Below are 922746 nucleotides of genomic sequence, written 5' to 3' on the forward strand. Positions count from 1 at the left end.
AGCAGGGAGAGCGCCAGCGGCTTTTTACGACCAATGCGGTCGCTCAGCGGGCCGAAAAACAGCTGCCCAAGGCCGAGGCCGATCAGCGCCGCGGTCAGCGAGAGCTGGGTCTGCGTGCCGGTAGCGCTAAGCTGCTGGGTAATTTCCGGCAGCGCGGGCAGATAGAAGTCGGTACACAGCGGCCCAATGGCGCTGAGCAAACCGAGAACCACAACCCAGGAAAGGGAGATTCGGGGCATACAAGCGGGCTCCTTGTCATCAAACCGGGCGCTGTCGCCCGGTAAAGGTGTTAGCTGGCGCCGCCTCCCAGCGACTGCCAGAGGGTGATGCGGTTTTCCAGGTCCGTTTGCTGGAGGGAGATCAGCGTGGCCTGCGCCGACCACAGCGTTCGCTGGGCGGTCAGCACCGACAGATAATCTCCGACCCCGGCCTGATAGCTCTTCAGCGCGATATTCAGCGATTTCTGCTCCGCCGCGACGTATTTATTCTGCGCGTCCAGCTGTTCGCTGAGCGTTTCCCGCCGCGCCAGCGCGTCGGCGACATCTTTGAAAGCGCTCTGAATCGTCTTCTCATAGGTGGCGATCAGCCCCTTTTTCTCCGCTTCAGCGTAGCGCAGCTGCGCCAGGTTGCTGCCGCCGGTAAACAGCGGCAGGCTGATGGACGGCGCGAATGACCATACCTGCATGCCGTGGCTGAACAGCGACGAGAGCGAGTCGCTGCCGACCCCGGCGCTGGCGGTCAGCGAGATGGACGGGAAGAAGTTGGCCCGCGCCGCGCCGATATCGGCGTTAGCGCTCTTCAGGTTATGCTCCGCTTCCTGGATATCCGGGCGGCGCAGCAGTACCGATGAAGAGACGCCCGCCGGCACCAGGGTGATACTGCGATCGCCAAGGCTTTCCAGCGTGCCGGGCAGCAGGCTATCTGGCACGGTTTCCCCGGCCAGCAGGTTGAGCGCGTTTTTATCCTGCGCCACCAGCGTGCGGTAGCTGGCGACGCTGGCGCGCGCCTGCTGGTACACGCTTTCGGCATCGCTCAGGTCGCCAGCCGAGGCGGTGCCGACTTCCATCTGGCGGGTGACGATGCGGCGCGAGTTCTCGGCGCTGGCCATGGTTTCCTGCGCCAGCGCCAGATTGCTGTTATCCGCGGCGAGGGTTATCCACGCGGTGGTCAGATCGGCGATCATCGTCAGACGCGTATTCTGGGCGGTGAATTCGCTGGCAAGCCAGGTTTCCCGCGCGGCGCGCGTCAGGCTTTGGTTCTTGCCAAACAGATCCAGTTCGAAGCTGGAGACCGCGCCGTCGGCTTCCGCTGACGACGACAGGCCGCTGGCCACCGTTTTACTGCGGGTATGGCTCAGCTCGGCGTCGAGGGTCGGAAACAGCGACGCGCGGGTTTCACCAAACTGGGCGCGCGCGGCTTCGATATCGGCCAGCGCTTTCTGCACGTCGCGGTTGCTGGTCAACGCGATACTCACCACTTTTTTGAGGCGGGCGTCATTCACCACCTGCTGCCAGTCGCTGACCACCGCGGTTGCCTCGCCGTGGCTGCCCGGCAGGGTCGCCGGGACCGGCGCGGCCGGACGCTCATAGTTCGGGTCGAGAGAGACGCAGCCCGCCGTCAGGAGCGCAACAAAAACTAAGGTAAAACGAAACATAACTTACTCCTGAGAAGAACGATGGCGGGTGAAGAAGCGTTTCACCAGCACAAAGAACAGCGGCACGAAGAACACCGCCAGCAGCGTCGCGGTCAGGGTTCCGCCGATAATCCCGGTACCGATCGCCACGCGGCTGTTGGCCCCGGCTCCGGTGGCGATCGCCAGCGGCAGCACCCCGGCAATAAACGCCAGCGAGGTCATCACAATAGGGCGTAGGCGGGTCTGCGCAGCGCGCATGGCGGCACGCGACAGGGAATAGCCCTCTTCCACCGCCGATTCGGCGAATTCGACGATCAGGATGGCGTTCTTCGACGACAGGCCGATGGTGGTTAATAGCGCTACCTGGAAGTAAACGTCATTGCTCAGACCGCGCATCCAGGCCGCCAGCGCCGCGCCGAGCAGCCCAAGCGGGATCACCATGATCACCGAGAACGGCACCGACCAGCTCTCATACAGCGCCGCGAGGCACAGGAAGACCACCAGAATCGAGATGGCGTAGAGGCTCATCGCCTGGCCGCTGGCGAGTTTTTCCTGCAGCGACATGCCGCTCCACGCCCAGGTGGTGCCGGCCGGCAGGTCATTGGCCAGGGCTTCCATCTTGTCCATTGCCGCGCCGGAGCTGAAGCCGCTGGCGTTTTCGCCCTGGATTTCAAAGGCGGCGGAGCCGTTGTAGCGCACCAGGCTTTCCGGGCCGTATTGCCAGCGGGTGGTAGCGAAGGCGGAGAACGGCGTCATGCTGTCGTCGCTGCCGCGCACGAACCATTTACCGAGGTCGGACGGCACGGCGCGGGCGTCGCTTTCGCCCTGGATATAGACCTTCTTCACGCGACCGCGATCGATAAAGTCGTTAACGTAGGTACCGCCCCAGGCGCTGGAGAGGGTATCGGTGACATCGCTTAACGACAGCCCGAGCGACACGGCTTTGTTGTTATCAATATCCACCTGCAGCTGCGGCATTTGCGGCAGATCGTTGGCGCGTACGGACTGCAGCTCGGTACTTTGATTCGCCGCCGCCAGCAGCTGGCTGCGCATTTTCATCAGGCTATCGCGATCGGTGCCGCCGCTGGCCATCAGTTCGAAGGTGAAGCCATTGCTCTGCCCCAGGCCATCAACCGACGGCGGGGTCATGGCGAACAGGGTGGCGTCGCGAATGCTGCCGAGCTCTTTGGTGGCGCGCAGGGCGATGGCCTGAGCGGTATTTTCTTCGCCTTTACGTTCGGACCAGTTTTTCAGCGACACGAAGGCCATCCCGGCGTTTTGTCCGCTGCCGCTAAAGCTAAAGCCGTCGACGGTAAAGATCACGTCGGTATTGGCTTTCTCTTTCGTCAGGAACCAGTCGGTAACCTGGCGGCGAACCTCGGCGGTACGTACCGCCGTCGCCCCGGCGGGCAGCGTATACTGGACCATGATTTCGCCCTGATCCTCCGTCGGCAGGAAGCTGCCCGGCAGTTTCCACATCGCCAGCGCCATGCCGCCGCAAATCAGGACAAAAGCGCCCATCATCATCGCCGAGCGGCGCAGGCCGCCGACCACACGATGCTGATAGCCCTGCTCGGTGCGTCCCCACAGGCGGTTAAAGGCGCCGAAGAAGCCTTTGGTATGCGGTTTCGAATGGCTTAGCAGCGCGCCGCACAGCGCCGGGGTTAAGGTTAAGGCGACCACTACGGAGAGCATCATCGCCGAGATAATGGTCACCGAGAACTGGCGATAAATCACTCCGGTTGAGCCGCCGAAGAAAGCCATCGGCAGGAACACCGCCGAGAGCACCAGGGCAATGGCGATCAGCGCGCCGGAGATTTCGCCCATCGATTTTTCGGTGGCTTCGCGGGCGGGCAGCCCCTCGTCGCGCATGATACGCTCGACGTTTTCCACTACCACGATGGCGTCATCCACCAGCAAGCCTATCGCCAGCACCATCGCAAACAGCGTCAGGGTGTTGATGGAGTAGCCAAACAGCGCCAGCACGCCGAAGGTGCCCAGCAGCACGACCGGAACCGCCACCGCCGGGATCAGCGTGGCGCGGAAGTTTTGCAGGAACAGATACATCACGCAGACCACGAGGATAATCGCCTCGAATAGCGTCTGAATCACATCCTCCACCGAGATTTTGATGAACTCGGTGCTGTCTTTCGGGTAGGCGATATCGTAGCCCTGCGGCATCTGGCGCTGGAACTCGGCAATCTTGTTTTTCACCAGCGTCGCGGTATTCAGGGCGTTAGCGCCCGGCGCCATCATCACCGCGATCCCCGCAGCCGGGTGGCCGTTGAGATTGGCGGAGGCGGTGTAATCTTCGCTGCCCATCTCCACGCGGGCGACGTCGCTCAGGCGCACCACCGACCCGTCGCTCTTGCTCTTGACGATAATCTCTTTGAACTGGGCGACGGTTTGCAGCCGCGACTGGGCACGGACGGTGGCGGTCAGCTGCTGCGCGTTGGTGGCGGGCAGGGCGCCGATTTTACCGGCGGACACCTGCACGTTCTGCGCTTCAATCGCCGATTGTACATCGGATGGCATCAGCGAATAGGAGGCCAGTTTGGTCGGGTCCATCCAGATGCGCATGGCGTACTCCGCGCCGAACACCTGCAGGCTGCCGACGCCCTCAATACGCGCCATTGGGTCCTGCATATTGCTGACCAGCCAGTCGGAGATATCGGAGCTGGTGGCTTTGTTGTTTTTGTCATACACCGCGAGGATCAGCAGGAAGCTGCTCTGCGATTTCTCCACCGTCACGCCGGACTGCTGAACTTCGCTCGGCAGGCGCGACTCCGCCTGCTGCACTTTGTTCTGCACCTGAACCTGGGCGGTATCCGGGTCGGTACCCTGCTCAAAGGTGACGGTAATGCTGACCGAGCCGTCGGAGCTGCTGGTGGACGTAAAGTAGAGCAGGTTGTCCAGTCCGGTGAGCTGCTGCTCGATAACCTGGGTCACGCTGTTTTCCAGGGTTTCCGCAGAAGCCCCAGTGTAGGTGGCGGAGATTTTTATCGCCGGCGGCGCGACGTCAGGGTACTGGGCGACCGGCAGAGTGCGGATAGCCAGAATCCCGGCGAGCATAATCAGAATGGCGATAACCCAGGCGAAGACCGGGCGTCGCACAAAGAAGCGGGAAAACATCAGGCGTTGCCTCCGTCATTTTTGACTTCGGCGGCTTTGACCTGCTGTCCCGGCGCCACTTTGCCGGTTCCTTCAACAATCAACCTGTCGCCGCTCTTCAGGCCGTTGACGATCAGCCATTTGTCGCCGTAGGTTTCGCCAGTTTCCACGCTGCGCTGTTCAACCTTGTTATTAGCGTCAACCACCAGCGCGGTGGCATCGCCTTTGGCATCGCGAGTGATGCCCTGCTGCGGGGCGAGGATCGCATCGTTCATGATGCCTTCGTCTATGCGGGCGCGAACGAACATACCGGGCAGCAGCACGTGCTGCGGATTGGGAAAGACCGCGCGCAGCGTGACCGAACCGGTCGATTCATCTACCGCCACTTCGGTCAGCGCCAGGCGACCTTTTTCGCTGTAGGTGCTGCCATCTTCAAGAGTCAGGGTGACGTTAAGGGTATCGCTGTTGCTCGCCAGGCTTTGCTTACGCAGGCGCAGCAGATCGACGCTGGATCGGGTGAGATCGACGTACATTGTATCCAGGCCGCGGATCGTCGCCAGCGCGGTATCCTGATCGGCGGACACCAGCGCGCCCGGCGTGACGGAAGAGATCCCGATGCGCCCGGCAATCGGTGCGGTCACGGTGGTCCAGTTCAGGTTGATGCGCGCGCTTTCCAGCGCCGCTTTTTTCGACTCGACGCTGGCCTTATCCTGGTTACAGGTCGCTATCGCGTCATCGGCGTCCTGACGGGAGACGCCGTTATCTTTGACCAGCACCGCGTAGCGCTGGGCTTTTTGGCAATCGGCGATGACCAGCGCCTGGGCCTGTTTCAGCGATGCGGCGGCTTCGTTAAACGTCGCGCGATAGCTTGACGGGTCGATTTGGTACAGCGCCTGTCCGGCTTTGACCATATCGCCCTCGGTAAACAGGCGTTTTTGCACGATCCCGCCAACCTGCGGGCGCACTTCTGCGCTAAGCGAGGCGGTGGTGCGTCCGGTCAGGCTGCTCACCACCGGGACAGGCTGGCCTTGCAGGGTCACGACGCCGACTTCCTGCGTCATCTGCTGCGGGGAAGCGTTTTGCGCATTATCGCACCCGCTAAGGAGAAATAATGCTGCTGCGATGGGGGCTAAAGTATATTTCATTATATTTTCTCAGGATGAACGACGTCCGCCCCGCAAATTCACTGGCGGGGTGATAGGCCGGGCGATGATGCATCTCCGGGCAAGCACAAATAACCAAAGGGGAAATAAATATTCCTGTTTGCAGTAAATGACTCTGCGAATACCGCTATTAATTAAGCGGTTTTTCCGACATTTCCCCGTGCGGCGAATACGGTATCAGACGGCGGTTACAGGCGCTGAACCGAGGGATGACGCCTGCTACAGGGCATTTTTCATGGGGTTCTCCATGGTTTGTGTTTTTGAGAATGATCGTTCTCATTTTTTCCCATTATACGTCTGAACCGAATGATGGGAAGATTTTTTACACAAAATTTAGTGCAGGGAATTTAGTCAGGAAATAATGGAGAAAAAAAGGATATTTTGTGAAAGTAGGATGGTGAATGGTCTATGAAAAATAAAAGATGGAGATAATCAATGACATTAATAATAACAGAGAACATTAATCCCGCCGATCAAGAAGAGCTGCTGACGGGGCTGCGGGAATTCAATCTGCGCTTTCTTGACCCAGCCCAGTTCGGCGAGCTGGGCGTTTATTCACGCGATGCTGCTGGCGAGATGCGCGGGGGATTGATTGCCAAACGCAAGGGCAGCTGGCTGTGCATTGAGTATTTGTGGGTCAGCGAAGCTTCGCGCGGCAGCGGCCTGGGCAGCGAGCTGATGTATGAAGCGGAATCTCAGGCGCGGTCGCGTGGCTGCAGCCATATGCTGGTGGATACGTTCAGCTTTCAGGCGCTGCCGTTTTATCAGAAGCTGGGCTATCAGCTGCAGATGTCGCTGCCGGACTTCCCGCACGTGGGTATGCAGCGCCATTATTTGTCGAAAGTATTGTAAAGCAGCCCCCAGGAGACCTCCCGGAGGCGGCGCTGTGCGCCTGTCCGGGCTACCCGAACGCAGACGGCTGTAAACCTGTAGCCCGGCTAAGCGCAGCGCGAGCCGGGGAGAATTAGCCGCCGATCCCGCTGCCTATCAGCGCCAGGGCATGGCTGACAATCATCTGCTTGTCCACCGATTGCAGCCGCGGATCGGTGTGGGTGCGGGAAAAAGGTACCAGCACCAGGCTTATCAGCGTGGTAAACAGCAGCTCTGGGGAGAGCGCCGGATTAAGCTTGCCCTGCTGCTGCCAGCGGCGCACCGTCTCCAGCGTCTTGTGGTACTTCTCATCGCCAAAACGCGCGTGCATCTGCTGGCGCAGCACCGGCATCTCGCCGATGATCTCCTGCATCCACAGCGGCGCGAACCACGCGTTTTTCTCCGCCATGGCCGCCAGGGTTTCAATCAGCAGCGTAAAAGCGGTGACCGGATCGTCGCCATGCGCGACAAAAATCTGCCCGATTTCGCTGCGCAGCGGCATAAAGCGCTCCTCGATCAGCTTTTCCACCAGCGCTTCGCGCGAGCTGAAGTAGTAGTGCAGCATCGCGGGCGTTACCCCCGCCTCTTTGGCGATGGCGTTCAGCGAAATGCGGGCGATCCCGTGGCGGGCAAACAGCGCCAGGGCAATATCCATCAGCTGTTCGCGGTTGGCGGGGCCGGATTTCTGCCCGCGCGGGCGACCGGGCCGACGCGGGGCTTCATTGTCTTTTTGTGCTGACATCCTGTGGCGATCCCTTGACCAGATTCATCATTTCCCTAAATATTAATTATGCATTTAATTAATTTCAAGCGAGTCATGCTATGACATCTGAAATCGCCAGCCAACCGGCGGTGCCCTCGATCCGCCTGCTCTTCAGCGCCCTGCTGCTGGTGATGCTGCTCTCGGCGCTGGATCAGACCATCGTCTCCACCGCGCTGCCGACCATTGTCGGCGAACTTGGCGGTCTGGATAAACTCTCGTGGGTGGTCACCGCCTATATCCTGAGTTCGACCATCGCGGTACCGCTGTACGGCAAATTCGGCGATCTCTTCGGGCGAAAAGTCGTTCTGCAGGTGGCGATTGTGCTGTTTCTTGCCGGTTCCGTTCTTTGCGGGCTGGCGCAAAATATGACCCAACTGGTGCTGATGCGCGGCCTGCAGGGGCTGGGCGGCGGCGGCCTGATGGTGATCAGCATGGCGGCGGTGGCTGACGTCATCCCGCCCGCGAATCGCGGCCGCTATCAGGGGTTATTCGGCGGCGTCTTTGGTCTGGCGACGGTGATCGGACCGTTAATCGGCGGTTTCCTGGTACAGCACGCCTCCTGGCGCTGGATTTTTTATATCAACCTGCCGCTGGGGCTGTTTGCGCTGCTGGTGATCGGCGCGGTCTTTCACAGCAGCAACAAGCGTAGCCAGCACCAGATCGACTGGCTGGGAGCGATCTACCTCAGCATGGCGCTGCTGTGCATCATCCTTTTTACCTCCGAGGGCGGCAGCGTCCGCGCGTGGAGCGACCCGCAGCTGTGGTGCATTCTGGCTTTTGGCCTGGTCGGGATTATCGGCTTTATTCATGAAGAGCGGCTGGCCAGCGAGCCGATTATTCCGCTCTCCTTGTTCCGCAACCGCAGCTTTTTGCTGTGCAGCCTGATTGGCTTTGTTATCGGCATGGCGCTGTTCGGCTCGGTGACCTTCCTGCCGCTCTATTTACAGGTGGTCAAAGAGGCGACGCCGACCGAGGCGGGCCTGCAGCTGATCCCGCTGATGGGCGGCCTGCTGCTGACGTCAATCATCAGCGGGCGCATTATCAGCCGTACCGGTAAGTATCGGGTGTTTCCGATTATCGGCACCCTGCTGGGGGTCGTCGGCATGGTGCTGCTGACGCGCATCACCATCCACTCCGCGATGTGGCAGCTGTACCTGTTTACCGGGGTGCTGGGAGCAGGCCTGGGGCTGGTGATGCAGGTGCTGGTGCTGGCGGTACAGAACGCGATGCCCGCGCAGATGTACGGCGTGGCGACCTCCGGGGTCACGCTGTTTCGATCGATTGGCGGTTCTATCGGCGTGGCGCTGTTCGGGGCGGTATTTACCCACGTGCTGCAAAGCAACCTGCTGCGCCTGCTACCGGAAGGGGCACAGCTGCCGAGGGCGCTGAACCCGGCGGCGGTACAGAATCTCCCGGCGGAGATCCGCCTCGATTATCTGGACGCCTTCGGGTCCGCTATCCATGCGGCGTTTCTGATGGCAGCCTGCATTATGGCGGTGGCGTTTGCGCTCTCCTGGCTACTGAAAGAAGCGCCGCTGAAAACCGGCGCACGCTAGACGGCGGCGGCGATACGCAACAGCGCCTGGCGCAGAGCCGGCGCGGCGAAATCGATGAATTTACGCAGCTTAAGCGGAGCCAGATCCCGGGAGGTGTACAGCAGGTGCACCGGCGCAGGCTCTGGTTCCATCGCCTGCAGGAAAAGCGTCAACTCGCCGCAGGCCAGACCGTCAATCGCCTGGTAGTGCAGCAGGCGCACCACGCCTGCCCCCAGACGGGCGGCGTCGGCGGCGCTTTCGGGTGTAGTCAGCGACAGCACCGGCTGCAGCGCCACCAGCCGGTCCTCCGCCTCTTCGGCGTTAAAGCGCCAGCCGCGATAAGGCATCGGCGATTCAATACGAACGATCGGTAGCGCGGCCAGCTCGCGCGGGCGTTGCGGCATGCCGTGCTTTTCCAGCAGGGCCGGGTGCGCGCAGGTGACGATGCGCATTTCGCCCAGCCGGGTGGCCACCATCCCGCTGTCCGGTAGCGCGCCGATCCGTACCGCTAAATCAATATGATCGCCCACCAGATCGGCGTTGCGGTCGCTAAGCAGTAAACGGACGCGAATCTGCGGGTAGCGGGCGAGAAAATCCGTCACCACCGGTAAAACATGCTGACGGCCAAACATGGTCGGCGCCGAGAGAACCAGCTCGCCTTTTGGCTCCTGATATTCGCCCGCCGCCTGGCGCTCGGCGTTCTCCACCTCTTCGAGAATGCGCCGCGCGGCGGCGACATAATCGACGCCGGTATCGGTCAGCGTCAGCTTGCGGGTGGTGCGGATCATCAGGCGCACGCCGAGGGTATTTTCCAGTTCGCCAACCTGGCGGCTAACGGTGGTCAGGGGCATATTTAACGCCCGCGCCGCCGCCGACATGCTGCCGAGTTCGGCCACTTTCACCAGCAACGCCATCGCGCTGAGTCGGTCCATAATTATCCCGTTTTTCGGAAAGATGATTGTCATATTGCCACTATTATCTTTTCTGCCTGCACAGTCCATGATGAGTTACGCCGCAACGCATCGGGAGGACCTATGCCAGCAGAATTTCTTGATATCGCCATGACGCCGGACGTGATGGCTGTCCAGCATGAAATGGGCAGCGATGAGCTGTGGCAGTCGCCGCATCGCCAGCGCCGGGGTGAGCGCTTCGGCGCCAGCGAGGAGGCGATGATTGCCACCCGCGACAGCTTCTATCTGGCCACCCTTTCGCAAACCGGCTGGCCCTATATTCAGCATCGCGGCGGCCCGGCGGGCTTTCTGCATCTGCTGGATGACACCACCCTGGCGATGGCGGATTTTTCCGGTAATCGACAGTACATCACCACCGGCAACCTGCGCGGCAGCGATCGGGCCTGTCTGTTTTTGATGGATTACCCGCGCCGTGCCAGGCTGAAAATCTACGCCACCGTAGAGGTGGTGGCGGCGGATGCCGACCCGCAGCTGCTGGCGCGGGTCGCGCCGGCGAACTATCGGGCCCGGATTGAGCGTATTTACCGTTTTCATTTGCAGGCTTTTGACTGGAACTGCCCCCAGCATATTACTCCCCGCTACACCGCTCAGCAGGTGGCGGAGTATAGCCAGACGCTGCAACAGCGTATTGACGAACTGGAGCGGGAAAACCAGCGCCTGCAGCAGCGTATTCAAACAGGAGATTCATGATGACCGAACAACGTCCGCCTCTGCCGCCGTTCACCCGCGAGAGCGCCGCGCAAAAAGTCCGTGCCGCAGAAGATGGCTGGAACAGCCGCGATGCCGCTAAGGTCGCGCTGGCCTATACCGTCGATAGCGAATGGCGCAACCGCAGCGAATTTGTTCACGGCAGAACGCAGATTATCGACTTCCTGCAGCGCAAATGGCGTAGAGAGCAGGAGTACCGGCTGATTAAGGAGCTGTGGGCGTGGAGCGATAACCGTATTGCGGTACGCTTTGCCTATGAGTGGCACGACGACAGCGGCAACTGGTTTCGCTCCTACGGCAACGAGAACTGGGAATTCGACGAGCACGGACTGATGCAGACGCGCTACGCCTGCATCAACGATCTGCCCATCACCGAGAGCGAGCGTCTGTTTCACTGGCCCCAGGGCCGTCGCCCGGACGATCACCCGGGGCTGAGCGAGCTGGGGCTGTAAGGCGCGTCCCCGTTCTGCGAAATGAACCTCACCGTTGAAGAGATCCCCGGAGACGGCGCTGCGCACCTGTCCGGGCTACGCGATCGCAGCCGACGGTGAACCCGTAGCCCGGGCAGGCGCATTGCGCCGCCCCCGGGAGAAAGGCGGAAGATGATTTTATTTCCGGTTGCGGTTTTTGCGTTTAAAACCTCGCCCTAAAGTCGTTATAGTTTCAGACGAAAAATAATAACGATTTTCTATGGACTGACGGGGTTATAACAATGAAATTGCGTTTACGGACAGCCGCCGCCGTGGTGCTGGCGAGCCTGCTGCTGGCGGGCTGCGACCAGAAGGGCAGCGATGCGAAGCACATTAAAGTCGGCGTCATTAACGGCGCGGAACAGGATGTGGCGGAAGTGGCGAAGAAAGTGGCCAAAGAGAAATATGGCCTCGACGTCGAGCTGGTGGGCTTTAGCGGCTCGCTGCTGCCGAATGAGTCCACTAACGCTGGCGATCTGGACGCCAACGTCTTTCAGCATCGCCCGTTCCTCGAACAGGATAATAAAGCCCACAACTATCGTCTGGTGGCGGTGGGCAACACCTTCGTCTTCCCGATGGCGGGCTACTCGCGCAAAATAAAATCCGTCGCCGATCTGAAAGACGGCGCGACCATCGCCATTCCGAACGACCCGACCAATCTGGGCCGCGCGCTGCTTCTGCTGCAGCAGGAGAAGCTGATTACCCTTAAAGCGGGCACCGGCCTGCTGCCGACGGCGGTCGATATCACCGACAACCCGCATCACCTGAAAATTATGGAGCTGGAAGGAGCGCAGCTGCCGCGCGTCATCGACGACCCGAAGGTCGACGTGGCGATCATCAGCACCACCTACCTGCAGCAAACGGGCCTTTCCCCGGTGCGCGACGGTATCTTTATTGAAGATAAAAACTCGCCCTATGTGAATATCATCGTGACCCGCGAAGACAACAAAGACGCGGAAAACGTGAAAGCGTTTATCCACTCCTACCAGTCGCCGGAAGTGGCGAAGGCGGCGGAGACGATCTTCAACGGCGGCGCGGTGCCCGGCTGGTAATTTTTCACACAAGGAGACGTGGCGATGACCCGGCAACGCCAGGCTGATTTGCTGCTCATAGCCGCGACGGTTATCGCCGCCTGCGGATGGATTTTTTCCCGTGAAGCGATTGCTGGCATGCCGGTTTTCGCTTTCCTCGGCCTGCGCTTTTTCTTCGCCGCGCTGCTGCTGCTGCCTTTCTGTCGCGGCCTGCGCGTCGAGAGGCAGCACTGGCCGCGCATGATTATCAGCGGCCTGTGGTTTGCGCTCAACCTGTGCCTGTGGATCTACTCGGTATCGACGACCCCGTCGCTGGGCGAAGGGGCGTTCATTATGAGCCTGTCGATGCTGTTCGTGCCGCTTACCGCCTGGGTGATGATGAAGGCGCGGCCGGCGCGGGCCTACTGGGAGTGCCTGCCGATTGCGGTTGTCGGTCTCGGCTTACTCAGCCTGCATATGCCGATTGCGTTTCACCCCAGCCAGGGCTGGTTTCTGCTGACCGCGCTGGTGCAGTCGATCTGGTTTTGCTACACCAGCAAAAGCGCCCGCGAGGTGCCGCTGATCCCGCTGACCACCGTACAGCTTGGCATCACCGGGCTCGTCGGGCTTGGGATCTCCGCCGTCGTTGAAAGCTGGAGCCAGCCGTTTACCCTGCCGACTTTCGGCTGGCTGCTCGCCAGCATCGTTATCGCCACCAGCCTGCGCTTCGGCCTGCAAATGAAGGGGCAGAAGTACGCGGCGGTCGCCAGCGCGGCGATTATCATGGTGCTGGAACCGCTGCTGACGGTGATTGCCGCCGCGCTGTGGTACGGCGAACAGCTACCGCTGCAGAAAATTATCGGCGGCCTGCTGATCCTCGTCGCTCAGCTGTGGTTCCGCTGGCGGATGCTGAAGCCGCTACGCTAAACCGATGCGCCGCTGCGCCATCAGATGCAGCAGCGGCACCAGCGATAGCCCGTCCGGCATCTCGCCGCGGGCGATTAGCTGGCCTATCTCTTCGAGGGTAAACCAGCCCGTTTCCATCACTTCGTCCTGATCTTCATCCATTCCCACCCAGGTCAAATCGTGGGCCAGCCAGGTAATAAACAGCTGGTCGCTGCTGCCGTAGGAGGGGTTATAGCGGATAATTTCGTCGGCGCGCTGCGCCTGCCAGCCGGTCTCTTCCCGCAGCTCGCGCAGGGCCGCCTCGCGCGGGTCTTCGCCTTCGTCGACGCCGCCGGAAGGAATCGCCCACACCACCCGATCGATCAGGTAACGGTAGTGGCGAATCAGCAGCACTTTGTCATCCTGCATCGCCACAATCCCTACAGCCGGGCGAGGATAGTGAATGGAGTAAAAATCCTGCCGATCGCCGGGCGCCATATCAATCCCGACCTTGCGCATGCTGAACCAAGGGGTGTCTGCCAGAACCTCGACATCGTGCATATCGGCGGAGGTGAGTTTCTTTTTCATCGTAGCCACTGTTCCTCAAAGTTGAGCGTTCAGCACACCATAGCCGGGAGCCAATGGCAACCGTCGCAGATTGGCCCGATTTCATCGATCATTGCCCAAACGCCCATATTGCGCCAGGCTTGTGGGACGTACGATGTTCGCCAGATAACCGCGAAGAGGAATGAACATCATGAAAATCACCCATGTGCGTAATGCTACCCAGCTTATTGAATATGCGGGTAAAAAATTTTTGATTGACCCGATGCTTTCAGCCAAGGGCGCCTGGGCGGGCTTCGCCGGTACCGCGCGCAGCGAGTTGCGTAACCCACTGGTGGAATTACCTTTTTCCATTGAAGCGATCGTTGACGTGGATGCCGTTATCGTCACCCACACCCATGATGATCACTGGGACGAGGCGGCGATCGCCGCGATCCCCAAAACCCTGCCTGTTTACGTCCAGCATGACGCCGACGCTCAGCTGCTGCGCGGCCAGGGCTTTCGCGATATTCGTCTGCTCTCTGAGGACAGCGCGTTTGCAGACGTTTCGCTGGTGAAAACCACCTCGGGCCAGCACGGCAGCGACCGCACCTATGCGGTGCCGGCAATGGCCGAGCGCCTGGGCGAAGCCTGCGGCGTGGTGCTGCGCCATCCGCAGGAGAAAACTCTGTGGCTGGTAGGGGATACTATCTGGCGCGATGAGGTGGAAGCCGACATGCTCAGGCTGCGCCCTGACGTGGTGGTGCTGAATGCCGGGTATGCGCACGTCATCGGTTTTGGGCCGATCATCATGGGCAAAGAGGATGTGCTGAAGGCGCACTTCACCCTGCCGGAGGCCAAAATCGTCGCCAGCCATCTGGAAGCGGTGAACCACTGTCTGCTCAGCCGCGATGAGCTGCGCCAGTACGTGGCTGACAATCAGATTGCCGAGGCGGTCAGTATCCCTCAGGATGGGGAAAGTATGGTCTTTTAAAAGCGGAGCGGGCGATGAAACTCACGGAAGTGGCGATTGTGGCGGTGGACGGGTTTAGCCCGTTCCACTACTCGGTGCCCTGTATGCTATTTGGCGATACGGTCTCGGAAACCAAACGCTTTAACCTGCATATTTGCGCCGAACGGCCCGGGCTGCTGAGCGCCCGCGATGGATTCGCGCTGAACGCCAGCGGCGATTTTTCCCTCCTGGAGCAGGCGGATATCGTGGTGGTGCCCTACTGGGGGGCGGTAAATCAGCGCCCTCCGCAGTCGCTGCTGGACGGCCTGGTTCGCGCGCGCAATAACGGCGCGCAGATCGTCGGCCTGTGCCTCGGGGCGTTTGTACTCGGCTACGCCGGGCTGCTGGACGACAGGCGCGCGGCGACCCACTGGGAGTTTGAGCAGGATTTTCAGCGCCTGTTTCCGCAGGTGCGGCTGGATATCAACGCGCTGTACGTTGACGATGAGGGGATTATCACCTCGGCGGGTACCGCGGCGGCGCTCGACTGTTGCCTGTATCTCATTCGTCAGCGCTTTGGCAGCCTTGTCGCCAATCAGATCGCCCGGCGGATGATCGTCCCACCGCACCGTGAGGGCGGCCAGGCGCAGTTTATCGCCCAGCCGGTACCGAAAAACACCCGCGACGCGCGGATAAACGGCCTGCTTGAGTATCTTCAGCAGCACATTCGCGAACCGCATAATCTCGACTCGCTGGCGCAGGTGGCGGCGATGAGCCGCCGGACCCTGACCCGCCATTTCGCCAAAGCGACCGGGATGGGCATCGCCGACTGGCTGGCCGCCGAGCGCCTGCGGCGCAGCCAGCACCTGCTGGAGGCGGGGGATTTACCGGTCGGGCAGGTGGCGGAGGAGGTGGGCTATCGCTCCGCCGTGACCTGGCGCCAGCAGTTTAAAGCGCGCTTTGGCGTCAGCCCGGCGGAGTGGCGGCGCACCTTTCGCCGCGGAGCTTAGCCGCCGCGAATCAGCTCAATATCGGCGACGGTGCCGTGCTCGACGGGCGTCAGGTAATCCAGCCGCAGCGGTTCGGCAAGCAGGTTATTCATCTGCGCGATAAAATTCTGGAAGTGCGGCAGGGCGACATGCGCGTCCAGCGCTTCCTGATTGCGCCAGGATTCGCGCATATAGAACGTATCCGGCGCGTCGCGCAGCTGAAACAGGGCGTAATCGAGGTTGCCCGGCTCCTGACGCGTCGGCAGCAGGAGCGCCTGCAGGGCTTGCCGCAGCGCATCTTGCTGGCCCGGCTTTGCCTTCAGCACTGCGATAATCGAGATCGCTTCGTTGCTCATCTTAAAAGCCCTCCAGCACGATTTTGCCCACCGAACGCCCGGTTTCCAGCTGTGCGTGCGCTTTTTGCAGGTTGGCGGCAGTGATGGCGCCGTAGTGCTCGCCGAGGGTGGTCTTAATGGTGTTGTCGTCAATCAGCGCCGCCACGCGGGTCAGCAGCTGATGCTGGGCGATCATATCCGGCGTTGCGAACATCGAGCGGGTAAACATAAATTCCCAGTGCAGGGAGATGCTTTTTGCCTTCAGCGGCACGACGTCGAGGGTTTCCGGGTCGTCAATAAGCGCCAGCTTGCCCTGCGGTGCGAGAGCGGCGATCAGCTGCGGATAGTGCTGGTCGGTATTGGTCAGGCTGGCGACATGGGTCACCGTTTTAACACCAATCCGCGCCAGCTCGTCGGCGAGCGGTTTGCTGTGATCGATAACATGATACGCCCCCGCTTCCCGTACCCATTTCTGGCTTTCCGCACGCGAGGCGGTGCCAATGACCGTCATGCCGGTCAGCTTGCTGGCGAGCTGGGTCAGTATCGAACCGACGCCGCCCGCCGCGCCGACGATCAGCAGCGTGTCGCCCGCGTTGCCGCCTTCCTCTACGCCAAGGCGGTGGAACAGCAGCTCCCAGGCGGTGATGGCGGTGAGCGGTAGCGCGGCGGCGGAGGCGTTATCCAGCGAACGCGGTTTGCGGGCGACGATGCGTTCGTCCACTAACTGAAACTCGCTGTTGCTGCCCGGGCGGCCCAGCGCGCCGGCGTACCACACTTCATCTCCCGCGGCGAACAGCGTCACCGCGCTGCCGACGGCTTTCACCACGCCGACCGCGTCCCAGCCCAGCACGCGTGGGGTATCGGCGTTAAACCCGGCGCGGACTTTGGTATCCACCGGGTTGACGGAAATGGCCTTCACTTCAACCAGCAGGTCATGCCCCTCGGCAACCGGCTGCGGCAGCTCGATGTCGGTTAAAAAAGGAATATTGCTGCCTTCGGTCGCTGCGCGAGTAATGGCGATCGCTTTCATACACTCTCCGGTTTTGAATGAAGTTCATCGTTTGAATGTATTGAGGATAGACCGCGGCAGGCGGGGGAAAAATGGCCCGACGGCGATAACAGTTATATTGAAAAAGTGAAAATCAGCGGACGCGATAAAAATCGAGCATCACGCCGTCCTGCGTGCGGCCGCCGGAACAGATAAACAGCGAGGTGGTGAGCCAGCGCAGCGCCGGCGTATCCACTTCAAAAGCCGGTACGGTGCGAAAATAGATAGATTCCGGCGGAATATCGCTAAAAAAGCGCATATCATCGCCGAAAAGACGTTCTTTGTACTCTTCGGGTAGGCGGCGAATGCCGTTGTTTTCGATGTATACCGTGCCTTCTTCCACGTGTAATGCATAGCGCGCGGAGAGGCGGCAGGTGCCGTCAGGCTCGACGATCTGGCTGTCGACGCCGCCGGGTAAGACGTGGCCGTTGAGCTCACCGCGTACGATTCCGCTGAGGATAGGGATCAGCTGACGTTTCCCGCTCTGCGGGCTGCGGGAGACGATGACCGGTTTGTCGACCTCAATGGTGATAGAGAAGCTGTGTTTGAGTTCGGGTGTCATCATTGGTCTCCTTTTAAGCCACGTTATCCCGTTAGTGTAAGGATTTAAAGGTGAAGGGAATAACGCAAACATTGGATGGAAATGATTGGCTGGGGAGATGGGAGTGAACAAAAACGGCCGCGATCGCGGCATTATTTGGCGTATTCTGCTGACATAATGCTTTCACACGGACGCGAGGAGTAAAGATGAATACGCTATTTCTGATTGGCCCCGGCGGGGTGGGAAAAAGCACGGTTGGAGCGCTGCTGGCGCAGGCGATGAACTACCGGTTTATCGATCTCGATAGCGAATTTTGCGAGCAGCTTTTAAATATTCGCCAATATATTCAGCGCAATGGATACGAGCGCTATGTGCGTGATAACGCCGCGCTATGCTCTCGCCTGCTGGCGGAGAATCCGCATAAAAAACGAGTGGTGGTGCTCTCCTCGGGATTTCTTGCCACCGATGTCTGCCCGGAGATTGTCGCGGGGAATCGGCAGCTTGTGCGGCAGTCCGGGTATTCCATCCTGCTATTGCCTTCAGAGGATATCGATATCGCTACGCGCATCGTGGTCGCGCGCCAGCTGATGCGCGGCTTTGGTCTGGTCAGAGAAAAAGAAGAGATGAAGTTCCGCCAGCGCTTTAGGGAATATTGTGCATTAGACGATTGCCGGGTAGTTTCGTCTGAGGAGCCGGAGAGGGTGGCGGAGCTGGTGCGGGAGAAGGTGGCTGCGGAACAGCGGAAACAAAAAAGCCTGGAGGCGATGCGTGAGCTGAGTGAACTATCACAGAAGCTGGGATTGTATAACTAAGCATCCTGCAACACAGCCCTGTGGGAATTGCACAGGCCTAAAGATAATCCCGGATCGCGTAGGCCGGGCAAGGCGCCGGTCGGCAGAAAGGCAAGCACAGCAGGTAAATACCTCTCGTACGCGCAAATAAACACGGCGTTCGCTGGCGCGAATATCGCGGATGCGCTCCAGCATCTCATAGAAATAATCGGGTACAGCCGATGTACCAACAGGCGGATTTTTTAACCGCTCATCGTCCATCACAAAACCTTTGATCAGGTATTCCTGGAGCGTCTGGGTCGCCCACTGGCGGAACTGAGTGCCGCGAGGGGAGCGAACGCGATAGCCAACGGCAAGTATCAGAGGCAAACTAAAGAGTTGAACCTGATAATTTTTTCCATCACTGGCAGTTGTTCGGTAAAACCGAACAACTGAATTTTCCTCAAGTTCGCCTTCTTCAAATATATGCTTTATATGCTCGCTGATGGTGGCTTTCGCTTTACCATAGAGTTCGCAGATCATTGCCTGCGAGAGCCAAAGTGTATCGCTTTCAAAGCGGCATTCAACACGTACTTTCCCATCACCGCTGGCAAACATAACGAACTCGCCTATGGGGGACGACGTTAAGTGTTCATTTGCCATATAGCCTCCGGGTTAACCTGCTTTGGTTCGCATAGTATGTCAGAAGAGCATAAATTTCATTAGACGGACGATTAACCCGGCGTCATTTGGGAGCGGCTATCCTGAAGGCGAACATGTCCGGGCGTCAGACGAGATGAAGCGTGTTGTTGATGCTCTATTCCGGAAACGGCAAAGCCTGGGGTAGAATGCAAATCAGCTATAATCAACTCCTTGATAGTTGGTGTGGTTAGACGCTCCGGCTGGGTTCCCGCACATCGGAGCGTTGTCTGTACAAGAGGCTTTTAGGTGGCCTCCTATAAGTTAAGATTAGTTGGATAGGTGGCCTCATGTCAATCATAGCGCGCGAAAAAAAACCAAAGGGCGGCGGTCAGTCTCCGCAGTTTAAAATGCGCATTGATCCGGCATTAAAGGAACAGCTGGATGCTGTGGCAGCGGAAGAGGGAGTGAGTCTCGCGAGCTGGTTTAAAGAACTGGCGAGAAGCGCGCTAAAAGCGAAAGGCATTGAACCGAAAGGCTGATTTTCTGGATAAGTTCATATGGATAAAGATGATTGAACTGGCGGAAGATCACAGGAGTTGAACCTGCCCGGGACCGCTGGCGGCCCCAACTGGATTTGAAGTCCAGCCACCTCACCGGAGATGACGATCTTCCGCGCCTCGATTGCTACATGGAGGCGGGGCGCATTATAGCTACTTTCCTGCATTAACCACATACCCAAACGCACTTTTTTACTGTTAAAACTGGACTTTACAGAACCTTCTTAAACAATTCCTTGCAAAATCCGTGGCTTACACTTTTAAACACTCTTTCAGGCTACCGGGATCACATAAAACAAGAAACGTAATTTGATTATGAGATATCGCAATTCATCTTACTGCGCGGATGGTTTACAAAGCATGTAACCGGTACCAACCCGCGGTAGCGCTGAGAGAAGAGTGTGCGATGAAAGATCATATATTGTCCGTCAAAGAGAAGATTGGCTACGGCATGGGCGATGCCGCGAGCCACATCATTTTTGATAACGTCATGTTGTATATGATGTTTTTCTATACCGATATCTTTGGTATTCCTGCCGGCTATGTCGGCACCATGTTCCTGCTGGCCCGCGCGCTGGATGCGATATCCGACCCCTGCATGGGGCTGCTGGCCGACCGTACCCGCAGCCGCTGGGGGAAATTCCGCCCGTGGATCCTGTTCGGCGCGATTCCGTTCGGCCTCGTCTGCGTACTGGCCTACAGTTCGCCGGACCTGAGCCATAACGGCAAGCTGATTTACGCCGCGGTCACCTACACGCTGCTGACCCTGCTCTACACCGTCGTTAACATTCCGTACTGCGCGCTGGGCGGGGTTATCACCGACAACCCAACGCAGCGCATCTCCCTGCAGTCCTGGCGCTTTGTGCTGGCGACGGCGGGCGGCATGCTCTCCACCGTGCTGATGATGCCGCTGGTGAACTTTATCGGCGGCGAAGACAAAGCCTTTGGCTTTCAGGGCGGCATCGCGGTGCTCTCGGTGATCGCTTTCCTGATGCTGGCGTTTTGCTTCTTCACCACCAAAGAGCGCGTCGAAGCGCCGCCGAGCTCTACCTCGATGCGGGAAGACCTGCGCGATATCTGGCGCAACGATCAGTGGCGTGTCGTTGGTCTGCTGACCATCCTCAACATCCTCGCGGTCTGTGTTCGCGGCGGCGCGATGATGTATTACACCACCTGGATCATGGGATCCGCTGGCCTGTTCACCGCCTTTCTCACCACCTACTGCGTCGGCAACCTGATTGGCTCGGCGCTGGCGAAGCCGCTCACCGACTGGAAATGCAAAGTTAGCGTCTTCTGGTGGACCAACGCCCTGCTGGCGGCGTTGAGCGTGGCGATGTTCTTCGTGCCGATGGACGCCGAAATCACCATGTTCGCCTTTATCTTCGTGATTGGCGTGCTGCACCAGCTGGTGACGCCGATTCAGTGGGTGATGATGTCCGACACCGTCGACTACGGCGAATGGTGCAACGGTAAACGCCTGACCGGCATCAGCTTTGCGGGCACCCTGTTTGTGCTCAAGCTGGGCCTTGCGCTGGGCGGCGCGCTGATTGGCTGGATGCTGGCGGGCGGCGGTTACGATGCCGCGGCCAAAACCCAGAACAGCGCCACTATCACCATCATCATCTCATTGTTCACCCTCGCTCCGGCGGTCTGCTATCTGCTGAGCGCGGTTATCGCTAAACGCTACTACACCCTGAAAACCCCGTTCCTGAAAAAAATGATGGCGGAGCTGGCTCAGGGGGCGCGTCGCAACGAGCAGGAATTCATTGCAGCGCCGAACGGCAAAGAATTGCAAAACTAAGAGGAAGCTATTCATGAAAATCAGTGATGGAAACTGGCTTATTCAACCAGGGCTCAATCTGATCCAGCCCGTGCAGGTCTATGAGGTTGAGCAGCAAGGTAACGAGATGGTCGTCTATGTGGCGTCGCGCGAAGTTCGCGAACGCGCCGCCCAACTGGACGTTCCGCTATTTACCGTGCGCTTCTTCTCACCGCAGGAAGGGGTGATCGGCGTACGCATGGAGCACTTCCAGGGCGCGCTGAACAACGGCCCGCATTACCCACTGAACGTTGTAAAAGATGTGAAGGTGGAAATTCACAACGGCGCTGAATTTGCCGAGCTGAAGAGCGGCAATTTGACCGCACGCGTCACGAAAGGCGACTTCTGGTCGCTGGATTTCCTGCGCGACGGCGTGCGGATTACCGGTAGCCAGCTGAAAAACGACGGCTACGTGCAGGATACGAAAACCAACCGCAACTATATGTTCGAGCGCCTGGATCTCGGTGTCGGCGACACCGTTTACGGCCTCGGCGAGCGCTTTACCGCGCTGGTGCGCAACGGTCAGACGGTCGACACCTGGAACGAAGATGGCGGCACCAGCACCGAACAGTCATACAAAAATATCCCGTTCTATCTGACTAACCGCGGCTACGGCGTGCTGGTTAACCATCCTGAGCGCGTTTCTTTCGAAATCGGCTCCGAGAAAGTCTCTAAGGTGCAGTTCAGCGTCGAAGGCGAGCACCTGGAGTACTTCGTGATCGACGGCCCGACCCCGAAAGAGGTGCTGAACCGCTATACCCGATTTACCGGGCGTCCGGCGCTGCCGCCAGCCTGGTCTTTCGGCCTGTGGCTGACCACTTCGTTTACCACCAACTACGACGAAGCGACGGTTAACTGCTTTATCGACGGTATGGCGGAGCGTAATCTGCCGCTGCACGTGTTCCACTTCGATTGCTTCTGGATGAAAGCCTTCCAGTGGTGCGATTTCGAGTGGGATCCGCTGACCTTCCCGGACCCGGAAGGCATGATTAAACGGCTGAAAGAGAAAGGGCTGAAGGTCTGCGTGTGGATCAACCCGTATATTGGCCAGCGCTCGCCGGTGTTTAAAGAGCTGCAGGAGAAAGGCTATCTGCTGAAACGTCCGGACGGTTCGCTGTGGCAGTGGGATAAATGGCAGCCGGGCCTGGCGATTTATGACTTCACTAATCCGCAAGCCTGCCAGTGGTATGCCGACAAGCTGAAAGGCCTGGTGGCGATGGGCGTTGACTGCTTCAAGACCGACTTCGGCGAGCGTATCCCGACCGATGTGCAGTGGTTTGATGGTTCCGATCCGCAAAAAATGCACAACCACTACGCCTTCATCTATAACGAGCTGGTGTGGAACGTGCTGAAAGAGACCGTCGGCGAGAAAGAAGCGGTGCTGTTCGCCCGCTCCGCCTCGGTGGGCGCGCAGCAGTTCCCGGTACACTGGGGCGGCGACTGCTACGCCAACTATGAATCAATGGCGGAAAGCCTGCGCGGCGGCCTGTCGATCGGCATGTCCGGCTTTGGGTTCTGGAGCCACGATATCGGCGGCTTCGAAAACACCGCGCCCGCCCACGTCTACAAGCGCTGGTGCGCCTTCGGCCTGCTGTCGAGCCACAGCCGTCTGCACGGCAGCAAATCCTATCGCGTGCCGTGGGCTTACGATGACGAGTCCTGCGACGTGGTGCGTCACTTCACGCAGCTGAAATGCCGCATGATGCCTTATCTCTACCGTCAGGCGGCGCTGGCCAATGAGTTCGGTACGCCGATGCTGCGTTCGATGATGCTGGAGTTCCCGCACGACCCGGCCTGCGACTATCTGGATCGGCAGTACATGCTGGGGGATTCAGTGCTGGTGGCGCCGGTGTTTAGCGAAGCGGGCGATGTGCAGTTCTGGCTGCCGGAAGGCCGCTGGACCCATCTGTGGCGCAACGACGAAGCCCAGGGCAGCCGCTGGCATAAGCAGAATCACGACGTGCTGAGCCTGCCGGTGTACGTGCGCGATAACACTCTGCTGGCGCTGGGCAACAACGACCAGAAGCCGGACTACGCGTGGAACGAAGGTACCGCCTTCCAGTTGTTCAACCTCGACGATGGTCGCGAAGCCGTCTGCCAGGTGCCGGCCGCGGACGGGTCGGTGGTCTTTACGCTGAAGGCGAAACGCCAGGGCAACGCCATCACCGTCAGCGGCGAAGGCAAGGCCAGCGGCTGGACGCTATGCCTGCGCAATATCCAGCAGGTAGCGGGCGTGCAGGGCGGCGCTCAGGCTGGCAGTGAGCTGGGCGTGGTGGTGACCGCGCAGGGCAATGCGTTGACCATCACGCTGTAAGTTTTTGCTTCCTGAAGCACGGGTTCACAGCCATCTGCGGACCCGTAGCCCGGACAAGGCGCGTCAAGCGCCGCCTCCGGGAATGCTATCCGGCTAAAGGCGGTTTACCATTCCCAGGTATATTCTTATGGTGAATTGAGATCGCTATCACGTATATTTCTTCCTGAAATGTGATCTGAATTATAATTATTCCTTAATCCCTCTCTTCGTTTTATTTCTGTCCGGATGTCTGGACAAAATTTAGTATTGTTGTTTACGCCTCAGCTACTTATATTTATCCTCAATGATTTATGTAGCGCTCGCGTGGTATCGCGATGTCTCCAGCCATTAATCTGGTATGCAAAAAGGGTAAATAATGCAAATGATTACCTCACGACAGAACAGATTATTGAAATTTCTCCTGCCCCGCAGAGAATACGTTACGCTGATGAAAATTGCCGAATATTTAAATGTGTCAGAAAAAACGGTTCAGCGTGATTTACGCTTTTTAGAACAGTGGTTATCTGAGTGGAAAATGACGATCGACAAACGCTCAGGCGCCGGCGTGATGCTGATCGCTGATAATGTCACCGACCTGCTGCAATTAGACCAATTACTCGGTAACGAGGGGGAGGACAGCAATGTCATGATGAATAACTCCCGGCGTGTGAAAATTGCTTCGCAGCTGTTAAGTGAGACGCCGCGGGAGACATCAATTAATAAGCTCTCTGAGCGTTATTTTATCAGTAGCGCTTCTATCGTTAATGACCTGAAAATTATTGAATCCTGGATTACGCCGCTCGGCTTAACGCTGATCCGCAGCCAGAGCGGGACGCATATCGAAGGCAGTGAAAACAGCGTCCGCCAGGCGATGGCGTCGTTAATTAATGGGGTAATTAATCATAATGAGCCCGGCTGTATTATTCATTCCCGGCTGGACTCAGGAAGCTATAAAGCGCTGGTGCATTATTTTGGTGAAGATGACGTTATATTTGTACAGTCATTATTACAGGAAATGGAGCGTAAGCTGTGCTGGTCATTAGGCGAACCGTATTATGTGAATATCTTCACCCATATCCTGATTATGATGTATCGCATTACCCGTGGAAACGCCTTACCGCGGCGTGAACAGGGGCAGCAGATTTTTGATGAGACGATATTTAGTGTTGCCCAGAATATGCTGCGTAAAATTGAACTGCGGATTGACCATTCGCTGCCGGAAGATGAAGTCTGGTTTATTTATCAGTACATCATCTCATCCGGCGTTATGGTGGAAGAGCGTGATGACGTCAGCATGGCGCGCTATATGCACTCAAGCGATGAGGCCAGACAAATCACGGGTCGCCTGATTAGCGCCTTTTCTACCATGATTGATATCGATTTAACCGCCGATCGCGCGTTATACGATGGTCTGCTCATTCATATAAAGCCGCTCATTAACCGCCTTAATTTTCGGATTTATATTCGTAACCCTCTGCTTGAGGATATCAAGGGTGAGCTGACGGACGTATGGCCGCTCACCCAGCGGGCCGTCAATCAGGTTTTCAGCGGCTGGGGCGAGTGCGCGGTTTCCGACGACGAGGTTGGCTATCTCACCGTTCATTTCCAGGCGGCGATGGAAAGGCAGGTCGCCAGCAAGCGCGTTCTGCTGGTTTGTTCTACGGGAATCGGCACATCTCATCTGTTGAAAAGTAGAGTGTTGAGAGCGTTTCCTGACTGGACCATCGTCGGCGTAGTTTCGGCAAGCAGCCTGCATACCCTTCAACCGCAGGACAAGATTGAACTGGTTATTTCGACGATTAATCTGCAGGAAATAGCTTTGCCGGTAGTCTATGTTAGCGCATTTTTTAATGATGCCGATATCCGACGGGTTACGGAGAAAATCATTACCGACAAATTACATCGCGCGGCAATATCTGCTGTAGATAATGAAGTTTTATATCCATGAGGTAAAGAATATGGACATAACCAGGATTTTAAACACCAAACGCGTTTTGTTAGATATGCACGCTACGAATAAAGCGGAAGCCATCGAGGAGTTAACCGACTTATTACAAAAAGACGGGGCGATAAGCTGTCGCGAAACCTTTATTCAGGATGTCTGGCAGCGTGAGTCGGAAGGCTCAACGGGGTTTGAAAATCATATTGCGATCCCGCATGGAAAGTCGTCCGCCGTTGTTAATACCACCCTTGCCATTGGCCGCACCCGGCAGGATATCGCTTGGGAAACGCTGGACGGCAGCCAGGTACGCTGCATTATTTTATTTGCCGTTCGTCTGGAAGATCAAAATACCACCCATATTCGCTTATTGTCTCAGGTCGCTGGCGCGCTGGCGGATGATGACATTATTGAACAACTGCTCAAAGAAACCAGTCCGCAGAGGATTATTGATCTGTTTAACCAATATGCCGAGTCGGATATTTACTAACAATAACTAGCGGAGTCCGAGATGAATATTGTCTGTGTTGCTGCCTGTACCGCAGGTATTGCTCATACTTATATTGCACGTGAGAAACTGATTAAAGGCGCGAAAGCGCTGGGCCACAATGTCAAAGTCGAAACCCAGGGAACCATTGGTACTGAAAATGAACTGGCGGCGGAAGATATTGACGCTGCGGATGTCGTTATTCTTGCCATTGATGTGAAAATCAAAGGCGAAGAGCGTTTTAAAAATAAACGGATTGTCAGAGTAAAAACGGAAGTCGTGATTAAGTCGCCGATTCAGTTTATCGAAAAGGTCGAAAAATCCTTAGCGAATGCCTGATCCTTAATCTGGAGGGATCTACCATGAGTGAGAATAAAACTCCCGTCTCACAGGAAATTAAGAAGCATTTATTAACCGGTATTTCATGGATGATACCGCTGATCGTCGCCGCCGGGATCTGTATCGCGCTGGGACAAGTCCTTGGCGGGACGAACGTCGGCGAGAAAACCGGCACCATTCCGTGGATGTTAAACCAAATCGGCGGCTGGGGAATGGGGCTGATTGTACCCTTGATCTGCGCCGCTATCGCTTACTCCATTGCCGATCGTCCTGGATTTGCTCCGGGTTTGATCGTGGGTTTTGTCTGCGGGCAAATTCATACCGGTTTTATTGGCGGCATGCTGGGCGGCTTCCTCGTGGGCTACACGGTACTGGCGCTGAAGCACTATATTCGGCTGCCGAAGTCGATGCAGGGGCTGATGCCGATTATGGTGCTGCCGGTATTAAGCACCATTATTAGCGGTTTGCTGATGATGACTCTGATCGGCAAGCCCATTGCCTGGCTGCAGGACGCGCTGATCCACCTGCTGGAGTCGATGCAGGGCGGCTCGCGTTTCCTGCTGGGCGCCATCCTTGGCGCCATGGCGACCTTCGACTTCGGCGGTCCGGTGAATAAAACCATGTCGCTGTTTGCCGATGGTCTGCTGGTCAGCGGCGTTTACGGCCCGGAAGCGGTGAAGTTTGTGGGTTCGATAATCCCGCCGTTCGGTATCACCCTCTCGTTCCTGCTGACCCGCCATAAATATACCCGTGCCGAACGCGAAGCCCTGAAGGCCGCGTTCCCGATGGGGATCTGCATGATCACCGAAGGGGTGATCCCCATCGCCGCCCGCGATCTGCTGCGCGTCGTGGGATCCTGCGTGGTGGCGTCAGCGGTGGCCGGTGGCCTGATCATGACCTGGGGCGTCGAGAGTCCGGTGCCGCACGGTGGGATGTTCGTGGTGCCGCTCTTTACGCATCCCCTGCTGTTCTGCCTCTCTCTGGCGATTGGCACCGTGATTTGCGGCGTGATGCTCTCGCTGTGGAAAAAGCCGGTAACCGAGCGCGATGAAGAGTTTGATGAGCTGAACGACCAAAAGGTCAAAGACGACGAAATCACCTTTACCCTCGAATAAACGGAGGCCCTATGTTTGCCGATATGAAAAGTATGGTGATCAAAGCCTGGCGTGAACGGTATGCCCTGCTGGCGATTAACTGCATGAACCTGGAAAGCGCACGCGCGGCGGTGCGCGTGGCGGAAAAACATCGCGCGCCGATTATTCTCAACCTGTATCAGGGTCACCTGTCGCACTTTCCGGCGACGACGGCGGCGGCGGTAGTCAGGGTACTGGCGGAAGAAGCGAGCGTACCCGTGACGTTAAGTCTCGATCACGGCAAAGACCCGATAAAAATACGTCAGGCTTTCCGCGCCGGATTTAGTGGATTAATGATCGATGCTTCGGCGTTCGCGCTGGCGGAGAACATCCGCCAGACCCGAGCGGTCGCTGAACTGGCCGCCAGCGTTGGGCTGTGCGTGGAGGGCGAACTGGGGCACCTGGCGGATGCGCCGCGCTACGACCAGGCCAGCAATGCCGATTTAATGACCCAGCCGCAGGACGTCTCTCCCTTTATCGAACAGACCGGGATTGACCTGCTGGCGGTCTCCGTGGGAACCGCCCACGGTATGTACGCCCCCGGCGTAACACCGATGCTCGATTTCGACCGCCTGGCACAGATACAGCGCGCGTCATCCGTGCCGCTGGCGCTGCACGGCGGGAGCGGTACGCCGTTCGAGCAGCTGCAACGTTGCCCGGAATTCGGGGTCGCAAAAATCAACGTTGGGGCGGCGGTATTTGAAGCGGGGAAAGCGGCGCTGCTGCACACCCTGTGCCACGACAGCACCATTGAGCTGGCCGATGCGCTATCGGTGATGGAGCAGGCCAGCGCTGACGCCATCGTCCCCTATTTACGCGCATCCGGCTCTATCAACAAAGCCTGATTAACTTTCAGTAACGCCTTCCATGCTGGCGCCCGTATGCCCTGGCAAGGCTTACTACACCCTGAAACTGGAGAATAACGATGTTAGTTTCAATGCAAGAATTACTTAAACCCACCCGTGAACACGGTTTTGCTATCGGCGCATTTAACGTGGCGGATAGCTGTTTTATTCGCGCCGTGGTGGAAGAGGCGGAAGCGACAAATACGCCGGCGATTATTTCCATTCACCCCAGCGAGCACGATTTTGTTGGCGACGCGTTTTTTAGCTACGTGCGGGATATCACCCAGCGCAGCCGCGTGCCTTTCACCCTGCATCTGGATCATGGCGCATCGGTGGAACATGTTTTACGTGCTATCCAGTGCGGCTTCACCTCGGTGATGATCGATGGCTCGTTGCTGCCCTATGAAGAAAACGTGGCCCTGACCCGCGAGGTGGTGCGGCTGGCGCACGCGGTAGGCGTGTCGGTGGAAGGTGAACTGGGGACCATCGGCCAGACCGGGACTTCCGTGGAAGGCGGCGTGTCAGAAGTGACCTATACCGACCCGGCGCAGGCGGAAGATTTCGTCGCCCGCACCGGCGTGGATACGCTGGCGGTGGCGATTGGCACCGCGCACGGTATCTATCCGAAGGGAATGCAGCCGAAGCTGCAGATGCACATTCTGCGCGATATCGCCGGACGTCTGTCGATTCCGCTGGTGCTGCACGGCGGCTCGGCTAATCCGGATACGGAAATTGCGGAATCCGTTACGCTTGGCGTCGGCAAAATCAATATTTCCAGCGATATGAAGTATGCCTATTTCCAGAAAGCGCGCGAAATTCTGGCAAAAGAGACCTGGTGGGATCCGAATGTGATTTACCCGGAGCCGATTAACGCCGCGCGCGAGGTGATTCGCCACAAAATGAAGCTGTTTGGCTCAACCGGCAAGGCCAGCCTGTACTGATCCCCCGGCGGGGCGGGGAAACCTGCCTCGCTATGAATAAGGAGGCCGGTATGAAGTATTTGGGGCTGGATATCGGCGGGAGCAAAATCGCTGCCGTAGTGATGGATGAACAGGGCCATGAATGGAGGCGTTTTCGCGTTGAAACGCGAAAACAGACCCGGCAGCAGTTTATTGCAACGCTGGTGGAGTTAATCACCGCGATTGGTGATGAGCTGGCTCAGCCTTTGGCTATCGGTATCGCCCTGCCGGGGAGTATCTCCCCGCAGAGCGGCAAGATCCGCAATGCCAATATTCAGGTCATCAACGGCTGCCGCTTACAGGATGAGCTTGAGCAGCGCCTGGGCCAGCCGGTTGTGCTGGCGAACGATGGCAACTGTTTCGCTTTATCAGAGGCCTGCGATGGCGCAGGCGCCGATTATTCACTGGTATTTGGCATGACGCTGGGGACCGGATGCGGGGGCGGTATTGCGCTTAATCGCCAGATTTTCCCCGGCGCGTCAGGGATTGCGGCGGAGTGTGGGCATATCACGCTGCCGGGATATCAGGAGGTCAACGATGGGCCGCCCGCGCGCTGCTATTGCGGAAAATATAACTGCGTCGAGTCCTTTATTTCCGGCACCGGGCTGAGCGCGCGCTATCGTTTGCTGACCCAAGAGGCGCTCAGCAGTCAGGCTATTATCGCCCGGGCGCTGGAGGGCGAGCATGCCGCCTGCGAGCAGGTGCTGCGCTTTCGCCAGCAGCTGGCGCGGACGCTGGCGACGGTGGTGAATCTTATCGATCCCGGCGTGATTGTTCTCGGCGGCGGTCTGTCTAACGTGGCGCTGCTGGTGAACGACCTGGAGGCGGATGTCGCCCCGCTGGTGTTTACCGACCATTTCATTACCCCCATCGTGCCTGCCCGACATGGCGACAGTAGCGGCATGCGCGGCGCAGCCTGGCTAGCCGTCCGAAGCGGAGTCGAAAATGAAACGTTCACAGATTAACTACGCGATTGATAAAGCGCACGCTATCGCCGAGTCCTTTCGCATTTGCTTACCCGAGTTTGCCAGCTTTACCGCCGATATCTGGGCGAAAAAGCGGACTGAAGAGTGGCGAGAAGTTCGGGATCTACAGCTTGGCTGGGATATTACCGATTTTGGCAGCGGCCGTTTTCAGGAAACCGGACTGACGCTGTTGACCCTGCGCAATGGCGCGCCGGGCGATTCGCGCTATCCCAAACCCTACGCCGAGAAGATGTTGCAGATTCAGCAGGATCAGCAAACCCCCTGGCATTTTCATTATCACAAAATGGAAGACATTCTGAACCGCGGCGGTGGCCGGCTCTGTCTGCAGCTGGCATGGGCAACAGAAGATGAACGGCTGGATATGCAGCGCAGCGTGAGCGTCGCGGTTGATGGCCGCCAGCGCACGCTGAAACCGGCAGAAACCCTGGTTCTTAACCCCGGACAGGGTGTTTGCTTGCCGCCCACGCTGTACCACCGTTTTTGGGCTGAAAACGCGCTGGTGATGGGCTGGGAAATTTCGATGGTGAACGATGATAAGCGCGATAACCGTTTTCTGGAAGAGAGCGGCCGCTTCCCGATGATTCAGGAAGATGAACCAAAAAAATGGTTATTGTGCAGTGAGTATGGGTGCTGAAAAAAGATAGACATTGCCGAATCCACCACCCTCTTTAGCGGAGGGTTTTTTTATTCCATTTTGTCTAAAAAAGTAACGTTCATTTCATTCTGGTGATTGATGACACAGACGCCAGCGCCGCCGGGTGATAGCGTAGTTTAGCGCTGAGAGGAGCCCGGTATGGATTTAGAAAACATCTTTCGTGACGTGAAGCTAAGCAAAACGGAAATGACCGTGCTGCGTTTTATTCAGAACGATCCTGAGCAATGCGTTCGCGAGGGGATCCGCGCCGTGGCGGAGCACTGTTATAGCAATCCCTCTTCGCTGGTGCGCCTGGCGAAGAAGCTGAAATTCAGCGGCTGGCTGGAGCTGGTCTATTTTATTAAATTCAATATCACCATGCCCAAACTCGATGTGACCAACGACATCGATTATATGAGCATTCAGCCGGCGGAGCGGATAGCTCCGCTGCTGGAAAGCCTGCAACATCACCGCATTTTGATTCACGGCAGCGGCTTTTCGCAGCTGATCGCCCAGTATATCTACAATAAATTTTTGGTGACCGGGGTGAATGCCAGCCTGGCGCTGTGGCCGGATTACGAAATTCTCGAGCAGAAGAACGCCGCCAAATTTGATTCGATCTGGATTATTTCCAAATCCGGACGCAGCAGTTCGGCGCTGAACTGGGTGAAAGCGCTGGAAGGCAAGGAGATTAACCTGGTCTGCTTTACCGGCGATTATCAAAGCCCGCTGGCGCAGGCGGCGGATACGGCGTTTATCATTCATGACCCGCAAAAGTTTGATGACGATATTTACTGGAGCAATCCGTTTTTCGGCTACTGCATACTCGGCTTTGAGCGGCTGCTGAAGATGTGGTTTATGCAGGCGGGCCTTCCCGGAGGCGGCGCCTGACGCGCCTGTCCGGGCTACCCGGCCCGCAGTCGGCGGCGAACCCGTAGATACTGTGAACGCCTGCAACTCTTTTCACCACTGTCATCTTCTCCGGCTCCCGGATGACAGGCACAACAACGACAGCGACATCCCGCGCTGTCGTTTCATCCGGCACGCTTTCTTACGCTATCAACAGCTCATGCTGTGACGCATCGAACGCCTTTCCTGACTTCAGTACACCGTACGCCACCTGCGCCAGCTTTCGCATCATCGCCCCTATGATGACTTTCGCACGCTTTCCATTCCCTTCCAGCCTTTTCCTGAACGCTTTTCCCCACGCCGTATGGTACAGCGCCGATAACGCTGGCATGTATAGCGCTTTGCGCAGATGAACCGGTCCCGCCTTGCTCATCCGGCTCGCCCGCATCACGCTGCTGCCTGACTCATGCTGCACCGGCGTCAGTCCTGCATACGCCGCGAACTGCCGCCCTGTACCGAACTTCAGCTTCAGGCCCGTATACGCCAGCAGAACCGCCGCCGTTTTCTCTCCGATGCCCGGGATACTGTTCAGCAGCTTCCGCCGTTGTTTCATATCCGGGTCATTATCCGTCAGGTCTTTTATCTGTTTTTCGATACGCGCCAGCTCCGCGCTCAGACACCCCAGCAGGATATCAATGCTGGTCAGCTGAACTTCCGGCGCGGTTTCCCGCCGGTTTTTCTCCTGTGTCTGCATCTCTGTCAGCGCCTGATGGCGTAACACCGGGCTTTCAGTGCCCGCTCTGTCGGATGGGGGCCTCCCAGGCTGGCGGGCGTTTTTCCCGGCAGAAGTGAGCCAGCATACGGGCGTCCACTTTGTCGGTTTTACTGCGCAACCCCTCACTCTGTGCGAAAGCTTTACTGAGGGCGGGGTTGATGACGGACACGGTATACCCGGCATCACTCAGATGCGCGGCCGCGTCTTCCATGTAGGTGCTGGTGGATTCCATGCAGACATGGGCACGGTTCACATCATGGCCGCGAAGCCAGCGGACCAGCGCTTCGTGCCCGGAGAGGGTATTGTCAAATTTTTTACAACGATGCCGGCCATCAGGGCGAAGAATATCGACATCCAGTTTAGCTTTGGCGACATCAATACCGATGAAGTGGAGTTCATTTTCCATAGTGAAACCAACCTTGCGAATACGGGTTACCGGTGAAAGCCGGTCCATGATACTGTCCGGTTTATCACATGAGAAAGAACGGCGGTCCGGTGCAAAGGATCTACGGAACAGGCGCGAAAGCCTAAGCCCGGACACGGCATCCGGACCGCCATCAGAGAGAACTGGCCGGTTCTTTCTGACGGGTTAATCATACAAGCCCGGATAAGGCGTTAGCCGCCATCCGGGGGATTTTACCGGACGTTTATTGCCAGTCGGCGAACTGCTTATCGTCGAGATAGGCTTCAACCAACGTTTTCGCCAGCGAATACGAGCCGACCAGCGGATGCGCCATTAGCGCCCGTACCGCCAGCGATTTATCGCGCTGCAGAATCGCCGCCACCGCCAGCCGCTCATACTCTTTCACGCTGGCGATCATATTTTTCTGCGCCGTCGGCACATGCTTCGGTGTCACTGGCTTCAGGCCGTCTTTACTCAGGTCGCAGCTGATCTCAATCACATCATCCGGGCGCAGGAAGTCCAGCGTGCCGTTGTTCGACATCGACACCACGATACGCTTGGTGGCGGTGCTGTTGACCGCCTCCAGAATATCCAGCGCCACGCCCGCGTAGCCGCCGGTATCCGGCTCCTCGATAAACTGCTTTAAGGTCAACGGCTCGCGGGTATGGAATTTTTCCTGCTGCGACTCGTTCTGCATATAGCTATTTTCCCGGCGCAGATAGTGCTTCATCCAGAGGGTAAACGCCGCTTCCGGGTTGGCTTTCACATCCACGGTCCGCAGCTCTTCGCGCATATCGTGATTGATGAGGGCAATCTGCTCGCCGCGGGTTTCCGGCGCGTTCTGAATCGCTTTTAAAGCCACTTCGCGATAGTAGTAGTAATAAAGATATTCATTCAGCAGCTGCTTATCGCACAGCTGAACCAGCTCCGGTGAAAAGTACTGCATTGCCGTCTTGCGATACAGGTCCGGGCTGGCGATCAGGCGCTCGGTGACATCCTCGCCGCGCACGGTGAAGTGGGTAAACCAGGAGAAGTGGTTCAGCCCGTAGCACTCGACGCCGAGATCGCGCTCGTCGCAGCCGAGGATTGCCGGCAGCTCGCGAATCAGCTCCGACGGCGCGTCGCAGATGCCGTACACCCGACGCTTAAAGCCGGATTTGATAATCGCCTCGGTGACCAGGCCCGACGGGTTGGTGAAGTTAAACAGAATGGCGTCTTCGGCGGCATGTTCTTCAATCAGGCGGCAGTAGTTGAGAATCGCCGGAATGGAGCGCATCGCCATGGCGAATCCGCCCGCCCCGGTGGTCTCCTGACCCAGCGTATTGTGCTCCAGGGCGATACGCTCGTCGCGGATCCGGCTCTCATCGCCGCCGACCCGCAGGGTGGTGATCACATAGTGGCTATTTTTCAGCGCCGGCACCGGGTCGCTGGTCACGCTGAAGTGAATATCCGGGCGAATAGCATTAAACACATAGCGGGCAATCTCGCCGAATATCGCCAGGTTCTCCGCGGAGCTGTCGAGAAATACCACTTCCGTTAACCCAATGCGGTGCGCATTATATGCCAGAGATTTTGCCAGAAACGCAGAGCGAACGCCGCCCCCGCCTAATACGGTTAATTTCATAAATCACTCCCAATTAATTTTCTGCTAGCCAGCTATCAACCCGGGAACGAACCTGTCCCACTTTGACGCCGTAAATAACCTGAACTTCATTTCGATTTCGTACTACGCCATTTGCGCCGGTGCTTTTTAATATCGTATCGTCAACCAGATCCATATTATGAATAGCGACGCGCAGGCGGGTGAAACAGTTGTCGACGGAAATAATGTTCTCTTTACCACCCAAGCCATTGATAATTTCGTTAGTCACCGACTGCGGTTCGCCCATTTTTTTACGATAATCCGCCTTGCTATATAACTTCACGTTTTCATCGTCTTCACGACCCGGCGTTTTGAGATTCAACTTAACGACCAGGGTGCGGAAGATAACGTAGTAGACGGCGAACTGACCGATCCCGATAAGCACGTAGCCGGGCCAGCGCGTCAGGGATACCGGCAGCGGCAGGTTGTAAATCAGGAACTCAATCAGCCCGGAAGCGCCCCAGGGACGCACGGTAAAGATGTCGCAAATCGCCTGCGAGGCCGCGGTTAAGGTGGCGTGGATCACCCACAGCAGCGGCGAAACGAACAGGAAGGTAAACTCAATCGGCTCGGTGATGCCGGTGAGCATGGAGGTGATAATGGCCGGTAGCAGAATCGCTTTGGCCATCATTTTTTTCTCCGGTTTCGCCGTGTGGTAAAACGCCAACGAGGCGCCGGCCAGGCCGAAGATGGTGGTCATCCCCTGCTGCGAGAAACGCAGCGCCTCGTTCATCACCGGGGTTAAATCCGGGTGGCGCATATAGGCGAGGAAAATCGCCTGGGTACCGGAGACGACCTGGCCGTCGACGCTCAGCGTGCCGCCGATTTGCGTGAGCTGGAACGGCGACCAGACGAAGTGGTGCAGGCCGGTGGGGATGAGGAATTTTTCAAAGAAGCCGTAAACGAAGACTCCCGCTACGCCGGCGTTTTTCATAAAACCGGTCAGCGCCGCGATGCCGTGGGTCATAAACGGCCAGAACCAGGTAAAGGCGATGGCGTAGAAAATGACGACCGGCGTCATCGCCACCAGCGTCAGCTTGGCTCCGCCGTACATGGAGAGCGCGCCGGGTAGTTCAATCGTCGAGACTTTGTTATGCACCCAGGCGATGGTGCAGCCGAGAATAATCCCGAGGAAAACCCCCATATCGACCACCACAAAGCCCAGCAGCTGAGTCTGCCCGGTACCGTAATATTCGCCGTTAATTTTTTCCGCAAGGCCGTGGGTATGCTCCAGCCACGAGTGGTTAGCGCCAAGAAACATGATAAAACACATTACCGAAACCAGCGCGACTTCGGTTTTTTTATCTTTTGCCAGACCATAGCTAATGCCGACGCAAAAGAGTAATCCCAGATTGCCGAATAAAGGCCAGAAGGTATCGCCGAGGAGCTGTCCGAGCTGGTGTAAAAAACTGGTCTCCGAAATTAATGTTGGGTTAGTTAAGACTGAACTGAGTGCCAAAATTAAGCCAATGACCGGCAAGAACAATACTGCGCCGATCATTGCTCTGGAGAATTTTTGCATATTCTCCAGAATACGCTGACGTATTACGGACATGGTTGTTCCTTTATTTTTGTAGGTTCAGGGACTTTAATTATTTTTTTAACTTCCAGTATTTTTGTTATAGCAAGTCCGTTATTTGAAAGGAACAGGTTGCGGGAAATAGGTACAAACAGCCGCTTAATGGCAACAGGTTTCGCGAACGGAACAGGCCCTCTCCCGTGGGGAGAGGGGGAGGGAGAGGGAAAGTCAGGGAGTCGTTGTCGCCGGTGCTGAAGGGGGCTGGGGGCTGGAGACCTCCCGTTGCGCATCACCTGCGCCACCTGCTGTTTCTCCATATTTATCGCGCTAAGCTGCCCGTTGACGGTCGGCTTCAGCGGCGCATCCGCCTGCACGCTGCCGGTCGCCGTCAGCTGAAGGTTCCCGTCGCCGGAAACCGGCAGCGCGGGCCAGCCCCACGCCTGCAAAATATTCAGCGGCACGCCGCGACCGTTGAGGCTCAGGTTGACCTGGCGCTGCGGGAGCTGCGACACCGCCGCGGTGGCTTGCAGGATCCCACGCTCGGTAAAGGCGCTGAGCTCGTTAACGTTCACCGTTGAGGCGTTGGCGCTCAGCTTCAGCGACGGGCGGCGGACGTCAATCCGGTTAAACGTCGCGGCGGCGGCGTTCAGCGTCGCGCTACCGCTCCACACGCCCCAGCTGCGGTTTTTCACAAGCTGCAGCTCGCCGCCGTAGCCGTCAAGCGCGGTGATTTGCCACGGGAACGCCGGTTCAATATCGATAATCAGGTTGCGGCTGGCGCTGAACTTTCTCAGCGTCAGGCTTTGCAGCCAGTCGGGCAGCGGCGCCATCCACAGCTGCTTCCAGTTGTCCGGCAGGGTGTATTCCAGCCCGGCGAACGCCGCGTCATCCAGCACCAGGGCGCGGCCGGCGCGCAGCCAGTTGCCGGATGTGCGTACCATGCCGCCCTCCCAGCGTGAGGTGAACTGGCGCAGCGCGATGCCCTGCGGTGAGAACCCGGCGTTAAGGATCGGGTCGAGGAAGTGCAACGAGCCGTAAATAAACTCGTTGGCGTTCATCGACAGCGTACCCTCCTGGCTTTGCCAGTCGCCGCGGCTCAGGGTGAGGTTGCGCAGATTAAGGTCGAGACCGGCGATCGCCCAGTCAGGCCCCTGCAGGCTAGCGTCGGTGACATCAAGGCGGCCAATCTGTAGCGAGGGCAGGGTAGTCAGCGGCGCGAAAAAGTCGGCGAGGGATTTATCGCTTTGCAGGCGGATTTCGCTGAGGCGCAAATTATCGACCTGCCAGCCGCCGTCGGCGCTGCGTTTCGCCGTGCCGGTGAGCGTACCGCGGGCGACGTCCGCTCCAATGGTCGAGAGGGACACTTCGCCGTTATCAATATTCCCCTGAATCAGCACGTTGCTGGCTTCAATACCGTTGAGCGTCATCGAACCGGCGCTGATCTGAATCTGCGTTTTCTTGCCGAGCACGTTGCCCGCTTCCGGCGCCCACGGGCTGACGCCGCCGGTGACGCGCTGCGCGCTCAGATCCCAGTCGCTCTCCGGGCTGTTGAACGCCATATTGCGCAGCTGCAGACGGTCGGCGGCGAACGGCAGCGCCGCAGAGGAAGGGGAAAAGTTTAGCGTGCCGTCGCTGAGGACGATTTCGTCGGCATGCAGCGGGTCGCTAAACTGGCGGCTGCTAAAACCAATATCCACCGTTTGCGCCACCAGCGTGGCGGGTTTGCCGTCGCGGCCGAGGGTGACGTTTTGCAGCTGCAGGTGCATCGGCGAGGAGAAATTATGGTTCATCTTGTTGAAAGAAACCTTCCAGCCGGTGCCGTCGCTTAGCCAGGCGCTGGCCTGGCGCCCACCCCACTGGGTTTGCAGCAGGAAGTAAGCGGCAATAATCACCACCAGCAGGGCAATCAGCAGCCAGAGAATCAGCTTTCTGAGAAATTTCATGATCTTCGATCCTGAGCGAGGCACATAAGGCTGTTATGCCCGAATTATGCGCAATCCTCAAGACAGGAATTGTGTAATGAGATGATGTGAGATTGATGATGCAGACGCCCCGGCCAGCATCGCGCGGCCGGAGCGTCAGAGAGGATCAGTTTTTCTCTGGCGGGAAAATCAGATTCAGCACAATCGCCGTGATACCGCCAGCAGCGATACCCGAGGAGAGCAGGTTCTTCAGCCAGTCAGGGGCGAACTGCAGGATCAGCGGCTGCTGGGAGACGCCAAGGCCGACGGCCAGCGACAGGGCGATAATCAGGATCGCCCGGCGGTTCAGCGGCTCGCGGGAGACGATACGCACGCCGGAGGCGGCAATGGTGCCGAACATGACCAGCGTCGCGCCGCCGAGCACCGGCTCAGGAATATGCTGTACAAAACCGCTCACCGCCGGGAACAGCCCGAGCACGATCAGCATCAGCGCGACCACGAAACCGACATAGCGGCTGGCGACGCCGGTCAGCTGTATCACGCCGTTGTTCTGGCCAAAGCAGGAGTTCGGGAAGGTATTGAATACCGCCGAGACGAAGGAGTTCAGGCCGTTAGCCAGCACGCCGCCCTTCAGACGCTTCATATAGAGCGGGCCGGAAACCGGCTGCTCGGAGACGTCAGAGGTGGCGGTAATATCGCCGATGGTTTCCAGCGAGGTAATCATAAACACCAGCATCAGCGGCAGCAGCAGGTTCCAGTCGATGCCCAGCCCGTAGTACAGCGGCGTAGGCACCATAATCAGGCTGCTTTCCGTCGGCGCGGTATTGGCCGGCAGCATATCGAGCAACCATGCCGCCAGGTAGCCGGCCGCCATCGCGATAACCAGCGAAGCGATGCGCAGATATGGGTTGCGCTGGCGGTTAAGGATAATGATCAGCGCTAGCACGATGCCCGCCAGCAGCAGATTTTTCGGCGCGCCGAAGGTGTGATCGGCCATAGCCGCGTAGCCGCCGCCGATGGAGGTCAGGCCAACCTGAATCAGCGACAGGCCGATAATCATCACCACCACGCCGGAGACCAGCGGGGTAATAATGCGGCGGGCGAGATGCAGGACGCGGGAGAGAACCATCTCCGTACAGCTGGCCAGCATCAGGGTGCCGAACAGCGCGGCCATCATGGTCGGAACATCGGCGCCGCCGGTTTTCAGCGCGGTGCCGCCCATGATCAGCGGCGCGACGAAGTTAAAGCTGGTGCCCTGAATTGAGAGCAGACCGGAGCCGACCGGGCCCCAGGCTTTGATTTGAATGATGGATGCCACGCCGGAGGCGAAAAGGGACATGCTGATGATGTGTTGCGTATCCTGAGCCGGAAGGCCCAGGGCCTGGCAAATTAACAGCGCCGGAGTGATGACCGCGACAAACATCGCCAGCAGGTGCTGGAACGCGGCGAACAGGGTTTGCGGTAGCGGCGGGCGGTCTTCGAGGCGGTAGATTAATTCGCTGGTTTGCTTGTGCGCAACCGGTTGCGCATTTTCTGACTCTGCGGTGTTAACGGACATCACAACAATCCCAAAGGTGGCAAAGCGGGGATTTTATCGGACTGTAGACCAAAAGCAAACGTTTGCCACTCGTTAGCGATAAATATTTATACAAGGAATAGGCAACAAACATTTATTAACATTTTGTATGCTTGAACGCATCAATATCCCTACAAAATATCTTTTCCTGTCCTTTTTTCCACACTTCTGCTTAAAATCCCTTCCCGATTACTCATGATGAGAAGCAATCGACACCGGGAATATCGTCGCGTGTGAATGGATCATGCGCCTATAAGGAGCTCTTTTTTATGTTTCATCTCGATACCTTATCGACGCTCGTTGCCGCAACTTTAGTGTTGCTACTGGGTAGAAAACTCGTTCAAACCGTTCCTTTCCTCAAGAAATACACCATTCCTGAGCCCGTCGCGGGCGGCCTGCTGGTCGCGCTGGCGCTGCTGGTATTAAAGAAAAGCATGGATATCGAAATTGATTTCGATATGAGCCTGAAAGATCCGCTAATGCTGGCGTTCTTCGCCACTATCGGCCTCAACGCCAACCTCGCCAGCCTGCGGGCTGGCGGTAAAGTCGTGGGGACGTTCCTGATTGTGGTGGTGGGGCTGCTGCTGCTGCAAAACGCCCTCGGTATCGGCATGGCGAAGCTGCTGGGCCTCGACCCGTTGATGGGGCTGCTGGCCGGTTCGATTACCCTTTCCGGCGGCCACGGCACTGGCGCGGCGTGGAGTAAGTTGTTTGTTGAGCGCTATGGTTTCGCCAACGCCACCGAAGTGGCGATGGCTTGCGCAACCTTCGGCCTCGTCCTTGGCGGCCTGATCGGCGGGCCGGTGGCGCGCTATCTGGTTAAGCACTCTTCTTCCCCTGACGGCACACCGGACGATCAGCTCGCGCCGACCGCGTTTGAAAAGCCGGATATGGGGCGCATGATCACCTCGCTGGTGCTGATTGAGAGCATTGCGCTGATCGCCATCTGCTTAACGGTAGGGAAGATCGTTGCGCAACTGCTGGCGGGAACCGTATTTGAACTGCCCACTTTCGTTTGCGTATTGTTTATCGGCGTGATCCTGAGCAACAGCCTGTCGGCGCTGGGGCTGTATCGCGTGTTCGATCGCGCGGTGTCGGTGCTGGGTAACGTCAGTCTGTCGCTGTTCCTGGCGATGGCGCTGATGAGCCTGAAGCTGTGGGAGCTGGCGTCGTTGGCGCTGCCGATGATTGCCATTCTGGCGGTGCAGACGGTAGCGATGGCGCTGTATGCGGTGTTTGTGACCTACCGGATGATGGGTAAAAACTACGATGCCGCGGTGCTGGCCGCCGGCCACTGTGGTTTCGGCCTCGGCGCGACGCCGACGGCGATTGCCAACATGCAGGCGATAACCGACCGTTTCGGTCCGTCGCACATGGCGTTTCTGGTGGTGCCGATGGTGGGCGCGTTCTTTATCGATATCGTTAACGCGCTGGTGATTAAGCTCTATCTGCTGCTGCCGGTATTCGGCTGATAAAAACCCGGAGACGCTGCGCTACAGGCCAGCGCGGTTTTTGGTTTTGGTAGCCCGGCTAAGGCGTTTACGCCGCAAGCCGGGAATACCTCAACAAACTTACGCTTCGTCGTGCTCTTCCCACGCCAGCGCGCGTTTTACCGCTTTCTTCCAGCCGCTGTAGCGATAGTTACGCTCGGTGGTTTCAATTCCCGGACGGAACTCGCGCTCGATAACGGCTTTCTCCTGCAGTTCATCCAGATTCTGCCAGAAACCGACCGCCAGACCGGCCAGATAGGCTGCGCCCAGCGCGGTGACTTCACGGACTTCCGGGCGCTCCACGCGGGTGCCGAGAATATCGGACTGGAACTGCATCAGGAAGTTGTTGGCGACCGCTCCGCCATCAACGCGCAAGGCGTGCAGTCGGATCCCCGAGTCAGCCTGCATCGCTTCCAGCACGTCGCGGGTCTGATAGGCAATCGACTCCAGCGTGGCGCGAATAATGTGGTTGGAGTTTACGCCGCGGGTCAGGCCGAAGATCGCGCCGCGGGCGTACGGATCCCAGTACGGCGCGCCGAGGCCGGTAAAGGCCGGAACGACGTACACGCCGTTGGTATCCTTCACTTTGGTGGCGAAATATTCGGAATCGAACGCGTCGCTAATCAGCTTCATCTCATCGCGCAGCCACTGAATGGAGGCGCCCGCCATAAACACCGCGCCTTCCAGCGCATAGTTCACCTCACCGCGCGGACCGCAGGCGATGGTGGTCAGCAGGCCGTGCGTTGACGTCACCGCTTTCTCGCCGGTATTCATCAGCATAAAGCAGCCGGTACCGTAGGTGTTTTTCGCCATTCCTTCTTTAACGCACAGCTGGCCGAACAGCGCAGCCTGCTGGTCGCCGGCGATACCGGCGATCGGAATACGCGTCCCGCCCTTACCGCCGATGTTGGTCTGGCCGTACACTTCGGAAGATTTGCGCACTTCCGGCAGCATGGCGCGCGGGATATCCAGCGCGTCGAGCATTTTGTCGTCCCAGTCCAGCTCGTGGATATTGAACAGCATGGTACGCGAGGCGTTGGTGTAGTCGGTCACGTGAACGCGTCCCTGGGTCATTTTCCAGATAAGCCAGGTATCTACGGTGCCGAACAGCAGCTCGCCGCGTTTAGCGCGCTCGCGCGCGCCTTCGACGTGGTCAAGGATCCACTTCACTTTGGTGCCGGAGAAGTAGGGGTCAACCACCAGGCCGGTGGCCTTGCGGATGTACTCTTCCATGCCGTCGCGCTTGAGCTGCTCGCAGATTTCGGCGGTACGGCGGCACTGCCAGACGATAGCGTTATAAATCGGCTTGCCGGTTTCACGCTCCCACACGATGGCTGTTTCACGCTGGTTGGTGATACCGATCGCCGCGATTTCATCGGAGCTAATATCGGCTTTTGCCAGCACTTCGACCAGCGTAGAGCTTTGCGATGCCCAGATCTCCATCGGGTCGTGTTCAACCCAGCCTGGGCGCGGATAAATTTGTTCGAATTCTCGCTGAGAGACGCTGACGATATTGGCATCGTGATCCATTACCACGGCGCGGGAGCTGGTGGTGCCCTGGTCGAGCGCTACGATATATTTTTTGTCGGTCATAGTATGAGTCCCGTAGTCAGATTACAGCGAAGCTTTGTGTTGCGTCGTAGAGGGGGATGCGGCTTCTTTCTCTTCGACGACGCAGGTGTCGCAAGGCAGGTGGCGGCCAATCAGCTTGCGGTAGCAAAATGCGCCCAGCGCAGCACCGACGATTGGCGCGCACAGCGGCACCAGGAAATAAGGAATATCTTTGCCGCCGGTGAAAGCGACATTGCCCCAGCCTGCCAGCCAGGCGAAGGCTTTCGGTCCGATATCACGCGCCGGGTTCATGGCGAAGCCGGTCAGCGGGCCCATGGATGCGCCGATAACGGCGATCAGCAGACCAATCAGCAGCGGCGCCAGCGGGCCACGCGGCACGCCGTTGCCATCGTCGGTCAGCGCCAGAATGACGCCCATCAGGATAGCGGTAATCACCATTTCTACCGCGAAGGCCTGCACAAAATTGATATGCGGGTTCGGGTAAGTAGAAAAAATGCCTGCCAGCTCGAGACTTTCGACGCTACCGCGCACCATATTGTGGGTATGTTCGAAATCGAAGAAAAGATTGTAATAAAGCCCGTAAACTAAAGCCGCAGCGCAAAAGGCGCCAGCGAATTGCGCAATGATAAAAGGAACAACTTTACGACCGTCAAAACAGGCGAACAGCCACAGCGCGATGGTGACCGCCGGGTTAAGGTGCGCACCGGAAACCCCTGCGGTCAGGTAAATCGCCATGGCGACGCCCAGACCCCAGATGATGCTGATTTCCCATTGACCGAAGCTGGCTCCCGCGACCTTAAGCGCAGCGACGCACCCAACGCCGAAAAAGATCAACAACCCGGTACCGAGGAACTCTGCGATGCACTGGCCTTTTAGTGTTGATGTTTGGCTCATAATCGAATCCTGAAGCGTAGTGATGATTATTGTATGTGTGAAGGTCGCAGGCGACCACGCTGCCATGTAGGCATAGTGTTAATTTATCGTTAACGAACAAAAACGAGAAATATCGAAATTCAAATGTGTGTACCACGTCAAGAAAATGAGCGTTTTCGCGCCATAAACGCGTGTTCGGTCGTTTGCGGGAGCGTTTCACCGCGCATTTTTTTACGCCTTGATTAACAATTACGAAAAACTGCCGGGTAAAAGCGGCGAACGGACCAGGTAAAGGCTGAAAAGTGTCGCAAACCGCAATCTACGCGGGTTGTCGCTGGACAGGGGCGACGGGGCTTCATACAATCGACTACATCACCACTGTAGTGCGCTAATTTTCGTTAAGGCGTCAACGCGTATACGAAACGGACGGTTTCTATCAACGCCTTGCAAGTTCAGGAGAGGTATGACGATGTCATTAGAAGTGTTTGAGAAATTAGAATCTAAAGTTCAGCAGGCGATTGATACCATCACTCTGTTACAGATGGAAATCGAAGAGCTGAAAGAGAAGAACAACACGCTGGCGCAGGAAGTACAGAGCGCACAGCACAGCCGTGAAGAGCTTGAGCGTGAAAACGGTCAGCTGAAAGAACAGCAGCAGGGCTGGCAGGATCGTCTGCAGGCGCTGCTGGGCCGTATGGAAGAAGTCTAACGCTTCCCGCCCTCTCCCGTTCGGGAGGGGGCAACACTTCCCCGTTCTATATACTCGCAAGTTATAGCCAATCTTTTTTTATTCTTTAATCATCAGTCCGCTTTCTGGCACGCTTAATCCATCACAACACTACATAAAGAGAGCGGTGCGATGAATAAGTGGGGCGTGGGGTTAACTCTGTTGCTGGCATCCGCCAGCGTTCTGGCAAAAGACATTCAACTATTAAACGTTTCTTACGATCCGACGCGCGAGCTGTACGAACAGTACAACAAAGCTTTTAGCGCCCACTGGAAGCAAGAAACCGGCGACAACGTGGTGATTCGTCAATCCCACGGCGGCTCCGGCAAACAGGCGACCTCGGTGATCAACGGTATTGAAGCCGACGTGGTGACCCTTGCGCTGGCCTATGACGTCGATGCAATTGCCGAACGCGGCCGAATCGACAAAAACTGGCTGAAACGTCTGCCGGATAACTCCGCGCCGTATACCTCCACCATCGTGTTCCTCGTACGTAAAGGCAACCCGAAGCAGATTCACGACTGGAACGACCTGATTAAACCAGGCGTGTCGGTGATTACCCCGAACCCGAAAAGCTCCGGCGGCGCGCGCTGGAACTATCTGGCGGCCTGGGGCTACGCCCTGCACCAGAACAATGGCGACCAGGCGAAGGCGCAGGAGTTCGTAAAAGCGCTGTTTAAGAACGTCGAAGTGCTGGATTCCGGCGCCCGGGGCGCGACGAACACCTTCGTAGAGCGCGGGATAGGCGATGTGCTGATCGCCTGGGAAAACGAAGCCCTGCTGGCGACCAATGAGCTGGGTAAAGATAAATTTGAGATCGTGACGCCGAGCGAATCGATTCTCGCCGAGCCGACGGTTTCCGTGGTGGATAAAGTAGTCGACAAGAAGGGCACTCGCCAGGTGGCGGAAGCGTATCTGAAGTACCTCTATTCGCCGGAAGGCCAGGAGATTGCGGCGAAGAACTTCTATCGCCCGCGTGACCCTGAAATAGCGAAAAAATACGCCGATGAGTTCCCGAAACTGAAGCTGTTCACCATTGATGACGTGTTTGGCGGCTGGACGAAAGCGCAGAAAGAGCACTTCTCCAACGGCGGCACCTTCGACCAGATCAATCAGCGTTAAATAGCCTCTTCTTATTCCCGGCAGCGGTGAGTTTGTCGGGAATAGGGGGTAGCCCGGACAGGCGCATAGCGCCGCCTCCGGGAAAACACACCGAACCTCTTCCTGTTTTCATTTAGTCATCAAACTGCGTTACTCTTCCGTTTCTGGCTGAGACAGGAAAATAGAATGCGAAGAGTACGATACCTTTTATTAGCGCTGCTGGTGGCGGTTGTGGCGGCGATAGCCGGCGGCTACTACTGGCTCCATTCCGGCAACCCTGATGCGTTGCGCAAAATTGTTCTGCAACAGTGCGTCCCCAATCAACAGCAGCGCCAGGATCCCGCGCCCTGCGTGGAAGTGAACCTGAAGGGCGGCTATGTCCTGTTTAAAGACCGCAATGGCCCGCTGCAGTATCTGCTGATGCCCACTTACCGCATTAACGGCACCGAAAGCCCGCTGCTGCTCAATCCCCTGACGCCGAACTTCTTCTGGCAGGCCTGGCAGGGGCGTGAAATCATGAGCCAGCATCGTGGTTCCGCCGTATCGGATGACGCGGTCTCGTTGACGATCAACTCGCGCAGCGGACGCACGCAAAATCATTTCCATATCCATATCTCCTGCCTGCGTCCCGATGTCCGTACTCAGCTGGACAAGGAAGCGCCCGCTATCAGCAGTCGCTGGTTGCCGCTGCCCGGTGGACTACTGGGCCACGAATATCTGGCGCGCCGGGTCACCGAAACGGAGCTGGCGCAGCGCAGCCCGTTCCTGATGCTGGCTGAAGAGGTGCCGGAAGCGCGCGAACATATGGGGCGTTTCGCGCTGGCGATGGCGAAGCAGAGCGACGGCTCGCTGGTGCTGCTGGCGACCGAGCGTAACCTGCTGACGCTGAATCGCGCATCGGCGGAAGAGATTCAGGACCATAGCTGCGCCATTCTGGCATCCCGTTAATTTCCTTTACGTTCCCGCCATTCATTATCTCCTTGATTCCTATCCCGGTTTAACGTCGGGGTAGGATCGGGTGTATAAAAATATGTGAAACCGATCAAAAGATATAAAGGTATACCTTTATATCTTTTTGAGGATCGTTACACTCTCTTCATAGCCTCCATTGCGTGTCTGACTGGTGGCTTATTTATAAAAACGTTTTTATTTCATGTAGTGACATCATTAATTGTTCCCTCTATTTGCGCGGCTAAGCGTAAAGGAATATCAACATGAAACTTTCTATCGTGGAAAAAATCGGCTTCGGCGCAGGAGATATGGCGATAAACGTTGTGATCATCGCCATGCAGCTGCTTCTCGCCTATTTTTATACCGATATCTACGGCCTGAGCGCCGCTGATGTCGGCGTACTTTTCGTGGTTGTGCGGATGATCGATGCCATTATCGATCCGGCCATGGGCGTCCTTACCGATAAGCTGAATACGCGCTGGGGACGCTATCGCCCGTGGCTGCTGTGGTTTGCCATCCCTTTTGGCTTCGCCGTTTATTTAATGTTTATCACGCCTGATATGGTTTATATGGCCAAGCTGGCGTGGGCCTATGGCACCTATATTCTGATGACCCTGGTCTATACCGCTATCACTATTCCCTATATCTCGATGATTGGCGTGATTACCAGCGATCCCGTGGAACGGCTAAGCGCAAACGGCTATCGCTTTGTGATGACCAAAATTGCCGCTTTCCTGGTCACTATTGTCGTCCCGATGCTTGCCGTCTGGCTGGGGCAGGGCAACAAGGCGCTGGGTTACCAGTTTTCTATGGGGCTAATGGGCGCGATGGGGGCCCTGCTGTTTATCTTCTGTTTTCTCACCACCCGTGAACGTAGCGAGCCGGAAATTACTTCGCTATCGGTAGGGAAGCAGTTTAAGTATCTGTTACGTAACGATCAGTGGATTATTCTTGGGGTTGTTATTTTATTGCTGATGTGCGGTTACGTTATTCGCGGTTCCGTCGCGGCCTATTATGCCAAGTATTATCTTAATGGCGGCGATAGCCTGATTTCACCTTTTCTGACTACCGGCGTTGTCGCCTCTATTCTGGCGATGATCGCCACCACCTGGATAACCAAGTTCTGGGATAAAATTAAGATGTTCCGCTACACCCAGATTATTACCTTTGTACTAAGCGCGATGATGTATTTCTTCGTCGGGCGTGAAAATCTTATCCTGGCATTTACGTTCTATTTTCTTATTAATTTCTTCTGCGATATGCAAATGCCGGTGTTCTGGTCCTCTATCGCCGAAGCGGTGGATTATGGCGAAAAGAAAACCGGGCTGCGGGTATCCGGCCTCGCGTTTGGCGGCATTCTCTTCTTCCAGAAGTTTGGTATGGGGATCGCGGGGGGCGTACTGGGATTTCTGCTGAGCCACTTTGGCTATCAGGCCGACGTTGAACAGAGCGCGCGTTCGCTCACCGGTATTGCGCTGATGATGACGCTCATTCCGGCACTGTTCCATCTTGCGGTTGGGCTGATTATGAAAAAGTATCTGATTAATAACGAATATTATCGTGATATTCAGCTCGCCCTTGCGCAAAAACAGGCATAAGGAGGCGTAAATGAATGCCATGAATAAGGTTTGGGCGATCGGAGACGCCTCCGTAGACCTGGTACCGGAAAAACAGAACAGCTACCTGAAATGTCCCGGAGGCGCTTCGGCGAACGTGGGGGTCTGCGTTGCCAGGCTGGGCGGAACGTGCGGTTTTATCGGCTGCCTTGGCGACGATGACGCCGGGCGTTTCCTGCGCCAGGTTTTTCAGGATAACGGCGTCGATGTCTCTTCGCTGCGGCTGGATGCGAGCCTGACCAGTGCGGTACTGATCGTCAATCTGACGGCTGACGGCGAGCGCAGCTTTACCTATCTGGTGCATCCGGGGGCTGATACCTACGTTTCACCTCAGGATCTGCCGACGTTCAGAAAATACGAATGGTTTTACTTTAGCTCCATTGGTCTCACCGACAGTCCCGCTCGCGAGGCATGTCTTGAGGGCGCGCGAAGAATGCGGGAGGCCGGCGGCTACGTTCTGTTTGATGTCAACTTGCGCAGCAAGATGTGGCGCAATACCGCTGAGATCCCTGACCTGATCGCCCGCTCCGCTGCGCTGGCGTCTATCTGCAAAGTCTCGGCCGATGAGCTGTGTCAGCTGAGCGGCGCCAGCCACTGGCTGGATGCGCGGTATTACATGCGCGATCTGGGCTGTGATACCACCATCATTTCGTTGGGGGCCGAAGGGGCGTTGCTCATCACCGCCGAGGGAGAGTTCCTTTTTCCCGCCCCGCGCGTGGAGGTCGTCGATACCACCGGAGCTGGCGATGCCTTTGTCGGCGGCCTGCTGTTCACGCTTTCCCGCGAAAACTACTGGAATCATGCCTTGCTGGCGGAGGCCATCAGCAATGCCAACGCCTGCGGCGCAATGGCGGTGACGGCAAAAGGGGCAATGACCGCTCTGCCGTATCCCGACCAGCTCAATACTTTTCTGTCCAGCCGTTCGCTGGCACAAGCCATGACCGTGAAATAAGGAGTCATCATGCACGTTGATCAAAACAAAATACTGGGATGCCTGGTAGGCGCCGCTGCAGCGGACGCGATGGGCGCGGCGACGGAAGTACGGACCCAGCAGCAAATTAAGGACTATTTCGGCGGCTGGGTAACGACCTTTCAAAAACCGCCAGCGGATACGTTTGGCCGCTGCAACGAAGCGGGTATGTGCACGGATGATTTTATTCAGGCGAAATACATTATGGACGCGCTGCTGCGTCATCAGCGCCAGGTCAGCGATGAGGCGATGCGCGAGGCCTTCCAGCAGTGGCTGGATTACCCTTACTACGCCAACTTTACCGGCCCGACGACGCGTGCGGCAATGAAAGCGATATTCAATGACAATCGTGCCTCCTTGCAGGGCGATCTTGAAGGCGAAAAGCAGTCGGTACAGATTATTAATAAGGGAAACGCGGAAGCCACCAACGGCGCCGCCATGAAGATTTGGCCGGCGGCGGTGCTGCATCCGGGGGATATTGACGCGGCGATTCACTGCGCGCTGCAGATTTGCCGCTTTACGCATAATAACGTGCTGGCGATGTCCGGCGCAGCGGCGATGGCGGCGGCAACCAGTGAAGCATTAAGATCGCAGACCAATGCGGACACCATTATTGCCGCCGGTATTTATGGCGCGCAAAGAGGCTATCTGCTGGCGCAGGAGCAAGGAGCGATGATGGTGGCAGGCCCATCCGTTGCCCGACGCATCGAGCTGGCCGTGGCTATCGGTCAACGCCATCGTCATTGGGAAACGGCGGTGGTGGAACTTGCCGATATTATTGGTTCCGGGCTGCACGTCAGTGAAGCCGTACCGGCGGCCTTTGGCCTGTTCGCGTGTTGTCCGAATTCTGCCGTAGATGCTATTATCTCCGGCGTTAATATCGGCAATGATACTGATACTGTCGCTACCATGGTTGGAGCGATTTCCGGCGCATTCCATGGCGTGGAGGCTTTTCCCGCCGATTATTTAACGACCGTGGATCGTATGAATCATTTCGATTTGGCACAACTGGCCAGGCAAATCGCAGGGTAGCGAATTCACCCTGCCGGGGACGGTAAAACGTCCCCTGCTGGCGAAGACGTGAGGTGCGCAGTTTGCAGGTTGATAAAACGAGCTTTACTCCGCTTTATAAGCAACTATTTTTTATCATCTGTCAGCAGATTCAGAATGGGTCCTTGCCGTTAGGCAGCCAGTTGCCGACGCAAAAAGAGGTTGCCAGAGCCTATAACGTCTCGCTCATCGTGGTTAAACAGGCCTGGAGCGAATTAATCAATGCGGGCATTATTTCGTCCCAGCGCGGAAGCGGATCGGTAGTGTGCTCAGTGCCGGAGGGAGTGAGCTACGGCCACACGTTTCGCGGCATTACCAGCGATCTTCAGGATGCCAGCGTCGAGATAGAGAACCGTATTCTTGAGATTGCGCCGCGTCGCGCGCGTGACGCTCAGGCAGATGGTTTGAGCCTGCCCGCCCATCATCATTATCTCTATATCTCGCGTATTCGTTGCCTGAATAATCGTCCGTTTAACCATGAAAAGATCTATCTCGATCTTAGCTTCTTTCCCGATCTGCAGCTCACGCCAGAGGCGCTGGAACATACGTCGCTTTATTCGCTATTAAACGTCACCAGTGACTCGGCGATTGAAAAGGTTGAGGCGATCTTACCTTCCCCCGACCTGTGCGAAAAACTGCAGATCGCGGCGAATAAACCACTATTATCCGTCGCCAGACAGACGTTTCAGGCCGGGCATAACAGCCCTTTTGAATATTGCCGTTATTACGTGCTGTCGGAATACTTTGGCGAAATTCATTATCACTAATCTGCCCGCACCGGTGTTGTCATAACCCCACTATATCTGGCGTTTACCTGTCCTGTTGTCCGTCGTATTCTTGCTGAAAAAAACGACAGGAGACAGGTATGTCGCTCTGGTTTTCCCACCCTCTGTTCCTTCCCTCTATCATCGTCGGCATCACTATTCTCCTCTGGGCGACCTCTTTACTACCGGAGTTTATGACCGCGCTGCTGTTTTTTGCCGCGGCGATGATCGCCAAAATCGCGCCGCCGGAGGTGATTTTCGGCGGCTTTGCCTCATCGGCGTTCTGGCTGGTGTTCAGCGGCTTTGTGCTGGGGATCGCTATCCGCAAAACCGGACTTGCGGACAGGGCGGCGCGGTCGCTTTCGTCGCGGCTGACCGACTCCTGGCCGCTGATGGTCGCCAGCGTGGTGCTGCTCAGCTATGCCTTGGCGTTTGTGATGCCGTCCAATATGGGACGTATCGCGCTGCTGATGCCGATTGTGGCGGCAATGGCCAGGCGTGCCGGTATTGAAGAGGGGACGCGCCCGTGGTTTGGCCTGGCGCTGGCGGTGGGGTTCGGTACCTTCCAGCTGTCTGCCACCATCCTACCCGCCAACGTCCCGAATCTGGTGATGAGCGGCGCGGCGGAGGGATCATATGGTATTCACCTGAATTACCTGCCCTATTTACTGCTGCATACGCCGGTGCTCGGCTGGCTCAAAGGCGCTGTGCTGATTGCATTAATATGCTGGCTGTTTCCCGGAAAACCGCACCCGCCGCGCGACATGACGCCGCTGCCGCCGATGAGCCGCGATGAGAAGCGCCTGGCGTGGCTGCTGGCGGTGGTGCTGACGCTCTGGGTGACCGAAAGCTGGCACGGCGTGGGGCCGGCCTGGACGGGGCTGGCGGCGGCGGTGGTAACGCTGCTGCCGCGGGTCGGCTTTATCAGCGGCGAGGAGGTTTCCAGCGGCGTGAATATCCGCACCTGTATTTACGTTGCCGGCATTCTCGGGCTGGCTATCACCGTGACCCAAACTGGTATCGGCGGCGTGGTGGGCAATGCGCTGCTGCAGATTATGCCGCTGGATAAAGAGAGTCCGTTTACCAGCTTTCTCGCGTTGACCGGCATTACCAGCGCGCTGAACTTTATCATGACCGCCAACGGCGTACCGGCGCTGTATACCACCTTCGCGCAGAGCTTCTCCGATGCGACCGGCTTCCCGCTGCTGAGCGTGATTATGATTCAGGTGCTGGGGTACTCCACGCCGCTGCTGCCGTATCAAGCGTCACCGATTGTGGTGGCGATGGGGCTGGGGAAAGTGCCTGCAAGGGCGGGAATGCTGCTGTGTGTCGCGCTGGCGGCGGTGAGCTATTTGATTCTGCTGCCGCTGGACTATCTGTGGTATCAGGCGTTGGGGAAACTATAGCGGGGTAAAAAACCCGGCTTGCGCTGTGCTGAGCCGGGCTACAAATATTGCAGATTTCTGGTCAGTAGCCCGGTTGCGAAGCGCGACCGGGGGTAGCCTTTAAAGCGAATTACGCTTTTTTCGCGGCTTCTGCTGCTTTAACGATCACCGCGAAAGCGTCAGCTTTCAGGGATGCGCCGCCAACCAGCGCGCCGTCGATGTCCGGCTGGGTGAACAGCTCCGCTGCGTTGCCCGCGTTAACGGAACCGCCGTACTGGATGATCACTTGTTCAGCCACTTTCGCATCGGCTTTCGCGATGTGATCGCGAATGAATTTGTGCACCGCCTGGGCCTGAGCCGGGGTAGCGGATTTGCCGGTACCGATCGCCCATACGGGTTCGTAAGCGATAACCACGCCTTCGAAGGCCGCCGCGCCCTGAGTTTTCAGAACGGCGTCGATTTGACGGGCGCACACTTCTTCGGTTTTGCCCGCTTCGTTTTCCGCTTCGGTTTCACCGATGCACAGTACCGGGATCAGACCCTGCTCTTTCAGTACCGCGAATTTTTTAGCGATCAGCTCGTCGGACTCTTTGTGGTAGGTACGACGCTCGGAGTGGCCGATGATGATGTACTGAGCGCCGATGTCTTTCAGCATTTCAGCGCTTGTTTCGCCGGTGAATGCGCCGGACAGGTTCAGGTCAACGTTCTGCGCGCCCAGGTGAATGTGGCTGCCGGCAGCGGCTTGTTTCGCCAGGTCGATGTACATTTCAGGCGGAGCAATTGCAACTGCACAGCCGGTCACGCCAGCCAGTTCGGTACGCAGGTTCGCGACCAGTTCGTTTACCATGTGGCGGCTGCCGTTCAGTTTCCAGTTACCCATCACTAAAGGATGTCGCATTTTTATTCTCCACGCTTCAAAGCGAATTAAGGAATATAGCCGCCCCCGAGGGCAGCATGGTCTGTGAAACAGTATAGAGATTCATCACTGGAAAGGCTTTGCTTTTTGTCATTTATTGTTGTTTTCCAGCGTTTCAGATAGCGCCAGCTTAATCGGTTCAACAGCGAAGGTCAGCCCCTTTTCGCCGTTGTCCGCCACCACATAGCGCACCGCGCCTTCGGTTTCGCTGAAGTAACGTTTGCCTTTTCCGGCGGTCAGCAGTTTTTGCAATTTTTGCTGGCTTTGCGTCTGACTTAGCGTGGGCACAAAAGCGCGCATCACGGCGCTCATATACTCCAGGGCCCTGGCTTTCGCCGCTTTCTGCTGCGGCCCCTGAATCGGTAGCCAGGTTATTTGCATCGATTTAATTTTGAGGGTTCCACGTTCAAGCGCGGTCGACGCGTAGAGGTTCTCATTGATCTTGGTGGCGGCGCGGGTCAGGTTCGCCTGGTCTTTGCTGGCGGCGACGGCGCGAAATTCATTGAGCGTTAGCTTCGGGTTATCGCGATTGAATTTTTCCCGAAACTCGCTGATGGAAATATCAAAGACCGGCGCGCCGGAGAGAAGATAGGGTGCCGTAGCGCTGGCGTCTGACTCGGCGGACAACGCCTTTTGGCCAACGGATAACGCCGCCAGCCCAATCAAACATAAGGTTGCCCACTTCTTCATGCCCATCTTCCCTTTTTTTATCTGCTGACGATTAAAACGAGAACCGTCACGCTTGTCAAAAAGTCACGCCTTCAGGGTAAACTACGTCGGTGATGATGATAAGGAATAAAACATGACCCTACAGCAGTGGCTATTCTCAATTAAAGGGCGGATTGGACGTCGCGACTTCTGGATCTGGATCGCTATCTGGATAGTGACCATGAGCGCGTTGTTCACGCTGGCCGGCAGTAATCTTCTTAATCTACAGACGGCGGCTTTTATTCTGGTGTGCCTGCTGTGGCCGACGGCGGCGGTGACTATTAAACGCCTGCACGATCGGGGTAAATCCGGGCTTTGGGCGCTGCTGATGATTCTGGCGTGGATGCTGCTGGCGGGCAACTGGTCAATGCTGCCTGGGGTCTGGCAGTGGGGCGTCGGGCGGTTTATACCGACGCTGATTATCGTCATGATGCTGATCGACCTGGGCGCGTTTGTCGGCACCCAGGGCGCGAATAAGTTTGGTAAAGAGACGCTGGACGTGCGCTGGAAAGCGGAATCCTGATTACCAGTAGTGTTCGGCGGTCATATGACCCGGTCGGCGACGCAGGTGCTTGCTCATCTGCCGGGTCTCTTTCAGCAACTGCTGAGTGTCGCGCACCATCTGCGGGTTACCGCACAGCATAACGTGGCTGCTCTCGGCGTTCATCGGCAGGCCGACGGCCTCTTCCAGCGCGCCGGTTTCAATCAGGAACGGGATGCGCCCCGTGAGCATGCCCGGCGCGGTTTCCCGGCTCACGACCGACTGGATGCGCAGCTTGCCCGCATAGCGCGCTTCCAGCGCCTGCATCTGCGGCAGATAGCTGAGATCGGCGGCATATCGCGCGGCGTGCACCAGTACCAGGTTTTCAAAACGATCCAGGTCTTTCCCTTCTTCGAGAATCGACAGGTACGGGCCAATCGCCGTGCCGGTAGCGAGCATCCATAGCGTGTCGCAATCCGGTACCTCTTCCAGGACGAAGAAACCGGCGGCTTCGCTGACAATCTGCACTTCGTCGCCCGGCTTCAGTGCCGCCAGCCGTGGGCTGAGCTTGCCCTCCGGAACCGTCACCAGGTAGAACTCAAGATCGGGATTGCCGGGGGCGTTGACGTAGGAATACGCGCGCTGCACGCGTTCACCGTCAATGTCCAGGCCCAGCTTGGCAAACTGACCTGCGGTAAACGGCGCAACCGGTGCGTGAACGGTGAGGCTAAACAGCGCATCCGTCCAGTTTTGAACTTTTACGACTTTGCCTGTAACCCAGTTTGCCATAGCGTCTCTCCTCTCAATCCTGTTAGCGTATCTTCACCGCGACGAGAGCAGATTTCCAGCCCGAAAAGGCTGGAAAGCTCTATTGATCAAATGTTTTACAGGATGTGCAGCTGGATATCCGGATCTTTGCGATCGAGATAATGAATCGACTGAATACGGCGAATTGTGCGGGATTTGCCGCGGATCAGCAGGGTTTCGGTGGTGGCCATATTGCCTTTACGGGTGATACCGTCCAGCAGATCGCCTTTGGTGATGCCGGTCGCCGAGAAAACGACGTTGTCGCTGCGCGCCATATCGTCCAGGCGCAGCACTTTGCCGGCTTCAATGCCCATTGCTTTGCAGCGTTCCAGCTCGTTTTCGCCGATGCGGCGGTTCTCTTCGCTGTCGCCCTTCACGTGGTGACGCGCCAGCAGACGGCCGTTCATATCGCCGTCCAGCGCGCGGATCACCGCTGCGGAAACGACGCCTTCCGGCGCGCCGCCGATACCGTACATAACGTCAACTTCGCTGTCCGGCATGCAGGTCAGAATAGAGGCGGCAACGTCGCCGTCGGGGATGGCGAACACGCGCACGCCCAGCTTTTGCAGCTCAACAATGACGTCGTCATGGCGCGGCTTGGCTAAGATGGTGACCGTTAATTCGCTCAGCGGCTTATTCAGCGCGCGGGCGATGTTATGCAGGTTCTCCGCCAGCGGCAGGTTCATATCGATGGTACCTTTCGCCCCCGGGCCGACAATCAGCTTTTCCATGTACATATCCGGCGCGTTCAGGAAGCAGCCCTTATCGCCTACCGCCATGACCGCCAGCGCGTTGGCCTGGCCCATCGCCGTCATGCGGGTGCCTTCGATGGGATCGACGGCGATATCTACCGCATCGCCGTGGCCGGTACCGACGCGCTCGCCGATGTACAGCATCGGCGCTTCGTCGATTTCGCCTTCGCCAATCACAATGGTGCCGTCGATGTTGATCAGGTTGAGCATAATGCGCATGGCGTTGACGGCGGCGCCGTCGGCGGTGTTTTTATCACCACGGCCTAACCACTTGTAGCCTGCCAGCGCGGCGGCTTCGGTGACGCGCGAAAATTCGATGGCCAGTTCTCGTTTCATAATCCACTCATCTGAATAAAAATTATGCGCAGCGTGGCGAGATGACGTTCGCGCTACGCGTTGGAATAGCGTTCGGTTTCCGGCATCCAGCGCTCAATCAGCGCCTGGGCCTGCTGGGGATAGCGTTCGTGAATATGGCGGGCGATGCGCTGAACTTCCGGGATCATGGCCTGATCGCGCAGTAAGTCCGCGACTTTAAATTCAGCGTTGCCGGTCTGGCGGGTGCCGAGCAGCTCGCCGGGACCGCGAATTTCCAGGTCTTTCTGAGCGATGACGAAACCGTCGTTGCTGTCGCGCAGAACCTGCAGGCGCTTCTGGGCGGTTTTTGACAGCGGCGATTTATAGAGCAGCACGCAGTGGGAGGCTACCGCGCCGCGCCCGACGCGGCCTCTGAGCTGGTGCAGCTGCGCCAGGCCCAGACGCTCCGGGTTTTCGATGATCATCAGACTGGAGTTGGGCACATCCACGCCGACTTCAATCACCGTGGTGGCGACCAGTAGATGCAGCTCGCCCTGCTTGAACGCGCTCATCACCGCCTGCTTCTCGGCGGACTTCATGCGCCCGTGCACCAGGCCGATATTCAGCTCCGGCAGCGCGAGCTTCAGCTCTTCCCAGGTGGCTTCCGCCGCCTGGGCTTCCAGCAGATCCGACTCTTCAATCAGCGTACAGACCCAGTAGGCCTGACGACCTTCGTGGGTGCAGGCGTTACGCACGCGGTCGATAATATCGCTGCGTCGGGTATCCGGAATGGCCACCGTGGTGACCGGCGTACGGCCCGGCGGCAGTTCATCGATGACCGAGGTGTCGAGGTCGGCATAAGCGGTCATCGCCAGGGTACGCGGAATCGGTGTGGCGGTCATAATCAGCTGGTGCGGATGAAAACCCTGCTGTTGGCCTTTTTCCCACAGCGCCAGCCGTTGATGGACGCCAAAACGGTGCTGTTCATCGATAATTACCAACGCGAGGCCGTTAAACTGGACCTGCTCCTGAAAGATGGCGTGGGTCCCGACAATCATCTGCACCTGTCCGCTGGCGATAGCCTGCTGCTGCGCCAGGCGCGCTTTGCCTTTTTGTTTGCCCGCCAGCCAGCCCACCTCAACACCCAGCGGTTCGAACCAGCTGCGGAAGTTATTGGCGTGCTGTTCAGCCAGCAGCTCGGTCGGTGCCATCAGCGCCACCTGTTTGCCGTGGGCGATGGCGCGCAGGGCGGCCAGCGCGGCAACCAGGGTTTTACCGGAGCCCACGTCCCCCTGCACCAGACGCATCATCGGCACGTCCAGCGCCATATCGCGCTCGATTTCAGCCGTGACGCGCGCCTGCGCGCCGGTCGGCGTAAAGGGGAGGGAGGCCAGCAGCTTGTCTTTTAACGTGTCGTTAGCGCTAAGCGCGAGGGCGTGATAGCGCTGGGCGCCTGCCCGCAGCGCCAGCATGCTGAGGTTATGCGCCAGCAGCTCTTCCAGAATTAAGCGCCGCTGGGCCGGATGTTTACCGCTTTCCAGCTCGCTAAGCTGTAGCGTGGGCGGCGGGCGATGCAGGGTGCGTAAGGCGTCCGGCAGGCTCATCATCCCCTGGGCCAGCTCCGGCGGCAGCAGCTCGGCGATCGCGCAGGTTTCAAGCAGCTCCAGCGCCTGGTCGGTGAGCTTGCGCAGCGTAGCCTGCTTGATGCCTTCGGTGGTGGGATAAACCGGGGTCAGCGTTTCCTGTAAATCAGGCGTACTCATATCGCCCTGAACCCGATATTCCGGGTGGATCATCTCCGCTCCGTGCTTACCGCGCTTCGCTTCGCCGTAGGCCAGCACGCGGCGCCCGGTTGCCAGACTGTTTTTCATCGCCGCGCTGAAGTTAAAAAAGCGCATGGTGAGGATGCCGGAGCCGTCGCTTATCTGGCAGGTCATCATCCGGCGGCCGCCGAAAGTGATATTGCAGTTGAGAACTTCGCCTTCAACGGTGGCGTAAACGCCGGGCAGCAGTTCGCCGATTTGATACAGATGGGTGCGGTCTTCGTAGCGTAGCGGCAGGTGCAGAAGCAGATCCTGCACTGTGTGCAGGCCGATTTTCGCCAGTTTACTGCTCTGGGCCGCGCCAACGCCCGTCAGGGTGTTGAGCGGCACCGCATCCAGCAGACGGCCCTGCATGATTACTTCGCCGCCTGCATGGTGGCCCACCACGCGGCATCGGCTTCGACTTCGCCCTGCTCGTTGACGTGGGGGTAGGGAAGACCTTTGCGTTTTGCGACCCTCGCCAGCACCGGATAGCCGCCTTCAAACAGCAGACGCTGTTGGTCTTCTTCCGGCAGCATGCTGTTTTCGCGCTGGTACATGCCGGCGTTCTGCCGCTGGCGCTGGGCTTCGTAGAGGATAAGCGCCGAGGCGACGGAAACGTTCAGCGACTGCACCATGCCAGTCATCGGAATGATGATGTCCTGGTCCGCCAGGTCTAACGCTTCCTGCGTAATGCCGGTTTTCTCCTGCCCCATCAGGATACAGGTAGGGCGGGTATAGTCGATTTCACGGAAATCAACGGCTTTATCAGAGAGGTGGGTCGCCAGGATCTGCATGCCCTGGCCTTTTAAATGCGTGACGGCCTCGCCAATAGTACGGTGGGTTTTAACCTGCACCCAGCTATTGCTGCCGGCCGCCGCAGAGGCCATGGTACGCATACGGCTACCCGGCCAGATAGCGTGCACTTCATGCACGCCAACGGCGTCGGCCGTACGAATGACCGCAGAGACGTTATGAGGTTTGTGGACCTGCTCCATGCAGACCGTCAGGTCAGGCTGACGCCTGGCGAGCATCTCGCAGATACGCGCATAACGCTGTGAATTCATAATACTAGTTTCGGTTACGGGTGACTTTTATCACATCCGGCATGACGCGAATTTTGCGCATAATATTCGCCAGATGTACGCGATCGCGCGCGGTGAGGCGAATAAAGGCGCTATAAACGCGGCCATCTTTCTCTTCCGTATTCAGGCTTTGGATATTGGAAGAGGCGGTGTTGATCGCGGCGGTAAGATTCGCCAGGGCACCCTGATGGTTGAACATGTCCACCTTGATTTCGGTGATAAATTCCTGCGCCGTCTCTTTGTCCCACTCGACCGCCATAAATTTCTCCGGCTCTTTCTGATAGCCGCGAATGTTACGACAGGACTCATGGTGGATAACCAGGCCTTTGCCAGGACTGACGTGCGCAATAATCGGGTCGCCGGGGATCGGACGGCAGCATTTGGCAAAGGTGATCAGCACGCCATCTGCGCCTTTAATCGGCAGATGGTTATGGCCGATAGGCGCCGGCTGTACAGGCACGGCGGTAGTTTCACCCTGCTGCAGGTTTTTTGCCACCACGACGCTCATGGCGTTGCCGAGGCCGATTTCGGCCAGCAGATCGTCAAGGGTTGTCAGCTTCATGCGCTCAAGTTCACGCTGAATATTCTCTGGCGGAATCTCCGCCAGCTTACGGCTACCGCCGAGGGCGTGGTTGAGCAGGCGGCGTCCGAGGCTAACGGAATCGTCGCGCTTGAGGTTTTTCAGCAGCTGGCGAATTTTGGCGCGCGCTTTCGAGCTGACGACAAAGTTCAGCCACGCGGCGTTCGGGCGTGCGCCCGGCGCGGTGATGATTTCCACCGTCTGGCCGCTGGAGAGCGACTGCGACAGCGGATACGGCTGGCGGTCGACGCGCGCGCCGACGCAGGCATGGCCGATATCGGTATGCACCGCGTAGGCGAAATCCACCGGCGTCGCGCCAGCGGGCAGTTCGACAATGCGCCCTTCCGGGGTGAAAACGTAAATCTCATCCGGGAACAGATCGGATTTCACGCTCTCAATAAATTCAAATGAACTACCGGCGCTCTGCTGAAGCTCCAGCAGGCTCTGCATCCAGCGCTGGGCGCGGATTTGCGCGGTGGTGCTGCTCTCGCCGCCGTGCTCTTTATAAGCCCAGTGCGCCGCCACCCCCATTTCCGCCATCTGGTCCATGTCTTCGGTACGAATTTGTACCTCAACCGGGACGCCGTGCGGGCCGATCATCGAGGTGTGCAAAGATTGATAGCCGTTCGCCTTTGGAATGGCAATGTAGTCTTTGACGCGACCCGGACGCGGCTTGTAAAGGCTATGCATCTGGCCAAGCACGCGGTAGCAGGTGTCGGAATCATGGACGATGACGCGGAAAGCGTAGATATCCATAATCGAGTGAAAGCGCTGCTCTTTGAGCACCATCTTGCAGTAGATGGAGTACAAATGCTTTTCGCGACCGCTTACGCGACAGGGAATTCCCGCTTCCTGCAGGCGCCCTTCGATTTCGGAGAGGATTTTTTGAATCATCTCTTTACGGTTGCCGCGCGCCGCTTTGACCACCTCTTTAATAACGCGGTAGCGGTTAGGATACAGCGCCTCAAAGCCCAGCTCTTCGAGCTCGGTTTTGATGTGATGAATACCTAAACGGTGCGCCAGAGGGCTGTAGATTTCCAGCGTTTCGCGGGCAATGCGGCGGCGCTTATCCGGGCGCAATGAGCCCAGCGTGCGCATGTTGTGGGTGCGGTCAGCAAGCTTGATAAGGATGACGCGGATATCCTGCACCATCGCCATAATCATTTTGCGAAAGTTTTCGGCCTGGGCCTCTTTCTTGTCGCGAAACTTAAGCTTATCAAGTTTTGACACCCCCTCTACCAGTTCAGCAACGCTTTTACCAAAAAGCTGCTCCATGTCCTGGTAGGTGGCGGGGGTATCTTCTATCACGTCGTGCAGCAGAGCGGCCATCAGCGTTTCGTGGTCGAGTTTCATCTCGGCCAGGATACAGGCTACCGCTACCGGGTGCGTGATATAGGGTTCACCGCTTGAACGTGTCTGGCCCTCGTGAGCGTCACGTGCAACGAGATAAGCCTGCCGAAGACGTTTAATTTGCTCTTCGGGCAGGTAGTTTTGAATCAGCTGATTCAGGCTTTCAAACAGATACAAGGGCGACCCGCAGTGTGATTAACGACGACCTTCAGCAATAGCGGTAACGGCTTGTAATTCAGCGGCTTCCTGCTCTTGCTGTTCCTGGCGCTCACGAACGTCGAGGATCTTGTTGTTGATCAGACCTTCTTCGATTTCGCGCAGTGCGATAACGGTAGTTTTATCGTTTTCTTCCGGTACCAGCGGATCCTTTCCGCCTACCTGCATCTGACGAGCGCGACGCGCGGCGACCAGTACCAGGTCAAAACGGTTACCAATTTTCTCTACAGCGTCCTGAACAGTTACGCGTGCCATACTTAAAATGCTCCACAGGTGAAGAAATGACTGGGCATAATACTGAATGTGGGTTCAGTCTGCCAACAGTTTGGTGATTAAAGCGCCATGTCGCTGCTTTTGGCGGCTCATGCGCAGACGTTCGGCGCGAATAATAATTTTCAGATCGCTCAGCGCGGTATCAAAATCATCATTCACAATCAGGTAATCATATTCCGCGTAATGGCTCATTTCTGCAACTGCCTGCGCCATACGTTTCGCGATAACCTCTTCGCTGTCCTGACCGCGGCCGCGCAGGCGACGATCAAGCTCATCTTTTGACGGCGGCAGAATAAAAATGCTGCGCGCGCCGGGCATTCTGTTGCGGATTTGCTGCGCGCCCTGCCAGTCAATATCGAGGAAGACATCGACGCCGGTCGCCAGTACCTGCTCGATAGTTTCGCGCGAGGTGCCGTAATAGTTGCCAAAGACTTCTGCATGTTCAAGAAAAGCGTCTCTGCCAATCATCGTCCTGAATTCGTCGTGATTCACAAAGAAATAGTGTTCACCGTGCACTTCACCCGGGCGCGGAGCGCGTGTGGTATGCGAAACAGAAACCTGAGAGTCGTACAACGGTTGGGTTTTTAATAAAGCCTGAATCAGGCTGGATTTACCCGCGCCGCTAGGGGCGGAAACAATATAAAGCGTGCCTTGAGCCATGAGTGTCTTTTGTATGTGGTGGTCGAAATAGAGCTTACATACGAGCCTATTATACACGGCGGCGCAGCGTGACGCAGTCCCTGTCACACTTTTTGCGTTCTTTCTTTCATTTTGCTTGCCGTTTCCCTGATTTCTCCGGGCGTTGCAGAAACAACACAGAAAAGCCGGAAGCCTGCTCGCAGCGTTAAAAATCCCCTCTCGCCGATGAAAATAAGCCTGCGGCACAATCCCCGGTGAGAAAACAGGAGGGCATCGCGATGCAAAAAGGAGTCTGGGCGCTGGTGCTGTGGATGCTGGTGGGATACGGGCAGGCAGCCTGCCCCGCGTGGCCGCAGGCCAAGGCTGAACAGGAAATGGAACGTCTCGGTCAGCGGATAACGGAATGGAATAACGCTTACTGGCAGCAGGGGAGCAGTACGGTAAGCGATGAAGTCTATGACCAGCTTGCGGCGCGGCTGGCATACTGGCAGCGCTGCTTCACCGGCGAGACTCCCGCTCACTCTGCGCTTCCGCCGCTAAGGGGGGATACCAGACATCCGGTGGCGCACACCGGCGTGCGTAAACTGGCGAATCAAGCCGACGTGGCGCGCTGGATGCGTGGCCAGTCCGGCCTGTGGGTACAGCCGAAAGTCGATGGCGTCGCGATCACGCTGGTGTATCGGCAGGGGCGTTTGACGCAGGCGATAAGCCGGGGTAACGGCCTGACCGGGGAAGACTGGACGGCCAGGGTCTTGCAGATCCCCTCAATTCCTAAAACCTCTGACGGCGTACTGGCGAATAGCGTGCTGCAGGGTGAGCTGTTCCTGCTCCGCGAGGGGCATGTACAAAAGCGAATGGGCGGCATGAACGCGCGGGCAAAAGTAGCCGGCATGATGATGCGCCAGGAGGCGCAAGCGGAGCTTGATAGGCTGGGCATCTTTATCTGGGCGTGGCCCGATGGTCCAGAGGATATGGAACAGCGGCTGGCGCTGCTGCGGCAGGGCGGCTTTCTTTACAGCACGCTTTTTTCGCATCCTGTCGCGGATGCGCAGCAGGTTGAACGGTGGCGCCAGCGTTGGTTGACTTCACCGCTGCCTTTTGCCACCGATGGCGTTGTGGTGCGGCGGGCAAAAGAGTCCGCCGGGCGTTACTGGGCGCCGGGTCAGGGCGATTGGGTTATCGCCTGGAAATATCCGCCTGCCTCGCGGGTTATGGAGGTTCGCGGTATCAGCTTTAGCGTCGGGCGCAGCGGTAAAATAGCCGTGGTGGCGCTCCTGGAGCCGCAGCTGCTGGACGATAAGCGCGTGCAGCGGGTGAACGTCGGCTCGGTATCCCGCTGGTACAATCTGGACATCGGTGTTGGCGATCAGCTGCAAATCAGCCTTGCCGGGCAGGGGATACCGCGCATCGATTCGGTCGTCTGGCGCACGGCTCAGCGTAATAAACCCCGGCCACCGGCGGCGCGTTTCAATGCCTTAACCTGCTATTTCGCCACCCCCGAGTGCGCGGAGCAGTTTCTCTCGCGGCTGGTCTGGCTCTCATCCCGATCGGTTCTCGATATTGACGGCGCGGGGGAAGCGCTGTGGCGAACTCTGCACGATGCCCGCAGCATGGAGCATCTCTTTTCATGGCTGGCGTTTACGCCGGAGCGGCTGCAATCCATCCCGGGCATCTCTGCGCAGCGCGGGCAGCGGCTGTGGCATCAGTTTAACCTTGCGCGCGAATCGCCTTTCCTGCGCTGGATACAGGCAATCGGCGTGCCCATACCAAAGACGGCATTTGCCGGGCTGAAGGAGGATGACTGGCGACGGATGCAGGATCGCAACGAAGAGCAGTGGCGACGCCTGCCGGGTATCGGAGCAGAACGAGCGCGGCAGCTGGTAAGGTTCTTACATCATCCGGATGTTGCCGCGCTAGCGAAGTGGCTGAGCGGGCAACGCGTTCCGGGATTCTGAAAGCACTAATGTGCGCTATGGTTGTAATTAAATACCGGCAGGCCCAGCTTCCAGCGCAGCGCCAGCATGCGGGCGGTAAAGCCGAACAGCAGGGTGGAGATAACCACCACATCGTGATTGCTGACGTAATGCTGGAGCGCGATATAAAGCACCGCGGCGGCGAATGATACCCCGGCGTACAGCTCTTTCTGGAACACCAGCGGGATGCGCTTGCAGAACATATCGCGCAGCACGCCGCCAAAAACGCCGGTGATCACGGCGGCAATGGAGGCGATGACCGGGCCCTGGCCCATATCCAGCGCGATCTGGGCGCCAATGATAGAGAACACGATCAGGCCGAGCGCATCAAGCACCAGGAACAAGCGTCGCAGATGCGGCATCACCGGGGCGGCAATCGTGGTCAGGACCGCGGCCACGGCAACAATAATGACGTACTCGGGGTGTTGTACCCAGCCAAGCGGATAGTGGCCAAGCAGAATATCGCGCACCGAACCGCCTCCGAGGGCCGTCGCGGTAGCGATGATAATGACGCCAAACGTATCCATACGGCGGCGCCCGGCAGCCAGCGCGCCGGTCATGGCTTCCGCCGTAATCCCAATCAGATAAAGAATATGAAGCAGCATAAATCCCCCACGGTGATGGCGGAAGGTTAACGATTTGTGCTCAGGATCACGATTGAGTTTTTCTAAAGTGAATGTCTTTAACCAGATTTATGTAATGTTTGTATTGCCTATGTATCCTGTTTTTAAACGTTAATATGTCATTTTATTATTTAATATAGATTAGAAAAAATAATGATGAAGGCGCTGGCGTACATCTCTAGCGAATACGTAATGAATACCTAATGTTTAATTCCCGACCTTTATCCTTTTATTTTCCTCCTTCAGGGCCTGAGAAAATGACTGCAGCCGCTGGCAATAAAAACTCTTTCACCCGCCTGATTGCCGTTGTGCTGACGGGGATACTGGCCGGTCTGTCAGGTATGGTTCTGGCGCTGATTTTACACGCGATTCAGCACCTGGCTTTTGGCTACAGCCCTGGGCAGATCGTGAGCGCGGAGTCATTTCTACAGGGCGTCACGGATTCCTCCTGGCCTCGTCGCATCTCTGCCATTGTGGCGGGGGGAGCCATCGCCGGGTTCGGCTGGTGGCTGCTTGGACTCTATGGGCAGAAGCGGGTTTCAATTGCGGCGGCGGTGGCTAACCCTTCCGTGCCAATGCCTGCGGGTACCACAACGATTCATGCTCTGTTGCAGATCGTCACCGTGGCGCTGGGCTCTCCGCTTGGTCGCGAAGTGGCTCCCCGGGAAATGGGCGCGCTGGGGGCGGGGATGGTGGCGCGTAAGCTGGGGCTGACGGCGGATGAAACCCGAACGTTGGTTGCCTGCGGCGCCGGTGCGGGCCTGGCGGCGGTGTATAACGTCCCGCTGGCCGGTGCGTTATTCAGCCTTGAGGTCATGCTGCTGTCGTTTAGCTGGGAAAAAACGCTGGCGGCGATTATCACCTCGGCGATTGCCGCGTGGACGGCAACGCTCGGGTTAGGCGATGAATCGCAATACCATTTTGCTTCCGACATCCTGCCGCATTCATTTGTCTGGTGGGCGGTTATCACCGGCCCCATTCTTGGCGCCGGGGCCTGGCTCTTTCGCAAAGCGACCAGCACGGCGCGTTCGCACGTCCGAAGTAACTGGCAGATGCCGGTTTTCTGTCTGCTGGCGTTTTCCCTGCTCGCCGTCCTCAGCCTCTATTTCCCTGAGCTTCCGGGAAACGGTAAAGGGCCTATGCAGCTGGCTCTCAACGATGAACTGGGTTTCCCCGGGGCGGCGATGCTGCTGGCGCTAAAAATGGTGGTGATTCTGGCGGTGCTGCGCGGCGGCGCGGAAGGCGGCCTGCTGACGCCTGGGCTGGCGGTCGGCGGCATGACCAGCCTGCTGCTGTGCATGCTCTGGCAACAGCTGCTTCCCGGGGGAGATTGCGCCAGTTTTGCTCTCGTCGGCGCGGCGGCGTTCCTCGCTGCATCCATGCAAATGCCGCTAACGGCGGTGGCGCTGGTGATGGAGTTCACCCACATGGATCACAGCTATCTGGCTCCCACGCTGCTGTGCGCCGCAGGGGCGTTTTTAACCTGCCGGATACTGGATAAAAACTATTTCTTCTGAAACGCAGCGAAAATAAAAGGCCATGATTTACCATGGCCTTTTGTCCGAACGTGATGTGGCGGGCGGGAAACCGTTACTCGATGTTCTGGATCTGCTCGCGCATTTGTTCGATCAGTACTTTCAGCTCAATGGCGGAGTTCGTCACTTCAGCATTGATAGATTTAGACGCCAGGGTGTTCGACTCGCGGTTGAACTCCTGCATCATAAAGTCGAGGCGGCGACCGACCGCTTCTTTCTTCTTCAGGATATTCCACGTCTCTTTCACGTGCGCTTCCAGACGATCCAGTTCTTCGGCGACGTCTATACGCTGCGCCATCAGCACCAGCTCCTGCTCGAGGCGGTTGTTTTCCAGCTGCACTTCCGCATCTTCCAGCTTGGCAACCAGACGCTCGCGCTGCCACTGTAAAATTTCCGGCATATGGGCGCGCACTTTAGCCACTTCGGCCGTCACGCCGTCGAGACGCTGTTCGATCAGCGCTTTCAGCGCCTGGCCTTCGGTTTCGCGGGCGACGATAAAGTCATCCAGCGCGCCGTTCAACGCGCCCAGGATTTCAGCGGTAATAGCGTCCAGATCCTGCTCATGAGCCGACATTACGCCAGGCCAGCGCAGAATATCGACCGGATTGATTTCGCCTTCGTCGCTCTGCATTTTGACCCAGTTGGCGGCGTTAACCAGCTGCTTTGCCAGTTTTTCGTTGAGGATCAGCTCGCCCTGCGCGCTCGGGTCTTGCTCAAAACGCAGGGTACATTCGACTTTACCGCGGGTCAGACGGGAACGAATACGTTCACGCACCACGGGCTCCAGGCTACGGAACTGCTCCGGCAGGCGGAAGTAGGTTTCCAGATATCGTTGGTTTACCGAGCGCAGTTCCCACGCGGCGCTACCCCATTCACCCTTGATTTCACGCCGGGCGTAGGCGGTCATACTGCGGATCATAGACGTTCCTGTTTTTAAAGGAGAGTGGGGTGGATTATAGCTTTCGAGGCCTTATCAGGATAGGAATAAGCGCGCATTATCCGTATAATGCGCAGCCACATTCGTTTCAAGCCGGAGAACACCATGCGTCCAGCAGGCCGTAGCGCTAATCAAGTGCGCCCAGTAACCCTGACCCGTAACTACACAAAACACGCAGAAGGCTCCGTGCTGGTCGAATTTGGTGACACGAAAGTATTGTGCACCGCTTCTATTGATGAAGGCGTGCCGCGCTTTCTGAAAGGCCAGGGCCAGGGGTGGATCACCGCGGAATACGGCATGCTGCCGCGTTCTACCCACACTCGCAACGCGCGTGAAGCCGCAAAAGGTAAGCAGGGCGGGCGCACCATGGAAATCCAGCGCCTGATCGCGCGCGCACTGCGCGCTGCAGTTGACCTGAAAGCGCTGGGTGAATTCACTATCACGCTGGACTGCGACGTACTGCAGGCCGACGGCGGCACCCGCACCGCATCGATCACCGGAGCCTGCGTGGCGCTGGCCGATGCGCTCAATAAGCTGGTTGCGGCCGGTAAGCTGAAAACCAACCCGATGAAAGGGATGGTGGCGGCGGTCTCCGTAGGCATCGTGAATGGCGAAGCGATTTGCGATCTGGAATACGTTGAGGATTCCGCGGCGGAAACCGATATGAACGTGGTGATGACCGAAGATGGTCGCATCATCGAGGTGCAGGGAACGGCGGAAGGCGAACCGTTCACTCATGAAGAACTCCTCACCCTGCTGGCGCTGGCCCGGGGGGGTATCGAATCCATTGTCACGACGCAGAAAGCGGCGTTGCAAAACTAGTTTTTAAGGCGACTGAGAAGTCGCCTTTTTTTTGTCCGTAGAAAAGTAAGATGAGGAGCGAATCCATGAAACCGTATCAGCGCCAGTTTATTGAGTTTGCGCTTAACAAGCAGGTACTTAAGTTTGGCGAGTTTACGCTGAAATCCGGGCGCAAGAGCCCCTATTTCTTCAACGCCGGCCTGTTTAATACCGGGCGCGATCTGGCTCTGTTAGGCCGTTTTTACGCCGAAGCGCTGGTGGATTCCGGGATTGATTTTGACCTGCTGTTCGGCCCGGCCTACAAAGGTATTCCGATTGCCACGACCACGGCGGTCGCGCTGGCGGAACACCATGACCGCGATCTGCCTTACTGCTTTAACCGTAAAGAGGCGAAAACCCACGGCGAGGGCGGAAATCTGGTGGGAAGCGCTCTGCAGGGCCGCGTGATGCTGGTGGATGATGTTATCACCGCAGGCACCGCGATTCGGGAATCGATGGAAATTATCCAGGCCAACGGCGCGGAGCTGGCCGGCGTGCTGATTTCTCTTGACCGTCAGGAGCGCGGGCGCGGCGAAATCTCCGCGATTCAGGAAGTTGAGCGCGACTACGGCTGTAAAGTGATTTCCATCGTGACGCTGAAAGACCTGATTAGCTATCTGGAAGAGAAGCCGGAAATGGCTGAACACCTGGCGTCAGTTCGCGCCTATCGCGAAGCGTACGGCGTATAAACCGCAGCCCGGCAGGCGCCGGGCTGATTTAAGCCGCTACGCTAAGAGCTGCAGGATATCCACGCGGATAAAGTTCCTGTGGGAAGAGATGCAGCCTTTCTGGCTGCATAGAGACAGGCGATAATTACTTCAGCTGGGCGGCGACCAGCGGCCAGCGGGCGTCAAAATCGTCCGTCGGGCGATATTTAAACTCGCTGCGCACAAAGCGCGACAGCATCCCTTCGCAGAAGGCCAATAGCTGGCTGGCCAGCAGGGCCTCATCGACGGTAAAGCCTTCGCCTTCGCGCATTTTCTTTTCCCGCATCACCTGACGCAGCTGAACTTCAATACGCTCGAACAGCTGATTGATACGGCCCTGAAGCCGGTCCTGTTCAAACATCAGCGCATGGCCGGTGAGAATTCGTGTCAGCCCAGGATTACGCTCGCCAAACCCAAGAATCAACAGAACAATCAGCCGCAGGCGCGCTGAGGTGTCTTTTTCATCTTTTAAAATCAAATTGATGCGCGTAATCAGGCTGTCTTCAATAAATTCAATCAGGCTATCAAACATGCGGGTCTTGCTCGGGAAATGCCGATACAGAGCCGCTTCGGATACGCCAACGGACGCCGCCAGTTTCGCTGTGGTAATGCGCTGACTCCCATCGCTGGATTCAAGCATTAGCGCCAGAGATTGAAGTATTTCTTCGCGACGATTCCTTTTCGCAGTTTGTTTTTCTGCCATGTTTTAAAATACCCCTGAAAAAGCACTTGTCAGGCAGGCACCCACAAAGCGACCGCAAGCTGTGGCCTGCGGTGATGTTATTGCATTAGTGCGCTTTGCGATGCTGGTTCCACTTCATCCTTCAGGCTGCCCTTTTGTCGGCGACGCCCCGAAAGATTTTTTCTATCGCCGGGCTTATTGACGCCCTGAGTGACCGAAGCCGCCTTCGCCGCGATCGGTGGCGTCAAAATCTTCCACCAGGTTAAATTCCGCCTGCACAACAGGCACAAACACCATTTGCGCGATACGCTCGCCGGGTTCGATGATGAAGCTCTGCTGGCTGCGGTTCCAGACGGAAACCATCAACTGGCCCTGATAGTCAGAATCAATCAAACCGACCAGGTTACCCAGTACGACACCGTGCTTATGGCCCAGCCCGGAGCGCGGGAGAATGACCGCGGCCAGAGAAGGATCGGCAATATGAATCGCCAGGCCGGTCGGCACGAGAGTGGTTGCGCCGGGAGCCAGCTCTACGGCGTCATCGAGACAGGCTCGCAGGTCAAGTCCGGCGGAGCCGGAGGTGGCATAGGTCGGCAGCGGAAATTGCTGACCAACGCGCGGGTCCAGAATCTTAACGTCGATTTTTTTCATCATAACGGGTAACGATCTCGTCGAGTAATAATTGGCCCAGGAGTTCCTTGCGCTCAAGTGGTAAGCGCTTATCTCCCTCCTGCCAGAAAAGGTGTAATGCATTGCTGTCGCTGTTAAATCCTTGATTTGGCTGTGAAACATCATTGGCGCAAATCAGATCAAGATTTTTGCGGGCTCGCTTTTGCCGTGCGTATTCTTCCACATTATTTGTTTCGGCGGCAAACCCAACGACGTAAGGGCGGTTGGCCTTAAGCGCAGCGACCCCTGCGACGATATCCGGATTTTTAACCATTTTCAGGGTTAATTCATCACCTTGTTTTTTAATTTTTTCTTCGGCGATGGCGACCGCACGGTAGTCGGCGACTGCCGCACAGCCAATAAAAATCTGCTGTTGAGACGCGCTATTTTGCACCGCGGCTTCCATTTCCAGTGCTGTGGTGACATCAATTCTGTGTACAAACGGCGGCGTAGGCAGCGAAACCGGGCCGCTCACCAGCGTAACGTTCGCACCGCGACGCGCGGCGGCGGCGGCAATCGCGAAGCCCATCTTACCAGAACTGTGGTTGGTGATATAACGCACCGGATCCAGCGGCTCGCGGGTGGGGCCCGCGGTAATCATGATGTTCAGATGTTGCAAATCTTTGACAGGAGAGAAATGCTGCGCGGCCATATCCACAATGGTCAGCGGGTCGAGCATCCGCCCTGGGCCAATATCGCCGCAGGCCTGGCTGCCGCTGTCCGGGCCCCATACCAGCAGGCCGCGGGCGGCGATGACGGCAAGATTATGCTGGGTGGCGGCGGCGCGATACATCTGCTGGTTCATGGCGGGCACGACGGCGACCGGTGACGGCGTAGCGAGACAGATCGTCGAGACGAGATCGTTGGCCATGCCTGCCGCGATGCGGGCGATTAAGTCGGCGGTGGCGGGGGCAAGAATGACCAGATCAGCCCATTTCCCCAGCTCAATATGGCCCATCGCCGCTTCGGCGGCCGGGTCGAGCAGGCTGTCGGATACCGGATAACCGGACACCGCCTGTAAGCTTAACGGCGTAATGAAGGCTTTTGCGGCTTCTGTCATGGCGACGCGGACATCCGCGCCGCGGTCACGCAGGCGGCGCACCAGTTCCGGCGTTTTATAGGCGGCAATGCCGCCGCTCACGCCAAGAACGATCTTTTTACCAGCCAGACTCATCATGATTTTTTCCTGTTGCGGTACACCAGAATTCGCGCATCTTATCACAATCCTCACGGCATCGTGTGCCTGGTAGAGATTCACTTTGCGAGGCGCCACGCAGGGATAAAACTTGCGTATCGGCGGCGCAAAAAGGCTGTGCCAGGATAGCGCGGAGTAGGAAGGAGAGGCCGCGATGGAAATACAAGAATCCCTGATGCCGAGGGAAAAGATGCAGCGCTACGGTATCGAAGTTTTGTCGGATATTGAACTGTTGGCGCTATTTTTACGTACCGGTACCCGCACGCAGGATGTGATGACGTTTTCGCGCGAGTTGCTGCAGCGTTTTGGCTCGCTGTACGGCCTGTTATCGGCGGAGGAGTCGCAGTTTGCCGAGGTGGAAGGCATTGGCCTGGCGAAATATGCGCAGCTAAAAGGGATCGCTGAACTGGCGCGACGCTATTTTAGTCTGCGAATGACCGAAGAACCCTCGCTGGTTACCCCATCGATGACGCGAGAATTTCTGCAAAGCCAGCTGGCCGACGAAGAGCGCGAGATCTTCATGGTGATCTTTTTAGACAATCAGAATCGGGTATTGAAACATAGCCGACTTTTTTCTGGTACTCTTAGCCACGTTGAGGTGCATCCGCGAGAAATCGTACGCGAAGCCATCAAAGTGAACGCCGCCGCGGTGATCCTGGCACATAATCATCCATCCGGTAGTCCTGAGCCGAGCAAGGCCGACAGGCTGATTACCGAAAGAGTGATAAAATGTTGTCGATTCATGGATATACGTGTGCTGGATCACCTTGTCATTGGCCGCGGAGCGTACGTATCTTTCGCTGAACGCGGCTGGATTTAGCCCCGATCGCGCGATCCATCGGGATCTTTGTCTGTTCGGGACTTGAGCACATCGCCGAGTCAGCGTATACTACGCCACCTTTGAGAATCTCGGGTTTGGCATTTGGGCCTGGCAATCGAGAGTTCGCTTAGAACTGCGATGACCGGGCTGTAAAGCCTGACGAGGCGCCAATACCCCATACGAAGCTCGAGCTAATTTGATTTTTGGAGAATAGACATGTCCCGAGTCTGCCAAGTTACTGGCAAGCGTCCGGTGACCGGTAACAACCGTTCCCACGCACTGAACGCGACTAAACGCCGTTTCCTGCCGAACCTGCACTCTCACCGTTTCTGGGTTGAGAGCGAGAAGCGTTTTGTCACCCTGCGCGTATCTGCTAAAGGTATGCGTGTTATTGATAAGAAAGGCATCGATACAGTTCTGTCCGAACTGCGTGCCCGTGGCGAAAAGTACTAAGTACTTAGAGGAAATAAATCATGGCTAAAGGTATTCGTGAGAAAATCAAGCTGGTTTCTTCTGCTGGTACTGGTCACTTCTATACCACCACGAAGAACAAGCGTACTAAGCCGGAAAAACTGGAACTGAAAAAGTTTGATCCAGTTGTCCGTCAGCACGTTTTGTACAAAGAAGCTAAAATCAAATAATTTTAGACTCCTTGTACAGAAAAACCCCGCCCCGGCGGGGTTTTTTGTTTTTCGCTTTACACTCATCCTGCCTCCGAAATATATCCCGCTCTTCTTTTTTATTGATAATCATTAACCATATGAATGAATTGGTTTTTCTTGTCTTACCAGCATGGGGTGTTTATCCTGCCGGTACAGAAAACCACCGACAGGGATTGTTATGACGTCTTTAATTCCGGATGTTTCATTTATCGATAATAGTGAACAGCGTACGCCTTTGATTTTAGTCCTTGACTGCTCAGGCAGCATGGACGGCCAGCCAATCGCCCAGCTAAATCAGGGGCTCAAGCTACTGGAAGAAGAACTCAAGCATGATGTGATAGCTGCCAAACGCGTTCGCCTGCTGGTGATTAAATATGGCGGTTACGACGAGTGTCAGCTGTACGGCGACTGGTGCGATGCGATGGATTTCACCGCACCTGTTCTTGAAGCCAACGGCTTAACGCCTACCGGGCAGGCCGTCAGCATGGCGTTAAGTGAAATTGAAGCTGAAAAGCAGCGCCTGAAAGCAGCTGGCGTACCCTATACCCGGCCATGGCTGTTTTTGATGTCGGACGGCGCGCCAACGGATAACTGGCAGACGGCGGCCCAGGAGTGCCGCGAGGCGCAGGCGGCGAATAAGGTTGCCGTATTCCCGATAAGCGTGGGTAGCGAGGCTTCCGAATCGATGGGTCACTTCAGTCGTAGCGGTATAAACGGCGTGAAGCAGCTAAAAGGTTTGCAGTTCCGCGAGCTGTTCCTCTGGCTGAGCGCCAGCATGCAGGTAGTTTCGCAGTCTACCCCTGGCGGTAGAGCACAGCTGCCGCCGACGGATAGCTGGTCAGAAATTTCGGTCTGACGCGATGAACTGGCGCGTTTACGCTTCGTCGGTCATTGGCAGCAGCCACAGACAAAATAACCTTCCTTGTCAGGATGCCTTTTGCTACCGCAATTTGGGCGATCGTCTGGTCGCCGCCGTATGCGACGGCGCAGGCTCAGCCGCTTATAGCGAACAGGGTGCGGTTTTAGTCGCCCGAGAGCTGGCCGAACGGCTGGCGAAATTCACCGCCGCGCCTGATGAACAGCAGCTGGCGACGCTGATAGCGAGCGTGCGTGAGGTCGTTCTGCTGGCGGCGCAGGAGCGAGGGCTTTCCGCAGGCGATTTTGCCTGTACCGTTGTGGCCGCATGGCTCGGGGAAACCGCCTCAGTGGTGCTGCATATCGGTGATGGCGTCGCGGAGTTGAGCATCGACGCTGAGCAGCACTTCTCGTTACCTGAAAACGGTGAATACGCCAACCAGACCTGGTTTCTCACCAGCCACGACTGGCGCGAACATTTACGCATCCGTCAGTTTGCTGGCAGAGCCACGCAACTGGTGATGATGTCCGACGGCGTGCAGCCGTTTGCGCTAAACCGGCGCGGCGATGCGCTATTCTCCCCCTTTATGGACCCTGTTTTGCGTTATTTGCCGCAGGTCTCTGAGGTTGAAGGGAGTGAGGCGATACGCGCCACGCTTGACGACCCGCGCACCTGGGCGATAACCGGCGATGATAAGACGCTTCTGGTAGCTCTGCGTAATGAAGCATAAAAAAGCCCCTGGGTGTTATAACGAGCAACGTCGCGCGGTACGCCTGGGAAAACTGATTAAGAGCGGCGGCGCTGGCAGCGTCTATTTTCTGGCGGATGACCCTTCCCGCGTCGCGAAAATCTATCATCCCAATATCGATACCGGCTATTACCAGCGCAAGCTTAGCGCCATGCTTGCGCAGCGCCCGGAAATCCCCGCGCCTGCTGACGGTGAAGCGATCGTCCAACTGGCGTGGCCTGACTATTTGCTCTTCGACGAGCGCAAGCGGGTTTTTGGCTTTGTTATGCCGGTGCTCGATACCCGGCGCACTATTGAGCTGGAGTATATTTTGCAGTCGCGGCAGGCGAAGGCGCAGAATCTGCCGGAGGGGATTGGCGCCAAAGTGAGCCTGGCCTGCAACCTCGCCACCCTGGTCTCGGCGTTACACGCGCGCCAGCACCGGGTTATCGACATGAAGCCGGTCAACCTGCGTTTTTATCGCGACAGCCTGTACATCGCGCTGCTTGACTGCGATGGCTTTAGCATCCAGGGCGAGGGCGAGCGTTTCCCGGCCGGGCAGTTCACGCCGGATTACCTGGCGCCTGAGTTCCAGCGCATTGGCCAGGTGCCGGGCGAACAGGAAGAGGCTCAGGACCGCTTCTCGCTGGCGGTGATTATTTTCCAGTTGCTCAACCACGGCATTCATCCCTATAGCGGCCGCGCGCAGGCGGCAAAAGTGCCTGATGATTTACCCGGTCGCATCGCCGCCGGTTGCTACGCCTACGGCATCAATGCCGCAAAGAATATCTCTCCGGTACCGGCCAGTACCCATCACCTGCTGCCCGCTGGGCTACGCAAGCTATTCGATCGCGCCTTTAGCGATTCGCCTGCCCAACGTCCTTCCGCCGATGAATGGGCGAAGATCCTGCGTCCTTATGCGCTACGCAGTACGCAAAAAATTGTTCTCTGTAGTAAGAAACACCAGCATTTCGCCGGGATGCCGTGCCTGGTCTGCGCACGTGAAAAACAGGTTGTTGAGGGCGTAAAACAGGCGAAGCAGCATAAGCGGACACAAACCGTTAGTCCAAAGCCTGCGCCCGCAAAGCGGCAGCCTCGCGTGGCGCCAGCCGCTGCGGTACCTCGTCAGCCAACTGGGCCGGGGCCGTTAACGCTGCTGTGGCGCAATATGCGCAGCAAAGTTCCTGCATTTGTTTGGCATGGCGCGCTGGCTGTGATTAGCACGCTGGTGATGGCCATATTAGCGCGTAATTTTACCCAACTGAGCGGTCCCTGGCATGCCTGGTACGATAATGCGGCGTTAATCCTGATTTTTGTCTGGATAGCCGTGATGGGGCTGCTGGCGATTCTTCGGAGTAAGCCATAAATGATTACGCCGAAGTTAAAACACCTGCTGGTCATCTTGTCTTTGATTGCGCTTTTTGTCGCGCCGAATATGGTGCTCTTTCTCTGGTCTGCACCCTTTATGTTGGTGGATAAGCTTTCGCTTTTACCGGCGGCGCTGAATGCTCCCCAGCGTTTATTGCTCTACGGCCTGTGGCTAGGGGGAACTCTCTACTTTTCCGCCCTGATGTGGGTGGCGATTACCCGGCGCAATAAAGGCTATCTGATTGCTGCCGTGGCGCAGATTGTTTTTGTTATCGGTATCACCTTATTCAATGTCCCAATTGGCGAGCAAAACCAGCGGCGCTGGCAGAGTATGAATCAGCTGGCATCGCCCGCCTGGGCGGATTTTCTCTATGACCGTCATGCCCGTTTTATTCAGATAATCCTGCGTGGGGAACCGTTTAATCAGCACAAGATTGTCGAGCAATTTATCGCGCAGAAAAAGCCATTAGCGGAGCTGCCGCTTGGCTGGAGTGAAAAAGATGCCGCCGCCGCGGATGCGCTCTGGCAGCAGGCACTGGGCTATCGCGAACAAGAAGCGAAAGCATTACCCAAAATAACGGATTATCTCAGCTGGATGCCGGACCGTGGCGATCTGACGCTGGCCGCGGCTATCCTGACGCTGACAACGGATGCGGACAAATCGCGGGCGGAAAGAGCCTTTCGGCAGGCAATCGCCATTGCGCCGGAAAACTCTGACGCCTGGCTGGGTTGGGCGTTAGCGCTGATCCAGTCCCGCGATAATGAGCGGGTGCGAAATTCGCAGTTTCAGGCGCTTACGCAAAGCATTACGAGCGGATTATTGATGGCGGAGGGCCTGAAGGATAGCCCGCGCCAGCCTGCGCTACAGCAGCGGTTAGCGGCGTATATCGCGCAAATGCCGTCTGACGACCGGCAAATCCTACATATTCTGCAGGCCAGAATGCAGACGCGCTCCTGCGATTTGCCATTGGACCGGTATGCAACGGAAAAAGGCGAAGGTAGCAAGGTGCTGCCTTTATCGAAATCGATCGTGTTTAAAGAAGGCCCCGTGCGTGGCATCAGCACAGTTAACGAGCACTTTCCGGGGCACGTCAGCATTGAGCCAGAAAGATATGGGATCGGCAAAGAGACGGTGCCGCCGATGCTCTACCCGGCGATAAATAAATATATCAAGTCGGCGACGACGGTACTCTCGCTGGATACAGACGCCAGCGGCGAGCTGTTAAACGTGGTGGTTGAGTGCAGCAGCAGCGTTCCCGAGTTTGATAAAGCGGCGCTCCACTACGCGCCGCAGTGGCGTTTTCACTCTAATCGGCAGGGAAAGCGCCTGCTGATGCCGGTGACCTTTATCAGCGATCGCCTGTCTCCGAATGAACACTATCGGGAAATGGAATCACGGGCGATGCGTATCTCACGGCTGGCGGCCCGGCATAATAAACCTGGAATGGAAGCCGCCGCGCAAGAGATGGCCGCTCAATTCACCCGGATGAAAGCGCTTTTTCCGCAGAAGAAACTGAGCGCGGAAGAGGCGCGCAATTTACAGCTTATCTACTTCAAAAAACGAGAAAAAACGACCAAAGGCAGAATAGAAGGTTTTACCGAAATGACCGAGGCGATGGAAGCGCTGGTCGAAACGCATCCCTACTATGCGCCGTTATTGAAGGATTTGGCGCTGAGAAAGAGCTATGTTTCCTTTGACGAGAAACGGGCGACGTGGGCGCAACTGCTGGCGCTGGCTCCGGAGGATCCGCAGGTGTGGATGGGGTGGGGCAGCCTGTGGGCCGAGCGCGATCCTGAACTGTACATCGGCGCAATGATCTACTCCCTGTTGCTACAGCCACTCGCCGAGGATACCGAGCAGAAAATAGCGAATATCAAAACTAAGCTACTGATGCGGGTTGGCATGGGCGAGCGTAATGCGATTCTTTCGGCAAAAGTGTACGCGGATTATGCTGATATCCTCGGGGAAAGAGCGAAAGGTGAAGAGACCGCAAAAGCCGGGGAAATCTTGCCGGCGAGCAAAAAGCTGGACCGCCATGAAACGCTCGTTCCCTTTGACCCGCCGGTGAGTATGACGGTTGATATCGACAAGAATGCGGTGTTGAACGCGTCTTTCTTCGGCGTTGAGTGGAAGGCGCCGCAAATGCAGGGCGATAAACGGACTGAGCTTACCGTTGATATTGATAAAAACGGCGCGCCGACGCTGGTGCTGGTGAGCAAAAGCAGCGAAGTGGAACAGTACGATGCGCGGGCGGTCGATATGCTCTGGCGCTGGAAGTTCAAACCGCAGCCCGATGGCAGGCAGATAACCATCGGCGTGAATTTTCAGCACTAGTCGCGTCGCGGCCTCCTGAACGAGGTAAAATAGCGGCGCCTGCTGTTTTAATATGAGAAAAATATGCCTGAATTACCTGAAGTAGAAACCAGCCGCCGCGGGATTGAACCGCACCTGATTGGCGCCACCATCCTGCACGCCGTGGTGCGTAATGGACGCCTGCGCTGGCCGGTTTCCGAAGAGATCTATCGCCTGAGCGACGTTCCGGTGCTCAGCGTGCGCCGCCGTGCCAAATACCTGCTGCTGGAGCTGCCTGACGGCTGGATTATCGTCCACCTCGGCATGTCCGGCAGCCTGCGTATCCTCAGCGAAGAGCTGCCCGCAGAGAAGCACGATCATGTAGACCTGGTGATGAGTAACGGCAAGGTCCTGCGCTATACCGATCCGCGCCGCTTTGGCGCCTGGCTGTGGACCAAAGAGCTGGAGGGCCATCCGGCGCTGGCGCATCTGGGGCCGGAGCCGCTGAGCGATGAGTTCAACGCTGATTATCTCCAGCAGAAGTGCGCGAAGAAGAAAACCGCGATTAAGCCCTGGCTGATGGATAACAAGCTGGTGGTTGGGGTGGGCAATATCTACGCCAGCGAATCGCTGTTTTCGGCGGGGATCCATCCCGATCGTCTGGCGTCCTCGCTGTCGCGCGAAGAGTGCGAGCAGCTGGTGAAAGTGATTAAGCTGGTCCTGCTGCGCTCCATCGAACAGGGCGGGACGACGCTGAAGGATTTCCTGCAAAGCGACGGTAAACCGGGCTATTTCGCCCAGGAATTACAGGTTTATGGCCGCAAGGGCGAGCCGTGCCGCATTTGCGGGACGCCGGTTATCGGCAGCAAGCATGCACAGCGGGCGACGTTTTATTGCCGCCAGTGCCAGAAGTAAGGTGCGATGGTTGCGTTGATCCCGTCTCGCGCTGCGCTTGGTCCGGTAGCCCGGACAGATGCGCAGCATCGCCTCCGGGAAGAGCCCCGAAGGCGCAGGATTACAGCTTCTTCAGCAGCGCCTGGTGAACGTTAGCGGGCAGGAAGTGAGAGACGTCGCCCTGGTGGCGCGCCACTTCTTTTACTAGCGAAGAGGAGATAAACGACCACTCTTTGCACGGCATCAGAAACACGCTCTCCAGCGTCGGCATCAGATGACGGTTCATATGCGCCAGCTGCATCTCATATTCAAAATCCGCCACCGCCCGCAGGCCGCGAATCAATATATTGGCCTGCTGCGCGCGGGCGAAATTAGCCATTAAATCGCTGAAGCCGATAACCTCAACGTTAACCAGATGCGCCGTTGCCTGGGTGGCCAGCGCGATGCGCTCGTCGAGGGTGAACATCGGCTTTTTGCTCGGGCTGGCGGCGATAGCCAGCAGCACTTTATCGAACATGCTGGCCGCGCGGGTGACGATATCAATATGGCCGTTGGTGATAGGGTCGAAGGTTCCCGGATAGATCGCTTTTGTGCTCATAATGATACTTTCTCCGAGTAGCCGCGGCTCAGGGCCCACAGCTCGGTGTATTTATTAAACGTGTATTGCGCGTTGACTACCGCCAGCAGCCAACCTTGCTTTCCATCCAGCACGCCGCCGCGCAGCAGCAGCGTTTTAACAAAGGCGCCCAGCGTATGGCCGAAGATAGCGGCCAGCGAGGTCTTCTTCCCTCTTTGATGGCGCTCCTGCGCCCAGGCGGCGGCGTAAGCCAGCTGCTTTTGCTGAAAGCCGGAAAAATCGCGGCAGGTCAGATGCAGCAGATCGCCCGCGAGTTCGATAACCTGCGCGCCCTGGCCGTCGAGAGATTCGTGAACCAGATTATCGTTATAGCGGTAACGGTCGCGTTCGTACAGGCGCATCACGCGGTCGGGGTACCAGCCGCTGTGGCGCATAAAGCGGCCAAGAAAATAGTTGCGGCGGGCGATGCTGTATATCGCCCCGGCTTTCGGCGCGGCCAGCACGCTGCGGATGGACTGCGCAAGCTCCGGGGTAACGCGCTCGTCGGTATCGATCATCAGCACATAGTCGCCGGTGGCGTAGTCCTGGGCGCGCTGACGCTGAATGCCGTAGCCCTGCCAGTCGCGGTTGATATGTACCTGAACGCCCAGGCTGCGGGCGAGTTCAACGGTGTTATCGCTGCTGCCGGAATCCAGCAGTACTATCTCATCGGCCCAGCTTACCGAGGCCAGACAATCAGGCAGCAGATCCGCCGCATTTTTGGCGATCATCACGACCGAGAGGCGAGGCGACATCAGTGGCTCCGCTGCGGCAGGTAGGGTTGTAGTAACTGTAGCAGACGGGAGAGGGCGCCCTGGTTTTGGTGCAGGACTTCCACCGCGTGACGGCCGTACCACAGACGGTAATCTTCATCGGTCAGCAGGTTGGAAACCTGCGTCACCAGCGAATCGGCGTCGGTCACGGTAATCAGACCGTCGTCCTGCTGCAGCTTGGCGCAAATATCTTTGAAGTTGAAGGTGTGCGGGCCCATCAATACCGGAATCGCGTGAGCGGCGGGCTCCAGCGGGTTATGACCGCCGCGTTCCACCAGGCTGCCGCCGACAAACGCGAGGTCGGCAATACCGTACAGCAGCATCAGCTCGCCCATGGTATCGCCAATCACCACCTGGGTACTGTTCGACGGGATTTCGCCGGTGCTGCGCAGGGTGTAGCTCATTCCCGCTTTCTGCACCATCTCGCGGGCGTCGCCGAAGCGCTCCGGGTGGCGAGGGACGAGGATCAGCAGCAGGTTGGGGAAACGCTCGAGCAGCTTTTTATGCGCCTGAAGAATAATTTGTTCTTCGCCGTCGTGGGTGCTGGTGGCAATCCACACCTGGCGGTGCGGCGCCCACTGGCGGCGTAGGGTGATGGCGCGAGCCGCCAGCTCGGGGGTGACCGAAATATCAAACTTCAGGCTGCCGGTGACCGCCAGCTGATTGCGTTTCAGGCCAAGGGCGATAAAGCGGTTAGCGTCTTCTTCGTTCTGCGCGGCGATAAGCGTAATGCGGCTCAGCAGCCGACGCATAAATTTACCCAGTTTGGCATAGCCTTTCGCCGAACGTTCGGACAGACGAGCGTTAGCGATCACCAGTGGGATTTTACGCTTGTGCAGTGTGGCGACCATGTTCGGCCACAGCTCGGTTTCCATCACGATAACCAGCTTTGGCTGAACGGTATTGAAGAAGCGATTCATCGCGCCGGGCAGATCGTAAGGCAGATAGACGTGATGCACGTCTTTGCCAAAAGCGGACATGGCGCGCTCAGACCCGGTTGGCGTCATGGTGGTGACGGTGATCGGCAGATAGGGGTAACGGTGGCGTAGCGCGCGCACCAGCGGGATAGCCGCCAGGGTTTCGCCAACGGAAACGGAATGCAGCAGGATGCCACCCGGTTCTACCTTGTTCTGGCAGAAGCCATAACGTTCCTTCCAGCGTTTACGATAGGCAGGGGCCTTACGGCTGCGTAACAGCAGTCGCAGCCACACCAGCGGCTGAATGAGGTAAAGTAGGGCGGTATAAAGCAATTCCAAGCGATTTATCCGTATTTATGTTTTTGCGGGCAAATTCTAAGCATTTAACCCGCGTAAAGCTATCTCTTTGGCGGAAACTAAGGGATTCAGTATTAAGCCGCGTCGCGATAGCGCTTGATGCGCAGATAGCGGCGTCCAAGACGCCAGCGTAGACGGAACGTACGGGCGTTTTTCCAGATCAGGCGCCAGATGCCGCGGTCGAAAAACTCTTTAATGATAATATGCTTTTTTGACTCATCTTTCATGCTATCGAAGGTATGAATAATTCCCAGCCCCTCTTTGGCGATCTGCCAGCGGCAGGCGGAAATATCGCGAACCTTATCCGGGTAGCGCTGGTTGATGGCGTCCAGCATCTCCAGAATCTTCATGTAGTGGCGCGCTGAACGCATCAGCGTGTCGTCGTTGTCCGGTTTATGCGACACCGATTCCGAGTGAATATAGTAATCGTAGAACTGCTCGCTGGTGTACTGCACGCGTTCTGCCGCCAGCAGCACTTCGGTGGTCCAGGGGATATCCTGATGACGCAGGCCAGGCTCAAAATGGAAGCGGTGGCTCGCGATAAATTCCCGGCGATAGATATTCAGCCAGGTGACGTGCAGGAACTTACGAGAATCCAGCGCCTGCTTTAACCAGACGTGGCCGGGCAAAACGCCGGTCGACTGCAGCCGGTCCAGCGGGAAAATGGGATGGATATCTTTTTTCGTCTCGTAGACGTAGCGGCCGTTGCAGGTGGCGACGTCAAGATTGCCCTTTTCCGCCATTTCCAGAAGCGTACGGTACATGCCCGGGTAAAGCTTATCGTCGATATCCGGGAAGGTCAGGTACTTACCGGTCGCCGCGGCGAGGCCGGTATTGCGCGCCACCGACACGCCCTGGTTTTCCTGCTCCAGCACGATCACGTTTTGCAGGCGCTCTTTCCACTGGTCGATAACCGCAAGGCTGCCGTCCGTCGACCCGTCGTTCACCAGGATCAGTTCATAGCTTTCCAGCTGCTGTTGCTCAAGGCACTCAAAGAATTGCGCAAGGAATTTTTCGCCGTTATAGACGGCGGCTACGATGCTTAGTAAAGGCGTTTGACTCATAACTCATTGATCCTGGTTAAATAACGGCGTCAGGCGCTGCGCAGCTGACGATACTGCTGACAAATCGATGCCACGCTGAACTTCTCCAGCGCCGCTGCGTCGATGGCCGGCGGGCTATGGTAAATGCTTTGCATCGTCTGAGCCAGCGCCGGGCTGTTGAGATCCGCCAGGCCGCGCGACAGCTCGCCGGTAAGGATCTCGGTCACGCCGCCCGGGCAGCGGGTGCTGGCGACCGGCGTATCCAGCAGCAGCGCCTCCACCACCACGTTGCCAAAGCCTTCGCTATCGGAGCTCAGGACCAGCATCCGCGCGCCTTTAATCCACGGCAGCGGGTTTTTCTGGAAGCCTTTAAACAGGACGCGATCGGCAACCTGTAGCTGCTGCGCCAGCTGGCGCAGGCGCTGTTCTTGTTCCGGTTTGCCCTGCCCCAGCAGCACCAGTGGCGCGTCGATGCCGCTTTGCGCATAGGCCTCAATCAGGCGGTCGTGACGTTTGCCGGGGTGAAAGCGGCCGACGTGGATAATATAGTCGCCGTCGGGGCGCTGGCTGGGTTCTTCAGCCGCGGCGCGCAGGGCGGCGATATCAAACGGGTTATAAATCGTTTTCAGCTGGGCGGGGCGAATGGCGAACTGCTCAACCAGGTCTTGACCGACCGCATCGGAGACGGTGACGACGTTGCGTCCCTGATAAACGCGCCCGATCTTCTGCTTTTTCATCCAGCGGTCAAAACCGCTGCGGTGTCCGAGATAGGAAGTCGAGAACACGCCGTGCAGGCAGAACCAGACGTTGCGCCCGTTCAGCAGGCGGCTGCGGGAGACGATGCGGTCGGTTTTATGCAGATTCGATAGCACCAGTTCGAAACGGCCCTGCTGTTCTGCTTTCTCGATTGCCGTATCAAGCTGGCGCGCGCGCCGGGATAGCTCGGTGAGTTTGCGCCAGGGTTTGCGGCAGCGGTCGGCGATGACCTGATAATCCAGCCCCGCCGGTAGCGGATACTCGCAGACGTCGCGCAGGGAAAAAAGCGACACCTGTTCACCCTGGCTGAGAAAATGCTCCGCCAGCGTCAGCACCACTTTTTCCGCGCCGCCGCCGGGCAGGCCGTCGATAACAAACAGTATGCGCATCGTTATTTCACCAAATCTTGATAGAGGGAGAGCAGCTGCGCCGAGAGCCGTTCGCTGGTGCAGGTCATGATCCGCTCGCGGGCGCGCTGGCCTTCTGCAGAACCCAAAGCCCGAGCGGGCAGGGCGTTAACCGACTCCTGCAGGGCCGGGATATCCAGCGCATCGCAAACGTAGCCGTTGCTGCCCTGAACGATAAACTCCGCGCCGCCGCAGCCGGTAGTCGTAATCACCGGCAGGCCGCAGGCCATCGCTTCGAGAATGACGTTGGGGAACGGATCGTACAGCGTCGGCAGCAGCAGGCCATCGGCCATCTGGTAGAACGGCAGGGTTTCCGACTGCATACCGAAAAAGCGCACCCGTTCCTCGCAGTTCAGCGTTTTCGCCAGCTGCTGGTAACGACCCTGCTCTTTATCTTTACCCACCACCAGCAGGTAGCGATTGGTCGGGGCGATGGCGCGGATCGCCGCATCCAGTCCCTTGCGCTCAAAGCCGGAGCCGACGTAAATCAGGCAGGTCGCCTGGATCGGCAGATTCCATTTGGCGCGCAGCGCGACGAAGGCTTCTTCCGTCGGCGGCAAAAAACGCTGGTTATCGATGGCGTTATAGATGACGTGGATTTTTTCCGCCGGCAGGCCGAAGTCTTCAATAATCTCGCGTTTAATCATCTCCGCGTTGCAGATAACGCCGCGCAGGTGCGAGTCCTGGTACATTTCGCGCTCGGCCTGCATCACATAGCGATGGTAGCGGTCGGCAAACAGCAGGCGGCTTTTCCAGCCGGGCAAAATGCGCGAGCGCTGCTGCAGCCAGCGGCGGTGTACGCCATCTCCGGCACGGTACAGGTCGCAGCCGGGGATGCGCTCATGGCTTTGCACCAGGTCAAATGATTCGCGCTGCCAAAGCTGGCGGGCGGCGTCGGCAAACCCACGCTCGCGGCTGATCCGCCCCCACTTGCGCGGATTGCAGATGTGGATGTTCCACTCGGGCTTCACCGGCCCCTGCCACTCGCGAGTGATGACGTTCAGTTCAAGATCGCTGTCGTCGAGGGCTTCCAGCGCGCGGGAGACAAAGCGTTCCGCGCCGCCGTCCGGGCGATACTTCTGGCGTACCAGAGCCAGCCTGAATTTACTCATGCCAGTACCTTTTTCGCCGCCGCGATAACCGCGTCGGTGGGAATTAAATCGAGATAACGTTCGTCCGTGCCGGTATCGATATCATCAGGGTCGGGAATAGCGCCGAAATCGCCTGCCCAGATAACCTCGCCCTGCGCCTGCCAGGGACGCCAGAAGGTGAGCTTGGAGGGGCCGAAAAGCGCGACCAGCGGCGTACCCAGCGCGGCAGCCATGTGCATTGGCACCGAGTCGACGCCGATAAATAGACGGGCATGATCGATGACGGAGGCCAGCTGGCGCAGGGTGAGCAGCCCGGCGAGGGAGTGCAGGCGAGCATCGGGGCAGCCCGCCATAATGGTGTCGATCATCTGCTTCTCTCTGGCGTCAGGGCCGGAGGTCAGCACGACCGGGTAGCCTGCGTCAGAAAGCGCGTTAATCAGGGCGCTCATCCGCGCTTCGCGCCAGCACTTAAAGAACCAGCGGGAGGTCGGCTGAATGACGATATAGTTATCCTGAAATTCTTCCGGCAGCAGCGCGCGGCTGGCGCGCCAGTCCTGATCGCTGTAGCCCATCTTCGCCGGCGCGTCATCAATAGCCAGCCCAAGCGGCGCCAGAATCGACAGGTTCTGCTGCACGGTATGCTGCTGGTTATGCTGCTCGGTTGAGGCGAGGGCGGTATGGCAAAAACGCCAGGCCGGATGACGACGTTTCGGGAAGTCAAAACCGATGCGGGTGGCCGCGCCGGTCAGTTTGGTGATGATCGCGCTGGGCCACTGATCGGCAAGATTGAGCACCATATCGTAGCGCTGCTGGCGGAGCGTGCGAATCAGACGCCACTCCATCTTTAGCTGATGGCCGGCGCCCTGTTTTTTCCAGCGCCGGTCAATGCCGTAAATGTGGGTGATATCGGTATTCGCTGCGAGCATATCCCGGGTTTCTTCATAAAGCAGCACATCCACGCTGGCGGCGGGATATTGCTGTTTTAGCGCGTGAATAAGCGGGGTTATCAATAGCATATCGCCATGATGGCGCAGCTTGATGACCAGGATTCGCGCCGGGTTCACGCGGCCGGAAGTGCGGGTTTCAGGCGTCATTCTCTGTTCTTCATTCAGGGTCAGGGTTCCGATTCTAGGGGATCAGATAGATTGAGAGAAGCGTTGTCTTGCTCTACCATGACCCGATACGTATGGCCTGAGGACGTTTTCGTGCACAAACCCGCATTTCTCATCACGATTGACACAGAGGGCGATAACCTCTGGCAAAAACATGACAGCATCACCACCGAGAATGCGCGTTATTTACCGCGTTTTCAGCAGCTTTGCGAAAAGTACGGTTTCAAACCGGTCTGGTTGACCAACTATGAAATGGCCATCGACCCGGTTTATATCGAATTCGCCAAGGATGCGATCGCCCGGGGAACCGCGGAAATCGGCATGCATCTGCACGCCTGGAACAGCCCGCCGACCGATCCGCTCACCGATGACGACTGGCGGCATAAACCGTACTTGATTGAGTACAGCGATGCGGCGATGCGGGCGAAAGTCGACTATATGACCCGTCTGCTGGAGGAGACCTTCCAGACCAAAATGGTCAGCCATCGCGCAGGACGCTGGGCCTTTGACGAGCGCTACGCGCGTCTGCTGATGGAGTATGGCTATCTGGTGGATTGTTCGGTTACGCCGCGGGTGAACTGGAAAACGGCGAAAGGCGCGCCGCAGGGCGACGGCGGCACCGATTACCGTCATTTCCCGCAGCACGCCTATTTCCTCGACGAGAACGATATCCGCCGTGAAGGGCAATCATCGCTGCTGGAAGTGCCGATGAGCATTCAGTACAAGCATCCCGCGTGGATGAATAGCCTGAAGCAGGGTTACGATCGCCTGCGCGGTAAAGTGCGCTCGCCGTCCGTTCACTGGCTGCGTCCGATGGGCGGCAACGTCGAGACGATGAAAAAAGTGGTGGAACAAACGTTGACTCAGGGCAATGACTACGTCGAATATATGCTCCACTCTTCTGAGTACATGCCCGGCGGCAGTCCAACGTTTAAAAACGAGCAGGATATCGAGCGTTTATATGCCGATCTGGAGTCTTTTTTCAGCTGGCTGGCGCCGCAGGTGAAGGGAATGACGTTGGCGGAGTATTACCAACAGAAACGCACACAGCGATAAAAGATCACAACCAGGTACCGTATGCGTATCGTGAAGCAGTTTACGCGGAAGAAAAATGCCTTCTTCCGCGAAATTAAGTTTAATTTAATTAACTATCGTTACAGAAATAAAAGCGCGCGCCAGCCCTTTAATCCCGCGAAGATTCAGCATGTTTTATTATTGCGCCTGGATGACAAAGTTGGGGATATGGTCGTGACAACCGGCTGCGCAAAGCTTTTAGCCGACCGGGGCTATAAGGTTTCTGTGCTGACCGGGCCGGTTTGTAAGCAGATGCTTGCCGGCGCGGATTTTCTTGAGCAGGTCTATTTATATCAGCCGCGGATGCCGTTAAATGCGTTGCGCGCGGCAGGATTTGACGCGGTCGTTGATTTTGACGATGTTAAAACCTACGAGCGTTTTAAACTGCTGGCTGATTTGCAGCCCGGCTGCGTTATCGGTTTTAATAAACAAGAATATAAACTTTACGATCACTCCATCCCTTTTCTGGATAGCAGCAGCCATATTTCCGCCCGCTATAAAGCCGTCGCCAGGCTATTTGGCATAGAACACCCTCATTACCACTATCATCTGCCCGGCGATGCTTTTGAGCGGGAAAGAGTTAAAACACTGCTGGCTCAGCAACAGGGTAGCGAGCTCTGCATTGCCATCAACCCGTTTACCGCCTCAACGGATAAAGACTTTTGCCGTCATCAGGTTTCTGCCCTGATTGAGCGCTTATATACGCTCCCTTATAAAATCAGCGTCGTGATGGTCGGGCATAGCGAGAAAATTCGTCAGCTTAATCTGGAAACGGCGCTGCATCTGCCTGATAGCAATATTAATTCAGCGGTTGAGATTGTTCGCCACTGCGATCTGGTGATTACGGCGGATACCGCCATCGTGCATATTGCTCGCGCGTTCGACAAGCCCATGGTGGCGGTTTACAACAAACGTAAACTCAAAGACACCGGATTGCCGGGCTATACCATCTGGGCTCCGGGTTATGACAAGGCCAGACAAATTGTCTGCGAAGAGACTAACGTCGCCGACATGACCATTGACGCGGTCTGGCCGGTGATCAAAGCCCAGGCGGATGCCCTGATCGCCGCTCGCCAGCAGGCATAAAAAAGGGCCCGCTGCGGGCCCTTCTCCTTCTCTTAGCGTTTCGCCTTCAGGCCTCCGCTGAGCGCAATGCCCAGCGGTAGCCAAAACAGCGGCCAGCTTTCGCGAGGGTTGCTGATGATAAACATGCCCTGCGAAGCCATAAAAATCAGCGCATAGATAAAAATCGCCAGCCCGTAGCGGCCATCCTGCTGGTTACGCCATGCCTGCCATAACCCTCCGGCAATCACCGCCAGCAGCAGCGCCAGGCCGATTATGCCGCCTTTCAGCAGTGCGCCAAGATAGACGCTGTGGGTGGTGGTGATATGCTCGCCGCTGTAGTTGGTAAAGTTGAGCTCGTAGTCAAAGCCACGACCCAGCCACGGCTGGCTGGCCACTTCCTGGAGCGTATGGCGCCAGATACTGAGGCGCAAACCGCTTTGGGTGCCCAGCTCTTCAAAGCGCGCCAGCAGCAGCTCTCCCGTTGGCGTGAAGAAGAAAAGCGCGCCCAGAACCAACGCTAGCGCGGCGACAATCAGAACATTACGCCGGGTAAATACGTGCAGGTGCAGGGTGCAAACAAACGCCGCCAGCAGGGCGATAATCGGGCCGCGGCTTTGAGTCAGAAACAGCATCACCAGCATGATCGCCATCGGCACATACAGGAGATGGCTGCCTTTCTCCTTCAGCAGCATGGCGCAAATAAGGATACCGATACCGCAATAACCCGCGAGGTCGATAACGTTAGTCGGGCCGGGATTACCCGGTGATACCAGGCGCTCTTTAAGGACCAGGGTGAAATCGATCGCCATCGTCCAGATGGAGAGCACCGTGATCCCGGCAACGACGCTCAGCAGCGCCAGATGTCGGGTTCGGGGGTCGCCCAGCAGGGTAGTTAGCAGCAGGAGATAAAAAAATAAATAGGCGCCGTGCGTCAGCGGCGAGTCGATATGCTGCGGCGTCTGCCCCCAAATGTTGCTCAGGGCATAGTAAACGCAGAATACCACCAGCAGGATATAAACCAGCCACCGCTGGCGGATGCTTTCCGCTAGCGCCTGACGGTTATCGTGGTTAAGCAGTGAAAGCAAAAACAGCAAAATAGATAAATGAAGAAGGTTGTTTGTCCGGGTTGATACGCAAAAAACGGCGCTAAAAAACAGAAATAAAGTGAAGAAAACGGTGTAGCCCTGTCTGGCGTAACTACTTATTTTTAAAGTACTCATCAAAAGAAACCTTTGCGAAAATCGTTTCCGGAACCGCGCTTTCTAAAGAGAAGTTAACGACCCGAATATGGTTTTGTTGCAGCACGTTGGCAGCGTGCGAAAAGGACGGCATGACCAGGTCATCCACCTTATTTGCCAGCCAGGAGGGGAGTTTATCCTGTTCCGTTTCGTAGAAGCGCGGCTGGTTGAAATTACTCATATCCAGACCACTTATCAGAATGGTTTTAAATCCCAGCCACATCAGAATTTGCAGGGCCCAGTAGACCACGGTTCCGGCGTCGAAAATTCCCTGGCGGATATCGGTGCTAAAGCAAATATCCTGCCGCTGCGGGTGAAAGCGTAACGCCGCAACGCCTTTCCATACCTGCGGTATCGCGCTTTTGGCGACTTTGGGCTGATAAATTTTATAACAGGCGTCTTCAATTAATGCCAAACGACAGCGCAGTTCCGCGCCGTGACGGTCGAGGATTTTGGCGATACCGTGCATGGTGGTGAAGAGCACGAGATCGGGTTGGCTAATCACCGAACGAATCACGTCCGGCTTTTTATCGTAAAACTCCATATCGACAATGGTATAGAGCGAAAATTTAATTTTATCAGAGAGATGCCAGGCGCCATTCACCCCCATCACCGGAACGCTTTTCGGCAGCCGCGTAAAATCAATGCGGCGCGTCGAGGGACCGGTGGCGGTCAGCAGCACCTCGCCCTCGGCGCTATCCTTCAGTTCGCTGAGATTAACCAGCGGCACCGTTTTCCCTTTGTATTTCAGGGTGCGGATTTCACCGCTCGCCGCACGCGTGATGTGGGTAAACGGCCAGAGATTTTCGTTATGGCGAAAGGCGCGTCGATGCGTGTAGCGATAGATCTGCTTAAATAATGAACCCATTAAGCCAGTTCCTGAGATTTCAACAGTTGCAGAATCCGGGAGGCGGGAATATCCCCCGTGCTGCTGCCGCTTTCCGGGCGCACCACGTACTGATTTTTACCGTAGCCGCCAATTAGCCCCGGATCGGTCGGGCCGTACAGCGTGAAGTTCGGTTTATCGAGCGCGGCGGTGAGATGGCTCAGGCCGGTGTCGACGGAAACCACCCCGCGCGCGCCTGCCAGTACCCCAGCTACCTGCTCCAGGCTCATCCGCGGCAGGACGTCGACAAAATCGTGCCCCTCCGCCAGGCGCCTGGCCCGCGCTTCTTCATGGGGCGCGCCCCACGGCAGTTTGATGCGTACGCCGCTGTCGGCAAGCAGGGCGATAAGCGCCCGCCAGTTCTCTTCCGGCCAGTGCTTATCATCGCGCGTCGTGGCGTGGAGGAACACCAGATACGCCGCGGCGGACGCGTCATTCTGGCGCAAAAAATGACGGGCGATCGCGTAGTCGCCCTGGGTTTCCGGTTTCGCGTAGCCGAGGCTTTTCGCGAACAGTTCGCGGGTGCGCTCAACGGCGTGCTGCTGTTTAGCAATATGGTGGCGACGGTTGTAAAACAGGCTCGCCAGCGGCTCGCGGGCGGTTTGCCAGTCCATACCGTGCTTCACGCCGCGGGCCAGCCGGGTGACCAGCGCGGCGCTCTTCACCAGCCCTTGGGCATCGATGATCGCGTCGTACTTTTCCGCCCGTACGGCGTCGCGGAAAGCCTTGCGCTCGGTTTTGATCGGCGCGGAAAACCACGCCTTGCGCCAGCGGCGAATCGCCACCGGGATGACCCGGTCAACGGTCTCATGCCAGGAGGGGATCTGTGCGAAGCCTTCTTCAACTACCCAATCGAAACGAATGCCGGGAAAGGCCAGCGCGGCGTCGCTCAGCGCAGGCAGCGTGTGCAGCACGTCGCCCATGGACGAGGTTTTTACGATCAGTACCCGCATCCGCTAGTCTTCCTCTTGTTCCGTTTTTTCCAGCAACAGGTCGTTTAATTCTTCCAGTACGCGCTGCGGCGTAATGTCGATCAAACTCTGATGATAGCCTTCGGCGGCATCGCCTTTACGCACTTTGTGGTAGCCGCTGATCAGGCGGATCACGCGCGCTTTATGCGACAGCGGGGGAGTAAAGTCCGGGCTGCTGGGCCCGTAGAGCGCCACCAGCGGACGGTCCAGCGCGGCGGCGACGTGCATCAGGCCGGAATCGTTGCTGACCACCGCTTTACAGGCGGCGATCAGAATAACGGCCTGCTCAAGCTGGGTTTCCCCGGCCAGATTGCGGCACCATGCCTGCTGTTCGGTATTAAGCGCGGCGAGGATTTCATTGCCCGCTTCGTGGTCTTTCGCGGAGCCAAACAGCACGATCTGAAAGCCTTCGTCGATCAGCTGTTTCGCCAGCTCGGCGTAGTGATAGTGCGGCCAGCGTTTTGCCGGGCCGAACTCAGCGCCGGGGCAGAAGCCGATGATCGGGCGCTCGGTTGAGAGATTAAACGCGCTACAGGCCTGCGATTTTTCGCCTTCATGCACCTGCAACTGTGGCCAGAGCAGCGGCTGAGGCAGATCTTTCGCGCAGCGCATCACGCCTTTGTCGTAGGCCAGACCGACGTAGCGTTCGACCATCAGCGGCCAGGCGTCTTTATCCAGCTTGCGGGCATCGTTCAGCAGGCCGTAGCGCATCTCGCCGAGCCAGCCGGTGCGATGCGGTATTCCCGCAAAGAACGGCACGAGGGCCGATTTAAACGAGTTAGGCAGAACGTAAGCGCGGTCGTAGCGACGCTCGCGCAGGCTGTGCCCAAGCTTACGCCGTTCGCCGATTTCCAGCGCGCCGTGACCGAGCGGCATCGGGATTGCTTCGTTGACTTCCGGCATGCGCGAGAGCAGCGGACGGCACCATGCGGGCGCCATCACGTCGATGATCGCCTGGGGATAGCGCGCCCTGAGCGTACGATAAAGACTTTGCGACATCATCATGTCGCCCACCCAAGACGGGCCAATCACCAGTATTTTCATGCTTGCTTCTTACGCGTCGCGGTTCAGCCAGGCCATATATTCCGTTACGCCTTCGGCAACGGTCTTAAACGGTTTATCGTAGCCCGCTGCGCGCAGGTTTGTCAGATCCGCCTGGGTAAACGCCTGATAGCGGCCTTTCAGCTTATCCGGGAACGGAATGTACTCGATGCTGCCTTTCTTGTGGTAAGCCAGCGTTGCGTCTGCGACGGCCTGGAAAGACTCCGCGCGGCCGGTGCCGAGGTTGAAGATACCGGAAACGCCGTTTTCCCAGAACCACAGGTTCACCGCCGCGACGTCGCCGACGTAGACGAAGTCGCGCTTGAAGCCATCGCTGCCTTCAAACAATTTCGGACTTTCGCCATTATTCAGCTGAGTATTCAGATGGAAAGCGACGCTGGCCATGCTGCCTTTATGGCCTTCGCGCGGCCCGTAGACGTTGAAATAGCGGAAGCCGACGATCTGCGAGTTCGCTTCCGGCAGGATCTGACGGACGTATTCATCAAACAGAAACTTGGAGTAGCCGTAAACGTTGAGCGGCTGCTCGTATTCGCGGGATTCAATAAAGTCGCTGGTGCGGCCGCCGTAGGTCGCCGCGGAAGAGGCGTACAGGAACGGAATTTCACGCTCCAGGCAGTAGTGAAGCACCTCTTTAGAGTACTGATAGTTGTTATCCATCATGTACTTGCCGTCCCACTCCGTGGTGGAAGAGCAGGCGCCTTCATGGAAAATAGCGTCGATATCGCCGAACTCTTCGCCCGCCATAATCTGGATCAGAAAGTCTTCTTTATCCATGTAGTCGGCAATGTTCAAATCCACCAGATTGATGAATTTGGTGCCGTCTTTCAGATTATCTACGACCAGAATGTCGGTAATGCCCTGGTCATTCAGCGCTTTAACGATATTGCTGCCGATAAAGCCTGCGCCGCCGGTAACGATGATCATAACTGTAACCTTTGAAGTGGGTAGTCCAGAGACAATCCGGACATGAATACTCCTATCATATCACTACATCGAAAAGGCTTCAGCCATTCGCCGATAAGGTGGAGAGGGACTCGTGATTTATGCTGCAAATAATTCATGCAGTAATGCATCATCTCGTATCAGCGTATAGCTTTAGGTAATATGTGCCAAATTTTGCCGAATCTGGAGAGTTGCAATGCGTGGTGATTTCTACAAACAGTTAACCAATGACCTGGATACCGCGCGCGCGGAAGGGTTGTTTAAAGAAGAACGGATTATTACTTCGGCGCAGCAGGCGGATATCACCGTCGGCGGAAGCCAGGTGATTAACTTCTGCGCCAATAACTATCTCGGCCTCGCGAACCACCCGGAACTGATTGCCGCCGCGAAAAGCGGCATGGATAGCCACGGCTTCGGTATGGCCTCCGTGCGTTTTATCTGCGGGACCCAGGACAGCCATAAAGCGCTTGAGAAGAAGCTGGCCGATTTTCTCGGTATGGAAGATGCGATTCTCTACTCCTCCTGCTTTGATGCTAACGGCGGCCTGTTTGAAACCCTGCTCGGCGCGGAAGATGCGATTATCTCCGATGCCCTGAACCACGCGTCGATCATCGACGGCGTGCGCCTGTGTAAAGCGAAGCGCTTCCGCTACGCCAACAACGATATGGTGGAGCTGGAAGCCCGTCTGAAAGAGGCGCGCGACGCCGGCGCGCGTCACGTGCTGATCGCCACCGACGGCGTGTTCTCAATGGACGGGGTGATCGCCAACCTGAAGGGCGTTTGCGATCTGGCGGACAAATACGACGCGCTGGTGATGGTTGATGATTCTCACGCCGTGGGTTTTGTGGGTGAAAACGGCCGCGGTTCCCATGAGTACTGCGACGTGATGGGCCGCGTCGATATTATCACCGGTACGTTGGGTAAAGCGCTGGGCGGCGCGTCAGGCGGCTATACCGCCGCGCGTAAAGAAGTTGTCGAGTGGCTGCGCCAGCGCTCGCGTCCGTATCTGTTCTCCAACTCGCTGGCGCCGGCGATCGTCGCGGCTTCCATCAAAGTGCTGGAAATGGTGGAAGCGGGCAGCGAACTGCGCGATCGCCTGTGGTCTAACGCCCGTCTGTTCCGTGAAAAAATGACCGCGGCAGGGTTTATCCTCGCGGGCGCCGATCACGCCATTATCCCGGTGATGCTCGGTGAGGCCACCGTGGCGCAGGAATTTGCGCGCGAGCTGCAAAAAGAAGGGATTTACGTCACTGGATTCTTCTATCCGGTGGTACCAAAAGGCCAGGCGCGTATTCGTACCCAGATGTCTGCGGCGCATACCCCTGAACAAATTGAACGTGCGGTGGAAGCCTTTACCCGCATCGGTAAACAACTGGGCGTCATTGCCTGAGGGTGTGAGATGAAAGCGTTATCCAAACTGAAGGCGGAAGAAGGCATCTGGATGACCGACGTGCCGGAACCGGAAGTCGGCCATAACGATTTGCTGATTAAAATTCGCAAGACCGCGATTTGCGGTACCGACGTGCACATCTACAACTGGGATGAGTGGTCGCAAAAGACCATTCCGGTGCCGATGGTGGTGGGCCATGAATACGTCGGCGAAGTGGTGGGCATCGGTCAGGAGGTTCGCGGCTTTAAGCTTGGCGATCGCGTTTCCGGCGAAGGGCATATCACCTGCGGCCACTGCCGTAACTGTCGCGCCGGGCGTACGCACCTGTGCCGCAATACCACGGGCGTCGGCGTCAACCGTCCGGGCTGCTTTGCCGAATATCTGGTGATCCCGGCGTTTAACGCTTTTAAAATTCCGGACAATATCTCCGACGATCTGGCGTCGATTTTCGACCCGTTTGGCAACGCCGTGCATACCGCGCTTTCATTCGATCTCGTCGGCGAGGACGTGCTGGTTTCCGGCGCTGGCCCGATCGGCGTGATGGCCGCCGCGGTAGCGAAACACGTTGGTGCGCGCAACGTCGTGATTACCGACGTTAATGAATATCGTCTGGAGCTGGCGCGCAAAATGGGCGTCACCCGGGCGGTAAACGTTTCTAAAGAGAACCTTAACGATGTGATGGCCGAACTGGGCATGACCGAAGGTTTCGACGTGGGTCTGGAGATGTCCGGCGCGCCGCCGGCGTTTCGCACCATGCTCGATACCATGAACCACGGCGGGCGCATCGCCATGCTGGGGATTCCGCCGTCGGATATGTCTATCGACTGGACCAAGGTGATTTTCAAGGGGCTGTTTATCAAAGGGATTTATGGTCGCGAAATGTTCGAAACCTGGTACAAGATGGCCGCGCTCATTCAGTCCGGTCTCGATCTGTCGCCGATCATCACTCACCGCTTTGGTATCGATGATTTCCAGCAGGGCTTTGACGCGATGCGTTCCGGTCAGTCTGGCAAAGTCATTCTCAGCTGGGATTAATTCCCGCTAGTTTGCATTTTAAAAAAGCGCCTGCGGGCGCTTTTTTGAGAGTTGTCCTACATTTTTGTAATACTTAATCCACTCCGCACTTTTTCTAAATCGCTTTCTCGCCTATTCGTTTATACAGTCAGTTTAACCATGGTTTAACCCTACAAAGATTATGATTAAACTTTCTGTATGCTTATTGACCTGTAATTCATCCCGCTTATTACGGGAGGTATTACCACCTTTGCTTAAGGTGGCCGATGAATTTATCGTCATCGACTCAGGCAGCACGGACGCCACGCTGCAGATTTGCCAACAGTTCGGTCTCACCGTTCACTATCATGCTTATACCACTCACGGCACGCAGATGAACTACGCGACCTCCCTCGCCAGCCACGACTGGGTGCTGTGTATGGACAGCGATGAGATCCTTGATGACGAGGTGGCGGCGGCTATTCTGGCGCTGAAGGCGGGGGATGAGCCCGATCCAACCTGCGCATGGCGTCTGCCGCGCCACTGGTTCGTGCTGGGTGAAGAGGTGCGAACTATTTATCCGGTATCCTCGCCAGATTTCCCGGTTCGTTTGTATAACCGTTCTATCGCCCGGTTCAACGAGCGTCCGGTAGACGATCAGGTTGTCGGTTTTACGCACTCGGCCAGGCTACCGGGATTCGTGCGCCACGACACCTTCTACTCCCTGCATGAAGTGTTTAACAAGCTCAATAGCTACACCACACGGCTGGTTAAATATCAGAAGATCAGGCCGTCTCTTGCACGCGGAGCGATCAGCGCGATTGGCGCTTTCTTTAAGTGGTATCTGTTTAGCGGAGCGTGGCGAAAGGGCAAGGTCGGCGTGGTCACCGGGCTTTACGCGACCTTTTACAGCTTTCTTAAATACTTTAAAGCCTGGTATGCCCATCAGGACAAGGCGGAATCCGCGGCGGATAAGCACACGGATTCCCGGACGATTTAGTTGGTGGGCTGATCCCAGCCCTGCCACTTCAGCTGATAATACTGCAGCAGCGTACTCTGGGCGATGCTTTCGCTCAGAATGGTAAAGAAGCGGCTGGCGTTGACCGGCTCCGGCGGACGCTTAGATTTGCACTGCTTCACGCCCCGGAATGGATTGCGCGGCGGCTTAACCGGCGGCGCGGCATTCGGCGTGGAGGTATCCACCTGCGGCTCGTTGAGCAGGCTGCTCGGACGCACCAGAGTGATATCCGGCGGCAGGTTATACACCATCTGCTGCAGCACGCGCACCGTCGTCGGGTGCGGGTGGCCGATAGCAATGGCGGAACCGTTGCGCCGCGCCAAAGCGATAGCGCGGTTGAACTGATAGCGGATATCCGCTTCGTTTTGGGTATCGTCGAGGAAAACCTTACGCTTAATCACCTTCACGCCGGTGCCCTGCGCCGCGCGCATGGCCTGGGTATTGCCGATGGTGACGCTATCGAGGAAGTAGAGATTGTAGCGCTCGAGCGCCTGCATCACCTTCTGCATGCCGAAGAGGTTCGACGTCATCGCGCTGCCCATATGGTTATTCAGCCCCACGGCGTACGGAACCTTACCGTAGGCTTCGCGGATGATGCGCTCTATCTCGCTGCTGTTCATATCCGGACGGAGGGTATCTTTTTCCAGCGGCTGTTTGCTGAGCGGCGCCATCGGCAGGTGGATGAGCACCTCGTGGCCGAGATTATGCGCTTTGGTCGCCATTTCGCGGGCGTGGGGCGCATTAGGGAGTACGGCAACGGAGATCGTCGCCGGCAGCGCCAGCACCTGATTTTCCGTTTGTGGACGATAGCCAAAGTCGTCGATAACAATGGAGAGTTTGCCGGCAAATACCGGCGACACCATAACCAGCGTACCGGTTATGGCGAGTGCGATTCTGCGAAATTGAAGCAAAACTTATCTTCCCAACCACGGCTGTGGATTGACCGCCTGACCCTGGCGGCGAATTTCGAAATAGAGCGACGGACGGCCCTGACCGCCGCTGCTGCCTACGAGAGCGATCGGCTGGCCCGCCCGGACCTGAGTGCCGACGCTGACCAGCGCGCTTTGGTTATAGCCGTAAAGACTCATGTCGCCTTTGCCGTGTTCAACGACCACCACCAGGCCATAGCCCTGCAGCCAGTCGGCGAGAATAACCCGACCATCGGCAACGGCTTTGACCTCGGTGCCTTCAGACGCAGCGATAACCATCCCCTTCCAACGTAGCTCACCCTGCAGCTGTTCGCCATAACGATGGAGAATTGAGCCGCGAACCGGCCAGAATGCCTGGCCGCGCGGTGAGCCAAGCCCGCCGGTGCGGGACATCAGCGAGCGTTCGCTTTCGGTAGGTTTGTAGGTGGTGCCTTTACGCGAGGCTTCCTGCTGGCGATCGCGCACATCCTGCGCTTCGCGGGCTTCGCGATCCGCCCGCGCTTTGGCCGCCGCCGCCGCCTGGGCGATACGACCGCGCAGGCGCGATTCGTTAGCCCGCATTTCGCTGAGCTGTTGCTGACCTTGCTGAATGGAGGATTCCAGGCTGGCGAGGGTCTTTTTACGCTCGTTGCGCGCCTGCTCCAGCTTGCTCTGCTGGGCGCGCTGTTCGTAAACCAGGGTTTGCTGCTGGCTCTGTTTCTCTTCCAGCATGCTTTTTTGCACCGCTACGTCTTCGCGGGTCTTCTTAAGCTCGGCAATGGTTTCCTGGCGCGCCTGGTTCAGATAGCCGAAATAGGCCTGCATGCGCTGGTTACGCTGCCCCTCTTCGCCGCTAAGGATCATCTGGATGCCGGTATGCGGCCCCTGACGAAACGCGGCATCGAGCTGCGCGGAAAGATTACGCTCCTGCGAGGCGCGCTGACGCTCCAGCTTCGCAAGGGCGGCGTTCATTTCATCGATCTGCTTATTTAGCTGATTCAGCGTTTCCTGGGTTTCACGCAGCTTGCGCGCGGCGGCGGAGATGGCCTCCTCCTGCGCTTTAAGCTGCGCGACCAGGGAAGCGCGCTGCTGCTGCTGCTGCTTAATCGCCCTCTGTTTAGCGGCGATATCGGCCTGAATGGATTTAAGCTGGTCGCGGTCGTCGGCGTGAGCAGATGCGGCGCACAGCAATACGCCAGCGCTAAGCGCGCTGGCGTAAAGGACGGATCGAACTGCCGTTGCGATCCATGTAGTTGAATAAGTCGCCTTTCCCCTCATGGGGAAGGATTATTCCACGATGAACAGCGGCTTGCCAGTCATCTCTTGCGGGATTTCCATTCCCATCAGCGTCAGCATGGTCGGCGCGATGTCGGAAAGTTTGCCGCCGTTAACCGCTTTGACGTTTTTATCGCCAACGTAAATCAGCGGAACCGGCAGGTTGGTGTGCGCGGTGTGTGCCTGACCGGTGGCCGGGTCGCGCATCTGCTCGGCGTTGCCGTGGTCTGCGGTGATCAGCAGCTGTCCGCCAACGGATTCAACGGCTTTGCTAACCTGGTCGATGCAGTGATCCAGCGCTTCCACCGCTTTAACGGCGGCTTCCATCACCCCGGTATGACCAACCATATCGCCGTTCGGGTAGTTACAGATAATGGTGTCGAACTGACCGCCCTTGATGGCGGCAACCAGTTTTTCGGTCAGCTCGGCGGAGCTCATTTCCGGCTGCAGATCGTAGGTCGCGACCTTCGGCGAGTTGATCAGAATGCGCTCTTCGCCTTTGAACGGCTCTTCAACGCCGCCGTTGAAGAAGAAGGTGACGTGAGCGTATTTTTCGGTTTCGGAGATGCGCAGCTGGGTTTTGTCGTTCTTCGCCATCCATTCGCCGAAAGTATTGGTCAGAGACGCCGGCGGATAAGCACAGGCGACTTTAATGTCGGCGGCGTATTCGGTCAGCATGATGAAATCGAGATTCACCACTTTCTTACGGGCGAAGCCGTCGAAATCGGCGTTAACGAAGGCGCGGGTAATTTCGCGGGCGCGGTCGGCGCGGAAGTTCATGAAAATCAGCGCATGGCCGTCTTCCATCGCCGCATCGGCCTGGCCTGCGGCGCGAATAACGGTCGCTTTCACAAACTCATCGTTCTCATCGCGCGCATAAGCGGCCTGCAGGCCCGCAACGGCGGTATCGGCCTGGAACTCGCCTTTTGCCAGGGTCATCAGATCGTAAGCCTGCTCAACGCGATCCCAACGGTTGTCGCGGTCCATGGCGTAGTAGCGGCCAATGATCGAGGCGACGCGGCCTTTGCCCAGCGCGGCAAATTTGTCTTCGAATTTCGCCAGCGTTTTTTCAGCGCTGCGCGGCGGGGTATCGCGGCCGTCAAGGAAGGCGTGCAGATAAATTTTATCCGCGCCGCGCTCGGCTGCCAGTTCAACCATCGCCATGATGTGGTCTTCGTGGCTGTGGACGCCGCCCGGCGACATCAGGCCCATGATATGCACGGCTTTGCCCGCGGCGACGGCTTTATCGACCGCGCCGGTCAGTACCGGGTTGGCGAAGAAGGTGCGTTCTTTGATTTCAACGTCCAGGCGGGTCAGATCCTGGTACACGATGCGGCCCGCGCCGAGGTTGACGTGGCCCACTTCAGAGTTGCCCATTTGACGATCCGGCAGACCGACTTCCAGGCCTGAAGCATCGATCAGAGTGTGCGGACGTTTCGCCCACAGTGCGTCCATAACAGGGGTTTTGGCGCTATAAATAGCGTTATCCTGCTGGTCTTCACGGTAGCCATAGCCATCCAGAATCACCAGTACCATAGGTTTTTTAGAAACCGACATTGCGACAACCTCATGCTCAAAGACAGAAAATTTGCGTAATTTTACTACAGCTGAATCGATCAAATCACCGTAAAAGATCAAAGAAAGAGGGCGGCCAGAGCGCATCGCTGCGGCGAGAGCGGTTTTTTTTCGTGACGGGCCGCAGAAAATACATTACATCGCGCTCACTGGCTGTATTTGCCGCAATGCACAGGTATACTCCTTCCCTGGTTTTTTTATCACTTAGTCGGGAGTTGTAACCCCCCATGCAAGAAATTATGCAATTCATCAGCCGTCACCCCGTCCTGAGCATCGCGTGGGTCGCGCTGCTGGTGGCGGTGCTGTTCACCACCTTTAAAGGGCTGATGTCGAAAGTTAAAGTCATTACCCGTGGTGAAGCGACGCGCCTGATCAACAAAGAAGATGCCGTGGTTGTCGACCTGCGTCAGCGTGACGATTTCCGTAAAGGCCACATTGCGGGTTCTATTAACCTGCTGCCGAGCGATATCAAAGCAAATAACGTCGGCGAGTTGGAAAAGCACAAAGCACAACCCATTATAGTAGTAGACGGCTCAGGTATGCAGGCGCAAGAACCCGCCAGCGCGCTGAACAAAGCCGGCTTTGAAAAGGTCTTCGTACTGAAAGAGGGCATCGCTGGCTGGAGCGGCGAGAACCTTCCGCTGGTACGCGGTAAATAATTTACCCGCGTCTTTATGGCGTAGCGCGGTTTCCCCTGCGGCGGCTATTCGCCAGCGGGAAAACAGCGACTGCGGCGTGAAACTCTCGGGGGTAAAAACAGGAGTGAAGTCATGGCCAATATTGATATCTATACCAAAGCGACCTGCCCGTTCTGCGTACGTGCAAAAGCGCTGCTGAACAGCAAGGGCGTGACGTTCAACGAGTTGCCTATCGATGGCGATGCTGCGAAGCGTGAAGAGATGATTCAGCGCAGCGGTCGGACGACGGTTCCGCAGATTTTTATTGATGCGCAGCACATTGGCGGCTGTGACGACTTGTATGCGCTTGATTCACGTGGTGGACTCGATCCCCTCCTGCGCTAATTTTTGCGCTCATCCCCATTGGACGGGCGTACTTAAGGACAACACGAAAGGGTTTTACTATGTCAGAACAAAACAGCACCGAAATGACTTTCCAGATTCAGCGCATCTACACCAAAGATATCTCTTTTGAAGCGCCGAACGCGCCGCAAGTTTTCCAGAAAGATTGGCAGCCGGAAGTTAAACTTGATCTGGATACGGCTTCCAGCCAGCTGGCTGAAGGCGTGTATGAAGTGGTGCTGCGCGTAACCGTAACCGCCTCTCTGGGCGAAGAAACCGCATTCCTGTGTGAAGTACAGCAGGGCGGCATTTTCTCCATCGAAGGCATCGACGGTACCCAGATGGCGCACTGCCTCGGCGCATACTGCCCGAACATTCTGTTCCCGTACGCGCGCGAGTGCATCACCAGCCTGGTTTCTCGCGGTACCTTCCCGCAACTGAACCTTGCGCCAGTGAACTTCGATGCGCTGTTTATGAACTATCTGCAGCAGCAGGCTGGCGAAGGTGCTGAACAACATCAGGATGCCTGATGAACGCGCTTAACGCTGCAATGACTGTGATCGGTGCCGGCTCTTACGGCACCGCTCTTGCCATCACCCTGGCAAGAAATGGCCACGAGGTTGTCCTCTGGGGCCATGACCCGAAACATATCGCGACGCTGCAGAACGATCGCTGCAACGCTGCGTTCCTTCCCGATGTTCCATTCCCGGATACGCTGCACCTTGAGAGCGACCTGGCAACGGCGCTTGCCGCCAGCCGCGATATTCTCGTGGTGGTGCCCAGTCACGTCTTCGGGCAGGTTCTGCGCCAGATTAAGCCGCTGATGCGCCCCGACGCGCGTCTGGTATGGGCGACAAAAGGTCTGGAAGCCGAAACCGGACGCCTGCTGCAGGACGTGGCGCGTGAAGCGCTGGGCGAGGCTATTCCGCTGGCGGTGATTTCCGGCCCAACCTTCGCCAAAGAGCTGGCGGCAGGCCTGCCGACCGCGATCTCGCTGGCGTCTACGGACCCGCAGTTCGCTGACGATTTGCAAAGCCTGCTGCACTGCGGCAAGAGCTTCCGCGTCTATATCAACCCGGACTTTATCGGCGTGCAGCTCGGCGGCGCGGTGAAAAACGTCATCGCTATTGGCGCTGGCATGTCTGACGGCATCGGCTTTGGCGCCAACGCGCGTACCGCGCTGATTACCCGCGGGCTGGTTGAGATGTCCCGCCTCGGGGAGGCGCTGGGTGCCGATCCGGAGACCTTTATGGGGATGGCGGGCTTAGGCGATCTGGTACTGACCTGCACCGATAACCAGTCGCGTAACCGCCGCTTCGGCATGATGCTCGGTCAGGGCATGGACGTGCAAAGCGCGCAGGAGAAGATTGGCCAGGTGGTTGAAGGCTACCGCAATACCAAAGAGGTTCGCGTTCTCGCGCAGCGTTTAGGCGTCGAAATGCCAATAACCGAGGAAATTTATCAGGTATTGTATTGCGGAAAAATTGCGCGCGAGGCAGCATTGACCTTATTAGGTCGTGCACGCAAGGACGAGCGTAGCAACTAACTGCGATGGAACCTGGATCACCTGAATGACCCGGCCAGCAAAGAACTGGCCGGTCATTATTATATCGTCTGGAGTCAGCAATGCCGTGTGAAGAACTGGATATCGTCTGGAATAATATTAAAGCTGAAGCTCGGGCTTTAGCTGACTGTGAGCCAATGCTCGCCAGTTTTTACCACGCCACGCTACTCAAGCACGAAAATCTCGGCAGCGCCCTGAGCTATATGCTGGCTAACAAGCTCGCCTCTCCGATCATGCCCGCCATCGCGATTCGTGAAGTGGTGGAAGAGGCCTACGCCGCCGACCCGGAAATGATCGCCTCCGCCGCCTGCGATATTCAGGCGGTGCGTACCCGCGACCCGGCGGTGGACAAATATTCGACGCCGCTGCTCTATCTGAAAGGGTTCCACGCGCTGCAGGCCTATCGTATCGGCCACTGGCTGTGGAATCAGGGGCGTCGGGCGCTGGCAATCTTCCTGCAGAATCAAGTGTCCGTATCGTTCCAGGTGGATATCCACCCGGCGGCGAAGATTGGTCGCGGGATCATGCTGGACCACGCCACCGGCATTGTGGTCGGCGAAACGGCGGTGATTGAAGACGATGTGTCGATTCTGCAATCCGTGACCCTTGGCGGTACCGGTAAAACCAGCGGCGATCGTCATCCGAAAATTCGCGAAGGCGTGATGATTGGCGCCGGGGCGAAGATCCTCGGCAATATCGAAGTCGGACGCGGGGCTAAAATCGGCGCGGGTTCGGTGGTGCTACAGCCGGTGCCGCCGCATACCACCGCCGCAGGCGTTCCCGCCCGCATCGTGGGTAAGCCGGAGAGCGATAAGCCCGCGATGGATATGGATCAGCACTTTAACGGCATACACCATACCTTCGAGTACGGCGACGGTATCTGATTGATTTCCCGGAGGCGATGCTGCGCATCTATCCGGGCTACAAAACCGAGCGCTGTCTGGTAGCCCGGACAGGCGCTACGCGCCGCCTCCGGGAGAAAGCTAGCATTTAGCCCGGATAAGGCGCCGCGCGCCGCCATCCGGGAAGAGCGCAGGCTAGCTGCGCAGTACCGCGCCGGGATATCCCAGCTGGCGCCAGGCTTCATACACCACCACCGACACCGCGTTCGACAGGTTCATGCTGCGGCTGTCCGGCATCATTGGAATACGAATTTTTTGCTCTGGCGGCAGGGCATCGAGAATGCAGGCTGGCAGGCCGCGGGTTTCCGGGCCAAACAGCAGAAAATCGCCATCCTGATAGCTCACCGCGCTATGCGCCGGGGTACCTTTGGTGGTCAGGGCGAACAGACGCTGCGGCTTTGCGCTTTCAATAAAAGCGGCGTAATCACGATGGCGCTGGACGGCGGCGAACTCATGGTAATCCAGCCCGGCGCGGCGAAGACGCTTGTCGTCCCAGGCAAAACCCATGGGTTCGATAATATGCAGATTGAAGCCGGTGTTAGCGCACAGGCGGATGATATTCCCGGTATTTGGCGGGATTTCTGGTTCGAATAAGACGATGTTCAGCATACTGCCCCCTTAATTGCGGGGGGCAGAATAGCAGATATTTGGTCAACCCTCACCCCGCCTGCCGGACGGTTCCCTCTCCTTGGGGAAGAGGGGTCACTGCCGGGTTTCCTGCTGCGATCGTATCAAAGGTCCGTAGCGCATCGGCGTTCTGGACTAAAGATTCACGGCTGATTTCGCCGATGGTTTTCGCGCCGGTCAGCGTCATCGCCACCTTCATCTCTTTCTCGATCAGGTTCAGCAGATTGGCGACCCCCTGCTTGCCGTGGGTGGCGAGCGCATACAGATAAGCGCGGCCCAGCAGCACGCTGTCGGCGCCGAGGGCGATCATGCGTACGACATCGAGACCGTTGCGGATGCCGCTATCGGCGAGGATGGTAATGTCGCCTTTAACCGCATCGGCAATCGCGGGCAGGGCGCGGGCGGAAGAGAGCACGCCATCAAGCTGGCGGCCGCCGTGGTTGGAAACCACGATCCCGTCAGCGCCGAAGCGCACCGCGTCGCGGGCGTCTTCCGGATCGAGGATCCCCTTGATCACCATCGGGCCATCCCAGAAATCGCGGATCCACTCAAGGTCTTTCCAGGAAATCGATGGATCGAAGTTATTCGCCAGCCAGCCGATGTAATCTTCCAGGCCGGTCGGTTTGCCGAGGTAGGCGGAGATATTGCCCAAATCGTGCGGCCGACCGTTTAATCCGACGTCCCATGCCCACTGCGGATGGGTCACCGCCTGCCAGTAGCGGCGCATTGCCGCATTCGGGCCGCTCATCCCGGAGTGAGCGTCGCGATAGCGCGCGCCGGGGGTCGGCATATCGACGGTAAAGACCAGCGTTGAACAGCCCGCCGCCTTCGCCCGCTCCAGCGCATTGCGCATAAAACCGCGGTCGCGCAGGACGTACAGCTGGAACCACATCGGGCGCTTAATGGTCGGGGCGACCTCTTCAATCGGGCAGACGGAAACGGTAGAGAGGGTGAATGGAATGCCTTTCTCATCCGCCGCGCCTGCCGCCTGCACTTCACCGCGGCGCGCGTACATTCCGCACAGCCCAACCGGCGCCAGCGCCGTCGGCATCGCCAGCTTCTCGTTGAATAAGGTGGTTTCCAGGCTCAGGTCTGACATATTGCGCAGAATACGCTGGCGGAGCGCGACGTCGGAGAGGTCTTCAACGTTGCGACGCAGGGTGTGCTCGGCGTAAGCGCCGCCGTCGATATAGTGGAACAGGAACGGTGGCAGGATACGCTGTGCGGCGGCGCGGTAGTCGCTGGCGGCGGAAATAATCATCACAAGTTCTCCCTGGTATTTTCGTTATGGTCACCGGGCAGGCGGGTAATTCGCGCCTGGCGGGCCTGGTCTTCATCAAAACGTTTGATCGTGGCGTGAACGAAGGCCAAATGGGCCATCATCGCCTGTCTGGCACCTTCCGGGTCACCGGCGATAATCGCCTCCATGACCGCCTGGTGCTGTTCGGTCAGGCGAGCGAATACCGGCGGGACGAGATACATCCGCTGGCGGCTCTCCTTGACTGAGGACTGTAAGAGGTCGAAAAAACCGCGCATGGTTTGCAGCAGCACTACGTTGTGCGAGGCTTCGGCAATCGCCAGGTGGAAGCGGACGTCGGCCTGCGAAGCCAGGTCAGGGTCTTCGCTTTGAGTGGCTTCAAAGCAGAGGCGGATTTTCTCTTTTTCGGCATCGGTTGCCCGCATCGCCGCATGCCAGGCGGTACTGGCTTCAATGGCGTGACGGGCTTCAAGGATATCAAAACTGTAATCGGGGTCGTCGGAGAGCAGCGTCTTCAGCGGCTGGACGATGTTTTGCTCCGACCACGCTTCATGCTGCCAGCGCACGAAGGTGCCGCCGCCGCGACGGCTGAGCAGCACGCCTTCGTTGACTAACATCGCCAGCGCTTCGCGCAGCGAATTGCGCGATACGCCCAGCTGCGCCGCCAGCTGACGTTCGGCGGGCAATCGCATGCCCGCCTCCAGCTTTTGTTCTTCAATCAGCGCCCGCACGCGACGGGCTACATCGTCGGCAAGGCGTTTTGGCATCACTATCACGGGATCATCCAGGTTAAGACGTAGGCCTGCAGGGTAGTGATCACGCCGACCATGCAGGTGAAAATCAGACTATGTTTCACGGTAAAGCGGAACAGGTCCGACTCTTTCCCCACCAGACCGACCGCCGCACAGGCGATGGCGATAGACTGCGGGGAGATCATTTTCCCGGTCACGCCGCCGGTGGTGTTGGCGGCGACCAGCAGGATATCGGAGACGCCAATCTGCTGGGCCGCCGTCGCCTGCAGCGCGGCAAACAGCGCGTTCGACGAGGTATCCGAACCGGTCAGGAATACCCCCAGCCAGCCGAGGAACGGCGAGAAGAAGGTAAACGCGTGCCCGGTATGCGCCAGCGCAAGGGCCAGCGTTGAGGAGAGACCGGAATAGTTAGAAATAAAGGCGAACGCCAGCACCATGCCGATGGAGTAAATCGGCAGCGCCAGTTCTTTCAGCGTGCTGCCGAAGGTTGAGATCGCGTCCTTCGGCTTCATGCGCAGCCAGACGATGGAAAGCAGCGCGGCGAACAGGATGGCGGTGCCGGTGGCGGAGAGCCAGTCAAACTTATAGACCGCGGCGTAAGGCGTCGCTTCGTTGACCACCGGCGGCATGCGGGCCACCATTTTGTCGAGGAACGGCACGGAAATATTAATCACAAAATCGTACATCGCACCGCCCGGGGCGAACAGCGCTTTGAACGGCGGCACGCTCCACAGGGTCACGGTTGCGGTCAGAAACAGGAACGGCGACCAGGCGCGAATCACCTGTCCCGGCGTGTAGCGGGTGCGCGCCAGGTTCATATCGACCTGCGATGCGCCCATATCGCCGAAGCGGAAGATGCGAACCGGCTGCCAGCGTTTGAGGAACAGCGTCAGGCAGACCAGCGATACCAGTGAAGAGATAATGTCCGGCAGCTCCGGGCCGAGGAAGTTTGAGCTGAGATACTGAGCAATCGCAAAGGAGCCGCCGGCGACCATGACCGCGGGCCAGGTCTCTTTAATGCCGCGCCAGCCGTCCATAATTGCCATGATCCAGAACAGCACGATGATGGTCAGGAACGGCAGCTGGCGGCCAACCATCTGGCCGATTTCGAAGCTGTCGAGGCCCGTCACCTGTCCGGCGACCAGAATGGGAATGCCCATCGCGCCAAACGCGACCGGCGCGGTGTTGACGATCAGGCACAGACCCGCCGCATACAGCGGGTTAAAGCCGAGACCCACCAGCAGCGCCGCGGTAATGGCGACCGGCGCGCCAAAACCCGCAGCCCCTTCGAGGAACGCGCCGAAGGAGAAACCGACGATCAGCATTTGCAGACGCTGGTCCGGGGTAATCGACAAAATCGATGAGCGGATAATGTCGAACTGCCCGGTTTTCACCGAGATTTTATAGACGAAGACCGCGGCGATAATAATCCACGCGATTGGCCACAGGCCGTAGAAGAAGCCGTAGACGACGGAGGCCAGCGCGTGGTCGACCGGCATTTTGTAGAACAGCAGGGCGACGGAGAGCGCAATGACCACGGTCCAGGTCGCGGCGACGTACCCTTTCAGCTTGAGCTTAATCAGGGCAAAGAAGAAAAACAGAATCGGTAGCGATGCGATAAGACTCGATAGCCAGATATTGCCGGCCGGATCGTAATTTTGTTGCCAGAGGTTCATGCAGGTCTCCATCGGGCCGTCATGATGGCGTGCTGAGTCTTACGCTCTTAGCAGGTCACATCATTTGTAAAATTGGCCCAGCCAAATTGCGATTGTAGGATTAACGACAACGAATGGTTAATCAAATGTTATTGATGAGCAATATGTCTGTGACGAAAAATGATGGATATGTGAACCATTGGGCGATTTAAGAAATAATTGGTAGGGCCAATTAGCGGGAATATGGCGTTTGAAACAGAGCCTGTCCCGGAGGCGATGCTGGCGCATCTGTCCGGGCTACCGGCCCGCAGGCGGCGGTGAACCCGTAGCCCGGGCAAGGCGCGTCAAGCGCCGCCCCCGGGGACGACAGGATTAGAAAGCGGTTTTGGCGAAGCCGGTCATCTCTTTGAGGCCCATTTCGCGGCCCAGCGCGGTCATCGGGTGAACAACAACCAGACCGCGCACGCTTTTCTTGAGCTTGCCCATATCGGCCTGCTCTTTTTTGGTGATGGCGCGGCGATGCGGCATGTCCATCAGCTTTTGCGCTTCTTTGCTCAGCTTCTGGCCCTGAACCTCACGCAGGCGGATGATTTCTGCCTCAATGGTGGTTTTCTCTTTTTCCAGTTCGGCGTATTTTTCTGCGGCTTCAACCAGGGAGAGATCGGCCTGCTGGTGGCGGATGGCGTCAAGGCGATCGCTCAGACGTTTAATTTCGTTTTTTTCGACTTCTTTCATGATGGCTTAATCTATTAAGAAAGGGGCATTATCAGACTATAGTATGTGCTGTCGCTTGGGTTGTGGGTAGTTATTTATCAAAATGTCGCCGTTTTTTGGTCATAACAGCCGTAGCGGCATATTATAACTTGTTGAACATAAAAATCATTTTAAGCCAGAGTTGGCGAATATTCATTTCTGTGAAGCCTGTCGGTCATTAAGCACGTTTTCCTCATCTGAAACCCTATTTTTGGCTAATCCTTAATAAGATCATTCCCGAGCAGAGGAGAGCGTGATGGCGAAAATCGGCGACGGCGTACCGCGTATTATTGACAAGGCCGTAGATTTTATGGCTTCAAGTCAGGCTTTTATGGAATATCTGAAAAAATCTCCGCGTTTGCAGCATATACCGCCGGATATTCCGGCTGATAAGGAAGCGCTATTTCTGCGGCGTCTTGAGTATTATCGTCAGCTTTATCGGCCGACGTGCGACCAGCAAGAGCCAGAATCAGAGCGTTGATTTTTGAAAGGCTTTTTTTAAGCTGATTTTAGAAATCAGCTCGGTCAGAGATAGCATCATCGTTGAACGTACGACCTGCTGGTAGCGCAGCTTTTGCATTGCCAGCAGGTCCGCATCGCTCTCATCAAATAGCGGCGTTGGCGGCAGAGCGGCCACGCAGTGCAGTTCGCCAAACGGCCCAAGGATCTCATCGTCGGTAAAGCTGTACTCATTACCGTCGTGGTTCAGCTCTTCGCGCAGGGCCATCAGTAGTTCAGCGTCTTCATATTCGGCGCGGCTAATCACCCCAAGGCCGTAAATCAGCTTCAGGCGTACAGAAAGGTCGCCAAGCGGCCCGTCGCCGTCCAGCAACGGCTCCACTGCGTATTTCACCGCGTAGTCGTCTTTACGGAATACCTGAAGCACCAGAATATTGACCGCTTCCGTCAGCAGTTCAACGGTGGCGATCAGGAAGCTTCTTACGGTTTTGCCAGCATTCAGACGTTCAAGCACACGGTTTTCAAATGCCTGTGTTTCTTCCATTATTGCCTGCATATCTGACATGAGTAATGGGCGCGGTTCGGACCGCGCCAGGTCTTGCCTCATTTGGTGGCGCTGTAGTCGTTAACGGCCTCCGCCACCACTTCGCTTGCCGCGTCCAGACCCGAAATCTGCGCCAGCGCCGCCTGCGGGCCTTTCTCGGCAATCAGCGCCGCCAGTTCCTGCGCCTGCGGGTCCTCTTCGCTGCGGAAATGCATCGCCGCGGCGATCCCTTTCACCAGATTCCGGTGCGGCAGGCCATATTCCAGCGTACCGAGCAGCGGCTTAATTAAGCGATCCCCCGCGCTCAGTTTGCGCAGCGGCTGGCGGCCAACGCGCTCAACGTCATCTTTCAGATACGGGTTCTCGAAACGACCAATAATTTTCTGGATGTATGCAGCGTGCTTTTGCGCATCAAAGGCATAACGTTTGATCAGCACCGCGCCGCTCTCTTCCATCGCCCCTTTGACCACGGCGCGAATATTCTCATCAAGAATCGCGTCGCGAATCGTCTGGTGACCCGCCAGTTTTCCGAGGTAGGCGGTTATAGCATGTCCGGTGTTTAAGGTGAATAGCTTACGTTCGACAAATGCCATCAGGTTATCGGTTAATTCCATACCCGGGATGTCCGGCAGCTCGCCTTTGAACTGGGTCTTGTCGACAATCCACTCGCTGAAGGTTTCCACGGTGACTTCCAGCGGATCGTGAGTGGCGGAAGCGGACGGCGGAACGATGCGGTCAACGGCGGAATCAACGAAGCCGACGTTGGTTTCAACCCAGGCTTTATCCTCTTCGGCCAGGGCGTTAAAAACGTGGCCCTTAAGCTGGCTGGTGCCGCGAATCATATTCTCGCAGGCGATGATATTCAGCGGGGCCGTAACGCCCTGCGCCTTGCGTTTAGCCAGGCCTTTGGCAATCGCCGGGGCGATGCGCTCCAGCACGACCGGGCCGACGGCGGTGGTCACCAGATCCACGCTGGCAATCAGCTCTACAACTTCGTCGCCGATGCTGCTGACGGCGTCAACGCCGGAAACGGTATCGACCTGCTCGTTCTCGCCGACCACGTGAACCTGATAGCTATGACGGGCATTCAGGGCATCAAGCACGACCTGATTTACATCCGCAAACGTCAGCTGTATCCCCGCGTCCGCCAGCAGTTTGCCGATAAAGCCACGACCGATATTACCTGCGCCAAAATGTAATGCTTTCATAGAATTAACCTTCAATTAATGTTTTTACCTGAGAGGGCTGGGGTGAGGCTTTTCCCTCACCCAAACCCTCTCCCCATGACTCAGGAGAGAGGGGGGGGCGTTTCCCGGCGTACCGCCGGGAGACAAATTACCCTTTCAGCAGCGTCAGAACTTCATCAACGCTGGTGGTTTTCGTCAGACGCTCAATCACCGACTCATCGTCCAGCGCGTTAGTCAGGCTGGTAATGACCTGAATATGCTCGTTATTACGAGCCGCGATACCGATAACCAGGCGAGCCACCTCGTCCTCTTCTTCGCCGAAGCGCACGCCTTCCGGATACTGGCAGAAGACGATGCCGGTTTTCAGGACGCGATCTTTGGCTTCAATAGTGCCGTGCGGTACCGCGATGGACTCACCCAGATAGGTGGAGGTCAGCTTTTCACGGTCCAGCATCGCCTGGACGTATTCCGGCTCAACGTAGCCGCCTTTCACCAGCTGCTCGCCGGCAAACAGAATCGCTTCTTCTTTGGTCGCCGCTTTACGGCCGAGGAAGATGTTCTCCGCGCCGAGTTTGAACAGGTTGGTGTCAGCCGCGTCGAAGCTGTCTTTCAGGCTATCGCGGACTTTCTCTTCGTTGTCAGTATGGCGCTGCGCCGCCACCAGACGTTCGGTCAAGCTGGTGTACAGGCCGCTGTCGAGGAAGTTGGTTAGCGAAATATGCTGTGCCTGCGGCACCTGACGCATCGCGCGCTCGGTCAGATCGCGATGGGTGATGACCAGGTCCACATCCGGCGGCAGGTTGTTAATTGCACAGTTAGTCACGGAGATGTTGCTCAGCCCGGCATCCTGCACTTTTTTACGCAGCACGCCTGCGCCCATGGCGCTGGAGCCCATACCGGCGTCGCAGGCGACGATGATTTTACGCACGTGGCTCAGGTCGTTCGCGCCATCGCCAGCGGCCAGCGGAGTCGCGCCGCCTTTGGATTCGGCTTTCATATCGTGCATGCGGCGGGTCGCGGCTTCGATATCATCTTCTTCTTTCACTTTGCTGGTTTTCAGCAGAACCGCTGCGACCACGAAGGAAACGGCCATCGCGGCGACAATCGCGGCGATGTTAGCGAAGTAGGCGCCCTTCGGCGTCATTGCCAGCACGGCCAGGATGGAGCCCGGAGAAGCCGGAGAGACCAGACCACCGTTGAGGATGGTCAGCGTGAACACGCCGGTCATCCCGCCGAGGATAACGGCCAGAATCAGGCGCGGGTTCATCAGCACGTACGGGAAGTAAATCTCGTGGATACCGCCGAGGAAGTGGATGATTGCCGCACCGCCCGCGGACTGTTTGGCGCTGCCGCGGCCGAAGAACATATACGCCAGCAGGACGCCCATCCCCGGACCCGGGTTAGCTTCGATCAGGAAGAAGATGGATTTGCCCAGCTCGTGGGATTGCTGAATACCCAGCGGCGAGAAAATACCGTGGTTAATGGCGTTGTTGAGGAACAGGATTTTCGCCGGTTCAACAAAGATAGACGCCAGCGGCAGCATCTCGTGTGCCACCATGAAGTTAACGCCTGCGGCCAAAATTTTCGACAGGATTTCAACCGCCGGGCCAATGCCGAGGAACGCCAGAATGGCGAGGATCATACCGATGATGCCTGCGGAGAAGTTATTCACCAGCATCTCAAAACCGGATTTAATCTTACCGTCTACCCAGACGTCGAATTTTTTAATTGCCCAGCCGCCCAGCGGGCCGGCGATCATGGAGCCGAGGAACATCGGCATATCCGCGCCGACGATAACGCCCATGGTGGTAATCGCGCCGACTACGCCGCCGCGCTCGCCGCCAACCAGCTTACCGCCGGTATAACCGATCAGCAGCGGCAGCAGATAGGTGATCATCGGACCAACCAGCTTCGCCAGCGTTTCGTTCGGTAACCATCCTGTCGGAATGAATAGAGCGGTGATAATACCCCACGCGATAAACGCGCCGATATTTGGCATCACCATATTGCTGAGGAAACGACCAAAGCTTTGCACTTTGATCTTGATATCGGATGACATAAAACACCCCTTCTTCTGTTTTTGCTATCGGCAGGCTGAAAGCCCGAGGCTTGTTGTTAATAAGGCGGCAGAGGTAGCCGGGCCCTGAGTGATAGTGCGAAATCTGGCACTGAATCGTTAAGCTGTCCAGTCGATGGATTTTTATGTGATACAGATCACATGAATATAGGGCGATGATGGTCTTTTGTGGTGATCTTCATCACAAAATAGGTGTGTAAAAAAACAACAGACCGGGTTTTTAGGGGGTGTTATGCATTTTTATGTGATGAAAATCACAAATTTACTTTGGCATTTTGTTATTTGTTTGTGATGTATATCACAAAATATTTTCACCCGGATTTAACCTGGTGTGATCTCGCGCAGGTTATGCCGCGTTCCGCTTGCCGATGCGTCATTCAGCAACGCGATCTGCTCAAGAACATTTTAGTCGTCAATGGCGAAAATGAAACGGGTGAATTATGCTCAGTTTGTCGGCCATTTTTTTATCCGGCCCGACACACATCTTAAAAATAATTAGCGTAAATCCGAGGAAATTATGTTTCTCAATTATTTTGCGCTCGGCGTTCTGATCTTTGTATTTCTGGTGATTTTTTATGGAATCATCATTCTCCATGATATTCCTTACCTGATCGCGAAGAAACGTAATCACCCGCATGCCGATGCGATTCACGTCGCAGGCTGGGTGAGTCTTTTTACGCTGCACGTCATCTGGCCGTTTTTATGGATCTGGGCCACGCTTTATCGGCCTGAACGCGGCTGGGGCATGCAGCACGGGCGGGATGGGGCGCCGTCTGAGGCGGCGGAAGAGGAGGGCGAAATCAGCGAACTGCGCCAGCGGGTTATCGCGCTCGAGCAGCAAATAACCGGTCTTCGACTGTCAGCTCAACCTCCTTCGGTGGAGAAATAACTCATGGATCTACTGATTATTTTGACCTATGTGGCGATTGCCTGGTCGATATTTAAAATATTTAAGATCCCGGTAAATAAATGGACGGTTCCCACCGCGGCGCTGGGTGGCGTATTTATTGTTAGCGCGCTTATCTTATTAATGAACTACAACCACCCATATACCTTTACCGCGCAAAAAGCGGTTATTTCTATTCCTATTACGCCGCAGGTCACCGGGGTGGTCAGCAGCGTCACGGATAAAGCCAATCAACGGGTTAAAAAGGGAGAGGTGCTGTTTACCATCGATCCGGCGCGTTATCAGGCCCGGGTGGACAGGCTACAGGCCGACCTTGTTACCGCGCTGCACAGTATTAATACCCTTAAAGCCCAGCTTTCTGAGGCTCAGGCCAATACCACCCGCGTTTCGGCGGAGCGCGATCGCCTGTATAAGGATTATCAGCGCTACCTGAAAGGAAGCCAGGCGCGGGTCAATCCGTTTTCGGAAAGCGATATCGATAATGCCCGGCAAAATTATCTGGCCCAGGATGCGATGGTGAAAGGGTCGGTCGCGGAGCAGGCGCAGATCCAGAGCCAGCTCGATAGCATGATAAACGGTGAGCAGTCGCAGGTGGTTAGCCTGCGCGCACAGCTGGCGGAGGCGAAATATAACCTCGATCAGACGACCGTGCGCGCGCCCAGCGACGGCTATATCACCCAAGTGTTAATTCGTCCCGGAACCTATGCCGCCTCGCTGCCGCTGCGCCCGGTGATGGTCTTTATCCCCCAGCAAAAACGGCTGATTGTGGCGCAGTTCCGGCAAAATTCGCTGCTCAGGCTGGAGAAGGGCGACGATGCCGAAGCGGTGTTCAACGCGCTGCCGGGCCAGGTCTTTCGCGGCAAGCTGGTGAGCATCCTGCCCGTCGTGCCGGGGGGAACGTACCAGGCGCAGGGCACGCTGCAGGCGTTGACGGTGACGCCGGGCACCGACGGCGTGCTGGCGACCATTGAGCTGGAGCCCGACGCCGCCGTAGATGCCCTGCCTGACGGTATTTACGCCCAGGTGGCAGTCTACTCCGATCATTTCACCCATGTTTCAGTGATGCGCAAGGTGCTGCTGCGGATGACCAGCTGGATGCACTATCTCTATCTGGACCATTAGCGGGGTCGGTCTGGCATGAGGTGATTTCTCTCTCTGCTATTTGCCTGCGACTGCGCCATACTGACTACTTTGTTGGCGAAAGGAGCAGGCAATGAAACTGATCGGCAGCTACACCAGTCCCTTTGTGCGCAAAATTTCCATCATACTGCTGGAAAAAGCGATTCCCTTCGAGTTCGTCAACGAATTCCCTTACCACGAGACCAACGGCGTGGCGCAGTACAATCCGCTGGGAAAAGTACCCGCGCTGGTCACCGATGACGGTGAATGCTGGTACGACTCGCCCATTATTGCGCAATATCTGGAGCAGCTCGGCATCGCGCCGGATATGCTGCCTGCGGCGCCGAAGGCTGCGCTGAAATTGCGTCAAATTGAAGCGCTGGCTGATGGCGTGATGGAAGCTGCGCAAATGCTGGTACGGGAGAAAACGCGCCCTGCGGCCCAGCAGTCGGAAAGCGAACTGCTGCGCCAGCGTGAAAAAATCGCGCGCGGTCTTGATGCGCTGGAAGGGTATGCGAATGACGGCACGTTACGTCCTGAGGAGGTCAATCTGGCGACCATTTCGACCGCCTGCGCCATCGCTTATCTCAACTTCCGCCGCGTCGCGCCGGGCTGGTGCGCCACCCGACCGAAGCTGGTTCGGCTGGTGGATTCCCTCTTTCAGCGCGCCAGCTTTGCGCGCACCGAACCGCCGGTGAGTTGACCCAGACGGGTAACAGTTTTTGCGCGGAGGTATTACAATTGCCGCTCATTTGTTGACTCCCTCTCCCGGCGGGAGGGGGGAAAATAGGTTCATTCATGACTAGCGAAATTCGTGCGCTTTATACCCGGCTTCCGGCCATCGACCGTTTACTCCGCGACCCCGCATTTTCACCGCTGCTGATGCAATATGGTCACTCCCAGACGGTGGCGCTGCTGCGTCAGATGCTGGACGAGGCGCGGGAATATATCCGTCTGAACCAGGCGCTGCCGGGCTGGTGCGAAGCGTGGCTGATGGAGACCTCGCGTCGTTTGAGCCAAACGCAACAGAGCGCGCTGCGCCCGGTGTTCAACCTGACCGGCACCGTGCTGCACACCAATCTTGGCCGGGCGATTCAGGCGGAAGCGGCGGTGACGGCGGTTGCCCAGGCGATGCGCGCGCCGGTGACGCTGGAATACGATCTTGATGATGCCGGACGCGGCCACCGCGACCGCGCGCTGGCCGATCTGCTTTGCCGGATCACCGGCGCGGAGGATGCGTGTATCGTCAACAACAATGCTGCAGCAGTGCTGCTGATGCTGGCGGCAACCGCCAGCGGCAGCGAGGTGGTGGTGTCGCGCGGCGAGCTGGTGGAGATCGGCGGCGCGTTCCGTATTCCTGACGTGATGCGCCAGGCGGGCTGCGTCCTGCATGAAGTCGGAACCACGAACCGCACCCATGCGAAAGATTATCGTCAGGCCGTTAATGACAATACCGGCCTGCTGATGAAGGTGCACACCAGCAACTACAGCATCGAGGGCTTTACTAAAGCAGTCGATGAGGCGGCGCTGGCGGAGATTGGCCGCGAACTGAATATCCCGGTGGTCGCCGATCTTGGTAGCGGCTCGCTGGTGGATTTAAGCCAGTACGGCCTGCCGAAAGAGCCGATGCCGCAGGAGATGATTGCCGCCGGCGTCAGCCTGGTGAGCTTCTCCGGCGATAAGCTGCTGGGCGGCCCGCAGGCGGGAATTATTGTCGGAAAGAAAGCGCTGATCGCCCGTTTGCAGAGCCATCCGCTCAAGCGCGCCCTGCGGGCGGATAAAATGACCCTCGCGGCGCTGGAGGCCACGCTGCGCCTCTATCTGCACCCGGAAAAGCTGGCCGCTGAACTGCCGACCCTGCGGCTGCTGACCCGCCAGGCGGAGGCGATCCGCCAGCAGGGCGAGCGCATTCAGGCCGCGCTGGCTGCGCATTATGCTGATTTTGACCTGCAGGTTGAGCCATGTCTGTCGCAGATCGGCAGCGGTTCGCTGCCGGTAGACCGCTTGCCCAGCGCGGCGTTGACCTTTACTCCGCGCGATGGCCGCGGCAGCCGGCTGGAAGCCCTGGCGGCGCGCTGGCGTCTGTTGCCCGTGCCGGTTATTGGCAGGATCTACGATGGCCGCCTGTGGCTGGACCTGCGCTGTCTTGAGGATGAACCCCGGTTTATGGAGATGTTATTGAGATGATTATTGCCACCGCCGGACACGTTGACCACGGCAAAACCACGCTGCTACAGGCGATTACCGGCATCAACGCCGATCGCCTGCCGGAAGAGAAAGCGCGCGGGATGACTATCGACCTGGGCTACGCCTACTGGCCGCAGCCCGACGGGCGGGTGCTGGGTTTTATCGACGTCCCCGGCCACGAAAAATTTTTGTCCAATATGCTGGCCGGCGTCGGCGGTATCGATCACGCGCTGCTGGTGGTGGCCTGCGATGATGGGGTGATGGCGCAGACGCGCGAGCACCTGGCGATCCTCCAGCTCACGGGGAAGCCGACGTTAACCGTGGCGCTGACCAAAGCGGACCGCGTAGAAACGGCGCGGGTTGAGGAAGTGAAGGCGGAGGTCGAGGCGGCGCTGGCGGAGTTCGGCTTTACCGGCGCGACCCTGTTTACCGTCGCGGCGACGGAAGGCCTGGGTATCGCCGGGCTGCGCGATCATCTCCTGCAGCTTTCCGCGCGCGCTCACCCACAGCATCAGCGTTTTCGCCTGGCGATCGACCGGGCGTTTACCGTCAAAGGCGCGGGGCTGGTGGTCACCGGGACGGCGCTTTCCGGCGAAGTTAACGTTGGCGATACGCTGTGGCTGACCGGCGTCGATAAACCGATGCGCGTGCGCGGGCTGCACGCGCAGAATCAGCCGGTGGCGAAAGCGTGGGCCGGTCAGCGCATCGCGCTGAATATTGTCGGCGATGCGCAAAAGGAGGATCTTAACCGCGGCGACTGGCTGCTGGCGGTACCACCGCCGGAAGCCTCTGAACGGGTCATTGTCGAACTCCAGTGCCATACGCCGCTTAGCCAGTGGCAGCCGCTGCATATCCACCACGCCGCCAGCCATATTACCGGTCGCGTGTCGCTGCTCGAAGGCGCGCTGGCGGAGCTGGTTCTCGATACGCCGCTGCGGCTGGCGGATAACGACCGTCTGGTGCTGCGCGATATTTCCGCGCGCCTGACGCTGGCCGGCGCGCGAGTGGTGACCCTCAATCCGCCGCGCCGGGGCAAGCGTAAGCCGGAGTATCTACAGTGGCTGCGCGCGCTGGCCGCCGCGCAGGGCGATGACGTCCAGGCGCTGGATATTCATCTGCAGCGCGACGCGGTGCGCCTCGATGATTTCGCCTGGGCGCGTCAGCTCAGCGACGAGGGGCTGAAGGCGCTGATTAACCGTCCTGATTACCTGCAGGCGGGCAATAGTCTGCTGAGCGCCCCGCTTGCCGCGCGCTGGCAGCGGAAACTGCTCGACGCCCTGGCGCGTTACCACGATCAACATCGCGATGAGCCCGGGCCGGGCCGCGAGCGGCTGCGGCGTATTGCGCTGCCGATGGAAGATGAGGCGCTGGTGCTGCTGTTGATTGAGCAGATGCGCGAAAGCGGCACTGTTCACAGCCACCACGGATGGCTGCATCTGCCGGAGCATAAAGCGGGCTTTACCGACGAGCAGCAGGCCATCTGGCAGCGGGTGGTCGGGCTGTTTGCCGATGAGCCATGGTGGGTGCGCGATCTGGCGCGGGAAGCCAACGTGGAAGAGTCGTTAATGCGAGCGGTATTACGCCAGGCGGCGCAGCAGGGGATGATTACCGCGATCGTCAAAGATCGCTACTATCGCAACGATCGGATTGTGGCGTTTGCCAAAATGATCCGCGAGCTGGATCTGGAGAGGGGATCAACCTGCGCGGCGGATTTCCGCGATACGCTGAACGTCGGGCGCAAGCTGGCGATTCAGATCCTCGAGTATTTCGACCGTATCGGCTTTACCCGCCGTCGCGGTAATGACCATATCCTACGCGATAAAGCGCTGTTTCTTTAGCATAAGCAGGTTGTCCCGGGTCGCGGCGTGAACGCCTGACCCGGGCTACGATAACGCACAAACCTTGTTGTCCCGGTAAGCGCAGCGCCACCGGGGAATCCTCACACTTACGCTTCCGCTTCGTTCACCCAGATACGCATCTCGCCTTCGCCGCGGTTGGCCCAGCTAAACCACGGGATGAAGGTCAGCAGGTGCGGCTGACGGCTGGACGGCGCGCGATCGTAACGCCACAGCGCCTGCTGCTCGGCATCTTCCGCCGTTTGCTTATAGCCCGGCGCCTGGAGAAGTATCTTGCGGGCAAAAATCCCTTTGCCTTCTACAGTGCTAAATCGGGCGTCGCGCGGCAGCTGCAGGTTATGCAATTGCTCGCCGTTATCCGCCTGCTCCAGGCAGTAAACCAGCGGGCCGCGCTGGACGGCGACCTGGCCTGCCTGGTGGCGCACCAGCGGGTTACCATAAATGCGGCGCACCGGCATCGGCAGGGTTAACAGCAGCGTGTCGCCCTCCTGCCAGAGATGGCTGATGTACAGATACCCTTTGCGTACGTCCTGCGTAACCGGCGCGCCGTTGAGCGTCACCTGCGGCTTATCGCACCAGTCCGGCAGGCGCAGGGCCAGGGTATGATGCACAGGCGACGATGAATCGATGACTATCTGCACCTGTTCCTGCCACGGATAGTTGCCGCTGATGCGCAGGCGCAGCGCCTCATTGCCCACCGGGATCTCCGCGCTATTGCCGATATACAGGTTGATGTACAGGGCATCGTCGTGCGGCGTGTAGATATAGTGTCCCAGCGAGGTCAGCACGCGGGCAATATTCGGCGGGCAGCACGCGCAGCCGAACCAGCGCTGGCGGACGGGCTTAACGTGATCGTAAATATGGTTGAATTTTAAGGATTTTGGATGTACTTCCAGCGGATTGACGTAGAAGAAGTGCTTGCCGTCGAGCGCCATGCCGCCCAGCACGGTGTTATACAGCGCGCGCTCCATCACGTCGGCATATTGGCTGTCGGCTTCCATCTCCAGCATCCGGCGGGCAAACATCATCAGGCCAATGGAAGCACAGCTTTCAGCATAGACCGTGTCGTTTGGCAGGTCATAGTCGCTGCTGAAGGCCTCCCCGCTGCTCTGCGAGCCGATGCCGCCGGTGATATACAGCTGACGCTGGGCCATATTTTTCCACAGGCGCAGGCAATCCTGGCGCTTGCCCTCATCCTGACTTAAACGGGCGAGGTGGGCAACGCCGGCCATCAGATAGACGAAACGCACCGCGTGGCCGATGGCGACCGGCTGTTCGGAAATCGGCTGATGCGCCTGGCTGTAGGGCTTATCCATCACCATCCACGCCGGACCGTAGGTGTTCCAGTAAGAGGTTTTGCCGCGCTTCTCATATTCGATATCGTAAAAATGCGGCTGCGTGCCGCGCGCCTCAACGAAGTACTTCACCAGCGCGATATAGCGTGGCTCCTGAGTGACGTCGTACAGGCGCATTAACGCCAGCTCGATTTCCGGATGGCCAGGGTAGCCGTGCAGCTGGTTCTCTCCGGGGCCAAACACGCTATCGATGTGGTCAGCGAGGCGGCAGATGACTTCCAGCAGACGACGCTTGCCGGTGGCCTGGAAGAAGGCGACGCCCGCTTCAATCATGTGGCCGGCGCAGTACAGTTCGTGGCATTCGGCGAGGTTAGTCCAGCGCTCCTCGGGCGCTTTGACCGTGAAATATGTATTCAGATAGCCATCTTCACACTGGGCGGCCGCGACCAGTTCAATTACCTCGTCGGCGGTTTTTTCCTGCTCGGCGTCCGGCTTCTGACACAGCGACCAGGCCACCGCCTCCAGCCATTTCGCCACGTCGCTGTCCTGAAAGACCATGCCGTAGAATTCGCCCTCCTGTCGCCCGGCGGCGATGCGGAAGTTCTCTATCGCATGGCTAGGATCCGCCTCTTCGATGCGGTCGTTAAGCGCATCCCACTGGTAGGGGATCACCACATCGCGCACCAGCTGCTGGTACTGGCCGAGGAACGGATCGTTGATTTTCAGTTTGTGCAGATCGACTTCCATAACGGGCATGACGGACTCCTTAAGGCTGAACGTGACGCGTGCGCAGGTCGCTGGCAATGCGCGCCATCATCGGATTGTTAAGCTTGCAGGCGCGAATAGTGAAGGCCAGCAGCAGATGGAACAGGGCGGGCAGCAGGGTCTCCATTGAGGAGATGCCCGCCAGGGATGAGGCCGTTTGGTTTTCCACGCCCGGCTGGTAAGCCACGTAGATAAACACGACGCTGATAATGCCGGCGCTGGAGGCCCATGCCAGCTTGATAAAGAACAGGTTAAAGGCGAAGTTCATACCGGAAGAGCGCACCCCGGTTTTCCATTCGCCGTAGTCGTCGGAGAAGGCCATCAGCGAAAAGTGCAGCGGCAGGGTGAAGCCGAGAATAATGCCGTTGCCGAGGATGACGATCAGCCACAGGGTCTGGTATGCCGCCCCGGTTGGTAAAAACCACATCGCGACGGCCAGCGCGGCCAGCGCCAGGTTGGTGTAATAGTAGAGTTTGACGGTATCGAAGCGGCGCGACAGCAGATTGATGATCGCGGAGCCCGCAATCGAGGCGAAGGTCACCATGGTGAAGAACAGTGAGGTGTAGCCGGTGGAGCCGCCCAGCACGTAGGTGATGAAGTACATATAGCCGCCGCCGCGGATATTAAAAACGTTAATCAGCAGGAACGACATCACCAGCATCAGCAGCAGCTGGTCATTATTGCGCAGGCCGGCGATGTGCTCGCGCAGGGTAAATTTTCCCATCACATCCAGCGAGACGCGTTCGCGAACCCAGAAAAAGCAGCACAGGAACATCGCCACCGCGATGGCACAGAGTACGGCGACGCCGTACTGATAGCCCTGCGCGGTATCGCCCTTGCCGAGCGCTTTCACCAGCCACGGCAGCCCAACGGAGACTAAGAAACCCGCCACGCCGCACAGCACAAAACGCCATGCCTGACATGAGATAACCTCGGTATGGCGCGTGGTCATGGTGTTGATCAGCGCGCAGTAGGGGACGTTAATCGCGGTGTAGCTCACCGAGAGCAGCAGATAGGTGCCGAACGCCCAGGCGATTTTTACCCCCATGCTGGCATCGGGCACGGTAAACGTCAGAACGCCGATAACGCCGATCGGCACGGCAATCCACAGCTGCCAGGGACGAAAGCGCCCCCAGCGGCTTTGGGTACGGTCGGCCAGCACGCCCATGATAGGATCGGAAACGGCGTCAAAAACGCGCAGGGCCAGAAACAGGGTTCCGACCAGCGCGGGCGTCAGGCCGAAGACATCGGTATAGAAAAAAGTCAAAAAGTTCATGATCAGGCAGGTAATCACCGTCCCGCCCGCGTCGCCAAGTCCGTAGCCTATTTTTTCCCGTAGGGATAGTTTGTCGTCCTGGACGCGCCGTGCTAAATCGCTTGTAGTAATCGGAGCCGAAGTCATAAATAACTCCCGGAGATGATGTGCGGAATAATATCCCGCTGAGGCGCGGGCTTTAATTGTGTTATTTGCAAATTACGTTATTTATTCTGCACGAAATATGGGGGGCAACAAGGGAATGAAAAAGTATAAAAAGAGGACGATTCCGACCTGATGATAAAAATGTGATTTCGATCCGGCAGCACCCTATTTTATCGTGAATAATCAATGGCAATGAGAGGTTATTTATGATGAAAAAAGCGGAATGTTGAATATCTATGCTTGAATTATCCATGTCACTTCCGATTAAGGTGCAGAACGGCGGGTTGTTTATTTCCCGCGGCGTCGGCAGCCATCCGGCTCGTCAGCTTCACTCTTGGGAAATAATCTTTGTGGAAAAAGGGACATTAACGATTCGCGAAAACAACAAAGTTTTTAGCGTGAATGCCGGGGAAAGTTTGCTGCTCTGGCCGCAGCGATTACATGTGGGGATCGGACTGTTTCCGTCAGATTTAAAATTCTACTGGCTGCATTTTGAAGTGACGTCGGGTGAGGGTGATGCGCTGCTTTCTATTCCACAACATATGCGCGTTAATGACCCGCAGTATATTATTTCACTGTTCCGTCAATTCTTACGCGAGCAGGAAAATATTCATCGTAGCGTGGCGCTGGAGCTGATCCTGCTGCTGATTTTGCAGCAAATTTCGGCGGCAGCAGGCGAACAGCCCGCCGACAGTCCCGGCAACGCGCTGGCGTGGAGAGCGCAGCAAATCATTCGTACCCGGTTTCATTTGCCCCTTTCCGCATCCACGCTGGCGCAGGAGCTGCACTGCAACGCGGATTATCTGGGGCGCGTTTATCGCCATGCTTTCCGGCTGACGTTAACCGAAGCGCTGCACCGTCAGCGGGTAAGGGCGGCGGAAAAGCTGCTTATCAGCGATTCCCTGTCGCTTACCGAGGTGGCGATGAAATGCGGGTTTAACGATGTCGGCTATTTTCGCAAGATTTTCCGCAAGCACACCAGCCTGACGCCGGCGGCGTGGAAGCGTCGTTACTGCAAGGAACATATTAATTCGGCGTAGGGTTGATGGGTTTTTCCCGCCGGCGCTGTGCTGACCGGGCGATCTGACCGCAGAGCGCCGGGGACGCGTAGCCCGGACAGATGCGCAGCATCGCCTCCTGGAAAATTCAGCAACATCCTGCACGCTTCCCCCGGGGGCGGCGCAAAGCGCCTGCCCGGGCTACCGGACCGCCGGTAGCCCGGATAAGGCGTTAGCCGCAATCCGGGGAGTTCCGCGGGACTAGTTTTGCCCGTAATAGGCGTTCGCGCCGTGTTTACGCAGATAGTGTTTATCGAGCAGTTCAGACTGCATATCCGGCAGCTGTGGCGCCAGCTGGCGCGAGAAGAGGCCCATGTAGGCGCACTCCTCCAGCACCACGGCGTTATGTACGGCGTCGGCGGCGTCTTTACCCCAGGCAAAGGGGCCGTGCGAATGGACCAATACCGCCGGGATTTGCGCCGGATCCAGGCCGCGCTGTTCAAAGGTTTTAATAATCACCTCACCGGTCTGATACTCATACTCGCCGTTAATCTCCTCAACGGTCATCCGTCGGGTACAGGGGATCGCGCCATAGAAGTAGTCGGCGTGGGTGGTGCCCCAGGCGGGGAGATCGAGCCCGGCCTGCGACCAGATCGTCGCGTGGCGGGAGTGGGTATGCACGATCCCGCCGATCTGCGGATAGCGGCGATAAAGCGCCAGATGCGTTGGCGTATCTGAAGAGGGTTTTTTACCGCCTTCAACGACTTTACCGCTGGCCATCTCTACGACCACCATATCGTCGGCGGTCATCACCTCATATTCGACGCCGGAGGGCTTAATGACCATCAGCTTGCGCGTTTCATCGACCGCGCTGACGTTGCCCCAGGTAAAGGTGACCAGGCCGTGTGCGGGGAGGGCCAGGTTTGCCGCCAGTACCTCGGCTTTCAGTTGTTCTAACATGTGAATCCCCCTTCCTGCATCCGTGATTCAATCCAGCGCCGGGCCTGGATAATCTCCAGCACCGGCTCGCTGGCTTTCTCCGTCCACATCTCAATCAAAAATGAACCGCGGTAGTTCAGTTCGCGCAGCGTCTTAAAAATGCCGACAAAATCGACGCATCCTTCGCCGAACGGCACGTCGCGGAACTGGCCAGGGCTATCGTCGGTCACGGGCAGCGTATCTTTCAGGTGGATGGCGGCGATACGATCGATGCCCAGCTTCAGCTCGGCGGTGACGTCGTTTCCCCAGGCGCTGAGGTTGCCGACGTCCGGGTAGACGGTAAACCACGGTGACGAAAGCATCTCGTCCCACTTTTTCCATTTGCTGATGGAGTTCATAAAGGCGGTGTCCATGATCTCCACCGCCAGCATTACCTGCGCGGCGGCGGCCTGTTCTACCGCCCAGGCCAGCCCTTCGGCAAAACGCTGCCGGGTGCCTTCATCATGCTCTTCGTAATAGACGTCGTAACCCGCCAGCTGGATGGTGCGGATCCCCAGATCGCGCGCCAGGCGGATGGCTTTGGTCATAATCTCTCGCGCCCGATCGCGTACCGCTTCATCGCGGCTGCCAAAGGGGAAACGGCGATGGGCGGACAAGCACATCGAGGGAATGGCGACGCCGGTTTCCAGCATCGCGCTCACCAGCGATGCGCGCTGGGCCGGGGTCCACTCCAGGCGCGAAAGGCGTTCATCGGTCTCGTCCACCGACATTTCGACAAAATCAAAACCGCAGCTTTTGGCCAGTACCAGCCGCTCAGGCCAGCTGAGATCCTTCGCCAGCGCTTTTTCATAAATACCTAACGGGTGGTTACGCATGCTGTTCTCCCCAGATAGCGTCGATTTGCGCGTGGAATTCGGCGGCAACCCGCGCCGGATGGGCGGCGCCTGCCAGCGCGCGCCCGGCAATAAAGGCTTTGACGTTGATATCTTTGAACAGCGGTAGATCGGCTGGGGTAATGCCGCCGGTAATCGACAGCTCAAGGCCAATATCGGACAGCGCTTTCATGCGCGCCAGATCCGCCTCCCCCCACTGCTGCCCGCTGGCCTGGGCATCGCGTCCGCGATGGTAAATTGCCTGATGGACGCCGGTACGGTACCAGGCGCGGGCGTCATCCAGGGTCCAGTTGCCGAACAGCTCCATCTGAATTTCACCGCCGCAGGCCTGGGCCACGGCGTGGCCTTTCTCGACCGTGGCGAGCGGTGCGGCGCAGATGATGGTCATCCAGTTGGCGCCAGCGCCAAAGGCCTGCTGCGCCAGGGTTTCACCGGCGTCGGCGACTTTCCAGTCGGCGACGATGATCTTCCCCGGACACTGGGCGCGCAGGGCTTTAACCGCGCTAAGCCCTTCGGTTAAGCAGAGGATGGTTCCCGCCTCCACAATATCAACGTGATCCTGTAGCAGGGCGACATCGCGCTGCGCAGCCTGAAGGCTGGTATGGTCGAGCGCCAGCTGCAGTAATGGTCGGCTCATAATGCGTGCTCCTTAATACGGGCGTGATAGCCCTGTAGTGCTTCAATCAAATGCAGGTAGTGGCGGTATTTGCGCTGATAGCGCGCGTGGGCGGTCATATCGGGTAGCAGCGTGCGTACCGGGTGCTGCCGGGCGCGCCGGGCTTCGCTAAAGCTGCGGTATACGCCGGTGCCGACGCGAGCGGCGAGGGCCGCGCCAAAGCAGCCGGTCTCTTCCACCTGCGGGAGTTCAATGCGTAAGCCGCTGACGTCCGCCAGCATCTGCATCCAGACGTCGGAGTGCGCCGGGCCGCCGGTGACGCGCAGGGCCTGAACGTTTGTAAAGCGTTCGCGCATACGGTTGAGGTGGGTCATATGGCTAAATACCACGCCTTCATAAACCGCCTGCAGCAGGTGCGCGCGGGTATGCAGCGCCTGCATGCCGTAAAAGCCGCAGGTCATCTCCAGCCCGGCGTTGCTGCCATAGAGAAACGGCAGAAAAAACAGCTCGCTCCCGGCTTTCGGCAGGCTGGCGACGGCCTGATTGATCTCATCAAACGAGAGATCGCCCCACTGGGCGGTAAACCATTCGAGGTTGCCGGACGAGGTCGGGCTGGCTTCGTGAACGATATACTGGCCGTCATTGACGTAGCGGCCATAGACGTAAGGGTGGGCCTCATGGTCGCGCAGGCCGTGAGCGATACCGCTGGTGACGGCCCAGGTCCCCATCACCGCATTGAGGGTCGACTCATCCTCAATCCCGGCGCAAAGGGCGGTGGAGACCACGTCAAACAGGCCGCCAACGACGGGAGTACCCGCCGCCAGACCGGTTAAAGCGGCTGCCTGAGCGGTGATCTCCCCGCAAATTTCGGCTGACCCTACAACGGGGGGCAGCGCGCTATCGATTTCACCGATGCCCAGCCACTCGGTCAGGCGCGGGTCGTACTGGCCCATGGCCATGTTGTAGAGGTTGGACTCGGAGATGTTGCTCTCCTCGCAGCCCTTCGCGCCGGTTAAGCACCAGCGCAGATAGTCATGCCCCATCATCACGCAGCCAATTTGCGCGTAGCGCTGGGGTTCATTCTCTTTTACCCAGCGCAGCAAAGAAGCCGGATGTCCGGTCCATAGCGTCTGGCGGGTAACGGGATAGAGCCGTTCGGGAATACGGTCCCGCTGCCAGCGCTGAACGATTTTCAGCGCCCGACGATCGGAGGAGAGGATGGCGTTACCCAGCGGCCGATCCTGCTTATCGAGGAGAAAGAGGCCCTTACCCTGAGCGGAGATGCCCACGCCTTTAATCTGTTCGCCGGATACACCTGCCTGCTGTAATAGCCCGGCAATGGTCGCCGCGCAGTGTTGCCAGAGCTGGCGCATGTCGCGTTCGGCGTAACCCGGCAGGGGCGACATCGTCCGTAGCGCTTGCCGCACAATGCCATGTTCATGACCTTCGGCGTCATATAAACCGGCTTTCAGATAGGTGCCGCCGCAATCAATACCCAGCCAGAAGGCCTGTTTCTTGCTCATCTTTCGCATCTCATTGTTACCGGGTGAACCCGGCATATTTCGCAGGCCCGGCAGGCGCAGCGCCGCCGGGCTCGAGTTTACGCAGTGCGTTTATGTGGATTTATCGTCTTTACCGGCGCAGCACCGGCATCGCATTTCGCCGGCAGCAGCAGCGCCATCAGCGCGGCCAGCGCCAGGGAGATCGCCAGGCAATAGACGCCGGCGTCTTTGCTGTACAGCGTGATCAGCACCCCGACCGCATAAGGGCCACAAAATCCGCCGAGGTTGCCAAGCGCGTTGATAACCCCGCGCGCGCCGCCCGCCATTTCCGCGCTGAACAGACGTGCCGGGATGGTCCAGAACACGCCAGCCGCCGATTGCAGGAAGAATCCGCAGCCGACCAGCGCGGCATAGGAGAGCCAAATTTGGTTTTTCAGCGCCACCGACAGGAACATGCACAGAGCGAAGCCAATCAGCGGCAGGCAGACGAACAGCTTGCGTTTACCGGTTCGGTCTGAAAGGGAGGAAAACAGGAACATCCCGGCAATGGCGCCGACGTACGGCAGAATGGCGAGCATGCCGACCTGCCCCATGCTGCTATGGGTCAATTCTTTCAGAATGGTGGGTAGCCACAGGGTGTAGCCGTAAATGCCGGTCTGGTAGAAGAAGTTCAGGGCGATAAGCTGCCACATGGTTTTGTCGGAGAGAACGGCGCTCAGAGAGGCGTTTTTCACCTCGGTGCCGGCAATGGCTTTTTGCTCCGCGGCCAGCGTCTCGACCAGATAGCGCTTCTCTGCTTCGGAAATCCAGCGCGCTTCCTGCGGACGGTCATAGATGGTGTATGCCCACAGAACCAGAACAACCAGCGAGAGCAAACCTTCGATAATAAACAGCCAGCGCCAGTCGAGAACCGTGATAATCCAGCCTGAGAGCGGGGCGGTGATAATCCCGGCAATCGGCACAAACATAATGACAATCGCGTTGGCGCGACCGCGTTCAGCGTCGGGGAACCAGTTACTGATCATCGTGAGAACGACCGGCAGCATACCGCCTTCCGCCACGCCCAGTAAGAAGCGCAGGGCCAGCAGCTGGTACTGATTGGTAATTAACCCCGTCAGCACGGAGATGACCGCCCAGGCGACCAGCGACCAGCCGATAAATTTCTTACCGCTACCGTGAACGGCAATTTTCCCGCCGGGAACCTGTAAAAATAGATAACCGATAAAGAAAATACCGCCCGCCAGCCCCGCCATGGTGGCGGAAATACCTAAGTCGGCATCCATACCTCCGGGCATCGCAAAGGCAATATTGACCCGGTCCATATAAGAAATAATACAAGTGATCAGTATAGGCGGAATGATTCTTAACCAGCGCTGGCGCGGTATATCTTTGGTTGTAGAGTTAGAGGTTATATTCATCTTTATAGTCTCGTAATATTAAAAATATTCTGGTGATGAAGGTGATTATTATTATTGTGCTTGTTTTAGCGCGGAGATGCCGTCGCGTAATATCGCGATGCGATGATCAACGTTTGCGCTGGCATTAATTTCCAGTAATTTAATGCCTGAAAATTGCAGGGGGGCGGTTCCTGCGCAGGCAAATAATTCACGAGCGTGTTCGGTGGTCATCAGGCTCTGCGGGCAGAAAGGCGCGAACGGCGCGTGTAAATCCTGCCATTCGCCGTACTCGCCGGTTTGCGTCGTGCCAGAAAACATCAGCGCGCCGAGCTTTCCTGCCCGTTTTACCTGCTGCGTATGGGTGAGCGGTAGCACGGTATTCCGCCCTTCAATGGCCGAACGCGCCCAGTTAATACAAATGCTAACGTCATAATCGGCAATGGCTTCCAGCACGTTTTCTAACGGCAAAAATCCTTTGCGCGGCGCGCTGCCGGTCATCGCGTCGCAGTGCTCCAGCACCAGCTCGCAGGACCAGTCCCAGCGGGTAATTTCTTTTAATGAACGGGCAAAGGCGTCGGTAGCCTGAGTCACGTTGGCATTGCCCGCCAGCGGGGCGGCGTGAAGCTCAAGGGCAATGACCTTTCCGGCGGTAGTGCCATTGATTTTAGCGATCTTCTGCTGCAGGTGGCGATAGTACTCCACGCAGGCTTTGCGCTGCGTTTCGTCGCTGGACGCCAGCCCAAAGCCGCCGTTTTCACCGCGGCGGCGCATGGTTTCCATGATGGCGGTAACGACAATCTGCCAGTGTCCCGGGGTATGGCGCAATAACCACTCGTCGCCGAGCGGATGAAGATGTTCAAGGCAGGGTTGCTCCAGCCCGCGAATATCCGGGGTGTCGGAGAGCTGCCGCCAGAATTCCGTCTCTTCCTCTTCACTCTTTTGGTGAAATGAGGGTGCACAGGGGTACGCACCGATAATGTAACCGGTATTATTCGAATTCATTTTGTGCTCCTTCTTATAAAACTGAAATAGCGACCTTAACGACTATTTTGCGGATCGGCGTGGCTACAGTTTTATTACATCCAGGACGATGAACATCTTGTGGGAAAAATATCGCATAGTTGCCTGGCGTCATTTCAAAGAACGATTCATGTTCGCTGTCGTGATAGAAAATAATATCGCGCTGTTCTAACAAAGATTCGCTGATTTGATTATTGCCGGTATCAATGGCGATACCGATTTTTTCTTCGCCCGATGCCAGAAACTGGATATCCAGATAGCGACGGTGGACCTCCGGACGATTTTCAGCGGCATCGCGAGTGGTTAAGTCGATAACCTGCGCGAAGATGTTTTGGCCGTCGATTTCCACGACGCCGGGTGCCAGCGCGTGGAAATCCGTCGTGCGCAGGAACTCAAGCGCCCGCTCAATGGCCGCGGGCAGACGACACGGATTAGGTTGAGCAATATGACCAAAAATCATGGGTGAGCTCCTTACAGCGCCTGAATTTTGGCCCATACGCTGTCATCGACGGTAATGCCGTTGCGGCGGTTTTCATCCAGCAGACGGGTAAATTCATGGCCAGGAAGACGGACCGCCACATTTTCATCGGCGCGCTCGGCGGTGGTGATGAAATCCATAATCCGTTGCAGCTTGGCGTCGCGGGTTGCGCCGTCGATCAGCTTATCCACTTCAATAGCGATGAAGATCTGCGAAACGCCATATTCATCGCTGTTTTCCTGGGTCACTTCGGCAACCGACGATCCGTTGGAGAGGAGGGTGGCAATCATATCCAGCACGATCGACAGGCCGGAACCTTTCCAGTAGCCCATGGGTAATATGCGGCGATTTTTCTCGATCGTCCCCGGCTCTTTGGTCAAACGACCGTCATCGTCGAATCCGCCGTCCACGGGCAGTTCGCGGCCGGCAAGGCGGTTAACCTCCAGCATGCCGTAGGAGAACATCGACATCGACATATCCACCATGGTGATCGGCGTCGACGGAATGGCGACGATCAGCGGGTTGGTACCGATACGGCACTCTTTAGCGCCCCACGGCGGCATAACGGCGATGGAGTTGGTCCAGCAGATACCGATGTAGCCTTTTTCCGCCGCCTGCCAGCCGTAGCTGCCGCCGCGCATCCAGTGGTTAGCATTACGTAAGGCGACCAGGCCGATACCGTGATCGGAGGCCAGCTCAATGGCCCGATCCATCATCTTTTTCGCCGTCAGGTTGCCGATGGAACGCTGAGCATCCCACTGTTCGATGGCGCCGAGGCTGGTCACCCGCTGCGGTTTGGCTTCAGGAATAATGTCGCCGTTATCCAACTGCTGGATGAAGCGAGGAAAGCGGTTCACGCCGTGAGAATAGACGCCGGATTCGGTGGTGCGGGCAAACATTTCTGCGCAGGCATCGGCGGTTTCCGCGGCGACGCCACGCGCCAGCAGTACCCGATTGAATGCCTCTTTTAACTGCTCAAACGTGACTTTCATTGCTGTTTCCCTGGTCAGAGTTGATCGCTTTTTTATCTCTAAATTTCACTATGCGAAATCTGATTTCAAATATAGCGATCAATTTTTGTCAGATCAACGGGCAGCGTTATTTTTAAAAATCATAAAAATCATAAAGTTGTGTTTTTTCGGTTCAGATCGTGAACTGAAACACACTTTGCGCTACCATCTGAACGCGACAAAAATGGGAGCGGAAGCGATGGGCACAAAAGAGAGCGAGAACACGCAAGATAAAGAGAGGCCTGCCGGAAGTCAGAGCCTTTTTCGTGGGTTGATGCTAATTGAGATCCTGAGTAATTATCCAAATGGCTGTCCGCTGGCGCATCTGTCGGAACTGGCGGGACTGAACAAAAGTACCGTTCATCGCTTATTACAGGGGCTGCAGTCCTGCGGGTACGTGACGCCTGCCCCGGCGGCGGGGAGCTATCGTCTGACGACAAAATTTATCGCCGTTGGCCAAAAGGCGTTGTCGTCGCTGAATATTATCCACGTCGCGGCGCCGCATCTTGAGGCGCTTAACCTGGCCACCGGCGAGACGGTGAACTTCTCCAGCCGTGAAGATGACCACGCGATCCTGATTTATAAGCTGGAGCCGACCACCGGTATGCTGCGTACGCGCGCCTATATTGGCCAGCACATGCCGCTGTACTGCTCGGCAATGGGCAAGATTTATATGGCGTTTGGCCATCCTGACTACGTTGAGAGCTACTGGAATTCACACCAGGAGATTATTCAGCCGCTGACCCGTAATACCATTACCGGCTTGCCTGCGATGCATGATGAACTGGCGCAGATCCGCGAGCGAAATATGGCGATGGACAGGGAAGAGAACGAGCTGGGCGTGTCGTGCCTGGCTGTCCCCGTTTTTGATATCCATGGGCGCGTGCCTTATGCCATTTCTATCTCTCTATCAACATCGCGCCTCAAGCAGGTGGGAGAGAAAAATTTACTCAAGCCGCTGCGCGATACGGCAGAGGCGATTTCTCGTGAACTGGGCTTTTCCGTGCGGGAAGGTTAAAGCAAATGACCAGATAATCCCGGACATCTGAGAGAAAACGCCGCTGACTCCATTCAGGATCAAGGCGCGGAAGCGGTTTTTTCTGGCACTCTGCGTTTTTATCCCCAATGGAGCAAGGATGAACCGGTTTATTCTCGCGGATGCGGAAAAGTGCATCGGCTGCCGTACCTGTGAAGTCGCCTGCGTGGTGTCCCATCAGCAGGACCAGGACTGTTCTGGCGTCTCCGCCGCGCCCTTTGCGCCGCGGATCCGCGTGGTGAAAAATGATGAACTCTCGACGGCGACGCTGTGCCGCCAGTGCGAAGATGCGCCCTGCGCCAACGTCTGCCCCGAGGGCGCAATCCGCCGAGAAAATTCGGTCTGGCGCGTGGATCAGCGCCGCTGCATCGGATGCAAAAGCTGCATGGTAGCGTGCCCCTATGGCGCGATGACCGTGATGCGGGTGGAGGAGGGCGTACAGGCGCTGAAGTGCGATTTATGCAGCCATCGCGACGAAGGCCCGGCCTGCGTGGCGGCGTGCCCGACCCAGGCGCTGCGCTGCATGGAGCCGATGGAGCTGGAAAGAATAGCCGCTGAACGTCGCCAGCGGATGGCGCTGGCGATGTAGCCTGTTTCCCGGAGGCGGCGCTGGCGCGCGTGTTCGGGCTACGGGACGTGTAGCCCGGCTAAACGCAGTGCGAGCCGGGAATAGATCTGGCTTATTCGGGCCTATGACGGGTCCTGTTCACGCCAGGCGCGTTCAACTTCTTCGGCGAGAATCCTCACGCCCGCTTCAATTTTCTCCGGGTCCGGCACGTAGTTCATGCGCATGCATTGATGCGTGTGCGGCCATGGCTTATCCAGGCCCGGGAAGAAGTAGTCGCCCGGCACCATCAGAACGCCGCGCTTTTTCAGGCGCTGGTACAGCAGCTCGGTAGAAATCGGCAGATCCTTAAACCACAGCCAGAGGAAAATCGCCCCTTCCGGCTTATGAATCAGGCAGCGATCTTCCGGCAAATAGCGGCGAATAATGGCGATAGTCTCCTGCACGCGCTGATAATAGAACGGCTTTATCACCGTTTCTGACAGGCGCAGAAGATCGTTGCGCTTAATCATCTCGCACATCATGGCCGGCCCCATTCCACCGGGGGCGAGGCTGATAATGCCGTTCATATTGCTGATGGCGGTGATGATTTTTTCGTTAGCGATGATAATCCCGCAGCGGCTGCCCGGCAGGCCCAGCTTGGAGAGGCTCATGCACAGCACGATATTCGGATTCCACAGCGGCCTGGCGTCGCTGAAAATAATCCCCGGGAACGGAACGCCGTAGGCGTTATCAATCACCAACGGGATGCCGTGCTGGTTGGCCAGCGCATCCAGCTTGATCAGCTCATCGTCGGTGATCACGTTACCGGTTGGGTTGGTGGGGCGGGAAACGCAGATCATTCCCGTCTCGTCCGTGACCTGCAAATGTTCGAAATCCACGTGGTATTTAAACTGGCCCTCCGGCAGCAGTTCAATGTTCGGGCGAGTGGCGACAAACAGATCTTCTTCGAGGCCGGAATCGGCGTAGCCAATGTACTCAGGCGTCAACGGAAACAGCACTTTACGGGTGGTTCCATCCGCACGACGGCCTGCGAAGAGGTTAAACAAGTAGAAAAACGCGCTCTGGCTGCCATTTGTCAGTGCAATATTCTGTGGTTCGATCTCCCATCCCAGTTCGTCTCGCAGCATTTGTGCCAGCAGGGTCAGCAGCTCGCTTTTACCCTGCGGACCGTCATAATTACAAAGCGCATCAAGGGCTTTGCCGCTGTTCAGCATATCGGCCAGCAGGCTATGGAAGTAATCATTCATTTCCGGAATCTGCGCGGGATTGCCGCCGCCCAGCATGATGGCGCCCGGCGTACGCAGGCCGTCATTGAGGTCTTCCATCAAGCGGGTGATGCCCGAATGACGGGTAAATTTGTCGCCAAAAAGTGAAAATGTCATCGCGATTAGTCTGTCGGTATTCCAGGAAAGTGGGTAACCATAACGCCAGCGCAGACAGGGTGCAAATCGAGGTATCAGGAAGATATTTTGTTTTTATTCTGTGAGAGAAAACATTTTTGGATGTTTATCCTGAAAAGGCTCCCCGGACGCCAGGGGAGCCGTGGGTCAGAAAGCTACTGCTGACCTGCCCATACCACCATCACTTTGTCATCGCCGTTCTCGCGAATAAAGCCGTAGCCTTTCGCCATCGATAGCGTGGTTTGTTTACCCATACCAATCGCCGGGTGACGGGCGCGGAACTGGCCCAATTTCTCCCAGTGGGTCACGCTGCGCGCGGCTTTGCCGCTGACGTCCTGCCAGTTCATATCTGAACGCGTACCCTGAAGCGGATCGGAACCTGTCGGGCCGAACGGCCGTGAGGATTCATCGCCGTAGAAGATCTGCACTGCGCCGGGCGCGAGCAGCAGCAGTTCCGCCGCCGTGCTGCCGCCTTCGCGGAACAGGCTGGTATCATGCGAGGAGAGATAGCTTAACACGTTGAAATCCTGAAGCTTATCCGCCATATGTTGCCAGGTCAGGTCGATATTCGCCAGGCAGCTTGTCGCTTTTGCCGCCTGATCCTGATAATCAAAGTTCAGCATGGCGTCAAAGCCGTGGCGATAGTAGTCGCTCTGCATCACGCCGTGGCCCCAGGCTTCGCCGGTCATCCAGAACGGCGCGTTATCCAGCGCTTTGTCCGGGTTCGCTTTCTTCCATTCTGCTAGCGCTTCTGTGGCCTGAGTTTTTAACTGCAGCCAGGCCGCCTGCTCGACGTGCTTGGCGGTATCGACGCGGAAGCCGTCGATGCCGTAGTCGCGTACCCATTGGCTCAGCCAGTGGGTCAGATAATCGCGCGGCGTGTAGCCTGGGATCGCTTTGGCCGCGGTATCCGGCTTATGGCGATAGAAGTTCGGCAGGCCCGATGGCTCCGTGGATTCGGTTTTCAGATCCGGCAGGAAGGCCAGCGACATGGTCAGGTCGTCAAAGCCGGGGTTGTCGTAGTCGCCGATATCGGTGCGGATCCATTTTTTACCCCACCATTTCTCCCATCCGGCTTTATCGCTAAAGTTGATGTAATCGTTAAAGCTGTGCCAGCTTTGTCCCGCGCGGGGCTTCCAGTCTGTCCAGCGCTCTCCGAGGGTCTTTTTCAGTTCATCCCCCTGGATGTACAGCGAGCCAAACTGAAACTCCTGCATATCGGCCAGGGTCGCGTAGCCGGTGTGGTTCATCACCACGTCGAACAGAATGCGGATCCCACGCTTGTGGGCCTCATCGACGAGGCGGCGCAGATCGTCTTCCGTCCCCATATTGGCATCCAGCTTCGTCCAGTCCTGGATGTAATAGCCGTGATAGGCGTAATGCGGGAAATCGCCTTTCGTACCGCCGCCGACCCAGCCGTGGATTTGTTCCAGCGGCGAACTGATCCATAGCGCGTTAACGCCGAGCTGCTGGAGGTAATCCAGTTTGCTGGTCAGGCCCTGGAGATCGCCGCCGTGGAAGGTGCCAATTTCCTGCATGCCGTCTTTATGGCGACCATAGCTATTGTCGTTGGCCGGGTTGCCGTTGACAAAGCGATCGGTCAGGACGAAATAGACGGTGGCGTTATGCCAGTTGAACGGCGCGGCGGCTTCCGTATCCGCGCGTTCAAGCAGCAGCAGACCATTGCTATTAAACGCCGGCTGGAGGGTAATTTTACCGCCGCTGACGGTCGCGATATTGCCGCTGTAGAAGTCGCGAACTTGACTGCCTTCGGCAAAGGATTTGCTGACGTCAATGGTGAGCGGCTTGCCATCCCATTTCGGGCACTGCTTGATCTGCGGCGCGGCGGCGGTGGAGGTCTGTTTCTCTTCCAGAGAGACCATCAGGGTTGGCGTACCTGAACGGGTATCGACTTCCAGGGTATAGCGGCCATCGCGGAAGACGCGCCACTGCGGCGCCGGATCGCGGCAAGGCTCCATAGAGAGCATCTGGTTGAGCTTGATCGCGCCGGCAGGCTGCCAGCACTGTTGGTCAAACGTAATCCGCAGAGGGCGCGTACCCTTTGCTACCTCGTTTTGACTGATAAATCTGCCGGTGCCTTCTTCGGTAAAGGCGGGGAAATCTGCGGTAGTCCAGGCGGCGAAGGCCATCCCAGGCACCAGCAGCGACGCAAGCGCAGCGAGTTTCATTCCGGAGTCCTGTGTGCGGTTTTTTGTTCAGTTTGCGCGTCCGGTAGTCCCATGAACTCATCCCAGCGGCGCTTTTCCAGGGAGGATGGAAAAGGGTGAGTGATCGCGTTCAAAAAATGAGCAAAAAATGAGAGGGTAGTCGCATTTTTGTACTGTTGTCAGGAGGCGGAAACCGATTTCAGATGACAGCTTTTCGGAATTGGACTATTTCTGTGGGTGCGTCATCTGGGTATTTTTGATACTATTCGCGATTCAACTATCGATTTTTTGTGAAAAACAAGGCGTTGGAATGATTGCATCCGACCAGGAGACCTAATGATATCGACTCCCATTCGACGATATGGGGCCGCGATACTCATGTTACTTACCTGCATATTTTCAGGTAGTGTGCTGGCAACAACACACACAGCAACAACGAGTCATAAAGCCCCAATCGTTAAGAAGAAAAGTACCGTTAAAGTAAGCAAGGTAAGCAGTAAACAAGAGTATTCTCGCAATAGTGTAAAGAGCAGTTCACTTCCTGATTTGCGAAAATACCCTTCCGGGACACCAAGGAAAAAAGCGTTTCTCCGGACGGTAATGCCTTATATTACGAAACAGAATCAGGTGATTACCGCCGATCGTAACTGGCTTGTTTCCAAACAGTACGATGCGCGCTGGTCGCCGAGCGAGCGTACGCGGCTGAAAGAGATCGCCTCTCGCTATAAAGTGAAGTGGTCCGGCAATACTCGCCATATTCCATGGAATTCGCTGCTTGAGCGCGTCGACATTATCCCGAATAGCATGGTCGCTACCATGGCAGCGGCGGAAAGCGGCTGGGGAACGTCAAAGCTGGCGCGGGTGAACAACAATCTGTTTGGTATGAAGTGTGGCGGTGGAAACTGCCGCGGCGCGGTGAAGGGCTACTCCCAGTTTGATTCGGTGGAAGAGTCCGTTCAGGCCTATGTCAGAAATCTGAATACGCATCCGGCCTACTCGTCGTTCCGTAAATCGCGTGCGCAGCTGCGTAAAGCCGATCAGGAAGTGACCGCCAGCACGATGATTCATAAGCTGAAGGGCTATTCGACCAAAGGGTCAAGCTATAACAACTATCTCTTCGCGATGTATCAGGATAACCAGCGGTTGATAGCCGCACACATGTAATTGCTCTTGCATGTCATCATTAATGCCCGGCGCGTAAGCCCGGGCATTTTTCTTTGCGCGCTACATCATCACTTCGCTGTGCCGGTCGCGGTACTCCTTCGGCGTCACGTCGTACTCTTTCTTAAACACCGAGTAGAAATACTGCAGCGAGGGATAGCCGCACATCTGCGAGATTTCGTTAATCGAAAGGGTGGTCGATACCAGCAGGCTACGGGCTTTTTCCAGTTTTTCGCTGTGGATCACCGTATGAATGGTCTCGCCCACTTCTTCTTTGAAGCGCTTTTCCAGATTCGAGCGGGAAATGCCGACGGCGTCCAGCACCTGCTCTACCTTAATCCCTTTACAGGCGTGGTTACGAATATAGTGCATCGCCTGAATAACCGAGGGATCGGTGAGCGAGCGGTAGTCGGTGGAGCGGCGCTCAACCACGCGCATCGGCGGGATAAGCTGGCGCTGAAGCGGTAGCTCTTCATTCTCCAGCAGGCGATGCAGCAGCTTTGCCGCCTGATAGCCCATCTGGCGTGTGCCCTGCGCAACGGAAGACAGCGCCACGCGCGACAGGTAGCGAGTAAGCTCTTCGTTATCTATGCCAATAACGCACAGCTTTTCCGGTACCGGAATATGCAGGCGCTCGCAGGCCTGTAATACGTGGCGGGCGCGGGCGTCGGTAACGGCGATGATGCCGGTTTGCGGCGGCAGGGTTTGCAGCCAGTCGGCGAGGCGATTTTGCGCATGCTGCCAGTTTTCGGGCGCCGTCTCGAGACCCTGATAGACCACGCCGCGATATTTCTCTCTGGCGACCAGCTGGCAAAACGCGTGTTCGCGCTCGGCGGCCCAGCCCTTACAGCTGGAAGCGGGCAGGCCGTAAAAGGCGAAGCGGTTGATGCCTTTTTCTTTGAGGTGCAGAAAGGCGCTCTCGACCAGCGCGGCATTGTCGGTGGCGATATAGTGAACCGGCGGATAGCATTCCGGCCGGTGGAAGGAGCCGCCAACGCCGACAATCGGCACATTGACGTCGATCAGCAGATTTTCAATTTCCGGATCGTCATAATCAGCAATGACGCCGTCGCCTAACCACTCCTTAATGTTTTCAATCCGCGCCCGAAAATCTTCCTCAATGAAGATATCCCATTCCAATTGCGATGCCTGGAGATATTCGCCAACGCCCTCAACGACCTGACGGTCATAGGCCTTGTTGGCGTTGAATAACAGCGTAATACGGTGACGCTTTTCAAACATAGTGTTGTTCCTGGTCTCTCTTGCAGGCCATACAATACCGGCCAATGCCCGGATTATTTCAAGTTACTTGTGCCTAAGTTTGGCTGTAGCGCAAATAATTCGGGCATTTTTTTTCACTGTCCTCAGTTCCGACGTTTAGTGGCTGAATCCATCCACACCGCGAGCAATAAAATGACCCCTTTGACGATGTACTGCCAGAAGGTGGCGACATCCATCATGCTCATGCCGTTATCCAGCGCGGACATGATGAAAGCGCCCATGACCGCGCCCGCGACGCTGCCGATGCCGCCGGCCAGGCTGGTACCGCCGATCACGCAGGCGGCGATGGCGTCCAGTTCGGCGATGTTGCCGGCGGAAGGGGAACCGGCGCCCAGGCGCGAGCTGAGAATCAACCCGGCGATCGCCACCATCAGGCCGTTAATGGCGAACACCGCCAGCTTGGTGCGCTCCACGCTGATACCGGATAAACGCGCGGCCTCCAGATTGCCGCCGATGGCGTAGATGCGCCGCCCGAACGCGGTACGGGTGGCCATAAACATGCCCGCCAGCAGCAGCGCGGTGAGAATCAGTACCGGCGTCGGGACGCCGCGATAGTCGTTTAACAGCCAGATGGCACCCAGCACGATAACGGCGGTGATCGTCTGGCGGCCGACGGTTGAGGCGGAGGCGGGCGTGGAGAGGCCCAGAGCCTGGCGTCGCATACGGCCGCGCCACTGCCAGATAATAAACGCCGCCATACCCAGCACGCCGATGCCAAAGCCAATACCATCAGGCAGATAGCTCTGGCCGATTTGCGACATCGCCGGACTGGTGGGAGAAACGGTGGTGCCGTTGGTGATGCCTATCAGAATACCGCGAAATGCCAGCATCCCGGCGAGCGTCACGATAAACGAGGGGACCTTACGATAGGCAACCCACCAACCGTTCCAGGCCCCCAGCAGCAGACCCAGGACCAGGGTAACCACAATCGTCAGCGGTAGCGGCCAACCGAGCCAGACGTCAAAAATCGCCGCCGCGCCGCCGAGCAGGCCCATCATTGAGCCCACGGAGAGGTCGATCTCGGCGGAAATAATCACAAACACCATGCCGACCGCGAGAATGCCGGTGATAGCGGTCTGGCGCAGCAGGTTGGAGATATTACGCGCGCTCAGATAGGCGCCTTCGGTGGTCCAGGTGAAAAACAGCATAATGGCCACGATAGCGGCGATCATCACGAATACCTGGAGGTTCATCCCCTTCAGCCCTGACAGCGCGCCGGCGGCAGGCGGGGTGAGTTTCATTTCAGACGACGTGTTCTTCGACATGGCGTTCGCTCCTCAGTGCGGCTTCCATTACCTGTTCCTGGGTCAGGCCCTGGTTGATCAAATTAGCCTTCAGTTTGCCCTCATGCATCACCAACACACGGTCGCTTAGGCCAAGCACTTCGGGCAGCTCGGATGAAATAACAATGACGGCGATCCCCTGCTGCACCAGCTGATTAATCAACTTGTAGATTTCGTACTTGGCGCCGATATCGATGCCGCGAGTCGGCTCATCGAGTATCAGAATGCGCGGGTTCAGCAACAGGCAGCGGGCGAGGATCGCCTTTTGCTGATTGCCGCCGCTCAGACGACCGATCGCCAGCTCCGGCGACGAGGTTTTGATCTTCAAACGCTGGATGGATTGCTGAATACAGAGCTGCTCTCCGGCATCGTCAAGGCTGCTCAGCGGACCGGTAAACTGGTTTAACGCGGCGAGGGTGATGTTTTTACCCACCGCCATAACCGGCACGATGCCGTCTTTCTTTCTGTCTTCCGGCACCATGGCGATGCCCTGGGCGATAGCCTGCTGGCAGGTGTGAATCGTCACCGGTTGACCATCAATAAAGATTTTTCCCTGCCAGCGGCCCGGCCAGACGCCGAACAGACACTGCACCGCTTCGGTTCGGCCCGCGCCGACCAGCCCGGCAATCCCCAGAATTTCGCCGCGCCGCAGCGAGAAGGAGACGTCATTGACGCGCTTAATGTGGCGATTCACCGGATGCCAGGCCGTCAGGTTCTCCACCCGCAGGATTTCATCGCCGCAGCTGTGGGCTTCGCTCGGGTAGAGGGCGGTAAGCTCGCGGCCGACCATCATGGTGATAATGTCATCTTCGCTCATGCCGTCAGCGTTGCGGGTGCCGATATGCTGCCCATCGCGGATCACGCAGATGGTGTCGGAGATGGCTTTGACTTCATTGAGCTTGTGGGAAATGTAAATGCAGGCAATACCGTGATTTTGCAAATCGCGAATAATATTCAGCAGAATTGCCGTCTCTTGTTCCGTTAATGAGGCGGTGGGTTCGTCGAGAATTAACAACCGCACCTGCTTGTTCAGCGCTTTTGCTATTTCAACCAGCTGCTGCTGACCAAGGCCTAAATCGCCGACGCGGGTGTCGGGTGATATGGCTAAATTGACCTGGGCCAGCAGCTTCTCGCAGCGCAAAGTCATGGTTTCATAATCCAGCAGACCGTGGCGGGAGATCTCCGCGCCGAGAAAAATGTTCTCCAGCACGGTCAGATGTTTTACCAGCGCCAGCTCCTGATGAATGATGGCGATACCTTTGCGCTCGGTATCGCGAATATGGCCCGGCTGCAAAGTTTCCCCGGAAAAAATAATTTCCCCCTCATAGCTACCGTGCGGATATATTCCGCACAGCACCTTCATGAGCGTGGATTTCCCGGAGCCGTTTTCTCCGCACAGCGAGACGACTTCCCCGGCGTTAAGCCGCAGACTGACATTATCAATCGCCTTCACCGTACCGAAGGTTTTAGTTATGTTTTTCATTTCGAGTAACCAGGACATAGAGGCTCCGCATAAGCGATATCCGGCTGGATGGGGCAACGCCCCCGGAAGAGGGCGTCAGAGATTACAGCTCGCTTTTTTTGTGGAAACCGTCCTTGATCACCGTCTGGTCAATGTTGTCTTTATTGACCTCAATGGGGGTCAGCAGCCGTGACGGGACATCTTTCAGCCCGTTGTTGAGCGTGGAGTCGGCCTGCGGCTGCCTGTCGTTGCCCAGTTCGACGGCGATTTCAGCCGCGGTGGTGGCAAGGGTGGTGATAGGTTTATAGACGGTCATCGTTTGGGTGCCGGCGATAATGCGCTTCACGCCGGCGAGGTCGGCATCCTGTCCTGATATGGCGACTTTGCCTGCGAGTCCCTGGGCGCTTAATGCCTGGATGGCGCCGCCGGCGGTGGCGTCGTTGGAGGCGACGACCGCATCAATTTTGTTGTTGTTGGCGGTCAGGGCATTTTCCATAATTTTCAACGCATTTTCCGGTAACCATCCGTCGACCCATTGATCGCCGACGATTTTAATTTTCCCTTCATCAACATAAGGCTTGAGGACTTTCATTTGTCCGGCGCGGAAAAGCTTGGCGTTATTGTCTACCGGCGAGCCGCCCATCAAGAAATAGTTACCCTGAGGCACTTTATCGACCAAACTTTGCGCCTGCATTTCACCCACTTTTTCATTATTAAATGAAATATAAAAATCAATGTCGGCGTTATTGATAAGACGATCGTAGGCGAGAACTTTAATTCCCTCCTGTTTGGCCTCTTTTATGACATTGCTCAGCACCTGGCCGTTATAGGGAATAATCACCAGAACGTCGACGCCGCGGTTGATCATATTTTCGATTTGCGACATTTGCGTTTCTTCGTTGCCATTGGCTGACTGGACGAATACTTTTGCACCTAATGATTCAGCTTTGTTGACAAAAATATCGCGATCTTTTTGCCAGCGTTCCAGACGCAGGTCGTCAATCGCCATGCCAATTTTAACTTCTTTAGCAATGCCCGACAGGCTGGTGAGGAGGAGTGAAGCGCAGAGCGTTAGGCAAAGGTTCTTTATCTTCATAATAATAACACCTTTTTTGTAAAGTGCAGGATGAGACGAACGATAAAAATAAACGGCCTGATACCTGGCAGATTTTTAACGCGGAAAGGAGCGCTGGCAATTATCTATGCTTATTTTGCCGTTATGAAATTTTGTTTATTTGTTAATTTATGACCGCGATCGTACTTTAATAATAAGTTATCACCGTATTTCATTGATCTCTCGTGGCGGAAGCGGCGGAATGGGGCCGCTGACGTATTATTTTTGCGACCTGGCGCACGTTTGTGGATTCTCTCAATCACGGTGTGAAATAACGTAATTGAGGAAACTAAAAAGAGAATTCTATATTGGCTTATGACTTATTACTCGCCGCACCCCTGAATATGGAGTTCATTATGCAGACCTATTTTGATCAGCTCGATCGCGTTCGTTATGAAGGCCCGAAATCCGCTAACCCACTGGCTTTCCGTCATTACAACCCGGATGAGCTGGTGCTGGGCAAACGGATGGAAGACCATTTACGCTTTGCGGCCTGCTACTGGCACACCTTCTGCTGGAACGGTGCCGATATGTTCGGCGTGGGCTCCTTTAACCGCCCGTGGCAGCAGCCGGGTGAAGCAATGGAAATGGCGAAACGTAAAGCCGATGTCGCTTTTGAGTTTTTCCACAAACTGAACGTACCGTACTACTGCTTCCACGACGTTGACGTTTCTCCTGAAGGGGCATCGCTGAAAGAGTATGCCAATAACTTCGCGCAAATGGTTGATGTGCTGGCGGAAAAACAGCAGCAAAGCGGCGTCAAGCTGCTGTGGGGCACGGCAAATTGCTTTACGAACCCGCGTTACGGCGCCGGTGCGGCAACCAACCCGGATCCGGAAGTGTTCAGCTGGGCGGCGACCCAGGTGGTGACCGCGATGGATGCGACCCACAAACTGGGCGGTGAAAACTACGTCCTGTGGGGCGGTCGCGAAGGCTATGAAACCCTGCTGAACACCGACTTGCGTCAGGAACGCGAGCAGATTGGCCGCTTTATGCAGCTGGTCGTTGAGCATAAACATAAAATCGGCTTCCAGGGTACGCTGCTGATTGAACCGAAACCGCAGGAGCCCACCAAGCATCAGTACGATTACGACGCGTCTACCGTCTACGGCTTCCTGAAACAGTTCGGCCTGGAAAAAGAGATTAAGCTGAACATCGAAGCGAACCATGCGACGCTGGCTGGCCACACGTTCCACCACGAAATTGCTACCGCCATCGCCCTCGGCCTGTTTGGTTCCGTTGACGCTAACCGCGGCGACCCGCAGCTGGGCTGGGATACCGACCAGTTCCCGAACAGCGTTGAAGAGAACGCGCTGGTGATGTACGAAATCCTTAAAGCGGGCGGCTTCACCACCGGCGGCCTGAACTTTGATGCTAAAGTGCGTCGTCAGAGCACCGACAAATACGACCTGTTCTACGGCCACATCGGCGCGATGGACACCATGGCGCTGGCGCTGAAAGTTGCTGCCCGTATGATTGAAGGCGGCGAGCTGGATAAACGCGTTGCTAAACGCTATGCCGGCTGGAACGGCGAGCTGGGTCAGCAGATCCTTAAAGGCCAGATGAACCTGGCGGACATCGCCCAGTATGCCACTCAGCATAACCTGGCGCCTCAGCACCAGAGCGGCCATCAGGAACTGCTTGAAAACGTGGTTAACCGCTACCTCTTTGATCGCTGATGATGGCGAAAATGCCCGGCGGGTCCGGGCATGGGTTTAACCGATGCTTTATTCCCGTCAGTAAGGAGAGGCCGTATGTATATCGGGATTGATCTGGGCACCTCGGGCGTTAAGGCTATTCTGCTCAACGAGCAGGGGGAGGTCGTGGCTTCGCACACCGAAAAGCTCAACGTGTCGCGTCCGCACCCTTTATGGTCTGAACAAGATCCAGAGCACTGGTGGCTGGCGACGGACGGCGCGATGAAAGCGCTAGGGGCGCAGCACTCTTTGCGCGCGGTTAAAGCGTTAGGCATTGCGGGTCAGATGCACGGTGCGACGCTGCTCGATAAGCAACAGCGCGTCCTGCGCCCGGCGATCTTGTGGAATGATGGCCGCTGCGGCGAGGAGTGCGCGCTGCTGGAAGAGAAAGTCAGCCGTTCACGACAGATCACCGGCAATCTGATGATGCCGGGATTTACCGCGCCGAAGCTGCTGTGGGTGCAACGTCACGAGCCCGAGATTTTTAGGCAAGTCGATAAGGTTCTGCTGCCAAAAGATTATTTACGTTTGCGTATGACTGGCGAATTTGCCAGCGATATGTCCGATGCCGCCGGAACGATGTGGATGGACGTGGCGCGCCGCGACTGGAGCGATGAAATGCTCGCCGCCTGTGGGTTGAGCCGCGATAACATGCCCGCGCTTTTCGAAGGCTGCGAAGTAACGGGCTCGCTGCGCCCGGCCGTCGCGCAAGCGTGGAATATGCCGGAAGTATTGGTGGTGGCCGGCGGCGGCGACAACGCGGCGGGAGCGGTTGGCGTGGGTATGGCGGATGCGGGCCAGGCGATGCTGTCGCTGGGGACCTCAGGCGTCTACTTTGCCGTCAGCGACGGCTTTCTTAGCAAACCGGAAAGCGCCGTTCACAGCTTCTGCCACGCGTTGCCCGGGCGCTGGCATCTGATGTCGGTCATGCTGAGCGCGGCTTCCTGCCTCGATTGGGCGGCGACCTTAACCGGCCTCGGCACGGTTCCGGCGCTAATTGCGGCGGCGGAAGCGGCGAACGACGATGCCGATCCGGTCTGGTTTTTGCCTTACCTCTCGGGTGAACGCACGCCGCACAACAATCCGCAGGCGAAAGGCGTCTTTTTCGGCCTGACTCATCAACACGGTCCGGCGGAGCTGGCGCGGGCGGTGCTGGAGGGAGTCGGTTATGCCCTGGCGGACGGCATGGATGTGGTTCACGCCTGCGGCGTCAAACCGGAGAGCGTCACGCTGATTGGCGGCGGCGCGCGCAGCGCCTACTGGCGGCAAATGCTGGCGGATATTAGCGGCCAGCAGCTTGATTTCCGCACCGGCGGCGATGTCGGACCGGCGCTTGGCGCGGCGCGGCTGGCGCAGCTGGCGCTGCATCGAAATGTCGCGTTTTCCGATCTGCTCCCGCAGCTCCCGCTGGAACAGGCTCATCTTCCGGATGCCGAGCGCTTTGCGCGTTACGCCCCCCGTCGGGAAACTTTCCGCCAGATTTATCAGCAGCTTTTACCGTTGATGTCCTGAAACATTCGCCCCTGTTCATGGGGCGAATTCATCTAATGAATGTTTTTAAAAATATCTAGTTATCGAGTGTATTGATATATTCCGAATTTGTCGTTTCAGATGTGAAAAGTGCGGATAATCACGTTCTGGCAGTACACAATGGGGCCTGTCTTATGCCAGGGAGGCTTCATGAAAAATAATATTATTCCTAAGCTATTGATGTCCCTTGGGGCACTGGTTTATCTGCTGGGGATCTGGCGCACCTGTCCGTTATTTAGCGGCAAGGGCTATTTCCTCGGCGTTCTGGTGATGGGCATGTTCGCGATTTTAGCGCATCAACGCACGTTGCGGGAGAAGGCGCCAGACGATGGTTTTGCTTCGCTATGTCGCCTTGTGCTCCTGCTGTCGGTCGGTTTACTGATGGTCGGCGCCTGGTTCGTACCCGCCGGATGGGATGAGAAGATCATCTACGTGGCGGCCTGGTTTGTGTGCTTATACGGCGTTTCCGCGATGCCTCATAAAGCGCTGGCCGCACAGATGGCGCAGAAAGATTCCTCAGAACGGCCTTAACTGACAAAGCGGCGGACATCAAAGCGCTGAACCAGCATCGAGAGCAATAAACTTCCCAGCAGCGCAGCGCTGAATATCCAGACAATATCCAATAATGGCCAGCGGGACAGCGCCAGTCCGCTGGCGCGGAGCGCGTGGATAATCAGCGCATGAAAGCCGTAAATCCCTAACGAATGGCGTGCAATCAGCGCAATAAGCGGCAACTCACGCCTGGTCAGCGTATTTTTTACCAGCGTCAGAAGCGCTATCGCGCAGACAAAAACCGCGGGGCCGCAGTATAAATACCAGGTATCGCCAAAGTCGCCGCGCCAGCGCAGTTCGTGCAGCGTGCCGCGTGATATGACCCATACTCCCGCGATGAATAGGCCAGCGCAGAGCGCAGTCAGCCATTTTTTATCACTATTCATCATGCCGATTGCCCGCCCTAACACGCCGTACATCACATAGTAAAACGTATCCCCGTTGATATAGAGATTGACCGGCAGCCACTCGACTCCTCCCGCTTTCACCGTCACCATATTAGGGTTCGCCAAAAGCCCGACGATCGCCATCAGCGCTAGCAGCATCTTGCCGCTCACCGGTTTGACCTGAACCAGCGGCGAAAGCAGGTAAATGACAACGATAGCGAAGAAGAACCACAGATGATAGAACACCGGTTTTTGCAGCAAATTCTTCAGCGATAGCTCAACGTTGATGTGGGTAAACAGGGTGATATAGAGCAGCGACAGCGCGCTGTAAAAGAGGATGCACAGCGCGATGCGCAAAAAATGCCGGGGCTGAGCGCTGCGCTCGCCGAAAAACAGATAGCCTGAAATCATGAAAAACAGCGGCACGCTGACGCGAGACGCGGAGTTGAGGATATTGGCAACATCCCACGTCAGCAGGCTGATGGTGTGCGGGTGCGTGATATACCAGGCGGTGCTATGAATCATGACGACCATCAGGCAGGCAATACCGCGCAAATGGGTAATCCAGTGTATTTTTTCCTGCATCAGTACCTCTGTTTCTCCTTCTCAGACAGGGTCTGACTGCCCTTATCCGCTTGTATCGCAGTGGAATAATCCGAGTTTTTCGTCATAGACTTGTCGAGGTGTGGTCCAATTCGCACAATGAGCCGGTTATTTAACGTAACCTGCACGATAACAATTTACTAACAAGGCGGTCGAGAAAAAATGGTGATGAAATATGCGTTTTCTGGACTGCTGCTGTGCATGCTTGCGGGCTGTAGCGCACCGCCGCCTCAGCCAGCGCAGAAGGCGCAAAAAGCGCGGATAACGCCGCAGGCGACCCTCAATATGGCGCAGTTGTGCAAGGATAATGCCGCCGTACGTTACAGTACAGGCGCGCGTCAGATTGACGTCAGCCATTTCGAGCAATTCCGGGGGAGCTACGAGCTTTCGGGCAAGACTGCGCGGAATGAACGCTTTATCTGTTCTTTTGATCCGGAGGGGCAGTTTTTGCATCTTTCCATGCGCTAAATGCGCCCGCGGTGGCGCTTATTTCCGCAATTTTCCCTAAACAATCCCGTTTCATACTGTATATCTCGCAGCCAGCGGGTATACTGGCTCCTTCCTTTAAATCCACACGTATCCAGCACGAAATCATATGCAAAAGTTTGATACCAGGACCTTCCAGGGCCTGATCCTGACCTTACAGGATTACTGGGCTCGCCAGGGCTGCACCATTGTTCAACCACTGGACATGGAAGTCGGCGCAGGCACTTCTCACCCAATGACCTGCTTACGCGCATTGGGCCCAGAGCCGATGGCAACCGCCTACGTGCAGCCTTCCCGCCGTCCGACCGATGGTCGCTACGGTGAAAACCCGAACCGTTTACAGCACTACTATCAGTTCCAGGTGGTGATAAAACCCTCTCCGGATAATATCCAGGAGCTGTACCTTGGGTCTCTGAAAGAGCTGGGTATGGATCCGACCATCCACGACATTCGCTTCGTCGAAGACAACTGGGAAAACCCGACGCTGGGCGCCTGGGGTCTGGGTTGGGAAGTGTGGCTGAACGGTATGGAAGTCACGCAGTTCACCTACTTCCAGCAGGTTGGCGGCCTGGAGTGTAAGCCGGTAACCGGCGAGATCACCTACGGTCTGGAGCGCCTGGCGATGTATATCCAGGGTGTCGACAGCGTTTACGATCTGGTCTGGAGCGATGGCCCGCTGGGTAAAACTACCTACGGCGACGTGTTCCATCAGAACGAAGTGGAGCAATCCACCTACAACTTCGAATACGCCGACGTGGACTTCCTGTTCTCCTGCTTCGAGCAGTATGAGAAAGAAGCCCAGCAGCTGCTGGCGCTGGAAAACCCGCTGCCGCTGCCTGCTTACGAACGCATTCTGAAAGCCGCCCATAGCTTTAACCTGCTGGACGCGCGTAAAGCCATCTCCGTCACCGAGCGTCAGCGCTATATTCTGCGCATTCGCACCCTGACCAAAGCAGTGGCTGAAGCTTACTATGCTTCCCGTGAAGCCCTTGGCTTCCCGATGTGCAACAAGAATAAATAAGAGGCGGCCATGTCTGAGAAAACTTTCCTGGTGGAAATCGGCACTGAAGAGCTGCCACCAAAAGCCCTGCGCAGCCTGGCTGAATCCTTCGCTGCGAACGTGACCGCGGAGCTGGATAACGCCGGCCTCGCGCACGGTAAAGTTGAATGGTTCGCCGCGCCGCGCCGTCTGGCGCTGAAAGTGGCGAATCTGGCGGCTGCGCAAGCAGACCGTGAAGTCGAAAAACGCGGCCCGGCGATTGCCCAGGCGTTTGACGCCGAAGGGAAACCGAGCAAAGCGGCTGAAGGCTGGGCGCGCGGCTGCGGTATTACCGTCGATCAGGCTGAACGTCTGGCGACCGATAAAGGCGAATGGCTGCTGTATCGTGCCCACGTGAAAGGCGAGAGCACCGAAGCGCTGCTGCCGAACATGATCGCCACCTCGCTGGCGAAGCTGCCGATCCCGAAACTGATGCGCTGGGGCGCGTCTGACGTGCACTTCGTGCGCCCGGTTCACACCGTGACCCTGCTGCTGGGCGACAAAGTGATCCCGGCAACGATTCTGGGCGTACAGTCCGACCGGATTATTCGCGGTCATCGCTTTATGGGCGAAGCGGAATTCACCATCGATTCTGCCGATCAATACCCAGAAATCCTGCGTGAGCGCGGTAAAGTAATTGCGGATTACGCTGAGCGTAAAGCCAAAATCAAAGCCGATGCCGAAGAAGCGGCGCGCAAAATTGGCGGCAACGCCGATCTGAGCGAAAGCCTGCTGGAAGAAGTCACTTCCCTGGTGGAATGGCCGGTGGTGTTGACCGCGAAGTTCGAAGAGAAATTCCTTGCGGTACCTGCCGAAGCGCTGGTTTACACCATGAAGGGCGACCAGAAGTACTTCCCGGTTTACGACAACGCGGGCAAGCTGCTGCCGAACTTTATCTTCGTGGCCAACATCGAGTCGAAAGATCCGACCCAGATTATTTCCGGTAACGAGAAAGTCGTGCGTCCGCGTCTGGCGGATGCTGAGTTCTTCTTCAATACCGACCGTAAAAAACGTCTTGAAGATAATCTGCCGCGTCTGCAAACCGTGCTGTTCCAGCAGCAGCTGGGTACGCTGCGCGACAAGACCGATCGCATTCAGGCGCTGGCCGGCTGGATCGCCGGGCAGATTGGCGCAGACGTTAACCACGCAACCCGCGCGGGCCTGCTGTCCAAGTGCGATCTGATGACCAACATGGTCTTCGAATTCACCGATACTCAGGGCGTGATGGGGATGCACTACGCGCGCCATGATGGCGAAGCGGAAGATGTGGCGGTTGCCCTGAATGAGCAGTATCAGCCGCGCTTTGCCGGTGACGCCCTGCCGTCAAATCCGGTAGCCTGCGCGCTGGCGATTGCCGACAAGATGGATACTCTGGCGGGTATCTTCGGGATTGGTCAGCACCCTAAAGGCGACAAAGACCCGTTCGCGCTGCGCCGCGCCGCGCTGGGCGTGCTGCGCATCATTGTTGAGAAGAACCTCAATCTGGATCTGCAGACTCTCACCGAAGAAGCGGTGCGCCTGTACGGCGATAAGCTGACGAACGGCAACGTAGTCGATGATGTTATCGACTTCATGCTGGGACGCTTCCGCGCCTGGTATCAGGACGAAGGCTACACCGTCGATACCATTCAGGCGGTACTGGCGCGTCGTCCGACCCGTCCGGCAGACTTCGATGCGCGCATGAAGGCAGTTTCGCACTTCCGTACCCTCGAAGAGTCCTCCGCGCTGGCGGCGGCGAACAAGCGCGTTTCCAATATTCTGGCGAAATCGGACGTTACGCTGAACGATATCGTTCACGCCTCCGTATTGAAAGAAGCGGCTGAAATCAAACTGGCAGGCAATTTAGTCGTGCTGCGCGATAAGCTGCAGCCGTACTTCGCCGAAGGGCGTTACCAGGATGCGCTGATCGAGCTGGCGTCCCTGCGCGAGCCGGTTGATGAATTCTTCGAGAACGTGATGGTCAACGCCGAAGACCAGAACGTGCGCGTGAACCGTTTGACGCTATTGTCCAAATTGCGCGATCTGTTCCTGCAGGTAGCGGATATTTCCCTGTTGCAGTAAGCGTATCGCTAATAATAAAAAAAACCTGCCTCAGAGCAGGTTTTTTTATGCGTAAACTATAAATAAGCGAACCATTAATAATTCTCTAAGTAATATTTTAGATCAATATATAGCTTCAGGAAAAATATTTTAGGAATATGCCAACGTAGTCTGGTCAGATATTTACGGTAGAATGCTGGCGGGTGCTTGAGACTGTTTGTCTCAGGCGTTTAGCGGGAGACAGACAGAGAAAAGCCCCACCTGATGATAAATCAAAGTGAGGCTTCCCTATGCATGAACACCATAAGAGTAGCCTCTTACCTGTTGGAAATCAACACCGGAGGCGAGGAATGCCGCAAAAGTATCTGTTGTTTGGCTTAATGGTGATTTGCTTCACTATTTTATTATTCACCGGGATGGTTCGTGATTCACTGTGTGAATTACAGGTCAGACAGGGGAATATCGAGCTGGTGGCATTCTTAGCCTGTGAAATTAAACGGTAAGAGCATCTGGCGGGGAGCGATTCCCGCCAGACTTACGGCGTTAGGCATTTTCAATGCACCCTTTCGTTTTTCATCAAATAAATATTTTGCCTCCTGATATCAGGAGGCTTTTTTTTCGCTTTTATGGAATGTTGAAAAAACAGGCTTGAAATTTGCACCGGTGTGTGGCTATCCTATGCCCCGACGAATTCCTCGTCTTACCGGAGAGCACGCGCCAAATGAACAAACACGACTGATGAATCTCATGCCTTGCTTCGCGCTATTGGCGAGCAGGGGAAGTATTGATTTCATTCAGGAGTGCTTATGGCTCATTGTGCCCAATCCCCCTCTTTTCTTTTGCATCAGGTCACCTGTCAGTTTGCGACGGGAGATTCGCTTTTTGGTCCGCTGAATTTATCGCTGGAAGGCTCCCTCTGCGGGCTTGTCGGGCGCAATGGCGTCGGTAAAACCCGGCTGTTGCGTTTGCTGGCGGGCCTGGACTCGCCGTCGAGCGGCCATATCGAACGTATGGTTTCGGTAAGCTACGTTGCTCAGCAGCATGCTTTGACTCCTGATACGACGCTGGCGGAATGGCTAAGCTTCGAATTCGTTTTTTCTGCTCTGGCGCGTCTTGAACGAGGCGAAGGGCGAGTTGACGATCTCGAACGTCTTGATGGCCTTTGGGATCTTCCGGATCGTTTGAATGCAGGCTTCCTGGCCGCTGGCTTAGGGGAATTTTCTCCCGCACGGCCCGCCTCTTCGCTGAGCGGCGGCGAAAGAGTGAAGGCGCAGCTCTGCGCGGCATTTTTGTCCGGTGCGGATTTTCTCCTGCTTGATGAACCCACCAACCATCTCGACCGACAAGGCCGGGCGTGGTTCTATCAGCAGCTTGAGCAATGGCGCGGTGGCGCGCTGATCGCCAGCCATGACCGTGAGCTGCTGGCCCAGATGCCGCGCATCCTCGAGCTGACGCCTGCAGCTTTGCGTAGCTACGGCGGCAATTATGCGGATTATCAGCAGCAGCGTGAGCTGGAGCAGCAGGCGGCTCGCGCCGCGCTGGAGCATGCCGTCATTGAACGGCGGCGTACTCGCGCAAGGATGCACAAAGAGCACGATGCCTGTCTGCGGCGCTCCGCGCAGACGTTGCGTACTATCGACACGCTAAATATCGCTTCATTCGAGCGGGTAGCTTACAAAGGCGCGGCAAAAGAGCGCCCCGGAACCCTTAAGCGCCAGCATCGTGAACAACGTAGCGCGCTAAATGATGCGGTGGTTCAGGCGCGTGAGCGGGTAGAAGAGGACAATCCGGTGATGTTTACTCTGCCCGGTAGCCAGGTCGCTGCGGGAAAACAGGTGCTGGAGCTGGAAGCGTTGCGGCTGGCGTATGCGCCTATGGCGCCGCTGGACTGGCGCATGGATGGGCCGATGCGCGTGGCGCTACGGGGTCCCAACGGCTGCGGTAAGACGACGTTGCTTAAAACGCTGCTGGGCCTGGAGCCGCCGCTTTCAGGACGCTGCCGCTTATCGGTAAACGCGGCGTATCTGGACCAGCATCTGACCCAGCTTGATCTGTCATTATCCGCAATGGCGCACCTGAATCTCGGCGATACGCCTTTGGAAGAGGCCGTGCTGCGCAGCCAACTGGCGCAGCTACAGCTGGGGGCGGACAAAGTCCATCTGCCGCTATCGGCCCTTAGCGGAGGAGAACGCCTGAAGGCGGCGCTGGCCTGCGTGCTCTGGCGGCGGGAAGCCACGCAGCTACTGCTGCTGGATGAGCCCACCAATCATCTCGACCTGGCGTCCACGCAGGCAATTGAAACAGCGCTGGCGCAATTTCCCGGCGCGATGCTGGTGGTGTCGCATGATGACGCCTTTTTACAGGCGCTGAAGCTGACCCACTGTCTGGAATGGCGGGAAGACGGATGGCGCTTTGAGCGGCGATAAATGCAAAACCGCCATCCGTGGGATGGCGGTTTCTTGTCGCACAAATAAAAAAATCCCCGCCGTTTGGCAGGGACTTAAGAATTTTGAGCTTTTTAAGCTTACAGGCTGGTTACGTTGCCAGCTGCCGGGCCTTTAGCGCCGCTTTCGATGGTGAAGGAAACTTTCTGACCTTCGTCCAGAGATTTGTAGCCTTCGTTCTGGATAGCAGAGAAGTGTACGAACACGTCTTTAGAACCATCGTCAGGAGTGATGAAGCCGAAGCCTTTGTCAGCGTTGAACCATTTTACGATACCAGTCATTTTACCGGACATAGTGAATTACCTTTAAAAAAAATAAATGAGCCTTTCGGCGTTACGGTCTGGACTACAGATTTGAAGCGATAAAGGGAAAGTTCACTACCGGGGTATCAACGGATAACCTTTGAAGGACTGCTCTATTCGAATGCTCTGTGGTCTTTACATCAAACCTGCGAGCATTAACGCATGTTCACGTTGTGATAGCAAACTTTTTTTTTCGTTGGCATGAAAACGGTCCTTTATCAGGACCGTTAGCCGAAACCAATAAACGCTAAAATTATGAGTCGATAAGCTGTCTTGAAAGCTGCGGATTCGCCTGTATCAGGCGCATCAGCTTAAGCTCTGTGGGAGAGGGCTTCACGCGTCTCGATTCCCACTCTTGTACCATTGCTACACTGACGCCCATGGCGCTGGCAAAATCATCTATCTTCAGCCCGGTACCTTTGCGTAGCTGGTCAAATTCAATGCTTGCGGCGGGCTTACGCGTCAGCGAGGCCGCCTGGGCCTGATCTTTAAAAATAATTTGTTCAAGGTTGCTCAGCAGTTCAAATGCAGGATCTTTATATTCCATTGAGAACTCCTCTCTTTCATACGGCGGAGGGTGAATTGTGTAGAGCCTCTTAAGAATAGTCGGAAAAAAAAAGTGAGGAATGATTACCGTGGTAATTATTTATGACCTGGGGTTCTTTACGTCCGTTTCAGGCGGTATAACGTGCTGAAAAGTAATAGACAGAGCCGTTAAGCAAATTATTGTAAACAGATAAGAAGAAAAGCGGAAAAGGCCAGCGCGCGCCCGCTGGCCGGTGTATTACGCCTTTTGCAGCTTCTTCACATCGCCTTGCGAAGCCGCGGGTTGCCGCTGGCCCAGCTTATATTTGACCAGCAGCGCGATGGCCGACAGGAAGGCCGGGATAGCCAGCAAAGAGAAAATCGTTTCGAAAGAGAGCTGGGCCTGCATCAGGAATGCGCCGCTAAAGGCGCCGAGGATACCGCCAAAGCGGCCAATCCCTAACATCCAGGCCACGCCGGTCGCGCGTCCCTGGGTGGGGTAGAAACCGGCGGCCAGCGCAGGCATTGATGATTGCGCGCCGTTCATAATGCTGCCGGCGATAAAGACCATTATTCCCATCAGCAGCAGGTTATGGGTTGAGAAACCAACCAGGCAAACGAATACTCCGGTCAACAGCCAGCCCACGGCAACCACTTTGTTTGGGTTGAGCTTATCCATCAGCGCGCCGAGGATGAGCACGCCAATACCGCCGCCCAGCGGGAACAGCGCGGTGATAATGGAGGCCTGGCTCATCGTCGCGCCGGTTTCGCGTATCAGCAGCGGCAGCCAGCTGGTCAGCAAATAGAAGATCAGCAGGCCCATAAAGTAGGTCAGGCAGAGCATGACGGTGCCGACGGCGTAGCGCGGAGAGAAAATCACGCCGATGGATGATTTCTCTTGTATCTGGCCCGCTTCGCGTAGCTCAAATTCAGCCTGCTCGGGAACCGGCGCGATACGGCGCAGAATCGCGGCGATACGCTGGGCAGGCTGGCGTTTGACCACCATATAGCGCGCGGATTCCGGCAGAAGAAAGATCAGCACTACCGCCAGCAGCAGCGGCATCACGCCGCCAAGCACCAGTACGCTTTGCCAGCCGTAGTGGGGGATCATCCAGGCGGAGAGGAAGCCGCCCAGCGAGGAGCCCATCGGAAAGCCGACGAACATCAGGTTAACCATCAGCGCCCTACGCCGCTCAGGGGCATATTCGCTCATCAGCGTCGCGGCGTTCGGCATGGCGGCGCCCAGCCCAAGGCCGGTGAGAAAACGCAGCAGCGTCAGCTGGTTAAGGCTGGTAGCAAAGGCGGTCAGCAGGCTGAAGCCGCCGAAAACCACGATGGACATAATCAGAACTTTTTTCCGCCCAACGCGGTCGGCGAGCGGTCCGGCGGTCAGCGCGCCGACCGCGAGCCCGACTAAGGCGGCGCTCATCACCGGGCCTAACGCCGATTTTTCGACGCCCCATTCCTGCACCAGGTCAGAGGCGATAAAGCCGATTATCGCGGTATCGAATCCGTCCATCGCGACGGTGATAAAACATAAGGCCAGAATCATCCACTGGTATTTCGTGAAGGGATGTTCATTGATAAAAGCCTGAATATCGATGGTTGTTTTCTTCATGCGGCATTCCTGGCAGGCAGTGCGGGGGACAGAGATAGATTATTGTTATCACCCTCGCGATCGTTGATGTTGTTTGTGCGATTATCGAACAAAGAGCCGTTAATCGCTCATTTAATAAAATCATCGAACGGCGGTTCAGGCAATGTGGGGGAAAAGGGAAGCGTGCGATTATCGTCCGCTTTACGGGCAGTTCGGGAGTAAGATTAAAGTAATCGTAGTAAAATCAGCTTATTAGATAAACCCGCTGCGCGCTGAACGATGGTGGTAATTGTGATGAACTTAACAGAGGGTACCGCCGCGCGCTAAAACGTCGAAAACCCGGTTTTAAAGGCGGAAGATTATCAGGAAAAGGTATCCTGCAAGGCCGACCTGGACTATCCTTGTCAGCGTCTGACACGTGTGTGTCTGTTTGCGCTTTTTTTGGCTGAAAGGAGTAAAAAAATGGCGACAGGAAAGTCCTGCTCTCGCTGGTTTGCGGCTATTGCAGCCCTGTTAATGGTGGTTAGCCTGAGTGGGTGTTTTGATAAAGAAGGCGATCAGCGCAAAGCGTTCATCGACTTCCTGCAAAATACGGCAATGCGTAGCGGCGAACGTCTGCCGACGCTGACCGCCGATCAGAAAAAACAGTTTGGGCCTTTCGTTTCCGATTACGCGGTGATTTACGGTTATTCACAGCAGGTGAGCCAGGCGATGGATGCGGGTTTGCGTCCGGTGGTTGATAGCGTGAACGCGATTCGCGTACCGCAGGATTATGTTACCCAGCGCGAACCGCTGCGTCAGGCAAACGGCGCTTTGGGCGTACTGAGCCAGCAACTGGAGAACGCAAAAATACAGGCGGATGCCGCCCACGGCGCGCTGAAACAGGGTGACGATCTCAAGCCGGTCTTCGACCAGGTCTATAATAAAGTCGTGACGGCCCCGGCGAATGCGCTACAGCCGTTAATCCCGGCAGCGCAGGTATTTACCCAGCAGCTGGTGCAGGTGGGTGATTTTATCGCGCAGCAGGAGACTCAGGTCAGCTTCGTGGCGAACGGTATTCAGTTCCCGACTTCGCAGCAGGCCAGTCAGTATAATACGCTGATTGGGCCGCTGGCCGCTCAGCACCAGGCCTTTAATCAGGCGTGGACAGCAGCAGTTAACGCGACTCGTTAACCGTTCTGACAACCCGGGCAAGGCTTCACCTTAGCCCGGGTTTTCTTTTCTTATTTCACCTGCGGGTTCACGCAGTTCTTCTCAACGCTGCCGTTCAGGGCATCAATCAGATTATCCACCGCGCAGGCCGCCATATTGTAGCGAGTCTCATGCGTGGCCGAGCCAATATGCGGCAATGCGACGACGTTCGGCATGCTCAGCAGCGGGGAGTCTTTCGCCAGCGGCTCTTGTTCAAAAACGTCCAGCCCGGCAGCATAAATTTCACCTTCCTGCAGCGCCGCAATCAGCGCCTTCTCATCCACCACCGGGCCGCGCCCGGCGTTAATAAAGATGGCGGAGGACTTCATTTTGGCAAACTGCGCTTTGCCGAACAGGTGATGAGTCTCTTCGGTCAGCGGCAGGATCAGACAGACAAAATCTGCTTCCTGCAGCAGGGTATCGAGATCGCAGTAGCGGGCGTTAAAGCGCTCTTCCGCCTGCGGGTGCTGGCGGCGGGCGTTGTAGAGAATGGGCATGCCGAAGCCCGCGTGGGCGCGCTGGGCAAGCGCCATCCCGATACGCCCCATACCGACGATGCCGAGGGTTTTATGGTGCACATCGTTGCCAAACCAGTCCGGACCGATGCTTTTGGTCCACTCGCCGGCCTTCACGCGGTTAGCCACTTCAACCACCCGACGCGCGGTGCTCAATACCAGCGCCATAACGGTATCGGCGACGGTTTCGGTCAGTACGGTCGGGGTGTGCATCAGCAGCACTTTACGCGCATTCAGCGCATCGACGTCGAAATTATCGTAGCCGACGGAAATGGTCGAAGTTGCACGAAGCTTGGGCATTTTCTCCAGTAACGCAGTATCGACTTTTTCGCTGGAACCCAGCAGACCTACCGCCTCAGCAAACGCGGCGGCGTGCTGTGAAACGGTCTCCGGACGCAGGTTTTTCACCTGCGTGACGGTAAAGTGTTGTTCCAGACGCTGTTGCAGGTCGTCGGGAAGCGTTTTGTAGAGAATGACTGACGGCTTCATGCGGTTCTCCGTTGCGTTAATGTTTCAGGCGTGACGTGCGCCGAGCGGAAGTTTTTGATTATTAGCAGGCTTAACAATCAAAGTAAGCCATACCGAGACGAAAAGCGCCACTCCCATAAAAATGTACGAGGCTGACGGGCTGCCGGTGGTGCCGTTCAGGTAGCCGACAAACCATGAGCCAAAGAATGAACCCAGCGCGCCCATGCTGTTAATCAGCGCCATGGCGCCCCCGGCGACGTTACGCGGCAGCATCTCGGGAATGATGGCGAAGAACGGCCCGTAGGGGGCGTACATCGCCGCGCCGGCAATGACCAGCAGGGTATAAGAGACCCAGAAATGGTTAGCGCCGACGGCCCAGGAGCCAATAAACGCGAAAGCGGCAATCAGCAGCAGCGGCCAGACGAATAGCTTGCGGTTCTGCATTTTATCGGAGGCCCAGGAGACCACGATCATGGCGATGGTTGCCGCCAGGTAGGGGACGGATGAGAGCCAGCCGACCTCGACCATGCCCATATTCTCGCCGCCGCTGCGGATAATTGACGGCAGCCACAGCACGAAACCGTAAACCCCGATGCTCCAGGCGAAATACTGCATGCACAGCAGGACCACGTTACGCGAGCGGAAGGCCTCACCGTAGTTGCGCACCGGTTTGATACCCTGCTGTTCGCGCTCCAGCTGCTCCTGCAATGCGGCCTTTTCGCTTTCCGCCAGCCAGTTGACCTGAGACGGTTTATCTTTTACCAGCACCCACCAGCAGAAGGCCCAAATCACCGCCGGAACGCCTTCAATAATAAACATCTCCCGCCAGCCGAAAGCCTGAATCAGGTAGCCGGAGACCACCGACATCCACAGCACCGTCACCGGGTTGCCGAGGATCAGGAAGGTATTGGCGCGCGAGCGTTCGGATTTGGTAAACCAGTTGCTGATGTATATCAGCATCGCCGGCATGACTGCGGCCTCGACCACGCCAAGGATAAAGCGGATCGCCGCCAGCGCGGGAATATTGTGCACCATCCCGGTCAGTGAGGCGCAGGCACCCCACAGGATCAGGCAGATGAAAATGAGTTTACGTACGCTGCGGCGTTCGGCATAAATCGCGCCGGGGATCTGAAAGAAGAAGTAGCCGAGGAAGAACAGCGCCCCCAGCAGGGAGGAGATACCTTTGGTGATCCCCAGGTCTTCAGTAATTCCGGCCGCCGAAGCGAAGCTGAAGTTAGCGCGGTCGAGGTACGCCAGGCTATACGTGATAAACACGATAGGCATGATGTACCACCAGCGTTTTGTTGCATTCGTTGAACTATTCATAGGTTTGCCTCTGTGAGTGAGGTGACGCTCATCATAGAAAAGATCCGTTACGCCGCGCTGCTGGTAGGGTACAGAACGGCCTGACGTTGTGCTGAATCGACTTACTCGCCCAGCGCCTCGCGCGTGGGTAATCCTTCGCTATCGCCCTGAACCTGAATGGCCAGTGAGCCGATTTTGTTTCCGCGTTTCACCGCCTGCCGCAGCGGTTTTCCTTCCAGCAGGGCGCTAATCACGCCGACGGCGAAACCATCGCCCGCGCCGACGGTATCGACGACGTTATCCACTTTTATCGCCGCCACGGCTCCCTGTTCGCCGTCGGCGGTTTTATACCAGGCGCCGTCGGAACCGGTTTTAATGATGACCGCACGCACGCCGTGGCCGAGGTAAAAGTCGGCGATGGCTTCCGGCGTTTGTAGGCCGGTCAGAATCATGCCCTCTTTTAAACCCGGCAGAACCCAGTCGGCCTGAAACGCCAGCTGGTTAAGCTTCTCGACCATCTCGGCTTCGCTTTTCCACAGCGTGGGCCGCAGGTTGGGGTCGAACGAAATCGTTTTTCCCTGCGCTTTCATCGTGTGCGCCGCGCGCTCCAGCAGGGCGTATGAGCTTTCCGACAGCGCGGCGGCCACGCCGCTTAAGTGCAGATGCCGGGCGCCGGCGAAGTATGATTCATTAAAATCCTCCGGCGAAAGATGGCTGGCGGCGGAGCCTTTGCGGAAATACTCCACGATGGGATCGGTTCCATTTTCGACTTTAGATTTCAGCTGAAAGCCGGTAGCGTAGCGGTCATCGATGCTCACGCCGCGGGCGTCGATTCCCTCTTTCGCCAGCGCGTTGAGGACGAAGCGGCCAAAGCTGTCCTTGCCGACGCGGCTTACCCAGCCGACGCTCAGGCCGAGGCGGGCCAGTCCGGTCGCCACGTTTAGCTCCGCGCCCGCGACGCGCTTCATAAAGTGCTCTACAGCAGACAGCTCGCCGGTCTCGGTGGCGACAAACATCGCCATGGCTTCGCCTATCGTGATGACATCTAACGCTTTTTGCATAACTTAATCCTCGCGCAGCAGGTTGACGTAGCGGCGGGTCACGGCCGTCAGGTCATGGCCAGTCAGCGGAAATTCAATCCCGCGCGGGGCATCGGCGGGCAGGTTATCGAGCAGCGCCAGCCAGCGCCCGGAGGCTTCATCCGGCGGCACGGCGCGAAAGTGCGAATGGTGCGGCTCTGCCGCCTTAACATGAATATAGCTGACGGCCGGGGCCAGGTGGCGCGCGGCCTCTTCCGGCGAGTCGCCGACCCATAGCCAGTTGCCCATATCAAAGGTGAGAGTGATCGGCAGCTGGTTAACCCGGCAGGCGGCTTTGAAGCGCTGCATCGGCGCCAGCTGGCCGCAGTCGGTTTGATCGTTTTCCACCACCAGCGCCATGCCGCTCTCGCGCAAAATATCGCGCAGGGTTTCCAGGCCATGGTGGTGGGTAAAATGGCCCAGCGAGAGCTTTAGCCACAGCGCGTTAAGGGTTTGCGCTTCCTGTAAAAGATCGGAAAGATGGGGGTTAAGCGCTCCGTCTGCGGCAAACAGGGCTTCCGGCGCGGAATAGCAAACCAGCAGGCCGCGGCGCTCAATATCGGCGGCCAGCTCCGCCAGGCGGTTCAGCTCATCCGCGCTGAACAGTTCCCGGCGGATCTCTACGCCGTCGGCGCCGGAACCGGCGATAAAGGGCAGTACGGCGGACTGCCCGCCCAGCGCTTTAACATGGTCATTCCCGTACGCGGCGGTCACGACAATAATCTTTCTGGCCATTCCAATACTCCCGACGATAATCTGATGCGTTGTTTATTACGCTAGATGGTATCGGTTCCAAAGCAAAGGCCAGGATGTCTAATTTATGATCGCCATCACGAAGGATCGTTAGCGGGAGGTGGAGCCTCTGACGATCAGCTCGCCGGAAAACACCCGTTCGCGGACCGGGTCGTTGCTGCCTTCAATCCGGCGCACTACCTGTTCGACGGCGGCGAAGCCAATCTGCCAGGTCGGCTGTTTAAGGGTGGTGATCCCCACGCCCGCCAGTTCGGCCCACTCCAGCTCATCGAAGCCCAGCAGGCCGATATCGCTGCCCCAAATCAGGCCAACGCGTTTAAGCGAGCGCGCCACCTGCAGCGTCAGCGCGCCGTTGGCGGAAATCACCGCCTTGCGCATGCCGCGATGGTGGGAGTGGAAATGGCGCAGGACGTTATCGAGCATCGCGCCATCATTCAACGGTACTTCGGCGTTTTCCGCGATGATACCGCTGTGGCGCTGTAGTGTCTGGCGAAAGGCGCTCAGGCGCTCGCGGCGGGTATTGACCGAGCCGAGGGGTTCGCTGAGGAACAGCAGGGCTTCGAAACCTTTTTCCACCAGGTGTTCGGTGGCGGTAGTGGCGGCCTGAGTATTATCGAGGCCGACGACATCGCAGGCGAATTCCGGAATCTTGCGGTCGATAAGCACCATCGGCAGCGCCGACTGCTGCAGGCGGTTCAGGCCGTCCTCGCGCATCCCGACGGCGTTGACCACGATCCCTTCCACCTGGTAGCTGCGCAGCAGATCGAGGTAGTGCAGCTCCTGGTCCAGCTCGTTGTTGGTATTACATACCAGCAGGGTGAAACCCTTTTCGCGACAGGCGGCTTCAATGCCGCTGAGCACGTTGACCGAGTAGGGGTTGGTGATATCGGCGATGATCAGGCCAATCAGCCGGGTGCGGCCATGCTTCAGGCCGCGGGCCATCAGGCTGGGACGATAGTCGAGCTCGGCAATGGCTTTTTCAATCCGCCCCAACAGATCGTCGGAAAGCAGATGCTTTTCGCCGTTCAGATAGCGTGAAATGCTGGTTTTGCCGGTCTGTGCGGCTTTCGCCACATCGCTAATGGTTGCTCGCGCCGCTTTCGCCATGGTGGCTTCCTTTGCTGAAATCTGCACACACCTTAGCGCGAAAATTCGCTATATCAAGCATTTTGCCCGGCGACTCACCGGGCAAAGCGGGCATTACTGCAGCGGGCTGAGGGTAATTTCGACGCGGCGGTTCTGCGCTTTACCTTCCGCGGTGCTGTTGCTGGCGATCGGATTCGCCGGACCCATGCCGGTAGTGCGGATGCGGTTAGCCGCTACGCCCTGGGTGATAAGCGCGCTGGCGACGCTCTCCGCGCGCTGCTGAGAAAGACGCATATTCAGATCCTGGCTGCCGGTGCTGTCGGTGTAGCCAACCACGTTAACGGCGGTTTTCTCATACTCTTTTAGCACCATCGCTACCCCGGTCAGGGTATTGGCGCCCGCCGGTTTCAGGTTGGCGCTGCTGCTATCGAAGGTCACATTGTTTGGCATGTTCAGCACGATATTGTCGCCGTTTCGCGTCACGCTGACGCCGGTTCCCTGCATTTTCTCGCGCAGCTTCGCTTCCTGCACGTCCATATAGTAACCAATGCCGCCGCCCAGCGCCGCGCCGGCCGCCGCGCCGATCAGCGCGCCTTTGCCGCGGTCATGTTTGGAAGAAGAGAGCACCCCTACGCCTGCGCCGACTAACGACCCAATGCCCGCGCCGATCCCGGATTTACCCGCTTCGCGCTCCCCGGTGTAGGGGTTGGTGGTACAGCCAGAAATAGCCAGTGCGCCGCTAACGACAGCCGCAATCATGAGTACGCGTTTTTTCATCTTATTTCCTTAATCCTTTTTATTCTTTGCCACAGCGACCGTGACGGTTGATTATGACGCGCGAAACCGGAGAAAATTCCGCAGAGAGCATCTCAATTTGTAAATAACATTGAACGGCTGAATAACGTGCCGTCACCACACCTGCTATCGCTGACCAGGAGCCCGCATTGCCAACCTCATCCGCCACCAAAACTATCCTCACCGCAGCCCACTGGGGGCCCATGCTGGTCGAAACCGATGGCGAGAACGTCATCTCATCGCGGGGGGCGCTTGATACCCCTTTCGCCAACTCGCTGCAAAGCGCCGTGCGCGATCAGGTGCATAGCAAAACCCGCGTACGGTACCCGATGGTGCGTAAGGGGTTTCTCGCCTCGCCTGAAAGCCCGCAGGGCGTGCGCGGGCAGGATGAGTTTGTGCGGGTAAGCTGGGATCGGGCGCTGGATCTGATTCACGCCCAGCACCGCCGAATTCGCGAAAGCTACGGCCCGGCGTCGATTTTTGCGGGCTCCTACGGCTGGCGCTCAAACGGCGTGCTGCACAAAGCGGCGACCCTGCTCCAGCGCTATATGAGTCTGGCGGGCGGCTATACCGGACATCTGGGCGATTATTCCACCGGCGCGGCCCAGGCGATCATGCCGTACGTGGTTGGCGGTAATGAGGTTTATCAGCAGCAGACCAGCTGGCCAATGGTGTTGGAACATAGCGATGTGGTGGTGCTGTGGAGCGCTAACCCCTTAAATACGTTAAAAATCGCCTGGAACGCTTCCGACGAACAGGGTATTCCGTGGTTCGACCGTCTGCGCCAGAGCGGGAAACGGGTGATCTGCATCGATCCGATGCGATCGGAAACGGCGGAATTCTTTGGCGACGCGGCGGAGTGGATCGCCCCGCATATGGGCACTGACGTCGCCCTGATGCTCGGTATCGCCCATACGCTGGTCGAAAACGGCTGGCAGGATGGCCCATTTTTGGCCCGCTGCACCAGCGGCTATGACGTTTTCGCCCGCTATCTGACCGGCGAGAACGACGGAACGGCAAAAACGGCGGAATGGGCGGCGGCGATCTGCGGCGTCAGCGCGGATAAAATTCGCGAACTGGCAAAACTTTTCCACGAAAACACCACCATGCTGATGTCCGGCTGGGGCATGCAGCGCCAGCAGTTTGGCGAACAAAAACACTGGATGCTGGTGACCCTTGCGGCCATGCTCGGCCAGATCGGCACCGAAGGCGGGGGGTTTGGCCTTTCCTATCACTTTGCCAACGGCGGCAACCCTACGCGGCGTGCGGCGGTGCTGGGCTCAATGCAGGGTAGCGTGGCGGGCGGTACCGACGCGGTAGAGAAAATTCCGGTCGCGCGCATCGTTGAAGCGCTGGAGAACCCCGGCGCCGCTTATCAACATAACGGGATGGAGCGTAGCTTCCCGGATATTCGCTTTATCTGGTGGGCGGGCGGCGCCAACTTTACCCACCATCAGGATACCAACCGGCTGATCCGCGCCTGGCAAAAACCGGAGCTTATTGTGATTTCAGAATGCTTCTGGACCGCGGCGGCGCGCCATGCCGATATCGTCCTGCCCGCGACGACCTCGTTTGAACGCAACGATATGACCATGACCGGGGATTACAGCAACCAGCACCTGGTGCCGATGAAGCAGGTGATCGCGCCGCGCGATGAAGCGCGCGATGATTTCGCCGTTTTTGCCGACCTCAGCGAGCGCTGGGAAGCGGGCGGGCGGGAGCGCTTCACCGAGGGTAAAAACGATCTGCAGTGGCTGGAGACGTTTTACCAGATTGCCGCCCAGCGTGGGGCGCAGCAGCAGGTTACGCTGCCGCCGTTCGCCCAGTTCTGGCAGGATAATCAGCTGATAGAAATGCCGGAGGAGCCCGCAAACGCACGCTTTGCCCGCTTTGCCGCCTTCAGGGCCGATCCGCAGGCGAACCCGTTGAAAACCGCCAGCGGTAAAATTGAGATTCACTCGCCGACCATCGCCGGGTATGCCTATCCGGATTGCCCGCCGCATCCGATGTGGCTGGAGCCGGACGAGTGGCATGGCAATGCGCAGGAAGGTCAGCTTCAGGTGCTGTCAGCGCATCCGGCGCACCGCCTTCACAGCCAGCTCAACCATACGTCGCTGCGCGAGCGCTACGCGGTGGCGGGCCGTGAACCGTTAACCCTTCATCCGCGCGATGCGCAGGCGCGCAATATCGCCGATGGCGATCTGGTACGGGTATGGAATTCACGCGGTCAGGTGCTGGCTGGCGCGGTAGTGACCGACGGTATCCGCCCTGGGGTTATCTGCCTGCATGAAGGAGCATGGCCCGACCTTGACCCTCAGGCGGGGATCTGCAAAAACGGTGCGGTGAACGTGCTGACCAACGATATTCCGACATCGCGGCTGGGCAACGGCTGCGCCGGAAATACGGCGCTGGCCTGGCTGGAAAAATATACCGGTCCCGAGCTTACGCTGACGGCATTTGATCCGCCGACCAATGCATAATCCAGGTCGGATGCTGGGTTTCATCCTGCCATGCGCAGTCTTCAATGCGGAAGCCTTGCGCATGGTAGAAATTCACCGCCTGAACGTTTTTCTGGTACACCTCAAGGGTTAGCCAACCGTAGTGTTTTTTGACTTCGCCAATCAGCGCGCTGCCGATACCCTGCCTGGCGGCATCCGGCGCGACGAACAGCGCGCCGATGAAGCGAGACTCCATCACGCTGATAAAGCCCTTCAGCACGCCGTCCTGCTCCCATACCCAGGTTTGGGCGGAGGGCAGGTAAACGTCGCGCACTATCGCCAGACTGTCATGCCAGTAGCTTTCGGCGATAAACGGGTGGGCGTGGATCGTACTCTCCAGCCACAGTTCAAGCAGCGGGCCGGTTTCGTTAGCGTCCCAGTTGCGGATCATCCTGGCCTCCTGAGCGACAGAAACAGCCGGTGACGTGGTCGTTGACCAGACCGCAGGCCTGCATAAAGGAGTAGCAGATCGTTGAACCGACAAACTTAAACCCCCGTTTTTTCAGCGCTTTTGACAGCGCGTCAGAAGCCGGAGTGGTTGTCGGGATCTCCGCCAGCGCGGCGGCGGTCGTCACCTGGGGATGATTATCGACGAATGACCAGACGAAATCTGCGAAAGGCTCGCCATTTTCCTCCATCGCCAGAAAGGCCCGGGCGTTGCCGATGATGGCCTGAATTTTCCCGCGATGGCGAATAATACCGGCATCGAGAACCAGACGTTCAACATCTTCTTCGTCCATTGCCGCGACGCGAACCGGGTCAAACTGGTGAAAGGCGCTGCGGTAGTTTTCACGCTTTTTCAGTACGGTGATCCACGACAGTCCGGCCTGCTGGCCCTCAAGACAAATCATCTCAAACAGCTTGCGGGGATTCTTTTCAGCGACGCCCCACTCGTTATCGTGGTACTCAATGTATAAAGGATCCTGACTGACCCATCCGCAACGTTGCATCTGCCTCTCCCTTTTGTCATAAAAATCAGCCGGGCAACTTGACGGCTGAAAGATAAAGATAATAGTTAATACAGGGTTATTATCCCCAAAACAGGGATAGGGCACCCCATAAAAAAACACAGCAACCTTGCCGTTTCGGCTCTTTTTGGAGTCGCATTAATGATAATAAAGAAATGCAATGGCCTCCGGGTATTCCTGGTCCCGGCGTACGTATCCGTCTGGGCGTCGTGTGTTGCCGGTGCGAATGCCTGGCAACAGGAATATATCGCTATCGATACAAAAAGTAATACTGCGGAACGCTATACATGGGACAGCGATCACCAACCGCGCTATGAAGATATTCTCGCGGAGCGGATAAATGCGTCCGACGATCCTTCCGGGCTGGCGTTTAACCAGGCGGTATCGCCGCCGGACAGCGCTCGCGGCATGAGCGTGGGCTGGAATTTCTCCTTGGTCGACGGCGTGACCTCCGGCCCGGTAGCCAGTTTACATTCCGACCTGACGTCCCCCCCGTTTACCCGTAATGCGGCCGGAACCGGCTACGTGAATACGCTGGGCTGGCGGGTAGATTATCAGAAGCTATGGGGTGTACATCCGTGGGCCCAGGTGAGCTATAACCAGGGATTTACGGCTGATGCCGGCGGGCAGAATCGCGCGCAGGACGGTGCCTGGCGGGACGTGACTTTTGGCGCCGATATGTCGCTCAACTCTCATCTTGCCGCCTGGGCGGCGCTGTCGCAGGCGGACAATCTGCCCACTGGGGCAAATTATCTCTACTTAATGGGCGTGAGCGCCAATTTTTAATTTATTCGTCATGCTTCAAGCGGCAGATGCATTGGCTGCGCTTGAAGCAACTCGAATTATTTAGGCTGAATATGTAGCATATTTGATACGTTTAATTTACTTCATCATTACAGTAATGACGCATCTTCCGGCGGTAGCAGGTACTCACTTTTCAATGAATATTTAAGGCGTGAATATTTTTCACTGTCATTCATTCCGCCTTTAGTGCATTTCATTCCGCGGTGACGGCAGTTCATGCCTTTTTTCCCCAGCCTTAAAGGGGACTTCGTTATGGTGGCGGCAGTTAATTATTCAGGACAACTGCTATGAACGCTGCAAACCGTCAATACACCCGCTGGCTTACGCTGCTTGGCACTATCATTACGCAATTTGCGCTGGGATCGGTTTATACATGGAGTTTGTTCAATAGTTCGCTTTCCGCCAAGCTGGACGAACCGGTCAGCCAGGTGGCGTTCTCATTCGGCCTGTTAAGCCTCGGCCTGGCGCTCTCCTCATCCGTGGCGGGCAAATTACAGGAACGTTTCGGCGTCAAACGCGTCACCATGGCGTCCGGCGTTCTGCTGGGCCTCGGATTCTTCCTGACCGCGCATTCAAACAGCCTGATGATGCTGTGGCTGAGCGCGGGCCTTCTGGTCGGGCTGGCCGACGGCGCCGGCTATCTGCTGACGCTGTCGAACTGCGTCAAATGGTTCCCGGAACGTAAGGGGTTGATTTCTGCTTTCTCTATCGGTGCTTACGGGCTCGGCAGCCTGGGTTTCAAGTTTATTGATTCCCATCTGCTGGCGACGGTCGGTCTGGAAAAAACTTTTATTATCTGGGGCGCAATCGTGCTGGTGATGATCGTTTTTGGCGCGACGCTGATGACAGACGCGCCGAACCACACCGCCTCCGCGAACAATGGCGTGGTCGAAAACGACTTCACCCTCGCCGAATCGATGCGTAAACCTCAGTACTGGATGCTGGCGGTGATGTTCCTGACCGCCTGCATGAGCGGCCTGTACGTGATTGGCGTGGCGAAAGATATTGCCCAGGGGATGGTGCATCTCGATGTGGCGACGGCAGCCAACGCGGTGACGGTGATTTCTATCGCTAACCTGAGCGGCCGTCTGGTTCTGGGCATTCTGTCGGATAAAATGTCGCGCATCCGGGTGATTACCATCGGACAGGTCGTTTCGCTTATCGGTATGGCAGCGCTGCTGTTCGCGCCGCTGAACGCCACGACTTTCTTCGCCGCCATCGCCTGCGTGGCCTTTAACTTCGGCGGCACGATTACCGTCTTCCCATCGCTGGTCAGCGAGTTCTTTGGCCTCAATAACCTGGCGAAAAACTACGGCGTGATTTATCTCGGTTTCGGTATCGGCAGCATCTGCGGTTCGCTGATTGCTTCCCTGTTCGGCGGTTTCTACGTGACCTTCTGCGTCATCTTTGCGCTGCTGATTCTTTCCCTGGCGCTTTCGACGACGATTCGCCAGCCGAAAAGCGAAATTTACCACCAGGCTCATGCCTGAAAGCGGGCGTTATCACGGCCCCGATGATTAATTACCTAAGCTAATAGTGCCAATCCAACCAAATGTTTTGTAAATGTTTGGTTGGATCACATTCCCTCCTGATACTTTTTCCTTCCGCTGTGGTCTACTTATCGCGCTTTGTAGAGGTTTCTTATAACCAAGCTAAACGCACTTTATTAACCTGCTTACTTATATCGCTTAAGTCGGGCGGTTTTATCTCTTCGTTTTCCAGGTTTTTTGCATGAAATACATTAAAACGATGACGCAGCTGAAGCTCAGTATCTGGCTGGCGCTGTACATCGGCTGGTTTATGAACGCTGCCGTATTCTTCCGCCGCTTTGAAGGGTACGCTCAGGAGTTTACCATCTGGAAAGGACTCTCAGGTGCAGTTGAGCTGATTGGGACCTTTCTGGTCACCTTCTTTCTGCTGCGTATTTTGTCGCTGTTTGGCCGCCGGGTCTGGCGCATCCTCGCGACCATCGTCGTACTATTCTCCGCCGCCGCCAGCTATTACATGACCTTCCTGAACGTGGTGATCGGCTACGGGATTATTGCCTCGGTGATGACCACTGACATCGACTTGTCCAGAGAAGTTATCGGCTGGCACCTGATTCTCTGGCTGGTGTTGATGAGCGCGCTGCCGCTGGTGCTTATCTGGAGCAACCGCTGCCGCTTCACGCTGCTGCGTCAAATTCGTACGCCCGGCCAGCGGATGAAGAATATTACTATCGTGCTGCTGGCTGGCCTGATGGTTTGGGGGCCAATTCGTCTGCTGGAGGTTCGCCAGAAGAACTTCGAGCGCAGTTCCGAAGTCGATCTGCCAAGCTATGGCGGGGTGGTGGCTAACTCCTACCTGCCGTCTAACTGGCTCTCAGCGCTGGGGCTTTACGCGTGGGCGCAGGTGGATGAGTCTTCCGATAATAAATCCCTGATCAATCCGGCGAAAAAATTCACCTACGTTGCGCCGCAAGGCCTGGATGATACTTACGTGGTGTTTATCATCGGCGAAACCACCCGCTGGGACCATATGGGCATCCTGGGCTATAACCGCAATACCACGCCTAAGCTGGCGCAGGAGAAAAACCTGGTCGCTTTCCGCGGATACTCCTGCGATACCGCCACTAAGCTGTCGCTGCGCTGTATGTTCGTTCGTCAGGGCGGGGCGGATGATAACCCGCAGCGGACGCTGAAAGAACAGAACGTCTTTGCCGTCCTCCACCAGCTTGGCTTTAGCGGCAACCTGTACGCCATGCAGAGCGAGATGTGGTTCTACAGCAACACGATGGCGAACAACATCGCCTATCGCGAGCAGATTGGCGCTGAGCCGAGTAACCGCGGCAAGAGCGTTGACGACATGCTGCTGGTAGATGAAATGAAGCGCGGGCTGGCGAAGAATCCCAGTGGTAAGCACCTGATTATTCTGCATACCAAAGGGTCGCACTTTAACTATACCCAGCGCTATCCGCGCAGCTTTGCCCAATGGAAGCCGGAGTGCGTTGGCGTCGATAATAAATGCTCGAAGGCTGAGCTGATTAACTCGTACGATAACAGCGTGACCTACGTCGATCACTTTATCGTCAGCGTGCTGGATCAGCTGCGGGATAAGAAGGCGATTGTTTTCTATGCAGCCGACCATGGCGAGTCCATCAACGAGCGCGAACACCTGCACGGGACGCCGCGCAAGATGGCGCCGCCGGAGCAGTTTCGCGTGCCGATGCTGGTGTGGATGTCGGATAAGTATCTGGAGTCGCCTGACCACGCAGCCTCCTTTGCGCGCCTGAAACAGCAGGCGGCAATGAAGGTACCGCGTCGTCACGTCGAGCTGTATGACACCATTATGGGCTGTCTTGGCTATACCTCGCCGGACGGCGGGATTAACCAATATAACAACTGGTGCCACGTTCCTGACGCTGCGGCGAAGAAGGAGTAGCAGAGTGGCGAGTTTCTCGCCGCTTGAGCGAATTTTTCATAATAAGGCATTGACGGGTGTGTATCGCAGCAGTAAGATGCGCCCGCATTCGGTGATTGGCGCAGCCTGGTAGCGCACTTCGTTCGGGACGAAGGGGTCGGAGGTTCGAATCCTCTATCACCGACCAAATTCAAAAAGCCTGCTCAACGAGCAGGCTTTTTTGCGTCTGTCGCCGGTACAGGTGCCCAGCACCGCCTCCGGGAAAATGCGCTCTACCTAAGAGTGTCAGAAAACTCGCCCATTACCCTTTCCTGCCGCCAATTCCCTGTTTTGTGACATCTTCCATTGTATTTTTTTATATATACTCCGATCTTTTTTCGCGAAGCTTATGGATAACTTCAGCATTTTCCGCTGTGCGTTTTAACGTTCACGCTATTTATCGCTCACATATTGGTCACATCGCAAGAAATTTTTACCATTTGGCATAATTGCTTATCACTGGCTGCCGGAAAATATTAAGGCGTTTATTCTGCGTACTGGCCGCTAGCATAAATTTCTCTGCTGGAAATAGCGCTTTGCACTTTTTTTAATCTTTGCCTGCCGATTCTCACCCCGGATGTAAAACCAGGTTGGCTGTATTGACGTTTCCCCATTCTGTTGACAGATTGTAGGGCATGAGGGGCATTTCATGGAGAATCCGTACTGCAACTCAGTCGTTTTTGCGAAAGGAATCCCCATCTCTCTCAATGCCTTCGGGCACCACCGACCGGACCGGGTAAAACATAAATAAAGGTCTGGCGGATATATGCAAACAACATCACATTTGGAGCAGAATAATGAGTATTTCCTTGAAAAAATCAGGGATGCTGAAGCTTGGTCTGAGCCTGGTTGCCATGACCGTTGCAGCAAGCGTACAAGCGAAGACCCTGGTTTATTGTTCAGAAGGTTCGCCGGAAGGCTTTAACCCGCAGCTCTTCACCTCTGGTACCACCTATGACGCCAGCTCAGTGCCGATTTATAACCGCCTGGTAGAATTCAAAACCGGCACCACGGAAGTGATTCCGGGCCTGGCTGAGAAATGGGAAGTTAGCGAAGACGGGAAAACCTATACCTTCCATCTGCGTAAAGACGTGAAGTGGCAGGATAATAAAGATTTTAAACCGACTCGCACGCTGAACGCCGATGACGTTGTCTTCTCTTTCGACAGACAAAAAAATACCAACAACCCGTACCATAAAGTGTCTGGCGGCAGCTATGAATACTTTGAAGGCATGGGGTTACCTGACCTGATTAGCGAAGTGAAGAAAGTGGACGATAATACCGTCCAGTTCGTGCTGACCCGTCCGGAATCGCCGTTCCTTGCCGATCTCGCCATGGACTTCGCCTCTATTCTGTCAAAAGAGTATGCCGACAACATGCTGAAAGCCGGTACGCCGGAGAAAGTGGACCTCAACCCAATCGGTACCGGCCCGTTCCAGCTGCTGCAGTACCAGAAAGACTCCCGTATTCTCTATAAAGCCTTCCCGGGCTACTGGGGCGCCAAGCCGAAAATCGATCGCCTGGTCTTCTCCATCACCCCTGATGCTTCCGTGCGCTACGCTAAGCTGCAGAAAAACGAATGCCAGATTATGCCGTACCCGAACCCGGCAGACATCGCGCGCATGAAGCAAGACAAGAACATCACTCTGCTGGAGCAGCCGGGCCTGAACGTGGGCTACCTCTCTTTCAATACCGAGAAGAAGCCGCTGGATGATGTCAAAGTTCGCCAGGCGCTGACCTACGCGGTAAACAAAGAAGCGATTATCAAAGCCGTTTACCAGGGCGCAGGCCAGGCCGCGAAGAACCTGATCCCGCCGACCATGTGGGGGTATAACGACGACATTAAAGATTACACTTACGATCCAGAGAAAGCGAAAGCGCTGCTGAAAGAAGCCGGTCTGGAAAAAGGCTTCACCATCGACCTGTGGGCAATGCCGGTACAGCGTCCGTATAACCCGAACGCGCGCCGTATGGCTGAGATGATTCAGGCTGACTGGGCTAAAGTTGGCGTCCAGGCCAAGATCGTCACTTACGAGTGGGGTGAATACCTGAAGCGGGCGAAAGCGGGCGAACACCAGACCGTCATGATGGGCTGGACCGGCGACAATGGGGATCCGGATAACTTCTTCGCCACCCTGTTCAGCTGCGCGGCGGCAAAAGACGGTTCTAACTACTCCCGCTGGTGCTACAAGCCGTTTGAAGATCTGATTCAGCCGGCTCGCGCCACCGATGACCACAACAAACGCATTGAGCTGTACAAACAGGCTCAGGTCGTGATGCACGATCAGGCTCCGGCGCTGATTGTCGCTCACTCCACCGTCTATGAGCCGGTGCGTAAAGAGGTCAAAGGCTACGTGGTCGATCCATTAGGTAAACACCACTTCGATAACGTCTCTATCGAATAATAACAGCGTGTTTCCCCTCTCCCCGCCTTGGGGAGAGGGAATTGACATTTGTGAGCAATACAGACGTCCTGTCACCAGGCGGGCCGTCTCCAGAGAGAATCCGGGTTATGTTGCAGTTCATTCTCCGACGTTTGGGACTTGTCATCCCAACATTTATCGGTATTACCCTTCTCACTTTCGCCTTCGTTCATATGATCCCCGGCGACCCGGTGATGATTATGGCGGGCGAACGTGGTATTTCCCCTGAACGTCACGCGCAGCTGCTGGCCGAAATGGGCCTCGATAAGCCAATGTGGCAGCAGTACGTCAACTATATTTGGGGCGTGATGCACGGTGATTTGGGCATCTCGCTGAAAAGCCGTATTCCCGTCTGGGAAGAGTTCGTGCCGCGCTTTAAGGCCACCATGGAGCTGGGCGTCTGCGCGATGATTTTTGCCATCATCGTCGGGATCCCGGTGGGTGTGCTGGCGGCGGTCAAACGCGGCTCTATCTTCGACCACACCTCCGTAGGCCTCGCGCTGACCGGCTATTCCATGCCTATCTTCTGGTGGGGGATGATGCTGATCATGCTGGTGTCGGTACAGCTTAACCTGACGCCGGTTTCCGGACGTATCAGCGATACCGTCTTCCTTGACGATACCCTGCCGCTGACCGGATTTATGCTGATCGATACCGCGATTTGGGGCGAGCCGGGCGACTTTATTGATGCGGTGATGCATATGATCCTGCCCGCCGTGGTGCTGGGGACGATTCCCCTGGCGGTGATCGTGCGTATGACCCGTTCGTCGATGCTGGAAGTGCTGGGCGAGGATTATATCCGTACCGCGCGCGCGAAAGGCCTGACGCGAATGCGGGTGATCGTCGTTCATGCTTTACGCAACGCGATGCTGCCGGTGGTCACGGTTATCGGCCTGCAGGTCGGTACGCTGCTGGCGGGGGCTATCCTGACCGAAACCATCTTCTCCTGGCCGGGCCTTGGCCGCTGGCTGATTGATGCGCTGCAGCGCCGCGACTATCCGGTGGTGCAGGGCGGGGTGCTGCTGGTGGCGACGATGATTATTCTCGTCAACCTGCTGGTCGACCTGTTGTACGGCGTGGTGAACCCGCGTATCCGGCATAAGAAGTAAGGGGCCATCATGTCACAAGTTACTGAAAATAAAGTTGTCGCCGCACCGGTGCCAATGACCCCTTTGCAGGAGTTCTGGCACTATTTTAAACGCAACAAAGGCGCCGTCGTGGGGCTGGCCTACGTCGCGGTGATGATTATCATCGCCGTCTTCGCCAACTTCATCGCGCCCTATAACCCGGCGGATCAGTTCCGCGATGCGCTGCTGGCCCCGCCGTTCTGGCAGGAAGGCGGCAGCGTAACCCACCTGCTCGGCACCGATGACGTCGGTCGCGATATCCTGTCGCGCCTGATGTACGGCGCGCGCCTGTCGCTGCTGGTTGGCTGTCTGGTGGTGGTGCTGTCGCTGATCCTCGGCGTGGTGCTCGGCCTGATTGCTGGCTATTTTGGCGGCGTGGTTGACTCGGTCATTATGCGCGTTGTCGATATTATGCTGGCCCTGCCGAGCCTGCTGCTGGCGCTGGTGCTGGTGGCCATCTTCGGCCCATCCATCGTCAACGCCTCGCTGGCGCTAACCTTTGTCGCCCTGCCGCACTACGTGCGTCTGACCCGCGCCGCGGTGCTGGTGGAAGTCAACCGCGACTACGTGACCGCTTCTCGGGTGGCGGGCGCGGGGGCGATGCGTCAGATGTTCATCAACATTCTTCCCAACTGCCTTGCGCCGCTGATTGTTCAGGCGTCGCTGGGCTTCTCTAACGCCATTCTCGATATGGCCGCTCTTGGCTTCCTTGGCATGGGTGCGCAGCCGCCGACACCGGAGTGGGGCACGATGCTCTCCGACGTGTTGCAGTTCGCGCAGAGCGCCTGGTGGGTCGTCACCTTTCCGGGTGTCGCTATCCTGCTGACGGTGCTGGCATTTAACCTGATGGGTGACGGTCTGCGTGACGCGCTCGATCCCAAACTGAAGCAGTAAGAGGTTCGAGATGGCGTTATTAAATGTAGATAAACTCTCGGTGCACTTCGGCGACGAAGGGACGCCGTTCCGCGCCGTAGACCGCGTAAGCTACAGCGTAAACCAGGGCGAAGTGGTCGGTATCGTCGGCGAGTCCGGCTCGGGCAAATCGGTCAGTTCGCTGGCGATTATGGGGCTGATTGACTATCCCGGCCGGGTGATGGCGGAAAAGCTGGAGTTTAACGGTCGCGACCTGAAGCGCATTTCCGAAAAAGAGCGTCGCCAGCTGGTGGGCGCGGAAGTGGCGATGATCTTCCAGGACCCGATGACCAGTCTGAATCCGTGCTATACCGTCGGCTACCAGATTATGGAAGCCATCAAGGTCCATCAGGGCGGTAATAAGAAAACGCGTATTCAGCGGGCGATTGACCTGCTGACGCTGGTGGGGATCCCCGACCCGGCTTCACGTCTCGATGTCTATCCGCACCAGCTTTCCGGCGGCATGAGCCAGCGCGTGATGATCGCGATGGCGATTGCCTGTCGGCCAAAGCTGCTCATTGCCGATGAACCCACGACGGCGCTGGATGTCACCATTCAGGCGCAGATCATCGAGCTGCTTCTGGAGCTGCAGCAGAAAGAGAATATGGCGCTGATCCTGATTACCCACGATCTGGCGCTGGTGGCCGAAGCGGCGCACAAAATCATCGTCATGTACGCCGGCCAGGTAGTGGAAACCGGCGATGCGAAGGATATCTTCCGCGCCCCGCGCCACCCCTATACGCAGGCGCTGCTGCGCGCGCTGCCGGAGTTCGCTCAGGATAAAGCTCGCCTCGCCTCGCTGCCGGGCGTGGTGCCGGGTAAATATGACCGTCCGAGCGGCTGCCTGCTCAACCCGCGCTGCCCGTATGCAACGGACAAATGCCGCAGTGAAGAACCTGAACTGAACCTGCTTAACGGCGGTCGTCAGTCAAAATGTCATTACCCACTTGATGATGCCGGGAGGCCAGGGCTATGAGTACGCATGAGGCCACCACGCAACAGCCTCTGTTGCTGGCCACCGATCTGAAGAAATACTATCCGGTGAAGAAGGGGCTATTTGCGCCGGAACGCCTGGTCAAAGCGCTGGACGGCGTCTCGTTTACCCTTGAACGCGGTAAAACGCTGGCGGTCGTGGGGGAGTCCGGCTGCGGTAAATCGACGCTCGGCCGTCTGCTGACGATGATTGAAATTCCTACCGGCGGCGAGCTCTATTATCAGGGACAGGATCTGCTTAAGCACGATCCGCAGGCGCAGAAGCTGCGCCGGCAGAAAATCCAGATTGTGTTCCAGAACCCCTACGGTTCGCTGAACCCGCGTAAAAAGGTGGGGCAGATTCTGGAAGAGCCGCTGCAGATCAACACCAGCTTAAGTAAGGAGCAGCGCCGGGAGAAAGCGCTGGCGATGATGGCCAAAGTGGGCCTGAAAACGGAACACTACGACCGCTATCCGCATATGTTCTCCGGCGGCCAGCGTCAGCGTATCGCCATCGCCCGCGGTCTGATGCTTGACCCGGACGTGGTGATCGCCGACGAACCGGTCTCCGCGCTGGACGTTTCGGTGCGCGCGCAGGTGCTGAACCTGATGATGGATCTGCAGCAGGATCTGGGGCTTTCTTACGTCTTTATCTCCCACGATCTGTCGGTCGTGGAGCACATCGCGGATGAAGTGATGGTGATGTACTTAGGCCGCTGTGTGGAAAAAGGGTCGAAGGATCAAATCTTCAACAACCCGCAGCATCCGTACACTCAGGCGCTGCTGTCGGCTACGCCGCGCCTGAACCCGGATGACCGCCGCGAGCGCATCAAGCTGACCGGCGAACTGCCGAGCCCGCTGAATCCGCCGCCGGGCTGCGCGTTTAACGCCCGCTGTCGTCGCCGTTTTGGCCCATGCACCCAGCTTCAGCCGCAGCTGAAGGATTACGGCGGCCAGCTGGTGGCCTGTTTTGCCGTCGATGAAGATCAAAACGGCGAGAAGCCGCTGAGCTGATTGACACCGCTGATAACCAAAGCCGAAGCCTGCGCATCGGCTTTTTTTTAGCCATTATTCAGCGCCGATGGAACAATCTACAACGAACAATGACGCTGCCGTACGCCAGAGGAAATGTTATCGCTGAAAGTTAAGCTAACTCCATGAATATATTTTATTTTATCATCATTATTACTTTTCTGGTTGCGCATAAGCGGCAAGAGTGATTCACAAAACTGTTCTTTGTTGTTCGGTCAACGCTTTATATTCCTGGTTTTTAGATAACATCCTGAGCTATTTATTTTACGGCGGAACATTATTTATTATTTTAATTAAGCGCGGGGAGTGATTTCTAAACGCCTTAAAAAATATTAAAATGTATTCTCTTTAGCCGTCGGCTGGCGTGTATTACGCCGTTTTTTAAAATTAAGGCAGTATAAAAAACTACTCTCTGCGAATAGCCTGGCAGGCTGCGGGGGGAATGACGGCGTCGCCGCCCAAAAAATGGGGCTATCATTTTGAAAAAGAGCTGTTAGTGTAGCCGCACTATCCCTATGGAATTACACCAACCTGACTTATCCAAATAATCAAATCGCGACTAAAGTTAGCGTATTGTGACGGTCGTAACGCCGGGTAAATGCCCAAAAAACAACAAATTAAACTATGCTTTAGCGGCGTAGAATGACAATTAAAACAGATTAAATATGATGTATTTAAATCATGAGGTTATCTATGAACCATTATGATGATTTGCAGCGCTTCAAGGAAAAGACGCGGACACACAGTCTAAAATTCAAGGACCTCTCATCAGAAGCCGCCGCCGGTGAAAAAGGGGATTGGGTTATTCTCAATCAACTTATTCCCGCGGAGGAAGAGTCTTCTTTGGCAATGGGGGGATCGGTCTCCCTACCTGTGCCGCAGCGGGTTCCTGCCGATATGTTTCATCAGGTGGAGCGCGCTGTCGTTCAAACCGCCCCTGCGCCATCTGCGCCGGCGCCAGCGTTGAGTATCCCGCCTTCCGCGCCGCAGCCTGTTCCCGTGACGGACAGGATGGCCGTAGTGCCCGCGGCGCCGGTTTCTCCACCTGCTGCTCAGCCGATACCTGTCCCTCCGGCCAGGCCTCGTCCGGCGATAGCGCCGACGGCGGAAGGGTTTGCCCATCTCTTTGCGACAAAAACCGCAGAGCCGGTAGCAAAAGATAAAGATCAGTCACTGAAATCACTCCTGGAGAGGATCGCGACATGCCGTTGATCTGCGTGTGTTCACCGAAAGGCGGCGTAGGAAAGACGACCCTGGCGGCAAATCTGGCCTGGGCGCTGGCCCGCGCAGGCAGCAAAGTTCTGGCCCTCGATTTTGATGTGCAGAACGCCCTGCGCCTGCATTTTGGCGTCCCGCTTAGCGATGAGCGCGGCTATGTCGCGAAAGCGCTGGAGCTCCATGACTGGAGCCAGTGCGTATTAAGCGCCGGCAGCAATATTTTCGTCTTGCCCTACGGCGACGTGAGTGAAGCCCAGCGGCAGTCCTTTGATGAACGTTTGACCCACGACGAGCATTTCCTGACGCGCGGCCTGGCGGCATTACTCAACTATCCGGGGCTGATTACCATCGCCGACCTGCCGCCGGGCCCTTCGCCCGCGCTGAAGGCGCTCACTTCGCTTGCCGACCTGCATCTGGTACCGCTGCTGGCGGATACCGCTTCAATGTCCGTGCTGTCGCACGTCGACAATCAGCGGTTGACCGGGGGTGAGCTCAACCATAAACACGGACACTATTTTGTGATTAACCAGAGCGATAACCGTCGCCAGGTGAGTCGCGATGTCACGGCGTTGATGGAAGAAAAGCTGGGCGATCGTCTGCTGGGCATCATCCATCGTGATGAAAGCGTGGTGGAAGCGAATGCTTCCCAGAAGTCGATCCTTGACTTTAATTCATCCTCCGCAGCCGCCTTTGATATTGAAATTATTGCCAAAAAAATTTCTGCGCTGTTGGGTATCAATATTGGTGACGGCAAGGTGCATAGCCAGCCTCGCAGGTCAGGGCTTTAATTTAATTGCAGGGCTGCTGAATGAAAAAGACGCTTTTCTGGTTGCTGGTACTGGTGCTTTCGCCGATTGCCGTGCTGGTGGTGATCACCCCGATGGACAGCCAAAAGCAGTATATTTTTGGCCTGCTGAGCATCGGTATTCTTTTCCTGATGGGATTCAGTAAAAATCGCAGCGTTTCCGTCATCATGGTGGTGACATCGCTGCTGATGTCGACCCGTTATATGTATTTCCGTCTGACGCAGACCCTGCATTTTAACTCCACCATCGAAGCGATTCTGGGGATGGGGCTGTTTCTGGCGGAAGTCTATATCTGGGTGATGCTGCTGCTTAACTACCTGCAAACGGTCTGGCCGCTAAAGCGTGAAATCGTGCCGCTGCCGGATGATATGAGCAAGTGGCCGACGGTCGATATCTATATTCCCAGCTATAACGAACCGCTTGAAGTGGTGCGTGATACCGTGCTCGCTGCGCAATGCATTGATTACCCAAAAGATAAATTAAAAATCTATTTACTGGATGACGGGAAGCGCAATGAATTTGCGGTCTTCGCCGCCGACGTTGGGGTTGGGTATATCACCCGTAACGACAACAAACACGCCAAGGCGGGCAACCTCAACCACGCGATGACGCTGACCCACGGCGAGCTTATCTGCGTGTTTGACTGCGACCACGTGGCAACCCGCGTCTTCCTGCAGGCGACGGTGGGCGGATTCCTCAACGACCCGATGCTGGCGCTGGTGCAGACGCCGCATTATTTCTACTCGCCGGATCCCTTTGAGCGCAACCTCTCCGTTGGCCGCAATATTCCTAACGAAGGGATGCTGTTTTATGGCCCGATTCAGCAGGGGAACGACAACTGGAACGCGACCTTCTTCTGCGGCTCCTGCGCCGTCATTCGCCGCGCCGCGCTGGAGCAGATCGGCGGCTTTGCGGTTGAGACCGTGACCGAAGATGCCCATACTGCGCTGAAGTTCCAGCGTCTGGGCTGGAAGTCGGCATTCCTCGATATCCCTCTGGCGGCGGGTTTAGCTACCGAACGCCTGGTGGTGCACGTCATTCAGCGTACCCGCTGGGCGCGCGGGATGACGCAAATTTTCCGTCTGGATAACCCGCTGCTGGGCCGCGGGCTGACCTTTCAGCAGCGCCTGTGCTACCTCAGCGCCATGCTGTACTACCAGTTCGCCCTGCCGCGCGTGGTCTTTGTCACCGCGCCGCTGGCCTACCTGCTATTTAACCTCAATATTATCTACTCCTCGGCCAGCCTGATCGTCTCTTACGCGCTGCCGCATCTGTTCCTCGCGATCTATGTCGGCTCGCGCATGAACGGTCGCTATCGCTACAGCTTCTGGGGGGAAATCTACGATATCGTGCTGGCGTTCCACCTGGTGCTGCCGACGCTGGTGACGATGATTTTCCCCAAACGCGGGAAATTCAACGTGACCGATAAAGGCGGCCTGCTGGACGTGGGCTACTTCGACTTTACCGTCGTCAGGCCGCACCTGGTCGTTGCCTGTCTGCTGGGCCTGGGCGTGATATTCGGTATTGTCCGCGCCATCGGCCATGACTACTTTGGCTCAGACCCGAACGTTATCGCGCTGAACGTCGGTTGGGGGATTTATAGCCTGATCTTCCTGCTGGCCGCGATTGCGGTGGCGCGCGAAACCCGTCAGGTGCGAAAAACGATTCGTATTGACGTCGATATCCCGGTGCTTATCCACTACGCCAGCGGCATTGTCTCCCGCAGCCACACCGCGGACCTGTCAATGGGCGGCTGTCGCGTTAGCGCGCCGGATAACCGTCACCTGCAGGATGAAATTGAAGAGATTGAGCTGATCCTCCAGTCCGGGGCGATCTCGATTCCGGTACGCCAGATCACCGCCGACGAGCGCTTTATCCGCCTGCAATTTGATGAAAATATTCAGCTTTCCCGCCGCCGCGAACTGGTGCGCGTGGTGCTGGCTCGCGCCGATGCGTGGATTAACCCGCCGCGTCCGCAGGATAACCCGTTCCGCTCTTTTGCCACCATTTTGCGCTGCGTGTTTGAACTGTTCTGGCTGACGTGGAAAACGCGCCGCAGCCAGCGTCGCCAGCCGCCTGCGGCCAATCCCGCGCAGGAGGATGGTAGCTTATGAAACGCTTAACGACGCTTGCGCTGCTGGCCGGGATGCTCTCTGCGCCGACGCTGCATAGCGAGGAAACGCCCGCTGACGCATTGCCGCAGCTTAACTTTCCGCTATCCGGGGCGGAAGCCGACGGCGCATCGGCGGCCGAGGCGAATTCGCCCGCCGCAACGGAGCCCGCGCCGGCAAACGTCGATCAGCCGGCTTCGCTGCCCGCGATGCCGCCGTCGGTCGCAGCCGGCATTCCTGATACGGTACCGCTAACGCCGATTGTCGGCGGTAATCTGAACCTGACGCAGATGGGTATGCCGGACGGTATCATCCTTAGCGGCGGACAAAACCAGGGCGGCGCCAGCTTTACGCTGCCCTCCGATCAGGTGGTGACCCACGCCCAGCTGATGCTGGAGGTTAAGGTCTCGCCGGAGATGGCGGCCCGCAACGCCACGCTGCAGTTAATGCTCAACGGCCAGCCGCTCGGCACGCTGCCGCTGGGCGCGGACGGCGAGGAGATCTCGCACTATCAGCTGGATATTCCGGCGGCGCTGATGGTCTCCAGCAACAACCTGAGCTTTAAGATTAACGACGGCGATGCGATGCAGTGCCGGCTCGATATTCACGACACCTCGCGGGTGACTATTTTGCCCGCCTCGCACTTTAGCTGGGAGAGCCAGCAGCTCAATATCAGCAACGATTTAAGCCACTTCCCGCGGCCATTTTTCGACAGTATGCAGATGACGCCGGCGGATATCGCTATCGCTTATCCGGAGAAATCGACGGCGGACATCTTTAGCGCTGCGGCGCTGGTGTCGTCGTGGCTGGGTATTCAGGCCGATTATCGCGGTATCGCCTTTGACGCGCTGCGCGATCGCCTGCCCGAGAAGCACGGCATTATCATCGGCCACCCCGGCGATCGGGTGGGCGGCCTGACGCTGCCGCAAACCGACAAGCCGCTGCTGCGGATCGTTGAGAATCCCGGCAACCCGGCCTATAAGCTGCTGCTGATCGTCGGGCAGAATGACGCCGCGCTGCGGATGGCCGCCTGGCGCCTGACCCGCGGTGATTTCGCCCTGCAGACGGCCAGTATGGAGGTTGATCCGCAGGCGATTCCCGTCGGCAAGCCGTACGATGCCCCGCGCTGGATCGCCACCGATCGGCCGGTAAAAATCAGCGAGCTGATCCGCCAGGATCAAAGTATGACCGTCAGCGGCGTGTGGCATGAGCCGCTGCGCGTCGCCTTCCGCGCCGCGCCGGATCTCTATCTGTGGGATGGCGAAACCATTCCGTTGCAGATTGGCTATCGTTTCCCGTCGGAGAGCTGGATTAACGAGGACAAGTCGCTGCTGAGCGTGACGCTCAACAACACCTTCCTCAACAACCTGCCGATGAACAAACAGGGGCCGCTGGAGAAGCTCTGGCGTCACCTGGGCGGCGATGCGCGTCAGGAGCGTTTTACGATCCCGCTGGCGCCGTATCTGATTTACGGCGATAACCAGCTGTCGCTCTATTTTAATCTGGTGCCGAAGGATAGCGCTCCCTGTTCAGTGCTGCTGAACAGCACGATCAAGAGCCGCATTACCGACGACTCGTGGATCGATTTGAGCGGCACGCGGCACTTCTCGCTGTTGCCGAATCTCTCCTACTTTGTCGGCGCGTCGTTCCCGTTCTCCCGGCTAGCGGATTACTCGCAAACCACGCTGCTGCTGCCGGAGCGGCCTTCGGAAACCCAGGTCGCGATGATGCTGAATCTGGCCGCCCGCTCGGGGAACTCGACCGGCAAAGCGCTGGCCAATAACCGCGTGATGCTGGGCGTTCCTGACGACGCCGCCAATTCGCCTTTCCTGCGCGATCGCGATGTGCTGGCGGTGAGCGCGCTTGACCAAAAAGTGTTTAACCAGCGCCTGCTGGCCGACTCTCCCTATAATCCGGTCGAAAACCTGCTGAGCGTGCGTGAACCGGCGCTATGGGCGAAAATTCAGCGCCGGCTGAGCGGCGACTGGGCCTCCGACGGCGTGGATGCCGATCGCTATTTCTCCTCCAGCAGCGCCTGGCGAGGGTTTATCAGCTATCGCTCGCCGTGGAATCCGCAGCGAGTGGTGGTGGTGGCGATGGCCAGCAGCGACGATCAGCTGGCGAAACTCGAAGACGACCTTAATTCACCGCGCATCAATGCCGGTATTCGCGGCGATACGGCGGTGATTACCAGCGATAACGGCGTGCGTAGTTTCCAGGTCAGTACGCCGTTCCCCAGCGGCCAGATGCCGTGGTACATGATGGCGGTTTGGTACGCCAACCAGCACTCCGGACTGCTGGCGGTGCTGGGGTTAATCGCCACATCGATTCTGGGACTGGCGCTGACCGCCATGTTTAAACGTCATGCCCGTAAGCGCCTGGAGTCGGGAGAGAGCCAATGAAAAGAGTCAGCAGAATGAATAATAAGGCGGCCCGTCAATTTTCCACGCTGTGCCTGTCCGGCGCGCTGACGCTGGGCGCGTTTGGCGAGGCGCAGGCGGCGGGTAACGATGCGGCGCTACAGGCGCTTTTTGCCCAGGCCAACTACTGGCATGAAAAATCCCACGATGAGCTGGCGATGGAATCGCTGCAAAAAGTGTTATCGGTGGATGCCAATAACGCTCAGGCGCTGTACCTGATGGCGCTGTGGGCGCAGCAGGGGGGCAACCTGCAGGCCGCGGCCCAGTGGCGGGCGCGGCTGGAGAAAGCGGCGCCCAACAGTCCCGGCTTGCAGGATCTGGATAGCGCCAAAAAAATGGCCCAGGTCCCCCAGGGACAGCTAAACCTGGCAAGACAGCAGGCGCGCAGCGGCAACGTGCCCGCCGCGCTGGCGACCTGGCGGAGTATGTTTAACGGTAACGTTCCGCCTTCCGGTCTGGCGGCGGAATACTACATGACGATGGCCAGCGACAAGTCGCTCTATTCGCAGGCGGTGAGCGAACTGCGTCAGTATGTCGCTCAGCATCCGCAAGAGAACGGGCCGCGCGTAGCCCTGGGTAAGGCGCTGACCTGGCGCGAAGAGACCCGGCGGGAAGGGATCGCTATGCTGGAGCCGATGGCCAGCGGCAGCAAAGAGGCCGATGCCGGGCTGCGCCAGGCGCTGCTGTGGATGGGGCCGCAGCCGGGGGATGAACCGTTTTACGATACCTGGATGCAGCGCCACCCGCAGGATAGCGAAGTGCAAAACTACTTCCGTGAACGGCGCAGCGGCCAGGCGCGCGGTCAGGGCTACTCTGACCTGAACAGCGGCAATACCGCCGCGGCGAAGCAGCAGTTTGAACAGGTCCTGCAAACCAATCCGCAGGACGCTGACGCGCTTGCCGGGATGGGCTATATCGCCCAGCGCAGCGGCGATTTTCAGGCGGCCTCTCAATATTTGAGCCGGGCGGCGGATCTCGGCGGCGAGAGTTCTGAAACCCGGCGCCAGCAGGCGGCGGATGCGCTGTTTTACGGCCAGCTCGCGCAGGCGCAGCAGGCCTGGAAGCAAGGCAATATTAGCCAGGCGCTGGCGCTCTCCGCGCCGCTGGCGCAGCAGAGCGGGGCCCAGGGCTCGGCGGCGAAACTGTTCCGCGCCGACGTTCTGCGGCACAACAAAGATCTGCCCCAGGCCGAACAAACGCTGCGGGCGCTGCTTAACGACCAGCCGCAAAATGGCCCCGCCCGGGAGAATCTCTATTACGTTTTGCGTGAACAGAATAAAACCGCGGAAGCCCAGGCGATGCTGCGAACGCTGCCGGAAAGCCTGCAGCAAAAACTGCAGCCGCGCGTGGTCACCGGGACGCCCGGAGACTCGCTGCGTCGGCAGGCGCAGGAGCAGGCCAGCGGCGGAAACGTGACCGGGGCAATCGCCACGCTGCGCCAGGGCATTTCTCGTTATCCGGACGATGCGTGGATGCGCCTCGATCTGGCCCGACTGCTGCAAAAGTCCGGTAACGACGGCGAGGCGAACGCGATCATGGGCGCCGCGTATCGTCCCGGCGCCAGCAGTAACTCCTTATACGCCGCGGCCCTTTTCGCCAGCGAGAACGGCGGCTGGCAGCAGGCGCAAACGCTGCTGGCGAGAATTCCTCCCGCCAGCCAGACCAGCCAGATGCGCGATTTACATCAGCGGGTGAACTACAACCTGCAGCTGGCGACGGCGCAGGACTATCTGGCGCAGGGGAATACCGTCGCGGCTTCCAATACGCTAAGGGCGATGGCCGCGACGCCGCCAAAAGCCCCGGCGGATGTGGGTAAACTGGCGCGCCTGCTGGCCCAGAGCGGCGATGTGACCACCGCGGTATCGCTGGTGCGCAACAGTATTAACGGCGGTATCTCGGGCAATGCCGGGGATTACGCAGACCAGGTGACGGTGCTTAACCAGGCAGGCCTGACTAACGAAGCGCAGAGGCTGCTCACCAACCCGCAGCTGCAGGCGAGCAGTACGCCGACGCAGCTGGCCAGTATCCGCAACGGCTATGTGATTAACGAAGCGGACCACCTGCGCGAGCAGGGCAACTACGCGGCGGCGTATGACAAGCTGATGGGCGCGATGCAAAGCGACCCGCAAAATACCGACCTGATGTTCGCCATGGCGCGTCTCTATCAGAGCGGCAAAATGAATAAAGAGGCCGGGGTCGTCTATGACTACCTGATGACCCGCGATACGCCGACCCAGGACGCGCGCAGCGGAGCTATTGATGTCGCGCTGTCGGCGGGCGATAACGACCGGGCGGCGCAGCTGGCAGGCGGGCTGCGGCCGGATAATTCGCCGGACCGTTTGCTGCTGCTGGCGCGCGTTGCCGAATCGCAGGGGCATCATCAGCAGGCGATGACCTATCTGCGCAGCGCTCGCGGAAGGCTGCTGGGGTTACAGAGCAGCAACGGCACGCAAACGCCGACCGTGGGCGGCGTGCTGGCGGCGGATAATCCGTTTGTCGGCGTCTCGCGTACGCCGGCGGCGACGCGTACCGCTTCCACCTATGGGCAATATATGCCGTGGCAGGTTTCTCAGGTATCGACGGGCGATGGCAGCACGCTGCCGGGGATCCAGCGCACCGATCTGCCGGTCGAAACCGCGCAGACCCGAATGCTGCGCCAGGTGGACACCATGATGGAGACCTTACAGGAAAAAACCGGCACCTGGCTGCAGGGGGGCATGGAGGTTCGCGGCCGCGATGGTGAATCCGGCACCAGCAAGCTGACCGAAATTAAAACCCCCCTGACCTGGTCCTCCTCGCCGTTCGGTGATTCGCGTTTCGACTTTACCGTGACGCCAATTACGTTGAACGCAGGGACGGCAACCGGCGACGCCTGGCGGCGCTATGGCGCGAATCCGCTATCAAACGCGGTCTCCAATATGATCTCCACCGCCACCAGCGAGCAGGCGGCAATTGCGGCGATGACCCCTACCGAGCGCACGACGTACTTTGCCAACAATCCGGGGGCGGAGACATTGAGCGGTCTCGGCACGCTGAATGCTTCAAACTTTAACGCCACCACCAGCAGCGGCATGGAGAATCTGGCGAAGCTCGGCACCTATGACTCCGGGCAGGTCGCCAGCTATCTGGCTTCTTCAAATCTGAAACCTAACGTTGATCAGGCCAGCGGCTCAACCGATTCGCAGAAAGCCAACGGCGTGGAGCTGGCGCTGGCGCTGAGCGGCGACGATTATCGCGTCGATATCGGCAGCACGCCGCTGGGTCAGGATCTGAATACCGTGGTGGGCGGCGTGAAGTGGTCGCCGAAGCTGACCAACTACCTGTCGCTGATTTTTACCGGCGAGCGTCGTTCGCTGACCGATAGCCTGCTCTCCTGGGTGGGGCTGAAGGATTCCTACTCCGGCAAGACCTGGGGACAGGTGACTAAAAACGGCGGTACCCTGCAGCTAAGCTATGACGACGGCGACGCCGGTTTCTACGTCGGCGGCGGGGGCTATAGCTACCTGGGACAAAACGTCGCCAGCAACACCAGCATTAACGCCAACGCCGGGGTTTATCTGCGGCCATACCACGATGAGTATCGTCAGCTGCAGACCGGGTTGAGTATGAGCTACATGGATTACTCGAAAAACCTCAGCTACTTCACCTACGGGCAAGGGGGTTACTTCAGCCCGCAGAACTACGTTAGCGTGTCGCTGCCGGTCAGCCTGACGGAGAAATATGATAACTGGACGATGAAGCTTGGCGGTTCGGTGGGGTATCAATCGTACAGTCAGGATAAGAGCGCCTATTTCCCGACCAACGCCGAGTGGCAGCAGACGCTCGAGACCGCTGTGAGCAACGGTTTTGCCAAAGAGGCGTACTATTCAGCCACGTCGAAGAGCGGCATCGGCTATACGCTGCGCGCCGGTGCGGATTACAAAGTGAATAAACAGATGACGCTCGGCGGCCAGGTGGGCTATGACACCTTTGGCGATTATAACGAGAGCACCGCCGGCCTTTATATCCGCTACATGCTGGGAGATCGCTGATCATGACGGACAATAATAATGCGCTGGTGACGGCCTGGTTTCAGCAGCAGCAAACGCCTGCCGGGTGGTTCGATCTGCTGCTGATTATGGTTGATGGCATGGTCAACAACGCGGGCGAACTGGAGAGTCAGCCCTTTCTGCGGCAAATGGGCGAGGCGCTGGCCGATGAGCATCCGCTGCCGGAGTCGGAGACGATCGGTGAGCTGGAAGCCCATATTAATGCGCAGCTCAGCCGCTTTCAGTGGGGACTGGTGAGCGTTGAGGTGAGCGATGATGGCCTGCGGTTACGCCATCAGGCGCTGCCGGTGAGCCGCGATGAAGCGCGCCGCGTACGCTGGTGTAATGCGTTTTGTGCCATACTCGAGGGGCTTTATTCCCGCTGGCTACAGGGACAGGGCGGCGCGGCGCATGTGGTTTTACAGCGCGAGCGGCTGTTTTCGGTCTCTGACGTTCAGTTTCTTTACTTCCATCCCTGAAGGGTGAATTTATGTCCTTGCGTGCTTTAGCGACAGTCGTGGTGACGACGATGATGATGCTTCCCCACGCGTGGGCCGATACGGCGTGGGAAAGCTATAAATCGCGTTTTATGATGCCGGACGGGCGCATTATTGATACCGGCAATGGCAACGTCTCTCATACCGAAGGGCAAGGTTTTGCCATGCTATTAGCGGTGGCCAATAACGATCGCCCCGCCTTTGACAAGCTATGGCAGTGGACCGATAAAACGCTGCGTAACAAAGAAAACGGGCTATTTTACTGGCGCTATAATCCGGTGGCGCCTAATCCGGTGGCGGATAAAAACGATGCCACCGATGGCGATACCCTGATTGCCTGGGCGCTGCTGCGCGCGCAGCAGCAGTGGCATGAAAAATCCTACGGCAGCGCGTCGGATGCGATAACCGCTTCGCTACTGAAGTCCACGGTGGTCACCTTCGCCGGCCGTCAGGTCATGCTTCCGGGCGCGAAGGGATTCTATCTCAACGATCATCTGAACCTTAATCCCTCCTACTTTATCTTTCCGGCATGGCAGGCCTTCGCCGCGCGGACGCATTTAACCGCCTGGCGAAAGCTGCAAAGCGATGGTCAGGCGCTGCTGGGGAAAATGGCGTGGGGGACATCTCAGCTTCCCAGCGACTGGGTCGCCTTAAGAGCGGACGGCAGGATGGAGCCGGCAAAAGAGTGGCCGACGCGGATGAGCTTCGATGCGATCCGTATTCCGCTGTATGTTTACTGGAACGACCCGAAAAGCAGCCTGCTGACGCCATGGAAAAACTGGTTCCAGCGCTATCCGCGTCTGCAAACGCCGGCGTGGATCAACGTCAATACCGATGAAGTGGCGCCGTGGTTTATGACCGGCGGGCTACTGGCGGTACGCGATTTAACCCTTGGCGAAGCGCAGGCCGAGCCGCAGATTAGTGCCCAGGACGACTATTATTCCGCCAGCCTGAAGCTGCTGGTATGGCTGGCAAATAAAGACCAGTCGTAAACTGTGGAAGGCGCCTCGAATAACGCGCCAGGGCCGGGTGCTGAAATCGGAAGAGCGCCGTAGAATCATCGGCAAGCCGGGTTCGCCCGGTGAGGCGCAATGTTGCGGGGGCTTGAACCCCGGCGGCATAGAGAGATGGTTGCTGGAAAGAGAAAAACCCCCGCACGTTGTTCGGTATCAACCTGGCAACGTTTCGGGGGCTACTCTCGAACCTCAACAATTCGAGGATAGCCGCGAACGGTTGCCATTGCAACAAGGCGGCTGTATGACGCTCGCTCAGTTGGGCATGGTGCTGTGGGGCGATCTGGCGGCTCCGGTAATTGCCGGCATTCTTGTCAGCATGATCGTGAGCTGGATGGATAACCGCAAGTAACCGGCCGGTGGGTATCTGCCTGCCTTAGTGGCAGCATGCGCCCGAACGGGGCCGCAGGGGTAAAATCCTGCGGCCTTTTTCGTTGTATTGCTGAAACAAAAACGATCCTGGAATGCGCTTCGCACGCTGCGTAATGGGGGAGTGCGGGTACCGGGGCGGAGCAGTAGAATCATCGGCAAGCCGGGTTCGCCCGGTGAGGCGCAATGTTGCGGGGGCTTGAACCCCGGCGGCATAGAGAGATGGGTTGCTGGAAAGAGAAAACCCCCGCACGTTGTTTGGTATCAACCTGGCAACGTATCGGGGGCTAACCTCGCATCTAGACCATTCGAGGATAGCCGCGAACGGTTGCCATTGCAACAAGGCGGCTGTATGACGCTCGCTCAGTTGGGCATGGTGCTGTGGGACGATCTGGCGGCTCCGGTGATTGCTGGCATTCTGGTCAGCATGATCGTGAGCTGGATGGATAACCGCAAGTAGCCAGCCGGTGGGTATCTGCCTGCCTTAGTGGCAGCATGCGCCCGAACGGGGCCGCAGGGGTAAAATCCTGCGGCCTTTTTCGTTTACTGCGGATAAGGCACCCAGCTGCCGCCGTTCAGCTGAACATACGGTTTCCCCTGGTACTGAATGACGATGGCGTTGGAGTTTTCCGACACCGCCGCGCTCTGCGGCAGGTTGGCAATATACTGCTGCCAGTTGATGTCGTTTTCGTCAAACATCTTGCCGTCGAGGGCGCGAACCACCAGCTCCGAAATCGCCAGGTAGCTGCTTGGCTGGTTGATGATTATCGGCGCATCGGGATGTTGCGCTTTAATGCCGAAGAATTTCACCGCCGCCGGAACGTTGGTGATGGAAGGACTGGGAATATCGCGCAGGCCGGAAACCTGCATTTTGTCGCCTTTCAACGCCGCGCCGTGTTCCGGTACAACGATGACCAGCACCTTACGTCCCGATTTCTCCAGCTCGGTGAAGAAACTGTCCAGCTCATCGAAGAACTTCTGCGCACGGGCTTTATAGTCCGCGGTTTTGCTCTGGCCCGGATAGTGGTTGCCGTCATGCAGCGGCAGCGTGTTGTAGAAGGTCGCCGTACGCGGCGTATTCAGCTTATCCAGCGTCTGCAGCCAGCGGTTCAGCGTTGCCTGGTCGTCATAGACCGGGGAGCCGTCAAAGCCCTGCAGAATCACCGGCAGGCCGGATTGATCCATCAGCGGGCTCTGGATACCACCCAGCGAGCGCAGCTCTTTCAGGAAGTCGCCGAAGATACCGTTGTGACCGAGCATCAGCTGCTGGGTAAAGCCCAGCTTCGCGAGGTTTTCAAACAGATAGCATTCGCTGCCTGACGGCTGGTAGAGGTTGGCGTGCGAGAGCTGGCCGCAGCTGGCGCGCAGCAGACGCGCCGCCGCCGGGCCGCTGTAGGAGGTCGCCGAGTTAAAGTTTTTGAACAGCAGGTCGAAATGCTTCCACAGCGGATGGTCCGTCAGCCCGGCCGATTCAATATCTGACCATGAGAGCGAGCAGATATTGATAATCAGGACATCGAACGGCTGAGCATCGGCCGGAAGCGCGTCCGGGAAAGTGGTTTTACGTTTCTGCTCGGAAGCATAAAAGGCGTTCAGCCAGTTGGTCAGATTGGTTGACGTCGGCGGCTCGGTTTGCGGCGGAATATCGTTATTCGCCGGCGCGGTATTGGTCGCGATGGCCGTACCGCCGGTCGTATTCGCGGCGGTGTTCGCCGCCGCTGCCGTTGGCTGACCTGCCGGCCAAAGAGTGAAAGAGGGCAGCAGCGGGCTGACGACCAGCCAGACCATGATTGCGGAGACGAAAACCGTCACCCGCAGCCACTGGCTGATAAACAGCCATAAAACCAGCAGCACGAAGAACGCGCCGACCATATTCCAGTTAATAAAGCGGGTCACCAAATCCCAGATATAGTCGGCGCTAAAGCCGGCAATCTGCGAGCCCTGGCTGGCAATACTTTCCGGTCCGGGCAGCCAGGTGTCGTGCCAGAACAGCATAAAGCCCAGCGGGATCGCTATCCAGTGGCGGATGCGGTGCAGCTTATACTGTGGAATCGGCACCAGCAGGAAGGCCAGAAACACCAGGTTTAACATGGGATGAAAATTGAGGTATCCCGCCCATAGCAAAGCGAACTTCACCAGAAAGTAGAAGTTCCAGCCAGATAAGCCTCGCCAGTACCGCCAGAGCGGAAGCGACGCGGTGGGTGTTTTGGGTTTGGTCATTTCGTTGATTTGCCTTGCCTGGATGCCGCTTCCCGGCGCAGCACGCCAGCCGGTTTGACATAACGGGGTTTAAAGAACATCAGTCTTAAGGTGGTGCGAATACGCCGCTGGTAGTGGCGCGTCAGATATCCCAGCGGGAAGAACAGCAGGGCGCACAGGACGACCAGCTGAATAATATCGGCGATTGACATCATAAGGTTGGCTCCCCATCAATGGACAGACGGTGCGGCTCGGGATTTCGCCGCCAGCTTCGCCCGTCATGGGTCGCGTTGATGGTTTCATTTTTGCCAAGCGAGACAGGCAGCGGCGTATTCCAGTTCTCCGGCAGAATTCCGCGCATCTGCATGATTTCAGCCGTTATCTGTTTATCTTCGAACCAAATCATACGGTTAGAAAAAATATCGCCGGTTGGTAAAGGGAAAATATGGTTTAACGCGGTGTCCAGGTCGTTCACCCGGCAAAATGACAGGAACAGCACCAGGCGATTGTTACCGATGGTCATAATGTCGCCCATGCGGTTGGGCTTACACAGGGTCAGCGCCTGCTCTACGCGCAGGCCGGGCGCCGGGCGCAGGGCCACCATCACGCCTTTGCCATCGGCGGGCAGCATGGTGTTGGCCATAATATTGTGCACCGCTTCGCAGAAGGCCTCCCATTTCTGGTAGCCGCGCAGTTTTAGCGGCTGGCTCCAGGTCAGCAGAGTATTAAAATCTTCCGGGATATGGCGGGTAAATTGCTGTTTCTGAACGCTTTCTATAAGCGTAAGGCAGCGGGATAGCGGCGCGCCGCTGGGAATAACCATATTGGCGCCGCTGCTCAGCAGCAGGCGTTCATCGGTGGCGCGCAGGCTTGGCGTTTGTTCGCGGACGACAATTTTTAGCGCGCTGCCGCGCTGTCGGCGCAGGGTATGGATATAGCGTCCCAGCTGTTCAATCTGCTCATTCTGGGTAATGGAGAAGATCAGCGTTGCCGCCTGCGCCATCCTCCCGGCGTTGAAAACGGCGTCGTTGGTATCGAACAGCGTCCAGTATTCAGAAAGCGCGGGCGCCCCCTCCAGTACGCGCAGATTGCTGAGAATGACTTTCTCATCGCTGCGCGGCTGCACCACCGTTTCTTCATCCTGCGCCAGCCGCCAGCCGTTCTCATCCTGGAGAATAATGAGCTGCTGCCGGGCGCTGATGCCTTTTTCACTCCCCCACCAGGCGATATCGAACAGGTGGTTATCCCCCTGGAAACGAATACTTGCCAGGCCGGAAAGCGAGCGGTACTCGCGTAGTAAAGGGGAGAGTTGCTTATCGATATCGTGCCCGGAATTAAGTACTAATAATGAACAACGATGATAATTAGTCCAGCGATATGATTTTTCAACCCAATTGCATAGATCTTCGCTTTTTATATTCTGCCAGGCATTTTCAGCGCATAGCAGAATAAACAAATAATTGCCAGGTTCGAGGGAGCAAACTAAATCACGGTGCATTTCTGCCAGCCCCTCAAAGCGGTTCGGCATGCTAAATAATGCGATCTTTTCTGGGCCGCGATCTTTCCCAGGTGCAATGATTTTATTGGGGTTCTCGCCCATGACTATCGCTGCAACCTGGCTCTGTTTATCCTGGGCAGCCAGCGTATGGTTGAGCAGGCTTACCGCGTCGGCATGGCGGTCGACATTCAGCCACCATACTCCACCCACGGGCATATGGCATACTTCGTCCCATAATGATGAAATACCCAAAGAATATACGATATCCACGGCGTCCCTCGTGAGACTTGATTTACACTTGATTAGTTTACTAGCGAAAGCGTCAGAGTAAACCTAACATTGAAATTAAAGGACATCAGTTTTAGCATGTAAACATATTTTAAGGATGAACTTACGCCTCTCGGTTTAATTTATTGTATTTTCCAACGGACAGAGAAATGCCAGCAAAAGAGCCTGCTGTACCCACCGATGCGACTTTGGGCTACACCTTTCAAAATGATTTCCTGGCGTTAAGCCGGGCATTTTCCCTGCCTGATATTAACTACCACGATATTTCCCGACGCGAGCAGTTAACCGCGGCGCTAAAACGTTGGCCATTACTGGCTGAATTAGCAGAGAAAAAGTAAGGAAGCCATCGATGGCGATTCTGGGATTACAGGGCGTGCGCGGCGGTACTGGCACCACGTCGATTACCGCTGCGCTGGCCTGGGCGCTGCAGTTACTTGGTGAAACCGTACTGGTGGTGGACGCCAGCCCGGACAACATGCTGCGCTTCTTTTTCAACGTCGATTTCAGCCACAAAGCGGGCTGGGCGCGCGCCACGATCGACGGCACCGACTGGCGCGACGCCGGGCTGCGCTATACTTCGCATATCGATCTGTTGCCTTTTGGTCAGCTGACGCCGGGCGAGCGCGAAAATATTGAGCGGCTCCAGCCGACGCTGGCGCCGATGGCCGGGATCGTGCAGAAGCTCCACCAGCAGGGCGATCACCGCTGGCTGCTGATTGACCTGCCGGACGGTTATTCCCCGCTGACCCGCTCCTTGATCAACGTCTGCGACCGCACGCTGGTCGTGGTCCACCCGGACGGCAATAGCCATATTCGTCTCCATCAGCAGGCGCTGCCGGTCAATAGCGATATTTTGATTAACGATCTGCGCGTCGGCAGCCAGCTGCAGGAGGATTTGTATCAGCTGTGGCTGGAGAGCCAGCGGCGCATTTTGCCGGTGACTATCCATCGTGATGAGGCGATGGCGGAGTGTCTGGCGGCCAAGCAGCCCCTCGGCGAATACCGCCAGGACTCGCTGGCGGCGGAGGAGATACTGACGCTTGCCAACTGGTGTCTGCTGCACTACGCCGGGAAGGGGGCGGAATGATTCGCCTGAGCGCGCTGCTGCTGGCGCCGCCGGTCGGGAAACGGCTGAGCGAGCGCTATCTTGATTACCGCCAGCACGGCGCCTCGTGGCTGTCGGCCGCGCTGGGCTGCCTGTGGGCGTCATTGGCATGGGCGTTTATGCCGCTGGAAACGCCGCGCTGGCAGGCTATCCGCGAACGTCACGGCGAGTTTTTCCCGCATATTAATCCGCATCGGCCGCGCCCGCTGGACCCGATTCGCTACCTGCTGCAAGCCGTGTGGCTGCTGGCGACGCGGGTGCCGGAGCCGGATAAAAAGATTAACTGGCGTTCCCTGGCGGCGCTGGAAGGCGTCCAGGGGCGCTACGCCCAGTGGCTGGAAAAGCTGCCGGAAAAGGTCAACGCCCGTACCGGCCATCTGGATAAGCATAAAGAGCTGGGGCACCTGAATCCGAAGATACGGCGGCTTATTCTGGGCGCAATAACCTTTTTCTCGCTGATCCTCGCGCTGCTCTGCATTACCCAGCCGTTTAATCCGCTCTCGCAGTTTATTTTCCTGTTGCTCCTGTGGGGCGTAGCGCTGCTGGTGCGGCGCATTCCTGGGCGCTTTTCGGCCCTGATGCTGATCGTGCTGTCGCTGACCGTCTCCTGCCGCTACATCTGGTGGCGCTACACCTCGACGCTCAACTGGGATGACCCCGTGAGCCTGGTGTGCGGGATAATTCTGCTGTTTGCTGAAACCTACGCCTGGGTGGTGCTGGTGCTGGGCTATTTCCAGGTCGTGTGGCCGCTGAACCGTCAGCCGGTCCCGCTGCCGGAGGATATGGCGCAGTGGCCGACGGTCGATATTTTCGTGCCGACCTATAACGAAGACCTCAACGTGGTGAAAAACACCATTTACGCTTCGCAGGGGATCGACTGGCCGAAGGACAAGCTTAATATCTGGATCCTCGACGACGGCGGGCGCGAAGAGTTCCGCCAGTTCGCCAAAGACGTCGGGGTGCACTACATTGCGCGCACCACCCATGAGCACGCGAAAGCCGGCAATATCAACAACGCGCTGAAGTACGCCAAGGGCGAGTTCGTGTCGATTTTCGACTGCGACCACGTGCCGACCCGTTCGTTTCTGCAGATGACCATGGGCTGGTTCCTGAAAGAGAAGAAGCTGGCGATGATGCAGACGCCGCACCACTTCTTCTCCCCGGACCCGTTTGAGCGCAACCTGGGGCGATTTCGCAAAACGCCGAACGAAGGCACGCTGTTTTATGGCCTGGTGCAGGACGGGAACGACATGTGGGATGCGACCTTCTTCTGCGGCTCCTGCGCGGTGATCCGCCGCGGCCCGCTGGATGAAATCGGCGGCATTGCCGTGGAAACGGTGACGGAAGACGCCCACACTTCTCTACGCCTGCACCGCCGCGGGCACACTTCAGCCTACATGCGTATCCCGCAGGCGGCTGGTCTGGCGACGGAGAGCCTGTCGGCGCATATTGGCCAGCGCATCCGCTGGGCCCGCGGGATGGTACAAATTTTCCGCCTTGATAACCCCTTGTTTGGCAAAGGGCTGAAGCTGGCGCAGCGCGTCTGCTACGTCAACGCGATGCTGCACTTTCTATCCGGTATTCCGCGGCTGATCTTCCTGACCGCGCCGCTGGCGTTTCTGCTGCTGCACGCCTATATCATCTATGCGCCTGCCCTGATGATCGCCCTGTTCGTGCTGCCGCATATGATTCACGCCAGTCTGACCAACTCGAAGATTCAGGGCAAATACCGCCACTCTTTCTGGAGTGAAATTTATGAAACGGTGCTGGCGTGGTATATCGCGCCGCCGACCTTTGTCGCGTTGATTAACCCGCATAAGGGTAAATTCAACGTGACGGCGAAAGGCGGACTGGTGGAGGACGAGTACGTCGACTGGGTGATTTCGCGTCCCTATATCTACCTCGTGCTGCTGAACCTGGTCGGCGTCGGGGTAGGGATCTGGCGCTTTATATACGGCCCGGAAAACGAAATCCTGACCGTCTGGGTGAGCATTATCTGGGTGTTCTATAACCTGATTATCCTCGGCGGCGCGGTGGCGGTCTCGGTTGAAAGCAAGCAGGTGCGGCGATCGCACCGCGTGGAGATGTCGATGCCGGCGGCGATTGCCCGCGAAGATGGGCACCTGTTTTCCTGTACCGTCCATGATTACTCCGACGGCGGCCTCGGCGTCAAAATTCACGGCGAGGCGCAGGTGCTGGAAAGCCAGCACGTCAAGCTGCTGCTGAAGCGCGGGCAGCAGGAGTACGCCTTCCCGGTGCGGGTTGCGCGGGTCAACGGCAGCGAGGTTGGGCTACAGCTGCTGCCGTTAAGCAATCAACAACATATCGATTTTGTACAGTGTACGTTTGCCCGCGCAGATACGTGGGCGCTTTGGCAGGATAGCTTCCCGGAAGATAAGCCGATGGAAAGCCTGCTGGATATCCTGAAGCTGGGGTTCCGTGGATATCGTCACCTGGCGGAGTTCTCCCCGCCGTCGGTGAAGGGTATTTTCCGCTCGCTCACCATGCTGGTGGCCTGGTTTGTTTCGTTTATTCCGCGCCGTCCGGAACGCGCTGCGGCGACACTCTCGGCAGAACCGGCGATGGCTCAACAATGATGATAATGCGATGAACAGAAAACTCTCTTTGATTTGTGCAGTAGCGGTGGGCATTGGCGGCTGGTCCTCCTTCGCATCGTATGCGGAACCGACGGCGCAGGCCGTGCAGACGACGACGGTACCCGGTATCGCCGGTACGGTGGCGGACAGTCAGCCCACGGCGACGCTTGCCGACCCGGCGGCGCCGGTGGTGGTGCTGGATAACGCCCCGACCCGCGACGTGAAGCTGACCTTCGCTAAAATCGCCCCGCCTCCGGGCAGCATGGTGCTGCGCGGCGCGCGCCCTGAGGGTTCGGTAGAGTTCGGCATGCGCAGCGATGAAGTGGTGGCGAAAGCGCTGCTGAATCTCGACTACACGCCCTCTCCGTCGCTGCTGCCAGTGCAGTCGCAGCTGAAGGTGTATCTTAACGATGAGCTGATGGGCGTGCTGCCGGTCACCAAAGAGCAGCTGGGCAAAAAAGTCAGCGCGCAGATCCCTATCGATCCGCTCTATATCACCGACTTTAACCGCGTGCGTCTTGAGTTTGTCGGCCACTATCGCGATGTGTGTGAAAACCCGGCCAGCAGCACCTTGTGGCTGGACGTCGGTCGCGAAAGCTATCTGGATTTAACCTACCAGTCGCTGAACGTGCGCAACGATCTTTCGCATTTCCCGGTGCCGTTCTACGATTCGCGCGATAACCGCCAGCTGACGCTGCCGATGGTCTTCGCCTCCGCGCCGGATGTCCTGCAGCAGCAGGCGGCGGCCATTATCGCCTCCTGGTTCGGCAGCAAGGCGGGCTGGCGCGGCCAGCAGTTCCCGGTCCAGTTCAACCAACTGCCGGACCGTAACGCCATTGTTTTCGCGACTAACGATAAGCGCCCGGACTTCCTGCGCGAGCACCCGCCGGTTAAGGCGCCGACGATTGAAATGATCGACCACCCGGATAATCCGTACGTCAAGCTGCTGGTGGTCTTCGGGCGGGATGACAAAGACCTGCTGCAGGCGGCGAAGGGGATAGCCCAGGGCAATATTCTGTTCCGCGGCAGCAGCGTGACGGTTGACGATGTCAAACAGCTGCAGGCGCGTAAACCGTACGATGCGCCAAACTGGGTGCGTACCGATCGGGCAGTGACCTTTGCCGAGCTGAAAACCTACGAACAGCAGCTGCAATCCAGCGGCCTGGTGCCGGATTCCATCAACGTGGCGCTGAACCTGCCGCCGGACCTCTACCTGCTGCGCGCCAACGGCATCGATATGAACCTGAACTATCGCTACACCATGCCGCCAATTAAGGACAGCTCGCGCATGGATATCAGCCTTAACGATCAGTTCTTACAGTCCTTCAGCCTCAACAGCTCGCAGGATGTGAATAAGCTGATACTACGCCTGCCGGTGCTGCAGGGGCTGCTGGACGGCAAAACGGAAGTGACGATCCCGGCATTGCGCCTCGGCGCCATGAATCAGCTGCGCTTCGACTTCCAGTATATGAACCCGATGCCGGGCGGCTCCATCGATAACTGTATTACCTTCCAGCCGGTGCAGAACCACGTAGTGATTGGCGATGATTCGACCATCGACTTCTCGAAGTACTATCACTTTATGGCGATGCCGGATCTGCGCGTCTTTGCTAACGCGGGCTTCCCGTACAGCCGGATGGCCGATCTCGCCGATACCCTGGTCGTGGTGCCCAAATCGCCGACCGAGGGCCAGGTTGCCACGCTGCTGGAGACGGCCGGCGGCATTGGCGCGCAAACCGGCCTGGCGGCCATTAACCTGCGCATGACCGACGACGGCGGCCAGATTAAGGACAAAGACGCCGACCTGCTGCTGATTGGCTCCATTCCGCAGGCGCTGAAGGACGACACGAAAATCAACCTGCTGGTTGAAGCGACCAAAAGCTGGGTGAAAATGCCGATGCGCCACTACGATCTGGCCAGCATCTATCCCGATACCGAGGCCAGAACGCCGAATACCCGCACCGACGTCACGTCGACCGGGCCGATGGCGGCGATTATTGGCTTCCAGTCGCCGTACAACGATCAGCGCAGCGTCGTGGCGCTGCTGGCCGACAGCCCGCGCGGCAACGAACTGCTGACCCAGGCGCTTAACGACAGCGGTAAACGCGCGGCGATGTTTGGTTCCGTTGCGGTCATTCGTGAGTCGGGCGTTAACAGCCTGAGGGTGGGCGATATTTACTATATCGGCCACCTGCCGTGGTTCGAACGCATCTGGTTTGCACTCTCCAGCCATCCGGTGCTGCTGGCGATTCTGGCGGCGGTCAGCATCGTCCTGCTGGCATGGGTACTGTGGCGCATGCTGCGTATTATCAGCCGTCGCCGCCTCGATCTTGATGATGAGTAATTGATGATGAACGCGGTACGTAGTGTGGTGTTATCGGTATTGATGCTGGCGGCGGCGCAGGTGAGCGCCGCCTGCCAGTGGCCGGCCTGGGAGCAGTTTAAAAAAGAGTACGTCAGCGCCGAAGGTCGGGTTATCGATCCCAGCGATGCGCGAAAAATCACCACCTCGGAAGGGCAAAGCTACGGGCTGTTCTTTGCTCTGGCGGCTAACGATCGCGACGGTTTCCGCAAGCTGTTCGAGTGGACGCAAAACAACCTTGCCGAGGGCGACCTGCGCGCGCACCTGCCGGGCTGGCTGTGGGGGAAAAAGAGCGATGACCAGTGGACGGTGCTGGACAGCAACTCCGCCTCGGACTCCGACCTGTGGATAGCCTGGGCGCTGCTGGAAGCCGGACGTCTGTGGCAAACGCCTCACTATACGGAAGTCGGCAAAGCGCTGCTGGCGCGCATTGCCGCCGAAGAAGTGGCCACGGTGCCGGGGCTGGGGCCGCTGGTGCTGCCGGGAAAAGTCGGCTTTGTCGATGACGGCGGCTGGCGTTTTAATCCCAGCTACCTACCGCCGCAGCTGGCAACCTATTTTGCCGCGTTTGGCGCGCCCTGGCCGAAAATACGCGACAACAATCTGCGTCTGCTGCTGGAGACCGCGCCAAAAGGCTTCTCGCCTGACTGGGTGCGCTACCAGAAAGGGAAAGGCTGGCAGCTGAAAGCGGATAAACCGATTATCGGCAGCTATGACGCCATCCGCGTCTATCTGTGGACCGGTATGCTCGATGACGGCGATAAGCAAAAAGCCCCCCTGCTGGCGCGCTTTAAACCGATGGCGGCTCAGACGGTTTCACAGGGCGTGCCGCCGGAAAAAACCAACATCGCGACCGGTAAAACCACCGGCAATGGCCCGGTCGGCTTCTCCGCGGCGTTACTGCCGTTCTTGCAGAAGGAAGATGCCCGCGCCATACAGCGCCAGCGCGTCGCCGATGACTATCCCGGGGCGGATGCATACTACAGCGCGGTCCTGACCCTTTTCGGCCAGGGATGGGATCAACACCGTTTTCGTTTCACCGCCGGCGGTGAATTACGGCCTGACTGGAACCAGGAATGCACAAGTTCTCACTAAGCTTATTCACTCTCTCCCTGGGCGTCGCGCTGATGCCGCTGGCGCATGCCGCGACTACCCCTGTTCAGGAGCATCTACTGGAGCAGGTCCGCCTCGGCGAGGCCAGCAAACGTGAGGATTTGGTGCGCCAGTCGCTCTACCGCCTGGAATTGATCGACCCCAATAACCCGGACGTTGTCGCCGCGCGGATGCGTTATCTTCTCCGCCAGGGCGATACCGCCGGCGCGAAGCAGCAGCTGGAGCGTCTGGCGAAGCTGGCGCCGGAATCGCCTGAGCTGAAAGCCTCGCGCGACGAGATGAAAAGCAGCGCCGGCGATGGTCGCCAGGAGCTGCAGCAGGCGCGCCTGCTGGGCGTGGCCGGGAAGGTTGATGAGGCCATCGTCGCTTACGAGAAGCTGTTTAACGGCGTTCCTGATGATGATGATGCGGCGATTGAGTACTGGACGCTGGTGGCGCGGCTGCCCGCCCGTCATAACGAAGGCATCAATCAGCTGAAAAAACTTAACGCCCGCTTGCCGGGCAACGTCTCGCTGCAAACGGCGCTGGCGAAACAGATGTTTGGCGATAATAAGCCGGAAGAGGGATTTGCTTATCTGGAGCAGATGTCGCGCTCGGCGGCGGGCCGCGGTATCGCGGCGGATATCTGGTTTAACGAAGTGAAAAGCATGCCGGTCAGCCGGGCCAGCGTGCAGGCGCTGCAGCGCTTTCTCATGCAGTTTCCCACCGGTTCCACCTCGGCGAATGCCCGCGTCCTGCTCGCTCAGCAGCAGACGCAGCTAAAAGACCCGACGTTCCGCGATCGCGCGGAGGGGCTGGCGGCGGTGAAGGCCGGGAAAGGTTCGGTGGCCGTGGCCGATTTGCAGCAGGCCGTACGGGCGGATGCCAAAGACAGCGACGCGGTTGGCGCATTGGGGCAGGCGTATTCTCAGCGCGGCGATCGGGCGCGGGCGGTCGCCCAGTTGAGTAAAGCCATCAAAATGGACCCGGATAGCCCGAGCCGCGATAAGTGGGACAGCCTGCTCAAGACTAACCGCTACTGGCTGCTGATTAAGCAGGGCGATAGCGCCCTGAAAAGCGGCCAGCTGGCGCAGGCGCAAAATCATTACGCCCAGGCGCAGCGTATAGACAATACCGATAGCTATGCGGTGCTGGGGCTGGGCGACGTGGCGGCGGCGCGTAAAGAAAATGCGGCGGCGGAGCGTTACTACCAGCGCGCGCTGCGAATGGATCGCGGCAACAGCCTGGCGGTGCGCGGTCTGGCGAATCTGTATCGCGGCGAATCGCCGGAAAAAGCCAGCGCGTATATCGCCAGCCTGTCGCCGGGCCAGCGGCGCAGCATTGATGATATTGAACGCAGCCTGATCAACGATCGCCTGGAGAAACAGGCCGAAGCGCTGGAGAGCCAGGGCAACTGGGCGCAGGCGGCGGAAGTGCAGCGCAGACGGCTGGCGCTGGACCCGGATAGCGTGTGGATCGCCTACCGCCTGTCGCGGGATCTGGTCAGCGCGGGCAGCCGCAGCGAAGCCGATGCGATCATGCGCGCGATGGTCAACCGCCAGCCCGGCGATGCCGACCGGGTTTACGCCTACGGCCTCTATCTATCCGGGAATAATCAGGATGAGAGGGCGCTGGCGCAGATTAACGCCCTGCCGCGCGGGCAGTGGACGGACAATATCCGCGAGCTGGAGGCGCGCCTGCAAAGCGATAACGTGTTGCGTCAGGCAAACCAGCTGCGCGACGACGGCCAGGAAGACCGGGCCATCGCGCTGATTCAACAGCAGCCGGCGTCGGTGCGCTACGCGCTGACGCTGGCGGACTGGGCGCAGCAGCGCGGCGACAGCCAGACGGCGATTGCTCAATATCAGCGGGTGCTGGGCCAGCAGCTGGACAACGGCGATGCGCGTCTGGGCCTGGCGGAAGTGTATCTTGCCGATGGCGATAAAAACGCCGCCCGCGCCCAGGTGGCGCAGCTCAAGGGCGAAGACATCGATTCTATCAATATGCAGCGGCGTATCGCCCTGGCGCAGGCCGGGTTGGGCGATCGCGCTCAGGCGCAGCAAACCTTCGCCCGCATCGTGCCGCAGGCGAAAGCGCAGCCGCCGTCAATGGAAAGCGCGCTGGTGCTGCGCGACGCCGCGCGTTTTCAGGCGCAGAACGACGAGCCGCAGCAGGCGCTGGAAGGCTATAAAGATGCAATGGTGGCCTCCGGCGTTGCCCGCGAGCGCCCGCAGGATAACGACACCTTTACGCGGCTGACGCGTAACGATAGCAGCGATGACTGGCTGAAACGCGGGATCCGCAGCGACGCCGCCGATCTTTATCGTCAGCAGGATCTTAATGTCACCCTCGAACATGATTACTGGGGCTCCAGCGGTACCGGCGGCTATTCCGACCTGAAAGCGCATACCACCATGCTGCACGTGGACGCGCCGCTGGCCGACGGGCGCATGTTCTTCCGTACCGATCTGGTGAATATGAATGCCGGGAGCTTTTCGACGAAGAGCGACGGCAGCTATTCGCCGAGCTGGGGTACCTGCGGCGAAATCGCCTGTACCGGCGGCAGCAAACACCAGAGCGATAGCGGCGCCAGCGTCGCGGTGGGCTGGAAGAACGAGACCTGGAGCGGCGATATCGGCACTACGCCGATGGGCTTTAACGTCGTTGATGTGGTGGGCGGCCTGAGCTACAGCAGCGACGTTGGCCCGCTGGGCTACACCGTTAACCTCCACCGACGCCCCATCTCCAGCTCGCTGCTGGCCTTTGGCGGGCAGAAAGATAACCCTAACGACGGCCATACCGGCAAGAGCTGGGGCGGAGTGCGCGCCGACGGCGGCGGTGTGAGTCTGAGCTACGATAAAGGCGAAGCCAACGGCGTCTGGTCTTCGCTGGGCGTCGACCAGTTGACCGGGAAAAACGTCGCCGACAACTGGCGCGTGCGCTGGATGACCGGCTACTACTATAAAGTGGTTAATGAAGATAACCGCCGGGTCACCGTCGGCCTGAACAATATGCTCTGGCACTATGATAAAGACCTGAGCGGCTATACCCTGGGTCAGGGCGGTTACTACAGTCCGCAGGAATATGTCTCCTTCTCGGTGCCGGTCACCTGGCGTCAGCGGACGGAGAACTGGTCATGGGAGCTGGGAGGCTCGGTGTCGTGGTCCCATTCGCGCACCAAAACCGAGGCGCGCTATCCGCTGCTCAATTTGCTTCCCTCGCAGTATCGCCATGATGCCAGCCAGCTTACGGAAGAGGGCAGCAGCAGTTCCGGCGTCGGCTATACCGCGCGGGCGCTGATTGAGCGACGGGTCACCAGCAACTGGTTTGTCGGGGCGGCGGTGGATATTCAGCAGGCGAAGGATTACACCCCGAGCCACGCGCTGCTGTACGTCCGCTATTCAGCTTCCGGCTGGCAGGGCGATATGGATATGCCACCGCAGCCGTTGGTGCCTTACGCCGACTGGTAGCAGATTAGACTGAATTATGCGACAGGGCGCCACTCCACGGCGCTCTTCGCGTATACTCGTTGCCTTCGGTCAGGCACGCAGATTTCCCTTCCGGTGGCGCTGAAGCTGCACTGCGCGCTGCATCCCGGAGGCGGCGCGAGGGGCGCCTGTCCAGGCTACCGGCCCGATGGCGGTGGTGAACTTGTCGCCCGGACGGTTTTGTAGCCCGGGTAAGGCGTCAGCCGCCACCCGGGAATGCCCCCGGTTACGGGTCCGTGCGGTTTTGGGTTTTGTAGCCCGGACAGGCGCACCGCGCCGCCTCCGGGAAAACGTCCCGAAGGCATGGCTTTGCGCCCTCGGGCGCGGGCGAACAATTTGAGTATATAATCAGCCTGAAAATGACCGGCGTGGATGGATTTTCGTCGGATATACGTTCAGTTTCAGTGGAGAACCCCCGTTGCGCGTCAGCCGTTCACTTACAATTAAACAGATGGCGATGGTCGCGAGCGTGTCCATGGCGTTTGTACTGGTCTTCTGTTCTATTCTGCTGTTCCACTTCGTTCAGCAGAGTCGCTTTACCACGGCCACGCAGTTAGAAAGCATCGCGCGTTCCGTTCGCGAACCGCTGTCAGCGGCTATCCTGAAAGCCGATATCCCTGAGGCGGAAGCCATTCTGAGCCGTATTCAGCCCGCGGGCATCGTCAGCCGGGCGGATGTCGTGTTGCCCAACCAGTTCCAGGCGCTGCGGATGCGTTTTATTCCCGAACGCCCGGTGCCGGTGACGATCACCCGCATGTTCGAACTGCCGGTGCAGATTTCACTGCCAATTTACTCCCTTGAACGTCCGGCGAACCCTCAGCCGCTGGCCTATCTGGTGCTGCAGGCCGATTCCTACCGCATGTATAAATTCGTCATGAGCGCGCTGGCAACGTTAGTGACTGCTTACTTACTCTTGGTGCTGATTCTGACGGTGGCGATCACCTGGTGTATCAACCGCCTGATCGTCCGCCCGCTGCGTAAAATCGCCCGTGAGCTGAACGATGTCCCGCAGCATGAGCGTTTGGGCCATCAGCTCACGCTGCCGCGTTTACATCATGATGATGAAATCGGCATGCTGGTGCGTAGCTACAACCGCAACCAGCAGACGCTGCTGCGCATGCACGACGAGCTCTCTTTGCAGTCGACCCGTTTCCCGGTATCCGAGCTGCCGAACAAAGCCTTTCTGATGGCCATGCTGGAGCAAACCGTCGCCCGTCCGCAGCCGTCTGCACTGCTGATCGTCGCCTGCGAAACGCTGCAGGATACCGCTGGCGTACTCAAAGAGACGCAGCGCGAAATGCTACTGTTGACGCTCGTCGAAAAGCTGCGGGCGGTTATCCCGACGCAGATGGTGTTGGCCCAGGTGAGCGGCTACGATTTTGCGATTCTGGCCCACGGAATTACCGAACCCTGGCAGGCGGTGACGTTAAGTAAGCAAGTACTTACTGTCTTAAGCGAACGTTTACCGCTGCACGGCATCCAGCTGCGCCCCTGCGCCAGCGTCGGCATTGCGATGTTTCACGGTGAAATTAACGGCGAACAGCTCTATCGCCGGGCGTTTTCCGCCGCCGTCACCGCGCGGCGTAAAGGTAAAAATCAGATTGAGTTCTTCGATCCAGAACAGATGGAAAAAGCGCAGCGCCGCCTGATGGAAGAGCACGATATTTTAACGGCGCTTGATAATCAGCAGTTTGCCATCTGGCTGCAGCCGCAGATGGATACCGCCAGCGGCGAGGTCTGCGGTGCAGAGGCGCTGCTGCGTCAGCGTCAGGCTGACGGGAGCTGGTCGCTGCCGGGCGATCTGATTGAGCGTATCGAAGCCTGCGGCCTGATCGTTCCGGTCGGCTACTGGGTGATGGAAGAGGCCTGCCGACAGCTTGCCGCCTGGCAAAACCAGGGGATCATGCTGCCGTTATCGGTCAACGTGTCGCAGCTACAGCTGCTGCATCATGATCGCGGCGCGGAAATGCTGGCGCTGCTCGCGCGCTATCGTATCGCGCCAGGGACGCTGATACTCGAAGTCACCGAAAGTCGTCGAATAGACGACCCGCAGGCCATGATTTCCCTGCTGCGTCCGCTACGTGAAGCGGGCGTGCGGATCGCGTTGGATGACTTTGGTATGGGCTATGCCGGCCTGCGTCAACTGCAGCATATTAAATCGCTGCCGGTGGATATCCTGAAAATCGATAAAGTCTTTATCGATATGCTACCTGATGACATCAGCATGGTGCCCGCGATTATCCAACTGGCGCGAGGGCTGAATCTGCACATCGTCGCGGAGGGCGTCGAAACCGATGAGCAGTATCGCTGGCTGCAGGAGGCGGGCGTCGAGACGGTGCAAGGGTATCTTTTTGGCTGCGCCATGCCGCCTGAGGCTTTTATCGCTCGCTTTTTACCCGCCGCCGTAGAGGATGCAAGTTTGTAAACGTATTGTTAGCTTACGCGAGTCAGTTCAAATAAATTAACAATTACATTGCAATTTCATCACTCGTTATTTCTGAAATGTTTCATGGGTGTTATTTTTAAGCCACGGACGCAATACCCCCTCACGGTCTGTGGTTATATCCAAAGGACACCCTATGAAAATCTCTTTCTTTAAAAGCCTCTATGTCCAGGTTCTCTCGGCCATAGCGATCGGTATTCTGCTGGGCCATTTTTACCCGGAACTGGGTGCGCAGATGAAACCCCTCGGCGATGCCTTCGTTAAGCTGATTAAAATGATTATTGCCCCGGTTATCTTCTGTACTGTCGTGACGGGGATTGCCGGGATGGAGAGCATGAAGGCCGTCGGTCGCACCGGCGCGGTGGCGCTGCTCTACTTTGAAATCGTGAGTACCATTGCGCTGATCATCGGCCTGATTATCGTTAACGTGGTGCAACCCGGCGCCGGAATGAACGTTGACCCGGCGACCCTCGACGCGAAGGCCGTGGCGGTTTACGCCGAACAGGCGAAGGACCAGGGGATCGTGGCATTCTTGCTCGATATTATCCCCGGCAGCGTGATTGGCGCTTTCGCCAGCGGCAACATTCTGCAGGTGCTGATGTTTGCGGTGCTGTTTGGTTTCGCGCTGCACCGCCTCGGCAGCAAAGGCCAGCTGATTTTTAATGTTATCGAAAGCTTCTCACAGGTGATCTTCGGCATCATCAATATGATTATGCGCCTGGCGCCGATTGGCGCTTTCGGAGCCATGGCCTTTACCATCGGGAAATACGGCGTCGGTACGCTGGTGCAGCTCGGCCAGCTGATCGTCTGCTTCTACATCACCTGCATCCTGTTTGTGGTGGTGGTGCTGGGGTCAATCGCCAAAGCCACCGGCTTCAGCATCTTTAAATTTATCCGCTATATCCGCGAAGAGCTGCTGATCGTGCTGGGCACCTCTTCATCCGAGTCGGCGCTGCCGCGTATGCTCGATAAGATGGAAAAGCTGGGCTGCCGTAAGTCGGTGGTGGGGCTGGTGATCCCGACGGGGTACTCCTTTAACCTCGATGGAACCTCAATCTACCTGACGATGGCGGCGGTGTTTATCGCTCAGGCCACGAACAGCCATATGGATATTTTCCATCAAATAACCCTGCTGGTGGTGCTGTTGCTCTCCTCGAAGGGCGCGGCGGGGGTAACGGGCAGCGGCTTTATCGTCCTGGCGGCGACGATTTCCGCCGTCGGCCATTTGCCGGTCGCCGGTCTGGCGCTCATCCTCGGCATCGACCGTTTTATGTCCGAGGCGCGCGCGCTGACCAACCTGGTAGGTAACGGCGTAGCGACTATTGTGGTCGCGAAATGGGTTAAAGAGCTGGACTCACAGCAGCTCGATGATGTGCTGAATAACCGTACGCCGGTAAACAAATCGCACGAATTATCCTCATAAATCCATCTGTTAGGCCCATAGTTCCTTGCTGGACTATGGGCTCCTGCGCATAATTAGGGGTCGCTGCCGCATGCGCGGCGGTGACCCTTATGATTATTTCACGTCAACATGCGACATTTTCATCTCCGTGTGGTCTAACCGACGTACTTAACTCACCATATTTTTTCGGCGGCCCTCCCGTGGGCCGCTGTTGTAACCAGGAATGTTCATCAGGGGTTCACATGCAGGGCACAAAAATTCGACTCTTAACCGGTGGTTTGCTGATGTTGGCGACGGTCGGTTATGTGCAGGCAGAAGCGCTCCAGCCGGACCCGGCCTGGCAACAGGGGACACTGGCGAACGGGTTTCAGTGGCAGGTTCTGGCCACCCCGCAGCGTCCCAGCGATCGTATCGAAGTTCGCCTGTCCGTGAATATTGGCTCGCTGAGCGAAAGCACTCAGCAGAGCGGCTTTAGCCACTTTATCCCGCGTCTCGCGCTGACGCAAAACGGCGGCCTCCCGACCATGCAGGCCCGCTCGCTATGGCAGCAGAGTATTGACCCGAAGCGTCCTCTGCCGCCCGCCATCGTCTCTTATGACTACAGTTTGTTTAACCTGAGCCTACCGAATAACCGTAACGATCTGCTGAAAGAAGCGCTGAGCTGGCTGGCCAGCGCCAGCGGTAAAATGTCGATCACCCCGGAAGCGGTCAACCACGCGCTGCAGGGCGAAGATATGGTGGCGACCTGGCCTACGGATACCAAAGAAGGCTGGTGGCGCTATCGGCTGAAAGGGTCCACCATGCTGGGGCACGATCCGGCGGCGCCGCTGAAGCAGCCGGTGGATATTGCCCAGCTAAAAGACTATTACCACAAGTGGTACACGCCGGATGCCATGACCCTGATTGTGGTCGGCAACGTGGACAGCCGCAGCGTCGCGGAGCAAATCAACAAAACGTTCGGCGGCCTGAAGGGCAAGCGCGAAACGCCGGTGGCGGTTCCTACGCTGTCGCCGTTGCCGACGACGCCGGTCAGCATCATGACCGATGCGGTGCGCCAGGATAAGCTGTCGCTGATGTGGGATGCGCCGTGGCAGCCGATCCGCGACTCGGTAGCGCTACAGCGCTACTGGCGTGACGATCTGGCCCGGGAAGCGCTGTTCTGGCACGTACAGCAGAATCTGAGCAAAAGTAATATTAAGGATATCGGCCTGGGCTTTGACTGCCGCGTCCTCTATCAGCGCGCCCAGTGCGCGATCAATATCGAATCGCCGGGCGAGCGCCTGAACGCCAACTTAACCACCGTAGCGCGCGAGCTGGCGAAAGTACGCGATAACGGCCTGCCGCAGGAGGAGTTTGATGCCCTGATCGCGCAGAAAAACCTCGAGCTACAGAAGCTGTTCGCCACCTATGCGCGCACCGATACCTGGATCCTGATTAGCCAGCGGATGCGTTCGTTGCAAAATCAGGTGGTGGATATCGCGCCCGAGCAGTATCAGAAGCTGCGCCAGGAGTTTCTCAATTCGCTGACGGTCGACATGCTGAACCAGTATCTGCGGCAGCAGCTGTCGCAGGATATGGCGCTGGTATTGCAGCAGCCGCAGGGCGAGCCGGAATACAACATGAAGGATCTGCAGGCGACGTGGGAAAAGCTGATGGCGCCAGCGCCGGCGGCCGCAGCGGCGTCCAGCAGCACCAGTGACGTTGCGCAAGGGCGTAACGAAGCGACGGATATTCCGCCCGTACAGTAAAGCAAAACCGGATAGCGTGGCTATCCGGTGATTTAATGGCAAATCTGTTTTACGTATTGCTCGGGGTTGGCCCGGTGATTTTCCCGGCGGCGCAGGCGCGCTTTGTCCGGGTTAATGCCAGCGCCAGACAGTAGCCTGGCTAAGCGCAGCGCGAGCCGGGAAGCAGCAGCGCCGATTCTTCTGCTACCGTGACTGCGGCATCGCCTCGCGCGGGATAATCGCGCCGCGATACTGGATCACCGTGCTGGCGGTCAGATGTCCGCGTTTTGCCGCAGATTCGGCATCGCCGCCGGTCAGGCGCACGGCCAGGTAGCCAGCGCTGAAGGAATCGCCCGCCGCGGTGGTATCAACCACTTTCTCTTTCGGCAGCTTAACGGCCGGGACGTCCAGCTGCGGCTGTCCGGCAATCGCCACCAGACAGGAGTCGGCGCCGCGCTTAACCACTACTTCTTCCACGCCGGCGGCATGGGTGCGGGCAATCACTTCCGCCACCGGCTTCTCGCCCCACAGCGCGTCTTCGTCATCGAGGGTCAGGAAGGCGATATCGGTGCAGCTCAGCATCTGCTGATAAACCTGCTGCGTCTCCTCTTTGCTGCTCCACAGGCGCGGGCGATAGTTGTTATCAAAGATAACTTTGCCGCCGTTCGCCCGACACTCGCGCAGCAGGGTCAACAGCTTCTCGCGGCTGGTTGGGTTAAGGATCGCCAGGCTGATGCCGCTGAGATACAGATAATCAAAGGTCGCCAGCTCTTCACAGATGGCCGCGGACTGCTCGCTCTCCAGCCAGAACTTCGCCGCGGCTTCATTACGCCAGTAGTAAAAGGTGCGCTCGCCGGTATCGTCGGTTTCGATGTAGTAGAGGCCCGGTAGCCGGTCGGCCATGCGCTGAATCAGGTCAGTCTGGACATTCTCGCTCTGCCAGGATTCAAGCATTTGCTGGCTGAAGGTGTCCGTTCCCAGGGCGGTTACGTAGTGCACGCCCAGCGCGCTGGCGTCGGTCTGACGCGCAATGTAGACGGAAGTGTTTAAGGTATCGCCGCCAAAGCCGCGATTTACCGCCGCGCCTTTCTCTGACAGCTCAATCATGCATTCGCCGATGACGGCAATTTTCTTAGACATAGTGATGACCTGAAATTAAATCAATATTAACCCTAGTGTGCGCTGGGCCGCTTTTATGGTCAATGATATTAAAACAACGTTCCATTATTTTTTTGACCTGGCGCGGATTATGTGACGAAAACCTCATTCGGCGGAGCAACTGGCGTTTCTCAACTATATTCAGGACTGGCGATACGCAAAAGGAGTGCAGAAGGGATGAGCAGAACCCGAAAAACCGTTGCTATTATTCTTGGAACGATAGTCATACTGATCGTTTTGTTTTTTATCGTGCTGGCGACCTTTGACTGGAACCGCCTGAAGCCGACGATTAATCAGAAAGTGTCGGCCGAGCTGAACCGCCCGTTCGCGATTCGCGGCGATCTGGGCGTCGTCTGGGAACGCCAGCCCGGCGAAAGCGGCTGGCGAAGCTGGATCCCCTGGCCGCACGTTCACGCCGAAGATATCGTCCTCGGCAACCCGCCTGATATCCCACAGGTCACGATGGTGCACCTGCCGCGCGTTGAGGCGACGCTCGCCCCGCTGGCGCTGCTCAGCAAAACGGTCTACCTGCCGTGGATAAAGCTTGAACAGCCCGACGTGCGACTGATTCGACTGTCGGAGAAGACCAACAACTGGACCTTCGACCTGGCCTCGGCGGGGGCGTCTGAGAAAGATGCGCCGCCTTCCAGCTGGTCTTTCCGTCTCGACAATATTCTTTTTGACCGCGGCAAGATTGCTATCGACGACAAGGTGTCGCGCGCAGACCTGACGATTGTGGTTGACCCGCTCGGTAAGCCGCTGGCGTTTAGTGAAGTGACCGGTGAAAAGGGGAAAGGGCAGTCGCAGAAAGTGGGCGATTACGTCTTCGGCCTGCAGGCGAAAGGCAGCTACAACGGACAGCCGCTCACCGGTAACGGAAAAATCGGCGGTATGCTGGCGCTGCGCAGCGAAGGTACGCCGTTCCCGCTGCAGGGGGATTTTCGTTCCGGCACTACCCGGGTCGCTTTTATCGGCACGGTCAGCGACCCGCTTAACCTCGGCGGCGTCGATCTACGGTTGAAGTTTTCCGGCGATTCGCTGGGCGATCTCTACGACCTGACCGGCGTGCTGCTGCCGGATACGCCGGCGTTTTCGACCGACGGGCATCTACGGGCCACCTTCAAGGATAAGGCCGGTTCACGCTTCGCCTATCAGGATTTTAATGGCCGTATCGGCGAGAGCGATATCCACGGTTCGCTGACCTACACCACCGGCAAACCCCGGCCTAAGCTGGAGGGCGATCTCGAGTCCAGGCAGCTAAGGCTGGCGGATCTGGGGCCGCTAATCGGCGTCGACTCCGGCGGCAAAGGGAGCAAAACCGAACAGCGTAAAGGCGAGTCTTCTCCGCAGCCAGCCGGAAAAGTGTTGCCGTATGACCGCTTTGAAACCGACAAGTGGCAAGTGATGGATGCCGATGTGCGCTTTAAAGGGCGGCGCATTGAGCACGGCGGCACGCTGCCCATCAGCGACCTCTCCACCCACGTGATCCTCGAACGGGGCGACCTGCGCCTGCAGCCGCTGCGTCTGGGGCTGGCCAACGGCACCATTGCCGGCAGCATTCATCTGGAGGGGGATAAAAAACCGCTGCAGGGGACGGCGAACCTGCAGGCGCGCCGCATGAAACTGAAAGCGCTGATGCCAAACGTGGAGATGATGCAGAAAACCCTCGGCGAAATGAACGGCGATGTGCAGCTTCGCGGTACCGGCAACTCCGTCGCCGCGCTGCTGGGCAACAGTAACGGTAACCTGAAGCTGCTGATGAACGACGGGCTAATCAGCCGCAACCTGATGGAAATCCTCGGTCTGAACGTCGGTAACTATATCATCGGGCAGATCTTTGGCGACGATGAGGTGCGGGTAAACTGCGCGGCGGCCAATATCGACGTGGTCAACGGCGTCGCCCGGCCGCAGGTGTTCGCGTTTGATACCGAAAACGCGCTGATCAACGTCACCGGGACCGCCAGCTTTGCATCGGAGCAGCTGGACCTCACTATCGATCCGGAGAGTAAGGGCTTTCGTATTATCACCCTGCGTTCCCCGCTGTACGTTCGCGGCAGCTTTAAGTCGCCGAACGCGGGTGTGAAGGCGGGTCCGCTGATTGCGCGCGGCGCGGTAGCGGCAGCGCTGGCGACGCTGGTGACGCCAGCCGCCGCGCTGCTGGCGCTGATCTCACCCGCCGAAGGCGAGGCGAATCAGTGCCGGACCATACTGTCGCAGATGAAAAAATAGTCGGAAAGGAGACTCCCCTGGCCGGATGGTCAGGGGAGCGAGCGGAGAATTACAGCGACTGGTGGCGCGTTTCGTGGGTCAGCAGCAGCGCGATCATCGTCAGCGCCGCCATGGCGGCCAGATAGAGTCCGACCGCAGGCAGACCGTAGTTGCCCTGCAGCCAGGCGGCGATATACGGCGCCACGGACGCCCCGAGGATCGACGAGACGTTGTAGGAGAACGATGCGCCGGTATAGCGAACTTCCGTCGGGAACAGCTCCGGCAGCAGCGCGCCCATTGGGCCAAACGTCAGCCCCATCAGGCTCAGGCCAATCAGCAGGAAGGCAAAGACCAGCAGCGGGTTGCCGGAACCAAGCAGCGGTTTAAAGGCAAACAGCGCGAAGAGGATGATCAGGGTAGTGATCACCACCATGCTCTTACGACGACCAAACGCATCCGCCAGCAGGCCGGCAACCGGCACCATCACGCCAAAACCGATAACCGCCATCATCAGCATCCACAGCACTTCGTTACGCGGCAAACCGAGGCCAATCGGCGCGGCGGCGGTACTGAAGGTCATGGAGTAGACGGTCATGATGTAAAACAGCGTGTAGGTCGCCAGCATGATAAAGGTGCCGAGCACCGTCACGCGGACGTGTTTGGTCAGCAGCGTGCCCAGCGGGATTTTGACCTGTTTCTTCGCGGCGGCAACCTTAGCGAATACCGGCGATTCGTGCAGCGAAACGCGGACGTACAGGCCGATAATCACCAGCACGGCGGAGAAGATAAACGGCATACGCCAGCCCCACTCCATAAACTGCTGGTCGGTCAGCAGCCAGGAGAGCAGCAGGAAGGTGCCGTTAGCGAAGAAGAAGCCAATCGGCGCGCCCAGCTGCGGGAAAGAGCCGTACAGCGCGCGCTTGCGCGGCGGAGCGTTTTCCGTCGCCAGCAGCGCCGCGCCGCCCCATTCGCCGCCAAGGCCGAGCCCCTGGCCAAAGCGCGCCAGCGCCAGCAGCACCGGTGCCATAATGCCAATGGTTTCATAGCCGGGCAGCAGGCCGATAACCACGGTAGAGATCCCCATCGTCAGCAGCGAGGCCACCAGAGTCGTTTTACGGCCTACGCGGTCGCCGAAGTGGCCAAATACCGCGGAGCCGATAGGGCGGGCGATAAAGGCGATAGCGAAGGTGGCCAGCGATTGTAGCGTCGCGGCGGCGGGATCGCCCTGCGGGAAGAAAATATGTGGAAATACAATAACTGCCGCGGTGGCGTAGATATAGAAGTCGAAGAACTCGATGGCGGTGCCAATGAGTGAGGCGACGACGACTTTATTGCGTGAGTTAACCGGAACGGTGTCCTGCGCGTTGTCGAGTGTGGTGGCTGTGGCTTGCATAGATCTTTCTTATTTTTTGCGAACGAAAGGCCATATAGCCACAGCCTTGGGGACATTTCAATCTGTAACAAGGGGCGGGGGAGGTTAAAAAATAGGCAAAAAGTGAATAATTTCTGTGCCAGAAAAATAACTTCTATGAAATGCTTCACATAATTCAAATAATGGTCAATAAAACCAGGTTCAGGTTAAATAAAAGTTACATGTTGGATTTATATGCTGAAATGCCAGGTTGGGCTGAATTTTGCGTCTTTTATTCAGCCCAATAATGATTCAGTCGTGGGCTTTACCCGGCATCCGGCGGTCGTCTTTATATTCGGCGGTGGCAATCCATGCGGCGCAGAACAGCGTCAGGCGGGCAAAGAAATAGAAGAAGGCCATTATCCCTAACACCGAGCCGAACGCCGCCCCGGAGGGGGATTTCACCAGCGCCGGCAGCGTCCAGGTCATGATGATTTTGATTATCTCAAAGCCGACGGCCGCAATCAGAGTGCCGCGAATCAGCGCCTTGCGGCGAGGGCGGTGGCGCGGGAGCCGCCAGAAAATCCAGAAAAACAGCAGATAGTTAGCGAAGATGGAAATCGCCAGGCCAATCAGCCGCCACGCCGGTTTCAGCCACTCAATGTAATCAAGGTAAAGCGCCGAGATAATCATCTGCTGGGCCGAGCCGGCGATGGAGGTGATCGACAAGGTAATGACCAGCGCCACCAGCAGGCCGATCAGCGAGATAAAGTCGCGGAAATATTTGACCCAGATTTTCTCCTGATCCTGCGGCGTGCGCTCCCAGACGTCGCGCGACTGGGCGCGGATGGCCTCACGCAGGTTGCCCATCCAGTTAATGCCGGAGTAGAGCGCCACCAGCAGGCCGACGATACCGACGGCGGTACGCTGCTGTACGGCGGTATTGATGGTATTTTTCAGCGTTGCCGCCAGCGTCGGGTCGCTAACGTTCAGCAGGATTTTATCGAAGATGTCCTGTAGCAGCGTGGGATGCGAGGCGAGAACAAAACCGGCGGCCGCAAAAGAGACCATCAGGATCGGGATCATCGATAAAAACGAGAAGTAGGTGATTGCCGCGCCAAACTGATTACCCAGCCTGTCGTTAAAGCGCTCCGCGGCGCGGATGATATGGGCGACCATATGGTTACGCTGAACTTTTTCCGCCGTTCCGGTGACGCTTTTCAGCGCCTGGTTGGCTTTTTTCGCCACGGTAGAGTCGTTTATCGCAGCCATCGCGCTTTTGTTTTTATCCGGCTGCTGGCCCGGATCCTCGGTTGGGCGTTGAGCGTCGTTTTCCGGCGTCATAAATCATTTCTTCCTTTTTTACAGCGGTATTCATCAAAATTATATACGTAAAATCGCGGATAAGGCGTACCGGGGCCATCGGGTCTATGAATCCGAGAGCGGTTGAAGCGCGCTCTTCTGCCATTGTCCAGGCCTGCGGGAAGTTGATAATGCAATGATATAGTTGATTTTTTTATTCTTATTCAGGCCTCATCCGCCATCCGGCAGAAAATATCGGCACCCTCTCAAATACGGATTTTTCATCATGCGGACTAATCAACGTAGTTTTTCATCAGCCCGCCGAGCCACTCCATAAACAGATGTACCCGCCGCGAGAGATTACGCCGGTGCGGGTAAATGAGCGACACCGGCAGCGGTTCGGCGCGGTAGTGGGGAAGAATTTCGATCAGTTCGCCGGTGCGCAGCATTTCGCGAACGCCTATCCGTGGAACCTGAATAATCCCCAGTCCGGCCAGACACGACGCCTGATAGGTCTCGGTACTATTGACCGTAAGCACGCCGCCCGCTTTAACCCAGCGAACCGCGCCATCGCTGACCACTTCAAATCCGAGCGGACGAACGCCCAGATTGCTGGCGTAGTGGATCAGCGCATGATCCGCGAGATCGTCCAGCGACTGCGGATAGCCAAAGCGCGTCAGGTACTGCGGACTGGCGCAGTTAATTTGCGTGAGCTTGCCTAGCGGCCGCGCGATCAGCCCGGAATCTTTCAGCGTACCGACGCGCACCACGCAGTCAAAGCCCTCGCGGACCACGTCGACTAACCGATCGCTGCTGCTGAGCTCCAGTTCGATGCCCGGATACTGCTGCAAAAACGCCGGCAGCTGCGGAATGACCAGCTTTTTCGCCACTGCGACGGGCATATCAACCCGCAGACGCCCGCTGATGCTGGAGGGGTCGAGCTGAAACATACCGTCGAGCTCCTCAAGATTGCTCAGCAGGTCTCTGGCGCGTTCGTAGTAGACCATGCCGTCCTGGGTCAGCTGCACCCGGCGGGTCGTGCGGTGCAGCAGGCGAGCGCCAAGGTGGCTCTCGAGCGCCTGAATCTGGCGCGATACGCTCCCTTTCGGCAGGCCAAGGGTGTCGGCGGCGCGGGAAAAACTTTCCAGCTCCGCTACCCTAATGAACAGCTGCATTGCGTGAATTTTATCCATCCCGGCGGCCTATTGTTGTTCTTCGGGAAACAGTAAAACGTAATTTGCCATATTTATTGTTTTTATAGCAGCTAATAAGCTCTTTAACTCTGCAAATGCAACCGAGAAGGGGTTTTCTGATGACACAACGTATCGCTTTAGTCACCGGCGGCAGCCGTGGATTGGGAAAAAACGCCGCATTGAAGCTGGCTGCGAAGGGAACTGATATTATTCTGACCTGGCGCAGCAACCAGCAGGCTGCGCTGGACGTGGTGGCTGAAATTGAGCGAACGGGCGTGAAAGCCGCGGCATTACCGTTAAACGTCGGTGATGTCGGCAGTTTCGACGCTTTTGCTCAGCAGGTGGCGGAGGTGCTGCAGGAGCGCTGGAAACGGGATACCTTCGACTATTTATTGAACAATGCCGGAATCGGTCTGAATATTCCTTTTGCTGAAACCAGCGAAGCGCAGTTTGATGAATTAATGAACATCCAGTTTAAGGGGCCGTTCTTCCTCACCCAACGCCTGCTGCCGTTATTGCAGGACGGGGGACGGATCCTCAATGTTTCCAGCGGGCTGGCGCGTTTTGCTCTACCGGGCTACGCGGCCTATGCCTCAATGAAAGGGGCGATGGAGGTGCTGACGCGCTATCAGGCGAAGGAGCTGGGGGCACGCGGAATTTCGGTCAATATCATCGCGCCTGGCGCGATTGAAACCGATTTTGGCGGCGGCGTCGTAAGGGATAACGCTCAGGTGAATCAGCATATTGCCGCGCAAACGGCGCTGGGAAGAGTAGGGCTTCCGGATGATATTGGCGATGCCATCGCCGCGCTACTGAGCGATGACCTGCGCTGGATGAACGCCCAGCGCGTAGAAGTGTCAGGCGGGATGTTTTTGTGATCGAGCGCCCCGCCATCGATGATGGCGGGGCAACGCGCATTTCATGCGTTTTCTTACTCCGTAACATACATTCCTGATTTTGCCATCGCCTGCGTTTCCGGGTTCGTTTAAAATAGAAAAATTAATATTGTGTTTATTCTTTTCTTGCCCGGTAATTAAGGATTTCCTTAATTTAAGTGTAATAATTATTGTGAATGAGTAATGGTATCAACAAGGCCTGTAACTATTCATTGTTATGATATTTAGTTAATTCTCTCTATCGGTAAAATGCCCCGGGCCAAACAGCGAGCGCTTATTTTACTTGCTGATATTCCCCTCCCCCTGATTAAATCGGGCATTTCTTTGATGGAGATAAATCCATGCAGGTAATCATGTTTGACAGGCAGTCGATATTTATTCATGGCATGAAAATTGGCCTTCAGCAATACATTCCCGAAATTGATCTTTTTGGCACCTGTCAGCCTGAACAGCTCTGGCAGATGCTGACGGCGCACCCTGACGCGCTGCTCATTCTGGATGGTGATATGCACAGCGAGTTTTGTTGTTGGTTGTTGCAGGAAAAACAGCTTCGCTTCCCGCAATCTCAGGTACTGCTGACTGTTTCTGACAATAATAAGAGCTGGCTACAGCGCGCGCTGCCTTACAATGTGCGGGGCATCGTGCAACGCGAGGAAGGTTTGCAAACTTTCGCTCAGGCGATCAACAGCGTCCTGCTGGGACTGCTCCGTCTACCGGGCGATTGGCTAATGACGGCGGAAGCGCGGGATAATAAATGGGTTCATTTAAGCCAGCGCCAGCGTGAGGTTTTACAGCTGCTGGCCGCCGGTGATTCAAATAAAGAGATTAGCCGTACGTTAAATATTAGCGTCGGCACGGTAAAGGCCCATCTTGAGTCGCTCTATCGCCGGCTTAACGTGAAGAATCGTACCCAGGCGGCGATGATTTTTAATAGCATTAGCGAAACTTAATCGGTGCAGGCTTTGAATCGTGCGCACTCTTCGCGCCGCTGTTCGCGACCGCTGCGAATATTTCCCCATGCGTTCAACGCTTCAGCGAACCGCTGATGGTTAAGATGGGTCAAAACAATATTAAGCGCCGGAGACGCCGCCCCGCAGCTAAAGGCTAAAGAGACCAGCGCATCATATTGCGCTTGATTAAGCGTAACCTGCAGGCTGCGCTTAAGCTCGCGCTGGCATTGCAGTAGATCCACGGTAAGTAAGGTCTCCGCGACCTCGCGCGTGAAGTGGCTGAACGTTTCATAGTCGTTGAGAACGTGGCCGTAGCCAATCACGCGCAGGCCGCTTTCGTCCCGATAGGGGACGAGCGCTAATCCCTGGGCGCGCTTAATAAACTCAAGGCCCTGCAGGCTTAGCGGCGGTATCGTTGGGGACATTTATTGCCTTCCTCTGTTGTCGGCCTGCAGTGTAGAGGAAAAGCCCGTCGCCCCCTATTCGCCAGATGGCCCAGGCTAGTTGTAATCGCGGCGCAGCAGGCCAAAAAGCCAATCGTTGTGCCAGCGACCGTTGAGCCAGTAGCATTCGCGTAGCTCGCCTTCCTGGTGAAAACCCACCTTCTGGAGCAGATTTTTGGATGCCAGGTTGCCCGCGGTGACGGTTGCCGTAAGCCGCCGGATGCCGCCCGTGGAGAAGGCGTAATCGCATAGCGCGCGCAGAGATTCATAGCCGTAACCCTTGCCCTGTGCATGGGGAGCGAACAGAAAACCCGCTTCAGCGCTGTCGGGGGCATGGTGATGATAACCGGTGAGGCCAAGGGGGGCGTGGGTATAGCGGTCGCGTACCACCAGGCACAGCCAGTGGGTCGCCCCCGGCGACCACGCGGGAAGCCGCGAATCAAAAGCGTCGCGAATTTCCGCTACCGGGCGAGGATCCGCGACGTAGAGCATGACCTGGGGGTCTTGCTGTAGGCTGAGAAAAAAGGGCCAGTCGTCAAGCTGCAGCGGCGAGCAGCGCAGGCGTGGGGTAACCAGTTCAGGCATGGCAAGAGTTCCGGCGAAAGTCGATGCCATGAACATAGCAGGACATCGACCCCGGGAATAGCGCGCTTTTACAACGGCTCGCCGTACAGTCCGATAAGCCGGCGCACCACGCCGTTGGTCCAGCCGAAGCCGTCCTGGAGGGGATATTCACCCCCTCCGCCTTCGTGGGGCGTGGCGCTGGCGATATGGTACTTTTCAATCAGCTTGTAGTGCTGTTTATAGTAATGATTCACCGTTTGCAGCCAGCTCTGCGCTATCTCATCGCCGAGCGGATCCTGGCCGTACATTTTAAAACCCTGTACCGCCATCCACTGCAGCGGCGCCCAGCCGTTGGGTTTATCCCACTGTTCGCCGCTTTCATATTCGGTCGCCATAATACCGCCCGGAGTGAGCAGGCGGGCGCGTACCGCGTCGGCGAGCCTGTCGGCCTGTTCATGGGTCGCTAAGCCGACGTAGAGCGCGACGATGCTGGCGGCGGAAAACAGCGCCAGCTGCTCGCGGCGCCAGTCGTAATCGCGAAAACAGCCGCTCTCGTCATCCCACAGATAGCGGGTCACCGCCGCCCGGCGGTCGCTGGCCTTCTGGCGAAACGCGGCCTCTGTTTCCCGATCGCCCTTGAGGCCGGAGAGGTTGGCGATGGTGTTCTCCAGCTTGAACAGGAAGGCGTTCAAATCAATGGGGATAAACTGGGTGGTACGGATGCTCGCCAGCCGGGTGATATCGCGCAGCCAGCGGCTGGAGTAGTCCCAGCCGGATTCCGCTCCGGCGCGCAGGTCGCGATAGACCTCGTTCGGCGGGCGGCCGGAGTGTTTTGCCGTTTCGACATCTTCCCGCCATGACTCATCGCGCGGCGTATCGCGATCGTCCCAGTAGCGGTTTAGCAGCGAGCCGTCCGGCATACGCACCACGTGGCGGTAGGCCTGATTGGGGATCAGCGATTCCGCGCCGTCCATCCAGAAGCTGTACTCCATCTGCAGATGGTCAAGGTACCGTTTAGCGCCGCGGACGCCATCTTCTTCAAACAGTTCAACCATCAATGCAAAGACCGGGGGCTGCGAGCGGCTGAGATAATAAGTGCGGTTGCCGTTGGGAATATGGCCGTAGATTTCAATCATCCACGCGAAGTTGTCGGCCATGCACTTCAGCAGATCTTCGCGGCCGCTTTCCGCCAGCCCCAGCATGGTGAAGTAGGAATCCCAGTAGTAGGTTTCGCTAAAACGGCCGCCGGGAACGATATATGACTGCGGCAGCGCCAGCAGCGACGACCAGGGAATATGATCCTGCGGCTCGCGGGTCAGCACGGGCCACAGGTTATCAATATGCTCTTTTAACGATCGATTAGGATCGGAGACGTAATCCTCGGCGCGGCTATCCGGCAGCCAAAAGTGATCTTCAACGAACTGGCGGAGATCGAATCCGGGAGTGCGCCTTACGCGACGGTAGTGAATCAAAATATCCAGCGGGTCCTGCTTCGGCGCGCAGTCAGGGAAGGTTTTGCTATCGGCGAAAATGCGTGACTTCTGGACGTGAGCGAACAGTTCCAGATAGCGATCGGCAGGGGTCAGGGCATCCGAGGCGGGCAGCCCTTCAATGATCTCCGGTTCGGGTTCGGCGTCGAACATTTCATCCAGCTTTAACTCATACGGATCGGCTTCGTAGCACGGATCGTTTTCGATCCTGAGCTCATCGTCATCAACGTTGCGTAATTTCTGGCTGAACATAGTGGTACGGACCTCCGGATTGCGTCAGTAGAGGATGCCGGGCGCGCCCGACCTGTCTATTAAGCTTAGACATTCGCAGCGGGAAACGAAAAGAGAAGCGTGCGGTAGATCACGCTTTGTTCTAAGCCTTCAGCTCGAGGTTTCTGCTTTAACTATTTGACCTGGCGCATTAAAACCATTTTAACCGCTTCGTATTGCGCCAAAAAATTCGGAGATTTCGTTTTGCAACAAAATCTAAATTTCCGGGCGCTTTAGCAATAAAGCCATTACTCCCACGCGGCTTCCAGCATCTCCAGCAGCTGCTCGCTGGTCAGCATGACCGGGTTAGCCTTCATCGATGATGAACTGCTGGCGGCGAGGGCCGCGGGTTCCAGCGCTTCGCGGGGGACGCCGAGCTCGCGCAGGTTGCCCAGCCCGGCGCGCTGGCTCCACTCGCGCAGGCTCTCCCAGGCGTTGTTCGGGTCGACGTCCAGCCCCGCCGCCAGCCACTGGCGTACGTCGGCAAAGCGCTGGCGGATTTTTTCGTCGCTAACCTGGGTTTCATTGAGCGCCAGGCCGAAGGGAAGCAGGCTGCCGCAAAGCGCGCCGTGGGCGGCGTTGCTCAGACCGCCTAAGGGGCCTGCCAGACCGTGAATCACGCCGAGGCCGGCGTTGGCTAACGCCAGTCCGCCGCACAGGCTGACCCATGCCATCTCATCGCGGCTATCCGGGCACTCTTTTACCATCAGCGTTCTGAGCGCTTTGATGCCGCGCGGGATCGCCTCCCGGCAGAGCGCGTCGGTAAACGGATTGGCGCGGGCGCACAGCCACGGCTCAATCACCTGGGTGATGGCGTCAAGACCGGAGGCTAAGGTCACCGCGCGCGGCGCGTTGTCGGTGAGCGACGGGTCGATAATCGCCAGATCCGGCAGCATGCGGTCATCGCGCAGGCTGACTTTACGCTGCTGTTCAGGGACGTTGATCACCGCGTTCTTTGTGACTTCCGCCCCGGTACCGGCCGTGGTGGGAATGGCGACGAACGGCAGCGGATTGGCCTCTAACAGGCGCCCGGAGCCCACCACTTCCAGATATTCAATCGCGGGTCCCTGAGCGGGCACCAGCGCCGCAATGGCTTTGCCCGCATCAATGACCGCGCCGCCGCCGAGGCTGACCACCGCCCCGACGCCTTTTTCCCGCGCCAGACGAACGCCCCGTTCAATGTCCTGCAGGCTGGGTTCATGGGCGATAGAGAGCGTAGTGACGTGCAGCTGGCGCGCGTGGAGTTCGCTTAACAAAAACTCTGCGCGCGTCAGGCTGGCGCCGTGAACCAGCAGTATCTGTGCGCAACGTCCGGCGAGCCAGGGCGCAGCGCTACAAGCAAGGCAGCGCCCAAAGCGGATATTGCCCGGCGTTAAAACGTTAAAAGAGGTCAGCATGTCGGATAACCTGTTCTGGAGAAAAATCCTGCAATCCACTATACACATTATCCGGGTGTACATGCGTCGCCGATGCAGTATTGTGAAACAACCATCTCTTTTGATTGAGGAATTGCTGACAATGCTAAAAATACTGGGCAAACGCTCATCAATTAACGTGCGTAAAGCGCTGTGGACCTGCGAGGAAGCGGGACTTGAGTATCAGCAGGAGGATTACGGCAGCGGGTTTCAGTCCATCGAGACGCCTGAGTTTCGCGCCCTTAACCCGAACAGTCTGGTACCCGTGCTGCTGGATGACGACTTTGTGCTGTGGGAGTCGAACAGCATCTGCCGCTACCTGGCGCGCAAAGCCGGGCGGGAAGACCTGCTCCCCACGGCGCCGCGGGCTGCCGCCGAGGTTGAGCACTGGATGGACTGGCAGGCAACGGAATTTAACACGGCCTGGCGCTACGCCTTTATGGGGCTGGTGCGCAAGGACCCGCGCTTCCAGGACCCGGCGGCTATCAAAGAGAGTATCGCCGCCTGGACCCGCTGCGTGCAGATCGTCAATACGCAGCTGCAGCAAACCGGGGCATGGGTCGCCGGTAGCGAGTTTACGCTGGCGGATATTGTCCTTGGCCTGTCGGTGCATCGCTGGAAAATGACGCCGTTCGCCCATCCTGAAATGGCGGAAGTGGAGCGCTGGTATATGGCGCTGAATCAGCGGCCGGCGTTTAAGCGCCACGGCAATAATGGCGTGGCGTAGAGATAAAAAAAGAAGCTCCTGAGAGCTTCTTTTTCATGCGTGGTGCGCGTCTTAGCGCATGGTCACAAACTCTTCCGCGGCGGTTGGGTGGATAGCCACGGTATTGTCGAAGTCTTTCTTGGTTGCGCCCATTTTCAGCGCCACCGCGAAGCCCTGCAGCATCTCATCCATCCCGAAGCCGATACCGTGAATACCGACAATCTTCTCTTCCGGGCCGACGCAGACCAGCTTCATGCGGCACGGCTGGCGGTGTGAGGTCACGGCGGTATACATGGCGGTGAAAGAGGATTTATACACCTTCACCGCTTCATCGCCGTACTGCTCGCGCGCCTGCGGCTCAGTTAAGCCGACGGTGCCGATAGGCGGATGGCTGAACACCACGGTCGGGATGTTGCTGTAGTCCAGATGTTCGTCCGGCTTGTTGTTAAACAGACGCTCGGAGAGACGACGGCCTGCGGCGACGGCGACCGGGGTCAGCTCGACGGCGCCGGTATTATCGCCCACGGCGTAAATACCCGGAACGTTGGTGTTCTGGAATTTATCGACCACGATATAGCCTTTATCGTTGGTTTTTACCCCGGTAGCGGCGAGGTTGAAGTTATCAGTCGCCGGTTCGCGACCGATCGCCCAAATCAGGCAGTCCACGGTCTGGCTGCGGCCGTCTTCCAGTTCCAGGGTCAGGCTGCCGTCGGCATTTTTAACCACCGCTTGCGGAATGGCGTTGGTGTGCAACTGCGGGCCTTCGGCGTTCATCACCTCAACCAGCGTTTCCACGATCAGCGGATCGAAGCTACGCAACGGCGCGTGTTTACGCACGAACAGGTGCGTCTCCGCGCCCAGGCCGTTAATCACGCCCGCCAGCTCAACGGCGATATAGCCCGCGCCGACAACCGCAACGCGTTTCGGCAGCGCCGGCAGTTCGAAGAAACCATCGGAATCAATGCCGTATTCGACGCCGGGGATATTCGGATGGCTCGGGCGTCCGCCGGTGGCGATCAGAATATGATCGGCGGTTATCGTCTCGCCGTTCACTTCGATGGTTTTCGCATCGACAAAACGGGCGAAGCCTTTAATCACGTCGACCTTATTTTTGCCCAGCACGTTATCGTAGGAGGTGTGGATACGATCGATATAGGCGCTACGGCTGGCGACCAGTTTATCCCAGTCGAAGTGATTGATCGTGGTATCAAAACCGTAATCCGGGCCATACAGATGGATAGCTTCGCGAATCTGCGCCGCATGCCACATCACTTTCTTCGGTACGCAGCCGACGTTTACGCAGGTACCGCCCAGGTCTTTGGCTTCAATCAGAGCGCACTTCTGGCCGTGCATAGCGGCACGGTTAATGGAGGCGATACCGCCGCTGCCGCCGCCAATGGCGATATAGTCATAATGCTTGCTCATGAGTCTTATCCTTAATGTCTGATTGGCGCGATTGTATACCTGAAATCAATAGTTTCCACCGATGACTGCGATTACTCAGGCACGATCCAACTGACGGTGGCATGGCCGATACCGGTCGGCACCAGCTTTTTATGCAGCCACGGCAGAACGTTGTTCATCTGCTGCTCCAGCTTCCACGGCGGGTTGATGACGATCATCCCGGAGGCGGTCATCCCGCGCTGGTCGCTGTCCGGGCGCACCGCCAGCTCGATTTGCAGAATTTTGCGAATGCCGGTGGCCTCTAACTCTTTGATCATGCGCTTAATCTGCGCCCGCAGCACCACCGGATACCACAGCGCGTAGGTGCCGGTGGCAAAGCGTTTGTAGCCTTCATGAATACCGGTCACGACCGCCTGGTAGTCGCTTTTGATTTCGTAAGGCGGGTCGATCAGCACCAGCCCACGGCGAGAAACCGGCGGCAGCTTAGACTTCAGCTGCTGATAGCCGTCGGTTTTTTCAACCCGGGCGCGGTCGTCTTTCTGAAACTCGGCGCGCAGCAGCGGAAAATCGCTCGGGTGCAGTTCGGTCATCTGCAGGCTGTCCTGCTCGCGCAGCAGCTGGCGGGCAATCAGCGGCGAGCCGGGGTAGTAGCGCAGCTGGCCGCTACGGTTGAAGTGCTGAACGACGGAGACATACGGCTCCAGCTCGGCGGGCAGGTCATCCTGCTGCCAGATGCGGGCGATGCCTTCGAGATATTCACCGGTACGTTCGGCATGTTCGCTGCTCAGCTGATAGCGGCCAGCCCCGGCGTGGGTGTCCAGATAGAGAAACGGTTTTTCTTTCTCTTTGAGCGATTCAATGATCAGGCTCTGAACGGTGTGTTTAAGAACGTCGGCGTGGTTGCCTGCGTGAAAGCTATGACGATAACTGAGCATGGATACGGTGATTCCGGGATTTAGACAAGATTACCGATAGTTTACCGCAGATCGGCCTGGATTACCGCCGCGCTGTTTCCATTCCGCTTAAAGCGTTGCAAAACATAACCGTGTCATAAAAGCGTCAAACAGAGAGGCTAGCGTCACGTACAGGCAAGGTAATTGTTTGAATAAAAGGAAAAATAATGAAAATGCAAATCACGCTTCTCGCAACGGCGCTCGTGCTGGCGCTGCCGGTACTGGCGAAAGAGGTCCCTTTGAACCAGGCGGCAACAATGGCCAACGCCGTGACGTCAGCCGCCGCCAGCCCGGCGTTTGACGCGCTGGAGAGCCAAAGCCTGTCGCAGCTGCGCAACGCGCTGAAGGGCGATGCGGCGACCCTGACTCGCGACCAGCTTGAACACGCCAGACAGAATAAAACCCAGGCGGATACCGCGTGGCTGAAGGCCAGCGGGTACGACTTTCAGACCAAAGCCAACCAGCAGGCGGGAATCGAGCTGCTCTCGGCGTTCACTGCGCTGCCGCAGGCGGTGATTGAGCAAAATCTGGCGACGGTCACCGCCATTAACCGCGATGCCGTACAGACCTCCCGCCATCAGGCGCTGGCGGATGCCGAGGGCATCAGCTATCTCTACTTCCTCAGCGATGCGCTGGGGCCGCGCCTCGGCAAAGCGTTCCTCGCCGCCTACGACAAAGGCGAGCTCGGTAAGGCGGCGGCGCTGATCAAAGCCTCTGAAGTGAGTACCGGGGCGGCGAAAAAGCACTTTAACAACCCGCGTCCGTTCCTGATTCAGGGCAATACCATCCATCTGGTGCCGGACGATGTGGTCGTTAAGGACAATAAGCCCTATACCGCAGACGGCGGCTCGTTTCCAAGCGGGCACACCAATACAGGCTATACCGACGCTCTGCTAATGGCGGAGATGATCCCGGAGCGCTTCGATGCGCTGGTTACCCGCGGCGCTCGCTATGGCTATTCGCGCATCGTGCTGGGCGTGCACTATCCGCTGGACGTGATGGGCTCGCGGATGGTGGCGCAGCGCAACGTCGCCCACTATTTGAATGACGCGAAGTATCGCGGGCTGTTTAATGAGGCCCGCGACCAGCTGCGCGCCGCGCTGGAGAAGGAGTGCGGCACGACGCTGGCGGAATGCGCGAAGATGTCTGCGAAAGACGATCCGTATCGCGACCCGGCGATGAAGGCGTTTTATCGTTTCACCATGACCTACGATTTGCCGCAGCAGAAGGGCGAAAAACAGAGCCTGAAGGTGCCGCAAGGGGCTGAAGTGCTGCTGGAGGCTGCGCTGCCGAATCTGTCCGCCGCGCAGCGTCGGGCGCTGATGGTCAAAACGGCGCTGCCCGCAGGGTATCCGCTCTCCGGTGAGAATGACGCTCAGCAGTTCTGGCAGCGGCTGAATCTGCCGGCGGCGTATCAGATGGCGAATAAAGCGCATTAAACCTGAAGCAGTCCGGCAACGTCCCGGAGGCGGCGCTTGACGCGCCTTGTCCGGGCTACTGGTCCGCAGACGGTGGTGAGCTCGTAGTCCCGGTAAGGCGCGAGCCGCCGCCGGGCGGTTTTATGCGGGCGTACCGGATGAGGTTGGTTTAAGGCCGATCTAGCTCTCTTTGGTGGATTTTACCGCAGGCAGAGCGCGATTCATCGGCACCGGCAGCCAGGCGCGAATTAATAATCCGCCGCGTTCGCTGGAACCAAGTTCCAGCTTGCCGTTATGGTTATCGATGATGCGCTGAACGATAGCCAGGCCGAGGCCGGTTCCGCTAATCGTACGGGCGCTATCGCCGCGCACGAACGGCTGAAACAGATGCTCGCGCTGCTCTGGTTTAATCCCCGGACCGTCATCTTCCACCTGGAACCAGGCCCGGTTTCCCTCGCTGCCGCTGCTGACTTTAATCCAGCCGTTGCCGTAGCGGGCGGCGTTAACCACCATATTCGCCAGCGCGCGCTTGATGGAGAGCGGATGCACGCGCAGCGGGATCTCGCCCGGCTGCAGATCGGTGGCGATTTCTCGCTCGTAGCCGCTCTCCGCCGCAATCACTTCCCCCAGCACCGCGTTAAGGTCCGTCAGCTCCATCGGCATCTCCTGACCGGTGCGCAGGTAGTCGATAAACTGCTCAATAATGGCGTTACACTCTTCGATATCTTTATTAATCGATTCGGCGAGATAGCCGTCCTCTTCGCCCATCATCTCCGTCGCCAGACGAATACGCGTGAGAGGGGTGCGTAAATCATGGCTGACTCCGGCCATCAGCAGCGTACGGTCGTCCGCCAATTGCTTCACGCCAGCCGCCATATGGTTAAAAGCGCGGGTTACCGACCGCACTTCCGATGCGCCGTATTCGCGCAGCGGCGGGGGAATAATGCCTCGCCCGACCTGCAGCGCCGCGTGCTCCAGGTCGACCAGCGGTCGGTTCTGAATACGAATAAAGAGCCAGGCGCCGCCAATCGCCAGCAGCATGATGGCCAGGGTGTAGCGGAACAGCGGCGAGAAGTCGCCCTGGTGGATTTCGGTCAGCGGTACGCGCACCCAGATATTGGGGGAGAGCCAGGTTTTCAGCCACACCACGGGCGAGCTTTTATTCACTTCCACCCGCACTTCGGTCGGCCCGCCGAGCTGGTGCGCCATCTGCTGACTTAAGAATTCATAATGCTGCGCCCAGCGCAGGCCTGCGTCTTCCGCCGCTTCGTTGGAATAGAGCGAAATGCCCAGCTCGCGATAAATCTCGCGGCGAAACGCCGGGGGCACCACCAGTTGGGTGCCGTCTTCCAGCTGCAGTTTATCGGTCATCAGCATACGCACTTCGTAGGCCAGAACCTTATTAAACTGCTGGAGACTGGGCAGGATCGCGAAATTCAGCACCACTAAATAGGTCGTCACCAGGCTGGCGAACAGCAGGGTGACGATCAGTAACAGGGTGCGGGCAAACGAGCTTCGCGGCGAAAAGCGCACGCGTTTCATGCCTTAGAGCCGTCCGGGACGAAAACGTAGCCCAGGCCCCAAACGGTCTGGATATAGCGTGGATGCGCCGGGTCTTCTTCCACCATGCGGCGCAGACGGGAGATTTGTACGTCGATGGAACGTTCCATGGCCGAATATTCACGGCCGCGGGCGAGGTTCATCAGCTTATCGCGGGATAATGGTTCGCGCGGATGGCTCACCAGCGCTTTCAGTACCGCGAATTCACCGCTGGTCAGCGGCATGGGTTCATCTTCACGGAACATCTCGCGGGTGCCGAGGTTCAGCTTGAACTTACCAAAGGCGATCACCGCCTCTTCCTGCGAAGGCGCGCCCGGCAGTTCATTAGCCTGGCGGCGCAGCACGGCGCGGATACGGGCCAGCAGCTCGCGCGGGTTGAACGGTTTTGGGATGTAGTCGTCGGCGCCGATTTCCAGGCCCACGATACGGTCAACTTCTTCCCCTTTCGCCGTGACCATGATGATCGGCATCGGGTTGCTCTGGCTGCGCAGGCGGCGGCAAATGGACAGGCCATCTTCGCCCGGCAGCATGAGATCCAGCACCATCAGGTGGAAGGATTCACGAGTCAGCAGGCGATCCATCTGTTCAGCGTTCGCCACGCTACGAACCTGGAAGCCCTGCTCGGTCAGATAACGTTCGAGTAGCGCGCGCAGGCGCATGTCGTCATCGACAACCAGAATCTTATAATTCTCTTGCATTGTTTATACTCCCAAAGGTTCACTGCAATTGTCAGTACGTATTCTCAAAAAAGCCCGGGTCGCCCACCAGCGAAATCTGGTATATATTCCAGGCTAAATTGTTACAAAGCATATTTAACAGCAGCTTAAGTATACATTTAAGCATAAGACACATTATTTATCCTGTTGCTATGATGACGTGCGACGAATTGTGCGCAGCATTGCACAAAGATTTGTAATCAGGAGCCGGAACCTTCGATGAAAACGCCGCTGATCACCCGTGAAGGGTATGAAAAACTGAAGAAAGAGATGGACACCCTGTGGCGCGAAGAACGTCCGGAAGTTACCAAAAAAGTGACCTGGGCGGCGAGCCTTGGCGACCGCAGCGAAAACGCCGACTATCAGTACAATAAAAAGCGCCTGCGTGAAATCGACCGCCGGGTGCGCTATCTGACCAAATGCCTTGAGCAGCTGAAAATCGTCGATTATTCGCCGCAGCAGGAGGGGAAGGTTTTTTTCGGCGCGTGGGTGGAAATTGAAAACGATGCGGGCGAGACGAAGCGCTTTCGGATTGTCGGCTACGATGAAATCTTTGGCCGCAATGACTACATCTCCATTGATTCGCCAATGGCGCGCGCGCTGCTGAAAAAAGAGGTCGGCGATTTAGCTATCGTTAACACGCCCGCGGGCGAGGCGGCCTGGTATGTTAATGAAATTGAATACGTCAAATAAGCCCGGAACATTCCGAGAGGCTTGGGTCGTGGCTGGCATTTTACCGTGTCAGTCCGTATAACTATCCCCCTGATTTTTGATCCTAAAGATGAATTAAACCGATGATGAATGATTCGCTCTGCCGCATTATTGCGGGTGAACTTCAGGCCAGGGCTGAACAGGTAGAAGCTGCCGTTCGCCTGCTTGATGAAGGGAACACCGTGCCGTTTATCGCACGCTATCGTAAAGAAGTCACCGGCGGTCTGGATGACACGCAGCTGCGTAATCTGGAAACCCGCCTGGGTTATCTGCGTGAACTCGAAGATCGCCGTCAGGCAATCCTGAAGTCCATCGGTGAACAGGGCAAACTGACCGAGGCGCTGGAAAAAGCCATCAACGGGACCTTGAGTAAGACCGAGCTCGAAGACCTCTACCTGCCGTACAAACCGAAGCGCCGCACCCGCGGGCAGATCGCCATTGAGGCCGGGCTGGAGCCGCTGGCCGAGCTGCTGTGGAACGAACCGTCTCACGACCCGGAAACCGAAGCCGCCAAATATATCGACGCGGATAAAGGCGTCGCGGACAGCAAGGCCGCCCTCGACGGCGCGCGCTATATCCTGATGGAGCGCTTTGCGGAAGACGCCGCCCTGCTGGCGAAAGTGCGCGACTATCTGTGGAAAAACGCCCACCTGGTGGCGACCGTCGTCAGCGGTAAGGAAGAGGAAGGGGCGAAATTTCGCGACTACTTCGATCATCACGAACCGATCGCCACCGTGCCGTCGCACCGCGCGCTGGCGATGTTCCGCGGCCGCAATGAAGGCGTGCTGCAGCTCTCTTTAAACGCCGACCCGCAGTTCGACGAGCCGCCGAAAGAGAGTCACGGCGAGCAAATCATTATCGACCATCTCGGCCTGCGCCTGAACAACGCCCCGGCGGACAGCTGGCGTAAGGGCGTGGTGAGCTGGACGTGGCGCATCAAGGTGCTGATGCACCTCGAAACCGAACTGATGGGCACCGTACGCGAACGTGCGGAAGATGAGGCGATTAACGTCTTCGCCCGCAATCTGCACGACCTGCTGATGGCCGCTCCGGCCGGGCTGCGCGCCACCATGGGCCTCGATCCGGGTCTGCGCACCGGCGTGAAAGTCGCCGTCGTTGACGGCACCGGCAAGCTGGTGGCTACCGATACCATCTACCCGCATACCGGGCAGGCCGCTAAAGCGGCGGTGGCGGTTGCCGCGCTGTGTGAAAAGTACAACGTTGAGCTGGTGGCGATCGGCAACGGTACCGCTTCGCGTGAAACCGAGCGTTTCTTCCTCGACGTGCAGAAGCAGTTCCCGAAAGTGACCGCGCAAAAGGTTATCGTCAGCGAAGCGGGCGCGTCCGTGTATTCCGCCTCCGAACTGGCGGCGCTGGAGTTCCCGGATCTCGATGTTTCCCTGCGCGGCGCGGTCTCTATCGCCCGTCGTCTGCAGGACCCGCTGGCCGAGCTGGTGAAGATCGATCCGAAATCCATCGGCGTCGGCCAGTATCAGCACGATGTCAGCCAGACCCAGTTGGCGCGTAAGCTGGACGCGGTGGTGGAAGACTGCGTGAACGCCGTCGGCGTCGACCTGAATACCGCTTCCGTCCCGCTGCTTACCCGCGTCGCCGGTCTGACCCGCATGATGGCGCAGAATATCGTCTCCTGGCGCGATGAGAACGGTCAGTTCCAGAACCGTCAGCAGCTGCTGAAGGTGAGCCGTCTGGGGCCGAAAGCGTTTGAGCAGTGCGCGGGCTTCCTGCGCATCAACCACGGCGACAACCCGCTGGACGCCTCAACCGTGCACCCGGAAGCGTATCCGGTGGTGGAGCGCATTCTGGCGGCGACTCAGCAGGCGCTGAAAGATTTGATGGGCAACAGCAGCGAGCTGCGTAATCTGAAAGCCGTTGATTTCACTGATGATAAATTCGGCGTGCCGACGGTAACCGACATTATCAAAGAGCTGGAAAAACCGGGCCGCGACCCGCGTCCGGAGTTTAAAACCGCCCAGTTCGCCGATGGCGTAGAGACCATGAACGACCTGCTGCCGGGAATGATCCTCGAAGGCGCGGTGACCAACGTCACCAACTTCGGCGCGTTTGTCGATATCGGCGTTCACCAGGACGGCCTGGTGCATATCTCTTCCCTGTCGAATAAGTTCGTTGAAGATCCGCACACGGTGGTCAAAGCGGGCGATATCGTGAAGGTCAAAGTGATGGAAGTTGACCTGCCGAGGAAGCGTATCGCGCTGACGATGCGTCTGGACGAACAGCCTGGCGACAGCAACGCGCGCCGCGGCGGCGGAAACGATCGTCCTCAGGGCAACCGCCCGGCGGCGAAGGCCGCTAAACCTCGCGGTCGCGAGGCGCAGCCAGCGGGCAACAGCGCGATGATGGACGCGCTGGCGGCGGCAATGGGTAAAAAACGCTAATCTCTTTCCGGCCCCTTTTCTGAGGGGCCGTTTCTTCTCTGCTCTTCGCCATATTGCGCAAACAAGCATCAGTATTTTCTTATAACCTCTTAATAAGCGCGAATTACGGATAATGAGATTATTATTTTCATTTCGTTAACCAATAACACCTTTATTAAACATTCGCTAAGCAGAAATAATGATTCTCTCTACGGTCGTGACAAAATAGAGTTTGCTCAATATCAACAAATGCTCAATTTCCTGTTTAAAAAAAGAATCGAGCGCATTATATGTATTGATGATAAAAACTATTCTCATTATCATTATTTCCATTGAGTATTTTTTATTCTTCGTTGGCTATGGTCCCTGGCACCGCGTCTGCGGCGCATAGGGGAAAACTCTCTTTCGGTTGGCGATACACAAGTAGGTCCTATGCAATTCACACCTGATAGTGCGTGGAAAATCACCGGCTTCTCCCGCGATATTAGTCCGGCATATCGGCAGAAGCTGCTGTCCCTCGGGATGCTGCCGGGTTCGTCTTTTAACGTGGTTCGCGTGGCGCCGCTCGGCGACCCTATTCATATTGAAACCCGACGCGTTAGCCTGGTATTACGTAAAAAGGATCTTGCGTTAATTGAGCTGGAAGCGGTTGCACAATAATGCCTGACCGGCACTAAGAGTATGAATATGAAAAAATTAACCCTTGGTTTAATTGGTAATCCAAATTCCGGGAAAACAACGCTGTTTAACCAGCTCACCGGCGCGCGCCAGCGTGTCGGGAACTGGGCGGGGGTGACCGTTGAGCGCAAAGAGGGTGGCTTCAACACCACCGATCATCAGGTCACGCTGGTAGACCTTCCGGGCACCTATTCCCTGACCACCATCTCCTCGCAAACCTCGCTGGATGAGCAGATTGCCTGCCACTATATTCTCAGCGGCGACGCCGACATGCTGATAAACGTGGTCGATGCGTCCAATCTGGAGCGTAACCTCTATCTGACGCTGCAGCTGCTGGAGCTCGGCATCCCCTGCGTGGTCGCGCTGAATATGCTCGATATCGCGGAAAAACAGAACATCCGCATCGATGTCGACGCGCTGGCCGCCCGCCTTGGATGCCCGGTAATCCCGCTGGTTTCTACCCGCGGGCGCGGTATCGAAGCCTTGAAAATGGCTATCGACCGCCATCAGCAAAATCAGGATATTGAACTGGTGCACTATCCGCGGCCGCTGCTGCGGGAGGCGGACAAGCTGGCGGAGATGATGGCCACGGACATTCCGCCGCGCCAGCGCCGCTGGCTGGGTTTACAGATGCTTGAAGGCGATATTTACAGCCGCGCCTTCGCCGGAGACGCCGCCCACAAGCTGGACGTAGCCCTGGCGCACCTGAGCGAAGAGCTGGATGACCCGGCGCTGCACATCGCCGATGCCCGCTACCAAAGCATTGCCGCCATTTGCGATGCGGTCAGTAATACCCTCACCGCCGAACCCAGCCGCTTTACCGCGGCGATGGATAAAGTGATCCTCAACCGCTTCCTCGGCCTGCCGGTCTTCCTGTTCGTCATGTATCTGATGTTCTTACTGGCGATTAATATTGGCGGCGCGCTGCAGCCTATTTTTGATGCCGGTTCCGTGGCTATCTTTATTCACGGTATACAGTGGATTGGCTATACCCTGCATTTCCCGGACTGGCTGACGGTATTCCTCGCCCAGGGGATTGGCGGGGGGATCAATACCGTGCTGCCGCTGGTGCCGCAGATCGGCATGATGTACCTGTTCCTCTCTTTCCTTGAAGACTCTGGCTATATGGCGCGGGCGGCGTTTGTGATGGACCGCCTGATGCAGGCGCTGGGTCTGCCGGGGAAATCCTTCGTGCCGCTCATCGTAGGTTTTGGCTGTAACGTCCCGTCGGTGATGGGCGCGCGTACGCTTGATGCGCCGCGCGAGCGTCTGATGACCATTATGATGGCGCCGTTTATGTCCTGCGGCGCGCGGCTGGCGATTTTCGCCGTCTTCGCCGCCGCCTTTTTCGGCCAGAACGGCGCGCTGGCGGTCTTCTCCCTGTACGTGCTGGGGATCGTGATGGCGATTGCGACCGGACTGATGCTGAAGCATACCATTATGCGCGGCGAAGCTTCGCCGTTCGTGATGGAGCTGCCGGTGTATCACGTTCCGCACGTGAAGAGCTTGCTTATCCAGACCTGGCAGCGCCTGAAAGGCTTCGTCCTGCGGGCGGGTAAAGTGATCGTTATCGTCAGTATCTTCCTCAGCGCGCTGAACAGCTTCTCGCTGAACGGTAAGATCGTCGATAATATCAACGACTCGGCGCTGGCGTCGGTCAGCCGGGTGATTACCCCGGTGTTTAAGCCGATTGGCGTACATGAGGATAACTGGCAGGCGACCGTCGGCCTGTTTACCGGCGCGATGGCGAAAGAAGTGGTGGTGGGGACGCTGAACACCCTCTACACCGCCGAAGATATCCAGAACGAAGCGTTTAATCCGCAGGCGTTTAGCCTCGGCGATGAGCTACTGGCCGCGGTGGATGAGACCTGGCAGAGCCTGAAAGACACGTTTAGCCTGAGCGTGCTGGCGAACCCCATCGAAGCCAGCAAGGGCGACGGCGAAATGGCAACCGGCGCGATGGGCGTCATGGGCAGCAAATTCGGCAGCGCCGCCGCGGCGTACAGCTACCTGATATTCGTTCTGCTCTATATTCCCTGCATCTCGGTGATGGGGGCGATTGCCCGCGAGTCAAGCCGCGGCTGGATGATGTTCTCGGTCCTGTGGGGGCTGAATATCGCCTATTCGCTCTCTACGCTGTACTACCAGACCGTCAGCTTTAGCCAGCATCCGCGCTATAGTCTGGTGTGCATTCTGGCGGTAGTGCTGTTCAATATCGTGGTCTTTGGCCTGCTGCGCAGAGCGCGTAGCCGGGTGGACGTCTCGCTGCTGGCGACGCGCAAAACGCCGTCGTCCTGCTGCCAGAGTCCGGCTGGCGATTGTCACTAAGGAGCGATAATGGCGTCGTTAATTGATGTGCGCGATATGCTGGCCCTGCAGGGGAGGATGGACGCAAAGCAGCTCAGCGCCCGCCTGCAAGCGCCGCAGCCGTTGATCGACGCGATGCTGGGTCGTCTGGAAGCGATGGGTAAAGCGGTCAAAGTAACCGAAGATGCCGATGGCTGCCTCTCCGGCAGCTGTAAAAGCTGCCCGGAAGGCAAAGCCTGCCTGCGGGAGTGGTGGTCGCTGCGCTGATGGGTATGTAAAGGCTGGTTTCCCCGGATTGCGGCTAACGCCTTATCCGGGCTACGAGAGACAGTCTGGTAGCCCGGGTAAGGCGTTTACGCCGCGACCCCGGAGATTCGACCACAGATTGGTACGGTTTGGGGTGGGTAGCCCGGACAGGCGCAACGCGCCGCCTCCGGGAACTTGCTGCGGCATATACCGCAAGCGGGTCCCGGGACCCGCTTTCTGGCTTACTTGTAGACGTCCGCGTTAGCGTGAACCGTTTTCTCGTTCTTCTCGCCTGCAATCACCACGAAATAGGTGCCGCCCAGCTCATCCGCTTTTTTCGACAGATCGCGCTTTGCATCCATCGGAGAGGTCGTTCTTGAGGTGGTAATCGAACCGATTTTGGTCAGGTTCATCTTAGCCACTTCGTCTTTTTGAATTTCCTTGGCGGCGAACGCGCCGAAGGACAGGGAGCCAATCACCAGAGATGCAACAATTCCTGTAACAAATTTCATAGCCTCTACTCTCCATTAGGTTGTTTTTTTTAGGTCACGGGTCCGGCGTGAAATAGTCAACCCCCGCAACAACCTAAGTATTGCTGCACCCTGCGTTTTTACCACGTCCCGCTATAAAAATTTATCGAACTCACGCTTCAGCTCAATCAGAGGAGCGCAAAACGCCTGCGGATGTGAAATGAACGGCGCGTGGGCGGCCTTATCGAAAATCATCGACGTGCTTTTTGGCCACAGCGCATCGAGAATCGGGATGATTTTACGCGGCACCAGGCCATCCAGGCGACCGTACAGGCGCAAAAACGGCACGTCGAGGGTGGTCAACGCCTGACGTAAATCGGCGGTCTTAAGGATCTCCAGCCCGCCGTTTAAAACCTCCGGCGACGGCATCGGTAGCGACAGCACCGTGCTCTTCAGCGCTCTCGCGTCCTGGCGCGCGCTTTCGGTACCCATGGTTTGCAGCGCCAGAAAGCGCTCGACGGTGCGCTGAAAATCTTCGCTCAGCTGCTGTTGAAATCCGCTTAGCACCTCGGGCTTGATGCCGGGCCAGCTGTCGTGAGCGCTAAAGCAGGGGGAAGAGGCGACGGTGACCAGCGCCTGCACGCGCTCGGGATGCGTTATTGCCGCCTGGCTGGCTACCAGCCCGCCGAGGCTCCAGCCAAGCCAGATCGCGCGGTCCGGCGCTTGCTCCAGCACCCGTTGCGTCATCTCCTCCAGCGACATTGCGCCAAAGCCGCCGCTGCGGCCATAGCCCGGAAGGTCGACGAGGTGCAGCGTAAAATGCGAGGACAGCTGCGGCGTAATGCAATCCCACACCCCGGCATTCAGCCCCCATCCGTGCAGCAGCACAAGATGACAATTTCCTTCGCCCGTAGTCTGCCACGCCAACTCTTTCATCAGTTACTGTTCTCTTTCCACCACAATGAGGGGAAATATGCTAACAGCACACAGCTTATGCTGGCTATGCCAAATGCCGCTGGCCATTGCCCGCTGGGGGATCTGCTCGCGTTGCGCGTCTGCGCTGCTGGATTCTGAACCGCTTTGCCCGCAGTGCGGCCTGTCGGCTCGGTCAGACGCGCTGCCCTGCGGGCGCTGCCTGCAAAAACCGCCGCCGTGGCAGCGGCTGGTGGCGGTCAATGACTATCGTCCGCCGCTGAGCGGCCTGATTCACCAGTTGAAATTTACTCAGCGGCCCGAGCTGGCCCCGGCGCTGGCGCGTCTGCTGCTGCTGCGTATACGCCAGCGTCGGGATCTTCCCCGACCGGACCGGATCATTAGCGTACCGCTCTGGCAGCGGCGCCAGTGGAAGCGGGGGTTTAATCAGAGCGATCTGCTGTGTCGGCCGCTATCCCGCTGGCTGGGCTGCGCCTGGCGTAGCGATGCGCTGACCCGTCGGCGCCGTACCGCCACCCAGCATCAGCTCAGCGCCAGATTGCGTAAACAGAACCTGAAAAACGCCTTTCAGCTTGAATTGTCGCTACAGGGCCACCATATCGCCATTGTGGATGATGTCGTCACCACCGGAAGCACCGTCGCCGAGATATCCCGCCTGCTTTTGCGAAACGGCGCCGCGACGGTTCAGGTATGGTGTATATGCCGTACCTTGTAGACCCCTGCTGATGGGCGTATTATAACCCAGTAAAATAGTCAACTATTAGGCCAACGCTATGATCCGTATTTCCGATGCTGCACAAGCGCACTTTGCCAAACTGCTGGCAAATCAGGAAGAAGGGACACAAATTCGCGTATTTGTGATCAATCCCGGCACCCCTAACGCCGAGTGCGGCGTGTCCTACTGCCCACCGGATGCGGTGGAAGATTCCGATACTGCGCTGAAGTTTGAACAGCTCACCGCGTATGTCGATGAACTTAGCGCGCCGTATCTGGAAGACGCTGAAATCGATTTTGTTACCGACCAACTGGGCTCCCAGCTGACGCTGAAAGCGCCAAACGCCAAGATGCGCAAAGTGTCCGACGATGCCCCGCTGATGGAGCGCGTCGAGTACCTGCTGCAGTCGCAGATTAACCCGCAGCTGGCCGGGCACGGCGGGCGCGTCACGTTGATGGAAATCACCGAAGATGGCCTGGCGATCCTGCAGTTCGGCGGCGGCTGCAACGGCTGTTCGATGGTCGACGTGACGCTGAAAGAAGGGATCGAGAAGCAGATGCTGAACGAGTTCCCGGAACTGAAAGGCGTACGCGATCTGACTGAACACCAGCGCGGCGAGCACTCCTACTACTAATTATCCGCCCGGCTGCCTTTGCGCGGCCGGGCGGCTCCCCCTATGTTACCGCGCAACATTCCCCGCTAAGCGACCCGGCAAAAACCCGGGAAAGAGTATGACTTAAGTCTCATATTTGAAATTTTCACCGCCCAGGTGATTCTCAAACTTCATATGTTACCCGTATCATTCACTTCAGGCGCCACAGATAAAAAAATAGCCAGCTATCCTTTCTCTGGGTAAGGATAAAGCCAGCTTCTACGGCGTCAGACATTTTTTGTTCCGCTCGGAACGGATGAAGTCAATGTTGAAACTATGACGTTACCCATAACAAATTAAGGCCAGGTAAATCATGCCATTAGTCATCGTTGCTATCGGGGTTGCCCTGTTATTGTTGCTGATGATCCGTTTCAAGCTGAACGGGTTTATCGCTCTGGTTCTGGTGGCACTTGCCGTCGGGCTCATGCAGGGCATGCCTCTGGATAAAGTGATCGTATCCATCAAAAACGGCGTTGGGGGAACCCTCGGCAGCCTCGCGCTGATCATGGGCTTCGGCGCGATGCTCGGTAAAATGCTGGCGGACTGCGGCGGTGCGCAGCGTATCGCCACCACGCTGATTGCCAAATTTGGTAAACAACATATTCAGTGGGCGGTTGTGCTCACCGGCTTTACCGTCGGCTTCGCCCTGTTCTATGAAGTGGGCTTCGTGCTGATGCTGCCGCTGGTCTTTACCATCGCGGCATCCGCCGGTATCCCGCTGCTCTATATCGGCGTCCCGATGGCGGCCGCGCTCTCCGTGACCCACGGCTTCCTGCCTCCGCACCCGGGCCCGACGGCGATTGCCACTATTTTCCATGCCGACATGGGCAAGACCCTGCTGTTCGGTACGATTCTGGCGATCCCGACGGTTATCCTCGCGGGCCCGGTTTATGCGCGCTTCCTGAAAGGTATCGATAAGCCGATTCCGGAAGGGCTGCATAACCCGAAAACCTTCACTGAAGAAGAGATGCCGGGCTTTGGCGTCAGCGTCTGGACCTCGCTGGTCCCGGTTATCCTGATGGCGATGCGCGCCGTGGCCGAGATGGTTCTGCCGAAAGGCCATGCCTTCCTGCCGATTGCTGAATTCTTCGGCGACCCGGTGATGGCGACGCTGATCGCGGTACTGATCGCGATGTTCACCTTCGGTCTCAACCGTGGTCGTTCAATGGAGCAGATTAACGATACGCTGACCTCCTCGATTAAAATCATCGCCATGATGCTGCTGATCATCGGCGGCGGCGGCGCCTTCAAGCAGGTGCTGGTCGATAGCGGCATGGATAAATACATTGCTTCTATCATGCATGAATCCAATATGTCCCCGCTGTTTATGGCGTGGTCGATTGCCGCGGTACTGCGTATCGCCCTGGGTTCCGCCACCGTTGCGGCTATCACCGCGGGCGGTATCGCCGCGCCGCTGATCGCCACCACCGGCGTGAGCCCGGAACTGATGGTTATCGCCGTGGGCTCCGGCAGCGTTATCTTCTCCCACGTTAACGATCCGGGCTTCTGGCTGTTTAAGGAATACTTCAACCTGACCATCGGCGAGACCATTAAGTCGTGGTCGGTACTGGAAACCATTATCTCCGTGTGCGGCCTGGTAGGCTGTCTGCTACTGGGGATGGTGGTATAAGCTGCTTGTCAGCCTAAAACGGGCCGGGTCGCCGCGATGCGAACCCGGCTTTTTTATGCGCGATGGCCACCACGGCCAGACTTATCGCAGTAATACCCGCCTGCGCGCGGCGCCTGACATTGAAATTCACCCAACTATCCCCCATTCTAGATCTCATGCTACAGCGCGGGACGCGCGCTTCATTCACCCTATTCAACAGGACTGCGCATATGACCAATCCATTACTGACGCCTTTTTCATTACCGCCATTTTCTGCAATCAAACCCGAGCACGTGGTCCCCGCGGTCACTAAAGCGCTGGATGACTGCCGGGCGGCGGTAGAGCGCGCGGTGGCGCAAGGGGCGCCGTATACCTGGGAAAATCTTTGCCAGCCGCTGGCGGAAGTGGACGATGTGCTGGGGCGTCTTTTTTCTCCGGTCAGCCACCTGAACTCGGTTAAAAACAGCCCGGAGCTGCGCGAAGCCTACGAACAAACCCTGCCGCTGCTCTCCGAGTACAGCACCTGGGTTGGGCAACATGAAGGTCTGTACAAAGCGTACCGCGACCTGCGCGACGGCGATCATTACGCCACCCTGAATACCGCGCAGAAAAAAGCGGTCGATAACGCGCTGCGTGATTTTGAACTCTCCGGTATTGGCCTGGCGAAAGAGCAGCAGAAACGCTACGGCGAAATCGCCGCCCGCCTGTCCGAGCTGGGCAATCAGTACAGCAACAACGTGCTCGACGCGACCATGGGCTGGACCAAGCTGATCGCCGATGAATCCGAGCTCTCCGGGATGCCGGAAAGCGCGCTGGCCGCCGCGAAAGCCCAGGCTGAAGCTAAAGAGCTGCAGGGGTATCTGCTGACCCTCGATATTCCGAGCTATCTGCCGGTGATGACCTACTGCGACAATCAGGCGCTGCGTGAAGAGTTGTATCGCGCGTATTCCACCCGTGCCTCCGACCAGGGGCCAAACGCTGGAAAATGGGATAACGGCCCGGTGATGGCGGAAATCCTCGCCCTGCGCCACGAACTGGCGCAGCTGCTGGGCTTTGACAGCTATGCCGATAAGTCGCTGGCGACCAAAATGGCGGAAAATCCGCAGCAGGTGCTCGACTTCCTGACCGACCTGGCCAAACGCGCCCGTCCGCAGGGTGAGAAAGAGCTGGCCCAGCTGCGCGCCTTCGCCAAAGCCGAATGCGGCGTTGATGAGCTGCAGCCGTGGGATATCGCTTACTACAGCGAAAAACAGAAGCAGCATCTTTACAGCATCAGCGATGAACAGCTGCGCCCGTACTTCCCTGAAAACAAAGCCGTTAACGGCCTGTTCGAAGTGGTTAAGCGTATTTACGGCATTACCGCGAAAGAGCGTACCGATGTTGATGTCTGGCATCCGGAAGTGCGCTTCTTCGAACTTTATGATGATAAAAATGAGCTGCGCGGCAGCTTCTACCTCGACCTCTACGCCCGCGAACATAAACGCGGCGGGGCATGGATGGATGACTGCGTCGGCCAGATGCGCAAGCTTGACGGTACGCTGCAAAAGCCGGTCGCTTATCTGACCTGCAACTTTAACCGTCCCGTCAGCGGTAAGCCGGCGCTGTTCACCCACGATGAAGTGATCACCCTGTTCCACGAATTTGGCCACGGTCTGCACCATATGCTGACCCGTATCGATACCGCCGGCGTATCCGGTATCAGTGGGGTACCGTGGGATGCGGTCGAGCTGCCGAGCCAGTTTATGGAAAACTGGTGCTGGGAGCCGGAAGCGCTGGCGTTTATCTCCGGCCACTATGAAACCGGCGAGCCGCTGCCGCAGGAGCTGTTGGAGAAGATGCTGGCAGCGAAAAACTACCAGGCGGCGATGTTTATTCTGCGCCAGCTGGAGTTTGGTCTGTTCGACTTCCGCCTGCATGCGGAGTTCAGCCCGCAGCAGGGCGCGAAAATCCTCGAAACGCTGGCGGAAATTAAGCAGCAGGTCGCGTTGATTCCCGGGCCGTCGTGGGGCCGTTTCCCGCACGCCTTCAGCCATATCTTCGCCGGAGGTTATGCGGCGGGCTACTACAGCTATCTGTGGGCCGACGTGCTGGCGGCGGATGCCTTCTTACGCTTCGAAGAGGAGGGGATCTTCAATCGCGAAACCGGCCAGTCGTTCCTCGACAACATCCTTAGCCGCGGCGGGTCGGAAGAGCCAATGGTGCTGTTCAAACGCTTCCGCGGACGTGAGCCGCAGCTGGATGCGATGCTTGAGCATTACGGTATCAAGAGTTAATCCTGTTGTGAAAATTTGTTTAATTGATGAAACGGGCGCCGGAGACGGCGCCTTATCCGTTCTGGCCGCCCGCTGGGGGCTGGAGCAGGACGAAGACAACCTGATGGCGCTGGTGATGACGCCCGAGCATCTGGAGCTTCGCAAGCGCGATGAGCCGAAGCTTGGCGGCATCTTCGTCGATTTTGTCGGCGGGGCGATGGCCCACCGTCGCAGGTTCGGCGGCGGTCGCGGCGAGGCGGTGGCGAAAGCGGTGGGTATTAAAGGCGACTACCTGCCGGATGTGGTCGATGCGACCGCCGGCCTGGGAAGGGATGCCTTTGTTCTTGCTTCCGTGGGCTGTCGCGTGCGGATGCTGGAGCGTAACCCGGTGGTTGCCGCGCTGCTTGACGATGGCCTGGCGCGCGGCTACGCCGATGCGGAAATCGGCCCGTGGTTGCAGGAGCGGTTGCAGCTGATCCACGCTTCCAGCCTGACGGCGCTGACCGATATTACCCCGCGCCCGCAGGTGGTCTATCTCGACCCGATGTTTCCGCATAAGCAGAAAAGCGCGCTGGTGAAAAAAGAGATGCGGGTCTTTCAGTCGCTGGTGGGACCGGATTTAGACGCCGACGGTCTGCTGGAACCTGCGCGTCAGCTGGCAACCAAACGCGTGGTGGTCAAGCGCCCGGACTATGCGCCGCCGCTGGCGGACGTGGCGACGCCCAACGCGGTGGTGACCAAAGGCCACCGGTTTGATATCTACGCCGGAACGGTGATTGAGCCGCAATCCGGGCATGTTTCTGACTGAAATAGCGTGCGCGCTTTCCCCGGGGGCGGCGCTCGGCGCGCCTTGCCCGGGCTACGGGTTCGTGCGGTCTGGCGGTTTTGTAGCCCGGACAGGTGCGTAGCTCCGCCTCCGGGGAAGTTTTAATACACCGCCGCGGGCCGTACAGCACGTTTGCCGCACTCCAGGAATCATTCGAGCGCGTATTGCGCTAGCTCTGTCCTTCGTTAATCACCCGCACCGCCTCTGGTGCCGACAATCTGACGCGTCTGAACGGCGGCGAGCTGATGCTGATGTCCGCCTGGGAAGAGCATCTGGCCGGGCTGCAAAAAACCGGGGCCATCACCTCCCGGCTGTTCCTTAACTGGCCGATCCTCCTCGAAACGCAACAGGCGCTGAGTAAAGCCTCCGGCTCCACGCCGAGGAACAGGCAGGTCAGCCCGGACGTGAAGCGCCCCGACACCGATGTACAGTTTTACGGTAAGGTCTACAGCGCGCAGCTCAGGAAAGAGTTCGTGCGTGAAGTGATGATGCAGTGAAAAATTCCCCTGCCGTGCTGGCAGGGAATGTTTATTTATACAAACGGGGCAAGCGGGTCGGCAGTCTCGAACGCCACCGCTTTATCGGCTTGTGGCGGATAAATCAGCTCGCTGACGATCGACATCTTGAGTTTTTTCGCTTCGGCGCGCGTCAGTTTCACCTGCTGATCCCAGCCCTCGGTGTAAACCGCGCCCCATTCGCCCAGATCCAGACAGGTGACGTACATCTCCTGACGATACGGCAACGGTTCAACGTTCAGCAGGCTTGCAGCCGCGTTATTCCCGGCAAACTTGCCCAGCAGAATCGCGTGCTGGCAGGTCATTAACGCGTGATTACCCTTATCATCGGTGGCGGCATAAGCCACGTCGCCGGTGGCATAAATCTCTTCATGCTCCACAACCTGAAGATTAGCATTCACGTGCAGACGACCCTGACGGTCGCGCGGGGCGTCGATCTGTGCCGTTAAGCCGTTAGCCTGAACGCCAACGGTCCATATGACCGTCTGTGATGCAATCGTCCGACCCTCTTTCAGCGTCACACCAGAGCTATCAACGTTCTCCACTTCGGCATTGACCAGCCACTCGACGCCCAGCTCTTCTGAAGCCTGAATAATCACCTCGCGTAGCTCATCGCTGAAGCGTGAGCCTGGCTGCGGGCCTCGCTCAACTACGACAATTCTGGTCTTAGCAGCGGCGCCGAGAATTGCCCGCAGACGACCCGGTAGCTCCAGCGCCATCTCAATACCGGTGAAGCCGCCGCCGCAGACCACCACGGTATTACGTGCCGTGCTCTCTGGCTGCCGGGCCAGATCTTGCAGATGCTGCTCCAGTACGGTAGCGCTTTCCAGTTGATCGAGGTCGAATGCGTACTCTGCGGCTCCGGCGACCGTACTGCGATTGACCTGGCTGCCGCTGGCCAGCACCAGGCGGTCGTAGCGATGCTGGCGCATTTCACCGTTGGCATCTTTCCAGCTTACCTCTTTGGAGGCCGGAAGGATTTTCTCAACCGTGCCGCGCAGGAAAGTCACCCCGGTGACGTCGAACAGCGGTTGCAGTGGCGCAACCAGCGTTTGAACGGCGCTTTCATAAAAACGCGGGCGCACACGCAGTTCAGGCTGTGGCGCAATCACCGTAATATCAATGTCCTGCTGATTTTTATCCGCCAGACGTGCGGCGCTCAGCGCTGCCCACATACCGGCAAAGCCAGCGCCCACGATCAGAATTTGTTTACGCATTGGAGTTTCTCACTGGTAACGATGAAGAATTTACTCGGATTTTATTGGTCGTAGTTTAGAAATGCAATGTGATTTCAGCTGAACGGATTGCTTTGTGCGTTGTTTTATAATTATCTATTTGATATTTAATTAATTATATATCCAATAATCGTGGCTTGGCTCTGACTGTCTGGAATCTGTATTTTTAAAAAGCTACAATGAACTCAGATTAATTTTGGCTGAGATAAGAGTATGGCATTCTACAGTTCCGGGGTTGAATACGGCATCCATAGCCTGATGTGTATGGTGGACAGCAAGGGCGATGCCCGCGACATGAGCGTACGTGAGATTGCTGACTTGCAAAGTGTGCCCTACGATTACCTGGCCAAAATTTTCACCCGTCTGTCAAAGGCCGGTTTGGTACGCAGCATCGAGGGTAAGGGCGGCGGTTTTCAGCTGGCGAAAGCGGCTGAACACATTACGGTTCTCGACGTGGCGAACGCCATTGATGGTGATAAACGGATTTTTGAATGCCGTGAAATTCGCCAGCGTCTGGCGGTATTTGAGGAGCAGCCTCCGCAGTGGGCTTGTGAAGGCATTTGCGGCGTGCGCTCGGTGATGGATATGGCGCAGCAGCGGATGGAGGAGGCTTTAGGCCAGCACACCATCCTCGATCTGGCGCGTAAAATGTACCGCAAAGCGCCGGATACTTTTGTGGTTGAAGTGCAGGACTGGATTGCCGCGCGAAAAGCGTAGTCGCCGGAACCGCCCGATAGCGCAAGGCTCATCGGGCGCGCGCAAAGAAGGCCGGATAAGGCATTAGCCGCCATCCGGCAATGATAATTACTGTTTGGTATCCGGTGTATTAATCATCCGGTTTAGCCACGGCACCATGATCGCCATGACCACCGTTACGCCCAGGGTCACCAGACCGATTTTGCTGAAGACATCGGTATAAATCGGCAGCGTCTGTAGCGGGTCGGTAATAGTGTCCGGTACGGCGGTGAAGGTCGCGACGTAGCCGCCCAGCAGAAACGCGGCGGCCTGCGTCAGGAACCACATCCCAAGAATAAAGCCCATCAGATGCTGCGGTACCAGCGCGGCGACCATCGCCAGCCCCAGAGCGCTAATCAGCAGTTCCCCCAGGCTCTGGAACAGATAGACCAGCACGATAAACCACGGCGAGGTCAGCCCCTGGGCATCGGCAAACCACATTCCCGCCGCGGCGGCCGTCAAAAAACCCAGCGCGCACAGGAACATCCCGAGGGTGAACTTCATCGGCATGGTCAGATCTTTGCCCTTATTGCCCAAACGCGTATAGATAGCGGCGAGGATCGGGCTGGCCACCACCACCCAGAACGGGTTTAGCGCCTGGAAACTCACCGGATTAATCGCGAAGCCGAGAATTTCATGGTGGACGTTGTTGATCGCAAAGAAGTTGAGCGAGGTGGGCATCTGCGCGTACAGAATATAAAACAGCACCGCCTCCAGCATCAGGATAAAGGCGACGAACATTTTGTTGCGCCCGGTCTTATCAAGCTTGAAGGCCTCGCGGAAGAAGAAAATCGTCACCACCAACGAGAGGATAATCAGCACCAGGTTGGCAATTTTGACGTTATGCATCAGCCAGGCGCAGACAAAAATCATGACCACCGTTCCGGCCAGCACGTACAGCAGGTTGCGCAGGCTTAGCGGCCTGCGGTCCGGCTCAGAACCGATATCCTTCACCATCCCTCGACAGGCGAAGTAAACCAGCAGGGCGACGATCAGCCCAGCGCCGCACAGGTTGTAGGTCACCGCGTAGCCGAACTTATCGGCAATTACCGGCGCCAGCGAGAGCGCCAGCAGCGAACCGATATTGATCGACATATAAAACAGCGTGAAGGCGCCATCCAGGCGGGCATCTTTTGGCGGATAGCACTTGGAGAGCAGGCTCGCCGGGTTGGCTTTAAATAGCCCGTTTCCCACCGCAATGGTCCCCAGCGCGATGAAAATCAGATTGGGTTGGTGCAGAGACAGACCGGTCATAAAGTAGCCTGCGGCCAGCACAATCGCGCCAAGTACCAGCGTGCGTTTAGTGCCGAGCAGGTGATCGCCGACATAGCCGCCGATGGAGATAAGGCCGTAGACCAGCGCGGCAAACGCGCCAAAGGTAATAAACGCCTGCTCCTGAGAAAAGCCAAGCTGTTTAACAAAGAATACGGCCAGGATGCCCTGAACGCCGTAATAGCCAAATCGCTCCCATAGTTCCACAAAAAAGATCATGAAGAATGGGCGAGGTTGCTGCAGCAAGCCTGTCGGTGCGGTTGAATTCATCTTTCTTCGCCTTTAAGTCCTGTCCGGAAAAGTATGAACGCGTATGCCAAAACGCGCTGAAAAAGCTTTATTTTGCGTAATGATATGATGTTTATGGCTGTTAACAAATTATTATATGGGTAAATTGCCTGTGAAATGGTTGATCAGCCTGGCATTGTGGCAATTATTTGGACGTATGTGCTTTTTATGCGGCGGGTGAGGCGAGAAACAAAAACGCCCGCGTTAGCGGGCGTTGGTCATCAGCGGATTAAATAACGTCCTGTTATTCCTCTTCTTCGTCGCGCAGTGGGACAATCAGCATATCAACGTGAACGGTGTTGATAAGCTGACGCGCTGAGGACATCAGCTTGCTCCAGAAGTCCTGATGGTGACCACAAACCACCAGGTCCATATCATATTTTTTAATCGCATCAACCAGTACCTGGCCGAGATCGCCGCTGCCGCTGAGGGTTTCAGTGATCGGGTAGCCCGCGTTCGTCGACAGCTCGCTTAACGCGTGGTGAGTTTCTTCAGAGATGCGTTTCTGCATGTCGCCCAGATTGACGTCAATAAGGCCGGTGTAGAGATCGGAGTAATTCACATCCACGTGGATCAGGGAAACTTTTGCATTGTAGGGACGGGCCATAGAAACGGCTTTTTCTACCAGTACTTTGCTTTCCGGGGACAGGTCTACTGCAATAAGAATATGTTTGTAAGCCATAGTGTTACTCCTTCCATAAGTTGTCGATGACCGTTGGACCTGACAGCCAGCGCTGCCGCTTCGCCCGCGTCCTGCGTGCTACATTCGCGGGGGCTAGTCCTTAAGGACCTAATTGTAGAAGATATTTCTACCTTATAGCGCCCCTCGCGATCCGTCAATCCACCTTGTTCAGCGAATAGTTAAACAAATATATCCGACTTATGCATTGATAATGATTAACGTTGTGGTAAAAAAATTAACTGATCTCCTACACTATTTAATGAGCCGGTCGGATAAATAAACGTGATCGGAATCGCACTCTTTTACTGTACAGTCGGTTTGCTATTGGGGAGCGGTAGTCCCGGAGGGAGCCTCCGAGGACGGGTCGCCGGGGAGGAGGTATGATCAGCACTATTGCGCTGTTTTGGGCCCTGTGTATCGTATGTGTAGTGAATATGGCACGCTACTTCTCGTCGCTGCGTGCATTGCTTGTTGTGCTACGTGGTTGTGACCCTTTGCTCTATCAATATGTCGACGGCGGCGGTTTTTTTACGTCGCACGGGCAGCCCAGCAAACAGATGCGCCTGGTGTGGTATATCTACGCTCAGCGCTACCGCGATCACCATGACGATGAGTTTATCCGCCGCTGCGAGCGGGTTCGTCGGCAGTTTATCCTCACCAGCGCGCTATGCGGCCTGGTGGTGGTCAGCATGATTGCTCTGGCTATCTGGCACTAGCTTTACGGCAGGCAAAAAAACGGGCCAGTTTCCTGACCCGTTTGTCTCTCTTCTGACTGATACCCGCTTAGATAAACTGTAGCGAGAGCCAGTACAGCGCACCGGACAGCAGAATCGCTGCGGGCAGGGTGAGCACCCAGGCCATCAGGATGCTGGTGACGGTTTTCTTCTGCAGGCCGCCGCCATCAACGAGCATCGTCCCCGCTACCGAGGAGGAGAGCACGTGGGTGGTGGAAACCGGCATCCCGGTATAGCTCGCCAGACCAATCGATACGGCTGCGGTCATCTGCGCTGACATACCCTGCGCATAGGTCATCCCTTTCTTACCGATTTTCTCGCCGATAGTGGTCGCCACGCGACGCCAGCCGATCATGGTGCCGATTCCCAGCGCCAGAGCAACCGCCATAATAATCCAGATTGGCGCATACTCGATGGTGCTCAGCATATCGGTTTTCAGCTTCTTCAGTAGACGCTTATCGTCAGCATTCACTTCCGGCAGTTTAGCCACTTTATCGGTGGTGTCGGAGATGCAGAGCATAATACGGCGCAGATGGCTACGCTGCTCAACGGAGAGCGTGTCGTAGCTTTCGGTACCGGCCAGCATCGTCTTCACGCGGTCAAGCGCGTTGATGGTGTTTGCCGGGTGGCAGTGAAACTCGCCGTTAGCGGCGGCCCCTGCGTCCGGAGACGGAATGAGCTGCTCGGCGCCGGTCGCTTTCTTCAACAGCTCAGGGCGCTGCTGGAAGAAGGTTTCCACGTTGTTGACCGCATCGCGGGTACGGGTGATTTCGTAGCCGGAAGCGTTCATATTGACCACGAAGCCCGCCGGGGCAACGCCGATAAGCACCAGCATCACCAGGCCAATGCCTTTCTGGCCATCGTTCGCGCCGTGGGAGAACGCGACGCCAATGGCGGACAGAATTAGCGCAATACGCGTCCAGAACGGCGGCTTTTTCTTGCCGTCTTTCTTTTCACGCTCGGCGGGGGTCAGGTGGATACGGGCGCGTTTTTTGGTTCCGCTCCAGTAGCGACGCAGAATGAAAATCAGGCCGCCCGCCACCACCAGACCTACGATTGGCGAGATGATCAGCGAGCCAAAAATACCCATGACTTTCGGGATATTCAGCGCATCCACCACCGACGTGCCGGTCATCAATGCATTGGTTAAACCAATACCGATGATCGCGCCGATCAGGGTGTGCGAGCTGGAAGCCGGAAGGCCGAAGTACCAGGTGCCGAGGTTCCAGATGATTGCCGCCAGCAGCATGGAAAAGACCATGGCGAGGCCATGCGCTGAACCCATGTTAAGCAGCAGGTCGGTCGGCAACATATGCACGATGGCATAGGCTACGCTGAGACCGCCCAACAGAACGCCGAAGAAGTTAAAAAGAGCCGCCATCGCCACAGCAAGCTGCGACCGCATTGCGCGTGTGTAGATCACCGTTGCAACAGCGTTTGCGGTATCATGAAAACCATTGATCGCTTCGTAAAAAAGCACGAAAGCCAGAGCAAGCAATAATAATAGCCCGGTATGTAAATCCAGACCGGCAAATAAATGTAGCATAGGACGTTACGCCATTTTGAGGACATGAACGCGGCGCATTATCAGTGACTTTCGCGGCGCGGGCAAAGTGAAATATAGACTTTTTTTGATTTTCTTCCTGTTTAAGTTTTACCTTGTTGGGAGTATTCCTATATCTTTCAATGAGGTACAGAAATCTGTTTTTTTCAGGCTGGTGCGACCAGAGTGAAAAATTTACAATTCCCGACAATCGGGATATGAGGAATGTTGTGTGGAAAGGTTTGATGCCATCGTAATCGGCGCCGGAGCGGCGGGAATGTTTTGTGCGGCGCAGGCGGGGCAGGCAGGTTGCCGGGTGCTGTTACTCGATAACGGCAAAAAGCCCGGGCGTAAAATCCTGATGTCTGGCGGTGGCCGTTGCAACTTTACTAACATGTATATCGAACCCGCGGCATATCTCAGTCAAAACCCGCATTTTTGCAAATCTGCGCTGGCGCGCTACACCCAGTGGGACTTTATCGATCTGGTGGGCAAATACGGTATTGCCTGGCATGAGAAAACCCTGGGCCAGCTTTTCTGCGATGATTCCGCCGAGCAAATCGTTAACCTGCTGCTGGCCGAGTGTGAAAAAGGCGGCGTGGAAATTCGCCTGCGCAGCGAAATTATCAGCGTTGAGCGGGATGATGAGGGCTACACGCTGCAGCTTAACGGCGAGACGGTGGCGGCGAAAAAGCTGGTGGTCGCCTCCGGCGGGTTATCCATGCCCGGTCTGGGCGCTTCGCCGTTCGGCTATAAGCTTGCCGAGCAGTTTGGCCTGAAGGTGCTGCCGACCCGAGCGGGCCTGGTGCCGTTTACCTTGCATAAGCCGCTGCTTGAACAGCTGCAGGTGCTTTCCGGGGTGTCGGTACCGTCGACCATCACGGCGGAAAACGGTACCGTCTTCCGGGAAAATCTGCTCTTTACCCACCGTGGGCTGTCCGGACCGGCGGTATTGCAAATTTCCAGCTACTGGCAGCCGGGAGAATTCGTCAGCATCAATCTGCTGCCGGATTGCCATCTTGATGACTTCCTCGACGAGCAGCGCGCGGCGCATCCCAATCAAAGCCTGAAAAACACCCTCGCGATGCAGCTGCCGAAGCGGCTGGTTGAGTGCTTACAGCAGCTGGGCCAGCTTCCGGATATCACCCTGAAACAGCTTAACGTTCGTGAGCAGCAGGCGCTGGTGGAGACGTTGACCGCATGGCGCGTCCAGCCGAATGGCACCGAAGGCTATCGCACGGCGGAGGTGACCCTCGGCGGCGTCGATACGAATGAGCTCTCTTCGCGCACCATGGAAGCCCGCAGGGTGCCCGGTCTGTACTTTATCGGCGAAGTGATGGACGTTACCGGCTGGCTGGGCGGCTATAACTTCCAGTGGGCGTGGGCATCAGCCTGGGCTTGCGCGCAGGCTTTAGCGGAACAGAAATAATTCCTGCTCTGTATCAGCAGACCCGGCTCCGCCTTATCCGCTGATATTGTGCTGCTTTAATTTGCGCCATAGGGTCGTGGGGCTGATGCCGAGCATCACCGAGGCTTTGGTCCTGTCCCCGTCGGTTTTTTCTATGACATGGGTAATCAGCCGTTTCTCTTGTTTCTTTAATAAATCGGTTTCATCTGATGTCACGCCCGTGGCCGGGAGGTGAGAGCCCTCATTGTCGTCATCCGGCGATATTTGACTGACCTGCAGCAAAATCTCTTTGCTCACTCGATCAATATCCACCAGGACGATGAGTCGGTAGATCACCGCCTGGAGTTCACGAATGTTGCCAGGCCAGCGATAACCATGCAAAAAATCCACCGCATCGGGGGTAAAGGTGATTTGCTTACCCTGTTGATGAAGCAGGTGCTGAATCAACGGCATGATATCGCCCGGTCGCTGGCATAAGGCCGGTAGACTCAACTCAAGAATATTGATTCGATAGTACAGATCCTGCCTGAACTCACCGCTGGCGACGAGCGGGCGTAGATCCTTATTGCTGGCGGTGATCAGGCGAAAATCGGCGGTAATAAGCGTATCGCCGCCGAGACGAGAAAACTGCTTCTCCTGCAATACGCGCAGCAGTTTGACCTGTACCGATAGCGGCGCTTCGCTGATTTCATCGATAAACACCGTGCCGTTCATCGCCATTTCAAACACCCCCGGTTTTCCGCCCTTACGCGCGCTGGTAAATGCGCCGTCGGCATAGCCAAAGAGTTCGCTTTCCAGAATACCCTCAGGGATGGCCGCGCAGTTAATCGCGATAAAAGGGCTATGGCTTCTGGCGCTATGGTTATGAATACTCTGGGCGAAAAGCTCTTTGCCCGTGCCGGTATCGCCCAAAATATGGATGGGAAGTTCATGGCGGGCGCACAGTTTGGCTTTTTTTATGACATCGAGTATTGCTGGAGACTGACCAATAATATCATCGAAAGACCAAGTGGTGGAAAAACCGCGGAGCTTACTTTTTTTGTTGACGCTGTTTTGCCAAAGCGTACTCTCCTGGCTTAACCCCGTAATAACGGCATAAGATATTTTTCGGTTAGAAAAGTGGCGCACGGAAATATGAATCGTTACGCCGTTGATGTCTATAGCCTGCTCTTTGATGTCTAATTCATTAATAATGCTGGCGTAGATCTCTTTAAAAGCTTCTTTTTTGAATATTTTATCTCCAGCTTGACATTGGAATAATGCCACGCCGGTGGCGTTGATATTGATAATTTCACCAAGCTGATCGATGCACATAATACCTTCACGCGCCTGATTCAATGCTGAGTGGCTCATGATCAGTTTGCTGTGTTCTCGATTAATGTATTTCAATAAACTGTGAGCTTCATTGATGGCCTGCTCAATGGAAATATTATCGGTATCACCCATAATAGCATTGAGGTGATATTTTTGCGCCATTTCAGCAACGGTCAGCCCGCCGATTACGGTATGATAATTATTCTCCGAAAGATTTTTTATAACATTTTCAATATCGTGATGGTTGTAAACCTGACAAATTTTAAACTCTTCATTAGTCATGTTTTGGTAATGGCGTAAGGCGCTACAAAACTGCGGGAAACCAACGGCGGCAATTTTTTGCGATTTGCTGTTGGCTTCCTGTAAGATGCGATAAACGCCATGGAAATCATGGGCGATTTCAATGACAGGGATAGTAATGTTGCTACGCAAAAGTGCGGCGGTACCGCCCCGGCTAATAATTATCTTAGTGCCGGATTGAATCATCTCATGGGCTTTATCGAGAACATCTGAATAACGAAATTCAAACACGGGGATATCGAGTTTCCTTTCAATAAGGACATTCATAATTCGTTGGGTTATTGTCCTGGAAACTGAAAAGATAACAATTTCATTATTATTCATGCATTATTCTCGCAGACATCAGGGTAGGCAAGTCTTAGTATATGATGAGAGCGAGGAGAATCAATGAGGGAAGTCATATTATGCGTGATTCAGAATAAAAGCCTTACGCCGATGTAGGCGTAAGGCTTAATAATTAGCGACTAGAAGCGCAGGCGGCGGTAGACAATTTGACCATTACACAGGGTAGCGCAGTTATCAATGTAACGGTCGCCTTCAATTTTAACGCCCTGAGTATCTTCAAAAACAATCTTCTCTTTTTGCAGTTTAACAATCGAAACGTCAGCAAAAGCGCCGGGCGCCAGGGTACCAATTTGCCCCTGCATCTTCATCAGGCGAGCGGGCGTAGCGGTTACCGCGCGAACAACATCGAAGAAGGACATTCCCATGTTGAGATATTTCGACATGACGTGGAGTAGGCTGTAAACCTTATCCGTCCGTAAGCTATTTCGCAAAGTGAGATCGGTACTGATGATATCCGGATAAAATCCTTGCTCCATGGCGGTTCTGGCAACGTGAAAATCAAAGTGGGCCACGCCGTTTGAACAGTCAAAGATAACGCCCCGGGACTGCGCCTCTTTTATCGCCGCATAGACCTCGCCCTGTTCATTAAGAATCGAGTGGCCGGTGCCGTGGAAGCAGTGCGCATAAATATCATCGGCATTAAAATAGCGGATCAGTTCATCGGCGCAGAGAAGAGAATCCGTGACGTGAACGCAAATCGTGGTATCGAGTTTACGCGCCAGGGAGACGGTAGAGAGAAGCGGGTCGCTGGCGTACTGTTTCCCTTTGGCGATATCCTGGCTGTAGCGTAGTTTCAAGCCGAGAATATTGTCTCTGTTGCCATTCAGCGTTTGCGCTATCTTCTCCTCGTTGTAATTTGCCGGATTGGTATTTTCCAGATAACCGGTCGGGCCGCCGCCGAGGGTAGAAAGCCCAACGTTGACCACGTTCAAATAGCTTTTGATTTTCACCATGGCAGGATGAATCACGCTATTGCGAAAAAGCTGATAATTTACCCAGCCGCTGCTGCCGGCATCGACCATACTGGTGACCCCATTAGGCAAGCATACGATATCAGGGTTAACGCTGATGGCGGTTCCGCCATGAAAAACATGGCCATGGAAGTCGATTAAGCCAGGCAGCACGATACAACCCGCGGCATCAATCACCGTTTCGGCCTGCAAATCATCAACGGCATTCAAGTCAACGATACGATCGCCGATGATGCCAATATTGCGATTAATATAATCGCGGCTATCAAGATCGGCGACCAGACCATTTTTAATCAGAATATCCAGTTTCATTTTATGCTCCTGTTAAATGCCAATAAACTTCCAGTAGGGTATGCCGATCAGGAAAAAGATTAATACGTTGACCACCACCATGATGGTGCCCAGCATCCAGAACGTTTTTTGTGGGACGTAGCCGCTGGAGAACGTAAATACGCCGGCGCCATTGCCATAATGCGTAAGCAATGCGCCATAGCCTGCGGAGAAGGCCAGAGATAGCGCCACGTACATAGGATGCGCCTGAGTCGTCATTCCCAGGGTAAAAAGTACCGGGTAGAATGAGACGACGAACGCGCTATTAGAGACAAAGAAATAGCGGACGGCAAGGCTGATAAAGACCAGCACGGCAATCGCGCTGATTTCATTCAGGTGTGACAGGTCGAGATAGTTTTTGATGACGTCGACCAGGAAGACATAGAACCCGCCTTTTGATAGCGCAACCGCGCACCCATAAAACGCGCCGTACCAGACGAAGGTCTGCCAGGCCGATTTTTCGCTCACCACGTCATTCCAGCTCAGTACGCCGAAAAGCAGCAGGCAGGCGAGGAAAGCCAGGCCGACGGGAATAAAGGCGATACCGGTGATGGAACCCGTCATCCAGCCGAGTACGCCCAGAATAAAGAATACGATCAGCAGCTTCTCTTCTCGTTTTACCGGACCGAGCTCACGCAGACCCTTCTCGGCAATTTCATTGACGTTATCGATAACTTTCAGTTCTGGCGCGTAGATTTTATACAGTATCCACGGCGCGAGCAGCAGCACCAGTCCGGCTGGCACTACGGCGGCTTTAAACCAGGTCATCCATTCGAGATTCACTTTCATGATCTCGTTGGCCAGCGAGACGGTAATTGAGTTGGTCGCCATCCCCGTCAGAAACAGGCTGGAGGTTCCCATTGAGACGACGTACATCAGGATGGTCAGATAGGCGCCGATTTTCCGGCTACCGTCGTCGGGCTTCGAGCCCAGCGCTTCGGCGATATTCCTGAAGATGGGATAGGTAATGCCTCCGGAACGGGACATATTTGAACCCGTTGCCGGGGCCAGTACGGTATCCGTCACCATCATCAGATAACCCAGGGTGAGGGTATTTTTACCGTAGCGTTTTAGCAACAGATAGGCGATACGTTTACCCAGACCGGTAATGACAAACGCTTTGCAAATAATAAAGGCGCTGATGATAAACCAGACCATCGGGCTACCAAAACCCGCAAACAGAGGAGCAGGGTCGAGAACCAGAGAGGCAAACCCGAGAATAATCAGCATAATGACCGCATCGGTAAACGGACGTAAAACCAGTCCGCACAGCATCGCCAGATAGATGCCAACCATGTGCCAGGTCGGTGCGGCGACGCCTTCCGGGTGCGGTATTATCCAAAATAAAACGGGAAAAAAGATAATGGGCAAGAGTTTTAAATAAAGCATTTTTATTACCTTTGCTTTAAAGCCACGGCCCGTCAGGGCACCGCGGCCTGATATTATTTAATCAAATTAACGATACATGTCGTCGATAAACTCAACGCCTGTCTCATCCAGTGATTTTTTGACCCAAAGGCGATTCGCGGTGCCGTTTTTCGCGGCCTCTACTTTGCTGGCATCGAATTTTGCATAATCTTTGGCTTTATTTAGTACGGCTTCTGCGTCACCGAGGGGGATAACAATCACGCCATCCGCATCGCCGACGATCAGGTCGCCCGGACAAACCGCGACGCCGCCAACGGCGATCGGCGTGTTCACCTCGCCCGGACCTTGTTTAAACGGGCCTGCGGGGTTGGAGCCGGTGGCGAACAGCGGAAAATCGAGAACCGACAGCGCATCGATGTCACGGATTGGCCCGTCCAGCACGATACCGGCGACTTTCTTCATGCAGTGGGCGTAGGCCACCATGATCTCGCCCATCAGCGCTCGCGAACGGTCGCCTTCGTTGGAGACCACAATCACATCGTTCTCACCCGCCATATCCAGCGCGGCGTGCAGCATCAGGTTATCGCCCGCGCGAACTTTTACGGTGATGGCGAAGCCCGCCATAATCGGTTTTTTCGGCGAAGAAATACGTTTAATCCCGTTACCCAGTACGGCAATACGATTCATGGTGTCAGCAATATTCGCCGCCGGGAGCTGTTCAAATTCTTTAAGAAGATCGACGCTGCAGGCCGGACGTTTTAAAAAAATACGGTTACCAATAGTCATGTTTTTCTCCTTAAAAACCCGGGACCGGCCAGGACGGTTTCTTACCGGATAAGACTTCATCAATGCCAATTGCGGAATGGAGCGAGGCTCTGTCGGTCGCTTCGATAGTGGCGGCGCCAATGTGCGGGGCAATCACGATATTGCTTAGCGAGAAAATCGGATCGTTGGCATCAAACGGCTCTTTCTTTAAGACGTCCACGCCCGCTCCGGCGATAGCGTGGGTGCTCAAGGCGTGATACAGCGCTTTTTCATCAACCAGCTTTCCGCGTGCGGTATTAATGAAGTAGGCGCTGGGTTTCATCATGGAAAACTGTTTCTCACCAACAAAATCGGTGGTTTCCGCGGTCGTCGGGCAGTGCAGAGAAACGAAGTCGCTCTCTGTGAAAATACGGTCAAAATCGTCGGTAAGCTCTACGCCTTCGGGGATCTGCTGCTGGGTTTTATACGGATCGTAGGCGATAACTTTCATATTAAAGCCATGCAGCGCTTTGATTGCCACGCGTGAACCGATATTTCCCACGCCAATCAGGCCCAGCGTTTTACCATCCAGTTCCACTTTTGGCGTGCGCAATTTTGCCCAGTAATAATCTTCAAGCATCTTTTCCTGTACCAGCTTGAAATTACGCGAGCAGTGCAGCATATAAAATATGGCCAGTTCGGCAACGGACATGCTATTAGCAATTGGCGCATTTAATACGACTACGCCGTGACGTTTCGCTGACTCCAGATCGACCGTATCGTAACCGGCACCGTGTCGTGCAACGACTTTCAGCTTTTTAGCCGCCTCAAATACGCGATCGGACATTTTTGAAAGGCGTACGATAATACCGTCGCAATCTCCGATGTCGCGAATGATATCTTCTTCTTCCATCCCTGAGCCGTTAATCAGTTGATAACCTCGGCTTTCCAGATATTCTCTTCCTTCCGCCATAATTTCCTGCGGGAGTAAAATTTTGTACGTCATTTAACTATCTCCAGTGTTGATTACGTGGAGGTAATTGCATGGCGTGTGCCATAAATTAATTCAGGCGGGATGTTTTTCATAATTACTTGATAAATATGTTTATTTTGTTTTTTGCTTCGCTGGCTTTTGGTGATGTCCTTCACATCCTCGGACACCGCCTCGAGGTCGTGTATTTAATAATGAAATGGCTGAAATGCATAATTAAATGCACGATCGGTCAGCTTCACACTTTATTTTATTTGTATGGCGGAGGGATCGTTTGTACCGATTGACATTGCGTGCCGGACAACTTAAAACGTAACCAAAGGTTTGATCAGGAGGAATTTTGGCAATGAATAAATCACAGGTGGAGATATTCATGCTGATGGTTCGGGAGGGGAGTATTCATATTGCATCGCAGCGGTTGGGTATTGTGCCTTCGTTGATAACAACCAGCGTATGTGCGCTTGAAAATGAACTGGGTTTTAACCTGATTACGCGCGGCAGGAATATCAGAAAAGTTACTCTAACGGAGAAAGGGCACGCTTTTTACCGGCTTGCTCCAGAATTACTGAGATTACTCAATGCGATTGCGGATATTCGCGCGGGAATAAAACGGCCCGGCGAGTCTTCACCGCCGGGCAAAATAATCAGTTCAGCCCGAGAAAATACTGGGCGATTTTAAAATAGATAATTAATCCGGTACCGTCGATGAGGGTGGCGATAAAAGGCGCTGAGACCACCGCCGGGTCGATGCCGAGGCGCTTAAGCGTCAGGGGGATCACCGACGACACCACCGCGCTCCACAGAGTGATGCATACCAGCGTCAGGCTGACAATCAGGGTGATCTCCATGCCGATACCCATCATCCAGGCGCGAAGGCAGCCCGCCAGGCCGAGCGTAATGGCGATCAGCAGCGAGGTTGAAACTTCTTTACGGATCACGCGTCCCATATCGCGCAGCCGCACTTCCCCGAGCGCCATCGAACGCACAAGCGTAGAGGTTATCTGCGTTCCGCTGTTGCCGCCGGTACCAATCAGCAGTGGAATGAAAAAGGCCAGCGCGATAGCCGATTCCAGCGCCTCTTCAAAATGCTGTAACACGCTGCTGGTGTAGGCTTCGGCGACAAAGAGCAGCAGCAGCCATACCGAACGTTTTTTCCATAGCGCCCACGGGCTGGTTTCCAGATAGGGCTTTTCCAGCGGCAGCGTCGCCCCCTGGCGCTGAGCATCCTCGGTTACGTCATCTTCCAGCAGATGCGCAATCTCTTTTTCCATCAGGCAGCCGACCAGCTCGCCCTTTTCGACTACCGGCACCAGATCGAGCCCGCGCTCGCCGAGTTCGGCGACAACCTGCGGGCGCGGATCGTCGGGCCTGACGCGAAACAGGCAGCTATCCATTAAATAACGAATGGATTGCGCGGTATCGCTCTCCTGCAGCAGCTTTTTTATCGATAAACTGCCGCGCAGTTTTTTTCCGGCGACGACAAAAACCTGGCCGGGGATCTCATCGCTGGCCAGCTGAGAAACGAACAGCTCACGGGCTTCATGCACGCTGAGATGTTCCGGCAGGGTGATGAAATCGGTACGCATGTACTGGGCGATCGCGTCGCCGTCGAAAGCTGAGGTGGCGTGGCGTGCGGCGCACAGTTGAATGGAAGACATGGTTTAATTCCCTATAAAAAATCACTCATAGGGGCGAACAAGACAGGATGAGCACAGGCAGATCCCTACGTCCTGGTTTTAGCACTGCACAACGTATCTGTCCGGCATGAACGCCGTCAGAAGTTACCTTGGCAACACCTTGATTCGATGGAAGCCTGTATTTCCCTGAGTGGTCTCTCTCGATACCAACAGGGCGGTAACTTATGTTTATGCAGGAGCCTCGCCATAACGAGATCGTTAAATGAGGCGTGATTATTAGCGAAGAGAGATAATTCACCAAGCGTATAATTCATATGGTTTATTAATGGTTGAGAAAAACCGCTACGAGGCGCATGGGCCAACGAGCCAGCATGATCGCATTAGCCCGCTCGCGAGTTAAAAAGCCGTTTATCGCCGCGCACAGTTTATGAGTGGGGGGATTCCTTCTCCGTCGGCAGGCATTGCAAATGGCCGTGGCGCACGCCGCGCTGGGCGATAACATCATCGGCAAAATGCTGAACGTCGCCCATGTCCCCCTTCAGCACGGCAATTTCCAGACAATCGTCATGATTAATATGCACATGCAGAGTGGCGACGGAGAGATCGTGATGGTGATGCTGGGTGGAGACTAAACGGCTGGCGAGATCGCGCTTTTCATGCTCGTAAACATAGGAGAGCACTGCGAAGCCCTGGATACCGTGCTCCTGAGTGGTTTCCTGGACCAGCGCGCCGCGCAGAATATCGCGGATCGCTTCGGAACGGTTGTTGTAGCCGCGGCGCTGGCTGAGGTTATCCAGCGTGTCGAGTAAATCGTCGTCGAGAGTAATGGTAATACGTTGCATCTGGCTTAAACCTTATTTCTGCGCACGGGAAAGGCGGGAAGTACCGCATTTTGTAACACGCGACCGGCGTCAGAGGAAAAAGTTAATGCGTCGCCCACGGCCTGTGTCTCAACGATTTGCCCCTCATCCATCACCATCACCCGCTGACAAAAGCGCTCTACCAGGCGTAAATCGTGGGTGATAAACAGGCAGGCGGTGCCGAATTGTTGCTGGAGATTTTTGAGCAGACGAATAACGCCCGCCTGGATCACCAGGTCAAGGTTAGAAACCGCCTCATCAAGGATCAGTAACTTCGGTTCTACCGCCAGCGCCCGCGCCAGGCAGACGCGCTGCAGCTGTCCGCCGCTCAGCTGCGGGGGGCGCTTATCCAGCACGCTATCGTCGAGATCCACCGCCTTGAGCATTGCGCTGGCACGGGCCAGCTGCTCCGCTTTGGTCAACGACAGCAGATGACGCATAGGTTCACGCAAAATCTCGCGTACGGTTTTACGCGGATTGACCGCGCTGATGGCGTCCTGAAACACCATCTGAATATCCCGCCGGAACGCCTTTTGCTTAGCGCGATTGAGCCGGCAGAGCGGTTCTCCCCGCCAGCAGACGCTGCCCTGAGTGGGCGATTCCAGGCCAACGAGCAGGCGCGCCAGGGTGCTTTTCCCGCAGCCGCTGCGTCCCAGCAGAGCCACGGTTTCGCCGCTTTTCAGCGCCAAAGAGACCTCTTTTAGTACCTTTAAATCGGTATATTGATGGCTAATCGCGGATACGCTCAGTAATGTCATCAGGCCAGCTCCAGACCATAGAGGGCGAGATGCGCCGCCACCAGACCGCGGGTGACGCTGTGCTGCGGGGCGCGAAACAGAGAGTCAACATCGCCCTGTTCTACAATGCAGCCGTTATCCATCACCGCCACATCGTCCGCCAGCCGCGCCACGACGCCCATATCATGCGTCACCAGCAGCATCCCGGGTCCGCGGTTTTGCATAATATTTACCAGCAGATCGAGAATGCGCGCCTGGGCCACCGCGTCGAGATCGGTGGTGGGTTCGTCGGCAACGATAAACGGCGCATCGCACAGCAGCGCCATGGCAATCATCATCCGCTGCAGCATGCCGCCGCTCATCTCAAATGGGTATAACTTCAGCACGCGCGGCGCGTTCTCCAGTCCGACGGCCTCCAGCGCCGCAATAAGCGTGGCGTCGTCTGCTGCTTTACCCAATGCCCGGCAGGTTTCCCGCGCGTGATCGGCCATTGTCCGCAGCGGATTAAAAGCGCTGCGCGGGTTCTGCATAATGGTGGCGATTTTGCTGCCGCGCAGCGCGCAGGGAGAAACCGGCTTGCCGTCGGCAAGAATGGTTCCCGCTGTTTGCCGCACGCCGGGAGGCAAAATGCCCAGCGCTGCGGCACAGGTCAGCGATTTGCCACTGCCGCTGCCGCCAACCAGCGCCAGCACGCGCCCACGTTTGATCGTCAATGAAACGCCGTGCACCAGCGCACGCTCAGCCTGTAAGACGATGTTTTGCAGTTCAATGTGTTGCGGCATCAGTGGGCGTGCTCCGCGATCAGGTGGGGATCCAGGCGATCGCGCAGCGCGTCGCCCACCATGTTGAAGGCCATGACGGTGATAAACAGCGCCAGCCCCGGCCAGAACATTTGCAGCGGCTGGGTCCAGATATACTGGCGGGCGTCATTAATCATCACTCCCCATTCGGCGGTGGGCGCGGTGACGCCGAGGCCGAGAAACGACATCCCGGCGACGTGCAGCATCATATGCCCGATATCCAGGGTCGCCAGCACCAGCAGCGAGGGGAGCACCGCACCGGCAAGATGGTCGATAAATACCCGAATATGGCCCGCGCCGGAAAGCCGCGCGGCGAGCACAAACTCGCGCTGGCGCAGGGAGATCGTCAGGCTGCGCACCATCCGCGCATACCACGCCCAGTGCGACAGGGCGATGGCGATAATCACGTTGGTCAGCCCGGTTCCCAGTACCCCTACCATAAAGAAAGAGAGGATTGAGGTCGGGAAGGTCATAAACATATCCGCGACGCGCATGGTGGCCTGATCGACGCGGCCGCCGATAAGCCCGGCGCTGCCGCCGACGATGAGCCCCAGCGCCAGCACCAGCAGTAGGCAGGCCATTACCGAGCCAAGCGATACGCGGGTCGCCGCCAGCAGGCGCGAGAAGATATCGCGCCCCAGATGATCGGTGCCGAGCCAATGCTGGCCGCCGGGCGGCAGCAGGCGCGAAGGCAGATCGATGGCCTGCGGATCGTACGGCAACCACCACTGGCTGGTGAGGGCAACGATCGCCAGCAGGGCGATGATGAGCAAAGATATGCGGACTGACCCGCGTGAAGAGAAGAAAAAGTTCACGAGCGCTCTCCTTCATGGCGGCGAATGCGCGGGTCCAGCGCGGCGTTCAGTAGATCAACCATCAGGTTACAGACCACAAAAACGATCACCATCATCAGGGTAAAACACTGAATGACCGGGTAGTCGCGGTTAAAAATCGCCGAGACGGCGTAGCGGCCCACGCCGGGCCAGGCAAAGATATTCTCGATAATCATCGTGCCGCCAATCAGCTCGCCGATATGCATTCCCACGGCGGTAATCATCGGCAGCGAGGCGTTGCGCAGAATATGGCGACGCTCGGTTTGCTTAGCGTTCAGGCCGCGCAGTCTGGCCCAGGTTACGTGACGCTGCCCGGCGACTTCCAGCATGCTGGCGCGCAGCAGACGGGCGTTGATCGCCAGCGACATAAAGGCAATCGACACCGCCGGCAGAATGATGTGCCGCCAGCCGCCATAGCCCATCGCCGGTAGCCATTGCAGGTAAACCGAAAAGAACATTACCAGCAGGAAAGCCAGCCAGAAGTTGGGCATCGACACGCCGAGAAAGGCGATGATCCGCACAATAAAATCCGGCAGGCGGTCGCGGTGGCGCGCCGCCCAGATGCCGAGCGGCACGGAGGTGAGGAGGATCAGCACCAGCGCGGCACCGGCTAGCTGCAGGGTGGCGGGCAGAAAGCTCAGCATGTCATCCAGCACCGGACGCTGGGTGGCGAACGAAACGCCAAAATCCAGCTGCAGCGCCCGCCACAGCCAGCTGCCGTACTGGATGATAAGCGGTTGATCCAGCCCCAGCATCGCGCGGGTCGAGGCTACCATCTCCGGCGTCGGCGGCAGGTTCGACAGGCGCAAATAGTCGAGCGCCGGGTCGCCGGTGCCCAGGCGGAGCATCAAAAAAATAATCACCGAAGCGGCGAAGATCATCGGTATCAGCAGCGCGACCCGCCGCAGCGCGTAGCGTAACATCAGGGTTTCACCGGCTTAATCTGTTCAAACGGAATTTCAGACGCGATCGGCGCATAGGGGATCGCGCCCAGCTCCGGCCTGGCGACCACCATCATCGAGACGTAGCTGATGGGCAGGTAGACGGCATCGTTGTGCAGACGCGTCAGAATGTCGCGATACAGCGCCTGACGCTGCGTTTCATCGCGGGTTTCCAGCACCTCGCCAATCTCTTTATCAATAACCGGTTTGTCGGCTAAACCCTGCTGCGCCTGAAAATCGGCGTGCGATGGCACGCGCATTGAACTCATAAAGGCGTGCGGATCGTACGGCGCGCCCCAGGTGCGGTTGAAAATCATGCCGAAGCGACCATCGCGCTGACGGGCATAAATACTGCTTTCTTCCTCGCCGGCCAGCGCCACGTCGACGCCAACCTGGCGCATATCGGCCTGAATGATTTCGGCCATCGATTTGCTCAGCGCGTCGGTGCCGATAAACGACAGCTCAACGCGCAGCGGCTGGCCGTTTTTCTCGCGAATATCTTTCCCTGCAGGCAGTACCCAGCCCGCTTTTTCCAGCAACGTCTTCGCCTGCTGCGGATCGTAGCGACGCGGCTTCAGGCCAATATCGGCATAGGGCACGGTGGGGGCGAACAGCGTATCGGCAACCTGCTGGGTGCCGTACAGGGCGTTATCAATCAGCGATTTTTTATTCACCGCATGGTTCAGCGCTTCACGTACCGAGAGCTCGTTGGTGGGGGCTTTGGCGGAGTTCAGCGCCAGCATCACCGTTTCTATCGGCTGGGAAAGCTGGGTGCGGTAGGCCGGGTTGTGGCTGAAGCGGGCAAAGGTGTCGAGCGGCAGCAGCCCTTCGTTGCCGTAGAGCAGATCAATATCGCCGGTTTCAAACGCCACCGCGCGGGTGGTCGGGTCCGGGATCACCTTGACGGTAATCTTTTGAATGTGCGGCTTTTCACCCCAGTAGCGGTCGTTACGCACCAGCACGTCATACTGATTGAGTTTTGATTCCTTCAGTACCCACGGACCGGTGCCAATCGGCGCTTTAATGCCGCGCAGGGTCTCATTGTCTTTGAACTGCGACGGAGCGATAAAGCGGAAAGGACGCGGCAGCGACAGCTCCTGTAAGAACGGGTAATAGGCGCTTTTCAGGGTGATTTGCAGATGGCTTTTGTCGAGCGCTTTGACATCGACGATCTGATTGACCAGCTCCAGCCAGGCGTGGCGCTGGCGGTTATCGAGCACCACGCGAAAGTTCTCCGCCGCCGCAACGGCGTCAAACGCTTCGCCGTTGGAGAATGTTACGTCATCGCGCAGGGTGAAGGTCCAGACTTTGCCGTCCTCCGAGTGCCTCCAGCTTGTGGCCAGCCAGGGCTTCACCGAGCCATCCGCCTGATACTTCACCAGCGGTTCATACACCATGCTTTGGGCGTACATCTGATTGGGCGTGTAGAGGTGCGGGTTGAGCGGCCCCACGTTGACCGGCCATGCGGTGGTGATGTCATTCGGCGCGGCGCGGGCCAGCAAAGGAACGCAGGCGAGTAGCGCCAGCAGCGTGGTGCGGATAATAGACAAGGCTTTTTCTCAGCGACAGGAAAGTATGACGATTTTAATGATTCATCATACTTTCGGCGTAAGCTGGATCAATATAGCGCCTGAAAGTATAAGAAAACGATATCGCTCTTTTGGCTGTATGGGATGGCGAACCAGCCTGCAGCCCGGCTAAACGCAGCGCAAGCCGGGAAGCATCAGCTTCGGCACATTTCCCGGAGGCGATGCTGCGCATCTGTCCGGGCTACCGGCCCGCAGATGGCGGTGAACCTGTAGCCCGGGCAAGGCGCGTCAAGCGCCGCCCCCGGGAGCAGAGCGCAGAGAGGCAGAATGTCCCGCAGACGGCGGTGAACCTGTAGCCCGGGCAAGGCGCGCCAAGCGCCGCCCCGGGAGCAGAGCGCAAGAGGCCGAATGTCCCGCAGACGGCTGGGACTCTGTAGCCCGGCTAAGCGCAGCGCGAGCCGGGTAAAACAGGCCCATCAGGGCGTTCTGAACAGATCCAACAGCGTGGCGACCTGCTCATCAATAGGCGTTAAATCACGCTTCACGATCAGGTGCAGCGGCGTTGCCCGCCGCGCGCCGTGTCCCAGCGGCAGCGCTTTCAGCACCCCTTGTTGAAGCTGTGGGCGAATACGCTCTTCCGGCAGCCAGCCAAACCCAACCTGATACAGCACCGCATCGATGGCGGCATCAATAGTGGAAAACGTCCACGCGTCGCGGGCGGACTGCGGGTCGTTGCCGCGATCGGCGATGCGCACCAGCGGCCAGGGAGCCAGCGCGTTATCATCCAGCGGCCCTTCGAGGGCGGATAGCGGGTGATCGCGATGGGCGACGGCGACAAAATCAATATTCATCAGCCATTCGCCGCGGCCGGTAATATCCTGACGACGGGTCAGCACCATCACATCCGCCTCGCTGCGGGCCGGAAGCTCTTCCTCAACGTTTTCCAGCACTTCGGTCAGCCTGACCTGAGTTTGCGGGTAGCGCTGCTGAAACTGGCGCAGAATGGCGAACAGCCGTTCGCGTGGGAAAATGCTGTCGACCACCAGATCCAGCCGGGTCCGGGCGCCGTCACGCAGGGTAGCGGCATGGGTTTCGACGTAAGCGAAGGCCTGCAGCAGCGGCTTAACCTGACCGAGCAGCAGCTCGCCTGCCGGGGTCAGCACCGCGCGGCGTCCCGATGGCGTGAGCAGCGTGACGCCGAGGCGCTCCTGCAATAGGGCGAGATTATAGCTCACCGACGACTGGCTGCGGTGGGTCTCGTCCGCCGCCTTCGCGAAGCTACCCAGTTCGACCACTTTCTCCAGCAGCGCCCATTGTTCCAGCGTAGTCTTGTGCATAATCTATCTAAAAAGTGAATGAGTTTAATCCAAACATAGCGTTATTCATCCATTTTTTAAAGCAGTATGCTTGTTCTCAACAAATAGAGGAGAACAGATTATGAGCACATTCGACAAACATGACCTGAGCGGTTTTATCGGCAAACATCTGGTTTATACCTACGATAATGGCTGGAACTACGAAATTTACGTTAAAAATGGCACCACCCTGGATTATCGCATTCACAGCGGTATCGTCGCGAATCGTTGGGTGAAAGATCAGCACGCTTACATCGTTCGCGTCGGCGAAAGCATCTACAAAATTTCCTGGACCGAACCGACCGGCACCGACGTGAGCCTGATCGTTAACCTCGGCGACAAACTGTTTCACGGCACCATCTTTTTCCCGCGTTGGGTAATGAATAATCCGGAGAAAACAGTCTGCTTCCAGAACGATCATATCCCGCTGATGGTCTCTTATCGTGAAGCTGGCCCGGCGTATCCGACAGAAGTGATTGATGAGTTCGCCACCATCACTTTTGTGCGCGATTGCGGCGCGGATAACGACGAAGTGATTAATTGCCCGGCTAACGAATTACCTGACAATTTTCCTGGCAACCTGTAATCATTTTGAAATAGTTTCGTGATTCGCCTGGATTTTTTATATTCCCTGAACGATGTTTAAAGATAGATTTATTAGAATCTGGTTGAGCATCCGTTTACTTTTCGCCAATGCGTTCCCGCTATTTCTCCGTCCGGCGGGAACGCTATAGCACCTTTTTTTACGATAAATCCCACTCTATCTAAATGATTTTTAACAAAATCATTATGCATATCTAATTAATATTAATTTCTTAATATTATCCTAAGCAAAGCTGACTAAATTTAATAACATCTGAATACAAAATAATGAAATGCGCCATCGGGCTGATTTCGCGTTCATTTTCATTTTGTTTAGGTCAGCAGGTGCAGGATATTTCTTATCGACCCCGTTTTTCGGCGGGTCATTGACAGAACAGGAACATGATGAGCGATTTTTTGCCGTTTTCGCGCCCGTCGATGGGCGACGCAGAGCTGGCTGCGCTGCGTGAAGTTTTGCAATCGGGCTGGATCACTACCGGACCGAAAAATCAGGCGCTGGAAGAGGCGTTCTGCACGTTAACCGGCAACCGCCACGCCATCGCCGTCAGTTCGGCGACCGGCGGCATGCACGTTACGCTGATGGCGCTGGGTATCGGTGCGGGCGATGAAGTGATCACCCCTTCCCAGACCTGGGTCTCCACGCTGAACATGATCTGCCTGCTCGGCGCGACCCCGGTGATGATCGATGTCGATCCCGACAATCTGATGATTACCCCCGAAGCGGTTGAAGCGGCAATCACCCCGCGAACCAAAGCAATTATCCCTGTGCACTATGCGGGCGCGCCGGCGGATATCGACGCCATTCGCGCGATTGGCGAGCGTCACGCTATTCCGGTGATTGAAGATGCCGCCCACGCGGCGGGGACGTACTACAAAGGCCGCCACGTCGGCTGGCGCGGTACCGCCATTTTCTCATTCCATGCGATCAAAAATATGACCTGCGCCGAAGGCGGGCTGGTGGTGACCGACGATGACGAGCTGGCCGCGCGTATTCGCAGCCTGAAGTTCCACGGCCTCGGCGTCGATGCTTATGACCGCCAGACCCTGGGCCGCGCTCCGCAGGCGGAGGTGATTTCGCCGGGCTTTAAATACAATCTCGCGGATATCAACGCCGCGCTGGCGCTGGTGCAGCTGGACAAGCTCGCCCACGCCAATCAGCGTCGCGCCGCCATCGCGCAACGCTATCTGCGAGAGCTAGCGGATACGCCCTTCAGGCCGCTGGTGGCGCCGTCGTGGGAGCATCAGCACGCCTGGCACCTGTTTATTATCCGCGTTGACGAAGCCGCCTGCGGCATCAGCCGCGATGCCCTGATGGAAAAACTGAAGGCCATGGGCATTGGCACCGGCCTGCACTTCCGCGCGGCGCATACGCAAAAGTATTACCGCGAGCGTTTCCCTGAAGTTTCATTACCGCATACGGAATGGAACAGCGCGCGCATTTGTTCCATCCCGTTGTTCCCGGATATGACCGATGACGATGTCACTCGGGTCATTTCCGCACTGCACCAGCTGTCAGGACGTTGATATGTTTAGCTATCCTCCCGTGAAAAAGGTCTCGGTCGTCATTCCTGTCTATAACGAGCAGGAGAGCCTGCCGGAGCTTATCCGCCGTACCGATACCGCCTGCGCGACGCTCGGTCGGCAGTATGAAATTCTGCTGGTCGACGATGGCAGCAGCGATGACTCGGCGCGGATGCTCACCGAAGCCGCCGAGGCCGAAGGCAGCCACGTGGTGGCGGTACTGTTGAACCGCAACTACGGCCAGCACTCGGCGATTATGGCGGGCTTCAGCCACGTTACCGGCGACCTGATCATTACCCTTGACGCCGACCTGCAAAACCCGCCGGAAGAGATCCCGCGGCTGGTCGAGAAGGCCGACGAGGGCTACGACGTGGTCGGTACCGTGCGCCAGAACCGTCAGGACACCTTCTTCCGTAAAAGCGCCTCGAAGATGATCAACCGCCTGATCCAGCGCACCACCGGTAAAGCGATGGGCGACTATGGCTGCATGCTGCGCGCCTATCGCCGCCATATCATCGACGCGATGCTTAACTGCCATGAGCGCAGTACCTTTATCCCGATTCTGGCAAACACTTTTGCCCGCCGGGCGGTTGAGATCCCGGTGATGCACGCCGAGCGCGAATTCGGCGACTCCAAATACAGCTTTATGCGCCTGATTAACCTGATGTACGACCTGGTGACCTGCCTGACCACCACGCCGCTGCGCCTGCTGAGCCTGTTCGGCAGCGCTATCGCCCTGCTGGGCTTTGCCTTCGGCCTGATGCTGGTGGTGCTGCGTCTGGTGTTTGGTCCCCAGTGGGCGGCAGAAGGGGTGTTCATGCTGTTCGCGGTGCTGTTCATGTTTATCGGCGCCCAGTTCGTCGGGATGGGCCTGCTCGGGGAGTATATCGGCCGCATCTATAACGATGTCCGCGCCCGCCCCCGCTACTTTATTCAACGTGTTGTTCGCCAGCCGGAAACGGCATCTCAAGAGGAAGATCGTTCATGAAAGCCGTAGTCTTCGCTTATCACGATATGGGTTGTGCAGGTATTCAGTCTCTGCTGGACGCCGGTTATGACATCGCCGCTATTTTTACCCATCCGGATAACCCTGGCGAAAACCATTTCTTTGGCTCCGTGGCGCGTATCGCCGCTGAGCAAGGCATCCCGGTATGGGCGCCGGAAGATGTGAATCATCCGCTGTGGATCGAACGTATCCGCGAGATAAAACCGGACGTGCTGTTCTCGTTCTATTATCGCAACCTGCTGTGCGATGACATTTTGAATATTGCGCCGCAGGGGGCTTTTAACCTGCATGGTTCACTGCTGCCGAAATATCGCGGCCGCGCGCCGCTGAACTGGGTGCTGGTGAACGGCGAAAGCGAAACCGGCGTGACGCTGCACCGTATGGTTAACCGCGCCGATGCCGGCAATATCGTGGCGCAGAAAAGCGTAGCGATCGGCGCGGATGACGCGGCGCTGGCGCTGCACCGTAAACTCTGCGCCGCAGCGTCGGATCTGCTGGCTCAGGCGCTGCCCGCCATCCGCGACGGTAAAACCGAAGAGCGCGTCCAGGATGAAAGCCAGGCGACTTACGTCGGTCGCCGTACGCCGGAAGACGGTCGCCTCGACTGGGAACGTTCGGCCCAGACGCTGCACAACCTCGTCCGCGCGGTTTCCGATCCGTGGCCGGGCGCGTTCGGCTACGCCGGCGCAAACAAGTTTATCGTCTGGAAATCACGCGTGCGCCACGATCTGGCCGCCGCCAAAGCGGGGACGGTGCTCTCCGTTGCGCCGCTGGTCGTCGCCTGTCAGGAAGGGGCGTTAGAAATCGTTACCGGGCAGACCGAGCGCGGCGTTTATATGCAGGGTACCCAGCTGGCGCAGGCGCTGGGCCTGGTTGCCGGCGCGGTGCTGAGCAGCAAACCGGTGGTGGCGATTAAGCGCCGCACCCGCGTGCTGATCCTCGGGGTGAACGGCTTTATCGGTAACCACCTGACCGAGCGTCTGTTGCAGGACGACAACTACGAGATTTACGGCCTGGACATTGGCTCCGACGCCATCAGCCGCTTCCTCGACAACCCGCGCTTCCACTTTGTTGAAGGCGATATCAGCATCCACTCCGAGTGGATCGAGTACCACATTAAGAAGTGCGACGTGGTCCTGCCGCTGGTGGCGATTGCCACGCCAATCGAATATACCCGCAACCCGCTGCGCGTGTTTGAGCTGGATTTTGAAGAGAACCTGAAGATTATCCGCGACTGCGTGAAATACGATAAGCGCATCATCTTCCCGTCGACGTCGGAAGTGTACGGCATGTGTACCGACAACAACTTCGATGAAGACACCTCCAACCTGGTGGTCGGGCCGATTAACAAACAGCGCTGGATCTACTCGGTCTCCAAGCAGCTGCTGGACCGCGTGATCTGGGCCTACGGCGATAAGAACGGCCTGAAGTTTACCCTGTTCCGGCCGTTTAACTGGATGGGGCCGCGCCTCGATAACCTCAACGCCGCGCGCATCGGCAGCTCTCGCGCCATCACCCAGCTGATCCTCAACCTGGTCGAAGGTTCGCCGATCAAGCTGATTGAGGGCGGTAAGCAGAAGCGCTGCTTTACCGATATCAGCGACGGTATCGAAGCGCTGTTCCGCATCATTGAGAACAAGGACGGCCGCTGCGACGGGCAAATCATCAACATCGGCAACCCGGATAACGAAGCGAGTATCAAAGAGCTGGCGGAAATGCTGCTGGCCTGCTTTGAACGCCATCCGCTGCGCGACCGCTTCCCGCCTTTCGCCGGATTCCGCGAAGTGGAAAGTAGCGATTACTACGGTAAAGGCTACCAGGATGTTGAACACCGTAAGCCGAGCATTCGCAACGCGAAGCGCTGCCTGAACTGGGTGCCGACGGTGGAAATGGAAGAGACCGTGGAACATACCCTGGACTTCTTCCTGCGCACGGTTGAACTGACGGACAGCGGCAAATCATGAAACAGGTCGGCTTACGCATCGATGTCGATACCTTTCGCGGTACGCGGGACGGGGTCCCGCGACTGCTGGCTCTGCTAAGCCAGCACGGGATTCAGGCAAGCTTCTTTTTCAGCGTCGGGCCGGACAACATGGGGCGTCATATCTGGCGCCTGGTAAAGCCGAAGTTTCTGTGGAAGATGCTGCGCTCAAAGGCCGCGTCGCTGTACGGCTGGGATATCCTGCTGGCCGGCACCGCCTGGCCAGGGCGCAGGATCGGCGCGCGGAATGAAGAGGTTATCCGCGCCGCCGCGCAGGAGCATGAAGTTGGCCTGCACGCCTGGGATCACTATAGCTGGCAGGCGTGGAGCGGCGTCTGGCCGCAGGAAAGGCTGACGCTGGAGGTTGAACGCGGGCTGCTGGAGCTGGAGCGGATTATCGGTCGCCCGGTAACCTGTTCCGCCGTTGCCGGCTGGCGCGCCGATCAGCGGGTGATCAAAGCCAAAGAGGCTTTCGATTTCCTCTATAACAGCGACTGCCGGGGGACCGGGCCTTTTCTGCCGCAGCTGGGGAACGGCGCGCCGGGGACCGTGCAGATCCCGGTGACCTTACCGACCTGGGATGAAGCGGTGGGAAACGCGGTGGATATTGCAGGCTTCAACCGCTATCTGCTGGACTGCATCCACCGCGACGCGGGGACGCCGGTCTATACCATCCATGCTGAAGTGGAGGGCATCGCCTTCGCGGATCAGTTTGATGAACTGCTGACCATGGCCGCACAGGAAGAGATCCAGTTTTGCCCGCTAAGCCAGCTGCTGCCCGCCGACTTTAGCGCGCTGCCGCGAGGGAAGGTGGTTCGTGGTGAACTGGCCGGCCGGGAAGGCTGGCTTGGACGTGAACAATTACTCAATTCGGGTGTTTGATGAAAAGCATTCGCTACGGCGCCTCTCTGGTCGCCCTTTTTGTCCTCTACTATATACTGCCGCTCAACTTCCGCCTGCTCTGGCAGCCTGATGAAACCCGCTACGCGGAGATCAGCCGCGAAATGCTGGCGACCGGCGACTGGGTGGTGCCGCATTTCCTCGGGCTGCGCTACTTTGAAAAACCGATTGCCGGCTACTGGATCAACAGCATCGGCCAGTGGCTATTCGGCCACAATAATTTCGCCGTCCGTTTTGGGGTGGTATTTTCGATTACCGTTACCGCGCTGCTGGTTGCCTGGCTGGCGTGGCGTCTTTTCCGCGATAAACGCGTCGCGATTCTGTCGCCGGTTATCTTCCTGACCGCGCTGCTGGTCTACGGTATCGGCACCTACGCGGTGCTCGACCCGATGATCACCATGTGGATGGCGCTGGCGATGTGCAGCTTCTGGGGCGCGACGCAGGCCCAAAGCCACGGCGGTAAAATTTTCGGCTATGTTTTACTCGGCGTGGCCTGCGGGATGGGAGTGATGACCAAAGGCTTCCTCGCGCTGGCGGTGCCGGTGGTCGGAGTGCTGCCGTGGGTGATTGCGCGTAAGCGCTGGCGCGAAGTGCTGACTTACGGCTGGCTGGCGGTGGGCGTCTGCGCGCTGGTGGTGCTGCCGTGGGGGCTCGCCATCGCCAAACGCGAGCCGGACTTCTGGCGCTACTTCTTCTGGGTGGAGCATATCCAGCGTTTCGCGGAAAAAGATGCCCAGCATAAAGCGCCGTTCTGGTACTACATTCCGTTCCTGATTGCCGGCAGCCTGCCGTGGCTGGCGCTGCTGCCGGGGGCGCTCAAGCGCGGCTGGACCGAGCGCGATGAGGCGCGCGGTGCGCTCTATTTGCTCGGATGGGTGGCGATGCCGTTGCTGTTCTTCAGCATTGCTAAGGGTAAGCTCCCGACCTACATCCTGCCCTGTTTTGCTCCTCTGTCGATTCTGATGGCGCGCTACGCGCTGGATGCGGCGAAGGCGGGGGCGAAGGCGCTGAAAATTAACGGCGCGATCAACCTGGCCTTTGGCCTGATTGGCCTGGTCGCCGTGCTGGTGGTTTCGCCGTGGGGCTTTATGCACAAGCCGGTATGGAGCCACATTGAGCTGTATAAGTGCCTGCTGGCGGCGCTGATATTTGGCTGGTGGGCGCTGATGGGCTGGCTGGCGATGAAGGATAACGGCCGCCGCTGGACCCTCGCCGCCTGCTGCCCGCTCGGGCTGGCGCTGCTGGTGGGCTTCGCTATCCCGGATCGGGTGATCGACAGCAAGCAGCCGCAGTTTCTGGTGGATATCGTCAGCGAATCGCTGACGCCGAGCCGCTACGTGTTGACCAATAACGTCGGTATCGCCGGCGGGCTGTCGTGGGAGCTCAAGCGCAGCGATATCATTCTGTTCGACAAGCAGGGCGAGCTGAAGTACGGTCTCTCCTGGCCGGACGCGCAGCACCAGTTTGTCGATCAGGCGCATTTTGCTGACTGGCTGGCGACGCACCGCCAGCAGGGACCCGTCTCGCTGGTTCTGCTGATGGACAAAGGAGAAAGTATGGCTGATTTAGCGCTACCGAAACCGGACAGCTTCTACGAGCTGGGGCGCGTGGTGTTTATCCAGTACCTGCCGCAATGAGCGTGTGGATCTGTCTGGTTTTCGCCAGCCTGCTGAGCTGCGCCGGACAGCTGTGCCAGAAACAGGCCACCCGCCCGTCCAAATCCGGGCGGCGCGGGCGCCATATCCTCGGCTGGCTGGGTTTAGCGCTGCTCGCTCTCGGCTGCAGTATGCTGCTGTGGCTTAGCGTGCTGCAGTCAATCCCGGTCAGTATCGCCTACCCTATGCTGAGCCTGAACTTTGTCTGGGTGACGCTGGCGGCGTGGGGGATCTGGCGCGAGCCGGTCGCGCGCCGCCACTGGCTTGGCGTGGGGCTGATCGTCGTCGGGATTGTTATTCTGGGGAGCCGTATCTGATGGGCTTAATCTGGGCGTTATTCAGCGTCGGCCTGGCGAGCGGCGCGCAGCTGCTGCTGCGCAGCGCGATGGTCGAACTCCCGCCGCTGACAGAGATATTCACCTTCCTCAACCATCTGCTGCATCTGCGGGCGGGCACGTTTGGCCTGACGTTCGGGCTTATGGGTTACCTGCTATCGATGGTCTGCTGGTACTTCGCCCTGCATCAACTGCCGCTGGCGAAAGCCTACGCGCTGCTGAGCCTGAGCTATATCCTGGTCTGGGCCGCCGCCATCTGGCTCCCCGGCTGGCATGAGCCTTTCCACTGGCAATCGCTGCTGGGCGTGCTGCTGATTGTCGCCGGGGTGCTGACGATCTTCTGGCCGGTGAAGCGGCAGGGCTAGCCCGGTAGCCTGCTTTTGGGACGCCCGGGCCCGAGCAGGATGGCTAATTTACTGCCGCCCTTGGTGGTCTCCATCCATATTTTACATACGCTGGTTAACGGTACCGACAGCAGCATTCCCACCGGGCCAAGCAGCCATCCCCAGACCAGCAACGAGAGGAAAACCACCAGCGTAGACATGCCCAGCCGATGGCCCATCATGCGGGGTTCGAGAATATTGCCGATGATCATGTGCACGACTAAAAAGAGCGCGCCGACCATCAGACACTCATAATAACCGTTAAAAAGTAACGCCTGGACCATTGGCGGAACGGCGGAAATCACCGAGCCAATGTTAGGCACATAGTTCAGCAGAAAAGCCAGCACGCCCCACATCAGCGCAAACTGAACCCCCATCAGCATCAGCCCTAACCAGACAATCACCCCAGTCCACAGGCTAAGCAGCGTTTTCAGCGCCAGATAATGCGAAACGCCTTTTAAGGCCCGGTGCAGACCGGCGATGTGGATCTGCGGGTTGTTGAGGGCAAAGCGGAGTTTATAAGGCACATGACGGACTTCAAAAAGCATAAACACCACCGTCATCACCAGCAGAACGACGCTGGCCATAGCGCCAGAGAGCCCGGTCATCAGGGTGGTCGTGAACGTCATCAGCTTGTCAGAGTCTATGCGTTGCAGCATACGCTCCGGGGACATGTGAATATGCAAAAACGGCAGCGCCTCCTGCAGCCGCAGAACTTTTGCCGTCAGCTCTTTATTATATTTTGGCAGCATGGCGACAAATTCGTTAACCGATGCGGCCAGTACGCCAATTAACGCGGTGAGCACGATCAGCATCACCACCACCACGATAGTAATGGCTGCCGGGCGACGCACGCCGCGGCGAATAAACCAGGTGACCAGAGGGTTGAGGACAATGGCGAAGAACAGCGCCAGTAATAGCTGCACGATGATATCTGCCGCGGCGTGGATCCCGGCGAGGATCACCACCAGTGACGCCAGTTTAAGCAGAATATGCATACCCGTTTTATCGGGCTGAGGGGTTGTCATTCACGGTTCCTTTCTATGATTTTCATTAAGTGTAGCGGCTGGCTTGCTGCCAGGAATCCTAATCTGGCTGCTGATTTATAACGTGTGGCGTGGTAGAAATGAAACACAGTAGTAAAAATCTGGTGGAACCCGATGCCCGAAACCGTCGCCGAACCGGCGCTCAATGGATTGCACCTCAATCTGCGGATTGTCTCTGTCGTGATGTTTAACTTTGCCAGCTATCTGACCATTGGCCTGCCGCTGGCGGTGTTGCCCGGCTATGTGCATGATGTGATGGGGTTTAGCGCCTTCTGGGCCGGACTGGTGATTAGCCTCCAGTACTTCGCTACGCTGCTCAGCCGCCCGCACGCCGGGCGTTACGCCGACCTGCTGGGGCCAAAAAAGATCGTCGTTTTCGGCCTGTGCGGCTGCTTTCTGAGCGGACTCGGCTATCTGCTGGCGGCGCTCTTCGGCGACTTGCCCGCTGTGAGCCTGGCGCTGCTATGCCTTGGGCGCATAATTCTCGGCATTGGGCAGAGCTTCGCGGGAACCGGCTCCACGCTGTGGGGCGTCGGGGTAGTCGGTTCGCTGCATATCGGGCGGGTTATCTCCTGGAACGGCATTGTCACCTACGGAGCGATGGCGATGGGCGCACCGCTCGGCGTGCTCTGTTACTCGCTGATTGGCCTGCACGGGCTGGCGTTGACCATTATGGCGGTGGCGCTGGTGGCGGTATTGTGCGCGTTGCCGCGGGCGGCGGTGAAAGCGGGCAGGGGTAAAGCGATGTCGTTTCGCGCGGTGCTGGGGCGCGTCTGGCTCTACGGTATGGCGCTGGCCCTGGCTTCGGCGGGGTTTGGCGTTATCGCCACCTTTATCACCCTGTTTTATGATGCCAAAGGCTGGGACGGCGCGGCCTTCGCCCTGACGCTGTTTAGCTGCGCCTTTGTCGGCACTCGTCTGCTGTTCCCCAACGGAATTAACCGCCTTGGCGGGCTGAACGTGGCGATGCTCTGTTTTGTCGTCGAAATTATTGGGCTGCTGTTAGTGGGCCTGGCGGAGACGCCGCTGATGGCGAAAATAGGCACTTTCTTTGCCGGAGCCGGTTTTTCGCTGGTGTTCCCGGCGCTTGGGGTGGTGGCGGTGAAGGCCGTGCCGCAGCAAAATCAGGGGTCGGCGCTGGCGACCTATACGGTATTTATGGATCTCTCGCTGGGGATCACCGGTCCGCTTGCCGGGCTGCTGATGGCGTGGGCGGGCATTTCATCGATCTATCTCGCGACGGCGGGGCTGGTCGCGGTGGCGCTGCTGCTGGGATGGCGGTTAAAAAAACGGCCCCCGGTCGGTGAACCGGAGGCCGCGGCGTCAGGCCAGTAGTTACTGGATGACGAGGGTGTTGATAATGTTTTCCGCTTCGGTCTGCGCCTGCTGCTGATTATCCGCTGGCAGCGTGATCTGCAGCGTCAGCAGTTTGTCATCAACCTTACCGAGCAGGACGGAAGACCAGGCGGTCTGGCCCTTGGCGGAGATGATGCTGTCCAGCTGTTGCAGGGTGTGGCCTTTGATCTCAATGGATTTATTGCTCACGACCTGCAGCTGCGGGTCGCGGCTGCGCTGCTGCTCTTCCAGACGCTGGCTCATGACGGCCAGATCTTCATTGGTGCTGTCGCCAACAATCACGATCACCGCTTTCTGGCCGGTGGCGTCAGAATAGACGTGCATATTGTTGGCCTGGGTGCCCAGCTTGCCGCTCTGGTCGGTCATACCGGCAGGCAGGGAGAAGCTCAGTTTGCCATCCAGCAGACTAATAGGTTGCCCGCTGGCGTTGCTTTCCGCAGCCGCCCCGGCAGTCGGCGTTTTTGTATCGCTGTTATCACAGGCCGCAAGACCCACAACCAGCAGGCCAATACCGACATATTTAACCAAATTGCGCATTGACATCTTCCTTTCGATAAACGGCCATTAACGGCTCATTCGCTTATCTTATCACATCGTTTCGTGAGTACTCTTAACCTGGCTGCAATGCGGATAAATCAGATTTATCTGCCAGCTTTTTCAGCAGCATATTCAACAACATGCCGTACATCGGCAGGAAGAATACGATGCTAATCAGCACTTTGAAGCAGTAGTCGACGATGGCGATTTCACCCCAGTGCGCCGCCATAAACGGATCCGGGCTGCGCCAGAAGGCGATAAAGAAGAAGGCCAGCGTATCGCTGACGTTACCGAAAAGGGTGGATGCCGTGGGCGCCAGCCACCAGCGGCGGTTCTGACGCAGGCGGTTGAAGACGTGGACGTCGAGGATCTGCCCCAGCGCGTAGGCCATAAAGCTGGCGGCGGCGATACGGGCGACAAACAGATTAAAGCTGGTTAATGCGGCAAAGCCCTGCCACTCGCCCATATAAAACAGTGCGGAAACCCCGTAGGAGATGAGCAGCGCCGGGATCATCACCGCGAGGATAATGCGTCGCGCCAGCGGAGCGCCAAAAATCCGCACCGTCAGATCGGTGGCGAGGAAAATAAACGGAAAGCTGAACGCGCCCCAGGTGGTATGAAAACCAAAGATGGAGATCGGCAACTGTACCAGGTAGTTACTGGAAGTGATGACCAGCAGATGGAATAGCGATAGCCAGATCAGCGCTTTTTTACGCTGTACGGTAGTAAACGGACTCATATTGTGACCTTTTTAGTGGTTGGGGTGAGGGAACCCAATAAAAACGGCTGCATGATACTGCGTTGCGAGCGTATTGCAATGCTTGTTTTTCGCGCAAACGTTAACCTGGCTTGCGTACTGGCGAACTGGGGGTAAACTAGGGCCGTTTTGTTAATGTGAGATGAAAATGAGCGAACTTTTCTCCAGCCCTGACCATATGCTTGATGCGCAGGGGCTTCGTTGCCCGGAACCGGTGATGATGGTGCGCAAGACCGTGCGTACGATGCCGGTGGGCGAGACGCTGCTAATCGTGGCCGACGATCCGGCGACGACCCGCGATATTCCCGGTTTCTGCCGCTTTATGGAGCATGAGCTGCTGGCGCAGCAAACCGAGGCGCTGCCGTACCGCTACCTGATCCGTAAAAGCCACTGAGTCTGGGTACGTCTTCCCGGAGGCGGTGCTGCGCACCTGTCCGGGCTACAAAAACCAGACCGCACGAACCTGTAGCCCGGGCAAGGCGCGTCAAGCGCCGCCCCCGGGGAAAGAATGCAGCGCTCGCCGCCAGAGATATCCCGGATTGCGGCTGATGCCTTATCCGGGCGACAAAAAACCAGACGGCACGAACCTGTAGCCCGGGCAAGGCGCGTCAAGCGCCGCCCCGGGGAAAGAATGCAGCGTTCGCCGCCAGAGATATCCCGGATTGCGGCTGATGCCTTATCCGGGCGACAAAAAACCAGACCGCACGAACCTGTAGCCCGGGTAGATACTATTTCTTACGCAACAGCCGCAGCGCGTTAGCGGTGACCAGCACCGTCGCCCCGGTATCCGCCAGCACCGCCAGCCACAGGCCGGTCAGGCCAAGCAGGGTGGTGACCAGAAAAATGCCCTTCAGACCCAGCGCGATGGCGATGTTCTGCCGGATATTGGCGTGGGTGGCGCGCGCCAGCGAAATCATCTGCGCCAGCCCGGTCAGACGGTTATGGGTCAATGCCGCATCGGCGGTCTCCAGAGCGACGTCGGTGCCGCTGCCCATGGCGATGCCAATCGTCGCCGCTTTCATCGCTGGCGCGTCGTTGATTCCGTCGCCGACCATCGCCAGCGGCGACTCGGCGTTGAGCGCCATCACCGCCTGCACTTTATCCGCGGGCAGAAGCCCGGCGCGGAACGCCAGCCCCAGCTCGCTGGCGATGGCCGCCGCCGCGCGCGGATTGTCGCCGGTCAGTATCACTCCCTGAACGCCTAACTGATGGAGTTCATCCACCGCCTGGCGGGCATCGTCGCGCAGCGTATCGCGCAGCGCCAGAATCCCCAGCAGCGTCTCATCGCGCATCACCAGCACCACGGTTTGCCCGGCGCTCTCCAACTGCTGAATACGTGCATCGTTCTGCGGATCGTTATTTTTCCCGGCGGCGCAAATCAGCACCTGACGACCTTCGACCTGCGCCTCAATGCCGGAGCCAGCCAGCGCGCGCTGGCCGCTGGCCGGCGGAATCACCAGCTGACGCTGCTCCGCCTCACGTACGACGGCCTGGGCTAACGGGTGGCTGGAGCCTTGCTCTACGGCGGCTGCCAGCGCCAGCAGATCGTTTTCGCCGATGTCCGTGGTCGCCATCACCGCGGTGACGCGCGGCTGGCCGATGGTCAGGGTACCGGTTTTATCAAACGCCACCTGGCGCACGCGGCCCAGTTGCTCCAGCGCCGCGCCGCCTTTAATCAGCGCGCCGCGACGCGCCGCCACCGCCAGGCCGGAGGTAATCGCCGCCGGGGTGGAGATCACCAGCGCGCACGGACAGCCAATCAGCAGCAGCGTTAAACCTTTATAGATCCATGGCAGCCATGCGCCGGCAAACAGCAGCGGCGGAACAATGGCGACCAGCAGCGCGACGACCATAATCGCCGGGGTATAGATGCGGCTGAAGCGATCGATAAAGCGCTCAATCGGCGCGCGGCGCTCCTCCGCTTCTTCAATCAGCTTAAGAATGCGATCGATGGCGCTGTCGCCCGGTTCGGAGATCACCGTCAGCTGTACCAGACGATCGACGCTGGTGGCGCCGGCCGCCACGCGTTCCCCGGCGTTACGCTCCACCGGTACGGATTCACCGGTTAGCGCGCTCTCATCGAAGCTGGCGAAGGGCGAGAGCAGCTGGCCATCGGCGGGCAGACGGCCCCCGGCGGCCACTTCAATCACGTCGCCGGGGCGCAGGTCGCGCTGGGCTACGGTTTCGCGTACGCCGTCGCGCACGCGGATTGCGGTATCGGGTTTCAGCGCCATCAACGCGCTGACGCCTTGACGCGCGCGGCTGGCGGCCCAACCCTCAAGGCGTTCGCCGATTAAGAACAGCAGCAGCACCATCGCCGCTTCGGCGGTGGCGCCGATAAACAGCGCGCCGATGGCTGCGACGCTCATCAGAGTTTCGATGGCGAACCAGCTTCCGCTTTTGATCAGGCGTATTGCTTGCCGGGCGACCGGCCACAGGCCGACAAGGGTGGTTGTGATGAAGGCGATTTCGCCCAGAGGAGGGTTAAACTGCTCCAGCCCCCAGCTGAGCGCCATCATGGCGACGAGGGTGATGAGCGGCAGATTCTCGCGCAGCCACGAGGTGGCGTCCTCTGTCCGGGGGGCGTTTTCATCCCGCAGCTGGTAGCCCGCGGCGCGCACGGCGCTTTCGATCTGCGGACCAACGTCGCCCTCGGCGTTGACCAGCAGCTTTTCGGTGGCGAACAGCACCTGAACCTGGCTCACTCCCGGCACCTGGCGAACGGCGGTTTCGACCTTGCGGGCGCAGGCCGCGCAATCCATGCCTTCTACCAGCCAGCTAAAGCGTGCATGACTCAGCGCGTCGTTTTCAGCGGCGGTTTCGCTGCTGCAGGCGTGGTCCGCGCAGCAGCTTTCCGCAGGCTGCGCGGCAGGGGTAAATTTTAACGATGAGAAGTGTGGGACTTTTTTATCCTGCGATTCTGGAGCCGACATAGGACCCTCCGGGTAATGATAATTTTCTCATTACCCGCAGGATACACTCTGGAGTCGACTCCAGAGTCAAGCGCTTAATTACAAATAGAGCGCGCGGACGATCAGGAAGTGCCCGGCGAAGTAAAACGCCGAGGAGATCGCGTTGTCAGCGCGGAAGCGGCGGCGATAATGGCTGATGAGCCAGACCGCGTTGCCGAGCAGCAGGAACGCGGCGCCAACGAAGCCGGACAGCGCGGTGTCCGTCGGGCGAGCGAACCACAGCTCGCCGGCCAGCCAGACCATCACCAGCGTCATCGCGATAAAGGTAAACACCGGCATTCGCATCTCTTCCAGCCGCGTCCAGATGATGGCCAGCAGCAGCGCGCCGAGGATCAGCAGCACCAGCGGCAGCGGCCAGAAGAACGACAGCGTCAGCTGGCTGGCAAACCAGATGGTGTAGAGCAGGTGGGAGAGAAAGAACGCCCCCACGGCGTACATCACCCGCTGCCGGGGCAGTAGGGTCAAGGCGTCGCCGACCAGCGAGGCGCAAAGCCCGGCCAGCACCAGGTAGCTGATGGCGTTAAACATCGGCGCTTGCCAGGCCAGTAACAGAAGCAGGATCAGCGTGACGGGTTTAAACACCCAGCGACGCCAGGCAGGCCCACGATAGGACGCATCGACGTAAAGCCATGCGGAGAAACAGACAGCAATAAATGACCAAAGCATAGTAAGTCCCTGTATCTGTTATCATTAAGTAAGTGATTGTACTTACAGTACTGAATCTCAGTGTAGTGGTTTGCAGAGGAAGATGACAATGATAATCAAGCCACAGTATGCTTATTCCTGATAATTCCTGGGGGCAAGGTGAATGAGTAAAGTTCCGCTGTTTTTTATGGTTGCCGTTGCCATCATTGCGGTTGCCGCATCGTATCGTTATGCGCAGCAGCGCCGGGAAAAAATGGAGAACGACGCCGCGCCGCTGTTGCAAAAACGGGTGGTGGTGAGCAATAAGCGGGAGAAGGTGATTAACGATCGCCGTTCACGCCAGCAGACGGTGACGCCTGCCGGCAGCGAGATGCGTTACGAAGCCAGCTTCAGGCCGGTAAGCGGCGGGATGGAAATGGTTTTTCGTCTGCAGGCGCCGCAGTATCATGCGTTAAGCGTCGGCGATAAAGGCGTCCTGAGCTATAAAGGTTCGCGGTTTATGGGCTTTGCGCCAGATCCCTGAACCTTTTCCGGGCATTACTTCTTCTTCAGGGTCGCCTTGAGCTTTTTCTGCCAGGCGACCAGTTCGAACACGCCGAAGATGAAAATACGGACCTGCTCGAAGCGCCCCAGCGGCGGCATCTCTTTCGTCTGCGTCGCCTTGAGCAGCGTCAGCTGCAGGCCGTGCATCAGAATCATAAAGATTAGCGCCACGTTAACGAAGATATTCAGCGGCTTTGGGAACGGTTGAAACAGATTCAGCAATAAAAACGCCCACACGCACAGCATCAGCAAGCGGCCAAAATTAATCAGCATAGTTTTCTCCTTGGGCCTCACGTTGATAGAGACGGTAGGCGACCTGTCCGGCCACTTTTTCACGATAGACGTGCCAGTTCATCGGCACCGGCGGTAAACCGTTTTCGACTTCACTCTCGATGTAGATGAGCGCTTCATCGCTAAGCCAGCCGTTGTTTTCCAGCAGTTTCAGCGTTTCTTCAAGCAGCCCTTTACGAAACGGGGGATCGACAAACACGATATCGTGCGGCGCGCCCGCCTGAGCGAGAAACGCTAAAGTATTGGTGTTCACGACCTTAGCGTTGCTGGCTTTGAGGGTCGCCAGGTTTTTTTGCAGCTGCTGCGCGACGCCGCGTTCCATTTCCAGCAGCGTGGCGTTGGCCGCGTAGCGGGAGAGGGCTTCTAGGCCCAGCGCGCCGCTGCCGGCGAAGCAGTCGAGGCAGCTCGCGTCAACGATCGATGGCGCCAGCCAGTTAAATAGCGTTTCGCGTACCCGGTCGGTGGTCGGGCGCAGACCCGGGCTCTCCGGCACCGGTAATTTACGGCCCCGCCATTGCCCGCCGATAATACGGATCTGGCCGCTGCCTGCGTGGTTTGGTTTCTTCATCTCTTTGCTCAAGTCTCAACTTCCGGGCTGCTATTCTAACGATCGGCAGCGGTTGACGAAACCTTAATCCGGGGGCGGTGATGCGAGTTAAGTTAAGTGGTAGACTATCCGACTAATTTCATCATTTTTCAGCTTCCGCTACCAACTAGCCGAAGCTGTGCCATGAATTAACAGCGAGGGGTGTAGTCGCAAATGGCGAAAGACAAAAAACGTGGCTTCTTTTCCTGGCTGGGCTTTGGCCAAAAAGAACAGGCGCAGGAAAGCGAAACAGAACAAAAAGTAGAAGCCCAGCAAGAGGTTGCAGAACCGTCCGCGGAAAGCGAAGCGCCTGCCGCTGCGCCGCAAACGGTCGACGCGCCTGCGACGGAGAAACCGGACGCCGAAGCCTTTGCCGCCGAGGTGGTTGAGGTGACCGAGCAGGTCGTTGAGAGCGAACAACCGCAGGCGGTTGTCGAATCTCCGGTCGTTGAAGAGGTTGCGGAGCAGCCTGCGGTTGAAGAAATTGTCGCTGAGCCGCTGGTTGAAGAGGTCATTGCCGAGCCGGTCGCGGCTGAAGCCGTCGCTGAGCAGACGCCGGAAGCGGTGATTGCCGAACCGGAAGCGGTGATTGAAGAAGCCGTTGTCGAAGATGCCGAAGCAGGCGAACCGTTAGCGGATGCGCAAGCCGATATCAGCGATGAAGAGCTGGAAGCGCAGGCTCTGGCGGCAGCCGATGCGGCGGAAAACGCCGTGGAGGTGGTGCCGGACGAAACCGTCGTGACGCCGTTAGAGCAGGAAAAACCGACCAAAGAAGGTTTCTTCGCCCGCCTCAAACGCAGCCTGGTGAAAACCAAACAAAACCTCGGTTCCGGATTTATCAGTCTGTTCCGCGGTAAGAAAATCGACGATGATCTGTTTGAAGAGCTGGAAGAGCAGCTGCTGATTGCCGACGTCGGTGTGGAGACCACGCGTAAGATCATCACTAATCTGACCAACGACGCCAGCCGTAAGCAGCTGCGCGACGCCGAGGCGCTGTACGGCCTGCTGAAAGAAGAGATGGGCGATATCCTGGCGAAAGTGGATGAGCCGCTGAACGTAGAAGGCAAAACGCCGTTTGTGATTCTGATGGTCGGCGTCAACGGCGTCGGTAAAACCACCACCATCGGTAAGCTGGCGCGTCAGTTCGAGCAGCAGGGCAAGTCGGTGATGCTGGCGGCGGGCGATACCTTCCGTGCGGCGGCGGTTGAGCAGCTCCAGGTTTGGGGGCAGCGTAATAATATTCCGGTGATTGCCCAGCATACCGGCGCGGACTCGGCATCGGTCATTTTCGATGCCATCCAGGCGGCGAAGGCGCGCAATATTGACGTCCTGATTGCCGATACCGCGGGCCGTCTGCAGAATAAATCGCACCTGATGGAAGAACTGAAGAAGATTGTCCGCGTCATGAAAAAACTCGATGTCGATGCGCCGCATGAAGTTATGCTGACCATTGACGCCAGCACAGGGCAGAACGCGATTAGCCAGGCCAAACTGTTCCACGAAGCGGTTGGACTGACCGGTATCACCTTGACTAAGCTGGATGGTACCGCCAAGGGCGGGGTTATCTTCTCGGTTGCCGATCAGTTCGGTATTCCGATTCGCTACATCGGTGTTGGCGAACGTATTGAAGATCTGCGTCCGTTTAATGCGGGCGACTTTATTGAGGCACTTTTTGCCCGAGAGGATTAAAAATGATTCGCTTTGAACAAGTCAGCAAAGCCTATCTCGGTGGGAGACAAGCGCTGCAGGGGGTGACTTTCCACCTGCAGGCGGGCGAGATGGCGTTTCTGACCGGCCATTCCGGCGCGGGGAAAAGTACCCTGCTGAAGCTTATCTGCGGTATCGAACGGCCCAGCGCCGGCAAAATCCTCTTCGGCGGCCATGATATCAGCCGCCTGAAGAGCCGCGAGGTGCCGTTTTTGCGCCGTCAGATTGGCATGATTTTCCAGGACCACCATCTGCTGATGGACCGTACCGTTTACGATAATGTGGCGATCCCGCTGATTATCGCCGGCGCCAGCGGCGATGATATCCGTCGTCGCGTCTCGGCGGCGCTGGATAAAGTCGGGCTGTTGGACAAAGCGAAAAACCTGCCGATTCAGCTTTCAGGCGGTGAACAACAGCGCGTGGGCATCGCCCGCGCGGTGGTGAACAAACCCGCGGTCCTGCTGGCGGATGAACCGACCGGTAACCTCGACGAAGCGCTGTCGGAAGGGATCTTACGTCTGTTTGAAGAGTTTAACCGCGTTGGGGTGACGGTACTGATGGCGACGCATGACCTGGGGCTTATCTCCAGTCGTCCGTACCGCGTCCTGTCCCTCAGCGAGGGGCATATGCATGGAGGCCATATCGGTGAATAAGCGCGAGGCAATGAACCACATTCGCCGATTCGGCAATCGATTCGACCGTTTCCGCAATGCGGGCGGGGCGGGCGGTAGCGGCGGACGCAATGCGTCGAAACGGCCAAAAGCGGCGCCGAATCCGGCTTCCCGCAAGAGCAACGTATTCAATGAGCAGGTGCGCTACGCCTGGCACGGCGCGATACAGGATCTGAAAAGTACGCCGCTGGCGACGTTCCTGACGGTGATGGTGATCGCCATTTCGTTGACCCTGCCGAGCGTATGCTACATGGTTTACAAAAACGTCAGCACCGCGGCGTCGCAGTATTACCCTACGCCGCAAATCACCGTCTATCTGGAGAAAACGCTGGATGACGATGCCGCTGCGCGGGTAGTCGGCCAGCTGCAGGCGGAGCAGGGCGTCGAGAAGGTCAACTATCTGTCGCGTGATGAAGCCCTTGGCGAATTCCGCAACTGGTCTGGCTTTGGCGGCGCGCTGGATATGCTGGAAGAGAACCCGCTGCCGGCGGTAGCGATCGTGGTGCCTAAGATTGATTTCCAGAGCGTTGAGGCGCTGAACACGCTGCGCGACCGCGTGAGCCACGTTCAGGGCGTTGATGAAGTGCGTATGGATGACAGCTGGTTTGCGCGCCTCTCGTCGCTAACCGGGCTGGTCGGACGCGTGTCGGCGATGATCGGCGTACTGATGGTGGCGGCGGTCTTCCTGGTCATCGGCAACAGCGTGCGTCTGAGCATCTTCGCCCGTCGCGATACCATTAACGTGCAGAAACTGATTGGCGCGACGGATGGTTTTATTCTGCGTCCATTCCTTTACGGCGGGGCGCTGCTGGGGTTCTCCGGCGCGTTTCTGTCGCTGATCCTGTCGGAGATTATGGTCATGCGCCTGTCGTCGGCGGTCACCGAAGTGGCGAAAGTGTTCGGGACGCAGTTTGAACTCAGCGGCTTAGGCTTTGACGAGTGTCTCCTGATGCTGATTGTTTGCTCAATGATTGGCTGGGTCGCCGCCTGGCTGGCAACCGTTCAACATTTACGTCACTTTACTCCCGAGTAATAAAAATCTGGTATAATCTTTCCCTGCACTGAATATCTCTCTGCAGGGAAAGAGTCCCTGTTGACGCTTCCCTAAACTTCATAACCATGTCACATTTTGTGCGTAATCTATTCACATCATTGCATGGAACTTGTGGATAAAATCACTGTCTGATACTAATGTGAGTGATATTCTCGTTGCTCATCAATGCTGGCATGTTTGTTGCTCCGTTGTGAGGACAGAATGATGCCAGAAGATATCGATTGAGAGGATTTGAATGACCAAAGATATGCAAACTTTAGCCTTAGCCCCCGTTGGTAACCTGGAATCGTACATCCGGGCTGCTAACACTTGGCCGATGTTATCGGCTGATGAAGAGCGGGAGCTTGCTGAAAAGCTGCATTACCAGGGCGATCTGGAAGCAGCGAAAAAGCTGATCCTGTCTCACCTGCGCTTTGTTGTTCATATTGCTCGTAACTACTCGGGCTATGGCCTGCCGCAGGCGGATCTGATTCAGGAAGGCAACATTGGCCTGATGAAAGCCGTGCGCCGTTTTAACCCGGAAGTGGGCGTGCGTCTGGTTTCCTTCGCCGTGCACTGGATCAAAGCGGAAATTCATGAATACGTGCTGCGTAACTGGCGTATCGTGAAGGTCGCGACCACGAAAGCGCAGCGTAAGCTGTTCTTTAACCTGCGTAAAACCAAGCAGCGTCTGGGCTGGTTCAACCAGGACGAAGTCGAAATGGTCGCCCGCGAGCTGGGCGTGTCGAGCAAAGACGTGCGTGAGATGGAGTCACGTATGGCGGCGCAGGACATGACCTTCGACATGTCTTCGGATGATGAGTCCGATAGCCAGCCGATGGCGCCGGTGCTCTATCTGCAGGATAAATCGTCTAACTTTGCCGACGGCATCGAAGACGATAACTGGGAAGAGCAGGCGGCGAACAAGCTGACCGACGCGATGCAGGGTCTTGACGAACGTAGCCAGGACATCATCCGCGCCCGCTGGCTGGACGAAGACAACAAGTCCACGCTGCAGGAGCTGGCGGACCGCTACGGCGTGTCGGCTGAACGTGTACGTCAGCTTGAAAAGAACGCCATGAAAAAACTGCGCGCCGCTATCGAAGCCTAATCTGAGCGCCAGTCCCCGATAACGCCCCACATTACGTTGGGGCGTTTTGTTTTTCTGCCTCCGCCAGCGCCTGCGGGCAGTGCATTTTCAGGCACGCAAGCAGGATGTTGAACGCCGGCTCCATCTGCGTTTCCGGCTGCGAAGCAAAACCCATCAACAGCCCTTTCTTGCGTTGCGTTGTCAGGTAATAGCGCGACAGCGGACGCACTAAAATATTGCGTGCGTTGGCATCGCGGGCAATCGCCACGTCATCCGCCTCATCCGGCAAATTCAGGATCAGATGCAGTCCGGCATTATCGCTGAAGTCCGACAGCGCGTGCGGCCCGCAGTGCCGCTCAATCAGCTCGGTCAAAAAGACGCGACGGCGGCTGTAGAGCAGGCGCATGCGGCGAATATGCGCCGAGTAATGACCGGCGTTGATAAATTCCGCCAGCGCCAGCTGGATAAGCGAATGGCCACCGCGATAGAGCTCGGCATGGGCGTTTTTGAGTTCGGCCGCCAGCGGACGAGGCAGCACGACATAGCCCAGCCGCAGCCCCGGGTAGAGCGTCTTACTGAACGTCCCGACGTAGACCACCGGCGCTTCGGCGACTAAGCCCTGTAGCGCCGGGATCGGCTGGCCGGAAAAGCGAAACTCGCTGTCGTAATCATCCTCCACAATCCAGCTGCCGTGCTGATGGGCCAGCGTGAGCAGGCGCTGTCGGCGCTCAAGGCTCATTACCGCGCCGAGGGGATACTGATGGGACGGCGTCACGAAGATCAGCCGCGGCGCTTCGGCTATGCTTTCGGGCGGACACAGGCCGCTGGCATCAACCACCACGGGCTCGGCCCGCACTTCATTCATCGCCAGCACATGGCGAATGCCCCAGTAGGACGGCTCCTCCACCCAGGCGAGATCGCCGCGGTCGCACAGCATGCGGGTGATCAGGTCGATAGCCTGGTGGATCCCTTCGGTGATAAGAATTTGATCTGCCTGACACTGAACGCCGCGCGCTACTCTCAGATAGTCCACCAACGCGTGCTGTAGCTCGGCCGTTCCGCCGTTACAGCTGTAGCTGAGCTGTTCCGGTTTTGGACGGCGGCTGATACGCGCCTGGATTTTACTGAACAGCGGATGGGGAAACGCGTTGACGTCCGGTACACCGGGGATAAATGCCCCCCACTGACGCGGGCTGGCGCTGACCTGTCCCAGCAGATGCTGGCCGCGCCGGGAGATAGGCGCGCTGGTTGCCGGCGCCGGGCTGCTTTCACTGGCGCTGCTGGCGGGAAGGAACATATCGGGCAGCGTTTTCGCGACGAATGTTCCGCTGCCGCGACGGGACACGACGTACCCCTCGGCCAGTAGTTGTTCATAAACTGTTAAAATTGTGTTGCGGGACATTCTCAGCTCCCCCGCCAGATCCCGCGACGGCGGCAGGCGGCTATGGGGCGGCAGAGAACCATCCAGAATGGCGTGGCGAATCGCCTTGTAAAGGCGCTTGTGCAGGAGCGGATCGGTTTCTTTCTGCAATCTGACCAGCACCAGGTCTGCGATGAGCGAACGCAATTGGATCCCTCAGATAATCTGAATTGGTACTCGATTATAGGGCCAAATCCTGTGTAAATAAACGACATAGTTTCGGATTTGTTGCGATAACGTGACACACATGACAGGAGATTCCCGGTGAAAAGTTCAGAACTGAATCAGCGTCGCCAGCAGGCGACTCCGCGCGGCGTAGGGGTAATGTGCAGCTACTTTGTTGAGAAAGCAGAGAACGCTACGCTGTGGGATATTGAAGGGAATGAGGTGATTGATTTCGCCGCCGGCATCGCGGTGCTGAATACCGGCCATCGGCACCCTAAAATCATTGCCGCCGTTGAACAACAGCTGCAGGCCTTTACCCATACTGCTTATCAGATTGTCCCGTACGAAAGCTACGTCACGCTGGCCGAGCGGATTAACGCGCTGGCGCCGATTGACGGTCCGGCAAAAACGGCGTTCTTTACCACCGGGGCGGAAGCGGTTGAAAACGCAGTGAAAATTGCGCGCGCTTATACCGGTCGTCCGGGGTTGATTACCTTCGGCGGCGGATTCCACGGCCGCACGTTTATGACCATGGCGCTGACCGGTAAAGTGGCGCCTTATAAGATTGGTTTCGGTCCGTTCCCGGGATCGGTGTATCACGCAGTCTACCCTAATGCCGCCCATGGCATTACCACCGCTGACGCGATGAAAAGCCTGGATCGTATTTTTAAAGCCGATATCGCGGCCGACCAGGTGGCGGCGATTGTGCTGGAGCCGATTCAGGGGGAAGGCGGCTTTAACGTCGCCCCGCCTGAGTTTATGCAGGCGCTGCGCGCGCTGTGCGATACCCACGGCATTCTGCTGATTGCCGATGAAGTACAAACCGGCTTTGCGCGCACCGGCAAGCTGTTTGCGATGCAGCACTATGATGTGAAGCCTGACCTGATGACGATGGCTAAAAGCCTGGCCGGCGGTTTCCCGCTCTCCGGCGTGGTCGGTCGCGCCGAGGTGATGGATGCGCCTGCGCCGGGCGGTCTGGGCGGTACCTATGCCGGTAACCCGCTGGCGGTCGCGGCTGCGCACGCGGTGCTGGACGTGATTGAAGAAGAGCAACTGTGCCAGCGCGCTGAGCGCTTAGGCAGCCATCTGAAAGAAGTGCTGAATCAGGCGCGTCAAAGCTGCCCGGCCATTGCGGACGTACGCGGCCAGGGGTCGATGGTGGCGGTGGAGTTTAACGATCCGCAAACCGGCGAGCCGTCGGCGGAGATCACTCGTCAAATCCAGCAAAAAGCCCAGGAGAACGGTCTGCTGCTGCTGAGCTGCGGCGTCTACGGCAACGTCATTCGCTTCCTCTATCCGTTAACGATTCCAGATGCGCAGTTTACGAAGGCGCTGGATATTCTGGCCCGCGTGCTGAAGCCCTAACTTTTCGCCCGGTCAGACTGCGGCGGCAGGGAAGCCGAAGAGAAACAGGATGCCGCGTTCTGGCCAGTCATGCTCAGCGTGAGTGGTTTATCACCCTGATATCACCTTTTTTCCGGCAGCGGATGTTGCCGGAATAAAACGGAAAATATTATGTCTGACAACTCCACCTTTTCTCCGGTTCTGACGAGCCGGGAGCGTACCGCTGTACCTGCAAAATCTCTGAGTTTCATTGAAGGCGTGTCGATGATCGTCGGCACCAATATCGGCGCTGGGGTGCTATCCATCGCCTATGCCTCCAGCAAAGCGGGCTTTCTGCCGCTGCTGTTTTGGCTGATCGTTGTCGGTAGCCTGACAACCGTTACGATGCTCTACGTCGCGGAGTCGACGCTGCGCACGCGTAAGCATCTGCAGCTTAGCGGCCTGTCGCAGCGCTACGTCGGCCGCTTTGGCGCGCTGATGATGTTCCTCTCCGTTTGCGTCAACAGCGTCGGCGCGCTGACGGCTTATATGACCGGCAGCGGTAAACTCCTGCATTCGTTATTCGGCATCTCGCCGGCCCTCGGCAGCGCGCTATTTTTTATTCCCGCGGCCGGAGTGCTTTATCTTGGCCTGAAGGCGATTGGCCGGGGTGAAAAATTCATTAGTATCGGCATGGTCGTCATGATCGCCATTCTTGTCGCCGCCACGTTGCTGCAAGAGACCGCCAGCGTGGGGTATTTACTCGACGGTAACTGGCTGTATATGGTGCCAGTATTTAACGTCGTCGCCTTCTGCTTCTCCGCGCAGTATATCGTGCCGGAAATGGCGCGCGGTTTCGCTGATAAACCGGAGAAACTGCCGAAGGCCATTATGGTAGGGATGCTGTTAACCTTTTGCCTGCTGGCGCTGGTCCCGCTTTCGGTGATTGCGTTAAGCGGGTTGGATAATATTTCTGATGTGGCGACCATTTCCTGGGGCAGGGCGCTCGGCGAGTGGGCTTTCTTCTCGGCAAATCTCTTTGCGCTCTGCGCGATGCTGACTTCCTATTGGGGACTGGGCGGAAGTTTCCTGACCAATATTTTCGATCAGTTTCGCCTGGGCAACGACGAGCAGCCGTTCAAACGCTTTAAGGTGCTGCTGGTGGTCGCCGTGCCGCCATTTATTCTGGCCTACAGCGGGATGGTGTCCTTCGTGAACGCGCTCTATTTTGCCGGGGTATTTAGCGGGGTGATTTTGTCCATCATGCCGATCCTTATCCTGAAAGGTTCGCGGCGGCAGGGGGATATCACTCCCGGCTGGACCTGCCCGGCGCTGATAACGCACCCGTTCATCCAGATCTTCATCGTATTGCTCTATCTTTGCAGCGCCGTCTACGCCATCGCTTCTGCCTTTGGCTATCTGCCCGCGGGCTGGTAGTCGCGTTGCTCATGCCACCGCGTTCGGTTTATTCCGGCGCGGGTTTTTATTTGTCACTTATCTGTTACATACTCCGCAATTTTATCGTTTCCAATTCTCCTGAATGACGGTATGTTTAGCATAGTGTGCTGCAAAAGCGCAGGCAGCAGACCCTAATCTAACTATCATATGCTTTTCTTATGTGTCTAATTAGAATAATGCGCTAATAAACAACATCACAACAAATGCAAAAACCATAATAATGGGGAGCCTCAGGATGAATATGAAGGGTAAAGCGTTACTGGCAGGATGTATTGCCTTAATCATGAGCGGTACGGCAATGGCCGAAGATATCAAAGTCGCCGTCGTTGGCGCGATGTCCGGTCCGGTAGCGCAGTACGGCGACCAGGAGTTTACTGGCGCTGAGCAGGCCATTGCCGATATCAACGCCAAAGGCGGCATAAAAGGCAATAAGCTGCAGATGGTAAAATACGACGACGCCTGTGACCCGAAACAAGCGGTTGCCGTCGCTAACAAAGTGATTAACGACGGTATCAAGTACGTTATCGGCCACCTGTGCTCTTCTTCCACTCAGCCGGCGTCTGATATCTATGAAGATGAAGGCGTGCTGATGATCACCCCGGCCGCCACCGCGCCGGAGCTGACGGCCCGCGGCTATCACCTGATTCTGCGCACTACCGGTCTGGACTCCGATCAGGGGCCAACCGCTGCCAAATATATCCTGGAGAAAGTGAAGCCGCAGCGCATCGCGATTGTCCACGACAAGCAGCAGTACGGCGAGGGTCTGGCCCGCGCGGTGCAGGACAACCTGAAGAAGGGCGGCGCCAACGTGGTGTTCTTTGACGGCATCACCGCCGGTGAGAAAGACTTCTCTACCCTGGTGGCGCGTCTGAAGAAAGAGAACATCGACTTCGTCTACTACGGCGGCTACCACCCGGAGATGGGGCAGATCCTGCGTCAGTCTCGCGCCGCTGGCCTGAAAACGCAGTTTATGGGGCCGGAAGGGGTAGCGAACGTGTCCCTGTCTAATATCGCGGGCGCTTCTGCGGAAGGTATGCTGGTGACTAAGCCGAAGAACTACGACCAGGTGCCGGCGAACAAACCGATTGTGGATGCGATCAAAGCGAAGAAACAGGATCCGAGCGGCGCGTTCGTGTGGACCACCTATGCCGCGCTGCAGTCGCTGCAGGCAGGTCTGAATCAGTCAGAAGATCCGGCTGAAATCGCCAAATATCTGAAAGGGGCTACGGTCGATACCGTAATGGGGCCGCTCACCTGGAACGAGAAGGGCGACCTGAAGGGCTTCGAGTTCGGCGTGTTTACCTGGCATGCTAATGGTACGGCGACCGACGCCAAATAATTTAACCTGCGCCTTTCACGCCGCAGAGGCGTTGTCTGCGCCCCTCAACCCCGGTCACTTACTGATGTAAGCTTCCGGGGTTGAGGGGCTTGACGCCTTTCTGCATCGCGGAATGCTGGGTTAAATAGACGAACACGCCCTGCTGACGCTTAGCTGAGTGGGCTACAGATTTGCAAACATCTGCGAGTCGGTAGCCAGGATAAGGCGTTCAGCCGCAATCCGGGAATATTCGGCCTTATTTCGCCGATTTAGTGATTTTTTACCCAACCGCCGGTTTGCGCGCTAAAGCCCAGCGCCTGCATAAACGCCGCCATCACGCCGTGGTCTTCCACGCCGACATCCGCGATCCGCCAGCTGGTGATTTCTGGATTATCCTTTAGCGCTTGTTCCACTAAATATTGTCCGACGCCGCGACGGCGGGTCACTTCACGCACGCACAGCGCGCCGAGCTCGCCCTCAACGCCGTTCAGCGTTACGCGAACCGCTGCCAGCAGGCGCTCATTGAAGCGGGCGGCATAAATACGATGGCTCTCATCTAACGGCAGCGCCGCGAGATCCTGCGACGGCCAGATTTTACCTAAGTCGATGCGATCCTGATCGCTGAAGTGCTGTAAACGAATAATGGTCAGTTTCATACGCGAGGGTCCAGTCAAAACGGATGCGTTAGTGTATCCAAATTCCCCGCCGGGCGGAGCGCCCTTTTTTGCCTGTTCATCAGGGGATTCGTTTTCCTGGAAGGAGCAGGGTAGTGCAATTCATCATGGATCGAAAAATAAGCAGAATTTTAACCTGATATGTAGCGTTTTATTCCGCCTTATGTATCGTTATTTTATGCTGTTTACTGGACTTTTTTTGTTTATCTTCCAGCAAATACAGAATATTATCTTTGCTTAATCGCCTGAAAAATAGAGATTTTACTCTGGATTCAGGCAAAAAACATCGCTAAACCATTAAAGATAATGGTAAAAGTAGCGTTGTTTAATAAAAGCACAGAATGCTTTTTAACCATAAAAATACAAAATATTTACACCACATCACGAACGGGGTTCTGCAGCATGAAAAGGAACGCGAAAACGGTTATCGCGGGGTTAGTCGCACTGGCGATGTCCCAGGCGGCTTTTGCCAAAGATATTAAGGTCGCCGTTGTTGGCGCAATGTCTGGCCCGGTAGCCCAGTGGGGCGATATGGAATTCAACGGCGCGCGCCAGGCGATCAAAGATATTAACGCCCAGGGCGGCATCAAGGGCGATAAGCTGGTTGCCGTGGAGTACGATGACGCCTGCGACCCGAAACAGGCCGTTGCGGTGGCGAATAAAATCGTCAATGACGGTATTCAGTACGTTATCGGCCACCTGTGTTCTTCTTCCACTCAGCCGGCATCCGATATCTATGAAGATGAAGGCATTCTGATGATCTCCCCGGGAGCAACCAACCCGGAGCTGACCCAGCGCGGCTATCAGTACATCATGCGTACCGCCGGTCTGGACTCTTCGCAGGGGCCGACCGCCGCAAAATACATCATGGAAACCGTCAAACCGCAGCGTATTGCTATCATTCATGATAAGCAGCAGTACGGTGAAGGCCTGGCGCGTTCTGTCCAGGAGAGCCTGAAAAAAGGCGGCGCGAATATCGTCTTCTTCGACGGCATTACCGCCGGTGAAAAAGACTTCTCCGCGCTGCTGGCGCGCCTGAAAAAAGAGAATATCGACTTCGTTTACTACGGCGGTTACTACCCGGAAATGGGCCAGATGCTGCGCCAGGCGCGCTCCGTGGGCCTGAAAACCGTGTTTATGGGCCCGGAAGGCGTGGGTAACGCGTCGCTGTCCAACATCGCGGGCGATGCGGCGGAAGGGATGCTGGTCACGATGCCGAAACGCTATGACCAGGACCCGGCCAACAGCGCTATCGTTGACGCGCTCAAAGCAGAGAAGAAAGACCCGAGCGGTCCGTATGTCTGGATCACCTATGCCGCCGTGCAGTCTCTGGCGCAGGCGATGGACCGGGCCGCAAGCCAGGAGCCGCTGGATTTAATCAAAGATCTGAAAGCTCACGGCGCGAAAACCGTGATTGGGCCGCTGAATTGGGACGAAAAAGGCGATTTGAAGGGATTTGAGTTTGGTGTCTTCCAGTGGCACGCGGACGGGTCATCCACCCTCGCGAAATAAGCCATAAGACAAGTTATCCCACCGCCCGCGCAAAGCGGGCGGGTAGAAAAAGGTTACCTTATGTCCGAGCAGTTTCTCTATTTTCTGCAGCAGATGTTTAACGGCGTCACGCTGGGAAGCACCTACGCGCTGATTGCCATCGGCTATACCATGGTGTACGGCATTATCGGCATGATCAACTTCGCCCACGGCGAGGTCTATATGATTGGCAGCTACGTCTCCTTCATGATCATTGCCGCCCTGATGATGATGGGCATTGATACCAGCTGGCTGCTGGTCGCCGCCGGATTCGTCGGCGCTATCGTCATTGCCAGCGCCTACGGCTGGAGTATCGAACGCGTGGCCTACCGGCCCGTGCGCAGCTCCAAACGCCTGATTGCGCTGATCTCCGCCATCGGGATGTCCATCTTCCTGCAAAACTACGTCAGCCTGACGGAAGGTTCGCGCGATGTCGCGCTGCCAAGCCTGTTTAACGGCCAGTGGACGGTGGGCAGCAGCGACAACTTCTCCGCGACCATTACCACCATGCAGCTGGTTATCTGGGTGGTGACGTTTATCGCGATGCTGGCGCTGACGCTGTTTATCCGCTATTCCCGCATGGGGCGCGCCTGCCGCGCCTGCGCGGAAGATCTGAAAATGGCCAGCCTGCTCGGGATTAACACCGACCGCGTGATTGCGCTGACGTTTGTTATCGGCGCGGCAATGGCGGCGGTTGCCGGGGTTCTGCTCGGTCAGTTTTACGGCGTTATCAACCCGTACATCGGCTTTATGGCCGGGATGAAGGCCTTCACCGCTGCGGTTCTTGGCGGTATCGGCAGCATTCCTGGGGCGATGATCGGCGGGCTGATCCTCGGTATCGCCGAAGCGCTCTCTTCTGCCTATCTCAGCACGGAATATAAAGACGTGGTCTCCTTCGCGCTGCTGATCCTGGTTCTACTGGTGATGCCTACCGGTATCCTGGGTCGTCCGGAGGTAGAAAAAGTATGAAACCGATGCATTTTGCGATGGCACTGCTGTCCGCGGTGATGTTCTTTATTCTGGCGGGCGTCTTTATGGGCGTGCAGCTGGAGCTGGACGGCACCAAACTGGTGGTGGATACCGCCGCCGATATCCGCTGGCAGTGGATCTATATCGGTACCGCAGTGGTCTTCTTCTTCCAGCTGCTGCGTCCTGTTTTCCAGAAAACCATTAAGAACGTCTCAGGGCCGAAGTTTATTCTGCCGGCTATCGACGGTTCGACGGTAAAACAGAAGCTGTTCCTGATCGCCCTGCTGGTTATCGCCGTGGCGTGGCCGTTTATGGTGTCGCGCGGGACGGTGGATATCGCTACCCTGACGATGATCTATATCATCCTCGGCCTGGGACTTAACGTGGTGGTGGGGCTTTCCGGCCTGTTAGTGCTGGGCTACGGCGGCTTTTATGCCATCGGCGCCTATACCTTTGCGCTACTGAACCACTATTACGGCCTGGGGTTCTGGACCTGTCTGCCGCTGGCGGGGCTGGTGTCGGCGGCAGCGGGCTTCCTGCTTGGCTTCCCGGTCCTGCGTCTGCGCGGCGACTATCTGGCGATTGTCACGCTCGGCTTCGGCGAAATCGTGCGCATCCTGCTGCTTAACAACACCGAAATAACCGGCGGCCCGAACGGCATTAGCCAGATCCCAAAACCGACGCTCTTCGGCCTTGAATTTAGCCGCAGCGCCCGTGAAGGCGGCTGGGATACGTTCAGCAACTTCTTTGGCGTGAAGTACGACCCCTCCGATCGCGTCATTTTCCTCTACCTGGTCGCTCTGCTGCTGGTGGTGTTAAGCCTGTTCGTGATTAACCGCCTGCTGCGGATGCCGCTGGGCCGCGCGTGGGAAGCGCTGCGCGAAGATGAGATCGCCTGTCGCTCGCTGGGTCTCAGCCCGACGCGCATCAAGCTGACCGCCTTTACCATCAGCGCCGCGTTTGCCGGTTTTGCCGGCACCCTGTTCGCCGCCCGTCAGGGCTTCGTCAGCCCGGAATCCTTTACCTTCGCCGAGTCGGCCTTTGTGCTGGCGATTGTGGTTCTCGGCGGTATGGGTTCGCAGTTCGCGGTGATCCTGGCGGCGGTTCTGCTGGTAGTCTCGCGCGAGCTGATGCGTGATTTCAATGAATACAGCATGCTGATGCTGGGTGCGCTGATGGTACTGATGATGATCTGGCGTCCGCAGGGGCTTCTGCCGATGACCCGTCCACAGCTGAAGCTGAAAAATGGGCAGGCCAAAGAAGGAGAGCAGGCATGAGTCAGCCATTATTATCCGTAAACGGTCTGATGATGCGTTTTGGCGGCCTGCTGGCGGTCAACAACGTGTCGCTGGAGCTGCGCGAGCGGGAAATCGTTTCGCTTATCGGCCCTAACGGCGCGGGCAAAACCACCGTCTTCAACTGCCTGACCGGTTTCTATAAGCCAACCGGCGGCACCATTATGCTGCGCGACCAGCACCTGGAAGGGCTGCCGGGCCAGCAGATCGCCCGCATGGGCGTGGTGCGAACTTTCCAGCACGTGCGTCTGTTCCGCGAAATGACGGTGATTGAAAACCTGCTGGTGGCGCAGCATCAGCAGCTGAAAACCGGGGTTTTCTCCGGCCTGCTGAAGACGCCATCCTTCCGCCGCGCCCAGAGCGAGGCGCTCGATCGCGCCGCGACCTGGCTTGAGCGTATCGGCCTGCTTGAACACGCCAACCGTCAGGCCAGTAACCTGGCCTACGGCGACCAGCGTCGTCTGGAGATTGCCCGCTGTATGGTGACTCAGCCGGAAATCCTGATGCTGGATGAACCGGCGGCGGGGCTGAACCCGAAAGAGACCAAAGAGCTGGACGAACTGATCGCCGAGCTGCGCAGCCATCACAACACCACTATCCTGCTGATTGAGCACGATATGAAGCTGGTGATGGGCATTTCCGACCGTATTTACGTGGTAAACCAGGGTACGCCGCTGGCCAACGGTACGCCGGAAGAGATCCGCAACAACCCGGACGTGATCCGCGCATACCTTGGTGAGGCATAAGATGGAAAAAGTGATGTTATCTTTTGACAACGTCAGCGCGCACTACGGCAAGATCCAGGCGCTGCACAACGTCAGCCTGCATATCAATCAGGGAGAGATTGTCACCCTGATTGGCGCGAACGGCGCGGGGAAAACCACCCTGCTGGGCACCCTGTGCGGCGACCCGCGCGCCTCCAGCGGACGCGTGGTGTTCGACGGTAAAGATATTACCGACTGGCAGACGGCGAAAATCATGCGCGAAGCGGTGGCGATTGTACCGGAAGGGCGTCGCGTCTTCTCGCGGATGACGGTGGAAGAGAACCTGGCGATGGGCGGTTTCTTTGCCGACCGCGACCAGTTCCAGACCCGCATCAAGTGGGTCTATGAGCTGTTTCCGCGCCTGCATGAGCGTCGGGTTCAGCGGGCGGGCACCATGTCCGGCGGCGAGCAGCAGATGCTGGCCATCGGTCGCGCACTAATGAGCCAGCCGCGCCTGCTGCTGTTGGATGAGCCTTCGCTCGGTCTGGCGCCGATCATCATTCAACAAATCTTCGACACCATTGAACAGCTGCGCGAGCAGGGGATGACCATCTTCCTCGTCGAGCAGAACGCCAACCAGGCGCTGAAGCTGGCCGACCGCGGCTACGTGCTGGAAAACGGCCACGTGGTGCTGGAGGATACCGGCGACGCGCTGCTGGCGAATGAAGCGGTACGTAGCGCCTATCTGGGCGGCTAGTGAAGTCAAAAAGCCCGGCGTCTGCCGGGCGTTTTGCTGGATTCCTACAGCTCCAGAGAGCGCTTCCACAACATAAAATCATACTGTTCGAGCGCATCCGCTTTGGTGCGCCAGGTTCCGCTGGCGGTGGCGATGATTTTCTCAAACAGGCCGTCGGCGATGTCCGCCAGCGGCGTACCTTCGATAATCGGCCCGCAGTCATAATCGATAATGTCCGGCATCTTTTTCGCCAGCGCGGAGTTGGTTGAAACCTTAAGCACCGGCACGATAGGGTTCCCCGTCGGCGTACCTAACCCGGTTGAGAAGATCACCACGTTGCACCCCGCCGCGACCAGGCCCGTTACCGCATCCACATCGTTGCCTGGCGTACAGACCAGCGAAAGGCCGCTTTCTCCCATCGGTTCGGCATAGTCGCATACCGCGCTTACCGGCGCCCTGCCGCCTTTTTTCGCCGCGCCGGCGGATTTGATAGCGTCAGTGATCAGCCCATCGGCAATGTTTCCCGGGCTGGGATTATCGGCGATGGTGGTGCCGAAGAAGTTCGCGACATGCTCATAGTTTTTCATCAGCGACAGAAACTTCTCTTTCAGCTCGCGGGTCGTGCAGCGCTGAACGATATCCCCTTCCGCGCCGCACAGCTCGGGGAATTCCGCCAGCCCCGACGCGCCGCCGAGGGCGACAAGACGATCTGAAACCTCACCCATCGCCGGGTTTGCGCTGATCCCCGAGAAACCGTCGGAGGCGCCGCACTTCACGCCGATTTTGAGCCGGGAGAGCGGGACGTTCTGCCGCTCGGCGACGGGGGCTTCGCGGATCGCGTTATAGGTTTCGGTCAACGCATCCTGCATCATTTTTTCTTCGCTACTCCAGTCCTGCTGCCTGAAATAAATAATCGGTTTGCTGAAGTTCGGGTTGCGCTTCGCCAGCGCGGCCTTGAAATCGACAATTCGCGCTTTTTCACAGCCGAGGGCAAAGACCGTCACCCCAAGAACGTTGGGATGATCGGAATAGGCGGCCAGCACGTCGCACATGGTCATGCTGTCCGAGGTGGCGCCGCCGCAGCCGGAGTTGACGGTAATACAGCGGATACCGTCAAGATGCGGGAAGGGCAGATGCCGGGTATCGTTTAAGGCCCCCGCCGAGGTCACCTGGCGAGCAAAATTTTTCAGGCCGTTATTGGCGTAGCCGAGAGCGTCGTTTAATGCGTCGGTGACGCGCTGAACGTTGCGGTTTTCACAGAATACCAGCGGAATGACCAGCCAGTAGTTCGCGGTGGCGACCCGGCCATCTTCACGAACGATCCCCTTAAACGTCCGCTGCTGCCAGGCGGACACATCGGGCTGCTGCCAGTCATAAGGCGCGACGTCGTCAAGCGAAACCTGGGCCGCGTAGTGTTTGATATTGTCGGTAGTGATGGCTTCGCCGCGGGCAATGGGCCGCGTCGCTTTGCCGACCGGTACGCCGTACAGCGAAACGATATCGCCGGGCGCAATATCCTCGGTGGCGAATTTATGCTTGGCTTTGACATCGCTACGCAGAACGTAGGCTTCATCGTTCCAGTTTACCTGCTGCTCTTTGCGTAAGTCCTGCAGCGCAACGATCAGGTTATCGGTAGGGTCAATTTTTAAGATGGTCTGCATGTTATTTATCCTTTGTTATACGCGCGTCAGGACTTAGTGATGGGGGACCGCGACGCCGTTTGTCGCTTTTCTTCCCGCGAGGGCGGCAATCAGCAGCGCACAGCAGACGGTGATAAGCGACAAGGCGACCAGCCCCGCCGAATCGTTGCCGAAGAAGGCATCGACCTCAACGCGAATCAGCGGCGCGAGGAAGCTGCAAAATGCGCCCATGGTGGTGCAAAAGCCGATACTGGCGGCCAGCGCTGAGCCTGACACAATCTGCGCCGGGAAAGTCCAGAAGATAGGTTGCACGGAGAGGAAGCCGATGGCCGATAGCGAGAGCGCGGCAATGGCGAGTACCGGGCCGGACCAGGCGGAAACAAACAGCCCCAGCGCCGCAGCCAGCATACAGATGACCGAAATCAGTACCCGGCGGGCCGGCATTTTGTCCGCCAGACGCGGAATGTAATAGACGCCGACGGCGGAGCAGGCCCAGGGAATGGCGGCGACCAGCGACTCCTTAAAGCCGAGCGTGGAGCCCATTAGCGAGGCGACTTGCGAAGGCAGGAAGAACATCAGCCCGTAAACGCTGATCTGGATGGTGCCGTAGATCAGCGCCAGGTGCCAGACTTTCAGGCTTTTCAGCGCGGTGCCGACGCTGCTGGTTTCCGTCTGCCGCTGCTCCTGCTGAAGCTGGGCAATCAGCGCCTTTTTCTCTTCGTCGTTGAGGAAGCGCGCTTTGGCTGGCGTATCGTCAAGCCAGAACCAGGCGAAGATCCCCATGATGACCGCCGGAATGCCTTCGATAAAGAACATCCAGAACCAGCCGGGCCTGCCGAGGAAGCCGTGCATTTCCAGAAGCGCCCCGGAGATAGGCGAGCCTAAGGTTAACGCCAGCGGTACGCCGAGTACGAAAATACCGACGACGGAGGCGCGAACTTTATTGGGAAAGTAGATGGAGGCCAGCAGCAGGATACCGGGATAAAAACCGGCTTCGCCTAATCCCAGTAAAAAGCGCAGAACGATAAACTGGGTTTCCGTCTGCACCAGCCCGGTAAGGGCAGAGAGGACGCCCCACAGCACGGTGGTGATACTTAACCATTTCTGTGCACCAATTTTATTCAAAATCAGGTTGGCAGGAATGCCAAACAGCGCATAGGCGGCGAAAAAGATCCCCGCGCCGAGAGCAAAAGCGGAATTGGAGAGCCCAATATCCACCTGCATCGCCTCTTTGGCGAATCCCACGTTCACCCTGTCGATAAAGGCGATGAAGTACAAAATAAACATCAGCGGCACCAGACGCTTCCATGATTTGGTAATCGCTGAATTGAGGGCCGGATTATCGTAAGCTGTGATGGTTTTCATAATACCTCCACGTAGGGGTCAGGCATTAATTTCAATACCCGCACGGGAAAGTATCCGCTGAATACTTTCGGTCTGGCAGGTGGCGAGCGAGCTAAACGGTGGCGTGCAGCGGTCGGACTGAATAATTCCGCGCAGCTGTAATGCTTTTTTAAATGTTGGAATGAACGGATCGTTAACCGCGTAAATATCCATTAACCCATCCACTTTTTGTTGATACCGCCTAATTTGCGGTAAATCGTTATCGCTAAATGCCTGCATCCAGTCGCGGAATAGCTCAGGGCAAATATTGGATAACCCGCCGATACATCCATTGCCTCCTGACAGGACATTGTGCGCGAAGTTATTGTCATAACCGGCGTAGACTTCAAAATACGGCAGCTCAGATTTTACCTGGCGAATCACCTGCGACGTATGATTGGTGTCCGGAATAGTATCTTTAAGACCGATAATGTTTGGGAACTCTCTGGCGAGTCGTAAACAGACCTCCGGCGAGACGGAATAGCCGGTGCGCTCCGGAAAGTTATAGATGAATATTTTGGCGGCGGTGCGGCGAGCAATCTGGCTATAAAAGGTATAAATGCCTTCATCCGTCAGGCGGAAGTACCACGGGCTGATAATCATGACGCCATCCAGCCCGCACTCATCAGCGTAGTTTGCCAGCTCTACGCATTCATCGATATCCATGCGGCTGGTGCCCGCATAGGCCTTTATTCCCTGACGGGGGAATTCTGCCGCCATTTGAATTATCTGACGGGATGTTTTCATATCCAGCGAGAAAAACTCGCCGGTACTGCCCATGACGACAAATCCCGATACGCTGTTTTTAATGAAATCGTACAGGCGAAAGTTTCCGTCAGGATCCAGCCTGCCCTGCTCATCAAAAACCGTTATTGCCGGGGTGATATAACGACTTTGCATATTTAACCTCTTTGTTTGTTCGTATATACAAACTGTGTTTGTATTTGCGATTAGGCATAAGTAAACATGCCCTCGACGTGAAGTCAAATGACGCAAAAGACGTATGGATGATTGGTTAAATCAATGAATAGACGGGGAATTATGCAGAAGAATCGGGCGCCGCGGTGGATCATTAAATATCGGTATTGTGTGGGTAATCACAATTACGCTGGCGCCGTTGGCGAATAAATCAGTAATTTTTGATATCCGGCAGCTTGTTGAGCACGCTCTCAATACGACCCTTTGCCTCTTTTAACGCGCGAATGACCTGCTGCGTTTTCTCATCGCTGGCGCGGAAAGAGGGCAAGGAGACGCTGATCGCCGCCAGAATGACGCCTTTCTGCAGCAGCGGCACCGCGAAGCAAATAGTGTCATCGTTGATTTCCCGATCGTCCATGGCATAACCGCTGGCGGCGACCCGTTCCAGCTGCTGGCGAAGCTGAGCCATATTGGTCACGCTGCGGGCGGTAACGGAGGGGAAACCCTGCGGATAGAGCTCAAGAATCTCTTCGTCGCGGTGCTTATGCAGCAGCGCCTTGCCCAGCGCAGAGCAGATCGCCGGAAGGCGAGTCCCTACCTTAGAGACCAGCTGCACGGTTTGGTCGCCCTGGACTTTATCAACATAGAGCACCCAGGCGTCATCCAGAATGCCGAGCTGACAAACTTCATTGCATTCGTTGACCACCGCGTGCATTTCGCTATTGATCGTTTTCAGCCAGAACTCTTTTTCCACCGTTGAGCTGGCCAGCACCGCGCATGAGATACCCAGCGTGTAAATACCGTTGCGATCGTCGTGGCTGATATATTTCCGGTACTGCAGTGATTTGAGGATCGGGAAAATGGTTCCCTTTGAAATATCCGTCTTGAGCGATAGCTCGGAAAGCGTCATTCCGTCCGCGTTGGCTAAGGTTTCCAGAATGAGTAAAACGCGCTCGGTAGGTTTATGCAGCGTCTTCATATTTTTCCTTGTGACGGCTCGCCGGAGAGTGCTCTTTAACGAACCCTATTTAACTACAGATCCCTGATTATCTGTAGTCTGCGCGGGCGCTCTTTTTCGCTTTGCCATTTCCCTGCCACTTTTTTTTCACCGTTTCATCATGTTTTTGCCAATTTATTGTAATATTTTTGTAATGCAATAGTTATTTTTCTGTCATTCGAGCATGTCATGTTACCCCCGCGAACATAAAACGCGTGAAATCGCGCATCCGGAACAACAAGAGAGATAACCGATGATATCGTTACGACATACAGCTTTAGGACTGGCGCTCAGCCTGGCATTTGCCGGACAAGCCCTGGCGGTAACCACTATCCCGTTCTGGCATTCGATGGAAGGGGAGTTGGGGAAAGAAGTTGATTCACTGGCGCAACGTTTCAACGCAGCCAACCCGGACTACAAAATTGTTCCGGTATACAAAGGCAACTACGAACAGAGCCTGAGCGCCGGCATCGCCGCCTTCCGTACCGGCAATGCGCCGGCTATTCTGCAGGTTTATGAGGTCGGCACCGCGACGATGATGGCCTCTAAGGCGATAAAGCCGGTCTATCAGGTGTTCAGCGATGCGGGCATTCAGTTTGATGAAACGCAGTTCGTGCCTACCGTCTCCGGTTATTACACCGACTCCAAAACCGGCCATCTGCTCTCCCAGCCGTTTAACAGCTCCACGCCGGTGCTGTACTACAACAAAGACGCCTTTAAAAAAGCCGGTTTAGACCCGGAACAGCCGCCGAAAACCTGGCAGGATCTGGCGGCGTATACCGCGAAGCTGAAGGCCGCCGGGATGAAGTGCGGCTACGCCAGTGGTTGGCAGGGCTGGATCCAGATTGAAAACTTCAGCGCCTGGCACGGCCTGCCGGTCGCCACTAAAAACAACGGCTTCGACGGTACCGATGCGGTACTGGAGTTCAACAAGCCAGAGCAGGTGAAGCATATCGCCCTGCTCGCAGAGCTGAACAAGAAAGGCGACTTCAGCTACTTTGGGCGCAAAGACGAGTCAACCGAGAAGTTCTATAACGGCGACTGCGCCATCACCACCGCTTCCTCCGGCTCGCTGGCGGATATCCGTCAGTATGCGAAGTTCAACTATGGCGTAGGCATGATGCCGTACGACGCCGACGTGAAGGGTGCGCCGCAAAACGCCATTATCGGCGGGGCCAGCCTGTGGGTGATGCAGGGTAAAGACAAAGAAACCTATACCGGGGTCGCCAAATTCCTCGATTTCCTGACTAAGCCGGAAAATGCCGCCGAATGGCATCAGAAAACCGGCTATCTGCCGATTACCACCGCCGCTTACAACCTGACCCGCGAACAGGGTTTCTATGATAAGAACCCCGGCGCCGATATCGCGACGCGCCAGATGCTGAACAAGCCGCCGCTGCCGTTCACCAAAGGTCTGCGCCTGGGCAATATGCCGCAGATCCGCACCATCGTTGATGAAGAACTGGAAAGCGTATGGACCGGTAAGAAAACGCCTCAGCAGGCGCTGGACGCGGCCGTTGAGCGCGGTAATCAGCTGCTGCGCCGTTTCGAGCAGTCAACGAAGTCGTAATCTTATAGCCAGCCCCTCACCCTCTCCCCGCCGGGGAGAGGGGATCGCCCGGAGCCGTCTTTTCACCCTCATCCGTTTAGGGAGAGGGCCGGGATGAGGGGAAACCAACTCAGAGTTTAACTATGTCATCATCCCGTCCGGTGTTCCGCTCGCGTTGGCTGCCCTATCTGCTGGTCGCGCCGCAGCTGGTCATCACCGTCATCTTTTTTATCTGGCCCGCGGGCGAAGCGCTGTGGTATTCGCTGCAGAGCGTCGATCCGTTTGGGCTCTCCAGCCAGTTTGTCGGCCTGGATAACTTTTTAGCCCTCTTCCAGGACCCGTACTACCTGGACGCCTTCTGGACCACCATTAAGTTCAGCACGATGGTTACCGTCAGCGGCCTGCTGATCTCGCTATTTTTCGCCGCGCTGGTGGATTACGTGGTGCGCGGCAGCCGTTTCTATCAGACGCTGATGCTGCTGCCCTATGCCGTTGCGCCCGCGGTGGCGGCGGTGCTGTGGATCTTCTTGTTCAACCCCGGCCGCGGGCTAATTACCCATCTCCTCGGTGAGATGGGCTACGACTGGAACCACGCGCAGAACAGCGGCCAGGCGATGTTCCTCGTGGTTTTCGCCTCGGTGTGGAAGCAGATTAGTTACAACTTCCTGTTCTTCTTCGCCGCGCTGCAATCGATTCCTCGCTCGCTGGTAGAAGCCGCCGCCATTGACGGCGCCGGCCCGGTTCGCCGCTTCTTCAGGCTGGCGTTGCCGCTGATCGCCCCGGTGAGCTTTTTTCTGCTGGTGGTCAATCTGGTGTACGCCTTCTTTGATACCTTCCCGGTTATCGATGCCGCAACCGGCGGCGGGCCGGTTCAGGCGACGACGACGCTGATTTATAAGATCTATCGTGAAGGTTTTGCCGGGCTCGACCTTTCCGCTTCCGCCGCCCAGTCGGTGGTGCTGATGTTCCTCGTCATTATTCTGACGGTGGTGCAGTTCCGCTACGTTGAAAGAAAGGTGCGCTACCAATGATTGAGAACCGTCGCGGGCTGACGATTTTCAGCCACACCATGCTGATTTTAGGGATTGCGGTCATTCTGTTCCCGCTGTACGTCGCCTTTGTCGCGGCGACGCTGGACAGTAAAGCGGTCTTTGACACGCCGATGACGCTGATCCCCGGCGGGCATCTGCTCGAAAACATGAAATTTATCTGGGTGAACGGCGTAGGAGCCAACAGTGCGCCGTTCTGGCTGATGATGCTCAACAGCTTCATCATGGCCTTCGGCATTACGGTGGGTAAAATTACGGTCTCGATTCTCTCCGCTTTCGCCATCGTCTGGTTTCGTTTTCCGCTGCGCAATCTGTTCTTCTGGATGATCTTTATCACGCTGATGCTGCCGGTTGAGGTGCGTATTTTCCCGACGGTGGAAGTGATCGCCAACCTGAAAATGCTCGACAGCTATGCCGGGCTTACGTTGCCGCTGATGGCCTCGGCCACCGCGACCTTCCTGTTTCGCCAGTTCTTTATGACCCTGCCGGACGAGCTGATTGAAGCGGCGCGTATCGATGGCGCGTCGCCGATGCGCTTCTTCCGCGACATCGTGCTGCCGCTGTCGAAAACCAACCTGGCGGCGCTGTTCGTCATCACCTTTATCTACGGCTGGAACCAGTATCTGTGGCCGCTGCTGATCATTACCGACGTGAATCTCGGCACGGCGGTCGCGGGCATCAAAGGGATGATCGCCATCGGCCAGGGCACCACGCAGTGGAATCAGGTGATGGCGGCGATGCTGCTCACGCTGATTCCTCCGGTTGTCATCGTTTTAGCCATGCAGCGCGCGTTTGTGCGTGGTTTAGTGGATAGTGAGAAATAAAATGGCAGGACTTAAGCTACAGGCAGTAACCAAAAGCTGGGATGGCAAAACCCAGGTGATCCAACCGTTGACGCTGGACGTCGCGGACGGCGAATTTATTGTGATGGTGGGCCCCTCGGGCTGCGGAAAATCAACTCTGCTGCGCATGGTGGCGGGTCTGGAGCGGGTCACCAGCGGCGATATCTGGATCGACCGCAAGCGCGTCACCGAAATGGAGCCGAAAGATCGCGGCATTGCGATGGTGTTCCAGAACTACGCCCTCTATCCGCATATGAGCGTGGAAGAGAATATGGCGTGGGGCCTGAAAATTCGCGGTTTGGGTAAAGGATTAATTGCTGAGCGCGTCCAGGAGGCGGCGCGCATTCTGGAGCTGGATGGCCTGCTGAAGCGCCGTCCGCGCGAGCTTTCCGGCGGGCAGCGCCAGCGCGTGGCGATGGGGCGGGCTATCGTACGCGACCCGGCGGTATTTCTGTTTGATGAGCCGCTCTCCAACCTTGATGCGAAACTGCGCGTGCAGATGCGTCTTGAACTGCAGCACCTGCATCGTCGGCTGAAAACCACCTCGCTGTACGTGACCCACGATCAGGTGGAGGCGATGACCCTCGCGCAGCGGGTGATGGTGATGAATAAAGGCGTTGCCGAGCAGATTGGCACACCGGTTGAGGTCTACGAAAAACCGGCCAGCCGCTTTGTGGCGAGCTTTATCGGCAGCCCGGCAATGAACCTGCTGGAAGGCCGGGTCAGCGACGACGGTAGCCGCTTCGAGCTTGCAGGCGGGATGCTTTTACCGATCAACAGCGAACATCGCCGCTATGCCGGGCGTAAGATGACGCTGGGTATCCGTCCGGAACATTTTGCATTAAGCTCCCAGGCGGAAGGTGGCGTACCGCTGGTGATGGATACGCTGGAAATTTTAGGCGCCGATAACCTCGCCCACGGGCGCTGGGGTGAGCAGAAGCTGGTGGTCCGGCTGCCGCACCAGCAGCGACCGCAGGCGGGCAGTACCCTGTGGCTGCATCTGCCGCAGGAAAGTCTGCACCTTTTTGATAGTGAAACAGGACAACGCGCATGAGTCACTGGCCTTATCCCCCTATCGTCGCCCACCGCGGCGGCGGTAAACTGGCCCCGGAAAATACCCTGGCGGCTATCGATACCGGCGCTCGTTACGGCCATACGATGATTGAGTTTGATGCGAAGTTATCGAAAGACGGGCAGATTTTTTTACTGCACGACGACAATCTCGAACGCACCAGCAACGGCTGGGGCGTGGCGGGCGATCTGACGTGGAGCGATCTGCTGAAAGTGGATGCCGGCAACTGGTACAGCGGCGAGTTCAAAGGCGAGCCGCTGCCGCTGCTGAGCGAGGTCGCGGACCGCTGCCGTCTGCACGGCATGATGGCGAATATCGAAATTAAACCGACCACTGGTACCGGTCCGCTGACCGGTAAAGCGGTAGCGCTGGCGGCGCGTGAGCTCTGGCAGGGCATGACCCCGCCGCTACTCTCGTCGTTTGAAATCGATGCCCTGGAAGCCGCGCGGGAAGCCGCCCCCGAGCTGCCGCGCGGGCTGCTGCTGGATGAGTGGCGGAACGATTGGCGCGAACTGACCGCGCGCCTCGGCTGCATCTCTCTTCATCTCAACCATAAGCTGCTGGATGAAGCGCGCGTGGCGAGCCTGAAGGCCGCGGGCCTGCATATTCTGGTGTATACCGTTAACAAACCGCAGCGCGCCGCCGAGCTGCTGCGTTGGGGCGTGGACAGCATCTGCACCGATGCGATTGACGTCATCGGCCCCAACTTCCCGGCGTAATCTGCGCCTGCGTCAGGCGGCCCTTACGGGGTCGTCTGGCGCTGCAGCATCCCACCGTTGGTGTTTGGCAGAGGCTGCTGCCGGTTCAGGTTGTCATTCTGCTGTACCCGCTGCCGGTCGTTATTCAACTGCGTCTGCAGATGCTGCTGCTGCGCGCGCGACTGGTTCTGAATACTCTGTTTCAGATTGTTTTGCTGCTGCATTTGCTGGGTTTGCATCTGATTTTGCATCCGCTGCTGGCTGGGCACCACGTACCCCGGCTGATTGGGGTTATTGTCGATATTGATCGGCTGCGCCAGGACGCTCAGCGGCAGCAGCGCCGCCAGATATAACATAGCTTTCATTGTTCTCTCCTCCCTTTCATGGGATCTCTTAAGTTTACCCTCTTTCCGGCACAACAATGATTTTTTAAGACTTATCATCCAGGATTATGGGTAAATAAAAACATCATTCAGGAGTATGACAATGATAAAAACAACGTTCTGGCGTCAGGTGGTTATCGCTGCGTTGCTGGCGGGCGGCAGTTTTACCGTCGCGGCAAATCCCGCTCCTCCGCCGGTGTCTTATGGTGTAGAGGAAGATGTTTTTCATCCGGTCCGCGCTCAGCAGGGGATGGTGGCCTCGGTGGACGCGCTGGCAACGAAGGTCGGCGTGGATATTCTGCGTCAGGGCGGCAACGCGGTGGATGCCGCCGTGGCGGTGGGCTACGCGCTGGCGGTTACCCATCCGCAGGCCGGTAATATCGGCGGCGGCGGCTTTATGATGCTGCGTACCAAAGACGGTAATACCACGGCGATCGACTTCCGCGAGATGGCGCCGGAACAGGCTACCCGCGATATGTTTCTCGACGACCAGGGCAACCCGGACAGTAAGAAATCGCTGACCTCGCATCTGGCTTCCGGTACGCCGGGTACCGTGGCCGGCTTCTCCCTGGCGCTGGAGAAATACGGCACGATGCCGCTCAACAAAGTGATTCGCCCGGCGATTAAGCTGGCCGAAGAGGGCTTCACGGTCAACGATGCGCTGGCCGATGACTTGAAAACCTACGGTAGCGAAGTGATCCCCGACCATGCCAACAGCCGGGCTATCTTCTGGAAAAACGGCGAGCCGCTGAAAAAGGGCGATAAGCTGGTGCAAAAACAACTGGGGAAAAGCCTGGAACTGATTGCCGAGCTGGGACCGGACGCGTTCTATAAAGGCGTGATTGCCGACCAGATTGCCGCTGAGATGAAGAATCACGGCGGGCTTATCACCAAAGCGGACCTGGCGAATTACAAAGCGGTCGAACGTACGCCGGTGAGCGGCGAATATCGCGGCTACCAGGTGTTCTCAATGCCGCCGCCTTCATCCGGCGGCATTCATATCGTGCAGATCCTGAATATCCTGGAAAACTTCGATATGCATAAGTACGGCTTCGGCAGCGCCGATGCCATGCAGGTGATGGCGGAAGCTGAAAAACACGCCTATGCCGACCGTTCGGAATACCTTGGCGATCCGGACTTCGTCAAAGTGCCGTGGCAGGCGCTGACCAGCAAAGCGTACGCCAAATCGATTGCTGAACAGATTGATATCAATAAAGCGAAGCCGTCGAGCCAGATCCGTCCCGGCAAGCTGGCGCCGTACGAAAGCAATCAGACCACCCATTTCTCGGTGGTGGATAAAGACGGTAACGCCGTTGCGGTGACCTATACGCTGAATACGACCTTTGGCACCGGCATCGTGGCGGGGAACTCCGGCATTCTGCTGAATAATCAGATGGATGATTTCTCGGCTAAACCCGGCGTGCCGAACGTCTACGGGCTGGTGGGCGGTGACGCCAACGCCGTCGAGCCGAAAAAGCGCCCGCTGTCGTCGATGTCGCCAACGATTGTGGTGAAAGATGGCAAAACCTGGCTGGTAACCGGTAGTCCCGGAGGCAGCCGCATAATCACTACCGTACTGCAGATGGTGGTGAATACCATCGATTTTGGAATGAACGTCGCGGAAGCCACTAACGCCCCGCGCTTCCATCATCAATGGCTGCCGGATGAACTGCGGGTGGAGAAGGGATTCAGCCCGGATACGCTGAAGCTGCTGGAGAGCAAGGGGCAGAAAGTGGCGGTGAAAGAGGCGATGGGCAGCACCCAGAGTATTATGGTTGGCCCGGACGGCACGCTGTACGGCGCATCCGATCCGCGTTCCCCGGATGATTTAACGGCAGGGTATTAGGTTTACCCTCACTCCGACCCTCTCCCTGCCGGGAGAGGGTTAGTTGAGCGTCACCCCTTCAGCCGCGCCATAAAGTAGGCATCGACATATTCGCCGTTGCGCAGGGCGTATTTCTTGCCGGTCCCTTCGACAATAAAGCCAAATTTGCGGTAAAGCGCTACCGCGGAGGGATTATCCGTAAACACGGTTAACTCGATACGCTCGACGCGCAGCCAGTTATCACAGAGATTAATCATCTCGCGCATCAGCGCGCTGCCTACCCCACGACCGTGCGCCTGCGCGGCAACGCTAACGCCGAAGGTCGCGACGTGACTGCGGCGAGGATTGGGCTCCACGCTGAGCTTAAGATGGCCCACCACCTTTTCGTCGATTGTCGCGACCAGATGACGGCTACCGGGTTTCGGTTGCAGGCGTTCCTGCCACATTTCCATAGAAGGATGAGGAAGCTGTAGCGTGTCGTGATAGACCTCCGGAAGCGCAGTCATCTGGCGTAAAGGTTCCGCATCCCGTGGCTCGGCGTGGCGTATCACTATGTCGCTCATTCTTCATTTTCCTTTTTGGGTTAATCGTCCCTTTAAACATCACTGACTTTAAAAAAGGGATCAACGACTATTTTTTGCAAAAAGGAGTAGACAAGTGCGAATGAGAATGATTATTATTGCTCTGCATTCAGGGAGACCCTTGCGGAAAGCCTGAAAGCACGACATTGCTCACATTGCTTCCAGTATTACTTTAGCCAGCCGGGTGCTGGCTTTTTTTTTGCTTTTTTTCCGCCGCGCCCGGATGGCTGCTACTGCGCCTCAATCTTATCTTTAGTTTCAATAGCGGTATCCGCGATAAACCCCACGACGTTGCTCTTATCTGCCGCCGGCAGCAGTTCTGCCTGGCCGGAAAAAACACCGCCCTTTTTGATGGTCAGCGTGCGGTAGGCCAACGTGCCGGTAACGTTGCCGTTCTTATCGATTTCAATCGTCTCGCTGTGGCACTGGCCGATCACGCAGCCGTCGATAACCAGCTCGCGGCAGGTGATATTCCCCTCTACCAGACCGCCGGTCATGATCTTAATTTGACTCTCGCGCGCGTCGATATTGCCGCTTACGGTGCCGTAAATATCGACGTCTCCCTCGGCGATAATGTTTCCGTCAAAGCGGATACCGCTGGCGATAACCGTGGTGGCCGGTTTTCGGGCCACGGCGGATGGAGATTCACCGTTGAGTACCGCTGTATTCACCGCCGGTGGCGTAGCTTCAATGATTTTGTTTTTTTTAAACATATGGTTAATCCGCTGATATTGAAAATGAAAAACGAAGGAGGATAAGGAGAAAGAGCCCGATAGCCAGGCCAGATACGTGGATTCGAAGCACCAGGCCATCAGGCCAAGCAGCCAAAAGAGAAGGGCGCTATTTAAGGCGATATATTTGCTTTCCATGCGAACGAGATGGCTACTCCTTTAGTCATCGTATTTTGGGAAACGGTGGGCGCGCTGGATAAAAAACGTTCTTTTCCCGAGGGGTCCTCTTATCCAGAATTTAGCCTGCAGGGTCAATAAATTTGCGCGCTAAATTTAACATTTAAGAATTTGTCACACTCATTGAAGGGATAAGTTTGCAGCCAGCTTGCGCTATGGTTAACAGCAGAGACCTTAAATAAGGATAGCGTTATGACTTTGCACTGCGCATTTATTGGATTTGGCAAAAGCACCACCCGCTACCATCTTCCCTATGTCCTGCATCGAAAAGACCGCTGGCACGTGGCGCATATCTATCGCCGCAGCGCAAAGCCGGAAGAACAGGCACCGCAGTATTCGCACATCCACTTCACCAGCGACCTCGACGAAGTGCTTAACGACCCGCAGGTCAAACTGGTGATTGTCTGCACCCACGCGGACAGCCATTTTGCCTATGCGAAACGAGCGCTGGAGGCGGGCAAAAATGTGCTGGTTGAAAAGCCCTTTACCCCGACGCTTGAGGAGGCAAAAACGCTATTCGCCCTGGCGAAAAGCAAGGGACTGACGGTCACGCCGTACCAGAATCGTCGTTTCGACTCCTGCTTCCTGACCACTAAGAAAGTGATTGAGAGCGGAAAGCTTGGCGAGATCGTCGAGATTGAAAACCATTTCGACAACTATCGTCCGGTAGATGGAGGGAAGCCCGGGCTGCCTCAGGACGGCACGTTTTACGGCCTGGGCGTCCATACCCTGGACCAAATTATCTCCCTGTTCGGTCGCCCGCACCATGTCTCTTACGACATCCGTAGCCTGCGCAACAAAGCCAACCCGGACGATACCTTTGAGGCCCAGCTGTTCTACGGCAACCTGAAGGCGATTGTCAAAACCAGCCATCTGGTGAAGCTGCCCTACCCAAAATTCATCGTCCATGGCCATAAAGGTTCGTTTATTAAATACGGTATCGACCAGCAGGAGACCAGCCTGAAGGCCAATATTATGCCGGGCGAGCCGGGATTCGGCGCGGATGAGACGGTTGGCCTGCTGGAGTACGTCAATGAGGCGGGTGAAACCGTACGGGAAGAGATCCCGCTTGAAAGCGGCGACTATGGGCGGGTCTATGATTCGCTGTATGAAACCCTGGTTAACGGTCAGCCAAATTTCGTCAAGGAATCTGAAGTTCTCACAAACCTGGAGATCCTCGAACGCGGCTTTGAACAGCCATCACCTGCCACAATTACCCTTAGCCGATAAGCCATCATGGCTCCTCTGTACTCATTCATATTTTTTGAACAGAGGAGTCAATTTTCACCCTCTATGATCGTTTGGCGATTGGGTCCACACTGAGTCCATCGAAAACATACGGGGGTGCAACATGATCTATTTACGCAAAGCTAACGAACGCGGCCACGCTAACCACGGCTGGCTGGATTCCTGGCATACTTTCTCTTTCGCGAACTATTACGACCCTAACTTTATGGGCTTCTCGGCGCTGCGGGTAATCAATGACGACGTGATTGATGCCGGCCAGGGCTTCGGTACCCATCCGCACAAGGACATGGAAATCCTGACCTACGTGCTGGAAGGCGCCGTTGAGCACCAGGACAGCATGGGGAATAAAGAGCAGGTGCCGGCGGGCGAGTTCCAGATCATGAGCGCGGGTACCGGAGTTCGTCACTCTGAGTACAACCCAAGCGCCACGGAAAAACTGCATCTGTACCAGATCTGGATTATGCCGGAAAAAAATGGCATCACGCCGCGCTACGAACAGCGCCGCTTTGACGCCGCGCAGGGCAAACAGCTGGTACTGTCGCCGGATGCTCGTGAAGGTTCGCTGAAGGTGTACCAGGATATGGAGCTGTACCGCTGGGCGCTGCTGAAAGATGAGCAGTCGGTGCACCAGATTGCCGCTGAACGTCGGGTGTGGATCCAGGTGGTGAAAGGTGAAGTCACCATCAACGGAACGAAAGCCACCACCAGCGATGGCCTGGCAATTTGGGACGAGCAGGCGATTTCCGTACACGCCGACAGCGATAGCGAAATTCTGCTGTTCGATCTGCCGCCCGTCTGATCGTTCTCCGATCGGGTCTAAATAAATTGCGCAACCTTCCCGGATGTTAGGGAAGGTTGCGCTTTGTCCGTGATAAACTGGGAAAATGTTTCCCCGTTGATCGCAGTCAGGACGATGAAAAAGAAAAGACCCGTACTTCAGGATGTAGCCGATCTTGTCGGCGTGACCAAAATGACGGTCAGTCGCTATTTACGTAACCCGGAACAGGTTTCCGAAGCGCTGCGTGGCAAGATAGCCGTTGCTCTCGATGAACTGGGTTATATTCCTAATCGCGCCCCTGACATCCTCTCTAATGCCACCAGCCGCGCCATTGGCGTGTTGTTGCCCTCGTTAACCAACCAGGTTTTCTCAGAAGTGCTGCGCGGTATTGAAAGCGTGACTGACTCTTTCGGTTACCAGACGATGCTGGCGCACTACGGCTATAAGCCGGAAATGGAAGAAAAACGTCTGGAATCCATGCTCTCCTGGAACATTGACGGCCTGATCCTCACCGAACGAACCCACACGCCGCGCACCCTGAAGATGATCGAGGTCGCAGGGATCCCGGTCGTGGAACTGATGGACAGCCAGTCGCCGTGTCTCGATATCGCCGTCGGCTTTGATAACTTTGAAGCGGCCCGGCAGATGACCGCGGCGATTATCAATCATGGCCACCGTCACGTAGCCTATCTTGGCGCACGTCTTGATGAACGTACTATCATCAAACAGAAGGGGTACGAGCAGGCGATGCTTGATGCCGGGATGACGCCCTACAGCGTGATGGTTGAGCAGTCTTCCTCTTATTCCTCGGGGATTGAGCTGATGCGCCAGGCGCGTCGTGAATATCCGCAGCTTGACGGCATATTCTGTACCAACGATGACCTTGCGGTCGGCGCGGCGTTTGAGTGCCAGCGCCTGGGGCTGAAAATCCCTGACGATATGGCGATTGCCGGTTTCCACGGCCACGATATCGGCCAGGTGATGGAGCCGCGTCTGGCCAGCGTGCTGACGCCGCGCGAGCGGATGGGGCGGATTGGCGCAGAACGTCTGCTGGCGCGGATACGCGGTGAAGCGGTGACGCCTAAGATGTTAGATTTAGGTTTCACATTGTCACCGGGCGGATCTATTTAAACTGACAAATTTGAAGTAGATCACACATATTCACATCTGGCACGAATGGTTATTGCTTCTCCACAACTCCGGCATGACAATGTTACCGATAACAGTTACCCGTAACAATCAATCTGTACGCCAGTATTTCACGCCGTTAAACGCTGCCAGCTGCGCGTATGTGTCCAGTGGGAGGAAGCTTTGAGCACGACTAACCATGATCACCACATCTATGTCCTGATGGGCGTTTCCGGCAGCGGCAAATCCGCTGTCGCCAGCGAAGTGGCGCATCAACTGCACGCCGCGTTTCTCGACGGCGACTTTCTGCATCCGCGCAGCAACATCAACAAGATGGCTTCCGGCGAACCGTTAAATGACGATGACCGCACCCCGTGGCTGCAGGCGCTGAACGATGCCGCGTTTGCCATGCAGCGTACCAATAAAGTGTCGCTGATTGTCTGCTCCGCCCTGAAAAAGAGCTATCGCGACATCCTGCGTAAAGGCAACCCGAACCTCTCTTTTATCTACCTGAAAGGCGATTTCGAGGTTATCGAACAACGTCTGAAGGCGCGTAAAGGCCACTTCTTTAAAACCCAGATGTTGGTTACGCAGTTTGAAACGCTGCAAGAGCCGGGCACGGATGAAAACGATGTTTTAATCGTCGATATCGACCAGTCATTGGAAGGCGTGGTCGCCAGCACCATTGAGGTGATCAACAAAGGCAGTAAATAGTGAGTACATTAACGCTTGTTTTAACAGCAGTCGGCTCCGTTTTGCTGCTGCTGTTTTTAGTGATGAAGGCGCGTATGCATGCCTTCGTGGCTTTGATGGTGGTTTCTATTGGAGCAGGGCTTTTTTCCGGAATGCCGTTGGACAAGATCGCGGCGACGATGGAAAAAGGCATGGGCGGCACGCTGGGCTTTCTGGCTATCGTCGTCGCGCTAGGGGCAATGTTCGGGAAGATCCTGCATGAAACCGGCGCGGTCGACCAGATTGCCGTCAAGATGTTGAAATCTTTCGGCCATAGTCGCGCCCACTATGCAATAGGCCTGGCCGGCCTTATCTGCGCGCTGCCGTTGTTTTTCGAAGTGGCGATCGTGCTGCTGATCAGCGTGGCGTTCTCAATGGCGCGTCATACCGGTACCAACCTTGTGAAGCTGGTGATCCCGCTGTTTGCCGGGGTGGCCGCCGCGGCGGCGTTCCTGCTGCCGGGGCCTGCGCCGATGCTGCTGGCATCGCAGATGCACGCCGACTTTGGCTGGATGATCCTGATTGGCCTGTGCGCCGCGATCCCGGGGATGATTATTGCCGGGCCGCTGTGGGGTAACTTTATCAGCCGCTACGTTGAGCTGCATACGCCTGACGATATTAGCGAGCCGCACCTCGGCGAAGGCAAAATGCCGTCCTTCGGCTTCAGCCTGGCCTTAATTCTGCTCCCGCTGGTGCTGGTTGGCCTGAAAACCATCGCCGCGCGCTTTGTGCCGGAAGGCTCTACCGCCTATGAATGGTTTGAGTTTATCGGTCATCCGTTTACCGCGATTCTGGTTGCCTGCCTGGTGGCTATCTATGGCCTGGCGGTGCGTCAGGGGATGGCGAAAGACCGGGTGATGGAGATTTGCGGTCATGCGCTCCAGCCAGCGGGCATTATTCTGCTGGTGATCGGTGCGGGCGGCGTGTTCAAACAGGTGCTGGTCGACTCCGGCGTGGGGCCGGCGCTCGGCGAAGCGCTGACCGGGATGGGCCTGCCGATTGCGATCACCTGCTTCGTGCTGGCGGCGGCGGTACGTATTATTCAGGGCTCCGCGACCGTTGCCTGCCTGACGGCCGTCGGTCTGGTCATGCCGGTTATTGAACAGCTGCACTACAGCGGCGCGCAGATGGCGGCGCTCTCCATCTGCATCGCCGGCGGCTCTATCGTCGTCAGCCACGTTAACGACGCGGGCTTCTGGCTGTTCGGTAAGTTTACCGGCGCGACCGAAGCGCAAACGCTGAAGACATGGACGATGATGGAAACTATCCTCGGCACCGTCGGGGCGATAGTCGGTATGATTGCGTTTACGTTGTTGAGTTAACCCTTGCCATACATAGCGCTACGAGCACGCTCGCAGCGCTACTCTTTCCTTTCCTTTTTAGCATCATTTCTTGATTTCAGTCATCTTCGTTTCTTTTCCCTTCCCGCTAAATGCGCATAAATTCATCTGAAAAGGCGCGTGATTATGGACAAATTCGGCGCAGAGCAGCTTTTGCAACGGATGCTGGCAAATCCTGCTGCAAGCTTTCGCGAAGGGCAATGGGAAGCTATTGATACTTTAGTTAATTATGGGCGAAAGTTGCTGGTTGTGCAGCGTACTGGGTGGGGGAAAAGCGCAGTCTACTTTATTAGTACGAAGATTTTCCGCGATCGCGGTAGGGGGCCAACAATAATAGTTTCACCCCTGCTGGCTTTGATGCGAAACCAGGTGCTGGCTGCGGAACGGCTGGGCATTCGGGCTGAAACGCTGAATTCAACGAACAGGGATGAGTGGCTGCTTATCACCCGACAGCTTGTCGCCGGCGAACTCGATTGCTTATTAATTTCACCTGAGCGGCTGGCGAATCAGGATTTCATTCAATCGGTTTTAGCGCCCGTAGGGGATCGCATTTCGATGTTGGTTGTGGATGAAGCCCACTGTATTTCTGACTGGGGGCATGATTTCCGCCCTGATTATCGACGTATTCTGGATATCCTGCGTCAGCTACCCGCTAATACACCTGTTCTGGGTACCACGGCTACGGCGAATCAGCGAGTCGTGACTGATATCCAACAGCAAATTGGCGACATCGTCATTCAACGAGGAACGTTATCGCGTAAAAGCCTGGCGCTGGATGTACTGACTTTGCGCGACCAGCCTTCACGGCTGGCCTGGCTGGCGGGCACGATCCCCGAATTTCCCGGCGCTGGCATCGTTTATACCTTAACGACGCGAGATGCCGATCTGGTCGCTCGATGGCTCAGGCAAAACGCTATTAATGCTCAGGCCTACTATAGCGGCGTGGTCCATCCAGGGTTTAATGATACCAACGCGACCAGAGAATATCTGGAGAATGCGCTACAGGGTAATGAGCTTAAGGTGCTGGTGGCGACGACCGCATTGGGAATGGGTTATGACAAACCGGATTTAAGTTTTGTCATTCATTATCAGGCTCCGGGGTCGATCGTGGGTTACTACCAACAGGTAGGGCGCGCCGGGCGTGGGATAGACCATGCATCAGGGATCCTGCTGACGGGAGAAGAAGATAGCGCGATTCATGATTATTTTCGCCAGTCCGCTTTCCCAACGCAAAGTCAGATTGCTGAGGTGTTACAGGTGCTTGAAAGCAGCGATGGGCTGACGCTTCGCGATATTGAAGCGCGAACTAACCTGCGCTACGGTCAAATTGAAAAAACGATCAAATTACTGAGTGTTGAATACCCTTCTCCGGTGTTGCTGGAGAACCGGCGCTGGTATCGCACGGCTGTACCATTTGCGTTCAACCAGCAGCGTATTGATCATCTCACCCGGCAGCGGGAGACTGAATGGCAGGAAGTCAGGCAGTATATCGCTACGGATGAATGCAAAATGGCGTTTATCCAACGCGCGCTGGATGAACCAACAACAGAACGTTGCGGGCAATGTAGCTCCTGCCAAAAGCATCATCTTTTAGATTATCGTGAAGATCGTTCTTTGCTTGAGTCGGCAAATCTCTTTCTTCAGCGTGCCGATCTCCCGCTGATACTGAACAGGCAGGTTGCTGCTGGGGCTTTCAGTACCTATGGCTTTCAGGGGAATTTTCCGGATTCGCTACGCGCTGAAGAAGGGCGCGTTTTATCACGATGGGGAGATTCCGGTTGGGGAGCGGAAGTCGCGAGAGATAAACATCGTGGCTTTTTTTCCGATAGTCTGGTTGCCGGGTTGGCTGAAATGATTTCTGACCGCTGGGCACCAAATCCGCCGCCGAGTTGGGTTTGCTGTGCGCCTTCTTTACAGCACCCCGAGCTTGTTCCTGATTTTGCCCGGCGTCTGGCGCAACTTTTAGAACTTCCTTTTGTTGATGCCATTGTTAAGGTCAGGGACAATCAGCCGCAGAAATTACAGCAAAACCGCTATCATCAGTGCCAGAATCTGGATGGCGTTTTTCAGGTAAACTCAGCGCTGCCGGATGGTCCTGTTCTTTTGGTTGATGACCTCATTGACTCTGGATGGACTATGACCGTACTTGCAGCACTGCTGCGTCAGGCCGGATGCGAAAAAGTGTATCCGGTAGCCCTTGCATCAACTTCGGTGAAAAATGGATGAACCTTACCGCGATCGCGCAAGCCACGCTTTTACTCACCTGTCACTTTTCGGCAGGGCAGGCGCATGAGCACCAGCCGTTAAGCCTTGCTGAGTGGGGAAGGCTGGCGCTTTGGTTAAGGCATCAGCGCATGTCGCCAGCGGATCTATTAACGCCAGAGGTCGGTATTCGGTTAGTGGCCTGGCAGGATCCGAAAATTCCCGTTACGCGGATTATCGGACTGTTAGCACGCGGTCATAGCCTGGCGCTGGCGCTAGATAAATGGCAGCGGGCAGGGTTATGGGTGGTCACGCGCGCTGACGAGGATTATCCGTGCCGTTTAAAAGCAACGCTAAAAAATGATTCGCCGCCGGTCATTTTTGGCTGTGGTAATCGTGCATTGCTGCAAAGCGGCGGGCTGGCGGTTGTCGGTTCACGCGCGGCGCTTCCTGATGATTTGCATTTTACGCAACAGCTCGCCAGCAAAGCCGCAGCGCAAGGGGTGAATATTGTTTCCGGCGGGGCCCGCGGCATTGATGAGTGTGCCATGATCTCTGCGCTCGAAGCAGGAGGAAGCGCGACCGGCGTGCTGGCGGATAGCCTGCTGCGGGCTTCAACCTCGGCAAAGTGGCGTAAGGGGCTTATGGATGGCAGGCTGGTGCTCATCTCACCTTTTTATCCGGAGGGTGGCTTCAGCGTTGCGAATGCGATGGCGCGAAACCGATATATTTACTCCCTGGCCGAAGCCGCGCTGGTTGTCCATGCGGGTACTAAAGGTGGAACCATCACCGGTGCAAAAGAGGCGCTAAAACATCGCTGGGGAACCGTCTGGGTAAAGCCCTCGGATGATCCTGAATCATCGAATGCGCTTCTGGTTCAACTGGGAGGCGCCTGGTGTAGTGAAGATGCCCTCGATATTGAACCGCAGCAGCTTTTATTACCGCAGCCTAACCCCCCCTCAGCCCTGTTGACTCAAAGCGTCGAGCAATATTCGCTTTATGAATCGCCCGCGGGGTATCACACCTCTTCTGATCCGTTTTATCAGCTCTTTCTGGCTGAAATGCGTCGGCTGGCACAACAGCCGGTTTCTCTGCAAAAGCTGAGCGAGGAGCTGAACGTGCTCCCTTCACAGCTACGTGAGTGGCTGGTTAGAGCCGAGCAGGAGAAAGTTATTAACAAGCTAACCGATCCGCAGCGGTATCAGATAAGCTTTGCATCCCGCTAAAACCTGCGTAATAAGAGATACGACAAACGTCATACGGCTCATAAACCCTTGCCACGCCTGGGTTTGTCGGGTTTGGTCAGGAAAGGTAAAACAACCGAATTTCTGCTGAAATCCATAATCCGGATCAATAAAATAGCGGCGGAAAATATTCCCTTCACCATGTAAATTCCCTGATAATTATTCGGGTATTCCGGGGTGCCAGTGACGGCGGCCATCAGGCAAAATTAGCTGCGTTACTGATTGCCTCGCAATCATTGATTAATTTCACTTGCGACTTTAGCTGCATTTTGTAATGTGAAGGACTAACCAGTAGGAAACTGGCCTGGAACAAACAGCACACACCTCGCAGGAATACGTTATGAAAAATGTTGGTTTTATCGGCTGGCGCGGAATGGTCGGCTCTGTCCTCATGCAACGCATGGTTGAAGAGCGCGATTTTGACGCCATTCGCCCTGTTTTTTTCTCCACCTCTCAGCTGGGGCAGCCTGCTCCATCCTTTGGTGGCAGTACCGGTGGCACGCTTCAGGATGCATTTGATCTGGAAGCGCTGAAGGCGCTGGACATTATTGTCACGTGTCAGGGCGGCGATTACACCAACGATATTTATCCGAAGCTGCGTGAAAGCGGCTGGCAGGGCTACTGGATTGACGCGGCCTCTTCGCTGCGCATGAAGGACGACGCCATTATCATTCTTGACCCGGTGAACCAGGATGTCATTACCGCAGGTCTGAACAACGGCGTGAAAACCTTTGTCGGCGGCAACTGTACCGTCAGCCTGATGCTGATGTCCCTCGGCGGCCTGTTTGCGCAGGATCTGGTCGAGTGGGTGAGCGTGGCGACTTATCAGGCGGCTTCCGGCGGCGGCGCGCGTCATATGCGTGAGCTGCTGACCCAGATGGGCCAACTACACAGCCACGTTGCGGCTGAGCTGGCGGATCCGGCCTCCGCGATCCTGGAGATTGAACGCAAAGTCACCTCGTTGACCCGCAGCGGCGAACTGGCGGTGGACAACTTTGGCGTTCCTCTGGCGGGCAGCCTGATCCCATGGATCGACAAGCAGCTGGATAACGGCCAGAGCCGTGAAGAGTGGAAAGGCCAGGCGGAGACCAACAAAATTCTCGCGACCGCCTCACCGATTCCGGTAGACGGCCTGTGCGTTCGCGTTGGCGCGCTGCGCTGCCATAGCCAGGCGTTCACCATCAAGCTGAAAAAAGAGGTTTCTATTCCGACCGTTGAGGAACTGCTGGCCGCGCACAACCCGTGGGCCAAAGTGGTGCCGAACGATCGTGATATCACGATGCGTGAGCTGACCCCGGCTGCCGTCACCGGCACCCTGACTACCCCGGTGGGCCGCCTGCGTAAACTGAACATGGGGCCGGAGTATCTGTCGGCCTTCACCGTGGGCGACCAGCTGCTGTGGGGGGCCGCCGAGCCGCTCCGCCGCATGCTAAAACAGCTGGCGTAGCCGTCACAAGATGGGAAAAGGGGTGTTGAAACACCCCTTTTTTTTGCGTAATACAAGGAGTAAACGCGAATGTTAGATTTTTCCCAACGGAGGTAACTCAGCCTTGGCTATGCTTTAAGTAAGGAGTCACGCTGTCTCCTTACCTGAAGGTGGGACGGAGCAGGGGGACGCATAACGTGCTGCGCCGTTCAGGTCAAAAAAAGTCGCCGGATACAGGAAAGGGCGACACCTACAACAGGATGAAACCATGTCTAATCGTATTGATAAGGACGTGATTAATGCGCTTATCGCCGGCCATTTTGCGGATCCTTTTTCCGTGCTTGGCATGCATTACGCCGACGCCGGGCTGGAAGTTCGCGCATTATTACCCGATGCCACCGATGTGTGGGTCATTGAACCAAAAACCGGACGCAAAGTCGGCAAGCTAGAATGCCTCGACTCGCGCGGTTTCTTCTGCGGCGTTCTGCCGCGCCGCAAAAATCCTTTTCGCTATCAGCTGGCCGTCACCTGGCACGGGCAGCAGAACCTGATTGATGACCCGTATCGTTTTGGCCCGCTGTTGCAGGATCTCGATGTCTGGCTGCTGTCGGAAGGCACGCATCTGCGTCCTTATGAAACGCTGGGCGCGCATGCCGACACCATGGACGGCGTGGTCGGCACGCGCTTCTCGGTTTGGGCGCCTAACGCCCGCCGGGTGTCAGTTGTCGGCCAGTTCAACTACTGGGACGGTCGCCGTCATCCGATGCGCCTGCGCAAAGAGTCCGGCATCTGGGAGCTGTTTGTTCCCGGCGCGCTGAACGGCCAGCTGTATAAATTCGAGCTTATCGATGCTCACGGCAACCTGCGGGTGAAATCCGACCCTTACGCTTTTGAAGCGCAAATGCGTCCGGAGAGCGCCTCGCTTATCTGCGGGCTGCCGGAAAAGGTCGAGCAGCCGCCGGCGCGCAAGCAGGCGAATCAGTTTGATGCGCCGATCTCGATTTATGAAGTGCACCTCGGATCCTGGCGTCGCCACACCGATAATAACTTCTGGCTAAGCTACCGCGAGCTTGCCGACCAGCTGGTCCCGTATGCCAAATGGATGGGCTTTACCCACCTCGAACTGCTGCCGGTTAACGAGCATCCTTTTGACGGCAGTTGGGGCTATCAGCCAACCGGGCTGTACGCGCCCACCCGTCGCTTCGGCACCCGGGAGGATTTCCGCTACTTTATCAACGCCGCGCACGCCGCGGGGCTTAACGTCATTCTGGACTGGGTGCCCGGTCATTTCCCGGCGGATGATTTTGCCCTCGCCTCGTTTGACGGCACCTCGCTGTATGAACACAGCGACCCGCGCGAAGGCTATCACCAGGACTGGAATACCCTGATCTACAACTATGGCCGTCGCGAGGTCAGCAACTACCTGGTCGGCAATGCGCTGTACTGGATCGAGCGCTTTGGCATTGACGCGCTGCGGGTCGATGCGGTGGCGTCGATGATTTATCGCGACTACAGCCGCAAACAGGGCGAGTGGGTGCCGAACGAGTTCGGCGGTCGGGAAAACCTTGAAGCGATTGAGTTTCTGCGTAATACCAACCGCGTGCTGGGCGAACAGACGCCGGGCGCGGTGACGATGGCGGAAGAGTCGACCGATTTTCCCGGCGTTTCCCGTCCTTCCTCCACCGGCGGGCTGGGTTTCTGGTTCAAGTGGAACCTCGGCTGGATGCACGACACCCTCGACTACATGAAGCTGGACCCGGTGCATCGCCGACATCATCACGACAAGATGACCTTCGGTATGCTCTACAACTACACCGAAAACTTTGTCCTGCCGCTCTCGCATGATGAAGTGGTGCACGGCAAAAAATCGATACTCGACCGCATGCCGGGCGACGCCTGGCAGAAGTTCGCCAACCTGCGCGCCTACTACGGCTGGCTGTTTGCCTTCCCGGGTAAAAAGCTGCTGTTTATGGGCAATGAGTTTGCTCAGGGGCGCGAGTGGAACCACGATGCGAGCCTCGACTGGCATCTGCTGGAGGGCGGCGATAACTGGCACCACGGGGTCCAGCGGCTGGTGCGCGACCTCAACCATACCTATCGTCACCACAAAGCGCTGCATGAGCTGGATTTCGACCCTTACGGTTTCGAATGGCTGGTGGTGGACGATCACGAGCGCTCGGTGTTTATCTTTGTTCGTCGCGACAGGGCGGGCAATGAAATCATCGTCGCCAGCAACTTCACTCCGGTGCCGCGTCATGAGTACCGCTTTGGCATCAACCAGCCCGGCCGCTGGCGTGAAGAGCTGAACACCGACTCCATGCACTACCACGGCAGCAATACCGGCAACGGCGGGGTCGTTGAAAGCGAAGCGATCGCCAGCAACGGTCGTGAGCACTCCCTCTCCATTACCCTGCCGCCGCTGGCGACGGTGTGGCTGGTGCGGGAGGCGCAATGATCGTACTCACGGCAGGAAAGCCCGCGCCTTTAGGGGCCAGCTACGACGGTAAGGGCGTGAATTTCGCGCTCTTTTCCGCCCATGCGGAGCGGGTGGAACTCTGCGTGTTTGACGACCAGGGCAATGAGCGGCGCGTCGATATGCCCACGCGCAGCGGCGATATCTGGCACGGCTGGCTCGCCGATGCCGGGCCTGGCTTGCGCTACGGCTATCGCGTCCACGGGCCCTGGGACCCGGCGCAGGGACACCGCTTCAACCCGGCCAAGCTGCTGCTCGACCCCTGCTGCCATCAGGTGGCGGGCGGGCTGCCTGACGATGAGCGTCTGCACGGCGGCGACTTCGCTCCCGACAACCGCGACAGCGCGGCGATAGCGCCGAAGTCGCGGGTGATCGACCTGCATTACGACTGGCGCGGCGATAAGCCGCCGCGCACGCCGTGGGGCCAGACGGTGATTTATGAAGCCCACGTCAAGGGGCTGACGTATCTGCACCCCGATCTACCGCAGAATATCCGCGGCACCTACAAAGCGCTCGGTCACCCGGTGATGATCGATTACTTCCGCATGCTTGGCATTACTGCACTAGAGTTAATGCCGGTGGCGCAGTTCGCCAGCGAACCGCGCCTTCAGCGGATGGGGTTAAGCAACTACTGGGGCTACAACCCGCTGGCGATTTTCGCCCTCGACACTCGCTACGCCAGCGCGCCGGAACAGGCGTTAAATGAGTTTCGCGATGCGGTTAAAGCGCTGCATGCGGCGGGCATTGAAGTGATCCTTGATGTGGTGCTCAACCATAGCGCGGAGATAGACCTGGAAGGGCCGACCTTCTCCCTGCGCGGAATCGATAACCGTAGCTATTATTGGATCAGGGAAGACGGTGATTACCACAATTGGACCGGCTGCGGGAACACCATCAACCTCAGCCACCCCGGCGTGGTGGAGTATGCCCGCCAGTGCCTGCGCTTTTGGGTCGATGAGTGTCACGTCGACGGCTTTCGTTTCGACCTGGCCTCGGTGATGGGGCGGACGCCGGCGTTTCGTCAGGATGCGCCGCTGTTCGAGGCCATCCGTAACGATCCGCGCCTGGCGGAGGTGAAGCTGATCGCGGAACCCTGGGATATCGGCCCCGGCGGCTACCAGGTGGGGAATTTTCCGCCGCTGTTCGCTGAGTGGAACGACCATTTCCGCGATACCGGGCGTCGTTTTTGGCTGCAGCAGAGTGTCTCGCTGGGCGACTTCGCTCAGCGTTTTGCCGCCTCCAGCGACGTCTTTCAGCGTCACGGACGAGCACCTGCGGCGGCGGTGAATCTTATCACCGCCCATGACGGTTTTACCCTGCGCGACTGCGTTTGTTTCAATCAGAAACACAATGAGGCGAACGGGGAGGAGAATCGCGATGGGACTAACAATAACTACAGCAACAATCATGGTATAGAAGGATTAGAAGGGAGTCTTGCCGTGATTGAACGGCGTCGTGCCAGCGTTCACGCGCTCCTTGCGACGCTGCTGCTGGCGCAGGGAACGCCGATGCTGCTGGCGGGTGACGAACACGGTCACAGCCAGCATGGCAACAATAATGCTTACTGTCAGGACAATGCGTTGACCTGGCTGGACTGGAACCATACTAACCGCGGGCTGACCGCGTTCACCGCCGCGTTAATTCATCTGCGCCAGCGTATTCCGGCTTTAACCGAGAATCGCTGGTGGCAGGAGGGAGACGGCCGCGTTCGCTGGTTAAACCAACATGCGCAGCCGCTGTCCGCCGATGAATGGCAGCACGGTGCGCCGCGTATGCAGATCATATTGTCCGATCGCTGGCTGATGGCGCTCAACGCCACCGCCGAGGTGGCGGAGATGGTTTTACCTGCGGGGGAATGGCGCGCCATTCCACCTTTCGCCGGAGAGGATAATCCGGTCACTATGGCTGTCTGGCATGGGCCCGCGCACGGAGTGTGCGTATTTCAAAGGTCGTAACCTCGAGGCTTCCGGTTGGTCTCGAAGCGACGGCGCGGCGAGAAGGGCAGGCAAGCTGGGGAGTAAAAAAGGAGTTAATTATGGTTGGGGTAGAAAAGAACGATCCGTTGATGCTGGCGCGTCAGTTGCCGATCAAATCCGTTGCGCTGATCCTTGCCGGGGGACGTGGTACCCGTCTGAAGGATCTGACCAATAAACGCGCGAAACCTGCTGTCCATTTTGGCGGCAAGTTCCGCATTATCGATTTTGCGTTATCTAACTGTATTAACTCAGGCATTCGCCGTATCGGCGTCATCACCCAGTATCAATCGCATACTCTGGTGCAGCATATCCAGCGCGGCTGGTCGTTCTTCAATGAAGAGATGAACGAGTTTGTTGACCTGCTGCCCGCCCAGCAAAGGATGCAGGGCGAAAACTGGTATCGCGGCACGGCGGACGCGGTGACGCAGAACCTCGACATCATTCGTCGCTACAAGGCGGAGTACGTCGTTATCCTCGCGGGCGACCATATTTACAAACAAGACTACTCGCGGATGCTTATCGACCACGTCGAAAAAGGCGCGCGTTGCACCGTCGCCTGTATGCCGGTGCCTATTGAAGAAGCACGGGCGTTCGGGGTGATGGCGGTGGACGAGAGCGATAAGATTATCGATTTCGTCGAAAAGCCGGCTAACCCTCCGGCGATGCCGGGCGATGCCAGCAAATCGTTGGCGAGTATGGGTATCTATGTCTTTGATGCGGATTACCTTTATGAGCTGCTGGAAGACGACGATAACGACGAAAGCTCCAGCCACGATTTTGGTAAAGACATCATCCCGAAAATCACTAAAGCTGGCATGGCTTATGCACATCCTTTCCCGCTCTCCTGCGTACAGTCCGATCCGCAGTCTGAACCCTACTGGCGCGATGTTGGGACCCTGGAAGCGTACTGGAAAGCCAACCTCGATCTGGCTTCGGTGACCCCGGAGCTGGATATGTACGACCAGAACTGGCCGATTCGCACCCATATGGAGCCTTTGCCACCGGCAAAATTCGTTCAGGACCGCTCGGGTAGCCACGGGATGACCCTGAACTCGCTGGTCTCCGGGGGCTGTATTATCTCTGGTTCGGTGGTCGTGCAGTCGGTGCTGTTCCCGCGCGTGCGGGTGAATTCATTCTGTAACATTGATTCGGCAGTTTTGTTGCCAGAGGTTTGGGTTGGCCGTTCGTGCCGCCTGCGTCGCTGCATTATTGACCGCGCCTGCGTGATCCCGGAAGGTATGGTTGTTGGGGAGAACGCGGAAGAGGATGCACGCCGTTTCTACCGCTCGGAGGAAGGTATCGTGCTGGTCACCCGCGACATGCTGCGGAAATTGGGGTACCCACAGGAGCGCTAATGCAGGTATTACATGTATGTTCAGAGATGTTCCCGCTGTTAAAAACCGGTGGACTGGCGGATGTGATCGGCGCGCTGCCTGCAGCGCAAATCGCAGGGGGCGTCGACACGCGCGTGCTGCTGCCCGCGTTTCCCGATCTTCGTCGTGGCGTAACGGATGCGCAGGTGGTGACGCGCCGGGAGACCTTTGCCGGGCGCATCACTCTGCTGTTCGGGCACTTTAACGGCGTGGGCATCTATTTGATTGATGCCCCGCATCTCTACGATCGGCCAGGGAGCCCTTATCACGATACCAATCAGCACGCCTATACCGACAATGTGCTGCGCTTTGCGCTGCTGGGATGGGTAGGCAGCGAGATGGCCTGCGGCCTGGATCCTTTCTGGCGCCCTGATGTTGTTCACGCCCACGACTGGCATGCGGGCCTGACGCCGGCCTATCTGGCGGCGCGCGGCCACCCGGCTAAGTCGGTCTTTACGGTGCATAACCTGGCCTACCAGGGGATGTTCTACTCGTGGCATATGAACGACATTGAACTGCCGTGGTCGTTCTATAACGTTCATGGCCTGGAGTTTAACGGCCAAATCTCTTTTCTGAAGGCTGGTCTCTACTACGCCGATCATATTACGGCGGTCAGCCCGACCTATGCCCGTGAAATCACCGAGCCGCAGTTCGCTTATGGGATGGAAGGGCTGCTGCGTCAGCGTCAGCACGAGGGCCGCCTCTCCGGGATCCTCAACGGGGTGGATGACCATATCTGGAATCCGGAAAGCGACCTGCTGCTGGCCGCGCGCTATGACCGCGATCGGCTGGAAGAAAAAGCGGAGAATAAACGCCAGCTGCAAATCGCCATGGGGCTGAAGGTGGATGACAAAGCGCCGCTGTTTGCCGTTGTCAGCCGTCTGACCAGCCAGAAAGGGCTGGATCTGGTGCTTGAAGCGCTGCCGGGCCTGCTTGAACAGGGCGGTCAGCTGGCGCTGCTGGGGGCGGGCGATCCGGTGCTGCAGGAGGGGTTCCTTGCCGCCGCGGCTGAACATCCGGGCAAAGTTGGCGTACAGATTGGCTACCATGAAGCCTTCTCGCACCGCATTATGGGCGGCGCCGATGTGATTCTGGTGCCGAGCCGTTTTGAACCGTGCGGCTTAACCCAGCTGTACGGCCTGAAGTACGGCACGCTACCGCTGGTGCGGCGTACCGGCGGCCTGGCGGACACCGTTTCCGACTGCTCGCTGGAGAACCTCGCCGATGGCCTGGCTACCGGCTTTGTGTTTGAAGATAGCAACGCCTTGTCGCTGCTGCGGGCGATTCGACGCACGTTCGTTCTGTGGTCGCGCCCATCGCTCTGGCGCTACGTCCAGCGTCAGGCGATGAATATGGATTTTAGCTGGCAGGTTGCCGCGAATTCTTACCGCGAACTTTATCAACGCTTGCTGTAACCAGGAGCCAAAGCTATGAATGTACCTTTTAGCTACTCGTCACCCACCCTGAGCGTTGAGGCGTTAAAGCACTCTATTGCTTATAAGCTGATGTTTATCATCGGCAAAGACCCGGCTATCGCTAACAAGCATGAATGGCTCAACGCCACGCTGTTCGCCGTTCGCGATCGTATGGTTGAGCGCTGGCTGCGCTCAAACCGCGCGCAGCTCTCTCAGGAAGTTCGCCAGGTTTACTACCTGTCGATGGAATTTTTGATTGGCCGTACGTTGTCCAACGCGCTGTTATCGCTCGGCATTTATGAGGATGTGAACAGCGCGCTGGAAGAGATGGGGCTGAACCTTGAAGAATTAATTGATGAAGAAAACGACCCGGGCTTAGGCAACGGCGGTCTTGGTCGTCTGGCGGCCTGCTTCCTCGATTCGCTTGCGGCGCTGGGGTTACCGGGCCGCGGCTACGGTATTCGCTACGACTACGGGATGTTTAAGCAGAATATCGTCGATGGGCGGCAGAAAGAATCCCCGGATTACTGGCTGGAATACGGTAACCCGTGGGAGTTCGAGCGCCATAATACGCGCTACAAAGTGCGCTTCGGCGGACGCATTCAGCAGGAAGGTAAATACTCCCGCTGGGTGGAGACCGAAGAGATTATTGCCGAAGCCTATGACCAGATTATCCCTGGCTTCGACACCGACGCCACCAACACGCTGCGCCTGTGGAGCGCCCAGGCCAGCAGCGAGATCAACCTCGGTAAATTCAACCAGGGCGACTACTTCGCGGCGGTGGAAGATAAAAACCATTCCGAGAACGTGTCGCGGGTACTCTATCCGGATGACTCGACCTATTCAGGACGCGAGCTGCGCCTGCGGCAGGAGTACTTCCTCGTTTCAGCGACGGTGCAGGACATCCTCAGCCGCCACTACCAGCTGCATAAAACTTACGCCAACCTGGCGGACAAAATCGCGATTCACCTCAACGACACGCATCCGGTGCTGTCGATTCCGGAGCTGATGCGCCTGCTGATTGACGAGCATAAGTTTAGCTGGGATGAGGCGTTTGAGGTGACCTGCCAGGTCTTCTCCTATACCAACCATACCCTGATGAGCGAAGCGCTGGAGACCTGGCCTGTCGATATGCTGGGTAAAATCCTGCCGCGTCATTTGCAGATTATCTTCGAGATCAACGACTATTTCCTGAAAACCCTCCAGGAGCAGTACCCTAACGATACGGCGATGCTGGGCCGGACGTCGATTATCGACGAGTCCAACGGTCGTCGCGTACGCATGGCGTGGCTGGCGGTGGTGGTGAGCCACAAGGTCAACGGCGTGTCGGAGCTGCACTCCCGGCTGATGGTCGAGTCGCTGTTCGCCGAATTTGCCAAAATCTTCCCGATGCGCTTTACCAACGTCACGAACGGCGTGACTCCGCGCCGCTGGCTGGCGCTGGCGAATCCGCCGCTATCGAAAGTGCTGGATGAAAATATCGGCCATACCTGGCGCACGGATTTGAGCCAGCTGAAGGAGCTGGAGCAGCATATTGACTATCCGAAGGTCAACCAGGCGGTGCGTCAGGCTAAGCTGGAAAACAAGCAGCGGCTGGCGAACTACATTGGTCAGCAGCTTAATGTGGTAGTGAATCCGAAGGCGCTGTTTGATGTGCAGATCAAGCGTATTCACGAGTACAAACGTCAGCTGATGAACGTGCTGCACGTGATTACTCGCTACAATCGCATTAAGGCCAACCCCGACGCCGAGTGGGTGCCGCGGGTGAATATCTTCGCCGGAAAAGCGGCGTCGGCTTACTACATGGCCAAACATATTATTCATTTAATTAACGACGTCGCGGCGGTGGTGAATAACGATCCGCAGATTGGCGATAAGCTGAAAGTGGTGTTTATCCCTAACTACAGCGTCAGCCTTGCGCAGCTGATCATTCCGGCGGCGGATCTCTCCGAGCAGATTTCGCTGGCGGGAACGGAGGCCTCCGGGACCAGTAATATGAAGTTCGCGCTTAACGGCGCGTTAACCATCGGTACTCTGGACGGCGCTAACGTTGAGATGCAGGAGCACGTAGGGGCGGATAATTTCTTTATCTTCGGTAATACGGCGGAAGAGGTGGAGGCCCTGCGTGCCGACGGCTACAAACCGCGTGATTACTATGAGCAGGATGAAGAGCTGCACCAGGCGCTGACGCAGATCGGCACCGGCCTGTTCAGCCCATCGGAGCCGGGCCGCTATCGCGATCTGCTGGATTCGCTGATCAACTTCGGCGACCACTATCAGGTGCTGGCGGATTTCCGTAGCTACGTGGATTGTCAGGATAAGGTGGATGAGCTGTATCTTCACCCGGAAGAGTGGGCCAACAAAGCAATGCTCAATATCGCCAATATGGGCTACTTCTCTTCTGACCGTACGATCAAGGAGTATGCCGACCATATCTGGCATATCGATCCGGTACGCTTGTAACGGGTTAGCCATAACAAAACGGGGCCACCAGGCCCCGTTGCTATTTACGGTTTTACGACGCTAACGACAGTTCAGACTTTCCCGCGTGCTGCGCCAGCCACTCGCTGATACGCGCCTGCTGCTCGGCATTCAGCCACATACCTTGTTTGGTCCGGCGCCAGATAGCGTCGTCCAGACGGCGTACCCACTCGTGTTCTACCAGATAGCGCAGCTCGGCTTCATAAAACTCGTGGCCGAAATCTTCGCCCAGATCGGCAAGTGAAGTCGCTTCGCCGAGGATCCACTCGCTATTGCTGCCGTAAGTCCGCGCATAGTGGCGGGCCATCGATTCGCTAATGAACGCGAAGCGCCGGCGCAGCTTCGCCGCGTAGTCGTCACGATCGCCGCCGATATCGCCGCCGGGCAGTACCGCGGTTTTGGTCCATGCCGGGCCGATGCCTTTGTAGTAAGGCGTCAGTTTTTCCAGCGCATGCTCGGCCAGCTTACGATAGGTCGTGAGCTTGCCGCCAAAGACCGACAGCAGCGGAGCCTGTCCGTTTTCATCGTGAATATCGAGAGTGTAATCACGGGTGATCGCCTGCGGTGAGTCGGATTCATCGTCGCACAGCGGGCGCACGCCGGAGTAGGTCCAGACAATATCGTCCCGCGTGAGCGTCTTTTTAAAGTGGGCGTTATAGACGTTCAGCAGATAGTTAATCTCTTTACCGTCGATCGCCACGGCTTTTGGGTCGCCTTTATATTCAACGTCAGTGGTGCCGATGATGGAGAATTCATCCATCCACGGGATCACAAAAACAATACGCTTATCTTCATTTTGCAGGATATAGGCCTGCTTCTGCGCATGCACGCGCGGTACGACGATATGGCTGCCCTTAATCAAACGGATACCGTAAGGTGAGCGCAGGTGCATCCCTTCGTCGAAGAACTGTTTAACCCACGGGCCGGTGGCGTTAACCAGACCGCGCGCCTGCCAGGTAAACCTCTCGCCGCTATCAATATCTTCCGCCTCAACAATCCACAAACCGTTTTCACGTTTTGCCGAGATGGCGCGGGTACGGGTACGCACTTCCCCGCCTTTACGCACAACCATCTGGGCGTTGGCCAGCACCATGCGTGCATCGTCGACCCAGCAGTCGGAATATTCGAAACCGCGCACGATTTCAGGTTTAAGTACCGATTCTGTGCCAAAACGCAACCCGGTTGAGCTGGGTAAACTGGTGCGCTTGCCCAGATGATCGTACATAAACAGGCCAATGCGGATCATCCACGCCGGGCGCAGGTGCGGACGATGCGGTAAACGAAAGCGCATCGGAAAGGCGATGTGCGGGGCCATTTTTAACAATACTTCACGTTCGGCCAGCGCTTCGCTCACCAGGCGGAACTCATAGTGTTCAAGGTAGCGCAGCCCGCCGTGAATCAGCTTTGAGCTGGCGCTGGATGTGGCGCAGGCCAGATCGTTCGCCTCCAGCATCAGCACGGATAAACCACGCCCTGCGGCGTCTGCCGCGATACCGGCACCGTTGATGCCTCCCCCTATCACAATCAGATCTTTGGTTTCCACGCTCGCCACCTCTTACACTTTCGTTTAAGCTCATAAATGTTCGATATCGCTCAATATAGCAAACAATCGCGCTATTGGTAACATCAAAAAAACATTTCAGAGTGATGCGTGTAACATATTGGCGTTTATTTAGCGCCAGGCTGTACACTAGACGCTAAAATCCAGGGCGTTTCGCCGCCTGCCTGTATATCCGTATATAAAGAAGAGAGCTTATGGATCGCTTTGAATGTATTAACGTAGAAGAAGCCCACCAGAAAATGCACCAGCAGACGGCGGTGCTGGTCGATATTCGCGACCCGCAAAGCTATGCGATGGGCCACACGCCGGGCGCATTTCATCTGACTAACGATACGCTGGGCGCGTTTATGCGCGACAACGATTTTGATACGGCGGTCATGGTGATGTGCTATCACGGCAACAGCAGCAAAGGCGCCGCGCAGTACCTGCTGCAGCAGGGTTACGACAAGGTTTATAGCGTGGATGGCGGGTTTGATGCCTGGCATCGGCATTTCCCGGCGGAAGTCGCGCATGGCGCACTTTAGGCGTTAGCGTCGGTTGTGGCTATAATATCTCCCTTTGTGTGGAATAAGCGATCCGCTGCATGTTAATGATTACCTCTTTTGCCAACCCGCGCGTGGCCCAGGCGTTTGTCGACTATATGGCGACGCAGGGGATTATTCTGACTATTCAGCAGCATACGCAGAGCGATATCTGGCTGGCCGATGAGTCCCAGGCCGGACGCGTGCAGGCCGAGCTGGCCCGTTTTCTGGAAAATCCCGCCGATCCGCGTTACCTCGCCGCCAGCTGGCAGTCGGGGCACACCAACAGCGGGCTGCACTATCAGCGCTTCCCCTTTTTAGCGACGCTTCGCCAAAACGCCGGGCCGTTTACCTGGAGCGTGCTTATCGCCTGCATCGCCGTCTTTGTCCTGCAAACGGTCATTGGCGATCGGCCGGTCATGCTGCTGCTGGCCTGGCCCTACGATCCTTCGCTGAAATTTGAAGTCTGGCGCTACTTTAGCCATGCGCTCATGCACTTCTCGCTGATGCATATTCTGTTCAACCTGCTATGGTGGTGGTACCTCGGCGGAGCGGTAGAAAAGCGCATTGGCAGCGGCAAGCTGGTGGTGATTACCGTAATCAGCGCCTTGCTGAGCGGCTTTGTTCAGCATCAGTTTAGCGGACCGTGGTTTGGCGGACTGTCCGGCGTGGTCTATGCGCTAATGGGCTATGTCTGGCTGCGAGGCGAGCGCGATCCGCAGAGCGGCGTTTATTTACAGCGCGGCTTGATACTCTTCTCTTTAGTGTGGTTAATTGCTGGCTGGTTTGATGTTTTCGGCATGTCGATTGCGAACGGCGCGCACGTGGCCGGTCTGGTGACCGGGCTGGCGATGGCGTTTGTTGATACGCAGAATGTGCGAAAACGAACGTAGAGATTCCCAGGGATATTTCATGAAACAAACACAACGTCATGACGCGATTATCGAGCTGGTAAAAAAACAGGGATACGTCAGTACCGAAGAGCTTGTCGAGCAGTTTGCCGTCAGCCCGCAGACCATTCGCCGCGATCTGAATGATTTAGCCGATCAGAAAATGATCCTGCGTCATCACGGCGGCGCCGCGCTTCCTTCCAGCTCGGTGAATACTTCCTGGCACGACAGGAAATCGACCCAGACCCAGGAAAAAGAGCGCATCGCCCGCAAGGTGGCGAGTGAAATCCCCGACGGCGCGACGCTGTTTATCGATATCGGTACCACGCCGGAAGCGGTAGCCCATGCGCTGCTTAACCATAACGATCTGCGTATCGTCACCAATAACCTCAACGTCGCCAATACGTTGATGGTGAAAGAGGACTTCCGCATTATCCTGGCCGGCGGCGAGCTGCGCAGCCGGGATGGCGGTATCATCGGTGAAGCCACCCTGGACTTTATCTCCCAGTTTCGTCTTGATTACGGCATTCTCGGCATCAGCGGTATCGACACCGATGGCTCACTGCTGGAGTTCGACTACCATGAAGTGCGCACCAAGCGGGCGATTATTGAAAACTCCCGTCACGTGATGCTGGTCGTTGACCATTCTAAGTTTGGCCGTAACGCGATGGTCAATATGGGCAGCATCAGTATGGTTGATGCGGTCTACACCGATGTAATGCCGCCGGCCGGCGTGCTGAAGGTGATTACCGACAATAATCTTCAGCTGGAGCTGTGCTGATTCATTAACATTTCCCGTGGCAGACCAACGCGCGCTGCACGGCGTGATGCCGCGGGTGATACGTCACTCGCTTATCTCCGGTGATGGAGAGGGAGAACGCCAGGCGGAGGGATATTTTCCGCCGGCGATGAATCAGGGTGGCGATGCATAAGGCCAGCCGATAGCGGCTTATACGCCGTATCCCATCATTTTCAACAGCTGCTGGGCATGCTGAACGGCATCCTGGCGGTGCGCCACGCCCAGCTTCTGATACAAATTGCGAATATGCGTTTTGATGGTGGTGGCGGCCACGTCCAGCTCACCGGCGATCTGCTCGTTGCTGTAGCCGGAATAGATGAGCCCCAGCACCTGCCATTCGCGCTGGGTCAGCGGGCTGGTACGGATAAGTTCCGGCACTTCCGGATGGTTCAGCAGCCGCTCGACGAAGCTCTCGTCAAAGTGGGCGAACTTATGGCGATGATGCTGGTTGATATCGCGCAGAATACGCTGGGCGCGGTGCTGCTCCAGCTCCGGCAGCGTATTAAGCTGAATCAGCTGGCGCAGCTGCTGCGCCATCGCTTCGCCTTCAATGACAAAATGATTGATAAACCCGGTGCGGTTAGCGAGGGTGAGCGCTTCCAGCAGCGCTTTCTGCGCTTCGCTCTTACGCCCGGCCTGCCAGTAGAGCTGGTTGAGCAGCAGCAGGTTGCGGTTCAGATCGCTCATCAAACGCAGCGAGCGGGCGTTATCGTTTAACTCATCCAGCACCATTTCGGCGGAATCAAAATCGCCGAGCAGAATTTGCGCGCGGGCGATATTGCGCCACTGGCTCTGCAGGAAGTGGTTATTGGCGAACTCCGGTTTTGGCGTCTGGCGCAGCCAGTTCGCCGCGGCGGCCTTGTCGCCGATCATCTGCCAGTAGATCACCCGCACTTTATCGGCATTGGATACCCAGTCGCTATGGTAATGACCGTTGCCCAACAGGTTTTCCAGGCGATTCAAATGGCTGCGGGCGTTATCCAGATCGCCGCGCGCCAGCGAGCATTGCACCATCAGCGTCAGGCACTGCAGCTGCTGCTGCGGTTGATAGGAGGAGAGTACGTTCATGCCGCTGCGCGCGGAGGTTTCCGCTTCATCCAGCCGCGCCCAGGCCCACAGCAGCTGGGAACGAATACGCAGCAGGAACTCATGCATCGGCAGCTGTTCCAGATGCTGTTCGCGAATGAGCTGGAACGCTTTTTCCTGAATTTCCCAGGCGGCCTGCAGGAAGCCCTGCGCGAAGAGAATTTCGCTTTGCTGGATCATGCTCCATAACGCGTAGTGCCAGACGTCATGACGGCGGGCCATCTGTTCCGTCTGCTGCATGACCGCCAGCGATTTGCTCAGCTGGCCTTTGCAGTGCAGAACTTCGCCGTGTACGGATGTGGCAACGATACGGCTGTAGTAGCTGGCCAGCGGCAGTTCATCAAGGGCCACCATCGCCAGGCGCTCGGCTTCGTCCTGATCGCCGGCGTTAATCGCCACCTGGGCACGCAGGGCGTTGAAATCACCGTGCATGGCGGTGTCCATTTCTGTATCCATCTCCTGCTCGGCGCGCGCCAGCAGGGTATTGACTTCGCTATAGCGGTGCTGGCTTTGCATCAGCCAGGCCTGCAAAAGAATCAAGCGCGGGTTTTCCAGCAGGTTTGACCACGGCAGCGCGGCGAGGGACTGTTCCAGCAAACTCAGCTCGCTGTGGTTAAACATGCCCCACGCGTGGTTGAGCAGAATATCGCGCAGCATTTTGGCGTCGCCCGCGGCCAGGGCGTGATGAATCGCTTCGCTCGGGAAGCCTTGGGCCATCCAGCTCTCAGCGGCCGCACGGTGAATTTCCGGCAGTTCGACCGCCAGCTCCCACTGGCAGCGCTGGCGCAGGAAGTTGCCGAATAGCGGATGGTAGCGGAACCATTCGCCGGAGTCGTCCATCCGTTGCAGGAATAATCCCTGACGCTCAATTTCTTCCAGCTGCATCTGGCCATTCTCTTCGCCGGTGACGCGGACGATGAGCGCATCGTTCATCGAGCGCAGCAGCGAGCTTTTCAGCAGGAAGTTACGCGTCCGCGGGTCAACGTTATCCAACACCTCATCGACCAGATAGTCAGAAAGATGGCTGGCGTTTATACCGGCAAGACGGCGGGCGGAGTGATGGGCGGAAGTATTGTTCTGACGTGCCGAGAGGGCAATCAGCTGCAGCGCGGTGGCCCAGCCGGCAACATCGTCGCACAGCCTTTTGCTATCGTCGGCCTCAATAGGCGAGCTGAGACGACAGTCGAAAAACTGTTTCGCTTCCTGATGGGTAAAAGCCAGCTGTTGGCTGCCGATTTCCAGCAGCTGATCGCGCACGCGCAGGTTGGCGATGCCCAGCTGCGGCAGATTACGCGACAGCACCACCAGCGTCATATTTTCCGGCTGATGGCGGAGGAAGAAACGCATCGCATCATGAATAACCGGATTGGTGATCAGATGATAATCATCAATCACCAGGAATAACGGGCGCTGCCAGTCGGCCAGCTCAATAAACAGTTGCGCAAAGAGAGAGGGCAGGCTGGCGTACTGGCGCTTTTGCACCATCGCTTCGCTGGCCGCACAGTGGCCGCCGGTGGCCTGCTGAACGGCGGCGATAAGATAGCTGGCAAAACGCTCCTGTTGGTTATCGCCTTCATCCAGCGAGAACCAGCCGAGATCGTTTTTCCCCGCAGCCCATTGAGAAACGAGCGTGGTTTTACCGTATCCAGCCGGACTGGTCACCAACGCGAGACGATAATTGTTCGCGCCGGAAAGTTTCGCCAGCAATCGCTCACGAACCACAGTGTGTTCAAGGCGGACCGGGCGACTTAATTTAGACGGAATCAACATAGTTCTTCATTTCGCTGTGCAAGGGAGGAATTGCGAATTTTTTTGCGCTTCGTAATTAATATCCAATAAGGTCGGCCATAATGAATTTTATTGCAAGTTATGTCCGAGTTTTATGCTCTTGAATTTGCTCTATGTCACAAATTTGCATAGTGAGAGAAATTCATATAAATGCGCGTCAGCGGGCGCGGTTATTGGGATTGCGGAAGTTTTAGGCACGATAAGCTAATCTTTTATTACAAAATTAGTAGCTGTTTGTTTTTAATAAAATATTATCAGTGAAATCTTATAAGTCATCTTTTTGAGCTATTTCTGCATTACAGTCCGTTTATTCTGCGGATATTTACTTTTATTTGGCAATATTTACAAAACGGCGTTTTGCCCGCTTTTATCGTCCTGGCTTGTAACAAAATTGTGCGCGCCAGACAGGCTGATTTGTGGTTCCAGCGTGGCGAATTTTGCAGCATAATTTTTGCCGGTAAGCTAACGTAATAGTGGCCACGATCACACTTTTCGCTCATCCCTGCTACTCCTCCCCGGCTAATCCCTGGCGGGATGAGGACGTGACTCCGGGAGGTCGGCACACTAACGCTAACGTTTTAGTAAAGGACCCGGATTACTTATGTCACAGACTTCTTTTAACAAAGCTCAGTTTCAGGCTGCACTGACGCGTCAGTGGCAGCATTTTGGTTTACAGTCCGCTTCCGAGATGACCCAGCGTCAATGGTGGCGCGCCGTAAGCGGTGCGCTGTCCGAGCTGTTGTCGGCTCAGCCGGTAGCAAAAGCGACCGAAGGACAGCGCCACGTAAACTATATCTCAATGGAGTTTTTGATTGGTCGCCTGACCGGCAACAACCTGCTCAACCTCGGCTGGTATCAGCAGGTCAGCGATGAGCTTCAGGCGCATGACGTTAACCTGACCGACCTGCTGGAAGAGGAAATCGACCCGGGCCTGGGCAACGGCGGCCTCGGTCGTCTGGCGGCATGTTTCCTTGATTCAATGGCCACCGTGGGACAATCGGCGACCGGCTACGGCCTGAACTACCAGTACGGCCTGTTCCGCCAGTCTTTCGCTGACGGTCAGCAGATGGAAGCGCCGGATGACTGGGGGCGTAATAGCTACCCGTGGTTCCGCCACAACGAAGCGCTGGACGTGCAGGTTGGCCTCGGCGGTAAAGTGACCAAAGGCGGTGAGTGGGTTCCGGCATTCGTCATTACCGGGGAAGCCTGGGATCTGCCGGTGCTGGGCTACCGCAACAACGTGGCTCAGCCGCTGCGCCTGTGGCAGGCTAAACACGCGCATCCGTTTAACCTGACCAAATTCAACGACGGTGATTTCCTGCGTGCTGAACAGCAGGGCATTGACGCCGAAAAACTGACGAAAGTTCTCTATCCGAACGATAACCATCAGGCGGGTAAAAAACTGCGTCTGATGCAGCAGTACTTCCAGTGCGCCTGTTCGGTCGCCGATATTCTGCGTCGCCATCACCTGGCGGGCCGTAAGCTGGCGGAGCTGGCGGATTATGAAGTTATCCAGCTTAACGATACTCACCCGACGATTGCGATTCCGGAACTGCTGCGCGTACTGATTGATGAGCATCAGCTGAGCTGGGACGAGGCCTGGGCGATTACCAGCAAAACCTTCGCGTATACCAACCACACCCTGATGCCGGAAGCGCTCGAGTGCTGGGATGAGAAGCTGGTAAAAGCGCTGCTGCCGCGCCACATGCAGATCATCAAAGAGATTAACGATCGCTTTAAAACGCTGGTCGATAAAACCTGGCCCGGCGATAAGCAGGTATGGGCGAAACTGGCGGTGGTGCACGATAAACAGGTTCGCATGGCGAACATGTGCGTGGTCAGCGGCTTTGCGGTTAACGGCGTGGCCGCGCTGCACTCCGACCTGGTGGTGAAAGATCTGTTCCCGGAATATCACCAGCTGTGGCCGAATAAATTCCATAACGTCACCAACGGCATTACCCCGCGCCGCTGGATCAAACAGTGTAACCCGGCTCTGGCCGCGCTGCTGGATAAAACGCTGAAGAAAGAGTGGGCCAACGATCTCGACCAGCTGATCAACCTCGAAAAATATGCCGATGACGCGAAGTTCCGTCAGACGTATCGCGACATTAAGCTGGCCAACAAGGTTCGTCTGGCGGAGTTTGTGAAGCGGCGTACCGGTATCGAGATCAACCCGCAGGCGATTTTCGATATCCAGATCAAGCGTCTGCACGAGTACAAACGTCAGCACCTGAACCTGCTGAACATTCTTGCGCAGTACAAAGAAATTCGTGAGAACCCGCAGGCGGACCGCGTACCGCGCGTATTCCTGTTCGGCGCGAAAGCGGCGCCGGGCTACTACCTGGCGAAGAATATTATCTGGGCGATCAACAAGGTTGCCGCCGCGATCAACAATGATCCACTGGTCGGCGATAAGCTGAAAGTGGTGTTCCTGCCGGACTACTGCGTCTCGGCGGCGGAAATGCTGATCCCGGCGGCGGATGTCTCCGAGCAGATTTCAACGGCGGGTAAAGAGGCCTCCGGTACCGGCAACATGAAGCTGGCGCTGAACGGCGCGCTGACCGTGGGAACCCTTGACGGGGCGAACGTGGAAATCGCTGAGCAGGTAGGCGAAGAAAACATCTTTATCTTCGGTCATACCGTGGAAGAAGTGAAAGCGCTGAAGGCCAAAGGCTACGATCCGCTGAAATGGCGTAAGAAAGACAAGCTGCTGGACGCTGTGCTGAAAGAGCTGGAGAGCGGTAAATACAGCGATGGCGATAAGCATGCTTTCGACCAGATGCTGCACAGTCTGCTGAAAGGCGGCGACCCGTACCTGGTGCTGGCGGATTTTGAAGCCTACGTGGCGGCGCAGAAGCAGGTTGATGAGCTGTATCGCGACCAGGAAGCCTGGACGCGCGCGACGATTCTGAACACCGCGCGCTGCGGCATGTTCAGCTCCGACCGCTCGATTCGCGATTATCAGCAACGTATCTGGCAGGCAAAACGCTAAGGACAGGCCTATGGAGACTAAACGCCTTGATAACGCAGCCCTGGCGGCGGGAATAAGCCCAAGCTATATCAACGCGCACGGTAAGCCGCAGTCCATTGCTGCGGCCACTAAGCAGCGGCTGCTTGATGCGATGCATCGTACCACTGTCACCCCGAAGGTGGCGGTTAACCCGCTGCCAGCGGTGCAGGTGTTCACCCACGGCAAAAAGATGTCTCTGCCGGTAGCGGGCCAGGGGGAGTTCCACTGGATCCTCACCACCGAAGAAGGGAAACAGTATCAGGGCCAGGCGCGCGGCGGTGAAACGCTGCCGCTGCCGGCAAGATTACCGGAAGGGTACCATACGCTGACGCTGACTCAGGACGGCGATCGCTGGCACTGCCGGGCGATCGTCGCGCCCGCGCGCTGCTACGAACCGCAGGCGCTGAAGGATGGCCAGAAGCTGTGGGGAACCTGCGTGCAGCTGTATACGCTGCGCTCGGAGAAGAACTGGGGGATTGGCGACTTCGGCGATTTACGCGCGATGCTACCGGAAATCGCCCGCCGGGGCGGCTCGTTTATCGGACTTAACCCGATTCACGCCCTCTATCCGGCTAACCCAGAGAGCGCCAGTCCGTACAGCCCCTCTTCGCGCCGCTGGCTCAACGTTATCTATATTGACGTCAATGCGGTAGAGGATTTCCGTCACAGCAAAGAGGCGCAGAAATGGTGGCATTCACCGGCTACGCAGCAGACTTTACAGGCGGCGCGTCAGACCGATGATGTTGATTATACCGCCGTGACCACCCTCAAGCTCACCGCGCTGCGCATGGCCTGGAAAGGTTTTTCCGCGCGCAACGATGAGGCGATGGCGGAGTTCCGCCAGTTTGTCACGCGCGAGGGCGACAGCCTGTACTGGCAGGCGGCGTTTGACGCGCTGCACGCCTGGCAGGTTAAGCAGGATCCGATGCGCTGGGGCTGGCCCGCGTGGCCGAAGGCTTATCAGGATACCGATAGCCCGGAGGTTAAAGCGTTCTGCGCCGAACATGCCGACGAGGTGAATTTTTACCTGTGGCTGCAATGGCTCGCTTACACCCAGTTCGCCGAGTGCTGGCATACCAGCCAGAACGATTCCATGCCGATCGGCCTGTATCGTGACCTGGCGGTGGGCGTTGCGGAAGGCGGGGCTGAGACCTGGTGCGATCGCGAACTGTACTGCCTGAAGGCTTCCGTCGGCGCGCCGCCGGATATCCTCGGCCCGCTGGGGCAAAACTGGGGCCTGCCGCCGATGGATCCGCATATCATGGTGGCGCGCGCCTATGAGCCCTTCGTCGAGCTGCTGCGCGCGAATATGCAAAACTGCGGGGCGCTCCGCATCGATCACGTGATGTCGGTACTGCGTCTGTGGTGGATCCCTTACGGCGAGACGGCCGATCATGGCGCCTATGTGCAGTATCCGGTAGACGATCTGTTGTCGATTCTGGCGCTGGAGAGTAAGCGTCATCGCTGTATGGTGATCGGCGAGGATCTGGGAACCGTACCGGTTGAAATCGTCGGCAAGCTGCGTAAAAGCGGCGTTTACTCCTACAAAGTGCTCTATTTCGAAAATGACCACGAAAAGACTTTCCGTGCGCCGAAGGCGTATCCGGAGCAATCAATGGCTGTGGCTACGACGCATGACCTGCCAACGCTGCGCGGCTACTGGGAAAGCGGCGACCTGACGCTGGGTAAATCGCTCGGCCTGTATCCGGATGAGGTGGTACTGCGCGGACTGTATCAGGATCGCGAGCTGGCGAAGCAGGGGCTGCTGGATGCTCTGCACCGCTACGGCTGTCTGCCGAAGCGTACCGGGCATAAAGCGTCGCTGATGGCGATGACGCCGACCCTGAATCGTGGGATGCAGCGCTATATCGCCGACAGCAACAGCGCGCTGCTGGGCCTGCAGCCGGAGGATTGGCTGGTGATGGCCGAGCCGGTCAATATTCCCGGGACCAGCACCGAGTATCCAAACTGGCGTCGTAAGCTTTCCACCACGCTTGAGGCGATGTTTGCCGATGAGCAGGTGAATAAGCTGATTAAGGATCTGGATAAGCGGCGTAAGGCGGCAAGTAAGAAGAAGCCTGCCTGATGTAAGCCTAAAAAAAGCCGGGAAGCGATTCCCGGCTTTTTCATATCTGCGGACCTGATTAGCGTTTCGGCCCTGCGGCCACCAGCGCAGCGCCCGCTGGCGTATCGGTGTACTTCTCGAAGTTCTCAATAAACAGCTTCGCCAGCTGCTCCGCTTTCTCCTGCCACTGCTCTGGCGAGCCGTAGGTGTTGCGCGGGTCGAGGATATGGGTATCCACCCCCGGCAGCTCGGTCGGGATCTGCAGCTCAAACATCGGCAGAGTGAAGGTTTCGGCATTGTCCAGCGAACCATCAAGAATCGCATCGATTATGGCGCGGGTATCTTTGATCGAGATACGTTTGCCGGTGCCGTTCCAGCCGGTGTTGACCAGATAGGCCTGGGCGCCGGAAGCCTGCATACGTTTCACCAGCACTTCTGCGTACTGCGTCGGGTGCAGCGACAGGAAGGCGGCGCCAAAGCAGGCGGAGAAGGTTGGCGTCGGCTCCGTGACGCCGCGCTCGGTACCGGCCAGCTTGGCGGTGAAGCCAGACAGGAAGTGGTACTGGGTCTGGTCGGCGGTCAGACGAGAAACCGGCGGCAGAACGCCAAACGCGTCGGCGGTCAGGAAGATAACCTTGGTGGCATGACCGGCTTTGGAGATGGGCTTAACGATGTTCTCGATATGATTGATCGGATAAGAGACGCGGGTGTTTTCGGTCTTTGAACCGTCGTTAAAATCGATGGTGCCATCGGCCAGCACGACCACGTTCTCCAGCAGCGCATCGCGGCGAATCGCATGATAAATATCCGGCTCCGCGGCTTCGGAAAGCTTAATGGTCTTAGCGTAGCAGCCGCCTTCGAAGTTGAATACCCCGTCGTCATCCCAGCCGTGTTCATCATCGCCAATCAGGCGGCGTTTCGGATCGGTAGAGAGGGTGGTCTTGCCGGTACCGGAAAGGCCGAAGAAGATAGCGACATCCTCTTTTTCCCCGACGTTGGCGGAGCAGTGCATGGAAGCGATGCCCTTCAGCGGCAGCAGGTAGTTCATGATCGAGAACATCCCTTTTTTCATTTCGCCGCCGTACCAGGTTCCGCCGATAAGCTGGATGCGCTCGGTCAGATTGAACGCGACGAAGTTTTCGGAGTTCAGACCCTGTTCTTTCCACTGCGGGTTGGTGCACTTAGCGCCGTTCATCACGATGAAATCCGGCTTGAAGTTCGCCAGCTCTTCATCGCTTGGGCGAATAAACATGTTCTTCACGAAATGCGCCTGCCAGGCGACTTCGGTAATAAAGCGGACGCTCAGGCGGGTGTCGGCGTTGGCGCCGCAGAAGGCGTCAACGATAAACAGGCGCTTGCCGGAGAGCTGGCGGGTCACCAGCCCCTTCAGGTGCTGCCACGTTTCCTCAGAAAGCGGCTTGTTGTCGTTCTTACCTTTGCCTTTATCGGCCCACCACACGGTATCGCGGGTGGTGTCGTCACGAACGATATACTTATCTTTTGGAGAACGGCCGGTAAAAATACCGGTATCTACGGCGATTGCACCAAGATTTGTTAATACGCCACGTTCATAACCTTGAAGATTGGGGGCGAGCTCTTCCTGATACAAAGTATCGTAGCTGGGGTTATGGACGATATCCTGGACGTCATTGATACCATAAGCCTTGAGATCCTGCGGGGTTAAACCATTATTAACGCGCATGTCACTGCTCCTTAGCCAATATGTACTGCTTTAAATTGTAGGGTTTATTACGGGGTATAGACCGCGACCAGGCTCATAGATTTACGTATCTCGACAAACGGCGGACTTACGAAAAACGTTGTGACTCCTGTCACGAGGCGCAGGGGATTATCTCAGGAATTAGGGCTACAGTGGGGGTAGATGTTTCTTAATGGTTAAAAAGTAATTAAAAAAACTGTTGAAATGTGAATGTAATCGCTTACCTGAAAGAAAATTACGTAACTCTTTCATGGGGAATCGATTCACCACGCGAAGAAAAATTGTTGACGCCAGGCGCGAGGAGGAAAACCGCGCCTGACAAAGTGAGGATTAGTGGATTTGCGGGTCGGCCGGGGAGGCGTTGTTACGAATTTCGGCGATATCCATCGCATTAAAGATGTAATGATTACCGCAATAGTCGCAGTGCATATCGATTTCTCCTTCGTCGGCCAGGATGCTATCGATCTCCTCATCCGGCAGCGTTTTCAGCGCGCCGGCGCAGCGCTCGCGAGAGCATGTGCATTTAAACTCAACGCCCTGCGGCTCGTATACGGTAACTTCTTCTTCGTGATACAGGCGCCAGAGCACATCGTTTGCGGGCAGGGTAAACAGCTCTTCAGCTTTGATGGTTTCGGTCAGCGTGCTCAGATGTTCGAAATCAGCCGCCTGCGCGTCCTGCGCCGGCAGAACCTGCAGCAGCATGCCGCCGGCCATCGGTTTACCTTCGTGTTCACCGCTACGGATAATCAGTCGGGTTGGCAGCTGTTCGGAGCGCTGGAAGTAATCTTCGAGGCAGGCCGCCAGCGTATCGCCTTCAAGACCGACCACCCCCTGATAGCGCTCGCCCTCTTCCGGAGAGATGGTAATGACCAGATACCCGTTGCCGACCATGGTTTTCAGGTCCGCCCCTTCCGGGATCTCACCCTGGGTGCGGGCGACACCGCGCATCTGCTGCTGGTTGTTGCCGTTGATCACCGCCAGCGACAGCGGGCCATCGCCCTGCAGCTGAACGGTAATATCGCCCGCGAACTTCAGCGTGGCGGTCAGCAGGCTGGTGGCGACCAGCAGTTCCGCCAGCACGGTTTTCACCGGCTGCGGGTAGCTATGGTTGGTCAGAATCTGTTCTAAAGTTTCTGAAACTGTTACCAGCTCACCGCGTACGGCATAGTTTTCAAACAGATAGCGGTGTAATTGATCGTGTTGAGTCATAATCATCTCTCTTGCGGGCCACAGTTATTCACTATCGCCGTGTTTAAATCTCATCAGGTCGCGCCGCTCTTTCTTATCCGGTCGCCTGTCGGGATGCGGCATGGTTAAGGCGTTCATTTTGCGCGCCAGCGCCACTTTCTCGCGTTTCTCGATGCTCTCAGCCGTCTCTTCATAAAGCGCGACGGCTTCACTGGCGGGTCTGCGCTGTTCGGTAATGCCTTTTACCACGATGGTGCGTTCGTCATTGCCCTGGCGGAGCATCAGGGTCGCATTCAGCTCGACTACCTTTCCCGGCTTACTGCGCTGTCCGTTATAGTGCACCTTGCCGCCTTCAATCATCTCGCGCGCCAGCGCACGGGTTTTATAAATGCGGGCTGCCCACAACCATTTGTCCAGCCTGACGGCTTCGACGGGTTTTTCTTTCATGGCCTCTCCTGTAGGGTCAGCGAGGGGATCAGGTGCCGGTAATCGTTCAACCCTGGATGGCGAGCGTAGCTTTTTTCCGCCAGCCCGGAGTCGGGATTGGTGATACCGAGGCAATAGCGGATGCCGTATTCCGCCGCCGCGTCCAGAATTGCCTCGTTATCATCGACGAACAGCGTATTGCGCGCGTCGAAGCCGGTTTCTTCAGCTACCGCGTGCCACAGCCGCTGATCCTCTTTCGGATAACCAAATGTGTGGGTGGAAAGCAATAAATCAAGGTGCGCGTCCAGCCCGGTATGCTTTAGCTTCACCGCCAGATTATGTGGATGGGCGTTGGTCAGCAAAATCCGCCGTTTACCGCTGGTTTTAAGCGCCTCAAGGAACGGCACGGTATCTTCACGCAGCGCGGCCCTTGGCCCCTGCTCGCTGGTCATCGCACAAATATCCAAACCCAGTCGCTCGCTCCAGTAGTCCAGGCAGTACCAGTTTAGCGTATGTTGTACCGCATGATACTCCTGGCGCATCGCGTCTCTGGATTCCTGCAGGTTGAGCCCCCGCGCGGCGCCCCAGGTTTCCGGAACCAGTTTTTGCCAGAAGTAGTTGTCGAAGGCGAGGTCGAGTAGCGTGCCGTCCATATCCAGCAGAACGGTATCAACCTCTTGCCAGGCGATATCAAAATGCATGGTCAGTCTCCAGCGAGGGGGAAAATTGCGCGACAGGTTATCACACCCCGTCGCGCAGAGAATTATTCTTGCGGGTCGGGTGAGGAAAGCAGAACCGGATTCAGGCAGCTTTCATAGTATTTCTGGATCTCTTCCTGTCGCTGGCGATGGCGCTGATAGCGACGAAAAGCCTGGATACCGTGATACGCCGAACAGCCCAGCATGGCCAGCAGCAGCAGCGTTGTGCCGAGGTAATGCCACAGACCGGAGCGGTCAGGAATACGATGCAGGTTGATATGCTGCGTGCCGTTGGCGTCGGTGTAAAGATTGGTGACGATGCCTTCTGCCTGGAACGGCGTGTGCATTAGCATACCCGCCAGACGCTGCAGTTCGCTCCATTGCTGGTGGGCAGGGAAGTCGTATAAGCCGGTGCCTGGCCACGGCTGGTTCACCAGGTCGCTGCCTTCATCGCTGGCAATCAGGAAACCGCCGGGCGCCGGGCTATTCAGCGCCTGCGCCGCGCGCGAGGTTTCACGGCTGATGAACGGCGCGGTGGAGGTGGTGACCAGGTTCTCCAGCGACTCCGCGCTTACCGGGCGTAACAGGACGTTGACGCCGTCCAGTTTGCCGGCGCTGGCGCGTTTGGTCAGGGCTTCCCAGTTGCGGGTGTTGCCGAGGTTAACCAGCGCATTCTTCAAACGAACGCAATCGTCTTTCGCTGAGCACAGGTCGTTGGTTTTTGTGACGATATCGCCAAAGTCATCCAGCAGCACCATGCCTGACTTTTGAATGGCGGAACGCAGCGCCGGGCTGACGCGCGAATCGTCATCGGATTCGGGATGGAGCTGGCGCTGGACGGTCTGCATCAGGGCGGTGGCCTTACTGACGATATCTGATTCCGGCAGCGGCAGGGGAGGGGCATCATTCCAGACGATTTGCGAACAATCGAACGGCATAAACGGCGAGTTTTCTTTTGCCGTCCAGGCGCCCGGCGAGTGGATGTTGCACATTCCTGTGCCTTTCAGGCGCAGCGTGTCGCCGATGCGAATCTTTGACTTCTCCAACTGGGCAACCGTCGTGGCTTCGATAGTTTGCGCGCCCTTGAGCCATGAAAGGGTGAATTTAAAAGGCATATTCAGCGGTACGCTGGCCCACAGCATCACGACGATCAGCAGCGCGCCGAGGGCGATAATCGCGCTGCGGAGCCAGTACTGAAGCGGGAAGTTTTTGACCTCATCATGCAGCGACAGGAAGCGCCCCTGGCGGACAACGTGGCGGCTGAGGTAGATATCGATATCCGTTTGCTGGCCGAGGTCCTGCGCAATCCATGGTTGCCAGTGGCGCGGGTAGATAAGGTCGATAATGCCGAGGGAAATATTATTGATATGTTCCTGGTTATTTTCGCCAAACAATCCCCAGCGTTTCGGCATGCCGCGCAGGCAGTGAATTTCCCGCAGCGATGTTTTGCGCGGGGGAGCGTAGATCCCCCATACGCCTGCCAGCAGCAGGAGTAACCCGCCGCCCAGCAGCCAGGGCGAAAAAACGTTCGGGGTTATCAGGCTGCAATAAAACAGCAGGAAAGCGGCAACCACCAGAATGGCTTCGCGCAGACTCTCAGGGCGGCTGAGCGCATGCTCTTCCGGTGTTTCCTGGCGGATGTTCAGCAGCTCAATTTGCTCGCTCTCTTCCCCGCGGATGGATGCCTGAGGCACCGCGGCTTTTTCAAGCGCAAACCCCCGAGATTCCTGCGGATAGTCGCTGAGCGTTTGCCCATTGAGAGCAATCACCAGCGGAAGGCTATCGGTGGAGATTAACTCGACGCTGTTTTCATCATTGATATGTTGCTCCCAGAAGGGAGGTAGATGAATTTCAACTGAATCAAGGAAGTAGCGCCACTTATTGAGGTCATCGGTGGTGATGCCGTAGCGCGTAATGGCGCGGGTGACGCTATAAACGGTGCCGCTCTGTTCGTTCAGCGTCAGGTTGACCGGCGCGGTGCTGGCGCCAGACGCCGGCAACTGCTGGTTGCGGCTGAGGCTTTCGAGGTATTTTTCAACGGCGCTGCGCTCTTCATCGGAAAGCTTGCGCGTCGCGGCATCGCTAAAGGCGTGCAGCAGCGGCAGGCGACGACGTCTTGTATGCGTGCGATACCACCAGCCGATAAGCAATGCGCAGATTAGCAGAGCTAACAAAAATATCAGAAAGGTGCCCATGCCCATCCCATCATAGTTATTCTTTTCTTACTGGTATCGTCGGTTGCCATGCATCAATGGAGGTAAAACAGCCGTCGAAATCGGCACTTATTACGTCAACGGGAGAAAATCTATTATGCAATGCAGCAGCATACAACCTTATCAAAAGCGTTAAAATCCAGGAATCAGTATATTCTCAAATACCGTTCAACCTATTGACTTTTTAGTCTTTGTGATACCTGTGGTCAAGACGAAAAAGTTGCAACTATGTAAATTAGTGGCGATTAGGATTGCCGAAACCGTGCTGCGTATCGCACAATGACCGCTGTAATCACAGCATAGACCGATGACAATGAGCAAATCATTACAAAAACCCACCATTCTCAATGTTGAAACAGTCGCGCGCTCGCGCCTTTTTAATGTTGAAAGCGTGGACCTTGAGTTCAGCAACGGCGTGCGCCGGGTGTATGAACGGATGCGGCCTTCTACCCGTGAAGCCGTGATGATTGTGCCGATTGTCGATGACCATATAATCCTGATTCGCGAATATGCAGTTGGTACGGAGTCCTATGAGCTGGGCTTTTCAAAAGGCCTGATCGATCCGGGCGAAAGCGTACTGGAAGCCGCCAACCGTGAGCTGAAAGAAGAGGTTGGGTTTGGCGCGCAAAAGCTGACGTTTTTGAAAAAGCTGAGCATGGCCCCGTCCTACTTCTCCAGCAAGATGAATATCCTGGTGGCGGAAGACCTTTATCCGGAGTCGTTGCCCGGCGATGAGCCCGAGCCGCTGCCGCAGGTGCGCTGGCCGCTGTCGCAGCTGATGACGCTGCTTGATGAAGAAGATTTCAACGAAGCGCGTAACGTTAGCGCGCTTTTCCTGCTGCGCGAATGGCTGCAGGCGCAAGGGCGGCTGTAGCGCCTCTCTCAGATAAAAAAAGCGCCCGCAGGCGCTTTTTTTGTCAGAACAGTTCGTGGGTCTCGCCCCCGCCATCGGTAATGGTGGTGCCGACTTCATGAACCGCCTGTTGGGTCGGCTGGGTGCCGTCAATAAAGTACTCGGCGCGGCTGTTACCGCCGCTGGCCAACTGGCCGGTGCTGCGATCGATGTTCACCGTAATAATACCCGGCGGCGGCGTTAGCGGCTCTTCCGGTACGCCTTCCAGCACCCTTTTCATAAAGTCATCCCAGGCCGGCTGGGCGCTTTTAGCGCCGCCTTCATAGCCGGATATCTGATCTTTGATTGCTCCGGAGGCGGTGGTGCGGCCCAGATCGCGGCGGTGGTCATCAAAGCCAATCCATACCGACGTTACGACGCCAGGACCATAGCCTGAGAACCACGCATCTTTTGAACTGTTGGTGGTCCCGGTTTTGCCGCCGATATCGTGACGCTGCAGGTCGCGGCCCGCCCGCCAGCCGGTACCCATCCAGCCCGGTTCGCCGAAGATGTTGGTGTTCAGGGCGCTTTTAATCAGGAACGCCAGCGGCGTGTTGATCACGTGCGGCGCGTACTCCGGAGCGCCACTTTGCGCCACCAGAGACTGGTTCGCCTGCGCAAGCTGCGGCTGTGGAGGAACGCCGGGGTTTTGCGGGTCCTGTGAGGTCGCGACGTCCTCAACATCTTTATTATCCAGTACATCAGACTTCGGCGTATCGCCGTAAATCACCGGAATATCGCACTGTGGGCAGGCAACTTTTGGCCGCTCTTCAAAAATGACGCCGCCCTGATCGTTCTCGATTTTGCTGATGAAATAAGGGCTCACCAGGAAACCGCCGTTAGCCATCACCGAATAACCGCGAGCAACCTGAAGCGGGGTGAAAGAGGCTGAACCCAGCGCCAGCGATTCGGTCCGAACGATGTTCTGTGCCGGGAAGCCAAAGCGCTGGAGATACTCAGCCGCGTAGTCCACGCCCATGGCCCGCATCGCGCGAACCATCACCACGTTCTTTGATTGACCCAGCCCCTGACGCAGGCGGATAGGGCCCGCATACTGCGGCGGTGAGTTTTTGGGGCGCCAGTCGGAGCCGGAGCCGGCATCCCAACGGGAAATTGGCACATCGTTGAGCATGCTCGCCAGCGTTAAGCCTTTATCCATTGCTGCAGTGTAGAGGAACGGCTTAATGTTAGAACCGACCTGGCGCAGCGCCTGTGTCGCACGGTTGAACTTGCTCTGGTTGAAATCGAAGCCGCCAACTAGCGCAATGATCGCCCCGTTTTGCGGGTTGATCGAGACCAGCGCTGAGTTGACATCCGGCACCTGCGACAACCACCAGCTGCTACCCACCTGACGTACCCAGACCTGTTGCCCGGTCTGCACCACATCGTTTACTTTACGCGGCGTGGCGCCCTGCTGGGTATCAGAAATAAACCGACGCGCCCAGCGGACGCCTTCCATATTCAGCGACACCGAGGTTCCATTGCTCATTAGCGCGACGGCTTCCTGCGGATTTGCCGACGTGATGACCGCCGGCGAGAGCGGTCCGGTATTCGGGTTTTTTTTCAGCGTATCGAGGATTTTCTGGTTATCCCACGGCGTTTCACCCACCTTCCACAGCACCTTGTCCGGGCCGCGATAGCCGTGGCGCATGTCGTAATCCAGCACGTTTTTACGCACGGCCTCCTGGGCCGACTGCTGATTTTTACGGGTAATGGTGGTGTAGACGCGATAACCGTCTTCATAAGCCTGCTCGCCGTAGCGGCTGACCATTTCCTGACGCACCATTTCGCTGAGATACGGGGAGGAGAAGGCGATTTCCGGCGTATGGTAGCTGGCGTCAATCGTCTGGCTACGCGCCTGATCGTACTGCGACTGCGTGATGTAGCCTTCGCTCAGCATCCGTGAGAGAACAACGTTGCGGCGGGCGGTTGCACGATCCATGGAGTAGAGCGGGTTAAACGTCGAAGGCGCTTTAGGCAGGCCCGCAATGACCGCCATCTCGCTCAGCGTCAACTGGTCGACGGATTTACCGAAATAGACCTGCGCGGCCGCGCCGACGCCGTAGGCGCGGTAGCCAAGATAGATTTTGTTCAGGTACAGCTCAAGGATTTCATCTTTATTGAGCAACTGCTCGATGCGGATCGCGAGGAAGGCTTCTTTTACCTTACGTATCAACGTCTTTTCAGGGCTCAGGAAGAAGTTGCGCGCCAGCTGTTGAGTAATCGTACTGGCCCCCTGAGAGGCGTGACCGGAGAACATCGCGACGCTGGCGGCGCGGAAAATCCCGACCGGGTCAACGCCATGATGCTCATAAAAACGGCTGTCTTCGGTGGCGATAAACGCTTTTATCAGCTCTGGCGGCATTTGCTGTAGCGTGACGGGAATACGGCGTTTCTCGCCATATTGCGCAATCAGCTCACCATCTGCGCTATAGACCTGCATCGGGATCTGCAGGCGCACATCCTTCAGGGTTGCGACGTCGGGGAGCTGGGGCTCTATATATTTATAGAGACCAAAAATCGAGCCTGCTCCCAGCAGTACGCAACATACTGCAAGGATAAAAAGATACTTTACGAACTTCACCGGAGATTTCTCATTTAGTTTTCATTGGGCAGTTTATAAACAAACGCGCAGTAGTATAAAGGCAAGCCTGGAGCATTGATATAGCGAAGCATATCGGCGGATAAGGAGATCGTAAGCATGGCGTTTAGAAACTGGCGCATAGGAATGCATATCCAGCAGGACCATATTGCTATTGTCGCGTTATTACATGAGCGCTCACGCTGGGCGCTACGCCGCTGGTGGAGTATCCCGCTCATGCCCGGTAGCGTGCGGCAGGGAATGGTGGTGGACGTTGAATCGCTGGCCCGCCAGCTGCAAAGCTGGCGGCGGGAGCTGCCTTTGCAGCATCAGGTCTGTATCGCCTTCCCGGCGGCGCGAACCCTGCAAAAGCAGCTCCCGCGCCCGCAGATTTCATTAAGAGAAAGCGAACAGGCGACCTGGATTGCCAGCGCGATGGCGCAGCAGCTGGAAATGCCCGCATCTTCGCTATGCGTTGATTATGCGCAAACCGGAGCGGTTGATGGCTGGCGGGTTACCGCCGCGCAACGGTTGGACGTTAACCTTCTGTGCCGCCTGGCAAGTCGACTCAAGCTGAGGGTGGTGGGGATTGTTCCGGATGCCAGCGCGCTTAGCGCCTTTCTCCCCTGGCAACCTGATGACGTTCAGGGGCTGGCCTGGCGTGACGAAGCGAGCTGGCTTTGGGCCACCGCCGATAGCTGGGGATGCTGTCCGTGCAGCGACGCTCCCTCTTTTCCAGACCTGGTATCCCGGGTGAATGGCGGTACGTTTCGCCTCTGCGCCTCCGCATCGCCCGACGGGCGGAATTTTGACGCCTGGAGCGCTATCCATCGCCTGCAGCCCCCGCTCCCGGCACGTGGCGATAGCTTTACCGTTGCCCTCGGCCTGGCGCTGGGAGCGCGTCAGTCATGAGCCATATAGTCAACTTCCTTCCCTGGCGCGAAACGCGTCGACGGCAACGTCTGCAGATGGCGGGTCTGCTGATTCTTGGTTTGCTGCTTATTCTGCTGGCGGCGCTCCTCACTTCACGGCTCAACCAGCGGGTCAGCCACTCGCTTGAAACCGCGAAGACTAGCGCTGAAGAGCAGCTGTATACCGCCTTTCAGCAGCGTGAGCGCGCCATGCGCCAACGGTTACAGCAGCAGGAACAACGACGCCTGCGCGCTCTGCGGCGGGAGAAAACCGCCGCGTGGCAGTCGAGGTTGCAGGCGATAGCGGCGCTTATGCCGGAACACGCCTGGTTAACCCAACTGGAATACCGCCAGAATACCCTGGTACTGAGCGGACTCACGTTGCATCTAAAGGGGCTGGCTGAGCTTGAAAAAGCGCTGGGGAGTGTTGCCGGCTTGCGTCCGCCAAAGGCGGGAGAAACGCACCGCGACGGTGAAGGGCGCTGGTTATTTCACTTTTCCATGGCCGGAGAGGACGACAATGCGGGTTGAGATTGAACGCTGGCTGACGGGGCGCAAAAGCCTGTTAACAATACCTGTCGTCCTGGTTCTCATTGCCGGAGTCTGGGGATGGCTACTGCAGCCCCCCCAACCAGACATTAACGCGGGCGGCACGCCGCGCATACAAGCACAGTGGCGCAAATTGTTGCCGCTGCGGGCTGCGCTACAAAACGTTGGTATTGATGAGCAACAAACCCAGGTTTTCTCTCCCATTGACCTCCCGGTGACGGGCGCTGCGCTTATGGACTGGCGGCCGATAGGGCGCGGTGGCGAGATGCAGCTGGCGGTTGACTGGCAAGCGGTACCGGCGCTTTTTTCCTGGCTGGCCCGCTGCGGGATGCGCGCCACGGCTTTCTCAATGCAGCCGGAAAATCAGGCTCTACGGCTGATCCTGCAACTGGAGGCGGAAGATGCGCCGTAAAGGCTGGTGTTTACTGCTGTTTCCTCTGCCGCTGCTGGCTGCGGAACGCGATCCCTTTCAGCCTCCGGTCGATAGTTGCCGGACTGCGCAGCTTAATCAATGGCGCTACGGTGGGGCGATAGGCGATCCGCGAGAGTTGATTGGCATCCTGCAGGATAGCGCCGGGAAATGGCGCCGCGTGAGGGATGCGGAGACGCTGCCTACAGGCTGGCGGGTGACGCTTCTGACATCTGAAAAAATGGCTATATCAACCGGCGCCGGGTGTGAACCCGCGCAGTGGGTCTGGCTGCGAAAGGGAATAAAGAATGATGCGATGGATAAGCCTGCTGTTTCTACTCCTGCCGATGATGGTCGACGCGGTAAAAAAGGATCTTCCCGTGTCGCTGGTCGTCGATGATGCGCCGGTGGCCCAGGTACTCCAGTCGTTGGCGGAGCTAAAGCAAAAAAATCTCGTGGTGGCGCCGGACGTCAGCGGAACGGTATCTCTCCAACTGAAGGAAGTGCCGTGGCAGCAGGCGCTGCGATCGGTTATCGATAGCGCCGGTCTGACCCTGACCCAACAAGGCTCGGTACTGTACGTGCATACTCTGGTCTGGCAAAAGGCGCAGCAGGCACAGCTTGAGGCGGAGAGAGCAAAGCGTCTACAGAATCTCCCTCTACAGGGGCATAGCATGAGCCTGCGTTATGCTGATGTAGAGGATCTGGCCAAAGCGGGCGAAAAACTGCTGAGCGCTCGCGGGCATCTGACGGTCGATAAACGAACCAACCGCCTGTTGATTCGCGATGACGCCCAACACCTCCCGGCGTTAATAGCATGGGTTCAGGAGATGGATGTGCCTGTCGGCCAGGTTGAGCTGGCGGCGCATATTGTCTCAATGAGCGAAACCAGCCTGCGTGAACTGGGCGTGAAGTGGAGCCTGGCGGACGCCAGCAGCCCACCAGGCTCCGGTAAACTGACGACCCTGAGCAGCAACCTGGCGGTAGGGGATGCCAGTACGAGGGCCGGGTTTAACATCGGCCGCATCGGTGGGCGGCTCCTGGAGCTGGAGCTTTCCGCACTTGAGCAGAAACAGAAGGTGGACATTATCGCCAGCCCCCGTCTGCTGGCTTCACATATGCAGCCCGCCAGCATTAAGCAGGGCAGCGAGATACCCTATCAGGTCTCCAGCGGCGAAAGCGGCGCGACCTCCGTTGAGTTTAAAGAGGCGGTGCTGGGGATGGAGGTGACGCCGACGGTGCTACATCACGATCGCGTGCGGTTAAAACTGAGGATCAGTGAAAATACGCCGGGCCAGGTGCTCAAACAGGAAAATGGCGAAGTGCTGGCTATCGATAAACAAGAAATAGAAACGCAGGTGGAGGTGAAAAGCGGAGAGACCCTGGCGTTAGGCGGTATCTTTGCGCAAAAAAATAAAACGTCTCGCGATGGTATTCCTCTACTTGGCGATATCCCCTGGCTTGGCCAGCTGTTTCGCCGTGACGGTAAGGATAACGAACGACGTGAACTGGTTGTCTTCATTACTCCACGTATTCTGGCAGTGCATTAAGCGGTTTTTCTTGCTAAACACGTTTCAGGTGTTTGACGTGAGGACGGATTTAGCATACAAGGGGTACCGATTTGAGAGTCGGGTACGACATCAATCCTCCCTTTCTTGTCCGGTGATTTATTCTGTTGCCAAACCAGCCGGAGTATTGAGATAATTTTTAGTCTGACTCTCGCTCTATTGCATATGAGGTTTCAGTTCATGTCCTGCTGCGCTGGGTGTCTGCGAAGCGGGTTTACCATTAACGAATAGTCTTAGTAGTACCGAAAAAATGGCAGAGAAACGCAATATCTTTCTGGTTGGGCCTATGGGTGCCGGCAAAAGCACTATTGGGCGCCAGTTAGCCCAACAGCTCAACATGGAATTTTACGATTCCGATCAAGAAATTGAGAAACGCACTGGCGCAGATGTGGGTTGGGTCTTTGATGTAGAAGGCGAAGACGGCTTCCGCGACCGTGAAGAAAAAATTATCAATGAGTTGACGGAAAAACAGGGAATCGTGCTGGCAACCGGCGGTGGCTCTGTAAAATCCCGTGAAACGCGTAACCGTCTCTCCGCCCGCGGCGTGGTGGTCTACCTGGAAACAACTATCGAAAAGCAGCTTGCCCGTACGCAGCGCGATAAAAAGCGTCCTTTGCTACAAGTTGATGCGCCGCCTCGCGAAGTACTGGAAGCGTTGGCGGATGAGCGTAATCCGCTGTACGAAGAGATTGCTGACGTCACTATCCGTACTGACGATCAAAGCGCGAAAGTGGTAGCAAACCAGATTATTCATATGCTGGAAAGCAACTGATTCTGGCTTAATAAAGTGCGTCAGAGTAAAAGCAACTGAGGTGGACGTCGCGTTATGGAGAGGCTTACTGTAACCCTCGGGGAACGTAGTTACCCGATTACCATCGCGGCTGGTTTGTTTAACGATCCAGCTTCCTTCCTGCCACTGAAATCAGGCGACCAGGTTATGCTGGTCACCAATGAGACGCTGGCGCCGCTTTATCTGGATACCGTACGCTCCGCACTTGAGCAAGCGGGAGTAAAAGTCGATAGCGTGATCCTTCCCGACGGCGAGCAGTTTAAAAGCCTGGCGGTGATGGATACCGTTTTTACCGCGCTATTGCAAAAACCACACGGCCGCGACACCACATTAGTGGCGCTCGGCGGTGGGGTAATTGGTGATTTAACGGGATTTGCAGCGGCCAGCTACCAGCGTGGCGTACGCTTTATTCAGGTTCCGACCACTCTGCTGTCGCAGGTGGATTCTTCGGTCGGCGGCAAAACGGCCGTCAACCATCCTCTCGGCAAAAACATGATTGGCGCCTTCTGGCAGCCGGTTTCTGTTGTTGTCGATCTCAACTGTCTCAAAACGCTGCCGAAGCGTGAGCTCTCTTCCGGCCTGGCTGAAGTGATCAAGTACGGCGTTATTCTTGACGGCGAATTCTTCGACTGGCTGGAAAATAACATTGATGCATTGATGGCGCTGGATGAAACCGCAATGGCGTACTGTATCCGTCGCTGTTGTGAGCTGAAAGCCGAAGTTGTCGCCGCCGACGAGCGCGAAACCGGGTTACGTGCTTTACTCAATCTTGGCCATACTTTTGGTCATGCTATCGAAGCTGAAATGGGCTACGGTAACTGGTTGCATGGTGAAGCGGTCGCGGCCGGTATGGTGATGGCGGCGCATGCGTCCGAGCGTTTGGGGCGCTTTGATCCGCAGGATACGCAGCGAATTATTCATCTGTTGCAGCGTGCTGGTTTGCCGGTATGCGGGCCGCAGGAGATGGCGGCAGAGGCGTATTTGCCCCACATGATGCGTGATAAAAAGGTGCTGGCAGGCGAGATGCGGCTGGTGCTACCCCTCGCGATAGGGAAGAGCGAGATACGCGGCGGAGTACCGCACGATGTTGTTCTTGGCGCGATTGCTGATACTCAGCAGGCGCAACAATAAGAAGGTCTGGCCGCGTTCGCGCGGCGTTATCATTTCGGGTGATGTGCAATAGTCGTGAGCATAAGCCTTTTAGTGGGGTGTTAAATGGATGAATTAAAACCAGAAGACGATATGAAAGCCGATCGCAGCGATCGTCGTACTGGTCGTTCTCGTCAGTCTTCAGAGCGTGATGCCGATCCGCAAATCAATTTTGATGATGTCGATCTTGATGATGCTGACGATGGTCGCCCGACACGCGGCAGCAAAGCACGCCGTGAGCGCGACGAAGAACAGTATGAAGAGTACGAAGAAGAGGTAGAGTCTGACGAGGGCGATGACGAAGAGCGTCAGGTTGAGCGTCGTCCTCGCAAGCGTAAGAAGGCGCCTGCGAAACCCGCCTCTCGTCAGTACATCATGATGGGGGTGGGGATCCTCGTTCTGCTGCTGCTGATTGTTGGCGTGGGTTCCGCGCTGAAATCACCATCCTCATCCAACGAGCAAACGGCTTCCGGTGAGAAGAGCATCAACCTCTCCGGCGAGCAGGACAATAATAATACTCAGCCTGCTGCTCAGGATTCATCAGCGGCTAGCAGCTCGCAGCCGCAGGATGTTTCTCTGCCGCCTATCGCCTCTAACCCGACTCAAGGTCAGGCTACGGCTGAACCGCAAGGGCAGCAGCGCGTTGAGGTTCAGGGCGATCTGAACAATGCGCTGACCCAGCAGCAGGGTCAGATTGATAGCGCGGTAGCGAACTCTACTCTGCCAACTGAGCCTGCTACCGTTGCGCCAGTGCGCAATGGCGCCACTGCCCCGCGTCAGGCGACGACAGAGCGTCAGACGGCGGCGACACCGCGCCCGGCTGAGCGTAAGCATACGGTTATCGAACCGAAACCGCAGGCCACGGCGAAAGCGCCGACCCAGCCGAAACCGGCTCCGGTCCAGCCTAAGCGTACAGAAAGCGTCGCGACTACGGCTCCGGCAAAAGCTCAGCCGACCACTAATTCTACCGCTACTGCACAGGCTAAACCGGCTGCGACTACCGCTCCTGCGGCAACGGCCGCAACTGCATCTACTGCTCCGACTGCGACTGCGACTGCAACTGCCGCTCCGGCAGCAACGGCTGCTGCGGGTAAAAGTGCCGGCGACGTCAGCTCGATGAAGTCTGCGCCGTCCGGTCACTACACGCTGCAGCTCAGCAGCTCTTCTAACTACAACAACCTCAACAGTTGGGCGAAGAAAGAGAAGCTGGAAAAATATGTTGTCTATGAGACTACGCGTAACGGTCAGCCCTGGTATGTTCTGGTGAGCGGCATTTACGCTTCGAAAGATGAAGCGAAACGTGCTGTTGCTACGCTGCCAGCAGATGTACAGGCGAAAAACCCGTGGGCAAAACCGCTGCATCAGGTTCAGTCTGACCTGAAATAATGCCGCAGAGTAGTCTGAAGCGCAGGATGCTGTCGGAGCTTTCTCCGCAGCCGGAGAATGTGTAATTAGTTAGGCAGCATGAAAAAGAATCGCGCTTTTCTGAAATGGGCAGGGGGTAAATACCCCCTGCTTGACGATATTAAAAAGCATTTGCCGCAGGGCGACTGCTTGATTGAGCCTTTTGTGGGCGCCGGGTCGGTATTTCTTAATACCGACTTTTCTCGTTATATCCTCGCTGATATCAATAGTGATTTGATCAGTCTGTATAACATCGTCAAGCTGCGTACCGATGACTATGTTGCGGCGGCGCGTGAGATGTTTACACCAGAGAACAACGTCGCAGAGCAGTATTATCGGTTCCGGGATGAGTTCAACCAGAGCCAGGAGCCGCTGCGTCGCGCGGTGTTGTTCCTGTATTTGAACCGTCATGGCTACAATGGCCTGTGTCGCTACAATCTGCGCGGTGAGTTTAACGTGCCGTTTGGTCGCTATAAAAAGCCCTATTTTCCCGAAGCTGAGCTGTATCATTTTGCGGAGAAGGCGCAGCATGCAGAGTTTCATTGTGAATCTTATGAAGAGTGCATGAAGCGGGCAGATAACCGCTCCGTTGTTTACTGCGATCCGCCCTATGCGCCGCTGTCGTCTACGGCGAATTTTACGGCTTATCATACGAATAGCTTTAGCCAGGAGCAGCAGGAGCTGCTGGCTAAAAAAGCGGAATCGCTGATGAAAAAGCGTATTCCTGTGCTTATTTCAAACCATCGCACGCCGCTCACTCAGGAGTGGTACAAAAACGCCGCTGAGACGCATATTGTGAAGGTTCGACGCAGCATCAGCAGCAACGGTGGTACACGTAAGAAGGTGGACGAGCTTCTGGCTCTGTACCGTCCGCCCAAGACCAAATAAATTTCAAGGAGATGCGGATGAAGCAGTATTTGATTGCCCCTTCGATTCTGTCGGCTGATTTTGCCCGTCTGGGCGAGGATACCGCCAATGCGTTGGCTGCGGGTGCCGATGTTGTGCACTTTGACGTGATGGACAACCACTACGTGCCGAATCTGACCATTGGTCCGATGGTGCTGAAATCACTGCGAAATTACGGTATCACCGCGCCGATTGATGTGCATTTGATGGTCAAGCCGGTTGACCGCATCGTCCCTGATTTTGCCGCCGCGGGCGCCAGCATCATTACTTTCCATCCGGAAGCTTCCGAACACGTTGACCGCACGCTGCAGCTTATCAAAGAGCACGGCTGTAAAGCCGGTCTGGTGTTTAACCCGGCCACCTCCCTGAGCTACCTCGACTACGTGATGGATAAGCTGGATGTCATCCTGCTGATGTCCGTCAACCCGGGCTTTGGCGGTCAGTCTTTTATTCCACACACTCTGGAAAAACTGCGTGAAGTTCGTCGTCGCATTGACGAATCCGGCTACGACATCCGTCTGGAAGTCGATGGCGGCGTAAAAGTCAGCAATATCGCTGAGATTGCCGCAGCCGGTGCGGATATGTTTGTTGCCGGATCGGCCATTTTCGATCAGCCGGACTATAAAAAAGTGGTCGATCAAATGCGTAGCGAATTAGCAAAGGTTAGCCATGGATAAGTTACAAAACATTCGCGGCGTGGCGTTCGATCTCGACGGGACGCTGGTCGATAGCGCGCCGGGCTTGACCGCAGCCGTTGATAACGCCCTGTATGCGCTGGAGCTCCCGATGGCGGGAGAAGAGCGAGTCGTGACCTGGATTGGCAACGGCGCGGACGTCTTGATCCAGCGAGCCCTGACCTGGGCTCGTCAGGAGCGCGCGGCGTTAAGAGCCTCTCAGGGCAAACCTTCCGTCGATCATGACGATATTCCGCAGGCTGAACAGCAGACCATTTTGCGCAAACTGTTCGATCGCTACTATGGTGAAGTGGCGGAAGAGGGGAGCTTTTTATTTCCAGCCGTTGCCGATACGCTGGGCGCGCTGCACGCAAAAGGCCTGCCGCTGGCGCTGGTGACCAATAAACCGACGCCGTTTGTCGCGCCGATTCTGGCGTCGCTGGATATCGCCAAATATTTTACCGTTGTTATCGGCGGCGATGATGTAAAAAACAAAAAACCGCATCCGGAACCGCTGCTTATGGTTGCGGAGAAACTGGGGCTGGCGCCCGCGGAGCTGCTGTTCGTTGGCGACTCGCGCAATGATATTCAGGCCGCGAAGGCCGCGGGCTGCCGCTCAATCGGTCTGACCTACGGCTACAACTACGGCGAGCCGATTTCGCAGAGCGAGCCGGATTATATCTTTGACCAATTTAATGAACTCTTGCCCGCTTTCGGGCTACCGTACAGTGAAACTCAGGAATAAAAAATGACTAAGCCCATCGTTTTTAGTGGCGCACAGCCCTCAGGTGAATTGACCATTGGCAACTACATGGGTGCGCTGCGTCAGTGGGTAAACATGCAGGACGATTACCACTGCATTTACTGCATCGTTGACCAGCACGCGATTACCGTCCGTCAGGACCCGCAGCAGCTGCGTAAGGCCACGCTGGACACGCTGGCGCTGTATCTGGCGTGTGGTATCGACCCGCAAAAAAGCACCATCTTCGTTCAGTCCCACGTGCCGGAGCACGCGCAGCTCGGCTGGGCGCTGAACTGCTACACCTATTTCGGCGAACTGAGCCGTATGACCCAGTTTAAAGACAAGTCATCGCGCTATGCGGAAAACATTAACGCCGGTCTGTTTGACTATCCGGTGCTGATGGCTGCCGACATCCTGCTGTATCAGACTAACCAGGTCCCGGTCGGCGAAGATCAGAAACAACATCTGGAGCTGAGCCGCGATATCGCCCAGCGTTTTAACGCGATCTATGGCGATGTGTTTAAAGTCCCTGAGCCGTTTATTCCAAAATCCGGCGCGCGCGTGATGTCGCTGCTGGAGCCGACCAAAAAGATGTCCAAGTCAGATGATAACCGCAACAACGTTATCGGCCTGCTGGAAGACCCGAAATCGGTGGTGAAGAAGATCAAACGCGCGGTCACTGACTCCGACGAGCCGCCGGTTGTTCGCTACGACATTCAGAATAAAGCGGGTGTCTCCAACCTGCTGGACATCCTCTCTGCCGTTACCGGTCAGAGTATTCCAGAGCTGGAGCAGCATTTTGAAGGCAAAATGTACGGTCACCTGAAGGGCGAAGTGGCGGAAGCCGTTTCCGGCATGCTGACCGAACTGCAGGAGCGCTATCACCGATTCCGCGGTGATGAAGCCTTCCTGAATCAGGTCATGAAAGAGGGCGCGGAGAAAGCCAGCGCTCGCGCTTCTGTTACCCTGAAAGCGGTCTATGAAGCGATTGGTTTCGTCGCTAAGCCCTGAGTAATCTGCTGGCCGCAGCGCAATAAAAAGCCGGGTGCAATGCATCCGGCTTTTTTATATGTGAGCCGTTTTGAGCTCAATCTTCGCCATTAATGGTTTGAGAACCAGTTCAGCTTGTCGCGCAGGCCAACCACGCGGCCGACAATGATCAACGCCGGGCTGGCCATTTGCTTCGCCAGAATATCCAGCTGCTCTAAGGTTCCGGTGACAACCTTCTGAGTGATTGCCGTTCCGTTTTCAACGATGGCGGCGGGCATATCCGCCGCCATGCCGTGGGCAATCAGTTTTTCCCGGATCGCCGGGGCCTGGTTCAGGCCCATATAGAACACCAGGGTTTGCTTTTCTACCGCCAGGTTTTCCCAGTCCAGCTCGCCGCCGGTCTTGAGGTGGCCGGTGACCAGACGCACGCCCTGGGCGAAATCCCGATGGGTCAGCGGGATGCCCGAGTAGGCCGAACAGCCGGAGGCCGCGGTAATCCCCGGTACGACGGAGAATGGAATACCGGCATGGCACAAGGTTTCCAGCTCTTCGCCGCCGCGGCCAAAGATAAACGGATCGCCGCCCTTCAGGCGTACAACGCGTTTTCCACCCTGGGCTTCGCGCAGCAGAATCTGGTTGATCTCCTCCTGCGGTACGCAGTGGTAGCCCGAGCGTTTACCCACGAAGACCCGATCGGCATCGCGGCGCACCAGATTCATAATGTCGTCGGAAACCAGGCGGTCATAAACCACGACATCGGCCTGCTGTATTTGCTGCAGGCCTTTGAGGGTCAGCAGTCCGGCATCGCCGGGGCCGGCGCCTACCAGCACTACTTCGCCGCGATGATCCAGCGGCTCGGTCAGCAGCTGCTCCGTCGCGTCCGCGACGGCCTGGCGGTCCTCATTGGCCAGCGACTGCGCCAGCCTGTCGTTAACAAACAGTTTCTCCCAAAAGCGGCGGCGTTCGCCAACGGTGGCAAACTGTTTCTTCACCCGGGAGCGCAGCTGACCTGCGTAGTGGGCTAATTGACCTAAATGTAGCGGCAGAACCGACTCCAGCTTTTCACGCAGCAGGCGCGCCAGCACCGGCGAGGTGCCGCCAGAAGAGACGGCAACCATCAGCGGCGAGCGGTCGATAATCGACGGCATAATAAAGCTGGCTTGCTGAGGAGCGTCGACCACGTTGCAAAATATTCGCCTTTCTTCCGCGGATTTGCTGACCTGCTGATTAACCGCTTCGTTGTCGGTGGCAGCAATCGCCAGCCAGCAGTTATCCAGCAGCACAGGATTAAACTCACCTTGTACCAAAGTCAGCATGTTCGAATCGGCCCAGACCTGGAACTGCGGTACGAAATCCAGGGCATTGACCGTTAATCTGGCTCCCGCATCCAGTAACAGGCGAGCTTTACGCTCAGCCACATCGCCACCGCCGACTAACAGGCAGTCGCGATCGCGTAGTTGGCAAAATATAGGCAAATGGTCCACGACATTACCTCTTAATTATTGGCAGCAGCCTCTGATTGTTTGATTTTTTCCGGAGCAGGGCGCTCCGATTGCGGCGTAGCATACCAATAACCCAACCCCATAAATACGACACCGGACAAAGTATTGCCGAGTGTTACCCATAACAGATTGTGACCGATACCCGCAAGGGTATAGGCATCGCTGTGATGGCCGAACCAGGAGAGGGCAAACAGCGTCATGTTGGCGACCGAGTGTTCGTAACCGGAGGCGATAAACGCCAGCAGACACCACCAGATAGCGATAAATTTTGCCGCGCCCTCGGTGCGGATTGCCATCCAGATTGCCAGACACACCAGCCAGTTACACAGCGCGCCTTTGAAAAAGAGCGCCATCGCCGACTGGCTGGTTTTTGCCAACGCGACGGTATGGACGAGGCTGGTATCGACCGGCAGCAGGCCGCCGCCGCCCCAGCTATACAGCAGCGCCACGAAAACAGAACCTAAAAGGTTACCTACCCAGGTTTGCGGCAAAATCGCCCACATTTGGCCCTGGCTGATGGTGCCCGCTTTTACGCCCAGGGTCAGGAACATCGTATGGCCGGTAAATAGTTCAGAACCGGCGATAATCACCAGGGTTAACGCAATGCCAAAGGTTGCTCCCATCACCAGCGGGCGAACGGAAGGGTCGAGTAGATTGCCGAGGGTGAAAATAAGGATGATGCCAAGGCCAACATAGGCCCCCGCCATCATCGAACTTACCCAGAAGCTCAGCGGATTGTTTGCCGAGAGGCGTGCGATGCGCGCAGCGTTAGCCGCGCACTTGTTGATAGTGTCCGTAAACATAGGTTTCCTTGAGAGATAAAGATAAAAAATGCAAAAAAAAGGAGGCATTGCGCCTCCCATAAATTGATTAACCGCGTAGCTGCACGACGCCGTCTTTCACTCTGGCCTCATAGTGCGCCACCGAATGGCTTTCATCTTCCATACACAGGCCGTCGCGCAGGCGGAAGCGCTGCTTTTTCAGCGGACTGGCAACCCACAGCTCGCCCTGATGCTCGGCGATCAGGCCGCGAGACAGGACGCTGGACTCAAAGAACGGGTCGATATTGCTAATCGCAAACACCTGGTCGCCGTGATACGGGCGGAAAATCGCCACTTGTTTATCGCCTAACAGCGCGCAGACGCCGGTTTCCGGCAGGATGTCATCGATTTTACAGATGTTTTTCCACTGGCTCATGCGTTTTCCTCCACCAGAGTTACCGGGATACGTTCGTCGGGCGCGGCCGGGCGATGCTGTTCACGCTCAGGGACCACCTGGACGTTCGGGTCGCGCTTATCGCTGTTGATGAAGTGTTTAAAGCGAACCTGGGCCGCTGGGGTGTTGACGGTTTCCGTCCACTCGCAGACTACCGCTTCACGCAGGCGGGCCATCTCTTCTTCCAGATGCGCGTTCAGGCCCAGCTTGTCATCAATGATGACCGACTTCAGGTAATCGATGCCGCCTTCCAGGTTATCCAGCCACGGCGCGGTACGGGTCAGTTTGTCGGCGGTGCGGATGTAGAACATCATGAAGCGGTCGAGGTATTGCATCAGCGTTTCGCGGTCAAGATCCGCCGCCAGCAGATCCGCGTGGCGTGGCTTCATGCCGCCGTTGCCGCAGACGTAAAGGTTCCAGCCTTTCTCCGTGGCGATGATGCCGACGTCTTTACCCTGGGCTTCCGCACATTCGCGGGTACAGCCGGAGACGCCAAACTTCATTTTGTGCGGCGTACGAATGCCTTTGTAGCGGTTTTCCAGCTCGACGCCGAAGCCGACGCTGTCGCCTACCCCGTAGCGGCACCAGGTGCTGCCGACGCAGGTTTTCGCCATCCGCAGCGCTTTGGCGTAGGCATGACCGGTTTCGAATCCGGCTTCGATCAGCTGACGCCAGATTTCCGGCAGGTCGTCTTTTTGCGCGCCGAACAGGCCAATACGCTGAGAGCCGGTGATCTTGGTGTACAGATTAAATTCACGGGCGATGCGGCCCACCGCCACCAGGCCTTCCGGGGTGATTTCGCCGCCCGCAGAGCGCGGGATAACGGAGTAGGTGCCGTCTTTCTGAATATTCGCCAGGAAGTTGTCGTTAGTATCCTGCAGCGGGGTGTGCTGCGGCTTGAGGATATATTCGTTCCAGCAGGAAGCCAGCAGGGAACCAACGGTCGGTTTACACACTTCGCAGCCGTAGCCTTTACCGTGTTTCGCCAGCAGCTCTTCGAAGGTTTTGATGCCTTCCACACGGATGAGGTGGAACAGTTCCTGGCGGGAGTACGCGAAGTGCTCGCACAGGTTATTGTTGACTTCTATGCCCTGTTTCGCCAGTTCGGCGTTGAGCACCTGAGTTACTAGCGGGATGCAGCCGCCGCAGCCGGTACCGGCTTTGGTTTCCGCCTTCAGCGCCGCCACCGTGTGGCAGCCTTTATTAATGGCGGCAATCAGTGCGCCTTTGGTGACATCGAAGCAGGAACAAATTTGCGCGCTGTCCGGCAGCTTATCCACGCCGATGGACGGCTTACCGCTGCCCGCGTGCGCCGGCAGGATCAGCGAGTCCGGGTTTTCCGGCAGTTCGATGGCATTCAGCACCAGCTGCAGCAGGTTGCCGTAATCGCTGGTATCGCCCACCAGCACCGCCCCGAGCAGGGTCTTGTTGTCAGGGCTGACGATAAGGCGTTTGTAGACCTCTTTGCTTTCGTCGAGATAAACATAGCTGCGCGCGCCCGGCGTACGGCCGTGGGCGTCGCCAATCCCACCGACATCAACGCCCAGCAGCTTCAGCTTGGCGCTGAGATCCGCGCCTTCAAAGGCGTTTTCGGTCTGGAGGATATGGTCAACGGTAACCTGGGCCATTTTGTAGCCTGGCGCGACCAGGCCAAAAACGCGGTTGTTCCAGCTGGCGCATTCACCGATGGCGTAGATATCCGGGTCAGAGGTCTGGCAGGCGTCGTTGATCACAATACCGCCGCGGGGAGCGACTTCCAGACCGCACTGGGTGGCCAGCTTATCGCGCGGGCGGATACCGGTAGAGAAGACGATAAAGTCGACTTCCAGCTCGCTGCCGTCGGCAAAACGCATGGTTTTACGCGCTTGCGTCCCTTCCTGAACGATCTCTTTGGTGTTTTTGCTAGTGTGAACGCGTACGCCCATGCTTTCGATTTTACGGCGCAGCTGTTCGCCGCCCATCTGATCCAGCTGTTCAGCCATCAGCATGGGAGCGAATTCAATCACGTGGGTCTCAACGCCGAGGTTTTTCAGCGCGCCCGCGGCTTCCAGCCCTAGCAGACCGCCGCCGACGACCGCGCCGCGTTTGCTGCGACGGGCACAGGCTTCAATAGCGTTAAGGTCTTCAATGGTGCGATAAACAAAGCAGTCCTGAGTTTCAGAACCTTTAATCGGCGGGATCCACGGATAGGAGCCGGTCGCCATAATCAGCTTGTCATAGAATACGGTACGGCCCGCGCTGGAGTGGATAACCTTCTCCTGGCGGTTGATGGTGATGGCGCGTTCGCCGACCAGCACCTTAACGCCGTGCTTCTCGTAGAAACCTTCCCGTACCAAAGAGAGCTCTTCGGCGGTATGGTGAGAGAAGTAAGAGGAGAGGTGCACGCGGTCGTAGGCGATACGGGGTTCTTCACAGAACACGGTAATATCGAATAGGTTGGCGTCGGATTTATCAAGAAGGTCCTCAATAAAGCGGTGGCCGACCATACCATTACCAATGATAGCGAGTCTGACTTTGCTCATTTTTGCCTCGATTTCTTTTATATTACCGCCTACCTTAACGATTCAGCCGCGACACTTATTGATGCAAATCAATTACACCTTTACCTACTACTTAAGTGGTATGTTTATGATTTGTCAGTATTTTTATAAGTGCTGGAAAACGCTGGCTTTTCCTTTTTGCTTTTTTTATGTACAAAATTGGCAACGGAGACCCACGGCGGGTTGACTAAATATTCAGCAACAATTACGGGAGTCAGCAATATGACAGCAGCGCCGCTTTGGTTAATTGAGAACGTTCGTCTGCCCGATCGCGAAGGACTATGGCAGATAGCGATAGACAAGGGGCGCTTCGGGGATATCACCCCCATGGGTGAGGCGCGCAATGAGAGTTATGAAGTGCTGAATGCGCGCGGCGGGCTGGCGATCCCTCCGTTTATTGAGCCGCATATCCATCTTGATACTACGCAAACCGCCGGTGAGCCGAACTGGAATCAGTCCGGAACCCTGTTTGAAGGGATTGAGCGTTGGGCGGAGCGGAAGGCGTTATTGAGCCATGAGGACGTTAAAGCTCGCGCGTGGAAGACGCTAAAATGGCAAATCGCCAACGGCATCCAGTTTGTTCGTACCCACGTTGATGTTTCCGACCCTACGCTGACCGCGCTCAAAGCCATGCTGGAGGTCAAAAAGGAGGTCGCGCCGTGGGTAGAGCTGCAGATTGTCGCCTTCCCACAAGAGGGTATTTTATCCTATCCCAATGGTGAGGTTCTGCTGGAAGAGGCGCTGCGTCTGGGCGCCGATGTGGTCGGCGCGATTCCGCATTTTGAATTCACGCGCGAATATGGCGTGGAATCCCTGCACATTGCTTTCCGGCTGGCGAAAAAGTATCAGCGGCCTCTGGATATCCACTGCGATGAAATCGATGATGAACAGTCGCGGTTCGTTGAAACCGTGGCGGCCCTGGCGTTAAAAGAGGGTATTGGGCCGCGAGTGACCGCCAGCCATACCACCGCAATGCACTCCTACAATGGCGCGTATACGTCACGTCTTTTTCGTTTACTGAAGCTGTCGGGCATTAACTTCGTGGCCAATCCTCTGGTCAATATTCATCTTCAGGGACGCTTTGACGACTATCCGAAGCGCCGCGGCATTACGCGCGTGAAGGAGCTGATGGCGGCGGGAATTAACGTCTGCTTTGGCCATGACGATGTATTTGACCCGTGGTATCCGCTGGGTACCGGCAATATGCTGCAGGTGCTGCATATGGGGCTGCACGTTTGTCAGATAATGGGCTATCAGCAGATTAATGATGGACTGAAGCTGGTGACGGAAAACAGCGCGCGAACGTTTGGCCTCAGCGATTACGGTATTACAACGGGGAACCCGGCGAATCTGGTGATTCTGCCCGCTGAAAACGGGTTTGAGGCCGTGCGCTGTCAGGTGCCGGTGCGCTGGTCAATTCGTCAGGGGAGAGTGATTGCCACCACGCAGCTGGCGCAGACCTGGGTACAGACTGACAGGGGCGGGGAGGAGCTGTTCTTTACCCGAAATAGCCCCTTTGCCGGAACAAAGGGGCCTGAGGCTTAGTGCGATTCCGCTGCCGCGTTGTTCTGACGGTGGCGGGAGACGAAGCCGAGGATCAGACACATCACAAATACCACCGCGTAGAGAACGTTAGCGGTATGCAGCGCCGCCAGCGGGCCGCTGGCGGCAACGATAGGACCGGTGACCACGAAGGTCAGCATGGTGCCTACGGTGCCGCAGGTGAGAATGAAGTTCACCAGCTTCGGCGATGACACTTTGGTCTGCAGCGAGCCCAGGGTGATGATCGACGTATAGATAGCGCTGGAGAAGAAGCCGAGGGTCAGGATAAACCACGGCATATGCTCCGGCGAACCGTTGATAAACAGATACATCAGTACCGTCGCCACGCCCGCCAGCACCGTCAGAATACGCTGCAGGTCGAAGAAGCGCAGAATAAAGCTGAATGACCACATGCCGATCATGTACGACATCCAGAAATCACTCACCAGTTTACCTGCGTCGCCAAGACTCATACCGAGGCCTTTGGCGTATTCCGGCACCCAGGAGATAAAGCCCAGTTGGCCGAGGATATAGCACAGCGCGGCGATAGAGAGAAACAGTACGCCGATGCCCCATTTCTCTTTCGCTACCGGCTGGCTTTCCTGCAGGGCTTTTTTACCCAATACCGGGAATTCACAGCCGAAGGTCAGCACGAAAATCGCGACGTAGACCAGGCCGATGCAGGCATACACCCAGTACCACTCGATGCTGCGCGCCAGCAGATAAGCGGCCAGCATCGGGAAGATCATCCCCGCCATGCTGAAGAAGGAGTCGGTGAACAGCAGACGCGCCCCGCGCTGACGACCTTCATACATATGGGTGATCAGGAAGGTACCAATCGACATGGTGATCCCGCTGACCAGGCCAAGCACGAACATTGAAGCGGAAAACAGCGCCAGGCTGTGGCTGAACATTAAACCCGCGACGGCCAGAACCATCAGGATAAAGCCAAAACGCAGCTGGGTTTTCAGCGGAACAATTTCCATCAGCCAGGCGTTCAGGAAGATAGAGATCAGGATACCGGCGTTAAGGAAGGTAAAGGTGTTGCTCATACTGGAAACGGGCAGATGAAAATAATCTGCGATGTTTCCCATCACCATCCCGGTGACAATCACCAACGCGCCGGTCAGGGCGTAGGAGAAAAAGCTGATCCATGTGAGCTTGATACGGTTGCTGTTAGTCATGACTGGCCTGTGAATAGAAATGTAAAGCGCGTTGACTCTGCGCCGGGCGGACAGATTTTATGCGTTAGCGTGATTCAAGCAAACGTTTATTCTGAAAATTAGATCTTTTTGCAATTATTAATGTGATTGGCTTCACATTTATTTATTTGGCGAATCAATAGACGCATCGTTACAAGTGTTTCAGCTAAGTAAAATTAGGTAAAAGGCTGGCCCAGGATGCAAAGGCTCTTTAGAATCAAAGCACTCGGTTTTTATTCTGCTCCGTTAAGGAATTTCCATGCTCAAATCCACTCTGGCGGCGGTGGCTGCCGTTTTCGCCATTTCAGCATTCTCCCCGGCCATGGCGGCAAAGGGCGATCCCCATGTGTTGCTGACCACGTCTGCGGGCAATATTGAGCTTGAGCTGAATAGCCAGAAAGCGCCAATTTCGGTTGATAACTTCCTCAAGTACGTGAACAGCGGTTTTTATAACAACACCACGTTTCACCGCGTGATCCCAGGTTTTATGGTGCAGGGTGGCGGCTTTAACGAACAGATGCAGCAGAAGCAGCCTAATCCGCCGATTAAAAACGAAGCCGACAACGGCCTGCGCAACACGCGTGGCACCATCGCCATGGCGCGTACCGCCGATCAGGACAGCGCCACCAGCCAGTTCTTTATCAATATTGCGGATAACGCCTTCCTCGATCATGGCCAGCGCGATTTCGGCTATGCGGTGTTTGGTAAAGTCGTCAAAGGCATGGACGTAGCGGATAAGATTTCTCAGGTGCCGACCCATAACGTTGGGCCGTATCAGAATGTACCGTCGAAACCTATCGTGATTCTTTCCGCAAAAGTGCTGCCGTAAACCTATTTGCGCGGGTAACTCATGCCCGCGCATTCCCCCGCTTCCCTGCGAAATCGTTTTTTGCCGCTTATACTTGTGGCAACCGCGGAATCGTCAGGGAGGTGTTAAATGAAAAAACTCACCGAAAAACAGAAATCCCGTCTCTGGGAGGCTCGACGTAACGTTAATTTCCAGGCCAGCCGACGGCTGGAGGGCGTCGATATTCCGCTGATAACCCTTACCCCCGAAGAAGCTCTGGCGCGTATTGAGGCGTTAAGGAGTCACTATGAGCGATAAATTCGGCGAGGGGCGGGATCCTTATCTCTACTCGGGCCTGAAGGTCATGCGCAACCGCCTGGGCATCCGCCAGGCTCAGCGCCTTGAGCAGGCGGCATGGGATCTGACCGCATTACGCGCGGCAACCATTGAACTCGGGCCGTTGGTGCGGGGATTACCTCATCTGTGCGCGATTCATCGCCAGCTCTATCAGGATGTTTTCGACTGGGCGGGGCAACTGCGTGAAGTAGATATCTATCAGGGCGACACCCGCTTCTGCCATTTCGCCTATATCGAAAAAGAGGGAAACGCGCTGCTTCAGGATCTTGAAGAGGAAGGTTATCTGGTGGGGCTCGCGCAGGATAAATTCATTGAACGTCTTGCTCATTACTATTGCGAAATAAATGTCCTGCATCCTTTCCGTCTCGGTAACGGCATGGCGCAACGCATTTTCTTTGAGCAGCTGGCTATCCATGCGGGTTATACGCTGGATTGGCGCGATATTGCGGTCGATGCGTGGAACCAGGCCAACCAGAGCGGAGCGATGGGCGACCTTTCTCCGCTGCAGACGATATTTCGCAAAGTGGTAAGCGAAGCCGTGGAAACTGAGTAGAATAGCGCGGTTCTTTGTTCCCGGAGCCGCTATGATCCTGCTTATCGATAACTACGATTCTTTCACCTGGAATTTGTATCAGTATTTCTGCGAGCTTGGCGCGGAAGTTCTGGTCAGACGTAATGACGAGCTGACGTTAGCGGATATCATTGCTCTGGCGCCAGCGAAAATCGTTATCTCGCCGGGCCCCTGCACGCCCGATGAGTCAGGGATTTCGCTGGCGGTGATTCGCCACTTTTCCGGTAAGACGCCGATCTTAGGCGTTTGCCTGGGCCATCAGGCGATTGCCCAGGTTTTCGGCGCCGCGATCGTACGAGCCGCGAAAGTGATGCACGGGAAAACGTCCCCGGTCAGCCATACCGGTCAAGGGGTGTTCCTTGGACTGAATAACCCGCTTACGGTGACCCGCTACCACTCCCTGCTCATTGATCCGCTAACGCTGCCTGAATGCTTTGAGGTGACCGCCCGCAGCGAAAAGGGGGAGATCATGGGCATTCGCCACCGCGTCTTCGATCTCGAGGGCGTGCAGTTTCATCCGGAGAGTATTCTCAGCGAGCAGGGACATCAGCTGCTGGCAAACTTCCTCAATCGGTGATTTGTAGTTGCCATGGGTTGATTTTTTATGCATATTTTGTGATTAGATTATCATAATCATTGCTGCATAACGTAAAGGATGGGCACCACATGGCAACTGAACAACCGGCAATCACCCGCGCTACATTCGATGAAGTCATTTTGCCGATTTATGCACCGGCAGAATTTATTCCGGTGAAGGGCAAGGGGAGCCGAGTATGGGATCAGCAGGGTAAAGAGTACGTTGATTTCGCCGGTGGGATTGCCGTGACCGCGCTCGGTCATTGCCATCCGGCGCTGGTGGCGGCACTCCATGAGCAGGGTGAAAAGCTGTGGCATACCAGTAACGTTTTTACCAACGAACCGGCCCTGCGCCTCGGGCGTAAGCTGGTGGATGCGACTTTTGCCGATCGCGTGGTGTTTATGAACTCCGGGACGGAAGCCAACGAAACGGCATTCAAGCTGGCGCGCCATTACACCGTGACGCGCCATAGTCCGTACAAAACCAAAATCATCGCTTTCCATAACGCCTTTCACGGTCGGTCGCTGTTTACCGTCTCCGTCGGCGGTCAGCCCAAATATTCTGATGGTTTCGGGCCGAAACCGGCCGATATCGTTCACGTACCGTTTAACGATTTACACGCGGTGAAAGCGGTGATGGACGATCATACCTGCGCGGTGGTGGTCGAGCCGATTCAGGGTGAAGGTGGAGTGACGGCGGCGACGCCGGAATTCCTGCAAGGATTGCGCGATCTCTGCGACCAGCACCAGGCACTGCTGGTGTTTGATGAAGTCCAGTGCGGTATGGGGCGCACCGGCTCGCTGTTTGCCTATATGCACTACGGCGTGACGCCGGATATTCTGACCAGCGCCAAGGCGCTTGGCGGCGGCTTCCCTATCAGCGCGATGCTGACCACCCATGATATCGCCAGCGCTTTCCACGCCGGTTCCCATGGTTCGACCTACGGCGGTAACCCGCTGGCCTGCGCGGTCGGCGGGGCGGCCTTCGATCTGATTAACACGCCGGAAGTGCTGGACGGCGTCACCGCGAAGCGCGAGCTGTTTGTTCAGCACCTTCAGCAAATTGACGCGCGGTTCGATCTGTTTAGCGATATTCGCGGCATGGGTCTGCTGATCGGCGCCGAGCTGAAGCCGCAGTATCACGGGAAGGCGCGCGATTTCTTGTATGCAGCCGCAGAGGCGGGCGTCATGGTGCTCAATGCCGGACCAGACGTGATGCGCTTCGTACCGTCGCTGGTGATTGATGATAGCGATATTGCTGAAGGCATGGCGCGCTTTGCCCTGGCGGTTGAGCGGGTGCTTAGCGCTTAGTGGCGCGCAGCCAGATGCCATGATGCGGACGCTGACGCCATGCCACCGATGAAATGGTGTGCATGGTGTTCAGATGCCCGAGGATGCGCTGCAAGTGCTGCTCCATCGTACTGAGCGGTCCGCGAGGGACCTCCGCATCCTGCGCCTCCATAATATTCACATCCCCCGCGCTGCCGGGCCCGTCGGAATCCAGCCGCTGCTGGCAGCGCTGGAGCGCAATCTCGCAGGACTCCAGATAACGCTGGGCTAAATCCGGCGTCAGCATATTGTGCTCGCGCGCCAGGGTAGTCATGGCATTGATGTGCTCGACAATAAACTGGCTGTGGGTCACCCACAGCTTCATGTCTTCGAGATAGTGGGAATTAAAACCGGGTTCCTGCATCGCCTGATTTAGCGAGTTAAACAGCGCGTTATGCGTCTGATTAACGCGCATGCGCTGATAGGCCAGCGCCGGGGCCTGATGGTCGTCGCTGAGGATCAGCCTGATGGCTTCCTGATCGGCTTCCAGCGCGTCGTGGGCATTTTTGCGCAGCAGACCGCTTTGCCACTGCGGCCATAGCCAGACCATGCCGCCGAAAGCAATCAGGCAGCCAATCAGCGTATCAATCAGTCTGGCGACGATAAACTGCTCGCCGTTCAGGGTGAGCAGTTGCAGGGTGTACACCGCCGTCACGGTAAATCCGACCATCGCCCAGCCGTAATGCTGGCGAATAATCAGGTAGCTCAATAGCGTAATGAACAGCATCGCGGTCAGCGTATAGCCTTCAGGAACGTGAAAGTGCAGCGTGAGCCCGGCAATGACCAGCCCCGCAATGGTTCCGGCAGCCCGATGGACGATACGAACCCGCGTCGCGCCGTAGCCGTTTTGCGTCACGAACAGCACGGTCATCAGGATCCAGTAGGGCTTAGGCAGATGCAGCGCGCTGCCCATCAGGCTGGCGGCGCTCAGCATTACGCTGATACGCGCGGCGTTACGTAACGCCGGCGACTTAAGCGACAGATAGTTTTTCAACGCGGGCAGCAGCGGCAGGCGGCGGGTTTTATCCGCCATCAGGTTACGCGCGTACAGCGGGCGCTGGGTGCGCAGAACTCTGGCAATGCGGCTGAAGTGCCAGGCGCAGAACTGGCCGACAGGATTATCCGGATGCTGCCAGGCGATTTTTTCCAGCGCGCCGATCTGTTTGTCCATCTGAAAGCGCCGGGGATAACGGTGGTAGAGCAGATCGTCCGCCAGCTCCCGCAGGCGGGCGGCAACGGTTTGCGCGTTCCAGCGAATCACCGCTTCCGCGTGACTGCGTTCCACCAGCTTCTGCACCTCTTCTGGCTGATGAAGGCTGACGGAAATATGCTCCTGAAGGTCCAGTCCAACCTGGAAAGCGCGCAGTAGGCGTTTGTGATCGCTGCGCTGGTTAGCCGCCAGCATATGCATCTGCTGATAGCACTGGGTAATCAGATCCACCACCTTTTGCTGGCGGTTGAGCAGCGGCGGCAGCGATGTGGCGGGGTCCGTATGCTGGGTAAGCAGGCTGTATTTGGCCTCGCAGTAGTTGGCGAGCTCACGGTAGAGCAGGCTTAAGGATTCGCGCAGCGGCTGCTCGCGCCAGAGCCAAAACCAGAACCAGTTGAACACCCCATACCATAAGGTGCCGAGGGCGTAGATTAACAGCGGCTCCCACACCGGCATGTTGCCCGCGAGACTGAGGGTAAAAATAGCCGCGATAAGCGAGGCAGGCAGCAGCCGCGCGTGCAGGGAGCTGATTTCAGCCGTGACGCCGAGGATCAGCGCCAGACCGGTGAGGATTAGCGGCAAAGGGATTTCGCGTTGCAGAAGAAGCTGGACGATCAGGCTACAGCCGGCAAACAGGCTGCCGCCGATAATCAGACGCTTAAAGAAACGCTTATGCGGCGTATCCAGCCCGGCAATGTTGCAGCAGGCGGGAACCAGAGAGAACAGAAGCCCCTGCTGTAAGTGGCCAAACAGAAGCCCAATCGCGACCGGCAGACACAACACCAGCGTTTGCCGCAGTGCATAGTTGACTTCAGGGTGGTAAATCAGCCTGCGCCACATGAGGAGAAAACAAAAACGGCGTATCGTCAGGCAATACGCCGTTTTACCGACTTAACGGGTACCGTAGACGACGATAGTTTTACCGTGCGCGGAGATCAGGTTTTGATCTTCCAGCATTTTCAGGATGCGGCCAACGGTCTCGCGGGAGCAGCCGACGATCTGGCCGATTTCCTGACGGGTAATTTTAATTTGCATACCGTCCGGATGGGTCATCGCATCCGGCTGTTTAGCCAGGTTCAGCAGCGTCTGAGCGATACGACCGGTAACGTCAAGGAAGGCGAGGTTGCCCACTTTCTCAGACGTGACCTGCAGACGACGAGCCATCTGCGAAGAGAGACGCATCAGGATGTCCGGGTTAACCTGGATCAGCTGACGGAATTTTTTGTAGGAGATTTCGGCCACTTCACATGCGGTTTTCGCACGTACCCAAGCGCTACGCTCCTGGCCTTCTTCAAACAAGCCTAATTCACCGATGAAATCGCCCTGATTAAGGTAAGAGAGGATCATCTCTTTACCTTCTTCATCCTTGATGAGTACAGCCACGGAGCCTTTAACGATGTAGTACAACGTTTCTGCTTTCTCACCCTGGTGGATCAGCGTGCTCTTTGATGGGTACTTATGAATGTGGCAATGAGACAAGAACCATTCAAGGGTAGGGTCTGTTTGCGGTTTGCCAAGCACCATGCGCGGTTATCCTCTGTTATAAGCTATCTCCGGGTGCCGACACTACACGGCATCCGGGCATGCAATCGTATTGAATCCCTATACCTGGGAATCCGGCTGAAAGTTTTCTGCAGCCTGTAATGTGAACTCCTCTGCATACATGCAGTACATCAATGTATTACTGTAGCATCCAGATTGTTTTAGCATAGCTTTCGCCGCATGTCTCCTGGTGTCTCGCTTCAGCATGACCCAGGTCGCCTTCCGTTGCGAGAATTGTTATGTACGCGTAATCTGTCGGGAAAATTACAGCCCTGGAGTTAAATTTATGCAAGCGCGAGTGAAGTGGGTTGAAGGGTTAACCTTCATCGGTGAGTCGGCTTCTGGTCACCAGATTCTGATGGACGGCAATTCCGGGGATAAAGCGCCCAGCCCAATGGAAATGGTTCTGATGGCGGCAGGCGGATGCAGCGCGATCGATGTGGTTTCCATATTGCAGAAGGGCCGTCATAACGTTACCAACTGCGAAGTTAAGCTGACTTCTGAGCGTCGCGAAGAGGCTCCGCGTCTGTTTACCCATATCAATCTGCATTTTATCGTGACCGGTAAAGAACTGAAGGACGCTGCCGTGTCTCGCGCGGTCGACCTGTCGGCGGAAAAGTATTGTTCCGTCGCGCTGATGCTTGAGAAAGCGGTAAACATTACCCACTCTTATGAAGTGATCGAAGGGTAAGCCGAACGGGCCCCGGCCGGCAAACGCGTCACCGGGGTTTTGACCGTTAGCTTATTTTCCTGCCTTCCATCAGGCGCTCAACCAGCGGCGCCATGATCAGTTCCATCGCCAGCCCCATTTTCCCGCCCGGTACCACCAGCGTATTCATATGCGAGATAAACGAGCCCTGCAGCATCGCCAGCAGCCAGGGGAAATCGATATTTTTTAGATTACGGAAATGGATAACGACAAAGCTTTCATCCAGCGAAGGGATGGCTTTGGCCGCAAACGGGTTGGACGTATCCACCGTCGGTACGCGCTGGAAGTTGAGGTGGGTGCGCGAAAACTGCGGGGTGATAAAGTTGATGTAGTCTTCCATCGAACGGACCACGGAATCCATCACCGCCTCACGAGAGTGGCCGCGTTCGCTGGTGTCGCGAATAAGCTTCTGGATCCACTCAAGATTGACGATGGGCACCACGCCAACCAGCAGGTCGACATGGTTTGCTACGTTATGCTGCGGCGTCACCACGCCGCCGTGCAGGCCTTCATAAAACAGGACGTCAGTCGGTTCGGGCAGCGGCTGCCAGGGCGTGAAGGTCCCCGGAACCTGATTCCACGGCACGGCCTCGTCATAGGTATGTAAATACTTGCGCGACTGGCCCTTGCCGCTTTGCCCATATTCGGCGAACGTGTGTTCCAGCAGGCCGAAGTCGTTAGCCTCGGGGCCAAAGTAGCTGATATGTTTGCCCTGATCGCGCGCTTTACGGATCGCCATGTCCATTTCCGGACGGGTATAGCGGTGAAAGCTATCGCCTTCAACTTCGGCGGCGTGCAGATTAAGCTGGGCGAAGATTTTGCGAAAGGCGAGGCTGGTGGTCGTGGTTCCCGCGCCGCTGGAGCCCGTGACGGCAATCACCGGATGTTTGGCAGACATAACAACTCCCAGAGTAAACGATAGTGTGTGCCGCCTTAGCCGTGAAACTGCTTGCGGGGCATAATGTTCACCGTCTCGTGCAGTTCTGACCACACCAGCACGGCTTCTCCGCTTTTCAACTGCAGTTTAACATCAGCGACTTTATCCGTCAGCGAACGTTCATGTTCACCATAATCGGTGCCTTCACGTAATACAAAACTTTCGATCAGGTTATCCAGCGTTTCGGGATCGAGATCGTGCCAGGGAATGATCATATTTGCGCTCCTAACCAACGGGTTAGCCAATCCGGAATTCTTTTTTCAAGCCACATTTCCGGCTTACGCAGCGTGCCGCCGACGAAACCCACGTGCCCGCCGTGCTCCGTGAGCTGATATTCGACATTCGCCGGCAGCTGTTCCTGCGGGGGAATCGAGTGGTGATCCATAAAGGGATCGTCCTTCGCGTGAATAATCAGTGTGGGCTTAGTGATATCGCTTAAGCGCGGCATGGCGCTACATTGGCGATAATAGTCCAGCGCATCGGCAAAGCCGTGGATCCTGGCCGTGATGCTATCGTCAAATTCGCGAATACGGCGCATGCTTTTTAGCTGGCGTAAATCGACGGGCAGAGAGCCGGGATAGGCTTTTAGCTTACGCGCGGCGTTGGCTTTCAGCAGGTTGAGCAGATAGCGCTGATAAACGCGGGAGAAACCTTTGTCCATATGATAGCTACAGGCCTCCAGCATAAACGGCGCCGAGACGATAACCGCGGCATCAACGGGAATTGCGTCGCCCTCTTTTGCCAGCAGGCAGCCCAGCATATTGCCCCCAAGCGAATATCCCACCGCGGCGGTGGGGGCCGTGCCGTACTCGCGCTGGAGCCAGCGCAGAAACCAGGAGCCATCTTCCGTTTCGCCCGAGTGGTAGATGCGGTTATTCCGGTTGGGTTCGCCGCTACAGCCGCGAAAGTGCATCACCACGCCCAGCCAGCCGCGCTGCATGGCCGCATGGATAAGTCCGTGGGCGTAAGGGCTGTGCAGACTGCCCTCCAGGCCATGAAACACCACCAGGCGTGGTTTATGACGCGCCTGCGAAGGGTCTTCGCTCCACGCCAGATCGATAAAGTCGCCGTCCGGCAATTCCAGACGCTGCCAGTGGGGAGTAAAGCGGAGTTTGCGACGGATTAGCCGCGGCAACATGGTTTGCAAATGACGATTGCCTAAGCCGCGCATCGGATGAAACTGCTGCGAGTCGTCTTCAGGGGGCGTCATTTCTGTAGGAGTGATATCAACCATAGCACCAGAGCAATAAATAATCTTTATAACATACTATACCGCGCATGAAGTGCGCAGGTTAGCCCATATGTGGCCTTGCGGCTAATCGGTCAGCAGGTTACGTGAAAAGAGATGAAAATCGACGCCGGGTTTACGCCGCCATAGCCGCGCTTTGCGCGCGCCGGTTGCCGCTGTTTCCCCGGTCTCTTCAAACATTCCGGAGGCTTCGAAGCGGCGAATCAGGCTTTTGCGTTGAATCGGCTGACCAAGGATGATTTCCGTGGCTTCCAGCAGCTGACCATGGGTAAAGGTCTCCGGCAGACAGTAAACCGGCAGTAAAGAGTACATCGTTTTTTGGCGTAAGCGGTGCAGACCGGCGTCGATGATCTTTTGATGATCGAAAGCCAGCGAATAGCTATCCAGCTGCGCCACCGGCACCCAGCGGGCATCGCTGACGCTGGCGATATGCGGCTGACAATCTACCCATGAGATTAACGCAAACCAGGCGATAGTCAGGCTCCAGCCGCGCGGATCGCGATCCGGCCCGGAAAAGGTGTCGAGCTGCTCCAGCCATGACGGTGAAATCCCGGTTTTTTCCGTGAGCTTACGTAGCGCCGTGGCGCGGGTTGAATCATCGTGCGCCAGATCGATAAAGCCGCCGGGTAGCCCCCACGCCCCCTGCTGCGGTGGATGAGCGCGCTCAACCAGCAGAACGCATAGCGCCCCTTCATGCAGGGTAAACAGGACGCTATCGACGGTCACCAGCGGCGAGGGAAAGCGGCTGGCATCGTATTGGCTGAGGTATTCGGCATCGGTGGTCATAGAGCGCTCGCAGCGGAAAAGAACGCTGACAAGTGTACCAGCCCCTTCCTGAGCAGCAAGTCTCTATTTTTGTTATTATTTTTCAATAGCCTAATCCATTTTTCCGCTTAAATGACATTTAACACTTGCATCATATGTGTCTTAGGGACATTATTGATTGTGTCTTAGAGACACAATTTAATGAGCGGAGGTCACCATGAGCGAAAAATTTACCCTGGAACTGGATGATGAGGCGTTTACGCTTGCCAGCGGCGTCTTTCCCGATGGCGCTGTGTGGCTGAAGGTGACCGATCAATTACCGCCTTCCGCCCGTTTGATGCGCATCCGGGCGGTTACTCTGCGCGATATGAACGATTTTATGCTGCTGGCGCAGCTGGTGGAGGCCGTGCGTCATGTTACCGACGTGGCGTTTAGCCATCTGGAACTGCCGTGGCTGCCGTGGGCGCGTCAGGATCGCCATATGGTGCCGGGAGACAGCTTTGCTCTGAAGGTCTTCGCCCGGCAGCTTAATACCCTTGGCTTTGACAAAGTCGTGGTGCTTGACCCGCATAGCGATGCCGCCGCGGCGGCAGTCAATAATATGGTTGCGGTTGCCCAGCAGCACTGTCTTCTGCAGAACGCCGCCCTGCGTCAGGCTATTGCTACCGGGGAGCTGATGCTGGTGGCGCCGGATGCCGGCGCGCTCAAGAAGATTCACCCTGTGGCTAAAGCCTGCGGTGCCGGAGAGTTCGCGATCCTCGGTAAAGAGCGTGACCTTGCCAGCGGCGCGTTAACCGGTTTTTCTCTGCTGGCCGGTGATGTTGCAGGTAAAGCGGTGCTTATTGTTGACGACCTGTGCGACGCTGGCGGCACCTTTATCGGCTCGGCGCAGGTGCTCCGCGCGGCGGGCGCCCGCAGCGTGAGTTTGTATGTGACCCACGGCGTTTTTTCTAAAGGCGTAGAGCATTTGCTGAATAACGGCATCGATGCCGTTTACGCCACCACCTCTTTGACTTCGCCTGCCCTGGCTCACCCGCAGCTGGAGCTTATCGATATAGACGCTATCTACCGCGCACATTGGGGATAATATGATGAAAATAAATCCGATTCTGGCTATTGATGGTTATAAAGTTTCCCATCGCGTGCAGTATCCGCAGGGGACTACGAAGGTCTACTCAAACTTTACTCCGCGCAGCGATCGTTTTTTCCAGTCGCCGCAGGCCGACGGCAAGCTGGTATTTTTCGGCCTGCAGGGGTTTCTGCAGTGGTTCCTGGTCGATCTGTTTAACGAGGCGTTTTTCGCCCGCCCGGAAGAGGAGGTCGTCAACGAGTATAAGCAGGTGATGGACGGCTATCTGGAGCGCGATACGGTTGGGGTGGAGCCTGTTCGTGCTCTGCATCGGCTTGGCTATTTACCGCTGCATATCAAAGCGCTCGATGAAGGTACCAAGGTGCCGATGAAAGTACCGGTGCTGACCATCACCAATACGCAACCTGAGTTCTTCTGGCTGGTGAACTATCTGGAGACGGTGCTTTCGGCGGAGCTGTGGAAAGCGTCAACCAACGCGACCATTGCCCACCACTATCGCCTGATTTGCGAACGCTGGGCGGAGAAAACCTGTAGCGATCTGACGCACCTTGATTTCCAATGTCACGACTTTTCGTTTCGGGGGATGTCCGGGCTGCACGACACTGCGCAGTCGGGCTGCGGACATCTGGCCAGCTTCAAAGGTACCGATAGCCTGCCTTCGCTGCTGTATGCCTGGGATTATTACACTCGCGGTGAAGATGAGCTTATCGGCGCCAGCATTCCGGCCACGGAACACAGCGTGATGTGTATGGGCGAGCGCGAGCGGGAAATTGAAACCTTTCGCCGGCTGATTACCGAAGTCCACCCGCAGGGTTTCGTCTCTATCGTCTCGGATACCTGGGATTACTGGCAGGTGCTGACCGAATACACCCGCGAGCTGAAGGCGATAATTATGCGGCGCCAGGGGCGAGTTGTATTCCGTCCGGACAGCGGCGATCCGGTGGCTATTCTGTGCGGAACGGCGGCTGACGACGACACCCGCAGCGAGCGCAGCGCCGAGGAGAAAGGCTCCGTTGAAGTACTGTGGGAAATCTTCGGCGGTACGATTAACGAAAAAGGATACAAGGTACTGGATCCGCATGTCGGCCTGATTTACGGCGATTCCATTACTCTCGCCAGAGCGGATGAGATCCTGCGTCGCCTGGAAGCGAAAGGCTTTGCCAGCGCTAACGTGGTGTTCGGCGTGGGTTCCTTTACCTACCAGTACAACACCCGCGATACCTTCGGCTTCGCGATGAAGGCGACCTGGGGGGAGGTGAACGGCGAGGGAAGAGCCCTCTTTAAGGAGCCGAAAACCGATAATGGCCTCAAACGTTCGGCGCGTGGTCTGCTGCGCGTGGAACGTGACGCCGTGGGGGAACTGCAGCTGTACGATGGGCAAACGCTGGAGCAGGAGCAGCAGGGCGAGTTAAAAACGCGCTTTCTGGATGGCAAGCTGTACGGCTATGCCTCGCTGTCGCAGATCCGCGCCCGGCTGGCGGCGCAGCGTTAAGCGGCGGGGAGTGGTATTAAAAAAGGCGGGCGTTCCCGCCTTTTGGTACTGCATCATGCCGTTAGCCTTCCTGGAGCATCTGCTCCAGCTGTTCCTGGGCATCCAGCCAGGCCATTTCACACTCTTCCAGCCCGGACTTCGCGCTAGCCTGCTGCTGTAAACAGGCGGTGAGCTCCGCTTTGCGGCTTTGATCGTATAATTCGCTGTCGCCCAGCTTCTCTTCCGCCTGCGCCAGCTGCGCGTTGAACCTCTCCATCTCTTTTTCCAGGCGGGCAATCTCTTTGCGCAGCGGCTGGGTCAGCGTACGCAGCTCGGCTTCCCGGCGTTTCTGATCTTTACGCGCCTGGGCGCTGTTGCCGTTTTCCTTCGGCTCTTCTGAGGCCTGGTTTTCCTGCTTTTGCGTGTCGCTCAGCCACTGCTGGTAGTCTTCGAGATCGCCGTCGAAAGGTTCGACTTTGCTATCGTGCACCAGATAAAGGTCGTCGGTGGTGGAGCGAATCAGATGGCGGTCGTGCGAAACCACCACCAGCGCGCCTTCAAAATCGATTAACGCTTCGGTTAGCGCCTGACGCATATCGAGATCGAGGTGGTTGGTGGGTTCATCAAGCAGCAGCAGATTTGGCCGTTGCCAGACGATTAACGCCAGCACCAGGCGCGCTTTCTCGCCGCCGGAGAAACGCTGCGTCTGTTCGTTGACCTTATCGCTCTGGAAGCCGAAACCGCCCAGATAGTCGCGCAGTTTCTGCTCCAGTTCCTGCGGCGCGAGGCGGGCAAGATGCTGCAGCGGGGATTCATCCGCGCGCAGAAATTCCAACTGATGCTGAGCGAAGTAGCCAAGCTTGATGCCTTTCGCCAGACCAATCTCACCGTGCAGCGGCTGTAGCTCACCGGCCAGCAGTTTAATCAGCGTCGATTTACCGGCGCCGTTGCGCCCCAGCAGACCAATGCGCGAACCGGGAACCAGATTCAGCTTGATTGAGTCGAGAATCACCCGCTCTCCATAGCCGGCGCTAACCTTTTCCATCTTCAGCAGCGGATTGGGCAGGCTTTCCGGCGCGCGGAAGCTAAAGTGGAACGGGTTATCCACGTGGGCAGGCGCGATGAGCTCCATGCGCTCAAGCATTTTGATACGGCTTTGCGCCTGTTTAGCTTTGGTGGCTTTAGCGCGAAAACGGTCGATGTAGCTCTGCAAATGCGCGACGCGCAGCTGCTGGCTTTCGTACATCGACTGTTGCTGCGAAAGACGGGTCGCGCGCTGCACTTCAAATGAGCTGTAGTTGCCGGTGTACTCGAACATCGTTTGCTGTTCGATATGGATAATTTTGTCGACGATCGGATCGAGAAAGTCGCGATCGTGGGAGATCAGAATCAGGGTCCCCGGGTAGCCTTTGAGCCACTTCTCCAGCCAGATGACCGCGTCGAGATCGAGGTGGTTCGTCGGTTCATCAAGCAGCAGCAGATCGGAACGGCAAATCAGCGCCTGAGCGAGGTTAAGGCGCATACGCCAGCCGCCGGAAAAGTCGCTCACCGGTCTTTCAAGCTGTTCGTTGCTGAAACCGAGTCCGTGGAGCAGGCTGGCCGCGCGTGAGCGGATGGTCCAGGCGTCGATGGCGTCCAGCTTACCGTGTACCGTCGCGATGGCGTGACCGTCATTGCGTTCGTTGGCCGCGTGCAGATCCGCCTCCAGCTTGCGGAATTCGCGATCGCCATCAATAACATAGTCAATAGCCGGCTGCGCAAGCGCAGGTGTTTCCTGGTTAACCCAGGCCAGCTGCCAGCTGCCGGGGAAGGTCATCGAGCCGCCGTCGGCGCTAATCTCGTTTTTCAAAAGCGAAAGCAGCGTGGATTTACCGCAGCCGTTTTTACCCACCAGGCCGACTTTTTGCCCTGGGTTGATGGTAGCGGTGGCGTTGTCCAGCAGGACGCGTACGCCGCGACGAATTTGTAAGGAGGAGAAAACAATCATAAGGCGCCGTATGTTCTGACTATGTTAATTTGTCATTATGATAATGTAGTGTGGAGCGAATCGCTCAACCGGGCCGCAATGGTAGCCCAAAATGAAGATGATACACAAAGTCATTCTGGTTGCGTCGGGACGCAGCCGCTGCACAGGCCGCCAGAAGACGTTCGGGAGGGGAAAGATGTCTCAGACAGCGAAAGTTTTGCTGCTGTATGCCCACCCAGAATCTCAGGATTCCGTGGCCAACCGGGTTTTGCTTGAACCGGCCTTACAGTTGTCGAATGTGACCGTGCACGATCTCTACGCGCACTATCCGGATTTTTTTATTGATATCGCCTGGGAGCAGGATCTCCTGCGCCAGCATGAGGTGATTGTTTTCCAGCATCCGCTCTATACCTGGAGCTGCCCGGCGCTGATGAAAGAGTGGCTGGACAGGGTGCTCAGCCGCGGCTTCGCCAGCGGGGCGGGAGGGAATCAGCTGGCGGGAAAGTACTGGCGTAGCGTCATTACTACCGGCGAGCCGGAGAGCGCCTACCGGCGCGATGCCCATCGTTATCCGATGAATGACATTCTCCGCCCTTTTGAATTGACTGCCGGCATGTGCCGTATGCACTGGATGAGCCCGATTATCGTCTACTGGGCGCGTCGGCAATCTCCCGAAGACCTGAAAAGCCGCGCTCGCGCCTACCGCGATTGGCTGGCTAATCCTGTAACGGCTGGAGGTCCAAATGGCGGGAGCTGATTTACTGCTGGCCGGGGTGTTATTTCTGTTTGCCGCCGTGGTGGCGGTACCGCTGGCGGCGAGGCTGGGTATTGGCGCCGTACTGGGGTATCTGCTGGCCGGTATCGCCATCGGCCCCTGGGGATTAGGGTTCATCAGCGATGTGGATGAAATTCTTCACTTCTCAGAATTAGGCGTCGTCTTTCTGATGTTTATCATCGGACTGGAGCTGAATCCGTCCAAACTGTGGCGGCTGAGAAGCTCCATTTTCGGCGTCGGGGCCGCTCAGGTCGCCTTCAGCGCGCTCATTCTTGGCGGTTTGCTTATGTTGAGCGACTTCTCATGGCGCGCTGCGGTGGTCGGCGGGATTGGGCTGGCGATGTCTTCCACCGCGATGGCGCTGCAGCTGATGCGTGAGAAGGGCATGAGCCGCAGCGAATCCGGACAGCTGGGTTTCTCCGTATTGCTGTTTCAGGATCTGGCCGTGATCCCGGCCCTGGCGCTGGTTCCATTGCTTGCGGGTTCTGGTGACGACCATTTTAACTGGCTCACCATAGGGATGAAGGTATTGGCTTTCGGCGGAATGCTGGTCGGCGGGCGTTATCTGCTGAGGCCGGTATTTCGTTTTATCGCCGGATCCGGCGTGCGGGAAGTCTTCACCGCCGCGACGCTACTGCTGGTGCTCGGATCGGCTTTGTTTATGGATGCGCTCGGTTTGTCGATGGCGCTGGGGACCTTTATCGCCGGCGTTCTGCTGGCAGAGAGTGAGTATCGCCACGAGCTGGAAATCGCCATCGATCCGTTTAAAGGGCTTCTCCTCGGTCTGTTCTTTATTTCCGTTGGCATGGCGCTGAATCTTGGAGTGCTTTATACCCATTTGCTGTGGGTTGTGGTCAGCGTCGCAGTGCTGGTGACGGTAAAAGGTCTCGTCCTGTATCTTCTGGCGCGGGTATACGGCCTGCGCAGTTCGGAACGGGTGCAGTTTGCCGGCGTGCTGAGCCAGGGAGGGGAATTCGCCTTTGTGCTGTTTTCACTCCCCGCTTCGCTTCGTCTGTTTCAAAACGATCAGATGGCCCTGTTGCTGGTGACGGTGACGTTGTCGATGATGACCACGCCGCTGCTGATGACGCTCATCGATAAAGTGCTTTCGCGGCGATTGAATCAACCCGAAGAAGAGGGTGAGGCGCCGTGGGTTGAAGATGACAAACCGCAGGTCATTATCGTGGGTTTTGGTCGTTTCGGTCAGGTGATCGGCCGTCTGCTGATGGCGAACAAAATGCGTATCACGGTACTGGAGCGCGATATCAGCGCGGTCAATCTGATGCGTAAATATGGCTATAAAGTCTATTTTGGCGATGCGACGCAGCTGGAGCTCCTGCGCTCAGCGGGAGCCGAAGACGCGCAGTCGATCGTAATTACCTGTAACGAGCCGGAAGATACCATGAAGCTGGTGGAGATGTGTCAACAACACTTTCCACATCTGCATATTCTGGCGCGAGCGCGGGGACGCGTTGAGGCCCATGAGCTGCTGCAGGCGGGAGTGGCGCAATTTTCTCGCGAAACCTTCTCCAGCGCGCTGGAGCTGGGACGAAAAGCGCTGATCTCGCTGGGTATGCATCCCCATCAGGCGCAGCGCGCTCAACTGCACTTTCGGCGCCTTGATATGCGGATGCTGCGCGAGTTAATGCCGGTGCATAGTGATACCCTGCAGATATCCCGCGTGCGGGAAGCCAGACGCGAGCTGGAGGAGATCTTTCAGCGTGAGATGCAAAAAGAGAGCAGGCAGTTAGACGGCTGGGATGAATTTGAATAAAGGTAAATGATATGGCTGTGCGTAAACGTTTTATTGCCGGTGCGAAATGTCCGGCGTGCCAGGCTCAGGATTCACTGGCGATGTGGCGTGAGAATAATGTCGATATTGTTGAGTGCGTTAAGTGCGGGCACCAGATGCGTGAGGCGGATAAAGAGGTTCGCGAGCATGTTCGCAAAGAAGAGCAAGTGATAGGCATTTTTCATCCGGACTAGCGTTATCTATCGGCTTTTTTTAAGCTAGAGGGTACACGGCTGCAGAATTCCGCTACAATCTGCGCCACTATTCTTCCCATGCTCAGGAGATATCATGAAAGTAGCAAAAGACCTGGTGGTCAGCCTGGCCTATCAGGTACGTACAGAAGACGGTGTGTTGGTTGATGAGTCTCCGGTAAGCGCGCCGCTTGACTACCTGCATGGTCACGGTTCCCTGATTTCCGGCCTGGAAAACGCGCTGGACGGCCACGACGTAGGCGACAAATTTGACGTCGAAGTCGGCGCTAACGACGCGTACGGTCAGTACGACGAAAACCTGGTTCAGCGCGTACCTAAAGATGTATTTATGGGCGTTGATGAGCTGCAGGTGGGCATGCGCTTCCTGGCGGAAACCGATCAGGGTCCGGTACCGGTAGAAATCACCGAAGTGGGTGACGAACACGTTGTTGTTGACGGTAACCACATGCTGGCTGGTCAGAATCTGAAGTTCAACGTTGAAGTCGTCGCGATTCGCGAAGCAACGGCGGAAGAGCTGGAGCATGGTCATGTACACGGTGCTCACGGCCACGATCATGGCCACGACCACGATCACGACGGTTGCTGCGGCGGTCACGGCCATGACCATGGCCACGAACACGGCAAAGGCGGTTGCGGCGGTAACGGCGGCTGCGGTTGTCATTAATTCCGCTACGCTCGCGTTGCGGAATAGAAAAAAGCGGGGAGACCCGCTTTTTTTACGTCTTAATAATGCGGAGGAGGCGTTTCTTCCGCCTGTGAAGCCATGTGGGATGGCTGAGTCGCTTTCAATTTTTCCACCATCAGGCGCATATGTTCGCGCATCCTTGCCATTTCTATCTCGTGGGCGGTGACGGTTTTGTTGAGGTCTTCAATAGTGATTTCCTGAAACGCCAGTCTGCTCTCCAGCTCCGCAAGGCGAGTCTCTAAAGTGCTATCGTGCATGAGTAACCTCTTCTGTCTTATCCTGCGGGCGGATTCTACTGAAGTTTCAGCATCCGCGCAGCATCGTTACGTCTGACGGGAAACTAATTCATACAAAAATAGTCTGAAATGAGGCGATATTCAGGTACGTCTGTATGTTGATTTGTTCTGCAACGTTCTATAGTACGTTTTTTGTTTTTTACGATAACCCTGGGGTGAGATGCCCCGGCCCTGGAGAAATGGATGAAATCACTGTTTAAAGTAACGCTGCTGGCGACCACAATGGCCGTCGCCCTGAATGCACCGCTGAGCTTCGCTGCTGAGACGACAGCGAAAGCGGCACCCGCAACGGACAGCAAATCGGCATTCAAAAATGACGATCAGAAATCTGCTTATGCGCTGGGTGCATCGCTGGGACGTTACATGGAAAACTCCCTGAAAGAACAAGAAAAACTGGGCATCAAATTAGATAAAGATCAGCTGATCGCCGGTGTTCAGGACGCTTTTGCTGATAAGAGCAAACTGTCCGATCAGGAGATCGAACAGACTCTGCAGACGTTTGAAACCCGCGTAAAAACGGCTGCTCAGCAGAAAATGGAAAAAGACGCATCTGAGAATGAAGCGAAAGGCAAAGCTTACCGTGACGCCTTTGCGAAAGAGAAAGGCGTGAAAACCTCTAAATCTGGCCTGCTCTACAAAGTCGAAAAAGCGGGTACCGGTGAAGCGCCGAAAGACAGCGATACTGTTGTGGTTAACTACAAAGGTACGCTTATCGACGGTAAAGAGTTTGATAACTCCTACACCCGCGGCGAGCCGCTTTCCTTCCGCCTGGACGGCGTGATCCCAGGCTGGACCGAAGGCCTGAAGAACATCAAGAAAGGCGGTAAAATCCAGCTGGTCATTCCACCGGATCTGGCTTACGGCAAAACCGGCGTACCGGGCATCCCGGCGAACTCTACTCTGGTATTTGATGTAGAGCTGCTGGATATTAAACCGGCCCCGAAAGCGGATGCCAAGCCTGAAGCAGCCGCTGAAGCCCCTGCCGCTGACGCTAAGAAGTAATCGGTTTTAAGCCGCCGCCTCCAGGGGCGGCGGCTTTTTTATTGCGGGCAGATATAATTAAAACTGGAAAGAACCTCAGGCGCTGTATTACTTTAGATAGATTAATAATGATGATGAGCCTGCCCTGACGATAACGACAGGCTCCTGAAAAGGAGTGCTTTTTTTCATGTCCAGGTCGCTTTTAACCAACGAGACCAGTGAGCTTGATTTACTGGATCAACGTCCTTTTGACCAGACCGACTTCGATATCCTCAAATCCTATGAAGCGGTAGTGGACGGGTTAGCGATGCTCATCGGTTCCCACTGTGAAATCGTATTGCACTCATTGCAGGACTTAAAATGTTCCGCTATTCGTATCGCCAACGGTGAACACACCGGCCGACAAATCGGCTCGCCAATTACCGACCTTGCGCTGCGCATGCTGCACGATATGACTGGAGCCGATAGCAGCGTTTCCAAATGCTATTTTACCCGCGCAAAAAGCGGTGTGCTGATGAAATCGGTCACAATCGCCATCCGCAACCGTGACCATCGGGTTATCGGCCTGCTGTGCATCAACATGAATCTTGATGTGCCGTTCTCACAAATAATGAGCACCTTTATTCCGCCGGAAACGACGGAGGTAAACTCGCAGGTCAACTTTGCTTCATCGGTTGACGATCTGGTTGCCCAGACGCTTGAGTTCACAATTGAAGAGGTGAACGCTGACCGTAACGTTTCTAACAACGCCAAAAATCGGCAGATCGTCCTGAACCTCTATGAGAAAGGGATCTTTGATATCAAGGATGCCATTAACCAGGTAGCCGATCGGCTGAACATCTCTAAGCACACGGTTTATCTCTACATTCGTCAGTTCAAAAGCGGAGATTTCCAGGGGCTGGATAAATAATGCGCTTTGCCATTACGGTGACGGGCCCCGCTTACGGTACCCAGCAGGCCAGCAGCGCATTACAGTTTGCCCGCGCCGTTTTGCAGGAGGGGCACGAGCTGCTTAGCATTTTTTTCTATCGTGAAGGCGTCTACAACGCGAATCAGCTTACGGCACCCGCCAGCGACGAGTTTGATCTGGTTCGGGCCTGGCAGGCGCTGCATGAGGAACACGCTGTTTCCTTGCATATCTGTGTAGCCGCAGCTTTACGCCGTGGAATCACTGATGAACAAGAGGCCCGGCAGCTGAGTTTGCCTGCGCATAATTTGCAGCCGGGTTTTACCTTGAGTGGCTTGGGCGCGCTGGCGGAAGCCGCGTTAACCTGCGATCGCATGGTGCAGTTCTGATGAAACGCGTAGCCTTTATTTTTTCGTCTGCGCCCCATGGTTCAGCATCGGGCAGGGAAGGGCTGGATGCCCTGCTGGCAACCTCAGCCCTGACGGAAGAGATCGGCGTATTCTTCGTGGGCGATGGCGTATTTCAGCTGCTTTCAGAGCAGCGCCCTGCCGCGGTGCTGGCGCGCGACTATATCTCTACCTTCAAACTCTTATCGCTATACGATATCGAACAGTGCTGGATTTGCGCTGCTTCAGCACGGGAGCGCGGCCTGAATTCTGCTACGCCGTGGGTCGTTGACGGTGAATGGCTGGAGCCAGAGGCTCTGCGCGCCCGGCTTGATGATTTTAACGTGATACTGCGTTTCTGAGGCCTGAATGCTCCATACGCTAAGCACTTCCCCCTGGCACGCTGATATGGCGACGATGCGCCGTTTGATAAAAGAGGGTGACGATCTTCTCCTGCTGTCGGACGGCGTTATCGCCGCCATCGCGGAAGGGCGTTTCCTTGAAATCCTGCAATCTGCCCCCATTTCTATCTACGCTCTGCAAGAAGATATCGAAGCCCGCGGGCTGGCTGGTCAAATTGCGGACAGCGTCATCAGGGTTAGCTATACTGAGTTCGTCAGACTGACCGTCAAACATGCGGGTCAGTTGGCCTGGTAATGGCGGGATTGTTGTATATTTCTTGACACCTTTTCGGCACCGCCCTAAAATTCTGCGTCCTCATATTATATGAGGCGATTTATTACGTGTTTACGAAGCAAAAGCTAAAACCAGGAGCTATTTAATGGCAACAATTAACCAGCTGGTACGCAAACCACGCGCGCGCAAAGTTGCAAAGAGCAACGTGCCGGCGCTGGAAGCCTGCCCGCAGAAACGTGGCGTATGTACTCGTGTATATACCACCACTCCTAAGAAACCTAACTCCGCACTGCGTAAAGTTTGCCGTGTGCGTCTGACTAACGGTTTCGAAGTCACCTCCTACATCGGTGGTGAAGGTCACAACCTGCAGGAGCACTCCGTGATCCTGATCCGTGGCGGTCGTGTTAAAGACCTTCCGGGTGTTCGTTACCACACCGTTCGTGGTGCGCTTGACTGCTCCGGCGTTAAAGACCGTAAGCAAGCTCGCTCCAAGTATGGCGTGAAGCGTCCTAAGGCTTAATGGTTCTCCGTTAAGTAAGGCCAAACGTTTTATATTAATGTCAAACTAAACTCTTAGAGTTTTGGACAATCCTGAATTAACAACGGAGTATTTCCATGCCACGTCGTCGCGTCATTGGTCAGCGTAAAATCCTGCCGGATCCTAAGTTCGGATCAGAACTGCTGGCTAAATTTGTAAATATCCTGATGGTAGATGGTAAAAAATCTACTGCAGAAGCAATCGTATACAGCGCGCTGGAGACCCTGGCTCAGCGCTCTGGTAAAAATGAACTGGAAGCTTTCGAAGTCGCTCTCGACAACGTGCGCCCGACTGTAGAAGTTAAGTCTCGCCGCGTTGGTGGTTCTACTTATCAGGTTCCAGTTGAAGTCCGTCCGGTTCGTCGTAATGCTCTGGCAATGCGTTGGATCGTTGAAGCTGCTCGTAAACGTGGTGATAAATCCATGGCTCTGCGTCTGGCGAACGAACTCTCTGATGCTGCAGACAACAAAGGTACTGCAGTTAAGAAACGTGAAGACGTTCACCGTATGGCAGAAGCCAACAAGGCGTTCGCACACTACCGTTGGTAATCCCTTCGGAGTCATAGTCACCAGACGGGCGCTTCAGGTAAGTCGCCCGTTTTGGATAACTTAACTGAACGCCTAAAGAAATAACGAGGAATCAAATGGCTCGTACAACACCCATCGCACGCTACCGTAACATCGGTATCAGTGCGCACATCGACGCCGGTAAAACTACTACTACCGAACGTATTCTGTTCTACACCGGTGTAAACCACAAAATCGGTGAAGTTCATGACGGCGCTGCCACCATGGACTGGATGGAACAGGAGCAGGAGCGTGGTATTACTATCACCTCCGCAGCGACTACTGCATTCTGGTCAGGTATGGCTAAGCAGTATGAACCGCATCGCGTAAACATCATCGACACCCCGGGGCACGTTGACTTCACTATCGAAGTAGAACGTTCCATGCGTGTGCTTGATGGTGCAGTAATGGTTTACTGCGCAGTTGGTGGTGTTCAGCCTCAGTCTGAAACCGTATGGCGTCAGGCAAACAAATATAAAGTTCCGCGCATTGCGTTCGTTAACAAAATGGACCGTATGGGTGCGAACTTCCTGAAAGTTGTTGGTCAGATCAAAACCCGTCTGGGCGCGAACCCTGTTCCGCTGCAGCTGGCGATTGGCGCTGAAGAAGCGTTCACCGGTGTTGTTGACCTGGTGAAAATGAAAGCCATCAACTGGAACGAAGAAGATGCAGGTGTAACCTTCACTTACGAAGATATCCCGGCAGACATGCAGGAACTGGCCGAAGAATGGCACCAGAACCTGATCGAGTCCGCTGCTGAAGCTTCTGAAGAGCTGATGGAGAAATACCTGGGTGGTGAAGAACTGACTGAAGAAGAGATTAAAACTGCTCTGCGTCAGCGCGTTCTGAACAACGAAATCATCCTGGTAACCTGTGGTTCTGCGTTCAAGAACAAAGGTGTTCAGGCGATGCTGGATGCGGTAGTTGACTACCTGCCATCCCCGGTTGACGTACCTGCGATCAACGGTATCCTGGACGACGGTAAAGATACTCCGGCTGAGCGTCACGCTAGCGATGATGAGCCGTTTGCTGCTCTGGCATTCAAAATCGCTACCGACCCGTTCGTGGGTAACCTGACCTTCTTCCGCGTGTACTCCGGTGTGGTTAACTCTGGTGATACCATCCTGAACTCCGTGAAAGCTGCACGTGAGCGTTTCGGTCGTATCGTACAGATGCACGCTAACAAACGTGAAGAGATCAAAGAAGTTCGCGCGGGCGATATCGCTGCTGCTATCGGTCTGAAAGACGTAACTACGGGTGACACTCTGTGCGATCCTAATGCGCCGATCATTCTGGAGCGTATGGAATTCCCTGAGCCGGTAATCTCTATCGCTGTTGAACCGAAAACCAAAGCTGACCAGGAAAAAATGGGTCTGGCTCTGGGCCGTCTGGCTAAAGAAGACCCGTCTTTCCGCGTATGGACTGACGAAGAATCTAACCAGACTATCATCGCCGGTATGGGTGAGCTGCACCTCGACATCATCGTTGACCGTATGAAGCGTGAATTCAACGTTGAAGCGAACGTCGGTAAACCTCAGGTTGCTTACCGTGAAGCGATTCGCGCGAAAGTTACCGATATCGAAGGTAAACACGCTAAACAGTCTGGTGGTCGCGGTCAGTATGGTCACGTCGTTATCGACATGTACCCGCTGGAGCCGGGCTCTAACCCGAAAGGTTATGAGTTCATCAACGACATCAAAGGTGGTGTAATTCCTGGCGAATACATCCCGGCCGTTGATAAAGGCATCCAGGAGCAGCTGAAAGCGGGTCCTCTGGCTGGTTACCCGGTAGTTGATCTGGGCGTGCGTCTGCACTTCGGTTCTTACCACGACGTTGACTCCTCTGAACTGGCGTTTAAACTGGCCGCTTCTATTGCCTTTAAAGATGGCTTTAAGAAAGCGAAACCAGTTCTGCTTGAGCCGATCATGAAGGTTGAAGTAGAAACTCCGGAAGAGAACACTGGTGACGTTATCGGTGACCTTAGCCGTCGTCGCGGTATGCTGCGCGGTCAGGAATCCAACGTGACTGGCGTTGTGATCCACGCTGAAGTTCCGCTGTCTGAAATGTTCGGATATGCAACTCAGCTGCGTTCTCTGACCAAAGGTCGTGCTTCTTACTCCATGGAGTTCCTGAAGTATGATGATGCGCCGAACAACGTTGCTCAGGCCGTAATCGAAGCCCGTGGTAAATAAGCCGCAGGGTTAAAACCAAAGTCCCGTGCTCTCTCCAGAAGGGGAGAGCACTATAGTAAGGAATATAGCCGTGTCTAAAGAAAAATTTGAACGTACAAAACCGCACGTCAACGTCGGTACTATCGGCCACGTTGACCATGGTAAAACTACTCTGACCGCTGCAATCACTACCGTTCTGGCTAAAACCTACGGTGGTTCTGCTCGTGCATTCGACCAGATCGATAACGCGCCGGAAGAAAAAGCTCGTGGTATCACCATCAACACCTCTCACGTTGAATATGACACCCCGACTCGCCACTACGCGCACGTAGACTGCCCGGGCCACGCCGACTATGTTAAAAACATGATCACCGGTGCTGCGCAGATGGACGGCGCGATCCTGGTTGTTGCTGCGACTGACGGCCCGATGCCGCAGACTCGTGAGCACATCCTGCTGGGTCGTCAGGTAGGCGTTCCGTACATCATCGTGTTCCTGAACAAATGCGACATGGTTGATGACGAAGAGCTGCTGGAACTGGTTGAAATGGAAGTTCGTGAACTTCTGTCTCAGTACGATTTCCCGGGCGACGACACCCCGATCGTTCGTGGTTCCGCTCTGAAAGCGCTGGAAGGCGACGCAGACTGGGAAGCGAAAATCATCGAACTGGCTGGCTACCTGGATTCTTACATCCCGGAACCAGAGCGTGCGATTGACAAGCCGTTCCTGCTGCCGATCGAAGACGTATTCTCCATCTCCGGTCGTGGTACCGTTGTTACCGGTCGTGTAGAGCGCGGTATCATCAAAGTTGGCGAAGAAGTTGAAATCGTTGGTATCAAAGAGACTGCGAAGTCTACCTGTACTGGCGTTGAAATGTTCCGCAAACTGCTGGACGAAGGCCGTGCTGGTGAGAACGTTGGTGTTCTGCTGCGTGGTATCAAACGTGAAGAAATCGAACGTGGTCAGGTACTGGCTAAGCCGGGTTCCATCAAGCCGCACACCAAGTTCGAATCTGAAGTGTACATTCTGTCCAAAGACGAAGGCGGCCGTCATACTCCGTTCTTCAAAGGCTACCGTCCGCAGTTCTACTTCCGTACAACTGACGTGACTGGCACCATCGAACTGCCGGAAGGCGTAGAGATGGTTATGCCGGGCGACAACATCAAAATGGTTGTTACCCTGATCCATCCGATCGCGATGGACGACGGTCTGCGTTTCGCAATCCGTGAAGGCGGCCGTACCGTTGGCGCGGGCGTTGTTGCTAAAGTTCTGGGCTAATAATTAGTTCTGAATTAAAAAGGGCGCTAAGGCGCCCTTTTTGCTGTCTGCTATATGTGAGCTGCAGCACGATGACCGGCAGCAAATAGAGTAAATGTTTATTTAATAGACAGGCTATTGTAATCATAACTATTCTCATTTACACTTTGTTTGTAAGTTGAACGGGAGTATATATGTACGTTTGTCTGTGTAATGGTGTGAACGATAAAAAAATTCGTCAGGCTGTGCGCCAATTCAATCCTCAGTCTTTTCAACAACTGCGAAAATTTATTCCCGTTGGAAATCAATGCGGTAAGTGCGTCCGTGCGGCGCGCGAGATTATGGAAGATGAATTAACCCGCATGCCGGAATATCAAGAGATCGCCTGAAGCCCCTCAGCTTTACTTTGACATCCCTATAGCTCGAACTACGCTTCAATAAGTGGAAGCGGAGGGACTATATAATGAAAGGTGATGTCAAAATCATAAGTTATCTCAATAAATTATTGGGAAATGAGCTTGTCGCAATTAATCAATACTTTCTCCATGCGAGAATGTTCAAGAACTGGGGCCTGATGCGCCTCAATGATGTCGAATACCACGAATCTATCGATGAAATGAAGCATGCCGATAAGTATATTGAGCGCATTTTGTTTCTCGAAGGGATCCCGAACCTGCAGGATCTCGGCAAACTCCGCATCGGAGAAGACGTCGAGGAGATGCTGCAATCTGACCTAAGGCTGGAGCTGGAAGGGGCGAAGGATCTACGCGAGGCCATTGCCTATGCCGACAGCGTCCATGACTACGTCAGCCGTGATATGTTAATCACTATCCTCGCAGATGAAGAAGGCCATATCGATTGGCTGGAAACCGAATTGGACCTGATAGGCAAAATTGGTTTGCAGAATTATCTTCAGTCGCAGATTAAAGTGGCTGACTGATAAACGTCTGCCATCCACAGAACACACCCGCTGTGGCCAGGAAAGGGCCAAAAGGCAGCGGGTGGTGTAGCATCTGCCTTGTTCTCGTGCACAAAATCAGCGCCGTTACGGCCGCGCAGGCCAGAATAGCTGCGATGAGAACCAGCTGCGGTAAAACTTCCCACCCATGCCATGCCCCAAGCGCGGCGAGAAATTTAATATCGCCGTAGCCGATGCCTTCCCGCCTGCGTATTCCCCTGTAGAGCCAATAGATCAAGCCAAAGGCCAGATAGCCGCCTATCGCGCCCCAGACGGCATGTACCAGATTGGCCGGCGACAGACAGAGATAATAAAGCAACCCACTCCACAGCAGAGGGCAGGTAAATTTATCGGGTAGCAAGCCATAGCGCAGATCGTGCCAACAAAGCGTGAGTAATAGCCCGCCATGGATAATAAAGAATGCAAAGGTCGCTATTGTCATCGATTGTTCCCGCGTTTTGGCCTTAGTGACCGAGTGTGGTGCTGGAACGGGGTTTCTGGCAAAAGGCAATAAACAGGAGTGGACTTCCTAATCCAGAGTATTTGCTGGCCTTTCATGGTATTGCAGTAAACGTGGGTGCGTGCTCCCGGAAACAGGTGATGATTTTGTACGCAGCCCTTGCGTTGTATCTGAATTTGCGTATAATGCGCGGGCCTGTCAAAGTTGACGGCCGGTTCGATATGAACCCCGGTAGTAGCAACACGCTACCAAACAATGTTCCCAATTGGGGAACTATGTAAGAACGGTTACACTCTCCCATCAATCGTAATGGGTATGAGGAGTAACCATTTCGTCTATAAAATAATTGGAGCTCTGGTCTCATGCAGAACCAAAGAATCCGTATCCGCCTTAAAGCGTTTGATCATCGTCTGATCGATCAATCAACCGCGGAAATCGTCGAGACTGCTAAGCGCACTGGTGCGCAAGTCCGTGGTCCGATCCCGCTGCCGACCCGCAAAGAGCGCTTTACCGTTCTGATTTCTCCGCACGTCAACAAAGATGCGCGCGATCAGTACGAAATCCGCACTCATAAGCGTCTGGTTGACATCGTTGAGCCAACTGAAAAAACCGTTGATGCTCTGATGCGTCTGGATCTGGCTGCCGGTGTAGACGTGCAGATCAGCCTGGGTTAATCAGGTCATCGAGCGATTGAGAGGTTGAAACAATGATTGGTTTAGTCGGTAAAAAAGTGGGCATGACCCGCATCTTCACTGAAGATGGCGTATCTATCCCAGTAACCGTAATCGAAGTTGAAGCAAACCGCGTTACTCAGGTTAAAGATCTGGCTAACGATGGCTACCGTGCCGTTCAGGTTACCACTGGTGCTAAAAAAGCTAACCGTGTAACTAAACCGGAAGCGGGTCACTTCGCTAAAGCTGGCGTTGAAGCTGGCCGTGGTCTGTGGGAATTCCGTCTGGCTGACGGCGAAGAATTCACCGTAGGTCAGGACATTAGCGTTGAACTGTTTGCTGACGTTAAAAAAGTTGACGTAACCGGTACCTCTAAAGGTAAAGGTTTTGCTGGTACCGTTAAGCGCTGGAACTTCCGTACCCAGGACGCTACTCACGGTAACTCCTTGTCCCACCGCGTACCGGGTTCTATCGGTCAGAACCAGACTCCGGGCAAAGTGTTCAAAGGCAAGAAAATGGCAGGTCAGCTGGGTAACGAACGTGTCACCGTTCAGAGCCTGGACGTAGTACGTGTTGACGCTGAGCGCAACCTGCTGCTGGTTAAAGGCGCGGTCCCGGGTGCAACCGGTAGCGACCTGATCGTTAAACCAGCTGTGAAGGCGTAAGGGGATAGCAATGGAATTAGTATTGAAAGACGCGCAGAGCGCGCTGACTGTTTCCGAAACTACCTTCGGTCGTGATTTCAACGAAGCGCTGGTTCACCAGGTTGTAGTTGCTTATGCAGCTGGTGCTCGTCAGGGTACTCGTGCTCAGAAGACTCGTGCTGAAGTAACTGGTTCAGGCAAAAAGCCGTGGCGCCAGAAAGGTACCGGCCGTGCGCGTTCAGGTTCTATCAAGAGCCCGATCTGGCGTTCAGGTGGCGTGACCTTCGCTGCGCGTCCGCAGGACCACAGTCAAAAAGTTAACAAAAAGATGTACCGCGGCGCGCTGAAAAGCATTCTGTCCGAACTGGTACGTCAGGATCGTCTGATCGTTGTCGAATCATTCTCTGTTGAAGCGCCTAAAACTAAGCTGCTGGCACAGAAACTGAAAGACATGGCTCTGGAAGATGTGCTGATCATCACCGGTGAGCTGGACGAGAACCTGTTCCTTGCTGCGCGCAACCTGCATAAGGTTGACGTACGTGATGCAACTGGTATCGACCCGGTTAGCCTGATCGCCTTCGACAAAGTCGTAATGACTGCTGATGCTGTTAAGCAAGTTGAGGAGATGCTGGCATGATTCGTGAAGAACGTCTGCTGAAGGTGCTGCGTGCACCGCACGTTTCTGAAAAAGCGTCTACTGCGATGGAAAAAACCAATACCATCGTTCTCAAAGTTGCTAAAGACGCGACCAAAGCAGAAATCAAAGCTGCTGTGCAGAAACTGTTTGAAGTCGAAGTCGAAGTCGTTAACACCCTGGTTGTTAAAGGGAAAGTTAAACGTCACGGACAGCGTATCGGTCGTCGTAGCGACTGGAAAAAAGCTTACGTCACCCTGAAGGAAGGCCAGAATCTGGACTTCGTCGGCGGCGCTGAGTAAGTCGGAGGAGTAATACAATGGCAGTTGTTAAATGTAAACCGACATCTCCGGGTCGTCGCCACGTTGTTAAAGTGGTCAACCCAGAGCTGCACAAGGGCAAACCTTTTGCTCCGCTGGTTGAAAAAAACAGCAAATCCGGTGGTCGTAACAACAATGGCCGTATCACCACCCGTCATATCGGTGGTGGTCACAAACAGGCCTACCGTATTGTTGACTTCAAACGCAACAAAGATGGTATCCCGGCAGTTGTTGAACGTCTTGAGTACGATCCGAACCGCTCCGCGAACATCGCGCTGGTTCTGTACAAAGACGGTGAGCGCCGTTACATCCTGGCCCCTAAAGGCCTGAAAGCTGGCGACCAGATTCAGTCTGGCGTTGATGCTGCAATCAAAGCAGGCAACACCCTGCCGATGCGCAATATCCCGGTTGGTTCTACCGTTCATAACGTAGAAATGAAACCAGGTAAAGGCGGTCAGCTGGCGCGTTCCGCTGGTACTTACGTTCAGATCGTTGCTCGCGATGGTGCTTATGTCACCCTGCGTCTGCGTTCTGGTGAAATGCGTAAAGTCGAAGCAGATTGCCGCGCTACTCTGGGCGAAGTTGGCAATGCTGAGCATATGCTGCGCGTTCTGGGTAAAGCAGGTGCTGCACGCTGGCGTGGTGTTCGTCCTACCGTTCGCGGTACTGCGATGAACCCAGTCGACCACCCACATGGTGGTGGTGAAGGTCGTAACTTTGGTAAGCACCCGGTAACTCCGTGGGGCGTTCAGACCAAAGGTAAGAAGACCCGCAGCAACAAGCGTACTGATAAATTCATCGTACGTCGCCGTAGCAAATAATTTTAGAGGATAAGCCATGCCACGTTCTCTCAAGAAAGGTCCTTTTATTGACCTGCACTTGCTGAAGAAGGTAGAGAAAGCGGTGGAAAGCGGAGACAAGAAGCCCCTGCGCACTTGGTCCCGTCGTTCAACGATCTTTCCTAACATGATCGGTTTGACCATCGCTGTCCATAATGGTCGTCAGCACGTTCCAGTTTTTGTTTCCGACGAAATGGTTGGTCACAAACTGGGTGAATTCGCACCGACTCGTACTTATCGCGGCCATGCTGCTGATAAAAAAGCGAAGAAGAAATAAGGTAGGAGGAAGAGATGGAAACTTTAGCTCAACATCGCCATGCTCGTTCTTCTGCTCAGAAGGTTCGCCTTGTTGCTGACCTGATTCGCGGTAAGAAAGTGTCGCAGGCCCTGGATATTCTGACCTACACCAATAAGAAAGCTGCTGTACTGGTCAAGAAGGTACTGGAATCTGCCATTGCTAACGCTGAACACAACGATGGCGCTGACATTGATGATCTGAAAGTTGCGAAAATTTTCGTAGACGAAGGCCCGAGCATGAAGCGCATTATGCCGCGTGCTAAAGGTCGTGCAGATCGCATCCTGAAGCGCACCAGCCACATTACTGTGGTTGTGTCCGATCGCTGAGACTCTGGAGACTAGCAATGGGTCAGAAAGTACATCCTAATGGTATTCGCCTGGGTATTGTAAAACCATGGAACTCAACCTGGTTTGCGAACACCAAAGAATTCGCTGACAACCTGGACAGCGATTTTAAAGTACGTCAGTACCTGACTAAGGAACTGGCGAAAGCGTCTGTATCTCGTATCGTTATCGAGCGTCCGGCTAAAAGCATTCGTGTGACCATTCACACTGCTCGCCCGGGTATCGTTATCGGTAAGAAAGGCGAAGACGTAGAAAAACTGCGCAAGGTCGTCGCGGATCTCGCTGGCGTGCCTGCACAGATCAATATTGCCGAAGTTCGTAAGCCTGAACTGGACGCTAAATTGGTTGCTGACAGCATCACTTCTCAGCTGGAACGTCGCGTTATGTTCCGTCGTGCTATGAAGCGTGCTGTACAGAACGCAATGCGTCTGGGCGCTAAAGGTATCAAAGTTGAAGTTAGCGGCCGTCTGGGCGGCGCGGAAATCGCACGTACCGAATGGTACCGTGAAGGTCGCGTACCGCTGCACACTCTGCGTGCTGACATCGACTACAACACCTCTGAAGCGCACACCACTTACGGTGTAATCGGCGTTAAGGTATGGATCTTCAAAGGTGAGATCCTGGGTGGTATGGCTGCTGTTGAACAACCGGAACCGGCTGCTCAACCTAAAAAGCAGCAGCGTAAAGGCCGTAAATAAGGAGCGTCGCTGATGTTACAACCAAAGCGTACAAAATTCCGTAAAGTGCATAAAGGCCGCAACCGTGGTCTGGCGCAGGGTACGGATGTTAGCTTCGGCACTTTCGGTCTGAAAGCTGTTGGCCGTGGTCGTCTGACTGCACGTCAGATCGAAGCAGCACGTCGTGCTATGACCCGTGCAGTTAAGCGTCAAGGTAAGATCTGGATCCGTGTATTCCCGGACAAACCGATCACCGAGAAGCCGCTGGAAGTTCGTATGGGTAAAGGTAAAGGTAACGTGGAGTACTGGGTTGCCTTGATTCAGCCGGGTAAAGTCCTTTATGAAATGGACGGCGTACCGGAAGAGCTGGCCCGTGAAGCATTCGGCCTGGCAGCAGCGAAACTGCCGATCAAAACCACCTTTGTAACTAAGACGGTGATGTAATGAAAGCAAAAGAGCTGCGTGAAAAAAGCGTTGAAGAGCTGAACGCTGAGCTGCTGAACCTGCTGCGTGAGCAGTTCAACCTGCGTATGCAGGCTGCAAGTGGCCAGCTGCAACAGACTCATCTGCTGAAGCAAGTGCGTCGTGATGTTGCACGCGTTAAGACTTTACTGACTCAGAAGGCGGGTGCGTAATGACCGATAAAATCCGTACTCTGCAAGGTCGCGTGGTTAGCGACAAAATGGAGAAATCCATTGTTGTTGCTATCGAACGTATGGTGAAACACCCGGTATACGGCAAATTCATCAAGCGTACGACCAAACTGCACGTACATGACGAGAACAACGAATGCGGTATCGGTGACGTGGTTGAAATCCGCGAATGCCGTCCGCTGTCCAAGACTAAGTCCTGGACGCTGGTTCGCGTTGTAGAGAAAGCGGTTCTGTAATACAGTACGCATTCTCGATACGGATAAACGGCTCAGCGATGAGCCGTTTATTTTTTCTACCCATATCTGATTTGCGGTGTTATAATGCCGCGCCCTCGATATGGGGCTTTTTTAACGACCCTATTTTTGGGTCTCAGTAGTAGTTGACATTAGCGGAGCACTAAAATGATCCAAGAACAGACTATGCTGAACGTCGCCGACAACTCCGGTGCACGTCGCGTAATGTGTATCAAGGTTCTGGGTGGCTCGCACCGTCGCTACGCAGGCGTAGGCGACATCATCAAGATCACCATCAAGGAAGCAATTCCGCGTGGTAAGGTCAAAAAAGGTGATGTGCTGAAGGCGGTAGTGGTGCGCACCAAGAAGGGTGTTCGTCGCCCGGACGGTTCTGTCATTCGCTTCGATGGTAATGCATGCGTTATTTTAAACAATAACAGCGAGCAGCCCATCGGTACGCGTATTTTTGGGCCGGTAACTCGTGAACTTCGTAACGAGAAGTTCATGAAAATTATCTCTCTGGCCCCAGAAGTACTCTAAGGAGCGAATCATGGCAGCGAAAATCCGTCGTGATGACGAAGTTATCGTGTTAACCGGTAAAGATAAAGGTAAACGCGGTAAAGTTAAGAATGTCTTGTCTTCCGGCAAGCTCATTGTTGAAGGTATCAACCTGGTTAAGAAACACCAGAAGCCGGTTCCGGCTCTGAACCAACCAGGCGGCATCGTTGAAAAAGAAGCTGCTATTCAGGTTTCTAACGTTGCGATCTTCAATGCGGCAACCGGCAAGGCTGACCGTGTAGGCTTTAGATTCGAAGACGGCAAAAAAGTCCGTTTCTTCAAATCTAATAGCGAAACTATCAAGTAATTTGGAGTAGTACGATGGCGAAACTGCATGATTACTACAAAGACGAAGTAGTTAAAAAACTCATGACTGAGTTTAACTACAATTCTGTCATGCAAGTCCCTCGGGTCGAGAAGATCACCCTGAACATGGGTGTTGGTGAAGCGATCGCTGACAAGAAACTGCTGGATAACGCAGCAGCCGATCTGACAGCAATCTCCGGTCAAAAACCGCTGATCACCAAAGCACGCAAATCAGTTGCAGGCTTCAAAATCCGTCAGGGCTATCCGATCGGCTGTAAAGTAACTCTGCGTGGCGAACGCATGTGGGAGTTCTTTGAGCGCCTGATCACTATTGCTGTACCGCGTATCCGTGACTTCCGTGGCTTGTCCGCTAAGTCTTTCGACGGTCGTGGCAACTACAGCATGGGTGTCCGTGAGCAGATCATCTTCCCAGAAATCGACTACGATAAAGTCGACCGCGTTCGTGGTTTGGATATTACCATTACCACTACTGCGAAATCTGATGAAGAAGGCCGCGCTCTGCTGGCTGCCTTTGACTTCCCGTTCCGCAAGTAAGGTAGGGTTACTTAATGGCTAAGCAATCAATGAAAGCACGCGAAGTAAAGCGCGTGGCTTTAGCTGATAAATTCTTCGCTAAACGCGCTGAACTGAAAGCTATCATCTCTGATGTGAACGCAACCGACGAAGATCGTTGGAACGCTGTTCTCAAGCTGCAGACTCTGCCGCGTGATTCCAGCCCGTCTCGTCAGCGTAATCGCTGCCGTCAAACAGGTCGTCCGCATGGTTTCCTGCGGAAGTTCGGGTTGAGCCGTATCAAGGTCCGTGAAGCCGCAATGCGCGGTGAAATCCCGGGTCTGAAAAAGGCTAGCTGGTAATTGTCACCAATTGAATCACGGGAGTAAAGACAGATGAGCATGCAAGATCCGATCGCGGATATGCTGACCCGTATCCGTAACGGTCAGGCCGCGAATAAAGCTGCGGTCACCATGCCTTCCTCCAAGCTGAAAGTGGCAATTGCCAACGTGCTGAAGGAAGAAGGCTTTATTGAAGATTTTAAAGTTGAAGGCGACATCAAGCCGGAACTGGAACTGACTCTTAAGTATTTCCAGGGTAAAGCTGTTGTAGAAAGCATTCAGCGTGTCAGCCGCCCAGGTCTGCGCATCTACAAACGTAAAGATGAGCTGCCGAAAGTTATGGCGGGTCTGGGTATCGCGGTTATTTCTACCTCTAAAGGTGTTATGACCGATCGTGCAGCGCGCCAGGCTGGTCTTGGTGGCGAAATTATCTGCTACGTAGCCTAATCGGAGGAAAAAATGTCTCGTGTTGCTAAAGCACCGGTCGTTGTTCCTGCCGGCGTTGATGTAAAAATCAACGGTCAGGTTATTACGATCAAAGGTAAAAACGGCGAGCTGACTCGTACCCTCAACAATGCTGTTGAAGTTAAACATGCAGATAATGCTCTGACCTTCGGTCCGCGTGATGGTTTCGTGGATGGATGGGCTCAGGCTGGTACCGCGCGTGCCCTGCTGAACTCAATGGTTGTTGGTGTTACCGAAGGCTTCACTAAAAAGCTTCAGCTGGTTGGTGTAGGTTATCGTGCAGCGGTCAAAGGGGATGTAGTAAACCTGGCTTTAGGTTTCTCTCATCCTGTTGAGCATAAACTGCCGGCCGGTATCACTGCAGAATGTCCGACTCAAACTGAAATCGTGCTGAAAGGCGCTGATAAGCAGGTGATCGGTCAGGTTGCAGCAGATCTGCGCGCCTACCGTCGTCCTGAGCCTTATAAAGGCAAGGGTGTTCGTTACGCCGACGAAGTCGTGCGTACCAAAGAGGCTAAGAAGAAGTAAGGTAACACTATGGATAAGAAATCTGCTCGTATCCGTCGTGCGACCCGCGCACGCCGCAAGCTCCAGGAGCTGGGTGCAACTCGCCTGGTGGTACATCGTACCCCGCGTCATATTTACGCACAGGTAATTGCACCGAACGGTTCTGAAGTTCTGGTAGCTGCTTCTACTGTAGAAAAAGCTATCGCTGAACAACTGAAGTACACCGGTAACAAAGACGCGGCAGCAGCTGTGGGTAAAGCTGTTGCTGAACGCGCTCTGGAAAAAGGCATCAAAGATGTTTCCTTTGACCGTTCCGGGTTCCAATATCATGGTCGTGTCCAGGCACTGGCAGATGCTGCCCGTGAAGCTGGCCTTCAGTTCTAAGGTAGAGGTGTAAGATGGCTCACATCGAAAAACAAGCTGGCGAACTGCAGGAAAAGCTGATCGCGGTTAACCGCGTATCTAAAACCGTTAAAGGTGGTCGTATTTTCTCCTTCACAGCTCTGACTGTAGTTGGTGACGGTAACGGTCGCGTTGGTTTTGGTTACGGTAAAGCGCGTGAAGTTCCAGCAGCGATCCAGAAAGCGATGGAAAAAGCCCGTCGCAATATGATTAATGTCGCGCTGAACCACGGCACCCTGCAACACCCGGTTAAAGGTGTTCACACGGGTTCTCGTGTATTCATGCAGCCAGCTTCCGAAGGTACCGGTATCATTGCCGGTGGTGCAATGCGCGCCGTTCTGGAAGTTGCTGGAGTTCATAACGTTCTGGCCAAAGCATATGGTTCCACCAACCCGATCAACGTGGTTCGTGCAACTATTGATGGCCTGGAAAATATGAATTCTCCAGAAATGGTCGCTGCCAAGCGTGGTAAATCCGTTGAAGAAATTCTGGGGAAATAAACCATGGCAAAGACTATTAAAATTACTCAAACCCGCAGTGCAATCGGTCGTTTGCCGAAACACAAGGCAACGCTGCTTGGCCTGGGTCTGCGTCGTATTGGTCACACCGTAGAGCGCGAGGATACTCCTGCTGTTCGTGGTATGGTCAACGCGGTTTCCTTCATGGTTAAAGTTGAGGAGTAAGAGATGCGTTTAAATACTCTGTCTCCGGCCGAAGGCTCCAAAAAGGCGGGTAAACGCCTGGGTCGTGGTATCGGTTCTGGCCTCGGTAAAACCGGTGGTCGTGGTCACAAAGGTCAGAACTCTCGTTCTGGCGGTGGCGTACGTCGCGGTTTCGAAGGTGGTCAGATGCCTCTGTACCGTCGTCTGCCGAAATTCGGCTTCACTTCTCGTAAAGCGATGATCACGGCAGAAGTTCGTCTGTCTGATCTGGCTCACGTAGAAGGCGATGTTATCGACCTGAACACGCTGAAAGCGGCTAACATTATCGGTATCCAGATCGAATTCGCGAAAGTGATCCTGTCTGGTGAAGTATCTCGTCCGGTAACTGTTCGTGGCCTGCGCGTGACTAAAGGTGCTCGTGCTGCTATCGAAGCTGCTGGCGGTAAAATTGAGGAATAAGTAGCAGATGGCTAAGCAACCGGGATTAGATTTTCAAAGTGCCAAAGGTGGGATTGGCGAACTGAAGCGCAGACTGTTGTTTGTAATCGGTGCGTTGATTGTGTTCCGTATTGGCTCTTTTATTCCGATCCCTGGTATTGATGCCGCTGTACTTGCCAAACTGCTTGAGCAACAGCGAGGCACCATCATTGAAATGTTCAACATGTTCTCTGGTGGTGCTCTCAGCCGTGCTTCTATCTTTGCGTTGGGTATCATGCCGTATATTTCGGCATCGATCATTGTCCAGCTGTTGACGGTTGTTTATCAGCCGTTAGCAGAGCTGAAGAAAGAAGGGGAGTCTGGTCGTCGTAAGATCAGCCAGTACACCCGCTACGGTACTCTGGTGCTGGCGATATTCCAGTCGATCGGTATTGCTACCGGTCTGCCGAATATGCCTGGTATGCAGGGCCTGGTGATTAATCCAGGCTTTGCATTCTATTTCACCGCTGTTGTTAGTCTGGTTTCAGGAACAATGTTCCTGATGTGGCTCGGCGAACAGATTACTGAACGTGGTATCGGAAACGGTATCTCGATCATTATCTTTGCCGGTATCGTTGCGGGTCTCCCGCCAGCCATCGCCCATACTATCGAGCAAGCGCGTCAAGGCGACCTGCACTTCCTCCTGTTGCTGTTGGTTGCAGTATTAGTATTTGCAGTGACCTTCTTTGTTGTCTTTGTTGAGCGTGGCCAACGCCGCATTGTGGTAAACTACGCTAAGCGTCAACAGGGTCGTCGTGTCTATGCTGCACAGAGCACACATTTACCGCTGAAAGTGAATATGGCAGGGGTCATCCCGGCAATCTTCGCTTCCAGTATTATTCTGTTCCCGGCAACCATTACATCATGGTTCGGGGGCGGTACTGGTTGGAACTGGCTGACAACAATTTCGCTGTATTTGCAGCCTGGGCAACCGCTTTATGTGTTACTCTATGCGTCTGCAATCATCTTCTTCTGTTTCTTCTATACGGCGTTGGTTTTCAACCCGCGTGAAACAGCAGATAACCTGAAGAAGTCCGGTGCATTTGTACCAGGAATTCGTCCGGGAGAGCAAACGGCGAAGTATATCGATAAAGTAATGACTCGCCTGACTTTGGTCGGTGCGTTATACATCACTTTTATCTGCCTGATCCCGGAGTTCATGCGTGATGCAATGAAAGTACCGTTCTACTTCGGTGGGACCTCACTGCTTATCGTTGTTGTCGTGATTATGGACTTTATGGCTCAAGTGCAAACTCTGATGATGTCGAGTCAGTACGAGTCTGCATTGAAGAAGGCGAACCTGAAAGGCTACGGCCGCTAACAGGTCGCTCGAGAAGTTACGGAGAGTAAAAATGAAAGTTCGTGCTTCCGTCAAGAAATTATGCCGTAACTGCAAAATCGTTAAGCGTGATGGCGTCATCCGCGTGATTTGCAGTGCCGAGCCGAAGCATAAACAGCGCCAAGGCTGATTTATTCGCATATTTTTCTTGCAAAGTTGGGTTGAGCTGGCTAGATTAGCCAGCCAATCTTTTGTATGTCTGTACGTTTCCATTTGAGTATCCTGAAAACGGGCTTTTCAGCATGGTGCGTACATATTAAATAGTAGGAGTGCATAGTGGCCCGTATAGCAGGCATTAACATTCCTGATCACAAACATACCGTAATCGCATTAACTGCCATTTTCGGTATCGGCAAGACCCGCTCTAAAGCCATCTGTGCTGACACGGGTATCGCTGAAAATGTTAAGATCAGTGAGCTGTCTGAAGAACAAATTGAATCCCTGCGTGAAGCGGTTGGTAAATTTGTCGTTGAAGGTGATCTGCGCCGTGAAATCACCCTGAGCATCAAGCGTCTGATGGACCTTGGTTGCTATCGTGGTTTACGCCATCGTCGTGGTCTTCCGGTTCGCGGTCAGCGTACTAAGACCAACGCACGTACCCGTAAGGGTCCGCGTAAACCGATCAAGAAATAGTCGGGGTGATTGAATAATGGCAAAGGCACCAGTTCGTGCACGTAAGCGTGTAAGAAAACAAGTCTCTGATGGCGTGGCTCATGTCCATGCTTCTTTTAACAACACCATCGTTACCATTACCGATCGTCAGGGTAACGCGCTGGGTTGGGCAACAGCCGGTGGTTCCGGTTTCCGTGGTTCTCGCAAATCCACTCCGTTTGCAGCTCAGGTTGCAGCAGAGCGTTGCGCTGAAGCCGTAAAAGAATACGGCATCAAGAATCTGGAAGTTATGGTCAAAGGTCCGGGTCCAGGTCGCGAATCTACTATTCGTGCACTGAACGCCGCTGGTTTCCGCATCACGAATATTACTGATGTGACTCCGATCCCTCATAACGGTTGTCGTCCGCCGAAAAAACGTCGCGTATAACGCGTTCGTTTCTAGGATTGTTGGAGAAAGAAAATGGCAAGATATTTGGGTCCTAAGCTCAAGCTGAGCCGTCGTGAGGGCACAGACCTGTTCCTTAAGTCTGGCGTTCGCGCGATCGATACCAAGTGTAAAATTGAACAAGCTCCTGGCCAGCACGGTGCGCGTAAACCGCGTCTGTCTGACTATGGTGTGCAGTTGCGTGAAAAGCAAAAAGTTCGCCGTATGTACGGTGTGCTGGAGCGTCAGTTCCGTAACTACTATAAAGAAGCAGCGCGTCTGAAAGGCAACACCGGTGAAAACCTGTTGACTCTGCTGGAAGGTCGTCTGGACAACGTTGTATACCGTATGGGCTTCGGCGCGACTCGTGCTGAATCACGTCAGCTGGTTAGCCACAAAGCTATCATGGTAAACGGTCGTGTTGTTAACATCGCTTCTTATCAGGTTAAAGCGAATGACGTTGTCAGCATTCGTGAGAAAGCGAAAAAGCAATCTCGCGTGAAAGCCGCTCTGGAGCTGGCTGAGCAGCGTGAAAAGCCAACCTGGCTGGAAGTTGATGCTGGCAAGATGGAAGGTACGTTCAAGCGTCAGCCGGAACGTTCTGATCTGTCTGCGGACATTAACGAACACCTGATCGTCGAGCTTTACTCCAAGTAAAGCTTAGTACCAAAGAGAGGACACAATGCAGGGTTCTGTGACAGAGTTTCTAAAACCGCGCCTGGTCGATATCGAGCAAGTGAGTTCGACGCACGCCAAGGTGACCCTTGAACCTTTAGAGCGTGGCTTTGGCCATACTCTGGGTAACGCACTGCGCCGTATTCTGCTCTCATCGATGCCGGGTTGCGCGGTGACCGAGGTTGAGATTGATGGTGTACTTCATGAGTACAGCACCAAAGAAGGCGTTCAGGAAGATATCCTTGAAATCCTGCTCAACCTGAAAGGGCTGGCGGTGAGAGTTCAGGGTAAAGATGAAGTTATCCTTACTTTGAACAAATCTGGCATTGGCCCTGTGACCGCAGCCGACATTACCCATGACGGTGATGTCGAAATCGTCAAGCCGCAACATGTGATCTGCCACCTGACCGATGAGAACGCAGCTATTAGCATGCGTATCAAAGTTCAGCGCGGTCGCGGTTATGTGCCGGCTTCTGCCCGAATTCATTCGGAAGAAGATGAGCGCCCAATCGGCCGTCTGCTGGTCGACGCATGCTACAGCCCGGTAGAGCGTATTGCCTACAATGTTGAAGCAGCGCGTGTAGAACAGCGTACCGACCTGGACAAGCTGGTCATCGAAATGGAAACCAACGGAACAATCGATCCTGAAGAGGCGATTCGTCGTGCGGCAACCATCCTGGCAGAACAACTGGAAGCTTTCGTTGATTTACGTGATGTACGTCAGCCGGAAGTGAAAGAAGAGAAACCAGAATTCGATCCGATCCTGCTGCGCCCTGTTGACGATCTCGAATTGACTGTCCGCTCTGCTAACTGCCTTAAGGCAGAAGCTATCCACTATATCGGTGATCTGGTACAGCGTACCGAGGTTGAGTTGCTGAAAACGCCGAACCTGGGTAAAAAATCTCTTACCGAGATTAAAGACGTGCTGGCTTCACGTGGTCTGTCTCTGGGCATGCGCCTGGAAAACTGGCCACCGGCAAGCATTGCTGACGAGTAACCGGATCACAGGTTAAGGTTTTACTGAGAAGGATAAGGTCATGCGCCATCGTAAGAGTGGTCGTCAACTGAACCGCAACAGCAGCCATCGCCAGGCTATGTTCCGTAACATGGCTGGTTCGCTGGTTCGTCATGAAATCATCAAGACGACCCTGCCGAAAGCGAAAGAACTGCGTCGCGTAGTTGAGCCGCTGATTACTCTTGCCAAGACTGATAGCGTTGCTAATCGTCGTCTGGCATTCGCCCGCACTCGTGATAACGAGATCGTGGCAAAACTGTTTAACGAGCTGGGCCCGCGTTTCGCGAGCCGCGCCGGTGGTTACACTCGTATTCTGAAGTGTGGCTTCCGTGCAGGCGACAACGCGCCGATGGCATACATCGAGCTGGTTGATCGCTCTGAATCGAAAGCAGAAGCTGCTGCAGAGTAATCTGTAGTAACGTAAAAAAACCCGCTCCGGCGGGTTTTTTTATATCCACCCTATTCCTGCTTGTTTACAATATCTGCATTATTTTTGTTCATCGCCGGAGCCTTATGATGTGGTTACTGGATCAGTGGGCAGAGCGCCATATTCTTGATGCACAGCGCAAAGGTGAGTTAGATAATCTTCCGGGAAGTGGGGAACCTCTTTCTCTGGATGACGACTCGCATGTGCCAGCTGAGCTGCGCGCAGGTTACCGATTACTCAAAAATGCAGGTTGTTTACCTCCCGAACTCGAACATCGTAAAGAAGCGGTAATGCTCACTGACCTACTGAAAGGTGTACAGGAGAGCGATCCGCGCTATGCGGAACTGAGCCGTCGTTTGGCGCTACTCGAGTTAAAGCTGCGACAGGCGGGCCTGAACACGGACTTCCTGCGTGGAGATTACGCTGATAAGTTGCTACATAAAATTAATGAGGAGTAATCATGTACCGTATTGGTGAACTGGCAAAATTGGCTGACGTTACTCCCGACACCATCCGCTACTACGAAAAGCAGCAGATGATGGATCACAATGTGCGTACGGAAGGTGGATTTCGCCTCTATACGGACAACGACTTACAGAGGCTGCGTTTTATTCGCTATGCCAGACAGCTCGGTTTCACGCTAGAATCGATCCGCGAACTTCTCTCGATCCGCATCGATCCAGAGCATCACACCTGCCAGGAATCTAAAGGTATTGTGCAGGCCCGTTTGAGCGAAGTGGAATCCCGGATTAAAGAGCTACAAACCATGCGTCGCTCTTTGCAGCGCCTCAATGATGCTTGCTGCGGCACAGCGCACAGCAGCGTCTATTGTTCAATTCTTGAAGCGCTTGAGCAGGGGGCCAGCAACCAAAATACAGCACGTTGATTTTTGCATCAGTCGCGTCTACACTCAGGCCGATTTCTTTTACTAATCTGGAGAGTTTATGAGCCGCTATCAGCATACGAAAGGGCAAATGAAAGATAACGCCATTGAGGCATTACTTCATGACCCATTATTCAGGCAGAGAGTTGAGAAGAACAGGAAAGGGAAAGGCAGCTACCAAAGAAAAGAAAAACATGCAGGACGGAATGGTCGGGAGGCCAGTGGCAAGAAAGTAATTAACTTTCTTACCACTGGCCTTCTGCTTTTGACGCTTCTTAAGAACGATTGTTTTGTTCTTTCAACAGGTCACGAATTTCGCTAAGCAGGACTTCTTCTTTGGTCGGGGCCGGTGGTGCTGCCGGGGTTTCTTCTTTTTTTCTGTTCAATTTATTCATCAGTTTGATTGCCATAAAAATGGCAAACGCCACGATAATAAAATCGAAGACGTTCTGGATGAATACGCCATAATGCATTACGACCGCTGGGATGTCTCCCTGGGCGTCCCGTAGCGTGACAGCAAACTGTTTAAAGTCGATTCCGCCAATGAGTAAACCTAGCGGTGGCATAATAATATCGGCAACTAACGACGATACGATTTTACCAAAGGCTGCACCAATGATGACACCGACTGCCAAATCAACCACGTTCCCGCGCATCGCAAATTCGCGAAATTCTTTTAAAAAACTCATTTTATTCTCCTTGAGCCAGCTAACACTGATAAGTTTAACAAATGTATTCCTATTTTCCATTACTGGGGAATAATTGCAGAAAAATATTATCCTTTGATATATAAGGGATAAAAGAAAGGCGTCTCGTCGACGCCTGCGAACTACAGGAAGAAAGGACTTGGCTGGAATAGTCTCTCAACATCAGAGATGAATTTTTTGTCCGTCAGGAACATAACGACATGATCCCCTTGCTCAATACGCAGATTATTATTCGCGATCATGACATCATTACCGCGTACTACTGCGCCAATAATTGTTCCGGGGGGAAGCTTAATCTCATCGATAGCGCGACCAACGACCCGCGAAGTGCTTTCATCTCCGTGCGCTACAGCTTCAATGGCCTCCGCGACACCGCGGCGCAGAGAGGAAACGCCGACAATATCAGCTTTCCGCACATGGCTGAGCAGAGCTGAAATAGTTGCCTGCTGCGGTGATATTGCAATGTCGATCACGCTCCCCTGAACAAGATCAACGTAGGCGCGGCGTTGGATCAGTACCATCACTTTTTTGGCGCCCATGCGTTTTGCGAGCATGGCAGACATAATATTGGCTTCATCATCGTTGGTGACGGCAATGAAAAGATCGACCTGATCGATATGTTCTTCCGCCAGCAATTCTTGATCTGATGCATCACCGTAAAAGACAATTGTATTTTGCAGCTTTTCTGCGAGCTCTGCGGCACGCTGTTGATTACGTTCAATAAGCTTGACGCTGTAATCTTTCTCCAGCTTATGGGCGAGTCCGGCCCCGATGTTTCCCCCGCCAACCAGCATGATGCGCTTGTACGGTTTTTCAAGGCGCTGAAGTTCGCTCATCACTGCACGGATATGCTGTGATGCGGCGATGAAAAACACCTCATCACCGGCCTCTACGATTGTTGATCCTTGTGGCCTGATAGGACGATCGTGGCGGAAAATAGCCGCTACGCGTGTATCAATATGCGGCATATGCTCACGCATAGTTGAAAGCGCGTTTCCCACCAAAGGGCCGCCATAATAAGCTTTAACGACTGCAAGGCTGACTTTTCCTTCAGCAAAATTAACCACCTGCAGCGCGCCTGGGTACTCGATCAGACGGTGAATACTGTCAATTACCAACTGCTCTGGAGCGATGAGGTGGTCAATAGGAACCGCTTCTGAATGGAAAAGTTTATCGGCATCGCGTACATAATCCGGGGAACGGATGCGGGCAATACGATTTGGTGTATTAAACAGCGAATAGGCGACCTGGCAGGCCACCATGTTCGTTTCATCTGAGCTGGTCACTGCAACCAACATGTCGGCATCATCCGCACCGGCCTCGCGCAGCACGCGCGGGTGCGAGCCGTGGCCCTGAACCACTCTGAGATCAAATTTGTCCTGAAGACTGCGAAGGCGGTCGCCATTCGTGTCTACCAGCGTAATATCGTTGTTCTCACCGACAAGGTTTTCTGCCAGAGTTCCGCCGACCTGCCCTGCGCCCAATATGATAATTTTCATCAGTCGCGACTCGTTGTCTCATTACTTTTTGATTAGCTTAGCGTAAAAGAAGCCGTCACCTTGCTCGGCGCCTGGCAAATTTTGCTGGCCCGGTAAATCTGCATCGCCGGTTTCGTTAAGAACCGCATCAGCTGTACGTTGCAGGAAGGCTTTTATTTGCTGGCTGTTCTCTTCTGGCAATACGGAACATGTCGCGTAAACCAGAGTGCCGCCGGATTTCAGGTGCGGCCATACGGCATCCAGAATTTCAGCCTGGAGCTGGGCCAGTTCCGCGATATCACGATCCCGGCGCAGCCATTTGATATCCGGGTGACGGCGAATAACACCGGTGGCGGAACAAGGGGCATCCAACAGAATACGATCGAACTGCTGCTCGCCACACCATTGGGCTGGATAACGGCCATCGCCTTGTTTGACGGTCGCTTTCATGCCCAGACGCTTCAGGTTGTCATAGACGCGGGAGAGTCGCTGCTCATCAACGTCGACAGCCAGAACCTGTGCTTCGGGCGCCGCTTCGAGAATATGGGTGGTTTTACCACCCGGGGCAGCGCATAGATCTAAAATATACTCGTCGTTTTGCGGATCAAGGAATGTCATGCAGCCTTGGGCAGAGGCATCCTGCACGGTCACCCAACCTGCCTCAAACCCGGGCAATGCGTGGACCGGTACCGGTGTTTCCAGGCGCACGGCGTCAGGGTAAGCAGGATGAGTAAACCCTTTCATTCCCGCCTCTTCCAGTAAAGCCAGCCAGCTGTCGCGCGAATGATGGACGCGGTTTACCCGCAACCACATCGGCGGGCGCTGGTTGTTCGCTTCCACAATGGCTTCCCACTGTGCTGGATAGGCTTTTTGCAGACGTTTCAATAACCAGGAAGGATGTAAAAAGCGGATCTCGCTACGAGAAAATTCAGCTAACAGCTCTTCCTGCTGACGTTGAAACTGGCGCAAGACCCCATTGATCAACCCTTTGAGCTGCGGACGTTTAATAGCAACTGCGCCTTCAACGGTTTCCGCCAAAGCTGCATGAGGCGGAATGCGTGTGTATAACAGTTGATAAAAGCCCACCATAATCAGGTAGTGCACAACACGCTGCTTACCCGTCATCGGCCGGGACATGAGCTTGCCGATCAGCCAATCTAACTGTGAAAGCGTACGTAGCACGCCAAAGCATAGCTCCTGAAGCAGCGCTTTATCTTTATCAGAGACTTTCTGTTGCAGCGGCGGCAGAACGTTGCTTAAGGATTGCCCTTGTTCGAGAACCTGTTCAACGGCCTGCGCTGCCAGACTGCGTAAATTGAGTTGTTTTTTCATAAGTACAAAAATAAAAATGCCCGGTAACACCGGGCGTATTAAGAAAGGAGCGTCAGACCAGACGGCTGCCAGGTACAAACCATTCCCGGCGCGAGTTTAATAGATCCTGAGCACTCATGGCTTTTTTCCCGGCTGGCTGTAGCGAGAGTAAATTCAGAACCCCGTCCCCGGTTGCGACCTGAATTCCCCGTTTTGTCGCTTCAAGAATGGTCCCCGGCTCGGCTTTTGTTGCCGTGTCGATCGCCGATGCCTGCCAGACTTTCACCGGCTGACCATCAATTTCTATCCAACTCATTGGCCATGGGTTAAAGGCGCGAATGCAGCGTTCTAGCTGTGCAGCGGAAAGAGACCAGTCGATACGCGCTTCTTCTTTGCTGAGTTTTTGCGCATGGGTAACCAGCGCTTCATCCTGTACAACCGGTTTTGCGGTGCCTGCGGCAAGCTGCTTAAGGGTTTCGATAAGCCCCTGGGGGCCCAGGTTCGCCAGCTTGTCGTACAGCGTCCCGCTGGTGTCTTCTGCGGTGATCGGGCACGCAAGCTTATACAGCATATCACCCGTATCGAGACCAACATCCATCTGCATGATGGTTACACCCGTCTCGGCATCGCCAGCCCAAAGCGAACGTTGAATCGGGGCCGCACCGCGCCAGCGCGGAAGCAGCGAGCCGTGAACGTTAATGCAGCCCAGGCGTGGAATATCAAGTACGGCTTTTGGCAGAAGGAGGCCATAGGCCACGACGACCATAACATCTGCGCGCAGGTCAGAGACGAGTTGCTGGTTTTCCTGCGGACGTAACGAAGCTGGCTGGAATACCGGTATGCCTTGCTCTTCCGCCAGAACTTTTACCGGGCTGGGCATGAGTTTTTTACCACGACCAGCCGGACGGTCCGGTTGGGTGAACACGCCAACAACGTTATGTCCAGAGGAGAGCAGCGCGTCGAGATGACGCGCTGCAAAGTCAGGTGTGCCCGCAAAAATAATACGTAGTGAATCTGACACGTTAATTCTCGTCCTTAAGCTCGGGCATTCAGGCGATCAAGTTTCTCAACTTTCTGACGAATGCGTTGTTGCTTGAGCGGCGACAGGTAGTCGATGAACAGCTTACCGACGAGGTGATCCATCTCATGCTGAATACAGATTGCCAGCAGACCATCAGCTTCAAGCTCATAAGGTTTACCTTCACGATCGAGCGCGCGGATTTTCACCTTTTCTGCACGTGGTACTAAAGCACGCTGTTCAGGAATAGAGAGACAACCCTCTTCAATACCTGTTTCTCCGCTCTTTTCCAGCAGCTCAGGGTTAATTAATACCAGCTGCTCTTCACGATTTTCTGATACGTCAATAACGATAATGCGCTGATGAATATCTACCTGCGTTGCGGCCAGACCGATACCTTCTTCAGCGTACATCGTCTCGAACATATCATCGACGATACGCTGAATTTCTGCATTTACTTCTTCTACCGGTTTTGCGACTTTGCGAAGGCGCTCGTCCGGAATATGTAACACTTGCAAAACTGACATAGTTATCCAGAGTTGTGTTCAGGAGTTGGAAAGATTATTACCTCTATTCTAGACAAAACCCCCTGCAATTGACAGTCTCACTGACCAATCGCAAAGATTGTTAAAGTCGCTTGTGGCAGGGGAATAGGGATGACGCCGAGGGAAATTTGGTTACGTTTGATGAGAGTGAGCAGCCTGTATGGAGAAGGTGCTATCAGTGCCGCACGCCAGCTATGTTCATCTCCGACGCTAGAGCGAGAAGAGTTGCGTGCCCGTGGTTTGAATCTGGCGCAATCGAAGCATTTCCTCGGTGTTAACCAATGCGAAATCGATGCCACGCTGCAATGGCTGGAGCGGCCCAATTGCTATTTACTGACTGCCGAAGATCCGCTTTACCCACCCCAACTGCGGGCGATTGTCGACTTTCCTTGCGCTCTTTTAGTATGTGGAGATCCTGCGCTACTCAGTAGCCGGCAGCTGTCCGTCATCGGGAGTCGGTCGCACTCGTGGTATGGCGCTCGTTGGGGAAAACTATTTAGCGAAGCTTTAGCGCGTTATGGCATTACGATCACGAGCGGTCTGGCCCTTGGCATTGATGGTATTGCTCATCGTGGTGCGCTGGAAGGGAAAGGTAAAACGGTGGCAGTTTTAGGGAATGGCTTAGGAGAGATCTATCCTCGTCGCCATCAGGCGTTAGCGGAACAGATAATTAACGGTGGCGGAGCCGTCATTTCTGAGTTCCCGCTGTTTACTCCGCCCCTGCCGGGCAATTTTCCCCGTCGTAACCGAATTATCAGTGGCCTAAGCGCCGGTGTGTTGGTTATTGAAGCTGCGCTGAAAAGTGGCTCATTAGTGACGGTTCGTTATGCGCTGGAGCAGGGAAGGGATGTATTTGCTCTGCCAGGGCCGATTGGCAGCCCGGGTTCAGAAGGTCCTCATTGGCTCATCAAGCAGGGCGCGATTCCCGTAACAGCCCCTGAAGATATCGTCGAATACTGGCGAGATGAGCTACCGTATATTCTTCCTGAGCCAGATGAGGTAAATAATTGCGGTAATCGGCCTTCTGTAGCATTGCCATTTCCAGAGCTCCTGGCTAACGTAGGAGATGAGGTAACACCTGTTGACGTTGTCGCTGAACGTGCCGGCCAATCTGTGCCAGTAACCGTAGCCCAGCTACTAGAACTGGAGTTAGCAGGCTGGATCGCAGCTGTACCCGGCGGCTATGTCCGATTAAGGAGGGCAAGCCATGTTCGACGTACTGATGTATCTGTTTGAAACTTACATCCATAACGAAGCAGAAATGCGCGTGGATCAGGACAAGCTGACTCGGGATCTGACCGATGCCGGTTTTGAACGAGAAGATATCTATAACGCCCTAATGTGGCTCGAAAAACTGGCTGATTACCAGGAGGGGCTTGTTGCACCCATGCAGCTAGCTTCTGACCCACTCTCGTTACGAGTCTATACTGACGAGGAGTGTCAGCGTCTTGATGCGAGTTGCCGGGGATTCTTACTATTCCTTGAGCAAATTCAGGTGTTGAACCTCGAAACACGGGAAATGGTGATAGAGCGCGTGCTGGCGCTGGATACGGCAGAATTCGAGCTGGAGGATCTCAAATGGGTGATTCTGATGGTGCTGTTCAATATTCCCGGTTGCGAAAATGCCTACCAGCAAATGGAAGAATTACTCTTTGAAGTAAATGAAGGTATGCTGCACTAACTTTTTTGCTGCGACATTAGAATTGTTATGACCAAAACAGCGCTGTTTTCGGTGCGTAAAAACGAACCCTGCCCGCAGTGTGGGGCTGAACTGGTAATACGCTCCGGGAAGCACGGGCCTTTTCTCGGCTGCTCGCATTATCCTGACTGTGACTATGTCCGTCCCCTGAAAAGCCAAGTGGACGGACATATTGTCAAAGTTCTGGAGGGGCAAACGTGTCCGTCCTGCGGCGCGGTGCTGGTACTCCGCCAGGGGCGTTTTGGTATGTTTATCGGTTGTAGCAGCTATCCTGATTGCGAACATACTGAACTTATCGATAAGCCGGATGAAACTGCAATAGCCTGCCCACAATGCGGACAAGGGCATCTGGTTCAGCGCCGTTCACGGTTTGGAAAAAACTTCCATTCCTGCGATCGTTACCCCGATTGTCAGTTCGTCATTAACTTCAGGCCAGTGGCGGGCGAGTGTCCTGAGTGTCATTACCCGTTGCTAATCGAAAAGAAAACGGCGCAGGGCGTTAAGCGCTTCTGCGCCAGCAAACAATGTGGAAAGCCGATATCGGCGGAATAAATCTGTGAATAATAACCTGCCCTCAGAAGCCATCGTACGCGCTGTGGCGCTTCTGAATAATGAACATGTCATCGCCTATCCAACAGAAGCCGTTTTTGGCGTCGGTTGCGATCCCGATAGCGAAAAAGCCGTCATGAGTCTGCTCGCACTGAAGCAGCGTCCCGTTGAAAAGGGGCTGATTCTGATTGCTGCGAACTTTGAGCAACTCAAGCCGTATATTGACGATACGCAGCTGAGTGATGCGCAGCTAGCGGCTATTTTTTCGTGTTGGCCTGGGCCGGTAACATTTGTCTTCCCTGCCTGCGCTTCAACGCCGCGTTGGTTGACCGGGCGCTTCAATTCATTGGCGGTACGAGTCACGGATCATCCGCTGGTGGTCGAACTGTGTAAGGCTTACGGGAAACCGCTTGTTTCTACCAGCGCAAATTTATCGGGCCAGCCTCCTTGTCGCACGACGGCTGAGGTTTATACGCAGTTTGGCGCTGATTTCCCGGTAGTCGATGGGGCAACGGGCGGGCGTCAAAACCCATCTGAAATACGTGACGCCTTGACGGGCGAACTCTTCCGCCAGGGGTAACTCATGGAAACTTATGCCGTCTTCGGAAACCCGATTGCCCATAGCAAGTCGCCATCTATTCATCGGCTTTTTGCGCAGCAGCTGCAAATTACGCATCCCTATGGCCGTATCCTGGCTCCGCTCGATGATTTTGTTACCACGCTCGATGCTTTCTTTAATGAAGGTGGTAAGGGAGCGAACGTCACCGTGCCTTTTAAAGAAGAGGCCTTCGCGCGAGCTGATGAGTTAACTGAACGCGCAGCGCTGGCTGGTGCGGTCAATACGCTTAAACGGTTGGAGGATGGCCGCCTGCTTGGGGACAATACCGATGGTATTGGACTACTGAGCGATCTGGAACGGCTTGGTTTTATTAAACCTGGATTCCGGGTGTTGCTTATTGGCGCAGGTGGGGCTTCACGCGGCGTATTGCTTCCTCTCCTGTCGCTGGATTGCGCCGTGACTATTGTTAATCGTACCTATTCTCGCGCCCATGAACTGGCTACGCTTTTTTCTCATACCGGCAGCGTCCGCGCTTTAGATATAGAAGCATTAGGCGGTCAGGAATTTGATCTGATTGTTAATGCGACGTCCAGCGGTATTGACGGCGATGTTCCCGCGATCCCTGTTACCTTAATAAATCCTCATGTCTGTTGTTATGACATGTTTTACCAGAAAGGCTGTACGCCATTTTTAGCCCTCTGCCAGCAACACGGTGCGACAAAATGCGCTGATGGGTTGGGAATGCTGGTGGCGCAGGCTGCCCATGCGGTGCTGTTATGGCATGGCGTACTGCCAGAAATTACGCCAGTCATTGCAGCGTTGCAGAAGGAACTGAATGCGTGAACCAGGCTATTCAGTTTCCAGACAGAGAGATATGGGATGAAGCGCATCAATGTATCGCTTTTCCGGCATTAGTTAACGGCATGCAGCTTACCTGCGCCTTAACGTTAACGGTGCTCAAGAAGCGTTTTGGCGGTGAAGAACCCGCACAATGGCTGGCCGCTTTTCGTGAACATCGCTGGGATCTGGAAGATGAAGCCCAGGATCTCATTCTCGACCAGCGGGAAGATGCTCAGGGTTGGGTCTGGCTTTCCTGATCGAGATAATCACCTTTCCACTTTACATAGTTATTCGCTGAATATATGAGCCCCGCGATTTCCGCCTCCGTCAGGGGGCGTATCTGTTTTACCGGGTTACCAAAGTAAAGGTAGCCACTCTTGAGGCGTTTGTTCTGAGGCACCAGACTACCTGCGCCAATCATTATGTCGTCTTCAACAATCACGCCATCCAACAAAATCGAACCCATCCCGACCAGTACCCGATTACCAATAGTGCAGCCGTGTAGCATCACCTTATGCCCGACGGTAACATCATCGCCAATGATCAGTGGATTGCCTTGCGGATTAGATGGTGATTTATGCGTGACATGTAAGACGCTACCGTCCTGAATGTTGGTGCGAGCGCCTATTTCGACGTAATTCACATCGCCGCGAATCGCGACCAGAGGCCAGATACTGACGTCATCAGCCATTCTGACATCACCGATCACCACGCTGCTGCTGTCGATCATCACGCGCAGGCCCGTTTTAGGGAATAAATCTTTATAACGACGTAAACTGGTGGTCATGGTTACCTCAATAAACGAAGGGAGTGCAGAGACTTTGGTTGCTTTTTTGGCCGTCTGCAACCCTTTATTGTGGTAAAAATTGAGCGAATTGAGCAAGAACGCCGCGAAGCGGCTGAAAAACCATCATTTGGAAAAAAAGATCGAAAAAAGGCTTGTGCAAAAAAATGGGATCCCTATAATGCGCTCCCACTGACACGGCAGATGTGAATCACTTCACAAACAACCCGGTCGGTTGAAGAGAAAAATCCTGAAATAACGGGTTGACTCTGAAAGAGGAAAGCGTAATATACGCCACCTCGCAACGGTGAGCGAAAGCCGCGTTGCACTGCTCTTTAACAATTTATCAGACAATCTGTGTGGGCACTCAAAGTGACATGGATTCTTAACGTCTTCGGACGAAAAATGAATACCAAGTCTCTGAGTGAACATACGTAATTCATTACGAAGTTTAATTCACGAGCATCAAACTTAAATTGAAGAGTTTGATCATGGCTCAGATTGAACGCTGGCGGCAGGCCTAACACATGCAAGTCGAACGGTAGCACAGAGAGCTTGCTCTCGGGTGACGAGTGGCGGACGGGTGAGTAATGTCTGGGAAACTGCCTGATGGAGGGGGATAACTACTGGAAACGGTAGCTAATACCGCATAACGTCGCAAGACCAAAGAGGGGGACCTTCGGGCCTCTTGCCATCAGATGTGCCCAGATGGGATTAGCTAGTAGGTGGGGTAACGGCTCACCTAGGCGACGATCCCTAGCTGGTCTGAGAGGATGACCAGCCACACTGGAACTGAGACACGGTCCAGACTCCTACGGGAGGCAGCAGTGGGGAATATTGCACAATGGGCGCAAGCCTGATGCAGCCATGCCGCGTGTATGAAGAAGGCCTTCGGGTTGTAAAGTACTTTCAGCGGGGAGGAAGGGAGTAAGGTTAATAACCTTATTCATTGACGTTACCCGCAGAAGAAGCACCGGCTAACTCCGTGCCAGCAGCCGCGGTAATACGGAGGGTGCAAGCGTTAATCGGAATTACTGGGCGTAAAGCGCACGCAGGCGGTCTGTCAAGTCGGATGTGAAATCCCCGGGCTCAACCTGGGAACTGCATTCGAAACTGGCAGGCTGGAGTCTTGTAGAGGGGGGTAGAATTCCAGGTGTAGCGGTGAAATGCGTAGAGATCTGGAGGAATACCGGTGGCGAAGGCGGCCCCCTGGACAAAGACTGACGCTCAGGTGCGAAAGCGTGGGGAGCAAACAGGATTAGATACCCTGGTAGTCCACGCTGTAAACGATGTCGACTTGGAGGTTGTTCCCTTGAGGAGTGGCTTCCGGAGCTAACGCGTTAAGTCGACCGCCTGGGGAGTACGGCCGCAAGGTTAAAACTCAAATGAATTGACGGGGGCCCGCACAAGCGGTGGAGCATGTGGTTTAATTCGATGCAACGCGAAGAACCTTACCTACTCTTGACATCCAGAGAACTTAGCAGAGATGCTTTGGTGCCTTCGGGAACTCTGAGACAGGTGCTGCATGGCTGTCGTCAGCTCGTGTTGTGAAATGTTGGGTTAAGTCCCGCAACGAGCGCAACCCTTATCCTTTGTTGCCAGCGGTCCGGCCGGGAACTCAAAGGAGACTGCCAGTGATAAACTGGAGGAAGGTGGGGATGACGTCAAGTCATCATGGCCCTTACGAGTAGGGCTACACACGTGCTACAATGGCATATACAAAGAGAAGCGACCTCGCGAGAGCAAGCGGACCTCATAAAGTATGTCGTAGTCCGGATTGGAGTCTGCAACTCGACTCCATGAAGTCGGAATCGCTAGTAATCGTGGATCAGAATGCCACGGTGAATACGTTCCCGGGCCTTGTACACACCGCCCGTCACACCATGGGAGTGGGTTGCAAAAGAAGTAGGTAGCTTAACCTTCGGGAGGGCGCTTACCACTTTGTGATTCATGACTGGGGTGAAGTCGTAACAAGGTAACCGTAGGGGAACCTGCGGTTGGATCACCTCCTTACCTGAAAGAACCTGCCTTTGTAGTGCTCACACAGATTGTCTGATAGATGTAAAGAAGCAAGACGGCTGCGAAGTCGCGACACCTCGTGTCCCCTTCGTCTAGCGGTTAGGACTCCGCCCTTTCACGGCGGCAACAGGGGTTCGAATCCCCTAGGGGACGCCACTTGCTGGCTGTGAGTGAAAGGCACAACCAACCGATATCTCAAAACTCATCTTCGGGTGACGTTTGAGATATTTGCTCTTTAAAAATCTGGATCAAGCTGAAAATTGAAACGACACACAGCTAATGTGTGTTCGAGTCTCTCAAATTTTCGCGACACGACGATGTTTTACGAAACATCTTCGGGTTGTGAGGTTAAGCGACTAAGCGTACACGGTGGATGCCCTGGCAGTCAGAGGCGATGAAGGACGTGCTAATCTGCGAAAAGCGTCGGTAAGGTGATATGAACCGTTATAGCCGGCGATGTCCGAATGGGGAAACCCAGTGCAATTCGTTGCACTATCGTTAACTGAATACATAGGTTAACGAGGCGAACCGGGGGAACTGAAACATCTAAGTACCCCGAGGAAAAGAAATCAACCGAGATTCCCCCAGTAGCGGCGAGCGAACGGGGAGCAGCCCGGAGTCTGAATCAGCTTGTGTGTTAGTGGAAGCGTCTGGAAAGTCGCAGGGTACAGGGTGATACTCCCGTACACTAAAACACACAGGTTGTGAACTCGAAGAGTAGGGCGGGACACGTGGTATCCTGTCTGAATATGGGGGGACCATCCTCCAAGGCTAAATACTCCTGACTGACCGATAGTGAACCAGTACCGTGAGGGAAAGGCGAAAAGAACCCCGGCGAGGGGAGTGAAAAAGAACCTGAAACCGTGTACGTACAAGCAGTAGGAGCCTCTTTATGGGGTGACTGCGTACCTTTTGTATAATGGGTCAGCGACTTATATTCTGTAGCAAGGTTAACCGTATAGGGGAGCCGCAGGGAAACCGAGTCTTAACTGGGCGTTAAGTTGCAGGGTATAGACCCGAAACCCGGTGATCTAGCCATGGGCAGGTTGAAGGTTGGGTAACACTAACTGGAGGACCGAACCGACTAATGTTGAAAAATTAGCGGATGACTTGTGGCTGGGGGTGAAAGGCCAATCAAACCGGGAGATAGCTGGTTCTCCCCGAAAGCTATTTAGGTAGCGCCTCGTGAACTCATCTTCGGGGGTAGAGCACTGTTTCGGCTAGGGGGTCATCCCGACTTACCAACCCGATGCAAACTACGAATACCGAAGAATGTTATCACGGGAGACACACGGCGGGTGCTAACGTCCGTCGTGAAGAGGGAAACAACCCAGACCGCCAGCTAAGGTCCCAAAGTCATGGTTAAGTGGGAAACGATGTGGGAAGGCCCAGACAGCCAGGATGTTGGCTTAGAAGCAGCCATCATTTAAAGAAAGCGTAATAGCTCACTGGTCGAGTCGGCCTGCGCGGAAGATGTAACGGGGCTAAACCATGCACCGAAGCTGCGGCAGCGACACTATGTGTTGTTGGGTAGGGGAGCGTTCTGTAAGCCGTTGAAGGTGGCCTGTGAGGGTTGCTGGAGGTATCAGAAGTGCGAATGCTGACATAAGTAACGATAATGCGGGTGAAAAACCCGCACGCCGGAAGACCAAGGGTTCCTGTCCAACGTTAATCGGGGCAGGGTGAGTCGACCCCTAAGGCGAGGCCGAAAGGCGTAGTCGATGGGAAACAGGTTAATATTCCTGTACTCGGTGTTACTGCGAAGGGGGGACGGAGAAGGCTATGTTGGCCGGGCGACGGTTGTCCCGGTTTAAGCATGTAGGCGGATGTTCCAGGTAAATCCGGAACGTTATTAACGCTGAGGTGTGATGACGAGGCACTACGGTGCTGAAGTGACAAATGCCCTGCTTCCAGGAAAAGCCTCTAAGCATCAGGTAACATCAAATCGTACCCCAAACCGACACAGGTGGTCAGGTAGAGAATACCAAGGCGCTTGAGAGAACTCGGGTGAAGGAACTAGGCAAAATGGTGCCGTAACTTCGGGAGAAGGCACGCTGATATGTAGGTGAAGTGGTTTACCCATGGAGCTGAAATCAGTCGAAGATACCAGCTGGCTGCAACTGTTTATTAAAAACACAGCACTGTGCAAACACGAAAGTGGACGTATACGGTGTGACGCCTGCCCGGTGCCGGAAGGTTAATTGATGGGGTTATCCGTAAGGAGAAGCTCTTGATCGAAGCCCCGGTAAACGGCGGCCGTAACTATAACGGTCCTAAGGTAGCGAAATTCCTTGTCGGGTAAGTTCCGACCTGCACGAATGGCGTAATGATGGCCAGGCTGTCTCCACCCGAGACTCAGTGAAATTGAACTCGCTGTGAAGATGCAGTGTACCCGCGGCAAGACGGAAAGACCCCGTGAACCTTTACTATAGCTTGACACTGAACACTGGTCCTTGATGTGTAGGATAGGTGGGAGGCTTTGAAGCGTGGACGCCAGTCTGCGTGGAGCCATCCTTGAAATACCACCCTTTAATGGCTGGTGTTCTAACGTGGGCCCCTAATCGGGGTTGCGGACAGTGTCTGGTGGGTAGTTTGACTGGGGCGGTCTCCTCCTAAAGAGTAACGGAGGAGCACGAAGGTCAGCTAATCCTGGTCGGACATCAGGAGGTTAGTGCAATGGCATAAGCTGGCTTGACTGCGAGCGTGACGGCGCGAGCAGGTGCGAAAGCAGGTCATAGTGATCCGGTGGTTCTGAATGGAAGGGCCATCGCTCAACGGATAAAAGGTACTCCGGGGATAACAGGCTGATACCGCCCAAGAGTTCATATCGACGGCGGTGTTTGGCACCTCGATGTCGGCTCATCACATCCTGGGGCTGAAGTAGGTCCCAAGGGTATGGCTGTTCGCCATTTAAAGTGGTACGCGAGCTGGGTTTAGAACGTCGTGAGACAGTTCGGTCCCTATCTGCCGTGGGCGCTGGAGAATTGAGGGGGGCTGCTCCTAGTACGAGAGGACCGGAGTGGACGCATCACTGGTGTTCGGGTTGTCATGCCAATGGCATTGCCCGGTAGCTAAATGCGGAAGAGATAAGTGCTGAAAGCATCTAAGCACGAAACTTGCCCCGAGATGAGTTCTCCCTGACTCCTTGAGAGTCCTGAAGGAACGTTGAAGACGACGACGTTGATAGGCCGGGTGTGTAAGCGCAGCGATGCGTTGAGCTAACCGGTACTAATGAACCGTGAGGCTTAACCTTACAACGCCGAAGATGTTTTGGCGGATTTGAGAGAAGATTTTCAGCCTGATACAGATAACAGAATTTGCCTGGCGGCAACAGCGCGGTGGTCCCACCTGACCCCATGCCGAACTCAGAAGTGAAACGCCGTAGCGCCGATGGTAGTGTGGGGTCTCCCCATGTGAGAGTAGGGAACTGCCAGGCATCAAATTAAGTGTGCTGATATGGCTCAGTTGGTAGAGCGCACCCTTGGTAAGGGTGAGGTCCCCAGTTCGACTCTGGGTATCAGCACCAGTTTTTTAGGTTAAAGTTCGGCGATTAGAAAAGAATTTGCCTGGCAACGATAGCGCGGTGGTCCCACCTGACCCCATGCCGAACTCAGAAGTGAAACGCCGTAGCGCCGATGGTAGTGTGGGGTCTCCCCATGTGAGAGTAGGGCATTGCCAGGCATCAAATAAGTGAAAAGCCCATCCTGACGGATGGGCTTTTTGCGTTTTTGCGTCCACGAAAAAATCATATCCGGCAATGACGTTTCATCCGCTCGCTGTTATCCGAGGGAGCTTTGTCCGGGCTTCAGCAGCGGGCAATACAGTTTAAGCATCGTGGGGCTTACCTTCGGGGAAAGCGGTACCGGATATGACTCCGGTACCTGTCATGTCAGAGAAGAGAAAGGAATTAACGCGTCAATGCCACGATACCGAGCGTCAGACCAGCTATCGCGGCTGCGCCTCCGGCAATCGCGCCAGCAGTTTCCCAGTTATCCTGGGTCGTTCCTTTCATACAGGTATTGGTGTGGACTAATCTACCTTCAGAATCATAAACCGGCACACACGGAGAGTCGTGCGCACAGCCGGCGAGCAGCGTTGCCAGCAATGCCACTATAATAAATTTATTCATGATGTTACCTCTAAATAATCCGCTTCGCTGTATTGGAGAACCCATACACCTACGGAACGGTTTATTTTATCATCAGCAATACAGGGCGCCGCTAGAGTAAATAATCTCAATTTATGAGTAACGTAAATATCGTGAAGAAAGTCAGAAGACGATAGATAAATAATGTGTATGGGAAACCGCGGCAATTATTAAAAATTAATAAATACATTTAATATCATCAGGATAGTTACCGATACGCAGACGAAAAAAAGGCACCAGAAAGGTGCCTTTAGGTAAGAGTATTTACTCTGCGTGTTTCGTAAAACGGCGTCTTACCACCACGAAGAAGACGGGGACGAAGAAGATAGCCAGCAATGTCGCCATCAGCATTCCGCCCATAACGCCGGTACCGACCGCGTTTTGGGCGCCGCTGCCGGCTCCGTGGCTAATTACCAGAGGCAGAACCCCCAGGATAAAGGCCAGCGAAGTCATCAGGATAGGGCGTAAACGCATACGAGATGCTTCAAGTGTGGCTTCGATAATTCCTTTGCCTTCCTTATCCATCAGGTCTTTCGCAAACTCAACGATAAGAATAGCGTTTTTCGCAGACAGGCCGATAGTTGTTAATAAACCCACCTGGAAATAAACGTCATTATTAAGCCCACGTAACGACGCTGCCAGCAGTGCTCCAACCACCCCTAATGGAACGACGAGCATGACGGAGAAGGGAATAGACCAGCTTTCATAAAGCGCCGCAAGACACAAAAAGACAACGATAAGTGAAATGGCATATAAAGCTGGCGCCTGATTACCGGATAAACGTTCTTGATAAGACATCCCCGTCCAGTCGTAGCCGATCCCAGTAGGAAGCTTGCTGGCCAATTGCTCCATTAAAATCATCGCATCACCGGTACTTTTCCCGGGCGCCGCTTCGCCAAGCATTTCCATAGAGGGCAAACCATTGTAGCGCTCCAGGCGCGGGGAGCCATAAACCCAGCGCGAAGTCACAAAAGCGGAGAACGGGACCATTTCGCCATTCGCGCTGCGGACGTACATATTATTGATATCGCTCGGCAGCATACGGAATTTTGCATCGGCCTGAACGTAGACTTTTTTCACTCGCCCATGGTCAATAAAGTCGTTGACGTAATATCCCCCCAACGCCGCGGAAATGGTCTCATTGATATCGGATAGCGAAATACCCAGAGCCTGAGCTTTCTCCTGATCGACATCCAGCTTGAATTGCGGCGTGTCTTCGAGCCCATTCGGGCGAACGCGTACCAGCTGATCCGGATGCTCTCTCACCATACCAAGGAGCTGATTACGGGCCTGGGTTAGCGCGCTATGGCCGAGGTTGCCCTGATCGATAAGCTCAAAGTCAAAACCCGTGGCCGTACCCAGCTCGATAATAGCCGGCAGGTTGAAAGGGAAGACCATGGCATCTTTAATCTGGCTGAAGGCGGCGGTTGCTCGTTTGATGATGGCCTCAACGCCATTTTCGGAACCACTGCGTTCTTCCCATGGCTTCAGGCTGACAAACGCCATACCGGAGTTTTGGCCCTGACCGCTAAAGCTAAAGCCGTTAACGGTAAAGACGCTTTCAACGTTCGCCTTCTCTTTATGCAGGTAGTAATCGGTAACCGTATCGAGCACTTTTTGCGTGCGCTCCTGCGTTGCGCCTGAAGGCAGTTGGATCATGGTCATAAATACCCCCTGATCCTCATCCGGCAAGAAGGAGGTGGGCAGGCGCACAAAGAGCACGGCCATACCCACAACGATCAGCAAATAGATGATGAGATAGCGTCCGGTACAGCGCAGGATCCCACTAACGCTGTTAGTGTAGTGGCTCACGCTACGATCGAATTTCGCGTTAAACCAACCAAAAAATCCTTTTTTCTCATGATGATCGGCTGATGCGGGTTTCAATAATGTAGCGCAAAGCGCGGGGGTCAGGATCAGCGCCACCAGTACGGACAGCGCCATGGCGGAGACGATGGTGATAGAGAATTGCCGATAAATCGCTCCCGTAGAACCGCCAAAGAAGGCCATCGGGACAAACACCGCCGAGAGCACCATGGCAATGCCAACCAGCGCCCCCTGTATTTGCGCCATCGATTTTTCCGTCGCCTCTTTTGGCGGAAGCTTCTCTTCAACCATGACGCGTTCGACGTTTTCCACCACCACGATAGCATCGTCGACCAGAAGGCCTATTGCCAGCACCATGCCAAACATGGTTAGCGTATTGATGGAGTAACCGAACGTTGCCAGGACGGCAAAGGTGCCGAGCAGGACGACCGGAACCGCAATAGTGGGGATCAGCGTGGCCCGGATATTCTGTAAAAACAGGTACATTACCAGGAAGACGAGGATAATTGCCTCAAACAGCGTCTTCACGACCTCATGAATTGAGATTTTCACAAACGGCGTGGTGTCGTAAGGATAGACGACCTTCATCCCCTGGGGGAAGTACGGCTGCAGTTCGGCAAGCTTCGCTTTAATCGCAGCGGCGGTATCGAGGGCATTGGCGCCGGTAGCGAGTTTAATTCCCAGGCCTGAAGCCGGTTTTCCATTGATTTTAGCGACAACGTTGTAGTTCTCACCACCCAGCTCAATACGTGCCACATCTTTCAGATGCACCACTGAGCCATCCGCGTTCACGCGCAGCGTCACTTTGCCAAACTCTGCCGGGTCTTTCAGCCGTGTCTGAGCAATGATGGAGGCGTTTAGCTGCTGGCCTTTAAGGGCCGGCGTACCGCCAAGCTGGCCTGCTGCAATCTGATCGTTCTGTATCTGTAGCTGGTTAATGACGTCGACAGGCGTGAGGTTGTACTTATTCAGGAGATTGCCGTCCAGCCAGACGCGCATTGCATACTGCGCCCCGAAGAGCTGTACATCGCCAACGCCGTTAAGGCGGCTGATGGTATCTTTGACGTTCGATGCGACATAGTCAGAGATATCATCCTGAGTGGTGCTGGCGTTATCGGAGATGAATCCAGCAACCATCAAGAAGCTACTGCTTGATTTCTCGACGCTAATCCCCTGCTGCTGTACTTCCTGAGGCAGAAGCGGCGTCGCCAGCTGGAGTTTATTCTGCACCTGAACTTGCGCAATATCCGGATCCGTACCCGACGTAAAGGTCAGAGTGATGGTCACGCCGCCTGCAGAATCGCTGGTTGAGGACATGTACATCAGGTTATCGATACCGTTCATGTTCTGTTCGATAACCTGAGTCACCGTATCCTGAACGGTTTGCGCGTCCGCACCCGGATAGGTTGCGGAGATCGCCACCGCTGGCGGCGCGATAGTCGGGTATTGTGCAATCGGTAGCTGCATAATCGCGAGGCCACCAGCAATCATCATGATGATCGCCAGCACCCAGGCGAAGACCGGTCGATGAATAAAAAACTTAGACATAGGGATTTGTACCTTATTGCGCGACGGACGTCGCGGTATCCTCTTCGGCCTTCACGGTGACGCCGGGACGTACTTTCTGCAGACCGCTGACGATAACTTTTTCACCGGCTTTCAGACCGCTGGTGACTAACCACTTATCGCCAATCGCCTGCGCAGCGGTGACAGCCCGCGTTTCCACCTGGTTTTTGTCATTAACGAGCATCACGCTGGCCTCGCCGCGCGGCGTGCGGGTGACTCCCTGCTGGGGAACGAGAATGGCATTCGGCGACACGCCTTCATCAATGCGGGCGCGAACAAACATTCCTGGCAGCAAAGCGTGCTGTGGGTTAGGGAAGATCGCGCGTAGCGTAATTGAGCCGGTGCTCTCATCCACGGTGACATCAGAGAACTGTAAAGCGCCCTGAAGCGTATAAGGCTGACCGTTTTCCATAATCAACTGCACGTTTTTGGTGTCATTGCCGTGCTGCAGACTTTCCTGTTTCAGGCGCATGAAATCATTACTGGATTCGGTAACGTCCACATAAATGGGGTCGAGCTGCTGTACCGTCGCCATCGCGTCGGCCTGACCGTTCGTCACCAGGGCGCCTTCGGTCACGCTCGATTTGCCGATACGGCCGCTGATGGGAGAGGTCACTTTGGTGTAGGCCAGATTAATACGCGCGCTTTCCACGGCTGCTTTTGCAGCGATAACATCGGCATCAGCCTGGCGTGCGGTCGCCACCGCCTGATCGTACTCTTGCTGGCTGATATATTTTGTGCCGAGAAGAGGCGCGTAGCGTTTTACCGTTAAATGGGCGATGGCGGCTGCGGCCTCCGCTTTCGCTTCATCGCCCTTTGTGCTGTTGTAAGCTGCCTGATAAGTCGCCGGATCGATTTGATAAAGCGACTGTCCTGCGCTGACATCGCTACCTTCGACAAAGTTACGCTGCAGGATTATTCCATTCACCTGCGGGCGGACTTCCGCGACGCGGTAGGCTGATGTGCGGCCGGGTAGCTCCGTGGTGACGGATAGCGGCGCGCTGTGTACCACATAAACGGAAACCTGGGGTATCTGTGCATGTGGTTGCCCATCGCCTGAATTATCGCAACCGCTGAGCAAGATAGCCGAGATGATAAGGCTGGATAAAAGTGTAACCCTGACATGAGGTGTCATTGCTGTTCCTTATAGATTATGAGCCTGATTTGGCCACGAATCTGTGCAAGAAATAATGAATTAAAATGCGGTTTGTTATCCTACAAATAAAAAACGGTGGATGTAAGACATAGTTATTTTTTATCCATCAGCAAGGCACGTAAAAACAAAATATCAGGGATTATGTTTTTAGAATGATCTCAAATTAAAATTTGCTTACATTGATATTTAATTTATGAATGAATTGGAATTAATTATTTGTTGTGTGTATTTATTTTATTTTAGTTTGAGATTTAACTTATCTGTATTTTTGCTAAACAATATTGATTGTCAGATGCTAGGTTTATACCTATTCAGCTATTTCCCACACTCTCAATCTGGCGTTGAGTGGAGCACCGTATGCCTAGAAGAACGAAAGAAGATGCGCTAAAGACCCGGCAGCTTCTGATTGAGTCCGCCATTCAGCAGTTTGCCCTACGCGGCGTGACCAGCACCACCTTAGCCGATATTGCTGATGCTGCTGGCGTCACGCGCGGAGCGGTGTACTGGCACTTTGCGAGCAAAGCGGAGCTATTTAATGAAATATGGCAACAGCAGCTGCCGCTACGCGACCTGCTTCAGCATGAATTTCCCCAAAAAGAGAGCAAGGATCCGCTCAGCACGCTACGAGAGAAATTTATTATTGGCTTACAATATATCGCCAATAATCCCCGTCAGCGTGCGTTGATGCAAATTCTGTATCAGAAATGTGAGTTTTCCAGCGACATGATGCCGGAAGCTGAGATTCGTAAGAGAATTGGATTTAGTTACCCGATTATTGGCGGGATTTTGCAGCTCTGTATTCGTAACGGATTATTACCAGCGGAAACGAATGTTGAAGTTTCATTAATTGTTTTACACAGCGCGTTTACCGGTATTATTAAAAACTGGCTGGTGGAGCCGGGACAATTTGATCTGTATCGCCAGGCGCCCGCTTTGGTTGATAATATTATGTCGATCCTTTGTGGGACTACACGACAGCTGGCGACAGTGAGCCATTACAATCAATGAAATAAAAAAGGCGCTTCCCCATGCCGAAGAGCGCCTTTTATATCAAACATTTAACTGATTAGTATCAGTTCATGCCGTATTTTTTCAATTTTTTACGCAGAGTACCACGGTTGATGCCCATCATCAGGGCAGCACGGGTCTGGTTACCGCGGGTGTATTGCATCACCATGTCCAACAGGGGCTGTTCTACTTCAGCCAGTACCAGCTCATACAGGTCATTAACATCCTGACCGTTCAGTTGAGCAAAATAGTTCTTCAGTGCCTGTTTAACCGAGTCACGCAGGGGCTTTTGAGTCACCTGATCCTGAGAGTTAACGGTAGAAACGGTCAGTACGTCAGAATTTACGCGTTGTTCGAACATAGTTCTGTCAGCTCTTTATTTCTATTACGCAAAATTTTCGAAGTATGCCTCCAACGCCTCCAGCTGTTCGCTGGAATCTTCTATGGCGTTGAATGTGCGCCGAAACTGGTCATCTGGAGCGTGTTCCTGCAGATACCAGGATACGTGTTTGCGTGCGATTCGGTACCCTTTTGCCTGGCCATAAAAGCCATGCAGTTCCCGAACGTGTGCACAAAGCAAGCGCTTAACCTCTGCCAACGGCAGCGGGGGCAGCAGCTCTCCAGTGTCCAGATAGTGCTGGATTTCCCGAAAGATCCAGGGTCTTCCCTGAGCGGCACGGCCTATCATAAGGGCATCTGCCCCCGTATAGTCGAGCACAGCTCTGGCTTTAAGCGGGTCAGTAATGTCGCCATTCGCGATAACCGGAATGGAAACTTTCTGCTTAACTGCCCGAATACTGTCGTACTCAGCATCTCCGTTAAACAAGCAGGCGCGCGTGCGTCCGTGAATAGTCAGAGCCTGAATGCCACATTCTTCAGCCAGTTGGGCAATTTCTACACAGTTACGGTGTTCCGGTTCCCAACCGGTGCGAATCTTGAGAGTTACGGGAACGTCCACTGCTTTGACGACCGCCGTCAGGATGGACTTCACCTGGTCGGGGTACTGCAAGAGGGCTGAACCTGCAAGCTTACGATTCACCTTTTTAGCCGGACACCCCATATTGATATCAATAATCTGGGCGCCGCTTTCCACGTTAATACGGGCGGCTGCAGCCATCTCTTCCGGCACGCTGCCGGCGATTTGCACGGTACGAATACCGGGCTCATCAACGTGCACCATCCGTAAGCGGGACTTGTCGCTCTCCCAAACCTGCGGGTTGGAGGACATCATCTCGGATACGGTCAATCCTGCTCCCATCTCGTAACACAACGTCCGGAATGGTCTGTCAGTAATGCCAGCCATAGGCGCTGCGATGAGTCGATTCCTGAGCTGGTAGTGTCCGATGCGCATGAGTTAAGAAATGACCATACTGTGACTGCAAGGCGGCGTATATTACGCATTTTTTGCACGAGATGAAAGGCCAAACTTTGAGCAATCCTCTGCGGTGGATCAAAGAATCGCCGTGAAGATTAGCGTCCATGAATAATTAGCTTTATAAATCATTGCATTAAAAATATGTGATGAATTTATCTACACATATAATTTTGTCTAACTTCTCATTTTTTCTTCCCGGAGCCGGCTGCGGGCAAGATAATCTGCTGAAGAAATCAGCAAATTACCTTGGCTTTATGTGAGTTAGCTCTCATTTCAGAACATGATCGTGAAGCATCTCTGATGTTTACTCTATGACCACGCGACCGTTCAGCGGCTGTACCGGACGATTGTTATCGTGATGCATAGCGTGGCTGAATTTTGCCAGCTGCGCTGAAGAAAGGGTCAGGGGATGCTTAAGCACAATCCAGGTTACCCCTTCTGAACAAGGCGGAGTGGTCAGAGAGCCGCTAAAGCGCCAGTAGGTTTTATCTATGGGAAGCAGGGCGTTGAGATCCATTTGCGTGACAATTTTAGCCGTCTGCTCAGCCTGCTCGGGCATGGTGGCCCACAGCTTGTTCAGTTCTGTATTTTCCGCGCCCTGCTCGAACATCACCGCCACCACGGCGACGGCGCCTTTAGCATTCTTATGTACCAGATGCATCTCCATCGCATAGTGCTTGCCGTGGACCGTGTTTTCGCTCGGGGCATGGAAATGGAACTGCTGGAGGATAAATGGCGTACCGTCAATCGTAATGGTGTCCGCTGTCGTGGTCTTTAGCGCCGCCTGGATGGTATGGCCATTATTAATGAGCGTGATTGGGCCATCGATGTAGTGCGTATCCAGCGGTGAAAGGTGGGTTTTGAACGTGGTATCGATGTTGATAGGGGATTGGTTCATGCCGTTCTGGCAGGTTTTATACTCCTCATTGAGCGCCCCCCAGTGTTCCGGCGAACCTTCGCCTTCATAGCTCCAGTGGGAAGCGAAAACCGTAACGGGCATCATGCTTAACGCCAACAATGCCGCCTTGCCTAAAGATGTTTTCATATAATTCGTCCGATGAATAGAATGATGATTTTATTGGTAACTACACTACGTTACCTCATCATCTTATTCTTATTGAGCGCAAGATTATGTACAGAAAACGCGAAAAGTTGTGGCCTGCGATGAGGCCACAAGGAGAGATTACTTTTTATAACCGGTAATCCGGCACCACTCCTCTTTTTCCACGACGGGATCGAGCTCAAAGAGCTCGGCGTAGGCTTCACAAACGCTTTCCGCCTGGCTGGCAAGGATACCGGAAAGCCCCAGCAGACCGCCTGTAACCGGCAGCACGCTGATAAGAGGGGCCAGCTCGCGTAATGGGCCAGCCAGAATGTTGGCGACCACCACATCGGCTTTCATCGCCTCTGGCTGATCCTTGGGCAGATAAAGTTCCAGGCGTTCAGAGACCCCGTTACGTTCGGCATTATCGCGGCTGGCCTGAATGGCCTGCGGATCGATATCAATACCGATAGCTTTCGCCGCGCCCAGCTTTAATGCCGCGATAGCCAGAATGCCTGAGCCGCAGCCAAAATCGATAATCGTTTTACCCGCGAGATCGAGTCCATCCAGCCACTGCAGGCACATCGCGGTGGTGGGATGCGTACCGGTACCAAACGCCAGGCCCGGATCGAGCATCACGTTCACGGCGTTTTCATCCGGAACATCGCGCCAGCTCGGGCAAATCCACAGTCGTTGACCAAAGCACATAGGGTGGAAGTTATCCATCCACTCGCGCTCCCAGTCTTTATCTTCCAGTTGTTCGATTTTATGCACGAAACCGACGCCCAACAGCGGATGCTGCTGCAGAATGGCGACCACCTCTTCCATATCGGTTTCGGCGTCAAACAGACCGATAACGTCCGTATCGCCCCACAGACGGGTTTCACCCGGTAGAGGTTCGAAGACCGGCGTATCGTGAGTATCCTGGAAAGTAATGGAAACGGAACCCGCTTCCATCAGCGCATCACTCAGCTCTTCCGCGTTCGCGCCGGTAGTATTCAATTTCAGTTGGATCCATGGCATGGCAAAACTCTTTATTTATCAGTAGTCAATACGGCGGCTTGCGGGGCGGAGGTACCGAACCGGTTTCCGACCAGGAAAGCCAATAAGCTTAACAGCAACGAGGGCACTATCGGATGGAAGCCCAGGTACTGAAGATTAAAAGTGGCGAGTATGGCATAGAGTACGCCGCCGACGATCATCGCGCTCAATGCGCCTGTTGCATTCGCCCGTTCCCAGTACAGACCCAGAACCAGCGGCCATAAGAACACGGCCTCAAGGCCGCCGAACGCCAGCAGGTTGAGCCAGATGATCATCTCAGGCGGACGCCAGGCGGCCAGCATCATCAGGATCCCCAGCACCAGCGTGGCGATCGTTGAGATCCGCTTTAGCTTCTGTTCATTATGTTTTTTCGTCGGCTGAGCGCTGAGCCAAAGATCTTTAATGATCGTAGCTGAAGCCTGCAATAAATGGGCATTGACGTTCGACATGATCGCGGCCATCGGGGCCGCCAGAAACAGACCCGCAGCCCAGGGGGGGAGAACCTGCACCATCAGGGTCGGGATAACCTGATCCGGGACGGTCAGGTGGGGCAAAACGGCTCTACCCAGCGCGCCGGCCAGATGCATACCAAACATCAGGATCGCGACAACGATGGTACCGATGATGATGCCGCGGTGCACCGCTTTACTATCTTTATAAGAGATGCAGCGCACGGCGGTGTGCGGCAGGCCGATAACCCCGAAGCACACCAGAACCCAGAAGGAGGTCATAAATGCCGGAGTGAGGATATCGTTCGCTCCGTGCGGCGATACCAGCTTCGGGTCGATATGCTGCAGCGTATCCACGGCGTTATGCAATCCGCCTGCCGCGTGTACGACGCCAACCAGCAAGACGATGGTGCCGATCAGCATGACCATACCTTGCATCGTGTCGTTGAGGACGCTGGCGCGGAAGCCGCCGAAGGCGGTGTACAGCGCGATAGTGATGCCGAAGATCAGCAGGCCCGTTTCATATTTGATGCCGGCGGCGGTTTCCAGCAGGCGGGCGCCGCCGATAAACTGCACGGCAATCGCCCCGACAAAGGCGACCAGCAGGCTTACGCTCGCTATCCAGACGACCGCGCGGCTTTGGTAGCGCGCCTGTAGCATATCGTTAAGGGTAATCGCGTTATAGCGCCGCGCCAGAATGGCGAACTTTTTGCCGAGTATCCCTAATGACAGCCAGATTGTTGGCACCTGAATCATCGCCAGCAGCACCCAGCCAAGTCCATATTTATAGGCGGCTCCCGGCCCGCCGATAAAAGAACTGGCGCTGATATAGGTGGCGGTTAGCGTCATTGCGAGAACGAAGCCGCCCATCGAACGGCTACCGAGAAAGTATTCGCTGAGAAAGCTGCCGCTGCTGCGTTTGCGCATCGCGTAAATCGACAGACCAAACACGACCAACAGGTAAACGAGCAGTACAACGATGATTTCAAACTGCATCGTTATCCTCCAGGGAAATATCGCGGAAGATGAAACGCACCATCGCCCAGCACAGCAGAATAAACACCAGCGGTACCAGCAGGCAGGCCATTTCAAACCAGTGCGGCAGACCGGTGATACCAATACCGACGCCCGGCAGATAGGCGGCAGCCAGCCAGGCCGCAAGGTAGAGAAGGGTTAGCCACAGCGCCCAGCGCGCCTCTTTATGGGCCTGAACAAAACGCTTGTCCATTTTTTGTCCCCTGAGGATGAAGAAAGCGGGGATTGTACCGCATGGCAAAGAGGAGGGGAGAGAAAAAGAAAAAAGGCCGGGTTATCCGGCCTTTTGCAACGATGGCAGAATTACTTCTCCTGCAATCCGAGTTTTTTCTCCAGATAGTGGATATTGGTGCCACCATTCTGGAAATGCTCGTCGTTCATGATGCGAATCTGCAGATCAACGTTGGTTTTGATGCCGTCGATAATCAGCTCCTGCAGCGCATTCTTCATGCGGGCAATCGCGACATCACGGTTTTCGCCATAGCAGATCAGCTTCCCGATCATGGAGTCATAGTACGGAGGCACGGTGTAGCCTGCGTAGATATGAGACTCCCAGCGCACGCCAAAACCGCCCGGCGCGTGGAAGCGGGTAATTTTACCCGGGCTCGGCAGGAAGGTATTCGGGTCTTCGGCGTTGATACGGCATTCCACCGCATGGCCTTTAACCACAACTTCTTCCTGCTTGATGGACAGCGGCTGCCCTGCAGCGATACGCAGCTGTTCTTTAATCAGGTCGACGCCGGTGATCATTTCGGTTACCGGATGTTCAACCTGAATACGGGTGTTCATTTCGATGAAATAGAACTCGCCGTTTTCGAACAGAAACTCAAAAGTACCCGCGCCGCGATAGCCGATATCGACGCACGCTTTGGAGCAACGCTCGCCGATATAGCGACGCAGTTCCGGCGTAATGCCCGGCGCTGGCGCCTCTTCGACCACTTTCTGGTGACGACGCTGCATGGAGCAGTCGCGCTCAGCCAGATAGATAGCGTTACCCTGGCCATCAGCCAGTACCTGGATCTCGATGTGACGAGGATTCTCCAGGTATTTCTCCATATACACCATGTCGTTGTTGAAAGCGGCTTTCGCTTCCGCTTTGGTCATGGAGATGGATTGCGCCAGCTCAGCATCGCTGCGCACGACGCGCATACCGCGACCGCCGCCGCCGCCGGAGGCTTTGATAATCACCGGGTAGCCAATGCGTTTTGCATGAGCGCGGTTAACGTCCATATCTTCGCCTAGCGGGCCGTCAGAGCCCGGTACGGTCGGAACGCCGGCTTTCTTCATTGCGGTGATAGCCGACACTTTGTCGCCCATCAGGCGGATGGTGTCAGCTTTCGGACCGATAAAGATAAAGCCGGAACGCTCAACCTGCTCAGCGAAGTTTGCGTTTTCGGACAAAAATCCGTAACCCGGGTGAATAGCCACCGCGCCGGTGATTTCAGCAGCGCTGATAATCGCCGGGATATTAAGGTAGCTTTTTACGGACGGCGCCGGGCCGATACAGACCGTCTCATCCGCTAACAATACGTGTTTTAAATCGCGATCCGCCGTTGAGTGCACAGCAACGGTCTTGATGCCCAGTTCTTTACAGGCACGCAGGATACGCAATGCAATCTCGCCGCGGTTGGCGATAACAATTTTATCCAGCATGTTCGCCTCGTTATTCGATGACGACCAGTGGCTCGTCAAATTCTACCGGTTGACCACTTTCGACCAGAATGGCTTTCACCACGCCGGATTTATCGGCTTCGATCTGGTTCATCATTTTCATGGCTTCAACGATGCACAGGGTATCGCCCGCGTTAACTTTCTGACCGATTTCGATGAAGGCTTTCGCGTCCGGGCTCGGGGTGCGGTAGAAAGTACCAACCATTGGGGAACGTACGATGTGGCCACTGATTTCCGCTGCCGCAGGGGCTTCCATTGCTGGCGTTGCCGCAGAGGCGACTGCGTTAGACAGCGCTGGCTGTTGCTGCATCATCGGTGCGGCATAAGCCTGTTGCATCACCGGGAAACCTGCATTTGGCGCGGCACGGCTGATGCGTACAGACTCTTCGCCTTCAGAAATTTCCAGTTCGGAGATGCCTGATTCTTCAACCAGCTCGATCAGTTTTTTAATCTTACGAATATCCATGAGTGGGTTCCGTACTCTTTGTTTAGTGTGATTGTGACAGGCGTGTTAGCACCGTCTGTAAAGCATATGAATTACTGCTGTTGCAAGACGCCGCGCTTCTTCAGAAGCCGACAGGTTAAGCCTCCGATGCTCGAAAGCAAAAAGCGAAACTTATCGGCCAATATGCGGCTATCTTCTGCCATTCTCGGGTAAAAAACAAAATATACCTTCGATGCGCGATTGTCACCTTTTCGGGACTCAAAAAGCCCGTCAGGAAAACCAAAGTCGCACATTATAACGATTTCGTAGCAATTGGCAGCTAAATACTGGTCTTATCAGGGAAGATTATCAACCGCTATCGTGAAAAGAGTGGCGGTTGATAAAAGAACTGCGGGAAACTGCACATATCCGGAATTAGCGCCACCACTGGCGGAACTTCTTGTATCGCCATGCCAGAAGCAGGACCGCCAGCAGCGCATAAATTATCGGTTGCGGGGATAAAATCTTCACCGACCACAGGTAGTGGATGGGGGCGAGGATCGCGACAACATAGACGAAGTTATGCAATGTTTGCCAGCGACGCCCCAATTTTCGCTGCATCGCTTGCGTTGACGTCGCCGCCAGCGCCAGCAGAATCAGCCAGCTGATTAACCCCAGCGTCAGGTAGGGGCGGGTGAACACTTCTGTACCCAATAGCGTCAGATTGTTAATCCCAAGTTCGAGCAGCGTATAGCTGGTCAAATGCAGCGTTGCCCAGGCAAAGCACCATAAACCGAGTAAACGCCGGGTGCGTATCAATAACGGCTGTTTAGCGTAGCGCGCCAGCGGCGAAACAAGCAAGGTAGCCAGCAGGAATTTAAGAGCCATCCTACCGGTGAAGTGCTGGATATCCTTTGCCGGATCGGCGCTGAAATACCCTTGATGCCCGGCCCAAAACAGCCAGACAAAAGGCAAAAAGCCGGCAAGATGGAGAAGCGCTTTCAGCCAGGTTATCTGCTTTACAGTCAGGCGCACTAGTAATTCTCCCGCAGGTTCAGGCCCCGGTAGAGCGAGGCCACTTCCTCGGCATAGCCGTTGAAGAGCAACGTTGGCTGGCGTTTGACGTCGAGTACGCCGCCTGCGCCGATAAAGCGCTCGGTTGCCTGCGACCAGCGGGGATGATCGACATGCGGGTTGACGTTGGCGTAGAAGCCATATTCCTCAGGCCCGGCGAGGTTCCAGGTGGTGGGGGGACGTTCACGAGTCAGTTCGATACTGACGATCGACTTTATCCCTTTGAAACCGTACTTCCAGGGAACGGTGAGTCGAACCGGAGCGCCGTTTTGCGGGGGCAACGCTTTGCCATACACGCCGACGCTGAGCAGCGTCAGAGGATGCATGGCTTCATCGAGCCGCAGCCCTTCGACATAGGGATACGCCAGCCCGCCGCCGATAAAACGATCCTTCTGGCCCGGCATCTGTTCAGGCGCATAAAGCGTTTTAAACGCGACGTAGCGTGCATTGCTGGTGGGTTCGACCAGCGACAGCAGTTTATGTAGCGGGAAGCCGACCCACGGAATCACCATCGACCAGGCTTCGACGCAGCGCATGCGGTAAATTCTCTCCTCCAGCGGGAAGCGGCTGGTCAGGTCGTCATGATCGAGCGTGAGGGGTTTTGCCACTTCACCGCCGATCGTTAGCGTCCAGGGGTCAGTGCGCAGGCTTCCGGCATTTGCCGCCGGATCGGCTTTATCCAGGCCGAACTCATAAAAGTTGTTGTAGCCTGATACCTTATCTTCCGGCGTTAACGTGAGATTGTTTTGCCATTGCGCCGGTTTATCGAACGTCAGCGCTTTACCCGCCGGTGCCGGCGGGCGGTCGTTGCCTTTAAACCAATCCAGCAGGTCAGCTTGCGCGGAGGGGGAGAGGGAAAGGGCGGTCGCGCTAATCCCCAGCATTTTCAGGACCTGGCGACGTTGCAACATAAAAACGGATTCTGCCGTCACGTCGGCTTCCGTCAGTTTTTTGGGTTTCATGGCATCCTCCGTCATGCGTTTTTCTTAGCATGGCGGAGGCGCAGCGTTATTGCGAATATGTCACGAAAAATTGCAGATTAGGCGATTTTGACCAGCGTGCGGCCCTGAATTTTATTGCTCATGATCTTATCGGCAAACGCAGGGGCTTCCGCGAGGGTGATTTCCGTTGCGCTTTGCGCGTAGAAAGATTCCGGGAGATCGCGAACCAGCCGCTGCCAGGCCTCGGCCCGGCGCGCGGGAGGGGTCATCACCGAGTCAACGCCCTGCAGGCGCACGTTACGCAGAATAAAGGGCATCACGGTAGTGGGCAGAGCAAAGCCGCCTGCCAGACCGCAGGCGGCGACGCAGCCGCCGTAGTTCATCTGCGCCAGTACTTTTGCCAGCACTTTATCGCCAACGGTGTCAACGGCACCGGCCCACAGCTGTTTTTCCAGCGGCCGGGTTTCGGCGAACTCATCGCGGCTAAGAATGCGCTGAGCGCCGAGGTTTTTAAGATATTCATGCGTGCTTTCGCGCCCGGAAACCGCCGCCACCTTGTACCCGAGATGATGCAGCAAAGCGACCGCGGTGCTGCCGACACCGCCGCTGGCCCCGGTGACCACCACTTCGCCGTCTTCAGGACGGATCCCGGCGTCTTCCAGCGCCATCACGCACAGCATCGCGGTGAAACCCGCGGTACCAATCACCATGGCTTTACGTCCATCCAGGCCTTGAGGCATCGCCACCAGCCAGTCGCCTTTAACGCGAGCGCGCTCCGCCAGACCGCCCCAGTGGTTTTCCCCCACGCCCCATCCGGTCAGCAGCACCTGCTGGCCGGCGTGGAAGCGAGGATCTTCGCTGCTGTGGACAAAACCGGCAAAATCGATGCCAGGAATCATCGGAAAGTTGCGGATAATTTTTCCTTTCCCGGTGATAGCCAGCGCATCTTTATAGTTGAGGCTGGACCATTGGACATCCACTGTCACATCGCCCTGTGGCAGCTGGCTGGCGTCAATGGTTTGCACCGAAGAGAGAGTTTTGCCATCCTGCTGTTCTAAGATTAAAGCCTGCATGCGCCGGTCCTCATAGGTTGGATGATTGGAAAATTTTTTCTGCAGACTATACTCGCTAACGGCATTATTACACCGACGTAACGCAATAAATTGCCAGATGCGCCAGCTTTGATAGTATGCGTCGCTCTTTAGAAAGTTAGTGCTTACTTTAGTTTAGGCGCCAGCACAGGAGCCCGGATGTTTATCGGGTAGTCATTCACACGCGGAGTTAACACAGGGATGCGATTAACGACGAAATTCTCAGCTTTTGTCACGTTGCTCACCGGCCTGACGATCTTTGTCACGCTGATTGGCGCTTCGCTGAGTTTTTATAACGGCATTCAGCTAAAAATGACTAACCGCGTTCAGGCGGTGGCGACGATGCTGGATAACCGTCTGGTCTCTATGTCCTTTGACCAGATTGAACCGCAGATGGATGAACTGATGACGCCGGTCGAAGCGGTGCGCGTTGATTTTCAGCTCAATGGCAAGTCGGTCTATAGCCATTCTCGCACCGATAACTATCGCCCTTTAGGCAGCAGCAAGCAGTTTCGCGCTATCACGGTCCCGTCGCTCAAACACCCAGGTATGGCTATCCATCTGGTATACCTGGATCCCATGGCCAATTACTTCCGTTCACTGCACGTCACCGCGCCGCTTTCCATCGCCATTGGTTTTATGGTGCTGATTATCTTTTTCTCCGTGCGCTGGATCCGTCGCCAGCTGGCGGGCCAGGAGCTACTGGAGCTTCGCACTGCGCGTATTCTTAATGGCGAACGTGGACCGCAGGTGCGCGGATCGGTACACGAGTGGCCAGCGAACACCAGTAGCGCGCTGGATATGCTGCTATCCGAACTTCAGTTCGCCAGCGATCAGCGAAGCCGCATGGATACCCTGATTCGTTCCTATGTCGCGCAGGATTCAAAAACCGGGCTGAGTAACCGATTATTTTTTGATAACCAGCTATCGACGCTGCTTGAAGATCAGGAGAAGGTGGGGTCATACGGCATCGTTATGATGATCCGCCTGCCGGATTTCGACCTGCTTCGCGATAACTGGGGGCGCGCGGCGACCGAAGAGCATTACTTTACGCTGATCAACATGCTTTCCACTTTCATCATGCGTTACCCTGGCGCGCTGCTGGCTCGCTACCATCGCAGCGATTTTGCCGTCTTGCTTCCGCATCGTACGTTAAAAGAGGCGGACAGCATTGCCGGGTTGCTATTGAAAGCCATGGACGCTCTGCCGCCGACGCGCATTCTCGATCGTGACGATATGATGCATATCGGGATCTGTGCTTTCCGTAGCGGGCAAACGGCGGCTCAGGTGATGGAACATGCGGAAGCGGCTACGCGCAATGCGGTGCTGCAGGGCAGCAATAGCTGGGCTGTCTATGATGACTCTCTGCCGGAGAAAGGGCGTGGCAACGTGCGCTGGCGTACCCTTATCGAGCAGATGCTCAGCCGAGGCGGGCCGCGACTTTACCAGAAACCGGCGGTGACTCGCGACGGTCGCGTACATCATCGCGAGCTAATGTGCCGTCTGTATGATGGCAAGGAAGAGGTGATTGCGGCGGAATATATGCCGATGGTGCTGCAGTTTGGCCTGGCGGAAGAGTATGACCGCCTGCAAATTACGCGACTGCTGCCGTTTTTAGGCTTCTGGCCGGAAGAAAACCTCGCGCTGCAGGTGACGGTTGAGTCTTTAATCCGCCCCCGATTCCAGCGCTGGCTGCGCGATACTTTGATGCAATGCGAAAAATCGCACCGTCGACGTATTATTTTTGAACTTGCAGAGGCGGATGTTTGTCAATATATCGGCCGCCTGCAGCCGGTTATGCGGTTGGTTAACGCTTTAGGTATTCGGATCGCCGTTGTTCAGGCCGGTCTGACGCTGGTTGGAACTAGCTGGATCAAGCAGCTCGACGTTGAAGTGATTAAGCTGCATTCGGGGTTATCGCGCAATATAGAAAAACGCAGTGAAAATCAGCTGCTGGTCCAGAGCCTGGTTGAGGCCTGTAAAGGAATGCCGGTTCAGGTTTTCGCAACCGGCGTGCTCAGCCGAAGCGAGTGGCAGGTGCTGTCTCAATGCGGTGTTACCGGCGGTCAGGGGGAATTTTTTGCCGCCTCACAGCCACTTGACACAAATGTGAAAAAATATTCGCAAAGATACTCTGTTTGATCTGCCGTTTAGCGTGATTTCACGTAGAATAATGCGCGCCATAGTGATGGGGGTGTGCTTGTCTACCTGCCGGATTGTCGCAATGTAAATGCCAGTGAATGACCTTTGACAGGTTGCAGATTCAAGCGCGGAGCGCTGCTGAAGATTTCTGCGTCGGACGGACTCAGTCAAATTTGTAACAAAGGTAACGAACTGCACTAATTTTCACCGCAGCAGATGATTTTTGCGCCTTGTCGCTGCTGCGCGTGGTTGGTAAAGTAAGCGGATTTTGTTTTCCGCCCCAGCTTTCAGGATTATCCCTTAGTATGTTAAAAAAATTTCGTGGCATGTTTTCCAATGACCTGTCCATTGACCTGGGTACCGCGAATACCCTGATTTATGTAAAAGGACAAGGCATCGTATTGAATGAGCCTTCCGTTGTGGCCATTCGTCAGGATCGTGCCGGATCGCCGAAAAGCGTCGCCGCTGTGGGTCATGAAGCGAAGCAGATGCTTGGGCGTACACCGGGCAACATTGCAGCTATTCGCCCAATGAAAGACGGCGTTATCGCCGACTTCTTCGTTACCGAAAAAATGCTCCAGCACTTTATTAAACAGGTGCACAGCAACAGCTTTATGCGTCCGAGCCCGCGCGTGCTGGTCTGCGTACCGGTTGGCGCGACCCAGGTTGAACGTCGCGCGATTCGCGAATCCGCACAGGGCGCTGGCGCCCGTGAAGTCTTCCTGATTGAAGAGCCGATGGCGGCTGCGATCGGCGCCGGTCTGCCGGTCTCCGAAGCGACGGGTTCGATGGTTGTGGATATCGGCGGCGGTACCACTGAAGTGGCGGTTATCTCTCTGAACGGTGTGGTTTACTCCTCCTCCGTCCGTATCGGCGGCGACCGTTTTGACGAAGCCGTCATTAATTATGTCCGTCGTAACTATGGCTCCCTGATCGGCGAAGCGACCGCAGAACGTATTAAGCACGAGATCGGTTCCGCTTATCCGGGTGATGAAGTTCGCGAAATCGAAGTTCGCGGGCGTAACCTTGCTGAAGGCGTGCCGCGCGGCTTTACGCTGAACTCTAACGAAATCCTCGAAGCGCTGCAGGAGCCGTTGACCGGCATCGTCAGCGCGGTGATGGTCGCGCTGGAACAGTGCCCGCCGGAACTGGCTTCCGATATCTCCGAACGCGGAATGGTTCTGACCGGCGGTGGCGCACTGTTGCGCAACCTTGACCGTCTGTTAATGGAAGAGACAGGAATACCTGTCGTAGTTGCAGAAGATCCACTGACCTGCGTCGCTCGTGGCGGCGGCAAGGCACTGGAAATGATCGATATGCACGGCGGCGACTTGTTCAGCGAAGAGTAGTCAGCCTGAGATCCGGGTAGCTGGCTTACGGCTGCCCCGATCTTAACTGACACGAGAATACGCATAGCCTATGAAGCCAATTTTTAGCCGTGGCCCGTCGCTACAGATTCGCCTTATTCTGGCGGTTTTGGTGGCGCTTGGCGTGATAATCGCCGACAGCCGCCTGGGTACGTTCAGCCAAATTCGAACGTACATGGATACTGCCGTCAGCCCTTTCTACTTTGTTTCTAATGGTCCACGGGAATTGCTGGATAGCGTTTCGCAAACGCTGGCCACCCGCGACCAGCTCGAACTGGAAAACCGCGCGTTGCGCCAGGAACTGTTGCTGAAGAACAGCGATCTGTTGATGCTGGGCCAGTACAAGCAGGAGAACGCGCGTCTGCGGGAACTGCTGGGCTCTCCGCTGCGTCAGGACGAGCAAAAAATGGTGACGCAGGTCATCTCAACGGTTAACGACCCCTATAGCGATCAGGTCGTTATCGATAAAGGCAGCGTTAACGGCGTTTATGAAGGCCAGCCGGTGATCAGCGATAAAGGCGTTGTGGGTCAGGTGGTGGCGGTGGCGAAACTGACCAGCCGCGTGCTGCTGATTTGCGATGCCACGCATGCGTTACCGATTCAGGTACTGCGTAACGATATTCGCGTGATTGCCGCAGGCAACGGCTGTACCGACGATTTGCAGCTGGAACATCTGCCGGCCAATACCGATATTCGCGTCGGCGACGTCCTGGTGACTTCGGGCCTCGGCGGCCGCTTCCCTGAAGGGTATCCGGTAGGGGTGGTTTCGTCCGTTAAGCTGGATACGCAGCGCGCGTATACGGTGATTCAGGCGCGTCCGACAGCCGGTCTGCAGCGCCTGCGTTACCTGCTGCTGCTATGGGGAGCCGATCGCAACGGCGCGAATCCGATGACGCCGGAAGAGGTTCATCGCGTAGCGAATGAACGCCTGATGCAGATGATGCCGCAGGTTCTGCCTGCGCCAGATGCGATGGGGCCGCAGATGCCGGCTCCGGCAACCGGTATGCCACAGCAGTCTCAGCCAGCGGGGGGGCAATAGTGGCAAGTTACCGTAGCCAGGGACGCTGGGTTATCTGGCTCTCGTTTCTTATCGCACTATTGCTGCAAATAATGCCCTGGCCGGCGGACATTAGCGTTTACCGGCCAAACTGGGTATTGCTTATCCTGTTGTACTGGATCCTCGCGCTGCCCCACCGGGTTAATGTCGGCACAGGCTTTGTGATGGGGGCGATCCTCGATCTCATCAGCGGCTCGACGCTTGGCGTTCGCGCACTATCATTAAGTATTGTGGCTTATCTGGTCGCGCTGAAATATCAGCTGTTCCGCAATCTGGCGCTCTGGCAACAGGCTCTAGTAGTCGTCATGTTATCCCTCTCCGTGGATATCATTGTTTTCTGGGCAGAGTTTTTAGTGATCAACGTCTCTTTCCGTCCGGAAGTGTTCTGGAGTAGTGTAGTAAACGGTGTGCTCTGGCCATGGATTTTCCTGCTGATGCGTAAAGTGCGCCAGCAGTTTGCGGTGCAATAAGGTTGATATGACGACTCTGTATCTTGCTTCAGGTTCTCCGCGTCGGCAGGAACTGCTGACTCAGCTTGGCCTCGCTTTTGAGCGCGTGGTTCCCGGTATTGAGGAACTGCGCCGCCCGCAGGAGAGCGCTCAGCAGTATGTGGTCCGTCTGGCGCGCGAAAAGGCGCAGGCTGGCGTCGCGCTGGCACCGCGCGATCTGCCCGTTTTGGGCGCGGATACCATTGTCATCCTGAACGGTGAAGTGCTGGAAAAACCGCGCGATGCCGGGCACGCCGCAGAAATGTTGCGCATGCTTTCCGGCAAAACCCATCAGGTGATGACCGCCGTGGCGCTGGCCGATAAGCAGCAGACGCTGGATTGCCTGGTGGTCACGGAGGTTACTTTCCGCGTGCTCTCAGTACAGGATATCGCCGATTATGTCGCCAGCGGCGAACCGTTAGATAAAGCAGGTGCATACGGTATTCAGGGGTTGGGTGGCTGTTTCGTCAGGAAGATAAATGGCAGCTATCACGCCGTAGTTGGCTTACCGCTAGTGGAAACGTATGAGTTGCTAAGTAACTTTAACTCACTGCGTGAAGAAAAGGGATAAAGATGACTGCTGAACTATTAGTTAACGTAACGCCATCAGAAACGCGCGTCGCTTACATTGATGGCGGTATTCTTCAGGAAATTCATATTGAGCGTGAAGCGCGACGCGGAATAGTAGGCAATATCTACAAGGGTCGTGTCAGTCGGGTGCTGCCGGGAATGCAGGCGGCTTTTGTAGATATTGGCCTGGATAAGGCCGCGTTTCTGCACGCTTCCGATATTATGCCGCATACCGAGTGCGTGGCGGGCGAAGAGCAAAAGCAGTTCGCCGTCCGCGATATCTCCGAGCTGGTGCGTCAGGGGCAGGATTTAATGGTGCAGGTGGTGAAAGATCCTCTCGGCACCAAAGGCGCCCGCCTGACCACCGATATCACCATTCCTTCTCGCTATCTGGTCTTTATGCCCGGGGCTTCGCACGTCGGCGTCTCTCAGCGTATTGAAAGCGAAGCGGAACGCGAACGCCTGAAAAAAGTGGTCTCTGAATACTGTGACGAACAGGGCGGATTCATTATCCGTACCGCGGCGGAAGGCGTTCATGAGCAGGAGATGGCCGCAGATGCCGCCTATCTCAAGCGCGTCTGGACAAAAGTGATGGAGCGCAAAAAGCGCCAGCAGACGCGTTATCAAATGTACGGTGAGCTGGCGCTGGCGCAGCGCGTGCTGCGTGATTTCGCCGATGCGCATCTTGACCGTATTCGCGTGGACTCCCGTCTGACCTACGAATCGCTGCTTGAGTTTACCGCCGAATATATTCCGGAGATGACCAGCAAGCTGGAGCATTACAGCGGCCGCCAGCCGATTTTCGATCTTTTCGACGTGGAAAACGAAATTCAGCGCGCGCTGGAGCGTAAAGTTGAGCTGAAATCAGGCGGTTATCTGATCATTGATCAAACGGAAGCGATGACCACCGTTGATATCAACACCGGCGCATTCGTCGGTCACCGTAATCTTGACGATACTATCTTTAATACCAATATTGAGGCGACCCAGGCGATTGCTCGTCAGCTACGGCTGCGCAATCTCGGTGGGATTATCATCATTGATTTCATTGATATGAACAATGAAGATCACCGTCGCCGGGTGCTGCACTCTCTTGAGCAGGCGCTGAGCAAAGACCGGGTTAAAACCAGCATTAACGGCTTCTCCCAGCTTGGACTGGTAGAGATGACCCGCAAGCGCACTCGTGAAAGCGTGGAGCACGTGCTGTGTAATGAGTGTCCTACCTGCCACGGGCGCGGTACGGTGAAAACGGTGGAAACGGTGTGCTATGAAATCATGCGCGAAATCGTGCGCGTGCATCACGCCTACGATTCCGACCGATTCCTGGTCTATGCTTCTCCTGCGGTAGCGGAAACGCTGAAAGGGGAAGAGTCGCACGCGCTGGCAGAAGTCGAGATCTTTGTCGGTAAGCAGGTCAAAGTACAGATTGAACCGCTCTATAATCAAGAGCAGTTTGATGTCGTAATGATGTAATCATCCGTTTGCTTGCTGATGTCGGGATAAAGAGGCGGGCGATAGGATGACGCGTAACAGGCTGACAAGGAGAGATGCGTGAGGCGACTGCCCGGGATATTACTGCTCACCGCGGCAACATTGATTGTTGTCGTCGCACTGCTGGTGAGCGGTCTGCGTCTCGTTCTGCCGCAGTTGAACAGCTGGCGTCCACAGGTGCTGGAAAAAGTCTCCGCGATGGCCGGCGTGCCGGTCGATGCCTCAAACATTGTCGCCAGCTGGCAGACGTTTGGCCCGACGCTTGATGTCCGTGATGTTAAGGCCGGCCTGAATGACGGCGGTGAGCTTTCCGTCAAACGCGTCACTCTGGCACTCGACGTCTGGCAAAGCCTGCTGCATATGCGCTGGCAGTTTCGCGATCTAACCTTCTGGCAGCTGCAGATTCATACCAATACTCCTATTCAAACCAATAACGGCGGTGAAGGGCTGAAAACCGACCGTATCAGCGATCTTTTTCTCCGCCAGTTCGACCACTTTATCCTTCGCGATAGCCATCTGAGCTTCCTGACGATCTCGGGTCAGCGGGCAGAACTCTCGATCCCGCAGCTTACCTGGCTGAACGGTAAAAATCGCCATCGCGCTGAGGGGCAGCTTAGTCTTAGCAGCCTGACCGGCCAGCATGGCGTGATGCAGGTGCGCATGGACCTGCGCGATGAAGACGGCTTGCTCAATAAGGGGCGCGTCTGGCTTCAGGCCGATGATATCGACGTTAAGCCATGGCTTGGTCGCTGGATGCAGGACAACATCGCCCTGCAAAGCGCGCGGTTTAGCCTCGAAGGCTGGATGACTATCGATAAAGGCGACGTCGCCAGCGGGGATGTATGGCTGAAAAAAGGCGGCGCCAGCTGGCAGGGCGACAAAGATAAGCATCATCTCTCGGTTGATAATCTGACGGCGCACATCTATCGCGATAATCAAAGCTGGGGCTTTGACATCCCTGATACGCGCATTTCGATGGATAATAAACCCTGGCCGCGCGGCGCGCTGTCGATGGCGTGGATCCCGGCTCAGGATGTGGGTGGAAAAAATGGTCAACGCAGCGATGAGCTGCGCATTCGCGCCAGCAATCTTAACCTTAGCGGCCTGACCGGGCTGCAGCCGATGGCGGATAAACTGGCGCCGTCGCTGGGCGAAATCTGGCGTACGACGCAGCCGGACGGCAAAATTAACCTTCTGGCGCTGGATATTCCGCTGCAGATGGCGGAAAAAACGCGCTTTCAGGCGGACTGGAGCGACATGTCCTGGAAGCAGTGGAAGCTGCTGCCAGGGGCTGAGCATTTCTCCGGCAACATTGCCGGCAGCGTGGAAAACGGTACCCTGCATGCCCGCATGACGCAGGCGAGAATGCCCTATGAAACGGTCTTTCGCGCGCCGCTGGAGATCGCCCGGGGCGATGCGACCCTCAACTGGGTGAAGAATGACAAAGGTTTTATGCTCGATGGTCGCGACATCGACGTACAGGCAACCGGCGTTCGCGCCCGCGGCGGGTTCCGCTATCTACAGCCGCAGGGTGATGAACCCTGGCTCGGTATTCTGGCCGGTATCAGTACCAACGACGGCGGTCAGGCATGGCGCTACTTCCCGGAAAATCTGATGGGCAAAGCGCTGGTGGATTACCTCAGCGGAGCGATTAAAGGCGGCCAGGCCACCGATGCCACGCTGGCTTATGGCGGCAACCCGCACCTTTTCCCGTATAAGCATAATGAGGGGCAATTCCAGGTTACGGTGCCGCTCAAGAACGCCACCTTTGCCTTTCAGCCTGACTGGCCTGCGCTAACCGGCCTGAATATCGACCTTAACTTTATCAATGACGGACTATGGATGAAGGCCGATAAGGCGATGCTCGGCAAAGTGACCGCCAGCAATCTCGACGCGGTAATTCCCGACTATTCGCGTGAAAAGTTATTAATTGATGCCGATGTTAACGGTCCGGGTAAAGAAGTTGGCCCTTATTTTAACGAGACGCCGCTGAAAGAGACGCTGGGGGCGGCGCTGGGTGAGCTTCAGTTGGACGGTGGTGTGAGCGCTCGCTTACATCTTGATATCCCCCTGGATGGCGAGATGACCACCGCTAAGGGTGATGTCCGGCTGAACAATAACAGCTTATTTATCAAGCCTATTGATACTACATTGCAGAACCTGAGCGGTAAATTCAGCTTCGTAAACGGCGACCTGAAAAGCGAACCGATGAGCGCGACCTGGTTTAATCAGCCGCTGAATATCGATTTCTCGACCACCGAAGGCGCGAAAGCATTCCTGGTAGACGTCGGGATGAACGCCAGCTGGCAGCCCGCGCGTACCGGTTTACTGCCGAAAGCCCTGGAAGGTGCCCTGAGCGGCAGCGTGCCCTGGGACGGTAAAGTCGCGATTGAGCTTCCGTATCGCGGTAGCGCGAGCTATAAGGTGGATGTTAACGCTGACCTGAAGAATGTAAGTAGTCACTTACCTGCGCCGGTCGATAAACAGGCCGGTGAGCCTTTGCCGGTAAACATTAAGGTTGATGGCGGCCTAAGCAGCTTTACTCTGGCTGGCTCCGTGGGGGCGAAAAATCATATCAATAGCCGCTGGCTGCTGGGTCATAAGCTGACTCTGGACCGCGCTATTTTAACCACTGACAGTAAAGCCGTGTCGCCGCTTCCCGAGCAGCCTGGCGTGGAGCTGAATATGCCGCCGATGGATGGCGCGCAATGGCTTGCGCTGTTCCAGGGCGGCGCGGCCAATGACGTCAGCAGCAATATGGTTTTCCCCGAGCAGGTCACGCTGCGTACGCCGGTGTTAACGATGGCGGGCCAGAGCTGGAATAACGTCAGCCTTGTTTCCCAACCCGGCGCCGGAGGGACGAAGATTGAAGCCCAGGGGCGTGAAGTTAACGCCACCCTGACGATGCGCAAAAACGCGCCGTGGCTGGCAGCCATTCGCTATCTCTACTACAACCCCACTGCAGCGAAAAGCGGCGGGACTGAAAAAAGCAGCGGCCCTCTGGCTGACGCCAAAATTGATTTCCACGGCTGGCCGGACCTTCAGCTTCGCTGCGCCGAGTGCTGGCTGTGGGGGCAAAAATATGGTCGCATCGAAGGCGATTTTGATATCCGCGGCGATACCCTGACGCTGGCAAATGGCCTGGTGGATACCGGGTTTGGCCGCCTGACGACCGATGGCGTATGGGTAAGCGCGCCGACGGGCGTACGAACCTCTTTAAAAGGTAAACTGCACGGTAATAAAACCGATGATTTCGTCAACTTCTTCGGCGTGTCCACGCCGGTAAAAGGTTCTTCGTTTGATATTGATTATGACCTTCACTGGCGTGCGCCGCCGTGGCAGCCCGATGTTGCCTCGCTGAACGGGATCCTGAAAAGCCGTCTTGGGAAAGGCGAGTTTACCGATCTCAGCACCGGCCACGCCGGCCAGCTGCTGCGTTTGTTGAGCGTTGACGCGCTGCTTCGCAAGCTGCGTTTCGACTTTAGCGATACCTTCAGCGAAGGTTTCTACTTCGATTCCATTCGCAGTACGGCGTGGATTAAAGACGGCGTTCTGCATACCGACGATACGCTGGTTGATGGTCTGGAAGCGGATATCGCCATGAAGGGGTCGGTGGATCTTGTCCGCCGTCAGCTGGATATGCAGGCCGTGGTCGCGCCGGAAATTTCCGCGACCGTGGGCGTCGCCGCGGCCTTTGCCGTTAACCCGATAATCGGCGCCGCGGTCTTTGCCGCCAGTAAGGTGCTGGGGCCGCTGTGGAATAAGGTTTCAATTCTGCGCTATCGCATCACCGGTCCTATCGATCAGCCGCAAATTAACGAAGTGCTGCGCCAGGCGCGGAGCGACAAAAAGCAATGATTTGACGATTGTGCGTAATTACCGCACTCTCAATAGAGAGCCTATTTTATTTCCGCCCGAGAGGCGGCAACAAACGAGTAGCAAAACGATGAGTCTGAACCTGGTAAGTGAACAATTACTGTCGGCAAACGGCCTGAATCATCAGGATCTGTTTACCATTCTTGGCCAGCTGGCCGAGCGCCGTCTGGATTACGGCGATCTCTATTTTCAGTCGAGCTATCACGAGTCCTGGGTTCTTGAAGACAGCATCATTAAAGATGGTTCGTACAATATCGACCAGGGCGTCGGCGTCCGTGCGGTGAGCGGGGAAAAAACCGGCTTTGCCTATGCGGACCAGATTAGCCGACTGGCGCTGGAACAGAGCGCGCAGGCGGCGCGTACCATTGTACGCGACCACGGCGATGGTAAAGTTCATACCCTCGGCGGAGTGGAGTACAGCTCCCTCTATACCAGCATCGACCCGCTGCAAAGCATGAGTCGGGAAGAGAAGCTGGATATTCTGCGCCGGGTAGATAAAACCGCTCGCGCGGCCGATAAACGGGTGCAGGAAGTTTCCGCCAGCCTGACCGGCGTCTACGAGTTAATTCTTGTGGCCGCCACCGACGGCACGCTGGCGGCGGACGTGCGCCCGCTGGTTCGTCTTTCCGTCAGCGTGCTGGTGGAAGAGGATGGCAAACGCGAACGCGGCGCCAGCGGCGGCGGCGGTCGCTTTGGCTACGACTATTTCCTGGCCTCCCAGGATGGCGATGTGCGCGCGGATGTTTGGGCGAGAGAAGCCGTGCGTATGGCGCTGGTCAATCTGACCGCCGTCGCCGCGCCCGCCGGAATGCTGCCGGTCGTACTGGGCGCGGGCTGGCCTGGCGTGCTGCTTCATGAAGCCGTCGGTCACGGACTGGAAGGCGATTTTAACCGTCGGGGGACGTCGGTATTCAGCGGCCATATGGGTGAGCTGGTGGCCTCAGAGCTGTGCACCGTAGTGGATGATGGCACCATTGCCAACCGTCGCGGCTCCGTCGCCATTGATGACGAAGGTACCCCGGGTCAGTATAACGTTTTGATTGAAAACGGCATTCTCAAAGGCTATATGCAGGACAAGCTCAATGCCCGGCTGATGGGCGTGGCGCCAACCGGCAACGGTCGTCGCGAATCCTACGCGCATCTGCCTATGCCGCGTATGACCAACACCTACATGCTGGCGGGAAAATCCACGCCGCAGGAGATTATCGAATCGGTCGATTACGGCATCTACGCGCCGAACTTTGGCGGCGGTCAGGTGGATATCACCTCCGGCAAATTTGTCTTCTCCACGTCTGAAGCCTACCTGATTGAAAAAGGCAAAGTGACCAAAGCGGTGAAGGGGGCGACGCTTATCGGTTCAGGTATCGAAGCGATGCAGCAGATTTCGATGGTGGGGAACGATCTGAAGCTGGACAGCGGCGTCGGCGTTTGCGGCAAAGAGGGCCAGAGCGTACCGGTTGGCGTCGGTCAGCCAACGCTCAAAGTGGATAAACTCACCGTCGGCGGTACTGCCTGATACCTCTCAATGCGCTTTCGCTCGCGGCGAAAGCGCACATCACCTCCGCGGGGTCGCGATGAAAGCCGCGCGTCAGCAGCAGATAGTCGAGTTACTCAGTCAGCACCACACCCTAACTACTGAAGCGTTATCCCAGCTTCTGCAGGTCAGCATCGAGACCGTTCGTCGCGATTTGAGCGAGCTGCAGAAACAGGGAAGTATCCAGCGTAGCCACGGACAGGCGCGCGTTCTCCTGCGCGATAATCACAACGGCGAGAAGCCGTTTCATCGCCGCGTGAAAAGCCATTATGCCCATAAATCTGATATTGCCCGTACCGCGCTGGCGTGGATTGATGAAGGCATGACGATCGCGCTGGATGCCAGCTCAACCTGCTGGTTTCTGGCGCGTCAGCTACCGAATAGTAACCTGACGGTGTTTACCAACAGCCATCCGGTCTGCGTAGAGCTGGGCCGCCGTGAGCGGATCCAACTGATCAGCGCCGGTGGTCAGCTTCAGCGTCAATATGGCTATTACGTTAACCCTGCGCTGTTATCGCAGGTCAAATCGCTGGAGATCGATCTATTCATTTTTTCCTGCGAGGGGATCGATAACGACGGCGTGCTCTGGGATTCCAGCGCCAATAATGCCGCTTACAAATCGCTGCTGCTGAAACGGGCGGCACAGTCGCTATTGTTAATCGACAAAAGCAAATTTCATCGCTCCGGCGAGGTGCGCATCGGCAATCTCCGCGACGTGACGCAGATCATTTCCGATGCCGGGCCTGATAATACGTTATTACCCTTTTTCGCAGGCTCTGGCCGCTAGCGGGCTATCCCCCGACCGCGCATACCCTGGTAAATATTTGCCACCCCGACGAAATACTCAGTCAGATAATTAATGCATACCTGTACCTTCAGGGGCAGCTTATCTTTCTCGGTATATAGCGCGTACACCGGGCGCGGATCGGACTGGTAGCTCGGCAGCAGAATCTCCAGTTCGCCGCGGTTGATCTCTTCGATCGCCCACATCAGCGGAACGTAAGCCACGCCGACGCCTGCCGTTAGCCAGCGCACCAGCGTCATCGGATCGTTAGTGACGAATCTGCCCTGAGGGATCAGCTTGGTTGAAATGCCTTCCGGGGCGATGATTTCAAATTCGTTATCCGGCCGGACGCTGTATTCCAGCCAGGAGTGGCTGGCGAGATCCGCCGGCTTTTCCGGACATCCGGCGTGCTGGAGATAGCTTTTCGCCGCGCAGAGCACCATTGGCATAGAGCCCAGACGGCGGGAAAAGAGGCTGGAGTCCTGCAGCGCTCCCACGCGAATCACCACGTCCAGACCGTCTGCGATCAGGTCCGGCGCCGGGATGCCGGTGACCAGGTTGATGGAGAGCCCCGGGTGCTCTTTGAGCATATCGGCCGTTATGCGAGCCAGGACATTCTGTGCCATAGTTGAAGAACAGCCGATGCGCAGCGTACCGATGGGCGTATTGTTAAACGCGTATAGCTGTTCATGGACATCCTGGACTTCGAACAGCATCCGCCGACAGCCTTGATAATATATTTTTCCCGCTTCGGTTAAGCCAAGACTGCGCGTACTGCGGTTGAGTAGCTTAACCTGCAGCTCATCTTCCAGTTTAGCTACCGTCTGGCTGATGGAAGAAACGCTCATCTGGAGCTGGCGGGCCGCGGCGGTAAAGGAACCTAATTCCACCACTCTGGCAAATACGGACATGCGTTTTAATCGTTCCATTATTCACTCTGGCTTAAAAGTGATTTAGATCACACATTATAGATAAGACCGCAATTGTTACGTTACTATATAGTTAGCTTAATAATAAACGCATCGCGCATATCACCTGTACGCTTCTTATCAAGGTCATCATGAGTCTGTTTCCTGTCATTGTGATTTTCGGCTTGTCGTTTCCGCCGATCTTCTTTGAGTTGCTATTGTCGCTAGCCATCTTTTGGCTGGTGCACCGCCTGCTGGTTCCGACCGGCATCTATGATTTTGTCTGGCATCCGGCACTGTTTAATACCGCGCTCTATTGCTGCCTGTTTTATCTGATATCGCGTTTGTTCGTTTGAGGTAGATGTGAAAACACTAACAAGAAATATCCTCCGTACCGCAATCACTGTGATACTGGTTATCCTGGCATTTGTGGCGATTTTTCGCGCATGGGTGTATTACACCGCCTCGCCCTGGACGCGCGATGCGCGCTTTAGTGCGGATATTGTGGCCATCGCTCCCGATGTTTCCGGCCTGATTTCGCAGGTGAATATCAAGGATAACCAACTGGTTAAGAAAGACCAGGTTTTGTTCGTCATTGACCAGCCGCGTTACCAGAAAGCCTTAGCTGAGGCTGAAGCCGATGTCTCCTATTACCAGACTCTGGCGCAGGAGAAGCGCGTTGAAGCCGGCCGTCGTAACCGCCTTGGCGTCCAGGCCATGTCCCGGGAGGAGATTGACCAGGCGAATAACGTTCTGCAAACCGTTGAGCATCAGTTGGCAAAAGCGACCGCGAGTCGCGATCTGGCGAAGCTTGATCTTGAACGCACGGTCATTCGCGCCCCGGCTGACGGCTGGGTGACGAACCTGAACGTCTACAGCGGCGAGTTTATCACCCGCGGTTCTACCGCGGTTGCGCTGGTCAAGCAGAATACCTTCTATGTGATGGCCTACCTGGAAGAGACCAAGCTTGAGGGCGTGCGCCCCGGCTTCCGCGCCGAAATTACCCCGCTGGGAAGCGTGCAAACTCTTAAAGGCACCGTCGACAGCATCGCTGCTGGGGTCACCAATGCCAGCAGCAGCAGCGATACGAAAGGGCTGGCCTCTATTGACTCTAATCTTGAATGGGTACGCCTGGCGCAGCGGGTGCCGGTACGTATTCACCTTGACCAGCAGCAGGGCAACCTCTGGCCGGCCGGGACGACCGCGACGGTGGTGATCACCGGTAAAGACGACCGCGATTCCAGCCGGACAAGTTTCTTCCAGAAACTGGCGATGCGCCTGCGTGAGTTCGGTTAATCGCCATGGGGATTTTCACCATCGAACCCCGGCATCTCCGCTTTGCCGTTAAATTAGCCTGTGCGGTAGTGCTGGCGTTATTCGTCGGTTTTCACTTTCAGCTGGAAACACCGCGCTGGGCGGTGCTTACCGCAGCCATCGTGGCCGCCGGCCCGGCGTTTGCCGCCGGCGGAGAGCCTTACTCCGGGGCTATCCGCTATCGCGGGATGCTGCGTATTGTCGGTACCTTTATCGGTTGTATCGCCGCGCTGGCGATTATCATCCTGATGATTCGCGCCCCGCTGCTGATGGTGCTGGTCTGCTGCCTGTGGGCAGGGTTCTGTACCTGGATCTCCTCGCTGGTGCGGGTTGAGAACTCCTATGCCTGGGGCCTGGCGGGCTATACCGCGCTTATCATTATTATCACTATCCACGAAGAGCCGATGCTGGCGCCGCAGTTCGCCGTCGAACGGTGCAGTGAAATTGTTGTTGGTATCGTCAGCGCCATCGTGGCCGACCTGCTATTTTCGCCGCGTTCGATTAAAAAAGAGATCGACCTTGAGCTGGATAACCTGCTGATCGATCAATACCGCCTGATGCAGCTTTGCGTGGCGTATGCCGATAAAGATGAAGTCGATAAGGCCTGGAGCGCGCTGGTTCGCCGCACCAACGGACTGGAAGGGATGCGCGGAAACTTAATTATGGAGTCTTCGCGCTGGGCAAAAGTGAACCAGCGGCTGAAGGCGATCAATACCCTCTCTCTGACCTTAATTACCCAAGCCTGTGAAACCTATTTGATTCAGAATACCCGGCCTGAGATGGTCACCGATGACTACCGCGAGCTGTTCGCTGAACCGGTTGAGACCGTGCAGGACGTGCACCGCCAGTTAAAGCGGATGCGCCGCTTTTTGACCTGGAAGGGAGAGCACAATACGCCGGTGACGATCTACAGCTGGGTCGGGGCCGCGACGCGCTATCTGCTTTTGAAGCGGGGCGTGGTCGGCAATACCAAAATCAGCCGTATTGAAGCGGAAGTGCTGCAAGGCGAAGTGGTGGTGAAGGCGGAATCCGCCGAGCGACACCATGCGATGGTCAACTTTTGGCGTACGTCTATCTCCTGTATCCTCGGTACGCTGTTCTGGCTGTGGACCGGCTGGACTTCAGGGAGCGGGGCGATGGTGATGATCGCGGTTGTTACGGCCTTAGCGATGCGTTTACCTAATCCGCGAATGGTGGCTATCGATTTCCTCTACGGCACGCTGGCGGCATTACCGCTGGGGGCGCTGTTTTTCCTCGTGATTATGCCCGCGACGCAGCAAAGTATGCTGCTGCTGTGCATCAGCCTGGCGGTGATGGCATTTTTTATCGGTATCGAGGTGCAAAAGCGGCGGCTGGGTTCGCTGGGGGCGCTGGCCAGCACCATTAATATTCTGGTGCTGGATAATCCGATGAAGTTTCAATTCAACCAATTTCTGGATAGCGCCTTAGGCCAGATCGTGGGGTGTTTCCTCGCGCTGATGGTGATCTTACTGGTTCGCGATAACTCTCAGGCTCGCACCGGTCGCGTGTTGCTCAACCAGTTTGTCTCGGCGGCGGTATCATCGCTGACCACCAATACGGCGCGACGCAAAGAAAACCATTTGCCGGCCCTGTATCGTCAGCTCTTTTTGTTGCTGAATAAATTCCCCGGCGATATCGCGCGCTTTCGTTTGGCGCTGACCCTGATTATTGCCCATCAGCGCCTGCGCGACGCGCCAGTACCGATAAATGACGACCTGTCGGTATTTCACCGGCAGCTGCGTCGTACGGCGGATCGCGTCATTTCCGCCAGCAGCGATGATAAGCGCCGCTACTATTTTGCCCGCCTGCTTGATGAGCTGGATATCTACCAGCAAAAATTACAGCTCTGGGAAGCCTCTCCGCAGGTGACCGAGCCGGTGCGAAGGCTGGTGGAGATGCTGCATAAGTACCAGCATGTATTAACCAATAGCTAGCCGCCAGAACCGACGCCTGAAGCGTCGGTTTTTTTATCGCTATACTTAATTGTCTGAGTATGAATTCCACCGTCAGAGTGGAACTACACGCCGGGATGACCGGGCTATGAAAAGTTGCAGGTGTGGACAGGATGCGGGCAATGGCTACCTATACCTTTGATTTTGATGAAATAGCTGAACAGCAGGATTTTTATCGTGAGTTTTCACGTACCTTTGGCTTAGCGCGTGAGAAGGTGAACAACCTTGATTCGCTGTGGGAAGCGGTGACCGCCGGGCTACTGCCTCTGCCGCTGGAGATTGAGTTTATTCATTTAAGCGATAATCAGCGACGGCGCTTTGGCGCGATAATATTGCTATTTGATGAGGCGGAAGAAGAGCTGGAAGGGGAGCTTCGTTTTAATGTGCGGCAGCCATAAAAAAGCCCCCGACAGAGCGGGGGCAAGTCGTCGGATAAGACGACGAGGGTTTATTTGTACAGCTCAGCCGTAGCGTGCCAGTTATCGCCGGTACGGGCTTCAATAATACGGTAGCTGCTGGCGCCTTCTTTTTCAGCTTTAGCCGCCAGTTCCTGGCGCATATCCATCGGCGCGCTGCCTACCTGAGAAACGGAAACGGTGCCCATGGACTGCAGATTTTGCGCCTGTTCAGCGTTCACTTGATTAACGGCGGCGTTTGCGCCGAAAGAGAGAACGGAAGCCAGACCCAGGGATGCGATGATAATTGCGCTTTTCATAATTTTTTCTCCAACCTTATTATTTGCAGCGGCGGAAGGTTTTAATGAACCTGAGGCCGCTGGAGAGATTCTGTTTCAGTTAATGACCGACAATCGTTAAATCTTATTTATACAGTTCAGCCGTAGCGTGCCAGTGGTCACCGGTACGTGCTTCGATAATGCGATAAGAGGAAGCACCTTCTTCTTGCGCTTTCTTGTTCAGCATTTCGTGCATATCCATCGGGGAAGAACTTACCGCGCCGACGGAAACGGTGCCGATTGCCTGACGGCCTTGAGCCTGTTCGCTGTTAATGGAGTCAGCGGCGAAGGCGCCGAAAGACAGAACGGAAAGGATGCTTAATGCTGCTACAGTGGTTTTGATTTTCATGATGTTCACCTCGTCGAATCTTTTTGTTGGGGGTCTTTGTTTCGTGACCCTCATCACAAAATCAAGTATACACTAATCACTGAAAATATTAATACCTTGCTAATTGTTTTTCATGTAAATAATCACAAAGAAATGTCTTTTTTATAACGTATAAGAATTAGAAATGTCACAATTTCGCCAGGATAGGCAATAATAATTAATAAAATCATTAAGTTATATGGATTTGATCTTTTGTGCGCTTAAGCCGGTTTCATCACGTAAATGAATGTATAGAAGCGGAAAAACACACAAAATGTTAAAGAAATGATAATTTTTTGAAGGAATATCCTCTGGCGTTAACCAGAGGGAAGGGCATCAGAGTTCCTGCTCAAACAGGACGAGGATAGCGTCATGCAGCTCTTTAACGGTAAAACCCCTGGCCGGAGTGGTAAAGATAGTATCATCACCGGCAATGCTGCCGAGAATACCCTCGGCTTTGCCCAGGGAGTCCAGAAGCCGGGCGATCAGCTGTGCTGCGCCTGGGCTGGTATGAATAACCACGACCGAATCGTTATAGTCGATATCCAGCACCAGGTTTTTTAGCGGGCTGGAGGTCGTCGGGACGCCAAGCTCGGCGGGCAGGCAGTAAACCATTTCCATTTTGGCGTTACGCGTGCGTACGGCGCCAAACTTGGTGAGCATACGTGAGACTTTCGATTGGTTGATATTATCGAAGCCTTCCTCTTGCAGGGCCTGTACGATTTCACCTTGAGAGCTGAATTTTTCTTCTTTAAGCAGCGCTTTAAACGCCTTAACCAGTTCTTCTTGTTTTGCCGAACTACGCATAAGTCACCCAATTATGGTGGTAAAAACAACATCATTATGCATAAACATGCATTTTTATGCAAATAATCCGCGGGGAGAAGCGTAAATAATGTTATGAAGGGCGCATATTTTAGCAAAAAACCCTAATAAGGAACATGCTTTCGTCACGGGGCGCAAATTGCTACAAAAGTAAATGAAATGTTATTAAATGATGTTGTTCTGCTCAACGCGCTGGGTGTATTGTAACCAACAGTCGATCCGGTACTACGCTTTGCTGGATGGTCAGTCTCAGGGAGGAAAATGCGAAGCTGCTGCATCGCTGCGCACGACCACGCATTCTTCAGCCATAATTATTGTAATTGTTCATCTTGTGAATTAAGGTCCAGGCGACGGAGTAACGAAAGACTATTTTAACCATAATAAGGAGTTTAGGATGAAAGTTGCAGTCCTCGGCGCCGCTGGTGGAATTGGCCAGGCGCTTGCCCTACTACTTAAGACCCAACTGCCTTCAGGTTCAGAACTCTCGTTGTACGACATCGCTCCGGTAACGCCGGGCGTGGCGGTTGATCTTAGCCATATCCCTACCGATGTAAAAATCAAAGGTTTTTCCGGCGAAGACGCCACCCCTGCGCTGGAAGGTGCTGATGTGGTGCTGATATCCGCGGGCGTAGCGCGTAAGCCCGGTATGGATCGCTCCGATTTATTCAACGTTAATGCCGGTATTGTGAAAAATCTGGTACAGCAAATCGCCAAAACCTGCCCGCAGGCCTGCGTCGGGGTTATCACCAACCCGGTGAACACCACCGTGGCGATTGCCGCAGAAGTGCTGAAAAAAGCCGGTGTTTACGATAAGAACAAGCTGTTTGGCGTTACGACGCTGGATATTATCCGCTCGAATACCTTTGTCGCTGAACTGAAAGGCAAATCTTCGTCAGACGTTGAGGTTCCGGTGATTGGCGGCCACTCCGGTGTGACTATTCTTCCTTTATTGTCACAAATTCCGGGCGTCAGCTTCAGCGAGCAGGAAGTGGCGGATTTGACTAAACGCATTCAAAACGCCGGTACTGAAGTTGTTGAAGCAAAGGCCGGTGGCGGCTCAGCAACGCTATCAATGGGGCAGGCCGCCGCGCGGTTCGGTCTCTCTTTAGTTCGCGCCATGCAGGGAGAGAAAGGCGTGGTGGAATGCGCCTATGTTGAAGGTGATGGCCAATATGCCCGCTTCTTCTCGCAGCCGCTGCTGTTAGGTAAAAATGGCGTAGAGCAGCGTCAGTCTATCGGTAAACTGAGCGCGTTTGAGCAGCAGGCGCTGGAGGGGATGCTGGATACGTTGAAGAAAGATATCGCCCTTGGCGAAGATTTTGTGAATAAATAACGTTTCATAAAAAGAGAAGCCGGAGCCTGGGTTCCGGCTTTTTTATGCCTTTCTCCCGCCCCGGAATGACTCAACCTGCTGGTAAATCTGCTAAACTCCCCGCGTCTTGAGCGGCAACAAACGAGGACGTCGTGAAAAAAATTGAAAGAAAGCAGACCAGGGACCACATTACTCAAATGATCCGTTACGAGATCCTTTCCGGCAGTATGAAACCGGGGGATGAGCTCGCGCAGGAGAGTATTGCGGAACAGCTGGGGCTTTCTCGTATGCCGGTTCGTGAAGCGTTACAGGCCCTGGAGCAGGAAGGGTTTCTGGTGCGCTTGCCAAACCGCCATATGCAGGTCTCACGGCTGGAGCCTGACCACGTCAGCCACATTTTCCAGGCCATTGCGGCGATGGCAACAGCGCTTTTTTCACTGGTGCCCGCGGCAGCAGGCGAGTCGCTGGCTACCAGAGCGCGAGAGCTGGGGCATCCCGGTGAGAGGATACGGGAGCTGGCGTTTCATCAGGCGCTCATTTCTTATATTGATAACCGCTATCTGGAAAAGATTTATCAGCAGTTTTTAGATGGTTATATCGGCTATGTCATTCTGTATCTGAAAGAGGATAATCAGGAGTCGGCGCAAATACTCAGTTCTCTGATGGATGCTATCCAACAAGGCGATCGCGCCGAGATCGCGCAGGAAACGCAGCGTTATTTCCTCTCTCTGGCAGAAATAATGCGTCAACACATGAAGGATTGGGAAAGTGCAGAAGCCTCGATTAGGGAAAATTAAGCTTCTTTCAGCGAAAGAGCAGGTCGCGGCAGTATTACGTAAAGCGATACTGTCGCGAGATTTAGTTGAAGGGCAAGAAATTACCCTTGAAGGGATCGCCAGCATGGTTGGCGTATCCAGTATGCCCGTGCGTGAAGCATTTCAGATACTGGCTGCGGATGGGCTGATTAAAGTCCGCCCCAATAAAGGGGCGGTTGTGCTGGGGATTAACGAACAAACGATTCGCGAGCATTACGAGATTCGCGCGCTGCTGGAGAGTGAAGCGGTCGCTAAAGCTTCTCGCCCTGGGACGGACATTTCGCGCATTGCCGAAGTCCATTACGCTGCGGAAAAAGCGCTGGCGGAAAATAACTCAGCTGAATATTCTGACCTCAATCAGGCTTTTCATATGGAGATATGGAATGCGGCCGGAAACGGCAAAATGAAGCTGCTGCTCAGCAATATGTGGAACGGGCTCTCGATGGGGCATAAGGTCACCGAGGAGGAGTATGCGATCATTTCCATACGCGAGCATAAAGGGATTTTACAGGCCCTGGAGCAGCATAATGAAGCGCTGGCCCGTCAGCGAATGCGCGAGCATATCATCCGTTCGATGGAGAATATGCTGACGCGCTACGTCGGCGAGCCCTCGGCCTGACCTCACCGCCTGCACGATCGTTGCAGGCGTCTTACCTATTCACCCCATAAATTAATTCCTCTAAGTTACTGCTTTTGCGAGATTTTGATAAAGATCTCAATCCTGACGCTTTCGTGAAAAACGCATTGACTTACTCTTTGCATGGGAATAATTTCCCTCTCGTCAATATTGGATACAATATCATATATCATTGATGGGATAATTATAAATATGGAACCGATTACCATTACTCTATGTTTGCTGGCGTTTGCTATCGCCATGTTTGTGTGGGAAAAAATACCGCTCGCGGTCACGTCTATGGTGGTTTGCGTCGCGCTGGTTCTCACCGGCGTCCTCAATCTCAAGCAGGCTTTCGCCGGCTTTATCGACACCAACGTCATTCTCTTCGTCGCCATGTTTATCGTCGGCGGGGCGCTATTTGAAACCGGGATGGCGAATAAGGTGGGGGGCGTGATTACGCGCTTCGCTAAAACGGAAAAGCAGCTGATTTTTACCATTATGGTCGTGGTTGGCGTGATGTCCGGTTTCCTCTCCAATACCGGTACCGCAGCCGTCCTGATCCCGGTCGTTATCGGCGTGGCGGCGAAATCAGGCTTTGCCCGTTCCCGACTGCTGATGCCGCTGGTTTTCGCCGCCGCGCTCGGCGGTAACCTGTCGTTGATTGGCGCGCCGGGCAACCTGATTGCGCAATCAGCCTTGCAGAACATTGGCAGCGGTTTTGGCTTTTTTGAATATGCCAAAGTGGGTTTACCGATGCTGGTTTGTGGCATGATTTACTTTCTGACCATCGGCTATAAATTCCTGCCCAACCACCCGAATAGTGGGGAAGTTGGCAGCATCGGCCAACAGCGCGATTACAGCCACGTTCCGCGCTGGAAGCAGATCCTCTCTTTGCTTGTTCTGATCGCCACGATCCTCGGCATGATTTTCGAAAAGCAGACCGGTGTGAGTCTTGCGGTAGCGGGCTGTATCGGCGCGCTGGTGCTGGTGGTTACCGGCGTGCTTACAGAAAAGCAGGCTTATAAAGCCATTGATTCACAAACTATTTTTATCTTCGGTGGCACTCTGGCGCTGGCGAAAGCGCTGGAAATGACCGGGGCGGGAAAACTGGTGGCGGATCACGTGATTGGCCTGCTGGGGCAAAACTCTTCGCCTTTTATGCTGCTGGTGGTGGTCTTTGCGCTGTCCGTCGTTATGACTAACTTCATGTCCAACACCGCCACCGTCGCGCTGCTGGTACCGGTGAGCCTGTCGATTGCGGCGGGCATGGGCGCCGACCCTCGCGCGGTGCTGATGGCGACGGTGATCGGCAGCTCTTGCGCCTACGCCACGCCAATCGGTATGCCTGCCAACATGATGGTGCTGTCGGCAGGCGGCTATAAGTTTGTTGACTACGCCAAATCCGGCATCCCACTGATTATCGTTTCCACCATTGTCAGCCTGATTCTGCTGCCAATCCTTTTCCCTTTTCATCCGTAATGAACGGAAGCTGTCCTGACTAAGGAGCCTTTATGAGCAAAAGTGAACAGATATCCCATATGACCAATATTATGGCCAAATTTGTGGGGTACACCGGCAAAGTCTTGCCTGATGACGTCACCGCAAAACTGGAAGATTTGCATAAAAAAGAGACCAGTAAACTGGCCGACGTCATCTTTACGACCATGATTGAGAACCAGCGTCTGGCAAAAGAACTGGATCGCCCTTCCTGCCAGGATACCGGCGTGATTCAGTTTCTGGTGGAGTGCGGGGCCAACTTCCCGCTGATCGGCGAACTGGAAGCGCTGCTGCGTGAAGCGGTGATCAAAGCGACCGTGGATTCCCCGCTGCGCCACAACAGCGTTGAGACTTTTGATGAATACAATACCGGTAAAAACGTGGGTAAAGGTACGCCGACGGTATTCTGGGAGATCGTTCCCAATTCTGACCAGTGCAGCATTTACACCTATATGGCGGGCGGCGGCTGTTCTCTGCCGGGGAAAGCGATGGTGCTGATGCCGGGCGCAGGTTATGAAGGCGTAACCCGCTTTGTGCTGGATGTGATGACCAGCTACGGCCTTAACGCCTGTCCGCCGCTACTGGTTGGCGTGGGCGTGGCGACCTCTGTTGAAACGGCGGCGCTGCTATCGAAAAAAGCGCTGATGCGTCCGATCGGTTCGCACAATGAGAATGAGCGTGCGGCTTCGCTGGAGAAAATGCTGGAAGACGGCATTAACAAAATTGGCCTTGGGCCGCAGGGGATGTCCGGTAATACCTCCGTCATGGGCGTGAATATTGAAAACACCGCGCGCCATCCCTCCACCATCGGTGTGGCGGTGAACGTCGGCTGCTGGTCGCACCGGAAAGGACATATCGTTTTTGATAAAGACCTGAACTACACCATTACGTCTCATAGCGGAGTGAATTTCTGATGACGAAAAAAATCCTGACTACGCCAATTAAAGATGAAGATTTAGCCGATATTAAAGCGGGCGATATTATTTATCTCAACGGTCATATTGTTACCTGTCGTGATGTGGCGCATCGTCGATTAATTGAAGGTGGGCGCGAATTACCTGTAGATGTTCGCGGCGGCGCTATTTTACACGCTGGCCCAATTGTCCGCCCAATTAAAGGCGAAGACGATAAATTTGAAATGGTCTCCGTTGGGCCAACCACCAGCATGCGCATGGAAAAATTCGAAAAAGAATTTATTGCGCATACCGGCGTGAAATTAATCGTTGGGAAAGGCGGCATGGGGAAAGGCACCGAAGAGGGCTGCGCGGAGCATAAAGCGCTGCACTGCGTATTCCCGGCCGGCTGCGCGGTAGTGGCCGCGGTGTGCGTGGAAGAGATCGAAGATGCGCAGTGGCGCGATCTGGGAATGCCGGAAACGCTATGGGTATGTCGGGTAAAAGAGTTTGGCCCGTTAATCGTTTCCATTGATACCCATGGAAATAACCTGTTCGAACAGAACAAAATTATTTTTAACCAGCGTAAAGAGATCGTCGCTGATGAAATATGCCAGCACGTAAGCTTTATCAAATAATCTGGGTTATATGAATTGCACGATAATGATGGCGATACGTTTATTGCGATAATAAACAGGGACTCTGGCCGGGGCGGTTCAGGGAAATCCACCCTTATTATTTTCGTTATAAATAACATCATTATCGTGCCTCCTGCTCGAAGGCTATTTTATGACTGATGCAGCACTGCTATTAGGTGAAGGCTTCACCCTGATGTTTCTCGGCATGGGGTTTGTGCTGGCGTTTCTGTTTGTGCTGATTTTCGCCATCCAGGGCATGTCCGCCGCCGTCAACCGCGTCTTCCCCGCACCGGCCCCGGCGCCCAGAGCCGCGCCTGCCGCCGCCGCGCCCGCTGACGACTTCGCCCGCTTAAAGCCGGTGATTGCCGCCGCTATCCACCACCATCGCCGCCTTAACCCTTAATTCACGGAGGAATCCATGACCGTTGCCATTACCGATGTCGTCCTGCGCGACGCCCACCAGTCCCTGTTCGCCACCCGCCTGCGCCTCGACGATATGCTCCCCGTCGCCGCGCAGCTCGACGACGTGGGCTACGGCTCCCTCGAGTGCTGGGGCGGCGCCACCTTTGACGCCTGCATCCGCTTTCTCGGCGAAGACCCGTGGGTCCGCCTGCGCGAGCTGAAAAAGGCCATGCCGAAGACCCCGCTGCAGATGCTGCTGCGCGGCCAGAACCTCCTCGGCTACCGCCACTACGCCGATGACGTGGTCGAACGCTTTGTTGAGCGCGCCGTCAAAAACGGCATGGACGTCTTCCGCGTCTTCGACGCCATGAACGACCCGCGCAATATGCAGGCCGCCCTGCGGGCGGTGCGCAGCCACGGGGCGCACGCCCAGGGCACGCTCTCCTACACCACCAGCCCGGCGCACACCCTGCAGACCTGGCTGGACCTGACCGAACAGCTGCTGGAAACCGGCGTCGACTCCATCGCCATCAAGGACATGTCCGGTATCCTCACCCCGATGGCGGCGTATGAGCTGGTCAGTGAAATCAAAAAGCGCCACAACGTGCGCCTGCACCTGCACTGCCACGCCACCACCGGGATGGCGGAGATGGCCCTGCTGAAGGCCATCGAGGCGGGCGTCGACGGCGTGGACACGGCGATTTCTTCCATGAGCGCCACCTACGGCCACCCGGCCACCGAGGCGCTGGTGGCGACGCTGGCCGGAACGGAACACGACACCGGGCTGGATATCCTGAAGCTGGAGAGCATCGCGGCCTACTTCCGCGAGGTGCGCAGGAAATATCACGCCTTTGAAGGCCAGCTGAAGGGCACCGACAGCCGTATCCTCGTGGCCCAGGTGCCGGGCGGGATGCTCACCAACCTCGAGGGCCAGCTGAAGCAGCAGAACGCCGCCGACAAACTCGACCAGGTGCTGGCGGAAATCCCCCGCGTGCGCGAGGACCTCGGCTTTATTCCTTTAGTCACCCCGACCTCGCAGATTGTCGGCACCCAGGCGGTGCTTAACGTCCTGACCGGGGAGCGCTACAAAACCATCGCCAAAGAGACCGCCGGGATACTGAAAGGCGAATATGGCCACACCCCGGTGCCGGTTAATGCCGCCCTGCAGGCGCGCGTGCTGGAGGGGGCCGCCCCGGTGACCTGCCGCCCGGCGGATTTACTCAAACCGGAACTGGCAATGCTGGAAGCGGATGTGAAGCGCCAGGCGCAGGAGAAGGGCATCATGCTTGCCGATAACGCCATCGACGACGTGCTGACCGTGGCCCTGTTCCCGCAAATCGGCCTGAAGTTCCTTGAGAACCGCAACAACCCGGCGGCCTTTGAGCCGGTTCCGCAGGCGGAAGAGGCGAAACCTGCCGCTGCCCCGGTAAAACCTGCCGCCTCCGGCGTCTACACCGTGGAAGTCGAGGGCAAAGCCTTTGTGGTGAAGGTCAGCGACGGCGGCGATATCAGCCAGCTGACCGCGGCTGTTCCTGCCACCGCGCCAGCCGCTGCCGCCCCGGCAGGCGCAGGCACCCCGGTGACCGCGCCGCTGGCGGGCAATATCTGGAAGGTGACTGCCACCGAAGGCCAGACGGTCGCCGAAGGCGACGTGCTGCTGATTCTCGAAGCCATGAAGATGGAAACCGAAATCCGCGCCGCGCAGGCCGGCACCGTGCGCGGTATCGCGGTGAAATCCGGCGACGCGGTGGCGGTCGGCGACACCCTGATGACGCTGGCGTAAGGAACAGGAACCATGGAAAGTCTGAACGCCCTGATTCAGGGCATGGGCCTGATGCACCTCGGCATCGGCCAGGCCATCATGCTGCTGGTGAGCCTGCTGCTGCTGTGGCTGGCGATTGCGAAGAAGTTCGAGCCGTTACTGCTACTGCCGATTGGCTTCGGCGGCCTGCTGTCGAATATCCCGGAGGCCGGGCTGGCGCTGACCGCCCTGGAGAGCCTGCTGGCGCACCACGACGCCGGGCAGCTGGCGGTGATTGCCGCGAAGCTCAACTGCCTGCCGGACGTTCATGCCATCAAGGAGGCATTAGCCCTGGCCCTGCCGTCGGTGCAGGGGCAGATGGAGCAGCAGGCGGTGGATATGGGCTACTCCGCCGGGGTGCTGGCGGTGTTCTATAAGGTCGCCATCGGGTCGGGTATCGCCCCGCTGGTGATATTTATGGGCGTCGGGGCGATGACCGACTTCGGCCCGCTGCTGGCCAACCCGCGCACCCTGCTGCTGGGGGCGGCGGCGCAGTTCGGTATCTTCGCCACGGTGCTCGGGGCGCTGACGCTGAACTACTTCGGGATTATCAGCTTCACCCTGCCGCAGGCGGCGGCGATAGGCATTATCGGCGGCGCGGACGGCCCGACGGCGATTTACCTGTCGGGCAAGCTGGCGCCGGAGCTGCTGGGGGCGATAGCGGTGGCGGCGTACTCGTATATGGCGCTGGTGCCGTTAATCCAGCCGCCGATTATGAAGGCGCTGACCACGGATAAGGAGCGGAAAATCCGCATGGTGCAGCTGCGCACGGTGAGTAAGCGGGAGAAAATCCTGTTCCCGGCGGTGCTGTTGCTGCTGGTGGCGCTGCTGCTGCCGGACGCGGCGCCGCTGCTGGGGATGTTCTGCTTCGGCAACCTGATGCGCGAAAGCGGCGTGGTGGAGCGCCTGAGCGACACGGTGCAGAACGCGCTGATAAATATCGTGACCATTTTCCTCGGGTTATCGGTGGGCGCCAAGCTGGTGGCGGACAAGTTCCTCCAGCCGCAGACGCTGGGGATTCTGGTGCTGGGGGTGATTGCGTTCTGTATCGGCACCGCGGCAGGCGTGCTGATGGCGAAGCTGCTGAACCTGTTCAGTCACAACAAAATCAACCCGCTGATTGGCTCGGCCGGGGTGTCGGCGGTGCCGATGGCGGCGCGGGTATCGAACAAGGTGGGGCTGGAGTCGGACGCGCAGAACTTCCTGCTGATGCACGCGATGGGCCCGAACGTGGCGGGAGTGATTGGCTCGGCGATAGCCGCCGGGGTGATGCTCAAGTACGTGCTGGCGATGTAGTTCTGTGCTCTTCCCGGAGGCGGCGCGTTGCGCCTGTCCGGGCTACGGGATCGCAGATGACTGTAAACCCGTAGCCCGGGTAAGGCGTCAGCCGCGACCCGGGAGATTTCCTGTAAGGAGACTTTGATGAATGAAACCATAGCATTACGTCCTGACAGCAGGGCGTCGGCAAAGGACAGCGTTGTTGATTACACCCTTGCGTCGCTGGAGGAACTTGAACAACTGCATCCGGCTCTGAATCTGCTGGCGCACCCATCAATCGCTCAGGGTAGCCATGATTTTTTTGTCCGTTGCTATGACGCTGGCGTACGGCATGCGCAGGCCGGGGCCGCTGAAACGGTGGCGGCTTTACCTGATTCGCTGACACATGAGCAGCAAGGGAGCGGGCTACTGTGTGCGGCTGCCGGGCGTCTGGAAATTCTTGGTCAGCCGCTGACGCACAATCGTCTGTGCGACCTCGCCGGTCAGTTCTGTGCTGGCATTGCGGATGTTGATAGCGAAATCCGCAGCGGTTTCTATACCGTGCGCAGCATATCGCTGCCGGTTTACCGGCGGCTGCTGCGGGATAAGCATTCATATGGCATCTGCCTGCAGCAGGCGCTGCTGCATCTGCTGGCCTGGAAAAGTGATTCCCCCTGGGCGCGGCAGCAGGCCCAGCGGTTGCTCTGGCAGGGGGGAGTTCTGGGTGATAACGGCGAGTTTGCGCTGATGACGCTCGATGATGAACTGCGGGAGCGCCAGTTTGCGTGGCCCGGACTGTGGTCGCTGCTGGCCGTGACCGGGTTTCTGGCGAAATTCCCGGCCGGGCCATTGTTTGCTGATTGAAAAGCGCTCCCCTGGCGGGGAGCCTGTTAATTGGTCGCAGGATATTCCTGGACGGCGATATGCAGCGTAAGTTTTTTATCATCGCGCATAATCACCACCGGAATTTCCGAGCCCGGGCGAATCTCTGCGACCTGGTCCATGGTTTCCAGGGCGGAAACGGCGGGCTTGTCGTTAACCGAAATAATGACGTCGTTGGCGCGGATCCCTGCCTGGGCGGCCGGGCCTTCCGGCGCAACATCATTCACCACGATCCCCTGCAGCTGATCGATCCCGCCGCCCTGCGCATGCAGCGGCGCAATTTCGCGGCCGCTGATCCCTATATAGCCGCGAATAACGCGGCCATCGCGGATCAGCTTATCCATAATCTTGGTTGCCAGCTGGAAAGGGATCGCAAAGCCGATCCCTTCCGGCGTTTCGCCATCGTTGCTTTTATCAAATGACAGGGTATTGATACCCATCAGCTCGCCCAGCGAGTTCACCAGCGCGCCGCCGGAGTTACCGTGATTGATTGACGCGTCGGTCTGCAGGAAATTCTGGCGCCCGGTGGGGTTCAGGCCGATACGGCCGGTGGCGCTGATAATGCCCTGGGTAATGGTTTGCCCAAGGTTGTACGGGTTGCCGATCGCCAGCACGACGTCACCGATATGCGGCACGCGTTTCGGGTTAATCGGAATGACCGGCAGGCCGCCGCTGGCGTTGATTTTTAACACCGCCAGATCGGTGAGAGTATCCGAGCCGACCAGCAGCGCTTCAAAAACCCGACCATCCTGTAGGGCCACGATAATCTGATCGGCATCGTTGATAACGTGCTTATTGGTCAGGATATAGCCGCGCTGATCCATGATCACGCCGGAACCGAGCGTTAGCTGGTTATGGCTGGTGCTGTTGAGTGCCCGGTTATAGACGTTCACGACCGCCGGGGCGGCGCGGCGAACGGCGGAATTATAGCTGGCGGGGGATTCATCCGCGCTATCGTATTGCGTGGTCGGCGAAAGCTGCCACTGGCGCAGCGAAGGCATAACGGCCAGCAGCAGACCGCCGACAATCAAACCAATAAGTATCGAACGTAAAAGCTTTCCAGGCATGATGCAGATATCGTTGATGGATGGACAGGCGCAGCATAACACGTCTTGTCCGGACATCGCACTGCACGCGATGCCCGGAAGGCGAGTTAACGCAGCAGCAGATAGATGCTTTCGCTGCCGCGAACGACGTTCAGCGCAATCACCGTCGGCTTGCTTTCAAGCACTTTTCGCAGTTCAGCAATGGACCTTACGCGCTCGCGGTTGAGGCCAATAATGATGTCGTCTTTATGCAGCCCCGCCTGGGCGGCAGGGCTGGCTTTATCGACATTATCAATGACGACGCCTTTGGTCCCGTCTTTCATCTGACCGTCGCTTAACGATGCGCCCTGCAGGGCTGGCGCGATAAGTTCGGCGCTGGCGGAAGAAGAGGTGCTCTTGTCGAGGGTGACTTCAACTTCTACGGGCTTTCCTTCGCGCAGGAGCCCCAGCTTCACCTTGGTCCCCGGCTCGGTCGTGGCGATGCGGGAGCGCAGTTCGGCGAAGCTGTTGAGCGGCTTGCCGTTCAGGCTGACGATAACGTCGCCAGATTTGATGCCCGCTTTGGCCGACCCTGAATTTGGCAGCACTTCGCTGACGAAGGCGCCGCGCTGGACGTCGAGATTCATCGCTTTGGCGATATCCGCGCTCATTTCCATGCCTTTGATGCCCAGCAGGCCGCGTTTGATTTCACCAAACTGAATAAGCTGCTGGGAGAGAATTTTCGCCATATTGCTGGGGATCGCGAAGCCAATGCCGACGCTGCCGCCGCCCGGGGCCAGAATGGCGGTGTTGATGCCAATCAGCTCGCCGTTGAGGTTCAGCAGCGCGCCGCCGGAGTTGCCGCGGTTGATCGAGGCATCGGTCTGGATAAAGTTCTCCAGCCCTTCAAGATTCAGGCCGCTGCGGCCAAGGGCTGAAATAATCCCGGATGTGGCGGTCTGACCCAGACCAAACGGGTTACCGACGGCGACGGCGAAATCGCCTACCCGCAGCTTATCGGAGTCGGCGATCGCGATTTGCGTCAGATTGCTGGGTTTTAACAGCTGCAGCAGGGCGATATCGCTCTGCTCGTCGCTGCCGACCAGTTTGGCATCGAACTCGCGACCATCGTTAAGCTGGACGCTGATTTTCTGCGCCTGATTAATCACGTGATTATTGGTCAGCACGTAGCCTTTTGCCGCGTCAATGATGACCCCAGAACCCAGGCCTTCAAACGGCTGCGCCTGCTCTTGCGGCGCATTGTCGCCAAAGTACTTCTTCAGCTCTTCCGGCATATTCTGCGCGGGTGACGCGGTGCCCTCAACCTGTACGCTCACCACCGCCGGCAACACTTTTTCCAGCATCGGCGCGAGGCTTGGCAACGCGCCCTGGCCGGGAACCTGTGTCGGTAAAGACGCTGCTGCCGGAGGTAAGGCGGACAACGACAACCCAACGCTTAACGCTAACGCACTTAACAGCAAAGTCTGTTTATTCATTAGATGCTGGCTCTCGTAACCTGAGGTGTATGGGAAACGTCCCGAATGGTCCGATGTTATTGAATTTTCGGCCCGGTAACAATGTGGGCGATAGTTAAATTGTAGCTGGGATGAGAGGTTGAAACGGGCGCTGAGGGTGCGCCCGGAAAATATTTTTACTGTCGTTGGCGGATTAGTCGCGCTTTACGCCGCCGCGCAGCAGGCCGGAGGCGCCTTCAGAGTAGTCGCGCGGCATCTGGACCGGAGCCTGATCGTTGCCCGCTTCCGACTCTTCCAGACGATTGCGGAACGGATTGGCGTCCGCCATGCTGTCCGGCAGCAGGTTGCTGGAACTTTTCGCCATATGCTGATACAGCTGGCGGTAATCATGCGCCATGTTATCCAGTAGCTCTGCGCTCCGGGCAAAATGGCTTACCAGCTCTTCGCGGTACTCTTCCAGCTCTGCTTTATTCTTTTCCAGTTCAAACTGCAGCGCCTGCTGTTGGCGTAATTTGCGATTGCCAAAACGCATCGCGACGGCGCCGATAATGATGCCGACAACTAGCCCAATTAGCGCGTATTCCCAGGTCATGAACATCTCCCGTTGTTTTGTGGTTCCGTAGGATGGCTGTGAGGCTCTCCGCCTGCGCCCGATAGTGCCACTATAACCGCTAATTCCACAGAAGTGGAATCCTGGCGTATCATCACGTAGTGTAGAGCGGCCTTTTTTTCGTCAATCGTGAGCTACGGCATTACGGTTTTCAAGGAATAAGAATTAGATCATGCAAAGCCTGTCCCCAACATCGCGTTACCTTTCCTCTCTCAACGAGGGGAGCCACCAACCTGACGACGTACAGCGAGAAGCGGTCAGCCGCCTCGATACGATTTTTCATGAATTGCAGAATAAACCTTCGGCAGCGCCGCAAACCGTCGGCGGTTTACGGGCGAAATTCGGCAAGCTGCTGGGCAAGCGCGAACCCGTTGCCGAAACGGTCGCGGTTCGCGGTCTCTATATGTGGGGCGGGGTCGGCAGGGGGAAAACCTGGCTGATGGACCTGTTCTATCAAAGCCTGCCGGGAGAACGTAAACAACGTCTGCATTTTCATCGGTTTATGCTGCGGGTACATGAAGAGTTAACGACGCTGCAGGGGCACAGCGATCCGCTGGAAATCGTTGCGGACCGTTTCAAAGCTGAAACCGACGTGCTCTGCTTCGATGAGTTTTTCGTCTCTGATATTACCGATGCGATGCTGTTGGGCGGTCTAATGAAAGCGCTGTTCGCTCGCGGCATAACCCTGGTGGCGACATCGAATATTCCTCCTGACGAGCTGTACCGGAACGGCCTTCAGCGCGCCCGTTTCCTGCCCGCCATCGACGCCATTAAGCAACATTGCGATATCATGAATGTCGACGCCGGTATTGATTACCGCCTGCGCACGCTGACCCAGGCGCATCTGTGGCTGTCGCCGCTGAATGCTGAGACCCAGCAGCAGATGGATAAATTGTGGCTGGCGCTGGCAGGTGCGAAGCGCGAACAGGCGCCGACGCTGGAGATCAACCATCGTCCGCTGCCGACGCTGGGCGTAGAGAACCAGACGCTGGCGGCGTCGTTCGCCACGCTGTGCGTGGATGCGCGCAGCCAGCATGACTATATTGCGCTCTCGCGTCTGTTTCATACCGTGATGCTTTTTGAGGTGCCGGTGATGACTGGGCTGATGGAGAGCGAGGCGCGGCGCTTTATCGCCCTGGTTGATGAGTTCTATGAGCGCCACGTTAAACTGGTGGTCAGCGCGGCGGTACCGCTTTATGAGATCTATCAGGGTGAGAGGTTAAAATTCGAGTTCCAGCGCTGTTTGTCGCGCCTGCAGGAGATGCAGAGCGAGGAGTATCTGAAGCGGGAACACTTACCGGGGTAAAACCGGGTACAAATCACATAAAGGGGTCGATCTTTGACCCCGACTTCTCTATAATCTTGCGACCCCACGTTACGAGAAGGTTTTTTTCCCAAAACTTTCTATGTGCCGGCATAGGCTATTCGAAGGGGTAGGTTTGCTGGACAATGTCGTGTGAACCTCAACTGACTAAACGTTTGGGTGTTCACCAACGTGTAACTTATTTATTTGGGTAAGCTTTTAATGAAAACTTTTACAGCTAAACCAGAAACCGTAAAACGCGACTGGTATGTTGTTGACGCGACCGGTAAAACTCTGGGCCGTCTGGCTTCCGAACTGGCTCTGCGCCTGCGCGGCAAGCATAAAGCGGAATACACTCCGCACGTTGATACCGGTGATTACATCATCGTTCTGAACGCAGAAAAAGTTGCTGTAACCGGCAACAAGCGCGAAGACAAAATGTACTACCACCACACCGGCCACATCGGTGGTATCAAAGAAGCGACCTTTGAAGAGATGATTGCCCGCCGTCCTGAGCGTGTGATTGAAATCGCGGTTAAAGGCATGCTGCCAAAAGGCCCGCTGGGTCGTGCTATGTACCGTAAGCTGAAAGTTTACGCGGGTAACGAGCACAACCACGCGGCACAGCAACCGCAAGTTCTTGACATCTAATCGGGATTATAGGCAATGGCTGAAAATCAATACTACGGCACCGGTCGCCGCAAAAGTTCCGCAGCTCGCGTTTTCATCAAACCGGGCAACGGTAAAATCGTTATCAACCAGCGTTCTCTGGAACAGTACTTCGGTCGTGAAACTGCCCGCATGGTAGTTCGTCAGCCGCTGGAACTGGTCGACATGGTTGAGAAATTAGATCTGTACATCACCGTTAAAGGTGGTGGTATCTCTGGTCAGGCTGGTGCGATCCGTCACGGTATCACCCGCGCTCTGATGGAGTACGACGAGTCCCTGCGTGGCGAACTGCGTAAAGCTGGTTTCGTTACTCGTGATGCTCGTCAGGTTGAACGTAAGAAAGTCGGCCTGCGTAAAGCACGTCGTCGTCCTCAGTTCTCCAAACGTTAATTGTTTTCTGCTCACGCAGAACAATTTGCGAAAAAACCCGCTTCGGCGGGTTTTTTTATGGATAAATTTGCCATTTTCCCTCTACAAACGCCCCATTGTTACCACTTTTTCAGCATTTCCAGAATCCCCTCACCACAACCTCTTCAAAATCTGGTAAACTATCATCCAATTTTCTGCCCAAATGCAGGTGATTGTTCATTTTTTGTTTGGATGACGAACGAAATGAAGTCACGCAAATGGGGTTTTTACATCTGGCTGGCCATGCGTGGTCGGCAGCAGTACAAAAATTCTGAATATACCTGGAGGTTTTCATGGCTGTCGCTGCCAACAAACGTTCGGTAATGACGCTGTTTTCTGGTCCTACTGACATCTATAGCCATCAGGTCCGCATCGTGCTGGCCGAAAAAGGTGTTAGTTTTGAGATAGAGCACGTGGAGAAGGACAACCCGCCTCAGGATCTGATTGACCTCAACCCGAATCAAAGCGTACCGACGCTTGTGGATCGTGAGCTCACTCTGTGGGAATCTCGCATCATTATGGAATATCTGGATGAGCGTTTCCCGCATCCGCCGCTCATGCCGGTTTACCCGGTGGCGCGTGGGGAAAGCCGTCTGTATATGCAGCGTATCGAAAAGGACTGGTATTCGTTGATGAATACCATTCAGACCGGTACCGCTGCGCAGGCTGATACTGCGCGTAAGCAGCTGCGTGAAGAACTACAGGCGATTGCGCCAGTTTTCACCCAGAAGCCCTACTTCCTGAGCGATGAGTTCAGCCTGGTGGACTGCTACCTGGCACCACTGCTGTGGCGTCTGCCGGTTCTCGGCGTAGAGCTGGTCGGCGCTGGCGCGAAAGAGCTTAAAGGCTATATGACTCGCGTATTTGAGCGCGACTCTTTCCTCGCTTCTTTAACTGAAGCCGAACGTGAAATGCGTCTCGGTCGGGGCTAAATGATGGATGTATCACAGCTGACGCCGCGTCGCCCGTATCTATTACGAGCGTTCTATGAGTGGCTGCTGGATAACCAGCTGACTCCGCATCTGGTCGTTGACGTCACTCTGCCGGGCGTAATGGTCCCGATGGAGTACGCTCGCGATGGGCAAATTGTTCTCAATATTGCCCCACGCGCTGTCGGTAACCTCGAGCTGGCCAACGACGAAGTGCGTTTTAACGCGCGCTTCGGCGGCGTGCCGCGCAATGTCTCCGTGCCGATGGCTGCCGTACTGGCGGTTTACGCGCGTGAGAATGGCGCAGGGACCATGTTCGAACCGGAAGCGGCCTATGATGAAGATGTCACTAGCCTGAACGATGACGAAGAGCTGCCTGACAGCGAAACGGTCATGTCGGTGATCGATGGCGATAAGCCGGATAATCACGACGACGATCCCGACGATACGCCGCCTCCTCGCGGTGGGCGTCCGGCGCTGCGCGTCGTAAAATAATCTTTGCCAGGCCCTTCGGGGCCTGTTTTATATCTTAATTCACATCTGAATTTGATAACATCATTAAAAATGAGCGAAGCGTGTTTCTGAACATGCTTCGCTTTTTTTATCCTATAGTCGGCAGCCTTGGTGTAAATAGACCCGTTTTAGTTCCCGGATTTTTTTGCGATCCCGGCCAAATTGACCCTGGCCCAATACTTTATGCCGCCAACAATCTGAACATGGATTTTACCGTGACCGCGGAGGCGGCGGGGTATACACCGACTTTAGTAATAACGACGTCGTTGATTTTGGCTCGCGGCATGTCGGCTTGCTATCAACCACCGCCTTTACCCAACTGGGCGCGCGGGACATCACTTTAACGATTCACTGTGAGACGTCCACCGGGATCGCCATTACGGCATGAGATGCCCGCGCCAGTTCCGCTCTCACAGGCAAAGACGCCTTTACAGATAAGCGCAGCGGTTGGGGGTAATATCAGAAGCGGGCAGAAGGTGTAGCTGGACGGCGAGGCGGTAATCAGCATTGTTTATCTTTGAATAAAGAGCTTGCGGGCACGGAGCCCGCAAGCTTCTCATTTTACACTTCCAGATAGTTCAGGATCCCGTCAGCCGCCTTACGGCCTTCGGCAATCGCCGTCACCACCAGATCGGAACCGCGAACGATATCACCCCCGGCGAAGATTTTCGGGTTGCTGGTCTGGAAGGCGTTGTCGCTGCCTTCCGGCGCAATCACGCGGCCCTGAGAATCGAGCTCGACGCTGTGCTTCGCCAGCCATTCCATGCTGTGTGGACGGAAACCAAACGCCATTACAACGGCATCGGCGGGCACCACATGCTCAGAACCGGCCACGATTTCCGCGCGGCGGCGGCCTTTCGCATCCGGCTGGCCCATCTCCGTACGCGCCATCTTCACGCCGCATACCTTACCGTTGGCATTCACTTCAATGCCCAGCGGTTGGACGTTGAACTGGAACTCCACGCCTTCTTCACGCGCGTTTTTCACTTCGCGCTTCGAGCCCGGCATGTTCACCTCATCACGGCGATAGGCGCAGATGACGTGAGTGGCGTTCTGGCGAATCGAGGTCCGCACGCAGTCCATAGCGGTGTCGCCACCGCCAAGAACCACGACGCGCTTGCCTTCCATGCTGACGTACGGCTCGTCCGCCGTTTCGCCAAAGCCCATGATCTGTTTGGTATTGGCGATCAGGAACGGCAGCGCATCAAAGACCCCGCTAGCGTCTTCGTTTTCCAGCCCGCCGCGCATGGACTGATAGGTCCCGACGCCGAGGAACACCGCATCGTAATCTTTCAGCAGATCGTCGAGCTGTACATCGCGGCCCACTTCGATATTGAGTTTGAACTCGATGCCCATGCCGGTGAAGATCTCGCGACGGCGGGTCATCACCTCTTTTTCCAGCTTAAACGCCGGAATACCAAAGGTCAGCAGACCGCCGATTTCCGGATGGCGATCGAAAACCACCGCCTTCACGCCGTTGCGGGTCAACACGTCGGCGCACGCCAGGCCCGCTGGACCCGCGCCGATAATGGCGACGGTTTTACCGGTTTGCTTTACGCCGGTAAGGTCGGGGCGCCAGCCCATTTCGAACGCTTTATCGTTGATATAGCGTTCGATGTTGCCGATGGTGACCGCGCCGAACTCATCGTTCAGCGTGCAGGAACCCTCGCACAGACGATCCTGTGGGCAAACGCGCCCGCAGACTTCCGGTAAGGTATTGGTTTGATGCGACAGCTCCGCCGCTTCAAAAATACGTCCTTCATTAGCCAGCTTCAGCCAGTTCGGGATGTAGTTATGCACCGGGCACTTCCATTCGCAGTACGGGTTGCCGCAGGACAGGCAGCGGTCCGCCTGTGCTTTGGCCTGGCCTTCTGAAAACGGCTCGTAAATTTCCACAAATTCAATTTTACGGATCTTCAGCGCTTTCTTTGGCGGATCAACTCGCTGTAAGTCGATAAATTGATAGACATTCTGACTCATCTTAACCCCTTACTGCGCCTGCACCCGCAGCTCAGCTGCGGAACGACTACGGTGACCCAACAGTGCTTTAACATCGCTGGACTTCGGTTTAACCAGCGCAAACTTCGCTGAGAAGGCCGGCCAGTTAGCCAGGATCTCTTCGCCGCGCTGCGAGCCGGTAAGCTGCACGTGCTCGGTAATCAAACCGCGCAGGTGCTCTTCATGGATGGCCAGAGAGTCAACGTCCAGCACTTCTACCAGTTCAGGGTTCACGCGTTTGCGGAAGTCGCCATCTTCATCCAGAACGTAACCAAAGCCGCCGGTCATGCCTGCGCCAAAGTTGACGCCGGTTTTACCCAGCACGCAGACGATGCCGCCGGTCATGTATTCACAGCCGTTGTCGCCAATACCTTCGACGACGGTGATCGCGCCGGAGTTACGCACCGCGAAACGCTCGCCCGCACGGCCCGCAGCATACAGGCGACCGCCGGTCGCGCCGTACAGGCAGGTGTTGCCGATGATGCTGGCTTCGTGGCTACGGAAGGCCGAGCCTACCGGAGGACGAATGGCGAGCAGGCCGCCAGCCATCCCTTTACCCACATAGTCGTTCGCATCGCCAGTCAGATGCAGTTCGACGCCGCCGGCATTCCACACGCCGAAGCTCTGGCCCGCAGTACCGCTAAAGTGGGCGACAATCGGGTCGGCAGCGAGACCCTGGTCGCCGTGAGTCTGGGCGATATAACCGGACAGCGATGCGCCAACGGAGCGATCGGTGTTGCGGATATCGAACCAGAACGTTTTGCTCTGCTTGCTGTCAACAAACGGTTTCGCCTGCTGCAGAAGCTGGGCATTGAGTACGCCATTGTCGAACGGCGGGTTGTTCTCCGTGCAGTACAGCGCTTTGCCAGGATGCGGCTCAGCGGTTTCCAGCATCTTGCTCAGATCCAGCTTCTGCTGCTTGGCGGTAAATCCGTCCAGCTCTTTCAGCAGGTCGGTGCGACCAATCAGATCCACCAGACGCTTCACGCCCAGCTGCGCCATCAGCTCGCGAGTTTCGCGGGCGATGAATTCAAAGTAGTTGGTCACTTTAAACGGCAGACCGTGATAGTGGTTCTTACGCAGTTTGTCGTCCTGGGTTGCTACGCCGGTTGCGCAGTTGTTCAGGTGGCAAATACGCAGATATTTACAGCCCAGCGCGACCATTGGGCCGGTACCGAAGCCGAAGCTCTCAGCCCCGAGGATGGCCGCTTTGATGATATCAAGGCCGGTTTTCAGGCCGCCGTCCACCTGCAGACGAATTTTGTGGCGCAGCCCGTTGGCAACCAGCGCCTGCTGGGTTTCCACCAGTCCCAGTTCCCACGGACAGCCTGCGTACTTCACTGAAGAGAGCGGGCTGGCGCCGGTGCCACCGTCATAGCCAGCGATGGTGATTAAATCCGCGTAAGCTTTTGCCACGCCGGTGGCGATAGTCCCGACGCCCGGTTCGGAAACCAGCTTCACGGAGATCATCGCCTTCGGGTTGACCTGCTTCAGGTCGAAAATCAGCTGCGCCAGATCCTCGATAGAGTAAATATCGTGGTGCGGCGGCGGGGAGATCAGCGTCACGCCCGGCACGGAATAGCGCAGTTTGGCGATGTAGGGCGTCACTTTATCGCCCGGCAGCTGGCCGCCTTCGCCAGGCTTCGCGCCCTGAGCGACTTTAATCTGGATAACGTCGGCGTTGACCAGATAAGCGGGGGTTACGCCGAAGCGGCCGGAAGCAACCTGCTTAATGCGCGAGACTTTATTCGTGCCATAGCGCGCCGGGTCTTCGCCGCCTTCGCCGGAGTTGGAATTACCGCCGATGCTGTTCATCGCTTCCGCCAGCGCTTCGTGCGCTTCGGGGCTCAGCGCGCCGATAGACATCGCCGCGGTATCGAAGCGTTTGAACAGCTCGCTGGCCGGCTCAACGTCTTCCAGGCTCACCGTGGTGCCGTCCGGCGTCACGGCCAGCAGATCGCGCAGCGTTGCCGCCGGACGCTCGTTAACCAGCTTCGCGTACTGCTGGTAATCGCCGTATTCGCCGCTTTGTACCGCTTGCTGCAGGGTACGCACCACGTCCGGGTTGTAGGCGTGATATTCGCCGCCGTGGACGTACTTCAGCAGGCCGCCCTGGTCCAGCGGTTTACGCGCCAGCCAGGCACGTTTCGACAGGTTCAGCAGATCCTGCTGGAAGTCATCGAAGCCCGCGCCGCCGATGCGGCTGACGACGCCCTGGAAGCACAGGTCGGAGACGTCGCGATGCAGGCCGACCGCTTCAAACAGCTTCGAGCAGCGATAGGACGCAATGGTCGAAATCCCCATCTTCGACATGATTTTATACAGACCTTTGTTGATGCCGTTACGATAGTTCAGCATCACCGCGCGGTACTCTTTGTCGATGGCTTTGTTATCCACCAGCTTCGCCAGGGTTTCATAGGCGAGGTACGGGTAGATAGCCGTCGCGCCGAAGCCGAGCAGCACGGCAAAATGGTGCGGATCGCGGGCGCTGGCGGTTTCGACAATAATGTTGGCATCGCAGCGCAGGCTCTTATCGACCAGTCGGGTCTGAATTGCGCCGACCGCCATCGGAGCCGGTACCGGCAGACGGTTTTTCGCGATGTTGCGGTCAGAGAGCACCAGCAGAACGGTACCGTTACGTACCATCTGTTCGGCTTTATCGCACAGCGCCTTCACGGTTTCAGCCAGCGTGGTTGCGGTGGCATCAAAAGTGATATCCAGGACGTCGGCGCGATAGTGCTCCTCTTCCATGGTGGTCAGCTGTTTAAAATCGGAGTACAGCAGAATCGGCGATTTGAAGCTCAGGCGGTGCGCCTGGCCTTCCGCTTCGCAGAAGACGTTCATTTCACGGCCGATGCTGGTGGCCAGCGACATGACGTGCGCTTCGCGCAGCGGATCGATCGGCGGGTTGGTCACCTGCGCGAACTGTTGGCGGAAGTAATCGTAAATGATACGCGGCTGGCTGGAGAGCACGGCAAATGGGGTATCGTCGCCCATTGAGCCGACCGCCTCCTGGCCGTTTTCACCCAGTACGCGCAGGACGGAGTCCAGCTCTTCAGCGCTGTAGTTAAACTGTTTCTGGTAGCTGGCGAGGGTATCATCGTCCAGCTGGCGGCTACCGACCTCTTCATCCGGCAGATCTTCGAATGGCACCAGGCGACGGACGTTTTTCGCCATCCACTCTTTATATGGGTGGCGGCTTTTCAGATCGTTGTCGGTTTCCGCGGAGTGCAGAATACGCCCCTCGCGGGTATCGATAACCATCAGCTCGCCCGGGCCAACGCGGCCTTTTTCGACCACTTCATCCGGCTGGTAATCCCAGATCCCGACTTCGGAAGCGCAGGTGATGAGCTTGTCTTTGGTGATGACGTAGCGCGCCGGGCGCAGACCGTTACGGTCGAGGTTACAGGCGGCATAGCGACCGTCGGACATGACGATGCCCGCCGGGCCGTCCCACGGCTCCATATGCATGGAGTTAAAGTCGAAGAACGACCGCAGGTCTGGATCCATATCCGGGTTGTTTTGCCAGGCTGGCGGCACCAGCAGGCGCATGGCGCGGATGATATCCATCCCGCCCGCCAGCAGCAGCTCCAGCATGTTATCCATGGAGCTGGAGTCAGAGCCGGTTTCATTGACGAACGGCGCGGCGTCGTGGAGGTCCGGGATCAGCGGCGTCTGGAACTTATAGGTACGGGCGCGGGCCCACTGGCGGTTGCCGGTGATGGTGTTGATCTCGCCGTTGTGCGCCAGATAGCGGAACGGCTGCGCCAGCGGCCAGCGCGGCACGGTGTTGGTGGAAAAGCGCTGGTGGAACAGGCAGATCGCCGACTCCAGGCGCAGGTCCGCAAGATCCAGGTAGAAGCGCGGCAGATCCGCCGGCATACACAGACCTTTATAAATGTTGACCAGGTTCGACAGGCTGCAAACGTAGAAATCTTTATCTTCCTGCAGGCGTTTTTCGATACGGCGACGCGCGATGAATAAACGGCGCTCCATGTCGCGCGGACGCCAGCCAGCCGGGGCGTTCACAAAGATTTGTTCAATACGGGGCAGCGAGGAGAGGGCGATTTCACCAAGAACGCCTTCATTAGTCGGCACATCGCGCCAGCCAACGATAGACAGCGTTTCGCGTTGAAGTTCTTCTTCGACGATGCGGCGTGCCGCTTTGGCCAGTTCAGGATCCTTATTAAGGAACAGCATCCCAACGGCGTAATTTTTGGCTAAACGCCAGCCGCGCTCTTCCGCAACAATTCGGAAGAAACGATCGGGTTTTTGTAGCAGCAAGCCACAACCGTCGCCGGTTTTTCCATCGGCAAGAATCGCGCCGCGGTGCTGCATTCGGGCCAGTGCGTGTATAGCGGTTCGCACTACCTTGTGGCTAGGTTCGCCTTCTATGTGGGCGATCAGGCCGAAACCACAGTTATCCCTCTCAAGGGATTTATCGTACAACATATCAGTGAACCTCCCCAGGCTCTACGGGACACCCTCCGATACCGATTGCGCACGGGCACAGAAAGAGCATGGCGACGGGGTTTACACCTCGCATTCGCCCTCTTTAAATCCTTTTCGCGTCGGTACACAAGTTTGAGGACTTGCTGTTAAGAGGGAATCTCAATTACTGCATAAATATGATGAGCAGAGCGCTCATCCAGAAAGCTTCCAGCGGATTCCCAACTTATCGGGAATCCACACATACGTCAAATGGCAATCTTATTTATACAAAAATGTGCTATACAACATATAATATACTGATTTTTAAGAAAATAACGGTCTTTTGAATGCCAAGGAAGCGCAGGGAACGGCTTGATCGAGTGTGATCTGTCTCACTATATCGACGGCACGCTATTATCGTTCTGTGCTGAAGTGTTCATTTATTGCAGTTTTTTAAACTGGTTTTTGTTTGATTAAAAGTTATTGGTACTGTTTTATGCCCTGGTAAAGATAATGGCAAATCAGAGGCTATATATAAGGAAAACTCATTACCATGATGGTGAATTAAATTGCAGTTATCTTGATTGTTTATGCAATGAGATAAGCGGCCGCGTTGACGATTGATCCAGGTCATCGCCGTCGGTAGCTAAAAATGGCAGGCTTGGCCCCTTTCTTAAGGCCGGTCTATCAGATTATGCAGTTACAAAAATTAGTCAATATGTTTGGTGGGGATCTTATGCGCCGCTACGGTGAAAAGGTTCATAAACTGACGCTGCACGGTGGATTTAGTTGCCCAAATCGCGATGGCACCCTTGGTCGCGGCGGCTGTACGTTCTGTAATGTCGCCTCTTTTGCCGATGAAGAACAGCAGCACAGCTCGATCGCTGAACAGCTGGCCCATCAGGCGCAGCGGGTTAACCGCGCAAAACGCTATCTGGCCTATTTCCAGGCTTATACCAGCACCTTTGCCGAGGTACAGGTACTGCGCTCCATGTATCAGCAGGCGGTCAGCCAGGCGAATATCGTCGGGCTCTGCGTGGGCACTCGCCCGGACTGCGTCCCCGGAGCGGTATTGGATCTGCTGTCTGAATATCGGCAGCAGGGTTATGAAGTCTGGCTCGAGTTGGGTTTACAAACCGCGCACGATAAAACGCTGCGCCGAATTAATCGCGGCCACGATTTTGCCTGCTACCAGCGTACAGCTCGTCTGGCGCGCGAGCGGGGCCTCAAAGTGTGCAGCCACCTTATCGTTGGCCTGCCGGGTGAAGGGCAGAGCGAATGCCTTGAAACGCTAAAACAGGTGGTAGAGACCGGCGTAGACGGCATTAAGCTGCATCCACTTCATATTGTGAAGGGCAGCATTATGGCCAGGGCGTGGCAGGCCGGAAGGTTGCAGGGTATTGATCTGGCGGACTATACGGTCACCGCAGGCGAGATGATCCGCCATACCCCGCCAGGGGTGATTTATCACCGTATTTCCGCCAGCGCCCGACGTCCTATGCTGCTGGCGCCGCTGTGGTGTGAGAACCGTTGGACCGGGATGGTTGAGCTGGATAAATATCTCAATGAATACGGCGTTCAGGGGTCAGCTATTGGTCGTTGCTGGAGATCTCCGGCCGCTACCGAATAACGTCATCGCCAGCCGCATTCCGGCTGACCGCTACCCCCAGGCAGGCGCGTAACTACAATCCTTCCCGCATTTTTCGCACAACTTACAGCGTCTTGCTCAGAATTGAGTATTATTGTGCGAAGTTGTCGCGAAGGAATCCCTTATGAAGCAAATCCGTATGCTGGCGCAGTATTATGTTGACCTGATGATGAAGCTGGGTCTGGTGCGCTTTTCCATGCTGCTGGCCTTTGCGCTGGTGGTGCTGGCGATCGTCGTGCAGATGGCCGTTACTATGGTGCTGCACGGCCAGGTGGAAAGTATTGATGTGATCCGCTCTATCTTCTTTGGTTTGCTGATTACGCCGTGGGCGGTCTATTTCCTGTCGGTGGTCGTTGAGCAGCTGGAAGAGTCCCGGCAGCGTCTTTCGCGGCTGGTGGAGAAACTGGAGGAGATGCGCGAGCGCGATCTCAAGCTGAATGTGCAGCTTAAGGACAATATCGCCCAGCTTAATCAGGAAATCGGTGAACGTGAAAAAGCTGAAGCGGAACGTGAAACGACGCTTGAGCAGCTGAAAATTGAGATGAAGGAGCGTGAAGAAACGCAAATTCAGCTTGAACAGCAATCGTCCTTTCTGCGCTCCTTTCTTGACGCTTCACCGGACCTCGTTTTCTATCGTAATGAAGATAAAGAGTTCTCAGGCTGTAACCGCGCCATGGAACTGCTGACCGGTAAAAGCGAAAAACAGCTTATTCATCTGAAGCCGCAGGATGTCTACAGCGAAGAGGTGGCGGAGAAGGTGCTGGAGACGGATGAGAAAGTCTTCCGCCATAACGTTTCGCTCACCTACGAGCAGTGGCTGGATTATCCGGACGGGCGCAAGGCCTGCTTTGAAATCCGCAAAGTGCCCTATTATGACCGCGTCGGTAAGCGGCGCGGCCTGATGGGGTTCGGTCGTGATATTACGGAGCGTAAGCGCTATCAGGACGCGCTGGAGCGGGCCAGCCGCGATAAGACCACCTTTATCTCAACGATCAGCCACGAGCTGCGTACGCCGCTTAACGGCATCGTCGGGCTGAGCCGAATCCTTCTCGATACCGACCTGACCGACGAACAGGAAAGATACCTGAAAACCATCCACGTCTCAGCGGTAACGCTGGGTAATATCTTCAATGATATTATTGAGATGGATAAGATGGAGCGGCGTAAAATTCAGTTGGATAACCAGCCGGTTGATTTCACCGGCTTCCTTGCCGACCTTGAAAACCTCTCCGGCCTGCAGGCGCAGCAGAAAGGGCTGCGCTTTGTGCTGGATCCTTCGCTTCCGCTGCCGCATAAAGTGATCACCGACGGAACGCGTTTACGCCAAATCTTGTGGAATCTAATCAGCAACGCCGTGAAGTTTACCCCGCAGGGTGGGAGCGTGAACGTGCGCGTGCGCTATGACGAAGGGGACATCCTGCACTTTGAAGTGGAAGATTCAGGCATTGGCATCCCTGAAGCGGAACAGGATAAAATTTTCGCCATGTATTACCAGGTGAAAGATAGCCAGGGCGGCAAGCCAGCGACAGGTACCGGCATCGGACTCGCCGTGTCGCGGCGTCTGGCGCGTAATATGGGCGGCGACATTAGCGTTGCCAGCCTGCCGGGTAAAGGGGCCACGTTCACGCTCACCGTACACGCGCCGGCCGTGGCTGAAGAGGTTGAAGACACGCTGGCGGAAGATGAAATGCCATTACCTGCGCTAAACGTGCTGCTGGTGGAAGATATTGAGCTCAACGTGATCGTGGCGCGTTCGGTACTGGAGAAGCTGGGCAACAGCGTGGATGTGGCGATGACCGGTAAGGCTGCGCTGGAGATGTTTGTACCCGGCGAGTACGATCTGGTTCTGCTCGATATTCAACTACCGGATATGACTGGGCTCGATATTTCTCGTCAGCTGAAACAGCGCTTTGCCGCCGATGAGCTTCCCCCGCTGGTTGCGCTTACCGCTAACGTCCTGAAGAACAAGACTGAGTATCTGGAAGCGGGAATGGATGATGTTCTGAGCAAGCCGTTATCGGTTCCGGCATTAACCGCGATTATCAAAAAATTCTGGGATGCGCCGGAAGAGGAGGAGAATGAGATGCCATCTGTAGATATCAGTAAATCAGCTTCCGTACTGGATATTCCGATGCTTGAGCAGTATATCGAACTGGTAGGGCCGAAGCTGATTAATGACGGCCTGGCCGTTTTCGAAAGAATGATGCCGGGCTACATGGCGGTTCTGGAATCAAATTTAACCGCTCGCGACCAGAAAGGTATCGTCGATGAGGGGCATAAGATAAAAGGCGCTGCGGGCTCTATCGGTTTGCGCCATATCCAGCAGCTAGGCCAGCAGATCCAAACCCCGGATTTACCGGCCTGGTCGGATAACGTTGGCGAATGGGTTGAAGAGATGAAATCCGAATGGCAAAACGATGTCGCGGTACTGAAGGCGTGGGTAGCGGCGGCAGATAAAAAATGACCCCGGATAAACCGGGGTGCGCGAATACTGCGCCAACACCAGGGAACGGGTCATTGCGCCAGAATCATTTGAGTGATTTTTTTACACGGCGCAACCTGAGGATTTGGCTTACTCGCTCATTAAGATAGCAAACCTTAAATATTTTGTTACGTGAAACAGTAAAATATGTGAAGCATAGCGAGTAAATCAAAATTTTTGACTGCTTTCATAAACTTGTACTAAGGGGCTGATGTGATGAAGAAAATTGGTGTAGTGCTGAGCGGCTGCGGCGTTTATGACGGAAGCGAAATTCATGAAGCCGTTATTACCCTGCTGGCTATTGCCCGCAGCGGCGCTCAGGCTATCTGCTATGCGCCTGATAAAGCGCAAACCGATGTTATCAATCACCTGACCGGCGAAGCGCAGGCGGAAAGCCGTAATGTGCTTGTGGAAGCGGCGCGTATCGCGCGCGGAGAGATTCAGCCTTTAGCAAACGCCCGGGCGGATGCGCTGGACGCGCTGATTGTGCCCGGCGGTTTTGGCGCGGCAAAGAACCTCAGCAATTTTGCTTCGCAGGGAAGTGAATGTGAAGTGGATAGCGATCTCAAGGCCCTGGCGCTGGCGATGCATCAGGCGGGTAAACCGTTGGGCTTTATCTGTATCGCTCCGGCGCTGTTGCCTAAAATATTCTCTATTCCGCTACGCGTCACTATTGGTACCGATCTTGATACCGCCGATGCGGTAGAGGAGATGGGGGCCGAACACGTGCCTTGCCCGGTCGATGACATTGTGGTTGATGAAGACAATAAAGTGGTGACGACTCCCGCGTATATGCTGGCGCAGAACATCGCCGAAGCGGCGAGCGGAATTGAAAAGCTGGTTGCTCGCGTATTGGTTCTGACGGCATGACATTTCGTTTTTCGCCGTTGCGCTTGATTAAACGTTTTTTGCTGAGGCTGCTGCTGGCTTGCGCGGTGCTATGGGGCGGCGGGGTTGCTCTGTTTAGCATCGTCCCCGTCCCGTTTTCAGCGGTGATGCTGGAGCGGCAGCTCGGCGCCTGGCTCTCAGGGAATTTTCATTACATCGCCCATTCCGATTGGGTGGGCATGGATGAAATTTCTCCGTGGATGGGGCTGGCGGTTATTGCCGCGGAAGACCAGAAATTCCCGGAGCACTGGGGGTTTGACGTCCCGGCGATTGAGAAGGCGCTGGCGCACAATGAACGCAATGAGAACCGCATCCGCGGTGCGTCAACCCTGTCGCAGCAAACGGCAAAAAACCTGTTCCTGTGGGATGGTCGCAGCTGGCTAAGAAAAGGGCTGGAGGCGGGGCTGACCGTTGGCATTGAGACGGTCTGGAGCAAAAAGCGGATCCTCACCGTTTATCTGAATATTGCGGAGTTTGGTGAAGGGACGTTTGGCGTTGAAGCCGCATCGCAGCGCTATTTTCACAAACCGGCCAGCAGATTGACGGCTGCTGAAGCCGCGCTTTTAGCGGCGGTTTTGCCTAATCCCATTCGCTTTCGCGCTGACGCGCCGTCGGGTTATATTCGCAGCCGCCAGGCGTGGATCCTGCGCCAGATGAGGCAGTTAGGCGGGGAAGGGTTTATGCGGGCGAATCAGCTACATTGATGATTTCACGGCTCAGTACCCCGGAAGGCGCGCTGCGACCGGGGGAGTGAAATCTAATCCTCATCAAACCCGGCGTTGAACAGCGCGATAACCGCTGCCAGCGCCTCCACTTCTTGCGGGCCGTTGGCTTCAATCTCAATCTGCCGCCCTTTAGCTGAGTCAAGCATCAGCAGGGCAATCACGCTATTCGCTTCAGCTACAGTTCCTTCATCATTGCGCAGCAGCACTTCAGCATCGTAGTTCTGCATTAATTCAAACAGCTTCATCGCCGGGCGAGCGTGCATCCCCAGCTTATTGGTGATTTCAACGGTTTGCTTAACGGTCATGATTTGCGTTTTTCCAGCGTCCGATGACGGGACTGCACGTTCTTACCGCGCGAGCGGAAGTAGTCAGCCAGCTGTTCGGCGATGTAAACCGAACGGTGTTTACCACCGGTACAACCAATAGCTACCGTCAGATAGCTGCGGTTATTGGTCTCCAGCATAGGTAACCATAGCTCAAGATAGCTGCGGGTCTGGTAAATGAAATTGTGAACTTCCGTGTGCCGGTCGAGGAAGGCGGCCACGGGTTTATCCAGACCGGTCATCGGGCGCAGCTTCGGATCCCAGTGCGGGTTCGGCAGGAAGCGTACGTCGAAAACGTAATCAGCATCAATGGGAATACCGTGCTTAAAGCCAAAGGATTCAAACACCATCGTCAGCTCGCGTTCGCGCTTGCCTAACAAACGCGTGCGCAGCATTTCTGCCAGCTCATGTACCGACATTTCTGAGGTATCGACGATCAGGTCAGCGCGGGAACGCAGAGGTTCCAGCAGGTCGCTCTCTTCATCAATGGCGCTCTCCAGCGACAGGTTTTTGCTGGAGAGGGGATGCAAACGACGCGTGTCGCTGTAGCGGCGAATCAAGGTGTTACGATCGGCATCCAGGAACAGCAGCTGAGGTGAAAACTCTGCGGGCAGATTTTTCATCGCCTGCTCGAAGATTTCCGGCGACTCAGGCATGTTTCGCACGTCAATACTGACCGCGGCCGAGATGTTTCTGTCGGCGAGCGAGCGCGCCAGCTCGGGCAAGAGCACAACCGGCAGGTTATCCACGCAGTAAAAACCCATATCTTCCAGCGCTCGCAGGGCGACGGATTTCCCCGACCCTGAACGGCCGCTGACGATCATCAGTACCATGTACCGTTTCTCCTCAGTACGAAAAAGCGTAAGGTGCGGCTTTCGTTACGCCTCATTATTGCTTCCCGCTTCAGTGATGATTTCATACAGCTCTTCATCGCTTTGCGCAGCGCGCAGACGGCGGCAAATTGTTTTATCGGCCAGACGTTTCGCCACCAGCGAGAGCGTATGCAGATGCGTCTTAGTTTGATCGGCCGGGACGAGAAGGGCAAACAACAGATCGACGGGTTGGTTGTCGATAGCATCGAAAGCAATGGGGGTTTCCAGCTGGACAAACACGCCCACGGCCCGCAGCGTATCCTCTTCGAGTTTGCCATGGGGGATTGCAATGCCGTTGCCAATCCCGGTACTGCCCATTTTCTCACGGGTAAGGATCGCCTCGAACACTATCTGGGACGATAAGCCTAACTGCTTTGCCGCCAGCTCGCTGATGATTTCCAGCGCGCGTTTCTTGCTCTGGCAGTGAACCTGGCTACGGGTACATTCCTGGTTAAGGACATTGCTCAGTTGTAGAGCCGAATCGTTATTTATCATAATTTCACCTGAGCTCTCCTTGCCAACCGCCGGCAGGCGGTTGGCGTAGGCGATTGCCCGGACAATTAGTGTTGTTTCAGTTTATCTTTATGTTTTGTTAACTGTCTTGCCAGCTTATCGATAAGACCATCGATAGCAGCATACATATCCTGGCCTTCCGCACTGGCATGGATTTCGCCACCGTTGACATGCAGATTGGCGTCCGCAATTTGCGTCACCTTCTCCACTTTTAACACAATGTAGACCTGGTTGATCCTGTCGAAAAACTGCTCCAGTTTGCTGAACTTCGCGGTAACGAAATCGCGCATCGCGGGGGTTATCTCGACGTTGTGTCCTGTAATGTTGAGCTGCATAGTGTCTTCCTTATCGGTTGGGTCAAACCAGCTGCTTGCGTTGATTTGACGGCGGAATGGATAAAGACTCTCGGTACTTAGCAACGGTTCGCCGTGCCACCATAATACCCTGATCGGATAGCATGGTGGTGAGCTTACTATCACTCAATGGTTTCGCGGGGTTTTCCGCGGCGATTAATTTCTTCACCAGCGCGCGAATGGCCGTCGACGATGCTTCGCCGCCGCCTTCGGTATTCACATGGCTGGAGAAGAAATACTTCAGCTCAAAAATACCGCGTGGACTGTGCAGGTATTTTTGCGTAGTAACGCGTGAAATAGTGGATTCATGCATTTCGACGGCCTGAGCGATATCCGCCAGCACCATCGGTTTCATAAACTCTTCACCTTGTTCAAAAAAAGCCTGCTGCTGTTCGACGATACAGCGGCTGACGCGCAGCAGGGTGTCGTTGCGGCTCTCCAGGCTCTTGATCAGCCAGCGCGCTTCCTGCAGGTTGCTACGGATAAACTGGCCGTCAGCGTCATTGCGCGTGCTGTTACCCATAGCGGCATACTGCTGATTGATCTTCAGGCGCGGAAGGCTATCTGAATTGAGCTCAACCACCCAACGATCGTTGACTTTACGCACCAGAACGTCAGGAATGACATATTCTGGCTCGCCAGTTTGGATCGACTGTCCCGGGCGCGGATCCAGCGATTGGATCAGATTTACCGCTTCCTTTAACACTTCTTCTTTGAGGCGGGTTACGCGCATCAGGCTGCGGAAGTCGTGGTTGGCCAGCAGATCGAGATGATCGCTGATGATCAGGCGGGCTTCTTCAATCCACGGCGTCTCTTTGGCAAACTGTGAAAGCTGAACCAGCAGGCAATCACGCAAATCTTTTGCCGCCACGCCGACGGGGTCGAAACGCTGAATGCGCTTGAGAACCGCTTCAACTTCTTCAAGTCCGATTTCATCGTCGCCAATACTTTCCACGATGTCTTCGACAGAAATCGTCAGGTAGCCGGTATCATCAACGGCATCGACGATAGAGGTCGCGATGGCGCGATCGGTATCGGTGAATGGCGTAAGTTCAACCTGCCACATCAGGTAATCCTGCAGGCTTTGCGTGGTCTCTCCCTGGTAGACGGGCAGTTCGTCATCCTGGTAATCGACGCCGTTGCCTGATGGCGTTCCGGCGGTGTAAATCTCATCCCAGCTGGCATCAAGCGGCAGCTCTTCGGGCATCTCTTTTTGCTCAAGGGCGTCGACGGTATCCAGAGATTCGCGATCCTCGGCCTCTTTGGTTTCTACCTCATCGTGAAGATCGGTTTGCTCCAGCAACGGGTTGCTGTCCAGCGCCTGCTGGAGTTCTTGCTGGAGTTCTAACGTGGACAGCTGCAGTAGACGAATCGCCTGCTGCAGTTGTGGCGTCATGGCAAGCTGTTGGCTTAGCCTTAATTGCAAACCTTGCTTCATATTCAGGGCCAATATCTCCGGCTAAAACGTCTGTAACCTCTACCCTATCAGAGTCTGAAGTCTTCCCCAAGATACACGCGCTTAACCTGCTCGTCTTCAAGGATTTGCTGCGGCGTACCGTGGGCTATCAGGTGGCCCTGGCTGACGATATAAGCACGCTCGCAAACGGCCAGCGTTTCCCTGACGTTATGGTCGGTTATCAGGACGCCAAGACCGCTGTCGCGCAGGTGTTCAATAATGCGTTTGATATCGATAACGGAGATGGGGTCAACGCCGGCAAAGGGTTCATCCAGCAGGATGAATTTCGGGTTAGCGGCCAACGCGCGGGCGATCTCGACGCGGCGCCGTTCACCACCGGAGAGCGCCTGGCCGAGACTATCGCGCAGGTGCTCAATGTGAAACTCCTCCATCAGCTCTTTCGCGCGATCTTCGCGCTGCTCGTTGCTGAGATCGTCGCGAATCTGCAATACCGCCATCAGGTTATCGTAAACGCTCAGCCGGCGGAAAATGGAGGCCTCCTGCGGCAAATAGCCGATTCCGCGACGCGCGCGCGCGTGCAGCGGCAGCAGGCTGATGTCTTCATCATCGATGATAATGTTGCCCGCGTCGCGCGGTACGATACCAACAACCATATAGAAGGTAGTGGTTTTACCGGCGCCGTTCGGACCGAGCAGGCCAACAATCTCGCCCGAATTCACGGTCAGACTGACATCTTCCACGACGCGGCGGCCTTTATAGGCTTTAGCAAGATTCTTTGCAGTTAATGTTGCCATAACGAATTACTTACCCTTCTTTGACTGATCGCTACCTTTATCCTGCAGCTGCGAAGGAACCAGAACCGTGGTCACGCGCCCGCCTTTATTGCTGAAAGCCTGCATTTTTTGTTCTTTCACCAGGTAAGTGATTTTGTCACCCTGGATATTGCTATCGATCTGTTCCAGATGCGCATTGCCGGTCAGGACGACAAAGTCGTTTTGCAGTTCATAATGCATTTTCGACGCGCGGCCTTTTACCGGTTTGCCGTTGTCCTGCATCTGGTAGAAGGTGGCCGGGTTACCGTAGCCATCGATAACCTCTTTGCCTTTTTCGCCGCCCGGACGGGTCACGACGACTTTGTCGGCGTTGATTTTGATCGTACCCTGAGTGACGACGACATTACCCGTAAAGGTAACGACGTTGCCCTGCATATCCAGCGACTGCTGATCGGATTCAATATGAATCGGCTGATCGGTATCACCCGTTTTGGCCTGTGCCGACAGGCTGGCGGCCAGTAAGGCGCTGGCGAGCGCAATCTTAAGGCTGAGTTTGTTTGTTCTGAATTTCATATGAGGTTCTAACCTTTTCAATCAGCTCGGCATTTTTGCTGCGCAGGTTCCCGCGCATTTTCAGGCCGCTGGAATTAAATGTTGTTCCGTACAACGTCACCATGTCATCGGAGGTAACATCCTGCGTCACCAGGTTTATCTGGGCGTTATCCGTCGTAATTTTGCGCAGTTGAGAATCCGCCGTCAGCGCATTAACCTCAACGTGCCCGTAAAGATACAGCATGCGGTCATTCGTCAACTTAGCTTTATCCGCTTTGATAGACCAGGTTGGTACTTTATTCGTATCGAAGGTGGTCATCACCGGTTTTGCGAACCACGAGAGCTGCTGTTCGGAAAAATACTCTACGTGTTCCGCGATTAGCCGGTAGTTAAGCGCCCCTTCGGGACTATAAACGACGGTATCGGTATGCTCGCTGGTATACGTCGGATCGTCAGGATTGATCGCTTGCTGGGTGGCATCGTCCGTACTCGCCAGGTTCAGGCCGATCAGGATCAGCGCGACCAGCGATAGTAAAATGATAACCCAACGTCTGGTTTTACTCATATAGATTGCCCTTTGGCCTCATCCAGCTTGCCCTGCGCCAATAGTAGCAAATCGCACACTTCGCGTACCGCTCCGCGACCGCCGTTGATACGAGTGACGTAATCCGCGCGCGGCAGCAGCAACGGATGCGCATCGGCTACCGCTATGCTTAAACCCACTTCAGCCATCACCGGCCAGTCGATCAGATCGTCGCCAATATAGGCCACTTCATCCGCGCTAACGGCCAGTTTATTGAGTAGCTCATGAAACGCCAGCAGCTTATCAGACTGCCCCTGGTAGAGATGGGTGATGCCGAGCGTCTGGCAGCGATCTTCCACCAGTTTAGCGTTTCGCCCGGTAATTATCGCTACTTCAATCTCTGAAGTCAGGGCGCAGCGGATACCGTAGCCGTCGCGCACGTTAAACGCTTTCAGCTCTTCGCCGTTGTTGCCCATATAGATAAGACCGTCGGACAGAACGCCGTCCACATCAAGTATCAGTAAACGGATCTTCGCCGCCCGGTCAATAAAGCCCTGACTTACCGGACCATAGCAGGTCGTTATCAGGGCATCAGCATTATTCATTATTTTTTCCTTACTTACACTACGCCCGCGCGCAGGAGATCGTGCATATGTATCACACCTACCAGACGGTCGCCATCGGCAACCAGCACGCAGGTGATATGACGGGACTGCATCAGGTTCAGCGCATCAACGGCCAGCGTACCGGGACGGATACGGATGCCGCCTCGCGTCATGACTTCGGCGATGCTGGCGTTACGCATATCAATGCCGGTATCAAAGACGCGGCGCAGATCGCCATCGGTGAAAATGCCGATGATATTCATTTCATCGTCGCAAATAGCGGTCATGCCTAAATTTTTGCGCGTGATTTCCAGCAGCGCATCGCGCAGCGTGGCCTCCAGGCCAACATGCGGAATTTCATCGCCGGTGTGCATGATATCATTGACCCGCAGCAGTAGCTTACGGCCCAGCGCGCCGCCGGGATGCGATAGCGCAAAATCTTCAGCGGTAAAACCGCGGGCTTCCAGCAGCGCGACGGCAAGGGCATCGCCCATCACCAGCGCGGCAGTGGTGCTTGATGTGGGGGCCAGCCCTAACGGGCAAGCCTCTTTGGGCACCTTCACGCACAGATGAATATCCGCCGCGCGCGCCATGCTGCTTTCCGGTCGGCTGGTGATACAGATAAGCGACACCTGCTGGCGCTTAAGCACCGGGATCAGGGCGAGAATTTCATTTGATTCCCCGGAGTTAGATAGCGCGATCACTACGTCGCAGGGGGTGACCATGCCCAAATCGCCGTGCGCGGCCTCGCCGGGATGGACGAAGAATGCTGATGTCCCGGTGCTGGCGAACGTTGCGGCCATCTTTCGCCCGATATGGCCGGATTTACCCATTCCCATCACCACAACTTTACCGGTACAGCGAAAAATGGTCTCACAGGCGCGGGTAAAATCTTCATTAATATATTGATCGAGCTGGGCCAGACCTTCACGTTCAATGTCCAGCACCTCACGGCCTGCCCGTTGAAAGTCAAAATCCGCTGGCAAATCTATTTGCGACATAATGTTATCCTGAATCATTCAACGAAGAGCGGCGCTGTCCAGTACAGCATCGCTAACCAAAGCACAAAACCACCCAGCAGCAGGGCGCCGGCAAGGCGACCGGGCTGTTGTTTACGACGCCAGCACAGCACCGCGAAGATCAGGCTGACCAGCAGCATGACGCCATAGTCGCGGGTAAAGGCCTCGGCGGCAAAGGCGCCAGGCGCAATCAGCGCGGGGAGCCCGAGAACCAGTACGATATTCAGAATATTAGCGCCAATGATATTGCCGATGGCGATGTCATTTTCGCCTTTTCGCGCTCCGGCGATGGCGGTGGCCAGCTCGGGCAGGCTGGTGCCGATGGCAACGACCGTTAAGCCGACGGTCAGTTCGCTGATGGCAAAAAAGTTTGCCAGCACCGTGGCGTTATCCACCACCATCCGCGTGGCCATCGGCATCACTATCATCGCGACGCCCAACCAGAGCAGCGCGACGGGAAGCGAGCCCTCCCGCGGCAGCTCCGCCAGCTGTTCACGGGTCAGGCTGTCGTTCCCCTGGCGTTCCGCAAGGCGGGCAATCTTAAGGGTAAACAACAGCCACAGTACCGCCAGCGCCAGCAAAAAAAGGCCATCTATCCGCGTAATCTGCCCGTCGTACAGCACAAATCCTGCCAGTAAACTGACCAGCAACATTAGCGGCAATTCGCGGCGCAGGATATCAGAATGCACGGTAAAAGGTTGAAACAGAGCGGTGAGGCCGAGGATCAGCAGGATATTGGTGATATTCGATCCCAGAGCTGTGCCGATCGCCAGATCGGTTTGCCCATGCAGGGAAGCGGCGGCGGAAACAATGACTTCCGGTAAACTGGTACCGATGCTGACCACCGTCATCCCTATAATAAGGGGGGGGATTCCCAGCATACGGCAGAGTATTGAAGCGGCGTAGACCAGACGATCGGCGCTGTAGACAACCAGCAATAAACCAATAATTAACAGAGCCGTCGCTAAGAGCATCTAAAGTCCTTTCTTCAGGTATAATCGTCGCCTCGCTGGCCGTCCGTAGGCAGCGTAACGAATTCTTAATTTTGACTTTATGTGTGCCAAAAGTAAAACAAATGCCAGCTTTCGCTAACCCGGGCGGGTAAGATTCTGTAAAAATGTTGGGTTTGTGGTGAAAGAAAGCGCCATGCTTAGCCCGACGGGTGTCTAGTAAGGATGATTTTATGAGCCAGAGTTCGGCGAATCTAGTCGAAGTGCGCGGTATTCGCTTCTCGAGGGGCGATCGCGTGATCTTCGATGATATCTCGCTATCGGTACCCCGCGGCAAGATCACCGCGATAATGGGGCCATCAGGGATCGGCAAAACCACCCTGTTACGTCTGATCGGCGGTCAGATCCCGCCCGATAAAGGCGAGATCCTGTTTGATGGTGAAAACGTACCGCAGATGTCGCGCTCGCGCCTGTATACCGTCCGCAAGCGCATGAGCATGCTGTTTCAGTCCGGCGCGCTGTTCACCGACCTGAACGTGTTTGATAACGTCGCTTATCCGCTGCGCGAGCATACGCGTTTGCCGGAAGCGCTGCTGCACACCACGGTGATGATGAAGCTGGAGGCCGTCGGGCTACGCGGAGCCGCGAAGCTGATGCCTTCTGAGCTCTCCGGCGGCATGGCGCGCCGTGCCGCGCTGGCGAGGGCGATTGCGCTGGAACCTGATTTAATCATGTTCGATGAGCCCTTTGTCGGGCAGGACCCCATTACGATGGGGGTGCTGGTGAAGCTGATTTCTGAACTCAATAGCACCCTGGGTGTCACCTGTATCGTGGTTTCGCATGATGTGCCGGAGGTGCTCAGCATCGCGGACTTCGCATATATCGTGGCGGACAAAAAAGTGGTGGCGCACGGGAGTGCGCAGTCGCTGCGCGAAAATGCCGATCCTCGGGTTCGTCAGTTCATTGATGGTATCGCCGACGGTCCGGTGCCGTTCCGCTATCCGGCGGGTGATTATCATCATGATTTATTGGGCAAAGGGAGTTAAGCGACTCATGTTGTTAAATGCGCTAGCCGCGCTTGGGCATCGCGGTATTAAAACTATCGCGACGTTCGGGCGTGCTGGATTAATGCTCTTCAACGCGGTTGTCGGCAAGCCTGAGTTTCGCAAGCATGCGCCGCTGCTGGTGCGTCAGCTGTATAACGTTGGCGTGCTGTCGATGCTGATCATCATTGTCTCGGGGCTGTTTATCGGTATGGTGCTGGGTCTGCAGGGCTATCTGGTGTTAACCACCTATAGCGCCGAAACCAGTCTGGGCATGCTGGTGGCGCTGTCGCTGCTGCGTGAACTGGGGCCGGTGGTCGCCGCGCTGTTGTTTGCCGGGCGTGCCGGTTCGGCGCTGACTGCCGAAATTGGCCTGATGCGCGCAACCGAGCAGCTCTCCAGCATGGAGATGATGGCGGTCGACCCGCTTCGCCGCGTGATCTCTCCGCGCTTCTGGGCGGGGGTGATTTCACTGCCGTTGTTAACGATTATTTTTGTGGCGGTCGGCGTTTGGGGCGGCTCGCTGGTCGGTGTCAGTTGGAAGGGCATCGATGGCGGATTCTTCTGGAGCGCGATGCAAAACGCCGTTGACTGGCGGATGGATCTGGTTAACTGCCTGATTAAGAGTCTGGTTTTCGCCATTACGGTAACATGGATCGCGTTATTTAACGGTTATGACGCTATCCCCACTTCCGCCGGGATTAGCCGGGCGACGACGCGTACCGTGGTACATGCGTCGCTGGCGGTTCTGGGGCTGGATTTTGTGCTGACTGCGCTGATGTTTGGGAATTGAGTTCATGCAAACGAGAAAAAATGAAATCTGGGTAGGGGTATTTTTACTGGTTGCGCTGCTGGCTGCGCTGTTTGTCTGCCTGAAGGCGGCAAACGTAACCTCTTTACGTACCGAACCGACTTATCGGCTCTATGCCACTTTTGACAATATCGGCGGTCTGAAAGCGCGCTCTCCGGTACGGATTGGCGGCGTTGTCGTCGGACGCGTGGCGGATATCACGCTCGACCCTAAAACCTACCTGCCTCGCGTCGCTCTCGATATTGATGAGCGCTACAACCATATCCCGGATACCAGCTCGCTGGCGATTAGAACTTCCGGTCTGCTGGGCGAACAGTACCTGGCGATGAACATCGGGTTTGAAGACCCGGAGTTGGGAACGGCTATCCTTAAAGATGGCGGCACCATTCAGGACACCAAATCCGCCATGGTGCTGGAAGATTTGATAGGCCAGTTCCTTTATAACAGTAAAGGTAGCGACAATAAGAATTCTGGCGATGAACAGTCTGCCGGGGAGAGTCATACTGACGCTACGCCGCCAGCCGGCACGACGCACTAATTTCAGGAGAGATAAGACATGTTTAAACGCTTACTAATGGTCGCCATGCTGGTGATTGCCCCTTTGACTGCGGCCACCGCCGCGGACCAATCCAATCCCTATAAGCTGATGGACGAAGCGGCGCAGAAAACCTTCGATCGCCTGAAGAACGAGCAGCCTAAGATTCAGGCTAACCCGAACTACCTGCGCGACATCGTCGATCAGGAACTGCTGCCCTATGTTCAGGTGAAATACGCCGGCGCGCTGGTATTAGGTCGTTATTACAAAGAAGCGACCCCGGCGCAGCGTGAAGCCTATTTCGCCGCCTTCCGCGAATATCTGAAACAGGCCTACGGCCAGGCGCTGGCGATGTATCACGGTCAGACCTATCAGATTGCGCCTGAGCAGCCTCTGGGCAGCGCGACCATTGTTCCTATTCGCGTCACCATCCTCGATCCGAATGGCCGTCCGCCGGTTCGCCTGGATTTCCAGTGGCGTAAAAATACCCAGACCGGTAACTGGCAGGCGTACGACATGATTGCGGAAGGGGTGAGCATGATCACCACTAAACAAAACGAGTGGAGCGACCTGCTGCGTACTAAAGGCGTTGATGGTCTGACGGCGCAGCTGAAGGAAAGCTCCGCGCAGCCGATTACTCTGGAACAGAAAAAATAATGACCGGGCAGCTGAGCTGGACTCGCGATGGTGAGACGCTGGCGCTGCGCGGAGAGCTGGACCAGGATCTTCTGGTCCCGCTGTGGGAAGCACGCGCTCAGGCGACGGATGGCGTGTCCGCAATCGACCTGAGCGCCGTGACCCGCGTGGACACCGCCGGGCTGGCGCTATTAGTGCATTTTATCGCACTGGTTCGTCGGCAGGGCGGGGAAGCGAAGTTGACCGGGAAGAGTGAAAATCTGCAAACCCTGGTCAGGTTGTATAACCTTCCTGCCGATATGATCCCATAACTTTTTCAGTGCCTTACTGCTGAAGCTATTCTGAAAGCCCCATCAAACTTTTCGATGGGGCTTTTTGCTTGTTTAAGACAGCGCCACTTTCCTCTAAGATGTTGGGCTGTTTTCACTATCAGATAAATGTAGCCCATGGAAAATCATGAAATTCAGACCGTGCTGATGAACGCACTCTCCCTTCAGGAAGTCCACGTCTCTGGCGATGGCAGCCACTTTCAGGTTATTGCTGTGGGTGAGATGTTCGACGGCATGAGTCGGGTCAAGAAGCAACAGGCTATCTATGCCCCGCTGATGGAATATATTGCCGATAACCGCATCCATGCTCTGTCGATAAAAGCGTTTACCCCGCAGGAGTGGGCGCGAGACCGCAAACTAAATGGCTTATAAGCTGTGGGGATGTTCCCCGCAGCGTATGTGAATTCTTAACAGAGAACAGAATCAATGGATAAATTCCGTGTTCAGGGGCCTACTCGTCTGCAGGGCGAGGTCACTATTTCCGGCGCGAAAAACGCCGCCCTGCCAATCCTCTTTTCCGCGCTATTAGCCGAAGAGCCGATTGAGATCCAGAACGTACCGAAGCTGAAAGACATCGATACCACCATGAAACTGCTGAGCCAGCTGGGCGCGAACGTTAAGCGCAACGGCTCCGTATGGATCGATGCCGGCCCGGTTGACGTTTTCTGTGCCCCGTATGACCTCGTCAAAACCATGCGTGCTTCGATTTGGGCGCTGGGTCCGCTGGTGGCCCGTTTTGGTCAGGGACAGGTATCACTTCCCGGCGGCTGCGCCATCGGCGCGCGCCCGGTTGATTTACACATTACCGGTCTTGAGCAACTGGGTGCGGAAATCAAACTGGAAGAAGGTTATGTCAAGGCGTCGGTTAATGGACGCCTGAAAGGCGCGCATATTGTGATGGATAAGGTCAGCGTTGGCGCTACCGTAACCATCATGAGCGCTGCGACGCTGGCGGAAGGCACCACCGTTATCGAAAACGCCGCGCGCGAGCCGGAAATTGTCGATACCGCCAACTTTCTCAACGCGCTGGGCGCGAAGATCAAAGGTCAGGGTACCGATCGTATCACCATCGAAGGCGTAGCGCGCCTCGGCGGCGGCGTCTACCGCGTTCTGCCGGATCGTATTGAAACCGGGACCTTCCTGGTGGCGGCGGCGATTTCTGGCGGTAAGATCCTGTGCCGCAATGCTCAACCTGATACGCTTGATGCGGTTCTGGCGAAGCTACGCGATGCCGGCGCGGACATCGAAACGGGCGAGGACTGGATTAGCCTCGATATGCACGGCAACCGTCCGAAAGCTGTCAACGTTCGTACTGCTCCGCATCCGGGTTTCCCGACCGATATGCAGGCCCAGTTCACCTTGCTGAATCTGGTTGCCGAGGGAACCGGCGTGATCACCGAAACGATCTTCGAAAACCGTTTCATGCATATCCCGGAGCTGATCCGTATGGGCGCGCATGCGGAAATCGAGAGCAATACGGCGATTTGCCACGGCGTGAAGCAACTTTCTGGCGCCCAGGTCATGGCGACGGATCTGCGTGCGTCAGCTAGCCTGGTGCTGGCAGGCTGCATTGCGGAAGGGACGACGATTGTCGATCGTATTTACCACATTGACCGCGGCTACGAACGTATCGAAGACAAACTTCAGGCGCTTGGCGCGAATATCGAACGCGTCAAAGCCGAATAAGCCCATTACAGCAGCCCTCTGACGTAGGTCCGGGGGCTGTTGTCTGCAACCTCGCTTTACTTGTTATTCTTCCTCTGACGCATCATCTGCGTTCTGTCGATAAACTGGTGGGTATGGGGATCGTGATAGCGCGATGGCCATATTACCCACGGATCGGTTTCCAGCGCGTGAGCGATAATCAGCTCGCCCTTGGGCCAGGGCCGAGTCAGCGCATTGGCGAGCGTTGAAGAACTTAAACCATTACGCCGCGATTCAGCTGCCAGCGACGTCCCTTTTTTGCGTAATCCGGCAATAATATCCGCTGGATGCCAGTCGATGAACTTATCCATAAATTCTCCTGGTAATAAACATTCCGTTCGTCCTTAATGGGCGACAAAATGACTATACCTTGAGTTCCAGTAATGTTCTAACAAGTTCTTTTAATGGCTTTGATATTAGGAATATATCAAGAAATAAGGCTGAAATTGGCTTTATTGGTGTTTACTGGAACTTTCCCGCGATTTTACGCGGGAAAGTGAGGGGAGGGGTTAATGGTCGCGCTGCACGGCGATGTGGGCAAGACCAATTAGCGCTTCACGCCACGGGGAATCGGGGAGGACCTGAAGGGCGGCAATCGCTTTATCAGCCTCTTCCTCCGCGCGTTTTTGGGTCCATTCCAGCGAGCCGCAGGCTGCCATGGTTTCCAGTACGGCTTCGAGTAGATGGCGGCCGTTACCCTGCTCGATCGCTCCGCGGATCATGGCGGACTGTTCTGCGCTGCCGTGTTGCATAGCGTGCAGCAGCGGAAGAGTGGGTTTGCCTTCATTTAGATCGTCACCGACGTTTTTACCCAGCCGCTCACCGTCTGAACTGTAGTCAAGCAGATCGTCAATCAGCTGGAAAGCGGTGCCCAGATAGCGCCCGTAGTCCTGTAACGCTTTCTCTTGTTCCGCGGTGCAGTCGGCCAGGATCCCGGAGCACTGGGCTGCGGCTTCAAACAAACGAGCGGTCTTGCTATAAATGACCCGCATATAGTTTTCTTCGGTGATATCCGGGTCGTTCACGTTCATCAACTGCAGAACTTCGCCTTCAGCAATGACGTTCACGGCTTCCGACATCACTTCCAGAACTCTCAATGAGCCGAGGCTGGTCATCATCTGAAAGGCGCGGGTGTAGATGAAATCGCCAACCAGCACGCTAGCGGCATTGCCAAAAGCGGCGTTTGCGGTGGCTTTGCCCCGGCGCATATCAGACTCATCGACGACGTCATCATGCAGCAGGGTGGCGGTATGGATAAATTCGATCAGCGCAGCAATGGCGACGTGAGCGTTTCCCTGATATCCCACGGCACGCGCGGCCAGCACGGCGATCATCGGGCGAATGCGTTTACCGCCTCCGCTAACGATGTAGTAGCCTAACTGATTGATAAGCTGAACATCCGAGTCGAGTTGCTCAAGAATTGTCGCATTGACGCCCGCCATATCCTGCGCGGTTAACTCATTGATTTTTTCTAAATTCATCGCAAAAGCCGGGCCAAATGTCCTGTTCCCGCGTATCCAATAGGATCACAGAAGGATTAAGATAGAATTAAAAGAAGATGTGATTGTACTGAAAAATTGCCGCAGATAAACGCTGGAGTGAAAGTTGTGTTTTTTTTCTGCGTTGATCGCTGATCGCTCTTGTCAAAGGCTCGCGTTTTGCGTAATATTCGCGCCCTATTGTGAATATTTATAGCGCACTCTGAATCATACGAAGAGGTGCGCGGAAGCGGAGTTCTATATGTACGCGGTTTTCCAAAGTGGTGGTAAACAACACCGAGTAAGCGAAGGTCAAACCATTCGCCTGGAAAAGCTGGACATCGCAACTGGCGAAGCTGTTGAGTTCGCAGAAGTGCTGATGATCGCAAACGGTGAAGAAATTAAAATCGGCGTTCCTTTCGTTGAGGGCGGCGTAATCAAAGCTGAAGTTGTTGCACACGGTCGTGGCGAGAAAGTTAAAATCGTTAAGTTTCGTCGTCGTAAACACTACCGTAAGCAGCAGGGCCATCGTCAGTGGTTCACTGATGTGAAAATTACTGGCATCAGCGCCTAAGACCTGAGGAGAGATTTAAATGGCACATAAAAAGGCTGGCGGCTCAACTCGTAACGGTCGCGATTCAGAAGCTAAACGCCTGGGCGTTAAGCGTTTCGGTGGCGAATCCGTTCTGGCGGGTAGCATCATCGTTCGTCAACGTGGTACCAAATTCCACGCTGGCACTAACGTAGGTTGCGGTCGTGACCACACTCTGTTTGCTAAAGCAGACGGTAAAGTGAAATTCGAAGTTAAAGGCCCGAACAACCGTAAATACATCAGCATCGTTGCTGAGTAAGTTTTTCGTGGTCCGGTAACGGATTAAAGCCCCGCAACGTGTTGCGGGGCTTTTTACATTGAAAACCCGGAAAATTTTCTGCAGGGAAAACGGGCATGAAGCAGCAGGCCGGCATCGGCATTATTTTAGCGCTCACCACGGCGATGTGTTGGGGGGCCCTGCCGATCGCAATGAAGCAGGTTCTTGAAGTGATGGAGCCGCCGACGGTGGTTTTTTATCGCTTTTTGATGGCAAGTTTTGGTCTTGGCGCCATTCTGGCCATGAAAAGAAAACTGCCTCCGCTGCGTATTTTTCGTAAGCCGCGGTGGTTGATACTGCTGGTGATTGCGACGGGTGGTTTGTTCGGTAACTTCATTCTGTTTAGTTCTTCCTTGCAATATCTCAGCCCCACCGCTTCCCAGGTGATTGGCCAGCTGTCCCCGGTCGGCATGATGGTGGCCAGCGTTTTTGTCCTTAAAGAAAAAATGCGCGGCACTCAGGTTGTGGGAGCGCTGATGCTGGTGAGCGGTCTGGTCATGTTTTTTAACACCAGCCTGATTGAGATTTTTACTCGCCTGACGGACTACACGTGGGGGGTAATTTTCGGCGTCGGGGCGGCGACGGTGTGGGTGTGCTACGGTGTCGCGCAAAAGGTGTTATTGCGGCGTCTGGCGTCACAGCAAATCCTTTTTTTGCTGTACACTTTATGTACGATATCGCTATTGCCATTAGCGAAGCCTTCGCAGGTACTGGCATTAAGCGACTGGCAGCTGGCCTGCCTGGTTTTTTGCGGCCTGAACACCCTGGTCGGCTACGGCGCGCTGGCGGAAGCGATGGCGCGCTGGCAGGCGGCGCAGGTGAGCGCGTTGATTACCTTAACGCCGCTGTTTACGCTGCTGTTTTCAGATTTATTATCACTGGCCTGGCCCGACGTTTTCGCCAGACCGCTGTTGAACCTGATGGGTTATCTCGGTGCGTTTGTCGTGGTTGCGGGCGCGATGTATTCCGCCGTCGGTCATCGTCTTTGGGGACGATGGCGTAAGCGAGAAGCGGTTGTGCCGCTCCCCCGCTCAGGCGAATGATTTACGGAGAGTAAAATGAAGTTTGTTGATGAAGCAACGATCCTGGTCGTAGCAGGCGATGGCGGCAATGGTTGCGTTAGCTTCCGCCGCGAAAAATATATCCCGAGAGGCGGCCCGGACGGCGGTGACGGTGGTGATGGCGGCGACGTCTGGCTTGAAGCGGACGAAAACCTGAACACCCTGATCGACTATCGTTTTGAGAAGTCTTTCCGCGCCGAGCGCGGGCAAAACGGCCAGAGCCGCGACTGTACCGGTAAACGCGGTAAAGACGTGACGGTGAAAGTGCCGGTAGGAACCCGTGTAATCGACCAGGGGACCGGCGAGACGATGGGCGATATGACCAAGCACGGTCAGCGTCTGATGGTCGCCAAAGGCGGCTGGCACGGTCTGGGTAACACCCGTTTCAAATCGTCCGTAAACCGTACTCCGCGTCAAAAGACGATGGGGACGCCGGGCGATAAGCGCGATCTCCAACTGGAGCTGATGCTGCTGGCGGACGTCGGGATGCTGGGGATGCCGAATGCGGGTAAATCGACCTTTATTCGTGCCGTTTCCGCTGCCAAGCCTAAAGTCGCTGACTATCCGTTTACGACGCTGGTGCCAAGCCTCGGCGTGGTGCGTATGGATAACGAGAAGAGCTTTGTGGTGGCGGATATCCCTGGGCTGATTGAAGGCGCAGCGGAAGGCGCAGGCCTCGGTATTCGCTTCCTGAAGCACCTGGAGCGCTGCCGCGTGCTGCTGCATCTCATCGATATCGAGCCGATTGACGGCTCCGATCCGGTTGAGAACGCGCGGATTATTATCGGTGAGCTGGAAAAATACAGTGAGAAGCTGGCTTCTAAGCCGCGCTGGCTGGTCTTTAACAAGATTGACCTGATGGATAAAGCTGAGGCGGAAGCGAAAGCGAAAGCTATCGCGCAGGCGCTGGGCTGGGAAGATAAATTCTATCTGATTTCGGCGGCCAGTCAGCAGGGCGTAAAAGACCTGTGCTGGGACGTGATGACCTTTATCATCGAAAACCCGATTGTCCATGCGGAAGAAGCGAAGCCGGCCGAAAAAGTCGAGTTTATGTGGGACGACTATCATCGTCAGCAGCTTGAAGAAGCTGAAGTGGAAGATGATGAAGACTGGGATGACGATTGGGACGAAGGCGACGAAGAAGGCGTCGAATTCATCTACAAGCGTTAATTCCGGGTACACAAAAAGGGCCGCATATGATGCGGCCCTTTTGCTTTTAGTTGTTCTGGTACAGGTCCTTGTACAATCGGCTTTCGAAGCGCACCAGCGGAATGCGGCGATTACGCTGGTCGGCCGGAGGCACGGCGTAGCCAGACAAATATTGCACGAACGCAATCTTCTGGCCGCTGGCGGTAGTGATGAAACCGGCCAGGTTATACACCCCTTGCAGTGAACCCGTTTTCGCCGAAACTTTGCCATCAACGCCAGCCTGATGCAGACCCGCACGGTATTGCAGAGAACCGTCGTGGCCGGCCAGAGGCAGCATCGAGATAAAGTTGAGCTCGTTATCGTGCTGGGCGATGTACTGCAGCACCTGCATCATCGTGGCTGGCGCGATGAGGTTATGGCGCGATAGACCTGAGCCATCGGCAATAATGGTATTGCCGAGATCGACGCCGGCCTGCTGGCGCAGGATCTGCCGTACGGCATCGGATCCGGCTCGCCAGGTACCCGGTACGCTGAAGCGGGCATGCCCAATGGTGCGGAATACCGTATCGGCGATCATGTTGTCCGATTTTTTCAACATAATACGCAGCAGATCGTGCAGCGGTGCAGATTGGGTGCTCGCCAGTACGGTACCCGGATCGTTCGCCAGCGTCTGACGCAGCAGCGTGCCGCTCCAGGTGATGTCGGCATCGGTCAGCTCCGCTTTCAGAATCGCACCGGCGTAGCTGGCACCATCCTGGATGGCGAAAGCCAGCGGCAGCGGTTCGCTGCGCTGCGGCAGACAGCCGGTCAGGGTGTATCGGTTCAGATCGCCGGGAACCACGTCAAGCTCACAGTACTGTGCTTCAGAAGAGCCGCGCGCCAGCGTTCGTACCTGGCTGAACATGGTCACCGGGTAGTAAGACGCCACGCGGATAAACGCCAGATCGCCCGGTTTTTGCGCGCTATAGAGCGAGATGGAGAAACAGTTTCGATCGACAATAGCTGCCGCTGGCGGGGCGCTAAAGCACTGCGTCATATCATTCCAGGGCCAGCCCGGCGCTTTGTCATGGCTGGCGAAGATGGAGGTATCGATCAGGACATTACCTTCAATTCGCTGGACGCCGGCTTTCTTCAGCGTGGCCACCATATTACGAATATCCTGACGCCGAAGGGTGGGATCGCCGCCAAAGCGCGCAATAAGGTCGCCTTTCAGGACACCGCCATCGAGACTGCCTTTCGTTTCCAGCGTGGTGGTGAAGCGGAAGTCCGGACCCAGCTGCAGCAGCGCAGCAAGTGCGGTTATCACCTTTTGGGTGCTGGCCGGAAGCGCCATCTGCTGGCTATGATAGTCTATCTCCGGCGTTGGGGATCCCACCTTCTGCGCCATAAAGGCAAGGTTTGCGCCCGCAGGAAGCTGGTTGATGTACTCGTCAATATTCGCCGCCTGAGCGCTAAACGCTATACCGGCGGTCAATCCGATGATAAATCTGGGAAATCGCATAATCTCGCGCTAACAGCCTGAAACCAGTCCGTCATACTACGGTGCATCGCCCTGTAAAGTAAACGATGACCCATAGTGAACTTCAGGGTAAAATACGTATCAAATTGAAAATTGCTGCTGACCTGGGGATGACTTTCCGGGTCGGTTTTCTTTTGCTCCGGCCCTGCTCAAGTCTTGACCGGCTGCGGAGCGGTGTTGTCTGCTCCATGAAGGAATGAAAAGAGGTATAACAAATGCAAGCTATTCCGATGACCTTACGTGGCGCTGAAAAACTGCGCGAAGAACTGGATTTCCTGAAGTCCGTACGTCGTCCTGAAATCATCGCGGCCATCGCTGATGCGCGCGAGCACGGCGATCTGAAAGAAAATGCTGAGTATCATGCTGCCCGCGAACAGCAGGGCTTCTGTGAAGGCCGCATTAAGGATATTGAAGCAAAGCTGTCGAACGCGCAGGTTATCGACATCACTAAAATGCCTAACAATGGCCGGGTGATTTTTGGTTCGACGGTCAGCGTTCTGAATCTTGATACGGATGAAGAGCAAACTTATCGTATCGTCGGCGATGATGAGGCCGATTTTAAGCAAAATCTGATCTCTGTTAACTCACCGATTGCACGTGGTTTAATCGGTAAAGAGCAGGATGATGTTGTGGTAATCCGTACACCGGGCGGTGAAGTCGAATTCGAAATTCTGAAGGTTGAGTACCTTTAATCCGAATTTAACGCTACGATGTTGATGGATTGTAAAGAAAGGAAAAAGGCCGCGTAGCGGCCTTTTATCAGCGTCCGGAGCATGGCATTTTGCTCGTCTACCCGCAGAAAACCCTCGATTTACACAAAGTTGTGTCGATAACCAGGATATTCTTAGCGTGGCAGCGAGATTTTACGCTCTTTAGTCGGGCGGTACAGAACCAGCGTTTTACCGATGACCTGTACATTACAGGCGCCGGTTTCGCGCACGATAGCTTCCACGATCAAGGTTTTAGTTTCGCGATCTTCCGAGGCGATCTTCACCTTGATAAGTTCATGGTGCTCTAACGCTTGTTCAATCTCGGCCAGTACCCCTTCGGTCAAACCATTGTTGCCAAGCATAACTACCGGCTTGAGCGGATGTGCCAGACCTTTCAGGTGCTGTTTTTGTTTAGTACTCAGATTCATCGTATTTTTTTGCTTACGTTGGGATTGAAAACGGTTCATTCTACCGCCATCTCCCATATATCGCCAAACTACCGCGTCGATTTTTACGTCGCGAAGTACGATGAACCCGAAATGGGAATGTTAAATGACAGGTAAAAAGCGTTCTGCCAGCTCAAGTCGTTGGCTTCAGGAACACTTTAGCGATAAATATGTTCAGCAGGCACAGAAAAAGGGGTTACGTTCCCGTGCCTGGTTTAAACTTGATGAAATACAGCAAAGTGACAAGATTTTTAAACCGGGGATGACGATAGTTGACCTCGGCGCTGCACCCGGTGGCTGGTCGCAATACGCGGTTACGCAGATCGGTAACAGCGGCCGCATCATTGCTTGCGATCTTCTACCTATGGATCCAATCGTTGGTGTGGACTTCCTTCAGGGCGACTTTCGTGATGAATTAGTCCTGAAAGCGTTACTTGAGCGTGTAGGTGACAGTAAAGTACAAGTTGTCATGTCCGATATGGCGCCAAATATGTGTGGAACACCGGCGGTGGATATTCCCCGGGCCATGTATCTGGTGGAACTGGCGCTTGGAATGGCTCGTGATGTCTTAGCGCCAGGTGGTAGTTTTGTAGTGAAGGTGTTCCAGGGCGAAGGCTTCGATGAGTATCTAAGAGAGATTCGCTCCCTGTTTACGAAGGTCAAAGTTCGTAAGCCGGACTCTTCTCGCGCCCGTTCGCGTGAAGTGTATATTGTAGCGACCGGGCGTAAACCATAACCGGCAGATTTCAAACGAAAGTTTGAAAGACGCTGGATATAGAGTATCCTGACGCTGTTTTTAACACAGTTGTAATATGAGGTTAATCCCTTGAGTGACATGGCGAAAAACCTAATACTCTGGCTGGTCATTGCCGTTGTGCTGATGTCAGTATTCCAGAGCTTTGGGCCCAGCGAGTCGAATGGCCGCAAGGTGGATTATTCTACCTTCCTGCAGGAGGTCAATCAGGACCAGGTTCGCGAAGCGCGTATCAACGGACGTGAGATAAACGTTACCAAGAAAGATAGTAACCGTTACACGACCTACATCCCGGTGAACGATCCTAAGCTGCTTGATAACCTTCTGACTAAAAATGTCAAGGTGGTTGGTGAGCCGCCAGAAGAGCCGAGCCTGCTGGCTTCTATCTTCATCTCCTGGTTCCCGATGCTGCTTCTTATCGGCGTCTGGATCTTCTTTATGCGCCAGATGCAGGGCGGCGGTGGCAAAGGTGCCATGTCGTTCGGTAAGAGTAAGGCGCGTATGCTGACGGAAGACCAGATCAAAACCACTTTTGCCGACGTCGCCGGTTGTGACGAAGCGAAAGAAGAAGTGGCTGAACTGGTTGAATACCTGCGCGAGCCGAGCCGTTTCCAGAAGCTGGGCGGTAAAATTCCGAAAGGCGTCCTGATGGTCGGCCCTCCGGGTACCGGTAAAACCTTGCTGGCAAAAGCCATCGCGGGTGAAGCTAAGGTTCCATTTTTTACGATTTCCGGTTCTGACTTCGTTGAAATGTTCGTTGGTGTCGGTGCATCCCGCGTGCGTGACATGTTCGAACAGGCCAAGAAAGCGGCTCCGTGCATCATCTTTATCGATGAAATCGACGCCGTGGGCCGCCAGCGTGGTGCGGGCTTAGGTGGCGGTCACGATGAACGTGAACAGACCCTGAACCAGATGCTGGTTGAGATGGACGGCTTTGAGGGTAACGAAGGTATCATCGTTATCGCGGCAACCAACCGCCCGGACGTTCTTGACCCTGCGCTGCTGCGTCCAGGCCGCTTTGACCGTCAGGTTGTGGTAGGTCTGCCGGACGTTCGCGGTCGCGAACAGATTCTGAAAGTGCATATGCGCCGCGTACCGCTGGCGCCGGATATCGACGCGGCAATTATTGCCCGCGGTACGCCGGGCTTCTCCGGTGCTGACCTGGCAAACCTGGTGAACGAAGCGGCGCTGTTTGCGGCTCGTGGCAACAAGCGTGTTGTATCGATGGTTGAATTCGAGAAAGCGAAAGACAAAATCATGATGGGTGCGGAACGTCGCTCCATGGTGATGACGGAAGCGCAGAAAGAGTCCACCGCATATCACGAAGCGGGCCATGCGATTATTGGCCGCCTGGTGCCGGAACACGATCCGGTGCACAAAGTGACGATTATCCCGCGCGGTCGCGCACTGGGTGTCACCTTCTTCCTGCCTGAAGGCGACGCGATCAGCGCCAGCCGTCAGAAGCTGGAAAGCCAGATTTCAACCCTGTACGGCGGTCGTCTGGCGGAAGAGATTATCTACGGCGTAGAGCATGTTTCTACCGGCGCGTCGAACGACATTAAAGTCGCGACTAACCTGGCGCGTAACATGGTCACCCAGTGGGGCTTCTCTGACAAACTCGGCCCGCTGCTGTATGCCGAAGAAGAAGGTGAAGTTTTCCTTGGCCGCAGCGTCGCGAAAGCGAAGCATATGTCCGATGAAACGGCGCGTATTATCGACCAGGAAGTGAAGTCACTGATTGAGCGTAACTACAATCGTGCACGCCAGCTCCTGAACGATAACATGGACATCCTGCACGCGATGAAAGATGCGCTCATGAAATATGAAACCATCGACGCCCCGCAGATTGATGACCTGATGGCTCGCCGCGATGTTCGCCCGCCAGCTGGCTGGGAAGAACCGGGTTCATCCAACAATTCTGACAACAATGGCACCCCTCGTGCTCCGCGTCCGGTCGATGAACCGCGTACGCCAAACCCGGGCAATACCATGTCAGAACAGCTGGGCGACAAATAAGTTAGCCGTTATTGACGCTGTTGTACTTTTTAAAACCCCTGAGCGTATGCTCCGGGGTTTTTCTTTTTCAACCTTTCTCTGACTCAGGGATTTAGCGATGAAACTTGTAGCCCAGGGCTCAACCCTCGATCTCTCTCATCCACATGTGATGGGTATTCTTAACGTTACTCCTGATTCTTTCTCTGACGGCGGGACTCACAACACGCTGGTCGAAGCCGTTAAACACGCCAATCTGATGATCAATGCCGGGGCGACTATCATTGATATCGGTGGGGAGTCGACGCGTCCGGGGGCTGCGGATGTCAGCGTCGAGGAAGAACTGGCGCGAGTCATTCCGACGGTGGAGGCGATTGCCCAGCGCTTTGAGGTCTGGATCTCCGTTGATACCTCAAAACCGGAAGTGATTCGCGAGTCGGCGCGTGTTGGCGCGCATATCATCAATGATATCCGTTCGCTGACCGAACCGGGAGCGCTGGAGGCTGCGGCTGAAACGGGCTTGCCGGTATGTCTGATGCATATGCAGGGTCAGCCGAAGACAATGCAGGACGCGCCGAAGTACGCGGACGTGTTTGCTGACGTTGAGCGCTTTTTTGTCGAACATATTGTGCGCTGCGAACGGGCCGGTATCGCAAAAGATAAATTGTTGCTCGACCCGGGATTCGGTTTCGGTAAAAATCTTTCTCATAATTATGAACTGCTTGCCCGACTTGGAGAGTTCCATCATTTTGGTCTTCCGCTGCTGGTAGGTATGTCGCGTAAGTCGATGGTAGGTCAGTTGCTTAATGTCGGGCCGACGGAGCGCCTGAGTGGCAGCCTGGCCTGTGCTGTCATTGCTGCAATGCAGGGCGCGCAGATAATTCGCGTCCATGATGTCAAAGAAACGGTAGAAGCGCTGCGCGTGGTGGAAGCTACCCTGGCCGCTAAGGAAAATAAACGTTATGAGTAACCGCAAATATTTTGGTACTGATGGTATTCGTGGCCGCGTAGGCGATGCGCCAATAACGCCAGAATTTGTGTTAAAGCTGGGCTGGGCGGCAGGTAAGGTACTGGCAAGGCACGGCTCACGGAAGATTATTATTGGTAAAGATACCCGTATTTCAGGCTATATGCTGGAGTCCGCGCTGGAGGCTGGCCTGGCCGCCGCGGGATTATCCGCTTCTTTTACCGGCCCGATGCCAACGCCGGCAATTGCCTATCTGACGCGCACCTTCCGCGCGGAAGCCGGGATTGTGATTTCCGCTTCGCATAATCCGTTCTATGACAACGGCATCAAATTCTTCTCTATCGAGGGCACGAAGCTTCCTGATGAGGTAGAGGAAGCCATTGAAGCTGAAATGGAAAAAGAACTCACCTGCGTGGATTCCGCCGAGCTGGGTAAAGCCAGCCGTATCGTCGACGCTGCCGGTCGTTATATCGAGTTTTGCAAAGGCACTTTCCCGAACGAGCTGAGCCTCAACTCTTTAAAAGTGGTGGTCGATTGCGCTCACGGGGCGACATATCACATTGCGCCGAACGTTTTCCGCGAGTTGGGCGCTCAGGTCATTGCGATGGGCTGTGAGCCTGATGGTCTCAACATCAATGAAGAAGTCGGGGCGACGGACGTTCGTGCTCTGCAGGCGCGCGTGCTGGCGGAAAAGGCCGATCTGGGCATTGCTTACGATGGCGATGGCGATCGGGTCATTATGGTGGACCATGAAGGCAACAAAGTCGACGGTGACCAGATCCTCTATATCATTGCCCGTGAGGGCCTGCGTCAGGGGCAGCTGCGGGGCGGCGCTGTCGGGACGCTGATGAGCAATATGGGTCTCGAACTGGCGCTCAAACAGCTGGGTATTCCTTTTGTTCGCGCCAAAGTGGGCGACCGCTATGTGCTGGAGAAGCTGCAGGAGAAGGGCTGGCGCATTGGCGCGGAAAACTCCGGTCATGTGATCTTACTGGATAAAACCACTACGGGTGATGGGATTGTCGCCAGCCTGCAGGTTGTGGCGGCAATGGTGCGTAACCATATGAGCCTGCACGACCTGTGCAGCGGAATGAAAATGTTCCCGCAGCTTCTGGTTAACGTTCGCTTTACGGAAGGTAGCGGTAACCCGCTGGAACATGAGCACGTCAAAGCGGTAACGGCAGAAGTGGAAGCGGCGCTGGGGAATCGGGGCCGCGTACTGCTGCGTAAATCAGGCACTGAGCCGCTGATTCGCGTTATGGTGGAAGGCGAGCATGAAGAACAGGTGCACGAATTTGCCCACCGTATCGCTGATGCGGTGAAAAGCGTTTAATCTCTCTTGCTAAGTGACTAAAAAGGCGACGCTTGCCGCCTTTTTAGTCGACAATAAATCGCTTTTTGCTGTTTTTTTCCGCACTTGATACAATGCGCTGAAATTGCCCTTGCGAAGGTCATTCGCTTTGGTTAGTATTCACACCCGCTTCAGTGGGAAACGTTGAAACGTCCCGCTTTATTGGTCGAAGCACTTGGTATGCGGCAAATCCGCAAGGAACAGGTTGATTATGTACGAAGCTCTTTTAGTTGTTTTCCTTATTGTGGCGATTGGCCTTGTTGGTCTGATTATGCTGCAGCAAGGTAAAGGCGCTGATATGGGAGCCTCCTTCGGAGCAGGCGCTTCCGGCACTCTGTTTGGATCCAGCGGTTCAGGTAATTTCATGACCCGCATGACTGGTATCCTGGCTGCGCTGTTCTTCATCATCAGTCTGGCGCTGGGCAATATCAACAGCAACAAGACCAATAAAGGAAGTGAGTGGGATAATCTGAGCGCTCCGAAAACTGAGCAAACTCAGCCGACAGCTCCGGCGCAGCCGAGCAGCGATATCCCGCACTGATAAGCAGTATCCGTACCGAGGTGGTGGAATTGGTAGACACGCTACCTTGAGGTGGTAGTGCCCTAACGGGCTTGTGGGTTCGAGTCCCATCCTCGGTACCAATTTCTTGAAAAAAGACGCTGAAAAGCGTCTTTTTTTTCGTCCAGAGAAAGGTGAACTGCAGCATCAGTGCCGGATATTCCACGTCGCTTTGGCGCGGATATTTCTGCATAAAAAAGGCCGCTCGCGCGGCCTTCACTATTTTCTCTGGAACGTTACTTAGATTTACTTTCCAGATTTTCTACCTGCGGCAAGCCGGTGGCGGAAGAGGCGGTCAGCAGTCCGGACTGCGCGTAGCCAAATAGCTTATCGCGGGTATCGGTGATATCCAGGTTGCGCATCGTCAGCTGGCCGATACGGTCCTCGGCGGAGAACATTGAGTCACCTTTTTCCATCGTCAGACGCTCTGCTTTATAGGTCAGATTATCAGAGACGGTATTGAGGATGGAGTAGTCGTTGCCGCGACGCAGTTCAAGCGTCACTTCGCCGGTGATTTGGCTAGCCACCCAGCGCTGCAGTCCGTCGCGCAGCATCAGCGCCTGGGAATCGAACCAGCGCCCCTGATACAGCAGACGACCCAGCTGACGACCGTGCGCATGATATTGCTCGATGGTATCTTCATTGTGAATACCGGTCAGCAGACGCTCGTAGGCGATATGCAGCAGCGCCATGCCCGGGGCTTCATAAATGCCGCGGCTCTTCGCTTCGATGATACGGTTTTCGATCTGATCGCTCATACCCAGACCATGGCGGCCGCCGATGCGGTTAGCTTCCAGCATCAGTTCAACGTCATCGCTAAAGGTTTGTCCGTTCAGCGCAACCGGGTGGCCCTGTTCAAAGCGAACGGTGACTTCTTCCGCCGGGATTTTGACGCTTTCGTCCCAGAACTTGACGCCCATAATCGGGTTCACAATCTTGACGCTGGAGTTCAGGAACTCGAGATCTTTCGCTTCGTGTGTGGCGCCCAGCATATTGGAGTCGGTTGAGTAGGCTTTTTCTACGGACATTTTATAGTCAAATCCGCAGGAAATCATAAACTCTGACATCTCCTGACGGCCGCCCAGCTCGTCGATAAAGTCGCTATCCAGCCACGGTTTGTAAATTTTCAGCTCAGCATTGGTCAGCAGGCCGTAGCGATAGAAACGTTCAATATCGTTACCTTTATAGGTACTGCCATCGCCCCAGATATTGACGCCGTCTTCCTTCATGGCAGCGACCAGCATGGTACCGGTCACCGCGCGGCCCAGCGGGGTGGTGTTAAAGTAGGTTAATCCGCCGGTGGTGTTATGAAATGCTCCGCACTGAATCGCGGCAATGCCTTCGGCAACCAGCTGTTTACGGCAATCGATCAGACGAGCCCCTTCAGCACCATATTCTTTGGCACGACGAGGAATGGCATCGTAATCGTCTTCGTCTGGCTGTCCCAGGTTTGCAGTATATGCATAAGGGACTGCACCCTTTTTACGCATCCACAGCAGCGCGGCGCTGGTATCCAGCCCACCAGAAAAAGCAATACCAATACGTTGGCCTACCGGGAGATGCTTGAGAATCGTCGTCATAAAATAAAACCCTACTAGATAGACTGTGGTGAGTTCAACTCAACAATCTTTATTGCATGTTTATGCATTAATTGTGAGTTTTCATTTAATCATCTTTTGCTGGCGACAGGAAGAGGCAGAGCCTATTTTTGCCAAAAAAGCCTGAAATACCAGCATGAACCGAAACCTGCAATGTGAAATTCATGTTGACAAAATATATGAAGTATCAATACAATTCACTACGATTTTATGTCCCGTCTCTCGGTACCAAATCCCAGCAGTATTTGCGTCTTTTGCTCAAAACGAGTAAAATATGCCACGTTTCAGGCGCGGGGTGGAGCAGCCTGGTAGCTCGTCGGGCTCATAACCCGAAGGTCGTCGGTTCAAATCCGGCCCCCGCAACCACTTTCCCATTAAGTACTTTTTCAAATATACTGTGAGGACCGGGTCCTTCGTAGACGAATTTGAAAGAATTCTTCTGGAAAGTGTTCCAGATCGCAGTTGCGATCTCAGGGTTCAGTTATCTAAAGCCCCGATTTATCGGGGTTTTTTGTTATCTGACTTCAGAATAACTGGGCTATACGCCCTTTTTTTATGTCTTGGGGGTGGGTTTGTCCACATTAGAGCAAAAATTAACAGAGATGCTCACTGCGCCAGTTGAAGCGCTTGGCTTTGAGCTGGTCGGCATCGAATTTATTCGCGGTCGCACGTCCACACTGCGCATCTATATTGATAGTGACGATGGCATCAATGTTGATGATTGTGCTGATGTGAGCCACCAGGTCAGTGCTGTCATGGACGTCGAAGACCCGATTACAGTCGCTTATAACCTGGAAGTCTCTTCCCCTGGTCTCGATCGTCCCATGTTCACCGCCGAGCACTATGAGCGTTTCATTGGTGAAGAAGTTTCGCTGGTTTTGCGCATGGCGGTACAGAACCGACGCAAATGGCAGGGCCTTATCAAAGCGGTAGACGGTGAGATGATCACGGTAACCGTCGAAGGCAAAGATGAAGTGTTCGCGCTGAGTAACATCCAGAAGGCGAACCTGGTTCCCCACTTTTAACAGTCTGGATTGAGGTGAAAGGCCCCGATGAACAAAGAAATTTTGGCTGTTGTTGAAGCCGTTTCCAACGAAAAGGCGCTGCCGCGTGAGAAAATTTTCGAAGCGTTGGAAAGTGCGTTAGCGACGGCTACCAAGAAAAAATATGAGCAAGAGATCGACGTGCGCGTAGAAATCGATCGCAAAAGCGGTGATTTCGATACTTTCCGTCGCTGGTTGGTGGTTGAAGAAGTCACTCAGCCGACGCGCGAAATCACGCTGGAAGCTGCGCGCTACGAAGATGAAAGCATGAATCCTGGCGATTACGTCGAAGACCAGATTGAATCTGTCACCTTTGACCGTATCACTACGCAGACCGCCAAGCAGGTTATCGTACAAAAAGTACGTGAAGCCGAACGTGCGATGGTCGTCGATCAGTTCCGTGAGCACGAAGGTGAAATCATCACGGGCGTAGTGAAGAAAGTGAACCGCGACAACATTACGCTGGATCTGGGCAACAACGCTGAAGCCGTGATCCTGCGTGAAGATATGCTGCCGCGCGAGAACTTCCGTCCGGGTGACCGTATCCGCGGCGTACTGTACGCAGTTCGTCCGGAAGCGCGCGGCGCGCAGCTGTTCGTGACTCGCTCCAAGCCGGAAATGCTGGTTGAACTGTTCCGCATTGAAGTACCGGAAATTGGTGAAGAAGTTCTCGAAATTAAAGCGGCGGCTCGCGATCCTGGCTCTCGTGCCAAAATCGCCGTTAAAACTAACGACAAGCGTATCGATCCGGTTGGCGCCTGCGTCGGCATGCGCGGCGCGCGCGTTCAGGCTGTCTCGACTGAACTGGGCGGCGAGCGTATCGATATCGTGCTGTGGGACGATAACCCGGCGCAGTTCGTGATTAACGCCATGGCTCCGGCTGACGTCGCATCTATCGTGGTAGATGAAGACAAGCACACCATGGATATCGCAGTCGAAGCGGGCAACCTGGCGCAGGCCATTGGCCGTAACGGTCAGAACGTACGTCTGGCATCTCAGCTCAGCGGCTGGGAACTCAACGTCATGACCGTTGACGACCTCCAGGCTAAGCATCAGGCCGAAGCCCATGCAGCGATTGATACCTTCACTAAATATCTTGATATTGATGAAGATTTCGCCACGCTGCTGGTTGAAGAAGGTTTCGCCACTCTGGAAGAACTGGCCTATGTGCCAATGAAGGAACTGCTGGAAATCGACGGTCTGGATGAAGCAACCGTTGAAGCACTTCGTGAGCGGGCGAAAAACGCGCTGACCACGCTGGCGCTGGCCAAAGAAGAGAGCCTGGGAGACAGCAAACCTGCCGACGATCTTTTGAATCTCGAAGGTATGGATCGCGCTCTGGCATTCACCCTGGCCGCCCGTGGTGTTTGTACGCTGGAAGATCTCGCCGAGCAGGGCATTGATGATCTGGCTGATATCGAAGGCTTGACCGACGAGAAAGCCGGAGAACTTATCATGGCCGCTCGTAATATTTGTTGGTTCGGCGACGAAGCGTAATAAACTGTAGCAGGAAGGAACAGCATGACAGATGTGACCATTAAAGCGCTGGCCTCAGAGATTCAGACCTCTGTGGATCGCCTGATACAGCAGTTTGCTGATGCAGGGATCCGCAAATCGGCTGATGATTCTGTGACCGCGCAAGAGAAGCAAACCTTGTTGACGCACCTGAACCGTGAACACGGCTCGGCGCCCGACAAGCTGACGCTGCAGCGCAAAACGCGCAGCACGTTAAATATTCCGGGTACCGGTGGAAAGAGCAAATCGGTACAAATCGAAGTCCGCAAGAAACGCACCTTTGTGAAACGCGATCCGCAAGAGGCCGAACGCCTTGCCGCGGAAGAGCAGGCGCAGCGTGAAGCGGAAGAGCAAGCCCGTCGTGAAGCTGAAGAATCAGCCAAACGCGAGGCGCAATTAAAAGCTGAACGTGAGGCCGCAGAACAAGCGAAACGTGAACTCGCCGATAAAGCGAAACGTGAAGCCGCGGAAAAAGACAAAGTGAGCAATCAACAAACCGACGATATGACCAAAACCGCCCAGGCTGAAAAGCAACGCCGCGAAAATGAAGCAGCGGAGCTCAAGCGCAAATCGGAAGAAGAAGCACGCCGCAAACTTGAAGAAGAAGCGCGCCGTGTAGCGGAAGAAGCACGCCGTATGGCTCAAGAAAATGAAAAGAACTGGACTGAAGCGCCAGAAACGCCTGAAGAGACCACTGACTATCACGTAACGACTTCTCAGCATGCTCGTCAGGCTGAAGACGACAACGATCGTGAAGTTGAAGGCGGTCGCGGCCGCGGACGTAATGCGAAAGCAGCGCGCCCGGCGAAGAAAGGCAATAAACACGCTGAATCGAAAGCCGATCGTGAAGAAGCCCGTGCGGCCGTTCGCGGCGGTAAAGGCGGTAAGCATCGTAAAGGTTCTGCTCTGCAGCAAGGTTTCCAGAAGCCGGCTCAGGCGGTTAACCGTGATGTCATCATCGGCGAAACCATCACCGTTGGCGATCTGGCCAACAAGATGGCCGTCAAAGGTTCTCAGGTCATCAAAGCGATGATGAAACTGGGCGCGATGGCGACCATCAACCAGGTCATCGACCAGGAAACCGCGCAGCTGGTTGCCGAAGAGATGGGCCACAAGGTTATCCTGCGTCGTGAAAACGAGCTGGAAGAAGCGGTAATGAGCGACCGTGACACCGGCGCAGCGGCTGAACCGCGCGCACCGGTAGTGACCATCATGGGTCACGTTGACCACGGTAAAACCTCTCTGCTGGACTACATTCGTTCAACGAAAGTGGCCTCTGGCGAAGCGGGCGGCATCACCCAGCACATCGGTGCGTACCATGTTGAAACCGACAACGGTATGATCACCTTCCTGGATACCCCGGGCCACGCCGCGTTTACCTCTATGCGTGCTCGTGGTGCGCAGGCGACGGATATCGTGGTTCTGGTTGTGGCGGCAGACGACGGCGTGATGCCGCAGACCATCGAAGCTATCCAGCACGCGAAAGCGGCGCAGGTACCTCTGGTCGTTGCGGTGAACAAAATCGATAAGCCGGAAGCTGACCTGGATCGCGTTAAAAACGAACTGTCTCAGTACGGCGTTATGCCGGAAGAGTGGGGCGGCGAAGCGCAGTTCATCCCTGTATCCGCTAAAGCCGGTACCGGTATTGACGATCTGCTGAATGCTATTCTGCTGCAGGCGGAAGTTCTGGAGCTGAAAGCGGTTCGCAACGGTATGGCGAGCGGCGCGGTGATCGAATCCTTCCTCGATAAAGGTCGTGGTCCGGTTGCAACCGTTCTGGTACGCGAAGGTACGCTGCATAAAGGCGACATCGTCCTGTGCGGTTTCGAATACGGTCGCGTTCGTGCGATGCGTAACGAACTGGGTCTGGAAGTGCTGGAAGCGGGTCCATCCATTCCGGTGGAAATCCTCGGCCTGTCTGGCGTACCGGCTGCCGGCGACGAAGTGACCGTCGTGCGTGACGAGAAGAAAGCGCGTGAAGTTGCGCTGTATCGTCAGGGCAAATTCCGTGAAGTTAAACTGGCTCGTCAGCAGAAATCTAAGCTGGAGAACATGTTCGCCAACATGACTGAAGGCGAAGTTCACGAAGTGAACATCGTCCTCAAAGCGGACGTTCAGGGTTCTGTGGAAGCGATCTCCGACTCCTTGCTGAAACTGTCTACCGACGAAGTGAAAGTGAAGATCATTGGTTCCGGCGTAGGTGGTATCACCGAAACCGACGCAACCCTGGCGGCCGCATCCAACGCGATTCTGGTTGGCTTTAACGTTCGTGCTGACGCATCTGCGCGTAAAGTTATCGACGCGGAAAGCCTGGATCTGCGCTACTACTCCGTCATCTACCATTTGATCGACGAAGTGAAAGCAGCGATGAGCGGCATGCTGTCTCCGGAACTGAAACAGCAGATCATCGGTCTGGCTGAAGTGCGTGATGTGTTCAAATCGCCGAAATTCGGCGCCATCGCGGGCTGTATGGTCACCGAAGGTACGATTAAGCGTCACAACCCAATCCGCGTTCTGCGCGACAACGTGGTTATCTATGAAGGCGAGCTGGAATCCCTGCGCCGCTTTAAAGATGACGTTAACGAAGTCCGTAACGGCATGGAATGTGGTATCGGCGTTAAGAACTACAACGACGTTCGCGTCGGCGATATGATCGAAGTGTTCGAAATCATCGAGATTCAACGTACCATCGATTAATCGTTTAGTAGGCCGGGGAAGCGCAGCGCCACCCGGTTATACAAAATTAAAGGGGGCCGCGTGGCCCCCTTATTTGTCTGGAGAATTTATTATGGCGAAAGAATTTGGTCGCCCGCAGCGTGTGGCCCAGGAGATGCAAAAAGAGATCGCAATCATCCTGCAGCGCGAAATTAAAGACCCGCGTCTGGGCATGATGACCACGGTTTCAGGTGTCGAAATGTCCCGCGATCTGGCCTATGCCAAAGTGTTTGTGACCTTCCTGAACGATAAAGACGAAGCCGCCGTGAAAGCGGGCATCAAGGCTTTGCAGGAAGCGTCTGGTTTTATTCGCTCGCTGCTGGGCAAAGCGATGCGCCTGCGTATCGTGCCTGAACTGACGTTTTTCTACGATAATTCGTTAGTCGAAGGGATGCGCATGTCGAATCTGGTGACCAGCGTGGTGAAACATGACGATGAGCGTCGTGTGAACCCGGACGACAGCAAGGAGGACTAATGAGTCGTCCTCGTCGTCGCGGCCGCGATGTGCACGGCGTTCTGTTGCTGGATAAACCGCAAGGCGCATCCAGCAACGACGTGTTGCAGAAAGTCAAACGGCTTTATAACGCCAACCGGGCAGGGCACACGGGCGCGCTGGATCCGCTGGCGACCGGTATGCTGCCGATTTGCCTCGGGGAAGCGACAAAGTTTTCCCAGTATCTGCTCGATTCTGACAAGCGCTACCGCGTGATTGCAAAGCTCGGCCAGCGCACCGATACCTCTGATGCCGATGGCCAGGTGGTGGAAGAGCGTCCGCTGGCTTTTAGCCCGGAGCAGCTGGCAGCCGCGCTTGACGGCTTCCGCGGCGAAACTCAGCAGATACCGTCGATGTATTCGGCGCTGAAATACCAGGGCAAAAAGCTGTACGAATATGCCCGCCAGGGCATTGAAGTACCGCGTGAATCCCGGCCGATTACGGTATACGAATTGTTATTTATTCGTCATGAGGGTAGCGAGCTTGAGCTGGAAATCCACTGCTCGAAAGGCACCTACATTCGCACGATTATTGATGATTTAGGCGAGAAACTAGGATGCGGCGCGCACGTCACTTTTCTCCGTCGTCTGGCGGTCAGTAAATATCCTGTCGAACGAATGGTGACGCTGGAGCAACTGCAGGCGCTGGTCGAGCAGGCCAATGCGCAGGATATTCCCGCCGCTCAGCTGCTGGACCCGCTGCTGATGCCGATGGACAGTCCGGCTTCGGATTACCCGTTGATTAATATTCCGGAAACCTCAGCCGTCTACTTTAAAAACGGTAACCCGGTTCGTACATCGGGCGCGCCGCTACAGGGGCTGGTTCGCGTCACGGAAGGCGCGGAAGAGAAGTTTCTTGGTATGGGTGAAATTGATGATGAAGGCCGCGTTGCGCCTCGTCGTCTGGTGGTTGAATACCCTGCCTGAGCGCTTTCCTTGCGATAAAAGGCTGCTGCGAGTAGAATATCGCCGCTTAACGCTCGCCAAAGTGATTTAACATTTGCGAGCGTTATATCAGGGGTTGCTGAATTAGAGATCGGCACCCTTTCTTTCTTTTAATTTTGGAGTTCGAAAATGTCTCTAAGCGTTGAAGCTAAAGCAAAAATCGTTTCTGAGTTCGGTCGTGGCGAAAACGACAGCGGTTCTACTGAAGTTCAGGTTGCACTGCTGACTGCACAGATCAACCACCTGCAGGGTCACTTTGCAGAGCACAAAAAAGATCACCACAGCCGTCGTGGTCTGCTGCGCATGGTTTCTCAGCGTCGTAAACTGCTCGACTACCTGAAACGTAAAGATGTTGCACGTTACTCTGCGCTGATCGAGCGTCTGGGTCTGCGTCGCTAATTCTGCGAGTTTCAGAAGAAGGGGCCTCACGGCCCCTTTTTTCGACCGGGCGGCAGCAATTCATTAAAAACTCATGTATTGTTGCTATTAATGATCTTCATGCAGAGGTTCGCGCGGCTAATGAGAGGCTTGACTCGCAGGGGCGGGTAAAGGTTGTCATTAGTCGCGAGGATGCAGAAGATCGGGTCATACGATGTCTTATCGTGGATTTGACATCATCTATAGATATAAGGATAGAATTTTGCTTAATCCGATCGTTCGTAAATTCCAGTACGGCCAACATACCGTAACCCTGGAGACCGGCATGATGGCGCGCCAGGCAACTGCCGCCGTTATGGTTAGCATGGATGACACCGCGGTATTCGTTACCGTTGTGGGCCAGAAAAAAGCGAAACCAGGCCAGGATTTCTTCCCGCTGACCGTTAACTATCAAGAGCGTACCTACGCTGCAGGTAAAATCCCGGGTGGTTTCTTCCGTCGTGAAGGCCGTCCGAGTGAAGGCGAAACCCTGATCGCGCGTCTGATTGACCGCCCGGTTCGCCCGCTGTTCCCGGAAGGTTTTGTCAACGAAGTTCAGGTTATTGCGACCGTGGTTTCCGTTAACCCGCAGGTTAACCCGGATATCGTCGCGATGATTGGCGCTTCCGCAGCCCTGTCCCTATCCGGTATTCCGTTCAACGGCCCAATTGGCGCCGCTCGCGTCGGTTATATTAATGACCAGTACGTGCTGAACCCGACCCAGGAAGAGCTGAAGTCCAGCAAACTGGATCTGGTTGTTGCAGGTACCGAAGCCGCAGTACTGATGGTTGAATCCGAAGCTGAACTGCTGAGCGAAGACCAGATGCTGGGCGCGGTCGTGTTTGGTCACGACCAGCAGCAGATTGTTATTCAGAACATCAACGACCTGGTGAAAGAAGCCGGTAAACCGCGTTGGGACTGGCAGCCGGAAGTGGTTGATGCGGCGCTGAACGCGCGCGTTGCCGCGCTGGCTGAATCTCGCCTGAGCGATGCTTACCGTATCACCGACAAACAGGAGCGTTATGCTCAGGTTGATGCGATCAAATCTGAAACTATCGCGACCCTGGTTGCGGAAGATGAATCCCTGGACGCTAACGAACTGGGTGAAATCCTGCACGCAATCGAGAAAAACGTGGTGCGTAGCCGCGTACTGGCCGGTGAGCCGCGTATCGATGGTCGTGAAAAAGATATGATTCGTGGTCTGGACGTTCGCACCGGCGTTCTGCCGCGTACCCACGGTTCCGCACTCTTTACTCGTGGCGAAACTCAGGCGCTGGTTACCGCGACCCTGGGTACCGCACGCGACGCGCAGAACATCGATGAGCTGATGGGCGAGCGCACGGATTCCTTCCTGTTCCACTATAACTTCCCTCCGTACTCCGTAGGCGAAACGGGAATGGTCGGTTCTCCGAAGCGTCGTGAAATCGGTCACGGTCGTCTGGCTAAGCGCGGCGTCCTGGCCGTTATGCCGACTATCGAAGAGTTCCCGTACACCGTTCGCGTGGTTTCTGAAATCACCGAATCTAACGGTTCCTCCTCCATGGCTTCCGTCTGTGGCGCTTCTCTGGCGCTGATGGACGCAGGCGTGCCGGTGAAAGCCGCCGTTGCGGGTATCGCAATGGGTCTGGTGAAGGAAGGCGACAACTTCGTCGTACTGTCTGACATTCTGGGCGATGAAGATCACCTGGGCGATATGGACTTCAAAGTAGCGGGTTCCCGCGAAGGTATCTCTGCGCTGCAGATGGATATCAAAATTGAAGGTATCACCAAAGAGATCATGCAGGTTGCTCTGAACCAGGCTAAAGGTGCGCGTCTGCACATCCTGGGCGTGATGGAACAGGCGATTAACGCGCCGCGCGGCGATATCTCCGAATTCGCACCGCGTATCCACACGATCAAAATCAGCCCGGACAAAATTAAAGACGTTATCGGTAAGGGCGGCTCCGTTATCCGCGCGCTGACCGAAGAGACCGGCACCACTATCGAAATCGAAGATGACGGTACCGTTAAAATCGCAGCAACCGATGGCGACAAAGCGCAGCACGCGATTCGTCGTATCGAAGAGATCACCGCTGAGATCGAAGTTGGCCGTATCTATAACGGTAAAGTGACCCGCATCGTTGACTTTGGCGCGTTTGTTGCCATTGGCGGCGGTAAAGAAGGCCTGGTTCACATCTCTCAGATCGCCGACAAGCGCGTTGAGAAAGTGACCGACTATCTGCAGATGGGTCAGGAAGTGCCGGTTAAGGTTCTGGAAGTTGACCGTCAGGGCCGTGTCCGTCTGAGCATCAAAGAAGCAACTGAACAAACTCAGCCTGCGGCTGCGCCGGAAGCTCCGGCTGCCGAACAGCAGGGCGAGTAAGGTTGCCGTTTGCCCTCCGCATAGCGGAGGGCGCATTACGGGCAGGACGCCCTGTTTGCAGCCGGGGAACTGGACGTTCATCCAATCGTTGTCTTCGGGAGTGGGAAATGAAGCCTTTTTTGCGCTGGTGTTTCGTGGCGACAGCTCTCACGCTGGCAGGATGCAGCAACTCTGCCTGGCGTAAGGACGCAGTCCTCGCGGTGCCATTGCAACCGACTTTGCAGCAAGAAGTGATTCTGGCGCGCATGGAACAAATTCTTGCCAGTCGGGCTTTAACCGATGACGAACGCGCACAGCTTTTATATGAGCGCGGAGTGTTGTATGATAGTCTCGGTCTGAGGGCATTAGCGCGAAATGATTTTTCACAAGCGCTGGCAATCCGACCGGATATGCCTGAAGTATTCAATTACTTAGGCATTTATTTAACGCAGGCAGGCAATTTTGATGCTGCCTATGAAGCGTTTGATTCTGTACTTGAGCTTGATCCAACTTACAACTACGCGCACTTAAATCGCGGCATCGCCCTGTATTACGGCGGTCGTGCTAAGTTAGCGCAAGATGATCTGCTGGCGTTTTATCAAGACGATCCCAATGATCCTTTCCGAAGCCTGTGGCTTTATCTCGCCGAGCGTCAGCTCGATGAGAAGCAGGCGCTTGAAGCACTGAGACAGCGCTTAGACAAGTCGGATAAAGAACAATGGGGATGGAACATTGTCGGGTTCTACCTTGGCGACATTAGCGAAAAAGAGCTAATGACCCGTCTGAAGGCAGACGCAACGGATAACACCTCGCTCGCTGAGCATCTCAGTGAAACCAACTTCTATTTAGGTAAGTACTACCTAAGTCTGGGGGACAAGGACAGCGCTACGGCACTGTTCAAACTGGCGGTCGCAAACAACGTTCATAACTACGTTGAGCACCGATACGCATTGTTGGAATTATCGCTCTTGGGCCAGGAGCAAGATGACCTGGCAGAATCGGACCAGCAATAGCTGACGAACACATCAGCCCTTTTTTGATTGCCATCACCTTTGCGGGTGAGGGCGTTGTTGTTCGTTAATACACCTACTTTGAGCCGGTTCACACTTTTCAATGAAAATTACCGTAAATTTTCACGATGAGTTATGTAGACTGGCCGCCATTAATTTTGAGGCACACGTACTACATGGCTGAATTCGAAACCACTTTTGCAGATCTGGGCCTGAAGGCTCCCATCCTTGAAGCGCTTAACGATCTGGGTTACGAAAAACCATCTCCGATCCAGGCTGAGTGCATTCCGCATCTGCTGGGCGGCCGCGACGTTCTGGGTATGGCCCAGACGGGTAGCGGTAAAACCGCAGCGTTCTCTTTACCGCTGCTGAACAACCTTGATCCTGAGCTGAGAGCACCGCAGATTCTGGTGCTGGCGCCGACCCGCGAACTGGCGGTACAGGTAGCTGAAGCAATGACGGATTTCTCTAAACATATGCGCGGCGTAAACGTGGTTGCCCTCTACGGCGGCCAGCGTTATGACGTGCAGCTGCGCGCGCTGCGTCAGGGACCGCAAATTGTTGTTGGTACCCCGGGTCGTCTGCTGGACCACCTGAAACGCGGTACGCTGGATCTCTCTAAGCTGAGCGGTCTGGTTCTGGATGAAGCTGACGAAATGCTGCGCATGGGCTTCATCGAAGACGTAGAAACGATTATGGCGCAGATCCCGGAAGGTCATCAGACCGCTCTGTTCTCCGCCACCATGCCGGAAGCGATTCGTCGTATTACCCGCCGCTTTATGAAAGAGCCGCAGGAAGTGCGCATCCAGTCGAGCGTAACGACTCGTCCGGACATCAGCCAGAGCTACTGGACTGCTTACGGTATGCGTAAAAACGAAGCGCTGGTGCGTTTCCTGGAAGCGGAAGATTTTGATGCGGCGATTATCTTCGTTCGTACCAAAAACGCGACCCTGGAAGTGGCCGAAGCGCTGGAGCGTAGCGGCTATAGCAGCGCTGCGCTGAACGGCGATATGAACCAGTCCCTGCGTGAGCAGACTCTGGAGCGTCTGAAAGACGGTCGTCTGGATATCCTGATTGCAACCGACGTTGCGGCCCGTGGCCTGGACGTTGAGCGTATCAGCCTGGTAGTTAACTACGATATCCCGATGGATTCCGAGTCTTATGTTCACCGTATCGGCCGTACCGGTCGTGCGGGTCGTGCTGGTCGTGCGCTGCTGTTCGTTGAGAACCGCGAGCGTCGTCTGCTGCGCAACATCGAACGTACGATGAAGCTGACCATTCCGGAAGTTGAACTGCCGAACGCAGAACTGCTGGGCAAACGTCGCCTGGAAAAATTTGCCGCGAAAGTTCAGCAGCAGCTGGAAAGCAGCGATCTGGATCAGTACCGCGCGCTGCTGGCGAAAATCCAGCCGTCTGCCGAAGGCGAAGAGCTGGATGTGGAAACACTGGCCGCCGCGCTGCTGAAAATGGCTCAGGGCGAACGTCCGCTGATCCTGCCGCCGGATGCGCCAATGCGTCCTAAGCGCGAGTTCCGCGACCGTGACGATCGTTTTGAGCGTCGTGGCGACCGTAACGACCGTGGCCCGCGCGGCGACCGTCCTGAACGCAGCGGCGAAGATCGTCCTAAGCGTGAACGTCGTGACGTTGGCGATATGGAACTGTACCGCATTGAAGTGGGCCGTGATGACGGCGTTGAAGTACGTCATATCGTTGGCGCAATCGCCAACGAAGGCGACATCAGCAGCCGTTACATTGGTAACATCAAGCTGTTTGGTTCTCACTCCACTATCGAACTGCCGAAAGGCATGCCGGGCGAAGTGCTGCAGCACTTTACGCGTACCCGCATCCTGAACAAGCCGATGAACATGCAGCTGCTGGGTGATGCTCAGCCGCGTCCTGAGCGCAGCGGCGAACGTCGTGGCGGCGGTGAGCGTCGTGAAGGCGGTCGTAGCTTCGGCGGCGGTGAACGTCGTGAAGGTCGTGGTTTCGGCGGCGAGCGTCGCGAAGGCGGCCGTAGTGAAGGTCGTCGTTTCAGCGGCGAACGTCGTGAAGGCGGCCGCGCGCCGCGCCGCGATGATGCTTCAGCTCCGCGTCGCGATGACTCCGCAGGTCGTCGTCGTTTCGGTGGCGATGCATAATTAGCGCTTTCCGCTAACGTAAAGTAAACGATACAGCCCCGATCTTAACGATTGGGGCTTTTTTTATTTCCTTTGTACTCGTGTACTGGTACAGTGCGTCACGTTGATAACAACAAAAGTATTTTCGACTGGAGATTTCGGCAAATGGCGACACTTACCACTACGGCAACCCGACCGTCCTTGTTTGGCGGCGTAGTGATTATTGGCGGGACGATTATTGGGGCGGGGATGTTCTCACTGCCGGTTGTGATGTCCGGCGCGTGGTTCTTCTGGTCTCTGGCGGCGCTGGTTTTTACCTGGTTTTGTATGCTTCACTCCGGGTTAATGATCCTCGAAGCGAACCTGAATTATCGCATTGGCTCCAGCTTCGATACCATTACCAAAGATTTGCTCGGTAAGGGCTGGAATCTGCTTAACGGCGTGTCGATCGCCTTTGTGCTTTATATTCTGACTTACGCCTATATCTCCGCCAGCGGCTCGATCCTGCACCATACGTTTAGCGAAATGTCGCTGAACGTCCCGGCAAGGGCGGCAGGTTTTGGTTTTGCCCTGCTGGTGGCGTTTATCGTCTGGCTGAGTACCAAAGCGGTGAGCCGCATGACGGCCATTGTGCTCGGGGCGAAGGTTATTACTTTCTTTCTGACCTTTGGCAGCCTGTTGGGACACGTTCAGCCGACCACCCTGTTTAACGTTGCTGAAAAGAATGCCTCGTATCTGCCCTACCTGCTGATGACGCTGCCGTTCTGCCTCGCGTCCTTCGGCTATCACGGCAATGTGCCGAGCCTGATGAAGTACTACGGCAAAGATCCGCGCACAATCGTTAAGTGCCTGGTTTACGGTACGCTGCTGGCGCTGGGTCTGTACGTGGTGTGGCTGCTGGTGACGATGGGCAATATCCCTCGTCCGGAGTTTATCGGTATCGCGCAGAAGGGGGGCAATATTGATGTCCTGGTCCAGGCGCTCAGCGGGGTACTGAATAGCCGGAGTCTGGATCTGCTGTTAGTGATCTTCTCAAACTTTGCCGTAGCCAGCTCATTCCTTGGCGTCACTCTCGGCCTGTTTGATTATCTGGCGGATCTTTTCGGTTTCGACGACTCCGCGCTGGGACGCTTTAAAACCGCGATTTTCACCTTTGTCCCGCCAATGGTGGGCGGCCTGCTGTGGCCGAACGGGTTCCTCTACGCGATCGGCTATGCGGGTCTGGCGGCGACCATCTGGGCGGCAATCGTACCGGCGCTGCTGGCTCGCGCATCGCGTAAACGCTTTGGCAGCCCATTGTTTCGCGTTTGGGGCGGAAAGCCGATGATTGCTTTGGTCCTGCTGTTTGGTCTGGGCAACGTGATTGTGCATTTCCTGTCGAGCTTTAATGTATTACCCACCTATCAATAATTGAATTTTCCGCTGAGCCAGATTTAACGATCTGGCTCAAAAAATATTTTCTTTATTTCTCTTACTATGAATATTGTCTTGAATAAGGGAATATTTATATGCTGAATAACGATATTACTCTGCGGAAGCTCGAGATTTTCCTTAGCTATATGGAGTCGATGAATATATCAAAAACTGCAGAGCTAATGAACATTTCATCCGTTAGCGTTCATCGCGCGCTTCATTCGCTGGAAGATAATTTACGCTGTCCTTTGTTTACCCATAATGGCCGCAATCTTTATCCTTTACCTGGCGCATGGGTTATGCAAAAGGAAGCGCGGGAAGTCATTAATGCACTGGAACGCTGTATTTATCTTACCCGCAAGGCTTCGGGGTATCATTCTCAGGTTTTACGTTTAGGGCTACTTTATTCGCTAGTGTTAAAAACCGCACCGCAAATTGTTCAGGGATTGAAAAAACGCTGCCCGGAACTGTCCATTGAATTTATCATGAACTCTAATAAGAAATTATTAGAAGCGCTTAATGAAGAGAAGATTGATGCGGTTCTGATATCGACTCCTGATGATTATAACGCCCAGTTATTTGAGACATGGACCATATTCTCTGATTCCATCTACCTTGCAGTTCCGGTAACCGAAGCGGATAGCTTATCGACCCCCGTAGATTTACGGCATCTGCAAAATAAAAAGTTTATTGCCTTGAGCGAAGGCTTCGCGACCTGGCGAGGATTTCAGGAGGCCTTTCAGATTGCTGGATTTACGCCCGACATTACCGTCCGGGTACATGATATTTTTTCACTGATGAGTATGGTGAATGCCGGCATGGGCTATACCTTAATTCCGGGGCGGATGCGCGGCCTGTTCAGTAACGGCATTCGCCTGCTGCCGCTGCAGGAGCCCTATCGAATGGAACAGGAAATTTCGCTGGTCTTCCCGCGTAGCCAGGAAAATCAGCCGGGTCTGCTGTCCTTACTAGCCGAGTGCCGTATGTACGCCAGACAGCTTATGATGGAGAAAAGCGAGACAGAGAAAACCCCGTAAGCTCATGACTCAATCGCTGATAGAACACGCTTTCGCCGTAGATAGCGACGGCAAGCCACTTTGGATTACTGACTAAGGCTATTTTTATTCTCATCCGATCGCCATTGATGCTGTTCGCTAAAGCATGGGTCAGCGCCTGATGGCTGACCTGACATAACGTAAAAATGGCCGATTCCTGGCGCGTAATTATCTGATGCTTAAACGCGCAGCCGATGATACAGCGCTGTAGTTTATTTTTTATTTCATCCGATGTCCCGGTCATAAAAACAAAACCCACCTTATGTTCGGGCTTATCCGCTAATAGCTTCTGGCGAAAATTATCTTCGTCTTCTTGCGTACAAAGTGAGGCCAGAAGCGCGATTTGCCCAGGTTTCATGCGCTGAAATGAGTACATTGAACATCCCTTGCGCCTGCTGCATCACAGCAGGCGTCCGTCATTAAAAGAAGGGGGTTAAAGAGAGATAGAGGGCCGAAGGGGCCAGCAGACAGCCAAGGCCGGTATAAAAGGTTGCCGTCATTGCGCCATAGGGAACGAGTTTCGGGTCCGTGGCCGCCAGACCCGCGGCGACTCCGCTGGTGGAGCCCATTAGCCCGCCGTAGACGATAGCGGCGGCAGGCGAGTTCAGGCCCGCGGCTTTCGCTACCAGCGGCGTTAAGATCATGACGGCAATAGACTTAATCACGCCGGCGGCGATGCTCAGCGCGATAACATCCGAGCTTGCGCCAAGCGCTGCGCCGGTTACCGGGCCGACGATGAAGGTTACGGCCCCCGCGCCAATGGTCGCCATGCTGATGGCGTCGGTATAGCCAAAAGCCCAGGCGACAATCGCCCCGAGATAAAAAGAGAGCACCGTCGAGATAACCAGCGCCAGCGCGCCAGCCATGCCGGCTTTTTTCAGTTCTTCAAGCTTAACGCCGAAGGCGGTGGAAATGATGGCGAAATCGCGGAACATACCGCCGCCCATCAGCGCAATACCGCTGAACAAGCTGATATCGGCCAGACCTTTTTTACCGCCGGTCAGTTCCCCGCCAAGCCAGGCCAGCAGCAATCCGGCGACGATGGCAATAGCTGAGCTGTGGATCTTGCCGCGAAGCAGATGCGTTGAGATCCAGCTTGCGGCCCAGCATACGATACCCACCACGACAAAAGCGGTAATCAAACCGTTGCTGGTGAAGCTACCGGTTAGAATCTTTGTCAGCTGTTCCATTATTTACACTCCTCGCTAACGGCGGAGCTTTCCTGATGGTCGCGACCGCCGATTTTGCTCAAAGGCTTAATCAGCAGAAAACCAATAAAAACGGCGCCAACGCCGGCAATCAAGGCAACCGGACCGCCTTTAAGGGCGGCGATAACGTTCTGGTTTGCCGACATAGCGACGACAATCGGGATATACATTGCATTCCAGAAACCTACCCCCTGTTCCGCAGGCTTGGAGAGCAATCCTTTATCCACTAATTTTTGTGACACGATAACTAAAAACAGCATCGCGAAGCCGATGCCGCCGATATTGGCGGAAATACCCAAGACCAGGCCAAGAAGATCGCCCACGATTAGCCCGGCGAACATGCACAGTCCCATTAACATCAATCCGTAAATAATCATGATGTTTCTCTTTGTCTATCCATACTAAAAGCGAATTACACAACGCGGGTTGATAATGCCCGCGTTGGAGAAATGACAAAAAATTAATCAGCGGCTTTTAGCATAGTGCGTTTTTATTTGCGGACATTCGTAAGAATACAGGTTTGCTCAGTCACTATGATTTATCATATCAGCAAGCAAAATGCTTACTGATATGACATTAACATAGAAATAATCTCACAATAGAATGTCGCATTGTTTTTTTAATTAAATGCGTGTTAACTCACTTTACTCTGCAATAATTTCAAATAACACCATGCCTGGGTTGACGCGGTCTCCGGTATTGAGTGACAGCGTTTTTAATATACCCGTCTCCGGCGAGGCGACCGGCATTTTCATTTTCATGGCTTCGAGCACAATCACCACCTGGCCTTTTTCGATTTTATCTCCGGCAGCGGCTTTTACTTCATCGACCACACCCGGGACTTTTGATTTAACTTCAGACATATTAGATTCCTTTTTGATGTATTTAACAGAGATATGTTCTCATTGCTGCCGTGACCTGCTGTCGCGATCTTAATTGAACATCATCCTCTCCTTTAGCCAGCAGAGTTGCGCTTCCGCTGAACCACTCTTTGATATTGATTGCGTATCCGTCAGCTAAACCAATCTCGCCATCAATACGTAACTGAAATTGCTCTTCGGTATGACGTAAACAGGCCCAGCATGCGTTGAGTTCGCCTGGCGCGGTGGGGATAACGCGAATATCCAGATCCGAGTGGGCATCGCTCCATCGCCACGGCGTGGCCATTTCCAGCCCTACCGAACCCCAGACCCCGAGCTGGAGCCCGGGCCAGCGCCATGCCTGGCGCAAGGCATGAAATGCGCCTATCGCATTAGTGCGCTCTGCAATGGAGAGCGATGCCGTTTGCTCTGGGGTTGAGTAACGTGTTATCGCTGATAACGCCGCTTCAGTGGCCAGACGCACTCGCTGCCCTTGCCAGCGCAGTGGGAAAGAGAACCCAAGCGGAACACTATTCTCACTCCGCAGGCCGCGACGTACGATGCCCGGTAGCGATCCGCTGAGCAGATATTCCCGCGCTTGCTGCCGCAATACGGCAGGAAGGTGGCCGAATTCATCCTCCAGCTGCGCCGCGATTTCATCCAGCGTCGAAGGCTCCAGCCAGCACAGGGTATGTCGTTGCAGGGCGGTCATCGCGCTTTACACCAGGCAGGATCGTTTTTCGCCTGCCGCTGTAAATCCCGCTGGGACTGCAGCAGAGCGTCAAACTGGGCCGTTGCCTGCGGACCGATAATATCGATGGGCGCAACGCCTGCGGTACATTCGCCGGGAACCGCCTTTGGCCAGAGGCGAATATGGGTGGCCGTGGCCTCGGTTATCAGCTGCGTTGACACGTGGCAAACGCGTCCCTTAATACGCAAAATCGTCCGTGCGGTGCGCTCCACGATCTCCCGATGCCGCGCGGTGGTCGCCATGACCACCATGTCGTATTCCGGCGTGGTGCGCTGGCGCTTCCAGGTCTGGATTTTTCCCTGCGGATTGCAGAGATGTCCGCCGGCGGCGACGGGAAAGCTGTCGCCGGTTGGTAAACCGCCAACGATCGCTTCCCGCCAGTCTCCGCCCTGCGGAGCGGGAACCAGCGAAATATCTTCGCGTAGCGGGATGCCATCAAGCGTCAGCCAGCCGAATTCCTGACAGCCATACATATCGTGCAGCGCATAACCCAGAGAAGCCGCCAGCGGAACCAGCGCTTCATCCAGCGGCGTTCCGGCCGTTATCAGCGTCAGCTTTTTCGGCAGCCTGTCCGCCAGCTCCATCTTCAGCGCCTGCTCCAGGGTGGCGCGTAAAAAAGAGGACTCGCCCACCACCGCGTCCGGCGGCTGCCGGCACAGGGCGATCAGCAGCGCGTCCCGGCAGGAGCGGGATAAAAACGACCAGCGAAGGCCGCTCTCATCCAGCGCCTGGCGGGTAAACACGTTGACTAGCGGCGCGTAGGTCACCAGCACCTGCTGCCCTGCGGTTACGCCACAGGCCGCCAGCGCGCGCTTTCCGGCGGCGGTGCGCAGCGCCAGTTCATCGTGCGTGACGCCGACGATATTCTGAAACGCGCTGCTGCCGGTGGTGAAGGTGACCAGCGCCAGGTTAAGCGGCGTATGGATCTCTTCAATCACGTGCGCCGCCGTTGGGCCGGCAATGCCTTTGTCCTCCAGCGTCCGGCGCGGCATTTCCTGCAGAGAGGGAATGCCGGGCTGGGCCTCAAGAAGCCATTCAAGCGTGGCGATGGGATCGTTCATTTTGCTCTTCTCCCTGGCTCAGCCGGGCTGATAACGCGCCGCGACGTGCTGATACTCTTCGCGCATCTGCGCCAGAATCACGCCGCGGGCTTTCCTGCCGCCGCGTTCCTCGCCAGAGATGCCGCGCCCCTGCGGACCGGTGGCCTGAATACCCGCAGCCTGTTTCTGCTGGCGTACTTCAGCGATATGTCGAACGATCGCCTCTTTCATCGCCGGGATGGTTTTGATTAACTCTTCCACGCCGCCCAGCTGCCAGAAAAACTCCGGACCTGCCGCAAAGACCGGGTTGCTACGGGAGAGTTCGCTCAGCCGCTCGACGTCCTGACGGGTAATGCGCGCGATGCTGCTCAGCGGCATCACGTGGATCATGGTGCCGAATTCCGAGGTCAGACTGAGGATATGGTCGGCCTGCAGCCCGTGGCACAGGAACGCGCCGCTGATGGCGCGGCCAATCACCATGGCGATAATCGGGTGCCCGGCATGGCGCGCTTCGGCCAGCGCCAGCTGGTATGCGCCGGTCGCTTTATTCATACCGATAATCTCTTCCAGCTTGCCTGGTCCGTTCCCTGGCGTGTCGACAATCAGCACCAGCGGACGCTTCTCGCTCGCAGGTTTGTCTTTATCCATCGCCAGCGTGCGGTAGACCGCCAGCGCCATTTTATAGCCCTCTTCGAGACCGATTATCCCGGCGTAAACCACCGGAAAACGCGGGTTGAAGGTCATGGCGTCGTTGGCGATCACCGTGCAGGTTTCGCCGTTGATCCGCGCGCTGCCGACGACCGCGCCGGGGCCGTAGTCGTCGCAGGGGAGGTTAAGTTGCTCAAGGGCGTTTTCGGCAAAACTACCTTCATCGACAATCAGGTCGATGGCTGCGCGCCCCTGACCGAGTAAATTTTCCATCATGCTTCCTCCACGGACAGGCGTTGGACATTGCTCAGAAAGGTCTCCTGGCTCATATCAACCAGCGATTGCGGCACTGAATTTCCCGCCGCAGCCCAGACATCGCGCGCGTCGGTTGGCGCAAGTTCGTTGATTTTTTGCGTCAGCGCCATCTGTGCGCGGACTTTCGCCTCGCTGCCGATCCGGCGCATCGCTTCAATCTCAGGCCACGGCAGGTCGGCAATCAGTGAAGCCTGCTGGTGGAAGGCCGCCAGCGAATCGGCAATCAGGTAGTTGCAGTCGCCGACGATATATTTGTGCTTGCCGCCGGTAGTGCGGAACACCAGGGCGCGATCCGAGGCGTCAAATTCGCTACGACCCATCTCCTGCTCAATGACTTCCGGGCCGGTGAGTCCGAGACGGCCCGACTCGCTCATGACGATCAGATCGGTGGCGGCGGCGACAAAGCCCATACCGCCGAAGCAGCCGATCTTGCTGCCGATCAGCGCCACCACAGGTACGCGGCCGCGCAGGATTTGCAGCATATCCATGCACTCGGCGTGCGCCAGCAGCCCGGCGTTGGCCTCGTGCAGGCGTACGCCGCCGGTTTCAAACGACATGAGCACGATGGGACGGCGGGCCGGATCGTTAGTTTGCGCCGCCAGCTCGTCGGCCAGCATCAGCGCGCCGACCATCTTTGCGCCGCCAACCTCACCAACGGAGCCGCCGATAAAACGTCCTTCCTGCGAGATAACGATGGTCGGATGCTGGCCGAGCAGGCCAATACCGGTCACCACGCCGTCATCAAACTCTACCGCTTCGCCCAGTACCGGCAGATGCGGACTAATCCGTTTCGCCGCCGGACCGATCAGTTCGGTAAACGAGCCTTTATCCACCAACCCTTCGGCGCGAACGCGGGCGCTGGCTTCCAGAAAACGCAGATCACTCATGATGGTTTTCCCCCGGAATTGCCTGTTGTAATGCTTGCTGAAGGCGTAACGCCACCACGGCAGGCGTCGCGTTGTTATCATTGATGCTGACCTGCATATCGCCCAGCGGACCGTTGTCTAAAAAGCGGGTGAGGACGATTTTCCAGATGGCGTCGAACCCGGTGACCGGCGTACAAATGCTGATGTCGATTCCGCCTGCCAGGGCTTTAGGTTCCAGCAACACTTCCAGATCGCCAGAGCCTACGATGCCGCAGTGCACGGTTTGCGGCAGAGACGGACGGTCGCTTTTACCGCTGAAATGATGTGATATTTGATGTAGAGCCATTTGCTATTCCCTTACCAGTTACGGAATCGAGCAGGAGGGTTGTACAGTCCGCCGGGCCACTCGACCAAATCGCGAATACTCTTCGCCGCCAGCATCTGGCGGTTGGCGCGGCGTCTGTCGATGCCTAAATCTTCCGGCGTCTGCACAATGCCCGCATCGCGTAGCGCTTGCGTTTGCGCCGGGTCGGCGGCGAGGCCGATGTCGGTGTAGCCCGCCACGGCGCGAATGGCCGCCATCCGCTGCTCCAGCCCTTCGCAGCGGTGCAGGTGGGCAATACCTTCTTCGGTGAGCACGTGGGTGACGTCATCGGCGTAAACCATTACCGGCGGCAGGGCGAGACCGGCTTTTTCCGCCAGTTCCCAGGCGTCCAGTTTGTCGACGAAGGCGGGCTGGCGCTTCTCGCGGAAGGTCTCCTGCATCTGGACCACCAGGCGTTTGCCGCGCGGCATATCGCCGATTAACTGCTGCTGAGTCGCATTGAACTCTTCGCCGCATTTGAGCCAGGATTGAGTGACGTGGCGGCGGCCTTTGGCATCGCAGCCCATATTCGGCGCGCCGCCAAAACCGGAAACGCGGCTGGCGGTAGCGGTGCTGCTGTTGCCGTACTTATCGATTTGCAGCGTGCCGCCGATAAACATATCCAGCGCATAGTGTCCGGCGGCCTGGGCGAAGGCGCGGTTTGAGCGCAGAGTGCCGTCCTGGCCGATGTAAAACACATCCGGGCGCTCGGCGACGTATTTTTCCATTCCCAGCTCGCCGCCGAAGCAGTGAACGGACCGGATCCATCCGCTCTCGATCGCCGGGATCAGCGTCGGATGCGGGTTCAGCACCATGTGGGTACACACTTTGCCTTTCAGCCCCAGCTCTTCGCCGTAGGTGGGCAGCAGCAGTTCAATGGCGGCGGTGAAGAAGCCGATGCCGTGGTTAATGCGCTCGACGCCGTATTCGGCGTAGATCCCTTTGAGCGCCATCATCGCCATCAGCACGTGGGTATCGGTGATCAGCGCCGGATCGCGAGTGAACAGGGGTTCAACGTAGAACGGGCGCGGCGCTTCAATAACCGCGTTCACCCAGTCGCCGGGAATATCGACGCGCGGCACTTTATCGACGATCTTGTTCACCTGGGCTATCACGATCCCCTGGCGGAAGTGGGTCGCTTCAGCGATCACCGGCGTGTCTTCGGTGTTAAAGCCGGTGTAGAGGTTGCCGTCTTTGTCAGCTTCAAAGGCGGTGATCAGCGAGACTCGCGGAGTGAGATCGACAAAGTAGCGGCTGAACAGCTCCAGATAGGTGTGGATCGCCCCGAGCTTGATCTTGCCCTGCTGAATAAGCTGCGCGAGGCGGCCATCCTGCGGGCCGGCGTAGGCGAAGTCGAGCTTTTCGGCAATGCCCTTCTCGAACAGATCGAGGTGCGTACTGAGCGGCACGGAAGACTGCACCATATGCAGGCCGGAAATTTTTTCCGGGTCCACTTTGCACAGGCATTCGGCGAGAAAGTCCGCCTGCTTCTGGTTGTTGCCCTCAATATTGACGCGATCAAAGCGGCGGATCGCTGCCTCCAGCACCGCGACGGTATCTTTAGCATCAATAATCTTGCCATCGCGGAAATACGGCGCCAGCAGCTTCAGGCGCTGCGCCGTATCATCCTTAAGTTGATGCCAGTTGTGCTCTTTAAGCATGTTTTTACTCCCTTATTTCAGCAGGAATAGCGTGGAGATAAAGACCCCGGTGGCGATGGCCGAAACGATCAGGCCACTGACGCCAGCGCCCATGGCCAGCGGCAGAATGACGGCGTAGGGGTTTTCATGGCTGACTTCTTTCTGCGCGATTTTGGCGGTGGTCGGCAGGCACGAAACCCCGGCGATGCCAATGGCCGGGTTGTAGCGTCCTTTCGAGATAAGCCAGATAAACCAGCCGCCGAGCAGGGCGCCGATTGCCGAGATAGCCAGCGCGCCAATACCGAGAATCAGAATGATGCCGACTTTCGGGTCAAGAATGGTTTGCGCTTCGCACAGCGTGCCGAGCAGCAGGCCGAGAAACAGCGTCGCGGTATAAGTCAGGGTGGTCTCCAGCAGCTTCTGGAACGGTTCGATCTCCGCTTCTTTAATCGCGATCCCGAGGAAGAATGAGAGGATCAGCGGCGCGGCGACCGGCAACAGCAGGCACAGCAGCAGGCAGGCGCAGATGGTGAAGATGAACTTCGCTTTTTTTGATACGGTGGGATATTCGATATCCACTTCCATCCCGCGGTACTTTTTCGGTACCAGCAGGCGCACCAGATACGGATAGCCGGCGTAGGTCAGGCTCAGATACAGGTAGGCGATAATGGCGATGGGGACAAACAGATTCGGCGCCAGAATCAAGGAGGCGAAGAGCACCATCGGGCCGTCGGCGCCGCCGATGGTCGCAATAGAAGCCGCTTCGTTAGCCGGGAGGCCAAATACTTCTATTCCCAGCAGCAGCGCGGCGAAGGTACCCGCTTCGGCGAACAGCGCAACGATGATGCTGGCCCAGGGGCGGAGCAGAATAAAGCTGATATCGCTCATCGCGCCGATGCCGAAGAAAACGATACAGGCGATCAGGCCGTTACTGAAGGTCAGGTTATAAACCGGCTGCAGGAAGTTTATCTGCATAATGTTAACCAGCTCGGTAGGGTCGCTGATCATCGGGTCGAGAATTAAGGTGCCGGTTTGCCCGCCCGCGAGAAAGAGCACCCCGGCGTTAACGGCAATCATGCCTAAGCCCATTGGCACCATAATCAGCGGTTCGAGGGTGCGGCGAAAACCCATCCACGCCAGGACAAAACCCAGAATAATTAATAATATTCGCGCAATGGCTATTGTGGGATCTTCAATAAAAAAGGTACCAATGCCCGAAAAGAGCTTAATAAAGATATCCATAAAATATATTCCTGATAACGCATAAAAAGAGGCGTATTAGTCGTCGGTAATATTCAGCTTATTCATGACTCTATTAACGCCAACAATGACTCCGACCACGGCAAAAGAAATAACAATCGTCATGGCATAAGTTAATAATGTATATAAATAGATACTCATATCTCTTCCTCGTTAGGGTCCTCTTGCAATTGATGGCAAAGAAAGTACATCGCCAGGGTCAGCGCTAATAAATCTGCCGACCCGCCCGGACTGACCCATTTGTCCACGCACCAGGCATTAAATTCATTGAGCTCATGTTCTATGCCGGGGTGGCTCATTCCTCCCAGGTTGACCAGGCGCTGCGCGCGCTGTTTCATTTCGTGCAGCGCAGGGGGACCTGCGCGCGAAAGTACCGTCGTATCATCGCAGTGCGCCATTAGCGCGAGCAGCGTATGTACCAGTGCTTCACGCCAGCTAAATCTCAGCGAGAGCGCCTGGCGCAGGGCTGGGAGACCAATATGGCAGACCAGCGGAAAGCCCCGTTCGGCCTCGCCGCGCACGCCGGTGATACCAAATTGCAGATACAGTTTTTCACCGTGAGTTTGTGCGGAACGATGGGCGAGCGCGGCGAAATCGTTGCGGCAGAGATCGAGGCACAGCCCGGCGACGCACTGGCTTAATGACTCGCTGGAAAGCGGCTGTCTCCGACCTTTTAGCCAGCCGGCGGCGGCGGCCAGAACGGCTCCGGCAAAGAGTATGCCGCGCTGAGTATTTATCTCGCGGGTGGATTGCAGCAGCCTGGATTCGTATTCAATACCGATAAGACGTATTTTGGGAAATAAATCTGCCAGCTCGCCCTGATGATATTCACCGGCCTGCGCGCAAGCATAAAAACAGGGCGCTATGGCAGAGCTACTGGTAATAAAAAGCCATATATCCATATCGTCATGCGCGCCCTGCGAGTGCGGCGTCACCAGGCCGGGTTTCGGCCAGGCGCAAACTTCCATTAATAGCGCTTTTAATAAACACTCACCGATCCTTATTGCATTGGCGGTTGGTTGGCTCATGGCGATTCTCTTTGACGCGTGCATTTATGAAAAGTAAAACAAGAGAGAAAGTAACATCGCTTTTTTTAGAGAACAATTACGCTCGGGGTAACGTAATTACGCTTAACGTAACCAGATGAGGGAAAAGGCGTGAGAAGAATGAGGTGGGTCACAGATTGTCATTCAGGCGGAAAAAAATGCGGCAAAAATGCCGCATTGCTCACTATCCGAGAAGCGCTTCTTTCACCTGCATCGCCAAATCAAATGAATGCAGGCGGGCCTGATGATCGAAGATTTGACCGTTAACCATGATTTCATCGGCCTGGGTTTCCCGCAGGATCGATTCCAGCCCGTGGCGGATTTTGGTTTTATCGCCGACCAGCGACATGCTCAGCGCCTTTTGCACGCCGTACTGCTCTGAAGCGGACCACAGCTGATGCATATTTTGCACCGGCGGCGGCAGCTGCCCGGTTTCGCCGCGGCGCAGTTTGACGAACGCCTGCTGCACGGAGGTAAACAGAAACTCCGCATCTCTGTCGCTGTCGGCGGCAATAATATTGATGCACACCATCGCGTACGGCTTCTCTAACCGTTCTGACGGCTGGAAGTGGGTGCGGTAGAGGTGCAGGGCCTGGAAAAGCATATCCGGGGCGAAGTGCGAGGCAAAGGCGAACGGCAGCCCAAGCTGCGCCGCTAGCTGGGCGCTGTACAGGCTTGAGCCGAGCAGCCAGACCGGGATCTTCTCGCCATAGCCGGGAACCGGGCGCACGTGCGGATTAGGATCGCGGGCGTCGAACCAGTCCACCAGCTCCGCGACATCGCGCGGGAAGTTATCGACATCGCCGCTCATATGGCGACGCAGCGCGCGCATGGTCGGCTGATCGCTGCCCGGCGCGCGGCCAAGGCCGAGATCGATTCGTCCTGGGTACAGCGTATTGAGCGTGCCGAACTGCTCGGCAATCACCAGCGGCGAATGGTTTGGCAGCATCACGCCGCCGGAGCCAAGATGCAGAGTGGTGGTATTCGCGGCAAGGTAGCCAATCAGCACCGAAGTCGCGGCGCTGGCGATACCGACCATATTATGGTGCTCGGCCAGCCAGTAGCGGTGATAGCCGCGCTTTTCCGCCAGCTGCGCCAGGTCTAAAGAGTGGGAGAAGGCTTCCTTTGCGGAAGACCCCTGCGGGATCGGCGCCAGATCGAGCACCGAGAACGAAACAGGTTTGTCAGTCATAAAGGCTCACTTTGCTACAGCATCGTCATCAGATTGAAGGTCTTCTTCCAGCCTGGCGCATCCAGGATACGCCTGCCAGAAAAGCTGCATCTTTAATAGTGCATTAAAAAGCAGCGATAGCCATTAACAAAGTGAGCGGTTAATCAGCTCTGCAATTCCAGTCCGGCCAGCCGTCGCCAGTAGCCGTTGCAGTCGCTGTTCGCCGTCAGCGACAGCGGCGCTGCGCCGTTTTCATTGGCGCGGAAGGCGTCCAGCATCGCAAAGGTCTCGCTGCCCAACGGCGACAGGCGAACCATATCCACCAGCCCGTTCATGGTGTTGAGCTCATTCCCGAGGTTATAGACGTAGCCGCTCATGGTCTGAATGCCGTTGAGGACGAACACCTGCTGGTTCTCCTGTGAGAGCACGTCGCGCCCGTTAGGGTATTTAATGCAGCAGGTTTCACACTCATCTTTTGGCCGGTCTTCCGAGCGGGCGGTAAAGCAGCGGGCGGAGTAAGCCAGCGGCAGGTGGCCGTAGCTGAGCACCTCCACTTCAAACTGATGGCGGATGCCCAGGTCGTCACACTGGGTCAGCAAGTTCGCCAGCCAGTCGCGGGAAAGCTCAACTGGCATACACCAGCGCACCATGCCTTGCTTGAGCAGCAGGCGCAGGGTGACGGCGTTGTAGCAGTTGAGCGCATGGCCGGCGACGAACGGCAGCTTACGTTCCGCGCACAGGTTGACGACCCCGAGATCGCTGGCTTCAATCAGAAACTCGCCGTTATCGACATAGCGTTTAAGTTCGCCCAGCTCAGAGGAGGCCTGCACCAGCGCGAGGGTGGAAAGCACCACCTGTTTACCGCTTCCCGCCAGCGCTTTCGCCATCTCGATCCAGTCGCCGACTTTGGTGGCGCGGCGTTTGCTGCATACCGCTTCGCCGAGGTAAATCGTATCCGCGCTGCAGTTTGCCGCCTGCTGGTAAAAATCTTCCAGCGTATCTTTTGGCCAGTAATAAAGCACCGGCCCTAATGAATATTTCATTGCTGTTCTCACTGCCATTTACGGTGATAAGCGCCAAGGGTGGTTTGCGTCCCTTCGGACATGGAACCGAGGGTTTCCATCCACGCGGACTGCGGCACGAAGTTTTGCGGATCGGCTTTGCAGCGATCGATCGCCTGACGCCAGACCTTCGCCACCTGGGTGACGTAGGCCGGGCTGCGCTGGCGGCCTTCAATTTTCACCGAGGCAATATTTGCCGCCATCAGTTCCGGCAGCAGCTCCAGGGTGTTCAGGCTGGTGGGCTCTTCCAGCGCGTGGTAGCGCTCGCCGTCGACCAGATAACGCCCCTTGCAGAGGGTGGGATAACCGGCGTTTTCACCATCCCGGTAGCGGTCGATCAACACTTCGTTAAGGCGTGATTCCAGGCCCTGCGGCGTTTGCTGCCAGCGCACGAAGCGCGCCGGCGAACAGGCGCCAACGGTATTCGGCGATTCGCCGGTGAGGTAGGAGGAAAGGTAGCAGCGTCCTTCCGCCATAATGCACAGGCTGCCGAAGGCGAAAACCTCCAGCGGCACAGGCGTGTTGCGCGCCAGCTGTTTGACCTGGTGAATCGACAGCACGCGCGGCAGCACCACGCGGGCGACGTCGAAATTGCGATGATAAAACTTCACCGCCTCTTCGTTGGTGGCCGAAGCCTGAACGGAAACGTGACGCTCAATATGCGGGTAACGCTCGGCGGCGTATTCCAGCATCGCGATATCGGCGAGGATTAGCGCATCGGCGCCCAGCTGCGCCGCCATGTCGACCGCGCGTTGCCAGCGGGCATAACCATCAGGATGGGCGAAGGTGTTGATGGCAATATGCAGTTTGCGACGATGCTGATGCACAAAGCTGACGGCTTCCTGCAGTTTCTTTTCGGTGAAATTAAGGCCGGCAAAGTGGCGGGCGTTGGTGTCATCTTTCAGCCCGATATAGACGGCATCGGCGCCGTTTTCGATGGCCGCCTTAAGCGCCGGAAGGTTACCGGCTGGGCAGAGCAGCTCCATAATTTTTCCTGAAAAATGCGGCCCGTCAGGGACGCTGGATGGTTAATGAGCTGGGATTTTAGTTAACCTTCTGGTGACAATTTTTGATTTGAGGCAGTTAAAAGCGTATTGGCGGAATCAATACCAGCGGCCCGGCATCGTGATTTTGTTGATTTACGCCGCTATGTCGTTTATTTGATATGGCACAATAGAGGAACTATTGCATTCATGGAGTAAAGCTTGTGTTGGATAAACTGCGTTCCAAACTGGTTCACTTTGGCCCGTCGATGATGAGCGTGCCGGTTAAGCTGGCGCCATTTGCCCTCAAGCGCCAGGTGCTGGAACAAGTATTAAGCTGGCAATTTCGCCAGGCGCTGGCGGATGGGGAACTGGATTTTCTCGAGGGGCGCTGGTTAAGTATTCATGTGCGCGACATCGGTCTGCTGTGGTATACCTCGGTGGTTGATGGGCGTCTGGTGGTCAGCCCTGCGGCCGAAGCGGACGTCAGCTTCAGCGCCGACGCCAGCGACCTGCTGATGATTGCGGCGCGTAAGCAGGATCCGGATACGCTGTTCTTCCAGCGTCGCCTGGTTATCGAAGGCGATACCGAGCTGGGACTGTATGTAAAAAACCTGATGGATGCCATTGAGCTGGAGCAGATGCCGAAGGCGCTGCGCATCATGCTGCTGCAGCTGGCGGACTTTGTTGAAGCTGGCCTGAAAGGCCCGCAGAAACCTGAACAGACATCGGTAGGTGAGGCATGCTGATTCGAGTAGAGATTGGGATTGATGCGCCGGGAATCGATGCTTTATTGCGTCGTACCTTTGGCGGCGACGCGGAAGCGCAGCTGGTGCACAGTCTACGTGAAGATGGCCTGATCACGCTGGGCGTGGTGGCGACGGATGACGAAGGTCAGGTCGTAGGCTACGTGGCCTTTAGCCCGGTCGCCGTCGAAGGCGAAGAGCTGCAGTGGGTCGGACTGGCTCCGCTGGCGGTCGATGAAAGCTACCGCGGTCAGGGCATCGGGCGTCAGCTGGTCTATGAAGGGCTTGATTCCCTGAACGAGTTTGGCTATGCCGCCGTCGTGACGCTTGGCGATCCGGCGCTCTATGGCCGTCTGGGCTTTGAACCGGCGGCGCGTTTCGATCTGCGCTGCCGCTGGCCCAATAGCGCCGAGGCTTTCCAGGTTCATCGTCTGGCCGATGACGCGCTGAACGGCGTGAGCGGGCTGGTCGAATATAGCGACCACTTTAATCGCTTCTGAGGCTTTCCAGCAGCGCCTCAAATGAACCGTCCCCGGCAACGAGGCGCTCTTTCTGGCGCTTCGTTAGCTGCTTGATACGATATTCAAGACGCAACGCTAGTGAGCGTTCACCAACTTCCTTGCTAAAGGCCAGTTGAAGCTCTCCTTTGCCACGCAGCGCTTTCGCGCCCCTGCCGTCCTGGTGCTGGCAAAAGCGGCGTGCGACATCGGTGGTAATCCCGGTATAGAGGCGATTATCGGCGGTACGAATCAGATAGAGAAACCAGCACACGGTACAGAGATCGCTATGTTAAGGTGTGAGCACCATAACATACTGGAGAGTAAAGATGGATACGCTCGCTGCTATCAGCCGCTGGCTGGGCAAACAGCACGTCGTCACCTGGTGCGTCGCCCGCGATGACGAGCTATGGTGCGCCAACGCCTTTTACGTCTATGACCCGCAGCAGGTCGCATTTTATCTGCTCAGCGATGAAAAAACGCGCCACGGCCAAATGACCGGGGAAGGCGCCAACGTAGCCGGGACGGTCAACGGGCAGCCGAAAACCGTCGCGCTGATCCGCGGCGTGCAGTTTAAAGGCAAAATTCGCCGCCTGGCCGGGGAAGAAGAGGCGGCGATGCGTAAGCGCTACGTTAGCCGTTTTCCGGTGGCCCGCATGCTATCGGCGCCCGTCTGGGAGATTCGACCCGATGAGATCAAGTTCACCGATAACACGCTGGGCTTTGGTAAAAAGCTGCACTGGCTGCGTGAGTCAGGCGCCGAGCAGGCGTAAGGCTTCACGATTAAACGCCGGCAGGTCGTCCGGGGTTCGGCTGGTCACCAGCTGCTCGTTGTCGATAACCACTTCCTGGTCATAGAATTCGCCGCCGGCGTTTTTCACGTCGATAATGATAGGTTTCACGGCCGTCAGCTTACGCCCGCGAATCACATCGGCGCTAATCAACAGCTGCGGACCGTGGCAGATGGCGAAGACCGGTTTGCCGCTGTTGACAAAATCGCGGGTGAAGGTGACAAAGCGTTCGTCGCCGCGCAGCGAGTCCGGTGAATATCCGCCCGGCAGCAGTAAGGCGTCAAAGTCCGCAGGGCTGACGTCATCAATGGCTTTATCGATAACGACTTCGGCTTCCCCTTTTTTCCCTTTTACCTTCTTCCCCGCCTGTTTTTCAATCGTGACCACCTCGTGGCCGGCAAGACGGTAGGCGTCAGCCGGTGAGGTAAATTCTGAATCTTCAAAGTCGTCGGTAATTAATACGGCTATCTTCTTACTCATTCTTCCTCCAGTGTTTCGGTGTGGAATGAGGCATTTCCCTGATGATGATGGATAATTACCTCGTAGAGTATTAAGCCTGGAACATGAGCCGGGGATCGCAAGGCAGAAAAGTCTGCAAAGGAGTTTCGATGAGTCAGGTACTGTTAACGGGGGCGACCGGGTTAGTTGGCGGTCACTTACTACGAATGCTGCTTAACGCGCCGGCGATTAAATCCATTGCCGCGCCCACGCGTCGGCCGCTGGCCGATATCGCCGGCGTATTTAACCCGCACGATCCGCAGCTTACGGATGCCCTGGCGCAGGTGGTCGATCCGATCGATATCGTTTTCTGCTGCCTGGGAACTACCCGCCGGGAGGCGGGGAGCAAAGAGGCGTTTGTGCATGCCGATTATACGCTGGTCATTGATACCGCGCTGGTGGGGAAAAGGCTGGGCGCGCAGCATATGCTGGTGGTCAGCGCGATGGGGGCGAACGCTCATTCGCCCTTTTTCTACAATCGGGTAAAAGGCGAGATGGAAGAGGCGCTGATTGCGCAGCAGTGGCCGCGGTTGACCATTGCTCGCCCGTCCATGCTGATAGGCGAACGGGAAAAGCAGCGGACCAGTGAGACCCTGTTTGCGCCGCTCTTCCGTCTCCTGCCGGGGAACCTGAAATCGATAGACGCGCGGGACGTAGCGAGCGCACTGCTCGCGGAGTCGCTATCGCCAACACATGAAGGCGTACAGATTCTCTCGTCATCGCAGCTTCGTGAGAGAGCGGCGCGGTCAGGGGATTAATAATTTCCAAAATTTCCCTGAAAGCGTAGTATTCATGGCCTCAATTTAACATGATACTCCTTGGGGAATGCTATGGCTGGTCAGTCTTCATCTCAGGCGGCAGCACCGTTTCAATGGTGGAAGCCCGCGCTCTTTTTTCTCGTCGTTATCGTCGGCCTGTGGTTCGTCAAATGGCAGCCCTACTACGGCAAAGCTTTTACCGCCGCCGAGACGCACAGTATCGGTAAATCTATCCTCGCTAACGCTGACGCGAACCCTTTAGCCGCGGCCTGGGATTACGCGCTGGTCTATTTCCTGGCGGTATGGAAAGCGGCGGTATTAGGCGTGCTGCTGGGATCGCTTATTCAGGTGCTGATCCCGCGTGACTGGCTGCTGCGCACGTTGGGGCAGTCGCGCTTTCGCGGCACGCTGCTGGGGGCCGCGTTCTCTCTGCCGGGGATGATGTGTACCTGCTGCGCCGCGCCGGTGGCGGCGGGCATGCGTAAACAGCAGGTCTCCATGGGCGGCGCGCTGGCATTCTGGCTGGGCAATCCGCTGCTCAACCCGGCGACGCTGGTATTCATGGGCTTTGTGCTGGGCTGGCAGTTCGCGCTGATTCGCCTGCTGGCCGGACTGGCGACCGTACTGGTGGTCGCCACGCTGGTGCAGAAATGGGTGAAAGAAGCGGCGACGCAGCCCGCAGATGTGCCTGAATTGCCGGCGGAAACCGCGCAGGGCGGCTTCTTCAGCCGCTGGCTACGCGCGCTGTGGACGCTGTTCTGGAATACCATCCCGGTTTATATTCTGGCGGTTCTGGTGCTGGGCGCCGCGCGGGTGTGGCTATTCCCTCACGCCGATGGCGTGGTGGATAATACGTTGTTCTGGGTGATTGCCATGGCGATTGCCGGCTGCCTGTTTGTCATACCGACGGCGGCGGAGATCCCGATTGTGCAGACCATGATGCTGGCTGGAATGGGCGTGGCGCCCGCGCTGGCGCTGCTGATTACGCTGCCTGCTGTTAGCGTACCGTCGCTGATTATGCTGCGTAAAGCGTTCCCGGCGAAGGCGCTGTGGCTGACCGGCGGACTGGTGGCGCTGTGCGGCGCGGTAGCAGGCGGGTTGGCTTTAATCTGATATTTTCCCGGGTTGCGGCGTAAACGCCTTACCCAGGCTACGGGACTACGGGACTACGGGACTACGGGTTCGCCGTCGGCTGTGGGCCGGTAGCCCGGACAGGCGAGCAGTGCCGCCTCCGGGATAAAGGGGCAGAGGGCGGCGTCAGCTAAAAGAGTTGCGGGATCTACAAATGCAGACCGCGTGGCTTTGTCGCCCGGCTCAGCGTAGCGCAAGCCGGGAGGCAGAACGCTTACTTGATATAGGTAAAGGCGGTGGTCACGCGAGACACGCCGCTCACCCGGCTGGCGATATCCGCCGCCGCTCGTCCTTCACGGTCGGTGACCAGACCCATCAGGAACACTTCGCCGTTTTCGGTTGTCACCTTCACGTTGGAGGATTTCACCTGGTCGGTACCCAGCAGCTGAGAGCGGACTTTGGTGGTGATCCAGGTATCCGAAGACGCGGTGCCTAAGCCGATCGGCTGGCCCTGACGCACTTCGTTAAACACTTCCGTTGTCCCTTCTACGCCCATAGCGATTTGCTTCGCGCGCGCGGAGAGATCGGAGGTTGGAGACTGCCCGGTCAGCAGGACTTTACCCTGGTAGGCGGTCACGTTGATACGGGCCTGTTTCTTGATTTGTTCATCTTTCGACAGCGCGCTGTTGACGCGCAGCTCCAGCGTGCTGTCGTCCACCTGAGTACCTACCGTACGCGGGTCCGTCGCGGCTTTAGTGCCGACTGCTGCCGTTCCGACTACCGCGGCAGCAACGCATCCCTGAAGCAGTAGCGCAGACAGCAGAATGGCGAGGGGCGAGAGAGCCTTCATGTGTTCTCCTTAATCGTCCTGGTGTGGAAAAAGCGTGTTATCGATCAAATCGCACAGACAGTTGACGGTGAGCATGTGCATTTCCTGAATTCGCGCGCTGCGATGTGAGGGAATGCGGATTTCGACGTCCTGCTGCCCTAACAGGCCAGCCAGTTCACCGCCGTCATAACCGGTTAACGCCACGATAGTCATATCGCGGGTGACCGCCGCTTCCACGGCTTTCACGATGTCCCGGCTGTTGCCGCGCGTAGAAATCGCCAGCAGCACGTCGCCGGCGTGTCCCAACGCACGCACCTGCTTAGCATAGATTTCGTCATGCAGGCGATCGTTGGCAATTGCGGTTAAGACCACATTATCGGTATTTAGTGCAATGGCGGGTAAACCAGGACGCTCTGTTTCAAAACGATTAATCATACTGGCAGCAAAATGCTGTGCGTTGGCGGCGGAAGTGCCATTACCACAACAGAGGATTTTGTTGCCGTTCAGCAGCGACTGAACGAGCGTCATCGCCGCACGGGAGATGGCGTCCGGGAGTGCTTCCGCTGCTGCAATTTGGGTTTGAATGCTTTCGGTGAAGCAGGCTTTGATTCTGTCGAGCACGGGATCCCTTAATTCATTTACGCTATTCGCCAAAGGCGTTTTTTAGCCACTGGATGTCGTTTCCGGTGAAGGCTACCACATCGAAACGGCAATCCACAGTCTCAAAGCTCCCATTCTGTCGGCAGAGCCACAGACGCGCGGCTTTGAGCAGTCGTTGTTGCTTTTGCGGCGTGACGCTGGAGGCGGCATCGCCGTAGTTTGAGCTGCGACGATAGCGCACTTCGACAAACACGGTAACGCTGCCGTCGCACATAATGAGGTCAATCTCGCCGCCGCGCTCGCGGACGTTGGCGGCGATAAAATGCAGACCCTGGCTCTCCAGCCAGCGGCGCGCCTGGATTTCCCAGGCGTCGCCGGTCTGTTTACTTAGTTGGCCGCGACGATTTGCCCACCCTGGTATTTGAGCCATGACAGTTTCCTGTTGATCACGCAATCCTGCGTGGCCGTAAGATCGCCGGTATTGCCGTTCAGCTCAAAGCCGGGAACCTGGCGCATCTGCGAGAAATGGTTGGCCAGTGACCAGGCGTCGGCGCCCATGGCGTACAGACGCGCCAGCGAGTAATCGTTACGAACGGCCGCCAGCGCCTGCTGCTGCAGGGCAGGGTTACTTCCCGCCAGCATCGGGATCTCGCTATATTGCAGGCCTTCCATCTCCAGGCGGAAGTCCGGGCCGGAAGTCCCCTGGGCGCTGCGGGAGCTGGCGTACAACGTCACACCGCTCTGGCTACCGTTACGCAGGGCGATCATCGGCTTGATGTAGGCAATTTGTTCTGGCGTGGCCAGGATATACGCGGCGTCGACGCCGCCGGTGCTGCTGACCGGCACATCGCTCGGGCTGCCCAGGGCGCTGTCCTGACCTGACGGCAGGGTTGAGACCGGCGTACCGCTTAAAGAGATACCGCTGTTAACGCTGCCGCGCAGCTCGGCGGTGGAGCCCAGGCGCTGTTGCAGCACCGTACCGCCACCCAGCTTCAGCCACTCGTTGGCGAAGGCGGTAACTACTCGATCGCCAAGGGCGCCGCGCGGCACCAGCAGCAGCGGAGTCTGTTTGCCCTGATCGTGTATGTGGTGCGCCGCGTCGCGAGCTTCGTCTTCCGGAGAGAGGGCGAAATAGCAGATATTGGCCCGGCTTTCGATTTTCTCCGGCTGGTTGAGCGCCAGCACGTTCAGCGAGGTATTGCTCTTGATGACTTGTTCGACGTTATCTTTCAGTAGCGGGCCGACGACGATGGTTGCGCCGTCCTGCTGCACCTGGGCCAGCAGCTGGCTCATTGGCTGAGTGGTCGTGTCGTAGATTTTCAGTTCTGCCGAAGGGTTGGCTGGCGTTGCGGCGACCGCCTGAGCCTGCGGCGCTTCCGCCGGCTGGCTGGTGGCCTCCGGCGTCGGGGCTTGTACTGCCGCCGGCGCGGTGACCGGCGCCGCGGGTTGCGCCTGGTCGGCCGCTGGCGCCTGTACCGGGGTCTGGACGTTATTGGTCGTCGTCAGATCGGTGACCTCCGCCTGCGATGGGCTGACCACCGCGCTTTCGGCAACATTCGCCGCCTGGGCGACCTGGGCGGGCACCGCGCTTCCTGCAACGGCAGGCGCGCCGTTCTTCGCCGCTTCAAAGCCCTGCTGGATGGTGCGGCCAAAAATCGCCGCCTGGCCGTTTAACGGCAGCAGCAGGGCGATTTTATTGGTCGATGCGGCCTGGTAGTTCTGCATATTCACTAACTGCGTCGGCAGCATTTTCGCCCCCGGGTTTTGCGGGTAGCGGGTCTGCCAGTCTTTCACCCCCGCCTTGAGCATCGTCGGGTCGTTGCGGTTATCAAACCACATGCGCTGCAGATCCAGCCAGCCCTGCAGGACGTTCTCGTCGGCGTTAATGACCAGCGCGTTGGCCTGATCTTTGGTCATGGCGGTGAGCGCTTTCCAGGTCGCGTCGATGTTTTTCTGCTTTTGCGCAGGCAGGCTTAACAGCGGCTGCTGGGCAATCAGGGCCCGCAGCAGGTTCAGCGAGGGTTGACCCTGGCTGGCGTCAATTTGCGCCTGCCAGTAGCGGGGCTGCTGATTCTGCTCAAGGCCTGCCGGGTCGAGCTTGCTGAGCAGCGTCTGCGCGCCCTGGAAATCGTTCTGCGCCAGCTTCACTTCAACCGCCAGCAGCGACCTTTCGCGACTTTGCGCGGCGTTGAGGTTAGACGGCAGCTGATTGAACAGATCGACCGCCTGCGGTTTCTTACCTTCCTTCAGCAGTGCACGAATGGCGAGTAATTGCCAGTTGGTCTTGCTATCATTCGCGCTTTGCTGCATCTGTTGCAGATAGTAACTGGAGTCTGCCTGGGCCGTACCCTGCAAATACACCGTGCTTTGGTCCGGGGTATGGGTACCGCAGCCGGCAAAGATCAGAGCGGCCAGCAGTACGGGCAGACAACGCACGGGTTTAGAACGAAGAAATGTTGACGGTACCATATGTGTCCAGTGATATTTTTTTGGCTCAATGCTCAATATTAATTCGGCAATACGGACGAGACAATGAAACAACACGAATCAGCAGATAATTCTCAGGGACAGCTCTTTATTGTGCCCACTCCGATAGGGAATCTGTCTGATATCACGCAGCGCGCGCTGGAAGTGCTGCAAGCCGTTGATTTAGTTGCGGCGGAAGATACCCGCCATACCGGTTTGCTGCTGCAGCATTTTGCGATCAATGCCCGTTTATTCGCGCTTCACGACCACAACGAGCAGCAAAAGGCGGAAACGCTGGTCGCGAAGCTTAAAGCGGGGCAAAACATCGCGCTGGTTTCCGACGCCGGAACGCCGCTGATTAACGACCCCGGCTATCATCTGGTGCGCACCTGCCGCGAGGCCAATATCCGCGTGGTGCCGCTGCCCGGACCCTGTGCGGCGATTGCGGCGCTGAGCGCAGCCGGCCTGCCTTCGGATCGTTTTTGCTATGAAGGCTTTTTACCCGCCAAATCCAAAGGCCGTCGCGATACGCTGAAGGCGCTGGAAGAAGAGCCGCGGACGATTATTTTTTATGAATCCACCCACCGCCTGCTGGAAAGCCTGGAAGATATTTGTACCGTGCTGGGCGAGTCCCGCTACGTGGTGCTGGCGCGCGAGCTGACCAAAGCCTGGGAATCGATTCACGGGGCGCCGATCGGCGAGCTGCTGGCGTGGGTGAAAGAGGACGAAAATCGCCGTAAAGGCGAGATGGTGCTGATCGTAGAAGGTTTTAAAGCGCAAGAAGAGGCGCTGCCGGCGGTAGCGCTGCGTACGCTGGCCCTGCTGCAGGCCGAGCTGCCGCTGAAAAAAGCCGCCGCGCTGGCCGCGGAAATCCACGGTGTGAAGAAAAATGCGCTGTATAAGTATGCCCTGGAGCAGCAGGGAGACTAACCTCATGAGTCATTACCAGCCGCCGTTTAGCATTACTCCTGCCATTCTCAATCTGGTTGTTGAGATTGGTGAGCTGTTAGGGCACTGGTCGGCTCAAACGGGACGAGCCTCCCCCCTTCTGCGAAAAGAGAATCGTATTCGTACGATTCAGGCGTCGCTGGCGATAGAGCATAACAGCCTGAGTACCGATCAGGTCACTGCGCTAGTGGAGGGTAAACGTGTTCTTGCGCCAGCAAAAGATATTCAGGAAGTGAGAAACGCTATTCTGGCATATGAAAAAATGCCTGCATGGAAAAGCCACCGGTTAACCGATCTTTTGACCGCCCACCGGACGCTGATGATAGGGCTGGTTGATAACCCTGGCCAGCTGCGTGACGGAGATGTAGGGATCTACCGGGATACCCGACTGGTTCATATGGCTCCCCCCGCCTCTCAGGTCGAGCGTTTGATAAACGAGTTGCTGCTATGGCTGAAAGTCACTGACATTCATCCGCTTATCGCTGGAGCTGTCTTCCACTACGAATTTGAGTTTATCCATCCATTTGCCGATGGTAATGGCCGAATGGGACGCCTGTGGCAAACCTTAATTCTTAGCCAGTGGCGCGCGGAGCTTGCCTGGCTACCAGTTGAAACGCTGATGCATTATCAGCAGGAGCGCTATTACCAGGTTTTAGGGATGTGTGATAGCCAGAGTGACAGCACGCCGTTTATTGAATTTATGCTGGAAAATATGGTTATCGCGTTGAAAGATGGCATGGGACAAACCGCTTCTCTGTCGGAAGAAATGTCGGAAAAAATGTCGGAAGAAAAAGTGGAAATGCTGGCTGCCGTTGAGGAACGGATCCTCAAGCTTTTGTCCAAAGAACCCACGCGTACCGCGAAAGACCTGGCTCAGGAAATGGATGTTTCTGCCAGAACCGTTGAGCGGTATCTGAAGACGCTGCAGCAAAAGGGAAGATTACAGCGGACCGGCGCAAAAAAAAGGGGAGCCTGGCGCATTCTTTAGCGGGTTATCAGCGTACAAAACGTGATGGTCAATAGGGCAGATGTCACCGCATCTGCCTTATTTTCTATACGATGTGTAACTCAATCCGGGTACTTTTTAATGCCTTCCGATACTCATCGTTTATTCCGCTGTCGGTAATGACGCAGTTTATTTTCTCCATCGGCAGAACCTGGTTGAACCCGCGACGATTAAATTTGCTGGCATCCAGCACTGCTACCACCTTATGCGCCGCGGCGGCCATGACGCCGCTGATGGAGTAGCCTTCGTTGAAGGTCGTGATGCCGTTGGTGGTGTCGATACCGTCCGCGCCGACGAACATCAAATCGGCACTGATACCCTGAAGCGAGCGTTCAGCGATGGTGCCGTGCATCGAGTGCGTTTTATGGCGCACGGTGCCACCGCACACGACCAGCGTGATATCTTTGTTTTCTGATAGCGTAAACGCCGCGGGCAGACTGTTGGTAATTACCGTAATATTGGTCATACGTACCAGCGCCTCGGCAATCAGCAGAGTAGTGCTGCCGCTATCCAGGATCACCGTCATGCCTTCGCTAATCATCGCTACCGCCGCCTGAGCGATCCGCTTTTTCGGATCGCTGGCCAGCTGATAACGGTCTTCAAGTACCACTTCCAGATTATCTCCTTCGGTCAAATTACTGCCAGGCCTTGCGGCGCCGCCATGAAAGCGGGTGAGTAACCCCTTTTCCTCCAGCAAACGGAGATCGGCCCGAATAGTCACTTCGGAGATGCCAAAGAGATTCGAAAGGTCCAGTACCAATACGCTACCCTGCGCATTAACCATTTCGACGATTTTGTTCCTTCGCTCAAATGAGTTCATATTAATTTGCCTGATAATTAACTGATCTTAGTGTAATCGAAGGGTAATGAAAGTTGAACGATAATTTTCGAAAGGTTATGTGAGCCAGCTCTGATTGCTGGCTCAGTCGATCAGGAAAGTTTTAGCAGAATTTTCCCCTGCATCGGCGCGCCGTTCAGCGCCTGAACTTCGCGGGCAAAGCTTTCTGCATTGCCGATATGGGCGATAAGCGGAGCAAGCTGAATGCGTTTTTCCGTCAGCAGGAGAACCGCCGTTTGCCACTCTTCTCCCGGCCACGGACCTGAGTAGTTCATCCAACTGCCGACGATAGTCAACTCTTTACGCAGAATCTGGCCAAAGGTGGCGGAGAGCAGCGTCAAATCGTGGTGCAGCGTGCCCACCAGCGCCAGCTGCGCTCGCGGTCCGGCGACCTCAATACCCAGCGCCACGGTTTGCGGCGTACCGGCGGTTTCCAGCACCAATTGGTCGAACTGAATCTCTTCCAGCGCCGTTTGAATCTCTTTGCTGTTCATCTCTTTGCTGTTAAAGACGTACGTTGCGCCGAGCGTTTTTGCCAGCGCCAGCCTCTGCGGATTGATATCGATTGCCGTAATGCTTTTGGCGCCCAGTTCGCGGGCGCACTGCAGCGCCAGCAGACCAATCGTGCCTGCGCCAATAATAATGACGTTTTTTCCTTCGCAGCCCTGAGCCAGATGGAAGGCGTGCAGGCCGACGGTTATCGGTTCAATAAACGCGCCGTCATCAATCGGCATCCGATCCGGCAGACGGAACAGGTTGGCGCGCTTAACCACCACATACTCCGCATTGCCGCCTTCGCTACGCGAACCGACAAACTGGTACTGCTTGCAAAGAGAGAAATATTCACGCTGGCACTGCGGGCAGTTAAAGCAGGGAAGCAGAGGCACGCAGGCCACTGCGTCGCCAGGCTGCAGATCGGTCACCGCGGAGCCGTAAGATTCAACGTAACCGCTGAACTCATGACCCAGGGTGATGGGGTAGTAGTGTGCGCCTTTGGCGAAGATGCGCGGAATATCAGAACCGCACAATCCGGAGCTGACGACTTTGACCAGGACATCGTTTTCCGTTTGCAGAGTCGGTATCGGGCGTTCTTCAACACGCACTGTCCCCTCAGCATGGATTACCACTGATTGCATATAATTCTCCAGAAATGTCCGGGGGAGCGGATGCTCCCCCTTGAGGTTAAGAAATGCTTGGGCTTTGTTGCGCGGTGGCCGCTTTCTCTGCGGCGGCAAAGTTGCGAGCCCGGCGCCACGTCAGCAGCACGCCGGCAACATAGATGACACCGATAACCGCAAAACCCACCACGTTTTGCCAGGTGAAGAGCTGAATGAGTAGCCAGGTAATCGGCGAACCGCCCTGGTCCATGGAGGCCACAAGGCCTCCCGCCTTCAGAGCGCCAGCGTTAGCCGCCAGTTGGGTATGCAGGCCGATGGTTTGCGTCGCAATCCATAGCGTGATCCCCATCAGGATGATCCCGGAAATTAGCGTACGGAACAGGTTCCCCTGGTGCACTGCAACCGCCATGGCGACGAAGAATCCAATGGTTGCGAGGTCGCCGAACGGCAGGACCTGGTTGCCTGGCACCACGACCGCGATCAGAATACTGAGCGGAATAAAGATCAGACTGGCGGACACGACCGAGGTATGGCCAAGCAGCAGCGCAGGATCGAGGCCAATCAGGAAATCCTGGCCGCCGAATTTTGCCTGAAGGCGTTTACGCGCCTGTTTGGCAATCGGGTTCAGGCCGTCCATGATAGGTTTGATAACGCGCGGCATCAGCAGCATTACGGCGGCGGTTTTCACCGCCAGCTGGAGGATACCCTTCAGGTCGTAGCCCGCCAGCGCGCCGATGACCAGACCCATCACGAAACCAACGGTGACCGGCTCGCCGAACGGGCCGAAGCGCTTCTGGATATCGTCAGCGCTGAAGTGAATGCGGTTCAGGCCGGGGATTTTCTCAATAATCGTATCGACCAGCACGGCTATTGGCCCTAGATACGCCGAGCTACCGTGCGGAATAGCGATACCCTCAAGGCCGAAAAAGTCGCGGGTATCCTTCGCAAACCAGTCGCCGAGCTTGTAGACGAAAGCCGCATGTACCACCACGCCGAGAATACCGATCCAGTAAGAGCCGGTGGCGATATGCAGCATTGCGCCGGTAAAGGTCATATGCCAAATGTTCCAGATATCGACGTTCACAACGCGAGTCATCCGGGTCACCAGCATGAAGATGTTGACTGCGATAGCGATAGGAATCGCCACCAGTGCGATTTGCGATGCCCAGGTCATCGGCGACGACCCTGGCCAACCAATATCAATCACGTGCAGGTTAATCTGGAAATGCTCCGCCATCGCTTTCGCCGCCGGGCCGATAGAGTCGAGCATCAGTCCGATGACCAGGCCGATACCGACGAAACCAATCCCGATATGAAGGCCTGATTTAAAACAGTCCCCGAGCTTCATCCCCAGTATTTTGGAGAAGATGATGATCACGATCGGCAGCATCACCGTTGGACCAAGATCGAGGATATAACGCATGATTTCGCTAAACATGAGCGTTACTCCGTCAGGATGTTCAGGATTTTTTGCTGCAGCTCTTCAATACCTACGCCGGATATGAAAGGCATACCGTGAACCACTGGAATATCGCCAAAGGTTCTGTCGACCCGGGCGGTGGTACAGATGAGGTGCGCGCCGTCCATATAGGTTTCGATTTCATTCACCCGACACTGCACCAGGTCCAGTTCAATGCTATGGTCCGTGCACAGATCTTTGATCTCTTCTGCGGCCATGGTCGAGGTGGCGACAGCGCCTCCACAGGCGACAATTACTTTACGTTTCATAGGGTACCCCTTTTATTATCAGTCTGTTATAAAGCCTGAACGCTGGGTTCTGACTCAAGGATAGAGTGCCGAAACAGCTCGGGCAGCTGCTCTTGCGAGGCAGCCAATAATGCTTCAAGCGTGGTCGGATTCTGTAGCTCACTAAATAACCGGCGCAGCAGCTGCAGCTGTGCGGTCGGATTTTCTACAATCAGCGCGATGATTAACGAAACGTCGATTTCTCCGTCGTCGTCAGCGCGTTGAAAAGGGACCGGATTGTCCGGGCGAATCAGATAGATAGCCGGAGACTTTGCATGTACTGCCTCGCAGTGGGGAATAGCGACCGCGTGCTGCTCCAGCGCAATGCCGGTTGGGAAAGTTGCTTCTCGTTCGAGCAGCGCCAGTGGGTAGCTATCGTGCACGACGCCGCGCGCCAGCATCTCTTCGCCAATATGCTCCAACGCCTGCTGGCTGGAGCTAAAATGAATGCCGGTACGAACAAACAATTGACTCATAAATCCTCTTTACTCAGGCGATTTCAGATGAACAGCCGTAACGGTAAGCTCGCAGCACATCCTGAATCTTGTCGAGGATGAGGTCGTGCGGCACGGCGGCAAGTTCGTTTAACGACAGTCGTTCAAACTGCACGGGCATATACTGGCTGATAAGGCCCAGCGGTAGCTTAGTTTCGGTCAGGTTTGCAATTAACTTTTCCACGCTCTGGCGAATACGTGGATGCGGCCAGTAGTAGCGAATGCGGTCGGACAGGCTGAAGTGAATATCCACCATTGCCTGGCTCCAGGTCGGGCGGTAGTACTTTTTCCAGTAGCCCGGCTCGTTAAGCATCACTTCATCAATCACTTCCATTACGCGGCTGCGGGACTCCGGAGCGACCAGCTCATTTTCCATTTGCGCGAGGGCAAAAATGGCTTCACGCAGCGCGAAGGTCAGCGCCGGGCCCACTTTCAGGATGGCGTAATGGTCGCGCACCAGTGCCCGGTAGGCCTGACGAGACTGGTAATCAGTTGAGTGCGCTTCGTAGACCATCGGCGTGCCTTCGATCCACGCGGAGAGCGCTTTGGCGGCCTCCGGCTGGTAATGAATAATTTGCGTATGGTCGAACTCAACGCCGGGCTGCACCACGATAGCAATGACGCGCTCCAGCGCTGCGTTAAGACCCAGTTTGTGGAAGGCGGCTTCATGGGTTTCCAGCGTTGCCGCCGCATCCTGGGCGCGGGTCACGTGGACGCTGCCGATGGTGCTGGCTTCGCCGCCGGGAACCGGAACCTCGGTGCCGATGACATAGGTCAGATGGCGTTTCTGTTCGTCGGTTGCCGTCTCTTCCGCGGCCTGGCACAGGCGAGCGGCACGTTCGGCGACGATGGCCGGGTCCAGCGGTACCGGATCGTCAGCGCAGGACATGGAGGCATCGAGATGGATTTTGTTGAAGCCCGCGGCGACGTAGGCTTTAATCAGATCGACCGATTTCTCCATCGCTTCGGCGGCGGGTTCGCCCTGCCAGCAGTTCGGCCCGAGATGGTCGCCGCCGAGAATAATACGCTCTGACGGGAAACCGACTTCGCGGGCAATTTTATTCACGAAATCACGAAAGTCCGCAGGCTGCATTCCGGTGTAGCCGCCAAACTGGTTAACCTGATTAGAGGTTGCTTCGATAAGAACCTTGTTGTTGGTATGCAGATCGAAACGTAGCGCGGCTTCGATAACCAGCGGATGCGCGGAACAAACTGAGCAGATGCCGATGTGTTCGCCAGCTTTGTGGCGGGAAATAATATCTTTCATTTCAATCCTCCGTTTTCTTTCGAATATATTCGTTATGTTTTGTTTTGCTCGCAAACTCCTTTGTTTTGATTTGTGATCAATCTCGAAAAAAAGAAAGATAAAACGTAATGTTTCGAAAATTAAAGATAAAAAAACGCTCTGGCGATAACGGCAGAGCGTTTTTAATTTATTGAAATTTAACTAAATATTCGTGAAAGCCAGCTCCGTTTAGGCTTTTCTGCTGGCTGAACGACCCGCTGCGGCTGTGCGGCAATTTCGCCTAATCCGGCATTAAAGGCCGTACCGATAGCCTCCAGCGCCTGATGGGCATCTTCCCCGCTGGCCATAAAATGCAGCCGATGCCCCTGCTTTGCGCCGAGAGAAACGACCCGCATCAGATTTTTAGCGTCAACAATAGCGGAACGGGTGTCGAGATTTTCCACCCGAATTTGCGATCGCCACTGCTTCACCGCTTTCACCAGGACCGCGCTTGGCCGCGCGTGCAGTCCGTGGGGATTGCGTAGGGTAAACGTCGCCTCTTCATCGAACACCGGAGGCGGTTCCATATCTTCCCCTTCGGCAGGAAAGATATTTCCGGCCAGAATCTCCAGCACCGCCTGCGGACTCTCGGCGCGCGAGAGCGCTTCAGGCACGCGCTCGTCGCTCATGGCATGGGTAAGCTGGCGTAGAATATCGAGGTGTTCGCTATCCTGTGCGGCGATACCCACAATCAGATAAGCCGTTTGTTGCTCTCCCCAATCTACCCCCTGCGGGCAGGCCAGCACTTTCACTCCGGTTTTCAGTACCGCATCGCGACTCTGCGGCGTGCCGTGAGGAATGGCGATACCGTTGCCAAGGTACGTGCTGATTTGTCCTTCGCGATCGTGCATACCGTTCAGATAAGCGGCCGTGGTATGCCCGGCTTCGGTTAATCTGCCAACGACGCGTTGCAGCGCTTCATCTTTCGTTTTAATCTCGCGATCGAAATGGATATCTGCGCAACTCAGTTGCATAAATAGCTCCTTATTTAATGGCACCGGCAAGCGTTGTCGCTTCCTGGTTCCGTTTTTGCCATAGCCTCCAGCATCCCAGCATGACCGCGCCGCAGGCGGAACCGGCGAGAATACACAGTACCCACATCAGCGGTTTGCTTACCAGCGGCAGGATCAGGAAGCCGCCGTGCGGAGCAGGAACCTGGATTTGCAGGCTATAGCTGAGAACCGCAGAGATGGAAGAGGCGATCATCATCATAGGGATGACGCGTAAAGGATCTTTCGCGGCGAACGGAATAGCGCCTTCAGTAATATGGGTACAGCCGAGGATATAGTTAACCATTCCGGCGGCGCGCTCTTCTTCACTGAAGCCTTTCGGGAAGAAGGTAGTCGCCAGCGCGATAACCAGCGGCGGCGTGATGCAGGCGGCGGAAACCCCGGCCATAAAGAAGTAGTTACCCTGGCCAAGCAGCAGCGTACCGGTGACGTAGGCGGCTTTATTCACCGGGCCGCCAAAGTCGAAGGAGCACATCGCGCCTACCACAATACCCAGCAGAATTGGGTTTGCTTCCTGCAATGAGCTCAGCCAGTTCATCATCGCGTTGTTGATAGCGGCGACGGGTTGACCCAGCAGCACCATCATCACGCCAATCACCAGTACGCCAACGAGCGGCATAATGAAGATCGATTTCAGCCCTTCATACTGGCGCGGCAGGCCGTTGAGCATATTGCGGATCAGCAGCATAAAATAACCGGCGGCGAAACCGGCGATAATCCCGCCGAGAAAGCCTGCGCCGGTTGCGTTGGCTAATAGCCCACCGACAAAGCCCGCGACCATACCGGGACGCCCGGAAATAGACCAGGCAATATAAGCGGTGAAAATCGGCACCATGATTGAGAAGGCCTGTTGACCCACTTTCATTAGCGTGGCGGCGATAACGTTATATTGCGGCGAGTTTGGATCGGCGGAGTAGATGCCCCACAGGAAGGAGATGGCAATCAAAATCCCTCCGGCGACAACAAACGGCAGCATGTTAGAGACGCCGCTCATCAGGTGCTTATATACCTGGCGCCCGAAAGACTCCCGCTCGTATTTCTCCGTTGAATCGTCGGAGGCAGAAATACCCTGACGACGCGCCGCCTGGCCGCTGATAACTTTATTAATTAAGTCGGCCGGATGGTGAATGGCTTCTTTAACCGGAACTTCAATGACCGGCAGACCATTAAATCGCTCGGCGTTAACGTCTTTATCAGCGGCAATAATAACACCATAAATATCTTTTAAATCCGCGGGCGTAATCGCATTTTCAACACCTGAAGCGCCGTTGGTTTCGACTTTAATTTCAATATTTAATTTCTTTGCTGCGGTTTTTAAGGCCTCTTCAGCCATAAAAGTATGCGCAATACCCGTAGGGCAACCGGTAACTGCAATGATTTTTTTCATAATCGGACCTTTATAATTGGACGACCTGAATTTGCTGTAATAATTCTTCTGTGCGTTGTAATTTTCCTAATCCGGCGGAGCCGGCGACGTCGGCGCCGGTCGCACTGGCTAGTGCCAGGGCGTGAGCAACATCTTCTTTATTAAGCCATTTACTAAGAAAAGCGCCCAGGGCGGCATCACCGGCGCAGGCGGAGCTGACCAGCGCAATTTTCGGTGCGGAGCAAAACCACACGCCTTCGCCATCAGAAAAGTAGAGTCCTTCCGCCCCCATCGTCAGCAGCACGTTGCGAGCGCCCAGCTGATGCAGGGTTCGCATTGCCTCGCGTACCTGCTGGTGGTTGCTGACGTCGAGACCAAAGATTTCCCGCAGCTCGTCATCGTTGGGTTTGATCAACAAAGGCCGTAATTCAAGCAGCTGGCGCAGGACCGGATGGCTGATATCGAGGATAACTTCACAGCCTTTCTGCTGGCATAATTCAATAATTTCAGCATACAATCGGCTTTCAATCCCCGGGGGCAGGCTGCCGCTGATCGCTAAATAATCACCAGAGGCGACGCATTGCAGATGATGCATAACCTGCTGTTTACACTCATCATCAATTTTTGCTCCAGGATTAACGAGCTTATATTCCTCAGCGCCGTCATTAATAAAAATATTAATTCTGGTTGGCTCAGAGACCCATGCCGGCGTCACTTTAATTTTTTTCTGACGTAACTCTTCCACAATATAACGGCCAGTGAAACCACCGAAAATACCTATAATGTGAGTGGGCTGCTGATAATGATTTAATATCAGCGATACGTTCACTCCTTTACCATTTGGGCAATATTCCGTGTGTCGGGTTCGGTTCACTGCCGACGGCTTCAGCGGATCGCAAAAGATATTCATATCGATTGCCGTATTGAGTGTCAGGGTATGGATCACGACATTGCTCCTTCGATCCGAAAATTACAGTTGTCCTTCACAGCCGCAAACGTGAATGACTTTGCGTACGACATCCTTCATCGCCGCTTTGGCCGGTTTCATGTAATGACGCGGATCGTTAGCGTCCGGATTTTCCTCGAAATAGTGCTTCAGGGCATCGGAGAAAGCGATTTTCAGTTCGGTGGCGACGTTGACCTTGCACACGCCCAGCGAAATTGCCCGACGGATGTCGCTATCGGGCAGGCCTGACGCGCCATGAAGAACCAGAGGAACGTCAACGCGATCGCGAATGGCGGCAAGGCGGTCAAAATCGAGTTTAGGTTCCGCAGCGTACAAGCCGTGCGCTGTACCGATAGCCACCGCCAGGGAGTCGATGCCGGTGCGGGCGACAAATTCGCGCGCCTGTTCCGGGTTGGTATACAGCGCATCTTTTGCATCAACCACCAAATCATCTTCCACACCGCCCAGGCGGCCAAGCTCGGCTTCGACGCTGGCATCATAGCGGTGGCTCAGTTCAACCACACTCTTGACTAACGCGACGTTTTCTTCAAAAGGCGAATGCGATCCGTCGATCATGACCGAGCGGATACCGGCCTGTACTTTGCGCGTGATATCGGCCAGATCTTCATGGTGATCGAGGTGGACTGCTAAAGGAAGATCCCAGATCTTAGCCAGATCGCGAGCGATCGCTACTACGTTACCGGTTCCTGCATAGCAGTAAGTTCCCGGGGTGCCGGCAAGAATCAGGGGAGAACGCAGCTCGGCAGCCGTCTCTACCACCACCTGCATCGTTTCCAGGTTGTGGATATTAAAGGCAGGAACGGCATAGCCGAGGCGTTGAGCTTTCAACAGCATATTTTTACTGGAGATAATGAACATTCTTACTCCTTTACTTTTATATTGTAAGTTTGTTTTCGTATATAACCTTCGTTTTGAAAGTAATGTAGCGATCGACCCGCGTTTTTGTTGTGATCAACCGCACACATCAGCGATATTTTTTTATAAATGAAAGTTATTCTGTCTTGTTTGTTTTCTTTTTTAAAATTATATTAAGAAGTGAGGTTGATTGTAAGTTTCTGAATTAAATGATTTTAATTTGGTATCAAACCCATATGGACGGCCTTACGTTTGACAATGTGGCGGGGAAATTTAAAAATGAAAGTTATTCTGGGAGAAAATAAGAAGGCACAACACTGTGGCAAAACCGTCAACAAGTCTGCTGAAAAGGCGCCTGGACATCGCGGAGATCGTGCGTAAGAACGGAGAGATCAAAGTCGACGATCTGGCTGAAATGCTGGCTGTTTCCGGGGTAACGATTCGTAACGATCTTAACTACCTTGAACAGCAGGGCTACCTGAAGCGCTCTTTTGGCGGCGCAATATACACTTCCCAGGCAGGGACGCCGGTTGCCCTGGTTCAGGAGGCGCCGGTTGTCACCGATAAAGCGCTGGAGACCGAAATGGCTCGCCAGATCGCCGCGCAGATCGAAGATAGTGAAACGCTATTCCTGGGTCAGGGCTCGATATTACGTAAAGTGATCCCCTTCCTTGCCGGTTATGACGAGCTGTGTCTACTGTTGAACGACCTGGCGCATGTGCCGCTGGCGCAGGAGTTTCTGAATGGCGAAACCGTGCTGCTCGGCGGCGTACTAGGGAGCAGCGGCAAAATAGTCGAAGGCGATCTGGCGTTAAGCGCGCTGGGTCATTATCGCCCCTCGCGAGCGCTGATAGCTGTCGATCATATTGCTGAGGATGGCACTTTAAGCGTCAGGCAGGAAGCCAGCGCCCGCCTGTTGAGCGAAGCGGTGTCGCAAAGCGAGAGGGTGATCGCGGTAGCCGCACATCGTCCGGTCTATGGCGATAAGCGTTACGCGATTGGCGAGTTGCAGCAACTTAGCGGCATCGTTACGCCGCAGGTGGTTGCCGCGGAGTATCACGCCCGCCTTCTTGCTGCCGGACTGACGAATAGCTATACCAATAACGAGTGCCTGACATGGCTCAACCCTGCTTTGCAAAAGGCAAAGTAAAGGAGCGATGATGAACGTGACCATTTGCACCATTGGCGAACTACTGGTGGAGTTTCTGGCAAAAGAAGAGAGCCAGGGTTTTTCTCGTCCGGGAGAGTTTTGGGGGCCATATCCCAGCGGCGCGCCAGCAATTTTCGCCGATCAGGTGGCGAAGCTGGGGCTAGGTTCGGTGCTTTTCAGCTGCGTCGGCAACGATGCTTTTGGGGAAATGAATATTGCGCGGCTGGAAAGCGATGGCGTCAACGTTAACGGGATCGCGATGCTGCAAAAGGCGACTACAGGCAGCGCTTTTGTGAGCTACCGCAGCCAGGCGCAGCGCGATTTTATTTTCAATATGCCAAACAGCGCCTGTGGTCTGCTAACCGCCGACCATATCGATGACCGCCTGCTTAACCAGTGCAACCATTTCCACATTATGGGCTCTTCGCTGTTTTCGTTTCGCATGATCGACGCGATGCGTAAAGCGATTGAAAATATTAAAGCGCGCGACGGCACGGTTTCGTTCGATCCCAATATCCGTAAAGAGATGCTCAATATCCCGGAAATGTCGCAGGCCTTTGAATATATTCTTGATTATACCGATATCTTCCTGCCAAGCGACGGCGAACTGGATTACTTTGGCCTCAACCCGGGGCGCGATGAACAGGTGCTGGTGGATAAGCTTTTAAAGCGCGGCGTAAAGCACGTGGTGATTAAACGCGGCCCGCGCGGAGCGAGCTATTTCAGCGCCCGGGAAACGCATCATGTTACCGGGTTTCATGTCCCGGTTGTGGATCCAACGGGAGCTGGCGACTGCTTCGGCGCGACCTTTGTCAGCCTGTTCCTGTCCGGCGCATCGCCGCAGGAGGCACTGAGATGGGCTAATGCCAGCGGCTCTCTGGCGATTTCCCGCCGTGGCCCGATGGAGGGAACTTCCACGAAGGCGCAGATAGAGGCCTTTCTTAACGCGCATCAATAGCGGAGGTATCCCGCCCGAAGCATCACGAGCGGGATAAATCGCTGATTCGATCAGGTCACCGGCGCCGGGTTAAACACCGCCAGCTGATTGTGCAATCCCCATTGATCCGAGAAGGTTTTCTTGCGGCCGCTGGCGACATCAAGAATAAACTCAAACAGCTTCAGCCCTACCTCTTCGATGGTTTCTTCGCCGGTGGCGATGGTTCCCGCGTTGATATCCATTAAGTCGTACCAGCGGTTTGCCAGCTCGGTACGCGTCGCCATTTTAATCACCGGCACGGCGACCAGGCCATACGGCGTACCGCGACCGGTAGTAAACACCTGCACGGTGATCCCGGACGCCACCTGCTGAGTACCGCAGACAAAGTCGCTCGCCGGCGTCGCGGCGTAAATCAGACCGCGTTTGGTTGGGCGTTGCCCCGGAGAGAGTACTTCGGCAATCGCGCTCTTCCCGGACTTGGCGATAGAGCCCAGCGCTTTCTCTACAACGTTCGCCAGGCCGCCTTTCTTGTTGCCCGGGGAGGGGTTGGCGCTGCGGTCGGTTTTGCCCATATCGAGATAGTTATCATACCAGGCCATCTCCTCCAGCAGGCGTTTACCGACTTCCTCGTTGATGGCGCGCGGCGTCAGAAGATGGATCGCATCGCGCACCTCGGTGACTTCGGAAAACATCACCGTCGCTCCGCAGCGCACCAGCAGATCGGACGCGTAGCCCACCGCCGGGTTGGCGGTGACGCCAGAAAACGCATCGCTGCCGCCGCACTGCATACCGACAACCAGCTCGGAGGCAGGGCAGGTTTCACGCTGGCGCTGGTTCAGTTTCTCCAGATGGCGCTCGGCGACCTGCAAGATGTCATCCACCATTGATTTAAAACCGACGTGCTTCTCATCCTGCAGGCTGACGATGCTGGCGCTATCCACCGGGATGCCTTTCACATCATCGGTGCCTTCCAGCAGGCGCTCCGGCTGCAGTTTTTCGCAGCCGAGGCCAATGACCATCACTTCGCCGCCGAAGTTTGGATTAAGCGCCAGGTTGTGAATGGTGCGGATGGGCACGACCGCCGCCGGGGCGTTAATCGCCACGCCGCAGCCATACAGGTGGTTCAGACCCACGACGCCATCGACGTTGGGATACTTCGGCAGCAGATCGCGTTCGATAATTTTCACCACGTAATCGACGACGCCCGCCACGCAGTGCACGCTGGTGCTAATGCCGAGCAGGTTTTTGGTGCCCACGCTCCCGTCGACGTTGCGATAGCCTTCGAAGGTATAGCCTTCCAGCGGCGGCAGCGGCGCCGGGACTTTGGTCGCCAGCGGCAAAGTATGCAGCGGCGGCGCTTTCGGCAGTTCGACCAGCGATTCGTCAATCCAGCTGCCCTGCGGGATATCGCGTACCGCGTAGCCAATCACTTCGCCATAGCGGATGATTTCACCGTGTACAGGAATATCGACCAGCGCGACTTTATGGCCTTGCGGGATATGTTCAACCAGCGTGAGCCCGTCAGGGAAACGCGTTCCGGCCGTTAAACCTCGATCGTTAACAATAATCGCCACGTTATCCGTTTCGTGTACTTTTATATAAAACGCCGTTGGCGATTCTTGCCTAATTTCAATGTCAGCCATTGTCCAGTATTCTCCAGCAAGGTGCGAATAATAAATAAAACGTTTATTCAATTTCTGATGTGCAGATTTGTGAAATAGAGAATGTCAGGTGTTTGAATCTGAAAATGTGATCTATATCACCCATTGCTGTGAGCGCCAATTCGCTAAAGTGGGAAATCGCTGGAACTGTGGATCAGCGCCCACTCATTGCTGCATTTGCACAACAATAACGATAATTAAACGCCATTTACAGGTTATGTGCACAGTGTTTAACGCTCGTAAGCTGATTATACTGAGTCATGCTTGCAATGCGCCGGATAAGTAAATCGATACCTTATGATATTGATTTCTGAATAATGAAGAGTCACACCAAAATAAATAATGGAAGGTGTGTTGTACCTGAGGAATATTAAATGAGTCTGGATGCAACGATAGAAAAGAAAAAGGAAGTGCCAACCCGATATTTAATTCTGTTGATCATTTTCATTGTTACCGCCGTTAACTATGCCGACCGGGCGACGCTGTCGATCGCCGGTACAGAGGTGGCGAAAGAGCTGCAGCTGAGCGCGGTATCAATGGGCTATATTTTCTCCGCTTTCGGCTGGGCCTACCTGCTGATGCAGATCCCCGGCGGCTGGCTGCTCGATAAATTTGGATCGAAAAAGGTCTACTCTTACAGCCTGTTCTTCTGGTCGCTGTTCACCTTCCTGCAAGGCTTTGTGGATATGTTTCCGCTGGCGTGGGCGGGCATCTCAATGTTTTTTATGCGCTTTATGCTGGGCTTTTCAGAAGCGCCTTCTTTCCCGGCAAACGCCCGTATCGTCGCGGCCTGGTTTCCGACGAAAGAGCGCGGCACCGCATCGGCGATCTTTAACTCCGCACAATATTTCTCCCTGGCGCTGTTCTCGCCGCTGCTGGGCTGGCTGACCTTCGCCTGGGGCTGGGAGCACGTTTTCACCGTGATGGGTGTGATTGGTTTTGTGCTGACCGGCCTGTGGATAAAACTGATCCATAATCCCACTGACCATCCGCGCATGACGCAAGAGGAGCTGAAGTTTATCTCCGAGAATGGCGCAGTGGTTGATATGGACCATAAAAAGCCCGGCAGCGCGGCGGCCAGCGGCCCGAAGCTTCACTATATCAAGCAGCTGCTGACCAACCGCATGATGCTGGGCGTATTCTTCGGTCAATATTTTATCAATACCATTACCTGGTTCTTCCTCACCTGGTTCCCGATTTATCTGGTGCAGGAAAAGGGTATGTCGATTCTGAAAGTGGGTCTGGTCGCATCGATTCCGGCGCTGTGCGGTTTTGCCGGCGGCGTGCTGGGCGGCGTGTTCTCTGACTATCTGATTAAACGCGGTTTTTCCATCACCGTGGCGCGTAAACTGCCGATCGTCCTCGGAATGCTGCTGGCGTCCACCATCATTCTGTGTAACTACACCGATAACACCGCGCTGGTGGTGACCCTGATGGCGCTGGCTTTCTTCGGTAAAGGGTTCGGCGCGCTGGGCTGGCCGGTAATTTCCGATACCGCGCCGAAAGAGATTGTCGGCCTGTGCGGCGGCGTCTTTAACGTATTTGGTAACGTCGCTTCCATCGTAACCCCGCTGGTTATCGGTTACCTGGTGAGCGAGCTGCACTCATTCAACGCAGCGCTGGTCTTCGTCGGATGTTCGGCCCTGATGGCGATGGTTTGCTATCTGTTTGTGGTCGGCGACATCAAACGAATGGAACTGCAGAAATAATTAACGGTTAAGTGACAAGGTATAAGTGATGAATAACGATATCTTCCCGAACAAATTTAAGGCGGCCCTGGCGGCGCATCAGGTTCAGATTGGCTGCTGGTCCGCGCTGGCGAGCCCAATTAGCACCGAAGTTTTAGGTCTGGCAGGTTTCGACTGGCTGGTACTGGACGGCGAACATGCGCCGAACGATATCTCCACCTTTATCCCGCAGCTGATGGCGCTGAAAGGCAGCGCCAGCGCGCCGGTCGTCCGCGTACCGACCAATGAGCCGGTGATCATTAAGCGTCTGCTGGATATCGGTTTTTATAACTTCCTGATTCCGTTTGTCGAAACGGAAGAGCAGGCGGTTAACGCCGTCGCCTCAACCCGCTACCCGCCTGAAGGCATTCGCGGCGTATCTGTATCGCACCGCGCCAATATGTTTGGCACCGTGCCGGATTACTTCGCGCAGTCGAACAAAAATATCACCATTCTCGTGCAAATCGAGAGCCAGCAGGGCGTGGATAACGTTGATGCGATAGCCGCCACGCCGGGCGTGGACGGTATTTTTGTCGGCCCAAGCGATCTGGCCGCTGCGCTGGGCCATCTGGGCAATGCTTCCCATCCGGAAGTGCAGAAAGCGATTCAGCACATTTTTGCCAGCGCGAAGAAGCACGGTAAGCCGAGCGGTATTCTGGCGCCGGTTGAAGCCGACGCGCGCCGCTATCTGGAATGGGGCGCGACCTTTGTCGCCGTCGGCAGCGACCTGGGCGTATTCCGCTCTGCCACGCAGAAACTGGCTGACTCCTTTAAGAAATAACCACCACCGAAACTAGAGAGATAAAGACATGACAATGAAAGTTGGTTTTATTGGCCTCGGTATCATGGGTAAACCAATGAGTAAAAACCTCCTCAAGGCAGGTTACTCGTTGGTGGTTGCTGACCGTAATCCGGAAGCGATTGCCGAAGTGATTGCCGCAGGCGCAGAAACCGCCGCGTCAGCGAAAGCGATTGCCGAGCAATGCGATGTGATCATCACCATGCTGCCGAACTCGCCGCATGTGAAAGAAGTGGCGCTGGGCGAAGGCGGCATTATCGAAGGCGCGAAGCCGGGCACCGTGCTTATCGATATGAGCTCCATTGCGCCGCTGGCGAGCCGCGAAATCAGCGAAGCGCTGAAAGCGAAAGGCGTCGATATGCTGGATGCGCCGGTCAGCGGCGGCGAACCGAAGGCCATCGACGGTACGCTGTCGGTGATGGTGGGCGGTGATAAAGCGATTTTCGACAAATATTACGATCTGCTGAAAGCGATGGCGGGTTCCGTGGTGCATACCGGCGAGATCGGCGCGGGCAACGTGACCAAGCTGGCCAACCAGGTGATCGTGGCGCTGAACATTGCGGCGATGTCCGAAGCGCTGACGCTGGCGACCAAAGCGGGCGTAAACCCGGATCTGGTGTATCAGGCCATTCGCGGCGGGCTGGCCGGGAGCACCGTGCTGGATGCCAAAGCGCCAATGGTGATGGACCGCAACTTCAAGCCGGGCTTCCGTATCGATCTGCATATTAAAGATCTGGCGAATGCGCTGGACACCTCCCACGGCGTGGGCGCCCAGCTGCCGCTGACCGCCGCGGTGATGGAGATGATGCAGGCGCTGCGCGCCGACGGTTTGGGTACCGCCGACCATAGCGCGCTTGCATGTTACTACGAAAAACTGGCGAAAGTGGAAGTCACTCGCTAACAAGAAGGGCGCGGATGCGCGCCCTGTAATTCTTGCCTTGCGCGGCACTGTCAGGCTACATAACTATGAAAATCGTAATCGCCCCAGACTCTTATAAAGAAAGCCTCTCGGCCACCGAGGTTGCTCAGGCTATAGAAAAAGGTTTTCGGGAAATTTTCCCCGATGCGCTCTACGTGAAGGTTCCTCTCGCCGATGGCGGAGAGGGGACCGTTGAGGCGATGATTGCCGCGACGCAGGGAACCGAAATGAGCGCCTGCGTGACGGGGCCGCTGGGCGTCCCGGTGGATGCCTGCTGGGGGCTTTCCGGCGATGGCAAAACCGCGTTTATCGAAATGGCGGCGGCCAGCGGGCTGGGGCTGGTGCCGCCCGCTCAGCGTAATCCGCTACTGACGACATCGCGCGGTACCGGCGAGCTGATTCTGCACGCACTGGATCACGGAGCGAAAAACATCATTATTGGCATTGGCGGCAGCGCCACCAACGACGGGGGCGCGGGGATGGTGCAGGCGCTGGGCGCGCGTCTTTGCGATGCCAATGGCGCGGAGATCGGCCACGGCGGCGGTAGCCTGGGTGGTCTGAATTCGATAGATATCTCCGGTCTTGATGCCCGACTGCATGATTGCGCCATTCGGGTCGCCTGCGATGTCACCAATCCGCTGATCGGCGATACCGGCGCATCAAGGATATTTGGCCCGCAGAAAGGGGCTACCGAAGCGATGATCCGCGAGCTGGACAGCAACCTGGCGCACTATGCGGACGTTATTAAGGCCGATCTGCATGTCGATGTGAAGCAGGTTGCTGGCGCGGGCGCCGCGGGCGGTATGGGCGCTGCGCTGATGGCGTTTCTCAATGCTGAATTACGCAGCGGGATTGAAATCGTGACCCAGGCGCTGAATCTGGAAGAGCATATTCTCGATTGCTCGCTGGTGGTGACCGGCGAAGGCCGGCTGGATAGCCAGAGCATTAACGGTAAAGTGCCGGTTGGCGTGGCGAGCGTGGCGAAAAAGTACCATAAGCCGGTGATTGGTATCGCCGGCAGCCTGACCCGCGACGTGGGCGTGGTTCATCAGTATGGGATTGATGCGGTATTTAGCGTGCTGACCAGCGTAACGACGCTGGAAGAGGCGTTTCGCGGCGCGGCGGACAATATTTATCGTGCGTCGCGTAATATTGCGGCGACATTGCAGGTCGGGATGGCGACGGAAGGATGACAACCGCCGGCAAACCCTCTATACTTCGCGCCGAAGCTGACCAGACAGTCGCCGCTTCGTCGTCGTCCTCTTCGGGGGAGACGGGCGGAGGGGAGGAAAGTCCGGGCTCCATAGGGCAGGGTGCCAGGTAACGCCTGGGAGGCGCAAGCCTACGACCAGTGCAACAGAGAGCAAACCGCCGATGGCCCACGCAAGTGGGATCAGGTAAGGGTGAAAGGGTGCGGTAAGAGCGCACCGCGCGTCTGGTAACAGTTCGCGGCACGGTAAACTCCACCCGGAGCAAGGCCAAATAGGGGTTCACAAGGTACGGCCCGTACTGAACCCGGGTAGGCTGCTTGAGCCAGTGAGCGATTGCTGGCCTAGATGAATGACTGTCCACGACAGAACCCGGCTTAACGGTCAGCTTCCTCATTCAAAGAAAACCCTCGTCAGAAATGGCGGGGGTTTTTGCTTCATATGGCAGGTTGAAACACAGGGCAGATGAATACCTGTCCACGACGCTATACCCAAAAGAAAGCGGCTTAACGGTCAGCTTCCTCATTCAAAGAAAACCCTCGTCAGCAATGGCGGGGGTTTTTGCTTCATACGGCAGGTTGAAACACAGGACAGATGAATGCCTGTCCACGACGCTATACCCAAAAGAAAGCGGCTTAACGGTCAGCTTCCTCATTCAAAGAAAACCCTCGTCAGCAATGGCGGGGGTTTTTGCTTCATACGGCAGGTTGAAACACAGGGCAGATGAATGGCTGTCCACGACGCTAGCGGGCATAGGGCGCGGGTGTAGTCGATCAGGTAAGGCGTCAGCCACCACCTGGCAATAAAGCGGAGACAACGCGCAAGGCAGGTCTGCCATCAACCGCAGGATGAATCATACGGCCATTAATTTTCCTTTCTTATTTATTATATATTTTAAATAAATGCATTTGGTTTTATTATTCATATTTATTATGTGTTTTCTTTTTTTAACTACATTTATATGCACTATTTTTTACATTTCTTCATCTGCTTCTGAAAAATAATAGCCAGCCACATCGGTGATAATTAATCAGGATAAAAGAAAAAATGAAATTAATGACCCGCATTGCAGTGACAACCGTCCTCGCCACTGGCTTCTCAATGGCGGCACAGGCTGCGGATGTTAACGCTGCGCCAGCCCCGGCGCAGGATCCGATCGTCCAGCACTTAAAACTGACCAACGATCAGGTAACGAAAATTAAAAGCCTGCATCAGCAGCTGGAGAAAAGCGTTCAGCAGATCTCGCAGAAAGATATTAAAGACGGCGTATTATTTGATGTAATTGATTCCGGAAAATGGAATGAAAAAGCGGTCAAAGATCAGCTGGCGGCGTTTAGCAAAGTCGAACAGCAGGTTCGCTATTATCGCGTGAAGTACTATTTTGATGTCAATCAGGTCCTGACGCCAGAACAGCGTAAGCAGGTACAAAAAGATTTAGCTCAGGCACTGAGTGAGTAAATCTATCGGCCCCGGCTGGGGCCGATATTGACGTCAGGCGACGCTTTCTTCATCCTGGAGCCGTATCTCCGCTTCTGCGACGATCGCCTCCAGCTCGCTTAACATCTCTTCATAACCAAAACCCACCGTTGTCATGGTTTCTGGTTGCGGCTGCGGCACTGCTAGCGCCACTTTTTTGGTTTTCTTCTTGCCCACTGACACACTCCCTTACTGCCGTTGTTACACAGGTAAATCTATCAGCAAAGCGCGCAGCGGCGTATCGGCGACGAGGGTAATGTTAGCTTCGTCACGAATAAACGCGCCATCGCCGCAGGTCAATGCCTGTTTCTCTTCTTCCTGTACCCGTGCATGCACCGTGCCATGAATCGACTGCAGGTAGGCCCGTGGGCCGTGGAGCTGCACGCTAAGCTGCTCGCCTTTCGCCAGATTGATATGGTGGATCCATACCTGCTGGCGCAGCTGGAGACTCTTCTGGCTGCCGTCCGGCGAAGCCAGCAGCTGCTGAGCTCCCTCGGCGATAGCGATTTTTTGCACCAGCGGGTTTTCATGCTGCGGGCAGGCATCCAGCCACAGTTGCATTCGCGTCAGCGAGCGCTCTTTGCTCAGGTTGTGCTCGCTGTAGCTCACGCCGGGCTGGGTAGAAATCAGCAGCGCTTCGCCAGCTTTCGCCTGGATATGGTTGCCATCGCTGTCGCGGTATTCCGCTTCACCTTCCAGAATCAGGTTCAGAATGTCGACTTTCGGATAGGTGCGCGGCTGAAACGACGCGCCGGGCGCCAGAACTTCCTGGTTGAGCACGCGCAGCGACGCGTAACCTAGCAATTTCGGGTCGAAGTAGTGGCCAAAGGAAAAGGTGTAGCGGGCCTGCAGCCAGCCGAAGTCAGCTTGACCGCACTGTTTGGCTGTTCGGGTTGTAATCATCTTCTTGACCTCTCTTTACACTAAATCAATGGTAAAGGTATGGACGCTGTATTGTTAGCCAGATATTCTGCCCGGTATGTTCAAATTTCCTGAATGAGAGTGCGATGGCTAAAGAGAGAGCATTAACGCTGGAAGCGTTACGCGTAATGGATGCGATTGACCGGCGCGGAAGCTTTGCGGCGGCGGCCGATGAACTGGGTCGAGTGCCTTCCGCGCTCAGCTATACCATGCAAAAGCTGGAAGAGGAGCTGGATGTCGTTCTGTTCGACCGTTCAGGTCATCGAACAAAATTCACCAATGTTGGCCGAATGCTGCTCGAGCGCGGGCGCGTTTTGCTGGAGGCGGCGGATAAACTGACAACCGATGCCGAAGCGCTATCGCGCGGCTGGGAAACGCACCTGACCATCGTCACCGAGGCGCTGGTGCCCACCACCGGCCTGTTCCCGTTAATTGAAAAGCTGGCAACCAAATCGAACACTCAGCTGTCGATTATTACCGAAGTGCTGGCCGGGGCATGGGAGCGCCTTGAGCAGGGGAGGGCGGATATTGTCGTCGCGCCGGATATGCATTTTCGCTCTTCCTCGGAAATTAACTCCCGGAAGCTCTATTCGGTAATGAGCGTCTACGTTGCCGCGCCGGATCATCCCATTCACCAGGAACCGGAGCCGCTCTCTGAAGTGACGCGCGTTAAGTACCGCGGCGTGGCGGTGGCGGATACCGCCCGCGAGCGTCCGGTGCTGACGGTGCAGCTGCTCGACAAACAGCCGCGATTAACCGTGAGCTCGATCGAAGATAAACGCCAGGCCCTGCTGGCAGGACTGGGCGTCGCCACGATGCCATATCCGCTGGTTGAGCAGGATATTGCCGAAGGGCGTCTTCGGGTGGTCAGCCCGGAGTACAGCAACGAGATCGACATTATTATGGCCTGGCGCCGGGACAGCATGGGGGAGGCGAAATCATGGTGTCTGCGGGAAATTCCGAAGCTATTTATGGTCAGATAAAACAAATTGCGCCCCTTTTTAACGAGGGGCGCATTGTTCAGTAGGAAGTCGGTTTGGGATCCGGCCCGAAGCGGTTATTGCCGGGAGTGCCGTTCTGGCAATTGAAGACCAGGATCACCAGCCAGCCGATAATGGGGATCAGCAGTAATAACAGCCACCAGGCCGAGCGGTCGGTGTCGTGCAATCGACGAAACTGCACCGCCCACCACGGTAAGAAGATCAGCACGCCATAGATGGTCGTCAGAATGCCCTCTCCTCCTGCGCGCTGCCATCCAAGCATTTTATCAATGATGCTGAGTACGCCGGTCAGGATGATGTTGACCAGAATAAACATCCAGTACTCTTTGCGCCGGGCGCGGCCGCCAAATCCAATGTAATTTTTTAATACTTTAAGATACCAGTCCATTTCTACGCCTCGATTAACCGTCAATCACTTGTTTTTAAAGCGATCGAAATAAGAATAGACGTGAATGAAATGGCGGTAAATATTTGTTTTGTGAATTATTGGGCGCGGTAAATCGCGCCCAATCGCTTAGCGGAAGAGAAGATCGCGGCCGTGCGGCTCGTTAAGATCCTGCTGCGGGCCGACGGAGATGATCCCGGTCGGGTTGATCGTCTTATGGCTTCGGTAGTAATGGTTGCGAATATGGGCGAAGTCCACCGTTTCCGCGACGCCCGGCATCTGGTAGATGTCGCGCAGGAAACCGTAAAGATTGAGATAATCGCTGATGCGGCGTTTGTCGCATTTAAAGTGGGTCACATACACCGGGTCGAAACGAACCAGGGTGGTCCACAGACGAATATCAGCCTCCGTCAGCTGATTACCGGTCAGGAAGCGGTGTTGGCCGAGGATTTGCTCCAGACGTTCCAGCGAGGTAAATACCCCATCGACCGCTTCGTCATAGGCCTGCTGGCTGGTGGCGAATCCGGCTTTATAGACCCCATTGTTGACGTTGTCATAGATCCAGCCGTTCAGCTCATCAATTTGCGCGCGCAGCGCCGGCGGGTAGTAATCTCCTGCGCGGGCGCCCAGTCCGTCAAAGGCGGTATTCAACATGCGGATGATTTCCGCCGACTCATTGCTGACAATGGTTTGCTGCTTCTTGTCCCACAATACCGGCACCGTAACGCGCCCGCTGTAGTGCGGATCGGCATGCAGATAGAGCTGATAGAGAAATTCGTGCTGGTAGAGGGTATCGCCCGTGGCTGCCGGGAAGCTATCGTCGAAAGTCCAGCCGTTTTCAAACATCAGGGGGTTGACCACGGAGACGGAAATAAACGGCTCAAGCCCTTTCAGGCTGCGCAGAATCAAGGTGCGATGCGCCCATGGACAGGCAAGAGAAACGTACAGATGGTAACGGTCTTTTTCCGCAGCGAATCCGGCTTGGCCGCTTGGGCCCGGCGCGCCATCGGCGGTTAGCCAGTTGCGGAAGGCGGAAACAGAACGCTTGAATCGCCCCCCGGTGGATTTGGTGTCATACCAGGTATCGTGCCAGACGCCGTCAACTAATTGTCCCATTGTTGCCTCCTTCAGATAGCAAAAGCGAGGAGATATCCCCTCGCTTTTTTAGATTTTCACTCAGTATAGTGTGCTTACCACTTTTTATTCAGGACGCGGTCAATACTAAACGCGCCTGGACCGGTGATAGCCAGCAGCAGGAAGCCGCCTGCGATGCTCAGGTTCTTCATGAACATCAGCGAGTTCACGCCCTCAGCAAAGTTGCTGTGGAACAGAAACGCGGTCAGTACGGTGAAGCCCGCGGTGAACAGCGCGGTGGTACGGGTCAGGAAACCGAACAGGATTGCCAGACCGCCGCCGAACTCAAGCAGGATAACCAGCGGCAGCATAAACCCAGGGACGCCCATGGCTTCCATATATTGTTGTGTACCCGCATACCCGGTAATTTTTCCCCAACCTGCGGTAATGAACAGAATGGGCATCAGAATGCGCGCTACCAATACACCAACATCTTCTAATTTTTTCATTTCTAACTCCAGGAAACCCAAAGGGCGGCGATTTCGTTTTTTGGTGCAATCCTGCGTAGTTACGCGGGCTTGCTGTCGATGGAGAGGATATTAGCGAGGATGAGATGTGATTGTTAGCAAGGAAAACTGTAGTTCTTTTTCAAAGTTTCTGAGCAATTATTGATAAACGAAATGAATAGAAAGGGTGATATAGCGGCGCAGCGGGAGAGTGATTAGGGCGGCGAGCAGAAGGGCAAATCTGATGGGACAGTACGACGATATTGATGCCGGGCGGCGGCTGGCGCCTGACCCGGCTGACATAACCCAGACGTGAGAAATCAGCCTTAGCGCGATGCGGTCTGCTGCAACAGCTTGCGGGCCATACGCCAGGTGCTCCAGATACCGAGGCTGCGTTTTGTCCAGCGGAGCAAAAAGCGCGGATGGCGAACGGACCATACCGCGACGAGGCCGCTGCCGACCATTGCCCATGAACGCAGGTTGAGCAGGGTGTTCCAGCCACGGTCGATTGGCGCGGTCGCCTCAAGCCAGCGGCGGCGGCTGGCGTTGAGATCCAGCCGCTGCTGTTGGATTTGACGTAGCAAAAGCGCCTTTTGCCGTTCGCGTTCCTGCTGGTCGCGGCTCATGACTTGTCATCCTCCAGCAATGCCCGGTCATTAGCCAGCTCCTGGCGCGTCAGGCGCAGGAACGTCGAACGACGCGCTTTGCGTAACGTCCAGATCCCGCCAATGAGCGCCGCCAGCAGCAGAATCACGGTGGTGGCGATCATCACGTTTAACCGATATTGCGCATCGACGGCCCAGATGATGAGGACTAACAGGCTCATCAGGCCGAACGCGGCGAACAGCAGCGTCAGCCCGAGCATCAGGAATAGCTGGAAGAGATTGGCTTTCTCCTCTTCCAGCTCCACGACGACGAGGCGCAGACGCGTTTCGACCATTTCGACCAGCAGGGTGACTATCCGCTGGCCAATGCCGAAAACGCTTTGCCCCGGCCCTTGCGTGCTTTGAGAATTCGCCATAATCAACGACGCGTCAGCAGGACACCCAGCACCAGCCCGACGGCAGCACCAATTCCTACGCCGGTCCACGGGTTTTCACGGACGTATTCATCCGCACGCGCAGCGGTTTCGCGCGTTTGCTTCACAATGGCGTCGCTGGTTTCACCCAGGCGAACGCGGCTCTCTTTCAGCGCGCTTTCGGCTTTACTACGCAGTTTACCAATCTCTTCTTTCGACTTATCCGTGGAGGAGTTCAGCACTTCTTCCAGGGTATCAGCCAGCGTTTTCAGTTCCGCACGCAGGTCTTCTGCAACGTTATCTTTAGCCATGTTTTATCTCCTGTGAAAGTGGTCCATATTGGTCTTGCTTAATCGATTAGTACTCGCGAGACTGTAGCGCTTTCAGCTCTTGCTGCGCTTCATCAAGTTTACGTTGACGCTTGCTGATTTTATCAGCATCGCCTTTCTGTTCGGCTTCGCGCAGGTCATTCTGGCGTTCGCTTATTTCTGCCTGCTGTTTGGCGATTTTTTTCTGGTGATCGGCTTTGAGCTGGCTGTCGCTACAGTTTGCCTGCACTTCGCTAAGCGCCCGTTTCAGACCATCAATACGGTGCTGGTTATGATGTTTTTCGGCGTAGCTTATCTCCCGCTGAATATCTTGTTCTTTTTCCTGACAAGGGGAGATGGCAAAGGCGCTGGCGCTCAGTGAAGACAGAACCAGGATCAAAGCAATGCGGTGTTTCATGGATACGACCTTCCATTGTGTGAGGGAATATCTGAAGGATATACCCTATCCAGTTGATTAACGTGAGCCTGGTGACTCCCGCAGACTTAATGATAGTAAGTAAAACGGGAAATCACCAAACAGGGTGAAAATATTCGGAATTTTCGTGCATTATCCGAATCTGTGCGGGGTATCGCGCAGGCGCGAAATCCAGGCGGTAGGCGAATCATCATCTTCCAGTAAAGCGATAATATAGCCATGCGGCAGGGCGCGGCCCAAAACTTCTTTTGCCGCGGCGCCCTGAGCGCTGGAGTCAAACTTGATGATCAAGCCGTCATTCTGCGGCGTAATGCTTTTAAAGCGGATGCCGTTAGCGTCGAGATGATGCCAGACGGAAAACCCGTCCGGCATGCTGATACCCTGGCTGACGGGACGAATAGCCAGGGTCGACTCCTGCTGTTGCACGGTGAGCCAGAGCCAGAACAGGCCGCACAGGAGTAGCGAACCGCCCAGCACCCAGCTTATCTGACGCAGAGAGGATCGTTGCATCGCCATTGTTAGCCCCGGCTTCTGTATTTTTTCTTCCACAGGACAATCAGCGAACCAATCAGGCCAAATACCAGCAGCGCGACGGGCAGCAGCATCAGGCAGGACATCAGCTGATCTTCATACTTCAGGAATACCGGTGTTTTTCCCAGCAGGTACCCCAGGGAGGTCAGAATCAGGACCCACAGCAGACCGCTCATCCAGTTAAAAAACTGGAAGCGTGCGCTGCTCAGGCCGGATAGCCCGGCGATGGTCGGCAGCAGCGTACGAACGAAGGCGATAAAGCGGCCAATCAGCAGCGCGGAAAGCCCGTGCTTATGGAACAGATGATGCGCGCGCTGGTGGTAGTGTGAGGGAAGGTGCGATAGCCAGTTTTGTACGATTCGCGTATTACCCAGCCAGCGGCCCTGAATATAGCTTAGCCAGCAGCCGAGACTTGCCGCAGCGGTAAGCAGCAGCAGCGTTTCCGGAAAGCCCATCGCGCCTTTAGCAATCAGGACGCCGACCAGCACCAGCAGGCTATCGCCGGGCAAAAAGGCGGCAGGCAGTAAACCGTTCTCAAGGAACAAAATCATAAATAAGACAAAGTACAACATGCCAATCATGGATGGATTAGCGAGAGTTTCGTAATCCTGAGCCCACAAGGCATTCAATAATTGGGTTAATAGTTCCATTCACGATTCCTGGTACATCGGTTAACGGCACGTCTGAACGCGGTATATGCACGGCGACATAGCTTTTTATTAGATTAGGGTCGCTGCTGCGCTCTGAACGGTTCCCTGTTTAAAAGTGAAGTAAGCCAAAGCTAACTCTCAGAACGACAAAATGCATCTAATTGTAACAAACCCGCTGACTTTACGTCAGAGAAATTGCAGTTTGTTGCATTCTGATTTTGCTGATTGCGAAGGAGGGTGGCGAGTGTATTTACACAGGCTGACACTATATATGCTTTGCTTACCCTGAGGGCGTTGCGGGCAGTGAAGGAATCGCTGCCCGGTATGGGGATAAGCGTCTATTTTACGCCGTTGGCGGCCGTATCGAGGTGAACCACCGGATTATCGGCAAACAGGTAGCGATCGGCGTTAAATTCAAAGTCATCGCTGGTTTCGTTGAACAACATCAGCTTGGTATTTTCCAGATGCTGCCACATGGCCAGCTTCGCCGCATGCGGATCTTTGCGAATCAGCGCCTTAAGAATTTGGTCATGATCGTCGCACCAGTTATCGACGGTACGCGAGTCGATATGATCGTGCAGTTTTTTCCAGTATGGGTTATGCACGCGCTGGGTCCACATTTTTTCTACGATGGCGGCTAACGCGGTGTTTTGCGTCGCCAGCGCCACCTGGACATGGAACTGAAGATCCCATTCGGAATCGCGAAAGCACTTCTCTTTACGCGCATTTTCCTGGATCTCCATCAGCTTCATGATGTCCTGCTTGGTCACCTGAGTCGCCGCGAATTCGGCAATATTGCTTTCTATCAGCTGGCGGGCCTGCAACAGCTCAAAAGGACCATAATTGGCGAATTCCAGCGATTCATCGGCAATTTGCTGATGTTTTGGATGATTGGAGATGACGTGGATGCCGGAGCCTTTGCGAACCTCAACGTAGCCTTCAACTTCCAGCATAATGATGGCTTCGCGAACCACGGTACGACTCACGCTTTTTTCGTCAGCGATAAACCGCTCTGCGGGTAGCTTATCGCCCACAAGGTAGACGCCTTGTTCAATGCGCGACTTAAGCTCAGCGGCAAGCTGCTGATACAGACGACGCGATTCAGTGATTTCCATATTCGCTCCCGGGAGATGGCGACAATATTGGATTTGTTATACCACTTTTACGCGCTTCTCACCATAAAAACAGACGAAAAAGCCGCCTGTATCAAGGCGGCTTCGGATGGGGGCAACTCGCCTGCGTTTAGCTTTGCGTGGCGGGTTTACTCGTTTCCAGCGGCGTACTGTCGTCATCCGCTGATTTATTTTTCAGCACCGTCCAGATAACTACGGCGCCCAGCACATCGAAAACCGCCAGCACGGCGAACAGCGGGCTAAAGCCGATTGTATCCGCCAGCGCGCCGACCACTAGGGCGAACATAGTGCTCGCCAGCCATGCGGCCATGCCGGTCATGCCGTTCGCCGTCGCCACTTCGTTACGCCCAAATACGTCGGAAGAGAGGGTAATTAACGCGCCGGACAGCGCCTGGTGAGCAAAGCCGCCGACGCACAGCAGGGCGATGGCGACAAACGGGCTGGTGAACAGACCGATCATCCCTGGGCCAATCATCAGCAGCGCGCCCATGGTCACCACCATTTTACGCGAAACGATCAGGTTAACGCCAAACCAGCGCTGGAACAGCGGCGGCAGATAGCCCCCAACGATGCAGCCGAGGTCGGCAAACAGCATCGGCATCCACGCAAACATCGCAATCTCTTTCAGGTTAAAGCCGTAGACTTTAAACATGAATAGCGGGATCCAGGCGTTGAAGGTCCCCCACGCCGGCTCGGCAAGGAAACGCGGCAGGGCGATACCCCAGAACTGACGGTTGCGCAGAATCTGCCACGGAGACATTTTCTTACCGTTGTTGGTCTGATGATGGGATTCCTGGCCACCGATAATATAGTTGCGTTCTTCTTCCGTTAATTTTTTCTGATCGCGCGGGTGTTTGTAGAAAACCAGCCACGCCATCGCCCAGGCAAAGCTCAGAACGCCGGAGATGATAAACGCCATCTGCCAGCTGTGCATCACGATAGCCCAAACCACCAGCGGCGGGGCAATCATGGCGCCGATGGAGGAGCCGACGTTGAAGTAACCCACGGCGATAGAACGCTCTTTTGCCGGGAACCATTCGGAGCTGGCTTTCAGACCCGCAGGGATCATGGCCGCTTCGGCGGCACCCACCGCGCCGCGCGCCAGCGCCAGTCCGCCCCAGCTTCCCGCCAGCGCCGTAGAGCCGCAGAACACCGCCCAGGCGATAGCAAAGAAGGCATAGCCGATTTTAGTGCCTAACACGTCCAGCACGTAGCCGGCGACGGGCTGCATAACGGTATAGGCAGCGGAATAGGCCGCGATGATATAGGAATACTGTTGGGTGGAGATGTGTAACTCTTCCATCAGAGTCGGCGCAGCTGCCGCCACAGTGTTACGCGTCAGGTACCCCAGCACGGTGCCTAACGTCACCAGCGCGATCATGTACCAACGTAACCCTTTAATTTTACGCATGTAAACCTCATCGTTTGTTATATATCCGCAGCGGGTGCGGCTATCTTCCAGCCCAGTCACTGAGGCGAAGAAGGTGAAACGGAGGGTTCAGGAGAGGAAACCTCGTATGGCCCGAACCTTGCCATCAACTGTTGTGTCTAAATTCGGTGTCCATACCGGTAAATCCGACGTGATTGTTCGTCGGTAATGCATTCCGTCGGTTTATATGTTTCGACGGCAGCAAGATAACTTGTCATACAACTTCAAAAGTTGAGTGACGTCACAAAAGTGGGAAAGTTTGTGTGGGCATTCATTCTTGCGACAAAGGCCAGAGCTGGCGCGCTTTAGCGGGGATTTTACTCCTTTGATGGTACTTTTTTTGTCGTCGTTTATTGATCTAACTCACGAAAAATACTTCGGTCTGTAGAAATTGGTGTGATAACTTTGTCAGCATTATAGTCAATCATCTGATGGGCTCCTCCGGGGGCGAAGAGGACACGAAAATGACACCGTTTATGACCGAAGATTTCCTGCTTGATACTGAGTTTGCCCGCCGCCTGTACCACGATTACGCGAAAGACCAGCCGATTTTCGACTATCACTGCCACCTGCCGCCGCAGCAGATTGCCGAGAATTATCGCTTCAAAAATCTGTATGACATCTGGCTGAAAGGCGATCACTACAAGTGGCGCGCGATGCGCACCAACGGCGTAGCCGAGCGTCTGTGTACCGGCGACGCCTCCGATCGCGAGAAATTTGACGCCTGGGCGGCCACCGTACCGCATACCATCGGCAACCCGTTATACCACTGGACCCATCTTGAGCTGCGCCGCCCTTTTGGTATTACAGGTAAGGTGCTCTCGCCGGCAACGGCGGATGAAATCTGGAATCAGTGCAACGATCTGCTGGCGCAGGAGAGCTTCTCCGCTCGCGGCATCATGCAGCAGATGAACGTGAAAATGGTCGGCACCACCGACGATCCGGTCGATTCGCTGGAGCATCACGCCTCCGTCGCGAAAGACAGCTCATTCTCCGTCAAGGTGCTGCCGAGCTGGCGCCCGGACAAAGCGTTCAACATTGAGCAGGCAACTTTCAACGACTACATGGCGAAGCTGGGCGACGTGTCTGACACCGATATCCGCCGCTTTGCCGATCTCCAGTCCGCGCTGACCAAACGTCTGGATCACTTTGCCGCTCACGGCTGTAAAGTTTCTGACCACGCGCTGGACGTGGTGCTGTTCGCGGAAGCCAACGAAAGCGAACTGGATAGCATCCTGGCGCGCCGTCTGGCCGGTGAAGCTCTCAGCGAGCATGAAGTCGCGCAGTTCAAAACCGCGGTTCTGGTGTTCCTCGGCGCGGAATATGCCCGCCGCGGATGGGTACAGCAGTATCACATCGGCGCGCTGCGCAATAACAACCTGCGTCAGTTCAAGCTGTTAGGGCCGGATGTGGGTTTTGACTCCATCAACGACCGTCCGATGGCGGAAGAGCTGTCCAAACTGCTCAGCAAGCAGAACGAAGAAAACCTGCTGCCAAAAACCATCCTCTACTGCCTGAATCCTCGCGATAACGAAGTGCTGGGCACCATGATCGGCAACTTCCAGGGCGAAGGCATGCCGGGCAAGATGCAGTTCGGTTCCGGCTGGTGGTTTAACGATCAGAAAGACGGTATGGAACGTCAGATGACCCAACTGGCGCAGCTTGGCCTGCTGAGCCGCTTTGTCGGCATGCTGACCGATAGCCGCAGCTTCCTCTCCTACACCCGTCATGAATACTTCCGCCGCATCCTGTGCCAGATGATTGGCCGCTGGGTTGAAGCGGGAGAAGCCCCGGCGGACATTCAGCTGCTGGGCGAGATGGTGAAAAACATTTGCTTTAACAATGCGCGTGACTACTTCGCCATTGAACTGAACTAAGACCAGAGGTCGGTTGATATGCAATACATTAAAATCCATTCGCACGATAACGTCGCGGTAGCGTTGGCGGATATGGCGGCAGGCACGGTAGTCACCATTGACGGCGATACGGTCACGTTGGCTCAGGATATTGCGCGCGGGCATAAGTTTACGCTGCGCGGGATTGCGAAAGGAGACAACGTCATTAAGTATGGTCTGCCGATAGGACATGCGCTGGCGGATATTGCGCCGGGGGAACATATTCACTCCCACAATACGCGTACTAACCTGAGCGATCTCGACGCGTATAGCTATCAACCGGATCTTAGCGAGCCCGCCGCACAGCCGGCGGATCGCGACATCCAGATTTATCGTCGCGCTAACGGCGAAGTCGGGGTGCGCAACGAGCTGTGGATCCTGCCGACCGTCGGCTGCGTCAACGCCATGGCGCGCCAGATGCAGAACCGTTTTCTGAAGGAAACCAACGACGCGGAAGGTATCGACGGCGTTCACCTTTTCAGCCACACCTACGGCTGCTCGCAGCTCGGGGACGATCACATTAACACCCGCACTATGCTGCAAAACATGGTGCGTCACCCGAACGCCGGGGCGGTACTGGTGGTCGGTCTGGGCTGCGAAAACAATCAGGTCGACGCCTTCCGCGAAACGCTGGGTGAATTCGACCCTGAGCGCGTTCACTTTATGATCTGTCAGCACCAGGATGATGAAGTAGAAGCCGGGCTGGAGCATCTACGTCAGCTATATGACGTGATGCGCCATGACAAGCGCGAGCCGGGTAAGCTGAGCGAACTGAAGTTTGGTCTCGAGTGCGGCGGTTCTGACGGTCTGTCCGGCATTACCGCTAACCCGATGCTGGGCCGCTTCTCGGATTATCTGATTGCCAACGGCGGCACCACCGTCCTGACCGAAGTGCCGGAAATGTTCGGCGCCGAGCAGCTGCTGATGAGCCACTGTCGCGACGAAGAGACCTTCGGCAAGCTGGTGACGATGGTCAATGATTTCAAGCAGTACTTTATCGCCCATGACCAGCCGATTTACGAGAATCCGTCGCCGGGCAACAAGGCGGGCGGTATCACTACGCTTGAGGATAAATCGTTGGGCTGCACGCAGAAAGCGGGCTCCAGCCAGGTGGTTGACGTCCTGCGCTACGGCGAGCGGCTGAAAGTTCACGGTCTTAACCTGCTGAGCGCCCCGGGCAACGACGCGGTAGCGACCAGCGCGCTGGCCGGCGCGGGCTGCCATATGGTGCTCTTCAGTACCGGGCGCGGCACGCCGTACGGCGGTTTCGTGCCGACGGTGAAAATTGCCACCAACAGCGAACTGGCGGCGAAGAAAAAGCACTGGATCGACTTCGATGCCGGTCAGCTGATTCACGGTAAAGCGATGCCGCAGCTGCTGGAGGAGTTCGTCGATACCATTGTGGACTTCGCTAACGGTAAGCAGACCTGTAATGAGCGGAATGATTTCCGCGAGCTGGCGATATTTAAAAGCGGCGTGACGTTGTAGACCTGATAAACAGGCACAGGTAATAGCGTGACACTCGTTTTTAAAAGCGGCGTTTCAGATAATGATGCGCCGTTTTGTTTTATAAGGACTTTTCATGACCGCGTATTGGCTTGCCCAGGGCGTCGGCGTTATCGCCTTTCTGATCGGGATTACGACTTTTTTCAACCGCGATGAGCGCCGCTTTAAGCTGCAGCTGGCTGTCTATAGCGCCACCATTGGCGTGCATTTCTTTTTAATGGGCGCGTGGCCGGCGGGAATGAGCGCCGAGCTGAATACCGTCCGCACCCTGGTCTCCATGCGTACCCGCAGGATGTGGGTGATGGCCCTGTTTATCGTACTCACGCTGGTACTGGGGCTGGCGAAGCTGCAGCATGCTATGGAGCTGCTGCCGATTATTGGCACGCTGGCCAGCACCTGGGCGCTCTTTCGCTGCTCGGGGTTAACCGTCCGCTGCGTCATGTGGTGCGCGACCGCCTGCTGGGTAATCCACAACTTCTGGCTGGGCTCGATCGGCGGCACCCTGATTGAAGGCAGCTTCCTGTTGATGAACGGTATGAACATCATCCGTTTCCGGCGGATGCAAAAGCGGGGAATCGACCCGTTTAAAGTCGAAAAGGCGGTACAGGGAGAGACCCCCTCCGCGCGTTAGCGGAGGGGGAGGGAATCAGTTGCGCAGGGCGTTTTTGGCAATCTGTTCGTCTTCGGCGATACAGGCGGCGGCGGTAAACAGAACGTCGGTGGAGGAGTTCAGCGCGGTTTCGCAGGAGTCCTGCAATACGCCGATAATAAAGCCCACGGCGACCACCTGCATGGCCACATCGTTCGGAATGCCGAACATGTTACAGGCCAGCGGGATCAGCAGCAGCGAACCGCCCGCCACGCCGGAAGCGCCGCAGGCGCACAGCGAAGCGACGACGCTCAGCAGCAGCGCGGTCGGCAGATCTACCGGAACATTCAGCGTATGCACGGCCGCCAGGGTGAGTACCGTAATGGTAATCGCCGCGCCGGCCATGTTGATGGTGGCGCCCAGCGGAATGGAAACCGAGTAGGTATCGCGGTCCAGGTTCAGCTTTTCACTCAGCGCCATATTCACCGGGATATTGGCGGCGGAGCTACGGGTGAAGAAGGCGTAAACGCCGCTTTCGCGCAGGCAGAGCAGCACCAGCGGGTAGGGGTTACGGCGGATTTTCCAGAACACCAGCAGCGGGTTAATCACCAGCGCCACCAGCAGCATGCAGCCAACCAGTACCAGCAGCAGTTGGGCATAACCCCAGAGGGTCTCAAAACCGGTGGTCGCCAGCGTCGAGGCGACGAGGCCGAAGATGCCCAGCGGCGCGAAGCGAATCACCACTTTAACGATAAAGGTCACCGCGTGAGAAACGTCATTAATCAGGTTTTTGGTGGTTTCATTACCGTGGCGCAGCGCGAATCCTAAACCGACGGCCCACACCAGAATCCCGATATAGTTGGCGTTCAGCAGCGCGTCTATCGGGTTGGAAACCATGCTCATCAGCAGCCCGCGCAGGACTTCGACGATACCCGATGGCGGAGTGATGCTCTCTGCCGCGGCGTTCAGGTGCAGCGTAGACGGGAAGATAAAGCTAAACACTACCGCGGCTAACGCGGCGGCGAATGTCCCCAGCAGATAGAGGAACAGGATCGGGCGAATACTGGTTTTTTGCCCCTGCTGGTGGTTGGCGATGGAGGCCATGACCAGCATCAGCACCAGCACCGGCGCTACCGCTTTCAGCGCGCCGACAAACAGCGTGCCCAGCAGCCCAACCGCCACGGCGGCCGGTTTTGAGACCGTCGCCAGCAGTACGCCGAGCACCAGACCGATTAAAATTTGTTTGACCAGGCTACCCTGAGCCAGCCGCCGTAGCAGGGTCGAGCGGGGTGATTGTGTTGCCATGCTTCATTCCTTCCAGTGATGTTGCTGTCCGTCCCGGCGACGTATTATTGGTCACGTTTATGTCCGGATGTAAATAAATGTTTGCCTGGTTGAGTATACGGAAAGAACGCTATTGGGGAAGGGTAAAATGCTGTTACCTGCGCTGAGATCTTATTTTTTAACTGTATATTAACTATTTTGTGACATGAGTAAGAATAATACGCGGAGAAAGTTGCTGGCCGGATGAAAAGGGTCTTCACCCGGCCGTTCAGGCCTTACTGCAGCTGCTTTTTCTTATCGTGCTGCTTATTAACCCAGGCATTGATAAGCAGCGTCAACGTCAGAATTCCGCCAACCACGCCCAGCGAAATGCCGATGGGAATATGGTAAAAATCGACGATCAGCATTTTGATGCCGATAAATACCAGAATCACCGACAGGCCATACTTCAGCATTGAGAAGCGCTCCGCGACGCCCGCCAGCAGGAAATACATGGCGCGCAGGCCGAGAATCGCGAACAGGTTCGAGGTCAGCACGATAAACGGATCGGTGGTCACGGCGAAGATGGCGGGAATACTGTCCACGGCAAAGATAACGTCGCTCAGCTCAACCAGGATCAGTACCAGCAGCAGCGGCGTCGCGTAGAGCACGCCGTTTTGGCGGGTAAAGAAGCGCTCACCCTCGATTTTATCCGTCATGCGCAGATGATTACGGATCCAGCGCACCAGCGGTTTGTCGCCGATGCCGGAATCATCCTCTTTCGCCAGCGCCATCTTCACGCCGGTAAACAGCAGGAACGCGCCGAAGACGTAGAGCAGCCACTCGAACTGGGAAATCAGCCAACTGCCGGCGAAGATCATGATCGTTCGCAGTACGATCGCGCCCAGTACGCCGTAAACCAGCACTCTGCGCTGTAGCGCAGGCGGAACGGCAAAGTAGCTGAACAGCATCAGCCAGACGAAGACGTTATCCACCGCCAGCGCTTTCTCGATCAGATAGCCGGTGAGGAACGCCAGCGCTTGCGGGTCGGCCACGGCGCGACCTTCGGTCTGCACCAGATACCACCAGAAAGCGGCGTTAAACAACAGCGAGAGGGTAACCCAGAGAATGGACCAGCCAGCGGCCTGCCTCATGGTCATGCTATGCGCACCACGCCGTCCCTGCAGCAGCAGATCGATAGCCAACATGATGACCACGACCACTGCGAATCCGCCCCATAACAACGGTGTGCCGACAGTATTCATTACGATATTCCTTACATAAAAACAAAACGGCTGACGTCGGAAGACGGCAGCCGCTGCGCTTTTATGCATAGACCTCGCCTTCCGGCAAGGTCTCACTTACAACAAGAATCTGTTGCCCGGCGACCGGATGCGGTTTTTCACGCATCGTAATGACGATCGGCCGGCAAGGAAGTTACTCCCCTTTGCGCGTAACAAAGTATTACAGGTTATAAATGGCGTCAATGGAGGCCGACGGACCATTTACACAGCTTTACGCCACGGGTTGACTATCCGCCGGGAAGACCACGCCGGTCTGGCGACGAATTTCGCTCAGCAGCTTCGCCGTGATGCGGCTCACTTCCAGACCCGGATGAGCCACCTCGTTGGCTTCGACCAGACGAGCGAACTCCTCCGCTTCATACAGCATAGTATTGATATGCTGCGGCTGGGTGAGATCCTGAGATTTGCCGCCGCGCGGCACGAAGCAGACTTTCTGGCATTCGGAGATTTTTTCGATCACCAACGCGCCGGCTTCACCCTGGATTTCGCTCGGGATGGCGGAATCGCTTACCTTCGAGTGGTGCAGGGTGACATCAAAATCACCGTAGCTCAGAACGACCGTGCCCTGACCATCGACGCCGCTTTCCAGCAGGCTGGCGCTGGCGTGCACCGCGCGAGGCTCGCCCCACAGCGCCACCGCGGAGGCCAGGCAGTAAAAGCCGATGTCCATGATCGAGCCGTTAGAGAAGGCCGGATTGAAAGTATTGGGATTTTCGCCATCGAGATAGCGCTGATAGCGGGAAGAGTACTGGCAGTAGTTAATAAAGGCTTTGCGCAGCTTGCCGATCTTGTCAAACGACTGTTTAAGCAGCAGGAAGTTTGGCAGGCTGGCGGTTTTGAACGCTTCGAAGAGGACCACGTTATTTTCCCGCGCCGTTTTCATCGCGGCTTCGACTTCCTGCAGGTTCGAGGCCAGCGGTTTTTCGCAAATGACGTGCTTTTTATGGCGCAGAAACAGGCGGGTTTGCGGAAAGTGCAGCGAGTTAGGGCTGGCGATATAGACCGCGTCAACGTCAGGGCTCTGCGCTAAATCTTCCAGCGAAGTAAACAGGTGTTCGACGGGATAATCGCTGGCGAAGGCCTGAGCTTGCTCAAGGCTGCGGGAGTAGATGGCGGTGAGTTTATATTTGCCGGTTTCATGGGCGGCATCGACAAACTGCTTGGTTATCCAGTTTGTGCCAACAACTGCGAAACGTATCATAAACGTTGACGAACTCCGTAAAAGGGACCTTTCGTCACTGTAGCACGCCATCATGACAAAACCAGTGCGCTATGGCGCAGAACGCTCTAACGAAAGCTGGGTCAGCCACAGGCGGGTATCAAACTCCAGCTGATGGTACTGCGGCTCCATATGGCAGCACAGCTGATAGAACGCCTTGTTGTGCTCTTTTTCCTTCAGGTGCGCCAGCTCGTGCACCACGATCATCCGCAGAAAATCCTCCGGCGCATCGCGAAAGACGGTGGCGACGCGAATTTCGGCTTTAGCCTTCAGCTTGCCGCCCTGAACGCGGGAGATGGCGGTATGCAGGCCGAGCGCGTTGTTGAGCACGTGGATCTTGTTGTCGTACATCACCTTGTTGATCGGCGCCGCGCCGCGCAGATAGCGTGACTTCAGATCCTGGGTGTACTGATACAGCGCTTTATCGTTGTTGATATCGTGACCCTGCGGATAGCGCTTTTTCAGCACTTCGCCGAGACGGTTCTGTTTGATTAACGCGGTGACCTGCGCCAGCAGGGATTCAGGGTAGCCCTGGAGATAGGTTAAAGTGCTCATGCGGCCTGTTTGGGTCATTCAGCGACAACAGCCGGGGATTCTAGCACCCCGCGCGGGCAGGATGCCAGAAAGGCAGCGTTACTCGATTATCGCGTCTTCTACCGCCCGGTAGCTAAAGAAGTCAAACAGCGCCTCTTTACGATGCAGCATGCTATCCACGCAGGCCATGCCGACAAACGCGCCGGTAAACTCGCCGTAGCGGCTATATTCATCGGAAAAACGTGAGGTGTCGTAGACCGCGCCGATGTGTTGGTATTTTTCGCCATCGACGGACCACGAGCACCGTATCTCCCGGCCGTTAATAGCCATTGCCAGATAGACTTCCCCCGTCGCAAGGAGGATTTTCTGCGGGTCGTCGTGACGCTCGCCGTTATCCATATAAATGATGGCCAGCTGCGCTGCGCCGGAAGCTTCATCCCAGGTTTTATGCAAAAACAGATAGTTCATGTTGTCGTAGTAGAGCACCAGGCCAGCGCTGTGCTGATAAATCTCCGGGCTGAAATCCATCTTCGTGACGATAGTGGCGTATACCGAGGTGAGCTTTTTCGCCAGCAGGCTAACTTTATTCAGCGAGCTCAGCGACTCCTGACCGCGTAAGGCAAGGTAGCCCGCTTTACGTTCAAGGCTGGTAAAGCGCTGAAAGCGGATCCGCGGCGCATAGAAGGCGTTATCCAGCGTTTGCCCATCAAAATCATCCCTGTCTGGTTTAGCCGGAAACGGCTGAGAAGGCAGATTCGACTCTTCCACCTGGTGCTGAGCGAGGTTTCCCCCGGCCGCCAGCCGCAGCCAGCCATCATCGCTCCATATCATCTTTTGTATCGCCGTCTCGCGGCCTAGCGGGCAGCGCAGCTCCTGGCGGAAGGGTCTGCTGCAAAGGTGGGTTAACCAGACTTCGCCCGTCGGGGTCTCGACGTAGCTGCCGTGCCCGGCTTTTTGCAGATAGGTTTGCGGATTGAAGTAGTGTGGTTTGAGATGGCCTGCGTCGTGGCGCTCGTTAAAATTCTCCGGCCAGGCGGTGACGATGGGGTTTTGCGGATCGCCTTCATAGGGGCCGGCGACCTGCGTTGCGCGCGCCATGGTGACCGCATGGCCGTAGCCGGTGCCGCCTTCGGCGACCATCAGGTAGTAATAATCGCCGCGGCGCGTCAAATGCGGTGCTTCAATACAGCCGCGATCGGTACCGCCGCGCCAGATTCGCTGCGGATAGCCGACAACGCGTTGCCTTTGCGGCGAATACTCCACCAGGCAAATGGCGCCCGGTTTTTCGTAACCTTCGCGGGTTTCCCACTCCAGTGAAACGATCCATTTTTTACCGTCGCTGTCGTGCAGGATAGAAGCATCGAACCCGGCAGAGTGGAGATAAACCGGCTCACTCCACGGGCCGGTGATTTCACTGGCGGTAATAAGATAGTTATCTACATCGAAATATCGCGAATTCATGGAATTCATCACGCCATAAATAATGTAGAATAAATTTTCCTCTTCACACCAGGTCAGGCTCGGTGCCCAAATACCTTTGGCGGAGGGCAGCTTTTTTAAATCCGGATTATTATCATCGGTAAGAACGTGGGTGAGTAATTGCCAATGTTTAAGATCTCTCGAATGGTAAATCGGCAGGCCGGGAAACCATTCAAAGGAAGAGACCGCTACATAATAATCATCGCCGCGCCGACATATACTGGGGTCAGGATTAAAACCTCTAAACACAGGATTCTGAATCATCGTATTTACCCTTAATGCGCAAAATATAGCGATAATTGTAAATAGACGACAGCCCAGGAGATATATAGATTGTTTCTGTTTATATAATAAACGTCTACTTATCCGGTGATGTTGCTCACAAAAAAGAGTTATTTGTCCGCCCGACTGCCCACGGCAGCAGTACTTCTGACTTTGTGCCGGAAAGATTGCGGGGTATCGTTCATCATCTCTTTAAACTTGAGGCAGAAGTAGGCGCTGTCGGTGAAGCCGGCGCTTTGCGAGATATCGCTGATCTTCAGGTCGGTATTGGTCAGCAGGTTGATAGCGATATTGAGTTTGCGCAGCAGCATAAATTTCTTGAAGCTGATTCCAAAGGCGGATTTAAAGGTGCGGGAAAACCAGGATTTTGACCACCGGCAGCGGCAGGCGGCTTCTTCGGTCGTCATTTCAAAATTTTCATTTTTATCAATGGATTGAAGTAGTTCAATAAGCTCGCTGAGGTAGCGATGGTTGGTTCGTTCGGTAATGGGGACAGAATCTTTAAGGCTATTAAAAGCATGCAGCAGCACGCTTTGCATCAGGGAGCGAAACAGCGAATCGGAGAAGTCGCTGAACTCACCGCACCAGCTTAGCAGCAGCTCCAGGCGCTCGGCTTCCTCGCCGGAAAGGTAAGCGACCGCGCCGCAGTGGGCGGCGGGGAGCGACAGGTCGTATCCCTCGAGCCACTCTTTTTCGAATTGCATAAGATAACGCTTGTGGCTGGCGGCGGCCGGGAGCGTCATTTCATGGATCACTAAGGCGGGGACGAAAATCAGGGTATTGTTTTTTACCGTAAATTTCTCATCACCAATCGAATAGCTGCCCTCTGACTCTCTGAACCACATCAGCTCGTCCATCATATGAAAATGAGGGACTACGTTTATGCCGTTGAAATCATTTATGTTATCTACCCGCAGGGTAAATAGCTCACCGGCGCCCACGGGGATCTTTTCGAAAACGGGAGATTCGTCACTCATCGGGTACACTCTTCTTATATTTAACAGGATGATTTATACATAATCGGTAAGCCCTAAGCAATAACGTACAGAGGACAAATATTAACGATCTTCTGGCGGAGGCGCGATGAACACTGTCCGTATCAGTATTAAAGAAAAATTTAGCTATGGGTTAGGGGATACCGGCTGTAATTTAGTCTGGCAAACGGTCATGTTGTTTATGGCTTGGTTTTATACCGACGTATTTGGTTTAAGTCCGGCGCATATGGGGACCATGTTTCTGGCGGTAAGGGTATTAGACGCGGTGACCGATGTATTAATGGGGGCGGTGGCGGATCGTACCCGGACTAAATATGGGCAATTCCGTCCCTATATTTTATGGTTCGCGATTCCTTTTGGCGTACTTTGCTGCTTAACGTTTTATACGCCGGATTTTGGCTATACCGGCAAGCTAATTTATGCCTATGTTTCTTATACATTGTTATCTCTGGTGTATACGGCGATTAACGTTCCGTATTGCGCGATGATCAATAATATCTCTAACGATTCCCGCGAGCGCGTTTCGCTCCAGTCGTGGCGCTTTGCGCTCAGTACGCTCGGCGGTTTGATTGTCTCGCTCACCGCGCTGCCGCTGGTGGCCTGGCTGGGTCAGGGTAACGTGCAAAACGGCTATTTTTACACCATGATTGTGATGGGGTGCCTGAGCATCATCCTGTTCTTTATCTGCTTCGGCCTGACGAAAGAGCGCTACACCACGGATATCGCGGTCAATAACCAAAGCAGCATTCTTGATGATCTGAAAACCCTGATCGCCAACAAGGACTGGCGCATTCTGTTCGCGCTCAACGTCGTTAACCTGATTGCGGTGCTGTTTAAAGGCGGGACCACGCTCTATTACGTCAACAACATTATGGGGCGGGCGGATCTGGGCAGCCTGCTGCTGACCACCACCCTGGCTTCCGGCGTGCTGGGGGCGATGCTCTCTCCGTTTATCTTTAAAAATATTGATAAAGTGAGAGGGTTTAAAATCTCGATGGCCATCGAGGCGGCGCTGCTGATAGGCATGTACTTCGTCCCGGCGGGGAACGTGGCCGCTATCTTTGCGCTGGTGATTATCATCAATATTATTCAGCTGGCCGCTACGCCGCTGCAGTGGAGCATGCTGTCCGATATTATCGATGCGGAAGAAAAACGCAGCGGTAAAAAGCTCAGCGGGATCGTTTTTTCAACAAACCTGTTTGCCATCAAGCTGGGGATCGCCATCGGCGGCGCGCTGGTGGGCTATATGCTGGCATGGGGCGATTACGTTGGCGGCGCAGCGCAGCAAACCGACTCCGCGCTGCAGATGATCAAGCTGCTGTTCACCGTCTTCCCCGGCGTGCTGGTGGCGCTGCTGGTGGTCATCATGAGCAAGTACAGCCTGGACGATAAGCGCCTGTCACGCCTGGCGCAGGACTACCTCCCGGCGTAACGGACTGTGGCCCGGAAGAAGGAGATAATCGGCGCATCTCTATTCTACTGGGCGAAGTTTGCGTATAAACTCGCGGGTTTTAGTGTTCCGGAGGCACAGAGGCGATGAGCCAGGTAGAGTTAAACGGTGAGTTATTCACATTAGAGCGGTTCCCGCCAAATGCTGAAGAGGAAGCGCTTCAGGCGTGGGAAGCGGCGGATGAATATCTGCTGCAACAGGTGAATGACGTCGACGGCCTGACGCTCATTTTCAATGACAGCTTCGGCGCGCTGGGCTGTGCGCTCGCGGAACGCAACCCGGTCAGCATCAACGATTCCTACATATCAGAGCTGGCGACCCGCTACAACCTGCGGATGAACGGTATTGATGAAGAGAGCGTACGTTTTCAGGATCCCCTGAGCGAACTGCCTGCGGCACCGGCGCTGGTGCTCATTAAGGTGCCGAAACAGCTGGCGCTGCTGGAGCAGCAGCTGCGCGCTCTGCGCGAAGTTGTCACGCCGGAAACCCGCATTGTTGCCGCCGCGAAAGCGCGGGATGTCCACAATTCCACCCTGGCGCTGTTTGAGAAGATTCTCGGCACCACCACCACATCGCTGGCATGGAAAAAGGCGCGGCTGATTTTCTGTACCTTTACCGCGCCTGAGGTGGCCGATGCGCCGCAGACCTATAGCTGGCAACTGGACGGTACGCCGTGGACGATCCACAACCACGCCAACGTGTTCGCCCGCAGCGGCCTGGATATTGGCGCGCGCTTCTTCCTGGAACATCTGCCGGCAAATATTGAAGGCGAGATCGCCGATCTCGGCTGCGGCAACGGCGTGATTGGCCTGAAAGCGCTGGCCTTAAACCCGGACGCCCGGGTGATGTTCACCGATGAGTCCTATATGGCGGTGGCCTCCAGCCGGCTGAACGTTGAAACCAACCTGCCGGATGACATCGAGCGCTGCGAGTTTGTGGTGAATAACGCGTTGTCCGATATTGAGCCGGACCGTTTCGCCGCGATCCTCTGTAACCCGCCGTTCCACCAGCAGCATGCGATCACCGATCATATTGCCTGGCAGATGTTTAACGACGCCCGCCGCAGCCTGAAGTACGGCGGCGAATTGTACGTTGTCGGCAACCGCCACCTCGATTATTTCCGCAAGCTGAAGCGCGCGTTCGGTAACTGCACGACGATCGCCACCAATAATAAATTTGTGGTGTTGAAAGCGACAAAGGTGCGCAAGCAGCGCTAAGCCTTATCGGCTTCCCCGGTTTCCCCGGCTTGCGGCTGACGCCTTAGCCGGGCTACCGGTCGGGTTTTCTTTCCCTAAATTGACAGCGCCAGCCGGGTGCCCTGGGCGATTGCCCGTCGGGCGTCCAGCTCCATCGCCACGTCGCAGCCGCCAATCAAATGCACCGTTTTACCCGCCGCCTGCAGCGGATCGGCCAGCTCGCGGCGGGGATCCTGACCGGCGCAGATAATCACATGATCAACGTTAAGCACCTGAGATTCGCCGCCGATCGTCACATGTAAGCCGGCATCATCGATCCGTTGATAGCCGACGCCGGGGATCATTTTGACGCCGCGGGCCAGCAGGGTGGCGCGGTGGATCCAGCCGGTGGTTTTCCCCAGCCCGTCGCCGGGTTTGCTGGCTTTGCGCTGGAGCATCACTATCTGGCGCGGACTTTTCGCTAATTGCATCCCTTCCGGGCGCAGTCCGCCCGCGGTCTGCAGGGTGGTATCAATCCCCCATTCGGCGCAGAACTCGCCGATATTCTGGCTGGTGGCGATACCAGACTGGCTGAGGTACATGGCGGTATCAAAGCCGATCCCGCCGCAGCCGATAATCGCCACCTTCTCGCCGACCGGCGCTTTATCGCGCAGGACATCGAGATAGCTCAGCACCTTAGGATGTTCGATTCCCTCGATATTCGGCATCCGCGGGGCGATCCCGGTGGCGAGGATGACCTCATCAAATGCCAGCAGATCGTCCGCGGTCGCCAGAGTTTCCAGCCGCAGCGCGACGCCGGTAAGATCCAGCATTCGGCGGTAATAGCGCAGGGTTTCGTAGAACTCCTCTTTGCCGGGGATCTGTTTGGCGATATTAAACTGGCCGCCAATCTCGCGGTGACCATCAAACAGGGTAACCTGATGCCCGCGCGAGGCGGCGTTAACGGCAAAGGCCAGCCCGGCAGGACCGGCGCCGACTACCGCCAACCGCTTCGGTGTGGTCGCAGGCGCTATCGGCATCAGGGTTTCATGGCAGGCGCGCGGATTGACCAGGCACGAGGTGACTTTACCGGCGAAGATCCGATCAAGACAGGCCTGATTACAGCCGATGCAGGTATTGATCTCATCCGCCCGTCCGCTCTGCGCTTTAGAGAGAAATTCGCTATCGGCGAGAAAAGGGCGGGCCATCGAGACCATGTCGGCGTCTCCGCGGGCCAGGATCGCTTCCGCCACGGCGGGATCGTTAATCCGGTTGGTGGTGACCAGCGGGATCGACACCGCGCCCTTCAGCTTGCGGGTGACCCAGCTAAACGCGCCGCGCGGTACCGGGGTGGCGATGGTGGGAATGCGCGCCTCGTGCCAGCCGATACCGGTATTGATAATCGTTGCCCCGGCGGCCTCAATGGCTTTTGCCAGCTCGGTGACTTCCGCCAGGGTGCTGCCGCCGCTGACCAGATCGAGCATCGACAAGCGGTAGATAATAATAAAGTCGCTGCCTGCGCGTTCCCGCACGGCTCTGACCACCTCGATGGCAAAACGCATGCGTCGGGCGTAGTCGCCGCCCCACCGGTCGTCGCGCAGGTTGGTGCGCGCGGCAAGGAATTCGTTAATCAGGTAGCCTTCCGAACCCATCACTTCGACGCCGTCGTACCCGGCTTCCCGCGCCAGCTGGGCGCAGCGGGCAAAATCATCGATCAGCTGCAGGATCTCTTCGTGGCTCAGCGCGTGAGGCGTAAAGGGGTTGATCGGCGCCTGCAGCGCGGAAGGAGCCACCAGCTTCGGCTGGTAGCTGTAGCGCCCGGTATGCAGGATCTGCAGCGCAATCTTACCGCCCTCCTCGTGTACCGCATCGGTAATATGGCGATGGTGGGAGAGATGGCTGGCGTCGTTCAGCACCGCGCCGCCCGCCATGGTGACGCCGGAAGGGGCGGGGGCAATTCCGCCGGTGACGATCAGCGCCACCCCGTGGCGGGCGCGCTCGGCGTAAAAAGCCGCCAGCCGCTGCGCGCCGTCCGGGAGCTCCTCCAGGCCAGTATGCATCGAGCCCATCAACACGCGGTTTTTGAGCGTTGTGAACCCCAGGTCAAGCGGGGCGAAAAGCGACGGGTAGCGGCTCATAATTTCTTCCAGTGTAAAATTATTGTTATGTGGTCGGATGAGTTACTAATTTAGCCGTCGCGGGCAAAAAGGGAAAAGGGGAGTGCGGCGATTGTGATGGGATTCAAAGAACGGCGAAAGGTTCCCCTTCCTCCTCTCCCACAGGAAGAGGAGGAAGGGCGGAATGGCGCCGGTGGCCAGATAAGTCCGGACTGTTCTCCTCTTCTTTTGGGGAGAGGGTTAGGGCGAGGGGACAACAGGAGCACGGCGCGCCAGCCCCGGCGCCTGCCACATTGAGGTCGTTAATCCGCTATCCACCAGACCGAGCTGCTCGGCGTACACCGACTGCCATTTGGCCATCATCTCCTGATACAGCTCGCGGTGCGCCGGATTGGGCGTAAATTCCCGATGCCAGCTCACCAGCTTCTCGCCGGTCGCCGCCATATCGCTGTACAACCCGGCGCCAGCCCCGGCAGCGATCGCGCAGCCCAGCGCCGTCGCCTCGCGCACCTCCGGCACCCGTACCGGCAGGCCGGTGACGTCGCTGAGGATCTGGCTCCACAGCGCCCCTTTCGAGCCGCCGCCGGCGAAAACCAGGCCGTCAAACTTCACGCCGGAAAACTGTGAAATTTGCGCCAGGTTACAGGCGGAGACAATCGCCGCGTTCTCTTCCAGCGCGCGGAAAAGGGTGGCTTTATTGCATTTTTCCGGGTCGATGGAGAGGTTAATAAACGACGGCGCGGCGTGGTACCACTGCTTAAAGTGCATGGCGTCAGAGAAGATCGGCATCACCCCGTGGGAACCCGCCGGCACGCGGCTGGCCATCTCTTCCAGCAGGCTGTAGGCGTCGACGCCGAGGCGTTCGGCAATCAGCTTCTCCTCCGCGCAGAAGGCATCGCGAAACCAGCGCATGGTCAGGCCGGTGAAGAAGCTGATGGACTCCGCCTGCGCCATACCGGGAATGACGTGCGGGTTAACGCGAATATTCATCTCCGGATCGGTGCGCACTTCCGGCAGGTTCACCACCTGCTGCCAGAAGGTGCCGCCAAGCACTGCCGTCTGTCCGGCGCGCACCACGCCTAGCCCGAGGCAGCCGAGCTGGACATCGCCGCCGCCCATCACCACAGGGGTACCGGCGCGCAGCCCGCTTTGCGTCGCTGCCGCGTCGGTCACCGCGCCCAGAATGGTGCCAGTCTCTTTGACCGGCGAAAGAATATCGGCCCGCAGTCCGGCCATATCCAGCAGCGCCGGCCGCCAGTCGCGGCTGAACAGGTCGAGCATGCCGGTGGTCCCGGCGTTAGAGGGGTCGACCGCCAGCTCGCCGGAAAGCTTCGCCGCCAGCCAGTCGCTGATCATGGTGATGGTCGCCGCGCTGCGGTAAATATCCGGGCGATGATGGGCCAGCCACAGCAGGCGCGGCATGGCGCTTAGCGCCAGGGTCTGCCCCGACACGCCGTACACTTCCGATTCAAAACGGTCGTCGTGGATCTCTTTGAGCTCCGCCACCTCGCGGCTGGCGCGGGCGTCAACGTTGGCGCAGGCCCAGATGGCCTCGCCGTTGCGGTCGTAAAGCACGATGCCTTCGCGCATGGAGCAGCAGGCGACGGACTGAATATCCGCCGCAGAGAGATGGGCGGCGGCCAGCGCCTGACGGATACACTGGCAGGCCAGCTGCCAGTTGGTGGTGAGATCGAATTCCATCGAGCCGGGGACATTGTCCACGCTCAGGTGTTTCCATTCGGCCTGGCCGACCGCAATCTGGCGGCCGTTGAGATCGAAAATCACCGCCCGGATGCTGCCGGTCCCGGCATCTAACGCTAACAGGTAACTCATGACATGCGCCTCGCTCGTGTTGCGCGGCGCAAGGCCGTTATGAGGCCAGCGTAAGCACCGCGCGTGCTGTTGTCTCTTCCGTTACCAGGCCATTAATCCGCTTGCCGATCAGGGCCGCGTAAATCGCCTGCGCTTTTTCTTCTCCCCCGGCGACGCCAACGATGGTTGGCAGCTGCGCCAGTTCATCAAGGGTGACGCCGAGCAGTTCCCGATGGATCTCCAGCCCTTCGACCGGTTTGCCGTCGGCCTGCAGGAAATAACCTAAAATGTCGCCTACCGCGCCTTTGCGGGCGTACATCAGTTGTTCACCCTCGCTGATATAGCCGGAGCGCAGGATGGTGGCGTCGCGGCGCTGATCGATGGCGCCGATGCCCACCACCGCCGCATCCGCCGCCGTGGCGGCGAGGATCACGTCGCGTACGCTCGCTTCCCGGCGCAGTATCTCCGCTACATCTGCCGATGACACCCTGAGCGGCGCGGGGATCATGCTGACGCTACAGGCGGCATCCAGCTGGCCAATGCCGGTCATATACGGGCCCACGCCGCCGGAAAGCGTCACCAGCCGAACCTGCTGGGAGCCGATAAACCCGCTCAGGTGCTGCAGGCAGCTCATGGTCGCCTCGCCAAAGCCCACCGCCAGCAGCTGTCCCGGCTCCAGCACGCCCATTAACGATTGCGCCGCGCCAATCCCCAGGCGGGTGTTCATCGGGGGCGTATTCAGCGCCGGCAGCACGCGGGCGATTTTCAGGCCGAAGCGCTGCTGAAGTTCGGTTTCCAGCGCCAGGCAGCCTTCATAGCGCGAGTTAATCTGGACGCGGATCACCCCCGACTGGCGGCCCTTCTCCAGCAGGCGGGAGATCTTTAACCGCGGCAGTCCTAAACGCTCGCCGATGTCGTTCTGCGTCAGGCCGTCGTGGTAGTAACACCACGCCACCCGCGCCACCAGCTCCTCCTCGGCTAACGCCAGCCCGGCGTAGCGGCTCTCTTCCGTAATGCGTTTTTCGCTCATAAAGTGAACTCTTATAAAAATTTAGATCATATGTTCGTTGTTGCGCGGTCGGAAAATGTGAGCCGACTGGCAAAACCGATCTTTCGTTGTTCGCTGGTTTTATTCAAACGATCGAAAGCATAAAACTGTGATCGCTGCACGGTTGTAAATATAGTTCACCGTCTACGCTTTTGAACATTATTAATTTAAAAAATCTTTTGTTCAAAATGAGGCGCGATGATGAAGCCACTGCTTGAAGCTCGCCAAATCTGCAAACAGTTCTCCGGCGTCACCGTGCTGAAGCAGATTGATTTCACGCTGCTTTCCGGCCAGGTACACGCGCTGATGGGCGGCAACGGCGCCGGGAAATCGACGCTGATGAAGATTATCGCCGGCGTGGAAACGCCCGACAGCGGTGAGCTTGTCTTCGGCGAACGCGCGTTTGCGCGCCTCACTCCCGCCCAGGCCCATCAGCAGGGCGTGTATCTGGTGCCGCAGGAACCGATGTTATTCCCCAATCTGACGGTGCGGGAAAATATTCTTTTTCGTCTGCCGAAGCGGGCGGATAACGAGACCCGCCTGCGGGAAAAGCTTCAGCAGCTTAACTGCCAGCTCAACCTTGAGGCGGCGGCCAGCACTCTGGAAGTGGCCGATCAGCAAATGGTGGAGATCCTGCGCGGGCTGATGCGCGACGCGCAGATCCTGATCCTCGATGAGCCCACCGCCTCGCTGACGCCGGGGGAAACCGAACGCCTGTTTCGCCAGATCCGCTCTTTACAGGCCCTCGGCGTCGGGATCGTGTTTATCTCGCACAAACTGCCGGAGATCCGCCAGGTCGCCAGCCACGTTTCGGTGATGCGCGACGGCGCGGTGGTGCTGAGCGGGGAAACCGCGCAGTACGGCGACAATCAGCTGATCGGCGCGATGACGCCCGTCAGTCGCGATCGAGCCCTGAGCGACACGCAAAAGCTGTGGCTGGCGCTGCCGGGCAATCGCCGTACCCAGGCGCAGGATTTCCCGGTGCTGCGGGTAGAAGATCTGACCGGGGAAGGTTTTATCGATCTCAACCTCGAGATCCGTGCCGGGGAGATCGTCGGCCTCGCCGGGCTGGTGGGATCCGGGCGTACCGAATTCGCCGAAACGCTCTACGGTCTGCGCCCGGCTCGCGCCGGGCGGGTGTGGCTGGAGAACCGCGATATCAGCCGCGATAGCACGCGCGCCAGGCTCGCCAGCGGGCTGGTCTATTTGCCGGAGGACAGGCAGGTTTCCGGATTGTTTCTCGATGCGCCGGTGCGCTGGAACACGGTGATGTTTAACCAGCCGTCGCTGTGGCAGCAGAACCGGCGCGAAGCGGCGGTGGTGGAGCGCTATCACCGGGCGCTGGGGATCAAAATGGCCGATGGCGATCGCCCGGTGCGTACGCTCTCCGGCGGCAATCAGCAGAAGGTGCTGTTGGCGCGTTGCCTGGAGGCTAACCCGCTGCTGCTGATCGTTGATGAGCCCACGCGCGGCGTGGACGTTTCCGCCCGCGCCGATATCTATCAGCTGCTGAAAAGCGTCGCCGCGCAGAACGTGGCGGTGCTGATGATCTCCAGCGATCTCGACGAGTTCGTCGGCCTGGCCGACCGGGTACTGGTGATGCATCAGGGCAGGCAGAGCGGCGAGCTGGCGCAGCAGGCGGTCAGCGTTGACCGGATGATGACCCTGGCCTTCGGAGGGCAGGCATGAAAACGTTACTGAAAAATCGCGAACTGAGCGCCTTTCTCGCCATCGTGGTGCTGTTTGCCGGGCTGGTGGCGCTCAACCCGGCCTATTTCAGCTTACAAACCCTGGGCATGATTTTCGCCAGCTCGCAAATCCTTTGCCTGCTGGCGCTGGGGGCGACCCTGGTGATGCTGACCCGCAATATCGACGTTTCGGTGGGTTCCACCGTCGGCCTGAGCGCTATCGCGGTGGGCGTGGCGCTCAATAGCGGCTATGGCCTGATGACCGCCATCGCCTTCGCGCTGGCGATCGGCGCGCTGGCCGGCGCCTTTAACGGCCTGCTGGTGGTGGGGCTGCGTATCCCGGCGATTGTCGCCACCCTCGGCACTCTCGGGCTTTATCGCGGAGTGATGCTGCTGTGGACCGGCGGTAAGTGGATTGAAGGCTTGCCGAACAGCCTGAAAGCGCTGTCGGAACCGGCGTTCATCGGCATTTCGCCGCTGGGCTGGCTGGTGCTGGCGCTGCTGCTGGCGGGCGGCGGGATACTGTCGCGCACCGCCTTTGGCCGCGATTTTTACGCCGTCGGCGATAACCTCGCCGCTGCCCGCCAGCTTGGGGTGGCGGTGAACCGCACGCGGATGCTGGCATTCACCCTTAACGGCATGCTGGCCGCCTGCGCCGGCATTGTGTTCGCCGCGCAGATCGGCTTTGTGCCCAATCAGACCGGCAGCGGCCTGGAGATGAAGGCCATCGCCGCCTGCGTGCTCGGCGGCATCTCGCTGCTGGGCGGTACCGGCACGCTGCTCGGCGCTTTTCTCGGCGCCTTCTTTCTCACCCAGATCGACACTGTACTGGTGCTGTTCCGCCTCCCGGCGTGGTGGAACGACTTTATCGCCGGCCTGGTGCTGCTCGGCGTACTGGTGCTCGACGGGCGGCTGCGTCAGGCGCTGGCCCGCCATCAGCGGGCGCTGAAGTACAGCCGCTTTCAGCCCGGCAACAAAGGGGGCAAGCGCGTGGCCCCGTTTCCCGAACGCAAAAACAAAGAGGTGGCGTAAATGAAGCTCAACTGGGAAAGCGCGCTGCTGGCGTTACTGGTGCTGGAGATCCTGCTGTTTGGCGCCCTCAATCCGCGCATGCTGGATCTCAATATGCTGCTGTTCAGCACCAGCGACTTTATCTGCATTGGCATCGTGGCGCTGCCGCTGACGCTGGTGATCATCAGCGGCGGGATTGATATTTCGCTCGGTTCGACCATCGGCCTGTGCGCTATCGCGCTGGGGGTGATGATGCAGGCGGGCTGGCCGATGAGCCTCGCGATCCCCCTGACGCTGCTGCTCGGCCTGCTGTGCGGGCTGCTGAACGCGGCGCTGATTCACTACACCGGCATTAGCCCGCTGGTGATAACCCTCGGCACCCTGTACCTCTACGGCGGCGGCGCGCTGCTGCTTTCGGGCATGGCCGGGGCCACCGGCTACGAAGGCATCGGCGGATTCCCGGATAGCTTTACCGCCTTCGCCAACCTGACCCTGTTCGGCCTGCCGATACCGCTGGTGCTGTTCGCCGTTATCACCTTTTTCTTCTGGCTGCTGGCCCACCGCGGGCGCTTTGGGCGACACCTTTTTCTGCTCGGGCAGAACCCGCGCGCCGCGCGCTACGCCGCGCTTTCCGTTAACGGGATGCCCTACGCGCTGTATGGCCTGGTGGGCGTGGCGTCGGCGGTGGCGGCGCTGGTGATGGTCTCCTATTTCGGCTCGGCGCGCTCGGACTTAGGCCGCGACCTGCTGATGCCGGCGCTGACCGCAGCGGTGCTCGGCGGGGCCAATATCTACGGCGGTTCCGGCTCGATCGTCGGCACGGCACTGGCCGCGCTGCTGGTGGGCTATTTACAACAAGGTTTGCAAATGGTCGGCATCCCCAACCAGGTGTCGAGCGCGCTGTCAGGGGCGCTGTTGGTTGTGGTGGTGATGGGGCGTTCGCTGAGCCTGCACCGTGAATGGGTGCGGATGAGCTGGCGGCGTCTTTTCTCGCGTAAAACAATCGGAGCATAAAATGAAAACAAAACTGATGGTGCTGGCGTTGGCGCTGGGTATGGCATCGGCCCAGGCGGCGGACCGCATCGCCTTTATTCCAAAACTGGTCGGCGTCGGTTTCTTTACCAGCGGCGGCAACGGCGCGAAAGAGGCGGGCAAAGCGCTCGGCGTGGACGTCACCTACGACGGCCCGACTGAACCGAGCGTCTCCGGCCAGGTACAGCTGATCAACAACTTCGTCAACCAGGGCTACAACGCGATTATCGTCTCCGCCGTATCGCCGGACGGCCTGTGCCCGGCGCTGAAGCGGGCGATGCAGCGCGGGGTCAAGGTCCTGACCTGGGACTCCGATACCAAACCGGAGTGCCGCAGCATCTATATCAACCAGGGGACGCCGCAGCAGCTCGGCGGCCTGCTGGTGGAGATGGCGGAAAAACAGGTGACGAAACCCACCGCCAAAGTGGCGTTTTTCTACTCCAGCCCGACGGTGACCGACCAGAACCAGTGGGTGAAAGAGGCGAAGGCCAAAATTGAAAAAGAACATCCGCAGTGGGAAGTGGTGACCACCCAGTTTGGCTATAACGACGCCACTAAATCGCTGCAAACCGCCGAGGGGATCTTAAAAGCGTACCCGGATCTCGACGCTATTATCGCTCCTGACGCCAACGCGCTCCCGGCGGCCGCCCAGGCGGCGGAAAACCTCAAGCGCCAGGGCGTGGCGATCGTTGGTTTTAGCACGCCGAACGTGATGCGCCCCTACGTAGATCGCGGCACGGTAAAAGCCTTCGGCCTGTGGGACGTGGTGCAGCAGGGCAAGATCGCGGTTAACGTCGCCGATCGTCTGCTGAAAAAGGGCGATCTTAACGTTGGCGACAGCGTCGATGTGAAAGATCTCGGCGCCCTGAAAGTCGAGCCGAACAGCGTGCAGGGCTACCAGTATGAAGCGAAAGGCAACGGCATCGTGCTGCTGCCGGAGCGGGTGGTGTTCACCAAAGAGAATATCAATAACTACGATTTCTGATGGAGGATGAGATGGCTGATTTAGACGATATCAAAGAGGGAAAAAACTTCGGCTTAGACCGTCCGCAGCAGAACACCCTCTATACGCTGAAGGGCTGCGGGTCGCTGGAGTGGGGGATGCAGTCGCGGCTGGCGCGTATCTTCAATCCGCAGAGCAACCGTACGGTGATGCTGGCGTTCGACCACGGCTATTTTCAGGGGCCGACCACCGGGCTGGAGCGGATCGATCTCTCTATCGCGCCGCTGTTCGAAGAGACCGACGTGCTGATGTGTACCCGCGGCGTGCTGCGCAGTCAGGTGCCGGCGGCGACCAACAAACCGGTGGTGCTGCGTGCTTCCGGCGGCAACTCGATCCTCAGCGAACTTTCCAACGAGTGCGTGGCGGTGGCGATGGAGGACGCGTTGCGCCTGAACGTCTGCGCGGTGGCGGCGCAGGTCTATATCGGCAGCGAGCACGAGCATCAGTCGATCAACAACATCATCAAGCTGGTGGACGCCGGCAACCGCTACGGTATGCCGGTGCTGGCGGTAACCGGCGTGGGCAAAGAGATGACCCGCGACGCCCGCTACTTCTCGCTGGCCAGCCGCATTGCCGCCGAAATGGGGGCGCAGTTCGTGAAAACCTATTTTGTTGAGGAAGGCTTTGAGAAAGTCACCGCCAGCTGCCCGGTGCCGATCGTCATCGCCGGGGGCAAAAAGCTGCCGGAGCAGGAGGCGCTGGAGATGTGCTGGCGGGCGATCGACCAGGGCGCATCTGGCGTGGATATGGGGCGGAATATCTTCCAGTCCAGCGCGCCGCGCGCGATGCTGAAGGCGGTGAAAAAAGTGGTGCATGAGAACCTGAGCGCCCGCGAGGCGTATCAGTTCTGGCAGGAGGAAAAACAGGGAGAGCTGCAATGAACGTAACGCTGGTGGAAATCAATATCAAACCGGAACGGGTCGACGAGTTTCTTGAGGTGTTCCGTGCCAACCACGAAGGGGCGCTGCAGGAGCCGGGCAATCTGCGCTTTGACGTGCTGCAGGACCCGGAGGTGAAGACGCGCTTTTTTATCTATGAAGCCTATATCGACGATGAGGCGGTGCTGGCGCACAAGAAAACCCCGCACTATCTGGCCTGCGTAGAGAAGCTGGAGGCGCTGATGTCGAAGCCGCGGCAGAAGCGCAGCTTTATCGGCCTGCTGCCGGAGGTGTAAGACTGTCCCCTCACGCTAACCTTTGCTATGGGATAGCGTGAGGGGACATATATTGCGGACATAGGGGCAAGCCACTACGCCTCTTCTACCGAAACCCGTAGCGCCGCCAGGGCCAGGCGGGCCGCTTTTAGCACCTGTTCACACTGCTCCAGCGTCAGCGTCAGCGGCGGCTCAACGCGGATCGTCCTGGCGTTGTTCAGCGTTCCGGCCACCAGTACCCGCTGGCGGAACATCTCGCTGGCAAAGTCATAGCCGATTTCGTTATCGACAAACTCAATCGCCATCAGCATGCCTTTGCCGCGAACTTCATTCACCAGATCCGGATATTCGCGGGCCAACTGACGGAAGCCATCCAGCAGCATGTCGCCTTTCTGCTCCGCCTGCGCGGGCAGGTTTTGCGTCAGCAGCACGTTGATGGTCGCCAGCGCCGCCGCGCAGGCCAGCGGATTGCCGCCGAACGTGGTGGTATGCAGGAACGGGTTGTCGAACAGCACCGAGAACACCTCTTCGGTGGCGATCGTGGCGCCAATCGGCATCACCCCGCCGCCCAGCGCTTTGGCAAGGCACAGAATATCCGGCTGGACGTTTTCATGCTCGCAGGCAAACATCTTGCCGGTGCGCCCCATGCCGGTTTGTACTTCATCGAGGATCAGCAGCGCGCCAAACTCGTCGCACAGCTTGCGCACCGCGGGCAGATAGCCCGGCGGCGGCAGAATCACCCCGCCTTCGCCCTGAATGGGCTCAAGGATCACCGCCGCGACGTCATCGCCGGTCTTTTTGCACTCGCTCAGCAACGTGCGCATGGCGTTAATATCGCCGAACGGTACGTGCCGGAATCCCGGCAGCAGCGGCATAAAAGGCTTACGGAAAGTGGATTTCGCGGTGGCGGAAAGCGCGCCCAACGACTTACCGTGAAACGCGCCGCTGGTGGCGACGAAGGTAAATTTGCCGCGCGGAGACTGGTAAGCTTTCGCCAGCTTTAACGCCGCTTCGACCGATTCGGTGCCGCTATTGCTAAAGAAGCTGTATTTCAGTTTGCCGGGCGTTAAGGCCGCGAGGGTTTTTGCCAGCATGGCCCGCAGCGGGTCCAGCAGTTCCTGACTATGAAGAGGTTGTTTAGCGAGTTGATTTTCGACGGCGGAAACGACAACTGGATTACGGTGCCCTACATTAAAAATCCCAAACCCACCCAGGCAGTCGATAAACTCCTGTCCCTGAGTGTCGACAAGCGTATTTAACCCTCCCGCTTGCCACTCTACGGCTCCGTAATCCCCGCCAGCAGTGACCGATTTTCGATACGCTAAAAATCCTGGGTTCACATGCTCTTTAAAGTATTCTCTGACCTCCTGGTTAAGTGATTTCATCTCCTCATGATCGAGCGTTCGCTTCTCAATGAGATTCAATGCGTGTGCGCTGCAGGCCAGAGCCGATGCGCTGGAAGGTAACCTGTTCAAAATATGCTCCTGGGCGGGGCGTATCACATGATACTGAATTAAGTATTGCAGGGATTACGCCACTTCGGCGCGGGCCAGGAAAATCGGGATAAACGCAACGTGAAATTGCGATTGAGCAAAATTTAATCTTACGGCGCTATTATTGGCATGTTTTACTCCTGAAGGCGTAAAACCCCGTGAATAAGGGCTTCCGCCGCGCGCGTCGCGGCGGTGCAGGCTGCCCAGCGATGGGGCAGAGGGTTAGTCGAGCTGGGAAATCTCCATTGCCGCGCGGTCAATCACGCCGACGATCTGCTTTAGCTGAGCTTCGGTAATGGCCTGCTGGTTAACTTTTAAATCCAGTACCGCCTTAAAATTCTCCAGCGCGCGCTTCATCTGCGGATTTTTACGCAGTTCACAACCCACCATACGCGCCTGCAGTTTGGCCTGAATCTGCTCCAGCTGTTGCTGGTTTTCCGTGTGCAGCTGGCTGCCGTCGGCGGTAATGGCGATTTTTTTACGACCGTTTTCGTCAGCCACGCTGATTAAGCCCTGATCCTGGAGCAAGTCGAGCGTCGGGTAGATGACGCCGGGGCTCGGGCTGTAGTTGCCCTGGGTCATGGTTTCGATCTCTTTGATAAGCTCGTAGCCGTGGCTGGCGTTACGGGTGAGGATATCCAGAATCACCAGGCGCAGCTCGCCGTGGCCAAAGAAGCGCTGCCGACGTCCGCCGCCCCTGCGGCCATGCTCGCCGTGTTCGCCATGCTCATCGTGGCGTCCGCGTGGCCCACGCCCTTCTTCGTGATGATGTCTCATGTTTTGCTCCTCTATTTTTGATATATCTAATTTATATCTAAAAAATAAAAAGTAGCAATGAAGGATTTTGTTTATTTTTTAACTTAATGATTTTAAATGATTTATTTTTCATTTTTGACTTTTTTGCCGTTTTGCTTTGGCTATATCAAAAAAGACTTGCATTCTGTTTTAATGGCAATCATTATCATTTGCAAGATTTTTAGATATATCTATTCAGTTCACGAAGGCGATGAAAAATGACAAAGGCAAATAACCCCAAATACCCGCAGCGCGTGCGTAACGAGCTGCGTTTTCGCGAGTTGACCGTGCAGCGCGTCGAGCGTATCGGTCACGCTTTCCAGCGTATTGTGCTGGGCGGAGAGGCGCTGGACGGTTTTGTTTCTCAGGGTTTTGACGACCACACCAAGCTCTTTTTCCCCGAAGCGGGCGCCGCATTCACGCCGCCGGAGGTGACGGATGAAGGCATTAACTGGGGCGAAGGCGTGCGTCCGGCGACTCGCGACTATACGCCGCTGTACGACGCCGGGCGTCATGAGCTGGCGTACGACTTTTTTATTCACGACGGCGGCATTGCCAGCCGCTGGGCGCTGACGGCGCAAGCGGGCGATAAGCTGGTGATCGGCGGCCCGCGCGGTTCGCTGGTGGTGCCGGAAGATTACGCCTGGCAGCTGTACGTGACCGATGAGTCCGGAATGCCCGCGCTGCGCCGCCGTTTGCTCGGGTTGCAGCAGCTTCCGACGCCGCCGCAGGTGACGGCGATTGTGACTATTGGCGATGCGTCTTATCAAGATTACCTGGCCGATCTTGATGGCTTTAATATCGAGTGGGTGGTAGGGCATAACCCAGCCGCCGTGGCCGAACGTCTGGCGCAGGTGGTGATTCCGGCGGACGATTATTTTATCTGGCTGACCGGTGAAGGCGCGGCGGTGAAGTCGCTGCTGGCGCGCTTTGAAGGCGAAGAGATTGACCCGCAGCTGGTGCGTTCGCAGGCCTACTGGCACAGCAAGTAAGCGCGGAGAAAACCCGGGTTGCGGCTGACGCCTTACCCGGGCTACGAAAGAAAACTGCGCGGTGATTTTCCCGCAGGCGATGCTGCGCATCTGTCCGGGCTACCGTTTTGCAGACGGCGGTGCGCCCGTAGCCCGGGCAAGGCGCGTCAAGCGCCGCCCCCGGGAGCAGAGTGCGCAGAGGCATCATTTCCCGGAGGCGATGCTGCGCATCTGTCCGGGCTACCGCTCCACAGACGGCGGTGAACCCGTAGCCTGCTAAGCGCAGCGCGAGCAGGGGAATTATCTCTGCGCCAGCGCTTTAAACACCATCGCCACCGCATGGGCGCCGGGGTCCATATTGCCGCGCAGGCTATCGCTGTTGAGATACGACGCGCGCCCGGCGTTGGCTTTGCTGGCGTGAAGCGTACGATCCGCGCCCGCCTGTGCCGCCGCGAAAGCGGCCTGCAGATTTTCCGGCTCGGCCGCCAGCGCCGCCAGTGCCGGCTGCAGGGCATCAATCATGGTCCGATCGCCTTCATCGGCGCCGCCGTAAAACTTCATCTGCGCCAGCCCGGCGTTTAGCGCTTCGGCGACGCTTGCCCCCTGTTCCAGCTTCTGCCCGGCGGCGGTAAAGAAAATTGACATCAGCACGCCGCTGGAGCCGCCCATCACCACCGTCAGACGCTCGCCAATCAGCGCGAATAGCGTAGCGAGGTTAGCCAACGGCAACTGGCGACGCTGTAGCAAGTCGGCGATGTCGCGCGCGCCGGCGGCGAAGGTGGAGCCGGTATCGCCGTCGCCGACTTTGGCATCCAGCGCGTTGAGATCTGCTTCAAGATCGGACAGCGTGCCGGTCACCCGCTCGACGTAGTCCGCAACCACGCTATTCTCCGAGGGCTCAAACTCCACCCGGGTGCTGCGCAGCGACGACGGCATCACGCTGATTTCGCGCGGCTGCACCGGCGTCTGCCAGCCGGCGGTTTCTACCGCGGAAAGCAGCGCCTTCTCAATACTCTCTTCCAGCACGATGGCGGTGAGGGAGAAGCCTTTCATATCCAGCGCGGTCACCAGCGAAGCCGGGCCAATCAGCCAGTCGATACGCTGTTGCAGCGGCGTATGCGCCAGCTCGCGGGTCAAAATCGCCATTTCGGCAATCGATACGCCGCCGAGATTATTGATCATCACCGCCAGACGACCGGTTTCCGGCAGGGCGGCGCTGAGCTTCTCCGCCATCAGCGTAACGATTTCCGCGCTGTTCTGGGTCGCGATGACCGATGCGCCCGGTTCGCCGTGGATCCCCATGCCCAGCTCGGCCTGGTCCGCGTGATGGCGCGGGGCCGTTTCCGCATCCTGCGGCAGATGACAGCTGGCAAGGGCCAGCCCGAGGCTGAAGGTATGTCCGGCGGCATACTGCGCTTCGCGCAGCACGGTCGCCAGATTGTGTCCGCGTTCGGCGAAGTAGCCTGCCACTTTATGCACCAGAATCGTCCCGGCGATGCCGCGCGGATGTTTGTTGTCCGGCAGCGAAATATCATCGCCAACGATCAGCATTTCAACGTTATAGCCCATGCGGCGCGCCTTCTCCGCCGCGAGGCCGAAGTTCAGGCGATCGCCGGTATAGTTCTTGACGATCAGCAGACAGCCCGCGTCGCCGGTTACCGCCTGGATGGCGGTCAGCACCGCATCGACGCTCGGCGAGGCAAACAGATCGCCGCAGACGGCGGCGGTCAGCATGCCTTTGCCGACAAAGCCCGCGTGGGCCGGCTCGTGACCGGAACCGCCGCCGGAGATCACCGCCACGTTGTTTTTGTCGAGATCGCGACGCACCACCACGCGAATGGCGGGATCGCTCTCCAGCCGCGCCAGGTTATTCCACGGGCTGGCGATAATGGTTCCTTCAATCACGTCGTTGACGAGGTTGGCGCGTTGATTAAAAAAGAATTGAGACATAACGGATCCTGAAAGTTAAGCGAGTTCCCGGAGGGGACAGCCTCCGGGGTGGAAAGATGGGGCAGGTTAGCCGCGAATCACGCGTTTGCCGGGAATATCAAGGGTGACGGTCTCTCCGTTTTGCAGCGTCGTCAGCACATCGCGCTGCTGGCAAAGCATCGCAATGCCCGCCTGGCGGGCGATAATCGCGCCGTGAGCGTGCTCGCTGCTCTCCTGCAGACAGATTCCCTTCACCTGACGGCCGTCGAGCTGCACGACGGTAGAAGGAAAGATATCGTCGGCTACGAGGATCGAAGGCGCGCTAAACTGCGGCAGCGCTTCGCTGCTCTCGTTAAGGTGACGCAGCGTGCGGTGCAAAATATCTTCAATATCAATATAGCGTGCCTGAAGGTAGGCATCGTCGAGATGGCGATATTGTTGGCTTAAATCGCTCAGCACCTGATGCCACGCCCACTCCGCGCTGCACTGCTCGTCGCGCACGATATCGCACGCTGCCGTATATAAATCAGGATCATCAAGCAGAGTATGATGCCCGGAGAAGATCGCCGCGATGTCGGCGGAATACTTCTCCTCCGCCAGGGCCGTCAGCGCGCTAAGATCGTCCAGCGTCCGATCAATAGCCCGTTTCAGGCGCAGCTGCTGCTGACCGATGGCGGCGCTCTTTTCCCGCGTAACGCTGTTCTGAGGCCGAGGGTAGAGCACGACCTGGCCCTGAATGCGGGCGGCATGGGTGGGCTGCAAAGCGGGAGTCGCCTCCGTTTGCTCGCCAAAGTTCTCCGCCGCCAGCGCCTGGAATGCCGCCAGCGCGGCGTCGGCGTCCGGGCCGCGGGCCAGCAGCCTTAAGGTATCGTTACGGCGCACCTGAAGCAGGGCGATTTGGTTGAGGCTATCCGGCGTGACGCACTTTCCCTCTTTCTCCAGCACCAGGTCGGCGTTGAATCCCGCCAGCGCGGCGACCAGCTTTGACGCCGGGCGAACGTGCAGGCCGTTAGGATTTTGAATCACTACGGAAACCGAGCGCGCGTCGCGGTCATCGGCCAGCGCGGCGGTAAGCGAAGGGGGTTGCGATGGTAACCCGAGCTGTACGCGCTTTGCCTCCAGCGCATTCATGGCGTCTTCAATCACCTTGTCGATGTCGGCCCCGGCGGCGGCGCTCACCGTCGCCGCCAGCGTCCCTTCAACCAGCGGCGCCGCGCACAGGCGGACCTTCGCCGCAATCGCCGGATCGAGCAGATCCAGCGCGGTTTCGGCGCTCAGCAAGGCGCTGCCAATATCCATCATTACCAGCACATGATCGGCGTCGGCGACGGATTCAATGGCCTCCATCACCTTAATCGGATCTGTGCCGATCGGGCTGGCGGGATCGTCAATGCCGGCGGCGATCGCCAGCTTACAGCCATCGTTCATTAACATCTGCCGGGCCAGTTCTCCGACACCTTCGCCCAGACGGGCGCTATGAGAAACAATAACCAGGTTTACCATCGCGTTTTCCTTACTCTTTAGCTGCTGCGGCCAGCATCTGAACCATAAACATCACCGAGGTTGCGCCAGGATCCTGATGCCCGATGCTGCGTTCGCCCAGATAGCTAGCCCGCCCTTTACGGGCCTGCATGGCGATGGTGGCGTTGACGGCGGCTTGCGCCTGTTCGCAGGCAGCATCAAGGGCGCCTGGTATCGACAGGTGCTGTTCGCTGGACTGGCGCAGCGATTCCACCACCGGCAGCCAGACGTCGCACATGGTTTTATCCCCGGGCTCGGCTTTGCCGCGATTCACCACCCCTTCCGCGCCTTCGCGGAAGGTCTGATAAAGCTCTTCCAGCGTCAGGCTCTGATGGGCCTGGGTCACCTGGGCGGCGCGAATAAAGAAGGTGCCGAACAGCGGGCCGCTGGCCCCGCCGACATTGGAGAGCAGCGTCATACCGGTATTTTTAAGAATGAAACCAATGTCTTTATCGGCAATTGACGGCAGTTTTTCCACTACCTTGCTGAAACCACGATGCATATTCAGGCCGTGGTCGGCATCGCCGATTTCCCGGTCCAGACCGGTCAAAAAATCGCTCTCTTTCGTGAAGATATCGCCGCAGCGATAGAGCCAGTCTACGATTTGCGTTCTGCTTAATGACATGTCGTGCTCCTTATTTTCCCCAGTTCAGCGCCGGGGTGTGAACCGGGGCGTCCCATAATGCCAGCGTCTCGTCATCGGCTTTTAACAGGGTGATGGAAAAACCCACCATATCCAGAGAGGTACAGTAGCTGCCGATAAGATTGCGCTCGATAACGATGCCGGTTTCCTCGCAGCGCTGCGTCAGACGGTTATAGACGCCGTAGAGTTCGGACAGCGGCGTGGCGCCGAGGTTGTTGACCAGCGCGATAACCCGATCGCCTTTTTGCAGCGCCTGCTTGGTCTGCGCTACCTCCTGCCACGCGCCTTTCACGTTGTCCCAGTGGCGCAGCGTGCGGCTATAGGCGCCGTTTTCCAGCAGGGTATCGAACATTTCGTCAACGGTGCGATCGAGGGAGGTGAAGCGGCGGCGGTCGATGCCCGGTTCGCCGTGAATGCCGACGCCGAACTCCATCTCATCGTCCTGCAGTTCGAATGAGGGCTGCCCGGCGGCCGGCACGGTGCAGGCGCCGAGCGCGATACCGATAGAGTGGCCGAGGTTGTTGAGCTTGCGCCCCAGTTCGGCGCAGGATTCCAGCGAGTCGCCGCGTTCGGCAGCCGCGCCTACCAGTTTTTCAATCAGCACGGTATTGGCCACTCCGCGCCGTCCGGCGGTGTAGAGGCTATCTTTCACCGCCACGTCGTCATCGACCACCACGGTGGTGACCTTAACGCCGCTTTCGTGCAGCAGCTCGGTGGCGGTTTCGAAGTTAAGAATATCGCCGGTGTAGTTTTTGATAATCAGCAGCACGCCTTCGCCGCCGTCGATGTTCATGGCGCACTCAAACATTTTATCCGGCGTCGGGGAGGTGAAAATTTCCCCCGGACATGCCCCGGAAAGCATGCCCTGGCCAATATATCCGCAGTGCATCGGCTCGTGACCGCTGCCGCCTCCGGAGAGCAGCGCCACTTTTCCGGCCACCGGCGCATCGGCGCGGGTCACGTAGACCGGGTCCTGGTGCAGCCTCAGTTCAGGGTGCGCTTTTGCCAGACCCGCCAGTTGTTCACTCAGGACATCTTCGACACGGTTAATCAGTTTTTTCATTGTTTATTCTCCGTCGGAGTTTCGATGCGGCCTCTCTGCTGATGGAGGCGGTCATCGTGTAGGGGTACCGCCTGACGAGGTGCGATATCGGGCGATGTAATGATTCTGGCTGAGTTAGCGGGAAAAAAAATTGTGATAAAAGGAGTTTCATTACGAAACGTAATTATTCATTTTTGTTCCGAAATGAAACGCTTTTGCGCGAGGAAATGAAAAAATGCGAGCTAAAGCGACTATTTCATCTCGCTTCACCTGGCTGCAAGGTCTGCGTAAAGAAATAAATTTGCCCGTTCTTGCCGCCCATGACGCTGAAAAAGGCCGACGATCGTCCGGTTAGTGGCCTTCTTTTGCGTCGAAGGGGCGGATCGAGATCGCAATCCCACCGTTTCATGTGAATTCATGTTCCAATATGGAACAATAAAATTTATGTGCTGTTTCATATTGGGACAAAAACCGGAAAGATTTTTTTGCCCGCGGCTCGCCCTACAGTGATGGCATCGCTCAGGTAGCGCTTTCGTTCCCGCCTTGAATACATGGCCGGACGAGGAAATACCGGGGCCCATCATGTCAAAAAATGCACTTATTTGAAGGTGAACGGAATGCTAAAAGTTATTCAATCTCCAGCCAAATATCTCCAGGGACCAGATGCATCCACGCTGTTTGGGCAATACGCCAAAAACCTGGCGGACAGCTTTTTCGTGATTGCCGATGACTTCGTAATGAAGCTGGCGGGAGAGAAAGTGCTGGAAGGTTTGCACAGCCACAACATTAGCTGCCATGCGGAGCGTTTCAACGGCGAGTGCAGCCACGTTGAGATCAATCGCCTAATCGCCATTCTGAAGCAGCACGGCTGCCGCGGCGTGGTGGGTATCGGCGGCGGTAAGACGCTCGATACGGCGAAAGCCATCGGCTACTACCAGAAGCTGCCGGTGGTGGTGATCCCGACGATCGCCTCCACCGATGCGCCAACCAGCGCGCTGTCGGTTATCTACACCGAAGCCGGTGAGTTTGAAGAGTATCTGATTTACCCGAAAAACCCGGATATGGTGGTGATGGATACGGCGATTATCGCCAAAGCGCCGGTGCGCCTGCTGGTGGCCGGGATGGGCGATGCGCTTTCAACCTGGTTTGAAGCCAAGGCCTGCTACGACGCCAGAGCCACCAGCATGGCGGGCGGCCAGTCGACGGCGGCGGCGCTGAGCCTGGCGCGCCTGTGCTATGATACGCTGCTGGCGGAAGGCGAAAAAGCCCGCCTCGCCGCCCAGGCCGGGGTGGTGACCGATGCGCTGGAACGCATCGTTGAAGCGAATACCTACCTCAGCGGTATCGGCTTTGAAAGTAGCGGTCTGGCCGCCGCGCACGCCATTCACAACGGTTTCACCATCCTCGAAGAGTGTCACCATCTGTACCATGGCGAGAAAGTGGCCTTTGGTACCCTGGCGCAGCTGGTGCTGCAAAATAGCCCGATGGAAGAGATCGAAACGGTGCTGAACTTCTGCCATACCGTCGGCCTGCCGGTCACGCTGGCGCAAATGGGCGTTAAAGAGGGCATCGATGAGAAAATTCAGGCAGTCGCTAAAGCGACCTGCGCGGAAGGTGAAACCATTCATAATATGCCCTTCCCGGTCAGCGCGCAGAGCGTGCATGCGGCGATTCTGACCGCTGACCTGCTCGGACAGCAGTGGCTGGCGCGCTAATTTATCGTGGTCCAGCCCCGCCTCATTTAAACGATGGGGCGTTTTTCCCCCCCTCTTGCGGTAGCCGCCGGAGGGGTTGTCGTTTATGAAACAGCGGAAATGGATATGACTGCGCAGACTCAGAGCTTTCCTTTGGTGATAACCCAGTCATGGCATCGCTGCAGCAAGTTTATGCAGCGGGAAACCTGGCAGACGCCGCATCAGGCGCAGGGGCTGACCTTTGAATCGATTTGCCGGCGCAAGACCGCGCTGTTGACGATTGGTCAGGCGGCGCTGGAAGATGCCTGGGAGTTTATGGATAACCGCCCCTGCGCGCTGTTTATCCTTGATGAGTCCGCCTGTATTCTCAGCCGCTGCGGCGATCCGCAGACCCTCGACCAGCTGGCGGCGCTGGGATTTCGTGACGGCAGCTACTGCGCGGAAAGCATTATCGGCAGCTGCGCGCTCTCGCTGGCCTCAATGCTCGGGCAGCCGGTCAAAACGACGGGCGAGCAGCATTTTAAACATGCGCTGCACGGATGGTCGTTTAGCTCCACGCCGGTGTTTGATAACCACGGGCGCCTGTTCGGTTCCATTTCCCTGTGCTGCCTGACCGAAGAGCAGGCTTCGCCGGATCTCTCCCTGACCCTGGCTATCGCGCGGGAAGTCGGTAACTCGCTGCTGACCGACAGCCTGTTGTCAGAGTCGAATCGCCATCTTAATCAGATGTACGGTCTGCTGGAGAGTATGGATGACGGGGTGATGGCGTGGAATGAGCAGGGAGTTTTGCAGTTTCTTAACGTGCAGGCCGCGAGGCTGCTGCATCTTGATGCCCAGGCCAGCCAGGGGAAAAACATCAATGAACTGGTGACGCTCCCGGCCCTGCTGCGCCGGGCCATTAAGCACGCGCGCGGGCTGAACCATGTCGAAGTGACCTTTGAGAGCCAGCATCAGTTTGTCGACGCCGTGATTACGCTCAAGCCGATCGTCGAAGAGCAGGGCAACAGCTTTATTCTGCTGCTGCATCCGGTCGAGCAGATGCGCCAGCTGATGACCAGCCAGCTTGGCAAAGTGAGCCATACCTTTGAGCAGATGTCGGCGGACGACCCGGAAACCCGGCGGCTGATTCACTTTGGCCGCCAGGCGGCGCGCGGCGCTTTCCCGGTGCTGCTGTGCGGTGAAGAAGGGGTGGGTAAAGAGCTGCTCAGCCAGGCGATTCACAATGAGAGCGAGCGGGGCGGCGGGCCGTATATCGCGGTCAACTGCCAGCTGTATGCCGACAGCGTCCTGGGCCAGGATTTTATGGGCAGCGCGCCGACGGACGATGAAAACGGTCGCCTTAGCCGTCTTGAGCTGGCCAACGGCGGGACGCTGTTTCTGGAAAAAATTGAATATCTGGCGCCGGAGCTGCAGTCCGCGCTGCTGCAGGTGATCAAGCAGGGGGTATTAACCCGTCTGGACGCCCGTCGCTTGATCCCGGTGGACGTCAAAGTGATCGCCACCACTACCGTCGATCTTGCCAATCTGGTGGAGCAAAACCGCTTTAGCCGCCAGCTTTACTACGCGCTGCACTCTTTTGAAATCGTTATTCCCCCGCTGCGGGCGCGGCGCAACAGTATCCCCTCGCTGGTGCACAATCGTCTTAAGAGTCTGGAGAAGCGTTTTTCCTCGCGGCTGAAGATGGATGATGATGCGCTGGCGCAGCTGGTGGCCTACTCCTGGCCGGGCAATGATTTTGAGCTGAATAGCGTTATCGAGAATATCGCCATTAGTAGCGATAACGGCCATATCCGTCTGAGTAATTTGCCGGAATATCTGTTTGCCGAGCGGCCGGGCGCCGACGCGGGGTCATCGTTGCTGCCCGCCAGCCTGACCTTTAGCGCCATTGAGAAAGAGGCGATTATCCACGCCGCCCGGGTGACCAGCGGTCGGGTACAGGAGATGGCGCAGCTGCTGAATATTGGCCGTACCACGCTGTGGCGAAAAATGAAGCACTACGATATCGATGCCGGTCAGTTTAAGCGCGGACGTATGGAGTAGTTTCCTGGTGACTGGTGCGGAATAGTCGAGTAGAAAAGCAGCACGCAAGCGTTTAGCTGCGGTCTGAATCAAAGAAAGGCAACGATCTCTTTGATATCCCGGCAAAGTTGGGTCCATAGTGTAAGCATGTTCATTACGTGGTTAATTTTAAGGATAAGAGCATGCGAACAGCAATCGATAAAGCCCTGGATTTTATTGGTGGTATGAACACCTCGTTGTCGGTGCCGAATACTATGGATGAAAGTACCGCGAAGGGAATTTTGAAGTATTTACATGAACTAGGCGTACCGGCGAACCCTGCCGACGTTACGGCCCGGGGTGAAAAGGAGGGATGGGATGCCGGGTTCACGGAAAAAGTCGCCGGATGGGCGGACAAAATTGCCTCCGGTAAGCGGATCGTCATTAAAAACCCGGAATTCTTCACCGTCTATATGCGCGAACAGCTGCAGGCGCTGGTGTAACCTGACCTCATTTTAAGCGGCGGCGCCGGATGGGGCTGCATAATGCAAAAAGGGCTGACGATTTCTCGTCAGCCCTTGTTGTATCTGGTGGCCCCTGCTGGACTTGAACCAGCGACCAAGCGATTATGAGTCGCCTGCTCTAACCACTGAGCTAAGGGGCCGTGGCGAAGGATTATAAAGTAACTGTTCCCCGCAATCCAGCCTAAAACGCACGCCTGCTGTTTTTATAAACAACGCATTTTCAATCCTTTATAATGACCTTTTAGGTATTGAGCTGGGGAAAATATGATTAACGATATTCTGGCGCCGAACCTGAGGGTCGTCTTTTGCGGTATCAATCCGGGGAAGTCTTCCGCCCATACCGGTTTTCATTTCGCCCATCCGGGAAATCGCTTCTGGAAGGTGATTCACCAGGCCGGGTTTACCGACCGTCTGCTGAAGCCCGAGGAGGAACTTCAGCTGCTGGATACTCGCTGCGGGATCACCATGCTCGTCGAGCGCCCAACGGTGCAGGCCAGCGAGGTCGAGCTGCTGGAGCTCCGTGACGGTGGCCGGGAGCTGGTCAGAAAAATGGAAGAGTATCAGCCGTATGCGCTGGCGATCCTCGGTAAACAGGCCTTCGAGAAAGCGTTTCAGGTACGCGGCGTAAAATGGGGTAAACAGCAGGTGACCATAGGCGCGACGGAAGTATGGGTGTTGCCAAATCCCAGCGGGCTCAACCGGGCGACGCTGGATAAGCTGGTGGAGGCCTACCGGGAGCTTGACGAGGCGCTGGCAACGCGAGGGCTTTAAGGCACTGCGGACGACTCTGCGCTGGCTAAAGCCTGAGGCTTTAGCCAGCTTTTGCGTTATCGCTAATATTCCCTTTTTCTATCATTAATAGTACTGAGTTAAAAGCGAAGTCGAGAAAGGATTTACGGTCTTTTTCAAGGTGACGTAAAAGATAGGATTCTCTATGTGAGGATTTTTCTACGAGTCCGGTCAGGCAGAGCCAGAACAGCATCGTGACGTCCGCGGCGGGAGCATTCAGCGCGATCTCTTTTTTTTCGGCGGCGTCGGTAATTTGCGCGGCGATAATATGGTTTATCTGCTCACCAATCATAGAGATACTTTTCAACGCTTTATTGTTTTTAGTGATTTTTTCAGAACTCGCGATTTTGCCTGTAATAGCGGGAAAATAGGCAATGCTCGCTTCGTGGAGAGCGATCAGCGCATGGCATAGCTCGCGATAAAAGTCGCGAAATGAATTTTGCCGATTGGCTATTTTTAGCACCTCCTGATGGAAATGCTCCATTCCCTGAAGGATAAGATGATCCAGAATATCTTTTTTATTTTCAAAATAGGTATAAAGCGTTGTTTTGCTAAAACCCGTTTCATGGGCGATCACATCCATGGTGGTATTTTCTATTCCGCGACTGAGAAATAAGGTATTAGATGTGGTTAAAATAACCGTTCTATTAAAATCAGCCAGCTGAATTTTACGCTTGCTATTCATTCCATTTCCCTATGATTTATCTTCCGTTTTAGGCCCTATGGGCTATCCATAAACCCATAGTACAAACGTAAAACGGTGAGTCCAGTTGTTTATCTGCCTATAAAGAAGTAATTAAGAATATGGCCTGAATATATTTTTAAGGGTTTTATATTTTGGTTTTAATATTTCTTAAATAAATGATTACCGTTCAGGCATAAAAAAAGCCAGTCATTTGACTGGCTTTTTGCGGTACGCGGCGATAATTAATCGTCGAGGAAGCTACGCAGCACTTCAGAGCGGCTCGGATGACGCAGTTTACGCAGCGCCTTCGCTTCGATCTGACGGATACGTTCGCGGGTAACGTCGAACTGTTTACCCACTTCTTCCAGCGTGTGATCGGTATTCATGTCGATACCGAAGCGCATACGCAGGACTTTCGCTTCTCGGGCGGTCAGGCCAGCCAGAACGTCATGGGTGGCGGCGCGCAGGCTCTCGGTGGTGGCAGAGTCCAGCGGCAGCTCGAGGGTGTTATCCTCGATGAAATCTCCCAGATGCGAATCTTCATCGTCGCCAATCGGCGTTTCCATGGAGATCGGCTCTTTGGCGATTTTCAGCACCTTACGAATTTTATCTTCCGGCATCAGCATACGCTCGGCCAGCTCTTCCGGCGTCGGCTCGCGGCCCATCTCCTGCAGCATCTGGCGGGAAATACGGTTGAGCTTGTTGATCGTCTCAATCATATGCACCGGAATACGGATGGTGCGCGCCTGGTCTGCGATAGAGCGGGTGATCGCCTGACGGATCCACCAGGTTGCGTAGGTGGAAAACTTATAGCCGCGGCGGTATTCAAACTTATCAACCGCTTTCATCAGACCGATGTTGCCTTCCTGGATCAGGTCGAGGAACTGCAGACCGCGGTTGGTGTATTTCTTGGCGATCGAGATAACCAGACGCAGGTTCGCTTCAACCATCTCTTTCTTCGCACGGCGGGCTTTCGCTTCACCGATGGACATGCGACGGTTGATATCTTTTACCTGCTCAATGGTCAGGCCGGTCTCTTGCTCAATTTGCTGCAGCTTCATCAGGCCGCGCTGGACGTCTTCTTTTACGTCAAGCAGCTTCTCTGACCACGGCTTGTTCATGGCGATGGCCGCGTTGAACCAGGTTTCGCTGGTTTCGTTGCCGGTGAACAGAGTGATGAAGTTTTTCTTCGGCATTTTGCACTGTTCAACGCACAGCTTCATGATAATACGTTCTTGAGTACGAACGCGATCCATCATGACACGCATGCTGTTAACCAGGTAATCAAACTGCTTCGGCACCAGACGGAACTGTTTGAACACTTCAGACAGCTTGAGGATCTCTTCCTGCGCTGCGGCGTGGCTACGACCTTTCGCTTTGATGGTGTCGCGGGTCAGTTCGTACTGCGTACGCAGTTCGGCGAATTTCTCGCGCGCCAGCTCAGGGTCGATGCTGTTGTCGTCATCGCTGCTGTCGTCGTCTTCTTCTTCATCTTCGTCTTCGTCGTCATCCATCTCTTCCTGAGAGAGTTCAGAACCGACGTGAGTGGCGGTTGGCGCCAGATCTTCTTCAGCGTTCGGGTCGACAAAGCCGGTGATCAGATCGGACAGGCGCGCTTCTTCCGCTTCAACGCGATCGTACTGCTCCAGCAGATAGGTGATCGCTTCCGGGTATTCCGCAACCGAGCACTGGACCTGGTTAATCCCGTCTTCGATGCGTTTAGCGATGTCAATTTCGCCTTCGCGCGTCAGCAGTTCGACGGTACCCATTTCGCGCATGTACATGCGCACCGGGTCGGTTGTGCGTCCTATTTCAGACTCAACGCTGGAGAGAACCTGCGCGGCAGCTTCTTCCGCATCTTCGTCGGTATTGTTGTTCGTTTCAGCAAGCAAGAGATCATCGGCATCCGGTGCTTCTTCCATCACCTGAATGCCCATGTCGTTGATCATTTGGATGATGTCTTCGATCTGGTCGGAGTCGACGATATCTTCCGGCAGATGGTCATTGACCTCGGCATAGGTCAGATAGCCTTGCTCCTTACCACGTTGGACAAGAAGCTTCAGCTGTGACTGCGGGTTTTGCTCCATAAGACGGTATCCACACTTAATTCGTTTGATTGGTGTAAGCAGGCGAACTGCCAACATTTAAAGCGAGGGCGTACTTATATTATTGCCGCTGCGCCTCGAGCGGCTGTCGGGGGCTTCCCGAACGATATTCGGCAGTTAAGCCGTTAAATACGTCATCCTTCAAGTTGTCTTAGCGTTAGCTGCGTTCCTTCATCCTGGTCATGGATTTATGTTTCCTTCCAGGAGTTCGTTCTCTTGCTGCCTTGATACAACTTGAATGATTTAATCTTTCGCTTATTTTTTGGCCAGTTCCTGGCTGATAGTCCAGAGCTCCCGGCGTTCTTCACTGCTTAAACCGTGCGTGCGGTCGCGAGCTATCAACTCTTCTTGCCGCAGTTCCAGCAGTGAATCAAACATATGGTTGAGCGAGTCGGTGAAGGTTTTTTCAGCAATATCCTTATCTGCTATATCGTCCCACATCGACAGTTTTTCAAGGGTTGCGGCTTCATTTGTGCCGCGATACTGCTCTAAAAGCAGTCCGGTAGTCAGGCCCGGCTGTGCTAAACAGGTTTTAACCAGTTCGTTGAACAAACCAAGCCCGGGCATTTTACGCGGGTCCAGCCCTTCGAGAGGCGGTACCAGCGGGGCCAGGTCCGGGTTTTGTACCAGTAGTCCTATCAGTATACGCATGGTCGTGCGTTTTAGCTGCGGAGCAGGGCGCTGGATGCCATTTTCAGACTGTTTTGGCATTAAACGTTCAAGCTGCGCATCGTCTAAAATCCCCAGCTTATTGCCTAACTCCTGACGCAGATAAATGCGCAGCGTTTCGCCCGGTACCTGAGTTATTAGCGGCAAGGCTAACGTACTCAGCTGCGCGCGTCCGTCCGGGGTGCTCAAATCCACCTGCGGTAGCAGGCTGTTGAACAAAAACGTGGAGAGCGGCTGAGCCTGCTCCATCCGCGCTTCAAATGCGGCTTTCCCCTCTTTGCGCACCAGCGTATCCGGATCTTCGCCATCCGGCAGAAACATAAAGCGTAGCTGACGCCCGTCGGTCATATACGGCAGCGCCGTTTCCAGCGCGCGCCAGGCGGCATCGCGGCCAGCCCGGTCGCCGTCGTAGCAGCAAACCACCTGATTGGTGACCCGGAACAACAGCTGAATATGGTCAGCGGTCGTCGACGTTCCTAACGACGCAACGGCATAGTTGATGCCGAATTGCGCCAGTGCCACCACGTCCATATAGCCTTCGACCACCAGCAGGCGGGACGGTTCAGCGTTGTCCTGCTGCGCTTCATAAAGACCGTACAGCTGGCGGCCTTTATGGAAAATATCGGTCTCCGGGGAGTTCAGGTACTTCGGCAGGGCATCACCCAGCACGCGACCACCAAAACCAATCACCCGGCCTCGCTTATCGCGGATGGGGAACATCACCCGTTCGCGGAAGCGGTCGTAACTGCGCCCCTGATCGTTCGTGACCAGCATGCCTGCATCAATCAGCGACTGGCGATTTTCTTGATTACCGCCAAAACGTTTTAAAACGTTGTCCCAGCCGGGAGGGGCGTAGCCAATCGCAAAGCGCGTAATGACCTCACTGCTTAAGCCGCGTTTTTCCAGATACTGGCGCGCGGGGTCGGCGGCGGGTTGCATCAGAGACTGTTGATAAAACGTGTTCAGACCATCCATCAGCTGATAAAGATTTTGCCGCTGATGGCGCTCAATCTGGCTGGGCCCGCTACCTGCTTCATACGGCACGTCAAGATTATGCATGGCGGCCAGCTCTTCGACGGTTTCCACGAACTCGAGCTTGTCGTAGTTCATCAGGAAGTCGATAGCGTTGCCGTGCGCACCGCAGCCAAAGCAGTGGTAAAACTGTTTTTCACCATTGACGGTGAAAGAGGGGGTTTTTTCGTTATGGAACGGACAGCACGCGTGATAATTCTTGCCCTGCTTTTTCAGCTTTACCCGGGCATCGATCAGATCGACGATGTCGGTGCGCGCCAGCAGGTCATTGATAAATACTCGTGGGATTCGTCCAGCCATATGCCCCGTTTTATACACTTGAGCCTTCAGATTGCCTCTGCGTTGGCTAAGTTCGTTCACCCCTGCCACTTACTTGAGTAAGCGCCGGGACTCACTCCCTTGCTGCCTGAGTGCATCCTGAATGATGTCGTGTATATGCTAATGCATAAACGAAAATAAGCCGCGCATTCCTTTCGGAAGCACGGCCTTACAACTACAACTCGGTCTGAATTGAGAGCTATGCTCCCAACAGATTAGTACAGACGAGTGCGGCGTGCGTTTTCGCGAGCCAGTTTCTTCGCGTGACGTTTCACTGCTGAAGCTTTAGCGCGTTTACGTTCGGTAGTCGGTTTTTCATAGAACTCACGACGACGAACTTCCGCCAGAACACCTGCTTTTTCGCATGAACGTTTGAAGCGACGCAGCGCTACGTCGAACGGCTCGTTTTCACGTACTTTAATTACCGGCATGTAACTCTCACCTTTGATAAATTCGGTTTGCCGCTGGCATCAGCGCCAGCTTATTTCAAAATGGTGCGGAATTTTACTGCAATTGCTGCTGCTTTGTAAAGCACCGACGCGATTTTTGAAAGGGACTTTTATAAGGACAGGGAGTATACACGAAGTGAACGCCAGGGGTGAGGAAAGTTTTACATCAACCCGCATTGGTCCTACACTGCGCGGTATTGAAACGAGGTAAAACTAGCCATGCGTGTACTGGGAATTGAAACATCCTGCGATGAAACCGGCATCGCCATTTATGACGACGAAAAAGGTCTGTTAGCCAACCAGCTGTATAGTCAGGTGAAATTGCACGCTGACTACGGCGGCGTGGTGCCTGAGCTGGCCTCGCGCGACCACGTGCGTAAAACTGTCCCCCTGATTCAGGCGGCGCTCAAGGAAGCCGGGCTGACGGCAAAGGATATTGATGCCGTTGCGTATACGGCGGGCCCGGGTCTGGTTGGCGCGCTGCTGGTCGGCGCCACGGTTGGCCGATCGCTGGCGTTCGCCTGGAACGTGCCGGCGATCCCGGTACACCATATGGAAGGGCACCTGCTGGCGCCGATGCTGGAAGATAATCCGCCGCAGTACCCTTTTGTCGCGCTGCTGGTTTCCGGCGGTCATACCCAGCTGATCAGCGTCACCGGCATTGGCCAGTACGAGCTGTTAGGCGAGTCTATTGACGACGCGGCGGGCGAAGCCTTCGATAAGACGGCTAAACTGCTGGGGCTGGATTATCCCGGCGGCCCGATGCTGTCGAAGATGGCTTCTCAGGGCACCGAAGGGCGCTTTGTCTTCCCGCGACCGATGACCGACCGCCCCGGCCTGGATTTCAGCTTCTCTGGTCTGAAAACCTTTGCCGCGAACACCATCCGCAACAACGGCGATGACGACCAGACCCGCGCCGATATCGCCCGCGCGTTTGAAGACGCGGTCGTGGATACGCTGATGATTAAGTGCCGCCGCGCACTGGAGCAAACCGGCTTTAAACGGCTGGTGATGGCGGGGGGCGTCAGCGCTAACCGTACGCTGCGCGCGAAGCTGGCGGAAATGATGCAAAAGCGCGGCGGGGAAGTCTTCTATGCCCGTCCTGAATTTTGCACCGATAACGGCGCGATGATTGCCTATGCCGGGATGGTTCGTCTGCGCTCCGGGGCGAAAGCGGAGCTCGGCGTGACCGTTCGTCCGCGCTGGCCGCTGGCTGAACTCCCGGCGGCATAACGTCTGATGTTTCACAGGCCGACGTCCTGTCGGCCTGCCTTCCTGACTTATTCCATACTCTTACACAGCGAGCAAATCGCGCCCTGATGCTTGTGCGAATGCATTACGTCCGGACGTTCGTACTCCTCCCGGCAGCTCAGGCAGCGGTAAACGGTGGTCGACGCGTTGCCCTGCGCATCGTAGCGCGGCTCGGGGATCCCGTCATCGCGCTGTTTAATGTAATAGCGCCCGCGGGTGGCGATCCCCATGACCGGCGTCATTACGAAAGCCACCGCCAGCGCGATCAGCGGCGAGAACGGCGCCAGCGTTTCGCCCAACAGGCCGAAGAAGGCGCTAATCGACAGGCCTGCTGCGAGGGCAAAAGCCACCACGCCCACCGGGTTGACGTTATAGATCATCCCGCGACGATACTCCGGCTGCGCCGGGGCCAGCTTCAGCAGGCCTTTGTTGACGGTGATATCGGTGGCGACCACCACCACCCAGGCGATGGCAAAGTTGGAATAGAAGCCGAGGATCCACGCCAGAGCGCTGAACATGTCGCCTTCCATCAGGGCAAGGGCAATGGTCAGGTTGACGATGACGAAAATAATCCGCCCCGGGTAGCGCTTGGTGGTACGCGTCCAGGCGCTGGTCCACGCCAGCGAGCCGGAATAGGCGTTGGTGACGTTAATTTTAATCTGCGAGATAACCACCAGTATCACCGCGAGGGTAAGCGCCAGCCAGCCGGGGACCAGGTTATCGAAGACGCTGACGAACTGCTGTACCGGCTCGGTGTTATGCACTGCCGGGAAGCGGGTCAGCAGATAGAAGCCGAGGAAAGCGCCGATAATCTGTTTAATCGCGCCTAACACGACCCAGCCCGGACCAGCGGAGAACACCGCCAGCCACCAGCTTTTGCTGTTTTCCGCGGTCTTCGGCGGCATAAAGCGCAGGTAGTCGATCTGCTCGCCAATCTGCATGATCAGCGACAGGCATACCCCCGCGCCGAGCATAATGGCGGTCAAGTCTACCGTTGCGGCGTTGTTTTTACCGGCGAAGTTCATAAACCCATCCACCAGATCCGGGTCTTTGGCGATAAGCCAGGCCACCGGAACCACCATCAGGACCAGCCACAGCGGCGTTGTCCAGACCTGAAGGCGAGTTAGCGCCTTCATGCCGTAGACCACCAGCGGCAATACCATCAGCGTGGCGATGAGGTAGCCCATCCACAGCGGGATCCCCAGGCCCACCAGCAGCCCCTGCGCCATGATCGAGCCTTCAAGCGCGAAGAAGATAAAGGTAAATCCGGCGAAGATAATGCTGGTGATCACCGAGCCAAAGTAGCCGAAACCGGCGCTGCGGGTGATCAGGTCGAGGTCGATGTTATAGCGCGCGGCGGTAATCGCCAGTGGGATACCGGTAAGAAAAATAACCAGCGCCGCCAGTAGGATCGCGTAAATCGCATTGGTGGTGCCCCACGCCATGCCGATGCTGGCGCCGATAGAAAAGTCAGCCAGATAGGCGATGCCGCCTAAGGCGGTCACCGCCACAACCCCCGGTCCCCAGCGGCGAAAGCTCAGCGGAGCATAGCGAAGGGTATAATCTTCCAGCGTTTCTTTTGAGCCGGAGGCACTGGTTTGCGCAGGTAAATCAGTTTTTATATCCAGTGATGACATAGTCATTCCTTAATGGTTAGGCATGACTGGAATTAGCAAACCTTATGCCACATCGCAGGGCAGGCGCTATCAGGGCTTCATGAAGGGGATGGCTAAAGAGAGGGCAGGGCATGCACCATCCCGACACCTCTGCGCCGGGATGGTGCAGGGGTTACTTGCCGAGCATGCCTTTGTCTTCGATAAAGGCGATGATATTTTGCAGGCCGTCGCCGCTTTTCAAGTTGGTGAAGCTCCACGGGCGTTCGCCGCGCATGCGCAGGGTATCTCGCTCCATCACTTCCAGAGACGCGCCCACGTACGGTGCAAGATCGGTTTTGTTGATCACCAGGAAGTCGGATTTGGTGATCCCCGGTCCGCCTTTGCGCGGGATCTTTTCCCCTTCCGCCACGTCGATGACGTAGATGGTGAGATCCGCCAGCTCCGGGCTGAAGGTGGCGCTCAGGTTATCGCCGCCGCTTTCCACAAAGATGAGATCGAGATTGCCGAATTTCTCGCTCAGCGCTTCCACCGCGGCAAGGTTCATTGACGCGTCTTCCCGAATGGCGGTATGCGGGCAGCCGCCGGTTTCGACGCCGACAATTCGTTCAGGCTCCAGGGCGCCGGCTTCGGTGAGAATGCGCTGATCTTCTTTGGTGTAGATATCGTTGGTCACCACCGCCAGCTGCCAGGTGTCGCGCATGGCTTTGCAGAGGGCTTCCAGCAGCGCCGTTTTTCCGGAGCCGACCGGGCCGCCGACGCCGACGCGCAGCGGTTGCTTAATCATGTTCATACTTTCTCCTAAGAACGGAATAATCGGGAATACTGGGTTTCGTGCCGGGCGGAAGCGATAGCCGCCAGCGGCGTCGCCGAACCGAGGGCGTCGTCCGGGGCGGCGAGGGCGCTGTCCATGTCCGCCGCGTAGCGGTCGCACAGGCGTAGAATCAACTGCTGGGCCGCCTGCTGGCCAAAGGGCACCAGCTTGACGCCCGCCATCACCGCGCTTTCAATCCAGCTATAGCCAAGGCTCAGGGCCAGGTCAGGAATGGCGATTTGCCAGCGTACGCCGAGCCACGCCATGCCGGTTAGCTGACTTTGCTGGCACAGCTTGCGCCACTCGGGCGGGCAGTCCGGCTGCCAGTCGGCCAGCAGCCGGGTGAAGGCCGCGCCGCGGTTGCGCTCTTCATCGCGCAGCTCGCGGGTTTCCCGGCAGGCGAGCAGGTAAGCGGTCCAGCGCCTGGCGCAGGCCAGATCGCCCGCTTCGCAGGCCCGGTAAAGCCGGGCGAACAGCGGCAGATCGACGGTAAAAAAGCTCTGCTCCATCTGCCGCAGCTGCCAGCGCTCAAAGGCGGCGGTATCCGCTACCCAGCCCGCTTCCACCGCCCACTCCAGCCCCTGGGACCAGCTGTAGCCGCCAACCGGGAGGCTGCTGCTGGCAAGCTGCATTAAGCGCAGACGTTTTTCCGGCGTCGGCATTTAGTGGCTGTGCTCATGATGGTGATGATGGTGATGGTCGTGTGATTCGCTGGCGTAGGCACCGGCTTCCGGTTCAAACGGCAGATGCGCGAAATCCACGGCCAGACCAAACTGGCGCAGCATATCGTCCAGGACGTGATCGTGATGATAGCGCAGCTCGCCGGGCATAATTTGCAGCGGCACGTGGCGATTGCCAAGGTGATAGCAGGCCTTCGCCAGCACAAAGGGGTCATCGCAGCGTACGACCGAAACGGCTTCATCGGCGGCGATCACTTCGATGAACTCGCTGCCGTTTTCGTTGCTGAGAATATCGCCGCCGCGCAGCAGCAGGCCGCGCGGCAGCAGCAGGCCCGCCTGACGACCATCGTTAAGCGTGACTTTTATGCGGCTTTTTACCCGCACGTCAATCGGCAGGGTAACGCTGGCCGTGGCCTGCGCCGGGGTCTCCACCCGTTGGGTTAAATAAAGCATGTGCGCTCCTTAAAACAGGAAATAACGTTGCGCCATCGGTAGCACGTCCGCCGGATCGCTGGTAATCAGTTCGCCGTCGATGCGCACCTCGTAGGTTTGCGAATCCACGGTAATATTGGGCAGCAGGCCGTTGTGGTGCATATCGGCTTTTTGTACCTCGCGGCAGCCTTTCACCACCGCCGTCGCGCTGTGCAGGTTCAGCCGTTCAGCGACGCCGTTTTCCGCCGCCGCCTGCGACAGGAAGGTCAAACGGCAGCGGTGACGGGCGCTGCCCAGCGCGCCGAACATCGGGCGATAGTGCACCGGCTGCGGCGTTGGGATAGAGGCGTTGATGTCGCCCATCGGCGCCATGGCGATCATGCCGCCTTTAACGATTGTCGCCGGTTTCACGCCGAAGAACGCCGGGGACCACAGCACCAGATCCGCCAGTTTACCGGCTTCAATCGAGCCGACTTCGTGGGCGATACCGTGGGTCAACGCCGGATTAATCGTGTATTTGGCGATATAGCGCTTTACGCGGAAGTTGTCGTTATCGCCGCTCTCTTCCGCCAGCGGGCCGCGCTGAACTTTCATCCGGTGCGCTACCTGCCAGGTACGTAACACCACTTCGCCGACGCGCCCCATCGCCTGCGAATCAGACGAGGTAAGGGAGAAGGCGCCGAGGTCGTGCAGGACGTCTTCCGCGGCGATGGTTTCCCGCCGAATGCGCGATTCGGCAAACGCCACGTCCTCGGCGATATCCGGATCGAGGTGATGGCAAACCATCAGCATATCCAGATGTTCGTCAATGGTGTTGACGGTATAGGGCAGCGTCGGGTTGGTCGACGACGGTAAAATATTGGGGTGCGCGCAGGCGGTAATAATATCCGGCGCATGGCCGCCGCCCGCGCCTTCGGTATGGAAAGTATGGATAGTGCGCCCGCCGATGGCCGCCAGGGTATCCTCAACGAATCCGGACTCATTGAGGGTATCGCTGTGCAGCGCGACCTGCACGTCCATTTCGTCAGCCACGGTCAGCGCGCAGTCGATTGCCGCCGGGGTCGCGCCCCAGTCTTCGTGAATTTTCAGGCCGATAACCCCGGCCGCGACCTGCTCACGCAGCGCGTCGGGATTCGAGCCGTTGCCTTTACCCAGTAGGCCGATATTGACCGGCAGGCTGTCGGCGGCCTGCAGCATCCGCGAGATATACCACGGCCCTGGCGTACAGGTCGTGGCGTTGGTGCCCGCCGCCGGGCCGGTCCCGCCGCCGATCATGGTGGTGACGCCGGAGACCAGCGCCTCTTCCGCCTGCTGCGGGCAGATCCAGTGAATATGCGTATCGACGCCGCCGGCGGTGACGATCTTACCTTCCGCCGCAATAATTTCCGTGGCCGCGCCGATCGGGATCGTGACGTTGGGCTGAATATCCGGATTGCCGGCTTTGCCGATCGCGAAGATCCGTCCGTCTTTGACGCCAATATCGGCTTTGACGATCCCCCAGTAATCGACGATCAGGGCGTTGGTCAGCACCAGATCCACGCACCCGGCGGAAAGCATCTGTCCCTGCCCCATTCCGTCGCGGATCACTTTACCGCCGCCAAATTTGACCTCTTCGCCGTAGGTGGTCAAATCATCTTCGACCTCGATCCATAGCTCGGTGTCGGCCAGGCGAACTTTATCGCCGGTGGTAGGGCCGAACATGTCGGCATAGGCCTGACGTGAAATTTCACTCATCGTTTGCCTCCAGCGCGCCCATCACCTCGCCGCGAAAACCGTACACCGCACGGGTTCCGGCCAGCGCCACCAGCTCCACCTCGCGTTTTTGACCCGGCTCGAAGCGCACTGCGGTGCCGGCAGCGATATTCAGCCGATAGCCGGTCGCCTGCTGGCGATCGAACTTCAGCGCCGGGTTGACCTCGGCGAAGTGGTAATGCGAGCCGACCTGAATCGGCCGGTCGCCGTGATTTTCAACAATAATGCTGCAGGTTGCGCGGCCAGCGTTGAGGGCTATCTGTCCGGGCTTTATCTGATATTCTCCAGGGATCATCACGCTACCTCAGATTATCGGATTATGAACGGTGACCAGCTTCGAGCCGTCCGGGAAGGTGGCTTCGACCTGGATATCGGGGATCATTTCCGGCACGCCTTCCATGACCTGGTCACGGCTCAGGACGTGGCGTCCCTCTTCCATCAGCTCGGCGACGCTTTTGCCATCGCGCGCGCCTTCCATAATAAAGGCGCTAATCAGGGCCACGGATTCGGGATAGTTGAGCTTCAGGCCGCGGGCCAGGCGACGCTCCGCCACCAGTGCGGCGGTAAACAGCAACAGCTTGTCTTTTTCTCTGAGTGTCAGTTCCATAGCGTTCTCTTAAGTCAGCCAGATTCGGGGAAGTACCGGAGATTTGCCGGTCAGATGCGGGCGCATGAATTGCCAGATATCGCGCATCGCCCGCTGGCAAAGCAGATTATCATCGCTTAAAAAACGTACCGTTAGCAGGCCGTCGGTGAGCGTAGCGCCGGCGTAATTTGCCAGCGGCGTAAGCTTTTCGCGTACGCCTTCCAGCAGCGTTTCGTTCGCCGGGTAGAACAGCATCGTTCCCACCCACGGCTGCTGCGCGACGCAGGCCAGCTGTCCATCGGCCAGGCTCAGGCGCTCAATCAGCAGCGGAGAGCCGTCGACCCACACTTCCAGCCGATTGGCGAGCGCGCCGTGGCTAAAAGCTTCGCCGATAACCGGTCGGCCAAGGCACAGCAGGTCCCAGGCCAGCAGCGTGCTGGAGGCGGCGAGATGAAAGGCGGTAGACAAAGCGGCGTTGGCGCCGGGAAAGAAGATCGCGTCCTGCGGCAGCCACTCGAGCGTCGAGTTTTCGGCCAGCGTCAGGGTTTGCTGAAGCCGCGCCTGCGCGCCGCTGCTGCGATAAAACTTGCTGGCGCCGGGCATGGTGATCAGGGTATGGCAATCGGCATCAATGGTCGCGCTAATGGTGAGCTCATCGCCGCCGACGATGCCGCCGGGCGGATGAAGCAGATAGAGGTGGCAGGTCTCTGCTTCGGGATAAAACGGGCGCTGAACGGTGAGGGGACCGACATGGCGACGGGAGGCGAGCGTGGTTTTCCCGCCGAGAAATTGAAACTGGAGGTCCAGCGTGGCCTGCCAGCCTTTTTTATTCTGTGCTAACACGGTGCCGTGCAATGTCGCGCCCCTGCAAAATCAAGATAAAACAGCAGCGAAGAGTATTGATCGGGGGGCAATCATCCCGATCATATGAAAAGCTTATGCCCGTCATACTTCGAGCCGCAGCGGCGTTGGCTACGGGCTACTCGGCCCATCCATGGGCCTCGCCCTGGCGGACCGTCGCAAGCGACGTTCAAATCTGCTCCCGGCAGATTTGTCGCTCGCCCGAATCACTGACTGGAGTAAGCTCATTGCCGCCTTGCGGCGAAGCAAAGGTTATTTCTGCTCCGGCGCTTTTTTCTTCTTTTTGAAACGAGACCAGATTCGGGTTTCCTGACGACGCCACAAACGCTGAATGTTGTCATGATGGCGCAGCAGGATCAGGCACGACAGCATCGAAACGGGGAAAGTGTACTGCGGTTTGAACCACCAGACATAGAAGGGCGCAATCAGCGCGCTCACGATGGCCCCAAGAGAGGAGTAGCCGCTGAGCAGAATCGTCAGCAGCCAGGTTCCGGCCATTACGCCGGTAAGATCCCAGCCGATTGGGGCAATGGCGCCGAAGGCGGTCGCCACGCCTTTACCACCGCGGAAGTTAAAAAATACCGGCCAGATATGGCCCACGCAGGCGGCAATCGCCACCAGACCGAGCCAGAACGGGGTCAGGCCTAGCGCCCACGCGCCCCAGACCGGCAGCATGCCTTTCAGCACATCAAAAATCAGTACCGCTACGGCTGCGCCTTTGCCGCCAATTCGCAGGACGTTCGTCGCCCCAGGATTGCCGGAGCCGTTGTCGCGAGGGTCAGGAAGGCCAGCGAGGCGGCAAACGAGAATGGCGCTGGAGATTGAGCCGCAGAGGTAGGCGAGGATAACCAGTCCAGGCGCGATTGCACTCATCAGCTGTTCCATTTAGAAAGAGTTGGTTTATCCCCAGCGCTGTCGGCGCGTTGGCCCGCCCGGACGCATCGCAACGCCGTGCGCCTGGAGCCTTGCCGCGTCGCGGTCTTACTGCAACGCAAATTATTTAGGGGATGTCTTTGCATCTGTGGATAATACGCATAATTGGTCAGAAGTGGTATCCGGTTTAGTCAAAAAGCAGGCGGGTCGTGATGGATATTGTATTTATAGAGCAACTTTCGGTAATCACCACAATTGGTGTTTACGACTGGGAACAAACCATCGAACAGAAGCTGGTGTTCGATATCGAAATGGCGTGGGATAACCGCAAAGCGGCGGCCAGCGATGATGTCAGCGATTGCCTCAGCTATGCTGATATCAGCGAGCTGGTGATCAACCACGTTGAGGGAGCGCGCTTTGCGCTGGTGGAGCGCGTGGCGGAAGAGATCGCCGACCTGCTGCTGGAAAAGTTTCAATCGCCATGGGTACGTATTAAAGTCAGCAAGCCCGGCGCGGTAGCGCGAGCGGCCAACGTTGGCGTCATTATTGAACGTGGCCTTAATCTGAAACAAAACTTTTCAGGTCATACTCGTTAAACAAAGCGTGTTTATACCGGTCATAGAATCCGGCTATCAGGCTATGCTATTTGCCGTTTTGTTCCAGAACAGCGCTCGAAATCCTTGCGTACAACCTGTACGCTCAGTTTTCTGCGCGCTGTCTGTGGCCAAATAAGCACGCCTGATAGCTCGGTTCTTCGTTCCTGGTTTTTTTCATTTTACTTTTTAAAGGGTTTAATTGGATGAGCGATATACACTCGCTGCTGATAGCGGCAATATTGGGTGTGGTTGAGGGTTTGACAGAGTTTTTACCTGTCTCCAGTACTGGTCATATGATTATTGTCGGTCATCTGCTGGGTTTTGAAGGCGATACCGCAAATACTTTTGAAGTAGTGATTCAGCTTGGTTCCATTCTGGCCGTTGTGGTGATGTTCTGGCGCCGTCTGTTTGGCCTTATCGGCATTCATTTTGGTAAAAAGCCCGAACATGAAGGCCAGGGCAGCGGTCGCCTGTCGCTTATTCATATTCTCTTGGGGATGGTCCCGGCGGTGGTGCTGGGGCTAATTTTCCACGATACCATCAAGTCGCTGTTTAACCCGATTAACGTGATGTATGCGCTGATTGTGGGCGGTGTGCTGCTGATCGCGGCGGAAGTGCTGAAGCCAAAACAGCCGCGCGCGGTGGGCATTGATGATATGACCTATCGTCAGGCGTTCGTCATCGGCTGCTTCCAGTGTCTGGCGCTATGGCCGGGCTTCTCGCGTTCCGGAGCGACGATTTCCGGCGGGATGCTGATGGGTGTAAGCCGCTATGCGGCCTCTGAGTTCTCGTTCCTGCTGGCGGTGCCGATGATGATGGGCGCAACCGTACTGGATATGTACAAGAGCATTGGGTTCCTCAACGCCAGCGATATTCCGATGTTTGCCGTCGGTTTTGTCACGGCGTTTATCGTTGCGCTGATTGCGATTAAAACCTTCCTGCAGCTGATTAAACGTATTTCGTTTATCCCGTTCGCCATTTACCGCTTTATCGTCGCGGCAGCGGTCTACGTGGTCTTCTTCTAAGCGCCCGCCCTCAGTCGCGCGGCTGAGGGCAACGCTTTTCTTTCCAGCGGGCGACGGCCTGAATTCGCCGACGCGTTAGCTCTTCACGAATCTCAACGCCCTGAAAACCTTCCGCCAACACCTCTTTTGTTGAAACCGACCGGGCAACTTCCCAGGCTTCCAGCAGCAGGCGTCCCTGCGGATAATCGCAGGCTTCAAAGCCGGTGCGCCCGCGCACGTCGGCCTCGCTGGTTAAGGCGATTTGCCTGACACGATGCGGCTTGCGCCAGGCGTCGATATTATCGAACAGCTTGACCAGCGTTTTCGGCTGCAGGATGGGGAGCGTATGAATCAGATCGTGAAATTCGGCGACCAGCTTAGCCAGGTCGCGAATGTCGTTCGGTACTCGCAGACGGGCGCAGAGCTGCTCGACCAGCTTAACCCCCGCCGGGCCGTGACCATGATGGCGGGGCCAGAGCGCTTTCGGCGTTAGCCCTTTCCCCAGGTCGTGGCATAGCGTGGCAAAACGGACATCCACTTCCGGAGAGAGCATCGCCGCCATGGTGACGGTCATCAGCGTGTGCAGACCAGTGTCGATTTCCGGGTGCCATTTCGCCGGAGCAGGTACGCCATAAAGGGCGTCGACTTCCGGGAACAGCACCTTGAGCGCCCGGCAGTCGCGTAGTGTCTGGAAGAAGACCTGCGGGTTGCGGGTGGCAAGGGCGCTTTCCGTCTCTTTCCACACCCGCTCAGGCGTGAGGTGCGCCAGCTCGCCGGCATCGGCCATCGCGCGCATCAGCGCCATGGTTTCATCGGCGATGCGGAAACCCAGGTGCGCGTAGCGGGCGGCAAAGCGCGCCACGCGCAGGACGCGTAGCGGATCCTCGCTAAAAGCGGGCGAGACGTGGCGCAACAGGCGCTGGCGTAAGTCAGTCTGGCCGCCGAAGGGATCGATAATCTGGCCGTCGGCGTCCTGGGCCAGCGCATTGATCGTCAGATCGCGGCGCAGCAGATCTTGTTCAAGGGTAACGTCGGCTGCGGCATAGCAGGTAAAGCCGGTGTAACCGGAACCTGACTTGCGCTCGGTACGCGCCAGGGCATACTCTTCGCGGCTTTGCGGATGAAGGAACACGGGAAAATCACGGCCTACCTGCTGGTAGCCCGCGTCGAGAAGTTGCTGAGGCGTGGCGCCAACCACGACCCAATCTTTGTCTTTAACCGGTAGCCTTAATAACGCATCTCGTACTGCACCACCGACCAGATAAACCTTCACGCCTTACTCTCCCGTCTTCATTTTCTTACGATGATACGTAAGTCTGGCAGAGAAGACGAATTAGTTCATCCAACGGTCTTTGCGTTTGCGGCTCGGTACCAGGTGCGGCAACACCAGTCCGAGGATCAGGCCGACGCCCAGCACGCCGCCGCCGTACATAAACCACTGCATGATAATGGTGCGCTGTTTGTCATCAAGCTGCAGATTCGCGGCGTTTACCTTTTTCTGCGCGACAACCAGCTCATTTTTCAGCTTTTGGTTCTCTTCTTTCAGGCCGTTGATAACGGCGTCGCTACCGGCGACTTTCTTCTGCATGTCCGCCGTGCGCTGGTTCCAGGTGGTGTCGATATTGTTCAGTTTGTCGGTCAGGGTTTTGACCTGGTTTTCCAGATCCGGCACGCGGGTGCGCAGGCTGGGCTCGTTGCTCAGCTCTTTCAGGGGGATCCAGGCTGTACGGCCGCTGCCGTCGCGTACCTGAGCATAGTTCGTGCTGTCGTTGGTTTGCAGCACCGCGACTTCCTCACCGGCGTTGATGGTGCCCACGAGACGATAGTTATCGCCCGGACCGCTGCGCACCCAGGTATTCAGTTCATCTGAAACGTAACGTTTTTCTTCCGCGTGAACCGCCGTGGCGGCGCTCAGCGCCAGCAAAGTCAATGTAATAAGGCGTAATTTAGGCATCAGGTCATCGTTTGGTCATAAAAAGTTGAACGATAGTAGTGGCATCGCCGAAGCGACGCAAAGTTTTCCGCCACAATCGGAATCATCCAGGAGGTGGCCCGGCAAAATGCGCATTGCATGGCGATTCGCCGCAAAATACTATTTACTGACAAGAAATATCGTTGTTAGTTCGCCGCAATTTCCCGGCACAGCATATAAGCGGAAGAATTCAGTCATGGCTCAAGAAATCGAATTAAAGTTTATCGTCGCTCAGGATGGCGTTGACGCGCTGCGTCAGCACCTCAACACGCTGGAGGCAAAGCATACGCCCGCGGGTCAATTGCTGAATATTTACTATGAAACGGCGGATAACTGGCTGCGCCGCCACGACATGGGGCTGCGCATTCGCGGCGACCAGGGACGCTATGAAATGACGCTGAAAATCGCCGGGCGCGTCGTCGGCGGCCTGCATCAGCGTCCGGAATACAACATTCCGCTGGACACGCCGGAGCTGGCGCTGGAGAAACTGCCGGCTGAGGTCTGGCCGCAGGGAGAACTGCCGGCGGAGCTCGCACAGAACGTACAGCCGCTTTTCAGCACTGATTTTGCGCGTGAAAGATGGGTTGTAAAGGAAGGCGATAGCGAAATTGAAATCGCGCTCGACCGCGGCGCAGTCAAAGCCGGTGAACACCAGGAGCCGATTTGTGAACTGGAGCTGGAACTGCTGTCCGGTAAAACGCAGGACATTCTGACCCTTGCCCGTCGCCTGCTGGATACCGGCGTACTGCGCCAGGGTAGTCTGAGCAAGGCGGCGCGCGGTTATCATCTGGCGCAGGGCAATGAAGAACGTCCGCTCACCGCGTTGTCTATCCTTCGCGTCGCGCCGAAGGCCAGCGTCGAACAGGCACTGGAAGCGGCGCTGGAAAGCGCGCTCGCGCACTGGCTGTATCATGATGAACTCCTCAATCGCGGCAATGCGAAAGCGAAAGCGGAGATTCTGCACGCCATCGCCCGCGTGCGGCATGCGCTGGTGCTGTTTGGCGGCATTGTCCCGCGCAAGGCCACCACGCTGCTGCGTGAGCGTCTGAACGAAGCCGAAACGGCGCTGGCGGAGGCCGAAACGGCCCAGGCGGCGCTTTTCAGCGTGGCAACCGTCAGAGCGAAGCTGACGCTCACCGATCTGCTGGTAAACCGCGGCTGGCGTCCTTTCCTGAACGCTGCCGGGGAACAGAAGATTGCCGGATCGTTTAAACGCTTCGCGGATATTCAGCTCTCCAGAGCGGCGGCGGAGCTGAAAAACGCCTTCCGCCAGCCGTCCGCTGACGGTTATGTCGATCAGCTTCCGCGCCTGACCCGCGAAATTGACACCGTTCAACTGTTATCCGGAGCTTATCTCGACGTCGCCGGGCCGTGGCTGGAAAACTGGCAAGAGACCCGCCGGGCGATTGCGCATAACGACAGTAGCGTTATCGAATATTTTCGTCGCCAGGCGCTGGCAGCGGAGCCGTTCTGGCTGCATAGTGGAAAACGATAATTTCAGGCCAGGGAGCCCCTAAGATGCCGCTTTCTTCGCAGTTACAGCAGCACTGGCAGACGGTCATAGACCGACTGCCAGCGGATTTTCCCGTATCGACGTTGAGCGAACGGGCGCAATCGGTTATGGCCTTCAGCGATTTTGTCGCGCAGAGTCTGATCGCGCAGCCGCAGTGGCTGGCGGAGCTTGAAAGTGCGCCTCCCGAGGCGCTGGAGTGGCATCACTACGCCGAGTGGCTGCGGGTTCGCCTGGCCGAGGTCAATGATGAGGCCGCGCTGATGCGCGAGCTGCGCCAGTTTCGCCGCTGGATTATGGTGCGCATCGCCTGGGCCCAGGCGCTATCGCTGGTCAGCGAAGAGAGCAGTCTACAGCAGCTCAGCGCGCTGGCGGAGACCTTAATCGTCGCCGCGCGCGACTGGCTTTACGCCGCCTGCTGCCGCGAATGGGGGACGCCGTGTAATGCGGAAGGTTCAGCTCAGCCGCTGCTGATCCTCGGCATGGGCAAGCTCGGCGGCGGCGAGCTGAATTTCTCCTCCGACATCGATCTGATTTTCGCCTGGCCGGAGCACGGCTCCACCCGCGGCGGCCGTCGCGAGCTGGATAACGCGCAGTTTTTTACCCGTCTCGGACAGCGCCTGATTAAGGTGCTGGATCAGCCCACCCAGGATGGCTTTGTCTACCGCGTGGATATGCGCCTGCGCCCGTTTGGCGACAGCGGCCCGCTGGTGCTGAGCTTTGCCGCGCTGGAAGATTATTACCAGGAGCAGGGGCGCGACTGGGAGCGCTATGCGATGGTGAAAGCGCGCATCATGGGCGAGAACGATGGTGTTTATGCCGGCGAGCTGCGCGCTATGCTGCGGCCATTTGTCTTCCGCCGTTATATTGATTTCAGCGTGATTCAGTCCCTGCGTAATATGAAGGGAATGATTGCCCGCGAGGTGCGCCGCCGGGGTCTGAAGGATAATATCAAGCTCGGCGCGGGCGGTATCCGCGAAGTGGAGTTTATCGTCCAGGTCTTTCAACTGATTCGCGGCGGTCGCGAGCCGATGCTGCAACAGCGGGCCCTGCTGCCGACGCTGGCCGCCATCGAGGAGCTGCACCTGCTGCCGGAAGGCGATGCGCAGAGGCTGCGCGAAGCCTATCTGTTTTTGCGACGCCTCGAAAACCTGCTGCAGAGTATCAACGATGAGCAGACGCAAACTCTGCCGCAGGATGAGCTTAATCGCGCCCGGCTGGCTTGGGGGATGGGCGCTGCCGACTGGGAGACGCTCAGCGCGCGGCTGGCGGAGCAGATGGCCAACGTGCGGCGCGTGTTTAATGAACTGATCGGCGACGATGAAACGCAGTCGCCGGATGAACAGCTTGAAGAGTACTGGCGCGAACTGTGGCAGGACGCGCTGCAGGAGGACGATACCAGCCCGGCGCTGGCGCATCTTGCTGATAACGATCGCCGCAGCGTGCTGGCGCTGATCGCCGATTTTCGTAAAGAGCTGGATCGGCGGACGATTGGTCCGCGCGGCCGTCAGGTGCTCGATCAGCTCATGCCGCATCTGCTTAGCGAAATCTGTTCGCGCGCCGATGCCCCGGTGCCGCTGGCGCGCATCACGCCGCTGCTGACCGGAATTGTCACCCGTACAACCTACCTGGAGCTGCTGAGCGAGTTCCCCGGCGCGCTAAAGCACCTGATTAGCCTGTGCGCCGCATCGCCGATGGTCGCCAGCCAGCTGGCCCGTCACCCGCTGCTGCTGGACGAGCTGCTGGACCCGAATACGCTTTATCAGCCGACGGCCACCGATGCCTATCGCGACGAGCTTCGGCAGTATCTGCTGCGCGTACCGGAAGAGGATGAAGAGCAGCAGCTGGAGGCGCTTCGCCAGTTTAAGCAGGCGCAGCTGCTGCATATTGCCGCGGCGGATATCGCCGGAACCCTGCCGGTGATGAAAGTGAGCGATCACTTGACCTGGCTGGCGGAGGCGATGATTGATGCGGTCGTCCAGCAGGCCTGGCTGCAGATGGTGGCCCGCTACGGGCAGCCGACGCACCTTCACGAGCGCCAGGGGCGCGGTTTTGCGGTGGTCGGCTACGGCAAGTTGGGAGGCTGGGAGCTGGGCTACAGTTCCGATCTCGACCTGGTATTCCTCCACGATTGTCCGATGGAGGTGATGACCGACGGCGAGCGCGAAATCGACGGTCGGCAGTTTTATCTGCGCCTGGCGCAGCGCATCATGCATCTTTTCAGCACCCGCACCTCGTCGGGCATTCTGTACGAAGTGGACGCTCGCTTACGTCCTTCTGGCGCGGCGGGCATGCTGGTGACTACCGCCGATTCCTTTGCTGATTATCAACAAAACGAGGCATGGACCTGGGAGCATCAGGCGCTGGTTCGCGCCCGCGTGGTGTACGGCGATCCTGAGCTACAGGCGCGCTTTGACGCGATTCGTCGGGATATTCTCACCGCCCCGCGGGAAGGCGAAAAACTGCAAACCGAAGTGCGGGAAATGCGTGAAAAAATGCGCGCTCATCTGGGGAATAAGCATCCCGATCGCTTTGATATTAAAGCCGATGCCGGGGGGATCACGGATATTGAATTTATTACCCAGTATCTGGTCCTACGCTATGCCAGTGATAAACCGAAGCTCACGCGCTGGTCCGATAACGTCCGTATTCTGGAACTGCTGGCGCAGAATGACATTATGGACGAGGGAGAGGCGAGGGCGTTAACTCACGCTTACACTACGCTGCGCGATGCGCTACATCACCTGGCGCTGCAGGAACAGCCGGGGCACGTGGCGCCAGAGGCGTTTAGCGAGGAGCGTGAACAGGTCAGCGCCAGCTGGCAGAAGTGGTTGATGGCTTAACTAAAAAACCGGGTGTGCTATTATCGCGCGCAAAGTTTGCGTCTCGCAGGAGAGAGGAATGAAAGTAACGCTGCCAGAGTTTGAACGTGCAGGAGTGTTGGTGGTTGGCGATGTGATGCTGGACCGCTATTGGTATGGACCCACCAGCCGCATTTCGCCGGAAGCGCCGGTGCCGGTGGTGAAGGTGGAAAATATCGAAGAACGTCCTGGCGGCGCGGCAAACGTGGCGATGAACATTGCGTCCCTCGGCGCGACCTCTCGCCTCGTTGGCCTGACCGGGATTGACGATGCCGCCCGCGCGTTGAGTAAGGCGCTGGCCGACGTTAACGTGAAGTGCGATTTTGTCTCCGTCCCGACGCACCCGACGATTACCAAACTGCGCGTGCTGTCGCGTAACCAGCAGCTGATTCGTCTCGATTTTGAAGAAGGGTTCTCCGGCGTCGACCCGCAGCCGATGCACGAACGTATTCAGCAGGCGCTGGGCTCCATTGGCGCGCTGGTACTCTCTGATTACGCCAAAGGCGCGCTGACCAGCGTTCAGACCATGATTAAGCTGGCTCGCGACGCGGGCGTTCCGGTGCTCATTGACCCGAAAGGCACGGATTTTGAACGCTATCGTGGCGCCACCCTGCTGACGCCTAACCTCTCAGAGTTTGAAGCGGTAGCGGGTAAATGTAAGGATGAAGAAGAGATCGTTGAGCGCGGGATGAAAATCATTGCCGATTTCGATCTCTCCGCGCTGCTGGTGACCCGTTCCGAGCAGGGGATGACGCTGCTGCAGCCTGGGCGGCCGCCGCTGCATATGCCTACTCAGGCGCAGGAAGTTTATGATGTTACCGGCGCGGGCGACACGGTCATCGGCGTGCTGGCGGCGACGCTGGCTTCCGGCAACACGCTGGAAGAGGCCTGCTATTTTGCCAACGCGGCGGCGGGCGTCGTGGTGGGTAAACTCGGTACCTCTACCGTTTCGCCTATCGAACTGGAGAACGCGGTGCGCGGGCGCTCAGAGACCGGTTTTGGCGTGATGGGCGAAGAGGAGCTGAAGCTGGCGGTCGCCGCGGCGCGCAAGCGCGGCGAGAAAGTGGTGATGACCAACGGCGTGTTCGACATTTTACACGCGGGCCACGTTTCCTACCTGGCGAACGCTCGCAAGCTGGGCGACAGGCTGATTGTGGCGGTGAACAGCGACGCATCAACGAAGCGTCTGAAAGGCGAGTCTCGTCCGGTCAACCCGCTGGATCAGCGTATGATCGTGCTGGGCGCGCTGGAAGCCGTCGACTGGGTGGTCTCTTTTGAAGAGGACACACCGCAGCGGCTGATTGCCGGCATTCTGCCGGATCTGCTGGTGAAAGGCGGCGACTATAAGCCGGAACAGATTGCCGGTAGTGAAGAGGTATGGGCAAACGGCGGCGAGGTGCTGGTGCTCAACTTCGAAGACGGCTGTTCGACGACCAACATCATTAAGAAGATCCAGAAAGATAACAAACAGTAATGTTTTCTCTCCCCACCGTAGCGGCGGTATATCCGGGATTATCGCGCTAAACGCCGCGTAACCGACGATTCCGCTACAAAGTAGTGCAAAAGAGGCCCGCGATCGCCTAATCGCGGGCCTCTTTTTATTTAATGACGGCATAAATGATTTGGCGCAATAAATCACCATGTTGGGCGCATTTTTCGTACAAAAAACGTTAAGGTAAGGATAAATACTGAAGTAAGTAAAAAGCATATGACCAATCAGAACACCAACGGCTGAAGGAGTATGCGTATGAAGAATAACGATATGTATTTAATGAAGAATTTTGATTTCCTGGCCCAGAGTTTCGCCAGAATGAACGCACAAGGTCAGCCCGTCGATCTTCAGGCCATTGTTGGCAATATGGATGAAGCGCATCGTGAATGGTTCTGTCAACGCTATGAGCTGTACTGCCGGCAGGCGAACAGCGCGATGACGCCAGAAGCGGAGCTGGAGCACTAATCAACTTTCCACCTTACCGATATGACAACGGGCCTTGCGGCCCGTTGCTTGTTTTTACTGCTTCTCTTCTGCGTCAGGCGTCGCCGGCGCGCTCAGCGAACGGCTTTCCAGATCGTTAAGACGCTGCTCCAGCAGCGCCAGCTTTTCACGCGTGCGCAGCAGCACCTGCGTCTGCACGTCGAACTCTTCGCGGCTTACCAGGTCCAGGCGAGTTAACTGCGACTGGAGCACCTGACGAATTTTTTTCTCCACGTCTTCCCCCAGATCGCGGAGCCCTTTTGGCATCGATTCATGAACCTGACGGGCGATTTGTTCAATTTTTTTCGGGTCAATCATGGTGGTATCCTGCTCTGGTCGGTTATGGGCTCATTGTAGTGCGATCGTCGGTGCCTATAAACCATAAATGTTTGAAGCTTATGCATTGCCGACGATAGTCAATAGCGTTATAGTGACTTTGCTTATTCTCAGGGCGGGGCGAAATTCCCCACCGGCGGTAAATCAACCATAGCGTTGAAAGCCCGCGAGCGCTTTCTGTGAATGCAGAAAGGTCAGCAGATCCGGTGTAATTCCGGGGCCGACGGTTAGAGTCCGGATGGGAGAGAGTAACGGCTCAGTCGGGTTTCTGCCCGCTTGCGTTGACTTTTGCCGCTAAACCGGCGCTCCTAAGACTGCCCTGATTCTGGTAACCATACAATTAATGAGGTTTTTTTTACCATGAATCAGACGCTACTTTCCTCTTTTGGTACCGCTTTTGAACGTGTGGAACACGCTTTAGATGCACTGCGCGAAGGCCGCGGTGTGATGGTACTTGACGATGAAGATCGTGAAAACGAAGGCGATATGATTTTCGCCGCTGAAACCATGACCGTTGAGCAAATGGCCCTGACTATTCGTCACGGCAGCGGTATTGTTTGCCTGTGCCTGACGGAAGATCGCCGTAAACAGCTCGACCTGCCAATGATGGTTGAGAACAACACCAGCGCCTACGGTACCGGTTTTACCGTGACCATCGAAGCCGCTGAAGGCGTGACCACCGGCGTTTCCGCCGCTGACCGCGTGACCACCGTGCGTGCGGCGATTGCCGATGGCGCGAAGCCGTCCGACCTGAACCGTCCTGGCCACGTTTTCCCGCTGCGCGCGCAGCCGGGCGGCGTGTTGACCCGCGGCGGCCATACCGAAGCGACTATCGACCTGGTGACGTTAGCAGGTTTCAAACCGGCTGGCGTACTGTGCGAACTGACCAACGATGATGGCTCTATGGCCCGCGCGCCGCAGTGCATCGAGTTTGCTCAGCAGCATAATATGGCTGTGGTCACTATCGAAGATTTAGCGGCTTACCGTCGTGAGCACGAACGTAAAGCCAGCTGATCGCTGACATTGCGCCAAATAATAAAGCCGGGTTATCCCGGCTTTATTATTGTCAGTCATGAAATTTTTAATGACTATTGATAATTTATCTTGATGATGACATCTTTACTGAATGGCCCATCGGCCACAGATTCAGACGGTTTTTTAGTGAGTTCGGCGGTATAGTTATGCGTTACTGTTGAAGGTTCACCGGGTATATATGTTGTAAAAGGCATATATTGGTTGAAAAGAACATCAGTATTAGCCGTGTCATCTACGATATTTAATAATAGCCCGTTCCCTATATCCAGATGTGTGGAATCGTAGGGGTTTTCATTAATATAGAAACTGGTAGTAATATCAAATCGTTCAGTGCAGCCTGCAGTTTGATCTCGAATAGTTGAAAGACTAAAGTTTTTTTTCAGGACCGGCATGTTTTTTTCGTAGTTATAAATAGCTCCGAAATCAACAGTTTGATTTTCAGGATACAGCTTAACTGATGCTGTGCAGGTCAGAATATGGATATTATCCAGCCCTGAAATATAGTAACGTAAATTTTTAGCGTTGCTAAGCAGGTTCGCTCCCCCTTCACCATCAAACTGCAGTACGTTAATATCGCCAAAATTATAGACCGTTGAGCTATCAGGAGGAATCGCTGCTATTTTAACGTACAAGCGGAAGCGGGCGTTAAAGGTTATATTTTTTTGCAATGACGAACCATTACATACAGGATCATGAAAGATACTTGGGATTAGATAGTGATCCTGTCTATCAAGACAGGCGCCGGTGTTGATCCCTTGATTAATGCCTTCATAATCGACACCGGCATATGTTACGCCAAAAGTAAAATAGGGATTGTTGAGCACATCGCCGCTATTAAAAGCTGATAACTTTATCCACGCATAGATATTTTCTGTGGGTTTCGATGGAGACCATTCGCTCGCGTTATCGCAGTAAACCGTAATGTTAATGTCCGAGCTTTCCCATATCTTTTTCCCTAGCTGGATGTCGTTAGGGATGGTGAATGGGGGGAGAGTTAGCGTTGCGCTCACCGGGCCGCCATAGGTATTTTGATAGCAGTCAACCGCCCACGCAGGGAATGAAAACAGGCAGGCTAATAATGCTAAAAAACTGATTACTTTTTTCATTATTATTCCTTTTTCACCGGTTCGGACTGGCATGTTGCCTGAACAGAGTTGCAGCTGATCTTAAACATATGCAGGCCACCGTAATCGCCAATATAGCCGACCTGGAAATTCGCCGGTAAATTTTTAATTTCCTGGACCGCCTGGCCAAAGGGTTCCGCCATCATGCTGGCGGTTTTCGGTAGCAATGTTTTGCCGTTAACGCCGATATAACCGACAGTAATAAAGTAGGGAGACTTGTTCTTCAGCGTCAATCCACTGGCGGTTCGGCTAATGTCGACTTTGCCGACCAGATTTACCTGTCCATCAGGTATTTCGATAGCCTTTGGTCGCCAGAAAAGCTTAATCCGGCTCTGCATGGCAATCTGCATAACGTTTTTCTGTTCTGAACGCGGCGGAATTTCCCGAATATTGTAATAAAATAGCGATTCTCTGTCGGCAGGAAGCTGCGCCAGCGTTGCTTGCCCCATCAGGCGCACCTGCGCCTGCTCGCCGGCTTCAAGGCGCAACATTGGTGGTATTGCGGTGATATAAGTACGAGATTTTTTATTATCCTTGTCCTCTATCCATGATTGGGCAAGGAAAGGCGTGTCGGGACTCTGGTTGGTCAGACGCACCGAGACGCTTTTATCCGATTGGTTATAAATGATGCGTGTTCTGTCAGGAGATACGGCGGCATTGGCCGCAAAACTGGCGCCCGCCAGGCATAAAATTCCTTTTGTCATTACGTTTATCTTCATTGTCTTCATCCTGAATTAATGTTGAGACTTACACGGTAAAATAACGGCCTGACCATCAGCATTACTGTGGTTAGGTGGTGTAATGTCGCAGGCTTTATCGTTCCATTTGAGCGTCAGGATACTATTTTCCTGCACGCCGCTGAGGTACACGAAGCCATCATCGGCCACCAGTCCGATATCACGACCGGTCGATTTATCTGTCACGGTAACGCCCAACGGCGGATAGCGTCCATCTTCCAGGCGGATGACGCCAATAATTTGATAGCCTTTGGTCGCGCTGAGCGGCATATAACCAATGGCTCCCTCGGTTAGCGTGGTGCGAATAACCGAGTTAGTGACATCGACACCTTCAGGTAGGTTATTATTATTTACCATTACCGTGGCGGTAGTATAGTTACCCACCGATGGGACCACGGAAATACCAAATATATTAGTCTTACTGCGATTGTTATTCACTTCAACGCCAGAGATGCTATCCGCATCCACCATGACGCGGGAACTATTACCGGGGCTATAATCATGGAATGCCGCCCCATAACGCGTTGCCGTAAACGAACCGTTCCAGCCCGCGCTTAATGTGCGATAGTTGCTGGGCTGCACGCTGCCGTTAACATTTAGCCGGCCCCAGGGAGAGTAGTGTTGGTAATAACCGCGCAAGGCCGCTTCGCCATCGCTATAGTCTTTATCGCTGCCAGATACGGATAAATTCCAGGTGTTGTTGCGGTCCGAACTGTCATAGTATGTTGCAGTTTGTGTAGCGGCGTCGTCGCCGTAGCGTTGCAAACTGTAGGTAACATTGCGGTTGTTTTCAAATGGTACTGAAATAGAGAAATAGTATTGATTTTCTTCATCATCGCCCCAGCTCACGCGGCTCATTGCCAGAGAGGCGGACATATTCTTGAAATCGCCAATATCAAAGTTGCGGCTAACGGAGAATGAATAGTTGGTATTGGTATCACTATTCCAGTAGGTATTGCGCGTAATGCTCAGATAGCTGTTTAGCGCCAACGGTTCGATATATTGGTTAAATGAGAGGACATAGCTCTCTTTTTCATTATTGTTGGTATTGTTACCATCACGCGAATTGATATATTCACTCATCGTGACATATTCTTTATCCGAAAAACGATAACCCGCGAAGGTTATCTGACTGCCCGTTTCCTCGAAGCGCTTAGAATAGTTTGCGCGATAGCTGAAGCCACGCTGCTTGCCTTCATTGTCATTGCGTAAATTGGCCTCTGCCCGTGTGACATCAAAGGAGAGGGAGCCAAAGCTATTCAGGTTAAAGCCGATTCCGCTGGTCGCCGCCTGGTAGTCGTCGGCGGTAACGATCGCGCCGCCGTATAAAGAGATATCGCTCAGCCAGCCCCATGAAATCTCTCCCGTCCAGAAGAGTGGGTTGTTAATGTCGTTGTGGGTGGTTGATGTAGGCTTGCCCACGGAGCTTTTATAACGTATCTGGCCCTGACGCGTCAGAAACGGGATAGAGGCTGAACCGACCTGAAACGTGCTTTTACGCCCATCTTCTTCTTCAATGGTGACATCCAGTTGCCCCTGCAACGTGGTCCCCAGATCGGTAATTGTAAACGGTCCGGGGGAAACGGAAGTTTGATACAAAGTACGGCCATTCTGTGAAACGGTGACCCTGGCGTTTGTTTGAGCGATGCCGCTTATTTGCGGCGCGTATCCGCGCAGGTCCGGCGGTAGCATCTGTTCGTCGCTCTCCAGTGAAGCGCCGGTAAAATGGAACGTATCGTAGAGATCGGAACTGAGATCATACTGCCCCATGGTGAGTTTTGACGCCAGGGATGGAATAGGGCGGAACAGATAGGTTCGCGGTAGACTGCTGTTGCTGCCGTTGGAGTTATTTTCAGTAAACGACTGATCGTACTGATAATCGCTGCGTAGACGCCATGCGCCTAAGTTGAAACCCAGCGTGCCGTAGGTATTTACGTTTTGGTTGCTGTCGCCATGGCTGGGAACATACTGGCTGGCGTAGAGGTTATAATCCATGATAAAACCAGTAACCCCCACGTCCCAGAACTCCGGCGGGGTCCAGTTTTTGGCCCGATACTTCATCCACGCCTGGGGAACCGTTAAAGTCAGTATCATATTCGCTTTGTCCAGGCGAGTGACCAGGTCCGATTTATGGCTCAGATCGAGGCAACCTTGCGGGTTCAGCGGCTGTAGAGACAAGATAAACGCATCCGCAAAACCAAATTCTGTTAGATGTTCTTGAGTCAGGCAAAGCAGAGACCCATTTTCATTATCCGATTTTATCCATTCGAGATTATAGGCGCGCGGAAGCGTATTTTTGTTTATTTGTACGCGTACTAAATAGGTACCAACAGGGATGTAGCCTTTTTTTTCAAATTGCGAGAGATCGACGTTTTCCCGATCTTCGGCATCGATCATATCTGTATTAAATTCAATGGCATAAATCGACGTTGATAAAGAAAATACCATACATACAGAATAGAGGACCCGCTTTATTAAAAGAGATAATCCTTTGGGCGTTAAATCGGAATAAATGAGATTACGCATAAAATCCGTTTCTTTTAATAAAGTAGGCCAACAAAGCCGGTGAGTTTTCACCGGCCTGGATTAATCAAGCAAGACAACAAATAGTGATTATTGATAAGCCAGAACGTAGTTTGCCTGAGCGTAAACATCACCTTCGGTAGCTTTTTTGGTCGGAGATTCCATACGTGCGTGGAAGTTCAGATCCTGAGTCGGGTTGGTATCGGTAAACATGACCGGAACTGCGGTGCCCAGAGTAACGGTGTTGTAACCTGCATCCAGGATACGCACGCCAACGTTAGTTGCGCCGCCGTAGTTGTTTTCTTTGGTGTTGGACATCAGGCTAGTGTCGGAAACATCAACGTTAGCAGAGGTAAAAGTCACATTAACTTTGTTAATAGTAGTGGTTTTGCCTTCAGTATCAGTGCTGGTCAGTACGCAATCACGCAGTTGAATAGTGAAGTCAGCAGACTGAGAATACTGGCCGCCATTCAGCACGGTGTCAGCAACCTGACCCAGATTTACGTCAATCTGAGAGCTTTCCGGAGCAACAGAGCAAGGTGCAGTAATTACTGTGCCGGAAAAATTAACGATACCGTGACCCTGATCGATTGCGCTTGCATTAAAAGCAGCTGTAGATAAAAGGGTAGTGGTGGCAACAGCGAGCAGTGTTTTCTTTAACATGGAATATAATCCTTTATAGATTAATCATATCTAGCGAATATAAACAAAATCCTGAAAGTTAAATATTAGAACCTAGGGGTTAATATTAACTTACGGCGCGAAATTATCATGTCACCATCTGTTACACTCGTTATTTATAGTTAACATTTATCTTTAGTTTAAGTTAATATATATGTTATTATTGCGTTTCTTAGACTATAGTCTGAATTGCTAAGCATGTTTAGCGCGATTTTTAACTTTTAATATATTTTATGTGAATGTAACTTCTTCTTTTTGCTATCGGATTTTTATCACCATAATAGCTGTTAACTTAAAATTGTCCTTTACTATAGAATATGCGGCTGACTATTTTTATTACTTAATGTTAAATTGGATAATTTGAACTTATTTCTTATTTGTTATGGATTCACGAGATGAATTGACTATGCCGATCCTGACATAAAATGATTTTATCTGCCAATCAACCATAGACTATGTCTTATGGCGACACGGTTCTTAATATGTAGGTCTTTTAACCCATTAATCTCATAAATTAGTATGGTCTGGACTACGTTATTGGAGAACATGACTTTATTCAGTTGGCGGCTAACACCAATTTATTAGTATAATCTATGTATATGGAAAACTCGATACTCATTGTCAGAGTATATAGTTGGTTATTCTCTTTTAATGAATGGTTATGAATAAAATATCCTGCAGAAATATAGCGTTAGTGAGCTTTTCCTGATAGGTAATGATTACGAGCTGATTAAAAATAGAGCGGGTGCGCCATGCAGAGTTGATCTTGTCATCTACATGCGAATACGCGATATAGAGTGTCTACAAGATGCTCCCTCTTTGTCGACAAATAACAGAGAATGCTTATCGGCTCAGTCAGTATTGAAAGTTTTTGCCAGTAAGCCTCTTTCTGTGACTCACGTTGCCCGTGGACTGATTTTGCAAAACGTTTAAGATGCGGAAAATAAACAGCGTGTAATCATGGTAATTTGTTGAATTTAAATAAAAATTTAAATTTCTATTCTGGTTGCAATCCAATTTTATCGATATTCAAATTTTCTGACGATCATCATCATGCTTATCTGAGTTTATCCTGAATAAAAAGCGCGTAAGGTAAATGCATCCACTATTCTCAACCAAGGATATTACTATGTCACGTATCCGCATGCCGGCACTGTTTTTAGGCCACGGTAGTCCGATGAACGTGCTGGAAGATAACATCTATACCCGCGCCTGGCGGCATCTGGGCGAGACGCTGCCGCGGCCTAAAGCTATTGTGGTGATATCCGCGCACTGGTTTACACGCGGTACGGGAGTGACCGCGATGGAGGCGCCGAAAACAATCCATGATTTTGGCGGTTTTCCACAGGCGCTTTACGATACGCATTATCCGGCGCCGGGTTCACCTGAGCTGGCCCAACGCCTGGTTGAGCTGCTGGCGCCGGTGCCGGTGACGCTGGATAAAGAAGCCTGGGGCTTTGACCACGGTTCATGGGGCGTGTTGATTAAAATGTATCCCGATGCCGATATTCCGATGGTGCAGCTGAGTATTGATAGTACGAAACCCGCCGCATGGCATTTAGAAATGGGGCGTAAGCTGGCTCAGCTGCGCGATGAAGGCATTATGCTGGTGGCCAGCGGCAATGTGGTGCATAACCTGCGTACTGCGCGCTGGCACGGCGAGAATACGCCCTATCCTTGGGCGGAGTCGTTTAATGACTACGTGAAGGCGAATCTGGACTGGAAAGGTCCCGTAGCCGAGCATCCGCTGGTGAATTACCTGGCGCATGAAGGCGGATCGTTATCTAACCCGACGGCCGAGCACTTTCTTCCGCTGCTGTATGTTCTTGGCGCCTGGGACGGCGAGGAGCCGATAACTATTCCGGTTGAAGGAATAGAGATGGGGTCGTTGAGTATGCTGTCAGTAGTGATTGGCGCTTGAGAAAAAACAAAACCCCGGCAGTAAGCGGTGCTGCCGGGGTTCAATGTTACTCGACGAAAATGTGCGGATAAAAGCGCGACAGGTCCTGCGTGATCAGCGCCCGGTCTTCGCGAATGCCAATCCCCGCAGGCTGATCGTTAATTAGCCAGCTGCCGATGAGCGTGTAGCTATCGCCAAACTTCGGCAAAGGATAGAACTCCTGTACAATGGTGCCTTCTTCGCCGTACGGCCCTTCTACAGCTTCCAGCACCTTACCGTTCTCCATGATAGAGACGTTCGCGCCTTCGCGGGAGAAGATAGGCTTGATAACGTACTTGTCCATCTCCGGATGCGCATCTTCGCTGAAATAAGCGGCCAGCAGGTTCGGATGGTTGGGGAACATCTCCCACAGCAGCGGCAGCAGCGCTTTATTGGAGATAATGCTCTTCCATGCCGGCTCCAGCCAGCGCACGCCGGCATCTTCCAGCTTGGTGGAGAACACCTCGCGCAGCATGTATTCCCACGGATAGAGCTTGAACAGATTACCAATCACCTGGTCCTGCAGGTCGGTAAACTGACCTTTTTCGCCAAGACCGATATCTTCGATGTAAAGGAATTCGGTCGCCACGCCCGCTTCTGCGGCGCAGTCCTGCAAGTATTGCACGGTACCGCGGTCTTCAATGGTATCGCGGCAGCAGGCCATATGTAGCAGCTGAAAACCGAACTGCTCGCGCAGTTCGCCGAAGCGATCGATCAGCTTCTCCTGCAGGCTGTTGAACTGATCGCTGCCCGCCGGAAGTTGACCTGCGTTGAGCTGATCTTCCATCCAGATCCACTGGAAGAATGCCGCTTCATACAGAGACGTCGGCGTATCGGCGTTGTTCTCCAGCAGCTTCGGCTCACCGACGCCGTCCCATGCGAGATCGAGACGCGAATACAGCGAAGGCTGATGGGTTTTCCACGACTGGCGCACGAAACCCCATGTATGTTTGGGGATGCGAAATTTGGCCATTAATTCATCGCTGGCGACGACTTTCTCTACCGCCTGCAGACACATCTGATGCAGCTCAGCGGTGACGTCTTCGAGCTTCTCAACCTGCGCCAGCGTCAGCTTATAATAGGCTTCTTCACTCCAGTACGGCTCACCGTACATGGTGTGAAAGTTAAAGCCATATTCTGTCGCTTTTTCACGCCAGTCCGGGCGCTCGGTAATGCTGATTCTTTCCATGTCGCTTAGCCGCCCATCGAGCGTGAAGAAGAGGAGCTTGCTGAGCTACGCTGCATAGTTGATTGCTTAGCGACCGAGTCGCCAAACCCGCCGCGTGTCACGGTGCTGGTGGTGGCCGGTTTCGGCGCCATCGCGGTTTTCGGCACGTTCATGGTACGGCCCGGCTGCGCTGCGCCGTAGCTCTTACCGCCTGCGTCGGTATATTTACCATACGCCGGGCTGGCCGGATTTTTTGAGCTGAACAGCGGCTGCTGAGCGCCCATTCCGCCGCCCATCATCCGACCCATCATGTAGCCAGCCATCAGCGGCATCCAGAAGCTGCCGCTGCTTTGCGCCTGGGCCTGGTTTTCCGGAGCCATGCCAGCCTGAGCCGGCGCCTGCTGGCACTGACCTTCACCGAATTCGGCGACGCAATCTTCACGAGAGGCGTATTTCGGCGCGGTACGTTCCGCTTCTTTAAGCGCGTTATTGTAAGCGGTGGTGCACTCTGCGGATTTGCTCGGGTTAGCGGCAGAGCAGTCATCGGCGTTTTGATACAGAGAAACCGTTTCATCGCTTTGTTCACAACCGGCGAGCATAAATACCGCCGTCACGGCAAGCGCGACGGGAGTTAAATGTCGAGCGCTCCAGCTTTTGCGGAAGGAGGCGTGTTTAATATTTTTTGTCCGTTTCATATTTGTCTTCCTGGACCCAGTGGTATGCGTTTTGTTAACGCTCAGGATAGAGGATGAGTGGTGGAAAATGAAGCGAATAGGGGCGGAAAGCGGGGGATCTTTACGTTGCCTTACGTTTAACGCTTCGCTTACCCGGCGGGTAAGCGAAGCGCGGACTGCGCAAACTTGATTACTGGCGGAACGGATTGCTGCCGCTGGTGCTGCGTGCTGATGCAGGTTTTGCCGCGGCGGTGTTGCTGTAGCCGTCAGCGCTGGCATCCTGCTGCGGGTTCTCCGGCGCGACGCTGTCCGGTGAGGTCGGAATCGCTTTACCCAGCGTATTGTTCAGCGCAACCAGATCCTGCTCGTTCAGCGTACCGAGCGCAGACTTGATATTCAGCTCGTTAATCAGGTAGTTATAACGGGCGTTGGACAATTGCTGTTTGGCGTTATACAGGGTGGTCGTCGCGTCCAGGACATCGACGATGGTACGCGTACCCACCGAATAACCGGCTTCCATGGCATCCAGAGAGCTCTGGGCAGAGACCACGGCCTGTTTGTAGGCATTGATGCTGCTGATGGACGCGTTCACGTTGTTAAACGAGGAACGAACGGTCTGCACCACGCTACGATGCGCGCTTTCCAGCTGCTCGCTGGCGCCGACAAAGTTGTACTGCGCTTGTTTAACCTGGGAGTTCACCATCCCGCCCTGATACAGCGGCAGGGAGAAGTTCAGGCCGATTTGGTTCTGCCCGATATCTCTGTCCGGCGTTGTGCTTTTGGAACCGCTGTAGCTGCTATTAGATACGTTACTGGACGCGTTTAAATTCAGGGTCGGCAGATGCCCGTCCTGCGCCTGGCGAATTTGCTCGCGCGCCAGATCCTGGCTCAGGCGGGCCTGCAGCAGCGACAGGTTGCGGTTTTCCGCTTCTTTCAGCAGCGCGTTAACCGCTGACGGCTTAGTCGTTTTAAAACCATCGACGTTCAGCGAGGCCAGCTCCGGATAGTAGTTGCCGGTCACCTGGCGCAGCTCTTCAACCGCGTTATCGAGGTCGTTGCGCGCGGTCACTTCATTCGCCAGTACGGCATCATACTGTGAACGGGCGTTCTGCACGTCGGTGATGGCCACCAGGCCAACGTTAAAGCGCTGGGTGGTCTGATCTAACTGGCGATAAATAGCCTGTTTCTGCGCTTCGGTATAGGAGAGCGTATCGATAGCGGCCAGCACTTTAAAATAGGCGGTCGCAGTGTTCAGGATCAGCGTTTGCTGGTCCGTCTGATAAGTGACGTCCTGAATGCCAGCGTTCTTTTCCTGCAGCGTCAGCGCGCGCCATTTCGACATATCGAACAGAACCTGCGTGAGCTGCAGCGAGCCGCTGGTGACGTCGGAATTCTGGTCTTTAGCATCACGGAAGCCGCTGGTATAGGTATAATCAGCACCCAGACCGAGCTGTGGTAGTAATGGGCTACGCGCTTCGTTGATCTTCTCGAATGCGGCATCACGATCGGCTGCTGACTTACGCAGATCAGGGTTGCTGATACGCGCCTGCTGATAAACCTGCAGCAGGTTTTCTGCCTGGCTCATGGCGCTGAAGCCAGTCAGGCCCAGGCCGATAAGGATGGGAAAGAGTTTCTTCATTTGCATTCCTTGTTGTGAAGCATTTAGCGCTACTCAAATTCTAAAAATAATCACTGATTGTATAGAGTCTGTTACCGTAAAAAGTTGGCGTAATGTGCCATGGGGCGGTAATTTGCACCAATCTAACATACGAACCGTAAAACGGTAGCCACACCGCCTATAAATTCATAACTTCATGTTCTACAGGATATCGAAATGAGCGACGTCAATCAGCAGGGGATTACCTTCTCTAAAAACGATGTAGAAATTATTGCACGCGAAACGCTTTATCGCGGTTTTTTTTCGCTCGATTTATATCGTTTTCGCCATCGCCTGTTTAACGGCGGCATGAGTGATGAAGTGACGCGTGAAATTTTTGAGCGCGGGCACGCCGCAGTCTTGCTACCCTTTGACCCGGTGCGCGATGAAGTTGTGCTCGTCGAACAGATCCGTATTGCGGCGTACGATACCAGCGCGAGCCCGTGGCTGCTTGAAATGGTCGCCGGTATGATAGAAGAAGGCGAATCTCCTGAAGATGTCGCCCGTCGTGAAGCGGTGGAAGAAGCCGGGCTTAATGTTGGCCGGATTAAACCGGTCCTGAGCTACCTGGCCAGCCCCGGCGGCACCAGCGAAAGATTGTCTATTATGGTGGGGGAAGTCGATGCCACGACGGCAAAAGGGATTCATGGATTGGCCGACGAAAATGAGGATATTCGTGTCCACGTGGTGAGCCGGGAACAGGCTTACAGATGGGTGGAAGAGGGGAAAATCGACAACGCAGCCTCTGTCATCGCGCTGCAATGGCTGCAACTGCATTATCACAATTTACGCAACGAGTGGACAAAATGAAGCGTTATACGCCTGACTTTCCTGAAATGATGCGCCTGTGTGAAACCAACTTTGCCCAGCTGCGCCGCCTGTTGCCGCGAACGGATGCAGCGGGAGAAAAGGTGAGTTACCAGGTGGGCAACGCGCAATACCGATTAACCATCGTCGAATCGACCCGCTACACTACGTTAGTGGCGATTGAGCAGACGGCTCCGTCGGTGAGCTACTGGAGTCTGCCGTCAATGACGGTACGGCTCTATCACGATGCAATGGTCGCTGAAGTGTGTTCAAGCCAGCAGATCTTTCGCTTCAAAGCGCGGTATGATTATCCTAATAAAAAGTTGCATCAACGCGACGAAAAGCATCAAATTAATCAGTTTTTGGCCGATTGGCTGCGATACTGTTTAGCACATGGAGCGATGGCGATTCCGGTTTGTTAGCGTCGTGAAACCTAAGGACACCATTTGGAAAGCCTGTTAAACCTACCTTTGGCTGGTGAGGCCAGAGTCAGGATATTACAAATTACCGATACTCACCTGTTTGCTGAAAAACACGAAACGCTGTTAGGTATCAATACCTGGGAAAGCTATCAGGCCGTACTGGATGCTATCCACGCCTCACAGCGAGAATGCGACCTGATTGTTGCTACAGGCGATCTGGCGCAAGATCACTCTGCCGCGGCCTATCAGCATTTTGCTGAGGGCATCGCGAGTTTTGCTGCACCTTGCGTCTGGCTGCCGGGTAATCATGATTTTCAACCGGCGATGTATAGCACGCTGCAGGAATCAGGCATCTCCCCCGCTAAACGCGTATTGCTGGGCGACCATTGGCAAATATTGCTCATGGATAGCCAGGTGTTCGGCGTGCCGCACGGCGAGCTGAGCGATTTCCAGCTTGAATGGCTTGAGCAGAAGCTGGCGGAAGTCCCGGAGCGGTATACGCTGCTGCTGTTGCACCACCATCCTATGCCGTCAGGCTGCAGCTGGCTGGATCAGCATAGCCTGCGCAATGCCGGGGCGCTTGATTGCGCGCTGGCCGCGTTTCCTCGCGTTAAGCATCTGCTGTGCGGCCATATTCATCAGGAACTGGATCTTGACTGGAACGGTCGGCGCATGATGGCCACGCCATCCACCTGCGTGCAGTTTAAGCCGCACTGCGCTAACTTCACGCTGGATACCGTCTCTCCGGGCTGGCGCTGGCTGGATCTGCATCCTGATGGCACGTTGACCACTGAAGTTTGCCGCCTTGAAGGCGTGAAATTTCACCCGGATATCGCTTCAGAAGGATACTGATGTCTACGCTTCTCTATCTGCATGGTTTTAACAGCTCGCCGCGCTCGGCAAAAGCGACTGCGCTGAAAGAGTGGCTGGCGCGGACCTATCCTGACATCTCAATGGTGATACCGGAGCTCCCGGTTTACCCCGCGCAAGCGGCGGAATATCTGGAGGCCATCGTGCTGGAGCACGGCGGCGAACCGCTAGGCGTTGTCGGTTCCTCGCTGGGGGGATATTACGCGACCTGGCTATCGCAGTGCTTTATGCTGCCGGCGGTGGTCGTGAACCCTGCGGTGCGCCCGTTTGAGCTATTGAACAATTTCCTTGGCCCCAATGAGAATCCATACACGGGGCAGCAATATGTGCTAGAGTCTCGCCATATTTACGATCTCAAAGTCATGCAAATTGACCCGCTGGAAGCGCCGGATTTAATCTGGTTATTGCAGCAAACGGGCGATGAAGTGCTTGATTACCGCCAGGCCGTTGATTATTTCGCCTCCTGCCGACAGACGGTAGAGGAGGGCGGTAATCACGCATTTGTTGGCTTTGAAGATCATTTCACTCAGATTATCGATTTTCTGGGCCTGCGCTGAGCGGTTCGGAACGACCTACGAATACACACCATGACGCAATCTTCATATAACGCTGATGCCATTGAGGTACTCACCGGGCTAGAGCCGGTTCGCCGCCGTCCGGGAATGTACACTGATACCACACGTCCAAATCATCTTGGTCAGGAAGTTATTGATAACAGCGTGGATGAGGCCCTGGCCGGTCACGCGAAACGCGTGGAGGTCATTCTCCATGCCGACCAGTCGCTGGAAGTTATCGATGATGGCCGCGGAATGCCGGTGGATATCCATCCTGAAGAAGGGGTTCCGGCAGTTGAACTGATTCTTTGCCGCCTGCACGCGGGGGGGAAATTCTCCAATAAGAACTACCAGTTCTCCGGCGGCCTGCACGGCGTAGGGATTTCAGTGGTCAACGCCCTATCGAAACGCGTTGAAGTGAACGTGCGCCGCGACGGTCAGATCTACAGCATCGCCTTTGAAAATGGTGATAAAGTAGAAGATCTCCATGTGACCGGCACCTGCGGTAAGCGCAATACCGGTACCAGCGTGCACTTCTGGCCGGATGAAAGCTTTTTTGACAGCCCGCGTTTTTCCGTCTCACGCCTCTCGCATTTGTTAAAAGCCAAGGCCGTTCTTTGCCCGGGCGTAGAGATTGTTTTCCGCGATCTGGTCAACGACAGTGAACAACGCTGGTGCTACGCCGATGGACTGACCGACTATCTTAGCGAAGCGGTTAACGGCCTGCCTCTGCTGCCGGAAAAACCGTTCGTCGGCACCTTCTCTGGCGATACCGAAGCGGTCGACTGGGCGTTGCTGTGGCTGCCGGAAGGCGGCGAGCTGCTGACCGAAAGCTACGTCAACCTGATCCCTACCATGCAGGGTGGCACCCACGTTAACGGTCTGCGTCAGGGGTTACTGGACGCTATGCGCGAGTTCTGCGAATACCGGAACATCCTGCCGCGCGGCGTGAAGCTATCGGCGGAAGATATCTGGGAGCGCTGCGCTTACGTGCTTTCCGTGAAGATGCAGGATCCGCAGTTTGCCGGGCAAACCAAAGAGCGCCTCTCTTCACGTCAGTGCGCCGCGTTTGTTTCCGGCGTCGTTAAGGACGCGTTCAGCCTGTGGCTAAACCAGAACGTCCAGTCGGCGGAGCTGTTGGCGGAAATGGCGATTTCCAGCGCCCAGCGTCGTCTGCGCGCGGCGAAAAAAGTGGTGCGTAAAAAGCTCACTAGCGGTCCTGCCCTTCCCGGCAAGCTGGCGGATTGCACCGCTCAGGATTTGAATCGGACCGAACTGTTTCTTGTGGAAGGGGATTCCGCGGGCGGCTCTGCCAAGCAGGCGCGCGATCGCGAATATCAGGCGATCATGCCGCTGAAAGGCAAAATCCTGAACACCTGGGAAGTCTCTTCCGATGAAGTGCTCGCTTCCCAGGAAGTGCATGATATTTCCGTCGCGATTGGTATCGATCCGGATAGCGATGACCTGAGCCAGCTGCGATACGGCAAGATTTGTATTCTGGCTGACGCCGACTCCGATGGTCTGCACATCGCGACGCTGCTGTGCGCGCTGTTCGTCAGGCACTTCCGCACTTTGGTTAAACACGGCCACGTTTACGTGGCGCTGCCGCCTTTGTACCGTATCGACCTCGGCAAAGAGGTTTACTACGCGCTGACGGAAGAAGAAAAAGCGGGCGTGCTCGAGCAGCTCAAGCGTAAGAAAGGCAAACCGAACGTACAGCGCTTTAAAGGGCTGGGCGAGATGAACCCGTTGCAGCTGCGTGAAACTACCCTGGATCCGAATACCCGCCGTCTGGTACAGCTGATTATCAACGATGAAGATGAACAGCAGACAACCGCTATGATGGATATGCTGTTAGCGAAGAAGCGCTCTGAAGATCGGCGTAACTGGCTGCAGGAGAAGGGCGATCTGGCGGATATCGAAGGGTAACGCAGGCGAATGCCGGACGGCGGCTCGCGTGCCCCGTCCGGGATACAGTTTTAAATTTTATGTCTTTTCCGGTACTGCAGCGGCGTTTCGCCAATGCCCTTGCCGAACGCGCTGATAAAATAGGTGACATCTGAAAACCCGACCATTCGGGCGATCTCGCGCACGCTCTGCTGGCTATGCAATAGCGCCTCGCACGCTTTTCTTAGTCGTATCGTATTGAGATAATTGACAATACTTTCGCCTGTTTCCTGATGAAAGCGGCGCGAAATATAGCTCTTCGATTTACCCAACTCTTCCGCCAGCCTGCTCAGGCTAAACTTTCGCATGTAATTCTCGTCAAGCCAGAACATCACCTGGCTTGCGGTACCATCGGTTATTCCCGACATGCTGGGATGATCTTCGCTCAGCATGCTGAGTAAAGAGAGCAGCAGACAGGAAACCTGCTCGCTATTTAGCGGCGAGTCTCCGGCCAGCTTTTCATAGCGGCTGAATAAAAAATCGATGTGGGGGTGAATATCGGCGACGTCCACTACCCAGGATTGGCCCGCTCGCTGGGTCAGATTATGGAGCCGCTGGCGGGAGTAGGGGAAATCACGTAATCCTTTCAGCAGGGCATACTGGTCGAGATGAATGATGGTTCGCCGGTAACGATCCTGCGCCTGCTCATCCACGATGATTTTATGCAGCGTAAAGGGAGGGAAGAAAAACATCCTCCCCGGGCGCATGGTGTATTGCTTATGATCGACAATCACCACGCCGAACCCCTCCTCTACGTACAGTACTTCAAGACACTGATGCCAGTGATGATAGCGGACCGTATTGGCGAATAACCGGCTAAACGACGCCGTTGCGTCATTGAGGGTTATCAGTTCCAGACGTTCTTCATTTAAGGTCTGCGCCATAGTGCAATAAATTTAAACTTTTGCAGGGATTATTCGTTTTATAAACTACCTTTTTAAATTTTATCAATTGCTGTTTTATTTTTATCCTGCCGGTGTGACTGAGGTAACATTTCTCATCCCCGGCGATTCACTATGCTTTGCCCATTAAATCAGGGGGGAGCTATGTGGTCGGCAACGAAAGAAAAATCAAATCCATTGTCATCGCGTGACGACGTTATTCGCGCTGTTACAACGATGCTGAGCGCGCTCGACGCCCAATTTCCGGCCGGTCAGGCGCAGTTCACGCTCGGCGATACCTGCGCGCATTATGATACGAATATTGCCGGTATGGAGGGGTTATCCAGAGCGCTATGGGGGCTATTTCCGCTGTGGGCGGGCGGTGAAGAGACGCCTTTTGCTGAGAAATATATCCAGGCGATTAAGCTAGGTACCGATCCCGATAGCCCACAGTATTGGGGCGATACGGGGCCATACGATCAGCGGCTGGTGGAGATGGCGGCCTACGGTCTGGGCCTGGCGTTACTGCAGACGCGCCTGACGGATGTATTCAGCGAAAAGGAACTGGCGAATTTCCACCGCTGGCTGAATCAAATCACCGATGCGCAGATGCCCGACAGCAACTGGAACTATTTCGCTATTATCGTTCAGCTTGGGTTTAAGCGCGCGGGATTAGCCTTCGATCAGGCCGCCATCGATCGCCGGTTTGCGATGATGGAAGCCTACTATTTGGGCGAAGGATGGTACTCCGATGGGCCGGGGCGGCCAAAAGATTACTACATCTCTATGGCTTTTCATTTTTACGGCCTACTGTACGCCACCCTGAGTCCGGATGATGCAGAGCGGGCCGCCACGTTACGCGAACGCTCCCGTTTGTTTGCCCGGGATTTTATCTATATGTCGGCGGCGGATGGTTCATCCGTACCCTTTGGGCGCAGTCTGACCTATCGTTTCGCCATGATTGCCTTCTGGAGCGCGGTGGCGTTTTCCGGGGTGGACGAATTTTCTCCTGGCGTGGTGAAAGGACTGATCCTACGCCATTTACGCTGGTGGCAGCAGCAGCCGATTTTCGATCGCGACGGTATTCTGACGCTGGGTTTTGCCTATCCCAATCTGGCGATGTGCGAGGACTATAATTCGCCCGGGTCCCCTTACTGGGCGCTGAAGGTTTTCCTGATTCTGGCGTTACCGGCAGATCATGATTTTTGGCTAGCGGAAGAGTTACCGCTGCCGCCGCTGGCTAAGGTGCGCGTGATACCCCAAGCGGCGCAAATTTTGCAGCACGATCGCCATTCTCGCCATGTAACGATGCTGACGTCGGGCCAGCTGGAGTTAAATAATTACGTCAATACCGAAGCCAAATATACCCGGTTTGCCTACTCCAGCCGCTTTGGTTTTACCCTTGAGCGGGGGCGGTATGGCCTTAAGCATGCCGCCTGCGACTCGATGCTCCTGCTATCTGACAACGATAATTACTGGCGCGGACGGCGCGAATGCGAGGAAGTGACGGTAGCGGAGAACGCGATTTTCTGCCGCTGGTCGCCGTGGTCAGACGTACATATCCGCACCTGGCTTATCCCCTGCGGCGACTGGCACGTTCGGGTACACCACATTGCCAGCGCTCGACGGCTACAGTCCGTGGAGGGGGGCTTTGCGGTACTGAAGGCGGAGCCCTGCCTGGAGGCCGGCAGCAGCCTGATTCTGGCCAGCAATGGGAGCAGCATGATAGCCAATCTTGCTCCCGGCATCGCCAGGCAGGGCGAGGCCGTTATCACGCCGCCCAATAGCAGTATTATGTTTGCGCCCTGCGCGGCCATTCCCACTTTATCCACCGAGCTGGCTCCTGGCGAACATTGGTTGGCCTGTGCGGTTATCGCCAGCGCTGAGATAAATAAAGTTTTTGCCGATATGCCGTTACTCATTCGACAAGATCGCCGCTTTATTATTATGGATAGCCAAAAAGAAACCCAGCAAACTATTTATTTTTAAACGCGGTCGGGCTAACGCCCGGCAACTCATTATTCGATTTTTTACATGCTTTCGCTGAGGATAGTATGGAAAGTACCTATACGAATAACAAAGTTGAGTATTACAAAATAAGCGCCTTCATTTTTCTGTATTTTTTCACCTGGTCTGCCAGTATTGGCCTGCTCGCCATATGGTTAGGGCAAAAAGCGAATCTAAGCGGCGCGGTTATTGGCACCGTCTTTGCCGTAAATGGCGTATTTTCAGTTGTTCTTAAACCCATTTATGGCTATATACTTGATAAAATAGGGATGAGTAAATATCTGCTCTATTTTGTGGTGCTGATGTCGGCATTAATGGCGCCTTTTTTTATTTATGTTTATCAGCCGCTACTGTTAACCAAGACGATGCTGGGTATTATTGTCGGTGCGATCTATTTAAGCTTCGCCTGGTATGCGGGCGTCGCGGCCTGTGAATCCTATACCGACCGTTACAGCCGTCTGAACAATATGGAGTTTGGGCAAATTCGCATGTGGGGATCGCTCGGATGGGCGGTAGCGTCTTCTTTCTCTGGCCTGCTGTTTAACCTCTCGCCAGCGTATAACTTTATCCTGGGAAGCGTCACGTCGATAGTGATGCTGGCCGTTTTATTAAGCCTGAAAGTCAACGAAAATGCGGAGAACGCCGCGCAGGTGCTGGTCAAAGATAAAATTTCTCCGGCGGATGTTTATACCCTTCTGCGTAACCGTAAATTCTGGGCATTCTGCCTGTACGTGGCCGGGGTGGCGTGGATGATGTTTATCGCGGAGCAGCAGTTTTCGCGCTATTTTGTCACGTTCTTTGCCGATGTCCATAAAGGCAACGCCATTTTTGGTTATCTGGGAACGGTACAGTCCGGGATGGAATTTATTATGTATATGGTCATTCCATTCTTTGTTAACTACATTGGCGCAAAACGTGGATTATTAATTGTTGGCCTGCTGGTAGGCGCCAGGTTGGTGATTTCTGGCCTGTGTGATTCCCATCTGTTGATTTCGCTATTAAAACCATTGTATGGCCTGGAAATATGCCTGCTGTTGGTTTCAGTATTTAAGTATATCGCCGAGCACTTTGACAAACGCGTTAATGCAACGATGTATTTGTTAGGTTATCAGGCGATGTTATATGTTGGTAATGTGGTCGTCTCGTCACCTGCCGGGTTTATGTACGATCGTATCGGGTTTGAGAAAACGTATATTATTATGGGCATGATTGCGCTGGTTTTTACCGTGATATCGGCATTTACCTTATCGTCATGCCAGAGTAAACGGCGCAGCTCTGCCACCCTCAATGTTTCAGAAAATAACGCATCAAAATAAGCTAAGCGATAAGGAACCGAAATATGTTAAATAATATCGTAGAGGAACCATTGCGCGATTTCCCCGGCGAGCCGATCTCAATGGATTGCTTCCGGGAAGAAATGAAGCGGGCGCGTGAAGATGTCCTTGAACTGATTGGCCGTCATTTAACGGAATTCGGTGAACAATTTCCCGCTGAGACCTGCGTCGAAGGTTATTATCCGTTGACTGAAAACGTCGAGTGGACGACCAGTTTTTGGACCGGACAGCTATGGCTGGCGTGGGAGATGAGCGGTGAAGATAAGTTTCGCCAGATGGCGGAGAAAAACGTGCGGACTTTCGGTCTGCGTATTGCAGGGCGTCACGACACCAATACGCATGATTTGGGCTTTCTCTACACGCTTTCCTGCGTGGCGGCCTGGCGTTTAACCGGTAATCGCGACGCGCGCGGGTTCTCCCTGATGGCGGCGGAGGCTCTGTTGGAGCGCTTTCACGCGAAGGCGCAGATTATTCAGGCCTGGGGCGATCTCAACGATCCCGCCCAGGCCGGGCGGATGATTATTGACTGCACGATGAATCTGCCGCTGCTTTATTGGGCAAGCGAGCAAACGGGCGACCCGCGCTTCAGGGATGCGGCTCTGGCGCACGTCAGGCAATCGGCGGCTTTTCTGGTACGTGAAGATGCTTCGACCTGGCACACCTATTATATGGATGTTGTCAGCGGGAAGCCGCGCTATGGGAATACTCAGCAGGGTTATGCCGATGATTCCTGCTGGTCCCGCGGCCAGGCGTGGGGAATTTATGGTTTTCTGCTCAGCTATATCTATACCGGCGACAGGGCGCTGGTCGGCCTGGCAAAAAAACTGGCCAACTATTTCCTCAACCGCCTGCCAGAGGACTATGTCTGTCATTGGGATCTGGCGCTGATAAACACCGATGCGCTGCGAGACTCTTCTTCGGCTGCTATCGCCGTATGCGGTCTGCTGGAGTTGGTTAAGCAGTTGCCAACGACCGACCCGGATCGCGAACGCTATCAACAGTGGGCGATGGCGATAATGGCCTCGCTGACGAAGGGCTATCTGATGGCAAAAAGTGACAAGGGTAATGGTTTACTCAAGCACTCGGTCTACCATCTGGCGAGTAATAAAGGCGTCGATGAGTGCTGTAGCTGGGGGGACTATTTTTACGTTGAAGCGCTGATGCGCATGACGCAGAGCTGGAAACTGTACTGGTAACGCTATTGCCCGGTAGCGTGCGCTTACCGGGCGGCCAGCGTTGCTTAAATGCCCGCTTCCAGAATACGAATGCTCATCTCCAGCACGTCGCCTTTCACGGCTTCGCTGTAGGCTTTCATGTGCGGGGTCTGCAGGTGCGCTTCAAGATGCGCGACGCTTTCCCACTGCTCGACCATCACAATTGAGTCCGGCGAGGTGGTCTGAAAACTGACGCCAGCGGCGTGATCCACCAGCGGCGCATAGCCGTGGCAGCCCTCTTCCTGGAGAACGGTCGGGGTAATTTTTGCGAACTGATCCAGCACCGCCTGGCGGTGGTGTTGGCCCGGACGAGTGCGAATTTCAGCGATCACTGTCAACATGGTTAACTCAACTCCTTCTGTCTATTCTCATCATACTTCAAGCCGCCGCTCGGTTAGCCGCGCTTGTCGTCTTTTCATAACTCATTACAGTTAACCAAAAATTTCAGCCAGATGCTTGCGATATTCTGCCGTATAACGCGGAACATCGGGCATTTTGATCACATCGTTGGCGATGAAGGTCGGCAGGGCGCTCATCCCGAGGAACTGGTTGGCCTTATGGAACGGCAGGTAAACGCCATCGACGCCAACGCCGTGGAAGAACTGATCTTTCTCGGTGAAGGCTTCCATCGGCGCGTTCCAGGTCAGGGACAGCATATATTTTTTGCCCTGAATCAGGCCGCCGGAGCCATATTTCTTACTGGCATCGGAGCGGGTGCGGCCATCGCTGGCATACAGCGCGCCGTGACCTTCGGTAAAGACGTCATCGATGTACTTTTTCACCGTCCACGGCGCGCCCATCCACCAGCCCGGCATTTGCCAGATAACGGAATCGGCCCACAGGAAGTTTTGCACTTCGGTTTTCACGTCGTAGTCGCTATCGGCGCGGACCACTTTAACATCATGCCCGAGGTCGCGCAGATAGGTTTCCGCGACTTCAGTCAGGGTGTCGTTCAGCTGGCCGTTAGAGTGGCCGAACTTTTTTGCGCCATTAATAATCAGGATGTTGCTCATTTTTTATCCTCAACTTTTCAATTTTGTGGTTAATTTTACCCCGTCGGGCAGAGCGGTAAAATGAGCAAAATGTGCAAAGTCTTTTGCTTTTATAGCAATAATGCCGCTACCAGCGAATGCGCGCCTCGAATCCGCCGTCCCGGGCGTTGCCGAAACTTGCTGTCATCCCGTGCAGCGCGGCGATACGTTTGACGATGGAGAGCCCGAGGCCGCTGCCGGGCTGCTCCTGGCCAGGAGGACGATAAAAGCGCTCGCCGACGCGCGTCAGGGCCTCGGCGCTGATGCCCGGGCCGTTGTCGCGTACGCGGAATTCACCGGCATCCAGGGTGATGTCGACCTGGCTTCCGGCGGGGCTGTAGCGCACGGCATTATCTAAAAGATTGCGCACCAGCAGGCTTAGCAGCAGCGGCTGCCCGGTGCGCATGATGCTCTTTGCGTTCAGGTGCAGGCGCAGCTCAACTCCGGCCAGCTGCGCCGGGTGGTACATCTCCATGACCGCCGACTGGAGCAGTTCATCAAGAGCGATCGTTTGAACATCATCCAGCTGCGCCAGCGAATCCAGGCGCGATAGAGTCAGTAGCTGGTCGACCAGGCGGGTTGCGCGATCGATACCCTGATGGAGCTGCTCCAGCGCTTTATCCAGCCCTTGCGGATCGTCCAGCGAGAGCTGGGCCACTTCGGTCTGCACCTTCAGCGCCGCCAGCGGGCTGCGCAGTTCGTGGGCGGCATCGGAGGTGAAGCGACGCTCGCGGATCATGGTGTCGTGCGTCCGGGTAAAGAGCTGATTTAGCGCGTCGACCAGCGGACGGACCTCATTAGGCACGTTGTCGCTATTTAGCGTTTCGGCGGAATCCGGCGCCCGGGTGCGCAGCGTGGTGGCCAGCTTTTTCAGCGGCGCCAGTTCCCGGCTTAACAGCACGATGAGCAGTAAAAACATCAGCGGCAGCGCCACCAGCCAGGGCGTAAGCTGTGAGGTGACGATATCCAGCGCCATCTCGCGGCGGTAATCCCACTCCTGGCCGACGACGATACGATGGCGCCCGTCGCGGGTGGTGAGCCACAGAAAGCGCCACTCGTCATCGTCGCCGCGCAGATAGCCGTCGCTGAACCCCTCCCGGTCGTTACCCCACAGGATATCCTGGCCATTTTCGCCATCGTTAAGCACCATTTTGCCGTCGGTGGTAAAGATAGCGAAAGCCAGCGCATCGTCGTCGAGATGGCCGTGCTTGACCTTTTTCTTCGTCCGCACCTGCGGCGCGAGAGTATGCAGCTCGTCGAAATTCATCGCGCTTAGGCGGCGGGCGAAAAGCAGCTGCTGCGTATCGAACAGCTTATCCAGCTTGTCGGTGGTCTGTTGCCAGGCCACAAAGCTGGCCATGCCCCAGGCGGCGCTGGTCAGCAGCAAAAAAAGCAGCGTCAGGCGGACCCGCAGGCTCAGTTTTCCCAGCCGCTTCATGCGTCCCCCAGGGTATAGCCGATGCCGTGTACGGTACGAATGAAAGCGCTGCCGAGCTTACGGCGCAGATGATGGACGTGCACTTCTATGGCGTTGCTGGAGACGTCGTCATCCCAGCTATAGAGCTTTTCTTCAATAAGCTTACGCGGCAGCACGCGTCCGGCATTGCGCATCAGCAGCTCCAGCAGAGCAAACTCCTTTGGCTTGAGCGCCAGGCTCTCGCCGTTCAGGGTGGTTGTGAGTCGGCCTGGATCGAGGACCACATTGCCGTGCCGCAGTTCGCTGCTGCTTTGGCCGTGGGCGCGGCGCATCAGCGCTTCCAGGCGCGCGGCAACTTCAACCAGCGCGAAAGGTTTGCAAAGATAGTCATCGGCGCCGAGCCGAAGCCCTTCGACACGCTGGCTGAGCGCGTCGCGGGCGGTCAGGATCAGTACCGGTTCGTGGCGGCCTTTGTCGCGCCATTCGCGCAGAATATCCAGCCCATCGATACCGGGGAGCGTCAGGTCCAGGACAATGGCGTCGTACGGGGCGTTGTACAGCGCGGCTTTGCCTTCCTCGCCGCGGGTAAACCAGTCGACGCTGAAGCCCAGTTTGGCCAGTCCGGTTTTGAGGCCGTCACCGATCAGTTTGTCGTCTTCCACCAGTAAAATGCGCATTCTCCTGCTCCTGTGTCCCTCGGCTATTCCAGCAGTAAAGCGCGTCGCGGCGCGCGCTGTACAGGAAAAAAAATTATTTTTTCCGCTTAAGAAGTTGTTAAGTTTTGCCCGGTGTAATAGTGACGATATAAACACAAAGGGAGAACACATCATGAAGAAAATCGCCGCAATGACCGCTATCATCGCCTTAGTTTCCATGCCGGTACTGGCCGCTGAGCAGGGCGGATTTTCCGGACCTGGATCCGCGCCAACCAGCCAGACGACCACGCAAAACGGCGGGTTCATTGGCCCGAACGGGAGCGTAACAACGGTCGCCAATGCGAAAACCCTGCGTGACGATACCTGGGTGACCCTGCGCGGTAAAATCGTGGAGCGTATTTCCGACGACCTGTATAAATTCCAGGACAGCTCCGGCATCGTGAACGTCGATATCGATCATAAGCGCTGGAACGGCGTGACCGTAACCCCGCAGGACACGGTAGAGATTCAGGGTGAAGTCGATAAAGACTGGAACTCTGTGGAAATCGACGTAAAGCAGATTCGTAAAATCGCGCAATAATATTTGGCCCCGATCTCATGTCGGGGCATAACCCGTGAATCAGGGATCCTCAACCGGCCTAACGCCCTGTGACTCAGGGCGTTAGATAGGGTATTATCGCCGGTAGTTTTGCCGTCCGAACGGCCGGTACGCAGATTGAGGATTCACGATTAATGAGCGATATGGCAGAGCGCCTCGCGCTGCATGAATTTACGGAAAACGCCTACCTTAACTACTCCATGTACGTCATCATGGACAGGGCGCTGCCGTTTATTGGCGATGGCCTGAAGCCGGTCCAGCGTCGCATCGTCTATGCGATGTCTGAACTGGGTCTGAACGCCAGCGCCAAATTCAAAAAGTCCGCCCGCACCGTCGGCGACGTGCTGGGTAAATACCATCCGCACGGCGATAGCGCGTGTTATGAAGCCATGGTGCTGATGGCGCAACCCTTCTCTTACCGCTATCCGCTGGTCGACGGTCAGGGGAACTGGGGGGCGCCGGACGATCCTAAATCCTTCGCCGCGATGCGTTATACCGAATCCCGTTTGTCGAAGTATGCTGAACTGCTGCTGAGCGAACTGGGGCAGGGCACCGTTGACTGGGTACCGAACTTTGACGGCACCCTGCAGGAGCCGAAAATGCTGCCTGCGCGCCTGCCCAATATTCTGCTCAACGGCACTACCGGCATCGCCGTCGGCATGGCGACGGATATTCCGCCGCACAACCTGCGTGAAGTCGCTCAGGCGGCCATTACCCTGATTGAAAAACCGCAAACGTCGCTCGACGATCTGCTGGATATCGTACAGGGGCCGGATTATCCGACCGAAGCGGAAATCATTACCCCCCGCGCCGAGATCCGTAAAATCTACCAGAATGGCCGCGGTTCGGTGCGTATGCGCGCGGTGTGGACGAAAGAAGACGGCGCGGTGGTGATCAGCGCCCTGCCGCATCAGGTTTCCGGCGCCCGCGTGCTGGAGCAGATCGCCGCCCAGATGCGCAATAAAAAGCTGCCGATGGTGGATGACCTGCGCGACGAATCGGATCACGAAAACCCGACTCGCCTGGTGATTGTCCCGCGTTCTAACCGCGTGGATATGGAGCAGGTGATGAACCACCTGTTCGCGACGACCGATCTGGAAAAGAGCTACCGTATCAACCTGAATATGATCGGTCTCGATAACCGTCCGGCGGTAAAAAACCTGCTGGAAATCCTCTCGGAATGGCTGACTTTCCGTCGCGATACCGTACGCCGTCGTCTCAGCTACCGTCTGGAAAAAGTCCTCAAGCGCCTGCATATCCTGGAAGGTTTGCTGGTGGCGTTTCTGAATATCGATGAAGTTATCGAAATTATCCGCCACGAAGATGAGCCGAAACCGGCCCTGATGTCGCGCTTCGGCATCAGCGAAACCCAGGCGGAAGCGATTCTGGAGTTAAAACTGCGCCATCTCGCCCGACTGGAAGAGATGAAGATCCGCGGTGAACAAAGCGAGCTGGAAAAAGAACGCGACCATCTGCAGGCCATTCTGGCTTCAGAACGCAAGATGAATAACCTGCTGAAGAAAGAGCTGCAGGCCGACGCTGACGCCTACGGCGACGATCGCCGTTCGCCGCTGCGCGAGCGTGAAGAAGCGAAAGCGATGAGCGAGCACGATATGCTGCCGTCCGAGCCGGTCACTATCGTTCTGTCGCAGAGCGGCTGGGTTCGTAGCGCCAAAGGTCATGATATCGACGCGCCGGGGCTGAACTATAAAGCGGGCGACAGTTTTAAAGCCGCAGTGAAAGGGAAGAGCAATCAGCCGGTGGTCTTCATTGACACCACCGGGCGCAGCTACGCGATTGACCCGATCACCCTGCCGTCCGCACGCGGGCAGGGCGAGCCGCTCACCGGTAAGCTGACGCTGCCGCCGGGGGCGACGGTGGAACATATGCTGATGGAGGCCGATGATCAAAAACTGCTGCTGGCTTCCGACGCAGGCTACGGGTTTATTTGTACTTTCAACGATCTGGTTGCGCGCAATCGCGCCGGTAAGACGTTGATTAGCCTTCCGGATAACGCCCACGTGATGCCGCCGCTGGTGATTGAGGACGAGTCCGATATGCTGCTGGCCATTACCGCCGCCGGCCGCATGCTGATGTTCCCGGTCAGCGACCTGCCGCAGCTGTCGAAAGGCAAAGGCAACAAGATTATCAACATCCCGTCGGCGGAAGCGGCTGCGGGCCAGGATGGCCTGGCGCATCTGTTTGTCCTGCCGCCGCAAAGTACGCTGACGATTCACGTCGGCAAACGGAAAATCAAACTCCGTCCGGAAGAGCTGCAAAAAGTCACCGGCGAGCGCGGCCGCCGCGGCTCTCTGATGCGCGGACTGCAGAAGATCGACCGGGTGGAGATTGATTCACCGCGTCGCGCCTCCGCGGGCGATAGCGAAGAGTAGGATGACCCTCCCTCGCAGTTCGGCGGGGGAGGTTAATATTTACCGCAAAATCGTTGTTTATTCAGGCATTGCGATTAACAATATCCGCCAGCATCGTTCGGGTGCTTAACGCGCTTTGCAATGATGCCCGATGCCTGCAATCTGCGAAACAGCGAGTATAATTCTAAGCGGTTTGGGTTTTAGAGGTAGCTATGCTATTTATTTTTCGACTAATTATCGTTGTCATCTATTGTATTCTGGTCTGCATCTTCGGCTGTATTTATTGTCTGTTCAGTCCGCGTAATCCTAAGCACGTCGCCACCTTCGGTCACCTGTTTGGCAAACTGTCGCCGGTTTTCGGCCTGAAAGTCGAGCTGCGCAAGCCGGCCGATGCGGAAAGCTACGGCAACGCCATCTATATCGCTAACCACCAGAATAACTATGATATGGTGACGGCATCAAATATCGTGCAGCCGCCGACCGTTACCGTGGGTAAAAAGAGCCTGGCGTGGATCCCATTTTTCGGCCAGCTCTACTGGCTCACGGGGAACCTGCTGATTGACCGCAATAACCGGGCAAAAGCGCACGGCACTATTGCCGAAGTCGTGAACGCGTTTAAAAAGCGCAATATCTCTTTTTGGATGTTTCCGGAAGGGACCCGCAGTCGCGGTCGCGGTCTGCTGCCTTTTAAAACCGGCGCTTTTCATGCGGCTGTCGCTGCTGGCGTGCCCATTATTCCGGTGTGCGTGTCTAATACATCGAATAAAATTAATCTCAATCGCCTGAATAACGGTCTGGTGATTGTAGAAATGCTGCCGCCGGTAGACACCAGCCAGTATGGAAAAGAGGGCGTTCGCGCGCTGGCGACGCACTGTCGCGAGCTGATGTCCGCTAAAATCGCTGAGCTGGATAAAGAAGTTGCCGAACGCGAAGCGGCCGCAAAGAAATAACACAGGAAACGCCGCGAACCGCGCGCGTATTGCTGGCGGGAAACGAATTCCCTTGTTAATTAGTCAGTATTTCATGGAGTAAATATGTCACTCAGTCGGCGTCAGTTCATTAAGGCTTCAGGCGTAGCGCTGTGCGCAGGCGCCGCGCCGCTGAAGGCACAGGCCGCTGGTCAGCAGCCTGCGCTGCCGATCCCTCCTCTGCTGGAGTCCCGCCGCGGGCAGCCGTTATTTTTGACGCTACAGCGAGCGCACTGGTCGTTTACGCCCGGAACCCGCGCATCGGTGTGGGGGATTAACGGCCGCTATATGGGGCCAACTATTCGTGTCTGGAACGGCGACGATGTGAAGCTGATTTACAGCAACCGCCTGACGGAAAACGTCGCGATGACCATCCGCGGTCTGCAGGTTCCCGGTCCGCTGATTGGCGGCGCCGCGCGCATGATGTCCGCCAACGCCGACTGGGCTCCGGTACTACCAATCCGCCAAAGCGCGGCGACGCTGTGGTATCAGGCCAACACGCCAAACCATATGGCAAAACAGGTCTATAACGGCCTGGCCGGGATGTGGCTGGTGGAAGATGATGTCAGTAAAAATCTGCCGATCCCCAATCACTACGGCGTGGATGATTTCCCGGTGATTATTCAGGACAAGCGTCTGGATAACTTCGGTACGCCTGAGTATAGCGAGCCCGGTAGCGGAGGGTTCGTTGGCGATACGCTGCTGGTGAACGGCGTTCAGGGGCCTTTCGTGGAAGTGTCGCGCGGCTGGGTGCGCCTGCGCCTGCTGAATGCGTCCAACTCCCGTCGCTATCAGCTGCAGATGAGCGATGGTCGATTGCTGCACGTGATTTCCGGCGATCAGGGGCTGCTGCCAGCGCCGGTTTCGCTGAAGCAGCTGTCGCTGGCGCCGGGCGAGCGTCGTGAAATTCTGGTCGATATGACCAACGGCGATGAAGTGTCGATCACCTGCGGGGAAGCGGCCAGCATCGTCGATCGTATTCGCGGCTTTTTCGAACCGTCGAGCATCCTGATTTCCACGCTGATTCTGACGCTGCGCCCGACGGGCCTGCTGCCGCTGGTGACCGATAGCCTGCCCGTGCGTTTGCTGCCGACGGAAATTCTGGCCGGCGCGGCGATTCGCAGCCGCGATATCACGCTTGGCGACGATCCGGGTATTAACGGTCAGCTGTGGGATCCGCAGCGTATCGATATTACGGCGCAGCAGGGAACCTGGGAGCGCTGGACGGTGCGCGCCGACCGGCCGCAGTCGTTCCATATTGAAGGCGTCATGTTCCAGGTGCGTAACGTCAACGGCTCCGCGCCATTCCCGGAAGATCGCGGCTGGAAGGATACCGTCTGGATCGATGGCCAGGTTGAGCTGCTGGTCTATTACAATCAGCCCTCCTGGCCGCACTTCCCGTTCCAGTACTTAAGTCAGACGCTGGAGCTTGCCGACCGGGGCTCTATTGGCCAGATTCTGGTGAATCCGGCGCCGTAATGTGTTCTGTCCCGGCCCCTGCTGGCCGGGATCGGAAAAACCTCCTTCATTTCTTCCATCGTTCCGGCTTATAATCGCCGCCCTTTTTGATTATTTTTTTATCATTTCCCCGGAAGCAATATGAGCGCAATATCCCTGATCCAACCGGATCGTGACCTTTTCTCCTGGCCGCAGTACTGGGCCGCCTGCTTTGGCCCCGCGCCGTTCTTGCCGATGTCGCGAGAAGAGATGGATCAACTTGGCTGGGATAGCTGCGACATTATTCTGGTTACCGGCGATGCCTATGTCGATCACCCGAGCTTCGGCATGGCGATCTGCGGACGCATGCTGGAATCCCAGGGATTCCGCGTGGGGATTATTTCCCAGCCGGACTGGAATAATAAAAACGACTTTATGCGCCTGGGTAAACCGAACCTGTTCTTCGGCGTCACCGCCGGTAACATGGACTCGATGATCAACCGCTACACCGCTGACCGTAAGCTGCGCCATGACGATGCTTACACGGCGGGTAACGTGGCCGGCAAGCGCCCGGATCGCGCTACGCTGGTCTACACTCAGCGCTGCAAAGAGGCGTGGAAAGATGTGCCGGTGATCCTCGGGGGCATCGAAGCCAGCCTGCGCCGTACCGCGCACTATGACTACTGGTCCGATACCGTGCGCCGCTCGGTGCTGGTGGACTCTAAGGCCGATATGCTGATGTTCGGCAACGGCGAGCGTCCGCTGGTGGAAGTGGCGCACCGTCTGGCCGCCGGCGAGCCTATCGGGCAAATTCGCGACGTTCGCAACACCGCCATCATGGTGAAAGAGGCGCTGCCGGGCTGGAGCGGAGTCGATTCCACGCGTCTGGATACGCCGGGGAAAATCGACCCAATCCCGCATCCGTACGGTGAAGATCTGCCGTGCGCGGATAACAAAACCGTCGCACCGCCAAAACAGGAAGCGAAGCGCGTCACCGTGCAGCCGCCGCGTCCGAAGCCGTGGGAGAAGACCTACGTCCTGCTGCCTTCCTTTGAAAAGGTGAAGGGCGACAAGGTGCTCTACGCCCATGCGTCGCGGATCCTGCACCATGAAACCAACCCCGGCTGCGCCCGCGCGCTGATGCAGAAACACGGCGAGCGCTATATCTGGGTTAACCCGCCCGCTATTCCGCTTTCCACCGAAGAGATGGATAGCGTGTTTGCTCTGCCGTATAAGCGCGTTCCGCATCCCTCATACGGCGATGCCCGCATTCCGGCCTACGAGATGATCCGCTTCTCGATTAACATTATGCGCGGCTGTTTTGGCGGCTGTTCCTTCTGCTCAATTACCGAGCATGAGGGCCGTATCATTCAGAGCCGCTCCGAAGATTCGATCATCAATGAAATCGAAGCGATTCGCGACACGGTCCCCGGCTTTACCGGCATTATTTCCGATCTTGGCGGTCCGACGGCTAACATGTATATGCTGCGCTGCAAGTCGCCGCGCGCCGAGCAGACCTGCCGCCGCCTGTCATGCGTTTACCCGGATATCTGTCCGCATATGGACACTAACCATGAACCGACGATTAATCTTTATCGCCGCGCCCGTGACCTGAAAGGCATCAAAAAGATCCTTATCGCGTCCGGCGTGCGTTACGACATCGCCGTTGAAGACCCGCGCTATATCAAAGAGCTGGCCACCCATCACGTCGGCGGCTATCTGAAGATTGCCCCGGAGCATACGGAAGAGGGGCCGCTGTCGAAGATGATGAAGCCGGGAATGGGCAGCTACGATCGTTTTAAAGAGCTGTTTGATACCTATTCGAAACAGGCCGGTAAAGAGCAGTATCTGATTCCTTACTTTATCTCCGCACACCCGGGGACGCGCGATGAAGATATGGTGAACCTGGCGCTGTGGCTGAAGCAGCATCGTTTCCGTCTGGATCAGGTGCAGAACTTCTATCCGTCGCCGCTGGCGAACTCAACCACCATGTATTACACCGGTAAGAACCCGCTGGGTAAGATTGGCTATAAGAGTGAGGATGTGGTGGTGCCGAAGGGCGACAAACAGCGCCGCCTGCACAAGGCGCTGCTGCGCTACCACGATCCGGCTAACTGGCCGCTGATCCGCCAGGCGCTGGAAACCATGGGTAAAAAGCACCTGATCGGCAGCCGTCGCGATTGTCTGGTACCGGCGCCGACGATCGACGAAATGCGCGAAGCGCGTCGCCAGAACCGCCATACCCGTCCGGCGCTGACCAAGCATACGCCGATTGTGCACCAGCGCTCGAACGGCGGGGCGACGGCGAAGAAGCCCGTAAAACGCGGTAAGGTCGCCGGTCGTTAATTCGGCTGCATTGCCCGGTGGCGCTAGCGTCTGCCGGGCTTACAAAACATCTCCAGGCCGGATAAGCGCCAGCGCTATCCGGCTTTTTTACGGTTTAGCCGCCAAACTGATCCGGGTCTGGCCCCAGGCGTTTGTTCTGGTCCAGTTTAGTGATTTCACTTAATTCATCTTTATCAAGACGGAAGTCCCAGACGTTAAAATTCTCGGCAATGCGCGATGGCGTCACCGATTTCGGGATCACCACCAGGCCGCTGTCCAGATGCCAGCGAATAACGATCTGCGCCGGGGTTTTACCGTATTTATCCGCCAGTTGACGAATAATTTTCTGATCGAATACCCCTTCGCCGCCCTGCGCCAGCGGGCTCCAGGACTCGGTCTGAATTTTATGCGTCGCATTCCAGGCGTGAAGCTGACGCTGCTGCATCAGCGGGTGAAGTTCAATCTGGTTTATCACCGGCGCGACGCCGGTTTCATCGATGATTTTTTGCAGATGATGAACCTGGAAATTACACACGCCGATGCTTTTTGCCAGCCCCTGCTGCTGCAGCTCAATTAAGCTTTTCCAGGCGTCGACGAAGTGGTTCGTTGCCGGAACCGGCCAGTGAATTAAATATAAATCGACATAGTCGAGCTTCAGTTTTTTCAGGCTTTCCTGCAGCGCTTCTTTGGGCTGCTTTTGATCGTCATTCCACAGTTTCGTGGTGACGAACAGCTCATCGCGGGGGACGCCTGCGCTGCTCAATGCGTTGCCGACGCCGGTTTCATTCTGGTACACGGCGGCGGTGTCAAACGAGCGATAACCGACTTCCAGCGCCTTATGAATGGCGGAGACGACTTCCTCGTTGCCTGCTTTCCACACGCCGAGCCCCAGCTGCGGCATCAGGTTGCCGTCGTGTAGTTTTATAACGGTTGGATGTGTCATGCCTTCCTCCTGTTAATGAACTCAGCGGAATAAAATCCGCCGAGGGGTAGCATTAAGTCTGGACGAAATAGCTAAAAACGGTAGTTAAACTCCTCTCCTTTGCGCGAGTTTACGCGTCGGAGAGGAGGTTGATTAGCGCGCAGTCTCGTAAATACGGCGGCTGACGTCCAGCGTAATATCCTGGTTTTCGCCCAGTAGGGTCATGCCGTGCTCTTCCAGCTTCGCCAGTAGCGCCGGGATAGAGCTGCCATCCAGACCGTAGGCGGAAAGGCGCGTCGGGACGCCCATCTGTTCGAAGAAATCACGCGTTGCGGCGATGGCGGCATCGATACGCTGTTCTTCAGAACCTTCGGTGATGTTCCAGACGCGAGCGGCGTACTGCAGCAGCTTGGCGCGTTTAACGTCGCGTTTTTCATTCCACAGCGCAGGCAGGACGATAGCCAGGGTCTGGGCGTGATCGAGACCGTGCATGGCGGTCAGCTCGTGGCCGAGCATATGGGTCGCCCAGTCCTGCGGCACGCCTGCGCCAATCAGGCCGTTCAGCGCCTGGGTGGCCGCCCACATAATATTGGCGCGTACGTCGTAGTTTTCTGGCTCTTTCAGCGCTTTCGGGCCATCTTCCACCAGGGTCAGCAGAATGCCTTCGGCGAAGCGGTCCTGAATTTTGCCGTCGACCGGATAGGTGACGTACTGCTCAACGGTATGGACAAATGCGTCGACTACGCCGTTAGCCACCTGGCGCGGCGGCAGGGTGTAGGTGTAAACCGGATCCAGGATAGCGAACACCGGCTGGACGTGGCTGGACATAAACGCGCGTTTGTCGCCGGTGGTTTTGCGCGAGATGACCGCGCCTTTATTGGATTCGGAACCGGTCGCCGGCAGCGTCAACACGGAGCCCATCGGGATGGCGCTGGCCACTTTGCTACCGTAAGTTTCGAGGATTTCCCACGGATCGCTGTCGGCATTGTAGTGGGCCGCTGCGGCGATAAATTTGGTGCCGTCGAGAACGGAACCGCCGCCCACCGCCAGCAGGAACGTGATCTTTTCATCACGGGCGATTTTCACCGCGTTCATCAGCGTTTCGTAGGATGGGTTGGGCTCGATGCCGCCAAATTCCCGGACGTCAATGCCGTTCAGCGCGCTAAGAACCTGATCAAGCACGCCGGTTTTCTTCACGCTACCGCCGCCGTAGGTGACAAGCACGCGAGCATCCGCCGGGATTTGATCGCGCAGATTTTCAATCGCGCCTTTACCGAACAGAATGCGGGTTGGGGTATGTAGGTCGAAATTATTCATGGCTGGTGCCCTCAAATAGATAAAACCGCCAACAGAGACAATCCCTCTGTCAGATGACGGACATTGTGTTCCCGTCGCCCGTTCCCCTCAATGCACATTCCTGCCGTTGTCTTGCCCATTTCTCCTTGGGGCTGGAGAAATGCGCCGCAAGTGCGCACAATACGGAGGTATAAAAACGTTCGCAGAGGCCCGAAAAATGAACCGCGCTGAGATATGCCAGCTATTAACGCATAAAGTTAATCAGCTGAAAGATAAAGAAGAAATGCTTAATGGTCTGCTGCCGGATATTCGCCTGCTGTACGGTACCCAGCCGGGGACGCGGACGCCGGTCATGTATCAGCCGGGGATCGTTTTTCTCTTTTCCGGGCATAAAATTGGCTACATTAATGAGCGTACCTTTCGCTATGACACCAATGAGTATCTGCTGCTGACGGTACCGCTACCGTTTGAATGCGAAACCTTCGCCACCCCGGAAGTGCCGCTGGCGGGGATTCGGCTGAACGTCGATATTCTGCAGCTGCAAGAGCTGCTGATGGATATCGGTGAAGATGAGCAGTTTCAGCCGTCCATGGCGTCGAGCGGGATCAACTCCGCGGTGCTGTCCGAAGAGATTCTGTGCGCGGCGGAGCGCCTGCTGGACGTGATGGAGCGCCCGCTGGACGCGCGCATTCTGGGCAAACAGATTATCCGCGAAATTCTTTATCACGTGCTGACCGGGCCGTGCGGCGGGGCGCTGCTGGCGCTGGTCAGCCGGCAGACCCACTTCAGCCTGATCAGCCGCGTGCTGAAGCGTATTGAAAGCCAGTACACGGAAAACCTCAGCGTCGATCAGCTGGCGGCGGAAGCCAATATGAGCGTCTCGGCGTTCCATCATAACTTTAAATCGGTCACCAGCACCTCCCCGCTTCAGTATCTGAAAACCTACCGTCTGCACAAAGCGCGCATGCTGATGATCCACGATGGTATGAAGGCCAGCGCGGCGGCGATGCGGGTAGGGTATGAAAGCGCGTCGCAGTTCAGCCGCGAGTTTAAGCGTTATTTCGGCATGACGCCGGGGGAAGATGCGGCGCGAATCAGAACGATTCAGGGGATGTGAGGGCGGCGAATCCGCGCCGCCCTGGAAACGCTCAGGCGTTACAGTATTTCTTTTTAATCACCACGATAACCGTACCGAGCAGCCCGGCGATCAGCAGCGCGATAGGCAAAATCATCAGGCAGGTCATGACCTGATCTTCATGACGCTTAACGAAGGGAATCATGCTCAGCGCATAGCCCAGGCCGGTAACCACGCCAACCCACAGCAGCGCGCTCAGCCAGTTGAAGAACTGGAAGCGGCGGTTTGGCAGCCCGGAAATGCCCGCCATGGTGGGCAGCAGGGTGCGAACAAACGCCAGAAAACGCCCGGCCAGCAGCGCCAGCAGGCCGTGTTTGTCAAACATGCAGGTTGCCCGCTGATGGTACTTATGCGGCAGATGCCCAAGCCAGCGCTTAACCGTGACGGTGTTACCCAGCCAGCGCCCCTGGATATAGCTCAGCCAGCAGCCGAGGCTGGCCGCGGCGGTTAAAATGGCGACCGTGGGTACAAAGTCCATTACGCCTTTGGCGATCAGCGCCCCGGCGAGCAGCAGCAGGCTATCGCCCGGTAAAAATGAGGCGGGCAGCAGACCGTTTTCCAGAAACAGGGTTGCGAACATGACCAGATATACAACGCCCACAACGTGGGGGTTTGCCAACGCGGCAAAATCATGCTGCCACAGCGCGGCGACAATTTCTTGAATGACAACCATGGACTTTCCTAAGTGGTACCGTGTTTTTTGTCTAGTGTACTCCTGAAGAGGCTCGGGCACCTTGATCCCGGGCGCAACTAAAGCGGCCGTTTTTCTAAAAAACGTCCGCTATTGTTGCCACTGAGTGTCACTTTACACGATACGCGCGAAGCCCGCCGCTAAATCATCCTGCAGATCGGTAACATTTTCTAACCCGATATGCAGGCGGATCAGCGTGCCGCTGAAATCAACTTCAGCATCAGGTCGGATTGCGGCAATGTGTTCCGGCTGGTTGGCTAAAATCAGCGATTCAAAGCCGCCCCAGGAGTAGGCCATGCTGAACAAGCTGAAGTGGTCCAGATAAGCGGACAATTCGGCGTCGGTCAGGCGTTTATTGAGCACGAAAGAGAACAGGCCGCTGCTGCCGGTGAAGTCGCGCTGCCAGAACTCATGGCCTTTGCTGCCGGGCAGAGCGGGGTGGTTCACGCGGGCCACCTGCGGATGCTGCGCCAGCCATTCGGCAATCTGCAGGCTGCTTTCATGGTGCTGACGCAGGCGCACCGCCAGGGTGCGCAGACCGCGGCTGGTCATATAGGCGGTATCGGCATCCACCATTTGCCCCATCAGATAGGCGTTTTCGCGCAGCTGCGCCCAGCAGCGCTCATTGGACACGGCGGTACCGACCATGGCGTCGGAATGGCCGATCAGGTATTTGGTGCCGGCCTGAATGGAGATATCGATACCAAACTCCAGCGCTTTGAACAGCACCCCCGCCGCCCAGGTGTTGTCGATCATAATGATGGCTTCTGGAGCGACGCGGCGCACCGCTGCAACGATCGCCGGAACATCATGAACTTCCATGGTGATGGAACCGGGGGATTCGAGGAACACCACGCGGGTGTTCGGCTGTACCAGACGGGCGATATCGCCGCCGATGAGCGGGTCGAACCAGCCGGTGGTGACGCCGAGTTTGGCGAGGATTTTGGTGCAGAAATCCTGGGTAGGTTCATAGGCGGTGTTGGTCACCAGAATATGGTCGCCCTGCTCGACAAACGCCAGAATGGTATTGGCGACCGCCGCCGCGCCGCAGGGAAAGAGCGCGCAGCCGGCGCCGCCTTCCAGCTCGCACATCGCTTCCTGGAGAGAAAAGTGGGTTAGCGTCCCGCGACGCCCGTAGAACAGCTCGCCTTTGGCGCGGTTGCGGGTGGCGTGTTTTTTCGCTTCGACGGTGTCGAAAACCAGCGATGAGGCGCGCTGAATGACGCTGTTTACCGAGCCTTGGGTGTATTTTTTGCTGCGCCCGGCGTGAACCAGCGCAGTATCAAGATGTTTATCAGCCATGTTCAGATAACCTGTTTTTATACGTCTGGACGTCTAAACTAACATGAATACCCGTTGATGTACCGGGTCGCGGCGGATACAGGTAAAAATTTTACCAACGGCGGGGTCAGCAACTTTTTTACTGCGTAAGCGCAAGGAAAATAATCGTGATTTACTGCACAGTGTAAATACTAATGAGAACCACTATCAATTCGATGCCGTTTTGATATTATTGTGCGCAGTTTTTGTGATTTACGTCCTGGAGATACAGTGTGGGTAATAATTTGATGCAGGCGGATCTCTCCGTTTGGGGTATGTATCATCATGCCGATATTGTCGTTAAGGTAGTGATGATCGGCCTGATTCTGGCGTCGGTGGTCACATGGGCTATCTTTTTCGGCAAAGGCGCAGAGATCCTGGCCAGCAAGCGTCGCCTCAAGCGTGAACAGCAGCTGGTTGCCGAAGCACGCTCTCTCGACCAGGCCAGCGATATCGCTAACGCGTTCGAGGCGAAAAGCCTGACTTCCCAACTGATCAACGAAGCGCAGAACGAGCTGGAGCTGTCCGCAGGTTCTGAAGATAACGAAGGCATTAAAGAGCGTACCGGTTTTCGACTGGAGCGTCGCGTGGCGGCGGTGGGTCGTTACATGGGGCGCGGCAACGGTTATCTGGCGACCATCGGCGCGATTTCCCCGTTCGTCGGTTTGTTTGGTACCGTCTGGGGCATCATGAACAGCTTTATCGGTATTGCCCAGACCCAGACCACCAACCTGGCGGTCGTGGCGCCAGGCATCGCGGAAGCGCTGCTGGCTACGGCAATTGGCCTGTTCGCTGCGATTCCGGCGGTGGTCATCTACAACATTTTCGCCCGTATGATTGCCAGCTACAAAGCTTCACTTGGCGATGTCGCCGCCCAGGTTCTGCTGCTGCAAAGCCGTGACCTGGACCTGAGCGCCAGCGGCGTTAAGCCGGTGCGTACCGCCCAGAAACTCCGCGTAGGTTGATGCTTTATGGCCATGCATTTTAACGAAAACCTCGATGATAACGGTGAAATGCACGACATCAACGTGACGCCGTTTATCGACGTCATGCTGGTGCTGCTGATCATCTTTATGGTGGCGGCGCCGCTGGCCACCGTAGACGTGAAGGTGAATCTTCCGGCTTCTTCCAGCCAGCCGCAGCCGCGCCCGGAAAAACCGATCTACCTGTCGGTGAAGGCGGATAAAACCATGTTCCTCGGTAATGACCCCATCACCGAAGAGAGCATGATTGCGTCCCTGGATGCCCTGACCGAAGGCAAGAAAGATACCACCGTCTTCTTCCGCGCGGATAAAACCGTGGACTACGAGACGATGATGAAGGTCATGGATACCCTGCACCAGGCGGGCTATCTGAAGATTGGCCTGGTGGGCGAAGAGACCGTCAAAGCCAAGTAACCCCTTACCGACTCATCTCCCAGGCTGGCCTTGCGCCAGCCTTTTTTATCTCCTCGAATCGCTCTCCTGTTGGACGACTGTTGCTATAACGTTACCCTGTTGCGGTATAATGGCAGTCGTTTATGTTAACTGACAGGATCTTATGGAACGCTTTCTGGAAAATGCTATGTACGCCTCGCGCTGGCTGCTGGCGCCGGTTTATTTTGGCCTTTCGCTCGGTTTGATTGCGCTGACGATCAAATTTTTTCAGGAGATCTTCCACATACTGCCGCATATTTTCAGCGTCAGTGAGTCGGATATGATTCTGACCCTGCTGTCGCTGGTGGATATGACCCTGGTGGGCGGTCTGCTGGTGATGGTGATGTTCTCCGGCTATGAAAATTTTGTCTCGCAGCTGGATATCAACGAAGGTAAGGAGAAGCTCAGCTGGCTGGGCAAAATGGACGCCACTTCGCTGAAAAATAAGGTGGCCGCCTCCATCGTGGCGATCTCCTCTATTCACCTGCTGCGGGTGTTTATGGACGCGAAAAACGTCCCGGACAATAAGCTGATGTGGTACGTCATCATCCACCTGACCTTTGTGCTGTCAGCCTTTGTGATGGGCTACCTCGATCGTCTGACCAAAGTGAAACACTGATCCCTTCTCTCCCGGCGGCGTTGGCCGCTGGGCTTTTTACTCCCCGTTTCTGCTTTTCTGCGCTGGCGTATGTCCGGGCTTCTGCTTTGCTTAAAGGGCGCTTAACAACGGAGGCAGGGTGATGACGCGATTAACGGCCAAAGATTTCCCGCAGCAGCTGCTCGAATACTATGACTACTACGCCCACGGCAAAATCAGCAAACGCGAGTTTCTCCAGCTGGCGGGGAAGTATACCGTCGGCGGGATGACCGCGCTGGCGCTGTTTAATCTGCTGAAGCCCGACTATGCTCTGGCAGAGCAGGTACCGTTCACCGACCCGGATATCCGCCCGGAGTATATTCATTATCCCTCTCCTGACGGCCACGGCGAAGTGCGGGCTTATCAGGTGATGCCGGCGAAAATAGCCGACAAAGCGCCTGCCGTGGTGGTGGTTCATGAGAACCGCGGCCTGAATCCCTATATTGAAGACGTTGCCCGGCGGGTGGCGAAAGCGGGCTATATCGCGCTGGCGCCGGATGGCCTGAGCTCCGTCGGCGGCTATCCGGGGAATGATGATGAAGGCCGCGCGCTGCAGCAGAAAGTCGATCCCGTGAAGCTGATGAATGATTTCTTTGCGGCGGTCGCGTTTATGGCGAAGCATCCGCAGGCGACGGGGAAGGTCGGTATCACCGGTTTTTGCTACGGCGGCGGCGTCAGCAACGCGGCGGCGGTGGCTATCCCTGAGCTGGCCTGCGCGGTGCCGTTTTACGGCCGCCAGCCGCCATTGAAGGAGGTCGATAAAATTAAAGCGCCGCTGCTGCTGCACTATGCCGGCCTCGATAGCGGCATTAATGAAGGCTGGCCCGCCTATGAACAGGCGCTGAAGGCGCATAATAAAGTTTACGAGGCCTATCTCTATCAGGGCGTGAATCACGGCTTTCATAATGATTCCACGCCGCGCTACGATCGGGCTGCGGCTGACCTGGCCTGGCAACGCACGCTGGCATGGTTTGAACGGTATTTACGTTAGCGAACTCGTCAGAAATAGCGCTACCGCTCGCTTAAAAAAACGCTATATAATTTAATATATAGCGATTGGGTGGGGAGGGCGCGATGGAAAATCATTTTGGTAAAGGCTTAATGGCGGGGCTACAGGCATCCTATGCTGATACCGCTACGCATGCGGCGAACTTTTGCGCCGACTATAAACGCGGGTTTGTGCTTGGCTACTCGCACCGCATGTTTGAAAAAACCGGCGATCGCCAGCTTAGCGCCTGGGAAGCGGGGATCCTCACCCGTCGCTACGGTCTGGAAAGAGATTGGGTGATGGACTTCTTTAAAGAGGGAAATTCGTCTACCGCGCAGCGCTACTTTATGGCGGGCTATCGGCTGGAAAGCTAAAAACCGGAGGTGGGCGCCTCCGGTGGGCCAGAGCGTTACGCCTGGCGCTTATCTTCGGTTTGCGTGTCGAAGTCGCTGGCGTCATGGCGCTCGTGAAGCTGCTCGTTGAGCGGGCCAGAGGTGCGGTTAACCATACGTCCGCGCTGAACGGCCGGACGGTTGCCGACGTCCTGCGCCCAGCGCAGCACGTTTTTATAGCTACCGGCATCAAGGAACTCGGCGGCGTTGTAAACGTTCCCCAGCACCACGTTGCCGTACCACGGCCAGATAGCCATGTCGGCGATGGTGTACTCCTCTCCTGCCACAAAACGGCCGCGGGCAAGCTGCTTGTCGAGCACGTCAAGCTGGCGTTTGGCTTCCATCGTAAAGCGGTCGATCGCGTATTCGATTTTCACCGGCGCATAGCTGAAGAAATGGCCAAAACCGCCGCCGAGGAACGGGGCCGAGCCCTGCAGCCAGAACAGCCAGTTGAGAGTTTCAGTGCGGCCTGCCGGATCTTTGGGCAGGAAGAAGCCGAACTTTTCCGCCAGATAGAGCAGGATGCTGCCGGATTCAAAAACGCGGGTCGGCGGCGTGGTGGAGTGGTCGCGGAGCGCGGGGATTTTCGAGTTCGGGTTAACCTCGACAAAGCCGCTGGAGAACTGGTCGCCTTCGCCGATGCGAATCAGCCAGGCGTCGTATTCCGCGCCGCTGACGTCTAACGCCAGCAGTTCTTCCAGCATAATGGTCACCTTCTGCCCGTTAGGCGTCCCCAGCGAATAGAGCTGAAGCGGGTGCGCGCCCACCGGCAGCACCCGATCGTGCGTTGCGCCGGAAACGGGACGGTTGATATTGGCGAATGCGCCGCCGTTGTTTTGCTTCCATTCCCACACTTTAGGTGGCTGGTAGTTATTCTCTGACATGCTGATCTGCCTTTTTAGTGAGGTGTTGAAGTCGTGGCGCTAAACTTTCGGTGCGCCGGTCTAAGCCAGAATCCGCGCGGCCCATACGCTGACGTCGTCGCCGCTGCCGAGATCCGCCTGCACCAGGCCGTTAACCATAAAGGTCGGCGACACGTGGATGCCGTTCTGGCGGGCATACTTGCTGTGCCATTTGATCTCGTTTTGCAGCTCCGGGCGGGCAAACGCCGCAGCCAGCGAAACGTGGCTATAGCGTTCGATACGCTCGATAATCTGCTGCGGCGTGGCGTCCATGTTTGGCCCGCTGCAGTGGTCGGTAAACTCAAACTCTTCGCGGTGGTCGGCGACGGCTTTAAGCACCTTATGCGCCTGCTCCCGGCCGTGCGGCAAGGTGGAAGCGGCGAGAATGCAGCGCACGATGACGCCGGAAAACAGATGCCAGGGCTGGGACTGGAGACGAATTTTGATCGTCACGTTATCCGCGCCAACTTCATCCAGCAGATCATCCAGCTTATTAAAGGCGCGCACGGAGAAAGGGCAGGTGGGTTCGAGGAACACCTCAAAGGTGCGTGGGCCATGCCCCCAGACCAGCGGTTGGGCAGTCAGATGCGAAGGTGTGCTCATTGTCGACTCCTGTTTTTTTTATCTCAAATAACGATATCACTTTTGCCCGGCGGCGCAGGCTTATTTTCCTTAAGGGCACGATTAGCGAATCGAATGAGTGGTATCATCACTCCACCTCTGTCTGGTAAGTGCCTGCGGCAGGATAAGAAGAGGGAGTTTTGTTTCGCCAACTGCCCGGGCTGCATTAATTTGAGGTCAGGCTAAATGAGCAAAGGTTCGACAAGCAGTGACGCCCCGTTTGGTACACTCTTAGGCTACGCACCGGGCGGCGTGGCGATTTATTCTTCGAATTACAGTAGCTTAAATCCGCAAGATTACCCGGATGACGCCACGTTCCGCAGCTATATCGGTAATGAGTATATGGGGCACAAATGGCAGTGCGTGGAGTTCGCGCGCCGTTTTCTGTTCCTCACCTACGGTTTTGTTTTCACCGATGTCGGCATGGCCTACGAAATCTTCTCCCTGCGTTTTTTACGCGAGGTGGTCAACGACAATATTCTGCCGCTGCAGGCGTTCGCCAACGGCTCCCGCCGTCCGCCGATCGCCGGCTCACTGCTGATCTGGCAGAAAGGCGGCGAGTTTAAGCACACTGGCCACGTGGCGGTGATTACGCAACTGGTAGGCAATAAGGTCAGGATTGCCGAGCAGAACGTGATTCACTCGCCGCTGCCGCAGGGCCAGCAGTGGACCCGAGAGCTGACGCTGGAAGTGAAAAACGGCATCTACACGATTAAAGACACCTTTGCCGATACCGAAATCCTCGGCTGGATGATCCAAACCGCCGATACCGAGCACAGCCTGCCGCAGCCGGTGCTGCCGGGTGAGGCGATGGCCATCAAAGGCGCGCGGCTGCCGAATAAAGGCCAATACCGCGGCAACTGGCTCAACGAGAAAGATTCGCTGCAAAAAGCCTACGTGGAAGCCAACGGCCACGTCATCAATAAAGACCCTTACCAGTATTTCACCATCACCGAAAGCGCCGAGCAGGAGCTTATCAAGGCCACCAACGAGCTGCATCTGATGTACCTGCACGCCACCGACAAGGTGATGAAGGATGACAGCCTGCTGGCGCTGTTCGATATTCCGAAAATTCTCTGGCCGCGCCTGCGCCTCTCGTGGCAGCGGCGTCGCCATCATATGATTACCGGCCGCATGGATTTCTGTATGGATGAGCGCGGGCTGAAGGTATATGAGTACAACGCCGACTCCGCGTCCTGCCATACCGAAGGCGGGCTGATCCTCGAACAGTGGCTGAAACAGGGCTACTACGGCACCGGCCACAACCCGGCGGAAAACCTGCTGGATGAGCTGGCTGGGGCGTGGAAGCACAGCCGGGCGCGTCCTTTCGTGCACATCATGCAGGATAAGGATCTGGAGGAGAACTACCACGCGCAGTTTATCCAGCGTTCGCTGACCCAGGCCGGTTTTGAGAGCAAAATTCTGTTTGGCCTTGATGAGCTGCGCTGGGATGCCGCCGGGCAGCTGATCGACGCCGACGGTCGTCTGGTTAACTGCGTCTGGAAAACCTGGGCATGGGAAACCGCCATTGAGCAGGTGCGGGAAGTCAGCGCCGATGAGTACGCGGCGGTGCCGATCCGTACCGGACACCCGAATAATGAAGTTCGCCTGATAGACGTTCTGCTGCGCCCGGAAGTATTAGTCTTCGAGCCGCTGTGGACGGTCATCCCCGGCAATAAGGCGATTTTGCCGGTGCTGTGGTCGCTGTTCCCCAACCATCGCTATCTTCTGGATACCGATTTTGTGGTCAACGAGCAGTTGGCGGAAAGCGGCTATGCGGTTAAGCCTATCTCAGGCCGCTGCGGCAACAATATCGACCTGATTGGCCCGCAGGACGAAGTGCTGGATAAAACCAGCGGCCAGTTTTTCGACCGCAAAAATATCTACCAGCAGCTGTGGTGCCTGCCAAAAGTGGATGGCAAATACATCCAGGTTTGCACCTTCACCGTCGGCGGTAACTACGGCGGGACCTGCCTGCGCGGAGATGATTCTCTGGTGGTTAAAAAAGAGAGCGATATTGAGCCGTTAATCGTGCTAAAAGACACAGATAGCCGTTAAGTTTGGCCCGGATTGCGGCGATGAGCGCCTTATTCGGGCTGCGGTTCTCGTCACCTGCGGCATTTGTAGCCCGGGCAAGGCGCATCGCGCCGCCCCCGGGGGAAGGCCGCAGGGTGCTGAAGAATATCCCGGAGGCGATGCTGCGCATCTGTCCGGGCTACCGAACATACGAACCCGTAGCCCCAGTGAGCATAGTGCGACCGGGAGAATTATCGGTAAAAAATAGATAAAACATCACAACAACAAGACAGAAAAGGAAAATAGTATGCACGATCGGCGACTCGCCGCCCGCGCGGGTGAACTTAAGCCCTCCGCCGTCCGCGAACTCCTCAAGCACAGTAAACTGCCCGGCGTGATCTCCCTGGGCGGCGGCATTCCGGCCCCGGAGCTTTTTGATACCGAAGGCCTGAACCTGGCGGTGCAGCAGGTGATGAACGGGCGCTTTAACGATGCGTTTCAGTACGGGTTGACCGAAGGTTATCCGCCGCTGCGTCAGGCCGTTAGCGAACTGTGTCAGGCGCGCGGCGTTGCCTGCCCGGCAAGCCATGTCTATATCACCTCCGGTTCGCAGCAGTCGTTGGATATCGTCGCCCGCACGCTGCTCGATCCGGGCGATGCTATCGTCGTTGAGCGCCCGACCTATCTGGCGGCGCTGCAGGTCTTCCAGCTGGCGCAGGCGAACATTCTCAGCGTCGATACCGATGATGACGGTATGCTGGTGGAGCAACTGGCCGACCTGCTGGAAACCACCCGGGTGAAAGCCGTTTACCTGGTGCCGACGTTTGGCAACCCCGGCGGGAAAACCCTGAGCGAAGCGCGCCGTCGCCGCCTGGTAGAGCTGGCGAAAAAGCACGACTTCGTCATCATTGAAGACGATCCGTACGGTGAAATCAGCTTCACTGACGAAGTACGCCGCCCGCTGTATCAGTACGCGGTTGAGCTGGGCTGTGAAGATCAGGTGGTTTATACCTCCACCTTCTCCAAGATCCTCGCGCCGGGGATGCGTATTGGCTGGATCGTCATGCCGGACTGGCTGGCGCAGCAGACGGTGATCGTCAAACAGGCGGCGGATCTGCACACTAACATGCTCTCGCAGGTGATCACCGCGGAATACCTGAGCATGAACCGTCTGGAAAGCCAGATTGCCCTGATTCGCGAAGATTATCGTAAGAAGTGCGTGGCGCTGGCCGACGCGCTGGAATCGCAGCTTGGCGAGCATCTGGAGTTCAGCCGTCCTAAAGGCGGTATGTTCCTGTGGGCTCGCTTCCGTTATCCGTTCGATACCATGGAATGGATGAAGAAAACGCTGGAAAACGGCGTAGTCTACGTGCCTGGGGAAGCGTTCTATAACGATAACCCGGATACCCGCACGCTGCGTCTCTCCTACTCTACGGTGTCGGCAGACGGTCTGATGACCGCCGTCGAGCGTCTGGCGAAGTCGCTGTAATCGCCCTGCTCTGCGCCGTTGGCGGCGCGGGGCTTCCTTGCCGTTCTCTTCTCTAAGCCCCCATCTTCATGCGAATGCATGGTCTGCCCGTTGAGCGAAAAACAGCAATGAGTAACGTGAAAATGGCTTGGGCGGGGTTTTTGAATCGCCCGTAGCCTTTGGCTACGGGCGAGAGAAACACAGAGGCGGGCCTTCTGCGACTTATCGTCGGCCCGGGTCGTTAATCCTGGTCGGCAATGCGATCGTCAAGCCAGATCAGCATCAATGCGGAAAGAAAAGCAACAGCGACGGTACCAATAGCTAACAGCATAAGAAGAGCCTCAGGGGTTTTTATTATTTTTCTGCGTTGACCGATGAGCGATTATTTCTGTCTGTGATGGTGACTTTGGTTGCTGACTGGGATGTGGCGAGGGTGAAAAAATCGTCAGCATCGATATCGAAATTGAGGACGATTTCTTTGTACTTCCCGCAATTCATTAACTCTTTTGCTTCTTTCATACTACTGGCTGTAATAGTAGGCATCAGTTTCATCTCGTTGAAAAACTGAGAAGCAAAATAAGAGCTTGTCGATACCAGATCAACTACTTTTTATGATAAGGGCAATCCGGCGTCAGATTGATGATTGCCGCCGCCAATAGCCAATTGAAACATAATTTCTGTTTAACCTTTCCTGCCAGCGTTTCGTTTTGCTCAGCGCGAATTCTTAGCGCGAACGCTGTTTTTCGCTCATCAGCTGGCGACAGCGCTGCTGGTCCTTGCTGATACTTTTCTGTTCTTCCGGCGTGAGCTGCTGCCAGGTGTCCAGCATCCGTTGGCCCAGGGCGGGCACGTAATGGGTCTTATGTAGCGCATAGTCCGAATTGCCGCCTTCAATCATATTTTCCATATCGCGGAGAAACGCGCGGCTGTCCTGATGGTCGATCGCGCAGAAGACGGAGCGGTAGTACGCGACATCCTCTTCGGCGTAGCGGGGCGTGAACCACCAGATAAGCAGGGCGATAAGCGCCAAAAGCGGGGCAATAAAAGCGAGTTTTTTCAACATGAGTGGTTCAAAAAGGCAAATTGAAGGGCCAGTGTAACTGTTGATGGAACAGGATGTAAGCGCCGTCGCGGGCCGGAAGGGGGATTCCAGCCCGCAGCGGCCGGTTAGTAGCCGACCTTATAGATCCGTCCGTTCTGGATGCCTTCTACGCTGCGGCGGTAGGCCTGAGCCACGCTGGCGGCGGGGACGCTGGCAAAACCGGGGAAGAAACCGTCGTAGGCTGCCGCCGATTCCGTTAATACGGTCGGGCTAATCAGGTTAATGCGTATTCCGCGCGGCAGTTCGCAGGCGGCGGCGCGAACGAATCCTTCCAGCCCGGCGTTGACGGTGGTGGCATTGACGCCCTGAGCGATGGGCTCATGGGCGACGATCCCGCTAATCAGCGTAATAGATCCGCCATCGTTCAGATAATGCTGGCCGGTCAACGCCAGGCGAATCTGCCCCAATAGCTTATCCTGTAAGCCCTGGTTGAAATCGCCGTCGGTCATGGTTGCCAGTGGGCCAAAGAACAGATTACCGGTGGCGGAAACAATCGCGTCTACCCGGCCGGTTTTCTCAAACAGGCTCTCTACGCTTTGCTGTGAGGTGATATCCACTTGATAGTCGCCCTGAGTGCGGCCGACGTGAATAACCTCATGACGCTGACTTAACTCTTGCGCAACCGCGCGGCCAACGGTACCGCTGGCGCCAATAACGATGATTTTCATAGCAGGTTCCTCTCTCGGGTGAGAGGCTATTCTTTAATAAAACAGATATCGGATAAACTGGCTAAAAGTTAAATGATTACTAACCTGAGGTTTGCAATATGGATAAGCTGCGGGCGATGGAGACCTTTATTGCGGTGGTGGAATGCGGAAGCTTTACCGAAGCCGCATCGCGGCTCGATATGTCGGCGGTGATGGTCGGGAAATATATCGCGCTGATCGAGCGGCAGCTTAATACCCGTCTTCTTGAGCGCAATACCCGCCGCCAGAGCCTCACCGACGCCGGGCGGGTCTATTTTGACGAGGCGAAACGCGTCCTTGAGCAGGTTTCCATCGCCGAAAGCGCGGTGGAGAGGCTGCGGATCGCGCCCGCGGGGACGCTGCGGGTAAGCGCGCCGACGTCGTTTGGCGCCTGCGTGATCGCACCGCTGGCCGCCACTTTTCTCCAGGCCTGGCCCGACGTGCGCGTGGAGCTGGATCTGACCAACCGGATGGTCGATCTGGTGGATGAAGGTATCGATCTGGCGATCCGTATCGGCGAGATCCGCAATAACGATCTGGTGGCAAAGTATCTCGCGCCCTACCGGATGACGATCTGCGCCGCGCCCGGGTATTTAGCCCGCCACGGTACGCCGACAACGCCTGCGGACCTGGCCGATCACCTCTGTTTGTCGCATACGGTGTGGACCGCGCGCAATGAGTGGAAGCTGCCGGGCGCGGAGGAGGGCGTCCGCTGGAAGCGCGATGCTGTTCTGCGCTGTAATGATGGCTACGCGCTGCGAACGGCGGCGATCGCCGGCGCCGGACTGCTGCTGCAGCCGGAAGTGCTGCTGGCAGATGCGCTCGAGTGCGGCCAACTGGTGCGCGTGCTGGAGGCTTATACTCCACAGCCGAGGCCGGTTCATCTACTCTGGCGGCAGGACCTGCGCCCGCTGCCGAAGCTGACGCGGTTTGTTGAGCATCTTTTGCAGGGGCAGCGCCAGAACGGGCTGACCGCTTAATTCTCTGCCGGGCGGCGGGCCTGATGTGATGGGGGGCTTGTCGGCCCGGCAAAGCGTTAGCTGCTGCCGGGCAATCTGCTTAGTCGCGCAGCGCATGGCGCCAGTCGGCGATCAGATCCTGCGGATCTTCAATCCCTACCGACAGACGAATCAGCTGCGGAGTAATCCCGTTGGCTAACCGCTGCTCCAGCGGGATCGACGCGTGGGTCATGCTAAACGGCTGGCTCACCAGGCTTTCCACGCCGCCGAGGCTCTCCGCGAGGGTAAACAGCTTCAGTTTACGAATGATCCGCTCGGCGTAGCTATCGTCGCCTTTGACCACCACGGAGATCATCCCGCCGGGAAGCGCCATCTGCCTGCGCGCCAGCTGATGATGCGGATGCGAGGCCAGCCACGGGAACCAGACCTTTTCGACCTGCGGCTGCTGCTCCAGCCACTCGGCGAGCAGCAGCGCATTGCTGCTGTGGCGCTCCATACGCAGCGCCAGGGTACGAATACCGCGCAGCGTCAGGAAGCTGCTGAACGGATCGAGAACGCCGCCAACCGCGTTTTGCAGATAGCCCAGCTTTTCCGCCAGCGCGGCGTTGTCGCCGACCACCGCCAGCCCGGCGACCACATCGGAGTGGCCGTTGAGGTATTTGGTCGCCGAGTGCACCACGATATCGAAGCCCAGCTCCAGCGGACGATGGATAGCCGGCGAGGCGAAGGTGTTGTCGGTGACGCTGATAATATTGTGCCGCCGGGCAATGGCGGCGATAGCGCTGAGGTCGGCCAGCTTAAGCAGCGGGTTGGTCGGCGTTTCGACCCAGATCATGCGCGTATCGGGCCGAATGGCCGCTTCGATGGCCGCCAGATCGTCGGGCTTCACCCAGCTCACCCGCAGGCCGGCGCTGCGGCGGCGAACGTTTTCAATCAGCCGGTACGTGCCGCCGTAGACATCGTCGACGGCGACCAGGTGGCTATCTTTATCCAGCAGCTCCAGCACGGTTGAGATGGCCGCAAGGCCGGAAGCAAAGGCGTAGCCGCGCGTGCCGCTTTCCAGGTCGGCAATTGCCGTTTCCAGCGCGTGGCGGGTCGGGTTGCCGCTGCGCGAATATTCGTACCCTGTATGCTGGCCCGGCGCGGGCTGGGCAAAGGTAGAGGTGGCATAAATAGGCGGCATCACCGCGCCGTGTTCATCGGTAAATGTGCCGCTATGTACGCTCAGAGTATGCAAATTTGTCATTGAGAAGTCCTTACTGTTCGAGTCGGTTACGCCAGGTGGTCAGCACATCGCTGCGGGTAATGAGGCCAAGAAAACGATCGTTGTCGGCGATAACGGCTACCAGGCCGCGATCGAAAATGGCCTTCAGCGCGCTTTCCGGCGCGTGCTTATCCAGGGTTTCCACGTTACGGGTCATCGCTTCCCTGACCGGCAGAGCAAAGCGCTGGCTGTCGCCCTGGACATGGCTAATCAGATCCCATTCGTCGACGATGCCGACGACGCGGCCGTTTTCCAGCACCGGTAGCTGTGAGATGTCATAGAGACGCATACGCGCGAGGATGGCCGCCAGGGTATCGTCCGGCGCGGCGGTGACGGTTGCCCCTTCGTCGTGGCGCAGAGCGATAAAATCGCTGAGATCGCCGCGCGATGGGCGGCTTAAAAAGCCCTGCTGGCGCATCCAGTCATCGTTAAACATCTTTGATAAATATTTATTGCCGCTGTCGCAGGCGAAGGTCACCACGCGTTTAGGGGATGTCTGCGACCGGCAGTAGCGCAGGGCGGCGGTGAGCAATGTTCCGGTAGAGGAGCCTGCCAGAATACCTTCAACCTGCAGCAGCTGGCGGGCGGTGGCGAAAGCTTCGCTATCGGTGACGCGGTAAGCGCTGCGGACGCCTTCAAGATGGGCCAGCGGCGGAATAAAGTCTTCGCCGATCCCTTCAACCAGCCAGGAGCCGGTTTCACCGTAGCGTCCGGTTTCGACCTGGTCCGCCAGAATGGAGCCCGCCGGATCGGCGAGGATAAATTCCGTTTTAGGGGAGTGTTCAGCAAACCAGGCCTGTAGCCCGCCGAGCGTTCCGCCGGAGCCGACGCCGACGACGATCGCGTCGATATCGCCTTCCAGCTGCTGGAAGATTTCGGGGGCAGTGGTGGTGGCATGCGCCAGCGGATTGGCCTCGTTATTAAACTGGTCGATATAAAAGGCGCCTGGCGTTTCGTCGGCAAGACGCCGGGCGTAGTCCTGATAGTAGGCGGGATGGCCTTTGTTAACGTCCGAGCGGGTAAGCTGCACCTGCGCTCCCAGCGCGCGCAGATGGAAAATCTTCTCGCGGCTCATTTTGTCCGGCACCACCAGGATCAGGCGATAATTTTTCTGCGCGGCGATCAGCGCCAGCCCGAGGCCGGTATTGCCGGCGGTGGCTTCGATAATCGTGCCCCCGGGCTTTAATTTTCCTTCGCGCTCTGCCTGGGTAATCATGGATAGCGCGACGCGGTCTTTTATCGAGCCGCCGGGATTTTGATTTTCCAGTTTTAGAAACAGGTTGCAGGGGCCGGTATCCAGCTTATGCAGCTGCAGCAGGGGAGTATGACCAATCAGGTCGCTAACGGAATGAAAAACTGACATAACATTTTGCCCATTCGTATCGAGATGATTTGAATGGTAGGGCTGCAAAATTGGCATTTTAAAGAACTTTTGTCTGCCGTTAAGAGCAAAAAGGAATATAAGATGCTTTTTAGCCATCCGGAGGGAAAGGTTGTTAGCCGCCTGGGCGTGTCGATTTCCAGAAAATAGCTTTTTTGCCGGGTTTTTCACCGAATTATCCGTTTTTACGCGCTGCTTTATCTCTATTTCAGAAAAGGATTGCTGAAAATAATCGATAGTTCCCAGCGGCAACTTTCAGGTGCCAGCGAAAATATCAGTACCCGGTATACCGGGGCATTGTTCAACGACGGAAATTCAGGTGAGTGAATTAATCCTGATAAGATGTTCCTGCTCGCTTCAATAAATAACCTATATCAGGAACCCTATTTCCAAAAATATCCTGCCCAGTAGTTAATCAGTCGGAAAATTGTCTGGTACGATCCAGTTAACAGAACAGGAACATAATTTATACCTGCAAGACATATACATGTAATGATTCAGTCGTAACCAGTTACAAGGAAGCTACTATGAATAAAAACGACATGAGTCCTTTACCCACCAATACCCACGAGTGGTTTTTTAATCGTAACAGCATCATCATTTTGCTCGATATTGTTCTGTTTATCGTTCTCTACAACACGCTACCCTATGAGCCGAAGGTGGTCATGGGACTGAGTATGCTCGCTTTTATCGCCGTATTATGGTTAACGGAAGCGCTGCATGTGACCGTCACGGCAATAATGGTTCCCGTCATGGCTGTGCTGCTGGGGGTATTTAATACCCAGGCGGCGCTAAACAGTTTTGCCAACTCTACGATATTTCTTTTCCTCGGCGGCTTTGCTCTGGCGGCGGCGATGCATGTGCAGGGGCTGGATAAAGTCATTGCTGATAAGGTATTAGCGATGGCGAGGGGTAAAATGAGCCTCGCGGTCTTTATGCTGTTTGGCGTGACGGCGCTGCTGTCAATGTGGATCAGTAATACGGCGACGGCCGCAATGATGATGCCGCTGGTATTGGGGATCCTGAGCAAAGTCGATAGCAAAAACAGCCATTCGACCTATGTGTTTGTGCTCCTGGGGATTGCCTATAGCGCCAGCATTGGCGGGATGGCGACTATCGTCGGCAGTCCACCGAATGCGATTGCCGCCGCCGAGGTGGGGCTCTCCTTCTTTGACTGGATGAAGTTCGGTTTCCCGGCAATGATCGTCTTACTGCCTGTCGCTATTGCGATTCTTTACCTCGTGTTCAGGCCGGAACTTAAGGGGACCTTCGAAACGAATAGTGAACGGGTCGATTGGGATAAAGGCAAAATAGTCACCCTGGCTATTTTTGCGCTTACCGTATTCTTCTGGATTTTCAGCGGACCCATTAACGATCTGCTGGGCGGTTTTAAATCCTTCGATACCATCGTGGCTTTAGGCGCCATTATATTGGTCAATTTCGCCCGGGTGGTTCACTGGAAGGATATAGAGAAAACGGCTGACTGGGGCGTGCTGCTATTATTCGGCGGTGGTATTTGCTTAAGTAATGTGTTGAAAGAGACGGGCACCAGCTTGTTTCTGGCAAACCAGATTAGCGGGATGGTGGCTCATATGGGGATATTTATTATTATCCTGGTGATTGCAACATTCGTGGTGTTTCTAACCGAGTTTGCCAGTAATACGGCCAGCGCTGCGTTGCTCATTCCCGTATTTGCCTCGGTGGCCGAAGCGTTCGGCATGTCTCCTGTGATTCTGTCGGTATTGATTGCCATTGCGGCTTCATGCGCTTTTATGCTGCCCGTGGCGACGCCGCCAAACGCTATCGTTTTCGCCACCGGTCATATCAAGCAGCAGGAGATGATGCGCGCCGGCCTGTTTTTGAATATCGCCTGTATTATCGTTTTGACCGGATTTAGCATGTTGTTTTGGGTATAACTTTTAATAAGCGAGCTTCCACCCAATATCATTGCAAATGAAGACTACCTTGCGGCGAATAATCGAACGCAGTTCGATGGAGAGTCCGGTCGCAGAAAAGCAAAAACCCGCCTTGCGGGCGGGTTCTTTAAATAGTGGTGCCCGGACTCGGAATCGAACCAAGGACACGGGGATTTTCAATCCCCTGCTCTACCGACTGAGCTATCCGGGCAACGGGGCGCATTAAACCTGATTCACCGCACCTCGTCAACGAAATTTATCTGTTTCGCAGCAGACTGAACAATCTATCACCAGATTGCGTCAAAAGCACGCATCTTCAGGCGAAAAACGCCGTCCAGGCCACTGAAATCGGCATCGCCAGCACCAGGGCCGGCAGCATATTCACCACTGCGAACATTTTAATTCCGCAAATGCGCAGACCAGTTGCGACCAGCAACATGCCGCCGACGGCGGTGAAATCCGCCATCATCATCGGCGTGGTTAACGGCATAATCAGCGACGCGCAGGCCGCCAGCGCCAGCTGGATGGCCAGCATCGGTACGCAAATGGCCGAGACCGCCAGCCCCAGGGTGCAGGCGAAGATGGTGGCGGTAAAGAAGTCGAGAAACGCTTTGGCGATAAGAATGCTGGCGTCGCCGGTCATCCCTTCGCGCATCGCGCCGAAAATCCCGGTTCCGCTGGCGCAGAACAGCACGATAATCGCGACGTAGCTTTGAATATAGGACTCATGCGCTGAGACCTTTTTCTGCCCCTTTTTGGGCGAAAGCAGCTGCTGGAGCTTACTGACCAGCGTATTAATGCCTTTCTCCATGTTGCACACTTCGCCGAGCAGCGCGCCCACCAGCGTTGAAAGCACCATCACCGGCAGGTTGGCGCATTTGATCACCAGCAGAATGCCGATGCCTAACGACGCCAGGCCAAAAATAGAGGTCATTGATGTCCGAATCCGTTCCGGCAATCTTTGACTTAAAAGCGCGCCGAGCACGCCGCCCAAAAGGACCGCGCCGGCGTTAATAAATGGCCCTGTAACCACAGCATGACTCCTGTTAATTATCCCTAATGACTGCATTATTATGACGCCAAACGGGCAAAAAGGCTTGCGCATCCGTGGTGTGGCTGCATACGTAATTCATCTTGCGCGGTAGATTTAAAGGTGACATGATTGCGCGAATTTTCTCCTCTCCTGAATGAGGCCGCCGTGATGACGACATCGCCGCTACATCGCCGTTGCCGCTGCGTACAGATGCGCAGGCAGCCTCGTCTTGCTACCCTTACTCTGCAACTTCTGCCCGCCATGCGGTGAGCGTAACGCAGGCTCACTGCAGGACAACAGTAAGATCGGACGCGGTCTGCTTTTACTGATGTCTGGCGGTCGGAGCTGGGATCCAGCCAGACCCTGACAGTTCGTTGGCCAGAGCACAGATGCCCTGGCCTAAGCCTTTTACTCTCCGGAAACGGGTATTCGCGCTCATGAAATCAATGCACATTGCCGCCAGCCGCGAGCTGGTATCCCGCCTGTCCACCCATCGTCGCGTGGTGGCCCTGGACAGTACCGATTTTACCGATGTGGCGGCAGTCGTCATTACCGTAGCGGACAGCCGCAGCGGCATCCTTGCGTTGCTGAAACGCACCGGGTTCAACCTGCCGGTTTATCTGTTCAGTGAAGCTGACCACGAAAAACCGCAGGGCGTCACGGCGATCGTTAGCGGCAAAGAGCAGGAGTGGCTCGAACTGGAAGCCGCCGCCTGCGGCTACGAAGAGAATCTGCTACCGCCGTTCTTCGATACGCTGACCCAATACGTTGAGATGGATAACAGCACCTTCGCGTGTCCGGGCCATCAGCACGGCGCCTTCTTTAAGAAGCATCCGGCGGGACGGCAGTTCTTTGACTTCTTTGGCGAAAACGTCTTTCGCGCCGACATGTGCAACGCCGACGTTAAGCTTGGCGATCTGCTGATTCATGAAGGGTCTGCCAAACACGCGCAAAAGTTCGCGGCGAAAGTGTTCAACGCCGATAAAACCTATTTTGTCCTTAACGGCACCTCGGCGGCGAACAAAGTCGTCACCAACGCGCTGCTGACGCGCGACGATCTGGTGCTGTTTGATCGCAATAACCATAAATCCAATCATCATGGGGCGCTGATTCAGGCAGGCGCGACGCCGGTCTATCTCGAAGCATCGCGCAACCCGTTCGGTTTTATCGGCGGGATTGACGATCGCTGCTTCGATGAAAAATATCTGCGCGATCTGATACGCGAGACGGCGCCGGAAAAAGCCAATGCGCCGCGGCCGTTCCGCCTCGCGGTGATCCAGCTCGGGACTTATGATGGGACGGTGTACAACGCCCGCCAGGTGGTCGACAAAATCGGCAGCCTGTGCGACTACATCCTGTTTGACTCGGCCTGGGTCGGCTACGAGCAGTTTATCCCGATGATGGCCGACTGTTCGCCGCTGCTGCTGGACCTGACGCCGGATGACCCGGGCATTTTTGTTACGCAGTCGGTGCATAAACAGCAGGCCGGTTTTTCGCAAACGTCGCAGATCCACAAAAAAGACAATCATCTGCGCGGACAGGAACGTTTTTGCCCGCATAAGCGGCTGAACAACGCCTTTATGTTGCACGCCTCGACCAGCCCGTTTTATCCGCTGTTCGCCGCCCTGGACGTGAATGCCAAAATTCACGAAGGCGAGAGCGGGCGCCGCCTGTGGGCGGAGTGCGTGGCGCTGGGTATCGAAGCGCGCAAGGCGATTATCGCCAACTGCAAAATGATCCAGCCGTTTATTCCGCCGGTGGTGGCGGGGCGTCCGTGGCAGGATCATCCTACCGAAGCCATCGCCCGCGAACGGCGTTTCTTTAGCTTTGAGCCGGGCGCGCGCTGGCACGGCTTTGAAGGTTATGCCAGCGATCAGTACTTCGTTGACCCCTGCAAACTGCTGCTGACGACGCCGGGGATCGACGCCGAGAGCGGGAAATATACCGATTTTGGCATTCCGGCGACTATCCTGGCGCACTATCTGCGCGAAAACGGCATCGTGCCGGAGAAGTGCGATCTGAACTCCATTCTGTTCCTGCTGACGCCCGCAGAGAGCGCGGAGAAGCTGGCGCAGCTGGTGGCGATGCTCGCCCGGTTTGAGCAGCATATTGAATCCGATACCCCGCTGGCCGACGTTCTGCCGACCATCTTTAACAAATATCCGGTGCGCTATCGGGATTACACCATCCGCGAGCTGTGCCAGGAGATGCATAACCTGTACGTCAGCTTTGACGTGAAGGATTTGCAAAAAGAGATGTTCCGCAAGAAGAGCTTCCCGCGCGCGGTGATGAACCCGCAGGACGCCAACAGCGAGTTTATTCGCGGTAACGTTGAGCTGGTGCGCTTAAGCGCAGCCGAAGGGCGGATTGCGGCGGAAGGCGCGCTGCCGTATCCACCTGGCGTGCTGTGCGTCGTGCCCGGAGAGATCTGGGGCGGGGCGGTGCTGCGCTATTTCCTGGCGCTGGAGGAAGGCGTCAATATGCTGCCGGGCTTCTCGCCGGAGCTCCAGGGGGTCTACAGCGAAACGGACCCTGACGGCATTAAGCGGCTATATGGCTATGTGCTGAAAGCATAAAAAACGCGCCCCGTTGATAACACCGGGGCGCGTTTTTTTATTCGTAAATCTGGGGTAAGCCGTTTATTTAATGTGCGACGGTCTGCGCCCCGGTTGGTACGCGGACGTGCTTGTACTTAAACAGCGCCACAAAGGCAAACGCCAGCACCAGCGAATAGCCGGCGAAAATCAGCCACACGGTTTGCCAGTCGGTGATCCCTTCGACGGTAAAGTGCTCTACGACTTTGCCGCTCACCATCCCACCAAGTATGCAGCCAAACCCGTTGGTCATCATCAGGAACATCCCCTGCGCGCTGGCGCGGATTTCCGGGCGAACCTCTTTTTCCACAAACACCGAACCCGAGATGTTGAAAAAGTCGAAGGCGCAGCCATAAACGATCATCGACAGCACCAGCAGCACGGTGCCGAACGGGGTCGGATCGCCGTAAGCGAACAGGCCGAAGCGCAGCATCCACGCCACGATACTGATCAGCATCACGTTCTTGATGCCGTAGCGGCTGAGGAAGAACGGAATGGTCAGGATGAACAGGGTTTCCGAGATCTGCGAAATCGACATCATCACCGAGGCGTGCTGCACGATAAAGCTGCTGGCGAACAGCGGATCTTTATCAAAGCTGTGCAGGAAGGTATTGCCGAACATATTGGTGATCTGCAGCTCGGCGCCCAGCATCATCGAGAAAATAAAGAAGATGGCCATGCGTTTGTTTTTAAACAGCGCGAAGGCATCGAGGCCCAGCATGGCGGTCCAGCTCTGGTTTTTCTGCTGATTAGCCACTGGAATATGCGGCAGCGTCAGGGTGAAGAGCACCAGCAGTAAGGAGAGCGCCGCGCCGATATAAAGCTGCATATGGCTCAGCTCAAAGCCGGAGAAGCTGACGGCCCACATGGCGAGGATAAAACCGATGGTGCCCCAGATACGAATCGGCGGGAAATCGGTCACGATATCCATATCCGCAGACTGCAGGCGGTAGTACGAAATGGTGTTAATCAGCCCCAGCGTTGGCATATAGGCCAGCGAGTTGAGCAGGATGACGAGGAACATCTCGCCCGGCGTGGTGACCTGGGCGGCGAGCCACAGCGTCAGCGCGCCGACCAGATGGCAAATGGCATAAACCCACTTGGCGCTGATCCATTTATCGGCAACGATACCGAGCAGCGTCGGCATAAACACCGCGGCGATACCGAGCGAGCTATACACCGCCCCGATGGCCGCGCCGTCGAACTTGAGGGTGACGAACATATACGAGCCGAGCGTGGTGAGCCAGCTTCCCCAGAGGCAGAACTGCAGGAACGACAGTACTTTGAGCTGCAGCTTAAGATTCATGTTTTGATCCTCACGGATATAGAATTGTTTTGTGTTTTAAATAACATTTATAGCGTTATTTTGGTTGGATTCTATCATTTATGCGGTGGATGCTTTTGTTAACTGCCGCAGAAAATCGTAAAAGAGTTGCGCAACTCTATTGGGTATAGCAGAAGGAATGCGCCCTTGAGGAAACAAGGGCGCTGGAGGGAGATTACCTGCGGCGGTAGCCTTTCTGCGCAGAGTTAACCTTGTACAGATAACGACGCGACTCGGCGGAGGGGTGACGGCTGGTGATGGTTTGATAAACATCGCCCGGCGTCATGTTGTTGATGATATTCGCCGCCTGAACCTTATCGCTGGAGAAGACCCGCAGTACGCTGCCCGCGCCGCCGTTATAGGCGGTGATAACCGCATAGCGACGCGAGGTAGGGTTGGTGATACCGGACAGATAGACGTTATTCAGCATCGCCAGATAGGCGGTACCGGTGTCGATGTTATTGACCGGGTCGAACAGGTAGCTGCGGCTCGGCAGGCCTGATTTCCCCTGTGAACGGAACACGTCCTTCCCGGCGCTGTGCTGCACCACCTGCATCAGCCCGAGGGCGTCGGCGTGGCTGACCGCATAGGGGTTAAAGGAGGATTCGGTTTGCATAATCGCCAGGATCAGCGATTCATCAACGCCGTATTTGCGCGACGCCTGACGGACCATGCCAATGTATTTATGCGCGCGTTTGTCGAGGTGGTTCGGCACCAGGTTAATGGTGATGCTGTAGATCATGCGCGGGCCGTTGCTGCGGCTTTTCAGGCGGGTTTGCAGCAGATAGTCGGCGAAGCGCGAGGCGCGCCACTCCCAGCGAATCGCCTCGCCGGTGTTATCCACCACCTGGCCATACAGGAACGGCTCTTTTGAAATCTGAATATCATCGACGTCGGAATAGAGGTCGATGGAGTTAGGGTCGTCGCCCATTAGCAGGGTTTTTATAATCGCCTGGCGCAGGCGCCCGGCCGGGTCGGTGCCGGCGATGGTTTCAACGGTAATCGTCCCCGCATCAAAGTTGATGTGGCTGCGGGTTTGATACTGGTCGGTGTATTTGACGTAGTCCTTCGGCCCGGCGAGCAGAACTTCGTTATAACCCCAAATATTCTCGATGTTATGGGCGAACTGGCCCATCAGGATATCAAAGCCGTTGGTGTCCTTCACCCACGCCTCGTTATACTCGGCGCCTTTTTTGGTTGAGCTGGAACACGAAACGAGCAAAGGCGCAATCAGCGCTAGCGCTAAGTATTTTTTCATCATTCCGGGAGTGCGTGTTGTGTTTATTGTTGTAAAGGGCCGTCAGGCCCTTACTGTTTTTCTGGCGGCGTATAGCCTTCGATGTGCACGTCTTTGCCTTCAAACAGGAACTGAACCATCTCCTGCTCCAGCAGTTTGCGATGCTCAGGGTTCATCATGCTGAGTTTTTTCTCGTTGATCAGCATCGTCTGCTTATGCTGCCACTGGGCCCAGGCTTCTTTGGAGATTTCGTTATAGATGCGTTTGCCCAGCTCGCCCGGATATAGCTGAAAATCCTGGCCATCGGCTTCACGCTGCAGGAAAGTACAAAAAATCGTTCTGCTCATTCTTAATCCTCTTTAATCGCCAGAAAGCTAAACCGGTGCTCCGGCTTTTAACTGTTGCAACAAGCGCTCCACGGGGGCCGCCAGACCGACGGACGGCGGCTGCGCTAAGTTATACCAGAGTGCGCCCCCTTCATCCATGCATGCGCCGGATGAGTGCACTGTAAGCCACATCGGCACAATATCCAGATGGAAATGGCTGAAAGTGTGGCGGAACGCGGTTAATTGCGTCAGATTCTCGGCCCCGATCTGCCGCTGGGCCAACCACTCCCGCAGCGCATCTTCATCTTCAAACTGCGGGAAGCAGAACAATCCCCCCCATAATCCCACCGGCGGGCGCTGGGAGAGAAACACCTTGTCGCCGTGCTGCATCAGCAGGAAATAGCCGGTACGCTCGGGGATCGTCTGTTTCGGTTTTTTGCCTGGATATTGAGCCCATGAATGATTTGCGTAGGCCACGCAGCCGTTATTCAGCGGACAAAGCTCGCATTTCGGCTTTGAGCGGGTACATACCATCGCTCCAAGGTCCATCATGGCCTGGTTAAAACGCTCGACCCCATTGGCTGGCGTGACGTCTTCGCTGATATCCCACAGGCGTTTCTCAACCTCTTTTTTCCCCGGCCAACCGCTGACAGCATAGCAGCGCGCGAGCACGCGCTTCACGTTGCCGTCGAGAATCGGATAATGCTGACCGAGAGAAAGGGACAAAATCGCGCCGGCGGTGGAGCGGCCTACGCCCGGCAGCGCGGCGACTTCATCGAAGGTCTGCGGGAATTTTCCGTCGTGCAGGGTGGCCACCTGCTGCGCCGCTTTATGCAGATTGCGCGCGCGGGCGTAATAGCCGAGTCCGGTCCACAGATGCAGGACTTCATCGAGGGGCGCGTTCGCCAGATCGGTAATTGTTGGGAAACGCGCCATAAAGCGTTCAAAATAGGGGATAACCGTCGCCACTTGCGTTTGTTGCAACATCACCTCGGAGAGCCATACTTTGTAAGGCGTCTTGCCGATTTGCCAGGGCAGGGTTTTACGCCCGTATTTGTCGTACCAGTCCAGTACCTGGGCTGAAAATTGCGCGGCGAGAAAAGTCAAAGCTACGGCTCCGGGAAAGCGATTATAAGGTGGCAGATTGCAGCACAAGGGCGAGGGGCTGTAAACCCTTGCATCCGCCGGGTAACTTTGGATAATGCCCGTTTTCCGAACACATCTCACAAGCAGACTTAACTTTTATGAAAAACGACGTCATATCTCCGGAATTCGATGAAAACGGCCGCCCGCTGCGCCGTATTCGCAGCTTCGTCCGTCGTCAGGGCCGCCTGACCAAAGGTCAGCAGCACGCGCTGGACACTATTTGGCCGGTGATGGGCGTTGAATTCAACGAAGCGCCGCTCGATTTCGCCGCCCTGTTTGGCCGTGAAGCGCCGGTCACGCTGGAGATTGGTTTTGGTATGGGGGCGTCGCTGGTGGCGATGGCGAAAGAGAAGCCGCAGCAGAATTTCCTCGGCATTGAAGTGCACTCGCCGGGCGTCGGCGCCTGTCTGGCGTCCGCCGAAGAAGAGGGCGTGCAAAACCTGCGCGTCATGTGCCACGATGCGGTGGAAGTGCTGCATACCATGATTCCGGATAACTCCCTGAGCATGGTGCAGCTGTTTTTCCCTGACCCGTGGCACAAAGCGCGTCATAATAAGCGCCGTATCGTTCAGCCGCCTTTTGCCGAACTGGTGAAAAGTAAACTGAAGCTGGGCGGCGTCTTCCATATGGCGACCGACTGGGAGCAATATGCCGAGCATATGCTGGAAGTGATGTCCTCGCTTGAAGGGTATCGTAACCGGTCAGAAAGCAACGACTATGTGCCGCGCCCGGAATCGCGCCCGGTAACCAAATTTGAACAGCGTGGTCATCGTCTTGGCCACGGCGTATGGGACTTAATGTTCGAGAGGGTGAAATAATGGCAACGAATCGTAGCCGTCGTCTGCGTAAAAAAATGCATATCGACGAGTTTCAGGAAGTAGGTTTCTCCGTCGCGTGGCGCTTCGCGGAAGGAACCAGCGAAGAGCAGATCGACCAGACCGTTAACGATCTGATTGAGGAAGTGATTGAACCTAATAAGCTGGCCTTTGACGGCAGCGGCTATCTTTCCTGGGAAGGGCTGATCTGCCTGCAGGAAATCGGCAAATGCACCGAAGAACACCAGGCCATCGTGCGTAAGTGGCTGGAAGATCGCGGGCTTGCCGATGTGCGCACCAGCGAACTTTTTGATATCTGGTGGGACTAAGTTTGACAAGGGTCGGCAGCTGCCGGCCCGTTTTGTCTGAAGGGAGTTAAATGATGCGCAAAACGCTGTTGGCAGTGGCGCTTTCCGTCACCGCTTTGTCCGCGCATGCGGACTACCAGTGTAGCGTCACGCCGCGTGACGATGTCATCCTCAGCCCGCAGCAGGTGCAGGTGAAAGGCGAAAACGGCGATCTGGTGATTAAGCCGGACGGCAATCTGACCTTTAACGGGAAAGCCTATGCGCTGAACGCCGCTCAGCGCGAGCAGGCGCAGGACTATCAGGCTGGCCTTCGCAGCAGCCTGCCGTGGATTGATGAAGGCGCCCGCACGCGGGTAGAAAAAGGCCGCGCCGCGCTGGATAAAATCATTACCGAACAGGTGGGGGCCAGCAGCATGCATAGCCGCCTGACCAAGCTTGATGCGCAGCTGAAAGCGCAAATGGGCCGCATTATTGAACATCGCAACGATGGGCTGACCTTCCACTATAAAGCCATCGATCAGGTGCGCGCCGACGGCCAGCAGCTGGTAAACCAGGCGATGGGCGGTATTCTGCAGGACAGCATCAACGAGATGGGCGCGAAGGCGGTTCTCAAAGGCGGCGGTAACCCGCTGCAGGGGATCCTCGGTAGCCTCGGCGGCCTGCAAACGGCCATTCAGGACGAATGGAAAAACCAGGAGGCTGATTTCCAGCAGTTTGGTAAGGACGTCTGCGGCCGCGTTGTCTCCCTTGAGGAGAGCCGCAAAGCGCTGGTGGGGTCGTTAAAGTAAGTTTTAATTCGCTACCTGCGGGCGCAGGTAGCGATTATGGTCAGTCGGTCACATCAGCCCCAGCAGCTGCGGAATAAACAGCGAGATCTGCGGGATATAGACAATCATCATCAGCGCGATCAGCAGGGCGGCGTAGAACGGCAGCAGCGGTTTGATGAGCTGCTGAATTTTAACGCCGGAAATAGAGCAGCCTACAAACAGCGCGCTGCCTACCGGCGGCGTCAGCAGACCGATGCACAGGTTAGCGACCATCATGATGCCGAAATGCACCGGATCCATCCCCAAATCCTGCGCGATGGGCAGGAATATCGGCGTGAAAATCAGTACCGCCGGGGTCATATCCATAAAGATCCCGACGATTAACAGCACGATATTAATCAGCAGCAGAATCACCACCGGGTTTTCAGAAATCCCCATTAGCGCATCGCTTATCATGTAGGGGATATCGGCATTGGTCATCGCCCACGACATGCCGACGGAAAAGCCGATCAGCAGTAGCACGATGGAGGTCATCACCACCGACTCAAGGATCAGCTTCGGCAGATCGCGCCACTTCACTTCCCGGTAAATCAGCACCGACAGAATAAAGGTGTAAACCACGGCGATAGCCGATGCTTCGGTCGCGGTGAAAATGCCGCCGAGGATCCCGCCCATCACAATGATCACCAGCAGCAGGCTGGGCAGGGCGTCGAAAAACGCTTTTGCCGCCTGGGCGCAGGTGGGACGTTCTGAAACCGGGTAGCCGCGACGCTTAGCGATGATGGCGCAGACCACCATAATGGCCAGGCCCATCAGAATGCCCGGCAGATAACCGGCCATAAACAGCGACGCGACGGAGACGCCCCCAGCCGTCAGAGAGAAGACGATCAGGACGTTTGACGGCGGGATGAGCAGGCCCGTGATGCACGACGAGACGTTAACCGCCGTGGAGAAAGCCGGATCGTAACCTTTCCGGGTCTGAATGGGGTTAAGCGTTCCCCCTACCGCCGCCGCCGCGGCGACCGCCGAACCTGAAATCGAGCCGAACATCATGTTCGCCAGTACGTTAACGTGGCCCAATGAGCCTGGTACGCGGCCAACCATCACCTGCGCCAGGTTGATTAAGCGGATGGCAATCCCGCCGCTGTTCATCAGGGTACCGGCAAAGATAAAGAATGGAATCGCCAGCAGGGCGAAGTTGTCGAGGCCGTTCGCCAGGCGCTGAGAAACGGTAATCACGGCAATATCCCACGGGAACATCAGCAGCATTGAACCGACGGTGGCGATGCCAATGGAGAAGGAGATGGGGACGCCAATAAAAACCAGAATAAAGAAAGAGCCAAATAGCATCAGTGCGATATAGCTGTCCATCAATTTGCCCCCGCTTCTTCGTTCTTCATATTTTTCAGCCCGTTGCTGATAAAACAGAGCGTGTAAAACATCATAATGATGCCGGTTAGCGGCAGGATCAGATACACATAGCCCATGGGGATCTGCATCGCGGCTGAGACCTGCGATGTCGATAGCGTTTTTTCAATCAGCTTCACGCCGCCGGTGACAATCACTGACCCGGCAAAAATAAAGATCAGCAGATTAATAATGACGCTGAGCAGTGCCTGCCTGCGGGGAGGAAGCGTCATGGCGAGTAAATCGATCGCCAGATGACGCTGGGCGCCGACGGTATATGCCGCACCCAGCAGCCCGACCCAGATCATCAAAAAGCGCGCCAGCTCGTCGGTCAGGGTGCTTGGCTGGTTTAGCACGTAGCGGCTGAACACCTGCCAGACGACGCAGACCACCAGCGCAATCATAACGGCGACGGAGAATGCGGCGATCGCGCGGTCCACCGCCAGCTTTATGCGGTTAAGTATCATCATTGTTTTCCCGGTGAAAGCGGGCCAGCGGCTGGCCCGCTAAGTGTTATTCAGCAGCGGCTTCAAATTTGGCCAGCAGGGCAGCCTGCTTCGGATCTTTTTTGAAGTCATCAAACAGCGGCTGCACGGCGGCGCGGAACGGCGCTTTATCCACTTTGACGATTTCGCCGCCCATGGCTTTGGCCTGCGCGCGGGTGTCGGCGTCGATCTTGTCCCACAGTTTTTGCTGATAAACTTCGGAAGCTTTCGCCGCCTTGATCAGGATTTGCTGCTGATCCGGCGTCAGTTTGTCCCAGGTTTTACTGGAGATAACGAGGAAATCCGGGATGGAGGCATGTTCATCTTCAGAGAACACTTTAGCGATTTCGATATGGCGCGTTTGCACCCAGGAAGGCACGTTATTTTCCGCGCCGTCCACCACGCCCTGCTGCATGGCGGTATAAACTTCACCAAAGGAAATGGGCGTTGGCGAACCGCCCATTAATTCGACCATTTTTAAGGTTGTCGGGCTGGCCTGGACGCGGATCTTCAATCCTTTTAAATCTTCCGGTTTAGTGATGGGCTTTTTGGCGTAAAAGCTGCGGGTTCCGGCAACATAAGCGGAAAGCGCAAAGAAGCCTTTATCTTTCGTGGACTCCATTATTTCTTTGCCTACTTCACCGAAAACGACTTTATTGAAGTGATTCTGGTCCTTAAAAAGGAACGGTAAATTATATATCGCGTAGACGTTATCGAATGACTCCAGATCGCTGGCGGAACCTTTGGTCATATCCAGCGCGCCATTTTGTAATAACTCCAGCGTTTCTCGCGCGCTGCCCATTTGGCTACTGGGATAAATACGGATCTTCATAGCCCCGTTGGAAAGTTGGTTAACCTCTTTGGACATCTCCTCAAAGGCCTGATGAACAACATGGCTGCGTTCAAGGTTATGTGCCAGTTTTAACGTGACTTTTTCAGCCGCGCTGGCGCCTGAAGAGAGCAGGGCAAGTAAAGATACACACACCAGAGAACGAGAAAAAGAGAGTTTTTTCATGAGTCGGCTCCATGCACTTGGGGTAATTGGTCAATATCTTAAGAGTCATTCTTTGTTTCTGTATGACATATTATCCTTGTTGTCTGACATCTTTAAGCCGTCTGACTCACACTTTTTCTCAATGAATCGATCAAATAGGTATTTTTGTGCGGTTGGTTATATTTATTTTCAATAAACTAATGTGAACATATTTTTATTATGAATGTTGAATTGAAATAGTTCGGAAATAGCGCTATTGATATTTCGAGAATGTCGAGCAATTAATTATCCCGTTATTTTTATAACGGGATAGGCGGAGAGGGCGTTATTCGCTGAGAAAGAGTTCGAGAAGGGAATTCAAAAATAGCTTACCGTGCTCGGTAATTTGCCAGTAGCGCTCATCTTCCGTCAGGTAGCCTTCGGCGATGGCGGCATCGATTTGCGGACGGATCGTACGCTCATCAAGGCCGGTGTAGCGGCTGAATTCATCGCGCGGGGCGGCTTCCAGCAGGCGGAAACGGTTCATAAAGAACTCAAACGGTTTATCCGCATCTTCCACATCATGCTGGCGCTCCAGATAGCGGCCTTCCATGTAACCGCGTGGATGCCGGGTTTTCGCCGTCCGCAGTATGCGCCCGTCCGGGAACGTCACTTTGCCGTGCGCGCCGCAGCCAATCCCGAGGTAGTCGCCAAAGCGCCAGTAGTTCAGGTTATGCTGGCACTGATAGCCCGGCCTAGCGTAGGCGGAGGTTTCATATTGCTGATAGCCCGCCGCGCTGAGCAGGCTATGCCCCTGTTCATAAATGTCCCACAGCGCGTCGTCATCGGGCAGGGTCGGCGGCCGCGAACCAAACAGGGTGTTTGGCTCAATGGTTAGCTGATACCAGGAGAGATGCGGCGGATTGAGCGCAATCGCCTGGCGCAGGTCGTCCAGCGCCTCTTCCAGAGACTGGTCCGGCAGGCCATGCATTAAATCGAGGTTAAAACTGCGTAGCCCCAGGCCGCTTGCCAGGTTTGCCGCGCGTTTGGCTTCCTGTGGCCCATGGATGCGCCCGAGCCGCTGCAGCTTCTGTTCGCTAAAGCTCTGTACGCCGATGGAGATACGATTAATGCCCGCGCGCTGGTACTCGACAAAGCGATCCGCTTCCACGGTGCCGGGGTTGGCTTCCATGGTGATTTCCGCGTTGGACGCCAGCGGAAGAGACTCGCGCACGCCGTCGAGCAGGGTTTGCATCGCCGGGCCGGAGAGCAGGCTCGGCGTACCGCCGCCAATGAAAATAGTCCCGATTTCACGTCCCTGCGCATAGTGAGCGTCGGCTCGCAGATCGTTCAGCAGATGCTGAACGTAGTCGTCATGCGGCACCTCGCCTTTCAACGCATGCGAATTGAAATCGCAGTACGGGCATTTCTGCACGCACCACGGGATGTGAATATAGAGGCTCAGGGGCGGCAAATTAGCCATTACGTAAGGCTTCCAGTAACAGTTTAAGCGCGCGTCCGCGGTGGGAAATGGCGCTCTTTTCTTCACGGCTTAGCTCCGCTGCGGTTTTACCTTCCGTCGGAACAAAGAAAATCGGATCGTAACCAAAGCCGCCGCTGCCTGCGGCTTCGCGAGCGATGATGCCCGGCCAGCTGCCGTGACAAACCAGCGGCGTCGGATCTTCCGCATGGCGCAGATAGACCAGCACGCAGTGGAATTGCGCCTGACGCTTATCGTTCGGCACGTCGCGAAGCGCGTCGAGCAGCTTTTCCAGATTCCGCTGGTCGGTCGCACCTTCACCGGAATAACGGGCGGAGTAGATGCCCGGCGCGCCGCCTAACGCATCGACGGCCAGACCTGAGTCATCGGCGATGGCCGGGAGCCCGGTCAGTTGCGCGGCATGGCGCGCCTTCAGAATGGCGTTTTCGATAAACGTCAGGCCGGTTTCCTCTGCGGAATCCACGCCCAGCTCGGTTTGCGCAACGATATCAAGGCCAAAATCTGCCAGCAGCGAGGCCAGCTCGCGCACTTTTCCGGGGTTGCCGGTAGCGAGAACAACTTTTTGCATAAGAGATCCTGTTTATTCCGTCAGCGCGGCGACCCCGTCCGGGATCTGCTGCGGATGAATGATTTTTATCTGTTTGTGGCGACCCAGTTCGCCTTTCTCAATAAGCACCTGGCTTTTCGCTACGCGAAACTGTTTGGCGAGGAATTTTACCAGATGGGCGTTGGCCTGGCCGTCAACGGGTGGCGCGGTAATGGCGACTTTGAGCTCGTCGCCATGTAAACCAACGATGCTGTCGCGGCTGGCCTTGGGCTGAATATACAGCCGTAAGACCAACCCGTCAGCGCAGGCTTCGACGGCACTCATAGCGCCATCCACAGCCCCGGAAGCAGAACGTTGCCGGTAGCCTGCAACAGTTCGGCGATACCCATGTTGATCACGTACAGCAGCAGAACCAGCACCATCGGCGAGAAATCAATGCCGCCCATCGATGGCAGCAATCTGCGGATCGGGCGCAGCAGCGGATCGGCCAGCTGCATCAGAACAAATTCCACCGGACTGCGGCCCTGGCTTACCCAGCTCATAATCGCCATTAACAGAAGAACCCAGAAGATCAGCGAGCCGACGGTTTTAATGAGGATCAGCAGCGCGGAAATCCAGATAATCGGCTGGAAGGTCACGACCATAAACAGCACGATAGCTTTCACGACGCAGAGAATAAAGGCGACCAGCAGGGAAGCGCTATCGAGAGGCCCCATCGCCGGAATAATGCGGCGCAGCGGCCCAACGACAGGCTGCGTAGCCTTGACTACGAACTGCGAAAACGGGTTATAAAAGTCGCAGCGCGCCCACTGCATCCAGACGCGTAATAACACGACCATTGTGTAAAGCTCAATGACCGTTGAGAGCAGGAAAGTCAACGTCTTCATGGCGTTCCTCAGATTCCTTGTTTTTTGCTGTAGTCGCGCGCGCCGAAAATTGCGGTTCCGATGCGCACCATAGTGCTTCCCGCCGCGATGGCGGCTTCCATATCATCCGACATTCCCAGCGACAGCGTATCGACGGTAGGGTAGTGCGTTTTTAGCCGCGCAAATGCTACCGCCATTTGTTGGGCGACGGCAAACTGCCTTACATATTCTGACTCTGGCGCGGGAATGGCCATTAAACCGCGTAGCTGCAGATTAGGGAGTTTAGCGATTTCTGCCGCCAGCGCGTCCAGCTCTTCAGGCGGAATACCCGATTTGCTCTGCTCATCGCTAATATTGATTTGAATCAGCACGTTGAGCGGCGGCAGTTGAGCCGGGCGCTGTTCGCTCAGGCGGACGGCGATTTTGAGACGATCGACGGTATGGCACCAGTCAAAATGTTCGGCCACCAGACGGCTCTTATTGGACTGCAGCGGACCAATAAAGTGCCACTGTAGCCCGGTGGCGCCCGTTTCCTGAAAGTAGCGGATTTTATCCACGCCTTCCTGAACATAGTTTTCGCCAAACGCGAGCTGGCCGGCGGCCATCGCTTCTTCGATAGCGCTCGCAGGTTTCGTTTTACTGACTGCAAGCAACGTAACTTCTTCTGGAGCACGGCCGCAGCGTGCGGCAGCGGCTGAGATTTTGTCCCGGACCTGTGCCAGGTTATGCGCAATATCGTTCATATACCGAGGATGAGTTATGGAACTGGAAGAAATAGTGGCCCTTAGTGTAAAGCATAACGTCTCCGATCTACACCTGTGCAATGCTTCAGCGCCGCGCTGGCGTCGCCAGGGCAAGCTGGAGCCCGCGCCGTTTACCTCTCCCGATATTGGCAAGATACTCACTGATTGGCTCAACGCCGAGCAGCTCGCGCAGTGGCAGGCCTGCGGGCAGGTCGATTTCGCGCTGACTCCGGCGGACGGGCCGCGCCTGCGCGCCAGCGCATTTGCGCACAATCGCGGTCTGTCGCTGGCGCTGCGTCTGCTGGCGGAAACCTGCCCTCAGCTGGCGGATCTCGGCGCGCCGGCCGCCTTAACGGAGCTGCTCAATGAAGAGAGCGGGCTTATCCTGGTCACGGGGGCTACCGGTAGCGGAAAATCAACCACCCTGGCGGCGATGGTGGGCTATCTTAACCAGCGCCTCAGCGGCCATATCCTGACGCTGGAAGATCCGGTTGAGTTTATTCACCGCAGCGAGCGCTGTCTGATCCAGCAGCGGGAAATCGGCCGCCACTGCCCCTCATTTGCCGCTGCCCTACGCGCCGCGCTGCGTCAGGACCCGGATGTCATTCTGTTAGGGGAGCTGCGTGACAGCGAAACGATCCGCCTGGCATTAACCGCAGCGGAGACCGGACATCTGGTGATGGCAACGCTGCATACGCGCGGCGCAGCGCAGGCGGTTGAGAGGCTGGTGGACGTCTTCCCGGCGCAGGAGAAAGAGCAGGTTCGCAGCCAACTGGCGGGGAGCTTATGCGCGGTGCTGGCACAAAAACTGTTTCCAGATGCTGCTGGCGGCAGAGTTGCGTTATACGAGCTTTTGGTTAACACCCCGGCGGTGGCTAATTTGATCCGAGAGGGGAAAACGCATCAGTTGCCCGGCGTGATGCAAACCGGGCAGCAATCGGGCATGCAAACATTTACGCAAAGCTTTCAGCAACGTACGGCCGCGGGGCTTTTATAGCTGCGCTTTTTATATTCAGAGATCCTACCAATAGCTTGTTATAATAATGTTTTATTAATGTTTGGTACCTTTATTTGATATTACAAATAAACACCTAAGATTAAGCCGAGTAATCTATTCCATGAAAAACGAATTGACATAAACCTCTCATAACCAGGAAAAAAGTTTGATAATCTTTTGACTCTCTTAAGGCATTCGATTTATGCTGTTTGCAGGGATAGGAAGATTCCCATGGAATATTGTTTCAATGTGTAAAAATGATTTGTTTTTATAAATACACAGGCGATCGTATTCTTGTTAATTCATTTAACCGCTATGAAGGCGGAAATCAACTAAGGAGAGTTTTAAGTGATTAATTTATCTGAGAATTCGGCTTTTTCTCACCAGGTTACTTTTATTACTCACCCCTCCATTCAAAGCAAAGCATTTGCGACCTGGCTGGCCGAAAGGTTATCCGCATCGGTCATTCTGCAAAATATTAACAAACCCCTCGCGCAACGCCTTTTGAAAGATTCTGTAATATTATTTGATATTGCGGTTTCAAATAAAAAGTTGAATAGCGTATGGCGCGATATTATTCGCATGCAGGCAGATAACCCCCGTTTATTGATTATCAATAGCGCACAAAAGTATGAGCTCTACGAAATGGCGCAGTGGCCAGCGCTGTATGGTGTTTTCCGTCATGACGATGATGAATCGCGCTTAATTGAGGGCGTTAAGGCTGTGCTGAACGGCGAACAGACGGCTGAATTGAGCGTGATGCACCCGGCGATGTATGCGGCGGATCATGTATCGGCGCCTGCGGAAAATTCACCGCTGACCGAGCGTGAATGTGAAATCCTCAATGAACTGCGCTGCGGGGCGACCAATCTGGATATTGCCCGCGCGCTGTTTATCAGTGAAAACACGGTGCGTACCCATCTGTACAACGTGTTCCGTAAGCTTAGCGTGAAGAACCGCACTCAGGCGGTCAGCTGGGCGAATGAACATCTGCGCCACTAAACATGAAATCAGGATGATGGCGCCTGCCGCTGGTATGGGGCGCCATCATTCAGCTTCAGTAACCCTGCTCGAAGTAGCTTTCCAGAATAATAACGGCGGAAGCGGAATCCACGCTGCCTTTATTGAGCGCCCGGAATCCACCCTGTTCGAATAGCCCAGCTCTGGCTTCAACCGTGCTCAGACGTTCATCATGCAGGGTTATCTGCACGCCGAAGCGGCCATGAATTTTATTCGCGAAGTTGCGCGCACGGGCGGTCAGGGGCTGTTCCGTGCCGTCCATATTCAGCGGCAGGCCGACAATCACGGCTTCAGGCTGCCACTCTTTCAGCAGTTTCTCAATAACGTTCCAGTCAGGCTTACCGTCCTGCGCTTTCAACGCGGGGAGAGGGCGGGCGGTGCCGGTGATGCGCTGCCCTACGGCGACGCCAATGCTTTTGGTACCAAAATCAAAGCCTAAAAAAGTGCCGCTCATTACGCGTGCCCCGCATCGGCTGGCATGGTCACGATATCAATGCCAATCAGCTTCGCAGCCTCGCGCCAGCGGTCGGCTATCGGCGTGCTGAACAAAATATTCCGATCGGCCGGCGCGGTGAGCCAGGCGTTATCCAGTATCTCTTGCTCCAGCTGGCCTTTCTCCCAGGAAGCATAGCCCAGCGCAACCAGTACGTTCTCTGGCTGTTTATCCGTACCCAGCGTTTCGAGCACGTCGCGGGAGGTGGTAATCACCGTGTTATCGGAAATATGGATGCTGGAGGAAAAATCGGAGGGCGGCGAATGCAGTATAAAACCCCGATCCTCAGCCAGCGGACCGCCAACCATCACCGGTTTATCCAGGCGGATCTCGGGATTGCGCGGTTCAGGCGTGATTTTTAATTTCTCCAGGATCCCTTCAACCTGCAGATTTTCCATCGGCTTATTGATGATGATGCCCATGGCACCGTCATCGTTATACTCGCAGATATAGACTACGGAGCGACGGAACATCGGGTCCTGGAGAGCAGGCATGGCAATTAGAAAGTGATGCTGTAAATTCATTGTCAGAGGTTCTGTTCCTGGTTCAAAAAAGCAGCACCCAGTATGCGGGTAAAGCAAGGGAGTGTCGATTCACTTTATCTTTCAGGCTCAAGGCGCATTGCCTGCCTGAACCTGATAGCGAATCGTCTGCGCTGGCTCCAGGCTACAGGCGCAGGCCTGCAGCCGGAATAAGCGCTTTATTTATTGAGGCGCTGCTCAATGGCGTCCATCAGCATCCCGGTAATGGAAATCGGGAAGGCGGCTTCGATTTCACGAACGCAGGTGGGGCTGGTGACGTTAATTTCCGTCAGGCGATCGCCGATGATATCCAGGCCGACGAAGATTAAGCCTTTGGCCTTCAGCGTGGGGCCAACGCGGCGGGCGATGGCCCAGTCGCTTTCGGTCAGCGGGCGCGCTTCGCCACGACCGCCGGCCGCAAGGTTACCGCGGGTTTCGCCGCCCTGCGGGATACGGGCCAGGCAGTAAGGAACCGGCTCGCCGTCAACCACCAGCACGCGCTTATCGCCATCTTTAATGGCGGGTAGATAGTTCTGCGCCATGCAGTAGCGGTTGCCCAGCTCGGTCAGCGTCTCGGTGATGACGCCGAGGTTAGGGTCACCCTCTTTAACGCGGAAAATGGAGGTGCCGCCCATACCGTCCAGCGGTTTGAGGATGATATCGCCGTGTTTTTCCCAGAAGGCTTTCAGCTGCGCCTTATTACGGGTGACCAGCGTTTCCGGGGTCAGCTCGGAGAACCAGGCGGTAAACAGCTTTTCGTTACAGTCGCGCAAGCTCTGCGGCTTATTGACGATAAGCGTGCCTTGTTCTTCGGCGCGTTCGAGGATGTAGGTCGCGTAGATAAACTCGGTATCGAATGGCGGATCTTTACGCATCAGAATGACGTCAAGGTCCGCGAGAGGCAGATCCTGCTCGCCGTTGAACGCGTACCATTTGTCGTAGTTCTGCTCGACGCTCAGCTTGCGCGTACGGGCGCGGGCTTCGCCGTTGATTAAGTACAGATCGTTCATCTCCATATAATGGAGTTCATAGCCGCGACGCTGCGCTTCCAGCAACATGGCGAAGCTGGTGTCTTTCTTGATGTTGATGGTTGCGATGGGGTCCATCACGATGCCGAGCTTAATCATTGTTCTTCTCCGTTAACGCTTCAACCTAAGTCGCCAAAACGCACCTGCAGGGCGGTTATGGCAGTGAGCGCAGTTGTCTCTGTACGCAGAACGCGCGGTCCCAACAGGATATCAGTAAACTGGTAGCGAGCGGTCATCGCTATCTCTTCTGCCGACAGGCCGCCTTCCGGGCCAATCAGCAGCCGGATGCGTTCGACCGGCAGGGGCAGCGTGTTAATGCTGGCGCTGGCGCGAGGGTGCAAATTAAGCTTCAGACCTTCGTCCTGCTCCGCACACCAGGCTTCAAGCTGCATGGCCGGGCGGATCTCCGGCACCACGTTGCGGCCGCTTTGCTCGCAGGCGGCAATGGCGATTTTCTGCCACTGCTGGATCTTTTTCTGCAAACGTTCGGCGTCCAGTTTAACGCCACAACGCTCGGAAAACAGTGGCGTTATGAGGCTTACACCAAGTTCGATCGATTTCTGGATGGTGAATTCCATTTTTTCGCCGCGGGACATCACCTGGCCCAAATGGATATGCAGCGGGGATTCACGGTTATCAACTTTGCTGCTCTGTACTTCAACCAGAACATTTTTCTTACCGGCCTCGACAATGACCGCCTCGAAGATCTGATTGCTGCCGTCAAAAAGCTCTATTGCCTGGCCTTTACCCATCCGTAAAACGCGACCGACATGGTTGGCCGCGTCGTCGGAAAGCGCTATCTGGCTACCCGTGGTAATACGTTCCGGGTGATGGATGCGAGGAATGCGCATGCTTGATGTTCCGTTCTTAGCGCAGATATCTCTTCCCCCAGTCAAGGGGGAGGAGTGAAGCTGCAAATTAACAATTGCCGCTAGTGTAGGTTAGCTCTTTTGCGCCTGGCAAGCCTGCAGGACATAAGGATTATGGTTGCCCTGAACTTTGGCAATACGCGCGTCGCGTTCGCACTCCCAGGTCGTGACCGGGTACATCTTATCCCAGGCGGTAAACAGCTGGGTTTGCTGGCGGGAAAGATTGAGCTGGTAGCGGTCGCGCATATAGAAGTAGGTACGGGCGATGGCGCCACGCGCGCGCGCCGGCGGCTCGGCAACTTTATCTTTAAAATCAACCTTCATTGCGCACTGGCCGTACTGGCCTTCGCCGCCGTTCCACTGGCTGTACATAAAGTTGGCGCGGTCGCCGTTGACCTCGCCGACCGCCGGCTGCAGGTTATGCATGTCGCTTTCCATCTTGCGGTATTCCGGATCTTTGGCGCAGTTTTTGCGCCCGCCGTCCTGCCAGCACTGCCGCTGATGGCCAAACTGCCATGCGGGAACCACATGCTCCCACTCGACCCGGCTGGCGCGATTTTCATTTTTACGCACTTTATAGCCACAAGATTCCAGGTCGATAACCCCCTTTTTTCCCTGCCAGTTGATTTTACAGCCGCAGTAGAAATCGCCGGGGGCGTCGGCATTGACCTTGACCCCAGCGGTCTTGGCCTGAGAAAAACTGTTGATTCCTTCCGCTGCAAGCGGGGCGCATACTGCCGCGCTAAGAAACGCGGCAGCAAAAGTATGAATACGGGACATCGTTAACTCCGTGTCAAAACGAGCCCGCAACGTAACGAATGTGATTGCCAGACGCAATCAGTCAGATCAGAAAATTTCCAATTATTTCCGGAGATTACTTTTCCGCCACCAGAACATCTCCGCAGCGCACGCAGCGATAGGTGGCCTCCCCGCGCATCACGCGATTGTGGCGGCGGACGGTAAGCTGGTGCTGCTGGCATTGGCAGCGGTAGGGGAAGGTATTTTTACGGACTGAATCGAGTTCGAAACGATGGGTGCGCAGAGCCGGAACGCCCAGCACGCTTTCCATCATCCATTTCCATTCTTTACCGTGCGGCGCGACGCGGCCAAAGTGTTTCCACACCAGCAGGTGGGCCAGCTCGTGCGGCACGACTTCATCAATAAACGCCTGCTGGTTTTCCAGCAGCAGCACCGGGTTAAGGCGGATTTCGTTTTTCTCCAGCCAGGCGGTACCGGCGGAGGTTCCCCGCTGCTGATAAACCAGCGCCGGTTCAGGGTAATGGCGTCCCAGCTTGAGGTTCGCTTTGGCCAGATTCTCCCGCAGGCTGCGCATAACGGCCTGTTGGAGGGCAATGGGAATTCGGGGTGTTTTCATAGCGCCAGAGGATAGTGCGGCGGGGTGAGGAGAGCAAGAAGAAGCTTCCTCCCGGGCGGGAGGAAGCGTATCAGGCTAGTCGCGCGCGCCGATTTCGCGCAGCTTGCGGCCTTTCATCAGGTTACGTTCGATATGCTCCAGCGAAACGTTTTTGGTTTCCGGGATCAGCCACAGGGTCAGGAAGATGAACAGGATGTTCAGGCCGCCATAGACCCAGAAGGTGTTGGCGCTGCCCAGCGAGTTCAGCATGGTGAGGAACGTCGCGCCGACGATCATGTTGGCAATCCAATTGGTGGCCGTCGAACAGGTGATACCGAAATCACGCCCTTTCAGCGGCTGGATTTCGGAGCACAGCACCCAAATCAGCGGGCCGGCGCTCATGGCAAAGCCAACGATAAACATCAGCAGCATCAGGACGGCAAAGTACTGCGCCGTGGCGGAGTGGATGCCGATATGCATCATGCTGCCCAGGATGCCCATGCCGAGCGCCATGACGATAAAGCCAAGGATCAGCGTCGGCTTACGGCCCCAGCGGTCGACCAGCCCGATGGCGATAAATGTCGCCAGCACGTTGGTCAAACCGACGATGACGGTGCCCCACATCTGTTCGGTGGTGTTGGCATAGCCCGCCAGTTCAAAAATCTTCGGCGCGTAGTACATGATGACGTTCATACCGGTGAACTGTTGCATCACCTGCAGCAGGACGCCGAGGAATACCGCGCGGCGGAAGTTGCTGTTTTCTTTGAACAACGACCAGCCGGACTGTTTTACCTTCAGGCTTTCGCGGATCTCATCCAGCTCGCGTTTCGCTTCAGCGCTGGTGTCTCGCAGGCGCAGCAGAACGCGTTCAGCATCGACAAAGCGGCGCTTAGCGGCAAACCAGCGCGGGCTGTCCGGCAGGAAAACCACGCCAATCAGCAGCAGCACCGCCGGGATAATAATCACCCCGAGCATCCAGCGCCAGGCGCCGCTGTAGCTGAATGCCGTATCGGAAAGATAGGCGCCGAGAATACCAATGGTAATCATCAGCTGGTACATCGAAATCATGCTGCCGCGGATTTTTTCCGGCGCGATTTCAGACAGATACAGCGGGGCGGTGTAGGAGGCGACGCCCACGGCCAGGCCGAGCAGCACGCGGGAGATCAGCAGCACTTCCACGTTCGGCGCGGCGGCGGAGAACAGCGAGCCGGCAACGAACAGGATGGCGCCAATCATCAGGCTTTTTTTACGCCCGAGTTTGAAGGAGAGCCAGCCGCTGCCCACCGCGCCGACGGCGGCGCCGAACATCATGGAGCTGACCACCCACTCCTGAGTGTGGGCGCTTATCTGGAACTCGTTGGCAATAAAGGGTAAGGCACCCGCAATAACACCGATATCAAGGCCGAACAGCAGGCCAGCCAGTGCGGCGAGGAAGCAGACAAAGAACGTCATCGTCTTGTTCGAACGCCCTTGTTTTTTGTTGTCAGGCATAACGCCCTCCGGTTGAGTTATTGATCCTGTCGATGCGTAGGGTAGGTAAATACGTAGTAAAAAAATGTGATAGTAATCACGGCTGTGTAATCGGTTACACTAGAGTAAAGAAACGTAATTACTATAAACGTATTTAAATCAGTATATTAATTGAGTTTAGCTTAAGAAATTAAAAGCGCTAATCAGACTTTGCTGAAATATTGTGTAACAAAGTGAAGCGTTATTACATTTTGCACATATTTAAGGGAAATATTTGCTCTGTATATGATGTAATCGCTTCCATTTTGAGCGGGCGAAGGCAGGATTCGGCGTCAGCGAAGGGGAGCTAAAGTAAAAAGGCCAGCGCGGGGCTGGCCTTGAAATCGAGGGAGTGCGGAGATTATTTCAGACCGGACGCTTCGCGCAGCTGGGCTGCCTTGTCGGTTTTTTCCCATGGGAAATGTTCGCGACCGAAGTGACCGTATGCCGCCGTCTCTTTGTAGATCGGGTGCAGCAGATCCAGCATCTGAATCAGGCCGTACGGACGCAGGTCAAAGAACTCACGCACCAGCAGGGTCAGCTGCTCAGAAGGCACTTTTTCGGTACCGAAGGTTTCAACCATGATTGAAGTCGGCTCTGCCACGCCGATGGCGTAGGAAACCTGAATTTCACAACGATCGGCCAGGCCAGCGGCAACGATATTTTTCGCTACATAGCGCGCCGCGTAGGCCGCGGAACGGTCCACTTTAGATGGATCTTTACCGGAGAACGCGCCGCCGCCGTGACGAGCCATGCCGCCGTAGGTGTCAACGATGATTTTACGCCCGGTCAGGCCGCAGTCGCCCATTGGTCCGCCGATAACAAAACGGCCGGTTGGGTTGATAAAGAATTTTGTGGCGCTGTTCAGCCACTCGGTCGGCAGGACCGGTTTGATGATCTCTTCCATCACTGCTTCCTGCAGCGATTTCTGGTCGATATCTTCCGCGTGCTGGGTCGACAGGACTACCGCGTCAATCCCGACGATTTTACCGTCGTCGTACTGGAAGGTGACCTGGCTTTTCGCATCCGGGCGCAGCCACGGCAGGGTGCCGTTTTTGCGTACTTCGGCCTGACGCTGCACCAGACGGTGGGCATAGGTGATCGGCGCCGGCATCAGCACGTCGGTTTCGTTGGTGGCATAGCCAAACATCAGGCCCTGGTCGCCCGCGCCCTGTTCCAGCGGATCGGCGCGGTCAACGCCCTGGTTGATGTCCGGAGACTGTTTACCGATAGCGCTCAGGACCGCGCAGGAGTTGGCGTCAAAGCCCATGTCGGAATGCACGTAGCCAATTTCACGGACCGTGTTGCGGGTGATCTCTTCAATATCAACCCATGCGCTGGTGGTGATCTCGCCACCGACCAGAACCATGCCGGTTTTGACGTAGGTTTCACAAGCTACGCGCGCCTTCGGATCCTGTTCGAGGATCGCATCCAGCACGGCGTCGGAGATTTGGTCAGCAATTTTGTCGGGATGCCCTTCTGATACGGACTCTGACGTAAAGAGGTGTTTTGCCATGTTTTATTTCACCTGTGGACGATTCGGGTAGCTCATACTGTTGTGTAGAATGGCTTTGACGGATGACTCTACCAAAGCTTGCAGGTAGCGACACGAGCAGTCTGAGTGTTAATCAGTATAGATGGATTAACTTCTGGACGGCTATTTTAGGGCAGTTCTTGACCCCATTTCCAGCCTTTTTTGATATTCGTCGCATTTATAGAAAAAGGGCGGTGGCAATTTTTCCTGACAATCCCCGGCAACGCGCATATTTTTATTTTGCTTTTTACCCCGCTTCTCGGTATAAAACGCCGCGCGCGGCTCATTAAAACAGCGCACGAGCATTTGCTTCGTGACGCCACTTCCAGCCGGGTTAAGCAGTCTGTATTGACAGAGTCCCGCGGCGGCGTTTTCGCTGGCTGTCTGGAACGTATAGCTTTGGCTTGTCGCTGGCCCGTCTCGGGGCAGTGTGGAGGTGATACCAGATAATGAACCCACGTTTTTCGCCTGATTCGTCGCGTCGTTCCGTCGCGCGTCACTATCCCGCAACCCGCATCTCTCTCATGCAAACCAGCCGATGTTCTACCCATCTCGGCGCTTCTCAGGATTCCCGGGCCGGCAGGCTGCTGGAACACTGAACAAGGGCTCTCTTGCGATAGCAAGGGTTTTCTCGTGGTTTCTCCGGACTGTCATACTCCGTTCGGGTACGTGTTTTACGATGATATGAATAAGAAACCGGTCGCTCAGCCGCAAGACCAGCACTATCTACTGGGATTTCGGACTGTTTATGGGTTGTTATCGCTTCTTCGGATTGCGATAGTAGTCAACTGTTTTACACTTGTTACTAAAATTTGAGGTTCGCTATGTCTGACGACATGTCTTTATCTTCGCCTTCGTCAGCAGGCGATCACGGTGTACTACGTTCCATGCAGGAGGTTGCGATGAGCTCCCAGGAAGCCAGCAAGATGCTACGTACTTACAATATTGCCTGGTGGGGTAATAACTACTACGACGTTAACGAACTGGGCCATATTAGCGTCTGCCCGGATCCTGACGTCCCGGAAGCGCGCGTTGACCTTGCCGAGCTGGTGAAAGCGCGTGAAGCTCAGGGGCAGCGCCTGCCTGCACTGTTCTGCTTCCCGCAGATTTTGCAGCACCGCCTGCGTTCGATTAACGCCGCCTTTAAACGGGCGCGCGAATCTTATGGCTATAACGGCGACTACTTCCTGGTTTATCCGATCAAGGTTAACCAGCATCGCCGCGTGATTGAATCGCTGATCCACTCCGGCGAACCGCTGGGTCTGGAAGCCGGCTCGAAGGCCGAGCTGATGGCGGTACTGGCGCACGCCGGTATGACCCGCAGCGTGATTGTTTGTAACGGTTATAAAGACCGTGAATATATCCGCCTGGCGCTGGTGGGCGAAAAAATGGGCCACAAGGTCTATCTGGTCATCGAGAAGATGTCGGAAATCGCCATCGTGCTCGAAGAAGCCGAGCGGCTGAACGTGGTGCCGCGTCTTGGCGTGCGTGCGCGTCTGGCTTCGCAGGGCTCCGGTAAGTGGCAGTCTTCCGGCGGCGAAAAATCCAAATTTGGCCTTGCGGCGACCCAGGTTCTGCAGCTGGTTGAAATTCTACGCTCAGCCGGGCATCTGGACAGCCTGCAGCTGCTGCACTTCCACCTTGGCTCGCAGATGGCCAATATTCGCGATATCGCCACCGGCGTACGTGAATCCGCGCGTTTCTACGTTGAGCTGCATAAGCTGGGCGTGAATATTCAGTGCTTCGACGTTGGCGGCGGTCTCGGCGTTGACTACGAGGGCACCCGTTCGCAGTCCGACTGTTCGGTGAACTACGGCCTGAACGAATACGCCAACAACATCATCTGGGCGATTGGCGATGCCTGCGAAGAGAATGGTCTGCCGCATCCGACGGTGATCACCGAATCCGGCCGCGCGGTCACGGCGCACCACACCGTGCTGGTATCGAATATTATCGGCGTTGAGCGTAACGAATATACCGAGGCGACTCCGCCTGCGGAAGACGCCGCGCGTCCGCTGCAAAGCATGTGGGAAACCTGGCTGGAGATGCAGGAAACCGGCAACCGCCGCTCGCTGCGCGAATGGCTGCACGACAGCCAGATGGATCTGCACGATATCCACATCGGCTACTCCTCCGGCACCTTTAATCTTCAGGAGCGCGCCTGGGCCGAGCAGCTGTATCTGAATATGTGTCATGAAGTGCAGAAGCAGCTCGACCCCAGCAACCGCGCGCATCGTCCGATTATTGATGAGCTGCAGGAGCGCATGGCGGATAAGATCTACGTCAACTTCTCCCTGTTCCAGTCGATGCCGGATGCATGGGGTATCGATCAGCTGTTCCCGGTGATGCCGCTGGAAGGGCTGAACATGGTGCCGGAACGCCGCGCGGTGCTGCTGGATATCACCTGTGATTCCGATGGCGCGATTGACCACTATGTGGATGGCGACGGTATTGCGACCACCATGCCGATGCCGGAATACGATCCGGAGAATCCGCCGATGCTGGGCTTCTTTATGGTGGGCGCCTACCAGGAGATCCTCGGCAATATGCATAACCTGTTCGGCGATACGGAAGCCGTAGACGTGTTTGTCTTCCCTGACGGCAGCGTTGAAGTTGAGCTGTCTGATGAAGGGGATACCGTTGCGGACATGCTGCAGTACGTGCAGCTCGATCCGAACACGCTGTTGACCCAGTTCCGCGATCAGGTGAAAAATACGGACCTGGACGCCGCCCTGCAGCAGCAGTTCCTTGAAGAGTTCGAAGCGGGTTTATACGGCTACACTTATCTGGAAGACGAGTGATATACGCCCTCTCCGTAATCGAGAGGGAAGAGCAAGGCGAAGCCGATTGCGACATTCGCCAAACTTGCTTGAACGCGTAGACATTTACGGCGATAATTCGCCCAATTAAGCAGTAAACCCATTCAAAACCCTTCCTCGTCGGGCCTAACGACGCGGAGGGGTTTTTTTATATTTGTATTTCAATACAACGACGGTAAAAGAGGTCATATCCATGAGCACCTTAGGTCATCAATACGATAACTCCCTGGTATCCAACGCATTTGGTTTTCTGCGTCTACCGATGAATTTCATGCCGTATGACAGCGATGCGGACTGGGTCATCACCGGCGTACCGTTTGATATGGCGACCTCCGGACGCGCGGGCGGCCGTCATGGCCCGGCGGCGATCCGTCAGGTGTCGACGAACCTTGCGTGGGAGCACAACCGCTTCCCGTGGAATTTTGACATGCGCGAGCGCCTGAACGTCGTGGACTGCGGCGATCTGGTTTATGCCTTCGGCGACGCGCGTGAAATGAGTGAAAAGCTGCAGGCCCACGCGGAAAAACTGCTGGCGGCAGGTAAACGCATGCTCTCCTTCGGCGGCGACCATTTTGTGACGCTACCGCTGCTGCGCGCGCATGCTAAACACTTCGGCAAAATGGCGCTGGTACATTTCGATGCCCACACCGATACCTACGCTAACGGCTGCGAATTTGACCATGGCACCATGTTCTACACCGCGCCGAACGAAGGCCTGATCGATCCGCATCATTCGGTGCAGATCGGTATCCGTACCGAGTTTGATAAGGACAACGGCTTCACGGTGCTGGATGCGGGCCAGGTCAACGATCGCAGCGTTGACGACGTGATCGCTCAGGTGAAACAGATCGTCGGCGATATGCCGGTGTATCTGACCTTTGATATTGACTGTCTGGATCCGGCGTTTGCCCCGGGTACCGGTACGCCGGTGATCGGCGGGCTGACCTCCGATCGGGCGATCAAGCTGGTACGTGGCCTCAAGGATCTGAACATCGTCGGCATGGACGTGGTGGAAGTCGCTCCGGCCTACGACCAGTCTGAAATCACCGCCCTGGCGGCGGCGACCCTGGCGCTGGAAATGCTGTATATCCAGGCGGCGAAAAAAGGCGAGTAAGCGGACTATTTTACTCGCCATTTTGCAGCCGGGCAGCGCTCGCTATCCTCACGTACGACGTGTACGCTCCGGTGGCGGTGCGCTGTCCGGAGCCCGCCCATAACGTCCGATTTGTTACAAACCGGGGCGAGAATTATTTGATGCCGTCCGCCGCCATGCGATCGCGGATATGCTGAGCGCGTGCTTCCGATGCCGGATGATCGTCAAACATTGAGCTTTGGCGTCCGGCTTCCAGCTTCGCCAGTTTCTCGAAGCTGGTGGCGAGACCCGCCGGATTGATTCCGCGCTTGCGCAGCAGATCGTACGAGTAGTCGTCCGCTTCCGATTCCTGACGCTGGGAGAACTGCGAGTTCACCAGCTTCTCGCCCAGATCGCCCAGCTGCGATTGCGACAGACTACCGACGATGCCGCCCGCGGAGGCCGCCGCCGCGCGTACCGCGTTAGTGCCCAGCGCTACCTGCATCCCTTTCTTCACGTGGCCCAGCGCGACGTGACCCATTTCGTGGCCGATGACCGCTTCAACTTCATTATCATTCATCAAATCCATCAGCCCGCTGTAAACGCGGATGCAGCCGTTAGCCATGGCGAAGGCGTTAACGTCTTTGGTCTGGTATACCTTATAGTTCACCGGCTGGCCGTTGATGTTGTCCCCCAGCGCGGCGGCGATTTTACCCAGACGTTTGCTGTATTCACTGCTGGCAGGCGCGATAGTCGCCTTCGCATCCATCTCCTGACAGGCTTTGTCGCTTAAGGCTTTCACCTGCTCGTCGCTGAGCGAGTAAGCCTGGAAGGCCTCCGCACCGGAGCTAAGCAGGCCGTTGGAATCCATGTTCTGGCATCCGGTTAGCGTTGCTGCGATCCCAAGGGCAAGAATAGCTGAACGAAATTTCATTTTTATCTTCCACAATCTTATGGTTATTTATCCGAAAAAACGGCGATGGCTGCCTGCCGTATCCTGTGCAAATTATAAATACTATATGAGAATGCGGGCGAGAGGATTACGCCGTAGCACAACGTGTTCCAGAGATTTCTTAAACGGCAAAAGGATGCTCCATGTACATGCTTTGCCGCTTAGGTTACATTGTTCACACTTTTTTCCGGCGTAGCCCAAAACGCGCTGTCGTCAAGTCGTTGCGGGCATGGCCTTCATTATCCGATCTGGAGTCAAAATGTCCTCACGTAAAGAGCTTGCTAACGCTATTCGTGCGCTGAGCATGGACGCAGTACAGAAAGCCAAATCCGGCCACCCGGGTGCCCCGATGGGTATGGCTGACATTGCCGAAGTCCTGTGGCGTGATTTCCTGAATCATAACCCGCAGAACCCGTCCTGGGCCGACCGCGACCGCTTCGTGCTGTCCAACGGTCACGGCTCCATGCTGATTTACAGCCTGCTGCACCTCACCGGTTATGATCTGCCGATTGAAGAGCTGAAGAACTTCCGTCAACTGCACTCTAAAACGCCGGGTCACCCGGAAGTCGGCTACACCGCGGGCGTGGAAACCACCACCGGCCCGCTGGGTCAGGGTATTGCGAATGCGGTCGGTATGGCCATTGCGGAGAAAACTCTGGCGGCGCAGTTCAACCGTCCGGGCCACGACATTGTTGACCACTTCACCTACGCGTTCATGGGCGACGGCTGCATGATGGAAGGTATCTCCCACGAGGTATGCTCCCTGGCCGGTACCCTGAAGCTGGGCAAGCTTGTTGCGTTCTATGACGACAACGGCATCTCCATCGACGGTCATGTAGAAGGCTGGTTCACCGATGACACCGCGAAGCGCTTTGAAGCCTACGGCTGGCACGTGGTGCGCGGCGTTGACGGTCATGATGCTGACTCGATTAAACGCGCGGTAGAAGAAGCGCGTGCGGTCACCGACAAACCGTCCCTGCTGATGTGCAAAACCATTATCGGTTTCGGTTCGCCGAACAAAGCCGGTACCCACGACTCCCACGGCGCGCCGCTGGGCGACGCGGAAATCGCGCTGACCCGCGAAGCGCTCGGCTGGAAACATCCGGCGTTTGAAATCCCGTCTGAAATCTATGCCCAGTGGGATGCCAAAGAAGCCGGCCAGGCGAAAGAGTCTGCGTGGAACGAGAAATTTGCCGCCTACGCCAAAGCCTTCCCGCAGGAAGCCGCTGAGTTTACTCGTCGTATGAAAGGCGATATGCCGGCTGACTTCGACGCGAAAGCGAACGAGTTCATCGCTAAGCTGCAGGCTAACCCGGCGAAAATCGCCAGCCGTAAAGCGTCCCAGAACGCCATTGAAGCCTTCGGCCCGCTGCTGCCGGAATTCCTCGGCGGCTCCGCTGACCTGGCACCAAGTAACCTGACCCTGTGGTCCGGTTCTAAAGCGATCAACGAAGACACTGCCGGTAACTACATTCACTACGGCGTGCGCGAATTCGGTATGACCGCGATTGCCAACGGTATCGCCCTGCACGGCGGTTTCCTGCCGTATACCTCCACCTTCCTGATGTTCGTCGAGTACGCGCGTAACGCGGTACGTATGGCGGCGCTGATGAAACAGCGTCAGGTGATGGTCTACACCCACGACTCCATCGGTCTGGGCGAAGACGGCCCGACTCACCAGCCGGTAGAGCAGGTGGCTTCCCTGCGCGTCACCCCGAACATGTCCACATGGCGTCCGTGCGACCAGGTGGAATCCGCCATCGCGTGGAAATACGGCGTAGAGCGTCAGGACGGCCCGACCGCGCTGATTCTGTCCCGTCAGAACCTGGCGCAGCAGGAGCGTACCGAAGAGCAGCTGGCGAACGTTGCCCGCGGCGGCTACGTGCTGAAGGATTGTGCCGGTCAGCCGGAACTGATCTTCATCGCCACCGGCTCTGAAGTTGAGCTGGCGGTCGCCGCTTACGAAAAACTGACTGCCGAAGGCGTGAAGGCGCGCGTGGTTTCCATGCCGTCCACCGACGCGTTCGACAAGCAGGATGCCGCTTACCGTGAAGCCGTGCTGCCGAAAGCCGTCTCTGCGCGCGTGGCTATCGAAGCGGGTATCGCTGACTACTGGTTCAAATATGTGGGCCTGAACGGCGCGATCGTCGGCATGACCACCTTCGGTGAGTCTGCGCCGGCGGAGCTGCTGTTTGAAGAGTTTGGCTTCACCGTGGACAACGTGGTCGCGAAAGCGAAAGCGCTGCTGTAGTCCATTCACTCTTCCGGCGCGGTAAAGCCGCGCCTTGTCCGAGCTACGGGGCCTGTGCGGTCGGGTAGCCCGGACAGGTGCGCAGCACCGCCTCCGGGTAAAGACTTTAGTTGTCACCGTAAAAAACGGGTCGCTCAGGCGGCCCGTTTCTTTTTCAGGAAATACTCAGTAGCCTTCCCTTTTCCAGGCGCACCATGCGGGAAAAGTGGCGCTGTATAAAAGCCGTGTCATGGCTGATAGCCACTACGCTGGTCCCCCTTTTGCGGCAAACCGCAAGCCACTCCTCAAATATCGTCAGCCAGTGCTGGTCAAAATCGCGGCTGGGTTCGTCGAGCAGCAGAACTGCTGGCGCCATCGCTTCCAGACAGGCAACGGCCACCATGCGGCGCTGGGCGGTATGCAAATCCAGCGGATGCGCATCGGCGACGTCCTCTAACTGGCAAAGCTGCAGCGCTGCCGCGGTGCGTTGCGCAACCTCTGCGGCAGACCGTTTCTGTAGCCGCAGCCCGAAGGCGACTTCTTCAGCCACCTTGCTGTGAAAGATTTGATTTTCAGCTTCCTGAAACAGGACGCCGAGCATACCGGCGCGATGGCGATTTTTATAATGCGCCATCGGCTTATCCAGCAAATTGACGGTACCGGACGTGGCGGGTAGCAGTCCGGCCATCACCCGCAGCAGGGTGGATTTCCCCGCGCCGTTATCGCCGGTGAGCGCCAGCCATTCGTTTTCACCGAGGTTTAGCGAGATGTTTTGCAAACAGTCTGCCGCCGCGCCGGGCCAGCGATAAGTCACCTGATTCAACGTCAGCATAGCGGGGAAAGCGCTCCATCATGCAGTCGCCATCCCTGCTGACACCAGGCAAGAAAAGGCGAGGGAGTTCGTTCAAAAAGGATAATCAAGGAACGCTGCGCCTGCGCCCAGTGCCGCAAGCGCTCCAGAAGCATGGCGCTAGCCTGCGCCGTCAAACGGCTAAACGCTTCATCCAGTATCAATATCCTGGGCTGCATGGCAAGCGCGCTGGCAATGACTACCCGCTGGGTTTCTCCGCCGGAGAGCGTGGCCGGGTGGCGATGACGTAACGCCTGGCATACCGTCAGCGTCAGCGCTTCATCAATACGACGCATAATCTCGTCTTCGCTGAGGCAGAGATTTTCAGGACCAAAAGCGACCTCTTCTTCGACGCTGAATGTACAGCCGGAAAGCTGGAGATAGGGGGATTGTTGAACCAGCTGGACGGTGCTCGCCTGTTCGACGAGCGACAACTGTCCGATAGGGTTCCCGAGTAACGTTCCTTTACCTTCAATTTCTCCGGGGAGGAAATCCGGATACCAGCCCGCCATCAACTGCGCAAGCGTACTTTTTCCGCTGCCGTTATCGCCAAAAATCGCCACCATACCGGGCTCGGCGTAGTGAAAATCGAAGCAGGCAGGTGGGCGCGCGGCATGGGTTGGAAGATAGCGAAACTGTTCTAATGTAACCATATCCAGACTCCGGTCTCGGTGACTATCAGCGCCACCATGGCGTAGCGTGCCCAACGCTGTAAGGTGCTGTCCGGTGGTGCCCACAGCGTGGTGCGTGTCCGATGCAGGCGAAATCCTCGCATATCCAACGCCGCACCGCGTACGGCTAAATCGTTGAGCGCATTATGGGTAAGCGGCACAATCAATGCAGGCATCGCGCGTAAACGATGATACCAGGCCTCATCCAGCGGGACGCCCCGTGCGCACTGGGCCTCATGAATAATCGCCAGCTGGCGTTTGAGCTGCTCGACAACCAGCAACGGGCCGGCAAACAGATAGGCGAGACCCGGCGGCAAGCGGGAGGCAAACAGGGCGCGCATAAACCGCGAAACCGGCACGTAGTGCATCCACAGCTGCGATGTTGATACGATGGCCAGGATCCGCAGCCAGAGCGTGACGGCATTGGCCCAACGTTCAGGTTCACGCGCTTGTCCAGCGATCCATTCGCTCAACCAGCCGCCGTGCACCAGCCACAGGCCTAACCCTAAAGGGATCATCAGCCAGAGTACGTATTTTGCCCGCGGTCGCGTGGCCTTGATTCCCAGTAAACAGATGAAAGTCAGCGCGCTGTAAAGGCTTAAGGGCGCACCCGCGGGTAGCAGGAGCGTGGAGCAGGCGGCGAGCGCCCACAGGCTTAATGAGGTAAAGGGATGCATTTAGCGTACAGCAGACATGGTTGGGAAATGGCGCGTTGTGCGTAGCGGAAGCTGGCGCAACAGGACCCAGACGATGGCCGCCGTCAGGATTTTATCGACCAGGTTCGCGCCCAGCACGGTGATCGCGACGGACTCCACCAGATTCTGGCCGACCGAGTGCATCCAGGCGACAAAGAGATCGGCACCGCTGCCGGTGACGCCGCCAAACAACGTAGTGCGAATAGGCACGGCGACAAGCGTGACGGCGAGAGTAATGATGACACCGCTGGCCACCACTTTCGGTAAGGTGCGAAACCATCCCGCCCGCGCCAGCCATCCAGCCACCAGCCCGATAACCATCGCCACCGGAGCGAAGGCGGCGGCGATAGGATCGGTCAATAACCCCCACAGCAGGTTAGTGAGTAGGCCAGTCAGCATTCCGACCACCGGGCCTAACAGCACCGCGCTGATTAAGGTGCCAATAGAGTCGAGAAAAATCGGTAATTTCAGCATGCTGATCAGCTGGCCGCCGACCATATTGATGGCGATAGCAATGACAATCAGGACCAGAGACTGGCTGGAAAATTGGCGACGCGCCATAGAAGACCTCGTTTAAGTGAAACGTTAGCGGGATGAAATGACCAGTTCGTCATAGCCGGACACCGCACACGGCTGACGGCTAAACGCCACGGAGGTCAGTTCGCCGATCACCAGCTCAAGGGTGGTGCGGACGGTACAGCCGGGCATCATATGGCCGCCGAGCATGGCGCCTTGCGGATCGGATAGGGATAAATGGAGATGTTCTCCGGCTAATTCCAGCGTGCCATTCAGAGAAATCACCTCATATATTCCGTTCAATAAGGCGGTTTGATCCTGACCGGCAAAGCGTAACGCTACGTTGCTTAGGCTGCCGGTGCAGCCAGCTATCCAGCCGGCCTGAATATGGTGTTGCTGCACAAACGCGCGCAGGCGGGAAAAAACCTCCTCGCCCGGAAGTAAGCGAAGCGCATAGTAACGTGCCGCAGAGGGCTGAATGTGGGGAATTGTCATGATTTTAGAGGGACTCCGAAACTCGGACGTAACGGTAATAATATCGCCGCTCTTCAGTATAGTTTCTGATATAAATCAGTATTAGCGGTCCGGCAACGAAAAGATATTGCTACGCTTATTCGTCATTCTGGAATATGGAATAAATTCCCCAGCAGATAGCGTGAAAGTGTGATGTAAGTCAGATAAATGCTTTCTCCAGCTGGACAATCATTCCTTTTATTCCTTGTTTGGCTTATTCTAGCTGAAGCGTTTCAGTCGTCTAAATGTTCGACAATTAATCAATCAGTCGCAGTTTGCGACAGGTAAGGTTTCCCTTAGAGCGTTGCTGCATTACTCTGTCAGCCACCTCTTATCATGGACAGCCTTGCAGGAGACCTATGACCATACGCATTGCGATTAATGGCTTCGGTCGCATCGGGCGTAACGTGGTTCGTGCTTTGTATGAATCCGGGCGTCGTGCGGAAATTACCGTGGTGGCAATCAATGAACTGGCGGATGCTGCCGGCATCGCGCATTTATTGAAATATGACACCAGCCATGGGCGCTTTGCCTGGGATGTGCGTCAGGAGAGAGAGCAGCTGTTTGTTGGCGATGATGCCATCCGTCTGCTGCATGAACCTTCCCTTGAGGCGTTGCCCTGGCGGGAACTGGCGGTTGATGTGGTACTTGACTGTACCGGCGTTTACGGCAGCCGCGAACATGGCGAAGCCCATCTTCAGGCCGGCGCCAGGAAAGTGCTTTTTTCACATCCTGGCGGCAACGATCTCGACGCGACGATCGTGTTTGGCGTAAACCATGATGAGCTACGCGCTGAGCATCGTATCGTCTCCAACGCCTCCTGCACCACCAACTGCATTATTCCGGTCATTAAACTGTTAGATGATGCCTATGGCATTGAGTCGGGTACGGTAACGACGATCCACTCATCAATGAACGATCAGCAGGTCATTGATTCCTGGCATCCGGATTTACGTCGGACGCGAGCGGCCAGCCAGTCGATCATCCCGGTTGATACTAAGCTTGCTGCGGGGATCACGCGTATTTTCCCTCAGTTTAACGATCGTTTTGAAGCGATTGCGGTCCGGGTACCGACGATTAATGTGACGGCAATCGACCTTAGCGTCACGGTGAAAAAACCGGTAAAAGCAAGTGAAGTCAACCAGTTGCTGCAAAAAGCAGCGCAGGGTGTATTTCATGGTATAGTTGACTATACGGAATTGCCGTTAGTCTCGATAGATTTCAACCACGATCCCCATAGCGCCATCGTCGATGGCACGCAAACGCGGGTAAGTGGCGCGCATTTGATCAAAACGCTGGTCTGGTGCGATAACGAATGGGGCTTTGCTAACCGGATGCTCGACACCACGTTAGCGATGGCCGCACAAGGTTTCAGGTAAGGCGCGCAGGCGCCTGCAAAACTTTATCAAGAATCAACGAGAGGATTCACCATGTCTGTAATTAAGATGACCGATCTGGATCTGGCTGGTAAACGCGTTTTTATCCGTGCGGATCTGAACGTACCGGTTAAAGAAGGGAAAGTAACCAGCGACGCGCGTATCCGCGCTTCTCTGCCGACCATCGAACTGGCCCTGAAGCAGGGTGCGAAAGTGATGGTCACTTCCCACCTGGGTCGTCCTACCGAAGGCGAGTACAACGAAGAATTCTCTCTGCTGCCGGTTGTTAACTACCTGAAAGACAAACTGTCTAACCCGGTACGTCTGGTTAAAGATTACCTGGACGGCGTAGAAGTCGCTGCCGGTGAGCTGGTGGTTCTGGAAAACGTTCGCTTTAACAAAGGCGAGAAGAAAGACGACGAAGCGCTGTCGAAAAAATACGCTGCGCTGTGCGATGTATTCGTCATGGACGCGTTCGGTACCGCTCACCGCGCGCAGGCTTCTACTCACGGTATCGGCAAATTCGCTGACGTCGCTTGCGCAGGTCCGCTGCTGGCCGCTGAGCTGGACGCCCTGGGTAAAGCGCTGAAAGAACCGGCCCGTCCGATGGTCGCTATCGTGGGCGGTTCTAAAGTTTCCACTAAGCTGACCGTTCTGGATTCTCTGTCTAAAATCGCTGACCAACTGATCGTCGGCGGCGGCATCGCCAACACCTTTGTTGCCGCTCAGGGCCACAACGTGGGTAAATCCCTGTACGAAGCCGATCTGGTTGACGAAGCGAAACGTCTGCTGACGACCTGCGATATCCCGGTTCCGACTGACGTTCGCGTGGCAACCGAGTTCTCTGAAACCGCAACCGCGACCCTGAAATCTGTTAACGACATCAAAGATGAAGAGCAGATTCTGGACCTGGGCGATGCTTCCGCAGAGAAACTGGCTGAAATCCTGAAAAATGCGAAAACCATCCTGTGGAACGGCCCGGTCGGCGTGTTCGAATTCCCGAACTTCCGCAAAGGGACTGAAATCGTGGCTAACGCCATCGCAGACAGCGAAGCGTTCTCTATCGCCGGCGGCGGCGACACTCTGGCAGCAATCGACCTGTTCGGCATTGCTGACAAAATCTCCTACATCTCCACCGGCGGCGGCGCATTCCTCGAATTCGTGGAAGGTAAAGTTCTGCCGGCAGTAGCTATGCTCGAAGAGCGCGCTAAGCAGTAATTCAGTTCAGGCGGGGAGACCCGCCTGTTTTTCAGCGCGCGTAAAAGCTCGCGAACCTTCTTCAACGGTCGAAGATACAGATACAGGACTACGTAACATGTCTAAAATTTTTGATTTCGTAAAACCGGGCGTCATCACTGGCGACGACGTTCAGAAAGTGTTCCAGGTCGCTAAAGAAAACCAATTTGCTCTGCCAGCGGTAAACTGCGTGGGTACTGATTCCATCAACGCCGTTCTGGAAGCAGCTGCAAAAGTTCGTTCTCCGGTTATCGTTCAGTTCTCTAACGGCGGCGCTGCGTTCATCGCGGGTAAAGGCGTGAAAACTGACGTTCCTCAGGGCGCAGCCATCCTGGGCGCTATCTCTGGCGCGCATCACGTTCATCAGATGGCTGAGCACTACGGTGTTCCGGTTATCCTGCACACCGACCACTGCGCGAAGAAACTGCTGCCGTGGATCGATGGTCTGCTGGACGCCGGTGAAAAACACTTCGCTGCAACCGGCAAACCGCTGTTCTCTTCTCACATGATCGACCTGTCTGAAGAGTCCCTGCACGAAAACATCGAGATCTGTTCTAAGTACCTGGCGCGTATGGCCAAAATGGACATGACTCTGGAAATCGAACTGGGCTGCACCGGCGGCGAAGAAGACGGCGTGGACAACAGCCACATGGACGCTTCTGCGCTGTACACCCAGCCGGAAGACGTTGATTACGCGTACACCGAGCTGAGCAAAATCAGCCCGCGTTTCACCATCGCCGCTTCCTTCGGTAACGTACACGGCGTTTACAAGCCGGGCAACGTAGTACTGACCCCGACTATCCTGCGCGACTCTCAGGAATACGTTTCTAAGAAACACAACCTGCCGCACAACAGCCTGAACTTCGTATTCCACGGTGGTTCCGGTTCTTCCGCTCAGGAAATCAAAGACTCCGTAAGCTACGGCGTGATCAAAATGAACATCGATACCGATACCCAATGGGCAACCTGGGACGGTATCCTGCAGTACTACAAAACTAACGAAGCTTACCTGCAGGGCCAGCTGGGCAACCCGAAAGGCGAAGACCAGCCGAACAAGAAATACTACGATCCGCGCGTATGGCTGCGCGCTGCACAGACTTCCATGGTGACGCGTCTGGAGCAGGCATTTAAAGAGCTGAACGCGATCGACGTTCTGTAAGAAAATTTCGTTTCTTACCCGGAAGCCCGCAGAAATGCGGGCTTTTTTATTATCTGAACAATATGAAATGTTGCTAAATAAATGTGATCAATTTGGCAAAACGCACTGTTATTGTTTACCCTTAACCAGGCTGACATTACAGGTTTGGTTATTTTATTTCCCGTCCGGGTATCCATAAGGAAAGTTGAATGGAAGATTTGAACGTTGTCGATAGCATAAATAACGCCGGTTCATGGCTGGTGCGCAATCAGGCATTACTGCTGAGCTATGCCGTCAACATCGTCGCGGCTCTCGCGATTATTATTGTCGGTTTGATCGTGGCGCGCATTGTTTCCAATACTGTGAATCGCCTGATGCGGGCGCGGCATATTGATGCCACCGTTGCCGATTTTCTTTCTGCGCTGGTGCGCTATGCCGTTATTGCTTTTACGCTGATAGCCGCTCTGGGCCGCGTGGGCGTGCAAACCGCCTCGGTCATTGCCGTCCTCGGCGCCGCGGGTTTAGCCGTTGGTCTGGCGCTGCAGGGCTCGCTGTCTAACCTTGCCGCTGGCGTTCTGCTGGTGGTCTTCCGCCCGTTCCGCGCCGGTGAATACGTTGACCTTGGCGGCATCGCGGGAACCGTGCTGAATGTGCAGATATTCTCCACGACCCTGCGCAGCGCGGATGGCAAAATCGTGGTGGTGCCGAACGGCAAAATCATCGCCGGGAATATCATCAACTTCTCCCGCGAGCCAGTGCGCCGCAACGAGTTTATCATCGGCGTGGCCTACGATGCTGATATCGATAAAGTGAAGCAGCTGCTCACCAATATTATCGAATCGGATGAACGTATCCTCAAAGATCGTGAAATGACCGTTCGTCTGAATGAACTGGGCGCGTCATCGGTGAACTACGTGGTACGCGTATGGAGTAAAAGCAGCGATCTGCAAAGCGTTTACTGGGATGTTCTGGAGCGCATTAAGCGCGACTTTGACGCCAACGGCATCGGCTTCCCGTATCCGCAGATGGATGTGCATGTGATTCGTCCGCAGGAAAAAGCAGAGTAGTTTCCCCTCTAAAAGGCCGGTACGCCCGGCTTTTTTTCGAATCTGATCATTAGATTGGCTTATTAATGATTAATATTTTAAATTTCCTCTAATGATATTTGCGAGCTATATTCCCCGGCATTGACTCTTTCAGTGGAAATCACTCCCCATGTTATCTTATTACTTTCAGGGCCTTGCTCTGGGAGCGGCCATGATTTTGCCGCTTGGCCCGCAAAACGCCTTTGTGATGAATCAGGGCATTCGCCGTCAGTACCATCTGATGATCGCGCTGCTGTGCGCCATCAGCGATCTGCTGCTGATCTGCGCCGGGATTTTTGGCGGCAGCGCGCTGCTGATGCAGTCGCCGTGGCTGCTGGCGCTGGTGACCTGGGGCGGCGTCGTTTTTTTATTGTGGTACGGTTTTGGCGCGCTGAAAACGGCTTTTAGCAGCAATCTGGAGCTGGCCAGCGCGGAAGTGATGAAGCAGGGGCGCTGGAAAATTATCGTCACCATGCTGGCGGTGACCTGGCTGAATCCCCACGTCTATCTGGATACGTTTGTGGTTCTTGGTAGTCTCGGCGGCCAGCTGGCGATGGAGCCAAAGCGCTGGTTTGCGTTAGGCACCATCAGCGCGTCGTTCTTATGGTTCTTTGGCCTGGCCCTGCTGGCCGCCTGGCTGGCCCCGCGCCTGCGTACGGCGAAGGCGCAGCGAATAATTAACATGCTGGTGGGTCTGGTGATGTGGATCATTGCTCTGCAACTGGCGAAAGATGGCCTGGCCCACGTGCAGGCGCTGCTTAACTAAGCCTTGTCCGATGGACTTTCTCCGCGTAAGCGCTAAGCTTGCTGGCATGCGTCTGTGTATAGACGACCAATGTAATATGGAGAAACGACAGTGAAGTTAAAAGTCATGGCCCTGGCGGCGGCACTCGGATTTAGCGCAATGGCAGCTCAGGCAAATGAGTTGCCGAACGGCCCACATATTGTCACTTCAGGTACCGCCAGCGTTGCGGCGGTTCCTGATATCGCTACGCTGGCGATTGAAGTTAACGTCTCCGCGAAAGACGCAGCATCCGCTAAAAAACAGGCCGATGAGCGCGTGGCCCAGTATCTCTCCTTCCTGGAGAAGAGCGGTATTGCGAAGAAAGACATTAACTCTGCCAACCTGCGTACCCAGCCTGATTACGACTATCAGAACGGCAAAAGCATTCTTAAGGGCTACCGCGCGGTGCGTAGCGTTGAAGTGACGCTGCGCCAGCTGGATAAGCTCAACGGTCTGTTAGATGGCGCGCTTAAAGCCGGTCTGAATGAGATCCGTTCCGTCTCACTGGGCGTGGCGCAGCCGGACGCTTATAAAGATAAAGCGCGTAAAGCGGCGATTGATGATGCCATTCACCAGGCTCAGGAGCTGGCTACCGGCTTCCACGGCAAACTGGGGCCCGTCTATAGCGTTCGCTATCATGTCTCCAACTACCAGCCAAGCCCGATGGTGCGGATGATGAAAGCCGATGCGGCGCCGGTTTCTGCCCAGGAAACCTACGAGCAGGCGACCATTCAGTTTGATGACCAGGTGGACGTGGTGTTTGAGCTGCAGTCGACCCAGCCTGCGCCAGCAGCTGCGGAGCCGGCGAAACCCGCCGAACAACCCAAAGCGGCGCAGTAATCCTATCGCCCGGCCTTCGCGCCGGGCTTTTTTCTGTGACTATCTGTAAAAGTGAGAGCGCGACACAAGTCTTTTCCCTGAATGAGGTAAGGATATATCCCTGTTCTACTATGAGGTGAGCATGGATATCTTTATTTCGAAAAAGATGCGCAATTTCATTTTGTTGGCGCAGACTAACAACATCGCCAGAGCGGCGGAAAAAATTCATATGACCGCGTCTCCCTTCGGCAAAAGCATTGCTGCGCTCGAGGATCGGATAGGCTATACGCTATTTACCCGCAAAGATAACAGCATCAGCCTCAATAAAGCGGGGCAGGAGCTCTATCAGAAGCTGTTTCCCATTTATCAGCGCTTATCGGCCATCGATAACGAAATTCACTTTTCCGCGCGCCGCTCGCGCAACGTTGTTATCGGCATCGATAATACCTATCCGACGATTATTTTCGATCAGCTCATCAGCCTGGGCGATAAATACGATGGGGTGACCACCCAGGCCGTGGAGTTCAGCGAGAACGGGGTGATTGATAATCTGTTCGACCGTCAGCTCGATTTTATTATCTCGCCGCAGCACGTTTCGGCCCGCGTGCAGGAGCTGGAAAATTTGACCATTAGCGAACTCGCGCCGCTGCGGCTTGGGTTTCTGGTTTCCCGCCGTTATGAAGATAGGCCGCCGCAGGAACTTTTACGTGAGCTGCCCTGGCTGCAGATGCGCTTCCAGAACCGGGCCAATTTTGAGGCGATGCTGGACGCGTATATGCGCCCCAGCGGGATCAACCCGACGATTATCTATCGTCCCTACAGCTTTATGGCCAAAATTAGCGCCGTAGAGCGGGGGCAGTTTTTGACGGTTATTCCCTACTTCGCCTGGCGTCTGGTCAACCCGGCGAAGCTGAAGTACTTCGATGCGCCCGGCAGCGCGATGTATATGCAGGAGTATCTCTATTCGCTGAAAAACCATCGCTATACCGCCACGATGCTTCAGCACATTACGGAAGATCGCGACGGTACGGAGGGCTAGCCGAGCATGGAGCCGTGCTCAAGCAGATTACGATGCAGGTCGAACGCGTGGGTGAGGTCGTGATGAATATGCCCGCCGGGCGCGTTATCCAGGTAGCGGTGTAAATAGTCCCGATAGAGCGGGTGCGCGCAGTTATCAATGATGACGCGGGCGCGTTGCAGCGGCGATAGCCCGCGCAGGTCGGCGATCCCCTGCTCGGTCACGATCACCTTCACGCTGTGCTCGCTGTGATCGACGTGGCTGCACATCGGCACGATGGTGGAGATTTTCCCCTCTTTGGCGATGGAGGGGGCCATAAAGATGGAGAGCCAGGCGTTGCGCTCAAAATCGCCGCTGCCGCCGATACCGTTCATCAGATTCACCCCGGCCACGTGGGTGGAATTGGCGTGGCCGTAGATATCAAACTCCAGCCCCACGTTGAGGGCGATAACCCCGAGGCGGCGGATAATTTCTGGATTATTGGAGATCTCCTGCGGGCGCAGGACAATACGGCTGGCGAAGAAATCCATATTGTCGTAAATCTTGCGCAAAGCATCGGCGGATACCGTCAGGCTGGAGGCGCTGACGCCGGTAATTTTCCCGCTTTCCAGCAGATGGACCACCGACTCCTGCAATACCTCCGAATACATCATAAAAGCGGGAATATCCGGATTCTCACCCAGCCGCGCCATGACCGCGTTATTGATATTGCCCACGCCGCTTTGCAGCGGCAGAAATTCAGGCGGGATGCGCCCGCGAGCCATCTCATCCAGCAGAAAGGTGACCACGTTATCGGCGATTTGCTGGCACACGGGATTGATTTTATCAAGCGCGTTGCCGGCGTCGGGCAGTTCGGTCTCCACGACCGCGACAATCTTTTGCGGATCGATTTGCACGTACCGGCTGCCCACGCGATCCATGGTATGAAAGATGGCGATGCTGTTGCGCCGCGGCGGCGCGCCGGGGATCACGATATCAGCCAGCTCGGCGACGCGCGGATTGTGGTAGTGATTCAGCTCGATGATCACTTTCTTCGCCCGCAGCAGCCAGGTTGGGGCGTTGCCGATGCCGCTGGTGAGCCAGACCCGTCCATCCGGCGCGAGCGCCGAGGCTTCGATCACCGCGACATCAATCTCGCCAAAGAAGCCGTAGTTGACCATTTGCGCCACTTCGCTCAGGTGCAGGTCGACAAAATTCACCTTCCCCTGGTTGATTTTTTGCCGCAGGCCGGAGGCGGTCTGATACGGCGCGCGCCACGAGACGGCATCGGCCGCCGAGAGCGCATCATCGGCGGCAGCGCTGATGGAGGCGCCGGTCAGCAGGCGGATCTGGAATGGCTGCTGCGCCTGATGTAATTCACCGGCGCGGCGAGCGATGGCCGCGGGCAGCGCTTTAGGCGAACCGGCGGGCGTGAACCCGCTGAACGCCACCATCTGGTCATGCTGGATAATCTCCGCCGCTTCATCGGCGCTCATCCGTTTCATTTTGCACTCCTTAACCCGGCGTGATTAATGGCCGACGAACTCAGGTTTACGTTTTTCCATAAACGCGCTCATGCCTTCCTGATAATCCTCGCTGTCGTAGACGGCGCGGCGCATCCCCTGAATACGTTCGAACTCATCGGAATTCATGGTGTGCGCTTCGCCAAGCACGCGCAGCTCTTCCTTAATGACCGCAATCGCCAGCGGCGCCTTCTCGGAGATGTGGTGCGCCATCTGTAAGGTAAAATCCTCCAGTTCGTCGGCGTCCACCACATGATTGAGAATACCGACCGCCAGCGCGCGCTGGGCGGTAATCGGCAGGGCGGTGAAAATCAGCTCTTTGACGATGTGAAAACCGGCGTCGCGGGTCAGGTTGTGAATGCCGACCAGATTGTAGGGCACGCCGAGATTCACCGGCGTCATGGAGAAAGTGGACGTGCTGGCGGCGATGATCAGATCGGAACTCATGATCATCTCAAACGCGCCGCCCCAGACGCTTCCTTCGACCATGGAGATCACCGGTTTCGGATATTTTTGGATCATGCGGGTGATCTGACGCAGCGGATCGTCATAGGAGAGCGGATCGCGGCGCCCACCGGGCAGTTCATGGATATCATGGCCGGCGGAGAAGACTTTTGCGCCCCCGGGCGCGCGTAAAATAACGCAGCGTATTTCCGGCCGGTTGAGGTCGCTCAGCGCCTGCATCAGATCGTCGATGAACACCTTGCTTAAGGCGTTGAGCTTGCGGCTATAGTTGAACTCAATGACCGCAACCTTCCGGATAATTTCGACATTAACATATTGATAAGACATAAATATCCTTTTACGCAAAGTAATGATTCTGAAGGAATTCGCTAATCTGCCGCAGGCCGGTGCGCGGCGAGAGGCCGTTGTTTTTCACCGCCTGTAGCGTTTGCTGGAAGTAGCGCTCGAAGTCGGTTCGGGCAAACAGCAGGTGCAGCGCCTCGGTTTCGGTCTGCTTTTGCAGCCACTCCAGCGCCTGGCGCTGGCGCAGTTTTTCAAGATCGCCGCTGTCAGTCAGGGTTGTTTTGAAATCCAGAACAGCGAGCCAGATGGCTTCGATGCCGCGCCGCTCCAGCGCGCTACAGCTCAAAACGCGCGGCTGCCACGCGGCGTGCTTGCGGCGCAGAATATGCAGGGCGGATTCATACATATGCCGGGTGATGGCGACGCTGGCGCGGTTCTCGCCATCATCCTTATTGATGACGACGATATCCGCCATCTCCATGATCCCTTTCTTGATGCCCTGCAGATCGTCACCGCCGCCGGCGATCTGCAGCGAGATAAAGCAGTCCACCAGGCGGGAGACCTCCGTTTCCGACTGGCCGACGCCGACGGTTTCGACAATCACCACGTCGTAGCCCGCCGCTTCGCACAGCAGTATCAGCTCCCGCGCGCGCAGGCTGGTGCCGCCGAGATGGCCGCTGGAGGGCACCGGGCGGATAAAGGCCGAATCCGATCGCGCCAGGTCGATCATGCGCGTTTTGTCGCCAAGGATGCTGCCGCCGCTGACCGGGCTGCTCGGATCGACCGCGATCACCGCAACCCGCAGGCCATGGCGAATCAGCAGCATGCCGAAGGCTTCCAGAAAGGTACTCTTTCCGGCTCCCGGCGTGCCGGTGACGCCGAGGCGCAGGGCGTTGCCGGTGAAGGGCATAATCGCATCCAGCAGCTGGGCGCTCAGCGCCTGGTGGCGAGGATGCTGACTCTCTACCAGCGTCATGGCCTGGGCGAGCGTGGCCCGCTCGCCCAAACGTAATCGTCGGATGGCGTCGGTCAGGGTGGATGAGTTAATCATGATGCTGGCTAATCCTCGTCAGGACGTCGCGTACGCTCTCCAGCATCGGCGTGCCCGGGCCGTAAATGGCGGCCACGCCGCGCGCCTGCAGAAAGGCGTAATCCTGCGGCGGGATGACGCCGCCGGCGATAACGCAGATATCTTCCCGCCCCCATTTTTTCAGCGCGGCGACCAGCTCGGGGATCAGGGTTTTGTGGCCTGCCGCCAGCGATGAGGCGCCAACCACGTGCACGTCGTTTTCTATCGCCAGACGAGCAATCTCTTCCGGCGTGGAAAACATCGGGCTCAGGTCAACGTCGAAGCCGAGATCGGAATAGGCGCTGGCGATCACCTTGGCGCCGCGATCGTGGCCATCCTGGCCCATTTTGGCGATCAGAATGCGCGGGCGGCGGCCGTTATCCATCAGGAACCGTTCGGTTTGCGCAACGATGGCGTCAAATTCGCCGGCGGCTGTGTCCGACTGATGGTAGCTTTGCGCAATCACGCCGGTGACGCACTGGCTGGGTACCAGATAGCGGTCAAACGCCGCCTCCAGCGCGTCGGAGATTTCCCCCAGGGTGGCGCGAACGCGAGCGGCGTTGATCGCGGCGGCCAGCAGATTTTCATGATGCTGCGCGGCGTGGGTGAGGGCGTTCAGCGCGGCTTTTACCGTCACATCGTCACGCTGAGCGCGGATTTTTTCCAGCGAGGCGATCTGCTCGTTGCGCACCTTGACGTTGTCGATCTCCAGCACCGCCGTTTCATCCTCTTTTTCCAGCTTGTACTTATTAACGCCGACGATGACGCGCTTGCCCTGATCGATCAGCGACTGTTCGCGGGCGGAGGCCTCTTCGATCATCCGTTTCGGCAGCCCGGCCTCGATCGCCTTAGCCATTCCGCCCGCCTCGGCGATCTGTTGAATAATGGCCCGCGCCTGCTTGACGATTTGATCGGTCAGCGACTCCACATAATACGATCCGGCCAGCGGATCCACGGTGCGGCAGATCTCCGACTCCTCCTGAATGATGATCTGCGTATTACGCGCGATGCGGGCGGAAAAGTCGGTGGGCAGGCCGAGCGCCTCGTCAAAGGCGTTGGTGTGCAGCGACTGGGTGCCGCCAAGCGTGGCGCCGAGGGCTTCGATGGTGGTACGGATCACGTTGTTATACGGATCCTGCTCGGTGAGGCTCCAGCCGGAGGTCTGGCAGTGGGTGCGCAGGGCTAAGGATTTCGGATTGGTGGCGCCGAAGCCGCTCACCGCTTCGCTCCACAGGTAGCGTGCGGCGCGCAGCATCGCAACGTTCATAAACAGATCCATGCCGATGCCGAAGAAAAACGACAGGCGCGGAGCGAAGTCGTCAATTTTCAGCCCGGCGCAGAGCGCGGCCTTGATATATTCGATACCGTCCGCCAGCGTAAAGGCGACCTGCTGCACGCAGTTAGCCCCCGCCTCACCCATGTGGTAGCCGCTGATGCTGATGGTGTTAAAGCGCGGCATGTAGTCCGAACACCAGGCAATGATGTCGGCGATAATGCGCATGGAGGGCTTCGGCGGATAAATGTAGGTGTTACGGCACAGGTACTCTTTCAGAATATCGTTCTGGATTGTCCCGGTGAGCTGCTCCGACGCAACCCCTTGTTCTTCCGCCGCGACGATATAAAACGCCATCACCGGTAGCACTGCGCCGTTCATGGTCATCGACACGGACATCTTATCCAGCGGGATCCGATCGAACAGAATTTTCATATCTTCGACGGTATCGATCGCCACGCCCGCTTTACCGACGTCGCCCGCCACGCGCGGGTTATCGGAGTCATAGCCCCGATGGGTCGCGAGGTCGAAGGCGACGGAAAGCCCTTTCTGCCCGGCGGCGAGGTTGCGGCGATAGAAGGCGTTGGACTCTTTGGCGGTAGAGAAACCGGCGTACTGGCGGATGGTCCACGGCTGTGCGGTGTACATGGTGGCGCGCGGGCCGCGAACGTAAGGCGGCAGGCCGGGCAGGGTGCCGGTCACTTCCAGATTATCAAGATCGGCTTCGGTATACAGCGGCTTAACGGCAATGCCCTCTGCCGTCTGTTTGACCAGGTCGTCGACGGTTTTTTCTCGCCGGCTAAGCTCTTTGTTGGCGAGCGTTTGCCACTCCTGCAACTCAGACATGTTGTGCTCCGTATTCGCAATAAAATGGGGTATTGCGAATACGGTGAGCTTTTTCATCGGCCCTGTCGCCAGCAAAAAACAGCCATCGATGCGTCGTTTTTTGCCGGATAGAATGTTTTATTTTGTGATGTATTTCAAAGATATGAGAAGAGGATAGTGGGTCACACGGGCCGGATGACTCCGGCCTGCTTGCGGGGGTTAATCTTGCCTCAACACCTTGTGGCCGTAATCGATCAGCGCATCGGTCACCCGGCGCATCATGCGGCTTTCCGGCGCAAAACGGTGCCAGTAGAGCATCCGGCGCTGGAACAGGCCCGGCGTGAGGTTGATAAGCTCGCCGCTGTTCAGCTCTCTTTCAATTTGCAGATGCGGGATCATACAGCAGGTCGTTCCCTGGCGGGCCAGCTGCACGAAGGCTTCAGACGAGTTGACGATATGGCAGGGCACGCTGCCCGGCGGCAAATCGAAGTTCTGCTGCAAAAAGGCCTGATGCATATCATCGAGATGATCGAATGCCACCACCGGCGCTTTCAACAGCGCCGAGCGGGTCACCCCATTAGGGAAATAGCGTTGGGCAAACTCCTTCGAGGCGACGAACAGATAGTCGAGGGCGCCGAGCTGATCGACCAGGCAGCTTGGCAATGCCTGCGGCTGGATACTGACCGCGCCGACCACTTCACCGCGGCGCAGGCGTTCCTGAGTCCGGGTCTCGTCTTCCACCTGCAGGTTCAGGCGAATCGGGGAGTCGGAAAGCACGCTTGAGAGCGCGGGCAGCAGCCAGGTGGCCAGACTGTCGGCGTTGACCGCCAGCGATAGCAGCAGCGGCGTGGAGCCGGTTTGCTCATCGCCCAGCCACTCCTCTTCCAGCAGCTCAACCTGACGCAGCAGGGCCAGCAGCTTTTGCCCCTGTTCGGTGGGACGCGGCGGTACGGTTCGCACCAGCAGCGGCTGTCCAAACATGTTTTCCAGCTGTTTGATGCGCTGAGAGACGGCGGACTGCGTAATACAAAGCTTCTGCGCGGCGCGCTCAAACCCTCGTTCCCTGATTACCGCGTCCAGCGCCTGTAGTGTTCTGTAGTCCGGTCGTTTCATTGCTCTGGCGTGCCCCCTAATACTTTTCGTTAACTCGCACTATGACATAAATTTGTTTTTGATGAAGATGAAAAATTGGCGACTGCGTTGTGTGATCGCCGTCGCAGGGACAATGGCACCCCGGATGTTCTATAATGCGCCACAGGAATTCACATCTCGGACCATAATCATGACGCAAGATGAACTGAAAAAAGCAGTAGGCTGGGCGGCATTGCAGTATGTACAACCGGGCACCATCGTTGGGGTCGGCACGGGCTCGACGGCGGCGCACTTTATTGATGCGCTGGGTACCATGAAAGGGCAGATTGAAGGAGCGGTTTCCAGCTCTGACGCCTCTACTGAAAAACTGAAAAGCCTCGGTATTACGGTTTTTGATCTGAACAGCGTTGACCGTCTTGGTATTTATGTGGACGGCGCTGATGAAATCAACGGCCATATGCAGATGATCAAGGGCGGCGGCGCCGCGCTGACGCGCGAGAAAATTATCGCCTCGGTCGCCGATAAATTTATCTGCATCGCCGATGCTTCCAAGCAGGTGGATATTTTAGGTAAATTCCCGCTGCCGGTAGAGGTGATTCCGATGGCGCGCAGCGCCGTAGCGCGTCAGCTGGTTAAGCTGGGCGGCCGTCCGGAGTATCGTCAGGGCGTCGTGACCGATAACGGTAACGTGATCCTCGATGTGTTTGGTCTGGAAATTCTGGACGCTATTGCGCTGGAAAATACCATTAACGGTATTCCGGGCGTCGTGACCGTCGGCCTGTTTGCGAATCGCGGTGCGGACGTCGCGCTGATTGGTACCGCTGATGGTGTAAAAACTATCACTAAATAGTCTGATCCGAGGGAGCGAATCGCTCCCTCGCAAATATTTTTTCTCCAGGCCTATTTTGGTGACTTCTGTCACATTTATGCGCCTTGTCTCAGTAACAATCTACCTTTCTTTTACTTTCTGGTGTTTTGTCCTGCTATTTCCCGCTGATTGATATTTCTTCAGGATGCCGACGCAAACGTTCATATTGCCGCAATAGTTTTTTTTGATATGTTGCTGAGAAGAACTTTCGTTCCGCACGACATCAGTTAAGACAAAAACAGGACGGGGAAATGGCTAAGGTATCACTGGAAAAAGACAAGATTAAATTTCTGCTGGTTGAAGGTGTGCACCAAAAAGCGGTGGACAGCCTCCGCGCAGCGGGCTACACCAATATCGAATTTCATAAAGGCGCGCTGGATAGCGAAGAGCTGAAAGCGTCCATCCGTGATGCCCATTTCATCGGCCTGCGTTCCCGTACTCATCTGACGGAAGAGATCTTCGCGGCGGCGGAGAAGCTGGTCGCGGTCGGCTGCTTCTGTATCGGCACCAACCAGGTTGATTTAAACGCGGCGGCAAAACGCGGTATCCCGGTGTTTAACGCCCCGTTCTCCAATACCCGTTCCGTTGCTGAACTGGTAATCGGCGAGCTGCTGCTTATGCTGCGCGGCGTACCGGCGGCAAACGCTAAAGCGCACCGCGGCGTATGGAACAAGCTGGCGGTCGGCAGCTTTGAAGCGCGCGGCAAAAAGCTGGGTATCATCGGTTATGGTCATATCGGCACGCAGCTGGGGATTCTGGCTGAATCGCTGGGTATGCACGTCTATTTCTACGATATTGAAAGCAAGCTACCGTTAGGTAACGCCACTCAGGTTCAGCATCTTTCTGATTTGTTGAACATGAGCGATGTGGTGAGCCTGCACGTGCCGGAAAACGCCTCGACGAAGAACATGATCGGCGCGGAAGAGCTGGCGCTGATGAAACCGGGTGCGCTGCTGATCAACGCCTCTCGCGGCACCGTGGTGGATATCCCGGCGCTGTGCGATGCGTTGGCGAGCAAACACCTGGCGGGCGCGGCGATCGACGTATTCCCGACCGAGCCGGCCACCAACAGCGATCCGTTCAACTCGCCGCTGTGCGAGTTCGACAACGTTATCCTGACCCCGCACATTGGCGGCTCAACTCAGGAAGCACAGGAGAACATCGGCCTGGAAGTGGCGGGCAAGCTGGCGAAATACTCGGATAACGGTTCAACACTCTCCGCGGTTAACTTCCCGGAAGTATCTCTGCCGCTGCACGGCGGGCGCCGTCTGCTGCATATCCATGAAAACCGTCCGGGCGTACTGACCGCGCTTAACCAGATTTTCGCGGCCCAGGGCATTAACATCGCGGCGCAGTATCTGCAGACCACTCCGCAGATGGGCTACGTGGTGATTGATATCGAAGCCGAAGAAGATGTGGCGCAGGCTGCGCTGCAGGCGATGAAGGCTATTCCTGGCACCATCCGCGCCCGTCTGTTGTTCTAACGCCTTTTTTGCCAGCGGGCAGGTCATCGACCTGCCCCTTTTCTCCTGACAGACCCTTCAGCAATTTCCCGTCGCCCTCCAAACGCTTTGCGAGGCTTGCCGCAAACGGCGATTAAAACCGTCAGATGTCGTTGTGCCTGAAAGAAAGGGATTTACGATAAAGACTCAGCGTGGGGCTGAAACGGGAAAGCCCCTACCGAAGCAGGGGCTTTAAAAAGGAAAGGGACGATGATGAGACTCTTCATCATGCTGCTTATCCTGTTAATCATCGCCTACCCAGCATATTAACAGAGAGGAAGCAGGAGGGAGGTTCGCCTCCCTCACCCTTTACCCAAATTTAGGTGAAAAAAACAGCAATGTCAATTGTTCGCACATTCTACCAGAGCCAGGTTTTTGACGGCGTGATGACCGCAGGCAGCGGGATATCCCACTGCTCCGTCGGCAGCGCGTCGACCTGCTGGCAATCATGGGCGTAGCCGACCGGCTGCAGGCGATGCTGCCGCCAGTTTTGCAGCGTCCGGTCGTAAAATCCGCCGCCCATTCCCAGACGCTGTCCGTCGGCATCAAACGCGACCAGCGGCGTAACCAGTACATCCAGCTGGCTAAGCGGGAGAACATCGCGCACGTCGAGCTTCGGTTCGCGGATTTTCAGGCGATTCACCACCAGATCGCTGCTCGGGTGGTAGTGGAGAAACAGAAGATTGCCGGGGCTGAACGGATGCAGCACGGGGAGATACACCCGTTTGCCCGCCCGCCAGAGCTGATCAATCAGCGGCCGCGTATCCAGCTCGCCATCAAACGACAGAAATACCGCGACCGTATGCGCGAGCAGAACCGGCGGGTACGCCATCATTCTGTCCGCCGCCAGGAGGGCGAACTGCGTTTGCTGCTCCGGCGTTAACGCGCGTCGGCGCAGGCGGATCTGCTGGCGAATTTGCTGTCTGGTATAGGGGGGATCTGACAGTAGAGTCATACCTGAGTCTCATCGGTAAGCAAACGATACTAACAGGCGTAGTTTAATACACGACGGCAAAAGCCGAAAATTAACTTAGAGGGGATGAAACGAAAAAGGAAGGGAATCTCCGAGATGCCGCCGCAGGCTGTAACCCTTGAACCCTTGGTTCAAGGTGAATGTGTCGTCACAGTTTTAAGGCTTCTCGGACGGGCCGAGCATGCTCACCAACCGTGGAGCGCCACATTCTTGTGGTATGAAATATCGGCTCAGGGGACTGGCCCGCTTGCAAACATCTCAGAGAAATTTTGTTCTTGCGATTACTCTAACACAGTTAAATGCAAAGTGTTATTCAAACTTCTGCCCGGGTCTTTCGCTTATGCGACCTTGCTCAAGCAACGCTTGTTCGATGGTCTGCTGAAGCATCCGAATACGCTGCTCCATGCTGGCGGCGTAGTCGCGGGTTTTCGCTTTTTCCTGAGTCAACTCATAGCTGATGTTCAACGCGGCGATGAAGACCAGCTGCTCAGTATTTGTGACTCTAGTGCGTTCTTTTAAATCTTGCAACCGCTGATTCAGGTCGTCAGCTGCCTGGTTTAAGGCATCCCTTTGTTCAGGCGGGCAATTCACTCGTAGTGAACGGCCAAAAATTTGGAGATCTACGGGTTGTGCAGACATGCCACCTTCCTGCTGATTGACTGCGCGGCCTTCACGCCCTGGGAGGGTCTGCGAAGGGGCGACACTATAGCTACCCTGGTTTTAAGATACAAGCCCTATTCTGGTTCACCAGGGTCCAAAGTGGTAGCATATCATGAATATTCCTCCCAACGATGACGAATGCGCATGTCTATACAGAACGAAATGCCTGGCTACAACGCTGTAGACCAGTTACTGAACCAACAAGGGGTGGGATTAACCCCTGCCGAAATGCACGGTTTGATCAGCGGGATCCTGTGCGGCGGCAACAAAGACAGCAGCTGGCAGCCGTTGGTGCACGATCTGACCAACGAAGGTCTGGCCTTTGGTCACGAGCTGGCGCAGGCGCTGCGTAACATGCATTCCGCCACTAGCGATTCGCTGGAGGATGACGGTTTCTTATTCCAGCTCTACCTGCCGGATGGCGACGAGGTGAGCGTGTTCGATCGCGCCGATGCGCTGGCGGGTTGGGTAAACCATTTCCTGCTGGGGCTGGGCGTGACGCAGCCCAAGCTGGATAAAGTCAAAGACGAAACCGGCGAAGCTATCGACGACCTGCGCAATATTGCTCAGCTTGGGTATGACGAAGACGAGGATCAGGAAGAGCTCGAAATGTCTCTGGAGGAGATTATCGAATACGTACGCGTTGCCGCGCTACTGTGTCACGACACCTTCTCTCTTCAGAAACCCACTGCGCCGGAAGTGCAAAAGCCGACGCTACATTAATTATTCATTAAATCGTTCAGGGGGCGTCATGACTCAGCAGGAATTTCTCTCTCGTCGCCAGGCTCTACTGGCGCAGATGCAGCCGGGCAGCGCAGCGCTTATTTTCGCCGCGCCGGAAGCGGTACGCAGCGCAGATTCGGAATATCCCTACCGCCAGAGCAGCGACTTTTGGTACTTCACCGGCTTTAATGAGCCCGAAGCGCTGCTGGTATTGATTAAAAGCGATGAGACGCATAACCACAGCGTGTTGTTTAACCGCGTGCGCGATCTGACCGCTGAAATCTGGTTTGGCCGCCGCCTTGGGCAGGAAGCTGCCCCCGCGAAGCTGGGCGTCGATCGCGCGCTGGCGTTTAGTGAAATTAATCAGCAGTTGTTCCAGCTCCTTAACGGCCTCGACGCTATCTACTTTGCGCAAGGCGAATATGCCTACGCCGACGAAATTGTGTTTAACGCGCTGGAAAAACTGCGCAAAGGCGTGCGGCAGAATCTGCAGGCGCCGAACTCGGTCATTGACTGGCGACCGATGGTGCATGAGATGCGCCTGTTTAAGTCGCCAGAAGAGCTGGCGGTGATGCGCCGCGCAGGTGAGATTTCCGCGCTGGCCCACACCCGCGCTATGGAAAAATGCCGTCCTGGAATGTTCGAATATCATCTGGAAGGCGAGATCCTCCATGAGTTCAACCGTCACGGCGCGCGCTTCCCTTCTTATAACACTATCGTGGGCGGCGGCGAAAATGGCTGCATCCTGCACTACACCGAAAACGAATGCGAGCTGCGCGACGGCGATCTGGTGTTGATTGACGCAGGCTGCGAATACCGCGGCTACGCGGGCGATATCACCCGAACCTTCCCGGTTAACGGCAAGTTCAGCCCGGCGCAGCGCGATATTTACGACATCGTCCTTGAATCTCTGGAAACCTCACTGAAGCTCTATCGCCCCGGAACCTCGATCAACGAGGTTAACCAGCAGGTGGTGCGGATTATGATTACCGGCCTCGTGCGCCTGGGGATCCTGAAAGGCGAAATTGATGAGCTGATTGCTAATAACGCCCATCGTCCTTTCTTTATGCATGGCCTGAGCCACTGGCTGGGGCTCGACGTGCATGATGTCGGCAGCTATGACGTTGAACGTTCGCGTATTCTCGAACCGGGAATGGTGCTGACCGTTGAGCCCGGGCTGTATATCGCCACGGATGCTGACGTACCGGTCCAGTACCGCGGCATTGGCATTCGTATTGAAGACGACATTGTCATTACCGAGGACGGCAACGAGAACCTCACCGCCGGGGTAGTGAAAAAGGCTGATGATATTGAGGCGCTGATGGCGGCGGCGCGCCAGCTATGAGCGTCCTGATCGTTGGCGGCGGAATGACCGGCGCGACGCTGGCGTTAGCGATATCTCGCTTAACCGGCGGTAAGCTGCCGGTGCATCTGGTTGAAGCATCCGCGCCGGAGTCCGCGCAGCATCCGGGCTTCGACGCGCGCGCCATCGCCCTGGCCGCCGGTACCTGCCAGCAGCTGGCGCGCGTGGATATCTGGCAAGAGATAGCCGACTGCGCCACGGCCATTCGGCGCGTGCACGTTAGCGATCGCGGCCATGCGGGGTTTGTCACCCTCGAGGCTGAGGACTATGGGCTGGCGGCGCTGGGTCAGGTGGTTGAGCTGCACGATGTCGGCCAGCGCCTGTTTGCGCAACTGCGTAAAGCGCCGGGCGTGACGCTGCACTGCCCGGCCAGGGTAGAAAATGTCAGCCGCAGCGAAGAGAGCGTGAGCCTGCAGCTGGATAACGGCGAAACGCTCCGCGGTAAGCTGCTGGTCGCCGCCGACGGTTCGCGCTCCACTCTGGGAGCCCGCTGTGGTATCAGCTGGCAGCAGCAACCCTATGAACAGCTGGCGATTATCGCTAACGTTAGTACCGCTCAGCCGCATAGCGGGCGCGCATTTGAACGCTTTACCCCACACGGCCCGCTGGCGATGCTGCCCATGTCGCAGGGCCGCTGCTCGCTGGTGTGGTGTCATTCGCAGTCGCGGCACGAAGAGGTTCTGAGCTGGTCGGATGAACGCTTCTGTCATGAACTTCAGCAGGCATTCGGCTGGCGTCTTGGCCGGATCGTTCAGGCCGGAAAGCGCAGTGTCTATCCGCTGTCGCTGACCTCGGCTGCCCGCACGGTTGCGCATCGGCTGGCATTGGTCGGCAACGCGGCGCAAACGCTGCATCCTATCGCCGGACAGGGGTTTAACCTCGGTCTGCGGGACGTGATGAGCCTGGCGGAAATGCTGGCGCAGGCGCATGCTGACGAAGAGGATCCGGGTAGCTATTCGCTTTTAAGTCGCTATCAGGCCCGGCGCGCCGAAGATAAGGCCGCCACTATCGGCGTCACCGACGGGCTGGTGCATCTGTTTGCCAATCGCTGGGCGCCGCTGGTGGCGGGGCGCAACCTGGGCCTGATGGCGATGGAATTATTTACCCCGGCGCGCGATGCGCTGGCGCAGCGTACCCTCGGTTGGGTTCCCCGTTAAGGAGTGAAACGTGCAAAGTGTTGATGTCGCTATTGTTGGCGGTGGAATGGTGGGGCTGGCGGTTGCCTGCGGTTTACAGGGCAGCGGGCTGCGCGTTGCGGTGCTGGAACAGGCCGCGCCTCAGCCTTTGAGCGAGGATGCGCCGCCGGCGCTGCGGGTGTCGGCGATTAACGCCGCCAGCGAGAAGCTGCTGAACAAACTGGGCGTCTGGCAGGATATTATCGCCCAGCGCGCCAGCTGCTACCACGGTATGGAGGTGTGGGACAAAGACAGTTTTGGCCGCATCAGCTTTGATGACCAGAGCATGGGCTTTAGCCACCTTGGGCACATTATTGAAAACGCCGTGGTGCATCATGCTCTGTGGCAAAAAGCGCAGCGCTGCGCGGACGTCACCCTGCTGGCTCCGGCGCAGCTGCAGCAGGTCGCGTGGGGAGAGAATGAGGCCTTTCTTAGCCTGCAGGACGGCGGCATGTTAACCGCCCGGCTGGTGGTTGGCGCTGATGGGGCCAATTCGTGGCTGCGCAACAAAGCCGATATTCCGCTGACCTATTGGGATTATCACCATCATGCGCTGGTTGCCACTATTCGCACCGAAGAGCCGCACGAAGCGGTGGCGCGTCAGGCGTTCCACGGCGAAGGGATCCTCGCGTTCCTGCCGCTGAGCGATCCGCACCTTTGCTCTATCGTCTGGTCGCTCTCTCCTGAAGAGGCGGAGCGGATGCGGGCGGCGGACGATGCCGCTTTCAACCAGGCGCTGAATATTGCTTTCGATAACCGCCTGGGTTTGTGCGCCGTGGAGAGCGAGCGTCAGGTTTTCCCGCTGACTGGCCGCTACGCGCGGCAGTTTGCCGCCCATCGTCTGGCGCTGGTTGGCGATGCCGCCCATACCATTCATCCGCTGGCCGGGCAGGGCGTCAATCTTGGCTTTATGGATGCTGCTGAGCTGATCGAGGAGCTCAAACGCCTGCATGCGCAGGGCAAGGATATCGGTCAGCATCTGTATCTGCGTCGCTATGAGCGCAGCCGCAAGCATAGCGCCGCGGTGATGCTGGCGGGGATGCAGGGCTTTCGCGACATGTTCTCCGGCAGCCATCCTGCGAAAAAACTGCTGCGCGATATCGGCCTTAAGCTGGCGGATACATTGCCCGGCGTGAAGCCGCAGCTTATTCGTCAGGCGATGGGGTTCCACGACCTGCCTGCCTGGTTACGTTAAGTCCATCACACTTCTCTCACCCGGCCTCGCGCCGGGTTTTCTCCTCTCATTTGAAATAATCTAATTTCACCTCGTTTTTCGCATTAGTTTTATTAATGTTACCTTTTTTTTGTTATAGAAATTAGGCTCGTCATTTCGCAGAAAATATCATCATGCGCTGCTTTTTTACCTTATTTGTTTAATTTTATGCGGCTTAAATCGCTTTATTGTAGCTAAAAACTCTGTAGGCTCTTCGGCTGATTTTAGTCATAAGCTAATGTGATGTCCTGACCGGGCTTATGGTTTAGTGCGGATATCGGTGGTAAGTTCAGGCCAAAGAGAACGTTTGCGTCGGTGTCCGTTAGCGATGCCGGCGGCGTTTTTCGCGGCGCAAAAACGCCAAAAATAGTGGCTGGTTCCGTTTTATTCGATGAGGAAAAGATGGCTCAACAGACTCCGTTGTTTGAACAACACACGCTATGCGGCGCGCGCATGGTGGATTTCCATGGCTGGATGATGCCGCTGCATTACGGATCCCAGATTGATGAGCATCATGCGGTGCGCGGCGATGCCGGAATGTTCGATGTGTCGCACATGACCATCGTCGATTTCCACGGCAGCCGAATCCGCGAGTTTCTGCGCTATTTGCTGGCTAACGACGTAGCGAAGCTCACCGTGCCAGGCAAAGCGCTCTATAGCGGCATGCTGACCGCCTCCGGCGGCGTCATTGATGACCTGATTGTTTATTTCCTTTCTGAAGACGATTTCCGCCTCGTTGTTAACTCCGCCACCCGTGAAAAAGATCTCGCCTGGATCGCCCAGCAGTCTGAATCTTATGGTCTTGAAATAACCGTGCGCGACGATCTTTCCCTGATCGCAGTCCAGGGTCCCAGGGCGAAAGAGAAAGCGGCGACGCTGTTTACCGACGCGCAGCGTCAGGCCGTGGAAGGCATGAAGCCTTTCTTTGGCGTGCAGGCGGGCGATCTGTTTATTGCGACCACCGGCTATACCGGCGAAGCGGGTTATGAAATCGCGCTGCCGAACGAGCAGGCGGTAGATTTCTGGCGCGGCCTGCTCGATGCGGGCGTTAAGCCATGCGGCCTCGGCGCGCGCGATACGCTGCGCCTGGAAGCGGGCATGAACCTTTACGGCCAGGAGATGGACGAAGGCGTCTCTCCGCTGGCGGCTAATATGGGCTGGACCATTGCCTGGGAACCGACTGACCGTGACTTCATCGGGCGTGAAGCGCTGGAAATGCAGCGCGAAAAGGGCACCGAGCAGTTGGTGGGCCTGGTCATGACCGAGAAAGGCGTTCTGCGTGGCGGCCTGCCGGTGCGCTTTAGCGATGCCGACGGCAATCAGAAAGAAGGCATTATCACCAGCGGCACCTTCTCCCCGACGCTGGGCTACAGTATTGCGTTAGCGCGCGTACCGGAAGGCATCGGTGAAACCGCCGTAGTGCAGATTCGCAACCGCGAAATGCCGGTCAAAGTGACTAAACCTGTTTTTGTACGCAACGGCAAAGCCGTGGTGTGATTTCCCTTTTGGAGATGAATTGATGAGCAACGTACCAGCAGAACTGAAATACAGCAAAGAACACGAATGGCTGCGTAAAGAAGCGGACGGCACTTATACCGTTGGTATCACCGAGCACGCGCAAGAGCTGCTTGGCGATATGGTTTTCGTCGACCTGCCGGAAGTGGGCGCCGCCGTTGAAGCGGGCGCAGACTGCGCGGTTGCCGAATCCGTCAAAGCGGCTTCCGATATCTACGCGCCGATCAGCGGCGAAATCGTTGCCGTCAATGACGAGCTGAACGACTCCCCTGAGCTGGTCAACAGCGAGCCGTACGCCGGCGGCTGGATCTTTAAAATCAAAGCCAGCGACGAAGCTCAGGTTGACGCGCTGCTGGATGCGACCGCATATGAAGCTCTGTTAGAAGACGAATAAATACGCTTCATCCTTCACGCTGCAGGGGCGTTGGCTTCCTGCAACGCCAATGATTTTGCGTATTCTGGCCCGGCAAGCATCAGCGCTCGCCGGGCAAACCAGTCAGACAATCACGATTCACCGCACGTTCAGGAACCATCGCTCATGACCCAGACTTTAGGCCAGCTTGAAAACCGTGACGCCTTTATTGAACGTCACATCGGCCCGGACGCCCTGCAGCAGCAGGAGATGCTGAAAACCGTTGGCGCCGATTCGCTTAACGCCCTGATTGGCCAGATTGTGCCGCAGGATATCCAGCTGGCGACGCCGCCGCAGGTGGGCGAGGCAACCACGGAATTCGCCGCGCTGGCGGAACTGAAAGCGATCGCCGGTCGTAACAAGCGCTTCAAGTCGTACATTGGCATGGGCTACACCGCCGTGCAGCTGCCGCCGGTGATTCAGCGCAACATGCTGGAAAATCCGGGCTGGTATACCGCCTATACGCCTTATCAGCCGGAGGTTTCTCAGGGCCGTCTGGAATCGCTGCTGAACTTCCAGCAGGTGACCCTCGACCTGACCGGTCTCGATATCGCCTCAGCCTCGCTGCTGGACGAAGCTACCGCCGCCGCGGAAGCGATGGCGATGGCCAAACGCGTAAGCAAACTGAAAAACGCCAACCGTTTCTTCGTCGCCGCCGACGTTCACCCGCAGACCCTGGACGTAGTGCGCACCCGCGCGGAGACCTTCGGTTTCGATGTGATTGTCGATGATGCGGAAAAAGCGCTCGACCATCAGGACGTCTTCGGCGTACTGCTGCAGCAGGTGGGCACCACCGGCGAGGTTCATGATTACAGCAAACTGATTGCTGACCTGAAAGCGCGCAAAGTGATTGTCAGCGTCGCCGCCGATTTTATGGCGCTGGTTCTGCTGACCGCACCGGGTAAGCAGGGCGCGGACATCGTTTTTGGCTCCGCCCAGCGCTTTGGCGTACCGATGGGCTACGGCGGCCCGCACGCGGCTTTCTTTGCCGCCAAAGATGAATTCAAACGCTCCATGCCGGGCCGTATTATCGGCGTATCGAAAGATGCGGCGGGCAATACCGCGCTGCGCATGGCGATGCAGACGCGCGAGCAGCATATTCGCCGCGAGAAAGCGAACTCCAATATCTGTACTTCTCAGGTGCTGCTGGCCAACATTGCCAGCCTGTACGCGGTATTCCACGGTCCGGCTGGCCTGAAGCGTATCGCCAGCCGTATTCACCGTCTGACCGATATTCTGGCCGATGGTCTGCAGAAAAAAGGCCTTAAGCTCCGCCATGCGCACTACTTCGATACCCTGTGCGTTGAGGTTGCCGATAAAGCCGCTGTGCTGGCGCGGGCGGAAGCGCTGCGCATTAACCTGCGCAGCGATATTCATCATGCCGTCGGGATCACCCTTGACGAAGCCACCACGCGTGAAGACGTCCTGAACCTGTTCCGCGCCATCCTTGGCGACGATCATGGCCTGGATATCGACACCCTGGATAAAGACGTGGCCCTCGATAGCCGCTCGATCCCTGCCAGCATGCTGCGCGACGATGCGATCCTTACTCATCCGGTGTTTAACCGCTACCACAGCGAAACCGAGATGATGCGCTATATGCACGCGCTGGAGCGTAAGGATCTGGCGTTGAACCAGGCGATGATCCCGCTGGGCTCCTGCACCATGAAGCTGAATGCCGCCGCCGAGATGATCCCGATCACCTGGCCGGAATTCGCCGAACTGCATCCGTTCTGTCCGGTCGATCAGGCTGAAGGCTATCATCAGATGATCGCTCAGCTCTCCGACTGGCTGGTTAAGCTGACCGGCTACGATGCGGTCTGCATGCAGCCGAACTCCGGCGCGCAGGGCGAATACGCGGGCCTGCTGGCGATTCGTCATTACCACGAAAGCCGCAACGAGGGGCATCGCGATATCTGCCTGATCCCAAGCTCCGCTCACGGCACCAACCCGGCTTCCGCGCAGATGGCGGGAATGCAGGTGGTGGTGGTGGCCTGCGATAAAAACGGCAATATCGATCTTGCTGACCTGCGGGCGAAAGCCGAGCAGCATGCGGCGAACCTCTCCTGCATCATGGTGACCTATCCGTCCACCCACGGCGTTTACGAAGAGACCATTCGCGAAGTGTGCGAAGTGGTGCATCAGTTTGGCGGCCAGGTTTACCTCGATGGCGCGAACATGAACGCCCAGGTCGGCATTACCTCTCCGGGCTTTATTGGCGCGGACGTCTCGCACCTTAACCTGCATAAGACCTTCTGTATTCCGCACGGCGGCGGCGGCCCGGGTATGGGGCCGATTGGCGTGAAATCGCACCTGGCGCCGTTTGTGCCGGGCCACAGCGTGGTGCAAATTGAAGGCATGCTGACCCGCCAGGGCGCGGTTTCCGCCGCGCCGTTCGGCAGCGCTTCCATCCTGCCGATCAGCTGGATGTATATCCGAATGATGGGCGCAGAAGGGCTGAAACAGGCGAGCCAGATGGCGATTCTGAACGCCAACTACATCGCTACCCGTTTGAAAGACGCGTTTCCGGTGCTGTATACCGGCCGCGACGGTCGCGTGGCGCACGAATGCATTCTGGATATTCGTCCGCTGAAAGAAGAGACCGGCATCAGCGAGCTGGATATTGCTAAGCGACTGATTGATTTTGGTTTCCATGCTCCAACCATGTCCTTCCCGGTCGCCGGTACGCTGATGGTTGAACCGACCGAATCGGAAAGCAAAGTGGAGCTGGACCGCTTTATCGATGCGATGCTGGCGATTCGCGGCGAGATCGACCGCGTGAAAGCCGGCGAGTGGCCGCTGGAGGATAACCCGCTGGTGAACGCGCCGCATACCCAGGGTGAACTGGTGAGCGCGTGGAACCATCCGTACGCCCGCGAACTGGCGGTCTTCCCGGCAGGGCTGAACAACAAATACTGGCCGACCGTTAAGCGTCTGGACGATGTTTACGGCGACCGTAACCTGTTCTGCTCCTGCGTACCGATGAGCGAATACCAGTAATCTGCTGATTAGACTATCTTTTAAAGGCGCTGCGGCGCCTTTATATTTTGGGAGAATGGTATGACGATAGCATTGGTGACGGGCGGCAGCCGGGGAATAGGTAAAGCGACGGCGCTGCTGCTGGCGCAGGAAGGCTATACCGTGGCGGTGAATTACCACCAGAATAGCGCCGCGGCGACCGGCGTGGTGAACGAGATTATCGCCAGCGGCGGCAAAGCCGTTGCGTTACGGGCGGACGTCAGCGATGAAGCGCAGGTGATGGCGATGTTTGCCTCGATCGACCGTCTCGGCGAACCGCTCTCCGCGCTGGTCAATAACGCCGGGATTTTATTTACTCAGGGGACGATTGAAAGCCTTAGCGCCGACCGGATTAACCGGGTGCTGGCCACTAATGTGACCGGTTACTTCCTCTGCTGCCGGGAGGCGGTAAAGCGGATGTCGCACAAGCACGGCGGTAAGGGTGGGGCGATTGTGAATGTGTCGTCCGCGGCATCGCGCCTCGGGGCGCCGGGGGAGTATGTGGATTACGCCGCGTCGAAAGGTGCGGTTGATACCCTGACCACCGGCCTGTCGCTGGAAGTGGCGGCGCAGGGGATTCGGGTCAACGGCGTGCGCCCCGGCTTAATCTATACCGATATGCACGCCAGCGGCGGTGAGCCCGGGCGCGTGGATCGCGTCAAGTCGATGCTGCCGATGCGGCGCGGCGGGCAGCCGGAGGAGGTGGCTCAGGCCATCGTCTGGCTGCTAAGCGATAAGGCTTCCTACGTTACCGGCAGCTTCCTCGAGCTGGCGGGCGGGAAGTAATCCGTAAATCTTTCCCGGAGGCGGCGCTGCGCACCTGTCTGGGCTCCCAGCCCGCAGACAACTGTGAACTTGTAGCCAGGTCAGCGCAGCGCCACCGGGAGTTTTGTGATCCATTACACTGTGGATTTCCGGGTTACCAGACCTTCAGACCGCATCGACCCGTAGCTCAGCAAGCAGGGAAATTCCCTACGACGCCATCCACAGCCGCAGGCGCATTCCCCAGTTGCTGGTCCAGCCGGTGGTGACTGACTTCACCTCGCCGCGCGAGATAACGATAAGGGTCGGCGTGACCTGTACCTCCCACCGTTGGGATAGCTGACCGCTGGCGTCATTAATCGTCGGCAGCGCCGTTTTTTTATGCGCCAGCCAGCGCGTCAGGGTGGCGTTATCGCCCGAACGTAACGCTACCGTCATAACATTACCGCCATCGTCGGCTAAAGCAGCCACCGACGGGGTGGTATAGCGGCATACGCTGCACCAGGTCGCCCAGACGTACAGCAGCAAGGGGCGTTCGTGGCTCATGGCCGCCAGATCGACCGTTCGGCCATCAAGCGTTTGCAGCGGCGTGCTGGAGAAATTCTGCGGCAGCGCCGGTTTGCGCAGATAATCCACAGCCAGGCTGACGGCGGCAACGATCAGCAGCCATGTCAGGATCAGTCTAAAGACGTTTAGCATCATTTTTCTATATGGTGATGCGCCGGAAAAGCCGGCAGCGTGCGGCGTTGATTCGCGGAGTAAGCGTCAGCGACTCAACGATTGATGGGGTTTATCTTATCGGCTGAGCGCGCGTTAGCAACGCTAACGCTGTAAAGAAGTGTCTGTTTTGTGGGAAGTTTTACCCCCTTCCGACTGGAAAGGGGCAAGATGCTTACAATTTCTCGCCGTTGCTGGCGATAACGTCTTTGTACCAGTTAAAGCTCTTCTTGCGCGAGCGGGACATATCGCCGGTACCATCGTCATGTTTGTTGACGTAGATAAAGCCGTAGCGCTTGCTGTATTGACCGGTGGTGAAGGAGACGCAGTCGATGCAGCCCCACGGGGTATAGCCCATTAGCTCAACGCCGTCGTAAGTCACCGCTTTGATCATCTCTTCGACGTGAGCGCGCAGATAGTCGATGCGGTAGTCGTCGTTGATGCTGCCGTCTTCTTCGACTTTATCGTACGCGCCGAAGCCGTTTTCGACGATAAACAGCGGTTTCTGATAGCGCTCATACAGTTCGCACAGCGCATAGCGCAGGCCCACCGGGTCAATCTGCCAACCCCAATCGGACGCTTTAACGTGCGGGTTGGGCACGCTGCCCTCGAAGCCGGAAATTGCGTCGCCGCTGCCGCCTTCCGCTTTCACCGCGTTGGTCATGTAGTAGCTGAAGCCGAGATATGCGCAGGTGCCTTCGCGCAGGATTTGCGCATCGCCATCCTCCATTTTGATACTGAAGCCGCGGCGCTCCCACTCGTTCAGGACATAGCTCGGATAGTAACCGCGCAGCTGGACGTCGGTAAAGACGTAGCGTTCGCGCATCGATTCCTGGGCAAACATCACGTCTTCCGGCTTACAGGAGTACGGATAGAGAGGGACCATTGCCAGCATGCAGCCAACCTGCATCTGCGGATTGATTTGACGTGCCGCCTTCACCGCCAGCGCGCTGGCGACAAACTGATGATGCAGCACCTGGTACATGGTCTCTTCCGGGTTTTCATGCTCGGTATAGACCACGCCGGAGCAGCAGTAGCCAAACAGCGGCGCGCGCCAGTTACGCTGGTTATTGATCTCGTTAAAGGTCATCCAGTATTTCACTTTGTGCTTATAGCGCTCGAAGACCACTTCGGCGAAGCGCACAAAGAAATCGACCACTTTGCGGTTGGTCCAGCCGCCGTACTGCTGAACCAGATGCAGCGGCATCTCAAAGTGGGAGAGGGTGATTACCGGCTCGATGTTGTACTTCAGCAGTTCATCGAACATATCATCGTAGAATTTCAGCCCCTCTTCATTCGGCTGGCTTTCGTCGCCCAGCGGGAAAATGCGCGTCCAGGCGATGGAGGTGCGGAAGCACTTGAAGCCCATCTCGGCGAACAGCTTGATGTCTTCTTTGTAGCGGCCATGAAAGTCGATGGCTTCGTGGTTTGGATAGTACTTGCCCGGCTCTACCTGCTGGGTTATCTCGCGCGGCACGCCGTGCGCGCCGCCGGTAAGCACGTCGCAGATGCTCGGACCTTTACCGTCTTTATTCCAGCCGCCTTCAACCTGGTGCGCGGCGACGGCGCCGCCCCATAAAAAGTCTTTTGGTAAAGGAATTTTCTTCATCTTTGCTCATCTCGTCATAATTACTTGTTGGTTTCGAGTCTAACAAAGGCGATATAAATGTCACGATATAACAATTTGTCCTGGATGGAATTTGTTACATCGAAAAAACATCCTGTTATTTTCAGCGGAGTTTGCGCGCTAATTTACGCCCCAGCGTTTCCAGAATATAAATGACCGGGATCTGGGTGGTAATGTCATAGACGCCGCCGATGCGCGTTTGCGGAACGTGCCAGGAGAGATTGAAGTCGGCAAGCTTTGCCAGCCGCGAGTGCTCGTGGCTGGTGATGGACATTACTTTACAGCGATGCAGGCTGAACTGGCTGGCAAAGCGCAGGATTTCTTCGGTTTCACCGGAGACCGACAGTACAATAGCCAGCGCATTACGCGCCATATCATTGGTCACCGGGAAATAAGGATCGTCGATATGGTTGCTGAATTTCCCGACGTTAGAGAAAAAACGCGCGCCATATTTCGCCAGCGCGCCGGAGGTGCCGGCGCCGACGAAAATAATACGTTCTGACGACAGAATAATATCGACCGCCTGCTCGAGCAGTTGGTCAAATTCATCGTTATTAACGCTTTTAAAAAAGCTCATTATTTCGCTGGCGCCGATATTTGCCTGTTGAGGCTCATTCTGCTCCAGATATAATTTAAAGCGTACGCGAAACTCCGAGTAGCCTTCGCACTGCAGCTTGCGGCAGAAGCGCAGGACGGTGGTCGTGGAGACTCCGGCCGCTTCCGCCAGCTCGCGGATGGTCATGTACATCACTTTGTCGCGATTTTTAATGACATAGTGATAGACCATCATCTCAAGATTATTGAGACTGGCGATAGCGGCGTGGGAGAAGATACTCACAGTGGCAAACTCACAATTCATAATGACCAGGACGGAATGATATCATGCAGCCAAATAACATAACCTTTTTTCAGCGTTTTCAGGACGACATCCTCGCCGGACGCAAAACCATTACCATCCGCGATGCTGCGGAATCGCACTTTAAAGCCGGCGATGTACTGCGCGTTGGTCGCTATGAAGATGACGGCTATTTTTGCACCATTCGCGTAGTCGCAACCTCGACGGTGACGCTGGATACGCTGAACGAACGGCACGCGCAGCAGGAGAATATGACCCTGCCGCAGCTGCGCGAAGTGATAGCGGAAATCTACCCTGAAGAAAAGCTCTTTTATGTTATTGAATTCGAAAGGCTTTAATAAAATAATGAACGACTGTAAGTTGAAATTTTAATTTAACTTATTGATTTTATTATATTAATAAATATTCATCCTTTTATTTTAGCTAACAGGTGTTCACTGGAATCATTCTCAGTTAACCTAAGTGTGCTATTGAAAGCGTACTTGTTTTCGGAGTCAAATATGGTTCGCAAATCGTTAATCACGCAGGGATATTCTCTGGCAGAGGAAATTGCCAACAGCATCAGCCACGGGATTGGGCTGGTGTTCGGTATTGTCGGTCTGGTGCTGTTGCTAGTACAGGCGGTGGATAGTAACGCCGGCGCAACGGCCATCACCAGCTACAGCCTGTACGGCGGGAGCATGATTCTGCTGTTCCTCGCCTCTACGCTCTATCACGCCATTCCGCATCAGCGGGCAAAGCTGTGGCTGAAAAAATTCGACCACTGCGCGATCTACCTGCTGATTGCCGGGACCTATACGCCGTTTCTGCTGGTAGGGCTAAATTCGCCGCTGTCGCGCGGGTTGATGATCGTCATCTGGAGCCTGGCGCTGCTGGGGATCCTGTTTAAGCTGACGATTGCGCATCGTTTTAAGATCCTCTCTTTAGTGACCTACCTGACGATGGGCTGGCTGTCGCTGATTGTGGTTTATCAACTGGCGATTAAGCTGGCGGTGGGCGGCGTAACGCTGTTAGCCGTTGGCGGGATTATTTATTCGCTGGGGGTTATTTTCTACGTCTGCAAACGTATTCCATACAACCACGCTATCTGGCACGGTTTTGTCCTGGGCGGCAGCGTGTGCCACTTCCTGGCCATTTATTTGTACGTCGGGCAGGTTTAAATTTTGAGAAATCTCCCGGCTCGCGCTACGCTTAGCCGGGCTACAGGTTCACCGTCGTCTGCGGGCTGGTAGCCCGGACAGGCGAGTCGCGTCGCCTCCGGGGAGAAGGCGGCCGGGAATATCGCTTTAACGCTCTTCCAGCGTATACGGCAGCGGCTCGATGCTCAGGCTACCGGCATCGTCGCGCACGCGGAACACGCTGTCCGGTTCCATATCATTATTCATCACCACCTGCACCAGCAGACGGCCGTCGTCCAGCTGTACGGCGGCTAAAACGGTGCCGGTACGGCGCCAGTTTTCACCCATTTTCAGCTCCAGGTCTTCCCCGGCTTCCGGCACGCGGCTGGCGGTCCCCGCCAGATACCACAGGGCGCGCTTGTTGGCGCCGCGGAATTTAGCGCGGGCCACCATCTCCTGGCCGGTATAGCAGCCTTTTTTGAAGCTGATGCCGCCCAGCGCCTGCAGGTTGGTGGCTTGCGGAATAAACTGCGCGCTGTTGGCGCTGTCGATAACCGGCAGACCGGCTTCAATATTCAGCGCCAGCCACTGCTGGCTATTGTTAAGCTGCGCTTCGCCGCGCAGGGCATCGGTGATGCGGGTGGCGGTTGCCGCATCGGTCACCAGCAGGAAGCGCTCGGCCGGATGCTCAAACCACAGCACGCTGGTAGCGCCTTCGCTGACCACCTGTTTCTCGGCGTTCGGCAGTTCGCCCAACAGCGGCGTCAGCGCGGCGCGCGCCTGGAAACCGGCAACGCCCAGCAGCACGGATTCATCATCGGCGGCGATCGTCACCTTAGAGAACACCGCGTACTTTTTCAGTTCGGTCAGCTGCGCATCACGCAGGCTGCGGCGTTCAATCCATGCAAAACCCTCATTGCGGCGGAAAACGCGCAGGTTGCTCCACATCTTGCCCTTGGCGTCACAGTGCGCGGCAAGCAGATGCTGCTCGTCGGTCAGGTGGCTGACGTCGGCGGTGATCTGCCCCTGCAGATATTTTTCGCCATCCGGACCGGTAATCGTCGCCAGCGCCCAGTCGTCCAGCGTCATCAGCGTTAACGGCAGACGAGCGGAAGAGGAGGGCTGACGCGGAGGAAAAGGTGTAAAAGCCATAGTCATATCCTGAATAGCTTAACGCAGAGTGTGTGACTAATGGTAAAAGAGCTATGGTGCAATGCAAGCGCTTTTGACAGGCCATTCGTGCCCTAAAAAACGGGGAGCTAAAACGAGCGAAATAACCAATAACCTGATTATTTTAAGGATTTCATGGAATAGCGCTCGCGAATCTTGATATTCCAGTGAAGTCAGCGCCGAAAACGGGTTAAACTAAGAGATATTTATAAGCAGGAAGTAAAACATGGACATTAACAATAAAGCCCGTATCCATTGGGCATGCCGTCGAGGTATGCGTGAACTCGATATCTCCATCATGCCGTTTTTCGAGCATGAGTACGATACGCTAAGCGATGGCGATAAGGCGTTATTCATCCGCCTGCTGGAAAACGACGATCCGGATCTCTTCAACTGGTTGATGAATCATGGCGAGCCGGCTGATGCTGAACTGCAGCGGATGGTAAAATTAATTCAGACTCGGAATCGGGAACGTGGTCCTGTGGCAATCTGATTTACGCATCTCGTGGCGCGCGCAGTGGTTTTCACTGCTGATGCACGGCGTGGTGGCGGCGCTGGTGCTGCTGATGCCCTGGCCGCTGAGCTATACCCCGCTGTGGCTGATACTGCTGTCGCTGGTAGTGTTCGACTGCGTACGCAGCCAGCGGCGGATCCACGCCCGTCAGGGCGAAATAAAGCTGCTGATCGATTCGCGTCTGCGCTGGCAAAAGGCGGAGTGGGAGATTATCGGTACGCCGTGGGTAATCAACAGCGGCATGCTGCTGCGCCTGCGGAATACGGAAAACCAACGTACCCAGCATTTATGGGTCGCGGCGGATAGCATGGACGCGGGAGAATGGCGCTACCTGCGTCGGCTGGTGTTACAGAAACCGACGCAAGAGTAGGCAAAGGCTCAGGAGAACTGCTCAGCCATTTCACCGAGGATTTGCTCGCACCAGTTCTGAATGCGCTCATCGCTCAGGTCGTACTGGTTCGTTTCGTCAAGCGCCAGGCCAACGAACAGCTGGCCGTCGGCGATGACCGGTTTCGGGCTGGTGAATTCATAGCCTTCGGTAGGCCAGTAGCCGATGAACTTAACCCCTTTGGTCGCCAGCTTATCGTGCAGCATACCGAGCGCGTCGAGGAACCATTCGCCGTAGCCGAGCTGGTCGCCCATGCCGTACAGCGCGACGATTTTATCCTGCAGATCCAGCGTATCAAGCTGCTGCCAGACGGCTTCCCAATCTTCCTGGATCTCGCCGAAATCCCAGGTCGGAATGCCGAGGATCAGCACGTCATACTGCGTCATCAGGGCAGGGGAATCATCTTTCAGGTTGTGCAGCGTGACCAGTTCAGGGCCGATAATATCGCGGATTTTTTCCGCCGCCATTTCGGTGTAGCAGGTGCTGGAACCGTAAAAAAGACCTATGTTCATCGCGGAAACGTCTCAATTCTTGCTGTGACTTTGCGCTTAGTGTACCAGAAAGGCCGCGCCCGCCTGCAACTCGAATTATTTAGGGTATAATGGCGCCGTTTTAATAAGCAAAGAGGCCGGAGTGGAACAGGATCTCGCACGAATCGAGCAGTTTCTTGATGCCTTATGGCTGGAGCGTAATCTGGCGGAGAACACGCTAAGCGCCTACCGCCGGGACCTGACGATGGTGGTGGAATGGCTGCATCATCGTGGCCTGTCGCTTGCCAGCGTCAGCGGCGAAGATCTCCAGTCGCTGCTGGCGGAGCGGCAAACCGGCGGCTACAAGGCCACCAGCACCGCGCGCCTGCTAAGCGCCGTGCGACGCTTCTTCCAGCATCTTTACCGGGAGAAAATTCGTCCGGACGATCCCAGCGCGCTGCTGGCCTCGCCAAAGCTGCCGCAGCGGCTGCCGAAGGATCTGAGTGAGGCGCAGGTGGAGCGGCTACTCCAGGCTCCGCTGGTTGAACAGCCGCTGGAGCTGCGCGATAAAGCGATGCTGGAAGTGCTGTACGCCACCGGTCTGCGCGTTTCCGAGCTGGTGGGCCTGACCATGAGCGATATTAGCCTGCGCCAGGGCGTGCTGCGCGTGATTGGTAAAGGAAATAAAGAACGTCTGGTACCGTTAGGCGAAGAGGCGGTGCTGTGGGTTGAGAATTACCTTGAATACGGCCGCCCCTGGCTGCTGAACGGCGTGGCGTCCGATGTGCTTTTCCCCAGCCAGCGCGCGCAGCAGATGACGCGCCAGACCTTCTGGCATCGAATTAAGCACTATGCCGTACTGGCGGGGATTGATAGCGAAAAGCTCTCCCCGCACGTGTTACGCCATGCGTTTGCTACGCATTTACTTAACCATGGCGCCGACTTACGCGTGGTGCAGATGCTGTTAGGACACAGCGATCTCTCCACGACGCAGATCTACACCCACGTGGCGACCGAGCGTCTGCGACAACTCCATCAACAGCATCACCCGCGTGCGTGAGTGCTGAAAAAAAGGACTGAGTATGAAAAAAGGTTTACTGATGTTCACTCTGCTGGCGACCACCTTATCCGGTGCGGCGCATGCGGATAGCGCGGCGATTAAGCAACTGCTGGCGAAGCTGGGTGTGCAGAGTTCGGACGTGCAACCTTCGCCGATCAAAGGCATCAGCACCGCATTGACGGACAGCGGCGTGATATACGTTACCGATGACGGTAAGCACATTATCCAGGGGCCGATGTACGACGTCAGCGGCGCGCAGCCGGTAAACGTCACCAATACGCTGCTGGCCGGTAAGCTGAACGCGCTGGAAAAAGAGATGATCGTCTATAAGGCGCCGCAGGAAAAACACGTCATCACCGTCTTCACCGATATTACCTGCGGCTACTGCCATAAACTGCACGAACAGATGAGCGACTACAACGCGCTGGGGATTACCGTGCGCTATCTGGCCTTCCCGCGCCAGGGGCTGCAAAGCGAAGCCGAGCAGAACATGAAGGCTATCTGGTGCGCCAAAGATCGCAACAAAGCCCTGGATAACGCGATGAGCGGCAAAGGCGTGCAGCCGGCCAGCTGCGATGTTGATATCGCTAAACACTACACGCTGGGCGTGCAGCTTGGCGTTAACGGCACGCCGGCGATGGTGCTGAGCGACGGCACCCTTATGCCCGGCTATCGCGATCCGAAAGACCTGAAAGCGCTCCTCGATGAGCATCAAAAACAGACAAGCGGTAACTGATTCGCGTGAAACAACAGATACAACTACGCCGCCGCGAGGCGGTTGACGGCGTCGATTTACCTGCCGATCTCCCGCCGCTGCTGCAGCGGCTGTACGCCAGCCGCGGCGTACGCAGCGCGCAGGAGCTGGAGCGCGGGGTGAAAGGCATGCTGCCGTGGTCGCAGCTGACCGGCGTCGAAAAAGCGGTAGAGATACTTTACGGCGCATTTAAGCAGGGGCTGCATATCGTGGTGGTCGGCGACTTTGACGCTGACGGTGCCACCAGCACCGCGCTGAGCGTGCTGGCTCTGCGCGCGCTGGGTTACGGCAACGTTTCGTACCTGGTGCCAAACCGTTTTGAAGATGGCTACGGCCTGAGTCCGGAAGTAGTCGATCAGGCTCACGCCCGCGGCGCGCAGCTGATTATGACCGTCGACAACGGCATTTCTTCGCACGCTGGCGTCGATCATGCCCACGCGCTGGGTATTCCGGTGCTGGTAACCGATCACCACCTGCCGGGGGATTCGCTGCCCGCAGCGGAAGCGATTATTAACCCGAACCTGCGCGACTGTGAGTTCCCGTCGAAATCGCTGGCCGGGGTGGGCGTAGCTTTTTATCTGATGCTGGCGCTGCGCACTTTTCTGCGCGATAAAGGCTGGTTTGACGAGCGCGGCATCGCGCCGCCGAATCTGGCTGACTTACTCGATCTGGTGGCGCTTGGCACCGTGGCGGACGTCGTACCGCTGGATGCTAACAACCGGATCCTGACCTGGCAGGGGCTGAGCCGCATCCGGGCGGGGAAATGCCGTCCGGGCATTAAGGCGCTGCTGGAAATCTCCAATCGCGACCCGCAAAAATTGGCGGCCAGCGATCTCGGCTTTGCTCTCGGCCCGCGCCTCAACGCGGCGGGGCGGCTGGACGATATGTCCGTCGGCGTGGCGCTGCTGCTGTGCGACAACACCGGCGAAGCGCGGGTGCTGGCCAATGAGCTGGACGCGCTGAATCAGACGCGTAAAGAGATAGAGCAGGGGATGCAGGCGGAAGCGCTGACCCTATGTGAGAAGCTGGAGCGCAGCGGCGAGACGCTGCCCGGCGGCCTGGCGATGTACCACCCGCAGTGGCATCAGGGCGTCGTCGGCATTCTGGCCTCGCGTATTAAAGAGCGCTTCCATCGTCCGGTTATCGCCTTTGCGCCCACCGGCGACGGTACGCTCAAAGGCTCCGGTCGGTCGATTCAGGGGCTGCATATGCGCGATGCGCTGGAGCGTCTGGATACGCTCTATCCGGGGCTGATTATGAAGTTTGGCGGCCATGCCATGGCGGCAGGGCTATCGCTGGAAGAGGCGCGCTTTGAAGAGTTCCAGCAGCGCTTTGGCGAGCTGGTGACCGAGTGGCTCGATCCGGCGCTGCTGCAGGGCGAAGTGGTCTCCGACGGTCCGCTGACGGCGGCAGAAATGAGCATGGAGGTCGCGCAGATGCTGCGCGACGCCGGGCCGTGGGGGCAGATGTTCCCCGAGCCGCTGTTTGACGGGCGTTTTCGTCTGCTGCAGCAGCGGCTGGTCGGTGAGCGTCATTTGAAGGTGATGGTTGAACCGGTCGGCGGCGGCCCGCTGCTGGACGGTATCGCGTTCAATGTTGATACTTCCCTTTGGCCGGATAACGGCGTTCGCGAAGTTCAGCTTGCCTATAAGCTGGATATCAATGAGTTCCGCGGCAACCGCAGCCTGCAGCTGATCATTGACCACCTCTGGCCAAATTGACAACAGTATATTAATGAGAGCGCGAATCCGGTAGAATTCCGCTCTTATCACCGCATTTTGACGAATCCATTAAAAGAAACCGACCATGTTTGAAATAAATCCGGTAAAAAACCGCATTCAGGACCTCACGGAGCGCTCGGGCGTTCTTAGGGGGTATCTTTGACTACGATGCTAAGAAAGAGCGTCTCGAAGAAGTAAACGCCGAGCTGGAGCAGCCGGACGTCTGGAACGAACCCGAGCGCGCACAGGCGCTGGGCAAAGAGCGTTCCTCGCTGGAAGCCATCGTTGATACGCTGGATCAGATGTCTCAGGGGCTGGAGGACGTATCCGGCCTGCTGGAGCTGGCCGTTGAAGCCGACGACGAAGAGACCTTCAACGAAGCCGTCGCTGAGCTCGATGTGCTGGAAGAGAAGCTGGCACAGCTGGAATTCCGCCGCATGTTCTCCGGTGAATACGACAGCGCCGATTGCTACCTCGATATCCAGGCCGGTTCCGGCGGTACGGAAGCGCAGGACTGGGCCAGCATGCTGACGCGCATGTATCTGCGCTGGGCTGAAGCGCGCGGCTTCAAGACCGAGATCATTGAAGAGTCTGAAGGCGAAGTGGCGGGCATTAAGTCCGTGACCATCAAGATTATCGGCGACTACGCCTACGGCTGGCTGCGTACTGAAACCGGCGTTCATCGCCTGGTGCGTAAGAGCCCGTTCGATTCCGGCGGCCGCCGCCACACCTCTTTCAGCTCCGCGTTCGTTTACCCGGAAGTGGATGACGATATCGATATCGACATCAACCCGGCGGATCTGCGCATTGACGTTTACCGCGCCTCCGGCGCGGGCGGCCAGCACGTTAACCGTACGGAATCCGCGGTGCGTATCACCCACATTCCGACCGGCTTAGTGACCCAGTGCCAGAACGACCGTTCGCAGCACAAGAACAAAGACCAGGCCATGAAGCAGATGAAAGCGAAGCTTTATGAGCTGGAAATGCAGAAGAAAAATGCCGAGAAGCAGGCGATGGAAGATACGAAATCCGACATCGGCTGGGGCAGCCAGATCCGTTCTTACGTGCTGGATGACTCCCGCATTAAAGATCTGCGCACCGGGGTAGAAACCCGCAACACTCAGGCGGTGCTGGACGGCAGCCTGGATCAATTTATCGAAGCAAGTTTGAAAGCAGGGTTATGAGGAACCAACATGTCTGAACAACAAGCACAGGGCGCTGACGCGGCAATTGACCTTAATAATGAACTGAAAGCCCGTCGTGAAAAGCTGGCTGCGCTGCGTGAGCAGGGTATTCCGTTCCCGAATGATTTCCGTCGTGACCACACCTCAGACCAACTGCACGCTGACTTCGATGCTAAAGAAAACGAAGAGCTGGAAGCGCTGAATGTTGAAGTCGCCGTTGCTGGCCGCATGATGACCCGTCGTATCATGGGTAAAGCCTCCTTCGTTACGCTGCAGGATGTTGGCGGCCGCATTCAGCTGTACGTCGCCCGTGACGATCTGGCGGAAGGCGTCTACAACGAGCAGTTCAAAAAGTGGGACCTTGGCGACATCATTGCCGCGCGCGGTAAGCTGTTCAAAACCAAGACCGGCGAGCTCTCTATCCACTGCACCGAACTGCGTCTGCTGACCAAAGCCCTGCGCCCGCTGCCGGACAAATTCCACGGCCTGCAGGATCAGGAAGCGCGCTATCGTCAGCGCTATCTGGACCTGATCTCCAATGATGAATCGCGCAACACCTTTAAAGTGCGTTCGCAGATCCTGGCGGGCATCCGTCAGTTCATGGTCGGCCGCGGCTTTATGGAAGTTGAAACCCCGATGATGCAGGTGATCCCCGGCGGCGCTTCCGCGCGGCCGTTTATCACCCATCACAACGCGCTCGATCTGGACATGTACCTGCGTATCGCGCCGGAGCTGTACCTGAAGCGTCTGGTAGTCGGCGGCTTCGAGCGCGTGTTCGAAATCAACCGTAACTTCCGTAACGAAGGCATCTCCGTTCGCCATAACCCAGAGTTCACCATGATGGAACTCTATATGGCCTATGCGGACTACAAAGATCTGATTGAGCTGACCGAATCCCTGTTCCGCACCCTGGCGCAGGACGTTCTGGGCCACACTGAAGTGCCTTACGGCGATCAGACCTTCGATTTCGGCAAGCCGTTTGAAAAGCTGACCATGCGCGAAGCGATCAAGAAATACCGTCCGGAAACCGAGATGGCCGATCTGGATAACTTCGATTCTGCAAAAGCCATTGCGGAAAGCATCGGCATTCACGTTGAGAAGAGCTGGGGTCTGGGCCGCATCGTGACCGAGATCTTCGAAGAAGTGGCGGAAGCGCATCTGATTCAGCCAACCTTTATCACCGAATATCCGGCAGAAGTCTCTCCGCTGGCGCGCCGTAACGACGAGAACCCGGAAATCACCGACCGTTTTGAATTCTTCATCGGCGGGCGTGAAATCGGTAACGGCTTTAGCGAGCTGAACGATGCGGAAGACCAGGCGCAGCGCTTCCTCGATCAGGTTAACGCGAAAGCCGCTGGTGATGACGAAGCGATGTTCTATGACGAAGACTACGTTACCGCGCTGGAGCACGGCCTGCCGCCGACCGCGGGCCTCGGTATCGGTATCGATCGTATGGTGATGCTGTTTACCAACAGCCACACCATCCGCGACGTGATCCTGTTCCCGGCGATGCGTCCGGTAAAATAAGCATTACGCGAATAAACGAAACCCCAGCGCTGCTGGGGTTTTTTATGCCTGACGGCTAAAGTTTATCAACGCATTACGCGCATTGTCGTCCGCTGCCTGCATCACCATCCACGGGCTAAACGCCCACGGCGTCGCGCGAATCCCGCTCAGAACATCCGCAAGATTGCTCCACTGAACATCCATCACTTCGTCAGGATTTATCCGTAACGCGCTGGCTATTCGTGCCGCATAGACCGGACAGACCTCGTTTTCGACGATGCCATTCGGCGCGACGGCCCGATAGCGAAATGCCGGAAAGACTGGGGCGATGCGGGTAATCTCAACGCCAAGCTCAAAGCGGCAGCGGCGCTCAACGGCCTGTTCGAAGGTTTCGCCGGTTTGCGGATGCCCGCAGACTGAGTTCGTCCACACGCCAGGCCAGGCTTTTTTGCCCAACGAGCGGCGCGTGACCAGCAGTTGGCCTTGTTCATTGAACAACCAGCAGGAAAACGCGAGATGCAAAGGGGTATCGAGGGTGTGAGCGGCATACTTCTCCAGCATACCTGAAGGCTTATCTTGCTTGTCCAGCAAAATGACATGTTCCCCGGCCATGACAACTCCTGAAATAAAAAATGACCCGGCACAAACCCGCCGGGTCATGTACTCAGGCCACTAGGTTAGCCCATAAATGGGACAAAGGCATTACCAAAACAAGCCCTGGCAACATGTTGGCCACTGGAAAGAGCTTAATGTTACAGATGCGCAGCCCGGTCGCCACCATCAGCAGCCCGCCGGCGCAGGAGAAATCCGCCATCATATCAGGCGAGATCGACGGCAGAATAACCACCGCCAGCATCGCCAGCGCAATCTGAATAATGACCTGCGGGATAGCAATGGTCATCACCGCGTAGCCCAGCAGCGTCGCGAAAATCCCGGCGGTAAACAGATCGAGAATCGTTTTGATATACAGAATTGACGGATCGCCGCTCATGCCTTCGGTCATCGCGCCGAAAATACCGGTGCCGCTGGCGCAAAACAGAACCAGGATGGCGACAAATTTCTCGGTAAACTCTTCATGGCCAAGGCCATTGACCGGCGGCAGCACTTTGTTGATCAAACCGCGCGTGGAGCCTGCGGCTTTACCGATGCCCTTTTCCAGATGCAGCAGTTCGCCGAGGATGGCGCCAATCACCATTGCCAGCACGACGGCGGGCATATATTTCACTTTGAGCACCAGCGTAATACCAAGACCAACGGAGCACAGGCCGAAGGTCATCGGCAGCGCCGTTTTGACGCGCTCGGGGAGCTTGCCGCCCGCCGCAGCGCCGATGAGTCCGCCGATAATCACGGCGGCTCCGTTTACATATGGGCCGATTAACATTGAATGATTTCCGGTTAATTAAAACGTAGCTCGCCTTCACCCCAGCGGGGGATGTTGTTGACCTGCAGGTCAAACGGATCGAGCGCGCGATTGACGCTATGGGTAACGATGTCGTCCGCCGTTTGCGGACGCTGGTAAAGCGCCGGGACCGGCGGAAAGATAATCCCGCCCATTTCGGTTACAGCGGCCATATTGCGGATGTGGCCGAGGTTCAGCGGCGTTTCCCGGGCCAGCAGCACCAGGCGACGACGTTCTTTCAGCACCACGTCCGCCGCGCGGGTGAGCAGGTTGTCGGTCAGGCAGTGGGCGATGGCGCCCAAAGAACGCATTGAACACGGCGCGACCAGCATCCCCAGCGTTTTAAATGAACCGCTGGAGATAGCTGCGCCAAGATTGGCGATGGGATGCACCACGTCGGCCAGCGCCATCACCTCGTCCAGGCGGTAATCCGTCTCCAGCTCGCAGGTTTTTTCCCCGCCTTTAGAGACGACCAGGTGGACTTCAACGGGATGCGGGCGCAGTAGCTCCAGCGCCTTAACGCCGTACTGAAACCCGGATGCGCCGCTGATACCAATGATGATGCGTGCCGTCATGAGGTTCTCCTTTTATTCGAAATCTGCCAGGAAGCGCTTCACGTCCACTTCTTTAAATCTGGATCGCTGGAAGTTGTGCTTCAGATGGAACGGCACCGTGCAGTCGAATATCGTTTTGCAGGACATTCCCTGCTGCAGGATGCTCGGGCTGTATTCCGGTACCTGCGACGGATCGAGCGGATGGCAGCGAACGCCGGGAATAGTGATTGTATCGACATCGCCCTGATAGCGGGTTTGCATGGCCCAAAGCACGTCGTCGCTGTCGAAAATATCGACGTCTTCATCAACCAGAATGACGTGCTTCAGTTCCGGGAAGGCTGAGAACGCCAGCAGAGCAGCCTGACGCTGACGCCCTTCGTCCGCCGGGGAGGATTTTTTGAACTGCAGCACCGCCAGCAGCTTGCCGCCGCCCGCCGAATGGGCAAAGACGTTCAGCAGCTTGCCCGGCATCGCGCGTTCGACCATATCCAGGATGCTGGCTTCGGTTGGGATACCGGCCATATTGACGTGTTCTTCGCCTGGCCCGACGGTGGTGCGCCAGATAGGGTTAATGCGATGGGTGACGGCTTTCACCTTGATCACCGGAATAGCTTCTTTCGCTTCGCCGGTATAGCCGGGGAATTCCGGCATCGCGCGCCCTGTATCAGTGTTCTGGTCTTCGCGTACGCGGGCGTGGGGCAGCAGTTCGCCTTCAATCACGATCTCAGCGTGGGCGATCGCTTTCTCGTTGATGGTTTTACACTGCGTCATCTCCACCGCTTTGCCGCGCAGCGCGCCGGCGATGCTTAACTCGTTGAAGCCCAGCGGGGTGGTCGGCGGCTCAAAGCAGGCGGCAATTTCAATCGCCGGATCGACGCCGATGCTGATTGAAATCGGCAGCGGCTGGCCTGCGGCTTCCGCCTTCATGCGAAATGCGTCGATGTGGCGGCCGGGCGTTAGCCACATGGAGAGTTCGTCGCGGCTCTGGACGCACAGGCGATGAATGGTGATATCGGACTCATGGGTTTCTGGATCGGAGGCGTAGCACAGGCCCATCGTAATATAGGGGCCGGCGTCTTCTTCGGTATTCGTCGGCGCCGGCAGCAGCTTGCGCAGATCGAAATCGGCATCGCTCGCCAGATGAATCACTTCCTGGCAAACCGCTATGCTCTGGGTCATCACCGGGGCTATCGCGTTTTCTACTGAATCCTTCAGCAGATGCCCCAGTTTAGCTGGTTCACACTGGAGAAAATGGCTGACGCGCTGACGGGAGCCATTCAGGCCAATCGCCACGCTGATATTTTCAAAGCCTTTAATTTTATTGAAGACCATGACCGGGCCATTCTTGCGGGTTGGACGCTGGCAGGTGCCGCCGGCGCCTACGTAACGATAGACGCCGGAGAGTTCGGCGTGCGGGTCGACTTCGGTATCGGTTTCAACATACTCGCCGGGAAGGGTTTTCAGTAGTTCCAGCGCGGAGCGTAAATCATGTACCGATGAGGGTGTTTTGTTATCACTATTTGCCATGGGATGTTCCTTCGGAAAAGAAGTTTTGCTCCCAGCACAATATTTTTACTGCGGCGGATAAACAAATACCGTTTACCGGATGGTCAGTAGATCAAAAAAGTTTATTTTAAAAAGGTGTTAAATAATGATTAATTAATATGAGGAGCAACGCTGCGGCTTTTTATTTCTCCGTCTAAGTGTGATACTGGTGATAAATTACACTGCGGATAATGATGATGGATTTAAAGCGCTTACGCTATTTTTGTCGGGTGGTGGAACAAGGTTCGGTTAGCCAGGCGGCGAAGTCTCTGAACATGGCGCAGCCGCCGCTCAGCAAGCGAATTCAGGAGCTGGAAGAGGAGCTTCAGGTATCGCTTTTTGTTCGCCGGGGAAACCGCATTGAGCCTACGGAAGCCGGTTTTTTTCTCTATCGAAAAGCGTGTGAAATATTACGCCAGGTAGAGGATACGGCGCGGGAAACGACGGATATTGCGCACAAAAACAGAACTGAATTGAGAATCGGCTTAACTCATCTCTATCAGAATTATTTTAAAGCATTGCTGATGGAGGTATATCGACGTCATCCCGACACTTCCATAAATATTTCCGTTACCGACTCCAGCCACCTCGAGACGTTATTAACCGAGGGCGCAATTGATTTAGCCTTAATCCAGCGCCCCTACCGTAGCGAAGGTTTTGATTATGTCTCTTTTGATCCGATTAAGCTGGTCGCGGTGATCAATAAAAAATGCTTGCCGGAGCCGCCGTCTAATCCCTATAGCTACACGTCGCTGGCGGCGCTGCCATTAGTGTTGTTGCATCGTGCAAAAGATTCAGGGACTTACGAGATGCTGATGGAGCTGTTTCGTAAATCTGGGGTCAATGCGAAGGTTATCATGCATATCACGCAGCCAGGGGTTATCCTCGACTGGCTGGACTCCGGCCTTGAGGCTGCGACGTTACTACCGTCTTCAGAAGTGGATGCCGATAAACTTAGCCACTGCTACGTGGTCGATGTTTTTCCCTCGCCGCAAATATTCTACCCGGCGCTGGTAAAATTGCCGTCTATGCCTTATCTGCCCGCGCTGATGGATATTATTACGCATGGCTATCCGTTTAATACTTCTGTATGAAGGGTAGCGATTGGGGATTGCCTTACGGGCTGGTATGATAATCGCCCCTGGTTTTGAGGTGAATGTTTGTGTTAAGCGCAGGACGCCTGATGAGAAAACGCTTTGTTATCGCAATAATGTTGCTGAGCAGCCTGATCGTCGCGGGGTGTTCCAGCTCATCCGATTCCGGTTCCACCTATACCGTGAAGCGCGGCGACACGCTGTACGCTATTTCACGTTCCACTGGCACCAGCGTCAGGGATCTCGCCCGTCTCAATAATATTTCACCTCCTTATACCATCGAAGTCGGGCAAAAGCTGAAGCTGAACAGCGGTTCAGGAACCACGGCGAAGGCGGGGGCATCCGGCAAGAAATCGTCAGCGAAACGTACCGCCGCCGTGACGCCCTCTTCGGCGGTGCCGCAGTCCTCCTGGCCGCCGGTCGGGCAACGCTGCTGGCGCTGGCCAACCAGCGGTAAAGTCGTGCTGCCATACTCCACCAGCGATGGCGGCAATAAAGGTATCGATATCGCCGGTAAGCGCGGCCAGCCGGTGTATGCGGCAGGGGCGGGCAAAGTGGTGTACGTGGGCAACCAGCTGCGCGGCTACGGCAACCTGATTATGATTAAACATAATGAGGACTATATCAGCGCCTATGCGCACAACGACAAGCTGATGGTGAACAACGGCCAGAGCGTGAAGATTGGCCAGCAGATCGCCACCATGGGCAGTTCGGACGCGGATTCCGTGCGCCTGCACTTCCAGATCCGCTACCGGGCGACGGCGATCGACCCGCTACGCTATTTGCCGCCACAAGGCAGTAAGCCTAAGTGCTAAAAGGTTATTTTATCGGCAGTTAGCCCGGTTTGGGCTTGTCAGCGGGTGCGTAAGGTCTATAATGACCCACGCACCTCTTCGCGGGCGTAGTTCAATGGTAGAACGAGAGCTTCCCAAGCTCTATACGAGGGTTCGATTCCCTTCGCCCGCTCCAGACTTCTGAATTCTGCTCTTCCCCTATAAATTGATCTGGTTAACCCGCCTGGCATACTTGCCTCTTGTTTTTTGTTACTTAACACATATGATTTTTCATATGTGGTGTTGAACTTATATCTCTGTGGAGTATCCTGCCCGTCGACGATCGGGAGGAATGATGTCATTAACACCCTTACAGCTTTTCAAAAATCTGTCCGATGAAACCCGCCTGGGTATTGTGCTGCTGCTTAAAGAGATGGGGGAACTGTGCGTGTGCGATCTCTGTGCGGCGTTGGATCAGTCGCAGCCCAAGATCTCCCGCCATCTGGCTATGCTGCGGGAAAGCGGATTATTGCTGGATCGCAAGCAGGGTAAGTGGGTGCACTATCGCTTATCACCGCATATGCCTGCATGGGCGGCACAGGTAATAGCGCAGGCCTGGTTAAGCCAACAGGAGATCGTACAGGCCATCGCCCGCAAGCTGGCATCAGCAAACTGTTCTGGAAGCGGTAAAGCGTTCTGCCTTTAAAAATTTGCCGTAATATATATGTTTTTTCGAATGTGATCTTCAGGGAGGGGTATGCTACTGGCAGGTGCTATTTTTGTCCTGACCATTTTTCTGGTTATCTGGCAGCCGAAGGGGTTAGGCATCGGCTGGAGCGCGTCGCTGGGCGCGGTACTGGCTTTGATTGCTGGCGTTGTACATGTCGATGATATCCCGGTGGTGTGGAATATCGTCTGGAACGCGACGGCGACCTTTATTGCAGTAATTATTATCAGCCTGCTGCTCGATGAGTCCGGCTTTTTTGAATGGGCTGCGCTGCACGTAGCTCGTTGGGGAAACGGTCGTGGCCGTTTGCTGTTTACGTATATTGTTCTGCTCGGCGCAGCGGTGGCGGCGTTGTTTGCCAACGATGGCGCGGCATTAATATTGACGCCCATCGTGATTGCCATGCTGCTGGCATTAGGATTCAGCAAGGGCACGACGCTGGCCTTCGTGATGGCTGCCGGGTTTATTGCTGATACTGCCAGCCTGCCGCTTATTGTGTCGAATCTGGTGAACATCGTATCGGCAGATTTCTTCGGGCTGGGATTCACTGGATATGCCTCGGTAATGGTGCCGGTCGATATTGCCGCCATAGGCGCTACGCTGGTGACGCTGCACCTGTTCTTTCGCAAAGATATCCCGCCGGCCTACGATTTGGTCCTGCTTAAATCGCCGGCAAACGCCATTAAAGATCCGGCTACGTTCCGCACCGGCTGGATAGTTTTGATTCTTCTGCTGGTCGGTTTTTTCGTCCTCGAGCCGCTTGGCATTCCGGTCAGCGCGATTGCCGCGGCAGGGGCGATCATTCTGCTTGCGGTCGCTAAGCGCGGTCATGCCATCAATACCGGCAAAGTGCTGCGTGGCGCACCCTGGCAGATCGTCATCTTCTCATTGGGGATGTACCTGGTGGTCTACGGTCTGCGCAACGCCGGGCTAACCGAATACCTTTCAGGGGTATTGAACGTGCTGGCGGATAAAGGACTTTGGGCCGCGACGCTGGGTACTGGCTTTCTGACGGCTTTCCTGTCTTCCATCATGAACAACATGCCTTCCGTGCTGGTGGGGGCACTGTCTATCGATGGAAGCACCGCAACCGGCGTGATCAAAGAGGCGATGATCTATGCCAACGTGATTGGCTGCGATCTGGGGCCGAAAATTACACCTATTGGTAGCCTGGCAACGCTGCTCTGGCTGCACGTACTTTCACAGAAGAACATGACCATCTCCTGGGGCTACTACTTCCGCACCGGGATCGTCATGACTCTGCCTGTACTGTTTGTAACGCTGGCCGCGCTGGCGCTACGTCTCTCTTTCACTTTGTCATGAGATACACAAATGACCAACGTTACCATTTATCATAACCCGGCCTGCGGCACGTCGCGTAATACGCTGGAGATGATCCGCAACAGCGGTACTGAACCCACCGTTATTCATTACCTTGAAAATCCACCGCCACGCGATGAGCTGGTCAAACTCATTGCCGATATGGGGATCGCGGTACGAGTGCTGCTGCGTAAAAATGTTGAGCCCTATGAAGAACTGGGCCTGGCGGAAGATAAATTTACCGATGACCAGTTAATCGATTTCATGCTGCAGCATCCAATCCTGATTAACCGCCCGATTGTGGTGACGCCGCTGGGAACGCGCCTGTGCCGCCCATCGGAGGTGGTACTGGATATCCTTCCTGACGCGCAAAAGGGCGCGTTTGCAAAGGAAGATGGCGAGAAAGTGGTGGATGATGAGGGCAAAAGGCTTAAGTAAATTGCCTGCGGGACGGTATCACTATCACTGAACGTTGCCCTGGACGTGACGATTATCTGCAGACGCCTCCTGATGCCGCTTCAGCCAGTATTGAATATTAATCATACCTGACTGAATAAGATCCGTGTTCAGGTAAGCTGGAAAATCATCAATAATCATCACCAGCGGAAACAACATGACGCTGTCGTCTCTATGTTACTGATCTTTGGTGGCCTGCCCGGTACCGGGAAATCAACCCTTGCTCGCCTGCTGGCCGCCAGCCTGACTCTGGATACCTCCGTACTGACCGCCGAAGAGGCGGTCGAGAGGATCCTTCAACATATCCAGTCAGGCACGCCGGTAAGCGCATAAAGAGCCGCCAGGGAATCACGGGCGGCATCGGCTGCAAGAACCTACATAAAAAACTTCACGGCCTGCTGTAACGTGGTGCCGACGCCCCATAACAGCGGCACGCTCACCGCCACCCAGCTTACGGTTAGCTGCAGCGTGGACGGACGGGCCTCCCACGTGAGCTGAGCATCCTTGTTGATGGTGTACAGACCTTTCGCCTGCTGCTGCTGTTCCGCGGTCATCGCATGCTCTTCCGTCAGCGGACGCACCAGCTGATTACAGATAAAACCCATCACCAGCAGGCCGGTCAGCACCATCAGCGTAATATCATAGACGCGCTCGGGCGGGACCCCGTGCGTCAGCTGATACTCGCGTAGATAGTTGACCAGCACCGGGCCGCTGATCCCTGCCGCAGACCAGGCGGTTAACAAACGCCCGTGAATCGCGCCGACCATTTGTGAGCCAAAGACGTCAGCCAGATAGGCGGGAATACTGGCAAAGCCTCCGCCGTACATCGAAATGATAATGCACATCGCGCAGACATACAGCGCGATATAGCCGCCGTGATTCACCAGCGGCAACGTCCCGTACAGCGCGGCGCCCAGGCAGAAAATAATCGCAAAGGTCATTTTGCGCCCGCACAGGTCGGATACCGATGCCCAGAAAAAACGTCCCAGGATGTTAAACAGGCTGAGCAGGCCGGTAAATCCTGCGGCCATGGTAGCAATGCGTTTCAGCTGCTCGCCGTTCAGCTCATGCCAGCTCAGATCGAGCGACAGCAGTTTACCGGCAAAGATCTCCTGCAGCATCGGCGAGGCCATACCGAGAATGCCGATCCCCGCGGTGACGTTGAGCCACAGCACCATCCACAGCAGCCAGAACTGCGGGGTACGGCAGGCGACGCGGACGTGCACCTGGATCGTGGGATTATTGCGCATCGTTTTTTGCGCCTTCTCGCCCGAAGGGTGCCAGCCCATGGGCGGCAGACGATAGCCAAAGGTTCCGGCGAGCATAAACAGCGCATAAATCGCCGCCAGCGCCAGAATGCTTTGCCATACCCCGTTGCCGGCCGGACCGGCAAAGTAATTCATCAGTCCGTTTGCCAGCGGCGCCCCCACCAGCGCGCCTCCGCCAAAACCCATGATCGCCATCCCGGCCGCCATTCCGCGCTTATCCGGAAACCAGCGCAACAGCGTCGAAACCGGTGAGATATAGCCCAGTCCGAGACCGATTCCGCCGATGACCCCGGCTCCCAGCCACAGCAACCAAAGCTGGTGGAAATAGATAGCGACGCTAGATAGCAACAGGCCGCCGCACCAGCACAAGGTGGCAATAAAGCTCACCAGCCGTGGTCCAACCTTCTCAAGCCAGCTGCCCCACAGCGCCGCCGAACAGCCGAGAAAAACAAAAAACAGCGTGTAGGTCCATCCCAGCATGGAGATCTTCCAGTCGCAATCGCGGGTAAACAGCTGCTGCCAGAACGACATCGTGACGGGGCATTGTAAGGACTCGCTTCCTCCTATTAGCTGCGACATAGGCAACCAGTAAACCGAAAATCCGTAGGCCATACCTATGCAGAGATGAACGGCCAGCGCGGCCGGGGGCACCAGCCAGCGGTTAAAACCGGGCCTGGCGATGATGCGTGGTTTCGCGAAAAAATCGCGTAAGGGAGAGACCGGTGCGGTCGCGACGTTTTCATTCATTTGCGCCATTTTCCTGTCCTTTTTATCTATATTGACCGACGAACGCCGCCGTCGGGGAACGTAGATAAAAGGCAAGAAAGGTGCCATTTGATTAAATTATGTACAGAAATGGCGACTGAAGCGAGCAAGCTTCGCCGAAGGGATGAGGCGAAAAGCCCGCCATCGGCGACGGGCGCTCCGCTCGTGATAAAAACGCCGGGCGCGCTATTATTTTGATAAACGTCGATCTCAGAGTGATACACCGCGACCGGTAACGTTCGGGCCGCTTCCTCCCGGACATGGCTGTGGGGTATTTCCCCTGCAGAGGGGGCGAGAGCACCCGCCGCTCTCTAGCTTAAGGTATCAATCCATTCGCTCTGGCGCGGGTTCTGCCGACGATAGCAGTGTACCGACACCGCCAGCTGCGTCAGGTCGGTGAAGACCATCGGATCGAGCTGAATATGCTTTTTAATCTGCTGCAGCCGGTAGGTGAGCGTATTGCGATGAATCCCCAACAGCAGCGACGTTTTGCCCGGCTCGGCGTTATTGGCAATAAAGCTGCTCAGGGTATCCAGCAGCACTTCGCCGGAATCATGCTCAAGCAGCTGGCGTACGTTATTGATAAAAAAATTCACCATATAGCTGTCTTCCAGCACCCGGAACAGGCAGAGCATCGCCATCTCGCGAAAGTAGTAGATTTGTCGCTGCGGCTGCACTTTGCTCCCCACCTCAATCACCGAACGGGCGAATCGGATAGCCTCGCGAATATCCGGGGCGTTGTCCGCCTGCACGCCAATCCCGATATGGTAATGGCTGATCTGATTGCTGAGAACAAACTCGATGCCCCGCAGCATCGTCTCCTGGGGTTCGCATAGCGTATTGAGGATAAGTATTTCATTGCTGCCCAGCAAAATGACGTCTCTTACCCCGGACAGCTGCGAGAATTCCCGCAGCAGCGTACTCAATACTTCGCTTAGCTGGTGCTGTTCGACCTGCACGGTCACCACAACCGGCATCAGCGGGGCATTAAAATTAAAGCCAAGCTCCACCAGGCGATGAAGCGCTTCCTGTCCGGCGGGCGCGGCTCCCTGCTCAAGGTACTGACAAAACAGGGTGTCGCGCAGACGCTGTCGCCAGTTGGTTTCCCGCATCTCTATGGCCTGGCGGACCAGTAGTTCGGCGGTAAGCACCGCCAGTTCAGCATAGCGGCTTATTGCCGCCGGGTCGCCGCTGATGCCCACCACCATCACCACGCGATCGTCATACATAATGGGATGATTAATCCCGGGATGCACATTCTCAAAACGCGCGGCTTCCGCGGTGTTATTAATACAAATACGTTTACCGGTGCGTATCACCTCGCGGGCGATTTCATGCTGCTCGCCGATACGATGACGTTCACCTGAGGCAATAATCTGTCCATGATGGTCAATCACGTTCACGTTATGATGAATTATCGCCATTGCCCGGGCGACAATTTCATTAGCCAGCGCCGTCGTAATAATCATACAGTTATCCGCTTATGTGCCTCTCCGCGCCGTCCGCTCAGAAAGGTTCGTAGAACATTCTCCGCTGCGTCGGCGAGGAGCTGTTCGCATGTGTTCATCGACTCCGCCAGCGGCATAGGGCGCTGGCAGATAGACCACATCGCGTCAATATGGTGTTGATACAATTGCCGACTGCTCTCATCGCGTCCGCCGCAAAGGGCCACAACCGGTACGCCGTGGCGCGCCGCTTTGCCCGCCACGCCCACCGGGGCTTTACCAAAGGCGCTCTGACGATCGAGCCAGCCTTCCCCGACGATGGTCAGCGCGGCATCGCTAAGATGGCGGTCGGCATTAAGCAGTTCCAGCACCAGGTCAATGCCCGGACGCAGCGTGCCGCCCGCATAGGCGATCAGCGCAGCTCCCATACCGCCCGCGGCCCCGGCGCCTGGTGCTTCGCTGACGTCGTAGCCGAGCGTTTGCGTAAGCTGCCGGCTGTAGTGCGCCATACCCGCCTCCAGCTCGCTCAGCGCCGCCTCATCCGCCCCTTTCTGCGCGCCATAAACCCAGGTGGCGCCATCGGTTCCAAGCAGAGGGTTGGTGACGTCGCAGGAGGCCTGAATTTCGGCCTGTCGTAAACGCGGGTCCAGTTCGCTTAAATCGATGCGCTGGATATGCGCAAGATCCTGGCCCGCGGCGGGAACCGGCAGCAGCGTGCCGTCCTTGCGCAAGAATCGTGCGCCAAGCGCCTGGGCGAAACCGATGCCGCCATCGTTGGTCGCGCTGCCGCCCAGCCCGATAATCAGACGCCGGCAACCGGCATCCAGCGCCGCTTTTACCTGTTCGCCCAGCCCAAAACTGCTGGCCAGACGCACATCCCGCTGCGCTTTCGGCGTAAGCTCGAGCCCACAGCTTTGCGCCATCTCAATAATGGCCCGCTCGCCGGGCAGGATCAGAAACGCGGCCTGTACGGCGAGGCCGTAAGGCGAGGTACAGCGCTGCTGCTGCCACCTCGCGCCCTTCAGCTGCGGACTTTCCGCAAGGGTCGAAAGCAGTCCCTCTCCGCCGTCCGACACGGGCATTTCGACCAGCTCCAGCGCCTCGTCAACCCGGCGCAATCCCCGTGCGACCGCTGCGCAAGCGGCCTGCGCGCTACAGCTGCCCTTAAACGAATCCAGCGCGATAACAATCTTCATGCGTTCTCCTGCGTTAATGCGCTTTGCGCGGCGTTTTATCGGTGGTCATCAGCTGCAACAACATCCCCAGCAGCGCGCATCCCGCCATGGTAAAGAAGGCGTAGATATAACCCGCCGGATTTTCCCATCCCCCACCGAACTGGATGAGCCAGCCCATAAGCAATGGCGAAAGGCCGCCGCCGATAAACATCGCCGTGGTGATAATTCCGTTGGCGGTAGAGGTGGCGCGTTCTTCGGCGGAATCCGAGGCCATTGCGTAGTAGATAGGCCACACGGCGTTGGCCACCAGGCCAAAAAAGAGCTGAATGGCGATAAGACGCGGCATATTGGTGGCGAAATAGAACAGCGCAATGCCGATACTCATCCACAGACCGCAGACGATCAGAGTACGTTTACGACCAAAGCTATCGGATAGCCAGGGCCAGATTATCTGGCCCAGAGTACCGGTCAGCGTGAAGATAATACTTAGCCCGGCGGATGCCGCCAGCGACAGGCCGGAGACGTGATAAAGATACGGCGGCAGCACAACGTTAATGCCCATATAGACAATTTGCGTCAGCAGGGTATTGCCCGCCGTTAGCGAAATATTGCGGTTGCGCAGGGTACGTAAAAAGGTCTTCATCCCTTCGCCTTTGGCAACATGGCTGCTTTCCTGGGTCGCCGGGCGCGTCATCCCCTGGCTATCGATATGCTGATAAAGCGTGTTGATGCGATCGGCGGTGGAATATTTCGCCCAGAAAATCATCAGCGGGATGGCGACGATCAGCGCCAGCAGGAAGCAGTAGCGCCAGCTGCCTTCGCCAAATGCGGAAAGCACCAGACTTGCCACCACGCCGCTCAGCAGCGCGCCAATCGGATAGCCGGTATGATGCACCCCCAGCGCGAAGCCGCGCTTCTCTTTCGGCCACCACTCCGCGGTGTTGCTGACGCCGACGGGCTCGCCCCAGCCGGCCCCGAGGTTGACGCCAACGCGCAGCAGCACAAACGCCGTCAGCCCGTGGCTGATCGCTTTAATCCCGGAAATAAAAGAGAGGGCGGTATAGCCCAGCACCAGCGGTACCTGAAAGCGCGCCCGCTTCCAGCCTGAACCGTAGCGATCGCTCCAGATGGAGCCGGGGATATCCAGCACCGCCAGGGCAACCATAATCAGCGCGACGACGTTGCCCCACTGTTCCGGCGAGAGCGAGAACTCCTTAGAGATGACCGGTCCAAGGCGCAGGATCATCTCGCGGTCGTAGGCGTTAAGCACCCAGATTAGCCAGCAAACCAGCAGCGAAACCCAGGAGAAACGATGTATCAGCCGCTTTTTTGCGCCTTGTTCGCCGGCAGGTGTTTGATTGATTGTTGTCATAGTCGTGTTTACTCCGCGGCGTCGCGACAGCATGGCGCGCGCCGCCAGGTATCAGGGTCAGAGTGGGTTCGCCGGGTATTATTGTTATCGCGGCGAGCCGGATATTCGTTTAACCGGCAAAGCGCCGTTCCGCTACGCCGGTGACGCCCAGGTCGTAAATGGCGAACAGGCTGCCGCGTAGCTGATTATCTTCCGGGAAGCGCGGTAGCGGCGGCTGCGCCATTGAGGTGACGTACAGCACGTCGAGGTTTTCGCCGCCGAACATCACGCTGGTGACTTTTTTCACCGGCATCTCAATGATGCGATCGACCTCGCCCTCCGGCGTGTAGCGCACCAGCTTGCCCGCATAGACCAGCGCGTTCCACAGATAGCCTTCGCTGTCCACGGTGGCGCCATCCGCCGCGCCGCCTTCGCTGCGATCGACGTGGCAAAAGACACGTTCGCCAGAGAGATCGCCGGTCGCGGTGTTGTAGTCCCAGGCACAGATTTCGCCCGTCCAGGTATCGGCAAAGTAGAACGTTTCGCCGGAGGGGCTCCAGCAGGGGGCGTTAGAGACGATGATATTTTTCTTCAGCACGTGCAGTGACAGATCGGCGTCCAGGCGATATAGCGCGCCGCTTGGCTCCTCTTCGCGCATATCCATCGACCCGAACAGAAAGCGTCCCTGACGATCGACTTTACCGTCGTTGAGCCGGTTAAAGGGCCGGTCCGCTTCCGGATGGTGCAGCAGCGTCAGCCCGCCGCTGGCGAAGTCGAGCAGATGAACGCCATTCTGTAGCGCTACCACCGCGCCTTCGCCGTTCTGGCGCAGGGCGAAAGAGCCAATTTTCTGCCGCACGTCCCAGCTCTTAATCGCGCCGCCCTGCGCGTTACAGGCGAACAGGCGCCCGTCGAGGCTATCTACCCACCAAAGACGTTGCTGCTCGATATCCCATACAGGGCTCTCGCCGAGGCGAGTTTTTAAATCCAGTAACACTTCGATACGCATAAGGCGCTCCTGATTAAGCGTTTTCGCCGCGGGCCTGTTTTGCCGAGGCGGGGGTAGAGGATGACGAACTTTTAATCAACAGAGATGCCAGCGCGCCGACAATCAGTAGCGCGACGGCGAACCATAAGCCGGACGTCGCCGCGCCGGTGCGGTCCTCAAACGCGCCGAGGATAAACGGCCCGAGAAAGCCGCCGCACAATCCGAGGCAGTTAAGCAGTCCGAAGCTGCCCGCCAGCATATGTCCGCTCATGATCGAGGGGAGCCAGTTAAAGATGATGGATTGCATGGCGAAGAACATGAAGGCGGCCAGCGAGAAGCCAAGCAACGCCACGCCGTGGCCGGCAATCGCGCCAATCGCCATGCCGGTCGCCATGACCAGATACCCGGCCATCAGCATGCTGCGCGAACGCTGTTCCGTCCGGGCGAAACGCGGCAGCAGGATCCCGCCAGCGGCGGCGGCGATCCATGGGATGGCGGTCAGCAGACCGATCTGCAGCGGGGTAAGCTGGCCCCAGCTTCCGATGATCCCCGGCAGGAAATAACTCAGGCCGTAAACCGAGAACTGGTGGGTAAAGTAAATCAGCACCAGCAACAAAAATACGCGGGTGGTGAGCGCGGTTTTCAGGGAAAAGCGGCTTGGCGTATGGCGCGTCTCCTCGGCTTCTTTCTCCAGCACCGCAGTGATTGCCTGTACGTCGTGGCTGTCCAGCCAGCGGGCGTCGGCGGGTTTATCCGGCAGCCTGCGCCAGACGACGAACGCCAGCGCTATCGCGGGCAGCCCTTCGATAAAGAACATCCACTGCCAGCCGTGCCAGCCGGACATTCCATCAAGGCTTAATAACAATCCGCCCAGCGGCGCGCCGATAATATTGGCCAGGCAGACCCCCAGCAGGAACAGGCCGGTGGCTTTAGCGCGCTCTTCACGGCCAAACCAGAGGGTCAGGTAGTAAATAATGCCCGGATACAGCCCCGCTTCGGCGGCGCCGAGCAAAAGGCGCATCACGTAAAAGGACGTAGGCCCGGTGACGAACGCCATACCGCAGGAGATGATCCCCCAGGTGATCATGATGCGGGCGATCCAGCGCCGCGCGCCAATCCGGGTTAAAAACAGGTTGCTGGGGATCTCCAGCACCGCGTAGGTGAGAAAAAACAACCCGGCCCCGAGGCCGAATGCGGTTGCGGAAAGGCCGATATCCACCGACATGGTCGCTTTCGCCATGCCAATATTGGTACGATCAATAAAGCTAATGATGTACGCCACGATAAGTAGCGGCATCAAATGGCGGTAGATCTTTTTATGGGTGCGCTGTAGCTGCGTCCCGTTTACCGCCTTTTCATTTATTGCGGACATGGTTATTATTTCCCCGTATTCGTGGTCAGAAGCCTTGCCGGGATCGCGTCGATCCCGTTCGTCAGCTCACAGGTTGTCGCCGGGTGCTGACCCGAACGACGCCCGGCCCGAAGCCCCACTTCGGGCCGTCTTTTCCTAAGCGCCTTCGCGCTCGAACAGCATAGAAATCCCCTGGCCGCCGCCGATGCACATGGTGACCAGACCGGTGCGCGCGCCGCTGCGCGCCATTTCATACATCAGTTTGACCGGCAGGATCGCACCGCTGGCACCCACCGGGTGGCCGAGGGCGATCGCGCCGCCGTTGACGTTAACGCGGGCCGGATCGAGACGCAGATCGTTCATCACCGCCAGCGCCTGGGCGGCGAAGGCCTCATTGAGTTCAATTAAATCGATGGCGTGAACATCCATATTGAGACGGTCCATCAGGCGTCGGGTCGCGGGAGAGGGGCCAAACCCCATAATCTCCGCGCCGCAGCCGGCAACCGCCCAGCCGCGAATTCGCATACGCGGGGTGAGGCCGCGCTTTTCCGCCTGCTGGCGGGTCATCATCACCAGCGCGGCCGCGCCGTCGTTAATGCCGGAGGAGTTGGCCGCCGTCACCACGCCGTCGGCTTTAAATGCCGGACGCAGCGCGGCAAGCTTTTCGCGCGGGGTGTCGCGCGGGTGTTCATCGGTCGCGAACAGGCGGGTCGCTTTTTTGCCGTCCGGCACCTCAAGAGCCAGAATCTGCTCGCGGAAGCGATCCCCAGCGATCGCCTTCAGCGCCTTCTGCTGGCTCGACCAGGCGAAATCGTCCATCGCTTCGCGGGTGATACCGAAACGTTGCGCAACGTTTTCCGCCGTGATGCCGTTGTGATAAGGCCCTTCCGGCCAGGTGAGAATAGAGATCAGCCCATCTTCCAGCTCGCCGTGGCCCATGCGATAGCCATCGCGCGCTTTACGCAGGTAGTAGGGGAGCTGGGTCATATTTTCCGTTCCGCAGGCGACGACCACCTCGGCCTGGCCGCTTTGCAGCTGCATCATGCCGTCCGCGAGGGCCTGGAGCCCGGATCCGCACTGGCGGTTAACCGAATACGCGGTGCTCTCCTGCGGGATCCCCGCCCGCAGTTGGCAGATGCGGGCGATAAAACCGCTTTCGGCGATTTGCCCGACGTTGCCGACGATCGTTTCGTCGATATCCTGCGGCGCAAGTCCGGCGCGGTTGACCGCTTCGCGAATAACCGCCGCCCCGAGGTCATGCTGGTGGGTATGCTTAAGACTGCCGTTAAACGTGCCAATAGCGGTACGGACGCCGCTGACAACCACAATATCATTAGCCTGTGTCATCGTTTTTCTCCTTACAGCACCATGCCGCCGCCGACGTTAATCACTTCACCGTTGATATAGCGCGCGCCGTCAGACGCCAGAAACGCCACGCACTCGCCAACGTCTTTCGCCTCCCCGGCGTAACCCGCGGGTATTTTATTGATCATGATTTGCCAGACGTTTTCCGGGACGCCGCGGGTCATATCGGTATCGATAAAGCCCGGGCAGATGGCGTTGACCGTGACGCCTTTCTTCGCCAGTTCGCGGCAGGCGGTTTTGGTCATCCCCACCACGCCGGCTTTTGACGCCGAATAGTTGGTTTGTCCGACGTTGCCAAGCCAGCTGGCGGAAGCGATATTGATAATGCGGCCCGCGCCGCGCTCGCGCATACGGATGGCGGCCTGCTGCATACAGAGAAAAGTGCCCTTCAGATTGACATCGATCACCGTATCCCAGTCCGCTTCGGAGAGTTTGTGCAGCATGGCGTCGCGGTTGATTCCGGCGTTATTCACCACAATATCCACCGCGCCAAACGCCTCTTCGGCCTGGGAAAACAGCGCTTCGACCTGCGCTTTTTCACCGATATTGCAGCTGATAAACAGCGCCTGTGCGCCCGATTCGCGCAGGGACGCGGCGGCGGCTTCGCCGTGCGCGTCGCGATCGGCGATGATCACGCGCGCGCCTTCCCGCGCAAGCACCTGAGCAATGCCAAAGCCGATACCGCGCGCGGCGCCGGTGACAATGGCGGTTTTACTGGCAAGTTTCATAGCTAATTTCCTTGTGAGTCAGAGGATGAATTCCGGGACAGATGTTCCGCGAGGCCGCAGGGCTGCGGGGTGAACAAGCGGCTGTCCATAACCTGAAGATCCGCGGCGATCGTCGGACGAAAATCCATATGCGCCAGGATGTCGCGCTCAAGATCGATACCGGGGGCGATTTCCGTCAGCACCGGCCCCTCCGGGCGTAGTTCGAAAACCGCCCGTTCGGTGACGTAATGCATGGTTTGTCCTTTGGCGCGGGCCAGCTCGCCGTTATAAGAAATCTGATTAACCCCGGCGACGAATTTACGTACCTCGCCTTCGCGGCGGATATGCAGCGCCCCTTGTTCACAGGCGATCTCCAGCCCTTTGGCGGTAAAAGAGGAGCAGAACACGACGTGGCGGGCATTCTGGGTGATGTCGATAAAACCGCCCGCGCCGGGGCAGGATGCGCCGAGCCGCGTAGCGTTGACGTGGCCGTGCGGGTCCATCTCGCCGGCGCCCATAAAGGTGATATCGACTCCCGCGCCGTTGTAATAGAGCATTTGATCCTGGTGGCCTATCATCGCGCTCAGATTACGACCGATGCCGAAATCAACGCCGCCCGCCTGCTGGCCGCCGTAGATCCCCGACTCCACGGTGATGGTGACCTGCTCGCCGAGCCGTTCTTCGTGAATGATGGCGCCAATAACGTCGTTGGGAATGCCGGTGCCGAGATTGATGACGCAGCCGGGCGTCAGATAGCGGCAGGCTATCCGCCCGATAAGTTTGCGCAGGTCGAGCGGCAGCGGCGCGCTCTGCGCGGCGGGCAGTTGGATATCGCCGCACAGCGCCGGATCGAAGTCCCAACTGGAGGTCTGGCGGTGATCCATCTGCGGCTCTTCGCACACCACAATGGCGTCAATCAGGTTGCCGGGAACGGTGACGCTTTTCGGATGCAGCGAGCCTTTCGCCACGCGATATTTCACCTGCGCCAGCACCTTCGCCCCATAGCGTCTGGCGGCGAGAACCGCGTGCAGAACTTCCAGCTTCATCACCTCTTCATCGGTCGTGAGGTTGCCGTCTTCATCAGCATGGGTGCCGCGCACAATGACCACGTCCAGGGGAATGGCCGGGTAAAACAGATATTCGGCGCCGCGAAACGTCACGTGCTCGATCAGATCGGGCCGTTCGCGGGTGCGGGCGTTCATCCGCCCGCCTTCCATGCGCGGATCGACAAAGGTACCGAGCCCGACGGGGGAAAGCCTCCCCGCAAGTCCGGCGGCCATCGCGCTATAGAGATGAACGATCTGCCCCTGCGGCAGACACCAGGCTTCCACTTCGTTGTTGTTGATCATCGCCATCCAGCGCGGCGCCAGGCCCCAGTGCGAGCCGATAAGGCGCGTCACCATACCCGGATGGGCGAAGTGCTGGATGCCGCGCTGGCGATCGCTTTGCCCAGCGGCATGCAGCAGCGTCAGGTCGCGCGGTTCGCCCGCGGTCAGAAAGCGCGCTTCGATAGCGCTTAAAATGGACTCCGCCGCGCCGATAAGCGTCATCCCGACGGTGCAGACGGTGTCGCCGCTGGCGACCCACTGCGCCGCTTGATGGGCGTCGATAAATTTGCTGCTCACTTTTTATCCTCCGTTGATAGCGTGATGATGGATTCCGCGAGGCGCGCTTTGAGCTGCTGCTTGCTCACTTTTCCGTTATGGGTACGCGGTAAAACGCGGGTGAAAATAATGCGCGCCGGCAGCTTAAAGCGGGCGATTTTGACCTTCAGCCAGCCGAGGATCTCTTCGCTGGTCAGGTGGTGCTGACCGTCCGGCACGATAAACGCCACCGGCTCTTCGCCATAGACCGGGCTGGGGGTCGGGATCACGGCAACTTCCCGTACGCCCCGATAGGTAGAGAGGATGTTTTCCAGCTCCAGCGAGTAAATCTTCTCTCCGCCGCGATTGATCATGTCCTTGCTGCGATCTTTGATGTACAGCCAGCCTTCGTCGTCGAGATAGCCCAGATCGCCGGTACAAAACCAGCCCTGCGCATCGCAGCTCGGCCGTCGTTCGCTGTGCTGCCAGTATTCGCGGATCACCACATCGCCTTTGAGCCAGATATGCCCGATTTGCCCGGCGGGGAGGGGCTGCTGGCGATCGTTGCGGATCGCAATGGCGAGGCCGGGGATCGCCTGCCCCGAGCTGCCGCATTTATCGCTGCCCCAGACATCGCCTGGAAAGATGGTGGCGGGCGAGGTCGTTTCGGTGAGACCGTAGATCGGCTGAATCGCCGTATGCGGAAACAGGGTTTTTAGCTCAGCGATCAGTCCGTCGCTCAGGTGGCCCGCGCCGCAGGCAATCGTGCGTAGCGCGGGGAAATCGCCTGGATGGCTGGCGCTCTGCTCGCGCGCAGCCTGGCACAGCAGGATAAAAATGGTTGGCGAGCCGTGCAGAAAGGTAATGTTCTGCTCGCGCAGGGTGTTGATTACCTGCGGGGCGTTAAACCGGTGCTGTAGCCAGAGGCTCGCGCCGAGGCTAATAAACAGCGCCAGCAGCGCCGACAGGCCGGTGATGTGATAGATAGGCACCGCCAGAATGGTGCTATCCGCGGCGGTGAGATTCAGTTTTTGCGCGTAAGCGTCAATCGCGCAGAGCAGGTTGTGGTGCGTGATAATCGCCCCTTTCGGCTCTCCGGTGGTACCGGAGGTAAACATCATCACCGCCGTATCATCGCGGTTAACCGGGGTCGGCAAACAGGTCAGCGGTTCGGGAAGTGAGAGCGCCTGCCATTCGCTGAGTGAAACCGCGCGCGCGTTGGGGGTGTGTTTCAGCCAGTCCTGTACGGTCGCATCGAACAGCACGACCCGCGGGGCGATATGGCCCACCAGCTCCTCGCTCTCGGCCTGCTTAAGCTTAGTGCTGAAAGGCACCACTTCGATGCCCAGACCCAGCGCGGCAAAAAGGACTTCGCAAAAAGCGGGATGATTCCCCCAGGCCAGCAGGATTCGGTCGCCTTTGCGCAGCGACCAGATGCGGTCAAGCTGCGCCATCGCTCGCTGTACCCGCAGGTGAAAATCGCGGTACAGATAGCGCCGATCCTCAAACGCCAGCGCCAGGGCATCCGGGCTGCGGGCGGCGCTGCGGCTCAGGGCCTGGTAAAGATTCTGGAAGTCGGCGGAGGTGCTGCTCATTTGTCTCTCCTGATATTGCGTATTGACTGGAAGTAGTCTGGGGAAATTCAGGAGAGGAAATTGCCGAATGGCTCACAATAGAAAATCAACAAAACGGAAGCAATTTTGTAACATTGCACAATAGGCAGGAGAGGCCGGGTAGGGGGGAGAAATACTGGAATCAGGCAGGCTTTTGTAAAGCCTGAGGAAGCCCGCTTTTAGACCCGTATTAACCGGGTCTAAAAGGGAGAAGGGGATCAGCCCTGCCGCTTAGCGTTTAAAGGCATCGAACTCGAGCCGTTCGCCGTCGGGGCCGCGAATAAGCAGGAAGCGCACATTTTCTTCCTCAATCGGCCCTTCATCGAGCGGATAGCCGAGCGCCGCCAGCCGCTGCTGCACCGCATCCAGGTCGCGGACTTCCAGCGCCAGATGATCGATACCGCAGCGAGGAGCGTCAAAGGGCGTTCCTGCGGGAAGCTGATACAGCTCGAGGACGGCGCCCGCCATTTCCAGGAACGCGACTTCAATAGTGCCCTGCGGCGACGGCTTGCTAAACCGCTGCTGGCGCTGAAAGCCCAGCGGTTCATAGAAGGCAAGCGAACGCGTTAAGTCGCTGACCTGATAGCCAATATGAGCAATCGTGTTGATAAGTTCGCGCATGTTATACCCCCTTACGCACGCACCAGAAACCGTAGAAAGCGACATACACAAAGCACAGGAGCGGAGCGATAAAGGCGATTTGCATATTGCCGCCGTTCATATCCGAGATAATGCCCATCACCAGTGGAATAACGGCCCCGCCGATAATCGACATCACTACGATCGAGCCTGCGGTCTGGGTATCTTTCCCCATGCCCTTAATGACCAGGCCAAAGTTGGTCGGCCAGCATGGCGCCATACAGAAGCTGACCAGAATGAGCGCATACACCGCCAGCATTGAACTGCTGAATACGGCAATCAATAAAAGGACGGTGGCGGCCAGGGCAAAGGTGCCGAGCAGCAGCGCCGGATTGAGGCGGTTCATCAGCCAGGTGGCGACGGTTTTACCCATGGCGTAAATCACCAGAGAAGCCAGCAGCCAGTAGGTCGCGGAGTGCTCGCTGGTGCCCTGCTGCACGAGCTGCACAAAGCGGATCGTGAAGCTCCATACGCCAACCTGGGCGCCGACGTACAAAAACTGCGACAGGATCCCGAGGCGAAAGCGCGGGATAGCAAACAGGCGTTTCAGCGTTGACCCCATGCTTTCTGTCGGGATCTGCTGCTGTTGTGACGGCGTGCCCTTGCACGACGGGAATTTAATAAACACGAACACCAGCGCCAGCACCACCAGCACGGAGCCGATAATCAGATAGGGCCCGACCACCTGGCCGACCATTTGATGGCGCGCGGCGTCCGCGGCGGCGGCGGGCATCGCCAGCAGCTGTTCATGGCTCGGATCGTTCTCGCCAAAGACCATCACCTGGCCAATCAGCACGCCGGAAATCACCCCCAGCGAGTTGAAGATCTGCGAAAAGTTAATGCGCTGGGTGGAGGATTGAATCGGGCCCAGCAGGCTTGAGTAGGTGTTTGCCGACGTTTCCAGAAAAGAGAGTCCGCACGCGATCACCCCCAGGCAGGCGAGGAACGCGCCGTAGGTCATGATCTGCGCGGCCGGAACGAACAGGAAACAGCCGAGGGCGTACAGGCACAGCCCAATAATAATCGCCGCTTTATAGGAATAACGCTTAATCAGCGCCGCCGCAGGCAGGGCGACAAAAAAGTAGCCGAGGAAAAAAATCGACTGCACCAGCGCCGTCTGGGTATCCGTTAAATCGAAGCCCTTTTTAAACTGGGCGATCAAAATATCATTCAGGTTGCCCGCCATGCCCCATAGCGCAAACAGGCAACAGACCAGTAAAAATTGCAGCCAGGGGGTGTGCGGTAAATACGCGCTGGTATCCAGTTTTTCATTGTGGACCGCCGCTTTATCGACCTTATCCGTTATTAGCGTACTCATTGAGCTATCCTCTTAATGGTTTTTATACAGTAGGGTTTATGCCATTTCATAATCAGAGGCGGCACGCAAAAGCCGTTCTCGTGCCTCTTCGTAGTCAGGTAAGGATGACGCGCCCTGCTTTTCGACGCTGACGGCGGCATAGGCCGCCGCAAATCGGGCCGCGGTATGCAGCGGTTCGCCGCAGGCCAGCCGCGCCGCCAGCGCGCCGTTGAAGGCATCGCCCGCGCCGGTGGTATCGCGGGGATGAGAAGGGAAGCACGGGATAGGGGATTTCACGCCCTGCTCGCTCAGCAGGGCGCCCTTTGCGCCAAGGGTGATAATGACGTTGCGCGCGCCCTGGGCATGCAGCGCATCGGCGGCCTCGGCCGCGGCCGCGAGACTATCGACCTGACACCCGGTCATTAACCCGGCCTCCGTCGCGTTCGGGGTAAGCAAATCCACTTTACTCAGAAATGCGTTATCAACGGGCTGCCAGGGGGCGGGATTGAGCACCACGAAGGCCCCGGCTGCTTTAGCGGCGTCAACGACCCGTTCAATCGCGGAAAGATTGTTCTCCAACTGAACCAGAACCACATCCGCGCAGCCGATAGCGGGGACGCAGCCGGCGATTTCATCATCGCTCACCGTCATATTCGCGCCGGGATCGACGGCGATCATGTTTTCAGCATCGTTGCCGGCCACATAAATCAGCGCATTGCCGGTGGGGATATCTTCGGCGACCAGCAGCGTCACGGCGTTAAACCCCACGCCTTTCAGATGGCGGCGGGCAAAATGGCCGAAGGTATCATTGCCAATCTTGCCGATGTAGTGGACATTCGCTCCCGCTTTTAGCGCAGCGGTGGCCTGGTTCGCCCCTTTTCCGCCGGCGCTGGTCATACTCCCGCAGGCCACTAACGACTCGCCCGGTACCGGAAAGCGCTCCACCCTGGCCACCATGTCGAAATTGAATGAACCAAAAACGCAGACTTTTCCTGACATCATTCGCTCCTTTATACGCGCTCGGGGGAGTGCAGCGCGGCGGACAGATCGCGGGACATTTTTTCCCAGGCCTGCTCAAGCGGCATATCCGGGCGGAATAAGCCGCTGCTGCCCATCACCAATACCTGCGCTCCGGCGCCCAGCAGCTCACGGTAGGTGGTGCGGTTGCATGAGCCGTCGACTTCCAGCAAGAAGTGGAGGTCGCGGGTCTCTTTTAGCTGATGAAGCTGCGCGATTTTGGCGAGCATTTCGGGAATAAAAGGCTGACCGGCATAGCCTGGATCGACGGTCATCACCGTGACCTTATCGAGCAGATGCAGATAGTGCTGGATGCTCTCAACCGGCGTGGCGGGATTGAGCACCATGCCCACCGCTTTCCCCGCCTGGCGAAGCATATTGATGAGCCGGAAGGCTTCGCGGCAGATGGTTTCCGGATGCAGTGAAATAGCGTCAGCGCCGGCTTCTATTAGCGCCGGGATAAACGAGGCGGGCTCTTCGACCATCAGGTGGACATCGATGGGAAGCGATGTGTAGGGACGAATCTGCGCGACAAAGCTGGCCGATAGCGCCAGATTTTTAACGTAGCGCCCGTCCATCACGTCGACGTGGAGCCTGTCGGCTTTGCTATTTAAAAAGCGCAGCTGTTCGGTCACTTTCATCATGTCCATGCACATGAGCGAGGGAGAAAGGTAATAACGCATAAGGCCTCTTTTTATTCCGGTAGTGGCTGATTTCAGGCAAAGTCTGGCCCTGCCGCATGAAGCGGCGTTTCGACATTGCGCGTATTGACCGTCACGTCATGACGGCGTACTCAGGCGATTTGTAGGCCGACGTTATGCCAGGTCATCTCTTTTTCCAGCAGCGGATCGGCAAACTTTTCGGTAATTAAACAGTCCAGTTCGCCTAAGCCGCCGATGCGCGCGACGCCTGTTCGCCCCAGCTTGCTGCCGTCGACTAATGCCACCGTCTGACGGGCGGCCAGCATCATCTGTTTCAGCAGGGCGGCGTGGGCTTCCGTACCCGCATATAAGCCGCTATCGCGCTCCAGACCCTGGCAGGAGAAAAAGAGCGTATCGATGGCGTACTCGCGCAGCGTTCGTGAGGCGGTTTCACCGAAGAACGACTCCTCGGTCGGGGAAAAATCGCCCCCCAGTCCTACGAGATGCAACGAGCGTCTGCTCATCAGCGTTTGCAAGATGCGGATGGAGGGCGTAATTACCGTTAGCGCCATCTCCGGCATCTGCCGGGCCAAAAACCAGCTGGTGCTGCTGCCGTCCAGGACGATGGTCTGTCCCGGCTGCAGAAACTGCAGCGCTTTACGGGCAACGCGCATTTTTCCTTCGCTGTGCAGCAGCGTTCTCTGCTGAAAGCTTCCCTGGCTATCTTCGACCGGCAGGGCGGACGCTGCCGCTCGGGTCGTCGGCAGCGGGTTTTCCGCCGCCAGCGCTCCGCCGTGGCTCCGATTTAAGATCCCTTTCCGTTCCAGCTCGCTCAGATCGCGGCGAATCGTTTCCCTTGAGACCCGAGTCGCTTGCGCAATCTCATTCACCCGCATCACGCCGCGTTGGCCCAGCAGTTCAACAATCAAACGATGACGTTCCAGCGGCAACATAGCTCTCTCCTGAAGTACATAATCAGATTACCTTTCCCTTGCGCAGGGCGTTGAGACCTCGGGAATGTCCGACGAAGGCGAGCTTTTCGCTGCCGGACAGTGTGATAGCGCACGCATTTCGGCTGCACTGCCGCCAGCGTTTTTGCTATCTCGCCCGCTATTCAGGCATAAACAAAAACAAACAAAAATAAATGCAACATTGCCTTTGCGCCCGTTTATGACCGTTTACGCCCGCTCGCGAGGGCACTGTTCATTTCTTGCCTGCTAATTAAAAACAAATGAAAATAAAAAAATGCTAATTTGATCACGTTATTTTCATTTGATGCGTTTTTAAATGGATTTAAGCCGATTAACAGCATTAAATGAAAGTAATTAAAAACAAAGAGCAGGATGAAACCATGAATGAAACAACCCGTCGTTTTGCACGTTTAGTCGACCTGAGCGCAGTCCAGGCCACCAGTACCGAAGCGGACGTTCGCGCCTGCGCTGAGCTGGCCGCCCGCTACAACATTATTTCCGTCCACGTGCTGCCCTGCTGGACGCGGTTTCTCAGTACGTTGCTGCCGCAGCAGGGTACGGGAGAGGTGATGATCGGCGGGCCGGTCGGCTTTCCCGGCGGCGGGCATGCTACTGATACCAAGGTTCAGGAAGTGCGGCAGCTGATTGCCGATGGCGCCCGCGAAGTCGATATGGTGGTGAACATCGGCAAAGTGTTATCCGGCGATTATGACTATGTGCGCGAAGATTTACGCCGCGTGGTGGACGCCGCCGCGCCGGTACCGGCGAAGGTGATCCTCGAAACGCACTATCTCAATGAGGAGCAGATTCGCCGCGTGTGCGATATCGCCGTAGAGGTGGGGATGAAGTGGGTCAAAACCTCCACCGGCTGGGCGCCCACCGGCGCGACGGTGGAAAAAGTCAGCATCATTGCCGACCAGCTTAAAGGCCGAATCGATATCAAAGGCGCAGGAGGCATTCGCGATCTGGCAACGGTGCGCGCGCTTTACCAGCTTGGCGTCCGCCGCTTTGGCATGAGTCACGGCGCGGTCAGCAAAGTGCTGACTGAACTGGAGCAGCACCCGGAACGCTTTCCCGAGCTGAACGCCGATTAAACTGAGAGACCGCGGGCCTGATGGCCCGCCATAAAACGTCACCGGAGTCAGTGATGAAAGATAAAATACTCACGATTGATGTTGGCACTGGCAGTACCCGCGCCGCTATTTTGCGCGTTGATGGCACGATGGTCGGCTTTGCGCAAAGGGAGTATGAGCAGACCACGCCGCGTGCGGGCTGGTCAGAACAGGCCCCTTCTCTATGGTGGCGGGCCGCCTGCGAATGCATACGCGAGATGCTCTACCGCTATCCTGAAACGGTTACGCAGATTGCGGTCATTGGCGCCTGCGGACAGATGCACGGCACCGTCCTGCTGGACGACTGCGGCGAGCTGGTGGAGGACCGGGCGCTGCTGTGGAATGACAAGCGTAGCCAGCCGCAGGTGGATGCCTTTGCCGCGCGCGAAGGGCGGGAAAAGTGGCTGGCGCATTTAAATAATCCGCCCGCGGCGGCGTGGCCGGCTTTCAAATTAGCCTGGTGGCGTGAACATCATCCAGAACGTTGGCCAAAGCTCGCCAAAGTGTTAATGCCGAAGGACTATATTAATTTCATGCTCACCGGCGCCCTGGCGACCGACTATAGCGAGGCGTCCTGCTATTTCCTGATGGACAGCGAAACCCGCGCCTGGTCTTCGCAAGCCTGCGAAACGTTTGGCCTGCGGGTCGATCAGCTACCGGAGCTTAAACTTTCCAGCGACATTATCGGCCAGGTGACGCCGCGCGCATCCGATACCACGGGGCTGCCTGTCGGTATCCCGGTGGTGGCGGGTACGTCGGATATGGCGGCCTCTCTGCTCGGTTCGGGCGTGTATGAGCCGGGTATGGCGTCCGACTCCACCGGCACGTCGACGCTGATAACGGTGGTATCGCAGCGGCCGTTACGCCATCCGCTGGTCAATAACCTCCATCTCGCCAACGCGGCCTGGGGCGGATTTACGATTCTGGATGCTGGGGGCGATGCCGTCCGCTGGGCGCGGCTGGCGCTGGCCGATAACCAGATAACGCACCCGCAGCTTTTGCAGGAAGCAGCCGCGGTGCCGGCCGGCGCGGAAGGGCTACTCTTTCTTCCCTATCTGACGGGAGAGCGCCTGGCCGAGCACACGAACTCGCGGGCGCAGTTCTTCGGCCTGCAGCGCAAGCATCGCCGCGGCCATTTATTCCGCGCGGTCCTGGAAGGGGTGGCCTTTGCGTCCTGGCGCAACCTTCGCCAGCTGCAGGCGTGCGGGCAATATCCGCAGCAAATGATCGCTTCCGGCGGCGGCGCGCGCAGCCCGCTGTGGCTTGAAATCAAAGCGGCGGCGTACAATCTTCCGATATTATCGACGCGCAATCAGGAGAATGGCGTCACCGGATGCGGTATTATCGCCGGGGTTGGCGCGGGGCTGTACGCGGATTTTGCCAGCGGCGTGCGGCAGACGGTGCAGTTCGACAAGCTGATTTCGCCGGATCCCCGTCTGCGGGATTATTACCAGGCCTGCAGCGAGCTTTTTGATACGCTCTACCAGCAATCCGCCACCTTATACGACAGGCTGGATGCGCTGAGCGCGGGGCCAGACTGAAGGTATGCTATCGCGCGGAGAGCGCCGTAAATATAGAGAGAGGCAGAATGTTTGCAGAAGAAAGACAGGAGAAGTTGCTCAGTATTCTCAGGGAAAAACGCAAAGTGGCTGTTTCTGAGATGTGTGACGTCTTTAATGTATCTGGCGCCACCATTCGTGCCGATCTCCGCCAGCTGGAAGAGGAGGGGCTGCTGACCCGTACCCACGGCGGCGCCGTTCTTCGCACGCGGGCGAGCTTTGAACAGGCCTCTGACGCGCGCGAAATCGTTAATCTCAGCGCGAAAGAGCGCATCGGTCAGCGCGCGGCGGCGCTGGTTGAGGATGGTGACATTATCGTGCTGGATACCGGCACCACGACCCTGCATATCGCGCGCAATATTCGCGACAGACAAAACGTCACGGTGGTGACCAACGATTACCAAATCGCCCGCGAGCTGGAAGCCAGCCCCTCTATTCAAACCATTCTGCTGGGCGGGATCGTCAAGAAGGGGTACCACTGCGTGGTGGCGATCAATGGACGCTCCATTCTCGATACGCTGAACGTCGATAAAGCGTTTATGGGCGCCAATTCGCTGTCGCTGAAACATGGCGCCTGCGTGGCCGATATCATGCTGGCAGAAACGAAACGCGGCATGGTTGAACACGCCAGCCAGGTGATTATCGTCTGCGACTACAGCAAGCTGAATAACACCTCCCTTGCCCAATTTACCGCCGCGGATCGGATTGATACCGTGGTGATCGATCGTCTGCCCGATGACGTTCAGGCGTATCGCAACGCCGGCATTCAGGTGATCTCGTTGGATGAAGAGGCGCCTCGGTAGTGGGATTTGATTTTGCCTCCACCTGCTGTACAGACGGAGGCAAGATATCAGAAAGAAGCGATAGATTGGCTCCCATTTTTGGCATCGTTACGCAGCAGGGAGCCGACCGTATCTATCCGTTCAGGGCAGCCCCCGGGTTATTGGAGGTCGCTGGCGCAGTTGCATCCTGACACCACAGTTTGTCATAAGCGTAACCGGTAAGATCTTCCACAACATGGCGGGCTTCAGGCGTCACATCCTGCTTGCGACCATGCGCTTTCAGGCGTTCGATCTCGTCGACTAAAATTTTGTGCGTACGCTTGTTCAGATGGAAAGTCAGCGCTTGCCATAGCGCGATGATCAACAGCCCGGCGGTGCCGACAAATAGCAGCATAGCAATCGTGGTGATGGCTTCCTGAGGCTGAACCTGGCTACCTTTCATGAAACCACCGCTCTGTAACAGCAGGCCTACCGCAAAGGTCGCAATGGCAACCGTTGTTTTACGGGAGAAGGTCATCACCGCAGCAAACAGACCTTCGCGGCGTTGGCGGGTTATCATTTCATCAATATCCGGAATAAACGGGAATACGTTCCACGGGGTAAATTCCAGTACGCAGCGGCCGACCTGATAAACGCCCGCGAGGATCACCAGCAGCATTACTTTGTTATCCGTCGGGAACTGATAGACCAGGAAGAATCCGCCGAGACACAGCATCATCAGGGTATAGGCGAAAACATAAAGCCGGGAGGGGCCGTATTTAATGATCGCGACGCCCGCCGCCAGCGTGACCGGCAATCCAACGATACTCATCGACAGCAGCGTTCCCGCCAGAGAGGATGACACATTCAGGCAGTAGACGCAGAAAAAGACAAACACCGTGTTGTAGATATCCTTCGCGGTGAAGGAAAAGAGATAGATAGCCAGGTGTTTACGGAATGCGCGCACCTTCAGGGTAGAGGCGTACTCTTTAAACAAGTTACCGAAGGCTGTGATTTTCTCTCCGAAGGTCGTAGGCTGCGTCTCTTTCTCGATTTCTGCCTGCATTTCCGGCGTTAACTCGCGCTCCCAGGTGACTTTCCAGGAAATGAATACGCAGAGGGTAAACATAACGGCAAAGACTACCCCGTTGATTAAATAGGCATCGGCGTTGTTCTCGCCCAGCCAGCCGATCAACAGGCCTGGAATAAAGGTGGCGAGAAAGGTGCCGGAGGCCGACAGGAACATTCGGCAAGTGGAGAGTTTGGTACGATCGTTAAAATCTTTGGTCATCTCAGAGGGCAGCGTTTCCCATGGGATAAGCACCATTGCCGCGATAACTTCAAAGGCCAGGTAGACCGCGAGATAGAACCAGAAATTCATACCGTTCATCCACAGCAGGATATAAACCAGCATGAGCGGCGCGCCAATCAGCAGGAAGAAGCGACGACGGCCAAATTTTTTACCCAGATAATTTTTATAGAAATGATCGGTGAAGCTGCCCATAAACAGGCTAACGATAGCATCAACAATACGGGCAATCGCCACGATTGAAGCCGCTTCAATCGGCGACAGACCGACAAAAGTGGTATAAAAAAAGAGAAGCCACGCGCCAATGACGGTAAAGGCGCCGCCGCCCATAATATCCGTCAGACCGTAGCCGATACTGACAGGAATGGTTACTTTTCTGTTTTTAAGGGTCATGGTTTATACCTGTCTCAGGCTTGTGAAAAACGGAAATAGCGGCGTGCGTTTTCTACGCAAATATCCCGAATCATTGAGGTAAGAATGTTTTTATCGTCAGGAACTTCTCCATTTTCCACCCATCCTCCAATCAGATCGCAGAGGATCCGGCGGAAGTAATCGTGTCGGGTATAGGAGACGAAGCTGCGGGAATCGGTGAGCATACCGACGAAGTTGGCCAGTAAACCCTGATCGGCGAGCGTATTGAGCTGATTGACCATGCCGCGGCGAGTATCGTTAAACCACCAGCCGGATCCAAACTGCAGCGGGGATTTCACGCCATCTTCGCCGCTCTGGAAGTTAGCGATCGCAGAGGCCACCACATCGTTATAGCCGGCATTGAGGTTATAAAGGATGGTTTTGGGCAGGCCATTGTTCTCGCCCATGGCGTTGAGGAGCGCATTCAGGCTTCCGGCGAGGAGCGTTTGATCGCCAACGGAATCAAAGCCGCAGTTGATGCCCACCTTCTTAAACATCGGTTTGTTATTGTTGCGAATTGCGCCAAAGTGAATCTGCATAGCCCACTCGCGCTGCTTATACATTTTGGCGAGTGCGATAAAAATTGCGCTATCCCACGCCTGCTGTTCGTCTTTTGTCAGGGCCTCGTTCTTCAGACGGCGCTGGAAAAGCGCGGCCAGAGCGGCTTCATCCAGAGGGTTGTAAACGATTTCCAGAGGACCGTGATCGGATATGCGGCACCCTACAGTGTGGAAAAAATCGATACGTGATTCCAGAGCGGCCAGCAAGTCTTGCAAAGAAGCGATACGAATTTGGGTTTTCTCCGCCAGACGGGAAATAAACGTCTGAAAGCTTTCTGGATCGGTATCAAAGAGTTCGTCAGGGCGGAAAGTCGGTAGAACAAGCGGAGAAAAATCACTATTTGCCGCCAGCCGCTGATGATATTCCAGATTATCCAGCGGCCCATCCGTTGTGCACAGGGCCTCGACATTTGAACGGCGTATTAACGCCTGAGGTAAGAATTCTTTGCGGCGTAATTGCTCATTACACCGCGTCATTATTTCATGCCAGTTACGGCTATTTAACGTGTCATCAATGTTAAAATAGTATTTAAGTTCCAGATGGGTCCAGTGATAGAGAGGGTTACCGAAGCAGGCCTCAACGGTTTGCGCCCATGCCGCAAATTTTTCTTCAGCGGTAGCGTTACCGGTGATTTTTTCCTCGGGAATACCATTTGCCCGCATCGCGCGCCATTTATAATGATCGCCTTCCAGCCATAACTGCGTAATGTCGGCGAAAGGTTCATTTTCCCAAATAGCCTTCGCCTCAAGATGGCAATGGTAATCGATAATAGGTTGCTCTCTCGCTATCTCAAGATAGAGTTTTTTTCCTGTCGGACTGCTGATCATAAAACTATCATTTATCAATGGCATAAGTTCTCCAGTAGACGCTGAACACGGTTTTTTTAGCCTAAAGCGCTGTCTGATTTAAATGGATATTGCTTTCTGATAGTGCCTGTGAGCGCCGACATTAAACCCTGCGTATAATTTTAGTCTACTACCATACAAGTGCAAATAGGAAATATGTGACTCAACTCATATTATTTAATGTCGGGCCATTGTGATAACGGTAAGGGGGAGGGCTAATTTATAACTGATGGTAAAAAAGAGGGGCGTAAATGAATTAAAATAGGCGCCATGCGCATTTTATTTCACATATAAATAACAAGTTTTAATAGTGGTTCACTTATTAAGATGATGCCTAAAACGTGTGGGACGTTAGAGAGATTTATTTTTTTTAAAATAACTATTGATCTAATAAAACTTACTGAATACTCTTTTTACTACTAGTATGGTAACTATCTCAATGATGAAGGCAGAAGTTAAAATGCAGATGACAATGCGCTGGTTCGGGCCGCAGGAAGATAAAATCCCGCTGGAGTATATTCGACAGGTGCCGGGGGTAGAAGGCGTCGTCGGGGCGCTTTACGATGTTGCCCCCGGCGAAGTCTGGCCGGTAGAAAAAATTAAGGCGTTGATTGAGCAGGCCCACGCCGCAGGCCTGAAGATGGAAGTCATCGAAAGCGTAAACATTCACGATGACATCAAAATTGGTTCAGCGGAACGCGATCGCTATATTGACAACTACAAGCAAACTATCCGTAACCTGGCGGGGTTTGGCGTAAAAGTCATTTGTTATAATTTCATGCCGGTCTTCGACTGGATGAAAACCGATATGAATTATGTGCTTCCGGATGGCTCATTAACCATGGCCTTTGAAAAGCGCGGTATTGATAAGTCTCTGGAAGACGTCGTTAAAGAGGTACTGGAGAACGCGAACGGTTTTGCTTTGCCGGGTTGGGAACCTGAGCGTCTGGCGAAGGTTCAGGAGCTGTTCGCGCGCTATCGCGATGTCGATGATACCAGGCTTCGGGAAAATCTGTTCTATTTTTTACGTGAAGTCATTCCGGTATGTGAAGAAGTGGGCGTCAAAATGGCGATCCACCCGGACGATCCGCCGTATTCTATTTTTGGCCTGCCGCGTGTGGTAAAAAATCATGCCGATCTGGCGTTGATTTGCGATACGGTTGATTCACCCGCGAACGGTATCACCCTTTGTACAGGGTCGATTGCCGAAGATCCTGACAATAATGTCTATGAAATTCTGGCTGAATTTACCCGGCGTAAGCGTCTTCACTTTGCGCACGTACGCAATATTAAACTTATTAAAGACAAGGATTTTTATGAGTCGGCGCACCCTTCCGCGTACGGCTCTCTGGATATGTACCGCATAATGCAGGCTCTCCATGATAATGGTTTTGATGGTTATATTCGTCCGGACCATGGTCGCTTTATTTGGGGAGAAACCGGGCGTCCGGGATACGGTCTGTATGACCGCGCATTGGGCGTTACCTACCTGATGGGTCTGTGGGAAGCGCTGGAAAAGCAAAAGTAATTGATTGAAAAACCGGGGCGAATGTCCCCGGTACTCACCTTGCACGGATAATACAAAGCCCCTTGAGGCTTAGAGGCAGCTGATACTGGCTTGCCGTTGCTCTCTGCTCACCCTTTCTTCACAACTTCAATTATTAGATTTATCGGTCTTTCCTGGCATTGTGCCTATCAGACATGGATTTATTAAGGTTATAGATAGGCTACCACCCCCTCGGGTTTCGCCCGCTAATGATAAAATAACTATTATTAACTATCTGTTTATTAAGATAAATTTTACATAACGTGCTCGGTTTTATGATGTCAATCACATTTCCCCTATCGCCAACTTTAAATCTGTAAAAGTAGACGTTTGTCGACTTTTCATCTAAAAAGTTGGGGGAAGGGACTAGACAGGACCATTTTTAGGTTATCAAATGGTTAAATAACGTCATATTAAATGTGAATGATTGACCTTATGTATAAAAGGCCAACACGCTTTCCGCTGCGTTAAAGCGCGGCGGACATCCTGGGAGAAGTTATGCATTCCTCTGTTAATAAAAATGAAACTCGGACCTTTTTTGGTCATCCGTACCCGCTTGGTTCGCTGTTTTTCACCGAAATGTGGGAACGGTTCTCGTTTTACGGCATTCGTCCGTTACTGATCCTGTTTATGGCAGCCACCGTTTATGACGGAGGGATGGGGCTGGCGCGCGAGAACGCGTCGGCCATCGTCGGGATCTTTGCCGGGACCATGTATCTTGCCGCTCTGCCGGGCGGCTGGCTGGCGGACAACTGGCTCGGACAACGAAAGGCAGTCTGGTACGGCTCAATTCTGATCGCGCTGGGCCATCTCTCCATCGCCCTGTCGGCGGTGATGGGCGATAGCCTGTTCTTTATCGGCCTGATGTTTATTGTGCTCGGTTCCGGCCTGTTCAAAACCTGTATTTCGGTGATGGTCGGTACCCTGTACAAAAAAGGCGATGCGCGCCGCGACGGCGGCTTCTCGCTGTTTTATATGGGCATCAACATGGGGTCGTTTATCGCCCCGCTGATCTCCGGCTGGCTGATTAAATCTCACGGCTGGCACTGGGGTTTCGGCATCGGCGGCATCGGGATGCTGGTCGCGCTGATTATCTTCCGCGTCTTTGCCGTTCCGGCGATGAAACGCTATGACCGTGAAGTCGGTCTCGATTCCACCTGGAACAGTCCGGTAGTGAAACGAAACGGCGTCGGCGCATGGCTGCTGGCGCTAACGGTGGGCGTGGCGGTTATCATCGCGCTGATTGCCCAGGGCGTTATCGTGATTAACCCGGTGGCGGTCGCCAGCGTGCTGGTCTACGTGATTGCGGCGTCGGTGGTGCTCTATTTTATCTACCTGTTCGTCTTCGCCGGACTGAGCCGCAAAGAGCGCGCCCGCCTGCTGGTATGCTTTATCCTGCTGATCTCCGCCGCCTTTTTCTGGTCGGCGTTTGAGCAGAAACCGACCTCGTTTAACCTGTTCGCTAACGACTATACCAACCGTATGATCGGCTCCTTCGAGATCCCGGCGGTGTGGTTCCAGTCGATTAACGCCCTGTTTATTATTCTGCTGGCGCCGGTATTTAGCTGGGCGTGGCCTGCGCTGGCGCGCAAAAACGTGCGTCCGAGCAGCATCACCAAGTTTGTTATCGGTATTTTATGCGCGGCGGCGGGCTTTGGCCTGATGATGCTGGCGGCGCAAAACGTCCTGAGCAACAACGGCGCGGGCGTCTCGCCGATGTGGCTGGTGGGCAGTATTCTGATGCTGACGCTGGGCGAGCTGTGCCTCAGCCCGATTGGCCTGGCGACCATGACGCTGCTGGCGCCGGAAAGAATGCGCGGCCAGATGATGGGGCTGTGGTTCTGCGCCAGCGCCCTGGGCAACCTGGCGGCGGGCCTGATTGGCGGTCACGTGAAGGCCGATCAGCTGGATATGCTGCCCGATCTGTTCGCACGCTGCTCCATTGCGCTGCTGATCTGCGCCGCGGTGCTGTGCCTGCTGATTGTTCCGGTTCGCCGGATGCTGGAAAACACCCGTAGCGACAAGCCGCAGGAGCCCGCGGCTAACGCGTAATCCCGCAAAAACCCGGCGCGTTCTGCGCCGGGTTTATCCCTTAACGGTAAACAATACCGCCATCGATCAGAATCGACTGACCGGTAACATAATCGGAATCCGGGCCTGCCAGATAAGAGACCAGGCTTGCCACATCGTCCGGCGTTTCGGCGCGGCCAAGGGCGATACCTTCAACGTATTTTTTATAGGTTTCACCCACCGGCGCACCGGTAATTTCCGCGAAGCGCTTATCGATTTCGGTCCACATCCCGGTTCCCACAATCCCCGGACAGTAGGCGTTAACCGTAATGCCGCGGCTGGCATACTCTTTCGCCGCTGCCTGCGTCAGGGCGCGTACGGCAAATTTGGTGGCGGAATAAACGCCCAGCAGCGCGAAACCATCGTGACCGGCGATAGAGCAGGCGTTGATGATTTTCCCTTTCTGCTGACGGTCGATGAATTTTTTCGCCGCCGCCTGAATGCCCCACAGGGTACCCTGAACGTTGATGCGCATGATGCGGTCTACTTCTTCAGGCGTCACATCGGCCAGCGCCTGAACCTGGGCGATCCCGGCGTTGTTCACGATAATATCAAAGCCGCCGAGCTGTTTTTCCGCTTCATCAATGGCGGCGTACACCTGCGCGCGATCGGCGATGTTAGCGACGAAGGTGGCCGCTTTACGTCCCAGCGCTTCCACTTCGGCGGCGACGGCGGCAATCCCTTCAGGGTTCACGTCGACCAGCATCAGCGATGCGCCGTCTTTGGCCAGACGCAACGCAATACCGCGGCCAATGCCCTGACCGGCGCCGGTTACCAGCGCAACTTTATTTTCGATAGCCATGTCTGTACTCACCTTGTACTGATTAATAAACTAGGGAGGCCCGCGGCCGATGTCGTCGTAGCCGCTGCGGCGAATGGCACTACTCTATCGGGCGCGATAAGCGTGGCCTACCCCCCTGATGGGGGGGATAATGAGCGTACGGACTGGATTAAGGAGTAATCGCAGTATGGCTTTTTTATCCTCGGCGGATGATGCGCTGACAGCGCTTGTTCATCAGGAACCTTTACGCTTCACGGGGACGCTGCCGCTTATCTCCACGCGCTTTACGCCGCCCCGTACGCCGGAAAGCCTGCTGTCGCGGGAGCGCCTGCTGCTGCGCCTCGACGCCGCCGTCTCCCGCCGTTTAACCCTGGTGCGCGCGCCCGCCGGATTTGGCAAAACCACCCTGCTGGCGCAGTGGTACCGGCACCGCCTTCGACAAGGGGATGCGCTGGCCTGGCTGAGCCTTGAAGAGGATGACAACGCGCCGCTGCTGTTTATACGCTATCTGCAGGAGGCGCTGCGGCCATTGTGGCAGGGGTGGAGCCCGTCGTTTCTGCAGCTGCTGCAAGGCGAGCTTCCGGCCGACCTCCCCCTGTTCTTTGCTGAACTCGTTAATCAGCTTAATCAGTGCCCGCATCCGCTGTACCTGATCCTCGACGACTATCAATGTATCAGCGACCCGGCGATTCATCAGGGAATGAGCTGGCTGCTGCACCATGCGCCGCCGGCGCTGCACCTGATTATCGGCAGCCGCAGTCAGCCGCCTTTAGCCCTGAGCCGTCTGCATATGCAGGATCAGCTGCTGGAGGTGTACGACCCCGAGCTGCGCTTTAGCCCCAGCGAAGCCCGCGCCTGGTTCGCCGGCGCGTCGGGGCTGGATCCGCAGGCGATCCCCCGGCTTATCGCGCTCACGGAAGGGTGGATCGCGGGAATGAAAATGGCCGCGCTCTCTGCGGACGCTTCCGCGGCGATGGGCCTCAGCGCCGGCTCACGGTCAATCTCCCGCTATCTGGATGAAGTCATTTTCGCGCCGCTGCCTCCCGAGGTGTTCGACTTCCTTTTGCAGACCTCGATGCTTAATCGCCTGCATCCGGACCTGTGCGACGTCGTCTGCGGCCGCAATAACGCCAGGGCGATGCTGGCGTGGATAGAGCGGCATAACCTGTTTCTTTCCGCGCTGGATGAAAGCGGCCTTTGGTTTCGCTATCACCCGCTGATGCGCGACGCGCTGCTGCACCGCCTGCGGCACAGCGGTGAGATTGATATTCGCCAGCTGCACGACCGCGCCAGCGGCTGGTTCGCCTCACAGCAGCTGTGGGCCGAGGCGATACGCCATGCGCTGGCCGCCGGGAAGTCGGCGGCGAAGGATGCGGAAGCCGGCGCGCAGTCGCTGGCGGAAGAGGGGGATATCGATACCCTGGTGCAGTGGATCCGCTATCTGCCTGCGAATCCTGACCCGTCGCGCATTGCGCTGCAGCTGAACCTGGCCTGGGCGCTAGCCCACCGCTTCCGGTTCAGCGAAGCCCGCCAGCTGCTGGACGCCATTGAGATGCAATCGGCGGCGCATGGCGAGGCGCTGGCCCACAGCGCGTGGGTTAAGCTGCGGGTGGTTCGCGCGATCTGCGAAGCCTTTGCCGACAATATCGACCGCAGTATCGCCATTGTCGAACCGCTGCTGCGCGAGGTGCCCTGCGGCGATATCTGGGTCGATGGTCTGGTGTGCAATATCCTCAGCTACTGCCATCTGGCGGACTCCCGGCCGCAACAGGCGCTGGAGGTGCAGCAGCGGGTATCCGGCGTTAGCCTCGCTAACCGCAACCTGTTCGTGACGGTTTACCGGGCGTTCGTCATGGCGCAGAGCTATCTGCGTCAGGGAAATCTCGCCGAAGCGGAACGCCAGGCGGCACGGGCGCTGCGCTACGCGGAGCGGCACGCCGGCGAGAACGCCAGCAGCGGCGCAACCCTTGCGCCCATCCTGGCGGAGATCGCCTGGGAGCAGGGGAAGGGAGAGCAAGCGCAAAGCCTACTGGTTCCGCGTCTGGAGACCATCGACAGCTTTTGTCCGCCCGATGGCCTTAGCCGCAGCTACATCGTTCTGGCCCGCCAGGCCCGGGAAACGGGGCGGCTGGCGGAGGCCGAATCACTATTACTGCATGCCGAAGGACTGGCGGCCCAACGCGGCTGGCTGCGGGCGCAGGCGCCGCTGCTGGCGGAGCGGATCGCCGTCGCGCTTCACGCGGGCGACAAACAGGCCGCTGAGGCGCTGCTGCTTCGTCTGCAGAGCCTCAGCCAGACGGAATCCGTCGGCGGATATATCACCATCGGCCAGAGCCGCCTCCTTATTGCCGTCGGCGAACCGCTGGGCGCCGCGCGGCTGCTGGATACGCTGGCCGGCGTGCGGGAAAGCAGCGGCGAGCGGCTGTTCGCCGTGCGTTTGCGGCTCAGGCAGGCGCTGGCCCTCTGGCGTGCCGGCGAGCGGGAGCTGGCGATGGCTATCTGCCGACCGGCGCTTGCGCGCGCGCTGCATCAGGGGCTATGGCGCAGCCTGCTGGAGGGGAGGGAAGAGATGGCTGCGTTGCTGGCTGAAATACACAAGCGCGGCGCGGCGGATGATGCGCTGACCGCCGATATCGCCGTTTTGCTGTCGCGCTTCGCCGCCGCCGGGATCGTGATTGATAGCGCCCGCCCGCAGCCGCTCGCCCTGCGGTTGACCGAACGGGAGCAGCAGACCCTGAGTTTGATTGCCGACGGCTATTCCAATAAGGGCGTCGCGCGCGAGCTGGGTATTTCGGCGGAAACCGTCAAGTGGCACCTTAAGCAGCTGTATGAAAAGCTGCAGGTGAAGGGGCGCATCCAGGCGGTAAACCAGGCGCGCGAATGGCGCCTGTTAGGCTAGCGCAATGGGGCGTTCTCGCTCAGCGCCGGGCCGCGGTAATCGCCGCCCAGCGCTTTAATCAGGGTGATATCGGTGCTGAGCCGCTGGGCCTGGATATCCAGCAGCAAAAGCTGCTGCGCGATAGCCGGGCGACGCGCCTCCTGCGCCGCATAGTAGCTGACCAGCCCGCGCTGATGGTGCGCGCTGGCGCTGCGGGTGGTCACCATCGCCGCCGTCACTTTCTGCTGCTGCAGCGCGGCCTGCTGGTTCAAATCGTTCAGCTGGCTGGAGCTAATCGCCACGTCGCGCACTGCGTCCAGCACCGCCTGGTTGTACTGCTTAATCAGGATATTGCTCGCCGTACGCGTCGATTTCAGGGTGGCGTTTAAGCGCCCGCCGTCAAACAGCGGTAAATAGAGCCCCGGCAGTATGTTGATCTGCTGGAAGGAGGACTTAAACAGGTCGCCGACGCTCAGCGCGTTGTAGCCCCAGAAGGCCTTGATATCAAAGTGCGGGTAAAAGGCCGCTTTTGCCGCGTCCACCTGGCTCATCGAGGCGCTGACGTAGCCGCGCAGGGCCTGGAGATCCGGGCGGCGGGCCAGCAGCTCAAACGAGAGCGAGTCCGGGAGCGTTTCCTGCAGCGCCGGCAGCGCCACCGGGTGGATCTCCGGCATGCTATGCGCATCAGCGCCGATCAGCGCCCGCAGGGTTTCCCGATACTGCGTTATCGTTCCCTGCGCCGTAATCACCTGCTGCTGCGCCGCCAGCAGTTCATCCTGGGCGTTGGCGACATCGACGCTATCCTCGACGCCGCGCGCGGTACGATGCTCATGGGCCTGCACCGAGAGACTGGCGATGGCCTCCAGTTGGTTGAGTAATTCGATTTTCTGGAAGGTTGCCTGCATCGCGAAATAGAGCTGGGCGACGCTGCTGGCGAGATCCAGCTCGATACCGGCGGTCTCCGCCTGGCGGGCGTTCTTTTCGCCAATCGCGGCGGCGACGCGGGCGCGGTCGGCGCCCCATAAATCGATATTCAGCGTTGCCCCGACGCCGACCGTATTCAACGTGTACCAGGGGCCGTTTTTATCCACCGGCAGGGAGAAGGAGTAGGGCCAGGTGAACTGTTTATTGGTCACCCGCAGGCGGTTTTGCGCCGCCACGGCGGTAGCCTGAACGCCCATTGCCGACTGCGCCAGCTCCACCGTGGACTGCGATTGTGAAATACGCAGCCGCGCAGCCTGCATAGTGGGTGAATTCTGCAACGCGCGGTTGACCAGCATATTGAGCTGGGGATCCTGATAGCCTTCCCACCATCGCGCCGTCGGCCAGCCGCTGTTCGCGAGGTGGATCACCTGCGCCAGCTCGGCCTGCTGCGGGTTGACCAGCGGCACCTGGCCGGGATCGTCCTGGATTAACGCGCACCCGGTTAACAGCGTCAGGGCGAAGGCAAGCGCCGAGGTACGCCAGACGCGCGGAGGAGGAGTGATTTTTATCATGAGCGGGTTGCCTGTCGCGGAATAACGGAGGATGCAAAGGGCCACGTTGGCAGCGCTGCCAACGCGTTGACCAGCGGCGCGCCAAACGGATTCGCCGGGTCCGGGAGAAGCGCCTGAGAGCGTTCTGCGGCGGTTTGCTGCGCGTCGATACCGGCGGCGTAGTCCTCAAGTCGCGGGGCGCAGCGGGCTAAAAAGGTATCCCCCGGCGCCGCGTACAGGCGATAGCCTTCACTGAGGCGCAGGATCTCTTCTGCCTGACGAAAACTCGCCCGCGTCGGCCAGTTTTTGGCTTCCGGCCACGGGTGGGCGTAGGTTCCCAGCGGCTCGGCGGACACCCGGTTGATTAAGGTTTCACTCTCGGTCAGCGCGGCAAAGAGCGGTACCAGTTGAACCTCATCGTCGCGGGCGGCGAGGGTCTGCGCCAGCTGGCGATAGAGCTGCGCCAGACGCGCTTTAAGCCGCGGTGCTTCGCTATCGGGCCATAAATAGAGATGAACAATCGAGGAGACCAGCACGCCGAGCAGGATACCGATAACCCGGTCGCGCAGTTCAGTAAGGTTGCTGAGCGGGCCAAACCAGCTGAGGAACGCCAGCGCGAAGGTAAAGCCTATCTGAATGCCGGCGTAGGCGATGCGCTCTGAGCCTGCCGCAATCCACGCCGCCAGCGCGAAAACCGGCAGGGTCATCGCCAGCAGGCCGCTCAGCGAGTCGGTCCAGGGCTGCACAAAGACGATCAGCAGTAGCGCAATCAGCGTGGCCAACAGCGCGCCGCCGATGCGTAGCCACGTTTTCTGCATGGTGGCGCCCAGGCCCGGCTGGGCGACGATCACGCAGCTCAGCATGATGGTGTGGATGCCCTGCCAGTCTGCGGCGGTGTAAAAGACGTAGCACAGCAGCGTCGCCAGCAGCGTTTTCAGGGCAAAGTGCAGATAGGCCGGGTTGGACCACGCGTCCGGCAAAAGCAGCGGCGCTTTTTCCACTTCGCCCCGCGGCAGCGGAACGGCTTCGCCGCGCGCCAGCCGCGCCAGCACCTCGGCGATTTCCTGCAAAATGGCGCTGTTATCACTATCGCGTGGGACCACCAACGTCTGAATATCCGCCGCTGCCGTCGCGGGCAGATTGTCCGCCAGCGCGTTAAGTTCGCGGGCTATCCGCCGACGCGCATCGGGATGGTCGTCGCCCGGCTGGAGCAGCGCCGTCAAATGGTAGCAGCGCAGCGCGGCGGCCATCAGCGATTGCCAGGCCTGCGGGCTGGCGGCGATCTCCGGCGTGGCGCGCGCGGCCTGCTGATACAAGGACTGCAGCTGGTTAAACTGCCCGGCGATCTCGGTAAAGGTAGGCTGCGGCTCTCCTTCATCCGGTTGGCTAAGCACCTTCGCCGTCTGGCGCAGCATCACCACCAGCCGGGCTTTAAACTGATAGCCGGGAAAGGCCTGCTGGAAACAGGCGTTGACCAGCAGCGTCACCAGAATGGCGGTATTAATCGCCACCCATAGCCACAGCAGCAGGCGTACCAGAATTTCGCTCTGGCTGGTCATCGACGGGAAGGTTTGGGCGTAGATGACCGCCAGCGCCACCACGAAAAACGCCAGCCCCAGCTTGCCGAGCACCCGCATCAGGTAAATGGCGCAGAAGAACAGGATCACCGAGGCGACCAGGCGAATTAGCGGATAGTCATAGGTCCACTTGATAATCAGCAGCACGCCGCCCAGCGCGACGCTGACGGTGAGCACGAAAACCACGCTGACCAGCTTAATCATCAGCACGTTAGGCTGGCTGACGTAAAACACCACGATCAGCGCCACGGCGAGGAAGGGAATATGCAGCGTCATAAACAGCACGATCAGCACCGCGCAGCTGAGCGTCAGGCGCAGGGTGTAGTTCGCCCGCCCCGGCGCATCGCGGAGTTCACGGGTGAGAAATGGCCACAGGCTCTGCATCCCGTCTCCTTATTGCGGCTGGAGAACGGCGCTGGCGGAGGCGCCCATACGGAACAGGGCCGGGTCGGGGTCTTTGACGGCGATTTTGACCGGGAAGCGCTGGGAGACGTGGACCCAGTTGATACTCTTCTGGATGACCGGCAGGCCCTCGATGACGCTGCCGCCGTCGGGCAGAACGCCGGTGCCGACCGAGTCGACCACGCCCTCGAAGGTGCGGCCGTGGTTGGTCATGACGGTGATTCTGGCCGGAACGCCGGGCCGCACGTTCTGCAAGTCGGTTTCGCGGAAGTTCGCCACCACGTACCAGTGGTCGTCATCCAGCAGGGTAAAGACCGGCTTAAGGGCGGAGGCGTACTGGCCGATCGTCGTTTTCAGCGCTACCACCACGCCGTTAAACGGCGCGCGGACTTCGGTAAATTCGAGATGCAGCTCGGCCAGCGCAATCTGCGCGAGGATCCCCGCCCGCTGCGCCACCATGGCATCAACGCCGGTCACGGCGGCGGAAGCCTGTTTCGCCTGCAACAGGGTGGCCTCCAGTTCGGCGCGCGCCGCTTTTTCGGCCGTTCGCGCCTGATCAAGATCTTCTTGTGAGGCAAACCCTTGCGGCACCAGCGGTTCAAGACGAATGCGTGAAGAGGTGGTCTGCTTAACCAGCGCTTTAGCGCGTTCAACGGCGGCGCTGACCGACTGCGCGTTGTACTCCTGCGCTTTGATCGTGCGCTGGGTCAGCATAATCTGCGCATCAAGCGTGGTCAGCCGCGCCTTGGCATCATCAAGCATCGCCTGGTAGGGACGCGGGTCGATGCGGAACAGTAGATCGCCTTTTTTCACCCGCTGATTGTCGCGAATCGGCATCTCGACGATCCGCCCGCTCACTTCCGGCACCACGTCGATGGTGTCGGCATACACGTAGGCATCGTTGGTTTCCGGCGAGGTTTGCAGCTGCCAGATAACCACAATCAGCGCCACGATAGCGGCGAGAACGAGCGCCAGCAGGGGCCATTTTTTGCGGATAACGCTTGAGCGGGATTGAGTCATAGGTATCTAGTTTACGAAGAACAGGAACCACAGAATCGTGGCGAACAGGAACATCAGCGCCAGATAGCTGAAGACCAGCGGAGAAAATCGCGACTGCCATCCTTGACGCACAATCAGGATATGGCAGGGAATAAGTAATAGCGAGGCGCCTAATAAGCAGAAGAACCAGCCTGGAAAGGCGGCGCCTAATACCGGAATCGCTGGGGATAATGAGCAGCCGGTGAGCGTAAATAACGAGAATAAGAGCGAAGGGCGCGCCAGCTTTACAATGCGATTCAAGACTAAATACCTGAGTGCTCGGGTTAGGATGGAATGAGTTTAATCTCACTGCCGGGGAAATTAAAGATGGATATAACAGAAGTGTCCGTATTTTATCGGCAATCAGAACATTTTCTTTGGCTAAAGAGTGCATAGAAAATCATTCATTCTGCATTAACGGCGTGCGGCTACCGAAATAAAATTTCACCCGTCGCCGATAGTCAGCGGTTGTTGGCAGGGCTATGCTTAAAGACAAAGCTATAAAAATAGTCAGAACTGAGGCAATGTCATGGATAAAGAACTACTGGAAGCGGGCTATCGCGCCTATACCGGCGAGAAGATCGATGTCTACTTTAACACCGATATCTGTCAGCACTCGGGCAACTGCGTGCGCGGCAGCGCGAAGCTTTTCAACCTGAAACGCAAACCGTGGATCGTCCCCGATGAAGTGGACGTGGCCACGGTGGTTAAGGTTATTGATACCTGCCCGAGCGGCGCACTGAAGTATCGCCAAAAATAAGCGAGGAAACGATGGAAATACTGGAAGGTCATAATAAGTTTTACGTCAATGACGCCGACGGGAATCAGGTGGCGGAAATTGTTTTTGTGCCCACGGGCGAGCACCTCAGCATTATTGAGCATACCGATGTCGACCCCAGCCTGAAAGGCCAGGGAGTAGGGAAAAAGCTGGTAGCGAAAGTGGTGGAAAAAATGCGCGGCGAGCAGCGTAAAATTATTCCACTATGCCCGTTTGCCAAACATGAATTTGATAATACCCGCGAGTACGACGATATCCGCGCCTGAAATAAATGCGCCAGCGCGCTGGCGCAATTATTTTAGCCTGGTGCGGCTGGCGACGTATTCTGGCGATTTTTCATCCGTCGATAAGGCTCAGATTGCGACCGGATAAAAGCTGGTGGATAAGGTCACTGACGTTTTCCCGCTCCACCGGCGGCGAGATGAGATAACCCTGAAAACGATCGATTCCCAGCGCTTTCAGTCGGTTGAATTTATCCAGGCTGTCCACGCCTTCGGCAACACAGCGGCTACCGGTTAGCTGGCAGTAGTAAAGCAGGCTTTTGATCAGAGCCAGGGCGTGAGGATCGCGCTGCATATCGTTGACGATGCTCATATCCAGCTTATAGGCGCTGAAGCTGACCGATCTCACCGGAAACATGACGCTACTTTGTGAAAAGCAGTCATCGAGCATAATGGCAAAGCCCTGCTTGCGTAGCCGGGAAATATTGTCGGCAATTTTACTCTGCAGGTTGAGGTCCAGGGTTTCAGCAAATTCCAGTACCAGCCTCGAGGACAGATGGGGCTCGCGCAGCTGCTGGCGCGCGGTCTCCAGCATGCGGATCAGGTTGTCATTGCTGGCGATAGCGGCGGGAATATTGACTGAGAAATAAAACTCACCTGGATGTAAATTGATATTCTCCACGGCCTCGCGAAGCACAAAGGCCGTCAACACCAGCCAGGCGTACGCGGAACGTATCTGCGGTAAAAACTCGCCGGGAAGCAGAACCTGTCCTTTTTGCCGCCAGCGAGAGAGGATCTCTAACCCTTTTAGCCGCATCCGATCGTCAGTGATGGGCTGGAAAACCGGGAAAATTTGCCGACAGTGAATCGCGTGGACAAATTCGCGCTCAAAGGCGGAAAGCGCGGCATCCGGCTGGCTCTTCTGCCCTTTTGTCTGGCTCCCGGGGAAACGGGTTGCCAGCTGAGGATAATGTTCCACCATTTTTTTCAGTCCTGCGGTTCGCTGGTTATAAAGCGTTTTGTGACTAATGCCGCGGCGCTTTGCCTGGGCGTTGACGCTGTATCCGCTGAGTAGACCGAGAATGGCATTGAGCTCCGGCCGGGTGAGCCCGCCAGGGCGCTTTCCGCCGAGGCGTATCTCTTCGTCGGCAAGCTGCTTAAGCGAAGGATATCTTTGCAGAATGTAGTCCTGGAGCACTGCGGTCAGGCTGGGGACGGGCAGGTCCGAGGCGGCGGATCGCACTTCAGAAAGTAAATGGTGATCGATGACCTGATGCAGCAGCGTATGCCACAGCCAACTGGCCGGGCTGCGGCTAAGGATCAGCATCGGCAGCGGCGTTGCCGAATGTTCGAGAAACGCAGCGGCTTGCTGTAGGGTGGCGAGCAGCCTGGCCGGGGTTTCCGGCAGAAAAACGATGATGCGGCGAATGTCCGCGTCGCCGGGAAGCGTCGTCGCATCCGACGGCAGCACAACGGGCTGCATGCTGTTGGCCATCATCACTTTGACTAATCCATCGGCGACCAGCGAGCAGGGTGAAAGAATATAGTCCATTCCCGTTCTATCACGCGCCGCTGGCGCGTTACTGGTAAACAAAGGTCACCCCAATAATGGATTGCACGTTGCCCGCGGTGACCTGGCCGCTGGTACGCGCATAGGTTGCGGTGAGTCCCAGGTTGACCGCGGAGGTGCCCACGGTTCCCATGGAGACGGTACTGTTTGAACGCAGGATGGTGCCATTGCGCAGTAGCTGAACGCCAATGCCCTGAGCCGGTGAGGCGGAGGAGGTATTGGTGAAAACGGTGTTGGCGCTATCCGCCGTGGTGCCGGAGAGGTAAAAACCTATCTTTTGATTTTGCCCGCAGCGTACCGTGAGCGGAACAGCGGTCGAACCCGGGTACTCAGGCAGCGTTACCGTGACGTTGCGAGCGGAAACATCGCAGCCGCCCGTCGGGATGATCACGCTATTGTTGGCATAGATGTTCCAGGTAAATTTTGAGGTACGAACGTTACCGCCGCCGTTGATATCGGAGCCCACCTGATACATCACCAGCGTAGCGATATGCGAGCCGGCGCTTATCGCCAGTCCGGAGGCGGTGGATATTGGCGTCAGGTAGAGCTGGGTATTCCAACTCGTGTAGTTACCGGAAGTAAAGTTGTGGCTGGCAGTTGGGGAATTTAGCGGGAAACTGTAGCTAACCCCGTAATATTTTAAAGAGCCCGTGAAGTTGGTAAGCAGGCCGCTATAGGCCGATCCCTGTAGCATGCTTACCATGTCGTTGCGCCTGTCCGGTGCGTCATTTTTACAATAAATCGAACTGGATAAGTCGACGACCAGGTTCTGCCCGGCCCCGAGGCTTGGCTGCAGGTTAACGTAGACGTTGGATACTTTTCCGCCGGAATCGCTATTTAATATGGTGCCGGTGGAGTCGTAGCAGGTATAAGCTCTGACGCTGGTGGAAAAGCCCGCTAACACAATCGCTAGCCACAGCGCCTTGACCAGCGCCATACGACATCTAAGGGGGGCGGTAATCCGCTGATTCATAACGTTCTCCTGCCTTATAGCCAGGTGTAGGTGACGTTAATCACCGCCTGGATTGTTCCTTGCGTTGGCCCGCCGTTAACCGTCAGCGCCCTGACGCGCAATGGAAAGCGGGTGGATTGCGTGGCATCGTTGACGGCCACCGTTTTGCTTGTGCCGTTGTTAAACCGGGCTCCGCTGGTGTCCTGCAACTCCAGCTGGAGGTTGCCCGCCGTTCCCTGATTTTTGTAGTAGCCCGTGCTGTCCGCCGTTCCGCTGAAGGTGGCGGTGACCCGCGAGGTGCCGACCGGACAGTTGCTGAGATCGAGGGTGACGTCATGCCAGCCTGATGCCGAGCCGGGTGAAAGCATATTAAAGGTGTATAAATCACCGAGGTCGACGGTGGCCTTCGGGGTGGCGATGGTGCAGGGTTTGGCCACCACTTTGCCGTTAACGGTAATGGTCACATCGGCGGCTTGGGGGGCGCTGGCGAAAGTCATGATTACCGCCAGCAGCCAGGGTGCATGAGTCCATTTCATTTCAGCCTCCGGTTACTGAAATTCAAGCGTGAAGGTTGCGGTGGCATTAACGTGTCCTGCCGTAATCGGGACGCGCGCGGCCATCAGCCGGGCGTAAAAGTTCAGGGTGTTGGTCTGCCCGGGTTTCAGCGTGGTCCACGCGATGTTTGACGAGGGGGCGTTGAGCAGCAGGGGGGCCCGGCTGCCGTTAAGGATCTGCACGCCGATGCCGGACGCTGCCGATACGCCGCTGTCCAGCTTAAGCAGGCTGGTGTTGTCGCTATCCGCTATGCCGGTAAAGCCGACTTTAACCGCGGTGACGGAGCCGCCGCAGGGCGACAGCACGATGCGAAACGGCACCAGCGGCGTGGTCGTGCCGACGGCATTAAACTGTTTGGCGGCGTTATTCATCAGATCGACGGTAAAATCTTTTGACTCACCTGCGACGGCGCAGGTGTTATCCCTGACATATCCGCTAATCGTGATGGTGCTATCGGCGGCAGGAGTGCTGAAGGAGACCAGAGAGAGTATGGCGCCCAGCAGATACAGGTTTTTTCTCATCATCATGGTTTCCTTAGCGGCACGCTGCCGACAGCTGGCTTAACGCCTGGTTCTGGCTTTCCGGCGGCAGACGGTAGTCGGCTTCACAGCTGGCATCGGGCCCGTCTCCCCACTTCGCGCGCACCTTGCCCGCCATCGGCATTCCGCTCAGATAGACCTGACCGTTATCGGCGACGATGCTGCTATTCTGGCTATCGACAGCGGCGGCTATGGCGCCAAAAGGAACCGGTTTACCGTTGTGGGTCAGCGTCATCAGCAGTTTCATGCCGACGCTGGCCTTAAATTCAGCGCGCGCAATCGCCCCGTGGGTGGGCACAATACTGACCACCGCATCATCAAGGTCGACGTTGTTGGCCAGCGTATTGGTGTTCAGCGCCACCCGGTTTTCCCGGTATTCGGTGGCGTAGGGCAGAACGGCGTAGCCGCGCCAGTCGGTCCGTACCCCGGTCTGGTTTTCTACCTTCACGCCATCCGCTCCGGGGGCTTTGATCAGCACCACCGTGTCGTTCATCGGCTGGCTCAGGGTGATGCCATCAGCGTGGGCCAGCACGCCGCCGCTCAGGCCGTAGTAGAGCTGTTTGATACCGTCGCTGCGGCTGTAGCCGACGTTGGCGTTACCGTAGCCGCCGCGGTAATTCAGCGCCGCGTATCCGGTGCCGCCGCTGTTGCCATCGCCGCCGCCGGCGTAGCCGGTCTGTACGCTGTAGCTCAGGTTGTTGTCCTCCAGCAGCGTGCCGTACAGCCCCGCCAGGCTGGTGGTCCTGCCGTTCAGATCGTTGGACATGCTGTAGCTGGCGTTTCCGTTTCTCCAGGCGGAGGTGCTGTCGGAGCGCATCCAGTGGCTGAACGGGATACTGATGTTGAGCGCCAGCATCTGGTCACGACCCTGCTGCCAGGCGTTTTTGGTCAGGCTGTAGCTCAGGGTCCAGTTGATATCGTCGACGGCGGCGTTAAGCCCGGCCTGGAGCTGCTGGTCGGCGCTGTTGGTTCCCCAGTAGGTCTGGTGGCTGCCGCTCAGGTAAAGCGTGGCGGTACGCCCCAACTGCTGGGTAACGCTGAGCTGTACTTTGCCGCGCTTGTTGTACGCGAGGTTGTAGTAATCGGTGAACTTCGGCTTCATCTGCATCACACCGTCCTGGGTCTCGACGTTGTAGCCGCTCATCCGGCTGTAGGTGGTGTCGGCGAAGCTGAAATAGCCGCGCGTCGAGTAGCGGTAGCCCACCAGTTGAATATTGGTGCCGGTATCCGTCAGCGACTTGTTATAGAGGAAACGTACCGACTGCCCCTGACGCTCGCTGTCATCGGGCAGGGTGGCGTTGGCCTGGGTGATATCCAGCGACAGCGCCCCCAATTGGCCCAGATTTTTGCCGACGCCGAGGTTAAAGGCGCGGTAGCGGTCTGCCAGCTGGGTGCCGCCGTACAGCGTCCAGCCCCCCGGGAGACCACGCATTACGGTGCTTTGGAAGAACTTTGGTTTGTCCTGCCGATCGTTACCGCTGCGGTACTCCCCGGCGGTAACGGCATACCGGGTATGGCCCTCGCGCTGGAGCACCGGAACGGACGAGTAAGGGACGGTGAAGACCTGGCTGCTGCCGTCGGCCTCTTTGATGGTCACCTGCAGATCGCCGCCATTGCCGGCGGAGTAGAGATCGTTGATGGTGAACGGGCCGGGCGGCACCGTGCTCTGGTAAATCTCATAGCCGTTCTGCTTCACCGATACCTGAGCGGTGCCGCGGGCAATGCCGTGGATCACCGGGGCAAACCCCTTCTGGCTGTCCGGCAGCATATTGTCGTCGGAGGCAAGCTGCGCGCCGCGGAAGTTGATGCCGTCGAAGACGTCGCCGTTGGTGTAGCTGTCGCCGAGGGTCAGGCGCGAGCGCAGCAGCGTAATATCACGTTCAAGCCAGGTATTGATGTGCTGCCACTTGTTTTCACTGGTCGACGAGCTGCCGCCGCTGCTGTAGCTCCAGGTGGTGTTGTCGCGCAGGCGCCAGGCGCCAAGGTTCAGCCCGCTCTGCAGGTTCAGGTACGCGTAATTGCTGCTGCCGCCAACGTCGTTGTGCACGTTGTTGCCGGTGAAGTTGTAGTTCAGCAGGCCGGCGTTAATCCCGTGGTCCCAGAGCTCGGGCGGAATATAGCCGCGGGCGCGGTTGCCCATAAACGCCTGGGGTACGGTCAGATACAGCCGCTGCAAGCCGACATCGAAGCGGGTAGTGGCGTCCTTGATGGTTTTGGTTAACGGTACGCAGGCATCGGATGCCAGAGCGCCGATCCCTTCAATGGATAACGTGTTGACGCCCATGCTGGCCAGCTGTCCGCGCGTCAGGCAGGGGACCAGCGAGCGATCGTTTTCTCCGCTATTAAAAGTGACATCGCGGGTGGTCATAAACCCGTCATTGAGGTAAATATCGACGCGATAGGTTCCCGGAGGGACCTCCTGGCCGCTGGCGAATCCTGATAAATCCGCCACGGCGGCAGGGTCATCCGCTAAAAAACGCGGATTAAAATAGAGCTCCGCCTGCACAGAAAAGATCGGTGCGGCAAGTAACAGAGCCAGCGTGATTTGAGCGAAAGCGCGCGTATTCCCCGGCCCGTGGCTGCTTTTACGCTCGGAGTCCAGGTCGTCGAGTCCATATTTCAGATGTGACATAGTCCCTCCGGTCCAAAGTCGCCCGGCTGTCAGTTCTTATTTTTATTTCCGGGAGGACGTGGCCTCCCGTCAGTTATTGCGTGGCGCCCTGTATCCGCGGGGTCAGCGCGCCGTAGTCGTTAATCGTCCGGTATGTAATTTCGCGACCGGCATCGGCGGGCAATTTAACGCTGGCTTCACCCATCGGCGGAACCAGCGCATTTTCCAGCACTCGGGTACCGGCGTTGAGTTCGGTGACCGTCAGGTAGTAGGGGGTGGGATTGATCAGCGTAAGCGTGCCTGCGCCGCGGCGAAACCTCAGCTTTTCCGCAGCCTGATCCGGCGGCAGCGCCAGCTTTGCCGGGCGGTAATAGAGCTTGATGCGGCTGATGATCGCCAGCTGTAGGGTGTTGTCGCTGAGCTTTGATTTGTCCATCGACGGGATCGCCTTGACGTTCATCCAGAACAGCGTTTCCCGATCCTGCGGCAGCTGGTTGTTGGTGGCATCAATGATGCGCAGGGTGTTCTCTTTTTTCCCCTGCATGGCGAACAGCGGCGGGGTGATGACAAAGCGGCCATCCTTCGCGCCGTCGGCATTCTCCACCCATGACTGGATTAAATAAGTGCTCTTTCCGTCGTTGTTGGTGACCGCCAGCTGAACCTGCTTTTGTCCGGCAGGATAGATGACGCGGGTCGCCCCCAGCGCCACGCCAGCCTCGGCGCGAGCGGTAAATCCCATGGTGGCTATCATCAGCGCCCCCGCCAGTAAACCGCGCGTTATCGCCCGTGTTGTTCTCACGTTTACCCCTTTTATCGTCACCGTCTTTTCCTGTTTTCGGTTCGTCTGCTGATTCATTACTGGTAGGTCAGGGAGAACCAGGCCTGAGCGTTGGCTGCGCCTCCGGTGACCTGATGCCCTGTTGCCCGGTATTTCGCCACGAAGTGCAGCGTGGTTGGCCCGGTATACAATTTTGTCCACGCGGCGGGAGGGCTATTTAGTGGGATCAGATGGTCATCTTTATCAAACAGAGCAACGCCCACGCCGGTTGCGATTCCTGGTCCTTCACCGACCGAGAGCACGTCCGGGTTTTTACCATCGGCGATGCCGTGAAACGCCACGCCAACGCGCTCGCTGACTGCGGTGCTGCACTCCTGCAGGTGGATATCGAAGGGAACCGGATTCGTATCTTCCCCGGCTGAATGAAGCCGATTACTGCCGATCTGTCCCATATTGACCGTCATCTGCTGGTCGCCAGCTTCAACGCGGCAGGACTCGGCAATGATGATGCCCTGAAAGCGCATATTTCCGCCGGGCAGCGTGACGTTCCATTGATTACCGGCCAGCGCCAGCGATGGGAGCAAAAATATCAACAGACCTGACTTCATCCTTTGCATCGTTATCACCCGAGTTCCGTTATGGATAACGGGCCTTCCTGGCCCGATATGCTTCCCTGCCTGATGAATGAATTACTGGTATTGCACTTTGAAGGTCGCGTCAGCGTTAGCGGTACCGGCAGTGGCTGCAGCGGTCGCATAGTAGCGCGCCTGGAACGGGATGACGTTGGTGCCATCGTTCAGGGTGGAAGCTGCGCTGAAGGTCGCGCCATCCAGCACCAGCGGCGTACCGGTACGGTCCAAAATCTGCACGCCGACGTTATTCGCGCTGCCTGCCGCGGAGCTTTGCAGCGCCAGTACGGTGGTGTTGGTGCTGTCAATTGCGGTACCGGTGAAAGCGACGGCGGCCTTGGTGGCCACGGTGGTATCACAATCGTTCAGCTGAATATTGAAACCGACAGCCGTACTGGTGCTGCCTGGAGTAGCGAGTTTTGCCGAACGAACCTGGCCCATTGGAACGGTCTGATCGATTGAACCCGCGTCAATGGCGCAGGCTGCGTTGACGACTTCCCCTTTAAAATGCACCGTGCCGCCATTAACCGTGGTGTCGGCCAGCGCCGCCGCGGAGCTCAGAGACAGGGCTGACAGAACAACGATTGCCAGTGTTTTGATCTTCATGTTGTTTTCCTTTGTACAATATCGGGATTACGAACCGATCTGGCCGTCATCATGACCTCCAGGAATTTCATGTATCAGCCGAAGTTTTCGGCTGCGGTTCTGCATGTTTTTCACCCAAACAATGAGACATTTGGGGCCATTTTGACTCATTGGTGAATTTGACTTAAATTTTGATATTGAGGTTACTTATTTAGAGTTTTAAGCTTATTTTTTAAATTTTATCGATATAATAAGTTGAAATAATAAGGCATAAACGAGCCATGGATGGCTATCGGCAACGCATCGTCAGAAAGGATGGCCAGCGAAGAGAAGAGAGATTCTGAAAAAGAATTAAAATAAAAAGTCATTATTAATCAATGTGATATTGATTTTCATGCTCTATTTGATACATTCGGTGGTTGCAAAAGGTTACTGAATATTTTTATGATGCACACAGTTTGGCCCCAATTGACCTGTTCGGTAAGTTATTTTCCCTTATTTATCAATTTCTTATTTTCAACTTTCTGATTTTGTAAATTCAACTCCATCAGGTTATGGCGTTCCCAGAGTCCGGCAAATCGCGCGGCGTTGCTGGCCGTATAGCGTACGGTATGGCGAATGTTTCGATGGCCGAGGTAGTCCTGGATAAGGCGGGTATCCGCTCCTCTCTCCGCCAGCTCGTAACCGCAGGCATGGCGCAGCATATGCGGGTGAGTATGCGTTGCCGTCCCTGCGTCTATGCCGGCGGTTCGGATAATTCGGTAGGCTTGCTGACGGGAAAGCGGGGTACCGCGTCGCGATATAAACAGCGCATCGGTTTTTTGCGCGCCTTTCCAGGCGGCGCGTAACTGGCTCCAGCACCTGATGGCGTCACATTCATCGATCATCAGGGGATGTACGGTGGAGAATCCATTCTTCAGCCGTCGAATATTGATGCGGCCTTCGACCAGATCGAGGTCGCGATAGTGCAGATCGAGTAATTCACTAATCCGCATACCATGACGAAAAGCGAGCAGGATAAGACAGTAATCCCTCTCTCCCGTTGGCCCATGACGGGCTGCCTGCATCATCGCCTGTACTTCTTTACCGGTAAGAAAACGACGTCGGTTCACAATAAATAACTCCTGATATGATCTTGAAAATTAACACGACCCAGCTGACCGCTGGGGGCGCTCACAAATAATCCGTAAGGTTAATCACGTATTATATGAAGGGGATTATCATAGTTGAATAATGACATTATATAGCGGCTGCGGCGCAGAATATTGTCAGATAGTAAATCTTATTCTTATAGATTTTATTGATAGCCACAACATCGGCGTCGTGGTTCTCTTTCAGGTGTATAAAAATGAAAGGAAAAAATATGGTTGCGAGTATTTTAAACGGATGAGTGTTGATGCATTTATATCCAGGGTTATGCGTGGGGTGTTAATAAGATAAATCATCACTGAACTGTGAACTTGCCGGAACAATAATCATAAACAGCGTATGGTTATCTTTTTAATGTTTGCCGCTGCCAGTTGGTTATTTTGACGCCATCCTTGGCATCGAGTGCTACGGCAGAACAGGGCTCCGCTGTCTGTCTCTGCTTTCGTCCCAGATACCATAGAAACGGCCAGCGTTGCTGGCGGTATACCATACGGTATGGCGGATGTTGCGGTGACCCAGGTAGTCCTGGATAAGACGAGTATCAATGCCCATATTGGCCAGGGCGAAGCCACATGAATGGCGGAGCATATGCGGGTGAATTTCGAGCGATAGCCCGGCATTATCGCCAGATGCGGAAATAATCTGATAAAACTGCTGGCGAGACAGAGGATTACCTTTTCGCGAAAGAAATAGCCATTCACTGTCGGATTGCGGGTATGCGGCGCGGACCTGTAGCCAGTTTTTTAATGCACGGATTTCTTTATTCAACAAAGGATGCGTTGTCGAAAATCCATTTTTGAGGCGGTGAATATAGATGCATTTAGAACTGAGGTCGATATCGGAAATTTGCAGGCGGCATATTTCACTGGCGCGTAATCCGTGAATAAAACACAATAATGTCAAACAATAATTACGCGTGGCATGTGCGCCACTGTTGGCCGCTTTGAGTAATGACTCAATTTCGTTGTGAGTCAGGAAGTTCCTTTTTTTTAAAATAGCATTGCTTTTCATTGAGTTCCCTTTATTATGCAGTCGGCTAACGCATTTTTTGGCCGTTATCAGGTAATGATTAAGCTCGTCTGCATGTGCATTATTTATTGCTGCTGCGGGCAATATTTAAGCGATGTGACTTCTTTTGGATAGGCAGTTTTTATATTTATATTTTTGTTTGGCGTTACTCTTTGGGATAGGGCCCATATCCTGCTCATTGTTTTCTCCTTAAGTGGGTATACAGCAGTATATAACTTCTAATATTGTTAACCATACTGCAAAAACCTTCTTATGAATAGGGGAAACAGGAAGCACAAGAATTCTGGCGGATGGTAAGAGTTATTTTATTTAAAGTGAGATAAACCTTAGCTGCTGCTAAGAGGATTATATCGGAAGGGCGCATAATCAAAAATGAGGCTGATAAGGATCCCGGAGTCGCGTGTGGGCTAATTTAAAGTGAGGTTATGGCTGATGAAAAAATAGCCGTGAAGCGGGGCGTTTTTTTAATAACGCAGTGGCGAGAGCAGACCGGCCGCTCACGCCTTATACTTCCCCCTACCTCAACTGCTCCACGAACAGCAGGGCGGCTACGGCGACCATCATCACGCCGGAAGCCATACTGACCTTTCGTGCGATTTGAGGCCGGGTCGCCAACAGCGCTCTGGCGCCGTAGCCGACCAGTAAATAGACCAGCGTGCAGGTCACCAGATGTATACCGCCCAGCGCCGACATCTGCTGGGCCAGAGACCAGCTCCCCTGGGGGTCGGTAAACTGCCGGCAGCAGGGCCAGAAACAGAAGAAAGACTTTTGGGTTCAGACCGCTAATGCATAGCCCCTTAATCGCCCAGCGATTCCAGCTATCCGCGCTGTATTGCTGGCTGCCTGGCGTTGGCGGATGGCGCAAAACAGCGATCCCCAGCCACATCAGATAGCCTGCGCCCAGCAGGGTAATCGTCGACAGCGCCAGCGGGTGGCCGGCGATTAACACGCCGATTCCGGCGACGACGATCAGCGTGGCCAGCAGGTGGCCAGACATGAGTCCCGCGACGGCGGGTATCACGCGGCGTCCGTTGATTCCCGCGCTGATGGTATAGGCCCAGTCAGCGCCCGGCGTGATGATCAGCAGAAAGGAGACCAGCCAAAAGCTGGCGATAAAGCTCATTTCCATGGTCAGCGCACCTCTGCGTGGTAACGGCAGTTTCTCATCATTTTCCCTCGTTAAGCGGCGGTTGTTTGAGGGAAAGAATATCGAGTTTATTGCGCAATGAGCTTTCAATGTTATGCTCTTAAGCGGTCTTCTGAGGGAAAATATTCCAAATGGATAGCATCGATCGAAAAATTCTTGCTGAGCTCCAGGCCGACGGGCGACTGTCGATAACCGAGCTGGCCGAGCGGGTGAATCTCAGCCTTTCGCCCTGTCATCGACGGCTGCGGACGCTGGAGCAGGAAGGCGTCATTACCGGCTACCGGGCCAATCTGGATCCGGCCAAAATGGGCTTCAACTTCCTGGCGATTGTCTTCGCGACGTTAAAAGAAGGCGATAAGAAAGCGGTGAGCGCGTTTGAGGACGCGGTAGAAGAGATCCCGCAGATCGTGCTGGCGCAGCGCCTGTTTGGCGATCCGGACTACCTGATGCACGTGGTGACGCGCGATCTCCCGGCGTTCCAGAAACTGTATGATGACAAGCTCTCGGCGATGCCGGGCGTGCAGCACCTGCGCTCTACGCTGGTGATGAAGACGGTTGTGCAGGATCGCCCATTTCCGCTCGGTAAGGGGTGAGCGTAACACGGAGGACAGATGCAGCATCGCCTCCGGGAAAATAATGGCAACAATGTCAGCGACTTATTCCAGGCCGGCGTGGGTTAACCCTTTTCCAGCAGGCGCATAAAAACCGTCAGCGCTTCATCCAGCTGCTGGCGCTGCGTTGCGGAAAGCCCGCTCAGCAGCTGCCGCTCATTCTCCACGTGGCTTTCCACCGCCTTATCGATAAGCTCTCGTCCCGCTGGCGTTAGCGCCACCAGCATACTGCGGGCATCTTCCGGGTTCGGCTGGCGGCTTATCAAGCCCCGTTTTTCCAGCGCCTTCAGACGATGGGTCATGGTGCCGGAGGTGATCATTAACGTTGAAAAGAGCTGGGTTGGCGACAGCATGAACGGATCGCCCGCCCGGCGTAACGTCGCCAGCATATCAAACTCCCAGCGCACCAGATCGTGGCGCACAAAGGCCGCTTCGATGCGCGGCTCCAGCAGCATCGTGCAGCGTTTCAGGCGGCCGATCGGCCCCATCGGGCTGCAATCGAGATCGGGGCGCTCCCGTTTCCACTGTTCAAGAATGCGATCCACGGCGTCGGTCTGCGGTGATTTGTCCATTAATGCTCACTTGTCTTGATATCAAGATAATTGTCGGTACATACTTAGGCCACAATTTACCTTGATGTGAAGATAAAATCATGGCCTTTGTTTCACGTAATTTGATCGTTGATTTACTGCTGACCGCGCTGGCGCCCGTCATCTGGGGCAGCACCTATATTGTGACCTCGCAGTTTCTGCCGCCCGATCGGCCGTTTATCGCCGCGCTGCTGCGGGTTCTGCCGGCCGGGATCGCTCTGCTGATCTGGAGCCGCCGTCTCCCGCTGCGCGCCGAGTGGTGGAAGCTGATCGTCACCGGGATCCTCAATATCGGCGCGTTTCAGGCGCTGCTGTTTATTGCCGCCTATCGGCTGCCGGGCGGTCTGGCGGCGGTGATTGGCGCCATTCAGCCGCTGCTGGTGATGCTGCTGGCCTGGTGCGTCGATCGTCAGCGATCGCCCTGGCTGGCGGTGCTCTCGGCATTGATGGGGATCGCAGGGATGGCGATGCTGCTGCTGTCACCGCAAACCACCCTTGAACCGCTGGGGATTACCGCCGCATTTCTGGGGGCGATGAGTATGGCGCTGGGAACCTGGCTATCGCGCCGCTGGGCGATCGCTTTGCCGGTCGTCGCGCTAACCGGCTGGCAGCTGCTGATTGGCGGTATCGTACTGGCGCCGATGGCGTTTTTGGTCGATCCGACGCTGCACCATGTGACGCTGACTCAGGCGGCGGGCTATCTCTGGCTGTGCGTTGCCGGGGCGATGCTGGCATACGGCCTGTGGTTTCGCGGCATCGGCCGCCTTTCCCCGGTGGCGGTGTCGGCGATGAGCCTGCTGAGTCCGGTGACGGCGGTGCTATTAGGCTGGATCTTCCTTGGACAAAAAATTGAGGGAATGGCGCTGGTAGGGTTGGTGATTGTGCTGCTCAGCGTGCTGTCGATTCAGCGTGCGTTATCGAATAAGAGAGCCGTAGTGGACCGCAGACGGTAATGAACCTGTAGCCCGGGCAAGGCGCGTCAAGCGCCGCCCCCGGGTTCAAAGCGCAGAGCCGCTGAATTTCCCGGAGGCGATGCTGCGCATCTGGCCGGGCTACCGGATCGCAGACGGTAATGAACCTGTAGCCCGGGCAAGGCGCGTCAAGCGCCGCCCCCGGGTTCAAAGCGCAGAGCCGCTGAATTTCCCGCAGGCGATGCTGCGCATCTGTTCGGGCTACCGGACGGCGGCGAACTCGCCGCCCGGGCTGTGGGTTCACTGTTCGCCAGCAACAAAAAAAGCCCCATTAAGGGGCTCGACATTGCTGCGTGCTTATTATGTGGCGGGAGCCAGACCAGCCGCCGTCAGGCGACCTGTCCGGCAGCTCCCTCTGCAACCATTCGGTTATTTAGACAGCTCGGCGGTCATATGAACCTGATTACCGGTATACGCTTCGGTAATGTGGTATGACTGGCCCTGATCTTTAGCAATGGCGGCGATTTTGGCTTCGGCGTTGTCCAGAGTGTCTGCGGTTACGCTAACAGGCTGAGCGAAGCTAGCGAAAGAGACCAGAGACAGCATACCGGCAGCGGCAAGTAATTTTACGTTTTTCATGGTGTTTATCCTTTTAACTTTTATGGTGAAAAGCGTGTTTGCTTTCGATGGACTTATAATAAGGCTGCTAACTATAACGTGCGTTGCAAAAAGTGCGATTAAGATCACATTTTTATGACAACACGATGACGGGTGACTAAATTTTTGTTTTTTATTTTCAATAAAAACAAATGGATGAGTTAGCATGAACGTGTTTTTCGTCACGGAAAATAATCTGACCAGAAACGCAATTTTCCTGCTTCGGCTCATTAATCATTGTTTTTGTGAATGCAATGGGCGCTTTTTGAGCAAATAGGGCGGCTATATTTCGCCCGTCAACGAAGCATTGGGCTCGGGTAAAAAGCTACTGTGACTCTCACACTGATTGCGTGAGGACGACGAAATGATTGCAGTACTCTTTGAAGCCGAGGTCACTCCGGCGAGCCAGGAGCGTTACCTGGCGCTGGCGGCAGAGCTGAAGCCGCTGCTGAGCAACATTGACGGCTTTATCGCCATTGAGCGTTTTCAAAGTCTGAGCACGGCGGGGAAAATTCTGTCGCTCTCCTGGTGGCGGGATGAGGACGCGGTGCTGGCATGGAAACGCAACCTTTGCCATCAGGCTGCGCAGAAAGAGGGGCGGGAGAGTATTTTCGCCTGTTATCACATTCGGGTGGCTCAGATGCTGCGCGAATACCGTTCTTCCCATTCCGATCCCCTGTAATATGGCTACGGTTTGCGGGGGGAAAATAAGCGAGGCGCTATGTTAAAACCTGTTGAGCTGATTGAAGACGACGAGTCGCTGGCCGAGGCGATGGCGACAGTGGCGTCGGCGATGGCCGATGCCTCGCGGCTAAAGATCCTTTGCGCCTTAATGGATGGCCGGGCGTGGACGGCCACCGAGCTTTCCGCCGTGGCGGATATTTCCCCCTCGACCGCCAGCGCGCATCTTAGCCGCCTGGTCAACAGCGATTTATTGATTTGCCTGGCCCAGGGCCGCCATCGCTACTACCGTCTGGCCGGTAGCGACGTCGCCGGTTTGCTGGAGAATATGATGACCATGGCCGGCAAGCGCGCGGTGACGCTCTCAACCAGCACGCCGGTGAATTTGCGCGTTGCGCGCACCTGTTACGATCATCTGGCCGGAGAAGTGGCGGTATCGCTATATGATTTTATGCTGCGCGAAGCGTGGATAGCGCCTGACGGTACGGCCCTGACGCCCGCCGGAGAAACGCATTTTGCCCGCCTGGGGGTGACGGTGAAGCGCACCTCGCGGCGTAAAGCGTGCTGCGGCTGTCTGGACTGGAGCGAACGCCGCTTTCACCTTGGCGGGGCGGCTGGGGCGGCGCTGCTGCAGCACGGTCTGCAGAAAGGCTGGTTTACCACCACCGCGGGATTTCGCGAAGTGACGATTACGCCGGCAGGGTGGCGCGCGTTGCATCTGCATTTTCAACTGACGGAAAGATCGTCGCGGATGATTAATTAAGCGTGTTCTCTATGGGGAGAAATAGCCTTTTATGGCAAGATAGGTTGCTGTTTTGTTAATTCCATATCGCCTTTCCCCGTTCAATGTAAATAACAATGCCTTTGTTTCTTGCTATCAATCCCCCGCAATTAATAGTTGTGAGCTATCTGTTACATTGATTAACAGCTCGTGAACATATGTATATTTGTCAGCGAAAAATAGCATTCTTTGACGCCGACAGCCTCGACGAATTCTTTCATTGAATTCGTTCCTGACGCCTTAAATATTGCGGCTTCCGGTCAGTCGAAGTTTCTATTAACAGTTGCACAAGTGAGCATCGCAAATCGCTTCTGACTTTTGTGCGAATTAACTGTTTGCTCATTGATACTTAATTCACTCTGACAAGGAAATGGCAATGAAAAAGGTTCTTCTCTCTGCTGCAATGGCGACTGCGTTTTTTGGTATGGCTGCAAATGCTGCTGATACCAATGTAGGCGGCGGTCAGGTTAATTTCTTCGGTAAAGTTACCGACGTATCTTGTACTGTTTCCGTAAACGGCCAGGGCAGCGATGCGAACGTATACCTGTCTCCGGTTACTTTAACTGAAGTTAAAGCCGCCGCGGCGGATACCTATCTGAAACCGAAATCTTTCACCATCGATGTTTCTGACTGCCAGGCTGCTGATGGTACTAAACAGGATGATGTGAGCAAACTGGGCGTGAACTGGACCGGCGGTAACCTGCTGGCTGGCGCAACCGCTAAACAGCAGGGCTACCTGGCTAACACTGAAGCCGCTGGCGCGAAGAATATCCAGCTGGTTCTGTCTACCGACAACGCGACCGCGCTGACCAAAAAAATCATCCCGGGCGACAGCACTCAGCCTAAAGCGGTCGGCGACGCATCTGCCGTTCAGGATGGCGCGCGCTTCACTTACTACGTCGGCTACGCGACCAGCACCCCGACGACTGTTACCACCGGTGTGGTTAACAGCTATGCGACTTACGAAATTACCTACCAGTAATATCGACTGAGAGATAAAGCCGCCTCGCGCCGGGGCGGTTTATACCCGTCATTCAAATTATTCAGGGTATACAACAATAATAAAGCGGCCACTGCTGCCGCTTATTTTTTTATTCTGAGGTCAGCATGAAGCGTATTGCCCTTTTTTTCTGTTTCATTTTTAGTTTTGCGGCCCACGCCAATAATATTATTGTCAACGGCACCCGCTTTATTTATCCAGGAAATGAAAAAGAAATAACGGTGCAGCTCTCTAACACCGCCGACCGTCCTGCGCTGGCGCAAGCCTGGCTGGACAACGGTAATGCCGACGCGACGCCGGATACCATTACCACGCCATTTATTATCACGCCGCCTATTTCCCGCGTAGATGCGAAAAGCGGTCAGACTCTGCGTATTAAACTCGGCAGCAGCGCGGGTCTCGCGAAAGATAAAGAGACGCTGTGGTGGCTGAACCTTCTGGAAATACCGCCGGTTGAGGCCAGCCAGAAAAACGAAGGGCAAAATATTCTGCAGCTGGCGATTCGTTCGCGCTTTAAGTTTATCTATCGTCCCAGCGGATTAGGCAATCGCGACGCCGCGGCAGAGAAATTAGCGCTCTCCGCTAACGGCAGCAGCCTGTCCGTCAGTAACCCGACGCCCTTTTATATCACCGTAAGCCGTATCTCCCGTAACGGCGGCAAAGCGCTCAACAGCAAAACGGTCATGTTTGCCCCACAGTCCAGCCAGACCATCGCCCTCTCTTCCGCAGTGAGCAAAGGCGAGATCCTGACCGTTAACAACATTAATGATTATGGCGCAGATGTCGCAGTGAAAGTTACCGTCAAATAAGGGAAACGATCATGAAGCAGAGGTCAATCTGCCCGGGAAGATTAAGCACGGCTATCGCGGTTGCGCTGTGCTGCTTTCCGCCATTTTCCAGCGGACAGGAAAACCCGGGAACGATCTATCAGTTTAACGATGGTTTTATCGTCGGCAGTCGCGAAAAGGTCGACCTGTCGCGTTTCTCGACCAGCGCGATTAGCGAAGGCGTCTACTCCCTTGATGTGTATACCAACGGCGAGTGGAAAGGGCGCTACGATCTGAAAATCACCGCCGGTAAAGATGGCAAAATGGGCATCTGCTACACCAAAGCGATGCTGATGCAATATGGGATCTCGCCGGAAAAGTTTAACCCGCAGCTCAGCGAAAAAGCGGGATTCTGCGGACGCCTGCAGGAGTGGCGCAACGAGGCCAACGTCAAAGACACGCTGATTCAGTCCTCCCTGAGACTGGATATTGCCGTACCGCAAATCTACGAAGATCAGCGCCTGAAAAACTTTGTCAGCCCGGAATTCTGGGATAAAGGCGTTGCGGCGCTGAATTTAGGCTGGATGGCCAACGCCTGGAACAGCCATATCTCCTCGGCCAACGGCTCCGATAACAGCAGCGCGTATCTTGGCGTTAACGCGGGCCTGTCGTGGGACGGCTGGCTGCTCAAGCATATCGGTAACCTGAACTGGCAGCAGCAGCAGGGGAAAGCGCACTGGAACAGCAACCAGACCTACCTGCAGCGGCCTATCCCGCAGATTAACTCGATAGTCAGCGGCGGGCAGATTTTTACCAACGGCGAATTCTTTGACACCATCGGCCTGCGCGGGATCAATCTGGCGACCGATGACAATATGTTCCCGGACGGCATGCGCTCCTACGCCCCTGAAATTCGCGGCGTGGCGCAAAGCAACGCCCTGGTGACGGTGCGCCAGGGCAGCAATATTATCTATCAGACCACGGTGCCGCCGGGGCCGTTTACCCTGCAGGATGTCTATCCTTCCGGCTACGGTAGCGACCTTGAAGTGTCGGTTAAAGAGGCCGATGGCTCGGTCGAGGTATTCAGCGTGCCTTACGCCTCGGTGGCGCAGCTGCTGCGTCCGGGGATGACCCGCTATGCGCTCTCTGCCGGTAAAGTCGACGATAGTTCGCTGCGTAATAAACCGATGCTCTACCAGGGAACCTGGCAGCACGGTATCAATAACCTGTTCACCGGCTATACCGGCGTCACCGGATTTGATGACTATCAGGCGTTCCTGCTGGGGACCGGGATGAATACCGGCATCGGCGCGCTGTCATTCGACGTCACCCATTCGCGGCTGAAGAGCGATACCCTCGACGAGCACGGCCAGAGCTATCGCGCCACCTTTAACCGCATGTTTACCGAAACCCAGACCAGCATCGTGCTGGCGGCGTATCGCTACTCCACCAAAGGCTACTACAACCTGAACGACGCTCTGTACGCCGTCGATCAGGAGAAGAACTACAGCAGCAACTACACCGTATGGCGGCAGAAAAACGGGATGACGTTTACCGTCAACCAGAACCTGCCGGACGGCTGGGGCGGCTTTTACCTGAGCGGTCGGGTAGCGGATTACTGGAACCGTTCGGGGACGGAAAAGCAGTATCAGTTTAGTTACAACAACATGTACGGTCGGCTCTCGTGGTCGGTCAGCGCCCAGCGCGTCTATACCCCGGATAGTTCCGGCCACCGCCGCGACGATCGCGTTTCTCTCAACTTTAGCTACCCGCTGTGGTTCGGTGAAAACCGCACCGCTAACCTGACGTCGAATACCTCGTTTAATAATTCGCGTTTCGCCAGTTCGCAGATTGGCGTCAACGGTTCGCTGGATAGCGAAAACAACCTCAACTACGGCGTGTCGACGACCACCTCCACCGGCGGCCAGCACGATGTGGCGCTGAACGGCAGCTACCGTACCCCATGGACGACGCTGAACGGCAGCTATAGCCAGGGTGAAGGCTATCGCCAGAGCGGCGTGGGCGCCAGCGGGACGCTGATCGCGCATCAGCACGGCGTCGTATTCTCGCCGGAAAGCGGCACCACCATGGCGCTGATCGAAGCGAAAGACGCCGCGGGCGCGATGCTGCCTGGTTCGCCGGGGACCCGTATCGATAGCAACGGCTACGCCATTCTGCCGTATCTGCGGCCTTACCGGATTAACGCCGTTGAGATTGACCCGAAAGGCAGCAACGACGATGTCGCCTTCGGCAGTACCGTGGCGCAGGTTGTGCCATGGGAAGGCAGCGTGGTCAAGGTCTCCTTCGATACTACGCTGCAGAACAACATCACTCTGCAGGCGCGCCAGGCAAACGGCCTGCCGCTACCGTTCGCCGCGACGATTTACAACCCGTCCGGGAAAGAGATCGGCGTGGTGGGGCAGGGCAGCATGATGTTTATCAGCGACGCCAGCGCGCCGAAGGCCACGGTTAAGTGGAGCGGCGGACAGTGCTCGGTGGAATTAAGTCAGGAAAAAACAAAGGAAACGCTATGTCGCTAATGAAAAAAATGACGCTTTTTATTGGCTTAATGGCGATGGGGACCACGTCGGCATGGGCGTACTGTACGCGCCTGTCGCAGCCGACGGTAAGCCTCGACATGGTAGTGGGCCGGGTGGTGGTTCCACCGGATCTGCCGGTAGGGTCGGTGATCGTTTCCCGCGACTGGACAATGTCGGCGCCGGGCGGGGCCAGCTATAGCTGTAGCAGCGGCACTAACCGCTTTGTGGCCAAAATCGTCGCCCCCGGGGCGACCGATCTGGGCAATAAAATTTATTCCACCAACGTGCCAGGTATCGGCCTGCGGTTTAGCCGTGGCGGGGCGACGGTCAATATCATCTATCCTGGCGCTTACTCGAGCTACGTTAGCAGGACCACGAATTATTCGCTGGAAGGCTCCCGCTTTACGCTGGAGGTGATTAAAACCGCGAGCGTGACCGGCAGCGGTACCCTGGCGGCAGGTAAGTACACCTCTTATGACTGGGAGAACGGCAATAACCCGATCCTCGAAACCCGCCTGAGCGCCAACGCCATCACCGTGGTATCGCCCTCATGTACCATCCTGAGCGGCAAAAATATGAACGTCGATGTCGGCACCATCAAGCGCAGCGATCTTAACGGCGTCGGCACCACCGCGGGCGGGAAGGATTTTAATATTGAGCTGCAGTGCAGCGGCGGGCTAAGCGAGTCGGGATACGCCAATATCCAGACCTCTTTCTCCGGTACGCTGGCGAGCGGCACTACGGTGAGCCGGGGCGCGCTACTGAACGAAAAAGCCGGCTCCTCGCTGGCGAAAGGGATTGGTATTCAGGTTCTGAAGGATGGCGTACCGCTGGAGTTCAATAAGAAATACAGCGCCGGGACGCTGCGCACGCAAGAAACGCGCTATATCACCCTGCCTCTGCACGCGCGCTTCTATCAATATGCGCCGACCACCAGTACCGGTGAGGTGGAGTCGCATATGATCTTTAACCTGACGTACGATTAATTCGGGAGGCGGGTATGCGTGATTCAGCACAATTGAAAAATAGCAAACGACTCATTCAACTGGCCCTGATAAGCGGGATGCTGATTGCCTCCTCGGCGTCGGCTTTTGAGACCAACTACGATCGGGGACGGGTGGATTTTGCCGGACGGGTTACCGATATCTCATGCAGCGTGGCCCTTAACGGCGGCAACAACGCCGGGAGCGGCAGCGTCTGGCTGGCGCCGGTCAGCCTGGCGGAAGTCCACGAACGGGGCGCCGGGGCATTTATGAAACCGCAGCCCTTCACGCTGGAGCTCTCGAACTGCCAGCTGCGACACGACGGCGGCGCGGCGGATAAAAACGCGATCCGCCTGGTTAACGTCCGCTGGGTTGACGGATTTACGGTCAATGCGGTCAGCAATGAAAATGCTGGTTATCTGAGGAATACGCGGGCGGACGGCGCCAGCCATATTTTCCTCGCGCTGTCGACTAATGACAATAATACGCTGGATAAAAGCAATAAAATTGTTCCCGCCGACCCCTTACAAAACCGGGTGCCGCTGGTAGAAAAAGCGGTGGATGGCGGCGTATTTACCTATTACATTGGCTACGTTACGCCAGCGCCGGAAAAAGCAACCAGCGGTCCGTTGACCAGCTGGGCGACCTGGGAACTTGTTTATAATTGAAGGGTTGATGGTCTTGCGCAAATGTTACAATAAATGCCGGAATCATCCGGCATTTATTTAAACGGTGAGACCTTCTTTAACCAGTTGTTCAATGCTGACTTCTTTCCAGTAGTGTCCCTGAATAGCAAACCACTCCATCCCCTGTAACCACGCCTTATGCGCTTCGCTTTCTACGCCTTCAATAATTACGTTATGGTGGTTGCGGGCAAGAAAGGTGACCAGCGCATCCATTAACGGTCGGCCGGAATCTTTTTGCATTAAAAGCCAGAAGAAGTCTTTATCGATTTTGACATAATCGAAATGATAGTCGCGAATGGCGCTAATACCGGCGTTGCCAGAACCGAAATCATCAAGCCAGAGCGTGGTGCTTTGCGGATTGCTCCAGGCGGCGAGTGCATTATTTAATAATTTATTGGAGTTCTCGGTAACTTCAAAATGGACGCAGCCGATATGGTTGACGAGCGCTTTAATCTCCGGGCGTAGCAATACGTTAAGTATATGGTCATCAACGTTGATAGTCGCCGAGATGCGATTTTGCTTAAACCACTGTTTATGTTTTTCAATGAGTGCCAGCTGTTCCATAAAAATGCTTTCACGTAATCCGGTATTGGCGTAGCGAAAGAAGTTTTCCGGCGATATGGACATGCGGTCAAAACGGCTCAGGCACTCCACGGCGACGAGCGTACCTTCTGGGGAAAACATTTTTTGAAAGACATAACGAACGGATATATCGCTACGTGATAAATTATGGTCGGAAAACAGAGTGGCGTTCATTATCTCTCGTCAAAAATATGGTCAGAGGTAAAGAGAGGAGGATATTATAGGTGACCTTTCTGCCGATGGGAATGATTATTAATGGCTTGTTGCCAATAAATTATCGGCTTTGATTGGTCACCCACATATTTTTAGTTTTAACACTGATACATATTGACTATGCTTTTGTTCATTATCCGCGAACTATTCATTCCTAGTTTTTTCATAATATGTACCTTATGGCTGTGGACCGTTTTATGATCGATGTCGAGAAGCACTGCAATCCTTTTATTGTTGTTGCAGGCAATTATTAACTCCAGCACCTGAAGCTCCCTGGCGGTTAGCTTTCTGCGGGTGCACAGACCCTGGCAGCCCTCGGCGGTTAAGGGCCTGCTGAGGATGGCTGAATACGCTGACAAAGAGGATTTTTCTGTGAGAATCAATAGGTTTTCCAGATCAAGCAGTTCCCGGAACAGGCTGGAAAGCTCGCTTTTGACTATCAGAACCAGCATGGCGCAATGCGCGAGGCGATTGCGCAAAGTGTTCAGTAAGGCAACCGTTGTGGCCGCTGAGATATCTTTATGGATGATATTGATAATAACGGTCGCTGTCGGGGGAGCGCAGACTCCTTTCACTATATCCTGAAAGTTCAGGGTCGTGATGTCCGTGGCGTGATCGATCAAGTAATCATGAACTGATTGTCCGATGATATTATCATCAGTGTAAAGCAATATACTGTCCAATGGTTCAGACTCTCTTTTTTCTCTTGGCTTCCATAATCAAGTCGAGCAGCACTTTCTCTATTCTCTTCTTGTTATCAAGATGACGAAATTTAAACTGGCAGGAAATTTGGTAGTAGCTATCCGACTCCTCGTTATCATCTAACGTCACCATGACAACGTTTTTTATAACTAAATCTACGGTCACTTCGCCATATTCAGCGAGGGCCAGAATGGCGTTCTTAAGGATGGCGTTATGGCTGAGGAATTTCAGATTGGGGCTCTTGGTCATCAGAGCACAACCGCCATCCGAAATGTCTTTGATTTCGAATAGATAGTTTTCTCCATTTTTATGTCGACCGTGACAGAAGAATTCGTGCTCGTGGCGCAAACGGAATCGGGGATCGCGCCGACGTTGTACCACCTGGATACATTCCGGCAAGGTAAAAGCGACCTTGCGGCATTTTCCTTCGCCGCCGGCGTAGCTTTTCTTTAGCGTGGAGCAAAACTCGATTTTTCCTGAATCGCTATGCAGAATAAATTTAACTTTATGCCCGGTGGGGATTTTGCTGGTAGTTAAGATATGAAACTCGGCAAAATCCACCCGCGCTAGCTGGGTTATAGTGCTTTTGTTATTAACAAAAACTTCTATCTCCGCCTGCTTTCGGAGCTCTTCCCTGAAAATAGCAATGATTTCATACTTACTGGTCTTTATCGTTCCCTCTGTCATGTGCAATCCTTGTAAATTGTTATTGTGTGTGGTTGATTTTTTATATAGCAATGCAAACATTCTGATTGTGTTAACCAGATGTTTTTATGAGCGTTTGATGTTGTTAGCTATCTTTGCAGCTAAATTGATTTGTATAATCTTTGAATGAGATATTGTTTTTCCTGTAATCAAGACTCCGAAAATTTTGGCGAGACAAAAACGACAGAAGCCTCCAATTAGGAGGCCAGTCGGAAAAGTATAAAGCTATGCTTTGCATAGGGTTATCCGCAAGAGAATAAAGCAGATAACGCCTAATTTGTAGGATGTATAGTGCCAGCGGCGTTAAGGTAATTCCAGGCAAATATTGAGATGAAGGCTTCTGCGAATATCCATCCGCAGAAGCCTGAAATCAGGCGTGGGGCTGGAGATTATCGAGGGTGGCCAGCGCTTCAGGCGGAAGCGTTAATTGCGCGGCGGCGAGATTTTCATGCAGATGCGCTAGCGAAGAGGTGCCCGGAATGAGCAGGATATTCGGCGAGCGCTGAAGCAACCATGCCAGCGCCACCTGCATCGGGGTCGCGTCCAGCGAAGCGGCGACATCGTTAAGCTCCCGGGCCTGTAGCGGCGTAAAGCCGCCGAGCGGGAAAAAGGGCACCCAGGCGATATGCTGCGCCGCCAGCTCGTCGATAAGCGGGTCATCCTGACGGTTCGCCACGTTGTATTGGTTCTGAACGCAGACGATGGGCGTCATTTTTTGCGCATCGCTCACCTGTCTGGCGGTAACGTTGCTCAGCCCGATATGGCGAATCAACCCGCGCTCTTTAAGCTCCAGCAGGGTGGATAAAGGCTCCTCCAGCGACCCTTCTGCCGGGCCGTGAGTGCCGAGCATACTGCGTAGATTCACCACCTCGAGCACGTCAAGGCCCAGATTGCGCAGATTATCTTCCACCGCCTGAGTGAGCTCCGCGGGAGACATCGCGGGGAGCCAGTTGCCTTTTTCATCGCGGCGAGCGCTGACTTTGGTCACGATGCACAGATTGTCGGCATAGGGATGCAGCGCCTGGCGAATGAGCTGATTCGTGACGTACGGGCCATAAAAATCGGAGGTATCGATATGATTGACGCCCGACTCGACCGCTTCCTGCAGGACGCGGATAGCGGTTTGCGGATCTTTTGGCGGGCCGAAGACGCCGGGCCCCGCAAGCTGCATCGCCCCGTATCCCAGACGATAAACCTGACGATCGCCTAACGTTGCGGTACCGGATAATTTTACGCTGGACATATAAACCCCTGCTCTAATGGTATGCAAGGGATCAGTGTATGTCCGTCAGGGAGATTGGGGGGATGAGAATGTTGGCAGAACGTGCGGCGAGCAAGACACTCGCCGCAGAGAAAGGATCAGCTAAAAAACATCACCGATACGCAGAGCAAACCGACAACCAGGGTAATGAAGTTACCCACCGAGCGGTAGGGCTTCAGCGTCGGAATAAGGTACGTGGAGAGGGTCGGCATGATGAACAGGATCATCGCAATAAGCGGGCCGCTAATGGCGTAAATCATTGAAATGGCATTGGGATTGATAAAGCACACCACGAAGGTCAGCGTCGATACCAGCAGGATCGACATCGCCCGGTTGAACGCGCGGCTTTTACGAATACCCGCCTGGGCGAGCGAAGTTTTGACGATTTCGCTGGCCCCTTCAATCACGCCAAAATAGGTACCGAGGAACGATTTTGACATCGCCACCACCGCTACAATAATTCCGGTGACCGCCAGCCACGCCGGCGACCCTGGCATCATCGACAGGGCGGAAAGAATGGTGACCCCCTGATTGCGCGCGGTTTCGATATAGCCCGCCGGTATCGACAGCAGGCAGCTGAAGACGAAAAACAGCACGCTGGCGCAGATGAGGGTGTAGGCCACCTTCATGATTTTTTTGCATTTACCCATGGCCTGCTCGCCGTATTTTTCCTGCTGATCGATAGCAAAAGTCGAGATGATCGGCGTATGGCTAAAGGCGAAAACCATCACGGGAATGGAGATCCAGATTTGGTGGAACGTGTGCGGGGTCAGCTGCATCTGGCTGGTCAGGTAAGCCGGCTGCCAGCTACCCATTAAATAGATGGAGAGGAACAGGAAACAGGCGATCAGCGGGAAGACTAAAAATCCCATCACCTTGATGGTGACGTGGCGGCCCATTAAAAAGATCAGATTCAGCACCAGCACGACGGCCAGGCTGAGCAGCGCCCGTACCTGCGAGGTGATGGGGACATGCCGGGATAGCTGCTCCGCGAGCGAGTTAGTAATGGCGACCGCGTAGATCAGCACGACCACGAAAAAGGCGAGGAAATAGAGACCGGTAATCAGGCTGCCGATCTTTTTACCGTAGTAGTGGTTAACGGCGCCGGTAATCCCCTCGCCCGGGGCGATGTTGGCGGAGAGAATAAACTGGCTCAGTGCTTTATGCGGCCAGTAGGTCAACGGCCAGGCGACCAGCGCGGTGATGAAAAGAACAATGGCGCCCGCGGATCCCAGTTGGATCGGCAAGAATAACGTGCCAGCGCCTACAGCAGTGCCATATAAGGCGAAACTCCAGAGAGTTTCTTCTTTAGACCAAATTTTAGACATTATGCGACTTTATCAACCAGAAAACGAACAAAAAGGAGTGCAATTTATCACATTTATGAATGGGCTGCGGCGATAGTTTCTGGCTAATAAGTGAAGCGGCGGGGCGCCCGTCAATCAATCGGGCGATCCGTGCAGGATGAGCGGCGGGTGGCGATTCGCTGCTGGCGAACCTTCATCGCGCGCTCGCGCAGCGTATCCCAGGCCCAGTTGAAGGCCATGGTGTAGGGCAGGAAGAACAGCATAAAGCCGATTTCCAGCATAAACGCCTGCATCAGCGAGACGCCCAGCACCAGCGCGACCATGGTGACGCCAATAAGAATAAAGCCTGACTCAAAGCCGATCGCGTGCAGCGCGCGGACCCGCAGGTTGCGGACGACACGGGAAACCGGCCACAGGCGGTCAAACAGGGCGTTATAGATAATGTTCCAGACCATCGCCAGCGTCGCGAGCAGGATACTGAGCCCGCCCATTTCGACCACCGAACGCTGCATTAGCCATGCGGCGGTCGGGGCGAGGATCAGCGTCGCCAGACCTTCAAAGCTGATAGCGTGAATGATCCGTTCCGTCAGCGTTTTGCGCTGGGCGTTGACTTGTTGCATGGCTTGTTGCCTCCGGACTTTATAAGAAATTACCCGGCATTTTATGGATAAATATGATAAACAAAAGATAGTATCCATCGATAAAGTAGATAGTTCATGCGCTATTCTCCCGAAGCTTTAACCGCTTTTATCGAATCCGTGGCCTGCGGTTCGTTCTCTGGCGCGGCGCGGCGGCTGCGTAAAAGCCAGTCCACCATCAGCACCGCAATCGCCAACCTGGAAGCCGATCTTGGCGTGACGCTGTTCGATCGCACCTCCAGGCAACCGACGCTGACGCCGCAGGGCGAACAGGTGTTGAGCTATGTGAAGGCGATTCTGGCGGCCAGCGACAGGCTGGATGAACTGGCCATTTCGCTGTCTGGCAACACCGAAGCGCGCCTGACCTTTGTGCTCTCCGATACGCTGCATCCCGATGTGCTAGAAGATCTGCTGGCGCAGTTCGATCGCCGTTTTCCGCATACCGAATTTGAGTGCCTGATTGGCGAAGATGACGACGTTATCGACCTGCTGCAAAAGGAGCGGGCGCAGGTAGGGCTGATTGAGGCCAGGGAGAGCTACCCGACAGAAATAGGCAGCATCCGCCTGCCGATGCAAACCGAAATGGCTATTTTCGTGGCGCCCCGGCACCCGCTGGCGGCTCAGGGTAGAGTCACCCGTGACGAGCTGTTCAGCTGGCGCGAACTGCGCCTGAGCACCTATCTGGACAATTCGGCTGAACCGGCGCGCGGCCTGGTCTGGTCAGCGCCAAACTATCTGCTGCTGTTCAGCATGGCGGCTCAGGGGCTGGGATGGTGTATTTTGCCCAGCGCGCTGGTGGAGGAGTTTGCCGGCAGCGGAAGCCTGGTGGCGCTGGATATTGCCGGCTGGCCGCGGACGATCTCTACCGATTTGCTGTGGAATAAAAAAGCGCCGCCGGGCGAAGCCGGAAGCTGGCTGCGTCAGCATCTGCAGGGGCATGGGCGCAAATAGGGGCCATTTTTGCCATCGCCGACGATCTTTGTGATTCCCCTCACTTTTTTTAAACAATTGCGAAATTTTTTGATAACAATTCACTACTATGATGCTGTTTCTTTGCGCAGAGGCGGAGCAGAGGTAGAGGATGAAAGATGTCGTAATCGTCGGCGCGTTGCGAACGCCAATCGGCTGTTTTCAGGGCACGCTATCGCGTCATTCTGCGGTGGAGTTGGGCAGCGTGGTGGTAAAGGCGTTAGTGGAGCGCAGCGGCGTCGATCCGCAGAGTATTGATGAGGTGATCCTCGGCCAGGTTCTGACGGCAGGAACCGGACAGAATCCGGCGCGTCAGTCGGCGATACGCGGCGGGCTGCCTAATACCGTTTCTGCCATTACCATCAACGACGTCTGCGGTTCCGGGCTGAAAGCGCTGCACCTGGCGACTCAGGCGATTCAGTGCGGCGAAGCGGACGTGGTGATCGCCGGAGGGCAGGAGAATATGAGCCGCGCCCCGCATGTGCTGACCGATAGCCGGACCGGCGCGCAGCTGGGCAATAGCCAGCTTATCGACAGCCTGGTCCACGATGGCCTGTGGGATGCGTTTAATGACTACCATATGGGCGTGACGGCGGAGAACCTGGCGCGCGAGTACGGTATTAGCCGTGAATTGCAGGACGCGTGGGCGCTTAGCTCGCAGCACAAAGCGCGGCGGGCGATTGACTCCGGCCGTTTTCGCGATGAAATCGTTCCGGTGACCAGCGAACTCAACGGTATTCCGCGGCTGGTGGATACCGATGAGCAGCCGCGCGTCGACCCCAGCGCTGAAGCGCTGGCCAGCCTGCTGCCGACTTTTGACCAGCAGGGCTCGGTCACCGCGGGCAATGCCTCAAGCATTAACGATGGCGCGGCGGCGGTGATGATGATGAGCGAGACCAAAGCCGAGGCGCTGGGGCTGCCGATTCTGGCGCGGATCCGCGCCTTTGCCAGCGTGGGCGTCGATCCGGCGCTGATGGGCATCGCCCCGGTCCATGCTACCCGCCGCTGCCTTGAGCGCGCGGGCTGGAAGCTGGATGAAGTCGATCTTATCGAAGCCAACGAAGCCTTTGCCGCCCAGGCCATTTCGGTGGGTAGGGTGCTGGAATGGGACGAGCGGCGGGTGAACGTCAACGGCGGCGCCATTGCGCTGGGCCACCCGATCGGCGCTTCCGGCTGCCGGATCCTGGTTTCCCTGGTGCATGAGATGATCAAACGCGACGCCCGCAAAGGGCTGGCCACGCTGTGTATCGGCGGCGGCCAGGGCGTGGCGCTGGCGGTTGAACGTTAATAAGCCCTTTCTGATATCAGTTTAGTGAGCCTCCGCGCGGAGGCTTTTTTGTTTTTGTCGCCTGGCCTTTTTCCCTCACAAAATCCCTCCCTGGCGCGCTATTTTGTTGAGCGTTGTCACGTCTTTCTGTGCCACCTTTTTTGAAACAAATAATTACGATCGCGATCACTAAAACATTATTGCCTAAAAAATAAAATACGGTTTTATAAAAACGAAACGATATTTTAATTATGAGGGGTAATTTATGTTCGCAAGATCTCTGGCCCTTGCTGCACTCTGCGGCATGTCTTTCGCGGCTTCAGCTGTCACGGTAGATTTACGTCACGAATTCATCGATGGGGGGAAGTCGGACAAGAGCAACGCCGACCGCGTTTCCGTCTCCCATCGTTTTGATAACGGCTTTGGCTTCTCCGTTGAAGCGAAGTGGAAATCGGGTGGCGATAACGCCAGTCAGCCTTATTCGGATGTTGTCGGTAATGGTCATGAAGAGACCATTAGCTGGCGCTGGAAGGCGGATAAGAACTTCGCGGTAACGCCGGGATTTGTTATTGAAAGTAACGATAGCCGTTCAATCTATAAGCCTAATCTGCATGTGCAGTACAGTTTCGATAATGGTTTCTACGTTGCCGCCCGCTATCGTTATGAATACACGCGCTATCCGGCGAGTGCAGGAAAAGATGACGATAAGGTTAACCGTGGTGATGCCTGGGCCGGTTTTGTTTTAGGCGACTGGCGTACCGAGCTGAACTATGTTTATGCGCGTAGTTCGGAAGGGGTTAATCGTAACGACAATAAACCGTACTCGCAGGAGTACAACCTTAAGGTTGCCTATAAGCTGGATAAAAACTGGTCGCCGTACGGCGAGCTCGGCAACGTTGGCGTCAACGATCGCAGCGACCGCCAGACCCGTTTCCGCGTAGGTGTCGCCTACTCGTTCTAACTTAAAAAATATCCTCATCGTTTTCCCCCGGAGCGGTCAGCCGGGGTTTTCTGTTGGTATGAATCCCTCTTCCCGGAGGCGGCGCAATGCGCCTCTCCGGGCTACCCCCTATGCACGTCATGTAGCCCGGATAAGCGCAGCGCAATCCGGGGAAAACGGCGGGCACAAAAAAGCCCTCCAAAAGGAGGGCAAGGCCAGTTACAGAAACACTAACTCAAACAGTGGCTAACGCTATGCCTTCAGCATCTCAGGCTGTGACGGCAGCTTCGCGATATACACGGCAGGTTTACCGTCTTTATCGGAACTGAACAAAATGGCGCTATCGTCCGGCGTAAAGGACGGGTGCGGGTGGGTCACCTGGCGACTATTGGCTACCGTTGCCCAGGAGGTATCGTGACGCGCGACGCGGAAATAGGCCTGCTTCGCGACATCGAAAGCGTACAGATACGGGTCGTTATCAATGGTGTAGCCGCTGGTGTCTTTGACGTCCACCGGGGTACCGGAGCCATCGCCAACCAGCATCGTGCCGTCAAAGTTACTCATCAGATGCGAACAGGCCGGCATCTGCATCACCGCTTCATTGACGCCGGTATCGGGGTTGAAGCTATAGATAGTTCGCCCCTGCTGGCCCTTCAGATAAGAGACGTACACCAGCGCGGAGCCGTTCGGGACCCAGAATTCGTGGGTGCAGCTTTCGCCCTCAGCATGCGCTTTGACTTTACGCACGTTGCTGCCGTCTTCATTCACCATCCACATCCGCGCATCGACCAGGTCGTGCGGGCCTTCATGGCAGAAGGCGACGGTATTGTCATCGAACGGACGATAGATCGGGTGGCCCAGCCATTTTTTCTCTTCGTGGATCACGCGGCTTTCGCCGGTTTGCAGATCGACGCGCAGCAGGCGGCAGCGGGGGCCTTTGTGGAAGAAATCGTGGAAAATCTGCCAGTCGTTAAGCGGCGTCCAGTCGCTTTTGGCAATCTCGATGCCGACCAGCTTGGTGCAATCGCTGTTGGCCACCCAGGTGCCGTAGCCAACCCAGTCATCGGCGACGCGATACACTTCGCGCTCTTGCAGCGTCGTGAGGTTAACTTCCAGCAGCGTCCGGTCGTTCTTCACGTAATAAAGGGATTTATCATCCGGGGAAAGGAAACCGCCAAACGTGTTATCACCGGCGCCTTCCGTTAGCTGCACCGCCTCGGCTTTTGCGAGGTCCAGCAGATAATAGTTCCAGTTGCCGTCGAACTCGCCGGCAAACAGCAAATGGCTGCCATCGTTAAAAAAACACTTCTGATAGAAATAGTTACGATGACAGGTCACTTCCGGTGGGGTTAAACGGGTGATCTCCGCGCCGGTGTCCGGATCGCGGCTGACTTCATAATTCAGTTTAACCCGCATGCCTTTAGCCATGATGTACTCCTTTGCCTTCCTGAGATGCCGCTCGCCTGCGTTGACCGGCCAGTGGAAGTAGAATTAAAAGATAGGTGTTAATTTATCAAAACATCGTTTCATTATTTGTGATGGCGGACGCAATTCGCAACAACTTCTTGCGGCAGATCGCGTTTTTTGCGCGACGTGCGGCACGCATCCCGGCGGTCTTTGATTTCTTGTCGATTTTCTTCAATCTATGGTCTTTTTTTAAAGTTAACTATAACTGACTGTATTTTAATGAATTAAATCAATATTTCCGGATTAATCCTCCGGCGCTTCGTGATCTGTTTTGCATTTTTAACATTTATCAGTCTTAAAATTGAAACGATGTTTTAATAATAATTGAAAATGACTTTAGCCGGGGCTAAGATGTGCTCACAGTAAAACGGAACTCTGTTTTATTTTTAGAAGGGTCAATCCCTGAGAGTTCTTCAAACCATAAGGGTCTGCACAAGCAGCAGGCTGGACTATCAGAACCTTGCCTGTACCTACACAGGCTCTGAAAGATTAAGGAACCAAGTATGATTCTCGACGCATTCTCCCTGCAGGGCAAAGTGGCCGTGGTCAGCGGCTGTGATACGGGTCTGGGCCAGGGTATGGCGGTGGGCCTGGCGGAAGCCGGCTGCGATATCGTGGGTATCAATATTGTTGAACCGACGGAAACCATTGAGCGCGTCACGGCGCTGGGCCGCCGTTTTCTCAGCCTGACCGCCGATCTGCGCCAGATTGACGGCATTCCACAGCTGCTGGAGCGTGCGGTAGCGGAGTTCGGGCATATCGATATCCTGGTTAACAACGCCGGTCTGATCCGTCGCGAAGACGCGATTGAATTCAGCGAGAAAAACTGGGACGACGTGATGAACCTGAATATTAAGAGCGTGTTCTTTATGTCTCAGGCGGCGGCGAAGCACTTTATCGCTCAGGGTACCGGCGGCAAGATTATCAATATCGCCTCGATGCTCTCTTTCCAGGGCGGGATCCGCGTACCGTCCTACACGGCGTCTAAAAGCGCGGTGATGGGCGTGACCCGCCTGCTGGCGAACGAGTGGGCGAAGCACGGCATCAACGTCAACGCGCTGGCGCCGGGCTATATGGCGACCAACAATACCCAGCAGCTGCGCGCTGACGAACAGCGCAGCAGCGAGATCCTCGACCGTATTCCGGCGGGACGCTGGGGTCTGCCGAGCGACCTGATGGGGCCGGTAGTCTTCCTGGCCTCCAGCGCTTCTGACTACATCAATGGCTACACCGTGGCGGTGGATGGCGGCTGGCTGGCGCGCTAACGTTTTCCGCGTTATCAGCGCAAAATGGAACCCTGCTGCGGCAGGGTTTTTTTATAGCTCAATATCAATTGTCCATATGATGAAATTGAAATAGTCCATATGGTTTACTTGTTTCCTGACAGAGTATCTATGTTTAGCAAGGGCTGATGAAGTTGAAATGCTTATTTTCTGTTCTTTGGAAAGTTGAATGTCCATCACAAAACCATTGCCTGTAGCAACTTAATCCATATCTTTGGCTTGTCACGCCTGACACCTTGCGCCGCCGATCCCGTAGTTTCATCGTATCTCTTACTTCGTCTGGCGGGAAAAAAATGACCTCAATCAGTCACGACTCTACAACCATGCCGCGTACGCAGCGCGATACCCGGCGCATGAATCAGTTTGTCTCGGTTGCCGCCGCGGTGGCAGGATTGCTGTTTGGCCTTGATATCGGCGTAATTGCCGGGGCGCTGCCCTTTATTACCGATCATTTCGTTTTATCCAGCCGCCTGCAGGAGTGGGTGGTGAGCAGCATGATGCTGGGAGCCGCTATCGGCGCGTTATTTAACGGCTGGCTCTCTTTTCGCCTCGGGCGCAAATACAGCCTGATGGTGGGTGCAGTGCTGTTCGTGGCCGGTTCCGTGGGCTCCGCTTTTGCCGGCAGCGTCGAAATGCTGCTGGCGGCGAGGATCGTTCTCGGGGTCGCGGTGGGGATCGCCTCTTATACCGCGCCGCTGTATCTGTCGGAAATGGCGAGCGAAAACGTACGCGGCAAGATGATCAGCATGTATCAGCTGATGGTGACGTTGGGGATCGTGATGGCGTTTCTCTCCGATACCGCGTTCAGCTACAGTGGCAACTGGCGAGCGATGCTTGGCGTACTGGCGCTGCCGGCGCTGGTGCTGATTATTCTGGTGATCTTCCTGCCGAACAGCCCGCGCTGGCTGGCGGAAAAAGGGCGTCACGTGGAAGCGGAAGAGGTGCTGCGGATGCTGCGCGACACGTCCGAAAAAGCCCGCGACGAGCTGAATGAGATCCGTGAAAGCCTCAAGCTGAAGCAGGGCGGCTGGGCGCTGTTTAAGGTCAACCGCAACGTGCGGCGGGCGGTATTCCTTGGCATGCTGCTGCAGGCGATGCAGCAATTTACCGGGATGAATATCATCATGTACTACGCGCCGCGCATCTTCAAAATGGCCGGCTTCACCACTACCGAGCAGCAGATGGTGGCGACCCTGGTGGTCGGGTTAACCTTTATGTTCGCCACCTTTATCGCCGTCTTTACCGTCGATAAGGCCGGGCGTAAACCGGCGCTGAAAATCGGCTTTAGCGTGATGGCCATCGGCACGCTGGTGCTGGGCTACTGCCTGATGCAGTTTGATAACGGCACCGCCTCCAGCGGTCTCTCCTGGCTGTCGGTGGGGATGACCATGATGTGTATCGCCGGCTATGCGATGAGCGCCGCGCCGGTGGTGTGGATCCTGTGTTCGGAAATTCAGCCGCTGAAGTGCCGCGATTTCGGTATCACCTGCTCAACCACCACCAACTGGGTGTCGAACATGATTATCGGCGCGACCTTCCTGACGCTGCTGGACGCTATCGGCGCGGCGGGAACCTTCTGGCTATATACCGCGCTGAACGTCGCCTTTATCGGCGTGACTTTCTGGCTGATCCCGGAAACCAAAAACGTCACCCTTGAGCATATTGAACGCAAGCTGATGTCCGGCGAGAAGCTGCGCAATATCGGCAATTAACTATAAGGACTCGCGCGGCAGCCACGGGCTGGCAACCCGTACCGTCTCCCGGTGGCTGTCGCCGTTAATAATATGCAGGGCGCTCAGGCGCCCAATATCATAGTGCGGGAGCTGCACCGTTGAGAGCGGCGGAAAAAACAGATCGCCGATCCCCACCATATTGTCGTAACCCACCACCGCCACATCCTGCGGAATGCGCAGCCCCTGCGCCAGTAGCGTCTGATAGACCATAAACGCGATGCGGTCGTTGCCGCAAATCACCGAGTCGAATGGCAGCGTGGGTTGCTGAATATGCGCCAGCACGACAGCGGGAATATCGCGATAGTGCTCATCGCCATAGGCCATATAGCTATGGTCGAGCGTATCCGGGTCAATCCCCGCTTCCCGGCAGGCGCGTTCCAGCCCCTGACGGCGGCGGACGGTCGCCAGATGATTCGCTGGCAGATGCAGGCACAGCGGACGGCGGTAGCCCGCGGCTAGCAGGGCCTGCACCGCCGTATACTGACCCTGTTCGTCGTCCGGGATATAGCTGGCCACCGGATCGTGCAGGCTTTCGCAGTTGGCCAGCACGCAGGGGAGGGTTAACAGCTTGGCCGGAAGCGGCACCTGGCGCAGGCCCATCGTGGTATAAATAATCCCGTCCGGACGGTGGGAGAGCAGCAGGTCGACAATGGTTTCCGGGCTATCGTCAGAGAACATGTTGACCACGAAGCTGTTCCAGCCGTGCGCCCGCGCGGTCTCTTCGATGGAGAGCGTAATCTCCACCGAGAACGGTGTAGTGACAGTATCCAGCGCCAGCACCCCGATGGTGTTTGGCGTCGCGTGGGCGCCGCGAATTTTCTTCGCCGACAGGTCGGGGACGTAGTTAGTCTCTTCGATAGCCGCCTGGACCCGAGCCAGGGTTTCCGGCTTGAGTCTTTCCGGGCTGTTTAGCGCCCGGGAGACCGTCATCAGCGACACATTCGCCAGCTTTGCCACATCTTTCAGAGATGCCATATTAAGTGCTCCACCCCTGCCGTCGGCAACGGGTTTTACTAAGTTACTGATGTAAAAGGATCATACGATATTCTATCGTACACCCGGTGCCGATGCAGACGAGGAATATTTGATCGCGATCGCACTCTCGTTATGTTAACGTTAACTTTTGTGATTAACATCATGAATCTCAGCAAAACGACATGAGATTCGTTTTTTGTTAACGTTACCATATCAGCATTACTCCTACATGAGAATGTCATGATGAAAGCGCACCCCTCACAAAGCTATCCGTTACTCAGCGCGTTACTGTTTTTCTTTTTCGTGACCTGGTCCTCTTCAGGTTCGCTGCTCTCGATCTGGCTGCACCAGGAAGTGGGCCTTAAACCGGGGGATACCGGGATTATCTTCTCGGTGCTTTCCGTCTCGGCGCTTTTCGCGCAGGTGTGTTATGGCTTTATACAGGACAAACTCGGCCTGCGTAAAAATCTGCTCTGGTACATTACCGTTCTGCTGATCCTCTCCGGCCCGGCCTATATGCTGTTTGGCTATCTGCTCAAAATTAACGTCTTGCTCGGCAGCATCTTCGGCGGGATTTATATCGGACTGACCTTCAACGGCGGTATCGGCGTACTGGAGTCCTACACCGAGCGCGTCGCGCGCCAGAGCCAGTTTGAATTCGGCAAAGCGCGGATGTGGGGCTCGCTGGGCTGGGCGGTGGCGACATTCTTCGCCGGTTTGCTGTTCAATATTAACCCGCATTTAAACTTCGCGGTGGCCAGCTGCTCCGGACTGGTCTTTTTTATACTACTGGCGCGACTGCGGGTCTCTTCCGCGCCGCACGCCATGCAGGAGGCGGTATCGGGCGGTAAAGTGACGCTGGAGGATGCTCTGCGTCTGCTGACCCTGCCGCGCTTTTGGGCGCTGGTGTTCTTCGTCATCGGCACCTGTATCTACGGCGTTTACGATCAGCAGTTCCCGGTCTACTTCTCTTCCCAGTTCCCGACCTTACAGGAAGGCAACGAGATGTACGGCTACCTGAACTCGTTCCAGGTGTTCCTGGAAGCCGCCGGTATGTTCTGCGCGCCGTGGCTGGTTAACCGTATTGGCGCGAAAAACGGTCTGATCTTCGCCGGGATGGTGATGGCGATGCGGATGGTGGCGTCCGGGCTGGTGGAAGGGCCGCTGCTTATCTCCATTACTAAACTGCTGCACGCGGTCGAGCTGCCGGTGCTGCTGGTCTCCATCTTTAAATACAACAGCCTGAACTTCGACAAACGTCTCTCCTCAACGCTGTATCTGGTGGGCTTTGCCTGCACCAGCTCGGTTATCGCGACGGTGCTGTCGCCGCTGGCTGGCTATAGCTATGAGAAATACGGCTTCGCCCAGTCCTATCTGATTATGGGACTGCTGGTGTTCTGCACCACCTTTATCTCCATCTTCTTGTTGCGTTCCAGTAAGTCCTCTTCGGACCCGCTGATGCCGCAAACTTCCGCTATCTGAATCAAAAGAGTAATCAATATGACGTATTCCATTCCCCGGGCCGAGCAAGAACTGCAGGCCAAACATGAAGAGCTGAACCTGCGCTGGTATCCGCGCTATCACCTGGCCGCCCGCGCGGGTTGGATCAACGATCCCAATGGCCTGGTCTGGTTCGACGGCTGGTATCACGCTTTTTACCAGCACCATCCGTACTCCACCCAATGGGGACCGATGCACTGGGGTCACGCGCGCAGTAAGGATCTGGTGCACTGGGAGCATCTGCCGGTAGCGCTGGCCCCGGAAGGCCCGGAGGATAAAGACGGCTGCTTCTCCGGCTCCGCGGTGGTGGATGGCGATACGCTGGCGCTGATTTATACCGGGCATAAATTCCACGGCGATCCCAGCGATGAAGCCAACCTGTATCAGGTGCAGTGTCTGGCGACCAGTCGCGACGGGATCCACTTCGAGCGCCAGGGGATCGTGGTCGACACCCCGCCGGGCATGCACCATTTCCGCGACCCGAAAGTGTGGCGAGAAGGGGACAGCTGGTACATGATCGTCGGCGCTCGCGATGGCGATACCGGCCAGGTGCGGCTGTATCGCTCAGCCGATCTGCGCCAGTGGCAGGACGCGGGCGTGCTTGATGAAGCGGAAAAAGAGATGGGCTATATGTGGGAATGCCCGGATTTCTTCGCCCTCAATGGCAAACATATCCTGATGTTCTCCCCTCAGGGGCTGGCGGCGAAAGGCTATCGCAACCGCAACCTGTTCCAGAGCGGCTATCTGCTCGGTGAGTGGCAGCCGGGGCAGGCGTTTGTACGCGAGGGGGAGTTTGTCGAAATGGATCACGGGCACGATTTCTACGCCCCGCAGAGCTTCCTCACGCCCGATGGTCGCCGCATTGTCATCGGCTGGCTGGATATGTGGGAATCGCCGCTGCCGGAGCAGCAGGACGGCTGGGCGGGCATGCTTTCGCTGCCGCGGGAGCTGAGCCTGAGCGCCGATAACCGTCTGCAGATGCGTCCGGCGAAAGAGGTTGAGAGTATGCGCGGCGCCAGCTTCCCGTGGCCGGTCACGACGCTGAAGAACCAGCAGACCACGACGGTGGAAAACTGCGAGGCGATGGAGGTGATCCTGCACTGGGACTGCGCCAGCAGCAGCGCTGAACAGTATGGCCTGAGCTTCGGCGAGGGTCTGCGCGTTTACGTGGATGCGCAGATGCAGCGCCTGGTGCTTGAGCGACACTATCCGCAGTATGGCCTCTGCGGCACCCGCAGCGTCCCGTTGACCGAAGGCGCCGATCTGAAGCTGAGGATATTCTTCGATAGCTCTTCGGTAGAGGTGTTTGTGAATGATGGCGAGGCCTGTCTCAGCAGTCGTATATATCCTGACGCCGCTCGCCGTGAATTAGCGTTATTTTCCTGGAGCGGCTCTGCATATTTAAAAGAAGCAGGAGCCTGGCAGCTGGAATAAGTTTTACTGAATAGTTGTTAATAACCCGTCTTCGACGGTGGACGGGTTATTATTGTCGAGCTTTACCCATAAATAAAAAATACTATTTAACTAAATAATAAAGGGTTTTCCGATGAATAAAATCTGGGTCGGTTGTGTTCTGACGTCTTTATTTACCCCTCTGGCTAATGCTCAGGCGCCGTTATCCCTTGAGGAGCGGCTGGCACAAATGGAACAACGCCTGAAGGCGACCGAACAGCGGGCGGCCAGCGCGGAGGCGGAGATTCGCGCGTTGAAAAACCAGGAGGCGCCAGCGACGGTGGCGAGCGTCGTGCCGGCTAAGCCCGCTTTGCAGCTTAATGATTATGGTGAGTTAAAATTCTATGGCGACGTTGAGTTTAATATGGACGGCGCCAGCCGTACCGGTAGCCTGACGTCGGTAAAAACCAGCGCCAATAAAAACTGGGCGCCGGGGGATAAAGAGCGCTGGGATATTAACGGACGTATTCTTCTCGGCTTTGATGGATTACGCAAAGGGGCTAACGGTAAATATGCCGGATTCAGCGTGCAGCCGCTGGCGGATATGAATGGCAAAATGAATCTTGATGACGCGGCCTTTTTCTTTGGTCAGCAGGATGACTGGAAAATTAAAATCGGTCGCTTCGAAGCCTACGATATGTTCCCGCTTAATCAGGATACGTTTATTGAATATTCCGGTAATACGGCGAACGACCTGTATAGTGACGGCTACGGCTATATTTATATGATGAAAGAGGGGCGCGGACGCAGCAGCAGCGGCGGCAACTTCCTGCTCAGTAAAAATCTTGATAACTGGTACTTTGAGGTCAATACGCTGGTGGAGGACGGCAGTTCGCTGTTCGTGGATCAGCGCTATCACGGCAACGCGCTGGATAACAGCAAAAACGTGGTTTATGTGCGCCCGGTCGCTGCCTGGCAATCCGGTCCCTGGTCGGTGGCCGCGGCGATGGAGAGCAACCTCGTCAATAACGCTTATGGCTATGAGACTCAGAACGGTCGCTGGGTCGATCAGTCCAGCCGTACCGGCTACGGTATGACAATGAGCTGGAATACGCTGAAAACTGATGCCGAGGACGGGGCGGTGGTGAACGTAAGCACCGCGTATCTGGATGCGGCGGACGAAAAGGATTTCAGCGCCGGTATCAATGCGTTATGGCATCGCGTGGAGCTGGGCTATATCTACGCGCATAACAAAATCGACCAGTTTAATATGTCCGGCGTCAACGCGGAGTGCGATGGCGACTGCGCCATTCTGGCGCCGGGGCGCTACGACATTCACACCCTTCATACCTCATGGCATCTGCCGAATATTATGGATATGCCGAACTTTAATATCTATCTCGGGGCCTATGCGTCATGGCTCGATTCATCGGCGGCGAAAAGCGGCAATACCGATGAACGCTACGGCGCGCGGGTGCGGTTTAAATATTTCTTCTGACGATTTTTCCCGTGTCGCGGCGTAAACGCCTTACCCGGGCTACGGGATCGCAGACTGCGGTGAACTCGTAGCCCGGGCAGGCGCTTTGCGCCGCGACCCGGGGAGGCAGGGGGGATAATTCCCGGAGGCGATGCCGCGTATTTGTCAGGGGCTAGGGGATCGCACACGGCGGTAGCCCGGCTAAGCACCGCGCGAGCCGGGACGTTGCCGAATCACTACACCTCCGCCAGATACAGCGCGGGCATGCCCTCTTTATCGGAGGTAAACAGCACCCAGCGGTTGTCCGGTGAAAATGACGGATGCGGATGCGTCGCCTGGCGCTCGCCCTCAATCACTTTCCAGGTGGAGTCGTGGCGGCACACCGCGGTCTGCTTATCGGCGGCAATATCAAACATCCAGATAAACGGATCGTTAAACTGGATATCGCCGGTGCTGTGCGGCGCGCCGTCACCGACCACCAGCGAGCCATCGTGATTGCTCATCAAATGTGAACAGGGAGGAATGGCCATCAGCTGGCGGTTTTCCAGGGTTGCCGGGTCGGCGCGGTACAGATAGCGATGCGGATCGTTTTCCTGATGCGCGACGTAGTAAAGCGCGGAGCCATCCGGTACCCAGAATTCGTGCGTAAAGCTCTCACCCGGCTGGTGCTGGCGCACCTTGCGCATGTTGCTGCCGTCAGCGTCGATCAGCCACATTCTGGCATCGATAGCATCGCGCGGACCTTCATGGCAGAAGGCGATGGTGCTGTCGTCAAACGGGCGGTAAATTGGGTGGCCGAGCCAGCGTTTTTCCTGCAATACCACGCGCTGTTCGCCGCTGCGCAGATCGATATTAATCAACCGGCACTCCGGCTCGGTGAAGTAGAATGCGCGGAACTTGCCCCAGTCGGTCAACGGCTGCCAGTCGCTTTTTTTGATTTCGATTCCGACCATCTGACTGCAATCGCTATTGGCGACCCAGGTTCCGTAGGCTACCCATTGGTCATCCACCTGATATATGACCTGTTCCTCCAGCGAGGCCAGATCCACGCGGCGCAGCTGCTGGTTGTTTTTCACATACCACAGCGACCGGTCGTCGGCGGAAAGGAAACCGCCAAAGGTGTTATCGCCCGGCCCGTCGGTGAGCTGGGTCGCCTGCTGGCCGGCGATATCGAGTAAATAGTAGTTCCAGTGGCCTTCAAACGCGCCGCCGAAAATCAGCTTGCCGCCATCCTGGGTAAAGCATTTTTGATAGAAATAGTTGCGATGGCAGATAACATGCGGTGGCGTCATCCGGATCACCTGGTGACCGGTTTCGCTGTCCTGCGTGTGCAGAAAGCTCAGCGGGATGATTTTGCCTTTCATGATTCACTTCACTCCTTGCTAAAAAAATACCCCGCAGCCGGAGCTGCGGGGTAGATACGGATAGCGGTCAATTAGCGCATCGCGCGGCGCAGGATGCGGTCAGACTGACGCTGGAAGTCAATTGCCGTCTCTTCCACGGTTTTCTGCCCGTAGTCGATGTACTGCAGAGAGGTGCCGAACTGGGCGACGATCTGCGGGTCGTCAAAGTACGGCGACACCGAGAGTTTGGCTGGCAGGGACTGCGCCAGACGCAGGCCAGATACCGCCGGATCGTCCTCTTTGATCGTGCCGTTTTCGGTCAGGTACTGCACCGCGACTTTGCTCAACGGCACGCCGCGCTCCAGGCCCAGCGTCTCAACCCCTTCTTTGCTGTTCAGCAGGAAGTTGATCACCTTCGCCGCCGCTTCCGGGTTTTTAGTCGATTTACCAATCGAGAGCATTTGCGCAGGTTTAAAGAACAGACCCGCGTCGGTGGCGCCCGGCAGCATCGGATAGCTGCCCAGTTCCAGCTTCGCCGGCGGCTTCAGGTTGTCGGAGTATTTGTTAATAGTGGAGTTCCACATATAGGTCCCCGCCCACTCACCCTGAATCCACGGCTTCATTTCATACATATTGCTCTTACCGAACGAGGCATAGTACTTGGTGTCCGGCATGACGTGGCTGTCGATAAGCTTTTTATACATCTGGAAAAATTCGACCCACTGCTCTTTGCTGTAGGAGAATTTTTTGGTTTTTTCATCGATAGCCGGCTGGTTGTACTTCTGAATCATATATGAATTCAGCAGCGCCAGGGTATCCTGGTGCTCCAGCACGACCGGGTAATACTGTTTACCCAGCTTGCTCTCGAAGGTTTTACCCGCCGCCATCAGCTCGTCCCAGGTTTTCGGGTACTCGACGCCCGCTTTTTTCCAGGTCTCGTCGTTGAAGTAGAACACGCGCGCGGTGACGGAGATCGGAATACCGTTAAGCTTGCCGTCCACCGTAGTGGATTGCAGCTCTTTGGCGTCAAACTGGCTCAGGTCGATCACGTCCTTCATCTTATTCAGATCGTAGAAGCCTTCGCCGTTTTTCGAGAAGATCGGCAGCCAGTTCCAGTTGGTTTGCATCACGTCCGGCTCGGTGCCGCCGGCGATTTGCGTGGTCAGACGCGAAAGGTGACCGTCCCAGCCGGTATATTCCGCCTTCACGTTGATATCCGGATTGAGTTTATGGAACTCTTCCAGCGCCTTCAGGGTCACCTGGTGGCGGCCGTTGCCGCCCCACCATGACATACGCAGGTCGACATCCTTCGCCATGGAAGGTAACGCGGTAAGGGCCAAAGTTGCGGAGATTGCGGCGCTTAAAAGCACTTTTTTCATTTTAATACTCCAGGGTTCACAGAGAGATGTTCTGTTCAGTTTTGGCGTCAAAGATATGACACTTGTTGAGATCGAATTTGAAATGCACCTTGCGATGCAGCCCTTTCTCAATCATGGGCTTCGCTTCATCTGACGGCACGCGGGCGGTCAGTTCATAATCGGCGACCTTCAGATAGACGAAGAATTCATGGCCCATGTTTTCCACGCGTACCATTTCGCCGGTGCATGAACCTTCGGCGAACGGTTCATCGGAAATGGAGACAAACTCCGGGCGCACGCCGAAGAACACCTGCTGGTTCTTGTGGGTGTCGACCTTGCTCTGCAGCCTGTCGTTGAGCGGCAGCAGGCCATCGCCAACGGTCAGATGCAGGCGTCCCGCTTGCTCAACCAGCTGGCTGGGACGAATATTCATCTCCGGCGCGCCGATAAACCCGGCCACAAACATGTTTTTCGGCTTGTGGTAGAGGTTGTCCGGGGTATCCACCTGCATGATATGGCCCAGCTTCATCACGCAGATGCGGTCGCCCATGGTCATCGCTTCGGTCTGATCGTGGGTAACGTAAACGGTGGTCGCCGGTTTACCGGATTTCTTCAGCTGCTTGTGCAGGTCGGAAATACGGATACGCATCGAAGCGCGCAGCTTGGCGTCGAGGTTGGACAACGGTTCATCGAACAGGAACACATCCGGCTTCTTCACAATCGCGCGGCCAACCGCCACGCGCTGGGCCTGGCCGCCGGAAAGCTGGCGCGGCAGGCGGTCCAGCAGCTCTTCCAGCTCAAGGATTTTCGCCGCTTCGTTAACCTGGGCTTCAATTTGATCCTTCGGCAGCTTGCTCAGCTTGAGGCCGAAGGCGAGGTTCTCGCGTACCGTCATATGCGGATAGAGCGCGTAGTTCTGGAACACCATCGCGATACCGCGCGCTTTTGGCGCGAGGTTGTTCACGATTTTCTCGCCGATCCGCACTTCGCCGCCGCTGATGGTTTCCAGACCGGCCAGCATGCGCAGGGTGGTGGATTTGGCGCAGCCGGACGGCCCAACGATAACCATAAACTCGCCGTCCGCGATTTTCAGATCGATACCATGTACCGCCTTGAAGCCGTTGGAGTAGACCTTTTCCAGTTTGTTGAAAATAACTTCAGCCATGATATTTCCCTCTTAACCTTTAATTCCGCTGCTGGTAACGCCCTGTACGAAGTAGCGTTGTGCCAGGAAGAACACGATGATGGACGGCAGAATGGAGATGCTCGCCATTGCCAGAATTTCGTTCCACGGAGCGCCTTCCGTGACGTCGATGGACATTTTCAGCGCCAGCGCGATCGGATATTTATCCACGCTGTAGACGTAAATCAGCGGACCGATAAAGTCGTTCATCGACCACATGAACTGGAACAGCGCCACCGAGATAATCGCCGGTTTCAGAATCGGCACCACCACGTACCACAGCACCTGAATGGAGTTACAGCCGTCGATCTGCGCCGCTTCTTCCATGTCGCGCGGAACGCCGCGCAGGAACTGAATCAGCATGAAGACGAAGAACCCCTGGGTGGCGAAGGCCAGCGGCAGGTACAGCGGCAGATAGCTATTCAGCATGCCCATTTCACGGAACATCAGGTACTGCGGGATCAGCAGTACGGTGCTCGGCAGGAGCATGGTGGTGATCAGCGTGGCGAACCAGAATTTCTTCCACGGAATTTCGAAGCGGGCAAAGCCGTAGGCCACGATGGTAGAGGAGATAATGGTCAGCAGCACTTTCGGGATCACATACTTGAAGGTGTTCAGCATGTAGTGGCCGAAGTTGTACTCGGTGCCGGTTTTCCAGCCGTTGATAAAGCCATCCCAGGTCGCGTGGGCAGGCCACAGGCTCAGGGTGGTGAAGATCTCGTGGTTCGGTTTGAACGACGCCGAGAACATCCAGACCAGCGGGTAGAGCATCAGCAGGCCGACGAACAGCAGGATCACATAGCGGATACTGGCGTTGATTTTCTCACGACGCAGCGTCCGCGCGACTTCGCGTTCGGCGATGTCCCTTGCTTCAGACATGTGTTGGATATCAGCCATTTTTGCCTCCCTTATCGGCGGAGTAGAACACCCAATATTTCGAAGACTTAAACGCGATGGCGGCAAAAACCGCGACCACCAGGAACAGCACCCACGCCAGCGCCGCGCCGTAGCCCATATCGAAGTACTTAAAGGCGGTGTCGTAGATATAGAGCGAGAACAGATAGGTGGAGTAGGTCGGGCCGCCGCCGGTAATGACGTACGGGCCGGTAAACTCCTGGAACGCCTGAGTGGTCTGCATGATGAAGTTGAAGAAAATCACCGGCGTGATCAGCGGCACCGTGACCTTCATAAACATCTGCCATTTTGACGCGCCATCGATCATCGCCGCTTCATATTGTGATTGCGGAACGTTCTGTAGCGCCGCGAGGAAGATAACCATGGCCGAACCGAACTGCCAAACGCGCAGCAGGGTAACGGACATCAGCGCCAGCGAGGGCTCGCCGAGCCAGTTGACCGGATCGAAGCCGAGCACGCCAATAAAGCTGTTCAGCAGGCCATCGATAGCAAACAGCGCTCGCCACAGAACGGCAATCGCCACCGAGCTACCGAGGATGGACGGGATATAGTAGGCGGTACGGAAAAAACCGATGCCGCGCAGCTTAAAGTTGAGGACAAAAGCGATCCCCAGGGCGAAAGCCAGTTTTAACGGGATGGTTAAAAAGACATACGCGAACGTCACGCCCATGGATTTCCAGAAGAGGCCATCTTCGGTCAGCATGTAGCGATAGTTTTCGATGCCGTTAAACACCGGTGGACTCATCAAATCGTACTCAGTGAAACTGAGGAAGAAAGATGAAACAAAGGGAAAGGCGGTAAAGACTATCAGCCCTATGATATAGGGCGATATCCATGCCAATCCCAGCATTTTGTTTTCATTCATACATACCTACCTGGCTTGCGAGTTTGTAATACGGATTCGGGGTTACTGCCTTTCCCGCGGCCCGTGCCGCCGGAAAGTTAATGCGTTCCTGGTATGTCAGCGGTAAATCCTTCCCTGGCGATGGTTGATTGGTTGAAACTTTTCTTTCTTCTTATCCCTGAAGAACATGTGTTTTTTGATTTTGTCTTACCCGGCGTCCTGATTTTGTAAAACGCCGTTTTAATTTTATTTTATTGCTATTTATTACGGAGTCATTCGGTTGATCGCGGAAATGTGATCAAAGTCGAAACGATGTTTCAAAAAGGTGCTGGAGCGCGCATTTTGCAGAGATGAGAGGTCAGAGATACGGATGAGAGTTCGACGGAGAGAGGCTAGTCAGGCGAGATTGCTTGCGCTGCTAATCATTGCGGCGCGACATACTTTATGACAATTATTTGTAGCGGAAAAGTTCAGAAAATGGTGGGCATGCGCGGCATGCCCCGGGGAGGAGAGATTACTGTTGCAGAAAATCCTGACGAACGGGGGTAAAGGTATCAAGCAGCGTACCCGGCTTCAGGCACACGCAGCCGTGCATAATGTTCGGTTTCTTGTAGAGCGTATCGCCGGCGCTGACCACGTGCTTTTCATCGCCGATGGTGAACTCAAATTCGCCGGAGAGCACATAGGTGAGCTGCTCGTGCGGGTGATTGTGCATCGGCCCGATAGCGCCTGCTTCAAAGTTCACTTCAACCGCCATCATCTTGCCATCGTGCGCAAGGATGCGGCGGGTGACGCCATTGCCCAGATCTTCAAGGGTGGTCTCTTTATGAAAAATAAACATCCGCTGGTCCTGTAATTAAATGAAACAATGTTTCATTTAATCTATCGCATAATCTTCTAAAAGGAAACGATCGCCTGGAGAAGTGGAAAGTCGATCACAACTTTGTTTTACTGAAACTTCACGCACGGAGGGATGATGAAAACGATTGGTCTGTTAGGCGGCATGAGCTGGGAATCGACGATTCCTTACTATCGTCTTATTAACGAAGGGATTAAAACGCGCCTCGGCGGGCTGCACTCCGCCAGCCTGCTGCTGCATAGCGTGGATTTCCACGAAATTGAAGTCTGCCAGTCCAGCGGCGACTGGGAGCGGGCGGGCGAGATCCTCGCCCGGGCGGCGCTCGGGCTACAGCAGGCGGGCGCCGAGGGGATTGTCCTGTGCACCAACACCATGCATAAGGTCGCGCAGGCCATTGAAACGCGCTGCGATGTGCCGTTCCTGCATATTGCCGATGCGACCGGCCGGGCGATTACCGCGAAGGGCCAGCGCCGCGTGGCTCTGCTGGGGACGCGCTATACCATGGAGCAGGATTTTTATCGCGGCCGCCTGCAGCAGCAGTTCGCTATCGACACGCTGATTCCAGAGGCGGAAGATCGTGAACGTATCAACCAGATCATCTTCGACGAACTGTGTCTGGGAACCTTTAGCGCAGACTCGCGCGACTACTATCTTCAGGTTATTGAGCTGCTGGCGGAGCAGGGGGCGGAAGGGGTGATTTTCGGCTGTACCGAAATCGGCCTGCTGGTGCCGGAAGAGAGCAGCCCGCTGCCGGTATTTGATACGGCCGCGATTCATGCGGCGGACGCGGTGGAATTTATGCTGTCGTAAGTACCGCTTCGAGCGGGGTGAGGATGCGCGGCATGCTCTCTTGCAGATGGCGAGCGAAAGCATCGACCAGCGCGGAGCCGGGACGGTGCAGCGGGCGCACCAGGCTAACGGTAAAAGGCACTTCAACGCTAAAACGGCGTACCACCACACCGTTCCCGGCATAATCGAGGGCGGTGAGCGGGTTAACCACCGAAATGCCGACCCCGGCCCGCACCATCGCGCAAATGGAGGCGGCGCTGTGCGTCTCCACCACCATCCGCCGTTTGACCTGATGTTCGACAAACAGGGCATCGAGCAGCTGGCGATAGCTATCGGTGCGCGACAGGCTAATATAGTTTTCGCCGTGAAAATCCGCCGGCGTCAGCGCCGGCTTTGCCGCCAGCGGATGGCTCTGCGGCAGTACGCACACTTCATTGAGGGTCAGCAGCGGCGTACGCTCGGTTCCGGCGGGGGTATGCAAGGTTTCCGTTAATCCCAGATCGTGGCGCTGGGCCGATAGCCACTCCTCCAGCAGCGGTGACTCCTGAGGGACGATTTGCAGGCTGACGTCAGGGTAGCGGGCTAAAAACGGCGCCAGCAGTAGCGGCAATAGCGATTGGGAGAAGACCGGCAGACAGGCTATCGACAGCTCCCCCTGGCGGAACTCGCGCAGGCTTTCCGCGGCGCTGACGATTCTGTCCAGGCCATACCAGGAGCGCTGGACCTCTTCAAACAGACGTAATCCCTGAACCGTAGGCTGCAGGCGCCCGCGGGTACGGGAGAATAGCGTCAACCCCAGCACCTTTTCAAAACGCGCCAGCTCGCGGCTAACGGTGGGCTGCGAGGTATGCAGCATGCGTGCGGCCTCGGTCAGATTGCCGGTGGTCATCACCGCATGGAAGATTTCAATATGGCGCAGGTTGACGGCGGGCATGGGTGTTCCTTAAGTGGCGCAAGCCATATCATTTTTGCATAGACTGGCAATAAAACGATATTTTTTATTACGTACGCGCTGTGGCGTAATCGTAAAAAACAGAGATAACGCACACACACAGCACCGGAGTTCTTTATGCCACACTCGCTTTACGCCACCGATACCGACCTGAGCGCAGAAAACCTGCTGCGTCTGCCCGCCGAGTTCGGCTGCCCGGTTTGGGTTTACGACGCGCAGATTATCCGCCGCCAGATTGCCCAGTTGAGCAAGTTCGACGTGGTGCGTTTTGCGCAGAAGGCCTGCTCCAATATCCACATTCTGCGCCTGATGCGCGAGCAGGGCGTGAAGGTCGATTCGGTGTCGCTGGGCGAGATCGAGCGCGCGCTGGCGGCGGGGTACGATCCGCATCAGCATCCGGACGATGTCGTCTTTACCGCTGACCTGATCGACGACGCGACGCTGGCGCGGGTTAAAGAACTGCAGATCCCGGTCAACGCCGGATCTATCGATATGCTGAGCCAGCTGGGCGAAGTTTCTCCTGGCCATCGCGTCTGGCTGCGCGTTAACCCGGGCTTCGGCCACGGCCATAGCCAAAAAACCAATACCGGCGGCGAAAACAGCAAGCACGGGATCTGGCACAGCCATTTAACGGCGGCGCTGGAAGTGATGCGCCGTTACCAGCTCCAGCTGGTGGGTATTCATATGCATATCGGTTCTGGGGTCGACTATGGCCACCTGGAACAGGTTTGCGGCGCGATGGTGCGACAGGTGGTTGAATTCGGCCAGGATCTGCAGGCGATCTCCGCCGGCGGCGGGCTGTCGATTCCGTATCATGAAGATGAAGAGGCGATCGACACCGATCACTACTTCGGCTTGTGGAACGCCGCGCGCGAGCAGATCGCTAAACATCTGGGTCATCCGGTGAAGCTTGAGATCGAGCCGGGTCGTTTCCTGGTGGCGGAATCCGGGGTGCTGGTTTCTCAGGTTCGCAGCGTGAAGGAGATGGGCAGCCGCCACTTCGTGCTGATTGACGCCGGGTTTAATGATTTGATGCGCCCGGCGATGTACGGCAGCTATCACCATATTACCGCTCTCGCTGCGGATGGCCGCGATCTGCGCGCCGCGGCGCAGATTGAAACCGTGGTGGCCGGGCCGCTGTGCGAATCGGGCGATGTCTTTACCCAGCAGGAAGGGGGGAAAGTGGAAACCCGCCTGCTGCCTGCGGTGGCGCCGGGGGATTATCTGGTGCTGCACGATACCGGCGCTTACGGCGCGTCGATGTCTTCTAACTACAACAGCCGTCCGCTGCTGCCGGAGGTGCTGTTCGACAACGGCAAAGCGCGGCTGATTCGTCGTCGCCAGACCATTGAAGAGCTGCTGGCGCTTGAGCTGCTGTAAAGTGGTACCCGAAGGCCTTTTGCGTTTCTGTCGGGTGGCGGCTGGCGCCTTACCCGCCCTACAGGGGATTGCGGATTTTTGTAGGCCCGGTAAGGCGTTAACCGCCACCGGGCGATTCCAGCTAATTATTTGTAATACGGGCCGGTTGTCACCGACTCGCGCAGCACCAGCTTGCCGGTAAACGGCGGTATGGTCTCGATCGGCTGACCGTTGGCAAGCTTAATGGCCTGATCGATAGCGGTGGTGATCATGTTGTCGATCGGCAAATAGACCGTCGATAGCCCCGGCTCCAGCCATTTCGCGCTCGGCGCGTCATCAAAACCAAACAGCGAAATATCCTGCGGGATCCGCAGCCCTGCCTGATGCAGCGCTTTCGACGCGCCCAGCGCCATATCATCGTTACAGGAAAACAGCGCGCTAAACGGCGTCTTCTCTTCCAGCAGCTCGCAGCACAGCTCATAGCCGCGGATCATGGTGGAGTCACCGTATTTCACCTTCGCCGGATCCCACTTGATGCCGTGCTTTTTCAGCGCGTTACGATACCCTTCCAGGCGGGCTTTGCCCGTCGGCGTGTGCATCGGCACGGTTAAACAGGCAATATCGCGATGGCCCTGGGTAATCAGGTACTCCACCGCCTGGAACGCCGCATCCTGCTGTTCGAAGAACACGCAGCGCTCCCGAGCCTGGCTAACGTCGCGGTTAATCACCACCAGCGGCATGGCGATGGACTCAATCAGCGACATGATCTTCTTTTCGCTCATATGGCGGGTGTAGAGCACGATGGCGTCGCACTGGCGATCGGCCAGCATCTGCACCGCCTCTTCTTCACGCTCCGGCGCATCGTGGCCGTCGGTGACGATCAGCTGTTTGCCCCAGGCTTCCGTCTGGCGGGAGGCCTGCTGCAGCAGGCGACCAAAATAGAAGCCGTCAAAGGTGGAAACCACCAGACCGATGCTGTTGCTGGTGCGGTTCGCCAGCGAGCGGGCGAGAAAGTTAGGCCGATAGCCCAGCTCTTCCATCGCCTTAAAAACCTGTTGGCGGGTGCTCTCTTTCACCTGACCCGTGCCGTTCAACACGCGGGAAACCGTCGCTTTAGAGACGCCTGCGCGAATTGAGACATCCAGCATTGTAGCCATTCATCCGATTCCTGATATCACGTGGTAACCCGCAGTTTATCACAGACATTCAGGGGGATATGGCCTCATGGCGCGGCAAAAAAACCATCGCGATCACGCTTTTACAGGAATTGATCGGGTGGAAAGTAAAACCGCCAATGCGGTATGCCAATTATCGCCTTTCTGGAATACCAATGAGCGGGTTGGGAGCTTAATCACAGAACTTATTTTCACCAGTCGCTATTTTTTGGTATGCCAATAGGTGTTTGGCTGTACACCTGGTGCGCTATAAGCCCTTAAACCTGAGGTATCCTCTATGGCATTGCAGGACAAACTGATCGACTCACTGGGGAGTTTCGCCACGAAATTCAACAGCTACCGCTATATCATGGCGATAAAATCCGCTTTTATTACCCTGATGCCGGTGATCATCGTTGGCGCCTTTTCGGTGCTGATTTCCAATATGGTGCTGGATCCGAAAAACGGGCTCGCCAGCTTTCAGGCGCTCTCGTTTCTGGCGGCGCTGAAACCCATTACCAGCGCCATCAATTACGCCACCCTTAACTTTCTCAATATTGGCGCGGTCTTTCTTATCGGCATCGAACTGGGGCGGATTAACGGCATCAAGAGCCTGTTCCCCGGTCTGCTGGCGGTGATCTGCTTTATCTGCGTCACGCCAACCACCGTCGAGATGATGGTCGACGGCCAAATGCATGAAGTGAAAGATGTGCTGCTGCGCCAGTTCTCCGATACCCGCAGCCTGTTCCTCGGTATGTTTATCGCCATTCTGTCGGTGGAGATCTACTGCTGGCTGGAGGGCCGCAAGGGGCTGAAGATCAAGATGCCGGATACCGTGCCGCCCAACGTCTCGGCGTCATTTTCCGCGCTGATCCCGGCCATTATCACCACCACGGCGATCGCCACCTTTGGCTTTATTTTCCATCAGGCCACCGGCATGTACCTGTATGACGCGGTCTATCAGGTGGTGCAGCAGCCGCTGGAACGCGTGGTGCAAAGCCTGCCGGGGATCCTGCTGCTGATGTTTGTCGCGCAGCTGTTCTGGGTTATCGGCATCCACGGCAACCAGATGATCAAACCGATCCGCGAACCGCTGCTGCTGGGAGCGATCGCCGTCAATATGAGCGCCTTTGAGCAGGGCAAAGAGGTGCCGAATATCATCACCATGCCGTTCTGGGATGTTTATATGAGCATCGGCGGATCGGGGCTGACGATTGGCCTGCTGATCGCGGTCATGATCGCCACCAAACGCAAAGAGATGAAAGAGATCGCCAAGCTGTCGATTGGACCGGGCCTGTTCAACATCAACGAACCGGTGATTTTCGGCATGCCGATCATGCTCAATCCGATCCTCGCGATCCCCTTTATTATCACACCGCTGGTGACCGGCAGCATCGGCTACTTCGCGACCGCCGCCGGTTTTGCCGGTAAAGCGGTGGTGATGGTGCCGTGGACCACGCCGCCGCTGATCAACGCCTGGCTCTCCACAGCGGGTTCGATGGGGGCGGTGGTGACGCAGCTTATCTGCATCCTGACCGCGGTGCTGATCTATCTGCCGTTCGTCAAAATTGCCTCCCGCCGCGCGGAAAACGCCCAGCGCCAGGCGGAAAACACACCCACCAGCCAACAGATATGAGGACACGATGACGACAGTAAGGATGGCGATCCCCCACGACTTTATCCTCGGCGCCGCCGCTTCGGCGTGGCAAACCGAGGGCTGGAGCGGCAAAAAAGAGGGCCAGGACTCCTGGCCGGATCTGTGGTACAAAAACGACCGCCACGTCTGGCATAACGGCTACGGCCCGGCGGTGGCGACCGATTTTATCAACCGCTTTCGCGAAGACGTGCAGCTGATGAAGCTGGCGGGGCTGACCCACTACCGCACGTCGATTAACTGGTCGCGCTTTCTCACCGATTATGAAAACGTCACGGTCGATGAAGACTATGCGGCGTACTACGACCAGCTCTTCGATGAACTGCTGGCCAACGGCATCGAGCCGATGATCTGCCTTGAGCATTATGAACTTCCCGGCTATTTGCTGGAGCAGTACGGCGGCTGGGCGTCGAAAAAGGTGGTTGAGCTGTTTGTGCAGTACGCGGAGAAAGTGTTCGCCCGCTATCACCACCAAGTCACGCGCTGGTTTACCTTCAATGAACCGATCGTCGTGCAGACCCGCGTTTATCTGGATGCGCTGCGCTGGCCTTACGAGCAGAACACCGGCACCTGGATGCAGTGGAATCACCACAAGGTGCTGGCGACGGCAAAAGTGGTCCGGCTGTTTCGCGAGAAAGGCTATCGCGGCACGGTCGGCTGCATTCTTAACCCGGAGGTCACCTACCCGCGTTCAAACGCGCCGCACGACGTTCGCGCCGCCGAACGCTACGATCTGTTTTATAACCGGGTTTTCCTCGATCCGCTGGTCCACGGCGTCTACCCGCCCGAGCTGTTGACCCTGCTCGAACAGCACCACGTCTCATGGGATTATGACGCGCAAGAGCTGGCGCTTATCCGCGAAAACACCGTCGATGAGCTGGGGATTAACCTTTACTACCCGCATCGCGTCAAAGCCCCCTCGCGCGCCTGGCATCCGCAGACGCCGTTCCACCCGGCTTACTATTATGAGCCCTTTGAGCTACCGGGGCGGCGGATGAATAGCTCTCGCGGCTGGGAAATTTATCCGCAAATCGTTTTTGATATGGCGATGCGGATCAAGCAGGACTATCGCAATATTCCGTGGTTTGTGGCGGAAAGCGGCATGGGCGTGGAAAACGAAGGGCAGTTTCGCAATCGCGAAGGCGCCATCGCCGACGACTACCGGATCCGTTTTATCAGCGAGCATCTGTGGCAAACGCTGCGCGCGAGGGAAGCGGGGGCCAACTGTCACGGCTACATGCTGTGGGCCTTTACCGACAACGTTTCGCCGATGAACGCGTTTAAAAATCGCTACGGGCTGATTGAAATCGATTTACAAAATAATCGTGCCCGGCGGCCCAAGGCTTCCGCCAGCTGGTTCCGTAAGCTAGGCGAGAGTCGCGAATTGACGCTGGATATTGACGATGAGTGGCGCTAGGCGGACGGAAATTTTGCTAAGATAGCGGCCGATATTGACTCGCAGGTTCATAACGCACAGGTGATATTGTGGAGAAGGCTATCATTCCGCCGGAAAAGAAACCCTACCAGGAAATAGGTGATGATTTACGCGCACAGATTGCGCAGGGGCGCTACCCCATCGGGTCGCGCCTGCCGCCGGAACGCAATATCGCCGAGACCTACGGCGTGAGCCGGACCATCGTCCGCGAAGCGCTGCTGATGCTGGAGCTGCAGGGGACGGTCGATATTCGCCAGGGCTCCGGGGTGTACGTCATGCGCATCCCGCACGAGGACGATAGTGAGGAAGAACAGATGCTGAGCAGCGACGTCGGGCCGTTCGAAATCCTGCAGGCCCGCCAGCTGCTGGAGAGCAACATCGCCGCCTTTGCTGCCAAAATGGCGACCCGCGCCGATATCGATAACCTGAAGCGCATTATCGAGCAGGAGCAGCGGGCCATTGCCGCCAACGATACCAGCCAGGATAACGCCCGTCTGTTTCACCTGGTGCTGGCCGGGGCGACGCAAAATCAGATGCTGCTGGCGACGGTCGAGCGTATCTGGCTGCAGATGGACAGCAGCCCGCTGTGGCAGCAGTTCAACGTGCATATCGCCAGCCGGGCGTACCGGCTGAAGTGGCTCGGCGACCGGCAAACGCTCCTCGCCGCTCTGCGCCGACGCGATGTGATGGGGGCCTGGCAGGCAATGTGGCAGCATCTTGAAAACGTCAAAAACAGCCTGCTGGAGCTCTCCGATGAAGACGCGCCGGACTTTGACGGCTATCTGTTTGAATCGGTCCCAATTTTTCAGGGGAAGCTGGTGTGATCATTCAGCCCCTCCACGCCGCGCCGCAGCACGCTTCACGGGTGACGGAATGGCTATGGCAGGCTTTTGGCGGTGAAACGCTGCCGCAGGCGTTCTTCGCCAGCATTGTCGGGCATAGCCAGACCCCGGGGGCGCTGCCGATAACCTTTATTGCCGCTGAAGGGGAGATGCTGCTGGGCACCGTCGGCCTGTGGCGCTGCGATTTAATCAGCCGTCAGGATCTCTATCCGTGGATGGCGGCGCTCTACGTGGCTCCTGAAGCGCGCGGGCGGGGGCTGGCGGGGAAACTACAGCAGCACGTTATCGGCTATGCCCGAATGCAGGGCTATAGCGAGCTGTTTCTCTACTCCGCCTGCCGCGATTTTTATGAACGTTTCGGCTGGCAGTATATCGGCGAAGGCCTGGATTATCCGGCCGTCGCCGTCAGTTTATACCGCTACGATTTATCGCTCTCGAGAGGCGCAATCACCGAGTGACGGCGGACCAGCGTGGGGCTGAAAAGATGGGTAATCTCCGGCGGCGGGCGATGTTCCGCCAGCGCTAACGCCAGCTCCGCGGCCTGCGTCGCCATGGTGACAATCGGATAGCGTACGGTGGTCAAACGCGGGCGCACGTAGCGCGAAATCAGCACATCATCAAAGCCAATCAGCGAAATCTCGCGCGGCACATCAATCCCGTTATCGTTTAATACGCCCATTGCGCCGGCGGCCATTGAGTCGTTATAGCAGGCGACGGCGCTGAAGTTTCTGCCGCGGCCCAGCAGCTCGGTTATGGCCTGTTCTCCACCGCTCTCATCGGGTTCGGCAAAGGTCACCAGGCGATCGTTACACGGCAGATCGCTCTCTTTTAACGCCGCGTAGTAGCCCTGCAGGCGGTCTTCGGCATCGGAAATAGCGTGGTTTGAGCAGAGATAGCCGATGCGGGTGTGCCCCTGCTGAATCAGGTGGCGGGTCGCGAGCCATGCGCCGTAGCGGTCATCCAGCGCAACGCAGCGCTGCTCGAAGCCGGGGAGGATGCGGTTAATCAGCACCATGCCGGGAATTTGCTTCATCAGCGAGGCCAGTTCGTCATCGGGGATGATTTTGGCGTGGACCACCAGCGCGGCGCAGCGGTGGCGAATCAGCTGTTCGATCGCCTGGCGCTCTTTATGGAGGTTGTGATAGCCGTTACCGATCAGCAAAAAATTACCGGTATTGTAGGCGACCTGCTCGACGGCTTTCACCATCGCGCCGAAGAAGGGGTCGGAGACATCACCTACCACCAGGCCGACGGTTTCCGTTGACTGCTGCGCCAGCGCGCGGGCGTTGGCGTTGGGATGATAATTTAGCGTTTCCATCGCGGCGCCTACCGACTGGCGCGACGCTTCGCTGGCTTTCGGTGAATTGTTGATAACGCGGGAGACGGTAGCGACGGAAACTCCTGCGAGCCGGGCTACATCCTTAATAGTCGCCATACCAGGCCTTTTTTAGGGTAAGCGTTTACATAACGTTTATGTTACGGGAAAGCGCGGCAGATTCAAGGCTTGCGACTTTTGGGTTCATGCAATTGTGACGCAGATTAGCGTTGCGGGTGAAATAGTTACCCACAGGCGAGCGGAGAATGATTCCGGGAAACGACAATTCACACCTTTGCTTACACTTTGCGATTGGCTGTTGCGAATGTTCGCTGGTTTACCCATTCATTGCATTGATACTCTGGCTATCCCAGAGGTATTGATAGGTGGAGTCAACTTCAGGTTGACCACTTAATTACACCAGCCTGCGCAGATGCGCAGGTTTTTTTTTGCCCGCCGTTGGCCATTGTTACAGTTCGCGAAAAAAGTAATAACTGGTTGCACTTAGGCTCATTCACTTGCGTTTTATGGCTGGCGCCAGCGGCGGAAAAAACGAGACAATCAGGATCCCAGAGGTATTGATTGGTGAGTTTTTTAAGTACGCTTTTCGTACTGATTATCTTGCACCGACCTGCGCGGATGCGCAGGTTTTTTTTGTCCTGAATTCCGCTCCTCCTGGTGCATTTTCCGCCCCTTCTCATGTAACCTGCTTTGACTGATTAACCGGTCAAACGGAGTTGTTATGCTTTTGGGATTTTTTAGACTGCTTTTCAAAGGATTGTATCGGGTAAGGCTTACCGGTGACACGCAGGCGTTGTACCAGCAAAAGGTACTGATCACCCCAAACCATGTCTCTTTTATTGACGGCGTACTGCTGGCGCTTTTCCTGCCGGTGCGCCCGGTCTTCGCGGTCTATTCCTCAATCAGCGATCGCTGGTTTATGCGCGCGCTAAAGCCGATTATTGATTTTGTGCCGCTGGACCCGACCAAACCGATGTCGATAAAGCATCTGGTCCGCCTGATTGAGCAGGGGCGTCCGGTGGTGATTTTCCCGGAAGGGCGAATCTCGGTGAGCGGTTCACTGATGAAAATTTACGACGGCGCCGCCTTTGTGGCGGCGAAGTCACAGGCGACTATTGTGCCGCTGAGAATCGAAGGCGCTGAATTAACTCCCTTCAGCCGCCTGAAAGGGCTGGTCAAACGCCGTCTGTTCCCGCGCATTCAGCTGCACCTGCTGCCGCCGACGCATCTGCCAATGCCCGATGCGCCTCGCGCCCGCGAGCGGCGTAAAATTGCCGGTGAAATGCTGCATCAGATCATGATGGAAGCGCGGATGGCGGTGCGCCCGCGCGAAACGCTGTATGAGTCGCTGCTGGCGGCCCAGGACCGCTTCGGCGCGCGCAAAAACTGCGTGGAAGATATCAATTTTCAGCCGGACACCTACCGTAAGCTGCTGACCAAAACCCTCTTCGTGGCGCGCATTCTGGAAAAATACAGCGCCCAGGGCGAAAAAATCGGCCTGATGTTGCCGAACGCCGGAATTAGCGCGGCGGTGATTTTCGGCGCGATTGCCCGCGGGCGGATCCCAGCGATGATGAACTATACCGCCGGGGTCAAAGGCCTGAGCAGCGCCATTACCGCCGCGGAAATCAAAACCATCTTTACCTCACGCACCTTCCTCGATAAAGGCAAACTCTGGCACCTGCCGGAGCAGCTGACCCAGGTGCGCTGGGTGTTCCTCGAAGATTTAAAAGGCGACGTCACCGCCGGCGATAAGCTGTGGATTTTTGCTCACCTGATGATGCCGAAGCTGGCTCAGGTTAAGCAGCAGCCGGAAGACGCGGCGATGATCCTCTTTACCTCCGGCTCGGAAGGCAATCCGAAAGGGGTGGTGCATAGCCATAAAAGCCTGCTGGCCAACGTCGAACAAATTAAAACCATTGCCGACTTTACCGCGAATGACCGCTTTATGTCGGCGCTGCCGCTGTTTCACTCCTTTGGCCTGACGGTTGGCCTACTGACGCCGCTGTTTACCGGCGCGGAAGTGTTCCTCTATCCCAGCCCGCTGCATTATCGCGTGGTGCCGGAGCTGGTGTACGACCGAAACTGTACCGTGCTGTTCGGCACCTCCACCTTCCTTGCCAACTACGCCCGCTTCGCAAATCCGTATGATTTTTACCGCCTGCGCTACGTTGTCGCCGGGGCGGAGAAGCTGCAGGAGAGCACGAAGCAGATCTGGCAGGACAAGTTTGGTCTGCGCATTCTTGAAGGCTACGGCGTCACCGAATGCGCGCCGGTAGTCTCGATCAACGTGCCGATGGCGGCGAAAGTGGGCACCGTTGGCCGCATTCTGCCGGGGATGGATGCGCGTCTGCTGGCGATGCCGGGAATTGAAGAAGGGGGCCGTTTGCAGCTTAAAGGGCCAAACATTATGAACGGCTATCTGCGGGTGGAAAATCCTGGGGTACTGGAAGCGCCAGCGGCGGAAAATCAGCACGGCGAAGTTGAGGCCGGCTGGTACGACACCGGAGATATCGTCAGCTTTGACGAGCAGGGCTACGTGCGGATTCAGGGCCGCGCGAAGCGCTTTGCCAAAATCGCCGGTGAAATGGTGTCGCTGGAGATGGTCGAACAGGTGGCGCTGGCGGTTTCGCCGGACAAAATGCACGCTACGGCGATTAAACAGGATGCCAGCAAAGGCGAGGCGCTGGTGCTGTTTACTACCGATAATGAACTGAATCGTGAAAAACTGCTGCGCTATGCCCGTGAACACGGCGTACCGGAGCTGGCGGTACCGCGCGACATTCGCTGGCTCAAGCAGCTCCCGGTTCTGGGCAGCGGCAAGCCGGACTTTGTCACCCTTAAAGGCATGGTTGAACAGACGGAAGATTCGGATGAGTGAGTCAGTACACACTAACGGTTCGCTGTATTCGAAAGGGATGATGGCGGTTATCTGCGCCCAGTTTCTTTCGGCGTTTGGCGATAACGCGCTGCTGTTCGCTACCCTGGCGCTGATGAAGCAGCTGTTCTATCCGGAGTGGAGCCAGCCGGTATTACAGATGTTGTTTGTGGGCGCTTACATTCTCTTCGCGCCGTTTGTCGGACAGTTTGCCGATAGCTTTGCCAAAGGGCGGGTAATGATGGCGGCTAACGGCCTGAAGCTGGTCGGCGCGGGCTGTATCTGCTTCGGCGTGAATCCGTTTATTGGCTATACGCTGGTGGGTATCGGCGCCGCCGCCTATTCTCCGGCTAAATACGGCATTCTCGGCGAGCTGACCACCGGCGATAAGTTAGTGAAAGCGAACGGCCTGATGGAGTCATCGACCATTGCGGCGATCCTGCTCGGCTCAATGGCGGGCGGTATCCTCGCCGACTGGCACGTCGTGGCGGCGCTCAGCGTCTGCGCGGTGGTGTACGCCGGGGCGGTGGTCGCCAACCTGTGGATCCCGAAGCTGCCGGCGGCTCGCCCCGGACAGTCGTGGCGCTTCAGGCCGATGACCCACAGCTTCTTTAGCGCCTGTACGACGCTATGGCGCAACGGTGAGACGCGCTTTTCGTTAGTCGGCACCAGCCTGTTCTGGGGGGCGGGCGTGACGCTGCGCTTTCTGCTGGTGCTGTGGGTCCCGGTGGCGCTGGGCATTACCAGCAACGCCATGCCGACTTACCTTAACGCGATGGTGGCGGTGGGGATCGTACTGGGGGCCGGCGCGGCGGCGAAGCTGGTGACGCTGGAAACGGTGTCGCGCTGTATGCCTGCCGGGATATTGATTGGCGTGGCGGTTATCTTTTTCGCCATCCAGCAGGCGCTGCTGCCGGCGTTTGCTCTGCTGCTGCTGCTCGGGGCGTTCGGGGGCTTCTTTATCGTGCCGCTGAACGCGCTGCTTCAGGAGCGCGGCAAACATACGGTCGGTGCGGGCAACGCTATCGCGGTGCAAAACCTCGGTGAAAACGTGGCGATGCTGCTGATGCTGGGCCTCTATTCGCTGGCGGTGAGCATCGGCATTCCTGTCGTCGGCGTGGGGATTGGCTTTGGTACGGTGTTTGCTCTGGCGATCGCCGCCCTGTGGATTTGGGGACGGCGTAAATAATCTCCCGGAGGCGGCGCGTTGCGCCTGCCCGGGCTACAAAACCGCACGAACGTGTAGCCCGGACAGATGCGCAGCATCGCCTCCGGGAAAGCGGCCAGCGCGGTTGCGCAATTTCGTCGCCCGGGTACGGGAAATATCCCCGGCTAAGCGCAGAGGGAGTAGCCCGGATAAGGCGTTAGCCGCAATCCGGGCACTTTTACGGCCTTACGGCGCCGGGTAGGTATAAACCTGATGCACCGCTTCAATCTCGGCTAAAACCTCTGCGCTCAGATCCAGATGCAGGCTTTCGACATTGGTCTTAAGCTGCTCCATGGTCGTTGCGCCGAGCAGGGTGCTGGCGACAAAAGGCTGACGACGCACGAAGGCCAGCGCCATCTGCGCCGGATCAAGATTGTGCCGCCTGGCGATATCGACATAGGCCGCCACTGCTTTTTGCGTTTGCTCGCCGCTGTAGCGCGTAAAACGGCTGAACAGCGTATTGCGCGCGCCCGCCGGTTTCGCGCCGTTGAGGTATTTCCCGGTCAGCGTACCGAACGCCAGACAGGAATAGGCCAGCAGCTCAACGCCCTCATACTGGCTGACTTCCGCCAGCCCCACTTCATAGCTGCGGTTCACCAGGCTGTACGGGTTCTGAATCGTCACGATGCGCGGCAGATCGTGCTTATCCGCCAGATGGAGATAGCGCATCACGCCAAACGCCGTTTCGTTGGAGACGCCAATATAGCGAATCTTACCGGCGCGCTGGAATTCGGCCAGCGCGTCCAGCGTATCCAGCAGGGTGACGACCGGCGCGGAATCGGCCCAGGTGTAGCCCAGCTTGCCGAAACAGTTGGTCGGGCGCTGCGGCCAGTGGACCTGATAGAGGTCGAGATAATCGGTCTGCAGACGCTTCAGGCTGTCGTGCAGAGCATCGCGGATGTTTTTGCGATCCAGCTTGTGGTCAGGACGAATGCTGCTGTCGTTATTGCGGGCAGGGCCGCTGACTTTAGAGGCGACAACCAGCTTTTCGCGATTGCCGCGCTTCGCCAGCCAGTTGCCGACGTAGGTTTCCGTCAGGCCCTGGGTTTCCGGGCGCGGCGGGACGGGATACATTTCAGCGACATCAATCAGGTTAATGCCCTGACTAACCGCGTAATCGAGCTGCTCGTGCGCGTCTGCCTCGCTATTCTGCTCACCAAACGTCATTGTGCCCAGCCCCAGCGTGCTGATCTCAAGAGAACTGTGTGGGATACGGTGATACTGCATAGCCGGCTTCCTTTTTTTATCAACAAGGTCAGGCGTTCCCCGACAAAGGAATATAAAAATGGCAGAGGGGGAGAAAAAGGGGAAGTAAAAAATCAAAAAAGCCGGGTTGACGCGCTCCGGCCCGCTTAATCCTGGCGGGCAGATCCGGTATGTCCCGACTCTTTTCTTAAATCTGAAGAATAATGAAAGCTGCTCAACCCGGCGATAAAGGAGACATCGCTGCCTGTCGGCGGGTCTTAACGTTTAATAATCTGCGAAACGTCGTCACGATTGATCTGCATTTTATTACCCTGCTGATCTTCGTAGCTGATAAGGCCGGTATCGTCATCTATGGCGGGCTTACCGTCGGTCAGAATCATGCGACCATCTTTGGTTGCCATGACGTAATCGCTGCTGCAACCGGAAACCGAGAACGCCAGTCCTACGGCGGAAATCAATACTGCCCATTTTTTCATCGTTATCACCCCTATTATAGCCGCACCTCGTACCAGTATATTAATAGCCTGATTTATGAGACATAAAAAGCAGTTAAGTCTTAAAAAAGGATTGCAGCCCGTTTCAGGGCTGCATTTTAGCGGGCTACAGCGGATTTTTTTTATTGCGCAGCAGGTTGAGACTTTCAACCGCAATCGAAAAGAACATCGCGAAATAGATGTAGCCTTTCGGCACGTGCACGTCGAAACTTTCGAGCATCAGCGTGAAGCCGACGAGGATCAAAAACGACAGCGCCAGCATTTTCACCGACGGATGGCGGTCAACAAAATCGCCTATCGGACGGGCGGCGACCATCATCACCAGCACCGCGATGACCACTGCCGCCATCATGATAAACAGATGGTCTGATAGCCCGACGGCGGTGATCACCGAATCAAGACTGAAAATAATATCCAGCAGCATAATCTGCACGATGGCGCCCATAAAGGAATGGACGTTGGTTTTCAGCCCTTCTTCTTCACCTTCGATCGATTCGTGAATCTCTTTACTCGCCTTCCAGATCAGGAACAGCCCGCCCAGCAGGAGGATCAGATCGCGAAACGAGATCTCCTGGCCTAGCACGGTAAAGAGCGGATTAGTGAGCTTGACGACCCACGCGATTGACGCCAGCAGCGCCAGACGCATGATCATCGCACCCATTAGCCCAATGCGGCGAGCGTGAGCCCGTTGCGCCGTGGGCAGCTTAGCGACCACCAGAGAGAGGAAAATAATATTATCGATCCCGAGCACTATCTCCAGCAGCGTCAGCGTACCAAGCGCCAGCCAGGCGTTAGGATCGGTTACCCATGCAAATAACATCGTTCAAAGTCCTGCAAAATAGAAAGATGCGATTATATGCAACCGTCACGACAGAACAAAAAAATAATCATCTGCAGGCCGTTATTTAGGAGGAGAGAAGAAAATGGCGGGCCAGCAGGGCGGCGGTAAAGTTTTTCTTCAGGTAGAAACCGCGCGGTAAGGTGAGGATCGGCTCGCCGCGGGCGCCTACGGCCTCGGTCAGCGCTTTGCTGTTTGCCGCTTTCGGGCGCAGCTGCAGCACTTCGCCGTGGCGGGCGGTAATGCGTTCGACCTGGCCAAGCACGATCAGATCCATCAGCTCTTCCCAGTCCATCCGCAGTTGGCGATCTTCTTCTTCGCTGGGGCTCCACAGCAGCGGAGCGCCGACGCGGCGATCGGCCAAAGGGATCATACGCTCGCCCTCTACCGGCACCCACAGCACGCGCTTGAGCTTATGGCGCACGTGGCTGCTCTCCCAGGTCACGCCGCTGTTGCCGGTGAGCGGCGCGACGCAGACGAAGGTGGTTTCCAGCGGGCGGCCTGAAGAATCGATGGGGATCGTTTTCAGCTCGACGCCGAGGGCGGCGAAATCCTGCTCCGGCTTGCTGCCTGCGCTGGCGCCCAGCCATATCTCCAGCAGAATGCCGATCCAGCCTTTATCGCGTTTTAAATCGCGCGGAATCGGAATCCCGGCAAGCTGGGCCAGTTCACCCAGCGAATAGCCTGCCAGCTGCTGCGCCTGAGCCAGAAGCTGCTCCTGGCTTTGCGGAGGGGATAAGAGCGGCGCGATGGTCGGCATAACGTAAAACCTCTGACTAAAAAGTGAGCAGTAATTTCATCCGTTGTGGATAGAGTTTACCTTTTCTTGAGTAAGTATGACAATTTGATGATTCGTATGACTTTTTTTTCGTTTTTTTGCCGCGGTGAAAATGGTGAAACGGGGTTTTCCAGAACTGGTCACCGACAATGAACAGGATCTTACACCCTGTTATCCACAGAAAAATGGGATAACTGGGGAAAAGCCCCACTACTGTTTCCATTTACAGCCTTGACGTGAGAGGAAAATCGAGTTTTTAGACAAAATATGCCCAGCTCGCTTGCGTAATCTGTGGATAAAACCAACATTGCTCGATCTTTCATCAGTTCCAGGATCGCTTATGTGATGATCATCACGTTATACTGTGAATTATGAAATTTAAACATGCTAACATAATGAAAATTAGGTCATTATTATTAAGGGTTATGACTACGCCGTTCGGATGATTCCGGGTTTTCCCTGGTTAATTCCATACTTCTTCACAACTCTATCCACAGAAAAAGTGAATAAAATCGTCCGGGTATGGCTTTCGCTGTTTATAACTCTGGGTATTACTGTGAGTTATTCAAATGTTATTCGAACTCATCGCTCTCACAGAGTGGTTTACCGTTTCCAGCGAGTGTGAAACAATCATTCACATTGAAGCTTATTTTGAGGTAGTCCGGTGATTGATGACGATGGCTACCGCCCAAATGTCGGTATTGTAATCTGTAATCGCCAGGGCCAGGTTATGTGGGCCAGGCGCTATGGTCAGCACTCGTGGCAGTTCCCGCAAGGGGGCATAAATCCAGGAGAATCAGCAGAGCAGGCGATGTATCGGGAATTGTTCGAAGAAGTGGGGTTAAGCCGTAAAGATGTGCGGATCCTTGCTTCAACCCGTAACTGGTTGCGTTACAAATTGCCTAAACGTTTGGTGCGTTGGGACACAAAGCCGGTATGTATCGGCCAGAAACAGAAGTGGTTTCTCCTGCAATTGATCGGCAGCGATGCGGATGTCAATATGCAAACCAGCAGTACACCTGAGTTTGATGGCTGGCGATGGGTAAGCTACTGGTACCCGGTGCGCCAGGTGGTGTCGTTTAAGCGCGACGTATACCGCAGGGTGATGAAAGAGTTCGCCAGCGTCACAATGGCGCTGGCGGAAAGCACGCCTAAGCCGCAAAGCGCGCCTGCATATCGACGTAAAAGAGGTTAAGCCACGCACATTATGCTCACTCGGTTGCGAGAAATAGTCGAGAAGGTCGCGAGTGCGCCGCGTTTAAACGAGGCGCTGGATATCCTGGTCACCGATATCTGCGCCGCGATGGAGACGGAAGTCTGTTCGGTTTATCTGGCTGACAATGACCGACGCTGTTATTACCTGATGGCGACGCGCGGGTTGAAAAAGCCCCGCGGGCGCATCGTTGCGCTCGCTTTTGACGAAGGTCTGGTGGGGCTGGTGGGCCGCCTGGCGGAACCCATTAACCTCGCCGACGCGCAAAAGCACCCCAGCTTTAAATACATTCCCGCAGTAAAAGAGGGCCGTTTTCGCGCCTTCCTCGGCGTGCCGATTATCCAGCGGCGTCAGCTGCTCGGCGTGCTGGTCGTACAGCAGCGCGAACTGCGCCAGTTTGACGAAAGCGAAGAGTCATTTCTGGTCACCCTGGCTACGCAAATCGCCGGCATTCTCTCTCAGTCCCAGCTAAACGCGCTGTTTGGTCAATATCGTCAGACCCGCATCCGCGCGCTGCCCGCTTCGTCAGGCGTGGCGATTGCCGAAGGCTGGATGGACGTCAGCCTGCCGCTGATGGAGCAGGTGTATGAAGCCTCGACGCTCGATACCGCTTCCGAGCGCGAGCGGCTGACTGGCGCGCTGGAAGAGGCGGCGAACGAATTTCGCCGCTACAGCAAGCGCTACGCTGCCGGCGCGCAAAAAGAGACGGCGGCCATCTTTGACCTCTATTCGCACCTGCTTTCCGACGCGCGTCTGCGCCGCGAACTGTTCGCCGAAGTCGATAAAGGCGCGGTGGCCGAATGGGCGGTGAAGAAGATTATCGAGAAGTTTGCCGAACAGTTTGCCGCGCTCAGCGACGGCTATCTGAAAGAGCGCGCGGGCGATCTGCGCACGCTGGGCCAGCGGCTGCTTTTCCATCTTGATGATAGTATTCAGGGGCCAAACACCTGGCCGGCGCGTATCGTACTGGTGGCGGATGAACTGTCGGCCACCACCTTAGCGGAGGTTCCTCAGGATCGTTTAGCCGGCGTGGTGGTGCGCGATGGCGCGGCCAACTCGCATGCCGCGATTATGGTGCGCGCGCTGGGGATCCCGACGGTAATGGGCGCGGATATTCAGCCTTCGCTGCTGCACGGGCATACCCTGATTGTCGACGGCTATCGCGGCGAGCTATTGGTCGACCCGGAGCCGGTGCTGCTGCAAGAGTATCAGCGCCTGATCAGCGAAGAGAACGAGCTTAGTCGCCTGGCTGAGGACGATCTTGAACGCGCTTCTGAACTGAAAAGCGGCGAGCGGGTAAAAGTGATGCTCAACGCGGGCCTCAGCCCTGAGCACGAAGAAAAGCTCGGCAATTTCGTCGACGGTATCGGCCTTTACCGTACCGAAATCCCCTTTATGCTGCAAAGCGGCTTCCCGTCTGAAGAGGAGCAGGTTGCCCAGTATCAGGGCATGCTGCAGATGTTCAACGAGAAATCGGTCACCCTGCGCACGCTGGATATCGGGGCGGATAAACAGCTGCCGTATATGCCGATCAGCGAAGAGAATCCGTGCCTTGGCTGGCGCGGAATTCGGATCACGCTCGATCAGCCGGAGATCTTTCTGGTGCAGGTCCGCGCGATGCTGCGCGCCAACGCGGCGACCGGAAACCTCAGTATCCTGCTGCCGATGGTCACCAGTCTCGATGAAGTGGATGAGGCCCGTCGCCTGATCGATCGCGCCAGCCGCGAAGTGGAAGAGATGATCGGCTACGCCATTCCCCGTCCGCGTCTCGGCGTGATGCTGGAAGTGCCGTCGATGGTGTTTATGCTGCCGCAGCTGGCGAATCGCGTCGATTTTATCTCCGTTGGCACCAACGACCTGACCCAGTACATTCTGGCGGTGGATCGCAACAATACCCGGGTCGCCAGTATGTACGACAGCCTGCATCCGGGCGTTTTGCGGGCGCTGGCGATGATTGCCCGCGACGCCGAGCGTTTTGGTATCGACCTGCGCCTGTGCGGCGAAATGGCGGGCGATCCGATGTGCGTGACGATCCTGATCGGGATGGGCTATCGCCATCTGTCGATGAACGGTCGTTCGGTGGCGAGGGTGAAATATCTGCTGCGGCGTATCGATATTAATGAGGCTCAGGAGCTTTCCCAACGTAGCCTGGACGCGCAGATGACCGCCGAAGTGCGCCATCAGGTCGCGGCTTTTATGGAGCGACGCGGACTCGGCGGCCTGATTCGCGGCGGCCGGTAGCGGAGTCTACAGTTTGCGGGTTGGGTAGCCCGGACAGGCGCAGCGCGCCGCCTCCGGGAATGCTCAGCCGCGTATTCGCATTCGTATACATATCTTTTACATGTCCGGCGCGGATCGCCCTTCGCGCTTATGCTATCATTCGCAGCTTTTGGAGCGCCCGTTTCAAACGCGCGCGAACGATCCCCGCTGTCCACTTTCGGCGGAATAACAAGTGTTTATGGTGACAGATGAATAGTGGCTACCTGCATTTTCCGGAGTTTGATCCGGTAATTTTTTCCATTGGACCGGTCTCCCTCCACTGGTACGGCCTGATGTACCTGGTCGGGTTTATTTTTGCGATGTGGCTGGCCACCCGTCGGGCCAATCGTCCGGGCAGCGGCTGGACAAAAAACGAAGTGGAAAACCTGCTGTACGCCGGCTTCCTCGGGGTTTTCCTCGGCGGGCGTCTTGGCTATGTCTTCTTCTACAACCTGCCGGTGTTCCTCGACGATCCGCTCTATCTGTTCCGCGTCTGGGACGGCGGTATGTCCTTCCACGGCGGCCTGATCGGCGTGATTCTGGTGATGATCATTTTCGCCAAACGCACCAAGCGCACCTTCTTCCAGGTTTCCGACTTCATTGCGCCGCTGATTCCGTTTGGCCTCGGCGCCGGGCGTCTGGGCAACTTTATTAACGGCGAACTGTGGGGCCGCGTCGATCCGAACTTCCACTACACCATGATTTTCCCCGGCTCTCGGGCGGAAGATCTGGCGCTGCTGCCGTCGCATCCTGAGTGGCAATCGCTGTTCGATACCTACGGCGCGCTGCCGCGTCACGCTTCGCAGCTCTATGAGCTGGCGCTGGAAGGCGTCGTGCTGTTCCTGATCCTGAACCTGTTTATCCGCAAGCCGCGTCCGGCCGGTTCGGTTTCCGGTCTGTTCCTGATTGGCTACGGTTTGTTCCGCATCATCGTGGAGTTCTTCCGCCAGCCCGATGCGCAGTTCACCGGCGGCTGGGTACAGTACATCAGCATGGGGCAGATTCTTTCGATCCCGATGGTGCTTGCGGGTATCATCATGATGGTCTGGGCGTACCGTTGTCGTCCGCAGCAACAAAATTCTTGAGGAACCATGAAACAGTATCTTGATTTGATGCAGAAAGTGCTCGACGAGGGCACGCAAAAAAATGACCGCACCGGTACCGGCACCGTCTCTATCTTCGGCCACCAGATGCGTTTTAACCTGCAGGAAGGATTCCCGTTGGTGACGACCAAGCGCTGTCATTTACGCTCCATCATCCATGAACTGCTGTGGTTCCTGCAGGGTGACACCAACGTGGCGTATCTGCACGAAAACAACGTCACCATCTGGGACGAGTGGGCGGATGAAAACGGCGATCTGGGGCCGGTCTACGGCAAGCAGTGGCGTTCCTGGCCCGCGCCGGACGGCAGTCATATCGACCAGATTAGCACGGTGATGGAACAACTGAAAAACGACCCGGATTCGCGTCGGATTATCGTCTCGGCATGGAACGTCGGCGAGCTGAACAAAATGGCGCTGGCCCCGTGCCACGCGTTCTTCCAGTTCTACGTCGCCGACGGCAAGCTCTCCTGCCAGCTCTATCAGCGCTCGTGCGACGTGTTCCTCGGCCTGCCGTTTAATATCGCCAGCTACGCGCTGCTGGTACATATGGTGGCGCAGCAGTGCGACCTCGAAGTGGGCGACTTTGTCTGGACCGGCGGCGACACGCACCTGTACAGCAACCACATGAAGCAGACGCACCTGCAGCTGAGCCGCGAACCGCGCGCGCTGCCGAAGCTGGTCATCAAACGCAAGCCGGCTTCGATTTTCGACTACCGTTTTGAAGACTTCGAAATCGAAGGCTACGACCCGCACCCGGGGATTAAAGCGCCAGTGGCGATTTAACCCGGAAGTGACGACGAAAACCGGCGCCTGCGAGCGCCGGTTTTTTTATGCGCCAGCCAGGCCAAACGGTGCGGTAACCCACTGCCAGACGGCGTTTTTGCGAGCAGGTTTCCTGCGTCTCTGCAACCCGTTGCAATACCATAAATACTCTCCGAAGCGCGACGCAAACCCGTATTTTACCGTTCGAATAAAGCCTCAATGCTGCGCATACTCGGGCCATGAACAGAGAACATGGCTACACCCTGATTGAAACCCTGGTCACGATGGTCGTGGTCGTCATTCTTGGCGCCAGCGGGCTGTACGGCTGGCAGAGCTGGCAACGGCAGCAGCGCCTGTGGCAAACCGCCTGTCAGGTCCGCGACTACCTGGTGCTGCTACGCGATGACGCCAACTGGCACAACCGCGATAGAGTGTTAAGCATCGGCCAGGGCGCGGCGGGCTGGTGCCTGAGCGCCAGCGGGCCGATGGCCGACTGTAGCGTCAGGAACGCTTTCACGCTGCAACCGCTCTGGCCGGAGGTTTCGCTCAGCGCGATGACGCCGGGGCTGGGATTTTATGGCCTGCGTAATACCGCCTGGGCCGGACATATCCGCCTGCAAAGCGCGGCCGGCGGCTGGAACATAATCGTTTCAAATTGGGGACGAATCCGCCTCTGTCGCGGCGAGGAGACGGCATCATGCCTGTAACATGCCGCGGTTTTTCGCTACCGGAAACGCTGATCGCGATGGCTATCAGCTCCGTGCTGCTGCTCGGCAGCGCGCGTTTTCTCCCGGCGCTGCAGTGGGCTACATTTCGCCAGACCCGCCAGCAGTCGCTGGAAAACGAGCTCTGGCAGCGAATCTACACCGTAGCGAAGCATCTGCAGCGCGCCGGCTATTGCCGTGGCTTCTGTCGCGGGCAGGCGCTATATATCGCAGGCGGCGGTGATTGCCTGCTGGTGAGTTGGGACGGCAACAGCGATGGCGTCTGGAATAGCGCACCGCCGTCGGAAGCGGATACCACCGGGTTCCGCCTGCGCGACGGCGCGCTGGAAACCCTGCGCGGAGCAAGCGCCTGTAGCGGTAAGGGCTGGGAGAAAATGACCAACCCGGCGGCGATTCAGGTCACCGCGTTTCAGGTGACGCGCCTGGAGAGGGCGGGCTTCTCGCCGGAATTATCGATTACGCTGGCGGCGCACTCGGTCGCCGACCCGCAAATCCGCGCGCGGGCGGAATACGCCGTGACGGGATATAACCTGTGAATCGCCAGCGCGGGCTCTCTTCGCTGCTGATGGTGCTGCTGCTGTTAGCGCTCGGCAGTTTATTACTCCAGGGGCTGAACCAGCAGCAGCGTTCGCTGTTAGCGCAGACGGCCAGCGAAACGCAGGCGCTTCGCGATGCCGCCGGCGCGCATTCCGCGCTGCAGTGGGGGAAGGGGCTCTCCTGGCCGCTGCGGGAAGCGGTGAGCTGTCAGCAGGAGGTCGCGCTCGGCTGGCGCGCCTGCCTGCGGATCTTCAGCGACGCCTCGGTGTTGCTGATCGGCGGCAGCGGCGACATGCTGCTGTGGCAAACCGGCGCGGTTGAACAAAACCGGGTCCGCTTTTCGACTCACGGCTGGAGCGATTTTTGTCCGTTAAAGGAGGCGAGCTTATGTCAGATGCCCTGAGGCGGCAGAGAGGGTTTAGCCTGCCGGAAACGCTGCTGGCGCTGGTGCTGCTGATCGTGACCGTGACCGCGCTGGCGGGCTATCAGCGCGGGCTGGCCAACGGCTTTATGCAGCTCAACCAGTACCGTCAGCTGTGGCGCGATGCGTGGCGATTCGCTCAGCTTAGCCCACCGGTGATTCCCGCGAATCGCCAGATATCCCGTATGCAGACATCGGTGCAAAGATGTGTCAGCATCACGGTAACGATCACCATGCCCGCAGCCAGGCGGGCGCAGATGACCCGGCTGCATTGCCCGGTCAGTCAGTAGCCAGGAGCGAATATGTTAAGGGTGTACCACTCAAACCGTCTGGATGTGCTTGAAGCGTTGATGGAGTTTATCGTCGAGCGCCAGCGGCTGGATGACCCTTTTATGCCGGAAATGGTGCTGGTGCAGAGTACCGGGATGGCGCAGTGGCTGCAGATGACGCTGGCGCAGCGCTTCGGCATCGCGGCCAACATTGAGTTCCCGCTGCCCGCCAGCTTTATCTGGGATATGTTCGTGCGGGTACTGAAAGATATTCCCGGAGAAAGCGCGTTCAGCAAGCAAAGTATGAGCTGGAAACTGATGACCCTGCTACCGCAGCGGCTTGATGATGAATCCTTTACGCTACTGCGCCACTACCTGCACGACGATAGCGACAAGCGTAAGCTGTTCCAACTGGCCGCCAGAGTCGCCGATCTCTATGACCAGTATCTGGTTTATCGCCCCGAGTGGCTGATGCGCTGGGAGGCCGACCAGCGCGTGGACGGCCTGGGCGATGCGCAGGAGTGGCAGGCGCCGCTGTGGAAAGCTCTGGTGGAATATACCGCCGAGCTGGGCCAGCCGCTGTGGCATCGCGCCAATTTGTACCAACGCTTTATCAGCGCGCTTGAAGCGGCCGAAGAGCCGCCTGCCGGGCTGCCGTCGCGAGTCTTTATCTGCGGGATTTCGGCGCTGCCGCCGGTATACCTGCAGGCGCTACAGGCGTTGGGTAAGCATGTCGACGTCTATGTCCTCTTCACCAACCCGTGTCGCTATTACTGGGGCGACATTAAAGACCCGGCATTTCTCGCGAAGCTGCTGTCCCGCCAGCGGCGCCACCACCGCGAAACGACGCGGGCGCTGCCGCTGTTTCGCGATACGGAACAGGCTCCGGGGCTGTTCAACGACGCCGGGGAGCAGGATGTGGGTAATCCGCTGCTGGCCTCCTGGGGCAAGCTGGGGCGCGACTATATTTATCTGCTGGCGGGTCTTGAGCGCTATGAAGAGCTGGACGCCTTTGTCGATATCGCGCCGGATAACCTGCTGCATAATCTGCAGGCGGATATTCTTGAGCTGCGCAATGCGGCGGTGGCCGGTCGCAGCGCCGAGGAGTTTGCCAACAGCGGCAGCAAGCGGCTGCTGGCCGCGGACGACCGCAGCCTGACGATTCATGTCTGTCACAGCCCGCAGCGCGAGGTTGAGGTGCTGCACGATCGGCTGCTGGCGATGCTGGAAGATAATCCCGAACTCACCCCGCGCGATATTATCGTCATGGTGGCGGATATCGATAGCTACAGCCCCTATATCCAGGCGGTCTTCGGCAGCGCCAGCGGCGAGCGCTGGCTGCCGTGGGCGATATCCGACCGGCGCGCCCGCGAATCGCATCCGGCGCTGCAGGCGTTTATCACTCTCCTTTCGCTACCCGACAGCCGCTTCGCCAGCGAAGACGTGCTGGCGCTGCTCGACGTTCCGGTACTGGCCGCGCGCTTTAACATCGACGAAGAGGGGCTGCGCTACCTGCGCCAGTGGGTTAACGAATCCGGCGTACGCTGGGGAATGGATGACGACAACGTGCGTGAGCTCGACCTCCCGGCGACCGGCCAGCATACCTGGCGCTTTGGTCTGACGCGTATGCTATTGGGCTACGCCATGGACAGCAGCGAAGGGGAGTGGCGCTCGGTTCTGCCTTATGATGAGTCGAGCGGGCTTATCGCCGAGCTGGTGGGCAACCTGGCGTCGCTGCTGATGCAGCTCAATCTCTGGCGTCGCGGGCTGGCCCAGGATCGCCCATTAGCCGAGTGGCTGCCGGTATGCCGCGACCTGCTAAACGACTTCTTCCTTCCGGACAGCGAAACGGAGGCCGCGTTGGCGCTGATAGAACAGCAGTGGCAGGCGGTGATTGACGGCGGCGTCGACGCGCAGTATGGCGAAACGGTACCGCTGTCGCTACTCCGCGATGAGCTGTCCCAGAGGCTCGATCAGCAGCGTATCAGCCAGCGCTTTCTTGCCGGCCCGGTCAATATTTGTACCCTGATGCCGATGCGTTCGATTCCTTTCAAGGTGGTCTGCCTGCTGGGGATGAACGACGGCGTTTATCCGCGCACCCTGGCGCCGCTGGGCTTCGATTTAATGAGCCAGAAGCCGCAGCGCGGGGACCGTAGCCGTCGCGATGACGACCGCTATCTGTTTCTTGAAGCCCTGATGTCGGCCGAGCAGAAACTGTACATCAGCTATATCGGCCGTTCTATTCAGGATAACAGTGAACGCTATCCCTCCGTTCTGGTCCAGGAGCTGGCGGACTACATCGGCCAGAGCCACTGCCTGGAAGGGGACGAAGAGCTGGACTGCGATGCCAGCGAACGGCGGGTCAAAGAGCACATCACGCATCTGCATACACGCATGCCTTTCGATGCCGCTAATTTTCTGGCCAATGAAGATCAAAGCTATGCCCGGGAATGGCTGGCGGCCGCAAGCCAGCAGGGGGAAGCGCACGGCGCGTTCATCCAGCCGCTGCCGACGCCGGACATCGATCACTTACCTTTCGAACAGCTGCTGCGCTTCTGGCAGCACCCCGTTCGCGCCTTCTTTCAGCAGCGGCTGCGGGTGAATTTCCGCTCGGAGGAGAGCGAGATCCCCGACGATGAACCTTTTATCCTCGAAGGGCTGAGCCGCTATCAGCTGAACCAGCAGCTGCTCAACACCCTGATTGAAGAGCAGGACGCCTCGGTGATGTATCGCCGTTTCCGCGCCGCCGGCGAGCTACCCTACGGCGCTTTCGGCGAGCTGGCCTGGGAAACCCAGCGTCAGGAGATGCAAAACCTGGCCGAACGGGTAATCGCCTGCCGCCAGCCGGGGCAAAGCATGGAAATCGATCTGCAATGCAACGGAGTCAACATAACTGGCTGGCTGCAGCAGGTACAATCCGACGGTTTGCTGCGCTGGCGGCCTTCGCTATTAAGCGTGGCCCAAGGGATGCAACTTTGGCTGGAGCATCTTGTCTATTGTGCTAGCGGCGGTACCGGCGAAAGTCGGCTGTTTGTGCGTAAAGAGGGCGAGTGGCGTTTTCCTCCGCTGGCGCAGGAGCAGGCCCAGGGCTACCTCAACGATCTGGTTGACGGCTACCTGCAGGGAATGTCCAAACCGCTGCTGCTGCTGCCGGAAAGCGGCGGCGCATGGCTAAAAGTCTGTTATGACGCCGAAAAGGATGTCATGTTAATGGACGAAGAGACGCAGCAAAAAGCGCGCAGTAAATTTCTTCAGGCTTATGAAGGGAACATGGTGGTCAGCGGTGAAGGCGCCGACGTCTGGTATCAGCGCCTGTGGCGCACCCTGGAACCAGAATACTATGAAGAGATCCTGACGCAAACGCAGCGTTATTTGTTACCGGTGTTTCGTTTCCATCAGTCCGAATAACATTGTAATAGTATAAAAATTGCGCACTGGACGGCTGTTCATTTATGATGCGCAACGAATCACGGACTGATGTTTTATAAAGGCTGCCTATTGTGCAGCGCCAGGTTTGTTAATGATGAGGTCCGTGAATGCCCCGCAGTTTATGGTTCAAGGTTATTGTTTTACTGGCCGCCCTCTGGGCGCCGTTAAGTCAGGCAGACACCGGATGGCAACCGATCCAGGAAACCATCCGTAAAAGCGACAAAGATACCCGTCAATATCAGGCGATTCGCCTCGATAACGGCATGGTGGTTTTGTTGGTTTCCGATCCCCAGGCGGTAAAATCGCTGTCGGCGCTGGTCGTTCCCGTGGGATCGCTGCAGGATCCCGCCGAGCATCAGGGGCTGGCCCACTTCCTGGAGCATATGACGCTGATGGGGTCGAAAAAGTATCCCCAGCCTGACAGCCTCGCCGAGTTCCTCAAAATGCACGGCGGCAGCCACAACGCCAGCACCGCGCCGTATCGCACCGCCTTCTATCTTGAAGTGGAAAACGATGCCCTCGACGGCGCGGTCGATCGCCTGGCCGACGCCATCGCCGCGCCGCTGCTGGATAAAAAATATGCCGACCGCGAGCGTAATGCGGTCAACGCCGAGCTCACGATGGCGCGTACCCGGGACGGGATGCGGATGGCGCAGGTTAGCGCGGAAACCATCAACCCGGCGCACCCCGGCTCGCAGTTTTCCGGCGGTAACCTTGAAACGCTGAGCGACAAGCCCGGCAAACCGGTGCTTGATGCCCTGCACGCTTTCCGCGATAGCTGGTATTCCGCCAACCTGATGAAAGCGGTGATCTACAGCAACAAGCCTTTGCCGGAGCTGGCGAGCATCGCGGCGGCCACCTACGGTCGCGTACCGAACCACGATATCAGCAAACCGGAGATTACCGTTCCAGTGGTGACCGATGCGCAAAAGGGCATCATCATTCACTACGTCCCGGCGATGCCGCGCAAAGTGCTGCGCGTGGAATTCCGCATTGATAACAATAGCGACAAGTTCCGCAGCAAAACCGATGAGCTGGTGACCTACATGATCGGTAACCGCAGCCCCGGCACGCTCTCCGACTGGCTGCAAAAGCAGGGGCTGGTTGAAGGCATTCGCGCGGACTCCGACCCGGTGGTCAACGGCAACAGCGGGGTGCTGGCTATATCCGCGACCCTGACGGACAAAGGGCTGGCGCACCGCGATGAAGTTACCGCGGCCATCTTCAGCTACCTCAATCTGCTGCGCAGCCAGGGGATTGATAAACGCTATTTTGATGAACTGGCCCACGTGCTGGCGCTCGACTTCCGCTACCCGTCCATCAACCGCAATATGGATTACGTCGAATGGCTGGCGGACACCATGATCCGCGTGCCGGTCGAACATACCCTGGACGTGGTCAACATTGCCGATCGCTACGATCCGCAGGCGATAAAAGACCGCCTGGCGATGATGACGCCGCAAAACGCCCGCATCTGGTACATCAGCCCGAAAGAGCCGCATAACAAGACCGCCTACTTTGTCAATGCGCCCTATCAGGTGGATAAAATCAGCGAGCAGACCTTTGCCGACTGGCAGCAGAAGTCCAGCGCCATCGACCTCAAGCTGCCGGTGCTGAACCCCTATATTCCGGATGATTTCAGCTTAATCAAAAGCGACAAGGCTTACCCGCATCCGCAGCTGATCGTTGATGAACCGACGCTGCGGGTGATTTACGCGCCGAGCCAGTATTTCGCCAGCGAACCGAAAGCGGATATCTCGCTGGTGCTGCGCAACCCGCAGGCGATGGACAGCGCCCGCCGCCAGGTGATATTTGCGCTCAATGATTACCTGGCGGGTATCGCGCTCGACCAGCTCAGCAACCAGGCGGCGGTCGGCGGCATCAGCTTCTCTACCGGCGCGAATAACGGCCTGATGGTTAACGCCAACGGCTATACCCAGCATCTGCCGGAGCTGTTTAACGCCCTGCTCGACGGCTACTTCAGCTATACGCCAACCGAAGAACAGCTGGAGCAGGCCAAATCCTGGTACGCCCAGATGATGGATTCGGCGGATAAAGGCAAAGCCTACGATCAGGCGATCATGCCGATTCAGATGGTTTCGCAGGTACCGTACTTCCAGCGTGAAGAGCGGCGGGCGCTGCTGCCGTCGATCGCCCTGAAAGAGGTGCTGGAGTACCGCGCTAATCTCAAAGCGAAGGGGCGACCGGAGCTGATGGTCATCGGTAATCTCACCGCCGATCAATCCACCGCCATGGCGCGGCAGATCCAAAAACAGCTGGGCGCCGACGGCAACGAGTGGTGCCGCAACAAAGATGTGCTGGTCGACCGCAAACAGCTGGAGATTTTTGAAAAAGCGGGCAACAGCACCGATTCCGCGCTGGCCGCCGTCTTCGCGCCGCCGAACGTTGACGAATACGCCAGCTCCGCAGCCAGCTCGCTTCTCGGGCAAATCGTCCAGCCGTGGTTCTATAACCAGCTGCGTACGGAAGAACAGCTGGGCTACGCGGTCTTCGCCTTCTCGATGAACGTTGGCCGCCAGTGGGGGATGGGCTTCCTGCTGCAAAGCAACGATAAGCAGCCGGCTTACCTCTGGCAGCGTTTCCAGGCCTTCTTCCCCACGGCGGAAGCCAAACTGCGGGCGATGAAGCCGGAAGAGTTTGCGCAGATTCAGCAGGCGGTGATTGGCCAGATGCTGGAGGCGCCGCAGACTCTCGGCGATGAAGCATCGAAGCTGAGCAAAGATTTCGATCGCGGTAATATGCGCTTCGATTCACGTGATAAAGTAGTGGCTCAGATTAAACTGCTGACGCCGCAAAAGCTTGCCGACCTCTTCCATCAGACGGTGGTGGATCCGCAGGGCATGGCAATTCTCTCCCAGGTTTCCGGTAGCCAGAATGGCAAGGCGGAGTACGCGCATCCGCAGGATGGCAAAGTCTGGGAGAACGTCAGCGCATTGCAGAAATCCTTACCCCTGATGCGAGAGAATGAATGACCGACACCGCTGAGTCTCTTGACCCCCTGCGCTTGCCCCTGACGGGCGAGCGTTTGATAGAAGCCTCTGCGGGCACCGGAAAAACCTTTACCATCGCCGCGCTCTATCTGCGGCTGCTGCTGGGGCTGGGCGGTGAATCCGCCTTTCCCCGGCAGGTCAGCGTGGAAGAGCTGCTGGTGGTGACCTTTACCGAAGCGGCGACCGAAGAGCTGCGCGGGCGTATTCGCAGTAACATCCATGAGCTGCGTATCGCCTGCCTGCGCGACAGCGCCGACAACCCGCTTTACGCCGGGCTGCTGGCGGAAATTGCCGATAAAACCCAGGCCGCGCAAACGCTGCTGCTGGCCGAACGCCAGATGGACGAAGCGGCGGTGTTTACCATTCACGGCTTCTGCCAGCGAATGCTGAGCCTCAATGCCTTTGAGTCCGGCATGCTGTTCGAACAGCAGCTGATTGAAGACGAATCCCGCCTGCGCTATCAGGCCTGCGCCGACTTCTGGCGTCGCCACTGCTACCCGCTGCCGCGCGAAATCGCGGCGGTTATCCACGAAGCGTGGAAAGGGCCGCGCGACCTGCTGAAATCCATCGACCGCTGGCTGCAGGGGGAGGCGCCGCAGCTTAAATCTCCGCCGTCGGCTGATGAAACGCTGGCCGAACGCCATCAGCAAATTATCGAGCGTATCAACGCGCTGAAGCAGCAGTGGCTGGCGCAGGTGGGCGAGGTTGAGGCAGTGCTGGAAAACTCGGGCCTCGACCGGCGCAAATTCAATCGCGGCAATCAGGGGAAATGGCTGGAGAAAGTGACCGCCTGGGCCGAGGAAGAGACCCTGAGCTACCAGCTTCCGGATGCGCTGGAAAAGTTCTCCCAGGCCTTCTTGCTTGAGCGTACCAAAGCCGACGGCGCGCCGCCGGTACACCCGCTGTTCAGCGCGGTAGAAGCGCTGCTGGCGTCACCGTTAACCTTGACCGATCTGGTGATCGCCAGGGCGATGGTTGAAATCCGCGAAGCGGTCGCGCGGGAGAAGCGCCGCCGCGGCGAGCTGGGCTTTGACGATATGCTCAGCCGCCTGGATGACGCTCTGCGCGGGGAGAGCGGCGAAGCGCTGGCCAGCGCGATTCGCCAGCGCTTTCCGGTGGCGATGATCGACGAATTTCAGGATACCGACCCGCAGCAGTACCGCATCTTTCGCCGCATCTGGCGGCGTCAGGCGGACACCGCGCTGCTGCTGATTGGCGACCCCAAACAGGCTATCTATGCCTTCCGCGGCGCGGATATTTTCACCTATATGAAGGCGCGCGGGGACGTCACCGCCCATTATACGCTCGACACCAACTGGCGATCCGCGCCGGGGATGGTTGACAGCGTCAATCGCCTGTTTAGTCTCAGCGATAACCCCTTTATGTTCCGCGAAATCCCGTTTATGCCGGTGAAGTCGGCCGATAAAAACCAGGGGCTGCGCTTTACCGTCGATGATGCTGCGATACCGGCGATGAATATCTGGCTGATGTCGGGCGAGGCCGTGGGCGCGGGGGATTACCAGACGTTTATGGCTCAGCTCTGCGCGGCGCAAATCCGCGACTGGCTCAGCGCCGGCCAACAGGGCAAGGCGCTGCTGTGGCGCGGTGAAAAAGCCGAGCCGGTGCGGGCTTCAGACATCACTGTGCTGGTGCGTAATCGCCAGGAAGCGTCTTTAATCCGCGATGCCCTCCAGCTGCTGTCGATTCCTTCCGTGTACCTCTCCAATCGCGATAGCGTGTTTGAAACGCCGGAGGCGCAGGAGCTGCTGTGGCTGCTACAGGCGGTGCTGGCTCCCGAGCGCGAAAATACGCTGCGCAGCGCGCTGGCGACGTCGATGTTTGGTCTTAACGCGCTGGATATCGAAAATCTCAATCACGACGAACGGGCGTGGGATGAGCTGGTTGAGGAGTTTAGCCGCTACCGGCAACTCTGGCGGCAGCGGGGCGTCATGCCGATGCTGCGCGCGCTGATGAGCGCGCGGCGCATCGCTGAAAATCTGCTGGCGACCAACGGCGGCGAGCGACGCCTGACCGATATTCTGCATATCAGCGAGCTCCTGCAGGAGGCGGCGAACCAGCTGGAGAGCGAACATGCGCTGGTGCGCTGGCTGGCGCAGCATATCGCCGAACCGGACAGCAACGCCTCCAGCCAGCAGATGCGGCTGGAAAGCGACAAGCATCTGGTGCAGATCGTCACCATCCATAAATCGAAAGGGCTGGAGTATCCGCTGGTCTGGCTGCCGTTTATCGCGCGGTTCCGTAAGCAGGATCAGGCGTTTTATCACGACAGAAGCTCCTTTGCCGCCGTTCTTGACCTGGGCCAGGATGAGGGCAGCATGGCGCTGGCGGAGGCCGAGCGTCTGGCCGAAGACCTACGTCTGCTTTACGTCGCGCTGACCCGCGCGGTCTGGCACTGTAGCCTTGGCGTGGCGCCGCTCAGCACCCGACGCAGCGACAAACCCGGCGCCAGCGATTTTCATCACAGCGCGCTGGGCCGCCTACTGCAGGATGGGGAAGCGATGGATGCCGCGGGGCTGATGGCGCGCCTGCAGGCGTTCTGCAGCGGGGACATTGCCCTGCAGCTGCCGGATATGGCGGCGCAGACGCCGTGGCAGGCTCCGCAGGCGGCGCTGCCGCCGCTTTCAGCCCGTATGCTCGAGCGGTCGGTGACCGATGACTGGCGGGTCACCAGTTACTCCGGCCTGCAGCAGAATGGACACAGCGCGGCGCAGGACCTTCTGCCGCGACTGGACGTCGATGCCGCCGGCGTCGGTGAGGTCGTGGAGGAGCCGCAGCTTACGCCGCACCAGTTCCCGCGCGGTGCGTCGCCGGGGACGTTTCTGCACAGTTTGTTCGAAGATCTCGATTTTACCCAGCCGGTTCCCGCCGACTGGATGGCGGGAAAACTCCAGCTGAGCGGCTTCGAGGAAAAGTGGACGCCGGTGCTAACCGCATGGCTCGACGGCGTGCTGCGAACCCCTCTGCCTGGCGCGGAGATCGCCCTCAATCAGCTTAGCGCGCGTGATAAACAGGTGGAGATGGCGTTTTATCTGCCCATCGAACAGCCGCTGGATCCCCTGCGTCTGGATGCGCTGATTCGGCAGTACGATCCGCTCTCCGTCGATACCCCCACGCTCGATTTTCGCCAGGTGCGCGGTATGCTGAAAGGCTTTATCGACCTGGTGTTTCGCCACAACGGCCGCTACTACCTGCTGGATTACAAATCCAACTGGCTTGGGGAAAACCGCGAGGCCTATACCCAGGAAGCGATGAGGCAGGCAATGCGTTCGCATCGTTACGATTTGCAGTATCAGCTCTATAGCCTGGCGCTGCACCGCTATTTACGCCACCGTATTGCCGATTATGATTACGAACGCCATTTCGGCGGCGTTATTTATCTCTTTTTGCGCGGCATGGACGGGCAGGACGGCGGGCAGGGGATCTTCACCACCCGACCGGCGCTGCCGCTGATTGATGGCCTTGATGCGCTGTTTGCCGGGGAAACCCAGGAGGTTGTGCTATGACCATGGATGAACTGTTGCTGCAGGCGGTTGAGCAGCGCCTGCTGCGCCCGCTGGACGTTCAGTTTGCGCTCATGGTGGCGCAGGAGGCGCACCCGGCGGTGAAGCTGACCGCCGCCATTCTCAGCCGCGATGCCGGAGAGGGGCACGTCTGCCTGCCGATTTCACGTCTTGCCGACGATGAGCTCCTGAGCGCAAAGACAACGGCTCTGAGCGAGCAAATCCTTGAACTAACCGGCGCTGCGGAGAGCTGGTTGCCGCTGCTGCTCGATTCGGAAGCGGTGAGCCGCGGTGAGCGGCCGACGCCGATGATCCTCTGCGGCGAACGGCTCTATCTCAACCGCATGTGGCGCAACGAATTAACCGTCGCGCGCTTCTTTAACGAAGCCAATCAGGTGCTGGAGGTAGATGAAGCCCGGCTGGCCTCGACGCTCGACGCGCTGTTTCCGCCAGGGGATGAAATCGACTGGCAAAAGGTCGCTGCCGCGGTTGCCCTGACCCGACGGATTTCGGTGATCTCCGGCGGCCCCGGGACCGGTAAAACCACCACCGTCGCCAAACTGCTGGCGGCGCTGATTCAAACCAACGCCAGCCCGCGCTGCCGTATTCGTCTGGCGGCGCCGACCGGTAAAGCCGCCGCGCGCCTGACCGAATCCCTCGGCGCGGCGCTGCGCCGCCTCCCTCTTACCGACGAACAAAAGGCGCTGGTGCCGACCGAAGCCAGTACCCTCCATCGCCTGTTGGGCGCGCAGCCGGGGAGCCAGCGGATGCGCTATCATGCCGGGAACCCGCTGCATCTTGACGTACTGGTGGTGGATGAAGCCTCAATGATTGACCTGCCGATGATGTCGCGTCTGATCGACGCGCTGCCTGAACACGGGCGGGTGATTTTCCTTGGCGACCGCGATCAGCTGGCTTCGGTAGAGGCCGGCGCGGTGCTGGGAGATATTTGCGCGTGGGTTAATGCAGGGTTCACCCCGGCGCGGGCGGCGCAGCTTGGCCGCTTGACCGGTCAGCCGGTGCCGGCAGGCGAAAGCGAGATTGCCGGCGCCCTGCGCGACAGCCTGTGCCTGCTGCAAAAAAGCTACCGTTTTGGCCGCCACTCCGGTATCGGCCATCTGGCCTGGGCGGTGAACAGAGGTGAACGCCGCGCGGTCAGGGAGACGCTGCGTCAGTCGTTCGACGATATCGCCCTGCATCCGCTGAGCTCCACCGAGGAGTATGAAGCGATGCTCGTTCAGGCGCAGGCGGGCTACGGCCGTTTTCTGCAGCTGCTGCGTGAACGGGCCGAGCCCGCAGAGCTGATCGCCGCCTTTAGCGAGTTTCAGCTACTGTGCGCGCTGCGCGATGGCCCTTATGGCGTCAGCGGCGTGAACGAACAGCTGGAGCAGATGCTGAACCGCAAGCGGGCGATTGCTCTGCCGCGCCATTCGCGCTGGTATGAAGGCCGTCCGGTGATGATTTCCCGCAACGACAGCGCGCTGGGGCTGTTTAACGGCGATATCGGTATCGCGCTGGAAAGAGACGATGGCCTGCGCGTTTGGTTCCCGATGCCCGATGGCAGCATCAAGTCGGTACAGCCAAGCCGTCTGCCGGAGCACGATACCGCCTGGGCGATGACGGTGCATAAATCGCAGGGGTCGGAGTTCGATCACGCGGCGCTGATTCTGCCATCGCGCAGCGTGCCGCTGGTGACCCGCGAGCTGGTTTATACCGCTATTACGCGTGCCAAATGGCAGCTGTCGATCTATGCCGATGAGCAGGTGCTGACCCAGGCAGTTGTCGCACGTACCGAACGGCGCAGCGGCCTGGCGGATATCTTTTCCGCCCGGTGATGTTATCCCCGGTCAGCCGTGCGCTTTCCGGGGGAGAGAATCAGGCCAGGTCGGCCATCAGCACCTTGGAGCGGCGCTGATAGTTGTACATCTCTTTTTTGCTTTCCGGCAGCAGGTCGACGTCGACCGGCGTAAATCCGCGCTCCTGGAACCAGTGAATGCTGCGGGTCGTGAGCACAAACAGCTTGCTGAGGCCCATTTGCTTCGCCTGCGCGGCAATACGCTCGAGCAGCACTTCGCCGCGCGATGAGCTGCGGTAATCCGGATGCACCGCCACGCAGGCCATTTCGCCGATCTTCTCTTCCGGGAAAGGATAGAGCGCGGCGCAGGCGATAGTGGTGTTGTCGCGCTGAATAATGGTGAATTTATCGATTTCCATCTCCAGCTGCTCGCGCGAGCGCCGCACCAGAATGCCCTGCTGTTCCAGCGGGCTAATCAGCTCAAGGATGCCGCCGATATCGTTAATGGTGGCGCGGCGGATCTGCTCGGCGCTCTCCATCACTATCTGGGTGCCGATACCGTCGCGTGAGAATAACTCCTGCAGCAGGGTGCCGTTTTCCTGGTAGCTGATCAGGTGGCAGCGACGCACGCCGCTGCGGCAGGCTTTTACCGCGCCGCGCAGGAAGCGCACGGTGCCGGAGCTGTAGTCTTCGTCCGCTTCCATCTCTTCAACCCGCGCCTGGGCTTCGTTGGGGAACAGCTCGGGGACGATCTCGCCATCCTGGTTGTAAACGCCCTGCGATGAGCAGAAGCCAATCATTTTTTCGGCTTTCAGCTTAATCGCCAGCTGGGTGGCAATCTCTTCGGAGGTCAGGTTAAAGCTTTCGCCGGTGACCGACACCGCAACCGGGCCCATCAGCACGATCGCGCCGTTATCCAGCTGGCGGTGAATAGCTTCTTCATCAATGCGGCGAATGCGCCCGCTGTGGCAGTAATCCACGCCGTCATCCACGCCTAACGGCTGCGCGATAATGAAATTGCCGCTGACCACGTTGATGTGGGCGCCCTGCAGCGGCGTATTGTTGAGGCTCATCGACAGGCGCGCGGTAATTTCCAGCTGCAGCATACCCGCCGCCTGCTTAACCAGCTCAAGCGTTTTGGCGTCAGTCACTCGGGTTTGTTTGTGATAAACCGGCTCATGGCGATGCTCCGCCAGGTTGGCGTCAATCTGCGGACGAGCGCCATAGACCACCACCAGGCGAATGCCCAGACTGTGAAGAAGACCAATGTCGTTGACAATACTAGAGAAATTATCATGCTCAATGGCTTCTCCGCCCAGCATGATGACAAACGTTTTACCCCGATGGGCGTTAATATAGGGGACAGAATGGCGGAATCCCTCTACCAGTTCGGTGCGACGTTCCTTCACCATGACACAACCTCAATGCATGATTATTCGTAATTACTGTATTTTTATTCTGTTTTACCGGCAAACGCAAGCCCCAATTTTGGGCGGAGCCAGGAAAAAGGTGTGAGCCAAATCAGGGTGTCAAAGATTGTTTACCCTTTTATTGATGACAGGTTATACGCCTTTCGTTAAAGTTTCCGGTCAATCTGTTTGTTTTCAATACGAATGATTTCTTACTGCTTGGGAGTGGCATGTCGGGATACAAGTCAGGATTAAGCCGCCGCCGTTTTTTACAAGGGGCGGGCGCCATGTGGTTAATGAGTGTGAGCCCGGTTGGCCTGGCTGCCGCGGCGCAGGTGGTTGCCGTACGCGTCTGGCCATCGTCGACCTACACCCGCGTGACCGTGGAGTCCAACCATATCCTGAAATATCGGCAGTTTGCGCTCAGCAATCCTGAACGGCTGGTGGTGGATCTGGAAGGGGTTAATCTCAACTCCGTACTTAAAGGCATGGGGGGGCAGATTCGCGGCGACGACCCCTATATTCAATCCGCCCGCGTGGGGCAGTTCGATCCGCAAACCGTACGCATGGTGTTTGAGCTAAAACAGAACGTGAAACCGCAGCTGTTCGCGCTGGCTCCGGTCGCCGGGTTTAAAGAGCGTCTGGTTATGGACCTCTATCCCGCTAACGCCACCGACGTGCAGGATCCGCTGCTGGCGCTGCTTGAAGATTACAACAAAGGCGATCTTCAGCGGCAGGTTCCGCCGGCGGAGAGCGGGCCTAAACCGGGTAAAGCCGGGCGCGATCGGCCCATTGTTATCATGCTCGATCCCGGCCACGGCGGCGAAGACTCCGGCGCGGTGGGGAAATACCGCACCCGCGAGAAAGACGTGGTGCTGCAGATTGCCCGACGGCTGCGCGCGCTGATCGAGAAAGAGGGTAATATGAAGGTCTATATGACCCGCAACGAGGACGTCTTTATCCCGTTGAAGGTGCGCGTCGCCAAGGCGCAGAAGCAGCGCGCCGACCTGTTTGTCTCTATTCACGCCGATGCCTTTACCAGCCGTCAGCCCAGCGGATCGTCGGTGTTTGCCCTGTCAACCAAAGGGGCCACCAGTACCGCGGCTAAGTATCTGGCGCAGACCCAGAACGCCTCGGATCTGATCGGCGGCGTCAGCAAAAGCGGCGACCGCTACGTCGACCACACGATGTTCGACATGGTGCAGTCGCTGACCATCGCCGACAGCCTGAAGTTCGGCAAGGCGGTGCTGGAAAAGATGGGCAACATTAATAACCTGCACAAGAATCGGGTTGAGCAGGCGGGCTTCGCGGTGCTGAAGGCGCCGGATATTCCATCGATTCTGGTGGAAACCGCGTTTATCAGTAATGTCGAAGAAGAGCGTAAATTGAAAACGGCGAAATTCCAGCAGGAAGTAGCAGAGTCGATTCTGGCAGGGATTAAAGCCTACTTCGCCGACGGCGCGACGCTGGCAAGGCGAGGGTAACGCAACAGGAAAGGTACATGGCTCTACTGAAGAGCGCCCACGGCGGCAATATCCGCGAGGCCGCCGCGCTATTGGGCATCTGTGCGGAACAGCTGCTGGATTTTAGCGCCAATATCAATCCGCTGGGGATGCCGGAAAGCTTAAAGCGCGCCATCATCGACAATATGGCCTGCGCCGAACGCTATCCTGACGTTGAGTATCAGCAGCTGCACCTCGCGCTGGCGGAACACCATCACATCCCCGCCTCGTGGATCCTCGCCGGAAACGGCGAAACCGAAGCGATCTTTACGCTGGTTCAGGGCCTGAAGCCGCGCCAGGCGATGATCGTCACCCCCGGCTTTGCCGAATACCGCCGGGCGCTGCAGTCGGTGGACTGCACGGTGCGGGAGTTTCTGCTGCGTGAAGAGGATGGCTGGCAGCTCACCGGGACGATTCTCGACGCTCTGACGCCGGATCTGGACTGTTTGTTTCTCTGCACCCCGAACAACCCAACCGGTCTGCTGCCCGAGCGCCGTCTGCTGGAACTGATTGCTGAACGCTGTAAGTCGCTGGGAATCGCCCTGATTCTCGATGAAGCGTTTATCGATTTTATCCCCGATGAGACAGGATTTATTCCGCTACTGAGCCACAATCCGCACGTGTGGGTGCTGCGTTCGCTGACTAAGTTTTATGCTATTCCCGGTCTGCGCCTTGGGTATCTGGTCAATGGCGATGCGCGGGCGGTAGGACGAATGCGCGAGCGCCAGATGCCGTGGTCAATCAACGCCTTTGCCGCGCTGGCGGGGGAAATCATTCTCCAGGATAGCGTCTATCAGCAGAAAACCTGGCGGTGGCTGGCGGAAGAGGGGCAGCGCTTTTACCATCAGCTGCGCCACGTTCCCGGTCTGACGGTCTATCCCGGGCAGGCAAATTATCTGTTTCTGCGCTGCGAGGTGCCGGATCTGGATCTGCAATACGCAATGCTGCAACAGCGCATCCTGATCCGCAGCTGCGCCAACTACCCGGGGCTTGACGGGCGCTACTTCCGCGTCGCGATCCGCAGCCAGCAGGAGAATACGCAGCTGCTGACGGCTTTCAGGCGGGTTTTTAACGGGTAGATGTTCCGAGCGTCTGCCGCCATTGTTCGTCTGCAGTTCTTCCCGGTGGCGCTGCGCTGACCGGGCTACGGGTTCACCGTCGTCTGCGGACCGGTAGCCCGGACAGATGCGCAAGCATCGCCTCCGGGGAGGTATGGCTGCGGCAGAGTTAGCGCAGTTCGACGCCGCCCTGCACCATGCGCAGCAGATGCTGCCGGGGCCAGAGCTCGCTAAGCCTCGTTTCCTGCAGCCGCCGCTGCAAATACTCAATATCGTGACGCTGGCGGTCGAGCATCAGGCCGACCACGCTGCCGCTGTGCGCCACGTTAATGCCGTATAAATCGCACTCTTCCACCAGCGCCCGCAGCGTATCAAACCCCGGCTTCGGCAGCAGATGCTGGCTGGCGATGGCGCTAAGCGTCGCCGCCTCGCCCATCCGTCGGGGGTCATTGGTCTGACAGGCCTGCTGAACTTTCTCCCAGGCCTGATGCAGCGCGGCGGAATGGGCGTGCAGCTTTTCAAGACGGGGAAGGCGGTGGTAATCGGTGGTCAGCAGCGTGGCGGGGCTTTCCAGCACCAGCAGATCGAGCTGAGGCTGGCAGCCGCAGGTAATTTGCGTGGCGGCGGTATTGTGATCGAATAGCGTCAACTGGCGGAACAGGGTGCTGTCGGTGGGCTCCAGGGAAACGCAGAGCCGGGCGAGGGTGGTTTCATCCAGCGGATGGCCGAGATGATGCGCGGTGGCCACCGCCGTCGCGGCGATATCCGCGGTGCTGCTGGCCATCCCTTTGGCGACCGGAATCGTGGAGCAAATATCGATCCGAATCTCTTTGCCTAGCTCCGCCGGATAGCGCCAGTAGCCCAGCAGCCGGTCGACCATCGCCCGCGACAGCGGGCGTTCATCTGCGCGAGGCGAACCGTAGTCCACCTCGACGGTGCTGTACCAGTCAACGGGGCAGGAGACCAGCTTCTCGCTGCCGAGGATCCAGCCCTGGATGAGTTCCCCACAGGAGGCGGGGCATTGCGCTACGGCCACATATTCACCTATTGCTCAGGTTTCCAGGGCGCATAGTGTCATGCCGATCCCGCTATTACCATGATTCACCGCAACTTGCCGGGCGGCGAAATCAGGCTGAAACGGTTAAGGTTTCCGCCGCGGGCAGCGCGAGGCGCATCACGTCGCGGGCAATCATCAGCTCTTCATTAGTATTAATGACCGCCACTTTGACCAGCGCATGCTCGGCCTGGATAAAGGTGGCGTTGTGCTGGTTTTTCTCTTCATCGACCGACAGTCCGAGGAAATTCAGGTTATGGCAGATGGCGCTCCTGGCGCGGGCCGAGTTTTCGCCGATGCCGCCGGTAAAAATTAGCGCATCAATTCCGCCCATCTGCATGATATAGCTGCCGATGGTAGCGCGAATGCGCTCGGCAAACAGCGCCAGCGCCAGCGCCGCCCGACGATTACCGCCGTCCGCCGCCTGTTCGACATCGCGATAATCGTGCGAGACGCCGGAAACCCCCAACAGGCCGGATTCGTTATTCAGCAGCTGATTCAGCTGCTCCGGCGTTTGCCCCTCATGCAGCGCCAGCCACGGTAAAATCGACGGATCGATATCGCCGCTGCGGGTGCCCATCATCACCCCGGACTGCGGCGTAAAGCCCATTGAGGTATTCACCGAACGCCCGCCTTTGATTGCGCAAACGCTGCTGCCGTTGCCGAGATGGCAGCACACCACGCGCAGGGCGCTCAGCGGCACGCCCAGCTTTTCCGCCAGCGTCGCGCTGACGTACTTATGGCTGGTGCCGTGGAAGCCGTAGCGGCGAATGCCCAGCTCGCTGTAGTAGCGCCACGGCAGCGGATAGATAAACGCGCGCTCATCCAGCGTCTGGTGAAAAGCGGTATCAAACACCGCTACCGATGGCGTATCGGGCAGCAGCTGGCGGAAAACTTTGATTCCCAGGGCGTTAACCGGGTTATGCAGCGGAGCCAGTTCGGCCAGACGCTCGATTTCCGCTAAGCTTTCATCGGTTACCGGCGTCGAATCTTTAAAGCGCTCGCCGCCGTGCGCCACGCGGTGGCCAACGCCGTCAATATCCTGCAAACTCTCGATAATGCTGTAGCCGAGGAGCTTTTCCAGCAGCAGCGTGACGGCTTCGCGATGATCGGCGATCGGCGCCGACTCCTGCCATTTCTGCGCCGGCGTTTTGAGGGTCACCTGAGCGTTTGCCATGCCGATACGTTCAATCAATCCCTGGCAGAGCGTCTCGCCCTGCGGCATCTCCAGCAGCTGGAATTTTAACGATGAGCTGCCGGCGTTAATGGCCATTATTTTGTAAGACATAAGGGTTCCTTCGAATTCAGAAAATCCAGCACCGCGTCGAGACCCGAATTGTTCAACGCGCTGGTAACAAAAATCTGCCCGGCGCCTGCCTGCGTAAGCCACTCCGCGATGAGCGATATCCGCTGAGGGTCGGCGAGGTCGGCTTTGGTGACCAGGCCAATCGTCGGGCGATTCATCGGGGCGGTAAACCCCGGAGAAAACGGCGACCACTGGGCGTCGGCATTCAGTACCAGCGCGATAACGTCAGCCTCGCAGGCGCTGGTCAGCAGGGCGCTATACAGGCAGCGGTTCTCCAGATATTCCCCCGGCGTATCGATGGCCATCGGCGACCATTCAATGGCCTGGGTTTTCTTATAATGGAGCGCTTCGCCACGCAGGCTCTGGGTTAGCGAGGTCTTGCCGCACTGACTCGGGCCGATAAACATCAGACGCTTCATCGCGCTACGTCCGGGTTATTGAGCAGGTAGTAAACTGCATCATCTCGCCCAGGGTGCGCGTCACCTGCTTGAGGGCATATTCCACGGCGGAAACGTCGCCGGTCAGCACCACGGCGCCGGTAAAACGGTCGAGAAAACCGATCTCCACCGCGCCGGATTTGGTGGCGATATCGCAGGCGATAATCGACGCCTCGCTGGGGGTAATGGTGAGGATGCCAATGGCGGAAACCGCATCCTGCAGACCGAGCTTCTTAAAGAGATCTTTCCCTGGATTGGCAATCAGGTGCGCGAGGGTGACCTGTTTCCCCGGCACGTACTCCTGAATCATGCGATCCGTTGTCGGCTGTCTTTCCATTATCCCTCCACCATCTGTCGCCACATCGCTTCATGCGGGCGCGGGATCACCGAACGATAAACCAGCAGCCCTTTTTCGCCTGCGCTTTCGCTGGCAACCGTAACCGCGTTATTGACGTCGGAAACGTCGCCCGCCACCACCATGTAGCATTTACCGCCGATGCCGAAGGCCATATGCACCCGCACCAGGGTGACGTTTGAGCCTTTTACCGCCCGATCGGCGGCGCTGATGCAGGCCGCAACGCTCCAGGTTTCAACGATGCCGACCGCCTGGCGCTTGTCCACGCTGTTCAGGCCGCTGATGGCCGGCAGTACGCTGGGGTGAATATTCGCCAGCACCAGGCTGTCGACGAGCATTTCGCCGGCCTGCGACGCGCCGGTTTCAATGGCCTGTTGGATAGCGCCGATATCCCCGCCGAGCATCAGCAAAAACTTACCCGGACAGATAGTCTTGCTGACCAGCAGATTGACGTTGGCGCTTTTCAGCATCGCATCGCCGAGCTCCATTCCTTTGGCAATGCTGGTGAGTTCTAAAATTCCTATAGCCTGAGACATGGTTAACCTCTTACCACCGTGATGGCCTGTTCGCTGATGGCCGCAACCACGCCGTCGATGCTGGCGTGAATCGGCGCGCCTAACGCGCCTGCCGGGATATCGGCAACGCATTGCCCGCGCGTGACGCTTTCTCCCACTGCAACGTTGGCTACCGCGCTGGCGCCGATATGCTGGCGCAGCGGCAACGTTACGGTTTCGACCGCCGGTTCGTCTTCCACCAGCGGCGCCTCCTGATACCAGGGGCTTAACCCCAGTTTGGCGATCAGCCGCTTCACCGGCACCAGGCGATACTTCGCCATCTCATCGGCCGGATAGAGCGGCCCTTCGTAGCGCTGGTTTTGCGCCCGCAGCTCGCGTTTCAGCATCCGGTTGATGCGCATCGGCGAGATCCCCACCGGGCAGGCCACGCTTTCGCAGACGTTGCATTCCGAGCAGGTGAGGGCGCTCAGCAGCAGCTGCGGCGTGGCGGCATGGTGAAAGTTCACCGCCCGCACCAGCAGGTGCGGAGAGAGTTCGTGGCCGATCAGATGTCGCGGGCAGAGATCGGTACACAGTCGGCACTGCTCGCAGACGGTGCGGGCGACGGAAAGTACCGTGCGCTCATCCTGCATCCGCCGCTGAATAAGCGGATGGCTTTTCGGCAGCACCAGCAGGCCGCCGGTGGTTTTGGTCACCGGATTATCGAGAGAGGTAATCAGCCCGCCCATCATCGGGCCGCCGTTAATAAAACCGGGGTCGTCGACCGTCGCGCCGCCCGCCAATGCCAGCACTTCGCGCAGCGGCATGCCGATAGGAACGGTGACGGTCAGCGGCCTGGCGACTGCGCCGTTAACGGTCAGCGTTCGGCGGGTGACCGGAAACTGCTGTTCGACCGCGCGGGCAATGTTAAGGACCGTTTGTACGTTATTGACCACCACGCCAACGCTGGCCGGCAGCGCGGCGGGCGCGACTCTGCGGCCGGTCGCCATCCAGATAGTCAGCACCTCATCGCCCGCCGGATAGACATCCTGCAGAATATGCAGGCGGATACCGGCAGGCAGCAGCGGGGTGAGGGCGTCGATAGCCCGGCGGTACTTCTCTTTCAGGGCGATCACCCCTTCGCGCGCGCCGGTTGCCGTCATTGCGTACTGCACGCCGCGGACAAGGCGCGAAGCCTGCTGCCACATCAGCTGCTGGTCGACCTTGAGCATCGGTTCGCACTCGGCGGCGTTGACCAGGAAAATTTCTACCTGCGCCTGTAGCTTCACGTGGGCGGGAAATCCCGCGCCCCCCGCGCCGACCACGCCCGCCGCGCGAACGCGCTCGCGGATGTCATCGGCGCTCAGGGCCATTTCAACAGCGTTGACGGCGCGACTCATAGCAGTTCCTCCAGCAGTTCCCGAATCTCCTCGGCGCTGGCCGGGCGAGGATTGGTGCGTAGCGTGACGTCAGCCAGCGCGGCCTGCACCATGGCCGGAATACGCGCGGAAAACTCAGAGCGTCCTTCTTTCAGCGCGATCGCCAGTGACGGCAGCGCGCAGCGTTGCTTGAGTCGTTCGATTTGCTGGATCAGGGCATTGATCGCCGTGACGTCGTTGGCCTCTGCCGGGCAAAATCCACAGGCTTTGGCCAACCGCGCGTAGCGTTTGCCAGCACGGGGAACAGCGGCGTTAAAGCGGATAACCGTGGTTAACAGCAGCGCGTTGGCCAGGCCGTGCGGCAGATGAAACTGTCCGCCAAGCTGGTGGGCGATGGCGTGGTTAAGCCCCAGCCCCGCCTGGCTGAACGCCATGCCGGCGAGCGTCGAGGCGTTGTGCATTTTCCCGCGCGTCGCCACGCAGTCGCCTTTTTCCACCGCGGTGGGCAGATACTGAAACACCAGTTTGGCGGCTTTTTCCGCCAGCGCGTCGGTAAAGTCGCTGGCGTGCGGAGAGACCCACGCCTCCAGCGCGTGAGTTAACACGTCCATGCCGGTGTTGGCCGTAATCTGCGGCGGCACGCTGACCACCAGTTCCGGGTCAAGGATCGCCATATCCGGGTACAGCGCGTTGTTGAACAGCGGGTACTTGATGCCTTTATCCGGGTCGCTAATCACGCAGGCGCTGGTCACTTCTGAACCGGTACCGCTGGTGGTCGGTATCGCCACGCAGGTTTCGATGCTGATGCCGCTCTGCTGGCTGAACCAGACGATAGCTTTCGCCGCATCCATTGCCGATCCGCCGCCGAAGCCGATGACCACCTGCGGTTGCAGGGCCTGCATTTGCGCAATGCCCTGTACCACGGTGTGGATAGTGGGGTCCGGGGTTATCTCGCTAAAGACGCTAATGCGGTTATCTGCGGGCAACGCGTTGCGCAGGGTCTCCAGCAGCGGCGAGCGCGCAAGAAAGCCATCGCAGATAATCCAGATGTGCTTGTTGGTAAAGCGCTTGAGCGCCGCCAGGCTACCCTGACCGCTGTACAACCGCGTTTGTAGTGAGAAAGTCTTCATCGCGACCTCGGTTAGCGAATGGAAAAGCCGTTGGTCAGCACGCAGCGACGGGAACGGGCAAACGTGCGCGCCGAGGTTGTTCCTTCTCCGGTTGGCGTGGCAATAGTAAAGGTGGTAAAGCCTTCTCCACCGACGCCGATCCCGGCATAAGAGGGGCCGTTCTTAACGAATATCGAGGTTTGCAGAGTGCGGGCCGCGAGGTTCAGGCGCGAGACGTTTTGCGAGTGCATAATGGCGGTATGGTGCAGGCCTTCTTCAACCTTCAGCGCCAGCGCCAGCGCGCTATCGAAATCGCTGACTTTGACCACCGGCAGCATCGGCATCAGCTGTTCGCTGGTGACCCACGGATCGTCAGCGTTGACGATAGCGATCAGCAGGCGCGGCGCTTTCGCCGGAACGGCGATCCCGGCGGCTTCCAGCATCGCCGATGGGCTTTTGCCGACCAGCTTCTTATTGGCCAGGCCTTCAGGCAGGCAGGCGGCGCGGAGTTTATCGGTATCGGCCGGGCTCAGCAGCAGCGCGCCGAAGGCTTGCATTTGTTGCACCAGACGTTCGGCGACGCTCTCCACCACAATCAGGCTCTTCTCGGCAATGCAGGGCAGGTTGTAATCGAACGAGGCGCCGTTGATGATATCCTCCGCCGCTTTGACCAGATCCGCCGTTTCATCGACGATGCAGGGCGGGTTGCCCGCGCCGGCGCCAATCACTTTTTTACCGCTCTTCATGCCCATTGCCACAATGCCGGGGCCGCCGGTAATAGCGAGGACCGCAATGCGCGGATGGGCCATCATCTGCTGGGTGGCTTCAAACGTCGGTTCCGCCACGGTGACCACCAGGTTGCGAATGCCGCAGCAGCGGAAGGCAATCTCTTCAATCAGGCTGATGAGCTTGAGTGAGACCTTTTTCGCCCCCGGATGCGGGCTGAAGTAGACGCTGTTGCCCGCCGCCAGCATGCTGATGCTGTTGTTGATGATGGTCTCCGTTGGGTTGGTGCTCGGCGCGACCGACCCGATTACGCCAAACGGCGAATATTCAAACAGCACCATACCGCCGTCGCCGGTCAGCGCGGTGGTGGTGAGATCTT

The 922746-nt window shown here is 56.4% G+C and carries 857 protein-coding genes, 9 tRNA genes, 4 rRNA genes, 2 other RNA genes, 9 pseudogenes and 2 riboswitches (2 of these 883 only partly in view); of the genes and pseudogenes, 468 read left to right on the forward strand and 413 right to left on the reverse strand.

The genetic code is table 11. The annotated features are described in order from the left end of the window. The 4 genes in view from GUC22_RS00280 to GUC22_RS00295 are tightly spaced (at most 50 nt apart) and all read right to left on the reverse strand, a layout consistent with a single transcriptional unit that may run on beyond the window. Nucleotides 1-239 carry the start of a multidrug effflux MFS transporter gene (locus tag GUC22_RS00280; protein WP_160183313.1) on the reverse strand. The gene continues 928 nt to the left of window position 1, outside the view, so the window shows 239 of its 1167 coding nt (coding positions 1-239); the start codon lies at nt 237-239; its stop codon lies off the left edge, out of view. 50 nt (nt 240-289) lie between these two features. Further along, nucleotides 290-1654 carry an efflux transporter outer membrane subunit gene (locus tag GUC22_RS00285; protein WP_024359678.1) on the reverse strand — a complete coding sequence of 455 codons (1365 nt, stop codon included), beginning with the start codon at nt 1652-1654 and terminating at the stop codon, nt 290-292. Between the two features lie 3 nt (nt 1655-1657). Continuing rightward, nucleotides 1658-4765 (reverse strand): multidrug efflux RND transporter permease subunit EefB, encoded by a 3108-nt coding sequence (gene eefB, locus GUC22_RS00290; RefSeq protein ID WP_004133144.1) that lies wholly within the window; start codon nt 4763-4765, stop codon nt 1658-1660. Then, entirely contained in the window at nt 4765-5889 is a 1125-nt protein-coding gene (locus GUC22_RS00295; RefSeq protein ID WP_049131596.1) for an efflux RND transporter periplasmic adaptor subunit, read from the reverse strand. The genes eefB and GUC22_RS00295 overlap by 1 nt, the downstream gene beginning before the upstream one ends. A gap of 453 nt (nt 5890-6342) precedes the next feature. Here GUC22_RS00295 and GUC22_RS00300 point away from each other — a divergent pair, with 453 nt between their 5' ends. Beyond that, on the forward strand, nt 6343-6759 hold the full coding sequence (locus GUC22_RS00300) for a GNAT family N-acetyltransferase (protein WP_154948609.1): 417 nt from the start codon (nt 6343-6345) through the stop codon (nt 6757-6759). Nucleotides 6760-6871: 112 nt separating this feature from the next. On the opposite strand, the gene GUC22_RS00305 is transcribed toward GUC22_RS00300, so the two are convergent. After that, complete coding sequence (locus tag GUC22_RS00305) at nt 6872-7519, reverse strand: TetR/AcrR family transcriptional regulator (RefSeq protein ID WP_154948611.1); 648 nt, start codon at nt 7517-7519, stop codon at nt 6872-6874. 80 nt (nt 7520-7599) lie between these two features. Here GUC22_RS00305 and GUC22_RS00310 point away from each other — a divergent pair, with 80 nt between their 5' ends. Continuing rightward, nucleotides 7600-9096 carry an MDR family MFS transporter gene (locus GUC22_RS00310; RefSeq protein ID WP_024359680.1) on the forward strand — a complete coding sequence of 499 codons (1497 nt, stop codon included), beginning with the start codon at nt 7600-7602 and terminating at the stop codon, nt 9094-9096. Here the strand turns inward: GUC22_RS00310 and GUC22_RS00315 are convergent. Beyond that, nucleotides 9093-10007, reverse strand: coding sequence for a LysR family transcriptional regulator (locus GUC22_RS00315; protein WP_160183314.1), 915 nt, complete (start codon nt 10005-10007; stop codon nt 9093-9095). The genes GUC22_RS00310 and GUC22_RS00315 overlap by 4 nt on opposite strands. A gap of 102 nt (nt 10008-10109) precedes the next feature. Here GUC22_RS00315 and GUC22_RS00320 point away from each other — a divergent pair, with 102 nt between their 5' ends. The 4 genes from GUC22_RS00320 (at nt 10110) to GUC22_RS00335 (ending at nt 13161) form a co-directional block, all read left to right on the forward strand. Continuing rightward, the gene (locus tag GUC22_RS00320) at nt 10110-10736 is read left to right on the forward strand and encodes a pyridoxamine 5'-phosphate oxidase family protein (RefSeq protein ID WP_024359682.1); all 627 of its coding nucleotides are present in this window, start codon (nt 10110-10112) and stop codon (nt 10734-10736) included. After that, nucleotides 10736-11206: a DUF1348 family protein gene (locus GUC22_RS00325; RefSeq protein WP_024359683.1), complete on the forward strand. Its 471-nt coding sequence runs from the start codon at nt 10736-10738 to the stop codon at nt 11204-11206. Before GUC22_RS00320 ends, GUC22_RS00325 begins: the two co-directional genes overlap by 1 nt. Nucleotides 11207-11466: 260 nt before the next feature. Further along, complete coding sequence (nlpA, locus tag GUC22_RS00330) at nt 11467-12276, forward strand: lipoprotein NlpA (RefSeq protein WP_049131726.1); 810 nt, start codon at nt 11467-11469, stop codon at nt 12274-12276. 24 nt (nt 12277-12300) lie between these two features. Continuing rightward, on the forward strand, nt 12301-13161 hold the full coding sequence (locus GUC22_RS00335) for a DMT family transporter (RefSeq protein WP_049131725.1): 861 nt from the start codon (nt 12301-12303) through the stop codon (nt 13159-13161). Here GUC22_RS00335 and GUC22_RS00340 read toward each other — a convergent pair. Next, nucleotides 13153-13707 carry an NUDIX hydrolase gene (locus tag GUC22_RS00340; protein WP_098141447.1) on the reverse strand — a complete coding sequence of 185 codons (555 nt, stop codon included), beginning with the start codon at nt 13705-13707 and terminating at the stop codon, nt 13153-13155. The two genes, GUC22_RS00335 and GUC22_RS00340, sit on opposite strands and share 9 nt — an antisense overlap. A gap of 169 nt (nt 13708-13876) precedes the next feature. Between GUC22_RS00340 and GUC22_RS00345 the strand changes: the two genes are divergently transcribed. Continuing rightward, nucleotides 13877-14656 (forward strand): MBL fold metallo-hydrolase, encoded by a 780-nt coding sequence (locus GUC22_RS00345; RefSeq protein WP_064371532.1) that lies wholly within the window; start codon nt 13877-13879, stop codon nt 14654-14656. A gap of 14 nt (nt 14657-14670) precedes the next feature. Next, complete coding sequence (locus GUC22_RS00350) at nt 14671-15624, forward strand: GlxA family transcriptional regulator (protein ID WP_024359685.1); 954 nt, start codon at nt 14671-14673, stop codon at nt 15622-15624. On the opposite strand, the gene GUC22_RS00355 is transcribed toward GUC22_RS00350, so the two are convergent. The 3 genes from GUC22_RS00355 to GUC22_RS00365 form a co-directional block, all read right to left on the reverse strand. After that, complete coding sequence (locus GUC22_RS00355; protein ID WP_004137644.1) at nt 15621-15959, reverse strand: putative quinol monooxygenase; 339 nt, start codon at nt 15957-15959, stop codon at nt 15621-15623. The genes GUC22_RS00350 and GUC22_RS00355 overlap by 4 nt on opposite strands. Nucleotide 15960: 1 nt before the next feature. Continuing rightward, a complete protein-coding gene (locus GUC22_RS00360; protein WP_160183315.1) occupies nt 15961-16968 on the reverse strand; it encodes a zinc-binding alcohol dehydrogenase family protein in 1008 nt (335 codons plus the stop codon). Nucleotides 16969-17080: 112 nt separating this feature from the next. After that, nucleotides 17081-17548, reverse strand: coding sequence for a DUF3237 domain-containing protein (locus tag GUC22_RS00365; RefSeq protein WP_049131727.1), 468 nt, complete (start codon nt 17546-17548; stop codon nt 17081-17083). Between the two features lie 185 nt (nt 17549-17733). Between GUC22_RS00365 and GUC22_RS00370 the strand changes: the two genes are divergently transcribed. After that, nucleotides 17734-18339 (forward strand): shikimate kinase, encoded by a 606-nt coding sequence (locus GUC22_RS00370; protein ID WP_024359690.1) that lies wholly within the window; start codon nt 17734-17736, stop codon nt 18337-18339. Between the two features lie 93 nt (nt 18340-18432). On the opposite strand, the pseudogene GUC22_RS00375 reads toward GUC22_RS00370, so the two are convergent. After that, nucleotides 18433-18960, reverse strand: a pseudogene (locus GUC22_RS00375) (virulence RhuM family protein); the annotation flags it as partial. 326 nt (nt 18961-19286) lie between these two features. On the opposite strand from GUC22_RS00375, the gene GUC22_RS00380 reads away from it, so the two are divergent. Continuing rightward, nucleotides 19287-19478, forward strand: coding sequence for a toxin-antitoxin system HicB family antitoxin (locus GUC22_RS00380; RefSeq protein ID WP_004855540.1), 192 nt, complete (start codon nt 19287-19289; stop codon nt 19476-19478). Between the two features lie 38 nt (nt 19479-19516). Here GUC22_RS00380 and GUC22_RS00385 read toward each other — a convergent pair. Next, a tRNA-Sec gene (locus GUC22_RS00385) sits at nt 19517-19611 on the reverse strand. A 291-nt stretch (nt 19612-19902) separates the two neighbouring features. Between GUC22_RS00385 and GUC22_RS00390 the strand changes: the two genes are divergently transcribed. The 11 genes from GUC22_RS00390 to GUC22_RS00440 all read left to right on the forward strand — a co-directional run bounded on the left by GUC22_RS00390 (nt 19903) and on the right by GUC22_RS00440 (nt 31821). Continuing rightward, entirely contained in the window at nt 19903-21297 is a 1395-nt protein-coding gene (locus GUC22_RS00390; RefSeq protein WP_049087305.1) for a glycoside-pentoside-hexuronide family transporter, read from the forward strand. A 13-nt stretch (nt 21298-21310) separates the two neighbouring features. Beyond that, the gene (yicI, locus tag GUC22_RS00395; protein ID WP_024359692.1) at nt 21311-23629 is read left to right on the forward strand and encodes an alpha-xylosidase; all 2319 of its coding nucleotides are present in this window, start codon (nt 21311-21313) and stop codon (nt 23627-23629) included. A 355-nt stretch (nt 23630-23984) separates the two neighbouring features. Then, nucleotides 23985-25556 (forward strand): BglG family transcription antiterminator, encoded by a 1572-nt coding sequence (locus GUC22_RS00400; protein ID WP_160183317.1) that lies wholly within the window; start codon nt 23985-23987, stop codon nt 25554-25556. Between the two features lie 10 nt (nt 25557-25566). Continuing rightward, entirely contained in the window at nt 25567-26037 is a 471-nt protein-coding gene (locus GUC22_RS00405) for a PTS sugar transporter subunit IIA (protein ID WP_004126743.1), read from the forward strand. 21 nt (nt 26038-26058) lie between these two features. Further along, nucleotides 26059-26373, forward strand: coding sequence for a PTS fructose transporter subunit IIB (locus tag GUC22_RS00410; RefSeq protein ID WP_004126741.1), 315 nt, complete (start codon nt 26059-26061; stop codon nt 26371-26373). Between the two features lie 23 nt (nt 26374-26396). After that, nucleotides 26397-27488, forward strand: coding sequence for a PTS fructose transporter subunit IIC (locus GUC22_RS00415; protein WP_004137659.1), 1092 nt, complete (start codon nt 26397-26399; stop codon nt 27486-27488). Between the two features lie 11 nt (nt 27489-27499). Further along, on the forward strand, nt 27500-28351 hold the full coding sequence (locus GUC22_RS00420; RefSeq protein ID WP_004137661.1) for a class II fructose-bisphosphate aldolase: 852 nt from the start codon (nt 27500-27502) through the stop codon (nt 28349-28351). 80 nt (nt 28352-28431) lie between these two features. After that, nucleotides 28432-29292 (forward strand): ketose-bisphosphate aldolase, encoded by an 861-nt coding sequence (locus GUC22_RS00425; protein ID WP_049131707.1) that lies wholly within the window; start codon nt 28432-28434, stop codon nt 29290-29292. A gap of 50 nt (nt 29293-29342) precedes the next feature. Beyond that, nucleotides 29343-30275 (forward strand): ROK family protein, encoded by a 933-nt coding sequence (locus GUC22_RS00430; RefSeq protein ID WP_024359695.1) that lies wholly within the window; start codon nt 29343-29345, stop codon nt 30273-30275. Beyond that, complete coding sequence (locus GUC22_RS00435; protein WP_024359696.1) at nt 30256-30930, forward strand: D-lyxose/D-mannose family sugar isomerase; 675 nt, start codon at nt 30256-30258, stop codon at nt 30928-30930. Before GUC22_RS00430 ends, GUC22_RS00435 begins: the two co-directional genes overlap by 20 nt. 159 nt (nt 30931-31089) lie before the next feature. Beyond that, a complete protein-coding gene (locus GUC22_RS00440; protein ID WP_004126732.1) occupies nt 31090-31821 on the forward strand; it encodes a MurR/RpiR family transcriptional regulator in 732 nt (243 codons plus the stop codon). Nucleotides 31822-31981: 160 nt separating this feature from the next. Here GUC22_RS00440 and GUC22_RS00445 read toward each other — a convergent pair. The 5 genes and pseudogenes from GUC22_RS00445 to GUC22_RS00465 form a co-directional block, all read right to left on the reverse strand. Then, a pseudogene (locus GUC22_RS00445) lies at nt 31982-32960 on the reverse strand (IS110 family transposase). Between the two features lie 241 nt (nt 32961-33201). Beyond that, nucleotides 33202-34581: a glycoside hydrolase gene (locus GUC22_RS00450; RefSeq protein WP_098066254.1), complete on the reverse strand. Its 1380-nt coding sequence runs from the start codon at nt 34579-34581 to the stop codon at nt 33202-33204. 13 nt (nt 34582-34594) lie between these two features. Continuing rightward, entirely contained in the window at nt 34595-36154 is a 1560-nt protein-coding gene (locus GUC22_RS00455) for a PTS transporter subunit EIIC (protein ID WP_004137673.1), read from the reverse strand. Nucleotides 36155-36346: 192 nt separating this feature from the next. Then, nucleotides 36347-38061, reverse strand: a pseudogene (locus GUC22_RS00460) (AsmA family protein). Between the two features lie 145 nt (nt 38062-38206). Beyond that, the gene (locus GUC22_RS00465; protein ID WP_004137676.1) at nt 38207-39598 is read right to left on the reverse strand and encodes a nucleobase:cation symporter-2 family protein; all 1392 of its coding nucleotides are present in this window, start codon (nt 39596-39598) and stop codon (nt 38207-38209) included. A 287-nt stretch (nt 39599-39885) separates the two neighbouring features. Between GUC22_RS00465 and gltS the strand changes: the two genes are divergently transcribed. Continuing rightward, nucleotides 39886-41088, forward strand: coding sequence for a sodium/glutamate symporter (gltS, locus tag GUC22_RS00470; RefSeq protein WP_024359700.1), 1203 nt, complete (start codon nt 39886-39888; stop codon nt 41086-41088). Between the two features lie 99 nt (nt 41089-41187). Here gltS and glpK read toward each other — a convergent pair whose 3' ends face one another. Both glpK and GUC22_RS00480 read right to left on the reverse strand, forming a co-directional pair. Further along, nucleotides 41188-42699, reverse strand: coding sequence for a glycerol kinase GlpK (gene glpK / locus GUC22_RS00475; protein WP_004126722.1), 1512 nt, complete (start codon nt 42697-42699; stop codon nt 41188-41190). Between the two features lie 21 nt (nt 42700-42720). Then, complete coding sequence (locus tag GUC22_RS00480; RefSeq protein WP_004106970.1) at nt 42721-43572, reverse strand: MIP/aquaporin family protein; 852 nt, start codon at nt 43570-43572, stop codon at nt 42721-42723. A gap of 442 nt (nt 43573-44014) precedes the next feature. On the opposite strand from GUC22_RS00480, the gene zapB reads away from it, so the two are divergent. The 8 genes from zapB to GUC22_RS00520 all read left to right on the forward strand — a co-directional run bounded on the left by zapB (nt 44015) and on the right by GUC22_RS00520 (nt 52136). After that, nucleotides 44015-44260, forward strand: coding sequence for a septal ring assembly protein ZapB (gene zapB / locus GUC22_RS00485; protein ID WP_009652751.1), 246 nt, complete (start codon nt 44015-44017; stop codon nt 44258-44260). 150 nt (nt 44261-44410) lie between these two features. Further along, nucleotides 44411-45400 carry a sulfate ABC transporter substrate-binding protein gene (locus tag GUC22_RS00490; RefSeq protein WP_004137680.1) on the forward strand — a complete coding sequence of 330 codons (990 nt, stop codon included), beginning with the start codon at nt 44411-44413 and terminating at the stop codon, nt 45398-45400. A gap of 165 nt (nt 45401-45565) precedes the next feature. Next, nucleotides 45566-46327 (forward strand): CDP-diacylglycerol diphosphatase, encoded by a 762-nt coding sequence (locus GUC22_RS00495; RefSeq protein ID WP_049086946.1) that lies wholly within the window; start codon nt 45566-45568, stop codon nt 46325-46327. 266 nt (nt 46328-46593) lie between these two features. Beyond that, nucleotides 46594-47928 (forward strand): MFS transporter, encoded by a 1335-nt coding sequence (locus tag GUC22_RS00500; RefSeq protein WP_024359701.1) that lies wholly within the window; start codon nt 46594-46596, stop codon nt 47926-47928. Between the two features lie 10 nt (nt 47929-47938). Continuing rightward, a complete protein-coding gene (locus GUC22_RS00505; protein ID WP_049086948.1) occupies nt 47939-48898 on the forward strand; it encodes an aminoimidazole riboside kinase in 960 nt (319 codons plus the stop codon). Between the two features lie 9 nt (nt 48899-48907). After that, nucleotides 48908-49948, forward strand: a complete 1041-nt coding sequence (locus GUC22_RS00510; RefSeq protein ID WP_024359703.1) for an ADP-ribosylglycohydrolase family protein — start codon at nt 48908-48910, stop codon at nt 49946-49948. Nucleotides 49949-50010: 62 nt separating this feature from the next. Continuing rightward, complete coding sequence (locus GUC22_RS00515) at nt 50011-50733, forward strand: GntR family transcriptional regulator (RefSeq protein ID WP_004137691.1); 723 nt, start codon at nt 50011-50013, stop codon at nt 50731-50733. Nucleotides 50734-50831: 98 nt separating this feature from the next. Further along, nucleotides 50832-52136, forward strand: a complete 1305-nt coding sequence (locus GUC22_RS00520; protein ID WP_160183318.1) for an SLC13 family permease — start codon at nt 50832-50834, stop codon at nt 52134-52136. Nucleotides 52137-52245: 109 nt separating this feature from the next. Here GUC22_RS00520 and tpiA read toward each other — a convergent pair whose 3' ends face one another. Together tpiA and GUC22_RS00530 are read right to left on the reverse strand one after the other, a co-directional pair. Continuing rightward, complete coding sequence (gene tpiA, locus GUC22_RS00525) at nt 52246-53013, reverse strand: triose-phosphate isomerase (RefSeq protein ID WP_004126701.1); 768 nt, start codon at nt 53011-53013, stop codon at nt 52246-52248. 108 nt (nt 53014-53121) lie between these two features. Further along, nucleotides 53122-53721 carry a DUF1454 family protein gene (locus tag GUC22_RS00530; RefSeq protein WP_004137694.1) on the reverse strand — a complete coding sequence of 200 codons (600 nt, stop codon included), beginning with the start codon at nt 53719-53721 and terminating at the stop codon, nt 53122-53124. A 112-nt stretch (nt 53722-53833) separates the two neighbouring features. Here GUC22_RS00530 and GUC22_RS00535 point away from each other — a divergent pair, with 112 nt between their 5' ends. Further along, nucleotides 53834-54262 carry a DUF805 domain-containing protein gene (locus tag GUC22_RS00535; protein ID WP_004855519.1) on the forward strand — a complete coding sequence of 143 codons (429 nt, stop codon included), beginning with the start codon at nt 53834-53836 and terminating at the stop codon, nt 54260-54262. On the opposite strand, the gene fpr is transcribed toward GUC22_RS00535, so the two are convergent. From fpr to gmk, 7 genes are all read right to left on the reverse strand, one after another. Continuing rightward, on the reverse strand, nt 54263-55009 hold the full coding sequence (gene fpr / locus GUC22_RS00540; RefSeq protein ID WP_004137698.1) for a ferredoxin--NADP(+) reductase: 747 nt from the start codon (nt 55007-55009) through the stop codon (nt 54263-54265). It lies immediately after the preceding gene. A 95-nt stretch (nt 55010-55104) separates the two neighbouring features. Further along, nucleotides 55105-56115 carry a class II fructose-bisphosphatase gene (glpX, locus tag GUC22_RS00545; RefSeq protein WP_004137701.1) on the reverse strand — a complete coding sequence of 337 codons (1011 nt, stop codon included), beginning with the start codon at nt 56113-56115 and terminating at the stop codon, nt 55105-55107. 53 nt (nt 56116-56168) lie between these two features. Further along, entirely contained in the window at nt 56169-58250 is a 2082-nt protein-coding gene (gene recG, locus GUC22_RS00550) for an ATP-dependent DNA helicase RecG (RefSeq protein ID WP_024359705.1), read from the reverse strand. A gap of 2 nt (nt 58251-58252) precedes the next feature. After that, nucleotides 58253-58942, reverse strand: coding sequence for a tRNA (guanosine(18)-2'-O)-methyltransferase TrmH (gene trmH / locus GUC22_RS00555; RefSeq protein ID WP_024359706.1), 690 nt, complete (start codon nt 58940-58942; stop codon nt 58253-58255). A gap of 4 nt (nt 58943-58946) precedes the next feature. Next, nucleotides 58947-61067 (reverse strand): bifunctional GTP diphosphokinase/guanosine-3',5'-bis pyrophosphate 3'-pyrophosphohydrolase, encoded by a 2121-nt coding sequence (gene spoT / locus GUC22_RS00560; protein ID WP_024359707.1) that lies wholly within the window; start codon nt 61065-61067, stop codon nt 58947-58949. 18 nt (nt 61068-61085) lie between these two features. After that, nucleotides 61086-61361, reverse strand: coding sequence for a DNA-directed RNA polymerase subunit omega (rpoZ, locus tag GUC22_RS00565; RefSeq protein ID WP_004106927.1), 276 nt, complete (start codon nt 61359-61361; stop codon nt 61086-61088). Between the two features lie 54 nt (nt 61362-61415). Next, a complete protein-coding gene (gmk, locus tag GUC22_RS00570; protein ID WP_004137706.1) occupies nt 61416-62039 on the reverse strand; it encodes a guanylate kinase in 624 nt (207 codons plus the stop codon). A gap of 257 nt (nt 62040-62296) precedes the next feature. On the opposite strand from gmk, the gene ligB reads away from it, so the two are divergent. Continuing rightward, nucleotides 62297-63973 (forward strand): NAD-dependent DNA ligase LigB, encoded by a 1677-nt coding sequence (gene ligB, locus GUC22_RS00575; protein ID WP_049133468.1) that lies wholly within the window; start codon nt 62297-62299, stop codon nt 63971-63973. A gap of 5 nt (nt 63974-63978) precedes the next feature. On the opposite strand, the gene GUC22_RS00580 is transcribed toward ligB, so the two are convergent. Then, nucleotides 63979-64596: a trimeric intracellular cation channel family protein gene (locus tag GUC22_RS00580; protein WP_004126674.1), complete on the reverse strand. Its 618-nt coding sequence runs from the start codon at nt 64594-64596 to the stop codon at nt 63979-63981. 275 nt (nt 64597-64871) lie between these two features. Between GUC22_RS00580 and GUC22_RS00585 the strand changes: the two genes are divergently transcribed. Continuing rightward, complete coding sequence (locus GUC22_RS00585; protein ID WP_049131049.1) at nt 64872-66131, forward strand: chloride channel protein; 1260 nt, start codon at nt 64872-64874, stop codon at nt 66129-66131. A 73-nt stretch (nt 66132-66204) separates the two neighbouring features. Here the strand turns inward: GUC22_RS00585 and GUC22_RS00590 are convergent, their stop codons facing one another. Beyond that, a complete protein-coding gene (locus tag GUC22_RS00590; protein ID WP_004137708.1) occupies nt 66205-67068 on the reverse strand; it encodes a YicC/YloC family endoribonuclease in 864 nt (287 codons plus the stop codon). A 123-nt stretch (nt 67069-67191) separates the two neighbouring features. On the opposite strand from GUC22_RS00590, the gene rph reads away from it, so the two are divergent. Both rph and pyrE read left to right on the forward strand, forming a co-directional pair. Beyond that, nucleotides 67192-67908: a ribonuclease PH gene (gene rph / locus GUC22_RS00595; protein WP_004106921.1), complete on the forward strand. Its 717-nt coding sequence runs from the start codon at nt 67192-67194 to the stop codon at nt 67906-67908. A 65-nt stretch (nt 67909-67973) separates the two neighbouring features. After that, nucleotides 67974-68615 carry an orotate phosphoribosyltransferase gene (pyrE, locus tag GUC22_RS00600; RefSeq protein WP_004126666.1) on the forward strand — a complete coding sequence of 214 codons (642 nt, stop codon included), beginning with the start codon at nt 67974-67976 and terminating at the stop codon, nt 68613-68615. A 124-nt stretch (nt 68616-68739) separates the two neighbouring features. Here the strand turns inward: pyrE and slmA are convergent, their stop codons facing one another. From slmA to coaBC, 3 genes are all read right to left on the reverse strand, one after another. Continuing rightward, nucleotides 68740-69336 (reverse strand): nucleoid occlusion factor SlmA, encoded by a 597-nt coding sequence (slmA, locus tag GUC22_RS00605; protein WP_004137709.1) that lies wholly within the window; start codon nt 69334-69336, stop codon nt 68740-68742. 174 nt (nt 69337-69510) lie between these two features. Further along, nucleotides 69511-69969 carry a dUTP diphosphatase gene (dut, locus tag GUC22_RS00610; RefSeq protein WP_004126662.1) on the reverse strand — a complete coding sequence of 153 codons (459 nt, stop codon included), beginning with the start codon at nt 69967-69969 and terminating at the stop codon, nt 69511-69513. Beyond that, entirely contained in the window at nt 69947-71158 is a 1212-nt protein-coding gene (coaBC, locus tag GUC22_RS00615) for a bifunctional phosphopantothenoylcysteine decarboxylase/phosphopantothenate--cysteine ligase CoaBC (protein ID WP_049131056.1), read from the reverse strand. The genes dut and coaBC overlap by 23 nt, the downstream gene beginning before the upstream one ends. A 175-nt stretch (nt 71159-71333) precedes the next feature. On the opposite strand from coaBC, the gene radC reads away from it, so the two are divergent. The 8 genes from radC to mutM all read left to right on the forward strand — a co-directional run bounded on the left by radC (nt 71334) and on the right by mutM (nt 78820). Further along, nucleotides 71334-71999, forward strand: coding sequence for a RadC family protein (gene radC / locus GUC22_RS00620; RefSeq protein ID WP_004126657.1), 666 nt, complete (start codon nt 71334-71336; stop codon nt 71997-71999). 216 nt (nt 72000-72215) lie between these two features. After that, nucleotides 72216-72452, forward strand: a complete 237-nt coding sequence (gene rpmB / locus GUC22_RS00625; RefSeq protein WP_002436699.1) for a 50S ribosomal protein L28 — start codon at nt 72216-72218, stop codon at nt 72450-72452. Nucleotides 72453-72472: 20 nt separating this feature from the next. Further along, a complete protein-coding gene (rpmG, locus tag GUC22_RS00630; protein ID WP_003024094.1) occupies nt 72473-72640 on the forward strand; it encodes a 50S ribosomal protein L33 in 168 nt (55 codons plus the stop codon). A gap of 199 nt (nt 72641-72839) precedes the next feature. Further along, nucleotides 72840-73517, forward strand: a complete 678-nt coding sequence (locus GUC22_RS00635) for a vWA domain-containing protein (protein WP_049131051.1) — start codon at nt 72840-72842, stop codon at nt 73515-73517. Nucleotides 73518-73521: 4 nt separating this feature from the next. Then, a complete protein-coding gene (locus GUC22_RS00640; RefSeq protein WP_148865731.1) occupies nt 73522-74247 on the forward strand; it encodes a PP2C family serine/threonine-protein phosphatase in 726 nt (241 codons plus the stop codon). Next, the gene (locus GUC22_RS00645; protein WP_160183319.1) at nt 74237-75610 is read left to right on the forward strand and encodes a DNA-binding protein; all 1374 of its coding nucleotides are present in this window, start codon (nt 74237-74239) and stop codon (nt 75608-75610) included. The genes GUC22_RS00640 and GUC22_RS00645 overlap by 11 nt, the downstream gene beginning before the upstream one ends. Next, nucleotides 75611-77947 carry a TonB family protein gene (locus GUC22_RS00650; protein ID WP_160183320.1) on the forward strand — a complete coding sequence of 779 codons (2337 nt, stop codon included), beginning with the start codon at nt 75611-75613 and terminating at the stop codon, nt 77945-77947. A 63-nt stretch (nt 77948-78010) separates the two neighbouring features. After that, on the forward strand, nt 78011-78820 hold the full coding sequence (mutM, locus tag GUC22_RS00655; RefSeq protein ID WP_064410588.1) for a bifunctional DNA-formamidopyrimidine glycosylase/DNA-(apurinic or apyrimidinic site) lyase: 810 nt from the start codon (nt 78011-78013) through the stop codon (nt 78818-78820). Nucleotides 78821-78920: 100 nt separating this feature from the next. Here mutM and coaD read toward each other — a convergent pair whose 3' ends face one another. The 7 genes from coaD to rfaQ all read right to left on the reverse strand — a co-directional run bounded on the left by coaD (nt 78921) and on the right by rfaQ (nt 85853). After that, nucleotides 78921-79397 (reverse strand): pantetheine-phosphate adenylyltransferase, encoded by a 477-nt coding sequence (gene coaD / locus GUC22_RS00660; RefSeq protein ID WP_004106901.1) that lies wholly within the window; start codon nt 79395-79397, stop codon nt 78921-78923. Next, nucleotides 79394-80170 (reverse strand): glycosyltransferase family 2 protein, encoded by a 777-nt coding sequence (locus tag GUC22_RS00665; RefSeq protein WP_004137723.1) that lies wholly within the window; start codon nt 80168-80170, stop codon nt 79394-79396. Before GUC22_RS00665 ends, coaD begins: the two co-directional genes overlap by 4 nt. After that, the gene (waaA, locus tag GUC22_RS00670; protein WP_024359715.1) at nt 80170-81444 is read right to left on the reverse strand and encodes a lipid IV(A) 3-deoxy-D-manno-octulosonic acid transferase; all 1275 of its coding nucleotides are present in this window, start codon (nt 81442-81444) and stop codon (nt 80170-80172) included. The genes GUC22_RS00665 and waaA overlap by 1 nt, the downstream gene beginning before the upstream one ends. A 92-nt stretch (nt 81445-81536) precedes the next feature. Then, nucleotides 81537-82526: a glycosyltransferase gene (locus GUC22_RS00675; protein ID WP_004137725.1), complete on the reverse strand. Its 990-nt coding sequence runs from the start codon at nt 82524-82526 to the stop codon at nt 81537-81539. 29 nt (nt 82527-82555) lie between these two features. Continuing rightward, nucleotides 82556-83650 carry a glycosyltransferase gene (locus tag GUC22_RS00680; RefSeq protein ID WP_024359716.1) on the reverse strand — a complete coding sequence of 365 codons (1095 nt, stop codon included), beginning with the start codon at nt 83648-83650 and terminating at the stop codon, nt 82556-82558. Between the two features lie 2 nt (nt 83651-83652). Then, nucleotides 83653-84780: a glycosyltransferase family 4 protein gene (locus tag GUC22_RS00685; RefSeq protein ID WP_004137728.1), complete on the reverse strand. Its 1128-nt coding sequence runs from the start codon at nt 84778-84780 to the stop codon at nt 83653-83655. Further along, nucleotides 84777-85853, reverse strand: coding sequence for a putative lipopolysaccharide heptosyltransferase III (gene rfaQ / locus GUC22_RS00690; protein WP_004137731.1), 1077 nt, complete (start codon nt 85851-85853; stop codon nt 84777-84779). Before rfaQ ends, GUC22_RS00685 begins: the two co-directional genes overlap by 4 nt. A 111-nt stretch (nt 85854-85964) precedes the next feature. Between rfaQ and GUC22_RS00695 the strand changes: the two genes are divergently transcribed. Both GUC22_RS00695 and GUC22_RS00700 read left to right on the forward strand, forming a co-directional pair. Then, on the forward strand, nt 85965-86927 hold the full coding sequence (locus tag GUC22_RS00695; protein WP_004137733.1) for a polysaccharide deacetylase family protein: 963 nt from the start codon (nt 85965-85967) through the stop codon (nt 86925-86927). 21 nt (nt 86928-86948) lie between these two features. Beyond that, nucleotides 86949-88031, forward strand: coding sequence for a glycosyltransferase family 9 protein (locus GUC22_RS00700; protein WP_004137734.1), 1083 nt, complete (start codon nt 86949-86951; stop codon nt 88029-88031). Between the two features lie 32 nt (nt 88032-88063). Here the strand turns inward: GUC22_RS00700 and GUC22_RS00705 are convergent, their stop codons facing one another. From GUC22_RS00705 to rfaD, 5 genes are read right to left on the reverse strand one after another with little or no spacing between them, the layout of a single operon-like run. Further along, on the reverse strand, nt 88064-89230 hold the full coding sequence (locus GUC22_RS00705) for an O-antigen ligase family protein (RefSeq protein WP_049130769.1): 1167 nt from the start codon (nt 89228-89230) through the stop codon (nt 88064-88066). Beyond that, on the reverse strand, nt 89208-90116 hold the full coding sequence (locus GUC22_RS00710) for a hypothetical protein (protein ID WP_004137736.1): 909 nt from the start codon (nt 90114-90116) through the stop codon (nt 89208-89210). Before GUC22_RS00710 ends, GUC22_RS00705 begins: the two co-directional genes overlap by 23 nt. Next, nucleotides 90116-91087 carry a lipopolysaccharide heptosyltransferase RfaC gene (gene rfaC, locus GUC22_RS00715; RefSeq protein WP_049086967.1) on the reverse strand — a complete coding sequence of 324 codons (972 nt, stop codon included), beginning with the start codon at nt 91085-91087 and terminating at the stop codon, nt 90116-90118. The genes GUC22_RS00710 and rfaC overlap by 1 nt, the downstream gene beginning before the upstream one ends. Nucleotides 91088-91090: 3 nt before the next feature. After that, on the reverse strand, nt 91091-92149 hold the full coding sequence (gene rfaF / locus GUC22_RS00720; RefSeq protein ID WP_004137738.1) for an ADP-heptose--LPS heptosyltransferase RfaF: 1059 nt from the start codon (nt 92147-92149) through the stop codon (nt 91091-91093). 9 nt (nt 92150-92158) lie between these two features. Next, nucleotides 92159-93091, reverse strand: coding sequence for an ADP-glyceromanno-heptose 6-epimerase (gene rfaD, locus GUC22_RS00725; protein WP_024359722.1), 933 nt, complete (start codon nt 93089-93091; stop codon nt 92159-92161). Between the two features lie 214 nt (nt 93092-93305). On the opposite strand from rfaD, the gene kbl reads away from it, so the two are divergent. The 3 genes from kbl (at nt 93306) to GUC22_RS00740 (ending at nt 96492) form a co-directional block, all read left to right on the forward strand. After that, complete coding sequence (gene kbl, locus GUC22_RS00730; RefSeq protein WP_024359723.1) at nt 93306-94499, forward strand: glycine C-acetyltransferase; 1194 nt, start codon at nt 93306-93308, stop codon at nt 94497-94499. Between the two features lie 9 nt (nt 94500-94508). Then, nucleotides 94509-95534, forward strand: a complete 1026-nt coding sequence (tdh, locus tag GUC22_RS00735; protein WP_004126597.1) for an L-threonine 3-dehydrogenase — start codon at nt 94509-94511, stop codon at nt 95532-95534. Nucleotides 95535-95694: 160 nt separating this feature from the next. Continuing rightward, the gene (locus GUC22_RS00740; protein WP_024359724.1) at nt 95695-96492 is read left to right on the forward strand and encodes a glycosyltransferase family 2 protein; all 798 of its coding nucleotides are present in this window, start codon (nt 95695-95697) and stop codon (nt 96490-96492) included. Here GUC22_RS00740 and GUC22_RS00745 read toward each other — a convergent pair. Genes GUC22_RS00745 through gpmM form a run of 3 tightly spaced genes read right to left on the reverse strand, consistent with a single transcriptional unit; the run spans nt 96489 to nt 100250 of the window. Continuing rightward, nucleotides 96489-97421: a divergent polysaccharide deacetylase family protein gene (locus GUC22_RS00745; protein ID WP_024359725.1), complete on the reverse strand. Its 933-nt coding sequence runs from the start codon at nt 97419-97421 to the stop codon at nt 96489-96491. The genes GUC22_RS00740 and GUC22_RS00745 overlap by 4 nt on opposite strands. Nucleotides 97422-97424: 3 nt before the next feature. After that, nucleotides 97425-98696, reverse strand: coding sequence for a murein hydrolase activator EnvC (gene envC / locus GUC22_RS00750; protein WP_049086978.1), 1272 nt, complete (start codon nt 98694-98696; stop codon nt 97425-97427). A gap of 9 nt (nt 98697-98705) precedes the next feature. Next, nucleotides 98706-100250, reverse strand: a complete 1545-nt coding sequence (gpmM, locus tag GUC22_RS00755) for a 2,3-bisphosphoglycerate-independent phosphoglycerate mutase (RefSeq protein ID WP_160183321.1) — start codon at nt 100248-100250, stop codon at nt 98706-98708. Between the two features lie 245 nt (nt 100251-100495). Between gpmM and GUC22_RS00760 the strand changes: the two genes are divergently transcribed. The 5 genes from GUC22_RS00760 (at nt 100496) to cysE (ending at nt 103735) form a co-directional block, all read left to right on the forward strand. Then, nucleotides 100496-100927, forward strand: coding sequence for a rhodanese-like domain-containing protein (locus GUC22_RS00760; protein ID WP_004126582.1), 432 nt, complete (start codon nt 100496-100498; stop codon nt 100925-100927). 111 nt (nt 100928-101038) lie between these two features. After that, nucleotides 101039-101290: a glutaredoxin 3 gene (grxC, locus tag GUC22_RS00765; protein ID WP_004106850.1), complete on the forward strand. Its 252-nt coding sequence runs from the start codon at nt 101039-101041 to the stop codon at nt 101288-101290. A 59-nt stretch (nt 101291-101349) separates the two neighbouring features. Then, entirely contained in the window at nt 101350-101817 is a 468-nt protein-coding gene (gene secB / locus GUC22_RS00770) for a protein-export chaperone SecB (RefSeq protein WP_004106849.1), read from the forward strand. Next, the gene (gene gpsA, locus GUC22_RS00775) at nt 101817-102833 is read left to right on the forward strand and encodes an NAD(P)H-dependent glycerol-3-phosphate dehydrogenase (RefSeq protein ID WP_024359728.1); all 1017 of its coding nucleotides are present in this window, start codon (nt 101817-101819) and stop codon (nt 102831-102833) included. Before secB ends, gpsA begins: the two co-directional genes overlap by 1 nt. Before the next feature lie 80 nt (nt 102834-102913). After that, the gene (gene cysE / locus GUC22_RS00780; RefSeq protein ID WP_004106845.1) at nt 102914-103735 is read left to right on the forward strand and encodes a serine O-acetyltransferase; all 822 of its coding nucleotides are present in this window, start codon (nt 102914-102916) and stop codon (nt 103733-103735) included. A gap of 153 nt (nt 103736-103888) precedes the next feature. On the opposite strand, the gene trmL is transcribed toward cysE, so the two are convergent. The 5 genes from trmL to GUC22_RS00805 form a co-directional block, all read right to left on the reverse strand. Further along, a complete protein-coding gene (trmL, locus tag GUC22_RS00785; protein WP_004137752.1) occupies nt 103889-104362 on the reverse strand; it encodes a tRNA (uridine(34)/cytosine(34)/5-carboxymethylaminomethyluridine(34)-2'-O)-methyltransferase TrmL in 474 nt (157 codons plus the stop codon). Between the two features lie 49 nt (nt 104363-104411). Continuing rightward, nucleotides 104412-105641 (reverse strand): FMN-dependent L-lactate dehydrogenase LldD, encoded by a 1230-nt coding sequence (gene lldD / locus GUC22_RS00790; protein ID WP_024359729.1) that lies wholly within the window; start codon nt 105639-105641, stop codon nt 104412-104414. Next, nucleotides 105641-106414 (reverse strand): transcriptional regulator LldR, encoded by a 774-nt coding sequence (gene lldR, locus GUC22_RS00795; protein ID WP_004137755.1) that lies wholly within the window; start codon nt 106412-106414, stop codon nt 105641-105643. Before lldR ends, lldD begins: the two co-directional genes overlap by 1 nt. Continuing rightward, nucleotides 106411-108066, reverse strand: coding sequence for an L-lactate permease (gene lldP / locus GUC22_RS00800; RefSeq protein WP_024359730.1), 1656 nt, complete (start codon nt 108064-108066; stop codon nt 106411-106413). The genes lldR and lldP overlap by 4 nt, the downstream gene beginning before the upstream one ends. Before the next feature lie 351 nt (nt 108067-108417). Continuing rightward, a complete protein-coding gene (locus GUC22_RS00805; RefSeq protein WP_004137762.1) occupies nt 108418-108780 on the reverse strand; it encodes a YibL family ribosome-associated protein in 363 nt (120 codons plus the stop codon). A 274-nt stretch (nt 108781-109054) separates the two neighbouring features. On the opposite strand from GUC22_RS00805, the gene GUC22_RS00810 reads away from it, so the two are divergent. Continuing rightward, a complete protein-coding gene (locus tag GUC22_RS00810) occupies nt 109055-109279 on the forward strand; it encodes a hypothetical protein (protein WP_004126554.1) in 225 nt (74 codons plus the stop codon). Here the strand turns inward: GUC22_RS00810 and mtlR are convergent. The 3 genes from mtlR to GUC22_RS00825 all read right to left on the reverse strand — a co-directional run bounded on the left by mtlR (nt 109268) and on the right by GUC22_RS00825 (nt 113047). Beyond that, nucleotides 109268-109864, reverse strand: a complete 597-nt coding sequence (gene mtlR, locus GUC22_RS00815; protein ID WP_004137764.1) for a mannitol operon repressor MtlR — start codon at nt 109862-109864, stop codon at nt 109268-109270. The genes GUC22_RS00810 and mtlR overlap by 12 nt on opposite strands. Next, nucleotides 109861-111009, reverse strand: coding sequence for a mannitol-1-phosphate 5-dehydrogenase (gene mtlD / locus GUC22_RS00820; protein WP_024359731.1), 1149 nt, complete (start codon nt 111007-111009; stop codon nt 109861-109863). The genes mtlR and mtlD overlap by 4 nt, the downstream gene beginning before the upstream one ends. A 127-nt stretch (nt 111010-111136) precedes the next feature. Then, the gene (locus tag GUC22_RS00825; protein ID WP_024359732.1) at nt 111137-113047 is read right to left on the reverse strand and encodes a PTS mannitol transporter subunit IICBA; all 1911 of its coding nucleotides are present in this window, start codon (nt 113045-113047) and stop codon (nt 111137-111139) included. Nucleotides 113048-113582: 535 nt separating this feature from the next. On the opposite strand from GUC22_RS00825, the gene GUC22_RS00830 reads away from it, so the two are divergent. The 5 genes from GUC22_RS00830 (at nt 113583) to selB (ending at nt 119116) form a co-directional block, all read left to right on the forward strand. After that, nucleotides 113583-113954, forward strand: coding sequence for a DUF3302 domain-containing protein (locus GUC22_RS00830; protein ID WP_004137769.1), 372 nt, complete (start codon nt 113583-113585; stop codon nt 113952-113954). A 3-nt stretch (nt 113955-113957) separates the two neighbouring features. Then, nucleotides 113958-115094 (forward strand): HlyD family secretion protein, encoded by a 1137-nt coding sequence (locus GUC22_RS00835; protein ID WP_024359733.1) that lies wholly within the window; start codon nt 113958-113960, stop codon nt 115092-115094. Between the two features lie 91 nt (nt 115095-115185). Then, entirely contained in the window at nt 115186-115794 is a 609-nt protein-coding gene (locus GUC22_RS00840; RefSeq protein ID WP_024359734.1) for a glutathione S-transferase, read from the forward strand. 95 nt (nt 115795-115889) lie between these two features. Beyond that, on the forward strand, nt 115890-117278 hold the full coding sequence (selA, locus tag GUC22_RS00845) for an L-seryl-tRNA(Sec) selenium transferase (RefSeq protein ID WP_024359735.1): 1389 nt from the start codon (nt 115890-115892) through the stop codon (nt 117276-117278). Further along, the gene (selB, locus tag GUC22_RS00850; protein WP_024359736.1) at nt 117275-119116 is read left to right on the forward strand and encodes a selenocysteine-specific translation elongation factor; all 1842 of its coding nucleotides are present in this window, start codon (nt 117275-117277) and stop codon (nt 119114-119116) included. The genes selA and selB overlap by 4 nt, the downstream gene beginning before the upstream one ends. A 107-nt stretch (nt 119117-119223) precedes the next feature. Here the strand turns inward: selB and GUC22_RS00855 are convergent, their stop codons facing one another. Together GUC22_RS00855 and GUC22_RS00860 are read right to left on the reverse strand one after the other, a co-directional pair. Then, nucleotides 119224-121185, reverse strand: a complete 1962-nt coding sequence (locus GUC22_RS00855; RefSeq protein WP_024359737.1) for a glycoside hydrolase family 127 protein — start codon at nt 121183-121185, stop codon at nt 119224-119226. 10 nt (nt 121186-121195) lie between these two features. Beyond that, nucleotides 121196-122596 carry an MFS transporter gene (locus GUC22_RS00860; RefSeq protein WP_024359738.1) on the reverse strand — a complete coding sequence of 467 codons (1401 nt, stop codon included), beginning with the start codon at nt 122594-122596 and terminating at the stop codon, nt 121196-121198. Nucleotides 122597-122850: 254 nt separating this feature from the next. Between GUC22_RS00860 and GUC22_RS00865 the strand changes: the two genes are divergently transcribed. Then, the gene (locus tag GUC22_RS00865; protein ID WP_024359739.1) at nt 122851-123654 is read left to right on the forward strand and encodes an AraC family transcriptional regulator; all 804 of its coding nucleotides are present in this window, start codon (nt 122851-122853) and stop codon (nt 123652-123654) included. 219 nt (nt 123655-123873) lie between these two features. Here GUC22_RS00865 and araD read toward each other — a convergent pair whose 3' ends face one another. From araD to yiaK, 8 genes are all read right to left on the reverse strand, one after another. After that, a complete protein-coding gene (gene araD / locus GUC22_RS00870; RefSeq protein ID WP_004137783.1) occupies nt 123874-124572 on the reverse strand; it encodes an L-ribulose-5-phosphate 4-epimerase in 699 nt (232 codons plus the stop codon). Continuing rightward, complete coding sequence (locus GUC22_RS00875) at nt 124566-125426, reverse strand: L-ribulose-5-phosphate 3-epimerase (protein ID WP_024359740.1); 861 nt, start codon at nt 125424-125426, stop codon at nt 124566-124568. Before GUC22_RS00875 ends, araD begins: the two co-directional genes overlap by 7 nt. Next, nucleotides 125419-126081, reverse strand: a complete 663-nt coding sequence (gene ulaD / locus GUC22_RS00880) for a 3-keto-L-gulonate-6-phosphate decarboxylase UlaD (protein WP_004137786.1) — start codon at nt 126079-126081, stop codon at nt 125419-125421. The genes GUC22_RS00875 and ulaD overlap by 8 nt, the downstream gene beginning before the upstream one ends. Then, nucleotides 126078-127583 carry an FGGY-family carbohydrate kinase gene (locus GUC22_RS00885; protein WP_049099781.1) on the reverse strand — a complete coding sequence of 502 codons (1506 nt, stop codon included), beginning with the start codon at nt 127581-127583 and terminating at the stop codon, nt 126078-126080. Before GUC22_RS00885 ends, ulaD begins: the two co-directional genes overlap by 4 nt. Before the next feature lie 77 nt (nt 127584-127660). After that, complete coding sequence (locus tag GUC22_RS00890) at nt 127661-128980, reverse strand: MFS transporter (protein ID WP_004137789.1); 1320 nt, start codon at nt 128978-128980, stop codon at nt 127661-127663. A gap of 51 nt (nt 128981-129031) precedes the next feature. Then, nucleotides 129032-129961, reverse strand: a complete 930-nt coding sequence (locus tag GUC22_RS00895; RefSeq protein WP_154955107.1) for a DUF4862 family protein — start codon at nt 129959-129961, stop codon at nt 129032-129034. Between the two features lie 13 nt (nt 129962-129974). Then, on the reverse strand, nt 129975-130439 hold the full coding sequence (locus GUC22_RS00900) for a YhcH/YjgK/YiaL family protein (RefSeq protein WP_024359744.1): 465 nt from the start codon (nt 130437-130439) through the stop codon (nt 129975-129977). 11 nt (nt 130440-130450) lie between these two features. Next, on the reverse strand, nt 130451-131449 hold the full coding sequence (yiaK, locus tag GUC22_RS00905) for a 3-dehydro-L-gulonate 2-dehydrogenase (protein WP_049099782.1): 999 nt from the start codon (nt 131447-131449) through the stop codon (nt 130451-130453). A 202-nt stretch (nt 131450-131651) separates the two neighbouring features. On the opposite strand from yiaK, the gene yiaJ reads away from it, so the two are divergent. Further along, nucleotides 131652-132485 (forward strand): IclR family transcriptional regulator YiaJ, encoded by an 834-nt coding sequence (gene yiaJ / locus GUC22_RS00910; protein ID WP_128804969.1) that lies wholly within the window; start codon nt 131652-131654, stop codon nt 132483-132485. 118 nt (nt 132486-132603) lie between these two features. After that, a complete protein-coding gene (locus GUC22_RS00915; protein WP_049130411.1) occupies nt 132604-133092 on the forward strand; it encodes a 4Fe-4S binding protein in 489 nt (162 codons plus the stop codon). Nucleotides 133093-133193: 101 nt separating this feature from the next. Here the strand turns inward: GUC22_RS00915 and avtA are convergent, their stop codons facing one another. Together avtA and GUC22_RS00925 are read right to left on the reverse strand one after the other, a co-directional pair. Then, nucleotides 133194-134453 carry a valine--pyruvate transaminase gene (avtA, locus tag GUC22_RS00920; protein ID WP_004137799.1) on the reverse strand — a complete coding sequence of 420 codons (1260 nt, stop codon included), beginning with the start codon at nt 134451-134453 and terminating at the stop codon, nt 133194-133196. Between the two features lie 173 nt (nt 134454-134626). Continuing rightward, complete coding sequence (locus GUC22_RS00925; protein ID WP_004137801.1) at nt 134627-136660, reverse strand: alpha-amylase; 2034 nt, start codon at nt 136658-136660, stop codon at nt 134627-134629. Nucleotides 136661-136975: 315 nt separating this feature from the next. Here GUC22_RS00925 and GUC22_RS00930 point away from each other — a divergent pair, with 315 nt between their 5' ends. After that, on the forward strand, nt 136976-137803 hold the full coding sequence (locus GUC22_RS00930) for a protein bax (RefSeq protein ID WP_071530269.1): 828 nt from the start codon (nt 136976-136978) through the stop codon (nt 137801-137803). Between the two features lie 60 nt (nt 137804-137863). On the opposite strand, the gene xylR is transcribed toward GUC22_RS00930, so the two are convergent. The 4 genes from xylR to xylF form a co-directional block, all read right to left on the reverse strand. Continuing rightward, on the reverse strand, nt 137864-139042 hold the full coding sequence (xylR, locus tag GUC22_RS00935; protein WP_004126484.1) for a D-xylose utilization transcriptional activator XylR: 1179 nt from the start codon (nt 139040-139042) through the stop codon (nt 137864-137866). 122 nt (nt 139043-139164) lie between these two features. After that, nucleotides 139165-140346: a xylose ABC transporter permease XylH gene (gene xylH / locus GUC22_RS00940; RefSeq protein ID WP_004137802.1), complete on the reverse strand. Its 1182-nt coding sequence runs from the start codon at nt 140344-140346 to the stop codon at nt 139165-139167. Further along, complete coding sequence (locus GUC22_RS00945; protein ID WP_064343314.1) at nt 140324-141865, reverse strand: xylose ABC transporter ATP-binding protein; 1542 nt, start codon at nt 141863-141865, stop codon at nt 140324-140326. Before GUC22_RS00945 ends, xylH begins: the two co-directional genes overlap by 23 nt. Before the next feature lie 64 nt (nt 141866-141929). Then, nucleotides 141930-142922, reverse strand: a complete 993-nt coding sequence (gene xylF, locus GUC22_RS00950) for a D-xylose ABC transporter substrate-binding protein (protein WP_024359748.1) — start codon at nt 142920-142922, stop codon at nt 141930-141932. A gap of 374 nt (nt 142923-143296) precedes the next feature. On the opposite strand from xylF, the gene xylA reads away from it, so the two are divergent. The 3 genes from xylA to yiaB all read left to right on the forward strand — a co-directional run bounded on the left by xylA (nt 143297) and on the right by yiaB (nt 146698). Next, nucleotides 143297-144619, forward strand: coding sequence for a xylose isomerase (gene xylA / locus GUC22_RS00955; protein ID WP_004137805.1), 1323 nt, complete (start codon nt 143297-143299; stop codon nt 144617-144619). 75 nt (nt 144620-144694) lie between these two features. Further along, a complete protein-coding gene (xylB, locus tag GUC22_RS00960) occupies nt 144695-146149 on the forward strand; it encodes a xylulokinase (protein WP_064343313.1) in 1455 nt (484 codons plus the stop codon). 168 nt (nt 146150-146317) lie between these two features. Continuing rightward, nucleotides 146318-146698 carry an inner membrane protein YiaB gene (gene yiaB / locus GUC22_RS00965; protein ID WP_082237894.1) on the forward strand — a complete coding sequence of 127 codons (381 nt, stop codon included), beginning with the start codon at nt 146318-146320 and terminating at the stop codon, nt 146696-146698. On the opposite strand, the gene GUC22_RS00970 is transcribed toward yiaB, so the two are convergent. Continuing rightward, entirely contained in the window at nt 146695-147690 is a 996-nt protein-coding gene (locus tag GUC22_RS00970) for an acyltransferase (protein ID WP_049130418.1), read from the reverse strand. The genes yiaB and GUC22_RS00970 overlap by 4 nt on opposite strands. A gap of 180 nt (nt 147691-147870) precedes the next feature. On the opposite strand from GUC22_RS00970, the gene GUC22_RS00975 reads away from it, so the two are divergent. From GUC22_RS00975 to GUC22_RS00995, 5 genes are all read left to right on the forward strand, one after another. Next, nucleotides 147871-148176, forward strand: a complete 306-nt coding sequence (locus tag GUC22_RS00975; RefSeq protein ID WP_032711095.1) for a YsaB family lipoprotein — start codon at nt 147871-147873, stop codon at nt 148174-148176. A 127-nt stretch (nt 148177-148303) separates the two neighbouring features. Then, a complete protein-coding gene (gene glyQ, locus GUC22_RS00980; RefSeq protein WP_004126458.1) occupies nt 148304-149215 on the forward strand; it encodes a glycine--tRNA ligase subunit alpha in 912 nt (303 codons plus the stop codon). Between the two features lie 9 nt (nt 149216-149224). Then, nucleotides 149225-151294 (forward strand): glycine--tRNA ligase subunit beta, encoded by a 2070-nt coding sequence (gene glyS, locus GUC22_RS00985; protein ID WP_024359752.1) that lies wholly within the window; start codon nt 149225-149227, stop codon nt 151292-151294. A gap of 329 nt (nt 151295-151623) precedes the next feature. Further along, nucleotides 151624-151776, forward strand: coding sequence for a type I toxin-antitoxin system toxin HokA (hokA, locus tag GUC22_RS00990; RefSeq protein ID WP_116944352.1), 153 nt, complete (start codon nt 151624-151626; stop codon nt 151774-151776). 303 nt (nt 151777-152079) lie between these two features. Next, nucleotides 152080-153699, forward strand: a complete 1620-nt coding sequence (locus GUC22_RS00995) for an ATP-binding cassette domain-containing protein (RefSeq protein WP_049130419.1) — start codon at nt 152080-152082, stop codon at nt 153697-153699. Between the two features lie 98 nt (nt 153700-153797). On the opposite strand, the gene cspA is transcribed toward GUC22_RS00995, so the two are convergent. The 3 genes from cspA to GUC22_RS01010 all read right to left on the reverse strand — a co-directional run bounded on the left by cspA (nt 153798) and on the right by GUC22_RS01010 (nt 156162). Continuing rightward, complete coding sequence (gene cspA / locus GUC22_RS01000) at nt 153798-154010, reverse strand: RNA chaperone/antiterminator CspA (protein ID WP_004126446.1); 213 nt, start codon at nt 154008-154010, stop codon at nt 153798-153800. Nucleotides 154011-154272: 262 nt separating this feature from the next. After that, on the reverse strand, nt 154273-154566 hold the full coding sequence (locus tag GUC22_RS01005) for an HTH-type transcriptional regulator (RefSeq protein ID WP_004126445.1): 294 nt from the start codon (nt 154564-154566) through the stop codon (nt 154273-154275). Nucleotides 154567-154803: 237 nt separating this feature from the next. Then, a complete protein-coding gene (locus GUC22_RS01010; RefSeq protein ID WP_049130421.1) occupies nt 154804-156162 on the reverse strand; it encodes an MFS transporter in 1359 nt (452 codons plus the stop codon). Nucleotides 156163-156603: 441 nt separating this feature from the next. Between GUC22_RS01010 and GUC22_RS01015 the strand changes: the two genes are divergently transcribed. Further along, nucleotides 156604-157314: a DUF3053 domain-containing protein gene (locus GUC22_RS01015; protein ID WP_004126443.1), complete on the forward strand. Its 711-nt coding sequence runs from the start codon at nt 156604-156606 to the stop codon at nt 157312-157314. 50 nt (nt 157315-157364) lie between these two features. Here GUC22_RS01015 and ghrB read toward each other — a convergent pair whose 3' ends face one another. The 6 genes from ghrB to GUC22_RS01045 all read right to left on the reverse strand — a co-directional run bounded on the left by ghrB (nt 157365) and on the right by GUC22_RS01045 (nt 163315). Next, complete coding sequence (gene ghrB / locus GUC22_RS01020; RefSeq protein ID WP_004137815.1) at nt 157365-158336, reverse strand: glyoxylate/hydroxypyruvate reductase GhrB; 972 nt, start codon at nt 158334-158336, stop codon at nt 157365-157367. Between the two features lie 24 nt (nt 158337-158360). Next, nucleotides 158361-159641 carry an MFS transporter gene (locus GUC22_RS01025; protein ID WP_004126424.1) on the reverse strand — a complete coding sequence of 427 codons (1281 nt, stop codon included), beginning with the start codon at nt 159639-159641 and terminating at the stop codon, nt 158361-158363. A 101-nt stretch (nt 159642-159742) separates the two neighbouring features. After that, the gene (locus GUC22_RS01030) at nt 159743-160681 is read right to left on the reverse strand and encodes a sugar kinase (RefSeq protein ID WP_024359755.1); all 939 of its coding nucleotides are present in this window, start codon (nt 160679-160681) and stop codon (nt 159743-159745) included. Between the two features lie 3 nt (nt 160682-160684). Then, entirely contained in the window at nt 160685-161434 is a 750-nt protein-coding gene (locus tag GUC22_RS01035) for a sugar phosphate isomerase/epimerase family protein (protein WP_004137816.1), read from the reverse strand. Nucleotides 161435-161542: 108 nt separating this feature from the next. Next, entirely contained in the window at nt 161543-162559 is a 1017-nt protein-coding gene (locus tag GUC22_RS01040; protein ID WP_004137817.1) for a LacI family DNA-binding transcriptional regulator, read from the reverse strand. A gap of 93 nt (nt 162560-162652) precedes the next feature. Next, nucleotides 162653-163315 carry an OmpA family lipoprotein gene (locus GUC22_RS01045; protein ID WP_004126414.1) on the reverse strand — a complete coding sequence of 221 codons (663 nt, stop codon included), beginning with the start codon at nt 163313-163315 and terminating at the stop codon, nt 162653-162655. A 167-nt stretch (nt 163316-163482) separates the two neighbouring features. On the opposite strand from GUC22_RS01045, the gene GUC22_RS01050 reads away from it, so the two are divergent. After that, a complete protein-coding gene (locus GUC22_RS01050) occupies nt 163483-165813 on the forward strand; it encodes a molybdopterin guanine dinucleotide-containing S/N-oxide reductase (RefSeq protein WP_098066202.1) in 2331 nt (776 codons plus the stop codon). Here the strand turns inward: GUC22_RS01050 and GUC22_RS01055 are convergent. Together GUC22_RS01055 and tag are read right to left on the reverse strand one after the other, a co-directional pair. Then, nucleotides 165776-166222, reverse strand: coding sequence for an N-acetyltransferase (locus GUC22_RS01055; protein ID WP_004137819.1), 447 nt, complete (start codon nt 166220-166222; stop codon nt 165776-165778). The genes GUC22_RS01050 and GUC22_RS01055 overlap by 38 nt on opposite strands. After that, entirely contained in the window at nt 166200-166781 is a 582-nt protein-coding gene (gene tag / locus GUC22_RS01060) for a DNA-3-methyladenine glycosylase I (RefSeq protein ID WP_004137820.1), read from the reverse strand. Before tag ends, GUC22_RS01055 begins: the two co-directional genes overlap by 23 nt. Before the next feature lie 159 nt (nt 166782-166940). Here tag and GUC22_RS01065 point away from each other — a divergent pair, with 159 nt between their 5' ends. The 18 genes and pseudogenes from GUC22_RS01065 to GUC22_RS01150 all read left to right on the forward strand — a co-directional run bounded on the left by GUC22_RS01065 (nt 166941) and on the right by GUC22_RS01150 (nt 190429). Beyond that, complete coding sequence (locus GUC22_RS01065) at nt 166941-167585, forward strand: hypothetical protein (RefSeq protein ID WP_049089310.1); 645 nt, start codon at nt 166941-166943, stop codon at nt 167583-167585. A gap of 305 nt (nt 167586-167890) precedes the next feature. Continuing rightward, complete coding sequence (locus GUC22_RS01070; protein ID WP_064343309.1) at nt 167891-169093, forward strand: MFS transporter; 1203 nt, start codon at nt 167891-167893, stop codon at nt 169091-169093. A gap of 241 nt (nt 169094-169334) precedes the next feature. Continuing rightward, nucleotides 169335-171023: a kdo(2)-lipid A phosphoethanolamine 7''-transferase gene (eptB, locus tag GUC22_RS01075; RefSeq protein WP_004137822.1), complete on the forward strand. Its 1689-nt coding sequence runs from the start codon at nt 169335-169337 to the stop codon at nt 171021-171023. Nucleotides 171024-171112: 89 nt separating this feature from the next. After that, nucleotides 171113-171189: transfer RNA gene (locus GUC22_RS01080), tRNA-Pro, on the forward strand. A gap of 649 nt (nt 171190-171838) precedes the next feature. Next, complete coding sequence (gene dppA / locus GUC22_RS01085) at nt 171839-173446, forward strand: dipeptide ABC transporter periplasmic-binding protein DppA (protein ID WP_024359760.1); 1608 nt, start codon at nt 171839-171841, stop codon at nt 173444-173446. Between the two features lie 107 nt (nt 173447-173553). Beyond that, nucleotides 173554-174573: a dipeptide ABC transporter permease DppB gene (gene dppB, locus GUC22_RS01090; RefSeq protein WP_004126390.1), complete on the forward strand. Its 1020-nt coding sequence runs from the start codon at nt 173554-173556 to the stop codon at nt 174571-174573. Nucleotides 174574-174582: 9 nt separating this feature from the next. Beyond that, nucleotides 174583-175485 (forward strand): dipeptide ABC transporter permease DppC, encoded by a 903-nt coding sequence (gene dppC / locus GUC22_RS01095; protein ID WP_004126388.1) that lies wholly within the window; start codon nt 174583-174585, stop codon nt 175483-175485. Nucleotides 175486-175495: 10 nt separating this feature from the next. Further along, nucleotides 175496-176479, forward strand: a complete 984-nt coding sequence (gene dppD, locus GUC22_RS01100; protein WP_004126385.1) for a dipeptide ABC transporter ATP-binding protein — start codon at nt 175496-175498, stop codon at nt 176477-176479. Continuing rightward, nucleotides 176476-177489, forward strand: coding sequence for a dipeptide ABC transporter ATP-binding subunit DppF (gene dppF, locus GUC22_RS01105; RefSeq protein WP_024359761.1), 1014 nt, complete (start codon nt 176476-176478; stop codon nt 177487-177489). The genes dppD and dppF overlap by 4 nt, the downstream gene beginning before the upstream one ends. A 711-nt stretch (nt 177490-178200) precedes the next feature. Further along, nucleotides 178201-178719, forward strand: coding sequence for a cellulose biosynthesis protein BcsO (gene bcsO / locus GUC22_RS01110; protein WP_049130429.1), 519 nt, complete (start codon nt 178201-178203; stop codon nt 178717-178719). 1 nt (nt 178720) lies between these two features. Beyond that, a pseudogene (gene bcsQ / locus GUC22_RS01115) lies at nt 178721-179513 on the forward strand (cellulose biosynthesis protein BcsQ). Nucleotides 179514-179533: 20 nt separating this feature from the next. Next, on the forward strand, nt 179534-181645 hold the full coding sequence (bcsA, locus tag GUC22_RS01120; protein ID WP_004132651.1) for a UDP-forming cellulose synthase catalytic subunit: 2112 nt from the start codon (nt 179534-179536) through the stop codon (nt 181643-181645). After that, nucleotides 181642-184044 carry a cellulose biosynthesis cyclic di-GMP-binding regulatory protein BcsB gene (gene bcsB / locus GUC22_RS01125; RefSeq protein ID WP_024359764.1) on the forward strand — a complete coding sequence of 801 codons (2403 nt, stop codon included), beginning with the start codon at nt 181642-181644 and terminating at the stop codon, nt 184042-184044. The genes bcsA (GUC22_RS01120) and bcsB (GUC22_RS01125) overlap by 4 nt, the downstream gene beginning before the upstream one ends. After that, nucleotides 184041-188093: a cellulose biosynthesis protein BcsC gene (locus GUC22_RS01130; protein ID WP_116944345.1), complete on the forward strand. Its 4053-nt coding sequence runs from the start codon at nt 184041-184043 to the stop codon at nt 188091-188093. Before bcsB (GUC22_RS01125) ends, GUC22_RS01130 begins: the two co-directional genes overlap by 4 nt. After that, a complete protein-coding gene (gene bcsD / locus GUC22_RS01135; protein WP_024359766.1) occupies nt 188093-188569 on the forward strand; it encodes a cellulose biosynthesis protein BcsD in 477 nt (158 codons plus the stop codon). Before GUC22_RS01130 ends, bcsD begins: the two co-directional genes overlap by 1 nt. Before the next feature lie 11 nt (nt 188570-188580). Then, complete coding sequence (locus GUC22_RS01140; RefSeq protein WP_032711096.1) at nt 188581-189579, forward strand: glycosyl hydrolase family 8; 999 nt, start codon at nt 188581-188583, stop codon at nt 189577-189579. Between the two features lie 265 nt (nt 189580-189844). Further along, nucleotides 189845-189952 (forward strand): type I toxin-antitoxin system toxin Ldr family protein, encoded by a 108-nt coding sequence (locus GUC22_RS01145; protein WP_049089316.1) that lies wholly within the window; start codon nt 189845-189847, stop codon nt 189950-189952. 369 nt (nt 189953-190321) lie between these two features. Continuing rightward, the gene (locus GUC22_RS01150; protein WP_004132660.1) at nt 190322-190429 is read left to right on the forward strand and encodes a type I toxin-antitoxin system toxin Ldr family protein; all 108 of its coding nucleotides are present in this window, start codon (nt 190322-190324) and stop codon (nt 190427-190429) included. A gap of 83 nt (nt 190430-190512) precedes the next feature. Here GUC22_RS01150 and bcsG read toward each other — a convergent pair whose 3' ends face one another. Genes bcsG through bcsE form a run of 3 tightly spaced genes read right to left on the reverse strand, consistent with a single transcriptional unit; the run spans nt 190513 to nt 193936 of the window. Next, nucleotides 190513-192189, reverse strand: coding sequence for a cellulose biosynthesis protein BcsG (gene bcsG, locus GUC22_RS01155; protein WP_154955112.1), 1677 nt, complete (start codon nt 192187-192189; stop codon nt 190513-190515). After that, entirely contained in the window at nt 192186-192383 is a 198-nt protein-coding gene (gene bcsF / locus GUC22_RS01160) for a cellulose biosynthesis protein BcsF (protein WP_004106715.1), read from the reverse strand. Before bcsF ends, bcsG begins: the two co-directional genes overlap by 4 nt. Then, entirely contained in the window at nt 192380-193936 is a 1557-nt protein-coding gene (gene bcsE / locus GUC22_RS01165) for a cellulose biosynthesis protein BcsE (protein ID WP_024359768.1), read from the reverse strand. Before bcsE ends, bcsF begins: the two co-directional genes overlap by 4 nt. A 167-nt stretch (nt 193937-194103) precedes the next feature. Between bcsE and bcsR the strand changes: the two genes are divergently transcribed. The 9 genes from bcsR to GUC22_RS01210 all read left to right on the forward strand — a co-directional run bounded on the left by bcsR (nt 194104) and on the right by GUC22_RS01210 (nt 210191). Further along, nucleotides 194104-194292 (forward strand): cellulose biosynthesis protein BcsR, encoded by a 189-nt coding sequence (gene bcsR / locus GUC22_RS01170; protein ID WP_004126335.1) that lies wholly within the window; start codon nt 194104-194106, stop codon nt 194290-194292. A gap of 11 nt (nt 194293-194303) precedes the next feature. Further along, the gene (bcsQ, locus tag GUC22_RS01175; RefSeq protein ID WP_024359769.1) at nt 194304-195041 is read left to right on the forward strand and encodes a cellulose biosynthesis protein BcsQ; all 738 of its coding nucleotides are present in this window, start codon (nt 194304-194306) and stop codon (nt 195039-195041) included. Continuing rightward, nucleotides 195038-197656 (forward strand): UDP-forming cellulose synthase catalytic subunit, encoded by a 2619-nt coding sequence (gene bcsA / locus GUC22_RS01180; RefSeq protein WP_064371542.1) that lies wholly within the window; start codon nt 195038-195040, stop codon nt 197654-197656. Before bcsQ (GUC22_RS01175) ends, bcsA (GUC22_RS01180) begins: the two co-directional genes overlap by 4 nt. Before the next feature lie 10 nt (nt 197657-197666). Then, nucleotides 197667-200000 carry a cellulose biosynthesis cyclic di-GMP-binding regulatory protein BcsB gene (bcsB, locus tag GUC22_RS01185; protein ID WP_049131694.1) on the forward strand — a complete coding sequence of 778 codons (2334 nt, stop codon included), beginning with the start codon at nt 197667-197669 and terminating at the stop codon, nt 199998-200000. 3 nt (nt 200001-200003) lie between these two features. Continuing rightward, nucleotides 200004-201113 (forward strand): cellulose synthase complex periplasmic endoglucanase BcsZ, encoded by a 1110-nt coding sequence (bcsZ, locus tag GUC22_RS01190; protein ID WP_024359772.1) that lies wholly within the window; start codon nt 200004-200006, stop codon nt 201111-201113. Beyond that, the gene (gene bcsC, locus GUC22_RS01195; RefSeq protein WP_160183322.1) at nt 201095-204580 is read left to right on the forward strand and encodes a cellulose synthase complex outer membrane protein BcsC; all 3486 of its coding nucleotides are present in this window, start codon (nt 201095-201097) and stop codon (nt 204578-204580) included. Before bcsZ ends, bcsC begins: the two co-directional genes overlap by 19 nt. Nucleotides 204581-205016: 436 nt before the next feature. Then, nucleotides 205017-207023 (forward strand): biofilm formation regulator HmsP, encoded by a 2007-nt coding sequence (hmsP, locus tag GUC22_RS01200; RefSeq protein ID WP_049130641.1) that lies wholly within the window; start codon nt 205017-205019, stop codon nt 207021-207023. A 154-nt stretch (nt 207024-207177) separates the two neighbouring features. Then, on the forward strand, nt 207178-208464 hold the full coding sequence (locus GUC22_RS01205) for a dicarboxylate/amino acid:cation symporter (protein ID WP_004126321.1): 1287 nt from the start codon (nt 207178-207180) through the stop codon (nt 208462-208464). Nucleotides 208465-208685: 221 nt separating this feature from the next. Further along, nucleotides 208686-210191 (forward strand): M16 family metallopeptidase, encoded by a 1506-nt coding sequence (locus GUC22_RS01210; protein ID WP_024359775.1) that lies wholly within the window; start codon nt 208686-208688, stop codon nt 210189-210191. A gap of 183 nt (nt 210192-210374) precedes the next feature. Here the strand turns inward: GUC22_RS01210 and GUC22_RS01215 are convergent, their stop codons facing one another. Then, nucleotides 210375-211310 carry a sugar kinase gene (locus tag GUC22_RS01215; RefSeq protein WP_004134245.1) on the reverse strand — a complete coding sequence of 312 codons (936 nt, stop codon included), beginning with the start codon at nt 211308-211310 and terminating at the stop codon, nt 210375-210377. A 195-nt stretch (nt 211311-211505) separates the two neighbouring features. Here GUC22_RS01215 and GUC22_RS01220 point away from each other — a divergent pair, with 195 nt between their 5' ends. Beyond that, nucleotides 211506-213557 (forward strand): AsmA family protein, encoded by a 2052-nt coding sequence (locus GUC22_RS01220; RefSeq protein WP_160183323.1) that lies wholly within the window; start codon nt 211506-211508, stop codon nt 213555-213557. Nucleotides 213558-213606: 49 nt separating this feature from the next. Here GUC22_RS01220 and GUC22_RS01225 read toward each other — a convergent pair whose 3' ends face one another. The 3 genes from GUC22_RS01225 to GUC22_RS01235 form a co-directional block, all read right to left on the reverse strand. Next, a complete protein-coding gene (locus GUC22_RS01225; RefSeq protein WP_004134247.1) occupies nt 213607-214929 on the reverse strand; it encodes an MFS transporter in 1323 nt (440 codons plus the stop codon). A 270-nt stretch (nt 214930-215199) separates the two neighbouring features. Next, nucleotides 215200-216231, reverse strand: a complete 1032-nt coding sequence (gene yhjD, locus GUC22_RS01230) for an inner membrane protein YhjD (RefSeq protein WP_004134249.1) — start codon at nt 216229-216231, stop codon at nt 215200-215202. A gap of 251 nt (nt 216232-216482) precedes the next feature. Further along, nucleotides 216483-217382, reverse strand: coding sequence for a LysR family transcriptional regulator (locus GUC22_RS01235; protein WP_064343303.1), 900 nt, complete (start codon nt 217380-217382; stop codon nt 216483-216485). 119 nt (nt 217383-217501) lie between these two features. On the opposite strand from GUC22_RS01235, the gene GUC22_RS01240 reads away from it, so the two are divergent. Together GUC22_RS01240 and GUC22_RS01245 are read left to right on the forward strand one after the other, a co-directional pair. Further along, on the forward strand, nt 217502-218260 hold the full coding sequence (locus GUC22_RS01240) for an SDR family NAD(P)-dependent oxidoreductase (protein ID WP_024359778.1): 759 nt from the start codon (nt 217502-217504) through the stop codon (nt 218258-218260). A 359-nt stretch (nt 218261-218619) separates the two neighbouring features. Continuing rightward, nucleotides 218620-219228, forward strand: a complete 609-nt coding sequence (locus GUC22_RS01245; RefSeq protein WP_024359779.1) for a DNA-binding response regulator — start codon at nt 218620-218622, stop codon at nt 219226-219228. Here the strand turns inward: GUC22_RS01245 and GUC22_RS01250 are convergent. The 4 genes from GUC22_RS01250 to GUC22_RS01265 form a co-directional block, all read right to left on the reverse strand. Next, entirely contained in the window at nt 219225-219653 is a 429-nt protein-coding gene (locus GUC22_RS01250; RefSeq protein WP_082237879.1) for a lysozyme, read from the reverse strand. The genes GUC22_RS01245 and GUC22_RS01250 overlap by 4 nt on opposite strands. Before the next feature lie 75 nt (nt 219654-219728). Next, nucleotides 219729-220256 (reverse strand): GNAT family N-acetyltransferase, encoded by a 528-nt coding sequence (locus GUC22_RS01255; protein WP_024359781.1) that lies wholly within the window; start codon nt 220254-220256, stop codon nt 219729-219731. Between the two features lie 68 nt (nt 220257-220324). Further along, a complete protein-coding gene (locus tag GUC22_RS01260) occupies nt 220325-221977 on the reverse strand; it encodes an alpha,alpha-trehalase (protein WP_024359782.1) in 1653 nt (550 codons plus the stop codon). Nucleotides 221978-222243: 266 nt separating this feature from the next. Then, nucleotides 222244-223392, reverse strand: a complete 1149-nt coding sequence (locus GUC22_RS01265) for an iron-containing alcohol dehydrogenase (RefSeq protein WP_160183324.1) — start codon at nt 223390-223392, stop codon at nt 222244-222246. Between the two features lie 121 nt (nt 223393-223513). Between GUC22_RS01265 and GUC22_RS01270 the strand changes: the two genes are divergently transcribed. Further along, the gene (locus GUC22_RS01270; RefSeq protein ID WP_004134265.1) at nt 223514-224137 is read left to right on the forward strand and encodes a glutathione S-transferase family protein; all 624 of its coding nucleotides are present in this window, start codon (nt 223514-223516) and stop codon (nt 224135-224137) included. Between the two features lie 51 nt (nt 224138-224188). On the opposite strand, the gene gorA is transcribed toward GUC22_RS01270, so the two are convergent. Together gorA and GUC22_RS01280 are read right to left on the reverse strand one after the other, a co-directional pair. After that, on the reverse strand, nt 224189-225541 hold the full coding sequence (gorA, locus tag GUC22_RS01275; protein ID WP_004134266.1) for a glutathione-disulfide reductase: 1353 nt from the start codon (nt 225539-225541) through the stop codon (nt 224189-224191). Between the two features lie 71 nt (nt 225542-225612). Then, nucleotides 225613-226455 (reverse strand): 23S rRNA (adenine(2030)-N(6))-methyltransferase RlmJ, encoded by an 843-nt coding sequence (locus tag GUC22_RS01280; protein ID WP_004134268.1) that lies wholly within the window; start codon nt 226453-226455, stop codon nt 225613-225615. A 185-nt stretch (nt 226456-226640) separates the two neighbouring features. On the opposite strand from GUC22_RS01280, the gene GUC22_RS01285 reads away from it, so the two are divergent. Beyond that, entirely contained in the window at nt 226641-227912 is a 1272-nt protein-coding gene (locus GUC22_RS01285) for an acid phosphatase (RefSeq protein ID WP_064343300.1), read from the forward strand. Nucleotides 227913-228071: 159 nt separating this feature from the next. Here the strand turns inward: GUC22_RS01285 and envZ are convergent, their stop codons facing one another. Beyond that, entirely contained in the window at nt 228072-229433 is a 1362-nt protein-coding gene (envZ, locus tag GUC22_RS01290) for a two-component system sensor histidine kinase EnvZ (protein ID WP_024359787.1), read from the reverse strand. Continuing rightward, nucleotides 229430-230149, reverse strand: coding sequence for a two-component system response regulator OmpR (ompR, locus tag GUC22_RS01295; RefSeq protein WP_001157751.1), 720 nt, complete (start codon nt 230147-230149; stop codon nt 229430-229432). Before ompR ends, envZ begins: the two co-directional genes overlap by 4 nt. Nucleotides 230150-230386: 237 nt before the next feature. Here ompR and greB point away from each other — a divergent pair, with 237 nt between their 5' ends. From greB to feoC, 5 genes are all read left to right on the forward strand, one after another. Next, the gene (gene greB / locus GUC22_RS01300; protein ID WP_004134279.1) at nt 230387-230860 is read left to right on the forward strand and encodes a transcription elongation factor GreB; all 474 of its coding nucleotides are present in this window, start codon (nt 230387-230389) and stop codon (nt 230858-230860) included. A gap of 101 nt (nt 230861-230961) precedes the next feature. Then, nucleotides 230962-233292, forward strand: a complete 2331-nt coding sequence (locus GUC22_RS01305; RefSeq protein WP_024359788.1) for a Tex family protein — start codon at nt 230962-230964, stop codon at nt 233290-233292. A 411-nt stretch (nt 233293-233703) separates the two neighbouring features. Next, nucleotides 233704-233931: a ferrous iron transporter A gene (feoA, locus tag GUC22_RS01310; RefSeq protein WP_004126281.1), complete on the forward strand. Its 228-nt coding sequence runs from the start codon at nt 233704-233706 to the stop codon at nt 233929-233931. A 27-nt stretch (nt 233932-233958) separates the two neighbouring features. Then, a complete protein-coding gene (gene feoB / locus GUC22_RS01315; RefSeq protein WP_004134283.1) occupies nt 233959-236277 on the forward strand; it encodes a Fe(2+) transporter permease subunit FeoB in 2319 nt (772 codons plus the stop codon). A gap of 9 nt (nt 236278-236286) precedes the next feature. Further along, nucleotides 236287-236523 carry a [Fe-S]-dependent transcriptional repressor FeoC gene (gene feoC, locus GUC22_RS01320; protein WP_004134286.1) on the forward strand — a complete coding sequence of 79 codons (237 nt, stop codon included), beginning with the start codon at nt 236287-236289 and terminating at the stop codon, nt 236521-236523. Nucleotides 236524-236744: 221 nt separating this feature from the next. Here feoC and GUC22_RS01325 read toward each other — a convergent pair whose 3' ends face one another. Then, nucleotides 236745-237014, reverse strand: coding sequence for a YdgH/BhsA/McbA-like domain containing protein (locus GUC22_RS01325; protein WP_004134288.1), 270 nt, complete (start codon nt 237012-237014; stop codon nt 236745-236747). Nucleotides 237015-237125: 111 nt separating this feature from the next. Further along, nucleotides 237126-237908, reverse strand: coding sequence for a pimeloyl-ACP methyl ester esterase BioH (gene bioH, locus GUC22_RS01330; RefSeq protein ID WP_004134290.1), 783 nt, complete (start codon nt 237906-237908; stop codon nt 237126-237128). 37 nt (nt 237909-237945) lie between these two features. On the opposite strand from bioH, the gene gntX reads away from it, so the two are divergent. From gntX to GUC22_RS01360, 6 genes and pseudogenes are all read left to right on the forward strand, one after another. Next, nucleotides 237946-238620: a DNA utilization protein GntX gene (gene gntX, locus GUC22_RS01335; RefSeq protein WP_160183325.1), complete on the forward strand. Its 675-nt coding sequence runs from the start codon at nt 237946-237948 to the stop codon at nt 238618-238620. A 58-nt stretch (nt 238621-238678) separates the two neighbouring features. Continuing rightward, nucleotides 238679-239254 carry a Fe-S biogenesis protein NfuA gene (gene nfuA / locus GUC22_RS01340; RefSeq protein WP_004126273.1) on the forward strand — a complete coding sequence of 192 codons (576 nt, stop codon included), beginning with the start codon at nt 238679-238681 and terminating at the stop codon, nt 239252-239254. 331 nt (nt 239255-239585) lie between these two features. Further along, a complete protein-coding gene (gntT, locus tag GUC22_RS01345) occupies nt 239586-240902 on the forward strand; it encodes a gluconate transporter (protein ID WP_004134706.1) in 1317 nt (438 codons plus the stop codon). Nucleotides 240903-241111: 209 nt separating this feature from the next. Beyond that, nucleotides 241112-243154 carry an oligopeptidase A gene (gene prlC, locus GUC22_RS01350; RefSeq protein WP_160183326.1) on the forward strand — a complete coding sequence of 681 codons (2043 nt, stop codon included), beginning with the start codon at nt 241112-241114 and terminating at the stop codon, nt 243152-243154. A gap of 7 nt (nt 243155-243161) precedes the next feature. Next, on the forward strand, nt 243162-243941 hold the full coding sequence (gene rsmJ, locus GUC22_RS01355; RefSeq protein ID WP_098141392.1) for a 16S rRNA (guanine(1516)-N(2))-methyltransferase RsmJ: 780 nt from the start codon (nt 243162-243164) through the stop codon (nt 243939-243941). A 206-nt stretch (nt 243942-244147) separates the two neighbouring features. Further along, nucleotides 244148-244456 (forward strand): annotated as a pseudogene (locus GUC22_RS01360) (hypothetical protein); the annotation flags it as partial. Nucleotides 244457-244491: 35 nt separating this feature from the next. Here GUC22_RS01360 and GUC22_RS01365 read toward each other — a convergent pair. Then, nucleotides 244492-245691, reverse strand: coding sequence for an NAD(P)/FAD-dependent oxidoreductase (locus GUC22_RS01365; protein WP_098141388.1), 1200 nt, complete (start codon nt 245689-245691; stop codon nt 244492-244494). Between the two features lie 231 nt (nt 245692-245922). On the opposite strand from GUC22_RS01365, the gene GUC22_RS01370 reads away from it, so the two are divergent. Then, complete coding sequence (locus GUC22_RS01370) at nt 245923-246426, forward strand: RrF2 family transcriptional regulator (RefSeq protein ID WP_004134715.1); 504 nt, start codon at nt 245923-245925, stop codon at nt 246424-246426. A gap of 87 nt (nt 246427-246513) precedes the next feature. Here the strand turns inward: GUC22_RS01370 and dtpB are convergent, their stop codons facing one another. Both dtpB and uspA read right to left on the reverse strand, forming a co-directional pair. Then, nucleotides 246514-247962, reverse strand: coding sequence for a dipeptide/tripeptide permease DtpB (gene dtpB / locus GUC22_RS01375; protein WP_264984855.1), 1449 nt, complete (start codon nt 247960-247962; stop codon nt 246514-246516). Nucleotides 247963-248248: 286 nt separating this feature from the next. Further along, nucleotides 248249-248686 carry a universal stress protein UspA gene (gene uspA / locus GUC22_RS01380; protein WP_004106650.1) on the reverse strand — a complete coding sequence of 146 codons (438 nt, stop codon included), beginning with the start codon at nt 248684-248686 and terminating at the stop codon, nt 248249-248251. A 380-nt stretch (nt 248687-249066) separates the two neighbouring features. Between uspA and uspB the strand changes: the two genes are divergently transcribed. Then, nucleotides 249067-249402 (forward strand): universal stress protein UspB, encoded by a 336-nt coding sequence (gene uspB / locus GUC22_RS01385; RefSeq protein ID WP_004126267.1) that lies wholly within the window; start codon nt 249067-249069, stop codon nt 249400-249402. Nucleotides 249403-249469: 67 nt separating this feature from the next. Here the strand turns inward: uspB and pitA are convergent, their stop codons facing one another. Beyond that, nucleotides 249470-250966: an inorganic phosphate transporter PitA gene (pitA, locus tag GUC22_RS01390; RefSeq protein WP_004126266.1), complete on the reverse strand. Its 1497-nt coding sequence runs from the start codon at nt 250964-250966 to the stop codon at nt 249470-249472. 229 nt (nt 250967-251195) lie between these two features. On the opposite strand from pitA, the gene GUC22_RS01395 reads away from it, so the two are divergent. After that, nucleotides 251196-252392, forward strand: a complete 1197-nt coding sequence (locus GUC22_RS01395; RefSeq protein WP_024359794.1) for an NAD(P)/FAD-dependent oxidoreductase — start codon at nt 251196-251198, stop codon at nt 252390-252392. 33 nt (nt 252393-252425) lie between these two features. Here GUC22_RS01395 and GUC22_RS01400 read toward each other — a convergent pair whose 3' ends face one another. The 5 genes from GUC22_RS01400 to GUC22_RS01420 all read right to left on the reverse strand — a co-directional run bounded on the left by GUC22_RS01400 (nt 252426) and on the right by GUC22_RS01420 (nt 258749). Further along, nucleotides 252426-254309, reverse strand: coding sequence for a sigma-54-dependent Fis family transcriptional regulator (locus tag GUC22_RS01400; RefSeq protein ID WP_024359795.1), 1884 nt, complete (start codon nt 254307-254309; stop codon nt 252426-252428). A 140-nt stretch (nt 254310-254449) separates the two neighbouring features. Further along, a complete protein-coding gene (locus GUC22_RS01405) occupies nt 254450-255613 on the reverse strand; it encodes a metallo-dependent hydrolase (RefSeq protein ID WP_004134742.1) in 1164 nt (387 codons plus the stop codon). Between the two features lie 12 nt (nt 255614-255625). Then, nucleotides 255626-257020 (reverse strand): DASS family sodium-coupled anion symporter, encoded by a 1395-nt coding sequence (locus GUC22_RS01410; protein WP_024359797.1) that lies wholly within the window; start codon nt 257018-257020, stop codon nt 255626-255628. 66 nt (nt 257021-257086) lie between these two features. After that, on the reverse strand, nt 257087-257785 hold the full coding sequence (locus GUC22_RS01415) for an RraA family protein (RefSeq protein ID WP_004106638.1): 699 nt from the start codon (nt 257783-257785) through the stop codon (nt 257087-257089). Nucleotides 257786-257795: 10 nt separating this feature from the next. Then, nucleotides 257796-258749 carry a hydroxyacid dehydrogenase gene (locus GUC22_RS01420; protein ID WP_004134748.1) on the reverse strand — a complete coding sequence of 318 codons (954 nt, stop codon included), beginning with the start codon at nt 258747-258749 and terminating at the stop codon, nt 257796-257798. A 331-nt stretch (nt 258750-259080) separates the two neighbouring features. Between GUC22_RS01420 and GUC22_RS01425 the strand changes: the two genes are divergently transcribed. Further along, the gene (locus GUC22_RS01425) at nt 259081-259413 is read left to right on the forward strand and encodes a LysR family transcriptional regulator (RefSeq protein WP_071830703.1); all 333 of its coding nucleotides are present in this window, start codon (nt 259081-259083) and stop codon (nt 259411-259413) included. Here the strand turns inward: GUC22_RS01425 and GUC22_RS01430 are convergent. The 8 genes from GUC22_RS01430 to GUC22_RS01465 form a co-directional block, all read right to left on the reverse strand. Continuing rightward, nucleotides 259379-260392 carry a magnesium transporter gene (locus GUC22_RS01430; protein ID WP_024359800.1) on the reverse strand — a complete coding sequence of 338 codons (1014 nt, stop codon included), beginning with the start codon at nt 260390-260392 and terminating at the stop codon, nt 259379-259381. The genes GUC22_RS01425 and GUC22_RS01430 overlap by 35 nt on opposite strands. Before the next feature lie 56 nt (nt 260393-260448). Then, a riboswitch (M-box (ykoK) riboswitch) is annotated at nt 260449-260632 on the reverse strand. A gap of 164 nt (nt 260633-260796) precedes the next feature. Next, nucleotides 260797-261213 (reverse strand): nickel-responsive transcriptional regulator NikR, encoded by a 417-nt coding sequence (nikR, locus tag GUC22_RS01435; protein WP_004134751.1) that lies wholly within the window; start codon nt 261211-261213, stop codon nt 260797-260799. Nucleotides 261214-261218: 5 nt separating this feature from the next. After that, nucleotides 261219-261989: a nickel import ATP-binding protein NikE gene (gene nikE / locus GUC22_RS01440; protein WP_004134753.1), complete on the reverse strand. Its 771-nt coding sequence runs from the start codon at nt 261987-261989 to the stop codon at nt 261219-261221. Then, nucleotides 261989-262750 carry a nickel import ATP-binding protein NikD gene (gene nikD, locus GUC22_RS01445; protein ID WP_024359803.1) on the reverse strand — a complete coding sequence of 254 codons (762 nt, stop codon included), beginning with the start codon at nt 262748-262750 and terminating at the stop codon, nt 261989-261991. Before nikD ends, nikE begins: the two co-directional genes overlap by 1 nt. After that, nucleotides 262750-263583, reverse strand: a complete 834-nt coding sequence (gene nikC, locus GUC22_RS01450; RefSeq protein WP_004134761.1) for a nickel ABC transporter permease subunit NikC — start codon at nt 263581-263583, stop codon at nt 262750-262752. The genes nikD and nikC overlap by 1 nt, the downstream gene beginning before the upstream one ends. Further along, nucleotides 263580-264524 carry a nickel ABC transporter permease subunit NikB gene (nikB, locus tag GUC22_RS01455; RefSeq protein WP_098363000.1) on the reverse strand — a complete coding sequence of 315 codons (945 nt, stop codon included), beginning with the start codon at nt 264522-264524 and terminating at the stop codon, nt 263580-263582. The genes nikC and nikB overlap by 4 nt, the downstream gene beginning before the upstream one ends. Beyond that, nucleotides 264524-266092: a nickel ABC transporter substrate-binding protein gene (gene nikA, locus GUC22_RS01460; RefSeq protein ID WP_049090198.1), complete on the reverse strand. Its 1569-nt coding sequence runs from the start codon at nt 266090-266092 to the stop codon at nt 264524-264526. Before nikA ends, nikB begins: the two co-directional genes overlap by 1 nt. A gap of 455 nt (nt 266093-266547) precedes the next feature. After that, complete coding sequence (locus GUC22_RS01465) at nt 266548-267408, reverse strand: LysR family transcriptional regulator (RefSeq protein WP_024359805.1); 861 nt, start codon at nt 267406-267408, stop codon at nt 266548-266550. Nucleotides 267409-267505: 97 nt separating this feature from the next. Here GUC22_RS01465 and GUC22_RS01470 point away from each other — a divergent pair, with 97 nt between their 5' ends. From GUC22_RS01470 to arnF, 8 genes are all read left to right on the forward strand, one after another. Then, nucleotides 267506-268012, forward strand: coding sequence for a phenolic acid decarboxylase (locus GUC22_RS01470; RefSeq protein ID WP_024359806.1), 507 nt, complete (start codon nt 267506-267508; stop codon nt 268010-268012). A gap of 401 nt (nt 268013-268413) precedes the next feature. Then, nucleotides 268414-269553, forward strand: a complete 1140-nt coding sequence (gene arnB, locus GUC22_RS01475; RefSeq protein ID WP_049087057.1) for a UDP-4-amino-4-deoxy-L-arabinose aminotransferase — start codon at nt 268414-268416, stop codon at nt 269551-269553. 1 nt (nt 269554) lies between these two features. Further along, nucleotides 269555-270538, forward strand: a complete 984-nt coding sequence (gene arnC / locus GUC22_RS01480) for an undecaprenyl-phosphate 4-deoxy-4-formamido-L-arabinose transferase (RefSeq protein ID WP_004134773.1) — start codon at nt 269555-269557, stop codon at nt 270536-270538. Further along, complete coding sequence (gene arnA, locus GUC22_RS01485; RefSeq protein WP_004134775.1) at nt 270535-272520, forward strand: bifunctional UDP-4-amino-4-deoxy-L-arabinose formyltransferase/UDP-glucuronic acid oxidase ArnA; 1986 nt, start codon at nt 270535-270537, stop codon at nt 272518-272520. The genes arnC and arnA overlap by 4 nt, the downstream gene beginning before the upstream one ends. After that, entirely contained in the window at nt 272517-273419 is a 903-nt protein-coding gene (gene arnD / locus GUC22_RS01490) for a 4-deoxy-4-formamido-L-arabinose-phosphoundecaprenol deformylase (protein ID WP_024359808.1), read from the forward strand. Before arnA ends, arnD begins: the two co-directional genes overlap by 4 nt. After that, on the forward strand, nt 273419-275074 hold the full coding sequence (gene arnT, locus GUC22_RS01495; RefSeq protein WP_049090197.1) for a lipid IV(A) 4-amino-4-deoxy-L-arabinosyltransferase: 1656 nt from the start codon (nt 273419-273421) through the stop codon (nt 275072-275074). Before arnD ends, arnT begins: the two co-directional genes overlap by 1 nt. Further along, complete coding sequence (arnE, locus tag GUC22_RS01500) at nt 275071-275409, forward strand: 4-amino-4-deoxy-L-arabinose-phosphoundecaprenol flippase subunit ArnE (protein WP_004134781.1); 339 nt, start codon at nt 275071-275073, stop codon at nt 275407-275409. Before arnT ends, arnE begins: the two co-directional genes overlap by 4 nt. Beyond that, entirely contained in the window at nt 275409-275792 is a 384-nt protein-coding gene (gene arnF, locus GUC22_RS01505; RefSeq protein WP_004134783.1) for a 4-amino-4-deoxy-L-arabinose-phosphoundecaprenol flippase subunit ArnF, read from the forward strand. Before arnE ends, arnF begins: the two co-directional genes overlap by 1 nt. On the opposite strand, the gene GUC22_RS01510 is transcribed toward arnF, so the two are convergent. Beyond that, nucleotides 275789-276838 (reverse strand): AI-2E family transporter, encoded by a 1050-nt coding sequence (locus GUC22_RS01510; RefSeq protein ID WP_004134785.1) that lies wholly within the window; start codon nt 276836-276838, stop codon nt 275789-275791. The two genes, arnF and GUC22_RS01510, sit on opposite strands and share 4 nt — an antisense overlap. A 132-nt stretch (nt 276839-276970) precedes the next feature. Here GUC22_RS01510 and GUC22_RS01515 point away from each other — a divergent pair, with 132 nt between their 5' ends. Continuing rightward, nucleotides 276971-278191: an MFS transporter gene (locus GUC22_RS01515; protein WP_160183328.1), complete on the forward strand. Its 1221-nt coding sequence runs from the start codon at nt 276971-276973 to the stop codon at nt 278189-278191. On the opposite strand, the gene GUC22_RS01520 is transcribed toward GUC22_RS01515, so the two are convergent. Together GUC22_RS01520 and GUC22_RS01525 are read right to left on the reverse strand one after the other, a co-directional pair. Next, nucleotides 278192-278749: a DcrB family lipoprotein gene (locus GUC22_RS01520; protein ID WP_004126200.1), complete on the reverse strand. Its 558-nt coding sequence runs from the start codon at nt 278747-278749 to the stop codon at nt 278192-278194. Nucleotides 278750-278822: 73 nt separating this feature from the next. Continuing rightward, entirely contained in the window at nt 278823-279488 is a 666-nt protein-coding gene (locus GUC22_RS01525; RefSeq protein ID WP_004126198.1) for a 7-cyano-7-deazaguanine/7-aminomethyl-7-deazaguanine transporter, read from the reverse strand. A 166-nt stretch (nt 279489-279654) separates the two neighbouring features. On the opposite strand from GUC22_RS01525, the gene tusA reads away from it, so the two are divergent. Further along, nucleotides 279655-279900 (forward strand): sulfurtransferase TusA, encoded by a 246-nt coding sequence (tusA, locus tag GUC22_RS01530; RefSeq protein ID WP_004134789.1) that lies wholly within the window; start codon nt 279655-279657, stop codon nt 279898-279900. Between the two features lie 334 nt (nt 279901-280234). Here the strand turns inward: tusA and zntA are convergent, their stop codons facing one another. Together zntA and GUC22_RS01540 are read right to left on the reverse strand one after the other, a co-directional pair. Then, nucleotides 280235-282439 (reverse strand): Zn(II)/Cd(II)/Pb(II) translocating P-type ATPase ZntA, encoded by a 2205-nt coding sequence (gene zntA / locus GUC22_RS01535; RefSeq protein WP_049133424.1) that lies wholly within the window; start codon nt 282437-282439, stop codon nt 280235-280237. A 78-nt stretch (nt 282440-282517) separates the two neighbouring features. Beyond that, nucleotides 282518-283144: a lysoplasmalogenase gene (locus GUC22_RS01540; protein ID WP_004126194.1), complete on the reverse strand. Its 627-nt coding sequence runs from the start codon at nt 283142-283144 to the stop codon at nt 282518-282520. 142 nt (nt 283145-283286) lie between these two features. Between GUC22_RS01540 and GUC22_RS01545 the strand changes: the two genes are divergently transcribed. Beyond that, nucleotides 283287-283646 carry a DUF2500 domain-containing protein gene (locus tag GUC22_RS01545; protein ID WP_004133016.1) on the forward strand — a complete coding sequence of 120 codons (360 nt, stop codon included), beginning with the start codon at nt 283287-283289 and terminating at the stop codon, nt 283644-283646. A 14-nt stretch (nt 283647-283660) separates the two neighbouring features. On the opposite strand, the gene GUC22_RS01550 is transcribed toward GUC22_RS01545, so the two are convergent. Then, on the reverse strand, nt 283661-283939 hold the full coding sequence (locus GUC22_RS01550; RefSeq protein WP_004126191.1) for a DUF1145 family protein: 279 nt from the start codon (nt 283937-283939) through the stop codon (nt 283661-283663). Continuing rightward, nucleotides 283929-284525, reverse strand: coding sequence for a 16S rRNA (guanine(966)-N(2))-methyltransferase (gene rsmD, locus GUC22_RS01555; protein WP_004133018.1), 597 nt, complete (start codon nt 284523-284525; stop codon nt 283929-283931). The genes GUC22_RS01550 and rsmD overlap by 11 nt, the downstream gene beginning before the upstream one ends. A gap of 192 nt (nt 284526-284717) precedes the next feature. Here rsmD and ftsY point away from each other — a divergent pair, with 192 nt between their 5' ends. From ftsY to rpoH, 4 genes are all read left to right on the forward strand, one after another. Then, complete coding sequence (ftsY, locus tag GUC22_RS01560) at nt 284718-286232, forward strand: signal recognition particle-docking protein FtsY (protein WP_154930321.1); 1515 nt, start codon at nt 284718-284720, stop codon at nt 286230-286232. A 2-nt stretch (nt 286233-286234) separates the two neighbouring features. After that, the gene (ftsE, locus tag GUC22_RS01565) at nt 286235-286903 is read left to right on the forward strand and encodes a cell division ATP-binding protein FtsE (RefSeq protein ID WP_004106557.1); all 669 of its coding nucleotides are present in this window, start codon (nt 286235-286237) and stop codon (nt 286901-286903) included. Further along, complete coding sequence (gene ftsX / locus GUC22_RS01570) at nt 286896-287954, forward strand: permease-like cell division protein FtsX (RefSeq protein WP_024359812.1); 1059 nt, start codon at nt 286896-286898, stop codon at nt 287952-287954. The genes ftsE and ftsX overlap by 8 nt, the downstream gene beginning before the upstream one ends. Nucleotides 287955-288210: 256 nt before the next feature. After that, the gene (gene rpoH / locus GUC22_RS01575) at nt 288211-289065 is read left to right on the forward strand and encodes an RNA polymerase sigma factor RpoH (protein ID WP_004133023.1); all 855 of its coding nucleotides are present in this window, start codon (nt 288211-288213) and stop codon (nt 289063-289065) included. Between the two features lie 31 nt (nt 289066-289096). On the opposite strand, the gene GUC22_RS01580 is transcribed toward rpoH, so the two are convergent. Then, nucleotides 289097-290611, reverse strand: coding sequence for a PLP-dependent aminotransferase family protein (locus GUC22_RS01580; RefSeq protein ID WP_049130725.1), 1515 nt, complete (start codon nt 290609-290611; stop codon nt 289097-289099). A 117-nt stretch (nt 290612-290728) separates the two neighbouring features. On the opposite strand from GUC22_RS01580, the gene GUC22_RS01585 reads away from it, so the two are divergent. From GUC22_RS01585 to livJ, 3 genes are all read left to right on the forward strand, one after another. Continuing rightward, entirely contained in the window at nt 290729-291994 is a 1266-nt protein-coding gene (locus tag GUC22_RS01585) for a 4-aminobutyrate--2-oxoglutarate transaminase (protein WP_024359814.1), read from the forward strand. A 150-nt stretch (nt 291995-292144) separates the two neighbouring features. Next, complete coding sequence (locus GUC22_RS01590; RefSeq protein ID WP_004133030.1) at nt 292145-293389, forward strand: aromatic amino acid transport family protein; 1245 nt, start codon at nt 292145-292147, stop codon at nt 293387-293389. Between the two features lie 256 nt (nt 293390-293645). After that, the gene (gene livJ, locus GUC22_RS01595; protein ID WP_004133032.1) at nt 293646-294749 is read left to right on the forward strand and encodes a branched chain amino acid ABC transporter substrate-binding protein LivJ; all 1104 of its coding nucleotides are present in this window, start codon (nt 293646-293648) and stop codon (nt 294747-294749) included. A 248-nt stretch (nt 294750-294997) separates the two neighbouring features. Here the strand turns inward: livJ and panM are convergent, their stop codons facing one another. Further along, nucleotides 294998-295384 (reverse strand): aspartate 1-decarboxylase autocleavage activator PanM, encoded by a 387-nt coding sequence (panM, locus tag GUC22_RS01600; protein ID WP_160183329.1) that lies wholly within the window; start codon nt 295382-295384, stop codon nt 294998-295000. Between the two features lie 420 nt (nt 295385-295804). On the opposite strand from panM, the gene livK reads away from it, so the two are divergent. From livK to livF, 5 genes are read left to right on the forward strand one after another with little or no spacing between them, the layout of a single operon-like run. Then, on the forward strand, nt 295805-296914 hold the full coding sequence (gene livK, locus GUC22_RS01610) for a high-affinity branched-chain amino acid ABC transporter substrate-binding protein LivK (RefSeq protein WP_004133035.1): 1110 nt from the start codon (nt 295805-295807) through the stop codon (nt 296912-296914). 60 nt (nt 296915-296974) lie between these two features. After that, nucleotides 296975-297901 (forward strand): high-affinity branched-chain amino acid ABC transporter permease LivH, encoded by a 927-nt coding sequence (livH, locus tag GUC22_RS01615; protein WP_004106541.1) that lies wholly within the window; start codon nt 296975-296977, stop codon nt 297899-297901. Continuing rightward, nucleotides 297898-299178: a branched chain amino acid ABC transporter permease LivM gene (gene livM, locus GUC22_RS01620; protein WP_004126168.1), complete on the forward strand. Its 1281-nt coding sequence runs from the start codon at nt 297898-297900 to the stop codon at nt 299176-299178. The genes livH and livM overlap by 4 nt, the downstream gene beginning before the upstream one ends. Beyond that, complete coding sequence (livG, locus tag GUC22_RS01625; protein ID WP_004126165.1) at nt 299175-299942, forward strand: high-affinity branched-chain amino acid ABC transporter ATP-binding protein LivG; 768 nt, start codon at nt 299175-299177, stop codon at nt 299940-299942. Before livM ends, livG begins: the two co-directional genes overlap by 4 nt. 1 nt (nt 299943) lies before the next feature. Further along, nucleotides 299944-300657, forward strand: a complete 714-nt coding sequence (gene livF / locus GUC22_RS01630) for a high-affinity branched-chain amino acid ABC transporter ATP-binding protein LivF (protein WP_004126158.1) — start codon at nt 299944-299946, stop codon at nt 300655-300657. 44 nt (nt 300658-300701) lie between these two features. On the opposite strand, the gene GUC22_RS01635 is transcribed toward livF, so the two are convergent. The 4 genes from GUC22_RS01635 to GUC22_RS01650 form a co-directional block, all read right to left on the reverse strand. Beyond that, nucleotides 300702-302297: a UxaA family hydrolase gene (locus GUC22_RS01635; RefSeq protein WP_049090192.1), complete on the reverse strand. Its 1596-nt coding sequence runs from the start codon at nt 302295-302297 to the stop codon at nt 300702-300704. Between the two features lie 33 nt (nt 302298-302330). Beyond that, entirely contained in the window at nt 302331-303641 is a 1311-nt protein-coding gene (locus GUC22_RS01640; protein ID WP_024359817.1) for an MFS transporter, read from the reverse strand. Nucleotides 303642-303659: 18 nt separating this feature from the next. Next, nucleotides 303660-304559 (reverse strand): dihydrodipicolinate synthase family protein, encoded by a 900-nt coding sequence (locus tag GUC22_RS01645; RefSeq protein ID WP_116944337.1) that lies wholly within the window; start codon nt 304557-304559, stop codon nt 303660-303662. A gap of 229 nt (nt 304560-304788) precedes the next feature. Continuing rightward, complete coding sequence (locus GUC22_RS01650; protein WP_004870191.1) at nt 304789-305556, reverse strand: IclR family transcriptional regulator; 768 nt, start codon at nt 305554-305556, stop codon at nt 304789-304791. Nucleotides 305557-305827: 271 nt separating this feature from the next. On the opposite strand from GUC22_RS01650, the gene ugpB reads away from it, so the two are divergent. From ugpB to ugpQ, 5 genes are all read left to right on the forward strand, one after another. Beyond that, nucleotides 305828-307144: a sn-glycerol-3-phosphate ABC transporter substrate-binding protein UgpB gene (gene ugpB, locus GUC22_RS01655; RefSeq protein ID WP_004870193.1), complete on the forward strand. Its 1317-nt coding sequence runs from the start codon at nt 305828-305830 to the stop codon at nt 307142-307144. Between the two features lie 122 nt (nt 307145-307266). Further along, a complete protein-coding gene (gene ugpA, locus GUC22_RS01660; protein WP_098362998.1) occupies nt 307267-308154 on the forward strand; it encodes a sn-glycerol-3-phosphate ABC transporter permease UgpA in 888 nt (295 codons plus the stop codon). Continuing rightward, nucleotides 308151-308996 carry a sn-glycerol-3-phosphate ABC transporter permease UgpE gene (gene ugpE / locus GUC22_RS01665; RefSeq protein WP_098141370.1) on the forward strand — a complete coding sequence of 282 codons (846 nt, stop codon included), beginning with the start codon at nt 308151-308153 and terminating at the stop codon, nt 308994-308996. The genes ugpA and ugpE overlap by 4 nt, the downstream gene beginning before the upstream one ends. Before the next feature lies 1 nt (nt 308997). Then, on the forward strand, nt 308998-310068 hold the full coding sequence (locus tag GUC22_RS01670; RefSeq protein ID WP_004126131.1) for a sn-glycerol-3-phosphate import ATP-binding protein UgpC: 1071 nt from the start codon (nt 308998-309000) through the stop codon (nt 310066-310068). Beyond that, nucleotides 310065-310805 (forward strand): glycerophosphodiester phosphodiesterase, encoded by a 741-nt coding sequence (gene ugpQ, locus GUC22_RS01675; RefSeq protein ID WP_049087628.1) that lies wholly within the window; start codon nt 310065-310067, stop codon nt 310803-310805. Before GUC22_RS01670 ends, ugpQ begins: the two co-directional genes overlap by 4 nt. A 23-nt stretch (nt 310806-310828) precedes the next feature. Here ugpQ and GUC22_RS01680 read toward each other — a convergent pair whose 3' ends face one another. Further along, entirely contained in the window at nt 310829-311149 is a 321-nt protein-coding gene (locus GUC22_RS01680) for a DUF2756 family protein (RefSeq protein ID WP_004870201.1), read from the reverse strand. Between the two features lie 121 nt (nt 311150-311270). Between GUC22_RS01680 and ggt the strand changes: the two genes are divergently transcribed. Continuing rightward, nucleotides 311271-313013 carry a gamma-glutamyltransferase gene (ggt, locus tag GUC22_RS01685; protein WP_098141368.1) on the forward strand — a complete coding sequence of 581 codons (1743 nt, stop codon included), beginning with the start codon at nt 311271-311273 and terminating at the stop codon, nt 313011-313013. A 50-nt stretch (nt 313014-313063) separates the two neighbouring features. On the opposite strand, the gene yhhY is transcribed toward ggt, so the two are convergent. Beyond that, complete coding sequence (gene yhhY / locus GUC22_RS01690; RefSeq protein WP_082237861.1) at nt 313064-313555, reverse strand: N-acetyltransferase; 492 nt, start codon at nt 313553-313555, stop codon at nt 313064-313066. Nucleotides 313556-313803: 248 nt separating this feature from the next. Then, nucleotides 313804-314442, reverse strand: coding sequence for a bactofilin family protein (locus GUC22_RS01695; RefSeq protein ID WP_049090189.1), 639 nt, complete (start codon nt 314440-314442; stop codon nt 313804-313806). 231 nt (nt 314443-314673) lie between these two features. On the opposite strand from GUC22_RS01695, the gene GUC22_RS01700 reads away from it, so the two are divergent. The 13 genes from GUC22_RS01700 to glgP all read left to right on the forward strand — a co-directional run bounded on the left by GUC22_RS01700 (nt 314674) and on the right by glgP (nt 334279). Further along, the gene (locus tag GUC22_RS01700) at nt 314674-315711 is read left to right on the forward strand and encodes an oxidoreductase (RefSeq protein WP_004870212.1); all 1038 of its coding nucleotides are present in this window, start codon (nt 314674-314676) and stop codon (nt 315709-315711) included. Nucleotides 315712-315832: 121 nt separating this feature from the next. Beyond that, nucleotides 315833-316528, forward strand: a complete 696-nt coding sequence (locus GUC22_RS01705; RefSeq protein ID WP_024359821.1) for a pirin family protein — start codon at nt 315833-315835, stop codon at nt 316526-316528. Between the two features lie 114 nt (nt 316529-316642). Further along, on the forward strand, nt 316643-317638 hold the full coding sequence (gene gntR / locus GUC22_RS01710) for a gluconate operon transcriptional repressor GntR (protein ID WP_004106498.1): 996 nt from the start codon (nt 316643-316645) through the stop codon (nt 317636-317638). 180 nt (nt 317639-317818) lie between these two features. After that, on the forward strand, nt 317819-318349 hold the full coding sequence (gene gntK / locus GUC22_RS01715) for a gluconokinase (protein ID WP_004126110.1): 531 nt from the start codon (nt 317819-317821) through the stop codon (nt 318347-318349). Then, nucleotides 318349-319689: a gluconate transporter gene (gene gntU / locus GUC22_RS01720; RefSeq protein ID WP_004126107.1), complete on the forward strand. Its 1341-nt coding sequence runs from the start codon at nt 318349-318351 to the stop codon at nt 319687-319689. The genes gntK and gntU overlap by 1 nt, the downstream gene beginning before the upstream one ends. A gap of 144 nt (nt 319690-319833) precedes the next feature. Then, nucleotides 319834-321933, forward strand: coding sequence for a RecQ family ATP-dependent DNA helicase (locus GUC22_RS01725; RefSeq protein WP_004870224.1), 2100 nt, complete (start codon nt 319834-319836; stop codon nt 321931-321933). Then, complete coding sequence (locus tag GUC22_RS01730) at nt 321930-323135, forward strand: DNA-processing protein DprA (protein WP_024359822.1); 1206 nt, start codon at nt 321930-321932, stop codon at nt 323133-323135. Before GUC22_RS01725 ends, GUC22_RS01730 begins: the two co-directional genes overlap by 4 nt. A 358-nt stretch (nt 323136-323493) precedes the next feature. After that, nucleotides 323494-324600: an aspartate-semialdehyde dehydrogenase gene (gene asd, locus GUC22_RS01735; RefSeq protein WP_004126104.1), complete on the forward strand. Its 1107-nt coding sequence runs from the start codon at nt 323494-323496 to the stop codon at nt 324598-324600. Nucleotides 324601-324847: 247 nt separating this feature from the next. Further along, a complete protein-coding gene (glgB, locus tag GUC22_RS01740; RefSeq protein WP_098141364.1) occupies nt 324848-327034 on the forward strand; it encodes a 1,4-alpha-glucan branching enzyme in 2187 nt (728 codons plus the stop codon). After that, nucleotides 327031-329007 (forward strand): glycogen debranching protein GlgX, encoded by a 1977-nt coding sequence (glgX, locus tag GUC22_RS01745; protein WP_024359823.1) that lies wholly within the window; start codon nt 327031-327033, stop codon nt 329005-329007. Before glgB ends, glgX begins: the two co-directional genes overlap by 4 nt. 80 nt (nt 329008-329087) lie before the next feature. Continuing rightward, nucleotides 329088-330383 carry a glucose-1-phosphate adenylyltransferase gene (gene glgC / locus GUC22_RS01750; protein ID WP_004126094.1) on the forward strand — a complete coding sequence of 432 codons (1296 nt, stop codon included), beginning with the start codon at nt 329088-329090 and terminating at the stop codon, nt 330381-330383. Then, nucleotides 330383-331816, forward strand: a complete 1434-nt coding sequence (gene glgA / locus GUC22_RS01755) for a glycogen synthase GlgA (protein ID WP_004126091.1) — start codon at nt 330383-330385, stop codon at nt 331814-331816. The genes glgC and glgA overlap by 1 nt, the downstream gene beginning before the upstream one ends. A gap of 15 nt (nt 331817-331831) precedes the next feature. Continuing rightward, entirely contained in the window at nt 331832-334279 is a 2448-nt protein-coding gene (gene glgP / locus GUC22_RS01760) for a glycogen phosphorylase (protein ID WP_049087561.1), read from the forward strand. A gap of 52 nt (nt 334280-334331) precedes the next feature. Here the strand turns inward: glgP and glpD are convergent, their stop codons facing one another. Further along, complete coding sequence (glpD, locus tag GUC22_RS01765) at nt 334332-335840, reverse strand: glycerol-3-phosphate dehydrogenase (RefSeq protein WP_024359826.1); 1509 nt, start codon at nt 335838-335840, stop codon at nt 334332-334334. Between the two features lie 212 nt (nt 335841-336052). On the opposite strand from glpD, the gene glpE reads away from it, so the two are divergent. Genes glpE through GUC22_RS01780 form a run of 3 tightly spaced genes read left to right on the forward strand, consistent with a single transcriptional unit; the run spans nt 336053 to nt 338050 of the window. Further along, the gene (gene glpE, locus GUC22_RS01770; protein WP_004126086.1) at nt 336053-336382 is read left to right on the forward strand and encodes a thiosulfate sulfurtransferase GlpE; all 330 of its coding nucleotides are present in this window, start codon (nt 336053-336055) and stop codon (nt 336380-336382) included. A 59-nt stretch (nt 336383-336441) separates the two neighbouring features. Beyond that, on the forward strand, nt 336442-337272 hold the full coding sequence (gene glpG, locus GUC22_RS01775; protein WP_049100366.1) for a rhomboid family intramembrane serine protease GlpG: 831 nt from the start codon (nt 336442-336444) through the stop codon (nt 337270-337272). A gap of 19 nt (nt 337273-337291) precedes the next feature. Further along, a complete protein-coding gene (locus tag GUC22_RS01780; protein ID WP_024359827.1) occupies nt 337292-338050 on the forward strand; it encodes a DeoR/GlpR family transcriptional regulator in 759 nt (252 codons plus the stop codon). Between the two features lie 168 nt (nt 338051-338218). Here GUC22_RS01780 and malT read toward each other — a convergent pair whose 3' ends face one another. Further along, nucleotides 338219-340924, reverse strand: coding sequence for an HTH-type transcriptional regulator MalT (gene malT / locus GUC22_RS01785; protein ID WP_004870255.1), 2706 nt, complete (start codon nt 340922-340924; stop codon nt 338219-338221). Between the two features lie 619 nt (nt 340925-341543). On the opposite strand from malT, the gene malP reads away from it, so the two are divergent. Further along, nucleotides 341544-343934: a maltodextrin phosphorylase gene (malP, locus tag GUC22_RS01790; protein WP_024359828.1), complete on the forward strand. Its 2391-nt coding sequence runs from the start codon at nt 341544-341546 to the stop codon at nt 343932-343934. 10 nt (nt 343935-343944) lie between these two features. Next, nucleotides 343945-346038 carry a 4-alpha-glucanotransferase gene (gene malQ / locus GUC22_RS01795; RefSeq protein ID WP_049087559.1) on the forward strand — a complete coding sequence of 698 codons (2094 nt, stop codon included), beginning with the start codon at nt 343945-343947 and terminating at the stop codon, nt 346036-346038. A gap of 58 nt (nt 346039-346096) precedes the next feature. Here malQ and pckA read toward each other — a convergent pair whose 3' ends face one another. The 5 genes from pckA to GUC22_RS01820 all read right to left on the reverse strand — a co-directional run bounded on the left by pckA (nt 346097) and on the right by GUC22_RS01820 (nt 352244). Continuing rightward, nucleotides 346097-347719 carry a phosphoenolpyruvate carboxykinase (ATP) gene (gene pckA, locus GUC22_RS01800; RefSeq protein WP_004870264.1) on the reverse strand — a complete coding sequence of 541 codons (1623 nt, stop codon included), beginning with the start codon at nt 347717-347719 and terminating at the stop codon, nt 346097-346099. Nucleotides 347720-348067: 348 nt separating this feature from the next. Then, nucleotides 348068-348952, reverse strand: coding sequence for an Hsp33 family molecular chaperone HslO (gene hslO, locus GUC22_RS01805; protein ID WP_162685354.1), 885 nt, complete (start codon nt 348950-348952; stop codon nt 348068-348070). An 18-nt stretch (nt 348953-348970) separates the two neighbouring features. Further along, nucleotides 348971-349372: a ribosome-associated heat shock protein Hsp15 gene (gene hslR, locus GUC22_RS01810; protein WP_004126060.1), complete on the reverse strand. Its 402-nt coding sequence runs from the start codon at nt 349370-349372 to the stop codon at nt 348971-348973. Next, complete coding sequence (gene yrfG, locus GUC22_RS01815) at nt 349369-350052, reverse strand: GMP/IMP nucleotidase (RefSeq protein WP_154932402.1); 684 nt, start codon at nt 350050-350052, stop codon at nt 349369-349371. The genes hslR and yrfG overlap by 4 nt, the downstream gene beginning before the upstream one ends. A 62-nt stretch (nt 350053-350114) precedes the next feature. Continuing rightward, nucleotides 350115-352244: an intracellular growth attenuator family protein gene (locus tag GUC22_RS01820; RefSeq protein ID WP_160183330.1), complete on the reverse strand. Its 2130-nt coding sequence runs from the start codon at nt 352242-352244 to the stop codon at nt 350115-350117. Nucleotides 352245-352575: 331 nt separating this feature from the next. On the opposite strand from GUC22_RS01820, the gene nudE reads away from it, so the two are divergent. Next, on the forward strand, nt 352576-353136 hold the full coding sequence (gene nudE / locus GUC22_RS01825; protein WP_004854946.1) for an ADP compounds hydrolase NudE: 561 nt from the start codon (nt 352576-352578) through the stop codon (nt 353134-353136). A gap of 43 nt (nt 353137-353179) precedes the next feature. Here the strand turns inward: nudE and mrcA are convergent, their stop codons facing one another. Continuing rightward, a complete protein-coding gene (gene mrcA, locus GUC22_RS01830) occupies nt 353180-355738 on the reverse strand; it encodes a peptidoglycan glycosyltransferase/peptidoglycan DD-transpeptidase MrcA (protein WP_116944334.1) in 2559 nt (852 codons plus the stop codon). A 117-nt stretch (nt 355739-355855) separates the two neighbouring features. Between mrcA and GUC22_RS01835 the strand changes: the two genes are divergently transcribed. From GUC22_RS01835 to trpS, 12 genes are all read left to right on the forward strand, one after another. Continuing rightward, a complete protein-coding gene (locus tag GUC22_RS01835) occupies nt 355856-356647 on the forward strand; it encodes a hypothetical protein (protein ID WP_024359833.1) in 792 nt (263 codons plus the stop codon). Next, complete coding sequence (locus tag GUC22_RS01840) at nt 356644-357177, forward strand: PilN domain-containing protein (RefSeq protein ID WP_098362994.1); 534 nt, start codon at nt 356644-356646, stop codon at nt 357175-357177. Before GUC22_RS01835 ends, GUC22_RS01840 begins: the two co-directional genes overlap by 4 nt. Next, nucleotides 357167-357607 (forward strand): hypothetical protein, encoded by a 441-nt coding sequence (locus GUC22_RS01845; RefSeq protein WP_004132255.1) that lies wholly within the window; start codon nt 357167-357169, stop codon nt 357605-357607. The genes GUC22_RS01840 and GUC22_RS01845 overlap by 11 nt, the downstream gene beginning before the upstream one ends. Continuing rightward, nucleotides 357597-358004: a HofP DNA utilization family protein gene (locus GUC22_RS01850; protein ID WP_049286832.1), complete on the forward strand. Its 408-nt coding sequence runs from the start codon at nt 357597-357599 to the stop codon at nt 358002-358004. Before GUC22_RS01845 ends, GUC22_RS01850 begins: the two co-directional genes overlap by 11 nt. Continuing rightward, the gene (gene hofQ / locus GUC22_RS01855) at nt 357913-359154 is read left to right on the forward strand and encodes a DNA uptake porin HofQ (RefSeq protein ID WP_049087555.1); all 1242 of its coding nucleotides are present in this window, start codon (nt 357913-357915) and stop codon (nt 359152-359154) included. The genes GUC22_RS01850 and hofQ overlap by 92 nt, the downstream gene beginning before the upstream one ends. A 268-nt stretch (nt 359155-359422) precedes the next feature. After that, on the forward strand, nt 359423-359944 hold the full coding sequence (gene aroK, locus GUC22_RS01860) for a shikimate kinase AroK (protein WP_004106441.1): 522 nt from the start codon (nt 359423-359425) through the stop codon (nt 359942-359944). Nucleotides 359945-359998: 54 nt separating this feature from the next. After that, nucleotides 359999-361093, forward strand: a complete 1095-nt coding sequence (aroB, locus tag GUC22_RS01865) for a 3-dehydroquinate synthase (RefSeq protein WP_004132253.1) — start codon at nt 359999-360001, stop codon at nt 361091-361093. An 84-nt stretch (nt 361094-361177) separates the two neighbouring features. Beyond that, nucleotides 361178-362497, forward strand: coding sequence for a cell division protein DamX (gene damX / locus GUC22_RS01870; RefSeq protein ID WP_049087554.1), 1320 nt, complete (start codon nt 361178-361180; stop codon nt 362495-362497). A gap of 78 nt (nt 362498-362575) precedes the next feature. Continuing rightward, complete coding sequence (dam, locus tag GUC22_RS01875; RefSeq protein WP_004132251.1) at nt 362576-363403, forward strand: adenine-specific DNA-methyltransferase; 828 nt, start codon at nt 362576-362578, stop codon at nt 363401-363403. Between the two features lie 17 nt (nt 363404-363420). Further along, complete coding sequence (gene rpe, locus GUC22_RS01880) at nt 363421-364098, forward strand: ribulose-phosphate 3-epimerase (protein ID WP_004126039.1); 678 nt, start codon at nt 363421-363423, stop codon at nt 364096-364098. Continuing rightward, nucleotides 364091-364840 (forward strand): phosphoglycolate phosphatase, encoded by a 750-nt coding sequence (gene gph, locus GUC22_RS01885; RefSeq protein ID WP_004132250.1) that lies wholly within the window; start codon nt 364091-364093, stop codon nt 364838-364840. The genes rpe and gph overlap by 8 nt, the downstream gene beginning before the upstream one ends. A 3-nt stretch (nt 364841-364843) precedes the next feature. Continuing rightward, the gene (trpS, locus tag GUC22_RS01890; protein ID WP_004132248.1) at nt 364844-365848 is read left to right on the forward strand and encodes a tryptophan--tRNA ligase; all 1005 of its coding nucleotides are present in this window, start codon (nt 364844-364846) and stop codon (nt 365846-365848) included. Between the two features lie 89 nt (nt 365849-365937). Here the strand turns inward: trpS and cysG are convergent, their stop codons facing one another. The 4 genes from cysG to nirB all read right to left on the reverse strand — a co-directional run bounded on the left by cysG (nt 365938) and on the right by nirB (nt 371066). After that, on the reverse strand, nt 365938-367311 hold the full coding sequence (gene cysG / locus GUC22_RS01895) for a siroheme synthase CysG (protein ID WP_024359838.1): 1374 nt from the start codon (nt 367309-367311) through the stop codon (nt 365938-365940). An 11-nt stretch (nt 367312-367322) separates the two neighbouring features. Beyond that, on the reverse strand, nt 367323-368132 hold the full coding sequence (gene nirC / locus GUC22_RS01900) for a nitrite transporter NirC (protein WP_004132246.1): 810 nt from the start codon (nt 368130-368132) through the stop codon (nt 367323-367325). A 67-nt stretch (nt 368133-368199) separates the two neighbouring features. Beyond that, a complete protein-coding gene (nirD, locus tag GUC22_RS01905; protein WP_004132244.1) occupies nt 368200-368526 on the reverse strand; it encodes a nitrite reductase small subunit NirD in 327 nt (108 codons plus the stop codon). Then, entirely contained in the window at nt 368523-371066 is a 2544-nt protein-coding gene (gene nirB / locus GUC22_RS01910) for an NADPH-nitrite reductase large subunit (protein WP_064343280.1), read from the reverse strand. The genes nirD and nirB overlap by 4 nt, the downstream gene beginning before the upstream one ends. Before the next feature lie 240 nt (nt 371067-371306). Here nirB and GUC22_RS01915 point away from each other — a divergent pair, with 240 nt between their 5' ends. Continuing rightward, nucleotides 371307-372629 (forward strand): cytosine deaminase, encoded by a 1323-nt coding sequence (locus tag GUC22_RS01915; protein WP_049090176.1) that lies wholly within the window; start codon nt 371307-371309, stop codon nt 372627-372629. Here the strand turns inward: GUC22_RS01915 and tsgA are convergent. Then, a complete protein-coding gene (gene tsgA, locus GUC22_RS01920; RefSeq protein ID WP_024359841.1) occupies nt 372626-373810 on the reverse strand; it encodes an MFS transporter TsgA in 1185 nt (394 codons plus the stop codon). The two genes, GUC22_RS01915 and tsgA, sit on opposite strands and share 4 nt — an antisense overlap. 277 nt (nt 373811-374087) lie before the next feature. On the opposite strand from tsgA, the gene ppiA reads away from it, so the two are divergent. The 5 genes from ppiA to argD all read left to right on the forward strand — a co-directional run bounded on the left by ppiA (nt 374088) and on the right by argD (nt 377430). Then, nucleotides 374088-374657, forward strand: coding sequence for a peptidylprolyl isomerase A (ppiA, locus tag GUC22_RS01925; protein WP_004854889.1), 570 nt, complete (start codon nt 374088-374090; stop codon nt 374655-374657). Nucleotides 374658-374765: 108 nt separating this feature from the next. Continuing rightward, nucleotides 374766-374933, forward strand: coding sequence for a YhfG family protein (locus tag GUC22_RS01930; RefSeq protein WP_004138384.1), 168 nt, complete (start codon nt 374766-374768; stop codon nt 374931-374933). Then, nucleotides 374923-375525: a putative adenosine monophosphate-protein transferase Fic gene (locus GUC22_RS01935; RefSeq protein ID WP_024359842.1), complete on the forward strand. Its 603-nt coding sequence runs from the start codon at nt 374923-374925 to the stop codon at nt 375523-375525. Before GUC22_RS01930 ends, GUC22_RS01935 begins: the two co-directional genes overlap by 11 nt. A 31-nt stretch (nt 375526-375556) precedes the next feature. Next, nucleotides 375557-376120: an aminodeoxychorismate synthase component 2 gene (gene pabA, locus GUC22_RS01940; RefSeq protein ID WP_004138386.1), complete on the forward strand. Its 564-nt coding sequence runs from the start codon at nt 375557-375559 to the stop codon at nt 376118-376120. Between the two features lie 89 nt (nt 376121-376209). After that, nucleotides 376210-377430 carry a bifunctional acetylornithine/succinyldiaminopimelate transaminase gene (gene argD, locus GUC22_RS01945; protein WP_160183331.1) on the forward strand — a complete coding sequence of 407 codons (1221 nt, stop codon included), beginning with the start codon at nt 376210-376212 and terminating at the stop codon, nt 377428-377430. Here argD and GUC22_RS01950 read toward each other — a convergent pair. After that, on the reverse strand, nt 377420-379498 hold the full coding sequence (locus tag GUC22_RS01950; protein WP_024359844.1) for a YccS/YhfK family putative transporter: 2079 nt from the start codon (nt 379496-379498) through the stop codon (nt 377420-377422). The genes argD and GUC22_RS01950 overlap by 11 nt on opposite strands. 51 nt (nt 379499-379549) lie before the next feature. Then, complete coding sequence (gene crp / locus GUC22_RS01955; protein WP_000242758.1) at nt 379550-380182, reverse strand: cAMP-activated global transcriptional regulator CRP; 633 nt, start codon at nt 380180-380182, stop codon at nt 379550-379552. 304 nt (nt 380183-380486) lie between these two features. Here crp and GUC22_RS01960 point away from each other — a divergent pair, with 304 nt between their 5' ends. Next, nucleotides 380487-380891 (forward strand): OsmC family protein, encoded by a 405-nt coding sequence (locus GUC22_RS01960; protein ID WP_004106401.1) that lies wholly within the window; start codon nt 380487-380489, stop codon nt 380889-380891. A 46-nt stretch (nt 380892-380937) separates the two neighbouring features. Here GUC22_RS01960 and GUC22_RS01965 read toward each other — a convergent pair whose 3' ends face one another. The 4 genes from GUC22_RS01965 to GUC22_RS01980 form a co-directional block, all read right to left on the reverse strand. Continuing rightward, nucleotides 380938-381807 (reverse strand): phosphoribulokinase, encoded by an 870-nt coding sequence (locus tag GUC22_RS01965; RefSeq protein ID WP_004138395.1) that lies wholly within the window; start codon nt 381805-381807, stop codon nt 380938-380940. Between the two features lie 35 nt (nt 381808-381842). Beyond that, nucleotides 381843-382061, reverse strand: a complete 219-nt coding sequence (locus tag GUC22_RS01970) for a YheU family protein (RefSeq protein WP_024359845.1) — start codon at nt 382059-382061, stop codon at nt 381843-381845. Then, nucleotides 382058-383017 (reverse strand): hydrolase, encoded by a 960-nt coding sequence (locus GUC22_RS01975; protein WP_236039638.1) that lies wholly within the window; start codon nt 383015-383017, stop codon nt 382058-382060. The genes GUC22_RS01970 and GUC22_RS01975 overlap by 4 nt, the downstream gene beginning before the upstream one ends. A 144-nt stretch (nt 383018-383161) precedes the next feature. After that, nucleotides 383162-383881, reverse strand: coding sequence for an NUDIX hydrolase (locus tag GUC22_RS01980; protein ID WP_024359847.1), 720 nt, complete (start codon nt 383879-383881; stop codon nt 383162-383164). Between the two features lie 196 nt (nt 383882-384077). Between GUC22_RS01980 and prs the strand changes: the two genes are divergently transcribed. Both prs and GUC22_RS01990 read left to right on the forward strand, forming a co-directional pair. Further along, nucleotides 384078-384947, forward strand: coding sequence for a ribose-phosphate diphosphokinase (gene prs, locus GUC22_RS01985; protein WP_049130751.1), 870 nt, complete (start codon nt 384078-384080; stop codon nt 384945-384947). Between the two features lie 4 nt (nt 384948-384951). Further along, nucleotides 384952-386442 carry a nicotinate phosphoribosyltransferase gene (locus GUC22_RS01990; protein ID WP_049130758.1) on the forward strand — a complete coding sequence of 497 codons (1491 nt, stop codon included), beginning with the start codon at nt 384952-384954 and terminating at the stop codon, nt 386440-386442. A 61-nt stretch (nt 386443-386503) separates the two neighbouring features. Here GUC22_RS01990 and GUC22_RS01995 read toward each other — a convergent pair whose 3' ends face one another. Beyond that, the gene (locus tag GUC22_RS01995) at nt 386504-388408 is read right to left on the reverse strand and encodes an ABC transporter ATP-binding protein (protein ID WP_024359850.1); all 1905 of its coding nucleotides are present in this window, start codon (nt 388406-388408) and stop codon (nt 386504-386506) included. Between the two features lie 175 nt (nt 388409-388583). Between GUC22_RS01995 and kefG the strand changes: the two genes are divergently transcribed. The 4 genes from kefG to slyD all read left to right on the forward strand — a co-directional run bounded on the left by kefG (nt 388584) and on the right by slyD (nt 391830). Beyond that, the gene (gene kefG, locus GUC22_RS02000) at nt 388584-389144 is read left to right on the forward strand and encodes a glutathione-regulated potassium-efflux system ancillary protein KefG (protein ID WP_004138406.1); all 561 of its coding nucleotides are present in this window, start codon (nt 388584-388586) and stop codon (nt 389142-389144) included. Beyond that, entirely contained in the window at nt 389131-390936 is a 1806-nt protein-coding gene (gene kefB, locus GUC22_RS02005) for a glutathione-regulated potassium-efflux system protein KefB (protein ID WP_004125954.1), read from the forward strand. The genes kefG and kefB overlap by 14 nt, the downstream gene beginning before the upstream one ends. An 11-nt stretch (nt 390937-390947) precedes the next feature. Then, nucleotides 390948-391148 carry a YheV family putative zinc ribbon protein gene (locus tag GUC22_RS02010; protein ID WP_004106389.1) on the forward strand — a complete coding sequence of 67 codons (201 nt, stop codon included), beginning with the start codon at nt 390948-390950 and terminating at the stop codon, nt 391146-391148. A 94-nt stretch (nt 391149-391242) separates the two neighbouring features. Further along, nucleotides 391243-391830: a peptidylprolyl isomerase gene (gene slyD / locus GUC22_RS02015; RefSeq protein WP_004125951.1), complete on the forward strand. Its 588-nt coding sequence runs from the start codon at nt 391243-391245 to the stop codon at nt 391828-391830. Nucleotides 391831-391889: 59 nt separating this feature from the next. Here slyD and GUC22_RS02020 read toward each other — a convergent pair whose 3' ends face one another. Next, nucleotides 391890-392108, reverse strand: a complete 219-nt coding sequence (locus GUC22_RS02020; protein ID WP_004106384.1) for a protein SlyX — start codon at nt 392106-392108, stop codon at nt 391890-391892. Between the two features lie 222 nt (nt 392109-392330). Here GUC22_RS02020 and fkpA point away from each other — a divergent pair, with 222 nt between their 5' ends. The 11 genes from fkpA to bfr all read left to right on the forward strand — a co-directional run bounded on the left by fkpA (nt 392331) and on the right by bfr (nt 400527). Then, nucleotides 392331-393149 (forward strand): FKBP-type peptidyl-prolyl cis-trans isomerase, encoded by an 819-nt coding sequence (fkpA, locus tag GUC22_RS02025; RefSeq protein ID WP_004125943.1) that lies wholly within the window; start codon nt 392331-392333, stop codon nt 393147-393149. 166 nt (nt 393150-393315) lie between these two features. Next, on the forward strand, nt 393316-394038 hold the full coding sequence (locus GUC22_RS02030; protein ID WP_004106380.1) for a transcriptional regulator: 723 nt from the start codon (nt 393316-393318) through the stop codon (nt 394036-394038). Next, nucleotides 394038-394424: a sulfurtransferase complex subunit TusD gene (gene tusD, locus GUC22_RS02035; RefSeq protein WP_004138410.1), complete on the forward strand. Its 387-nt coding sequence runs from the start codon at nt 394038-394040 to the stop codon at nt 394422-394424. Before GUC22_RS02030 ends, tusD begins: the two co-directional genes overlap by 1 nt. Further along, nucleotides 394424-394783 (forward strand): sulfurtransferase complex subunit TusC, encoded by a 360-nt coding sequence (gene tusC, locus GUC22_RS02040; protein WP_049087547.1) that lies wholly within the window; start codon nt 394424-394426, stop codon nt 394781-394783. Before tusD ends, tusC begins: the two co-directional genes overlap by 1 nt. A 7-nt stretch (nt 394784-394790) precedes the next feature. Then, nucleotides 394791-395078: a sulfurtransferase complex subunit TusB gene (gene tusB / locus GUC22_RS02045; protein ID WP_024359852.1), complete on the forward strand. Its 288-nt coding sequence runs from the start codon at nt 394791-394793 to the stop codon at nt 395076-395078. A 124-nt stretch (nt 395079-395202) separates the two neighbouring features. Beyond that, nucleotides 395203-395577, forward strand: coding sequence for a 30S ribosomal protein S12 (gene rpsL, locus GUC22_RS02050; RefSeq protein WP_002920115.1), 375 nt, complete (start codon nt 395203-395205; stop codon nt 395575-395577). A gap of 95 nt (nt 395578-395672) precedes the next feature. Then, on the forward strand, nt 395673-396143 hold the full coding sequence (rpsG, locus tag GUC22_RS02055; protein WP_004106370.1) for a 30S ribosomal protein S7: 471 nt from the start codon (nt 395673-395675) through the stop codon (nt 396141-396143). 95 nt (nt 396144-396238) lie between these two features. Continuing rightward, a complete protein-coding gene (gene fusA / locus GUC22_RS02060) occupies nt 396239-398353 on the forward strand; it encodes an elongation factor G (protein WP_004115957.1) in 2115 nt (704 codons plus the stop codon). A gap of 70 nt (nt 398354-398423) precedes the next feature. Then, nucleotides 398424-399608, forward strand: a complete 1185-nt coding sequence (tuf, locus tag GUC22_RS02065; RefSeq protein ID WP_004097636.1) for an elongation factor Tu — start codon at nt 398424-398426, stop codon at nt 399606-399608. 173 nt (nt 399609-399781) lie between these two features. Beyond that, nucleotides 399782-399976: a bacterioferritin-associated ferredoxin gene (gene bfd / locus GUC22_RS02070; protein ID WP_004125913.1), complete on the forward strand. Its 195-nt coding sequence runs from the start codon at nt 399782-399784 to the stop codon at nt 399974-399976. Nucleotides 399977-400050: 74 nt separating this feature from the next. Next, nucleotides 400051-400527, forward strand: a complete 477-nt coding sequence (gene bfr / locus GUC22_RS02075; protein WP_004125910.1) for a bacterioferritin — start codon at nt 400051-400053, stop codon at nt 400525-400527. On the opposite strand, the gene GUC22_RS02080 is transcribed toward bfr, so the two are convergent. Continuing rightward, a complete protein-coding gene (locus GUC22_RS02080) occupies nt 400511-400987 on the reverse strand; it encodes a prepilin peptidase (protein WP_049131930.1) in 477 nt (158 codons plus the stop codon). The genes bfr and GUC22_RS02080 overlap by 17 nt on opposite strands. Nucleotides 400988-401367: 380 nt before the next feature. Between GUC22_RS02080 and rpsJ the strand changes: the two genes are divergently transcribed. The 31 genes from rpsJ (at nt 401368) to GUC22_RS02235 (ending at nt 416246) form a co-directional block, all read left to right on the forward strand. Further along, nucleotides 401368-401679 carry a 30S ribosomal protein S10 gene (gene rpsJ, locus GUC22_RS02085; protein WP_001181005.1) on the forward strand — a complete coding sequence of 104 codons (312 nt, stop codon included), beginning with the start codon at nt 401368-401370 and terminating at the stop codon, nt 401677-401679. 32 nt (nt 401680-401711) lie between these two features. After that, complete coding sequence (rplC, locus tag GUC22_RS02090) at nt 401712-402341, forward strand: 50S ribosomal protein L3 (protein WP_004106354.1); 630 nt, start codon at nt 401712-401714, stop codon at nt 402339-402341. A gap of 10 nt (nt 402342-402351) precedes the next feature. Continuing rightward, complete coding sequence (gene rplD, locus GUC22_RS02095) at nt 402352-402957, forward strand: 50S ribosomal protein L4 (protein WP_003031119.1); 606 nt, start codon at nt 402352-402354, stop codon at nt 402955-402957. Beyond that, nucleotides 402954-403256: a 50S ribosomal protein L23 gene (rplW, locus tag GUC22_RS02100; RefSeq protein WP_000617546.1), complete on the forward strand. Its 303-nt coding sequence runs from the start codon at nt 402954-402956 to the stop codon at nt 403254-403256. The genes rplD and rplW overlap by 4 nt, the downstream gene beginning before the upstream one ends. Nucleotides 403257-403273: 17 nt before the next feature. Beyond that, complete coding sequence (gene rplB / locus GUC22_RS02105; RefSeq protein ID WP_000301869.1) at nt 403274-404095, forward strand: 50S ribosomal protein L2; 822 nt, start codon at nt 403274-403276, stop codon at nt 404093-404095. 16 nt (nt 404096-404111) lie between these two features. Beyond that, nucleotides 404112-404390, forward strand: coding sequence for a 30S ribosomal protein S19 (rpsS, locus tag GUC22_RS02110; RefSeq protein ID WP_001138115.1), 279 nt, complete (start codon nt 404112-404114; stop codon nt 404388-404390). A 14-nt stretch (nt 404391-404404) separates the two neighbouring features. Beyond that, nucleotides 404405-404737: a 50S ribosomal protein L22 gene (gene rplV / locus GUC22_RS02115; protein ID WP_002919773.1), complete on the forward strand. Its 333-nt coding sequence runs from the start codon at nt 404405-404407 to the stop codon at nt 404735-404737. Nucleotides 404738-404754: 17 nt separating this feature from the next. Further along, on the forward strand, nt 404755-405453 hold the full coding sequence (gene rpsC, locus GUC22_RS02120; protein ID WP_004106350.1) for a 30S ribosomal protein S3: 699 nt from the start codon (nt 404755-404757) through the stop codon (nt 405451-405453). Between the two features lie 12 nt (nt 405454-405465). Next, complete coding sequence (gene rplP, locus GUC22_RS02125; protein WP_002919759.1) at nt 405466-405876, forward strand: 50S ribosomal protein L16; 411 nt, start codon at nt 405466-405468, stop codon at nt 405874-405876. Continuing rightward, entirely contained in the window at nt 405876-406067 is a 192-nt protein-coding gene (rpmC, locus tag GUC22_RS02130; protein ID WP_002919754.1) for a 50S ribosomal protein L29, read from the forward strand. The genes rplP and rpmC overlap by 1 nt, the downstream gene beginning before the upstream one ends. Continuing rightward, entirely contained in the window at nt 406067-406321 is a 255-nt protein-coding gene (rpsQ, locus tag GUC22_RS02135; RefSeq protein ID WP_004106347.1) for a 30S ribosomal protein S17, read from the forward strand. The genes rpmC and rpsQ overlap by 1 nt, the downstream gene beginning before the upstream one ends. Before the next feature lie 165 nt (nt 406322-406486). After that, nucleotides 406487-406858 carry a 50S ribosomal protein L14 gene (gene rplN, locus GUC22_RS02140; protein WP_000613954.1) on the forward strand — a complete coding sequence of 124 codons (372 nt, stop codon included), beginning with the start codon at nt 406487-406489 and terminating at the stop codon, nt 406856-406858. A 10-nt stretch (nt 406859-406868) separates the two neighbouring features. Next, on the forward strand, nt 406869-407183 hold the full coding sequence (rplX, locus tag GUC22_RS02145) for a 50S ribosomal protein L24 (RefSeq protein WP_004106345.1): 315 nt from the start codon (nt 406869-406871) through the stop codon (nt 407181-407183). A gap of 14 nt (nt 407184-407197) precedes the next feature. Next, the gene (gene rplE, locus GUC22_RS02150; RefSeq protein WP_001096202.1) at nt 407198-407737 is read left to right on the forward strand and encodes a 50S ribosomal protein L5; all 540 of its coding nucleotides are present in this window, start codon (nt 407198-407200) and stop codon (nt 407735-407737) included. A gap of 14 nt (nt 407738-407751) precedes the next feature. Next, nucleotides 407752-408057: a 30S ribosomal protein S14 gene (rpsN, locus tag GUC22_RS02155; RefSeq protein WP_002919667.1), complete on the forward strand. Its 306-nt coding sequence runs from the start codon at nt 407752-407754 to the stop codon at nt 408055-408057. A gap of 33 nt (nt 408058-408090) precedes the next feature. Then, nucleotides 408091-408483 carry a 30S ribosomal protein S8 gene (gene rpsH, locus GUC22_RS02160; protein WP_004106343.1) on the forward strand — a complete coding sequence of 131 codons (393 nt, stop codon included), beginning with the start codon at nt 408091-408093 and terminating at the stop codon, nt 408481-408483. Nucleotides 408484-408495: 12 nt separating this feature from the next. Further along, a complete protein-coding gene (gene rplF / locus GUC22_RS02165) occupies nt 408496-409029 on the forward strand; it encodes a 50S ribosomal protein L6 (protein WP_004106341.1) in 534 nt (177 codons plus the stop codon). A 9-nt stretch (nt 409030-409038) separates the two neighbouring features. Beyond that, complete coding sequence (gene rplR / locus GUC22_RS02170; RefSeq protein WP_000358960.1) at nt 409039-409392, forward strand: 50S ribosomal protein L18; 354 nt, start codon at nt 409039-409041, stop codon at nt 409390-409392. A gap of 14 nt (nt 409393-409406) precedes the next feature. After that, nucleotides 409407-409910, forward strand: coding sequence for a 30S ribosomal protein S5 (rpsE, locus tag GUC22_RS02175; protein WP_004106339.1), 504 nt, complete (start codon nt 409407-409409; stop codon nt 409908-409910). A gap of 3 nt (nt 409911-409913) precedes the next feature. Then, a complete protein-coding gene (gene rpmD, locus GUC22_RS02180) occupies nt 409914-410093 on the forward strand; it encodes a 50S ribosomal protein L30 (RefSeq protein ID WP_001140434.1) in 180 nt (59 codons plus the stop codon). Nucleotides 410094-410096: 3 nt separating this feature from the next. Continuing rightward, a complete protein-coding gene (gene rplO, locus GUC22_RS02185; RefSeq protein WP_004106336.1) occupies nt 410097-410531 on the forward strand; it encodes a 50S ribosomal protein L15 in 435 nt (144 codons plus the stop codon). Between the two features lie 7 nt (nt 410532-410538). Next, nucleotides 410539-411870, forward strand: a complete 1332-nt coding sequence (gene secY / locus GUC22_RS02190; RefSeq protein ID WP_004106334.1) for a preprotein translocase subunit SecY — start codon at nt 410539-410541, stop codon at nt 411868-411870. 31 nt (nt 411871-411901) lie between these two features. Continuing rightward, complete coding sequence (gene rpmJ, locus GUC22_RS02195; RefSeq protein ID WP_000868187.1) at nt 411902-412018, forward strand: 50S ribosomal protein L36; 117 nt, start codon at nt 411902-411904, stop codon at nt 412016-412018. Nucleotides 412019-412164: 146 nt separating this feature from the next. Further along, entirely contained in the window at nt 412165-412521 is a 357-nt protein-coding gene (rpsM, locus tag GUC22_RS02200; protein WP_004106333.1) for a 30S ribosomal protein S13, read from the forward strand. 16 nt (nt 412522-412537) lie between these two features. Next, nucleotides 412538-412927: a 30S ribosomal protein S11 gene (gene rpsK, locus GUC22_RS02205; RefSeq protein ID WP_004138423.1), complete on the forward strand. Its 390-nt coding sequence runs from the start codon at nt 412538-412540 to the stop codon at nt 412925-412927. A 33-nt stretch (nt 412928-412960) separates the two neighbouring features. Continuing rightward, complete coding sequence (rpsD, locus tag GUC22_RS02210; RefSeq protein WP_004125897.1) at nt 412961-413581, forward strand: 30S ribosomal protein S4; 621 nt, start codon at nt 412961-412963, stop codon at nt 413579-413581. Nucleotides 413582-413606: 25 nt separating this feature from the next. Next, entirely contained in the window at nt 413607-414596 is a 990-nt protein-coding gene (locus GUC22_RS02215) for a DNA-directed RNA polymerase subunit alpha (RefSeq protein ID WP_002919219.1), read from the forward strand. 40 nt (nt 414597-414636) lie between these two features. Next, nucleotides 414637-415023 (forward strand): 50S ribosomal protein L17, encoded by a 387-nt coding sequence (gene rplQ, locus GUC22_RS02220; RefSeq protein WP_001216372.1) that lies wholly within the window; start codon nt 414637-414639, stop codon nt 415021-415023. Nucleotides 415024-415130: 107 nt separating this feature from the next. Further along, nucleotides 415131-415499 (forward strand): DUF1992 domain-containing protein, encoded by a 369-nt coding sequence (locus GUC22_RS02225; protein WP_004138424.1) that lies wholly within the window; start codon nt 415131-415133, stop codon nt 415497-415499. A gap of 2 nt (nt 415500-415501) precedes the next feature. Further along, on the forward strand, nt 415502-415927 hold the full coding sequence (gene zntR, locus GUC22_RS02230; RefSeq protein WP_004125893.1) for a Zn(2+)-responsive transcriptional regulator: 426 nt from the start codon (nt 415502-415504) through the stop codon (nt 415925-415927). Between the two features lie 58 nt (nt 415928-415985). After that, nucleotides 415986-416246: an alternative ribosome-rescue factor A gene (locus GUC22_RS02235; RefSeq protein ID WP_160183332.1), complete on the forward strand. Its 261-nt coding sequence runs from the start codon at nt 415986-415988 to the stop codon at nt 416244-416246. Here GUC22_RS02235 and mscL read toward each other — a convergent pair. The 5 genes from mscL to def form a co-directional block, all read right to left on the reverse strand. Continuing rightward, entirely contained in the window at nt 416200-416613 is a 414-nt protein-coding gene (gene mscL, locus GUC22_RS02240) for a large-conductance mechanosensitive channel protein MscL (protein WP_004138427.1), read from the reverse strand. The two genes, GUC22_RS02235 and mscL, sit on opposite strands and share 47 nt — an antisense overlap. Before the next feature lie 140 nt (nt 416614-416753). Continuing rightward, nucleotides 416754-418130: a Trk system potassium transporter TrkA gene (trkA, locus tag GUC22_RS02245; RefSeq protein ID WP_004125888.1), complete on the reverse strand. Its 1377-nt coding sequence runs from the start codon at nt 418128-418130 to the stop codon at nt 416754-416756. A gap of 21 nt (nt 418131-418151) precedes the next feature. Further along, nucleotides 418152-419441, reverse strand: coding sequence for a 16S rRNA (cytosine(967)-C(5))-methyltransferase RsmB (rsmB, locus tag GUC22_RS02250; RefSeq protein ID WP_004138428.1), 1290 nt, complete (start codon nt 419439-419441; stop codon nt 418152-418154). Nucleotides 419442-419493: 52 nt separating this feature from the next. Beyond that, nucleotides 419494-420441 (reverse strand): methionyl-tRNA formyltransferase, encoded by a 948-nt coding sequence (gene fmt, locus GUC22_RS02255; protein ID WP_004138430.1) that lies wholly within the window; start codon nt 420439-420441, stop codon nt 419494-419496. A gap of 14 nt (nt 420442-420455) precedes the next feature. Then, a complete protein-coding gene (gene def, locus GUC22_RS02260) occupies nt 420456-420965 on the reverse strand; it encodes a peptide deformylase (RefSeq protein WP_004138433.1) in 510 nt (169 codons plus the stop codon). A gap of 129 nt (nt 420966-421094) precedes the next feature. Here def and dprA point away from each other — a divergent pair, with 129 nt between their 5' ends. Genes dprA through GUC22_RS02290 form a run of 6 tightly spaced genes read left to right on the forward strand, consistent with a single transcriptional unit; the run spans nt 421095 to nt 424887 of the window. Beyond that, nucleotides 421095-422219, forward strand: coding sequence for a DNA-protecting protein DprA (dprA, locus tag GUC22_RS02265; protein ID WP_024360700.1), 1125 nt, complete (start codon nt 421095-421097; stop codon nt 422217-422219). After that, nucleotides 422191-422664 carry a DUF494 family protein Smg gene (gene smg, locus GUC22_RS02270; RefSeq protein ID WP_024360699.1) on the forward strand — a complete coding sequence of 158 codons (474 nt, stop codon included), beginning with the start codon at nt 422191-422193 and terminating at the stop codon, nt 422662-422664. The genes dprA and smg overlap by 29 nt, the downstream gene beginning before the upstream one ends. A 27-nt stretch (nt 422665-422691) precedes the next feature. Then, nucleotides 422692-423234: a type I DNA topoisomerase gene (locus GUC22_RS02275; RefSeq protein WP_098362987.1), complete on the forward strand. Its 543-nt coding sequence runs from the start codon at nt 422692-422694 to the stop codon at nt 423232-423234. A gap of 4 nt (nt 423235-423238) precedes the next feature. After that, nucleotides 423239-423811, forward strand: a complete 573-nt coding sequence (gene tsaC / locus GUC22_RS02280) for an L-threonylcarbamoyladenylate synthase type 1 TsaC (protein WP_004138440.1) — start codon at nt 423239-423241, stop codon at nt 423809-423811. A 3-nt stretch (nt 423812-423814) separates the two neighbouring features. After that, nucleotides 423815-424633 (forward strand): shikimate dehydrogenase, encoded by an 819-nt coding sequence (gene aroE / locus GUC22_RS02285; protein ID WP_098067609.1) that lies wholly within the window; start codon nt 423815-423817, stop codon nt 424631-424633. After that, nucleotides 424630-424887 carry a DUF1488 domain-containing protein gene (locus GUC22_RS02290; protein ID WP_004138448.1) on the forward strand — a complete coding sequence of 86 codons (258 nt, stop codon included), beginning with the start codon at nt 424630-424632 and terminating at the stop codon, nt 424885-424887. Before aroE ends, GUC22_RS02290 begins: the two co-directional genes overlap by 4 nt. On the opposite strand, the gene GUC22_RS02295 is transcribed toward GUC22_RS02290, so the two are convergent. Further along, nucleotides 424863-425417, reverse strand: a complete 555-nt coding sequence (locus tag GUC22_RS02295) for a gamma carbonic anhydrase family protein (protein ID WP_024360698.1) — start codon at nt 425415-425417, stop codon at nt 424863-424865. The genes GUC22_RS02290 and GUC22_RS02295 overlap by 25 nt on opposite strands. A 470-nt stretch (nt 425418-425887) precedes the next feature. On the opposite strand from GUC22_RS02295, the gene GUC22_RS02300 reads away from it, so the two are divergent. The 6 genes from GUC22_RS02300 to rrf (GUC22_RS02325) all read left to right on the forward strand — a co-directional run bounded on the left by GUC22_RS02300 (nt 425888) and on the right by rrf (GUC22_RS02325) (nt 431114). Further along, nucleotides 425888-427427 (forward strand): 16S ribosomal RNA (locus GUC22_RS02300). An 87-nt stretch (nt 427428-427514) separates the two neighbouring features. Continuing rightward, a tRNA-Glu gene (locus GUC22_RS02305) sits at nt 427515-427589 on the forward strand. A gap of 190 nt (nt 427590-427779) precedes the next feature. Beyond that, nucleotides 427780-430686 (forward strand): 23S ribosomal RNA (locus GUC22_RS02310). A gap of 67 nt (nt 430687-430753) precedes the next feature. Then, nucleotides 430754-430869 (forward strand): 5S ribosomal RNA (gene rrf / locus GUC22_RS02315). A 14-nt stretch (nt 430870-430883) separates the two neighbouring features. Further along, nucleotides 430884-430959: transfer RNA gene (locus tag GUC22_RS02320), tRNA-Thr, on the forward strand. 39 nt (nt 430960-430998) lie between these two features. Continuing rightward, nucleotides 430999-431114: ribosomal RNA gene (gene rrf / locus GUC22_RS02325) — 5S ribosomal RNA — on the forward strand. Together the 16S, 23S and 5S rRNA genes with 2 tRNA genes alongside form the textbook arrangement of a ribosomal RNA operon. Before the next feature lie 226 nt (nt 431115-431340). Here the strand turns inward: rrf (GUC22_RS02325) and GUC22_RS02330 are convergent. The 3 genes from GUC22_RS02330 to GUC22_RS02340 form a co-directional block, all read right to left on the reverse strand. Next, nucleotides 431341-431562, reverse strand: coding sequence for a membrane protein (locus tag GUC22_RS02330; RefSeq protein ID WP_004125860.1), 222 nt, complete (start codon nt 431560-431562; stop codon nt 431341-431343). Between the two features lie 282 nt (nt 431563-431844). Then, nucleotides 431845-434955 carry an efflux RND transporter permease subunit gene (locus tag GUC22_RS02335; protein ID WP_024360646.1) on the reverse strand — a complete coding sequence of 1037 codons (3111 nt, stop codon included), beginning with the start codon at nt 434953-434955 and terminating at the stop codon, nt 431845-431847. Nucleotides 434956-434968: 13 nt separating this feature from the next. Beyond that, nucleotides 434969-436108, reverse strand: coding sequence for an efflux RND transporter periplasmic adaptor subunit (locus tag GUC22_RS02340; protein WP_004139667.1), 1140 nt, complete (start codon nt 436106-436108; stop codon nt 434969-434971). Nucleotides 436109-436486: 378 nt separating this feature from the next. On the opposite strand from GUC22_RS02340, the gene envR reads away from it, so the two are divergent. After that, on the forward strand, nt 436487-437137 hold the full coding sequence (gene envR, locus GUC22_RS02345; RefSeq protein ID WP_049130441.1) for an acrEF/envCD operon transcriptional regulator: 651 nt from the start codon (nt 436487-436489) through the stop codon (nt 437135-437137). A gap of 64 nt (nt 437138-437201) precedes the next feature. On the opposite strand, the gene fis is transcribed toward envR, so the two are convergent. From fis to GUC22_RS02400, 11 genes are all read right to left on the reverse strand, one after another. After that, nucleotides 437202-437498 (reverse strand): DNA-binding transcriptional regulator Fis, encoded by a 297-nt coding sequence (fis, locus tag GUC22_RS02350; RefSeq protein ID WP_000462905.1) that lies wholly within the window; start codon nt 437496-437498, stop codon nt 437202-437204. A gap of 24 nt (nt 437499-437522) precedes the next feature. Beyond that, nucleotides 437523-438488 carry a tRNA dihydrouridine synthase DusB gene (dusB, locus tag GUC22_RS02355; protein ID WP_024360647.1) on the reverse strand — a complete coding sequence of 322 codons (966 nt, stop codon included), beginning with the start codon at nt 438486-438488 and terminating at the stop codon, nt 437523-437525. Between the two features lie 328 nt (nt 438489-438816). Next, complete coding sequence (locus tag GUC22_RS02360; RefSeq protein ID WP_160183333.1) at nt 438817-439557, reverse strand: carbonic anhydrase; 741 nt, start codon at nt 439555-439557, stop codon at nt 438817-438819. A 138-nt stretch (nt 439558-439695) separates the two neighbouring features. Beyond that, the gene (gene prmA, locus GUC22_RS02365; RefSeq protein WP_064371555.1) at nt 439696-440577 is read right to left on the reverse strand and encodes a 50S ribosomal protein L11 methyltransferase; all 882 of its coding nucleotides are present in this window, start codon (nt 440575-440577) and stop codon (nt 439696-439698) included. An 11-nt stretch (nt 440578-440588) separates the two neighbouring features. After that, nucleotides 440589-442040 carry a sodium/pantothenate symporter gene (gene panF, locus GUC22_RS02370; protein ID WP_004139683.1) on the reverse strand — a complete coding sequence of 484 codons (1452 nt, stop codon included), beginning with the start codon at nt 442038-442040 and terminating at the stop codon, nt 440589-440591. Beyond that, entirely contained in the window at nt 442030-442272 is a 243-nt protein-coding gene (locus tag GUC22_RS02375; protein ID WP_004139687.1) for a YhdT family protein, read from the reverse strand. The genes panF and GUC22_RS02375 overlap by 11 nt, the downstream gene beginning before the upstream one ends. Nucleotides 442273-442382: 110 nt before the next feature. Continuing rightward, complete coding sequence (gene accC / locus GUC22_RS02380; RefSeq protein WP_004125846.1) at nt 442383-443732, reverse strand: acetyl-CoA carboxylase biotin carboxylase subunit; 1350 nt, start codon at nt 443730-443732, stop codon at nt 442383-442385. A 10-nt stretch (nt 443733-443742) separates the two neighbouring features. Further along, entirely contained in the window at nt 443743-444216 is a 474-nt protein-coding gene (gene accB, locus GUC22_RS02385; RefSeq protein ID WP_004125844.1) for an acetyl-CoA carboxylase biotin carboxyl carrier protein, read from the reverse strand. A 393-nt stretch (nt 444217-444609) separates the two neighbouring features. Beyond that, complete coding sequence (gene msrQ / locus GUC22_RS02390) at nt 444610-445209, reverse strand: protein-methionine-sulfoxide reductase heme-binding subunit MsrQ (protein WP_004139694.1); 600 nt, start codon at nt 445207-445209, stop codon at nt 444610-444612. Continuing rightward, nucleotides 445209-446210, reverse strand: a complete 1002-nt coding sequence (msrP, locus tag GUC22_RS02395; protein ID WP_049090443.1) for a protein-methionine-sulfoxide reductase catalytic subunit MsrP — start codon at nt 446208-446210, stop codon at nt 445209-445211. Before msrP ends, msrQ begins: the two co-directional genes overlap by 1 nt. Before the next feature lie 77 nt (nt 446211-446287). Beyond that, a complete protein-coding gene (locus tag GUC22_RS02400) occupies nt 446288-447262 on the reverse strand; it encodes an MDR family oxidoreductase (protein WP_004139700.1) in 975 nt (324 codons plus the stop codon). 219 nt (nt 447263-447481) lie between these two features. Here GUC22_RS02400 and csrD point away from each other — a divergent pair, with 219 nt between their 5' ends. The 9 genes from csrD to fucR all read left to right on the forward strand — a co-directional run bounded on the left by csrD (nt 447482) and on the right by fucR (nt 460592). Further along, nucleotides 447482-449422 carry an RNase E specificity factor CsrD gene (gene csrD / locus GUC22_RS02405; protein WP_004139703.1) on the forward strand — a complete coding sequence of 647 codons (1941 nt, stop codon included), beginning with the start codon at nt 447482-447484 and terminating at the stop codon, nt 449420-449422. A gap of 305 nt (nt 449423-449727) precedes the next feature. After that, entirely contained in the window at nt 449728-450771 is a 1044-nt protein-coding gene (gene mreB / locus GUC22_RS02410) for a rod shape-determining protein MreB (RefSeq protein ID WP_002918653.1), read from the forward strand. Between the two features lie 70 nt (nt 450772-450841). Beyond that, nucleotides 450842-451828, forward strand: a complete 987-nt coding sequence (gene mreC / locus GUC22_RS02415; RefSeq protein WP_004125831.1) for a rod shape-determining protein MreC — start codon at nt 450842-450844, stop codon at nt 451826-451828. After that, entirely contained in the window at nt 451828-452316 is a 489-nt protein-coding gene (gene mreD, locus GUC22_RS02420; RefSeq protein WP_004125830.1) for a rod shape-determining protein MreD, read from the forward strand. Before mreC ends, mreD begins: the two co-directional genes overlap by 1 nt. Nucleotides 452317-452323: 7 nt before the next feature. Next, complete coding sequence (locus GUC22_RS02425) at nt 452324-452905, forward strand: Maf family protein (RefSeq protein ID WP_064411739.1); 582 nt, start codon at nt 452324-452326, stop codon at nt 452903-452905. Between the two features lie 2 nt (nt 452906-452907). Further along, nucleotides 452908-454377, forward strand: a complete 1470-nt coding sequence (gene rng / locus GUC22_RS02430) for a ribonuclease G (protein ID WP_004125826.1) — start codon at nt 452908-452910, stop codon at nt 454375-454377. 78 nt (nt 454378-454455) lie between these two features. Further along, nucleotides 454456-458253 (forward strand): AsmA2 domain-containing protein YhdP, encoded by a 3798-nt coding sequence (yhdP, locus tag GUC22_RS02435; protein ID WP_049130444.1) that lies wholly within the window; start codon nt 454456-454458, stop codon nt 458251-458253. An 88-nt stretch (nt 458254-458341) separates the two neighbouring features. Further along, on the forward strand, nt 458342-459787 hold the full coding sequence (gene tldD, locus GUC22_RS02440; protein ID WP_024360655.1) for a metalloprotease TldD: 1446 nt from the start codon (nt 458342-458344) through the stop codon (nt 459785-459787). A gap of 58 nt (nt 459788-459845) precedes the next feature. Beyond that, nucleotides 459846-460592, forward strand: a complete 747-nt coding sequence (gene fucR / locus GUC22_RS02445; protein WP_024360656.1) for an L-fucose operon activator — start codon at nt 459846-459848, stop codon at nt 460590-460592. Here fucR and aaeR read toward each other — a convergent pair. After that, on the reverse strand, nt 460589-461518 hold the full coding sequence (aaeR, locus tag GUC22_RS02450) for an HTH-type transcriptional activator AaeR (RefSeq protein WP_004139722.1): 930 nt from the start codon (nt 461516-461518) through the stop codon (nt 460589-460591). The genes fucR and aaeR overlap by 4 nt on opposite strands. Before the next feature lie 131 nt (nt 461519-461649). Between aaeR and aaeX the strand changes: the two genes are divergently transcribed. The 4 genes from aaeX to GUC22_RS02470 all read left to right on the forward strand — a co-directional run bounded on the left by aaeX (nt 461650) and on the right by GUC22_RS02470 (nt 465182). Further along, nucleotides 461650-461853 (forward strand): p-hydroxybenzoic acid efflux pump operon protein AaeX, encoded by a 204-nt coding sequence (gene aaeX / locus GUC22_RS02455; RefSeq protein WP_002918640.1) that lies wholly within the window; start codon nt 461650-461652, stop codon nt 461851-461853. 7 nt (nt 461854-461860) lie between these two features. Continuing rightward, nucleotides 461861-462793 carry a p-hydroxybenzoic acid efflux pump subunit AaeA gene (gene aaeA, locus GUC22_RS02460; RefSeq protein ID WP_004139725.1) on the forward strand — a complete coding sequence of 311 codons (933 nt, stop codon included), beginning with the start codon at nt 461861-461863 and terminating at the stop codon, nt 462791-462793. A 5-nt stretch (nt 462794-462798) separates the two neighbouring features. After that, nucleotides 462799-464766, forward strand: coding sequence for a p-hydroxybenzoic acid efflux pump subunit AaeB (gene aaeB / locus GUC22_RS02465; RefSeq protein ID WP_024360657.1), 1968 nt, complete (start codon nt 462799-462801; stop codon nt 464764-464766). A gap of 140 nt (nt 464767-464906) precedes the next feature. Next, nucleotides 464907-465182: a barstar family protein gene (locus GUC22_RS02470; protein WP_004139730.1), complete on the forward strand. Its 276-nt coding sequence runs from the start codon at nt 464907-464909 to the stop codon at nt 465180-465182. Between the two features lie 50 nt (nt 465183-465232). On the opposite strand, the gene yhcN-B is transcribed toward GUC22_RS02470, so the two are convergent. From yhcN-B to argR, 3 genes are all read right to left on the reverse strand, one after another. Further along, nucleotides 465233-465499, reverse strand: coding sequence for a DUF1471 family stress response protein YhcN-B (gene yhcN-B / locus GUC22_RS02475; RefSeq protein WP_004106229.1), 267 nt, complete (start codon nt 465497-465499; stop codon nt 465233-465235). 103 nt (nt 465500-465602) lie between these two features. Next, the gene (gene yhcN / locus GUC22_RS02480) at nt 465603-465866 is read right to left on the reverse strand and encodes a peroxide/acid stress response protein YhcN (protein ID WP_004106226.1); all 264 of its coding nucleotides are present in this window, start codon (nt 465864-465866) and stop codon (nt 465603-465605) included. A 354-nt stretch (nt 465867-466220) separates the two neighbouring features. Continuing rightward, nucleotides 466221-466691: a transcriptional regulator ArgR gene (argR, locus tag GUC22_RS02485; protein WP_004106225.1), complete on the reverse strand. Its 471-nt coding sequence runs from the start codon at nt 466689-466691 to the stop codon at nt 466221-466223. 412 nt (nt 466692-467103) lie between these two features. Here argR and mdh point away from each other — a divergent pair, with 412 nt between their 5' ends. The 10 genes from mdh to GUC22_RS02535 all read left to right on the forward strand — a co-directional run bounded on the left by mdh (nt 467104) and on the right by GUC22_RS02535 (nt 476807). Continuing rightward, nucleotides 467104-468042: a malate dehydrogenase gene (mdh, locus tag GUC22_RS02490; protein WP_004139734.1), complete on the forward strand. Its 939-nt coding sequence runs from the start codon at nt 467104-467106 to the stop codon at nt 468040-468042. A gap of 131 nt (nt 468043-468173) precedes the next feature. Then, nucleotides 468174-468818, forward strand: a complete 645-nt coding sequence (locus GUC22_RS02495; RefSeq protein WP_024360659.1) for a GntR family transcriptional regulator — start codon at nt 468174-468176, stop codon at nt 468816-468818. Continuing rightward, nucleotides 468790-469455, forward strand: coding sequence for a GntR family transcriptional regulator (locus GUC22_RS02500; RefSeq protein ID WP_004139740.1), 666 nt, complete (start codon nt 468790-468792; stop codon nt 469453-469455). The genes GUC22_RS02495 and GUC22_RS02500 overlap by 29 nt, the downstream gene beginning before the upstream one ends. Before the next feature lie 210 nt (nt 469456-469665). Further along, entirely contained in the window at nt 469666-470934 is a 1269-nt protein-coding gene (locus GUC22_RS02505; protein ID WP_024360661.1) for an SLC13 family permease, read from the forward strand. 32 nt (nt 470935-470966) lie between these two features. Then, the gene (gene ttdA, locus GUC22_RS02510; RefSeq protein WP_004139744.1) at nt 470967-471866 is read left to right on the forward strand and encodes a L(+)-tartrate dehydratase subunit alpha; all 900 of its coding nucleotides are present in this window, start codon (nt 470967-470969) and stop codon (nt 471864-471866) included. Next, nucleotides 471866-472483 carry a L(+)-tartrate dehydratase subunit beta gene (ttdB, locus tag GUC22_RS02515; protein ID WP_049087090.1) on the forward strand — a complete coding sequence of 206 codons (618 nt, stop codon included), beginning with the start codon at nt 471866-471868 and terminating at the stop codon, nt 472481-472483. Before ttdA ends, ttdB begins: the two co-directional genes overlap by 1 nt. Nucleotides 472484-472634: 151 nt before the next feature. Beyond that, complete coding sequence (locus GUC22_RS02520) at nt 472635-472886, forward strand: oxaloacetate decarboxylase subunit gamma (protein WP_064411287.1); 252 nt, start codon at nt 472635-472637, stop codon at nt 472884-472886. Nucleotides 472887-472901: 15 nt separating this feature from the next. Beyond that, nucleotides 472902-474668: a sodium-extruding oxaloacetate decarboxylase subunit alpha gene (gene oadA / locus GUC22_RS02525; protein ID WP_160183334.1), complete on the forward strand. Its 1767-nt coding sequence runs from the start codon at nt 472902-472904 to the stop codon at nt 474666-474668. Between the two features lie 12 nt (nt 474669-474680). Further along, on the forward strand, nt 474681-475982 hold the full coding sequence (locus GUC22_RS02530; RefSeq protein WP_131930422.1) for an oxaloacetate decarboxylase subunit beta: 1302 nt from the start codon (nt 474681-474683) through the stop codon (nt 475980-475982). A gap of 126 nt (nt 475983-476108) precedes the next feature. Next, nucleotides 476109-476807, forward strand: coding sequence for a triphosphoribosyl-dephospho-CoA synthase (locus GUC22_RS02535; protein WP_098066901.1), 699 nt, complete (start codon nt 476109-476111; stop codon nt 476805-476807). A gap of 26 nt (nt 476808-476833) precedes the next feature. Here GUC22_RS02535 and degS read toward each other — a convergent pair whose 3' ends face one another. The 3 genes from degS to zapG form a co-directional block, all read right to left on the reverse strand. Continuing rightward, nucleotides 476834-477892 carry an outer membrane-stress sensor serine endopeptidase DegS gene (gene degS, locus GUC22_RS02540; protein ID WP_004134703.1) on the reverse strand — a complete coding sequence of 353 codons (1059 nt, stop codon included), beginning with the start codon at nt 477890-477892 and terminating at the stop codon, nt 476834-476836. An 86-nt stretch (nt 477893-477978) separates the two neighbouring features. Then, complete coding sequence (degQ, locus tag GUC22_RS02545) at nt 477979-479346, reverse strand: serine endoprotease DegQ (protein WP_024358764.1); 1368 nt, start codon at nt 479344-479346, stop codon at nt 477979-477981. Nucleotides 479347-479518: 172 nt separating this feature from the next. Next, nucleotides 479519-479917 (reverse strand): Z-ring associated protein ZapG, encoded by a 399-nt coding sequence (gene zapG, locus GUC22_RS02550; RefSeq protein WP_004125749.1) that lies wholly within the window; start codon nt 479915-479917, stop codon nt 479519-479521. Between the two features lie 190 nt (nt 479918-480107). Here zapG and zapE point away from each other — a divergent pair, with 190 nt between their 5' ends. The 6 genes from zapE (at nt 480108) to GUC22_RS27360 (ending at nt 484145) form a co-directional block, all read left to right on the forward strand. Further along, nucleotides 480108-481241, forward strand: a complete 1134-nt coding sequence (zapE, locus tag GUC22_RS02555; protein WP_049089736.1) for a cell division protein ZapE — start codon at nt 480108-480110, stop codon at nt 481239-481241. Between the two features lie 219 nt (nt 481242-481460). Further along, nucleotides 481461-481889, forward strand: coding sequence for a 50S ribosomal protein L13 (rplM, locus tag GUC22_RS02560; protein ID WP_004106200.1), 429 nt, complete (start codon nt 481461-481463; stop codon nt 481887-481889). 15 nt (nt 481890-481904) lie between these two features. After that, on the forward strand, nt 481905-482297 hold the full coding sequence (rpsI, locus tag GUC22_RS02565) for a 30S ribosomal protein S9 (RefSeq protein ID WP_000829815.1): 393 nt from the start codon (nt 481905-481907) through the stop codon (nt 482295-482297). 311 nt (nt 482298-482608) lie between these two features. Then, complete coding sequence (sspA, locus tag GUC22_RS02570; RefSeq protein WP_004134697.1) at nt 482609-483247, forward strand: stringent starvation protein SspA; 639 nt, start codon at nt 482609-482611, stop codon at nt 483245-483247. 3 nt (nt 483248-483250) lie between these two features. After that, nucleotides 483251-483739, forward strand: coding sequence for a ClpXP protease specificity-enhancing factor (sspB, locus tag GUC22_RS02575; RefSeq protein WP_014226996.1), 489 nt, complete (start codon nt 483251-483253; stop codon nt 483737-483739). 310 nt (nt 483740-484049) lie between these two features. Then, entirely contained in the window at nt 484050-484145 is a 96-nt protein-coding gene (locus tag GUC22_RS27360) for a DUF1120 domain-containing protein (protein ID WP_223226930.1), read from the forward strand. A gap of 173 nt (nt 484146-484318) precedes the next feature. On the opposite strand, the gene GUC22_RS02585 is transcribed toward GUC22_RS27360, so the two are convergent. Further along, complete coding sequence (locus tag GUC22_RS02585; RefSeq protein ID WP_160183335.1) at nt 484319-485737, reverse strand: glutamate synthase small subunit; 1419 nt, start codon at nt 485735-485737, stop codon at nt 484319-484321. A 9-nt stretch (nt 485738-485746) separates the two neighbouring features. After that, nucleotides 485747-490207: a glutamate synthase large subunit gene (gene gltB / locus GUC22_RS02590; protein ID WP_049250658.1), complete on the reverse strand. Its 4461-nt coding sequence runs from the start codon at nt 490205-490207 to the stop codon at nt 485747-485749. 673 nt (nt 490208-490880) lie between these two features. Here gltB and GUC22_RS02595 point away from each other — a divergent pair. The 4 genes from GUC22_RS02595 to mtgA all read left to right on the forward strand — a co-directional run bounded on the left by GUC22_RS02595 (nt 490881) and on the right by mtgA (nt 495908). Beyond that, nucleotides 490881-491816, forward strand: coding sequence for a TIGR01212 family radical SAM protein (locus GUC22_RS02595; RefSeq protein WP_142477021.1), 936 nt, complete (start codon nt 490881-490883; stop codon nt 491814-491816). Between the two features lie 142 nt (nt 491817-491958). Beyond that, nucleotides 491959-494298, forward strand: coding sequence for an aerobic respiration two-component sensor histidine kinase ArcB (gene arcB / locus GUC22_RS02600; protein ID WP_024358760.1), 2340 nt, complete (start codon nt 491959-491961; stop codon nt 494296-494298). A 234-nt stretch (nt 494299-494532) separates the two neighbouring features. Further along, nucleotides 494533-495186: an isoprenoid biosynthesis glyoxalase ElbB gene (gene elbB / locus GUC22_RS02605; RefSeq protein WP_004139768.1), complete on the forward strand. Its 654-nt coding sequence runs from the start codon at nt 494533-494535 to the stop codon at nt 495184-495186. Continuing rightward, nucleotides 495183-495908 carry a monofunctional biosynthetic peptidoglycan transglycosylase gene (mtgA, locus tag GUC22_RS02610; protein ID WP_004139770.1) on the forward strand — a complete coding sequence of 242 codons (726 nt, stop codon included), beginning with the start codon at nt 495183-495185 and terminating at the stop codon, nt 495906-495908. Before elbB ends, mtgA begins: the two co-directional genes overlap by 4 nt. 53 nt (nt 495909-495961) lie before the next feature. On the opposite strand, the gene npr is transcribed toward mtgA, so the two are convergent. From npr to GUC22_RS02665, 11 genes are all read right to left on the reverse strand, one after another. Beyond that, nucleotides 495962-496234 carry a PTS phosphocarrier protein NPr gene (gene npr / locus GUC22_RS02615; RefSeq protein ID WP_004139771.1) on the reverse strand — a complete coding sequence of 91 codons (273 nt, stop codon included), beginning with the start codon at nt 496232-496234 and terminating at the stop codon, nt 495962-495964. Then, nucleotides 496231-497085: an RNase adapter RapZ gene (gene rapZ, locus GUC22_RS02620; RefSeq protein ID WP_004106169.1), complete on the reverse strand. Its 855-nt coding sequence runs from the start codon at nt 497083-497085 to the stop codon at nt 496231-496233. Before rapZ ends, npr begins: the two co-directional genes overlap by 4 nt. A 45-nt stretch (nt 497086-497130) precedes the next feature. Next, complete coding sequence (ptsN, locus tag GUC22_RS02625; RefSeq protein WP_004125714.1) at nt 497131-497619, reverse strand: PTS IIA-like nitrogen regulatory protein PtsN; 489 nt, start codon at nt 497617-497619, stop codon at nt 497131-497133. 65 nt (nt 497620-497684) lie between these two features. Next, the gene (gene hpf, locus GUC22_RS02630; RefSeq protein WP_004106167.1) at nt 497685-497972 is read right to left on the reverse strand and encodes a ribosome hibernation promoting factor; all 288 of its coding nucleotides are present in this window, start codon (nt 497970-497972) and stop codon (nt 497685-497687) included. 22 nt (nt 497973-497994) lie between these two features. After that, nucleotides 497995-499428 carry an RNA polymerase factor sigma-54 gene (rpoN, locus tag GUC22_RS02635; protein ID WP_049087000.1) on the reverse strand — a complete coding sequence of 478 codons (1434 nt, stop codon included), beginning with the start codon at nt 499426-499428 and terminating at the stop codon, nt 497995-497997. A gap of 47 nt (nt 499429-499475) precedes the next feature. Next, complete coding sequence (gene lptB / locus GUC22_RS02640) at nt 499476-500201, reverse strand: LPS export ABC transporter ATP-binding protein (protein ID WP_004125705.1); 726 nt, start codon at nt 500199-500201, stop codon at nt 499476-499478. Nucleotides 500202-500207: 6 nt separating this feature from the next. Further along, nucleotides 500208-500753 (reverse strand): lipopolysaccharide ABC transporter substrate-binding protein LptA, encoded by a 546-nt coding sequence (gene lptA / locus GUC22_RS02645; RefSeq protein WP_004125703.1) that lies wholly within the window; start codon nt 500751-500753, stop codon nt 500208-500210. Next, entirely contained in the window at nt 500722-501297 is a 576-nt protein-coding gene (lptC, locus tag GUC22_RS02650) for an LPS export ABC transporter periplasmic protein LptC (RefSeq protein WP_004125700.1), read from the reverse strand. The genes lptA and lptC overlap by 32 nt, the downstream gene beginning before the upstream one ends. Then, the gene (kdsC, locus tag GUC22_RS02655) at nt 501294-501860 is read right to left on the reverse strand and encodes a 3-deoxy-manno-octulosonate-8-phosphatase KdsC (RefSeq protein WP_024358756.1); all 567 of its coding nucleotides are present in this window, start codon (nt 501858-501860) and stop codon (nt 501294-501296) included. The genes lptC and kdsC overlap by 4 nt, the downstream gene beginning before the upstream one ends. Nucleotides 501861-501874: 14 nt before the next feature. Beyond that, entirely contained in the window at nt 501875-502879 is a 1005-nt protein-coding gene (kdsD, locus tag GUC22_RS02660) for an arabinose-5-phosphate isomerase KdsD (protein ID WP_177916612.1), read from the reverse strand. Then, on the reverse strand, nt 502876-503853 hold the full coding sequence (locus tag GUC22_RS02665) for a calcium/sodium antiporter (protein WP_004139780.1): 978 nt from the start codon (nt 503851-503853) through the stop codon (nt 502876-502878). The genes kdsD and GUC22_RS02665 overlap by 4 nt, the downstream gene beginning before the upstream one ends. Before the next feature lie 209 nt (nt 503854-504062). Between GUC22_RS02665 and mlaF the strand changes: the two genes are divergently transcribed. The 7 genes from mlaF (at nt 504063) to murA (ending at nt 508869) form a co-directional block, all read left to right on the forward strand. Next, a complete protein-coding gene (gene mlaF, locus GUC22_RS02670; protein ID WP_004125691.1) occupies nt 504063-504875 on the forward strand; it encodes a phospholipid ABC transporter ATP-binding protein MlaF in 813 nt (270 codons plus the stop codon). A 7-nt stretch (nt 504876-504882) separates the two neighbouring features. Further along, nucleotides 504883-505665: a lipid asymmetry maintenance ABC transporter permease subunit MlaE gene (mlaE, locus tag GUC22_RS02675; RefSeq protein ID WP_004125690.1), complete on the forward strand. Its 783-nt coding sequence runs from the start codon at nt 504883-504885 to the stop codon at nt 505663-505665. A gap of 4 nt (nt 505666-505669) precedes the next feature. Beyond that, nucleotides 505670-506221 (forward strand): outer membrane lipid asymmetry maintenance protein MlaD, encoded by a 552-nt coding sequence (gene mlaD, locus GUC22_RS02680; protein ID WP_004139782.1) that lies wholly within the window; start codon nt 505670-505672, stop codon nt 506219-506221. Between the two features lie 18 nt (nt 506222-506239). Then, entirely contained in the window at nt 506240-506875 is a 636-nt protein-coding gene (gene mlaC, locus GUC22_RS02685) for a phospholipid-binding protein MlaC (RefSeq protein WP_160183336.1), read from the forward strand. After that, entirely contained in the window at nt 506875-507165 is a 291-nt protein-coding gene (gene mlaB, locus GUC22_RS02690) for a lipid asymmetry maintenance protein MlaB (protein ID WP_004125681.1), read from the forward strand. The genes mlaC and mlaB overlap by 1 nt, the downstream gene beginning before the upstream one ends. A gap of 135 nt (nt 507166-507300) precedes the next feature. Then, nucleotides 507301-507555, forward strand: coding sequence for a BolA family iron metabolism protein IbaG (ibaG, locus tag GUC22_RS02695; RefSeq protein WP_004106141.1), 255 nt, complete (start codon nt 507301-507303; stop codon nt 507553-507555). A gap of 54 nt (nt 507556-507609) precedes the next feature. Continuing rightward, nucleotides 507610-508869, forward strand: a complete 1260-nt coding sequence (murA, locus tag GUC22_RS02700) for a UDP-N-acetylglucosamine 1-carboxyvinyltransferase (protein WP_024358754.1) — start codon at nt 507610-507612, stop codon at nt 508867-508869. A 56-nt stretch (nt 508870-508925) separates the two neighbouring features. On the opposite strand, the gene sfsB is transcribed toward murA, so the two are convergent. Both sfsB and ispB read right to left on the reverse strand, forming a co-directional pair. After that, nucleotides 508926-509198 (reverse strand): DNA-binding transcriptional regulator SfsB, encoded by a 273-nt coding sequence (gene sfsB / locus GUC22_RS02705; RefSeq protein ID WP_004139786.1) that lies wholly within the window; start codon nt 509196-509198, stop codon nt 508926-508928. A 198-nt stretch (nt 509199-509396) separates the two neighbouring features. After that, a complete protein-coding gene (gene ispB, locus GUC22_RS02710) occupies nt 509397-510368 on the reverse strand; it encodes an octaprenyl diphosphate synthase (RefSeq protein WP_004139788.1) in 972 nt (323 codons plus the stop codon). A 259-nt stretch (nt 510369-510627) separates the two neighbouring features. Here ispB and rplU point away from each other — a divergent pair, with 259 nt between their 5' ends. From rplU to cgtA, 4 genes are all read left to right on the forward strand, one after another. Beyond that, entirely contained in the window at nt 510628-510939 is a 312-nt protein-coding gene (gene rplU, locus GUC22_RS02715) for a 50S ribosomal protein L21 (protein WP_004106123.1), read from the forward strand. A gap of 19 nt (nt 510940-510958) precedes the next feature. Further along, nucleotides 510959-511216 carry a 50S ribosomal protein L27 gene (gene rpmA, locus GUC22_RS02720; RefSeq protein ID WP_003861831.1) on the forward strand — a complete coding sequence of 86 codons (258 nt, stop codon included), beginning with the start codon at nt 510959-510961 and terminating at the stop codon, nt 511214-511216. Between the two features lie 95 nt (nt 511217-511311). Continuing rightward, complete coding sequence (locus tag GUC22_RS02725) at nt 511312-512277, forward strand: DMT family transporter (RefSeq protein ID WP_004139791.1); 966 nt, start codon at nt 511312-511314, stop codon at nt 512275-512277. Between the two features lie 15 nt (nt 512278-512292). Continuing rightward, on the forward strand, nt 512293-513465 hold the full coding sequence (gene cgtA / locus GUC22_RS02730; RefSeq protein ID WP_049089732.1) for an Obg family GTPase CgtA: 1173 nt from the start codon (nt 512293-512295) through the stop codon (nt 513463-513465). A 46-nt stretch (nt 513466-513511) separates the two neighbouring features. Here cgtA and dacB read toward each other — a convergent pair whose 3' ends face one another. Further along, the gene (gene dacB / locus GUC22_RS02735; protein WP_024358753.1) at nt 513512-514945 is read right to left on the reverse strand and encodes a serine-type D-Ala-D-Ala carboxypeptidase; all 1434 of its coding nucleotides are present in this window, start codon (nt 514943-514945) and stop codon (nt 513512-513514) included. Nucleotides 514946-515178: 233 nt separating this feature from the next. Between dacB and greA the strand changes: the two genes are divergently transcribed. After that, nucleotides 515179-515655: a transcription elongation factor GreA gene (gene greA / locus GUC22_RS02740; RefSeq protein WP_004125674.1), complete on the forward strand. Its 477-nt coding sequence runs from the start codon at nt 515179-515181 to the stop codon at nt 515653-515655. 152 nt (nt 515656-515807) lie between these two features. On the opposite strand, the gene yhbY is transcribed toward greA, so the two are convergent. Continuing rightward, on the reverse strand, nt 515808-516101 hold the full coding sequence (yhbY, locus tag GUC22_RS02745) for a ribosome assembly RNA-binding protein YhbY (protein WP_004139797.1): 294 nt from the start codon (nt 516099-516101) through the stop codon (nt 515808-515810). 124 nt (nt 516102-516225) lie between these two features. On the opposite strand from yhbY, the gene rlmE reads away from it, so the two are divergent. From rlmE to GUC22_RS02775, 6 genes are all read left to right on the forward strand, one after another. Beyond that, nucleotides 516226-516855 (forward strand): 23S rRNA (uridine(2552)-2'-O)-methyltransferase RlmE, encoded by a 630-nt coding sequence (rlmE, locus tag GUC22_RS02750; RefSeq protein ID WP_004106110.1) that lies wholly within the window; start codon nt 516226-516228, stop codon nt 516853-516855. A gap of 99 nt (nt 516856-516954) precedes the next feature. Beyond that, entirely contained in the window at nt 516955-518889 is a 1935-nt protein-coding gene (ftsH, locus tag GUC22_RS02755; protein WP_004139802.1) for an ATP-dependent zinc metalloprotease FtsH, read from the forward strand. Nucleotides 518890-518986: 97 nt separating this feature from the next. Next, nucleotides 518987-519835, forward strand: coding sequence for a dihydropteroate synthase (gene folP, locus GUC22_RS02760; protein WP_004125673.1), 849 nt, complete (start codon nt 518987-518989; stop codon nt 519833-519835). Beyond that, entirely contained in the window at nt 519828-521165 is a 1338-nt protein-coding gene (glmM, locus tag GUC22_RS02765; RefSeq protein WP_024358752.1) for a phosphoglucosamine mutase, read from the forward strand. Before folP ends, glmM begins: the two co-directional genes overlap by 8 nt. Before the next feature lie 229 nt (nt 521166-521394). Then, nucleotides 521395-521724 (forward strand): preprotein translocase subunit SecG, encoded by a 330-nt coding sequence (gene secG / locus GUC22_RS02770; RefSeq protein ID WP_004106103.1) that lies wholly within the window; start codon nt 521395-521397, stop codon nt 521722-521724. A 14-nt stretch (nt 521725-521738) separates the two neighbouring features. After that, nucleotides 521739-521825: transfer RNA gene (locus GUC22_RS02775), tRNA-Leu, on the forward strand. A gap of 153 nt (nt 521826-521978) precedes the next feature. On the opposite strand, the gene argG is transcribed toward GUC22_RS02775, so the two are convergent. Continuing rightward, nucleotides 521979-523322 carry an argininosuccinate synthase gene (gene argG, locus GUC22_RS02780; protein WP_004139807.1) on the reverse strand — a complete coding sequence of 448 codons (1344 nt, stop codon included), beginning with the start codon at nt 523320-523322 and terminating at the stop codon, nt 521979-521981. A gap of 307 nt (nt 523323-523629) precedes the next feature. Here argG and GUC22_RS02785 point away from each other — a divergent pair. The 13 genes from GUC22_RS02785 to GUC22_RS02845 all read left to right on the forward strand — a co-directional run bounded on the left by GUC22_RS02785 (nt 523630) and on the right by GUC22_RS02845 (nt 538385). Then, nucleotides 523630-523706: transfer RNA gene (locus GUC22_RS02785), tRNA-Met, on the forward strand. 206 nt (nt 523707-523912) lie between these two features. Continuing rightward, a complete protein-coding gene (rimP, locus tag GUC22_RS02790; RefSeq protein WP_004139810.1) occupies nt 523913-524365 on the forward strand; it encodes a ribosome maturation factor RimP in 453 nt (150 codons plus the stop codon). 27 nt (nt 524366-524392) lie between these two features. Beyond that, nucleotides 524393-525880 (forward strand): transcription termination factor NusA, encoded by a 1488-nt coding sequence (gene nusA / locus GUC22_RS02795; protein ID WP_004125657.1) that lies wholly within the window; start codon nt 524393-524395, stop codon nt 525878-525880. 24 nt (nt 525881-525904) lie between these two features. Beyond that, a complete protein-coding gene (infB, locus tag GUC22_RS02800) occupies nt 525905-528595 on the forward strand; it encodes a translation initiation factor IF-2 (RefSeq protein WP_004125655.1) in 2691 nt (896 codons plus the stop codon). 91 nt (nt 528596-528686) lie between these two features. Then, complete coding sequence (gene rbfA, locus GUC22_RS02805; RefSeq protein ID WP_004106092.1) at nt 528687-529088, forward strand: 30S ribosome-binding factor RbfA; 402 nt, start codon at nt 528687-528689, stop codon at nt 529086-529088. Beyond that, complete coding sequence (gene truB, locus GUC22_RS02810) at nt 529088-530032, forward strand: tRNA pseudouridine(55) synthase TruB (protein ID WP_024358750.1); 945 nt, start codon at nt 529088-529090, stop codon at nt 530030-530032. The genes rbfA and truB overlap by 1 nt, the downstream gene beginning before the upstream one ends. 147 nt (nt 530033-530179) lie before the next feature. Then, complete coding sequence (gene rpsO, locus GUC22_RS02815) at nt 530180-530449, forward strand: 30S ribosomal protein S15 (RefSeq protein WP_002918244.1); 270 nt, start codon at nt 530180-530182, stop codon at nt 530447-530449. Between the two features lie 241 nt (nt 530450-530690). Then, nucleotides 530691-532829 (forward strand): polyribonucleotide nucleotidyltransferase, encoded by a 2139-nt coding sequence (gene pnp / locus GUC22_RS02820; RefSeq protein WP_004139819.1) that lies wholly within the window; start codon nt 530691-530693, stop codon nt 532827-532829. Nucleotides 532830-532936: 107 nt separating this feature from the next. Beyond that, nucleotides 532937-533821 (forward strand): lipoprotein NlpI, encoded by an 885-nt coding sequence (gene nlpI / locus GUC22_RS02825; RefSeq protein WP_004139820.1) that lies wholly within the window; start codon nt 532937-532939, stop codon nt 533819-533821. A 100-nt stretch (nt 533822-533921) separates the two neighbouring features. After that, the gene (gene yrbN, locus GUC22_RS02830; RefSeq protein ID WP_085903200.1) at nt 533922-534002 is read left to right on the forward strand and encodes a protein YrbN; all 81 of its coding nucleotides are present in this window, start codon (nt 533922-533924) and stop codon (nt 534000-534002) included. After that, nucleotides 533995-535956 (forward strand): DEAD/DEAH family ATP-dependent RNA helicase, encoded by a 1962-nt coding sequence (locus GUC22_RS02835; RefSeq protein ID WP_024358749.1) that lies wholly within the window; start codon nt 533995-533997, stop codon nt 535954-535956. Before yrbN ends, GUC22_RS02835 begins: the two co-directional genes overlap by 8 nt. 144 nt (nt 535957-536100) lie before the next feature. After that, on the forward strand, nt 536101-537345 hold the full coding sequence (gene mtr, locus GUC22_RS02840; RefSeq protein ID WP_004139822.1) for a tryptophan permease: 1245 nt from the start codon (nt 536101-536103) through the stop codon (nt 537343-537345). A 98-nt stretch (nt 537346-537443) separates the two neighbouring features. Then, entirely contained in the window at nt 537444-538385 is a 942-nt protein-coding gene (locus tag GUC22_RS02845; RefSeq protein WP_102650352.1) for a LysR family transcriptional regulator, read from the forward strand. On the opposite strand, the gene GUC22_RS02850 is transcribed toward GUC22_RS02845, so the two are convergent. From GUC22_RS02850 to ubiU, 15 genes are all read right to left on the reverse strand, one after another. Continuing rightward, nucleotides 538348-538779: a HutP family protein gene (locus tag GUC22_RS02850; protein WP_098363486.1), complete on the reverse strand. Its 432-nt coding sequence runs from the start codon at nt 538777-538779 to the stop codon at nt 538348-538350. The genes GUC22_RS02845 and GUC22_RS02850 overlap by 38 nt on opposite strands. 43 nt (nt 538780-538822) lie before the next feature. Further along, complete coding sequence (gene madM, locus GUC22_RS02855) at nt 538823-539593, reverse strand: malonate transporter subunit MadM (RefSeq protein WP_004139827.1); 771 nt, start codon at nt 539591-539593, stop codon at nt 538823-538825. Then, nucleotides 539593-539988: a malonate transporter subunit MadL gene (madL, locus tag GUC22_RS02860; protein ID WP_024358747.1), complete on the reverse strand. Its 396-nt coding sequence runs from the start codon at nt 539986-539988 to the stop codon at nt 539593-539595. The genes madM and madL overlap by 1 nt, the downstream gene beginning before the upstream one ends. Nucleotides 539989-540255: 267 nt before the next feature. After that, nucleotides 540256-540474 (reverse strand): acetyl-CoA carboxylase biotin carboxyl carrier protein subunit, encoded by a 219-nt coding sequence (locus tag GUC22_RS02865; RefSeq protein WP_004139836.1) that lies wholly within the window; start codon nt 540472-540474, stop codon nt 540256-540258. A 22-nt stretch (nt 540475-540496) separates the two neighbouring features. Then, entirely contained in the window at nt 540497-541183 is a 687-nt protein-coding gene (mdcG, locus tag GUC22_RS02870; RefSeq protein ID WP_024358746.1) for a malonate decarboxylase holo-[acyl-carrier-protein] synthase, read from the reverse strand. Then, nucleotides 541180-542283, reverse strand: a complete 1104-nt coding sequence (locus tag GUC22_RS02875) for an acyl carrier protein (protein WP_098141344.1) — start codon at nt 542281-542283, stop codon at nt 541180-541182. Before GUC22_RS02875 ends, mdcG begins: the two co-directional genes overlap by 4 nt. A gap of 18 nt (nt 542284-542301) precedes the next feature. After that, the gene (gene mdcE, locus GUC22_RS27505) at nt 542302-543183 is read right to left on the reverse strand and encodes a biotin-independent malonate decarboxylase subunit gamma (RefSeq protein WP_004139842.1); all 882 of its coding nucleotides are present in this window, start codon (nt 543181-543183) and stop codon (nt 542302-542304) included. Beyond that, complete coding sequence (locus GUC22_RS02885) at nt 543183-544112, reverse strand: biotin-independent malonate decarboxylase subunit beta (protein WP_024358744.1); 930 nt, start codon at nt 544110-544112, stop codon at nt 543183-543185. The genes mdcE and GUC22_RS02885 overlap by 1 nt, the downstream gene beginning before the upstream one ends. Continuing rightward, the gene (gene mdcC, locus GUC22_RS02890; protein WP_024358743.1) at nt 544105-544437 is read right to left on the reverse strand and encodes a malonate decarboxylase acyl carrier protein; all 333 of its coding nucleotides are present in this window, start codon (nt 544435-544437) and stop codon (nt 544105-544107) included. The genes GUC22_RS02885 and mdcC overlap by 8 nt, the downstream gene beginning before the upstream one ends. Before the next feature lie 11 nt (nt 544438-544448). After that, nucleotides 544449-546116, reverse strand: coding sequence for a malonate decarboxylase subunit alpha (gene mdcA, locus GUC22_RS02895; protein ID WP_160183337.1), 1668 nt, complete (start codon nt 546114-546116; stop codon nt 544449-544451). Nucleotides 546117-546128: 12 nt separating this feature from the next. Continuing rightward, complete coding sequence (gene madB / locus GUC22_RS02900; protein WP_024358741.1) at nt 546129-547337, reverse strand: Na+-transporting malonate decarboxylase, carboxybiotin decarboxylase subunit; 1209 nt, start codon at nt 547335-547337, stop codon at nt 546129-546131. Nucleotides 547338-547492: 155 nt separating this feature from the next. Further along, a complete protein-coding gene (locus tag GUC22_RS02905; protein WP_024358740.1) occupies nt 547493-548383 on the reverse strand; it encodes a triphosphoribosyl-dephospho-CoA synthase in 891 nt (296 codons plus the stop codon). A gap of 202 nt (nt 548384-548585) precedes the next feature. After that, nucleotides 548586-549593, reverse strand: coding sequence for a luciferase-like monooxygenase (locus GUC22_RS02910; RefSeq protein ID WP_004139862.1), 1008 nt, complete (start codon nt 549591-549593; stop codon nt 548586-548588). 143 nt (nt 549594-549736) lie between these two features. Further along, nucleotides 549737-550615, reverse strand: a complete 879-nt coding sequence (locus GUC22_RS02915; protein WP_160183338.1) for a U32 family peptidase — start codon at nt 550613-550615, stop codon at nt 549737-549739. A gap of 8 nt (nt 550616-550623) precedes the next feature. After that, complete coding sequence (gene ubiU / locus GUC22_RS02920; RefSeq protein ID WP_024358737.1) at nt 550624-551619, reverse strand: ubiquinone anaerobic biosynthesis protein UbiU; 996 nt, start codon at nt 551617-551619, stop codon at nt 550624-550626. Nucleotides 551620-551840: 221 nt separating this feature from the next. Here ubiU and ubiT point away from each other — a divergent pair, with 221 nt between their 5' ends. Further along, a complete protein-coding gene (ubiT, locus tag GUC22_RS02925; protein ID WP_004125595.1) occupies nt 551841-552365 on the forward strand; it encodes a ubiquinone anaerobic biosynthesis accessory factor UbiT in 525 nt (174 codons plus the stop codon). Beyond that, the gene (locus GUC22_RS02930) at nt 552359-552862 is read left to right on the forward strand and encodes a GNAT family N-acetyltransferase (protein WP_024358736.1); all 504 of its coding nucleotides are present in this window, start codon (nt 552359-552361) and stop codon (nt 552860-552862) included. The genes ubiT and GUC22_RS02930 overlap by 7 nt, the downstream gene beginning before the upstream one ends. On the opposite strand, the gene GUC22_RS02935 is transcribed toward GUC22_RS02930, so the two are convergent. Then, the gene (locus GUC22_RS02935; protein WP_004139877.1) at nt 552849-553133 is read right to left on the reverse strand and encodes a GIY-YIG nuclease family protein; all 285 of its coding nucleotides are present in this window, start codon (nt 553131-553133) and stop codon (nt 552849-552851) included. The two genes, GUC22_RS02930 and GUC22_RS02935, sit on opposite strands and share 14 nt — an antisense overlap. Before the next feature lie 55 nt (nt 553134-553188). On the opposite strand from GUC22_RS02935, the gene GUC22_RS02940 reads away from it, so the two are divergent. Beyond that, nucleotides 553189-553632, forward strand: a complete 444-nt coding sequence (locus GUC22_RS02940; protein WP_004139879.1) for a YhbP family protein — start codon at nt 553189-553191, stop codon at nt 553630-553632. On the opposite strand, the gene GUC22_RS02945 is transcribed toward GUC22_RS02940, so the two are convergent. Then, nucleotides 553612-554130, reverse strand: coding sequence for a type 1 glutamine amidotransferase domain-containing protein (locus GUC22_RS02945; RefSeq protein WP_024358735.1), 519 nt, complete (start codon nt 554128-554130; stop codon nt 553612-553614). The genes GUC22_RS02940 and GUC22_RS02945 overlap by 21 nt on opposite strands. A gap of 128 nt (nt 554131-554258) precedes the next feature. Between GUC22_RS02945 and GUC22_RS02950 the strand changes: the two genes are divergently transcribed. Beyond that, the gene (locus GUC22_RS02950) at nt 554259-554906 is read left to right on the forward strand and encodes an NAD(P)H-binding protein (RefSeq protein ID WP_024358734.1); all 648 of its coding nucleotides are present in this window, start codon (nt 554259-554261) and stop codon (nt 554904-554906) included. Between the two features lie 72 nt (nt 554907-554978). Continuing rightward, a complete protein-coding gene (locus GUC22_RS02955) occupies nt 554979-556019 on the forward strand; it encodes a permease (RefSeq protein WP_098363479.1) in 1041 nt (346 codons plus the stop codon). A gap of 232 nt (nt 556020-556251) precedes the next feature. Here GUC22_RS02955 and dolP read toward each other — a convergent pair whose 3' ends face one another. From dolP to GUC22_RS02975, 4 genes are read right to left on the reverse strand one after another with little or no spacing between them, the layout of a single operon-like run. Next, a complete protein-coding gene (gene dolP, locus GUC22_RS02960; protein WP_004125578.1) occupies nt 556252-556827 on the reverse strand; it encodes a division/outer membrane stress-associated lipid-binding lipoprotein in 576 nt (191 codons plus the stop codon). Between the two features lie 9 nt (nt 556828-556836). Beyond that, a complete protein-coding gene (gene diaA / locus GUC22_RS02965; protein WP_002918211.1) occupies nt 556837-557427 on the reverse strand; it encodes a DnaA initiator-associating protein DiaA in 591 nt (196 codons plus the stop codon). A gap of 22 nt (nt 557428-557449) precedes the next feature. Continuing rightward, the gene (locus tag GUC22_RS02970; RefSeq protein ID WP_160183339.1) at nt 557450-557836 is read right to left on the reverse strand and encodes a YraN family protein; all 387 of its coding nucleotides are present in this window, start codon (nt 557834-557836) and stop codon (nt 557450-557452) included. Continuing rightward, nucleotides 557794-559875, reverse strand: coding sequence for a penicillin-binding protein activator (locus GUC22_RS02975; protein WP_160183340.1), 2082 nt, complete (start codon nt 559873-559875; stop codon nt 557794-557796). The genes GUC22_RS02970 and GUC22_RS02975 overlap by 43 nt, the downstream gene beginning before the upstream one ends. Before the next feature lie 63 nt (nt 559876-559938). Here GUC22_RS02975 and rsmI point away from each other — a divergent pair, with 63 nt between their 5' ends. Further along, on the forward strand, nt 559939-560802 hold the full coding sequence (gene rsmI / locus GUC22_RS02980) for a 16S rRNA (cytidine(1402)-2'-O)-methyltransferase (RefSeq protein WP_160183341.1): 864 nt from the start codon (nt 559939-559941) through the stop codon (nt 560800-560802). Nucleotides 560803-560806: 4 nt separating this feature from the next. After that, nucleotides 560807-561808: a Fic family protein gene (locus tag GUC22_RS02985; protein WP_098066891.1), complete on the forward strand. Its 1002-nt coding sequence runs from the start codon at nt 560807-560809 to the stop codon at nt 561806-561808. A 64-nt stretch (nt 561809-561872) separates the two neighbouring features. On the opposite strand, the gene GUC22_RS02990 is transcribed toward GUC22_RS02985, so the two are convergent. The 10 genes from GUC22_RS02990 to GUC22_RS03035 form a co-directional block, all read right to left on the reverse strand. Then, entirely contained in the window at nt 561873-562646 is a 774-nt protein-coding gene (locus GUC22_RS02990; protein ID WP_004135871.1) for a DeoR/GlpR family DNA-binding transcription regulator, read from the reverse strand. A 110-nt stretch (nt 562647-562756) separates the two neighbouring features. Beyond that, complete coding sequence (gene gatD / locus GUC22_RS02995) at nt 562757-563800, reverse strand: galactitol-1-phosphate 5-dehydrogenase (protein ID WP_154925507.1); 1044 nt, start codon at nt 563798-563800, stop codon at nt 562757-562759. A 46-nt stretch (nt 563801-563846) separates the two neighbouring features. Continuing rightward, nucleotides 563847-565220: a galactitol-specific PTS transporter subunit IIC gene (locus GUC22_RS03000; protein ID WP_024358729.1), complete on the reverse strand. Its 1374-nt coding sequence runs from the start codon at nt 565218-565220 to the stop codon at nt 563847-563849. A gap of 5 nt (nt 565221-565225) precedes the next feature. After that, entirely contained in the window at nt 565226-565510 is a 285-nt protein-coding gene (gatB, locus tag GUC22_RS03005) for a PTS galactitol transporter subunit IIB (protein ID WP_004135876.1), read from the reverse strand. A 26-nt stretch (nt 565511-565536) separates the two neighbouring features. Further along, a complete protein-coding gene (gene gatA / locus GUC22_RS03010) occupies nt 565537-566004 on the reverse strand; it encodes a PTS galactitol transporter subunit IIA (RefSeq protein ID WP_004135877.1) in 468 nt (155 codons plus the stop codon). A 13-nt stretch (nt 566005-566017) separates the two neighbouring features. Then, nucleotides 566018-567289 (reverse strand): tagatose-bisphosphate aldolase subunit GatZ, encoded by a 1272-nt coding sequence (gene gatZ, locus GUC22_RS03015; RefSeq protein ID WP_098141331.1) that lies wholly within the window; start codon nt 567287-567289, stop codon nt 566018-566020. 176 nt (nt 567290-567465) lie between these two features. Then, a complete protein-coding gene (locus GUC22_RS03020) occupies nt 567466-568281 on the reverse strand; it encodes an HPr family phosphocarrier protein (RefSeq protein WP_154948414.1) in 816 nt (271 codons plus the stop codon). A gap of 10 nt (nt 568282-568291) precedes the next feature. Continuing rightward, the gene (locus GUC22_RS03025; protein WP_024358727.1) at nt 568292-569704 is read right to left on the reverse strand and encodes a PTS fructose transporter subunit IIC; all 1413 of its coding nucleotides are present in this window, start codon (nt 569702-569704) and stop codon (nt 568292-568294) included. Between the two features lie 10 nt (nt 569705-569714). Then, on the reverse strand, nt 569715-570629 hold the full coding sequence (gene pfkB / locus GUC22_RS03030; protein ID WP_024358726.1) for a 1-phosphofructokinase: 915 nt from the start codon (nt 570627-570629) through the stop codon (nt 569715-569717). A gap of 24 nt (nt 570630-570653) precedes the next feature. Continuing rightward, entirely contained in the window at nt 570654-571508 is an 855-nt protein-coding gene (locus tag GUC22_RS03035; RefSeq protein ID WP_160183342.1) for a tagatose bisphosphate family class II aldolase, read from the reverse strand. A gap of 352 nt (nt 571509-571860) precedes the next feature. On the opposite strand from GUC22_RS03035, the gene GUC22_RS03040 reads away from it, so the two are divergent. Continuing rightward, nucleotides 571861-572655: a DeoR/GlpR family DNA-binding transcription regulator gene (locus tag GUC22_RS03040; RefSeq protein ID WP_155553545.1), complete on the forward strand. Its 795-nt coding sequence runs from the start codon at nt 571861-571863 to the stop codon at nt 572653-572655. Between the two features lie 10 nt (nt 572656-572665). Beyond that, the gene (locus GUC22_RS03045) at nt 572666-573613 is read left to right on the forward strand and encodes a sugar kinase (RefSeq protein ID WP_004135886.1); all 948 of its coding nucleotides are present in this window, start codon (nt 572666-572668) and stop codon (nt 573611-573613) included. Nucleotides 573614-573663: 50 nt separating this feature from the next. Here GUC22_RS03045 and garD read toward each other — a convergent pair whose 3' ends face one another. Then, nucleotides 573664-575235 carry a galactarate dehydratase gene (gene garD / locus GUC22_RS03050; RefSeq protein ID WP_154925501.1) on the reverse strand — a complete coding sequence of 524 codons (1572 nt, stop codon included), beginning with the start codon at nt 575233-575235 and terminating at the stop codon, nt 573664-573666. A gap of 392 nt (nt 575236-575627) precedes the next feature. Between garD and garP the strand changes: the two genes are divergently transcribed. The 6 genes from garP (at nt 575628) to GUC22_RS03080 (ending at nt 581364) form a co-directional block, all read left to right on the forward strand. Then, on the forward strand, nt 575628-576962 hold the full coding sequence (gene garP / locus GUC22_RS03055) for a galactarate/glucarate/glycerate transporter GarP (protein WP_160183343.1): 1335 nt from the start codon (nt 575628-575630) through the stop codon (nt 576960-576962). A 28-nt stretch (nt 576963-576990) separates the two neighbouring features. Then, nucleotides 576991-577761, forward strand: a complete 771-nt coding sequence (gene garL / locus GUC22_RS03060) for a 2-dehydro-3-deoxyglucarate aldolase (RefSeq protein WP_024358723.1) — start codon at nt 576991-576993, stop codon at nt 577759-577761. A gap of 28 nt (nt 577762-577789) precedes the next feature. Further along, nucleotides 577790-578680: a 2-hydroxy-3-oxopropionate reductase gene (gene garR / locus GUC22_RS03065; protein ID WP_004105999.1), complete on the forward strand. Its 891-nt coding sequence runs from the start codon at nt 577790-577792 to the stop codon at nt 578678-578680. 65 nt (nt 578681-578745) lie between these two features. Then, complete coding sequence (gene garK / locus GUC22_RS03070; protein ID WP_064343250.1) at nt 578746-579891, forward strand: glycerate 2-kinase; 1146 nt, start codon at nt 578746-578748, stop codon at nt 579889-579891. A gap of 32 nt (nt 579892-579923) precedes the next feature. After that, nucleotides 579924-580302, forward strand: an RNA gene (rnpB, locus tag GUC22_RS03075) — RNase P RNA component class A. A 651-nt stretch (nt 580303-580953) separates the two neighbouring features. Continuing rightward, nucleotides 580954-581364 (forward strand): Spy/CpxP family protein refolding chaperone, encoded by a 411-nt coding sequence (locus GUC22_RS03080; RefSeq protein WP_004135900.1) that lies wholly within the window; start codon nt 580954-580956, stop codon nt 581362-581364. Between the two features lie 33 nt (nt 581365-581397). Here the strand turns inward: GUC22_RS03080 and GUC22_RS27240 are convergent, their stop codons facing one another. Both GUC22_RS27240 and GUC22_RS03085 read right to left on the reverse strand, forming a co-directional pair. After that, on the reverse strand, nt 581398-581559 hold the full coding sequence (locus GUC22_RS27240) for a hypothetical protein (RefSeq protein WP_004135901.1): 162 nt from the start codon (nt 581557-581559) through the stop codon (nt 581398-581400). A gap of 24 nt (nt 581560-581583) precedes the next feature. Continuing rightward, entirely contained in the window at nt 581584-582285 is a 702-nt protein-coding gene (locus GUC22_RS03085) for a pirin family protein (RefSeq protein ID WP_004135902.1), read from the reverse strand. Nucleotides 582286-582389: 104 nt separating this feature from the next. On the opposite strand from GUC22_RS03085, the gene GUC22_RS03090 reads away from it, so the two are divergent. Beyond that, nucleotides 582390-583286: a LysR family transcriptional regulator gene (locus GUC22_RS03090; protein WP_024358719.1), complete on the forward strand. Its 897-nt coding sequence runs from the start codon at nt 582390-582392 to the stop codon at nt 583284-583286. A 37-nt stretch (nt 583287-583323) separates the two neighbouring features. On the opposite strand, the gene GUC22_RS03095 is transcribed toward GUC22_RS03090, so the two are convergent. The 11 genes from GUC22_RS03095 to GUC22_RS03145 form a co-directional block, all read right to left on the reverse strand. Then, entirely contained in the window at nt 583324-583692 is a 369-nt protein-coding gene (locus tag GUC22_RS03095; RefSeq protein ID WP_004135903.1) for a DUF805 domain-containing protein, read from the reverse strand. A 126-nt stretch (nt 583693-583818) separates the two neighbouring features. Next, nucleotides 583819-584805 (reverse strand): glutathione S-transferase family protein, encoded by a 987-nt coding sequence (locus GUC22_RS03100; protein ID WP_064411711.1) that lies wholly within the window; start codon nt 584803-584805, stop codon nt 583819-583821. A 74-nt stretch (nt 584806-584879) separates the two neighbouring features. After that, entirely contained in the window at nt 584880-585272 is a 393-nt protein-coding gene (locus GUC22_RS03105; RefSeq protein WP_004125512.1) for a DoxX family protein, read from the reverse strand. A 323-nt stretch (nt 585273-585595) separates the two neighbouring features. Then, nucleotides 585596-585895: a YqjK-like family protein gene (locus GUC22_RS03110; RefSeq protein ID WP_004135905.1), complete on the reverse strand. Its 300-nt coding sequence runs from the start codon at nt 585893-585895 to the stop codon at nt 585596-585598. Beyond that, the gene (locus GUC22_RS03115) at nt 585892-586290 is read right to left on the reverse strand and encodes a phage holin family protein (RefSeq protein ID WP_024358717.1); all 399 of its coding nucleotides are present in this window, start codon (nt 586288-586290) and stop codon (nt 585892-585894) included. Before GUC22_RS03115 ends, GUC22_RS03110 begins: the two co-directional genes overlap by 4 nt. A gap of 2 nt (nt 586291-586292) precedes the next feature. Next, nucleotides 586293-586598, reverse strand: a complete 306-nt coding sequence (locus GUC22_RS03120) for a DUF883 family protein (RefSeq protein WP_004125506.1) — start codon at nt 586596-586598, stop codon at nt 586293-586295. Nucleotides 586599-586644: 46 nt separating this feature from the next. Next, the gene (locus GUC22_RS03125) at nt 586645-587013 is read right to left on the reverse strand and encodes a DUF1090 domain-containing protein (protein ID WP_004125504.1); all 369 of its coding nucleotides are present in this window, start codon (nt 587011-587013) and stop codon (nt 586645-586647) included. A gap of 150 nt (nt 587014-587163) precedes the next feature. Further along, a complete protein-coding gene (mzrA, locus tag GUC22_RS03130) occupies nt 587164-587541 on the reverse strand; it encodes an EnvZ/OmpR regulon moderator MzrA (RefSeq protein WP_162626098.1) in 378 nt (125 codons plus the stop codon). An 8-nt stretch (nt 587542-587549) separates the two neighbouring features. Next, nucleotides 587550-588212 (reverse strand): DedA family general envelope maintenance protein YqjA, encoded by a 663-nt coding sequence (gene yqjA / locus GUC22_RS03135; protein ID WP_004125499.1) that lies wholly within the window; start codon nt 588210-588212, stop codon nt 587550-587552. A 338-nt stretch (nt 588213-588550) separates the two neighbouring features. After that, complete coding sequence (exuR, locus tag GUC22_RS03140; RefSeq protein WP_004135908.1) at nt 588551-589327, reverse strand: transcriptional regulator ExuR; 777 nt, start codon at nt 589325-589327, stop codon at nt 588551-588553. Between the two features lie 127 nt (nt 589328-589454). Next, a complete protein-coding gene (locus GUC22_RS03145; RefSeq protein WP_004135911.1) occupies nt 589455-590756 on the reverse strand; it encodes an MFS transporter in 1302 nt (433 codons plus the stop codon). Nucleotides 590757-591238: 482 nt separating this feature from the next. Between GUC22_RS03145 and uxaC (GUC22_RS03150) the strand changes: the two genes are divergently transcribed. The 3 genes from uxaC (GUC22_RS03150) (at nt 591239) to GUC22_RS03160 (ending at nt 594806) form a co-directional block, all read left to right on the forward strand. Beyond that, on the forward strand, nt 591239-592651 hold the full coding sequence (gene uxaC, locus GUC22_RS03150; RefSeq protein WP_004135913.1) for a glucuronate isomerase: 1413 nt from the start codon (nt 591239-591241) through the stop codon (nt 592649-592651). 18 nt (nt 592652-592669) lie between these two features. Beyond that, nucleotides 592670-594157: a UxaA family hydrolase gene (locus GUC22_RS03155; protein WP_064411709.1), complete on the forward strand. Its 1488-nt coding sequence runs from the start codon at nt 592670-592672 to the stop codon at nt 594155-594157. Nucleotides 594158-594251: 94 nt separating this feature from the next. Next, entirely contained in the window at nt 594252-594806 is a 555-nt protein-coding gene (locus GUC22_RS03160) for a YgjV family protein (RefSeq protein WP_004135916.1), read from the forward strand. Nucleotides 594807-594821: 15 nt separating this feature from the next. Here the strand turns inward: GUC22_RS03160 and sstT are convergent, their stop codons facing one another. The 6 genes from sstT to GUC22_RS03190 form a co-directional block, all read right to left on the reverse strand. Beyond that, nucleotides 594822-596069 (reverse strand): serine/threonine transporter SstT, encoded by a 1248-nt coding sequence (gene sstT / locus GUC22_RS03165; RefSeq protein ID WP_082237627.1) that lies wholly within the window; start codon nt 596067-596069, stop codon nt 594822-594824. A 254-nt stretch (nt 596070-596323) separates the two neighbouring features. Then, nucleotides 596324-597292, reverse strand: coding sequence for a TerC family protein (locus GUC22_RS03170; RefSeq protein WP_024358714.1), 969 nt, complete (start codon nt 597290-597292; stop codon nt 596324-596326). A gap of 250 nt (nt 597293-597542) precedes the next feature. Further along, nucleotides 597543-598532, reverse strand: a complete 990-nt coding sequence (locus GUC22_RS03175) for a Gfo/Idh/MocA family protein (RefSeq protein ID WP_024358713.1) — start codon at nt 598530-598532, stop codon at nt 597543-597545. A gap of 69 nt (nt 598533-598601) precedes the next feature. Beyond that, nucleotides 598602-599105 carry a M48 family metallopeptidase gene (locus tag GUC22_RS03180; RefSeq protein WP_004135921.1) on the reverse strand — a complete coding sequence of 168 codons (504 nt, stop codon included), beginning with the start codon at nt 599103-599105 and terminating at the stop codon, nt 598602-598604. Between the two features lie 78 nt (nt 599106-599183). Beyond that, nucleotides 599184-600827, reverse strand: a complete 1644-nt coding sequence (locus tag GUC22_RS03185) for a glycoside hydrolase family 43 protein (protein ID WP_154933183.1) — start codon at nt 600825-600827, stop codon at nt 599184-599186. A 128-nt stretch (nt 600828-600955) separates the two neighbouring features. Continuing rightward, complete coding sequence (locus GUC22_RS03190; protein WP_154933185.1) at nt 600956-601822, reverse strand: AraC family transcriptional regulator; 867 nt, start codon at nt 601820-601822, stop codon at nt 600956-600958. A 106-nt stretch (nt 601823-601928) separates the two neighbouring features. On the opposite strand from GUC22_RS03190, the gene GUC22_RS03195 reads away from it, so the two are divergent. Together GUC22_RS03195 and rlmG are read left to right on the forward strand one after the other, a co-directional pair. Continuing rightward, the gene (locus tag GUC22_RS03195; RefSeq protein ID WP_116944102.1) at nt 601929-603272 is read left to right on the forward strand and encodes a glycoside-pentoside-hexuronide (GPH):cation symporter; all 1344 of its coding nucleotides are present in this window, start codon (nt 601929-601931) and stop codon (nt 603270-603272) included. A gap of 104 nt (nt 603273-603376) precedes the next feature. Next, nucleotides 603377-604507 carry a 23S rRNA (guanine(1835)-N(2))-methyltransferase RlmG gene (gene rlmG, locus GUC22_RS03200; protein WP_004135930.1) on the forward strand — a complete coding sequence of 377 codons (1131 nt, stop codon included), beginning with the start codon at nt 603377-603379 and terminating at the stop codon, nt 604505-604507. 74 nt (nt 604508-604581) lie between these two features. Here the strand turns inward: rlmG and GUC22_RS03205 are convergent, their stop codons facing one another. From GUC22_RS03205 to lsrR, 3 genes are all read right to left on the reverse strand, one after another. After that, complete coding sequence (locus tag GUC22_RS03205; protein ID WP_049133284.1) at nt 604582-606603, reverse strand: NADPH-dependent 2,4-dienoyl-CoA reductase; 2022 nt, start codon at nt 606601-606603, stop codon at nt 604582-604584. A 219-nt stretch (nt 606604-606822) separates the two neighbouring features. Continuing rightward, nucleotides 606823-608415: an autoinducer-2 kinase gene (gene lsrK, locus GUC22_RS03210; RefSeq protein ID WP_154062923.1), complete on the reverse strand. Its 1593-nt coding sequence runs from the start codon at nt 608413-608415 to the stop codon at nt 606823-606825. Nucleotides 608416-608452: 37 nt separating this feature from the next. Beyond that, nucleotides 608453-609424, reverse strand: coding sequence for a transcriptional regulator LsrR (gene lsrR / locus GUC22_RS03215; protein WP_024358708.1), 972 nt, complete (start codon nt 609422-609424; stop codon nt 608453-608455). 219 nt (nt 609425-609643) lie between these two features. Between lsrR and lsrA the strand changes: the two genes are divergently transcribed. The 6 genes from lsrA to lsrG are packed head-to-tail and all read left to right on the forward strand — an operon-like array spanning nt 609644 to nt 615350. After that, nucleotides 609644-611131, forward strand: a complete 1488-nt coding sequence (gene lsrA, locus GUC22_RS03220) for an autoinducer 2 ABC transporter ATP-binding protein LsrA (RefSeq protein ID WP_004135936.1) — start codon at nt 609644-609646, stop codon at nt 611129-611131. After that, entirely contained in the window at nt 611128-612162 is a 1035-nt protein-coding gene (gene lsrC, locus GUC22_RS03225) for an autoinducer 2 ABC transporter permease LsrC (RefSeq protein ID WP_004135938.1), read from the forward strand. Before lsrA ends, lsrC begins: the two co-directional genes overlap by 4 nt. Continuing rightward, the gene (gene lsrD / locus GUC22_RS03230) at nt 612163-613155 is read left to right on the forward strand and encodes an autoinducer 2 ABC transporter permease LsrD (protein ID WP_014226923.1); all 993 of its coding nucleotides are present in this window, start codon (nt 612163-612165) and stop codon (nt 613153-613155) included. Between the two features lies 1 nt (nt 613156). Beyond that, a complete protein-coding gene (lsrB, locus tag GUC22_RS03235; RefSeq protein WP_049131618.1) occupies nt 613157-614158 on the forward strand; it encodes an autoinducer 2 ABC transporter substrate-binding protein LsrB in 1002 nt (333 codons plus the stop codon). A gap of 11 nt (nt 614159-614169) precedes the next feature. After that, nucleotides 614170-615057, forward strand: a complete 888-nt coding sequence (gene lsrF / locus GUC22_RS03240) for a 3-hydroxy-5-phosphonooxypentane-2,4-dione thiolase (RefSeq protein ID WP_004125444.1) — start codon at nt 614170-614172, stop codon at nt 615055-615057. Beyond that, nucleotides 615054-615350 carry a (4S)-4-hydroxy-5-phosphonooxypentane-2,3-dione isomerase gene (gene lsrG, locus GUC22_RS03245; RefSeq protein ID WP_004135945.1) on the forward strand — a complete coding sequence of 99 codons (297 nt, stop codon included), beginning with the start codon at nt 615054-615056 and terminating at the stop codon, nt 615348-615350. Before lsrF ends, lsrG begins: the two co-directional genes overlap by 4 nt. Before the next feature lie 74 nt (nt 615351-615424). Here the strand turns inward: lsrG and ygjG are convergent, their stop codons facing one another. Both ygjG and GUC22_RS03255 read right to left on the reverse strand, forming a co-directional pair. Further along, the gene (gene ygjG, locus GUC22_RS03250; RefSeq protein WP_049089047.1) at nt 615425-616804 is read right to left on the reverse strand and encodes a putrescine aminotransferase; all 1380 of its coding nucleotides are present in this window, start codon (nt 616802-616804) and stop codon (nt 615425-615427) included. Nucleotides 616805-617044: 240 nt separating this feature from the next. Continuing rightward, nucleotides 617045-617599, reverse strand: a complete 555-nt coding sequence (locus GUC22_RS03255; RefSeq protein WP_024358703.1) for a PadR family transcriptional regulator — start codon at nt 617597-617599, stop codon at nt 617045-617047. Between the two features lie 236 nt (nt 617600-617835). Here GUC22_RS03255 and GUC22_RS03260 point away from each other — a divergent pair, with 236 nt between their 5' ends. Next, nucleotides 617836-618609: a siderophore-interacting protein gene (locus GUC22_RS03260; RefSeq protein WP_024358702.1), complete on the forward strand. Its 774-nt coding sequence runs from the start codon at nt 617836-617838 to the stop codon at nt 618607-618609. Between the two features lie 279 nt (nt 618610-618888). On the opposite strand, the gene GUC22_RS03265 is transcribed toward GUC22_RS03260, so the two are convergent. The 4 genes from GUC22_RS03265 to dhaK all read right to left on the reverse strand — a co-directional run bounded on the left by GUC22_RS03265 (nt 618889) and on the right by dhaK (nt 623744). Further along, nucleotides 618889-620538 carry a glycerone kinase gene (locus tag GUC22_RS03265; RefSeq protein ID WP_064343245.1) on the reverse strand — a complete coding sequence of 550 codons (1650 nt, stop codon included), beginning with the start codon at nt 620536-620538 and terminating at the stop codon, nt 618889-618891. A 66-nt stretch (nt 620539-620604) separates the two neighbouring features. After that, the gene (gene dhaM / locus GUC22_RS03270; RefSeq protein ID WP_049132067.1) at nt 620605-622020 is read right to left on the reverse strand and encodes a dihydroxyacetone kinase phosphoryl donor subunit DhaM; all 1416 of its coding nucleotides are present in this window, start codon (nt 622018-622020) and stop codon (nt 620605-620607) included. A 10-nt stretch (nt 622021-622030) separates the two neighbouring features. Then, nucleotides 622031-622663: a dihydroxyacetone kinase subunit DhaL gene (gene dhaL, locus GUC22_RS03275; RefSeq protein WP_049086668.1), complete on the reverse strand. Its 633-nt coding sequence runs from the start codon at nt 622661-622663 to the stop codon at nt 622031-622033. Between the two features lie 10 nt (nt 622664-622673). Next, entirely contained in the window at nt 622674-623744 is a 1071-nt protein-coding gene (gene dhaK / locus GUC22_RS03280) for a dihydroxyacetone kinase subunit DhaK (RefSeq protein WP_049089049.1), read from the reverse strand. Nucleotides 623745-624340: 596 nt separating this feature from the next. On the opposite strand from dhaK, the gene GUC22_RS03285 reads away from it, so the two are divergent. From GUC22_RS03285 to GUC22_RS03295, 3 genes are all read left to right on the forward strand, one after another. Next, complete coding sequence (locus tag GUC22_RS03285) at nt 624341-625438, forward strand: glycerol dehydrogenase (RefSeq protein ID WP_024358697.1); 1098 nt, start codon at nt 624341-624343, stop codon at nt 625436-625438. Between the two features lie 105 nt (nt 625439-625543). Next, nucleotides 625544-627457 carry a dihydroxyacetone kinase operon transcriptional regulator DhaR gene (gene dhaR / locus GUC22_RS03290; RefSeq protein WP_024358696.1) on the forward strand — a complete coding sequence of 638 codons (1914 nt, stop codon included), beginning with the start codon at nt 625544-625546 and terminating at the stop codon, nt 627455-627457. 137 nt (nt 627458-627594) lie between these two features. Further along, the gene (locus GUC22_RS03295; protein WP_160183344.1) at nt 627595-627918 is read left to right on the forward strand and encodes a DUF1889 family protein; all 324 of its coding nucleotides are present in this window, start codon (nt 627595-627597) and stop codon (nt 627916-627918) included. 85 nt (nt 627919-628003) lie between these two features. Here the strand turns inward: GUC22_RS03295 and GUC22_RS03300 are convergent. Continuing rightward, a tRNA-Ile gene (locus GUC22_RS03300) sits at nt 628004-628079 on the reverse strand. Nucleotides 628080-628203: 124 nt separating this feature from the next. Here GUC22_RS03300 and mug point away from each other — a divergent pair. After that, on the forward strand, nt 628204-628710 hold the full coding sequence (mug, locus tag GUC22_RS03305) for a G/U mismatch-specific DNA glycosylase (RefSeq protein ID WP_024358695.1): 507 nt from the start codon (nt 628204-628206) through the stop codon (nt 628708-628710). Nucleotides 628711-628750: 40 nt separating this feature from the next. Here mug and GUC22_RS03310 read toward each other — a convergent pair whose 3' ends face one another. The 4 genes from GUC22_RS03310 to rpsU form a co-directional block, all read right to left on the reverse strand. Further along, nucleotides 628751-629413 (reverse strand): TetR/AcrR family transcriptional regulator, encoded by a 663-nt coding sequence (locus tag GUC22_RS03310; protein WP_024358694.1) that lies wholly within the window; start codon nt 629411-629413, stop codon nt 628751-628753. 242 nt (nt 629414-629655) lie between these two features. After that, a complete protein-coding gene (rpoD, locus tag GUC22_RS03315; RefSeq protein ID WP_004125383.1) occupies nt 629656-631500 on the reverse strand; it encodes an RNA polymerase sigma factor RpoD in 1845 nt (614 codons plus the stop codon). 273 nt (nt 631501-631773) lie between these two features. Next, a complete protein-coding gene (gene dnaG, locus GUC22_RS03320) occupies nt 631774-633519 on the reverse strand; it encodes a DNA primase (protein WP_004872393.1) in 1746 nt (581 codons plus the stop codon). A gap of 233 nt (nt 633520-633752) precedes the next feature. After that, the gene (rpsU, locus tag GUC22_RS03325; protein ID WP_001144069.1) at nt 633753-633968 is read right to left on the reverse strand and encodes a 30S ribosomal protein S21; all 216 of its coding nucleotides are present in this window, start codon (nt 633966-633968) and stop codon (nt 633753-633755) included. Nucleotides 633969-634205: 237 nt separating this feature from the next. On the opposite strand from rpsU, the gene tsaD reads away from it, so the two are divergent. Then, nucleotides 634206-635219, forward strand: a complete 1014-nt coding sequence (gene tsaD / locus GUC22_RS03330) for a tRNA (adenosine(37)-N6)-threonylcarbamoyltransferase complex transferase subunit TsaD (protein WP_004872392.1) — start codon at nt 634206-634208, stop codon at nt 635217-635219. A 47-nt stretch (nt 635220-635266) separates the two neighbouring features. Here the strand turns inward: tsaD and GUC22_RS03335 are convergent, their stop codons facing one another. The 8 genes from GUC22_RS03335 to GUC22_RS03370 form a co-directional block, all read right to left on the reverse strand. Then, nucleotides 635267-636874 (reverse strand): purine-cytosine permease family protein, encoded by a 1608-nt coding sequence (locus GUC22_RS03335; protein WP_131930439.1) that lies wholly within the window; start codon nt 636872-636874, stop codon nt 635267-635269. 151 nt (nt 636875-637025) lie between these two features. Further along, complete coding sequence (gene ureG / locus GUC22_RS03340; protein WP_004105899.1) at nt 637026-637643, reverse strand: urease accessory protein UreG; 618 nt, start codon at nt 637641-637643, stop codon at nt 637026-637028. 8 nt (nt 637644-637651) lie between these two features. Beyond that, nucleotides 637652-638326 (reverse strand): urease accessory protein UreF, encoded by a 675-nt coding sequence (locus tag GUC22_RS03345; protein ID WP_024358692.1) that lies wholly within the window; start codon nt 638324-638326, stop codon nt 637652-637654. After that, a complete protein-coding gene (gene ureE / locus GUC22_RS03350; protein WP_154916211.1) occupies nt 638327-638797 on the reverse strand; it encodes an urease accessory protein UreE in 471 nt (156 codons plus the stop codon). It abuts the gene before it with no gap. Between the two features lie 9 nt (nt 638798-638806). After that, nucleotides 638807-640510 carry an urease subunit alpha gene (gene ureC, locus GUC22_RS03355; protein WP_154932827.1) on the reverse strand — a complete coding sequence of 568 codons (1704 nt, stop codon included), beginning with the start codon at nt 640508-640510 and terminating at the stop codon, nt 638807-638809. Next, nucleotides 640503-640823: an urease subunit beta gene (locus GUC22_RS03360; RefSeq protein ID WP_004135711.1), complete on the reverse strand. Its 321-nt coding sequence runs from the start codon at nt 640821-640823 to the stop codon at nt 640503-640505. The genes ureC and GUC22_RS03360 overlap by 8 nt, the downstream gene beginning before the upstream one ends. Nucleotides 640824-640832: 9 nt before the next feature. Continuing rightward, on the reverse strand, nt 640833-641135 hold the full coding sequence (locus GUC22_RS03365; protein WP_154932829.1) for an urease subunit gamma: 303 nt from the start codon (nt 641133-641135) through the stop codon (nt 640833-640835). Between the two features lie 9 nt (nt 641136-641144). Beyond that, nucleotides 641145-641969, reverse strand: a complete 825-nt coding sequence (locus tag GUC22_RS03370; protein ID WP_004135715.1) for an urease accessory protein UreD — start codon at nt 641967-641969, stop codon at nt 641145-641147. Here GUC22_RS03370 and GUC22_RS27375 point away from each other — a divergent pair. Beyond that, a pseudogene (locus GUC22_RS27375) lies at nt 641959-642042 on the forward strand (short-chain dehydrogenase); the annotation flags it as partial. The gene GUC22_RS03370 and the pseudogene GUC22_RS27375 sit on opposite strands and share 11 nt — an antisense overlap. 185 nt (nt 642043-642227) lie before the next feature. Here GUC22_RS27375 and plsY read toward each other — a convergent pair. Continuing rightward, entirely contained in the window at nt 642228-642848 is a 621-nt protein-coding gene (gene plsY / locus GUC22_RS03375) for a glycerol-3-phosphate 1-O-acyltransferase PlsY (protein ID WP_154932831.1), read from the reverse strand. A gap of 212 nt (nt 642849-643060) precedes the next feature. Between plsY and folB the strand changes: the two genes are divergently transcribed. Both folB and bacA read left to right on the forward strand, forming a co-directional pair. After that, nucleotides 643061-643444: a bifunctional dihydroneopterin aldolase/7,8-dihydroneopterin epimerase gene (gene folB / locus GUC22_RS03380; RefSeq protein WP_004135716.1), complete on the forward strand. Its 384-nt coding sequence runs from the start codon at nt 643061-643063 to the stop codon at nt 643442-643444. 203 nt (nt 643445-643647) lie between these two features. Then, nucleotides 643648-644469, forward strand: a complete 822-nt coding sequence (gene bacA / locus GUC22_RS03385; RefSeq protein WP_004135718.1) for an undecaprenyl-diphosphate phosphatase — start codon at nt 643648-643650, stop codon at nt 644467-644469. Nucleotides 644470-644479: 10 nt separating this feature from the next. Here the strand turns inward: bacA and GUC22_RS03390 are convergent, their stop codons facing one another. Both GUC22_RS03390 and GUC22_RS03395 read right to left on the reverse strand, forming a co-directional pair. Further along, nucleotides 644480-645721 carry a multifunctional CCA addition/repair protein gene (locus GUC22_RS03390; protein ID WP_154932833.1) on the reverse strand — a complete coding sequence of 414 codons (1242 nt, stop codon included), beginning with the start codon at nt 645719-645721 and terminating at the stop codon, nt 644480-644482. Nucleotides 645722-645781: 60 nt separating this feature from the next. Further along, nucleotides 645782-646402: a TIGR04211 family SH3 domain-containing protein gene (locus GUC22_RS03395; RefSeq protein ID WP_004125329.1), complete on the reverse strand. Its 621-nt coding sequence runs from the start codon at nt 646400-646402 to the stop codon at nt 645782-645784. Between the two features lie 214 nt (nt 646403-646616). Here GUC22_RS03395 and GUC22_RS03400 point away from each other — a divergent pair, with 214 nt between their 5' ends. From GUC22_RS03400 to hldE, 3 genes are read left to right on the forward strand one after another with little or no spacing between them, the layout of a single operon-like run. Then, the gene (locus GUC22_RS03400; protein WP_049087450.1) at nt 646617-647915 is read left to right on the forward strand and encodes an inorganic triphosphatase; all 1299 of its coding nucleotides are present in this window, start codon (nt 646617-646619) and stop codon (nt 647913-647915) included. Nucleotides 647916-647938: 23 nt separating this feature from the next. Next, nucleotides 647939-650773, forward strand: a complete 2835-nt coding sequence (gene glnE, locus GUC22_RS03405) for a bifunctional [glutamate--ammonia ligase]-adenylyl-L-tyrosine phosphorylase/[glutamate--ammonia-ligase] adenylyltransferase (protein WP_154954752.1) — start codon at nt 647939-647941, stop codon at nt 650771-650773. A gap of 58 nt (nt 650774-650831) precedes the next feature. Next, nucleotides 650832-652265 (forward strand): bifunctional D-glycero-beta-D-manno-heptose-7-phosphate kinase/D-glycero-beta-D-manno-heptose 1-phosphate adenylyltransferase HldE, encoded by a 1434-nt coding sequence (hldE, locus tag GUC22_RS03410; RefSeq protein ID WP_004125323.1) that lies wholly within the window; start codon nt 650832-650834, stop codon nt 652263-652265. 141 nt (nt 652266-652406) lie between these two features. Here hldE and GUC22_RS27245 read toward each other — a convergent pair. Then, nucleotides 652407-652547: pseudogene (locus GUC22_RS27245) on the reverse strand (hypothetical protein); the annotation flags it as partial. Between GUC22_RS27245 and glgS the strand changes: the two are divergent. After that, nucleotides 652539-652748 (forward strand): cell surface composition regulator GlgS, encoded by a 210-nt coding sequence (gene glgS / locus GUC22_RS03415; RefSeq protein ID WP_004135725.1) that lies wholly within the window; start codon nt 652539-652541, stop codon nt 652746-652748. The pseudogene GUC22_RS27245 and the gene glgS overlap by 9 nt on opposite strands. Before the next feature lie 54 nt (nt 652749-652802). On the opposite strand, the gene ubiK is transcribed toward glgS, so the two are convergent. Next, nucleotides 652803-653084 (reverse strand): ubiquinone biosynthesis accessory factor UbiK, encoded by a 282-nt coding sequence (ubiK, locus tag GUC22_RS03420; protein WP_049089054.1) that lies wholly within the window; start codon nt 653082-653084, stop codon nt 652803-652805. Nucleotides 653085-653204: 120 nt separating this feature from the next. Next, nucleotides 653205-653356: riboswitch (FMN riboswitch) on the forward strand. Nucleotides 653357-653462: 106 nt separating this feature from the next. Between ubiK and ribB the strand changes: the two genes are divergently transcribed. Next, on the forward strand, nt 653463-654116 hold the full coding sequence (ribB, locus tag GUC22_RS03425) for a 3,4-dihydroxy-2-butanone-4-phosphate synthase (protein WP_004125315.1): 654 nt from the start codon (nt 653463-653465) through the stop codon (nt 654114-654116). A gap of 74 nt (nt 654117-654190) precedes the next feature. Here ribB and GUC22_RS03430 read toward each other — a convergent pair whose 3' ends face one another. The 4 genes from GUC22_RS03430 to GUC22_RS03445 form a co-directional block, all read right to left on the reverse strand. Next, nucleotides 654191-655243 (reverse strand): pilus assembly protein, encoded by a 1053-nt coding sequence (locus GUC22_RS03430; RefSeq protein WP_148855237.1) that lies wholly within the window; start codon nt 655241-655243, stop codon nt 654191-654193. A 2-nt stretch (nt 655244-655245) separates the two neighbouring features. Beyond that, a complete protein-coding gene (locus GUC22_RS03435) occupies nt 655246-655980 on the reverse strand; it encodes a molecular chaperone (protein ID WP_024358683.1) in 735 nt (244 codons plus the stop codon). Nucleotides 655981-655995: 15 nt separating this feature from the next. After that, complete coding sequence (locus GUC22_RS03440) at nt 655996-658524, reverse strand: fimbria/pilus outer membrane usher protein (protein WP_177951859.1); 2529 nt, start codon at nt 658522-658524, stop codon at nt 655996-655998. Nucleotides 658525-658611: 87 nt separating this feature from the next. Beyond that, entirely contained in the window at nt 658612-659184 is a 573-nt protein-coding gene (locus tag GUC22_RS03445; protein WP_004135738.1) for a fimbrial-like protein, read from the reverse strand. Between the two features lie 1147 nt (nt 659185-660331). Here GUC22_RS03445 and ygiD point away from each other — a divergent pair. After that, a complete protein-coding gene (gene ygiD / locus GUC22_RS03450) occupies nt 660332-661123 on the forward strand; it encodes a 4,5-DOPA dioxygenase extradiol (RefSeq protein WP_049087447.1) in 792 nt (263 codons plus the stop codon). 46 nt (nt 661124-661169) lie between these two features. On the opposite strand, the gene GUC22_RS03455 is transcribed toward ygiD, so the two are convergent. The 3 genes from GUC22_RS03455 to tolC all read right to left on the reverse strand — a co-directional run bounded on the left by GUC22_RS03455 (nt 661170) and on the right by tolC (nt 664622). Beyond that, the gene (locus GUC22_RS03455; protein ID WP_004135741.1) at nt 661170-662330 is read right to left on the reverse strand and encodes a glutathionylspermidine synthase family protein; all 1161 of its coding nucleotides are present in this window, start codon (nt 662328-662330) and stop codon (nt 661170-661172) included. Nucleotides 662331-662335: 5 nt separating this feature from the next. After that, complete coding sequence (locus GUC22_RS03460) at nt 662336-663004, reverse strand: DUF1190 family protein (protein ID WP_004135743.1); 669 nt, start codon at nt 663002-663004, stop codon at nt 662336-662338. Nucleotides 663005-663173: 169 nt separating this feature from the next. Further along, nucleotides 663174-664622 (reverse strand): outer membrane channel protein TolC, encoded by a 1449-nt coding sequence (tolC, locus tag GUC22_RS03465; RefSeq protein ID WP_024358679.1) that lies wholly within the window; start codon nt 664620-664622, stop codon nt 663174-663176. Nucleotides 664623-664817: 195 nt separating this feature from the next. On the opposite strand from tolC, the gene nudF reads away from it, so the two are divergent. Genes nudF through parE form a run of 5 tightly spaced genes read left to right on the forward strand, consistent with a single transcriptional unit; the run spans nt 664818 to nt 669222 of the window. Next, nucleotides 664818-665450: an ADP-ribose diphosphatase gene (gene nudF, locus GUC22_RS03470; protein ID WP_024358678.1), complete on the forward strand. Its 633-nt coding sequence runs from the start codon at nt 664818-664820 to the stop codon at nt 665448-665450. Then, nucleotides 665447-665869 (forward strand): DUF1249 family protein, encoded by a 423-nt coding sequence (locus tag GUC22_RS03475; protein ID WP_004125296.1) that lies wholly within the window; start codon nt 665447-665449, stop codon nt 665867-665869. Before nudF ends, GUC22_RS03475 begins: the two co-directional genes overlap by 4 nt. A 24-nt stretch (nt 665870-665893) precedes the next feature. Further along, complete coding sequence (gene cpdA / locus GUC22_RS03480) at nt 665894-666721, forward strand: 3',5'-cyclic-AMP phosphodiesterase (RefSeq protein WP_004135749.1); 828 nt, start codon at nt 665894-665896, stop codon at nt 666719-666721. Continuing rightward, on the forward strand, nt 666721-667296 hold the full coding sequence (gene yqiA / locus GUC22_RS03485) for an esterase YqiA (protein ID WP_024358677.1): 576 nt from the start codon (nt 666721-666723) through the stop codon (nt 667294-667296). The genes cpdA and yqiA overlap by 1 nt, the downstream gene beginning before the upstream one ends. A 30-nt stretch (nt 667297-667326) precedes the next feature. Then, on the forward strand, nt 667327-669222 hold the full coding sequence (parE, locus tag GUC22_RS03490; protein WP_024358676.1) for a DNA topoisomerase IV subunit B: 1896 nt from the start codon (nt 667327-667329) through the stop codon (nt 669220-669222). Between the two features lie 50 nt (nt 669223-669272). On the opposite strand, the gene GUC22_RS03495 is transcribed toward parE, so the two are convergent. Continuing rightward, complete coding sequence (locus GUC22_RS03495; RefSeq protein WP_004135755.1) at nt 669273-670124, reverse strand: helix-turn-helix transcriptional regulator; 852 nt, start codon at nt 670122-670124, stop codon at nt 669273-669275. A 162-nt stretch (nt 670125-670286) separates the two neighbouring features. Between GUC22_RS03495 and GUC22_RS03500 the strand changes: the two genes are divergently transcribed. From GUC22_RS03500 to GUC22_RS03510, 3 genes are all read left to right on the forward strand, one after another. Continuing rightward, a complete protein-coding gene (locus GUC22_RS03500) occupies nt 670287-672110 on the forward strand; it encodes a DUF2264 domain-containing protein (RefSeq protein WP_098066875.1) in 1824 nt (607 codons plus the stop codon). A gap of 65 nt (nt 672111-672175) precedes the next feature. Beyond that, the gene (locus tag GUC22_RS03505) at nt 672176-673444 is read left to right on the forward strand and encodes an oligosaccharide MFS transporter (RefSeq protein WP_049132077.1); all 1269 of its coding nucleotides are present in this window, start codon (nt 672176-672178) and stop codon (nt 673442-673444) included. A gap of 23 nt (nt 673445-673467) precedes the next feature. Further along, the gene (locus GUC22_RS03510; RefSeq protein ID WP_004135758.1) at nt 673468-674658 is read left to right on the forward strand and encodes a glycoside hydrolase family 88 protein; all 1191 of its coding nucleotides are present in this window, start codon (nt 673468-673470) and stop codon (nt 674656-674658) included. Nucleotides 674659-674702: 44 nt separating this feature from the next. Here GUC22_RS03510 and GUC22_RS03515 read toward each other — a convergent pair whose 3' ends face one another. The 4 genes from GUC22_RS03515 to qseB form a co-directional block, all read right to left on the reverse strand. Continuing rightward, on the reverse strand, nt 674703-675017 hold the full coding sequence (locus GUC22_RS03515) for a putative quinol monooxygenase (protein ID WP_004135759.1): 315 nt from the start codon (nt 675015-675017) through the stop codon (nt 674703-674705). A 90-nt stretch (nt 675018-675107) separates the two neighbouring features. Beyond that, nucleotides 675108-675689 (reverse strand): NAD(P)H-dependent oxidoreductase, encoded by a 582-nt coding sequence (locus GUC22_RS03520; protein WP_004125278.1) that lies wholly within the window; start codon nt 675687-675689, stop codon nt 675108-675110. 106 nt (nt 675690-675795) lie between these two features. Further along, nucleotides 675796-677145 carry a quorum sensing histidine kinase QseC gene (gene qseC / locus GUC22_RS03525; protein WP_049087439.1) on the reverse strand — a complete coding sequence of 450 codons (1350 nt, stop codon included), beginning with the start codon at nt 677143-677145 and terminating at the stop codon, nt 675796-675798. Beyond that, nucleotides 677142-677801, reverse strand: coding sequence for a quorum sensing response regulator transcription factor QseB (gene qseB / locus GUC22_RS03530; RefSeq protein ID WP_004135762.1), 660 nt, complete (start codon nt 677799-677801; stop codon nt 677142-677144). The genes qseC and qseB overlap by 4 nt, the downstream gene beginning before the upstream one ends. A gap of 151 nt (nt 677802-677952) precedes the next feature. On the opposite strand from qseB, the gene GUC22_RS03535 reads away from it, so the two are divergent. The 5 genes and pseudogenes from GUC22_RS03535 to GUC22_RS03555 form a co-directional block, all read left to right on the forward strand. Next, nucleotides 677953-678360, forward strand: a complete 408-nt coding sequence (locus GUC22_RS03535) for a YgiW/YdeI family stress tolerance OB fold protein (RefSeq protein ID WP_004135770.1) — start codon at nt 677953-677955, stop codon at nt 678358-678360. 152 nt (nt 678361-678512) lie between these two features. Then, a complete protein-coding gene (parC, locus tag GUC22_RS03540) occupies nt 678513-680771 on the forward strand; it encodes a DNA topoisomerase IV subunit A (RefSeq protein ID WP_004135773.1) in 2259 nt (752 codons plus the stop codon). Between the two features lie 191 nt (nt 680772-680962). Then, a complete protein-coding gene (plsC, locus tag GUC22_RS03545; RefSeq protein ID WP_004125254.1) occupies nt 680963-681700 on the forward strand; it encodes a 1-acylglycerol-3-phosphate O-acyltransferase in 738 nt (245 codons plus the stop codon). Nucleotides 681701-681784: 84 nt separating this feature from the next. Next, complete coding sequence (gene ftsP / locus GUC22_RS03550; protein ID WP_004125252.1) at nt 681785-683197, forward strand: cell division protein FtsP; 1413 nt, start codon at nt 681785-681787, stop codon at nt 683195-683197. Nucleotides 683198-683227: 30 nt separating this feature from the next. Beyond that, a pseudogene (locus GUC22_RS03555) lies at nt 683228-685468 on the forward strand (YgiQ family radical SAM protein); the annotation flags it as partial. Between the two features lie 127 nt (nt 685469-685595). Here GUC22_RS03555 and dkgA read toward each other — a convergent pair. After that, nucleotides 685596-686423, reverse strand: a complete 828-nt coding sequence (gene dkgA / locus GUC22_RS03560) for a 2,5-didehydrogluconate reductase DkgA (protein WP_004135777.1) — start codon at nt 686421-686423, stop codon at nt 685596-685598. Nucleotides 686424-686555: 132 nt separating this feature from the next. Further along, nucleotides 686556-687719 (reverse strand): alcohol dehydrogenase, encoded by a 1164-nt coding sequence (gene yqhD, locus GUC22_RS03565; RefSeq protein ID WP_049089064.1) that lies wholly within the window; start codon nt 687717-687719, stop codon nt 686556-686558. A 196-nt stretch (nt 687720-687915) separates the two neighbouring features. Between yqhD and GUC22_RS03570 the strand changes: the two genes are divergently transcribed. Further along, complete coding sequence (locus GUC22_RS03570) at nt 687916-688815, forward strand: AraC family transcriptional regulator (RefSeq protein ID WP_004115613.1); 900 nt, start codon at nt 687916-687918, stop codon at nt 688813-688815. A gap of 31 nt (nt 688816-688846) precedes the next feature. Here the strand turns inward: GUC22_RS03570 and yghB are convergent, their stop codons facing one another. Together yghB and metC are read right to left on the reverse strand one after the other, a co-directional pair. After that, on the reverse strand, nt 688847-689506 hold the full coding sequence (gene yghB, locus GUC22_RS03575; RefSeq protein ID WP_004125241.1) for a DedA family general envelope maintenance protein YghB: 660 nt from the start codon (nt 689504-689506) through the stop codon (nt 688847-688849). Between the two features lie 132 nt (nt 689507-689638). Further along, a complete protein-coding gene (gene metC, locus GUC22_RS03580; protein ID WP_004125240.1) occupies nt 689639-690826 on the reverse strand; it encodes a cystathionine beta-lyase in 1188 nt (395 codons plus the stop codon). A 251-nt stretch (nt 690827-691077) separates the two neighbouring features. On the opposite strand from metC, the gene exbB reads away from it, so the two are divergent. From exbB to GUC22_RS03605, 5 genes are all read left to right on the forward strand, one after another. Continuing rightward, a complete protein-coding gene (exbB, locus tag GUC22_RS03585) occupies nt 691078-691809 on the forward strand; it encodes a tol-pal system-associated acyl-CoA thioesterase (protein ID WP_004125237.1) in 732 nt (243 codons plus the stop codon). Between the two features lie 6 nt (nt 691810-691815). Next, the gene (exbD, locus tag GUC22_RS03590; RefSeq protein WP_004135785.1) at nt 691816-692241 is read left to right on the forward strand and encodes a TonB system transport protein ExbD; all 426 of its coding nucleotides are present in this window, start codon (nt 691816-691818) and stop codon (nt 692239-692241) included. A gap of 142 nt (nt 692242-692383) precedes the next feature. Then, nucleotides 692384-692878: a TIGR00645 family protein gene (locus tag GUC22_RS03595; protein WP_004105804.1), complete on the forward strand. Its 495-nt coding sequence runs from the start codon at nt 692384-692386 to the stop codon at nt 692876-692878. Between the two features lie 121 nt (nt 692879-692999). Beyond that, complete coding sequence (gene yghX / locus GUC22_RS03600) at nt 693000-693887, forward strand: YghX family hydrolase (protein WP_064411354.1); 888 nt, start codon at nt 693000-693002, stop codon at nt 693885-693887. 83 nt (nt 693888-693970) lie between these two features. Then, nucleotides 693971-694258 (forward strand): DUF2623 family protein, encoded by a 288-nt coding sequence (locus GUC22_RS03605; RefSeq protein ID WP_024358670.1) that lies wholly within the window; start codon nt 693971-693973, stop codon nt 694256-694258. A 35-nt stretch (nt 694259-694293) separates the two neighbouring features. Here the strand turns inward: GUC22_RS03605 and yghU are convergent, their stop codons facing one another. Further along, complete coding sequence (gene yghU, locus GUC22_RS03610) at nt 694294-695160, reverse strand: glutathione-dependent disulfide-bond oxidoreductase (protein WP_098362933.1); 867 nt, start codon at nt 695158-695160, stop codon at nt 694294-694296. A gap of 60 nt (nt 695161-695220) precedes the next feature. Continuing rightward, nucleotides 695221-695781, reverse strand: coding sequence for a DsbA family protein (locus tag GUC22_RS03615; RefSeq protein WP_004135790.1), 561 nt, complete (start codon nt 695779-695781; stop codon nt 695221-695223). On the opposite strand from GUC22_RS03615, the gene GUC22_RS27530 reads away from it, so the two are divergent. From GUC22_RS27530 to GUC22_RS03625, 3 genes are all read left to right on the forward strand, one after another. Next, on the forward strand, nt 695781-695909 hold the full coding sequence (locus tag GUC22_RS27530) for a hypothetical protein (RefSeq protein ID WP_305955025.1): 129 nt from the start codon (nt 695781-695783) through the stop codon (nt 695907-695909). The two genes, GUC22_RS03615 and GUC22_RS27530, sit on opposite strands and share 1 nt — an antisense overlap. A 76-nt stretch (nt 695910-695985) precedes the next feature. Continuing rightward, nucleotides 695986-697857, forward strand: coding sequence for a bifunctional glutathionylspermidine amidase/synthase (gene gss, locus GUC22_RS03620; protein WP_004135792.1), 1872 nt, complete (start codon nt 695986-695988; stop codon nt 697855-697857). A 265-nt stretch (nt 697858-698122) separates the two neighbouring features. Beyond that, nucleotides 698123-699304, forward strand: coding sequence for a PLP-dependent aminotransferase family protein (locus GUC22_RS03625; protein ID WP_004135794.1), 1182 nt, complete (start codon nt 698123-698125; stop codon nt 699302-699304). A gap of 333 nt (nt 699305-699637) precedes the next feature. Here the strand turns inward: GUC22_RS03625 and GUC22_RS03630 are convergent, their stop codons facing one another. From GUC22_RS03630 to GUC22_RS03640, 3 genes are all read right to left on the reverse strand, one after another. Next, on the reverse strand, nt 699638-699826 hold the full coding sequence (locus GUC22_RS03630; RefSeq protein ID WP_004135795.1) for a hypothetical protein: 189 nt from the start codon (nt 699824-699826) through the stop codon (nt 699638-699640). 181 nt (nt 699827-700007) lie between these two features. Beyond that, entirely contained in the window at nt 700008-700346 is a 339-nt protein-coding gene (locus tag GUC22_RS03635; protein WP_004135798.1) for a hypothetical protein, read from the reverse strand. Nucleotides 700347-700450: 104 nt separating this feature from the next. Continuing rightward, the gene (locus tag GUC22_RS03640) at nt 700451-701053 is read right to left on the reverse strand and encodes a short chain dehydrogenase (protein ID WP_004135806.1); all 603 of its coding nucleotides are present in this window, start codon (nt 701051-701053) and stop codon (nt 700451-700453) included. 98 nt (nt 701054-701151) lie between these two features. On the opposite strand from GUC22_RS03640, the gene GUC22_RS03645 reads away from it, so the two are divergent. Continuing rightward, the gene (locus tag GUC22_RS03645; RefSeq protein ID WP_004135809.1) at nt 701152-702051 is read left to right on the forward strand and encodes a LysR family transcriptional regulator; all 900 of its coding nucleotides are present in this window, start codon (nt 701152-701154) and stop codon (nt 702049-702051) included. A 79-nt stretch (nt 702052-702130) separates the two neighbouring features. On the opposite strand, the gene GUC22_RS03650 is transcribed toward GUC22_RS03645, so the two are convergent. Further along, entirely contained in the window at nt 702131-703276 is a 1146-nt protein-coding gene (locus GUC22_RS03650) for a trans-sulfuration enzyme family protein (RefSeq protein ID WP_004135810.1), read from the reverse strand. Nucleotides 703277-703286: 10 nt separating this feature from the next. Beyond that, nucleotides 703287-704657: a pyridoxal-phosphate dependent enzyme gene (locus GUC22_RS03655; protein WP_004135812.1), complete on the reverse strand. Its 1371-nt coding sequence runs from the start codon at nt 704655-704657 to the stop codon at nt 703287-703289. A 545-nt stretch (nt 704658-705202) separates the two neighbouring features. On the opposite strand from GUC22_RS03655, the gene GUC22_RS03660 reads away from it, so the two are divergent. After that, the gene (locus tag GUC22_RS03660; RefSeq protein ID WP_049085001.1) at nt 705203-706591 is read left to right on the forward strand and encodes an SLC13 family permease; all 1389 of its coding nucleotides are present in this window, start codon (nt 705203-705205) and stop codon (nt 706589-706591) included. A gap of 135 nt (nt 706592-706726) precedes the next feature. On the opposite strand, the gene GUC22_RS03665 is transcribed toward GUC22_RS03660, so the two are convergent. Next, nucleotides 706727-706802 (reverse strand) — tRNA-Phe (locus GUC22_RS03665). Between the two features lie 105 nt (nt 706803-706907). Next, on the reverse strand, nt 706908-707624 hold the full coding sequence (locus GUC22_RS03670) for a DUF554 domain-containing protein (protein ID WP_004135818.1): 717 nt from the start codon (nt 707622-707624) through the stop codon (nt 706908-706910). Nucleotides 707625-708061: 437 nt separating this feature from the next. On the opposite strand from GUC22_RS03670, the gene GUC22_RS03675 reads away from it, so the two are divergent. Further along, entirely contained in the window at nt 708062-710200 is a 2139-nt protein-coding gene (locus tag GUC22_RS03675) for an ornithine decarboxylase (RefSeq protein ID WP_160183345.1), read from the forward strand. 67 nt (nt 710201-710267) lie between these two features. Here the strand turns inward: GUC22_RS03675 and GUC22_RS03680 are convergent, their stop codons facing one another. The 4 genes from GUC22_RS03680 to mutY form a co-directional block, all read right to left on the reverse strand. Then, complete coding sequence (locus GUC22_RS03680; RefSeq protein ID WP_004135823.1) at nt 710268-711524, reverse strand: nucleoside permease; 1257 nt, start codon at nt 711522-711524, stop codon at nt 710268-710270. 193 nt (nt 711525-711717) lie between these two features. Continuing rightward, entirely contained in the window at nt 711718-712800 is a 1083-nt protein-coding gene (mltC, locus tag GUC22_RS03685; RefSeq protein WP_004135825.1) for a membrane-bound lytic murein transglycosylase MltC, read from the reverse strand. A 50-nt stretch (nt 712801-712850) separates the two neighbouring features. Then, entirely contained in the window at nt 712851-713126 is a 276-nt protein-coding gene (locus tag GUC22_RS03690; protein ID WP_004105744.1) for an oxidative damage protection protein, read from the reverse strand. Between the two features lie 27 nt (nt 713127-713153). After that, a complete protein-coding gene (gene mutY / locus GUC22_RS03695) occupies nt 713154-714212 on the reverse strand; it encodes an A/G-specific adenine glycosylase (RefSeq protein ID WP_024358655.1) in 1059 nt (352 codons plus the stop codon). Nucleotides 714213-714349: 137 nt separating this feature from the next. Here mutY and trmB point away from each other — a divergent pair, with 137 nt between their 5' ends. The 3 genes from trmB to GUC22_RS03710 are packed head-to-tail and all read left to right on the forward strand — an operon-like array spanning nt 714350 to nt 716162. Then, nucleotides 714350-715069 (forward strand): tRNA (guanosine(46)-N7)-methyltransferase TrmB, encoded by a 720-nt coding sequence (gene trmB, locus GUC22_RS03700; RefSeq protein WP_004125186.1) that lies wholly within the window; start codon nt 714350-714352, stop codon nt 715067-715069. Next, nucleotides 715069-715395: a YggL family protein gene (locus GUC22_RS03705; RefSeq protein ID WP_024358654.1), complete on the forward strand. Its 327-nt coding sequence runs from the start codon at nt 715069-715071 to the stop codon at nt 715393-715395. The genes trmB and GUC22_RS03705 overlap by 1 nt, the downstream gene beginning before the upstream one ends. 50 nt (nt 715396-715445) lie before the next feature. Next, nucleotides 715446-716162 (forward strand): DUF2884 domain-containing protein, encoded by a 717-nt coding sequence (locus tag GUC22_RS03710; RefSeq protein WP_160183346.1) that lies wholly within the window; start codon nt 715446-715448, stop codon nt 716160-716162. Nucleotides 716163-716210: 48 nt separating this feature from the next. On the opposite strand, the gene GUC22_RS03715 is transcribed toward GUC22_RS03710, so the two are convergent. The 8 genes from GUC22_RS03715 to GUC22_RS03750 form a co-directional block, all read right to left on the reverse strand. Then, the gene (locus tag GUC22_RS03715; RefSeq protein ID WP_004135833.1) at nt 716211-717512 is read right to left on the reverse strand and encodes a TRAP transporter large permease; all 1302 of its coding nucleotides are present in this window, start codon (nt 717510-717512) and stop codon (nt 716211-716213) included. Beyond that, nucleotides 717512-718015, reverse strand: a complete 504-nt coding sequence (locus GUC22_RS03720) for a TRAP transporter small permease (protein WP_004135834.1) — start codon at nt 718013-718015, stop codon at nt 717512-717514. The genes GUC22_RS03715 and GUC22_RS03720 overlap by 1 nt, the downstream gene beginning before the upstream one ends. Nucleotides 718016-718061: 46 nt before the next feature. Further along, the gene (locus tag GUC22_RS03725) at nt 718062-719048 is read right to left on the reverse strand and encodes a TRAP transporter substrate-binding protein (RefSeq protein ID WP_049099832.1); all 987 of its coding nucleotides are present in this window, start codon (nt 719046-719048) and stop codon (nt 718062-718064) included. Nucleotides 719049-719352: 304 nt separating this feature from the next. Further along, entirely contained in the window at nt 719353-720489 is a 1137-nt protein-coding gene (hemW, locus tag GUC22_RS03730; RefSeq protein WP_064343199.1) for a radical SAM family heme chaperone HemW, read from the reverse strand. Beyond that, entirely contained in the window at nt 720482-721075 is a 594-nt protein-coding gene (locus GUC22_RS03735; protein WP_024358651.1) for an XTP/dITP diphosphatase, read from the reverse strand. The genes hemW and GUC22_RS03735 overlap by 8 nt, the downstream gene beginning before the upstream one ends. A gap of 12 nt (nt 721076-721087) precedes the next feature. Further along, entirely contained in the window at nt 721088-721378 is a 291-nt protein-coding gene (gene yggU, locus GUC22_RS03740; protein WP_004125173.1) for a DUF167 family protein YggU, read from the reverse strand. Next, nucleotides 721375-721941 (reverse strand): YggT family protein, encoded by a 567-nt coding sequence (locus GUC22_RS03745; RefSeq protein ID WP_004135843.1) that lies wholly within the window; start codon nt 721939-721941, stop codon nt 721375-721377. The genes yggU and GUC22_RS03745 overlap by 4 nt, the downstream gene beginning before the upstream one ends. Before the next feature lie 8 nt (nt 721942-721949). Next, nucleotides 721950-722663 (reverse strand): YggS family pyridoxal phosphate-dependent enzyme, encoded by a 714-nt coding sequence (locus GUC22_RS03750; protein ID WP_004125172.1) that lies wholly within the window; start codon nt 722661-722663, stop codon nt 721950-721952. Between the two features lie 16 nt (nt 722664-722679). On the opposite strand from GUC22_RS03750, the gene GUC22_RS03755 reads away from it, so the two are divergent. Together GUC22_RS03755 and GUC22_RS03760 are read left to right on the forward strand one after the other, a co-directional pair. After that, nucleotides 722680-723660: a type IV pilus twitching motility protein PilT gene (locus GUC22_RS03755; protein WP_004135845.1), complete on the forward strand. Its 981-nt coding sequence runs from the start codon at nt 722680-722682 to the stop codon at nt 723658-723660. 348 nt (nt 723661-724008) lie between these two features. Then, nucleotides 724009-724662 (forward strand): LuxR C-terminal-related transcriptional regulator, encoded by a 654-nt coding sequence (locus tag GUC22_RS03760; protein ID WP_004135847.1) that lies wholly within the window; start codon nt 724009-724011, stop codon nt 724660-724662. 55 nt (nt 724663-724717) lie between these two features. Here GUC22_RS03760 and ruvX read toward each other — a convergent pair whose 3' ends face one another. From ruvX to GUC22_RS03805, 9 genes are all read right to left on the reverse strand, one after another. Next, the gene (gene ruvX, locus GUC22_RS03765; RefSeq protein ID WP_004135849.1) at nt 724718-725134 is read right to left on the reverse strand and encodes a Holliday junction resolvase RuvX; all 417 of its coding nucleotides are present in this window, start codon (nt 725132-725134) and stop codon (nt 724718-724720) included. Beyond that, nucleotides 725134-725697 carry a YqgE/AlgH family protein gene (locus GUC22_RS03770; protein WP_160183347.1) on the reverse strand — a complete coding sequence of 188 codons (564 nt, stop codon included), beginning with the start codon at nt 725695-725697 and terminating at the stop codon, nt 725134-725136. Before GUC22_RS03770 ends, ruvX begins: the two co-directional genes overlap by 1 nt. A 176-nt stretch (nt 725698-725873) precedes the next feature. Next, the gene (gene gshB / locus GUC22_RS03775; protein WP_004135852.1) at nt 725874-726821 is read right to left on the reverse strand and encodes a glutathione synthase; all 948 of its coding nucleotides are present in this window, start codon (nt 726819-726821) and stop codon (nt 725874-725876) included. A 20-nt stretch (nt 726822-726841) separates the two neighbouring features. Continuing rightward, entirely contained in the window at nt 726842-727573 is a 732-nt protein-coding gene (gene rsmE / locus GUC22_RS03780) for a 16S rRNA (uracil(1498)-N(3))-methyltransferase (RefSeq protein WP_024358647.1), read from the reverse strand. A 90-nt stretch (nt 727574-727663) separates the two neighbouring features. Next, on the reverse strand, nt 727664-728371 hold the full coding sequence (endA, locus tag GUC22_RS03785; RefSeq protein WP_024358646.1) for a deoxyribonuclease I: 708 nt from the start codon (nt 728369-728371) through the stop codon (nt 727664-727666). A 94-nt stretch (nt 728372-728465) separates the two neighbouring features. Beyond that, nucleotides 728466-728966: a SprT family zinc-dependent metalloprotease gene (locus GUC22_RS03790; protein ID WP_004135858.1), complete on the reverse strand. Its 501-nt coding sequence runs from the start codon at nt 728964-728966 to the stop codon at nt 728466-728468. A 75-nt stretch (nt 728967-729041) separates the two neighbouring features. Then, a complete protein-coding gene (locus GUC22_RS03795; protein ID WP_004125138.1) occupies nt 729042-730436 on the reverse strand; it encodes a sugar porter family MFS transporter in 1395 nt (464 codons plus the stop codon). A 379-nt stretch (nt 730437-730815) separates the two neighbouring features. After that, on the reverse strand, nt 730816-731970 hold the full coding sequence (metK, locus tag GUC22_RS03800; RefSeq protein WP_004125136.1) for a methionine adenosyltransferase: 1155 nt from the start codon (nt 731968-731970) through the stop codon (nt 730816-730818). A gap of 141 nt (nt 731971-732111) precedes the next feature. Then, nucleotides 732112-732447 (reverse strand): hypothetical protein, encoded by a 336-nt coding sequence (locus GUC22_RS03805; protein WP_138110033.1) that lies wholly within the window; start codon nt 732445-732447, stop codon nt 732112-732114. A gap of 225 nt (nt 732448-732672) precedes the next feature. Between GUC22_RS03805 and yqgB the strand changes: the two genes are divergently transcribed. The 3 genes from yqgB (at nt 732673) to speB (ending at nt 735921) form a co-directional block, all read left to right on the forward strand. After that, entirely contained in the window at nt 732673-732804 is a 132-nt protein-coding gene (yqgB, locus tag GUC22_RS03810; protein WP_075210876.1) for an acid stress response protein YqgB, read from the forward strand. A gap of 8 nt (nt 732805-732812) precedes the next feature. Beyond that, nucleotides 732813-734789 (forward strand): biosynthetic arginine decarboxylase, encoded by a 1977-nt coding sequence (gene speA, locus GUC22_RS03815; protein ID WP_071830691.1) that lies wholly within the window; start codon nt 732813-732815, stop codon nt 734787-734789. A gap of 211 nt (nt 734790-735000) precedes the next feature. Further along, entirely contained in the window at nt 735001-735921 is a 921-nt protein-coding gene (gene speB / locus GUC22_RS03820; RefSeq protein ID WP_004105690.1) for an agmatinase, read from the forward strand. A gap of 133 nt (nt 735922-736054) precedes the next feature. On the opposite strand, the gene GUC22_RS03825 is transcribed toward speB, so the two are convergent. After that, nucleotides 736055-736813 carry a M48 family metallopeptidase gene (locus tag GUC22_RS03825; RefSeq protein WP_004133548.1) on the reverse strand — a complete coding sequence of 253 codons (759 nt, stop codon included), beginning with the start codon at nt 736811-736813 and terminating at the stop codon, nt 736055-736057. 277 nt (nt 736814-737090) lie between these two features. Between GUC22_RS03825 and tkt the strand changes: the two genes are divergently transcribed. Further along, nucleotides 737091-739082, forward strand: coding sequence for a transketolase (gene tkt, locus GUC22_RS03830; protein ID WP_024358643.1), 1992 nt, complete (start codon nt 737091-737093; stop codon nt 739080-739082). A gap of 154 nt (nt 739083-739236) precedes the next feature. Here tkt and GUC22_RS03835 read toward each other — a convergent pair whose 3' ends face one another. Genes GUC22_RS03835 through GUC22_RS03855 form a run of 5 tightly spaced genes read right to left on the reverse strand, consistent with a single transcriptional unit; the run spans nt 739237 to nt 742288 of the window. Further along, on the reverse strand, nt 739237-739893 hold the full coding sequence (locus GUC22_RS03835; RefSeq protein ID WP_024358642.1) for an ABC transporter ATP-binding protein: 657 nt from the start codon (nt 739891-739893) through the stop codon (nt 739237-739239). Beyond that, nucleotides 739887-740564, reverse strand: coding sequence for an ABC transporter ATP-binding protein (locus GUC22_RS03840; protein ID WP_154952565.1), 678 nt, complete (start codon nt 740562-740564; stop codon nt 739887-739889). The genes GUC22_RS03835 and GUC22_RS03840 overlap by 7 nt, the downstream gene beginning before the upstream one ends. Next, nucleotides 740552-741259 carry an energy-coupling factor transporter transmembrane component T gene (locus GUC22_RS03845; protein ID WP_004133554.1) on the reverse strand — a complete coding sequence of 236 codons (708 nt, stop codon included), beginning with the start codon at nt 741257-741259 and terminating at the stop codon, nt 740552-740554. Before GUC22_RS03845 ends, GUC22_RS03840 begins: the two co-directional genes overlap by 13 nt. Beyond that, entirely contained in the window at nt 741260-741838 is a 579-nt protein-coding gene (locus GUC22_RS03850; protein WP_004133556.1) for an ECF transporter S component, read from the reverse strand. A gap of 24 nt (nt 741839-741862) precedes the next feature. Then, nucleotides 741863-742288: a PPC domain-containing DNA-binding protein gene (locus tag GUC22_RS03855; protein ID WP_024358639.1), complete on the reverse strand. Its 426-nt coding sequence runs from the start codon at nt 742286-742288 to the stop codon at nt 741863-741865. A gap of 377 nt (nt 742289-742665) precedes the next feature. Here GUC22_RS03855 and epd point away from each other — a divergent pair, with 377 nt between their 5' ends. The 7 genes from epd (at nt 742666) to srsR (ending at nt 749783) form a co-directional block, all read left to right on the forward strand. Further along, complete coding sequence (epd, locus tag GUC22_RS03860) at nt 742666-743685, forward strand: erythrose-4-phosphate dehydrogenase (protein WP_024358638.1); 1020 nt, start codon at nt 742666-742668, stop codon at nt 743683-743685. Nucleotides 743686-743736: 51 nt separating this feature from the next. Beyond that, nucleotides 743737-744900: a phosphoglycerate kinase gene (gene pgk / locus GUC22_RS03865; RefSeq protein WP_004125049.1), complete on the forward strand. Its 1164-nt coding sequence runs from the start codon at nt 743737-743739 to the stop codon at nt 744898-744900. A 97-nt stretch (nt 744901-744997) separates the two neighbouring features. Continuing rightward, entirely contained in the window at nt 744998-746077 is a 1080-nt protein-coding gene (fbaA, locus tag GUC22_RS03870) for a class II fructose-bisphosphate aldolase (protein ID WP_004125043.1), read from the forward strand. Nucleotides 746078-746265: 188 nt separating this feature from the next. After that, on the forward strand, nt 746266-747123 hold the full coding sequence (locus GUC22_RS03875) for a small-conductance mechanosensitive channel MscS (protein WP_024358637.1): 858 nt from the start codon (nt 746266-746268) through the stop codon (nt 747121-747123). A gap of 148 nt (nt 747124-747271) precedes the next feature. Beyond that, complete coding sequence (gene argO, locus GUC22_RS03880; RefSeq protein ID WP_024358636.1) at nt 747272-747907, forward strand: arginine exporter ArgO; 636 nt, start codon at nt 747272-747274, stop codon at nt 747905-747907. 90 nt (nt 747908-747997) lie between these two features. Then, entirely contained in the window at nt 747998-748765 is a 768-nt protein-coding gene (locus tag GUC22_RS03885) for an oxidative stress defense protein (protein ID WP_004133562.1), read from the forward strand. A 121-nt stretch (nt 748766-748886) separates the two neighbouring features. Next, nucleotides 748887-749783, forward strand: coding sequence for a LysR family transcriptional regulator SrsR (gene srsR / locus GUC22_RS03890; protein ID WP_004133564.1), 897 nt, complete (start codon nt 748887-748889; stop codon nt 749781-749783). On the opposite strand, the gene GUC22_RS03895 is transcribed toward srsR, so the two are convergent. The 5 genes from GUC22_RS03895 to argP form a co-directional block, all read right to left on the reverse strand. Beyond that, nucleotides 749780-751246 (reverse strand): acetyl-CoA hydrolase/transferase family protein, encoded by a 1467-nt coding sequence (locus GUC22_RS03895; RefSeq protein ID WP_004133565.1) that lies wholly within the window; start codon nt 751244-751246, stop codon nt 749780-749782. The two genes, srsR and GUC22_RS03895, sit on opposite strands and share 4 nt — an antisense overlap. 24 nt (nt 751247-751270) lie before the next feature. Continuing rightward, nucleotides 751271-752056 (reverse strand): methylmalonyl-CoA decarboxylase, encoded by a 786-nt coding sequence (gene scpB, locus GUC22_RS03900; protein ID WP_004133567.1) that lies wholly within the window; start codon nt 752054-752056, stop codon nt 751271-751273. A gap of 10 nt (nt 752057-752066) precedes the next feature. Beyond that, the gene (meaB, locus tag GUC22_RS03905; RefSeq protein WP_160183348.1) at nt 752067-753062 is read right to left on the reverse strand and encodes a methylmalonyl Co-A mutase-associated GTPase MeaB; all 996 of its coding nucleotides are present in this window, start codon (nt 753060-753062) and stop codon (nt 752067-752069) included. Next, entirely contained in the window at nt 753055-755199 is a 2145-nt protein-coding gene (gene scpA, locus GUC22_RS03910; protein ID WP_004133570.1) for a methylmalonyl-CoA mutase, read from the reverse strand. Before scpA ends, meaB begins: the two co-directional genes overlap by 8 nt. A 198-nt stretch (nt 755200-755397) precedes the next feature. Next, nucleotides 755398-756291 carry a DNA-binding transcriptional regulator ArgP gene (argP, locus tag GUC22_RS03915; RefSeq protein WP_004105608.1) on the reverse strand — a complete coding sequence of 298 codons (894 nt, stop codon included), beginning with the start codon at nt 756289-756291 and terminating at the stop codon, nt 755398-755400. A gap of 169 nt (nt 756292-756460) precedes the next feature. Here argP and rpiA point away from each other — a divergent pair, with 169 nt between their 5' ends. Further along, the gene (gene rpiA / locus GUC22_RS03920; RefSeq protein ID WP_004125006.1) at nt 756461-757120 is read left to right on the forward strand and encodes a ribose-5-phosphate isomerase RpiA; all 660 of its coding nucleotides are present in this window, start codon (nt 756461-756463) and stop codon (nt 757118-757120) included. 269 nt (nt 757121-757389) lie between these two features. Then, on the forward strand, nt 757390-758622 hold the full coding sequence (serA, locus tag GUC22_RS03925) for a phosphoglycerate dehydrogenase (protein WP_004133574.1): 1233 nt from the start codon (nt 757390-757392) through the stop codon (nt 758620-758622). Between the two features lie 376 nt (nt 758623-758998). Here serA and GUC22_RS03930 read toward each other — a convergent pair whose 3' ends face one another. The 3 genes from GUC22_RS03930 to zapA form a co-directional block, all read right to left on the reverse strand. After that, nucleotides 758999-759595 (reverse strand): 5-formyltetrahydrofolate cyclo-ligase, encoded by a 597-nt coding sequence (locus GUC22_RS03930; RefSeq protein WP_049090236.1) that lies wholly within the window; start codon nt 759593-759595, stop codon nt 758999-759001. A 102-nt stretch (nt 759596-759697) separates the two neighbouring features. Continuing rightward, nucleotides 759698-759881: non-coding RNA, 6S RNA (gene ssrS / locus GUC22_RS03935), on the reverse strand. A gap of 41 nt (nt 759882-759922) precedes the next feature. Next, entirely contained in the window at nt 759923-760252 is a 330-nt protein-coding gene (gene zapA / locus GUC22_RS03940) for a cell division protein ZapA (RefSeq protein ID WP_004105598.1), read from the reverse strand. 165 nt (nt 760253-760417) lie between these two features. Here zapA and GUC22_RS03945 point away from each other — a divergent pair, with 165 nt between their 5' ends. From GUC22_RS03945 to GUC22_RS03980, 8 genes are all read left to right on the forward strand, one after another. Then, nucleotides 760418-760996 carry a YecA family protein gene (locus GUC22_RS03945; RefSeq protein ID WP_004133578.1) on the forward strand — a complete coding sequence of 193 codons (579 nt, stop codon included), beginning with the start codon at nt 760418-760420 and terminating at the stop codon, nt 760994-760996. Nucleotides 760997-761024: 28 nt separating this feature from the next. Further along, nucleotides 761025-762341 carry a Xaa-Pro aminopeptidase gene (pepP, locus tag GUC22_RS03950; RefSeq protein ID WP_049090237.1) on the forward strand — a complete coding sequence of 439 codons (1317 nt, stop codon included), beginning with the start codon at nt 761025-761027 and terminating at the stop codon, nt 762339-762341. Continuing rightward, entirely contained in the window at nt 762338-763516 is a 1179-nt protein-coding gene (gene ubiH, locus GUC22_RS03955; RefSeq protein WP_024358629.1) for a 2-octaprenyl-6-methoxyphenyl hydroxylase, read from the forward strand. Before pepP ends, ubiH begins: the two co-directional genes overlap by 4 nt. Nucleotides 763517-763526: 10 nt before the next feature. Then, nucleotides 763527-764729, forward strand: coding sequence for an FAD-dependent 2-octaprenylphenol hydroxylase (ubiI, locus tag GUC22_RS03960; protein WP_004133582.1), 1203 nt, complete (start codon nt 763527-763529; stop codon nt 764727-764729). A 420-nt stretch (nt 764730-765149) separates the two neighbouring features. Next, entirely contained in the window at nt 765150-766244 is a 1095-nt protein-coding gene (gene gcvT, locus GUC22_RS03965; RefSeq protein ID WP_148866060.1) for a glycine cleavage system aminomethyltransferase GcvT, read from the forward strand. Nucleotides 766245-766266: 22 nt separating this feature from the next. After that, on the forward strand, nt 766267-766656 hold the full coding sequence (gcvH, locus tag GUC22_RS03970) for a glycine cleavage system protein GcvH (protein WP_024358626.1): 390 nt from the start codon (nt 766267-766269) through the stop codon (nt 766654-766656). A 144-nt stretch (nt 766657-766800) separates the two neighbouring features. After that, nucleotides 766801-769674 (forward strand): aminomethyl-transferring glycine dehydrogenase, encoded by a 2874-nt coding sequence (gene gcvP / locus GUC22_RS03975; RefSeq protein ID WP_024358625.1) that lies wholly within the window; start codon nt 766801-766803, stop codon nt 769672-769674. A 60-nt stretch (nt 769675-769734) separates the two neighbouring features. Beyond that, nucleotides 769735-770478 carry an SDR family oxidoreductase gene (locus tag GUC22_RS03980; RefSeq protein WP_004133590.1) on the forward strand — a complete coding sequence of 248 codons (744 nt, stop codon included), beginning with the start codon at nt 769735-769737 and terminating at the stop codon, nt 770476-770478. Between the two features lie 186 nt (nt 770479-770664). Here GUC22_RS03980 and GUC22_RS03985 read toward each other — a convergent pair whose 3' ends face one another. From GUC22_RS03985 to GUC22_RS03995, 3 genes are all read right to left on the reverse strand, one after another. Then, nucleotides 770665-771156: a protein disulfide oxidoreductase gene (locus GUC22_RS03985; RefSeq protein ID WP_024358623.1), complete on the reverse strand. Its 492-nt coding sequence runs from the start codon at nt 771154-771156 to the stop codon at nt 770665-770667. A gap of 190 nt (nt 771157-771346) precedes the next feature. After that, a complete protein-coding gene (locus GUC22_RS03990) occupies nt 771347-772780 on the reverse strand; it encodes a 6-phospho-beta-glucosidase (RefSeq protein ID WP_024358622.1) in 1434 nt (477 codons plus the stop codon). A 121-nt stretch (nt 772781-772901) separates the two neighbouring features. Next, a complete protein-coding gene (locus tag GUC22_RS03995; RefSeq protein ID WP_024358621.1) occupies nt 772902-773630 on the reverse strand; it encodes a MurR/RpiR family transcriptional regulator in 729 nt (242 codons plus the stop codon). 50 nt (nt 773631-773680) lie between these two features. On the opposite strand from GUC22_RS03995, the gene yqfB reads away from it, so the two are divergent. Together yqfB and trhA are read left to right on the forward strand one after the other, a co-directional pair. Continuing rightward, a complete protein-coding gene (gene yqfB, locus GUC22_RS04000) occupies nt 773681-773992 on the forward strand; it encodes a N(4)-acetylcytidine aminohydrolase (RefSeq protein WP_004133599.1) in 312 nt (103 codons plus the stop codon). A 162-nt stretch (nt 773993-774154) separates the two neighbouring features. After that, complete coding sequence (trhA, locus tag GUC22_RS04005) at nt 774155-774814, forward strand: PAQR family membrane homeostasis protein TrhA (RefSeq protein ID WP_004124978.1); 660 nt, start codon at nt 774155-774157, stop codon at nt 774812-774814. A gap of 126 nt (nt 774815-774940) precedes the next feature. Here the strand turns inward: trhA and ygfZ are convergent, their stop codons facing one another. Continuing rightward, the gene (gene ygfZ / locus GUC22_RS04010) at nt 774941-775924 is read right to left on the reverse strand and encodes a tRNA-modifying protein YgfZ (RefSeq protein WP_024358615.1); all 984 of its coding nucleotides are present in this window, start codon (nt 775922-775924) and stop codon (nt 774941-774943) included. Between the two features lie 244 nt (nt 775925-776168). On the opposite strand from ygfZ, the gene sdhE reads away from it, so the two are divergent. Then, nucleotides 776169-776435, forward strand: coding sequence for an FAD assembly factor SdhE (sdhE, locus tag GUC22_RS04015; RefSeq protein WP_004124953.1), 267 nt, complete (start codon nt 776169-776171; stop codon nt 776433-776435). Further along, nucleotides 776416-776826, forward strand: coding sequence for a protein YgfX (locus GUC22_RS04020; RefSeq protein WP_160183349.1), 411 nt, complete (start codon nt 776416-776418; stop codon nt 776824-776826). The genes sdhE and GUC22_RS04020 overlap by 20 nt, the downstream gene beginning before the upstream one ends. Nucleotides 776827-776834: 8 nt before the next feature. Here GUC22_RS04020 and fldB read toward each other — a convergent pair whose 3' ends face one another. Next, nucleotides 776835-777356, reverse strand: coding sequence for a flavodoxin FldB (gene fldB, locus GUC22_RS04025; RefSeq protein WP_024358613.1), 522 nt, complete (start codon nt 777354-777356; stop codon nt 776835-776837). 121 nt (nt 777357-777477) lie between these two features. Here fldB and xerD point away from each other — a divergent pair, with 121 nt between their 5' ends. The 5 genes from xerD to lysS all read left to right on the forward strand — a co-directional run bounded on the left by xerD (nt 777478) and on the right by lysS (nt 783560). Beyond that, the gene (xerD, locus tag GUC22_RS04030; RefSeq protein ID WP_004124942.1) at nt 777478-778374 is read left to right on the forward strand and encodes a site-specific tyrosine recombinase XerD; all 897 of its coding nucleotides are present in this window, start codon (nt 777478-777480) and stop codon (nt 778372-778374) included. Nucleotides 778375-778396: 22 nt separating this feature from the next. Further along, a complete protein-coding gene (gene dsbC / locus GUC22_RS04035; protein ID WP_004134425.1) occupies nt 778397-779110 on the forward strand; it encodes a bifunctional protein-disulfide isomerase/oxidoreductase DsbC in 714 nt (237 codons plus the stop codon). A gap of 5 nt (nt 779111-779115) precedes the next feature. After that, nucleotides 779116-780849 (forward strand): single-stranded-DNA-specific exonuclease RecJ, encoded by a 1734-nt coding sequence (recJ, locus tag GUC22_RS04040; protein ID WP_131930459.1) that lies wholly within the window; start codon nt 779116-779118, stop codon nt 780847-780849. A gap of 85 nt (nt 780850-780934) precedes the next feature. Then, a protein-coding gene (gene prfB / locus GUC22_RS04045) for a peptide chain release factor 2 (protein WP_098066859.1) occupies nt 780935-782033 on the forward strand; the annotation gives its coding sequence in 2 pieces (ribosomal slippage) (nt 780935-781009 and nt 781011-782033; 1098 coding nt in all). 9 nt (nt 782034-782042) lie between these two features. Further along, nucleotides 782043-783560: a lysine--tRNA ligase gene (gene lysS, locus GUC22_RS04050; RefSeq protein ID WP_024358611.1), complete on the forward strand. Its 1518-nt coding sequence runs from the start codon at nt 782043-782045 to the stop codon at nt 783558-783560. Nucleotides 783561-783602: 42 nt separating this feature from the next. On the opposite strand, the gene idi is transcribed toward lysS, so the two are convergent. Genes idi through GUC22_RS04070 form a run of 4 tightly spaced genes read right to left on the reverse strand, consistent with a single transcriptional unit; the run spans nt 783603 to nt 787019 of the window. After that, on the reverse strand, nt 783603-784151 hold the full coding sequence (gene idi, locus GUC22_RS04055) for an isopentenyl-diphosphate Delta-isomerase (RefSeq protein WP_004134432.1): 549 nt from the start codon (nt 784149-784151) through the stop codon (nt 783603-783605). A gap of 52 nt (nt 784152-784203) precedes the next feature. Beyond that, nucleotides 784204-784920 carry a DUF554 domain-containing protein gene (locus tag GUC22_RS04060; protein ID WP_049090246.1) on the reverse strand — a complete coding sequence of 239 codons (717 nt, stop codon included), beginning with the start codon at nt 784918-784920 and terminating at the stop codon, nt 784204-784206. Between the two features lie 14 nt (nt 784921-784934). After that, nucleotides 784935-785513 carry a UbiX family flavin prenyltransferase gene (locus GUC22_RS04065; protein ID WP_154954765.1) on the reverse strand — a complete coding sequence of 193 codons (579 nt, stop codon included), beginning with the start codon at nt 785511-785513 and terminating at the stop codon, nt 784935-784937. A 12-nt stretch (nt 785514-785525) separates the two neighbouring features. Continuing rightward, nucleotides 785526-787019 (reverse strand): UbiD family decarboxylase, encoded by a 1494-nt coding sequence (locus GUC22_RS04070; RefSeq protein WP_049090247.1) that lies wholly within the window; start codon nt 787017-787019, stop codon nt 785526-785528. Nucleotides 787020-787234: 215 nt separating this feature from the next. Here GUC22_RS04070 and GUC22_RS04075 point away from each other — a divergent pair, with 215 nt between their 5' ends. From GUC22_RS04075 to GUC22_RS27385, 7 genes are all read left to right on the forward strand, one after another. Next, entirely contained in the window at nt 787235-788131 is an 897-nt protein-coding gene (locus GUC22_RS04075) for a LysR family transcriptional regulator (RefSeq protein WP_049131303.1), read from the forward strand. Between the two features lie 89 nt (nt 788132-788220). Then, on the forward strand, nt 788221-788946 hold the full coding sequence (gene actS, locus GUC22_RS04080) for an amidase activator ActS (RefSeq protein ID WP_004124922.1): 726 nt from the start codon (nt 788221-788223) through the stop codon (nt 788944-788946). Between the two features lie 80 nt (nt 788947-789026). Further along, a tRNA-Gly gene (locus GUC22_RS04085) sits at nt 789027-789100 on the forward strand. 159 nt (nt 789101-789259) lie between these two features. Then, a complete protein-coding gene (locus GUC22_RS04090; protein WP_004134443.1) occupies nt 789260-789610 on the forward strand; it encodes a transcriptional regulator in 351 nt (116 codons plus the stop codon). Between the two features lie 51 nt (nt 789611-789661). Beyond that, nucleotides 789662-790954, forward strand: a complete 1293-nt coding sequence (locus GUC22_RS04095) for an arsenic transporter (protein WP_024358597.1) — start codon at nt 789662-789664, stop codon at nt 790952-790954. A gap of 9 nt (nt 790955-790963) precedes the next feature. Continuing rightward, nucleotides 790964-791389 carry a glutaredoxin-dependent arsenate reductase gene (gene arsC, locus GUC22_RS04100; protein ID WP_024358596.1) on the forward strand — a complete coding sequence of 142 codons (426 nt, stop codon included), beginning with the start codon at nt 790964-790966 and terminating at the stop codon, nt 791387-791389. Nucleotides 791390-791581: 192 nt separating this feature from the next. Next, nucleotides 791582-791740, forward strand: a complete 159-nt coding sequence (locus GUC22_RS27385; RefSeq protein ID WP_004134456.1) for an AAA family ATPase — start codon at nt 791582-791584, stop codon at nt 791738-791740. 41 nt (nt 791741-791781) lie between these two features. On the opposite strand, the gene GUC22_RS04110 is transcribed toward GUC22_RS27385, so the two are convergent. The 15 genes from GUC22_RS04110 to GUC22_RS04180 form a co-directional block, all read right to left on the reverse strand. Beyond that, the gene (locus GUC22_RS04110; RefSeq protein WP_160183350.1) at nt 791782-793431 is read right to left on the reverse strand and encodes an OFA family MFS transporter; all 1650 of its coding nucleotides are present in this window, start codon (nt 793429-793431) and stop codon (nt 791782-791784) included. Between the two features lie 320 nt (nt 793432-793751). Then, nucleotides 793752-794909, reverse strand: a complete 1158-nt coding sequence (locus GUC22_RS04115) for a CdaR family transcriptional regulator (RefSeq protein WP_049131306.1) — start codon at nt 794907-794909, stop codon at nt 793752-793754. After that, on the reverse strand, nt 794906-796081 hold the full coding sequence (locus GUC22_RS04120; protein ID WP_004134460.1) for a glycerate kinase: 1176 nt from the start codon (nt 796079-796081) through the stop codon (nt 794906-794908). Before GUC22_RS04120 ends, GUC22_RS04115 begins: the two co-directional genes overlap by 4 nt. Nucleotides 796082-796094: 13 nt before the next feature. Beyond that, nucleotides 796095-797465 (reverse strand): MFS transporter, encoded by a 1371-nt coding sequence (locus tag GUC22_RS04125; protein WP_024358594.1) that lies wholly within the window; start codon nt 797463-797465, stop codon nt 796095-796097. A 76-nt stretch (nt 797466-797541) separates the two neighbouring features. Next, nucleotides 797542-798420: an SMP-30/gluconolactonase/LRE family protein gene (locus GUC22_RS04130; RefSeq protein WP_024358593.1), complete on the reverse strand. Its 879-nt coding sequence runs from the start codon at nt 798418-798420 to the stop codon at nt 797542-797544. A gap of 13 nt (nt 798421-798433) precedes the next feature. Continuing rightward, nucleotides 798434-799771, reverse strand: a complete 1338-nt coding sequence (locus tag GUC22_RS04135; RefSeq protein WP_004134464.1) for an MFS transporter — start codon at nt 799769-799771, stop codon at nt 798434-798436. A gap of 135 nt (nt 799772-799906) precedes the next feature. Next, nucleotides 799907-801097, reverse strand: a complete 1191-nt coding sequence (locus GUC22_RS04140) for a thiolase family protein (protein WP_116944179.1) — start codon at nt 801095-801097, stop codon at nt 799907-799909. Nucleotides 801098-801108: 11 nt separating this feature from the next. Beyond that, nucleotides 801109-801843 carry a 3-oxoacyl-ACP reductase FabG gene (gene fabG / locus GUC22_RS04145; RefSeq protein ID WP_049090252.1) on the reverse strand — a complete coding sequence of 245 codons (735 nt, stop codon included), beginning with the start codon at nt 801841-801843 and terminating at the stop codon, nt 801109-801111. Between the two features lie 2 nt (nt 801844-801845). After that, nucleotides 801846-803447, reverse strand: coding sequence for an acetyl-CoA--acetoacetyl-CoA transferase subunit alpha/beta (locus tag GUC22_RS04150; protein WP_004134467.1), 1602 nt, complete (start codon nt 803445-803447; stop codon nt 801846-801848). Then, on the reverse strand, nt 803444-805000 hold the full coding sequence (locus tag GUC22_RS04155; RefSeq protein WP_155553116.1) for a class I adenylate-forming enzyme family protein: 1557 nt from the start codon (nt 804998-805000) through the stop codon (nt 803444-803446). The genes GUC22_RS04150 and GUC22_RS04155 overlap by 4 nt, the downstream gene beginning before the upstream one ends. 249 nt (nt 805001-805249) lie before the next feature. Beyond that, the gene (locus tag GUC22_RS04160) at nt 805250-805639 is read right to left on the reverse strand and encodes a VOC family protein (protein ID WP_004134469.1); all 390 of its coding nucleotides are present in this window, start codon (nt 805637-805639) and stop codon (nt 805250-805252) included. Nucleotide 805640: 1 nt separating this feature from the next. After that, on the reverse strand, nt 805641-806975 hold the full coding sequence (gene fucP / locus GUC22_RS04165; protein ID WP_160183351.1) for an L-fucose:H+ symporter permease: 1335 nt from the start codon (nt 806973-806975) through the stop codon (nt 805641-805643). Between the two features lie 36 nt (nt 806976-807011). Beyond that, nucleotides 807012-807953 (reverse strand): ribokinase, encoded by a 942-nt coding sequence (locus GUC22_RS04170; RefSeq protein ID WP_024358588.1) that lies wholly within the window; start codon nt 807951-807953, stop codon nt 807012-807014. Between the two features lie 11 nt (nt 807954-807964). Beyond that, the gene (alsE, locus tag GUC22_RS04175; RefSeq protein ID WP_049090254.1) at nt 807965-808654 is read right to left on the reverse strand and encodes a D-allulose 6-phosphate 3-epimerase; all 690 of its coding nucleotides are present in this window, start codon (nt 808652-808654) and stop codon (nt 807965-807967) included. A gap of 110 nt (nt 808655-808764) precedes the next feature. Next, nucleotides 808765-809565, reverse strand: a complete 801-nt coding sequence (locus GUC22_RS04180) for a DeoR/GlpR family DNA-binding transcription regulator (protein ID WP_049087427.1) — start codon at nt 809563-809565, stop codon at nt 808765-808767. 362 nt (nt 809566-809927) lie between these two features. Here GUC22_RS04180 and deoC point away from each other — a divergent pair, with 362 nt between their 5' ends. The 3 genes from deoC to GUC22_RS04195 are packed head-to-tail and all read left to right on the forward strand — an operon-like array spanning nt 809928 to nt 813057. After that, complete coding sequence (deoC, locus tag GUC22_RS04185) at nt 809928-810677, forward strand: deoxyribose-phosphate aldolase (RefSeq protein ID WP_024358585.1); 750 nt, start codon at nt 809928-809930, stop codon at nt 810675-810677. Between the two features lie 53 nt (nt 810678-810730). After that, nucleotides 810731-812236: a xylulokinase gene (locus GUC22_RS04190; RefSeq protein ID WP_082237668.1), complete on the forward strand. Its 1506-nt coding sequence runs from the start codon at nt 810731-810733 to the stop codon at nt 812234-812236. A gap of 47 nt (nt 812237-812283) precedes the next feature. Next, nucleotides 812284-813057: a DeoR/GlpR family DNA-binding transcription regulator gene (locus GUC22_RS04195; RefSeq protein ID WP_004134484.1), complete on the forward strand. Its 774-nt coding sequence runs from the start codon at nt 812284-812286 to the stop codon at nt 813055-813057. 112 nt (nt 813058-813169) lie between these two features. Here the strand turns inward: GUC22_RS04195 and GUC22_RS04200 are convergent, their stop codons facing one another. Further along, nucleotides 813170-814717, reverse strand: a complete 1548-nt coding sequence (locus GUC22_RS04200) for an MFS transporter (RefSeq protein WP_004134486.1) — start codon at nt 814715-814717, stop codon at nt 813170-813172. Between the two features lie 14 nt (nt 814718-814731). Further along, nucleotides 814732-816147: a glucuronate isomerase gene (gene uxaC / locus GUC22_RS04205; protein ID WP_049131313.1), complete on the reverse strand. Its 1416-nt coding sequence runs from the start codon at nt 816145-816147 to the stop codon at nt 814732-814734. 454 nt (nt 816148-816601) lie between these two features. On the opposite strand from uxaC (GUC22_RS04205), the gene uxuA reads away from it, so the two are divergent. Both uxuA and GUC22_RS04215 read left to right on the forward strand, forming a co-directional pair. Beyond that, nucleotides 816602-817669, forward strand: a complete 1068-nt coding sequence (uxuA, locus tag GUC22_RS04210; RefSeq protein ID WP_024358582.1) for a mannonate dehydratase — start codon at nt 816602-816604, stop codon at nt 817667-817669. Nucleotides 817670-818185: 516 nt separating this feature from the next. After that, nucleotides 818186-819739, forward strand: a complete 1554-nt coding sequence (locus GUC22_RS04215; RefSeq protein WP_024358581.1) for a peptide MFS transporter — start codon at nt 818186-818188, stop codon at nt 819737-819739. Between the two features lie 40 nt (nt 819740-819779). On the opposite strand, the gene GUC22_RS04220 is transcribed toward GUC22_RS04215, so the two are convergent. Then, on the reverse strand, nt 819780-820559 hold the full coding sequence (locus tag GUC22_RS04220; RefSeq protein WP_004134509.1) for an acetoin reductase: 780 nt from the start codon (nt 820557-820559) through the stop codon (nt 819780-819782). A gap of 166 nt (nt 820560-820725) precedes the next feature. Here GUC22_RS04220 and GUC22_RS04225 point away from each other — a divergent pair, with 166 nt between their 5' ends. Further along, nucleotides 820726-823437, forward strand: coding sequence for a LuxR C-terminal-related transcriptional regulator (locus GUC22_RS04225; protein WP_160183352.1), 2712 nt, complete (start codon nt 820726-820728; stop codon nt 823435-823437). Here GUC22_RS04225 and GUC22_RS04230 read toward each other — a convergent pair. From GUC22_RS04230 to GUC22_RS04245, 4 genes are read right to left on the reverse strand one after another with little or no spacing between them, the layout of a single operon-like run. After that, the gene (locus GUC22_RS04230) at nt 823434-824912 is read right to left on the reverse strand and encodes an MdtP family multidrug efflux transporter outer membrane subunit (protein ID WP_049099815.1); all 1479 of its coding nucleotides are present in this window, start codon (nt 824910-824912) and stop codon (nt 823434-823436) included. The genes GUC22_RS04225 and GUC22_RS04230 overlap by 4 nt on opposite strands. Further along, entirely contained in the window at nt 824909-826852 is a 1944-nt protein-coding gene (locus tag GUC22_RS04235; RefSeq protein ID WP_049090259.1) for an FUSC family protein, read from the reverse strand. Before GUC22_RS04235 ends, GUC22_RS04230 begins: the two co-directional genes overlap by 4 nt. 9 nt (nt 826853-826861) lie before the next feature. Further along, entirely contained in the window at nt 826862-827890 is a 1029-nt protein-coding gene (mdtN, locus tag GUC22_RS04240) for a multidrug transporter subunit MdtN (RefSeq protein ID WP_004134521.1), read from the reverse strand. 6 nt (nt 827891-827896) lie between these two features. Continuing rightward, nucleotides 827897-828169 carry a YtcA family lipoprotein gene (locus GUC22_RS04245; protein ID WP_004134523.1) on the reverse strand — a complete coding sequence of 91 codons (273 nt, stop codon included), beginning with the start codon at nt 828167-828169 and terminating at the stop codon, nt 827897-827899. Between the two features lie 268 nt (nt 828170-828437). Here GUC22_RS04245 and yjdI point away from each other — a divergent pair, with 268 nt between their 5' ends. Continuing rightward, nucleotides 828438-828668 (forward strand): 4Fe-4S mono-cluster protein YjdI, encoded by a 231-nt coding sequence (gene yjdI, locus GUC22_RS04250; RefSeq protein WP_004134525.1) that lies wholly within the window; start codon nt 828438-828440, stop codon nt 828666-828668. Between the two features lie 11 nt (nt 828669-828679). Then, nucleotides 828680-828952 (forward strand): GNAT family N-acetyltransferase, encoded by a 273-nt coding sequence (locus GUC22_RS04255; protein WP_004124777.1) that lies wholly within the window; start codon nt 828680-828682, stop codon nt 828950-828952. A gap of 70 nt (nt 828953-829022) precedes the next feature. Here GUC22_RS04255 and GUC22_RS04260 read toward each other — a convergent pair whose 3' ends face one another. From GUC22_RS04260 to GUC22_RS04310, 11 genes and pseudogenes are all read right to left on the reverse strand, one after another. Then, complete coding sequence (locus tag GUC22_RS04260) at nt 829023-830459, reverse strand: EAL domain-containing protein (RefSeq protein ID WP_004134527.1); 1437 nt, start codon at nt 830457-830459, stop codon at nt 829023-829025. A gap of 28 nt (nt 830460-830487) precedes the next feature. Further along, nucleotides 830488-831414 (reverse strand): fimbrial protein, encoded by a 927-nt coding sequence (locus tag GUC22_RS04265; protein ID WP_049131320.1) that lies wholly within the window; start codon nt 831412-831414, stop codon nt 830488-830490. 50 nt (nt 831415-831464) lie between these two features. Further along, the gene (locus GUC22_RS04270; RefSeq protein WP_049131318.1) at nt 831465-831965 is read right to left on the reverse strand and encodes a fimbrial protein; all 501 of its coding nucleotides are present in this window, start codon (nt 831963-831965) and stop codon (nt 831465-831467) included. Between the two features lie 12 nt (nt 831966-831977). After that, nucleotides 831978-832508 (reverse strand): fimbrial protein, encoded by a 531-nt coding sequence (locus GUC22_RS04275; RefSeq protein ID WP_004134532.1) that lies wholly within the window; start codon nt 832506-832508, stop codon nt 831978-831980. A gap of 10 nt (nt 832509-832518) precedes the next feature. Then, the gene (locus tag GUC22_RS04280; protein ID WP_154060586.1) at nt 832519-835155 is read right to left on the reverse strand and encodes a fimbrial biogenesis usher protein; all 2637 of its coding nucleotides are present in this window, start codon (nt 835153-835155) and stop codon (nt 832519-832521) included. 73 nt (nt 835156-835228) lie between these two features. Then, nucleotides 835229-835954 (reverse strand): fimbria/pilus periplasmic chaperone, encoded by a 726-nt coding sequence (locus GUC22_RS04285; protein ID WP_049087098.1) that lies wholly within the window; start codon nt 835952-835954, stop codon nt 835229-835231. 35 nt (nt 835955-835989) lie between these two features. Then, nucleotides 835990-836529 (reverse strand): fimbrial protein, encoded by a 540-nt coding sequence (locus tag GUC22_RS04290; protein WP_141528281.1) that lies wholly within the window; start codon nt 836527-836529, stop codon nt 835990-835992. A gap of 72 nt (nt 836530-836601) precedes the next feature. Continuing rightward, nucleotides 836602-837147, reverse strand: coding sequence for a type 1 fimbrial major subunit FimA (gene fimA / locus GUC22_RS04295; protein WP_049131372.1), 546 nt, complete (start codon nt 837145-837147; stop codon nt 836602-836604). A 464-nt stretch (nt 837148-837611) separates the two neighbouring features. Then, entirely contained in the window at nt 837612-838238 is a 627-nt protein-coding gene (locus tag GUC22_RS04300) for a tyrosine-type DNA invertase (protein WP_154952596.1), read from the reverse strand. A gap of 442 nt (nt 838239-838680) precedes the next feature. Next, a complete protein-coding gene (locus GUC22_RS04305) occupies nt 838681-839286 on the reverse strand; it encodes a tyrosine-type DNA invertase (protein ID WP_004134544.1) in 606 nt (201 codons plus the stop codon). Between the two features lie 534 nt (nt 839287-839820). Next, nucleotides 839821-840433: pseudogene (locus tag GUC22_RS04310) on the reverse strand (LysE family translocator). A 149-nt stretch (nt 840434-840582) separates the two neighbouring features. On the opposite strand from GUC22_RS04310, the gene GUC22_RS04315 reads away from it, so the two are divergent. After that, nucleotides 840583-841044: an Lrp/AsnC family transcriptional regulator gene (locus GUC22_RS04315; RefSeq protein ID WP_004134548.1), complete on the forward strand. Its 462-nt coding sequence runs from the start codon at nt 840583-840585 to the stop codon at nt 841042-841044. Between the two features lie 83 nt (nt 841045-841127). On the opposite strand, the gene GUC22_RS04320 is transcribed toward GUC22_RS04315, so the two are convergent. Next, a complete protein-coding gene (locus GUC22_RS04320) occupies nt 841128-841634 on the reverse strand; it encodes a MarR family winged helix-turn-helix transcriptional regulator (RefSeq protein WP_024358574.1) in 507 nt (168 codons plus the stop codon). 80 nt (nt 841635-841714) lie between these two features. Here GUC22_RS04320 and GUC22_RS04325 point away from each other — a divergent pair, with 80 nt between their 5' ends. Further along, nucleotides 841715-842605, forward strand: a complete 891-nt coding sequence (locus GUC22_RS04325) for an EamA family transporter (protein WP_160183353.1) — start codon at nt 841715-841717, stop codon at nt 842603-842605. A 387-nt stretch (nt 842606-842992) separates the two neighbouring features. On the opposite strand, the gene GUC22_RS04330 is transcribed toward GUC22_RS04325, so the two are convergent. Beyond that, nucleotides 842993-843202, reverse strand: a complete 210-nt coding sequence (locus tag GUC22_RS04330; RefSeq protein WP_014226701.1) for a YdgH/BhsA/McbA-like domain containing protein — start codon at nt 843200-843202, stop codon at nt 842993-842995. Nucleotides 843203-843584: 382 nt separating this feature from the next. On the opposite strand from GUC22_RS04330, the gene GUC22_RS04335 reads away from it, so the two are divergent. The 7 genes from GUC22_RS04335 (at nt 843585) to GUC22_RS04365 (ending at nt 850640) form a co-directional block, all read left to right on the forward strand. Further along, on the forward strand, nt 843585-843902 hold the full coding sequence (locus tag GUC22_RS04335; RefSeq protein ID WP_024358573.1) for an antibiotic biosynthesis monooxygenase family protein: 318 nt from the start codon (nt 843585-843587) through the stop codon (nt 843900-843902). 39 nt (nt 843903-843941) lie between these two features. After that, nucleotides 843942-844664 carry an ArsR/SmtB family transcription factor gene (locus GUC22_RS04340; RefSeq protein ID WP_160183354.1) on the forward strand — a complete coding sequence of 241 codons (723 nt, stop codon included), beginning with the start codon at nt 843942-843944 and terminating at the stop codon, nt 844662-844664. 394 nt (nt 844665-845058) lie between these two features. Then, on the forward strand, nt 845059-845664 hold the full coding sequence (gene mrkA, locus GUC22_RS04345) for a type 3 fimbria major subunit MrkA (protein WP_004124717.1): 606 nt from the start codon (nt 845059-845061) through the stop codon (nt 845662-845664). Nucleotides 845665-845789: 125 nt separating this feature from the next. Beyond that, the gene (locus GUC22_RS04350; protein ID WP_004135011.1) at nt 845790-846491 is read left to right on the forward strand and encodes a molecular chaperone; all 702 of its coding nucleotides are present in this window, start codon (nt 845790-845792) and stop codon (nt 846489-846491) included. Between the two features lie 11 nt (nt 846492-846502). Continuing rightward, a complete protein-coding gene (locus GUC22_RS04355; RefSeq protein ID WP_004135013.1) occupies nt 846503-848989 on the forward strand; it encodes a fimbria/pilus outer membrane usher protein in 2487 nt (828 codons plus the stop codon). After that, a complete protein-coding gene (locus GUC22_RS04360; RefSeq protein WP_024358571.1) occupies nt 848980-849975 on the forward strand; it encodes a fimbrial protein in 996 nt (331 codons plus the stop codon). The genes GUC22_RS04355 and GUC22_RS04360 overlap by 10 nt, the downstream gene beginning before the upstream one ends. Before the next feature lie 14 nt (nt 849976-849989). Next, nucleotides 849990-850640, forward strand: a complete 651-nt coding sequence (locus GUC22_RS04365; protein ID WP_131930499.1) for a fimbrial protein — start codon at nt 849990-849992, stop codon at nt 850638-850640. A gap of 57 nt (nt 850641-850697) precedes the next feature. On the opposite strand, the gene GUC22_RS04370 is transcribed toward GUC22_RS04365, so the two are convergent. The 6 genes from GUC22_RS04370 to GUC22_RS04395 all read right to left on the reverse strand — a co-directional run bounded on the left by GUC22_RS04370 (nt 850698) and on the right by GUC22_RS04395 (nt 856048). After that, nucleotides 850698-851414 carry an EAL domain-containing protein gene (locus GUC22_RS04370; protein ID WP_004135019.1) on the reverse strand — a complete coding sequence of 239 codons (717 nt, stop codon included), beginning with the start codon at nt 851412-851414 and terminating at the stop codon, nt 850698-850700. 137 nt (nt 851415-851551) lie between these two features. After that, on the reverse strand, nt 851552-852136 hold the full coding sequence (locus tag GUC22_RS04375) for a helix-turn-helix transcriptional regulator (protein WP_024358568.1): 585 nt from the start codon (nt 852134-852136) through the stop codon (nt 851552-851554). A gap of 4 nt (nt 852137-852140) precedes the next feature. Next, the gene (locus tag GUC22_RS04380; protein WP_004135026.1) at nt 852141-852842 is read right to left on the reverse strand and encodes a flagellar brake protein; all 702 of its coding nucleotides are present in this window, start codon (nt 852840-852842) and stop codon (nt 852141-852143) included. A gap of 388 nt (nt 852843-853230) precedes the next feature. After that, nucleotides 853231-854103, reverse strand: coding sequence for an aldo/keto reductase family oxidoreductase (locus tag GUC22_RS04385; RefSeq protein ID WP_160183355.1), 873 nt, complete (start codon nt 854101-854103; stop codon nt 853231-853233). A gap of 116 nt (nt 854104-854219) precedes the next feature. Beyond that, nucleotides 854220-855449 (reverse strand): amino acid permease, encoded by a 1230-nt coding sequence (locus GUC22_RS04390; RefSeq protein ID WP_024358565.1) that lies wholly within the window; start codon nt 855447-855449, stop codon nt 854220-854222. Nucleotides 855450-855559: 110 nt separating this feature from the next. After that, nucleotides 855560-856048 carry a multidrug/biocide efflux PACE transporter gene (locus GUC22_RS04395; RefSeq protein ID WP_024358564.1) on the reverse strand — a complete coding sequence of 163 codons (489 nt, stop codon included), beginning with the start codon at nt 856046-856048 and terminating at the stop codon, nt 855560-855562. A 96-nt stretch (nt 856049-856144) separates the two neighbouring features. Between GUC22_RS04395 and GUC22_RS04400 the strand changes: the two genes are divergently transcribed. The 3 genes from GUC22_RS04400 to GUC22_RS04410 all read left to right on the forward strand — a co-directional run bounded on the left by GUC22_RS04400 (nt 856145) and on the right by GUC22_RS04410 (nt 859263). After that, the gene (locus tag GUC22_RS04400) at nt 856145-857017 is read left to right on the forward strand and encodes a LysR family transcriptional regulator (protein ID WP_160183356.1); all 873 of its coding nucleotides are present in this window, start codon (nt 856145-856147) and stop codon (nt 857015-857017) included. A 130-nt stretch (nt 857018-857147) separates the two neighbouring features. Continuing rightward, nucleotides 857148-858323 carry an acetyl-CoA C-acetyltransferase gene (locus tag GUC22_RS04405; RefSeq protein WP_004124670.1) on the forward strand — a complete coding sequence of 392 codons (1176 nt, stop codon included), beginning with the start codon at nt 857148-857150 and terminating at the stop codon, nt 858321-858323. Nucleotides 858324-858567: 244 nt separating this feature from the next. Beyond that, complete coding sequence (locus tag GUC22_RS04410; protein WP_049085595.1) at nt 858568-859263, forward strand: porin; 696 nt, start codon at nt 858568-858570, stop codon at nt 859261-859263. Nucleotides 859264-859494: 231 nt separating this feature from the next. Here the strand turns inward: GUC22_RS04410 and GUC22_RS04415 are convergent, their stop codons facing one another. Continuing rightward, on the reverse strand, nt 859495-860670 hold the full coding sequence (locus tag GUC22_RS04415) for an oligogalacturonate lyase family protein (RefSeq protein ID WP_024358562.1): 1176 nt from the start codon (nt 860668-860670) through the stop codon (nt 859495-859497). Between the two features lie 542 nt (nt 860671-861212). Here GUC22_RS04415 and kduD point away from each other — a divergent pair. Together kduD and GUC22_RS04425 are read left to right on the forward strand one after the other, a co-directional pair. After that, nucleotides 861213-861974, forward strand: coding sequence for a 2-dehydro-3-deoxy-D-gluconate 5-dehydrogenase KduD (gene kduD / locus GUC22_RS04420; RefSeq protein ID WP_004124661.1), 762 nt, complete (start codon nt 861213-861215; stop codon nt 861972-861974). A gap of 311 nt (nt 861975-862285) precedes the next feature. Then, entirely contained in the window at nt 862286-863704 is a 1419-nt protein-coding gene (locus GUC22_RS04425; protein ID WP_004132105.1) for a sugar porter family MFS transporter, read from the forward strand. Here GUC22_RS04425 and GUC22_RS04430 read toward each other — a convergent pair whose 3' ends face one another. Beyond that, entirely contained in the window at nt 863705-864700 is a 996-nt protein-coding gene (locus GUC22_RS04430; RefSeq protein WP_004132104.1) for a LacI family DNA-binding transcriptional regulator, read from the reverse strand. A gap of 240 nt (nt 864701-864940) precedes the next feature. Between GUC22_RS04430 and GUC22_RS04435 the strand changes: the two genes are divergently transcribed. The 3 genes from GUC22_RS04435 (at nt 864941) to GUC22_RS04445 (ending at nt 869090) form a co-directional block, all read left to right on the forward strand. Further along, nucleotides 864941-866182: an MFS transporter gene (locus tag GUC22_RS04435; protein ID WP_004124655.1), complete on the forward strand. Its 1242-nt coding sequence runs from the start codon at nt 864941-864943 to the stop codon at nt 866180-866182. Nucleotides 866183-866200: 18 nt separating this feature from the next. Next, on the forward strand, nt 866201-867634 hold the full coding sequence (locus GUC22_RS04440) for a glycoside hydrolase family 32 protein (protein ID WP_064410858.1): 1434 nt from the start codon (nt 866201-866203) through the stop codon (nt 867632-867634). A 112-nt stretch (nt 867635-867746) separates the two neighbouring features. Continuing rightward, nucleotides 867747-869090 (forward strand): carbohydrate porin, encoded by a 1344-nt coding sequence (locus tag GUC22_RS04445; protein WP_082237672.1) that lies wholly within the window; start codon nt 867747-867749, stop codon nt 869088-869090. A gap of 215 nt (nt 869091-869305) precedes the next feature. On the opposite strand, the gene GUC22_RS04450 is transcribed toward GUC22_RS04445, so the two are convergent. From GUC22_RS04450 to GUC22_RS04475, 6 genes are all read right to left on the reverse strand, one after another. Further along, the gene (locus tag GUC22_RS04450) at nt 869306-870433 is read right to left on the reverse strand and encodes an oligogalacturonate lyase family protein (protein ID WP_142476537.1); all 1128 of its coding nucleotides are present in this window, start codon (nt 870431-870433) and stop codon (nt 869306-869308) included. A gap of 71 nt (nt 870434-870504) precedes the next feature. Then, nucleotides 870505-871791 carry an ABC transporter substrate-binding protein gene (locus GUC22_RS04455; protein ID WP_098141075.1) on the reverse strand — a complete coding sequence of 429 codons (1287 nt, stop codon included), beginning with the start codon at nt 871789-871791 and terminating at the stop codon, nt 870505-870507. Between the two features lie 16 nt (nt 871792-871807). Next, entirely contained in the window at nt 871808-872935 is a 1128-nt protein-coding gene (locus GUC22_RS04460) for an ABC transporter ATP-binding protein (protein ID WP_004132950.1), read from the reverse strand. 12 nt (nt 872936-872947) lie between these two features. Beyond that, nucleotides 872948-873850: a carbohydrate ABC transporter permease gene (locus tag GUC22_RS04465; RefSeq protein ID WP_024358558.1), complete on the reverse strand. Its 903-nt coding sequence runs from the start codon at nt 873848-873850 to the stop codon at nt 872948-872950. Then, nucleotides 873843-874733 carry a carbohydrate ABC transporter permease gene (locus GUC22_RS04470; protein WP_004115132.1) on the reverse strand — a complete coding sequence of 297 codons (891 nt, stop codon included), beginning with the start codon at nt 874731-874733 and terminating at the stop codon, nt 873843-873845. Before GUC22_RS04470 ends, GUC22_RS04465 begins: the two co-directional genes overlap by 8 nt. A gap of 493 nt (nt 874734-875226) precedes the next feature. Next, nucleotides 875227-875553, reverse strand: a complete 327-nt coding sequence (locus GUC22_RS04475) for a cupin domain-containing protein (protein WP_049131162.1) — start codon at nt 875551-875553, stop codon at nt 875227-875229. A 135-nt stretch (nt 875554-875688) separates the two neighbouring features. Here GUC22_RS04475 and GUC22_RS04480 point away from each other — a divergent pair, with 135 nt between their 5' ends. Further along, entirely contained in the window at nt 875689-876381 is a 693-nt protein-coding gene (locus GUC22_RS04480; RefSeq protein ID WP_024358557.1) for an aspartate/glutamate racemase, read from the forward strand. Here the strand turns inward: GUC22_RS04480 and GUC22_RS04485 are convergent. Beyond that, on the reverse strand, nt 876368-877294 hold the full coding sequence (locus tag GUC22_RS04485; protein WP_049131161.1) for a LysR family transcriptional regulator: 927 nt from the start codon (nt 877292-877294) through the stop codon (nt 876368-876370). The two genes, GUC22_RS04480 and GUC22_RS04485, sit on opposite strands and share 14 nt — an antisense overlap. A gap of 135 nt (nt 877295-877429) precedes the next feature. Between GUC22_RS04485 and lysA the strand changes: the two genes are divergently transcribed. After that, on the forward strand, nt 877430-878692 hold the full coding sequence (gene lysA / locus GUC22_RS04490; protein ID WP_024358556.1) for a diaminopimelate decarboxylase: 1263 nt from the start codon (nt 877430-877432) through the stop codon (nt 878690-878692). Between the two features lie 125 nt (nt 878693-878817). Here the strand turns inward: lysA and GUC22_RS04495 are convergent, their stop codons facing one another. Then, nucleotides 878818-879819: a LacI family DNA-binding transcriptional regulator gene (locus GUC22_RS04495; RefSeq protein ID WP_201746412.1), complete on the reverse strand. Its 1002-nt coding sequence runs from the start codon at nt 879817-879819 to the stop codon at nt 878818-878820. Nucleotides 879820-880123: 304 nt separating this feature from the next. Between GUC22_RS04495 and GUC22_RS04500 the strand changes: the two genes are divergently transcribed. The 4 genes from GUC22_RS04500 to GUC22_RS04515 all read left to right on the forward strand — a co-directional run bounded on the left by GUC22_RS04500 (nt 880124) and on the right by GUC22_RS04515 (nt 884214). Then, on the forward strand, nt 880124-881461 hold the full coding sequence (locus GUC22_RS04500) for a PTS sugar transporter subunit IIC (protein ID WP_024358555.1): 1338 nt from the start codon (nt 880124-880126) through the stop codon (nt 881459-881461). Between the two features lie 7 nt (nt 881462-881468). Further along, nucleotides 881469-882896, forward strand: a complete 1428-nt coding sequence (locus GUC22_RS04505) for a glycoside hydrolase family 1 protein (RefSeq protein ID WP_024358554.1) — start codon at nt 881469-881471, stop codon at nt 882894-882896. 68 nt (nt 882897-882964) lie between these two features. Continuing rightward, nucleotides 882965-883738 (forward strand): GntR family transcriptional regulator, encoded by a 774-nt coding sequence (locus GUC22_RS04510; protein WP_004105268.1) that lies wholly within the window; start codon nt 882965-882967, stop codon nt 883736-883738. After that, nucleotides 883735-884214, forward strand: a complete 480-nt coding sequence (locus GUC22_RS04515; protein WP_160183358.1) for a GNAT family N-acetyltransferase — start codon at nt 883735-883737, stop codon at nt 884212-884214. Before GUC22_RS04510 ends, GUC22_RS04515 begins: the two co-directional genes overlap by 4 nt. Here the strand turns inward: GUC22_RS04515 and galR are convergent. Then, on the reverse strand, nt 884175-885191 hold the full coding sequence (galR, locus tag GUC22_RS04520; RefSeq protein ID WP_049090132.1) for an HTH-type transcriptional regulator GalR: 1017 nt from the start codon (nt 885189-885191) through the stop codon (nt 884175-884177). The two genes, GUC22_RS04515 and galR, sit on opposite strands and share 40 nt — an antisense overlap. Before the next feature lie 622 nt (nt 885192-885813). Between galR and aas the strand changes: the two genes are divergently transcribed. Beyond that, a complete protein-coding gene (gene aas / locus GUC22_RS04525; RefSeq protein WP_024358552.1) occupies nt 885814-887973 on the forward strand; it encodes a bifunctional acyl-ACP--phospholipid O-acyltransferase/long-chain-fatty-acid--ACP ligase in 2160 nt (719 codons plus the stop codon). Beyond that, the gene (gene lplT / locus GUC22_RS04530; protein ID WP_024358551.1) at nt 887966-889159 is read left to right on the forward strand and encodes a lysophospholipid transporter LplT; all 1194 of its coding nucleotides are present in this window, start codon (nt 887966-887968) and stop codon (nt 889157-889159) included. Before aas ends, lplT begins: the two co-directional genes overlap by 8 nt. Nucleotides 889160-889363: 204 nt before the next feature. Here lplT and GUC22_RS04535 read toward each other — a convergent pair whose 3' ends face one another. From GUC22_RS04535 to mutH, 4 genes are all read right to left on the reverse strand, one after another. Further along, nucleotides 889364-890404, reverse strand: coding sequence for an NADP(H)-dependent aldo-keto reductase (locus GUC22_RS04535; protein WP_024358550.1), 1041 nt, complete (start codon nt 890402-890404; stop codon nt 889364-889366). A 236-nt stretch (nt 890405-890640) separates the two neighbouring features. Further along, nucleotides 890641-890859: a YgdI/YgdR family lipoprotein gene (locus GUC22_RS04540; RefSeq protein WP_004105255.1), complete on the reverse strand. Its 219-nt coding sequence runs from the start codon at nt 890857-890859 to the stop codon at nt 890641-890643. A 124-nt stretch (nt 890860-890983) separates the two neighbouring features. After that, complete coding sequence (locus tag GUC22_RS04545) at nt 890984-891697, reverse strand: TerC family protein (RefSeq protein WP_004132983.1); 714 nt, start codon at nt 891695-891697, stop codon at nt 890984-890986. Nucleotides 891698-891782: 85 nt separating this feature from the next. Next, nucleotides 891783-892475, reverse strand: a complete 693-nt coding sequence (mutH, locus tag GUC22_RS04550) for a DNA mismatch repair endonuclease MutH (RefSeq protein WP_142476539.1) — start codon at nt 892473-892475, stop codon at nt 891783-891785. 682 nt (nt 892476-893157) lie between these two features. Between mutH and rppH the strand changes: the two genes are divergently transcribed. From rppH to recD, 12 genes are all read left to right on the forward strand, one after another. Beyond that, nucleotides 893158-893688, forward strand: coding sequence for an RNA pyrophosphohydrolase (gene rppH / locus GUC22_RS04555; protein WP_004124593.1), 531 nt, complete (start codon nt 893158-893160; stop codon nt 893686-893688). 12 nt (nt 893689-893700) lie between these two features. Beyond that, nucleotides 893701-895947 carry a phosphoenolpyruvate--protein phosphotransferase gene (gene ptsP / locus GUC22_RS04560; protein WP_160183359.1) on the forward strand — a complete coding sequence of 749 codons (2247 nt, stop codon included), beginning with the start codon at nt 893701-893703 and terminating at the stop codon, nt 895945-895947. Nucleotides 895948-896174: 227 nt separating this feature from the next. Then, entirely contained in the window at nt 896175-897050 is an 876-nt protein-coding gene (lgt, locus tag GUC22_RS04565) for a prolipoprotein diacylglyceryl transferase (protein WP_004124587.1), read from the forward strand. A 6-nt stretch (nt 897051-897056) separates the two neighbouring features. Next, nucleotides 897057-897851: a thymidylate synthase gene (gene thyA, locus GUC22_RS04570; protein WP_131930505.1), complete on the forward strand. Its 795-nt coding sequence runs from the start codon at nt 897057-897059 to the stop codon at nt 897849-897851. 218 nt (nt 897852-898069) lie between these two features. Continuing rightward, the gene (locus tag GUC22_RS04575; RefSeq protein ID WP_049099731.1) at nt 898070-898537 is read left to right on the forward strand and encodes a prepilin peptidase-dependent protein; all 468 of its coding nucleotides are present in this window, start codon (nt 898070-898072) and stop codon (nt 898535-898537) included. Continuing rightward, complete coding sequence (locus GUC22_RS04580) at nt 898528-899091, forward strand: prepilin peptidase-dependent protein (RefSeq protein ID WP_131930506.1); 564 nt, start codon at nt 898528-898530, stop codon at nt 899089-899091. The genes GUC22_RS04575 and GUC22_RS04580 overlap by 10 nt, the downstream gene beginning before the upstream one ends. Next, entirely contained in the window at nt 899088-899495 is a 408-nt protein-coding gene (locus GUC22_RS04585; RefSeq protein WP_131930507.1) for a DUF2509 family protein, read from the forward strand. Before GUC22_RS04580 ends, GUC22_RS04585 begins: the two co-directional genes overlap by 4 nt. Continuing rightward, the gene (locus GUC22_RS04590; RefSeq protein ID WP_004132691.1) at nt 899480-899803 is read left to right on the forward strand and encodes a prepilin-type N-terminal cleavage/methylation domain-containing protein; all 324 of its coding nucleotides are present in this window, start codon (nt 899480-899482) and stop codon (nt 899801-899803) included. Before GUC22_RS04585 ends, GUC22_RS04590 begins: the two co-directional genes overlap by 16 nt. 12 nt (nt 899804-899815) lie before the next feature. Then, entirely contained in the window at nt 899816-903190 is a 3375-nt protein-coding gene (gene recC, locus GUC22_RS04595) for an exodeoxyribonuclease V subunit gamma (protein WP_131930508.1), read from the forward strand. 128 nt (nt 903191-903318) lie between these two features. Then, a complete protein-coding gene (gene ptrA / locus GUC22_RS04600) occupies nt 903319-906204 on the forward strand; it encodes a pitrilysin (RefSeq protein WP_131930509.1) in 2886 nt (961 codons plus the stop codon). Further along, nucleotides 906201-909746: an exodeoxyribonuclease V subunit beta gene (gene recB, locus GUC22_RS04605; protein WP_131930510.1), complete on the forward strand. Its 3546-nt coding sequence runs from the start codon at nt 906201-906203 to the stop codon at nt 909744-909746. The genes ptrA and recB overlap by 4 nt, the downstream gene beginning before the upstream one ends. Next, entirely contained in the window at nt 909743-911578 is a 1836-nt protein-coding gene (gene recD, locus GUC22_RS04610; RefSeq protein WP_160183360.1) for an exodeoxyribonuclease V subunit alpha, read from the forward strand. Before recB ends, recD begins: the two co-directional genes overlap by 4 nt. Before the next feature lie 40 nt (nt 911579-911618). On the opposite strand, the gene argA is transcribed toward recD, so the two are convergent. Then, nucleotides 911619-912950, reverse strand: coding sequence for an amino-acid N-acetyltransferase (argA, locus tag GUC22_RS04615; RefSeq protein ID WP_004105227.1), 1332 nt, complete (start codon nt 912948-912950; stop codon nt 911619-911621). Between the two features lie 227 nt (nt 912951-913177). Between argA and amiC the strand changes: the two genes are divergently transcribed. Together amiC and cobD are read left to right on the forward strand one after the other, a co-directional pair. Then, entirely contained in the window at nt 913178-914431 is a 1254-nt protein-coding gene (amiC, locus tag GUC22_RS04620; RefSeq protein ID WP_004124560.1) for an N-acetylmuramoyl-L-alanine amidase AmiC, read from the forward strand. 17 nt (nt 914432-914448) lie between these two features. Further along, on the forward strand, nt 914449-915528 hold the full coding sequence (gene cobD, locus GUC22_RS04625) for a threonine-phosphate decarboxylase CobD (RefSeq protein WP_160183361.1): 1080 nt from the start codon (nt 914449-914451) through the stop codon (nt 915526-915528). 148 nt (nt 915529-915676) lie between these two features. Here the strand turns inward: cobD and GUC22_RS04630 are convergent, their stop codons facing one another. The 8 genes from GUC22_RS04630 to pduP form a co-directional block, all read right to left on the reverse strand. Continuing rightward, nucleotides 915677-916543 (reverse strand): L-threonine kinase, encoded by an 867-nt coding sequence (locus GUC22_RS04630; protein ID WP_004133635.1) that lies wholly within the window; start codon nt 916541-916543, stop codon nt 915677-915679. A 91-nt stretch (nt 916544-916634) separates the two neighbouring features. Next, a complete protein-coding gene (locus GUC22_RS04635; protein ID WP_049087292.1) occupies nt 916635-917849 on the reverse strand; it encodes an acetate/propionate family kinase in 1215 nt (404 codons plus the stop codon). Continuing rightward, the gene (gene pduV, locus GUC22_RS04640; protein WP_049087291.1) at nt 917834-918286 is read right to left on the reverse strand and encodes a propanediol utilization protein PduV; all 453 of its coding nucleotides are present in this window, start codon (nt 918284-918286) and stop codon (nt 917834-917836) included. Before pduV ends, GUC22_RS04635 begins: the two co-directional genes overlap by 16 nt. Nucleotides 918287-918290: 4 nt before the next feature. Further along, the gene (pduU, locus tag GUC22_RS04645) at nt 918291-918641 is read right to left on the reverse strand and encodes a propanediol utilization microcompartment protein PduU (RefSeq protein ID WP_000441103.1); all 351 of its coding nucleotides are present in this window, start codon (nt 918639-918641) and stop codon (nt 918291-918293) included. After that, complete coding sequence (gene pduT / locus GUC22_RS04650) at nt 918641-919195, reverse strand: propanediol utilization microcompartment protein PduT (RefSeq protein WP_004124543.1); 555 nt, start codon at nt 919193-919195, stop codon at nt 918641-918643. The genes pduU and pduT overlap by 1 nt, the downstream gene beginning before the upstream one ends. A 2-nt stretch (nt 919196-919197) precedes the next feature. Then, the gene (gene pduS, locus GUC22_RS04655; protein ID WP_160183362.1) at nt 919198-920553 is read right to left on the reverse strand and encodes a cobalamin reductase PduS; all 1356 of its coding nucleotides are present in this window, start codon (nt 920551-920553) and stop codon (nt 919198-919200) included. Next, a complete protein-coding gene (gene pduQ, locus GUC22_RS04660) occupies nt 920550-921662 on the reverse strand; it encodes a 1-propanol dehydrogenase PduQ (RefSeq protein ID WP_049090124.1) in 1113 nt (370 codons plus the stop codon). The genes pduS and pduQ overlap by 4 nt, the downstream gene beginning before the upstream one ends. A gap of 11 nt (nt 921663-921673) precedes the next feature. Next, nucleotides 921674-922746: the 3' portion of a CoA-acylating propionaldehyde dehydrogenase PduP gene (pduP, locus tag GUC22_RS04665; RefSeq protein ID WP_004133639.1), read on the reverse strand. It continues 319 nt past the right edge of the window; the window shows 1073 of its 1392 coding nt (coding positions 320-1392); the start codon falls outside the window, past its right edge — the gene reads right to left on this strand; the stop codon is at nt 921674-921676.

The sequence above is a fragment of the Klebsiella sp. MPUS7 genome (assembly GCF_009905335.1).
Classification (GTDB): Bacteria; Pseudomonadota; Gammaproteobacteria; order Enterobacterales; family Enterobacteriaceae; genus Klebsiella; species Klebsiella grimontii.

Bases quoted from the DNA above. Each gene is read 5' to 3' on its own strand.
- GUC22_RS00480 (WP_004106970.1), bottom strand. From the start codon at position 43,572: ATGAGCCAAACATCAACACTAAAAGGCCAGTGCATCGCAGAGTTCCTC.
- GUC22_RS02330 (WP_004125860.1), bottom strand. From the start codon at position 431,562: ATGAATAAATTTATTATAGTGGCATTGCTGGCAACGCTGCTCGCCGGC.
- GUC22_RS03630 (WP_004135795.1), bottom strand. From the start codon at position 699,826: ATGCCTACTATTACAGCCAGTAGTATGAAAGAAGCAAAAGAGTTAATG.
- rpoH (WP_004133023.1), top strand. From the start codon at position 288,211: ATGACCAAAGATATGCAAACTTTAGCCTTAGCCCCCGTTGGTAACCTG.
- GUC22_RS02340 (WP_004139667.1), bottom strand. From the start codon at position 436,108: ATGACACCTCATGTCAGGGTTACACTTTTATCCAGCCTTATCATCTCG.
- gatZ (WP_098141331.1), bottom strand. From the start codon at position 567,289: ATGAAAGATATTATTTCCCGCCACAAAGCTGGCGAACACATCGGCATC.
- GUC22_RS00925 (WP_004137801.1), bottom strand. From the start codon at position 136,660: ATGAAACTCGCTGCGCTTGCGTCGCTGCTGGTGCCTGGGATGGCCTTC.
- glpX (WP_004137701.1), bottom strand. From the start codon at position 56,115: ATGAAACGAGAACTGGCCATCGAATTTTCGCGCGTCACCGAAGCCGCC.
- dusB (WP_024360647.1), bottom strand. From the start codon at position 438,488: ATGCGCATCGGACACTACCAGCTCAGGAATCGACTCATCGCAGCGCCT.
- glgP (WP_049087561.1), top strand. From the start codon at position 331,832: ATGAATGTACCTTTTAGCTACTCGTCACCCACCCTGAGCGTTGAGGCG.
- GUC22_RS02080 (WP_049131930.1), bottom strand. From the start codon at position 400,987: ATGACAATAGCGACCTTTGCATTCTTTATTATCCATGGCGGGCTATTA.
- GUC22_RS03160 (WP_004135916.1), top strand. From the start codon at position 594,252: ATGACCGCGTATTGGCTTGCCCAGGGCGTCGGCGTTATCGCCTTTCTG.
- envC (WP_049086978.1), bottom strand. From the start codon at position 98,696: ATGAGGGGAAAGGCGACTTATTCAACTACATGGATCGCAACGGCAGTT.
- rplO (WP_004106336.1), top strand. From the start codon at position 410,097: ATGCGTTTAAATACTCTGTCTCCGGCCGAAGGCTCCAAAAAGGCGGGT.
- GUC22_RS04335 (WP_024358573.1), top strand. From the start codon at position 843,585: ATGATTGCAGTACTCTTTGAAGCCGAGGTCACTCCGGCGAGCCAGGAG.
- rplF (WP_004106341.1), top strand. From the start codon at position 408,496: ATGTCTCGTGTTGCTAAAGCACCGGTCGTTGTTCCTGCCGGCGTTGAT.
- ureG (WP_004105899.1), bottom strand. From the start codon at position 637,643: ATGAACATGATTAAGCAACCGCTGCGCGTCGGCGTCGGCGGCCCGGTC.
- rpsI (WP_000829815.1), top strand. From the start codon at position 481,905: ATGGCTGAAAATCAATACTACGGCACCGGTCGCCGCAAAAGTTCCGCA.
- ureC (WP_154932827.1), bottom strand. From the start codon at position 640,510: ATGAGTGAAATTTCACGTCAGGCCTATGCCGACATGTTCGGCCCTACC.
- nikR (WP_004134751.1), bottom strand. From the start codon at position 261,213: ATGCAACGTATTACCATTACTCTCGACGACGATTTACTCGACACGCTG.
- GUC22_RS03185 (WP_154933183.1), bottom strand. From the start codon at position 600,827: ATGATTCAGAATCCTGTGTTTAGAGGTTTTAATCCTGACCCCAGTATA.
- GUC22_RS01950 (WP_024359844.1), bottom strand. From the start codon at position 379,498: ATGTGGCGCAGGCTGATTTACCACCCTGAAGTCAACTATGCACTGCGG.
- hslR (WP_004126060.1), bottom strand. From the start codon at position 349,372: ATGAAAGAAAAACCCGTCGAAGCCGTCAGGCTGGACAAATGGTTGTGG.
- GUC22_RS00410 (WP_004126741.1), top strand. From the start codon at position 26,059: ATGAATATTGTCTGTGTTGCTGCCTGTACCGCAGGTATTGCTCATACT.
- argG (WP_004139807.1), bottom strand. From the start codon at position 523,322: ATGACGACGATTCTCAAGCATCTCCCGGTAGGCCAACGTATTGGTATT.
- gcvP (WP_024358625.1), top strand. From the start codon at position 766,801: ATGACCCAGACTTTAGGCCAGCTTGAAAACCGTGACGCCTTTATTGAA.
- GUC22_RS04130 (WP_024358593.1), bottom strand. From the start codon at position 798,420: ATGCGTATCGAAGTGTTACTGGATTTAAAAACTCGCCTCGGCGAGAGC.
- mrkA (WP_004124717.1), top strand. From the start codon at position 845,059: ATGAAAAAGGTTCTTCTCTCTGCTGCAATGGCGACTGCGTTTTTTGGT.
- serA (WP_004133574.1), top strand. From the start codon at position 757,390: ATGGCTAAGGTATCACTGGAAAAAGACAAGATTAAATTTCTGCTGGTT.
- mdcC (WP_024358743.1), bottom strand. From the start codon at position 544,437: ATGGCTCTACATCAAATATCACATCATTTCAGCGGTAAAAGCGACCGT.
- GUC22_RS01270 (WP_004134265.1), top strand. From the start codon at position 223,514: ATGCTAAAAATACTGGGCAAACGCTCATCAATTAACGTGCGTAAAGCG.
- GUC22_RS01640 (WP_024359817.1), bottom strand. From the start codon at position 303,641: ATGAAAACCATCACAGCTTACGATAATCCGGCCCTCAATTCAGCGATT.
- GUC22_RS01680 (WP_004870201.1), bottom strand. From the start codon at position 311,149: ATGAAAGCTATGTTATATCTGGCGGCGCTGCTGCCGCTGAGCGTCCTG.
- rsmE (WP_024358647.1), bottom strand. From the start codon at position 727,573: ATGCGCATTCCTCGCATCCATCACCCGGAACGTATTACCACGGGTAGC.
- asd (WP_004126104.1), top strand. From the start codon at position 323,494: ATGAAAAATGTTGGTTTTATCGGCTGGCGCGGAATGGTCGGCTCTGTC.
- GUC22_RS01520 (WP_004126200.1), bottom strand. From the start codon at position 278,749: ATGCGCAATTTGGTTAAATATGTCGGTATTGGCCTGCTGGTTGTGGGT.
- GUC22_RS02010 (WP_004106389.1), top strand. From the start codon at position 390,948: ATGGCTGTGCGTAAACGTTTTATTGCCGGTGCGAAATGTCCGGCGTGC.
- GUC22_RS00505 (WP_049086948.1), top strand. From the start codon at position 47,939: ATGAATGCCATGAATAAGGTTTGGGCGATCGGAGACGCCTCCGTAGAC.
- GUC22_RS01970 (WP_024359845.1), bottom strand. From the start codon at position 382,061: ATGATCATTCCCTGGCACGATCTCGATCCCGAAACGCTGGATAACCTG.
- mlaB (WP_004125681.1), top strand. From the start codon at position 506,875: ATGACCGGGCAGCTGAGCTGGACTCGCGATGGTGAGACGCTGGCGCTG.
- dsbC (WP_004134425.1), top strand. From the start codon at position 778,397: ATGAAAAAAGGTTTACTGATGTTCACTCTGCTGGCGACCACCTTATCC.
- rbfA (WP_004106092.1), top strand. From the start codon at position 528,687: ATGGCGAAAGAATTTGGTCGCCCGCAGCGTGTGGCCCAGGAGATGCAA.
- GUC22_RS01410 (WP_024359797.1), bottom strand. From the start codon at position 257,020: ATGCTTTATTTAAAACTCTTGCCCATTATCTTTTTTCCCGTTTTATTT.
- greA (WP_004125674.1), top strand. From the start codon at position 515,179: ATGCAAGCTATTCCGATGACCTTACGTGGCGCTGAAAAACTGCGCGAA.
- endA (WP_024358646.1), bottom strand. From the start codon at position 728,371: ATGTCCCGTATTCATACTTTTGCTGCCGCGTTTCTTAGCGCGGCAGTA.
- GUC22_RS00875 (WP_024359740.1), bottom strand. From the start codon at position 125,426: ATGCGTAACCACCCGTTAGGTATTTATGAAAAAGCGCTGGCGAAGGAT.
- GUC22_RS03655 (WP_004135812.1), bottom strand. From the start codon at position 704,657: ATGTCAGTTTTTCATTCCGTTAGCGACCTGATTGGTCATACTCCCCTG.
- GUC22_RS01965 (WP_004138395.1), bottom strand. From the start codon at position 381,807: ATGTCTGCCAAACATCCGGTGATTGCCGTCACGGGCTCCAGCGGCGCG.
- rpmC (WP_002919754.1), top strand. From the start codon at position 405,876: ATGAAAGCAAAAGAGCTGCGTGAAAAAAGCGTTGAAGAGCTGAACGCT.
- dppF (WP_024359761.1), top strand. From the start codon at position 176,476: ATGAGTACGCATGAGGCCACCACGCAACAGCCTCTGTTGCTGGCCACC.
- hemW (WP_064343199.1), bottom strand. From the start codon at position 720,489: ATGGCTAATTTGCCGCCCCTGAGCCTCTATATTCACATCCCGTGGTGC.
- dut (WP_004126662.1), bottom strand. From the start codon at position 69,969: ATGATGAAAAAAATCGACGTTAAGATTCTGGACCCGCGCGTTGGTCAG.
- GUC22_RS02955 (WP_098363479.1), top strand. From the start codon at position 554,979: ATGGCTGGTCAGTCTTCATCTCAGGCGGCAGCACCGTTTCAATGGTGG.
- dhaM (WP_049132067.1), bottom strand. From the start codon at position 622,020: ATGGTAAACCTGGTTATTGTTTCTCATAGCGCCCGTCTGGGCGAAGGT.
- GUC22_RS00440 (WP_004126732.1), top strand. From the start codon at position 31,090: ATGGATTTAGAAAACATCTTTCGTGACGTGAAGCTAAGCAAAACGGAA.
- bcsZ (WP_024359772.1), top strand. From the start codon at position 200,004: ATGATGAACGCGGTACGTAGTGTGGTGTTATCGGTATTGATGCTGGCG.
- livG (WP_004126165.1), top strand. From the start codon at position 299,175: ATGAGTCAGCCATTATTATCCGTAAACGGTCTGATGATGCGTTTTGGC.
- argO (WP_024358636.1), top strand. From the start codon at position 747,272: ATGTTATCTTATTACTTTCAGGGCCTTGCTCTGGGAGCGGCCATGATT.
- GUC22_RS00810 (WP_004126554.1), top strand. From the start codon at position 109,055: ATGGCGAAAATCGGCGACGGCGTACCGCGTATTATTGACAAGGCCGTA.
- idi (WP_004134432.1), bottom strand. From the start codon at position 784,151: ATGGCCGGGGAACATGTCATTTTGCTGGACAAGCAAGATAAGCCTTCA.
- rplQ (WP_001216372.1), top strand. From the start codon at position 414,637: ATGCGCCATCGTAAGAGTGGTCGTCAACTGAACCGCAACAGCAGCCAT.
- glgB (WP_098141364.1), top strand. From the start codon at position 324,848: ATGTCTAATCGTATTGATAAGGACGTGATTAATGCGCTTATCGCCGGC.
- GUC22_RS04435 (WP_004124655.1), top strand. From the start codon at position 864,941: ATGATGAAAGCGCACCCCTCACAAAGCTATCCGTTACTCAGCGCGTTA.
- GUC22_RS04160 (WP_004134469.1), bottom strand. From the start codon at position 805,639: ATGCGCGAACTTATCAACACGATTGCTCATATTGGCTATCAGGTCAGC.
- GUC22_RS01510 (WP_004134785.1), bottom strand. From the start codon at position 276,838: ATGACAACCCCTCAGCCCGATAAAACGGGTATGCATATTCTGCTTAAA.
- GUC22_RS04365 (WP_131930499.1), top strand. From the start codon at position 849,990: ATGCGTGATTCAGCACAATTGAAAAATAGCAAACGACTCATTCAACTG.
- GUC22_RS04535 (WP_024358550.1), bottom strand. From the start codon at position 890,404: ATGCAGTATCACCGTATCCCACACAGTTCTCTTGAGATCAGCACGCTG.
- lptC (WP_004125700.1), bottom strand. From the start codon at position 501,297: ATGAGTAAAACCAGACGTTGGGTTATCATTTTACTATCGCTGGTCGCG.
- arnF (WP_004134783.1), top strand. From the start codon at position 275,409: ATGGGCTTAATCTGGGCGTTATTCAGCGTCGGCCTGGCGAGCGGCGCG.
- rpiA (WP_004125006.1), top strand. From the start codon at position 756,461: ATGACGCAAGATGAACTGAAAAAAGCAGTAGGCTGGGCGGCATTGCAG.
- bfd (WP_004125913.1), top strand. From the start codon at position 399,782: ATGTACGTTTGTCTGTGTAATGGTGTGAACGATAAAAAAATTCGTCAG.
- GUC22_RS01650 (WP_004870191.1), bottom strand. From the start codon at position 305,556: ATGAAGACGCTGCATAAACCTACCGAGCGCGTTTTACTCATTCTGGAA.
- srsR (WP_004133564.1), top strand. From the start codon at position 748,887: ATGGATATCTTTATTTCGAAAAAGATGCGCAATTTCATTTTGTTGGCG.
- GUC22_RS03570 (WP_004115613.1), top strand. From the start codon at position 687,916: ATGAACCGCGCTGAGATATGCCAGCTATTAACGCATAAAGTTAATCAG.
- GUC22_RS00465 (WP_004137676.1), bottom strand. From the start codon at position 39,598: ATGTCCGTTAACACCGCAGAGTCAGAAAATGCGCAACCGGTTGCGCAC.
- GUC22_RS03845 (WP_004133554.1), bottom strand. From the start codon at position 741,259: ATGCATCCCTTTACCTCATTAAGCCTGTGGGCGCTCGCCGCCTGCTCC.
- lldD (WP_024359729.1), bottom strand. From the start codon at position 105,641: ATGATTATTTCCGCCGCCAGCGACTACCGCGCCGCCGCACAGCGTATC.
- ligB (WP_049133468.1), top strand. From the start codon at position 62,297: ATGCAAAAAGGAGTCTGGGCGCTGGTGCTGTGGATGCTGGTGGGATAC.
- GUC22_RS00705 (WP_049130769.1), bottom strand. From the start codon at position 89,230: ATGAGTACTTTAAAAATAAGTAGTTACGCCAGACAGGGCTACACCGTT.
- yghX (WP_064411354.1), top strand. From the start codon at position 693,000: ATGACGCGATTAACGGCCAAAGATTTCCCGCAGCAGCTGCTCGAATAC.
- argR (WP_004106225.1), bottom strand. From the start codon at position 466,691: ATGCGTAGTTCGGCAAAACAAGAAGAACTGGTTAAGGCGTTTAAAGCG.
- GUC22_RS00760 (WP_004126582.1), top strand. From the start codon at position 100,496: ATGCAAGAAATTATGCAATTCATCAGCCGTCACCCCGTCCTGAGCATC.
- yghB (WP_004125241.1), bottom strand. From the start codon at position 689,506: ATGGTTGTCATTCAAGAAATTGTCGCCGCGCTGTGGCAGCATGATTTT.
- argP (WP_004105608.1), bottom strand. From the start codon at position 756,291: ATGAAACGACCGGACTACAGAACACTACAGGCGCTGGACGCGGTAATC.
- livF (WP_004126158.1), top strand. From the start codon at position 299,944: ATGGAAAAAGTGATGTTATCTTTTGACAACGTCAGCGCGCACTACGGC.
- mutM (WP_064410588.1), top strand. From the start codon at position 78,011: ATGCCTGAATTACCTGAAGTAGAAACCAGCCGCCGCGGGATTGAACCG.
- malQ (WP_049087559.1), top strand. From the start codon at position 343,945: ATGGAGACTAAACGCCTTGATAACGCAGCCCTGGCGGCGGGAATAAGC.
- pepP (WP_049090237.1), top strand. From the start codon at position 761,025: ATGACTCAGCAGGAATTTCTCTCTCGTCGCCAGGCTCTACTGGCGCAG.
- GUC22_RS03265 (WP_064343245.1), bottom strand. From the start codon at position 620,538: ATGTCTCAATTCTTTTTTAATCAACGCGCCAACCTCGTCAACGACGTG.
- yhjD (WP_004134249.1), bottom strand. From the start codon at position 216,231: ATGACGCCGGAAAACGACGCTCAACGCCCAACCGAGGATCCGGGCCAG.
- lsrF (WP_004125444.1), top strand. From the start codon at position 614,170: ATGGCTGATTTAGACGATATCAAAGAGGGAAAAAACTTCGGCTTAGAC.
- araD (WP_004137783.1), bottom strand. From the start codon at position 124,572: ATGTTAGAACAACTGAAAGCCGAGGTACTGGCGGCAAACCTGGCCCTC.
- GUC22_RS04120 (WP_004134460.1), bottom strand. From the start codon at position 796,081: ATGAAGATTGTTATCGCGCTGGATTCGTTTAAGGGCAGCTGTAGCGCG.
- GUC22_RS00650 (WP_160183320.1), top strand. From the start codon at position 75,611: ATGATTACGCCGAAGTTAAAACACCTGCTGGTCATCTTGTCTTTGATT.
- zapA (WP_004105598.1), bottom strand. From the start codon at position 760,252: ATGTCTGCACAACCCGTAGATCTCCAAATTTTTGGCCGTTCACTACGA.
- GUC22_RS02930 (WP_024358736.1), top strand. From the start codon at position 552,359: ATGCTGATTCGAGTAGAGATTGGGATTGATGCGCCGGGAATCGATGCT.
- nudE (WP_004854946.1), top strand. From the start codon at position 352,576: ATGAGCAAATCATTACAAAAACCCACCATTCTCAATGTTGAAACAGTC.
- garL (WP_024358723.1), top strand. From the start codon at position 576,991: ATGAATAACGATATCTTCCCGAACAAATTTAAGGCGGCCCTGGCGGCG.
- rpoD (WP_004125383.1), bottom strand. From the start codon at position 631,500: ATGGAGCAAAACCCGCAGTCACAGCTGAAGCTTCTTGTCCAACGTGGT.
- GUC22_RS00830 (WP_004137769.1), top strand. From the start codon at position 113,583: ATGTTTCTCAATTATTTTGCGCTCGGCGTTCTGATCTTTGTATTTCTG.
- pyrE (WP_004126666.1), top strand. From the start codon at position 67,974: ATGAAACCGTATCAGCGCCAGTTTATTGAGTTTGCGCTTAACAAGCAG.
- GUC22_RS03605 (WP_024358670.1), top strand. From the start codon at position 693,971: ATGGAAAATCATTTTGGTAAAGGCTTAATGGCGGGGCTACAGGCATCC.
- GUC22_RS01325 (WP_004134288.1), bottom strand. From the start codon at position 237,014: ATGAAATTTGTTACAGGAATTGTTGCATCTCTGGTGATTGGCTCCCTG.
- kefG (WP_004138406.1), top strand. From the start codon at position 388,584: ATGTCTCAGACAGCGAAAGTTTTGCTGCTGTATGCCCACCCAGAATCT.
- rpmG (WP_003024094.1), top strand. From the start codon at position 72,473: ATGGCTAAAGGTATTCGTGAGAAAATCAAGCTGGTTTCTTCTGCTGGT.
- GUC22_RS01145 (WP_049089316.1), top strand. From the start codon at position 189,845: ATGACGCTCGCTCAGTTGGGCATGGTGCTGTGGGGCGATCTGGCGGCT.
- yghU (WP_098362933.1), bottom strand. From the start codon at position 695,160: ATGTCAGAGAATAACTACCAGCCACCTAAAGTGTGGGAATGGAAGCAA.
- pduT (WP_004124543.1), bottom strand. From the start codon at position 919,195: ATGTCTCAGGCTATAGGAATTTTAGAACTCACCAGCATTGCCAAAGGA.
- rplE (WP_001096202.1), top strand. From the start codon at position 407,198: ATGGCGAAACTGCATGATTACTACAAAGACGAAGTAGTTAAAAAACTC.
- qseB (WP_004135762.1), bottom strand. From the start codon at position 677,801: ATGCGCATTTTACTGGTGGAAGACGACAAACTGATCGGTGACGGCCTC.
- GUC22_RS04425 (WP_004132105.1), top strand. From the start codon at position 862,286: ATGACCTCAATCAGTCACGACTCTACAACCATGCCGCGTACGCAGCGC.
- GUC22_RS03085 (WP_004135902.1), bottom strand. From the start codon at position 582,285: ATGATTACAACCCGAACAGCCAAACAGTGCGGTCAAGCTGACTTCGGC.
- rlmE (WP_004106110.1), top strand. From the start codon at position 516,226: ATGACAGGTAAAAAGCGTTCTGCCAGCTCAAGTCGTTGGCTTCAGGAA.
- rplB (WP_000301869.1), top strand. From the start codon at position 403,274: ATGGCAGTTGTTAAATGTAAACCGACATCTCCGGGTCGTCGCCACGTT.
- lgt (WP_004124587.1), top strand. From the start codon at position 896,175: ATGAATAGTGGCTACCTGCATTTTCCGGAGTTTGATCCGGTAATTTTT.
- GUC22_RS00430 (WP_024359695.1), top strand. From the start codon at position 29,343: ATGAAGTATTTGGGGCTGGATATCGGCGGGAGCAAAATCGCTGCCGTA.
- gorA (WP_004134266.1), bottom strand. From the start codon at position 225,541: ATGAGCAAGCATTATGACTATATCGCCATTGGCGGCGGCAGCGGCGGT.
- gatD (WP_154925507.1), bottom strand. From the start codon at position 563,800: ATGCAATCAGTGGTAATCCATGCTGAGGGGACAGTGCGTGTTGAAGAA.
- arcB (WP_024358760.1), top strand. From the start codon at position 491,959: ATGAAGCAAATCCGTATGCTGGCGCAGTATTATGTTGACCTGATGATG.
- ttdA (WP_004139744.1), top strand. From the start codon at position 470,967: ATGAGCAAAAGTGAACAGATATCCCATATGACCAATATTATGGCCAAA.
- GUC22_RS03110 (WP_004135905.1), bottom strand. From the start codon at position 585,895: ATGAGCCGCGACCAGCAGGAACGCGAACGGCAAAAGGCGCTTTTGCTA.
- msrP (WP_049090443.1), bottom strand. From the start codon at position 446,210: ATGAAACCCAAAAAACTGACGGAAGCCGACGTGACGGCAGAATCCGTT.
- tusD (WP_004138410.1), top strand. From the start codon at position 394,038: ATGCGCTTTGCCATTACGGTGACGGGCCCCGCTTACGGTACCCAGCAG.
- GUC22_RS04495 (WP_201746412.1), bottom strand. From the start codon at position 879,819: ATGCTGGATGTCTCAATTCGCGCAGGCGTCTCTAAAGCGACGGTTTCC.
- GUC22_RS04400 (WP_160183356.1), top strand. From the start codon at position 856,145: ATGCGCTATTCTCCCGAAGCTTTAACCGCTTTTATCGAATCCGTGGCC.
- GUC22_RS03205 (WP_049133284.1), bottom strand. From the start codon at position 606,603: ATGAGCCGCTACCCGTCGCTTTTCGCCCCGCTTGACCTGGGGTTCACA.
- GUC22_RS01980 (WP_024359847.1), bottom strand. From the start codon at position 383,881: ATGACCACCGATGCCGAATACCTCAGCCAATACGATGCCAGCCGCTTT.
- dhaL (WP_049086668.1), bottom strand. From the start codon at position 622,663: ATGTCATTAAGCAGAACGCAAATCGTAGACTGGCTCTATCGCTGCGGC.
- GUC22_RS02470 (WP_004139730.1), top strand. From the start codon at position 464,907: ATGGCTACCTATACCTTTGATTTTGATGAAATAGCTGAACAGCAGGAT.
- feoC (WP_004134286.1), top strand. From the start codon at position 236,287: ATGGCGTCGTTAATTGATGTGCGCGATATGCTGGCCCTGCAGGGGAGG.
- GUC22_RS00995 (WP_049130419.1), top strand. From the start codon at position 152,080: ATGGCTCATTGTGCCCAATCCCCCTCTTTTCTTTTGCATCAGGTCACC.
- zapB (WP_009652751.1), top strand. From the start codon at position 44,015: ATGACGATGTCATTAGAAGTGTTTGAGAAATTAGAATCTAAAGTTCAG.
- gatB (WP_004135876.1), bottom strand. From the start codon at position 565,510: ATGAAACGTAAAGTAATTGTCGCCTGTGGAGGCGCTGTCGCCACCTCG.
- crp (WP_000242758.1), bottom strand. From the start codon at position 380,182: ATGGTGCTTGGCAAACCGCAAACAGACCCTACCCTTGAATGGTTCTTG.
- mutH (WP_142476539.1), bottom strand. From the start codon at position 892,475: ATGCCGACCATCGCGCCGCTCTTATCCCCTCCGCAAAGCCAGGAGCAG.
- GUC22_RS00930 (WP_071530269.1), top strand. From the start codon at position 136,976: ATGATATCGACTCCCATTCGACGATATGGGGCCGCGATACTCATGTTA.
- metC (WP_004125240.1), bottom strand. From the start codon at position 690,826: ATGGCTGATAAACATCTTGATACTGCGCTGGTTCACGCCGGGCGCAGC.
- GUC22_RS04265 (WP_049131320.1), bottom strand. From the start codon at position 831,414: ATGGCGCTGGTCAAGGCGCTGTGGCTAGCGATTGTGTTAGCGGGCTTT.
- GUC22_RS02535 (WP_098066901.1), top strand. From the start codon at position 476,109: ATGAATGAAACCATAGCATTACGTCCTGACAGCAGGGCGTCGGCAAAG.
- rpsG (WP_004106370.1), top strand. From the start codon at position 395,673: ATGCCACGTCGTCGCGTCATTGGTCAGCGTAAAATCCTGCCGGATCCT.
- GUC22_RS03120 (WP_004125506.1), bottom strand. From the start codon at position 586,598: ATGGCTAAAGATAACGTTGCAGAAGACCTGCGTGCGGAACTGAAAACG.
- GUC22_RS02595 (WP_142477021.1), top strand. From the start codon at position 490,881: ATGCAGTTACAAAAATTAGTCAATATGTTTGGTGGGGATCTTATGCGC.
- GUC22_RS03435 (WP_024358683.1), bottom strand. From the start codon at position 655,980: ATGAAGATAAACGTAATGACAAAAGGAATTTTATGCCTGGCGGGCGCC.
- mlaE (WP_004125690.1), top strand. From the start codon at position 504,883: ATGTTGTTAAATGCGCTAGCCGCGCTTGGGCATCGCGGTATTAAAACT.
- tusC (WP_049087547.1), top strand. From the start codon at position 394,424: ATGAAACGCGTAGCCTTTATTTTTTCGTCTGCGCCCCATGGTTCAGCA.
- accB (WP_004125844.1), bottom strand. From the start codon at position 444,216: ATGGATATTCGTAAGATTAAAAAACTGATCGAGCTGGTTGAAGAATCA.
- GUC22_RS01045 (WP_004126414.1), bottom strand. From the start codon at position 163,315: ATGAAAAAACGCGTACTCATGATTGCGGCTGTCGTTAGCGGCGCACTG.
- GUC22_RS03945 (WP_004133578.1), top strand. From the start codon at position 760,418: ATGTCTATACAGAACGAAATGCCTGGCTACAACGCTGTAGACCAGTTA.
- GUC22_RS01525 (WP_004126198.1), bottom strand. From the start codon at position 279,488: ATGAGTCCGTTTACTACCGTACAGCGTAAAAAAGCGCTGATCTGGCTA.
- yqhD (WP_049089064.1), bottom strand. From the start codon at position 687,719: ATGAATAATTTCGACCTACATACCCCAACCCGCATTCTGTTCGGTAAA.
- GUC22_RS04225 (WP_160183352.1), top strand. From the start codon at position 820,726: ATGGCTTTTTTATCCTCGGCGGATGATGCGCTGACAGCGCTTGTTCAT.
- GUC22_RS04215 (WP_024358581.1), top strand. From the start codon at position 818,186: ATGCATTCCTCTGTTAATAAAAATGAAACTCGGACCTTTTTTGGTCAT.
- GUC22_RS04075 (WP_049131303.1), top strand. From the start codon at position 787,235: ATGGATTTAAAGCGCTTACGCTATTTTTGTCGGGTGGTGGAACAAGGT.
- bcsF (WP_004106715.1), bottom strand. From the start codon at position 192,383: ATGATGTCAATCGCCGATATTATTCAGCTGGTCGTCCTGTGCGCCCTG.
- GUC22_RS00970 (WP_049130418.1), bottom strand. From the start codon at position 147,690: ATGCAGGAAAAAATACACTGGATTACCCATTTGCGCGGTATTGCCTGC.
- argA (WP_004105227.1), bottom strand. From the start codon at position 912,950: ATGGTGAAGGAACGTCGCACCGAACTGGTAGAGGGATTCCGCCATTCT.
- garD (WP_154925501.1), bottom strand. From the start codon at position 575,235: ATGGCTGACATTGAAATTAGGCAAGAATCGCCAACGGCGTTTTATATA.
- GUC22_RS03090 (WP_024358719.1), top strand. From the start codon at position 582,390: ATGGCTAAAGAGAGAGCATTAACGCTGGAAGCGTTACGCGTAATGGAT.
- epd (WP_024358638.1), top strand. From the start codon at position 742,666: ATGACCATACGCATTGCGATTAATGGCTTCGGTCGCATCGGGCGTAAC.
- glyQ (WP_004126458.1), top strand. From the start codon at position 148,304: ATGCAAAAGTTTGATACCAGGACCTTCCAGGGCCTGATCCTGACCTTA.
- GUC22_RS03660 (WP_049085001.1), top strand. From the start codon at position 705,203: ATGAATAAAAACGACATGAGTCCTTTACCCACCAATACCCACGAGTGG.
- GUC22_RS02835 (WP_024358749.1), top strand. From the start codon at position 533,995: ATGGCTGAATTCGAAACCACTTTTGCAGATCTGGGCCTGAAGGCTCCC.
- rph (WP_004106921.1), top strand. From the start codon at position 67,192: ATGCGTCCAGCAGGCCGTAGCGCTAATCAAGTGCGCCCAGTAACCCTG.
- GUC22_RS04580 (WP_131930506.1), top strand. From the start codon at position 898,528: ATGCCTGTAACATGCCGCGGTTTTTCGCTACCGGAAACGCTGATCGCG.
- yrfG (WP_154932402.1), bottom strand. From the start codon at position 350,052: ATGCATTTTGATATCGCCTGGCAAGAGGTTGATACCGTTCTGCTGGAT.
- exuR (WP_004135908.1), bottom strand. From the start codon at position 589,327: ATGGAAATCACTGAATCGCGTCGTCTGTATCAGCAGCTTGCCGCTGAG.
- GUC22_RS03395 (WP_004125329.1), bottom strand. From the start codon at position 646,402: ATGCCTAAATTACGCCTTATTACATTGACTTTGCTGGCGCTGAGCGCC.
- yggU (WP_004125173.1), bottom strand. From the start codon at position 721,378: ATGAGTGCCGTCGAAGCCTGCGCTGACGGGTTGGTCTTACGGCTGTAT.
- GUC22_RS02975 (WP_160183340.1), bottom strand. From the start codon at position 559,875: ATGGTACCGTCAACATTTCTTCGTTCTAAACCCGTGCGTTGTCTGCCC.
- GUC22_RS00420 (WP_004137661.1), top strand. From the start codon at position 27,500: ATGTTTGCCGATATGAAAAGTATGGTGATCAAAGCCTGGCGTGAACGG.
- GUC22_RS03835 (WP_024358642.1), bottom strand. From the start codon at position 739,893: ATGCTGACGTTGAATCAGGTGACTTATCGCTGGCCCGGCGCGGCGGCA.
- xylF (WP_024359748.1), bottom strand. From the start codon at position 142,922: ATGAAGATAAAGAACCTTTGCCTAACGCTCTGCGCTTCACTCCTCCTC.
- GUC22_RS00915 (WP_049130411.1), top strand. From the start codon at position 132,604: ATGAACCGGTTTATTCTCGCGGATGCGGAAAAGTGCATCGGCTGCCGT.
- GUC22_RS04370 (WP_004135019.1), bottom strand. From the start codon at position 851,414: ATGAACGCCACTCTGTTTTCCGACCATAATTTATCACGTAGCGATATA.
- GUC22_RS04230 (WP_049099815.1), bottom strand. From the start codon at position 824,912: ATGATAAAAATCACTCCTCCTCCGCGCGTCTGGCGTACCTCGGCGCTT.
- GUC22_RS03495 (WP_004135755.1), bottom strand. From the start codon at position 670,124: ATGGCGCAGACCTTAAATGAAGAACGTCTGGAACTGATAACCCTCAAT.
- eptB (WP_004137822.1), top strand. From the start codon at position 169,335: ATGAAATACATTAAAACGATGACGCAGCTGAAGCTCAGTATCTGGCTG.
- GUC22_RS01225 (WP_004134247.1), bottom strand. From the start codon at position 214,929: ATGCAAGCCACAGCCACCACACTCGACAACGCGCAGGACACCGTTCCG.
- GUC22_RS01645 (WP_116944337.1), bottom strand. From the start codon at position 304,559: ATGCAAAGTCGTTATATCACCCCGGCAATAACGGTTTTTGATGAGCAG.
- GUC22_RS02845 (WP_102650352.1), top strand. From the start codon at position 537,444: ATGCTGAATAACGATATTACTCTGCGGAAGCTCGAGATTTTCCTTAGC.
- rpsU (WP_001144069.1), bottom strand. From the start codon at position 633,968: ATGCCGGTAATTAAAGTACGTGAAAACGAGCCGTTCGACGTAGCGCTG.
- GUC22_RS00425 (WP_049131707.1), top strand. From the start codon at position 28,432: ATGTTAGTTTCAATGCAAGAATTACTTAAACCCACCCGTGAACACGGT.
- hokA (WP_116944352.1), top strand. From the start codon at position 151,624: ATGCCGCAAAAGTATCTGTTGTTTGGCTTAATGGTGATTTGCTTCACT.
- GUC22_RS00380 (WP_004855540.1), top strand. From the start codon at position 19,287: ATGTCAATCATAGCGCGCGAAAAAAAACCAAAGGGCGGCGGTCAGTCT.
- selB (WP_024359736.1), top strand. From the start codon at position 117,275: ATGATTATTGCCACCGCCGGACACGTTGACCACGGCAAAACCACGCTG.
- uxuA (WP_024358582.1), top strand. From the start codon at position 816,602: ATGCAGATGACAATGCGCTGGTTCGGGCCGCAGGAAGATAAAATCCCG.
- GUC22_RS04270 (WP_049131318.1), bottom strand. From the start codon at position 831,965: ATGAAATGGACTCATGCACCCTGGCTGCTGGCGGTAATCATGACTTTC.
- GUC22_RS00310 (WP_024359680.1), top strand. From the start codon at position 7,600: ATGACATCTGAAATCGCCAGCCAACCGGCGGTGCCCTCGATCCGCCTG.
- glpG (WP_049100366.1), top strand. From the start codon at position 336,442: ATGTTAATGATTACCTCTTTTGCCAACCCGCGCGTGGCCCAGGCGTTT.
- gcvH (WP_024358626.1), top strand. From the start codon at position 766,267: ATGAGCAACGTACCAGCAGAACTGAAATACAGCAAAGAACACGAATGG.
- GUC22_RS03535 (WP_004135770.1), top strand. From the start codon at position 677,953: ATGAAGAAAATCGCCGCAATGACCGCTATCATCGCCTTAGTTTCCATG.
- kdsC (WP_024358756.1), bottom strand. From the start codon at position 501,860: ATGAATAATGCTGATGCCCTGATAACGACCTGCTATGGTCCGGTAAGT.
- GUC22_RS04460 (WP_004132950.1), bottom strand. From the start codon at position 872,935: ATGGCTGAAGTTATTTTCAACAAACTGGAAAAGGTCTACTCCAACGGC.
- GUC22_RS03440 (WP_177951859.1), bottom strand. From the start codon at position 658,524: ATGCGTAATCTCATTTATTCCGATTTAACGCCCAAAGGATTATCTCTT.
- GUC22_RS03705 (WP_024358654.1), top strand. From the start codon at position 715,069: ATGGCAACGAATCGTAGCCGTCGTCTGCGTAAAAAAATGCATATCGAC.
- pduV (WP_049087291.1), bottom strand. From the start codon at position 918,286: ATGAAGCGTCTGATGTTTATCGGCCCGAGTCAGTGCGGCAAGACCTCG.
- GUC22_RS01240 (WP_024359778.1), top strand. From the start codon at position 217,502: ATGACACAACGTATCGCTTTAGTCACCGGCGGCAGCCGTGGATTGGGA.
- bcsR (WP_004126335.1), top strand. From the start codon at position 194,104: ATGCCAGCAAAAGAGCCTGCTGTACCCACCGATGCGACTTTGGGCTAC.
- tsgA (WP_024359841.1), bottom strand. From the start codon at position 373,810: ATGACTAACAGCAACCGTATCAAGCTCACATGGATCAGCTTTTTCTCC.
- GUC22_RS04545 (WP_004132983.1), bottom strand. From the start codon at position 891,697: ATGTTATTTGCATGGGTAACCGATCCTAACGCCTGGCTGGCGCTTGGT.
- GUC22_RS04260 (WP_004134527.1), bottom strand. From the start codon at position 830,459: ATGGACTATATTCTTTCACCCTGCTCGCTGGTCGCCGATGGATTAGTC.
- GUC22_RS03745 (WP_004135843.1), bottom strand. From the start codon at position 721,941: ATGAAGACGTTGACTTTCCTGCTCTCAACGGTCATTGAGCTTTACACA.
- GUC22_RS00885 (WP_049099781.1), bottom strand. From the start codon at position 127,583: ATGAGCAAGAAACAGGCCTTCTGGCTGGGTATTGATTGCGGCGGCACC.
- GUC22_RS02400 (WP_004139700.1), bottom strand. From the start codon at position 447,262: ATGCAGGCTTTAATCTTAGAACAGCAGGATGGCAAAACTCTCTCTTCG.
- fpr (WP_004137698.1), bottom strand. From the start codon at position 55,009: ATGGCAAACTGGGTTACAGGCAAAGTCGTAAAAGTTCAAAACTGGACG.
- murA (WP_024358754.1), top strand. From the start codon at position 507,610: ATGGATAAATTCCGTGTTCAGGGGCCTACTCGTCTGCAGGGCGAGGTC.
- fkpA (WP_004125943.1), top strand. From the start codon at position 392,331: ATGAAATCACTGTTTAAAGTAACGCTGCTGGCGACCACAATGGCCGTC.
- rpmD (WP_001140434.1), top strand. From the start codon at position 409,914: ATGGCAAAGACTATTAAAATTACTCAAACCCGCAGTGCAATCGGTCGT.
- GUC22_RS04385 (WP_160183355.1), bottom strand. From the start codon at position 854,103: ATGTCCAGCGTAAAATTATCCGGTACCGCAACGTTAGGCGATCGTCAG.
- GUC22_RS03045 (WP_004135886.1), top strand. From the start codon at position 572,666: ATGAACGTGACCATTTGCACCATTGGCGAACTACTGGTGGAGTTTCTG.
- recG (WP_024359705.1), bottom strand. From the start codon at position 58,250: ATGCAGGGCCGTCTGCTGGATGCGGTGCCGCTCAACACCCTGACGGGC.
- GUC22_RS00335 (WP_049131725.1), top strand. From the start codon at position 12,301: ATGACCCGGCAACGCCAGGCTGATTTGCTGCTCATAGCCGCGACGGTT.
- mtlR (WP_004137764.1), bottom strand. From the start codon at position 109,864: ATGAGGCAAGACCTGGCGCGGTCCGAACCGCGCCCATTACTCATGTCA.
- GUC22_RS02850 (WP_098363486.1), bottom strand. From the start codon at position 538,779: ATGTACTCATTTCAGCGCATGAAACCTGGGCAAATCGCGCTTCTGGCC.
- prlC (WP_160183326.1), top strand. From the start codon at position 241,112: ATGACCAATCCATTACTGACGCCTTTTTCATTACCGCCATTTTCTGCA.
- GUC22_RS00710 (WP_004137736.1), bottom strand. From the start codon at position 90,116: ATGGGTTCATTATTTAAGCAGATCTATCGCTACACGCATCGACGCGCC.
- fbaA (WP_004125043.1), top strand. From the start codon at position 744,998: ATGTCTAAAATTTTTGATTTCGTAAAACCGGGCGTCATCACTGGCGAC.
- rplW (WP_000617546.1), top strand. From the start codon at position 402,954: ATGATTCGTGAAGAACGTCTGCTGAAGGTGCTGCGTGCACCGCACGTT.
- madB (WP_024358741.1), bottom strand. From the start codon at position 547,337: ATGGATATCTTTATTAAGCTCTTTTCGGGCATTGGTACCTTTTTTATT.
- recB (WP_131930510.1), top strand. From the start codon at position 906,201: ATGACCGACACCGCTGAGTCTCTTGACCCCCTGCGCTTGCCCCTGACG.
- GUC22_RS03850 (WP_004133556.1), bottom strand. From the start codon at position 741,838: ATGGCGCGTCGCCAATTTTCCAGCCAGTCTCTGGTCCTGATTGTCATT.
- GUC22_RS01030 (WP_024359755.1), bottom strand. From the start codon at position 160,681: ATGCAAAAAGCGTTAGATGTCATCACGATAGGCGAAGCCATGGCGATG.
- GUC22_RS04395 (WP_024358564.1), bottom strand. From the start codon at position 856,048: ATGCAACAAGTCAACGCCCAGCGCAAAACGCTGACGGAACGGATCATT.
- GUC22_RS02865 (WP_004139836.1), bottom strand. From the start codon at position 540,474: ATGTCTGAAGTTAAATCAAAAGTCCCGGGTGTGGTCGATGAAGTAAAA.
- radC (WP_004126657.1), top strand. From the start codon at position 71,334: ATGGAAATACAAGAATCCCTGATGCCGAGGGAAAAGATGCAGCGCTAC.
- GUC22_RS01835 (WP_024359833.1), top strand. From the start codon at position 355,856: ATGGCGTTTAGAAACTGGCGCATAGGAATGCATATCCAGCAGGACCAT.
- trmH (WP_024359706.1), bottom strand. From the start codon at position 58,942: ATGAATTCACAGCGTTATGCGCGTATCTGCGAGATGCTCGCCAGGCGT.
- GUC22_RS04590 (WP_004132691.1), top strand. From the start codon at position 899,480: ATGTCAGATGCCCTGAGGCGGCAGAGAGGGTTTAGCCTGCCGGAAACG.
- madM (WP_004139827.1), bottom strand. From the start codon at position 539,593: ATGGAACAGCTGACAAAGATTCTAACCGGTAGCTTCACCAGCAACGGT.
- actS (WP_004124922.1), top strand. From the start codon at position 788,221: ATGAGAAAACGCTTTGTTATCGCAATAATGTTGCTGAGCAGCCTGATC.
- bioH (WP_004134290.1), bottom strand. From the start codon at position 237,908: ATGAAAGAGTTGGCGTGGCAGACTACGGGCGAAGGAAATTGTCATCTT.
- GUC22_RS00365 (WP_049131727.1), bottom strand. From the start codon at position 17,548: ATGACACCCGAACTCAAACACAGCTTCTCTATCACCATTGAGGTCGAC.
- rplN (WP_000613954.1), top strand. From the start codon at position 406,487: ATGATCCAAGAACAGACTATGCTGAACGTCGCCGACAACTCCGGTGCA.
- gpsA (WP_024359728.1), top strand. From the start codon at position 101,817: ATGAACGCGCTTAACGCTGCAATGACTGTGATCGGTGCCGGCTCTTAC.
- GUC22_RS02020 (WP_004106384.1), bottom strand. From the start codon at position 392,108: ATGCACGATAGCACTTTAGAGACTCGCCTTGCGGAGCTGGAGAGCAGA.
- GUC22_RS01845 (WP_004132255.1), top strand. From the start codon at position 357,167: ATGCGGGTTGAGATTGAACGCTGGCTGACGGGGCGCAAAAGCCTGTTA.
- GUC22_RS01730 (WP_024359822.1), top strand. From the start codon at position 321,930: ATGAACCTTACCGCGATCGCGCAAGCCACGCTTTTACTCACCTGTCAC.
- GUC22_RS04220 (WP_004134509.1), bottom strand. From the start codon at position 820,559: ATGGCTATCGAAAATAAAGTTGCGCTGGTAACCGGCGCCGGTCAGGGC.
- GUC22_RS00495 (WP_049086946.1), top strand. From the start codon at position 45,566: ATGCGAAGAGTACGATACCTTTTATTAGCGCTGCTGGTGGCGGTTGTG.
- GUC22_RS04070 (WP_049090247.1), bottom strand. From the start codon at position 787,019: ATGGCAAATAGTGATAACAAAACACCCTCATCGGTACATGATTTACGC.
- yqjA (WP_004125499.1), bottom strand. From the start codon at position 588,212: ATGGAACTATTAACCCAATTATTGAATGCCTTGTGGGCTCAGGATTAC.
- zapG (WP_004125749.1), bottom strand. From the start codon at position 479,917: ATGACCTGGGAATACGCGCTAATTGGGCTAGTTGTCGGCATCATTATC.
- GUC22_RS00400 (WP_160183317.1), top strand. From the start codon at position 23,985: ATGCAAATGATTACCTCACGACAGAACAGATTATTGAAATTTCTCCTG.
- GUC22_RS04475 (WP_049131162.1), bottom strand. From the start codon at position 875,553: ATGTTTATTTTTCATAAAGAGACCACCCTTGAAGATCTGGGCAATGGC.
- GUC22_RS04315 (WP_004134548.1), top strand. From the start codon at position 840,583: ATGGATAGCATCGATCGAAAAATTCTTGCTGAGCTCCAGGCCGACGGG.
- GUC22_RS03125 (WP_004125504.1), bottom strand. From the start codon at position 587,013: ATGAAACACCGCATTGCTTTGATCCTGGTTCTGTCTTCACTGAGCGCC.
- GUC22_RS03725 (WP_049099832.1), bottom strand. From the start codon at position 719,048: ATGAAAAAACTCTCTTTTTCTCGTTCTCTGGTGTGTGTATCTTTACTT.
- GUC22_RS00680 (WP_024359716.1), bottom strand. From the start codon at position 83,650: ATGCGCATACTGTTTGTTATCGACGGCCTGCCCGGCGGCGGCGCGGAA.
- GUC22_RS00295 (WP_049131596.1), bottom strand. From the start codon at position 5,889: ATGAAATATACTTTAGCCCCCATCGCAGCAGCATTATTTCTCCTTAGC.
- GUC22_RS01265 (WP_160183324.1), bottom strand. From the start codon at position 223,392: ATGCTGACCTCTTTTAACGTTTTAACGCCGGGCAATATCCGCTTTGGG.
- nikD (WP_024359803.1), bottom strand. From the start codon at position 262,750: ATGCCGCAACACATTGAACTGCAAAACATCGTCTTACAGGCTGAGCGT.
- gmk (WP_004137706.1), bottom strand. From the start codon at position 62,039: ATGGCTCAAGGCACGCTTTATATTGTTTCCGCCCCTAGCGGCGCGGGT.
- GUC22_RS03825 (WP_004133548.1), bottom strand. From the start codon at position 736,813: ATGAAATTTCGTTCAGCTATTCTTGCCCTTGGGATCGCAGCAACGCTA.
- kbl (WP_024359723.1), top strand. From the start codon at position 93,306: ATGCGTGGTGATTTCTACAAACAGTTAACCAATGACCTGGATACCGCG.
- GUC22_RS00450 (WP_098066254.1), bottom strand. From the start codon at position 34,581: ATGAAATTAACCGTATTAGGCGGGGGCGGCGTTCGCTCTGCGTTTCTG.
- GUC22_RS01140 (WP_032711096.1), top strand. From the start codon at position 188,581: ATGTCCTTGCGTGCTTTAGCGACAGTCGTGGTGACGACGATGATGATG.
- xylA (WP_004137805.1), top strand. From the start codon at position 143,297: ATGCAGACCTATTTTGATCAGCTCGATCGCGTTCGTTATGAAGGCCCG.
- glgS (WP_004135725.1), top strand. From the start codon at position 652,539: ATGAAGAATAACGATATGTATTTAATGAAGAATTTTGATTTCCTGGCC.
- GUC22_RS03175 (WP_024358713.1), bottom strand. From the start codon at position 598,532: ATGATACGTTTCGCAGTTGTTGGCACAAACTGGATAACCAAGCAGTTT.
- gshB (WP_004135852.1), bottom strand. From the start codon at position 726,821: ATGATTAAGCTCGGCATCGTGATGGACCCCATCGCAACCATCAACATC.
- yqfB (WP_004133599.1), top strand. From the start codon at position 773,681: ATGCAGCCAAATAACATAACCTTTTTTCAGCGTTTTCAGGACGACATC.
- rplD (WP_003031119.1), top strand. From the start codon at position 402,352: ATGGAATTAGTATTGAAAGACGCGCAGAGCGCGCTGACTGTTTCCGAA.
- damX (WP_049087554.1), top strand. From the start codon at position 361,178: ATGGATGAATTAAAACCAGAAGACGATATGAAAGCCGATCGCAGCGAT.
- GUC22_RS00585 (WP_049131049.1), top strand. From the start codon at position 64,872: ATGACTGCAGCCGCTGGCAATAAAAACTCTTTCACCCGCCTGATTGCC.
- GUC22_RS03260 (WP_024358702.1), top strand. From the start codon at position 617,836: ATGACAAAGGCAAATAACCCCAAATACCCGCAGCGCGTGCGTAACGAG.
- GUC22_RS03180 (WP_004135921.1), bottom strand. From the start codon at position 599,105: ATGAGCACTTTAACCTATCTCCAGGGCTACCCTGAATCCCTGCTGGCG.
- GUC22_RS01025 (WP_004126424.1), bottom strand. From the start codon at position 159,641: ATGAATAGTTCAACGAATGCAACAAAACGCTGGTGGTACATCATGCCT.
- GUC22_RS03690 (WP_004105744.1), bottom strand. From the start codon at position 713,126: ATGAGCAGAACGATTTTTTGTACTTTCCTGCAGCGTGAAGCCGATGGC.
- GUC22_RS01055 (WP_004137819.1), bottom strand. From the start codon at position 166,222: ATGATCCGCAACTGGGACGCTAACGAAACCGGCCCGCTGCTTGAACTG.
- arnA (WP_004134775.1), top strand. From the start codon at position 270,535: ATGAAAGCCGTAGTCTTCGCTTATCACGATATGGGTTGTGCAGGTATT.
- thyA (WP_131930505.1), top strand. From the start codon at position 897,057: ATGAAACAGTATCTTGATTTGATGCAGAAAGTGCTCGACGAGGGCACG.
- GUC22_RS04445 (WP_082237672.1), top strand. From the start codon at position 867,747: ATGAATAAAATCTGGGTCGGTTGTGTTCTGACGTCTTTATTTACCCCT.
- mscL (WP_004138427.1), bottom strand. From the start codon at position 416,613: ATGAGTTTTTTAAAAGAATTTCGCGAATTTGCGATGCGCGGGAACGTG.
- sdhE (WP_004124953.1), top strand. From the start codon at position 776,169: ATGGACATTAACAATAAAGCCCGTATCCATTGGGCATGCCGTCGAGGT.
- hslO (WP_162685354.1), bottom strand. From the start codon at position 348,952: ATGATTATGACTCAACACGATCAATTACACCGCTATCTGTTTGAAAAC.
- GUC22_RS03025 (WP_024358727.1), bottom strand. From the start codon at position 569,704: ATGAAAAAAATCATTGCAGTTACCGGTTGCCCTACGGGTATTGCGCAT.
- rpoZ (WP_004106927.1), bottom strand. From the start codon at position 61,361: ATGGCACGCGTAACTGTTCAGGACGCTGTAGAGAAAATTGGTAACCGT.
- aaeX (WP_002918640.1), top strand. From the start codon at position 461,650: ATGAGTCTGTTTCCTGTCATTGTGATTTTCGGCTTGTCGTTTCCGCCG.
- eefB (WP_004133144.1), bottom strand. From the start codon at position 4,765: ATGTTTTCCCGCTTCTTTGTGCGACGCCCGGTCTTCGCCTGGGTTATC.
- parE (WP_024358676.1), top strand. From the start codon at position 667,327: ATGACGCAATCTTCATATAACGCTGATGCCATTGAGGTACTCACCGGG.
- GUC22_RS01545 (WP_004133016.1), top strand. From the start codon at position 283,287: ATGAGTAAAGTTCCGCTGTTTTTTATGGTTGCCGTTGCCATCATTGCG.
- GUC22_RS04505 (WP_024358554.1), top strand. From the start codon at position 881,469: ATGACGACAGTAAGGATGGCGATCCCCCACGACTTTATCCTCGGCGCC.
- GUC22_RS00490 (WP_004137680.1), top strand. From the start codon at position 44,411: ATGAATAAGTGGGGCGTGGGGTTAACTCTGTTGCTGGCATCCGCCAGC.
- pduS (WP_160183362.1), bottom strand. From the start codon at position 920,553: ATGAGTCGCGCCGTCAACGCTGTTGAAATGGCCCTGAGCGCCGATGAC.
- rpoN (WP_049087000.1), bottom strand. From the start codon at position 499,428: ATGAAGCAAGGTTTGCAATTAAGGCTAAGCCAACAGCTTGCCATGACG.
- GUC22_RS04390 (WP_024358565.1), bottom strand. From the start codon at position 855,449: ATGTCTAAAATTTGGTCTAAAGAAGAAACTCTCTGGAGTTTCGCCTTA.
- gntR (WP_004106498.1), top strand. From the start codon at position 316,643: ATGAAAAAGAAAAGACCCGTACTTCAGGATGTAGCCGATCTTGTCGGC.
- GUC22_RS03475 (WP_004125296.1), top strand. From the start codon at position 665,447: ATGAAGCGTTATACGCCTGACTTTCCTGAAATGATGCGCCTGTGTGAA.
- dam (WP_004132251.1), top strand. From the start codon at position 362,576: ATGAAAAAGAATCGCGCTTTTCTGAAATGGGCAGGGGGTAAATACCCC.
- yhhY (WP_082237861.1), bottom strand. From the start codon at position 313,555: ATGAGCGACATAGTGATACGCCACGCCGAGCCACGGGATGCGGAACCT.
- GUC22_RS00945 (WP_064343314.1), bottom strand. From the start codon at position 141,865: ATGTCCTGGTTACTCGAAATGAAAAACATAACTAAAACCTTCGGTACG.
- GUC22_RS04415 (WP_024358562.1), bottom strand. From the start codon at position 860,670: ATGGCTAAAGGCATGCGGGTTAAACTGAATTATGAAGTCAGCCGCGAT.
- GUC22_RS03515 (WP_004135759.1), bottom strand. From the start codon at position 675,017: ATGTTGACAGTGATCGCTGAAATTCGCACTCGTCCGGGCCAACACCAC.
- tldD (WP_024360655.1), top strand. From the start codon at position 458,342: ATGAGTCTGAACCTGGTAAGTGAACAATTACTGTCGGCAAACGGCCTG.
- envZ (WP_024359787.1), bottom strand. From the start codon at position 229,433: ATGAAACGCGTGCGCTTTTCGCCGCGAAGCTCGTTTGCCCGCACCCTG.
- GUC22_RS02235 (WP_160183332.1), top strand. From the start codon at position 415,986: ATGAGCCGCTATCAGCATACGAAAGGGCAAATGAAAGATAACGCCATT.
- ptsN (WP_004125714.1), bottom strand. From the start codon at position 497,619: ATGATAAATAACGATTCGGCTCTACAACTGAGCAATGTCCTTAACCAG.
- rfaD (WP_024359722.1), bottom strand. From the start codon at position 93,091: ATGATCATCGTTACCGGCGGCGCAGGCTTTATCGGCAGCAATATCGTT.
- bcsA (WP_004132651.1), top strand. From the start codon at position 179,534: ATGAAAAAGACGCTTTTCTGGTTGCTGGTACTGGTGCTTTCGCCGATT.
- kefB (WP_004125954.1), top strand. From the start codon at position 389,131: ATGGCGGGAGCTGATTTACTGCTGGCCGGGGTGTTATTTCTGTTTGCC.
- ygiD (WP_049087447.1), top strand. From the start codon at position 660,332: ATGTCACGTATCCGCATGCCGGCACTGTTTTTAGGCCACGGTAGTCCG.
- GUC22_RS03840 (WP_154952565.1), bottom strand. From the start codon at position 740,564: ATGGTTACATTAGAACAGTTTCGCTATCTTCCAACCCATGCCGCGCGC.
- GUC22_RS04360 (WP_024358571.1), top strand. From the start codon at position 848,980: ATGTCGCTAATGAAAAAAATGACGCTTTTTATTGGCTTAATGGCGATG.
- GUC22_RS02990 (WP_004135871.1), bottom strand. From the start codon at position 562,646: ATGAACTCATTTGAGCGAAGGAACAAAATCGTCGAAATGGTTAATGCG.
- GUC22_RS01700 (WP_004870212.1), top strand. From the start codon at position 314,674: ATGACTTTGCACTGCGCATTTATTGGATTTGGCAAAAGCACCACCCGC.
- GUC22_RS01840 (WP_098362994.1), top strand. From the start codon at position 356,644: ATGAGCCATATAGTCAACTTCCTTCCCTGGCGCGAAACGCGTCGACGG.
- GUC22_RS01915 (WP_049090176.1), top strand. From the start codon at position 371,307: ATGACAGCAGCGCCGCTTTGGTTAATTGAGAACGTTCGTCTGCCCGAT.
- GUC22_RS04115 (WP_049131306.1), bottom strand. From the start codon at position 794,909: ATGATTATTACGACGGCGCTGGCTAATGAAATTGTCGCCCGGGCAATG.
- tag (WP_004137820.1), bottom strand. From the start codon at position 166,781: ATGCAACGTTGCGGATGGGTCAGTCAGGATCCTTTATACATTGAGTAC.
- GUC22_RS02275 (WP_098362987.1), top strand. From the start codon at position 422,692: ATGACCAAAACAGCGCTGTTTTCGGTGCGTAAAAACGAACCCTGCCCG.
- GUC22_RS04405 (WP_004124670.1), top strand. From the start codon at position 857,148: ATGAAAGATGTCGTAATCGTCGGCGCGTTGCGAACGCCAATCGGCTGT.
- GUC22_RS01990 (WP_049130758.1), top strand. From the start codon at position 384,952: ATGAAAATAAATCCGATTCTGGCTATTGATGGTTATAAAGTTTCCCAT.
- nirC (WP_004132246.1), bottom strand. From the start codon at position 368,132: ATGTTTACGGACACTATCAACAAGTGCGCGGCTAACGCTGCGCGCATC.
- glgA (WP_004126091.1), top strand. From the start codon at position 330,383: ATGCAGGTATTACATGTATGTTCAGAGATGTTCCCGCTGTTAAAAACC.
- ftsH (WP_004139802.1), top strand. From the start codon at position 516,955: ATGGCGAAAAACCTAATACTCTGGCTGGTCATTGCCGTTGTGCTGATG.
- ftsP (WP_004125252.1), top strand. From the start codon at position 681,785: ATGTCACTCAGTCGGCGTCAGTTCATTAAGGCTTCAGGCGTAGCGCTG.
- GUC22_RS00370 (WP_024359690.1), top strand. From the start codon at position 17,734: ATGAATACGCTATTTCTGATTGGCCCCGGCGGGGTGGGAAAAAGCACG.
- bcsQ (WP_024359769.1), top strand. From the start codon at position 194,304: ATGGCGATTCTGGGATTACAGGGCGTGCGCGGCGGTACTGGCACCACG.
- bcsC (WP_160183322.1), top strand. From the start codon at position 201,095: ATGCACAAGTTCTCACTAAGCTTATTCACTCTCTCCCTGGGCGTCGCG.
- accC (WP_004125846.1), bottom strand. From the start codon at position 443,732: ATGCTGGATAAAATTGTTATCGCCAACCGCGGCGAGATTGCATTGCGT.
- nirD (WP_004132244.1), bottom strand. From the start codon at position 368,526: ATGAGCCAGTGGAAAAACATCTGTAAAATCGATGACATCCTGCCGGAA.
- GUC22_RS00345 (WP_064371532.1), top strand. From the start codon at position 13,877: ATGAAAATCACCCATGTGCGTAATGCTACCCAGCTTATTGAATATGCG.
- GUC22_RS01215 (WP_004134245.1), bottom strand. From the start codon at position 211,310: ATGTCTAAGAAAATTGCCGTCATCGGCGAATGCATGATTGAGCTGTCA.
- GUC22_RS01285 (WP_064343300.1), top strand. From the start codon at position 226,641: ATGAAAATGCAAATCACGCTTCTCGCAACGGCGCTCGTGCTGGCGCTG.
- rpsH (WP_004106343.1), top strand. From the start codon at position 408,091: ATGAGCATGCAAGATCCGATCGCGGATATGCTGACCCGTATCCGTAAC.
- greB (WP_004134279.1), top strand. From the start codon at position 230,387: ATGAAAACGCCGCTGATCACCCGTGAAGGGTATGAAAAACTGAAGAAA.
- rpe (WP_004126039.1), top strand. From the start codon at position 363,421: ATGAAGCAGTATTTGATTGCCCCTTCGATTCTGTCGGCTGATTTTGCC.
- yiaB (WP_082237894.1), top strand. From the start codon at position 146,318: ATGAAAAATAATATTATTCCTAAGCTATTGATGTCCCTTGGGGCACTG.
- lsrB (WP_049131618.1), top strand. From the start codon at position 613,157: ATGAAAACAAAACTGATGGTGCTGGCGTTGGCGCTGGGTATGGCATCG.
- gntX (WP_160183325.1), top strand. From the start codon at position 237,946: ATGCTAACAGCACACAGCTTATGCTGGCTATGCCAAATGCCGCTGGCC.
- mreC (WP_004125831.1), top strand. From the start codon at position 450,842: ATGAAGCCAATTTTTAGCCGTGGCCCGTCGCTACAGATTCGCCTTATT.
- fimA (WP_049131372.1), bottom strand. From the start codon at position 837,147: ATGAAGATCAAAACACTGGCAATCGTTGTTCTGTCAGCCCTGTCTCTG.
- mdtN (WP_004134521.1), bottom strand. From the start codon at position 827,890: ATGACTCAATCCCGCTCAAGCGTTATCCGCAAAAAATGGCCCCTGCTG.
- GUC22_RS04480 (WP_024358557.1), top strand. From the start codon at position 875,689: ATGAAAACGATTGGTCTGTTAGGCGGCATGAGCTGGGAATCGACGATT.
- sspB (WP_014226996.1), top strand. From the start codon at position 483,251: ATGGATGTATCACAGCTGACGCCGCGTCGCCCGTATCTATTACGAGCG.
- cspA (WP_004126446.1), bottom strand. From the start codon at position 154,010: ATGTCCGGTAAAATGACTGGTATCGTAAAATGGTTCAACGCTGACAAA.
- GUC22_RS04635 (WP_049087292.1), bottom strand. From the start codon at position 917,849: ATGTCTTACAAAATAATGGCCATTAACGCCGGCAGCTCATCGTTAAAA.
- arnB (WP_049087057.1), top strand. From the start codon at position 268,414: ATGAGCGATTTTTTGCCGTTTTCGCGCCCGTCGATGGGCGACGCAGAG.
- meaB (WP_160183348.1), bottom strand. From the start codon at position 753,062: ATGATTAACTCATCCACCCTGACCGACGCCATCCGACGATTACGTTTG.
- GUC22_RS01670 (WP_004126131.1), top strand. From the start codon at position 308,998: ATGGCAGGACTTAAGCTACAGGCAGTAACCAAAAGCTGGGATGGCAAA.
- GUC22_RS02530 (WP_131930422.1), top strand. From the start codon at position 474,681: ATGGAAAGTCTGAACGCCCTGATTCAGGGCATGGGCCTGATGCACCTC.
- zntR (WP_004125893.1), top strand. From the start codon at position 415,502: ATGTACCGTATTGGTGAACTGGCAAAATTGGCTGACGTTACTCCCGAC.
- ygfZ (WP_024358615.1), bottom strand. From the start codon at position 775,924: ATGGCTTTTACACCTTTTCCTCCGCGTCAGCCCTCCTCTTCCGCTCGT.
- plsY (WP_154932831.1), bottom strand. From the start codon at position 642,848: ATGAGTGCAATCGCGCCTGGACTGGTTATCCTCGCCTACCTCTGCGGC.
- bcsA (WP_064371542.1), top strand. From the start codon at position 195,038: ATGATTCGCCTGAGCGCGCTGCTGCTGGCGCCGCCGGTCGGGAAACGG.
- GUC22_RS00415 (WP_004137659.1), top strand. From the start codon at position 26,397: ATGAGTGAGAATAAAACTCCCGTCTCACAGGAAATTAAGAAGCATTTA.
- GUC22_RS04110 (WP_160183350.1), bottom strand. From the start codon at position 793,431: ATGGCGCAAATGAATGAAAACGTCGCGACCGCACCGGTCTCTCCCTTA.
- npr (WP_004139771.1), bottom strand. From the start codon at position 496,234: ATGACCGTTAAGCAAACCGTTGAAATCACCAATAAGCTGGGGATGCAC.
- GUC22_RS02665 (WP_004139780.1), bottom strand. From the start codon at position 503,853: ATGCTCTTAGCGACGGCTCTGTTAATTATTGGTTTATTGCTGGTTGTC.
- argD (WP_160183331.1), top strand. From the start codon at position 376,210: ATGGCAACTGAACAACCGGCAATCACCCGCGCTACATTCGATGAAGTC.
- truB (WP_024358750.1), top strand. From the start codon at position 529,088: ATGAGTCGTCCTCGTCGTCGCGGCCGCGATGTGCACGGCGTTCTGTTG.
- GUC22_RS00455 (WP_004137673.1), bottom strand. From the start codon at position 36,154: ATGTCCGTAATACGTCAGCGTATTCTGGAGAATATGCAAAAATTCTCC.
- GUC22_RS01015 (WP_004126443.1), top strand. From the start codon at position 156,604: ATGGCGACAGGAAAGTCCTGCTCTCGCTGGTTTGCGGCTATTGCAGCC.
- GUC22_RS03285 (WP_024358697.1), top strand. From the start codon at position 624,341: ATGCTAAAAGTTATTCAATCTCCAGCCAAATATCTCCAGGGACCAGAT.
- GUC22_RS00805 (WP_004137762.1), bottom strand. From the start codon at position 108,780: ATGAAAGAAGTCGAAAAAAACGAAATTAAACGTCTGAGCGATCGCCTT.
- GUC22_RS04200 (WP_004134486.1), bottom strand. From the start codon at position 814,717: ATGACCCTTAAAAACAGAAAAGTAACCATTCCTGTCAGTATCGGCTAC.
- cobD (WP_160183361.1), top strand. From the start codon at position 914,449: ATGGCTCTACTGAAGAGCGCCCACGGCGGCAATATCCGCGAGGCCGCC.
- ugpA (WP_098362998.1), top strand. From the start codon at position 307,267: ATGTCATCATCCCGTCCGGTGTTCCGCTCGCGTTGGCTGCCCTATCTG.
- GUC22_RS00535 (WP_004855519.1), top strand. From the start codon at position 53,834: ATGACCCTACAGCAGTGGCTATTCTCAATTAAAGGGCGGATTGGACGT.
- GUC22_RS00360 (WP_160183315.1), bottom strand. From the start codon at position 16,968: ATGAAAGCGATCGCCATTACTCGCGCAGCGACCGAAGGCAGCAATATT.
- ruvX (WP_004135849.1), bottom strand. From the start codon at position 725,134: ATGAGCGGCACTTTTTTAGGCTTTGATTTTGGTACCAAAAGCATTGGC.
- degS (WP_004134703.1), bottom strand. From the start codon at position 477,892: ATGCCTGGAAAGCTTTTACGTTCGATACTTATTGGTTTGATTGTCGGC.
- rpsN (WP_002919667.1), top strand. From the start codon at position 407,752: ATGGCTAAGCAATCAATGAAAGCACGCGAAGTAAAGCGCGTGGCTTTA.
- GUC22_RS00315 (WP_160183314.1), bottom strand. From the start codon at position 10,007: ATGGACCGACTCAGCGCGATGGCGTTGCTGGTGAAAGTGGCCGAACTC.
- rpmB (WP_002436699.1), top strand. From the start codon at position 72,216: ATGTCCCGAGTCTGCCAAGTTACTGGCAAGCGTCCGGTGACCGGTAAC.
- livM (WP_004126168.1), top strand. From the start codon at position 297,898: ATGAAACCGATGCATTTTGCGATGGCACTGCTGTCCGCGGTGATGTTC.
- arnE (WP_004134781.1), top strand. From the start codon at position 275,071: ATGAGCGTGTGGATCTGTCTGGTTTTCGCCAGCCTGCTGAGCTGCGCC.
- GUC22_RS01035 (WP_004137816.1), bottom strand. From the start codon at position 161,434: ATGGCCAGAAAGATTATTGTCGTGACCGCCGCGTACGGGAATGACCAT.
- rfaQ (WP_004137731.1), bottom strand. From the start codon at position 85,853: ATGACGCCTGAAACCCGCACTTCCGGCCGCGTGAACCCGGCGCGAATC.
- envR (WP_049130441.1), top strand. From the start codon at position 436,487: ATGCCTAGAAGAACGAAAGAAGATGCGCTAAAGACCCGGCAGCTTCTG.
- lldP (WP_024359730.1), bottom strand. From the start codon at position 108,066: ATGAACCTCTGGCAACAAAATTACGATCCGGCCGGCAATATCTGGCTA.
- GUC22_RS04330 (WP_014226701.1), bottom strand. From the start codon at position 843,202: ATGAAAAACGTAAAATTACTTGCCGCTGCCGGTATGCTGTCTCTGGTC.
- ubiK (WP_049089054.1), bottom strand. From the start codon at position 653,084: ATGATTGACCCGAAAAAAATTGAACAAATCGCCCGTCAGGTTCATGAA.
- GUC22_RS00685 (WP_004137728.1), bottom strand. From the start codon at position 84,780: ATGAGTAAATTCAGGCTGGCTCTGGTACGCCAGAAGTATCGCCCGGAC.
- ghrB (WP_004137815.1), bottom strand. From the start codon at position 158,336: ATGAAGCCGTCAGTCATTCTCTACAAAACGCTTCCCGACGACCTGCAA.
- GUC22_RS00520 (WP_160183318.1), top strand. From the start codon at position 50,832: ATGTCGCTCTGGTTTTCCCACCCTCTGTTCCTTCCCTCTATCATCGTC.
- ispB (WP_004139788.1), bottom strand. From the start codon at position 510,368: ATGAATTTAGAAAAAATCAATGAGTTAACCGCGCAGGATATGGCGGGC.
- GUC22_RS00635 (WP_049131051.1), top strand. From the start codon at position 72,840: ATGACGTCTTTAATTCCGGATGTTTCATTTATCGATAATAGTGAACAG.
- GUC22_RS04290 (WP_141528281.1), bottom strand. From the start codon at position 836,529: ATGCAAAGGATGAAGTCAGGTCTGTTGATATTTTTGCTCCCATCGCTG.
- rplM (WP_004106200.1), top strand. From the start codon at position 481,461: ATGAAAACTTTTACAGCTAAACCAGAAACCGTAAAACGCGACTGGTAT.
- glgC (WP_004126094.1), top strand. From the start codon at position 329,088: ATGGTTGGGGTAGAAAAGAACGATCCGTTGATGCTGGCGCGTCAGTTG.
- GUC22_RS00900 (WP_024359744.1), bottom strand. From the start codon at position 130,439: ATGATTTTTGGTCATATTGCTCAACCTAATCCGTGTCGTCTGCCCGCG.
- qseC (WP_049087439.1), bottom strand. From the start codon at position 677,145: ATGAAGCGGCTGGGAAAACTGAGCCTGCGGGTCCGCCTGACGCTGCTT.
- GUC22_RS03980 (WP_004133590.1), top strand. From the start codon at position 769,735: ATGACGATAGCATTGGTGACGGGCGGCAGCCGGGGAATAGGTAAAGCG.
- lplT (WP_024358551.1), top strand. From the start codon at position 887,966: ATGAGTGAGTCAGTACACACTAACGGTTCGCTGTATTCGAAAGGGATG.
- infB (WP_004125655.1), top strand. From the start codon at position 525,905: ATGACAGATGTGACCATTAAAGCGCTGGCCTCAGAGATTCAGACCTCT.
- GUC22_RS03770 (WP_160183347.1), bottom strand. From the start codon at position 725,697: ATGAATTTACAGCATCACTTTCTAATTGCCATGCCTGCTCTCCAGGAC.
- slmA (WP_004137709.1), bottom strand. From the start codon at position 69,336: ATGGCAGAAAAACAAACTGCGAAAAGGAATCGTCGCGAAGAAATACTT.
- yqgB (WP_075210876.1), top strand. From the start codon at position 732,673: ATGAATAAGAAACCGGTCGCTCAGCCGCAAGACCAGCACTATCTACTG.
- fusA (WP_004115957.1), top strand. From the start codon at position 396,239: ATGGCTCGTACAACACCCATCGCACGCTACCGTAACATCGGTATCAGT.
- parC (WP_004135773.1), top strand. From the start codon at position 678,513: ATGAGCGATATGGCAGAGCGCCTCGCGCTGCATGAATTTACGGAAAAC.
- sspA (WP_004134697.1), top strand. From the start codon at position 482,609: ATGGCTGTCGCTGCCAACAAACGTTCGGTAATGACGCTGTTTTCTGGT.
- GUC22_RS03430 (WP_148855237.1), bottom strand. From the start codon at position 655,243: ATGAAAAAAGTAATCAGTTTTTTAGCATTATTAGCCTGCCTGTTTTCA.
- uxaC (WP_004135913.1), top strand. From the start codon at position 591,239: ATGACACCGTTTATGACCGAAGATTTCCTGCTTGATACTGAGTTTGCC.
- rplX (WP_004106345.1), top strand. From the start codon at position 406,869: ATGGCAGCGAAAATCCGTCGTGATGACGAAGTTATCGTGTTAACCGGT.
- gntT (WP_004134706.1), top strand. From the start codon at position 239,586: ATGCCATTAGTCATCGTTGCTATCGGGGTTGCCCTGTTATTGTTGCTG.
- GUC22_RS03680 (WP_004135823.1), bottom strand. From the start codon at position 711,524: ATGAATCTTAAGCTGCAGCTCAAAGTACTGTCGTTCCTGCAGTTCTGC.
- GUC22_RS03720 (WP_004135834.1), bottom strand. From the start codon at position 718,015: ATGATACTTAACCGCATAAAGCTGGCGGTGGACCGCGCGATCGCCGCA.
- GUC22_RS04140 (WP_116944179.1), bottom strand. From the start codon at position 801,097: ATGACACAGGCTAATGATATTGTGGTTGTCAGCGGCGTCCGTACCGCT.
- exbD (WP_004135785.1), top strand. From the start codon at position 691,816: ATGGCCATGCATTTTAACGAAAACCTCGATGATAACGGTGAAATGCAC.
- amiC (WP_004124560.1), top strand. From the start codon at position 913,178: ATGTCGGGATACAAGTCAGGATTAAGCCGCCGCCGTTTTTTACAAGGG.
- smg (WP_024360699.1), top strand. From the start codon at position 422,191: ATGTTCGACGTACTGATGTATCTGTTTGAAACTTACATCCATAACGAA.
- bcsB (WP_049131694.1), top strand. From the start codon at position 197,667: ATGAACAGAAAACTCTCTTTGATTTGTGCAGTAGCGGTGGGCATTGGC.
- GUC22_RS03790 (WP_004135858.1), bottom strand. From the start codon at position 728,966: ATGAAAACACCCCGAATTCCCATTGCCCTCCAACAGGCCGTTATGCGC.
- recC (WP_131930508.1), top strand. From the start codon at position 899,816: ATGTTAAGGGTGTACCACTCAAACCGTCTGGATGTGCTTGAAGCGTTG.
- GUC22_RS03455 (WP_004135741.1), bottom strand. From the start codon at position 662,330: ATGGAAAGAATCAGCATTACCGAGCGCCCGGACTGGCGTGAAAAAGCG.
- GUC22_RS04440 (WP_064410858.1), top strand. From the start codon at position 866,201: ATGACGTATTCCATTCCCCGGGCCGAGCAAGAACTGCAGGCCAAACAT.
- GUC22_RS01150 (WP_004132660.1), top strand. From the start codon at position 190,322: ATGACGCTCGCTCAGTTGGGCATGGTGCTGTGGGACGATCTGGCGGCT.
- GUC22_RS04455 (WP_098141075.1), bottom strand. From the start codon at position 871,791: ATGAAAAAAGTGCTTTTAAGCGCCGCAATCTCCGCAACTTTGGCCCTT.
- GUC22_RS02360 (WP_160183333.1), bottom strand. From the start codon at position 439,557: ATGAAAACATCTTTAGGCAAGGCGGCATTGTTGGCGTTAAGCATGATG.
- aroE (WP_098067609.1), top strand. From the start codon at position 423,815: ATGGAAACTTATGCCGTCTTCGGAAACCCGATTGCCCATAGCAAGTCG.
- glnE (WP_154954752.1), top strand. From the start codon at position 647,939: ATGCCGCTTTCTTCGCAGTTACAGCAGCACTGGCAGACGGTCATAGAC.
- tsaD (WP_004872392.1), top strand. From the start codon at position 634,206: ATGCGTGTACTGGGAATTGAAACATCCTGCGATGAAACCGGCATCGCC.
- zntA (WP_049133424.1), bottom strand. From the start codon at position 282,439: ATGTCGGCTCCAGAATCGCAGGATAAAAAAGTCCCACACTTCTCATCG.
- mug (WP_024358695.1), top strand. From the start codon at position 628,204: ATGATTAACGATATTCTGGCGCCGAACCTGAGGGTCGTCTTTTGCGGT.
- GUC22_RS00510 (WP_024359703.1), top strand. From the start codon at position 48,908: ATGCACGTTGATCAAAACAAAATACTGGGATGCCTGGTAGGCGCCGCT.
- pabA (WP_004138386.1), top strand. From the start codon at position 375,557: ATGATCCTGCTTATCGATAACTACGATTCTTTCACCTGGAATTTGTAT.
- xylH (WP_004137802.1), bottom strand. From the start codon at position 140,346: ATGTCGAAGAACACGTCGTCTGAAATGAAACTCACCCCGCCTGCCGCC.
- scpB (WP_004133567.1), bottom strand. From the start codon at position 752,056: ATGTCTTATCAATATGTTAATGTCGAAATTATCCGGAAGGTTGCGGTC.
- GUC22_RS01430 (WP_024359800.1), bottom strand. From the start codon at position 260,392: ATGTCTTCCATTCAACTGTGCGCCGCACGCCACGCCACCTCAGCTTTC.
- GUC22_RS04575 (WP_049099731.1), top strand. From the start codon at position 898,070: ATGAACAGAGAACATGGCTACACCCTGATTGAAACCCTGGTCACGATG.
- aaeR (WP_004139722.1), bottom strand. From the start codon at position 461,518: ATGGAACGATTAAAACGCATGTCCGTATTTGCCAGAGTGGTGGAATTA.
- GUC22_RS00640 (WP_148865731.1), top strand. From the start codon at position 73,522: ATGAACTGGCGCGTTTACGCTTCGTCGGTCATTGGCAGCAGCCACAGA.
- GUC22_RS01250 (WP_082237879.1), bottom strand. From the start codon at position 219,653: ATGTCCCCAACGATACCGCCGCTAAGCCTGCAGGGCCTTGAGTTTATT.
- secY (WP_004106334.1), top strand. From the start codon at position 410,539: ATGGCTAAGCAACCGGGATTAGATTTTCAAAGTGCCAAAGGTGGGATT.
- GUC22_RS01370 (WP_004134715.1), top strand. From the start codon at position 245,923: ATGGCATTCTACAGTTCCGGGGTTGAATACGGCATCCATAGCCTGATG.
- cgtA (WP_049089732.1), top strand. From the start codon at position 512,293: ATGAAGTTTGTTGATGAAGCAACGATCCTGGTCGTAGCAGGCGATGGC.
- lysS (WP_024358611.1), top strand. From the start codon at position 782,043: ATGTCTGAACAACAAGCACAGGGCGCTGACGCGGCAATTGACCTTAAT.
- GUC22_RS01975 (WP_236039638.1), bottom strand. From the start codon at position 383,017: ATGCGCGGCTTAGGCAATCGTCATTTGCAAACCATGTTGCCGCGGCTA.
- folB (WP_004135716.1), top strand. From the start codon at position 643,061: ATGGATATTGTATTTATAGAGCAACTTTCGGTAATCACCACAATTGGT.
- GUC22_RS04540 (WP_004105255.1), bottom strand. From the start codon at position 890,859: ATGAAAAAATGGGCAGTATTGATTTCCGCCGTAGGACTGGCGTTCTCG.
- panM (WP_160183329.1), bottom strand. From the start codon at position 295,384: ATGAAACTGACCATTATTCGTTTACAGCACTTCAGCGATCAGGATCGC.
- rpsJ (WP_001181005.1), top strand. From the start codon at position 401,368: ATGCAGAACCAAAGAATCCGTATCCGCCTTAAAGCGTTTGATCATCGT.
- mdcG (WP_024358746.1), bottom strand. From the start codon at position 541,183: ATGACCGCCCTGCAACGACATACCCTGTGCTGGCTGGAGCCTTCGACG.
- GUC22_RS03625 (WP_004135794.1), top strand. From the start codon at position 698,123: ATGCACGATCGGCGACTCGCCGCCCGCGCGGGTGAACTTAAGCCCTCC.
- GUC22_RS03155 (WP_064411709.1), top strand. From the start codon at position 592,670: ATGCAATACATTAAAATCCATTCGCACGATAACGTCGCGGTAGCGTTG.
- GUC22_RS01255 (WP_024359781.1), bottom strand. From the start codon at position 220,256: ATGCCTGAACTGGTTACCCCACGCCTGCGCTGCTCGCCGCTGCAGCTT.
- GUC22_RS00325 (WP_024359683.1), top strand. From the start codon at position 10,736: ATGACCGAACAACGTCCGCCTCTGCCGCCGTTCACCCGCGAGAGCGCC.
- fldB (WP_024358613.1), bottom strand. From the start codon at position 777,356: ATGAACATAGGTCTTTTTTACGGTTCCAGCACCTGCTACACCGAAATG.
- rplV (WP_002919773.1), top strand. From the start codon at position 404,405: ATGGAAACTTTAGCTCAACATCGCCATGCTCGTTCTTCTGCTCAGAAG.
- fucR (WP_024360656.1), top strand. From the start codon at position 459,846: ATGAAAGCCGCGCGTCAGCAGCAGATAGTCGAGTTACTCAGTCAGCAC.
- yjdI (WP_004134525.1), top strand. From the start codon at position 828,438: ATGGATAAAGAACTACTGGAAGCGGGCTATCGCGCCTATACCGGCGAG.
- glpK (WP_004126722.1), bottom strand. From the start codon at position 42,699: ATGACCGACAAAAAATATATCGTAGCGCTCGACCAGGGCACCACCAGC.
- GUC22_RS01235 (WP_064343303.1), bottom strand. From the start codon at position 217,382: ATGGATAAAATTCACGCAATGCAGCTGTTCATTAGGGTAGCGGAGCTG.
- rpmJ (WP_000868187.1), top strand. From the start codon at position 411,902: ATGAAAGTTCGTGCTTCCGTCAAGAAATTATGCCGTAACTGCAAAATC.
- GUC22_RS01850 (WP_049286832.1), top strand. From the start codon at position 357,597: ATGCGCCGTAAAGGCTGGTGTTTACTGCTGTTTCCTCTGCCGCTGCTG.
- fabG (WP_049090252.1), bottom strand. From the start codon at position 801,843: ATGAAACTTGCCAGTAAAACCGCCATTGTCACCGGCGCCGCGCGCGGT.
- GUC22_RS03100 (WP_064411711.1), bottom strand. From the start codon at position 584,805: ATGGGACAATTAGTTGACGGCGTCTGGCACGATACCTGGTATGACACC.
- malT (WP_004870255.1), bottom strand. From the start codon at position 340,924: ATGTTGATTCCGTCTAAATTAAGTCGCCCGGTCCGCCTTGAACACACT.
- lsrD (WP_014226923.1), top strand. From the start codon at position 612,163: ATGAAGCTCAACTGGGAAAGCGCGCTGCTGGCGTTACTGGTGCTGGAG.
- uspB (WP_004126267.1), top strand. From the start codon at position 249,067: ATGATCAGCACTATTGCGCTGTTTTGGGCCCTGTGTATCGTATGTGTA.
- secB (WP_004106849.1), top strand. From the start codon at position 101,350: ATGTCAGAACAAAACAGCACCGAAATGACTTTCCAGATTCAGCGCATC.
- arsC (WP_024358596.1), top strand. From the start codon at position 790,964: ATGACCAACGTTACCATTTATCATAACCCGGCCTGCGGCACGTCGCGT.
- glyS (WP_024359752.1), top strand. From the start codon at position 149,225: ATGTCTGAGAAAACTTTCCTGGTGGAAATCGGCACTGAAGAGCTGCCA.
- GUC22_RS04340 (WP_160183354.1), top strand. From the start codon at position 843,942: ATGTTAAAACCTGTTGAGCTGATTGAAGACGACGAGTCGCTGGCCGAG.
- GUC22_RS04320 (WP_024358574.1), bottom strand. From the start codon at position 841,634: ATGGACAAATCACCGCAGACCGACGCCGTGGATCGCATTCTTGAACAG.
- GUC22_RS03645 (WP_004135809.1), top strand. From the start codon at position 701,152: ATGGATAAGCTGCGGGCGATGGAGACCTTTATTGCGGTGGTGGAATGC.
- rsmD (WP_004133018.1), bottom strand. From the start codon at position 284,525: ATGAAGAAACCAAACCACGCAGGCAGCGGCCAGATCCGTATTATCGGC.
- dprA (WP_024360700.1), top strand. From the start codon at position 421,095: ATGACGCCGAGGGAAATTTGGTTACGTTTGATGAGAGTGAGCAGCCTG.
- GUC22_RS03360 (WP_004135711.1), bottom strand. From the start codon at position 640,823: ATGATCCCTGGAGAATATCAGATAAAGCCCGGACAGATAGCCCTCAAC.
- nlpI (WP_004139820.1), top strand. From the start codon at position 532,937: ATGAAGCCTTTTTTGCGCTGGTGTTTCGTGGCGACAGCTCTCACGCTG.
- GUC22_RS00305 (WP_154948611.1), bottom strand. From the start codon at position 7,519: ATGTCAGCACAAAAAGACAATGAAGCCCCGCGTCGGCCCGGTCGCCCG.
- avtA (WP_004137799.1), bottom strand. From the start codon at position 134,453: ATGACATTTTCACTTTTTGGCGACAAATTTACCCGTCATTCGGGCATC.
- glpE (WP_004126086.1), top strand. From the start codon at position 336,053: ATGGATCGCTTTGAATGTATTAACGTAGAAGAAGCCCACCAGAAAATG.
- tpiA (WP_004126701.1), bottom strand. From the start codon at position 53,013: ATGCGACATCCTTTAGTGATGGGTAACTGGAAACTGAACGGCAGCCGC.
- recD (WP_160183360.1), top strand. From the start codon at position 909,743: ATGACCATGGATGAACTGTTGCTGCAGGCGGTTGAGCAGCGCCTGCTG.
- GUC22_RS00355 (WP_004137644.1), bottom strand. From the start codon at position 15,959: ATGAGCAACGAAGCGATCTCGATTATCGCAGTGCTGAAGGCAAAGCCG.
- aroK (WP_004106441.1), top strand. From the start codon at position 359,423: ATGGCAGAGAAACGCAATATCTTTCTGGTTGGGCCTATGGGTGCCGGC.
- GUC22_RS01305 (WP_024359788.1), top strand. From the start codon at position 230,962: ATGATGAATGATTCGCTCTGCCGCATTATTGCGGGTGAACTTCAGGCC.
- rplU (WP_004106123.1), top strand. From the start codon at position 510,628: ATGTACGCGGTTTTCCAAAGTGGTGGTAAACAACACCGAGTAAGCGAA.
- GUC22_RS01260 (WP_024359782.1), bottom strand. From the start codon at position 221,977: ATGTTCAGCCAGAAATTACGCAACGTTGATGACGATGAGCTCAGGATC.
- GUC22_RS01465 (WP_024359805.1), bottom strand. From the start codon at position 267,408: ATGCACAAGACTACGCTGGAACAATGGGCGCTGCTGGAGAAAGTGGTC.
- GUC22_RS01065 (WP_049089310.1), top strand. From the start codon at position 166,941: ATGATAATAAAGAAATGCAATGGCCTCCGGGTATTCCTGGTCCCGGCG.
- yicI (WP_024359692.1), top strand. From the start codon at position 21,311: ATGAAAATCAGTGATGGAAACTGGCTTATTCAACCAGGGCTCAATCTG.
- GUC22_RS00855 (WP_024359737.1), bottom strand. From the start codon at position 121,185: ATGCCCGTTATGGAAGTCGATCTGCACAAACTGAAAATCAACGATCCG.
- GUC22_RS03105 (WP_004125512.1), bottom strand. From the start codon at position 585,272: ATGAAAAAATTAGAAGATGTTGGTGTATTGGTAGCGCGCATTCTGATG.
- xylB (WP_064343313.1), top strand. From the start codon at position 144,695: ATGTATATCGGGATTGATCTGGGCACCTCGGGCGTTAAGGCTATTCTG.
- GUC22_RS01010 (WP_049130421.1), bottom strand. From the start codon at position 156,162: ATGAAGAAAACAACCATCGATATTCAGGCTTTTATCAATGAACATCCC.
- rpmA (WP_003861831.1), top strand. From the start codon at position 510,959: ATGGCACATAAAAAGGCTGGCGGCTCAACTCGTAACGGTCGCGATTCA.
- GUC22_RS01420 (WP_004134748.1), bottom strand. From the start codon at position 258,749: ATGACGTACAAAATTTTACTCCCGCAGGAAATTATGGCGGAAGGAAGA.
- GUC22_RS01405 (WP_004134742.1), bottom strand. From the start codon at position 255,613: ATGAAACTGGATATTCTGATTAAAAATGGTCTGGTCGCCGATCTTGAT.
- GUC22_RS03855 (WP_024358639.1), bottom strand. From the start codon at position 742,288: ATGACAATTCCCCACATTCAGCCCTCTGCGGCACGTTACTATGCGCTT.
- GUC22_RS03145 (WP_004135911.1), bottom strand. From the start codon at position 590,756: ATGCGTAAAATTAAAGGGTTACGTTGGTACATGATCGCGCTGGTGACG.
- GUC22_RS04470 (WP_004115132.1), bottom strand. From the start codon at position 874,733: ATGAATGAAAACAAAATGCTGGGATTGGCATGGATATCGCCCTATATC.
- coaBC (WP_049131056.1), bottom strand. From the start codon at position 71,158: ATGAGTCTGGCTGGTAAAAAGATCGTTCTTGGCGTGAGCGGCGGCATT.
- hofQ (WP_049087555.1), top strand. From the start codon at position 357,913: ATGATGCGATGGATAAGCCTGCTGTTTCTACTCCTGCCGATGATGGTC.
- GUC22_RS04155 (WP_155553116.1), bottom strand. From the start codon at position 805,000: ATGAGCAGCACCTCCGCCGACTTCCAGAATCTTTACCAGGCCCTGAGC.
- dolP (WP_004125578.1), bottom strand. From the start codon at position 556,827: ATGAAGGCTCTCTCGCCCCTCGCCATTCTGCTGTCTGCGCTACTGCTT.
- GUC22_RS01540 (WP_004126194.1), bottom strand. From the start codon at position 283,144: ATGCTTTGGTCATTTATTGCTGTCTGTTTCTCCGCATGGCTTTACGTC.
- GUC22_RS00700 (WP_004137734.1), top strand. From the start codon at position 86,949: ATGCGTATCGTGAAGCAGTTTACGCGGAAGAAAAATGCCTTCTTCCGC.
- GUC22_RS03895 (WP_004133565.1), bottom strand. From the start codon at position 751,246: ATGAAACGGATGAGCGCCGATGAAGCGGCGGAGATTATCCAGCATGAC.
- GUC22_RS02335 (WP_024360646.1), bottom strand. From the start codon at position 434,955: ATGTCTAAGTTTTTTATTCATCGACCGGTCTTCGCCTGGGTGCTGGCG.
- GUC22_RS04065 (WP_154954765.1), bottom strand. From the start codon at position 785,513: ATGACGGCACGCATCATCATTGGTATCAGCGGCGCATCCGGGTTTCAG.
- hldE (WP_004125323.1), top strand. From the start codon at position 650,832: ATGAAAGTAACGCTGCCAGAGTTTGAACGTGCAGGAGTGTTGGTGGTT.
- GUC22_RS03990 (WP_024358622.1), bottom strand. From the start codon at position 772,780: ATGAAGAAAATTCCTTTACCAAAAGACTTTTTATGGGGCGGCGCCGTC.
- dacB (WP_024358753.1), bottom strand. From the start codon at position 514,945: ATGCGATTTCCCAGATTTATCATCGGATTGACCGCCGGTATAGCGTTT.
- metK (WP_004125136.1), bottom strand. From the start codon at position 731,970: ATGGCAAAACACCTCTTTACGTCAGAGTCCGTATCAGAAGGGCATCCC.
- GUC22_RS00825 (WP_024359732.1), bottom strand. From the start codon at position 113,047: ATGTCATCCGATATCAAGATCAAAGTGCAAAGCTTTGGTCGTTTCCTC.
- grxC (WP_004106850.1), top strand. From the start codon at position 101,039: ATGGCCAATATTGATATCTATACCAAAGCGACCTGCCCGTTCTGCGTA.
- GUC22_RS02585 (WP_160183335.1), bottom strand. From the start codon at position 485,737: ATGAGTCAGAATGTCTATCAATTTATCGACTTACAGCGAGTTGATCCG.
- GUC22_RS04380 (WP_004135026.1), bottom strand. From the start codon at position 852,842: ATGACAGAGGGAACGATAAAGACCAGTAAGTATGAAATCATTGCTATT.
- GUC22_RS01935 (WP_024359842.1), top strand. From the start codon at position 374,923: ATGAGCGATAAATTCGGCGAGGGGCGGGATCCTTATCTCTACTCGGGC.
- rpsL (WP_002920115.1), top strand. From the start codon at position 395,203: ATGGCAACAATTAACCAGCTGGTACGCAAACCACGCGCGCGCAAAGTT.
- mlaD (WP_004139782.1), top strand. From the start codon at position 505,670: ATGCAAACGAGAAAAAATGAAATCTGGGTAGGGGTATTTTTACTGGTT.
- mreB (WP_002918653.1), top strand. From the start codon at position 449,728: ATGTTAAAAAAATTTCGTGGCATGTTTTCCAATGACCTGTCCATTGAC.
- GUC22_RS03755 (WP_004135845.1), top strand. From the start codon at position 722,680: ATGGAACTGGAAGAAATAGTGGCCCTTAGTGTAAAGCATAACGTCTCC.
- GUC22_RS03190 (WP_154933185.1), bottom strand. From the start codon at position 601,822: ATGAGTGACGAATCTCCCGTTTTCGAAAAGATCCCCGTGGGCGCCGGT.
- GUC22_RS04125 (WP_024358594.1), bottom strand. From the start codon at position 797,465: ATGCTGTCGCGACGCCGCGGAGTAAACACGACTATGACAACAATCAAT.
- nusA (WP_004125657.1), top strand. From the start codon at position 524,393: ATGAACAAAGAAATTTTGGCTGTTGTTGAAGCCGTTTCCAACGAAAAG.
- dppB (WP_004126390.1), top strand. From the start codon at position 173,554: ATGTTGCAGTTCATTCTCCGACGTTTGGGACTTGTCATCCCAACATTT.
- GUC22_RS02950 (WP_024358734.1), top strand. From the start codon at position 554,259: ATGAGTCAGGTACTGTTAACGGGGGCGACCGGGTTAGTTGGCGGTCAC.
- GUC22_RS00860 (WP_024359738.1), bottom strand. From the start codon at position 122,596: ATGACTTCGGCTCCGATTACTACAAGCGATTTAGCACGGCGCGTCCAG.
- GUC22_RS01070 (WP_064343309.1), top strand. From the start codon at position 167,891: ATGAACGCTGCAAACCGTCAATACACCCGCTGGCTTACGCTGCTTGGC.
- GUC22_RS03635 (WP_004135798.1), bottom strand. From the start codon at position 700,346: ATGTTGAAAAAACTCGCTTTTATTGCCCCGCTTTTGGCGCTTATCGCC.
- bfr (WP_004125910.1), top strand. From the start codon at position 400,051: ATGAAAGGTGATGTCAAAATCATAAGTTATCTCAATAAATTATTGGGA.
- tkt (WP_024358643.1), top strand. From the start codon at position 737,091: ATGTCCTCACGTAAAGAGCTTGCTAACGCTATTCGTGCGCTGAGCATG.
- lsrA (WP_004135936.1), top strand. From the start codon at position 609,644: ATGAAGCCACTGCTTGAAGCTCGCCAAATCTGCAAACAGTTCTCCGGC.
- GUC22_RS04275 (WP_004134532.1), bottom strand. From the start codon at position 832,508: ATGATGAGAAAAAACCTGTATCTGCTGGGCGCCATACTCTCTCTGGTC.
- GUC22_RS01705 (WP_024359821.1), top strand. From the start codon at position 315,833: ATGATCTATTTACGCAAAGCTAACGAACGCGGCCACGCTAACCACGGC.
- def (WP_004138433.1), bottom strand. From the start codon at position 420,965: ATGTCAGTTTTGCAAGTGTTACATATTCCGGACGAGCGCCTTCGCAAA.
- ppiA (WP_004854889.1), top strand. From the start codon at position 374,088: ATGCTCAAATCCACTCTGGCGGCGGTGGCTGCCGTTTTCGCCATTTCA.
- GUC22_RS02940 (WP_004139879.1), top strand. From the start codon at position 553,189: ATGGATACGCTCGCTGCTATCAGCCGCTGGCTGGGCAAACAGCACGTC.
- GUC22_RS02520 (WP_064411287.1), top strand. From the start codon at position 472,635: ATGACTGATGCAGCACTGCTATTAGGTGAAGGCTTCACCCTGATGTTT.
- dhaR (WP_024358696.1), top strand. From the start codon at position 625,544: ATGACTGCGCAGACTCAGAGCTTTCCTTTGGTGATAACCCAGTCATGG.
- GUC22_RS02375 (WP_004139687.1), bottom strand. From the start codon at position 442,272: ATGGACAAGCGTTTTGTTCAGGCCCATAAAGAGGCGCGCTGGGCGCTG.
- madL (WP_024358747.1), bottom strand. From the start codon at position 539,988: ATGATTATTTACGGATTGATGTTAATGGGACTGTGCATGTTCGCCGGG.
- aroB (WP_004132253.1), top strand. From the start codon at position 359,999: ATGGAGAGGCTTACTGTAACCCTCGGGGAACGTAGTTACCCGATTACC.
- ttdB (WP_049087090.1), top strand. From the start codon at position 471,866: ATGACGAAAAAAATCCTGACTACGCCAATTAAAGATGAAGATTTAGCC.
- GUC22_RS03750 (WP_004125172.1), bottom strand. From the start codon at position 722,663: ATGAACGATATTGCGCATAACCTGGCACAGGTCCGGGACAAAATCTCA.
- garR (WP_004105999.1), top strand. From the start codon at position 577,790: ATGACAATGAAAGTTGGTTTTATTGGCCTCGGTATCATGGGTAAACCA.
- zapE (WP_049089736.1), top strand. From the start codon at position 480,108: ATGCAAAGCCTGTCCCCAACATCGCGTTACCTTTCCTCTCTCAACGAG.
- mlaF (WP_004125691.1), top strand. From the start codon at position 504,063: ATGAGCCAGAGTTCGGCGAATCTAGTCGAAGTGCGCGGTATTCGCTTC.
- mdcE (WP_004139842.1), bottom strand. From the start codon at position 543,183: ATGGAAAATTTACTCGGTCAGGGGCGCGCAGCCATCGACCTGATTGTC.
- GUC22_RS03510 (WP_004135758.1), top strand. From the start codon at position 673,468: ATGTTAAATAATATCGTAGAGGAACCATTGCGCGATTTCCCCGGCGAG.
- speA (WP_071830691.1), top strand. From the start codon at position 732,813: ATGTCTGACGACATGTCTTTATCTTCGCCTTCGTCAGCAGGCGATCAC.
- GUC22_RS04135 (WP_004134464.1), bottom strand. From the start codon at position 799,771: ATGTCCGCAATAAATGAAAAGGCGGTAAACGGGACGCAGCTACAGCGC.
- folP (WP_004125673.1), top strand. From the start codon at position 518,987: ATGAAACTTGTAGCCCAGGGCTCAACCCTCGATCTCTCTCATCCACAT.
- mdcA (WP_160183337.1), bottom strand. From the start codon at position 546,116: ATGCTTAAAGAGCACAACTGGCATCAACTTAAGGATGATACGGCGCAG.
- GUC22_RS01725 (WP_004870224.1), top strand. From the start codon at position 319,834: ATGGACAAATTCGGCGCAGAGCAGCTTTTGCAACGGATGCTGGCAAAT.
- GUC22_RS04450 (WP_142476537.1), bottom strand. From the start codon at position 870,433: ATGAAAGGCAAAATCATCCCGCTGAGCTTTCTGCACACGCAGGACAGC.
- GUC22_RS04170 (WP_024358588.1), bottom strand. From the start codon at position 807,953: ATGTCAGGAAAAGTCTGCGTTTTTGGTTCATTCAATTTCGACATGGTG.
- GUC22_RS04060 (WP_049090246.1), bottom strand. From the start codon at position 784,920: ATGTTAATCGGCCCATATGTAAACGGAGCCGCCGTGATTATCGGCGGA.
- GUC22_RS02970 (WP_160183339.1), bottom strand. From the start codon at position 557,836: ATGGCTCAAATACCAGGGTGGGCAAATCGTCGCGGCCAACTAAGTAAA.
- GUC22_RS03000 (WP_024358729.1), bottom strand. From the start codon at position 565,220: ATGTTTAGCGAAATCATGCGTTATATCCTCGATCTTGGTCCAACGGTG.
- GUC22_RS03115 (WP_024358717.1), bottom strand. From the start codon at position 586,290: ATGGCGAATTCTCAAAGCACGCAAGGGCCGGGGCAAAGCGTTTTCGGC.
- GUC22_RS00580 (WP_004126674.1), bottom strand. From the start codon at position 64,596: ATGCTGCTTCATATTCTTTATCTGATTGGGATTACGGCGGAAGCCATG.
- GUC22_RS00435 (WP_024359696.1), top strand. From the start codon at position 30,256: ATGAAACGTTCACAGATTAACTACGCGATTGATAAAGCGCACGCTATC.
- rplR (WP_000358960.1), top strand. From the start codon at position 409,039: ATGGATAAGAAATCTGCTCGTATCCGTCGTGCGACCCGCGCACGCCGC.
- xylR (WP_004126484.1), bottom strand. From the start codon at position 139,042: ATGTTTGAAAAGCGTCACCGTATTACGCTGTTATTCAACGCCAACAAG.
- GUC22_RS04500 (WP_024358555.1), top strand. From the start codon at position 880,124: ATGGCATTGCAGGACAAACTGATCGACTCACTGGGGAGTTTCGCCACG.
- mtr (WP_004139822.1), top strand. From the start codon at position 536,101: ATGGCGACACTTACCACTACGGCAACCCGACCGTCCTTGTTTGGCGGC.
- rpsO (WP_002918244.1), top strand. From the start codon at position 530,180: ATGTCTCTAAGCGTTGAAGCTAAAGCAAAAATCGTTTCTGAGTTCGGT.
- deoC (WP_024358585.1), top strand. From the start codon at position 809,928: ATGAAAGTAATTAAAAACAAAGAGCAGGATGAAACCATGAATGAAACA.
- GUC22_RS03400 (WP_049087450.1), top strand. From the start codon at position 646,617: ATGGCTCAAGAAATCGAATTAAAGTTTATCGTCGCTCAGGATGGCGTT.
- GUC22_RS04235 (WP_049090259.1), bottom strand. From the start codon at position 826,852: ATGCAGAGCCTGTGGCCATTTCTCACCCGTGAACTCCGCGATGCGCCG.
- GUC22_RS03795 (WP_004125138.1), bottom strand. From the start codon at position 730,436: ATGCCTGACAACAAAAAACAAGGGCGTTCGAACAAGACGATGACGTTC.
- GUC22_RS01130 (WP_116944345.1), top strand. From the start codon at position 184,041: ATGAAAAGAGTCAGCAGAATGAATAATAAGGCGGCCCGTCAATTTTCC.
- ubiU (WP_024358737.1), bottom strand. From the start codon at position 551,619: ATGGAGCTGCTCTGCCCAGCCGGTAACCTTCCGGCGCTTAAGGCGGCC.
- GUC22_RS03710 (WP_160183346.1), top strand. From the start codon at position 715,446: ATGATGCGCAAAACGCTGTTGGCAGTGGCGCTTTCCGTCACCGCTTTG.
- rapZ (WP_004106169.1), bottom strand. From the start codon at position 497,085: ATGGTACTGATGATCGTCAGCGGCCGTTCAGGGTCGGGGAAATCCGTC.
- ribB (WP_004125315.1), top strand. From the start codon at position 653,463: ATGAATCAGACGCTACTTTCCTCTTTTGGTACCGCTTTTGAACGTGTG.
- GUC22_RS01205 (WP_004126321.1), top strand. From the start codon at position 207,178: ATGAAAATCTCTTTCTTTAAAAGCCTCTATGTCCAGGTTCTCTCGGCC.
- GUC22_RS01415 (WP_004106638.1), bottom strand. From the start codon at position 257,785: ATGACTATTGGTAACCGTATTTTTTTAAAACGTCCGGCCTGCAGCGTC.
- GUC22_RS00835 (WP_024359733.1), top strand. From the start codon at position 113,958: ATGGATCTACTGATTATTTTGACCTATGTGGCGATTGCCTGGTCGATA.
- feoA (WP_004126281.1), top strand. From the start codon at position 233,704: ATGCAATTCACACCTGATAGTGCGTGGAAAATCACCGGCTTCTCCCGC.
- kdsD (WP_177916612.1), bottom strand. From the start codon at position 502,879: ATGATTCAGGATAACATTATGTCGCAAATAGATTTGCCAGCGGATTTT.
- GUC22_RS04465 (WP_024358558.1), bottom strand. From the start codon at position 873,850: ATGGCTGATATCCAACACATGTCTGAAGCAAGGGACATCGCCGAACGC.
- rlmG (WP_004135930.1), top strand. From the start codon at position 603,377: ATGAGCCAGGTAGAGTTAAACGGTGAGTTATTCACATTAGAGCGGTTC.
- mtlD (WP_024359731.1), bottom strand. From the start codon at position 111,009: ATGAAAGCATTACATTTTGGCGCAGGTAATATCGGTCGTGGCTTTATC.
- gltB (WP_049250658.1), bottom strand. From the start codon at position 490,207: ATGTTGTACGATAAATCCCTTGAGAGGGATAACTGTGGTTTCGGCCTG.
- yhcN (WP_004106226.1), bottom strand. From the start codon at position 465,866: ATGAAAATCAAAACCACTGTAGCAGCATTAAGCATCCTTTCCGTTCTG.
- ugpQ (WP_049087628.1), top strand. From the start codon at position 310,065: ATGAGTCACTGGCCTTATCCCCCTATCGTCGCCCACCGCGGCGGCGGT.
- lsrG (WP_004135945.1), top strand. From the start codon at position 615,054: ATGAACGTAACGCTGGTGGAAATCAATATCAAACCGGAACGGGTCGAC.
- ftsE (WP_004106557.1), top strand. From the start codon at position 286,235: ATGATTCGCTTTGAACAAGTCAGCAAAGCCTATCTCGGTGGGAGACAA.
- GUC22_RS02915 (WP_160183338.1), bottom strand. From the start codon at position 550,615: ATGAAATATTCATTAGGGCCGGTGCTTTATTACTGGCCAAAAGATACG.
- bcsO (WP_049130429.1), top strand. From the start codon at position 178,201: ATGAACCATTATGATGATTTGCAGCGCTTCAAGGAAAAGACGCGGACA.
- slyD (WP_004125951.1), top strand. From the start codon at position 391,243: ATGAAAGTAGCAAAAGACCTGGTGGTCAGCCTGGCCTATCAGGTACGT.
- GUC22_RS02295 (WP_024360698.1), bottom strand. From the start codon at position 425,417: ATGACCACCAGTTTACGTCGTTATAAAGATTTATTCCCTAAAACGGGC.
- rpsE (WP_004106339.1), top strand. From the start codon at position 409,407: ATGGCTCACATCGAAAAACAAGCTGGCGAACTGCAGGAAAAGCTGATC.
- GUC22_RS02215 (WP_002919219.1), top strand. From the start codon at position 413,607: ATGCAGGGTTCTGTGACAGAGTTTCTAAAACCGCGCCTGGTCGATATC.
- rpsK (WP_004138423.1), top strand. From the start codon at position 412,538: ATGGCAAAGGCACCAGTTCGTGCACGTAAGCGTGTAAGAAAACAAGTC.
- sstT (WP_082237627.1), bottom strand. From the start codon at position 596,069: ATGGCAACACAATCACCCCGCTCGACCCTGCTACGGCGGCTGGCTCAG.
- pduQ (WP_049090124.1), bottom strand. From the start codon at position 921,662: ATGAAGACTTTCTCACTACAAACGCGGTTGTACAGCGGTCAGGGTAGC.
- GUC22_RS01590 (WP_004133030.1), top strand. From the start codon at position 292,145: ATGTCTGACAACTCCACCTTTTCTCCGGTTCTGACGAGCCGGGAGCGT.
- GUC22_RS01245 (WP_024359779.1), top strand. From the start codon at position 218,620: ATGCAGGTAATCATGTTTGACAGGCAGTCGATATTTATTCATGGCATG.
- GUC22_RS00590 (WP_004137708.1), bottom strand. From the start codon at position 67,068: ATGATCCGCAGTATGACCGCCTACGCCCGGCGTGAAATCAAGGGTGAA.
- GUC22_RS01550 (WP_004126191.1), bottom strand. From the start codon at position 283,939: ATGCTGATTAATTTTGGCCGCTTGCTGATGCTGTGCGTGTGGGCGTTT.
- glgX (WP_024359823.1), top strand. From the start codon at position 327,031: ATGATCGTACTCACGGCAGGAAAGCCCGCGCCTTTAGGGGCCAGCTAC.
- rsmI (WP_160183341.1), top strand. From the start codon at position 559,939: ATGAAACAACACGAATCAGCAGATAATTCTCAGGGACAGCTCTTTATT.
- rpsC (WP_004106350.1), top strand. From the start codon at position 404,755: ATGGGTCAGAAAGTACATCCTAATGGTATTCGCCTGGGTATTGTAAAA.
- dppC (WP_004126388.1), top strand. From the start codon at position 174,583: ATGTCACAAGTTACTGAAAATAAAGTTGTCGCCGCACCGGTGCCAATG.
- GUC22_RS02945 (WP_024358735.1), bottom strand. From the start codon at position 554,130: ATGAGTAAGAAGATAGCCGTATTAATTACCGACGACTTTGAAGATTCA.
- GUC22_RS00405 (WP_004126743.1), top strand. From the start codon at position 25,567: ATGGACATAACCAGGATTTTAAACACCAAACGCGTTTTGTTAGATATG.
- dppD (WP_004126385.1), top strand. From the start codon at position 175,496: ATGGCGTTATTAAATGTAGATAAACTCTCGGTGCACTTCGGCGACGAA.
- GUC22_RS03445 (WP_004135738.1), bottom strand. From the start codon at position 659,184: ATGTTAAAGAAAACACTGCTCGCTGTTGCCACCACTACCCTTTTATCT.
- GUC22_RS01780 (WP_024359827.1), top strand. From the start codon at position 337,292: ATGAAACAAACACAACGTCATGACGCGATTATCGAGCTGGTAAAAAAA.
- lysA (WP_024358556.1), top strand. From the start codon at position 877,430: ATGCCACACTCGCTTTACGCCACCGATACCGACCTGAGCGCAGAAAAC.
- GUC22_RS03735 (WP_024358651.1), bottom strand. From the start codon at position 721,075: ATGCAAAAAGTTGTTCTCGCTACCGGCAACCCCGGAAAAGTGCGCGAG.
- GUC22_RS00665 (WP_004137723.1), bottom strand. From the start codon at position 80,170: ATGTCGCCTCGCCTCTCGGTCGTGATGATCGCCAAAAATGCGGCGGAT.
- GUC22_RS01960 (WP_004106401.1), top strand. From the start codon at position 380,487: ATGCAAGCGCGAGTGAAGTGGGTTGAAGGGTTAACCTTCATCGGTGAG.
- GUC22_RS00975 (WP_032711095.1), top strand. From the start codon at position 147,871: ATGGTGATGAAATATGCGTTTTCTGGACTGCTGCTGTGCATGCTTGCG.
- GUC22_RS00865 (WP_024359739.1), top strand. From the start codon at position 122,851: ATGCTTGAATTATCCATGTCACTTCCGATTAAGGTGCAGAACGGCGGG.
- GUC22_RS03035 (WP_160183342.1), bottom strand. From the start codon at position 571,508: ATGTTCATTATCTCCAGTAAAAATATGCTGTTGAAAGCTCAACGCCTC.
- GUC22_RS03615 (WP_004135790.1), bottom strand. From the start codon at position 695,781: ATGAGCACACCTTCGCATCTGACTGCCCAACCGCTGGTCTGGGGGCAT.
- ptsP (WP_160183359.1), top strand. From the start codon at position 893,701: ATGCTCACTCGGTTGCGAGAAATAGTCGAGAAGGTCGCGAGTGCGCCG.
- GUC22_RS04350 (WP_004135011.1), top strand. From the start codon at position 845,790: ATGAAGCGTATTGCCCTTTTTTTCTGTTTCATTTTTAGTTTTGCGGCC.
- nfuA (WP_004126273.1), top strand. From the start codon at position 238,679: ATGATCCGTATTTCCGATGCTGCACAAGCGCACTTTGCCAAACTGCTG.
- GUC22_RS04410 (WP_049085595.1), top strand. From the start codon at position 858,568: ATGTTCGCAAGATCTCTGGCCCTTGCTGCACTCTGCGGCATGTCTTTC.
- tdh (WP_004126597.1), top strand. From the start codon at position 94,509: ATGAAAGCGTTATCCAAACTGAAGGCGGAAGAAGGCATCTGGATGACC.
- GUC22_RS01365 (WP_098141388.1), bottom strand. From the start codon at position 245,691: ATGCGTAAACAAATTCTGATCGTGGGCGCTGGCTTTGCCGGTATGTGG.
- GUC22_RS04095 (WP_024358597.1), top strand. From the start codon at position 789,662: ATGCTACTGGCAGGTGCTATTTTTGTCCTGACCATTTTTCTGGTTATC.
- lsrR (WP_024358708.1), bottom strand. From the start codon at position 609,424: ATGAGCGAAAAACGCATTACGGAAGAGAGCCGCTACGCCGGGCTGGCG.
- lptA (WP_004125703.1), bottom strand. From the start codon at position 500,753: ATGAAATTCAGAACAAACAAACTCAGCCTTAAGATTGCGCTCGCCAGC.
- GUC22_RS03020 (WP_154948414.1), bottom strand. From the start codon at position 568,281: ATGCAACTGAGTTGCGCAGATATCCATTTCGATCGCGAGATTAAAACG.
- GUC22_RS00300 (WP_154948609.1), top strand. From the start codon at position 6,343: ATGACATTAATAATAACAGAGAACATTAATCCCGCCGATCAAGAAGAG.
- GUC22_RS02875 (WP_098141344.1), bottom strand. From the start codon at position 542,283: ATGAACGATCCCATCGCCACGCTTGAATGGCTTCTTGAGGCCCAGCCC.
- cysE (WP_004106845.1), top strand. From the start codon at position 102,914: ATGCCGTGTGAAGAACTGGATATCGTCTGGAATAATATTAAAGCTGAA.
- GUC22_RS03675 (WP_160183345.1), top strand. From the start codon at position 708,062: ATGAAATCAATGCACATTGCCGCCAGCCGCGAGCTGGTATCCCGCCTG.
- GUC22_RS04180 (WP_049087427.1), bottom strand. From the start codon at position 809,565: ATGTTGCCGCTGGAACGTCATCGTTTGATTGTTGAACTGCTGGGCCAA.
- yiaK (WP_049099782.1), bottom strand. From the start codon at position 131,449: ATGAAAGTCACGTTTGAGCAGTTAAAAGAGGCATTCAATCGGGTACTG.
- aas (WP_024358552.1), top strand. From the start codon at position 885,814: ATGCTTTTGGGATTTTTTAGACTGCTTTTCAAAGGATTGTATCGGGTA.
- rpsS (WP_001138115.1), top strand. From the start codon at position 404,112: ATGCCACGTTCTCTCAAGAAAGGTCCTTTTATTGACCTGCACTTGCTG.
- GUC22_RS00320 (WP_024359682.1), top strand. From the start codon at position 10,110: ATGCCAGCAGAATTTCTTGATATCGCCATGACGCCGGACGTGATGGCT.
- yiaJ (WP_128804969.1), top strand. From the start codon at position 131,652: ATGGGAGCGGAAGCGATGGGCACAAAAGAGAGCGAGAACACGCAAGAT.
- GUC22_RS01695 (WP_049090189.1), bottom strand. From the start codon at position 314,442: ATGGAAAGCAAATATATCGCCTTAAATAGCGCCCTTCTCTTTTGGCTG.
- ibaG (WP_004106141.1), top strand. From the start codon at position 507,301: ATGGAAAATCATGAAATTCAGACCGTGCTGATGAACGCACTCTCCCTT.
- feoB (WP_004134283.1), top strand. From the start codon at position 233,959: ATGAAAAAATTAACCCTTGGTTTAATTGGTAATCCAAATTCCGGGAAA.
- fucP (WP_160183351.1), bottom strand. From the start codon at position 806,975: ATGAGTACGCTAATAACGGATAAGGTCGATAAAGCGGCGGTCCACAAT.
- GUC22_RS00840 (WP_024359734.1), top strand. From the start codon at position 115,186: ATGAAACTGATCGGCAGCTACACCAGTCCCTTTGTGCGCAAAATTTCC.
- yhbY (WP_004139797.1), bottom strand. From the start codon at position 516,101: ATGAATCTGAGTACTAAACAAAAACAGCACCTGAAAGGTCTGGCACAT.
- lptB (WP_004125705.1), bottom strand. From the start codon at position 500,201: ATGGCAACATTAACTGCAAAGAATCTTGCTAAAGCCTATAAAGGCCGC.
- dkgA (WP_004135777.1), bottom strand. From the start codon at position 686,423: ATGACACATCCAACCGTTATAAAACTACACGACGGCAACCTGATGCCG.
- GUC22_RS03365 (WP_154932829.1), bottom strand. From the start codon at position 641,135: ATGGAACTGACACTCAGAGAAAAAGACAAGCTGTTGCTGTTTACCGCC.
- trhA (WP_004124978.1), top strand. From the start codon at position 774,155: ATGGTTCGCAAATCGTTAATCACGCAGGGATATTCTCTGGCAGAGGAA.
- GUC22_RS04430 (WP_004132104.1), bottom strand. From the start codon at position 864,700: ATGGCATCTCTGAAAGATGTGGCAAAGCTGGCGAATGTGTCGCTGATG.
- nlpA (WP_049131726.1), top strand. From the start codon at position 11,467: ATGAAATTGCGTTTACGGACAGCCGCCGCCGTGGTGCTGGCGAGCCTG.
- ugpE (WP_098141370.1), top strand. From the start codon at position 308,151: ATGATTGAGAACCGTCGCGGGCTGACGATTTTCAGCCACACCATGCTG.
- livH (WP_004106541.1), top strand. From the start codon at position 296,975: ATGTCCGAGCAGTTTCTCTATTTTCTGCAGCAGATGTTTAACGGCGTC.
- dnaG (WP_004872393.1), bottom strand. From the start codon at position 633,519: ATGGCTGGACGAATCCCACGAGTATTTATCAATGACCTGCTGGCGCGC.
- GUC22_RS03255 (WP_024358703.1), bottom strand. From the start codon at position 617,599: ATGAGACATCATCACGAAGAAGGGCGTGGGCCACGCGGACGCCACGAT.
- GUC22_RS03875 (WP_024358637.1), top strand. From the start codon at position 746,266: ATGGAAGATTTGAACGTTGTCGATAGCATAAATAACGCCGGTTCATGG.
- yqiA (WP_024358677.1), top strand. From the start codon at position 666,721: ATGTCTACGCTTCTCTATCTGCATGGTTTTAACAGCTCGCCGCGCTCG.
- GUC22_RS01005 (WP_004126445.1), bottom strand. From the start codon at position 154,566: ATGGAATATAAAGATCCTGCATTTGAACTGCTGAGCAACCTTGAACAA.
- trmB (WP_004125186.1), top strand. From the start codon at position 714,350: ATGAAAAACGACGTCATATCTCCGGAATTCGATGAAAACGGCCGCCCG.
- GUC22_RS02505 (WP_024360661.1), top strand. From the start codon at position 469,666: ATGGAACCGATTACCATTACTCTATGTTTGCTGGCGTTTGCTATCGCC.
- hpf (WP_004106167.1), bottom strand. From the start codon at position 497,972: ATGCAGCTCAACATTACAGGACACAACGTCGAGATAACCCCCGCGATG.
- mltC (WP_004135825.1), bottom strand. From the start codon at position 712,800: ATGAAAAAATACTTAGCGCTAGCGCTGATTGCGCCTTTGCTCGTTTCG.
- GUC22_RS03500 (WP_098066875.1), top strand. From the start codon at position 670,287: ATGTGGTCGGCAACGAAAGAAAAATCAAATCCATTGTCATCGCGTGAC.
- bcsG (WP_154955112.1), bottom strand. From the start codon at position 192,189: ATGACCAAACCCAAAACACCCACCGCGTCGCTTCCGCTCTGGCGGTAC.
- nirB (WP_064343280.1), bottom strand. From the start codon at position 371,066: ATGAGCAAAGTCAGACTCGCTATCATTGGTAATGGTATGGTCGGCCAC.
- GUC22_RS03310 (WP_024358694.1), bottom strand. From the start codon at position 629,413: ATGAATAGCAAGCGTAAAATTCAGCTGGCTGATTTTAATAGAACGGTT.
- arnC (WP_004134773.1), top strand. From the start codon at position 269,555: ATGTTTAGCTATCCTCCCGTGAAAAAGGTCTCGGTCGTCATTCCTGTC.
- ggt (WP_098141368.1), top strand. From the start codon at position 311,271: ATGATAAAAACAACGTTCTGGCGTCAGGTGGTTATCGCTGCGTTGCTG.
- GUC22_RS03505 (WP_049132077.1), top strand. From the start codon at position 672,176: ATGGAAAGTACCTATACGAATAACAAAGTTGAGTATTACAAAATAAGC.
- GUC22_RS04190 (WP_082237668.1), top strand. From the start codon at position 810,731: ATGAAAGATAAAATACTCACGATTGATGTTGGCACTGGCAGTACCCGC.
- GUC22_RS04355 (WP_004135013.1), top strand. From the start codon at position 846,503: ATGAAGCAGAGGTCAATCTGCCCGGGAAGATTAAGCACGGCTATCGCG.
- GUC22_RS03595 (WP_004105804.1), top strand. From the start codon at position 692,384: ATGGAACGCTTTCTGGAAAATGCTATGTACGCCTCGCGCTGGCTGCTG.
- coaD (WP_004106901.1), bottom strand. From the start codon at position 79,397: ATGAGCACAAAAGCGATCTATCCGGGAACCTTCGACCCTATCACCAAC.
- tusA (WP_004134789.1), top strand. From the start codon at position 279,655: ATGAGCGAACTTTTCTCCAGCCCTGACCATATGCTTGATGCGCAGGGG.
- yhcN-B (WP_004106229.1), bottom strand. From the start codon at position 465,499: ATGAAAAGCGCAATTATCATCGCATCCCTGGGTCTGGCTTCCGTTCTC.
- prmA (WP_064371555.1), bottom strand. From the start codon at position 440,577: ATGCCATGGATCCAACTGAAATTGAATACTACCGGCGCGAACGCGGAA.
- speB (WP_004105690.1), top strand. From the start codon at position 735,001: ATGAGCACCTTAGGTCATCAATACGATAACTCCCTGGTATCCAACGCA.
- mtgA (WP_004139770.1), top strand. From the start codon at position 495,183: ATGACATTTCGTTTTTCGCCGTTGCGCTTGATTAAACGTTTTTTGCTG.
- GUC22_RS01040 (WP_004137817.1), bottom strand. From the start codon at position 162,559: ATGGCGAAAGCGGCGCGAGCAACCATTAGCGATGTGGCGAAAGCCGCA.
- GUC22_RS00285 (WP_024359678.1), bottom strand. From the start codon at position 1,654: ATGTTTCGTTTTACCTTAGTTTTTGTTGCGCTCCTGACGGCGGGCTGC.
- rplP (WP_002919759.1), top strand. From the start codon at position 405,466: ATGTTACAACCAAAGCGTACAAAATTCCGTAAAGTGCATAAAGGCCGC.
- garK (WP_064343250.1), top strand. From the start codon at position 578,746: ATGAAAATCGTAATCGCCCCAGACTCTTATAAAGAAAGCCTCTCGGCC.
- sfsB (WP_004139786.1), bottom strand. From the start codon at position 509,198: ATGGATAAGTTCATCGACTGGCATCCAGCGGATATTATTGCCGGATTA.
- GUC22_RS00350 (WP_024359685.1), top strand. From the start codon at position 14,671: ATGAAACTCACGGAAGTGGCGATTGTGGCGGTGGACGGGTTTAGCCCG.
- GUC22_RS01425 (WP_071830703.1), top strand. From the start codon at position 259,081: ATGAATAAATCACAGGTGGAGATATTCATGCTGATGGTTCGGGAGGGG.
- nikB (WP_098363000.1), bottom strand. From the start codon at position 264,524: ATGTTACGCTACGCGCTGCGGCGGGTCGCGCTGCTGATACCGATGATC.
- glmM (WP_024358752.1), top strand. From the start codon at position 519,828: ATGAGTAACCGCAAATATTTTGGTACTGATGGTATTCGTGGCCGCGTA.
- dhaK (WP_049089049.1), bottom strand. From the start codon at position 623,744: ATGAAAAAACTGATTAACCGTGTCGAAGATGTCCTGAGTGAACAACTG.
- GUC22_RS03715 (WP_004135833.1), bottom strand. From the start codon at position 717,512: ATGGACAGCTATATCGCACTGATGCTATTTGGCTCTTTCTTTATTCTG.
- ptrA (WP_131930509.1), top strand. From the start codon at position 903,319: ATGCCCCGCAGTTTATGGTTCAAGGTTATTGTTTTACTGGCCGCCCTC.
- scpA (WP_004133570.1), bottom strand. From the start codon at position 755,199: ATGTCTGAGTTGCAGGAGTGGCAAACGCTCGCCAACAAAGAGCTTAGC.
- rpsQ (WP_004106347.1), top strand. From the start codon at position 406,067: ATGACCGATAAAATCCGTACTCTGCAAGGTCGCGTGGTTAGCGACAAA.
- alsE (WP_049090254.1), bottom strand. From the start codon at position 808,654: ATGCGTTATTACCTTTCTCCCTCGCTCATGTGCATGGACATGATGAAA.
- ftsY (WP_154930321.1), top strand. From the start codon at position 284,718: ATGGCGAAAGACAAAAAACGTGGCTTCTTTTCCTGGCTGGGCTTTGGC.
- GUC22_RS03460 (WP_004135743.1), bottom strand. From the start codon at position 663,004: ATGAAACGGACAAAAAATATTAAACACGCCTCCTTCCGCAAAAGCTGG.
- GUC22_RS00390 (WP_049087305.1), top strand. From the start codon at position 19,903: ATGAAAGATCATATATTGTCCGTCAAAGAGAAGATTGGCTACGGCATG.
- GUC22_RS04195 (WP_004134484.1), top strand. From the start codon at position 812,284: ATGTTTGCAGAAGAAAGACAGGAGAAGTTGCTCAGTATTCTCAGGGAA.
- GUC22_RS00675 (WP_004137725.1), bottom strand. From the start codon at position 82,526: ATGAGTCAAACGCCTTTACTAAGCATCGTAGCCGCCGTCTATAACGGC.
- GUC22_RS00890 (WP_004137789.1), bottom strand. From the start codon at position 128,980: ATGAATATAACCTCTAACTCTACAACCAAAGATATACCGCGCCAGCGC.
- GUC22_RS04325 (WP_160183353.1), top strand. From the start codon at position 841,715: ATGGCCTTTGTTTCACGTAATTTGATCGTTGATTTACTGCTGACCGCG.
- GUC22_RS01635 (WP_049090192.1), bottom strand. From the start codon at position 302,297: ATGCAGACCATCTTAAAAATTGACCCTACCGATAACCTGATCGTTGCG.
- GUC22_RS01210 (WP_024359775.1), top strand. From the start codon at position 208,686: ATGCAGGGCACAAAAATTCGACTCTTAACCGGTGGTTTGCTGATGTTG.
- GUC22_RS02885 (WP_024358744.1), bottom strand. From the start codon at position 544,112: ATGAGTGATCTGCGTTTTCTGGAAGCCAGCGCCCGCGTTCGCGCCGAA.
- lsrK (WP_154062923.1), bottom strand. From the start codon at position 608,415: ATGAGTTACCTGTTAGCGTTAGATGCCGGGACCGGCAGCATCCGGGCG.
- GUC22_RS03335 (WP_131930439.1), bottom strand. From the start codon at position 636,874: ATGTCATCACTGGATATAAAAACTGATTTACCTGCGCAAACCAGTGCC.
- GUC22_RS01515 (WP_160183328.1), top strand. From the start codon at position 276,971: ATGCCCGAAACCGTCGCCGAACCGGCGCTCAATGGATTGCACCTCAAT.
- trkA (WP_004125888.1), bottom strand. From the start codon at position 418,130: ATGAAAATTATCATATTGGGCGCAGGGCAGGTCGGCGGAACTCTGGCA.
- nudF (WP_024358678.1), top strand. From the start codon at position 664,818: ATGAGCGACGTCAATCAGCAGGGGATTACCTTCTCTAAAAACGATGTA.
- tolC (WP_024358679.1), bottom strand. From the start codon at position 664,622: ATGAAGAAACTCTTTCCCATCCTTATCGGCCTGGGCCTGACTGGCTTC.
- GUC22_RS02985 (WP_098066891.1), top strand. From the start codon at position 560,807: ATGAGTCATTACCAGCCGCCGTTTAGCATTACTCCTGCCATTCTCAAT.
- rsmB (WP_004138428.1), bottom strand. From the start codon at position 419,441: ATGAAAAAACAACTCAATTTACGCAGTCTGGCAGCGCAGGCCGTTGAA.
- mdh (WP_004139734.1), top strand. From the start codon at position 467,104: ATGAAAGTTGCAGTCCTCGGCGCCGCTGGTGGAATTGGCCAGGCGCTT.
- GUC22_RS04280 (WP_154060586.1), bottom strand. From the start codon at position 835,155: ATGTCACATCTGAAATATGGACTCGACGACCTGGACTCCGAGCGTAAA.
- rplC (WP_004106354.1), top strand. From the start codon at position 401,712: ATGATTGGTTTAGTCGGTAAAAAAGTGGGCATGACCCGCATCTTCACT.
- secG (WP_004106103.1), top strand. From the start codon at position 521,395: ATGTACGAAGCTCTTTTAGTTGTTTTCCTTATTGTGGCGATTGGCCTT.
- fis (WP_000462905.1), bottom strand. From the start codon at position 437,498: ATGTTCGAACAACGCGTAAATTCTGACGTACTGACCGTTTCTACCGTT.
- pckA (WP_004870264.1), bottom strand. From the start codon at position 347,719: ATGCGCGTTAATAATGGTTTAACCCCGCAGGATCTCAAGGCTTATGGT.
- ureE (WP_154916211.1), bottom strand. From the start codon at position 638,797: ATGCTTTATTTAACCCAACGGGTGGAGACCCCGGCGCAGGCCACGGCC.
- livJ (WP_004133032.1), top strand. From the start codon at position 293,646: ATGAATATGAAGGGTAAAGCGTTACTGGCAGGATGTATTGCCTTAATC.
- aaeB (WP_024360657.1), top strand. From the start codon at position 462,799: ATGGGGATTTTCACCATCGAACCCCGGCATCTCCGCTTTGCCGTTAAA.
- GUC22_RS00500 (WP_024359701.1), top strand. From the start codon at position 46,594: ATGAAACTTTCTATCGTGGAAAAAATCGGCTTCGGCGCAGGAGATATG.
- GUC22_RS03520 (WP_004125278.1), bottom strand. From the start codon at position 675,689: ATGAGCAACATCCTGATTATTAATGGCGCAAAAAAGTTCGGCCACTCT.
- elbB (WP_004139768.1), top strand. From the start codon at position 494,533: ATGAAGAAAATTGGTGTAGTGCTGAGCGGCTGCGGCGTTTATGACGGA.
- rfaC (WP_049086967.1), bottom strand. From the start codon at position 91,087: ATGCGGGTACTGATCGTAAAAACCTCGTCCATGGGCGACGTGCTGCAC.
- GUC22_RS02910 (WP_004139862.1), bottom strand. From the start codon at position 549,593: ATGACTGACAAACCTGTTTCGTTCTCGGTGCTCGATCTGGCGCCGATC.
- GUC22_RS03650 (WP_004135810.1), bottom strand. From the start codon at position 703,276: ATGACAAATTTGCATACTCTGAGCGTACATAGCGGCACATTTACCGAT.
- selA (WP_024359735.1), top strand. From the start codon at position 115,890: ATGACTAGCGAAATTCGTGCGCTTTATACCCGGCTTCCGGCCATCGAC.
- mzrA (WP_162626098.1), bottom strand. From the start codon at position 587,541: ATGCAACGATCCTCTCTGCGTCAGATAAGCTGGGTGCTGGGCGGTTCG.
- pitA (WP_004126266.1), bottom strand. From the start codon at position 250,966: ATGCTACATTTATTTGCCGGTCTGGATTTACATACCGGGCTATTATTA.
- GUC22_RS01400 (WP_024359795.1), bottom strand. From the start codon at position 254,309: ATGAATAATAATGAAATTGTTATCTTTTCAGTTTCCAGGACAATAACC.
- degQ (WP_024358764.1), bottom strand. From the start codon at position 479,346: ATGAATAAACAGACTTTGCTGTTAAGTGCGTTAGCGTTAAGCGTTGGG.
- GUC22_RS00340 (WP_098141447.1), bottom strand. From the start codon at position 13,707: ATGAAAAAGAAACTCACCTCCGCCGATATGCACGATGTCGAGGTTCTG.
- galR (WP_049090132.1), bottom strand. From the start codon at position 885,191: ATGGCGACTATTAAGGATGTAGCCCGGCTCGCAGGAGTTTCCGTCGCT.
- malP (WP_024359828.1), top strand. From the start codon at position 341,544: ATGTCACAGACTTCTTTTAACAAAGCTCAGTTTCAGGCTGCACTGACG.
- GUC22_RS03345 (WP_024358692.1), bottom strand. From the start codon at position 638,326: ATGCCGACGCCGGAAAAACGTCTGCGCTTAATGCAGCTTGCCAGCAGC.
- yrbN (WP_085903200.1), top strand. From the start codon at position 533,922: ATGAAAATTACCGTAAATTTTCACGATGAGTTATGTAGACTGGCCGCC.
- GUC22_RS01280 (WP_004134268.1), bottom strand. From the start codon at position 226,455: ATGCTCAGTTATCGTCATAGCTTTCACGCAGGCAACCACGCCGACGTT.
- GUC22_RS02905 (WP_024358740.1), bottom strand. From the start codon at position 548,383: ATGAGCCAACCAACCGCCAATGCAATAAGGATCGGTGAGTGTTTATTA.
- gss (WP_004135792.1), top strand. From the start codon at position 695,986: ATGAGCAAAGGTTCGACAAGCAGTGACGCCCCGTTTGGTACACTCTTA.
- ompR (WP_001157751.1), bottom strand. From the start codon at position 230,149: ATGCAAGAGAATTATAAGATTCTGGTTGTCGATGACGACATGCGCCTG.
- GUC22_RS03195 (WP_116944102.1), top strand. From the start codon at position 601,929: ATGAACACTGTCCGTATCAGTATTAAAGAAAAATTTAGCTATGGGTTA.
- GUC22_RS04090 (WP_004134443.1), top strand. From the start codon at position 789,260: ATGTCATTAACACCCTTACAGCTTTTCAAAAATCTGTCCGATGAAACC.
- uspA (WP_004106650.1), bottom strand. From the start codon at position 248,686: ATGGCTTACAAACATATTCTTATTGCAGTAGACCTGTCCCCGGAAAGC.
- GUC22_RS04255 (WP_004124777.1), top strand. From the start codon at position 828,680: ATGGAAATACTGGAAGGTCATAATAAGTTTTACGTCAATGACGCCGAC.
- gph (WP_004132250.1), top strand. From the start codon at position 364,091: ATGGATAAGTTACAAAACATTCGCGGCGTGGCGTTCGATCTCGACGGG.
- plsC (WP_004125254.1), top strand. From the start codon at position 680,963: ATGCTATTTATTTTTCGACTAATTATCGTTGTCATCTATTGTATTCTG.
- arnD (WP_024359808.1), top strand. From the start codon at position 272,517: ATGAAACAGGTCGGCTTACGCATCGATGTCGATACCTTTCGCGGTACG.
- GUC22_RS03985 (WP_024358623.1), bottom strand. From the start codon at position 771,156: ATGATGCTAAACGTCTTTAGACTGATCCTGACATGGCTGCTGATCGTT.
- gatA (WP_004135877.1), bottom strand. From the start codon at position 566,004: ATGAGTCAATTGTTTGTTCGTACCGGCATTCATTTTAGCTCCAGCCAG.
- garP (WP_160183343.1), top strand. From the start codon at position 575,628: ATGAGTCTGGATGCAACGATAGAAAAGAAAAAGGAAGTGCCAACCCGA.
- oadA (WP_160183334.1), top strand. From the start codon at position 472,902: ATGACCGTTGCCATTACCGATGTCGTCCTGCGCGACGCCCACCAGTCC.
- GUC22_RS01995 (WP_024359850.1), bottom strand. From the start codon at position 388,408: ATGATTGTTTTCTCCTCCTTACAAATTCGTCGCGGCGTACGCGTCCTG.
- GUC22_RS01220 (WP_160183323.1), top strand. From the start codon at position 211,506: ATGAGCAGAACCCGAAAAACCGTTGCTATTATTCTTGGAACGATAGTC.
- panF (WP_004139683.1), bottom strand. From the start codon at position 442,040: ATGCAGTTTGAAATCATCGTTGTACTGCTCGTTTACCTGTTGGTCGTG.
- trmL (WP_004137752.1), bottom strand. From the start codon at position 104,362: ATGCTGAACATCGTCTTATTCGAACCAGAAATCCCGCCAAATACCGGG.
- GUC22_RS00895 (WP_154955107.1), bottom strand. From the start codon at position 129,961: ATGAATTCGAATAATACCGGTTACATTATCGGTGCGTACCCCTGTGCA.
- GUC22_RS03080 (WP_004135900.1), top strand. From the start codon at position 580,954: ATGAAATTAATGACCCGCATTGCAGTGACAACCGTCCTCGCCACTGGC.
- livK (WP_004133035.1), top strand. From the start codon at position 295,805: ATGAAAAGGAACGCGAAAACGGTTATCGCGGGGTTAGTCGCACTGGCG.
- kduD (WP_004124661.1), top strand. From the start codon at position 861,213: ATGATTCTCGACGCATTCTCCCTGCAGGGCAAAGTGGCCGTGGTCAGC.
- rng (WP_004125826.1), top strand. From the start codon at position 452,908: ATGACTGCTGAACTATTAGTTAACGTAACGCCATCAGAAACGCGCGTC.
- arnT (WP_049090197.1), top strand. From the start codon at position 273,419: ATGAAAAGCATTCGCTACGGCGCCTCTCTGGTCGCCCTTTTTGTCCTC.
- GUC22_RS03095 (WP_004135903.1), bottom strand. From the start codon at position 583,692: ATGGACTGGTATCTTAAAGTATTAAAAAATTACATTGGATTTGGCGGC.
- GUC22_RS27385 (WP_004134456.1), top strand. From the start codon at position 791,582: ATGTTACTGATCTTTGGTGGCCTGCCCGGTACCGGGAAATCAACCCTT.
- bcsB (WP_024359764.1), top strand. From the start codon at position 181,642: ATGAAACGCTTAACGACGCTTGCGCTGCTGGCCGGGATGCTCTCTGCG.
- gpmM (WP_160183321.1), bottom strand. From the start codon at position 100,250: ATGTCGGTTTCTAAAAAACCTATGGTACTGGTGATTCTGGATGGCTAT.
- GUC22_RS00530 (WP_004137694.1), bottom strand. From the start codon at position 53,721: ATGAAGAAGTGGGCAACCTTATGTTTGATTGGGCTGGCGGCGTTATCC.
- uxaC (WP_049131313.1), bottom strand. From the start codon at position 816,147: ATGCCATTGATAAATGATAGTTTTATGATCAGCAGTCCGACAGGAAAA.
- GUC22_RS02030 (WP_004106380.1), top strand. From the start codon at position 393,316: ATGTCCAGGTCGCTTTTAACCAACGAGACCAGTGAGCTTGATTTACTG.
- nikE (WP_004134753.1), bottom strand. From the start codon at position 261,989: ATGACATTACTGAGCGTATCCGCGATTAGCCATCAATATACCGATTTA.
- rfaF (WP_004137738.1), bottom strand. From the start codon at position 92,149: ATGAAAATACTGGTGATTGGCCCGTCTTGGGTGGGCGACATGATGATG.
- ulaD (WP_004137786.1), bottom strand. From the start codon at position 126,081: ATGAGCCGACCATTACTGCAGCTGGCGCTCGACCATACCAGCCTTCAG.
- pduU (WP_000441103.1), bottom strand. From the start codon at position 918,641: ATGGAAAGACAGCCGACAACGGATCGCATGATTCAGGAGTACGTGCCG.
- bacA (WP_004135718.1), top strand. From the start codon at position 643,648: ATGAGCGATATACACTCGCTGCTGATAGCGGCAATATTGGGTGTGGTT.
- GUC22_RS00645 (WP_160183319.1), top strand. From the start codon at position 74,237: ATGAAGCATAAAAAAGCCCCTGGGTGTTATAACGAGCAACGTCGCGCG.
- pgk (WP_004125049.1), top strand. From the start codon at position 743,737: ATGTCTGTAATTAAGATGACCGATCTGGATCTGGCTGGTAAACGCGTT.
- prs (WP_049130751.1), top strand. From the start codon at position 384,078: ATGAGCGAAAAATTTACCCTGGAACTGGATGATGAGGCGTTTACGCTT.
- ubiH (WP_024358629.1), top strand. From the start codon at position 762,338: ATGAGCGTCCTGATCGTTGGCGGCGGAATGACCGGCGCGACGCTGGCG.
- GUC22_RS03640 (WP_004135806.1), bottom strand. From the start codon at position 701,053: ATGAAAATCATCGTTATTGGCGCCAGCGGTACCGTTGGCCGCGCGGTT.
- dppA (WP_024359760.1), top strand. From the start codon at position 171,839: ATGAGTATTTCCTTGAAAAAATCAGGGATGCTGAAGCTTGGTCTGAGC.
- GUC22_RS04305 (WP_004134544.1), bottom strand. From the start codon at position 839,286: ATGAAAAGCAATGCTATTTTAAAAAAAAGGAACTTCCTGACTCACAAC.
- ugpB (WP_004870193.1), top strand. From the start codon at position 305,828: ATGATATCGTTACGACATACAGCTTTAGGACTGGCGCTCAGCCTGGCA.
- lsrC (WP_004135938.1), top strand. From the start codon at position 611,128: ATGAAAACGTTACTGAAAAATCGCGAACTGAGCGCCTTTCTCGCCATC.
- GUC22_RS01820 (WP_160183330.1), bottom strand. From the start codon at position 352,244: ATGGGCACCTTTCTGATATTTTTGTTAGCTCTGCTAATCTGCGCATTG.
- gltS (WP_024359700.1), top strand. From the start codon at position 39,886: ATGTTTCATCTCGATACCTTATCGACGCTCGTTGCCGCAACTTTAGTG.
- GUC22_RS04485 (WP_049131161.1), bottom strand. From the start codon at position 877,294: ATGCCCGCCGTCAACCTGCGCCATATTGAAATCTTCCATGCGGTGATG.
- GUC22_RS02425 (WP_064411739.1), top strand. From the start codon at position 452,324: ATGACGACTCTGTATCTTGCTTCAGGTTCTCCGCGTCGGCAGGAACTG.
- mlaC (WP_160183336.1), top strand. From the start codon at position 506,240: ATGTTTAAACGCTTACTAATGGTCGCCATGCTGGTGATTGCCCCTTTG.
- GUC22_RS03170 (WP_024358714.1), bottom strand. From the start codon at position 597,292: ATGAATACTGTCGGCACACCGTTGTTATGGGGCGGATTCGCAGTGGTC.
- tusB (WP_024359852.1), top strand. From the start codon at position 394,791: ATGCTCCATACGCTAAGCACTTCCCCCTGGCACGCTGATATGGCGACG.
- GUC22_RS03930 (WP_049090236.1), bottom strand. From the start codon at position 759,595: ATGACTCTACTGTCAGATCCCCCCTATACCAGACAGCAAATTCGCCAG.
- csrD (WP_004139703.1), top strand. From the start codon at position 447,482: ATGCGATTAACGACGAAATTCTCAGCTTTTGTCACGTTGCTCACCGGC.
- GUC22_RS00740 (WP_024359724.1), top strand. From the start codon at position 95,695: ATGATTAAACTTTCTGTATGCTTATTGACCTGTAATTCATCCCGCTTA.
- GUC22_RS01930 (WP_004138384.1), top strand. From the start codon at position 374,766: ATGAAAAAACTCACCGAAAAACAGAAATCCCGTCTCTGGGAGGCTCGA.
- gcvT (WP_148866060.1), top strand. From the start codon at position 765,150: ATGGCTCAACAGACTCCGTTGTTTGAACAACACACGCTATGCGGCGCG.
- GUC22_RS02225 (WP_004138424.1), top strand. From the start codon at position 415,131: ATGTGGTTACTGGATCAGTGGGCAGAGCGCCATATTCTTGATGCACAG.
- rpsD (WP_004125897.1), top strand. From the start codon at position 412,961: ATGGCAAGATATTTGGGTCCTAAGCTCAAGCTGAGCCGTCGTGAGGGC.
- GUC22_RS02725 (WP_004139791.1), top strand. From the start codon at position 511,312: ATGAAGCAGCAGGCCGGCATCGGCATTATTTTAGCGCTCACCACGGCG.
- trpS (WP_004132248.1), top strand. From the start codon at position 364,844: ATGACTAAGCCCATCGTTTTTAGTGGCGCACAGCCCTCAGGTGAATTG.